Genomic DNA, 922,746 nt, shown 5'->3' with positions numbered 1-922,746 from the left:
GGTCATCGACAGCGTGCACAGGGCAGGAGGGAAGATGGCGCCCCAGCTATGGCACGTCGGGCTCGCGAAGCAGGATCCGAACGGCCACGAGGAGCCCGCGGCCCTGGAAGGCCCGGCGAACATGTCGCGCGACGACGTGCACGCCACCGTGCGGGCCTTCGGCACGGCGGCGGCCGACGCGAAGCGCCTCGGCTTCGATGCCATCGAGATCCATGGCGCCCACGGGTACCTCATCGATCAGTTCTTCGACCAAGCGACGAACCAGCGCACCGACGAGTATGGAGGAAAGACCATCGGCGAGAGGAATCGCTTCGCCGTCGAGATCCTCAAGGCCGTTCGAGAGGCCGTCGGTCCGGAGATGGTGGTGATCCTCCGCCTCTCGCAGTGGAAGGTCGGCGCGTACGATCACAAGATGGCGAAGACGCCGAAGGAAATGGAGCAGTGGTTATTGCCGCTCGCAGAGGCGGGCGCCGATGTGCTCCACCTCTCCCAGCGACGCTACTGGGAGCCCGAGTTCGCCGGCTCCGATCTGAACGCCGCGGGATGGGCGAAGAAGATCACCGGCAAGCCCACCATCACCGTGGGGTCGGTTGGCCTGTCCGGCGATCTCTTCGGGAACTTCGCAGGCGAGGCCTCCGCGCCTCAGGGGCTCGGCGAGCTCGTGCGCCGCTTCGAGCGCGGCGATTTCGATCTCGTCGCCGTCGGGCGCCCCCTGCTCAACGACCCGGCCTGGGTGGAGAAGATCAAGACAGGCCGGACCTCGGAGCTGACGGAGTTCACCAAGGAGAGCCTTGGCCGGTACTTCTGAATCGGACCGATATCCATGGGATCTTTCCACAGGAGTTACGGTGTAACGCATGAAGATTGCCATCATCGGCGCCGGTAGGATTGGAAGCACCTTTGCCTTTCAGCTCGCGCGAGCGGGGCACGAGGTGACGGTGGTCGCCCGTGGAGAGCGGCTCGAGCAGCTGCGGCGGGACGGGGCGATCGTGAGCGCCACAGGGGAGCGCGCGGCGGTGCGCGTGAGCGCTGCGCTCGACGCGACGGCGGCGTGGGATCTGGTGCTCGTGACGGTGCTCGCGTTCCAGGTGGACGCGGTGCTCCCTGCGCTGGCCGAGAGCGCGGCGAAGTCCGTGATGTTCATGTTCAACACCTTCGAGCCGCTGGGCCGCCTCCGAGATGCGGTGGGCCCGGCGCGCTTCGCCTTCGGCTTCCCTGCGATCCTGGCGACCCTCGAGGACGGCAAGCTGACGTCGAAGGTCGTCACCCGAGGAATGGTCACCACGGTGACGGACGCGGCGTGGGCAAAGGTCTTCACAGACGCCGGCATTCCCGCTGTCGTGCACGCCGATATGGAGAGCTGGCTGCGCACGCATGCGGCGCTCGTCGTGCCGGCGATGGTGGCTGTCATCACGGCGCACGCGCGAGAGGCAGGCGTGTCGTGGGCAGAGGCGATGAACCTCGCGCGCGCCATGGAGGAAGGGTTCCGCGTGGTGCGTCACCTCGGAAACACCATCACGCCGGAGCCGATGGTGACGCTGAGCCGCTTGCCAGCGCCGGCGGTGGCCGCGCTCCTGTGGGGGCTCAGCAGGATCGACGCCGTCCGAAAGACGGGCGCCGCTGGCCCCGGCGAGCCGCGCATGCTGATCGACGCGATGGCCGCCGCGGCGCCTGGTCAAACGCCGACGCTGCTCGCCATCAGGCCCTGAAAAGACCAGAAAGAGCAATTCAAGCACCCCGGTACGACCGGAGCCGGCGGCGGAAAGACCGGCATGATGCCGCTCAGGGCGCCGGGCGCGCCCTCGGCGGGCCGAGCGGGTCGATCTTGCACGTGATCCCGAGCGTGCCCCCCACCTCATCGAGCGATGATTGGCAGCTGTTCGATCCGCGCCGGCGGAGCGCGGTCGATCCAATGGTCCGCCGCGCATTTCACCGGCACGTGGTGACGCCGAACCGCCATTTGTAATGAATGGCTTGACTTCCGCGGCACGGTGGCCGAAGGGGAGGCGCATGAGCAGTGTACATTTTGTGGGCGGCGAGAAGGGTGGCGTTGGCAAGAGCGTGGTCGCTCGGCTGCTGGCGCAGCTCTTCATTGACCGAGCGCTTCCCTTCACGGCGCTCGACGCGGATCTGTCGCATCGCGCGCTCGCCCGTTACTACGCGGATTACACGCGGAGCGTGGATCTCGATCGGCTCGATAGCGCCGATCAGATCCTGGACAGCGCGCTCGCAGCCGATCGCCTGGTCCTCGTCGACCTGCCTGCGCAGAGCCATCGGGCGCTCGAGCGCTGGATCGAGTCGACGGACGTCCTCAACTACGCGCGCGAAATGGGTGTCCAGCTGGTGTCCTGGCACGTCACCGACGGTGGTTTCGATTCGGTATCCCATATCGAGCGGGTCCTCGCGGCGCCGGGCGACGCGCTCCAGCACGTCGTGGTGAAGAACCAAGGGCGCTCGAAGGACTTCAGCCAGTTCGACGCGTCCCCCGCGTACCAGCGCCTGCTCGAAGGCGGCGGGCAGATCGTGACATTGCCCGAGCTCGACTCGTCGGTGATGTACAAGATCGACCGTTTCGGTTCGAGCTTCTGGGCCGCCATCAACACGAGCGAGGGGCAGCAAGCGCTGTCCGCCTTGGAGCGTCGTCGCGCCAAGCTCTGGTTGGAGCGAGCGCAGGCCGCGCTGGAGGCAGCGTGCAGCTGGCGGCCAGCGACGGAACGCATATCTGCCTCGGGCGCGCCGCAGCGTCCCGAGTCGGCGGAACAGCAGCTCGAACCGGCCGCGAGCAACGAATTGGTCGCGACCTGACCAAGGCGCCAGGGGCGCTTGCGATGAATAGGCCAGCGCGAGCTCGGGTTGGATTCCCGCCGTGAGGCGGCTTTCGCTGCGTTACAAGACAGGGGGGAGGTCACGCGTCACGAATCGATCAGCGCGAGACCAGGCGCTCGCTACTGCCCGCCGGGGACGCAGATCGCCGTCGCCGAGCCGGCGCCCATGCACGAGAAGCCCGCCGCGCAGTCGGTGTTCGCCGCGCAGGGGAAGGCGCACTTGCCCACGGCCGTGTTGCACTTGTGTGTGCCGCAGACCATGTCGTTCGTACACGGGAGAGCGAGCGGGCCCGGCTGCCCCGTCGTCGCCGGAGCGGTCGTGCCCGGCTGCTGGTATTGCCCGGGCTGCTGATACCCAGGCTGCTGGTACTGCCCAGGCTGCTGGTACTGCCCGGGCTGCTGATACCCGGGCTGCTGGTACTGCCCAGGCTGCTGGTACCCCGGCTGCTGCTGGTTGTACGCGTTGTACTGCGGATCCGACGGATCCTCGGCGTCTCGGCCCCGGCTGCACGCGGAGGTCAGGAGCCCGAGGCCTCCGAGGGCAAGGACGACCGAGGCGGCCGAGCGCGCGCTGGTGAACCACATGGATCGCTTCATCAAGATCTCCTCGAGGTGCGGGGCTCTCCCCGCGTGAGCGACGGGCCGGTACCGACCCGCCGCTGAGATCTGAGCCCCGGCCCCCGGAGGAGGAGCCGCAGGCCCTTCGCCGGCGAGCGCCGCGCCGCGGGCCCGCTGGACAGGAGCGTACCCCCGGTCGGCGGCCGCGCGCCCCTCAAAAAGGACGCGCCACGGCGCGCTCACCGCGCCGCAGCATCCTTGCAGCAACGAAATCCCTGCTCGTAGCCGTAGTCCTCTTCCTTGTGGAACCCCACCGTCGGGCGGCAGCGGCCGCGCATGGGGCCCCACCAGCCGCCCTTCAGCCCGCTCCGCTCCGGCGACTTGTGGCCCGGCCGGACGACCCACTCGTTGATGTTGCCGTTGAGATCGAAGGCGCCGAACGGCGACACACACGCGGGCATCGAGCCCGCAGGCACGCGCTGATCGAGCCGCTCGAGCTCCGCCTTGCACTTGGGGTGCCGCATGCACCGCTCGTAGTGGTAGAGCGTCACCTCGCGCTGGCGGAAGGGTCGGTCGATGTTGCACTTGGTCGCGTCGCGGGCGAAGCCGTACGTGTACGGGAGCATCTCCTCGCCCTCGCAGGCGAAGTTGAACTCGTCCTCCGTGCAGAGGCGCTTGCCGACGCCCTCGCACGCCTTGACGGCCTGGCGCCACGAGACGAGCAGCGCGGGGAGCTCGCCCTTCCTGTTGGGCCACTCGTACCGGTCGACGCAGAACCGCATCGGCGCACGCTTCTTCGAGAGGCACTCGCTCGGCCGCCTGTACTCGAGGCACCGCTCGCTGACGCTGGTCGGACCCTCGGCCTCTTTGTAGGGCGTCGCCCGTCGCTCCTGGTCCTTCTCGTACTCCTTGTGGTGCTTCAGGCAGATCTGATCGACCACGGGGCAGTAGTCGCCTTCGACGAGGACCATGTCGTCCGGGCACCCCTCGGAGCTGCCGGGCAGCCCCGCGTCCGGAGCGCCGCCGTCGAGGGCTTCCGCCGCGGCGTCCGGCGAGCCGCCGTCGAGGATTGCCGCCGCGGCGTCCGGCGAGCCGCCGTCGAGGATTGCCGCCGCGGCGTCCGGCGAGCCGCCGTCGAGGATTGCCGCCGCGGCGTCCGGCGCCGCCGCGGCGTACGACATCGCTGCCCCGGCATCCGGCGGCTCCGCTGGGGTGTACGCCACCTCCGCCGCGGCGTCCGGCGGCTCCACCGAGGTGTACGCCAGCTCCGCCGCGGCGTCCGGCGGCTCTGCCGCAGCGGCCGCAGCGACGTCGGGCGGCGCGGGCTCGGCATCCGCAGCTGCGCCGGCGCGCTCGGGCCCTCCGGCGGGCGCGGCGCCGGTCGCCGCGGGCGGCGGGCTGTCGCAGGCGAGGATCGCGGCCGTGAGGCCGCAGAGGAAGGCGAAGCGGACCGCGCAGAGCCCGCGTGGGGCCCTGCGCCGTCGAGGTGGCGCGACCGGCGGCGCGGCGCGGCGAGGGCGCCGGCTCATCGGCCGGGGGCGGGGATGACCTTGAGCGGCACCCGCGTCCCGCCGCGATCCACCTCGATCTCGACCTCGCGGCCCGGCTCGAGATCGCCGAGCGCGAACATGAAGTCGTGGATGTTGGTGACCGCGTGGGCGCCGATGCGCACGATCACATCCCCCGCCTGCATGCCGGCGCGGGAGGCGGGCGCGTCGGGCCGCACGCCCGTGAGCTTCACGCCGGGCCCCTGGTACGCGTAGTCCGGCATCGTGCCGAGCGACGCCCGGAAGCCGCCGCGCATGCTGCGGTGCGGGTCGGCGGGCGCGTCGGTGAAGGCGAGCCGCGCGTCGCGCCGCGACAGGGAGAGCGCCATCCGCGCCGCGAGCACCGAGCACCGCGAGACGCCCGCGGCGTTGATCTTGTCCGCCGTGTCGCTCGGCCGGTGGTAGTCCTCGTGGACGCCCGTGAACAGGAAGGCGATCGGGACGCGCGACGCCGTGAACGACGCGTGATCGCTCGCGCCGAAGCCCTCGACGCCGAACTGGAGCGTGAGGCCGAGCCCGCGGGCGGCGTCGTCCACGATCGGCTGCCAGTCGGGCGAGGTCCCCAGGCCGTCGACGAGGAGCTTGTCGTCCCGCATCCGGCCGACCATGTCGGCGTTGATCATGGCCACGACCGGCTTCATCCCCGCGAGCGGCGCCGGCGGGTGATCGACGAAGTGGCGCGAGCCGATGGTGCCGAGCTCCTCGGCGCCGAACGCGATGAACAGGAGGTTCCGAGCAGGCCGCTCGGGGAGCGAGGCGAACCGCCGCGCCACCTCCAGGAGCATCGCGGTCCCCGAGGCGTTGTCGTCGGCGCCCGGATGCACCGCGTGCACGCCGGGCGCGCGCGAGAACGACGTGCCCCCGTAGCCGAGGTGATCGTAGTGAGCGCCGACGACGACGTACTCACCGGCGTGCGGCGAGCCGTCCCGCGCCGAGAGCAGGCCGATCACGTTCGACGCCGGCGCCATCCGCGCGGTGACCTTGGTCGTGATCTCGACGGTGGTGCCGTCGAGCGGCTTCGGCGCGACGGCCTTGGTCGCGGCCGGCTTCACGGCCGCGTGCTTCTCGGGGGCGGCGCCTGCGGGCTTCACCGGCGGCGCGAGCCCGGCCGCCGGGAAGAGCGCGCGGGCCGCGGAGCGCGTGATCACCACGGCCGGGATGCCCATGCTCGCCGCGTCGTCCGGCACCCGCGGGAGCTCGTCGCCGGCCGCGACCAGGATCACCCCGGCGGCCTTGTGCTCGCGGGCGGTGCGGAGCTTGTAGCGGACGCTGCCGAAGTCGCGGAGCGCGTCCGCCGGCCGCGGAGACGGCGCATGATGAGGATCGGCGGGCGCTGCACCTCCGTGCGGATTCGCGGGCGCTGCACCTCCGTGCGGATTCGCGGGCGCTGCACCGCCATGCGGCCCCGCAGGCGCAGCGCCTCCATGCGGCCCCGCGGGCGCAGCACCGCCGTGCGCGCCGGCCTGCGCTGCTCCACCCGAGCCGCCGTCCAGCGTGGGCACGCCGTCGAGCACGATCGCGATCTTCCCCTCGATATCCCGGCCGGCGTAGTCGTCCCAGGAGAGCGCCGGCGCGGTCACTCCATGGCCGACGAGCACCGCGGCCCCCGACACCGTGCCGCTCGCGCTCCCGTCCGCCGTGACCAGCTTGCCGGCCTCGACGCCCTGCTTCCGGCCCGCGCGCTGCACCGCGAGCGCCGCGGGCGCCACGTCGGCGCCGACCCGCGCGTCGAACACCTGCCGGTACGCCTTCGCGTCGCTCCCCGGCCCGCCCAGCGGCGAGAGCTTGAGCTCAGCGAACCGGCGCGCGATGAACTCGGCCGCGAGATCGGCGCCGGGCTCGCCGGTCCCGCGCCCCGCGAGCTCGGGCGACGCGAGGTACGCGACGTCCGCCGCGATCCGCGCCTCCGCGGCGGGATCGACCTCGATCGAGGCCGGCGCGGCGGGCGCCGGCGCGGCAGGCTTCGAGGCCGGCGGCGCGGCAGGCTGGCGAGGCGGCGCGGCCGGCGGAGCGCACGCCGCGACCGCGGCGAGCAGGCCGGCGGCGAGGCCGCGGCGAAGACCCCATGCGCGGGACGACAGCGGGGCCGCGGCGCGCCCGGCGCTCACCACGGCGACGCCTTCTGCGCCGCGCGGACCAGCTCGAGCGCGCGACGGCCGATGTACTCCTCCACGTCGGCGGGCGCGATGTGGCGATCCTTCGCGAAGTCGAACTCGCGCGGCTTGCCGTCGCCGAACGTCACCCGGACGATCGCGGAGTCCCGCAGGAGCTCCAGGGAGAGGCTGAAATCGCCGAGCGCGAGCCGGTGCTTGTCCTGCTCCTCGGTGAGCGCGATGGACTGCCCCTTCTCCCGTAGCCTCTCGTGCGCGAACTTCAGCGACTCGGCCCCCAGCGACACGGCCGACTCCGCGGCCGCGAGCGCCTCGGCGACCCGCTTCTTGTGCCGCGCGAGCTCCTCGGCCTCGCGCTCCGCCTTCGATTTCACGGCTTCGATGAGCTCATCACGCCAGGTAGGCACAGTGCACCTCGGCGCGAACACTCTTCCGAAACGTGCGTTTTGTCCAGCCCGACACGCGCCGGTCACCCGACCACCCTCGCCAGCCCGACACGCGTCGGAGACGGAAATGGCCGCGCTGCCAGCACAAAAACAGGAAGCCCGGGAGCTCCGGAGAGGACGACCTCCCCCTCGAGCGCTCCCGGGCTCCCTGCCCCTGGATCGTGCGCCGCGGCTTCGTGCGCGGGCCGAACGCCGGCCGCGCCGGACCGCGCGCCGCTACTGCGTGTCGGCGCCCCCGGCCTTCGCCGGGGCGAACTTGCTCAGGTCCTCGGCCACGGTGGCCTTCGGGTTCATGAGCTCGTGGAACGCGCGCTTCGCGAGCGCGCCGGTCTCGCCCTGCTCGTGCCGCAGGGCCATGAGCACGCCCTTCTCCTTCATGAACTTGAGCGTGTCGATCGCGCCCTTCTTCTTCGCGCTGTCGCCGCTCTTGGCCTCCTGGAAGAGCCGGTAGCGCAGCACGACGCGGGTCTCCGAGTGCGGGCCGTTGTCGTACTTCAGGTTGTCGAACTGAGCCTGGAGCCGCTGCCGCGCCCACTCCTGCGGCGCGTCGGCGACCTTCACCCGCGTGATCGCCTCGGCGTTCGCGACGTACCGGTAGAGGTTGCCGCGCTTGAAGTCCTCGTCCGACCAGTAGCCGAAGGCGCGGTAGTAGTGGTCCTTGAGGTCGTCGAGCGCCGACTTGTCGAAGTCGGCGTACATCGCGACCGTCCGCGCCGCGGTGTCGGTCGTGCCGCCGAGGATGAGCGCGAGCGCCGCGGCGTTCCGGACCTCGACGTCCTTGAGCTTCTCGAACAGCTGCCCCTGCACCGCCTCGTCGAAGCCGCCGACGCCGATGGCGCGCGCGATGGCCATGCGCACCCCGGGGTCGACGTCGGCCGTGAGGAGCGTGACGAGCTCGGCGGCCGCGCCGGGCACCGGCCGGAGCGCGAGCGACGACGCGTAGCAGGCGCCGATGAGCTGCTTGCGCGGCTCCTTCTTGCTCGCGAACTCCTTCGCCTTCTTCGCGACCTCGATCATCGTCTTGTCGTCCGCGCACCAGGCGATCGCCTCGCAGGCGGCCTGGCGGGCCTCCTCGTGCCACATCTCGTCCTCGACGAGCTTCGTCAGCTTCTCCACCGCGCGCGGATCGCCCCACTCGGCGAGCCCCTGCGACGCGCCGTAGGCGACCGCGCGGAGCGCCATCCCCAGCATCGCGAGCCCGGCGCCCTGGAGCGCGTCCTGGGTGATGTCCAGCTTCGGGTCCTTCTTCCGGCTGAACTGATCGATGAGCTTCGGGTAGGAGGGCTCGTCCTTCATGCGCCCGATGTACCGGAGCGCGCTCTGCGCGGTCTCGAAGGCCGCGGGGAACGGCGGCTGCTGCCCCTCCTTGGGGAGCGGGTCCGTCGGGAAGGCCCAGTCGCGCATGTCCTTCAGGATCTTCTCGGAGCGGACCGTGGAGAGGAAGCGCAGGCCGTTCGCGTGCGGCTGCGGGCGATCCTTGAGCCACAGGATGACCTGGGGCTCGGCCGCGGCCTTGAGCTCGGCGGCCTTGTCGGTGTGGATCACGGCGAGATCGGCGAGCATGCGGGTGCCGACGACGCGCGGCAGGTCGGTGCGCGACAGGTGCCCGCCCTCGTCCGCCTCCCAGAACTTCTCGAGCTTGTAGAGCTTGAGCGGGTCGGCCAGCATCCGCTCGCCGAGGTACTTGGCGGCGCGGATGTCGCCGACCTCGGCGAGCCGCGTCCCCGCCTCGCCCTGCCAGTGCAGCGGCGGCTTCCTGGCCTCGATCCACTTCACGAGCGGGTCGGCCGACCGCGGGTCGGCGAGCTCGCGCAGCATCTCCATGATCTGCTTCGTCTGGAACCAGGTCGTCTCCTCGGGGTCCTGCTTCACGCTGTCGAGCGCGAGCACGAGCCCCTCGCCGCCGATGCCGTCGCGCAGCGCCTCGAGGAAGCGCTGGCGGCTGTCCTTGTCGGCGTTCGACAGCGCCTCGAGGAGCGGGGCGCGCGCCGTCTCGTCGCCGATCCTCCCGAGGCCGTTCGCGGCCTCGCGCGCGACCTCGACGTCCTTGTCCTTCACGAGCGTGATGAGCGCGCTCGTCCACTTGGGCTCGGCGTTGCGCGACAGGACCGTCGCGACCAGCTGCCGCACCGACGAGCTCTCGTCGGTCGCGAGCTTCGAGAGCTCCTCGAGCGACACGAGGCCGGCGAGCTTCTCCGGGTCGAAGGCGATGCCGCCGCCGAGCCGCTCGACCTTCGAGAGGAACCCCTTCCTGTACTGGTCCATCGCGTCCTTGAACGCGGCGGGCTCCTTGAGCTCGACGAGGGCCCAGACGAGCTGGGGCCGGTCGCTCTCGTCCGCGACCTTGAGCGCCTCGAGCAGCGCGTGCTTGGCGCTGTCGGCCTTGGGCGAGCCGTAGTACGCGAGCACCTGCGCGGCGACGCCCTTCACGCGGTGGTCCGGGAGCGCGAGCGCGGTCTGCGCGTGCGTGACGCCCTCGGGGTCGTCGGCCCACGCGAGCTGCATGAGGGCCTCCTGCTGGAGCGACAGCTCGGCGCTGGCGGCGGCCCACTTGCGCCACAGGGGCAGCTGGTCCTTCTTCGGCAGGACGAAGATGTTTTTCTTCTCCTTGGAGACGGCGTCGACCGTCATCTTCTGGCTGTCCTGCTTGACGCCGAACCAGATGGCGCCCGCGGCGCCGAGCGCGACGAGGAGGCCGACCACGATCGAGACGGGGCTGAACCGGCCGCGCTTGAAGTTGCCGTCGTCCGCGAAGCCGCCGCCCGCGGGCGCCGGCGGGGCGCCGGGCAGATCGTTGTCATCGGGGGGCCACTTGGCCGCCCGCTTGGCCGGAAGGGGCCCCGGCGGCGGGCGCCGTCCGCGCGGCCCCGCGGGATTCTCTCGTGAAAGATTCGGACGATCGAGCATGGTTCCTCCAGCGCGCGGGCGACGACGTGACCCGAACGGCGGTGGCATCGCGCGGCGTGCCGCGCTGCGCCCCCGACCCCTCCCGGCGGCGGCGGCGTCGCGCGGCGAGCCGCGCTGCGCCCCCGCCCCCGGGCCAGGCGGCGAAGCGCCCGGCCGGTCGAGGCGCCGGACCGTACCAGAGCCGCTCGGACGTAGGCCCAAAGATTTGCTATGAAGCTCAGGGCCCGTATGGCCGAACCCCAGCCCAATTCCGGCAAGATTCTCTATCCTGCAGTCGCGTTGCTCATCGCCCTGAGCGCGCTCTTCGGACTTGTGATCCTGCCGCGCCTTGCGCCTGGGGTCGGGGGCATGGTCGGCGCGGAGGCCCCCGACGTGACGCTGCCGGTCGCGGCCAACGGCGAGCCCGGCGCGCGCATGCAGATCGCCGAGCTGAAGGGCCAGCCGGTGATCCTGGACTTCTGGGCGACGTGGTGCGGTCCCTGCGCGGTCCAGGCGCCGATCCTCGACCGGATCGCGCGCCGGTACGAGAAGAAGGGGCTCGTGGTGCTCGGCGTCAACGTGGACGACCCGCCCCAGGTGGCCAGCCAGTACGCCCTCAAGAAGGGCCTCTCGTATCCCATCCTCATCGACGACGAGAAGGAGGCCTCGGCCCGCTACGGGGTGGACAAGCTGCCGAGCCTCGTGGTGATCGACCGCCAGGGGAAGGTCGCGGCCTACCTGACGGGCGTCGTCGACGAGGCGAGCCTCTCCGAGATCATCGCGGCCGCCCTCTGATCTCGCTCGACGTGCCCCGCTCGCTCCACGTGCCTCCTCCCTCCCGTCCCTTGCACCTCGTGCTGGCGGCGCTCGCCGCCGCCGCGCCCGCCTGCTCCCGCGGCGACGCCGATCGCGGCCGCGACGCGGGCGCGCCGCCTTCGGCCAGCGCCTCCGCGCCGCCTTCAGGCCCGGCGGCCTCCGCCCCGGAGGCGCCGGCCCCTCGGGCCTCTGGCGAGCCCGGCGCGCCCGATGCGGCCGGCGGCGACGCTGGCGCGCCCGGGGCGGTCGGGGATCCGATGGCGACCCACTACGAGGCGCGCGAGGATCTGGTGCGGCTCTTCTCGCTGAAGGAGTTCTCGGAGCGAGAGCGGAAGTTCAAGAACCCCGAGCTCTTCCTGGAGAAGAACTTCGGCGGCGGCTCGCCTGCCCGGCTCAACCAGGGCAACAAGGAGCTCGCGCGGCACACGCGATCGAAGGAGCAGTGCCTGGAGGGCCTCCGGGGCGTCGTCCTCCAGACGGAGGAGCAGCGCGCCCGCTGCGGCGGGCACGAGAACATGGTGCCCGTGTACAAGCGCGGGAAGCCGGCGTCGGCCGCGTTCTGCATCGACATCTTCGAGTTCCCCAACAAGCCGTGCGAGCTGCCGATGGTGTGGGCGAGCCCGACGCAGGCGGCGGCCGTGTGCAGCCTGCAGGGCAAGCGCCTCTGCACCGAGGACGAGTGGAGCCTCGCGTGCCGCGGCGATCCAGAGGGCGGCAAGCCGAGGACGTACGCCTATGGCGACGAGCTCGATCTCGCCGTCTGCCACACGCAGACGCCGCACCGCGAGATCGACGGCAAGCCGTGCGACGGCGACACAGCGCGCTCTGCCTACCAGACCTGCGCGACCGACACCGAGCCTGCCGGGTCCTACCCCGCGTGCCGCTCGCGGTTCGGGGTGTTCGATCAGCACGGCAACGTGGCCGAGATCATGACCCGCCGCGACCGCGACGACGGCAAGCTGTACAGCCAGCTCAAGGGGAGCGCCTGGTTCTACGTCGAGGTCGCCCGCGAGCACGACGCCCCGAGGCCGAAGGGCCGCGAGACCTACCCCGACCACTGCGCCTACAGCCCGCGCTGGCACGTCGAGCCGATGGAGGACGCGTGGCACGCGAACTACCACCTCGGGCTGCGGTGCTGTAAGACGATCCGCTGAGGTGCCCCGCCCGGCGCGCGAGCCAGCCGCGCGCGGCTGGCTCGCGCGGCTGGCTCGCGCCCGCATCGACCGGTACCCTTCCCCCGCGATGCAAGCGCTGGCGCCTCGCGCACGGATCGCCCGCGGCAACGCCGGTGAGGGCCGCTGGGAGATCGCGACGCGGCCCCCGGCGCCGCACCTCCGCCCGTACATCCGCGACTACAGCGGCTACACGGAGGAGACGCCCGGGCCGCTGCGGCGGAGCGAGCTCCCGGCGCCGCAGATCGTCGTGATCATCGAGTTCGGACCGCCGCTGCGCGTGTTCGACGCGGGGAGCGATCGCCGTCATTCCTCGCACGCCGGCGGCTTCGTCGCGGGCCTCGACGACACCTTCACGATCACCGAGCACGACGGGTTCCAGCGCGGGCTCCAGGTGAACCTCACCCCCATCGGGGCGCGGCTCTTCTTCGGGGTGCCCATGGAGGAGCTGACCGGGCGCGTGATCTCGGCGCGCGATCTGCTCCCCAGGAAGCACGCCCGGCTGGCGGAGCGCCTCGAGGAGCTCCCGACCTGGGATGCGCGCTTCGACCTGATCGAGCGGGCGCTCGGCGAGCGCGTGGACGAGGCGCGGATCGAGGTCGGCGTGGTCTCGTGGGCGTTCCGCCGGATCGAGGAGCGCGGGGGCGCTGTCGACATGCGCGCCCTCGCGCGCGAGCTCGGCTACAGCCAGAAGCACGTGATCGGCCTGTTCCGCGAGCACGTCGGCGTCCCGCCCAAGCTCCTCGCGCGGCTCGTGCGCTTCGACCGGCTGGTGCGGCACCTCAAGGCGGGCGGCACGGGGACCTGGGCGGAGCTCGCCCAGCGGTTCGGCTACTACGACCAGGCGCACCTCGCGCGGGACGTGAAGCAGTTCAGCGGGACGACCCCGACCCGGGCGCGCGCAGCGCTGATCGACGTCGCCGGCATGAGCCCGTAGCGGGCGAGCGCTCTTCGGGGGCTTCGGGCGTCGGGCGCGCCGGGTGGAACGTGGGACTCCCTGTACGCGGCGCGGGAAGCGCTCGCGTGGAAAAGCTGCGCGCGCCGTTCACGAAGGAAAGGAATCCTCTCATCGAACGTAGACCGCTCTGAGCAGCGCAGTCGCCCGGAAGGCGGTCGCGCCCAGCGCTTCCAGGCGCTGTGGCGTCGCCTGGAGGGCCGCGCGGGTGTGCTCAAGGTGAACGTTCTCGTTCGTTCAAGGAGATCTCGACATGACACGGATGAAGCTTCTCGGGTTTCTGATGGCTGGTCTCGCGCTCGTGGCTTGCGGCGATGATGACGGCAATGGCGATGGGGGCAGCGGGAGCGACATCGAAGGCAAGCAGCTCGGCGCGCTGACGGCCGAGGAGGCCGACGGCCTGTGCGACGACCTCCGCGCGCAAACCAAGACGATCTCGAAGGAGGACGAGTGCGAGGCCGAGGGGGTGGTTGGCTCGTTGTTCGGAATCGAGTGCGAGACCACCAAGCAGGAGTGCATCAGCGCTCCTGAGGAGGCCGGAGTGACGGGCGAGCTCGACTCGTGCGGAGCGTCCCAGTTCACCGGCTGCACCGCCACGGTCGCGGAGGTCAGGGCCTGCGTGGACGCCATGGTGGGCACCATCAAGGGGCTCACGTGCGAATCGACGTTCACTGACATCGCGCAGAAGCCCGCTGCGTGCGCCGCGCTCGAAGAGAAGTGCCCGGCGTTCTTCGAGGAACAGGAAGACGAGAGCGAGGGCGAAGGCTCCTGAGCGGAGCGCCCGCCCCGCCGCGCGGCCCGGCCTCCCTGGCAAGAGCCCGCGGCGGGGTAAAATCTTTACAAGACCCCCGGCGTCCCGTTCCCCAGGATAGGCTTCGAAGGAGCGAACACCATGTCGAGCGGGTCTCCCACGCCTCCCACGCCTCCCACGCCTCCCACGCATGTTCCCCCAGCGCTCCGTTCCGAAGACTTCCAGAGGCTCGCGCTGTCGCTTCCCGAGGCCGAGGAGCAGGACCACTGGGGCAAACCATCGTTCCGCGTGCGAGGGAAGATCTTCGCGACCCACTGGGTGGCGGAGGAGCGCGCCGTCCTCAAGCTGTCCCTCGAAGAGCAGGACAGCCTGGTGCAAGCGCAGCCCGACGTCTTCTCCGTGACGCCGTGGGGACACCAGGGCTGGACGCGGGTGGAGCTCCGCCGCGTCGATCGGACGCTCCTGGAAGAGCTGCTCGTGGGCGCCTGGCGTCGCGTGGCGCCGAAGCGCGTGGTCGCGCAGTGGGACGCCGGCCGCAGCGGTAAGCCGGCGGCGCCTCCGGGCGCACCCTCACGCCCGAGGAGACGCCGGCGCGCACCCTGACGGGCGCCGAGATGTGCGGCCGGAGAACACCTCGACCGCGGGCGGCAAGGCTCGCGCCGGAGGCCGCCGTCCATTTTCTCTCCAGCAGGAAGAAAGATTGAACCGTGGTCGTAGTAGGTTCGGCCTGCGCGCCTGCCCGGCCGACGATGCAGCCCGCTCGCTTCCTTCGGCGGAGCCGTCCCCGAGCGCCGCGCGGACACGCTGGTGAACATTCTCGATGAGGGAGCGCTCGATGACACGGATGAAGCTTCTTGGATTGCTGATGGCTTGCTTCGCGCTCGCGGCTTGCGGCGGCGACGACGATGGGGGCAACGGGGACACCGGGAGTCAGAGTGGAGGTGACCTCGATGGCAAGCAGCTCGGCCAGCTGACGGCCGCGGACTCCCAGGCGCTGTGCCAGGACCTCGCCGCGTCGACCACCGTCACGAAGGAAGACCTGTGCGAGGTCGCCGGCGCGTTCGCTGGCGCGTTCGGGGGTGACTGCGAGGCCACCAAGGCCGAGTGCATGAGCGCCCCGGAGGAGCCCTCGCAGGGCGGCGGCGAGTGCTCCACCGAGGGCTTCGCGGGCTGTACCGCGACGGTGGCGGAGTACAAGGCCTGCATGAAGGCCCAGGTCGACGCCCTCAAGGCGCTCTCGTGTGCAGCGCCGCCCGACACCTCCGGGGAGCCCCCGGCAGCGTGCGCCGCCCTCACGGAGAAGTGCCCGGAGGTCCTCGGCACCGAGGAGACCGGCGGCGAGGGCTCCTGAGGTCGCCCCGCGCCCCGCTGACCGATCGTCCTCGGGCGTCACGACGTCGAAGCGCGCGATGAGCGCCATGACGCCGGCCACGAACAGCCCGGGGCTCCTGGCCTCATCGCCCTAGCGGCGAAGCTCCCTGTCCGGAGCCGCGCCCGTTACGCCTCCTCCGCGCCCAGGCCGTGACGTGCCGTGGGCCCGAGCACCTCCACAAGCCGCACGCGACCGGCATGCCTCGAGCGCCATCCCGCGCTGTCCGCCGCTCGGAGCTTCACCGGCGAGAGGGTCGACCGCGTGGCACGCAAGGCCGACGTGGCGATCCGGCCGGAGACGCTGCCCGGAAGCGCGAAGCGTGGGTATCGTCGGGGCCAGCGGGGTGCCTGCGGGTCCTGAACGGCCACGAACGCACCTTCTCTATCAAGGAGAGCTCGAATGAAACGGACGACGCTTCTCGGGGTCCTGGCGGCCGGGCTCGCGCTCGTGGCGTGCGGTGACGATGGGGGCGAGACCGCCCTCGGCGAGGACCAGCAAGTCGGCGAGCTGACGGCAACAGAGGCCAGGTGGGTGTGCGAAGATCTCGAGCAGCCGATGGAGCTCTCGAAAGTGGACCAGTGCGATCTCGTCGGACTGATCAGCAGCTCTGAGAAAGGGGAGTGCGTGGCCATCTGGAGAACGTGCCTCGCCACTGCTGGTGAGCCTCTGACGTCGAGCAGGTGCAACACGTCCGAGTTCAAGGGGTGCACCGCTACGGTCGCGGAGGTCAAGGCCTGCATGATCGCCGTCACCGACACCCTCAAGGCGCTCTCGTGCGGGTCCATCCTCGCCCTCCTGCAGACTCCTGAGGAGTGCGCGGGCGTCAGCGCGAAGTGCCCGTCGCTCCTCGAAGACGCCGTGGGCTTCTGAGGTCGCCGCTCGCCACGCTCACCGGTCGATCTCGGGCGCCACGACGTCGAAGCTCGCGATGCGACGTCGTCGGCAGGCAGGTCCCCGCCGCGTGCGCGCGTTCGTCGATCCTCTGGTGGACGGCCTCGCCGGCGCGCCGCTCCTCTGCGCCGCTCAGGCGCCCGCGACCTGAGGCGCGGACTCGTGGGCGCTCCGGCGCATCGACGAGCGCGGGGCGCGTGTATCGTCGAGGCGACGGGGTGCCTGCGGGTCCTGAACGGCCACGAACGCACCTTCCTTGTCAAGGAGAGCTCGAATGAGACGGATGACGCTTCCCGTGGTCCTGGCGGCTGGGCTCGCGCTCGTGGCGTGCGGTGACGAGGGGGACGAGACCGCAATCGCCCTCGACGAGAACCGGCAGCTCGGCGAGCTGACGACCGAAGAGGCCAGCCAGGTGTGCGACGATCTCAAACAGCCGATGAAGCTCGCGAAAGCAGACCAGTGCGATCTCGTCGGACTGCTCAACTCCTCTGAGGTAGAGGACTGCGTGGCCATCTGGCGGCAGTGCCTCCTCTCTGCAGGTGAACCTCTGACGTCGACCAGGTGCTTCACGTACGACTTCGAGGGGTGCGTCGTCACGGTCGCGGAGGCCAAGACCTGCCTGATCGCCATGGCCGACACCCTCAAGGCGCTCTCGTGCGGGTCCAGCCTCGACCTCTTGCAGCCTCCTGCGGAGTGCGTGGGCGTCCGCGCGTTCTGCCCGTCGATCCTCGAAAACGGCGAAGGCTTCTGAGGTCGCCCCTCGCCCCGCTGACCGGCCGCTCTCGATCCAGCCGCGTCACCGCATCGCACCGCCCCTTTGCCCTCGGTCGTCGCGCGCGAGCGTCAAGCTGTCGCCGCTCCTCGCATCCTACATCGGAGCACCTGCAGCGGTTTGCGCCCGGATCCGCGCCGGCCGTGCATCCCGGACCTTGACAGGTGACCAATTAGTAACATATCAAGGAGGTGACGGACGACGATCGCGTCTTCAAGGCGCTGGCCGATCCCACCCGGCGCTCTCTCCTCGACCGGCTCTTTGCGCGTGACGGCCTCACGCTCACGGAGCTCGAGTCCGAGCTCGAGATGTCGCGGTTCGGCGTGATGAAGCACCTTCGGGTGCTCGAAGCCGCGGGGCTCGTCGTCACGGTTCGATCAGGCCGGAAGAAGCTTCACTACCTGAACCCGGTCCCCATTCGCCAGATCCACGATCGTTGGATCGACAAGTACACCGAGGGGCGCATTTCGGCGCTCGTTGATCTGAAGAAACACCTGGAGAAGAACAATGACGACGAAGAGTGAGAAGCCGGTCCACGTCTATCGAGTCCACATCAAGGCGACGCCCGAGGCCGTCTGGGAGGCGATCACGAAGCCCGAGTGGATCGAGAGGTACGGTTACTGCGCCCGCGCGGAGTACGATCTGCGCCCCGGCGGCAAATACCAGGCGTTCGCGAGCGCGGAGATGGCCCAGCACGGCGGCCCCAACGTGATCATCGATGGAGAGGTCATCGAGGCCGATCCTCCGCGAAAGCTCGTTCAGACGTGGCGCATCCTCTGGGATCCCGAGATGAAGGAGGAAGGCTTCAGGCGACTTACCTGGGAGATCGAGGTGAGCCCTTACGGCATCACGTCGCTGACCGTGACCCACGAGGTCGGCGACGCGCCCAAGACGGCTGCCATCACCTCGGGCGCGATCAAGGAAGCCGGCGGTGGCTGGAGCTATATCCTGAGCGATCTGAAGACGCTCCTCGAGACAGGCAAGACGCTCTCGGCAGCTTGAGCCCCCACGACGCGGCATCCGGGCGCTTGCGTGGGTGCCGCGGGCTCGAGCCCCGTGCGGGTGGAGCTCCGCCGCGTCAGTTCGATCGGACGCTCCTGGAAGCGCTGCACGAGCCGCCCAGCGCGCGCCGCCTCAGCGGAAGCGGATCTCCAGCAGCCGATAACGAGACAGCAGGCCGACGCGCAGCCCCATGCGGATCGACGCCTCGTTCTGCCGCGAGCACCCTGCGATCGGGTTCAACCCGCGCGCGAGGCAGTGCTCCACCATGTCCCGCATCATGTACACGGCATAACCTCGATTCCGGAACGGCGTATCCACGGCGATCCCGAGCTCGACGTCGGGGCGTCCCGGGATCACGGGGCGCACGATACCGAAACCGATGAGGCGCTCGTCCTGCTCGAAGAGCAGGAGCTGCTCCCGCTCCACCACGCCGCGCAGCCGCTCGGGGTGAGTGAACACGTCCTGATCGACGGCGGCGATGCGCGGCAGATCGTCGGCCCGCGCGAGCCGCTGTGAATAGCGCATGCGCGGCAGCTCCGGCAGCTCCCGTCGCGCGAACTCGCGGACCAGCGCGCCCCTCACCGTGACGCCGGCCTGGAGGTCGATCGCGCACGCGAGGAACATGTGGTCGAAGGTCTTGACCAGCGCCGCGCGCGGCCGTTGCGCTTCGACGAACAGCGGCAGAATCTGGTGCGCATACGCCAGAAACTCGGGGCAGACATGGTACTCGACCAGCATGTCGCCGCCCGACACGACGCAGTAGCCGGCCGGCCGTCCCCTGGCGTCGATACGAAAATACGCCCCATCGGCGACGAGCGCCTCGACGAGCCCGTCCTGCGCGCAGGGCAGCTCGTCCAGGTAGCGCTCGCGCAACGCGCCGAGATCGGCGATCGACCCCACGCGCGTGAACTCGGGTCTGATGTTCATGGTGCAGCGTCCTCTGCCGATCGAGCCGTCACTCGCCCGGCCCGAGCGCCTGCGGCACGTCGCCGAACAGGATCTCGCTGGCCGTGCCGACCATCACCGCGCCCGCGAGGCCGATGGCCGCCGCGATCGACGCGACGCCGGCGATCCGCGTCGGCTTCATCTGCCACCACATGAAGAGGCCCGAGATGGCCCACACCACCATCGCCAGGCCCAAAAGATCTTCGAACAGCGCCCACAACCAGCGGGCGCCGAGCTTCATCGGGAAGTGGTGCGTGGTGTGGAGCTTCGCGAAGAGCTGGCTCACGCCGATGCTGGGCCATTGATCGCTGCGCCGGCCGGCGACGCTGCCGGTCGCGATGTCGTAAGCGACGTTCCAGGACACGCCCTCGCGATCGCGCACGCGAAACTCGAGCTCGGGCGCGAGCTCGGCTTGCCCCCGCAGGGGACCAGGCACCTTCAGGCCCTTCTTCTCCAGGAGGCCTGCCAGCCTGGCCTCGACGTCGGTCAGGGAATACTGGGGCAGGTCCGGCGCAGCGCCGCTGAACGGCGCCTTCGCCCCGGAGGGGCGCGCCCTTCGAAACGCCAGGATCCCCGCGGAGCGCTCCAGATCGAGCAGGAGCATGTGCTGCCCCTCGGCGTCCCGCGCCTTGAGCACCGCCACGCCGTTGAACCGGCTCGCGAAGCCCGGATCCAGCGTGTACGCGCCCGCGTCGGCGCGGTTCATCTCGGCGACGACGGCCTCCGCGACGGCCTGCGGCCGCCAGGGGGTGAGCCCCGTCAGCTGCGCCATCTCGTCGGGCCCGACGCGCTGCCCGCGCACGTCCTCACCGACGTTGGGGTGGTTGAACAGGACGCCGCTGGCCCCGAAGAACAGCAGCCACGGCAGCAAGAAGAGCCCCGTGTACATGTGGATGCGCCGGATGATCTTGAGCGAGCGGGCCCAGATCGGGCGCGGCGGAGGTCGCGAGCTGGCCATAAAACGCGAAAGGTGACGGGATCGGGAGCGACTCGGCACGAGTCGCCCCCGATCCGCGTGGGTTGAAGCCGATCCGAGGTGCTTTATTCGAAGTAGAGCCGCAGGCCGCGGTAGCCGGTGCCCGTCTCGGGGTTGTAGTTGTTACGGCACTGGCCGCCAGCAGAGTTCGTGCACTGCCCGTACCACTCGTTCTCCGCGCGATCGCCGCTCTCGATCTCGGCTGCGGTGGCTTGATCGACGTAGCACTTGTAGTCCCCCACGCCGTTGAACTCGAGGTGCGCTCGCTCGTCCTGGTACGAAGCCTCCCCTGAGATCGCGAGGAACTGGTTGCGGCTGCTGAAGTCGCACAGGGCCATGAAGTTGCAGCCGTGTTGCAGCGCCGCACGGCAGTCGAGCGGATCGCCGCCGCCGCAGCCGTTGCTGTAGAAGTCGGTGCCTGCGGGCAGCGCCGGGCAATCGTCGCCGCCGGGCACAGCGGCCTTGCTGGTGAGCTGGCAGGCCTCTTCCCCGGGCACGGTGCACTTGCCCGTCATCCGACCCGAGGCGTCGAAGCCGGCTTCGCACGGCGTGCCCGTCGCGAGGCGCCACTTCACCTTGCGATCTGCGGGCGCCGCGCGCCCGGCGAACGCCATCGCGGGATCGTTGCCGCAGCGCACGTCCCAGATGCAGTTGTTCTGCCGGAACGCGCACACCGGCTCGCCGATGCCAGGAATCGCGCCCTCCCCGTTCTTGAGGATGTCGCACGAGTCGAGCACGAACAGGTACTCGCCCGCGGACGGCGACAGCGGACCGCAGGCGGCGACGGGCTCGAATGCGCCAGAGCTCGCGCAAACGCTCGTGTTCGTGCCGCCGCGGCCGGCGCTGCCGGCGCCGCACGACCCCTTGAGGGTGGCGTCGTCCAGGGTCGCGGTGCAGCTGTGGTTGACCTTGGCGCCCTTCAGGAAGGCCGGAGTTCCCGCTTCAGGCGTGCCGGCGTTCGGCGTCTGTGCGTCGGCGAGCGCGGTGAGCACCTGCGTGAAGGCCACGCCCGTGCGGTTGACGCTGCCGGTGATGGTGCGCTTGTCCGCGCACTCCGCCTGGAACACGCAGCCATCCTGGATCACCTTGCAATCGCCCGCCTTGATGGTCTCGCCGCCGGCGCCAGCGCCCTCGCTGCAGATCACGAGGTCGTCGATCACAGCAGGCAGCTCCATGCAGGGCAGGCCCGGCAGGATCACCGGATCGGACGACAGCTCGCAGGTCTCGGTCGCCTCGCCGGTGGTCCGGGCGCACGCTGCCTTGAACACGCCGTTGACGGTGAGCTTGCCCTCGCAGACGGTACCGACGCTCGCGTCCTCCGACGCGAGGCGGATGTCGCCGTCCTCGGACACCGAGCCCGTGTAGATCTTGCCGCTGCAGTTGGCGCGGAGCGACCCGTCCTCCTGCGTCACCGAGCACAGCGGCCCGAGCCCGAGCGCGTTGCAGCCGGTCAGCGACAGCACCTCGGGCACCGCGGGGAACGGGCTCGGGGAGCCGCCACCCTCGCCAGCGCCCCCACCCGAGCTGGTAGACCCGCCGCCGCCCGCCCCGCCGGTCTCGTCACCAGAGCCGCCAGAACCACCGGAGCTGTTGTCGGAGCCGCCAGAGCTGTTGTCGGAGCCACCGGAGCCGCCAGAGCTGTTGTCGGAGCCGCCAGCGCCTTTGCCGGAGCTGCTGCTGCTCGTCGCGCTGCCAGCGCCGCCCCCGCCGGAGCCGTTGTTGTCCGCGTCCGAATCGTCGGAACAGCCCACCACCACGGCAGCGGCGAGCACCATCCAACCTAGCCAACTACGGTGTTCGAACATTCGCATGATTCTCTCCTTACGACCCATGCCAGCGCCGTGCGGCCGTTCACACGCCGAGCGCGAGGCCGCCATGTGGCAGGCTTTCCATGAAGTTGCAAGTCATTTTCATTTTCAACTTGTAGCTGGTCGCTCAGGGAGTGCTCCTCGGTGGAGGAAAACGAACTAATAGTGATTAAAAACACAAAAACTCGGCGGTAACACCGCCGAGTTTGGACATAATGTCACTTCATATAGACGTTATGTCACGAAAGGCTGGCCTGCCTCGGGTGCGCGGTCACCGGGTCTCCTGCGTGTGGACGCGCGCCTCGTCGTCGAGCAGTCCGTGCCTCAAGCGCTGCACCGCGCGTTCGGACAGCCGATCGCGCCGCGCGCGTCACCTGGCGCGGGCCCAGCGCCAGAGTTCGCGGAGGGTCGGCGTCGATCCATGGGAGAGGACGCCTATCCGGAAGATCCTTGCAGCGACCCAGATGAAGAGCAGCACGGTCGCGCCGGTGCCGCCGATGGCGACGAGGATCTGCCAGAGCGGCGGATCGGAGACGAGGACGCGGACGAACATCACCATCGGGGCGTAGATCGGGATCATCGAGAGCACGACGGCGAGCGTCGAGCCGGGGTGACCGGCGATGACCACAAGGAAGAACGGCGGCGCGGAGAGCGCCATCGAGATCGGGCTCATCAGCTGCTGCGCGGCCTTCTCGGAGCTCGCGGCCGCGCCCCCGACGGCATAGACAGCCACGTTCACGAGATACCCCAGGAGAAAGAAAACGACGAAGTACACGGCGACCATGGGACGAAGCAGGGTCTCGGCGTCGATGAGGCGCGGCCCTCCCAGCGCGCCGATCGCGACGCCCGCGACAGCCGCCATCCCGAGCCACACGACGATCTGCGTGAGACCGGCGGCGGCGAGGCCGAGGATCCTCCCGGACAGGAGCTCGAACGGCGTCACCGAGGAGAGGAGGATCTCCATGATCCGGTCCGACTTCTCCTGCACGATGCGGCGCAAGATCTCGCGACCATTCAAGAGGATCGCGACGAAGAGCAGGCCGCCGAAGCCGAAGGCGACGAGCATGTCGAGGTCGCCGCCGGGGCCCCCAGGGCCGCTCGAGGAGAGAGGCGCTGAATCGAACGCAGGGGGCGACAGGAGGCCCTCGATCTCGGCGGCCTCGCGGCCGCGCGCCGTCCACCGCGCCACGGCGACGCCGCGCGCCACCACCGCCGCGGCGTGCTCGACGGCATCGAGGTCAGCCCCCTTCGCATACAGCGCGCCTCGCGCGCCGGGATCCTCGAGCATCGCGGGCGGGAGCACCAGCACGCCGTCCACGCCGTGCGCTCCCGTCTCGACGCCCGCCCTCGCGCCGTCGAGCAGCGCCGCGACGGCCGCGCTCGTGGCAGCGGCGTCCCCGGGGGCCACGTAGGTGAGCCGCAGCCGGGCGGCCTTCGGGAGCACCGCGCTGCCCATGGCGGCGCCGAGCGACCTCGCGGCGGACCGCGCCGACGCCTCCTCGGCGAGGCCCGCAGAGGCGGCCTCCACGACCCCGCGGAGCCGGCCTGTCCCGTCGACCACGACGACCGAGCGATCGCCGGCGCCGATGGCGACGATGAGCGCAGGGAGCAGGCCCACCGCCGCGAAGAGGACCGGCAGGAGGAGCGTCGTGAGGGCGAAGGACGCGGTCTTCACCGAGGCGACGTACTCACGCTTCAACACGACGAGGATGCGGCTCACGATGCCTCCAGCGCCGCGCCCCGGCCCGGGCGCGCCCTGTGGGCGAGCGGCGGCGGGGCGCCCTCGCCGACGACGCGAGAGAAGATCTCGCCGAGCGACGGCGACGAGATCTCGAACCGCCGCACCCGGAGGCGCGAGAGCGCCGCCGAGAGCGCCCGCTGCGCGTCGCCGGCGTCGCGCAGCACGAGCTCCGCCACGCCGGGCTCGATCCGCGCGCTCACCACGCCGTCGACGCCGAGGAGGAAGGTCCCGTCGCCGTCGAACTCGATCCGCGCGGTGTTGCCGGCGAAGGACGCCTTCACCTCGCCGACGGGCCCCTCCAGGACGACGCGCCCCCGATCGACGACGACCACGTGGTCGGCCAGGCTCTCGGCGAGCGGCATGACGTGGGTCGAGAGCAAGAGGGTCTTTCCGGCGGCGCGGAGCTCCCCGAAGAGCCGCTTCACGAGCACGGCGTTGACGGGATCGAGGCCCGACATGGGCTCGTCGAGGACGAGGATCTCCGGGTCGTGGACGAGCGCGCCGCAGAGCTGCACCTTCTGCTGGTTGCCCTTCGACAGCGTCTCGATCCGGGCGCGCGCGACGTGCTCCAGCTCGAGCGACCGGAGGAGCCGCGCGGCGCTCTCGCGCGCGCGGCGCGGGCGGACGCCCTTGAGCTCGCCGAGGAAGGCCAGATGCTCGGCGACCGGCATCTGCTTGTACAGGCCTCGCTCTTCCGGGAGGTACCCGACGCGATCGCGGATCGCGACGCTGTCGCACCTGCCCCCGAGCACCTCGACCGCGCCCTCGTCGGGGAGGAGGATGCCTGTCACGAGGCGCATCGTCGTCGTCTTCCCAGCGCCGTTCCGGCCGAGGAGGGCGGTGGCGCCGCCGCGCTGCACCTCGAACGACACGCCGTCGACGGCCCGGCGCGACGCGAAGACCTTCGTCGCCCCGCGGAGCGAGATCGCGGGCGTCATCGGCGCTCCGGGGCCGAGGCGCTCGCGGCGCGGTCGCCGGGCGCGGCGCGGCGATAACACACCTCGCGCAGCGCCACGCGCTTGAACTCGTCCGCGTCGGCGAAGCCGGCGGAGCGCAGCGCGCCCGCCGGATCGGGCGGCACGGGCGCGCCCAGGCAGCGCTCGAAATACCACCGGATCAGGTCGCCTTCGGCCATCCCGGCGTCGGAGAAGGCGGGGTTCGACAGGCCGAGCTCGGCGAGGCGCTGTTGCTTGTCGCGGGCCCGAGAGAGCAGCTTCGCGTACTCGCCAGAGACAGAGAGGTGGTCGCGGACGTGGCCTTGCGCCACCTCGTCGACGGCCTTCTCGACCCAGCCGATGAGCGCCTCGTCGCGGAGCAGCCGCGTCAGCTCGCCCCAGCCGACGCTGAACTGACCCATCCACGCCTTCACGTCGTCCGGCTCATAGAGCCGCCGCTCGCGGCGGAAGGCGTCGGACGTCCTCTCCAGCGCGGCGTTGTCCACGGTGAGGCCGCGCCGCTCGGCCTCCTGCAGCGCGAGGTACCGGAGCATGGCCCCGCGCTTCGCCCGGCCGTAGGCCGCCGCGTCGAGGCGGAGCTCGTCCAGGATGCTGTCGAGGGCGACTGTCTCATACGGCGACGGGTCGCCGGCGCTCGGGCGCTCCGCGGCGACCATCTCGCCGGCGGCCTGCTCGGCGCGGCACCAGAACTCGGTGACCTCGAACCTGTACGTGACGGTCTTCAGCGAGAAGCCCGCCTCGGCGCGCGCGCGGAGGTGCCGGAGCAGCGCGATCGCGTCGTCGCGCTTCTGGTTGACGCGCCCCTTCGGGAGGAAGTCGCGCAGCGACGCGAGCTCGCTTTGCGGGACGCCGTGGCGGGACGCGGCGTCGAGGATCACGGGATAGACGCGGTCGGGATAGTAAAGAGACTTTGCGACAGCCGTGACCGCGTCGCGCGTGGCGGCGGTGATCACGCCCGTGGCCGCCGCGGCGTCGAACGTCCTGCGGAGGTTGACCATCGCCTCGGAGCCGGCGCGAAAGCCGCTGTCCGCGGGGCCGTGGACGACGGCCACCTCGTCGTCATCCTCGATGAGGCCGTCGCGGTACCCCTCGAAGATGGCGCCCACGCCTTCCATGCCGAAGGCGGAGAGCTCGGCGGCGCGCAGCGCCCCCATGCTGGAGCTCCCGAAGACGTGGATGCCCTGCGCCATCGCAAAGAGGATCTCCTTGTGCCAGACCGCCGGGACCCGCTCGAAATAGCCGTCGATGATCGCGATCGCGCTCGGGCGCTTCGCGCATGCCCGGTAGACGTCGCCCTGCGAGACCGGCGGCAGATAGATGGCGTCGAGCTCCGCCCGCGCGGCCTCGAGCGAGAGGGTCGGACCGATGAAGACGATGATGCTCATACGATCTCCTTCAGGCTCGCTGCGCTCCCGCTCCGGCGCTCGAGCGCGCGGCGGAACCGGCGGCCAGGGATGTAGTTGGGGAACGAGTGGATCCCCTCGAGTCCGGGGATAACGATCTTGACGACGGGGATGCCGAACTCCGGCTTCGTGAGATCGAAGGCGACGACGCTGTCGATCCCGACCGCGCGCAGCCGCTCGATCTGCCAGGCGACGTCGTCCTCGAACGTGTCGCCCGCGAACGTCGGCCCCGCGGAGAACGGGCGCTCTCCGCGCGCCGTCAGCAGCTGGCGGAGGTGCCGGACCTGATCGGGGCTCCGGTGGCGGTCGTACTCGGTCCGGAGGAGGTCGTCGCGCGCGCCCGAGATGACCGTGAGCCGGGTCTGCGCGGCCTCGGTGAGGGCGCGCAGCAGGGCGACGGCGCGCGACGGATGGCAGCCTTGCCCGCCGGAGCCGTGGAGCGCCCGGACGGCGTCCTCCGTCCGCTCGGCGATCAGACACTCGTACGAGGGGATACCGACGTCGGAGGTGGTCTCCCACGCGCCGACGGCGATCCCGGCGGCCGAGAATTTCGCGAGCACCTCGCGGCAGCCGGGATCATCGATGCTGTCGAGATCGAGCCGCCTCGCGTCCCGCTCCTCGTCGGTGAGCGCCCCCCACACGGCCGTGGCGTCGCGCTCGACCACCTCGCAGATGCCGTAGCTCACCGCCTCGAGGAGCCCGTTTCCCGACGAGAGCCCGTTGGTCGAGCAGCAGAAGATACCCGGGTTGACTCGGCCCGTCGCGGTGGCGTTGACGTGCACGAGCTCATACGGGACCCACACGGGGGCGCCGCGCAGGAGGTCGTAGCCCTCGGCCCACAGGAGCGGGGTGTCCTCGTCGAGCGGCGCGCTCGAGGTCCGCGGCAGCGCGGAGACGTCGGCTATCGCGTGGGAGCGCCGGAGCTCGCGAGAGGAGCCGAGGAGCAGCGGCCGGATGATGTTCTCGCCGTGGTAGGCCTCGATCGACTCCATCAGCCCCGAGACCTTCGCCGCCGCGAGCGTCAGCCCCTTTCCCTGGCTGACCGAGAGAGAGCGCGAGTTGGGGCGGCAGACGACGACGACCGGTATCCCGATCGCGTCGAGCCCCGTGACGTTGGCGATCCGCGTGATCCCCATCGCCGGCATGAAGCCCTTGATCCGATCGAGGGTCTCCTCGGGCGAGGCCGCGCGGTGGGTGCCGTTCTTGAAGCGCTTCTTCTCGGGGCCCGAGAGCCCCGGCATGAGCGGAAGCTTGGTCTGAGTCTCCACGATGCTTCTCCTTCGCTCTGCGCCCGTGGCGGGCGCGGCTCGAGTTCGTTCTCGTTCAAGTGCTCTGCAAACCGAGGACCACCGGCCTGTCGCGGCGGCCGTCGCCGCGGCAGGCGTCGCGCCGCGCGCGGGCGATGGCCGTGACGAGCCGGCGCTCCTCCGGCGACACGCCCGCGGTGAGCTCCGCGGCGCGCGCGAGCGCGGCCGCCCTGCCGGCGTCGTCCCCCGCGGCGGCGGCGACGTCGGCCTCGAGGTGCGCCGCGGCGAGCGCGAGCAGGGGCGCGCTCCGCGGGGCGGCCCCCCCGAGCGCGGCGAGGCGCGCGCGCAGGCGATCGAGGTGCGCCCCCGCCGCCCCGGCCTCCCCCCGCGCGAGGGCCGACTCGGCGCGCGCGTGGAGCACGGCGAGCTCGCCGTAGGGCGAGCGCCACACGCGGGCGCGCGCGGGCCGCGCGCCATCGAGCCACGCGCGGGCCGGGGCCGCGTCGCGGCGCGCGAGGCCAAGCGAGATCGCGTTCTGCGCGGCGAGCGACGCGAGGTCGAAGAGGCCGATCCACGCCGCGTGACAGGCCGCGATCTCGAAGAGCGCCGCCGCTTCGGCGAGCTCGCCCGCGGCCGCGACGCTGCTCGCGAGGCGCACGCGCACCATGAGGGCGCGGCGGAAATCGGCGAGCTCCTCGGCGAAGGCGAGCGCCCGGCGCTGGTGCGCGAGGCCGCGCTCGTGCTCGCCGCTGGCCGCGTGCGCGGCGCCGCGCCACGCGTGCGCGGCGGCGAGGCACTGCGGCGGCGCGTCGCCGCGCGGCGCGGCGAGCAGGGCGTCGAGCCGCGCCTCGTGCTCGGCGCGGCGCTCGTCGGTGGCGCACACGAGCGCGGCGTCGAGCTCCGCCCAGCAGCGCTCCGCGGCGGACGCGCCGGGCGCAAAGCGCTGCTGAGCGACCTCGTCCCGGAGCGCGTCGAGCGCGGCGGTCTCGCCCAGGTTGTGAAGCGCGGCCAGGAGGACGCGCCGCGCGAGCGCGCGGCGGCGCTCCGGGAGGCCGAGGCGGAGCGCCGCCTCCGCCGCCTGCCGCGCGAGGGCGGGGCGCGACATGCGGAGCATCGTCCTCGCGAGCGCCACGAGCGCGTCGGCCCGCGCCGCGGGCGAGAGGTCGGGCGACGCCAGGGCGTCGCCGAGGATCGCGGCGGCCTCATGCAGCGCGCCGGCGCGGCAGAACGCTTCGCCCCGCGCGACCGCCGCGGGCCCCGGCATCACCGCGGGGGCGGCCGCTTCGCTTCCGGGCGCGGGCGCGGTCGCGACGCGGAGGAGCCCCGGCCCCTCCTCGATCTCGGCCACGATCGCGGCCCACCCGGGGCTCGGGCGCCCGCTCGCGGTGAGGACGAGGGCGAGCGGCTCCGCCTCCAGGGCGCGCGCGAGGAACGCGACGGCGTGCTGCGTGTCGGCGTCGGCGCCGTCGACGCCGCGGAGGACGAGCACCGTGGGCTCGAGCGTGTGCTCGGCGAGAAAGACGCGGAGCGCCTCGGCCACGGAAGTCGGGTCGGGCGGCAGCGGGCACTCCGGCGCGTCGTGCGCGGCCTCGATGCGGCCGAGGGCAGCGAGGAGCGCGCCGCCCGCCGGGTGGGCGTCCGCAAGGGCGCGCAGCAGCGCGAACGGCGCGGACATCCCGCCGGCGGGCGCGGCGGGCGCGATGAACCGGAGGCCGTCGCGGCGGGCTGCGTCGCGGAGCGCGTCGAGCGCGGCGCCTTCGCCGGGGTCGAGGAGCGCGGTGACGGGCCGGCGCTGCTCGGCCGCGCGGGCGAGGCGCTGCCACGCCTCGCCCGGCGAGACGCTCGGCGGGCGAGCCCGCGGCGGCTCGTACGGGGCGCCTGCCTCGGCAAGCGCGTCGGCCACCCACACCTCGAAGGCGAGCGTGAGCCCGAGGCGGTTGTGGAACGTGTGGGCGAGGTTGGTCACGACGGTCCCGAGCGGCACGCCGAGCGCTCCGCGCCGCGACGCCTCGACGAGCTCGGGCAGATCGGCGTCGAACGCGGTGAGGAGCGCGCGCTCGCCGTCGACGAGCTCGCCGACCGCGGCGAGCCCGTCTCCCCGCACGAGCGCGCGCACCAGCGCGACCGACTCGGCGTCCGGCGCCGCGCAGGCGAGCTCCATGCCCGAGATCGCGCGGCCGAACGTGCGCCAGTGCCGCGCGTACCCCGCGAGGAACGACCGCCGCGCGTCGCCCGCGACGCCCGCGCGCGCGAGCAGCGCGTCGAGCGCGCACGCCGCGACGAGGGCGCGCGCCCGCGGTCGCCCCGCCGTCTTCCGGATGCAGCCGAGCGCGAACCTGCTCGACGCGAAGAACTGCCGCTCCGCGATCTCCATCCCCGCGGGCCCTCCGTGCTTCTCGAGCTCCGGCTCGTACGCGGCGGCCTCCGCGCGCGACACGGCGGTGCAGCACGCCGCCGCGGCGTCCACGCGCGCCGCCACGTCGACGGGGTCGCGACCGGGCGCCACGCGCACGCGCAGCCGCAGGTGGTCGCCTCCCTCGGCGTACCGGAGGAAGAAGAAGCGATCGATCGCGCCGCTCTGCTCGAGCTCGGACACGAGCGGATCGATCAGGCCGAGGAGGAGCGCGTCGGTCCCCTCGCCCTCGGGGCCCCGATCGTGGAACAGCTTCCGGTAGATCCAGCTCATCGCGCGCTCCTCTCGCCGTCGATCTCGACCAGCAGCTCCGCCGCGTGCGGCCTCCCGTCGAGGCGCAGCCACGACGCCTCGGGCTCCGGCAGGAGCTCGGTGAAGACGAGGTACCCGCTCCTCCCGTCGCTGGGACCGCCGAGCAGGCGAGCCAGCCCGATCAGCGTGAACGGGCTCTCCCAGTCGACGTACATGTTCGTCTCGGTGAAGCCGTAGCCGGCCGCCTCCCGCCCGACGTACCGGGCGAACCCCCGGCTCGGGATCTCGAGCTCGCGCCGCAGGCGCGCGATCGCGCGGAAGTACGACGCGTACGGCTGCTTCGGCTCCTTGCGCGGGACCGCGCTCACCGGGATCGCCCACCGCGCGCGCTCCACCACGACGCGACCGACCGTGAGGCGCGGGCGCCGCGGGGCCAGCGCGACGCCCCGGGCGAGATCGAGGCGATCGAGCACGTTGTAGAGATCCGCGCGCTCCGCCACCGTGTCGTCGCGGAGCCGCGGCGAGAGCGCGCGGAGCAGGAAATGCGGATCGGGGAGCGCAGCGTCCCGCAGGAAGCCGAGGTGGAGCGGCTCGATCTCGCGGCCGAGGCGCCGCGATCGGAGCCGGAGCTCGACCGCCGCCGCGTCGAAGCGGAGGGAGAGATCGCGGAGCGGCAGGACCTTGTCGCCGGGCGCGCTCGGCTCCCACGGGAGCTCGAGCGCCCACTCCGTGAGGCGCGGGTGCACCTGGAAGTTGAGGCCGAGCGTGGGCGAAAGCTCGACGGGGAGCGGACCGTCCTCCTGCGCCAGGCGGCGGCGGATCGCCTCGAGGGCCTGGGGGGCGCGCCCCGCGGGGTCCGCGAGGTAGCGCGACAGGTACTTCGCGCGCCCGGCCTGCGCGCCGTTGAGCACGACGCGCGGCTCGCCGCTGTCGCGCGGGCAGGGAGGCGCGATCTGGAGGAAGAGCGCCATCGACGACGGCGCGTCCGGGGCGGGGAGCCCCTCGAAGAGCCCTGGATCGAGGCGCACGACGTCGCCCGTCGCGGCGGCGGCGACGCGGCCGAGCTCCGCGTCGATCCAGCGGATCGGCTCGGACGCGCCGCGGATGAGCGCGACGCGCCGCGGGTCCTCGAGGATCTCGGTCACGAAGCCGCCGACGTCGTCGCACACGCCGTCACGACCGAACCGCTCGACGAAAGCCGCGCAGAGCCGGCGGTGCGCGGCCCCGCAGGCGCTGGCGCGCACGAAGCGCACGACCGGCTCGAGCGCCGCGGCGAGCGCCCCGCGCGTGGCAGGGAGCTCCGCGCCGAAGGCGCCGTCCACCATGACATCCTCGAGCACGGAGGAGCGCCCAGGGCCGCGTCCGAGCTCGGTGGCGAGGCGCGCCCGCGCCTCGACGCCGGCGGTCGCGTAGTCCTCGAGGCGCCGCGCGACCGAGCGGAGCTCGTCCGGCGCGCCCGCGCACCCGATCTCACCCAGGGCGTCTGCGGCGGCGCGCAACGCCGCAGGGGTCGGCCCCATCGGGACGCTCGCCGGCTCGAGCATACCCGCCTCGACGAGCTGCTCGAGGACGTCGCGGCACGCTCGCTCGTCGGCGTCGTCCGACGCGAGCGCCCGGGCGGCGTCCTCGAGCGTGCGCCCCTCGGCGCCCTCGACGAGGCGGGCGACGGCGGGGGTCCACCCGAGCGACATCAGCTCGCCCGACCCGGCGCGCGAGAACACGATCGACGGCGCGGCTCCCGCCGCGAAGCGCCGGAGCGGGTTCATCCGGAGCGGCAGGCGCGCGCGTGCGTGGGCGTGAGCCGGCTGCTGAGAAGACATCGCGCGCGCGACGAGCTCCCCGGCGTGCGCGAGCGCGAGCTGCGGGAGGCTGCGCCACCGCGCCTCCGCGGGCGCGTGCGGCGCGTGCGGCGCGTGCGGCGCGTGCGGCGCGTGCGGCGCGTCGCAGACGCCTTCGGGCGGCGCGGAGAGGTCGAGCAGCGCGACGCCCGCGAACCCCGCGAACGGCGTCGTCCGTGCCGTGGCGCGGAAGACGTAACGCGCGATCGTGGCCTCGCGGATCTGCTGCGCCGAGGTGAGCGGCGCGCCGCTCGGGATCTCCGCGAGCTTCTGCGCCGTGGTACAATGGTCGGCGCTCGAGAGCAGGATCCCCCCGAGCAGGCGCGAGCTCCCGAGCGTCTGCCGGAAGCGCTCCGACGCGGCGATCCACTCCGCGGCGAACGTCGCCTCGTAGCGCTCCTCCAGCGCGGCACACCGGGCCGCGCGCGCGTCGACGAGCGCGAGCGCGGCGCGCGCCCCTTCCGGCGGCGCGGTCCTCGCGCCCTCGAGCGCGCCGGCCGTCACGGCCTTTCCGTTGAACAGCCGCCGCTTCACCTCGAGCGCCGCGCGGCGCAGCGCCTCGTCCTCGCACCCGCGCACGACGTCGAACATGCGCGCCGCCGCATCCGCCCGCGCGGCCGCGAGCTCGAGCTCGGCCACGGCGAGCTCGCGTTCGACCGCGGGGCTCTCGCGAAGGCGGAGCCCGACGAGCGCGTCGGCCGGCATCCCCGCGACGCGAAGTGCGCCCCACGCCGCGATCTGGAACCGGGGGCTCATCGCGGCTGCCCTCCGCGAGGCGCCTCTCGGGACGCCGGCTGGCGGTGCCCTCCGACGGCGAACGCGAAGAACGCCGTATGATCGCGGCCGTCGAGCCCGAGGACCTCGTCGACGACCGCGGGGGCGAAGCCGCCGGTCGCCGTGTAGGTGAGCCCGAGCGTCTCCGCGACGAGGTAAAGGCGGTCGGTGAGCCACCCCGCTGCGAACGCCGCGCCCCGGTAGCCGCGATCGCCGAACGCCACGAGCCACCGCCCGATCGGGACCACCAGGAAGAGCACCGCCGCGCCCATGGCGTGCTCGCGTTGCAGGATCGCGGTCTCGGCCATCCACGCGCGCGACGCCGGACCGATCGGCGCGAGGTGATGCTCGCCGCGGTCGTACCGGTGCGCGCCGGGCGGGACACCGTCGACGTCGAAGACCACCGGAAACAGCAGCGGATCGAGCGTCGCGTCCGCGAGCCCTGCAGGCCGCGCCGCGGCGGCCGCGAGCAGCGTCCCGAGCGTCGCCGCGTCGAGGGCTCCCGCCGAAAGCCTTCCGCTCCGCCGCGCGGCGATGACCGACACGAGCGAGCGCTGGACCGACTCGAGCGCGCGCGGCGCGGGCAGCGAGAGGGCGCGCTCCACGTTCCCGGGCAGCGGCGACGGCGCGGGGAGCGCCGGCTCCGGCGACGGCCGCATCTCGGGGTAGCGGCTCGCGACGACGAGCTCGGCGACCCCCCGCAGGGGCTGGGTCGCCGCGGCGAGCGTGGACGAGATCCTGTGATCAGCGAGAGACATCGCGGGCCTCCGTGGCTGCGCCCCTGAGCGCGATGAGGAGATGCGGTGCGAGATCGATGCCATCGACGCCGACCACACGTGCGACGACCTCGTCGTCGAACGTCCAGACCGCCGTCGCCGCGAGGCCGAGCTCCTGGGCGAGGAGCTCCACGCGGTGGGCCATCAACCCGGCGTCGAGCAGCGCGTAGGTGTACCCGCGCGCGTAGTACTTGGAGCACGCCCGCGCGACCGAGCCGACGACGACGATGACAGCGCCCGCGGACTCCACGGCCGCGGCGTGCTCGGCGCTCCCGCCCGCGAGCACGGCGCGCGCGAGGGCGCCCGCAGCCACGCCGGCGCGGAGCGGCGCGAGCGCTCGCGCGGCGAGCTCGAACCGGTGGACGCCCGCCGCGATCCCGGGGACCCGCGCCACGGCCACGTACGCCTCCGCCGAGCCGAGGTTCCCGGCCGACGCGGTGTTGCGACGCACGTGAGCCTCGCCCTCGGCGCGGCGCTCGACGCGCCCGCCGAAGCTCAGCTCGAGCAGCGCGCCGAGCGCGCCCGCGTCGAGCGTCCCCGTCGCGTCGCGCCGGCGCGACAGCGCGGCCCCCGCCCCCGCGGGCGCGCCGAACGCCGCGCCGAAGGCCGCGCCGAGCGGCGATGCGACCTGCGTGCCGGCGCCCTCTGGAGACCGCCGCGGCGACGGCGCGGCCGGCGTGCTCTGCAGCCTCCGCACCTCCGGGCTGATGTGCGCCTGCATCCCCGCGTGCTGGCCGATGTGCCACGGCTGGACGACCGTCGTGTTGTGGAACATCCGCGCGAGGCTCTCCGCGTGGCCGGACGAGAGCGTCGCCGTCCGCGGCGGCGCGTCGCCGCCGCAGAGCGGGCAGCTGGGCAGCCTGGTCATGAAGGGGTGGAGCGCCGTCTCGCCGGCGCCGGGCCGCCACACCTCGACGTGCTCCAGCGGGGCCACCGCGAGCAGCCCGCTCGCGTGGAAGATCACGTGCTGCGCGACGCGGCTCACGAGCGCGCGCCCCCAGAGCGCGCGAGGAGCGCCGTCGTCGAGCGCCGGATCCGCCGGGGCAGCGGCGATCTGAAGCCGAACGCACGCCGGGCACGCGGACGCCCCGGGGATCGTGAGCGGCCCGATCGTCCACGTGCCGGGGTTCGCCGCGAGCATCGGCACGCGCGCCGCGATGCACGCGCGCGCCGCCGCCTCGAGCGCTTCCTGGTCGCCGATCACCACGGCCAGATCGACCTCGCCCTGCGCGAGCTCCCCGGCGCTCGCGGCGAGGCGGACGTCGGCGACGCCCGCCTCGCGGAGCATCGTCACGAGCATCCCCGCGAGCGGCGCATCGCCGTCCCCCAGCGCGCGCACGCGCGCGCCTTCGAGCGCCCGCTGCGCTTCCCCCCGGCTGCGGTTGCGCCCGGTCCGGCGGAGGTACCTGCTGAAGAACGCGCGCTGCGCCCGGCGCGGCTCCTCGGCCTCGTCGGCCGCGGCGCCCTCGCCCTCCTCGAGCATGCCGTGCATGTGCATCAGGTGGATCGCGTCCCGCAGATCGGAGGCGACAATACCCGGGAACGCGGCCTCGACGTCGCCGACGGTGCGCGTCCCGTCGAGCAGCGGCACGAGGTTCTCCATCACCCACGGGAGCGACGCTCCCTGGATGATCTGCGCCTCGCCGCCGAGGACGTGGAGATCTCCGCCCGGGAGCGTCACGCGGAGGAGATCCTCGACGAAGCGCGGGCGCTCCGGGCAGCGAAGCTCCCAGTAAAGCTCGGCGAAGCGGCTGAGATCGCGGGCCTCGTAGGCATCATCGGACGGGCTCATCGTTCACCTCCCACGCCGGATGATCCGGCGATCGCGAGCGGGTGCTCGGCGAAGTACCCCGCGAGCGACGCCCCGCGCCCCGCCGCGTGCTCGCCGGCGGCGCACCGCCCGCACAGCCCGACCCGGGCGAAGCGCCGCGCGCGGAGCGCGCCCGACGTGACGTCACACTCCCAGAAGCGCCCCATGCGCGCGGCTCCGGCGCGGGGCGGCTCCGGCGCGCCGCGCTCCTTGAAGAGCGCGAGCGCCTCCGCGGCGAGCAGCGCCGCGGCCTGCTCGGTGACGGCCGCGAGCTCGCCCTGGAACCAGGGGCGAAGGTCGCCCGAGGCCCCGAGCGCCTCGAGGGCGTCGTGCGCCTCGAGGTCCAGCGCGACCGAGCGCACGCGCCGCGAGAAGCAGGCGAAGCACGGCGTGCGGCCGGGGACGATCGACGGCCCGATCCGGAGCTCGTGCGCGAGCAGCGTGCCCGACGTCCAGGCGACCTGCGCCGCGAACGCCGCCGCGTCGAGCGCGAGCGCCGCCGCGGGCCGGGGGCGATCGGTCGCGAGGACGATCACCGCGTCGGGCAGCGCTTCCGGCGCGCCCGTGCCCAGCGCCGACGTCGTGACCCGCGCCCCCGCGCCGGTCAGGAGCTCCGCGCAGCGGGCGCCGAGCTTGCCGTCACGGATGACGTGCACCGTGGGCGCGCCGGCGGCGCGCTCCGAGGCCGGGCTCTCCTCAGGCGAACGGGATCGGATCATCGGTGATCGACTCCTCTGTGCGAGCGCCGTACCCGAGCCTCTCCGGCGCGTCGTACAGGCGAGGGTGCGCGAGGTACCGCGCGTGGTGGGTGAAGCTGATGGGCAGGAGCTCGGGCACGATCACCTTCACGACGACGATCCCGAAGTCGCGGACCTCGGGCATCGTCACGTCGACGGCGACCACCTCCATGCCGAGCGCGGCGAGCCGCGCGACGATCGCCGCGAGCGGGTCATCGCCCTCGATCGGACGGGGGAAGGCGGTCGCGACAGGCGCCTCGCGCGTGGCAAACGCGAACCGCGCCGGCCCGTCGGGCCCCGCGTAGAGGCGCCCGAACGACTCGGGTGTCTGATCGGCGTCGGCGAAGAACGACGCCCGGGTGACCGGCGGAGCGGGCTCGCTCAGCGCCACCCGCAGGCTCCCCACCTCTTCGAGGACGCGCGCCGCCGCGGCCTCGCCGTCGGGGCGGCAGGCCGCCATCGCGATCGCGTGCGGCGCGCTGTGCGCGCACGTCTGCACGGCGCCGATCACGGGGACGCCGACATCGGTCGTGAGATCGAGGAGCGTTGTCTCCGTTCCCGCGGCCTCGGCGCTGCGAAGGAGCGCCGCGACGAGCGGGCTCCGCGCGCTCCCGGGCGCGATGCGCGGCATCCGGAGCTGGTGCAGCCAGAACAGCGCGAGGCTGTCGCGCTCGATCACCTCGCACAGGCCAGAGAGGATCGCCTGCCGGAAGCTCGCGCCCGCCGCGAACCCCGTCGAGAGCGGGAAGAGCGCGTGCTCGCGGATCGGCAGCGGCAACCCCATGTACGTCGCCGTGAGCGGCACCCAGATCGGGCGCTCGTGGGTGAGCGAGAAGCCGCGCACCCAGAGCTCGTCGCGATCCGGATCGGGCTCGCGCAGGCGGAAGGTCGACGGCGCGCGGGCCCGCTCGCGCGCAGAGCAGCGCGGCAGCCGCGCGGGGTCGAGCGCGCGATCGCCGAGCGAGCGCGGCGTCGCGCGCAGCACCCCCTCGGTCGGGTACATGACGCCGCAGTAGCGCTCGAGGGCCTCGCAGACGGCCCGGATCTGGGCCGTGGTCTCGTCGACGGCCGTGCCGGAGCCGGTGAGCGACCCGAGCTTCGAGCCCGTGCGGGACGGGCCCGGGTGGAGCGCCGCGGGCCTGCCGAGGAACGCGGTGAAGCCGTGCATCTGCCCCTCGAAGCCGGGGGGAAAAATGAAACGCCGGACACGGCGGATGATCCCGCAGCGCTCGTCGATGAGCGGCGCGAGGCGATCGATGAGCGAGATCTCCGGCATGGTGGCGACTCCTTGAGCGGGGCAGGCGGCGCCCCAGGAGCCCGGACGCGCAAGCGCAACGCGCGTCCGGGCCGCCCAGGGTGCGCCTACGGGTTCACTTCTTGTCGGCGCCGAGCTCGACGCCCTTGGCGATCGCGGCCGAGACGAGGGCGTCTTCGCCCATGACGTCGAGCGCCTTGTCGTGCATGCGGATGACGCTCTCGAGCTGCCCCTCGTCGAGGCTGTCGAAGGACGAGTTCGACGAGACGCTGATCGAGCTGACCGAGGAGAAGCACCCGCTCGTACAGGCGGAGCTCAGCGGGACGGCCTGGAGCGTCTCGTTGCTCTTCTCGCTGATCTTCTTGAGGGTGAGCTCGAGACGCTGCACGCCGGCCTTCGTGTCGACGACGTCGGTCGCGCCGGCGGTCGTCTGCGTCTCGAACATCGACTCGGTATTCTGGATGGTGAGCATGGCAATCTCCTTACAGACGTTGACTACGTATCGACGCGCGCGGTCGCTCGCGATGATTCGCGAACGACCGCGCGCGCCCTCTCGGATGCGCTCCGAAGAGTCCTTGAGGTCCAAGGCGGCATGCCGCCTGTGACACCCCGTGATCGTCGAGTCGGACAGCGAGCGTGCCTTCCGGCGCCGCGCCAGCCCCGAAGCTCGCGGTCCTTAAAGCAACGCGCATGCCGCCGGGCCCGAGCTCACGACCGCAGCCCGGGACCGGCGGAGCGCCGCCCAGGGCGAGGGCGGCATCCCCACGATGCGGCCCTCGATGCGCAACTACGCGCGCAAGTGAGCGAGGTTTCGCTCAACATGCGCACGCATGTCTCCGAGGGCGCCTCGGGGACGAGGAGCGCGTATCGTTCCCGCGAGGCACCGAAGCACCATGCGTCTAGACCGGCTCTCCCTCTCTCTCCTGCAGCTCGTGCTGCTCGCGGCGTGCGTGCAGCGCCTTGACCCGGACGACGGCGCAGGGACGGGCGCCGGGCCCACGTTCCCCTGCCCGCCGGGCGCGGTGGAGACCGGCGCGGACTGCGTGCCGGCGGGGGTCCCGCCCGAGCGGTGCGGGAGCGGCTTCACGCCCGACGAAGCGCAAGGCTGCGTGCCCGTCCTGCCGGCGGAGGCGGGCCCGCCAGGTCAGATGGCCGTCCCCGGCGAGGCGGCGTGGCGTGAGGTCGCTCCGTGCGGGACGGGCCCGTGGGGCAGCGCGCCGCTCGATGAGACGACCGAGTTCGTCGACGCGGCCTACGCCGGGGCGGACAGCGACGGCACGGAGGCCAGACCGTGGACGGCGATCCAGGACGCGATCGACCACGCCGCCGAGGGCGCCCTGATCGCGATCGCCGAGGGCAGCTACGCCGAAGAGCTGCTGATCTCAGGGCAGCCCGTGCGGCTCTGGGGCCGGTGCCCTGCGCGCGTCGAGATCGTCGGACCGCCCGCGGCGATCGCCGTCCAGGTCGACAGGGGCGCGAGCGCCACGGAGATCCACGACCTCGCTGTCCGCGGGCAGGGCATGGGCCTCGGTGTGGCGAACGCGCGCGATGTCTTGATCGAGCGGGTGTGGATCCACGACACCAGCGATGTCGGCGTCCTCGCCGCAGGCCTGCAGTCTGCAACGAGCCTGACCGTGCGCGGGGCGCTCGTGGAGCACACCACGGGCGCGGGCATGGTCGTGGCGGACGCCGCCGTGACGCTGGAGGGCACGGTCCTGCGCGATATCGATCTCGCCACCGGGGATCCGGGGCACCCGTTCGACGGCTATGCGATAGCGATGCAGGTCGAGTCGTTCGAGCGCCGCGCGAGCGTGACGGCGCGATCCGTCGTTATCGAGCGCGTCGGGGGGCTCGGTATCAGGTTCTCCGGGGCGGACGGCGTCGTCGAGGACAGCGTCGTCCGCGACGTCGCCTGGCTCGCGGAGGACCTACCGGGCACCGGGCTCGCGGCGACCCACATCCCGAGCTTCGATCCCGGGACCCTCACGGTCCGGGGCAGCGTCCTGGAGCGGAACCACACCGCCGCCATCGCGATGATCGGCGCGGAGGCGACCATCGAGGCGACGGTCGTGCGCGACACGGGTCTGGTGCTGACAGAGGGCGATCCGGGCCACGGCATGGGCCTCTACACCGAGCCGAGCCGCATCGACGGCCGCCCCGCCCGCGTGGCGCTGCGGCACATCCTTGTCGAGCGGAGCCGCGAGAGGGGGGTCGTCGTCAACGGCTCCGACGTCGAGATCGATGGCCTCCTCGTGCGGGAGATCCTCCCCGGCGCGCCGGACTACGGCGCGGGGCTCGAGATCGCGTACGATCAGCGGCGCTCGAGCGCCCAGGTACGCGGCAGCGCGGTGGAAGGCAGTTACGGGATCGGGATCGCTGTCTTCGGGGCCGACGCGACCCTGGACTCGACCGTGGTGCGCGACACGAGGCCGCTGCCGTCGAACGAACAAGTCGGCCGGGGCGTCAATGTCCAGTCGCTGCCCGACCTCGGCGAGCGCGGGATCGCGAGCCTGCGCAACGTCCTGATCGAGCGGAGCAGGGACGGCGGCATCTTCCTCAGCGACTCGGACGCGACCGTCGACTCGACAACGATCACGGACACCCTGGGGCGCACGCTCGACGGCGGGAACGGCTACGGATACGGCATCATCGCCTACAACAACGAGACGGGTCAGGCGGACGCCGTCGTCCGGGACAGCGTGATCGAGCGGAGCACCGCGGCGGGCATCTACAACGTCGGCGCGACGGTGCGGCTCACGTCGACGACCTTCACGTGCGAGCCGCTCGACCTCGTGAGGTACGTCGATGAGCGCTCCCCGGCGGTCTACGAGGATCTGGGCGGGAACGTCTGTGGCTGCGATGGCCGCACCATCGACTGCAAGGCGGAGCCGACGCGCCTCGAGCCCCCCCGCGCGCTGCCTCCGCCTCCGCCTCTGCCCGAAAGCGAGGACTGAGATCCCCGTTCGTCGGCTCCCACGTGAAGCCCCTCGCCCCGCTCACCGGTCGATCTCGGGCGCCACGACGTCGAAGCTCGCGATGAGCGCCACGAGGTCGGCCAGGAACAGCCCGGGGCTCTTGGCCTCGATCATCGCCATCGCGGTGAAGCTCCCTGTCCGGAAGCGCGCCCGATACGCCTCCTCCGCGCCACGCCCGATGACGTAACAGCCCATGTCGCCGCGGGCGCTCTCGATGCGAGCGTACGCCTCCCCGTCGGGCCGCATCTTCTTCGGCAGCTTGCCCAGGATGTCGTCCTCCGGGTGCTCGTCGATCTTGTCGAGCGCCTGGCGGAGGATCTTCGCCGACTCGCGGCACTCCTCGACACGGACGTAGAACCGGTCCCAGCAGTCTCCCACGGTCCCGTAGCGCCCGCGGCCCACGGGCACCTCGAACTCGAGCTCGGGGTAGACCGAATAGGCGTCCTCCTTGCGGAGATCCCATTTCACGCCGGACCCACGCAGGTTGGGGCCGACGAGCCCCCAGTCCTTCGCCTCCTCGGCCGTGACCACGGCGACGTTCGCGAGGCGCTTGATGAAGATGTCGTTCAGGCTGATGAGCCGGTCGAACTCGACCATGATCGGCTCGAAGCGGTCGAGCCAATGCTTCACCTTGTCGGCCCACCCCTTCGGCATGTCGAACGACACGCCGCCGATGCGGTGGTAATTGAAGGTGAGCCGCGCGCCGCACAGCTCCTCGATGAAGTCGTTGATGTACTCCCGCTCTCGCAGCGCCCACGGAAAGGGCGTGACCGCGCCGACGTCCATCGCCATCGCGCCGAGCGCGATCATGTGGCTCCCGATCCGGTTGAGCTCGCAGGAGATGACGCGGAGGTACTGCGCCCGCTTCGGCACCTCGATGCCCATCAGCTTCTCGCAGGCGCTCGCCCAGGCCTCGTTGGCGAACATCGCAGCGATGTAGTCGACGCGATCCGTGTACGGCATGAAGCCGCTGTACGTGCAGCGCTCGCCGATCTTCTCGATGCTCCGGTGCAGGTAGCCGACGTCCGGCACCGCCTTCCGGATGATCTCGCCGTCCGTCGAGATGACGAAGCGGAGCACGCCGTGGGTCGACGGGTGATGAGGCCCCATGTTGAGGGTCATCTCGTCTTCCATCTCGGCGCCCGGCTCCGCGCCCCCGCGGTCGACGCTGAAGATGACCTGGCTCATGACGCCTCCGCGTCCTTCTTCGGGAGCTTGATCTTGAAGAGCTCGACGGGGTTCGGCCGCTGCGTCGGGATGCCGTGGTACTCGGCCTTCTCCTGCCAGTCCTTGCGCAAGGGGTGCCCCTCCCAGTCATCGGGCAGGAGCAGGCGGCGGAGGTCCGGGTGCCCCTCGAAGCGCACGCCGAGCAGGTCGAAGCACTCCCGCTCCTGCCAGTTCGCCGCCGACCACACGTCGACGAGCGTCGACACCGCCGGGCTCTCCCGGTCGAGGAACACCTTCAGGACGACCCGGTGCTTCTTCGCGTACGAATAGATGTGATAGACGACGACGATCTTCTTGAGATCGGGATAGTCGACCCCGGTGATGCACTCCAGGTAATCGAAATCGAGCTCCGGCGCCTCGCGCAGGAGCCGGCACACGGGCTCGATCTTCGCGGGCGCGACCTGGAGCCAGGCGTCGCGATCCTTCGGGGAGACAGGGTGGAAGTCGAAGACCGCGTCTTCGCCGAGCTTCGCCTGGAGCGCCTGGAAGATAGCTTCGGGTGACATGGGAGTCCGGGAGGTGTCGAGAGGAGGGGGCTCAGCCGCCCGTCGCGCCGCGGCGGCCGAGGGCCCGCTCGCTCTTGATCTTCTCCTGGATCTTGAGGAGCCCTTCGAGCAGCGCCTCGGGGCGCGGGGGGCAGCCGGGCACGTAGACGTCGACCGGGATGATCTGATCCACGCCCTTGCAGACCGAGTAGGCGTACTGGAAGAGGCCCCCGCAGTTCGAGCAGCTGCCCATCGAGATGACGAAGCGCGGCTCGGACATCTGGTCATAGAGGCGCTTCACGCGGGTCGCCATCTTGTACGTCAACGTCCCCGCGATGATGAACAGGTCGCTCGACCGGGGGCTCGGCCGCGGCGCGGCCCCGAAGCGCTCGAGATCGCCGCGGGGGCCGCCGGTCTGCATGAGCTCGATGGCGCAGCAGGCCAGGCCGAAGAGCATGTACCAGACGCTGTTCGACCGGCCCCAGTTGAGCAGCCAGTTGACGGTCTGATCGACGCTCGTCGTGATGACGCCGCCGCCGTCGCTCTCGTACTTCGCTTCCCACCCGCGGGGCGGGGCCATCAGGTTCAGGTTCGATGTCATGACTCCGCACCTCCCTCGGCGACCGCGTGACTCGGGAGGCCCGCCGGCGCACCTTCGCTCGCGCCCGCGAGCGGCGCGCGCGGCTGGCCCCGGCTGCTCACGTTCTGAGCCCCGCGCGGATCCCCCTTGATGGAGCGGATCCAGTTGAAATCGCCCTTCACCCAGACATAGGCGAAGCCGAGCATCAGGATGGCCACGAAGAGGAAGATCTCGATCAGCGCGAAGAGCCCGCTGCCCTGGTCCACCCAGCGCTTGAACACGGCCGCGACCGGGTAGATGAACGCTATCTCGACGTCGAAGATGATGTAGACGAGCGCGATGATGTAAAAACGCGGGTTGAAGTTGAACCACGCGGGCCCGACAGGCGCTTCGCCGCACTCGTACGTCTCGACCTTCTCGGCGTACATGTTGTTGGGGCGCAGCAGCTTCCCGAACAGCAGAGAGCCGAGCATGAAGCCGATCGCCACCAGAAAGAACGCGGCAACGCTGGCGTAGGCCATCAACATCGGGCGGAACCTCGCTCGGCTCGCCCCCCTCGTTTCAGGCGAGAGGGGTCGGATCCAGGGGTGATTATGTAGGTGAAAAGCTGAACCGCGGCAAGCCAGCAGACCCTGGCCTCGCCGGCGCCGCTGCTCGGGATCGACAGGACGCGCAGGGCTGGGATATCGCTCGAGCGTGGGTCTCGTTGACGTGACGGTGCTCGCGGCCGTGCAGGGGGCGGCGCAGGCGCTGCCCATCTCGGCGACCGGGCATGGCGCGGCGGCCCGGCTCTGGCTTCGCGCGGCCGAGGGCGACACCTGGGTCGCCGCCGCGCAGGCGCTCGCGGCGGCGGCGGCGCTCGCGCTCGCCGTGCGGCAGCGGCTCCTCCGCTCGCTCGGCGAGGGCGCCCGGGCGCTCGCAAGGCCGTCGCTCTTCAGCTCGTCGCCGCCGGCGCGCGACGCGGCGGGGCTCGCGCTGGGCGCCGCGGTGAGCCTGATCGTCGCGGCGGCGCTCCGTCCGTACGTCGCGCCGTGGCGGGACGCGCCGCTCGCGGTGGGGCTCGGCCTGCTCGCCACCGGCGTGGCGCTCGCGAGCACCGCGCTCGCGCCGCGGCGCGACGGCCGCGACGAGACCGACGCGCCGTCGCTCGCCGGGGCGCTCGCGGCCGGCGCGGCGCACGGGGTCGCGGCGCTGCCTGGCGCGTCGCGGATCGGGGCGGCGCTCGTCGTGCTGCTCTGGCTCGGCGTCCGTCCCGCGCGCGCCGTCGAGCTCGCGCTCGCGCTGAGCCTCCCCGCGCTGCTCGCCTCGGGGCTCGCCGAGGCACGCGCGTTCCACGGCCCGGCGCCAGGGACGGACGCCGTGGCGCTCAGCCTCCTCGCCGCCTTCGTGAGCGCCGCTGCGGCGGCTTTCGCGCTCCGCGCCCTCGCCGAGCGGCGGCGCATCGGCGCGCTCTCGTTGTGGGTCGTCCCCCTCGGCCTCGCGATGGTGGCCTACGCGCGCGCGCTGCCGGGCCTCGCCTGAACGCCCCTCGGCGGCCGCACCGCAACCATGCGACCCTCGTCGACGCCCAAACCGCACGCCCAAACCGAGGAGAAGCGCCGATGACCCCGACCGACCCCTCCATCCATGTCCTGATCCTCGCCGGCGGCGCGGGCACCCGCTTCTGGCCGGCGTCGCGCGCCGCGCGCCCGAAGCAGCTCTTGCCGCTGCTCGGCGGCGAGCCGCTCCTCACCGCGACGGCGCGCCGCGTGCTCCCGCTGTGCGCCCGCGGCGGGCGCGCGGGCTGGGAGCGCGTCTGGATCGCGACCGGCCAGCACCTGGTCGCGCCTACCCGCGCGGCGCTGCCCGAGGTGTCCGAGCGGCGCCTGCTGGTCGAGCCAGCGCCGCGCAACACGGCGCCGTGCATCGGCTGGGCGGCCGCCACCATCGCGCGCGACGAGCCCGAGGCGGTCGTCGTCGTGCTCCCGAGCGACCACCACATCGCCGACGTGCCGCGGTTCCTCGAGGCGCTGGGGGCCGCCGTCGCCTCGGCCCAGGGCGGTGCGATCACGACGATCGGCGTCCGCCCGACGCACCCGGAGACGGGCTTCGGCTACATCGAGGCGGAGGACGCCGCCGAGGCGGAGGGCATGGCGCCCCGCAAGGTGCGGCGCTTCGTCGAGAAGCCGAGCCGCGAGCGCGCCGCGGAGTTCGTGGCGAGCGGCCGCTTCCTCTGGAACGCGGGGATGTTCATCTTCCGCGCGGGCGACATGCTGGCCGCGATCCGCGCCCACCTGCCGGCGCTCGCCGCAGGGCTTGACGAGATCGACCGCGCCGCCGCGCTGGGCCCCGGCGCCGAGGCAGAGGCCGTCCTGCGGATGTTCCCGAGCCTCCCGGCCGTCAGCATCGATCACGGCGTGATGGAGCACGTCGCCGGGCTCGCCGTGGTGCCCGGCGACTTCGGCTGGAGCGACGTGGGCAGCTGGCAGAGCGCCTGGGAGCTCGCCGACAAGGACGAGCGAGGCAACAGCGCACCCGCGGGATCGGTGCTGATCGACGCGCACGGCAACCACGTGGTCGATCTCCGCGCGCGCGCCGCGCCCGACGATCGCCGGGTGATCGCGCTCGTCGGCGTGGAGGGCCTCGTGGTGGTCGAGACCGACGACGCGCTGCTCATCGTGCCGCGCGATCGGGCCCAGGAAGTGAAGCACGCGGTCGACGCGCTGAAGGCGCGAGGGCAGGGCCGGCATACGTGACCAAGCGGCGCGCTTCTCCGGAGCAGTGAGAGGAGAGAAAAAACGCAAAGACGCAAAGGCGCAAAGGCGCAAAAAAGAAGGGATTGAAAGAACAGATTGATGGAGAAGCGTGCCGGGCGAGCAGCGGGCGCTGCCTCTCTCATCTTTCTTTTTGCGTCTTTGCGCCTTTGCGCCTTTGCGTTTTTTCTCTCGCGCTACTCTCGCGGCTCCCCCCGCCGCGCCACCGCCCGCGCGTAGATCTCGCGCCGCGGTAGCCCGAGCTCCACCGACAGCTCCTCGGCGATGTGCTTCGCCCGCCTCCCCTGGGCGAGCTCCCGATCGATGCGCGCGTCGAGCTCCTCGTCGCTCGGGCGCGCCCCCTCCGCAGCCGGCGCCGCGGGAGCGAGCACGAGCGTGATCTCCCCGAGCCATTCCCGCTCGATCGCCGCGAGCTCCTCCACGCTGCCGCTCAGGATCTCCTCGTGCACCTTCGTCAGCTCGCGGGCGACGACGGCGCGCCGCCCGGGCATCCGCTCGGCGAGCTCGGCCAGCGTCTCGCGGAAGCGCCGCGGCGACTCGAACAGCACCACCGCCTCCGGCGTCGACGTGACAAGGGCCAGCGCCTCGCGCCGCTCGCGCCCGCCGCGGGGCAGGAACCCGACGAAGCGGAAGCCCCCCGTCACCAGCCCCGACGCGCTCACCGCCACCATCACCGCGCTCGGCCCGGGGATCGCCACGACGCGCGCCCCGGCCTCCGTGGCCGCGCGCACGAGCGCCGTCCCCGGATCGCTCACGACCGGCGTGCCGGCGTCGGTCATGAAGGCGATCGACTCGCCCGCCGCGAGCCGCGCGGCCGCGCGCGCCGCGTCCGCCTCGGAGGCGTGCGCGTCGAACCGGTCGACCGGCTTGCCCGAGACGCCGAGGTGGCCGAGGAGCGCCCGGGCGCGCCGCGTGTCCTCCGCCAGGATCCGGTCCGCCCCGCGCAACGTCTCGACCGCGCGGAGCGTGATGTCGCCGAGGTTGCCGATCGGCGTCGCCACCACGTAGAGGCACCCGCGGTCGCTCGACCCGCCCTGCTCGCCGCCGCTCGACAAGGCCTAGTCCATCTCGACGGCGTCGCCGAGCTCCTCCTGGAGGTACGTCCGCAGCTTGGACTGGAGCCGCGCCTCGAGCTGGCGCACGCGCTCGCGCGAGATGCCGAACTCGTTGCCGAGCTCCTGGAGCGTGAGCGGGTCCTCCGCGGCCATCCGCTTGTCGAAGATGATCACGTCCTTGCCCTTCAGCGTCTCGCGGAACTTCGAGAGCCGATCGTGGACGAGCATGCCCATCTCGCTCGCCTCGAACGCGGTGTCCGGGCTCGCCCCCGACGACACGAGCAGCTCGACGCGCGGGATCGTCCGGCCCTCGAGATCGCCGACCGGGGCGTCGAGCGAGGCCTCGCCGCTCGCGAGGCGGCGGTCCATGTCGACGACCTCCTTCTCCTCGACCGACAGGCGCTTCGCGATCTCCGCCGCCGTGGGCTCGATGCCCATCGCCGAGAGCTTCGCCTTCTCCTTGTTGAGGTTGAAGAAGAGCTTCCGCTGCGCCTGCGTCGTTCCGAGCTTCACGAGGCGCCAGTTGTTGAGGATGAAGCGGAGGATGTACGCGCGGATCCACCAGGCCGCGTACGAGGAGAGCTTCACGCCGCGGTACGGATCGTAGCGCTTCACGGCCTGCATCAGGCCGATGTTCCCCTCCTGGATGAGGTCCATGATGTTCTTGTAGGCGCGCCGGTACTCGTACGCGAGCTTGACCACGAGCCGCAGGTTCGCCGTCACGAGCCGCGCGGCGGTCGCGACGTCCTGCGTCTTCGTGTACTTGATCGTCAGCTCCTTCTCCTCGTCCGGCGTGAGCAGCGCGTGGCGCTGCACCTCGCGCAGGTAAGCCTGCAGCGGGTCCGTGCGCGACAGCGCGACGTCGCCGCCGCCCCCGCCGCGGCCCTCGCCGCCGCTGGCCCGCGCGGAGCGCGGGAGCTCCATGTCGTTCAGATCGAGGCCCGCGTCGTCGATCACCTCGCCGACGACCTCCACGACGTCGCCCTCGTCGACCTCGCCCGTCCTCGCGGCGCCGCTCTCGGGCGCGCCGTCCGCCTCGTCGTCGTCCTCCTCGCGCGGGCCCTCGTCGTCGCTCGCCGCGGGCTGCGCCTCGCCACGCGCGCGGCCGCCGTCCTTCGCGGTGGAGCGCGCGCGGCGCTTCGCGGCAGGCCGGGGGGTCGCGTCCGAGTCGGGCCGGAGGTCCGCGCCTTCATCCTCCGCTCCGGCCTGGAGCCCCGCCTTCGCCACCCCGTCAGGCTGGGACGCTCCGGTCCCCTTCGTTCGCTTCGTTCGCGGCTCGCTCTTGCTCTTCGCCACCAGGACCTCGTCCTCGAAGTTCTAGTACAGCCCCGCCGCACCGCGCCACCTGTGCCAGCGCGCAGGCGCGCGGGCGCTTCGCGATCCGGAGGCTACCCGCTCCGCGATCCGCAGGTAAGGAAGACAGCGCGCGAGATCGGAGAACGTGCTACACGCCAGCCTCCTCCACGTGGACTTGCACCGCCCTCCGCGCCCGCGCTCGCTGCGCCCCTGGTACCTGGTGGCCACCATGCTGCTCACCTGGCTCATCGGCGTGCGCGGCTTCATGGCCGGGTGCGGGACGGCCATGTACCTGCGCGCCGGCATGGCCCCCGACGTCATGGCCGTGGCCGAGCAAGCGCGCGACCAGGGGGATCCGTTCCAGTTCACGTTCCTCGTGCTCGAAGCCGCGCAGGCGCGCGCGCTGAGCCTGTACCAGGACGTCTCCTTCCCCCTCAGCATCGGGAAGCTGCTCCTCGGCGGGCTGCTCGTCGTCGCGAGCGGGCTGGCGCTCGGCGGGCGGCCCGGCACGCGCGGCTTCGTCCTCCAGGTCCTCTGCGCCAACCTGGCCTTCGCCGCGGTCGAGTACGCGCTCACCCGGGGCGTCCGCGGCGCCTGGATCGACATGGTGGCGCAGGCGGGGGCGCTCCTTCCGCCGGACATCCCCGAGCGCGCGGGCCTCACGAACGCCGGCCTCTGGTGGACCGCCGAGCGGGTGCGCTTCGTGATCTTCGAGCTGGCCGTCCTCGGCTCCGCCGCGCTGGCCCTGACGCGGGAGCGCACCAAGATGTACTTCCAGGCGGTCGCCCGGACGGTCGACCCCGGCGACGAGCCATGAGCACGGCGGAGAGGATCGCCGGCGCGGATCCTCGATCGACGCTCACGCAGGCCGAGGAGCGGAGGGTCGCCATCCTCCCGGATGACCTCGCCAACCAGATCGCGGCGGGCGAGGTGGTCGAGCGGCCGGCGAGCGTCGTGAAGGAGCTCGTCGAGAACGCGCTCGACGCGGGCGCGCGCCGCATCCGCGTCGACATCGAGGGGGGCGGCGTCGGCCTGGTGCGCGTCGCGGACGACGGGCGCGGGATGAGCCGCGAGGACGCCTCCCTCGCGGTGCTCCGCCACGCCACGAGCAAGATCGCCCGGATCGACGACCTCCGCAGCATCCAGAGCTTCGGCTTCCGCGGCGAGGCGCTCCCGAGCATCGCCTCGGTGAGCCGCTTCTCGCTGCGGACGCGGCGCGACGGCGAGGCCGAGGGGACGGAGATCCGGATCGAGGGCGGCGGCGCGGCGCAGGCCATCCCCTGCGGGTGCGCCGCCGGCACCGTGGTCGAGGTGCGCGATCTCTTCTTCAACGTCCCCGCGCGGCGCAAGTTCCTGCGCGCCGTCGGCACCGAGTCGGCGCACGTGTCCGAGATCGCGCAGGCGGTCGCGCTCGGCGAGCCGGGCGTGACGCTGGTCCTCTCGCGCGACGGGCGCGTCGCGCGGGAGTGGCTGCGCACCTCGAGCCGCGCGGAGCGGGTGCGAACGATGCTCGCGGGCGAGGAGCTCGCGACGTGCGCTGGCCAGCGGGGGCCGCTCACGGTCGAGGCGTTCGTGTCGCGGCCGGAGCGCGCCCGGTCGGGCGCCGGCTGGCTGTGGATGTTCGTGAACGGCCGGCACGTGCGCGACCGCTCGCTGGCGCGCTCGATCGCGCTCGCCTACGGCAGCGTCCTCGAGCCTGGCCGGTACCCCATCGGCGCGGTGTTCATCGATCTGCCCGCCGAGCTCGTGGACGTGAACGTCCACCCTCAGAAGGCCGAGGTCCGCTTCGCCGACGGCCGCGCCGTCGCCGACGCGCTCTACAAGATCGTCGCCGCGCAGGTGGCCGCGGCGTTCGGCATGCCCGCGCCGGCCCCCGGCGGCTTCCAGGGCCGCAAGGGCAAGCTCTTCGAGGACGCTGCGGCGCCGCCTGGAGACGCCTGGGTCTGGTCGGGCGGCCCCGCGGCGGAGGCGCCCGCGGCGGGCGCATCGACGCCCACGGCAGGCGCATCGGGCGAGCGGCAAGCGCCGCCGGACGATCCGTGGGGCCTCGGCGGCGACCTCGGCGGGGTCCCGCCGGCGCGCGCGAACGCCGCACAGGCCGCGCCGGCCGGGCCGGAAGCGCAGGCGCAGCTCGGGGCGTGGGCCGACCTCGCGGCGCTCGATCCATCGGCGCGCGGCGGGCCATCGGCGCGCGGCGGGCTACCGGCGCGCGCCGAGCCGGGCGAGCCGCCTGTCCCCTACCCGGATCTACAGGCGCGCGGCGGGCCGGTGCTCGCCGCGGCCGAGCGCGTGGTCGCCTGGGGGTCGCTGCGCTTCCTCGCCCAGGTGCGCAACACCTTCTTCGTGTGCGAGGGGCCGGACGGCATCTACTTCCTCGATCAGCACGCCGCGGCGGAGCGCGTGACGTTCCACCGCCTGCGCGCGTCGTACGACGGGCGCGACGTCGCGACGCAGAAGCTGCTCTTCCCGGTGATCGTCCAGGCGGCCCCCGCGGAGGTGGCGCTCATCGAGGAGGCGCAGGAGGCGATCGCGCGGCTCGGCCTCGACGTGCGCCCGGCGGGCGCGGCGCAGCTCGCGGTGCACGCGGTGCCGACCCTGCTCCGCCGCGCGGCGCCCGAGCGCCTCGTGCGCGACCTCGTGGACGAGCTGAGCCACTCAGGCGAGCGCGCCTTCTCGGGCGCTGTGGACCTCGCGCTCGCGACGATGGCCTGCCACGGCTCGCTGCGCGCGGGCGACCCGGTGGCGCCGGAGGAGGCGCGGGCGCTGCTCATGGCGCTCGACGAGGTCGACTTCGCCGGCCACTGCCCGCACGGTCGGCCCATCGTGATGCGCGTCGGCTGGCCGGAGCTGGAGCACCGCGTGGGGAGGCGGTGAGCGAGGCGGCGATCGAGCTCGCCCCGGACGCAGGCGCGGCCGCGCCGCCGTCGTGGGAGACGATCGCGCCGCCGGCGCCCGGTGAGCTGCTCGTCGTGGTCGGCCCGACGGCGAGCGGCAAGACCGAGCTTGCCATCCGGCTCGCAGAGCGGTTCGGCGGCGAGGTGGTGAGCGCCGACAGCGTGCAGATCTACCGGGAGTTCGACCTCGGCTCCGGGAAGCCGACGCCCGCCGAGCGGGCGCGCGCGGCGCACCACCTGGTCGACGCGGTCGATCCGCTGCTGGCGATCGACGCCCAGCGCTTCGCGGAGCTCGCGGAGGCGGCGATCGACGACATCCGCGGCCGCGGCCGGGTCCCCGTCGTCTGCGGCGGCACGTTCCTCTGGGTGAAGGCGCTCGTCCTCGGCCTGTCGCCCGCGCCGCCCGCCGATCCCGAGGTGCGCGCCCGCCACCGCGCGATCGCCGACGCCGAGGGGCGCGCCGCGCTCCACGCGCGCCTCGCCGCCGTGGATCCGGAGAGCGCGGCCCGCCTCGCGCCCAACGATCTCGTGCGGGTCAGCCGGGCGCTGGAGATCTACGAGCGCTCGGGCCGGACGCAGAGCGCGTGGCACGCGGAGCACGGCTTCCGGGAGCGCCGGCACGCCGCGCGCCTGCTCGCGGTGCACCGGGACCGCGCCGAGCTCGACCGCCGCATCGAGGCCCGCGTCGCCGGATGGCTGGAGCAGGGCTGGGTGGAGGAGGTCCGCGCGCTCCTCTCCCGCGGCTACGGCGACGCGCGGGCGATGGGCTCCGTCGGTTACCGGCAGGTGCGCGAGCACCTGGAAGGGCGCCTGCCGGCCGACGAGCTCGCGCCGGCCATCGTGCGCGCCACACGCACCTTCGTGCGCCGGCAGCGCACGTGGTTGAGGGACGAGGCGGTCGCATACGTCGCGCTGCCATGATCCATAAACCATAATAATTACAGCAATTTATACCAGAATCACCCGCCGGCGAGGCGCCATGGGCGCCGGTCATGCGCGCTCTTCGCCGGTCCCGCCGCTGCCGCGGCGCCGGCCCGTTCCAGCCAGGGGAATGCGCCACCGGACCTCGCCGTCGCAGCGCGGGCAGGCCGCGGTGGACGGCCGCGCCTCCTGGGCAAACGCGACGCGCCCGCAGTGCGAGCAGACGGTCATGTGGCGCTGATAGATGTCCGGGCTCGAGAGGATCGCCGCGGCGAAGAGGCTGAGCACGACGTCGCTCAGGAAGTCGCTCTCGCGCGGCGCGGGCAGCCAGCCCGATCGGTCGCCCACCACGGCCCAGCGGACGCGCGCGCTGTACAGCGCTGCGCGGAGAAACTTGCCGTCGGGGTCCGGCGCCACGAAGTCGAGCAGCGCGCTCCCCACGCGCCGGCGCGCGCGCGCGGTGAGCGCCTCGACCGCCTCGGGCCGCTCGTCCAGCTCGCGGAGCGCCACGGTCTCCGCGCCCGGCTCGCGCACCGCGCGCGGGGGCATCATCCAGCCCGGGGCGATCACGTGCTCGTCGAGCCACGCCCTGAGCTCGTGGGGCTCCCAGGGGCGGGTCGTCACCTGCATGAACTGGAGCGCCCCGGCCAGGCTCGGGCTCGCGAGCATGCGCCCGCGCAGGGCGACGAACGATCGGGCCCTCCCGGAATCGGCGCGTGCGCTCCACCCGAGCCTCCTGCTCCGGCTCGAGAGGTCCGTCGGCGCGGCGCCGGCCATCGGGATTTTCAGGGAATTGCTCATGAGTTCCATGGGGTCTTCCGCCCCGCAGTGCGCCGCGGGGAGCGGCCGGCGAACCGGCGATGTGCGGCGCGGTAAGCGCCCGGCGTGCCAGCCGCCGCTGAGGCCCGGATCTCATCGAGCGCGCGGGTAGCGCGCGCAGATACGGCATGTTCGCGCGCCCTGTCGGCGCCGCTGAGGCCTCGAAACCGCCGTCCGGCGAGCGCGGTTGCGGGGTCCAAGCATCAGGGGGCCACCAGCGCGTTATCGATACCGCCGCTCGCGGGGCTTCATGGGCTCACCCCGGCGGCGCGGGCGCGCGCGCACGCCCGATGGCGCGCCTCCCCCGGTCGACAGCCTCCCTCGAACGATGTCGAACCCCAGAGGGCGAGGGGGCGGGGCCCTTCTCGCCTTTTTACGTCCATGCTAACCGCATCTCTGCTTCGACCAGGAACGGCTCGAGAGAGCTCACCACGGAGCACGGCGCCTCCTGCTCCACGCGACGAAAGGGCGACCATGACGCGAGAGTTGAATGACGTGCAGGCGATCCAGAATGTCGTTGTCCGGATCGCTCACCACATCGATCAGCGGCGCTGGACCGAGCTCCGCGGCCTCTATGCCGACGTCGTGGTGGCCGATTTCACGTCGGTCTTCGGGGGCGAGCCGCAGGAGCAGAAGACGGACGATCTGCTGGCGGGCTGGAGCAAGTTTCACAACGCGATCGATGCATCACAACATTTCCTCGGCCCCCTCGATATCGAGGTGAAAGGAGGGCACGCCTCCGTGGAGTGCCATGTCCGCGCCTACCATCGGTTCGCGCGCGCGCCGGGCGGCGAGGACTGGTTGGTCGCGGGCCACTACCGCTATGAGCTCGCCAGGCAAGCGGGCGGCTGGAAGATCTCCAGGGTCAGGTTCGAGATGTCGTACCAGACCGGCAACACGAACATGTTCGAGGAAGCGCTCAGGTAAGCCCGCCGCGGGTCACCGCGGGTGGGGCGGCGAGATCGCCAGGCCGAGCGCGTGCGCCGCGCGCAGGGCCGCGACGCGGAGGTGGCCGTCCGGCAGGTGCTCTCGCCCTGCGACGAGCTCGCTCAGCGGCACCCACGAGAGCCGCCGAGCGGCAGCGGACCCCGGCGCGAGGTCGGGCACGGCAGCAGGCGAGGCGGGCGCCTCGGCCGAGGCAGGCGCCGCGGTGACCACGAAGGCGAGCGGCTGGACCAGCTCCGGGGTCAGCCCCGCCGAAGGGCGGTAGGCCCCTCCGAGCTCGACGGCCGCCCCCACCCGAACGCCGTACTCGGCCTGCAGCCGCTCGCGTACGAACGCCTCGGCGGCCGCCAGCGCGCTCACGCTCCGCGGCAGCCGCCACGCCGGCGCGACCAGGATGCCGCTATTGCCCGAGAAGCTCTGGGCGGCAGGCAGATCGTGATCGTCCACGCCGAGCACGACCTCCCCCGACGGCGCCCGCGCGAGCAGCGCGGTCGAGACCGTGAGCACCCCGAGCGGCCGAGGCACCACGTACTCCAGCTCCCGCGCGGCCACCACGCCGCCGTCTGCGGTCAGCTCCTCGAAGCGCGCCCGCCGCACCTCGAGGAACCCCGCGCTGGCGCTCGGGTCCACCCGCGAGAACCTCCGGCGGCTCGGGCGCCCGAGAAGTGCGGCGAGCGACGTCGGCTGCACGGCGGCCACCCCGCCCTCGTCGCCGCCAGCGCCGGCGCCGCCAGCGGCCCCCGCGCCGGCCGCCGCGAGCGGGATCTCGTCGCCGATCCACGGCCCGAACGGCAGGCCGAAGCGCGCCAGGAGGTCGTAGACGTTCAGCTCGAGCCGCGCATCGGGCAAGCCGCCGACCTGCGCGGCGCGGAGGAGCTGGCGCGCCTCGATGGCGCGGATGCGTCCCGAGGTGCCGAACCCCGACACGTTCTCCGAGGGCGCGTTCACGAACGTGGGCTCGACCTCCACCAGCATCGAGCGCACCTCTTCGAGGATGCCGCCCGGCGACGGGTAGTACGTCGTGCCCGGGATCATGCGCTGGATCGCCGCCGCGCGCACCCCGGCCGCTCGCTCCAGCGCATGCTCGACCGTGTGCCCGACCGGGAACTCGGTCTGCACGACCGCGATCGGCTCGGCCAGATAGTCCGCCGGCCCGCTGCCGTCGAGCGGAGGCGTCTCCTCGCGGCAGGCGCGCGCGATCGGCCGCGGATAGCTGGTCCGCGCCAGCACATACGCCGTCTCGCCCGCAAAGAAGAACGGCACGATGTCCAGCGTGGGGTGCGGCCGCGCCGCCAGGTCGAACACCTGCCCTGTCGCCCGATCCTGGTGGTGCTCGATCCGCAAGAACTGCCGAGGGTTCTCCGCCGGCGCGAGCCGGAACGCGACCCCTTGACCGGCCTTCACCTTCTCTCCGACGATCAGGTAGTTGGTGGGCGGATAAGGCAGGCGAGCGCCCGTGGTGTCCCGGAGCTCGAAGCGACCGACGAACCGATTCCGCACGATCCATGGGTTGCGCAGCGGCGTCGACGACAGCACCCGCAGGCCGAGGCGGGCGAAGAGCGCCTCGAACTGCGCTTGTGAGAAATAGGTGTACTCCTCCTTGACCTCGGCTTCCCAGTCAGCGCGGTAATCCTTCCTCAACACGAACTCGACAGCATGTTTGTGGGCGAGCTGATACCGGCGCCACCCCGGGCGCGGCGCGGGGAGCGCGCCGGAGGCCTCGCGCGGGGCGCGCGCCAGCGGGAACCCCGGCTCCGGCGAGAGCGAGCGAAACTCACCCGCGAACCGCTCGAGCAGCGCCGCCGTCGAGGCGCTGCGGGGATCGCGGCCGTCGTCGCCGTCCTCGGCGGGCACGTCCAGAAACACCGTACCCGGCCCGGGATCGACGAAGTCCCGCACCACGAGCACCCCGCCTGGCGAGAGCTGCTCCACCTGCGCCGCCAGCGCATCGGCCGCGTTCGCGTGGCGGTAACCGCCGTACGAGGTGACATGGTGGAGCACCGACGAGTCGAAGACCCCGTCGAGGCTCTCGGGTGGGAATACCGTCCTGGCGATGTCGCCCAGCTGAAAGCCCAGGTTCGGTTGCTGATGAGCGCGGCGCGCGAGCTCGACGACCGTCGGATCGATGTCGACGCCGATCACCTCGAGGCGCGGGTAGAGCTGGGCCAGCGCGGCGCTGCCCTGCCCCGAGCCCATGCCCATATCGGCGACGCGACCCTCGCACAGGAGGTGCGCTGCCGTGAGCGCGACCTTCTGGCGCATCGACGCGTCCATCGCGGACAGGTACCGCGCGTACGCGGACAGGTCGTCTCGCCGTTGATCTGCCTCGTACCCCGCCGGCGCGCGCGTCGTCATGGTGACGAGTGTACGCCGGGCACAGGACGGGGGTCGACGGCGGCGTGTGCCCGAGAGAGAGCGCAGGCGCCCGGGCGCGACGCGGCGGTCGCGGGGGACCGAAGCGCGCGCGCGCGCCGGGGAGCGGCGCGCCGGCCGCCTCAGTTGGCCGAGAGGCCCGGGAGCGGCGACTTGGACCGCAGGTTCGGATCGCCGAAGCCAGCGAAGTCCGTGACGCCCATCGCGTCGCACAGGCTGAGCAGCACGCGCTCGTGCCGCTCGCTGCTCTTGATGTACCGGCCGCCAGGAGCCGTCTTCAGATAGCCGCCTTCGCCGCTGGCCAGGACGAACTTCATCTCGTTCTGGTTGTGGTTCGGCGAGTCGCCCATGTCGCGGCACCACGCGATCAGCGTGTTGTCGAAGAGCGTCCCGGAGCCGTCAGCCTCCGGGATCGCCTTCAGCTTGTTGATGAGATCGACGAACCGCTGCGACAGCCACTTCTCCAGCTTGATCAGGTCGAGGTGCGCCGGTGCGCCGGTGTGGATCATGGCGCCGTGCTCGTCGCCCTTCAGCCCGATGTCCGGAAGATCGACGTTCATGGCCTGATCCGAGCCCCACTGGATCGCGCCGACGCGGGTGATGTCGCACGCGAACGCGCCGACGAGGAGATCCATGTGGAGCAGGTTGGCCGCGAGCGGGTTGGCCGGATCGGTGGCGGGCTTCGTCGGCACGCTGCAGCCGCCGGTCTGGCCGGACGACGCGTTGGACAGCCGCTCCTCGATCTGCCGGATCGAATCGATGTGCAGCTCCAGCTTGTACTTCTGCTCGGAGCCGAGGTTCCCCTCGAGCGCCGTGATCTCGTTCTTGAGGTGATCGAGGACGCTCTTGCGACGGCGCAAGAGATCGTTCGAGGACGTGTTCGACGGGATCGCCGAGCCGAACAGGGTGGAATAGGCGGACGTCGGAGAGGCGATGCCCGGCAGGTTGTCCTTGCGATAATACGGCGATCTCCCGCCGTTCACCGTGCTCTCGGCCCCGAGCAAGAGCGAGGGGATCTGCGTCTTCGTGCCGGCGGCGATCAGCTGGTCCGCGATGAACTGGTCGACGGAGATCAGCTTGGCGGGGTCGCTGAAGCCGAGCCCCGTCAGGCCGTCGGGCGCGCCGTGGTTGTTCCCCGGATTCCCGCTGGGGAGGCCGTCCACGAGCACGACGTGCTGCTTCACGTCCGCGAGAGGCGACGTCGACTCGCTGAACGTGGGGGTCTCGCCGGAGACGCTCGTGGGCTTCCAGATCGATGGCGCGGTCCCCATCGTGCAGAACAGAAGGAGCCTCTTGGGCTTCCGCCCGGGCGCAGCCTCGGCGATGGAGTCGAGGAAGGGGTTGAACAAGAAGCCGGCCCCGACGCTGGCCCCCAGCCCCTTAAGGAAATCTCTACGACGATGGCTGCGCATGAACGACCCTTTCACGCTACCGATCTTCTACAAGAGTTCGCCGTGGGACTCACGGACTTCAAGTTCGAGACATCTACACCACAGCACACGCATCAGCGCGGACCACGCGCGCTTGATGAGCAGCGTTGTCGGCATGGCCCGTTCTCGGCAGGCTCACGCCTGACAACCGCGCCGCTTTCCTCGACAGGATCCAGTTCTCGTCAATGCGCTCGCGGACCGCGGTCACCGACCGGGAATGCGCGCGTCCCCGCAGCTCGCCGCGACAGGTGCGTGGGGGCGCACCTGTCGCGGCGAGCGGCCTCGCGCCCTCGGCGTCAGGTCGCGGCGATGCCCGGGAGCGGCGTCTTGCTGCCCAGCGCCGGATCCCCGAAGCCAGAGAAGTCCGTGACGCCCATCGCATCGCACAGGCTGAGCAGCACGCGCTCGTGCCGCTCGCCGCTCTTGATGAACCGGCCGCCAGGGGCCGTCTTCAGGTAGCCGCCGTTGCCGCTGGCCAGGACGAACTTCATCTCGTTCTGGGTGTGGTTCGGCGCGTCGCCCATGTCGCGGCACCAGGCGACAAGCGTGTTGTCGAGGAGCGTCCCGGAGCCGTCGGCCTCGGGCGTCGCCTTCAGCTTCTTGATGACGCCCACGAACTGCTGGTGCAGCCACTTCTCGAGCTTGATCAGGTCGAGGTGCGCAGGGGCGCCGGTGTGGATCATACCGTTATGCTCCTCACCGGTGAGGCCGATCTCGCTCAGGTTCGCGTTCATCATCTGATCCGAGCCCCACTGGATCGCGGCGATACGGGTGATATCGCACGCGAACGCGCCGACGATGATATCCAGGTGAAGCTGGTTGGCCTTCAAGCCATTGGTCATGTCGCCGGTGGGCGTTCCCGGGACGGTGCAGGCGCCAGTCCCTCCTCCTCCCCCTCCTCCCGGGGTCATCGTGCTCGAGAGCCGCTCCTCGAGCTGGCGGATCGACTCGAGGTGCAGATCCAGCTTGTACTGCTGCTCCTTCCCCAGATTTCCCTTGAGCCCGGTGAGCTCTTTCGTGAGGTTGTCGAGGACGCTCTTGCGCCGCTTCAGCAGGGCCTCGGCGGCGCTGTTGTCGTTGCTGCCGGGGTTGTTGTTGGACGGCGTGAAACCCGTGAACACGGTCGAGTAGGCGGACGTCGGGGAGGCGATGGGCACCAGGTTGGTCCCCTTGTAGAACCCCGTCTTGCCACCCTCGACGGCGGCGCCGAGCAGGAGCGAGGGGATCGGCGTCTTCAGCCCGGTGCCCTTCAGCTTCTCGACGATGTACTGGTCGACCGAGATCAGCCCGTAGGGGCCGTTGCTGTAATAGCCCATCCCGGTGAGGCCGTCGGCGGACCCGTGGTTGTTGCTGGGGCTCCCGCTGGGGAGGCCGTCCAGCATCACGATGTGCTCCTTCACCTCCTCGAGCGGCGAGGTGGACTCGCTGAACGTGGGGGTCTCGCCGGAGACGCTCTTGGGCTTCCAGATCGAGGGGGCCGTCCCCATGGTGAAGAAGATCAGGAGCCGCTTCGGCTTCTTCCCGGGAGCCGCGTTGGCGATGGAATCATAGAAGGGAGAGAACAGAAGGCTGGCCCCCAGGCTGGCCCCGACACCCTTGAGAAACTTCCTACGACTGTGGCTGCGCATGACCGATCCTTTCACTCGCTACCGATCTGTTCTTGGGTTGCAGCCGTGGGGTCACGGACCTTGAACTCTGCGGGTGAAGTGCGGCGCGCGCGTCAGCGCGAGCCACACGCCCTTGAGACGGAACTCGTCCGTCGCGGCGTCCTCCTGGACCTTCTCGTACGTGCAGCCGTCCTGCTCCCAGGTGCCGCCGAACGCGTAGTACGACCAGTAACGGACCATGCACGCCTTGACGTCCTCGCTCGCCGCGAGGTAGTCGGCCAGCTCGGTGACGCCGCTGAAATTGACGTCTTCGCCGGTGGGCGGCTCGACGACCGTGCCGGTCACGTCGACGGCGATCCCGTTCTCATCGTTCCGCCACCGACCGAACGTGTCGTAGTGCTCGAAGCCGACGCCGATCTTGTCGGTGTACTTGTGGCAGCCCGCGCAATATTCGGCCTTCGTGTGCTGCTCGACCATCTCGCGCGTGGTCGCCGGGGTCTCGAGGGGCTTGACGTTCGGATCCACGCCGGGCGGCGGGGGATCGAGCGGCTGGCAGAGGAGGCGCGTGCGGACCATCTTGCCGCGCTGGGTCGGCGAGGACAGCTTCGCGCCGCCATGCCCCGTCAGGAAGCTGCCGTGGGCCAGGATGCCCCCGTCGCGCTGCCCTGGCGGGAGCGTCACCTTCGTCAGCTCGGTGCCCCCGGCGCCGTTGATGCCGTAGTGCGAACCCAGGCTGGCGTTGATGAACGTGTAGTCCGCCTGCAGGAGGCTGGCGAACGTGCCGTTCTGGTTGAACGCGGTGTCCACGACGAGCGCCTGCGTCTCGGCCATCATGTCCTTGCGAAGGGCGTCCGTGAGATCGAAGAGCGTGTTGTCCTTCACCGCGGTGACGAGGCGGTTCAGCTGGAGCCAGCCGCGCATGAAGCGCATCATCTCCTTCTCGGCGAGCGGCCTGGTCGCCGAGCCCTCCAGCAGGCGCAGCGCCTGCTCGGCGATCTGCTCGCTGGTCAGGTTGGCGCCCTGGGCGGCGGCCGCGTCAGCGACCTGCAGCAGCGCGTCGTCCGGCATGGTCCCGGTCAGCAAGTACGAGAGGTTGCTCGCGATCTCGTGCGGGGTGAGCTCGTAGACGCCCGTGCCGTTCGCCTCGGTCCCGATCTCGTGGCGGTAGAGGAAGTACGGCGACTGGAGCATGGCGCCCACGACCACCTTGGCGCCGTCCTCGAACGACTTCTCCGCCCCGAACAGCGCGTCGTAGGACGCGACGCGCTCGTCCGTGAGCTTGTCGCGGAACGCGCGGCGGCCGAAGTCGCGGATGAACTCGGTCCGGCAGCTCGCATCCAGGGTCCTGCACGTCGTCGTGGTGATGCTGGAGAGCTTGTTCGTCACCGCCCAGTCGGCGGTCGTCTCGGCCCAATCCATGATCTGCTGGGCCGTCAGGTCGCGAATCACCAGCGCGTTCGCGTCGGCGGTGAACCCGAGCACCTGCGGATCGTTGAAGATGCTCGGGAGGGCGACGCTCTGGTCCTTGAAGAGATCGCGGACAGTGGCCTCGAATTGATCCACCGTCAGGCGACGCACGACGCGCGGGCCCGGGGTGCTCTTGTCCGCGGCCTCGCAGGCCGACACGTCCGGAATCTCCGTGGGCATGTCCGGCGGATCGCCGATCGGCGGGCCGGCCCCCTCGCCGCTGCTGCTGCTGCTGCTGCTGCCGTTGCCGGCGCCGCTGCCGTTGTCGCTGCTACCGGTCTCGGAGGGCGTCCCGTCGGTATTGCCGAGGTTGCCCAAGCAACCGAGCGGGCCGGCGAGGAGAAGCGCCACTGCGGAGTAGCGGCGACACGCTTTCGCCGAAACTAAGCTATTAAGCGTGCTCATCATTGCTTGAGAAAAGCTGATGTCTCTCATGTTGTCAAGCCCCGATCAAGCGGTGTCGCCTCGATAATCCATGCGCATACCCGCGCGCTTCAATGGCCTGTCACCGAATCGTCCGCGTCATTCGTGTTGTTTGCGTTGTTTATGTCGTCCGCGTTCGAATCGTTGTCAGCGTCTTTTTTCAGCGTCTTTGCCCTGCCGCTCGCCTGCAATGCGTCATGGTGGGCCCTGAGCGGCTCTCCCCGGAGCGAAGTCGAGTTCGACGCTCCGCGTTGAGCCGATTCACGGTGTCACCCGCCACGCCAGAGAGCCCGACCTCCCACCGGATCCGAGGTCGAACCGGAGCCGCTGGATCGCCTGGCGCGTTTCGACCTCAGGGCTCTGGGCGAGCCGCTGGGCAAGGCCTTCGTCGTCCGTGAGCGTCGAGAAGCGATCCACAGCAGGCGGTAAAGCAACCCTCGTGCCGAGTGTTCTCGCGAGGTTACCTGGCGCCGCTATGCCCGGTTTCTGGATTTTTTCGAAGGTTGCGAGGGGTGGACGCCGAGGGGTCCAGGAAGCGCGATCCACCGCTTCCGCGATCCATCCGTGCGCCGCTGCAACCAGACCCCCAGGGCCAGCCGCGTCAGCCCTTGGACCAGGCGCTGATCGAGCGATAGCTAGCGACGGACTCCTCGATGACCTCCAGGGCGCGGTTCCTGTCGTACATCGTATCTACCTCTGCGAGCTTGTTCTCGAGCGTCTTGTAGTCGATGAAGAACCGCATGAGCTCCTTGGTCACGTGCGGCGGCAGCTCCTCGTGGGTCAGGTAATGGGCCACCGAGGGGTCGTCGACGGCAACCGCGATGATCTTGTCGTCGACGCCCTTGTCGTCGCGCATGAAGAAGCCGCCGATGGCGCGCGCCCTCACGATCGTGAGCGGCACGACCGGCTCCTGCATGAGGACGAGGACGTCGAGCGGGTCGCCGTCACCCGCGTGCGTCTGAGGGATGAAGCCGTAATTCGCCGGGTAGTGAACTGACGAGTAGAGCACGCGGTCGAGCATCAAGAGCCCGGTCTTCTTGTCGAGCTCATACTTGCACTTCGATCCTTTCGGGATCTCGATCACCACGGGGAAGAAGTCGTGTCGGCTGTCAGGGAGCAAGATGTCGTGAAGCGGATGGGTCATTGAGTCGTCCTGGGCTTTCGCCCCCGCCCGGGAGGCGGGCGAGGGGCGCACAGGATACCAGGAGTTCCATTCGGTGAGATCGGCGTCCAGACACCCCTGCATTCCCGCTCTGGAGCGAGATGAGCCACGCCGCCGCCGGGGCCCTCCAGGCGCGGGCCGGCGGGGGCGCAGGACCCACGTTGGCGAGCATGGGCAAGGGCGGTCGCTCGTGCGATGAGCTAGCGCGAAGCCGCCGAGGCAGACTCGCCGGCGGACCTCCAGAGACCCGTTGCGCTCCCCATGAGACCGTTCCCCACACACGTCCCAGCCGCGCGACCAACGCGAGCGCCAGCGCTGCGACGCAAGGCGCCCTGGGCGCTGGTGGTCCTCGCCCTGAGCGCGGCCCTCGGCGGCCCCCCCGCGGCAGCAGCGCGCGCGCCGGACGCGCCTTCGCCCAAGCCGCCCTCACCCGCCGCGAGCGCGCAGGCCGGGGCGCCCCCCGACGACAGCGCCTCAACAGCCCCGCCGGCCGAGGGCCGACCCGTCGTCTCACCGGTGCAGCGCCCGGACGAGCGCGATGTCCCACAACGCGCTTGCTCCTTCACGCTGCCCGTCTGCGTGCACGCGCCCGCGGACCTCCCCGGCGCCGCCCTCCTCGAGAGCCTCACCCACCTGGAGGCCGCGATGCGGGCCTATGACGCGCTCGGTCTGCCGCGCCCGCTCCCCGATGGCGCGCGGGGCGGCGGCCCGTCGTACGATCTCTACCTGGAGCGCGGCCCGCGCCGCGGCCCGATGCGCGTGGGGTACGACCTGCGGGCGCTCGGGGAGCGGTTCGACGCCGCGAGCGCGTTCGCCATCATCGCAGCGCCGGGGCGCGGCGGGTGCTCGAGCGCGTCCGACGCGGCCTACGCGCTCGGAGTCGCCGTCGCCATGCGCCTCGACGCAGGGGCGGAGGAGGGCGCGATCGCCATGACGGCGAGCTACCTCGCCGCCATCGCGGCGCCCTGCGCGGCCGAGGAGCTCGCCGCGGTCGACGCCTTCCAGCGGGCGCCCGAGCGAGCGCTCACCGGCGCAGCGCTCGGCGCGCTCGACGGCGGCCTGCTCTTTCCCTGGTACCTCGACGACGCGTACGGCACCGGGACGCCGGCGCAGATCGCGACGTCGCTGCTCGCCATCGCGGCGCAGTCCACGCCCGCGGGCGCGGCGCGCTTCCACGCCGAGCCCGACACCTTCGATGCGCTCCGGGCGTCCCTGCGATCCCGCGGCGAGGACCTCGACGACCTGCTCCTCGAGTTCGCCATCGCTCGAGCGTTCCTGGGCAGCCGCAGCGACGGCGCGCACCTCTCCGACGCCGAGCGCTTCGGCGATCTCGGCCGGGTTCGCTTCGAGTGGTCGCTGCCCTACGCCACACTCCCGCGGCGGGTCGCGCCCCTCCGCCCGATCGAGCCGACCGGCGCGACGTATCTATGGCTCGATCTCTCGGCGGAGAGCGCGGCCGCCCGGCCGGACCTCAAGACGGCCGAGATCACCTTCGTGGCCGACTGGGAGCTGCCCGCGCTGTTCCGCTGGGCGATCGTGAAGCTCGACAAGCAGGGCGCCGAGGCCGGCCGCGTCGACGTGGCCGGCGTCTTCGGCAGCAGCCGCGCGCAGCGCACCGTGGTGGGGCTCGACGGGCTCTCGGGGCTGCTCATCGTGGGCGTCAACGCGGGGAGCATGATCCGGAGCCTCCCGTTCGATCCCGACGACGCGCCGTTCATGCCGCACGCGTACACCGTCTGGCTCTCCAGGTAGGCGACGCGCCGGCCGGCGGGAGCGCCAGCCTGCGCGGGCCGCCGCGCGGCGCGTCACACCCTCGCCTCGTCTCCTCGCGCGATCAGGTGCTGCGCGAACCACTCGCCGGCGAGCCGGGCCACCGCCGCGAGCGCGCCCGGCTCCTCGAACAGGTGCGTCGCGGAAGGCACGACGGCGAGGCGGCGCGGGCCCGCGAGGCCGTCGAGGGCGGCCTGGTTCAGCGCCAGCACCTCGGTGTCCGCGCTGCCCACGATGAGCAGCGTCGGCGCGCGCACCATGGGCAGGGCCGCGCCCGCGAGGTCGGGCCTGCCGCCGCGCGACACGACGGCGCCCACGACGCGCGGCCGCGCCGCCGCGGCGATGAGCGCGGCCGCCGCGCCGGTGCTCGCGCCGAAGTAGCCGACCGCGAGGTGACGGAGCTCGGGGCGCGCGAGCGCCCAGTCCGTCGCCCCGATCAGCCGCCGCGCGAGCAGATCGACGTCGAAGCGGAGGCGGGCGCTCCGGCGATCTTCCGCCTCCTCCTCGTCGGTGAGCAGGTCGAAGAGCAGCGTGGCCAGCCCCCACCGCCAGAGCGCCTCCGCGACCGAGCGGTTGCGAGGGCTCCTGCGGCTGCTGCCGCTGCCGTGCGCGAAGATCACGAGGCCGCCCGCCCTCTCCGGGATCGCGAGGTCCCCGGGCAGCGCCGCCGTCCCTGCCTCGACGAAGAGGGGCCGCTCCGCCCCTTCCGCCCTCGGGACCTCGCGCTGCGCCTCGGCGAGCAGCGTGGCGACGGCGTCGTCCGACGTCTGCGAGAAGTCCTCGTAGTAGGCGCCGATCGCCTGGAGGCCCGGGTCCTCCTCGATGCAAGCGATGCCGTCGACCTCGCGGCTGAGCGACGACAGGCTCGACGGCGCGGCGACCGGCGCGGCGAGCACGAGCCGCCTCGGCGAGCGCTTGCGCAGGTCGCGCAGCGCGGCCCGCACGGTGCCGCCCGTCGCGATGCCGTCGTCCACGACGATCACCGTCCGCCCCTCGACGCGGGGCATCGGCCTGTCGCCCCGGTACCGGCGCACCCCGCGCTCCACCTCGGCGGCCTGCTGCTCCGCGATCTCGGCGAGCTCCGCCTCGGAGATCCCCAGCATCGCGACGAGGCCCCGATCGATGTACACCTCGCCCCCCTCGGCGATCGCGCCCACGCCGAGCTCCGGCTGCCCGGGTGCGCCGAGCTTGCGCACGATCCACACATCGAGCGGCGCGCCCAGCGCGCGCGCCACCTCGTAGCCCACTTCGACGCCGCCGCGCGGCAGGGCGAGCACGAGCGGCGCCTCGCTCCTGTACCCCGTGAGCAGCTGCGCGAGCCTGCGCCCGGCGTCCCTGCGATCCTCGAACAGCTTCGCTCGCCCCATCGCCCCCTCCCCTCACGTCCGCTCCTGCGACCCCTTCAAGAGCGGTGCCGCGGGGGGCGCGCGCAGCGAGGGCTCGGCCGCGCGCGACGCGATGCGACGCGATGAGGGGCGGCGTCGACCGCGATACGGACCCGAGCGCGCCGTGAGCTCGACCGCGCCCGTCAGCGCCCCATCAACCGAACAGGCTCCACTCGTCCTCGATGAGCGAGAGCGCGTTGATCAGCTCGACCGCGAGCTCGCGATCGAGCCACTCGTCGATGCGCTGGCCCGCGGCGATCGCGCTGAAGCCCGCGCGCGGGATGCGCTTCGCGAGGTGCGAAAGGCACGAGCCGGTCCGATCGAGGCGCGCGACCCAGTCGGTGTCGCGATAGGCATATCTGGCCTGGTGGAACAGCGAGTCGCTGAGCGCCGAGATCCTGTCGCGGACGACGTCGGCGGGCTCGGCGCGGGACGCGATCGCCTCGCGCACCTCGCCGATGGCGCGCAGCACGAGGCCGACCGGCGCGCCCGGATGGAACGAGGTGCGCTTCGGTGAGAACGTCAGCCCGTCGAGCGCAAGGAAGTACCAGGCCTGCGGCGAGGACACGCGATAGAGGTAGGCGGCGTTGCAGGCGTCGGCCGCCCTCATCGCGATCTGCCAGGCGCCTTGCTCGTCGATGCCGTCCTGCTCCGCGGACATCCCGTCGATGCGCCCGATCCCCGCGCCGCTGGCGAGCGGGTCGGCCCACGCCATGACCAGGACCGAGGTCGCGCACGACCAGCTGCACAGGAGGCGCGCGCTCGCCTCGGCGGACACGCGCCCGCTCGGCGCGATCCAGACGAAGCGCCCCTCCTTGAGATCGGCGCGGTACTCGTGGAGCGCGGCGCCGTGGCCTTCGAGCTGCTGGAAGAGCTCCTCACCCCGCGCCGCCCAGCGCTGGGCGAGGGCCTCCTCGGCGCTATCCGACGGCGTGTCGTCCCAGTCGAGCTCAGGCGGCCGGGGCGGCGCGAACTCCGCGTCGTCCGCTCCGCTCTTCGCCTTCGCGTTCCGGGGTCGCCGCTTCGGCGGCGCGGCGCTGGCCTGCTCGCCAGCGCGCGCTCTCGGGGGGCGCGTCCTCGGCGTCGCCGGTCGCTCGGCCGCGGCGCGCTTCCCCGGCGCCGCCGGTCGCTTCGCGACCTCGGCCTCCACGAGCGAGGTCGCGGCCTTCGCCTTCCTGGGCCTGGCGCGCGAGCTTGCAGGCGCCCGATCCTGCCTGTCGCGCAGCGCGGCCGGCGGGCCCGCCTTCGCGCCCGCGCGCTCGCCCGCCTTGCCATGACGCCGCGCGCGCGCGGATCCGCTCGATGCCTTGACGGTGCGCCTGGGTTCGGCCGATGTCCCTCGACCGCGCGGTTTGGGCATTGCGACAGGCTATCACGAGCTCGAAGCGCAATATCGATGGAGGCGCCCCGAGAAACGCGCATGGCGCGTGGAACGCCAGCTCACTCGGAGCGCAGGGCCGGGAGCCCGGAGCCGGAGCGCGCGCCGCCGGGAAGCGCGTGTCGCGCGTGTTCAGGTCGTGTTCAGTTCGCTTCGCTGAGGGCGCGCCGAACTACCTTCTTGAATTTCGCGAGCGGCTGGGCTCCGCTGACCAGGTAACCGTTGATCACGAACCCGGGAGTCCCGGTGATGCCGGCGCTCCGCGCGGCCTGCGCGTCGGCCTCGACGGCGGCGCGATGGGTGTGCTCGTCGAGCGCCTTGGCGAAGCGCGCCGCGTCGAGCCCGAGGCTCGCGGCGTGCTGCTCCAGGGCCGCGCGGTCGAGGTTCGAGGCGTCGTTGGCCTTGAAGAGCAGGTCGTGCATCTTCCAGAAGCCGGCCGGCCCTTTCTGCGCGAGCGCTTCCATGGCCGCTTCGGCGGCCAGCTGCGCCTCCGGGTGGAAGGGGAGCGGCAGGTGGCGGTAGACGACACGGACCTTGCCCGGGAACGCCTTGATGAGCTCGTCCATCGTGGCGGCGGCGCGCGCGCAAAAAGGGCACTGGAAGTCGGAGAACACCTGGATGACCACCTTGCCCGCGGCCGCGCCCTTGCTGGGGTGGCCCTTGGGCGCCGGCGGCACGGACACCTTCGGCGGCGGCGCCGGCGGGACCGCCTGCTTCTGGATGGCCTCGTAGACCTTCGCGCGCGGCGTCCCGGCCACGACCATCGCCTCCGCCTTGGCGATCTCCTCGTCGATGATCGCCTGGAACTTCTCGATCGGCTGCGCGCCGACGAGGCTGCGGCCGTTGATGAAGAAGTGCGGCGTCCCCTGGGCGCCGAGATCGTCGGCGAGATCCACGTCGGCCTCGATCTTGGCGGCGTGCTTGTGCGAGGCGACGGCGCGCTTCACCGCGTTGACGTTCAGCCGGAGGTCCGCGGCGACGGCCTCGAGGGCGGCGTCGTCGAGGCCGGCCTCGCCGGCGAGGAGGCGATCGTTGGCCTGCCAGAAGGCGTCGTTTCCCTTCTGGGCGCGGGCCTCGCGCGCCAGCTCTGCGGCGGGCTCGGCCCGGGGGTGGAACGGGAGCGGGTGGTCCTTCCAGACGACGCGCAGCTTGTCGCCGTACTGCGCCCTGAGCTTCTCGACCGTCGGCGTGACCCGCCTGCAGAACGGACACTGATAGTCGCTGAACAGCACCATCGTGACGAGCGCCGTCTCCGCGCCGCGCACGGGCGAGTCCCCGACGGGCACGAGGTGCACCACGCCGCCGTCGCCTTCCTCTTCGGCGTCGTCGGGCTCCTCGGCAGGAGGGGCGAAGTTCTTCTTCGCGAGCTCCGCGTAGATCTTCTCCGGCGGCGTCCCCTCGGCGCGGAGCGCCTGCGCCGCGGCGAGCTGCGCGTCGATGATCTCGGCGAACCGCTCCGCCGGCTGCGCGCCGACGAGGAGGACGCCGTTGATGAACGACGCGGGCGTGCCGTTCACGCCGAGCCGCCCGGCGAGCGCCATGTCCGCGTCGACCTTCTTCGCCGCCCCGCTCTGCTGGACGAGCTGCTGGATCTGGCCGGGGGTCACCCCGGCCCCCCGGAGCGCGGCGGCCTCGACCTCCGGCGAGAGCCGCTCGTCGGCCGTGAAGATGGCGTCGTGAAACGCCCAGAAGGCCTTGGGACCGGCGTGCGCGAACACCGCCATCGCGGCCTCGGCCGTCGGCCGAGCCTGCTTGTGGAAGGCGAGCGGGAAGTTCTTCCACACGACCCGCAGCCGCTCCGCGCCGTACCGCTGCTCCAGCTGCCTCAGCGTGCGGCCCAGGTGCTTGCAGAAGGGGCACTCGAAATCGGAGAACACGACGATCGTCACGGGCGCGAGCCGGCCGCCGCGCGCCGGATCCGCGCGGGTCACCGGCACCGGACCGGGGTCGCCGTCCGCAACCATCACCTCCTCATCGAGCGTCGCTCCCGGATCAGCGGCTGGGCCCGGCTGCCGCGCAGGGGCGCCGCTGCTCTTCGCCTGCGAGGCGCCTGGAGGGGGCGGCGGCAGCGCGGAGCTGCAAGCCAGGGCGAACAGCAACAAGAGCCAGGCGACGGCGGCGATGGCGCGGCGAGACATCGCGCGAGTGTACTCCGGTTCCGCGATGACGCCTTCGCCGCGCGGGCGTCGCTGTGCCCAGCGCGGAACGCCTCGCCGCGTCGCCAGGCGCGATTGACGCCCTCGCCGCCTTCGGCCATGACGGGCGCGGCGCGCCGCTCTGCCGCGCCAGGAGAGCGCACCGGAAAGCCATGGAGAAGGTCTACAGCGCCGCCCGCATCCAGCCCGAAGAGCACAGGGACGTCCTCGCGCAGCTCTGGAGAGAGAACCTCGCTCACGGCGAGGTATCGCAGGAGTTCGTGGAGCAGCGGATGCGCTGGTTCCAGCAGCAGAACCCCGCCGGCCCCCCGCGGACCTGGATGGGCTTTCATGGACCGGAGCGGGAGATCATCGGGAGCGGCTCGTTCTACCCGCGCGACCTGTATGTCGACGGGCGGAAGCTCAAGGCCGGCGTCCTCGGCGACTTCGGCGTGACCAAGGCGCACCGCATCGCGGGGGCCGCCATGAGCATCCAGCGAGAGCTCGCGAGGGGCTGCCGCGACGCCGGGGTCGATTTCCTGTTCGGCTTCCCCAACAAGGCGTCATTCCCGATCTTCCAGCGCGCCGGCTACAAGAAGATCGCTGATTCCATCATCTGGGTCCGGCCCCTCATGGCCGCGTACAAGCTGAACGAGCTCGCGGCCGCGTCGGCCGGCGAGCAGCGGAACACGGTGAGCGCGGTGGTGCAGCGGGTCGCCGAGCGGGCCGCGTCGGCGGTCCCCCACCCTCGCTGGCGCGCGCTGTGGGAGGCGGCGGAGCCGGGCGCCCCGCCCGCTCCGCTCGCGCAGGCGCTGTCGACCGCGGCGGAGCGCGCCGTCCAGCGGGCGACGGTGAAGCCGGACAACCTCCTGGTCCGGGCCGCCGGGAGCGCCATCGACGCCTCCATGGCGCTCCGGGACACCGCCGCGCTGCTCGCGAAGGGGAGCCGCGTGCGCACCGAGCTCGTGGACGCCGCCGATCACCGCTTCGACGCGCTGTGGTCGCGGGCGAAGCCCTGGCCGATCGTCGGCGAGCGGAGCGCCCAGTTCCTGAACTGGCGGTATGCGCAGCTCGGCAACGTCCGATACCGCTTCTTCTGCATGCTCGACAGGCACGACGGGCGGCTGCTCGGCTACGCCGTCTACTCGGTGCGGAACAACAAGGTCGAGATCAGCGACCTGTTCTGCGAGGACAACGGCCCCACGTTCGACGCCCTGCTGCTCGAGTTCTGCCAGGCGATGCGGCGAGAGGGGCACGTCTCCGTGGGCATGCTCCTCGTGACGCCCCCTTCGTTCAGCGCCCGCCTGCGGGCGCTCGGGTTCTTCTCCCGCCCCCACCCGCCGAACGTCGGCTCGCGGTGGCTCATCGTACACCTCGATCCCGCCTTCCCCGACGAGCTGCGGCGCGTGCTGCTCGACGCGGAGAGCTGGTTCATGACCGACGGCGAGCTCGACGTCTGATCGCCCGGGCTCCCGCCTCCCGGGGGATCCCACCGATCCGCTGGACCACCTCCCGCCGCCGGTTACCCTTGCCTCTCCATGGATAACGAGGCGCCGGCCCTGTCCATCGCGCGGCTGCGCTCCGTCTGGGATGCGGAGGTGGGCCCCTCCGCGCGGCGCGCGCTCACCGCGGCGGCTTGCGCAGGGCTGTTCGGCGCGGCCCACGTGGCGCGCGTGGGGTCCCCCCTCGCCCGCGGGCTCGCCGGCGCCGGGCTCGCGCTGCTGCTCGCGGCGATCGCGGCGCGTGCCGTCCTCGTGCGGCGGCGGCGCGGCGACGCACGGCGCACGGTGCGCGAGATCATCGGCCGCACGGACGAGGCGCTCGGCGCCGCCACCCTGCGGGCGCTCACGCTCGCGGATCGCGCCGCGGCCGACGATCGCGTCGGCTCGCCGGAGCTCGCCGGCCTGCACCTCCGGCGGCTGCTCGGCCGCGCCCCGCAGGCGCGCGTCATCGCGCGCGCGCGGCAGGCGGCGACGCGGTGGGCGAGCGCGGGCCTCGCCCTCGGCGCGGCGGCGCTCGCGGCGGCGGCGATCGAGCCGTCGCGCGTCGTCGAGGGGCTGGACGTCCTCGCCGCCCGCGGCGGCGAGGCTCCCCTCGATCTGCCGTGGATCGAGGAGGTCGAGATGACGGCGGCGCCGCCCGAGTACCTGCACCAGGGCGCGGAGGAGCTCCTGCCCTTCGCGCCGACGATGCAGCCCCGAGGGACGGTGATCACGGTGCGCGGCCGCCCCGTCCGCGCGGGGCGCGCGCTCGTGCTGACGGACGGCGGCGCCGAGGTGCCGTTCGTCGACGACGGCAAGGGCAGCGTGGTCGCCCGCTGGACGCTCGGCGAATCGACGACCCTCCAGGCGGCTGCGCGCTTCGGGCGGGTGCGCGTCCGGCAGGCCGACACGCAGCGCGTCGTGTCGATCCCGGACGACGCGCCGCGCGTCACGCTCGAGGGCGCGCCGCGCACGGTGAAGCTCCTCGACGAGCCCAGCATCCCGCTCCGCTACGAGATCACCGACGATCACGGCCTGCGCGAGGTCGATCTCGTCCTGCGCGCCGGAGCGAAGGAGGAGCGGCGGGTGCTCTCGCGGCCCGCGGCGGACGCGAAGGTCGACCGAGGAGGCTACGAGCTCCGGGCGCGCGATCCCTTCTTCCGCAGGACGTACGTGCCCGTCGAGGTGCGGATCGAGGCGCGGGACAACGATCCGATCGAGGGCCCGAAGTGGGGCAGGAGCGAGGCGATCCTGGTCGTCCCGCCGCAGGTGGGCGAGCCTGAGGCGCGGCGCTACGCCGCGCTGGTGAAGGCGCGCGACGCCCTCACGGATCTGCTCGCCGACCGCATCGGCCAGAGGACGCCGGAGGCGGGCGGCGCCGCGGCGCACGCGGCGCACGAGGCCGAGGTGCAGGCGACGGCCAAGGCGGCGGTCGAAGCGGCGCTGTCCGCGGATCATGGCGGGCTGCGGGTGCGGGGGCGCATCGCGTCGCTCGCCCGAGGTCAGCTGGCCCGGCTCGACGCGGCGCTCGCCGCCGAGCGGAAGTCGACGACCCGCGCGGCGCACCAGGAGCTGCTCGACGAGACCGAGGGCGCGCTGCTCGCGTTCGACGCCGGCCTGCGCGGCCTCAGCCACCGCGACGCCCGGGCCGTCGCGCAGCGGCTCGCCGATGTCGCGGACGAGGCGGCGGCGGCGGCCGAGCTCCTGGGCAGCGGCGACCGCGAGGGCGGTGAGGTCCGCCTGGAGGCGGCCGTCACGGTGCTGGGCGGCGGGGGGGTCGAGCTCGGCAAGCTCGGCGAGCTCGGCCTCGATCTCGGCGAGATCGTCGCGAACGACCTGCGCAGGATCGCGCGCGCCCGCGGCGTCAGCGACTGGCTGCACACCGAGCTTTCGGCGCGCGACCTCGCGGCGCGGCTCAGGCGGCCGGAGCCTTCGTTCGGCGGCGGCGGCCGCGGCGGGGTGGAGTCGGGCGCGCCGCGCGGGCCTGACCCCGGGGACGCGTCGAACGCCGACGAGAGCGTCGCCCAGAGCGAGCGGGATCTCGAGGAGCTCGCGCGCGATCACGCCGCCGAGACGAACGCGGTCGCCGAGGAGCTCTCGCGCGCGTCGCGGCCCGAGGACATCGCGGCGCTCCGGGAGGAGGCGAAGAAGCACGCCGAGGCGATCCGCGATGCCGTGCGGGACCTGCCGCAGCCGGGCGCGGCGCCGGGCTCGGCCGAGTCCGCCGCGGCGGCTGGCAGGGAGCAGGCCGAGGCGATGGCCGGCGCGCTGGAGCAGGGCCGCCCCGAGGAAGCGGTGACGAGCGGCCGGGGCGCGATGCGCTCCCTGGGCGACGCGAAGCGGCTCGGCGCGCAGGCCGGCGGCTTCTTCCCCGAGGAGCGCGCCGCTCGTGAGGCCGGCGAGGCGCAGCAGGCGCTCGCCGAGGAGCTGGCCTGGGCCGAGGAGGCGCTGCGCAAGCTGCGGCAGGCGGCGGCAGAGCGGGCGCGGGACGGCCTCGGGAAGTCGAGCCAGCGCGAGGGATCGCTCGCTGACCGAGCGCGCGATCTCCGCAAGCGGGGCGAGCGCGGCGACGGCCGCATGCCGGAGGAGATGCTCGATCGCCTCGACGAGGCCGAGCAGGCGATGCGCGACGCCCAGCGCGCCCTCGCCGAGGGGGACGGCGAGGGCGGCAACGAGCGCCAGCGCGACGCGCAGCGGCTGCTCGAGATGTCGAGCAGCGAGGACCAGGGTCAGGAGGGCGACGCCGAGTCGGAAGGGGAGCGGAACATGGCGAGGAAGGCCGACATCCCGGACAAGGACAAGCACAAGGGCCCCGAGGAGTTCCGCCGTCGCGTGCTCGAGGGGCTCGGGGGAACCTCGGAGCCGCGGCTGCGAGAGGCGGTCAAGCGTTACGCGGAAGGGCTCCTGAAATGACACGCACCGGCGGTAGGGCGGCCACGGCTCGGCGCGGGGCGACGGCGATCGCGAAGCGCGGCCTCCGGGCGGCGATCCTCGCCGGGCTCGCGACGGCGTCGGCGACCGCGTCCGGCCGCCTCACGGTCGGCGATCTCGATCGCGCGGCGCGGGCGCGGGCCGCGATCCTGGAGATCGACGTCGCCGCGGCGCGAGACGCCCTGAAGGACGCAGATCCGGCGGACCTCGCGCTCGCGCTCGAGCGCGGCCGCCTCGCCATCTACGAGGGCGACTGCGACGCCGCCTCCGCGATCCTCGCGCGCCCCGATCTCGCGGCGACGGCCGAGGGCGCGGCGCTCGGGGACATCGCGCGCGGCTGCGCCCGGGCCACCGCGGCGACGGTCGTCGTGAACGACGAGGAGCGCGGCGTCTGGGTGCGGCTCCAGGACGACGACGATCGCGCGCTCGTGCCGTTCCTCGTCGACGTCGCGGCGAGGACGCGCGACGTGCTCGCGAAGGACCTCGGCGTCGAGCTCCTCCGGCCGCTGCGGATCGATCTTGTCCGCGATCAGTTCACGCTCTCCGCGATGACGGGGCTGCCCGAGGACGCGGCGCGGACGACGGGCACGGTCGCCATCGCCAAGTGGGGGCGGGTGACGATGCTCTCGCCGCGCGCCACGCCGAACGGCTATCCCTGGCTGGACACGCTCGCGCACGAGATAACGCACCTCGCCCTGTCGCGCGGGACGCGCGACAACGCCCCGCTGTGGCTGCAGGAGGGCGTGGCCAAGCGCGAGGAGGTCCGCTGGCGCGAGCCCGACCCGCTGGACGACGTACCGTCCGCGGACGCGATCGCCTTCCTGGGCATCCAGAAGGGCCTCGGGCGCCCGCTCGACAAGATCGGCCCCTCGATCGCGATGCTCCCGAGCGCGGAGGAGGCGGCGGTCGTTTTCGCCGAGGTCGCGAGCTTCATCCGTTACTGGACGAGGGAGGCGGGCGACACAGCGCTGCCGCAGCTCTTGCTCCGGATCAAGGACGCGAGCAGCGACGCGGACCTCGAGCGGGCGATCGCCGAGATCTCCGGCGCGGACCTCGCGGCCTGGGACAAGCGCTGGCGCGCCTACCTCGCCAGCGTGCCGGCCGACGTGCCGCCCGACCTCGCGCCCGGCGCGGACATGCCGCACCGGCAGGAGGTGAGCAAGCGGGTGCGGCTCGGCCAGCTGCTCCACGACCGCGGCCACCACGCCGCCGCCGCGGTCCAGCACGCGCGCGCGCAGGCGCTCGCGCCGCACGAGCCGGCGGTGCGCTGCTTCCTCGCCGCTGCCCTGCTGGCGTCGGGCGAGCGCGCGAGCGCCTCGCCGCTCGTCGAGCGGGTGGAGGACGTGAACAGCCGCTACGGCCGGTGGTGGTCGCTGCACGGGCTGCTCCACGGAGGCCCCGACGGGGACCGCGCCTTCTCGGCGGGCACGGCGCTCGATCCGCTGAACCCCGACGTGGCCTGCGAGGAGAAGCTGCCGCCCGATCTACCGGGCGATCCCCTCCGTGCAGCCCTCTGCGAGGCCGCGCGCCGCAGGGCGCGCTAGCCCGTCGCATCAGCGCTCCAAAAAAAGACCGCGAGACGAGGAAATCGCGCCGCTCAACGCAATGGCGCGCGAGCGGCGGTTTGTGCGTGAGCGCGCCCGCTCCGGATTCCGTCGCGCCGTAGCGCGCTCCTACGGTGCGCGGGATGCCGAACCCTGGTCGCATCCCCTTGATGATCGCGCTGGGCCTCGCCCTGCCGGCCCCCGCCTACGCCCACGGCACGCAGCGCGCGCCGCAGCCGCGCGTGCACAGCGAGTTCAGCGCGTCCTCCGTGCTGGCATTTGGCCTGACACCCACGGCAGGCATCGGCCTCTCGCCCGCTTTCGCTCTCCGCTGGTCCGACCTGTCCGTGTCGCTCGAGGCGCGGGCGCTCGTCGCGCTGGGCAGCGCTCCGAGCGATCTGCCGAGCGCCGGGCCGCGGCGCATCAGCGCCGGGCTGGGGGCCATGTCGCTCTGCAGGCACCGGGACGACGTCTTCCTGTGCAACGTCGTCCAGCTCGGCGCTGTCCACGCGCCCATCCGAGAGGACATCACCCAGGCGGGAGGCGACGTCCTCTGGCTGCTCACCTCCGGCGCGCGCGGCGGCGCCGAGTGGCGCATCGCGCGGTACCTCCAGCTGCGCAGCTTCCTCGAGCTGCACATCGTCCTGGCGCGCCCTCTGCTCGCGGCCGGCCCGGCCGCGAGGTGGAAGTCATCGGCCGTCGCGGCGATCGCCGGGATCGGCCTGACGTTCCCCGTGGATCCGGGGTGAGGAAGGTCGCGCCTGCGCCCCGCGGCCCGCGCGGCCTCAGTGCTTCGCGCGGAGCGCGCGCGCCAGCGTGTTCCTGCCGACGCCGAGCCGCTTCGCCGCTTCCGTCTTGTTCCCCTCGCACGCCCGGACCATCGCCTCGACGTAGCGCCGCGTCACCTCGTCGAGGGTGAGCCCGAGCGGCAGCGCGACCCGCGCGTCGCCCTCGGGCGCCGCGGCGGCGTGCGGCGGGGCGCCTTCGCCCCGGCGCGTCGGGAGGTGCCCTGCGGAGATGCGGCCGTCCGGCGCGAGGGCGATGGCGCTCTCGACCCAGTGCTCGAGCTCGCGCACGTTGCCTGGCCACGTATGCGCGCGGATGTGGCGGAGCGCGTCCGGATCGAAGCGCGGCGACGGCCTGCCGTACCTCGTCGCGTAGACGTCCGCGAAGTGCCGGGCCAGCGTCTCGACGTCCTCGGGGCCGCGCTCGCGCAGGGCCGGCAGATCGATCTCGACGACGCGCGCGCGGTAGTAGAGGTCCTTCCGGAAGCGCCCCTCGGCGACCGCGCGCTCGAGGTCGCAGTGCGTCGCGCACACGACGCGCACGTCGGCGCGGAGCGACTGGCGACCGCCGACGCGCTCGAAGGAGCGGTCCTGCAGGAAGCGAAGGAGCTTGCCCTGGATGTCGAGCGGCAGGTCCCCGAGCTCGTCGAGGAACAGCGTGCCGCCCTCGGCGAGCTCGACCTTGCCTGGCACGCGCCGATCCGCGCCGGTGAACGCCCCCCGCTCGTGGCCGAAGAGCTCGCTCTCGACGAGCTGCGCCGGCAGCGTCGTGCAGTCGACGGTGACGAACGGCTTCGTCTGGCGCCGCGAGTTGACGTGGATCGCCCGGGCGAACAGGCTCTTGCCGGTCCCTGTCTCCCCGCGGAGCAGCACGGTCGCGTCGGTCTGGGCCGCGAGCTGGACCTTCTCGTACACGGCGGCCAGCCGCTCGCTCCGGCCGACGATCCGGTTGAACGGCCCCTGCAGCACGACCCCCGGGCCGCCGCCCTCGGCAGCGCGGAGCGTCGTCAGCGAGAGGGCGCGGGCGAGCTGCGTCGCGAGCGCGACGAGGTAGCGCTGATCCTCCTCGTCAAAGGGCGCGCCGGCGCGGTTCAGCAGCTGGACGACGCCGCGGACCGGCGCGGCGCCGTCCTCGCGGATGGGCGCGACGAGCATCGAGCGCGTCGTGTAGCCCGTCGCCCGGTCCGCCGACGGATCGAAGCGCGGGTCGCGCGAGGCGTCGTCGACGCGCACGACCTCTCCGGTCGTGGCCACGTGCCCGGCGATGCCGCGCTCGAGCGGCTGCCTGAGCGAGGGGAGCTCGGGCAGCAGGGCGACGCGCGTCACGAGATCGCCGCGCTCTGCGTCGACGAGCCAGATCGTCGCGCGGTCGGCGCGGAGCGCCTTCGCGAGCCGCTCGCACGCCGTGCCGAGGAGGGCGTCGAAGTCGACCTCCCGGGCGAGGAGGGAGGCGAGATCGACGAGCAGCGAGAGGCGCGACATGGATAGCGGAGCAGTGTCCAGCATAGATGGCGCCGCGCTTGTCGTCATCCGCGTCATCACGCGGCCCGCGCGAGGGCCTCGACGTGGATGCAGAGCCCCTCGCGCGCGGCGACCGAGGCAGGGAAGAGCTCGCGGGAGAGGCGCTCGATCTCCGCGACGCCGGCGTCCGTCCGCTGCGGGTCGTGATGGAACAGGACGAGCTTCCGCGCGCCGCACGCCCGCGCGATCTCCGCGCCCGCGACGTACGTCGAGTGCCCCCAGCCGACCTTCGAGCGCCCGCCGTCGCCGCGGTACTCCTCCGGGGTGTACTGCGCGTCATAGATGAGCACGTCGGCGCCGTCCGCGAGCGCGCGCAGCGCCGGATCGACGCAGGCGTAGTGCTCGGTGTCGGTCGCGTAGACGACGCTGCGGCCCTCGTGCTCGACGCGGTAGGCGAGGACGCCGCCCGGGTGGTTGAGCTTGGCGATCCGCACGTGGACCTCGCCCACATCGAACGCCTCGCCCGGCCGCGCCTCCCGCACGGCGATCTGCGCGCAGAGCTCGTCCATGCGGACGGGGAAGCTCGGCGCGGCCATCTGCGTCGAGAGCACCTCGCGGAGGCTCCCGACCCCGTGCGCGCTGCCCACGATCGACAGCTTGGAGCCCGGCAGGTACGCCGGCACGAAGAACGGCAGGCCCTGGATGTGGTCCCAGTGCAGGTGCGACAGCAGCACCGTCGCCTCGACCGGCCCCTCCCGGAGCAGGGCATCTCCGAGCTTGCGTACGCCCGTCCCTGCATCGAGGATGATCCGCGACGATCCGCAGCGAACCTCCACGCAGCTTGTGTTTCCGCCCACCGCAGCCGTCTCCGGCCCAGGCGAAGCGATGCTCCCGCGAACTCCCCAGAACTTGATCTCCATCGTTGTTGCGAGCCTCCTCGGCCCTCTTCAGCGAGCGGCGTGCCAGGACGCAGGCCCTTGAAACCGCTCCGCTTTTCTGCTGTGCCCGCGGAGATCGATCGAAGTTGCAGCGCGCGGTCCGGATCACCGCTTCAGAATGGAGCGCGTCGAGGCGACGGCCGGCGGGCCCTCGCGCCTCCATTTGCGCGGAGCGGCGCTTCGCGATTGACGCGCTCGCGGCGACGTGGAGAAACGTGGGGCGCGGGGGACGGGCCTGGCGTCGCGCCTCGGATCGCGCTGTGCGTCGCGTCAAGGCTGAGCTCCCTCGCTGGATGGGGACCGCGCCGACGCTGGAAGGTTCGTCTGACCCGAGCGTTGACCAAGGTCCTTCCTGAGGCCTAGCATTCCTGCACCGCTCTCTTTCCCGCATCGTTACCGCTGCTCCGCACAATGACCGTTGCCACCTACGCCGCCGCACAGCTGTTGCGGGTGCTTCCGCGAGAGCGCATTACCCGGGCCGTTGGCCGCCTCTGCGACGCCAGAGCACCCGCCGCCGTCTTGAACACGGTGGTGAAGCTCTACGCGCGCGCGTACCGCGTCGACATGGACGCGGCCGAGGTGCTGACGAGCCCTTACGAGAGCTTCGACGCGTTCTTCACGCGCAAGCTCCGCGAGGGGATGCGCCCTGTCTGCTCCGATCCCGGAGCCATCACCAGCCCTGCCGATGGACGGGTCGAAGCGCTCGGCCCCGTGACCGACGGCGGGCGCCTGACCATCAAAGGGCAGCCCTACCGCGTGGAAGACCTCGTGGGCGACCCCGCAGAAGCCACGCGCTATGACGGCGGGCAGTTCGCGATCGTCTACCTGTCGCCCCGCGACTACCACCGGGTCCATTCACCCGTCGCCGGGCGGGTGAGCCTCATCCGCTCGATGCCGGGGGAGCTGTTCCCGGTGAACGCGATCGGCGAGCGCCACGTCCCGGGCCTCTTCGCGCGCAACCGGCGCGTCGCGATCGTGATCGACACGGAGCGCCAGGGGCGCGTTACGGTGGTGATGGTGGGCGCGATGATCGTCGGACGGATCACGGTGAGCGCCATCGACGCGCGCGACGTGCCGCTCGGCCTGCACACCATCTCGCCGGCCCTTCCGGTCGCGGCCGGCGAGGAGATCGGCAAGTTCCACCTCGGATCCACCGCGGTCATGTTCGTGGAGCGCGGGGTGGCGCCCCCCTGGAGCAGGGCTCCTGGGCCGATCCTCTACGGCGAGCCGCTGGACGGAGGGGGCCAGCGATGACGAGCGAGCGGCCGCGCAACCCCCTGGCTACGCCCGCCCAGGAAGACGGCGCCTCCGGAGAGCCCGGCGTGCCGCTGCCGGGCGAGGCAGGGAACGCAGCCGCACCGGCGCCGCAGGGAGAGCACGGCTCGCTCCCCGCGCGAGCGTCCGCTCCACGGCCCGAGCGCGCGCCCAGCGCGCGCCCACAGCCACAGCTCGCGACGGCGACGGCGACGCCGCTGCCGCTGCCGCGCCTCGATGTCATCACGGGCATCGCAGACGGGAGCTCCGGCGGGCAGATCGCGGAGATCCCGGATCTCGATCTCGACCCTCGGATCGCCGGACCGCCCACGGAGCGCTCTCGGCACGGCGCTCCCCTGCCGACGAGCCCCAGCTCCAGGCGGTCGTGGCAGTCGCTGGCGACGGAGGTGGAGCGGGCCGCGGAAGTGGAGCGCGGCGAGGGCGCGAAGACCGGGCGGCGGCGCTCGCGGCGGCTCGTGAACGTGTCTGGAGACGCGGCGCAGCAGGTCGACGATCAGGTCGCCACGCAGGACCGCGCCACCGTGCCCGAGGATGCCGGGACGCAGCGCTCGCGCGCGCTCGACGAGGCGGACGACGACGGGTGGCCGAGCGCCTCCGAGAGGCGGCCCAGCTACCCGACGCTCGAGGCGCCCAGGCGTCCCAGCGAGCCCGCGCTCGATGGATCCAGGCCCGCCAGCAAGCCGGCTGCGGCGACGGCTGCGGCGACGAACCTGGCCGAGCTGGTCGCACCCCGTGCGGTCCCGCGCCCGTCACCGAAATCCTCGAGCATGCCGCCGATGCCGGCGCCGAGTGGGCTCATCATCGATCCCGATTCGGTCGCGGTGATCCGGCCGCTCCAGATTGTCAGCATCGAGTCGGACCTGCCGCCGGTGCCGCCGATCACCCCGGCCGCCGAGCCCGCAAGACCGCCGCTCTTGACCGATCCGGCGGAGCACGAATGGCCGCCGCTCCAGTTCAGGATCCGGCCGGACGACGTCCCGACCGGGATGGGCCTCGAGTCCTTCCAGGAAGGGCTCTCCGAGGGCCCGCCGACGGCGCGCGACGCCGCCTTCGACACCCCCCAGCCGGCACCTCGAAGGCGACCCAGGAGGCAGGCCTCGGCGCCGGAGATCGACGCGCACCCCTTGGACTGGCCGCTGGGCGCGGGCGCGGACGAGGTCGCGGAGGTCGAGCCCGAGTCCGAGCCCGTTGACGAGGCGAAGGCCGAGCTATCGGGCGCTTCTCCCGGGGGAGGCGAAGGCCAGCAGGCGCAGGGCGACGCGACGCGCATCACCGTGCCGCCGAAGAGCACCGAGGTCGAGCTCGAGGAGGTCGAGCCCGAGCGCGACGCCGAGCTGGCCAACGCAAGCTCGGCCGCGCAGGCCGATCCGCACTCCGCGCAACCCAAGAAGCCACCGCCGCCTCCCTTGCCGCCGCGGCGCCCGCGCGCGCAGGCACTGGCATCGCCGGATCTCGCGACGTTCACGAACTCGGTGCCCCCGCCGCCCGTGTCGGCGCCGCCCGCGTCGGCACCGCCCGTGTCGGCGCCTCCGTCGCACGGAGAGCCGTCCGCGTCCTCGCGGCCTGCCGCTTCCACCGCAGCGCCCGCGGCGAAGCAGGTCGAGCACGATTCCGGCCCCTCGACCGAGCCCGCCGCGCGCCGGAAGCGTCCGTGGTGGGAGGAGCTCTTCGGCGACGACTTCCTGCGCACGCTCGACAAGATCGACAGCAAGGTGGTCCGCCGCGAGGTCGATTTCATCGAGGAGCGGCTCGGCGTCGAGAAGGGCGCGGTGATCCTCGATCTCGCGTGCGGCGCAGGCGGCCACGCGATCGAGATCGCCAGCCGCGGCTACAGCGTGGTCGGCTACGACCTGTCGCTCGCCATGCTCGCCCGCGCCGCCGACGAAGCGCAGGACCGCGGCCAGAAGCTGAACTTCCTCCAGGGCGACATGCGCGAGATGACGTTCGAGGAGACCTTCGACGGCGTCTATTGCTGGTCGACGAGCTTCGGCTACTTCGACGACGAGAAGAACGTGGATGTCCTCGCCCGCATCCGCCGCGCCCTCCGCCCCGGCGGAATGCTCCTGCTCGACATCGTGAACCGCGACTACGTGGCGTCCCGCCAGCCGAGCCTTGTCTGGTTCGAGGGAGACGGCTGCGTCTGCATGGATGAAATGCACGTGGATTTCTTCACGAGCAGGCTCAAGGTGAAGCGCACCGTCATGTTCGAGGACGGCCGCTCGCGCGAGCTCGACTACTCGCTCCGCCTCTACGGGCTGCACGAGCTCGGCAAGGTGCTCCACGAAGCGGGCTTCAAGGTCACCGAGGTGACCGGACACCCTGCGCACCCCGGCGTCTTCTTCGGCTCCGAGTCGCCGCGGCTCATCGTCCTTGCCGAGCGGAGCTGAGGCGCTAGGGCTCCCCAGGAATGAGCTTCGAGGCCGCGATCGCGCGCGCGCTGCCGGGGATCCCGCGCAGCGCCTCCCCCGTCGATCAGATCGCCTACGCCCGCGATCTCTGGCCGCGGCACCACCTCGCGGTGACGGAGGGCCGCATCGCCGAGCACCGGCCCGGGATGATCGTCTGGCCGTCCTCCGTGGAGGAGGTCGCCCAGGTGGTGCGCTTCTGCGCGGACGAGGGGCTCCCGCTGGTGCCCTTCGGGGCGGGCTCGGGCGTGTGCGGCGGCGTCTTGCCGGACGAGCGCACGGTCGTGCTCGACCTCAAGCGGCTCTCCCGCCGCCGCTCGCTCGACCGTCAGGCTCCGTCGGTCGAGGTCGAGGCCGGCGCGCTCGGCATCCGCTTCGAGGAGGAGCTCAACGCCGAGGGCTTCACGCTCGGCCATTTCCCGTCGTCCATCCTCTGCTCAACCGTGGGGGGCTGGGTCGCGGCGCGCAGCGCCGGCCAGTGCTCCGGGCTCTACGGCAAGATCGAGGACATGGTCGCGTCGCTCGAGTGCGTCGTCGGCCGCGGCGAGATCGTCCGCTTCGATCGGCGCGCGCGAGGCCCGGATCTCACGCCGCTCCTCATCGGCAGCGAGGGCGTGCTCGGCGTGGTCACCGCCGCGACGCTCCGGCTGCACCCGGCGCCGCCGGCGCGCGCGTTCGCCGCCTTCTCGTTCCCCAGCGTCGAGGCCGGATGGGACGCGATGCGGGCAATGTTCCAGGCCGGCCTCCGCCCGGCGGTCTCGCGGCTCTACGACCCGTTCGACTCCTTCATGGCCCGGCTCGGCGCCGTGCGCCGGCAGCGCGCCCACGCCGACGCAGCCGGTGAATCCTCCGAGGGAGCGGCCGCGCGGGGGCACAGCGCGCGCGGCCCTGGGGCAGGCGCCGCGGTGCTTCGCGGCCTGCTGCGCGCGCCGGGGCTCCTCAACCAGATCGTCGACGGCGTCGGGTCGCGCGTGCTCCGCGGCGCGACGCTCATCCTCATCTTCGAGGGCACCGCGCGCGCGAGCGCGGACGACCTCGCCCGCGCCGCGGCGATCGCGGAGCGCGGCGGGGCCAGGCCGCTCGGCGAGGAGCCCGCGCGCCACTGGCTCGCGCACCGCTACAGCGTGAGCTACCGCCAGGCGCCGGTGTTCATGGCCGGCGCGTTCAGCGACACCATGGAGGTCGCTGCGCCCTGGTCGCGCCTGGACGGGCTCTACCGCGCGGTGCGCGGCGCGCTCGGGCGCCACGTGTTCGTGATGGCTCACCTGTCCCACGCGTACCCGGACGGCTGCAGCATCTACTTCACGTTCGCTGGCAGCGCGCCGAGCGTCACGGCGGCCGAGGCGAAGTACGACGCGGCCTGGCGGGCGGCTCTCGACGCCGCGATCGACGCCGGCGGGACGCTCTCGCATCACCACGGGGTCGGCCGCAGCAAGGCGCCGCGGCTCGGCGCCGAGCTCGGCCTCGGCGCCGACGTCATCCATGCGCTCCGCGGCGTCTTCGACCCCGCCGGCGTCATGAACCCCGGCAACCTGCTCCCGCGCGAGCCGTCCTCTGCCGCGCGCCGCCCGCTGCCGCCGCCGCCCGCGGCGCCTGTGCTCGACGGCGACTCCATGCTCGTGCACGCCGCCGGCGCCGCTCGCCTCGGCGAGATCGAGCGCGCCCTCGAGCAGCGCGGCCTCACGCTGGCGATCGACTTCGGCGCGACCTCGCCCGAGCTGACGCTCGACGCGTGGATCGCGGCGGGCGCCCCCGGCGCCCCGGATCCGTGGAGCGATCCGGTCGACCACCTCGTTGCTGGGTTCACCGCGCGGCTCGCGTCCGGCGCCGAGCTCGCGGTGCGGCCCGCCCCGCGGCGCGCGGTGGGCCCGGATCTCTTCGCGCTGTTCCTCGGCGTGGGTGGGCGCGTCGGCGCCATCACGTCCGCGCACCTCCGTGCCCACGGCGCGTCGCGGCCCCGCGCCCTGCCGACCGCGCTGCCGCGGCAGCCGTCGCTCCGCGACGACGAGGCGGCGTGGCTCGACGCAGCGGTGAGCGCCGCCCGCAGCGTCCGCTGAGCGCGGTCGGCGCGGCGCTCGCTCGGAGCGCGGCCGGCGCGGCCGGCGTTCAGCCGGGAGGCCAGGCCATCGGCCTTCCACCCATCACGTGGACGTGGATGTGGAAGACCGTCTGGCCGGCGTTCACGCCGCTGTTCACCACGGTCCTGAAGCCGCTCTCCGCGATGCCGGTCAGCTCTGCCACCCGCCGCGCTGCGAGGAGCAGCCGGCCGAGGACGGCCTCGTCCTCGGGCGTGGCCTGGGCGATGCCCGCGATGTGGCGCTTCGGGATGACGAGCGCGTGCGTGGGCGCCTGCGGGTTCACGTCGTGGAAGGCGATGACGTGCTCGTCCTCGAACACGACCTTCGACGGGATCTCCTTGTTCGCGATCTTGCAGAAGATGCACATGGCCGCCTCCTACTCCTAGGGTGCTTGCGAGTCACGCCGCGCCCGGTCACGCGGCAGCGCCCTGGTCCCGGGGTCCGGCTCTCCCGGCTCCCCCTCGCCAGGGGACTCCAGCGCTCCGCCGGGCTTCCCCTCGGGCAGCAGCCGGGCGAGCGCGCGCTCGATCCGCGACGTGTCTGCCGGCTCGGGGAGGAGCTCATGCGGCAAGGCGGCGCCTGTCGCCGAGCTCGGCGCGACGTCCCCGCCGCCCGGCTGCTCGGCCCGAGGGACAGCCCCGCGCGCGACCGCGATGCGGAGCACCGCGAGCTCCAGGGGGTCGAGCGCTGCGGTGCGCTTCAACCCGAGCGACGGCACGTCGTAGGTGAGCAGCGCGCCGCCGCTCGCGGAGGGCGCGAGCCCGGCGCGGTCCGCGCCCGCGACCAGCTGCCTCACGATGCTCCTGAGCAGCGCCGCCCGCCGCCGCACCCGGCGCGCCTCCGGGTCGGCATACAGCGAGAAGAAGCGGTTTCGCGAGAAGGTCGACGGCGCCAGCACGAGCGCGACGAGCAGCGCCTCCAGATCGACGGGCGGCGCCCCCCTGTCGATGGGCGGCGCCCCCATCACGTGGCGGGCTCCAGCGCGGGCCCCGAGAGCCCGCCACGCCGCAGGAGCTCCGCCTGGCGATGCGTGCGCAGCGCGCCGATGAGCTCGTCGAGATCCCCCTCGATGATCTTGTCGAGCTTGTGCAGCGTGAGGCCGATCCGGTGATCCGTCACGCGGTTCTGCGGGAAGTTGTAGGTCCGCACCTTCTGCGCCCGCTCCCCCGTGCCGACCATGGTCCTTCGCTCGGCGCTCTGGGCCTCCTCCTGCCTGCGCTGCTCGAGCTCGAGCAGCCGGCTCCGGAGCACCTTCATCGCCTTCGCCTTGTTCTTCAGCTGGGAGCGCTCGTCCTGGCACTTCACGATCATGCCCGTCGGCAGGTGCTTGATCTGCACGGCGCTGTTCGTCGTGTTGACGCCCTGACCGCCGGGGCCGCCCGACGCGGCGATCGAGATCTCCAGGTCCTTCTCGTCGACGTGCACGTCGACCTCGTCGGCCTCGGGCAGCACGGCGACCGTCGCGGTCGAGGTGTGGATCCGCCCCTGCGTCTCCGTCGAGGGGACCCGCTGAACGCGGTGGACGCCGCCCTCGTACCGGAGGTGGGAGTAGACGTCCTGCCCCGTGATCAGCGCCGCGACCTCCTTGTAGCCGCCGGCGGAGGCCTCGCTCAGGTTGAGCACCTCGACCTTCCACCGCTTCGTCTCCGCGTAGCGGCAGAGCATGCGGAAGAGATCGGCGGCGAAGTGCGCCGCCTCCTCGCCGCCCTCGCCGCTGCGGATCTCGATCACGGTGTTTCGCGTGTCGTTGGGGTCCTTCGGCAGGAGGAGCACCTCGAGCTCGCCGGCGAGCCGCTCGCGCTCGAGCTCGAGCTCGGGCAGCTCCGCCTGGGCGAGCTCGGACAGGTCGGGATCGCTCAGCGCCTCGCGATCCTCGGCGATGCGCCGATCGACGTCTCGCAGCCGGGCGAAGGCGACGACCACGGGCTCGATCTCGGTCCGCTCGCGGTTGAGCCGCTGGAGCTCCGCCGGCGCAGAGAGCACCGCCGGGCTGCACATGAGGTGCTCGAGTTCCTGAAAGCGGCGCTGAACCGCCTCGAGTTTCGCGATAGGTAGCATCTGCAATCCGAAGACGACGCGGGGTTGGACGGCGGCGAGGGGCGCGGCGGAGCCGGCGCGCGCTAGCCGTGGGCGCCTGCGTAGCCGGGGTCGGCCAGCAGCTTGGAGTAGTCGGCGAACACCCGATCAGGCTGGACAGGAGCGGCCACCGAGGCCTCGCGCCAGAGCGTCGCACGGAGCGACGCGAGGGCGATCTCCAGCTGCGCATCGTCGGGCTCCGCCGTCGTGATCTTCTGGACCAGGAACCCCGGCCAGAGCAGCGCGCGGAGCGGGCCGGTGGTGCAATAACGCGCGAAGATCCGCTGGATCTCGAAGGTGACCGCGGCGATCAGCGGGAGGAACGGCAGCTTCATCAGGAAGAAGGTGATGCTCTCGACGAGCCGGCCACCGGGCAGCTTGGGCAGGAGCGCCCCGAGGGACGCCCCGGCCACCGAGAACACCACGATCGACACGAGCGCCACCATGACCAGGAACGTCGTCCCGCAGCGGGGGTGCATGGCCGTCTTCCGGCGCGCGTTCTCGACCTCGAGGACCTCGCGCGCCTCGTAGGTGGAGATCGCCTTGTGCTCGGCGCCGTGGTACTGGAAAACGCGTCGAACCTCGGGGATCTGGCGGATCAGGAGGAGGTAGCCGACGACGATGGCGAGCTTCGCCACGCCGGTGATCGCCTGGAACCCCGGCGACGTCACCTCGAGACCGAGGCCCAGGAGCTTGTTGACCAGCTCGGCGCCGGCCTGGGGCGCCGCCACGAAGAGCAGGACCGCGAAGAGGATCGGGATCATGCCCATCCCTCCTCCCCGCTTCTTCCCCTCTGCGCCGCCGCCCGGCGCGGGGGTGCCCGTGACCTGCGCGGGCTCCACGTCCTGCGCCGCGATCGCCGCCATGCTGAGCGCCAGGGAGGTGAGGTTCACCCCGCCCGCCTGCCCCGCGCTCGATCGCTTGGACTCCGGCCCCTTGGCCGAGCCCGCCTCCTCGGCCGAGAGATCTTGCTCGTAGAGGTCCGCGGACCAGCGGAGCGCCTGGGATCCCAGGCGGAGCGACTCGACGAGCGTCGCGACCCCCCGCACGAACGGCCAGGTGCGCGGCCCCTTCGCGACGGCGGTCATCGGCTGCTCGCGCACGACCAGCTCTCCCGAGCGGCGCCGGCAGACGATCGCGACCGAGCTCGGCGACCGCATCATGACCCCTTCGATGACCGCTTGGCCGCCGATATACGGACGTGCAGGCTGATCGCTCATACGCGTTCCAATCTAGCGCATAACACGGCCAGCGCATCGGCCCGACCGACCAGCGCCGCACAGGTGAATGTGCTGACGTCGTCCAGTCCGCGTCCGCATCCGCGGCGCGCGACGTCTCGGCCGCTCACGCTCCGCACAGGGAGCGAGCGAGCTCGGGGCGAACCCATCCATCCGCCACGCCCCGGGCGGGCGCGGCGTGACGGATGAATCCGGCAAAAGAAGGGATATCGGGGCGAGAGGGACGATCGGCCCGGCTACTTGCCTGCGGTCGCGTACTTCTTGCGGAAGCGGTCGACGCGGCCGGCGACGTCCATGATCTTGTGCTTGCCCGTGTAGAACGGGTGGCAGGCGGAGCAGACGTCGGTGGTGAAGCTGCCGCGGGTGGAGCGGGTCTCGACGACGGCGCCGCACGCGCAGGTGATCGTGGAGGCCTTGTACTCGGGGTGGATGCCGGGCTTCATGGTGAGTCCTTCGGGTGTTGCGAGGGAGGGCGCCTATAGCTCAGCGCGTCTTGGACCGCAAGAAGCCCCTCAGACGCGCCCGCTCTTCTATCTCCAGGATCCAGCTCTCATCCGGCCCGCTCGGCATCGTTTGCACGAGTTTGCGCGGATTTGCGTGAGGCAGCGCAGCGAGGCGGCCCTGGCGCTGCCGGTAGAGCCCGCCGCGCTGCCCCCAGGAGCGAGGCCCCCGGCTCGAGACGCTGGCGGTGCGAAGCGCGGACCCCTTAGGTGCGGCGCGACCGGGCTCCGGTCAAGGTCCGGACAGAGCGCCGGCCCGCTCGCACGGCAATTGCTAGAGGCGGCGTTGACGCTCGGGCGCACATGGTTAGCTTCGCGGTCGCGAGCCAGCGAGCTCGCGAAAACTCGGCGAAAGTATCCGGATTCCCAGCGGTTTTTGACGGCTCTGGAGCGGTGGCTCGCGGCAGCTGTCAGCTGAGCCCTGCTGGCCGGTCGGGTCTTCTCGCTCCCCGTGGTCATCAGGCCGTCGCGCAAACAGTTCTCGGAGGGTTCAACGTCATGGGCAAGATCATCGGCATCGATCTCGGCACGACCAACAGCGTCGTCGCGGTGATGGAGGGCAAAGAGCCCAAGGTCATCGTGAATGAGGAGGGCTCACGCCTCACGCCGTCCGTCGTCGCCTGGGATGACAAGGGCGAGGTGCTCGTCGGACAGATCGCCAAGCGCCAGGCGGTCACGAACCCCACCAACACGATCTACTCGGCCAAGCGCTTCATGGGTCGCCGCTTCGAGGAGGTGCAGGAAGAGGCGAAGCGCGTCCCGTACACGGTCAGCAAGGGCAAGAACAGCGACGCCTCGATCGCGGTGCGCGGCAAGCAGGCGTCGCCCCCTGAGATCTCCGCGAAGGTCCTCCAGAAGCTGAAGAAGGCCGCGGAGGACTACCTCGGCGAAAAGGTGACCGAGGCCGTCATCACCGTGCCGGCGTACTTCAACGACTCGCAGCGCCAGGCGACCAAGGACGCGGGCCGCATCGCCGGGCTCGACGTGAAGCGTATCGTCAACGAGCCCACGGCCGCCGCGCTCGCGTACGGTCTCGACAAGAAGAACGAGCAGGTCATCGCCGTCTACGACTTCGGCGGCGGCACGTTCGACATCTCGATCCTCGAGGTCGGCGACAACGTCGTGCAGGTCATCTCGACCAACGGCGACACCCACCTCGGCGGCGACGACGTCGACCACCTCGTGATGGACTGGCTCGCGGCCGAGTTCAAGAAGGACACCGGCATCGACGTCTCGAACGACAAGATGGTCGTGCAGCGGCTCAAGGACGCCGCGGAGCAGGCGAAGATCGAGCTGTCGAACGTGCAGGAGACGACGATCAACCTGCCGTTCTTGACCGCGGACGCCTCGGGGCCGAAGCACCTCCAGAAGCAGCTCACCCGGGCGAAGCTCGAGCAGATGATCCGGCCGCTCATCGACCGCACGCTCGAGCCGACCCGCAAGGCGCTCGCCGACGCGAAGAAGTCGCCACAGCAGATCGACGAGATCGTCCTCGTCGGCGGCTCGACCCGCATCCCGCTCGTCCAGGAGACGGTCAAGAAGTTCTTCGGCAAAGAGCCCCACAAGGGCGTGAACCCGGACGAGGTCGTGGCCGTCGGCGCCGCGGTCCAGGCGGGCGTGCTCTCGGGCGACGTGAAGGACCTCGTGCTGCTCGACGTCACGCCGCTCTCGCTCGGCGTCGAGACGCTCGGCGGCGTGATGACGGTGATGATCTCGAGGAACACCACGATCCCGACGCAGAAGAAGGAGATCTTCTCGACCGCGACCGACAGCCAACCCAGCGTCGAGGTCCACGTGCTCCAGGGCGAGCGCACCGAGGCCCGCTACAACCGGACCCTGGGCCGCTTCCACCTGGAAGGGATCATGCCGGCGCCCCGCGGCGTGCCGAAGATCGAGGTGACGTTCGACATCGACGCGAACGGCATCCTCTCGGTGCACGCCAAGGACACGGCCACCGGCAAGGACCAGCGCATCACGATCACCGCGTCGGGCGGCCTGAAGGAGGACGAGATCAACCGGATGGTCAACGAGGCGGCGACGCACGAGGCCGAGGACAAGCGCCGGCGCGAGGAGATCGAGCGGCGCAACAAGCTCGATAACCTCTGCTACACGCTGGAGAAGACGATCAGCGAGAACAAGGACAAGCTGCCGGAGGGCGACGTCTCGGCGCTGAACGGGATCATCGCCGAGGGGCGGTCGGCCATCGAGAAGCAGGACGACGCGGCCGTGAGCGCAGCGCTGGAGAAGCTCGAGAAGGAAGCGCACCGCATCGCGAGCGTCATGTACGAGAAGGCCGGCCCGCCCCAGGACGGAGGCGGCGCCGCGCCGGGCGGCGCGCCGGGAGGCCAGCCGCCGCCCCCCGCCGGCGGCAAGGGGAAGGATTCGGTCATCGACGCGGAGTTCGAAGAGTCGAACTGACGGATCGCCGCGAGGAGCCCGCTCCTCGACGGTGTGCGACGAGCGCGGATTCCTCCGCGCGCGTTCGCCAAGCGCCAAACGCAACGAGCGCGGAGGAATCCGCGCTCGTTCGCATTTGCAGCGACCCCCGCGCAGGAGGCGGCGCATCAACCGTCGCCTGCGCGGCGCGCTCCTTGGGCGTCGACTCGGATGTCCGGGAGCCGTATAACCGGCGCTCATGCGAACCCTCCTGCCGATCGCCCCTCTGGTCCTGATGGCCGGTTCCCTCGCCTGCGGGCCGTCCCCCGCGCCCGTCGCGCCGACAGCAGGACAAAGCGAGGTCAAGGCCGGACCTGCCCAGGTCGCCGTCAGCCCGGCGTTCGATCTATCCCCCGTCGCCGAGCCGGCCGACGTCGTGGGCGTGCTCCGCTGGAGCAACCCCGCGGCGACGCTGTCGAGCATCGCGACGTGCGCGGGGCTGCCTCCGGCGCTCGCGGAGACGGGCGCGCAGGCGTTCTCCTCGGGTGTGCTGAGCGAGCTCGTGAGCCCTTCCATCGACACGGACCAGCTCGCCACGGTGCTCGCGCTCGACGCGCCGGTGCACCTGATCGTCGCGCTCGATGACAGCTCGAAGCGGGGCAAGCCCGTCGCGGCCGTGTCGTTCGGGCTCACGTCGCTCGAGCGGGCGAGGGGCGCGCTCGAGGCAGGCGCCTCCCTCACCGAGGTGAAGCCCGGCATGTGGAAGATCGGCGGCAAGGAGCCCTCGTCATCGAGCTGCTTCCTCGCCGCGTCCGCCGGCTCGGCGCCCGCGCGGCTCCTCTGCGGCGATCGGGACCGCGACGTGACGGCGCTCGGGCCGTACCTCGCGCGGACGCTGCCGACGCTCGCGCCCGAGGCGCGCGATCTCCACGGCGAGGTCCGCTTCGTCCCGCTCAGCGCGAAGTTCGGCGGCATGGCGAAGCAGCAGCTCGGCGGGCTCCCGATCCTCGCGCAGAGCCAGCTCTCGATCGGGCAGCCCCAGTTCGACCGGGCGCTCACCGACGCGGCGACCGGCGTCCAGCAGGAGCTCGAGGCGCTCATCAACGACGCGAGCAAGGCGGTCGTCGATCTCCAGGTCGACAACCAGTCCTGCGTGAACTTCACGGCTGCCCTGGAGCTCCGGGGCCAGTCGTCGTGGGTCGCCAAGACGATGGCCGACAGGGCGAACCGCGCCGCGGCCGCGCCGACGCTGTACTGGCGCGCGCCGAAGGACAGCGCCGGCGCGTTCTTCGACCACGGCTACGACCCGGCGCACTACGGCGGCATCCTGAAGACGCTGCGCGAGATGCTCGAAGGGTGGCTGGAGAAGGAGAAGATCGGCAAGCCTGCCGATCGCAAGGCGCTCGCCGACCTCCTCTCGCTGCCGATCAACCAGGGGCCGAGCGTGTCCGCCCACGGGTATCCGGACGCGCCTCCTGCCGCTGCCCAGGCCGGGAAGCCGACGCCGAACGAGGTGCTCGACAAGGTGATGGGGGGCTTCGTCGGCTGGAACCTGTTCGGGTTCGAGGAGACGCCCGACGCGCTCATCAAGTACGTGAAGAACGCCGTCACCGCCTACAACACGCCCGGGCTGCGCAAGCGGCTCCCGGAGATCGACATCGATCCGAAGGATCTGCCGACGGTCAAGACGGTTCAGGCGCCGAAGGAGCTCGGGAAGTCGTCGCTCGCCGTCGAGATCCAGATCGTCCACGATCTCCCGCCGCTCGACGGCGACGCGAGCTCGACCCCCGCCGCCAAGGGCAAGCAGAAGCCCAAGCTGACGATGACGCTCCACCTCCTCGTCATGGGTGAGGAGAAGACGACGTGGGTCGCCTTCGGAAACGACAAGGGCGACCTGCTGAGGCGGCTCGCCACGGTGAAAGCGGGCGCGCCCGCCGCAGCGACGCTCGCGTCACGTCCGGGGCTCGAGAAGCTGAAGACCGGGAAGTTCGCCTGGGGTGGATTCTCGACGCTCGCCCCGATCACCCGCACGTTTCAGAGCGTGCTCTCGACGCTGGATCAGCCCGGCGCGGCGCCGGTGACGCTGCCTCGGGAGGCTCGAATCTTCGGCGACGCGCTGGCAAAGCTCCCCCACAAAGGGGAAGGGCTGATGTTCGTCACGACCCAGCAGCAGGGCGGCGCCGCGCCGCGGGCCGAGATCTCGATCAACGTGTCGAAGCCCGTGCTCGAGGACATCGGCGCGCTCGTCGCGGCAGGGCTTCGAATGGCCGGCATCACGAAGCCATAGGCTCGTGGATGCGCTATCACCACAGCCAGTAACCTGGCGCGGCTGCTCCTGCTCGGTCGTGTTCCCTGGTCACCGCGCCTCGCGCGTGCTTCGTCCGCCCACGTTCAAGATCGGTACGCGAATTGCCACCGAAAAGATGAGAGGAAACAATGAACAACCGTGAAGGTGCGAGTCGCGACGGAATGAGCCCGGCGCGGCCGGAGACGTCCGCCACGACGGCAGCCGCCATGCCGAGGCCGCCCGTGCGCCGCGCGGCGCCCGAAACGGACGACTCCGATCTGCCGGATCTGACGCCGGAGCAGCTTGACGAGCTCAAGCAGGCGCTCGAGGAGCGCCGGGCGAGCCTCGTCGCCAACATCGATGAGCGGCAGCACGCAGAGCGCGACATCTCGCGCGAGGTGGGCGACGAGATGGACGAGGCCAACGCCGAGGGCGCGACGTCGCTGACGTCGAAGCTCCTGGAGCGCGATGTCCGCGTGCTCGCCGAGATCGACCGTGCTCTCGCAAAGATAAAGGAGGGGAGCTACGGGATGTGCGAGGGCACCGGCGAGCCTATCGGTTACCGCCGCCTCAAGCTGCGTCCCTGGGCGCGCTACAGCGTCGCCTACCAGGAGCAGATCGAGCGCGAAGAACGGACCGGCGGCGGCTCCTGATCGCTCCCCGCCACCAGACACCGCACGTCCCTCCCCGCCAGCGCGGGCGAGAGACGTGCGGCCTGCGTTAACGGAAGCGCATGTCCAGAGGAGCGCTCGAGCTCGTGCCGAGCGCTCTGGTCCACGCGATCACACGCGCCGAGCAGGACACGCGCGAGGAGGCACCTCAGCCGCCCATCCGCTGGATGAACGGGACGATGCGCTCGACGAAGGGCTGCTTGTGATAGCGGTCGAACTCCGCCCAGGTGCAGAGCGTCCGCGGATCCTTCACGCGATCGACGAAGAGCATGCCGTCGACGTGATCCTTCTCGTGCTGGAAGGTGCCCGCCGACAGCCCGCGCACGACGCGGTCGATCGGCCTCCCGTCGCGATCTAGGCCGGTGAGCCGAATCTCGGTAAAGCGGTCGACAACCCCCCTCAGGTTCGGGACGCTCAGGCACCCTTCGTAGTTCTCGAACGTCTCCTGCGTGAGCGGCTCGATCACCGGATTGACCACGACGGTGAGCGGGATGTTCGGTTTGTACGGATAACGAGGGTTGTTCTGCACCTCGACGGCGAAGATGCGCACCGGCACATGGACCTGAGTGGCGGCGATGCCCGCGCCGTTCGCGTCGCGCATCGTCTCCACCAGATCGTCGATGAACGCCTGCATCGCAGGGGAGGAGAGCTCTTCTGGCGTGACCTCACGCGCTCGCTGCCTGAGGACAGGGTTGCCAATGTGGGCGATTTTCAGGAGCGTCACGCGGCGATCCTACCATGGACGCGCGCCGTCGGCCTGGCCGGCCATGGCGGCGCGCTGGCGCCGGTCCATGCGGCGCGCGGCGGCGTCAGCTATGGAGACGGGGCATGCACTACTTCCCTGACGAGCCTTGCGTCCCCGAGCAGCAGCAGGCGACCGCCGTCATGCACCTCCGCTTCGAGGACGTCAGCCAGAACGGACGGGTGATGCTGGACGCGCTGCCGCACGGCCTCGGGCCCGCGGTATGGGTGAAGCTCCTGCGGGCGAGCCCCGTCGAGGCGCTCATGCTCACGCAAGGGATCGTCCCGATCCTCACCCGCCTCATCATCGAGGGCGGAGAGGGGCCGATCGCGACGCGGGAGCCGCTGCAGCTGCAGGGCCGCTACCAGCTGGCGCACACGGAGGACGCCACCTCCCAGGTGAACCGCCTGATCCTGGCCATGTGGCTCTCGGCCAGCGGGCGCCGCAGCCAGACCTACGGCCCACCGCCGCCCGGCGCGGGCGAGCCGATCCAGGTCGGTCGCGTGTTCGCGGAGCACGTCTTCACGCGGCCCTTCGCGGCGCCCGAGGCGCGCAAGGTGCTGCGCTTCGAGTCCCCGGACCTGCCGGCGGTGCCGCCCGAGCGCTACGACTTTCGCTCGCCGGAGGCGTTGATGGGCCTACCCGAGGGCGCGGAGCCGCTCGACGCGAAGCCGACCCTGGATCCGATCCCCGTGGCGTTCGGCCTGGATCACACGGACGGGAACCAGCACGTGAACTCGCTCGTGTACCCGCGGCTCTTCGCGGAGGCCGCGCTGAGACGTCTCTCGGCGCAAGGCCGCAGCACGGCGGTGCTCGCCCGGCGGGTGGAGATCGCCTACCGCAAGCCGTGCTTCGCAGGCACGCAGGCGAGGATCATGCTGCGCACGTTCACCCTCGGCGGCGCGCTCGGCGCGCTCGGCGCGTTCGTGCCGGACTCGCCGGAAGACGCCGCCAGCGCAGCCCCTGGCGCGCGCGCAACCTGCTACATCCGCACGCTGTTCCAGGGCTGAGCCGGCGCGAACGCGAAGACGGCGCGCCCTCTGGAAGGACCGGCGTTCCAGGTCGGCGCCGCGCGCAGCGGCGCGCGCGATGACCGGCCCGCTACGCGCTCACCGCGCGGGGAAGGCCGGCGCGATCGGCGATCTCATCGTGGAAGGCGCGGAACGTCGACTCCTGGGGCCATGGGGGGGCGTCGGCGAGGAGCTCCTCGACGCGGGTGAGCTCGCCCTCGTCGATGGCGACGACGGCCGCGGCGTAGCGCATGGCCCAGAAGACGAGCGGGCTGGCCTCGCTCGCGCGCTCCAGCAGCGCGCGGTCGCCCGGCACGCTCGTGTGGGCAAAGGCGCGGGCGAGCGCGCCGGCTGCCGACCGCAGGGTGACCACCCGGCTGCGAAAAGGCGAGCTGATGTCCGGGAGAGGGAGGCGCTCCAGGCGACCCGCCTGCGCGAGCGCCGTGTCGCGATCGCCCTCGAAGGTGCAGAGGAGCGTGTCGAGGAAGAGGCGGTGCTCGAGGGCCGCTTCCCACGCGGGCCCCCGCTCGGCGGCGGCCATGGCCGCGCGCGCCTTCTCGACCCAACCATAGGCCGCGAACGCCGTCGCCGTCATGAGCGGAGCCATCGTGGCGGGGTGCGGGATGCGGTGAAGCGACGACGACCAGCGCTGCAGCACCGAGCCCACATCGCCCGAGCGCAGCAGCCGGCGCAGCTTGCGGCGCGCGAGCCAGCGGGCCGCGGCGAACGCGAGAACCACGCTGAGCACCGCCCCCATGATCACCGGCTGCTGCCAGGCGAACCGGAGCGCGGCCGCTGCCAGCGCTGCGGAGCCGATGAAGAGAAGCACCGGAGTCAGCCGGCTGCCCCGTCCCTCGTCCTCGGAATCGAACGGATTCACGACACCTCCAAGCGTACGGGGCTTCCTGAACGAGGCAAGTCCCGGCCGATGCCGCTCCAGGTCGATCGCTCCGCGCTCACACCACCACCCTTTGCACACCCCGATCGCACCCCGCTCCCGCCCACACCTCACGCGCACCGCGCTCACACCCCGATGGCTCCGAGGAGGGAACTAGACGTGGGCGACGTAGGCGACGTGGGCGGCGCGCGCGGCGCTGCGTTCGCGAGGGAGCCGAGACGCCATGGCCACGAAGCGCCGCCGCACGCGCCGTGGGGCTCGACATGGGGACGAGGTTCGACTACGAAGTCCCTGCGTCAGGCGAAAGCGCCTGAACCTCATGGGTCCGCCGACAGCGCGCCGTGAACCCCGCCAGGCCCGGAAGGGAGCAACGGTAGCGGAAAGCGAGTGTGGCGGGCCCACTTACTTTTTGTCGGTCCAGTTGTGGGCCCGACGCGCTCCTGCGCTCACCTGGGGGCGCGGTCCCAGAGCCGGGTCGTCGCCGCGCTGATGCAGGCCTCAAGGGGCGTCGAGCGCCGCCGGCGCGAGTGGCGCGACGGGCACGGAGAACAGCGCCTCCGGGCTCGTCACGATGCGCGGGACATCCGCGTCGCGCAACGGGCTGACGCCGTCAGCGGGCAGACGCTGCTGCACGATGCCCGCCGCTTCGTCGCCACCCTCCAGCGTCACGGCGGAGAGGCGGCTGTCCAGACCGACACCGCCGTCGATGAGCACGCTCGCGCGGCGGGACGGGTTGATGGAGGGGTTGAGAGACTCGAGCCCGTTGCCGCTCAGGACGAGCCCGAAGATCGCGGCCTGCGCGCGCTCCTGCCAGCTCACGCCGTCGCCCACGACCTCCTGGGTGAACCCGCCGTCCGCGCTCACCACCGCCGAGTCGGCGAAGGTCCCGGCGATGCGCATGCCGTCGATGATGATGCCGCGCGCGTCGCCGCTCATCCCCAGGCCGATGGCCCGGTTCTTCTCGAGGAGGCCTCCCGTCAGCTGGACGGTCTGCTCCGGCGTCGTGTTCTGGATCCAGATGCCAGGCTGGTTGCCGCTCACCTCGAAGCCCTCGCCGCTCTCGCCGAGGGCTGCGTTCGATCGATCGATCAGGAGACCGAACCCGGTGTTGTCGGCGCTCTTGAGAGCGACCGCGTCGAGGGTCGAGCAGCCGGACACGGAGATGCCGCCGCTCGGTTCGAACCCGCTCAGGCCATTGCCGCTGACCTCGACGCCAGACATCGTGGCGCGCACGCCGACGAGCGACACGCCGACCACCTTGCTGTCGTGGACGAGCGCGTCCTCGACGTGGAGCTCCACCGGCGCCTCGCAGTCACAGCCGCCGGAGCACTGCGCCCACAGCCCCGGCCCCTGCGAGCCCGAGACGACGGACCGCACGACGGAGACGCGGCCGGCGTCGAACGCGCTCAGGCCGTACCGCGCGGAGCCCTCGATCGCAGACGCGACGAGGTCAAGCGACGCGCCAAGGCCGAGCGTCACGCCGTCGGACGCGCTGCCGACGACACGCACCCCCTCGATCCGCGCCCGCGCGCCAGCCGCGATCCGCACGCCGCCCTCACCGACCGTCAGGCCCCGGAGGACGGCGCTGTCGCCGGCCGCAAGCGAGACCGCCGCGACGCTCACGGAGCCAGCGCCACGGCCGAGGAGGCTCACGCCGGAGGGCAGATCGATCGGGCCGTAGGCGCCAGGGCCGAGCGCGAGGCACGCCCCGGGTCGAGCGGCCTCAGCGGCCTGCGAGAGCGAGGCGGCGCTGGAGACCTCGACGATCTCGGCGCAATCGACCGAAGCGGCGCAGAAGTCGCTGTCGCAGAGCGCGCCCGCGGGGACACCGATGCACGCGCCAGACGCCGCGCGCGCGCCCGGGCATCCGCCCGGCGCTGCGGGATCCGACGCGCACCCGAGCGCCGCTGAGCCGAGCGCGGCCGCGGCGGTCAGAACGAGAGCTGCCTGATTCCAAGCCTTGATCATGACGAACGTCTCCTGCGCGGCACGTCGCGCTACCTGACGAGAAAGGGTCAGCGCCTCAGGAATCCGAGAGCAGAGCGCGGCACTCGCTCGCCCGCGCCGCGAGCTCGCCGTCCCGGAAATGCGCCGCGAGCGAGGCGGAGAGCAGCGCGACGGCCGCCTCGGCGCGAGGGCGGGTCGAGGCGTCGCGGAGGGCCGCGCGGCAGATCCGCGCGAGGCCGAGCGCCACGTCCGCGAGGTACACGCGCCCGCCGCCCACCTCGGCGAGGCGCAGCGCCGCGCAGCCGGACTCGAGCGCCTCGCCGACGTGGCCGGCCGCGAGCAGCGCGGCGGCGAGGTTCCGGTATGCGTCCGGGAGATCGGCGCCGGCGCCGGCCTGCTCGCCCAGCCTCACGGCGCGCCGCGCGTGCTCCAGCGCGGCGTGCGGGCGCGCGAGACGGAGCTCGACCTCCGCGAGGTTGTTGTGCCCCGACGCGATCGCCTGGAGATCGCCGAGCCGCTCCTTCAGCGCGAGCGCTCGAGCGAACACCTCCCGTGCGCCGCCGAGATCGCCCTTCGCGAACAGCACGGCCGCGACGCCGTTCAGCGCGAAGCTCAGCGCCTCTGGGTAGGCGCGCTCGTCGACGGCCCGCGCGGCCTGGCGGTAGCAGCGCTCGGCCTGCACCAGCCGACCGCGCGAGTAGAACACCGTCCCGAGCGCGAGGAGCAGCTGCGACGCCGCCACGCGGCGGCGGTCGTCGCCTCGATGCAGCGTCTGGCAGATGCGCAGGCTCCGGAGCGCGACGGCGCGACACGCGTCGAGATCGCCGGCGCGCCGGTGGAGCGCCGCGAGCAGCCCGTACATCGGGAGCGTCTCCGGGGCGGCGCCGCCGCGCTCCGCGAGCGCGATCGCGCGCTCGACCAGCGCGCGCGCGTCGGCCGTCGCGCCGCGCACCTTGAGCACGAGGGCGAGGCGGAAATCCACGCGCGCATCCCAGAACAGCGCGGCCTCCGGGCCTTGCGCGGGCGGCGCGGAGGCGCGCCGCTCGACGCGGAGGATCCGCGTCCGCGCCTCGAGGTACGCGCGCTCCGCCTCGTCGAGGCGGCCCGCCCTGCGGAGGGCGTCGCCGACGTCGAGCAACAGCGCCGCGCGCTCGTGCCAGGCGAACAGCCGGCGCTCGTCGCCCCCCGGCGCGGCGGCCGACGGGGCGCGCGCCGCGGAGCCCCTCGCCGGGGCGCCGTCCGCCGAGCTCGCGTGGATCTCCCGGGCCCGCTCGAAGTGCCGCAGCGCCTCGGCGTTCTGCCCGAGCGACGACGCGCTCGCCGCGGCGCGCGTGTAGGCGAGCGCCGCGCTCCGCGCGTCGCCGCCGCGATCATGGTGGAGCGCCGCGAGCGCCTCCCCGAGCCCCCGCTGCGCGCGCGCAGGGGAGCGCCCCGCCGAGACGCCGTCGACCCAGGCGGCGACCGCGCGGTGCATGGCCCGTCGCACCTTGAGGCTGAGCGTCTCGTAGGCGATCTCCTGGGTCGCCGCCTCGGCGAAGACGTACTCGCAGTCCTCGGAGAAGGTCGACGCGTCACGCGCCTGGATGATCTGCTGATCCCGGAGCCGCCGCAGCACGTCCGCGGTGCTCGAGCCGCCGCCGTCGAGCGGCGCGGCGCCGCGGAGGTGATCGATCGCGCCCTTCCAGAACGTCCTGCCGACCACGGCCGCCTGCGCCAGGACCGCGCGCGCCTCGCCGTCGAGCCGATCGAGCCGCGCCTGGACGATGCCCTGGATCGTCGCCGGCAACGAGAGCCGCGCGAGCTGCTCCTCGTGCAGGATCCAGGGCTCGCCGAGGCGCCGCTCGAGCGCGCCGGCGTCGATGAGCAGGTACAGCGTCTCGGTCAGCGTGAGCGGGTTGCCCTCGGCGCGCTCCGCCAGCGCGCGGATGGCCTCGGCGGAGCAGCGCGCGACGAGGCGGAGGCGCTCGCGGGCCATGTCCTCGATGTGCCGCCGCGGCAGCGGGCCGAGATCGAGGCGCGCGTGGCTCGCCTTCCCTTCGCCCCAGTGCGGCCGCCGCTCGTAGAGCTCGGGCCGGGCGGCGCCGACGAGGAGCAGGGGCGCGTCCGACAGGCGCACGGCGAGGTCGTCGAAGAGGTCGAGGCTGGCGTCGTCCGCCCAGTGGATGTCGTCGAGCAGCACGACGACAGCGCCGCGCGCGGCCATCGCCCGCAGCAGCATCGCGACGGCCGCGGCCACCCGCTTCGCCACCTCGGCGCCACCCTCGTCGGGGACGATGGCCGGCGCGGACGCGGCTTGCGCCGCCGGGCGCGGGCAGAGCACGGCCGCGACCTCCGCCAGCGCGTCCTCCAGGGCGAGCGGGTGCGGCGCGCCGCCGGCCTCGCCTCCGGCGTCTGCGCCGAAGACACCGCTCGCGAGCTTGCGCAGCACGACATCGCGCGCGTCGCCGTCCTGGATGCGGAAATGAGCGCGAAGGAGCGACGCGGCGAGGTGGTAGCTCGCATCCATCGACAGCGACGAGCACGCCGCGCCGAGCACGATGCACGGTTCCGCGCACGATTCCGCCTGCGACAGCGCCCTCGTCCGGACCTCGGCGAGGAGGCGGCTTCGGCCGATGCCGCCCGCGCCGATCACCGAGACGAACATCGCGCGCCGCTCCGCGACGACCGTCTCCAGCGCCTCCGAGAGCCGCTGCACCTCCCCCGCCCGCCCGACGAAGCGGGTGTCGAGGCCGAGGAAATCGGATCCCGCGCCCACTCCGCTCGCGAGCTTCAGCACACGGAAGCCCGGCGCGCCGTTGCCCTGCGGCTCGACCTGGAAGAGCCCGGCCACCTGCCGGAACGTGGGCTGCGCGATCAGCACCGCGCCGGGCGCGGCGGCCTGCTGGAGCTGCGCGGCCGCCTTCAAGGCCTCGCCGGAGGCGTCGACCGGGGCGCCCTGCCCTGTCGCGCCGCTCACGAACAGCCTCCCCGTGCTGATGCCCACGCGCAACCTCGGCCGGGAGCGCGGCGGCAGCTGGACAGGGAGCGACGCGGCGTCGAGCAACGCGAGCTCCAGCCCGGCGCGGACGGCGCGCTCGGCGTCGTTGTCGCTCGCGCGCGGCGCGCCGAACAGCGCGGTGACGACGCCCTCGCTCCTGCCCTGCACGACGCCCCCGAGCGCCTCGACGCGCTCGCGGACGAGCTCGCGGCACGCCTCGCGGAGCTCCAGCTCCTGCTCAGGATCGAGCGGCTCCTGCCCGTCATCGCCGGCGACGATCTCCGCGGAGAGCACGGTACAGACGCGGTACTCACCCGCGGGCGCCGTGACCTTCGCGGCGCCCGCGGGCGCCGCGACCTTCGTGGCGTCCGTGGGCGCCGGGGCGCCCGGGAGCGCCGCGCTCGGATCCCGCGGAGGCGCCTGGTCGGCCCTCGACGAGATCGCGGAGAGCGGGGCAGCCGGCGGCCGGAGCGCGGAGCCGGCGCGCGCGGACGCGAGCGCTTCTCCGAGCTCGCGCGCGTCCCGGAAGCGCGCTCCGGGCTCGACCGCGACGGCCCGCGCGACGACCGCCTCGAGCGCGGGGCTCGCCTCGACGCCGAGCCGCGCGAACGACGGCCGCCTCCGCGGGTCCACGGCGGCGAGGTAGAGCTCGGCCCAATCGCGCCCGTCGATCGGCTGCTTCCCCGAGGCCAGCTGCAGCAGCACGAGCCCGAGCGCGAACACGTCCGTCCAGGGCCCCGTCGCGCCGAGCTTCGGCTCGAACTGCTCCGGCGCGCCGTAGAGCGGTGTGAACACGTGCAACGTCGGCGACGTCGCGAGCACCTGCGTCGTGTCGCTGGCGCTCACGCCCTGCGCCGCGGCCACGGCTCGCCTCGTCTCCGCGAACGCCTTCGACAGCGGCATCGACGCGTCGATCACCTTGGCGATGCCGAAATCGACGACCTTGATCGTCGTCGCGCCGGGAATCTCGACGAGGAACAGGTTCGCCGGCTTGACGTCGCGGTGAGAGACCCGCTCGTCGTGCGCCATCGCGAGCGCCCCCACCGCCGGCGCCAGGAGCTCGATCGCCTCGTCGACGGAGTACGGCGCGCGCCCGGCCGCGCGACGCGCCTCGATGTGCTGCGCGAGCGTCTCTCCCTCGAGCCACTCCATGACGATGTACGGCGTCCAGCAGCCCTCCGGCGAGGTCGCGGCAGAGACGTCGAGCGCCTGGACGATGCCCGTCGTCCGGCGCGAGAGCCGGTGCAGCAGCCGGGCCTCGCGCTCGAACGTCTCGAGCAGCGACTGCCGCTCTTCCGGCAGGAGATCTGCGGGGATTTTCAGGCACTTGACCGCCACCTGCTCCTGGAATCCCAGGTGGGTCGCCCGGTAGACCACGCCGAACGTCCCCTCGCCGGCCACGGCGTCCACCAGCAGCTTGCCGCCGATGGTGCTGCCCACCCAGCCGAACGGGTCCCGCGCGATCATCCGCGGAAATTCTACTGCCCGCGCAGCGGCACCGGGAGCGCGCCGCCTCGCAGCGATGACGATCGCTGCCCCGCGCGCGCTGGACCACCTCGACCGCCACGCTTCGCGAGCCCCGCGGGCGCGAGGTGAGCGCGACGGCAGTCGCCCTGCGCGCGCGTCCGTGCTACGCAGCCGGCTGCTGGGCGTGCCTTCGGTCCCGGCGACCGTCCTGCGAACGCTGCCGCAACGGTCCCCGGAACGGATCGCACGCGCGCAGCGGCGGGGCGTCGCTCGTCGTCCGGCGCGACTCTGGGGTGCGATGTGGCTGAGCCGGAGATTCTTTCCCGCGATGGTGGCTCGCTCGAGCTCCTGATCATCACCCAGAGCTCGATGAGCACCCGACAGCTGCCGGGCTCGGGCAGCGTCGTCCTGGGCAGGGACGAGGACGCCGGCATCTGCGTCCCCGACTCCTCGGTGTCGCGCCGGCACGCGGTGCTGCACCTCGGCCCGCCGCTCCGGATCGAGGACCTCGGCAGCAGCAACGGGACCCGCGTGCGCTCCCGGCACTGCAGCGCGGCGACCGAGCGCCTGATCGATGTGGGCAAGGGCACGTCCGCGCGGGGCGCCGCGGTCGAGCTCTCGCCCGGCGACGTCATCTACCTGGGCGCGGCGCGCGTCGTCCTCCGCCAGAAGGGCGGCGAGCGGGACGCGGGCAAGGACGTCATCGTCAAGGACGACGCGATGCGCGCCGTCTACGAGCTGGCCGAGCGCGTCGCGAACGGCCCGATCAACATTCTCCTCCTCGGCGAGACGGGCGCCGGCAAGGAGGTGCTGGCCGAGTCGATCCACAGGGCATCGCCGCGCGCGAGCCGCCCGCTCCTGCGCCTGAGCTGCGTCGCGCTGTCCGAGTCGCTGCTCGAGAGCGAGCTGTTCGGCCACGAGCGCGGCGCCTTCACCGGCGCCGTCCGGGCGAAGCCGGGGCTGCTCGAGACGGCCGAAGGGGGCACCGTGTTCCTCGACGAGATCGGCGAGCTGCCGCCCTCGATCCAGGCCAAGCTGCTCCGGGTCATCGAGGAGCGGAAGGTGATGCGGGTCGGCGGGCTGACCCCGATCAAGATCGACGTCCGCTTCGTCTCGGCCACGCACCGCGACCTCGAGGCCGAGGTGAGCCGCGGCGCGTTCCGGCAGGACCTGTATTTCCGGCTGAACGGCGTGACCCTCTCCATCCCGCCGCTGCGCGAGCGGCCCGGGGAGGTCGCGGCGCTGGCGCAGCTCTTCGCGGAGCGCACGGCGAAGGAGCTCTTCCCCGGCGAGGCGAGCGCCGCGTCCGTTCCGATCTCGCCCGCGGCCCTGGCGGGGCTCCAGCGCCACAGCTGGCCAGGCAATATCCGGGAGCTGCGCAACGTGATCGAGCGCGCGGTGATCCTCGCCAACGGGGCGCCCATCGGGCCGGAGCACCTGCTCCTCTCCCCGCTGGCCGATCCCACCCGTCCATCGCATGCCATGCCCCTTCCGGCGCGCCCGCCGCAGGCGCCCACCTCGGCGCCCTCGAACGCGCGTGCGGCGGTGGCTACGAATGCGAGGAGCGTGCCCGACGGCGCGAAGAGCGCGCCGGACGGCGCGGACCCGGGCCCCACCCGGCTGCGCGACGCCATGGAGGCCCACGAGCGCGAGCGCATCGTCCAGGCGCTCGAGCAGTGCATGGGGAACCAGACGCGCGCCGCGGCGCTGCTCGGGATCTCGCGGCGCACGCTGGTCGAGCGGATCCGCGTGTATGGGCTGCCGCGGCCGCGCAAGGCCTGAGCGTTGCGCAGGTCGCCGCGCAACCTGGCGTCGATTGCGCGAGGGCTCGCTCAACCGAGCGCCCGCCCGCGCAACACCTCAGGCGGGCGTCTCGCGCCGCTCGAGCGGGGCGAGCTCGATCCCGAGCTCCGTGGCGAACCGGAAGATGCGCTCGTCGCGGTAGAACTCGCCGAAGACAACGCGCGAGAGCCCCGCGTTCGCGATCATCTTGAAGCACCCCCAGCAAGGCGAGGCCGTGACGTAGACCGTCGCGCCGTCGATCCGCACCCCGTTCCGCGCGGCCTGGATGATGGCGTTGGCCTCCGCGTGGATCGTGCGCACGCAGTGGCCGTCCTCGATCAGGTGCCCCTCCTCATCGCAGTGAGGCAGCCCCCGGATCGAGCCGTTGTACCCCGTCGCGAGGATGCTCTTGTCGCGCACGATCACCGCGCCGACGTGCTTCCGATCGCAGGTCGCCCGCGACGCGACGACCTCGGCGATGCGCATGAAATATTCATCCCACGAAGCCCGATGCGTCATCGCTCACCTCCACGACGGGGGATCCGCGCCCGCCGCCCCCTCGACGTCTCCTCGACATCAAGCGACCCGCGCTCGCTGATCCCTCCAGAATGTTCAGGGATCCACCCTCCGGTCCCCCTCGCGAAGGGCCCGGCGGCGCGCGCCCGCGGCCCCGGCTGAGCCGCGCCGCGCGCCCCGCGGGCGCTTCTATCACGACGCCGGGCGCCGCGGAGCCCCCCCGCGGGCCTGGGACCGCGCGAGGCGCCTCGACAACGAGCCCCGGCGCGTGATAGCGCGCGGGGGTGAGCTCTGCCGCAACCCGAAGGTCAGATCGCCGCATCCTCGTGCTCGGCTCCGGGGGGCGCGAGCACGCCCTCGCGCGAGCGTTCGCCCGATCGCCCTCGGTCGCCGAGGTGATCGTGGCGCCCGGGAACGCCGGGACCCACGCGCAAGCGGGCGCCGGCCGCGCCCCGATCCGGCGCGTCGACCTCCCGTCCCTGTCGCCCGCCGAGGCGACCCGGCTCGCCGTCCGCGAGCGCGCCGACCTGGTCGTCGTCGGCCCCGAGGCGCCGCTCTGCGCCGGCGTCGCCGACGCGCTCGCCGCCGAAGGCGTCGCCGTGTTCGGGCCGAGCCGCGAGGCGGCGCGCCTCGAGGGGTCGAAGGCGTTCCTCAAGGAGTTCGCCGCGCGCCACGGGATCCCGACCGCGCCGTTCCGGATCGTGCGCTCCTTCGACGAGGCGGCCCGCGTCATCCGCGAGCGCGGCGCGCCCATCGTCGTGAAGGCCGACGGGCTCTGCGCCGGCAAGGGCGTCGTCGTCGCGACGACCGTCGACGAGGCGCTCGCGGCCGCGAAGGACATGCTCGTGGATCGCCGCTTCGGCGACGCCGGCGCGACCGTGATCCTCGAGGACGCGATCCAGGGCGAGGAGGCCAGCCTGCACGCCATCAGCGACGGCGAGGCGATCTTCGTCCTGCCGGCGGCGCGCGATCACAAGCGCGTCGGCGAGGGCGACACCGGGCCGAACACGGGCGGCATGGGCGCGTTCGCGCCGAGCGCCCGCGTCACCCCGGCCCTGATGGCGCGCGTCGAGCGCGAGATCCTCCGGCCGACGATCGACGGCATGCGGGCGGAAGGGAGGCCCTTCCGCGGGGTGCTGTTCGCGGGCCTGATGATCACGCCGGCCGGGGACCCCATCCTGCTCGAGCACAACGTCCGCTTCGGCGATCCCGAGTGCGAAGCGCTGATGGAGCTGCTCGAGGGCGACGTCGCCGAGCTCTGCGCGTCTGCCGCGGCGGGCGCGCTCGCCCCCGGGGCGGCGCGCGTCGCCCCGGGCCGCCACGCGCTCACCGTCGTCCTCGCGGCGCGCGGCTACCCCACGGCGCCGGTGACCGGCGACGTCATCCGCGGCCTCGACGCCGCGGCCGCGGTGGAGGGCGCCTTCGTGAACCACGCGGGCACGGCCGAACGGGACGGCGCGGTCGTGACCGCAGGCGGCCGCGTGCTCGCCGTCACCGCCGCGGGCGACTCGCTCGCCGAGGCGCGGGAGCGCGCCTTCCGCGCCGTGGGCGCCATCGACTTCGACGGCAAGGTGCTCCGCCGCGACATCGGGGTCGACGGAGCGCGCACGGCCGGGTGAGGCGGCACCATGGATCCCATCGTCGATCTCGCCCCAGGCGCTGAGGAGAACCCGCTCGCGGCCCACCTCGGTCAGCTCATCCGCGAGCACCTCTCGCGCGACCCGAAGCGCGCCGCCGATTTCCGGGCGCTGCGCGGGTCGGTGCTCGTCGTCGCGCAGGACGCCGACACGTCCATGACGATGCGCTTCGACCACGGGCGCCTCACCATCCACGACGGCGCCATCGGCATCCCGTCCGTCACGTTCTGCGGCGACGAGTCGGCGCTCCGCCGGCTCCCCGACATCGCGTTCCACCGCTGGCTGCGCCTCCCGAAGCTGGGGGTGCTGCACCGCCGCCAGAGCGGCCCCCTGCGCGACCTCGCGCGCCTCGTGACCCGCGGAGAGCTCAAGATCTACGGCCTCGTCGCGCACCCAAGGCTCCTCCTTAGGCTGCTCCGGGTCCTCTCTCGCCTCCCCTGAGCCTCGTCGCCCAAGCCGGTCGCGACGACGCGCGACGCCATCAACTGGTGTGATACTGTACGACGGAAACGGACGTCCCGTCCGCATTGCACGGCCGTTCTTGTGGGCTTGCAAACCAATGCTACACGGCCCGAAAGCTGTCTTTTGACGGCCTGTTGGGCTGTTGGTATGGCTCGATCATGGGCATCCGATTGCGCTACCTCGCCCACGATCTCGAGGTGCCGCTCGGCGAGTTCTTCATCGGACGGAGCGCGGACTGCCAGCTGTCGCTGGACGACCCGCTGGTGTCGCGCAGGCACGCGCTGCTGACCGTCGGTGAGGGTGGCGTCGCGATCGAGGATCTCGGCAGCCGCAACGGCGTGCTCATCAACGGGGCTCGGATCGCGGGGCGCCAGATCCTGTCGGACGGCGACAAGATCGCGATCGGGGGGCAGGAGATGTTCCTGCTCGGGGCCATCGAGCCGAGCTCGGCGCACTCGCCGCGGAGCGCGCCGCTCTGGACGAGGCAGCAGAACGCGCGCACGGTCGACATGAGCGAGATGCCCGGGGGCGAGGACGACGGCGCGACGGCCATCGCCTCCCGGAGGTCGCTCCCCGGGCTTGTCCCGCAGCACCCCGACAAGCGCGTGCACGCGCTCAGCCTCATCGGCAGCGTCGCCGACAAGGCGCTCGCCCTGGGGCGCGTGGACGAGGCCGAGCGCATCCTCCAGCGCTCGCTCACCGACATCCTCACGAAGGCGCGGGACGGGGGCGTCGGCGCCGTGCAGCCCGAGCTGGTCGAGAAGGCAAGCATGTATGCGGCCCGCCTCGCCGCGGCGACGGGTCGCGGCTCGTGGATCAACTATATTTTCGAGCTGAATACCCGGCTCGAGCTCCTCCTCCCCGCCTACCTCGTCGATGAGCTGTATAGTGTCCTGCGCAAGGTGAAGGCCGTCGACATGTCCATTCTCCGTGGTTATGCGAAGCGGCTCCGCGAGCGCGCAGGCGAGCGTACGCCGGCGGAGCGGTTCATCCTCCAGCGTATCGAAGGGCTCGAGCGCCTCGGCGCACTGAAATAGACCATGCCTTTCCGCCTCCGGTACTTGGCGCACGATTTCGAGCTCCCCGAAGGGCCCTTCGTGATTGGCCGGAGCGGCGACTGCCAGCTCTCGCTCGACGACCCGCTGGTGTCGCGGCGCCACGCGGCGCTGCAGGTGCGCAGCGACGGCGTGGCCGTGCACGATCTCGAGAGCAGGAACGGCGTGTACGTCAACGGCACGCGCATCTCCGGCCAGCGCGAGCTGACCGACGGCGACCGCATCATCATCGGCAGCCAGGAGATGCTGCTCTACGGCGGGGAGGAGTCGCGCCCCCACGACGCCTACGGGGTCGAGTTCCGCCGCGCGACGGCGACGCTCGGCGCGATGGCGCTGACCGAGATGCGCAAGATGTCCGACGACCCGACGGAGCTCACGAGCCCGACGGGAGACGGCGGATCCAAGGGCTTCCAGTCCCTGCGCCTGCTCGCGAGCCTCGCCGACAAGGCGCTGGCGATGGGCCGCAGCGAGGAGGCCGAGCGCATCCTGCAGACGGTGCTGATCGACATCCTGAGCCGCGCACGGACGAACGTGCCGCTGGAGATGCCGGCCGCGGAGCTCGCCGCGCGCTACGCGGCTCGCCTCGCGGGCGCCACGACCAAGGGGACGTGGGTCAACTACGCGTTCGAGCTCTTCACGATCGCGCGCCGCCCGCTGCCCGGCCCCGTCGTCGACGAGCTCTACACCGTCGTCCGGCGCGTCAAGACGCTCGATATCCAGCCGCTCAGGATCTACCTCGACGACCTGCGCCGGATGGCTCCGTCGTTCGGTCCGACCGAGCGGTTCTTGATGCAGCGGATCGAGGGTCTCGAGCGCCTCGTCGCGGCGAAGTAGCCGCCGCATCGCCGCCGGGCGTCGCGGGAGCGGCGGCCTCTGGCGATGCACGCGACACGCGCGGAGCCAGCGGCTGCGCTGCGCGCGGGACCGGCGGCTGCGCCGCGCGGGCGGCCCCGTGCGGCGCAGGCGGCGGCGCCGCGCGTGAAGCAGCCGCCGGCTCCACGCGTGGGGCCGGCGCCGCGGAGGACTGGAGCGGCGGCGGTGCGTTGCGGGGGCGCGCGCCCGCCTCGGCTTCCTGCCAGCCGAGGTTCCTCGCGGCGGCCTTCGCGATCGCCTCGCGCAGCTCGATGTCGGCGACCTTCCCGAGCTCTCGCCGCACCTCGACCGGGAGCGGCGCCTCCTTCGGGGTCGGGCGGACCTCCTCGCGCCACGGCGGCCGCGCGACCGGCTCCACCTTGCCGACGCGGAACCGGAGCGACTGCACCGGGAGGCCGCGCGACCGGAGCTGCGCGGTGATGGCGTCGCCGAGCAGCGAGAGCTCCTGCGCCCACATCGAGCTCGCCGCACGAACGTGGAGCACGCCGCGCTCCAGCTTGAGCGGCCGCGCGCGCGCGGCGATCCGGGACCCGACGGCCGCTTCCCACTCGCGAAATGGCATCGGCGAGGTGTCGACCTCCCCCGGCGCCGAGAGCGAGGACTCGCGCTGGATCAGCGCGCCCAGCCGTTCGAACCCACCTCCGCTCCGACGCGACATGCGCGCCGAGCGTAGCAGCCTGACAGCGCCGTGCTCCGGCAGAGCGCGCCGTCCAGGCTCGCCCAGCGTCACGAACGGTCAGCCCCTACGGCGCGCGTGGTGACCAAGACGGCCGCCCGCCAGAGCGACCCCCCGCCCTCGGCTGCCTGGCGGCGAACGATCATGAGAGGCGCTCTCGGTACCGAAGGTGGGACTCGAACCCACAAGCCCTTGCGGACAGCGGATTTTGAATCCGCCGCGTTTGCCATTCCGCCACTTCGGCTCAGCGCTGCGATGTCAGCGAGCTCCTGGAACCGTAGATCACCGGGCATGATCCTGGCAACGGCCAACGGCCAACGGCCAACGGTCAACGGTCTGAGAGCCCGAGAGCGGTCGCGCGGGCAGGAGGCGCGGCGAAGCCAGGAGCAACGCCGCCGCGCCGCGGCCGCCACGCATCGAGGCGCGGCACGCGATCGCGGCGCGGCGAGAGGTCACACCACGAAATCCAGCATCTGGAGGCGCGTCAGGTAGTCCTGGAGCGCGGAGGCGTACTCGTCGATCAGGAGATCGAGCTTCACCAGCGCGCCGTGATCGTCGACCGCGTCGATGGTCCCGCTCACCGGGATCTCGCGCGCGGGCAGGACCAGCACGCCGCTCCAGTGCGCGCCCTTCGCGACGTCGCGCAGACCGGCGAGGCGCAGCCAGCCGTCCGAGAGCTCGACGACGGGGACGAGGGCGCCGCTGTCCAGACGGACCGAGCTCTTCAGCGTGTGAGCCGGCTCGACCATGTAGTGGGAGCGCCGGTTCTTCTCGATGAGATCCTCGAGGGTCGCGCAGATGACCTTGCTCAGCGGCGTCTCCTCGCTGTCGAGCACGAGATCGAGGAGCCGCTTCATCGCCTTCTGCGTGCGGATCAGGTTCGCGCGGGTCTCCTCGAGGCGGCGCGCGTCGCGCCGGATCTTGCCGGCAACGACGTTGAGCAGGTTGTTGTAGAAGGGGTACGCGACATCCCCGTGGTCCTCGAAGAAGTCCTGGAGCTCGGCGACGCCGATGCGCCAGATCTCCGAAGGCTGCGTCGTCACGGCCGTCGTCGTCCGCCGGAACCCGGTCAGCGCGCCGAGCTCGCCGATGGGCGAGATGGGGCTCAGACGGAAGCGCGTCTCGCCCGCGTCGAGCAGCGCGACCTCGCCCTGGACCAGGAGGAACAGGTGCGCCGGGGCGCTCCGGGCCTCGAAGAGCACGTGGCCGGACGGGACCTCCTGGCGCTGGAACGCCTTCATCAGGTCATCGAGGTGATCCTCCGTGATTCTCTCGAACAGGGGGATCGCGTGCAGGTCGGATGGGCGGACCGCCATGGGATGACACTCCTCTTCAAACATGGGTCGGGCTCCGCGTCCGCAGCGTCGCGGGACACGGAGCCTTGCGGCGCGCACGAGCTCTGCGTGGACCGCGGGAGCGGCATCCTACTCCAGGTCCCGAGCCGAGGAAGAGGGATGGCCTCGCCGCAGCGAGGTGCGCGCGAGGACCGCGAGCCCGCGCACCTTCTCGCATCGTCGCCGTGCAGCGCGTCGTCGCGTCGCGCGTCGGCGAGCGACGATCGGGCGGGCGGTCGGTCGACGCGCGCCCAGGCGCCGACGCTCGCCCGGGCGCCGTGGAGGTTTGCCCCGCTGGCAGGATCGGGTAGGTGCCGGTAACGTCGCCTGGGTGATGCCGTCCGTTCGCCAAGGGCTCCCCGACGCGATGCGCGTCTCGCCGCTGCGCCGCTCGCTGCTGCAGCTCGCCGTCATCGGCCTCGCCCTCCTCGTCGCCTCGTGCGGCTCCGCGTCGTCCGGAGCGCCGGTCAGCGTGGAGACAGCGCCGCCGCCGAAGCCGCGCAACGCGGCCGCGATCGCGCAGTCGATCGCCGGGGGGAAGGTCTCGGTGCTCGTCTACGGCGACAGGACCCGGGGACACCCCATCATGGCGCGGCTCGCGGAGCTCGATCTGTGGGGCCCCGTGCTCACCGGCACGGGGCTCGATCCGGAGCGGGACGTCGAGCGCGCCTTCGTCACCGCGCCGCGCGCGGACGCGGCCCACGAGGCCGTGGTCGTCGTCCAGCACAGCGTGCCGCCGGACAGGCTGGCGTCCGGCCTCGACGCGCTCCTCTCGCGCAGCCAGCCGCCAGGGACCCGGGAGAGCGGGCTCGGCGTGCCGGCGGTGCGCGTGACCATCAAGGGGCACACGCGCGTCGTCGCGACCGTGGAGCCCGACTTCCTCGTGGTCTTGCCGGTCGCGCGGGCGCGCGAGGCGCGGCGCTTCGTGGGCACGGGCGGCTTCCCCGATCCGACAGGCGACGAGGCCGCGATCGCCGCGGCCATCGACCCGGCGCGGACGCTGAAGGGACCGCGGGAGGCGCCACGGGTGCCGCCCACCCTGAGATCGCTCGAGGCCACCGTGACGCTGACCAAGGACGGCGGCGCCACGGTCGCGCTCGACGGCGCGAGCGAGAGCCCAGAGCTCGCCGCCCGCGACGCGGCCTTCCTCAACGAGGAGATCGAGCGCGCGACCTCGTTCCGCATCGCCATCGTGACGGTCCGCGTCGTCGACCCGATCGTCTTCGTCGCCGAGGGGGACCGCGTGAAGTCGAACCGGCGCGTGACGCCCGGGGAGCTCGACAAGCTCTTCGGCCTGCTCAGCGCCGTGCTGCCGCGGTAGGCTGCCGCCCGATGCGACTCGTCAAGATCGGAATCGCCAACGTCAACGCGACCGTCGGCGCCGTCCGCTCGAACACCGACCGGTGCCTCTCGCTCGCCCGCGCGATGGCGCGCGACGACGTCACCCTGGCGGTCTTCCCGGAGCAGGTGATCGGCGGCTACGCGGCCGAGGACCTCGTGCAGTGGCCGGCGTTCGTCGCGAGCCAGCAGCGCGAGCTCCGCAGGTTCGCCGAGGAGACCGCGCAGCTCCGCACCGTGTTCGTCCTCGGCGTGACCGTCGGCGTGGGAGGCGACCTCTTCAACGCCGGCGCCATCGTCCACGCCGGCCGGGTGCTCGCCTTCTCCCCCAAGGAGAAGCTGCCGACCTACAACATCTTCTACGAAGCGCGGACGTTCTCGCGCGGCATGCCGCTCATGGAGCTCGACGCCGACGGCGTGCTCTGCGGCGATCGCGTCTACGCCTTCGATTTCGGGACGATCGCCGTCGAGGTCTGCGAGGACATCTGGTCGCCCGACGGCCCGATGCGGCGCCGCTGCTACGCCGGCGCCGAGATCGTCTGCAACATCTCGGCGTCGCCGTTCCGCGCCGGGGTGACGAGCACCCGGCGCGAGATGATCGCGACCCGCGCCTCGGACAACCAGTGCACGATCGCCTACGCGAACCTGGTCGGCGGCAACGACGGGCTCGTGTTCGACGGCGGCGGGTTCATCAACCAGAACGGCCGGCCGATGCTCGAGGCGCCGCGGTTCCGCGAGGGGTTCTCCGCGTCCGTCGTCGACCTCGACCGGACCACCCGCTGCCGCCGCGAGGCGAGCACCTGGCGCAGCGATCTCGAGGAGTTCCGCCGCGCCTCCGCCCGCATGGTGCAGGTCCTCCGGATCGACGGGGAGACCGCGGACCGCGCGCGCCTCGCCTACCCCGCCCCGCCGGCCGGCACGACGCCGTTCCTGCCCTCGGCGGCGATGCCCGCGATCTCCGCGCGCGACGAGCTGCTCGACGATTTCTACGAGGCGCTCGCGCTCGGCGTCGCCGACTATTACCGCAAGATCGGCGCCTTCAAGAGCATCGGCCTCGCGCTCTCCGGCGGCCGCGACTCGCTCCTCACGCTGCTCGTCGCCTGGCGCGCGGTGCAGCTCATCCACCCGGGCCTCGAGGGCGCGGCCCTGCGCGAGCGGATGCGGACGTCGCTCCACGCGTTCTTCATGCCCTCCCGCTACTCCAGCGACGCCACGCACCGCGCCGCCGCGCAGATCGCCGACGATCTCGGGGTGTCGTTCGCGGTGATCCCGATCGAGGACGCGTTCCCCCGGGAGCTCGAGGCCGCTCAGGCGATGGTCGGCGAGGGCGGGCAGCTCACCGAGCTCACGAAGCAGAACGTGCAAGCGCGCATCCGCGGCGGTCGCATGTGGAACTGGGCGAACACGAGCGGCGCGCTGTTCCTGCAGACGGGGAACATGAGCGAGAAGGCGCTCGGCTACACCACGGTGGGCGGCGACCTCGAGGGGGCGTTCAGCGTCATCGCCAACCTGCCGAAGACGGTGGTCATCGCGCTGATCGAGCGCCTCTCGCAGCGCTTCCGCTTCCAGGGCATCCAGCAGACGCTCGCCACCACCGCCGGGCCGGAGCTCGCCGAGAACCAGTCGGGCGAGGCCGAGCTCATGCCGTTCGAGGTCCTCGACGCGTGCCTCCACCTCTACGGCGCCGAGAAGCTCGCCGCCGACGAGGTCGCGGCGGCGCTCCCGAGCCTGTTCCCCGACAAGGACCCCGCCGCGCTGCGGGCCTGGGCCGAGAAGTTCGCGACGCTGTTCTCGAGATCGATCTTCAAGTGGGTGCAGTCGCCGATCGCGATCCACCTCGGCTCGCTCGATCTCGACCGCGAGCGCGCGCTGCAGCTGCCCGTGGTGCAGCGGACCGAGTGGAAGGGCGGCTGAGCCCGCCACGAGGGCGCAGCCGCCGCCCCGCGCCGCGCGATCGGCGCATCGATCCGCGGCGCGCGGCGCGTCGGCGGGCAGCGCGTCAGTTGGCGGCCTTCTCGACGGAGGCCGGGGCCCCCTGCCTGCCGTCCTTGCCGTCCCTCGAGGCGATCTCGATCCCGTCGTGGCCAGCAGCCACGCCAGGAACCACCGGCGCCACCGCGGGGCGGATCGAGCCGTCCGCGGAGAAGCGCTCGAGATCCTCGGTGACGCGGCGGAGATAGGCCTGCTTGATGTGGAACGGCAGGAAGGAGCTCTTGAAGCCGGCCACGATGGTCGCTTTGATCTCCTTCAGCCCGAACCCCATCTTCGTGTGGCAGTGCCAGAGCTCGTGGGACACCGTCGTGTCGGTGACGAGCCGGTTGTCGGTGTTGACGGTCACGCGCAGGCCGAGGCTCTGGTAGAGCTTGAGCGGGTGCGAGGCGAGGTCGCGCACGGCGCCGGTCTGCACGTTTGACGACGGGCAGCACTCGAGCGGGATGCGGTGATCGTTGATGTAGTGGAGCAGGTCGCCGTCCTCGCGCAGGCGGCAGCCGTGGCCGATCCGGTGCGCGCCACAGACGTGGAGCGCCTGCGCGATCGACTCGGGGCCGTACGCCTCGCCGGCGTGGATGGTGCAGTTGATGTTGTTCTGCCGCACCAGCTGGAACGCGGCCTTGTGGTGCTTCGCCGGGTGGTCGTACTCGGCGCCGGCCAGGTCGAACCCGACGACGCCGCGGCCCTTGTACGCGACCGCGAGCTCCGCCATCTCCAGCGACGACTCCGGCGAGATGTTGCGGATGCCGCAGACGATGACGTTGCTCTCGATGCCCAGCGCGTCGCGCGCCGTCCTGAGCCCGGAGAGCACCGCCTCGACCACGCTCGTGAGCCGCAGGCCGAGGCGGGTGTGCAGCATCGGCGAGTAGCGGACCTCCATGTAGCGCACGTTCTCGCGCGCGGCGTCCTCCGCGAGCTCGTAGGCGACGCGGTGGAGGGCCTCCTCGGTCTGCAGGACGCGCAGCGTGATGTCGAACGCCTTGAGGTACTCGACGAGCGAGCCGCAGTTCTGGCCCAGGTTCATCACCCTGCGCAGCTCCGCCGGCTCGTACGTCGGGAGCTCGACGTGGTGGGTGCGGGCGAGCTCGATGATCGTCTCGAGGCGCAACGAGCCGTCGAGGTGGACGTGCAGATCGGTCTTGGGTAGTTGCCGGAAGAACTCCAGGGGGAGCTTGCCGGCTAGCTCGGGATGATCACTCATGAGCTATTCTGTCACCCGGCGACCAGCCGCGAAAGGCAGCGCAGGGCGCGACGTCGCTCAGGATCGCTCTGGCGAGGACGACGAGGGCGCGGCGCCACCCTCGTCCGCCGCGCCGCGCGAGCGATCCCTTCCGCCGACGAGCACGGCGACAGCGGCCACACCAAAGAGGGCGACGAAGAGCCACGGGAGCGGCAAGCTCATGTCGTCCCCGGCGGCCTCACGGCGCAGCGCATCGCGGATCCGCTCGGGGTTGTACGCCACCACGAGCCGCCGGCCGACGTAGGTCGTCGGGAGCCCGCGCGCCTCCATCCGCCCATACAGCGCGACGTCCGCGTCGATGGCGGCCAGGGTCTCTGGCGCGGCGAGGCAAGCCGCGAGCTCCGCGGCGGAGAGGCCGAGCGGCGAGAGGACAGACGCGACGCGCTCGTCCGTGAGCTTGCTGGGCGACGCGCTGTAGAGCAGCGCCGCGGCCTGCTCGCGCTTGTCCTCGGGCGTGCACACGTAGGCCTTCGCGGCGGGGAGCGCGCCGGGGTGGATCGGGAGCGGCACCATCTTGCGCACGTGGCGCACCCTGTCGCCGTAGGGCTCCTCGATCTTGCTCAGCTCGGGGTGCAGCCTGCGACAGAAGGGACACTCGAAGTCCGTGAAGGCCACGATCGTGATCTTGCCCGGCTCCTGCAGCGCCGCGAGCTCCGGCGGGAGCGGCGGAATGACCGGGTGGCTGCCCCAGAGGAACGGCAGGCCCATCGCGGCCGCGGCGGCCGCGCCCCACACCGTGACGCCCAGCGACCCGCCCTGGGCAGCGCGCTCGAACGCCGCGGCCGGCATGCGCCGCGCCTGCCGCGCGACGAGGGCAGACGTTACCGCCGCGGCGAAGGCCGCGAGATCGACCGCGATGCACCACGCGCAGAACGCGCCGATCACGAAGCTCTGGAGCCCGAGGAGCACCGCGGCGGCGAGGCCGCCGACGGCCGAGGCGGCCGCGATCGCGACGTGGTGCCAGCGCGCCCGCGCGAGCAGCGAGGCGGTGAGGAGCGTCGTGAAGGCGGCGAGGCCGAGGTTCGGCAGCGGGACGCCGAGGAAGCGGCTGTACGGCGAGATCCTGACGGCGAAGCACCCCGACGTGACGCCGCAGAACGCGGGATCGCCCGCGTTCTGGTACTCGACAACGAGCGCCGCGCTCGCCGCGATGGCGACGAAGAGCGCGAGCCGGAAGAGCGTGACGAAGAACCGGGCGCGCCCAGCCTGCCGTTCGTCGCTCGAGGGCAGCGACGCAGGCGCCTCGGGGCTCGCCTGAGGCGTCTCCAGGGGCGCGCGCCCAGCCCGTCCGTCGCGTCCGTCGCGTCCTTCACGTCGGTCACCGGCCGGACGCACCGCGAAGACGTTGCCCCTGCCGGCGAGGGCGACGAGGAGCACCAGCGCGAGGAGCAGGGCGATCGAGTTCAGCAGCATCGGTCGTTGCGGGTGCGTTGCAGGTGGATGAGGGGTGGGTTCGAGGCATACCGGACCCGGGCGGAGACAGCCAGCGCGAGGAGACTCGTGCTAGTCGAGTTTCATGCGTTCTTCATCTCGCGGAGATCCCCCGACGAGCGGCTCCGGCGCGCGCCGCCGGGAGGCCGTGGTCGACCTGCTGTCCTCGTTCAAGCGCGCCCTGCACGCGAACGAGATCGCCGAGCGCCTCGGGGTCGAGCCGAGCCGCTACGCGAAGCTGCAGCGGCTGCTCGAGGAGCTGTCGCAGGAGGGCAGCATCGTCGCGCTCCCCGGGCAGCGCTTCCGCACGAGCCAGAAGCAGGTCGAGGCGCGCGGCGCCGAGAAAGAGGGGACGCTGACGGTGCACCCGCGCGGCTTCGGCTTCGTGGCGCTCGGAGGGGCGGCCGAGGACGTGTACATCTCGCCCGAGGCGATGGGCGGCGCGCTCCACGGCGACACCGTCGTCGTGCGCATCTCGACCCGCTCGCGGCGCGGCGTGGAGGGGGAGATCGTCCGGGTCGTCAAGCGGCGCCACGCGCGCGTGGCGGGCGTGCTGCGGCGGCGTGGCAGGAGCGCGTGGCTCGAGCCGGACGACGGGCGCGTCCGCGGGCCGATCGTGATCGTGCCGCGCGAGCCGGGCGGGCCGCTCGTGCCGCCCGACGCGGAGGACGGCGCCGCGGCGGTCGTGTCGATCGCCCGCTTCCCGGACCTGGCCGAGGAGAACCCGGAGGGCGTGCTCGAGGCCGTGCTCGGGACGCCCGGCGACCCCAACGTGGAGGTCGCCAAGATCCTGGTCCGCGAGGGGATCGAGGAGGAGCACTCGCTCGAGGCGATCGCCGAGGCCGAGGCGTTCGGGGGCGAGGTGCCGGCCGAGGCGCTCGAGGGGCGCACGGACCTCACCCACCTGCCCATGCCGACGATCGACCCGGAGGACGCGCGCGACCACGACGACGCGGTGTGGGTGATCCGCGAGGAGGACGGCTCGTACCGCGCCTGGATCGCGATCGCCGACGTCTCGCACTACGTGCGGCCGGGCACCGCGCTCGACCAGGCGGCGCTCGCGCGGGGCAACTCGGTCTACCTGCCCGATCGCGCGATCCCGATGCTGCCGCGGGCGCTGTCGTCGAACCTGTGCTCGCTGCTGCCGGGCGTGATCCGCCTCTGCCTGTGCGTCGAGGTCGAGCTCGACGCGACGGCGACGGTGCGGAGGGCCCGCGTCATCGAGGGGTACATCCGCTCGATCGCGAAGCTCACCTACCCCGGCGTGGCGCGCGCGCTCGGGTTCACCCCCGAGCCGCCGCGCAGCCCCGAGGCCGAGGCGCTCAGGAACGACCTTCAGGTGATGTGGGACCTCGCCCGGCTGCTCCGCGGCAGGCGGATGCGGCGGGGCGCGCTCGACCTCGACCTGCCCGAGGCGAAGGTGGTGCTCGACCCGAAGACGGGCGCGCCCGTCGACGTGCAGAAGCGCAGCCACGACCCCGGCGTGGCGAAGGCCTACCAGCTCATCGAGGAGCTGATGCTCCTCGCGAACGAGACGTGCGCGCAGTTCGTCGTCGACCAGGGCATCCCGACGGTCTTCCGGTACCACGCGCCCCCGGACCAGGCGAAGCTCGAGCGCTTCGCGACGATGTGCGGGGAGCTCGGGCTCGCGTTCGACCCGGAGGACGCGGCCGACCCCAAGCGGCTGTCGGTGTTCCTGAAGAAGCTCGACGCGCACCCGCAGAAGCAGGTGCTGCACATGCTGCTGCTCCGCGCGATGAAGCAGGCGGTGTACGACGTCGCCAACGTGGGCCACTTCGGGCTGGCCTCGAGCGCGTACCTGCACTTCACCTCGCCCATCCGGCGGTACCCGGACATCACGGCGCACCGGGCCATCCGCGCGGTGCTGCGCGGCGAGCGCGTCGACAGGAGCGAGGCGGCCACCGAGCGGCTGCGCGAGGCGGCCATCACGGCGTCGGAGCGCGAGCGAAAGGCGATGGAGGTGGAGCGCGAGGTGGTCGACCTGCACCGCGCGCTCCTCATGCGCTCCCGGCTCGGCGACACCTTCGAGGGCACCGTCACGGGCATCGTGGGAGGGGGCGTCTACGTCAACATCGAGGATCCCTTCGTCGACGTGCTCGTCCGCATGGAGTCGCTCGGCCCGGATCAGTACGAGATCGACGACGAGGGCCTGCGGGTCATCGGCCGCCGGTCGGGGGACCGGATCGCGATCGGCGACGCGATGCTCGTGCAGATCGAGGACGTGGCCATCCTCCGGCGCGCCGTCTATGGCCGGCGCCTCGCCGGCGAGCCGGCGGCGGACGAGGCGAAGCCGCGCCGGCAGCGGCGCGACGCGGCGGACGCACGGCCCACCCGTCGTGTCAAGATCAGCAAGAGCACCAAGCCCCTGAAGGGCATTAAGACCAGCAAGCGCACCAAGGGCGGCAAGAGCGCCAAGGTACGAAAGAAGCAGCGGTAGCAGACCGCCCGAAGGCTCGATTCTCTGCCAGCTTTTGCGACTCGAACGCACGAGCGCACAGCACCTCCCCAGCCACGCTCGCTCTCGCGGACAAGCGCGCGAAACCTCGTCGAAATCGTGGAGACGAACCGGCGAAACAGAACCGGTCGAACCAGTCGAAATCGTCGAAACGGAACGTGCGAAACAGCCGAGACAGCCGAGACAGCCCGAGGCAAACGGCCGACCGCGGCGCTGCGAGGCGAGCGTCGCCGACGCCAGATCCAAAGTCGCCCCCTCCGCGCCTCTTCTGTAACTGATGTAACCGACACCAGCTCACTCAAAAGAGGGAGGGTTCCTGCATTTCCCTTGCGTTCAGAGAACTACTATGTTCTCAACTAACTCATTCTAGGAGAGAGGTAGCCAATGCCCAAGCCGACGTATCCCGCTTACAACGCTGGTGACTTCCTGGTCGATTACGAGGAGAAGGTCTTCGAAGACGTCAAGGCGAAGCCGGGAGAGAAGGCGCTGGTTACCTTTCACACGGTGGCCTTCGAAGGATCGATCGGCCTCGTCAACGTGCTGACGGCGATCCGCCTGCAACGTAAGGGGTTTGAGACATCCATCCTGCTCTATGGGCCGGGCGTCACGCTGGGGCTCCAGCGCGGCTTCCCCAAGCTCGGCAGCGAGGCGTTCTCCGGGCACCTCGCGGTGAACCAGCAGATCGTTCGGTTCATGGAGGAGGGCGGCAAGGTGTACGCCTGCCGGTTCGCGCTGCAGGCGCTCTACGGCCACGGCGAGCACGCGCTGATCCCGGGCATCAAGCCCATCAGCCCGCTCGACGTGCTCGACATCCAGCTGATCCACCGCCGGGACAACGCGTTCATGGTCCACTCCTGGACGCTCTGATCTGAGCGCCGTCCATGGAGTTCAACCGCAAAGTCCGGGCGGCCGCGGTGCAGGCCAGTCCCGTCCTCGGCAGCCGGGACGGGACGACCGAGCGAGTCGTCGCCGCGATCGCCAGGGCCGCGAAGGAAGGCGCAGAGCTATGCGTCTTCCCTGAGGCGTTCGTCCCGTATTACCCGTACTTCTCCTTCGTGCTCCCGCCGCCCGCCATGGGGAAGGAGCACATGCGCCTTTACGACGAGGCGGTCACCGTCCCCGGCCCGGTAACGCGGGCCGTGGCGGCCGCCGCGCGCGCGCACGGGGTGGTCGTCGTGCTCGGCGTGAACGAGCGCGATCACGGGACGCTCTACAACGCGCAGCTCGTCTTCGACAGCGACGGCTCCCTGGTGCTCCACCGGCGCAAGATCACGCCGACCTACCATGAGCGGATGATCTGGGGGCAGGGCGACGGCTCGGGGCTCAGGACCGTGGACACCGCGGTCGGGAGGCTCGGCGCGCTCGCCTGCTGGGAGCACTACAACCCGCTCGCGCGGTTCGCGCTCATCGCGCAGCACGAGCAGATCCATTGCAGCCAGTTCCCCGGCTCCCTGGTCGGGCCCATCTTCGCCGAGCAGATGGAGGTGACGATCCGGCACCACGCGCTGGAGTCGGGCTGCTTCGTGGTGAACGCCACGGCCTTCCTGACGCCGGAGCAGGTCCGGGAGGTCGCTCCGAACGAGCAGATCCAGGGCGTGCTGCGCGGCGGGTGCATGACGGCGATCGTGACGCCCGAGGGCGTGCACGCGTGCCCGCCCGTGACCGACGGCGAGGGGATGGCCGTCGCTGAGCTCGATTTCGCCCTGATCACGAAGCGAAAGCGGATGATGGATGCGGCGGGGCACTACGCCCGGCCCGACTTGCTGCGGCTTTGGATGGATACGGCGGAGCGCTCGATAACGCTCGGCGCGGGCAGCCCCAAGGCCTCCTCCCTTGCCCCTGCGGCGGTGGACCATGGATACCCAGACGCTGATCACCGAGCTCCAGTCGTTCGGCCTGAGGCTGGCTGAAGCCCCCGAGGGCGCCCCCGAAGCGGGCGCCGCGCCCCCGCCGGAGCCCGCCTCCGGCGAGGGCGACGGCCGCCGCGCGGCGTGGACCTCGCGGCGCGGCGGCGCGGGGCCGACCCAGCACGTCGCGGCGACGCTGCGCGGGGCCACGGTGATGATCCCGATCCACACCGACCAGGCGGCGGCGTCGCCGTTCGTCGCGCGGCTCGGGCGCGACGGCGCGGGGACCGTGGAGCGGGACGGCCAGGAGCTCGCGCCCATCGCCCTCGTGAAGACGCCGCGCTTCTATGCCCTCTCGACGAAGGACGGCATCCCCTACCCCAAGATCGCGCTGCTGCACGGGGCGGACGTCCTCGCCTCGACGGTGCTCCAGACGTGCATCCGGTACACGGAGCGCGAGAAGGCCTGCACGTTCTGCGCGATCGGGCAGTCGCTCGCGGCGGGGCGCACCACCGCGAAGAAGACGCCGGAGCAGCTCGGCGAGGTCGCCGAGGCGGCGGCGCGGCTCGACGGGGTGCGGCACGTGACGCTGACGACGGGCACGCCGCGGTCGGCGGATCGCGGCGCGGCGCACCTCGCCGACTGCGCGCGCGGCATCAAGGCGCGCGTCGATCTGCCGGTGCAGGCGCAGTGCGAGCCGCCCGACGATTTCGCCTGGTTCGAGCGGATGCGCGCGGCCGGCGTCGACAGCCTGGGCATGCACCTCGAGGCGGTCGAGGACGAGGTGCGCGCCGCCGTGATGCCGGGCAAGGCCGAGGTGAGCGTGGCCCGCTACTTCGAGGCGTTCGAGGCGGCCGTGCGCGTGTTCGGGCGCGGCCAGGTGTCGACGTACCTCATCGCGGGGCTCGGCGACTCCCTGGCGTCGCTGCTCGACGCGAGCGAGCGGCTCATCGCGCTGGGGGTCTATCCGTTCCTCGTCCCGCTCGTGCCCATCCCTGGGACACCCGGGGCCGATCGCGCGCCGCCCTCGGGGGACTTCATGCGGGCGCTCTACGAGCACATCGGCCCGCTGCTGGCGCGGGCGGGGCTGCGCTCGACCGACGTGAAGGCGGGCTGCGCCCGCTGCGGCGCCTGCTCGGGGCTCTCGGGCTTCGAGGCAGAAGGCCGACCCGCGGCGCGGCCGGGACCCGGCGCGGCATGGACATCAACCTCGGAGAGCTCCGATGACGCCACGTTACAGCTTCGAGCTTGTGCAGAGCAGGGACACGTACCTCGAGTACCTCCGCTTGCGCCGGGCCATCTTCTGCGACGAGCAAGGGCTGTTTAAGACCACCGACGAGGACGACTGGGACGCCTCCGCGTTCCCCATCGCCGCCATGGAGCACGAGGCGCCAGGGGACCCGCGGCTCGTCGGCACCGTGCGCATCTACGAGGCGGAGCCCGGCCTCTGGTACGGCGGCCGGCTCGGCGTCGAGCGCGCCCACCGCAAGCAGGGCGTGGTCGGCCGCGGCCTCGTCCACAAGGCGGTCACCACCGCCCACGGCTGGGGGTGCCACCGGTTCCTCGCGCTCGTCCAGGCGGCCAACGTCCCGTTCTTCGAGGGCATCCACTGGCGCTCCCTCGAGGAGCGATCGCACCGCGAGAGGCCGCACCACCTGATGGAGGCCGACCTCGACAGCTACCCGCCGAGCGACGAGCCCCGCCCGCCGCCCGGGCAGAGGTTCCGCTGATGCTCGGCGGCATCGCGGCCGAGCTGCGCGGCGCGATCGGCATCCTCGCGAAGCGGGACGTGCAGATCCCGGCGCGCTACCTGTCCGGCGAGCCGGGCGCGGCCGGCGCAGCGCTCGCGGCCAGCGCGGGCGATGCGGCGGCCGCGCCCGGCCCTGTCGGGCTGCCCGCGGCGCTCGGCGACGACTGCGCGGCCATCCCCGACGGCGACGGCTACCTGCTCCTCGCCGCCGAGGGGATCTGGCCGGCGTTCCTCGAAGGGGACCCGCGGTTCGCCGGCTACAGCGCCGTGATGGTCAACGTCAGCGACATCTACGCGATGGGCGGCCGCCCCATCGCCGTTGTCGACGTCGTCTGGGGGACCTCGCCCGGCGCGCTGGAGCCGGTCTGGGAGGGCATGGTCGCCGCGTCGCGCGCCTACGGCGTGCCGATCGTTGGAGGGCATACGAGCGCGCGCAGCCCGTACAACGCGCTCGCCGTGGCCATCGCGGGCCGCGCGCGGCGGCTCATCACGAGCTTCGCGGCGCGCCCCGGCGACGTGCTCGTCGCGGCGATCGATCTGCGCGGCAGGATGCACGCGGAGCACCCGTTCTGGAACGCCTCGACGGGCACGGACCCGGCGCGGCTGCGCGGCGACCTCGAGGTCCTGCCCGCCCTCGCCGAGGCGGGCCTGTGCGACGCGGGCAAGGACATCAGCATGGGCGGCGTCGCGGGGACGCTGCTCATGCTCCTGGAGACGTCCCGCGCCGGCGCGGTGCTCGATCTGGAGGCCGTCCCGCGGCCGCGCGACGTCCCGCTCGCGCGCTGGCTGCTCGCGTTCCCGAGCTACGGCTTCCTGCTCAGCGTGCGCCCCGCGGTCGCGGGCGACGTGCTCTCTGCGTTCGCGCGGCGGGGCATCGCGAGCGCGGCTGTCGGCGCCGTCGACGGCTCGCGGCGGCTCACCCTCCAGGCCGCCGGCGAGCGGCAGACGCTCTGGGACCTCTCCGCGGAGCCGCTCACCGGGCTCGCGCGCGAGGGCGCGCGATGAGCGCCCGCGCTGCCTCGGGCGCGCCGCTCTCGGTCGCGCTCCTCACCTACTCGACCAAGCCGCGCGGCGGCGTCGTGCACACGGTCGAGCTCGCGGAGGCGCTCCACGACCTCGGCGTCTCGGTCTGCATCTACGCGCTGAACAAGGACCAGGGCGGCTTCTACCGCGCGCCGCGCTGCCCCTCGGTCCTCGTGCCCGCCGCGCCCCCGCAGGCGGGGATCGACGCGGTCGTGAAGCAGCGCATCGCGGAGTTCGAGGACGGGCTGCGCCGCCTCGGGGCGCGGCACGACGTCTGGCACTCGCAGGATTGCATCAGCGCGAACGCGCTCGCGGCGCTGCGCGCCGAGGGGCGCGTCCCCCACTTCCTCCGGACGGTGCACCACCTCGACGACTACGACAGCCCGTACCTGCGCGCCTGCCAGGACCGCTCCGTGCGCGAGGCCGACGCGTGCCTCGTGGTCAGCGAGGCGTGGAGGGAGGCGCTCCGGGCCGAGCACGGCGTCGGCGCGGCGATCGTCCCGAACGGCGTGAGCCTGCGCCGCTACACGGCCGCGCCCGACGAGCGGGACGCGGCGCTGCGCGCGCGCCTCAACGCCACTGGATCGCCCCTCTACGTGACCGTGGGCGGCGTCGAGCCGCGCAAGAACTCGATCGGCCTGCTCAAGGCGTTCCTGTCGGTGCGGAGGCGATTGCCCGGAGCCCAGCTCATCATCGCCGGCGGAGAGACGCTGTTCGACTACGCGCCTTACCAGCGCGAGTTCGAGGCGATCGCGCGCGAAGGCGGTGTATGGCCGCCGCCTGCGGGCGCGTCGCCGCCGCCGCTCGTCCTCGCGGGCGTGCTCCCCGACGCGCTGATCCCGCCGCTCTACCGGCTGGCCGACGCGTTCGTCTTTCCGTCCGTCCGCGAGGGGTTCGGGCTCGTCCTGCTGGAGGCGATGGCCTCGGGGGCGCCGGTGGTGAGCTCTGCGCAACCTCCCTTCACCGAGTTCCTCACCGACGGCGAGAGCGCGCTGCTCGTCGATCCCTCGAGAACAGACGATCTCGCCGGCGCAATGGAGGCTATCCTGGACGAGGGCGTGAGGCGGCGCCTCCGCGCCGCGGGGCTCGAGACCGCGGCCCGGTACACGTGGGATCGATCGGCCCGCATCGCGGCCGGCGTGTACCGCGAGTTCCTTGGATCCCGCCGAACGTAGAACAAGCGAGCGACATATGCCGGAGATGCGCTTCGTTATCGAGTGGCCGAGCGGCGAGCAGCAGGTCTGTTACTCTCCGTCGCTCGTCGTGAAGGAGCACCTGGACGTCGGGGAGAGCTACGATCTCGACGACTTCGTGTCGCGTTGCCGGACGGCGCTCGACGTCGCGAGCGAGCGGGTCTTCAAGAAGTATGGGTTCCCCTGCAGCCTGGCGCGGGCCGAGGCGGCGCGCATCGCGAGCGCGGCCGCGCGGTTCCACGGCCGGAGCGGGGCCAAGGTCCGGGTCCTCAGGTTCGTCGAGTGACGGAGTCCTCAGGTTCGTCAAGTGACGGAAGGAGCAGGAGATGGTGACGAAGTCGAAGATGGAGCGCCTCCTCAGCGAGCGCCAGTTCCTCGTTTCCGCCGAGCTGACGCCCCCGCGTCACTACGATCTGGAGAAGTTGCTGAAACACGCCCGAAATATGGCGGGTTGTGTGGATGTGGTGCAGATCAACGATCACCTGCTCTCGCAGGCGCGCTGCGCCAACATGGCAGTCGGCCATTTCGTGAAGCAGGAGGGGCTCGAGCCGGTGCTCCAGTTCTCGCTCCGCCACAAGAACAAGATCGCCCTCCAGGGCGACCTCCTCGGGATGGCGGCGCTCGGGCTCTCGAACATCATTGTCCTCGGCGGCTACCCGTGCGCCATCGGCTCCGATCCCGACGCGAAGGAGGTGAGCGACGTCGACAGCTACGCGGCGATCGAGCTGACCCGCCGGCTGACGCGCGAGGGGAAGCTCTTCAACGGAGACGTCGTCTCGCCGGCGCCCTACTTCCATGTCGGGACCATCGATTTCCCGTGCGCGGAGCAGGCGATCCCCGGCGCGATGGATCGGCTCGCCGCGAAGATCGACGCGGGCGCGAGCTTCATCCAGGTGCAGGCGGTGTTCGAGCTCGCGCCGATGCGCCGCTGGATGGCCGCGGTGGTCGAGCGGCGACTGCACGAGCGGGCGCACTTCATCGCGGCGATCTTCCCGTTCGCGGGCGTGGATCGGCTGAGCTTCCTGCAGAAGGTGCCGGGCCTCGTGGTCCCCGAGCACCTGATCGAGCGCGTCCGCCAGAGCGGCGACGCGGAGGGCGAGAGCTACCGGATCACGCTGGAGCTCGTCCGCGGGCTCCGCGACATCCCCGGGCTCTCGGGCATCCACATGCGGTCCATCGGCGCGGAGGACTGGGTGCCCCGGCTGGTCGACGAGGCAGGGCTGCGGCGAGCGGCATGAGCCTCTAGCGCGGGCTCCGTGCGCCAGACGAGGCCGGGCGCCGGTGCCTGGCGACGGGGCGCTTCGAGGGGCGCGCTCAGGCCTTGCGGGCGATCCAGAGCAGCGCGAGGCCGTTCATCCTGCGCTCGCGGCGGTCGACCTGGAGCCCTGCGCCGCCCAGCTCGCCGCTGAGCTTGTCCTCGGTGTGCCGGTAGGTGACCTCCGCCGCGTCGGCCCACGCCAGCATCGCGTGGGCCGTCGACGGGTTGTACCGGTGGCCGCGCAGGTAGCCGGCCATCGCGGCGCGGCTCATCGTGGCGGCGGGCTCGAGCAGCGCCAGGCGGCCGCCCGGGCGGAGGACGCGCGCCGCCTCGACCAGCACCGGGCCCGGCTCGGGCAGGTGCAGGAGCAGGTTCGACGCGGTCACCACGTCGAACGAGGCGTCGGGGAACGGGAGCCGCGTCGCCAGCGCCTCCCGGAACGTCACGTTGTCCAGGCCGAGCGCCTTCGCCCGCTGCGCGGCGCGCTCCACCATCGCCGCCGTCGCGTCGATCCCGATGGACTCGTGGCAGCGGCGACCCATCTCGCGCGTCAGGCGGCCGGTGCCGCAGCCGAGGTCGAGGCACCGCTCCTCGACGCCCGGATCGACCAGCGTGACGAGCTCGTCGATGAGCGTCGCATAAGGGCCCTCCGCCTGCATGCGATCGAAGAAGTCGACGAGCTCGTGGAACGGGGTCGCCTGCTCTCGCGCCGCATAGCGATCGCGCCAGCGCCAGACGTCGTCGAGGGCCTGGTACGTGCCCCGGTAATACAGGAGCGGCGCGCCCGCCTCCCCCCGGCCCGACGAGAGCACGCGACCGACGTAGATGATGTGATCACCCCCGTCGTACGTGTGCTCCACCTTGCAGTCGAGGAAGGCCAGCACGTCCTTGAGGATGGGGCTGCCCGACTCGGCCACGTGAGCCTCGGTGAGCACCGCCTGCCGATCGATGTCCGTACCCTTGCCGGCGAACAGGTCCGAGAACTCCCGCTGCTGCTCCCTCAGGATGTTCACCGCGAAGACCCCGGACGCCCCGATGGCCGCGCTCGTGCGCGACCGCCTGTCCGCGCAGAACAGCACGAGCGGCGGGTCGAGCGAGACCGCGCTGAACGAGTTCACCGTCATCGCCTGCGGCGTGCCGTCCTGCACCGTGGTCACGAGCGTGACCCCGGTCGCAAACTGGCCCAGCACCTTCCGGAACTCCGCGGGATCGAAGAGCATGGGGCATAGTACGCGCTCGGCGCCCACCAGGGATCCAGGATCTGCGCAGCGCGCGCGCTGGCGCCGCGCAGCGCGATGCGCGAATCCTGCGGCGGCGCCGCGCAGATCACGCGCCGGCGCCGCACAGCGCGCGCTCCCGCGCCGCGCAGATCACCCGACGGCGCCGCGCAGCGCGCGCACTGCGGAGCTCACTCGGCGTCGCGCCGCGCCAGGTCCGGCGCGAAGGCCGGTATGCAGAGCGCGAAGTACTCGCTCTCCTCGTCGAACGGGTTGCTGTAGCGGACGCGCTGATCCGGCTCCGTCCAGAGGGCCTGGCCGGCCGAGACGTCGACCGTCTCGCCCGCGATCTCGGCGCGCACACGGCCGCGGATCACGAGCGTCAGCTCGCCGAACGAGGGCGTCTGCGCCGGCTCGCTCCAGCCCGGCGGGGCCACCATGTGCGCCAGGCTGAACCCCTCCGTGCCGGTGTTCACGCGGCCGAAGAGCTCCTCGATCAGCTTGCCGCCAGGGACGGGGATCCGGGCCCTGGAGGTGACGAGACGGTAGGGATGCGCCATTGGGTACCTCGCGATCACATCGCGCGCGTCCGATCATCGGACACGCGGTAGAGCTGCATGAGCAGGTGACGGCCGCCGTACGGCTGCAGGTAGCGGATCGCGCCGGACTTGCTCGCCATGAAGCGATGGTAGCGCCGCGCCGGCACGGCGATGAGATCGCCCGCGCCGACCCAGATCCGCAGCCAATCGTCGTTCGTGCAGCGGATGTCGTAACAGCCCTGTCCCTCCACGAAGAGCCGCACCTCGTCGCCGAGGTGGCAGTGCTCATCCGCCTCTCTCGCGCTCTCCGCCTCGTCGCGCGGCTTGCTCCCGTCGCGGCGGACATCCTCGTGCTCCGTCCATCCGCGGTCCGCGACCACGCGCTGCAAGGCGAGCGCGGCTGCGCCCGGGTCGAACGCGCCGCACCGGATCCCTTCCGCCTGAAGCTCCGCCTCGGTGGCCTCGCCCTCGCCGTCAGCTCTCATTCGGATCGCACGCATGCGCACCCCTCCGGGACTGCGCTCTTCGAACCCTGCGCGCGCGCGACGTCAAGACACTAAGAGCGCCCCAGCAGCCACAACAGGCCAGCAATGCTGAGCGCCAGCACACCAAGCGCGAGCAGAGCAATGAGCGCCTCTGTGAAGCCCCATCCACTTCCCTGCGTAGCGCGAGACACCGGAGCTGCTGCTGCGGGCTGCGCAAGCGACGGACTCGTGCTCACCGAGGCAGGCGGAGGCGTCGGCGTGGAATGCGCTGCCTTCGGCTCCTCGAGCGAAGGCGGCTCGAACACCGCGTCTGGACGGAGCGGCTCACACGGGCTGCGCTCTATCTCCGCGAGCGCCTCGGCGGCCGGGTGCTCGAAGATGAGCCGATCGCCCGAGATCGCGAGCACCTGTCCAGGACGCCAGATCGTATCGAACTGAGGCACCGCAGCGCCGTCGAGCGAAGCGCCTGAGCGCGATCCGAGATCTTGAACCGAGAATTGATCGCCCCTGCGGGTAATGGCCAGATGACGGCGAGAGACGTCCGGGTCGTCGAGGACGAGATCGGTGTCCTTGGCGCGCCCGAGGATGTAGGGCCGCGCCGCCTCCTCGATCCGCAACGCGCGGCCGCTGTCGGGGCCCTCGACAACGACCACGCGCGGCGCCGGATCCTCCCCTTGCGCCGCGAGGCCGCGCGCGACGAGCTCGAGGGCGAGCTCCTTGGCGGCGGCCGCCGGGGCGGCCTTCGCGACCGCCGGCTCGATCCGGAGCAGGAGCCACACGCGCCCGACGCGGATGCGGTCGCCGGTCTTCAGGGGCATCGCCGTGCGCAGGGCGATGCGCGTCTTGCCGAGGAACGTGCCGTTCTCGCTGCCCTCGTCGAGGAGCAGGTACGTGGCGCCCCGCTGCCGGATCGACGCGTGCCGGGGGCTCACGCTCGTGTCGGGGAGGCGTACCTCGCAGCTCTCCGCGCGTCCGAGGATGATGCGGGGCGCGTCCAGCGTCAGGGAGAGCTCGCCCCCGTCCGCCTTCCCCGCCCCGTCGGGCGCGAGCACCACGATCGTCAACGCCATCGATGCTGCCTGCGCGCGAGGGGGCGGCTCGGCCTCAAATCGCCGCCGTACGACGCATCCGCTCGGAGGCGCTGAGGAGCTGGCGCACCGCCTGGTCCTGCTGCCGCGCCGCCTCCTCGATGCGCTTGCCGGCCTCGACCAGCTGCTCGCCGCCGCGCGTCTGGCTGCGGTGCGAGGCGTTGAGGCTGTTGACCATGTGCGAGATCTGCTCGATCGCGCTCGTGATCTGGCGACCGCCGCGCGCCTGCTCCTGGCTCGACCGCTCCACGTGCTGCGTGATGGTCCGCATCTTCTCGGCGCTCTTCATGATGAGCTCCGAGCCGCGCGCCTGCTCCGCCGTGGCGGCGGCGATCTGCTGCACCGTCTCGGCGATGCGCCCGATCGCGTCCGTGACCTGCTTCGACCCCTTGGCCTGCTCGACCGTGGCGCGGGCGATGGCGCGCACCATGTTGGTCGACTTCTGCGAGCTCTCGAGGATCTTCTTGAGGGCCCGCTCGGCCTCGTTCGAGACCTCGACGCCGCGGTCGACGTTGTGAGCGCCGCGCTCGACGGCGGCGATCGCGTTCTTCGACTCGGACTGGATGGTCTTGATGAGCTCGGCGATCTCCTTCGTGCTGCCGCCGGCGCGCTCGGCGAGGTCCTTGATCTCGTCGGCGACGACGGCGAAGCCCTTGCCATGCTCGCCGGCCTGGGCGGCGATGATCGCGGCGTTCAGCGCGAGGAGGTTCGTCTGCTCGGCGACGTCGTCGATGACGGCGAGGATCTGCCCGATCGCCTCGATGCGGAAGCCGAGGTTCGAGATGACCGCCACGGCCTCCTGGCTCGACTCCTTGATGCGGTAGATCTCGCCGATCGTCTTCAGGATCGCCTCGGCGCCCTTCTCGGCGTCGGTCGCCACCTCCTCGGAGAGCCGGGCCGTCTCGTTCGCGTTCGACTGGACCTGGTCGATCGAGACGTCCATCTGGTTCATCGAGGAGCTCGTCTCCTCGGCCGTCAGCGCCAGGGCGTCGACGTTCTTCGCGACCTCACGGATGGAGTAGGCCATCTCCTCGATCGAGGAGACCGTCTCGCGCACGCTCGACCCGAGCTCGCCGACGTTCTCGGCGACCTCCTCGTTCGTGGCCGTCATCTCGAGGATGCTCGAGCTCGACTCCTCGGCGCTCGACGCGAGCGACTCGACCGACTGCGCGATGTTGGCGAGGGCGGTCGTCATCTCGCGGATGTACACGGTCGCCTGCTCGCTCGCGTGCATGACGCTGCTCACGCCGTCGCTGAGCTTCGGCAGCAGCTCGTCGAGGAGCACGGTGGCCTGCGCCAGCTCCGAGCGGCGCTGCTTGTCGCGCAGCTCCGCCTGGGTGATCCGCTCCGCGATGCCGCTGAGCTCCGAGTAGAGGCGCGAGAGCTCGGGCGGCGAGCCCGGCGGGACGCGCACCCGCTCGCCGGCGGTGGCGCGGAGCACGGCGTCCACGAGCGAGTCGACGTCGATGTCGGGGCCGCGCTGCGCGAGATCGTTGACCTTGCGGGTGAGCGTCGAGCACTCCCGCTCGAGGGTGTCGCGCTCCTTCGCGAGCCCGTCGCGCTCTCGGCTCAGGTTGTCCCGCTCCCGCTCGAGGGTGTCGCGCTCCTTCGCGACGCCGTCGCGCTCCCGGCTCAAGCCGTCGCGCTCCCTCGCGAGCTTGTCGCGCTCCTCGGCGAGCGCGTGGCGCTCCTCCGCGAGCTCGAGCTGACGGCCGGCGATCTCGGCGATCTGCTCATAGGTCTCGGCGACGTCGGCGGGGGCGCCCTCGGGGAGCTTGGGCCGCTTGCCCCGGGCGGCGCCGCGGAGCGCGTCGCGCAGCCCCCCGAGGGGGACGCCGCCCTTGCCCGCGAGGCTCGCGTACAGCACCGCCCCCGCCGCGGAGAAGCCGAAGAACATGAACAGCTGGCCCGAGAACTCCGCCAGCGACTTCGACGCAAAGCTCAGCCCGAGGCCGATGAGCGCGAGGATTACGGCGATGGGGATGGAGAGCTGCTTGGCGTTCATTTCGTGCGTTCCAGCGCGGTCGAGCTGCGGCGCGCGTTGGCCAGCGCGCCCCCGACGACCCCGAAGGACGACCGAGCGTAAGAGGCGAGTGCCCCCCGGTGCAAGGAGAGCGCGCGGCAGAGGCGCGGCAAGCTGCGGCGAGGCGACCGCGGGCAGGCGAGCCGCGAACCGAGATCTCCTGGGCAGAGGCGCAGGGGGCGGGCCCGCGCGGTTGGGGGAAACGCGATGAACTTGGACGATCTCGACCCGATGGCGTATGCACGGAGGTTGCGGCGGAGAAGGAGCCCCGCCGCGGGGGCTCGGCACGGGCGCCGTTTCCTCTAGGTTCGACCGCACCGACCCTGAACACCGCCGCGGACCGCGGCGGCCGCCCGGCCGTACCGGCGGCCGCGCGGCCGGGCGGGCGTGGCTGTCCCGCCATGTCCCTCGCCGCTCGCCTCCTTCTCGCCTTCGGGCTCGTCGCGATCATCGCGACGGCGTTCGTCGGGCTGACCCTCCGCGAGGCGTCGCGCGAGATCATCGAGGGCGGCTTCGCCGAGCGGATCGACGCGGCGCATGCAGGCGTCCGGCACCAGCTCGCGTGGGAGGCCGACGCGCTGCGCGACCTCCTGCCGCCGCTCTGCCGGCACGACACGTTCGTCGACAAGGCCCACGTCGAGCTCGAGCGCGCCAAGGGCGACCCGGACGCGATGGACCCGGGGAGCCGCATCGCCCTCGGGCGGCTCGTCCCGAGCCAGGCCAAGGCGCTGCGCCTCGACGAGCTGTCGCTCGTGGCGGGCGACGGGAGCGTCCTCGCGGCCGACGACGCCGCGCGCATCGGCGCGCGCGACCCGCGGCTGGCGGAGCTGATCCAGGCCCCCGGGGGCGCGCCGCGGCTCCGCCCGGCGAAGGCGGGCGGCGAGCCGTCGCTGGAGGTCCACTGCGCCCTGTCGAACCACGGCGTGACCATCGGCCTCGTCGGGGCGCGGCGGATCGGCCCGGTCCTCGCGCGGATCGGCGAGGCGTACCATGTGCGCCTCACGGCGGCGCGCGAGGGGGAGCTCGCCCCCCAGAGCAGCGAGGCGGAGATCGTGCGCGTCCTCCATCTGGCGGAGATCCCGGGCCTTGACGTTGTCGCGTCCGTGCCGCGCGATCCGCTGAGGCAGGCGCTCGCCCGGCTCGATCGCGCGATCGCGCTGACGGGCGCCACGGTGCTGGCGATCGCCGTCGCGATGGCCGTCGTGCTGGCGCGCAGCCTGTCGCGGCCGCTCGTGGCGCTGGCCCGCGAGACGCGCGAGGTGATGAGCGGCGCGCCGCGGCGTGTGGAGGGGCGCGGGGGTCGGGAGATCGCGGATCTCGCGGCCGCGTTCAACGCGACCATCGACGAGCTCGCGGCGATGCGCAAGCGCCTGGCCGCGACCGAGCGCATCGCCGCGCGGCGCGAGGTCGCGCGCCAGATCGCCCATGAGATCAAGAACCCGCTGGCGCCCATCCGTGCGGCGGTGGAGACGCTGCGCCGGCTCCGGCAGCGCGACGACCCGGCGTTCGACGACTACTTCGCGGAGGCGACGTCGACGGTCCTGAACGAGGTGCACCGGATCGCGAACATCGTGACCGAGTTCACCCAGTTCGCGCGCCTGCCGCCCCCGAACCTCACGCCCATCGACCTCGTCGCGGTCGCGCGCGGGGTCGTCACGCTGCACGCCGCCCCGGCGTCGGGCGAGGCGACCTCCGGCGCGGGGTCGACCTCCGCTGCGGGCGCCACCTCCGGCACCGGCGCGCCGTCGCCGCGCGTGGAGCTCGTGGCGGATCCGATCCCGGAGGTCTCGGCCGATCGCGATCAGCTGATCCAGGTGCTCACGAACCTGGTCCAGAACGGCCTGGACGCGGCGAGCGCCGTCCGGCGCGACCCCCGCGTCTCGGTGACGATCGGCCCGCTCCCGAACGACCGCGTGCGGATCGTGGTGCGCGACAACGGCCCAGGCGTGGCCGACGACATGGTGCCGCGCCTGTTCGAGCCCTACGCAACGAGCAAGGAGAAGGGGACGGGGCTAGGGCTCGCGATCGCGCAGCGGATCGTGTTCGAGCACGGGGGCGAGATCAGCTACCGCAAGGCCAAGAAGGGCGGCGCTGTCTTCGAGATCTGGCTGCCCGTCGCGGGCCCTCCCCTCCTGGAGAAGCCACTCGGCGACACCACGGTGCGCCCGCGCCCACCGGACGCGCCGCGCTCAGGCGCGTGAGCGCTCGCGCTCCCAGGTGAGCAGAATCCCAGGGTGTTCTCCCGCCGCTCGTCCGCCCTCCGCCTCCGCTGAGCGACGCCGACGGCCTCTGCTGAGCGACGCCGACGGCCTCTGCTGAGCGACGCCGACGGCCTCCGCTGAGCGACGCCGACGGCCTCCGCTGAGCGACGCCGACGGCCTCCGCTGAGCGACGCCGACGGCCTCCGCTGAGCGACGCCGACGGCCTCCGCTGAGCGACGCCGACGGCCTCCGCTGAGCGACGCCGACGGCCACCCGCACAGGAGACGGGCCCAGATCGGCGTTTTCGGCGCGGAAGCGTACTCTTGTACGCTGAGCACCGAAAACGCCGAGGTGGGCCCGGATCCGACGCGGGTGGCCGTCTCTTCTACTGAGGTTGGCCGTCGTGCTTGCAGGCCGAGCTGCAGCCGTCGCCGCTCGCGTTGTTCCCGTCGTCGCATTCCTCGTACAGGCTCTGCCGTACGCCGTCGCCGCAGTGCGGGCCGTACACGCACCCCGGCGCGCACTTGCCGTAACCGCCGGTGTTGTTGCCGTCCCCGTCGTCGCACTGCTCGGGGCCGTTGACCACGCCGTCACCGCAGCGCGGGCCGTACAGGCAGCTCGGGCCGCACTCGCCGTAGCCGCCGTCATTCACGCCGTCGTCGCACTGCTCGCCGAGGTTGGCCTGCACCACCGAGTCGCCGCACTGGGCGCCGAGGCGGCAGTTCTCGCTGCAACCGGTCGCCTCGTTCGGGGGATCGCACTGCTCGCCCCAGTCCTCGTCGATGTTGCTGTCGCCGCACTTGGCCGCCGGCGTGCAATCGGGGAAGCAGCTGCCGTAGAAGCCGTCGTTCACGCCGTCGTCGCAGGTCTCAGCGCCGTTGACGGTCGCGTCGCCGCAGTACGGCCCGTACGAGCAGTGCTGTGTGCACCCGTTGTAGGCGCCGTTGTTGTCGGCCTCGCCGAGGTCGCAGTCCTCCTCGTCGGGCTGCACCACGCCGTCGCCGCAGCGCGGGCCGTAGAGGCACATCGGCGCGCACTCGCCGTAGCCGCCGTCGTTGACGCCGTCGTCGCACTCCTCGCCGTAGCTCGCCTGCACCACCGTGTCGCCGCAGAGCGCCCCGAGCTGGCAGCCCACGCAGTTCGGGTCGGCCGGATCGTCGCACTCCTCACCCCACTCCTCGTCGACGTTGGCGTCGCCGCACCGCGGGGCGGGCGTGCAGTTCGGGTTGCACGTGCCGTAGAAGCCGTCGTTGCTGCCGTTGTCGCACTGCTCGGGGCCGTTCGTCGCGCCGTCGCCGCAGTACGGTCCGATCTCGCACTCGCGCGTGCAGCCGCCGTAGCCGTTCGCCGTGTTGCCGGAGCCGAGGTCGCACGCCTCGTACGGCGCGTTGACCGCGCCATCGCCGCACCGGGGCGGGGCCACGCACCCCGGCGCGCAGGCGTTCGAGGCGTTGGCATACGCGCTGTTGTTGATCCCGTTGTCGCACGTCTCCGGGCCGTTCCTCTGGCCGTCGCCGCAGTACGGCCCGAGCTGGCAGTTGTTGCACCCGCCGTAGCCGCCCCCGTTCTCGCTGCCGTCGTCGCACTCCTCGCCCGGCGTCACGACCGGCGGGTCGACCCCGCACTGCGGCGTGCACACCGACGTGCCGGCGCTGAAGCCCGACAGCGTGAGCTGGTAGTTCGACCCGGTGACATGGCGCTCGGCCTGGAACACCGCGATCTCGTAGACCTTGCCCGGCTCGAGGTTCAGGTCGACGTCGTAGGTGGTGCCGCGGTTCGTGCAGCCGGCAGCGGCGGTGCACGGGGTCACGCGCGCGTCGCCATTATCAAGGATGGTCACGCTCTCCTGGAGCTGCCCGTGGATGCCGCCGATGTCCGCGGTCAGCGTGTTCTTGATGAACACCCAGACGTCGTCGTCACCGAAGAAGGTGAGCACCGGATCGGCCGCGGCGCCGTTCGGGTTGAACTGGAACCAGTACCGGACCTCGCTCGTGAAGTAGTAGTTGTGCGAGGGGTTGCTCTGCTGCGCCCGCTCGTGCCCGGTGGAGACCAGGTTGTTGAGCACGGGATCCGTGCCCGGCGGGTCGATGTCCACCGGCCAGAACGGGTTTCGCTGGTACACGTACCTGCCGGCCTGCGGGGTCAGCTCGATGGTGGTGACGAGCGTCCGGTTGTATATCGGGTTGTCCCGGTACCACCACTGGAAGTTGTCCTGGCCCGAGGTCCAGCCGGTCGCTGCGCTCGGCGTGACGAAGGGGTTGCCGTAGGCGTTCACCGGCTTGCCGTTGGCATCGAGCGTCGTCTGGACCGTGCCGTCGATCTGATTGCCGTTGGGGGTGATCTCGAAATCGAAGTGCCCGATGAGCGTGTCGTTCAGGTTGGCGTCGCACGCGCTGTTGCTGAGGGTGCGGTCGTAGCTGCTATTGCCGTCCGGACACCAGCCGATGAAGTCGCGGATGACCATCGGCAGCCGCATGTCGGTGGGCGCCACGGTGCAGGCGTAGCCCGGCTCGATCGTGCACGTGGCGGAGCAGCCGTCGCCGCTCACGGTGTTGCCGTCGTCGCACGACTCGGTGGCGTCGCCGGGCAGGAGCATGCCGTCGCCGCACTTCGAGATGCACGCGCCGCCGCTGCAGTTCGGCTCGCCCTTGCAGTCCGGCGTGCATCCGTCGCGCCAGTTGCCGTTGCCGTCATCGCACGCCTCTGTGCCCTCGCGGACGCCGTTGCCGCAGACGGAGTAGCCGGTGCAGTTCTGGGGCACGGCGTTGGTGCACACCCGCCCGGGCTCGATGCGGCACGTATCGTCGCAGCCGTCGCCGGAGGCGAGATCGCCGTCGTCGCACTGCTCGGCGCCGCGCTTGAGCCCGTCGCCGCAGAGGGTCTTGCAGGGGAACCCGACGCGCGAGCAGTCCCAGCCCGTCTCGATCGTCTGGCAATCGGCGCTGCAGCCGTCGCCGCTGGCCGGCGGCTTCTGCCCGTCGTCGCACACCTCGGTGCCGCCGATCTTGCCGTCGCCGCACACGGGCGGAGGCGGCGGGGTGCAGGCCCCGCCGGCCGGCGGGCACGTCCAGCCGACCTCGATCTTGCACTGCGCGGTGCAGCCGTCGCCGCCCTCAGGGGACGTCCCCCCGCCGTCGTCGCACTGCTCGCCGAGCTGCACAACGCCGTCGCCGCAATAGGTCCTCACCGTGCAGGGCTGGCCCGGCCTGCAGACCCAGCCCTCCTCGAGCCGGCAGTCCGCGGTGCAGCCGTCGCCGCTCGCCGGCGGGTCGTCGCCGTCGTCGCACTGCTCGTCGCCGCTCACGCGGCCGTCGCCGCACTCGAAGAGGGGGATGCAAGGCTCGCCCGGCTCGAGGCACACATACGCCGGGTCCTTCACCTGGCAGTCGGCGCTGCAGCCGTCGCCGTCCGCGGCGTTGCCGTCGTCACAGAGCTCGCCCGGCTGCACCTTGCCGTCACCGCACTCGATCAGCCGCACGCAGGGCGAGCCGGGGGTCGGGCAGTTGTAGTAGGGCTCCTGCCGGCACAGGCTCGAGCAGCCATCGCCGCTCGCGGTGTTGCCGTCGTCGCACCCCTCGCCCGTCTCCTTGGCGCCGTTGCCGCAGACCGGCAGCCGCGTACACGGCTGACCGGGCCGGCTGCACTGGAACCCCGCCTCGCGCTTGCAGTCCGCGCTGCAGCCGTCGCCGGAGGCGGGCGGGTCGTCGCCGTCCTCGCACTCCTCCGAGCCGTTCACGCGGCCGTCGCCGCAGTCGTAGAGCAGGATGCACGGCTCGCCCGGCTTCGGGCACACGTACGAGGGGTCGACGTAGTAACAGTCGGCGCTGCAGCCGTCGCCATCGATGTTGTTGCCGTCGTCGCAGAACTCGCCGGGGTCGACGACGCCGTCGCCGCACGCGATGGTCAGCTCGCAAGGCCGGCCGGCCGTCGGACACTCCCAGTAAGGCTCGACCTGGCACTGCCCCGAACAGCCGTCGCCCGGCAGCGTATTGCCGTCGTCGCAGGCCTCGGACGCCTGGTTCAGCGCCGCGTCTCCGCAGGCGGGGTCAGGAGGCAGGAAGCACTCGGGGGGCGGATCATCGACCTCGCACGGGTCCGGCTCGCCGCCGCCGTTGCCACCGAGCCCGATGCCGCTGCCCACCGTGAACTCGGGCTCACCGCCGGTGCCGCCGGCGCCGCCGACGCCAGGCCCGCCGCCGCCGGAGCTCGCGCCGCTCCCCGAGCCGGTCGCCTCGCTCGTGGTCGCGCCGCCCCCGCCGCAAGCGACCGTGATCTGAAGCAATCCAACCGCCAAAGCCAGATAAGAAGTCCTTAAACCCACGGCCACCTCGATAACGCACGTTGCGCTCTTCCCGAGCAAACGGCGCTAGATACACTTTATCGTAAAAGTGCACCCCGTCTCCAGGCGAAATCGGCGGCGCTGCTGTGCTCGGCGCGGCTCGCCATCGCGCTCACCGCCGGTAGCCGCCATGGTTCTGCGCCTTGGTTCTGCGCCTCGGCTTCCACCTCGGTTCTGCACCTTGGTCCAGGTGCAAATTTTGATAATAACGTCTATTTCCACCGTGACTCAACTCAGCTTCTGCCGAGGAGCTCGCGGCTTGATGTCGAATCGAGCACGGCCGGAGTTCGATCTTGACATCGCCGGGCTCGCCGCGGATCAGGGCGGCGGCGGCGAGGTTCGCGCGGGACAGCCGCCGTTCACCCGGTGATCACCATGATCTCGGTCGCCTTGATGAGCGCCTGCACCTCCTTGCCGACAGAGAGGCCGAGCTCCTTCGCCGCGTCGCTCGTGATGACCGCGACGAGCTCCGTGCCCCCCGGCCCCTCCATCACGACCTTGGCCATCACGTCGCCCACCACGAGCTCCGTGATCTTCCCGGGGATCTTGTTTCTGCCGCTGATCTGCATCTCCTGCCTCCTCCCGCGCGATCCTAACGCGGAGCGGCCGGGGCGTCGGCCCGCGCCGCGAGCCGGCGGGCACCCGGCCGCTCAGGCCGCCTGCGACTGCCCACCTCTGGACGGACGCGACTGGCCGTCTCAGGCAGGCAGCGACTGGCCGTCGATCCGACCCGGCCTGCGCCGCGCGACCTCGATCCCCGAGATGCAGACGGCCAGCCACACCGTGCCTGCGGCGAACCCCGCGAGCACGTCGCTCAGGTAGTGCACGCCGAGGTACATGCGGCTGAAGCCCATCGCCACGGTCCAGCCGAGCGCGAGCGCGACGAACACGAGGCGAGCGCGCAGCGTCCGGAGGAGCAGGAGACCCAGGTACGAGAGCATGCCAAAGGCGACGAACGTGCCCATCGAGTGTCCGCTCGGGAAGCTCCATCCTGCGGCCACCGCGAGCGGATCGGCGAACGTCGGCCGCGGCCGCGCGAACAGGGCCTTGAGCGCGAAGTTGAGGAGCCCGCCGCCGGCGAGCGCGAAGAGCCACCCGACCGCGAGGACGCGCCGGCGCCGCCTCAGCAGCGCCGCGGCCACGACGACCGCGAGCAGCGCGAGCGCCCAGAAGCTGCCGAGGAGGGTGAAGGCGCGGAGCGCCGCCACGCCGGCGCGGCTCGACGACGCGTGGAGCGCGCGCGCGAGCGCGAGATCGACGTCCACGATCGGCTCGCCCTCGCGCACCCCCTCCGCGAGCGCGACGAACACGAGCGCGGCCAGGCTGAGCACCAGCCCGAGGCCGAGGTGGATGACGAGGTACTCGGCCGCGGAGAGCTCGCGCAGCACCCTCGCGATCACGGGGAACCGGGCCGAGAGGCGCTGCGTGACCGGGTGCGCGGCCGCCGCGGCGTAGGCCCGGACGGCCCACGCCCACAGCGCCCGCGCGTGGCGGTCGGAGAAGCGCGCGACGGCGACGAGCCCGAGGAGCACCCCCACCGTTCCGATCAAGAGCAGCGCGAGCAGCAGAAAGGGCCGCGCGCCGACCGCCGAGGCCAGCTGCTCGGCGGGGAGGTCCACCGCTTCCATGGCCGAGCTCTATAGCGGGGCGCATCTTCGTGCGCCACGGGCTCATCCGCGTCGTTCGGCTCGCTGCGGCGTACTTTCGTACGTCTCACTCGCCTGCCTAGCGGCTGAGCCCGTGGCGCACGAATCTGCACCCCGCTATCGCACGCGGCCGCGCCGCGGATCTCGCTCAGGGGACGAGCGGCACGACGGCTTCCGGCGTCGCGAGATCGCTGATGTTGGCGACCCGGATCTCGTCCTCGGAGACGGAGTAGACGTAATCCTCCATGAAGACGCTCCGCTTCACGAACGACGTCGCGCTGCTCCACCAGTTCCCGCAGCTCGGGCCGTTCCCGTCCGCGCTCGCGTCGGGCAGCGGGTGGGGCACGCCGCCGACGGACGTGAAGCCCGCGCCGGTATCCACCTTGTAGACGAGCAGCCCGCTGAACGTCATCGTGTCGCCGAAGTCGCCGCCGCTTCCGCCCTCGCAGATGACCATGGGGATCCCGAGCAGCCCCCGCTGGGTGAAGTAGTTGAACGCGAGGTGGTTGGTCGCGGCGTCGCTCGCGGAGCCGCGCGTCCCGATCACCTCCTTGTGCGTGAGCTTCGGCGCGTCGAGGTCCGTCACGTCGAAGATCTGGAGCATGATCCCCTGGAACCACGCGAAGTCGCCCTGGTCGTCGGCGTCGTAGCCGATGCTCATGACGTGCCCCTCGTCGATCATGTGCATGTAGGTCGAGAAGCCGGGGATCTTCAGCTCGCCGCGCACCCTCGGCGCCTCGGGATCCGAGAAGTCGATGGTGTAGAGCGGGTCGGTCTTCTTGAAGGTCACGACGAACCCGACGTCGCCGTAGAAGCGGGCGGATCGGATGTCCTCGCCGGGAGCGAGCTGGTCCACCATCCCCTTGACCACGAGCTCGCCGCCCTCCTGCTTCAGCGACGCGACGGTATTGTGCGTGTTCGGGTCGGGCAGGTGCCCGGTGGTGGTCGCGATGCGGAGATAACCCTCGTGCTCGCTGAGGGCGAACTGGTTGAGCACGCGCCCCTTCACGACGCCGCTCCCCAGGTACACGCTCGGCGCCGCGCGCTCGCTCAGCGCGAACTTGTGGATGGTCGTCGCGTCGGGCGTCGTCTCGCCGTCGTCGTAGAACCAGCCGTACGTCTGGCCGTACTGGTGCCGGCTCGCCACGTAGAGCGAGTCTGCGGTCGCGTAGACGGCGCCGGGCCTGCCCACGATCGTCGTCTGGCCGAGCGCCTCGGTGCCGAGCTCGGTCGAGACGACCGAGAGGAAGCTCTGCCCGTCGCCCGTGTTCGACAGGTAGAAGTTCTCGCAGGCCACGAACGGGGTGTGGCTGCTCGGCGAGGCCACGCCGTCCCGGTACACCGTGTCCTCGACGCTGGGCATCTGGATGTCGAGCGGGGCCGCGTCGATCAGGGCGATGTTCTTCTCCAGGAGCTTGTCGTATGCGCTGTTCACGGCGGCCACCGTGGACGGGTTGACCCCCTGGTTGGACAGGGAGCAGATATCGAGTCCCTCTGGCCAGGTAGAGAGTCCCTGCACCGTCGGCTCGGGGGAGGCAACGATCGTGTGCACCGCGGTCCCGATGCGCCGGGCGTTGAGGAACGATCCGGAGAACTTCAGCGTCCGCACGACGGCCGGCGCCGTGAGGTCGCTGATGTCGAGCTCGGTGACCAGGAGCGGCGTGCCGTCGCCCGTGAACTCGCAGTCGTATCCGTACGTGCACTCACCGCTGGAATAATAAGAGACCTCGCCGTCAGGCGACGAGGACGGGGACAGCGACGAGTACACGAGGGCGCGCTTCTCGTGGACGAAGAGCTTCTTCGGCTCCCCCTCGATCGCAACCGACGCGACGCGGTGCATGTCGGCGGCGGGCCACGCATCGAAGATCTGGAATTGCCCGTGGGCCAGGATGTAGACGTTCTCTCCGTCGTTCTTGATGAAGTCGGCCTCGTCGACGTCGGCTTCCTGCGTGTTCGTCGTCGAGTACTCCTTGGCCCCCCCGTCGTCGACACCCCCGCCCCCCGCCTCCTCGTTCGGCGCCGGGACGGGCCCTCCCGAAGAGGCGGAACCGGAGCTGGAGGCGCCGACTGCCCCGCCGTCCGCTCCGAACCAGACGCACCCGCCCTCGAGCTCCATCAGGGCGGACTTCCGCGCCACTTCGACCGATTTGATCATGTTCTGCTTCAGCCGTTCGCGCAGCAGCGCCTCGACATCGTCGCAGCTCGTCGCAGGCGTGAGGGCGCTCTGTGCCAGGCCCGTCTGCGCGGGCCCGCCCGAACCACTTCCGCTCGAGCAGGCGGCGAAGCTGGCGCCGAGCGCAAGCAGAGAAACAAGCGTACAACCCCTGTAGAATGATCGCATGTGAGTCTCCGTGTCCGTCTGTCGTTCGGATCGATGGCCTCAGGGGAAGCACTCGACATGCCGAGGCATTTTGTTAGCAATTACGGGCAGATACGACGGGCGCCCTCTGGCACATGGCGGCACAAACTGCGCCCAACACCTGATTGGGTCGGCGCGCAGGCGCCAGAGGGCCAGGAAGAAGTGCGGAGGAAGAGGAATGCCGCGGTGACACGGGGGCTCGGACGAGGCAGGGTGGGTCGAGAAGAGCACGAGGAGGGAGTGATGCAGGCGTGATGAAGAAGCTGGAGCTCGCGTCGTATGCTGCGCAGGCCGACCGCTGGCCCTCCGCAGGACGCCACATCCTCGCGCAGTTCGACGCCGAGACCATCGTGGTCTATCAGGCGTACCGTCCGTCCATCGCACGCCACGCGGCCCTGCATCAGCGGCTCGGAGGGCCGGAGTTCAGCTTTGGCCGCATGAGCTGGATCAAGCCGAACTTCCTCTGGATGATGTTCCGCTCGGGCTGGGGCACGAAGCCCGACCAGGAGGCGGTGCTGGCCATCCGCATCCAGCGCGCGGGGTTCGACGCGATCCTGGCGGCCGCGGTGCCGTCGAGCTTCGTGCCCGAGCTGCACCCGAGCCAGGAAGCGTGGAAGAGAGATCTCGAGCGCTCGGACGTGCGGCTTCAGTGGGATCCGGACCACCATCCGTCGGGCGCGCCGGTCGCGCGGAGGGCGATCCAGCTCGGTCTGCGAGGCGCGATGCTGCGGCGGTTCGCAGAAGAGTGGACGGTGGGCGTGGAGGACATCTCGGCGCTCGTGGCAGAGCAGAGGGAGGTGCTGCGCGGCCGGGGAGCCGGACAGATCGAGATCCCGCGGGAAGAGGTGTATTGGCCGGCAGCGGCGGAGGGAGCGAGGCGGGTCGGGATAGAGCGCTGGGGGGCGTAGCGGGACGAGAGGGGTGAACGGCGAGAGGGCCCCTAGGCGGCGCGCCGCACGAGGGCGCGGCGGCCGCGGTCGGTCAGGGCGAAGTGGCCGTCCACGAGGCCCTCGGCGACGAGCTCGTGCGCCCAGCGCCAGGGCGGCTCGGCGCCCGGGCGCTCGACCCAGGCGCGCAGCGCGTCGAGCGCCTCGGCGGGGAGCTCGAAGCGCTCACGGAAGGGCGGGAGCGTGCCGACCCGGAGCACCGCGCCCGCCCGATCGGCCGCGAGATCGAGGCCGGGGCGCCGATGGTAGACGGCACCGTCGACCTCGATGTGCGTGTCGCCGGCCTTCTCGCGCGCGACGACCTCGGAGCCGACGTCGGACCGGCCGCGGAAGACCAGCGGGGACACCGGGGCCGGCTCGCTCGGCGCCGCCGCGCGCCAGTGCAGGTGTTCGCGCCAGGCTTGCCGGAGGGCCTCGTCGGGGATCACCTCGGCGAGCTCGCGCTCGAAGCGGCCCTCGATTTCGAGCATGCGCGCCTCGAGCTTGCGCCGCACGGACTCGGCGGTGGCCCGCTGGTGCTCGTTGTGAACGTGGTTGTGCTCGTGGGCGATCGCCAGCAGGTCGTCGCGGCTGGGCGGTGGCTTGATCATGCGTGCCTCCGCTCCCCTCCCTGGGGCCGGCCATCGCGCGGCGCGAGGGATGGATGCGTGAGCGCAGGAGACGGAGGTTCCAGCATCCCTTGTGGCTCCAGCCTCCGTCGACGCGCGGTGACGCGCCCGCCGAGCGGGCCGCTCTGGCGGGCTCGCAGCGCGCATGACGGGCGAGCAGCCGCGAGGAGAGGAGATTGACGCGAGGATGTGCCATGTCGTGCCCGAGAGCATCGGTGGCTTGGAGGCCATCGTGCACGGACGTCGTGCTACGGACACGGCACCGGCGTGCCCGGGACACGCCCTGGCCAGGGTAGCGGCGCTTCCCTACTGTCTGCCTCAATGGCTTCCACGTCTCTCGGCTTCGCCGAGTCCCGCCAGCAGCGCATCGCTCACGTCCTGCTGTTCGTCACCCCGGCGCTGTTCACCGCCAACATGCTGCTGGCCCGCGCCACGACCGATTTCATTCCGCCGGTGGCGCTGGCGGAGCTTCGCTGGATGGGCGTCGTGCTGGTGCTGCTCCCCTTCTGCAGCCGCGAGCTGTGGCGCGCCCGCGCCGCGCTGCGGCGGGACTGGGCCCGATACGCCCTCCTCGGCCTGCTGGGCATGGGCATCTGCGGCGCCGGCGTTTATTACGGCGCCGCCAGCACGACGGCCACGAATATCGGCCTGATTTACGCCGTCTCGCCGGTGATCATCATCCTTCTGTCGCGGGCCATGTTCGGAGAGCGGCTCAGCGGGCGCCAGGGCCTGGGCGCGGCGCTGGCGCTGGCCGGCGTGCTGGTCATCGTGCTGCGCGGCGACCCGGCGGTGCTGCTGGCGCTCAGCTTCAGCACCGGGGACCTGATGATCCTTGGCGCCGCGATCTCCTGGGCGCTTTACACGGTGCTGCTGAAGCGCTGGCCCGATCCGCTGGGGGTCCAGGCGCGGCTCACCGCGATCGCGGCGGCCGGGGCGATCCTCCTGCTGCCGCTGCTCGGCTGGGAGCTGGCGAGCCGCGGCGGGCCGCATTTCGACCTGCGCACCATCGCCACCGTGCTGACCCTGGTCCTGGTGCCGGGCGTCGGCGCCTATGCCACGTACGGCTATATCACCAAGCATCTCGGCCCCAGCCGCACTGGCCTGCTGCTCTACCTGTCGCCGGTCTATACGGCCGTGCTGGCCTGGCTCCTCCTCGGAGAGGCCTTTGCGCTCTACCATTGGCTCGGCGCAGCGCTTGTATTGCCGGGCCTCTTCTTCGCCACGCACAAGCCAAAGGCGACCTGAATGCCCTGCGCCTCGTTTGGCGCTCCGACCCAGCAGCGCGGGGGGCCCGCTCCAAGCCTGGGAGCTCTGCCGAGTGGGCCCGCGCCCGCGACCTCGGCGAGCGGGCGCGGTTCGCGGAGGACGCCGGTTACGCGACGGCGTCGGAGCGCTGGCGTTCGCGGAGACGAACGCGCTGGGGCTCTCCCTGGACCTGGAGGGCCCCGTCGGGGAAAACCTTGCGAATCCGGGACTTCCAGCTCGGCGCGGATCCATACGCCGCGTTCAAGCTCGAGCGTACCGCCCCGCCTGCTTGACAGAATCCCCCGTCGGCACCAGACAGATTGTTCTAGATGATGACGAAGACCACCCTGCCCGTCGTGCTCTTGACAGCCCTCGCCGTCGCGACCGCCGGCTGCGATACCAGCGGCAGCGGCGGGCGGTCCAGGGAGCGCTGGGCGACGACCGAGAACACCAACGTCGAGCTCGACTTCGACAAGGTCAACGAAGCCTTCAAGGCGGCCGAGGGGCCCGAGGACTTCGAGCGGCGCGTCAACGAGATCTACCAGGGGAGCGAGGTCATCAGCGTCGCCGTACAGGACCTGGACGCCAAGACGCAGGTCGTCACCGGGTTCTTCGACAAGAACAGCGACGGCAGCGTGCAGGACCCCGAGAAGGTGTTCTCGATCCGCCGCGACGTCTCGGGCGAAGGCGCCGCGCAGATCCAGACGTCCGGGTTCGGCCCCTACGGCTACTACCACTCGCCGGTGATGAGCCTGGCGTCCGGCATGCTCCTCGGCGCCATGGTGTCGTCGGCGCTGCGCCCCAATTACGTGCCGGTGTACACGCAGCCGTACACCACGCCGCCCGGCCGCTCGCCCGATCTGCGATCCCACCGCGAGGCGTACCGCGCCGCGAACCCGTCCAGCGTCGACCACAGCAGGTCGTCGCAGACCGGGCGGCGCTACAACAACGCCGGCGGCAGCCGCTTCGGGAGCGGCAAGTCCGGCGCCGGCTCGCGCTTCGGCGTCCGCCGCAGCGAGCGAGGCCGCAGGCCCGAGCGTCTGGTCGCGTAGCCGCGCGCCGGCCGCCGCGATGCAGCCCCTGCAAAGCATCTCCGAGCTCCCGTTCCGCTGCCGTCCCGCGCTGGAGCTGCTGAACCTCGAACAGCACCGCGACGAGCCAGACGTGGAGTCCACGCAGTTCGGCTGGTGCCGGGTGGACGCGCTCTGGCTGGATGGCCGCGCGGATCGAGGGCCGCTCCGGGTGACCGACGCGCTCGTCGTGGCGGTGCACGCCGCGGACGAGCCGGAGGTGCTGCCCGATGACGTGGAGCTCGAGTTCTTCGTCGAGGAGGTCGCCAAGGACTACTCGGTGACCGTGCTCCTGTCGGCGTTCCTCGAGCGCTGGCTGCCGGCCGCGTTCTCCGGCGAGCGCGCCATCGTGCTCGCCATGTGCAACCCCCACGCCGCGCGCATCCGGCGGCCTGAGGCGGCGGGGCGCACCCCCGTGTACTACGCCCATGGCGACGTCGACGCGTGGCTCGACACCGACGCAGACGGTCGCCGGCACATCCGCCTCGAGGCGGAGGCCTGGCGCACCGCGGAGTGAGGCGATGTTCGAAGGACGCAGACAGCCGATCGTGTCGCGCGAGCAGAAGCTGGTCTATGCCGGCATCTACGTGCTGAAGAAGATGGACCTGAAGCCCGCCGATGGAGGCATGGAGATGCCCCTCGTGCTGCCGTCCGAGCTGAGCCCGCTCGAGGACGTCCTGCAGGAGCTCGTGAACGCGGACCTCGTCGAGGTCAACCGCCGCAAGGCGCGGTTCGAGCTCACCAAGAAGGGGCTGGCCTACCTCGGCGAGATCATCGACGAGGCGGAGGCGCTGGTCGACGAGTTCGACGACGAGTCGCTCGAGGACGCGGTGGCCGAGCTCCGCAGCCGAAACGTGGACGTGCTGCGGGCCCGATTCCTGTGGGGCTGGTACGACGGCGAGCTGGACGATCTGGTGCTCTTCCAGCAGCGCCGGGGCGCGACGCCGGTCGAGCAGTGGTGGGCAGACTACCTCATGAGCGACGCGTTCTACGAAGAGCTAAAGCGCGACTACGAGTGAGCGCGAGGGCGGCTGCCCCGGCGCGGGACGCCGCGGCAGCCGACGGCGCGACGAGGAGGTGGGCCGCCACCTCCGAAAGCGGGTGAGGGAGCAGGCCAATTGGCGGCGGGGGGCAGGCTCGCCATGCTTCCGCGCGGGCCCGCTCGTCAGCGCGGACGGGCGCGCTCCCCCATCAGCCGCGTGAGGAGCCGCGCCAGCTCGGCGCGCTCGCCTGCCGAGATCCGCGCGAGCCGCCGTCCAAAGGCGTCGTCGAGGATCGCCCGCGCCGCCTCCATCGCCTTGCGCCCCGAGCGGGTGAGCGTCAGGCGAAAGCGCCGCAGGTCGCCCGCCTCCGTCTCACGCTGGACGAAGCCAGCCGCCTCCATCCGCTTCACCATGAAGGTGATCGAAGGCTTGGGCGTGAGCAGCGCGCGCGCGAGCTCGGCAGGATAAGGGTGGTCGTCGAGTTTGCCGAGGAGGAAGAACTCCTTCATCTCGAGCCCCAGCGCGCGCACCTCTGGCTCCACCTCGGCCATGACCGCCATGCTGAACTCGAAGTTCAACGTCCAGAGCTCCCAGGGCGAAGGCTTGTCCATGTTCTTTCTGCTCGCGCTTGACGATGGAGCGGTGCGGCGCTACTAGTTCAATATTGAACTGTTCGAAACGGAACAAGTTCCGGAGGTGATGCGATGCCGCTCGATCATTATGTCACGCTCGGTCGCTCAGGTCTGCGGGTGAGCCCCTTCTGCCTCGGCGCCATGACGTTCGGCGAAGACCTGGGCTGGGGGAGCAGCGTCAAGGACTCCGAAGCCATCCTCGACCGCTTCATCGAGCTCGGGGGGAACTTCATCGATACGGCGAACCTCTACACCAAAGGGCACTCCGAGAAGATCATCGGTGACCACCTCGGCCACGACCGGCAGAAGCGCGACCGGCTGGTGATCGCCACCAAGTTCAGCGGAAACCTGTACGTCGGTGATCCCAACGGCGGCGGCTCGAACCGCAAATCGATCCTCGCCGCTTGCGAGCAGTCGCTCCGCCGGCTGCGCACCGACTACATCGATCTCTACTGGCTGCACAACTGGGACAAGTTCACGCCGATCGAGGAGACCATGGCGGCGCTCCACGATCTCGTCCAGTCGGGGAAGGTCCGCTATATCGGCGTGTCCGACACCCCTGCGTGGAAGGTGACTCAAGGGCAGCTGCTCGCTCAGTTCCGCGGATGGGCGCCGTTCATCGGGCTGCAGATCGAGTATTCGCTCCTCGAGCGGACGGTCGAAGGGGAGCTGATTCCCATGGCCCAGGAGCTCGGGCTGGGGGTGACGCCGTGGTCGCCCTTACGGAGCGGGATCCTGAGCGGCAAGTACACGCGGAAGAACGCCGCGACGGTCAAGCCGGAGGGGCGGCAGTGGGCCGCGGGCTACCTCGATGAGAGGAGCTACACGGTGATCGACGAGCTCGAGCGGATCGCCAAGCAGCGCGAGACCACCGTCGCGCGCGTCGCCCTCAGCTGGGTGCAAGCGCGCCCGGCGGTGGCGTCCACGATCATCGGGGCGCGCACGCTGGCGCAGCTCGACGACAACGTGAGAGCGCTCGATGTGAAGCTCACGCCGGAGCAGACGGCAGCGCTCGACGCGCTCACCGCTCCGAAGCTGAACTTCCCGGCCGAGTTCCTCGAGCTGGCGCGGATGATCCAGGCCGGGGGGACGACGATCAACGGTCAACCGTCGCAGCTCATCCCCTTCGGCGTCACGAAGAAGGGGGATCACTACTGACGAGTGACCTCGACCACGGCGCGATCCGCGCAACGAGAGCGCTCGGCATGAGAGGCGCCGCCCGGGCGTTTTGATAGTCTCGCCCCTCCTCTCGTGGACACGCCCGCCCGTCGCCCGCTCTTCCCACACCTGCCCGCGCTCGACGGGCTGCGCGGGCTCGCCCTGCTCGGCGTCCTCTTCTTCCACGCGAACGGGATGCTGCGCGGCGGCTTCCTCGGCGTCGATCTCTTCTTCGTCCTCTCGGGCTACCTCATCACGTCGCTCCTCCTCGCGGAGCACGAGGCGCGCGGCGCGATCTCGCTCAAGGACTTCTGGATCCGCCGCGCGCGCCGGCTCCTCCCGGCGCTCCTCGCGCTCGTCCCGGTGGTCGCGCTCCACGGGCGCCTCTTCGGGCCGCCAAGCGCGCTCGCCGGCCTCCGCGCCGACGTGCTCGCGACGCTCGGCTACGTCGCGAACTGGCGCGCCATCTACGCGCACAAGAGCTACTGGGAGCTCTTCACGTCGCGCTCGCCGCTCGAGCACACGTGGAGCCTGGCGATCGAGGAGCAGTTCTACGTCGTCTGGCCGCTCGTCATCGTCTTCGTGCTCTCGCGGTGGTCGCGCCGCGGCGTGCTCGTCCTCACGCTGGCGCTGGCCGCGCTCTCCGCGATCGCGATGCTCGTCCTCTTCGCGCCGGAGAGCACGACGCGCGTGTACATGGGCACGGACACGCGCGCCTCCGGCATCCTCCTCGGCGCCGCGCTCGCGGCGGTGCTCACGCCGCGCGCCGAGCTCTCCGCGGGCGCGGTGCGCCTCCTCGACGGCGCCGGCGTCGTCTCGGCGATCGGCCTCGCGATCGCGTGGTCCGTGTTCGACGGCCAGTCGTGGCTCCTCTACCACGGCGGGTTCTGGCTGACGGAGCTCGGGGCCCTCGTCCTCATCGCGTGCGCGGTGCAGGGCTCGAAGAGCCTCGTCGCGCGCGCGCTCGCGTGGCGCCCGCTCGCGTGGGTCGGCACCATCAGCTACGGCGTCTACCTCTGGCACTGGCCGGTGCACGTGTTCGTGTCGAGCGATCGCCTGCATGGCCCTGCCCTCACCGCGCTCCGCTTCGCGATCACCTTCGCGGTCGCGCTCGTCTCCTACCGCTTCCTCGAGAAGCCGATCCGCGAGCGCGGGCTGCCGAAGGGGCGCTCGTTCTGGGCGGTGCCTGCCGGCGTCGCGCTCGGCCTGCTCATCGCCGTCCGTGCGACCCACGCGCAGGACGGCGAGGCGCCGAAGGGCTCCGCGATGATCAACGCGCTCGTCACCGCGGTCGTGAAGGACGACGTCACGTTCCGCGTCGTCGTCGTCGGCGACTCGACGGCGAACACGCTGGGCTGGGCGCTCCGCGGTCTGCAGGAGCGCGGGCTCGCGGTGGACCTCCACGGGCGGGACGGCTGCACCATCATGGCGGATCTCTGCGGCATGACCGAGTGGCCCGCGCTCCTCGCGCAGACGAAGCCCGACGCCGCGGTCCTCTACCTCGGCGGCGCCTTCATGCACGGCATCACGGCGAACGACGAGTGGACGAAGGCGTGCAAGCCGGCGTGGCACGAGCGCTTCGAGACGAACCTCGTCACGAACCTCGACAAGCTCCGGAACCCGCACGTGCGCGTCTGGATGGCGACCGTCCCCTACGCGCTCGGCGATTGGGAGACGAAGGACGTCCGCGAGCAGGTCACGTGCATCAACCGCTCGATCCGGAAGGTCGTCGCGACGCTGCCCGACGTCGCGCTCCTCGACCTCCAGGAGAATATCTGCCCCGGGGGCGAGTGCCGGCGCATGTACGAGGACGGGGCGATCCGGCCCGACGGCGTGCATTTCACGATCGAGGGGGCGCGCGGCGTGGCGCAGTGGACGCTCGCGGAGCTCCGCGCGAAGCCGCGCGTGACCGGCGCTGCGGCGGACCCCGAGCCGCCCCGCTGAGCGCGCACGCCGCCTGCAGTTCCAAAAGCGACCTCGGAGGAGAAGCGGCGCGGGAGGCAAAGCGAGTGAAGGCCCGTCCACCAGCGCGGCGGGCGCCGGCGGCAGACGGTCTCGCCGTGGGACGCGAAGACAACGAGTACTGCAACCGCGAGTTCCTGAGCACCGGTGTCCCCTCGTACCAGCAGGGGCACGTCGGCAGCAGCGGCTGTGATCGCGATCGGCCATGCGCTCGTTCGCCTGCCTGATCCGCCGTGCGGCACGGAATTCTCGCACCACAGAGGCGAAGAAATCCGCTAGGCGTAAACGAGGAGGGCACGGACAGTATGACGGATACGCCTACCTCGAACGGCTCGATGGCCGCGCGGGCAAAGGGGCCGGAAGGCACGCTGGTCGAGCAGCTATTTGACCTGGCGCCGACCATCCTCTGTGTCCTCGATGTCAGGGACAGGCGGATCGTCGCCCGCAATCGCGCCTTCGTCCAGGCGCTCGGGATCAGCGACCAGGAGACGCCAGAGCGCGCCTGGGAGACCCTCATCTCTCGCATCCACCCCGAGGACCTCGATGCGTCAGCTGGTCATGTGCGGCAGCTCACGGCTTCACTGGACGGCCAGCCCCTCGAACACGCGCTGCGCGCGCGGTGCACCGGAGACGTCGAGCGCTTCTTTACCCTGCGCTGCCTGGTCCTCACGCGCGGCGATGATGGGGCGGCGCATCAGATCCTCGTTTCAGCCGAGGATGTCACCGAGAAAGCGCGCCGTGAGGTGGAGCTGCAGAAGAGCGAAGCGCTGCTTCACGCGTTCCTTGAGTACATGCCTGCCATGATGTTCGCCAAGGATCCGGACAGCAGGTATGTCGTGCTCAACGCTCAATTCGAACGGTTCATGGGCATGAAGCCGGGGAGCGGCGCTGGCATGCGCGATCACGACATGCTCCCGGACGAGATCGTCGCGCAGGTGAAGGCCGCGGATGACGCGGTGAGGAACACCGGCGTCGCGACGGCGTTCGAGGAGAGCGTCCCTCACCCGACAGAAGGGATAAAGCAGTTCCATTCCGTCAAGTTTCCCATCCGGGGTCCTGGCATCCCGGAGGGGACCGTCGGGGGCGCGGCCATCGATATCACGGCCATCAAGCGGGCGGAGGCCGAACGCCAGGAGGCGCAGCTGGCGGTCATCGCGGCGCAACAGGCGATCATCCGGGAGCTCGCGACGCCGCTCTTGCCGATCGCCGACGGGGTGCTCGTCATGCCGCTCATCGGCACGCTCGATCCCGAGCGGGCGAGCCGGATCATCGAGACCTTGCTCTCCGGGGTCGGCGCGCACCAGGCGAGCATCGCCATCATCGACATCACGGGGGTGAGATCGGTCGACGCCCAGGTGGCGGGGGTGCTCATGCAAGCCGCTCGCGCGGTGGGGCTGCTCGGGGCGAAGGTCGTGCTCACGGGCATTCAGCCAGGCATCGCGCGGATGCTCATCGACCTCGGCGTGGATTGGCAGGGCCTGGTGACAGAGGCCACGCTGCGCAGCGGCATCGATTACGCGCTACGGACCAGGGAGCGCAGAGGGGGATCCATCTCCGGCTGAGCGGCGACCTCGCCGCCTGAGCGACGTCGGCCGAACCGACGTGTGCGTGTGCGAACGAGACATCGCCGGGAGGGCGAGAGGACCGCAAGGGCGCGCCGTCGCCGGGCGGTCGTCCAGGGCAACCGAGGGATCGACCGCTTGCCTGTCACCTTCTGGCGCCTCTGCCGTAGAGGAGGGTGAGCCCCGCGATGAGCTTCCTCTGGCCCTCCCGCGATGACCACCTCTGCGAGCTGATCGAGGCGTCCCGGCGCGGCGATCGCGGCGCGTTCCGGGCGCTCTACCAGGAGCTGTACGACCCGGTGGCGCGCTTCGTTTCGCGACGCGTGGGCCGGCGGGAGGACGCAGAGGATCTGGTCGCGCGGGTCTTCCACAAGCTGCTGGAGCGGCTGGGAGAGTTCGATCGGCGCAAGGGGACGCCGCGGATGTTCGTGCTGGCCATGGCCAGGAACCTGGTCATCGACCACGTGCGGGCGGCGCGGCACGAAGCGCCGATCGACGATCTCGCGGGCGTGCTCGCGGACGAGGCGGGGACGCCGCTCGACGCGCTCGTGCGGGGCGAGGAGCTCCGCGCGGTCAGGGAGGCGCTGGAGGAGCTCGGGGCAGAGGCGAAAGAGGTGCTGGCGCTGCGGTACGGCGACGGGCTGAAACACCAGGAGATCGCGGAGCTGCTCGGGCTCCGTGCCGACGCGGTGAAGCAGCGGGCGTCGCGGGCGCTGCGCGAGCTGAAGGCGCGGCTCGAGGCGCGCGCCGAGCAGGACGCGGGGGAGTCCCGCGGAGAGGGCGTTTCCAATGCTGGACTTTGAGGTGCGACGAAAGCTGCGCCGGCTGTTCGGGGAGCCGGCGCCGCTCAGGCCAGAGCACGCGCGCGAGCTCGAAGGCGAGCTGATGGCGGCGTTCGGCCAGCTCTACCCCGAGCAGGAGGTGGTCCCGATGAAGCGGCTCTGGTTGCGCAAGGCGCTGGTGGTGGCGGCGGCGGCAGCGGTGTGCGGGGCGGCGTGCGTGGCGCCGGCAGACGTGGAGGTGCCCGTGGGACGGAGCATCAGCATCCAGGTAGCGGACGGCGCGGAGCTGCCCGAGCCCGAGGCGCTCGTGGCGGCCATGCGCGGCGAGGGGAAGACGGAGCGGAGGGCGCGGGTGATGGTGCGGGGGCGGCGCGGGGACGGGGCGACGACGCTGACGCTCGATGTGTGGGGCGACGAGGTGCCGGAGGGCGACGTGGCCGAGCGGATCCGGGCGGCATTCCCGGCGCTCGCCGGCGCGGAGATCCGGGAGGACGTGCTGGCGGGGACAGTGCGCGGGACGCTGGGAGCAAAGCTCGGGCACGAGCTGCTCGATCTGGACGTGCTCGACAAGGACGACGTGGAGGCGGCGCGGCGGCAGGTGATGGAGCAGCTCGCGGCGCAAGGGGTCGAGGGGAAGGTCGACGTGCAGATCGAGGGAGACGGTGAGAAGCGGAAGGTGAAGGTGCAGATAAAGCTGGAGGGCCCCCCGCCGGACGGGGCGGAGATGGGGCCTCCGCCGTAGCCGAACGAGGCGGAGATGGCGCCTCCGCCGTAGCCGAACGAGGCGGAGATGGGGCCTCCGCCGTAGCCGAACGAGGCGGAGATGGCGCCTCCACCATGGCCGCACGAGGCGGAGAGGGCGTCCGCGGAGCTCAGCAGCGCTCGAAGTGACGCGCTCGTCGCCTGATGAAACCCGAGAAGACCGCGCGTCCTCACGCTTGCTCGGGCACACCTCCAGGGACACGCGCGGGCAACGGAAGCTCGACGCCCTCGGACAGGTTGCCCTTGCCGGGGACGTAGTTGATCTCGAGCCGAATGCCGTCCGGATCCTCGAACAGGATCGAGTAGTAGCCTGCCGCCCACGCACCGTCCTCCGGCGCGTGCACGAGCTTGCCGCCGAGCGCGGCCAGCGTGCGCTCAAAGAACTCGTGGAAAGCGTCGATATCCTCGCGGCTGCGGGCGCGGAAGCACAGGTGGTGCAGGCCAGGCTTGTACTGGTGAAAGCGGGCGCCGGCGTGCTCCGGGTTCACGGGGCGAATCAACAGGCCGGTCTTGCCGCCGATGTAATAGAGCGTGGGCCGTTCGTTCTCGCTGCCCGGATCGTCGTACTGGCACTGCATCTCGAAGTGCTCGCACAGCGCGCGGTAGAACGCGCGGCTGCGCGGGAAGTCACTGACCGAAAGCTGGATATGGGCAATTCCGGCGAGGTTCATGGCGATCACGGTAGCCTGGATCCGACCGGTGGAGCGCTCTTCGCGTTCGGATGGCGAGTCTGATCGTCCGTTGTGTCGAGGCGGGCGAAGTCGACCTGAAGCTCCGGGGGCACGTCGTCCCAGCGGGGGGCTGCCGAGGCTCAGCGCGCGCAGCACCACGGCTTCGATCGATGTCCACTTCCAATGAGGCGCGCTGGCTTGCGCTCGGTCATCTGCTCCAGATCGCCGCCAGATCGAGCGCCACCGCATCGAACGGCTCGGCCCTCATCTTCGCGTCCTCCTCGTAGGTCTCGAGCAGTACCCACCGTCCGCCCTCGAGTCGGTACACCTCGAGCGTTCGCAGCAAGGGGCTGAGCAGCCACACGTGCCCGACACCTTCGCGCCGGTAAATCCGCATCTTCTTCCCCCGGTCGACGCGCTCTGTACGCGGCGAGATCACCTCGCACACCCAGTCCGGAGGGACGTCGTAGTGCGCCGGCGTGTCCTCGTCCCCGAGGGCGTCCGGCATGCGCTCCCGCTTCCACCCTGTGAGATCGGGCACCACCTTGTCGGGCCGCGACCCAAGGTGGAGTTCCGGCTCATCCAGGAGCACCCAGCCGCCGGGCCCTCCATCGCCGAGGTCGAAGGCGCTGCCGAGCTTCATCGTCAGGCGTGATGCGCTGCGCGTGTGGGGGCGGCCGGGCCGCGGAAAGGTGAAGAGCTCGCCGTCGAGGATCTCCGCCACCTGCTCGGGCGGCACCGCCGCGAATGCTGCCTCGACTTCCGGTGCGTTGCGGGCGGGATCCAGGCTGCGGGGCGGCCCGCCGGTGCTCATGGCCGACCGTACCACGAGAGCGCGATCCCGGCCGGGGCGAGCGCCTGATCGCGCGCCGTCTGAGGTCGTGCGGCTGGCTCACGATGCCAGGCGTCAGCCCGAACGCCAGCGCGTGCCGGCGGTCGCCAGAGGCGGCGCGTGGTGTGGAGGTCGACCTCGGCGCGGTGCATCGGGTCGGGTCCTACGGTGGCTTCACGTGCTCCAGCTCCTCGTGCCGCTGCCGGTCGTGCGGCTGCCGGAGGCTTGCGGAAATGGCGGCCGAAGCGGTGCGCTCGAGGCTGGATGCGCCGGGGCGCAGCGCGCCGCGAGGACCTACTCGTGGACGGCGGCGTAGCGGCCGCTGGGCGTGACGATAACGTGGGCGGTGAGGGGGACATGCAGCTCCGAGGAGAGGTGGCGCAGCGCCAGCGTCATCGCTTCGTCCTCGCGGGTCGGCGTCGGGTCGCCGCTGGGGTGGTTATGCGCGAGGACGACGCTCAAAGCGGCCATGTCTAGCGCGATGCGCAGGACGGTCGCGGCGTCGATGGTGAGCACGTCGGCGCCACCGAGGGCGAGCAGGCGCGTCTCGCGGACGCGGCCGTGGCTGTCGAGCGCTGCGATCCAGAGCTCCTCGTGGACGCGCGACGCGAGCCTCGGGCCGAAGTAACGCGCCACGCGGGCGGCGTCGGCGAGGAGCGCTCCTCGGCACGCGCGGGCGGCGTGGTAGCGACGGCCGAGCTCGAAGGCGGCGGCGAGCCGGGTCGCGTCGAACAGCGTGATCTGGGCGCGCTCGGCGAGGGCCGCGGGAGAGAAGCGGCCGAGCGACGGCAAGGCGGCCGTGCCGAGGATGCGCGGGCCGACGCCGACGAGGTCGAGCACCATCTCGAGGAGGGCGGCCTCGGTCGTGGTCGGCAGTTCGGCCGCCGTCTCGGTGGGGGCGTCGACGGGGACGCGGCTCATCGGGGCCGCTTCCGAAAGCGGGTCAGGGCGCGGGCGAAGAGGCGGCGCGCGAGGCGGAGGCGGGTGGCGACCGTGGGGCGCGGGAGCGAGAGGGAGGCGGCGAGGTGGGGAATGGAGAGGCAAGTGGTGGCGAGCGACAGGACCTGGCGAAGCTCAGGGCGGAGACGGTGGAAGGCACGGAGGAAGCCTCGCGCGACGAGGCGAGCCTCATGGAGGGTGCGGAGAGGCGGCCAGGGTCGACCGCGGGGAGCACGTGGCGGCGGTAAAGCCTTGTCGCGGTAGTGAGAGGCCTGCCGTGAGGCGATGGCGACGAGCCAGGGGCGCAGGGCGTCCGCGGGAGGAAGAGCAGAGGACGAGCGGAAGCGGCCGGCGCGCATACTGCGCCAGGCGCCGAGGACGGTGTCCTGCGTGAGGTCGTCGAGATCGGCGGGTAGAACGCGGCGGGCGCGGAGAGTGCTGCGGCGGTGCTTCTCAACGTGACGCAGCACTGGCGCGTGCTTTGCCGCGGACGCCGCACTGCGCAATGCTGGACTCAACAGGCCGCGACAACTTGAAGGGCCCGGCGGATGACTGGCGGGTCGTTGCAGAGCGACTTCCTCGGCTCGGATGGGTAGGTTTCGCGAGCCAGTGCGCGCCGCTTCGGTGGAATCCCGCACGCGTCTTTCCTGGTCTGCTTGACAAGACGGGGTAGCCGTCAGATACGCTACCTCTACACGATGAACGGGGGTGGCACGGCGGCGGGGTCGGAGTTCAACGCGCTCCACGTTGAGGCGGCAGTCAGCGGTCGAGGCGGCTGATGACGCCGAGAGGGCCGTGGCCGGTGATATGGGCGTAGAACATCGTAGTCCACCTATCGTTATGGCCGAGCAGCGTCTGAATTCCCCGGATGCCAGCGTCCGTCTCGATCAAAGTGGGTCGCGAAGCTGCGGCGGACGGTCCGTCTTTACTCGGCACAAGGAGCCGAATAGAATTGATGACTTGGCCACACACCGAAACATGCCCACACTGAGATGTCCATCTATTCTGCGAGCGTCACTTGCGAGACTCCAGAGGAATGCGGCACGTTCGACAAACATCGCCGGATGCTTGGACGTGCCAACGGGTTCGCTCGATGCGCGAGCCGCTGCGTGCCCTTGACTCCCCTGTACTCCCAGCGTGCGGCAAGAGTGAGCGATGTGCGAGGGATGCCTCTTACGAGACCTCTCAGATCTGGATAGATCCGAGAAACGATAAACATTTCACACATTCCACAAAGAACGAGTCAATGCACATCATCCTAAAAAAGCATGTCGAGGAACTCGCCGATGATTATGGCCACTCCGACATGGACGAGTCCAAACAGTTTGAGATCTTCTGCAATTACTGCCTGGTCTCGCGCCACTTCTTCGGACGATTCGATCCACTCGATGTCACCGCGGACGACGACGATGCATCCATCGACGGCGTTGCAATAGTTATTGATGGTGATCTAGTAATTACAGCCGACGACGCCGAAGCGGCATTTACCACACACAAGACCAATCTCCAAGTGGACGTAATTGTGGTTCAGGCCAAATCTGGCGAACAGTTCAAAAAGATCGACGTTGCAAATTTCAAACTCGGAATCGAAGACTACCTGTCCCTCGAACCTAAATTACCAAATGGCAAGCTAAACACAGAGGCCATCGCGATCCTAAAGGTCGTGGTAAGCAATCTTAAGAAGGTGAAGAACCGACGGCCCAGTGTGTACGTCTACTACTGCACGACGGGCGTTTATACCGCTGCGCGCGAAATCTCGGCGGCATTCGCAATTGTTGAGCAGTATGTGAAACAGACGGAACTATTCTATGCCGTCACAGTCAAGCCGCTAGGGAGAGGCGAACTGCTGAAGTGGTACGCTGCCATCACTGAGAAGAATGAAGCCAAGCTGAGGGTGCTCGACTATCTCGGAATGCCTGCAATGCCAGGAATTCCGCAATCTTATGTTGCCCTCGTTAACGCAAGATCATTTGTCGACGCGTTGCTGTTGGACGAAGAGCAGAACATCAATCAGTCGGTGTTTGAAGAAAATGTCAGATCTTATCTCGGAACAGAAAACAGTGTAAACGCCGCTATTCAGGCAACACTAAAGAATCCGACAAAGAAATCTCTTTTCTCTGTGCTCAACAATGGAATCACCGTTGTTGCTCCAGAACTTACGCTAACGCCAAACACCAAGGAGCTGCACCTAAAAAATTTCCAGATCATCAATGGCTGTCAGACGAGCAGTACACTTGCGGAGCTTCGTACGCTGCTCGACGACGCTGTGAATGTAGTGGTTCGGTTTATTGAATCACCAGAAAACGATTCAGCTACTGACATTATTACGGCAACCAACAGTCAGTCCGACATTCCCAAGGAGGCATTTTTCGGGCTTCGCAGTAAGGCAAAGTTGGTGCAGAAATATTTTGCTGCAAAAAACCAAGATGCGCTCCCTTTAAACAGGATCTATTTCGAGCGTCGACAGGCAGAGTACCGTGCGTCCGGGTATCCCGCTACGCGGATCTTCGACGTGAAGGAGCTTGCTCGGTGCTACGCTGCGATGTTCCTTGATATGCCGCATAATTCGGCACGATATGTGTCCACGATTTTCTCGGTGAGCGGACCACAGCTATTCTGCGAGAACGATCATGAGGCATATTACTACGTGGCGGCGCTAGCTCTTTACAAGTATCAAAATCTGATTAATGGCAACAGAATTGGCGCAAGAAACTACATCAAGGTTCGCTGGCACATCATTCAGATGTTTAAGTGGATTTGCCACGGCACTACAGATACGCCTGTTGCAAACTCTAAGAAGGCTGAAGCCTATGCGGCGGCCCTGATCGAGACGTTGACGTCCGAGAGCAACGAGTATGTGAGAATATTCGAACATTGCCAGAAGATCGTGGACACCGTAGGACATCCAACAGATGATATGCTCAAGCGCTCGCGTTTTGCGGCAGATCTCATGGGCGAAGTACAAAAGCAGTTGAAATAGCCCAATTGGACGGGTGGGCGAAGGCGTTCGCGGTGCGGCAACGTCATCCACGCGAACAACTGCGTGCAGTCGATGGTGCACGGAGTCTCGCTGCGCTCGGAACTATGCCTTCCACGGCTGAAACCGGGGCATTGGGCGCAAAAGGCATGGTGCTCCTGCACCGCCAGCCAAACCGCTCCAACAGCCGATTATGGTGTCGCAACCGACGCGTGATATAGGACATTTGCAATTAATTCACAATTATGTAAACTGCGACCCCATGACACGTCTAGCCAGGCGCGCTCGAGCGCTTTCTCCATTCAACCGTACGGCATTATTCCATGGTCGAACTCTCGCATGGCGTCTCTTCAAGCGTCTTCATACCCACTTCAATGAGATCTTCTGGTCGCACAAAACGGCGAAGGCGCACGTATACTCTTGCACAAGACCATTCCAAAGAAGTGATCCATCCAGCGCTCTGTTTCGACTCGCTATTGGCAATAGAAGGGTACCGCAGACGCTTGGACACTGGGCCGACGCATACGACGCATTCGATCGCTGGGCGCAACTTGCATCGGTCATGGCGATCGCTGGATACCTTGAAACCTACATCGCACAGGTGAGCACCGCCGCACTGGAGTCTCATCCGTCACTTCTATTCGGCGGCAGCACCGCCATCGACGGCGCCATCTTCCTGAAGAAGAATCCTCAGTACGATCTCTATCCCTACACCGAGGACCTTGTCCGCGGCGATTGGCAGGCACGAATTTCCGCGTATCGAACCTTTTTTGGGACCTGTCCGTTCGAGCAGCACACATCTGACCTTGAGAAGCTCCGGAAACTGCGAAACGACACGGGACATTCGTTCGGACGCGACATCAAGTCGATGCGGTTTGCCTCGACCAGCACCGTCGAACGCCTAAAGGCGGTGCCGGACAAAACGATACAGGGGTACCTAGCATTAGCAGAGGCCGTGGCTGACGCAATTGAGAAACAGTTGGGCAAGGCATATGTTGGTCAATATGAGCTGATTAAGCTGTACCATCTGTGGATTCGTGCGCCGGTTGCGCGTCCGCCGGAGCTCAAGTTATTGGCAAGACAATTTAGCCTTCACGTTCGAGAGCTGACAATGAACGGGTATGGCATTGAATCGGCGATGCGTTTAATTGCGTACTACCGCAGCCTATGATTGCCTGGTTTTATGTGATGCAGTCGACGCGCTTCGTCCAGCAAGCCGATTTAACTGGCAGGCCATTTGCGACCGCGGTTGATTAGTAATGCGTTGGTCGAGCAGCCAGAATCCTTCGCCGCACGACCATCGCGTGGCGCCGGGGCGTCGCTGGGAGGTCGCCCAGCGCGACAAGGAGCTCTACTGGCGCGACTGAAAGAGTCCGCACCGCCATGCCGCGAGGATCCGGATCGCCGATGAGCTCCACAGGCGAGTCCTCGCGCAAAAGCCCGACTGGCCGAGCGAAGAAGAGCGCAGCGAAGACCCCGCCACCCACCTTGGCGTCCTCAAGGCCTCGACCGCGTCGCGCCCCGCCGCCGTCGCCCTGCTCGGTGACCTCGCCGCGGCGCTGCTGCGGCGCTGCCTCCGCTGGTACGTCTTCGGTGCGCAGGTCGCCGTGGCCTACGACAGGCCCCGCATGACCGCGGACGTCGACGTCACCGTCGACCTCGCGCAGACCAGCACGCTCACCAGGTGAGCCCTCGGCCGAGTCGGGACACGGGACGCTAGGACAGGAGCTCGGGCGGGACGGGACACGGCCGCTCGACGGCTTCCCGACGCCGTGCGCACTCATGAGCCGGTCGTCGCGAGCAGCTCCCGGGCGTCCGTGACGGCGGCAGCGCGGCGGATCCAGCGGTCCAGCTCGGCGATGTCCGTGCTCGCGAGGACGCGCTCCCGGACCTCGGCAGGGACCTCCAGCCCGCGGGCCTCGAGGACGGCCAGCACAGCCTGCGCCTTCGCTTCGAGGAGCCCCTGCTCCCGGCCCTTCTCCACGCCCTTGGCCACGTAGCTGCGCGCGAATTCGCTCTGAAATTCGTACCCGCTCTTCATCATCGCCTCCAACGTCCGCCTCGCCGCTGCGTTCAGCGAGGATAGCACCAGGTCCCCGTAGACGGCGCGGCGCTCCTCATCGAGCCCGCCTGCCGCCGCCAAGAACGCCACGCCGATCGCCTCCCCCGCCTCGCCCTGCCCATGCGCCATCGCCGAGAGCACGACCACCTCGGGCGCCGCCCTCGCCTGCTCGGCATAGGTGACGACCGGGACGCCCGCAGGCCCGAGCACCAGCGGCGTCAGCGTCAAGCCGGGGTGGCCCGCGTCGATCGGCCTCGCGCACCACCGCGCGATCTCCGCGGTGCCGGGCCCTCGTCTGGATGACATAGACCGGCCAGACGTACGGCTTGTCCGGGTCCACGCCGAGCTGGACCTCGACGACGATGGCCATCGCGGGCCGCTGCTGCTCGCCGACCAGCAGCACGACAATGACGTCCGCGCGGCGGTCCGAGGGAACGATCTCGGCCAGATCAGAGGACTCGACGCGCGCCTCCGTGAAGGTCGGGACCGGCTGGCCAAGCGCATCCTGCAGCATCTCGGCGGCCAGCGTCGGCCGGTTCTTGAACAGGTCCACCAGCGCTTCATGGGTCACGGAGGGCATCGGGGCGTCTCTCGGGGGTTGCAGCCATGTTGAATCGTCAAGCGGCGCGCCAAGCCCATGCGTGCAGGGACGCAGGGGCCGGAACAGCCGCCTCCACTGCTTCAATTCCGGGCAGCTCCCTCGAGTCGTCACGCCGTGTGACCTGCGTGCGCCCCGACGCCAGGACGCGTCACGAGCCGCGCCGCGGCCCGCAGCAGCGCCTCCGGCAGCGAGCCAGTCTCGATGGGCAGGACCTGGTGCGCGCCCTCGTCTCCGAGGGCCGGCCCATCAACGTCCTGGGCTGAGTCGACAGCCAGGTCACGTCGACCTTGAACCAGCCAGGAGGACTCCATGGCCCCTCGAACGGCGACCAAGAAGAAGAGCTCCAACCCCACCACGAGGCCGAGCAGCACCAAGCCGGCTAGGCCGCCGAGCACCCGCGAGGTGGCCGGCGTGCTGGGCGTGACGCTCTCGCCGCCGCTCAAACCCGAGCAGACCGCGCGGCTTCGCAAGGCGCTGCCCGGCTATGCGGGCATCCTGGACGACGTGGCGGCAAGAGGTTCTCGCTGAGCTCAGGCGCGGTCTTCCATGAAAAACCCGCGCAGGGATCGCGCGACGAGCTCGGGGCTCCCTCCCCTATCGGCGTTCCAGGGAGCCTCGTGACCGACGCCTTCGAGCTCCGTCCGCTGGACCCTGGGGAGGATCGTCTCCAGCGCATCGAGGGCGTTCTTCAGGTACCTCGGGCTCTTCGTGCCTCCGAGCAGGAGGATCTCGGCTTCGACGGCCTTGAACAAGGTGATGCTCTCTCCCCTGTCGACGACCATCTTGAAATCGAAGCGCATCGCCGGGAGCAACTCGCGCACCGGCGCGTACTGCCCTGAGCGCCTCCTGTCGTCCAGGCGGAGAAATCCCCTCGTCGCCAGCGTGAGCAGCGGGCGCGGAACCGCGGCGAGGAACCCCGGGGCGAGACGCACGATGTTGCTCACCGTGACGAGCGCCGAGGCCAGCTGCCCGCGGCGGATCTCGTCGTTGAAGCGAGCGATCTCATCAAGGGGCACTCCCTCGAGGTAAAACGGGGGCTCGTAGACCGCCGCCTTGCGGATGGAGGGCAAGGCGCGCGCGGCCTCGAGCGTGATGATCGCTCCCGAGCTGAGCCCGAACACGAGCTGGGCGCCGCTTCGCGAGAGGAGGCCCTCGAGATCCTCGACCTCTCTCTCGATGGAGTGCCCGGCGTCGTACTCCCGCGGGCTCATGCCCCGCCCCCGCCGGTCAGGGAGGTAGACCGTGAAGTCGTTGGCCAAGGCCCTCGCGAGCTGGTCGTAGTTGGCGGCGGTCCCCATCGCTCCTTGCACCAGGATGACGCCGGGACCTCGGCCGATCTGGCGGTAGCCGATCGTGGTGCCGTCCCTGGAGGTCACGGCGCCCGCCGCGTAGGGTTCTTTCGAGGTCGAAGAGCGGTCCGCTCGGCTGCTTCGTGCTTCCGTCATCATCTCGTGCTCCTTCCCGACCCTTTGTGACACGGCGGCCGATGAATGCTTGCGCAGCGCCGGCGAGGACTCCTCGTCCCGCCTGTCCCCCTGCAACATCCATCCATGGGCTTCTAGCTGCTCAGCTGCTTCATCTGCGCGAGCATCTGATCGACCGGCTTGCTCAGCTGCTTGAGGATGAAGCCCGGCGCGATGCGGCTCATGAGCTTGGAGACGTTCGCGAAGCCGACGCGGATCTCGGGGCGGTCTCTCTCGAGCCCCTTCAGGGCCTCATCAACGAGCTTCGCGACGCTCATGAGCGGCGTGCCCCGGAGCTCGTCGGCGAACGTGTGGTTCAGGGGCGTGTCCACTGCCGGAGGCGCCAGCTCGAAGACCTTGACGTTCGTCTGCTTGAGCTGGACGCGCAGCGACTGCGTGAACGAGTGGATCCCCGCCTTCGCCGCGCCGTAGATCGGGGCGATCGGGTAAGGGTTGAAGGCGAGCCCCGACGACACGTTGACGATCGCCGCGCGGTCCTGGGCCTTGAGGTGCGGGAGAAACTGCATCACCATCCGGATCGAGCCGCTCAGGTTGATCTCGATCTCCTCCGTGATGCCCTGGAGATCGGCGCCGAAGGTCTGCAGGTTGACCTTGCGCATGATCCCTGCGTTGTTGATGAGGACGTTCATCGCGGGGAAGTCCTTCATCACGTGCTCGTGGAGGGCCGCGATCGCGTGCGGGTCTCGCACGTCGCTCCGGAGGGTCCGTAGCCCAGGCAGCCTCCGCCGCGCGGCGTCGAGCGCGTCCTGGTCGCGGCCTGTCACGATGACCGTGTTGCCGCGGCGGAGGAGCTGCGACGCGAGCTCGAAGCCGATGCCGCCGCTTCCACCGGTGATGAGGATGGTGTTGCCTTGGAGTTTCATGATTGGACCCCTGTTTCGAGCTCCGAGGGAGCGTTCACGCGTTCGACGCCTCCGCCGGCGCCGCGACCCACGGAAAGGAGTACGGCGGAGCAAACAGAAATGCTAATGGATAGTCGTGATGGGGAACATAAACGAGGGTTATGGCCGCGATCTCGACCTGAACCTGCTCCGCGTGTTCGTGGTGGTCGCGGAGGAAGGGAGCCTCACGCGCGCTGCGTCGCGCCTCTACGTGACGCAGCCGGCCGTGAGCGCCTCGATGCGGAGGCTCGCGACCTTCGTCGGCGCCGAGCTCATCACCCGTCAGGGTCGCGGCGTCGCGCTGACGACGCGCGGCGCCGAGCTGCTCGCGGCGGCGCGCGCGCACCTGGAGCCGCTCATCGCCGCCGCGACGGCGGCGCCGCGCTTTGATCCGAAGCTCTCGACCGCCACAATTCGGTTCGGGCTCGCCGACGGGCTCGAGTCCGTGATCCTCCCGAGATTGATAGCCCAGCTCCGCGCCGAGGCGCCGCGCATGCAGTTCATCGTGCTGCCCGTGCAATTTCGGACCGTCGAGGAGAGCCTGCTCTCGAGCAAGATCGATTTCGCCGTCACCGTGGCGGACGAGCTGCCGAAATCCATCCTCCGCCAGCCGCTCACCGCACACCCGAGCGGGCCGAAGGCGTTCGTTTGCCTGTACGACGCACGCTTCACCAGGCTCCCACGCCCGCTCACCGAGCGCGCTTACTTCGCCCAGGAGCATATCGTCGTCTCGTACGCCGGCGACACGCGAGGCGTCGTGGAAGACGCGCTGGGCAAAGCCAGGACGGTACGCGTCTCCGTGCACTCCTTCGGCTACATCGCGGACCTCGTCGAGGGCTCTCCCCTCGTGGCCACAGTGCCGTCGTTGCTCGCTGGCCACCTCATCCGGGCGCGGTCGCATCTGCGCGCGGTCCCCGTGCCGTTCTCTCTCGAGGGCGCGCGGCTCGATCTCTTGTGGTTGCGCGCCGCCGACGACGATCCGGCGGGGCGGTTCGTCCGCGACGTCGTGGCGAACGTCGTCGGATCGCTGGAGGGGAAGAGCGCAAAGCCGCTCGCCCGCTCCGGCGCGGTGAGGCGCACGCGGTGAAGGAGCGACCCATCCTGCCGGCACACCCGCACGAGCCCATGATCGACTACGCTGCCGGGGCCGTGGCGATCGGCGGCGTCAACCACATGACCCTCGCGGTTCGAGACCTCGACCGCGCCGTGCATTTCTACGTCCAGGTGCTCGGCGGAAAGCGGCGAGCGCAGTGGGCCAGGGGCGCAACTCTCGAGCTGGGAACGCTCTGGCGCTGTCTGGAGCTGGACGCGCACGCCGCGCGGCAGGTCGACGACTCGCACCTCGCGTTGTTCGATGCACAGCTTTGGCCGGGCGCTGGCGCGAGATCGGGTCGATCGCGCGCCAGCGCACCGCGGCCAAGAGCCCGCGCTGACGTCCGGCGCCCGCTCAGCAGCGCCAGCAGATGACCCCGTAGTCCCCCGCCGTTCCACAGCACAGCTTCACGCCAGGGGCATTGGGACGATCCACGCCCGCGGCGGTGCTCATCAGCGAGGCCTCGTCGGCGTCGGTCACGTCACCACCGGAGCGCGCCGCATCGTCCGCAGCGCCGCCAAGCTCTGCCGACGCGTCCACGGCCGTGGACTCGAGCTCCACGGCGCTCGTGGCAGCGGTCGTGCCGGTCTCGGCGGCCGAGGTCGCGGGGACGGCAAAGGCGGCAAGCATGAGGGGGAGAGAGTAGAGCGCGAATCGAATCGTCTTCATGGTCATTGTCTCCTTCGGGCCTCGTGGCCCACGTGAAGGCGCCTGGGGCGCCGGCCGAGCACAGCCCGCTGTGGGCAGAAGCGCCCACAGCTAGGCATCTCCCCGCGCCGCAGCGGCGAGCGGTACGCCTGCGAGCGACCCGTACGGCGCTGCGTTCGGCGTTGGCGGTGCGGAGATGCCACCTCTACGCGGCAGCGGGCGGGTGGTTTCACGGAAGCTCATCCTCCCGCCGTTCGTGCTCTCTTTCGCGCTGGTGCGGCATGTCGCCGACGAAACATGCTGACGAAGCGCAGCCACCCGACCCGCCGACAGCCCGAGGAGCCGACCGAGCGCCTCGTGAACGACCCGGGCTGCTATCGCATCTCCGAGCGCGACGGCGCGGGCAAGCGTCTCGGAGAGCGACGCGTCCACAGCGGCCCGAGACGAGAGATCGCTCACGGCGAACTCTCCGAGCCCAGGGCTCGCCGGTTGGACCCGGGTTGGGCCATGCGCTCCGAGGAGATGCGATCCGTCGTCACGCCCCTAGAAAAGTTCGCCTCAAATGCAATAACTTCCCCATTTCTGCCATTGCGGTCTTGTGGCACGTTCTGTCGAACACCGTGCTGTGAGGGCGTTACGCTCCCCGGAAGAGGAGAAACAAGACATGCGACTTGGCACTTCCCTGTCCGCGGTGACAACGATGTGGCTGGCGCTCGCCGCGTGCGGCGATGACGATGAAAAGCTGTCGCCGCTGGGAGCGGCTTCCGGCGCGGGGAGTGAAGGCGGCGAAGGCGGCGCGGGCGGCGATGACGGCGCGCCGGAGGAGCCGAGAGCGGACGGCGAGCCGTGCACCACCGACGAGGAGTGCAGCGGGGGACTATGCCTGACCGAGGCGGACCTGGGCTGGGCGGGGGGTTACTGTTCGGCGCTCTGCGCGGTGCCGCTCGCCCCGTGCGAGGCTGGCTCGATCTGTGTGGCGACGGACAGCAACTTCTCGCTCTGCTTCAGATCCTGTGAAGAGGCGGCCGACTGTCCGGGCGCAGGGCAGAGCTGCCGCGCGGTGGGCCAGAACGGCGCAACGGCGGCGTGCGTGGGCGGCTGCGACAGCGACGATCAGTGCCAGATCGCTTGCAACAGCGAGACGCAGAGTTGCTCCCTCGACGAGACGTGCGACAACGACGAGGACGACGATGGGGACGTCCTGCAGGACTGCGAGGAGCTCGACTGTGCCAAGCACGAAGTGTGCGTGGACGGCATTGCGGCGGCGTGCGCGGGGGCGATCGACGTGTCGGCGGGGGGCGCGTTCACGGGCAGCACAAAGGACGGCACGAACGTGTTCGCCACGATCTGCTCTGCCTCCAACGGTACGTATGCGGTCGGCGTGGGCGTGAAGGAGAAGGTCTTCCAGTTCGTGGCGCCGGCCAAGGGGGCGGTCGTCTTCGCCCCGAGGTCCGCCGCGGGCGGCGGCTACGACTGGTACGTCCGGACGGGCTGCGACGACTCGTCGACGCTGCTCGGCTGCTCGGTCGCGCTCGGCCCGGATGAGCTTGCGGTCGAGCTCCTGGTCGAGGCCGGGGACACGCGCTTCCTCTTCATCGATGACACAGGTGAAAGGGACCCGGAGTATGCGCTCGAGGTGGCCTTCGCGGAGCAGGCCTGCGGCGATGGGGTGAGGGTGGGCACGGAGGAGTGCGACGACGGCAATGCCGCGGACGGGGACACGTGCTCGAGCGCGTGCGTGCTCGACCCCGAGGCGGCGTGCGCGGGTGTGGCGCCGGTGACGGCCGCCGCGGCGGTGACGGGCGACACGTCCGAGGGCACGCGCGGCTTCACGGCGACATGCGCGGGCGACGGCCCGGAGCTCGTGTACCGCTATTCCCCCGAGGCGGACGGCAGCGCCACGATCACCGTGACGCCGACGGGATCCGCCGATCTTGTTCTCCACGTGCGGACGGACTGCAGCGAGAGCGCGACCGAGATCAACTGCCTGGACGCCGGCTACGCCGGAGACCCCGAGTCGGTCACGCTGGATGTGGCTGTGGGGACTCCGCTCGACATCTTCGTCGACAGCTACAACAATGTCTCTGCCGGTTCGTTCGAGCTGAGCATCACCCCGGATTGACCTGCCGACACGGCCAGACGAACGCGGCCATCACCCGAGCTTCACGCGGAGGCCCGCTCGATGAGGTCGGCGGCGACGGCCGTCCCATCCACCGCCACGGCGCCTGCGCTCGCGGCCGCGCGGGCAGCGACACCGTGATCGAGGGCGCCCTCCAGCGCGGCCAGAAGGGACTCCGCGCTCAGCGCTCCACGGGCCACGGACGTCCCGAGGCCGAGCGCCCGGACGCGCGAGGCCCAGTAGGGCTGATCGGCGAACATCGGGACGATCACCTGCGGGACGCCCGCGCGCGCCGCCGTCGTGGTCGTACCCGCCCCGCCGTGGTGCACCACCGCGGCGACCCTCGGGAACAGCGCCTGCTGGTTGACGTCGCCGATCGCGATGCCGTCGGGGGCGTCGTCGACCAGACCGAGCTCGGCCCACCCCTGCGACAGCACGACCCGGCGCCCCGCAGCCCGCACGGCCTCGATGACCATGCGGCCGGTCTGCTGGTCGACAGGCATGCTGCCAAAGCCGATGTAAACGGGCGGCTCGCCGGCGGCGAGGAACGCTTCCAGCTCGGGTACGAGCGGCGCATGGTCGGGAAGGAGCCAGGCTCCCGTCTGCGTGACCTGGAGGCCCGGCGTCGCCGGCAGCGGCCCGAGGACCGAGTCCGCCGCGAGCCACGGCGCCTTGCCCAGGATGTGGCTCAAGACATCGCTCAACGGACCCAGGCCGAGGCGCTCCCGGTTGGCGTTGAGCCGCTCGAGAAGGCGCTCGTTCCAGCTCCGCGATTCGTCCTGCCAGCATCGGAGGTTGGATTCCAGGTCGCCCCCGGGCTCCCCGCCGGGCGCATGATCCGTCGATGGCAGGGCCACCGGCGCGTACACGGCGACCACGGACGGGATGCCCAGCCGTTCGGCGATGGACCGTGCGGCGTACTGGTGCGCTCCGCCGGCCACGATCACGTCGCATCCCTCGGCGGCCGAGGCGGTCGCGTCGAACTGGTCTCTCGCGAGGTGCTCGAGCAACGCGCGGACCTGCTCCGGCGTCGGCGGGGCGGCCGGCGCGGCGGCCCCGCTCGGTTGCCGCATCGCGATTCCTATCGGGGTCGCCGTGAAGCCCATTCCGCCCACCCAGTCGATGAAGTTCGGCGGAACGCACAGCCTCACATCGTGCCCCCGACGCCGCATCTCGACGGCCAAGGCCACCACGGGTTGCACATCACCGCGAGTCCCCACTCCCGTCAGCAATACCCGCATCGTGTCTCTCCCTTCCACCACGCGCGTCGCGTGGATGACGGAGGCGACGATGGCACCGCAGACGCGTTTTTTCATCGTATCAACGCCAGAGTTCCGGTATACATGCTGAAGCGGGAGGCGGGGCGAGGACGCCCGTACCACGGATCATCCGTTCAGGCCCAGACGGCCAGAGCCTCCTCGAGCTGCTCTGGCTTGTTGAGCCGTGTGAGCGCAAGGTGCTCCTCGTCGGTGAGGGAGCTGGTGAATCCGTATCCGCCCGACGAAGGCGATAGCCGATCTCGGCAGAGCCGCGAACGAGCTCGGCCTCGGCGCCCGCGGAACGCGGAATGCATCTTGAACCGCCCTGATCCATGGGCGACGAGGCTGCGCATCCTGGTGACGCAACGGGGGCCGCGGTGCTCCCGCAGATCGAGGCGACGAGCGGAGCGGGCGTGCGCGTGCGCCCGGTCGACGCATGGCTCGAGGAGCTCTTGTCCCGCGCGGTGCGCCGCTACAACCGGCGGCCTCGCCCCGCGATCATCGCGGCGTCGACCGGCGTGACGGAGCCGACCGACGCGCGCGCCTGCATCCGGCGCGCCTGCGTCCGTTCGGCGCTCGCGGGCGGCACCACCGGGGCGCTCTCGACCGGCGCGGCCGTGGCCACGGCCGAGACGAACGGGCTCGGCGGGCTCGTCGCGATCCCTGCGGCCATGCTCGCGATCGGCGCTGAGACGGTGCTCCGGCTGCTCCTGCACGTGCAGATGCTCTGCGAGCTCGCGGATCTCTTCGGGCTCCGGTTCGATCCGGACGAGCCGGCCGACGTGTGGGCGCTGCTCGCCCTCGCGTTCGGCGTCGTACAGCACCCCCAGGACACGGACGATCCAGCGGGCGTGCTCGTGCGCTCGGCGCGCGCGAGCGGCTCGGATGTGGCCAAGCAGCTCGCGGCGCGGCTCGCCGGCGAGAGCGTGGCGCGCAACCTGGTGCCCGTGCTCTCGGTCGCCTCGTCGTCGATCACGAGCTGGGTAGTCACCCGGCGCCTCGGGGATACCGCGCGCCGATACCTGCGTTACCGGCGCGCGCTCGACGAGGCGCTCAGCGACGAGACGCTGCGCCCGCACCTCGATCGCCTGTTCGACGGGCTCTGGTTCATCTTCACCGCCGATGGACGCCTCACGCCGGAGGAGTCTGCGCTGCTCGCGGCCGTGCTGCGGCGGCTGCCGGCCCGGGCGCGCGTTGGCCTGAACGAGCGGCTCGCCGACGACATCAGCTGGATCGAGCGCCTCCGCGACGTGCCGGAGGGCGCGCGCGCCCCGCTGCTGCGCGCGCTCGAGATCGCGGCGGCCGTGGACAAGGTCGCGTCGCTGCGGGAGCGGAAGCTCCTCGTCCACGCCGCGGCGGCGCTTGGCCTCCGCGTCGACGAGGGCGGGCTCGATCGGATGATCCGCGAGTTCGAGGAGATCGGCACCCTCGGCGCGGCCGCCTAGCGCGGGCCGTAGCGCGCCGGCCAGGGAATCACGAAATGGTCGAGGGCGGCGGCCTCTCTGCCGCCCTTGGGGAGCCCGTGGACCTCGACGGCGAGGCCCTCCGGGGCGGGCGCGATCAGCAGAAAATGAAATGGGCGTAGCGCCGCGCCGCGGGCGAGATCGTCGGGGTGGCGGCGTGCCGCGCCCTGGGCGAGCGCGGCCCGTGGGCCGCCGCCGCCAGCCACGATGAACAGCTTTCCGCCGCGCTGGAAGCGCTCGTGGTTGTGCACGTGGCCGCTGATCAGCGCCAGCGCCTTCCGGGAGCGGAGGAGGGGCGGGACGATGTGGCGCTGCACGTGGGGCTCGTCGCCCGTCACCGTGCTGTTCGTGTAGGGCGGATGGTGCGCGAGCACCAGCGCCGCGCGCACTGAAGGATCGGCGTCGAGGCGGCGGAGCGCGCCGTCGTACCAGCGGATCTGGGCGTCCCACGCCGCGGGGGTGAGCTCGTCGATGTTGCTGTCGAGGACCACGACGCGGATGGGGCCATAGGCAACCTCGTACCAGTGGCGCCCGCCGAGGTGCGGGAAGCGCGCGGAGAGGTGGCGCGCACCGCCGCGGCCACCCCAGTACTCATGGTTGCCGAACGCCGCGAACACCGGGATCCCGGCGTCGCGCACCGGCGCCATCAGGGCGTCGAGATCGGCCCAGTGCCGCGCCGAGCCGCCGTCGAACACCAGGTCTCCGATCACGAACACGGCGTCGGGGCGAGCGGCGGCGAGCGCCTGCACCAGCACGGCGCGCTCGGGATCGTTCGACTCGCGCCAGAACTCCAGGTACGAGGTGCGCTGCAGATCGGCGATGACGGCGATGCGGCCGCTCGTGGTCGGAAGCGGCACATCGAGGCTCCCCGCGAAGCGGCGCGGCGCGGGCAGCGGCGCGCACGCGGCGAGCAGCGCGCTCGCGGCGGCGAGCAGCGCGACCGGGACGACCCGCCTGCTCACGGCCCTGGCGCTCGGCTGGAGGCGGGTCGGCCTTCCAGAAAGACGCCGACGAGGACGCCGAGGTATGCGCCGGCATGGAGCCCCCAGCAGACGAGGTATCTCGTGGCGGCGCCGCGGGACCACACACCGAGGCTCGCCTCGCGCACGCCGAACGGGTCGAGCGCCGCCATGACGGCCGGGCAGAGCGCGAGCGCCGCGGCGAGCGCCGCCATCATCCTGACCATCCAGGCGCGCCACGAGAACCGATCGCTGCGCGCGGAGCGGAGGAGGCCCACGCCCATGACGAGGGCGCCGAGCGGCAGACCTCCCCGGAACCCCGTCCACGCGACCGCGAGCCGGAACGGCAAGCTCGACGCGGCGAGGCCCTTGCCGTCGAGGAAATACTCGGGAGAGATCGCGGCGGTGACCTGATCGAAGAGCGCGCCACAGGCGCCAGCGGCCAGCGCGCCAGCGAGGATGGCCAGGTACTCGCGAAGACGGGAGGGTGAGGCGGGTGGGCTAGGCCGCACGACGTGAGCACCTACCGAAGCCCGAGGGCCTCTCGCATCACGCTGTCGTCGACCAGCGGCGTGAGCTCCGCGCGGGTGCGCGGGGTGCGGTTGCTCTGCGCGGCAACCCAGCCCTCTTCTTCCTCGAGGACATCCAGGATGTCGGGCACCAGCGTGCCCTGGAACCGCTCGTCCTCCCAGACCTGCTCGAGCACGGAGGGCTCGATGCCGATCGCCTGCGAGATCCTCGGCCAGACCGCTTCTGGCTCGGTGCGATAGAGCTCCTGCGCGCTCGCGAGCGACCGCACGAACTCGACGATGCCGCGCCGCTTCTCCGGATCCGCGAGCTTCTCGGCCGTGCTGTGGAGGTTCACGATCTCTCGGTAGAGCGAGCGATCCTGGAACACGACGGCGTTGCTCCCGATCGCGTTCGCCGCGAGCTGGGTCGAGGGCTCCCAGAGCGCGACGGCGTCCACGGCGCCCTCCTCGAGCATGGCCGGCAACGTGTTCCTCGCGCAGGGCGCAGCCATGCAGATGCCCCCGGAAACAACCGTGTAGTCGGCGTCGGTCAGGCCCACGGTGCCCAGGTACTTGTGGATGAAGAAGGCCGCAGACGTGTTGGCGATCGAGCCGATCCGCTTGCCGCGCAGATCCGCGAGCGAGCTGATCCCCGCCGCCCGGTTGGCCACGATCCGGTAGAACGTCTCCGTCACCGTGAAGATGATCCGCAGGTTCGGGTGAGCCACCGACTGCCTTAGCGTCTGCGTCTCCGCGTTGGTGCCGAGATCGACGCTGGCGTCGTTGAGCATGCCCACGATGCCGCCGGACTGGACGGTCGCTTCCCCGCGATAGAAGTCCTGCGCCGCGATCAGCGCAGGAGTGAACTCGATGGACGCCGTGTCGCTCGAGATCTTGAGCGGAGGAAACGACACGGCTCCGCCCTGCCCCCCTGCGCCGGCGTTCGCGCCCGCGCCCGCGCCGGCCTCACCACCTCCGCCTGCGCCCTCACCACCTACGCCAGCGCCCCCACCCGCGCCCGCCTGGCCGCTGCTGCCGCTGCTCGCGTCGGCGGCACCAGAGCCCGCGCTGCCCGAGGACGCTCCACCCGCGCCGCCAGTCGTGGCCCCACCCGTCGTGCCGGAGCTTGCCGTTGCTACGTCCCGACTGGAGTCCGATTTGCTGTCACACGCGATCAATCCAATCACAGAGATAAATACGACAGGGAAGAGCGGACGCATGTTCAGTCTCCTTCGACCGGCGGCTTATACCGCAGTCTCTGGCCGGCAGGGCTGCCCGCGTGAGCTCTCGAAACGGTTCGACATCACAGCGATCGATCTCGGCCGACAGAGCACTTCCAGCTCGGAAGCGCACCGTGGGCAGGCAACAAACGAGCAGAGTTATTCCAATACATTGGCGTGAGATCCGACATAGGGGAGGCTCCGTTGCACGTTGCTCTTCGGACGCGGCCCGCCGACGAGGCGAGGGTGGTGCGTCATGGAAGGTGAACGCGATGAAAGGGAGCGGCCGATGATCCTGGTGACCGGAGCGACAGGGAATGTTGGCGGTGCGGTGCTCGAGCAGCTCGTCAACGCGGGCCAGCCGGTCCGCGCGCTCGTGCGCGACCCGGCGAGGCTGGGAGCGCTCGGCGGCAACATCGCCGTCGTGAAGGGCGATCTCTCGAAGCCCGAGACGCTCGACGCGGCGTTCGCGGGCGCGGACAGGGCGTTCCTGGTCTGCGTGGGCGGCCGCCTGCCGGAGCTCGCCGGCAACGCGGCCAACGCCGCGAAGAGGGCGGACGTGAAGCACATCGTGTTCCTCTCCTCGTCGAGCGTCGCCCGCGCACCCGACGTCCAGATCGCCCGCTGGCACCGCGAGGCCGAGGCGAGGGTCAAGGCGTCGGGCGTCGCCTGGACGATGCTCCGGCCGGGAGGGTTCGCCTCGAACACGCTCCGGTGGGCCGCGTCCATCAAGGCGCAGGGCGCGGTGTTCCAGCCCCTTGGCGACGCCAAGGCGAGACCCATCGACGAGCGCGACATCGCGGCGGTCGCGGTGAAGGCGCTGACCTCGCCGGGGCACGAAGGCAAGGAGTACGAGCTCACCGGGCCAGAGGCGCTGAGCGCAGCGGAGCAGGTGGCGAAGATCGGCGCCGCGATCGGCAGGCCGCTCAGGTACGTCGACGTGAGCGAGGACGCCGCCCGCGAGGGGATGGTGAAGGCGGGGCTCCCCGACGTGTTCATCCGCGCCTTGCTCGAGGCGTTCGCGTTGATCAGGTCCGGGAAGGGAGAAGAGCCGTCGTCCACCATCGAGCAGCTCCTCGGGCGCAGGGCCCGGACGTTCGACGAATGGCTGGAACGCCACGTGAAAGCGTTCCAGTAGGGTGTGGCGGCAGATCGCCAAGGAGGAGAGAGCATGGCATCGAGAGCGACCAGGATCCTCGTCATCGGAAAGAGGGCCGATGTCCTCGAGCGGGGCGTGGCAGCGCTGAACAAGCAGGGGCACTCGGCTGTCGGCACCTTGAGCGCGTCGCCAGACACGGAGTTCCACGGCGGCGACTTCGACCTCATCACGCTCGGCGGCGGCGTGGACGCCGCCACCCGGGCGCGCCTCCACGCGCGCTTCAAGGAGCAGAACAAGGACGTGATGGTGCTGGACGTGTACGCGCCGATCGCCAGCCAGCAGATCGCCTGGGCGCTCAGGAGATCGTCCGTCGAGGGCGAGCTCGGGAGCGCCTTCTCGGTGACGGAGGCCAATGACGCCTTCGTCGCGCGCGCGACGATCGAGCGCGCCTGCACGCTGCGCCTCGACATCTACAGCTACCCCGGTGGCGCCCTGGAACCGGAGGTCACGCGCATCGTCGACGCCTCCGTCCCCCAGGGAACGCACGAGTTCAGGATCGAGAAGGCGCTCGCGCGTACCGGGTTCATGGCGGTGCTGACCTTGAACGGCGAGGAGCACCACCTGCACCGCCTGCAGCAGCACCCGGGCTGAGCCTCGGGCGATCGGAGCTGCTCCGGGAGGTCCGGAGTTGCCGCCCGGTAACGGTCACATCGCCGGGATTGGCGCACGACCATCTACGAACCACCTTGTGCCAGCCGACTGACGTCAACGTCTCGACGAGGTTCGCACCGCGCCGGCACGCGCATCGGGTGGAGGGACAGGAAGCGCAAGGACCTTTCCCCTCGCGTCAAGCCCTCGCGAGGCGTGCCGAGCGGCGCCTCGGGCACACGCTTGGCCCGCATTTTCGGCAGCCGCTCCGGATCGCCCTCAGCCCCGAGGATCCAGGATGAACCCCGGGCCGATTCGCACCACGAAGCCGCGATCGCTACGCCTTGGCGCGGCGCTCGATCGCCTCGAGCGCCATCCTCGCCGTGTCGCACACGCGGTAAATGTTGGTGCGGCTGCCGGTCGCGGTGCGCTCGAACGGCTTGGTCTCGTCCTCGAGCAGCCGCTCGAGCGCCGGCCGCACGCGCGCGTCGCCGAGCTCACCCAGCGTGCGCGCGGCGTCCTGGCGAACGAACGGATCGGCGTGCCGCGTCAGCTCGGTCAGCGCATTGAAGCCCGCGGCGCGATCCTGCCGCACGAGCGCCCGGCACGCGTTCAGCCGGTGAGAGGGCTCGTCGCCGCGCGCAAACGCCCGCAGCCGCTCCACGAGATCCGGCGCGCCCACGTGCGCGAGCACCTGCAGGCCGTGCATTGCCACGCGCGGCTCAGCGTGATCGAGCATCGCCATCGCGGCGGCCGCAAACACCGGGGCGTCCGCCGGTGACACGCCCCGGCTCGCCATGGCCGCGAGGCGCCGGCCCGCATCCGCCGCCACGCGCTCCTGCGCGTCGCGGAGGCGCGGCAGGACATCGGCCAGCGTCATCACCTTCGCGTCATCCAGGGCGCTGAGGGCCGCCGCCGCGATCGAGCCGTCAGCGTCGCTGAGCATGGCGCGGGCATCGGCGGCCCAGCGCGCCGCATCGCCCTTGCACACGCAATCCAGGGCCGCCCGGCGCGGACCCGGCTCGGGATCATGCAAGAACGGCCGCGCCCGCGCCCCCGCATCTCCGTCGAAGTCCCCGAGCACCTGGAGAGCCCGCTCCCGGACTCGAGCTTCGGGGTGATCGAGCCGCGCAATCACCCGATCGAGCGTGTCCTTGTCGATCCTCGGCAGTCGCCTCATGGCCGCCAGCGCATCCGTGAGGCGCTCGCCCCGGCGCAGCGCATCGGCCAGCTCGGGCTCGAATCCCGGCATGCCGGTGCCAAACCAATGGATCTTGCACCCGGCCAGGAGCTCGTCGAGCCACCGCTCGTACCAGTCGAGGAAGCCCGCGTTCTCCGGGAAGTACGGGCGCGCGCCGTCGAGATCGACGTACACGACCCGCCCGCGCGCAGGCCCGGTGATCACGAGTTGAGTGTAGTAACTGCAGCCCTGCGAGCCGAGGCTCAGCGTGCCCCGCAGCGCGCGGTCCATCGCCTCGTCCTCGCCGGGCAGGAGCGCCTCGAGCCAACCCTCGCCCGGAGGCAGCGTGTCGGGGTGCAACAGGCACTCGGCGCCGAGGTCGTCGAGCACCTCGTACCGCGCGTCGTGCCATCTGGCGAGCGTCATGAGCCCGTAGAACGGCCCGGCCCCGCCGTGCCCCGCGTGCAGGAGGAACGCACGGTAGTCCTCGGGCAGCCGCACCCGCCGCGCCGCCTCGAACGCGGCCACCTCGGCCTCGGCGGCCGGCGGCCGCAGCTCGAAGCGATGCGCGGCGCTGCCGAAGCACGAGAGCCCCCGCTCACGAACGGCGATCAGCTTGGCGATGATCCCGTCGAGGCGCTCGCGCATGATCCCACGCTAGCACCCGCGCGCGTGCGCTGTCGCGCGCCGCCGGATCACTCCGCCGCGCGACAGCGCGCGCAGGACTGCCGGCACAGGGTGACACCACGGTCATGCGCGACACGCGCGGGAACCCACGAGAACCTCGCGGCGGTCAGGCGAGCCGCAATCGGCACGGTATCTGCACACCGGCACAGCGTCTGTACGCGCCTGTGCGGAGCTGACCCGCGCCGGGTCGCTCGAGGAGGAACTTCGATGCCTTATGCTCGTTTTACCGCGTTGACTCTCGCCGTCATGGGAGGCCTTGGCGCTCTCGGTATCTCCCGTCCAAGCTCTGCCTGCACGTTTGCGGCGGGCGGGCGCTTTTTATCCGGGGTGGACGGCGTCATGCCGCTCGACGGGGTCATCGTGGGCTGGGTCGGTTGCTACACCGACTGTCCGGAGAGCGCGCCCAAGCTTCTGGTGACGGACAAGGAAACGGGCGAGGCCGTCAGCGGCACCCAGGAGGAGGTCGCCGACGTTACCGTCGGCGACGTTGCCGCCGGCGAGCGCGAGAGCTTGCTCGCCTTTCGCCCCACGGCCCCGCTCGTCGACGGCCACACCTACCAGATCACGCTCGAGGGACAGCACGTCAGCGCCGGCATCCCGGAGATCTACGCCAGCGCCGCTGTCGACATGGACGTGGGCGCCATCCCCGTCCAGAGCCTTGTCAGCGTGCAGGAGCGCTGGCACGGCAAGACGAGCTGCTGCACCGTCGATCAGCTCCCGGAAAGCTGCGGTCCTCAAGAGAGCTGCGTGGCGGAGGAAATGGAGCGTTACGTCACCCTCTTCGTCATTGTGCCCAGGGGGGTGAACGACGGCATGAGCCAGTACTTGCAAATCGTCACCTTCTCGAGCCCGGACGGGGAGGAACTCGGCAAGAAGGCGGTCTGGCATGAGCTCCCGAGCCAGACGTACGGCGTCGCAGCCACGGAGTACTGCTACCAGATCACGTACAGGAGCCTCATCGACGGCACGACCGTCGAGAAGGAGCGCACCTGCGTTCCGCACGGCGACGCGGGCGAGACGGCCGTCTTCCCGGCCGACGCGAGTGAGATCGCCGCGAAGATAAACGAGTGCCCTTCTCCGCCTGAGGGCTTCGAGGAGGCCTGGTGCAGCGCGAGACCGGCGTACTGCGAAGTGTACCCCGACCGCTGCGCCGACGATGACGTCAGCTCCTGCGAGGACTCCGGGACGGGTGCCGGTGGTTCGGGGGGATCTGGGGCGGGTGGTGGCGCGGCCACTCCGGAAGAGCCGGATGGCGAGCACGACAGCGCCGGCTGCTCGGTCAGTGCGGGCAGCGCGGGCCGCGGCGCCTCGTCGGGCTGGACGCTGCCCGCGTTCGGGCTCGCGTTGTCCCTCGCGAGCCGCGCGCGGCGGCGTCGCGACCGCCGCTGACCGGTCCAGGCGTACCGTCGCGGCCGACCCGGCGCGACGCGACGTACGTCGAGCGCAGTCGGCGCTCTCCGGGGAGAGGATGCAGCGGCGACGGACATGCAGTTCCATGCCTTCTTGCGCCCTTGCGTCTTTGCGCCTTTGCGTTGAGATTCTCCTTCTCGCCGCGAGCCAGATCCCCGGCGGGATCCCTGGCGCGCGGCGCCGGCCCTCCGCGCCCGCAAGGAGCTCTTCATGACACGAACGCGCGTTCTCCTGGATCACGACGGCGGCGTCGATGACTACCTCGCGATGCTGCTCCTGTTGACGATGGACCACGTCGATGTCCTCGGCGTCGTCGTCACCCCTGCCGACTGCTACATCGAGCCCGCCGTCAGCGCCACGCGCAAGATCCTCGATCTGGTGGGCCGCCACGACGTGCCCGTCGCCGAGAGCACCGTCCGCGGGCTCAACCCCTTTCCGCCCATCTTCCGGCGCGACGCCTTCTGCATCGACAAGATTCCCGTGCTCAACGAGCGCGACGAGATCCTCACCCGGCGCGTCCCCGAGGCGGGCCAGGCCTTCATGGCGAGCGCCCTGCGCGCCGTCCCCGAGCCCGTGACGCTCCTCGTGACCGGGCCGCTCACCACCGTCGCCGCGGCGCTCGACATCGATCCGCGCATCGAGGGGAACATCCGCGAAATCGTCTGGATGGGCGGCGCGCTCAACGTGCACGGGAACGTGCAGACGGCCTTCGAGAGCGGGCAGGACGGCTCCGCCGAGTGGAACGTCTACTGGGACCCGATCGCCGCCGACCGCATCTGGAAGACCGCCATCCCGATCACCCTCTGTCCGCTGGACATCACGAACCTTGTCCCCGTCACCCAGGCGTTCCTCCGCCGCCTGTCCCGCCAGCGCCGTTACCCCCTCTCCGACCTCGCGGGCACCTGCTACGCGCTCGCCGGCCACCAGGACTACTTCGCGTGGGACGTGCTGACGACCGCTTACCTCGGCAAGCCCGAGATGTTCACCCTCCGCGCGTGGGAGACGGAGATCGTCACCGCGGGCCGCTCGCAAGGGCGCACCAGGGTCGTGCCCGGCGGTCGCACGGTACGGGCGCTCGACCAGGTGGATCTCGAGCAATTCTACGGATATCTCTTCTCCCAATGGTCAAGGTGACACAGGGAGGCCGGCACAGGCTGGCTCACGGTCATCCGCGACGCACGCGGGTGCCCACGAGGACCTCGCGGCGGTCGAACGAGTCGCCGCCGGCATGGTATCTGCACATGCCCGCGCGAAGGTGACCCAGGTCGGGTCGATCGAGGAGGAACTTCAATGCGTTATTCTCGCTTCACCGCTTTGACGCTCGCCGTCATGGGAGGCCTGGGCGCTCTCGGCATCTCCCGTCCGAGCTCTGCCTGCACGCCTGTGCCGGACGGGCGCTATGTGTACGACGCCTCGCGCGCCATGCCGCTCGACGGGGTCATCGTGGTCCGGGTCACCTGCTATTCCAACTGTCCGGAGAGCGCGCCCGTGCTCCTGGTAAACGACAAGATCACGGGCGAGGCCATCAGCGGCACCCTGGAGGAGGTCGCCGAGATCGCCGAGGTGGTCGCCGGCCAGAACGAGAGCGTGCTCGTCTTTCGCCCCGCGGCCCCGCTCGTCGAAGGCCATACCTACCAGATCGCGCTCGAGGGAGAGCAGCGCGGCACCATCCCCTGGGAGACCCGGGCCAGCGCCGCTGTCGACATGGACGTGGGCGCCATCCCCGTCGAGACCTGGGTCGGCGTGCAGGAGCGCTGGCACGGTGAGGCGAGCTGCTGTATCGCCAACCTGGGCCCAGGGAGCTGCGGTCCGCAAGAGCGCTGCGTGGCCGAGGAAGTGGAGCATTACGTCACTGTCTCCCTCGATCTGAACGGGGGGGAAGACAACGGCGTGGGCCAGTACGTGCAGATCGTCACCTTCTCGAGCTCGGACGGGGAGGTGCTCAGCAAGCAGACGTTCTGGGACGGGAACCCGAGCCATACGTATGACGTCGCGGCCACGGAGTACTGCTACCAGATCACGTACAAGAGCCTCATCGACGGCACGACGGTCGAGACGGAGCGCGCCTGCGTTCCGCACGGCGACGCGGGCGCGACGGGCGTCGTCCTGACCGACCCGGCGCAGATCGCCGCGAACATCGCGGGGTGCGCTTCTCCGCCCGAAGGTTTCGAGGAGGCCTGGTGCAGCGCGAGGGCGGCGTTCTGCGAAGAGGCCCCCCACCTCTGCGCCGACAGTGACATGAGCTCCTGCGAGGCCCCCGATACGGGTGCCGGCGGCTCGGGGGGATCCGGGGCGGGTGGTGGCGGTAACTCTCCGGAGGACCCGGATGGCGATCACGTCAGCATCGGCTGCTCGGTCAGCGCGGGCAACGGCGCCTCATCGGGCTGGGCGCTGCCCGCTATCGGGCTCGCGCTGTCCCTCGCGAGCCGCGCGCGGCGGCGTCGCGACCGCCGCTGACCGGTCCAGGCGTACCGTCGCAGTCGACCCGGCGCGGCGCGAAGCCGCCCGATCCGGACGGCGCTACTCGGCCAGATCCGCGCGCAACGCGTCCGGGCGCTCGCGGATGGTGTCGAGCAAGCTCTGGAAGCCCCGCTCGAACTCTCGCTGGGAGTATTCCTTGCGCGGGTCGGCGGCGACCTGTTCGCTGATCTGCTCGTAGTAGCTGTTGGCGAGCCCTTCGAGGTCTGCGCTCTCGTACGCCTCGATGATGCTCTCCACCGCGCCGCGATAGGCGGTCACACAGCTTGGGCTCTCCAGGCAACGCCGGAAGATGAGCCCCGTCGAGATCGCGCCGTTCGGGAAGTCACCCTGGCGCGCGAGCTCGAACAGCGCGATGTGGGGCTTGCCCGAGTCGCGGAAGGGCTTCATCGAGAGGTCCATCCCCCACGGCAAGAAGACGAATTTCCCTGAGGCGGGGTCGTTGTAGATACGAAAGTTGTTGGGATAAAACACCGTGTAGGCGTACATGTCCCACTGATTCACCGCAGCCTCGGCCGCGGTGAAGCGCAGGAAGTGCTCGGTGTCGAGCGAGCCGCCGACGTCCTCGAGGAATGTCGCGCTCTTCGCCGTGTCCACGGCGGCGATCAGCGCAGCGAGGTCCGTGCGGTCGTTCGCGGTCTCGTTGGTCTCGAGATCGAACTCCGCTTCGGCGCCCGGCACGAAGTCGACCTGCCCTTCTTCGTACAGGTTCCCGTCGTTGCTCGCGAACCAGCGCGAGAGAAAGGTCGTGTCCTCGGCTTCGACGTTGGCATACACGCCGTAGAGCTCGCCGTTGACGTACACGAGCGCGCTGTTGCAGCGCGGGGCGGGCAAGCCGGCGTGGCGGAAGAGGTCGTACGCCAGGCGCTCTGCAAGGAAAGACGGATCTTCGACCATGTTGTTGAGCGTCAAGCGCTTGAGGCCGAGGAAGGTCTGGTCGTCCACGAACTCGTCGAACTTGAGCTTGAACGGCGCCTTCTCGTCGAGGCCACGGAAGCTGCCTTCGCCCTTGATGCGCAGCCCGATGTTAGAAACCGTGACCGTCCCGTAGCGCAGCGTGGCCGAGACGTACTCGTCCTGGAGCGGATCGTCCGGGCCCGACACCTGCTGCAGGGCTTGAACCGACTCCGGGGGTAGATCGATGTCGAAGCGCGGCAGGTTGGTGCGGTCGTAGATCTCGGCGCTGAGATCAGGACCGCCGCCTGCTCCGCCCGAGCCGTGCCCACCCGACCCGGTCTGGCCTGTCCCGGCGCCGGCACCTCCGCTCGAACCCACCTGGCCGCCGCTGCCGGCCGTCGTCCCGCTGTCGCTGGCGCCAGCGCCGGTCCCGCTGCTCCCCGCTCCCGATCCGCCCGCTCCGGGTCCCGCGGGCTCGGAGCAAGCGACGACAAGGCCGCACAGGGCCGAAGCCAGCAGCGCTGTCAGCACGAGGGTACTTCCGGACGGAGGACGATTCACCTGCTCGAACGAGCTCGATCGCATGACGGAGGTCTCGATGCGCATGACGACACATCCTGGGCGAAGATAAAGGAACAGCGCTCGCGCCAAATGTGATCGTTCACATGACCAGTGTCAATTCCAATCGACCAGGCGGGACGAGCCGTAGCAGCTCGAGCAGCAGCAACTCTGGCAGCGGGTGCCGCCGATCGCAGCAGAGCACGGGCAGGCGTTCCGGGCTATGGTGCCGCGCCTCCCGCGCCAGAGCTCATGACCAGCCCCACGACCGCCTCAGCACCGATGGGCCCCGGCGCCCCCGCCCTGCGCCCTTACCAGCGCGCCGCCGTTGACGCCGTCCTCGCGGCCCGCAGGCGCGGCGTCCGGCGCATGGTCGTGTGCCTCCCCACCGGCGCTGGCAAGACGGTCATCTTCTCCCATCTCGCCCGCCTCGCCAGGCGGCAGGTCCTCGTCCTTGCCCACCGCGAAGAGCTGCTCTTCCAGGCCAAGGACAAGATCGAGCGCGCCCTCGCCGGACAGGCCACGGTCGCCGTCGAGCAGGGCGAGCTCCGCGCCTCGGCGGACGCGCGCGTCATCGTCTGTTCCATACGCTCCCTCCACGAGAAGCGGCTGGAGCAGGTCACCGGCGGCCGCGATATCGGCCTCGTGATCTACGATGAATGCCACCACGCGCCCGCAGAGGACAACCGCCGCGTCCTCCGCCAGCTCGGCGCCTTCGACCCCGCGTGGACAGGCACCCTCCTCGGGTTCACGGCCACGACGGCCCGCGGCGACGGCAAAGGCCTCGACGATATCTTCGAGGCGATCGTCTACAGCCGCACCCTCCCCGAGATGATCGCGGACGGCTACCTCGCTCCCCTCACCGGCTACCGCGTCGCCACCGCCACCGACCTCTCCCGCCTCGACGCGGGGGGCCTCGACTTCACCACGGACGAGCTCGAGGAGGCCGTGGACCTGGAGGAGCGCAACGCGCTCGTCGCCCGCTCCATTCAAGAGCTCGCCCGCGACCGCCGCACCATCGCCTTCTGCGTCACGGTCGCGCACGCCAGGAACCTCTCGAAGGCGCTCAACCACCTCGGCGTCCGAGCCGCCTATGTCCACGGCGACATGCCTTCGGACCTCCGCGGCCGGATCCTCGCCGATTTCCGGGAAGAGCGCGTCCAGGTCCTCACCAACGTCGCTGTCCTCACCGAGGGCTTCGACGACCCTGGCGTCTCGTGTATCGCGATGGCCCGCCCCACCCGCTCGGATGGGCTCTATGCCCAGTGTGTCGGGCGCGGCACGCGCCTCCATCCAGGCAAGAAGGATTGCCTCATCCTCGATTTCGTCGACCTCTCCTCGCTCCAGCTGTGCACGCTGCCCTCGCTCTTCGGCATGCCCCGCGACCTCGATCTCGAGGGCAGGGACGCCTCGGAGGCGAGCCGCTTCTATCGGCAGGTGACCTTCGACTACCCCGGGTTCGAGGTCGAGGCGGGCCGCATCACGCTGCGCGAGATCCAGGAGCGCGCCGCGCACTTCGATCCGCTGAGCCTCCGCGTCGACCCCGAGGTGATGGCCATCTCGCGCAATGCGTGGGCCTCTCTCGGCCGCTTCGGCCTGGCGCTCCATTACGAGAAAAAGCCCGGCGCGATCAGCGAGGTCGTCGTCCTTGCCCGCGGTGCTCGGGGGAAGCGGTGGCACGTCCTTTTGGACGGCAAGCAGGTCGAGCGCTTCTCCACCCTCGAGGAGGCGGTGGCCGCGGTCGATTACGAGGTCGCGCGCCGCGGCCCCGCGGCCGGGGCTTCGGCGCGCCACGACGCGGCATGGCGCAGGGGAAAGCCTCCCTCGCCCCTGCCGGCCGAGCCCCCCAGGGGCTATCCCCCGCCGAGCACCATGGAACAGGCCATGATCCTCGCGGTGTGGGCGAGGGTCACCGCGCCGCGCGAGCAGCGCTGAGCAGGACCTTCATCGCGACGCGAAGATCCCCTCTTCGCCGTCGCGTACCCTGCCCTCTTCGCCGGCGCGCTCCCGGCCCTCTTCGCCAGCGCCTTCCTCACCGCATTCGGCTCGGGCAGCTCGCCACCGCGACAGCGGCGGGCCTGTTCGAGGGGGGTCCCACCATCGGCCCTGTCGAATACAAGACCGTCGATCTCGATGCAGGCCAGAAGGTCTCCTGCCTGCGTGCGCCATGGCGCGCTTCCTCCAACCCGCCACCGTGGTGCTCGAGGACGTGGATCTCGTCGCGGAAGATCGCACGCGGCCGGATCAGTCATGCAATGGGGTGCTCTTCGAGCTCCTGAACGAGATGGATGGCCTCGGGGAAGACGCTGACGTCCTGTTCCTCCTGACCACGAGCCGTCCGGATATCCTGGAGCCTGCGCTCGCATCCCGACCCGGCCGCGTCGATGTCGCCATCGAGGTGCCGCTGCCGGATGGCGAGGGCCGCCGCAGGATGTTCGAGCTCTACGGACGCGGGCTGACGCTCAAGGGCGTCGCTCTGCCCCGGTGGATCGCGCGCACCGAGGGAGCGAGCGGCGCCTTCATCCGCGAGCTGCTTCGCAAGGCAGCGGTCTTCGCCGCCGAAGAGGGGCAGGAGATCGTGGTGGACGATCGGCACCTCGACGACGCGATCCGGGAGTTCGTGCTGTGCGGCGGCGGCCTCACGAAGAGCCTGCTCGCGGCGCAGAAGATGATCGAATGAAGGTGATCGCCCAGCCATCGCCATGGGCACGGCCCCGCGCGGCTCGCGATGATCATCGACAGCCAGGACACCGATCACGTTGATCGAGCGAGAAATGAACAGCCAAGACACCAAGGACGCCAAGATAATTCTCTGTTCTTGGCGTCCTTGGCGACTTGGCTGTTCGAAATTCTGCGCTTTTCAGGCAGTTTCACCCCGGTTGTCGCTCTAGCTGGCGAAGGAACTCGGGCTGCGGACGCTCAAGATCCCCTCTTCGCGGTCGCCTTCCCGCCCCTCTTCGCAGCCACCTTCCCCGCCTTCTTCGCCGGCGCCTTCTTCGCCGGCGCCTTCTTCGCTGGCGCCTTCTTCACCGCCCTCTTCGGCGGCGCCTCGCCCCGCTTCCGCCGCTGTCCCGGCACCTTCCCGATGCGCGGATCGCCTGCCTCGATCAGCGCGCACGCCCGCAGCGCGGCTTCCTCGAAATCGGGCGCCTCCGCCGGGAGCACCTGCCAGCCCGTCACCCCGCTCCCGAGCACCTCGATGCTCCGCATGTTCGGGAACTCAGGGCGCAGGGCGGCGTGGTGCTCCTCCGTCGTGGCGAGCCAGACGCCGTTGTCCTGCGCGGGCGCGGGCTTGTCGCGCAGGATGAGGACGATCTTGTCCTCCACATAGACCGCCACGCAGCCGAACATCGGCCGCGTCTCGGGCCCGAGCGGGGCGAGCGCCTCGAGAACGAACTCGTGCGGTACCGGCTTGCGCTTCCTCGCAGCGAACACGTCGTCCGCCGGAGCACCTCGGCCGCTCCTGCTGCGCTTGATCATGGCGACCAGGATAAACGAAGCGGCGGCCGCCCGCACCGCAGCGATGCTCCAGCCGCCGTGAGGCTCCGGTCGGAGCGGACGGGGTTGACGCCTGCCCCCGCCCGGTGACACTCCACCGGTGGAACATCGGACGGTCTTGATCTCAGGGGCGAGCATCGCCGGTCCCGCGCTCGCCTTCTGGCTTGCGCGCTACGGATTCCGACCCGTCGTCGTGGAACGCGCAAACGCACTCCGGCTCGGCGGGCAGAACATCGACGTCCAGGGCGCGGCGCGGGAGGTCGTGCGCCGCATGGGGATCGAAGGCGACATCCGAGCCGCCACGACGGGGGAGCAGGGACTCCGCTTCGTCGACGAACACGACGTGACCAGGGCCGAGTTCCCCGCGGAGAGCTCGGACACCGGCGGGTTTACCAAGGAGCTCGAGATCCTCCGCGGTGACCTCGCCAGGATCCTCTACGAGCGCACCCGAGACACGACGGAGTATGTGTTTGGCGACCAGATCACGGGCCTCCGGGATCATGGCGACCGGGTGGCGGTCACCTTCGATCATGGCGCCGCGCGCGAGTTCGACCTCGTGGTCGCTGCCGATGGCATCCGCTCGCGAACCCGTACGCTCATCGTCGGGGATGAGCCCAGGATTCGCCCGCTCAACCTCTATGCCAGCTACTTCACGATTCCCCGCGGAGCATCCGACAGCGCCTGGGCTCGCTGGTACCACGCCCCCGGCGGGCGATCGATACTCCTGCGTCCAGACAATACGGGTACCACCCGCGCGTCGCTCTGGTTCCTGTCGCCCCCGCGCGGCTATGAGACGTTGAGCGTCGCCGAGCAGAAGGCGGTCATCGCGCGCGTCTATGCCGACGCCGGCTGGGAATCGCCCCGGGTGCTCGCGGCGCTGGCAGACGCCGAGGACGTCTATTTCGACGCGGTCAGCCAGGTCATGGCGCCACGCTGGTCACACGGTCGCGCCGCGCTCGTGGGTGACGCTGCGTACTGCGCGTCGCCGGTCAGCGGGATGGGCGCGAGCCTCTCTCTCGTCGGCGCGTACGTGCTCGCGGGGGAGCTGTCGCGGCGCTCCAACCATCGAGACGCCTATGCGGCTTATGAAAAGCTCATGCGCCCCTATGTCGACCTGGCCCAGAAGCTCCCACCAGGCGTCCCCTGGATCGCGCACCCGAAGTCGAGGCTCGGGGTTTCGCTCCTTCACCGGGTCCTCTGGCTCGCCTCCACTCCGCTGTTGCAGCGCCGCGAAGGGTGGTTCGGCTCCTCCGCGGCCGACAAGATCGATCTCCCCGATTACTCCAACGGAGGGCCGGCTCCTGCGGTGTGAAAGGAAAGAGATGCAACCTCCGCGGTGAGGTTCCGAGCCAGCGAGCTGCCGGGGCTCGCTCAGGCCGCGCCGGCTGCGCGCCGGGTGAATCGGTTTTCGGGGCGCGGCAGCCCCAGGTTCTCGCGCAGCGTGCGGCCCTCGTACTCGGTGCGGAAGAGGCCGCGGCGGCGCAGCTCGGGGAGCACCAGGGCGATGAAATCGGTGAGCCCGCCGGGCAGGTGGGGCGGCATCACGTTGAAGCCGTCGGCGGCGTCGTTCAGCAGCCACTCTTCCATCAGGTCGGCGATGGTCTCCGGCGTGCCCACGAGCTGCTTGTGGCCGCGCGCCCCGGCGATCCGGAGGTAGAGCTGGCGGATGGTGAGGTTCTCGCGCCGGGCGAGATCGAGGAGCAGGGCCTGACGGCTCTTGCCGCCATTGCTGGCGGGGAGCTCCGGTATCGGTCCGTCGACAGGGTACTTCGTGAGGTCGAAACCCCCGATCATCCCCGACAGCAGCGAGAGCCCCACGGTCGGATGGACCAGGTCCTGGAGGGCGTCGAACTTCGCCTGCGCCTCGGCCTGGGTGCGCCCGACGACCGGGAAGAGGCCGGGCATGATCTTCAGGTGCTCGGGGCTGCGCCCGTACTTGGCCAGGCGTCCCTTCACGTCCGCGTAGAAGGCCCGGGCGTCCGCGAGGGTCTGCTGGGCGGTGAAGATCACCTCCGCGGTGCGCGCCGCCAGCTCCTTGCCCGGCTCCGACGAGCCCGCCTGCACGCGAACCGGGTACCCCTGCGGCGAGCGCGCGACGTTGAGCGGCCCACGCACGGAGAAGTGCTTTCCCTTGTGGTTCAGCGTGTGCAGCTTGTCCGGATCGACAAAGACGCCGGACTCCTTGTCGCGCAGGAAGGCATCATCTTCCCAGCTGTCCCAGAGCCCCGTCACGACATCGATGAACTCCTCGGCGCGCTCGTACCTGCGGGCGTGCTCCACGTGGGCGTCCAGCCCGAAGTTCTGGGCCTCGGCCTGGTTGGCCGACGTGACCAGGTTCCAGCCGGCACGGCCGCCGCTCAGGTGATCCAGCGACGCGAACTTGCGCGCCAGGTGATACGGCTCATTGTAGGTGGTCGTGACGGTGGCGATGAGTCCGATATGCTCCGTGACCGACGAGAGGGCGGAAAGGAGGGTAATGGGCTCGAAGGCCGCGGCGTGGGCGCTCCGGGACAGGGAAGCGAGATCGGACGCCCCTCCCCAGACGGCGGCGCTGTCGGCGAGGAAAACGGCATCGAACTTGGCTGCCTCGGCGGCCTGGGCGACACGCAGGTAGTGCTTGAAGCTGTGACCGCCATCGAATGCGGCGCCGACTGCTTCTCGCTGTGAGGCGGGCGGCGCGCCCCGGCTGGTCTTCGATGCAGGCCAGGGCGCGCCGTCGTCGGCTCAGGGAGCGAGCACCGTCTTGTCGAGGTGACCGAAGTCCCAGGCCACGGAGGAGCCTGGACCGTAGTCGACCCTCACCGGCTCCTGCGCACCGAGGCGGTCGAAGGCGGCGCGCGGGAGCAGGAATTGAGCGGTGTGGAGATCGCCATTCGGGTGGCGAGCCGCGGTGCTTCGCTCGGCGCCGACGGTGAGCACCAGGTTGGTGGCGCGGAGGTCGAAGAACTCGGTGCTGGTCAGCGTGAGCTCGACAGCGTCGGGGCCGCTGCTCCTCACGCTCTGGATGGCATTGCCCGCCGTGATCCGCCGCTGCTCGGGGAGGGTCGCGCCGGCGGCGCGCGAACGGGAGCTGGGCGGCGCCGCGCTCGACGCGATGGAGGCGAGCTGCCCCGAAGCTGCCAGGGCCTCGGTGGTGACGCGGGTGGCGCGGATGTTCGCCAGGTACAGGCTGTTTCCGTTGAGCGGCGTGGTGAAGGTCAGACGAACCCCGCGCACGGACGCGAGCGTGGCGCCGACGAACGAGGACAGCGGAATGCGCGCGGTCGGCAGCGTGGTGCCACCGCGCGGCGGTGGACCGAGCTCCAGGAACTCATCGATGGCGACGGCGCTCGACCGGCTATCGTCGGCGTTCACGAGCTCCACCAGGAACGATACCTCGGTCGGGTCGGAGCCCCAGCCACGGTCGGCGCGAAGATCGAGGGTTTCGTACCCCGTGAGATCGAAGCCCGTGCCGGCGGAAGACCAGTTCGACTGGAAGAACGTCGAGCTGCCCGCGGCCACATCGTGGATCCAGGCGCCCGAGAGCGAAGGGTCGTGCCCGCTCAGGGCCGTGTGCTCCACCGAGAGGGTGCCGCCGGTGGTGTTCGGCAGGCCGTAGGAGCTCGTGCCAGTCGGATTGATGAAATCCTCGAGCAGCAGGCTGTCGGCGGAGTCTCCGCCCGGATGATAGCCGCGGCGGACACGGTACGGGACGTCCGGAAAGGGGAAGGCGGGGTCGAACAGGGCGTTCGCAGCTTCGTCGCGCTCCGCGCCCACGTTGGCGGTGAAGAACTGAACGGCCGCCAGGCGACCCGTCTCGCGCTGCGCCGGCGAGCCGTACTCCAGCGGATCGAAGAGCTCCTCGTGATCGATGCAACCCGTGATCCCGCCGCTGTTCCCGTCGGCGAGCTGCCACTCGCTGTTGTAGTAATTGTGATTGGCGCCCCACACATGATAGAAGGACTTGGAGAGGGGCTCCGGCTCGGGGATGCTCATCATGCGATCGAACGGGCGCATCCCGGGCAGATCGCTCAGGTCCCAGTCGCAGGCCGGCAGGATCACGTTCCAGGCCGTCTGGTCAGCGTTCAGGCGCTGGCCGTTCTGGCCCTGATCGGTCGGACCGATCTCGAAGATCCCGCGGATGCTCACCGGGCTCTCTATCAGCGCAGGCCAGGGGCTGCCGCTCCGGCGGTACTCGTTGTAGGCGAACCGCACGGCCTCGCCGCCGCGCGAGTGCCCCAGCAGGCCCACCTGGTCGAAATCGATGCGATCGAGCAGATCCACGCCGAGCTCCGGGGGAGTCGGCTCGGCGCCGCTATCCCAGCGGCTCAGCTGCTCCAGGTGGCGGAGCAGCAGGCGTCCGCGCGGCCCGATGACGAACTCGTCGTCGGGCGAGCCCGACGCGGCATGGATACCCCGGTTCGCGTTGATGGACACCACGAAATAGCCGCGCGTGGCGAGGTCCTCGGCCATGTAGTCGTAGCCGCGATGGTTGGGGACGACGACGTAGTTCGCCGGGCACGTCCCCGTCGTTGCATACTGGTTGTTGTTGTCCGTACGAGGATTTGTGCCCGTGCCGCACGTCGGGTGGTTCCCGTGCAGGAACACGAGCAGCGGATACTGGCGGCCGGACTCGAGGCTCGCCGGGCGGTAGAAAGACGCCCAGAGCTCGGTCGCGTAGTCAGGGCTGACCATCGCGTCGATCGCAGCCGGGAACTTGTACTCCGCGATCGCCACGCCGCTGCCCATCGGCGGCAGGTCGCTGCTCACCGACAGGACGACCGGCTGGATCCCCTGGCTCGGAATGCTGGCGCAGAACCCGAACTGGCGGCTGCCCGATGGAGGGATCGCGGCATTGCTGCCTTGGGGCGTGACCGTGATCTGCCCCGTGCTCCCGCTGAACGTGCCGTCCCAGGACGAGAAGATGGCGCCCGGGCCGACGTCGAGCGCGACGCTCCACGTCCCCGTCGTGGCGCTCGGGTGCTGGTTGCTCACAACGATGTGCGCGCAGTACCCCTGACCCCACTGCGAATCCATCACGCGATCTGCGCTGATCCCGTTCGCGCCCTGCAGCGCGGCCTGCGATGTGCCGATCGGCTCCGTCGAGCCGTCGCTGCATGCCGGCAGCAGCGCCAGCGCTGCAGCCGCCGCCCACCTGTCCCATCTGCTTCGGAAGCTGAAGTTGTGCATGGTTCTTACCCAAGTTGGTGATGAAGCGTCCGATCGTCGCGCCTCGTTCGGCAGGGCGACGAACCACCCCGTGCGCCACGCAGATCTGCTGACACTCGAACCGATCTAGCGTCCGGACTCATGGCCTGGCAAGCGCCGGCGATGACCTGATGCGCATGCGCGATGCCGTGATCCAGCGGTGATGCCGGGTTCACACCTGCACGACGCACGCCGCGCGCTCGTACCGGCGCGGCGGGCGGTCGCTCTCGGTGTGACGAACGCTATTGGCAAACAAAGGAGCCCTGTCAAGCTCAGCAGTGCAAAATCATTCCTCTCATCGTCGAACGGCCGATGACGGCGCATTGCATAGTCGCTCTTCGACGCCTGCGCCAGTAGGGTTCTTCCGGACTTCAGCGCGGATCCTCATGCGCTTGGCGCGCCACCCACCCTCGGCGACATGGCTCCACGCGCAGGGAGAACTCTCGTGGTTCAGTTTCGAAAACTATCGTGTGAAGTAATGTAAAAAAGCATGAAATTCATTACGTCCGGGCGTCTACCGCCGGCACGACGCGCCGTGAAGAGACGAGGCCGCGACGGGGCCCGGCGCTCGCCCTCCCCGCACCGGTCCGTCAACCGGGTGGTTCGACAGATCGAGCACACCCGCACGGGCCCGTTGTCGCCTATGCTGCCGGCGCCATGGCGATCGTCGGCGTCAACCACGTGACCCTCGCGGTTCGGGATCTCGACCGCGCCGTCGATTTCTACGTCCAGGTGCTCGGCGGAGCGCGGCGAGCGCAGTGGGCCAGGGGCGCGTACCTCGATCTGGGAACGCTCTGGCTCTGCCTGGAGCTGGACGCGCGCGCCGCTCGGCAGGCCGACGACTCGCACCTCGCGTTCTCGGTCGATGCAGAGGGCTTCGCCTCCCTGGGCGAGGCCATTCGCCTGAGCGGAGCCCGAATCTGGAAGGAGAACCGCTCCGAAGGGGCATCGCTCTACTTCGAAGACCCGGACGGCCACAAGCTCGAGATCCACATCGGCGACCTCCGGACACGCCTCGCGTCCTGCCGCGAGAAGCCTTACGAAGGGATGGAGTTCTTCGACGACGGAGAGCGCGAGACGCAGGCGCAGTGAAGGCGCTGCCCATCAAGCCTTTCAGGAGTGGAGGCGCGCCAATATCGACGGCTTGGATATGACGGAGGCCGCCAGCTCAGGTGTGCGGTCACGCGCGTGTCGCCGGCCAGAGTCGGACGACGAGCGCGCTGGCCGCCGCCGATGAGGCGAGGGCCGTCACCGCCAGCCAGCCCCACCGGGCGAAGAGCACGCTGCCCAGCGCGGCGCCGGAGGCCATACCGACGAACATGCCGACGACGAGCACGGCGTTGACGCGGCTGCGCGCGCCGGGCTCGATGCCATAGACAATGGTCTGATGCGCCACCAGCGCGGCCTGGATGCCGAGATCGAAGGCGACGGCGCTGGCGCCGAGCAGCCACAGCCGTCCATGCGCCGACAGCATGGGCGACAGCGCCATGGCGGCGAAGGCCACGAACGAGAGGGCGGCGCCCATGCGCGTCACCCGTTCGGGCCCGCTGCGGTCGGCGATGCGGCCGGCCAGGGGCGCCGCCACCGCGCCCGCCGCTCCGGCCAGGCCGAAGGCGCCCGCCACCGCGCTGCCGAGGTGGAACGGCGCGCCGTGCAGCATCACGGCGAGCGTGGACCAGAACGCGCTGAAGCCCACCGACAGCAGCCCCTGGGCCAGCGTCGCGCGGCGCAGGGCGCCGTGGCGCTTCCACAGCTCGGCCAAGGAGCCGAGCAGCGCGGCGTAGCTCAGCTGCGTGGTCGGCTTGAAGCGCGGCAGGCTGCGCCACATCGCCGCGCCGAGCAGGGCGATGCTGGCCGCGGCAGCGATGAACACCGCGCGCCAGCCGAAATTCTCCGCCACGAAGCCGCTGATCACGCGGGACAGCAGGATGCCCAGCAGGAGGCCGGTCATCACGGTGCCGACGACCTTGCCCCGATGCGCCTCGGGGGCCAGCGTCGCGGCGGCGGGCACGATGTCCTGCGCCAAGGTCGCGGCCAGGCCGGTGACCAGGCTGGCGACCAGCAGCGTGCCGATCGCGTGCGCGGCGCCGCCGAGCAGCAGCGCGGCCGCCAGCAGGGCAGCCTTGGCCAGGATGATGCGCCGACGGTCGTAGCGGTCGCCGAGCGGCGCGAGCAGCAGGATGCCCAGCGCGTAGCCCAGCTGGGTGAGCGTGGGCACGAGGCCGAGCGCGCGGTCCGAGGCGCCGATCTCGGCCCCCAGCACGCCGAGCATGGGCTGGCTGTAGTAGATCGAGGCCACGGCCAGGCCCGCTCCGGTGGCCAGCAGCAGCACCAGGGCGGCGGGCAAGGGCGGCGCGGACGCGGTGGGCAGCGGCTGGGTGGCGGGGGGTGTATGCGTCAACTGAATGGCGTGCATGGTACACCGAGGTTGGGAAGCATCGCTGCAGCGCTGTAGTGGCATGGAACGCACGATGGTTATACGGTTGGCGTATGACCAGGCCGGCACCTCCCTCGTCGCTGGACCACATCGGCTTGCTGCAGACCTTCGTGAGGATCGTCGAGGCCGGCAGCCTGTCGGCCGCGGCCACCCTGCTGGGAACGACGCAGCCCACCGTGAGCCGCCGCCTGCAGGCGCTGGAGCGGTCGCTGGGCCTGCCGTTGCTGCAGCGCTCGACGCACACGATGAAGCTGACCGAGGACGGCGAACGGTGCTTCGAGCGCGCCAAGGCGCTGCTGGCCAGCCTGGAGGCGTTCGCGTCGGACATGCGAGGCGACCGCGACCAGCCCGACGGGACGCTTCGCGTGGTCGTTCCCCACGCGTTCGGCCAGCACCAGCTGGTCAAGCCGCTGGCCGACTACCTGCGCCGTTACCCGCGCGTCTCGGTCGAGTGGTTGCTGCACGACGGGCAGCCGAACTTCATCGCTGACGGCATCGACTGCGCGATCCTTGTCGGCGCGGTGGCCGATCCGGCTGTGGTGGCGATCCGCTTGACCGAGGTGCCACGCATCGTGGCCGCCGCGCCCTCGGTGCTGGGCCGGGCAGCGCGGCCGGCTCATCCATCGGACCTGGCCGGCATGCCCTGGCTGGCATTGCGCACCTACTACCGCGACACGATCACGCTGACCCACGCGTCGGGCGGCGAACGGGTCGAGCTCGCGATCCGCCCGCGCATGAGCACCGACAGCCTGTATGCCCTGCGCAGCGCTGCGCTGATGGGGCTGGGCGTCTGTGTGGCCTCGTCGTGGCTTTTGACCGATGACCTGGCGCAGCGGCGGCTGCTGCACCTCGCGCCGTCATGGCAGGCGGATCCGCTGCCGGTTCACCTGGTGTATCCTTATGCCCGCTTCTATCCGGCCCGGCTGCGTCGCTTCATCGAGGCGATGCGGGAGTCCGTGCCGGCGGTGGTCGACGGCGCGGATAGCGCAGGAGGAAACCCTTGATCCCGTTCAGCGAACTCTACGCGAGGCTCGAGGTCGAGGGGCCGCACGCGCTCACCGAGGATTCGAGTCTTTCCGCCACGGCTGCGACCAGGCTCGTCATGGACGCGATCCGGCTCTCCGCGCACGTGCTGGCCGGCGATCCGGGGGCGCTCGCGGCCCAGCTCCGCGGTCGCTTGCTCGGGTGCCCCCTGCCCGAGATCGAGGCGCTGCTGGAGCAGGCCACGCAGGCGGCGAGATCTCCCCAGCTGTTGCCCATGACGCGCAACCTCACCCCTCCCGGCGGACCGCTGCTCCGCACCCTGACCGGCCACTCGGGCGCGGTTCGCTCGGTCGCGATCACGCCGGACGGCGGCAGGATCGTCTCCGGATCGAGCGACCACACCGTCAAGGTCTGGGACCTCGCGAGCGGCGCCGAGATCATGACCCTGACCGGCCACGGCGATGCAGTGAAAGCGGTGGCCGTCACGCCGGACGGGCTCGGCGTCCTCTCGGGCTCGAACGATGGCACGTTGACGCTCTGGGACCTCCAGTCCGGCGCCGAGATCAGGGCATTCCCGGGGCTCTGCCCGGTCGAGGGCGTGGCCGTGACCCCCGATGGAGAGCGCGCGCTCATCGCCCAGGAGGACGAGATCCTGAAGGTCGTCCGCCTGCGCGACGGGGTGGAAGAGCACGCGCTCGAAGGCCACGTCAAAGCGGAGGAGGACGCCTGGTTCTCCAACGTGACCTACGCGGTGGCGATCACGCCCGATGGGCAGCGGGCCGTGTCCGCCTCGGAGGACAAGTCGTTGATCCTCTGGGATCTCGCGCGCGGCACGGCGATTCGCTCCCTCTGGGGTCACACGAGCTGGGTGACCGCGGTGGCCATCACGCCCGGCGGGGCGCGGGCGATCTCCGGCGGGGAAGACGGGCTCAAGGTGTGGGAGCTCGCGACCGGCGAGATCGCCTGCGACTTTCCGAGCGATGGTCGGAGAATCAACGATCTGGCCGTGACGCCGGACGGGCGCCATGTCATCTCCGCAGGCTTCGACTACGGGGAAGACGGAGGCGATTGGCTCTTCCGCATCATCCGGCTCGCCGACGGCGCGGAGGTCCGGGCGCTCGACGGCCACGCGGATGAGATCAACGGCGTCGCGGTTTCGCCCGACGGACAGCGCGTCGTCTCTGCCTCCGGCGACGGTACGCTCAAGATCTGGGATCTGAGCCGTGACGCTCACCCGGTCGAGGACATCTTGAGGGGCGCTCGCCGAGGCCACACGCACGCTGTCTCCGCGATCGGGGTGCTCCCTGGTGGCCAGCGGGCGATCTCCGCGTCCATCGATTGCACGATCAAGCTCTGGGATCTCCAGAGCTGCCGCGAAGAGCGCGCCGTGAGGCATGAGCCCGCCCTTCCGAAGCTGAGCATGTGGGAGTTCGACTCGGCGCTCCTGGTCATCGATCGCGACGGCAAGCGGATGTTCTCCGCCATCGAGAGCCCGTCGCTCACCGCGTGGGACATCGCGTCTGGCGAGCGCCTCTGGCACGCCGAGGGCTCCGAGTTCGTGGTGGCTCGGCTGGCCATCACCCCCGATGGATCGAAGCTGATCGTCCAGCATGCGCACGAAGATCACATCCGGGTGCTCGACTCGGGCGAGGGCGAGCAGCTGCACGCGCTGGGCCCAACCTGCAGTCAGACGGGCAACATGGCAGTGACGCCCGATGGACGGCGTCTCGTCGTCGCGTCCTGGCACACGATCGAAGTCTGGGACATCGCAAAGGGCCTGCAGCTATCGAGCTTGACCCCCTCCACGGGCAAGGCCTGGACGGTGGCGGTGACGCGCGACGGGCGTCGTGTGCTGGCGAGCGGGATGACCCCGGACATCCACGTCTTCGATCTCGAGAGCGGGACCGAGATCGGCGTGCTCAGGGCTCACACGGGCCTCGTGCAGGCCCTCGCGCCCACCGACGACGGCCGGCTCCTGGTCTCTGCGTCCAGGGATCGCACCGTCCGCGTCTGGGACCTCCGTCGGCTCGCCCTCGTCGCGACGTTCACCGGCGACGCCCCGTTCTATGCCTGCGCCGCTTCCTCCGACGGCTCCACGATCGTCGCCGGCGATGTGCTGGGCGAGGTCCATTTCCTGCGCTTTCAGCCAGAGCGACTCGCAGAGACACCGGTCGGCGCCCCCGCGGCGCGGCCGCCCTGGTAACCTGCTCACGACGCGCAACGCTGACGAGCGGGGCTACAACAACCGAGTACCGCCTCACACGACCGAACCGCCACGGAGGAATCCAGAACGTGGGTAGGCGGAGCGTCGTGGGTGTTCTAGGATGTTCCGCGCTTCCGAGAGGTTCGCTCCATGTCCAAGCTTCGCCTTGTAGCGCACGTTGGTCCCCTGCGGGGTGAGCCTGGCACTCGCCACACCATGGGCACGCTCGGAGGCGCAGACCACCTCATGCCATTGGCTGAAGTCGTCTTGATGGAGGTCCTCGACGACGGACCAGCGCTCCTCTACCGCTTCACACGGGACGGCGTCTTCGCTGGCGACACATGGCACGAATGCCGCGAGAACGCTGAAGACCAGCTAGAGTACGAGCTTGGCGATGCCGTCGACGCCTGGACTGCTGTGCCTTTGGACGTCGAGGATGCCCAGGCATACGCGGTCAAATGGGCACAGCGCACGCATCCAGAACGCTGACCGTACACCGCTGACGCGGAGCGCTCGCTCCATGTTGTCGAGGTCCTGTGCGTGCAAGGCAGCACGATGCCGCCGAACCGTCGGGGCGCAGTGAGCGTCCGCGCCGCCGTCTCCGGCGCTATCCTTCCCGCGTGACGCCCCGACCCGTCTTCGTCGATCAGGCCCTGTCCGCCCGGCTCGAGGCCACCGAGGCCGCGAAAATCGAGGCGCTCGCGCGCGAGGTAGCCGCGCGGGTCCCGGCGCGGCGCGCCGCCGTCGCCGCCATCGCCGGCGGTCGCGCCGCGTTCGTCGCCCCGCACGCCCGGCTCTCGCGCGCGGTCGGCCTCGGGTTGAGCGGCCCGGTCGAGGCGAGCGACGTCGAGGCGCTCGAGGACTTCTACGCCTCGCGAGGCACCGCGGCGCGCATCCTTGTCTCGCCCTTTGCACACCCCTCGCTGCTCGCGCGGCTCGGGGAGCGCGGCTTCCGCCTGGACTCGCTCGACACCGTGCTCGTGCGCCACCTCGCCCCCGCCGTCGAGGCCCACGCGCCTGAGCCGGCCGCGCACGGCGGCCTGGTCGTGCGGCGCGCCGCGCGCGAGGACGCCTCGGCGTGGGTCGCGGCCTCGCTCTCCGCCTTCGCCACCCCGGGTGAGCCTCCGTCCGATCGGGCCGACATCTTCGAGGCGGGCTTCCACGTGCCCGGGGCGGCGTACTTCCTGGCATCGTCAGCCGCAGGCGCCGGCCCCGTCGCCGGCGTCGGCGCGGTCTACGTGCACGAGCGAGTCGCCCTCTTGTTTGCCGGAGGCACACTCGCAGCCCACCGCGGCCGGGGCGTGCAGCGCGCCCTCATCGACGCCCGCCTCCCCTACGCCCGCGACGCGGGGTGCGACCTCGCCTACTCGGTGGCCGAGGCGGGGAGCACCTCGCAGCGCAACCTGGAGCGCGCGGGCCTCGTGGCCAGCTACTCGCAGGCGATGCTCATCAAGTCCTTCGCGTGAGCGCCGCTTCAGGAGATGCGAAGCAAGTCGCGACGGCGACAGGGAACGGAGCAACCGCCTCACATGACCGGATCGCCCGGGAGACGTCCAGAAGATCGTTACCTTGGCAGGAGCCCAGACCATGTACATTTCCTTGGATCGCATCGATGTGAAGCTCAAACCGGAGGACGGTCGGAAACGCGTGATCCAGACCGACCACCGCTCCGCAGCCGAAATAGCGGCACGACCAGCCCTGTCAACCATCATTGCGCTGATCCGATGCCTCAACCCGCGTCGAGCATATGATGATCTCGAGCTATTCTACAATTGCCTGCACGAGCCGCCCGCATTTCTCCGCAACACCATCGCGGCGTGCGGAGCTCGGCTCTGGGTCGGCGATGACCCTGCGATTCTCGCCGAGAGTGTACCACCGGCGGAGCTCGACGAGAGCGCAGTGACCCGACTCGCCGACGATGCGATGTTCGAACTCGCCCTCGAGCTCGTGGCAGAATCGGGCGAGGCCGAACCTCTTCGAACCCTTGAGCTGCTGGAACTGAGAATGGCCGAATCGGGGTTTCCCGAGGAGACGGATATCGAGTCATTCTGGACCGCCATCTTGGAGCTTGGTGCGCTCGCTGGTGCCGCAATCGTCACGTCCAACGGAGGCGCATGGTTCTATGACCTCGCCGGTCCAGGAACGTTGCCGTTCAAGTACAGGTGCTCCTTTCACGGAGAGATGGCCACAGCGAACCCCCTCGGAAAAGCCGTCAAGTTCCTTCGTGAAAAGGGAAACGGAGAGGAGCCGAGCTTTCTCGTCAGAACACTCGGCTCGAGTCCGTGAACGCTCCGGTGGCCGAGCGGAGCTTGGAACAATTGGCGGAGAAAGCGGCGCGGAACGGTGAAGAACAGGCCCGCCCTCCGGTCCCACACGCGCGAGCGACCGTAGCGCTCCACGGACCCGTAGGGTAACCTCCCGTCAGATCATACCGATCACGAAGAGTGGACTGCATGCCGAAGCTTCACGAGATCCGAGCGGACTACGACGCGGAGACCATCGTCATGTACCAGGCCTACGCGCCGGCCATCGCCGAGCCTGCGCTCGCTGCCCAGCGCTTCGTCGCCCCGTTCTCGTTCGGTCGCATGACATGGATCAAGCCGTCGTTTCTCTGGCTCATGCACCGCAGCAACTGGGGGCGCAAGGCCGGGCAGGAGCGGATCCTCGCCGTCCGCATCCGGCGGACGGGCTGGGAGCAAGCGCTCTCCCTCGCCGTCCTCACCTCGCCGGAAGCGACGGTGTTTCGCTCGCCGGACGAGTGGAGCAAGGCGTTTGCTGAAGCCAAGGTCCACATTCAATGGGATACCGAGCGGAACCTGCGAGGCGGCCCGCTGCCATACTACAGCATCCAGGTCGGCGTCGGCCGCGATCTCATTCGCGAGTACGCAGAGAGCTGGGTCGTCGCCATCGAGGATCGGACTCCGCTGGTCCGGAAGATGTACCAGCAGATTCAGGCCGGCCACGCGGACAGCGCGATGAAGTTGCTGCCTCGCGAGAGGCCTTACGCCGTTGATGAGAGGATTGCCAAGCGGCTGCTCATCGACCCATGACGAGGCACGCAGCCTCCAGACACCGAGGAGCATGCTCGCATTTCTTCATACTTCCCGCGTCCACGTCGAGACGTTCAGCCGTCTTGTTCGGGACGCAGACGGCGCGATTCCGGTCCGGCATGAGGTGCAGGAGGGCCTCCTTGCGGATGCCCTGGCGGCCGGAGCGATCACGGACGGCATCCGTTCGGCTACCACCACCGTCGTCCAGGCGCTCGCGAACGAGGGCGCGAGGGTCATCGTGTGCACCTGCTCGACCCTCGGCGGCGTCGCGGAGGCGGTCCCCGTCTCGGACTGTCTCGTGATGCGGATCGATCGCCCGATGGCGGAGCAAGCCGTCGGGAGCGGCCGCCGGATCCTCGTCGTGGCCGCGCTCCAGAGCACCTTTCAGCCCACCGGGGCGTTGCTGCGTCAGATAGCCTCTGACGCGAGGCGCTCGATCGATGTCGTCGAAGTCCTGTGCGAGCGAGCGTGGCGGCTCTTCGAGAGGGGTGACCATCCTGGTTATGCCGGCGAGATCGCCAGGACGATCGAGGCGACGGCGCTCCCGGGCGATCTCGTGCTTCTGGCTCAGGCGTCGATGGCCCCCGCAGCCGAGCTGGTCCGTCACCTCGAAATCCCTGTTCTGAGCAGCTCGAGATCAGGCGTGGAGGCTGCCGTGTCGAGGTATCGATCGAGGACGCAACACGATGCCTCCGAGATCCGCGGAGCGCCATGAGCGACATCTCCGTGAAGGTCTTCCAGGCCGTCGTCGCCGGCGCGGCGGCCGACGGCGTGGCGCCCGCGGAGCTGCTCGCCGCCGCCGGGGTCGATCCGGGGGACCTCGCCGATCCGGACATGCGCTTTCCGCGGGCGATCGAGGCCCGGCTCTGGAGCGAAGCCGCCCGGCTCGTCCGCGACGACAGCTTCGGCCTGCGCCTCGCGCAGAGGCTGGCGGTGGGCAGCCTCGGGGCGCTCGGGTTCGCGGTGCGGAGCAGCGCCACCCTCGGGGAAGCCTACACGCGGGTGGCCCGCTACCTCCGCGTCGTGGCCATCGGCCCCTCCCTCGAGATCCGGATCGACGGCGATGTCGCCCTCCTCCGCCACGAGCCGCCCCGGAGCAGCCCCGCGCCCTCGCGCCACGCCGTCGAGTTCTTCCTGGGCAACCTCGTCGTCCTCGCGAGGCGGGGCGCGGACCCGGCGTTCACCCCGCGCGCCGCGCGCTTTCGCCACGCCGCGCCCGCGCGCGCCGACGAGCACCGCCGCCTCTTCGGCGCCGGCCTGCGCTTCGGGGAGGCCCACGACGAGCTGGTGTTCGATCGCGCTTTCCTCGCGACGCCCCAGGCGCACGCCGAACCCCTGCTCTGCGAGGTGCTCGATCAGCACCTCGCCTCGCTCGCCGCCGCGCTGCCGGCCGAGGCGAGCTTCCTCGAACGAGCGCGCGCCGCGATCGCGGCCGAGCTCGCCCACGGCGAGCCGGGGCTGCCGGCGATCGCGGCGCGCCTGCGCATGAGCCCGCGCAGCCTCCAGCGGCGGCTCAAGGAGGAGGGCACATCGCTCTCGTCGGTGCTCGATCGGCTGCGCTGCGATCTCGCCGTGCGCTACCTGAGCGAGTCGCGCGACGCGATCTCGGAGATCGCGTTCCTCCTCGGGTTCTCCGAGGTGAGCACGTTCCACCGCGCCTTCAAGCGCTGGACCGGCGTGACGCCGGCCGCCTACCGCGGCGGCGCGGGGCGCCCAGCGCGAGAGCTCCCCCGCGCGGCGACGCGTCACCGTTCGAACAGCACATCGTAAACGTACGGCAGCGCGTCATGCGCGGTGAGATCGTCGAGCGTGTACGTCTTTCCGCCGCCATACCAGGCGCCCTCGCTCGCGGTGAGCGGGTTGAAGCTCCGGTCGTCGCCCTGGAGCGGCGGCTGGTCCGCGTGCGTCTTCTCCCATGTATACCAGTACCGATCGAGCTCGCCGTGCAGCATCCAGAACACGGGATCGACCGTCAGCTCGTTGAAATACGTCACGGTGCCGCGCACGTCTGCGTTCGCCGGATCGAGCCCGCCTGCCCACAGGTGCATCCGGACGTGGGGCATGAAGTTGAAGAGGCCATAGACGTCCTTGACGGCGCCGACGAGCTCCGTGTCCGGCGCCGCCCGCTGCGCCTCGACGGCTCCGATCCAGCCGATCTCGAAGAGGGCGTTGGTCGTCTCCGCGCCCTGCTGCGAGCTGCTCGGGGGTCCGCCGAAAGCGTCGATGAGCGTCTGTACGGCCGCGTTGTCCGGCAGCTTCCCCTCCAGCACCTCCAGCGCCGACCGCGCCTTGGGATAGTTCTCGATGCGGAGCTCGGGGGTGACGTCGAGCGCATCGTAGAAATCGGCGAACGTGCGCTCGGCAAGGATGCGCCCGACGTGATCGGGCGCCTGCAGCGTATCGAAGACCAGGTTCTTGCCCGGCCAGCGCGCGAAGACGATGTCGTAGCGCTCGCCCACCGCCTTGCCGTACCCGGCGTGCCCCTCGGGCAGGCCGGGCGGCACGACGGCCGTCCCGCCCTTGGGCTCGAAGCCGTGGACCCAGTGCGGCAGGTCCTGATCGTGCGCCGCGTCCCAGTACGGGATGAACAGGAGATCGGCTTCGCTCGGGTCGACGCCCTCTTCCTGGTCTCGCTGGCGGAGGGCGGCGCGGAGCATCTGCTCCGCCTCGAGGAGGAAAGCCCGGTGCCACGGCAGGAGGCGGTATCCCGACGTTTCGTCCATGACCATGACGGTCATCGGCGAGGTGGCCTGCAGGTCGGCGCCGTGGTGGCGATGCCGATGGTGGTCGTAGTGCTCGTCGTTGAAGACGTCGAAAAAGCCGTTCGCCACGGCGTACTCGTAGGCTCGCTTGAACCTGTCGATCTCTTCGCTGGTCATCGCCGAGGCGCTCTTGCGGACGATCCTCTGGGCTTCCGGGCTGGCGTCGCCGGCGTCCACCGGGGTGTCGACGCCACAGCCGAGCGAGAGCCCGAGCCACGCCGCCGACGCCGCCGCGATGATCCCACGCACGAACGCGCCTCGATGCAACTCACGTGTCATGTCCTGCCTCCTTCGGACGGGAGCTCCGTCGTTCATGAAGGCGTTTATAAGGAGGCGAGCGCGCCCCCGCATTGGCCGAGCGCGACGAAAGCATTGGCCTACCGCGCCAGCGGGCGGCGTCGCGTGGGTGCGTCGCACTCGGGGATGCCGTGAAGCGGGCGTCGCGTGGGCGACAAGGAGCTCGCGGAAAGCGCGATGCTCTTGTCGCGCGGCTGGACCAGGAGAAAAACCGCAAGGGGCGCGAGGGGCGCAAGGGAACAGAGATAAAATCTCTTGCTCTCTTCCCCTCTTCCCCTTGCGCCCCTCGCGTCCTTGCGGTTCCTCTCCCCTCATCTGCTGAAATTTTCGGGACTTTGAAATGATCGGTGCTCGAAGTAAGCGAACACGTTCACATGCGCACGTGACCGCGTTCACGTACGCATGTGACGCGCGCAGTTCAGCGGCACACCAGCTGGTAGTCGGGGCAGCAATCCCCGTATACCGTGCAAGAGTTGTCGCAGAAGCACACCGGGTCTTCACCCACGGCGTGAGGGCCGGCCCCGCCGCAGTAATTCCTGGTCCTGCCGCCGCAGGTGTAGATGTTGCTGCGCGCCTCGAAGCTCGTGGCCGTGCACGTCCCGCCGCCCCAGAACGCGTTCGTGTGCACATGGAGCCTCGCGCGGCAGTCGGTCGGATTGCCGGGGTTGACCCAGCCGGCGAACTCGCAAGCTCCGTTCCCGTTCCAGCTCGCGTCGACCCTCACCCTCTCATACCCCGGCGAGCACATCCCGCCGAACTCCGGGTAATGGTCCTCCTCCATGATGTTGCCGCCGTAATGACGGCTGAAGCTCGCATGCCGCTGCGGCGCGCCGACGGCGAGCGCCTCGGCGTCGCTCCCGACGGCCTCTTCGTCGGCGGCGCCGGCGAGCTCGTCGCGATCCTCGTCAAGATCGCCCGTGTCCCCAGCGTCGACGGCGCACCCGAACCCGAGCAGCGAAGCCAACACGACCACACACGTATTACGGATCAACATAGTTTGCTCCTCATGAAGAAGAAAAATTCCGATGGTCAGCGCGACAGATCGGGCGCTCTTCAGCGCCCCGTTCATCGTGTCGTCGCGACGCAATGCCATTCAGCAACAGCCATGCCGGGCGAGAATTCGGCTATTTCTCCGGCGCCCCGCTCGCCCCTGGCCTGCTCCGGCACATCGCCTCGTGGCCGCCATGCTCGTGGAGGCCCGCCGCCGCGGGCCGGCCTGGGTGCAACCGGGTGCAACAGGTGCAACGGGCGCAACCGCGTGCAACACCGCCGCTCCCCGCGCACCTCGCCCGCGGGCCGGCGCCTTCTGGCGCCTGCGGTTGGACCCCGGTACGCTGGTGAAGACGGATGGACAGGATCGGCGTCGCCCGGTTTGCACGGTACAAGGGGTGGCCGGCGTTCGCGCAGGTCCGTCTGACGGTCCACGACATCCCGACCGAGATCGCCGCCGTGTCGTTCAGCTGCAGCGGGGCGGGGTTCACCGCTCAGGGGCACGTCGAGGAAGCTCCAGCGTCGGGATACGACGACTGGAAACGAGGCGCGGCAGCGGGCGTGCGCTTCGCCTTCCGCCTTCTCGGCAGCGCCCCCCGTCCGGTCACCGTGACCAAGATCGAAGGGCTGAGCACCGACACCAGCCCCGCAGCGGTCGGCGCGGCGGCGGCTCTCGCCGTGTTCAACGCCCTCGCGGCGGCCACGCCGCCTTCATTCTACGCGCTGGTGGAGGAGATCGTCTTCACGCCCGCGGGGACCAGCGCAGAGTTCTCGCTCTGAAGCTGCGTCGCCGAGAGAGATCTCAGCCGGGAGGCGCGGGCCCTACTCGCGATCGTCGAAGTCGGCGATCTTCGCCATGTCCCGCCGCAGCTGAAGATCACGCTCCACGAGGAGCTGGTCGAGCTCCTCTTCGGAAGCGTACGCCAACCTTCGATGGCGCTCCGCGATCCGACTGTCGATCGCCCGGACCATCCGTACCGCGAGCCACGCAGCAGCGATCGACGCCGCGTCCGACGCAATGAACGCATACCGACACCGGATGAACTCCGTCATGGTCAGATCCGGCATCGAAGAGGCGAGCCACCCGAGTCCGCGGCTCGCGACATAACACCCCCACCACGCGCCGAGCGCGGCATGGTGCACCGCACCCGCCCGCGGGGCGTGCGCCATCTCGACGCGCCGGTAACCACCCCCGCCGTCGAGGAGAGGGCGCGGCGCAGGCTCGGGCACGCCCTCCGGAGCAAGGCCGTCGTGGAGATCGCGCAGCACCCTGTACGGCTGCACCAGGTTCACGACGGGAATGAAGAATCCCAGGACCGCCTCGGACGGCGTCCAGGAAAAACCCCGCACGGGATCCAGCTCGCCAGCCAGCGCGACGGCCCTGGCGAGCCAGCGCAGGAACACCACGCCCGCAAGGAGCCCCAACCCCAGCTCGAGCAAACCCCCGACCTCACGGAGCGTATTGGCAAGCCGCCACGTCGGCGCCGAGACGTCCGACGAACCGAACAACACAATATGCCAGGCGCCGGCCAGCGCCGTGAACGCCGCCACCGCCCCCATCGCGATCAGCCCGGCAATCGCCACACGAGCGCGTCGGCGCACGACGCGGACGTCGCGGCGCCACCCCTCCCGAGCTTCGGCCCAATCGCTCACGATGAGCGAGGCTATCAGCGTAACGCGCCGCATCGCAAGCGACGTGGCCGAGGAACACCCGTGGATATCGTGCGCTTCGAGGCGCCCGCTTCACCCCCGACACCGCGACCGCAGGGCGGCAATCCGTCAGCTCGCCATCGCCGGCTCCCCCCGCCGCGCGCATTCGTCGAGCCCCGCCAGCGCGCGCCGGAAGCTCTGGATCGTCGCGTAGAGCCCCTGCCGGAGCGGCACCCGCGGCTCGAACCCCAGCGCCCGCCGCGCCAGATCGATCGCCGGACGCCGCCGCATCGGATCGCCCTCCGGCAGCGGGCGGTACGCGATCCGGCTCGCGCTCCCCGTGAGCCGCACGATCTCCTGCGCCAGCTCGAGCACCGTCACCTCCACCGGATTCCCCAGGTTGACGGGCCCCACCTCCGCCGGGTGCTCCATCAGCCGCAAACACCCCTCCACCAGGTCGTCGACGTGACAGAAGCTCCGCGCCTGCGACCCGCTCCCGTACACCGTCAGCTCCTCTCCCCGGAGCGCCTGGGCGATGAAATTGCTCACCGCGCGCCCGCCGTCGATCGCCATCCGCGGCCCGTACGTGTTGAAGATCCGCGCGATCCGCCCCGACGCCCGCCCCTGACGGTGAAAGGCCATCACCAGCGACTCCGCGCAGCGCTTGCCCTCGTCGTAACAGGCGCGCACCCCGACCGGGTCCACCCGCCCGAGGTAGCTCTCCGGCTGCGGGTGGACCTCGGGATCGCCATACACGTCGCTCGACGACGCCAGCAAGAGCCGCGCGCCATGCCGCTCGGCGCACAGGAGCGCGTGCAGCGTGCCCATCACGTTCGTGAGCGTGGAGCGCACCGGATCGCCCCGCCAGCGCGCAGGGCTCGCCGGCGACGCCAGGTGGTAGACCCTGTCGACCTCGTAATCGAACGGCAGCGCCACGTCGTGCTCGACCAGCCAGAAGCGGCTGCTGCGCATCAGGTGAGCCACGTTGGCCGGCGAGCCCGTCGAGAAATCGTCGAGCGCAATGACCTCATGGCCGTCCGCGAGGAGCCGCTCGCACAGGTGCGAGCCGATGAAGCCGGCGCCCCCCGCCACCAGGACGCGCATGCTGCTCCCCACCGTCCTCCCGTTCGCGTCACCCATCGGAACACCTCCGTCGTCGCAACACCGCCCCTCGTGAACCGCCGAGACCCCCCTGCGCCGCGCAGCACCTCACGCGACCGGGCTCCGGTAGCGGCCCGGGTCGCAGCGGCGAACGCCGGACGCAGGGCCGCTCCGCTCCACGTCGTCCTCCGCCGCCTCGCCGAGCCGGTAGCACGGCCGCAAGAGCAGCTCGTCGATCAGGTCGAGGAGCGTGTCCACGCGGTGCGCGCACGTGTGGTGCGCGAGCACCGTCCGGCGCCCGTGCTCGGCGACGCCACGCGCGAACTCCGGGTCCGAGAGGAGCGCGCGGAGGTGCTCCGTCATCTCCGCGCCCGTGCGCGCGACGAGGTAGTCCCGGCCAGGCGAGAAGAGGCGCTCGACGTCGGTCCACGGCGCGCTCACGAGCGGGATCCCGCACGCGAGCGCCTCGAACGGCCGGATCGTGGGGATGCCGGGGAGCCACGCGGCGTACGGCCGCCGCGGGACGTGCACCGTGATCCGGGCGCGCGCATAGGCGTCCGGGACGCGGTGGTTGGGGAGCCAGCCAGCGTACTCGATGCCGGCGTCCGCGAGCGCCGACAGCGCGCGATCGGGATAACGCACGCCGTGAACCCGCGCGCGGAGCCCGAGCGCCCTCACGGGCTCGACGAGGAACTCGTGGAGCTCCGCCGTCCGCTCGCCGTCCCCCCAGTTGCCGATCCACACGAGATCACGCTCCTTCTCGACCTCGGGCAGCGGCCGGAACAGGCGCACGTCCGCGGCCTCGTGCCACACCACCGCGCGCCGCGCGAGGCCGCGGCTCAGGTAGAGATCGCAAACGCTCTTTCCAAAGCCGAGCACGCAGTCGTACCCCGAGAGATCGCGGCGCACGATCGCGGCCGGATCGGTGATGAGCCCGTGGTGCGTGTCGTGGAAGAAGAGGCGATAACGATCCGTGCGCGCGCGGTGCTCGCCGAGCCGCCGCACGAGCTCCGGGTCGCTCCGCTCGTGGACGAGCACGACGTCGACCCCCGCGAGCGCCGCGTCGAGGTCCAGCGTGGAGAGCGCGTAACGGCGCGGGCGGAGGCGCGGGTAGACGGCGGCGGCCTCGCGCAGCGCGTCCGGGCCGTACGCCGCGACGAGGCCCAGGGCGCTCCAGGCGTCCTCGGGCTCGAAGGCGAGGACGTCGTGGCCGCGCGCGTCGAGCTCGGCCGCGATCCCGCGGAGGAAGTGCGCGTCCGCGTGGTCCCAGTCGGAGAGCAAGGAGTGGCAGAAGAGGGCTATTCGCATGGTGTCCCGCAGGGTGAAGGCGACGAAGGAGGGCAGACCCGCCGGGGGGCCGGCGGGCGGGCGGCGAGCGCGACGGCGTAGACATCGAGGTAGCGGCGGGCCATGGCGCGCGGGCTGAAGCGCACCGCGCGCCGGCGGGCGAGCGCGCCGAGCGCCTCGCGGCGCGCGGCGTCCCGGATGAGGTGGTCGAGCGCGGCGTGGAGCGCGCGCGGATCGTCCGCGGAGACGTAGAGGGCGGCGTCGCGCCAGACCTCGCGCAGGCTGGGCAGATCGCCGAGCACGAGCGCGCAGCCGGAGAGGGCGGCCTCCAGCGTGGCCATGCCGAACGGCGCGTACCGCGCCGGGGAGGCGTAGATCGCGGCGCGCGACATCCACCACGCGAGCTCCGGCTCGTCCACCCACCCGAGAGAGCAGAGGCTCTCCCCGGCGCGCCGGCCGACGCCGCCCGGCGCGACGTCGCTCCCGGCCACGAGCACGGGCCACGCGAGGTGGGGCGCGACCTTCTCGAGGGCCGCGAGGTTCTTGGCCTCGTCCCAGAGCCGGCCGGCCGCGAAGACGAACGGCTCCTTCAGCGCCGGCGCGAACCGCCTGCGGTCGCGCGCGTGCGGGATCACATGGCCGCGGCCCAGGCCGAGCGCGCCATACTCGCCCGCGAGGGCGCTCAGCATCGCCGCGCTCGGCGCGACGACCGCGTCCGCGGCCCGGAGCCCCTCGGCGACCCGCGCCCGGTAGCGCTCGTAGCGGACCGGCGCCGGCAGGCGGTGCACCGCGCGCCACCACGACAGCACGCAGGAGTGCGCCACGACGACGCGAGGCGCCCGGAACGGCAGGGCCGCGTGGCAGTAGCCGTTCAGGTGGACGAGGTCCGGCCGCACCCGCTCCTCGAGGTCGAGCAGCCAGTCGCCAGCGGCCGCGACGTCGTCCCACGGGTCATCCATCCATTCGAGCCGATAGGCGCTCTCGACGAGCTCGAGGCCCGGTATCGCGGCGGCCGCCGCGCGCGCCGCGGGCGACAGCGGCCCGCCCATGATCGCGAGCACCGTGGCCACGCCGGCGCGAGCGAGCGCGCCCGCGAGCTCGAGCGCGACCGTCCACACGCCGCCCTGCGTGTCGGCCGTCATGAGCACCCGGCCGGGCCGCGGCGCCGCGGCGCCCGGGGAGCCGCGGTCAGCGCGCGCCATGCTCGAGCTCCGTGAGCGGCAGCGGTCGGCTGTCGGGCAGATCCCCGAATGTCCGGTGCTCGGCGATATAATGGGCGTGCGCCCGCTCCCAGGCGCCGTCGTCCGGCGCCCCCCACCGCCGGGTGTACGCGGGGGAGCCGGGGTACGGGAACGCCGGGACAGGCTCGTTGGCCCACACGCCGAGCCCGAGGAGGCGCTGCCGCCACGACGCCGCCTCGGCCGGATCGCCGGAGCCCGCGTCGCTCAGGTTGGCCTGCACGAAAGGCACGCTGCGCCGGGCGTGCACGAGCAGCGCGGTGAGCTCCTCGGTCGACGCGCTGCACCGCCTGGCGAGCGCGTCCATCCCCTCGATCGAGGGGCGCTCGACGCTGGCCTCGATCGAGACGCAGCCGGCGCGGCCGAGGAGATCGAGCATCTCGCGCGACCAGCTGTCGATCCTGAGCTGGACGCCGAACACCACGTCCCGCACCCAGAGCTCCTCGAGCAGGGCCCGGTCGGGCAGGAAGCGCTCGTCGATGAAATAGACGTGGCGCACGCCCTCGGCGAGGAGCGCGTCGAGCTCCTCGAGCACCGTCGCGAGCGGGCGCTTCCGGAGCCTGTCGCGCGCGCCGTCCCTGGCGCAGGAGGCGCAGCGGCAGGGGCTGCCGCGCGAGGTCTCGATCTCGGCGCTCGGCCCCTCGGGCACGGCGTCGAAGCGGTGGTGGTGGTGGACGTGCCGCGCGAGCGTCGCGCCGTCCCACCGCAGGGGCGGCAGCGTCCTCAGGCAGGCGGCGAAGGGGCCCCCCTGCACGTGGTCGATGCCGTTCCTGCGGTAGGCGATCGACGGGATCTGCCAGAAGCGCGACTCGGTCGCGCCGGCGAGCATGACGAGGATCTCCTCGCACTCGCCGAGGACGACGACATCCACGCCGAGCTTGCGGAGCACCGCGCGCGGGGTCGCGGAGCCGTGGGGCCCGACGGCGACGAGGAGGCCGCCGTGGCCCCGCAGCGCGGCGACCGCCGCCATGGGCACGCGCAGCTCGGGCGGGGGGCTGCGCCAGGAGAGGTAGCTCGGCGCGGTGGCGATCACCGTCATGGCCGGGCGGAGCGCCGCGACCTCGTCGCGCAGCGCGATGAGGTCGATCCCGCGCGCCTGGGCGTCGATGAGGGCGGCCTCGTGGCCCGCGCGCTCGAGCAGCGCCCTGGCGTACCCCAGCTCGATCGGCAGGTGCGGCTCGCGGCAGCCGAGGTAGACGCTGCCGTGGAAGGTCCAGGGCGGGTTGACCAGCGCGATCTTCACGAGGCGGCCTCCAGCCGGTCCATCCGGACAGACGAGGGGATGTCCGCGTAGACGGCCCCGAGGCGCGCCTCGACGCCGAGGCGCCATTGATAGAGCGCGCGCAGCCCGTCGCGCAGGGCGACCCGCGGCGCCCAGCCGGTGAGCGCCTGGAAGGCGCGGCAGTCGGAGACGTAGTACCGCGGATCGCCCTTCCTCCACGCGGCGAGCGAGACGACCGGGCGGCGCCCGTCGAGCTCCTCGAGCAGATCGAGCAGCTCGACGAGGCTCACCGCCGTGTCCGGGCCGCCCCCGATGTTGAAGGCGCGGCCCGAAGCGGGCTTGAGCGCGCGCCGCGCGCGCAGGAGGGCGTCGACGAGGTCCTCGATGAACAGCGCGTCGCGGACCTGCAGCCCGTCGCCATAGAGGGTGATCGGGTCGCGGCGGATGGCGCGCGCGACGAAGTGGGCGATCCACCCCTGGTCCTCGTTGCCGAACTGCGGGGGGCCGTAGACGCAGCTCACCCGGAGCACCACGGCGTGGAGGCCGAAGGTGCGGGCGTAATCGAGGACGTACTGGTCGGCGGCGCCTCGCGAGCACCCGTAGGGGCTGCGGAGATCGAGCGGCTGACTCTCGGAGATGCCGTGCTCGCGCGCGCTCTCGCACAGGGGTCGATACCGCTCCTCGCCGCGCTCGATCGGCAGATCGGGCAGCGCGCCATAGACCTTGCTGGTGGAGGCGAAGAGGAGCGGCGGAGGGCGGTCGAGCCTCCGGAGCGCCTCGAGCACGTTCAGCGTGCCGCGCGCGTTCACCTCGAAGTCGAGCGCCGGGTCGGCGACGCTCCTCGCGATGGCGACCTGCGCGGCGAGGTGGAAGACGAACGAGGCGCGCCGCACGGCGTCGCTCACGGCCTGCTCGTCCCGGACGTCGCACACCCGGATCTCCACGCCAGCGCCGTGACGCCCCTTGAGGCGCTCGACGTTGCGCTCGACGAACCCGCGCGAGAGGTTGTCGAGGACGAGGACCGGCTCCCCCTTTCGGAGCAGCTCGTCGGCCAGGTGAGAGCCGATGAACCCGGCTCCCCCTGTGATCAGGACATGGTCAGGCATAGAATGCTCCGTTCCGGTCTGGACGAGCGGCGGGCGACGAGAGAGCGCGCCTCGCGAGCGGACGGCGCACGACGGCGCAGCGCGGCAGGCAGGCCGAACGCCCGCCCGCCGCGTGATGTCCCCCCGGCTCCGCGCCTCGCTGCGCGGGAGTCCCTGAGGACACACCGATTAACATGCGAGCTGGAGAGCCGCAATCGATGAAGGAGCTTTGTCTGACGATCGGTATCGGGCCTTCCGCGCCTCCTGGAGAGGGTACGGCGCCGCCGGATGGCAGCGGAGACTCGATGTATCGCAAAGGGGGTTTGCGGCGAGGAGCGCCCCTCGGACAGGCGATGAAAGCGGACGGGGACGGGGGTGAGAAGGGAGGAGCGCGCTCGGCGCGGGGCGGAAACGGAGAAGGGACCTCGGTGTTAACCAAGCCCGTTCGGTCGCGCTCCGCGCCCAAAGCCTGATCCCCCGACATTGCTCACCAACGCGGTCGTGAACGCGTTCATGAACGCGTTCATGAACGTGGACGTGGACGTGGACGTGGTCGTGGTCGTGGTCGTGGTCGTGGTCGTGGTCGTGGTCGTTAACGGCTAGGTCGTGAACGTGAACGCCACCCGGAAGTCGCGGATCTCATTCGTTGACCAAGGTTTCCGGAGAGCGTTTACGTCCACGTCGTGTCGTCGACGTCCACGTCCACGTCCACGTCCACGTTCACGTTCACGTTTACGTCGACGTTGGTGAGCGATGGTGAGCGAGGGGGGCCCAGGGGTTGTGCTCTGAGCGCGACCGAACGAGCTTGGCTAAGCTCGATGAGCGGAAGGCGTTACGGCGAGAGCTCGGCTTGCAGGGAGGAAGGCGGCGCGGGAGCGAGCCCTCGCGAGGCTCAGCTCGCGGTCGGCTGGCCCGTCAGACGCAGGTAGATGTACGCGAACCCGATGGCGGCAATCGGCCCGGCCACGAGCGTGCCGAGGCAGCAGGCGAGCACGCCCGCCAGCACGAGCGCGCTGGCGAGGAGGGCATAGACGAGGAGGCCGCCCTTGTGGCCGGTCGTGATTCGCCAGCTCTCCTTCATGGCGTCGATCGCGCCGAGGTTCTTATCGACGATGCACAGCGTGGTCATGCTCAGGCCGAGCGCGAGGATGACGCCAGGGACGATCAAGAGGATCATGCCAACGCCGACAGCGAGGCCGGTCAAGAGCTGGGCGCCCAGGATGGACAGGAACCACCGCCCGCCACCAAGGACGTCGCTGAACGAGTACTGCTCGCCGCGCGCGATCTTCAGCAGGAGGTTGTTCATGCCTCCGGCGAAGTAAGCGCCGACTACCAGGGCGACGCCTTGCATCAGGAACTGGACGGCCGCCCCCGCGGAGGGCGCATCCCTCGCGAGCGCCGCCTGGATGCCTCCGCCGATGCCGTTGGGGACGCTCGACGCGAGCCCGACGACGACGATGGCGCCGATGATGACAGCCGGGTCGCGCTTCAGGCGCTCCCAGCCGAAGGACGCCGCATCTCCCGCTCCCCATGGCGTCGAGCCGCCCGCACCCGGGGGTGCGCCGTATCCCGCGCCGCCGCCCGGGGGCTGGTAGGGGTTGGCCCCGCCCCAGGCGCCGCCGCCCGGAGGCGGGCCGTAACCGCCGCCGCCGCCTCCCGGGGGCGGGCCGTAGCCGCCGCCGCCCGGAGGCTGGCCGCCGCCCGGAGGCTGGCCCCAGCCGCCGCCGCCTCCCGGGGGCGGGCCGTAGCCGCCGCCGCCCGGAGGCTGGCCCCAGCCGCCGCCACCCGGAGGCTGCCCCGGCGGCTGGCCATAACCGCCGCCCGGAGGCTGCCCCGGCGGCTGGCCGTAACCGCCACCAGGAGGCTGTCCCGGCGGCTGGCCGTAGCTACCGCCCGGAGGCTGCCCCGGCGGCTGGCCATAGCCGCCGCCCGGAGGCTGCCCCGGCGGCTGGCCGTAACCGCCGCCCGGAGGCTGCCCCGGCGGCTGGCCGTAACCGCCGCCCGGAGGCTGCCCCGGCGGCTGGCCGTAACCACCACCAGGAGGCTGACCGTAGCTGCCACCCGGAGGCTGGCCGTAACCGCCGCCCGGCGGTTGACCGGGGCCAGCGCCCCCGGGTGGCTGACCGTAGCCGCCGCCCGGCGGCGGACCGTAGCCACCCCCCGGCGGTTGCCCGTAACCACCACCGCCCTGACCGCCCCCTGATCCCCCGCCCCAGCCACCTTGGCTCATCTTGTCTCCACTGGGTGTGAATACCGGCTACGCCCAACCAACTACCCCCCACTATACGTGGAGGGCGCCGGCACGGAACAACTAACTTTTCGGCAGCGCGGCGCCCTTCGGTGCGCGCCCGCACCGCGCCGTCACGCAGGGGAGCGACGGCCAAATGCCGCGCGCGATCCGCCATTGCCACGCTGTCCACGATCGCGGATCGCTCGCCGCATTCGGCGATGAACAGCGATTGTTCGCTCGATGTCCATTGCACGACGCGCGCACGAAACGCGCGCGGCTCACCTCGGCTGCGAGCCGCTCAGGCACAGCCCGGCGATGCTGCTCGTGAACGACGTCCCCTCCTCGCGCCGGACGTCGACGGAGTTGCCCGTGAGCGGCGACGAGAACACCCCCTGGACGACGCCTGCCCCCTGCTTCGCCGTCACGGAGCGGCCGACGAGGGATCCGGGCGAGACGGCCTCGATCGGAGCTCCCGGCGCGACCGCCTGCTCCTCGGGCAGCTCCGCGCGCCGGAACCCGCCGAACCGCACCGCCGTGCCGCCGCTCTTCCCTGGCATGATCTTTCCGATGCACTGCCCGAGCGGCGTGCTGACAACCGCGTACTTCACGGCCGGGTCCACCGGCAGCCGCCTCGATTCGCCCACCAGCGTGGCGGCGACGGCGAGGACGAACGCAGCGACCGGGACCGCGAGCGCGGTCGCCACGACGACCGCGGCGGCGCCGGACGTCGCCCGGCTGAACGAGGCGAGCTCGGCGCTCACGGCCTGCTCGAACGACCCGAGGATCACGACCTGGCGCGCGCGCACGCGCTCGAGGACGGCCGCCGCGACCAGGTTGTCAGCGGCGCAGAAGCCGCACCGCGCGATCGCGCCGTCGCCTGCGTCGAGCGGCGCGCCGCACACGTGGCACGCCGCCGGTTCGCCCGGGGCGGCCGGGGGGCGCGCGGCGCACGCCTCCTCGAGCCGCTGCTGCCGGCGGCGCATGACCGCGAGCACGGCCGCGCCGGTCCCGACGGTGCCGATCCACGACGCCACCGCCATGCCGCCGGTGACGAGGTTCCCCTCGGTGTCGGGGCTGACCCAGACCCCCAGCACGATGAGCGCGCCGAGCAGGGTGATGGGCACCGAGGCGATCGCGAACACGACAAGCAGCCGCGCGTGCCGCTGCGACGCCGTGACCAGCTTCCGCCGCAGCGCGTCCGACAGCTGGCGGCGGCGCACGTCGGTCTGGAAGACCACGTGCGCCGCGGCGCGCAGGCCCTGTGCCGCCTCGCCGGGCGGCGGACCGCGGTAGTGGCAGGCCGCGCAGGCCATGAGATCCGGGCTGGCGAGGGACACAGGCGCTGGTCGCCCGCAGCGCGGGCAATGCACGGCGAGCATGGACCGATTCTACGCCAGCCGCGTCTCGGCAGGTCAAGGCGCCTTGCGCGCGCGCCGCCTCGCCGGCGCGAGCTCGCGGAGCGCCGCCGACAGCGAGGAGAACGTGCTCAGGACGCCGAGGTCGACGCCGACCAGGCTCATCGCGATCTCGGGGCGCACGCCGACCAGATAGACCCGCGCCCCGAGCAGCGCGGACGCGCGGCTGGTCATGCCCACCGTGTCGGCGACCCGGGCATCCACGAACGGCACGCCCGTGAGATCGAGCAGCACGGAAGATGCCCTGTGCCGGCTCACCCCCTCAGACACCTTCTCGAGCACCTGCCTGGCACGGCCGCCGTCGATCATCCCGATCAGCGGCACGAGCAGCACGCCGGGCAGGAGCGGGATGAGCGGACAACCCAGCTCGCGCACCGTCTCCGAGAGCGCGCGCTCGATCTCGTACGCCTTCTGCAGGTCGGCGTGCTGCGACGACAGCGACTCCAGCAGCGCGTCGCGCTCCAAGGCCGCGCCGAGCAGCGTCCCCCAGATCGCGACCGTCCCCTCGTCGCCGGCCATGGCAACGAGGGTCGGGCCGACGAGCACCAGGATCCCCCAGTCGCGCCGGGCAGAGCGTATCGGCAAGAGCAGCACCATGTGCGTGCCGTCCTCGGCCGACGGCGGCAGCATCGCCTCCGGCAGAAACGCCTCCGGCCGACAGCGGCGGCCGATCGGCGGGGTCGGGCTGCCGTCGCGGCTGTAGGCGCCGGCGACGACGAGGCGGGAGCGCGCCTGCGGGTCATCCCACAGCGCGAGGCAACCCCAGACCACCGTGGTCGTCTCGAGCCACGAGAGCGACCGCGTCGCCTGCTGGGTGCCGCCGAGCAGGGCCAAGCTCACATCGTAGTTGGTCCTCGCGAGCACCCCGAGCTGGCGGACATACTGACTCTCGGCCTCGAGCCGGGCGCGCGCGATCGCGAGGCGCACGAGCTCCAGGAACGCTTCCACCCGCCGCCTGGCCGAGTCGTCCAGGGACGCGCCGCGCCGCTCGTGAGACTGGCCCAGCAGGCGGATCGCCGCCAGCAACGTCCCCACATCCATCGTGATCTCGACCGCCTGCCGGCAGGCGACCCCGAGATCGGCCGCCGAAGGCAGCGCGGTGCCCCGAAGCGCCGCGAAATAGCCGTCGATCAACGACGTGACCGCCGGCCATGCCTCGGTCGGCGGGAGGTCGGGCGGGAGCGGCTGGGGCAGAAGCAGGAGCTCGACCATCTGCCGGGCCAGGGCGCCGCCGGCGTCCTCCTCGGGCGCCGCGTCCTCCTTGTCGAGGAACTCCTGGATCGTGTTGCACCCGCACGAGCTCCGCACGGCGAGCGTGTTGGCCGTGCGCACGCCCTCGGCCGGGAAGGCCTCGCCGGCGATCATCGACGCAAGGAGATCGCACGCGGCGCTCCCCATCATCTCGAACCGCTGGCGCACCGTGGTCAGCGGCGGATCGGCGCTCTCCGCGTCCGCGATGTCGTCGAAGCCGATGATGGCGAGATCCTCGGGGATGCGGACGCCCGCCGCCTTCAGCAGAGGCATCATCCCGAGCGCGTTCTTGTCGGTCGCGAAGACCGCCGCCGTGCACGCGGGCAGCTGCGCGAGGAGCGCCGGCGCGGCGCCCTGGCCGCCGCTGTACCAGTTGTTGTCGCTCCGGATGACCAGATCGGGGTCGAAGGCGATGCCCGCCTCGGCGAGCGTGTCCTTGTAGGACGCGAAGCGCTCGCGCACGTCGTATGCGTCGAAGAAGCCGACGAACGCGATGCGCCGGTGCCCGTGCTCGATCAGGTGGCGCACGGCGCTCCGCATCCCGCCGTGGTTGTCCGGGATCACGGCTGGACAGGCGACCTCGACGGCGCGGGTGCCGACGGTGATGAACGGGACCCGGCCGCGCGCGAGCGCCTCGATGCCATGCAGCTCGATCAGGACGATCCACCCATCCACCTGCTCCCCGGCGAGCGACGGCGCGTGGACCTCGAACGGCGTACCGCGCAGCACCAGCGTGCGAAACCCGCGCTGCTGGGCCGAGTCATGGATGCCCAGCAGGACAGGGTTCCAGAACGAGCCGTCGAGGAAGGGGGAGATCACCCCGAGGGTGCGAGGGCGGGCCGCGGCGCCGGCTGCCGGGACATGGAGCGGCGGGGCGTCGGTGCGGCGCGCTGGAGGGAGAGAAGAGCGGCGCGCCGGTGGGAGAGAAGAGCGGCGCGCCGGTGGGAAAGAAGAGCCGGTGCTGCGCCCCGAGCCCGCCCCCTGCCCCGGTGCGCCGGAAAGCTCGCCCCACTGCTCCGGCACCACGATGCCGCTGTCCCGGCTCCCCTGACCCATTCTCGCGCTCCCTCCCTGCCTGCTCGCCCACGTCCGGCCGAGCCTCACCACTTCCGTCGCCAGCGCGATCCTTAGTCGATTTCAGGCGGGAGGTGAGGAAAGCGACAATGCCTTACCGCGCGGCCGGCCCCGCTGCTCGCGCCGCGCGCACCCCCGCCTGGCCGAGCTCGAGGAGCGCCATCGCGAGCGACGAGAACGTGGCCAGCTCGCCGAGGTCGACGTCGATGAGGCTCTCCGCGATCTCGGGGCGCACGCCGACCAGGTAGACCCGCGCGCCGAGCAGGGCAGCCGCGCGGCTGGTCATGCCCAGGAAATGAGCGACCTGGATGTCCACGAACGGCACGCCCGTGAGGTCGAGCAGCACGGACAGCGCCTCGTGCCGGCTCACCCCCTCGGCCACCTTCTCGAGCACCTGCTGGGCGCGGCCGTTGTCGAGCATCCCGATCAGCGGCACGAGCAGCACGCCGGAGAGGAGCGGGATGATCGGGCAGCCCAGCTCCCGCACCGTCTGCGACAGCGCGCGCTCGCTCGCGAACGCCTGCTGCAGGTCGGCGTGCCGCGCCGACAGCGACGCCAGCAGCGCGTCGCGCTCGAGGGCCGCCCCGAGCAGCGTCCCCCAGATCGCGACCGTGCCCTCGTCCCCGGTCATCGCGACGACCGCCGGGCCGATGAGCACGAGGATCCCCCAGTCGCGCTCCACGGAGCGTATCGGCAGGAGCAGCACCATGTACGTGCCGTCCGCGGCCGAGGGCGGCAGCATCTCCGCCGGCGGGAACGCCTCCAGCCGATGGCGGCTCCCGTTCGCGGGGACCGGGCTGCCGTCGCGGCTGTAGGCGCCCGCGACGACGAGCTCCGTGCGCTCCGCCGGGTCATCCCATAACGCGAGGCAACCCCAGACCATCGTGGTCGTCTCGAGCCATGAGAGCGACCGGTACTCCTGCTGGGTGCCGCCGAGCAGGGCGAAGCTCACATCGTAGTTGGTCCTCGCGAGCACCCCGAGCTGGTGGACGGAGTGGGTCTCGGCGTCGAGCCGCGCCCGCGCGCTCGCGAGGCGCGCCAGCTCCACGAAGTCCTGGACCCGCCGCCTGGCCGCGGTGTCCAGGGACATGCGGCGCCGCTCCGGGAGCTGATCCATCAGGCGGGCCGTCGACAGCAGGGCCCCCAGATCGGGCGTGATGGCGATGGCCTGGCGATAGGCGCGCTCGAGCTCGGCGGCCGGGGCGGGCGCGGTGCCCCGGAGCGCCGCGAAATACATGTCGACCACCCGCGTGACCGCCGGCCAGACCGCGGCCGGCGGGGTATCCGGCGGGAGCGGGCGCGGCAGGAGCAGCTGCTCGACCATCTGTCGGGCCAGGGTGTCGCCGGCGTCCTCCTCGGAGGCCGCGTCCTCCATGTCGAGGAAGTTCTGGACCACGTTGCAACCACACGAGCTCCGCAGGACGAGCGCGTTGGCCGTGCGCACGCCCTCGGGCGGGAAGGGCTCGCCGGCGACCATCGACGCGAGCAGCTCGCACGCCGCGCTCCCCATCATCTCGAACCGCTGGCGCACCGTGGTCAGCGGCGGGTCGGCGCTCTGCGCCTCCACGACGTCGTCGAAGCCGATGATCGCGAAATCCTCGGGGATACGGACGCCCGCCGCCTTCAGCTCGGACATCGTCCCGAGCGCGTTCTTGTCGGTCCCGAAGACGGCCGCCGTGCACGCCGGCAGCTGCGCGAGGAGCGCCGGCGCGGCGGCCCGGCCTCCGCTGTACATGTTGTTGTCGCACGGGATGACCAGATCGGGGTCGAAGGGGATCCCGGCTTCGGCGAGCGTGCTGATGTAGGCGTCGCGGCGCTCGCGCACGTCGTACGCGGCGAAGTTGCCGACGAACGCGATGCGCCGGTGCCCGTGCTCGATCAGGTGGAGCACCGCGCTCCGGATGCCCCCATGGTTGTCCGGGAGCACGGCAGGACAGCGGATGTCGGCGGGGCGGGCGCCGAGCGTGATGAACGGGATCCCCGCATCGGCGAGCGCCTCGAGGCCGCCGAACTCGATGATGACGAGCCACCCGTCCACCTGGTCTCTGGCGAGCGAGGGCACCAGGACCTCGGAGGGCGTGCCGCGCAGCACCAGCGTGCGGATCCCGCGCCGCTGGGCCGTCTCATGGATGCCGAGCAGGACAGGGCCCCAGAACGCGCCGGAGAGAAACGGGGCGACGACGCCGAGGGTAGGAGGGCGCGCCGCCGCGTGCGCGCCTTCGGACCCGCGCGCATCAGGGCCGGAAACGCCGGCCTTTCCGTTGGCCTTCCACCCCGCGGCGCCAGGCAGCTCGCCCCACTGCTCCGGCAACGGTACTGCACTGCCCTGGCGAACCTGACCCATTCCCGACGGCCTCCTGCTCCACAACCTGACCGCCTTCCCCACGGCCGCTGCGGACCGGCTACATCGTATACGCTGCGCCGCCGGCACGGGCGAGAAGTCTTGCGTTCAGCCGTGGAATCCGGAGCGTAGCGTCAGACTGCGGACATGGCCGCCCCACACGCTGCGTGGGTGTCGACGCGTTTCGACCACCGACGCGCCGCCGGCGCCTGGCGCCGCTGGCGAGCTGGTCGGTGGTATCGTCGAGCAATGCAATACCGCGACGAACGAGACGCGCTGCGGGGGCGTGTGGACAGCCTCGAGGAGCAGCTCGCGGCGGCCAGGAAGGAGCTCGAGGAGAACCGCGACGACGATCGGGCCGCGCGGGTCGAGCAGATCGAGCGCCAGATGGCGGAGGCCCGCCGCGTGCTCGACCAGCTCGGCCGGGAGCTCGCCGCGGTGCGCGGCCGGCCGAAGCGATCGTCGGCGGTGCCGCTCCTGGTGACGATGGCGGGCGTGGGGCTCTGCGCGATGATCGCGAGCTATCTGCTGGCGCGGCCCTCGCGCGAGATGATGGCGATCGTCCAGCAGCCGGCCATGCCGCCGCCGCCTGCCCTTCCCGTCCCGGAGCAGCCTCCCCTCCCCGAGCCGCCGGCGCCGGTCCCCGAGCCAGCGCAGGCGCCGCCGGAGCCGGCCACGCCGGCTCGCGAGGCGCCGTCGCGGGCCGCGACCGCGACCTGGAAGGCGACCGTCACGCGCGCCACGGGGCTCCCCCTCGCGGCCGGCGCGGCGTGCACGGTCGAGGCGGAGCTCGCGAGCTCGGGCGACGACATCCGCGTGCCCGCGCTCCGGGTCCTCTGCGGCGGCAAGCCGATCTACCGGTCGAGCGATCCGCTGAACGGTATGTCGATGTTCAGCAGCGGCGTGGAGGAGGACTCCGGTCCTCAGCCTGGCACCTATGCTTATGCCCTCTCGTACCAGGACAAGGGCTCGCGCGCCGGGGAGCGGGCCGAGGTCTCGCTCGACAGCATCCGCAAGTCCGGCGCCGTCTGGCGCGACTCGGTGCCCGCGTACCGCGTCGAGTTCACGCTGGCTTACCAGAGCCTGCCCGTCGCGGGGGAGCCGCTCCTCGACGCCACCCGGAGGGCGCTGCGCCGATCTGCGCGCGTCACCGAGTCCACGGGACCGAGCCCGGTGAAGGCGGGCACGAGGTGCGCGCTGCTCGTCTCGCCGCTCCCGCGAGGCGGCAAGTGCCTCACGCGCCTCGCGTGCGCCGGCCGCATGATCTACGGCGCAGGCACGACCGGCGTCTCCGAGTGCACGGTGGAGGGGGACCAGGTCGTCCGCGTCCACGACGGGAACACGACCCCGAACGGCGGCGACCCGGCGTTTGAGCTCGACGCCGCGACGGGGCGCATCACCGTCAAGGATGAAGTGGGCGGCGCCGCGTGGACCGTCGGCGTCCAGCTCGATCCGAGCGGCTAGGAGGATGTTGTTCGATGTGAAGGGTCACACGACCTGCAGCGTCGGCTTCCCGCGCTTTCGCACGGCCTCCGGGACTTGCGCGAACTGCTCATGATCCAGGTGAAGCCACGCCAGCTTCGGCAGCGTCCAGATCTCTTTGGGTAGAACCGAAAACGGATTGTCGACGATCCAGAGCTCGACGAGCTCCTTCATCTGCCCCACTTCCCTCGGCAGGGGCTTCAGCTGATTGCCGCTCAGCTCCAGGCTGCGCAGCCTCGGGAGCGCGAAGAGCTCCCTTGGCAATCGCTCCAGCTTGTTGAAGCCGAGATCGAGCTCTTCGAGCTCGGTGAGCGCGGAGATCGCGGCCGTAACCTCTTTGATGGCATTGTCGCTCACGTTCAAGCTGCGCAGGCTGGTCAGCCCGCACAGGTCCAAGGGGAACCACTTCAGCTGATTCCGGCTCAGATCCAGCTTCGAGAGCTGGCCGAGACCCGCGAAAGACGGCGGCAGCTGTCTCAACGCGTTGCGCGACAGGTCGAGCTCCTCCAGCGTGGCGAGGGTCCCGATCTCCTCAGGCAGATCGTCGAGGCCCAGCGCGTGAAGGTCAAGCGTCTTGCTCCCTTGGCCCGCGGCGACGGAGATCTTCTTGAGCGCGTCGTTCACGGCCCGTCGCCCGAGACCCCGGTGAGCTCCAGGCTCCGGACCCCGGAGGGTCTCTTCAACGCCACGCGCAACGATTTCGCCGTACCTGCCATCGCCGCGATGGTACCGCGGACGGTGCCGGCGGCAATCGACCGTGCTGACGAACCATCTGGGCGGGACGCCTCTGGCGCGAGGCATAGGCCAATATGCCTATGCCTCGCGCCAGAGGCCTAGGGTACGACGCCGTCGCGGTCACCTTCATCGGTGATACGAGGACGGACGGCATTCTTAGAATAGAGAGGCGAGGACGAATGAAAACGCTTCGCAATTTCGGGGCGATCGCTCCAGGGCTCGTTGCGCTCGCGGCGTTCGCTGCGCTGGGCTGCTCCAGCCAGGGAGAAGCGACGACCGAGGCATCTTCCGGCGGCAGCGCCGGAGGGCCCGCTGGGCCCGGATCCAGCGCCTCCGGTGCCACGGGTAGCACGTCGGCAACCGGTGGCACGTCGGCAACCGGTAGCTCGTCGGGGGCGGTCAGCGGCGCCGGCGGCAGCGGCGGGCGCCCGGACACGGGGGAAGCTGGCGCGGGCGGCGGGGGCACTGCCGGCTCCGGCTCGAGCGGCGCTGGAGGAGAGGCGCAGAGCGCGGGCTGCGGCAGCGCGACCGCGCCGAAGAGCGGCCGTTTCAGCGTCGATGTCGGGGGCACGACGCGCGAGTACATCCTCGCCGTACCGGACGGCTACGATTCGAACCACCCTTACCGGCTGATCTTCGCCTGGCATCCCCGCGGCGGCTCGGCCGAGCAGGTCGCGACCGGGTTCGGCGGCGGCTACTACGGCCTCCAGAGCCGCGCCAACGGCTCGGCGATCTTCGTCTCACCCGAGGGCATCGACCAGGGCTGGGCGAACACGGGCGGCCGCGACATCGCGTTCCTCCGCGCCATGCTCGACCGCTTCCGCGCCGAGCTCTGCATCGACGAGAGCAGGATCTTTTCGACGGGATTCAGCTATGGCGGCATGATGTCCTACGCGATCGGCTGCGCGATGGGCGACGACTTCCGCGCCATCGCCTCGATGTCCGGCGCGATCTACAGCGGCTGCGAGGACGGCGACCATCCCGTGGCCATGTGGGGCGCCCACGGCAAGAGCGACGACGTGGTTCCGCTCGAGAACGGTCAGAGCGCTCGCGATATCTTCCTCGAGCGAAACCACTGCGGTCAGCAGACCACACCGGTCGAGCCGAGCCCCTGCGTCAGCTACGAGGGCTGCGACGCGGGCTATCCGGTCGTCTGGTGCGAGTTCGACGGGGGCCACGCCCCGCAGAACAACTCCGGCGAGTCGATCTGGAGCTTCTTCTCGCAGTTCTGAATCGGGTGTCGCTCGAACCAGCGCCACGTTTCAGGGTGCATCGAATCGCAGCGTGGATTGAATGGATGGGTCCGGCGATGGTGATCAAAAATCTGCCAGCGAAGCTCTTGATAACTGGAATCCTGGGCATCTGCTCTGGAGGGTGTGGTTCGTCGACCGACGATACCAGCGGAGGGACGACGAGCAGCAGCTCCGGCGGCGCGGCGTCGAGCGGTCCCGGCGGAGCGACCGGCACGGGCGGCGACGCCGGCGTGGGCGGCGCGGGTAGCGGAACCACCGGAGCCGGCGGCGCTGCGGAGGCGGCCAGCAGCAGCGGCAGCGGCAGCGGCGGCGGCGGCGGCGGGACGCCCGGCGCTGGCGGCGGCAACAGCGGCAGCGACGATGCGACGATCGTCCCCGATCCCTCGTGGACGTGCGGGATGCCCGGCGGCATTCCGCTCCCCACGCGCGGCGAGCTCGTCCTTCGGGCGACGCTCCAGCTCGGTGAGACCCACGATGTCGGGACCACCCAGTTCGGACACCGCCGCCTCCTCGACGTGAAAGGGGGCACGCTCACGGGCGACAAGATCCAGGCCACGTTCCTCACGGGCGGCATGGACCTCGAGCTCACGCTGTCGAACGGCTCCGTCGAGCTCGAGGAGATCAACATCCTGAAAGCGAGCGACGGCAGCCTCATCTTGCTGCGGACCTGCGGCGTCGCCGCCGCCGGCGATGACGTCGTCCGGATCGTCCCGGACTTCGAGGTCGCCACCTCGAGCTCGCTCGCGTGGCTCAACACCGGGAAATTCGCGGGCACCCGTGTCGTCGACGCAGCGGCGGGCACGCTCCAGCTCGACATCTACGACATCAGCGAGGTGGCCGCCGGAGAGCCGAAGATCCAGCTCAAGGATCCCGAGGGCGTCCCGAACCAATCGTGGGAGTGCTCGAAGGCGACAGGGGCGAGGGGCTCGAGCGTGTTCACCGAGACCGTCACGCTCGGCTCTTCCGTGTCTGTCGGCGCGAGCAAGCGCGGCACGCGCAACATCATTCCCATCACCGGGGGCACGGTCACCGGCGGAACGCTGCTGAGCGGCCTGTCGGGCTCGGTGCTCCCCGGAGGCGCGGATTACCAGCTCATCGGATCGACCACGGTGCTGGACGCCAGGTACGCGCTGTCCTCGAAGGACGGCGAGGTCATCGTGGTGAGGAACTGCGGACCGTTCGGCGCGCTCGTGCCTGTCTTCGAGACGCGCGCGGACGGCCCCTACGCGATCCTCAACACGAAGGCCTATGTGAGCTCCGACCCGGGTGGCGCGGCGGGGGGCGGGGTGAGCCTCACCTTCTACGAGCGCAAATAGAACAGCAGCGCCGCGGTGACACCGGCGCCGTCTGGTGCCTTCGGCGGTTCAAAAGGAAAGCCGAGCTGACAGCCCGGCCGCCGCGCCCGACGCCGCGGGCAGGATCCGGAGCTCGACGCCGCCTTGATCCTCGGTGCGATACGTCCGCTGCATGTTGAGGAACACGAGGACCGCGCCTGCCGCCAGGGTCGCGCCGCCGGCGATGAACAGGCCGGTGGCGACACGGCTCTCCGTCATACCCCGGCTCGACGTGTCCGTCGTCGTTGGAGCGCAACCCGACGTGCAGGTCTCTTCAAACTGCCGCTCCGCGTCCTCCAGATGCTCGTCGGCCTGCCAGCGCAACACCGCACCAGCCAGCCCGAGGCCCGCCCCGGCCCCGACCACGGCCCACGGTTTCCAGGCGGACCACCTGCGCACCGTGACGATGCCGTCGGCGCTCAGCTTGAGCACGCCCGAGGCCTGGACCCCGCCGAGCACGACGACGGGCTCGACGAGGGGGAAATACCCCTCCTTCCTCGCGCTGACGACGTGCTCTCCGGGCGTCACGAACCGGCGCGCCGAGCCCGGACCGACGAACCACGACCTCCCGTCGAGCAGCACCCCGGCGCCGGGCTCATCGCAGCGCATCTCGACGACGGCCAGCTCGCGCTCGACGAGCTCCTTCATCAGCGCGCGCGCCTCTTCAAGGTCCTCGGGCTCGAGCGACGCCGGCCCCCACCGGAGCGAGAGGCGCAGGTTCTCGTAGGCAAGCAGCGGCATCCCCATCATCTTGAGCACCCTGCCCAGATAGAACCGGAGATCCGGGTGCTCCCACAGGGCGAGCGCCTCCTCGTACTTCTTCTTGGCATCGCCGAGCACCATCCTTCTGTGCAGGTCCCGCCCCTGCTTGAAGAGCTCCAGCGCCGCGTGCTTGCGCTCCTCTGCGACGCCCTCATGCCAGGGGGGCAGCGCCGGCGCGGTCTGAGCCCACGCGGGCACGGCCCGGGACGCGAGGATCGCGATCGAGAGCCATGAACAGATCGCAGCGCGGGTGCTCGTCGGCGTCCTCTGCACGGGGAATGGTTCGATGATCTCCCGAAGCGCTTTTTACCTCAAGCGGTCCCGGACCTGCCCGACGGAGCGCTGGATGAGCTGCTCCAGCGCCTCCTTGCTCTGGCGCTCGTCGTCTGCCGCTTGCTTGGCCTTCCGCTCCTCGACGCCGGCCCTGGCCCGCTCGTCATCGGCCTGAGCTTCGGCGCGCCGCGCCTCGGCCTCGGACGCCCGCGCCTCGTCGCGCGCCGTCCGAGCCTCCTCGGCCGCGGCGTGCGCCCTCTCGCTCTCGACCTCGGCCCTGTCCCTGGCCTCCTCGGCCTCCTTCTGCAGCCGCTCGGCCCGGTTCCGCTGGTCTTCCGTGCTCATCCTCGCCTGCTCGGCGGCTTGTCGAGACGCCGTCTCTCTCGCGAGCGCCTCCTCGAGGCTGTGCTCGGTCCGGCGGATGTCCGCGAGCTGCGCGCTGATGACCCGGTTCTGGCGGGCCACCGTGACGATCCCCGCGGCGGCGCCGACGACCAGGAGGGCCAGGCTCGCGATGGTTCCGACGATGAGATTGCGCTTCCGGCGCTGCGCCTGGCCGGCCAGCCTGACCACGGCGTCGAGGTAGCGCTGCTCTCGCTCGGGAAGCCGGCGCGCCGACCGCTCCGAGAAGCGGCGCGCTTCCTCCGCGAGCTTGCCGTGCCACAAGAGGTCATCGGCGCGGCCGCTCGACTCCCACTGCCGCGCCGCCGCGCGCAGCTTGTCGAGGAACACCGAGTCGTCCTGGTTCTCGTCGAGCCAGCGCTGCAACGTCGGCCAGCGCGCGATGAGCGACTCGTGCACGATCTCCACCTTGCCGCCGGAGTTGTCGCCCCCCGTCTCGATGGCGAGGAGCCGCGCGTCGGCCAGCAGGTGGACGACGCGCTCGATCTCGTCCGGATCCCCGTCCCCGGGCAGCTCGCGGAGCTCTTCCAGGCTGGCCATGGCCCGCGTGCGTTCGGGCGTGACCAGGCGCTCGAAGATGGCTCGGCAGAGCTTCGCCTGACGGCCGCTGAGCCCAGCCAGCACCGCGTCGGCGTGGCTCGCCAGCGCTCCCGCCACGCCGCCGATGGCCTCGTAGCTCGCCCGCGTGAGGAGCCGCCGCTCGCGGTCGCGCATGTCCCACAGCCTGGCCGCAGTGAACTGCAGGATGGGGAGGGCGCCTGGGGTCGTCTCCAGCACATCGAGGGTGCCCTCGACCATCGCCGGGTCCTCGATCTCGTACCGCGCCGCCTGGACCGGCTTCAAGAGCGCCTCGCGCAGCCCTTCCCGGCCGATGGGCGAGAGGAACACGAGGCCGCGCGTCACCCCCGCCATGAAGCGCCTGTCCTCGGCCACCCGCTCGATGAAGTCCGAGCGGGTGGAGAGGATGACGCGGAGGGGCGAGGAGGCGTCGTCGGCGACGCCTTCGAGGCACGAGAAGAAGGCGGCGCGCTCTCGGGCGCCGCACGAGAGGGTATAGAGCTCCTCGAACTGGTCGACGAACAGCACGACGCGCCGCTGGGTCCGGGCGGACCACGCGCGCAGCGCGGCGCCCAGGTGGCCGGGCTCGGCGCGCAGCCGCTCGATCACCTGCCCGCGCTCGGCCACCTGCCCGCGCTCGGCCACCTGCCCGCGCTCGGCCACCTGCCCGCGCTCGGCCACCTGCCCGCGCTCGGCCTCACGGCCGCGCGCCGCCGGCGAGCCGACCTCGCCCTGCTCCAGGAGGGATGGATGGTTGAGCAGATCGGCCAGCGCCGCCATGGGCTCGCGCCCGGGCCGCATGACGAGCGACTCCCACCCGGCCCCCGAGCGCTTGAGCGCCGGGATGATCCCCGCCCTCACCAGCGATGATTTCCCTACCCCCGACGCGCCGACGATCGCGAGGAGCGGCTGGCTCTTCAGGCGCGAGACCATGCCGGCGATGTCGTCGTCGCGGCCGAAGAAGCGGTCCGCGTCGACCTCCTGGAACGCCGAGAGGCCGGCGAATGGGCTCTCGTCGGCGCCGAGGACGACCTCGCGGCGCCCCGGCAGGAGCGGCATGAGCTCGGCCAGGAGCTGCCGCGCCGAGGCGATGCGCTCGGATGTCCGCCTGCGCAGGCACCGCTCGATGATCGGTCCGAGCGCGCCCAGCTCGGCGCGCATCCCGCCGATCTTCCGGACGGACGCGTCGAGCGCGGCGAGGCGCGCGCCGACCGTCATCGCCCCGTCGAACGGGCGCGCGCCGGTCACGAGCTCATAGAGCATGATCCCCACGGCCCAGATGTCCGTCGCCTGGTCGATCTCCTCTCCGGCCTGCTGCTCGGGGGACATGTAGGCCAGCGTCCCCACGACGGCCCCTTCGTGCGTCAGGGTCAGCTCGCTCCTGGGAGCAGGGCGCTCGCACGTGACGGCGGCGTCGACGTCGAGCAGCTTGGCGATGCCGAAATCGAGCACCTTGATCGCTCCGGACGGCTCCAACATGATGTTTTCCGGCTTGAGATCGCGGTGCACGATGCCGAGCTGATGGGCGCACACGAGGGCGCGCACCACGGGCACCATCAGCTCCACCGCGGCGCTCGTCGACACCGAGGTGGCCGCGACGCCCGCTGGCGCGCCCGCCGGCCGCCGCTGCGCCATCCACGCGCGGAGGCTCTGGCCCTCGATGTATTCGAGCACCATGTAAGGATACCCGTTGTGCTCGTTCACATCGTGGATGGTCACGATGTTCTCGTGCTTGCAGAGCGCGGTGGCGCGGGCCTCGACAAGGAATCGGTCGAGCCGGGAGCCGGTCAGCGTGGTGACGAGCTTGATCGCCACCAGGCGGCCCAACCGGACGTCGCGGGCCAGAAAGACCGTGCCCATGCCCCCGCGGCCGAGCTCGCGGATGAGCTCGTAGTGACCGAGGGACGTCCCGGCGTCGATCGGCAGGTCGCGCGGCGCTCGCCGCGCAGGGTCGGTCCTGGGCGCGGTGAGCTGCGCCGCGTAGAGATCGTTGTCGGTGCTCCAGGTCGCCGACGGGGACATCCCCTCTTCTGACTCCGGACGTCCCCTCCGGCTTGGCGGCGTGGCGGCCGCCTCCTCGTCGACGGCAGAGGCGGCGGATTCGCCCACAGAAGCGAAGCGTATTTCCTTCATCGGGCTCATGACAATCTCACCGCACGAACCCGACAGGCTCATGCCTGCGGGCCGGAAGCCTGGCCGTCGCGTCCGCCGTACGCCGGTCCCCGGCGCCGCGGCGCGCAGAGAGGCTCCGGGGCGTTCATCGCAGCGCGAAGCCAACCGAAACCAAGCATCCGTCCTCCGCCTTCAGCGGCTGAGCGCTGTCCGGCTGAGTAGATAGCTGCTGTGGCGGACGCGCTGATCGCCGAATAAAAACACATTACCCAAAGAATCACCCCATACTGCCTCCGTGATCCCAAGTGCTCCGGAACGCATGGGCAGCCAAGATACACCGTCGAAGTGCAGCACGCCGCCGTCGACGGCGAAGACATCGTTGGGCCCGCTGCCCCACAGGTCGGTAAACGCAAGATCGCGCACCGATGCCGTCGCCGTCCAAGAGCGGCCGTCGAAGTGAAGGATGGCGCCCAAATCCCCGACGGCGAAGACGTCGCTCGGTCCGCTCCCCCACACGTGGAAGAGGTCCACATCGACCGGCGATACCATCGTCGTCCAGGAGCGGCCGTCGAAATGCAGCACGGTGCCCCGCTCTCCGACGGCGAACACATCGCTCGGCCCGCTCCCCCATACGCCGTAGAGCGCATGATCGATGCCCTCTACAGACATTGGTGTCCAGGAGCGACCGTCATAGTGCAGCACCGTTGACGACTCCCCGACGGCGAAGACGTCGCTCGCTCCGCTTCCCCACACGCCGGTGAGATTCACATCGACCGGCGATGCCATCGCCGTCCATGAGCTGCCGTCGAAATGCAGCACGGTGCCCCACGTTCCGACGGCGAAGACGTCGCTCGCTCCGCTCCCCCACACGCCGGTGAGATGCTGCATATCGACCGGCGATGCCATCGCCGTCCATGAGCTGCCGTCGAAATGCAGCACGGTGCCCCGCCATCCGACGGCGAAGACGTCGCTCGCTGCGCTTCCCCATAGATCCAAAACGTCAACTATCTCGTCATCGGCCGCGAAAGGCAGCTCTGTCAGGGTGATGCCATCGAAATGCAGCACGCCGCCGAAGAAGCCGGCGAAGACGTCGCTCGGACCGCTGCCCCACACGGCCATAATCTCCTCGATGCCCGACAGACTCTCATCGATCGATGAGGTCATCGTCGTCCAGGCGCGGCCGTCGAAGTGCGCCAGGACATTTCCGACGGCGAAGACGTTGCTCGCGCTGCTGCCCCACACGCTGTAAAGTCTCATCTCGAACGTCGAAGGCATCTCTGCCCAGGAATTTCCGTCAAAATGCAGCGCGCCCCCTTCTCCGACGGCGAAGACGTCGCTCGGAGCGCTGCCCCACACGTCGCCCAGCGTCCATTCGACCGGCGAGAGCATCTGTGCCCAGGAATTTCCGTCAAAATGCAGCACGGTGCCCTCCTCCCCGACGGCGAAGACGTCGCTCGGACCGCTGCCCCACACGCCCCTCAGATTCACATCGACTGGCGAAGTCATCTTCGTCCAGGAGCGGCCGTCGAAGCGGGCCAAGGTGCCCCGAGCGCCGACGGCGAAGACGTCATTCGGGCCGCTGCCCCACACGTCGGAAAGAGCCCCCTCGTAGGGCCAGGGCATCCGAGTCCATGAGTCTCCGTCATAGTGCAGCACGAGGCCGGTGGCTCCGGCGGCGGGGCCCTCGCGTCCGACGGCGAAGACGTCGCTCGGACCGCTGCCCCACACGCCGCTTAGCCATGCGCTCGCAGCGACCGGTAACGAGATCAATGTCCAGACGGTGCCGTCGTAATGAACCAGGGTGTCCCCGGCCCCGACGGCGTAGACGTCGCGCGCTCCGCTTCCCCACATGTCGACGAGATTCCTCGTTCTCGGCACATCCGTTCTGCGCCAATTGAAGTCGCCGCAGCCCACGACATCCAGCGAGTCGCAGGCGCGCGAGCAGACAGGGCGGCCGAAATCGTAACGGAGATCCACGCAGGAGGCGACCAAAGGAGCGGCGGTGTCACACGTCTCCTCCGCCGCGACCTCGCCGTCGCCGCAATGAAGCCGGCAGTCCAGGCGGCACACCCCGCCCGCCGACGCGTTCTGGCGATCGCTGCACACCGGCTCCCGGGGCGCGACGGCATCGGCGCCGCAGTCACACGCCTCGCCTGGGTCGCGGATCGCGTTGCCGCACTCCTCCCGCCGGCAGGTCGCGCCGCACCCGTCGCCCGCCGCGACGTCGCCCTCGTCGCACTCCTCGCCGGGATCGACGATCCCGTTGCCGCACTCCTCCCGCCGGCACGTCGCGCCGCACCCGTCGCCCGCCGCGACGTCGCCCTCGTCGCACTCCTCACCGGGATCGACGATCCAGTTGCCGCAGACGTTCAGCGGCGTATCGGGCGGCATGCACCGCGGCGCTCCACCGCTCGAATCGACGCACTGGTAAGCCGCCAGGCAGTAGCCGTCCCCGCAGGGAGTGGACACCTCGCTCGCGCACGCGGCCGCGACGAGGAGGAGGCTCGACATCAAGAACACATGTTGATTCATGACGAGGAACCCTCCTGTCGCCATCGATCGCCATCGACAGCAACCCATTTGCCATGGATGCCCGCCTGGAAGCTAGCCTCCCATCGGCGCGTCCCGCGCGCCCTCACGTCGCATGGCTGGCACACGGGCCAGGCGCAGGGCGTCCTGAGCGCGCCCCTCGCCGTGGAGCGGCGGCGCTGAGCTCCGTCCACCGCGGCGGATGCCCCCTGCACAGGACATGCGATCCGCGTTACACTCCGCTGTGATCGTGGCGCCCCTTGCACCGAACACGACCCTGGACGACGCGCCCGGCCCCCCGTCGGAGCACCGCGGCCTCCGGAAGCCAAGGCCCGGGCTGGTCCTGATCTTCTCGGGGGACGGCCCCCGCTGCGATGTGCTCCCGCTGGAGGACGGCGAGATCGAGCTCGGGCGATGCGAGGTAGCGGGCGTGCTCCTGGACGACCAGCGGATGTCGCGCAAGCACGCGCGCGTGCGCTGGATCGAGGGCACGTGGCAGGTCGAGGATCTCGACAGCCGGAACGGCACCTGGCTCGATGGCGTCCCGCTGATCGGCACGCGCGCCGGCGCCGAGCTCCGGATCCTGCGCACAGGCTGGTCGGTGTTCTTGCTCCAGGCCGATGTGGAGCCGTTCCGCGCGGGGATCTCGCGCGCCGAGGGCACGATCCTCGGCCCGACCCTCGCCCGCACGTGGGATGCGATCGGTCGGGCGGCGAGCCTCGGGACGACGCTGCACATCACCGGCGAGAGCGGGACGGGTAAGGAGCACGCGGCGCGGGCCTTCCACGTCCTCGGCCCGCGGCGCGCTGGGCCCTTCGTCGCCGTGAACTGCGCCGCCATCCCCGAGGTGCTGGCCGAGCGGCTGCTCTTCGGCGCGCGCAAAGGGGCGTACTCGGGCGCCGCGGCGGACGCCGAGGGCTACGTGCAGGCAGCGCACGGCGGGGTGCTCTTTCTCGACGAGGTAGCCGAGCTCGACCTCGGGGTGCAGGCGAAGCTCCTGCGGGCGCTGGAGGCGAAGGAGGTGCTCCCCCTCGGGGCCTCGCGGCCGGTGAGCGTGGATTTCGCGCTGGTCTCGGCGACCCACAAGGATTTGCGAGCCCAGATGGCCGCGGGGAAGCTGCGCGACGATCTCTTCTTCCGCATCGCGCGGCCTTCGGTCCGCATACCGCCGCTGAGCGAGCGACCGGAGGACCTCCCGTGGCTCGTCGATGCGGCCCTGCGACATGCGACGTCGGCTGGCGCGCACGCCGAGACGACCGCGCCCGCTCGGGCGCATGCGTCGCTGATCGAGGCGTGCCTCCTGCGGGCGTGGCCAGGAAACATTCGAGAGCTCACCGCAGAGATCCGGGCAGCTGCGCAGGAGGCGCACCTTGCGGGTAGCTCGGTGGTGCACGAGGGGCACCTCTCCCCGTCGGCGGGGCGGCTGAGCGTCCCTGAGCCACCAGCGGACATGTCCGGCGGGGCCCTGGGCGAGACCGTGAAGGACGCCGCGCGGGCGCAGCGGCCGGCGGCGGAGAAGGGGCCCTCGCGGCGGGCAGCGGCGTGGCCCGCCGCGGAGGAGATCGAGGCGACGCTGCGCCGTGAAAACGGCAACGTGATGCGCGCGGCCCGGGCGCTCGGCATGCACCGGACCCAGCTCTACCGCTGGCTCGCGCAACGCGCGGCGGACGGGGACGCAGAAGGGTGAGGCTGCGGGCCCGGGTGCGGCGCTCGCTCGGCCAATCTGCAGAGCCGCCTTGGATCACCCGTCGGGGTCGGACGAGGGGGCAACCGCTACCAGGGCCTCGGGATGTGGTCGGCCATCGCCGCCGACGTCTCCCGCGCGGCGCGGACCGCCGCGAGCCAGTTGGACCTGGGACGGGTCGCCGTCCCACGGCGGGACCTCGCGCCAGCGCGCGTCCCAGTACTCGCGCGCGGCCGCCTCGGCCGTCGCGAGCTCGCTCTCGTCCTCGGGCGCGTCCTCCACGCGATCTGCAACGAACCGCCACGGTTCCGAGTCGCGGTGGCGCCGCTTCGACCAAGGGGGCGCAGGCTCCCCGTCGAGGATTCCGTCGCTGCTCCGGAGATAGGCCTCGTAGGCGCTCTGCGCCACCACGTCGCGCCGGTGGACGGTGACCCAGTGCGCGCACGTCTCGCGGTACGCCTCGGCCCACGCGCGATCCTCCTCAGGCACATCCTGGCGCCAGGCGCTCGCGTGGAGCTCGCGCAGTGCGTGCTGGCTCGCCTCCACGTCCTCGCGACTCGCGCCGCTCGCGCGCCACGCGGCCACGAGGGCTCGCTCGCGAGCTGCGCTCGGTCCCAGCAAGTTCGCCTCCGCCTGCTGGCGATACCAGTGATAGGGAGGATCCACCATCCGGGGGATGTTCCTCTTCGTGGAGAAGGGTCTCTCGCTTCGTCCCAGCCGGAAGCCCCGCTGGAAGGCGCGGAGTGCCTCGGGGCCGTGCCCCTGGGCCACATCGTCGGCCGTCAGCAGCTTCCCGAGATAGGTCCTGTCCAGGCGCGCGAGCGCCTCGGCCTCCGTGGTCGGCTTTCGCTCGAGAGCCCCATAGCCGGCAACGAACGCGCGCTTCACGGCGGCGATCAGCATCGGCCACGGCGGGGCGACTCTGCCGTCGACCCAGTGGTTGAACTCTTTCCGGTGCGCCTCGGCCCACGCGCGCTCCTCCTCCTCTGCCAGATCGTCTCGCCATGCCGTGCCGCACACCTTGCCCAGATCCTGGAGGGAGGACTTCCATTCTCGTGGGTCCTTGGTCGTGAACATGACCGACCCATTGCCCGCCTCGCGCACGACGAGATAATGTTTCACGGTTGATCCCCGCCGGGAGGGTCCGTGGGCTCTCCGCCGCGATCTGATGTCTCAGCTCCGCGCGATCTTCTGGGTCCATGATCGAGCAGCCGACGACGAGCGGAACGAGCACGGCGACGCCCAGACGTCTCATACGCCTCCCTCCTGAGCGTGACGCACGCTACACCGCGCCGCGTCGCCGGACAAGACGTCCCGCGGGCCGTGGAGCACGATCGACAAGGCATCTCGTGTGCATGGCGCCCGCGACGTCGACCCTCGTGGTCCCCTCACTTGCGGCGACGACGGCAATCACCAGGCTCAGCGGCGGGTCATCCCGGCGCACCACAGCCACTGCTTATCGCGGGGACGAAATCGAAGACCCGAGCGTTCACCGGGCCTGGCGCGGAGAGATCCCCGCAATACCGCAGGCGAGCTCCGAGAGCACGGTCACGGCCGCGCCGTACCCGCCGGCGTCCTCGGAGCTCGCGTTGCCCTGCAGGCTCCGCCGGTAGACCCCCTGGGCGATCGCGGCGAGGCGAAAGACGCCGAAGGCCATGAAGTACGGCCACGCATCGATGCGACCGCGACCGGAGAGCTCGCAATAGGAGGCGACCATCTCGTCCTCGGTCGGGATCCCGAGCGACGCGACATCGACCCCGGCAAGGCCGCCACGGCCAGGGAGGTTGATGCGGTAACCCATGCAAGCGTACGCGAGATCGCTCACCGGATGTCCGAGCGTCGAGAGCTCCCAGTCGATCGTCGCGATCGCGTGAGGCGCAGCGCCGGACGAAAAGATGATGTTGTCGATGCGGTAGTCGCCATGGACGAGCGTCGTCTCGTCGTTCGCCGGGACGTTCGCGGAGAGCCAGCGCATGAGCGCCTCCATCGCCGGCACCTCGCCCGTGCGCGACGCCTCGTACTGCTTCGACCAGCGGTCGACCTGTCGCGCGACGAAGCCGCCCACCTTGCCGTAGTCCGCGAGCCCCACGGCGGCGTAGTCGACGCGATGGAGCGCCGCGAGGACACGGATGTACGCTGCATAGATCGCGCGGCGCTCCTCGGAGGTCCCGAGCTCAGGCAGCGTCGGATCCCAGAAGATCCGTCCGGCGGCGTACCGCATGATGAAGAACGGCGCGCCGAGCACGGAGCTGTCCTCGCAGAGGGCGAGCGCGTCCGGGACGGGCACCTCGGTGTCGCGGAGAGCGCGCATGACCCGGTATTCGCGCTCGATGGCGTGCGCGGAGGGAAGGAGCTTGCCGGGCGGCTTCTTCCGCAAGACGAGCTCGAGATCTCCGCCGGCGCCGCCGTCGACGCCCACCCAGTACGTCGGGTTCGACTGACCGCCCTTGAACTGGGCGACGGTCACGGCGCCTCCCGCGCAGCCTTCGACGTGCGCGGTCAGCCACCGGCCGAGGGCCGCTTCGTCGATCCGGTGCGCCTCGCGGGGCGCGCGTGTGTTGGTCGGCGGCGTGAGGGCCATCGCAGGTCTGACGCTATCACGCAGCCCTTCGGCCTCCTATACTGTCGCCGTGACGATCTCCTTCGATCTGCCCCCCGATCTGGCCGATCTCCGCGGCCGCGTGCGCGCGTTCGTCGACGCGCATGTCATTCCGAACGAAACATCGATCCTCGACGAGGATCGCGCGGGACGGAGGGACACGCTCACCGCGCTCCGCGAGCGCGCGCGGGCCGAGGGGCTGTTCGTCCCGCACCTGCCCGCCGAGCACGGCGGGCTGGGGCTCGGCGTCATGGGCATGTGCGCGCTCTTTCGCGAGATGGGCCGCTCTCCGCTCGGCGCGGCCTGCTTCAACTGCGACGCGCCGGACCAGGGCAACATGGACCTCCTGCTCAAGACGGCGTCGCCCGCGATCCGCGCGAAGTACCTCGCGCCGCTCGCCCGCGCCGAGATCTCGAGCGCCTTCTCGATGACCGAGCCCGCCCCCGGCGCCGGCGCGGATCCATCGAATCTGCGCACGAAGGCGACCAGGGTCGACGGCGGCTGGGTGATCGATGGCCACAAGTGGTATACGACCGGCGGCGGCGAGGCGGCGTTCCTGATCGTGATGGCGCGGACGTCCGATGATCCTCGCACCGGCGCGACGTTGTTCGTCGTCGATCGTCACGCCGAAGGCGTCAATCACGTGCGCGACATCCCCGTGATGAGCCCGCCAATGCTCCAGCACCGCGAGGCCGAGCTCCGCTTCCACGCCGTGCGCGTCAGCGACGACGCGGTCCTCGGCGGCGTCGGTGAGGGTTTCCTCCTCGCGCAGCGGCGCCTCGTGCCGGCGCGCCTCACGCACTGCATGCGCTGGCTCGGCTGGGCCGACCGCGCGCTCGGGATGTGCCGCGACTACGTCCTCACGCGGGAGAGCTTCGGCAAGACGCTCGCTCACCACCAGATGATCCAGAAGAAGATCGCCGACGCCGCGTCTGGCATCCACGCCGGCAACCTGATGACGCTGCACTGCGCGGCGATGCTCGAGCAAGGCAAGGAGAAGGAGGCGCGCCCCTACTCCTCGATGGCGAAGAACCACGTCGCCCGGCTCCTCTGCCAGGTGCTCGACGACGCGATCCAGATGCACGGCTCGCTCGGATACAGCGAAGACATGCCGTTCTCGCTCTGGTACCGATTCGCCCGGTCCGCTCGCATCGCCGATGGTCCGGACGAGGTGCACGACGTCGTTGTGGCGCGCGACTTCTTGCGAGGCGCGCTGACGACGCTGATCTGAGCGGGCGCCCGCGGAGAGGCATCCGAGCGGCCTCAGCCGCCGCTCGACGGCCCCTCGACATCGCGCTCGATCCACGTGCGCGCGAGCTCTCTTACCCGCGCATTCCCCGGCTCCTGCTCGACATAGCGGAGCCGCACCGCCGCGTCGGGGATCTTCCGGGCGCGCTCCTCGACCGCGCGCAGCGCCTGCTCGATCGCGGCCCGCGCGAGCGACACGTCCCCGCCGGTGACGTACGCCTCGGCGATCGCGAGGCGCAGCGGAACCTCGCTGTATCCCAGCGAGCCGCCCAGCGACTCGATGCAGCGCAGCCCCTCCTCAGCGGCCTGCCAGGCGGCCTCCACGCGCCCTTCACGGAGCAGCACCTCGATGACCGTCCGGTGGACCAGCGGCCGGTAAAACCGGTCTCTCTGCAGGATCGCGAGCGCCTTCTCGGCCTCTTCACGCGCCTCCGGGAGGCGGCCTCGCGCCATCAGGACCCGCGCCAGCGCGCCATGGGCCGGCCCCACCGTCGCTTCCATGGCGCCGATCTTGATAAGCTGGTTCGCCAGGACCGTGATCTCCTCGAGGTCCTGTGGCGCGCAGCGCTCCGCGAGCAGAATCATCAGCCACACGCGAACGCTGGAGAGCGTGAAGGCATCGCTGATACGCAACGTGCGCTCCAGGGACTCGCGCAGCCTGCGCTCCGCCTCGGCGTGCTCCCCGAGCTCCGCCATCGAGAGCGCGGCCAAGCTCGCCGCGAACTCGCGCCAGCGAGAGGGGCTCGCCTGGGCGAATACCTCCTCCGCGCGCCGCGCGTCCTCGTACGCCTGCCAGGGATCGTCCCCGAGGAGCCGCAGGAAGGTGGAGCGGCTATAGCGCAGCTGCGCGTGCGCGAGCAGCTCGCTCTCGGGAACGCGCCTCGCGAGCTGCTCCAGGCGAGCCAGGAGGCGCAGCGAGAGCTCGCGCATGCCCCAGTGGCTGAGGGCCGTGATCGACGTCGCGACAGGCATGCAGCACGCCGCCTCGGCCCCCGACTCGGGCTCGCTGCTCATGATCGCGTTCACGAGCGCCTCCAGATCGTCCGCCAGGCCGAGGTGACCCGCCATCACGACGAGCCGGCCCACCGCCCTGTTCCAGGCGACGCTGCCCCGCGACAGCACCGACAGGGCCTCTTTGCCGATCTCCAGGCCAACCTGCCAGTCCTCGCGCAGGAAGCAAACATCGAGCTTCATCCCGAGGAGCCGGCCCAGGACGTCGCCGCTTGGCCGGCAGGTCATGCCGCGCTCGACGCGCGAGAGCATCCCGTCGTAATCGTTGCTCCGGTACGACCGCTCGGCTGCACGCAGGTAATACAGCGCGGCGCGCTCGAGATCGCCGCCGAGGTGCGCGTGCTCGGCCAGCACCATGGGGTCCACCTCCCCCGCCCGCTCCAGGTGCGCCCCGGCGAGCCGGTGGCCGAGGACCCGATCCTCCACCGAAAGGAGACCGTACGCGGCGTCGCGCACCAGCGCGTGGCGAAACCGGTACTCCGTATCGCCGGGGAACTGGCTGCTCCGCTGCGCTTCCACCATCTCGATGCGGACCAGGCTCTCCAGCCATCGGTCCGCGCCGTCGCCGCCCGCTGCCTCGCGCCCCTGCCCGAGCATGGCGAGCACACCGCTGCGCCAGAAGGTCTGCCCGAACACGCTCGCGCTGCAAAGCACCTTGCGCGCCTCGGGCGCGAGGCACGACAGCCTGGCTTGAAGCATCGCCAGCACGGTGGCGGGTTGCCCTTCGGTCTTGCCCTCGACGACCGCGCGGATCAGCTCCTCCAGGAACAGCGCATTGCCGGCCGCCTGCTCGACGATGCGCGCCACCAGGCTGGCCGGGACCTCGGCGCCGAGCACCGCGATCACGAGCCGCTCAGCCGCCTTCCTGGTCAGTCCGGCGAGCGGAACCCGGTGCACGACCCGCCCCTCCCACAGCTTCGGAAAGACGTCGTGCACCTCGCCCCGCGCGAAGGCCAGCACGAAGAACGCCCGCTCGTGCAGCTCGATCAGGGCAGCGTCCACGAGCTTGACCGTGGCCGCGTCGCCCCAGTGCAGATCCTCCAGCACCAGGAGGCAAGGCCGCGCCGCGGTCTCCGCGCCCAGCAGATCCAGGAATGCGCGGCGGATCTGCTGGCTCATGATCTTCGGGTCGCCGCGCGCGGCGCTCAGGGAGACGCTCGGCCGCTCGACGTCGACGCCGCACAGCGTTGCGATGAGCTCGCTCACGCGCTCGGCGTCGGCCGGCGGAAGGTGCCGGCCGACGCGCAGGCGGATCTTGCCCTCCTGCGCCGCGGGAGGATCACCGACCTTCACATCGCAGAGGCGGCGGAGCGCCTCGCCGAGCAGACCGTAGGGCGAACCGGCGCTCATCTGCGCGCCGCTCCCGAACAGCACCTCGACGTCGGGCGATCGGGCGCCGAGGCGCCGGAGCAGCTCGTGCCGCAGGCGCGATTTGCCCATACCAGGGCCGGCGATCACGATCGCGCCGGCCGGCATTGCCTCCTCGAAGCACGCCTCGATCGCGCCGAGCAGCATCGAGAGCTCCGGCTCGCGGCCGACGCAGGGCGTCGGGCGGCCGAGCAGCTGGCGCGACTCGTCCACGCTCGCGCGCTCGCCGCTCAGCGCCAGCTGCCCGCCCAGCGTCGTGATCAGGAAGCGCGGCTCGAGCAGCCTGGCGCTCAGCTCGTCCAGCCAGATCCTCGGCTCGCTCGCCGCGGCGTAGGAGGGCTCGGGCTCGGCCGTCACCGTCGGCTCCTCCCCGAGGCGCAGCAACGCCACCGCCCGGTCGATGGCCTCTCCGGCAGGAACCCCGCCCTGGAGCCGCCCGCGGCCGGTGGTCAGCGCAATGCGGGCCTCGGCCCAGTGCTGCTGCACCTCGAGGGCGCAGCGGGCGGCCGCCGAGACCTGATCCTGCGCGCTTCCGGAGGGCGACACGATCACGACCAGCGAGCCGTCCGCCAGCCACTCGGCGCGGCCGCCGAGGCGCGCGAGCCGGAAACGCAACGCCTCGCGCGTCGGATGGTTCCAGGTCTGGACCGAGGCCGGCGGCAGCGTCTCCCGGAGGTCGCGGGCCGCCCGCATGGCGAGGACGACGCTGAGCAGCAGCATCGCCTCGCCGGTGAGCACGCGAGGCGCGGGCGGCGCCACGAGCGTCGGCGGCGGAGCGTCGTCGTCCTCCGTCGGCAGCGTCAGGGCGGAGAGCTGGTCGCGGAGCGCCGCAGCGTCGGGAGGGCGCCGGTGCGGGTCCTTGTCGAGCATCCGCGCGAGCAGGTCGGCCAACGCGGGCGGCGTGTCGGGGCGGAACGAGCCGACCGCGGGGACATCATCGAACAGGATCTTCGCGAGCACGCCCACCAGATCCCGGCCGCCGAACAGGTGCTTGCCGGTCAAACATTCGAAGAGGACGCACCCCAGGGAGAAGATGTCGGCGCTGGGCCCGAGGTCGCGCTCGCCTCGCGCTTGCTCCGGCGCCATGTAGCCGGGGGTGCCGACGAAGCCCCCGGTCCCCGTGAGCGTCATGCCGCTCGTCGCCACCCAGCGCGCGATGCCGAAATCGAGCACTGTGACGCCGTCGACGCGCCCATCGCGCAGGAACAGGTTGCCCGGCTTGATGTCGCGGTGGACGACCCCCCGCGCGTGCGCGACGGCGAGCGCGTCCGCGACCTTCTTCAGCAGCGTCACGCACTCGGAGAGGCGCAGCGGCCCGTGATCGAGGCGCTCGCCGAGGTCCTTCCCCGGCAGCCACTCCATCGCGAGAAAAGGCCGGCCATCCTGGGCCCTTCCGTGCGCAAGGTACTCGACGATGCCGGGGTGCTTGAGGTCGGACAGGAGCCACGCTTCCCGCAAGAAACGCTCGCTGTACTCCTCCGCGCGCTCGGCGTCCGCGTGCAGCAGCTTGAGGGCCACCGGCGCGCCGGTCGTCACGTCCTGGGCACGAAACACCTCCCCCATGCCGCCCCGCCTGGCCAGCGTTTCGATCAAGAACCGACCCGCAACCAGAGAGCCTTCGAGGAACGACACGGATCGGACCCTCCACCACCAAGGTCACACCGGGAGTGCGGCACGACCGCCCCGTGCGCGCGTGAGGATATCAACTGGGCAGCCAGGCGGATCGTTTTTTGCCTCGTCGCAGGAGCGGCGTTGCGTCGCTGAGGCTGGCGCGCAGGGGACAGGGGCAGGTCGAGCTGTGCTGCTGGAGGCGCTGCGCTGCTGGGGCGTGCACGCACGGCAGCGAGGCGCGTGCGGCTCGCGCGGGGCGCGTGAAGCGAGCGCCACGATCTGCCGCTGCTCAGCCCTCGCTCGCCTCTTCGTCCGGCCCGGCGATACCGTGGCGCTTCATGAGCCGGTAGAGAGCGAAGCGGTTCTTCAACCCCAGGATGCGCGCCGCGGCCGTCACGCTGCCCAGCGCCTCCACGAGCGCGGCATCGATCTCGGCGCGCCCGATCCCGCCGGGGTCGGACGGCTGGGGCGGTGGCGGAATGGACCTGGCAGGCTCCGTCCTCGGGCCGATCCGGGACTCCGTCCTGGGTTCGGCCGCCTCCGGGCGGAGCACGGCGCTGAGATCGGGCGTGTGGTCGAGGAAGTTGCCGGGGCTCGACCTGAGGGCGATCCACATGACCCGCTCCAGCTCGCGCAGGTGATGGGTGTAGGGATGACGGAGGAGCGCCTCGATGAGCGCCGGCGCGACCCGCGGCTCGGCGAGCCTGTCGCCGCGGCGCTCGAAGAAGCGATCGGTCAGGCCAGGGCTCTCTCGCGCGGCGGCGGCGAGCAGGTGCCGCAGGAGCAGCGGAATGTCCTCGCGGCGATCCGGGAGCCCGGGGACGTTCACGCTGATCATGAAACGCGCCGCGAAGTCGTGCTTCAGCGACGCGACAGATCGGTTCGTCGCTGCGATGACGCGCAGATCCGAGCGGCGCACACGCGCCTCGCCGAGCCGCTGGTACTCGCCGTCGCGATCGAGCACCCGCAAGAGGTGGGCCTGCAGGTGCGGCGGGAGCTCGCCGATCTCGTCGAGAAAGAGGGTGCCGCCGTCCGCCTCGCCGATGAGCCCGAGGCGCTCCGGGCTGCCGGCGTTGGGGTAGCCCCTGGCCGTGCCGAACAGCTCGGCGTCGACCAGCCCCTCGGGGAAGGTCGCCGCGTTGCGCGCGACGAACACGCCCGCGCGGCGGCGTGAGAGCGCGTGAATGGCGCGCGCGGCGAGCTCTTTCCCGGCGCCGCTCTCGCCGCGCACGAGCACATGGTTCCCGGACTGCGCCGCGAACGCGAGGGCGCCGCGCAGCGCCCACACGGCCGGGCTCTCTCCGACGATCCCGTGGGTGTCGACCTCGCCGAACGAGAACCGCGGCGCCTCCTTGAGCGCCTGGATCATCTCGAGACTCCACCTTCGCCGCACCACGAGCAGCACCAGGGCGTTCTGCAGCGTGAGCGTGTCGCCGGCCTTCACGAGGCCGTCAGTCGCGGGCGAGCCGTTGACGAGGAAGGGGCAGCGTCCAATCGATCGGACCGCGAGCAGCCCATCCTGGGTGGGCGAGAGCTCGAGCTGAAGGCGCGAGATCCGCGGCCCCTCCAGCGGCGGCATCGCGGCCCAGCCCATCGGGCGCTGCCGATGGAAAACCAGGCGCGGCGCGGTGTCCTGCGATTGCGGCCCGCCGCGGCCGAGGACGGATTGCCCCTCGACGGGCGCCGCCTCCCCCACGCGGTTCGGGTCGTCGCGCGACCAGGCGATGACCAGGTGGAAGAGCTCCGGGGGCGGCTCCAGATCGGTCCGGCCCCACAGGAGGCTTGGCTCGGTCAAAGTCGTGCTGGACGTCACGGAGTAAATTCCGGAACACGATTTTAACACGACTGGCGGACACCGACATCGGTAACCTTCCGGGGGCCCGGGCCAGGCCAGGCCGTACGACCCGAGCCGCCCCCTCGCGCGGCGCTGGACCGTTTTCGCACGAGAGAGCCGCGGCGCGCCGCGCCTTCACCTCACTCGCATCCAGGCCGCGCCGGCTGCGCTCTCCGCGGCGCGGGCCCGCGCCACGCACGGCAGGGCCGTCGGCTCCTCGCGGCGAGCCCCGTTCCTCTCGTGACGGAGCTTCGATATCGTCTCGTAGACCGCGCGCCGGGCGCGGTTCAGCCCTCCGAGCGGCCGGTGCGCCGGCAGGGCGTGCCAGGGCGAGAACGAGAGGTTCTCCTCGAACTCGGCCCGTCCCGGAGGATCGAGGCGCTGCGCTGGGATCACCATCGTCGCGACCTTGTAGAACGGCGACAGAGCCTCGCTCCAGCGGATCGTCGGGTCCTCGATGGGCGTCCTCGTCGGGTGGGTCTGGAGTTGCACGAGGAAGTCGAACATCCAGTCCCCGCGCTCGAGCTGCCGCGCCACCGCCTGCTTGAGCGCGTCGTCGCCCGGCTCGACCTCGACCGGGGGCGCGCCGCAGGGCCGGGGAACCACGGAGAACTTCATCGCCCGCTCCCCGAGCCGGAACGGCGTCTGACTCCAGTAGCGGGTGAGCAAGGGGCTCTTCACCGGCCTGCGCATGACGGCGAGGTAGTTCATGAGCTCGCGCAGCCGGAGCCGGGGCGGGCACCACGAGAAGAAGAACGAGAGGGGCTTGCCTGTGCTCGTGGCGGACATGAGCTCGGCGTAGTCCGCGACGTTCCGGGCGAAGAACACGTCCGTGTTCGCCATCAGGAAGTCCTGCGTCGTCGCGCTCTTCTCCTCGTCGAGGACTTTCTCCCCCTGCACGTCGAGCAGCTTGATCGCCATGCAGCGGGAGTCCCGCTTCATGTCCGACTGGACGCGCGGGGAGGTCGACGAGAAGCGGACCCATGCCGGGTAGACGCGCGGCTCCCGGAAGACGCCGTGCCGGAGCGCGCCGGGCAAGCCGTCATCGACGACGAAGTGGGCCCTCACGCAGCCGTGCGACTTCGGGTGCACGCCGCGGAGCGCCGGCGAGGCGCCCGCGGGGTACGCTCGCTCGTAACCTCTCTTGATGATCTCGGTGAGCTGTCGAATGCTGTCTTCCTCGCCGGGCGGCGGGTACTCCTCGTGGAGATCGAGCGCTGAGTTCATGACCAAGATCCTCTGTGACGTCGGGTGTGTCAGGAAGGCCTGGCGACGGCGCGCTCGCGCGCGGGGTGCGCCAGGGCGCCGCTCTCGGTCTTCACGCCGGAGGCGCTCTCCTGCCGCTTCCGGTGCTGCACCTCGTTGCGCAGCTGGATGAGCCGGGAGAACGTGGTGACCCAGAAGGGCGCGCCGAGGGAGAGCATCCCGCACGAGAAGGCGAGCCCGGTCAGCCAGAACAGCGTGTCGCGGAGAATCTCGAGCGACGTCGGCGGCGCCGCGAGGATGTCGCCGCGGTACGCGCTGAACCGCTTGACGATCCAGCTCTCCTGCCAGCCGATACCGAGGTTCGCCTCGTCGAGGAGGGTCGCCGTCTTCTGCGCCTCGAGCCCGAAATGCTCGAGCGTCGTGTCAGGAAGCTCGTCCGGCGCGCCGGCCGGGCGCTCCCCCAGGCGGGTCGCGCTGGTCATCACGGTGTCCGCCTGCGCGACGACCTGCGCCCGCGCGGCGCCGTTCTGGTGGAGCCGGGCGAGCACCTGGAAGCCGTCGAAGTTGAAGAGGACGACCAGCATCATCGAGACGAGCAGGGTCAGCTGCCGCGCGCGCTGCTTGAACGTCTGGGAAGCTGTCCCTTCGAGGGTGGGGAACCAGCGGCGCACGTAGGCGGAGAACCGTTCGATCGTCGCGTAGCGCTTCGCCGCGCCGGAGTCGCCCTGACTGCAGCTCACCCAGCGGCTGGGCAGCAGGCGTTCACGCCCGTCCCCGTCGACCGTGACCGCCGCGCCGGCGGCGATGGTGATGAGGTCGTCGGCGTCGATGTACTCGACGAGGCGCGCGAGCTGCTCGGGGTCCGAGCCATAGACGAGCTTGGCGCTACGCGCGTGCAGGACCGGATCCGCCAGCACCTCGTGCGCGAAGCGCTTCTCGCAGGCTTCGTTCCTGGAGAGAGCGTCGTGCGCCGGGCGCCCGGTCGCCGGATCGACGACATCAGGGTCCCTATGGAACGCGCGGAAGCCGTGAATCAGCGACCGCAGCATGTGGATGAGGACGAGGGAACGGTAACGTCCGACATTGATGATCACCTGCACAACCGCGCTCACGAACAGGCTCGCAGTGAGCATGATCAGGGCGAACGCCAGTGCGGTCTCCAAGAGGGGGAACATCGCTCTGCTCCTTCTGGTCCGGTCTGGTCAAAGGGTCTTGAGGTAGTCGATGAGGGCCTCGCGGTCCTCCGGCGGGAGGCCCGTGCCGTACGTGTGCCCTGCATTGCTGTTGCCCGGGATCGGCTCGTCGTTGTCGTCGACGGTGCGGTAGAGGAAGAGCGCGCGATCTCCCTCCATCGGCTCGGTCGAGCGAAAGCCGACGTTCTGCTCGTCGTAGCGCCGGTCGCCGCGGTAGAACTGCTTCGGCCGGGACTCCCGCGCTTGCTCCGGAGAGAGCTTGCCAGGCGGCGCGGGCGGCTTGAGCAGGTCGCCCAGCGTGGGGACGGAGCCGTTGTGCAGGTAGGGGGCGCGCGCCCAGACGCCGTCGAGCGGGCCGGCGAGGTACTCGCCTGCCTCCTTGACCGGGCGGAACGCGTCCTTCTCCCAGAGGAGTCGCCGCTCGCCGAACGCGTTGAGCGCGTCGGCGGCCGGCTGCATGAACGCCCTGGAGCGCTCCGGGTCGGTCCCCGGCTTGACGCGCTGCATGTAGAGGCTGCCCTCGACCTCCCGGACCGTCCGCGTCTCCGGGTCGTAGAGCCCGTGGCACTGGGCGCAGTGCTCGGTGAAGATCGCGAGGCCTCGCGCGGCCCGCCCGGGAGCAGGCCGCGTGAAGGGGTATTCCGGCACCGGGAGGCCGCGCTCGAGCCAGCGCCCGATCGCATCGATGTTGTCCTTGTTGAGCGACATCGCGATGGCGCCGACGCCGATGGCCGAGCCGCGATTGCGGGCCATGGAGCTCTTCGTATTGCCGTCGGCGTGGTGCCACGAGCGGATATCCGCGCGCTGATTCCACAGTGAGGGAAAATCGATCTGGGCTGCTGTCTTGTCGTCGGGCGAGCCCAGGACCTCGAACTTGACGGCGTTGAACGGATCGATGCGCCCCGGCCCGTTGTCGACCCGGCGGTCCATCCAGGCGGTGATCCCCGAGCTGCTCCTCTTCTTCAGCTCGACGAGGAGGATCCGGTATAGCGCCTGCTCGCGGCCGGTGAGCGGGGCGGCCCCTTCCTCGGCGAGCGCGGCGTCGATCTCCTGGATGAGCCGCTCGCCGGTCATGCGCTCGTCCTGGAAGGCGCGCACGAAGAAGCGCTTGAACCCCTGGAGGTCGGCGGTGTGGTTCGGCATGCCGTCGACGTAGACGGCCTGGCCGTTTGCGCCCAGGTACTCTCCGCGGTGGCATCCTGAGCAGTTGATGGCGACGCGCTTCAGCGCGAAGCGGGTGTGCAGCAGCGGGACGTTCAGGGTGGAGTCGGCGAGGAAGAACCCGCGGCCCACCGGGCGCGACCGATAATAGGTGGTGTCGTCGGCGCCGAAGCCGAAGCGATCGTAGCCGCGCCCCTTGAACTCGTCGTCGAAGATCTTCGGCATGACGCGGAAGATCCAGTAGGGGACTCCGCCGCCGAACTCGGTGCCCGTGGCGCCATACCGGAAGCGCCACACGATATCCTGTGGATCGAGCTCCATGCCAGGCGCGAGCTCCGCCTTGGGAATGGCTTCTTCCGAAGGGAGATGGAGATCGACCGCGATGGGGCCTGCGAGCTGCGCGGGTCGGAAGACGAGGACGGTGAGCAGCGCTGCCAATGTGGCGAGGGGGATGAAGAAGGCGGCGCGGCTCGTGCCGAGCCAGCCTGCGGCGCGCATGGTGCTCTGCCGGAGCCAGGCGCCGTGCTTGCCGGAGCCTTCGGGCGCGACGTCCAGCTCTACAGGCTGCGGGGGTGAGCTCTCGATCAGGGGGCGAGACACCTGCTCCAGCTGCCGGAGGGTCAGCGGAGACATGCTGTTCGGGACAATGCAATCGTCATCGGTGGGCATCGCGGTGCTCTCCGTGGCGGCGAGGAGCGAGCGCGGCGCCAGTCCTGCGGGACTGCGCCGGGCGGTACGCTTCGGGCAGCAGGGGGCTTGGGACAGCGGGGCGGGCCACGCTGCGGGTCAGCCTCGCCTCAAGCACGGGGTGGGCCACGGTCCTGGCGGGTTCTGATGGCCGAAATGGGGGGTTCGATGGGGAACACGGACGGTGCGAACGCACGAGCGTGCGTGCACGCACGCACGGGCACGCACGCTCCGTCCAGAGGGTCCTCAGGGTCGGCGGTGCCCCTTGAGACTATCCCCCGAGCACCTCGTCATAGAGGTCCTCGTACGCGCGCGCCATGCGGTCGATCCCGAACCGCTCCATCACCCGCTCCCGCCCGCGCAACCCCATCTCCGCGCGATCGCCCCGCGCCGCCACCGCCTCGAGCGCGGCCGCCAGGGTCTCCGGCGCTCCAGGCGGCACAAGCATCCCTGTCTCGCCATCCAGCACGATCTCCGGATTGCCCCCCACCCGCGTCGCGACGATGGACAACCCCGCCGCCGCCGCCTCGATGAGCGTCAGCGAGATCCCCTCCGTCAATGACGCGAGCACGAACACGTCAAATGCCGGCAGCAGCTCCGCCACGTCCCCGCGCGTCCCCGTGAACGTCACCGCCCCTCCGAGCCCGAGCCGCGCCGCCTGCGCCTCGAGCGCAGGCCGCCTCGGGCCGTCGCCGATCAGCGTCAGATGCGCGTCGGGCCGCGCCGCGCGGAGCCGCGCGAAGGCGTCGAGCAGCGTCGCGTGATCCTTCTCCGGCGACAGCCGCGCGACGCACCCCACGTGATAACCCGACGCCGGCACCCCGAGCCGCGCCCGCGCCGCGCCCGCGTCGCCCGGCCGGAACACGTCCGTGTCCACGCCATTCAAGATCGTCACGACCTTGGCCGGATCGATATGCTCCACCTCGAGCGCGACCGCGCGCGCGTCGTCGCTCACCGCCACCACCCGATCCGTGAGCGCCGCGGCCAGCCGGTTGACCAGCACCTTCCGCTTCTGCTTGGGGTAGTTGCGCCCGTGCTTCGTGTGGATGACGCGCGGCCCGCCGCCGCCCGGGAGCGCCGCCGCCCGCAGGAGGCCCGCCGCGAGCGCGCCATAGAGGTGCGGCCCCGGGTTGTGCGTGTGCACAAGCCCGATCCCCTCGCGCCGCAGCCACGCCGAGAGCCGCACCGGCAGCCCCGGGTCGAGGCCGGGCTTCCGCGAGAGCACCACGAGCGGCACGCCGAGCCGCGCCAGCTCCTCGGCCAGCGCGCCGGGCTCCTGGAGCGCGCACACCACCGGCGCGAACCGGTCGCGCGCCATCCTGTCGAGCAGCCGGAGCACCACCCGCTCGAGCCCACCCACGTTGAGCGCGAGCACGACGTGGGCGACCTTCGCGGGCCGGCCCGGCGCGGTGGACGGCGCCGGCCGGACCCCGGGCGCTCCGATCACGCGGCGGCCTCGCGGCCGAACTCGATCGGCACCTCGGTCATGGTGAAGCGGAACTTCCCGCCCGAGGTGACCGGGATGTCGCTGACGAGCTGCACCCGGATGTCCGCCCGCTCCCCGAGTAACCGGCGCAGATCGCGCTCGATGGCCTGCGACGTCTCCGGCCCGTACCCCTCGCCAGGGATGATCTTGATCGTGATCGCCCGCGCCTTGTCCTGGTGGACCTGATACCGCTCCACCGTCGGGTTGTCCTTGAAGAAGTAGGGGAAGAACACGGACGAGAGGAGCTGGCCGTCCGTGCCGACGATCATGTCGAGCACCCGCCCCTCGACCGAGGCGAGCAGCGGCAACCCGCGGCCGCACGAGCAGGCCTTGTCGGCCGCGACCACCACATCCTCGTTCTTGTAACGGAGCAGCGGCATCGACCGGCACACGAGGTCGCTCAGGATCACCTCGCCCGGCTCGCCGGGCCGCGCGTGCCGGCCGCCGCGCACCACCTCGAGGAAGACGTTCTCGACGTTGATGTGCTTGCCCTCGTGGCGCTCACACTCCGCGCCGATCAGCATCATCTCCCTGCACCCATAGCGGTCGTAGACCGGCGCCTGGAACGCCCGCTCGATCACCTCGCGCTGGTGAGGGAAGAGCCGCTCCGCCGTCGCGATGATCCCCTTCGGCGCGGGCAGCCGGTGCCCCGTCTCGAGCGCATAGCGCGCCGTGTAGTAGAGAGGGCTCGTGTACCCCACAACGAGGTTCGGCTGGTAGCGCCGGATCTCATCCATCACCCCCGCGAGCCGCTCCTCCGCCAGGTTCCACGCGCTGACCGTCTTCTTCCGGATCAGCGCCTCGTGGAGCGTGCGCTTCGCCTTCTTCCAGCGGGGCTCCAGGGTCGGAATCCCCCAGATGTACAGCTCCTTGTCCCCGATCCGGCCGCCAGCCCACGCGTCGGAGCGCAGGGCCGCGGCGCTTCTACACTCGTACGTCGTGTGATCGTAAAAGAAGCGCGCCGGCTCTCCGGTCGATCCGCCCGTGCCGCTCCTGAAGAGCTTGCCGCGCCACCCATCCGCGATGAGCTCGCTGCCGTGCGCGCGGAGATCGGCTTTGGTCAAAACCGGAAAGCGCGCGAGATCCTCGGGCGCGTGCACGTCCTTGACCCGCACCCCGTATTCGGCGAAGCGGCGCCGGTAGAAGGGCACGCTCTGCTCGGCAAAGCGGAGGGCCGCCAGCATCTTTCTCCAGTTGAGCTCCCTGAGCTCGCCCTCCGGACGCCACTGGGACCGCTCCAGCTCCCTCAGGTAGGCCAGCGTGGCTCTCCCTCGGAGTTTCGTCTCGTAAAACGGAAAGAGCACGTTCCGAAAGAGGGCTGAATACATAGCTGCTGAGGATTCTTTCGAACCTCGGCCACTCCGTCAAGCAGCCGCGGCCGGGGCGCCGCTTCCCTACGCACGTCCCACCCACGCCCCACCCACATGTTGCGCACGCCCCGCCACCCGCGGCCACGATTGGTTACCGCGGTGATGGCGTGAGTGAACTCCTCATGACAGCGGCTCAGCTCGACGCGCTCACCGCGGCGCGGCGCCACGCGCGCTGCGCATTGCCCTCGCCTCGCCCGCGCGCGCCGGCGCAGCCGGGCGAGCCAGCGCACATGAGAGCTTCCGTCCGCAACGCGGCCGCGACTCGGCGCCTCACTGCAGCGTCGGCTCCGCTTCTTGCTGCCAGAGCGCCGCCAGCGCGAACGTCTTGGCGTTCTCCGGCACGGCCTGGCAAAAGCTCTGCCGCCGCGCCGGGTCCTGAATCCATTGCGCCCGCGCGACGAGCCGCTGCATCGCCACCGTGATCGCCTCGCGCGCCGCCTCGTGGTGGCCGCAGGCCCGGAGCGACTCGGCGTACACGAGCCGGATCTGCGCCTCGCCCTCCTCGGTCCCGCCGACCGACACGAGCAGCCCGAGCCCGCGCCGGGCCGCCTCGAGCGCCTCCTGCGCCCGGCCCTGCTCGAGCAGCACCCGCGCGCGCACCGAGAGCGCGTGCGCCTGGAGCGTCGGCACGTGCGCCAGCATCGCCACGGCCGCGCCCGCCTCGTTGTCCGCCGCGTCGAGGTCGCCGAGCCGCGTCAGGATCGCCGCGAGGTACGCCCGCGACCGCGCCTCCTGCCGCCGGTTCGCCTGCGCCACGAAGGCGTCGATCGCCTCGGCCGTGGCCGCGCGCGCCGCGCCGAGATCGCCCTGCTGGATCCAGAGCAGGCCCTGGTTCTGCTTGGCGAACGCCGCCACGTTGTAGAGCCCGAGCCGCCCCGCCTCCGCGAGCGCGTCGCGCAGCTCGGCCTCGGCGCGGCCATAGACCCCGAGCTGCAGCAGGCAGTGCGCCGCGTTCACCCGGCTCAGGCACGCGTTCCTGAGGTCGCCGGTCTGGAGGTAGGCGGGGATGCTCTGCTCCGTGCACGCAAGCGACGCCGCAGGGTCGCCGTAGCAGAGCGCCCGCGACGCCCGGAGCGCGTGGATGCGGGCGGCCACCGCCGCGTCGTGCTCGGCGAGCGGCATCGCCACCCGCGCGAGCTCCTGCACGATCTCCTCCGCCGCGGCGTACTGGCCCCCGTGCAGGAGCGACCCGGCGATGCGCGCCAGCGCGCTCACGGAGGCGCCGGTCGCCTCCCCGACGTCGATCCACGAGCCGCGGTCCCCGCTGCCCGGGCCCGCCCCCCGGAGCTCCTCGACGAGATCCGCGAGCCGGTCGCCCATGCCGAGGCGCACGCGCATCGACGCGGTCTCCCCGGCCGCCGCGTACCAGAGCGCGCTCTTCCGGGGGAAGCCCCGCATCGCCATGACGGCGCACCGCTCGGCCTGGGAGGCCTCGCCGAGCCACTTGTGCGCCTCGGCCTGGACGAGGCGCAGCGCCGCGAAGAACTCCCCGTCCACGTCGGCGCTCGCGGCCCCCTGCTCGGCCCGCTGGATCGCGGCGCGGAAGTCGTTCGCCCCGAGCGCCTGCTCCGCCGCGCGCCGGAACCAGACGACCGCGCGCTCGGCGTCGCCGCCGCGCTCGAAGTGGTCCGCCAGGAGCGCCGCGTCGCGCTCGCCGGCCGCGTCCAGCCACTCGCCGGCGAGCAGGTGGCCGAGCGCGCGATCCTCGTCCGTGAGCGTCGCGTACGCCGCCTCGCGCACGAGCGCGTGCCGGAACGCATACTCGTGCTCGCTCCGGAACTTGCCCTCGCCCCGCCGCGCGATGAGCTCGCGATCGACCAGCACCGCGAGCCACCCGTCCACCTGGGGGGCGCGGCGCTCGCCGCCGAGCAGCGCCATCAGCCCCCCGCGCCAGAACTTCTGGCCGAACACGCTCGCGGCCCGGAGCACCCGCCGCGCCTCGCCGTCGAGCGACTCGAGGCGGGCCTGCACCATCGACAGCACCGTCTCGGGGAGCGCCTCGGTCCGGCCCGAGGCGGCGGCGCGGATGAGCTCTTCCAGGTAGAACGCGTTGCCCCCGGCCCGCTCGCACAGGCGCGCGCAGAGGTCGGGCGTCACGGCGTCGCCGAGCACCTCGCGCACGAGCCGCTCGCTCCCCCGCCGCCCGATCTCGCGCAGCCGGATCTCCTGGACGCCGCGCGAGACCCACACCTTCGGGAACACGGTCTCGACCTCCGGCCGCGCCAGCGCGAGCACCATGAGCGGCTGGTCGCGGAGCGCGAGGGCCGCGTCGATGAGCTTCACCGTGGGCACGTCGCCCCACTGGAGATCCTCGAGCACGAGGAGCACCGGCTCGGCCCGGCACTCGGCGAGCACGAAGTCCTCGAAGGCACGGCGGATCTGGTCGCCCATGAGCATCGGGTCGCTCCGCGCGGCGCGCAGCTCCACCCGGCCCTCGTCGGAGAAGCGGATCCGCGCCACCTCGCCGAGGAACTCGGTCACGCGGTCGAGGTCGGCGCCGCTCACGTACCGGCCCACGCGGGCGCGGAGGCGCTGCTCGCGGACCTCCTGCGGCTCGCCGCCCGAGAGCCCGGCCTCGCGGCGGAGCATCTGGCGCAGCATCCCGAAGGGCGAGCCGGCGCTCATCGGGTCGGCGTGGCCGAGCCAGACCTGCACCCGCTCCTTGCGCTCCTCGACGCGGCGCAAGAACTCGTAACGCAGCCGGCTCTTGCCGAGCCCGGCGGGCGCCGTGATGAGCACCGCGCGCGCGGTCGGCTCGGAGAGGCACTCGTCGAGCACCGCGTCGAGGATGGCGAGCTCGTGGTCGCGCCCCACGAACGGCGTCGTGCGCCCGAGCAGCGTCCGCGCGGCCTCGACGAGGTCGCGCTCGGCGCGGAGCACGAGGCCGGTCGCGTCGCCGCCGACCTCGAAGCGGGCGTCGAGCAGGCCGGCCATCACCTCGTCGAGGCGGATCGACCCGCCGTCGGCGCGGTCGAGCAGCCGCACGGCGCGGTCGATGGTGGGCCCCATCGGGAGCTGGTCGTCGGCGGAGCCGCGGCCGGCGACCAGGGCCATCTGCACGCCGGGCAGGAGGTCCCGCACCTCGAGCGCGCACCGCGCCGCGCGGGCGGCCTGGTCCGTGATGAGGCCGCGCCCCTCGAGCGTGATGAGCAGGAGCCCGTCCGCGAGCGTCTGCAATGCCCCCCCGAAGCGCGACGCCACGCGCTTCACCTCGTCCTCCGGGACGGTGCGCGCGAGGGGCATCGTCATCGGGAGCGTCATCGGCATGGTGGGCCCCTGCCACGAGGGGACCTCCGGCGCGCCCATGCGCGCGAGCATCAGGCAGAGCGTGCGCCGCTCGCCGGTCGTGAGCGCGCTCGCGCGCCGGCTCGCGGGCGCGGGGGGGGTGCTCTTGATCTCGCCGACGCGGAGCAGCTCGAGGGCCACGGCGGCGCCGTTCGCGGGCCGGTCCGCCGGGGGCTTGGCGAGCATGCGCGCCACGGCGATATCGACGTTCTCGGGGACGTCGGCGCGCAGGTCGCGGAGGCGCGGCGCCTCGTCGAGCACGACGCGGAGGAGGGCGGTGTGGATGTCGTCGCCGACGAACGGCGGGCGCCCGGTGAGGCAATGGAACAGGACGCAGCCGAGCGCGAACACGTCGGCCTGGGTGCCGACGTCGCGCTCGCCGCGCGCCTGCTCCGGCGCCATGTAGAACGGCGTGCCCATGACGACGCCGGTCATCGTGAGGGGCGCGAGCGACGTGAGGCGGGCGATGCCGAAGTCGAGGAGCTTGACCTGCTCGACCGCCTTGTCGACGAGGTACAGGTTGCTCGGCTTGAGGTCGCGGTGGACGACGTTGTGGCGATGCGCCTCGGCGAGCGCCTCGGCGACCCGGAGGCCGAGCGTGACGCTCTCGGCGATGGTGAGCCCGCGCCGGCGCAGCCGGTCGCCGAGGCTCTCGCCCTCCAGCCACTCGAGCGCGAGCCAGGGCTCGCCGCTCTCGGTGGCGCCCTGCGCGATGTACCGGACGATGCCGGGGTGCCGCAGCTCGGCGAGCACCTGCGCCTCGCGCGCGAAGCGCTCGCCGTGCTCGAGGCCGCGTCCCGACATGACCTTGAGCGCCGCCGTCTCGCCCGTGTGCCGGTCGAGGGCGCGGTAGACGGAGCCCATCCCGCCCGACCCGGCGAGGCGCTCGATCAAGAAGCGGTCGGCGACGATGTCCCCGGGTTTCATCGGGACGGCGAGTATCACACGGAGCCCCATGGGAGAGGCCAGATCCCGGCAACTCCCGGCGACGAACCCGCGGCAGGGCGCCGGCGAGCTGGCTCACTCCCTACGGCCAAGGTGTGATAGGGTGCGCGCTATGTCTGCGATAGTTCTGCCCTCCGTCGAGCTGCTTTCACCGTACGAGACGGGGAAGCCGCTCGATGAGCTCGCGCGCGAGCTCGGCGTGACGGACGCCGTGAAGCTCGCCTCGAACGAGAACCCGCTCGGCCCGAGCCCGCGCGCCCTCGAGGCGGCGCGCCAGGCGCTCGCGAACGTGCACCTCTACCCGGACGGGGCGGCCTACCGGCTGCGCGAGCGGCTCGCGGCGGTCCACGGCGTCACGATGGAGGAGATCGTCCAGGGAAACGGCTCGAACGAGCTCCTCGACCTGATCGTGCACACGTTCGCGACGCCCGGGTCACACATCGTGTTCGCCGACCCGGCCTTCGTCGTCTACAAGCTCGCCGCGCTCGCCTACGGCATCCCGTTCACGGCCGTACCGCTGCGCGAGCTGCGGCATGACCTCGAGGCCATGGCCGCGGCCGTCACGCCGAAGACGCGGCTCCTGTTCATCGCGAACCCGAACAACCCGACGGGCACGCACGTGGGCCGCGCCGCGGTCGAGCGCCTGCTCAGGGAGCTCCCGCCCGAGGTCATCGTGGTCATGGACGAGGCGTACATCGAGTACACGGACGCGCCGGACTTCCCGGACTCCATGCGCCTCCGCGGGCTCCGCGAGCGGCTGCTCGTGCTCCGCACCTTCTCGAAGATCTACGGCCTGGCGGGCTTCCGCGTCGGCTACGCCGTGGGCCCGGCCAAGCTCATCGATTACATCAACCGGGTGCGCGCGCCGTTCAACGTGAGCGCGCTGGCGCAGGTGGCCGCCCTCGCGGCGCTCGACGACGCCGAGCACATCGAGAAGAGCCGCGCGCTGAATATCCGCGAGCGCGACCGGCTCACGCGCGAGCTCACGCGGCGCGGGCTGTCGGTGGCGCCGAGCCAGGCGAACTTCGTGCTCGTGGACGTCGGGCGGCCGGCGCGCCCGGTATACGACGCCTTGCTCCGGAAGGGTGTCATCGTGCGGCCCTTCGGCAACCTGCCGACCAGCCTGCGAGTCACCATCGGCACCGAGCGCGAGAACCAGCGATTCCTCGACAGCCTGTCCGAAGTCCTGGCCTGACCCGGCGAGCGGCGCGCTACAAGCGCCTCGCCTCGGGCGCGGAGCAACGCGCCGCCGCGCGCATCATGCCGCCGAGGCTCAGCGGTACGAGCGTGATGAGCCCGTGCCCCTCCTCGGGGCCGAGATGCGTCAAGAGGGAGTAGCGCACCGACGGGTTCTCGTAGAGGTGCAGGAAGTCGCAGCCGGCGGGCGGCTCGGCCGCCGTCTGCCCGACCTCGAAGACGAACGGGCTACCGCGATCGTCCGCCTTCAGGTCGAACGAGGCGGCGAGCCCGGACATGAGATCGTCCGCGCCCGCCGGCGTCCCCTCGGGCGGGTTCGCGCGCGTGATGTCGACGAAGCGCGAGAACAGCGCATAGCTCGACGGGTGGGCCAGCGAGCACAGGCAATACACGGGTCGACCCGGGTGAGCGAGCATGTACCGGATCAGGCGCGAGAGGACGTGGCGGAGGACGACATCGCCGCCGGCGTGCTCGCCGAGCGCACCGGACTCGCCACGGAAGATCGCTATCTGCACGCCGGAAGGCCCCGGATCGATGATCTGAACCGCGAAATAGCTGGTTATCTGGCCGCCAGCACCCCTGTGGACCACGACGGCGCCGTGCTCCGCGCCAGCGTCGATGACGTGAGTGGAGAAGCTCTTCTCCCTCTGCGCACCCTCGAAGATCAGGCGGCGGAAGCCATAGATCTCGTCGATGAGGCGCTGTCTCTGATCCGGCGACATCTCACGTGGAACAAGGACCTCGACGGAGGTCTGCTCTTTCATCGAATCCTCCATGCCTGCCCATCCCCTCGCCAACCTCGGCTGCGGGACGGCGGTCCGCCGGGCGCCGCCGGCGTCGTTGATGCTGCCGGCACCGGCGGCGCCAGCGTCATCAGCGCCACCACATTCAGCAATGGTGGTGCCACCGGTGCGAGGAGCGGCGATGACGCCGCGGTCCTCCCCTCCTCGTCGGCCGTGCGCCACGCACGACGCGCCAGCTCGGCTCGGACGAGCTCGTCGGCGCGGCGCCGCGGCGAACCTGACGGTCCATCGCGGCGCGTCCGCTGGCTTCGCCGGATCGAACAGCAGAACGGGTGAGGAGGGCGGGCATCAGCCCCGCAGGCATCAGGAACGCCGGATGACCGCGCGACCGAGCGATCCATGCAACGAGACGCTCGCGGCGCGCGCCGCCCTCAGCGCCTCGTGCCATGCGGCCGCGAGCGCGATTGCCCGCTGGCAAACGGTGCTTTACGGTCGCGCTCCATGCGCCGCCTACGTCGAGCCCGCCTCGCCCGCCTTCCCTCCGCGCTCGCGCTTGCCTGCGGAGCCCTCCTCGCCTGCGCCGCGTGCTCTGGCAGCGGCGGCGCGCCGGTCAAGGCGCCGGCCAGCGCGCAGGGCGAGGCGCCCGCGCCCGCGCCGCAGGGCGAGGCGCCCATCGCGCCGACCCAGGGCTCGCCCGGGCCCGCAGCGCCCTCGACCGACTTCCTGAGCAAGCGGCCGGCCACCTCGCTGCTCTCGGGTCGCCTCGCGGTGCGGCTGCCCGAGGGGGCGCGGATCGAGGCGCGCGCGCGCTCGGTCATGGCCGCGGCGGAGCCGGACGAAGAGGAGACCCGCGTGGTGCTCGACGCCGGCGACGAGCGCTTCGTGCTGATGGCCCACGAGCTCTTCGCGCTTGGCGGCAAGGATCCCGAGGGCGGCGTGCGCGCCGCGATGGCCGCGGACTTCCCCGGGGGCAGCGCCACGGCGGAGCCGCTCCGCCTGGCCGACGAGCAGCTCAAGGCCTGGGCCGTGTTCCCCGGGAGCGCGAATCGCGGCAGCGTCGCGATCCCGGTGCTCGGCATGTACGTCCTGCACCCGGACGGCTTCGTTCAGAGGCTCGCCTTCTACGTGAATCCTCCGGCCGCGAAGGACGCGGCGGGCTGCAGCGCGCTCGCGGCCGGCGCGGCCGACCTGCCGGAGGCGCGCGGCGAGCTGCCCCGCTGCACGGCCTTCGCGCGCGCGATCGCCGCCACCCTGAGCGCGGGAGCGCGGCGCATCGACGCGGGCGGCGGAGAGCGCTCCATCAAGGGGCAGGGCAGCGAGGACAGCTTCCTCGTGAAGGTCCCGGCGGGCGCGAGCACCACCGTGCAGCGCGGCCCGGACTTCACGGTGCACCGCGTGCGATTGCCCGTCGAGCTCGGCGCGTCGCAGTCCGCGATAGGCATCTATGTCGGTGGTCACCCGTCGTTCCAGTACAACCAGAACGAGGCGAAGGTGAGCCCCACGCCCAGGCCAGGCAAGGTGTTCGGAAAGGCGATGAGCTGGCAGGTCTGGCCCATGAGCCCCACGCGCGTCATGGCGGAGGCGATGCTGCCGCACCCGAAGATCAAGGGCCTGATGGTTCACCTCTTCGCCGGCGCCGCGGACGACAAGGCGCTCGCGCCGCTGCTCGACGTCGCCGCCTCGCTGCGGGTGCCCTGACGGCCCGGGGCGCCGCCGAGGCGCGGACCCGGCGTGAATCGGATCGGCAGGCGGGTGGGGCCGTGCACGTGAATCGCCCGGCGCGGCTCCCACGGCGCGTCGCTCGCGAGCTCCAGGCCACCGAGCCGCGCGACGAGATCCGCCAGCGCGATCCTGGCCTCGAGGCGCGAGAGCGGCGCCCCGATACAGAAGTGAATGCCGTGCCCGAACGCGATGTGCGGGTTGGGATCACGCGCGATGTCGAAGCGGCCAGGGTCGAGAAATTGCGCTGGATCTCGGTTCGCGGCGCCGATCATCGCCAGCACCGCCTTGCCGGCCGGGATCACCTGGCCGTGCATCGGGACATCGCGCCTCGTCACGCGGAACATCGCCTGGACTGGCGAGCGGTAGCGCAGGACCTCCTCGATCGCGGAGGGCAGCAGATCGGGCGCGGCCCGAAGGCGGGCGAGCTCGCCCGGATTCTCGAGGAAACACAGCATCGCATTGCCGATCAGGTTCGTTGTCGTCTCGTGGCCGGCCACGAGGAGGAGCTGGAAGAAGCCCAGGATCTCGTCCTCGTTCAGCCCCTCTCCGTCCACCTCGGCCTCGACGAGCCTGGTCAAGAGGTCATCTTCCGGCGCAGCCCGCCGCTGCTCGATGAGGCCTCTCAGGTAGGCCTGCATCTCGGCCGTCACCGCGGTGAACTCGCCGAGCGCCCGGGCCGCCTCCTCGCTGCCGGAGACCGTGGTGCTGAGGTCCAGGATCGCGTCGCTCCAGCGCCTGAACCGCGGCTGGTCCGCACTCGGGGCGCCGAGCATCTCGGCGATCACCAGGAGGGGGAGCGGAACCGTGTAGTCCTCGGCGAGGTCCATCTGTCCGCTCTCGATCGCCCGGTCCAGGAGCTCGCGCGACAGCCGGCGGATGCGCGGCTCGAGCCCCGCGACCGCGCGCGGCGTGAAGGCCCGCATGATGATTGCGCGCAGCTTGGTGTGGCGCGGAGGGTCCGAGAAGATGAGCCACTCGGCGGTCCTGGTGCCCGGCGGCGACACGACCGAGCTGAACGCCTCGTGATCGTGGAGCGCCCGCTTCACGCCGTCGTAATCGAAAATCATCCACGAGTCGGACGGTGGGTAGTGGAGCACGGGAGATCGGCTCCGGAGCTGGTCGTATACGGGGTAAGGGTTGCGGCGCATCTCTTCCGAGAACAGGTTCATCGCTCACGACCTCCAGCGGAGGCCAGGCTAGGATCAGGGGACGTGGGCCGCTTGAACGAATCCCGGATCGGCGCCGTGATCGCGGACGCCTTCGCGGTGCGCGCCTCGACGGCGATGGCGTCGACCCTCCACGCCGAGCACGGCGCGGCGATCCTGGTGGGGATCGAGCGCGAGGTGACCGTGACCGAGCCGGGCGGCGCGATCGTGCGCGGGCGCGCGGTCGTGGTGCCCCCCGACCTGTGGCACGCCGCCACGAGCCCCGGACCGACGCTCGGGTTCCTGTACGACCCCCAGGAGATGCCGCACGTGGCGGCTCATGCGCGCCTGCACGGCGGCCCCTGTCCGCTCGAAGGCCGGCTCCTCTCACGCCTCGACGGGGCCGTTGCGGCGCACCGGGCGTCCCTGTCGCGCCCCGACGTGCTCGGCGGCCTCGCGCGCGAGGTCGCGTCCTGGCTCGCGGGGGAGTCGCCGCGCTGCGCCCTGGATGGGCGGGTCGCCCGCGTCCTGGAGGCGCTGCGCGATCCGGAAGCGGACCGGCGCCTCGCGGTCTCGCGCGCCGGGGTCTCCGAGGCGCACCTGCAGGCGCTGTTCGTGCGCGACGTGGGGCTGCCCATCCGCGCCTTCCAGCTCTGGCGCCGGCTGCTCTTCGCGCTCGGGGCGTTCGCGCGCCTCGACGCGACGGGCGCCGCCCACGCCGCGGGGTTCGCCGACCTCGCGCACTTCTCGCGGACCTGCCGCCGCATGCTCGGCTACTCCCCGAGCGAGCTGCGCAGTGGGCTGATGAAATAGCCCTCACTTCGCTGCACCGACGCGCTGCCGTCAGCGGCCGCCGCGATTGACGTGGAGCTGCCCAGCCGGCAGCGTGTCGGCCGTTCGAGGAGATGACGTCATGACGATGGATATCGCCGCGCTGCGCCGCGACACCCCTGCCTGCGCCAGCGTCCTTCACTTCAACAACGCGGGTTCCTCGCTGCCTCCGGCCGTGGTTGTCGACACGGTGGTCGAGCACCTGCGCCGCGAGGCGACCCTCGGCGGCTACGAGGCCGAGGCGGAGGCGGGCGAGCGGATCGAGGCGGTCTACGGCTCGATCGCCCGGCTGATCGGCGCGGCGCCCGACGAGATCGCGCTGGTCGAGAACGCCACGCGCGCGTGGGACATGGCGTTCTACTCCCTCCGCTTCGGCCCGGGCGATCGCATCCTGACCGCGCGGACCGAGTACGCCTCGAACTACATCGCGTTCCTGCAGGTCGCGCGGCGCACCGGCGCGGAGATCGTCCCGATCCCGAGCGATGAGCGCGGCGCCGTGTCGTTGCCTGCGCTCGATTGCCTGCTCGACGAGCGGGTCAAGCTGATCGCCATCACCCACGTCCCCACGAACGGCGGGCTGGTCAACCCGGCGGAGGAGATCGGCCGCCGCGCCCGGTCGGCGGGCGTGCCCTTCCTGCTCGATGCCTGCCAGTCGGTGGGGCAGCTGCCGATCGACGTCGAGGCGATCGGCTGCGATCTCCTGTCGGCGACGGGGCGCAAGTACCTGCGCGGGCCGCGCGGCACCGGCTTTCTCTATGTCCGGCGCGCGCTGCTCGACCGGCTGGAGCCCCCGTTCCTCGATCTCCACGCGGCCCGCTGGACCGCGCCGGATCGCTACGAGCTGCGGCCCGACGCCCGGCGCTTCGAGAACTGGGAGAGCTATGTCGCCGGCCGGCTCGGGCTCGGCGCGGCCGCGGAGTATGCGCTCCGGCTGGGCCTACCCGCGATCCGCGATCGGGTAGGTGCGCTGGCCGAGCGCCTGCGCGCGCGGCTCTCCGAGATCCCCGGGGTCACCGTGCGCGACCTCGGCGAGCAGCGCTGCGGCATCGTGACCTTCACCCGGGCCGGCGAGGACGCCACGGCCATCAAGGCGCGGCTCGGTGCGCAGGCGATCCACGTCAGCGTGTCGACCGCCGCCGGGACGTTACTCGACTTCGAGGACCGCGGGATTCCCGATCTGGTGCGCGCCTCGGTCCATTATTACAACGACGAATCCGAGATCGACCGCTTCGTCGCCGCGCTCTAATCGATGTGCAGCGCCTCGTTCAGGCGGGCGACGTCGCGCGCCATCTCGCGGCGGCGCGCCTCCTGGTCCGCGTGCGACGGGAACTGGATCGCGGCGAACGCAGCCAGGGCGGCCTCGGCCACGCGCGCCGCGCCCTCGGGGCCGAGGAGGCCGAGCTCGAGGGCCGTGAGCGCTGCGCCGATGTACGTATCGAACAGGTGAACGCCGGAGGCCGCGAGCTCTCTCCGCGTGAGATCGGGCGTGGCGACCACGTCGTGAATGAAAACCGCCTTCACCGTCTCCGGGGCGAGCTCGAGCATGCCCTGGCCGAAATGGATATCGCCCTGCCCGCTGTCGCCGACGAAGACGAAGTCGTACTCGGGGTACAGCCGCCGGTACTCGAGGAAATTCTCGAGCTTCTTCTCCGCGATCGTGCGGTTGCCGATGAGGCGGGTGAACGAGCCCGCGAGCACGGTCGCGGTGAGCTGACCGCGCTCGGCGAGCGCCTTGATCGTCGCGTCCTCCACGAGGCCGAGGCGGTCGCCGGGGCGGGCGGTGACGAAGGTCAGATCGCCGGCCCGCCCGGGCACGGGGCCAGGGCCGCGGTCGAGCTCCGCATAGAACTGCAGGACGCCGGGATAGACGGTCTTCTTCGGGTACCGGGCGTCCTTCCAGTTCGCGTAGAACGTATCGTCGATATCGGACAGGACCTTCACCTCGCGCACCGAGACCGAGACCGCCTCTCGCGCGAAGTGCGCGAGGAGCTCCTCGCGCAGGGAGTCGTCGTCGATATCGTGGTAGAAGAGCTGGTGAAGATCGCGGTAGCCGCCCCGGCCGTCGAGCGCGTTCTTGAGCCGCGTGACGTCGGCGCCGCGCGTGCCGAGCCAGAGGCGACGCAGCGCCCGCTCGTCGAGGCTGCCCGTGCGGCCGCGCTGCAGCGCCGAGATGAGCGCCGCGCGCGCCGGGATCCCGAGGTCGCCGAGGCGCTCGGCGGTCAGGAGCTCGAGCAGCGCCGTGCGGTTGTCGGGGCCGATGAGGCGATCGTCGATGTCTCCGAGCAGGGCGGGCAGATCGAGCTGGAGGAGCAGCTGGTCGAGCTCGATGGCGGCCGATCCCGCGAGGATCTCCAGGATCCGCCGCTCGTCGTCCCGATCGGTGTGGGAGGCCATGCGCTGCCGGATCTCGTCGAGCTTCGACAGCACCGACGGGATGGGCGCGTCGGGAGAGATGTCGATCGTCATGGGGCCCCGACAGCATAACCGATCCGGCGGGCGCTGGTAGCCTTCCGGCCATGCCGATCGAGCCGCCCGATCCTGGTTTCGTGGGACACGTCCTTCAGTACTTCCTGGCCGCGTTCAGCCTCGGGGGCGCCCTGCTCCCGAGAGCGGCGCGGCGCCGGCCCTCCCCCCGCAAACGCAGATAGGAGGCGCTCGACGGCGTGGCTGTACGGCGGGACGGCCACCATGAGGAGCTTGATTTTCGGATCGCGTTTGGATCTTCTGGTGCCTTGAACTGCGCGAGCCACGAAACCCCGAGCTTTCTATGAGCATCGAAGCGCGAAGAATTGCGAGGCGTTACCCGCTCCGCGTGCGAGACATTGGGCTGGTGGGGTCAACGATCGCCGTGGCGCGCGCGAACTGGGACATCGTCGAGGTCCGCGACCTCGGTGGGACGCTCCTCATGCGCGACGAGGTTCCAGAACAGAACGGGCTCTTGTTCCACCAGCGGATGCGCTTCGCCGGTGCACGTTACTTGATCGTGGAGATCGGGGGTGGGGTGACGGCCGCGGGGTTTCGTGCTTGGGATTTCGTCGAGCAACGCTGGGCGATGAGCGTGAGCGATCACTGGGACGACGTGGCCTTGGTGGGCGTCGATGCCGCCCGAGCGCTCGTGGCGGTCAGCGATGGCAAAGGCGTTGACGTGTTCGAGGTCGCGACGGGCAACAACGAGTGGCGCATGCCGCTCTGCAGCGTGGAGAGCATCGACTTCAACCCAGACAATCCTGACCTCGTGGTCGCTGGCGGTGACTCGTTCATGTTCAACGACGGTGATCTCCCCGGCGCGCCGCTCATGGCGGTCTTCGTGCGCTCGCGGCTGACGCACCGGCGAGCGTCTTCAGCGCTGTCCTACGACGGGCCCCAGCTGGCGTGGCTCGACGCAGAGCAGATCGTGCACCTCTCTCCCCACGGCGAGCTCGAGCTGGTCGGAGCGGACCTCGGCACGGTACGGAGCTTGGGCACGCACGCCGGCAGGGGCAGCGACCTGAGGGTGGCTGAAGCCCGCTGGATCGTGCTTCACACCGGCACGGACACGACGTTGGTCGACACGACCGGACGGTTGCCCGCAAAGACCACGCCCGGGTTCGTCGCGGTCATGCCTGGTGGTGAAGGCACGATATGCGCTGACACGCACTCCGTGACGATGCACCGCTGGTAGTTCGAACCTGTCGCGTCATTCGCCGGGGCTGGCATCTGACAGGCCCCGATCGCGCCCCACGGAACATTCAATCGCAACACTCGCAGCGGAGAGATTCACATCGACACACAAAAGCTCGCCATTAACGTATTCGGCCAAAGCGAATCTGGTCCTCGACGGCTGAAAGCGGACGATCCAGCGCTCTACACGACCAGCCTGACCCGAGCCTGAAACAGACAACGAGAACACAATACATGTCTGAGCTCAAAAGAGAGAGGCGTTCGGAAGGCGACCCGCAGGCGAAGGGGAGAGGCACGGAGGCGTTCCGACAATACCTCGACGAATACAGGCGTGAGCTTCTGACGCTCATTGCTGAACGGGAGATCTCCAAGCGCGCGGCCGAGCCCCTCGCGCCGTGGCTCTGCTACCATTTCCCTCTCCAGTTCGATCGGCGAGAGCTCGATGCGCGGGGCGTCGACCTCCTCGTCTACGCCGAGAAGGACAGCTTCTTCTGGCATACGCTTGACGGGGCTGCGTGCATGAAAGCGTTCCTCACGCATTTCCGGGCGCTCCCTCTTGATGGCCGGATTGCGTACTTCAAACGATTTGACTTGGGGCAAAAATGGGTAGACCGAGAGGCTTGGTTCGATCTGGCCTTTGATGACGAGCGTGCCGGCGATTCGGACTACGACGTGGCGCATGCCGAAATCTTTGGACCGCGCTCAACACGCGGTGAAGCGCCCCGCGGCTAGGTCCTCATGGTGGCCGCAGCACCGACGGGATGGGCGCGTCGGGGGGCGAGCGGCGACACGAGGAGGAGCGACCCCGGCGGGAGCGCGGCGGGCCACGGCACCCGCGACGGCGGAGCGTGTCGCCGAGCCGATCGTCCGCGGGCGCCGCGCCCGGCTCGTCCGCGCGCGGCGCGGCGTGGCGCGGGTCGATGCAGGCGTCGATGAGCCGCGCGAGCGCCTCGTCGACACCCGCGTCGGCGCGAAGTGGGCCGCGGTCAGGGAGCGATCGGGTTCGTTCCCGCGTCTGCAGCGGGAAGTGACGTCAAAGTCCTTCGCATCGACGGCAAACTACCGGGCGATCCGGGGTATCGTCTCTAGCTAGGCGTTCGTATCGCGTCTGGGTTTCCTGGCCCCCACCACCCCGAAGCGCCGCTCCAGCTTGTGCATCCGCGCGCTCCACAGAAGCACCGCCGCGACCGCCGGCGCCGCCACCGCCGTCCCCACGACCGCGACCTCGAACACCCCCCGCGCCCGCGACGCGTTGAACAGCAGCGCCTCCGCCAGCGTCAGCGCCGCGTCGCAGGTCACCAGCGCGGCCAGCACCAGCGAGAGCAGCTGCCCGTACCGGCGGCTCAGCCGCAGCATGGCGGGCGCGAGGCACACGTCGAACGCCACCCACGCCCATTTCACGGCGGGTGACGGGAACCAACGCGCCGCGGGCGCGATCGCGAGCAGCGCGGTCCACGGGACGAGCAGCCAGCCGAGCACCTCGAAGATCACGGCCGGCCCGCGCAGCAGCGTCGAGAGCCCGAAGCGCAGGAGCCCCCCGCGCGAGAACGCCGCGAGCGTGTCGTAGATGGCCACGAGGCCGTGGCCGCCCGGCGGAATGACCAGGTAAATCGGCGCCCAGCGATCGGGCCGCAGCTTCGCCTTGAACGCGTAGAGTCCCTGGAAATCGTACAGGCGAGCCCCGAGCCGCCGCGCCGCGCGCAGCCCGCGCCGCACGGGCCCGGCGAGCGGCGCAAGGCCGAGCGTCACATACAGGCGCTCCTCCGCCGCGGCGGCGCGCATCGCGTGATCGATGAGCAGCTCCGTGGTGCCGTTCGGCGCGGACGGGTCGCGCAGCAGGTCCTCCAGAAAAAGGCCGCGCCGCGCGTACACGGGCACCGCTGCGAGGAAGCCGACCACGGCGCCTCCGGCCTCCGCGACGACATAGCGCCGCTCGCCCGCGAACGAGAACGGCTCCACCTGCACGAGAAAGCCCATGGGCGCCATCGGCCGCGACGACGCCCAGCGCGCCATGAGGCGCTCCACCTCGCCTCGCAGCGGGCTCCCGGCGTCCTCGAGCTCGCCGCGGCTGACCGAGCGCGCGACCACGCCCTTCGCGCGCGCGCGGCGGAGCTGCTCGCGCAGGCTCCGGCTCGACCGGAGCACGCCGCTCCAGCGCGCCGGCTCCCAGACCGGCTGCTCGCCGACGAGCATCGCGCTCCACGAGACCCGCTCGCAGAACCGCGCCTCGGCGCCAAAGAGGCACGCCCGCCGCCCCTCTGCCGCGGCCGCCTCCACGAACGCCTGCGCGACCTCGGCCAGCCGCTCGGCCGCCGTGATCGGCGCGCCGGCGGCGACCCACGCGCCGCCGGTATCGACGTAGGCCACGCAGGCGTCGTCGCCATGGAACCAGTAGTGAAAGTCGGACTCCAGGGTCTGGAACGAGGTCGCGTTCCATCCGTGGCGTTGGAGCAACGCGAGGACGCGCTCGCGGTCGGAGCGCTGGTTCGGCGGCGGCACGGTCCGGCGGAGCATACCTCACGGGCGCGGCGCGTGGCGTGGTTGGACGCGGCTCGCCGGGATGACGTCGATCCCGTTGGCTGTGAGGGCTCCCGCGCGCTCAACTCACCAGGTGACGCGGTAGGCACAGGAGTCGGCGCCGCGCTTCCGCGACGGGCGGGACTCGTCGAGCACGACGTCGACGCGCGGCCTGACCCCGCGCGACGCCGCTCGCCGCGCCGTGCCGAGCACGACCCCACGATCGAGCTCCGAGGGATAAGGCGTATCGCAGACCATGATGATCTCGTGTTTCTCCGGATGACAGCGATAGTGGCCGATCCCCTCCCGCATCACGCCGGTCGCCGGATCGAACATCACCACTCCGTCACGCCTGTGATTCATGTGGTATGCCACGTCGATCATCTGGAGGGCATCCACGATGGTCGGCGGCATGGCCGGCCACACGGCGTGATCCACGATCGCCTTCCCGATGGCGAGCAGCGTATGGTCCCCGCTCGCCCGGGCCACGCCCTTCAGCATGTCGAGGAGCATCTGGAGAGGGTACCACCCGCCCGCGACCAGGTCAGTCACACCCAGCGTCGAGAGCACCTGCTTCCCGAGGTCTCCGTGCGTCCGGAGAGCTGCGGTGACCGACGCGAAGGCGCTCCCGGGGCCCTCGAGGCCGGGATGAGGCGAAACGTATTGAGCCATACCGATACGCTCCTTCCGCCGACGACCGACGATATCGAACATCGCCTGACACCGCAAGATGCGCTGCTCCCGAGAGCCGGAGCCCTGGCAGCCTCCCTGGCGAGCCAAGCGATGTTCGTGAGGTGTTCGCTTGGCCGCGTCCGGTCGCCAAATCTCCAGGTCGTTCGCTCGTTCGCCCGCAGGGATTTCTGGCGCGCAGAACCAGCGCGGCGTGATCGCCAGATGGGCTCTTCGAGCGACAGGCAGCGAGAGCACCGAGCAACAGCAGCGCGTGGACGCGGTCGTCAAACGCGCCGTGGCGATGCCTGCTTCGGTATCACTCTCGGCGTCCGTTCCTCCGGTGCACGGTCCCTTCGCTCGCGTCGAGCCCGGCGGCCGACTCGACGCGACCGGCGTGAGGGCTGCCCGGGTGTGCCTCGCGGAAGCGCCGCGCCGCCTCGTGGGCGCCCGCGCGATCCCCCTTGCTTGCCAGCGCCTCGACCCGGATCACGGCGGCCTCATCGGAGAGCTGAGCGCTCGGAAACTCGCGCGCGTGGCGAGCCAGGAGCGCGAGGGCGGCCGCCGGATCGCCGCGTCGCAGCGCGCGCCGCGCCGTGTCGAGCAGCGCCAGCTCGGAGGCCAGCGTCGGCGCGTTCCTTTCGCGTGCGCGCGGGCTGTTCGGCGCCGTGGCGGCAGGAGCCGTGGCGGCGGGCGCGGCCATGGGCGAAGCCTCGTCCGTTCGCTCCTCCGGGACGCGCTCGTACAGCTCCGCCTCGGCCGCGCCATGCGCGCGCGGCGCGGCGAGCGCGGCCGGCGCGCTGGACGCCTCCTGAGCGCGCCTCGCGGGCATCGGCGCGTCGACGTGCGTCCATTCCGCGACCCCGAGCGTGAGGACCCCCGCGAGCGCGCCGATCCCGAGCGCGCTCAAGATCCCGCTCCCGCCCGCCACACCCGCCACCTTCAGCGCGGCGCTCGCCCCCGCCGCGGCCGCGCCCCCCATCGCGGCCGCGCCCCCCGCCCCCACGGCCGCGCCCCCTGCCGCAGCCGCGCCCCCTGCCACGGCCGCGCCCCCTGCCGCAGCCGCGCCCCCTGCCGCAGCCGCGCCCCCTGCCACGGCCGCGCCCCCTGCCGCGCCCGCGCCCCCTGCCGCAGCCGCGCCCCCTGCCGCGCCCGCGCTCCCCGTCCCTGTCGCGACCGCGCCCCCCGTCCCCGCCGCGGCCGCGCCCCCCGTCGCCGTCACGGCGGCCCCGACGCCGACCGCGACGAGCATTCGCCGGGTCAAGCCGCTCGGCGGACTCTCGTCGAGCGCCGCGTGGAGGAGCGTCGTTCGCAGATCACTCCCCTTCTGGTCCAGAAGGCGCACGGGATCGGTCATGGCGATTCACCTCGGAAATGGGCCCGCGCCTCGATCCGCCTCACGGCGGCCTGGAAGTGCTCGCGCGCCCGGCGGAGGCGAGACGCGACCGTGCCTGCCGGAAGATCGAGCAGCGCCGCGATGTTCGCCGTCGTCATCTGCTCCAGCTCGAACAGCACGAAGACAGCGCGCTGCTCGAGGGGCATCGTGTCGAGGATGGCATCGAGCGTCGCGCGGGCACGAGCGCGATCCATCATCTCCTCGGGGTCCGGCGCCGGGTCGACGCGCTCGCAGGGCGCTTCCTCCAGCACCTCCCGGCGCCGCTGCTGGGTCCGCCGCGCGCGCGAGGCGATCCGCAGCGCCGTGCTGAACAGGAACGCGGCCTCCCGGCCCGATTCGATGTCCCCGAGCCGCCGGGCCGCCACGAGGAAGACCTGCTGCGCCGCGTCCTCCGCGTCGGCGCGCGGCACGCCGAGCCGCACCAGCGAGCGCCAGACGAACGCCGAATGCTCCATCACGAGCCCGGTGAGGCGCGCGGCCGCCGCCCGGCTGTCGGGCGGAACTGCGGCGGGGAGCTGCACCAGGGTCAGCGCTTCACCACGGCTCACGCCTTGTGGATCTCCGGATCGAGGCGACCCGATCACAAAATCGACAGGTCAGCGCCGAACAGCAAAACCTGGTGACCGCGGGCACCTTGTGGATGGGCTGCGCCAGACGTTCGACTACGGGCGAGCCGCACCAGCGGAAATTACGGTCCTTATTGCACTTCGATGCACACAAGCGCGCCGGGCGTGGGCTCCCCGTACCGATCCGCGCCGCCTCACGCGTGGAGCACGGCCGCGCGCGCAGCGCCTTCGTCGTCGCCCGCGCTCGTGGTCACGACGACGCTTCCTTTCTTGTGCGCTTGTTCGACACGGGCGTGGGCCTCGGCCATTCGCTCGAGCGGATAGCGTCGATCGATGACCGCGCGCACCCTGCCCGACTCGATCAGCTCGTTGAGGATGACGAGATCGCGCGCCACCTCCTTGGCCGGCCTCATGCCCGTGGCCGCAAAGATGGCCTTTTTGCCGCGCGTCCTGGCCGTCCACAGCATCTGAGCCACGATGGTCAGCGTCGGCACGGTGGTGAGGTAGACGCCGCTCGGCGTCAACGCGCCCTTGCATCGCGAGAACGAGCTCTTGCCAGCCACATCGAAGATGACGTCGTAGGCACGTCCGGCGCTGGTGAAGTCCTCCCGGGTGTAGTCGATGACGTGCTCGGCCCCCAGGGACTTCACGAGGTCCAGGTTCGCCGTGCTGCAGACGCCGGTGACCTCCGCGCCAAAGGTCCTCGCGAGCTGCACCGAGACAGCGCCAATGCCTCCGGAAGCGCCGTTGATCAGGACGCGCTGTCCGGCCCTGACCTTGCCCTCGTCCCTGAGAAACGGCAGCCCCGTGAGGAATCCGTCACACATGCTGACGGCTTCCGCGTGGGTCACGCCGCGCGGCTTCCTGGCCAGCGTGGCGTCCTCGGGCAAGCATTTGTACTCGGCGTACGCGCCGGCATCCATGCCGGTCGCCCCGAAGACCTGGTCGCCGACGTTCCACCGCGTCACCCCCTTGCCGACCGCCGCGATCTCTCCGGCGAGGTAGAAGCCGGAGGTAGGGAGCCTCGGCCTGATGAGCCCGGTGAAGAGCCGCGCGATGAAGGGGTCGCCCTTTCGCATGGCACACTCGGCGAACGTGGCGACGGTCGCATGTACCCTGATCAGGACTTCGTTGTCCTTCGGAGCGGGCCGCGGCACCTCCCTCAGCTGGAGGACCTCGGGCGGACCGTACCTCTCTTGAACGATGGCTCTCATGGATAGTCCTCCACGCTCGCATCGAACGATGCAACCGACGCAAACGATGCAACCGACGCAAACGACGCAACCTGCGCGAACGATGAACGAGACGCCGGCGCGAGACGGGCGCGCGGCTCAACCCCGCTCGCCCGACGCGTCACCTTTCCACTGAAAGACGTGCTCGAGCGGCACGCCGAAGGCCGCCGCGATGCGGAAGGCGACCTCGAGGGAGGGCGAGTAGCGGCCCTGCTCGATGGCGACGATGGTTTGACGGGTGACGCCGACCTTCTCGGCCAGCTCCGCCTGGGTCATCTCGCTCGCCTGAAACCTCAGCGCGCGGATGACGTTGGTGATCTGAGGCTGCCCCTTGCCCATCGCGCTATCCGATGCGGTAGTAGATGAGCTTCGAGACGGAGTCCGCTGCGCCCCCGAGCATCAGCGCCGCGAACAGCGCGTAGGCCCCGAGCGCAGGGGGCCCGCCCAGCGCCAGCAGGGCGAGGATCAGCCCGCCGCCGATCGAGAGGACGATATAGCCGTTGCGCATGCTCCTCGCGGCGATGGCATCGTCGCGCTCGTCCGCGCGCTCGTCCTTGAGCGCCTCGCGCCGCACGACGCTGACGACGATCGTCACCACGATGGTCGCCACGATGTTGAACGCGACCGAAGCCAGGAGGGCCCAGAGCATCTTCCCCGACACCGCAGACACAGGCGCGTCCCACCCCTGCGTGCTCACGGCATCGAGCACCAACCAGCCCGTGATCAGCGCCTGGCCGGTCAGCATGATCGCCGCGTTCCATTCCTTGAACGTCATCTTGCCCTCCGCGGCAGCGCGTCCTTCCGCATCCGCAGCAGACGAGCTCCGCCTGTTCCACATCCGGCCGCAGATGACCGGACGTCTGCGCACGCCTCGCGTGCGCGGCCCTGGCTCTGTTTCCTCGCGGTTTCGCGCCGCTCCGCACCCCGGCGCCCGCTTCGCTGCCGCGCTGGTTCGATGTGCCAGCGATCCCTGGCGGGGTTGCAGACAGCTCGAACTAGGTAACTGACCGGCGAGCCAATGTCAAATTTTTCATACATGGAGTCGCAGTTAATGGACACCAAGTCGTGTATCTATGACATCGGGGTGCTCGCCGTACCTTCCGCCAGCGAGGGCGCCATCGTAGGCTCTCTGGCGATGCTCACTCCCACGGTGGTCGTGTTCGACCTGGACGGCACGTTGATCGACAGCCGGGGTGACATCGTGGCGGCGGTGAACCATGCGCTGGTGGCGACGGGCCGGGCCCCGCTGCCCGGGCAGGTGATCGTCCGGTACGTGGGCGACGGCGCGCGCGCGCTCTGTGCACGCGCGGCGAAGCTCCCCGAGACCTCCGACGGCGTCGAGGAGGTCCTCCGGCACTTCCTCGAGTACTACGCGCGGCACCCGCTCGACTTCACCCGCTGGATGCCCGGCGCGCAGGAGATGCTCGAGAGGCTCTCGGACCTCGGCGATCTCGCGCTCTGCGTCTGTACGAACAAGCCGCGCTCGACCACCGACGCGGTGCTCGCCGCGCTCGGGGTCGGCGCGCGCTTCCGCGCGGTGGTCGCGGGCGGCGACGTCGCCGACAAGAAGCCAGATCCGGCGCCGCTGCTCCACCTCTCGGCGCGCCTCGGGGTCCAGCCGCACAAGATGGTGATGGTCGGCGACGGCCCCCAGGACATCGAGTGTGCGCGCCGCGCGGGCGCGCGGTCGATCGCCGTCCTCGGCGGCTTCGCATCGCGAGAGGAGCTCCTCGACGCCCGCCCCGACGTGCTCCTCCGTACCATGGGAGAGCTCTGGGACGTCCTCCGCCGCTGGCGCGACGCGACGGTCAGGCTCTCGACCGTTCGTTAGCTGCACACCCACGCGCGTCGGATCTGCGCGCGCGTCGGATCTGCGCGCGCGGCCGACCTGCACGCGCGGTCAGCCTCCCTCCCCGCACGCGCAGGACGTCGCTGCCCGCGCGCCCCTCAGGCCGCGACGCCCTCGGCAATCTCGCGCCCGAACGCGGTCGCGTTGAGGATCGCGCGCAGGCGCACGCGCGCCCGGTGGAGCCGCGAGCGGACGGCGCTCTCGCTCACGGCGAGCTTCTGCGCGATCTCCTGGAGGCCGAGGTCCTCGTGGTAGTGCGCGAGCACCACGTCGCGGTAGTCCTCCGGCAGCTCGCAGAGCGCCTCGCGGACGTACGCCTCCCGCTCCGCCGCGGACGCGGCGTCGTCCTCGCCGATCGTGCTGCGCATCGTCGGCAAGAGGCCGAGCTCCTCGAAGTCGAGCCCCTCGACGATGCGCGCGCGCTGCCGCCGCTGCGACCGCATCAGCATGAGCGCCTCGTTCGCCGTCACGCGGAAGAGCCACGTCGTGAAGCTCGAGTCGCCGCGGAACGAGCGGATCGTCCGCACCACCTGCAGCAGCGTCGACTGCACCAGGTCGAGCCGATCCTCGTCGGACACGGGGTAGCGCGCGAGCTGCCGCTCCACGTGCGGGCGGATGAGCCGCGTGAGCTCGTCGAGCGACTCCCGATCGCCGTCCTTCGCCCGGCAGATGACCTCGGCCAGCGGGCCCGCGCTCGCGGCGCGGGGCGAGGGGCGCGACCCGAGCGCGCCGGGCGAGGTGAGACCGCGCGGCGCCAGAGGAGTCTCAGGCCTCGTGCTGGCGCTCGGTACATCGGTCGGAACGGCGGTCAGAGCCATGAGCCATCTCTCCGTCGAGGGCGCCGCGTGCGCTTCCGGCCCACGGGCCCGGTGGTGCGCACCCGACCAGCAAAGGCCTTGCCACGGCAAGCTCAACGGACGTGCGCGCCACGTGCGCACCGCGTGCTCAGCCGGTATAAGCGGGGCCACGATGTCCAGCGACGCTCCGCGATGGGAAGCCCCCCGAGGGGGCAACAGCCACGTTCCGACGCCCGAGGAGGACCGGCCAGCGCCATCCGCCTCCGCCCCGCCGCGTGCGCTGGCGCACCCGCTGCCCGCCGGCATGCGCGATCTCCTCCCCGAGGAGGCGCGGCGCCGGCGCGCGCTCGCCAAGCGTGTGCTCGATCACTTCGTTCTGTGCGGCTACCAGCCGGTCTCGCTGCCTGCGTTCGAGTTCGCCGAGGTGCTCGAGCGCGGGCTCGGCACGCTCGACGCCGCGGACGTGCTGCGCTTCATCGAGCCCGAGTCGGGCGAGGTGGCGGCGCTCCGCCCGGACATGACCCCGCAGATCGCGCGGCTCGTGGCCACGCGGCTCGCGGACGCGCCCCGCCCCATCCGCCTCTGCTACGAGGGCACGGTCCTCCGCCGCCGCCAGGGGCGGGCGCGGCGCCACCGGCAGATCCCGCAGGCCGGCGTCGAGCTCTACGGCGTCGGCACGCTCGCCGGTGAGCTCGAGATCCTCCGCCTCGCCGCCTCCGCGGTGCGGGAGGCCGGCCTGGATCGCTTCGTGGTGGACCTCGGCCACGCGATGATCGCGCGCGCGCTGCTCGACGCCGTCCCGGCGGGGCTCGCGGCCGAGCTCTCGGAGGTGATCGAGCTGAAGGACACCTCCCGCCTCGCCGCCGTGCTCGCGAGCCCGAAGGCCGCCGACGTCCCGCGCCGCATCGTCGCGGCCATCGCCGCGCTGCCGGACCTCGCGGGCGGCGGCGCGGCTGACCCTGACGGCGCCGCGGTCTTCGACCGCGCCACGCGCCTCCTCACCGGCACGCCCGCCGAGGCGCCGCTCGCCGAGCTCCGCGCGCTCTGGGACGCAGCCAGGGTGAGCCCCGAGCTCGGCCCGGCGCTCCGGGTCGACCTCGGCGAGCTCCGCGGTCTGGCGTACTATACGGGTGCAATTTTCCACGTGCTTGCCGATGGCCCCGGGGAGGCGATCGCGGCGGGCGGGCGCTACGACATGCTGCTCTCCCGCTTCGGCCTGCCGATGCCGGCCGTCGGCTTCGCGCTGAACCTCGACGCGATTGCCTGGGCGCGCGACGTCGCGGGCGCCGCGGACGAGCCGGCGCTGCGGGTGCTCGTCGCTGTGCGGCCGGAGCGCGCCGCGTCGCTCGCGGCGGCGCTGCGGGGGCTGGGCGTCCCGGCCGTGGCGCACGCGCCGGACCAGGATCCGGAGGGGTACGCGCTGTCCTGGCGGTTCTCCCACCTGGTGCGGGAGCGGGACGGGGCGCTCGTGATCGAGGCGACATCCGGCGGCGGCGAGGCCGCGACGAGCGCGAGCGCCGTTCCGGCGGCCCTCGACGACGCCGCGGCGGCCCAGGCGATCGTGCTGAAGACGGGGGCAGGACGTCCGGGCGGCAAGTAGACGCTCGCTCGGCAAGCGAGCCTGGGGTAAAGGCGAACCTGAACCCGGACGGAGCCGCTCGGAGTGACGAGCGGGCCGAGGCCGGGCCACGTGATCCAAGAGGAGCTTCGGAATGACCGCGATCGTGATCGTCGGCGCACAGTGGGGCGACGAGGGCAAGGGCAAGGTCGTCGACCTTTATACGGAGAGCGCCGACCTCGTGGTGCGCTACGCCGGCGGGCCCAACGCCGGCCACACGCTGGTGGTGGGCGGAGAGAAGCTCATCGTACGGCTCATCCCGAGCGGCATCCTCCGCTCGAACGCCCGATGCGTGATGGCGCAGGGCATGGTGGTCGATCCCGGGGTGCTCGTCTCCGAGATCGACGCGGTGGAGGCGCGGGGCTGCTCGACGCAGGGGCGGCTGTTCGTGTCGGATCGCGCGCACCTGATCTTGCCGTTCCACCCGCTCATCGACTCGCTCCGCGAGGCGGCGGCGGCGGACGGCGTGCGGCTCGGGACGACCAAGCGCGGCATCGGGCCCTGCTACGAGGACAAGGCGTCGCGGCGCGGGGCGCGGCTCGGCGATCTGCGCGACATGAAGCGGCTCGCGCAGCTCGTGTCGCGCTCGCTCGAGGCGTGGACGCCGACGCTGCGCGCCCTGGGCGGCGAGCCGCCGTCGCTCGACGCGATCCTCGACGAGCTCACGCCGCTGGCGAAGCGCATCACGCCGCTGCTCGCCGACACGTCGCAGCTCATCGACGGCGCGCTCCGCCGCGGCGAGCGCGTGCTCCTCGAGGGGGCGCAGGGGACGCTGCTCGACATCGATCACGGCACGTTCCCGTTCGTGACGTCGTCGTCGGCGATCGCGGGCGGCGCGTGCGTCGGCGCCGGGGTCGGCCCGACGCGCATCCGCCGCGTCCTCGGCCTGGCGAAGGCGTACTGCACGCGCGTGGGCGAGGGGCCGTTCCCGACCGAGCTCGACGGCCAGCTCGGCGAGCGGCTCCGGTCGGTGGGCGGCGAGTACGGCTCGGTGACGGGCCGGCCGCGGCGGACCGGGTGGCTGGACCTGCCGGCGCTGCGCTACGCGGCGCGGGTGAACGGCCTCGACGGGATCGCGCTCACCAAGCTCGACGTGCTGACCGGCATGCCGGAGCTCAAGGTGTGCGTCGCCTACGACACGCCGTCGGGGCGCACGCGGGAGTTCCCGATCGACGACATCGCGACGGCCAAGCCGGTGCTCGAGACGGTGGCCGAGTGGAGCGAGTCGATCGACGCCGCCCGCTCCATGACGGAGCTGCCCGCGGCGGCGCGGCAGTATGTGGAGATGGTCGAGAAGGAGACCGGCGTGCCGGTCGACGTCGTCTCGGTCGGCGCGGACCGCGAGGCGACCATCGTGCGGCGCAACGCGTTCGCCTGAGAAAGCGGGCTCGCCGCGCGGGGAGGCCCCTCGTGCCCTCCTCCCGCGCGGCGCTCACGGCGCGGCGCCTTCCGCTCCACGGATCGACGAAGGGACGCTGGCCTCGGAGCGAGGCGCCGGCGTGCTGTCCGCGGCGGCGCCGGCGTCGGGATCGGTCCTCCTCGCGGAGGACACCGGCAGGACGACCCGGGAAGAGGGCGCCTTCCTCTCCCGGCCCGACTCGGCGGCGAGCGCGAAGCCGCGGACCGACCGCCACACGTCCAGGAAGCGCTCGCGGTCGAAGCCGGAGCTGGACATGAAGAGGCCGTATCGCTTGTAGTCGCGGTCAGGGCGCACGACGTCCTCGTGCGGCGCGTCCGAATCGCCGTAGTGCCCGATGATGTCCGCGTGGTCCGCGTCGACGTAGACGCTGTCCTCCAGCGTGGGCCATACCATGGATACGGAGTTGACGATGCCGTCGTTGTGCGCGCGGCCGAGCGCCACGCTGCCTGCGGCGTCGAGCCTGCGAACGGAGCAGTCCGGACCGAGCTCCGCTCCAGGGTTGTGCGCTGTCCACCGGTGACAGATCTTGAACAGATCCCAATCAGGCGCGCTCGGGTGCGGCTCGGCCCTGGTCACGATGGATCGGACGCGCACGTGCCCGTACGTCGTCCTGAAGATCTTCGCGTGGAGAGGGTCCTCGGAGTGACGGCTCGGATCGAGGTCCGCCATGGCGCCGAAGTCGTCCGAGGCGTCGCTCAGCCACTTCAGCGTATCGAAGTAGCTGGCCCTCGCCCGCGCGCGGACCAGGCCATCCGTCGAATCGAAGGAGGCGAGCAAGCTCGTGGTGTCGAGGAGCGCGTCGATCCAGCCGGCGGAACACCCGAGCCGCTTGATCGAGCTGGCCAGGAAGCGCGAGCCCGGCAGCCGCAGGGCGCGGCTGGTCTCGTACAGCACCGCCGCGAGCAGCTGGAGCTCACCGGACCAGCGGGTGAACACGTGGGCCAGGTTCGAGCCGCGGTGTGGCGTGGAGAGGAACTGCACCGAGGAGATGCTCTTGATGAACAGCTCCGCCGGCAGCCCCTCGACCTGCGCGCCGCCCGCCGCGTGCTCCGCGTGATCGTGGAGGAGCTTCATCATCCACCGGAGATCCATGCCGCCGGTGGAGTGTCCGACGAGGTGGAGGGAATCGCCGCGGCTCAGGCGGAGGATCCCGCGCTTGTACCGCTCCAGAAGCCAGTCGAGGAGGAGCCGCGCGCGCGTCTCGATGGCGGCCGTGGGCACGTTCGGAAAGTAGTGAAGCGTGAGCGGGGCGTCGTACATCGCGCCCTTCCAGCCGCGCAGCGCCTCGGTCACGCCATGGTAATATTGAAGCGATCCCAGGGCATCGAAGCCGCCGAAACCGGGTACGAGGACAAAGTGGGTCCTTGGCACGTCCGTGCGAGTCGTCGCGTCCATGAATGCGTATTCTCCGCCCTGTGATCGCCCTACCGCGCTCGGCGTGTGGGCGTGACCGTTATCCGGGATCAAACAGCCGACCGGACCGGATAGTCCCCGCCGCTGTTGTCGCGGAGTCAGGCATCTCTCACGCCATCCGCGCTCGCCCCACCATCTCGGCCCGACTCACCGCCGGATCGCGCGCAACGCGGCAGTCGTGGCGTGCGCTCGTGCAGGAGGTCGAGCCGAGGGTTGCGCGATCGCGCGGGAGGTCGAGCCAAGGGTTGCGCGATCGCGCGGGAGATTGCGCAGGGGTCGGTCGCTGCGATGGGAGGTGAGGCGGGAATAGCTTGAAAATCACTGACCCGAGCCGCCACCCGGTGAGCGGGAGCCGCCGCTCTTGCTACCGCCGCCGGGCGTGCCGCCCCGTTGGCCGCTGCCGCCGCCCGGCGTGCTGGTCCCGCCCGGCGTGCCGGTTCCGCCGCTCGGCGGCGCGTAAGCCCCTCCCCCCGGCGTGCCGCTGGTGCCGCCGCTCGGCGTGCCGCCCTGCGTACCGCCAGCGCCGCCGCTCGGCGTGCCGCCCGGCGCGCCGCTGGTGCCGCCCGGTTTGCGCTGGGTGCCGCTGCCCCACTCCTGCGTGCCGCCCTGGGTGCCTGGCGCGCCCTGGGCGCCTGCGCCCGGCTCTCCCATCTCTCCTCCAGCTCCAGGCATCGTGCCCGCGCCGGGCGTTCCGCCCTCGGGCGCTCCTGGGGTTCCAGGCGCGCCGGGGGTCTCTCCGCCCGCCGGTGCAGGCGCCGGCGAGGCCGCCTGTCCGCCTTGATTGCCTCCACAGGCCATGAGCGGCAGCGCGGTCAGGACTACCAGAAACATGCTTCGCATGATGTGTCTCCCAGATCGTTTGCGTTTGCGGCTCGTACCGAGCCGCCGGCGAGGCGGACGCGCCCGTGCGCGCAAAGGCCGCTTCGGTGCCTGGCGGCGTAGCGTTCCGCGCTCGACATGCTGGGGCCGGATCCGGCCGTCGGGATCGAGACGACGCCGGAACGGCGCATCGGGCCGCGCCCGATCGAAAGCCGCCATGCCCTCGAGAAACGAACAACGCCTGACGCCGGCCGGCGCGCGCTCGACGACAGGCGCTCGGCCGGTCACGGAGCGAGCGAATCGATCCACACGCGCCATACGCGACGCGCAAACCGCCCTCGCCGCGGCTTGCCCGGCGATTGCATGGCGAAAGGACCACCTGTGACCGCGGAGCACGCCGCGCCCGCGCGCGGCCGCTCGCAGCGCGGCGCACGTCGGAGGGGTGAGGCATGCGCGAGAAGTTCATGGAACCAGTCGTCGTGATCACGGGCGCCTCGAGCGGCATCGGCCGCGCAACAGCGCTGGAGTTCGCCAGGCGCGGAGCCGCCGTGACGCTGGCGGCCAGGCGCGAGCAGCCGCTGCGCGAGCTCGCCACCGCGTGCGAGCAGGCCGGCGGCAAGGCCCTCGTCGTGCCCACCGACGTCACGAACGAGGCGGCCGTCATGGAGGTCGCGCGGCGCGCCACGGAGGCCTTCGGCCGGATCGACGTGTGGGTCAACAACGCCGCGGTGACGCTCTTCGGGCTGTTCGAACAGACGCCCTCCGAGCCCTACCGGCGCGTCATCGAGACCAACCTGTTCGGCACCATCCACGGCGCCCGGGCCGCGCTGGCCCAGTTCCGGCGGCAGGGCAGCGGCGTGCTCATCAACGTCGCCTCGATGGCGGCCAGGCTCCCCGAGCCCTATGTCAGCGCCTACGTCGCCTCGAAGCACGCGATTCGCGGGCTCTCCCGGAGCCTGAGGCAAGAGCTCAGGCTGCTGCGGGCCCGCGACATCCATGTCTCCACTGTCATGCCGGCGACGGTCGACACCCCGCTCTTTCAGCACGCAGGCAACTACGCGGGGCGCACGCCCACGGCCATGCCCCCGATCGTCTCACCTGAACGCGTGGCGCGCGCCATCGTTCGCCTGGCACGGACGCCTCGGCGAGAGATCTTCGTGGGCAGCGCGGGCCGACAGCTCGCCTTGCTGTCTCTCCTCGCGCCGGGCCTCGCCGAACGCCTGCTCGCGCGGAGCGCCGACAGGCTGCATCTCCTGAACGACCGGACCGCCTACGCGACGAACGGCAACCTGTTCGCGCCCCTGCCGGAAGGGACCACCGTGACCGGCGGATGGAAGCAGAAGCCGCGCGGGAAGGGGCGCCTCCTGCGCGCCGCGGTCCTCGGGCTCGCAGCCCTCGCGCCCGCCGCGCTAGGCCTCTTGTGGCTCCGCCCAAGGCTGCTCGCGTAGACGCCTGGCGGTGACCGCGCACTCCCGCTCCCTTGAAGGCGTCTGGACATATCGTCGGGACAAGCGCGCTTTACAGCCCAGGCCGAACAGCTCACCCGCTGTGCGCCGCTCAACAGATCGATGCCGCTGGAAGAAGGTCGGGCGAAGTCACCAGGGAGAAGTTCGCTTTTCCTCCATGGGATGGACTATTCTGTCCATTCCTATGGCCGAGGACAGCTACGTGTTTGCGGGTTCGGAGCGTGCGCGAGAGCTGGAGCGCCTGCGGCGGATCGAGGGCTTCTTCGACCCCGGCAGCCGGCGCCTTCTCAAGGCGTCCGGGATGGGGCCCGGCTGGAGCTGCCTCGAGGTGGGAGCCGGCGCTGGGTCGATCGCCTGCTGGATGGCAGAGCGTGTGGGCCTCGAGGGCGAGGTGGTCGCGGTCGACCTCGATGTCGGGTTCATGGACGCTTCTCCGCCGCCGGGGGTCCGGATCATCGAGGGCGACATCCGCCAGCTCAATTTCCACGCGGCGCGCTTCGATCTGGTGCACGCCCGCTACGTGCTCATTCACAACGCGGATTTCCAGGATCTCCTCGACTCCATGCTCGCAGCGCTGAAACCCGGCGGCCACCTGGTGCTCGAGGAGCCGGACTTCACCGCGGCGAGGGGCGCCTCCGGTCCGGATATCGAGGCGTTCGATCGGGTCAATCGGTCGATCCTCGCGATGTTCGAGGCCGGCGGCAAGGACCCGGGCCTCGGCCTGCGCCTGCCCGCGATCCTGACGTCGCGAGGCCTCGCCATCGAGGCTGTCGAGAACGAGGTGCCGCTGTGCCCGGGCGGTCACCCGCTGTCCGAGATCATGAGCCTCTCAGCCACCCAGCTCCAGCACAGGTACCTCGCGACAGGGCGGGTCAGCGCGGAAGATCTCGCCGGCTACGCCCGGTTCGCGGCCGATCCGTCGGCCTGGGGTGTCTACTACGGCAGCGTCGGCGTCCTGGCCCGCAAACCGGCCAGGACCTCCGACTGACGTCCTGCTCCCGCCCCGGCGGCCAGGTGACGGCGACCGAGAGCCCGACTCCGGGCCCGTCCTCCAGCAAGGCGGCAAACTCCGTCCTGCGCTCTCCGTCGAGCCCGGACATGGCACAACGCTGATCCTCCGACAGCGCCGCTCCCGGCCCCCGCCCGCCCTCACGCAGGGATTCCAGCGCCGCCGCCCGGGCGGTGCCCGCGTCCGTTCATCGACGTCGAGAGGTGGCACCTCTCCGCCGGTCCGTCGCGCGGCGCGGACGATTCAGCCGATCCTGCGCGCTGGTGAGAATTGCCTATTTGATGTTCTCGCAGCTTGCGTCTCCCAACAACAGTTCAAGATACGTGACGGGGCGGGCCAGGCATCACCGCCGAGCGCTCCAGCGCCGGCCCCGCTTCCGTCAATGACATGGGGGAACTATGAACATTCGAGTCGATTCTCTTCGTTTTGCATGGATGGCAGCCCTCGCGCTCGCGGGTACCAGCGCTTGCTCCGTCGCGGCGGAAGACGGTGTTCTGGTGCCGGCGGACGAGGACAGCTCCGAGGAGGCGGTCGATTCCACCTCACAGGCCTTCTCGCTCACCATGCCGCAGCTCGCCGCGGTGCTCGCCGCCTTCAACGCGACCGAGATCAGCGACGCGCAGATGGCCCGCGCCAAGGCGTCGGACCCGCACGTCGTCGAGCTCGCCGCGCAGCTGTTCGACTATCACACCGCCGCGAGCCAGCAGCTCGCGCTCGCGCTCGGGCAAATGGGCATGACGCCGGTGGACAACGAGATCAGCCTGGCGCTGATCGAGCAGGGCGAGTCGGATCGGCAGCAGATCGAGGGGCTCGCGGGGCCCAGCTTCGACTGGACGTTCGTCAACGTTCAGATCTATCGACACCGGGAGTTCCTCGCCCATCTCCAGGAACAGATGGCCATCGTGGGGCCCGAGCTGCACCCGGGGCTCTCTCACCTCGTCCCGGAGGTCCTGAGCGCCACGAAGCGTAACCTCTCGTTCGCCACGTCGCTCCTCGCGCTCATCGGCAGCCCGTACATTCCGGAGAGCGGCTATCCGTCTGGCGTCCCCTATTACGGCAATTACGGGAACTATGGCAATTACGGGAACTACATCGACTACGGGAATTATGGCAATTACGGGAACTATGGCAATTACGGGAACTACGGCGGCGGCTTCGCCAACAGCGCGCCTTCCTACGGCCCCGTCTACTTCGGCGCCAACGGGCCCTACTCGCCCGCCGTCTCCCCCTACTACGGGGTTTACGGCCGCAGCGCGCCGTCTGGCTTCGGCGCGCCCAGCCCGTACCCCCGCCCGTGAGCCGAGGGGCGCGGCGCGCTACAGGCGGCGCCGCGCCCGGCCGCGATCCGGGATGACCGCGTGGATCTCCGCCTCGCTGAAGCCAGCCGCCCTGTAAAGACGCTTCAGGTGCACCAGCTCGATGTGCGCGCTCTTCGCCACCGAGGCGCGGATGCGGTCGAGCACGCTCAGCCGCTCCAGCGGCAGCCGGGTCGCCTCGACCGTCGAGCGCACCGCTGCCGCCGCCGACTTCACCTCGGCCGCCGCAGCCTGCGCCTTGTCCAGGCTGAGCTTCGGGTGGATCCCCGAGCCGAGCAGCTGCGCGAGCACCTCCAGCCGATCCGGCTGCCCCGTGAGATCGCCGTCCTCGTCGTCAGCGAAGTAGGCCACGCCGCCCGGGAACAGGATCGACAGCGCGGGATCCGCGGAGGGGCGCCCCACGGCGTTCCAGACGTCGTCGGCGACCTTGCTGAGCGCGTCGTCGGCGCGCGCGGACTCCGCCTCGACCTTGGCGAGCAGCGGCTCCGCCTCGGAGCGCGCGGCGTTGCGCTGGGCCTCCACCCCGTCGAAGAGCGTCAGCACGGGCACGAGCCGCTGCTCGGCGAGCTCCCGCAGGGGCCCGCCCTTCGCGGAAGCGCTGTGGAGCGTCGCGCGCACGTCACCGATGATGTCGTCCGCTGGCGCATCCTTGCGAATCACCTCGCCCATGATGTCGATCCTCCTCAGGCTCCAAGGCTGCGGAGTCCAGCGAAACACGACCCGCGAACGCCCCCCGTCGACGCTGTCACCTCGGGCACCATAACGGACCAACGCCCACCCGATCAACCGGATCGCAGCCCGGCGCCGTCGGCCCCGGCGTGAGCCTCCAGTGCGCCTCCCTGGTACACTCTCGCCGTGCACCTCGGCCCGCTGCTGCTCACGGCCCTGCTCGTCTTCCCGCTCGCCGCGCACGCCGGACAGGCGGGCGATCTGGTCGCCGCCGCAGCGGCGGCGGGGCGTCCGCCCGAGTGCGCGGCGCGTTCCGGCCGGGCCATCGCACGGGGGCCTACCGTCTGGGAGCGCGCGCGAGCGCCTGAGCTCCCGCGCTACTGCGACCTGCTCGCGCGCGGCCAGGCGCAGCTCGGCGGCGACGCCGAGGCGGCGCGCGAGTCGGCGCACCTCGCCGATCAGCTCCTCCCGGGGCACGCCGCGCCGCAGGTCCTGCTCGCCCGCGCCGCCCTCGCGCTCGGCTCGCCCGAGGACGCCGCGCGCGCCTTCGAGCGGGCGCGGAGCATCGATCCCCGCAGCGTCGAGGATCCGCAGACGATGCACGACCTCGCGCGCTCGCTCGCCCGCACCGGCAAGCGCGGCGAGGCGATCGCGATCTACCGCGCGCTCGTCCCGCGGATCGATCTGCTCGGGACCGCGGACCAGCGCGCGCTCGTGCTGCTCGAGGCGGCGCACCTGTCGATGGCCACCGCGGGCGCGGCGTCCGCCGCCGACGCGAGCGCGAGGCCGCCCGCCGGCGCGCACGGAGAGGCGGCGGCCCGCGGGGACCTCGACGAGGCGATCGCCTACCTGCGCGAGGCGCGCCTGCGCGCGCAGACGCAGCTCGCCCGCGACGTCACGCTGTCGCTCGCGCTCGCGCTGGATCGCGCCGGCGACAAGGCCCAGGCGGACGCCGCGCTCGAAGGCGAGGCGGCCGCGCTGGAGGCGGGGCGCCCGCGCGGGGAGCAGCAGATCGCGCGCGGGCAGGGTGGTGCGCGCGGGCGCGCCGAAGACCGGAGCGCCGGGGCGGCCGCGCGCGAGCGGGCAGCGGACGATCTCGCCAGCGCGGCGGCGCGCCTGCGCACCGTCGAGTACCTCGCGGTCCCGGAGGACAGGCTCGCCCTCGAGGCGCTCGCGCTGGAGCGGACCATGACGGCGGCCGCGATCGCGCGCTGGGAGGCGTACCTGTCGGGCGCCGGCGGCCAGGGGCCGTGGGCCCCGGCGGCGCGCGCGCGCCTCGACGCGCTCCGGCGAGGCGGCGGGGCGCGCGCGCCCACGCACGCGGCCGCGCGCGTCCCACAGGAGCGGAGCGCGGCGCCGCGGCCAACCACGGGAGGGGCGCGGTGACGCGGCGATCGCCCCCGCCCCGGCGGTCGCGCCTGCCCTGGCGCTCGCGCCTGCCGGGCGTCGCGGCGCTCCTTGCGTTCGCGCTCGCGGCGGGGCCCCTCCACGCAGCGCCGACCGTCTGGTCCCGCGCGCTCGATCCGGCGGCCGACGAGCGCGAGGAGCTCATCTCCCAGGCGGACGCGCTGCTCGCGCGGTACGACCAGCTCCGGCGCTCGCCGCTCCTGGAGCGGGTCGAGGAGATCGGCCCGCTCTGGCTGCGCGAGGCGCGCGCCCTGTACGAGCGCGCCGGCGCGGCGACGTCGCGCTCCCCTTCGGTGCGGCTGCGCTACGCCGACATCCTGGAGCACCTCGGCGACGTGCAGGGCGCCGTCGCGACGCTCGAGGGGCTCCTGAGGATCCACCCACCGGCGCCTTTCCGGGCCGACGCGTGGCACGCGCTGGCGGTCTGCTACGCGCGGCTCGGAAGGTACACGGACGAGATCGAGGCGTACGACGAGGCGCTGGTGCTCGAGCCGCACGCGGTCTCGCGGGCGCTGCTGCTGGCCAACCAGGCCGAGGCCTACATGGCGCTCGGCGACATCACGTCGGCGGTCGAGGGGTACCGCGCCTCGCTCTCGACCCTCGGGTCGCTCGATATGGTCCGCTACGGCGTGACCACGCTCTGGGGGCTCGGTGTGGCGCTCGATCGGTCCGGCGACCTGGAGGGAGGCATCGAGAGCATCCGGCTCGCGAGGACCTACGACCGGGCCGACCAGCAGATCAACGGCGCCGGCTGGTTCTACGTGCCTGCCCACGACGAGGCCTGGTACGCGGCGCTCGGCCACTGGGCCGCGGCGCGGAGCGCCGAGCTCGGCGCCGCGCGCGCGGAGGCTTACCTGCAGGCCGTGACCGCGTGGGAGTCCTACATCGCCCGCGCTCCGGGGAACGATCACTGGCTGCCGCTGGCGAAGGCGCGGCGGACGCAGTGCGAGAGGGAATGGGAACAGACGCTGAAGCGCCTGCGCAAGCTCGCGGCGCCGCAGCGGCGCTGAGCCGAGGCGGCGGCCGCTTCAGCGTCTGGACGGCCGCGCGCCGCTTCCGCCCACGCTCGCGGCGTACGGCGAAGGGCGGCCGCGCGTGCGCGTGGTGCGCGCGATCACCGATGGCGCTCTGGTCGTACAGCGGCGCGATGGCGAGAGCCCCCTTTACGACCCCGGCCGGCGGGTTCACCTTAACGTGGTCGCCCTCGCGCGCGGGGGCGGCGCCGGCCAGCTCACCCCGAACGGAGGGATCCATCGAGATGCGTGACTCGGTGTTCGATGAGGTTGTGCTCTGGTCCGGACGTCCCAAGGTCGTCGCGACGCCGCTGCTTTACCTCGTGGGCGCGGCGGTCTGCGGCGTGACCTCCGCGATCAGCACCGCGTCCGCCGTCGTCGTGAGCCAGGCGCTCGACGCGTCGCCGAACCAGCTGCTCGCCTTCGCGGCCTGGATGGCGAGCCTCGCGGTGGCGTTCAGCTACCTGCCGCGCTGGTGGCGCTCGGAGCTGGAGTACATGCTCACCGATCGGCACATCGTCGTGCAGCGCGGGAAGCTCCGGCGCTCCATCGAGCGGCGGTCGATCAGCTACGCGCGCATCCACTGGAACCCGAAGCACCCTGGCGTCGGCGACCTCGAGCTCGTCAGGGCGGTGCCGACCGGCGCCCTCCGGCGGCGGCTGTCGATCGTGCTGACCGGCGTCGTGGCGCCGGATCGCGTCTGGGCGATCCTGCGGGGCGTGGTCCCGTCGGCGCCCGCGGGGGACGGTCACCGCCTGCTCTCGCAGCGGCTCGACGAGGGCGAGCGGGTGCTCTGGTCGGCGCACCCGGCCGACGGCTGGCACAAGTGGCTCCCGAACGGCCTGCGCGGCGTCGGCTCGGTGCTGCTCGGCGTGCTCCTCGGCGGCTTCTCGGTGGTCACGGCGGTGCACGCCGTGCGCAGCATCCGCATCGTGACCGCGGCGGGCATGGATCCGGAGAGCGTCTCCTTCGTGGCGCTGGTCGCGTCCCTGTCGCTCACGATCGTGCTGCTCGTCGCCGCGGGCGCGGCGATGCTCTACATGTCGGTGGTGCGCCCGGCGCGGCTCGCGGCGCGGACGCGGTACCTCATCACCGACCGGCGCGTGCTCATCCAGCGGGGCGACGAGGAGCTGCACCTCGATCGCTCGCGCATCGTCGACGTCATCGACGCGCCGGGCGCCGGGGGCCTGCGGGACGTGTTCCTCGTGCTCGACGGCCCGCGCGCCCGCGCCGTCGCCGCGAGCGGCGCCTTTGGCGAGGCGCCGGGCGCCGGGCTCCAGCCGGTGCTGCACCGGGTCACGGATGTGGACTCGGTGCGGCAGATCCTGCGGCCGGCGTAGTCCACCGTCGCCTGCGCGCGCCGCAGGATCTGCTCATCGCGCCAGCCCGTGCGCGGAGGCATGGTCGCTCCTCCCCGGAGGACGCTCAGCAGCTGCGATGTGCCGTTCAGACTGGATCTCGAGGGCTGCCTCACACGCGAGCCCCGGATCCTGCGCTTCCGAGCTCAGCAGTGTACCCCGCGCGCGCTGGATCAGGGTAAGGAGCCCCCATGCCGATCGTTCAGATCTCCGACCCGCAGCAGGCGGCGCCGACGAGCTGCGGCGTCATCGTCTTTCGCGTCACCCTCGAGACGGGTTCTGTCGACGGCACCTTCGCCCTCGCCCTGTACAACGGTGAGCTCGCGCGCGAGATCGGCACCAAGATCAGCGGCCCGCCGAGAGATTTCGAGGGCGAGTACTCGGTCGTCACCCTGCGCCCTGACGGGAGCACGTTCGCCCGAGGCCGCATGATCGCTCAGCGGCTCGGCACGCAGGGCGTCTACCTGGTCCGCTGGGACCTCGAGCCGGTCGCGCAGGCGCTCCAGGATCTCGGCTATGTCCCGGGGACGCGGCTCATCTACGAGGCGATAGGGATGGCGCTCAGAGGCGGCGCGGAGATCGCGGTCGCCTGGGACAACAACATCTTCGCGCGGCGCTGGCCCGGATCCGCCCCGCAATAGAGAGCCCCGGTCTCAGCCAGGCAATGCGACGATGAACGTCGCGCCCTCGCCTTCCTCGCCGTCGACCCTGATCGTGCCCCGGTGGGCCTGGACGATGTCGTAGCTCAGCGACAGCCCGAGCCCCGTGCCCTGGCCCGTGGGCTTCGTCGTGAAGAACGGGTGGAAGATCTTGTCCCGAAGCGCCTCGGGGACACCGACCCCGTTGTCGCGCACCCGGATCTCGACCTCGCGCCCGAGCCGCCGCGTGCTCACCATCAGCGTCGGCACGTACGGCCCGGCCGCCGAGCGCTGCTTCTCTCGCAGCGCGTGGAAGGCGTTCGTCAGGAGGTTCACGAACACCCGCCCGATCTCCTGCGGCACCAGCTCGATCGCGCCCACCGCCTCGTCGTAATCGCGCTCGATGATCACGTTCAGATCGAGCTTCTGCGCCCGCATCCCGTGGTAGGCGAGGCTCACGTACTGATCGAGCAGCCCGTTCAGCCCGACCCTCTGGCGCTCCCCCGTGCCGCCGCTCGCGTGCTGCATCATCCCCCGAACGATCCCGTCGGTGCGCCGCCCGTTCTCGGCGATCTTCTCGGCGCTCTGCTTCAGGCTCAGCACCAGATCCTCGATCTCGGCGACCCGGAGATCCGGCTTCGACGCGAGCCCGTCCAGGATCTCGGCGGCGATATCGACGTTCGCCTCGGCGAAGTTGTTGATGAAGTTGAGCGGGTTCTTGATCTCGTGCGCGATGCCCGCGGTGAGCTGCCCGAGCGAGGCCATCTTCTCCGATTGCACGAGCTGGAACTGCGTCGCCTTGAGGTGATGCAGCGCCTCCTCGAGGTCGGCGTTCTTCTTCCGCAGCTCCGCCGTCCGCTCCCCGACCCGCTGCTCGAGCTGCCCGTAGAGCACCGCGTTCTCGATGGACACGGCCATCTGGGCCGAGAGCAGCCGCAAGACCTCCAGCCGCTCCTGCGTGAACGCGCCCGTGGCCAGGTTGTTCTCGAGATAGAGCACGCCGATGAGCTTGCCCTGGTTGAGGAGCGGCATGCACAGGACCGACCGCGTCTGGTTCCGCGTGATGTAGGGGCTCTGGGTGAAATCGCCCTCGTGCGCCGCGTCGCCGAGCAGCACGCTCTCGCGGGTCCGCTCCACGTAGACCGCGATGCTCTCCGCGAACTGCCCCCCCTCCACGGACGACACCAGCTCCAGCTCCGTGACCGCAGGGGCGGCCCGCGGGTCGGCCGGATCCACGCGCGCCTCCACGCTGGGGATGAGCTCCTCGCCCTGCGCGAGCAGCAAGACGCCGCGCTCGGCCCCCGCGTTCTCGATGACGATGGTCATCAGCTTGGTGAGCAGCCGCTCCAGCACGAGCTCGCTGGCGATCGCCTGCGACGCCTTGAGCACGCTGCCCAGATCGAGCACCCGCGACGTCTGCTGCCGGGTGCTCGTGGTGGTGAGCGTCGTCCGGTCGCGGGGCGCCTCGGCCAGCGGCTGCGGCGGGTTGAGCTCCGCGTCGAGCAGCGCCACCTTGCGCCGCGCGCCCCAGAGCTCGAAGCCATAACGCGCGTCGGCAAGGTAATCCTTGCCGAGCCGCTCCTTCCCGCGCCGGAGCCAGAACCTGCCGTAGAGCTCGCTCGCGAGCGCCTCGTCCTGGAGGAACCCGTGGGCCCTCGCCGAGGTGATGGCGCGCTCGTACAGCTCGATGGCCTCGCCGGTCTCGCCTGCGAGCCGCGCGAGCTCGGCCCCGACCAGCGCGTGCATGTGCGAGAACGTCTCCGGGCAGACCTCCGCCCAGCGCCCCAGTTGATCCCGCCTCGCCGCGGCGGCCTCCTGGAAGGCCCGCCGCTCGTCCGCCCCGGCGCCGTCGGCCAGCGCCGCGAGGCAGAGCGCATGATGAAACTGATGCTCCGCCGACGCCACGTTGCCGGTGACCGCCGAGATGAGCGCCTCGGCCCTCGTCGCCGCGGCGCGCGCCCCCGCCAGATCGCCGTGCAGGTACAGCGTCTGCGTCTTCAGGATGTGATGGTAACAGAGCGCCATCACGCTCTGGTTCGCCTCGCATGCAGCCAGGTAGTCGGCCTCGGCGGCGGGATCCGGCGCGGCCGCCCCGGCGCTGCCCGAGAGGTCCGCGAGCGCGAGCTCCAGCCCGCGGATGATGTCGATCGCGATCTGGTTCTTGCTCTTCTGGTTGAAGTGCAGAAACTCCGGCAGATCTGCGAGCACCTGGGCGAGGGGCCTGCCCTCATACAGCTGGTTGAACAGCTTGTAGATGAGGATATAGCCCGCGTACCGCAGCTCCCCGGCCTCGAGCCCCGCCTTGTACCCAGCGTCGTTGACCGCCTGCGCCGTCGGCAGGTGCTTCACCCACGGTAGAAGGAAATTGCCGAGGGCGAAGCAGCTGTTGCAGACGTCGCCGGGGCTGTTGAACCGCTCGCCGAGCCGCACCGCGAGCACCCCCATCTCGTAGCCCGCGCGCGGTTGGCCCCGGAACCCCGAGAGCACGATCCCGAAGAACGCGAAGATCGAGCAGGCGCCGGGGGCGAGCCCGTACTGGAGGCTCAAGCCGACCGACTTCGTGACGGTCAGCCCATAGAGCTGCCGGTCGACGTAGAACGTCGCCGAGAGCACGTTCGAGAGCAGCTTGAGCGCGGCCTTGCCGGCGGGGTCCTCGACGGCGGGCGCCTCCAGCAGCGACTCGAGGGGGCGATCGCCGAGCCGGCGGTCGACGTCCGCGAGCTCCGCCTCGAGCGCCGCGCCGAGATCCCTCTCGGGCAGGTCGATGCCGAGCAGGGCGAGCCCGCGCCGGGCCACGTCGATGGCCTCCGCGTACCGCCCGACCATGGTGCAATGGCTGACCAGCGCGTCGTACACGCCGGCCTGCTCGAGCGGCGTCCGCGCCTGATCGAGCAGCGCCCGGGCGAGCGCCTCGGCGCGCGCGTGGTTGCCGTTGAGCCCCTCGGCCTCCGCGAGCTCGCGGTGGAGATCCGCGGTGAGCTCGTGGTGCTCTCCCCAGGAGCCGTCGGGCAGGAGCGCGAGCCCCGCGGCGAGGTACTCCCGCGCCGCGGCGTAGGCGGTGGAGCTCTTCGCCCGCTTCCCGGCCTCCAGGTTCAGCCGGGCGATCTCGAGCCGCTCGGCCGGATCCGTGACGAGGCTCTGCCCCTGGTTCAGGTGCGTCGCGAGCTGGAAGATCCGCTCTGCCCGCTCCGGCCCGCTGCTCTTCGAGAGGAGCAGCCGCCCGATCCTGAGGTGCACCGCGGGCCGCTCCGCCTCCTCGACGAGCGCATACGCCGCCTGCTGCACCCGGTCGTGCAAGAACCGGTAGTGCCGCACGAGCAGCGAGGGATTTGTCGAGTCCTGGACCACCTCGAGCTCGGAGGCCGGGAGCAGGAGCCCCTCCAGCGCCGCCGCGAACAGCGCCTGGGACAGCGCCTCCTCGGATCTGCCCGCCACCAGCGAGAGCGCGCGCCCATCGATCTCGCTGCCCATGCAGGCGCCGAGGCTGAGCGCCTGCTGGGTCGCGGCCGGCAGGCTGCGGATCTTGCCGATCATGAGATCGATGATCCCGTCGGTGACGCCCTTCGCCTCGATCCGGCCGAGATCCCATTGCCACCGCCCCCGCTGCCGGTCGAAGGCGATGAAGCCTTCCTTGTGCACCGCCTTCAGGAGCTCGCTCACGAACAGCGGGTTGCCCTCGGTCTTGCGCAGGATGAGCTCCGCCAGCGGGCGGACCCGCTCCGGCTCGGCGTGCATGGCCTGGCCGAGCAGCTGCTCCACGTGCTCGCGCGCGAGCGGCCCGAGGTGGATCTCGCGCACCGCCGTCCCGTACGCGCGGATGGCCGCGAGCGTCATCGTGAGCGGGTGCGCCGGCCCGACCTCGTTGTCCCGGTACGCCCCGATCAGGAAGAGGTGCGCCGGTCGATCCTCCCCGAGCACCCGCTCGAGCAGCCGCAAGCTGGCCGCGTCGGCCCATTGCAGGTCGTCCAGGAAGATCACGAGCGGGTGCTCTCGCTTCGCGAAGACCCGCAGGAAGCGCTCCAGCACCAGGTTGAAGCGGTTCAGCGTCTCCGTCGGCCCGAGCTCGGGCACGGGCGGCTGCGGCCCGAGGATCGCCTCCACCTCGGGGATCACGTCGAGGATGACCTGCCCGTTCTGGCCGAGCGCGCCGCGCAGCGCCTCCTGCCACCCCGCGAGCCGCGCCTGGCTCTCCCCAAGGATCTGCCGCACCAGCGACCGGAACGCCGCCACCACGGCCGCGTAGGGCGTCGCCCGCTGGAGCTGGTCGTATTTCCCGCCGATGAAGTACCCCCGCCGCCGCGTGATCGGCTCGTACAGCTCACGCACGAGCGCGCTCTTGCCGATGCCCGAGGAGCCGGTCACGAGCAGCAGCTCGGCCGCGCCTCGCGCCCCCTCGACGGCGCGCTGTGCGCCCTGCGCGACCCGCTCGAAGGTCGAGAGCAGCGCCTCCACCTCGCGCTCCCTGCCGTAGAGCCGCTGGGGGATCTGGAACCGCTCCGGCACGTCGCGCGCCCCGAGGTCGATCGCCCCCACCGCGCCCGTCTCGCGGAGCGCCGCGATGCACGCCGCGAGATCCGCCTTGATGCCGTACGTGCTCTGGTATCTGGCCTCGGGCGCCTTCTCCAGGAGCCGCATCACCACGTCCGACACCGCCCTCGGCACGCCTGGATTCCGCGCGTGAGGCGGCGCCGGGAGCCTCGCCAGGTGGCAATGCACGAGCTCCATCGCGTCCTGCGCTGGGAAGGGGAGCGCTCCGGTGAAGAGCTCGTAGAGGCTGACGCCGAGCGAGTAGAAGTCGGTGCGGTAATCGATCGCCCGGTTGGTCCGGCCGGTCTGCTCGGGGGCGATGTACATGAGCGTCCCGTCGAGCACGTCCGGGCTCTTGAGGACGGGGTTCTCCCGCGACAGCACGGTGGAGATGCCAAAGTCGATGATGGCGAGCCGCTCCCGCTCCGCGCTCCAGACGATGTTGGAGGGGTTGATGTCCTTGTGGATGATGCGCTGCTCGTGGAGCTGCCCGAGCGCGTCCACGATACGGACCGCGATGTCCAGCGCCTCGGCGAGCGGCGGCGTCCCCCGGCGCAGCAGCCTGTCCAGCGACTCCCCGCCGAAGTCCTCGATAGCCATCGTCCAGCCCTGCAGCTCGAGCCCGAGGCCGTAGACCCGCGGGACGCAGGGCAGCTCGAGCCCGCGCTGCATATCGTATTCGCGCTGGAACCAGGCGAGCCGCTCGGGAGACGGGCGGAGCGGCTTCAGGATCTTGAGGATGAGGGGCTCCCCGTCCGCCTTGCGCAGGGCGCGGCAGACGCGGGTGTTGGTGCTGTCGTAGACCTGAGCCTGTATCTCGTACCCGGGCAGGACCATGCTGGATCTAGCCTCGATGCGCCGCGGGGCTGCGGGGCGAGTGACGGAGGGCGGCGCTCATGGGAGCGGATTGGACCACGGTCCGCGGGACAAAGCCATGTCCCCGCCGGAACCGACGGAACCGACGGAACCGACGGAACCGACGCCCTCGACGCACCTTCGACGCTTCTTCGGCCGAACTCGCGCGCGCTGCGCCTCCTCCCGCCGGAGGTGGCCGCGAGACCACCCACATTGACGCCCGCATTGCGGTGCTGATAACAAGAACGATCATGCTCCGCTCAATGGGGGAAAAGGTCCTCGCGCCGTGGATCCTGCTGGTGGGCCTCGGAGGTTGTTCCAAGCCGCCCCCGTGCGCGCCCGTCCAGATCCACGAGCGGAAGCACCCGTTCATCGCCTTCGATCGCCACGACATCCCCGCCCTGCGCCAGCGGGTCGCCCAGGACCCTTACAAGACCTGGATGGACGATGTCCGCCGCGGCCCGCCGGGGCAGGGCCACCCGTGCGGGGCCCCCTCCACGAATACGGACGTAAAAGAATACCAGCTCTCCAACTGCGCGCTGTACGGAGCCCTCTCCTGGGTGGTCGAGCAGCGCGGCGACGGGTTGAAGGCGGCGCGCGACGCGCTGATGAAGGCGGGCGACACCAGCACCGGCTGGAACCAGACGCCGGGCGCCTGGTACTGGGGCGGAAGCCTGCTCAACTATGCTTACACCTACGACCTCGTGCAGCCGGCGCTGAGGGAGGACGACGACGCGGCCATCCGCGACAAGCTGGAGGACGCGCTCGGGAAGACGATGGATGTGTACGGAGAGTTCAACACAACGTTCGTCACCAACTTCCGCTATCGCGTGGGCAGCGGCGCGGCCACGCTGAGTTATGCCCTCGGCGAGCACGACCACGCCTGCACCGTCGAGCGCGATCTCTTCGGCGACGCGCCGCTGGAGTCGCTCTTCACCCTCCGCTCCTACGGCCCTTACGTGCAAGCCTGCCTCACCAAGGACGGCACCTACGTCGAGGGCCCGAGCTACCAGGACGACGTGTTCTCGGTGATGCTGCCCTACCTCCAGGCCATGAAGCGGCTCTCCGGCGGGGCTCACGACGGCCGGGATTACATCAACGCGGTGAACACGCCCTCGGCCTGGGGCAACGACGCCCGCATCGCCCGCATGCTCCGCTACGGGGCCGCCCTCTCCATGCCGGACGGCAACGCGGCCACCCTCGAGACCGGCTGGCGCGAGCCCCTGCAGCTGAGCAGCATCGCCGCGAGCATGCTCAGCGAGAAAGAGGGGCGCCGCGACGCAAAGGGCTTTTATGGCTGGCTCAGCGCGAAGGGCAAGGCCGTCGTCAACAACCCGGTCTACAGCATCCTCTATACCGATCCCGACATCGCCAAGGCCTTCGCCGGGGGCCAGGAGCCCGCGTACACCTCGGTCGTCACCTCGGACATGACCTCGCTGCGCTCCGGCTGGAGCGCGGACGCGGTTCACCTGCTGATGACCACCGAGCACGAGTACCGCCCGTCCTCACACAGCCAGCCCGATCAGACGAGCTTCCTCCTGCACGCGAAGGGGCAATACCTGATCATCGATCCGGGCGACGGCCGCAACTACGATCCCGCGGGCAGCTCCCACACCTCGCTGTTCTACTGGGTCAACTTCAGCCCGGAGTCGCACAACCTGGTCACCGTCGACAGCTTCAAGGGGATCCGGGATACGTACCAGACGCCCGCATGGCGCCAGCTCGGTGTCTTCAGCAACCTGACCCGGCCCGTGGACGACCCGGCGATCCTGCAGGCCTCCTTCCTGACCGGGGAGCTCGACTCCTCGACGGTCACGATCGACGACTACGTGAACGTCCCCGACGTGTCCACGCGGCGGACGGCGGCGCTCGCGCGGAGGAGCTACGTGGTCGTCTTCGACCACATGATCTCCGCGAGCATCGGCTCGGCCAAACCGATGCTCCACTATTACGACACCCACCTCCATTACAGCGGTTGGCTGGGCTGCCGGCCGGGCGCGCCCGCCATCTGCACCGACTACGCCACCTCGAGGCCCACCTCGTCCAGCACACAGGTGGACTGCGGCGACGTCTGCGGCGAGACGCGGATGGCCAGGGACCTGGCAGCGGAAGCAGCGACCGGGATCGCCCCGAGCGAGCCGATCACGCCGGACGCCGCCGGCCGCGCTCCGTCCGCTCCCACAGCGGGCCGGCTGGTGTGGGCAACGCGAACCGACGACGGCAAGCGCGAGCTCGAGCTCGACGTGGTCTACGTCCCCCGACCTGACGCCTTCTCGGTGGATCGAAGCGGCTTCACCAATTTCTTCCCGAACATGACCTTCCGGCACCCGTTCTCGGTGGCGCGCTACATCGCCTCCAGCACGCAATGGATGACGGTGCTCTACCCGCGCGACCTCACCGCCGGCGAGCCGAAGCCGGCGATCGAGGCGCTCAAGGTGAGCGGCGGGAGCGGCTCGGCCGCGCTGGTCTCCATCGCGGAGCAAGACACGCAGGATCTCGCGCTGATCTCCGACGGCGCGCAGCCGGTGGAGGTGGGCGACGGTCCGCGCGTGCCCTCCGCGAAGCTGCAGGGTCGCAGCGCGCTGCTGCTCCTGCGCCACAGGGCGCTCGAGCGCGCCCAGATCGACGCCGGCACCTCGCTGAGCCTCGGCGGCCGCGCCCTGCTGCTCGCCACGTCGCCCGTGTCCGCGTCGCTCCGGCCCGAGGGCGCCGGCGTCGCCGCGGAGCTGGTGCTCTCGAACGCGGCCCAGGTCGGCCTCGCCGTCTCCCAGAAGGACGCGCAGCTCTACCTCGACGGCAAGCCCGCGCCGACGCGCTACGACGCTGCCAGCGGCACGGCCTCGACGAGCGTGCCCCAGGGCCGCCACCGCCTCACGGCGCGTTGAGGCGCTTCGAGCCAGCGCCGGCGCGGCGCGACCTCATCGCATGGTGGTCGTCGAGTGGACCCCGACGGTCGGCTCGCTCCCTGCGACGAAGTCGGCCGGAATGCGCTTTACCAGGTTGAAGACGTTCACCGGAGGGGCTCCCGGCAGCAGGCTCCTCGCGCCGACCTCTTCGAAATCGAAGAGCTGCTGCGCGGCCTCGCGGACCGTCGCTTCAACGAGGATTTCCCCGGGCCGCGACGCCCTGGCGAGGTGCGCGGCGGCGTTGACCACCTCGCCGAGCACCGTGTAGTCGAGCCGGCCGTACGCCTGAGATCCGACGCTGCCGGAGAGGACCTGCCCCGTGGAGAGTCCGACGCAGATCCCCTGCGTATACGGCGAGCCCTCGCCGGCGCGGCGCGCCACCGCCGCCATCTGCGCGCGGACAGCCACGCACGCGCTGAGCGCCCGCGACAGGTGATCGGGCCCCTGGAACACCGTCATCACCGCGTCGCCGAGGAACTTGTCCACGACCCCCCCCTTGGCGACGAGCTCCGGGACGATCACCTCGAAATTGGCCCTGAGCAGCCGCATGGCCTCGCCGGGCAGCCTCTCCCTGGTCACGGGCGTGAACTGGAAGACGTCGATGAACGCCACCGTGGCCATGACCGCCTCGCTCGCGAGCGCGATCGCGGGGCCCATCTCCCGGATCCGCTCGATCAACGCCGCGCTCGTGAACTGCCGGAGGATCTTGTTCTCCTCGTCCGAGCGGGCGTTCCTCCGCAGCTCCGTGACGTGCTTGATGGTCTTGTCGATGGTCGCCTCGAGATCGCCGCGCTGGATCGGCTTGAGCAGGAAATCGAACGCGCCCTGGTTCATCGCGCTCCGGATGTTCCCCATGTCGCCGTAGGCGGACATCATCACCGTCCTCGCAAAGGGGCTCACCTCGGGGACGCGCCCAAGGAACGTGAGTCCATCCATCACGGGCATGTTGATATCGGTGACGACGACGTCGATGTCGGGGTGGCGCCGGAGCTCGTCGAGGGCGTTCTCACCGTTGTCAGCGAAGATGAACTCGTAGACCCGGTCGCGGATCTTCTGCCGGAAGAGCAGCTTCATCATGAGCGCCACGTCCGGCTCATCGTCGGCGATGAGGATCTTGGTGGGGCCCCCGCTGGCCTCGATCACCGCCGCGAACGCCGCCACGAAATCCGCTGCGGACTGGAACCGCTGCGCCGGGTCCTTCGCCAGCGCGCGCTCGAAGAAGCGGTCGAAGCCGGGCAGCAGGCCGGGCACGAGGCTCGACGGCGCCGGAAACGGATCGGTGCAGATGCTGATGAGCAGCTCCCCGATCCCGCTCGCCGCGAAGGGGAGCCGGCCCGTGAGGGCCCTGTAGGTGATGACGCCGAGCGACCAGAGATCGCTCAGGTGATCCGGCACGACGGCGCGCACCTGCTCGGGGCTGATGTACGACGGCGTACCGACGACCCTGCCGAACGAGCCCTGCTGTTCCTCGTCCGACTCGAAGACCGTCCACACCACGCCGAAATCAAGGAGCTTCACGCACTCTCCTGGCTCCTTCCGCGCCAGGAAGACATTCGCCGGCTTGAGATCGCGGTGGATGATCCCCGCGGAGCTCGCCACCTGCAGGCCAATGGCGATCTGCCGGAGCAGGGCGAGCGTCGCCGACGGCGAGAGCTGCCGCTCCCGGGTGAGCCTGGCCTCGAGGTCCTCCCCTTCGAGCAGCTCCATGACGATGTACGGGCAATCTTCGTCGATACCGTAATCGTGTATCTGGATGATGTGCTCGTTCCGGAGCCGCGCGATCGCCATCGCCTCTCGCTCGAATCGGCGTCGCGCGGAGTCCGAGCTGACATGCTCGGGCGTCATCACCTTGAGCGCCACAGGGCGCCGGAGCACCTGATCGAACGCCTCCCAGATGACGCCCATCCCGCCGCGGCCGATCTCTCGTCTCAGCGAGTACTTCCGCGCGATCGTGCGATCCAGCATGGTCAGCGCAGTGTAGCGAGCTCCCAGCGCGCTTGCTCAAGTTCGAGACGCGCGAGCTCGTCGACAGCAGCTGCGATCAGCGAGGAGACGGCCGCTTCACGCCCAGGACCTTCATGCGGTAGGACAGCGTGCGCACCGGTATCCCCAGCCGCCGCGCGGCCTCGGTCCGGTTCCAGCCTGCGGCTTCGAGCATGTCCTGGAGCAGCTTGGCCTCATATTGCTGCACCTTCCCCCGGACCTGCCCGCCCTCGGGGGGCGCCTCCTTCGGGGCGGAAGGCGTGGGGCAGAACACGGCCACGTCCGGCGGAGCGCGGCCGAGATCCGCGTCTCTCCCCAGGTCCGCGGGGCGCTCCGACTCGCCGCGCGCCGCCGCCGCGCGCACCCTCGGGGGCAGATCCTCGAGGCCGACGAGCGCGCCGGGCGTCACCACCACCGCGCGCTCGATCACGTTGCGCAGCTCGCGCACGTTGCCAGGCCACGCGTACGCGCAGAGCAGGGCGAGCGCCTCCGGGGTGATGCCCTCGACACGTCGTCCGTTGGCCGCGCTGGCCGCGCGCAAGAAATGCCGCGCGAGCGGCTCGATCTCGTCCGTTCGAGCGCGCAGCGGCGGGATATCGATCACGACGCCGCCGAGCCGATAATACAGATCGGCCCGGAACGCGCCCGACGCGGCCATCGCCTCGAGATCCCGGTGCGTCGCCGCGACGACGCGCACGTCGACCTCGATCTCGCGGCTCGAGCCGACGCGGCTGAACGACCCCGACTCGAGCACGCGGAGCAGCGCGGCCTGGGCCGGCGGCGGCAGCTCGCCGATCTCGTCCAGGAACACCGTGCCGCCGTCGGCCTCCTCGAACACGCCCTTCTGCTGCTGCAGCGCGCCGGTGAACGCCCCGCGCTCGTGGCCGAACAGGGTGCTCTCCACGAGGTCCTTCGGGATCGCCCCGCAGTTGACGCGCACCACGCGCCGCCCCTTGCGCGGGCCGCCCTCGTGGATCATCCGCGCGACGACCTCCTTGCCGGTCCCCGTCTCGCCGTGAAGGATGACCGGGATGCGCGAGGCGCCCACGCGCCTCACCGTCTCGATGACCTCGCGCATCTGCTGGCCGGCGATGATCCCCCCCTCCTCCGGCTCCTCGCGCGCGAGCACCGAGGTCGCGGCCGGGCCGCACGCCACCGGGCGCTCGGGCGAGGCGTGGCGGGCCGCCTCGCGGGCGGCCGCGAAGACCTCGTCCGCGGTGCTTCCGGCGTCCGGGTAGAGGGCGAGGCCGACGACGAGCCGGGCGTCGCTGCCGACGAAGGAGGCTGCAACGGCCTGCGCGGTGCGGTGCGCCTCCTCGGCGCCGGCCTCGGGCAGCAGCACCTGGGCAGCGCAGGTGCCGTAGAGCGCCACGCGATGCAAGGGCTGAAGACAGGCGCGCACGGCGTGGATCCAGCCCTCCGCCGGCACCGCCGCGCTCATGCGGACGTGGAGCAGGGCGAACGGGCGGCGAAAATGGCGGGCGCGCGTGAGCTCGTCCTCCACGCGGCGCAAGAGCTTCTCCTCTCCCTCGAGATCGAGGGACTCGCCCCCGGCGCCGAACGCCTGCACCCGCAGCGCGACGCTGCCGAGCACGACTTCATCCCCTATCGCGATCCCGGCGCGGGAGACGCGGCGGCCGTCGAGGAACGTGCCGTTCTTGGATCCCAGGTCATCGACCCACACCCGCCCGCGCGAGAGGACGAAGCGGGCGTGCTCCCGCGACAGGGTACGATCGTCGATGCAGAGCGCGGCAGGCGCGGCGCGCCCCACGACAAGCGGCGTGTCGGGCGAGAGCAATCGTCTCTCCGTCTTTCCGGCGTGATGCCAGACGAGCGCGATGCCCAGCGCCGCGGTCTGCTGAATGGCAGAGATCGACCTCCCCGCCAAGGTCCAGGTCTTCGCCGCGTCGTCCTGCACCGACTTGCCTGACCGCATGCACTCCGCCTCGATGGTCTCTATATCAGGCTCCTTCGGAAGGTCCAAGAGCCACCGCGGGCCCGGCCGCTCATGAGTCGCCGCCGCGCTGCTTGTGTCTGTGTCGCCAGGCCGCCAGGTCGCCAGGTCGCCAGGTCGCCAGGTCACCGTGCGCCGTCGGTCCCTTCCCATGTTCCATTTCCATTGCGCGAAAACGTTTGCCGAAGCGCCCGGTCATGCATGGCGGGCCAGGGACCGGGGGCTCTGGCCGGCGCACGTGCCGGGCGGAGCGACGATCTGGACGAAGGCCGCGGGAGCCGGAAGGACACCGCTATTACGTTCGGCCCATCCTTGCCGGCAACCTCTTGCCGGGCAACTCGCGACGGCGATCTCTTGCGGGCAAGGTCTTGCCGAGGCGGCCGTCGGCGGGCGCGCCGCGCCCCCGGAAACGCGCGGGTGCCGCTCGCATTCTGCCTGCAGACATAGAGGTTCGAGCGCCTCCGAGGAGGGCGCGCCCTGGTGGCACGCGCGCTGCAAACAACCGAAACCAGAATCTGACGGGCGGCGAACATCGCGACCCAGGACATCAACCAGACCGACCACTCCAGGAGCCGACCATGAACACGAAACACATCCTCTCCGCACTCTTCACCTCCAGCGCGCTCAGCATCATGTTCATCGCGGGTTGCAGCGTGCCGATGGAAGAAGGCGACTCCGAGCAGGCGTTCGCCGACGAGGAGACCGTCGAGGAGGCGTCGCAGGCGCTCGGCCCTGCGTGCGTCGCCAAGAACCTCGCGCTGGAGGCCGGGCCCATCTGGAACACCAGCGATGCCCAGACCAAGTGCCCGAACGTCTGCAACCCCCAGAACATGAACTGGAACGGGCAGTGGTGGACCACCGTTCCGGGCGCGATGTCGGTATGCGAATGCGCCCCGCGCCCTGCCGCCGTCGTGCAGGCCGGCCCCATCTGGAGCAACACCCACGCTCAGACGCAGTGTCCGAATACCTGCGCCTCGTTCAGCAGCGCGACGAAGTGGAACGGGCAATGGTGGACGACCGTCCCGGGCCAGATGTCCGTCTGCGAATGCGCCTACAAGCCGCCGGCGTCGGTGTCGCAGGAGGCCGGGCCCATCTGGAGCAACGCCGACGCCCCCAGCAAGTGCCCGGCCGCCTGCGGCACTTCCCGGGCCTGGAATGGGCAGTGGAGCACGACCGTCTCGGGCCAGATGTCCGTCTGCGGATGCGAGTGCACGCCCTGACGTCACGACGACCCGCTCCGCGGCCGCACATCCATCCGCCGGCGGCGCCCTGCCGGCACACGTAGCCGCCGCGTGCGGGAGCCACGGCGACACCCACGAGGGGGCCGCAGGACACCGGCCCCAGCGAGCACACCACGCTCACCTCCGCGATACGCGGGCCTCCAGGTCGCGCACCCGCGCCTCGAGCTCGCGGACGCGCGCCTCGGCGGCGGCGCGGGCGCGCTGCTCCGCGACGCGGGCGCGCTGCTCCAGGGCGCGCGCCTCGCCCTCGGCGCGGAGGGCCTCCTCCTCGGCAGGCACGAGATCCGTCGCGCGGGAGCTCCGCGCGACCCGCAACGTCGGGTGCGGGCCGTCCTTCAACACAACGAGGTGCGCGTCGAGCGCCTCGATCCAGACGGGATCGCCGCTTCCGTGGACCCGCAGGTAGGTGCCGTCCGCGTCCCGCCGGTACAGCTGGAGAGGCACCCGCTCCTCCGCGAGCGGCGCGAGGGCGGCAGCCGCCTCAGGATCGAAGAGCAGGAGCTCGGGACAGCCGAGCTGCCAGTACTTCGCCGGCGCATCCTCGTACATACGGCGCCAGTCGCCCGAGACCACCTCCAGCGCGAACCGCGGCGGACGGTGGCCCGGCAGCCAGGTCTGCCACTGCCGCGGGATGGGCGGCAACGGGCGATGCTCGAGGACGTAGAGGTCCGGCAGGACGCGCACGGCCGGCTCGCCCCGCACCCACGCGAAGAAGTGCCCGGTGCCAGCGTACCAGTCGGCCCAGCCACGCTCGCGCGCGAGCTGCGCGACCACCGACAGCAACAGACGGACGACCTCGGCCCTCTCGGCCTTGTCAGGACGCTCCGCGTCATCGGGCAGATACCAGCCGGACCAGTCGATCGCGGCGCCGGCCTCTTCCGGCGACAGATCGCGGAGCACCAGTGCGCGGGGAGGACGCCGAGGGGTGAGCGGGAACCCGATGCGATTCGGCGATGCCACGCGAGGAAACTAGCACCCCGACAGGCCCCGCGGGGCAGCAGAGACAACGGACGCAACGGACGCAACCGACGCAACCGACGCAACGGACGCAACCGACGCAACCGGCGCAACCGGCGCAACCGACGCGACGCGACGCGGCCGGCGGCAACCACGCCAAGCGACGTGCCCCTGCCGGGCGCTTGACAGGGACAAGGGTCCATGTCCTCCTACCTGCTCGAACCTTTCTTCACATCATCGTCAACGGCGGCAACGGCGGCAGCCTCGCGCTGAGCGATCTCGCGATCCGCTGCTGGTACACCCCGGGGCCCGGCGCGACGAACCAGCAGCAGCACCGTGACCACGCAGCCATCGCGTCAGCCCGGGTTCGGGCGCGTCGCGCAAGCGTCCGGTATCAACGCCGGCCGCGGCCTCGAGGTCACGGCTGCACCTCACGGTGCGCTGGTCCGGGAGCGCCGAGCCCCGAGCGCGCGCACGGAGGAACCTGGATGAGAACCTTGCATCAACGGATTGGGACTCTGGTGATCGGCTCTGCCTGCGCGATCGCCTGCTCGGCAGGCGCGGATCGGCCCCCCTCGCAGGTCCAGGGAACTGGCGGCTCGGGCGGCATCCCGGACGACATCGGCAGCGGAACGGGGGGCAGCTTCGACGTGGGCAGCGGCGGCCCCGTGGAGCCGCCTCCCTGCGAGGTGTGCGAGGACTTTCCCGCGGCCCCGGTGCTCGACGACAGCGGGACGCCGCCGCCGGCGAACGCGGCCGAGCTCTTCGGCGCCCCGGGCAGCGGCGCGACAGGCGGCCCGTGCCTGGCCGAGCCGGAGATCGGGGCGCTCTTCCCGAACAACTGGCTGCGGCCGAGGTTCCGCTGGATCGCGCCGCAGGGACAGGACCTGTTCGAGATCCGCGTGCACGCCGACCGGGAGAAGAACGATCTGGTCGTCTACACGACGAACAGAGAATGGAAGATGCCCAAGGACATGTGGGAGAAGCTGGCCGCGCACGTCCGCGGCGAGCCGATCACCATCACGATCCGCTCCGTGTCGACGAGCGCGCCGGGCGCGCCGCTCGTGGGCTCCTCCGGGCCGATCACCATCGCGCCAGCGCCGGCCGGCGGCAGCATGGTGTACTGGGCGGCGATCGGCGAAGGGCCCGCGGACGCCTGGCTGGCAGGCTTCGGCGTGGGCGAGGAGGGCGTCGTCGACGCGCTGAAGGTCGACCAGGTGCAGCAGGGCGGCCGGCGCGACGAGAACGGCAACGTGAGGGGCGACGGCAAGGCGCGATGCATCGGGTGCCATTCGTCGACGCCCGACGGCGAGGCCGTCATGTTCATGGACCACTGGCCGTGGGATCTCGCGATCGCGTCCGTGAAGGAAGACTCGGTGGGAGCGGTCCCCGCCTATGTGACGCCCGGCGGCTCGGAGGCCATGAACCAGGCCTGGCTCGGGCCACCCAAGATGTCGCCCGCGCATTTCGCCCCTGGAGACCGGATCTTCATCACCTCCTATGGTCGGGACAAGGGCAGCGTCTGGGATGGCCAGTCGCACACCAGCATGCCGAACGCGCGCCTCGCGTGGTTCGACCTGGAGTCGACCGCGCCGAGCTACGCCGAGGGGGCCAACGCCACGATGGCCAAGACCGAGATGGCGGCCGCGGAAGGCACCGCCTTCGGCTTCATCGAGCGCGAGGGCGACGCGCGCGGGGCGATGATGCCGGACTGGAGCAACAACGGCCAGACCATCGTTTACGTGTCGACCGACACCGGCAAGGACGGGCGCCTCGCCGCAGGCGCCGGCGATCTCTACACCGTGCCTTACAACAACAGGCAGGGCGGCGCGGCCACGCCCCTGCCCGGCGCCGCAGAGGCGAATTTCAACGAGTACTACCCGGCATTCGCCCCCGATGACCAGCTGATCGCGTTCAACAGGGCGCCTGGTCCGGGGGAGATGTACTACAATCCCAACTCCGATATTCACGTCATCCCCGCGGCCGGCGGCACGCCGACGCGGCTCGCAGCCAACGACCCGCCCGCTTGCCTCGGGGTCACGAGCCCTGGAATCCACAACAGCTGGCCTCAATGGTCGCCCGAGGCCACCACCGTCGACGGCAAGACCTATTACTGGGTCATCTTCTCGTCGTCGCGCGACGGCTATACGCTCCAGAAGACCCCGAGCAAGAAGGCTTCGCAGCTCTACGTGACCGGCGTGGTCGTGGAGGGCACGACGGTGCACACGTATCCGGCCATCTACCTCTGGAACCAGGATCCAGGCACGAGCAACCACACGCCCGCATGGGACGTGTTCAAGATCCCTCCGGCGCCCGTTCCCCTCTGACCCAGCGCGAGGCGGTCTCCCCGCCTCCCTGTTCAATTTTCTCGGAAAACTCGAGGGACATTTCGACGTTTCAGAGAGTTCACACCACAAGGTGTGCTGTCCGGGTTCCATGAACGTCGGCACCATCCCGCACCGACGGAAATCGACAATCGTACCATCTCGTTTGGCACACGTGTGCCAGGCCGCCTGGGGCCGGTGCTCGCATGTCGTGCTCTTCGCCGCGCGGCCGGTGCGGCGCGCGGGCAAAGCGCGGTGAGCCGAGCGAACGGGCTGCTGGCGCGGGCCTTGCGAACGCAGCAGGCACCATGCGAACCCACCGTACCCATTCCTCCCTTTGGCTACTCCTGGCAACAGGCCTCCTCGCCGCCGGATGCGAGACGGCATCAACGCCTGGCGAGCCTGTCGACTCTCAGCGGGCGGCGCTCCACCGCGCTCAGTCCTGCGAGAACCTCGAGGTGCTGCTGAAGCAGGACGCGCTCGCCAAGCTGAACGCCCAGATCGACGCCACGATCGCGAGCTACTCGGCGTACGGCTACCCCCGCGGCGCCGCCGTGGGCGGCGTCGACAACGGCAGCGTCGGCCTCCCCGGAGGGGCCGAGGATCCCACGGACGCGCCCGCCCCGGTGCCGCCCCAAGCAGACGACGGGGAAACCAGCCAGGAGGCCTCAGGGGACGACAGCGGCAGCGGCGCCGACCCTGCCCACTCCGAGACGAACACCCAGGTCGCCGGCGTCGATGAGGCGGATATCATCAAGACCGACGGCAACAACATCTACGTGCTCCACGGCCAGAGCTTCTACACCCTGACGGCGTGGCCGGCGTCGTCGCTCGCGGTGGGCAGCTCGCTCGAGATCGAGGGGTCGCCCCTCGAGATGTTCGTGGCCGACGACAAGGTCGTCGTCTACTCGTCGGTCAACGGGGCCGCGATCTACGAGCAGGCGGGCGTCACGCCGCGGCCGGGGTACTACGACTACGTGCTCGTCGACACCATGGTCGGCGGCGGTGGCGTCATGCCGACGCCGGGAGCCCCCAGCGCGCCGAGCGACGCGCCCGGGACCCCGGCCGACGGCGGAGGCGCGAAGCCGCTGCCGCCGGACAACACCGAGCCACCGCCCGACGGCGGCACGCCGTCCTCGGATGGCGCGCCGTCCGGCGGCGACACGCCCTCGTCCGACGACGCGCCGTCCGGCGGCGAGGCGCCGGCGCCCCCGCCTCCGGACGGCGACGGGGCCGATGAGCCGCCGCCCGACGTGCCCGGCTCGGGCGGCGTGTGGGCGCCGCTCACGAAGGTCACCGTCCTGAGCCTCGCCGGCGGCGCGCCCAGCGTGGTCAAGGAGCTCTACTTCGAGGGAGGCTACACCTCGGCGCGGCGCACCGGCGCGAACGTGCGCACCGTGCTGACCGGCGGCGCCCACGGCCCCGCGCTCAACTACTGGCCCTCAGGCCTGACCGAGTACCCCGAGACCGCCGAGGCGTGGACCGCTGCGTTCGAGCAGCTCCGCATCGAGAACGCGGCGATCATCGAGGACGCCCCGCTCTCGACGTGGCTGCCGTACCGCTTCGAGAAGCAGGGAGAGGCGGTGGCGCTGCTCGACGCGAGCTGCTCGGACTTCTATGTCCCCGAGGCCGGCACGACGTCGTACGGCCTGACGCAGATCGAGTCGATCGACCTGGCCAATCTCGCCGCGTTGCCGGAGTCGACCTCGATCGTCGGCGCGACCGACACCGTGTACGCGAGCCACGACGCCCTCTACGTCGCCGCGCGCTCCTGGCAGGAGCAGGCCGCGCCCGGCGAGCTGTTCGTCGGCACGAACCTCACCCATCTGCACAAGTTCGATCTGATCGCCGACCCGAGCCAGCCCGGCTACGTCGCGTCAGGGTCGGTGCCCGGCCACATCCTCAACCAGTTCTCGCTCGATGAGCACGACGGCAAGCTCCGCGTCTCGACGACCTCGGAAGTGCCGGCGGAGCCCAGGTGGACGACCAGCAACAACGTGTTCGTCCTCGAGGCGCAAGGGACCGACCTCGCGCAGATCGGCGCCATCACCGACCTGGCCCCCGGCGAGACCATCCAGTCCACCCGGTTCGTCGGGGATCGCGGCTATGTTGTGACGTTCCGCCGGGTCGATCCGCTGTTCGTGATCGATCTCGCGGACCCAGCGTCCCCCTCCGTCGCGGGTGAGCTCAAGATCCCCGGCTTCAGCGAGTACATGCACCCGCTCGACGACGGGCACCTCCTGACGATCGGCAGGGATGGCGAGGAGGACGGCACGGTGACCGGCCTTGCTCTCCAGATCTTCGACGTCACGAACGCGTCGGCGCCCGCGCTCCTGCACAAGGAGGCGCTCGATGGGGCGAAGTACATGCACTCCGAGGCCGAGTACAACCACAAGGCGTTCACGTACTACGGCGAGCTCGGCGTGCTCGCCTTCCCGCTCGTGAGCTTCGACGGGGAGACCGGCGCGATGTCGAGCACGCTGGAGCTGTTCAACGTCGATATCGAGGACGGGTTCAGCCGGCTCGGCGCGGTCGACCACAGCGGCTTCTTCAGCAGCGTGCCGTCGGGGTGCTACTACGGCGGGGCCGCCGTGCAGCGCGGCCTCTTCATCGAGGACTACGTCTACTCGTACTCCCAGGGCGGCGTGCTCGTGAACGCGCTCGACGACCTCGCGACGCCGGTGGCCTCGCTGCCCCTGCCCACCCCGGACTCGGTCGGGTACGCGTGCGCCGGCGTCGACGGCGGCGTCACGGAGCCCGCGCCGGCGCCCGAGCCGGCTCCCACCCCCGAGGAGTAGCGCCAAACAGGCGGCAATCGGCCGCAGCGCCGCCGGCCCGGACGGGGCGGCGGCGCTGCGCCGCTCAGGCGCCCGGCCGCGGCGCCTCCCACCGATGATCCGGGTAGAACTCCTTCATGAGCCGCGCGGTGTACGCGGTGAGGTTCGCGAACCCCTCGGCCCTGCGCCGCAGCGGCGAGTCGAAGAACGGCGTGAGGAGGCCCGCCAGCGCCGCGAAGGCCGTCGCGTCGACGCCCGCCGGGCGCGCTCCGAAGAGGTACGGCTTGTCCCCGAGCAGCGCGGAGAGCGCGGCCAGCGAGCGGGCGCCGAGCTCGACGATCTCGTCGTCCGCGTGGCGCGCGACGCCGACCGCGCGGAGCGTCTCGCGGACGCGCGCGACGAGCTCCTCGCGCAGCTTCGGTCGCACCTCCTCCGGCGCACCGTTGACGAAATTCGCCGGGCCCTTCGCGAAGTTCTCCGGAATGAGCCAGCGGGCGTACACCATGGTCGGCGTGAGGCTGTTCTCGATCATGCGCTCGATGGCCCACGCCTCGGCGCGCTGCCGGGCGTCGAGGCCGGCGTCGAGATCCTTGCCGTGCTTCTTCTCGAGGTGCTCGCGGATGAAGTGCGAGTCGGCGATACGCGCGCCGCCGTCGTCGATGAAGGGGAGCTGCCCCTTCGGCGACTGATCGGGCCGCGCGCGCTCCTTCGTGTAGGGCAGGCCCAGCAGCTTGAGCTGGACCTCGGTCTTGGTCACATAGGGGCTGGCCTCCGGCAAGCCGAACAGGGGGCCGAAGCTGTGGAGCGTGATCATGTGCAATCTCCGAGCTGTTGTGGGTCCGCCGTGGACTGCGCTTGATGTAGCCCCGCCCTGCTGACAACCTGGTGTCAGCATCCTCGTGCGACGCGCCGATCGCCTGTTCCAGATCCTGCAGATCCTGCGCCGGCAGCGGGCGCCGATCACGGCGGCGGCCCTGGCCGAGGAGCTCGAGACGTCGAAGCGCACGGTGTACCGCGACATCGCGGACCTCCTGGCCCAGCGCGTCCCGATCCGCGGCGAGGCCGGCACGGGGTACGTGCTCGATCGCGGCTTCGACATGCCGCCGCTGATGCTGACGCCCGACGAGATCGAGGTCGCGGTCCTCGGCGCGCAGTGGGTCGCCCACCGCGGGGACGTCGCCCTGCAGCGGGCGGCGCAGGACCTCATCGCGAAGATCGCCGCGGCGGTCCCCGAGCGGCTGCGGCCCTTCGTGTTCGAGCCGGCGACGGGCGCGCCGGTCGGGGGGGTCCAGACGCCCGACGCGCTCGACCTGGCCGAGGTGCGGGCGTCGATCCGCGCCGGCACGAAGATCGTGCTTCGCTACCGCGACGAGACGGGGCACGAGAGCGAGCGCGTCGTGTGGCCCGTGATCGTGGGCTATCTCGACTCGACGCGGCTCCTCGCGGCGTGGTGCGAGCTCCGCCAGGACTTCCGCCACTTCCGCACGGACCGCGTGACCGGCGCCAGGTTCCTCGACGAGCGCTACGCCGAGAAGCCGAGCGCCCTCCGCGCGCGGTGGCGCGCGATGATGCGCGCGCGTGGCGAGCTGCGAGAGCGCGCCGGCGCGACGTCGACCAAGGCGCGCTAGATCCGCGTGTTACCAGCGCCGGGCCGCGCCTTGACAGGCAACGCGGTCTGCCATCCCATCTCTCCAGGTGAAAGAGGGGCGACGATGCTCACCATCCGTGCCGAGCAGGTAGCCGTCTTCCAGCGCGACCTCGCGGAGCGCTTCAAAGATCGGATCCTCGCCCACATACGCGACGCCTGGCCCGAGGATTACGAAGCGCTTGGCGAGCCCGGGGCGCGTCGTTTGATCGACGAGGGCATCACCCGCGCGGCCCGCTACGGGATCACGCTGGATTACGACGTGGTGCGCTACATCAACACCATGATCTGTCTCAGCCCCTGCTTCGACGAGGACCCGAACCGCCCCTGGGCTCGCGCGATCCTCGGGGACGCGTCGCTGGGTTCGCGCGAGAAGACGGATCTTCTCTGCCTCCGCGCCGAGATGGAGCCCGAGGCCGCTTGCGCCCCTCTCCCGGGCGTCGAGGACGGAGGCGAGCGATGATCGGCAGCCCTCAGCGCCCCTACTACGGGGAGCCGCCGCGGAAGAGGCGGCGGACGAAATACAGCACCGCGAACTCCCTGGCTCAGCAGTCCTTCTCCGGCTCCACCAGCTCGGGGAGCGGCCCCATCGTCTTCTGCTCGTCCGCGCCCGCGCCGGTGCTCGTCCCAGGGATCACCGTCAACCCGACCCACCTCCAGTTCGGGAACGTCGAGCGCGGGCACGCCTCGCTGGGGCAGACCGTGACGATCACCAGCTCGGGCACGGCCAACCTGGTGCTCGGGGGCATCACGCTGAATGGAGGCGATCACGCCCACTTCGCGACGGGCCATGACGCCGCCTCCCACCATGTGCTGCCACCCGGCGCCTCCGCGACCATCGACGTGGCCTTCGCCCCCACCGCGGCGGGGGCCAAGGCGAGTTCGCTCTGCATCCCGTCCAACGCCCCCGCGTCGCCTACCCCGGTCGCGCTCGCAGGGACGGGCGTCGAGATCCCAGCCATCACCGTCAACCCCACCAACCTCCAGTTCGGCAACGTCGAGCGCGGGCACACCTCGCCGGGGCAGACCGTGACGATCACCAGCTCGGGCACGGCCAACCTCGTGCTGGGGGGCATCGCGCTCAATGGCGGCGATCACGCCCACTTCGCGACGGGCCATGACGCAGCCTCCAACCAGACGCTGCCGCCCGGCACCTCCGCGACCATCGACGTCGCCTTCGCCCCCACCGCGGCGGGGGCCAAGGCCAGCTCGCTCCGCATCCCGTCCAACGCCCCCACGTCGCCTACCCCGGTCGCGCTCGCAGGGACGAGCGTCGAGATTCCGGCCATCACCGTCAACCCCACCAACCTCCACTTCGGCAACGTCGAGCGCGGGCACACCTCGGCGGGGCAGACCGTGACGATCACCAGCACGGGCACGGCCAACCTCGTGCTGGGGGGTATCGCGCTCAATGGCGGCGATCACACCCACTTCGCGACGGCCCACGACGCCGCGTCGAACCAGACGCTGCCGCCCGGCGTCTCCGCGACCATCGACGTCGCCTTGGCCCCCACCGCGGCGGGGGCCAAGGCGAGCTCGCTCCGCATCCCGTCCAACGCCCCCGCGTCGCCAACCCCGGTCGCGCTCGCTGGGACGGGCGTCGAGATCCCAGCCATCACCGTCAGCCATGCAACATCGCCTTCGGCGCGTTTCGGCACGGCCAGCCGTCGCCGGCCACCACGCTCACGATCACGAGCAGCGGCACCACACCCCTCCAGATCCAGAACATCCAGCTCCAGGGCGTGGACCCCGGCGAGTTCCAGATCCAGAACGATCAGGCGTCGGGCCAGACGATCGCCGTGGGGAACACGCGCACGGTCGACGTCATCTTCAACTCGACCTCGACCGACGCCAAGGCCGCCACGCTGGTCATCACCTCGAACGCCCCCACCTCGCCCACGTCCGTCCCCCTCACGGGGACAGGGACGGAGCTCATCACGGCCCACACCCGGCAGCAGTACACCAACTCGTGCTGGGCGTGCTGCACCCGGGTCGTCAACGCGTACTACGACGTAACGCTCGCCCTGGGGAATCGCATGCAATTCGTCAACGACCGGGCGCTGAGCGACCACCTGACCTTCCACCACAATCAGATGCGCAACGTGCAGGATGCGCTCGATCATAGCGATATCAAGCTCTACTCCGGCCAGGACGACAACGCGAACATCCCCACCCTGCAAGAGATCCGGGACGCAGTGGTCAGGGATCAACAGCCCCTCATTGTCTGCGTCACCCAGCGGCAGGTCGCCCCCGGCGTCGACATCGTGGACGCCGACCAAGGGCACTACATCGCCATCGTGGGTGTCACGCGCGGCGGCGGCCTGCGCGTCATGGACCCGGACCAGGGGAACAATGCACTCGTGACCGTCCCGTACCACCTCACGGAGTACGGGCACCGCCCCCCCGGGTATCCGGTGCGGTACTGGGGAGCCACCTATTACACCGAAGACGCCCTCTGAGCTCCCGCTCGATCGCGCCGGTTGCCGAGGTGCGGCCTCGAACACTCGACCCCGAGACGCTCTCGGTAATCCGCTCGCGCCTCGACGCGGGCCACGGCCGCCTCCCGACCGTTTGAGCCTCCTGCCCACCTCGGTTGCCCGCTGGCATCGACTCTATAGATCAGCACCCCTCATCCGCTCTCGGCCCCGCACAGCGCCGCGAGGCGGCGCTCGTCCTCGGGTCCGCCCGCCGCGCGCGCCGTGTAGTAGACGAGCTGCTGGCGGCTCGACGTCGTCGAGGCGAGCGTGTGCCACTCGAGTACGAGCGGCCCGGCGCCGTCGGCGTCGCGGCCGCCCGCGCCCTGGACCTCGACGCGGAAGCCCTTCGTGCCGCTCACCTTGGCGCGGACCTCGTGGCGCGCCCAGATCGCCCGGAACGCCTCGCTCGTCTCGAGCAGCTCGGCGATGACCGCGTCAAACTCCGGATCTCCCACGTACGAGCTCGCGCTGAAGCGGAAGGCGGCCACGGACTCCCGCTCGATCACGCCAATCTCCGCGTAGCGCGCGCGGTAGGCCGCATGGTGGAAGGTCATCCAGAGCAGGTTGCGCCTTCGCGGGGAGACGTCGCCGAAGTCCACGAGCAGGCGGCGCGCCGCGCCGTTCCACGCGAGCACGTCGAACCGGGGGCTGAAGACGAGCGCCGGGACGCGCATCGCCTCGAGCGCGCGCGCCATCGCCGGCTCAGCCCTCTCCTGGCGCGCCGCGGCCCGCGCGGGCTCGGGCCGCGCCAGGTAGAACAGATGACCTCGCTCGTCGTCGTCGAGCTTCAGCACGCGCGCGATCGCCTCGAGCGTCTCGCGCGACGGGTTCACGTCACGCCCTTGCTCGAGCCGCGTGTACCAGTCGACGCTGAGCCCGGCGAGCAGCGCGATCTCCTCGCGCCGGAGGCCCGGCGTGCGCCGCCGCTTCCCCGCGAACGCGCCGCCAGCGATCGGCGCCGCGCGCATCCGCCTCCCTCGGAGGAAATCCGCCAGCTCGCTCCGCCTGTCGCTCACGATCGCGCGCGCCCCGGGCACGCAGCGAAGGATGCACCGGCCTCGCTCCTCTATCCAGGGATTGCGAATCCTAGGATCGCAGCACGTCTGCCTAGCCTCGACGCGGAGCTCCAGATTGCGGGCACCCCCAAACGGGGACCCAACCAGGAGCTGGCACCATGTCTCAGCATCTTCCTCTCGCAGGTCGCATCGCCGTCGTCACCGGAGCCTCCAGCGGCATCGGTGAGGCCACCGCCCGCAAGCTCGCAGCGCAGGGCGCCGCCGTCGCGCTCCTCGCCCGTCGCAAGGACCGCCTCGATTCGCTGGCCGAGGGCATCCGCGCCGCGGGCGGGCGCGCGCTCGCGCTCGCCGTCGACGCCAGGGACAGGAGCGCCGTCGCCGGCGCCGCGCGGTCGATCGCGGCCGAGCTCGGCCCCGTCGACCTCGTGATCAACAACGCCGGCGTCATGTTGCCGTCCGGCGTCGAGGAGCACCGGATCGCCGATTTCGAGCAGATGATCGAGGTCAACCTCACCGGCGTGATGCGGGTCGTCGACGCGTTCATCGATCCGCTGGTCGCGGCCGCGAAGCGGGGCGGCCCGTCGGACCTCATCAACATCTCGTCGATCGGCGCGCACGGCGTCTTTCCGACGTTCGCCGTGTACTGCGCCACCAAGGCCGCTGTCACCCACCTCTCGCGCAACCTGCGCGCAGAGCTCGGACCGAAGCACGTCCGCGTCTCGGTCATCGAGCCTGGGTTCGTCAACACGGAGCTCCAGAGCCACATGACCGACGAGGCCGCCAAGGCGTGGATCGCCAAGGCGAGGCAGCAGATCACGTGGCTCACGGCGGACGACCTGGCGAGCACCATCGCCTTCACGGTCGGCCTCCCGCGGCACGTCAACCTGCCGCACATCACCATCATGCCGACCCAGCAGGTGTGACCGGCGCCGCCCGCGCGTTACCCGTGCTCCAGCTGCTCCAGCTCGCGCACGCGCGCCTCCAGCTCGCGCACGCGCGCCTCGGCCGCCTCCCTCGCGCGGGCCTCGAGCGCCGCGGCTTCCTCCTGGGTGGGCACGAGCTCACCCTTGCCGCCGGTGCGCGTGAGGCGGAGCCGGGCCTCGGCCCCGCCGCCGATCACGCAGAGCCAGCTGTCGAGCGCGGGGCTCCACACGCGCCCGGCGCCGGCGTACACGCGGACATACGCGCCGTCGGGGTCGCGCCGGTAGGCCTGGAGCGCCACGCGCCCCGCCGGCGGCCGGTGCGTGGCGGCCAGCGGATCGAAGATCGCGAGCTCTGGGCAGCCGAGCTGGCAGTACTTGAGCGGGACGTCCTCGTAGGCCTTCTGCCAGTCGCTCGCCACGATCTCCAGGGCGAAGCGCGGCGGCCGGTGGCCGGGCAGCCAGGTCTGCCACTGCTTGGGCAGCGGCGGCGCGGGCCGGTGATCGAGGAGGTAGACGTCCGGCGAGACGCGCACGAGCGGCTCCTCGCGCACCCAGGCGAAGAACCGATCCGTGCCGGCGTGGTGGTCGGTCCACCCGCGCTCGCGCGCGAGCTGCGCGATCGAGGAGAGGAGCAGGCGGGAGATCTCGTCGTGCTCGCCCCACGCGCCGATGCCGTCCGCGTCGTCCAGGTACCAGTCCGACCAGTCGATGGTCGCGCGGAGCTCCTCGGGCTCCGGGTCGCGGACGACGAGCGCGCGCGGCAGGCGCGTCGCAGGGGGAGCGGCTCCGGAACGGGCAGGCAGCACGAGCCCGCACGGTAGCACCCCGAGCGGAGCGGCGGGAGCCGCAGGCGGGCGCGACCGCGCGCGGCGGGCGGCCGTGGCGTGCCCTCGGACGGAGCCGGCGGGAGGCGCGATACGGCGCCGCGGGCGGCTGTCGCCGACGCGCTCCAACGCTCCAACGTACCGCGCGCCGCGTCGTCGAGGCGCCGTGGGGCTCCCGATCCGGCCCGCCGGCGCCATGTCGGCGGCATGCGTTCTCTCGGGGGAGTCCTCTTCGACGTGGATGGGGTGGTTGTCGACTCGCCGCATGAGCGCGCCTGGCAGGAGGCGCTGGAGGCGCTGATGGCGACCGAGTGGCGCGCGATCGCGCCCGAGACGCGCTACGCGCCGGAGCGGTTCACGACGGCCGTCTACCAGAGCGAGGTCGCCGGCAAGGCGCGCGAGAGCGGCGCGCGCGCGGCGCTCGACTACTTCGGCGTGCCCGACGCGGCGGAGCGCGCCGGGATCTACGCCGAGCGCAAGCAGGAGGTGCTGCTCCGGAAGATCGCGGCAGGGAAGTTCGTCGTGTTCTCTGACGCGACGCGGCTGATCCTGGAGCTCAAGGCGCGCGGCGTGCTCCTCGCGGCGGCGTCGTCGTCCAGGAATGCCGGCGAGCTCCTCCGCAGGATCCGCATCGACGCCTTCGTCGAGCACCAGAACCCCCGCCGCGCGCCTGTCGCGCTGGGCGCGACGCTGCTCGATCTGTTCGACGCCGACCTCTGCGGCGTCGCGATGGCGCGCGGAAAGCCGGCGCCGGACCTGTTCCTGGCCGCCGCGCGGGCGCTCGGCGTCCCGCCGCCGCGCTGCCTCGTGATCGAGGACGCCCCCTCCGGGGTGCAGGCCGCGAAGGCGGCGGGGATGACCTCGATCGGCGTGGCGCGCCTCGCCGACGAGGCGCTGCTGGCCGCCGCGGGGGCGGATCGCGTCGTGACGACGCTCGACCAGCTCGATCCGGACGCGCTGGTCGAGGGGCGGATCGCGGCGCGCGCGGCGTGAGGGTGGCGCGGCGGCGCGAGGATGGCGCACGTCGCCGGACTTCGTGGGGCCACCTTGAACAGACAGCGTTCCCTCGGCCCTCGCTCGGGTGCCGCTTGAAACCGCGCTTGATCGAGCGAGTGATCTGGTCACAATGGTCATATGCGCAAGGCGTCGCTCGCGGAAGCCAAAGCTCACCTTTCCGCCCTGGTGGATGAAGCGGAGCACCACAACAAGCGCACGTTGATCCTGCGACATGGCAAGCCCGTTGCCGCGATCGTGCCGCTCGATGTGGCCGTCCCTTCGACGCCTCGCCTATCCAAGGAGGAGATCGAGAGGCTGTTCGCGGCGCTGGGCTCGACGGCACCGCGGGAGAGCGCGGTGGAAGATTTGCTCGCGGGGCGACGATGAAGATCGTTCTCGACGCTTCGGTCGCGGTCGCCGCTGCGCGGCCGAACGAGCCCTCCCATGCCGCGTCGCGAGCCCGAGTCGCGCGTATCCTCGCGGGTGACGACGAGCTTGTCGTTCCAGCGATCTTTCCGATCGAGGTCGGCGCATCGCTGGCGCGCGTCGGTGAGCCGGTGACGGCCGTGCGCGACTATGTTGACGCGCTGATGTCCGTCGCGATCGACGTCGCTACCCTGGGCCCCTTGCGCGCACGACGGATCCGAGACGTGGCCATGGCGTCGAGGCTTCGAGCAGCGGACGCTGTATACGTCTGGCTCGCAGCCCACGAAGCGGCGCCCTTGTGCACGCTTGACAGGGAGATGGTGGAGCGAAGCGGCGCCTTCTGCCGGGTGATCCCGCCCTGACCTCGTCGTCCGCCCGATGAAGCGACGGCGAAGCGTCGTCCGCCCCCAGCCCGTGAATCCACGGATACGGCTCGCCGACCAGGCGGGCGGCGGCGTCTGCCGGCGCAATCCCCCCGGAGCGAGCCGCCCCCTCAGCCGCCCTGCTTGCGGACGATCGCCAGGCTCCAGATCTCCCCGGCGCTCGACCCGACCCACAGCGTCGGCGACCCCTTGCCGGCGACCGCGAGCACGGCCGGCTCGCCGCGGGCGCCGAGCGTGACGCTCGCCGTCGGGGCGAGCGGCGCGCCGGACGCGGCCTCGATGGCGGCGCCGTCGAACAGCGCGACACGGCCGTCCGCGAAGGCGGCGAAGAGGCTCGACTCGAGGACGGCGATGTCGGCGACGGGATCGGCGAACGCGAGCATCTTGGCCGCGAGCTTGCCCGACGACCTCACGACCGCGCAGACAGCGCTCGCGCCGCGCTTGTACACCGCCGTCAGCTTCGGGCCGCCGCGCACGCGATCGAGGTTCTGGGCCGCGCGCGGCAGCGAGGCGCGGAGCGTCGGGCCCGGCTCGGGCGTCGCGCCGGGGTGGACGCGGAGCTCGCCGCCCTCCCCCGCGCCGTCCATCACCACGTGCGCCTCGGTCTCGGTCAGATCGAACGCCCGCGCGGAGCCGCGCACCGCGAACGTGCGGCCGTTCACCTCGGTCTTGTCGAGCTTGAGCTCCGTCGCGCTGCCGTCCCAGCCGAGCGCGAGCGCCGTCTCGCCCGACGGCCGCGTGGCGAGCTGCCGCGCGTCCCGGCCGACCTGATCGAGCTTCGGGCCGTGCGTGATGCCGAGCAGCGCCCACACCGCGTCGTCGCCGCTCCGCACCACGGCGACGTCCTTCGACAGGAGCGCCACGTCGTGCGCTGAGGGCAGCGACAGGTTCGTCGTCTTCGCGCCGGAGCCGCCGATCGGGCAGACGCCGAGGCGCACCGGATCGGTCGAGACCATCGCGACGAGCCCGGGGCTCGCGAGGACCGCGGCGCCTCGGATCTCCGCGTCCAGGCCGTGCACCTTGCGGGGGGAGCTCAGATTGCTGAAGGGCATGGCCCGCGAGGATACCGGTTCTCGCGCGGCGCGGGGCCAGCCTTCTCGCAGGGCGGCCCCGGAGGAGCCCCCGGGGCGGATCGCGCCCGGCCCCGGCTCACGGCCGCGCCCCGCCGGGAGCGCCCCCCTCGGCGGGTCCGTTCTCGCTGGGTCAGCCCTTGATGAGCGAGCGGACGTCGATATCGAGGTTCTCGGACTCCGCGACCGCATCCATCGCCTTGCGGAGCTGGGTAACGGTCACCCCGGCGGGGACGTCGACGCGGGCCTCCATCCGGAAGAGCTGCGAGCCGGTGACGGGCGCCTCGTAGGCCGAGGTCTCGAGCGAGACGATGTTGACGCCGACGCCGTGGAGCGCGCGCGACACCGCGCGCACGATGCCCTCGTGATCGAGCGCGTCGACGGAGATGACGCAAGGGATGGTCGCCGCGCGCCGGTGCGACTCGGGGCTCTTGGTCCTGCGGCTCTGCACCGTGAGCCCCGTCGCCCGGGTGAGCGACTCCGTCTCGCGCTCGACCGCCTCGATCGCGCCGGGGGGCCCCGACGCGAGCAGGAGGATGCCGAACTCGCCGCCGAGCACCGCCATCCGGCTGTCCTCCACGTTGGCGCCGCGCTCCGTCAGGTAGTGGGTCACCTCCGCGACGATGCCCGTCCGGTCAGGGCCGAGGCAGGAGAGGACCAGGAAGACTTCAGGCTCGGACGTCGTCGTCATGCGGCGCATCTTAGTCCGATCCGCGCAGCCAGCGCACCTCGCCGCGGGCGCGCTGGCTGCGCGTGCACGGCCCGGACGTCGAGCGCCCGGGCAACGCCGTCCGTGTCCTCCGGCCGAGCTCCCCCGAGAGCGGCCGTATCGAGCGCCGCGCGCGCCTCCTGCCGGCGACGAGGCGCTTGTCTCCGGCGGGCCAGTGGGCGAGAGACGGCCATCCCCATGCTGTACGAACGCGACAACATCCATCGCCTCACGCCCTATACGCCCGGTGAGCAGCCGCAGCGGGCCGACGTGGTCAAGCTCAACACGAACGAGAACCCGTACCCGCCGCCGGCCGCCGTGCTCGAGGCGATCCGGGACGTCTCGGCCGATCAGCTCCGCAGGTACCCGCCGCCCCGGGCGCAGCAGTTCCGCGAGACCGCGGCGCGGATCCATGGCCTGTCGCCCGAGCAGGTGATCGCCACGAACGGCGGCGACGAGCTGCTTCGCATGGCCGTGACGGTGTTCTGCGAGCCCGGCGGCCGCGGCATCGGCGAGACGTACCCGACCTACTCGCTCTACGACGTGCTCGCGGAGATCCACGGCACGACGATCACCCAGGTCCCCCTCGCGGAGGACTGGTCGGTCCCGGAGGATTTCGCGCAGCGCCTGAATGAGCGCGGCTGCCGGCTCGCGCTCCTCGTCAACCCGCACGCGCCGTCGGGGCGGCAGGAGCCGCTCGACAAGCTCGAGCGCGTCGCGCGGGCGTTCCAAGGTGTGCTCCTCATCGACGAGGCGTACGTCGACTTCGCGGAGTTCGACGCGACGCCGCTGCTCGACCCGGCGCGGGGGCTCGACAACGTGCTTCTGCTGCGGACCCTGAGCAAAGGGTACTCGCTCGCGGGGCTCAGGTTCGGGTACGGGCTCGGTCACCCGCGGCTCATCGAGACGCTCGACAAGGCCCGCGACAGCTACAACACGGATATCCTCTCGCAGGCCGCGGCCACGGCGGCGCTGTCCGCGCGGGACGAGGCGAGGAAGAGCTGGGAGAAGGTGATCGCCGAGCGCGCCCGGCTCACGGGGGCGCTCCGGCAGAAGGGGTTCACGGTGGCGCCGAGCCAGAGCAACTTCGTCCTGGCGAGTCCGCCGGGAGGAGGGCTGTCGGCGCAGGCGATGTACAGGGCGCTCTACGACCGCGCGATCTTCGTGCGCTACTGGGACGCGCCGCGCATCCAGGACAGGCTGCGGATCACGGTGGGCACGCCGGAGCAGAACGACGCGTTGCTCGGGGCGATCGACGAGCTGTCGCGCGCCGCCGGGGCCACGAGCGCGTCATGAGCTGAGCCGCCGTGGCGGATGGGGCGCCATGCGCCCTCGCGCGCCGTCCGCTTCGTGCGCACGTGTACGATCCTTGCGCAGCCCCTGGCCTCAGCGCTTCGCGCGCCGGCGGGCCGCGCCGATGGCATCGGCCCTGCAATCCCCTCGACCATTACTGGACAACGTGCCCCACAGGTCGGGTCCTCCAGCCTCGTCGATCCACGGCGGGAGAGGAGATTGCTTATGTGTCACCAGCGTCACCAGCGTCACCAGCATCACCAGAGTAGCCGGTCATCGTCCCATGTCCTGTCGCGCCTGCTTCGCGGCGGCGCCCCCTGTCTTTCCCTGGCGCTCGCGACGGCGTGCGGTGCTGGCTCCGGCGGCAGCCCAGTCGACTCGCTGACGTCCAGCGCGACCGAGGCGGGCTCCGGCAGCGGCGGCAGCGGTGGCAACGGCGGCAGCGACAGCTCCGGCAGCGGTGCCAACGGCGGCAGCTCCGGCAGCGGCGGCGGCGCGGTCGCCCCGCCCGGCAGCTGCGGCGCGAGCGGCGCCACCGTGAGGCGCACCTACGCGCCCAGGCTGTTCGCGGCAGGCGCGGATCCCTCCGGTGATGCCGAGTGCCAGGGCGTGCTCAACCCCGAGCGCGGCGTCTTCCATTTCATGGATCTTCGAAGCCTCGGATCTGTCGCTGGCCTTCGGGACGAGGGCTACACGCTGATCTACGGTCAGGCGCTCATCGACGACTACCGCGCGCGGGACATCGACCAGCCCCTCATCGACGAGCTCAACGAGAGCTTCGCCGCCGTGCGCTCGGCGGGGCTCAAGGTGCTCCCCCGCTTCTACTACGCGACGGACATCGGCGAGGACGACGCGCCGCTCGGCCGCGTGCTGTCCCACATCGACCAGCTCAAGCCCGTCCTGGAGGCGAACGCCGACGTCATCGCCGTGCTGCACCCCGGCTTCGTCGGCGCCTGGGGCGAGTGGCACTCTTCGACGAACGATCTCACCCGTCCAGACAGCCGCAAGCAGATCTTCGACGCGCTGCTTCAGGCGCTGCCGGCGGGCCGGATGACCCTCGCGCGCCGCCCGTCGCACAAGCTCGAGGCGTACGGCGGCCCGCTGACCGAGGAGACGGCGTTCTCCGGAGCGCCGCTCTCGCGCGTCGGCCACCTGAACGACTGCTTCCTCGCGAGCGAAGACGACGTCGGCACCTACCAGCTCCCCGGCGAGAAGGCCTATGCCGCCGCGGACTCGGCGTTCACGCCCGTCGGAGGCGAGACCTGCGGCCGCAACCCGCCGCGCAGCGAGTGCGCCTCGGCGCTCGCCGAGCTGTCCGAGCACCACTTCAGCTTCATCAACACCGACTATCATCCTGACGTGCTCGATGACTGGCGATCCGGGGGCTGCTTCGAGACGATCGCCTGCCGCCTCGGGTACCGCTTCGTCGTGATGGAGCACGAGTCACCCGAGAAGGTCGCGCGCGGGCAGCCGCTGTCCCTCCGGCTGCGCGTGTTCAACGACGGGTACGCCCGGGCCTATAACCCGCGACCGGTCTACCTCGTGCTCCAGCAGGGCGAAGCGCGGCGCGTGGCCCAGGTCGACGCCGATCCGCGCCGCTGGGCTCCTGGCGAGGAGAGCGAGATGTGCCTCGAGGCGCAGATTCCGGCCGATCTCCCGCCGGGCGACTACCAGCTCGGCCTGTGGCTGCCCGACGCATCCGAGCGCCTGCGCGACGACCCGCGCTACGCGATCCGGATCTCGAGCGGCGCGGCGTGGGACGGCGCCAGCGGCGTCAATCGGCTCGACGCTGCGGTCCGGGTGGTCGAGTGACCGGCCAGGCGGCCCCGCCGCTCGCGAGCGCCCGTCCCCACGGTCCAGGCTGATCCGGCGGCCGTCAAGCGCTGAGCTTCGTCGTGCTAGATCACCAAGTGAGGTCCCGACGATGCGACACCCGTTCGAGTTCATTCCAGCGGATCGACGTACACCGTTCTTCTGTTCGCTGCTGGGCCTCGCGGTCGCGAGCGGCGCGGCGCTGATGGTCGCCGACAAGCGCCTACGGACAAAGGCCGCTCCGTGGGGGATCATCTCGTTCGAGCTGGCGGGGACCAGGGCGCGTGTCCGCAGCATCCTCGATTCCTGGGATGAGGATGCGCGTACCAGCGCTGCGTTCATCCTGGGACTCGATTACCTGTTCTTGACGGCCTACGCCAACGGCCTCGCGCTGGCCTGTGTGATGGGCGCAGATGCCCTGAAAGAGCGCGGCCTGCCAGGAGCTGGCCTCGGTGCGCCGCTCGCGTGGGGGCAATGGCTCGCCGGCCTGCTGGACGCGACGGAGAACGCCGCCTTGCTCAGGATCTTGCGCGGATCCGACGAAGCCCTCTGGCCTCCTCTCGCGCGCCGCTGCGCGCAGGCGAAGTTCGGCCTGGCGGGCGCCGGGATCATCTATGCCCTTCTCGCCTACCGTGCGCGCCGCTGAAGCTCCTGCGCAGCGTGAGCCCCTGGGCTGGCACGTGGGCCCGCATCGGACTCCACCGGGATTGCCATGGGGTCCGCGGGCTGCTAGCTTCGGGTGCACCTCGCCAGCCCAGACCCGGCTGGCGTTTCTGTTTCCAGAGCGGTGATCGACCGCGCCTGATACAGCGCCTACATAAGAAAACCGCCAAGACACCAAGGACGCCAGGAGAAACCTAAATTTCTCTCCTTGGCGCATTGGCGGCCGTACCCTTTTCGTCGTCGTCGTCGTCGTCGTTGTTGGGGGGCTCCACATCGCACGGCAGCGTGCGCCTTGTCGGCCGCCCACGCGGGCCGTGCGCGCTTGCGTCCGAGGATCCCGGCGCGGTGCGCTGTCATCGAGCGGCGCTGGTCGGCACCACAGCCAAGGAGATGCACAGATGAGCCAAGAATCCGAGCGAGACAAGATGATGAAGAAGACGGCAGTCCTCGAGATCCCCGGCATGGATGCCGTCATCCTCCGCAGGGATATCGAGTACCAGGCGACCGATGCAGGCGCCCTGACCTTCGACCTCTACGCTCCACCAACCTCGGTGGCCGTGGCGCGGGCGCCTGCCGTCGTCTTCGTGTCCGGATATCCGGATCCGGGGTTCGAGTCGGTGTTCGGCTGCAAACGCAAGGAGATAGGGCAGTCCACGTCGTGGGGACGGCTGGTGGCCGCTTCCGGGCTCGTGGGCATCAATTACACGAACCGGGAGCCGTCCGATCTCCATGCGCTGCTCGAGCGCCTGCAGCAGAACGCCGCCTCGCTCGGGATCGACGAGCGCCGGATCGGCCTGTGGGCCTGCTCCGGCAACGTTCCCATGGCCCTGTCGGCGCTGATGCGGGGAGCGAGCGGCTCGCTCCGGTGCGCCGCCCTCTGCTACGGCTTCATGCTCGATCTCGGCGCGTCCACCCGCGTCGCGGAGGCGGCGGCGCAGTTCCGGTTCGTCAACCCGTGCGCCGGGAAGTCGATCGACGACCTCCCTGCGGACCTGCCCCTGTTCATCGCCAGGGCAGGACAGGACAGAATGCCTCACCTGAACGAGACGATCGATGACTTCGTCGCCGGAGCGCTGGTCCGCAACCTGCCAGTGACGCTCGTGAACCACGCCGCGGCGCCGCACGCGTTCGATCTGCTCGACGACAGCGAGGCTTCGAGAGAGACGATCAGGAGCATCCTGGGGTTCCTGCGGTTCCATCTCCTGGCGTAGGGCGATCCGGACTGCGCGCTCGGCTCACCGGGCGACGCCGGCGAGCGACGCCTCCAGCCCTCGCTCGACGTCACGCTCTGACGGGCGACGGCTCGGCCGCGCCGCGCACCGCATCGCGGAACCACTGCTGCGCCGGATCGCGGTGGTGGCGCTCGTGCCAGTACATGCGCACCTCGAAGCCGGGGAGCTTCACCGGCGGATCGACCACGCGCAAGGGGAGGATCTCCGCGAAGGCCTCGGCCACGCGCGCGCCGACGGTGACGACCAGGTCGGAGCCGGCGACCACGTGCGGCGCGAGGAGGAAGTGCGGCACCGCCAGCGCCACGCGACGGCGCTTCCCGAGCTGCGCCAGCGTCTCGTCGACGACGCCGCCGGGCGTGCCGCGCGGGGCGATGAAGACGTGGCGCATCGACGTCCAGGAGGCGAGGTCGATGCCCTTCTTCACCAGCGGGTGCCCCTTGCGCACGAGGCAGGCGAAGCGCTCGCGGTAGAGCGGGCGCGAGCGGATGCCAGCAGGGAGCCCGTCGCTGCGCGCCGGGGCCACCACGACGTCGGCGTCGCCGCGGGCGAGCTGCTCCTCGAAGGAGGCGTCGACCGCGCGGAGCCAGAGATCGACGTTCGGCGCCTCGCGCCCGAGGCGATCGAGGAGCTTCGGCGCGAGGACGAAGGAGCCGTAATCGGAGGTGGCGACGCTGAAGCTGCGGACGGCGCTCGCGGCGACGAACGGCTCCTCGGCGCGGAAGCAGCGATCGAGCGCGCGCATCGCCTCGCGCACCGGCTCCGCCAGCTCCTGGGCGCGCGCCGTCGGGGCGAGGCCGCGCGAGGTGCGGACGAAGAGCGGATCGCCGAAGAGGCGCCGGAGCCGGCCGAGCGCATGGCTCGTCGCCGACTGGGTGAGGCCGAGCCGCTTGCCCGCGCGCGTGAGGTGCCGCTCGTCGAGGAGCGCGCTGAGCACCCGCACGAGGTTGAGATCGACCGAGGCCACGTCATGAAGGGCAGGCATGATGAGTATGTCTATCATGCAGTGGACCGATGCACCGAGCGGGCGCACCTTCTGCGTGTCGACGGCGCGTTCGCCGTGAAGAACAAGGAGCACGCACATGGACCACGTCATCGCGGGGGTTCGGGGAACACGGGCTCGGTCGTCGCCGACACGGCGCCACCGCAACCATCGCTTGGAGGTTTCAGCATGAAGGCCGCAGTCGTACATGCGCTCGGTGTCCCGCCGTCCTATGGCGATTTCCGTGAGCCGGAGCCCGGCGACGGTGAGACCGTGGTGACCGTACATGCCGCTCCGCTCAGTCCCATCGTCAGAGGCCTGGCCTCGGGCAGGCACTATGCGAGCGGAAAGAGCGGCGGCTTCGTCCCAGGCGTCGATGGCGTCGGCACAGACCCTGCGGGGAGGCGTGTCTACTTCCTGTTCCCCAAGGCGCCCTTCGGCTCGATGGCCGAGAAGGCGCTCGCCATGGACAGCATGCTCGTGCCGGTGCCCGACGCGCTGTCCGATGAGCAGGCCGCAGCGATCGCTACCGCGGGGCTCGCCTCCTGGATTGCGCTGTCACGCCGGGCGCTCCTCCAGAAGGGCGACACGGTGCTCGTGAACGGCGCGACGGGCGCGGCAGGGGGCATGGCGATTCAAACCGCCCGTCACTTCGGAGCGAGCAAGGTGATCGCTGTCGGTCGCAACAAGGTGAAGCTCGACCGACTCGACGCCGACGTGAAAATCGCCTTTGACGAGGACGCGGATCGATCACTACGGGCTCAATTCGATCAAGGCGTCAACGTCGTACTCGACTTCGTGTGGGGCGAGCCTGCCGTCCGCGTTCTCCGGGCAGCGACGAAGGACCGTGGGTCCAGGGCTGGCGAGCCACGCCTGCGCTTTGTTCAGCTGGGTACGGTGGCTGGAGACGAGATTCCGATCCGAGGTGACATGCTGCGCAGCACGGGGCTCGAGCTCATCGGCAGCGGTATCGGAAGCGTTGCCGTGAAGGAACTGCTGGCCGGGGCCGGCGAGTTGCTGGCAGCGGCCCCGGCGGCCGGCTTTCGTGCGCCGTTCAAGAGTCTTCCGCTCAGCGCTGTGACCGATGCCTGGAACGAGGAGCCGGATGTGCGGTGTCTTCTCCTGCCAAGAGCAAAGGCCTAAGCTCGATCCTCGGCCTGCATGTAAGGAGAACTGGTCATCCGGCCGCCCGCGCGTTTGAAGAACGCGCCCGGCGTGAGCCCGACGAGCTGACGGAAGTCGGCGATGAGGTGGGCCTGGTCATAATAGCCCGCGTCTGCGGCGATGCGCGCCCAGTCGCACGAGGTCGCTGCCATTCGCACCGCGCGTTGCAGGCGGACGGTCCGCGCGAACTCCTTCGGGCCGATGCCGACGTTCTCGATGAAAGCGCGGCGAAGATGCCGCGCCGTGACGCCGAGCCGATCGGCGACACGCTCCACCCGGACCTCGCCCCCTTCGAGCAAGCGAACCGCACGACGGGCGAGCTGCCCCGATGCCGTCTCGAAGGGTTGGCTTTCACGAAGGGCGAGCGCCCGGGCGACACGGTCGATCACGTCCGCGCGGCTCCTCGCGGCGAGTAGCTCACCGCAGAGCTCGCGCGCCGCGCGGCCCCACACGTCCTCCAGCGGAACGATCCGGTCCGTGAGCTCGCTCGCTGCCACGCCGAGCAGCGGAACCGACCAGCCTGGCTTGAACCGAAGAGTGACCGTCCGCGCGATGCCGGTCTTGCTCTTGAATATCGCGCGCGTTCGGGGGCCCGCGACCCACACGTCCCCCTCGCGCCCCCCCTCGAGCACTCGAAAAAAGAGGCCCGTTCTGCCGTCGGGAAGCCACTCGACGTCGAACACCTGACCGGGGGGTGCCGCGACATCACGGACATCCTCGACGAAGCGCAGGAGCGCGAGGGTGGGGAGATCCATCGCTGCGGCCACGTCCGTTATTCTTACGCCTCTCGTGCGGCCGTTCAAGCCGACGCGGGTGCCCGCGTCGATCGGCTACCGCTCGCTGTCGAGCGCCTTCATGTGCTGGGCGGGGTAGCGCGTGCCGCCGATCGCGTCCGCTGGCACGATGCTCTCGAGCGCCGCGACGTCGCTCGCCGACAGCGGCTTGTCGAGGGCCCCGAGGGCGTCGTCGAGCTGGGCTCGGGTGCGGGCCCCGACGATCGGCACCAGCGTGGGCTGCTTCGCCAGCACCCACGCGAGCGCGACCTGAGCGGGCGTCATCCCTCGCTCGCCGGCGAAGGCGTGGAGCTTCTCGACGACGCTCGCGTTCTTTGCCCCTTGCTCGCCTGCGAAGCGTGGCATGTGCTGCCGGAAGTCCCCCTTTCCCGAGGGCTTGCTGCCGGTGAGCAGCCCCCGCGAAAAGACCCCGTAGAGCGTCGCGCTCATCCCGAGCTCTGCGAGGGCAGGAAAGATGGATGCCTCGGGCCCGCGCGTCGCGATCGCGTACTCGATCTGCAGGTCCACGATCGGGTGCACCTTGCTCGCACGCCGGATCGTCTCGACCCCCACCTCGGACAGCCCGATATGCCGGACGAAGCCGGCCTTGATGAGGTCGGCGATGGCCCCGACGGTGTCCTCGATGGGTACCTGCGGGTCGAGACGAGCGGGGCGGTACACATCGATGACCTCCACCCCCAGCCGTTGCAGGCTGTACGCCGCGAAGTTCTTCACGGCCGCCGGGCGGGTGTCGATGCCCAGCGCGGCGCCGTCCGGGCCGCGCATCGCGCCGAACTTCACCGACAGCTGGACCTTGTCGCGCACCCCCTCGATCGCGCGCCGGATGAGGAGCTCATTGTGCCCGTTACCGTAGAAGTCTCCGGTGTCGATCAGGGTGATCCCTCGCGCGATGGCGTGGCGGATCGTCGCCACGCTCTCGGCGTCCTCGGCCGGGCCGTAGGCGCCGGACATCGCCATGCAGCCGAGGCCGACGGGAAAGACGCTGGGCCCGGTCTTGCCCAGCGGAGTCGATCGGAGCGGGGAGCGGCTCATCGCGGCGTCGAGGTGGGTCATGTGGTGTTCATGCCACGCGCCCGCGGCCTCCGATTGGAAGAACCGGACATTTCCACGATCCGGCAGACGACGACCATGTCGTGCACCGGCTCGTGCACGGCGAGTTGCTCATGCGGCGCGGGACGAACGTTCAAAATGTCCGCTCCTTCCAATCGGAGGGCGGCGGCAAGAGGTACGAAGGCGGTGAACGTACGCTGTATCCAGCCAACCACCGTCAGGAGCGAGAACATGCAAGACAAGCGCGTCGCCTTGATCACGGGTGCCAATCAGGGGATCGGGCTCCAGATCGCAAAGGAGCTCGCTGCGAAGAACTTCACCGTCCTGGTCGGTTCGCGCGACCTCGCGCGCGGAGTGGAGGCGGCCAAGACGATCGGCGGAGATGCCCGCGCGCTCCAGCTCGACGTGACGGATCGGGCTTCGATCGCCGCTGCGGCGAAGCGCATCCGCGAGGAGCTTGGCCGCCTCGACGTGCTCGTCAACAACGCGGCCATCTCGCATACGGGACGGCGGCCGGGCATGACCGTCGAGGAGTACGCCAGGTCGACCCTCGCGAGCAACGTGTCCCTCGATGAGCTGCGCGCGGTGTTCGAGACCAACGTGTTCGGCGTCGTCGCTGTCTTCCAGGCGATGCTGCCGCTCCTGCGCGAGGCGCCGGCGGCCCGCATCGTCAACGTGTCGAGCGGGGCTGGCTCGCTGACGATGAACGCGGATCCGAGCTTCCCCTGGCGCTCGATCTTCGGGCCCGTCTACCCTGCGTCGAAGACGGCTCTCAACGCGATGACGCTCGCCATGGCGATCGAGCTGGAGTCGACCGGCATCAAGGTCAACGCCGCCTCCCCCGGCTTCACCAAGACGAACCTCAACGACTATTCGGGCACGGAGACCGTCGAGGAGGGCGCCCGCGAGGCGGTCCGCCTTGCGCTGCTCGGCCCGGACGGCCCGACGGGAACGTTCTCGCACGCAACCCTCGGACGGCTCCCGTGGTGACGGAGTCTCTCGGGCGCGCGCATCCAGGTTACGGGTCGTCCGCGGCTGACGGCCACCTCGATCATGGAACGGCCCCCAGCAACGGCGTCATGTCCGGATCCGCCTTCTGCATCGCGCGCTGATACGCGGGGCGCGCGCCGATCCGCTGCAGATAAGCCAGGATGTTCGGCCACGGCGAGAGATCGTACGGCTTGAACAGCCGCATGGTGGTCAGCGAGAACACCGTCATGATGTCCGCCGCCGTCAGCTCCGGACCGGCGAGATAAGGCGCCTCCCCCAGACGCTTCTCCACCGTGGAGAAGATCAGGTTGAACCGTTCCTTCGCCGCCTGCAGCGCCGCGTTCTTCTCGGACGCATCGACGCGCTCCAGGTACCACACCCGCAAGACGGCCGGCTGCAAGGTCCCGTTGGCGAAGTGGAACCAGTAGAGATAGTCGGCGAATCCGGGCTCGCCGCGCTTCACCGCGAGCCGCCCCTCACCATGGGTCGCGATCAGATAGTCGGCGATCGCCCCGGATTCGCCGAGCACCAGCTGCCCGTCGGTGAGGATCGGCGCCGTCCCCATCGGGTGCAGCGCCTTGTATTCCGGCGGCGCCAGCCTGTTGTCCTTCCGGCGCTCATACCGTTTCAGCTCATAGTCGAGCCCAAGCTCCTCGCAGAGCCAGACAATCCGCTCCGACTGGGAACGCCCGAGGTGATGCACGGTCAGCACGTTGTTCTCCATGAGCTCAATGTACGACCGCACGTCGCGAGGTGCTTGCCGGTAGCTCTTTGCTTCTTGCTCGATCCTCTCACCGGAGACACAAACGCGTGACGGTGCTACGCTCGCCGCATGAACCTGGCGGCTCTCGCCGAGCTCGCTGCAAGCCAGCTCCCTCGCCCGAAGGACCGCGCTAGCCAGTACGTGCGACCGCTCAAGAACCTCGGCATCCTCCGGCACCACCAGCCGACGTCGTTCGAAGCCGCGGTCTTCGAGCCGGTCATGGGCCTTGTCCTCCAGGGGCGAAAAGAGACGGTGCTGGGAGCCGATTCGTTTCCGATGGGCGTTGGCGAGTGTCTGCTCATCAGCCACGACCTTCCGGTGATCGCGCGCGTCACGAAGGCCCCGTACCTCGTGCTGCTCTTCGATGTCGAGCTGGATACGCTGCGCGACCTGTACGAGGCGATGGCCGACTCGCTCCCCTCCGCCGCGGAGTCTCGCTCGCTCGCGGTCCACACCTGTGATGCCAGGCTCGTCGACGCGCTCCATCGCTATCTCGCGCTCGCGGGCGCGCGGACGGATGCAGCGGTGCTTGGTCCGCTCGTCTCGCGCGAGATCCACTACCGGCTCGCGACGGCGCCGTTTGGCGGCATGTTGCGCGACCTGATCCGCCATGACAGCCACGCCAGCGCGATCGCGCGCGCGATCGCACAGCTGCGGCGTGACTTTCGATCGCCCGTCGAGATCCCCAGGCTCGCGCGCAGCGTCGGGATGAGCGCGTCTTCGTTTCACAAGCACTTCAAGGCGATCACGGCGTCATCGCCGCTTCAGTATCGGAAGGGCTTGCAGCTCCTCGAGGCCCGCCGCCTGTTGCGCGCCGGCACGATCTCGGTCTCCGCGGCGGCGTTCGACGTCGGCTACGAGAGCGCGGCACAGTTCAGCCGCGATTACGCGCGCAAGTTCGGCGCATCGCCGAAACACGACATCCCGGCAGGATTGCTGACCCGCGATGCTAGAGGTTGAAAGTTTCCTGGATTCAATGATTTGAGAAACCCGACCGCTCTACCCGGAAGCAAGGTCCAGGAGTCAGGAATGCGAGAAAGAGAGAAACCGCAAGGGGCGCAAGGGGCGCAAGGGGAAGACAAGAAATTATCTCGTCTCTGGTCCCTTGCGCCCCTTGCGCCCCTTGCGGTTTCTCTTCCCTTCTGTTGATTTCTTCAGGACTTCAATGTGATCGGTGCTCTAGCCGGCGAGCGACGCCTCCAGCCGGTTGCCCGCCGCGCGGTGGGCGAGCACCGCCAGGGCCTTCTCGACGATCACGCCCCCCGCCTCCGCCGCGGGCAGCCCGCCAGCGTGGATGTTGGAGATCACCGTGTATTCGAAGCCGATCGCAGGATTGCCGCTGAAGGCGGCGGCGGCCTCCTGGTCCGCGCCGGGCGTGAGGCGGTAGGCGAGGTAGGCCGAGAGGCTGCTCGACGCCAGCTCGCCGCTCCCCGGGCGCTCGCCGAGCAGCACGACGACCAGCCGCGCCGCGAGCCGCTCGGCGACGGCCTCCGCGAGCTTCACCCGGCCGTAACGCGCGAGCAGCGGCTGGCCGACGGTCACGCCGCGCGCCCCCAGGCCGTCCAGCAGGACCGGGAGCAGGTCGGGGATGTTGCGGTGGACGGCCTCGGCGCTCAGGCCGTCCGACACCACGATCTGCACCTCGGTTTCCTCCGGCGCGAGCCGGGCTGCGCTCTCCGCGGAGAGGCGCGCCCCCGCGTCGGCGGAGCCGAGGTGCTCTCCCTTGCTGGCCGCCGCCGTGGAGATGAGGCGAAACGCGGCGACGCGGGCCAGCTCGCCCTCGCGCAGCTCGGTGGCGAGCGCCGCCCGCGCGATGGCCTCGTCACGCCGACCGTGGCGGCTCACCGCGTTGGCCGGGCGCGGGCCGGCGGTGGCGAAGCCATAGGCAGCGGGCGTGGCCGCGAGCAGCTCGGCGAGCTCGGCCTCGTCCGGGCAGAACTGCCGCACGTCGCCGAAGCGCGGCCCGCGGGTGATCGCGCCCGCCTCCCCCTGCCCCTCCCCCGCGCGCGCCAGGATGCCCCGCTCGAGGGCCCACTCCAGGAACTCACCCCCGGGCGCGCGGCCGTGGAGCTCCCGCAAGGTCTGCACGTCATGCCCGCTCGTGTCGAAATAGGCGAGCATGCGATCGGTGTTGAGACAGACATCCATGTAGTAGTTGGCGCCCGCGGCGGTGAGGAGCTGCGTCGCCATCTGCTGGCCCTCCAGCGTGACGTGGGCATGGAGGGTGTAACAAGGGGCCATGCCCATGGGCACGCCGAGGAGCTTGCCCATGAAATGGTCCTGGAGGTTCGCGAGGATCATCTCGCGATCGTCGAGGTGCGTCTCCGGGCCGATGAAGCCGGTGACGTTGTTGAGCATGAACGGGTCCCAGCGGCGGGCGAGGCCGTAACAGAGCGCCTCGGCCGTGGCCATGTCGATGCCGTCGTGCTTGCCGTACGTGAGCTCGCTGCCCTGGCCGGTCTCGAAATACATGAACTGCTCGGCCTGGCCCGCGAGCGGGCCGCGCGCGGCCATGCGGCGATAGCCCTCGTCGATGAGATCCACGGTGACGTCGAACTCGGTGACACAGCAGGACTCGGTGCCTGCCAGGCTCTGAAAGAGGATCTCCACGGGCGCGCCCTGGTCGAGCGCGGCGAGCTGCACCTTGAGGTGCGACAGGCAGCAGATCTGCGTGGGGACGCCGGTCGCGCGGCGGATGCGGTCGAGGTGGCGGAGGATCGCGGCGGTGGTCTCCACCGTTCCGGCCGCGGGGTTGACGCCGAGCAGCGCGTCGCCGGCGCCGATGGAAAGGCCCCAGTAGAGCAGCAGGGTGATGCCCCGGAGATCGTCGGTGGGGTGGTTCGGCTGGAGGCGCGAGGCGAGCGTGCCGGGGGCGCCGAGGAGCGTGCGGGCGCGGGTCGGACGGCTGATCTTGCGGGCGAGGTACACGAGCTCGTGCACGTCGCAGAGCTTGGCGAGCGCCGCGGCCATCACCCCGGTCAGGGCGCGGCCGAGGCGCGCCACCTCCGGGCCAGGAGCGCGGAGCAGGTGGTCCTTGAGCTCGCCGAGGCGTATCGAGGCGATCCGGGCGAAGGCGTCGCGGTCGATGTCGTAATTGACGCGCATCACCGCGTCGATCTCGCCCCGCGCGCCGGTGAGCGGGTGATCGTGGAGGTGCTCCAGCGTCAGCTCGCCGAGCAGCTCCCGCGCGGCCTCCCGCTCCGCGTCGTCGCTCGCCGCGAGGCCTGCCTGGCGATCGCCGGCCTTGCTGCAGTCGGCGGCGCCGAGGAGCCGCTTCAAGCCGCGGAACGAGCCGCCGTGGCCAGGCAGGCGAGCCGCGTAGACGACGTCGGTCCGGGGGCGAGGGACCTCGATCCGATCGAGCGGGGTCGGTTCCTTCACGGCGCGCTCCTCCCTTCACGGAAGGTTCGCCGAGCGACGTCATGGCGTCATCCCGTAGAACGAGACAGGCAGGATCTGATCGCACAGGCGGCCGACCTGGACGAACCGGGCGCCGTGCGCCCGCACCTCGTCGATGACGACGAGATCGATCGGCAGCGCGCCCCAGCCGGTCACGTAGCCCCCGAGCGTCTTGCCCGCGTTCTGCGCGGTGAGCAGCACGAGGGGGTGCTCCGGGATCGATCCGGCCCGGCGCAGCGCACCGGCGATGCGCGCGCCGAGGCGCTTGAGGGTCGTCGCCAAGACGTCGTCGAGGGCGATCTCCAGGCAGCCGCCGCGCGTGCTCCGGCGGAAGAGGTCCACGGCGTGATCGAGCTCGGCGTCGGAAGAGGCCGGCGAGAGGCGCGCCAGGATGGGCAGGTCGCGCAGGGGCAAGCGCTCGGGGCGCGGGAGGAACAGCGTCGCGCCGGAGAGCTGGGTGGCGTGGCGCAGCAGGCCGTACGCCGTGGCCCGGCCCATGCTGGCCGGCGTCGCCACCCGCGCGCTCAGCCGAGGCGAGGCGAGGATCGCGCGGGCGAGGTCCACGCCGAGATCGCCGTGGTGCGCCGGCTCGGGCAGGGGGCGCCCGGCCAGACCGGCGTAGATCAGCTCGCCCACGCCCCCGGAGAACGTGAGGGTGGGCGCCGCGATCCCCTCTGGCAGCGCGAAGGGCACCTGCACGTGGCGCGCGGCGGCGGGCGTGTCGAAGGCGGCGGCGCGCCCCGTGATCGCCGCTTCGAGCAGATCCACGTAGAAGGCGACGACGGCCTCGGCCTCGGCCTGCGAGAGCACCTCGCCCGGGCCGCGGCGGAGCCCGAGGTGGTCGAAGGCGGCGCGGGCCTCGGGCGAGAGCGCGCGGAGGCGACGCGAGCGCGGGTCGAGCGCGACGTGGCGCGCGCCCACGAGGAGGCAGCCGGTGCGCTGGACCTCGCCGGCCAGGCCGAGCGCGATGTTCGTGGTGCCGCCGCCGATGTCCAGGTTGACGAGGGGCTCGCCGGGGCGCGCGCGCGACAGGGGAGCGGCGCTGCCCATGAAGGCCACCCAGGACTCGAGGCAAGGGTCCTCGGCGACGGCGAGCAGCGCCTCTCCGACGCGCGCGCGGATCAGCGCAGCGAGCGCGTCGGCGTTGCTCCGGCGCGCCGCGAGGCCGGTGATGATCGCCCCGCCGCCGAAGAGGGCCCCGGGCGCCACGCCCGCCTCGGCGAGCCAGCGATCGAGGAGCGCCGCCGCGGCGTCGAGATCGAGGGCGTCGCCTGCGAAGGGCGTGAGCGCCATCTCCGATCGATAACGCTCCTCCAGCGCGCCGAGCTCCACCCGGCCGCTGCCCGCGGCGCGCGTGAGCGTCGCCGAGGCGGCCACGGCGCAGCTCGTGGTGGAGCCGAAATCCAGGCCGAGCAGGGTGACCTGGGCGCCCATCACCGGACCGTCCTGATCTTCATGGCCAGGCCACAGTCCTACCGCACCGGCGCCCGCGCGCCGCTCCACGTCAGGGACGTCAGAGCACCCGCTCGAACGCGGCCTGCAGCGCGTCTCGACCGCCGCGCTCGACGACGTCGCCGTGCCCCACCACGATGCGCTCCGGCGCCCACGCGAGCATCCGCTCCACCGAAGCGCGCACCGCCGCGCGATCGCGCATCATCGATCGCGCGATGCGCGACGGGCCGAACCTCCCGTAGGCGCCGTTCAGGCGCATGAAGAGGCGCGTCGAGAGGTGCTCGCTCTGCGCGATGTGAAAGCAGAGATCCCAGACGAAGAGGGTCCTGCTCGGCCGGTGGAAGAAGACCGTCTCCTCGAGCTTCGGCATCCCGCCGACCGCCACCTGGTCGATCTCCGCCGACCAGAGCGGGTCCGGCGCGCCGTCGAGCACGCCGGTGAACGTCACGTCAGGGCGCTTCTCGCGGAGCCCCCGGGCGCCGTACAGCCGCGCCCCCGGGAACAGCCTCGCGGCCGGCGAAAGGCCGAGGTGGTGCAGCAGGTTCGGCGCCACGATCGCCCGCACCTCCCCGAGCGCGCGGATCTCGTCCGCCTCGCGCTCCACGCTCGGGAGCGGCGAGAACAGCACCAGCCCGCCGTCCTCGAGGCGCACGACCGGAGATCGCACGGGAAAACGGAGAAACCCCAGCTTCAACGTGTCTTCCGCAGCCCAGAGGGATTGATCGAGCCGTCGCAGCATGCTCCAATTGGTAAATCAGCTTGACCATTTGGTCAAGTAAATTGACCATTATGGCCAAGCACAACCTCGATCCACGTGACGTCGCCGAGCTCGAGCGCCGCAAGCGCGCGAGCCTCGGGCAGCTCTTGCTCCGCTCGGCGCGGCTGCTCGACGAGCGGGCGGTGGCGCGCGTCACCCGGCGCGGCGCTACCGGAGTGCGCCGGGCGCATACGGCGCTCATGCCGTACATCGACCTCGAGGGCACGCGGCAGATCGACCTGGCGGAGCGCGCCGGCGTGACGAAGCAGGCGGTGGGTCAGATCGTGGAGGAGCTCGAAGCGGCGGGCGTGGTGGAGCGGACGCCCGATCCGGAGGACCGGCGGGCGAAGCGGGTGCGGTTCACGCCGCACGGGCTGAAGGCGCTCCTCCACGGGCTCGGGGTGCTGCAAGAGCTGGAGGAGGAGCTCACGCGAGCCCTGGGGGAGAAGCAGATGGCCTCGCTGAAGAAGGGGCTCACCGCCCTGCTCGCGGCGCTGGAGGCGCCGGAGGCCCCGGAGACGCCGCCCGAGGGCCGGTGAGCGGCGGCGCGGCGGGGCTCCCGGGGGCGCCGGCGGGGTGGGGCTCGAGGCCCAGCGCGTGCGGCAGGAGCCGCGCGATGTTGCGCGCGTCGTCGATCGCGCGGTGCTGCGTCCCCTGAAACGAGAGGCCGACGCGGCGCAGGGCCTGCCCCACGCCGAGCTCACGCTCGGCGCCGAGGCGGCGGGCAAAGGCCCGCTTGAGGTTGAGGTGATCGCCGCCGAAGGGCAGCGCCACCCCGTGGCGGCGGGCGTCGCGCTCGAGCTGCCGTTTGTCGTAGCCGCCCCAGGAGCAGAAGAGCGCCTGTTTTCCGCGCACCAGCTCCCTCAGCCTCGCCACGGCCGCGGGGAAGCGCGGCGCGGCGTCGACGTCGGCCTGGCGGATGCTCGTCAGCTGCATGCAAAACGCCGAGAGGCGCGGGTTCCGGATCGGGCGCACGAAGCACTGCAGCTCCGCGGCGGGTCGAAGGGTGCTGGCATCGACGAGCACGGCGCCGACCTCGATGATCTCCATCTCGTCGCGGGGGAAGGCGGGGTCGTCGCTGCAGGTCGCCTCGAGATCGATGACCAGGTAGTGCGTGGGGGAAGACATCGGCGTTCTCCTTGAATTCGTTGCGGGTAGTCTGCGGTCGCGATGACCGGAGGACCCGGACACGATTCCGGACACGCCGCCCCAACGGGCTCGCCCGCGCGGCGGCGATAGCGCTCGCCGAGTCGGCGTCCCGTCACGCGGGCGACAGCGGCTTCGTCCGGCTACGGGCGATGGCGCAGCTCCTCCTCGCGCGCATCCTGGGCGAGGAGGAGGGGGCGGCGGCGCGGGCGCGGGCGCTCCAGATCGCGCGGCGGCTCGAGGACGAAGAGCTCCTCTGGCGGGGAGAGCGGCTCGCACCGCGCCGATCGGGCGCAGCGCCGCTCGTCAGGAGAGCACGTCGGAAGCGTCCTTTGCTTCGAGGGCGTTATCGACCCACCGATCGAGGGTCGCAGGGTCCTTGCACGCCTGGATGCGCTCGCGATGGTCGGCGGTGAGGGCGATCCCTGCGCGCGCCACCAGCCGGAGCAATGCGTCGCGCTTGGCCTCGAGGATGCCCTCGAGCTTGCCCTCGATCCGGCCACGATCGATGAGCTGCTGGGCGAACGGGGGAAAAGTTGCCTTGCCTTCGGTCTGCCGCTCCATGATCAGCGCCTCCAGGGCTCTCCGCATGGGTTCACGCAACGCATTGTAGACGATCTGGAAGTACACCGCCGCGTACTCGTGGTCGAGCCGCCCGAGCGCCCCCAGCGCGGACTGGACCACGGCGAGGCCGTTCGGTCAAATGAGGCGCGAGCGACGGATTCTCGCGGAACGAATATGCGGGGGCGAACCGTCGCGATCCGTCACTTCACCCCGGATTTTGGTGGCACCAGACCACCGATCGCACCCGTTTGGAAGGCATGGCCCCAACCCGGGCCCAAGCGGCGAGCCCCGTGCCCGGGGAGCTCACGACGGTCGATCCGTCGCCTCGATCCCCCGTGGTCGCGTCCCTTGCCGGCACTCTGAGCCGAGCCGTCGCCCTCGGGGACGTGGCTTACGAGCGCTCTCACCGAACGGCGCGCGCCTCCGCTTGGGCACAGGCCGTGCGTCTTGCACGAGCTGGTCTATTTTGTCGTCACACAGGACACGTCTTCCGTCGGAGAAGTCAAGTCCCCCACCTTTGACTCTAGCTCTTGAGACGGATAGTACATCACGAAATTATAACACATCTCATCCTGCGTCCGCTCCCCGAATTCCACGGCACTGTTGCCCGGGTTGTCCCACGCGCAACGCGTCCTCACGGTGTCGCCGCCTCGAAGGATGGTATCGTTGTCGTACCAGATCTGGTTGTCGAAGTTCCACGGATCGGCGAGCCCCAGGTTGCTCGGCTCGCTGCCGTCCGTGGGCACCGTGTTGCTCGACAGGTGCTTGCCGAGGATGTGCATGTGCGGCATAACACTGATCACCGAAATCGCCCCCATATCCCGCGGGAACTGGTAATCGCAGCTCACGTCGAGCGAGCCGTGAGGCGGGATGTTGATGTCTTCTGTGCCGAACGCGAAGATGCCGGCGTCGTTGGGGCGGAGCTCCGTCGTCGTGCAGACGTCGAAGCCGGTGCTGTCTTGCTGCCCGTCGAGGCCCTTGATGTTGCTGTAGTGCACCTGGATTGTGAAGTGTGCCGTGCCTTCCAGCGGGAAGCCCGCCTCTAGGGGCAGCTCCGTGGCCTTGCCGCCGGGCGCCCAGACGGCCAAAAGAGGCCCCATGATGTCGCCCCCATTGCACGGCGTGGGCGTCGAGGGAGACGCCTCATCCGCCTTGAAGAGCAGGATATGGTGTACAATGGTGCTGTTGTCGATGCGCGGCACGACCCCGACGAGGTGTCGTTTCTGGCCGATCTCTACATCGACCCCATAACACATATACTGGTCCTGGACGCCCTTCGGCATGACGTAAGGCGCGGACGGCGCTAGCAGGACATCCGGTGTGCAGCTCAGGGTCGGAGGGTCGATGGTTCCGCCGCCGCCCGGGTCGACGCACGTGTCTTTACCGGCCGGCATGCCGGCGGCGATCCATTGATCGAAGATCGCGAGCTCCGCGGCGGTCAGGCGCTCGGTTGGGGGCGGAGGCATGGGGCGCGCGGTGTCGCGGGCGCGTGCGGCGACGAGCTCGTAGACCTTCTTGTTGGGATCGCTCACCGCGGGCGCGACCAGATCGCTCCGGTCGACCAGCGGGAACGGCGCGCCGAACTTCGGGGACGCCCCGTGACAGGTCTGGCACTTCGTGGAGAGGATCTTGTCGACGTCGCACGGCAGCGCTTCCGCGTTGCCGTTCTCCGGACCGGAGCCGGATGAGCCGCTGCTGCCCTTCTCGGCGTCGCTGCACGCGACGACCACGAGAGCGGATAGGAAGGACAGCGCCGAGAACAAATAACGACTACGATTCATGCGAGCTCCTCGGGGAAAAGTGCGACCTGAATCGGGGTTGGAGGGTATGGAGCGCTGATCTGCAGCTTTTCGGAAGGGCGGTCGAAGACCGAGATTCCGAAAAACGCCGTCGAATTGGGTGGAAGAAGAACGCGCGCCGCGAGCTCCCGAGAACAGCGGGAGACCTGGCGCGTGAGAGCACCGGCGACCCAGGTCTACGGACGGGCCGGCGACCTGGCGTCGGTGCTCCTTCGGTGAGTGCCCGCCCGCTCTGAGACTGTTCAACGGTGCGCTCACGCGGAAGGTATCGAGGCGCTCGCGCGCCAGGAGGCGCGGTGCCGTCGGGTCAAAGCTCGGCTGCGGACTAGGGTCGCGCGCGGGGATCCATCTACGGGGCGCGCCCGAGCCCGCTACTGAGGCTCAGCGGCGTGCTCGGGCCGAACGCGCCGTGGCGCGCCGCCGTCGTGGTGTACGGCCGCGGAGGCGTTGCGGCGGCGAAGGCAGCCCACGACGCCCCGAAGCGGAAGAGGCGCAAGGGCAAGGAGAAGGAGGACGGCAACGCGGCGGCGATCTACTGCCACCTACATGAGGTGGGCAAGCTGCGCGCACGCCTCCAGCCATGTCTCCCATGAGCGTAAATGAGCGAAATGAACCATGGTTCAACCACGTAAGTCGCCGTGTCGCTCCACACGCGGCGGCTCAACCGTGCAGGCCGGCGCCGAGCACGCCCTCGCGACGAGGGCTTCCCCTGGCGGCGCCGCCGCGATAGGACAGCCCCGTGACACGCACCATCGCACGGTGGATACCCCTCCTCGCAGCGCTCTCCGCCGGGTGCGCCCCGGCGCCGCCCCCCGCAGCCCCGACGGCCGAAGAGGTCACCGCCACGAAGGCCGCCAGCGTGGCGCTCACCGCGCTGTTGAACCGCAAGTTCGACGTCCAGGGCTGCGACGCCTCGGAGGCGCGCGTGGTCCAGGAGGCCGAGGCGCGCGCGGGCACGCCCCAGGGCGAGCGCTGCGCCATCCTCGTCGCGCGCAGGAGCGACCGGACATGGCTCGTCGCCGTCCGCTCCTCGCTCTCGTCAGCCTCCGTCGGAGCGCAGGCGCTCGTGACCGTGCTCCCCGAGGCCGAAGGCGTCGGCGCCATCGAGTACACGCGCTGATCCGCGCGGCGGCCGCGCTCACCGCGCCGTGGCGACCAGGAACAACCTCCGGAACGGAAACGGCGTCTTCCCGTCCGCCGCCTTCGGATACGCCGCCGCCACCCGCCCGCCGTACTCCTCCAGGAACTCGGCCCGCTCCTGCTCATCGAGCGCCGCGAGCAGCGGCCGCAGCGCCGTCCCCTTGGTCCACTCGACGACCGGATTCGCGCCCTCGAGGACGTGCAGATACTCCGTCTCCCAGATCTCGATCCGCGCCGCGTGCGGCGCCAGCACCCCGTAATATGCCGCCGGCGCCGCGACCGGGCTCTCCCTCACCACCGCCGCCAGCTTGTCGCGGAAGCGAGGCAACCGGCTCGCCTCCACCATCGCCGTGTGCGACGCCGCGCCGTGGTTCCTCGGCATCTGCACCGCCAGCACGCCGCCGGGCAGGAGCCGCCCGAGCAGCGCCGGGAACAGCGCCTGGTGGTCGTCCAGCCAGTGCAGCGCGGCGTTGCTGAAGATCAGCGCAGGCGGCGCGGGCGGCGCGAAGCGCGCCATGTCGCCCTCGACGAACCGCGCCCCGGGCAGCGCGGCGCGCGCCTGCGCAAGCATCTCCGGAGAGCTGTCGACCCCGAGGATCCCCCGGCCCGGGAAGCGCTGCGCCACGAGGCGGGTGATGTTGCCGGCCCCGCACCCGAGATCGACGATCTCGCCCGGCGCGGTGAGGTCGACCCGGCCGAGCAGGTCAATCGCAGGGCGCGCCCTCTGGTCCTCGAACTTCAGGTACTGCGCAGGATCCCAGTCCGCCATCGCGCCCTCCACCTATCCAGCGCGGCAGAGCGCGAGCTCTCCCGCCGCCGTTTCGTTTCCCTACTTCCAGCAGATCCGGGCGCGCCTGTCGACGCAGAAACCGAGGACGGCCCCGGCGGCCATCGCACCCGCGAGAGCGCCGGAGCCGCCGAGCGTCGCGCTGGACATCCCTGCACGGGAGCGGCACCCTCGCGCCGGTGGATGCTCCGGAGATCTCCGATCTCCTCGTCGACTACGATCCCGACACCCTCGCGCGCCTGCCCGTGCGCCGGAGCGCGGTGGTCGAGCGCCTCCGCGCCGCAGGCCGCCCCGGCGCAGCCCGGCTCGCCGCGCGGCTCCCGGCGCGGGACGATCTCCTCGACGAGGCCGCCGTCGACGCGCTCCTGCTCCGCGTCCACGCCGAGCTGCAGCGCCTGTCCGAGGAGTTCGACCAGGGAGAGCGCGTCCGCTTCGTGCTCGCGCCGCTGCTCGACGCGCTGCGCGCCGCCGGCGCGCCCCGGCCCCTGCGCGTCGTCGACGTGGGCTGCGGGCTCGGCTACGTCGTCCGCTGGCTCGCCGCCCGCGGGGCGCTGGGCGCCGACGTCGAGCTCGTGGGCTGCGATTACAACCGCGCGCTCATCGAGGCTGCGCGCGCCGCGGCCAGCGACGAGGGCCTCCCGTGCCGCTTCCACGTGGCCAACGCGTTCACGCTGCGCGAGCCCGCCACCGTCTTCCTGTCCACCGGCGTGGTTCACCATTTCCGCGGCGACGCCCTCGTGTCGTTCTTCCGCGAGCAGGCAAGGGCCGGCGCCCTCGCGTTCCTCCACTTCGATATCAAGCCGAGCCACCTGTCGCCCCTCGGCGCCTGGATATTCCACCAGGCCCGCATGCGCGAGCCGCTCTCCCGCCACGACGGCGTCCTCTCCGCCCTCCGCGCCCACGCCGGCGGCGCGCTCCTCGCGGCGGCGCGCGCGGGCGCCGAGGGCCTCTCCTCCGCGCTGTTCGACGGCCACATCGGGCCCTTTCCCGTCCTGCGCATCATGCACGCCGTGATCGGCCTCCGCCCGGACCTGCGCGCGCCCTTCGCCGAGCAGCTCGGGCCGCGCGCCGGCCGCCGGCTCGGGGCGTTCTCGTGATCCCCGCGCTGCTCACGCTGCTCGCCCTGGTCGACGCCGCCTTCTGCGGCTTTCGCGACGCCGCCGGCCGCAACCCGCGCATCGAGAAGCGCGCCTATTTCCTCCGCGCCGTCCGCCGCGGCGCCCTCGCAGGGCTCCTCGCCGTCGCCGCGCTCGCGGCCCTCACCTTCGCCGTGCTCGGGCTCGCGCCCGACCCCGCGGGCCTCTGGATCGATCTGCTCGCGGCCGGACGGCGCCTGATCCTCGTCTACGGCGCCTACGCCACCCTCGTCTGCACGGCCCTGCTCGCCTACGCGCTGCCCCTCCACGAGGCGCGCGTGCTCGCCAGCGTGACGATCCTGGGCCCGCTCACCATGGTGCGCCCCTGGGTCCTCGCCGCGGGCGCGCTCCTCGCCGCGCTGGCCGCCGCGCGCGCGGAGACGGCCGCCCTGGCGCTCGCCTCCGCGCTGGCGATCGGGCTCATCGAGCGGCTGCTCGGGCGCGGCTGGCGCCGCGGTCGGCCCGTCCCCTTCCAGCCTTCGTAAACGGTCCTCCTCAAGCGGCTCCGGCCGCTACCGCTCGCCGCGCGCGATGTGCGCGAGCAGCACGTCGGGCGCGATCGGCTTGACCAGGTGGGCGTCGCACCCGGCCTCCCTGGATCTGCGGAGATCGTCCTGCTGGCCATAACCGGTGAACGCGATGATCTTCAGCTCTCTCGCGTCCGGCCAGCGCCGCATCCTCCGGGCGACCTCGTAGCCGTCCATCTCTGGCAGGCCGATGTCGAGCAGGACCACGTCGGGCGCGAAGCTGCGCGCCATCTCCAGCGCCGAGGCCCCGTCGTGCGCCAGCCCGATCGCGTGGCCAGCCTGCTCCAGGAGCAGCGCCAGGGTGAGCGCGTGGTCGCGGTTGTCGTCCACGACGAGGACCCGGCGAGGGCGCGTGCTCGGTGCCGGCTCGGCGGCCTCCGCGGGCTCGGCCGCCGCCTCGACGGCCGGTAGGCGTACCGTGAACTCGCTGCCGCGGCCCTCGCCCTCGCTCACGGCGGACACCGAGCCCCGGTGCATCTCGACGAGCCGCTTCACGAGCGTGAGCCCGAGCCCGAGCCCGCCGCGCGCGCGATCGAGCGTCGGGTGCGCCTGCTCGAACAGGTCGAAGATCCGCGGCAGCATCCCCGCCGGGATGCCGACCCCGGTGTCCCTCACCCGGACCACGATCTCCGCCCCCTCCCGGCGCGCGGAGAGCCAGATGCGCCCGCCCTCCAGGGTGTACTTCGCGGCGTTCGTGAGGAGGTTGACGATCACCTGCTCCAGGCGCGCGGTGTCTCCGAACACCGGGAGCGGCCGCGGACCGACGTCGAGCGAGAGCTCGTGCTTCGAGGCGTCGATCAACGGCGCGGCCGCCGCCACCGCCTGGCGGACGACGTCGCGGAGATCGAGCGGCGCCTGCTGAAGCGCGATCTTGCCGCGCGTGATCCGCGAGACGTCGAGCAGATCGTCGACCATGCGGCCGAGCTGACACAGCTGCCGCTGCATGACCGACCGCGCCCACGCCCGCCGCGGCTCGGGGACCGAGGGCATCTGCGAGACGCTGAGCGAGAACTGGATGGCCGAGAGCGGGTTCCGGAGCTCGTGCGCCAGCATCGCGAGGAACTCGTCCTTGCGGCGATCGGCCTCCAGGAGCGCCTGCTCGGCCTGCTTGCGCGCGGTGATGTCATGGCAGGAGACGGCCAGGCCGTCGCCGACCTTCACGGCCATGTCGCGCACCCACACGCGGTGCCCGCCGGCCGTGAGCTCGACCTCCGTGTCGTGCGGCTCGCCGGTCTCGACGGCGCGCGCGTAGAGCGGGAACATCGCCGCCCGAAGGTCGGGCATCACGTCGAGGAGCCTCCGGCCGACGAGCGCCTCCAGGGGCATGCGGTGGAGCCGCCCGGCCGCCGGGTTCGCGAAATCGAAAAGGAAATCGACGATCTGGCCCCCGGCGTCCCGCACCGCCTGGAGCACGACGAACGCGTCGAGCGAGAGCTCCTGGGCCGCGCGGAAGCGCTCCTCGGTCTGGCGCCGGTCGGTGATGTCGATGTTCATCCCGACCCACTCGCGCACGCGCCCCTCCGCATCGAGCAGCGGCACCGCCCGGACCTGCGTGCGCCGGTAGCTGCCGTCGGTAGCCCGGATCCGGTACTCCGTCTCGTAACGCGACTTCGTCTCGAGCGCGTGTGTCCAGATCTGCATCGTCCGCTCCCGGTCGTCCGGGTGAACGACGGCCAGCCACCCGTGGCCGAGCATCTCCTCGGGCCTCTGGCCGGTGATGGAACACCAGTGCGGCGAGTGCTGCTGCGTGAGCCCGTCCGGCGTCGTCGTCCAGACCAGCTCCTCGGTGGCCTCGACGAGGCCGCGATAGCGGTCCTCGCTGCAGCGCCACGCATCTTCGGCTTGCTTGCGCTCGGTGATGTCCTTGACCACGCCGATCGTCCGCACCGGCTTGCCGCGCTCGTCCCTGATCACCGTGCCGCGCACCACCGCCCAGCGGACGCGCCCGTCCTTGCGGACGTAGCGCTTCTCGCTGCGCCACTCGAGGTGCCCGCCGTTCAGGGCTTGAACGCAGGTGGCGATGTCCCGCGGGCGATCGTCAGGGTGCGTGAGGTCGGCGAAGGGGCGATCGAGGAGCTCCGCCTCGGAGTAGCCCGTCAGCTCGCAGAACGCCCGGTTGCACCCCAGGATCCGCGCCGTCACCGGATCTCCCATGACGAGGGGCACCCCGGCGAGCTCGATCGCCTGGAGCAGGTCACGCGCGCTCACGAGGTCCGCGTAGATCCCGCTCGCGCTCGGGCGCATCCCCCCCAGCCCAGCGCTCGCCCCCTCGGAGAGCGATGCGCTCGCCGCGCCCTCCAGCTCTTCTTGAGTCGATATCACCCGCCCCCCCGCGACGCCCACCCCGAGACCGCCGGCCTGTGTACCGGCCACCGGGCACGCGGCGTCGCGGCCAACGTAGAGCAACGGGGCGCCCCCGGGCAGCTCGCGAATCGAGCCGGCTCGGCCCTTCACAGCGGCTCCCGCGCGACGGCGTCACACGGCGCCACGTGGACAGGAGTCGCCTCTCGCGCCCCCTCGATACGGGGCCTCTCACCGCGGCGCCTCTCGCCGGGCGGCGCGGGGCCGAGGGCCGCTCGCGCCGACGAACACCTCGACCCGCCGCGCGAGCGCGGGGTAGCATCGCGCGCCGCAATCCACCGATCACCGAGGAGCGCCGCGCGATCCATCGCCGGCCGCACGCAAGACCCTATGAAGCTCGCAGTCATCTCAGGCAGTCACCGCAACGGCTCCGAATCGGGGAAGATCGCCCGCTACGTGCAGCAACAGCTGTCGCCGTCGGCGGACGTCTCGTCCACTTACACGCTCGATCTCGCCGACAACCCGCTTCCGCTCTGGGACCCGGAGGTATGGCAGCCGTCCGAGAAATGGGAGCGCGTCTGGGGCCCCATCTCCGCCGAGCTCAAAGCGTCCGATGCCTTCGTGATCATCGCGCCGGAGTGGGGCGGCATGGTCCCCGCCGGACTGAAGAACTTCTTCCTCCTCTGCTCCCGGGGCGAGCTCGCGCACAAGCCCGCGCTCATCGTCGGGGTCTCCGCGAGCGCGGGCGGCGCCTACCCGATCGCGGAGCTGCGCATGAGCAGCTACAAGAACACGTACCTCTGCTACATCCCGGACCACGTGATCGTGCGCAATGTCCGCGGCCTCCTCAACGACCCGGAGGCGCCGCAATCCCCCGACGACGAGCGCATCCGCGAGCGGCTCCGCTACGCGCTGGGCATCCTCCTCCAGTACGGGAAAGCCCTGCAGCAGGTCCGCGCCAGCGGCCTGGTCGATCTGGCCAAATACCCCTACGGGATGTGACGAGCCCCCGGCGGCGAACACGCTAGTCTCGCCGGGTGCCGAAGATCCTCGTCATCGACGATCAGCCCGCCGTCTGCGTCGCGCTGGCGACGCTGTTCGAGCTGCACGGGCACGAGGTCCGCGTCGCCGCCACGCCCGACGAGGCGATGGCGGCGGTGCTCGGCGACGAGCTCGGCGCCGTGGTCCAGGACATGAACTTCCGGCAGAGCGCCACCTCGGGCGAAGAGGGGATGGATCTGCTCCGCCGGATCAAGGCCGTCGACCCCGAGCTGCCCGTCGTGGCGATGACCGCGTTCACGTCGATCGCGGGCGCGGTCGAGCTGATCAAGGCCGGGGCGAGCGACTACGTGCCCAAGCCGTGGGACGACCAGAAGCTCGTCGCCACCGTGGGCAACCTCGCGCGGCTGCGGGCGCTCGAGCAGGAGAACGCGCGCCTCCTGGCCCAGCGCGGGCGCGCGCGGCACAGGCTCGCCGAGCGCCACGACCTGGCCGGGCTCGTGTACGCGAGCGACGCGATGCACGAGGTCGTGAGCCTCGCCGTCAAGGTCGCGCCCGCCGACGTGCCTGTCCTCATCACCGGGCCAAACGGGACCGGGAAGGAGCTGCTCGCCACCATCGTCCAGGCCAACTCGCGGCGGCGGGACCGGCCGTTCGTCAAGGTGAACGCCGGGGCCCTCCCCGACGAGCTCGTCGAGGCGGAGCTGTTCGGCGCCGAGCCAGGCGCGTTCACCGGCGCGACCCGCCTCCGCGCCGGCCGCTTCGAGGAGGCCGACGGCGGCACCCTCTTCCTCGACGAGATCGGCACGCTGTCGCTGAACGGCCAGAAGAAGCTGCTGCGCGTCCTCCAGACCGGCGAGTACCAGCGCCTCGGGAGCAGCGTCACCCGCAAGGCCGACGTGCGCGTGCTGAGCGCGACCAACCGCGATCTCCCGCGGGCGATCGCCGAGGGATCCTTCCGCGAAGACCTGTACTTCAGGCTTAACGTCATAGAATTAACAATCCCTGCGCTGCGCGATCGCCCCGAGGACATCGTGCCGATCGCGAGCCACCTGCTCGATCGCCTCGCCGCGCGCGCGGCGGGCGGCGAGCGGGTGACGCTCGGCCCGCGCGCGCGCCACGCGCTCACCGAGCACGACTGGCCGGGGAACGTCCGCGAGCTCGAGAACCGGCTCACGCGCGCGGCGCTTGTGCGCAAGGGCGAGACGATCGAGCCGCACGACCTGGGGCTCGACGCGGCCGCGCGCGTCCCGCCGGCGCCCATCGCGACCGGCGCCGGGCCCGCTGCGCACGCCGCGTCCTACGCGCCTTCCGCGACCTCCTCCGAGCGCCTCGAGATCGAGCGCGCGCTCGTCGAGGCGCGCGGCGTCGTCGCCAAGGCCGCGGCGTCGCTCGGCCTGAGCCGGCAGGGGCTCTACCGGCGCATGGACCGGCTCGGGATCCAGATCGAGCGGAAGCTCAAGTAGCGCGCTCGTCCGGCGGCGGCGGCAGGCGGCACTCCGCCACGGCCCCGCCGCCCTCGCGGCGCCGCAGCGCGAGCGCTCCGCCGTGCGCGGTCGCGATCTCGCGGCAGAGCGCGAGGCCGAGCCCACGGCCCTGCTGCTTCGTCGAGTAGAAGGGCAGGAGCGCCTTGCCCGAGGCGTCGTCCGGGAGCCCATGGCCCCGGTCGGCCACCGTGAGCGCGAGCTCGCCGGTCGAGAGGCGCCGCACCGAGACCTCGATCTGGTCGGGTGAGCTCCCGGCCTCGACGGCGTTCTTGAGCAGGTTCAGGAGGAGCTGCTGGATCTGCGCAGGGTCGAAGAAGCCGGGCTCGTCCGGCGCGTCGCGGAGCGTGAAGGGCGCGAACCCGCGCAGCCGCTCGAGGAAGGGGCGCCACGGGACCCGCTCGGGGGCGGGCGGCGGGAGGCGCGCGAGCTCGGCGTACGCGGCGAGGAAGCGGGCGAGGTGCGCGCTCCGCTCCTCGATGGTGTCGAAGACCACGCCGAGGCGCTCTCGCTGCTCCGGGCGATCGAGCAGGAGGCGGCCCGAGTGGATGAGCGACGAGATCGGCGCGAGCGAGTTGTTGAGCTCGTGGCTGATCAACCGGATCGCGTTCCTGTGGAGCTCCGCCTCCCGGCGCGAGATCTCGCGCGTGAGCGACCGGACCGAGACGAGGACGTGCGCCTGGGTGTTCAGGCGGAAGGCGCGGCGGGCGACGTACAGCGTCTCGAGCTCGCCCCGGCGCTCGACGGACACGAGGGCGTCCCGCCCGGCGACCATCGCGGCGCGGAGCTCCTCGGGCTCCCCGGCGAGCAGCGCGGAGAGCGTCCTCTGGCCGATGCGCTCGCCCGCGGCGAAGAGGGCGCGCGCGGCGCCGTTGCCGTACACGATCCGGCCCGCCTCGTCGTGGAGCACCATCGCGACGGGCGTGGCGTCGAGCGCCGTCTCGAGCAGGAGCTCCTTCTGGTAGAGGTCGTCGCGCTGCGCCCGCAGGGCGTCGCCGAGGCGGTTGTAGCGCTCGACGAGATCCCCGAGCTCGTCCTGGCGGCGGCGCCGGACGCGCTGCGTGTAGTCGCCCTCGGCGAAGCTCGCGAGGCCGTCGGTCACCGCGCGGAGCACGCCGAGCGTACGCCCGAGCAGGAGGCGGGAGCCGAGCGCGCCGGCGACCAGCGCGAGCCCGAGCCCCGCGAGGGCGCACCCGGGCAAGGACACCTGCGCCTGCGCTGCGGCCAGGCTCCCGGCGCAGGCGGCGGCGGAGCTCAGGAACACCACCGCGGCATGGCGGGCCCGGAGCGGCGTCATGATCGCGACGCCTCGGCGGGGGAGACGGCGCTCGCACGGAGCGCGGGCAGGAGCGCCGCCGCCATGCCGGCGAGCCACACGGCCACGGCGACCAGGGCGACCGCGCGTGGATCCAGCGGCAGGTCGAGCTCAGGCGCGGCCGCGCGCGCCGCGGCCCGGAGCCCGGCGAGGACGGCCGCGCCCGCGGCGAGGCCGGCGGTCGTGAGCAGCGCGTTCTCCACGAGGATGAGGCGCGCCACGTCGGCGCGGGTCGCGCCCAGGGCGCGGCGGATGCCGAGGGCCTGGCGGCGCTCGGACACGAGCAGCGACGCCATCCCGATGCGCCCCAGGAAGACGACGACGAGCATCATCCCGATCAGCGTGAGGGCGAGGGCGCCGGCGCCGCGGTTCGTGTGGGTGTCGAGCTCGGCGCCTTCGTCGAGCGCGCGCACGAGCACGAGGCGGCGCGGGTCGGCGCGCTCGAGAGCCTCGCGCACCCGCGCTCCGTCGCCGTCCTCGCCGTCCTCGCCGTCCTCGCCGTCGGATTCGACCCGGATCAGGTAGGAGAGCGTGCGGCCGAGCGGAGGCCCCTCGGCCGCGAAGAGCACGCTGTCGGCGTCGGGCCCCAGGGCGGCGCGGAACGGCGGCACGACGCCGACGATGGCGAGCGGCTTCTGCCGGGCGCTCCGGCGCACGATCTGCCCGATGGCGCGGCCGTCCGGGAAGAGGCGCGCCGCGAGCGCCTGCGTGACGACGGCGGGCGTCGACGCCGCGTCCGCGGCGTCCCCGGGGGCGAGCAGGCGCCCTTCGAGCGGGGCCAGGCCGAGGACGGCCGCGACGCCGCCGCGGTCGTCCAGCATCCACGCGAGCGCGCTCGGACCGCCCGGGGAGGTCGCCTCGACGATCTCCCGGTGGGTGATGTTGAACGGCGCCGAGCTCGCCTCCGCGGCGCCGCGGACGCCGGCGACGCGCGCGAGGGCCTCGGTGTCGCGGCGGACCGCGGCCTCGCGCTCGCCTCGGGACGCGAAGCTCGGGCCGTCGCGCTCCGTCATGGCGAGGAGCAGCGATCGCGTGTCGATGCCGCGCGGCGCGGCGGCGGCGCGGGCGTAGTGGAGGGCGAGCCCCGAGGCGTGCACGGCGACAGCGAAGCCGAAGGCGGTCTCGAGCACCATCAGGAGCGCGGGGATCTTCTGGCGGGCGAGCGCCCTGACGATGGGGCCGATCACGAGCGCCTGAGCCCTTCGGCCGGGGGTTGCCTCGCCGCGCGCCACGCCGGGTACCCGCCGGCGAGGAGGCCCAGGACGAGCGCGACAGCGACCGTCGCGGCCGAGGTCCGCGCGTCCAGGTGGTAGTCGATCGGCCGCAGGTGGATGACGCGGTTGACGAGGGCGAGCGCGGCCACGGCGACGCCGAGGGCGAGCGCGGCGCTGCCCGCGGCCACGAGCATCGCCTCGAGCAGGAGCTCGAGGAAGACAGCGCGGGAGCTCGCCCCGAACGCGCGGTACACGGCGATCTCGGCGCGCTTCGCGCGGAATTTCCCCTCGAGGAGCCGCGCGGCGTTGAGGGTGCAGGCCCCGAGGAGCACGTCGGCGAGCAGGGCGAAGAGCGTCGTGCCCGGGTCGTCCACGCGCAGCGCGTGCACGCGCTCGCGCGGCACGAGCTCGGCCCCGAGGACGCGCCTGCCGCGCGCGCGCTCGCGGGCCACGTGGGCGTCGAGCTCGGCCTGGAACGCGGCCCGGCGTGCCTCGTCGGGGAGCTCGACCAGGAGCTCCAGCCAGCCGTTGTCGGAGGCCGCGAGCGCGTCGAAGCCCCCGCTCGGGTCCTCGCGCTCGTGGATCAGCGGCGGCCGGACGCCGAGCGCGATGCCCACGGCGCTCGGCGCGAAGACGATGGGGTGAAGCGAGGCGCGCGTGCCGGGAGGGGCCGGGATGGTGACGACGCCGGCGACCCGGAAAGGCTCTCCGAACAGGCGCAGCGTGCGCCCGAGGCCGCTGGCCCCGCCGAACAGCGTGCGCTCGGCCGCCTCGGTGAGCACGACCGGGCGCTCCTCCCCGGCGCCCTCCGCCTGCGACCAGAGCGCCCCGCGCCGGACCGGGATCCCGAACATCCCGAACAGATCGTGGGTACAGAACGCCACCACGACCGGAACGAGCGGACCGCCGTCGGCGCTGCCGGCGGCCATGGCCGCGAAGAGGTCGGTCTTGCGCGAGGGATGGGGGCTCCCGAGGAGGACGCGGTCGCGCAGGCTCGAGGGATGAATCGCGGCCGGCGCCACAGGCGCGCCGCCCTCGTGCGGGACGGAGACGAGGTAGACATCGCGCGCGGACGCCAGCGGGTCGGACGTGCGCTCGTGGAGGACCGCGCGCGCCGCCGTCCACACCGCGAGGCCGAGCGTGAACGCCAGCAGCACGATCGCGGTATGGCCCGGCTGCCGCCCGAGGCTCCTCCGGGCCAGCCAGAGCGCGTGGCCGAACCTCATTCGCGGCTCGCCTCCGTCGCCGGCGCCTCCGCGCGCGCGCCGGGGTCCGAGGGCGCCCACGGATCGATGAGCTTGCCGTCGAGCACGTGGACCCTGCGGCGCGCCCGCGCCGCCAGCTCGGGATCGTGCGTGGTCATGACGATCGTCGTGCCGCCGGCGTGGATGCGCTCGAGCAGATCGAGGATCTGCCGCGCCGAGCGGGAGTCGAGGTTGCCGGTGGGCTCGTCGGCCAGGAGGAGCGAGGGCTCGCCGACCAGCGCGCGCGCGATCGCGACGCGCTGCTGCTGGCCGCCCGAGAGCTCGCTGGGCCGGTGGTGGAGCCGCGCGCTCAGGCCGACGTCCTCGAGCGCGCGCAGGGCGCGCTCGCGCCGCACGCGCGCGCCCATGCCACGGACCCGCAGCGGCACGTCCACGTTGTCGAACACGTCGAGGTCGGCGATCAGCTGGAAGCTCTGGAACACGAAGCCGATCTTCCGGTTCCGGATCGCGCTCGCACGGGCATCCGAGAGCCCCTGCATCGGCTCGCCGTCGAGGAGGTACTCGCCCCCGTCGAAGGGATCGAGGAGCCCTGCGACATTGAGGAACGTCGTCTTTCCGGAGCCGGAGGGGCCCATCACGGCGAGGAACTCGCCGCGCGCGACGTGCAGCGTGAACCCGGCGAGCGCGTGGGTCTCGAACAGACCGCGCCGGTAGACCTTGGTGACGTTCGTCATCCGTATCATGTCGGTCTCTGCGGCGCGTCGAGGGCGCCTTCCCTCCTGGCAGCGGCCGGCGTTCGGCGGCTCTCGGTCGTCGGGGAGCCGCTGGCCATGAGCCCATTCGTCACGAGCAAACCCATAGCCGATCCTCCTCCGGAAACGACGTTCGCCGCGCTCGAGCGGCGCCTCGCGGGCGACGCCCCCTCCGCTGCGACGGCGCCTGTCGCGCCGCACGCCGCCGTCAGGCCGGGCGCGACGAGCCGGCCGGCGCCCGCCTCCGCGCCGAGGATCGTTTGGCAGGAAATGCAGGCACTTTATCTTCACGGCCATCGGCCAGACAGCTACCGTCGTCGCGTGAAGCGGCTCCCTGCATCGAAATCCGCTCCCTGGGCCACGCCGCGCGCGCATCGCCATGGCCCGACGCGCAGGGTGGTGGCCGTGGCGTACGACGGCGCGAGCGCCATCGACGTCGTGGGGCCCACCGATGTATTCGCCCTGGCCTCGGACATCGCGAGAGCGAAGGTGCCCGGCGCTCCCCCCGCCTATGCGGTCGAGATCGCCGCCGTGGACGGCGGCGTGATCCGGACGCTGTCGGGGGCGCAGATCGTCGCCCACAAGGCGCTCGCGGATCTGGCGCCCGGCATCGATACGGTGCTGGTCGCCGGGGGCGAGACCCGGGAAGCGACGCGCGATGCCCGGCTGCTCGCCTGGCTCCGCGCGGCGACGCCCGAGGTGCGGCGCATGGGCGCCGTTTGCACAGGCGCCTTCCTCCTCGCCGCCGCGGGGCTGCTCACGGGGCGCCGGGCGGCCACCCACTGGCATTCCGCGGCCGCGCTCGCGCGCGAGTTTCCCGGCGTCGAGGTCGATCCCGACGCGATCTTCGTGCGGTCCGGGAAAATCTACACGTCGGCGGGCATGACAGCGGGCATCGACCTCGCGCTCTCGATGGTGGAAGAGGATCTCGGATACGACATGGCGCTCCAGGTGGCGCGGGGGCTCGTTGTGTTCCTCAAGCGCCCGGGTGGACAGTCCCAGTTCAGCCGCCCCCTCCTCGCGCAGACGGTCGCCACGGGCCCGCTGCAGGGCGTGATCGACTGGATCCTCCGGCACCTCGACGCCGACCTGCGCGTCGAGGCGCTGGCGGAGAGGGCCGGGATGAGCCCGCGCAACTTCGCGCGGACGTTCACCCGGGCCATGCGGATGACCCCCGCGAAATTCGTCGAGGCGGCCCGTCTGGAGCAGGCGCGGTCGTGCCTCGAGGGGGGCCGAGCGTCGATGAAGCAGCTCGCGCGCGACTGCGGCTTCGGCACGGACGAGCGGATGCGGCGCGCGTTCCAGCGCACCCTGCAGGTCACGCCGGAGGACTACCGGAGGCGCTTCGGCCGAGCGTGAGCGGACGCCGGGCGCTCGGCCGAGCGCCGTCGACGCTCGCCGGATGCGTCGCGCGCGGCTGCGCGCGACGAGGCGCGCCGGGGCCCTGCGCCTGCGTGTCCTGAAAGCAGGGGACGATGTCCTTTCGGCCCCCGCCAGCGTGGCTCACAGTCGGGTCAACGAAGCGCGTTCAGCCGCGCTCGTGAGCGCCAGGCGCGGGGCCGCGTCGAGACGGAGCTCCGCCATCAAGGCGATCATCAGCAGATGAAGAAACGAAAGGGATGAGGACGAAAGATGACGGACGCCTATGATATCAAGCTGCCAGATCCTCGGCCGCCGCTCCAGGTCGGCATGGTGCTCTACCCGGGTCTCACGGCGCTGGATCTGATCGGCCCTCAAAGCGTGCTGACCGCTCATGCGACGACCTATCTGCTCTGGAAGACGCGCGACCTGGTCATGTCTGACTCGGGGGTTCCTATCCAGCCGACGGCGACCTTCAGCGACTGTCCGGACGACCTGGACATCCTGTTCGTGCCAGGCGGCATGGGCACGCCCGACGCCATGGTGGATCAGGAGATCCTTCGGTTCCTGAGGGATCGAGGCGCGCGATCCAGGTACGTGACCTCCGTGTGCACGGGATCGCTCATCCTGGCCGCAGCAGGGTTGATGCAAGGATACAAGGCCACGACACACTGGTCCACGCGCCACATCCTGGAGGCGTTCGGCGTGGAGTGTGTCCGGGCGCGCGTTGTGGTCGATCGCAACCGGATCTCGGGCGGCGGGGTGACCGCTGGCATCGATTTCGGGCTGGCGCTCCTGGCGCTGCTGCGCGGCGACGACGCGGCGAAGCTGACGCAGCTGATGCTGGAATACGACCCCGCCCCGCCCTTCAACGCCGGGGTGCCCGAAGCTGCGGGCCCCGAGCTGACGCAGCGCCTATTGAGCGTCCTCGAGCCGTACGATCAGCAGATGCGGAAGATCGCCGCCGAGAGGAACAGCAGATCGAGCTGAAGCGCGCCGCTGGCGCAGATCGCCCGCGCTGAGCGCGACGCGCCGTGTCGAGGCTGCCCAGCGACCGCATGAGTCTGGACAGGCCAGGACTTGCTGAACTTGCAAGGCGGTTGCATTCGAATCGCCCCGGCACGCTCGCCTGCTCGAAAAGCAGCTCGTCCGCCGCGAGGGCGCGCCGCGCCGACGGCGTCGATCGCTCCCGTGCGCTATAGGGTGTCGCCGCGGATGAAGCAGCAGCAAGAGCATCTGTGGCTCGACGACTTCATCGGAGGGCTCCCCCTCCCCGTCCTCGTGCTGAGCCCGGCGGGGGTCGCGACCCACGAGAACCCGGCGTATCGAGCGAGGTTCGGCCCGAGCGCCGAGGAGGGCAGCGAGATCGCGTCCGCGCTGCGGGGCGGGCACTCCTCGGCGCTTCGCGCGGCGCTCGACGGCGTCTCGCGCGCGGTACCCCTCGGTCCGGTCAGCGGCGTGCCGCTCACTGCGCACTATTTCCCGATCCGCGATGGTTCAGGCGCCGTGGCGTTCGTCGGGATCTTGTTCGTCGAGGCGCGCGCCGCTCCGGTGCCGGCCGCTCCAGCGCTGACCTCCGAGACCCACGATATCCCGGAGGTCGAGCGCAGCCTTCGCCGCATCCTCGACATGATGCCGCAGCTCGTCTGGTCCACGCGGCCCGACGGCTATCACGACTTCTACAACCGCCGCTGGTACGACTACACCGGCGAGACGCCCGACGCCACGCGCGGCGCCGGCTGGAACGACCAGCTGCACCCGGACGATCAGCAGCGCGCCTGGGAGCGGTGGAAACTATCCCTCGAGACGGGGGAAGACTACCAGATCGAGTACCGCTTCCGGCGCGCCGACGGCGTATACCGCTGGTTCCTGGGCCGCGCGCTGCCGATGCGTGACGAGGCAGGGCGCATCCTCCGGTGGTTCGGCACCTGCACCGACGTCGACGATCAGAAGCGCCTCGAGCAGCAGCGCGCCGAGGTCCTGGCGCAGGCCGAGGAGACCAGCCGGCTGAAGGACGAGTTCCTCGCGATCGTCTCGCACGAGCTCCGCACGCCCCTGACCGCGATCCTCGGGTGGGCGCGCATGCAGCGCTCGCGGCCGGAGCTCGCGCCCAAGGCGATGGAGGTCATCGAACGCAACGCCGAGGCGCAGGCCAGGCTCATCGAGGAGATCCTCGAGAGCTCACGCATCGTGACCGGGAAGATCCGCCTCTACCCCAGGAACGCGAGCGTGAACGAGCTCGTCCGCACCGCGGTTGACGCCATCCGGCCGGCCGCTGACGCAAAGGCCATCGGCCTCGTGGTCAGGCTCGATCCCGGCGCCGGGGACATCGTCTGCGATCCCGATCGCCTCCAGCAGGTGATCACGAACCTGCTGGTCAACGCCGTGAAGTTCACGTCGGGCGGCGGGCGGGTCGAACTCCAGACGGCGCTCCGCCCGGGCGGCGTCGAGGTGGCGGTGACGGATAACGGGAAAGGCATTTCGGCCACCTTTCTTCCGCACGTGTTCGAGCGGTTCCGTCAGGCAGAGGCGGCCACCACACGGCAGCACGGCGGCCTCGGTCTCGGGCTGGCGATCGTCAAATACCTCGTCGAGCTCCATGGCGGCACCATCCGCGCGCGGAGCGACGGCGAGGGGAAAGGGGCGTCCTTCAGCGTGCGCTTGCCGGTGCGGGCCGTCGCCCTGGCGGAGAGAGAGGGCGCCGAGGTCTCGTCCGAGATCGAGCATCCCTCGGCCGGGACGATCACCCGGCTCGACGGACTGCGTGTGCTCGTCGTCGACGACGAGCCGGACGCGCGGGAGCTCGTCACCATGGTGCTGCGCGAGGCAGGCGCCCAGGCGGACGAGACCGGCTCGGCCTCGGCCGCGCTGGAGATGATGAGTCGCGCTCGGCCCGACGTGCTCGTCAGCGACATCGCCATGCCGGAGCAGGACGGCTACGCCCTCCTTCGCGAGCTCCGGTCCCGCGCCCCGGACCTCGGAGGCTCCGTGCCGGCGCTGGCGCTCACCGCGTTCGCCCGGCGCGAGGACATCATTCAGGCCCGCGACGCCGGGTTCCAGCTCCACCTCGCCAAGCCGGTCCAGCCGGGCGAGCTCGTGGCGGCGGTCCATCGACTCGCGCGCAAAGGTGCCTGATACGATACCGTCGAAGAAGCGGAGACAATTCACAGGGAGGCGGGGAGACGGGGAGTATTTTGAAGATTTCCCTCCCCGTCTCCCCGCCTCCCTGTGAAATTCTCCCCGCTGAAAAGGGCTGCAAATGAGGGGATTCCTCGGAGGTCAGGCGGGCGGGTTCCAGTCGGCATAATAGCGCTGCCGCATGCGCTCACAGTAAGCAACGAGGTTGGGCTGGGCCTCGGCGTGACGCTTCAGCGGGGAGTCGACGGGGAAGCGCAGCACGCTGGCGAGGAGGGCGTACACGGTCGCGTCCACCGAGCTCGGCTCGGTCCCGAGCATGAAGGGCTGGTCGCCGAGCAGGGTGGCGATGGCGTCGAGGTCCGCCTTGCCCTGGGCATAGATCTCCTCGCGGCTGTGGCGCCCTGTGCCCTGCGTGCGGAGCATGCCAGTCATCCTTTTGCGCAAGAGCTCGACGATCACGCCGCCAACGACCGGCGGCATGAGCGGAAGGAAGATGGGGCGGTAGGCGGCCCACCCCTCGGGCTCGCTCCAGCGGACGAACACCACCATCCAGTAGAACGCCTCTTCGAGCATGCGCCGGATCACATGGCCTCGAGCGCGCGCCTCCGGGGTGAGGTGGGCGTCGAGCTTGTCGCCGTGGGCGCGCTCCAGGTGCTCGATGATGAGCTGCGAGTCGCCCATGGTACAGCCGTCGATGTCGACATAGGGGATCTTGCCCTTTGGCGCGCGGCGCGGGTCGGCGGAGCGCACCTCGTAGGGGAGGCCGGCCATGCGCAGCCAGGTCTCGAGCTTGAGGCAGAATGGGCTGATGTTCGGGACGCCCCACGCGGCGGGGGCCTGATGGAGGGTGATCATGTCGGCGCTCCTTGTTGAAGTTCAGGCACGTCATGCCATCTCCGCCGAGGAGCGGCGCGGCGTCTACGCCGACGGATGAAGGACGAGATCCCTCGCTCGTCCCCGCAAGAAATCGGCGCCGGACGGCGCGCACGACACCTGTCCGCCTCCCCCGCGGACACCTGTCCGGACGCGGACACGCGCCCTCGCGCGCCGCCCGCCGATTGCGGCCAATCCTCTCCGGCACGCCCGCTGCTTGGGCGCTCCGCATGCGACTTCTCATCTACTTCGTTTTGCCCTCCGCCACGGCGCTCCTCCTCGGTTGTTCCCCCGAGGCGGCGCCGGGCGCGAGCACCCCGACATTCCACAGGGACATCGAGCCGCTGCTCCAGAAGAGCTGCCTCGGCTGCCACGCGCAGGGCGGCACCGCGCCGGTGAGCCTGGCCTCGTACGAGAGCGCGAAGGCGCTCGCGCCGGTCATCGCCGACGAGACCGAGGCGCGGCGAATGCCGCCGTGGGGCGCCCTGCCGACCGACGAGTGCGCGCCCCCTCGCCCGTTCCGGGGGGACCTGCACCTCTCCCTCGACGAGATCGCCCTGCTCCGCGCCTGGAGCGACGCCGGCGCGCCCGAGGGGGATCCCGCGGACGCCCCGGCCCCCTACACCCCCGTCGCGGCGGGCCTGTCGCGAACGGACCTCGAGCTCTCGCCAAAGGCCCCCTTCGCCGCGGCAGAGGGCTCCGACAGCTTCCGCTGCTTCGTCCTCGATCCTGGGCTCACGGAGCAGGCCTGGGTCCAGGGCTACGACGTGCTTCCGGGGAACCGCGCCGTGGTGCACCACGCGCTGCTCTTCATCGACGTGAACCGCGAGAGCGAGGCGCTCGGCGGCGAGAGCGGCAGCTACGAGTGCTTCGGTGATGCGCGCCTCTCCGAGACGGCGCTGCTCGGCGCCTGGGCGCCCGGCACGCAGGCGTTCGAGTTGCCGCCGGACATCGGCATCTCGGTGCCAGCCAATGCGCTGCTCGTGATGCAGGTCCACTACCACCCGAAGCCCGGCGAAGAGCCCGGGCCCGACGCGACCCGGGTCGCGCTCCGCCTCGCGGACGAGAAGCCGAGCCGCGCGCTCTCGCACCTTGCGCTCGGCAACGCGGAGGCGCCGTTCTGGGACGGCAACGGGCTCCTGCCCGGGCCGGGCGACCGCGGGAGCGTCGAGTTCCGGATCCCGGCCGGCGCCCGGGGGCACGTGGAGCGGATGCGGTACGTCATCGACTTCCCGATCCCCGAGATCTCGATCTACGGCGCCGGCGTCCACATGCACCGGGCCGGCGTCGACCTCAAGGTCGACCAGATCCGCGCCGATCCGAAGGGCGACGAGGCCGACCGCGAGTGCCTCGTCCAGACGCCCGCGTGGGACTACAACTGGCAGCGGCTCTACAGCTACGACGCGCCGATCGCCGAGCTGCCCACGCTGCGGTCGGGCGACACGATCGAGCTGCGCTGCACGTACGACAACACCACGGAGAACCCGGCGCTCGCGGCGCAGCTCATCGAGGAGCGCCTGCCCGCGCCGCAGGACATCGTCCTCGGCGAGTCGACGCTCGACGAGATGTGCGTGGCATTCCTGCCTGTCGTCCACCCGAACCTCTGAGGAGACGCCGATGCTTTCGAACCACTGTCACGCACTGTTCGGTCTCGGCGCGCTCCTGCTCGCCGCGTGCTCTTCATCATCACCGAGCTCCGCGCCGCCAGGGCGCACGGAGCCGCACGAAGACCTCTGCCCGGAAGGCTTCGCCGATTGCGACGGCGACAGCGACAACGGCTGCGAGGCCGCCCTGCTGACGAGCGTCGAGAGCTGCGGCGCTTGCGGCGCGCGCTGCGCGGGCGGCGACGGCGCGACGGCGCTCTGCTCCGCGGGCGCCTGCACCCTCGTGTGCGACGCCGGGCGAGCCGACTGCGACGGCGACGGCAGCAACGGCTGCGAGGTCCTCGTCGCGGAGGACCCGCGCCATTGCGGGGCCTGCGGCGTGATCTGCGCCGACGCTTGCTGGAACGGCACGTGCGACGCCACCGTGCTCGCCAGCGAGCTCCGGCTGCCCACGTTCCTCAGGGTGGACGCGACCGGGCTCTACTGGACGAACCAGGGCCCGGGCGACGCGCCGGACGGCAGCGTCATGCGGCTCGATCCGGGCGGCGAGACGCCGGTGGTGCTCGCGCCTGAGCAGGAGCTCCCGGGCCCGCTCGCGCTCGACGAGGCGGCGGTGTACTTCGCGCACGCGCGCGGCCTGGCGGCCGTCCCGAAGGCCGGCGGCGAGGTGACCGAGCTCGCGCCCGACGCCCGCGGCGTCACGGCGCTCGCGGTCGACCAGGGCGCGCTCTACTGGGTCGAGGCGGGGACGCCGCCGGCGTTCGAGGACGGCGGGCTGTTCATGCTGCCTCTCGGCGCCGAGCCCGGCGCAGCGAAGGTGATGCTCGCGGCCATCTCGGGAGTCGCCAGCGGGGTGGCGCTGGACGCCGGCCATGTGTACGTGACCGCGCGGGGCACCGGCGCGGCCGACGGCGCGATCTACCGGGTAGCGCGCGACGCGGCGCCGCCGAGCACGCCGGAGAGGCTGCACGAGGCGCTGATTGCGCCGCGTGCCCTCGAGGCGCGCGGCGGCGCGCTCTGGCTCATCGAGGGGCGCGGGATCGCCACGTTCTCGCCCGGGAGCCCGCTTCGCAGGGTCGTCCAGGATCTGCCGCAGATCCCCGCGCAGCTCGCGTTCGACGACGCGCGCGTCTTCTGGACGACCGCGCGGGAGGCCGACGGCCAGGTGCAGAGCGCGCGGCTCGACGGGAGCGATCTCGCGACGCACGCGCGCAACCTGAGCTACCCGTGGGGCATCGCCGTGGACGGGACGAACCTCTACTGGAACCTCGCGTGGAACGGCGGGCCCGCGACGGGGGCGCTGGTGCGCGGGCCGAAGGGCCCGTGACCGCGTTCTCCGCCGGGGGAGCCCGGCCTCAACGCCGGCCGACCTTCGCGCTCGCCGCGGCGTGACCGCGCTGGATCGCGCGGGCCCAGAGGTCGGAGCGCTCCGGGCCGTGGTCACCGGCGCGGGCGATCTCCGCGCAGATCGCGGCGGTGAACGCGTCGCCCGCGCCCGCCGCGCGGGCCTCGGCCACGACGGGCGGGGCGACCGCGATCTCGCCGAAGGGGCCGGTGGCGCGGGCTGCGCCGGCGCCCTGGGTGAGCACCAGGGTCGCGCTCGGCCGCATGGCGGCGCGCACCTGGGCGTCGTCGAGGCCGAGCCCGGCGAGGTCCGCCGCGCTGCACCGCACCACGTCGGCCTCGCGAAGCAGGGCGTGGAGCACGCGCGGATCGCGCCCGGCCCAGAGGCGCCATCGCGCGTTGAGGTCGACGACGACGACGGTGCCTGAGCGGCGCGCGGCCCGCGCGGCGCGGCAGAGCGCGGCGATGGGCGCGAGCGCCGGAGAGATCCCCGAGAGCAGCAGCACCGGCGCCGCCCACCCCTCGGGCACCGAGAGGGGCAATTCGTCCTCTGCGCGGTGGGCGACCATGTGCCGCGCCCCGCCGGTGTCCTCCAGCACGATGAGCCCCTGACGGGTCGGGATCAGCGCCACACCCGCGACGTCGACGCCGACCGCCGCGACCCTCGCCAGGAGCGCCCGACCCGGAGCGTTGTCGCCGAGCGCCGCCGCGAGCCCGACGCGGAGCCCGCTCCGCGCGAGCGCGACCGCGGCGTTCACCGCCCCGCCGCCCGGCCGGAACCGCAGCGAGGCCCCGCCCGGAGGCGCGAGATCCCAGAGGGCCTCACCGGCGCAGATGACGTCCAGCGTCGCCCCCCGCGACGGCGCGATGCGCGCCGCCGTGTCCCGCCCAGCGCTCGCCAGCATGGATGCCATGGGGTTCCCCATCTTACACCATCAGGATCGCAGCGGCGCGCCGGCCGCGCCGCTGGCCGTCGCCACCTCCTCCGGCCTTCACGCTTTTTCACGCAGCGGCGCGGTCGCCCTGACTACGCTGACCCGCATGGCATCCGGAAAAGGTCGCTTGCTCGGGCTCCTCGGCGGGCTGGTGCTGACCGAGGCGAAGGTGCAGGCCGTGGACACGCCCCACCCGCTCTATCGGCGCGTGGTGCTCGAGGGCGAGGAGCTGCGCACGCGCACCTGGCAGCCTGGCGACAAGATCCAGGTGCTCCTCCCCTCGAACGACGTGCGGACGTACACCCCGATCGACTGGGCGGACGGCCGGACCACGCTGCTCCTCCACGCGCACGGGAGCGCGCCGGGCGCGCGGTGGACGGAGGCGGTCCGCCCGGGCGACGTCGTGCGGTTCGTCGGCCCGCAACGCTCCCTCCGTCTGGGAGGCGTGGGCCTCCTGACCGGCGACGAGACCTCGCTCGGCGTGGCGGCCTCGGCGCGCCGCCTCGGCGCCCACGCCGTGCTCCGGGTGACGAACGTCCCCGCGGCGGAGGCGGCGGCGCGATCGCTCGACGTCTCCGTGGACCTCGCGGGGTCCGACGAGGAGGCCGCCGCATTGCTCCGCGAGCGCGCGGCGGGCGTCGCCACCGCGGTGGCCTGCGGCGGCGGCGCGTGGATCCAGCGGGCCCGGGAGGTGCTCCGGGCGGCCGGGGTGCGGGAGGTGCGCGCCAAGGCCTACTGGATCGCGGGGAAGACCGGGATCGATTGACCCTCTCTGCACACCGGCGAGCGCTGGACGGGTGGTTTGTTGGCCACCCTCGCGCGTCCTGATAGCCCCTCTGATCGAGGTGGTCGGGATCGATGATGCAGATCGGACGCTGGGCGCTCGCCGTCGCGCTACTCACGCTCTCCGCTGACGCCCGTCCGGACCCGCGGAGCGGCGTCGCCGAGGCGCCGCGCGCCCGCGCCGGCGTCACGCTCGCCGAGACGCGGAGCCGCGTGCATCCCGCCGCCACGCGGCTCGGTGACGTGGTCCCTCTCCTGCGGCAGGACGCGTCCGCCGAGATCTCGGCGATCGACTGGAGCCCGCTCCGGCTCACCCGCCGCTACGGGGTTGCCGCCACCGTGGTGCGCCTGGACACGCAGCGCACCGGGGAGCGAACCCTGAGGGCGGCCTGCGTGGTGTCGGCGGCCGTGCGCGAGCTCGACACGGGCAACATCCTCTTCGTGGTCGAGGGCCGCGCGCGGGTCGAGGACAGCGCGGCGGCCGACGAGCGCGCCCAGCGCGACGCCCTCCGGGCCGCCGTCCAGAGCGCGGTGCGCGCGGTGCCGGACGGCCTGCGCCGCTCGCGGTGAGCGTGGGGGCTCCCGACAGGCGGAGGAGAGCCGCGCAAAGCCGCTCCGACCTGTCGAGAATGCCCCGCCGACGACCAGCAGCTGACGTGACGCACGAGACACGGATCCGCTGATCCGCCCATAAAAACAAATACATTCGATGCCCAGGCGCCGACGCGGCTGTTAATCTAGCCCTACCGTGTTGGTGATTCGGCGGGCGCAGTGGGACCGGCTGGCGGACGTGGCCGACGAGGCGTTGGCGGACCGGCTGGCGGAGATCGCGCGCCTGCACTGGCCGGCGGCCGCGGCGTTGACGCCGGAGGCCCGGCGCGAGCGGGTGAAGGGCGCGCTGGCACGCGGTCGGCGGGCCGGGTTCGTCGCCGATCGCCACGCGGGGTGCTTCGTCATGCTCGACTTCGCGCTCGGCGCTGGCTTCGAGCAGGAGCGGGACTGGGCGCGCGCCATCCTCGGCGAAGAAGGAACGAGGCCCGCCGAGCGCCTGCAGCGCCTGCTCACCCGGGCGCGCGGGGAGCTAGGGTGACCGGCGCGCTCAGGGGTGGGGCGGTCGGTCTTGCGGCAGGGCTGCCCGCGCCGCCGCCGTCGCGGGGCGAGCCGTCCCTTCCTCCCGCCGTCCGCCTCGAGCGCCTGGGGTTCGAGCACGCCGCCGCGCTTCAGGCGCTGCTGTCGTCGGCGGCCGTGGCCGGGCCCCTCGGGCTGCGCCGCCCGCTGCGGCCCGATCACGCCGTGGGCGACGTGGCGGCGCTGCGCCACTTCGAGCGCGAGGGGACCCGCGTCGGATTCGCCGTGGTGGTCACGGGCGCGGGGGGCGCCGCCGTCATCGCCGGTGGATGCGACCTCTGCGCCATCGATCGTCTCATCGGCGAGGCCACGCTCCGCTTTTGGCTGGGCGAGCCGTTCTGGGGGCGCGGGATCGGGCGCGCCGCCGTGGGCGCGCTGCTCGACGAGGCGCGCGTCCGGAGCTTGCGGACGCTCAGGGCAGTGATAGCCGCCGACAACACCCGCTCCCGGCGCCTCGTCGAGGCGCTGGGCTTCGCCGTCGGCGGCGACGGGCTGCAACGTCCGGCGACGGAGGGGAGCGCGCCGATCCTCGTCTACCTCCGCGCCGTCTGACCGCCCCGGTAGAACGAATCGGCTCTCGAGCTACGAATGGACAATCCCGATCACCTTCCCGCCAAGCGGCTGTCTTCGATGAACTGGGGGCAGGAGCGCGCCGGGTTCTTCCGGTCACCCACGCTGCAGGAGCTCGGCCTCGCCGATCTCTACCCGTTTCTGAGCTCGGAGGTGGAGGGGAGCTGGCCCGATTGCGGCGAAGTGATCGAGCTGCTCGAGACCCTTCGTTTGCGGACCCGCTACTACCGCAAGCGGTTCATCACCATCGAGCAGAGCGGGCTCGACCTCTCCACCGCCGCGGTCCAGATCGAGATCATGGACAAGAGCGGACCGACGACGAGCTGCTCGTTCCTGGCGGAGGAGGCCAGTCGTGAGGAGCAGGGACGGCCCGAAAAGCTGTTCGAGGACGCCGGCTACCCCGCGACGTCCGCCACCGAGCTGTTGCTGGCCTGCATCTACGAAGGGAACGTCGAAAAGGCGAAGGAAGCCATCCTGGCAGGCGCCGATCTCTACCTGCCCTGTGGGTACAAGCCGTTCATGATCGACGCATTCCTGCCTCACTACTCGGGAGCCATCGATTTCTCATGCTCGCCCCGGCAGGCAGCGTACGTCGAGTATTGCTGCTCCCTGGTGGCGACCAGCAGCGTCTCGTGGGTGTGCAACTCGAAGAAGCGCGTCGCGAAGGCGCGCCTCGCGATGATGCAGCTGCTCCTCGACCACGACCAGACCGACGTCCACCCGGACGCGCTCCTGACCAGCAAGTTGACGTTCGACCTGGGGCACCTCGAATGCCTCCTTGACGGGCCGCACTGGCAGCATCAGGGAAAGCAGGATGCCTCCACCGACGTGCGCGACTTCATGCTCCTGTTGCTCTGCTGGCTGGTCGGCCTGTGCACCGAGCTCAACGAAGCGAACCGCCGGCGCTCGTGTGGAATCGAGGATCTCTGGCAACGACTCCTGGCGATCGACTCGCTCTGCGAGCTCTGTGTCGCGATCCTCTACGGCCAGGGGATGACATACACCATCGGGCTGCCACCGTTGAAGGCACCGCTGGCCTTCTCGGTCGAGCTCATCACCGAGGTCTTCCAGCTGCAGGCCACCGTCGCCGATTGCGCCCGGGAGCTGGACATGCGGCTGCGAAGAGAGCTGAACATCGCCGCCGCCGTCGTTCCGGGGGGACGCGAGGACCTGTGGGGAGCCGCGAAGCGAAACCTCTGGAACTACCTGCTGGAGATGCAGGGCGCATTGCAAGGTTCGGACCTCATCTGGTCCGCCATCTTCACGCCGATGGACCCCGTGGCGCACCTCGCGCTCTTGAAGAAGCCGACGGCCGTGTTCGATGGTTTCAGCCAGGTGCTGGAGAACAGAGCATCGGACCACCCGGGCAAGGCGGAGAAGTACAGGCGACAGCTGGAGGCCCTGCGCGAGTACGACGAGCTCGCGCGAGGGATCGTGAGCCAGTCGCTGAAACAGCGAGGTTGCATCGACCTCCAGACCATGCTCACGCTTCGCCGCAAGCTACCGGTCGCGGTGAAGGTCGAGGCGCTCATCGCTGGCGCGCTGGGCCTGGAGCAGAGCCTGCAGCAGCACATCGAGGAGGCTCTGGCGGCTGTTCACGCCTCGATGACACACCCCAAGGAGTTCGGGGTCGCCAAGGAGATCAAGAACAAGAATGACCCCAGCGTCTGCGGGAGCCGTCCCGATGTCGAGTTCTACGGCCAGGGCGGCCTGGCGTGGGACGCCAAGCGCCTGGGCGGCAACCGCAAGGAATGGGACGTCACGCAGCGCAAGGGGTTCAGCAGCGCCAGCAAGATCCCGTGCGCGCTGCTGCTCGACGCCACCTACGGCAACCAGCGCCGCTACCAGCGGGGCTGGGCCGAGATCTTCGCGGAGATCGCCCGCGCCAGGCTGCGGCTGTTCCGCGTCGTGAAGGGGGTCTGCCGCCCGGCGCTGCTCGAGATCTCGGTGACCATGATCTGCAAGGCGCGGAGCCCGCAGATCCTCATTCCGGGCGATCCCGAGCTGAACCCGCGCTGCTCGTACGGGGCCCTCATCGTTGCCGAATGGCTCAGCACCAGGAAGCTTGTGGACAACGCCGCCATCCAGCTGAAGACCACCACGAGCTCACATGCGTGGCTGTCCGCGGCCCTGAACATGATCTGCAAGGGGGAGCTCACCTGGTATGACTTCTTCAAGGACCACACCAGGGAGCTGGGACTGACAGGTGGCCGCCACGTGTGCGTCGAGATCGCCCTGACTGCCGTCCCTTTCCTGACATCCCCGGCGCCCCCGAGCGAGGAGGCCGGCGAGGAGATCAAGAACCTCTGGCGGATCATCTGGGTGGTCGACGCCCATCGGTTCTTCATCACCTTCACGCACTACGAACGCTGGTCCCTGGACCACGAGAAGCAGATCGTGCAGATGCCGGCGTTCTTCGAGATCCTCGGCGTGCCGCCGCTGACCCTGGACCAACCGCCCACGGGCCAGACCGTGGCGACAGCGTTCGGGGCCTTCGCGGGGGCGCTGAAGTGATGGCTTCGCCTCGCTAGGGCGCGATGACGCCGCGATGAACGTCATCTTCTACAGCGCGGCATCGAGGTGCTCGCGGAGGGCTTCCGTGACCAGCGCGCCGCCGGGGTGATCGCCGCGTTCGTCGTCACCGACCTCGTCGCCGAGGAGGCCCGCCTGCGCAGCGCCCCGTCACGGGTCGGAGCGACCGCGCCCCCCCGATGGCGGCGAGGACAGCGCGTCGACCTCGCCGCGCGTCACGAGCTTGTCGCCGTCGCGGTCGAGCGCCTTCATCATCTCGCCGACGACCACCTCGGACGGCGTCTCGGAGCTCGCCCTCGAGGCGGCGGCCCTGAGCTCCTCGGCCGAGACGCGCCCGTCACCATCGGCGTCGATCGCCTCGAACGCCCCGAGCTGACGGACGAGGTCCGCGGCGAACGACTCCACAAGGACGAGCTTCGGATCGCGCCCGCTGTCCGCCGGCGGCACCTTCTCCGGGTGCTCCTGCGCGAAGCGGACCAGCGGCGCGATGTCATCCATGCCGCCGAGGAGCCCGCGCGGGAGGGCGATCCGGTACTCGCGATCGTCGACCAGCGGTAGGCCGTCGATCGCGATCAGGACGCCTCGGGCGTCCGTCGCCATCCGGTCGTCGACCTGGAGGTAACCGCCGTGCTGGGCGGGTGCGCGCGACCGCGACGCGGCGACGGCCTCGCGGACGACGCGGCCAGGCAGGAGGGTCACCACCACCTCGTTGCTGAAGGGCACCTCGGCCTTGAGATCCCCGTACGTGAAGCGCTCCCGGTACGCGCGACCGCCGCGGATGCCACCGCCGTTGAAGAGGCACCCGTCCGCCCCGAGGGCGTCGCGGATCCGCGAGGAGAGCAGCGCGCCGAGCGATGTCTGCTGCACCCGCGTCCCGACGGACGAGAGCGCGCTCCCCGGCGGGAGCCGGAGGAGGGTCGCCGCGTCGAGGTCGCGCACGATCTGCATGTGGCCGTCGACGCGCGCGCGCATCGCCGGATCCTCGGGGTAGGCGCCGACCTCCTCGATCCGGACGGTGACCGCGGGCAGGTCGGGCACCCCGGCAGGCGGCGCCATGGCCGGCCACACGAGGTCGATGATGGCGGCGCTCTCCGCGTCCGTGCCGGCCTTCACGACCCAGCAGCCGTCCACGTCGTCGAGGATCACCTCGTGCTCATGGCCGCCGAGGATCACGGGGAAGCGCGGATCGCGCTGCGCCCGCGCGAGCGCGAGGTCCTGGTCGCGGCTCTGGTGCGTGATCGGGATCACGCACGCGCACCCCTCGTCGCGGAGGAGCCTGCGGGTCCAGCGGAGGGCCGCCTCGTTCGCCGGCTCGATGTCGATCCCCCCGAACGCATCCCGCCGGTACAGGCCCTGCACGTGCACGAGCAGGCCGAGGAGGCCGATCCGGACCGTCCGCCCGCCGGGGCTCGAGATGTCGAGGATCTCGTGCGTCGGCAGCGCCGGAGCGAAGGAGGGCATGTTGGTGTTGAGCCATGTGCCCTGGAACTCCTGCACCCGCGCCCTGAGCTCCGGGAGCTCGACGTCGGCCTCGTGGTTGCCAAAGATGGTGTGGGTGATCGGCAGCGCGTTCATGCAGTCGACCATGCCCCTGCCGTGATCGAGGCTCGACAGCAGGCTCGGCGCGAGGAAGTCGCCGGCCATCACCGTGATGAAGCGATCCACGGGCGCGGCGGCGTGGCGCCGCACGAGGGTCGCGAGGCGCGGGAGGTTGTCGAGCAAGTACACGTCGTTCACGCAGACGATCCGCAGAGAGGGGCCTCTGGGCAGGGCGTGTGCGGCGGCGGTCATGGCCATCGAAGATAGCCCAGCCACGGGCGCGCGACGCCGTCAGCGCCGAGCGCCCCTCGCCTTCGGCGGGCGCCACGCGCGCAGGCTCTCCGCGAGCGGCTCGAGCACCGCGCGCACCCGCGGAATGGCGCGGGCGCTGCGCGGGCAGAGCAGGACGAGCGAGCGTCGCGCGGGCGGCAGGTCCACCTTCAGCTCCACGAGCGGCGGGTGCCTCCGGAAGTGCGGGTGCTCGCGCGCGAGCATCATCGCGCCGAGGCCCAGCTCGCACGCGCGGATCTGAACGAGGTAGTCGTCGGACGCGAACGACGGGCGCCACCCCGGGATCAGGCGGCCGAGCGCGCTGTTCGGGGAGAGGTCGTCGAGCGGCGGCGCCCAGCCGATCCAGGCGAGCTCCGCGGGATCGGCCTTGCCCGCCACCTGCGCCGCGTACGGCTCCGACGCGAAGGCGCGCAGCTCGATGTCGACCGAGGCGACGCTCTCCTCGTCGGCGGGGACGCCCAGCCGTAGCGCCAGATCCGCCTCCCGCCTCGTCAGATCGAGCGGGCGCACCGTGGACACGACGTGCAGCTCGATCGCCGGCGCGCGCCGAGAGAAGGCCGCCGCGAACGGGACGAGGAAGCCGTGCGCGATGCCGGGGGGCGCCGTCACCCGGACCACGCCCGTGGGCGCGTGCCGCCGCTCCGCCGCGCGGGTCAGCTCGGCGGCCCAGTCGGCCATCCGCTGCGCGGGCTCGACGAGGCCGGCCCCGTATGCCGTCAGCGCCGTGCCGGCCACGCCGCGGTCGAAGAGGGGCTCGCCGAGGAGCGCCTCCAGCTCCGCGAGCCGCCGGCTCACCGTGGGCTGGGTCATCTGCAGCTTGCGCGCAGCGGCGCTCAGGCTGCCTGCCTCCGCCACCGCGAGGAACAGCCGCGCATCGTCCCACGAGATATTCATCTGCGTATGACTACATGCGACTTTCGCCAGTTACCCATTCATTTTTCGGAGAGCACACTGGCGGCATGTCCAGACACACCTTCCGCTTCGTATCCCGCGCTCTCCTCGCCTCTGCGCTCCTGCTCGGCGCGTGCGCCGAGCCGCTCCCGGCGCCCAAGGACCCACCGGCGTCGACGCACGGCGCGGTGAGGGCCACGCTCGGCACGCCGATCCGGCTGCAGACGATGGAAGCGCTCCTCGATCAGGCGGGTCCCATCACCGTCGAGACCGTCGTCAGCGCGCGGTGGGAGACCAGCCGCGCCGGGCTCATCAACCTGGCCCACGAGCGCGCCGCCGGACTCACCGACGGCGCCGAACCGGTCGACATCACCTTTCACGCGCTCGCACACCCGGCGCGGGGCCTGTACCTCATCGACACGGGCGCGTCGCAGGCGCTCGCGGCGAGCGACCATCCCCTTCGCACCGGCCCCGTCGGGCAGGCGCTCAACTTCGGCGCCTTGCGCGTGGAGGCCGGCCTCGGCGCCTGGCGCGGCGAGCGGGCGCTGGCCGGCGTGCTCCTCACGCACCTGCACATCGACCACGTGCTCGGCCTGCCCGACGTGGCGCGCGACGTCCCGATCTTCGTCGGGCCCGGCGAATCCACGTTCGAGAGCCCGTTCCATGCGCTCACCCAGCCCACCGTGGACCAGCTCCTCCAGGGCCGCGCGCCGCTCGAGGAGTGGGCCTTCGGCGGCGAGGGCGTGATCGACGTGCTCGGCGACGCATCGCTCTTCGCGCTCTCGGCGCCGGGGCACACGCCGGGCTCGGTCGCCTACGTCGCGCGGACGCCCGAGGGCCCGGTGCTCTTCACCGGCGATGTGTGCCACACGGCCTGGGGCTGGCGGAACGACGTCGAGCCCGGGAATTTCTCGTCCGACCCTGCCGGGAGCGCCGAGAGCCTCGCCTTCCTCCGCGCCCTCGCCGCCCGCCACCCATCGATGCAGGTGCGCCTCGGGCACCAGTCGCTGTGAGCGCCGCCCCGTCACGAAAGGCGCTCATCCGTCGAAGGTGAGCTCTTTCTGGAGGTGCCGCTCTATCCGCTCCAGCACCTGGCGCGCCACGCGCCGGAGCCGCCGGGGGTAGACGACGACGAGGGGCGGGCTCGGCAGCGGGAGCCTGGGCAGGAGCCGGATCAAGCGCCCCTCCTGGACCCGGCGCGCGACCAGCCAGCGCGGGAGCACGCTCACGCCGAGCCCCGCCTCCACGGCCCTGAGGTTCGTCTCGATGTCGTCGGTCGTGAGCCTGACGGCGAGCCCGAGCTTCTCGAGCTCGCGCACCCCGCCGCTCGCCACGACCCGCACCGCGGCGAGCTCCGACATGGATGTCGGCGCCGGCTTGCCCGCGAACAGGCCGGCGCTCCCGACGAGCCACTGGGGCGAGGTCCCCACCGTTCGCTCGATGAACGACGGCTCGCTGCGGACGCCGACGCGAAGCGCGAAATCGAACGCGCCTGCCACGAGGTCGACCCGCTGATCGGTGAGCGCGGCGTCCACGACGAGCCCCGGCGACTCGTGCATGATCCGCACGAGCTCCGGCAAGAGGAGGCGGCGGCCGAGCGCCCCAGGCGCCGAGAGCTTCACGCGGCCCGCGAGGTCCCCGAAGCCGGAGGCGGCGCGGAGCTCCGCGTCCTCCAGCGCGCGCACGTGCTCCTCGATCTGCTCGTAGTACGCGCGCCCCTCCAGGGTCAGCGCGACGCGCCGGGTGGTGCGCTCGAACAGCCGGAGACCCAGCCGCGACTCCAGATCGGCTATCCCGCGGCTCGCTGCCGATTGCGTCATGGAGAGCTCGCGCGCCGCCCGGGAGAAGCTGCCGCTGTCCGCCACCTTGCAGAACACGCGCAGCGCGAGGAATCGATCCATGGCTCAATTTATGCTGAATTGAAATAACTGTAAGCCGTATTCTATCGCTACCGGCATGAGCGGGCGCTGACCATCCTGCGTGCATGCTTGTACGCCACACGTTCGATGGGCCGAGGCGGGGCCGTCTGCTCCGCCTCCTCGCATTCTTGAGCGCGCTGCTGCCGCCTCTGGGCGTCCGCGCAGCCGAGGCCGCGGGGGCATCCCCGCCGGAGGTCGCGCCCCGCGGCGCCGATTCCGCGGCTCCGGGGCCCGCGGAGGCTCGCGTCGTCCTTGGATCACGCCTCGTGGGCAGGGACACGGGCGGCGGCCTGGAGCTCGACGGCCGCGTGCGCCTCGCGGGTGGGGCGCAGCTCGGAGCCGCTGCGTCCTTCTGGGCCCTCGAGCGAGCGTACATGGGGGGACAAACGGTGAAAGGCGCGAGCGGCGCCTCGGGCGCTGCGGTCTTCCTGATGCCGCTCGTGACGCACGGCCCGCTCGAGCTCGATCTGCGCCTCAAGACGGGGTTCCTGGCGCTTCGGGATATCGGAGGGGAGGACGGGAAAGGCATCGACGGGGGAGGCGGCGACGCGCCCGCGTCGGCGCTCCGGCACATCGACGAGCTATCGATGGTCGCGCACGTCGCGCTCGGCGAGGCGTGGCTGCTCCGCGCCGGGGCCACCGTCGGCTTCGAGCTGGAGCTCGATCCGACCACGGAGCTGGCCGACCTGGCGCAGGTCCTGACGGCGGGCGCCGGCTACGCCGTGTCCGAGCACGTTCTCCTCACCCTCAACGCGAGCGCTGGAGGCAGCTTTGGGTTCAACGGCGACAACGGCAAGTTCCTGCTCGAAGGCTCCTTCGGAGCGCGCTTCGCTTTCGGACAAGGAGGCTCACGTGTCGCTCACTGACCGCCGCGGCCACGGCCTTCACCTCATCATGCTCGCCTCGAGCTCGTTCCTCGCGCTCCTGCTCGGGGCCGCGCGGGCCAACGCGCAGGCTCCGGACGCCGGGTCCGGGAGCGTCGAGCGCGCCGGCGCGGGCGCCTTTGATGCCGGACCGCCCGGGGCCGCGGACGCGCGCCGGCCCGCGCCGGACGTCCCGGTAGGCGGCTTCGTCGACCTCGAGTGGCGCGTGATGGGCCTGGGAGGACACGTGTCGCACGGGCCGGCGTTCGCCGCCGGCGTGACCTTCGCCAACGGCCTTGTGCGCCTCGGCCTGGGTGGGCTCGGGCGGCCGGGGCCCATGAATCCGGCCACCTTCGAGGTCGCTCTTCCCGGAGGGCAGACCTACAAGGGGCAACGCACGCTCGAGCTCAAGTCCGATGGATCCATGCTGGGCGCGCACGTCGGGCTCTCGTTCCGGCTGCCCTTCGCGGAAGCGCTGGCGGTCCAGATCCCGATCACGGTCGGGTACGGCGGGTTCGGCTTCTACTTGCAAGGGAACGATCGCAAGACGCCCGACGGACGCCGCGTGAGCGCGTGGGAGGACGAGCTCTTCGCGGGCAAGGACTCCTTCCTCGGCCTCGTCGTCGATGCGGGGCTGCGCCTCGGGTACCAGCCGGACGACGCGCCGTGGTTCAGGCCCTACGTGGGCGCGAGCTTCACGGCCGTCCCCGGCTTCGACACGGTGGTGCGAGACAATTACCTCGGGTTCAGCGGAGTCCTCGGCGTGGAGCTCGGCCACGGCATCTGATCAGGCGTCTTCGCCGGGATCGTCGGCCGGTCAACGCGCGAGCGCGCTCGATGAACGCGCTCTCGGGTATTCCGTTGGCACCCGACCTGACTCCCACTTCTGTGCGACAGACCGGCTCGCCATGCTCTTTCGGGAGCTCAGGAGCTCCGCACCGGCTCCGCGAGCCAGCGAACCAGCGCCTCGCTGTCGAGATCGAGCAAGGCATCCTCGACCTGGCCCGGACCGCTCGCGCGGGCTCGCTCGAGGATCGAGCGCTCTTCTTCCGCCGTCGGCCGTCGACCGATCCGCCGCGCGAAGAGGCGACCGAGCAGCTCCGCGATCGCCTTCTCCTCCCCGCGCTGCTCGGCCTCGGTGATCAGCTCCCCGATGATCGGTGTGCGCCGGAGCAGCCCCTCTTCCTTGTCCTCCACCATGTTGACGAGCTCCTTCATCAGATTATGCCCCCAGGGATCGATGGCCGCCATCACCAGCAGCGCCGTGTACAGCTCGGCCCGCTCCGCAGCCGTCGCCGCCCCGGCGTGGATCTCCGCGACGACGTCCTGCAGCGCCGCCGCGGTCGCGTTCCGTGCGAGGGGGGTGAACACCAGCCAGAGCACGCTGCCGCGCGCCTGTAGCTCGCCGATCGTGTGCTGGTAGACGGCATCGATCCTGAAGTGCACGCCGCTGAACGGCCGCCCCGGCCAGGCGGTAGAGCGCTCGCCGGTCGCGGGCAGGCGCCGTCTTCTGCCCGAGAGGACGACGACGACGCTCTCGATCGGCGGCACTGACTCGCCGGGGGCTTCAAGCCGGAGCGCGGTGAACAGGAAACCGAGGTATTCGAAGACGCGATCCGGTACGTCGTCACGGAGCGCGAAACAGAATTCGATGTGCAGCACCCGCGGCTCGCCGTCGATCCGCAAGCGCAGAGCCTTGTCGACGCGGCGCTCGATGTTCGTGACCTGGCTGTCCACCCAGCCCAGGACCTCGGTGCGATGGCCCTCGGGGACGAAGGCTCGCGCCAGGTCCCCGGGGCGCCTCCGGGCGAGGTGGCGCAACGTGATGTCCGCGTCTCCCATGCGTGGCGTTCCTGGCAGATCGCATGCCAGGTAGGAGGAGGCCGGAATCACGGGCTCCACGCATGAGGGATGCGCGTCAGGCGGGTGGCGGCGCCATGGCGGGCTGCGCTCAGGGGTCGAACCGGTAGGTGGTCTCGCCGGCGGACGCCCGCGCCGCGAACTCTCGACAGAAGCCGTTCAGCGCCGGATAGAGCTCGGTCGGCAGGACGCGCCGGAACTCCAGATGCGTGACGAGGCAGAACAGCGCGACCTCCAGATAACTCAGTTCCCGGTCCGACGGGAGCGCGGCGAGCGCTTGACTCGCGTTGTCCTCCAGCCATGACATGGTGTTGAGCAGGCTCTTTCGCTGCTTCGCCTCGTGCGCGCTGCCGTCGCCGGCCCCGGCGGCGCCGGCCATGATCAGCGCGACCTCCGTCGCCATCGCATGAACGACGAGCTCCTGGGCGTTCGCGAGAAGGGGCTGGTCAAGGTCCTCCGGCCATACCGTGCGTACCGCGCGCTTCGACTGCCGTGACAGCTCGCGGCAGATGGTGAGCGCGCCGAACCACACGCCTTGGCGCGTCCGGAGCGCCGGCAGCTTGAGCGCGGGGTTGCCCCCGTAGTCCGCCGCGTTGGACGACATGAGGTCCCGCACGACCTCGAGCGAATAGTCGACCCCCATCTCCGCGGCGAAGATCCGCGTGACACGCGTGAAGTGCGAGCTGGAACGGCCGACGATCACGGGCTTGATGAGCTCTCCTGGAGCATCTGACATGCTTGCTTCTCCGATCCGGGAACCGTTCTGTGTCGGTGCGGGCCCGGCGCGTGGAGCGCCTTGAGCTCCAACCCAGCCTCGTCGCGCCGCTCCCACGCATCGTGGATAGGTAGCGTACCCGACGCCGGACCCGCGCTGTCAAGCGTCCCAGGCAGCATCCCAGTCGGTCACCCGAGTCCCCGGATCCACGATTTCCACGCGCTCATCTGCTCTATGGAACGCGCATCCTCGCAGCACCCTCGCCGGCCTCCGGCCCATCCGGAGGCGGCAGCGCGGCCGTCAGCGCCTCGATCCGGGGGAGCTCGCGCCGCAAACGAGCGCGCTGAAAATCCGCATCGAACGGCCCCTTGAACCATAACACCAGCACGTAAATCCCTCCGAACGACTCGGCGAGGTACGAGTCCTCGGGAGGTGCGGCGAGGCGAGCCACGCGGAGCCGGCCGCCGCGCCGCAAGGGTGGACCCGACCGAGCGGCCATCTCCCGCTCGGCAAAGCGCGCGGCGAGCGGGAGCACCGTGGGCGCGACCGGCCAGGCACACCAGATGTTGTTCGACTCATCGATCACGGCAGCGGCAGCGGCGCCGGCGCGGGCCACCAGATCGCTCAAGGTGTCTCGCAGCGCCTTCCACTCGGGGATGTCCTCGCTGAGGGGCATGCATCCCAGTGTAGGTCGTTCGCGAGAGCAGGCAGGCTCATCCTTCGGCCCTCCAGCCCGGCCAGGCCAGGCGAGCGACGACCCCGCGGCGGCGCCCCTGTCACACTCTCGCCCGCTGGACCGATGGCCCGGGCATGAGAGCCGCCGCCCCGACCGCCCTCGCCCTCCTCGCCCTCGCCTGCACCCCCTCCCCGCGCGATCCGGCCCCGGCGCCGCCGCCCAGCCCCCCTGCCGCGGCGGAGGCGCCGCCGCCGCCCACCTGCGCCCGGCGCGCGGCGAGCCCCGCGCCCGCGCCCCTCGACGCGACCCACGCCGGCTCCGGCGTCGCCCTCGCGGACCTCGGCGGGCGCACCCTCGCCTTCGTCGCCGACGAGGACGACGCTGCCCTCCACACCGTCGATATCGACTCCCGCGCCGCGCTCGCACGCACCCCGCTCGCGGGCCGGCCCGCCCAGGTGATCGTGCTGGGCGACGGCCGCGTCGTGGCCTCGCTGCGCGACCGCGCCCTGCTCGAGGTGCTGGAGCCGGTCGGCCCCGCCGCCCCGCTCGAGCGAAGGTGTCTGGTGCCCGTGGCGAGCGAGCCGGTGGGCCTCGCCATGACGCCGGACCGCGCCACGCTGCTCGTCGCGAGCCGGTGGGGCCACGCGCTCACCAGCCTCGCGACCGCCGACCTCCGGCGCACCGGCGAGCTCCCGCTCGCGCGGGATCCCAGCGCGGTCGTCGCGTCGAGCGACGGCCGGCGCGCGTTCGTCTCCCACGCGGTCGGCGGCCGCATCAGCGTCGTGACGCTCGACGAAGGCGGCGCGCCGGCCGGCGCGCGGGAGCTGTCGACCGACGGGGTGGAGCGGCGCGCCCCGAGATTGATGTCGAAGCTCGCCAAGCCTTTCCCCCGCAGCTCGAGCGGGCCCTCGCGGAAAGTGCCCTTCGATCTGGAAGACGGGACCCCGTTCCAGATGCACCGCCCGACGGTGAACGTGGATCGCCGCGGCTCTCAGGGCTTCGCGCTGGTGCGCGCGGCGAGCGGCGCGGTCTTCGCGCCCATCGCGCTCGTCGATCCGGGGCCGGCGACGGGCGCCGGCGGTTATGGCAGCGCGCTCGTCCACACCGCGATCGAGCACATCGCGGTGGTCGACGCGATGGGTGAACACGCGGACGTCCCGCCGGTCTCGGCCCACCTCGGGCTCCGCGGCTGCCGGCTCCCGCGCGCGGCGGCGATCGAGCCCGGGGACGAGGTCCTGCTCGTCGCGTGCCTCGGCCACGACGAGGTGATCGCCTACGACGCCCGCGCCCAGATCCCCGGCAAGCCGCCGCGGACCGGATCGGTGCGGGATCGCGAGCTCTTCCGCGCCCGCGTGGGCGCCGGCCCCACCGCCATCGCCGTCGACGGCGCGCGCCGGCGCGCCGTGGTCTTCTCCCGGTTCGACGGCGCGCTGACGATCCTGCCCGCCGCGCGCGCTCCGGGGCCGACCGCGATCCGCGCCAACGGCAAGGAGCTCGCGGGCGAGCTGCCGGTCATCGCCCTGCCCCGCGCGTCGCGCCTCGACGAGCAGCGCGCGGAGGGCCAGCGGCTCTTCCACGCGGCCGGCGGCCGTCGCATCGCGTTCGACGGCCGCGCCTGCGCCAGCTGCCACCCCGACGGCCGCGACGACGCGCTCACCTGGTCGACGCCGGAGGGCCCGCGCCAGACGCCGATGCTCATGGGGCGGCTCGACGGCACCGCGCCGTACGGCTGGGAGGGCGGCAAGAAGGACCTGGAGAGCCACTTCGCCCGCACCATGTCCCGCCTCGCGGGCACCGGCCTGAATGCGAAGGAGCGCGACGCCATCTTCGCGTACCTCCGCGGCATGGAGCCGCCCGCCGAGGCGGCGGTCCTCACGGCCGAGGAGCGCGCGGCTTCTGCGGTGCCGGCCGGCGCCGCTCAAGCGGCGGCAGCGGAGACGATAGCCGCAGCGGCCGGCGCCCGCGCGGCCCTCGCCGCGCGCGGCGAGGAGCTCTTCCACGCCCGCGAGGCGGGCTGCTCGAGCTGCCATGTCGGCGACGAGCTGACCACCGACGGCGCGCGGCACGACGTGCGGAGCGCGACGCGCTTCGAGACGGAGCGCTCCTTCGAGACGCCCTCGCTGCGCTTCATCGGCCGGTCCGCGCCGTACTACCACGATGGCCGCTACCCGACGCTGCTCGCGCTGGTCGAGGGGGTGGACGGATCCATGGGCCACACAGCCCACCTGTCGGCCGGGGATCGGCGCGCCCTGGTCGCTTACCTGGAGTCGCTCTGAGGGAGGCGCGACCGACCGTGTACAGCTCGGCCCGCTCCGACGTCGTCACCGCTCCCGCGTGGATCTCTTCGACAACCTCCCAGCGCCGCCTCCATTGCGTTCCGCGCCAGTGGGGCGAACTCTGATAGCCGCGCGGCCGGCGCCCAGCGCGGGCCGCGCGGCCCCCCTCAGGCCGTGAACCCGCCGTCGATGGTGATCGTCGCTCCGGTGATGAAGCGCCCGCCTTCGCCGGCAAGGTGAGCGACCGTGGCGGCGATGTCGTCGGTGCTGCCGTAATGACCGAGCGCGAGCATGCTCCGCTGCATATCCGCACCAGCGCCGTTGGCCGGGTTCATGTCGGTGTCGATCGGGCCGGGCTGGATGAGGTTGGCGGTGATGCCGCGCGGCCCGAGATCGCGGGCGAGGCCCTTCGTGAGGCCGACCAGCGCGGACTTGCTCATGGAGTACAGCGTGATTCCCGGCCCCGGCACCCGGTCGGCGAGGCAGCTGCCGATGCTGACGATGCGCCCGCCAGCGCCCATGTGCCGCGCCGCGGCCTGCGAGGCGAGGAAGACGCCCCGCACATGGATCCCCAGCGTCTTGTCCAGGTCCGCCAGCGTCACGGCATCGATTGGCGCCATGATGGCGACACCGGCGTTGTTGACGAGGATGTCCAGCCTGCCGAACTCGGCCACCGTCCGCTCGACCGCGGCGACGATCGCAGCCGGATCCGCTGTGTCCGCCGCGATCGCCATCCCCCGCCGACCCGCCGCCTCGACGTCGGCGATCACCGTGCGACCTTTGTCCGCGGCGCTCACGTACGTCAGCGCCACGTCCGCCCCGCCCCGCGCCAGCCGCTTGACGATCCCCGCGCCAATCCCGCGGCTGCCCCCGGTCACCAGCGCCACCTTGCCTGCAAACTCCGCCATCGTTACCTCTTTTCTGTACAGATCGATACAGAATATATACTCTCTCCTGTGACCGGTGGTCAATCGGTTTTTTATCGATCGTCACAGAAATACAGAAAGGTCTCGATGATGGTCGGACGGGGTCGCCCTCGCAGCTTCGATCGGGACGCCGCCTTGCGGCGGGCGATGGAGGTGTTCTGGGAGCGAGGCTACGAGGGCACCTCGCTCAGCGATCTCACGGCCGCGATGGGCATCAACTCGCCGAGCCTCTACGCCGCGTTCGGCTGCAAGGAGGCGCTGTTTCGCGAGGCGGTGGCGCTCTACAACGAGGTCGAGGGCGCGGCGACGAACCGGGCCATGTGCGACGAGCCGACGGCGCGCGGAGCGGTCGAGGCGATGCTGCGCAACAACGTGGAGGGGTACGTGACCCCGGGCAAGCCGAGCGGCTGCATGGTCGTGCTCGCCGCGACGCTCGGCACGCCGGAGAACGAGCGCGTGCGCGACTACCTTGCCGGGTGCCGGCGGGCGGCGCTCGACGCGCTCCGGCGCCGGCTGGATCGCGGTGTGGTCGAGGGCGACGTGCCGGTGGGCACCGACACGGCGACGCTCGCCGCCTTCTACACCACCGTGCTCCAGGGCCTCTCCCTCCAGGCCCGCGACGGCGCCTCGCGCGAGGCGCTCCAGGCGATCGTCGGCTGCGCGATGGCAGCATGGGAGACGCTGGCGAGGCCGCGCGCCGCGGTCTGAGCGCGCGAGGCGACCCCACGTTTTACGTGGCTTCGTTCATCGGACGCATGACGATCTGCACGATGCGCGAGCGGTCCCGCGGCAGCGCGGCGAGCACCACGGCCTCGGCCACGTCCTCCGGCGTGGAGAAGCCCCGCATGCGCTCCGAGCCGGCGGTGCGCCCGTCGCCGAGGGCGAAGTGGGTCTCGACGCCGCCCGGACAGACGGCGCTCACCTTGATGTTGTCCTGCCAGAACTCGCGATCGAGCGCCTGGGTCAGGCCCATCTGCGCGAACTTGGAGGCGCAGTAGATGGCCTCGCTCGGATAGCCCTGCAGGCCGGCGACGCTGGCGACGTTGATGATGTGGCCGCCGCCCTGGCGGCGCATGTGGGGGATGACCTCGCGGCAGAACAGCCATGTCCCCTTCACGTTCGTCGCCATGATGCGGTCGTAGTCGTCCTCCGACCACTCGAGGAAGGGCCGGTATCCGCCGATGCCCGCGTTGTTGACGAGGATGTCGACCCTCCCGAGCTGGCGGACGGCCTCCTCCACGCACGCGGCGACCGACGCGGCGCGGGTGACGTCGGCCTCGATCATCAGCCCGCGGCCGCCCGCCGCGCGGATCTCCCCCTCGAGCGCTGACAGATCGGCCGCGGTGCGCGCCACGCCGACCACGACGGCCCCCTCCCGGCTCAGCGCGAGCGCGCTGGCCTTCCCGATTCCCCTGCTCGCCCCGGTGATGAGCGCGATCTTGTCCTTCAGCCGCACGGTGTCCCCCTCTCTCTCCGCCGCGCGCAGAGGAACGGAGCGCCGCCCCCCGCGCCGGCGGAGGCACGCTATCACGGGCGCGGCTCGCCGGCGCGAAGCCGGTGCCCGGCCTCAGGCGGAGCGCCGGGCTCAAGCCAGGCTGCGTTTCAGTGGCGGCGGTCGTGGCCCTCGCGCTCCCCGGCGGGCTGCCGGGAAGCCCGGCCGGGCTGGAGGGGTGATATAGGACCTGCCATGACCACGCCCGCGGTCCCATCGAAGCTGCCGTCGACCGGCGTCAGCATCTTCACGGTGATGACGCGGCTCGCGAACGAGCACGGCGCCATCAACCTGTCGCAGGGCTTCCCGGATTTCGACTGCGCGCCGGAGCTGGTGGAGGCCGTCGCCCGCCACATGCGCGCCGGCCACAACCAGTATGCCCCCATGCCCGGCGCGCTGGCCCTGCGCGAGGCGCTGGCGATGAAGATCGAGCGGCTCTATGGCCGCCGCTACGATCCGGCGACCGAGATCACGATCACCTCGGGCGCCACCGAGGGCATCTTCAGCACGATCACGGCGTTCGTCCGGCCCGGGGACGAGGTCATCCTGTTCCAGCCTTGCTACGACTCGTACGCGCCGGCGGTGCTGCTGAACGGCGGCACGCCCGTGTTCGTCACGCTCCGCTTTCCGGACTACCGCGTCGACTGGGACGAGGTGCGGCGCGCGATCACGCCGCGCACGCGGCTCCTGCTCATCAACTCACCGCACAACCCGACCGGAACGGCGCTGTCGGCCGACGACATGCGGGAGCTCGCCCGCGTCGTGGACGGGCGGGACGTCATCGTCGTCGGCGACGAGGTCTACGAGCACATCCTCTTCGACGGGCGCCGGCACGAGAGCCTCGCGCGGTATCCGGAGCTCTCGGATCGCTCCGTCGTCATCAGCTCCTTCGGCAAGACGTACCACACGACCGGCTGGAAGGTGGGCTATTGCGCGGCGCCGCAGGCGCTCTCGGCCGAGATCCAGCGGGTGCACCAGTTCGTGACGTTCGCGGTGAACGGCGCCGTCCAGCACGCGTATGCCGAGGTCGTGACGCGCGACCCGCTCGCCGCCGATCTCGCGCCCTTCTACCAGGCGAAGCGGGATCTCTTCCTGCGGCTCATCGAGGGCTCGCGGTTCCGCCCGCTGCCGTGCGAGGGCACGTATTTCCAGCTGCTCGACACCTCCGCGATCACGGCCGAGCGAGACGCCGACTTCGCGCGGAGCCTCCTCCGCGAGCACGGCGTCGCCTCGATCCCGATCTCCCCGTTCCTCTCCGGCGTGGAGCCCGGGCCCGTCCTGCGGTTCTGCTTCGCCAAGCGGGACGAGACGCTGGAGCGCGCGGCCGAGAGGCTGCGCCGGGTCTGAGGGCCCGCCGCGGCGGACCTCCGGGGCGCCGCCTTCTGTCCACCCGGCTTCATTGACCACCAAGCGAACTCAATGCCTCGCAGCCACAGAGGAACGACCTCATGAATGCAGAGAAGAACGACGCACATCAGGCCGGCGAGCTCCTCGCCGAGGCCGAGCGGATCTCGGCGATCCTCGCCGAACACGCGGCCCGGCACGACCGGGATGCCACCTTCCCGATCGAGGGGCTGGCCGCCACGATCCGCTCGCCGATCAACACAGCGCTGCTCGGCGGGGCCGCCGGCGACGACGCCGCCCGCGCGCCCTGCTCGTGGCTCACCTTCGGCCGCATCGTCGCCGTCCTCGCGCGGGGCGACGCGTCGTTCGCCACGGCGTGGCTCATGCACCAGGGCGCCATGTCGGTGTACCGCGCCCTGGTTGACCCCGGCGAGCGGTCCCGCTTCGAGCAGGCGATCCGCCGCGGCGCGTGGGTCGGCAACGCGCTCTCCGAACCCACCAGCGGCAACATGTTCCTCGTGCCGCGCCAGGTGGCCCAGAAGGCCGAGGGCGGCTATCGCCTGACCGGTGAGAAGCGCTTCGTCACCGGGTGCGAGCACGCGGACTTCTTCTTCACGGCGGCGGTCTGCGACGGCCAGCCCGCCTTTTTCCTCATCGAGAGGGACGACTCGATCGCCATCGAGCCCGTCTGGGACACGCTCGGCATGCGGGCCACGCGCAGCCAGATCGTCCGCTTTCAGGGCACGCCCCTGCCCGAGTCGCGGCGGCTCGCGGTCGATCCCACGGCGCCCAACCCCATCCCCAACGGCCTCGGCTGGCTCTCCGTGGGCATCGCCGAGGCCGCCATGGCCGCGGCCGTGGCCTACGCCAAGGAGCGGGTCCTGCCGCCGAGCGACCGGCCCATCGCCGAGCTGCAATGGGTGCAGTTCGCCGTCGCCGACATGAGCCTGCGCCTCGAGGCCGCGCGCGCCCTCGCCATGCGCACCGCCGCCGCCCTGGACGCGGGCGATCCGGGCTACGGCCTCCTGCAGCTGCAATCCAAGGTGGTGGCCAACGAGGCCGCGGTGGCCATCGCCACCTCGGCCCTGGAGATCGCCGGCGGCGCCGGGTACATGCGCACCCGCCCCATCGAGCGCCACCTGCGCGACGCGATGAGCGGCCCCATCATGGCCCTGTCGGGCCCCGCGATCCGCGACATCGTGGGCAAGGCCCTGCTCGGCGTCACCTGACGCCGCGCGCGGCCATCCCGCGCCGCGCGGACCCGCGGGGCGTCAGAGCGCGTCAGCCGAGCAGCTGCCGGATCCGATCGAGCAGATCCGGAAAGCCGATCCCCTTCGAGAACACCGCGTCCGGCGGGGGCGCGTCGCCGAGGGCCTCCTCGCCGCTGCCGCTGATCAGCACCGCCTTCGCGCGCGGCAGGCGCGCCCGCAGCACCGCCACGAGATCGGTGCCGTGGCCGTCGCCGAGGTTCTGATCGAGCAGCGCCAGGTCATACCGCGCGCCCTCCGCCGCGATCTTCTGCCCGGCCTCGGCGAACGAGCCGGCTTCCTCCACCTGGAAGCCCTCGTCCTCCAGGAGCGTCGCGAGCACGAACCGGGACGACGCGTCGTCGTCGACGAGGAGCACGGTCACGCTCACGCCGCCCTCCTCTGCCCCCGCGGCCTGCGCGGTCGCGGCCAGGCACGGCGCAGCGCCCGCCCCTGCCCGGCGCTATGTCCCGCGGCCCTCAGCACGTCCCCGGGTCGCTCCGGGCGCGCGCGATCGTGTGCATCAGCTCGCGCACCTCGAACGGTTTGTTGAGGCAGGCGTACCCGCCCTGGCTCGTGAACGCGTGGATCATCTCCGGCGTCGCGTGGCCGGTCATCGCGATCACCGTGATCCGGCGGCTCAGCTGCCGGATCTGCTCGTGGGTCCTCACGCCGTCCAGGGAGGGCATCCGGAGGTCGAGCACGCAGACGTCCACCGCCGCGTCCCGCGCGCGCTGGATGGCCGTGTGCCCGTCGTACGCGGCCTCCGCGCGAAGCCCGGCCGCCTTGAGCCCCGCCACGATCGACTCCGCGACCGCGGGGAGGTCGTCCACCACGAGCACGCCGCGCGACGAGAGGGCCCGCGTGATGATCCGCAGGAGGTGCTCCATCGAGAAGGGCTTGTAGATGACCGCATAGACCCCCTCGCCGATGCCCTGCTCGATGAGCTGCTCGCGCGCGAAGCCGGTCATCAGCACCACCGTGAGCTCCGGCTGGAGCCGCTTGATCTCGCGGAACGTCGCGACGCCGTCGAGGCCGGGCATCCTCACGTCGCTCAGCACAAGCGCGAAGCGCCGTCGCTTCACGAGCTCGAGGGCGTGCGCCCCGTCCCGCGCCTCGACGACCTCGTACCCCTCGAGCTCGAGGTTCGCGGCGAGCGTGGCGCGCATCCCCTCCTCGTCGTCCACCACGAGCACCGGTCCGGTCCCTTGCATCGACGGCCGTCTCCCTCCGCTGTCACGCGGGCTGCACGGAGGAGTGTACCTCCGGTGCCGCGGCGCGCGGTAACCGGATGGTGAACGTCGTCCCCGCGCCGGGCGCGCTCTCCACCGCGATCGTGCCGCCGTGCAGACGGACGATCCCGGCCGTGATGGCGAGCCCGAGGCCCGTCCCCTTCAGCTTCGTGCTGAAGAGCGGCTCGAAGATCTTCGCGAGGTGCTCCTCCTCGATCCCCTCGCCGTTGTCGGCGACCACGAGGCTCACGGCCTCGTCACATACACGTCCAACCACACGCACCCACCCTTCGCGTTCGACGGGGATCGCCTCGGCCGCGTTCTGGATCAGGTTCACGAGCACCTGCCGGAACTGGTCCTTGTCGAGGCTCGGCACCGGCAGCGCCGCCGGCACGAGGTTCTCCAGGCGCACGTGCGCGGGCGGCGCGACGACCGACATGGCGTCGTCCACCAGGGGCGCGAGCGGGCAGGCGGTGCGGCGGAGCCTGCGCTCACGCGCGAAGTCCAGGAGATCGCCGATGATCCGGTTGCACGAGAGGAGCTCCTTCTCCATCAGGCCGAGGAACTGAGCGACGCGCGGCTCCGCGCCGACCTCGGTCCCGGCGAGGCGCTTCTTGAGGTAGTGCGTCGCGTTCCGGATGGCGCCGAGCGGGTTGCGGAGCTCGTGCCCGACGCTCGCCGCGAGCTGCCCTATCGCCGCGAGCCGCTCGACGCGCACGCTCGACGCCTGGGCCTCGCGCAGGCTGTCGGCCATGTGGCGGAGCGCCGTGCCCATGCGCCCGAACTCGTGCTTTCCCAGGTCGGGCACGCGGTGTTCGAGGTCGCCTCCGGCGATGCGCCGCGAGCACTCCGCGAGCGCGCCGAACCCGCGCGCCATCGAGCGCAGGAGGCCGCCGAGGAGGACGACGAGGGTCACGAGCGCCGCCATCATCAGGGCGATGCTCGCGATCCTGATCCTGGCGCCTGCGCGGCCCGCGTCCTCCGCGTTCCGCGCGACGTCGCGCCGCGCGTCGGCGATGGCCGCGTCGATCTGCGGCACGAACCCCTCCTCGTACTCGGCCTCTGGGCGCTCCACGAACCTCCGGTGGGCCGCCAGATCCCCGGCGCTCGCCATGTGGGACACCTGGTCGACGCTCCCGGCGATCGCCGCGAAGCTCGCGCGCATCCGGCGCAGGCGCTCGTCGCGTACCTGCGCCTCGCGCGGCGCCTCGGGGGCGCGCTCGCCCTCGATCTGCGCCCGTTCGAGCGGCTCCCACGCCCGCTCGAGCGGCTCCTGCGCCCGTTCGAGCGCCTCCGCCGCGGCCAGGTCCCGCGCGACGAGCCCGGCCAGGTAGTGGAGCTCCTCGGTGTCGCCGCCGCCGAGGGAGATCTCCGCGGCTTCCCGCATGTAGCGGCCGGCGTGGTTGGCGAGCGTGACGTGGCGGGTGAGGTCCTCGTACGACAGCTCGGCGCGCCGCTGGAGCCGCGTCATGCTGGCGGACGTGACGTAGAGCGCGCCGGTCGCGAGCAGCACGACGGCCGCGGCCACGGCGAAGATCAGCGAGAGGGCGGCCCGGATGCTCATCGCGGCGCCTTGGCCGCGCGCGCCGTCACAGCCGCTCCTCGGCGCCCGCGCCGGGCGGCTCGGGCGCTGCAGCGAGGGGCAGCTCGATGCAGGCCCGCATGCCGGAGGGCGCGCCGTGGCCGAGGGTGAGCGTCCCGAAATAGCGGCGCGCCACGCGCCCGGCGATGTTGAGCCCGAGGCCGAGGCGGCCCGGCTTGGTGGTGTAAAACGGGCGCGTGATCGCCTCCCGCTCCGCCTCGGGCACGCCCGTCCCTGTGTCGCCGACCTCGATGCGGTAGCGCGCGCCGAGCACGCTCCCGCGCAGCGTGACCACCCCGCCCCCGGGCATCGACTCCGCCGCGTTCTCGACAAGGCACCGGATCGCCAGGGCGAGCTCGGCCGGATCGAGCTCGACAACGCCCTCCGCCGCGTCGACGTCGACGCGGATCCCCGGCTCGGCGATGCGCGCGCAGGCCGCCGCCATGAGGACGCACTCGCGGGCGCTCGCGCTCACCGGCCGCCGCCTGAGGCTCGCGTTCGCGTCGATGACGCCGTCGACGAGCGCGCTCGCCGCGATCGCCTCCTCGTCGATGACATCGAGGAACTGCCCCACCCGCGGGTCGTCCCGAAAGACCTGCTCCCGGGCGACCTTGCGCCGGATGAAGAACGCCGCATTGCGGATCGTCCCGAAGCAATTGCGCAGATCGTGGCGCAGCGTCGCCACGATCTCCTCGGCCGTCGCGGTCTGCTCCACCGCGCCGAGCGGATCTCGGCTCGTCATCGTGGGGGATCGCCTCCTCGGGTGCCGCGCTCGCCGCTGCGGGCGATCACTTGAGGGTCCGGGCCGGGAGCCCAGCGTCTCCGACCCGCACCGCGTCCAGGTAGCTCGACGCCGCGCGGGAAGACGGGGGCGGGTACGAGCTCACCCGCTCGCGCTGCGTGGACGCCGGCGTGTCCTGGGCCTCCCGCGGCCTGAGCGACGGCGCGGCCCTCCTCGTCTTCGAGACGGGCGCGGCGGCCTCGCGCGCCGAGGAGGCGCCAGCGTCCGCGGACCGCCGCGCGTGGGCGAGGCGCGCGAGCTCCAGGACGATCCGGGTGACCCGGGCGGGCTCGAACGGCTTGAGGATGACGTAGTGGCGGCCCGCCTCGCCGGAGCGGATGTACTCCTCGTCGCCGGTGATCAGCAGGCAGCTCGTGTAGAACGGCAGGCCGGCGACCCGCTTGAGGAGCTCGTCTCCGTTCATCCCGGGCATCTTGTAGTCGGAGCAGACCACGTGGAACTGGCCTGTCTGCAGCAGCTCGAGCGCCCGGTGGGCGGACGTGCAGGTCTCGACGTCAACGTCGTCGTCGAGGATGGCCGCGATGCTGTCCAGCATCCTCCGCTCGTCGTCGACGACGAGCACGCGCAGCCGCTCCTGGGCATACAGGCTCACGATTCTCCTCTTGTGTGCTCGTGCAGTGATCTGGACGCAGCCCGGGCGAGCGGCGGCAGGACGCCTCGCGTCATGTCGCGCGCGCTCGGCCCGCGCGCTCCAGGCTGTGCGGTGGTGCCGCATCGACACCCATGCTCTCGTGTCGATGCGTTCCAGCCCGGAGCAGCGGCGTAGCAGATTAGGAATCTACACTACTCACCCTACCCCGGCAAAGAGATTCCTGAGCGATTCCTGAGCGGTTTGCGATGCGCGCCGTCACGGGGCGTCATCCTGCTTCCTCGCGCTTCCTCGCGCTTCCTCGTGCTTCCAAGTCACTTTCTTGAAACATTCGATTCACACGAAAGATAAGCGCGTCGGCAGTCCGCCGCACACGGCGCGCATGGATTGCACATCTGCAAGGAGCGGCGAGCTCTCGACGCGAAAAGGAGCCATGAGCTGCGACTCTGCACGAGAGGTATCCATTGCAGGGTTGCAATCAGCGCAGGTGCGCTCTCGGCGCTGCTCGCCGGCGGGCAGGCGCCCGGCGCGCGGCCTTCCCGGAGGAGCCGGGCCGCCTCCCGCCTCCTCCTTTGGGACCGGCGACGACGGACGCGCGCCGCGCGTCGTTGAGGACGGCTGCGCCGCTCGGGTCTCGCGCGGCGGCGCCTGACGACCGTGGAGTGACCGCCGCGATCCCGTCTGGTAAGATGTGGGTCTCCATGCCACCCGCCATCGACAAGCGCGCGTTGCTCGCGGCCCTGAGGGACCAGCTCGCCCGTGAGCTCGAGCGCTCCACCGAGCGGGCGCGCGACGCCGCCAGCGCCGTGACGCACGAGGAGAACCGCGCCGAGGGCGACAAGGACATGCGCGCCACCGAGGCGTCTTACGTGGCGCGAGGTCACAGCGAGCGCGTGCTCCAGATCGAGCAGGCGCTCGCCAGGCTGGGCGCCGTCACGGTGCGCGACTTCGGCCCTGGCGCGGGCATCGAGAGCTCGGCGCTCGTGGAGCTGGAGAGCGGAAAGCGGCGCGCGCTCTACTTCCTCCTGCCGGCCGCGGGCGGCGAGCGCATCCAGTTCGAGGGGGTCGAGCTGCAGACCCTCGCCACGACGAGCCCCCTCGGCGCGTCCCTGCTGGGCCTGTCGGAGGGCGATGAGGCCGAGGTCGCCACACCGCAGGGGACGCGCACCCACCTGATCGCCAGCGTGCGGTAAGGCCGGGCCCGATCCAGCCCGCGTTGGCCTCTCCCGGCTGCCTGCGGAGCGAGCTCGAGAGCCCGCCTCAGAAAAAGTAGCTCGCCCTCGTAGGGCTCCCCTCCCCGCCGGCGTCACAGGGATGAACGACCCGCTCGGCACGACGCGGGCGACCCAGGAGAAGAGTCCATGACGCAGTCTCGTTGGTGGAGGCTTGGTGCGATATTGCCGCTCGTCGGCGCGCTCGTCGGCGCGGCCGGTTGCACGGCGGAGACGGGGCAGGGCGACACGTCCCCGAGCGACGAGGCCGCCGAGGCGGCGCTCGCCCAGGGCCCGTCGAGGGCGGGCGGTCCCCGGGAGGGCTTCGGCGGCCATCGCGGCGGCCCGCGCGGCCCCGAGCACCTCCTGCGCGCGGCGCTCCACGAGCTCGACCTCTCGGACGCGCAGGAAGCGACGATCGAGGGCGCCCTCGAGGGGCTGCGCGACGGCGCGAAGGAGCGCCCGAAGGACGGGGCCGTCTTTGCGGCGCTCGCCGAGGGCGTGCGCGCGGGCAAGATCGATCGGGCGGCGATCGAGGCGAAGCTCCCCGACGCCGGCCGCGCGGCCGAGGAGCGCCGCGCGCGCGTCGCCGGGGCGCTGAGCACCCTGCACGCCACGCTCACGAAGGAGCAGCGCCGGCAGCTCGTCGACGTGATCGCCGCGAAGCTGGACGAGCGAGAAGAGCGCGGCCCGCGCGGCGGCGAGCGCCACGGCGGCCCGCGCGGCGAGCGCGGCGGCATGGGCGGCCCCGGCATGCGCGGCGGCCCCCTGGGCCATCTCCTCGCCGGCCTCGACCTGCGCGACGAGCAGCGCGCGCAGATCGACAAGGCCCTCGAGGGCGCGCGCCCGAGCGACGCCGACCGGGTCGGTCGGAAGGAAGATCACGCGGCGAGGCGCGCCGAGATGCGCGCGCGGCTCGAGACGTTCGCCGCGGATCGCTTCGACGCGAACGCGTTCCTGCCGCAGCCGCCGGCGGGCGAGAAGATGGGCCCGCGGGCGCACCTGGACCGCATGGTCGGCGCGCTGGCCGCGATCGTCCCGATCCTCGACGAGGCGCAGCGCAAGGCGCTCGCCGAACGCATCGAGAAGGGGCCGGCTGCGGGCAGGCCCGAGCGCGGCGAGCGCGGCCCCGGGCCTGGCGGGCACGGCCCCGAGCACGGCCCCAGGCCCGGCATGCGCGGCCCCGGGCCTGGCGGGCCCGGCTTCGAGCGCGGCTTCGGGCCCGCCGGGCGTGGCCCCGAGCGCCGCTGAGCGCCCATCCCGGTAGCGCGCGCGGTGCCATGGGCGCAGAATCGCGGGGGAACGTGATCGTCGACCTCAGGCTCGTCGCAGCGCGCGTCGCAAGGGGCGATGATGCGGCCTTCCGGCAGATCGTCGAGCACACGCGCGCGCCGATGTACCGCCTCGCCGCGCGCCTGGTCGGCGACCTCGCGGAGGCCGAGGACGCCCTGCAGGAGGCGTTCGTCGACGCTTACCGCGCCCTGCGCGAGGGGCGCTACGACGGGAGATCGAAGGTGGAGACCTGGCTGTACCGCATCGTGACGAACGCCTGCCTCGACGCCCTCCGGCGCCGCCGCGACACCCCGCGCGAGGCGTCGACCGAGCCGCGCTTCGACGGCCTCGTCTCCGCCGAGGCGCGCATCGCGCTGCGCGAGCTCGACGCCCTGCTGGCCGCGCTCCCGCCCCAGGACCGCGCCGCGCTCGTCCTCGTCGCCGTCGAGGGCCTGCCCGCGAAGGAGGCCGCGGCAGCGCTCGGCTGCTCCGAGGGCGCCGTCGAGCAACGCCTGGTGCGCGCCCGCGCCGCGCTCCGCGCCCGGCAGATCGAGAAGGAGGCGCCGCATGTCTGACCGCGACGACGACCGGACCACACCCGATCGGGACCTCGCGCGCCTCGCGGCCGCGACCGATCGCATCGACGCCGACGACCGCTTCACGGCGGCCGTGCTGCGCGCTGCGGCGGCCAGCGCGGCCAGCGATCCGCTCGCGCGCCTCGCGGCCGCGACCGACGGCATCGAGCCGGACGCCGGCTTCACCGACGCCATGGTCCGCGCCGCGACGGCCGCTCCTCGCCTCCCCCTACCCGCGCGCCCCGCGATCGCCGACGGCATCGTCCGCTCAGGTCGCCCTGCCCTCGTCGTGACCGCCCTCGCGGCGGCCGCGAGCGTCCTCTTCTTCCTGCAGACGCAGCGCGACGTCGACAGCGCGATCATGGCCTCGGTGGAGGCCCTCGAGGCGAGCGAATGACCGAGCGCCCCGCGTCCCCGCCCGCCCTCGCCCGCTGGAAGCCGCTGGCCGTGCTCGCCGCGGTCTTCCTCTTCGGCGGCGTCGCCGGCGCGGCCATCGGCCGTGTCACGGCGTTGCGCGACCTCGAGGCCTCCTTCCGGGGTCCACCGGCCGAGGCGCGCGCCCAGTTCCGCCTCAAGGCGATGCGCCGCCACCTCGACCTCACCGACCGCCAGGTGCGCGAGCTCAGGGCGACCATCGCCGAGGCCGAGGCCGAGCGGGACCGGCTCCTCTCCGAGTGCCGCCCCGCGCTCGACGCCCTCCGCGATCGCACCGACGCGCGCGTGAAGGGCGTGCTCACGCCCGAGCAGCTCACCCGCTACGAGGAGCTCGAGGCCGAGCGGCGGCGGCACCCGGGCCCGCCGCCGTTCGGGCCGGGGCCTGGCCGCGGGCGCGGGCCGGGCGGTCGGGGCGACTGAGCGCCTGTCCGGGCAGCGCCGACGAGAGCGCGCTGCCCTGCTACGCAAACTCCTCTTCTTGCAGCGCGCAGTTGATCCCGAACGCCGCGGCGGCTCCCTCGGCGGCGGCCACGATGGCGAGCAGCACCTCCTTCGAGGCGTCCCCGGCGACGAAGACCCCTTCGCGGGTCGTCTCCTCGTGCTCGGCGACCGTCTCGACGCCCCGCTCCTCCGTGACCGTGCAGCGGAGCCGCTCGGCCAGATCGGACCTCTGCTCCTGCTTCGCCTTGAGGAAGAGCGAACGGCGCTCCACCGCGCTTCCGTCCTCGAGCACCACGCGCTCCAGCATTCCGCCCCTGCCCTCGAGCCGGGCGATCCGCTCCTCGCGCACGCCGATCCGGTGGCGCGCGAGCCGATCCGCGTCCGATCGCGACAGGGATGCTGGCCCGTCCGTGAACAGGACCACGTCATCGCTCCACGTCTTCATGTTCACGGCGAGCGACACCCCGGTGCTGCCCTGTCCGTAGACGCCGATCGCCTGATCGCGCGCCTCCCATCCATCGCAGTAGGGACAGTGGTGCACGCTCTTGCCGTACATCGCGGGGAGCCCCGGGAGCTCCGGCAGCCGGTCGACGAGCCCGGTGGCGAGCAGCAGCTTGCGGCAGCGCAGGCGCTCGCCGCCTTCCAGCGTCACCTCGAAGCGCTTCGCTCCGCGGCAGACGTCGGTGACTGCCGCCTCGCGGATCTCGACGCCGTAGGGCTCCAGCTGCTCGCGCGCTATCCGCCGGAGCTCGCACGGCGCGATCCCGTCGCGCGACAGGAAGCCGTGCATTTCGCGCGCCGCGTGGTTGCGGTACTGCCCCGAGTCGCACACGAGGACGCGCCTCCGGCAGCGCCCCAGGATGAGCGCCGCGCTGAGGCCGGCCGGCCCTCCGCCGACGATGATCGCGTCGTATCCCGGGATGTCCTCTTCGCGTGTCGACATGGTCGCTGCCCGCTTCGCAAGGGGCGCGCCGCGCCACCGGCGCGCACGGCGTGTCCGTGCCCTGCTCGGGGTGGGCTCGCGAGCGTTCCCTGGAACCGCTATGGTCACCGCATGCGCTCCTGCATGAGCCTGCCTGCTGTGCTGCTCCTGGCCGTGACGCTGACGAGCGCCTGCGCCAGAGGGGACCGTTCCGAGTCGGCCCCGCCCGCGCAGATCGCGGCGCTGGACCAGCGAGCGCAGGGGCCCTCGCCCGCCTCGACGCCGCTCGCCGGGCGGGCGATGCGGATCACCGTCGAGACCGCGATCCTGGTCGACGCCTTCGAGCCGGCGATGCAGCGGCTGCGGACCGCGGTCGACGAGCACGGCGGCTACGTGAGCGAGGCCCGGGTGCACGGCGGCCCGCACCGGAGCGCGTCGCTCGAGGCGCGGGTCCCCTCGGCGAAGGTCGGCGCATTCCGCGCCGCGGTGGCGTCGGTCGGCGAGGTGGTCGACGACGCGGAGAAGGCCGAGGACGTGACCGAGCAGCGCGCGGACATCGGCGCGCGGCTGCGGAACGCCCGCGCCCAGGAGAAGCGGCTGCTCGACCTGCTCTCCGACAGGACGGGGAGCCTCGCGGACGTCGTCGCCGTCGAGAAGCAGCTCGGGAGCGTGCGTGAGACGATCGAGCAGATCGAGGCGCAGGAGCGATTGCTGGAGGGGCAGATCGCCTATGCGACCGTGAAGATGTCGATCACGGCGCGCGGCGCGGAGCAGACCCTGGGCGCCGGCGGCAAGATCGCCCGGGCGGCCAGCGAGGGAATCGAGAACGCGGGGGTCGTCGCCGTGAAAACCGCGGTCCTTGCCGTGTCGGTCGGCCCCACGTTGCTGCTCCTGGCGGCGTTCTTCGGGGCGTTCTTCGGGGCGCTCTACTACGCCCTTCGCGCGATCGTCCGGCGACAGCGGCGCACGGCAGCCAGCTTCCGTCCGCCCTTCCAGGCGGGCCCGATGCACGCTTACCCGAGCGGCGCGCCGCCCGTGCAGGGTGCGCAGCCTTACTCGATCGCCGCACCGCCGGCGCAGGGCGCGCAGCCTTCCCCGGAACCGACCTCGCCGCCTCCGGCGCAGGGCCCGCGCGGCGACGGCGAGATCGGCCCCGGGTGAGCCTGATTGCAGACCCGAGCAGCGCGATCACCGCCCGCTCGGCCTCTGCGCACGAGATCTCCTGACAACGCCGGCCGGAGCGCTCGGCGACGCGCTCGTCAGCGGTGTGCCCCGCGCCGTTGCCCCCGGCCCCGCGCACGCACCTATCGCCACACTGCACATTGCAACGACACACAGACCGCTCGCCGCCATTCTGTCGCGTCTTCATGCAATGTGAGATTTCGATCATCCACCGCTCCTTACTGGGTCTCAGACGGCGCGTGACGAACGCGACACGCGGCCTTGCGCTCCCCCGGCACGCCGTGGACAGAGCACCCCTGACTCCAACGACTTGAGAATTCTACACAAATCGCCAGTTGAGCACTGGACATGATGGCCAGTCATCGGTACACCCATTCCGCCCTTCGACGCGGCCACGAAGGGACGAACCCGGGGGGGGACGACGATGTACCGGATCGGCATCGCTGCTCTCGCAGCGCTCTCGCTCGCGTCTTTGGTGGGCTGCGTCGCAGCTCAGGAAGAGGAGGAGAGCGTCGTAGGAGTTGCCCCTAGCGCGCTCGAGTTCGTCAACGCGCTCAACCCCAATGCTCTCAACCCCAACGCGCTCAACCCCAACGCGCTCAACCCCAATGCCCTCAACCCCAACGCGCTCAACCCCAATGCCCTGAGCCCGGCGGCCCTGAGCGCGATCCAGGCTCCGGACGCGGCGGGCGCTCTGTCGCGCCAACTCCTCCGCTATGTGGTCAGCTGTGCGCTCGATGCATCGCAGTCGTTCAGCTTCTCGTGGACCGACAGCGAGGGCACGGTCCATGACGAGGTGTACTGGGGGATCATCGGGCTCGCGACGCAATGGGAGACCTCGGCGCTCGGCCATCCGAAGCAGCAGTTCATCTCGGCGTGCCTCGCGTCGCGGACGAACTGGTACGGCGCCTCCGTGACGATCTCCTCGCGCGGTGATCACGGGGCCCTCGACAAGACCGACAAACCCGAGCTCTCGACCTATACGCGCCTGGAAGGCGCCTTCTGGGGCAATCTGTTCGCCCCCTCTCCTTACCTGAACGCCTGCTACCACGAGGCCAATCGCGACCGTGCGCGCTCGCAGTCCCGGGACTGCGCCGCCGGTCATCTCGGCGACAGCGGGGCCGTGCAGCCGTGCGGGATCATCAACATCGTCGGCTCGTGCGACAGCGCGTGCGAGCCGCTCAAGCAGCGCGGCATGTACTACCCGCGCTGCGCCAGCAACGTCAACGGCACCGTGGACTGGACCACCAAGGTGATCACCGTCTTCCTTCCCTAGCCGTCCGCGGGCAGCGCGTTGAAGGCCGCGTCCGTGAGCTCGTCCCGCCGATCAACACGGGTACGCGGCAGGCGGCAGCGGCGATGGCTCTCGTCCTCGCTGCAGTCAGCTGGTCGAAGCTGCGCGCGGCGCTCGCCGATCTGCCTACCTCGCAGAGCCGCATCGAGATCGACGCCAGCAATCCGCGTGTTCCTCACGCCGTGGACAGAGCACCGCGAATTCTCGAACTACGAATTTTACACAAATCAACCATTGAGTACTGGACATGATGCCTATTCATCGGTACACCCGATGTGACCTTCGAAGAGGGCACGAAGGGACGAACCCGGGGGGGACGACGATGTACCGGATCAGCATCGCTGGTTTCGCGGCGCTTTTGCTCGCGTCTTTGGTTGGCTGCGTCGCAGTTCAGGAAGAGGAGGAGGAGGACTCCTTAGGAGTCGCCCTTAGCGCGCTCGAGTTCGTCAACGCCCTCAACCCCAACGCCCTCAACCCCAACGCCCTCAACCCCAACGCCCTCAACCCCAACGCCCTCAACCCCAACGCCCTCAACCCCAACGCATTGAGCCCGGCGGCCCTGAGCGCGATCCGGGATCCAGGCGCCGCCGGCGATCTCTCGCGCCAGCTCCTCAGCTATGTGGTCGGCTGTGCGTTCCTCCCGTCGCAGTCGTTCACTTTCTCGTGGACCGATGGCTCGGGCACGGTGCACAACGAGGAGTACAGGGGAATCATCGGCCTCGTGCCGGACTGGAGCACCAAGGCGCTCGGCCATAACGACCAGCAGTGGATCTCGGCGTGCCTCGCGTCGCGGACGAACTGGTACGGCGCCTCCGTGACGATCTCCTCGCGGGGCAACTCCGCGGTCATCGACAAGACCGGAACCGTCGAGCTCACGACCTACACGCATCTGGAAGGCGCCTTCTGGGGCAATCTGTTTGCCTCTTCTCCTTACCTGAACGCCTGCTACGACGATGCCAATCGCAGCTATTCACGGTCGCTCATGCGGGAGTGCGCCGCCGGTCACCTCGACAGCGGTGGGGCTGTCCAGCAATGCGGATTGCTCAGCATCCGCGGGTCGTGCAGCGCCTACTGCCAGCAGCTCAACACGAACGGCATGTACTACCCGAGCTGCGTCAACAACCTCACCGGCAGCCCAGAGTCGACCACCCGTGTGATCACCGTCTTCCTTCCCTAGCGAGGGAGACGGCGAGCCCTAACCGCGGGACCTGCCCCTGGTTGACAGGATATTCTCCGGGAACAGGAGCCACACGAAGCGGCGTCCGTCCGGATCGAAGGTGTCTTTCGCCGCGTCGATAGCACCTCCGAGATGCTCCGATGTACGAGGCGGCGAGCACGAAGGGCAGGTCCCGGTCGGTGGTGTGCGGGGCTGCGATGAGGGCGAGTCGGTCGTGCGTGGGAGTACCGCTGTCGACGCGCCAGTCCAAGGCGAGCCAGCCCCGGCCAATACAGGCTTCACGGGGCCGGCCTGATGGTGCACCATTTCAACGCAGAAGAACTTCTGGACCGCCGCGGGCGGAGAGCGGCGGGCAGGGCTCAGGGGGGCTGAGCGCGCTCTCCTCGGCGGCGAGCGGCCGCGCGTGAGGTTGCAGATCAGGCAGGGCTCAGGGGGAACGATGGAGATTGATCGGCAGAGCGACGAGCGAATCAAGACAGAGAACGCGCGGCTCCGGGCTCGCGTGGAGGAGCTGGAGCGAAGGCTCAGCTCAGGCGCGACGCCGCGCGACGCGCAGCGCGAGCTCGCGGACAGCGTGCCTTACCGCGCGCTCTTTGATGCGGTGACCGTACCGCTGGTGGTGCATCGCGCGGACGGGCTCCTCGTCGCGATCAACCGGGCCGACTGCGCGCGATGGCGCATCAGCCCCGAGCAGATCATCGGCAAGTACAACGCGCTGGAGGATCCGCAGGCGGTGAAGACGGGCCACGCCGAGGCCTTCCGCCGAGCGCTTGCCGGGGAGGTGGTCACGCTGCCCCCGGTCCCCTACGACACCGAGCCGGGCGAGCTTTACAAGGAGAGGCGCCGGGTCTGGACCGAGCCGAGCTACGTTGCGTTCGAGGACGCGAGCGGGAACCGCTTCGTGGCGGTGGTGAGCATCGACGTCACCGCGCGCGTGGAGTCCGAGGCGCAGAGGCGCCGGGGCGCCGCGCTGCTGGAGGCCTTCATTCAGAACGCGCCGATGCTCATGTTCGCGCGGGACAGCGAGGGCCGCCACACGCTGCTGAACCCGCCGGTCGAAGCGCTCCTCGGCAAGCCCCGCGAGGAGCTGATGGGGAAGACCCAGCACGACCTGTTCCCCGCGGCGATCGCCGACCGGTTCGCGACGCAGGACCGGGCAGCGATGGCGTCGTCCGAGCCCATCACCTCCGAGGACGAGATGGACCTGGCCGACGGGACGCACGTGTACATGAGCACCAGGTTCGCGCTCCGCGATGAGGAGGGCAGGGTCTCTGGATGCGGGGCGATCGCGGTGGATATCACCGAGCGGGCGCGAGCCGAGGCGAGGACCCGGCAGCTGCAAGAGAAGATGCTGCTCGTGCAGCAGGAGACGATACGGGCCATCTCCACGCCGCTGTTGCCCATTGCGGACGGCGTGCTGGTGGCGCCGCTGGTCGGCGAGCTGACCCGCGAGCGGGGCGCGCAGTTCACCGAGACGCTGCTGGACGGCATCTCCCGCCAGCACGCCCGGATCACCATCCTCGACGTGACGGGGGTGCCGCAGGCGGGGCCGGAGGTGGCGGACGCGCTGATCCAGGCCGCGCGGAGCGCACGGCTGCTCGGGGCCGAGGTGGTGCTCACCGGGATCCGGCCGAGCGTGGCGCAGGCGCTCGTGGAGCTGGGGGCCGATCTGGGAGGGATCGTGACGCGGGGGACGCTGGAGCGCGGGGTGACCTATGCGCTCTCCAACCGCGAAGGTGCGCGGGCGTCGGCGCGAGCCCGGAACGGGCGCGGCGGCATTCAACCGTAGGCGGATCGTCCAGCTGGTTCGACAGCCGAGGATGCGCCCGGCGCTATCTCGCCGGGCCGCCGTAAGCCGGCACCAGCGCCAGCACCCGGGCGGGCGCGCCGCTGCCGCGCGCGAGCGGCAGCGGCGCGACCACCACGACGGCCCCCGCCTCGGGCAGCTGCTCCAGATTGGCCAGGTTCTCGATGTGGTAGCCGCCAGCGCCAAGGAAGGCCCTGTGCTGTTCGAATGTCTCGCTGGCCCCCGGGTCGGTCGACAGCGTATCGATACCGATGCAGCGCACGCCGCGCTCGCGCAGGTAGCGGCTCGCCTCCACGGACACCCCGGGAAAATGCATGACGCCATGGGCGTCCTGGTTCAGGTACTTCGCCGGATCGGACCAGCGAGCCCCCCAGCCCGTCCGGATCAGCACGATATGCCTGGCGCCGAGCGCGCCGTGCCGCGCCTCCCAGCTCCGGAGATCATCCACAGTGACCCGGTGGTCCGGGCTCGCCGCCACAGCCGCCGTCACGTCCACGACCGCCGCCGCCCCGACGAGCTGCTCCGGCGCGATCTGCTCGACGGTCGGCGCCCCGGCCGTGAAGTGCGCCGGCGCGTCCACGTGCGTGCCCGCGTGCTCGGCCATCGAGAACCGATTGCAGCAATACGCGTCCTTCTCGATGGTGCTGAGCGTCTCCGACGCATAGGGCGTGTCGCCGGGAAACAGCGGCATCTCCGGGGTGATCGGGTGTGTCAGATCGACCACCCGCGCCGTGGCGAGGTCGATCACGCCAGCTCCGTGCGCCTCCTGCATGGCGCACAGCTCACCACAAGCCCGCTGCCCGCACAAGGCACGCCGACGGGCGCTCGCGCCGCATCGCGAGCGGCGCGCCCGCCCGGCGCGACGAGCAAGGCGGGCATCGCTGCGCGCGGGCCCGTGCCCGCGCGCGCGGCTCACACCTCGTGCAGCTTCACCCGGCGTCGCAGGTAGTTGATCAGGTCGATGCGGGTGACCAGCCCGACGAACTCGTCACCATCGGTCACGATCGGCACGAGCCCCGCGTCGAACATCGGAAGGAGATCCCGGATCGGCGTCCGCACGTCGACCGTCCGGAGCCGCGTCGTCATCGCGGCCTCGACCGATTGGCGGAAGCGCGTCACGTCGTCGACGGCCGCGAGGAGGAGGTCGGACTCGTCCAGGATGCCGATGATCTTGCCGTCCTCGAGGACGGGCAGCTGCGACACGTCGTAGAGCTTCATCCTCGCATAGGCCACGAGGAGCGCGTCCGACCGCTGCACCGTGACCACCGCCCTGTCGGCGTGGCGGCGCGTGATCACGTCGCGCAGATCCCCTGTCGGCGCGCGGTCGGTGAAGCCCTGATCGGCCATCCAGAAATCGTTGTACATCTTCGACAGGTACTTGTTGCCGCTGTCGCAGACGAGGGTGCAGACGCGCTTCGGCGACGACTGCTCGCGGCAATAGCGCAGGGCCGCCGCGAGCAGCGTCCCGGACGACGAGCCGGCGAGGATGCCCGTCCTGGAGAGGAGCAGCCGCGCCGTCTCCAGGCTCTCCCGGTCGGAGATCGTGTAAGCGCGCTTGACATGGGAGAGGTCGAGGATCGGAGGGAGGAAGTCCTCACCGATGCCCTCCACGAGCCACGAGCCCGCCTTGCCGAGCTTACCGGTCTTGACGTAGCCCGCCAGCACCGAGCCCTCCGGATCGGCGAGCACCATCTCGCAGCGCGGCTGCGCCTTGGCGAAGTAGCGCGAGAGCCCTGTCATGGTGCCGCCGGAGCCGACGCCGCACACCATCGCGTCGATCCTTCGATCGAGCTGCGCGTCGATCTCGGGGCCGGTCCCTGTCTCGTGGGCGAGCGCGTTCGCCGGGTTCTCGAACTGGTTCACGTAGAACGCGCCCTCCTCGCGCGCGATGCGGGCCGCGAGGTCCTGGTAATAGCTCGGGTGGCCCTTCTCGACGTCGGAGCGCGTCATCACCACCTGCGCGCCGAGCGCCTTCAGGTGGAACACCTTCTCCTGGCTCATCTTGTCCGGGATCACGAGCGTGAGCCGGTAGCCCTTCTGCGCCGCGACGAGCGCCAGGCCGAGCCCGGTGTTGCCCGCGGTCGCCTCGACCACATGGCGCCGCTCGCCCCCGAGCTGGCCGGCGCGCTCGGCCGCCTCGATCATCGACAGGCCGATGCGATCCTTGATGCTGCCGCCCGGGTTCTGGCTCTCCATCTTGAGGAAGAGCTCGCACGGGCCGGCGTCGAGCTGAGTCACCTGGATCATCGGGGTGTGCCCGATGAGAGCGACGATGTTCTTTGCAGGCGCAGGGGTCGGCATGGGCATTGGCATGACATCTCAACGGTCACACGACGCGCACCGTCTGTCGAGGTGTTCGACCGGGCATGACGCGCGTCAACCAACCCGCGCGCGCGTCGACATGGGCAGACGCGCGCGCGGGTTGGTTGACACGGGCAGACGCGCACGTGCGCGGGTTGACGCGGGCAGGCGCGCGTCGACAAGGGCAGCCTTGGAAAATGGATAAAGGTCCGCTAGGATGGACTGCTCCTTGCGAAACGCGCGAGGGGGCGCGCCAGATAAAGTAAATAGAGTTTACTCATGTCTCGACCGCTCACAGGGGCCGTGGCGCTCGTCACGGGGGCTAGCCGCGGCGTCGGCAAGGGAGTCGCGCTCGGGCTCGGCGAGGCCGGGGCCACGGTGTACGTGACCGGGCGGACGGTCGCGGAGGGCGAAGCGGCCATCCAGCTGCCCGGCACCATCGGTGGCACGGCCGACGAGGTGACGCGGCTCGGCGGGCGCGGGATCGCCGTCCGCTGCGACCACCGGGACGACGAGCAGACCCGGGCCGTCATCGAGCAGATCCGCGCCGAGCAGCACGGGCGGCTCGACGTGCTCGTCAACAACGTCTGGGGTGGCTACGAGCACTTCCACGATGGCACCGAGTTCTGGACGGAAGCCGGGTTCTGGGCTGCGCCGTTCTCCCGGTGGGACAAGATGTTCTCCGCGGGCGTGCGGGCCCACTACGTCGCGAGCGCGCTCTCGGCTCCGCTCATGATCGCGCGGGGTCGCGGGCTCATCGTGAACATCTCGTTCATCGCCGCCGAGAAGGACGACATGGGCGTGGCCTACGGCGCGGCCAAGGCCGCCTGTGACCGCATGGCCGGGGCGATGGCGCACGAGCTCAGGTCGCACGGCGTCGCGGCCGTCAGCCTGTACCCGGGCCTCGTGCGGACAGAGGGCGTGATGAAGCACGCGTCCTTCTTCGGCGAGCAGCTCAAGAACAGCGAGAGCCCCACCTTCATCGGCAGGGCCGTCGCCGCCCTGGCCGCCGATCCAGGCGTGATGCAGAAGAGCGGAGAGGTCCTGATCGCGGCCGAGCTGGCGAGGGAATACGGCTTCACCGACGTGGACGGCGCCCAGCCGAGGTCGATCCGGGAGGTCGACGCCGGCGGCGGCTCAGCGCGCTAGAGCGGGCCGGACCGCCTTCTGGAACGCGGCCGGGCCGAGCGCGTTCAGCACCTCGCCCCGGCGGAGGCCGCCTCGCCGCGCGGTCCCCACGCCGAACCGCAGGTTGTGGAGCGCGTTCGTCGAGTGTGCGTCCGTCGAGACCACGAAGCGGATACCGCGCTTGCGCGCCTCCTTGATCCACCGGGGCTCCATGTCGAGGCGGTACGGGTCCCCGTTCACCTCGACGGCGGCCCTCGACTCGGCCACGGCGTCGAGCACCTCCTCGACGCGGCACGCGAACGGCTCGCGCCGCTGGATGAGCCGGCCGAGCGCGTGCCCCCAGATCTTGAAGACCGGCAGCCGCATGGCGCTGACGAGCCTGCGCGTCATCTGGTCCGCGTCCATCTTCATGCGCGAGTGGATGCTCGCGATGACCACGTCGAGCTGCTCGAGGATCGCGTCCGGATAATCGAGCCTCCCCGATTCGAGGATATCCGACTCGGTGCCTCGGAGGAGCTTCACGCTCACGCGCTCCTGGACGCGGGCGATCTCGTCCCACTGCTGCTTCAGCCGGTCAAGGCCGACGCCGTTCGCGTAATGGGCGGCGGGCGAGTGATCGGTGATGGTGAGGTATTTCATCCCCATCGCCTCGGCCTCCAGGGCCATCTCCTCGATCGTGTTCTTGCCGTCCGAGTACACCGTGTGGCAGTGCACCATCCCCTGGATATCGCCCTCCTCGACGAGCTCGCCCGCGCGGCCCGCCCGCGCGGCGCGCTCGATGGCAGCGACGATGTCCTCCGCGCTCTCGCGGAGCTCGGGCGCGATGTACGGAATGCCGATGTGCTCGTAGAGGTCCTCTTCCGTCTTCACGGAGAGGCGTTTCTTGCCCCGCGAGAGCCCTCTCTCGTCGAGCGTGAGCCCCAGCTCGCGCGCGAGCGCGCCGAGCGCCGAGAGGTACTCGGGCGCCCCCGTCCGGTGGTGAAGCGCAGCGGCGTAGTCCCGGGGCGGCACGCAGAGGAGCTCGCCGCGCAGGCCGCCCGAGAGCCTTACCCTGCAACGCGCGTCGCCGCGCTCCTCGACCTCGGCGACCTGCGGGGACCGGACGAAGCAGTCGATCACCTGCGCGGCGTCGTCCGCCGCGGCCACGAGGTCGATGGCCGCCACCGTCTCTTCCCAGCGCCGGATCGAGCCCGCGAGATCGGCCTGCTCGGTCGCCTCGCAGCCGCGCACGTGGGCGAGGAGCGGCTCGGCCGCCTCGAGCGCGTCGACGAGGAGGACGCGCTCGTCGCGCGCCTCGTAGCGGGCTATCCCCTCGAGCAGGCTCGCCTCGGTCTTCGCCCCGAAGCCCTTCACCGCCCGGACCTTCCCGGCGAGACAGGCCCTCTTCAGCTCCTCCACGCTGCCGATGCCGAGCGCCTCGTGGAGCGCCTTCATCCGCTTGAGGCTCATGCCCGGCACCTGGGCGAGCTCCAGCACGCCGCTGGGCAGCTCGGCGCGGAGCTCCTCGAGCTGCCCGGAGCGCCCCGTCTGGTAGAGCTCGGCAATCTGGGCGGCGAGCGCCGGGCCGATGCCCTTGATGCCGGTGAGCTTCTTGCCCCTGACGAGCGCGCCGAGGTCGTCCGTGAGCTGCTCCAGCGCCTCGGCCCCCGTCTCGTAAGCGCGCGCTCTGAACGGGTTCTCCCCCTTGATCAGGAGGAGCGTGCCCGTCTCGCGGAGGGCGCGGGCGATGTCGAGCTTGTCGAGCATGGATGACGCAACTCTAGCACTCGCGGGCTGCCGGAGTTCATGCCGAACGGCGCCGTGCAGCGGGGCAGTTTGCCACAGCGTCACTGGCGGAGGCACCGGCGGTCGCGCCCGGCCGGGAGCACCGAAGTACACGGATTTGCAATAAAAGTTTCAAGCAGCTGTCGCGTCGCCGGCGATCGCCTCGGGCAGTGTGGGCGGCTTCAGCAAGGAGAACGTGACGTGAAGCTGCGCAGTCTCACCTGGATCGGCCTCGGCGCCGCGGCGCTGGCGCTTTCGGGGTGTTCCGACGATGGAGGCGAGGTACCGGATAGCGGCCAGAGGGGCGGCGCCATCCTGGGCTTCAGCGACGAGCCGGCCGGCGACCGCTGCGAGAACGGCGGCACCCGGGTCGACTCCGGACGTGATCTCAACGAAAACGGCCAGATCGATGAGGGAGAGGTCGAGGCGACGACCTACCTGTGCAACGGGCTCGACGGCAAGGCGGGAGCGGATGGCCCCAAGGGCGACCCTGGCGACGACGGCGCCAATGGTGCTGACGGCGCCAATGGTGCTGACGGCACCGACGGCGTTGACGGCACCGACGGCGTTGACGGCACCGACGGCGCTGATGGCACCGACGGCGCTGATGGCGACGACGCCCAGCAGGTGCTCATCGACATCGCGCCCGAGCCGAGCGGACCGAACTGCGCGAGTGGCGGGCAGAAGGTGACCAGCGGGCTCGACGCCGACGGCGATGGCGTGCTCGATGAAGGCGAGATCTCCGACACCGCCTATGTCTGCCACGGCGAGGACGGCGGGCGCGGCGTGGCGGGCTTCCAGCTCGTGGCCAAATACACGGCCCCTGGCGGGCCGATCGCCGAGATCGTGGCCGCCTCTCCGGACGGCAACGTGCTGGCTTACACGAGCAGCGTCACGCACACCGTGGGGTTCGTGGACATCTCCGACCCGAGCAGCCCTGCGCTCCTCGGCACGGTCGACATCGCCGGCACGGTGAGCAACGGCAACGGTGAGGCCACTGCCATCGCGATCACGCCGGATGGCCGGTACGCGATCGCGGCGGTGAAGGACACGACGGATCCGATCCACAACGCCGATCCCGGAGCCCTGGTCTTCATCGACCTCGTGACCCGGGAAATCGCTGGCTCGGTGGCGGTCGGCGTCGGCCCTGACAGCCTCAAGATCACGCCGGACGGCGCGCGGGTGGTTGTCGCCATCGAGGACGAGGAGAACGCCGACGACAACGCGGTCGCTCAGGCGCGCCCCGGTAGCGTCCAGATCATCACCATCAATGAGAGCGATCCCTCGGAGTCGACCGTGGCCACGATCGCGCTCACGCCCGCGGTCGGCAACATCCCGGGCGATCCGCAGCCGGAGTACGTCGACATCACCAGAGACGGCACGACGGCGATCGTGTCGCTGCAGGAGAACAACCTCATCGCGGTCATCGACCTCGCCTCCGCGACGGTCACCCGTTATATCGAGGCCGGCACTTCCACGCACGCCCGCGCCGATCTCGCGTCGAACGGGGAGATCGATCTCACCAGCTCGAGCTTCACCGGGCTGCTCGAGCCGGACTCGGTGTGTCTGCTCTCCGATGGCCGGCACTTCGTGAGCGCCAACGAGGGGGACACGCCGAACGACGCGTTCGCCGCAGGCCTGTGGTCGGGTGGCCGGGGCTTCGCTGTCTTCAACCTCGACGGCGACCGCGTGTACGACAGCGGCGACGCTGCCGAGCGGCTCGCGGTGCGCGCCGGCGCCTACCCGGAGGGGCGCTCCGGCGACCGCGGCATCGAGATCGAGGGCTGCGCGACCGGGGTGTTCGGAGGCACGGACTACGCCTTCTTCCTGGGCGAGCGCAACGCGTCGCTGCTCGTCGTCGACATGAGCACCCCGTCGGCGCCGGTGCTCAAGCAGCTACTCGGCGCCCCGATGCGGCCCGAAGGCGCGGTCGCGATTCCGTCGCGCAACCTCGTGGCTGTGAGCGGTGAAGGCGACGACGGGGTGGGCGGTGGCATCTGGCTGTACCGCTCGGTCACGGATCCGGCCGAGGTCGGCCATGGCGACGACGTCTACGAGGCGCGCTCGAGCGGGCCTGGCTTCAGCGCGCTCGGCGCCCTCGCGTACGAGCCGGCCACCGGCTTCCTGCTCGCGACGCCCGACAACGCCTTCGCGCGCCAGCGCATCTGGTCGTTCTGGCCCGACCACGGCGATCGGCGCATGCAGCTCGTCCGGGAGCTGATCCTGAAGGACGGCGCCGGCGCCGATCTCGTGGGCTACGATCCGGAGGGCATCGCGGTGAACCCCGAGGGGGGCTACATCCTCGCCAGCGAGGGCATCGCCGGCAACGGCGGCAGCACGACCTGCGTTGGCTCGGTGCTCAGCAACCGTATCCTGTTCTTCGACGAGCGCGGCCGCCTCGATTCCGGCTACGGCGACGGAGGCATCGTCGATCTCCCGTGCGGCGGCGATGCGAACGCGATCGACTGGTCGAGGGTGCGCGCCAACGGCTACGAGGGCATCGCTGTGGTCGACAGCACGCCGTCTGCCTCTGGCGGCCTCAAGGTCTATGTGGCCATGCAGCGGGCGCTCACGAACGAAGGCCAGAACACCCGTATCGGCGAGTACGACGTCGATACCGGCGCCTGGCGCTGGTACTTCTACCCGCTCGACGCGAACCCCGGCGGGGCCCGCGGCAACACGTTCCTGAGCGAGCTCATTCACGTGGGCGGCGACACGTTCGCGGTGGTCGAGCGCGACCAGGGCTGGGCAGGCGAGGCGGGGAACAAGACGATTCGCACCTTCACGCTCTCGAGCGGCACGCCGAACGACATCGCGGATCCGGTGGAGAAGACGCTCGCTTATGATCTGCTCGAGCATCCGTTCCGCTTCGATCAAGAGAAGATCGAAGGGCTCGCGCTCGGCGCCGACGGCCTGTGGGTCACGAACGACAACGACGGCGGCGAGGCGCTCAACTTCTTCCTGAGGCTCGACGCATCGGTGCTGGGCATCCAGGGCGGGGACGGGGAGCCGGAGGAGCCAGGCGATCCGGAAGAGCCGGAGGACCCGGGTGATCCGGAGGACCCGGGTGATCCTGGTGGAGATACCGTGGTCATCAACGAGGTGCGCTCGGCCGGAGAGGACTTCGTCGAGCTCTACAACCGCGGCGCCTCGGACGTCGACGTCAGCGGCTTCCGGCTCACGGACAACGATCCCTCGCACGAGCTCGTGCTCCCCGCTGGGGCGACGGTGCCCGCGGGGGGATACCTGCTGATCCGCGGAGAGAGCAGCGGTGAGCCCCTCAGGCTCACCTTCGGGCTCGGGTCGGCGGACTCGGCCATCCTGTACACGCCCGAGGGCGTCGTGGTCGACCAGCACACCTGGACTGGCCACGTCGACACGGCGGGCCGTTGCCCCGACGGGACAGGCGCGTTCGTCACGACGACGCCGGCGACCCCGGGCGCGGCCAACGGCTGCCCCTGAGGGCGGATCGCGGCGCCGGCCCCCCGCCGGCGCTGCTCAGGGCTGTCCCCGCATTTCCTCTCCTGTTTATTTCGCTGGTTTCCTGGCGCCCTTGGCGTCATCGCGGCTCGCCTTGGCGGCTGTTTTCTCTGGTTTAGCGCGCGCTGGCCGCCACCTTTGCCGGCGTCACGCCGAGGACGCGGCGCATGCACCTCGCCATGTGGCTCTGGTGCGCAAACCCGGCCTCGATCGCCACCTGGCTGGCGGGCAGGTCGCCGCGCAGGAGCAGCGCCTTCGCGCGCTCCACCCGGCGCTGGATCACGTACTCGTGGACCGGCACGCCGGTCGACCGCTTGAACAGCGTCTTGAGGTGGGACGCGCTGACCCCGGCGACGCCGGCCAGCCGATCGAGCGACAGGTCGTGATCGAGGTGCTCCTCGATGTACGCCGTCACGCGCCGTAGCTGCGGCGCAGACAGCCCTCGCCGCAGGCGGCCCGGCGCCTTGTAACGGCCGAGCAGGTGCGCGGCGAGCGCGACGCCGAGGCTCTCCCTGTAGAGAAGCCCGGTCGGATCGCCGGCCCTGCGCTCGGCGTCGAGCGCCCAGGCGATGTGCTCGATCTGCGGGTCCCTGATCTGGTGGCGCGGCTCCAGGCCGGCTTTGTCGGGATCGAGCCCCATGTCCGCTGCGACCCGGCGCAGCAGCGAAGGGGACAGCGACAGGATGAGCGAGGTGCCCGCGTCGTCCTCCTGCCAGACGTCCGAGGCTCCGGCGGGGATCAGGTCCACGTCGCCGCGCGTGTAGACGAACCGATCGGCGCGGCAGGCCCCGCGTACCGGCGCGCCCGCATGGATCTTCACCCGATGATCCTGCGAGGCATCGAGCGCGATCACGCCCGGTTGGGTCGAGTGAACGCCGACATGTACCCCGACGTACGGGCGCGGCGCGCCCGCGGACGGCTCCAGTCGGATGGGAGTTCGGGTCTGTCCGATGACCTGCATCCCCGCCAGTATCCACCGCCGCCGAGCGGCGCGCCACGGGGCGGCTCCGCGCTCGCCGCCGTCCGAACGTGCTCTCCGGGCGTCCGATCGTGCGCGACGGCCCGGGTCGCAGGCCCCCACCTTGGCCGGCACGAAGGCGCGCCCGTCATCGGCAGACGGGCCGCAAACGAAGGAGCTCACATGCGTGAAGTCACGGTCATCGGTCTGGGTCTCATGGGCACCGCGCTCGCTCGGGAATTGCTCCGCAGCGGCGCTCGCGTCACCGTCTGGAACCGCTCGATCGCGAAGGCCGCGCCGCTCGTCGCGGAGGGAGCGGTGCTGGCCCCGAGCGCTGCCGCAGCGGCGCAGGCGAGCGGGATCGTGATCACCTGCATCACCGACTACCGCGCGACGTACGGCGTGCTGGAGGGGCGCGACGTGGTCTCTTCCCTCGCCGGCAAGGTGCTCGTCCAGCTCAGCACGGGCAGCCCCGAGGACGCGCGTACCCTCGAAGCGTGGGCGAAGCAGCGCGGCATCGACTACCTCGACGGCGCCATCCTGGCCACCCCGAGCCAGATGGGGAAGCCGGAGAGCAGCATCCTCGTCTCGGGCTCGGGCTCGGCTTACGAGAAGAGCAAGTCGCTGCTCGAGAGCACGGCCGGGACCGTGAGCTACCTCGGGGAGAAGGTCGGCTGGGCGGCGGCCATGGACCTGGCGTTCCTATCGCACCTGTTCGCGGGGCTCCTCGGCTTCTACCACGGCGCCCGCATCTGCGAGGCCGAAGGGATCCGCGTGGCCGACTTCGGGGCCATGGCCGCCGTCGTCGCTCCGGCCATCGGTGGGATGGTCAAGCACGACGCGGACTCCATCCAGTCCGGAGCGTACGAGGCAGAGGAGGCCACGCTGGAGATCTGCGCGCAGGCCGTCGAGCTCATCCAGCGGCACGCGCGGGAAGCGAGGATCAACGCCGAGCTCCCGGCGTTCGCCGCGGCGCTCTTCAGGAAGGGAGTCGCCGCGGGCCACGGGGCGGAGTCGCCCGCCGCGCTCATCAAGGTGTTTCGCGAGAGCGCTTGAAGGTGGCGATCCGCGCGCACGCGGGCAGAGGAGCCCCGAGGCGCGCCTCGTCAGAACTTGTAGTAGCCCAGGTAGTTGTCGCTCCAGGTGTGCGGGTCCTGGGGTTCGTAGAAGCGCACCGACCGGATGTTCGCGTCGGCGAACGCGCCGCCGGTGGACCAGTACAGGAACAGGCGCGCCGCATCGGGGACGCAGAGGTAGTTGTCGCCCCAGTGGGTCGTCCACGGCTCGGCCGTCTCGTTGATCCGATAGCACCTCATCCCGGCGATGGCCTCGTCGTAGCTCCACCGAAAGCCGATGTTGTCGGTCGAGCAGAGGTAGTTGTTGCCCCAGCCCCCTCCGATGTCCGAGGGTTCGATGATCTGCGTGCAATACTTCCCGTAGATCGGCCCGTTGCTGGAAAAGACGATGCCGGCGTCCAGGGACGGAGGCACCGGCTCCCCACCCTCGTCGCCCCCCGTGCCGGGCCCGCCCTCCTCACCCCCGCCAGGGGGCTCGGCCTCTCCGGGGCCGGGAGGATCCCAGTCGCCACCGCCCTCCCAGCAGTCGAACTCGATCCATTGCCCGGACTCGAAGTAAGAGCAGGTCTGGTCCAATCGCTCCTCGGCGCGGCCGACCTGCTCGTCATGCGCGCCATCCTCCCAGGCCGGCTCCGCCGTGTCGACGGCGCAGCCGGAGAAGAGAGCGCTCGCGGTGAGCAGCGGGAAGAGGGCGAAATGTTTCTTCATCATGGCGTAGTCCTTTCGACAGGTCTCGCTGTCGGGAAGTACTATGCGCATCGCCTAGATCGGTTTCGCTCCCCGCAATAGGTTCGTCCCCGGACGGAGCCGAGCCCGCCAGGGCGCGCTCGCCCGAGCCCTCCGCGGCGCTGCTGGCGAGGGCCGCGCGGAGGGTTCACGGCCCTGGCAGGTCGCGCGCGCACATCGCCGATACATAGTAGTGGCGGCCATTGGTCTCGTAGGGTGCGCGGTAGGTCGTCGTCTGCCGGTATCCGGCGGCGACGAAGCTCCCGCCGTGCGTGACGCGCAGGGCAGCGTGGTTGTCCAACCGGGAGCAATCGGCGCACGGCACGAGCGGGCGGTCGTCGTCGGCGGCGTCGCGCGTGACCTTGTAGGCCTCGCCGGCGAGATCGAGCTGGCCCCAGCGCCCCGCTCCCCTGGGAAAGGAGCCGACGGGCGCGAGATCGTCGGTCGTGCAGTGGATGAGGCTCCACGGGGGAAACGCGTCCTCGCAGGGCAGCGACGTCGAGCCTTCGCCCTGGCAGCAGTAGGCCGCGTCGTCGGAGGTGATGGGGGAAGAGCCCCACGGATACAGCCGTTGCTCGTCGCCGCCGGCGGCGGCGTAGTTCATCTCGGCCTGGGTCGGCAGGCGCCCGCCGTCCCAGGCGCAGAACGCGAACAGCTCGAGCCATGTCGCGCACACGATGGGTTTGTCCTCGTTCGCGGCCGGAGCGTCGGTCCACGTCGGCCAGCCGTAAGGATCGCAGACGAGCGCCCGCTTCATCGCAGCCGTGGTCGCCGGGAGCATCGTGTTCCAGGCCGGGTCCCACCCGCTGTCCGGGATCTTCGGGTGCGCCCCTGCGCCGGCCGGTGGCGGGCTCGCCTGGGTGGGGCCGCCGGTCTCTTCCAGGTAGCGGCGAAACCGCCCGACGGTGACCATGTACTTGTCGAGGTGGAAGCTGCTCACGCTCGCCGGATACCGCGGATCGTTGAGCCGGTTGAACGTCCCGCCGGGCACGAGCAGGCTGGCGCAGCAGTCGTCATCGTGGCCGAGTCCGCAGCCGTTGTCGGCGCCGGGCGTGACGCTCGCGCAGCTGGGCGGAAGCGCCTGCGCGCGGTCGCGCCCTGCGTGAACGGAAGCATCCGCGTCCTCCTCCGCAGCGCCACCGCTGTACGCGTGGGTCGATCCCAGGAGCGCCGCGAGGGTACAGAGGGCCAGGAGGGCCGCGAGCGGCTGTCGAGGCGGTCGCGTGGCCATTTGGGGGGTTAGGTGCGAGCGCCGCCGCTTCGGTTGTGCGACATGGCGTCGCGGCGCGGGCGATTCCTGTCCTGCACCGATCCGGATGAGCTGGCTCGCCCATGCGGGAGATGGGTCGCACCCATCTCGCGGTGGACGTGCCTCCAGGACTTCCCTGGTGCCGAGCCTCCCTTGCCCCTCAACTCGGGGATCGCCTCATCAAGGGGGGCAAAGTCGCTCAAGCCGAGCTCCGCGACCTTGCGCGCGGCGCGCTTGTAGTGGTGGATCTGGCCGCTCGACCTATGCCCGGTTCGGTCGGAGATCCACGTCTCCGTGCGGCCGTTCGCGAGCTTGATGGTGATGAAGGTGGCACGCGTATCGTGCAGGCGGATGTTCAGTCTTGAATCCGTGGTCTCGAACAACTCAGGCCGAGTAAGTCCCGCGCGTCGAAGGTGGTCCCTGAAGCGCGCCGCCCCGTTCTGCCCCGGCAAAGAGTTGCAGCCCCACTTTCCTACGAAGATGCGTACCTTGTCCGGGCAGACCTCGCGCCACTGACGGAGCGCGCGTACCACGTCGGGTGAGAGCGCCCAAGCCCGGGGATCGTCGGTCTTGTTCTCGTCGAGAACCACTGCACCGCGATCGAGATCTACGTCCGACCATTCCAGCTGTCCGGCCTCGTCGGCTCGCATTCCCTCGCGAATGAGGAAGCCGTAATCGATCCGGAAGCATTTTAGCCTGCCTCGATAAAGATCCGGGCGGCGAATCGCCTTCACATGGTCCGGATACTGCTCAGCCAGCTTTCCCGAAACAACCCGCTCGGCGAACTCGGCGAAGGTGGTTTCCCCGGAAGCGGAAGGCATCCTACCGTATAGCTGTACCCTACTGGCTCTACCTGCCCGGCCCCCGTTTTCTGCACACCCCTTGAATACGCCCGCGCTGCCCGGGTTTCACCGAGCATCGTCCACGGCGGCACGCCGGGGATCCATGCTTGACGTCCGCCGCTCTCCTCCCAATGGACGCGCTGCCCAGCGCTCCCTCAAGGAGGTCCTGTTGAGCTCCACATTCGCGGAGGACGCGTACCCTTCACCCGATGAGCGCGCTCGGTTGCGCGAGAGCCTCACACGATCGCTGCCCGAGATCCCGCCCGTCTACTTCTACGACGATCTCGGGAGCGAGCTGTTCGAGCGGATCACCCATCTCGGGGTCTACTACCCGACGCGCACGGAGATCGGCATCCTCGAGCAGCGCGCCGGAGACATCCTGCGCGCCGTCCGGCCGCGGCGCCTCGTCGAGCTGGGCAGCGGCGCGGGCCGCAAGATCCGCATCCTGCTCGACGCCTGGCGGTGGGTGGGCGGCGGCGAGACGTGCACGATGCTGGACGTGAACGGGCTCTTCCTGGAGACGTCGATCAGCCGCCTCCGCACCGACTACCCGGAGTACACGTTCCGCGGCATGATCGGTGATTTCACCACCGACCTGCCGCGGCTCGGCCGGGGCGGGGGGCGCCTCGTGGTCTTCCTCGCGGGCACCATCGGCAACCTCTACCCCGACGAGCGGCGCGCCTTCTTCCGCGAGGTCGCGCGCGTCATGGAGCCGTCGGACGCGCTCCTCGTCGGCGCCGATCTGGTCAAGGATACGGCCCGGCTGGAGGCCGCGTACGACGATCCGGATGGCGTGACGGCGGCCTTCAACCGCAACGCGCTCCGCGTGATCAACCGGCGCTTCGGGGCGAATTTCGCGCCCGACGCGTTCGCGCACCGCGCCTTCTACGACGAGGCGCGGGCGTGGATCGAGATGCGCCTCGTGGCCACGCGGCGGATGCGCGTGCAGATTCCGGCGCTCGATCTGCGGCTCGATCTCGAGCGCGGCGCCGAGATCCGCACCGAGGTGAGCTGCAAGTTCACGCGCGACTCGCTCCAGGCCTCGGCCCGGGCCGGAGGGCTCGTGGTGTCTTCGTGGCACACCGATCCCAACCAGCTCTTCGCGCTGGCCCTGCTCCGGCCGAGCGACGCGTGACGGAGGCCTCGTTCGAGGCGCTCCTCGCCGCCGCGTGGCGCCGCAGCGACGATCTCTTCGCGCTCATCCCGGAGGCGTCGATGGGGCGCCGGCCCATCGCGCTGCGACACCCCTTCTCGTTCTACCTGGGGCACCTCCCGGCCTTCGCGTGGAACCAGATCGGCCGAGGCGTCCTCGGGCTCGGGCCCATGCGGAGCGATTTCGACGTGCTGTTCGAGCGCGGGATCGATCCGGCCGACGAGGACGGCGCCCGCGCCGCGTCGAGGGACGCGTGGCCGGCGATCGCCGAGGTGATCGCGTACCGCGACGAGGTCCGCCGCGCCGTGCGGGCGCGCATCCCCGACGTGCTGGCGCGCGCCGAGGACGTGCTCGGCGCGCGGGGGCGGATCCTCCAGCTCGTGATCGAGCACGAGCGGATGCACCACGAGACCCTGATGTACATGCTCCAGGAGCACGGCGCCGCGCGGCGCCCCGACGGCGCGCCCGCGTTCGTGGGCGGCGGGGGGCGCGCGGCCGAGCCCCGGCACGTCCCGGCAGGCCGCGTGGTGATCGGCGCGGACTTCGAGGCGATCCCGTTCGGCTGGGACAACGAGTTCGGGCGCGCGGAGATCGATGTCCCGGGCTTCACCATCGACTCGTTGCCGGTGCGGAACGGCGATTACCTGGCCTTCCTCGAGGCGATGGAAGACGGCGCGCGGGCCGCGCTGACGCCCCGTACGTTCGTGCGCCGCGGAGGCGGGCTGGCGGTGAAGACGATCTTCGGACCGGTCTCCTTCGAGGTCGCGTCGGGCTGGCCGGCGCAGGTCTCGGGCGAGCAGGCGCGCGCCTATGCGGTCTGGCGCGGTGGGCGCCTGGCGACCGAGGCCGAGCTGCGCCGCGCCGCGTTCGGCGAGCCGAGCGGCGGTGTGCGCGCGCGTCCGTGGGGGCACGCGCCGGGCGAGCCGCGTCATGGCCAATTCGGCTTTCGCGGATGGTCGCCGGTGCCGACGGGCAGCCACCCGGACGGCGCCAGCGCGTTCGGCGTCGAGGAGCTGGTGGGCAATGGCTGGGAGTGGACGTGCACGCCCTTCGCGCCCTTGCCCGGCTTCGTCGCGTACGCCCGCACGTACCCCGGGTACTCGGCGGATTTCTTCGACGGGGAGCACGACGTCGTCTTCGGCGCCTCGTGGGCGACCGACGAGGGGTTCCTGCGGCCGAGCTTCCGCAACTGGTATCGCCGGGACTATCCCTATGTCTTTTCGAGCTTCCGGGTCGTACGCGAGGAGCCACGCTCTCGGCGGCGATGATCGAGCTCGATCAGGTGACCAAGCGCTACGATGGAATCGCCGCTGTCGACAGCGTCTCCCTGCGCGTCGAGCCGGGCGAGCTGGTGGTCCTGCTGGGCGGGTCGGGATCGGGGAAGACCACGACGCTGAAGATGACGAACCGGCTCATCGAGCCGAGCTCGGGTCGCATCCGCGTCGAGGGCGAGGACGTGACCACCGTGCCGCCGCACGCGCTCCGGCGCCGCATCGGCTACGTGTTCCAGCGGCTCGGGCTCTTCCCACACCTGACGGTCGCCGAGAACGTGGGCATCACGCCGGCGCTCCTCGGCTGGGACGCGAGGCGCATCCGTGGTCGGGTGGACACGCTGCTGGAGCTGGTCGAGCTGGATCCAGCCGAGGTCCGCGATCGGCGGCCCGACGCGCTCTCCGGCGGCCAGGCGCAGCGCGTGGCCGTGGCGCGGGCGCTGGCGGCCGAGCCGGGCGTGCTGCTGCTCGACGAGCCGTTCGGCGCGCTCGATCCGATCACGCGCGAGCGCCTCCAGCGATCGTTCGCGCGGGTGCGCCGGAGCCTGGGGTTCTCGGCGATCTTCGTCACGCATGACGTCGTCGAGGCGCTGCTCCTCGGCGATCGCGTGGGCGTCATGCGCGGCGGGCGCCTCCTGCAGCTCGCGCCCGGCCGCGAGCTGGTGCGCGCGCCGGCCGACGACTACGTGGCCGATCTGGTGCGCGGCCCGCTCGAGCAGGCGCGCGCCTTCGCGTCGCTGATCGCGGGCGCGCCCGCGCGAACGATCGCTGGAGGAGACGCTTCGTGAAGGAGCAGCTCGCCCTCCTCCCGCGCTACCTCGCCGCCCACCTTGGGCTCACGCTGGTCGCCCTGGCGCTGGGCGTGGCCGTGAGCGTCCCGCTGGGCGTGCTGGTCACGCGATCGCGCCGCCTGGAGGGGCCGGTGCTGGGCGTGGCGAGCGTCGTCCAGACCATCCCGAGCCTGGCGCTCCTGGCCTTCATGGTGCCCGTGCTTGCGGCCCTGGGCGCGCGCAGCATCGGTTACCTGCCGGCGCTGATCGGCCTCTTCCTCTACAGCCTCTTGCCGGTCCTCAGGAACACGGCGGCCGGCCTCTCGGGCCTCGATCCGGCGGTGATCGAGGCCGCGCGCGGCGTGGGGATGACGCCCCGCGAGCAGCTCCGCCGCGTCGAGCTGCCGCTGGCGCTCCCGGTGATCGTGGCCGGCGTGCGCACGGCGGCGGTGCTGACGGTGGGCACCGCCACGCTCTCCACGCCGGTCGGGGCGCCGAGCCTTGGTGACTACATCTTCAGCGGGCTGCAGACGCGCAACTACACGGCCGTGCTGATCGGCTGTGTGGCCTCGGCCGGCCTCGCGCTGGTGCTGGACGGCCTGGTGCGTGGCCTGCTCGCCGGCGTCACGCGCCACAGCCGGCGCCTCGTGCTGCTGTGTCTCGGCGGCTTCGCCGGGCTCGCGGTCTTCGCGGCCACCCCGGTCGTGCGCGCCCTCCTCGCGCGCGATCAGGTGTCCATCACCGTCGGCGCCAAGACCTTCACCGAGCAGTACATCCTCGCCGGCATCGTCGCCGGGAGGATCGAGCGCGTCGCCGGCGTGCCGGCGCGGACGCTGGGATCGCTCGGATCGACGGTGGTGTTCGACGCGCTGAAGAACGGCGAGATCGACGTCTACGTCGACTACTCGGGCACCCTCTGGGCGAACGTCCTGAGACGGAGCACGGAAGGCGCGGACCGCGCGTCGGTGCTGGCCACGGTGGAGAGGGAGCTGCTCGATCGGTACAACGTCCACGTGGCCGCCGCGCTCGGGTTCGAGAACACCTACGCGCTCGCCATGCGGCGGGCCGAGGCCGAGCGGCTGGGGATCCGGCGCATCAGCGATCTCGGGGCGCGCGCGCGATCGCTGCGGGTGGGGGGCGACTACGAGATCTTCCAGCGGCCGGAGTGGCGCGCCATCGAGCGCGTGTACGGCCTCGCGTTCCGCGAGGCGCGGAGCATGGATCCGTCGCTGCTCTACGAGGCGCTGCGGGCGGAGCAGGTGGACGTGATCACCGCCTTCTCGACCGACGGGCGGATCAGCGTCGACGATCTGGTGCTGCTGGAGGACGATCGCCGGGCCATCCCGCCGTACGACGCGCTCGTGCTGGTGAGCGATCGGCTCGCGCGCACCCGCCCGGACGTGCTGGAGGCGCTGCGCGGGCTGTCGGGGACGATCGACGCGCAGAAGATGCGCCAGATGAACGCGGCCGTGGACGAGAAGAAGGGCTCGCCGGCCGCGGTGGCCGCCCGTTTCCTCGATGAATTGCGGCGCTGAATTCTTCTGCGCTGGGCCCCCCGCGGGCCGGCCGTTGGGATTACCGCGACGTAGCACCAAGCGGAAGGCATCCTGCCATTAGCTGTACCCTACTGAGCTCGTCCAAACGGCCGCTGTCGCGGTCCGCGGCGCGTCGTTGACGGCAGCGCCCGATCTTGTTCCGCGTCCACGCCGTGTGGCCCATGCGTGCAGGAAGATTTCCTGTATCGATGGAGCTGCTGCCGGATCGCTCGTCGTCGAGGTCAGAAGGTGGCGCACGTGACGGTGATGTCGCCGTTGGCGTCCGCGCTGCACTGGAGGACATCGAGGCACTCATTCGACTGGTCGACGCACTCATTGCAGCTGGCACTGCCGCAGCCCTGGGGCAGGTCGCGACACTCGTGCCGGGTGAACCCGCAGCCGTCGGGATGGTTCACAATACATATTTGAGACGCCTTCTCGCAGAACAGTTCGCCGCACGCGAAGTGCCCTTGAGGCGCGGGCCCACAGTTTCCGAGGCTCGAAGTGCCCACGCCGGCGGAGTCCGCGAGACACGCGTTGTCGTAGACCTTGCCGTCGCAGCCGCAGACAGGTGGACCGCCCAGGCCGCTGCATGAAACGGGCACAGCACAGTAGCCCTCCGTCGGGCAGTGGGCATCGGGCGGGCTCGTCCCGCACGCATGGTCGCCGAAGAGGCAATGCGACCCCGGCTCGCAAGGCCCATTCATCCCGCACGCCTCGCCAGCTGCCTCCGAGCCGGAGCTCCCGCTGGCGCCGGCGGTCGACGTGGAGTTCGGGGTATCCTCGCCAGTTGCCTCCGAGCCGGAGCTCCCGCTGGCGCCGGCGGTCGACGTGGAGCTCGGGGTATCCGCAACGGTGGCAGAGCCGCACGCCGCAAGCAGTGCGGCCGTCAGCAGCGCGACGGTGACAGCAGCCCATGATCTTCGCATCGATGATTGGTGTGGCATACGTTCGACCCAAGCAAAGCCCGCGCCAGGCGCGTTGTGCCCCGATCTCCGTTGTTTCTCCATCTGGCGCGCGAGGCTCGTGTCGCCTTGTGCCGAAGTGGCCATGGCACCCCCCGAGTGCCTCCGGAGGTGTCCACCCCCTCCCGAGGCACCCCGTAGCGTACGACCAAGAGGACGCCGGTTCTCACGTGGCACCGTGACCTGACTGGCATTCCGCGGTCGATTCGCATCTCCGGTAGGTCGTGGCCCATGTACGCCGGTAGACTACCAGGGCTCCACCCTCGACCAGGGGCGCCGCGGCTTCGCTTTCGGCGTGCGCCCATCGACCGAGGCGCGATGCACGCGTGGGTCATGTCACGCGCGATTCGTGACATGTCACGCTGCGAGCCGTGACATGTCACGCTGCGAGCCGTGACATGCGACGTTGCAGTCCGTTACATGTCACAGAGAAATGGGCCACATTTCACGGCGGGCGGCTGATTTTGCCGGCGCGTGGAACGCGACATCTCGAGACATCGAGCGCCCTCTGCCCCTGGCACACGGCGTGCGTTGACCGCTCCAAGCGGACCTAGGACACCGATCACGTTGATCGAGCGAGAAATGAACCGCCAAGACACCAAGGACGCCAAGATAATTCTCCGTTCTTGGCGTCCTTGGCGGTTCGAAATTCTGCGCTTTTCAGGCAGTTTCAACCCGTTTGTCGCTCTAGCAGCGTCGAGCTCTCGAGCTCGGCATCACGATGCGCCTGACCGCGAATCGACGCGGGTGGGCTTCTTTGTCTCGGAGAGAAGAAAATGCGATTGAGAAGCACTTGGATGATGATGCCGCTCATGCTCATGATCGGGGCCTGCATCGGCGTGAACGAGGACGACCAGCCCGCGCTCGATCCCGCGATCGAGACCAAGAGCGCCGGGCAGGCGCTCATGTCGCCCCTCGATCGACGGCGGATCCCGATTCGCGCCATTGCCCAGGCCGATAGCGATTGCGAAACGAGGCCGGCCCCGCTCTGCGGCACGACGTGCTCCGGGCATGACGGCGAACTGAATGATACGCGCTTGCAGCAGGGCATCGCGATCGCCAACGAGATCTACGCCGCGGCCGGCGTGGAGTTCTACCTGCGGAGCTTCACGCGCGTGGAATCCCCGGCCCTCTGGTGCTCCGAGACCACGGCGCACACGTGGGCGGATGTGAAGAGCACGATCATGGCCGGCTTCCCGGAGGTCCCGGCGAACGCCTGGCCCGACACGACCGTGAAAGGCACGAAGCCGGCCGGGGCCTCGTTCACGAACGACTGGTGGCACGCGACAGCCGCGACCTACGCGCCCGATGACGAGATCGTCATGGTCATCAACGGAAGGCACCCCAGCAACCTGAACGCAGCCGACTTCCCGCACGTCGGGAGGATCGGCTTCATGATTCCGGGGAGCCTGGACGACGCGGCTCTGGCGCACGAGCTCGGGCATTATGTGGGGCTGGCCCACGTGTTCCAGGCGGCAGGCGGCCAGGATCCCGACACGGGCCTCACCTGGAAGAAGGCCGATCGCTACGATCTCATGTTCAGGTCCACGACGAGTGGTCCGGTCTTTTTCGGCAGCAAGGCCGCGGCGACGCCTTTCGAGAGCAGCCTCGCGTTGATCAGTCCATCCTGCACCTACGAGGACATCACGGTCTGCGACGTGAGCTGTACGCTCGCAGGAGATACCTTCGTCCCGGGTGACCCGGAGCTCGACGGCGTGGCGCGCCTGTATCCGGACGGCGTCGTCGGGTTGAACGTCATGGATTACCAGTCGGTCAACGTATGCAATCGGCGGCACATCTCCGATTCCCAGGCCCACATGATCTGGTCGTTCCTGAACCGCGAGCCGCCCATCACGACGCAGTTCATCGAGCGCGTGGGCACGCTGCCGACCGGATACACGAAGCCGCTCATCACCGCCCGCCCCCGCCTCGGCCTCGTCCGTGGCACATGGTCGACCGCGCGTAACTTCTGCCGCGCCGCGGACGAGCACCTCTACTCGGGCGACTTCAACGGCGATGGCCGCATGGATCTGCTCTGCAACCAGGACGACGGCGACATGTTCGTCGATCTCGCCAACACGAACGGCGAATTTTGGGTCTCCGACTGGTCCCTCTCGGCTCGCAACTTCTGCCGCGCCGCGGACGAGCACCTGTACGTCGGCGATTTCAACGGCGATGGCCGCGACGATCTGCTCTGCAACCAGGACGACGGCGATATGTTCGTCGATCTCGCCAGCACGAGCGGCGAGTTCTTGGGCTCCGACTGGTCCCTCTCGGCTCGCAACTTCTGCCGCACCGCGAGCGAGCACCTGTACGTCGGCGATTTCAACGGCGATGGCCGCGACGATCTGCTCTGCAACCAGGACGACGGTGACATATTCGTCGATCTCGCCAGCACGAGCGGCGAGTTCTTGGGCTCCGACTGGTCCCTCTCGGGTCGCAACTTCTGCAACGGGGCCGGCAAGAAGCTCTACGTGGGCGACTTCAACGGCGATGGCCGTGATGATGCGCTCTGCAACCAGACCAACGGCGCCATGGCCGTCGACCTGGCGAATACGAGCGGCCAGTTCTGGAGCAGCGAGTGGAGCCTCGCCACGCGCAACTTCTGCACGGGCTCGAACGCCACGCTCTACGTCGGCGACTTCAACAACGACGGCCGGAGCGACCTCATGTGCCGCGATGGTGTGTCGGGAAAGACCGAGATCGATCTCTCGGACGCCAGCGGCCAGTTCTTGACGGCCGAGTGGCGCGGCGACCTCGACGGCTGGTGCACCGGCGCCACGATCAAGGACGTTCACGTCGGCAATGCCGACGGGCAGTTCGGCTCGGATATCGTGTGCAACGAAACCGACGGCACGCTGAACGTGGCGAAGGTGCGGATGGAGTGATCGCTCGATCCCCTGTCCGGCTAGGACGACAACCGGTCCATCTCGCGCGCTGCGCGCGGCCGAGCTCGCCGACTTCGGCATGGTCGGCATCGGCTGGGTGTTCGAGCAGTTTCGCGCGGGCGCGCTCGACGCCGACGACGAGGTCGCGCTGACCCACCTCGCGGCCGACCACGGCTATCGCCATGTCTCGGAGGCGCTGGTCGACATCCGCGCCACGCTCGACGCGGCGGTCGCCGCCGGCGCGTGCACCCGCGCGGCGGCCGATCGGCTGGTCGCGCTCGCGAAGCAGCGGTTCTATCCCGACCGCCGGTGGCCCGAGCTGCTCGCCGAGGCGCGCGCCACCGGCTGCGACGTCGCCGCGCTCGAGCGCTGGCTGCCCGGCGGCCGCGTCGACCAGAAGCGCCGCGATGCGCTTGCGCTCGTCGACGCGATGCAGGCCGCGCGCGCCGCCGGCGCCGCACCGAAGCGCGTCGACTACGCGTTCGAGCGCACCGCGCAGCAGTTCCGCCGCGAGCACGGCCTGTACACCGCCGCCGAGACCCGGGCGTGGCTCGCCGAGCAAGAGCTCGACCCGGCCGCGTTCCTCGAGCTGATGCGCCGCGAGGCGGTCGTGCGCTGCGCGCAGGCCGCGACCGAGCCCGAGCTCGATCACCACCTCGCCGATCAGCTGCGCGCGATGAGCTGCTACGGGCGCGTGCGCCGGAGGCGCGGTGCGGAGTGAGCCGGTCGAGCGCCGACGCTCCAGCTGGTTGGCCGGGCAGGCGCGTGAGGTCCATCGACATCCGCTGGCCGAGCGGCACGGCGTGGAGCCGGATGACGACCGACTCGGCGCGGCGCAGCGATAGCCGCTGGTTCGCGTCGGCGTCGCCCTCCGGATCGGTCCGGCGCCGTGATGCAGCGGCCGATCTCCGACGGCGTGAACGTCGCCGGACGGTGGCGGAACGGGTTGACGAGCTCGAGTTATCTCGTCACGGCGGACGCGCGCAAACACCTATTCGTTGGGCCCGAGTTGCGTCCATGCCTTCCAAACGGGTGCGATCGGTGGTTTGGTGCCCCCAGATTCCGGACGAAGCGACGGATCTCGACGGTTCGCCACCGCAAATTCGTTCCTCCAACAAAACACGGGTCGCACCCGTCTCCCGCTGGACATGCCTCGCTGGTGGCCGACTTCGAAGAAGACTGGCCTCGTTCGACTCCTGGCCTCGCATGCGGGGCTGGAAGCCTTGGCGCTGCGGCTTCGGGAGTGGCGATGATGAGGCCCGCGCCATCCAGCAGCCGTTGTTCTCGCCGCCTGCGGCGGCGTAGTTCATCTCGGCCTGGGTCGGCAGGCGCCCGCCGTACCACGCGCAGGACGCGAACAGCTCGAGCCATGTCGCGCACACGATGGGTTTGTCCTCGTTCGCGGCCGGAGCGTCGGTCCACGTCGGCCAGCCGTAAGGATCGCAGACGAGCGCCCGCTTCATCGCGGCCGTGGATGGCCTTCGCGGACCCGCCGTATCGGGCGGCGCCGATCCCGGCGTCACCGCGCCTCGCCGCCTGGGTTGAAGTCAGCGCATGACGGGCACTTGGACGCCGCGCAGGCTAGCTCGGGGCACGACGTCGGGCAGCTCGGGTCGTCCGGGTCGCATTTGATGAGCTGCCAAGTCAAGTAGCTCATATCCTTTAGATCTGCTGGGCACACGTTGACGTCGAACGCATGCGACGCCACCATGGTGAGCGTGTGGCAGCCCGCCGTCACGGAGGACGAGCCCAAGAACCAGCGCCTCACGAAGGGGCGCTGCCCTTCATGCATCGTGCCCGCCTCGATGGCCTCGAACGGGTAGTCGCGGTCCCGGTAGGGCTGCCCGGCTGAATTGCGCGTGCCGTAATCGAGGTAGAGCGCGATCTCGACATCCACGCTGTTGTCCTCGGAGAGCACGGCAGCACCAAAGTCCAGGAAGACGTCTTCCTCATGAATGTAGACGACCTGCAGCTGGCTGGGAGATGCCGCAGACGCGATCAGGTACGGCGCCGTCTGCGGAGGCGGCTCGTGTTGGGGCTGCGAGAGGTCGAGGCAGCCCGACGCGAGCAGCGCGACGGTCGCCAGCGCGGCCGAGGAGAGAGCGCGCACCACCGACGCCGCAGCGCGCATGGGTGGACCGAAGGACGGGGCAGACATGGTCGGATGATCAACCGGCTACCAGAACCATTCTACAAGGGGGCGGGCCGCCTCGGTACGCGGAAATTTGCGCGAGGGCGCCGACCTTTCAGCCGGCTCGGTTCGGGTCCCCGAGCGTCGACCCGGCTTGGGTGTTGGGCAGGAATCCGACGGGCGGCTCTCTCTCACCCTCGCTTCGCGCGTGCTCGCCGTCCTGAGACGCCGCTGCACTTCTTCCCGCCGAACCTACGCGCCGAGATCCCTAGTCGCCACGCCGAACAGGCAAAGTTGAGCATTGCCCCCGTGGGCCGGGCATTCCGGCATTACCTCCCAACGCGGTCACGGAGGAACCCGGCCGACGCCGAGCCAGCTAGTTGCACCCCAGCCGGCACACCATGGCTGCCGTGTAGGAGCACCCGTGGTCGCCCCATATCGTGGAGCTCGGCCCCGTGCACCGGAACGCGCATCCCCGCCCGTCCGCGGTCGCGTCGGCCGTCAGCCGGTATCCCTCGGCGTTGCAGCTCCCCGTCGATGACAGGCAGCTCGCCAGCTGCGGCTCGCACTGCTCGACCACGTAGCCGGCCGGGCACGTCCAGTCCACGCTCGCGCGGCCGTAGTCTGGGGACCGCCCCGTCTCGGTCGCGATCGGCTCGTGCTTCGAGAAGGTCGGCATCCCCGTCGTGACCTGCAGCGGCACCACGACGGCCCGCTCGCGCGGCACCACCGGGGCGGACGCGTCCTTCGGCTGCACGACGAACGTGTCCCGCCGCGTCTGCCGCTCACACCCGGCCGTCGCGCCCTCCGGCGTCCACGAGAACGCGAGCTCCGCGCTCCCGTGCGCGGGCACCTCGACCGTGCGCTCGCCGTGGGTCACCCGGACATCGACCTGCGCCCGGTTCGTGATGAGCGCCTGCGCCGTCCCCGTGGCGCCATACGGCACCACGCCGAGATCGACGGGCAGCGGCGCGATCTCGGGCTCGGCGAGCGAGAAGCGGCACACGTCCGCCACCGGGTAGATCGCGTACGCCAGCGGCACCGCCTTCTTGACCTCCATCCGCAGCGCGCCGAACGCCTGCCCGCCTCCCTTCGCGCCCGCGACCGGCGCGCCCTCGACGCCCTCGATGGCCAGCTCCCCGACCGAGGTCATCGTCACCCGGCGGTCCCCCGCCTCGAGCCGGGCCTTGAACAGGCCGAGCGCCGTGCCGTGCGCCTCGCCGGCCGTCACTTCCGTCTCGTAGGCGACCATCGCGCCGCGCTTCACGGCCCCGATGAAGTGCGTCGCGCGACCGCAGGCGCAGCCGCCGCCCGCCGCCGGCACCACGCTCTCGGTCGGCTCGAAGAACTGCGGATCCTCGTCCGCGACCAGCGCCATCGCGACCAGCCGCAGCCGGCGCCGGTCGAGCGTCCCTCCGGCGCTGAAGTACGCCGGCAGCTCGGCGTCGGCGCCGACGAGGACCGAGTCGACGGCGATGCCGACGTAGCGGAAGTCGATCGCGCGCTCGCCCGGCGCCGGGGCGGGTGCACCCGGCGCCGCCGTTGCGGGGGGCGCCGCCGTGATCGCGGCCACCGTCTGCGCCGCAGGCGCTGCCGTCGCCGCGGGCGCTCCCGCCACCGCGGGCGCTGCCGTCGCCGCGGGCGCTGCCGTCTCAGCCTTCGGACGGGCGCAAGCAAGGCCGACCGGCGAGAACGCGCCCGCCGCGCTCCGCGACAGCCCGCGGCCCGGCACCATCGCGCTCGACGTGTCGAGGAGGTAGTCGTGCCGCACGTCGCTGAACGCCCGTGCGGCCGCGAGCAGCGCCCCGGCCTGAGAGCAGCCGCTCTCCTTGCAGGCCGGCAACGCCGCCGCGCCGGCCGGCTTGCGCGGCGGCGGGACCGGCACCTCCGGCGGCCCGGGGCAGCCGAGCGTGGAGGCCAGCGCCCCGAGGAGGAGCCCGCCCGCGCGCAGCGGCGCGGCGCGCCGCCGGCGAGCGCGATCTGCTCCGCTCACGGCCATGTGATCGTCATCCACCGGACGCGCCCCGAGCCGCTCACCGCGTCGTCCGCAAAGAACAGCGAGGCGCCGGACCGCCCCGCGAACGCCGGCGACACGTCCTGCGACGCGCCGCCGGTCAGCCATGCCAGCGGCTTCAGGGAGGGCGCCGACACGTCGCCGGGCGCCAGCGTGAAGGCGTTCAGCTCCACCGAGTCCCCTGGGGCCGAGGCGATCACGCCGCGGCAGATTTTGTCGCACGCGAGCGCGAGCGACGACACCGCCGCGCCGTCCGGGCCGCTCACCACGACGGGCGGGCCTTGCACCGCTCCGTTGCCGTCGACCCGCACGAGCCGCGCGCGCCCGCCGGCCACCGCGCCCCCGCCGGCCTCGTCGGCCGGCTCGTCGATCCAGCCGACGAAGAGCCCGCCTTCGAGCGGCGCGAGCACCGGGCTGCGCGAGTGCTCCGAGGATGCATGGAGGCGCGATTCGTCGCCGATCCGCTGCAGCGTCTTCGCGTCGAGCCGCGCGAGGAAGATGTCGCCGCCGGGCTCGTCGCCCTGGCCAGCCGCGCCAACCGCAGCCGCGCCGCCGCCCGCAACCGCGCCGCCCTGACCAGCCGCTCCGGCTCCCGCAGCCGCGCCGCCGCCCGCAGCTGCGCCCCCCTGACCAGCCGCGGCGGCCGCGCCGCCGCCCGCAGCCGCGCCTCCCTGACCAGCAGCGCCGCCGGACGGGCGCGCGTCAGACCACACGAGCCACACCTCCTGACCGCGCACCGCGATCTGCACCTCGGCCGCGTCGAGCGGCGCGTTCGTGATGCGCCGGTCCGGCGCCGTCCGGTTCAGCGCGCGGTCCACCCGCGCCGCGTACACCTCGGCGTTGCCGTCGCGCGTGTCGATCCACGCGACGATGAAGCCCCCCGCGCCGTCGTAGGCGATCGCCACGTCGGACGCCTCGCTCGCGGCGCCGCCCTGCTTCTTCCGCGGCGCCGTGGTGAGCTTCTTCTGCGCGACCTTCGCGCCCGTCGCGTCGACCTTGGTCAGGTAGACCTGCGTCTCGCCCCGCTCGCGCGCGACCCACGCGATCACGCTCTCGCCCTGCGCCGCGCCCTTGCCCTTCGCGTCGGCCGGGATCGGCGGCGCCGCCGCGATCGCGACGCCGCCGAGCGACGACGCCTTCTGCGAGAGGACGCTCAGCTTGCCGAGGCCGCCGGGGGACACGGCGCGCACCGCGAGCGTCGCGGAGACCTCCTGCCCGCGGGGCGCAGCGTCCGACGCGCCCTCGACGAAGTACGTGACCCACGCCGAGAGCGCCGCGCCGCCGTCGAGCTCGACCGCCGCGACCTTGGCGATGGGGTCGCCCTCGGCGAGGGCGCGCACCGCGGTCGCGCGCGGCGGCGGGTCCTTGTCCTCCCGGAACGCGGGCGCGCGCCACGCGCTCTCGCGCACCGGGAGCGACACCAGCGCGAGCGGCGCCCGCGCGCCCGCCGCGCCGCCAGCGCTGGCAGGCTGCGGGCCGGGCGCGGCGCTCGCCAGCGTCGCGCACGCGCCCGCGTGGCACGTCAGCCCGCGCACGAGGTACGGCACGCCGTCCGTCGCCGCGAACGGCGCGGCGCGCACCGGCTCTGCCGCTCGCACCGAGAGATCCGGCCCGAAGCGCACGAACGTCGGCCAGACCGGCGGCGCGGCCGCCCCGTCGCGCGCCATCTTGAGCGTGGCGGGCGCGAGCGTCACCGCGGCGAAGCCGTCGCCGTCGGCCGCGATGTCGGGCGGCCCGCTCGCGCTGAAGACGAGGGCCGCCCGCTCCGCGCCGAGCGTCCCGTCCGGGCCGACCGACGCGAGGTGGATGAGGCGCCCCGGCCCGCGCGCGCCCGCGCCGCCGACCTCGCCGCCGCGGGCGCGCAGCAGGTCCTCCCACGCGAGCAGCGCCCGCCCGCCCCCGCCCTGGGAGGGCGCGACGAGCGACACGAGCGCCTGCTCGCCGGACGGCGGCGTCGCCTGCCGCGGCGCCACCACCACCTTGCCGCCCGGCTCGACCGCCGCGAGGTAGACGGCGCCGTCGATGTCCCGCTCGTCGGTCCAGGTGAGCAGGTAACGCCCGCCGACGGAGGCGATCTCGAGATCGATCTGCGCGGTCGGCTCGGGGCTGACGACCACCGGCGCCGACACCTTCCCGGCCGCGTCGATCTCCAGGAGCGCGATGGATCCGAGCTTCGCGTCCTCTGCAGCGTCCTCCGCCTCCGCCTTGCGCGCGGGCTTGCCCTCGCCTCGGCCGCGCGGGGCGGCCGGCGGGAGCACGAGGGCGACCGCCGCGCCCCGCTCGGTGGCGACCGCGTGCCACCCGAGCACCTCGCGCGCGACCGACGCGGGCGCCGTCGGCTTGATCGCGGCGCCCTTGCCCTGCGCCACGACCGTCATGACCACGTCGACGCGGTCAATGTCGGGGTGGGCGACGCCCGCGCGGGCCGCGTCGCCCTGGGCCTCGCGCGGCATCTCCCACAGCACGAGCGCGCCCTGCGCGTTCGGGAGCACGTCGAGCCACGAGATCTCCTCGGCCGTCTGCGCGACGAGGCTCGCCGGGGCGCTCGGCTTGCCGGCGGGGTCGAGCGCGAGCACGCGCACCGCGCGGCTCCCCTCGATCTGCTCGATCCAGGCGGCGACGTAGCCCTGCGGCGTGGCGCGCAGCGCGGCGACGGGCACGTCGGCGGCGACGGGCCCCGCGTCCACGGTTTCCCCGCGCGGCGCGCCGTCTGCGCCGAGGACGCGTGTCCTCCAGCGCCCGCCCGCGGCGTAGAGCAGCAGCGCCTCGTCGCCGCGCCGGGCGAAGTAGGGCGTCGCGTCCTCGTCGTCGAGCTCCGCGATCACCCGGGCCGGCAGGAGCGGCGGCCCTTCCGGCGCCTTCGGCTGCGCGGGCGGCGTCTTCACGACCCGCGGCGGACGCGCGACGGGGGCCGGAGCCGCGCCGGAACACCCGAGCGAAAGGGCGAGCGCGGCGCCGAGCAGCGCCGGCGCGCGGCGCCCGAGCGCGGGGCCGGTCAGGCGGCGTGCGTCGCGCCGCGGGCCGCGTGGAACCCAGGAGAGAGCGCTGCGGACGAGCATGGCGGCGACCATGCCAGAAGCGAAGAGCCCCCGCTACAGGGCGCCGCGCAAGCGGAGCGCTCGCCCCGGTCGTCCCCGAGTGCGGGCCAGCCTGGCCGGACTCCTGGCGGGTGGAACTGGGCGGAACTAGAACGCGAGCAGGCGCCCGAGCAGCGATCTGTACCTGCGCAGGGCGAGCCGGAGCTCCTCCGTCGACGCCTCCCCTCGCCCGGGCTCGCCGTCGACGAGGCGCTGCAGCGCGGCGCGCTCCTCCCGGAAGCTCTGCGTGACCCGCTGGATCACCTCGGTCACGAGCGCGTCGGCCTGCTCGACCGAGAGGCGTGGCGCTTCGATGAAGCCCGCCTGGATCGCGCTCCAGCGCTCGGACAGCTCGCGCGCCTCTTCCGGCGTGAGCACGGGCGCGCGCTCCGGCCAGGGCTCTCCGGTGGGCCCGCCGCGCGCCGTGTAGACGGCCGGCTGGCGGCCCGACTCGGGCGGGATCTCTTCGTCGGCGAACCGCGCCTCGGGCTGGCTGCTCTCGCGCGCCGTCACCATCCGTTCTCTGTGCAATGGGCTCACGATGGCCACCTCTCCGCTTGTTCGCGCTGTGCGCCCAGCGGGCATAGCAAGCCGCATGCGCGTCCCGATGTGCATCCGCGCCCGCTGCGGCGCGCGCAGCGCGACAAGGCCAGAGGCCCGGAAGAGCCCGAGAAAATCCAGAGAGCTCTCCGGGCACGCCGGCCTGCACGGCGCCGATCACGCGGAGCGGCGATCCTTCATGAGCCGATGAGGCGGAAGAGTACGGAATACCCCCGGCGCGGCGGAGCCGCCGCGCGCGCACGTTCGCGCATTCCAGAGCCGCCGCCCGAGCGCGGCAGGGCCGCCGCTCGGGCGAGGGCGCGCAGATTCACCTCAGCGACGGGCGCAGCTTCGTCACGACCGCGCGGATCTCCCGCACCACCTGGAGGAGCGCCTCGTCCTCATCGGGCCACTTGGTCACGGGCTTCTTGTCCCGCGGCACCGCCTGGAGCTCGGCGAAGCGCGTCGTCTCCCAGTCGCAGGGGCGGAGCAGGATCGGCACGACCACGGCCTGCCCCGCGGCGCGCCGATCCATCGCGCGCGCCACCTGCGCGTCGCCCTGCTCGGACGCGAGGTAGCTCGCGCTCACCAGAAGGAGGACGAGGTCGGCCGCCTCGAGCTGCTCGCCGATCGCGCGCTCCGTGTCCTCACCAGCGCCGATCTTCCCGCTGTGCCACGGCGCGATCAGCCCCTCCCGCCGGAGCGGGGTCATGTGCGCCTCGAGGCGCGCGAGGAGCTCCTCATCGCGCGAGGCGTACGAGAAGAAGACGCGCACCGGTCGCGGCGCCGCCGTCGCGGCCGGGGTCGACGTCGGCGGCGCTGCGATCGCCTTCACGAGCGACGACGGCAACGTGGGCGACGACTGCTGCGCAGCCCGCGGCGCCGCGTGCGGCGGCGGCGCCGCGGCGTGCGGCGGCGCAGCGGCGTGCGGCGGCGCAGCGGCGTGCGGCGGCGGCGCCGCGCCCGGCTCCAGGCCGAGGAGGACCTGGGCGACCTCCGCGTGATCGCCCGCCTGGTTCTCGTAGACGATGAGCCGGACGCCCGACTCCTCGAGCAGCCGGCGGCGGAATGGCGGCACCCCCTTCGGGAGCAGCGCGAAGTGCATCGGCGGCTGCCCGCCGGAGAGCGCGCGCACGCGGGCGAGCGTCTGGTCGATGTTGTCGTCGGCGAGGCCGAAGCCCACGAACAGGATGGAGTGCGTGCGGTAGAGGGCGCCGAACGCGTCCTGCAGCAGGGGCGAGCCGAAGATCGCCCGGTCGTACTGGTCGCGCGAGAACACCCAGGTGTCCCACGCCCGCAGCGTGCCGTGCAGCTTCAGGATGAAGCACCTGTCCATGGCGATGTCGCCCGCCGGCCGATCGACCATGCGCCACTCGCCCTGGAACGCGCGCTCCAGGAAGCGGTCGATGTTCGTGGTGAGCACGGCCTTGAGCTTCGGCTTGAGCGCGGCGATCGCCCGCGCCAGCTCCGGCACGTCGCGGCCGGTGTCGTCGAGCTCCTTGTCGACGGTCCAGTTGAAGTCCTGCGGCCCGAGCGCGAGCCTCGCGGCCGAGAGCGCGTTGATGAGCTGGTTCGAGGAGATGTACTGCTGGATCTCGTCGATGACCGCTGGGTCCGCGCTCCGCCGCCGCGCGCGGTCGCGCAGCTTCTCGGCGAGCTGCTTCCAGGTGGGCATGCCCGCAGCCGCCGAGACGCCGGCGCCTGCGAAGACGATCAGATTCCCTGACGTGTAGCGCTCACGCAGCTGCTCGAGGATCTCTTCATCCATCAGCGATCACGATACCGCGGATCTGCGCCAGCGGGCGGCGCCCCGCCGCCCCCTCACCGTGCCGCACCCTCACCGCGGCGGCGCAGAGCGCCGCACCCTCACCGCGGCGGCGCTCTGCGCCGCACCCTCACCGCGGCGGCGCGGAGCGCCGCACCTTCACCGCGGCGGCGCGGAGCGCCGCTCGGTGGCGAGCGAGAGGCCGACCCCCAGCCAGGCCCCCTCGACGGCGCCCGCCTCCCCGCGGGCGTCCTCGTAGGGCGCAGGCCGGAGCACGATCCCCGGGTCCAGCGTGAGCCCGAGCCACACCGGGCCGCCCAGCCGGGTCTCCACGCCGAGCCCGAGGCCAGCGCGGGCGGACCACGTATCGCGCTCGCCCGCGATGCCATCGACGGAGATGGCGGCGGGCAGCCTGAGCGATGCGACGGAAGCGGTGGCGCCGATCGAGAGGCGCCACGAGGCGGCCAGCCAGAAGCGGTAGTCCCCCGAGAAGCCCGCCTCGAGCCATCGCAGCGGCTCGCCGCCGGACGGCGCGGCCAGCAGGCGGGCGAACAGCGACTCCGTGAGCCGCAAGCGCCGCAGGCCGAGCGCGAGGCCGGCCCCGCCGAGCACCCGCGGGCCGCCCGAGACGACCGCCGCGTAGGGCCCGGCCGAGACGGACAGGGTGTCGAGATCGCGCGAGGCGAGCTCGACCTCGTCCTGGGTGGGGCGCCGCGGCGACGGCGGCCGCCGCGGGGCGCGCGCGCGGCGCATCTCGGCGAGGATCATCTCGGAGGCGGCGATCGCCACGAGCCGCGCGGCCACGTCCGAGGTGAGGCCGGAGACGGCGATCTGCCGCCGCAGGACCGCGCGGCCGTCGAGGCGCACCTGGATCTCGAGGCGCGCCGCGGTGGGCCGGTCGACCCACACGGTCGCGACGCGATCGCCGAGCGGCCCGACCGGCTCGGCGGCCAGCGCCGCGCCGTCCGGGAGCTCGATCTCGAGCAGGCGCCGCACGCGGACGCTGGAGACCTCCTCCGCCGCGCCGCGCGACAGGGCGACGCGCACCTCGATAGGCGCCACCGCGTCGGGCAGCCGCGGCGCGGCCGGCGCGGATGCGCGGCTGGTGATCGCCACGACGGCGCGCGGCTCGGCGGCCGCGGCCGGGAGGGCGAAGCTCAGCTGGACGACGACCGCGGAGACGGCGAGCGCGGGCAGCCCCCGGCGCGGAGCGCGCGCCGAGCGCAAGCGGCAGAGGCCCGTCCTCTGCGGCGGCTTCCGCGCCAGAGATGATCCGCTGGGCATCCTCGCACGGGCCATCGGGGTACTTGGCCACATACCCTGTTGTCATCTGAATTGCCTCTTTCTTGTGGTCCGCGACCACATCGCCGAGGCTGCGCTGGCCGAACGATTCCACCGCGACACGCCCATCGAGCGAGAGCGGCCGCGCGTGCTCGTAATATTTCGCTGCGAGCGCTTTCGTCACGCCGCGTCCCGCGCCGAGCCTCCGGGATTCCCACCCCCGCCTGCGTGACGGTCCCCCGGGTCCGGTGCTCCAGCCCTTCCGGATCAGACTGGCCTCCATCTCCTCGCGCTCGGCCTCCCAGCGCGCCTCGAGCTCATCCCAGCTCGGATACTGGAGCCCCGGGATCCGCGGTGTCTCCACGGCCCATCCGTGCTTCGCGGCCACGCCTCCCAGATCGTGATCTTGTGGGCGAGGCTCTCGGGTCACGGTGCGCGACCGCGGCGGCGCCTCGCCCCGCCCGGAGAGCCGAGCGCGTTGTGCGGCGTGCCGCCTCGAACGATACTGACGCATCGATGCGCCTGCCCGCCGACCCGACCGAGGAGACGAAATCCTTCGCGGCCGCGTCCGCGGCGCCGGCCGGAGCGCGCCCACACCTGCTCGTGATCCAGGGCGGCTCCTCGTCGCGCTTCTCCCTGCCGGCGAGCGGCGCGGTGCTCGTCGGGCGCGCCGCAGAGGCCGATATCCGCATCGAGAGCAGCGCGATCTCCCGGCGGCACGCGCGGCTGATGGTGGCCGACGGCGAGGTGCGGATCGCCGATCTCGAGAGCCACAACGGCGTGCGCGTGAACGGCGAGCGGATCGAGGGGGCGCGGGCGCTCCGCTCCGGGGACGTGATCACGCTCGGCGAGATCGCGCTGATCCTGCGCTGCGAGGCGCGGGTGAGCCGGCGGGTGGCGGACGCCGCGCAGCTGCGCCAGCGGCTCGAGGAGGAGATCGAGCGCGCCGCCGACTACGGCTCTCCGCTCGCCGTGATCGCCGTCCTGCTCGGCGACGGCGCGCGGCCCGAGGCGGGCCAGCGGGCCATCGCCGCCGTGCGCCTCATGGACACCGTCGGCCTGGGCGGCGCCGCGCAGCTGGCCGCGGTCTTTCCGGAGCTCACCGGCGACGCCGCGCTCGCCGCCGCGACCGACCTCGTGGCGGCGCTCGCCCCGGTCGCGCCGGCGCTGCGCGCGGGCGTCGCCTGCCTCCCTGCGGACGGCTGCGACGCCGACACGCTGCTCTCCATCGCCCGGGCGGCCGCCGAGGCCGCGGCCCCGGGCGGCCTCGCCTCCGCGGCCGCCGCCACGGTGCAGCACCGGCTCGGGGAGCAGACGCTGCTCCTCGCGGATCCCGCGATGATCCGGCTCTACGATCTCATCCGGCGGCTCGCCCAGAGCGACCTGCCTGTCCTCGTGCTCGGCGAGACGGGCGCCGGCAAGGAGAACGCCGCCGCCGCCGTCCACCACGGGTCGCGGCGGGCCGGCGGGCCGTTCGTCCCGCTCAACTGCGCCACCTTGCCCGAGGCCCTCGTCGAGAGCGAGCTGTTCGGCCACGAGAAGGGCGCCTTCTCCGGCGCGGCCGCCGCGAAGCCGGGCCTCCTCGAGCGCGCCAGCGGCGGCACCGTGTTCCTCGACGAGGTCGGCGAGCTGCCCCTCGGCGCCCAGGCCAAGCTCCTGCGGGCGCTCGAGGCGAAGCGCGTCACGCGCCTCGGCGACGTGCGCGAGCGCGAGGTCGACATCCGCGTCGTCGCCGCGACCAACCGCGACCTCGAGGCCGAGTGCAAGGCGGGGCGCTTCCGGCAGGACCTGCTCTTCCGCCTCGGCGCCGCCACGGTCGACCTGCCGCCGCTCCGGCAGCGGCCCCGCGAGATCCCCATCCTTGCGCGCGCGTTCCTCGCAGCGGCGCGCGATCGGCTCGGCGCGCCGCCGGTCGAGCTCTCCGACGCGGCGCTCCGGCTGCTCGCCGCCCACGCGTGGCCGGGCAACGTCCGGGAGCTGAAGAACGCGATGGAGTTCGCGGCCGCGACGTTGCAGGGCGACAGGGTCGAGGCCTGGGACCTCCCGATGCGCGCGGCGGGGCGAGCCGCCGAGGAGCAGCCCTCGCCCGGGGCGGCGGGGGCCCCGCCGGGCAGCGCTCCCCCGCCTCCGGCCGAGCGACCGCGCTTCATGCCCATCGCCGAGGAGCTGAGGCAGCTGGAGCGCCGGCGCATGGAGGAGGCGCTCGAGGCCACGGGCGGCGTGCAGACCCGCGCGGCGGAGCTCATCGGCATGCCGCTCCGCACCTTCGTGTTCAAGGTGAAGCAATACGGCCTCTCCCAGCGAGGGATGAAGTCGAGATCGTGAGCGCGCCGCGGGGAGGGACGACGCAGCCGTGAGCGCGAACGGGCCCGCGGAGGGCGCGGCGTGGGCCCCCCCCGAGGAGTTCGAGGAATACCGGATCGTGAGCCCCCTCGGGCGCGGCGCGATGGGTCGCGTCTACCTCGCTGAGGACCGGCTGCTGGCGCGGCGCGTCGCCATCAAGTTCATCGCGACCGAGTCCCCCACGGACGCGGCCCGCGAGCGCTTCTTCGCCGAGGCGCGGGCGATCGCGCGGCTCTCGCACCCGAACGTGGTGGCCGTGCACCGCGTGGGCGAGGTGCGGCGGCGACCGTTCCTCGTCTCCGAGTACGTGCGCGGCCGGAGCCTGGACCGGCTCGACAAGCCTGTCCGCTGGCAGGAGGCGCTCGCCATCGGCGTCGCGCTCGCGCGGGGCCTCGCGGCCGCGCACCGGAGCGGGGTGCTCCACCGCGACATCAAGCCGGCGAACGCGATCATCTCGGACGAGGGCGAGGTGAAGCTGCTCGATTTCGGCCTGGCGAAGCTCTTGCCCGAGGCGGGCGAAGCGGCGGCGCTCCTTGAAGCGCGCGCCGCGGACCGCGACGCCAGGGCCGTGGACAGCGGCGCCGTCGCCGAGCGCGGCGGGGACACGGCAGCGACGACCGGCGATCTTCTGGAGGCAACGAGATCGCGCGAGCCGGGACGCGCGCGCCCCGGGGCGGTGGACGCCACCACGTCGCTGCCGGCGGAGGGCCCCCGCGCCGACGAGGGCGGCGCGACCGTGCCCGATGAGCCCGGGGCCGCGCGCCCCCAGGCCGCAGAGGCGACGGTCCCTCGCGCGCCGGGCGCGCCGCGCGCCAGGATCCCTCGCTGCGACGGCGAGGACGTCGTCGGCACGCCGCTGTACATGGCGCCGGAGGTGTGGCGCGACGAGCCCCCGACCCCGCGCGCGGACGTCTACGCCCTCGGCGTGCTCCTCCACGAGCTCTGCGCCGGCAGGGCGCCCCACCACGGCGCCACGCTGGCCGATCTGCCTCGCCTGGTTCAGGAGGTCGCGCCGCGGCCGATCGCGGAGCTCGCGCCGGGCCTGGATCCGCGGTTCGCCGCCGTCATCGATCGCTGCCTCGAGCGCGATCCCACGCTGCGCTTCGGCTCCGGCGACGAGCTCCGGGAGGCGCTCGAGCAGCTCGTCGCGCGCCGCGCCGAGGCGGCCGTCCCGGAGGGCAACCCCTACCGCGGGCTGCTCGCCTTCGAGGCGGAGCACCGCAGGCTCTTCTTCGGCCGCGACGCGGAGATCCGCGCGATCCTCGACCGACTGCGGGCGCAGCCGTTCGTCCTGATCACGGGCGACTCCGGCGCGGGCAAGTCGTCGCTCTGCCGCGCTGGCGTGCTCCCCGCCGTCGCGGAGGGCGCGCTCGGCGAGGGCGGCGCGTGGGCGATCGCCTCGGCGCGGCTCGGCCCGCGCCCTGTCGAGGCGCTCGCGTCGGCGCTCGGCCCGCTCGCGGGCGAAGGCGAGCGCGAGCTCGCCGAGCGGCTCCGCGCGGAGCCGCTGGCCCTCGGCCGGGAGCTCCGCCGGCGCGGGACCCCGGTGCTGCTCTTCCTCGACCAGCTCGAGGAGCTCTGCGCGCTCGCGGACGCCGCCGAGGCGGCCCTCGCCGCCGGGATCCTCGCCGGGCTGCTGCGCTGGGGCGGCGGCGTGCGCGTGCTCGCGACGGCGCGCAGCGATTTCCTCGGTCGCCTCGGCGCGCTCCCGGGCCTCGGTGACGAGCTGTCGCCGGCGCTCTACCTCCTGCGCCCGCTCTCGCCCGAGCGGCTGCGGGACGCGATCGTCGGCCCTGCGGCGGCGAAGGGGTTCCGCTTCGCCGCCGGCACGGTGGAGACGCTGGTCGCAGAGGCCGCGCGCGCGGACGGCGGGCTCGCGCTCCTCCAGTTCACGCTCGCCGAGCTCTGGGACGCCCGCGACGAGGCGCGCCGCGAGATCCCCGCGGCGGCGCTCGCGGGGCTCGGCGGCGTCACAGGCGCGCTCGCGCGCCACGCCGACGGCGTCCTCCGCGCGCTCTCCCCCGAGCAGCGCGCGGCCGCGCGCAGGATCCTGCTCGCGCTCGTGAGCCCGGAGGGCACGCGCGCGCACCGGACCGACGCCGAATTGCTCGGGCCCGAGCTCCCCGCGACGGCGCGCGGGCCCGGGGCGAGGACGGCCGCGCGGGCGGCGCTCGACGCGCTCGTGCGAGGGCGGCTGCTCGTCGCCCGCGAGGCGGAGGCCGGGGCGCAGAGCGCCTACGAGATCGCGCACGAGGCGCTGATCCGGGGCTGGGACACGCTGCACGGCTGGCTCAGCGGCGACGCCGAGCGCCGCGCCGTGGTCCACCGGATCGAGCGCGCGGCCGCCGAGTGGGAGCGCCTCGGCCGCCCCGCCGACGCGCTCTGGGGAGACCGGCAGCTCCGCGAGCTGCGCGGCGTCGCGGACGAGGCGCTCGCGCCGCAGGAGCTGGCGTTCCTGTCGGCGTCTCGTCGCATGGCGCGCCGGCGCACGGCGGCGCGCTGGGCCGCGGCGCTCGGCGTTCCTCTGCTCGTCGGCGCCGCCGTGGTCGCCGCGCGCCTGAGCGCCGCGCGGGCGCTCGACCGGCGGGTCGACGCGCACGTGGGCCAGGCGTCGCGCGCGCTGGCCGAGGCGCGGGCCGGATCGGGGCGGTCGAGCGCCCGCGGACAGGACGCGCTCGCCCGGTTCGCCGGAGAGGACATCGCGGGCGGCGAGTCGACGTGGCAGAACGCGCGCGCCGCCGCCGCGGAGGCCGATCGCGCCTACGCACACGCATCGCAGGAGCTCGAGGTCGCGCTCCGCGTCGGCGACGCGGACCGAGCCGACGTGCGCGCGCTCCTCGGCGACGCCCTGTACGAGCGCGCCGCGCTCTCGGAGCGCGAGCGGCGCTTCGAGCAGCGCGACGAGCTCATCAGCCGGCTCGCCGCCTACGATGACGGGGGCGAGCGCCGGCGCCGCTGGCGCGCGCCGGCGCGGCTCGCCGTGGGCACCACGCCGGCCGGCGCCGACGTGACGCTCCGACGGTTCGAGGTGGCGGGCGGCCGCCGCGTCCTGTCGGAGCCGCGCGCGCTCGGCAGGACGCCCCTCGAGGGTCTCGACATCGAGCGCGGATCGTTCGTGCTCTCCTTCACGGCGCAGGGGCGCGCGCCCGTCACGCTGCCCCTCGTGCTCGAGCGGGCCCAGGTCGAGCGCATCGACGTCGCGCTTCCGGACGCGGGCGCGTTCCCGGAGGGCTTCGTCTACGTGCCTCCCGGGCGCTTCCTCTTCGGGATGGAGGAGGGAGAGCTGCGGCGCATGCTCAACAGCCAGCCGCTCCACACGGCCGAGACGGGCGCTTACCTCATCGCGCGGCGCGAGGTCACGCTGGCCGACTGGATGGCGTACCTGCGCGCGCTGTCGCCGGAGGAGCGCGCGCGGCGCACGCCCGCGGCGCAGAAGGACTGGCACGCGCTGGCGCTGCGCCAGGCCGAGGGCGGCGGCTTCGAGCTCTCGATGCGGCCCACGGCGCAGGAGTACCGCGCGCGGGAGGGCGAGCTGCTCCGCTACCCTGGGCGCGCGCGGCGCGCCGTCCAGGACTGGCGCCTCTTCCCCGTCGCCGCGGTCTCCTTCGAGGACGCGCTGGCCTATGTGGCCTGGCTGGCCGGCACCGGCCGCGTGCCCGGCGCGCGGCTGTGCACGGAGCTGGAATGGGAGCGCGCCGCCCGCGGCGCCGACGACCGGGTCTATCCCGGCGGAGACCGGCTGGAGCCCGACGACGCCAACCACGACGTGACCTACGGGCGCGAGCCGCTCGGCTTCGGGCCCGACGAGGTGGGCGCGCACCCGGCCTCCGACAGCCCCTTTGGCGTCCAGGATCTCGCGGGCAACGTGTGGGAGTGGACGGTATCGGCCGGGCGCGACGGCGAGCCTGTGCTCCGCGGCGGCAGCTGGTATCAGGACGCGGCGGCATGCGCGAGCAGCAACCGCGAGATGGCCGAGCCGACCCTCCGCAACCCGCTCATCGGTCTCCGGCTCTGCGCGACGCCTGGGCCATCAGGGGGCTCCGGTCCCCAGCGTTGAGCCAACCTTGCTTGCTCGGCAATTTTTGCTTGCTGGAGCCCGCGCCCCACAAGCAAGGGTTGCTTGGTCTACCGCCGCCGACGCCATCGGCGGGACGGCTGAGTCGGCACGTCGGTTGCCAGAGACCGAATGCGGCGCGGGGCCGGGCATGGACCCAGGCGCGAATACCGCGCGAGCAAGGGAGAGGTAGACTCATGATGGCGCTTTTCACGGGATCCAGGGTGGGGACGCGACGGGCCGTCGTGCGCGGCGCAGCGGGCGGCGCGTCGAGCTTTCGGCGAGCAGAGCGCGTCGCGGCCGTCGCGCTCGTGGGTGCGTCCCCCCTGCTGGGCGCCGCGTGCGTGGGCGAGGAGCCGATCGATGAGCTCCCCCTCGCCGAGGAGGTCGAGCCGCTGGCTCGCGAGGCGCAGGGCGGCGAGCTCAGTTTGATGCCGAACACCACGAGCCTGCTGCCATCGCTGAAGGAGTGCGTGACATGCAAGAAGTTCGGGACCCCGATGTCGCCCGACGACCTGAGGCAACGCTGGCCTCAGCAAGGGACAACGCTCCATGGCATCATGGATGGCGGGGATTGCGAGGCCGTGGAGGTGCCCAGGAGCTTTTCCCTGAGCAGCGCGGTCGACGCCGATGGGGTGCCCATCCCCGGCGTCACGGTCCGTCATGGCAGGCTCATCAGCAGCGGCGATGTGAAGTGGACTGGAGCGCGCTTCAACGCGAGCCTCCGCTGCGCCGACGGGTCGGGGACTCTCTCCGTCAACGCCGTCATCAACGAGGTGGTCTCGGACAGCAGACAGGACGAGGACGCCGATCCGCCTCTCCTGTACCGCGTGATGCTCATCGATCCGCTGGACGGCACCCCCTATCCAGCGTGCCGTGATCCGGAGGACCGGCTCTATGGCGATCTGGCGATCCCGGTCCCCGGCGTCTGGAATGAGCGAGGGAACCTCGACGACGACAGCGATGCATTCACGTTCGCCTGCGTGACGTCCGCCGTGGCCAAGTGCAACGTCTGGGGCTACGGGCCGGCGTTCCTCGGGACGGCTGGTGATCCCGTGCCGAACCACCTCCAGGAGGCGTGCACCCGGATGGCGCGCGCCGATTACTGCGGCACCGGGGTGTCCTGGACACGCGACGGCACGACCATCGGGATCTGGGACACCAAAACACCCTTGGATTCCCAGACGACGGCCACGACGGAAGAGGGGAAATTCGCGTTCGAGGCGGCGTGGACCTCGGTAGGGGCGCTGTGTGTGGCTCGCCCGCGCTGGGAAGACCGGGCACCGAAGTGCATTCAGGCGATCGAGCCGTGCGGCTCGGAAAAGGAAGCCAGCGGCCTGTCCCCCAGCTCTTATCTGTTATTCAACGTGTCTGCATCCGAACCGGACGCGATCGAGCGGCTATCGACCGAGCCCGTCGACCGCTAGGCAGCGCCCTCGCTGTGCAGGCGGCCGAGCCGCGCTCCGCCGCCCGCGCCCCCTCTGCGGCCCGGAGCACCGCGGCTTCCCCGGCTCACGCCTCCTGGCGGAACGCGGCCACGAGCCAGTTGACGTGGCGACCGGTGTCGTCGTCGTTCGAGTGGCGCTTGAACAGCGGCATCCTCAGGATGCGCACGTGATCCTGGAGGTTCGTCTTGAAGGGCGAGCCCTGGATGGGCGTCCCGTCGGGCCGCACCTGCCGCCCCTCGATCTTCATCTTCTTCAGCACCTCGAGGGACGCGAGCCGCAGGAGCTCATAGACCCTGTCCGGGTCCTTGCAGCTCACGGAGACGATGAGCTTGCCGAACGTGGGGTCCTTGTTCACGAGGACGTCCCCGGCCTCGAAGCCGCAGTCGAAGCGGACCTTCAGGTCAGTGAGGCCCTTCTCCTCGAGCGCCTCGCGGATCGCGTCCGTGTCGGGGAGCGCGATGCGATCGAAGATACCCGCGTTGGGCAAGAACAGCCCTTTGCCGCCGTCCCGCGAGTCCCTGAGATCGGGATTCCAGCTCTCCGCGTTGATGCGGAACTCGCGGCTACAGTGGGTCTGCACCACGTGGTCCTGCTCGAAATCGATGGGCTGCCCGTCCGCGATGCGCATCTGCCACGCGACGAGGTTCACGGGGACGCGGCTGCGCTTCCGCTTGATGGCGTACGTCTCCTCGCTGACGGGGTGCTCCACCTGGATCCGCGTGTTCATCTCGAGGAAGTAGAACTTCCCTTCCTTGAACATCAGCTCCACGGTGCCCGCGCCCACGTAGCCCACGCGCTCCGCGATCTGCACCGCGAGCCCGCAGATGCGGCCTTCCAGGCCCGGATACCGCCGCAGCAGGGCCGGCGGCGCCTCTTCCTGGATCTTCTGGCTCGCGCGCTGCTCGCTGCAGTCGCGCATGCCGAAGTGCCGCGTGTTGCCGTAGCGATCCCGCAGCACCTGCACCTCCAGGTGGATCGTCTCCGGGATGTTCTGCTCGAACATCACGCCCGGCTGCCAGTTGTACGCCTTGATCTCGCCAAGGACCTTCTGGATGGCCTGAGGCACCTGCTCGACCGTCGGGATGACGGCCTGCCCGCGGCCGCCGCCGCCGTTGGCGGCCTTCAGGCGCCCCGGGAACGTGAAGCGCCCTGCCGCGTGCGCCTCCAGGACGATCCGCTGGATCTCGCCCGGATCGTCGCTGTCGATGACGATGCCCGGCGTCACCGCGGTCGGGTCGAAATCCTGGGCCATCAGGCGGAATTTGCGCTTGTCGCCGGCGCTCTCCACCACGTCCTGCATCGGGCCGACGAAGACGATGTTCTTCTGGCGGAAGTGCCGGATGGCCGCGGCGTTCTCCGCGAGCGGGCCGTACCCGGGATAGAGCCCCGCGCGCGACAGCTCCTCCTGCCAGCCGTCGCCGAAGCGCCGCTCGAACTCGGCCCTCACCTTGTCCGCGATCTGGGTGAAGTTCGCGTAGCTCTCGCGGAAGCTCCCCTCGAGCCCCACCCCGAACCCGCCGCCCTCCCGCGCAATCCGCAGCTGCAGCGCGTTCGCGTCGTCCTGGAGGCTGTAAAGGACCACGGGGATCTTGCCGAGGGCGATCGCCTCCCGCGTGGCCCGAACGCCCATCTCCCCCTTGTCCGCGACAAGGATGTACTTGAGCTGGCCCGCGCTCACCGTCGTGGCGGGGTAGCTGTCCAGGCGATGCGCGGCGGCGTACAGGAGATCCAGCACCTGCGCGTCCTCCCGCAGGAGATCGCCGGCCCGGGAGCGCAGGAGCTCCGCCGCCTGCTCGCGGAGCGAGGGCTCGTCCTGCTCCAGGATCAGGAACTTGAGGAAGCGCTCGTCGTCGAAATCACGGCGCTTCAGCGCCCGGAGCAGCCCGCTCTCCAGGTAGCGAGCGAACCCGTCGCGGTCCGCGGCCGTGATCGCCGCGCGCGTGTCCCGGATCCGCGCGAGCAGCCCCTCCGCCGCCGCAAGGAGCTCCTGCACCCGCTCCTCGTCGAGCAGCGCCCTGCGCAGCGCCGCTTCCAGGGGGCGCTGCCAGCCGAAGTGCGTCCTCCACACCTCGCCGTTCGCGATGAGGTACCGCAGCCCGAGGAGCCGGTGCGCGTCGTTGCCGCCGGCCAGCGTGCCCAGATCGAGCAGCACGAAGCCAGGGACGCCCATCGCGGTGGTGAACGCCTCCATCGAGGACACATAGCCGCCTCGGGGCAACACCAACTTCCACGACGGGAGCGATGGAACGTCGTTGCGAGCAGGTAGAGAGCTGGTGCGGACGGCGGTGGTCATCCTGAGCGGTTCTCCGGCGCGGCGAGCGACCAAGCAAGCGCAGAACCGCCAGGGGTGTCAAGCATGTCCACCGCGCCCGACGGAGCGCGATCGACGTGGACGGGCGCACCCCGCTCTACGGCGTCGGGCTCGCGTCCGGGGCCGGCGGAGGCTGGGGCGGCGGGGCGGCGTGCTCCTCTTCCTCGGCCGCCTCCTCGCCGGACTCGCCGGAGACGATGCGCTGGACATCCTCGCACCGGCCGTCCGGGTACTTGGCCACGTACTCCTTGGCCATCTGAGAGGCCTCTTCCTTGTGGCCGGCGACCACCTCGGCGCGGATGCGCTTGCAGAACGAGTCCTCCGCGAGGTTGCCCTCGGGCGACAGCGAGCGCGCCTGCTCGTAGTACTTCGCCGCCAGCGCCTGCTCGCCCATGCTCGCGTACATGTCGCCGAGCTTGTAGGCCGCGATCGGCGCGTTCGCGTCGCTCGGGAAGCCCTCGACCACACGCGCGAACGCGCGCATCGCCGCGGCGCGATCGCCGCCCTTCCCGCGCAGCAGGTCGCTGAGGTCCATCAGCTCCCTCGCCGTCTTCGCGGAGGCGATGGCGCCGTCGATGCCGCCGCTCTGCTGCTGCAGGCTCTGCAGCGCCTCGGCGACGTTGCCCGCGTTGTACCGCGCGCGCCAGTCCGGCGCGGCGGAGGCGGCCGGCGCGGCGGCCGCCGGCGGCTCGATCGGCGCCACCTCCGCGCTCGATCGCGGGAGCGACGAGGCGCGGGCGCGCCGGGGCTCCGGCGGCGCCACGACCGCGATCCGCTGCCGGATCGGCACGCCCTCCTCGGCGTCGCCGCGCCCGAGCTCCCGCGAGCCGGCCGGCGACGTGAGCTTGACCGAGCCATCCGCGACGTTGACGTCGATCGCGTCGACGTTGTGCTTCACGCGCAGCACGCTGCCCGCCGCCGCCGCGAGACGGGCCTCGCCGGCGACGATCGCGAGCGCCGCTGTGCGCGTCCCGCTCACGGTGTCGAGCCACGCCTCGCCCTGCACGAGCCGCAGCGTCAGCGCGCCGCCGTCCGCCTGCTCGACCTCGACGGTCGTGCCCGCTGTCAGCGAGATCTTGCCGCCGCCCGGCAGCTGGAAGGTGCGCCCCTGCGAGCCCGCGGCGAACACGTCGACCAGCGACGGCGCGTCGTTGGCCGGCGCCACGGCGGTGGGCGCGGGCGCCGCGCGCTCGTCGCTCCAGATCGCCTTGCCGAGCCACAGGCCCCCGCCGAACGCCGCGAACGTCGCCGCCGCGAGCATCGCGGCCATGCCCGCGCGCCGCGGCGACGAGCGCTCGCGCGCCCCGAGGTCGTGCTCGATGCGGTCCCAGACGCGCGCGATCCGCTCCTCGGTCGCGTGGTCGCGCAGATCTGCCGGGGCGATCCGGGGTAGCCCTCGCCGGCTCATGATGAGGCCTCGCTGCTGGTTGAATCTACAAAGTGACCGTCGAGGAAGTGTTGCGCCCGCGAAATCCGCCGCTTGACGGTCGCGAGCGAGCAGTCCGTCATCTGCGCGACCGTCTCGAGATCGTGCCCCTCCACCGAGCGGAGGATCCACGCGATCCGGTCGTCCGCCGGCAACGTCTGGAGCAGGGCGTAGATCTGCGCGATCTGCGCGCGCGCGTGGGGCGACGCGGCCGGGCTCGCCAGGGCGTCGAGATCGACCGGCTCGCTCGACTTGCCCATCCCGAGCACGCCGAGCAGCCGCGCGCGCCGCATCCGCGAGCGGACCTTGTGGACGATGATCGACCCGAGCCAGGCGCGGAACGCGGCGGGATCCACGAGATCGTCGAGGCGCTCGTAGGCGCGGAGGAACGCGTCGTGCACGATGTCCTCCACGTCGCGCGCAGAGCCCTCGATGCGCGTCGCGAGGTGGATGGCGAAGGCGACGTGCCGCCGGTAGAGCTGCTCGAGCGCGCCCACGTCCCCGCGGGCGCCGAGCACCACGAGCTGCGCGTCCGGCAGCTCCGCGAGGCCTGAGCCGCGCTCGGCCGGCCCGGTCGCGACGGAGGAGGACCGTTTGTCCTGCGCGCGCCGGGCATCGCCGCGGCCGCGCTCCTCCGGAGCGAACGCGGGCCCGGCGTCGCCCATGTCCTCTTGGGCCTCCGCGGCCGGGGCAGCCGGGACGACCGGTTCGACAAGGCGCAAGCGCCCTCGCTGAGGTCTCAGAGCCATGCGTTCGTACCAGGGGACATGACTGGAAATGTACAGCAGACGGTGATCGCGATGCCCTCGCGGGAGGCGGGCCCTCGGAGCGGGCGGAGCGCCGAGCCCTGGGCACCTGTCCAGAGCGGCATCAGGAGCGCCCCGAGCTTCCCACACTTTTCTAGACGCCTGGTCGGGCCCGGGCGGCTCATCGAAAAAACTGTGAGCCGTTCTGGGGCCCCGCGGCGTCTGGGTGGTGGCCGCCGGATTTGCGTGCGGTTCACACGCCTGTTGGTTGTGAGGGTGGCCTGACCGCCCTCTTTTTCGGAGGATTCCATGAAGAAGCTCGTTCTTGCGCTCGTCGCCGTGTCGTCCCTCGTCGTCGCCTGCGGCGGCAGCGCCCCGGCCCCGACCGACCCGGGCGCGGCTCCGGCGGCTGACCCGGCGGCGGCCCCCGCGGCTGACCCGGCGGCGGCCCCCGCGGCTGACCCGGCGGCCCCCGCGGCCGACCCGGCGGCGGCCCCCGCGGCGCCCGCCGAGGCCCCCAAGCAGTGAGCTCTCTGCGCGGCGCGTCGCTTCTTCGGTGAAGCGCGCACCGCGGAGCGCTTTGGGCGACGCCTCTCCGGAGGCGCCGCCCTCTTTCATTTTGTGCCCCTCGGCTCCGCAGGGGATGCAGCGCCGGCGCGCCTGTGCTTTGGCGCCATCCGCGGGCCGTCTCCATGTATGTTCCGTCCGCGCGCCTTCCCGTGGACGGCTCAGCGCGGCGCCGCTGCAGCCCGCGAGCCGGTCCCGCTCCCTCTGACAACCAGACCTCTCGTGTCCCCGGGGCTGATCGTATGGGTACCACAAGCCGGCTGAGCTTCCTGCTGCGGTCCGGGCGGCATCGCCCTGGCTTCCTCTCCTCGCGCGCCTTCGCCTGGTCCGCGCTCGTCGCCCTCGCGGGGGCCTCGCTCGCGGCGGGCTGCGGCCGCACCGAGACGTGGGAGTACGACAGCTCGTCCGGCGCCGAGCCCGCGGCGTGCGGCGACGGCGCCTGCAACGGCGCGGAGGACTGCGGCAGCTGCGCCACCGACTGCGGCCCGTGCCAGGGGTGCGGAGACGGCGCCTGCTCGGGGGCAGAGACGTGCTCGAGCTGCGCGAGCGATTGCGGCGTCTGCGCGGCGTGCGGCGACGGCGCCTGCAACGGCGCAGAGGACTGCGGCAGCTGCGCCGAGGACTGCGGCCTGTGTCCGCGCTGCGGCGACGCCGCCTGCGATCCGGCGAGCGAGTCGTGCTCGACGTGCCCGGACGACTGCGGCGTGTGTCCGAACTGCGGCGACGGCGTGTGCAGCGGCGCCGAGACGTGCTCGACGTGCGCGAGCGACTGCGGCGTCTGCCAGGGCTGCGGCGACGGCGTCTGCTCGCCGCGGGAGGACTGCCGCTCATGCGCCCCCGACTGCGGCGTCTGCGAGGCCTGCGGCAACGGCGTCTGCAACACCGGGCTGGAGAGCTGCTTCTCTTGCCCGGACGACTGCGGCGCCTGCTCCACGTGCGGCGACGGCATCTGCTCGGGGACAGAGACGTGCGCGTCATGCCGGCGCGACTGCGGCGTGTGCTCGGTGTGCGAGAACGGCGTCTGCGAGAGCTTTGAAAACTGCGGCCTCTGCCCCCAGGACTGCGGCGTGTGCGACCCCGTGGACTGCCAGGAGGTGGTCACCTGCGCCGCCCGGTGCATCGACAGGGAGCGGATGCCGCCGGAATTCAGCGTCGCGTGCGTCTCCAGCTGCGTCTCGCGGGGCTGCCCCAACGCTCAGTTTTTCGCCGATCAGGTCCTTTCGTGCGCCTTCAGGTCGCTCGCCGTCTGCAACGGCGACTTCAGCTGCATCCAGAAGCAGTGCGGCGTCGAGCTCTCGGCCTGCGCCCGATCCACCTGCTGATCCCTCCCCGGGACCGGCGCGGGCGTCCGCCTCTTTCGCCCTCGGACGCCCTCGCCTCACGCTTCGTCGAGCAGCTCCTTGGCCGTCAGCTCGCTGGCCGCCCGCCCGTGCTCGTACTCGAGCAGGCCGAGCGAGGCGTAGCGCGGCCGCATCCGCGCGGGCAGCAGGCCGATCCGCTTCAGGTTCGGCACGATCCGCCGGAACATCGTCCGGCGGAAGAACCCCATCAGGTCGCTCTGGAGCATGAGCTCGTCCCACGCGCAGCGCGTCATGCGGTGGGCGTAGAACTCGTCATAGAACTCGTGCGCCAGGAAGCGGTTGCGCAGGAGCACCGACAGCTCGAACGCCCAGTCCTCACGCTCCCTCCGCGCCCGCTCGTCGATGCCCTCGCGGTAGAACCTGCTCAGCGCGAGCACCCCGTAGTGGACGTGGCGCGCCTCGTCGGTGATCACCGACCGGAGGACGTCCTTGAGGAGCGGCTCGCTCGTCACCTGTCGAATCGACCCGAACGCGCCGAGCGCCAGGCCCTCGATCATGATCTGCATGCCGAGGAACTTCATGTCCCACCGCCCGTCGCTCATGATCGCGTCGATGACGACATAGAGGTTGTCGTTGATCTCGTAGAGCTTCTCCAGCTTCTGCGTCAGGTAGGCGTGGAACACCTCGACGTGGCGCCCCTCGTCGGCGACCTGCGTGCTCCCATAGAGCTTCGCGTCGAGCGACGGCACGCACTCCGTGATCTGCGACGCCGCGAACAAGGCGCCCTGCTCGCCGTGCAGGAACTGGCTCAGCATCCAGGAGAGCAGCCCGTGGCGCTGCGTCGCGCGCTCCCGCTCGGAGAGCCTGCCCCAGGCGGGCAGCTTGGACGGCGGCATCCAGCTGTCGGGCAAGAGCGGCATTGACGGGTCGAGCCAGTCGACGCTACGCGACCAGTCGAGGTCTGTCGCAGCGTTCCACTGGGACGTCTTGGCGAGGTGGTAGAGCCTCGCCATGTCGGGGTCGTCCCGCCCGTAACTCCAGTTAAAGCTGGCCTCGTATCCAACCGAGATATCGGTCGAGACCACGCCCTTGCCTCGCCGCTGGACGAAGCCGCGAAAGGCGGGCCCGAGGAGCGAGGCGAGCACACGGACGTTACCGCTGCTCGATGCGTCGCGAAGGAGAGGGGCGGAATCGAGGAGGGTCTGGAGTGCTTGCTGAAGGCGCATGGACATGAGAGCTTTCCGGAGCGGCGAGGCGCGGGCGCGAGGCCGAGCGACCCGCGGGCGGCCCTTATAATGGCACCTATCATCGAGCGGCAATCGCCTCTCGCTAGTTTTTGCGTCGTCATATCGACTCCGGGAGCTCCCGAGTCGGCCAGGGGGTCCACGCCGAGCGCGCGCCCCTCGCCCGCCTGACATCGCACGTCGCAGGGGCGCGGCGCGCGCATTGCGCGCATCGTCGACGCGCCGACGCTGGCCGCGCGCCCTCCGCGTCAGAGCGCGCGGCACCGCAGCGTCGGCGCGGGCGAGGAGCAGTGCCCGGAGTTCTCGCCGATCAGCAGGAGCCCGGGCGGCCCCGCGGAGAGATCGAGTCCGCCGATCCCACGGACCGCCGCCTCCGTCGCGCAGAGCGCTTGCACCGCGTCGACGGGCGCCCACGCCCCGACCCGGGCCAGGTCGCCGCCGATGATCTCCGGGTGGTTCACCGAGCGCACCACGACCTGCCCAGCGTGCAGGCACAGGTTCGTGTGCACGCGCGTGTCCGGGCCGCTCCTCAGCGCGATCTCCTCGTGGAGCGAGGCGGCGATCTCGATCACCGCCGCGCGCTCCAGCAGCGACTCCCGCAGCTCGCTGGAGAGGAGGCGCACGGCGAGGATCTCGCTGCCGGTCACGGAGACCAGCGTGAGCCCGGCGTCCCGGAGGCGCTCCTCCGCGAGGTCGAGCACGAGGCCGAGCTCCTCGGCGAGCGCGTCGTCGAGATCGTCGGCGTCGGTGCGCACCCGGAGATCGAGGTAGATCGCGATCGCGTCGGTCTGGAGCTCCGGCATGCTGCTCCGCCCCGACGTCGGCTCGCCGACCGCCTCGCGCAGCGTGTAGAGGAAGCTCTTCACCGAAGGATAGCGGTGCTCCGGCTGCTTCTCCATGCAGCGCAGCACCACCGCGTCGAGCGCGGGCGGCAGCGGGGTCCGCCGGCTCGGGCGCGGCGCGGGCTCCTCCAGGTGCTGCCGGAGCAGCTCGGTCGCGTCCGGCGAGTAGAACGGGAGCTTGCCCGTGAGGAGCCTGTGCAGCAGGACGCCGAGCGCATACACGTCCACCCGCGCGTCGAGGACGCCGCCGAGGATCTGCTCGGGCGCCATGATCGTGAGGGTGCCGGGCGCCCTCCCCGCCGTGGTGAAGCCGCTCGCCCCCTCGTCCGGCTCCATCAGCTTGGCGATCCCGAAATCGAGGAGCTTGACCGCCCGCGGGGCGCCCCGCGAGACGAAGATGTTGCTGCCCTTCACGTCGCGATGGATGATCCCGGCGGCGTGCGCCGCGTCGAGCGCCGCGCAGACCGGCTCGAGCAGCTCGAGCGCCTGCTCCGGCGAGAGCCGCCCCTCCTGCCGGAGGAGCACGTCGAGCGTCACCCCGTCGAGGTGCTCCATCACATAGAATGGCCGGCCGTCCGCGAGCTCGCCGGCCTCATAAATCTCAACGATCCCGGGGTGATTGAGCAGCCGCACCACCTCGATCTCGCGCAGGAAGCGCTTCACCATCTTCGGCGACGCGGCGAGCGTCCCGTGGAGCACCTTCATCGCCACCCGCGCGCCGGTCTTGAGGTGGATCGCCTCGTACACGGCCCCACATCCGCCCCGGGCGATGGGCGATACAACGCCATACTCACCCGCCCGCGTGCCGCACGGCAGCTCGCCTCGGGAAAAGGACCTCTCCTCCAGTGAAAATGCCCGCGTCTCGTTATCTCGTGTCGCCAAAGCATCCATCGTCATAACCCCCCCGATGCGACTAAGGACTCACCCGAGCGAGGATTTTCTCCGCGCCAGACGGCCGGGTTGGCGCTACACGTCGCTTCGCCAAGTGGTACAGTAAATCCATCGTTATCCTTACGGTAGCCTATTCCATCTGCTAGCAGAACGGGCGCGGAGGGGGATAGATGAAGAGGCGAATCCGAGCGCTGTGCGCACACACATTTCTGTTGGCTTCATTGCCGTGCTGCGGTGGCAGCGACGGATTTCCCGCGGAGTGGGGGTCGGTCGACGAGGTCTCAAGTGCGCTCCTGAATCACAACGCGCTGAACCCGAACGCGTTGAACCCGAACGCGTTGAACCCGAACGCTCTCAACCCGAACGCCCTCAACCCGAATGCGCTCGCCCCGAACAGACTCGCCTCGAACGCCCTCTCGGCGGCGGTCCGCGCCGCCATCACCCGCCCAGGAGAGCTCGGCGCGATGTCCAGGCAGCTCCTTCAATACATCGTCGGCTGCGCGCTGACCCCGTCGCAATCGTTCAGGTTCTCGTGGCGCGACGAGCACGGCGAGCTGCGCGAGGAGGTCTACCCGGGGTACCTCGGGCTCGCGGCGAGCTGGACCATCGCGCCGCTGAGCGAGTCCCGGGAGCAGTGGGTCTCGGCCTGCGTGGCGTCGCGCGCCAACCGGGCCGGCGTCTCCGTGATGATCTCGTCGCGCGCGGCGCACCTCGCCCTCAGGCACCCGGACGCGGGCGAGGTCGAGTCGTATCCGATGGAGGAAGGCGCGTTCTGGGGCAATCTGTTCGCGACTCCCCCCCGCCTCTATGCCTGCTACAAGGAATCCAACGTGGAGAGCTCTCGGGCCCTCAGCAGGGACTGCGCCGCGGGCCTCCCCGAGCCCGAAGGGGGCGTCCGGGATTGCCCGAACATTCACATCGTGGGCTCATGCGATCTCGCGTGTGACGCGCTCAGCGCAGCCGACGGCTATCGCCCGAGCTGCACCGACGATCGAGGCGAGTCGTGGCCCGCGGTGATTACGACGTTCCTGCCATGAGGACCCCATGTTGCCCGATGCTCGTCGAGGCGGAAGCGCGGCTCGCTCCGGGGCGCCCACCGCGCGGTGCAAGGAGTGCGGCAGGCGCGTCGCGCACGCGGATCCGGGGTGTCCGGAGCACGGCCCCGTGCTGCGGCAGGCCAGCCCGGAGCCCGGCGCGCCCGGCGGCACGGACGAGTCCAGCGGCAGCTGGCTCAGCGCGACCGCTCTGCCCAGCATCGAAGGCTACCGGGGCGTCCGGCTCGCCGGCGCAGGCGGGTTCGGGGCCGTGTTCGCGGCCGAGCCCGAGGAGGGCGGCCCGACCGTGGCGATCAAGGTCGCGCGCGCCGACCGGCCGGACGCGAGCGCACGCCTCGTCAAGGAGATGCGGGTCCTCTACGACGTCGGGCCGCCCCACGTGCCCGCCGTCTACGGGTGCGGCCAGCTCGCGTCGGGCGCGCCGTACTTCGTCATGGAGTACCTCGACGGCCCAACGCTCGCCGACCGCCTCGTGGCGCGCGGGGTCGCCGGGCCGATGCCGGCGCGTGAGGCGTGCGCCCTCGCGTGCGCCGCGCTCCGGGCCCTCGAGGCGATCCACGCGCGCGGCTACGTGCACCGCGACGTCAAGCCGGAGAACATCTTCGTCGCCGTCGCGCCGCTCGCCGCGCGCGCGGGAGACGGCGGGCACCGCGCCACCATCATCGATCTCGGCCTCGCCGCGGGGCACCGCGAGCCGTCGCCCCGCCTCACCGCCGAGAACGACGCGCCCGGCACCGCCGAGTACATGGCCCCCGAGCAGTGCGACGGCCGCGGCGACGTCGATGCGCGCGCGGACGTCTACGCCCTCGGCGCCTTGCTGTTCGAGCTGCTCACCGGCAAGCCGCCCTTCTGGGGACCTCCCGCCCTGGTGCGGCAGGACCACCTCAGCCGCCGCCCCCCGCGGCCCTCCCTGATCGCGCCGATCTCGCGCTCGCTCGAGGAGATCGTCCTCCGGTGCCTCGCGAAGGACAGGGGCCAGCGCTTCGCGAGCGCCGCGGCGCTCGGCGCCGCCCTGGAGAGCTTCGAGCGCGGCCAGGAGCGCCGCCCCTCGCGCCTCCGGCGCCCCACCACCGAGCCGCCGCCGCCGAGCGCCCGCAGCGTCGAGCGGCGCGCCGTCGCGCTCCTCTTCTTCGAGGCCGGGCTCGACGTCGTGGCCCTCCAGCGGAGGCTCAGCGCCCTGGGCGGGGAGCTCGCCCACGCCGCGGGCGGCCGCTTCGTCGCCGTCTTCGATCACGCGGACGGCGCGAGCCCGCTGCGCCGCGCGGTGCACGCCGGCCGGGAGCTCGAGCAGCAGCGCGTCCTCTCCCGCGGGGTACTCGACCTCGCGACCGTGTCCGTCCAGCCGCGGCCCGACGGCACGCGGCGGTTCCTGAGCCCGCTCTTCCACCGGGAGGACCGCTTCGCGGCGAGCGGCCCTGCAGGCCTCACCCTGTCGCCGGCGGCCGCGGCGGCGCTCGGCGACGACGCCTCCCAGGCCCCGGGCGACGGCCTCCCCCCGCCAGGGCCGGCCTCCGCCCGGCCCGGTCCGGCCGCCGCCCAGCCCGACGCCGACACCGCGTTCGACTCGAGCTCCCAGCCGCTGTTCGGCCGGAGCGACGTGCTCGACGCGCTGGTCGCAGGCGCGCGCGACGCCGTGGCGACCGCGACGCCCACCATCGCCAGCGTCATCGGCGTGGCCGGCCACGGCAAGAGCCGCCTCGCCGGCGCGCTCGCGCAGCGGCTGCGCGCGATCGAGGGGCGCGCCGAGGTGATCGAGCTCCGGACCGGCGAGCCGGTCGCTGGCGGGGCCGATCGCGTCGTCCGGGAGATCCTTCAGCGGGCGCTCGCGCTGCCGTCGTCCCCTCCGGCGGACGGCGGCAGCGCGCTCCTCCGGCGCCGCCTCGCGGGCGCGCAGCAGGCGCGGCTCGGCGCCGCCGTGGCGCTCGCGCTCGGCTGGATCAGCGACGACCCGCTCGCCGAGGAGCGCTACCCGGAGCTCCGCGCGCTCTCCGCGGCGCCCGGCGCGCTCCGCGCCGCGCTCTCCGTGGCCGCCGGCGAGGCCCTCCGCCGGCGATCGCGCCGGACGCCGCTCTTCGTGGTGCTCGACGACGCGCACGTGGCCGACGACGCGGCGCTCGCCGCGCTCGAGTACGCGGCGCTCGCCGAGGCGCAGGCCCCGCTCTTCATCTGCGCGTTCGGGCGGCCGAGCTTCGAGAGCGCGCGCCCCTCCTTCGGCGAGCGCGCCGCGCGCCGCGAGACCTACCGCCTCGAGGCGCTCGATCGCGAGAGCGCGATCGCCCTGTGCCGGCGGCTGCTCCTGCCCGCGGAGGACGTGCCCGAGCCCGCGGTCGCGCACCTCGTCGAGCGCGCGCAGGGCGTCCCGCTCCTGCTCATCGAGCTCGTGCGCGGCCTCAAGCGCGGGGGCGTCGTGCGCCGGCACCCGCGGGGCGACGCGTGGTACCTCGCCACCGACGAGCTGGATCGGCTCCCCGACATGCCGCTCCTCGACTGGCTGGCCCTCGGCGAGATCGACGCGCTCCCGCCCGCGCTTCAGGCGCACGCGCGGCTCATCGCGCTGCTCGGCCCCGACCTCGCGGTCGGCGAGGTGGCCGGCGTGCTCCACCGGCTCGACGAGCACGGCGAGGCCGACGACCTCCCGCTCGACGCCGCGGTCGCCGTGAAGCGCCTGATCGCCGCGGGCCTCCTCGTCCAGGACCGGCGGGGCCGCATCGGCTTCCGCCACGCGCTGGTCCGCGAGGCGGTGGCCCGCGGCGCGCCCGAGCCGCTCCGCCGGCGCGTCCACCTCGCGGCCTTCAAGCTGCACCGCGACGCCGCGAGCGACGAGGCCGGCGAGCGCGACGCGCCGCACCTCAAGAACGAGCGCCTCATCCCGTTCGCGTACCACGCCGCCCAGGCGGGCCTCGGCGAGATCGCCGAGATCGCTTACCTCACCCTCGCGGAGCGCGCGCGCGCTCGGCACGCCTACCTCGACGCGGAGACGCTCTACAGCCGCGCCCTGGAGCAGCCGATCGAGCCGACGGCCCCGGGCGGCCCGCCCAGCCGCCGCGCGCCGGGCGGCGTGCGCCCCGATCGCGCGGCCGCGCACCGGGGCCGCGGCCTCATGCGCTACCGCCTGGGCCGCTACCACGACGCGCTCGCCGATTTCGCCAGCGCGCGGGCCATCGCGCAGGCGCGCGGCGACGTCCGGGCGCAGATCGACATCCTGCTCGACGAGGCCACGGCGCTCGACTGGATGGACGAGTTCAAGAGCTCCGAGGAGCGCGTCGAGGAGGCGGGCTTGCTCGCCGACGAGATCACGCTGTCGCCGGCGCTCACAGCGCGCCTCGCGCTCGGCGCCGGACGCACGCTCCACCGCTTCAGCCGGGAGGAAGAGGCGACCGCCGCGCTCGAGCGCGCGGCGGCGTCGGCCGCCTCGCTCGGCGACGACGGGTACGAGACGCTCGTCATCTCGCTGCTCATGCTCGGCTTCGTCCTCCAGGGGCTCGGCCGGCTCGACGACGCCGAGGAGGCGCTCGGCCGGGCGATCGCGCTCTGCGAGGCGCACCACGACACGCTCCACCTCTGCGTCGTGACGAACAACCGCGCGCTCCTCTGGGCGTGCCGCGGCGACAAGGCCCGGATGATCGCCGACCTCGAGCGGGTGCTCGCGCTCGCGCGCGACCTCGGCCAGGGCGCGCTGGAGCGGGTCGGCGAGTACAACCTCGGCGAGTACCTCTACCTCATGGACGACCTCGCGGCGGCGGGGCCGCACATCGATCGCGCGCTCGAGATCGAGCGGCACCGGTTCTGCGGGGCGTGCCGGCCGGTCGCCCTGCTCCTCAAGACCCGGTTCCTCTTCTTTTGCGGCGAGCAGGCCGAGGCGCGCGCGCTGTTCGAGCAGATGCGCGAGATGCAGGAGCGGGCCCGCGCCGAGGGCCAGGCCGACGCGCTGATGGTCCCCTCGGAGGAGGTGCTCTGCGCCATGATCGATCTGGCCACGCAGGACAGGGGCGCCGCGGACGACGCCGCGTGGGACGCCCTCCTGGACCGGTCGGCGCAGAGCTCCGTGGGCCAGGAGCACATCGAGGTCCTCGAGATCCGCGCGGTGACCGCGCTGCGCCGCGGCCGGCTCGCCGCCGCGCGCAGCGCGCTCTCGGCCGCGCTCGAGGCCGCGGAGCGCATCCCGAACGTGATGGGCGACCGGCTGCGCCGCCACGCCGCCGCCATCGCCGAGCGCGAAGCGGCCGAGGCCGCCCTGGATCAGCCGACGCAGCCGGCATAGGCAAGCCGCCCCGCCGCCGCCCCGTGAAATGTCACCCGGCGGCGGCGAGGGCGAGGGTCTTCGCGTTGTCGGGCACGCACGTCAAGAACCTCTCCCGAACGGCCTCGTCGCTGATCTTCGCCGCGCGGTTGAGCAGGTGCTCGCGCGCGACGGCGAGCGCCTCCGCCGCCTCGCGCGCGGCGCCCGCCGCCGCGAGCGCCTCGGCGTAGGCGAGCCGCACCAGCGACTCGCCCTCCTCGAGCGAGCCCGCCTCCTCGAGCTGCACGAACGCCTCGCGCGCCGCCGGCAGCGCCTCCTCCGGGCGGCCCTGCGCGAGCAGCGCGCGCGAGAGCACCGCCACGGCGGCGGCGCGGAGCGGCGGCGCCACCGCCAGCGTCTCGACCGCGGCGCGCGCCTCGCGCTCGGCGGCCACGGGATCGCCCGACAGGAGCATGATCTTCGCCATGTACGTCAGCGTCACGCCCTCCATGCGCCGGTCGCCCTGCTGCTGGAACGCCGCGGCGGCGCGCTGCTCGAGGAGCTTCGCCTCCTCGAGCTGCCCCAGGTGGGCGATGACGTAGCCGAGGTTCTGGCTCGCGGCCGTCTCCAGGTCGTCGAGGCCCATGCGCTGCGCCGCGGCGAGCGCCGTCCGGAGCGCCGACTCGGCCACCTCGAAGTCGCCGAGCTCGCCGTACAGGAAGCCCAGGTTCGAGCGGATCGTGCAGGCGTTCCGGCGGTCGCCGGCCTGCTCGAACGCCGCGAGCGCCGCCGTGAACCCGCTCAGCGCGGCCCCGATGTCGCCCCTCGTGTGCGCCCGGACCGCGCGCGCCTGCTGGTAGAGCCCCGCCGCCTGCGGCTCGAGCCCGGCGGGCTCGCTCGCGACCACCTCGAGCATCTGGATCAGCGCGTCGGCCGCCGCGTAGCGGCCGCCGAAGCTCAGGAACGTCGCGGCGTCGCACAGGCACATGAGCCGCGCGCTGATCGCGCCCGCCGCCTCGGCCGCCCGCGTCGCCCACGCCTCGACGCGATCGAAGTGGCCGAGCTTCCCCTCCGCGATGATCATCTGCCCGATGGCGCGGAACCACGGCGAGCTCCCCGTCCGGACGAGGCTCGCCGCCTCGGTGCCGCGCTGCACGGCGAGCACCGCTTCCCCCTGCCACAGGCCGATCTCGGCCTCCACGAGCCGCAGCCGCCCGAGCTCCTCGTCCGCCGCCCCGCACTGGACGCCCATCTCGGCGCGCGCGAGCGCGCTCGCCAGATCGTTCGCCTCGAGCGCCTGCTCCGCGGCCCTCCGGTACCACCGCACCGCGCGCGCCGGCTCGCCGCCGCGCCGGAAGTGCTCCGCGAGCGCCATCGCGTCGGTGTGCCCGCTGCGCTCGAGCCACTCGCCGGCCAGCTTGTGGCCGAGGGCGCGGTCCGGCTCCGTGAGCATCGCGTACGCGGCCTCGCGCACGATCGCGTGGCGGAACACGTAGTCCGTCGGGATGAGCCACCCCGGCGTCGAGACCGGGGCGATGAGCTCCCGCGCCGCGAGCGCGTCGAGCCACGTCTCGGTCTCCTTCACGCGCGTCGCGCCGCCGAGCAGCGCCGCCACCGCGAGCTTCGAGAAGCGGTCGCCGAAGATGCTCGCGGCCCGAAGCACGCGCTTCGCCTCGTGCCCCTCGGCGTCGAGCCGCGCCTCGACCGTGCCCAGCACCGAGTCGGGCAGCACGTCCCCCTTGCCCGTCGCGACCGCGCGGATGAGCTCCTCCAGGTAGAACGGGTTGCCGTCGGCCCGGTCCACGACCCGGGCCACCGTCTCCGCGGGCGTCTCCTCGCCGAGCGCGCTCCGCACCATGCGCTCGCTCGCCTTGGCGGGCAGCGGCCCGAGCTTGATCGTCTGCACCTCCCGGTCGGTCCACAGCCCGGGGAACTGCTTGCTCACCTCGGGCCGGGCCAGCGCGAGCAGCATGAGCGGCAGGTCCCGGAGGTTCCGGAGCGTCTGATCGATGAGGCGCACGGTCGCCGGATCGCCGAAGTGCAGGTCCTCGAGCACGAGCAGCACCGGCTGCGCCGCGCACTCGGCGGCGAGCCAGTCCTCCCACGCCGCGCGCGTCGCGTCGGCCATGAGCATCGCGTTGTCGCGCGCCGCGCGCAGCCCGCTCGTCTCTCCGTCGGGGAACGGCGTCCGCGAGAGCTCGCCCAGGAAGGCCGCGATCCGGCTCAGCGCCTCGCCGCTCAGGTGGCGCCCTAGCCGGCGCGTCAGCTTGCGCCGCCGGGCCTCCACCGGCTCGCCCTCGCGCATCCCCGCCGCCTTGTGGATCGCGTCGGCGATGAGGCCGAACGGAGACCCCGCGGCCATCGACTCAGCCCGCCCGGAGAGGATCTCCACCGACCCGAACTGGCGCCGCACCCGGGTGAGGAACTCCAGGCGGAGCCGAGACTTCCCCGACCCCGCCGCGCCGATCACGAGCACCGCGCTCGCCAGCGACTCGCTCACGCACCCGGAGAACACGCCCTCCAGCATGGACAGCTCGCGGATGCGGCCGACCCAGACGCTCGGCTTGCCGAGGAGCACGGGGACGCTCTCGTCGGCCGCCGTCTCGGTCGCAAGGAACGGCCCGTTCTCGTCGGTCTCCACCTTGAGGCGGCCGCCGACCACGCTGGCGGTCACGTCGTCGAGCCGGACCGCCCCCGCGTGCGCGGCCCGCAGGGCGCGCACCCCCCGGTCGATGACGTCGCCCTCGATGAGCTTCGCCGACGACACCCCGCGCCCCGTCGCGACGGCGAGCGGGATGCCGGGGAACCGCGCGCGCAGCGCGAGCGCGCACCGCGCCGCCCGCTCGGCCCGGTCCACCGCGCTCCCGGCGCCTGCGAGGATCGCGATGAGCGAGCCTCGCGAGATCTCCGTGATGTGGGCGCCGTAGGGCTCCACCGCGGCCCGCACCTCCGAGCGCGGCACCGCGGAGCCCGGGCCCTCGCTCGAGAGCTCCTGCAGCACGCTCGATACGTCCGAGGCGCTGGGCACCCCGCCGGCCGCCGCGACGCTCATCTGCACGTCGTCCGGCTCGCCGGCGAGCACGAGGGACACGAGCCGCTGCTCGCTGCGCGTGAGGAACCCGTCGACCCGCGCCGAGCGCATCGTCGCGTCGCGCGGCGAGGCCAGCGTGGCGGGCCGCGGCGTCGCCCAAGCGTCGAGCGCCTCCGCGATCTGCGCGAGCTCGACCCCGACGTCGCCGCAGTCGCGCGGCCGGTCCTCGGGGTTCTTCGCCATCATCCGGTCCATGAGGCGCTCCAGCGGCTCCGGGACGTCCGCGCGGACGTCGCGCAGCCGGGGCGTCTGCTGGAACAGGAGCTTGGCGAGCGCCGCCATGACGTGCGCCCCCTCGAAGGCCGGGCGGCCCGCGATGCACTCGTAGAAGACGCACGCGAGCGAGAACACGTCCGCCCGCGCGTCGAGGGCGCCCCCGCCCTCGATCTGCTCCGGCGCGATGTACCCCGGGGTCCCGAGGATCCCGCCCGTGTAGGTGAGCCGCCGCGACTCCCCGTCGGGGCGCGCGATCCCGAAGTCGACGAGCCTGAGCTGGCCGACATCGCCGGCGACGAGGAAGATGTTGCTCGGCTTGACGTCGCGGTGGATGATCCCGCGCGAGTGCGCGAAGGCGAGCGCGTCCGCCGTCCTGCGCAGCACCGCGAGGCTCTCGGCGAGCGCGAGCTGCCGGCGCGCGAGGCACGCCGCCAGGTCCTCCCCCTCCAGCCACTCCATGGCGAGGTAGTGGTCCCCGGCGCCGGTTCGCCCGTGCGCGACGTACCGCACGATCCCCGGGTGGCTCAGCTCAGCGAGGATCTGCGACTCGCGCTCGAACCGCTCGACGTCGAACGCCTCGCGGCTGTGCAGGACCTTGAGGGCGACCGGGCGGGCGTCGAGGCGGTCGTGCGCGCGATAGACCGTCCCCATCCCCCCGGCTGCGACCTGCTGCTCGACGACGAAGCGGCTCGCGAGGACTACGCCGGAATCCACACGGCTCGATGCTACTCGAGGAAGACGGACACTGAAGCCTTGTAGCGGTCGGTGCCCCACGGAAAGACATGGCTGCCGCACGGCAGGTTGAACGGCTCACGGTCGTGGCAGTCCGAGAAGCTGCCGTCCGGCCTCGGCCCGTCGCACACATCCTCACATTCACCCACAACTTCGATCGGGCAGTCGTTGAGCGAAGGCCCGCAGACGCGCGGGATCGACCTCTTGCCCGGCGCGAGGCAGGCGAAGAGGCGCTGCTGCTTGCCGAAGACGTTGCCGAAGTAGGTCGCCTCCGGGGTGTCGTACCTCGACCGCTCCCACTTCGTGGACGAGAGCGCTTGGTTCTTTCCGCGGAGCGAGATCATGACGTGCTCGCCCCGGTAGTTCACGCGCGCGAGAAGGCACGCGGAGACCCACCCCTGGCAGCTTTCATCACACGAGCCGCGCTTCTTGCCCCACTCGGGCGCGAGGCCGAGATCCCCGTCGAAGCTGTAGGACACCCCATCGACCTTGACCTCGACGCGCTCGTCCTCGGGGAGAGCGCAGCTCACAATGAAGCTGAGGAGCTCCCTCGACTCGGGATCACGGAGCGCGCCTCTCGTCAGCGAGTTGGCGGTCAGCGCGTTGGCCGTCAACGCATTGGCCGTCAGCGCGTTGGCGGTCAACGCGTTGGCAGTCAACGCGTTGGCGGTCAGCGCGTTGGCCGTCAGCGCGTTGTGAATCGTGACGTCCTGCTGGACCTCCGCCACCGCCTCATCCTCCCCTTCGAGCTCGGCAGACGCGATGCAAGCGACCTGCGAGAACGACACAGCCACGCAAGCGAGGAGAGCGAACTGGCGTGCAGATTCCATAGTACCAATCAGATCTACACCACTCCAGCTATCAAGTTCAATTAATTTATGGACATTTTGCTGGACATCCTTCTCCTCTTTCTCCACACCACCATGACACACGTCACGTAGTCAGGTGCCGGGAGTGGGATAACGCAGAGCGCAGCACTCGGGCGCACCCCGCGTCGGGGGGGAAGCGAAACAGCGCGTGGGTGGGAGATTTACGCCAGCTTCCTGGCCAGCAGCGTATTGACCAGGTCGGGGTTCGCCTTACCGCCGGAGGCCTTCATGACCTGACCGACGAAGAACCCGATCAGCTTCGAATTCCCCGCGCGGAAGCGGGAAACCTCGCCTGGATGACCGGCGATGATCTGGTCGACGATGCGCTCCAGGGCGCCTTCGTCGGCGACCTGCCGGAGCCCTCGCTGCGCGACGATCGCCTTCGGGCTACCGCCTTGCTGCATTATCTCAGCAAGGACGTCTTTTGCGATCTTCCCGGAAATCGTCCCGTCATCGATCAGCGCCAGGAGCTCGCCGAGCTGCGCTCCCGAGACGGGGAGGTCGCCTGTCTTCCGGTCCTTCAGCTCGCGGGCGAGCGAGTGGATGACCCAGTTGGCGGCGCCCCGGGGGTTGTCGTGCACGGCGACCGTCTCCTCGAAGAGCCGGAGGAGGCCGTCGTCGTCGGCCAGGACAACCGCGTCATCGCCCGGTATCCCACGTGTATCGATGAGATGTCTGGCCTTCTCGGCCCGCGCCGGGTCGAGCCGCGCGAGGCGCTCCTCGAAGGGCGCGCGCTCGCGCCGAGGCTCTGGCGGCGGCGCCTTCGCGGCCGGGCGCTCGGGCGCGGGCTCGGCGGCGGCCCGAGCGGGCTTCTCGGCCGAGAGCCTCGACCACGAGTCCTTGAGCGCCACCGTGCGGTTGAAGACGGGCGCGCCGGCCGCGGAATCGACGGGATCCACGAAGAAGAACCCCTGGCGCTCGAACTGGACATGGCTCCCCTTCTCGACCGTGGACAGGCTCGGTTCCACCTGACACCCGCTCAGGACAACCAGCGAACCAGGATTCAAGTTCTCCAGAAAATCCTTTCCCTCTTCGACCGCGTCGGGCCGCTCGACCGCGAAGAGCCGGTCGTAGAGCCGGACCTCGACGGTGAGCGCGTGGGCGGCCGAGACCCAGTGCAACGTTCCCTTGGGCTTGCGACCGTCGGGCGCCTCACCGCTCTTCGTGGGGCGATCGTACGTGCAGCGGAGCTCGACGACCTCCCCTGTGGCCTCATCTCTCACCACGTCGCGACAGGTGATGAACCCGGCGTAGCGGAGCCGCACCTGCTGCCCGGGCGCCAGCCGGAACCACTTCTTGGGGGGGTCCTCGAGGAAGTCGTCGCGCTCGATGTAGAGCACCCGGGACAGGGGAACCTTGCGAGAGCCTTCCCTCGGCACGTCCTCCGGCCAGTAGGGCGCGTCGATCTCCTCGACCTGCCCCTCGGGGTAATTCTCCAGGACGACCCGGAGGGGGCGCAGCACCGCCATGACGCGCGGGGCGCGGAGGTTCAGGTCGTCGCGGACGCACGACTCGAACTTGGCGATGTCCACCATGCTGTTCGTCTTGGCGACGCCGATCTCCTCGCAGAACGAGCGGATGGCCTCGGGCGTCACCCCGCGGCGCCGGAGGCCGGCGATGGTGGGCATGCGCGGGTCGTCCCAGCCCGTCACCAGCCCGCCCTTCACGAGCGCGAGCAGCTTTCGCTTGCTCATCACCGTGTAGCTCAGGTTGAGCCGAGCGAACTCGTACTGGCGAGGGCGGGACGGGACATCGAGGTGCTCGATGATCCAGTCGTACAGCTCCCGGTTGTTCTCGAACTCCAGCGTGCAGATCGAGTGGGTGATCCCCTCGATCGCGTCGGAGAGGCTGTGAGCAAAGTCGTAGAGCGGGTAGACGCACCACGCGTCGCCCGTCCGGTAGTGGCGCGCGCGCTTGATGCGGTAGATCGGCGGATCGCGCATCTTCATGTTGGGAGCGGCCATGTCGATCTTGGCCCTGAGCACGTGCGCGCCCTCCGGGAACTCCCCTGCTCTCATCCGGGCGAAGAGATCCAGGCTCTCCGCAACGGACCTGTTCCTGTAGGGGCTCTCCCGACCGGGCTCCGTGACGGTGCCGCGGAGCTCGCGGGTCTCTGCCTCGCTCAGGCTGCACACATAGGCGCTGCCCTTCTGGATGAGCTCCACCGCGAAGGCGTAAAGCCGCTCGAAGTAGTCCGACGCGAAGAAGAGCTTGTCGCCCCAGTCGCCGCCGAGCCAGCGCACGTCCCGCAGGATCGACTCCACGTACTCCATGTCCTCGGCGGCCGGGTTCGTGTCGTCGAAGCGCATGTGACACGCGCCCCCGAAGTCTGCCGCCAGCCCGAAATTGAGCAGGATCGACTTCGCATGTCCGATGTGCAGGTAGCCGTTCGGCTCGGGCGGGAACCGGGTCACGACCCGCGTGTGCCTGCCGGCAGCGAGGTCTTCGGCGATGATGTTGCGGATGAAGTTGGACGCGGCGACGCTGCTGTCAGCGTCGCTCGCTCTGGGGCTCTGCGTTGTCACAGCTCTTTTCACCTCGGCTCGGGCGGCGCCGCCCGCGCCGAGCCTACTCAAACGGCACCCGCCGGGCCACCGCGGAGACGGCGCCCGCCCGGCGCGGCGCCCGCAAGGACGGGCGCTTCGCGAGGAGCGGAGGGGGAGACGCGGCGCGGACGGGGTCCGCGGGCAGACGGGGCAGAGACGCGGCGCGGGCAGGGCCGGGACCGGACTACGCGGCGGCGGGCGGGCGCCGCGCGGGCGGGGCGGCGGGGGGAGCCGCGCGGACAGACGCGGGCGTGCGCGACGGACGGCACACGCCTGCGCGGGCGCTCAGAACTGGGCGGCCTCGGTGGACTCGTGCAGGGCCAGCGTGGACGCTGCGCCGCCCGAGATCACCTGGGCGACCTCGTCGAAGTAGCCCGTCCCGACCTCGCGCTGGTGGCGGGTCGCGCTGTAGCCGAACTGCTCGCCGGCGAACTCGGCCTGCTGGAGCTCGGAGTACGCCGCCATCCCGCGGCGCTGGTACTGGCGGGCGAGCTCGAACATGCTGTGATTCAGCGAGTGGAACCCGGCGAGGGTCACGAACTGGAACTTGTACCCCATCGCGCCGAGCTCGCGCTGGAACCGCGCGATCGTCGCGTCGTCGAGGTGCTTCTTCCAGTTGAACGAAGGCGAACAGTTGTAAGCGAGCAGCTTGCCCGGGAACTGCTTGTGGATGCCCTCCGCGAAGCGCTTCGCCTGATCGAGGTCCGGCGTCGAGGTCTCGCACCAGACGAGGTCCGCGTAGGGCGCATACGCGAGCCCGCGCGCGATGGCCGCCTCGAGGCCGCCCTTCAGCACGAAGAAGCCCTCGGGCGTGCGCTCCCCCGTGACGAACGGCTTGTCGCGCGGGTCGACGTCGGACGTGATCAGCTTGGCGCTGTCGGCGTCCGTGCGGGCCACGAGGACGGTCGGCACGCCCATGACGTCGCTGGCGAGGCGGGCCGCGATGAGGGTGCGGATGAACTGGCTGGTCGGGACGAGGACCTTGCCGCCCATGTGCCCGCACTTCTTCTCGGAGGCGAGCTGGTCCTCGAAGTGAACGCCCGAGGCGCCCGCCTCGATCATGGCCTTCATCAGCTCGAACGCGTTGAGCGGTCCGCCGAAGCCCGCCTCCGCGTCGGCCATGATGGGCGCGAGCCAGTAGCGCCCCGCCTTGCCCTCGGCGTTCTCGATCTGGTCGGCGCGGAGGAGCGCCTGGTTGATGCGGCGCACGAGCGTCGGGACGCTGTTCGCCGGGTACAGGCTCTGGTCGGGGTACATGGTCCCGGCCTCGTTGTTGTCGGCCGCCACCTGCCACCCGCTCAGGTAGATGGCCTTGAGCCCGGCCCGGACCTGCTGCATCGCCTGGTTGCCGGTGAGGGCGCCGAGCGCCGCCACGTAGGGCTCGGAGTGCATCAGGTTCCAGAGCCGCTTGGCGCCGAGGGTCGCGAGCGTGTAGTCGATACGGACGGTGCCGCGGAGGCGCGCGACGTCCGCCTCGGAGTACGGGCGGACGATGCCGCTCCACCGGCCCGGGACGGTGTCGCTCGGCGGCGCGTGCAGGGAGTCGGCGGAGATCGGCGTGTTCAGCGGGAAAGCAGCGGACATGACTGGGCTCCTAATGCGTTGGGGTTGGGGGCGGCAGCGGCCGCTGTGTTGACGTCAAACGAAGCGCGCCGGGCGTCACGAGCGCTGCTCTCCAGGGCTGGAGATCAAGAGCTCGTAAGCAGGCAGCGTGAGGAACTCCTCGAAGGTCTCTCCGATCGACAGCCGCTCGAACAGCGCGCGCGCCTCGGCGAATCGGCCGCCGTCGAAGCGCGCCGGGCCGAGCGCGCCGCGGAGGGCGGCCATCTCGCTGTCCACCGCCGCGCGGAAGCGCTCCACGGTGAGCGGCTGGCCGTCGTCGAGCGTCGCCCTGTGGCGGATCCATTGCCAGACCTGGGTGCGGGAGATCTCCGCGGTGGCCGCGTCCTCCATCAGGTTGTAGAGCGGGACGCAGCCGAGGCCGCTGATCCACGCCTCGAGGTACTGGACGCCGACCCGGATGTTATGGCGCAGGCCGGCCTCGGTGCGCGCGCCCGCCGGGACGCGCAGCAGGTCGGCCGCCGAGACGCGGACGTCCTCGCGCTTCCGCTCGATCTGGTTCGCAGCGGGCATATGCGCGTCGAACACCTCGCGCGCGAGCGGCACGAGCCCCGGGTGAGCGACCCAGGTGCCGTCGTGTCCGTCCTTCACCTCCCGCAGCTTGTCGGCGCGCACCTTGTCGAGCGCCGCGCGGTTCGCCTCGGGATCGCTCTTGATCGGGATCTGCGCCGCCATGCCGCCCATCGCGTGGACGCCGCGGCGATGGCACGTCTTCACGAGCAGCTGCGTGTACGAGCGCAGGAAATGCTGCTCCATCGTCACCTGCGAGCGGTCCGGCATCACGCAGGCCGGGTCGTTCCGGAGCCTCTTGATGAAGCTGAAGATGTAGTCCCAGCGACCGCAGTTCAGGCCGGCCGAGTGCTGCCGGAGCTCGTGGAGGATCTCGTCCATCTCGAACGCCGCGGGCAGCGTCTCGATGAGGACCGTGGCCTTGATCGTACCGACGGGCAGGCCCAGCGCCTCTTGCGCGAACACGAAGACGTCGTTCCAGAGGCGCGCCTCCAGGTGACTCTCCATCTTCGGCAGATAGAAGTAAGGCCCGGTACCGCGGCGGACGAGCTCACGCGCATTGTGGAAGAAATAGAGTCCGAAATCGAAGAGCCCGCCTGGCAGCGGCTTGCCGTCGAGCTCGACGTGCTTCTCGGGGAGATGCCAGCCGCGCGGGCGCACGAGCAGGGTCGCCAGCCTGTCTCCGAGGGCGTAACGCTTGCCGGTCGCCGGGTCCTCGTAACGGAGCTCGCGCCGCGCCGCGAGCCTCAGCGCCGCTTGACCCTCGATGAGGTTCTTCCACGTGGGCGACGTGGCGTCCTCGAAATCGGCCATGAACACGCTCGCGCCCGAGTTCAGCGCGTTGATGATCATCTTGGGATCGACCGGACCCGTGATCTCCACGCGCCGGTCGAGGAGGTCCTCGGGCAGCGGCGCCACCGTCCAGTCGCCCTCGCGCACATCCCGCGTCTCGGGGAGAAAATCGAACCGATGGCCCGCGTCCAGCCGCTCTTGCACAGCGCGCCGCCGGGCGAGCAGGGCCGGTACCCGGTCAGCAAACTTGCGCCCAAGACCGGAAAGGAACCGAAGGGCCTCTGGCGTGAGGACGGACTCGTCGCCCCCGACCCGAGGAGCGAGCAAGCGGACGCTTGCGGTCTCATGATTCTGGCTCATCCACATCTCCTGCAACGCTGCGCGTCGTTACAAGCAACCTATGTTTGTCGACGAGGTTTCAGCGTCAACTTCGCTCTGAAATGCAGGCGGATAACGATGTAGACGAAAGGGCTTTACAGCGTGTCAACGTGTAAACTATTGTAAATTTCCACCAGGCGAGCTGCGCCTACATTTCATCCAGGTTGTCCTGGTCACGTCGGGAGGGTCCCCATGGCCGATGCACCTCTTCTCGGAGCCAAGGTCCGCGCGCTCCGGCGTCGCGAGCACATGACGCAGGTCGATCTGGCGGAGCGCCTCGGTGTCTCGGCGAGCTATCTGAACTTGATAGAGAACAACCGGCGTCCGCTGACTGCGCCGCTGCTCATCCGGCTCGCCCAGATATTCCAGCTCGACCTCCAGAACTTCGCGTCGGAAGAGGACGTCCGGCTCACAGCCGATCTCCACGAGGTGTTCGGCGATCCCATCTTCGAGAGCCACGGGCTGACGAACGCGGATCTGCGCGAGCTCGTCGCGGCGTCCCCGAACGTCGCGCGCGCGGTGCTCACGCTTTACCGGAGCTACGCGACGACGCGCGAATCGCTGGATACGCTGGGAGAGCGGCTGGCGGGGGACGGGTTCGTCGGGGTCGACAACTCGCGGCTACCGTCCGAGGAGGTCAGCGATCTCATCCAGCGCCGGATGAACCATTTCTCGGAGCTCGAGGAAGGCGCCGAGGCGCTCTGGCGCGAGGCGGAGCTCGACGCCGACGACGTCTACCGCGGCCTCGTCCGGTACCTCCACGCGACGCGCGGCATCGAGGTGCGCATCGTCCGGGTCGCGGACGAGCGCCAGGCGATGCGGCGATACGACCCCGACAGGCGCGTGCTGAGCATCTCCGAGGTGCTGCCGCCCCGGAGCCGCCGGTTCCAGCTCGCGCACCAGCTCGGCCTCTTGACGCAATCGACGGCCATCGACCGCATCCTGCGCGACGAGAACCTCACGACCCCGGAGTCCCGCGCGCTCGCCCGCGTCGCGCTGGCCAACTACTTCGCGGCCGCGATCCTCATGCCGTACCTGCCGTTCCTGGAGGCGGCGCGCGCCGAGCGCTACGACATCGAGCTCCTCGCGCACCGGTTCGGCACGAGCTTCGAGCAGGTGTGCCATCGTCTGACGACGCTCCGCCGCCCGGGCGCCGAGGGGGTGCCGATGCACATGGTCCGCATCGACATCGCGGGCAACATCTCGAAGCGCTTCAGCGGCTCCGGCATACGGTTCGCGCGGTTCAGCGGCGCGTGTCCCCGCTGGAACGTCCACGCCGCCCTGATGACGCCCGGCATGATCCGGATCCAGCTCTCGCAGATGCCCGACGGCGCCGTCTACTTCTGCATCGCGCGCACCGTGCGCAGCGACCGCGGCGGCTACCACGTCCCCCACACGGTGCAGTCGATCGGCATGGGCTGCGACGTCCGCTATGCCCGCGAGCTCGTCTATGCCGACGGGATCGACCTGGACAACATCGGCGCGGCCGTGCCCGTCGGCGTCACGTGCCGGACCTGCGAGCGCCTCGATTGCGCCCAGCGCGCGCTGCCAGCGCTGCAGCACCCGCTCCGCCTCGACGAGAACCGGCGGGGCGTCTCGTTCTACGCGTCGGTCGACAAGTGAGGCGAGCCCGCGACCGCCCTGCGCCGCGCGCCAGGGTGGCCAGCGCGCAGCGCGGGATCGCCGGCGGCCCGCTCAGCTGGGCCGCCCGAGCAGCTCGTTGAGCGTGGCCACGAGCCGGGCCACGTCGATGGGCTTGACCATGTGCGCATGAGCGCCGGCCGTCCGGCTCTTCTCGCGGTCGTCGTCCCCGCCGAATCCGCTCACGACGATCACCGCCCGTGGCCTGTCCGCGAGCGACGCGACCAGCTCGACGCCGCTGCCATCGGGGAGCGACACGTCCGTCACCAGGGCATCGACCGCGCTCCCGGCGAGCATCGAGCGCCCTTCCTCGCACGAGCGCGCCACGAGCACGCGGAAGCCGCGGCGGCGGAGCGCCATGCCGAGCAGCGCCGCCGTGTCGTCGTCGTCGTCGAGCACCAGCACCTGCGGCAGCTCTGCGCTCATCAGGCCCCCGCCTTGCGGTCGGCCGCGTTCAGCGGCCACTCCAGGGTGATCTGCGTCTCCGCGCCGACGCGGTCGGCCCGCGCCTCGCCGCCGTGCGCCTTGAGCACGCCGTCGATCACCCGGACGGGCAGCCCGCCGTCGGCGAGCGGATCCGCGTCCGGCGAGAGCGCGGCCTCGAAGAGCTTCTCCACCGAGGCCGTGCTCGAGTCGCTCGTGAGCACCACCCGCGCGCGATCGCCGCGGGCCGCGAGCGCCACGACGACCCGCGCGCGGGCTACGTTCAGGGCGAGCATGAGCGCGTCCGAGAGCGCCGCCGTCATCGAGGCGGCGTGCGCGAAGCCGCGCAGGGGGGCGAGGTCGAGCGCGACCGTGACGTCGCGCCGCCCATAGACGAACGACGCCTCCGCGACGGCCTTCTGGACGAGCGCCTCGAGGTCGAGCGGCTGCGCTGGGGCGTCGGGCTGCCGCGGCAGCTCGGACGCGGCGGTGTAGCGGTCGGCGAGGCGCAGCAGGCGGCGCACGCCCCGCCGCGCCATGGTGAAGTACGCCGCGTTCTGGGCGGTGGCCTCGCCCCCGAGGGCGATCTCCAGCTCGTTGAGCGCGGTGGCCACCACCCCGGCGGGCCCGCGGACGTCGTGCCCCGCGCGCGCGAACAGCTTGTAAATCGAGTCGGACAGCGCCTTTTCACTCATTCGTTACGCCTCGCCTCAGCTCAACGAGGAGCTCGCCGAGCCCGGCGAAGAGGACGCCTTGTCCTTGTCTGGGCCCTCGTCCCCGCCCGAGCCGTCCTGCTCCCCGTAACGCTCCAGCTTGCGGTAGAGCGTCCGCCGGTCGAACCCGAGCATCTGGGCGGCGCGCGATTTGTTGCCGCCGACGAGCGCGAGCACGCGCTTGATGTAGCGCTTCTCGAGCTCGTCCATCGTCATGATCTCCGCCGGCTCGTCGACGGCGACGACGAAGCGGTCGGGCCGGTAGGCCTGGACCTTCTCCGGCAGGTCCTCGACCGTGATCTGCTCGAAGCGAGCCAGCGCCACCGCGCGCTCGATGCTGTTCTCGAGCTCGCGCACGTTGCCCGGCCAGTTGTACGCCGTGAGCTTCTCCGCGGCCGCGGTCGAGAGCGAGAGCACGCCCTTGCTGCTGCGGGACGAGAACTTCTCGAGGAAGTGCATCGCGAGGTGGAGCACGTCCGTGCCGCGCTCGCGCAGGGGCGGCAGGTCGATCTTCACGACGTTGACCCGGTAGTAGAGGTCCTCGCGGAACCGCTTCTCGTACACCTCGGTCTCGAGATCGCGGTTCGTCGCCGTCACGATGCGCGCGTCGAAGGGGATCTCGGCGTTCGAGCCCACCGGCCGCACCTTGCGCTCCTGCAGCGCGCGGAGCAGCTTCGGCTGGACCTCGAGGGGCATCTCGCCGATCTCGTCGAGGAAGATGGTGCCGCCGCTGGCCTCCAGGAACAGGCCGGTGCGCTGGGTCTTGGCGTCGGTGAAGGCGCCGCGCGCATGGCCGAAGAGCTCGCTCTCGAGGAGCGCCTGGGGCACCGCGGCGCAGTTGACCGCCACGAAGGGGCCGGACCGGCCGCTGGCCTCGTGGATCGCCCGAGCGATGAGCTCCTTGCCGGTGCCCGTCTCGCCGTGCACGAGGACCGAGGCGTCGCTGCGCGCCACGCGCCCGATCAGATCGTAGACGCGCTTCATCGCAGGGCTGCGCCCGACGAGGCCCTTGGTCTGCTGGACATCGTGGGCCGCCTCACGCAGGCGCTTCACCTCCGAGCGGAGGCGCCGATGCTGGACGGCGCGGGAGACCGTCAGGCCAAGGAGGTTCGCGTCGAGCGGCTTCGTGACGAAGTCGAACGCCCCGGCGCGCATGGAGGAGATGGCGGTCTCCATGCTCCCGAGCGCCGTCATGACGATGACGAGCATGTCGGGGCGGGCGCCGAGGATGCGCTCGCAGAGCTCCAGACCGCTCATCTCGCTCATGCCGACGTCGGTCAACACGACGTCGAAATCGTCCTCGCTCACCAGCTCGAGCGCGCTCTTGGCCGAAGTGCGCGCCGCGACGGAGAACTCCTGCCTCTTGAGGAGGGCTTCGACCAGATCACACGTCGCTTCGTCGTCGTCGACGACGAGTATCCTGCCGCTCATCGCGTGTCCTTCCCCGGCAGCTCTTCTAAAGGTCGACCGCTGCCTGCAGTTGCAGGGAACGTGCCACGGAGAGTCCGCGCCATCAAGCCCAGTCCGCTCCTCACCGGCGCCCTTCGAACGTGACGTTTCGCCACAGGTGCGCGTTCTTGCCCCATCCTGGATGGCGCCGGCCGCGCGCAGCGGGCGAGCGCTCCGCCGCCGACGGGGGCCAGCGAGCGCCGCTGCGCCCGAGGCGCCATCGCCGGTCGGGGACTTACCGACCCGCCGATCCTCCACGGATCGGCGCAGGCCGGCAGCGCGCCTCCTTCGCGGTGCGTGTCGCGCGCCTCCGGCGGGCCACGGGGCGAGGCGTCGTCGCGGTCTCCCGCGGGCGCCGTGCGCCTCTCTCGATCAGACGACTCCGCCTCCCGCCAGCAGCCGAGTCCGCCCGAGCCCCGAGAGCCGTGACGAGAGGCGAAATTCCACATCGGTATTCCCTGTCCAGCATCCAGCGTCTCTTGGCATCCGGAATAAACCTAATCGGCACGGTGATTGCTTGACTGCGCCTCATGCAGGAGAGGGGGCTGGAGGGCGGCTCGCGCGATCGCGGGCCTTGCCGCTGACGCTGCGCGCGCTGCGCGACGGCGCAATGTCACCTCGCTGAAGGCTCGGCGCGCCGCCGCGAGCCCTCGGCCGAGGCCGTCGCGTGAGCTGGTCGCGAGCGAGCGAGAGCGACGAGCTCCTTTTCCACCTCGATGAACGACAACCTATCTACCTCGATGAACAACAACCTAACGTCCTGTCCTTGAGAGGAGAATGCATGAAGGCGACACAGCTCTTGAAGGGGCAACACCGCGAAGCCGAGAGGCTGTTCGATCTGGTCCTCTCGACCCCAGGCGATGTCCGGCGAGCGACGGACGAGCTGACCAAGCACCTCCTCGCCCACATGCTCGCCGAGCAGGTGGTCCTCTTCCCGGAGCTGCTCGCCGTCGAGCCGGACCTCATCGGCGGAGCCTGCGAGGAGCACACGGTCACGCGGTTCGAGATCCGTCGCGTCGTCGGCACGGCGCCGGAGGACCCGAGCTTCAAGGCCAGGCTCGCCACCCTGAGGGAGCTCGTCACGCACCACGCCGAGGAGGAGGAGCGGGACCTCTTGCCGAGGATCGACGCGGAGCTGACCGAGGACACGAACGAGCGCCTCGGCCGGCAGATGCTGGAGCTCTTCGAGGCGCTCATCGCCCACTCCCGCCGCCCCCACACCGCGATCCACGCCCCGCTCCGCGCAGCGAGGGCGGCCTGACGGCCGGCGCCCCTGCGTGCTCGGGCGTCCCGCCGTCTGTCCACCTTCTCTGGCCTTCTCTGGCGGCCGCCACGGGCGCTCTATCTACAAGTGCGCCCGCGGCGCCCTGAGCGCGAAGCGCAGGGCGAGCTCCGTGGATCAGGGGCTGGTCGCGGGCGCATCGCCGGGGCCGGTCGGGCCGCCGTGCGCGGGTCCGTATCCGTGGGACTCGCCGTAGCCGAGATCCTCGGGGACCATGGTGTCCGCCGGGCTCGACGGTCGGGGTGAGGCGGCGCTCTGCGCGTCGTTCGTGACGAGCTCGTAAACGCCGCGCTCGAGCTCCACCTCGTCGAGGGCCGAGCCGCAGGCCCGGCAGGGCGTGGCCGCCGTCGATACGAAGACGTACCGGCGGCCACAGGCTTTGCATCGGAGCTCGCGGATCATCGCGGATCACCTCAGCTGGGTTGACCTCGCCGCGCCGCTTCCTCGGCTTCGCGTAGCGCGTCGCCCTCGGGGCCGTCGAGCGCGCGGGCGGCTTCCTCGGCGTGCTCCTTGATCTTGCCGGCCTTTACCGACTTCTCCACCCCTTCTCGGTAACGGCGATCGGCCGTGCGGTTGCCCTCTCCCTCGATGTCCCCCGACGGGGTCTGCTGAGTCGCCTTCTGATTCGCCATCATGTCCTCCTCGTGTCGAGCTTTGCTGGGCCGATGCCAACGGGCTTGCATCAGACGCGCCGCTTCGCCGCCTGGATCGCGCGATCCAGCTCTTCCACGCGCTGGTAGACGCCTTGTTTCACCCGGTCGAGGGTCTCGCTGGAGGCCGCGTCGAGGTCGCGCAGGCTCCTGCGGACCGCCTCCGACTTGTCCTCCACATCCTTCATCAGCCTGCCGACCTCGTCCTTGGGCAGCTTCTTCTCGGCTTTTTCGCGGAGCTCGACGGCATCCTTCTCGAGGTCCTCGATCCTGCGCGACGTGGACTCGCGCACGTCCGCGCGCGCCTTCGCCAGCTCCGCCTCGGCCTCTGCGGTCTTCTCCTGGGCCTTGACGGCAGCGTTGTTGAGCTTCTCCGCGGCCTCCCGGAGCGCGTCGTCGGTCGCCCGCTCGGCCCGCTGGTCGATCTCGGCGACCTTCTTGTCGAGCTCGGTGGCGACCTCCGCCGCCTTCTGCTGCGCCTCGCGCTGCGCGCGCTCGGCCTTGGTTTGCGCGTCCGCCGTGGGGGACTCGCAGCCCACGACGGCGCTCATGACGATGGCGATAGGCAGGAATGTTCGGACGGTCAACATGATGATCTCCTCTGGTCTGCGGTCGACGCGCGACCTTGCGTCCGGGCGAGCGCCCGGCGCGACACGAACGCCCTATCGACGCCGCCCGGAATGGGCCTCATGGCGCGATAGGCGGGTCGATCCGCGGGTATTGCGACAGACGTGCCATGCGGAAGCATGGATACCGCTCGGCCTGGCGAGGCATGTCGCCCCGATCGTGGCCTCCGAGCACGTGCGATCCTCATGGCGTCAGGACGGGACGCGTCGGCCGAGCGCGAGGGAGACGACCGCCAGGATGAGGAAGATGACGAAGAGCAACTTCGCCACCGAGGCGGCGCTCGCCGCGAGGCCGCCGAAGCCGAGGATCGCAGCGATGATCGCCACGATGAAGAACGCGACACTCCAACTGAGCATGATAACCTCCTCATTGGGTGATCACTGGGTGAATCAGTGTTCCAGCGCTTCGATGCTGCGTTGTTGCAGCGATTGCAGCGGTTACATCGTCACGTCGTTGCAGCCGACGTGCCGCGACATCGCGAGTTCGCCAGATCCGCGGAGCGTCCGGGCGCCCCGGCGGCTCGCTGCGGGTGCCGCCGCACGACACGGGCGGGCGGGGTAGCTGCGGCAAATTGCCTCACTCGTGACGTCGCGCACCGCGCATCACCTCGTTCATCGGCTGGCCTATCTCGGCACAACGCTTGCTCGCGCCTGGGCTTGTGCGGGCGAGATGGAAGTCAGGCTCAGCTCAAGGCCGGTGTCGGGATCGATGCCGACGGAGAGCCAGCCGCGGCTGTCTCAGGAGAGCGGCGGTCGGCCGTCCGAGGCCGCGCAGGCAGGACGCCTTGTGGCGATCGGTCGGCTCTCCGAAGATACCGTGCTCGCCGATGCCACCCGCGCCGCCGATCGCCCACCGTCGCTCGCCGCTCGCTGCCCAGGGCCCCTGACGGCGATGCCTGCCGAGGTCGGGCTCACGCCGCGAACGATCCGATCATGACGATCCCGCTCTCCACGCTCATCCGGACCCGCCGCGAGGCCATCATCGAGCGGTTCGTGGGCGAGCTGCGCAAGCGAAGCGCGGCGGTGCGCAACATGCCAAAGCCGCTCATCATCAACTCGCTGCCGAACTTCCTCGACGAGGTGGCCGCCAGCCTGGAGCAGCGCGCATCGACGGCCGGCAGCAAGGAGGCGGCGCGCGAGCACGGCGAGATGCGCTGGGAGCACGGGCTCGACCTGGGCGTGATGGTCCGAGAGTACGGCGTCCTCCGGCAATCCATCCTCCGCGAGCTGGAGGAGGCCGGGATCACGCCGGATGTGCGGCAGATCGAGGCGCTCTCCGAGCGCGTGGACGCCGGCATCGCCCAGGCGGTAAGCGAGCACACCCGGCTCCAGCTGGAGGCGATCGAGACCGAGCGCAGGCGCACCGAGATCGAGCGAGGCAGGAGCGGCTCGCTGCTCGCGCAGGCGCCCGCGCCGATCTGCTTCCTCAAGGGCGAAGCGCTCGTGTTCGAGCTCGCGAACCCGCTCTTCTGCCGCATGGTCGGCCGCGACGATCTCCTCGGCAAGCCGCTCGTCGAGGCGGTCCCGGAGCTGCGCGGGCAGCCGCTGCACGCGCAGCTCGAGGCCGTCCTGGCGAGCGGCGAGCCGAGCGTGGCGAGCGAGATCCCGGTGCGGATCACGCGCTGGACCGGCGAGACGGTCGAGCGGCTGTACAACGTCCTGTGCAAGCCGGTGCACGACGTGAGCGGCGCCGTGGAGGGCGTCATGGTGACGGCGTTCGACGTGACCGAGCAGATCGGCGCGCGCCGGAAGGCGGAGCGGCTCGCGCTCGAGCTCCAGCAGAGCGTGGCCCAGCGCCTGCGCGCGGAGCAGGCGCTCCGCGTGAACGAGGAGCGCTTCCGCAAGGCGCTCCGGGGGTCGCCGGTCATGGTGTTCACCCAGGACCGGGACCTGCGCTACACGTGGATGCACAACTCGTTCGGCAAGTCCGAGCGCGAGGTGCTCGGGAAGACCGACGGGGAGGTGCTGGAGGACCCGGAGGCCGCGAGGTCGCTCGATCGGACGAAGCGCGACGTGCTCGCCAGCGGCGTCGGCCAGCGGCGCGAGATCGCGGTGCGCGCCGGCGGGCGCACCCAGCACATCGACGCCTCGATCGAGCCGCTGACCGATGACACGGGCGAGATCATCGGCATCACCTGCACCGCGACGGACATCACGGAGCGGAAGTCGATCGAGCAAGCGCTGCGGGCGAGCGAGGCGAGGTTCCGCACCGTGCAGGAGGCGTCGCCCGACGGGTTCATGATGCTGCGCAGCGTGCGCGACGCGTCCGGGGCGATCTCCGACTTCGAGTGGGTCTACGTGAACCCGGCCACGGGGCCGATCGTCGGGGGCCGCGGCAAGGATCTGGAGGGCAAGCGGCTCTCGGTCGAGGTCCCTGGCAGCGCGCTCGCGAGCGCGTTCGACGCGTACGCGCGCGTCGTGGAGACAGGGGAGCCCGCAAGGGTCGAGCTCTTCTGCGCGCACGAGGGCGCTCCGCGGACGTTCCGCGCCATCGCGGTCGCGCTGGGTGACGGCGTCGGCATCTCGTTCCACGACATCACGGAGCAGAAGCGCACCGACGCCGAGCGCGCCCAGCTCCTCGACCAGGAGCAGCGCGCGCGCCAGCACGCCGAGCAGCTGAACCGGCTCAAGGACGAGTTCCTCGCGACGGTGTCGCACGAGCTCAGGACGCCGCTCCAGTCGATCCTGGGCTGGGCGCGGATCCTCCGGACGGGCGAGGTGGACGCCGAGTCGCTCGAGCGGGGGCTCGCCACGATCGAGCGCAACGCGAAGGCGCAGTCGCAGCTCATCGAGGACGTCCTCGACGCCTCGACGATCATCGCGGGGAAGCTGCAGCTGCGGACCGATCCGGTCGACGTGCGGCAGGTGCTCGCCACGGCGCTCGATCTGGTGCGCCCGGCGGCGCTGGCGAAGGGCGTCGCGGTCGACATCTCCGTCGCCGACGACGTGGGCATCTTCCTCGGCGACGCGGAGAGGCTCCAGCAGATCGTCTGGAACCTGCTCACGAACGCGGTGAAGTTCACGCCGTCCGGGGGCCAGGTGCGGGCCCTCGCCCGGCGCGTCGAGGCGACGCTCGAGGTCGAGGTGGAGGACAACGGCGAGGGCATCCCGAAGAGCTTCCTGCCGTTCCTGTTCGAGCGGTTCCGGCAGGCGGACGGGGGGATGACCCGGGCCCACGGCGGGCTCGGGCTCGGCCTCGCCATCGTGCGGCACCTGGCGGAGGCGCAGGGCGGCAGCGTGCACGCCGAGAGCGACGGAGAGGGCAAGGGCGCGCGCTTCCGGGTGCGGCTGCCGATCCGCGCCGAGGCGCTCGCGGCGCCGCCGTCCCCGCAGCGCCGGGGCGGCGATGCGCAGGGGGGCGCCGCGCGGCGCGTGCTCGAGGGCATCCGGGTCCTCGTGGTCGACGACGAGACCGACGCCCGCGAGCTGCTCGGCATCATCTTCGTGCGCGCCGGCGCGACGGTGAGCGAAGCGGCCTCAGCAGGCGCGGCGCTCGAGGCCCTCCGCATGGGCCAGTTCGACGTGCTCGTGAGCGACATCGGCATGCCGGGTGAGGACGGTTACGCGATGATGCGGCGGCTGCGCGCGCTGGGGGCCGACGTCCCCGCGAGCGGCATACCGGCGCTCGCGCTCACCGCCTACACGCGCATGGAGGACCGCCGTCAGGCGATCGCCGCCGGCTTCCAGATGCACCTGGCCAAGCCCATCGAGCCGAACAGCCTGGTGACCGCGGTCGCACACCTCGTCGGCCGCGCGGGCAAGCGCGGTAGCTGGCCGTAGCACCGTAGCCCGTGCGCGCGGCCTGCGGTTGATGCTATCAACGGGCCACCGCTTTGCCCCTCCACGAGGACGAGGATGGACGGTAAATTCCTGAATATTATCCTGGTCGAGGACGACACCGTCGACGTGATGAACGTCCGGAGGGCGTTCGAGAGGGGCAAGATCACGAACCCGCTCTGGGTGGCGGGCGACGGCGTGGAGGGGCTCGATCTGCTGCGCGGCAACCAGGTGCCCAGGGATCGGCGCCTCGTCCTGCTCGACCTGAACATGCCCAGGATGAACGGCATCGAGTTCCTCCGCGAGCTCCGGGCCGATGTCTCGCTGCGGGCGACGCCCGTCGTCGTGCTGACAACGTCGAACGACGATCGGGACAAGGTGGACGCGTACGATCTCAACGTCGCGGGCTACCTGCTCAAGCCGGTCACTTTCATGAGCTTCGTCGAGCTCATGACGGCACTGAACCGGTATTGGACGCTCGTGGAGATGCCTTGAGCCCTGGGTCGGTGCGCCTCCTCGTGGTCGACGACGACACGGTCGATCGGATCGCGATCTTGCGCGCGCTGCGGAGCGGCCGCGTCGACGCCGAGATCAGGGAGGCCGATTCCGTCGATTCGGCGCTCGCGGTGCTGTACGAGCAGCAGATCGACTGCGTGCTGCTCGACTATTACCTTCCCGGGGGCGACGGGCTCGCGGTGATCGAGGCGGCGCGCAACGCGAAGCTCACGGCGCCGTTCATCATGCTGACCGGGCAGGGCGACGAGTCGCTCGCGGTCGATCTGATGAAGCGGGGCGCGGCGGACTACGTGCCGAAGAACCTGCTGACGCCCGAGCGGCTGGTGCAGAGCCTGCGCCACGTCCTGCGGCTGAGCGAGGCGGAGCGCCGCGAGGAAGAGGCGCGCAGGGCGCTCGCCCGCCACGCGAACCAGCTCGCGCAGCTCACCGAGGCGACGCTGCGCATCCACCGGTCGCTCTCGCTGAACGAGCTGATCCAGCGCACCACCGACGAGGCGCGCGCGCTGCTCGACGCGGGCGTCGCGGCCTCGCGGCTGGCGGCGCGGGGCGTGGAGCAGCGACCCCTGACGGGCATCTCGCTGTCCGAGGAGTACGCCGCGCGGGAGGACCGCGACGGCGTCCGGGAGGTCGCGTTCGGCCTGATCGAGCGGAGGAGCACCAGCGTCCGGCTGACAGGCGACGAGATCGCGAGCGATCCGACGTGCGCCGACGTGCTCTCGCGCTCGCCGGCGGAGCTCCACCCGCGCTCGCTCCTCGCGGCGCCGCTGCGCGGCCGGGACGGCCAGTGCATCGGGAGCATCCAGCTGCTCGATCGGCGCGACGGCCCCTTCGTGGAGAGCGACGAGGTGCTGCTCACCCAGCTCGCGCAGTCGGCGTCCGTCGCCCTGGAGAACGCGCGGCTGTACAACGAGGCGCAGGCCGCGACGCGCGCCCGGGACGACCTCCTGGCGATCGTGTCGCACGATCTCCGGAACCCGCTCAACACGATCGCGATCACGGCGTCGCTGCTGCGGAGCGATCTGCTCCAGCGGAAGGACGGCGACGACGACGACGCTGTCCAGCTCGTCGACCGCATGGACCGCGGCATCCAGAGCATGACGCGGCTCATCGAGGATCTGCTCGACGCGTCGCGCATCGAGGCGGGGCGGCTCGTGGTGTCGCCGAGGGTGGAGCGCGGCGGGACGCTCGTCCGCGAGGCGCTCGACGCCGCCGCGTCGCTCGCGGAGGCGAAGGGCTGCCGGGTGATGCAGGGGCCGCTCGACGCGGGCCTGGAGGTCCTCGCCGACCGGGATCGCGTGCTCCAGGTCTTCTCGAACCTGCTCGGCAACGCGCTGAAGTTCACGCCGAGGGGCGGCGTCGTGAGCGTGTCGCTCTGCCGGGTGGCTGACAGCGCGCGCTTCTCGGTGGCCGATACGGGCCCGGGCATCCCGCCCGAGCACCTGCCGCACCTCTTCGATCGCTACTGGAAGGCCTCGCAGGAGTCGCGCACCGGGGCGGGGCTGGGCCTCTACATCGCGCGCGGCATCGTCGAGGCGCACCACGGGACGATGGCGGTCGAGAGCGCCCCGGGCCAGGGGACGACGATCCACTTCTCGCTGCCCCTGGCGAGCTGAGGGGCGTCAGGGCGACGGCGGCGCGCTCCCTCGGCCGATCCCGGGCAGGAAGCGGCCGACCTTCGCGCAGTAGGCCGCGTACGCGCCGCCGTGGGTGCGCGAGAGGTACGGCTCCTCGACCAGGCGGACCTGCAGCTCGATCGCGATGACCAGCGCGACGAGCGAGGCGAGCGCGGCCGCGTTCGGGAGGACCAGCAGCAGCCCGAGCGCGGCCAGCATCATGAAGCTGAAGACAGGGTTCCGCACCACCGCGAACGGGCCTCCGGTCACGAGGCCCGTGCGCTCCGCCTCGCGGACGCCGATGCGCCAGGACGCGCCCATCGCGCCCTGTGACCAGAGCGTGCCGAGCGTCCCCGAGATCGTCATGGCCGCGCCGAGGCCGACGAGGGCCGGGCCGGGATCGGCGAGGGGCCCGATCCAGGCCGCGAGCTCCGCGACGGGGGCCAGCGCTCCCAGGACGAGCGCGATCACGAAGAGCACGCCGCCGAGCCACGGCAGCGACCCGGGTGGCCCCGAGATGCCACGGAAGCCCGCCGATCCTGTCGCGCTGCGCTGCCTGAGCGAGCGCCACCCGAACGCGAGCGCAAGGTAGATCCCGTAGAGAACGAGGGCGAGCCAGGGTCGATTCATGTCGAGCTTTCCTGTCGATGGGTCAGCCGGTAGAGACCGGCAGGACGATGCACTCTGGAACATGCTGAGTGGACCATCCACGAACGCCATGGATCCTCGCTCGAAGCCCGCTGCCGCGCACAACCGATGGATCGATTGGCGTCAACTCCAATGCGATAGGGACATGAACCACCGTCCGTATCGAACGAGTCTGCGAGGATTGCCTGGGCCGAACAGCCAGCGAGAGGCCTCGGGGGCAGCCGCCGAGACAACACGTCGGCCAACCGCTCGGAGGAGCCTTGAAGGCTCTCCGGCGCGCTCTCATGTGCATCCCCCGCGCGAACTCGTGTGACATCCGCCCGAACAGGCGGTCTGTCGCACGCCCCCCCCGGAGCGCCACTCCCCACGCGGCATCTGCTGCTCGCATCATCGCCCTGCGTCCAGCTGGGCGCAGACGAGCGCTCAGCGGTGCCAGGGCGAGCCGTCGAGATTCAGACGCGCGCTCCGAAACCGGGCGGCCCCGTCAAGACACAAGGGCGGCGCCATAGGTACTGCACACGCGCTGAGGGAATGCGCTCAGCCAGGTGTGCACAAGGAGTGGAGAACGAGGCGTCGAGAGAGACGAGACAGGGAGTGCGAAGGGGGGGACTTGAACCCCCACGGTGTTACCCGCTAGCACCTCAAGCTAGTGCGTCTGCCAATTCCGCCACCTTCGCGAGTGCGGTTGCGGGACGGAACCTACCCAGCTGGCCGGGGAAGTCAAGCTAATCCTCACAACGTCGTCACACAGCGCAGCGCCCGCGCTGGTCAGCCCGGCGTGGCGGCCTCGCGGCCTCGGCCGATCGCCGGCCGCCACGGCCGCGCGCGCACAATGCGGAGCGCGCACCAGAGGAGCACGCCGGCACCGCACGGAGCGCTGCGCGCGCCGCGCCCGCGGGCTCTTCAGCGGACGAGCGCCTCGACGATCTCGCGGATCTCGAACGGCTTGCGCACCCAGGAGACGCCGGAGTTCGCGGGGAGAGGATCAGCGCCGGCGCTGCCGGACATGACCACGAGCCGCACGTCCGGGTTGGCCCTGCGGACGGCGGAGACAGTGCCGAGGACGTCCTGCTGGATCGGCGAGATGTCGAGCAGCGCAGCCTGGAACGGCCCGGAGGCGAGGGCCCCCGGGAGCTCGACCGCGCTCTGCACGCTGACGATGCTCGCGCCACGCGCGGTGAGCGCCGTGTCGAGCAGATCCACCACCGCGTCGTCGTCCTCGACCACCAGGATCCTGACGCCATCAAGGACCGTCCCGGGCTGCGGCGGCGACGTCATGTTCCGCGGCGCAGGCGGCCCTCCCTCGGCTCCTGCTTCGCCGGGCGGGGCGTCGGCGGGCGGCGTGTCCTCGATGGGCCAGCGCAGCTCGAAGCGAGCGCCTTCCTCCGAAGGCACGAGCGCGAGCGCGCCGCCCGCAGCGCTCGCCAGCGCTGCGGAGTGGCGGAGACCGATGCCCGCTCCGCCAGGCCGCGTCGAGACGCCGGAGCTCAGCAGCGTCGCTCGGCGCGACGGCGGGACGCCGGGCCCCTGGTCCGCGACGCCGATGACGACCGCCGCGCCCTCCAGCCTGGCATCGACACGGACGGACGAGCCGCGGGGCGACAGCGCCACGGCGTTGAGCAGCAGGTTCGTCAAGATCTGCACGACCGCAGCGCCGTTGCTGACGCCGGTGCGCGCGACCGCGGGCTCGATCACCGCGCGGAGCGCGATCGCCGAGCGGCGCGCCTCGGGCTCGAGCCCCATCACGGCGTCGTCGATGACGTCGGCGATCACGCGCGCCGGCTCCCCCAGCGGCCTCGACGCGACCTCGCCGTCGCCGGCCGGACGCCCCTCGCCCTCGGCGCCGATGGCCCGCCGGATCAGGCGGCGAGCGTCGCCCGCGCGGGACGCAGCGACGCCGAGCGCGCGGCCCAGCTCGGGGCCTTGCTCGCCTTGCGCGCGCTCGATGCACCCCACGATGACCGTGAGCGCATTGGAGACCTCATGCAGCGCGATCGCGAGCTCTTGCGCAGACGGAAGCGAGGTCCCGGTCGCGCGCTCCTCGTCGGCGCGCTGGCCCAGGTCGCCGCGCAGAGGAGGCGCGAGGGTCAGGCCATCCTCGGTTGAAGGCTCCGATGTCCCACCGCGCGTCGGCTGCGCCACGGGCGTTAGCCTATCTCGCTCCGCGCTGAGCTGGTACCGCCCTTTTTCGCTCCGACTTCACCGGGACATCGATGGGGGGAGCGGCAGCACATAGGAGCCATCGGCCGCCGACCGGGTCTCGCCGATCTGGACGCCCCTCGTCTCCTGCGCGGTCGCGCCCTGCACCGGCAGCCAGGCCACGACCGTGGCGTCGCCGAGCCGGGCGCCCGACGCGTCGCGGACGACGCCCTGGAGCACGGCCGGGTAGGAGATGGCGAGATCGAGGTCGGTGATCGCGGCGTCCATCGCAGAGACCGTTAGGCGCGGCCTGACGAGCCACGGGTAGGCGGAGCCAGGCGTCGGGCGGACCGAGAAGTCGAACTCCCCTGGGTCGATGCCGATCGAGAACGCGCCCTCACGGAGGACCCCGGACGCCTGCCGGGGCAGCAGCGGCCCGGGCGTCAGCACCTGGCCGATGTAGGGCGTGACCTGGCCACGGGAGGGGACCGCGAACACGCTGGCGCCATCCATCAACTCGCCCATGGGCCCCTGGACGCGGCCGCGGAGCGTCCCGGCCTCGGGGATGACGACCGACTGACCGCAGTAGCAGTCGTCGCCGGCGGCGAACTTGAGCGGCTGTTTGACGGCCGCCTTGGTGGTGTCGTTGATCGGCTGCGTGAAGAGGACGTACTCGCCTGGCGGGAGGTCAGCACGGAAGAGGCCGTTCGCGTCCGTCTCGGTGTCCAGCTTGTAGGCGGCGGTGGGCGCCCTGTCGATGATGGCGCTCTGGATACGGACGGCGGAGAGCACCGGGTTGCCGTCCTCGTCGATCGTCTGACCTTCCACGCGGCGCGCCGCCGCGTCGAGCTGGAGGAGCGACAGGTTCAGGTTCCCCGTGGAGCCCTGGAGCGCGAGCGCAGCGAGCTCCCAGTAGACCGTGGGCCTCGGCACTCCGTCCCTCGGACGCAGCCGGATGAGCGGGCTCTTGTCCTTGTCGGTCCAGTAGAACTTCACGCTGAACCCGACCTGCGTCGAGGTCGCCTCCGGGTCGGGCTCGGCCTGTTCGAGGAGGCCTACCTGGGAGAGGGCGCTGCCGGTCTGCGGATCGACGAGATCGAGCTTCCACCCGTCGACGCGCACGCGCACAGGCACCTGCAAGCTGCCCTGGAGCACGGCGGGCGCCTCGGCGTTGATGCCGAGCGTCCACTGCTCGGGGACCACCTGGTTCGGCAGGAAGATCGGCGGGGGGATGTCGTCGGCGCAGTCACCGCGCGCCTGCGGTATCAACGAGATGTGGTAGTCGCCTGCGGGGATCGAGAGCTGGAATCTCTGGCCGTCGGCGCCGTCCGGCTCCGAGAGCGTCGAGTAGCTCTGGGTGGGCAGGCCCAGGATCGGCGCGATGCGCCGGAACTCGACCTTCACGGGGAACTGCCCGCCGGTCAGGGGAGGCAGCCCGCCGGTGCGGCCCTCGCAATAGGAGCCACCGAGGCGCACCGTGGCCTCCACGCGCGCGGGCATGGGGATCGTGAGATCGACGGAATGCACCTGCCCGCCAGGGTCCTGAGGAGGGAAGCCGCTCGCCGCATCGATGGCGAGGAGATGAGAGACCTCCGCGCCCAGCTCGGGCGAGGCGCGCGGCCGGATCTCGAGGATGAGCCCGTCGAGGTTCGCGCTCGTCGAGACGCACGCGCGTTGCCCGCTGACATCGGCGCAGGTCGCCCCCGGGCCGCACTCGACCGACCTGTCGCAGGCGTTCAAGGGGGCGGATTCCGACATCTCGAGGGGAATGCCGCAGGCCACCGAGGTCGGTAGGCAGGCAAGCAGCGCGGCACACACGACGGGTCGCGAGCTCACCACGCCCTCCTCGCCAAGGACGCGGCGCGCGCAGCGCGGAGCAGGAACCGCCCCCGTCGCGATGCGGCGGCAGAGCGCCGCGGCTCCGCGGAGACGCCGGCGACCGGTGGCCGTCGAGCTGATGAGAGCAACGCGCGGAGCCCGAACGGCTCCGCACCCGAGCAGGCGCAGGGGAAAATCACACCCGAGCGATAAGGCGATGTTCGTGCCAACCGACAGACGGCGTTCCGGGCAGCGTATGGCGTGCATCCGCTCGGCAGGGCGCCGCGCAACCAGGGGCGGCGCTGTGACAGCGCTGTCGCGTCGAGACGGATGCGCCGATGCGGCCACCCCGCAATCATCGCAACCAGGCGAAGCTCGGACGTGCACGCGGGAAAGCTCGGGTGGGACGGGATAACACCGGGCTCCGGTCGGCTCTGCGGGGGCGCGAGGTCTGCGAGGTACATGACGCCACCGACGTCCGCGCAGCGGGTGCCGCGACGCCTACGTGCCTGCACGGAAGCGCGAGCTTCCCGTGTCGACCCGCCGGAGTGAAGGCACCGTACCAGGCTGCCATCGCGCTTCGGCGTACTCCATCCGCGTCGCGAGGCGTACGAGATCGGCGATCTCGGGGACCGCCACGCAGGCCGCCGCGAGCCCCTCGGGGTCGGAGAGCGGGACCGCCAGCTCCAGGCCGCGCTCCTTGATGGTCGCGCGCACGGCCGTGGCGACATTGCCCGCGGCGAAGAGGCCAGCGCGGCGCATCGCGGTGCGGGTCGTCTTGACGGCGCCCTCGTAGGTGATCTTGTCGGCGCTGTCGCAGATCTCGCGGAGGCGACGCTCCGCGCGCGGGGGGATGAGCTGCCAGAGGTTCTGCTCGAGCCGCACCACGGCCGGGTTGCCGCGCGCGCTGTGCGCGGTGGCCTCCAGAGGCCCGAACGCGGCGACGATGGCGGAGAGCAGCGTGCGGAGCTCGTCCTCCGAGCTGGTGTTCACCAGGACGTGGTCGGGCATGGCACCAGCGAGCTGAGCGCCGAGCAGGTAACGCAGCTCGGGGGTGTCCTCGCGGACCTCGCCCCGCAGCAGCACGGCCGGCGGGTTGACCCGGATGACCTGCCCCTCCGGCGGCGACGGAGCAGGCAAGGGAGCGCGCTGGTGGAAGAGCGCGGTGCGCAAAAGGCCGAGGTGAGCGGCCATGACGCCGTAGATCTCCCCGAGGAGGGTCGGCGATGTCGGCTGGATCCGCTCGGAGGGGACGAGCCCAGACTGGCCTGCGTCGCGGCGGTAGAGGCCCGTCTCCCAGACGATCGCGAGCGCCTCGTTGACCGGCGATTCCAGATCGCGGAAGAGCAGCGCGCTCACGAGCTCCGGCGCGTCGCGCTGCGCGGCGAGGGGCGGCGGCGTGACGACGCCCTCGCCGGGCCGGTCGGACGGCTCGTCACCGTCGAAGGCGCGCAGCACGTGCTCGATGGCGCGGGCGTAGGTCATGTTCTTGTCGGCGATCGCGGCCGCCTGAAGGCGCTCCAGGGTGCCCCGATCGCCGAGGTGCAGGTGGGCCTGCATCCGTCGGACCGCCAGCGCCTCCCGAGAGCGATCGTCGCGCGGAGCGAAGCTCTTGATGAGCCGCTCGCCAGCGTCGTACGAGCCCGCGGCGAGCTCGCGGAAGAGCGCTGCCTCCTCGAAGCTCTCGGCCGCGGACGGCGACCACGCGGCCACGAGCCGCGTCGCGGAGGAGGGCGGCTGGATCGACGCCGGGGCGGAGGCCGGGGGCCCGGCCTGCGGCGCGCCGACGCTGGAGCGGGCCGACGCGGCGCCGCCGCGCGCGGCGTTGCTCTCCGCGGCGCCTGACGCAGCGCTCGGGGACGGCGCCGGCGAGGCCGCGGTGCTCGCCGTCCCGTCGAGCAGATCGTCGTCCGAGAGCGCGGGAGCGGTGGATTGCGACGGGTCGTCGGCGATCAACCCCTCGTCGAGCGGGTCGTTGAGCTCGACGAGATCGATGTGCGGGTTGCTCGAGGCCGGCGCGCCGCTCGACGGCGCGCGGCTGCTCGCGGGCCCGACGCCGCTCGACGGCGCGCGGCTGCTCGCGGGCCCGACGCCGCTCGACGGCGCGCGGCTGCTCGCGGGCCCGGCGCCGCTCGACGGCGTACGGCTGCTCGCGGGCCCGGCGCCGCTCGACGGCGTACGGCTACTCGCGGGCCCGACGCCGCTCGACGGCGCGCGGCTGCTCGCGGGTCCGTTCGCCGCCGACGCAGCGCTGGGCGGCGCCTCGGGTGCCGCCTGGGCCGGCTCCGCGGCGGCTGCCCGGAGCGTCGCCGCCTGGGCCACTTCCTCGGGAGGCAAGGTCGCCCGCTCGCTGGCCAGCTCGGCGTTCAGCTCGGCGATCTTCAGCCCCAGCGAGCGATCCGAGCCCGCGAGCACCGTGGCCTGCGAGAGGATCTTCGCCGCGCGATCCGGGTCGCTCGACACGTGCAGGCGCGCGAGCTGCATCAGCGCGCGCGCGCGATCGATCCCCGAGCTCTGCGAGGCGAGCTCTTCGAGCGCCTTCCGGGCGGCCTCGGGCTCGCCTCGCGCAGCCGTGAGCTCCAGCTGGCGGCGCAGCGCCAGCGTGCGCGTCTCGGGCTCCGCCGCGGCCTCCTCGAGCAGGCGAGCGGCCGCCTCGAGATCGCCGGCGTTCTGAGCGGTCTCGGCGGCGGCGAGCGCGACCCGACCGCGCGCGCGCATCCCCTGGAGATCGCCGCCGAGCGCGCGATCGAACAGCGGGAGGGCGGCAGAGAAGTTCCGCTTCAGGGCCAGGCGCTCCGCCATGCCGAGCGCGACCAGCGTGCTCGGGCCGACCTCGGCGTGGCGCCGGGTCAGCTCCCGCATGCCGGCGCCGTGGCCCTGGATGACGTCGAGCGTCTCGGCGAGCAAGAACGCGTGCAGATCGACGTGCGCCGGGCGCAGGCGCGGCGCGATGCGGCCGAGCTCCTCCACCGCGGCCTGCGCGTCGCGCGGCGTCCCGGTCCCGCGCAGGCGATACTCGATGCGGCGCGCCTCGAGGACGGCGTCGGGCGACTCCGGGGCGAGCTTCACGGCGCGGCGAGCGCGCTCGAGCGCCGTCGCGTCGTCCCCGAGCGTCGAGGTGGCGCGCGCCGCCTCGACCAGCAGCTGCGCGCGCCGCTCGGGGGCGTCGCGCGACGCGCTGGCGAGCTGATCGAGCGCCGCGGCGAGCGCGTGGCCATCCCCCTCCCGGCGGGCGATCTCGACGCGGAGCTCGATCACGGCCTCGCGCGGCGCGATGCGAGCGACGCTCTCCAGCGTGTCCTTCGCGGACTCGACATCCCCGCCGCCGAGGTAGCTGCTGCACGCGCGGAGGCTGTACTCGGCCCGCTCGTCGGTGGTCGTCGCGAGATCGCCCAGCCTGCACCAGAGCGGGGCGGCGCGGAGCGGCGTCCCGAGCCGCTCGTGGATGTCCGCGAGGAACCTCAGCGCGCTCACGTCGTCCGGTGACGCCGCGAGCAGGGACTCCAGCTCGGCGCACGCCTCGTCGAGCAGGCCGAGGCGCTGCTCGAGCAGCGCAGCGCGCCGGAGCCGCAGCGCGCGCCTCGTGTCCGGCAGCGGAGCCGCCTCGATGCGGCGCGCGAGGAGGGCGGCGACCGCGGCGTGATCGCCGCGGTCGCTCGCGTCCTGCTCGACGATCTCGACGGCGTGCATGTCGGTGAGATCCAGCCGGGCGATCGCCTCGTAGAGCGCCACCGCGGCGCCGCGATCGCCGAGCTCCTGGGCCAGCGGCGCGAGCTCGCGAAGAACGACCAGCCGCTCCTCGTCGCCGGTCAGGATGCCCTGGAGGCGCGTGAGCACGTCGAAGAGCCGCTGGCGATCGTCGGAGCTCCGCGCGAGCCGGATGAGCTCGTCGATGTGCGCCTTGTCGAACGGCGTCCTCTGGGCGGCCTCCAGGAGGAGCTCCACCGCGCCATGGAGATCGCCGCCGGCGGCGAGGATGCCGGCGTGCTCGCGCGTCAACGCGAGGCGGACGGCATCCGGCAGGTCGATGCGCGCGAGCTCGGACTGGACGAGCGTCTCGAGATCGGCGCTGCGACGTTCGGCCGCGTACAGCCGGCGCAGCCGGGTGACGACCTCGTTGCGCGTCTCGCCCGCGAGCTGGCCGCCGGCGAGCGCCCGCTCCAGGGCGACGGTGGCCTCGGCGCGCTGGCCCTCGCGCTCGTGTTTGTCCGCGAGGTGGAGCAGCGCCTCCAGGCGCCGCGCGACCGGCAGGGCATCGTCCAGCGAGCGCTTCAGCGCATCGTCCCCGCTGGCCTCGACGGCCCCCTCCGCCTCGTACGCGAGCGCGTCGTCCTCCGGCGCGCGCCGGGCGGCCTCCACGAGCAGCGCCGCGGCGACCGGTGGCACGTTCAGGGCGCCTGCGAGCTTGCTCGCCCACCTGAGCAGGCTGGGACCGACGCTCGAGTGCGGCCTCATCGCTGCGGCGTACACCGCCGCGACGAGGTGCGACGCCGGCTCGGTCTGCTGCGCGAGCTCGCCGACGATGTCGAGGAGCGTCTGGAACTCGTCGACGTCGCCGTCGGCGAGCATCGCGCGCTCGATGGCGGCGAGCGCGAGCGCGGCCGAGTCGAGGACGGCGACGGCGATGCGCGCCATCGCGAGCCCCGCGCGGGCCCCCTCGGGGCCGTCGAGCTTCGCGATGCTCGCCTTGACCGCGCGGTCGAAGCGGATGGCCTCGACCTCCGGCTGCCCCGTGCACGCGATGAGATCGCGGATGGCCGCGCCGACGTCCTCGACGAGCGCCGGATCCGGGCGTACGACCATCGCGCGGAGCAGGATGTCGAGGCGCAGCCGGAGGCCCTCCTCTGTGCGGCCGGTGAGGGCCGCGGCGCGCTTCAACCACGCATTGCGCGACGACGGATCGGCCGTCGTCGCCACCCGCTCGAGCGCGCGCACGGCGTCCGACGGCTCGCCGACGTGCTCGGCGAGCCGAGCGAGCAGCACGTACGAGGTGCCCTCGGTCGGGACCGCCTCGAAGCTGGCCACGGCGTGCGCGAGCGCGAGCTCGAACGCGCCGCGCCGCTCCAGCTGCCGCGCCGCGCGGTAATGGGCGGCGCGGCGGCCGTAGCAGCCCAGGGCCGCGTCGGCGAGCAGCCGGTAGGTCTTGTCGAGGACGACGATGCCGCCGTCGGCGTCCGCCGATTTCTCGACCAGCGCGACGGCGTCGGCGCGGAGGGGATCGAGCTCGATCGCGCTCGCCGCCGCAGAGAGCGCGCGCTCGGGCAGGCCGTGCTCGTGCGCCAGGTTGGCTGCCTCGATCAGCAGGTTGGCGCGCCTGCGCCGCTCGGGCCCGACGTCGCCCGACCACCTGTTCTTGTCCGCGGCGAGCTGGGCGCCCCTCTCGCTCCGCGCCTCCGCGGCGCGCGCGACGATCGCCTCGATCGCCGCCTCGACGCCCGCGAACTCGCACATGTCCCGCGCGTAACGCTCGGTGCCGCCGCTCGGCGCGATCTCGCTCGCGCGGAAGAACGCCTCCTCGGCGCCCCGGTGATCCTCCGCCAGGTCCCAGCGCAGGCTGCCGAGCTCACGCCACGCGGCCGCCGCCTCTCCCGCCGTGACGGCGCCCTGCGCGGTGAACGCCCGGGCCTTCGCCTCGGCCAGCGCGATGGCGCCGTCGGAGCTGAGCCCCTTCGCGTCGAGCAGCGACGACTCGAGGCGCTGGACCCGCGCGAGGACCTCGTGAGGATCCGCCTGCACCGCGGCTGCGCGCGTGAGCTCCTGCGCCGCCCCGTCCGGATCCCCGCCGTCGAGCCGGCAATCGGCGAGCATGAACATCAGCTCGGGGGCGTGCGACGCCGTCATCTCGACGGCCAGCCACCGCTCGAGCACGGTCACCGCGAGGTGAGGGTCGCCCGCTCGGCGCGCGAGCTCCAGCAGCCGCTCGCGCAGGAGCGGGTTCTGCGGGCCGAAGACGTCGAGCGAGCGCCTCGCGAGCGCCGTGCCGCGCTCGGGATCGAGGTCGTAGAGGGCGTGCAGCGCGCTCGCCAGCGCCGCCGCCATCTCGCCGAGCGGCTTGGGCTGCGCCAGGATCCACGCGAGCGCGTCCGAGAGCCGGGCCGCGTCGCCGGCGGCCGCGGCCCGGCGGATGAGCTCCGCGGTCGCCTGGGGGCACCCGGGCCGCAGCGCGAGCCAGCGCTGGGTCCACGCGAGCGCGAGCGGCAGCTCGCCCAGCGCCTCCAGCGCCCTCGCGAGGCCGTCGCAGAGCGCGCCGCGCGGGAACACCGTGGTGATGGAGCGCTCGATCGCGGCCGCCACCGCCCGGTCGACCTCGAACGGAGGCGCCTCGCCGGCCTCCGCGGCGGCGGCGAGATCTGCCGTGAGGATGGAGGCGAGCGTGGCCACGGCGCGCGCGGACGACGGATCGGCCTCGCAGGCGAGCAGCGCGACCTCGCGCGAGAGCGCCGCCTCGCGCGCCCGCTGCGTCCGTTGGTAGAGCGCCGCGGCGATCGAGAGCAGCACCGCGCGCAGCGCCGGCCAGACCGGCGCGGCGAGCTGCACGAGCGCGTCGGCGCGCTCCCGCAGGCGCCCGGTCCGGGTGGCCAGCACGAGCGCGGCGCTCGCGGCGCCGCGGTGCCCCGGGGCCTCGCCGAGCAGCGGCAGCACCTCGTCGAGGGCGCGGGCGTCCTGGCCTTGCCGCCGGGCGATCGCCGACAGGAGGAGCCTGGCGCGCACCAGCTCGACCCGCGTCAACAAGGACGCGCGGATCGCCTCGGACCTCGCGGAGCGCGCGCCCTCGGCCTCCGACGCAGGCCGCGTCGCCTCGGCCAGCCGCGCGCGGAGCAGGGCGTCGAGCACGGCGCCGCCCCCGGTCCGCCGGCTCAGCCGATCGAGCGCCAGCAGGCAGCCGCGGTCGGCCGGCAGCGCCCGCGAGAGCCCCACGAGCGCCTCCTCGTAGGCCGCCCGCTCCTTCGGGCGGCCGCGGTAGATCACGACGAGCCGGCGGAGCGCGTCGATCCGCCCCTCGGCGGTGTCCGCGCCGCGCAGCGCGCGCTGCGCCGCGGAGAGCGCCTCGTCCTGCCCCTTGAGCCGATCGGCGATCCGCTGGAGCCCTGCGTCGGCATGCTTCGGGTCGCCGCCGACGTCTTTCAGCGTCTCGAGCGCCCAGCGCGCGAGGCCGGGGTCGCCGATCTTCTCCTCCGCGAGGCGCGCGAGCTCCGAGAGCGCGTCGATCCGCCCCGCCGCGTCCTCCGTCGCCCTCGCGTCCGAGCCCTCGCCGATGCGGATGAGCGCCTCGACGAGGGGCGCCATGTCGTGCAGCGTCGCCGCGTGGTCGCGCAGCGCGGAGCGCGCCGCGGCGCTGCCGGAGTCGCTCGCCGCGGCCTCGATCCAGGCCTCCACCGCGCGGTCGGGGCTCGCGAGCGGGCCAGCGTGGAGCCGCGCCAGCGCCACGTACGCCTCGGCCCTCGACGCCCCGACCCGCTGCTCCGCCCTGAGCTCGATCCGCGCGGCCACGAGCTCGTAGAGCCCCGCCTGCTCGAGCACCTCGTCGATCGCGCGGGCGGCGTCGCCGTCGATCGCCCCGTCGAGGCCCGCGTCGAGCACGCACCCGACGGCGCGCGCCCAGTCGCCCTCGTTCGTCGCGCCCTGGAGCCGGTGGCCGTGCACCTCCATCGCGCGCCGCAGGGCGGAGGGGGCAGAGGCCTCGCCCTCGCCGCGAGGCGCCCGCGCCGCGAGCGCGTCGGCGTGCGTCCGGAGCACCTCGTCGGCTGCGCCCTGCCGGCTGCGCAAGAACAGCGCGGCTGCCATGGCCTTGGCGGCCATGTCGTCGTGAGGCGCGATCTCGAAGGCGCGCAGGCGATCCTCGAACGCCGCCTCCCGCTCCCGCGCGGCCTCGCGCCGCTTGGCCGCCTCCAGGTACGCCTTCGCCGCGGCCGCGGGGAACACCTCGTCCGACGCCCAGGCCGCGATCGTGCCGAGCAGCTCGCTCGCCATCGCGTCGTCCGGGGCGAGCTCGCTCGCCTCTTCGAGCGCGTCGACCGCGCCCGCGACGTCGCTGGCGCGCGCGAGGAGCACGGCGATCTTCACCAGCATCCGCGCCGTCGCGCCGGGCGGCTGCGCGTCGTCGCGGAGGCCGCGCAGCGCCGCCGCGGCCAGGGCTGGCTCGCCCAGCCCGGCCAGCCAGCCGGCGAGCTCGCTCCTCATCGCCGGGTCGTCGCCCAGCGAGAGCGCCCGGCGTGCGAGCGTCGTCGCCTGGTCCAGCTCGACGCCGCGCGCGGCGAGGATCCTCGCGAGGGCGAGGGCTGCCTCGCGCTCCCCTTGCGCGTCGCCGGCGGCGCGGCGCTCGTCCACCCTCGCGCGCCAGTAGGCCTCTTCAGCCCGCGGGCCACGGTGGCGCGACACCGGCGCGATCGCCCTGGCGCCTGCGAGGACCAGCTGCCCCGCAGAGGCGGGCCCGGCAGGCTCCATCAGCTCCGGCGAATGCAGTGACCTCCTGGCGCTCGACGCTGATGCTGCCCGATCCGGAGGTGAAGAGCTCATTTCGGCGACCCGCTTCGGGTATGCTGAACCCGCTCAGCCTACCAGAACGACCCAGGTACAAGGCCAATCTTCCGGTGCAATCTCGCGCTTTACCGGAGCGTCACCGCGAACGGTAACACCGTGAGCGCCCTCTCTCCGGCCAGGAGAGGCGCCATGGAGGCGGCGAAGGTCCCCACCTCCGGCGCGACGCCGAGCCACTCCGGCAGGAGGACGGAAGCCATCGCCTCTCGCGCGCGCTCCTTGAGCGCTGCGCGGTCGGGAGCCCGCGCGCTGCCCTCGTTGGCTTCGTCGCCCGTCGCCAGGAGCTCCAGCAGCCCGCCGTCGTCCTGCTCGATCTCGACCGGCGCGTCCGTCGGCAGCTCCGCCAGCTCGCGCGCGAGCGCGATCGCTCGCTCCAAGCCGCCGAGCTCATCGACGAGCGAGCGTCCTGCGGCCTCGACCCCGCCGAAGATACGTCCCTCCGCCGACGGCGCGATCGTCTCCAGCGGGAGGTTCCGTCCCGCCGTGATGCGCTTCAGGAACAGATCGTAAACCGCCTCCATGGAGGCGAGCACACGGGCGCGTGTGGGCTCGTCCCAGGGTGTGAGCGCCGACATGTACGCGGCGCGCGCTGCCCGCTGAGGATCCGGGTTGGCCGCGACCGTCTCTGCGTTGATCCCGATGTCCGCAAGCGCCTTCCCGACGGCGAACTTGCCGCCCACGACGCCGATCGAGCCGATGATGCTCGTCCGCTCGGCGACGATCTTGGTGCCAGCGCAGGCGAGGTAGTAGCCGCCGCTCGCGGCCATCCCGCCGATCGAGACGACCAGCGGCTTCTTCTGCCGCAGCCGCATCAGCTTCTGCCAGAGCAGATCCGAGGCCAGCGCCGAGCCGCCGGGCGAGTCGATCCGGAGCACGACCGCCTTCGCGCTCTGATCCTCGGTGAGGCGCGTGATCGTTTGCCCGAGCTCGCGCTCGCCGATCCCGTCCGACGAGCCGAGGGGCATCCCCTTGGCGCTCATGGTGATGCCGCCGATCGCCGGGACGACGGCCACATGCGGCGTCCCCAGCGTGCTCGCCCCGGAGACCGAGCGGAACACGTCCACGAGGCTCCGGGAGAAGCTTGAATCGCGCGGGGCGCCACCGAACCGCGGCACAGAGCGCTCGGTGCCAGCGAGCTTCTTCGCGTCCTCGGTCGCGGACTCGAGATCGCCGATCTCGTCCACGAGCGCCCTCGCCTTCGCCTCCTCAGGAGCGAACGGACCGTCCTCGAGGGCCTCCCGGAGCTCCTCCTTGCCGCGCCCCTCCACGATGGCCGACAGCCACGCCTCACGGACCCCGCCGAGCGCGGACTCGAGCGATCGACGTGCCTCGGGGCTCGCCCCTTCCCGCGTGAACGGCTCGCTCGCGCCCTTGAACTTCCCCACCTGGAGGAAGTCGACGTCCACGTTGAGCTTGTCGAGGAGACCCTTCGCGAACACCAGCTGCGCCGCGATGCCCACCGTGTCGACCTGCCCGGCAGGGCTGAGCCAGAGCTTGCTGCAGGCGATGGACGCCAGGAGCATGGTCGCGTTGTTGTACTCGTCCGCGTGGCACACGACCGGTCGCCCCGCCGCGCGGACATCGCCGAGGATCCGGCCGATCTCGTGGGCCCGCGCGAACGCGAGGCGCGCGCTCCCGAGCCGCACGAGGAACCCCTTCGCGGTCGCGGCCCCGGAGAGCGCTCGCAGCGACTGCACGAGCTGCGCGTGGGTCCTGCCGCTCGGCGGGCCGAAGAGCGACGCGGACGCGCTCTCGGGGAGCCCGCGCGAGAGATCGATCTCGATGACCGCCGGCTCGTCGAGGCCCGCCGCGGGGGGCGCCGGCAGCGCCGCCGCCCGCTCTCTCCCGCTGCACCCGGCCATCGATACCGCCACGGCGAGGGCGCCGACGCCCGTCCACCGCACCCCTCGAGCTCGGCGCTTAGTCATGCTTCATTCCAGGCAGATCCGAGGTGTCGATCGGCGGCGCCGTCGCCCCAGGCGCGGCGGTCGGCGGCGGATGCACGCCGGGCAGATCGCTCGTATCGATGGTGCCACCCGGGGCGACGTAGTCGTCGGGCACGCGGCCGTCGTCTGGCTCCGGCTCCGGCCCGCGCCGAGGGCGCCCCGGCGCGCCCGGCGTGGTCGACGGGCTCGCTGGAGGAGCGCTCGCCGCGGTCGACGGGCTCGGCGGAGGAGCGCCCGCCTGCGGGCTCTCCGCGCGCGCGCTCGACGCCGGCTCGGCGACGCTGCCTGGCTCGCCCTGCGCCTTCTCGAGCCGATCGATGAAGGCCCGGAGCGGGCGCGCGAGCGGGTGCGGCCGGCTCGTCGCCAGCAGACGCTCGTTCTCGGCGCGCGCGGCCGCGAGATCGCCGGACCTCGCGAGCGCATAGACGAGGAGCGCCCGCGCTCGCCCGGGGCTCTGCTCGATGCTCGCCGCCGTCCGGAGCCGCTCGACGACGGCGGTCCAGCTCGGATGAGCCTCCGCGAGATCGAGCGCGGCCAGCGTCAGCGCGCTCTCCGGCTGCGCGCTCTCGGCCGAGATCGCGCCGACGAGCTTCCGCGCGGAGGCGAGGTCGCCCTGCATGCGGAGCAGATCGATCGCCGCGCGGGTCACCTCGGCGTTCGCCGGCGCGACGCGCCGCGCGTGCTCGACCTCCTTGCGGGCGCGCTCGATCGCGACGTCGAGCTCGTGCCGCACCGTGTCCAGATCCGCGTCCCCTGCGGCGAGCAGCTGCAGCCGCAGCCACCGCACGTCCGCGTTCACCGTCTCGACCCGGGCCAGCGCCGCCGCGACGCGCGGATCGTCCTCGGCGAGCGCGCTCGCCTTGACGAGCTTGTCCCTCGCCGTCTCCGGATCCCCCTCGGCCAGGCTCCTCTCGCCCTCGGCGAGCAGCGCCGAGACGCGATCGTCGCTCGGCGCAGGCCGGGCCTGGACGGCCGGCTTGAGGTACTTCGGCCCGAGGGTCGCCGCGCTCACCACCATGAGGCCGACGACGATGAGGCCGACGACCCACCGCGCGATCCCCGTCCTCCTCGAGGGCAGCGACGTGATCCCCGCATCGCCGTCCCCCTCGTCGACATAGGAGGGACGCCCCTCGGGCTCCGTGGGTGCGGTCGGCGACCCCGACGTCGCTGCCCGCCGCGACGCGTGGTCCTCGCTCGCCGCGCGCGGCGCCCCGCGCCTCGCCACGGGGGCTTCTTCTCCCGGGCTGTCGGCGGGCGCGGCGGCGCGCTCGATGCGCGGCGGTGGGACGCTGTTCGGCATCCGCAGCGGAACGACGCCTGCAGCGCGCCCCTGCCCGTCGCCGCCGGCGTCCGCGGGCCCGGGCCTGACGCTGCCCTGGCGCACCTCGGCGACCCCCGCACCGCGGAGGGTCCGCGGCTCCTGCCGGCGCGCGGGGTGCCCGTCCGGCAGCGGCGGCGCCTCTTCCGGCGGCACCACGACCCCGGGCAGCGCGCTCGGCTTCGTCATCACCCGCGCGGGGGCGCTGGCCTCGGAATTGTAGGCCGCAGTCTGCGCCCCGCGGCGCGGCGATGGGCGCTCCTTGCCCGACTGGACCTCCCGCACGTCCCGAACGACCGTCTCTGCGTCGTGGATGGACTCGGGGGCGATGTCCGCGTCGCTCTCCGCCCGCGGGAGCGGGATCGCGACCGAGACCTCGGTCTGCACCGGCGCCGGACCGCCGAGCCCTGGAGGCGTCAGCGATCTCGAGCGGCCAGGGAACGGCGAGGGCCCGCCGATGCCCAGCGCGGTCCCGGCCATCACGATGCCGCCCGGCCCCTTGAAGAACGGCTCCAGCTCCGCGATCGACCCGAGCCGCCGCGGCCTCGCGTTGCCGCGCGAGATCACGTCGTCGCGGGTGATCTGGCCCTGGGTGATCGCCGCCTGGAGCTCCCGGAGCATCTTGAACTCGAGCTCCCGGCCGCCGAGCGTGCGCACCACCCACTTCTCGGGGAGCGCGCCGTCGGTGCGGCGGACCTTGAACTGGAAGCCGCAGTTCGTGCACTTGACCGTCGTGCCGCGCTCCGACACGAGCGCGTCGTCGAACTCGTACTCGGTGCTGCAACGCTCGCAGGTGACATCCATCTGCTCGACCGGTCCCCGTGTCCTCGCGAACGGCTGGCCCCCCAGGCGCGAGCCTGCCGGGGTTCCTCGTTCGTGAGGTAGCCGCCCGGAACTCGGCGGAACGGTAGCACGGGTTCCCCTGTGCGCCCCAAAGGGTCGGCGCCGCGCCGCGCCGTCCTCCGCTTTCCTCCGCGGTTCAGGGTTCACGGTCCTCGGCTGTTTCCCCCCTGTCCGGTCCCCCCTGTCCCCCCGATGTCGCGGCCGCCGCCGCGTGGCCTCCGCGAGGCGGGGCACATCCGGGCCGGGCCGGGTCGCGCCTCGCCTCGCCTAGCCGCGCGCGGAGGCCACATGCCGACGTGAACGCGGCTTCACGGCGAGCGCTCGATCGGCCGAAATACGCCGCGACTTGCCAGGCTTGTGTGGGGCATGTCGCTTGCTACGCTCGTCCGGTCGCGACCGTCACGCGCGAGGGCGCGGCTCCTCGACGCCGGGCGGCCGAATGCTTTCGGGAGACGGTGAATGAAGCGACTTACTCTGCTGGGTCTCGCGAGCGTGCTGGCGCCCCTCCTCGCGGGTTGCCCCATCTACGACGACGATGACGCCGACAGCCACTTCTGTGATGCAGAGGACTGCGGGCCCAGCATCCCGAGCGGCTGTAACGTGCCAGCCGACTGCGGGATCAACGAGACCTGCGGCGAGGACAACGAATGCCACGTCGGCGACTGCACGACCTGGGGGTGTAGCCGGGGCTTCGAGTGCGTCATCGCCGACGACCACACCGCCGCCTGCGTCGCGAGCGGCTCCTCCGGGGAGGGGGGCAGCGGCGGGGCCCCCGGCGACGTCGTGTACTGCGGCAACCCGGACGACTGCGCCGATGGCGAGACCTGCGCGCCGGATGGCACGTGTCAGCCCGGCAGCTGCGATCAGGTCCTTCCGAGCGGCGAGCCGCTCGGGTGCATCCACGGCTATGTCTGCGAGGGCGACGACGCCGATGCGATCTGCGTGCCGGCGACCCCGGCCGCGTGCGGCGCCGACGCCGACTGCGCCCGCCTCGGCGCTGACTACCTCTGCGTCAGCGGCATCTGCACCGCGCCCCAGGATCAGTGCTTCGATCAGACGCAGTGTCCGGTCAACGACAAGTGCGTCGAGGGCAAATGCACGCCCGCCTGCAGCGAGGACGCGGACTGCCCCAGCAGCTACCGTTGCGACACGACCCTCGGCATCTGCTCCCACCCTGCGCAGCCCTGCGTCATCACCGACGACTGCGGCGGTCCCTCTGCCGTCTGCGTCGACGGTGCCTGTGTTCCGAGGAGCGACGGCGCCGCCTGCCCCGAGGGCGACGTCTGGGTCGAGAACGGCTGCATCCCGAATCAGTCGAGCAACTTCGTGTGCGGCGAGGATGGAGCGCAGGACGTCTGCGCGCCGGGCTCGATCTGTCTGCACCACAGCTGCTACATCTCGTGCGACCAGCCGAACCCGAACGCCTGCGACAACCAGTCGCCCTCGCTGAGCGAGTGCAGGACCGTGGCGACGTTCTCCGGCGAGCACCAGGTCTGCGGATCGAGCGAGAACCTCGGCGGCGACTGCGATCCCGAGACGCCCTGCAGCGAAGGCAAGATCTGCATCGACGGCTTCTGCAGGTAACACCGCGGCGCTCCTCCGCCGCGATCGCCCGCGATCGCACCTCGGGGCAGGGAAGCCCCCTGCCCTGCCCCCTCCGTGCGCAATATGCCCTTGGCATGCGCGCTGCCTCACGTCCCGCCGGTCACTGTTCCAGCCACGTGAATCCACGCTGAGGGATACGCGTTACGCGCCCCCACGCGATGCGAACCGACGGAGCCACAATGAAGGCAAACGATCTCGTCAATTACATGGCCGACATGTTCCCCTACAGGAGAAGGAGCTCACTCGACTGGATCGTTCCCATGTCGGTCGGGCTCGGCCTTGGCGTCGCCCTCGGCGTCGGGGTCGGCGTCCTGGTCGCGCCGACGTCGGGTGACGAGGCTCGCCGCCGGCTGCGCGACAGCACGAGCCGGCTGCGCGAGCGCGCGGAGAGGGCCAAGGATCGCGCCCTGGGCGCTGCGCAGCGGACCCAGAACCAGATCCAGGAGAAGCTCCAGGAGAGCACCGGCTCGTACTCCAACGAGCTCGGCGCCCGCTGAGCGAGCTCCAGGGGGGCGCGAAGGCGCCGCACCGCCCACGCGCGGAGCGGCGCCTTCCATCATTTCCCGGGATGTGCTCCAGCGGCCGAGCGACATCTGCGCAGCCGGAGCGGCACAAGCGATGCTTTTCCGAGAGCAGATGGATTGAACGAGACACCTCGCGAACCGCGGCACAGGGGCACTCGTCGAATGATGTATTACCGGACGCTCACTGCATTCTTCCCAGGTCGCACGGAAGCCGCGGGCGCACTTGGCCGCCTCCTCGCCCTGGGCGTCGCGGCCGAGGACATCAGCATGGTGCCCAGGCAGCACTCCCGTCTGGACGAGATCGAGCTCACGATCCACAGCAAGGCGTCCGAAGGGGCCGCCCTGGGCGCTGTGATCGGAGGGCTCGTCGGGGGCACGCTCGCCGCGATCACGGCAGGAGGCGCGCTGATCATTCCGCGGCTCGACGCGTTCCTGGCGGGGCCCATCGTCGCGTGCCTCGCGGGAGCGGGCGCCGCTGGCGCGGCCGGCACCCTGCTCGGCGCCGTCCTCGGCGCGCGCCTGCCCGAGTACGAGGCGCGCCGGCTCGACGAGGGCAGCCCCGGCGGCGGCGCGTTGCTCTCCGTGCGGTGCTTGCCCGACGTTTCCCGCAGCGTTGAAGAGGTGCTGAGCGAGAGCGGCGGTCGCCGCATCCGGAAGACCTACAGCCGCAGGGCCTGACGGACGTGCGCCCGGTGTGGCGTGGCCCGGCGACCTTGCGAACGAGCAACGCGCGAGCCGCGCTCCACATCCGGACGCGGCCGGGAGGCGCCCATGAGGGAACCGCCAAGCCGCCAAGGACGCCAAGAAACCTCAAGAATCTTGGCGTCCTTGGCGGCTTGGCGGTTCAAACGACCCACCTTCAGCCAAAGTACCGCGCCACAGGTGGCTGCTGGATCAGGGCGACGAGCCGAGATGGCTCTGGGACCGCGTCTGCTCATCGAGGACGAGCTCGACCGCCTGGGCCAACGCGCTCTTGACGTAGCTGCGCGTCGCGAGCGACCCGAGCCTGCTGAGCACGCGCGGCGTCAGGCCCCCGCCGAGCAGGAACCCCAGCCCAGCCGCCGCTGCGAGCGCCACGTGCGGGTTGTCCCGCGCGAACGCCGAGACCGCCCGCTTGACCTCCGCCGCGTCGAGCCGGCTGAGCGCGTCGTTCACCATCTCCCGCGCGTCGCGCTCCCCTTCGGCCTCGACCTCGCGTGCCGTCATGATGACCTCCTCAACTCAGCCGTGTAACGACCCGTCCGATCAGGTAGCCCACGGCCGCCACCGCGAGGAGCGTGGCCACAGGGCGCTCTTGCACGAGCGAGACGAGCCGCTCGTCCGCGCGGCGGACCTCGCCGAAGAGGCGAGGGACGGCGGCGGGACCATTCGCGCGCCGCTCCCGGCGTCCGGACTCTTGTTCGATGTCTGCATCGTTGGCGATCATCGTGAACCGGTCTCCAGCAATGCCCGAACCACCGCGCGACGTGCATCGGCTGCACGATCTGGAGACCGACCCACCGGCACGGGGCAGCAGGGCGAGGAGAGCCAGAGGAGAAGCGCGCGCGACGAGCGCGGGGCGGAGCGCCTTCCGGGACGTTCGTGCTCACGGACGGAAGGGCGAGTGAGCGACGCGCGTGTGGACCTCGCGACCTCGCGCGCGAGCGCCGCGCTTGCGGGCCGCGCTCGCCAGGTGGCGGGCTCGTGGAGAGCACGCTGGCCGCACGGCGGCGCGCGGCGCAGCGCACGCGCTAGAACGCTAGAAGCGGACGCCGAACGCCCGGAGCGCGCGGCGCAGCGCCTCCGCGCCGTCGCACACCGCCACCCGCTCGGCCTGGGACACCTCCGCAGCCCTCGTCGGGTCCCCCTTGAACCAGACGGCCCGCATCCCTGCCGCGAGGGCGCCGCCGACGTCTGCGGCGAAGGAATCGCCGACGTGGACCACCGCGGGGAGCGGCGCGCCGAGGCGCTCGGCCGTCCACGCGAAGATCTCCCTGCCCGGCTTCTCGAACCCGAGCCGCCCCGAGTCCGCCACCGCCACGAAGTGCGCCGACCAGCCGAGCTCTTCGATCAGCTCCTCGAGCCGGCCCTCCGAGTTCGACAGCACCGCGACCGGTACGCCGGCCTGCCGGAGCTCGATCACGACGTCGATCATCCCCGCGATCGGCCGGCGCCAGAGGTTCTTCCGGGGCTGCTCCGTCCAGAGCCAGTCGACCGCCGCGTCGAGCGCGCTGACCTCGACGCCGCCCGCCTCGAGCAGGCGGCGCATCATGATCTTCCACGGGTGGCCGCCGAGCCCGCGCTGGATCGCCTCGTTGTACGCGCGCCAGCCCTCGTCCACCGCCCCGTCCAGCCGCTCCCGAGGCGCGTCGATGCCCCGCTCGGCGAGGCGGGCGGAGAGCAGCCCGGTGTCGAGCTCCACCAGGGTCTGGCCGAAGTCGAAGGAGACGGCTGTCGCAGGCTCGTTGCGCATGGATTACTCGGCGTACATCGCCTCGATCTCGCGCGCAAAATTCTGGCTCACATTGCGCCGCTTGATCTTGAGCGTCGGCGTCAGCTCGCCGTCCTCGATGGTGAAGCCGCGCGGCAGGATCGAGAACTTCTTGATCGTCTCGACCTGCGCCAGCTCGCCGTTCACCTCGTCGACGGCCTGCTGCACGGCCTCCCTGATCTCGGGCGACGCGTGCGAGAGATCGCGGCCGAGCCCGCGCTCGGCCGAGAGGCGCTTCACCGCGTCGGGGGCCAGCACGAGCAGGGCCGTGAGGAACTTGCGCCCATCGCCGACGACCACCGCCTCGGCGATGAGGTCGTGGCGCTTGAGCGCCTCCTCGATGTTCTTGGGCGAGATGTTCTTTCCGCCGGCCGTGATCAGGATCTCCTTCTTCCGCCCGGTGATGTGGAGGAACCCTTCCTCGTCGAACCGGCCGAGATCCCCCGAGTGGAGCCAGCCATCGACCAGGGCCTGCGCGGTCGCCTCTGGCTCCTTGTAGTAGCCGAGGAACACGGTCGGTCCCTTCACGAGGATCTCGCCGTCGTCCGCGATCTTCACGTCCATGCCTGGCACCGACGGCCCCACAGAGCCGAGCTTCGTCCTGCCCGGCACGTTGTAGCTCGTTGGGCCGGTCACCTCGGACTGGCCGTAGACCTCGGTGATCAGGATGTCGAGCGACGCGAAGAACTCGAGGACCTCCTTCGCGATGGGGGCCGCGCCGCTGCTGAACGCGTGCGCCCGGCCGAGCCCCACGGCCGCCTTCACCTTCGCGTAGACCAGCTTGTCGAAGGCGCGGTGCTGCAGCGCGAGCAGCGGCCCCGGCTGCTCACCTCGGGCGCGGAGCTCGCTGTGCTGGAGCCCGACGCGCCTCGCCTGATCGAGCGTGATTTTCTGCAAGCCCTTCGCGCCGGAGAGCTTCGCGTCGATCCCGGCCCTCAGCTTCTCCCAGACGCGCGGGACCCCGAAGAAGATGGTAGGCCGCACCTCCCTGAGGTTGTCGGCGAGCGCCGCCATCGACTCGGCGAAGTACACGGCCGCGCCGACCGAGGCCGGGATGTGGATCGTGAACATCTGCTCGGCGACGTGCGAAAGAGGCAGGTAGGAGAGCGCGATGTCCCGGGACGAGCACGGGATGAGGCGCTCCGCCATGTCCGCCGAGCGCGTGAGGTTCTCATGGCTCAGCATGACCCCCTTCGGCGGCCCCACCGTCCCGGAGGTGTAGAGCAGCGTCGCTAGGCCCCCCGGCTCGAGCGCGTCGAGCCGCTGATCGAGCAGCTCGTCCGAGATGCGGTCGCCCCGCGCGAGGAACTCATCCCAGGCCAGGATCCGCGGATCGCCCGCGGGCTCCGCGCCCCGCATCATCACCACCCACGAGAGCCGCGGCAGCCGATCCCACTGGCTCAACACCTTCTCCAGCTGGGCCCTGTCCTCGACCAGCACCACCTGCGACCCCGCATGGCGCACGACGTGGCGCACCTCCTCGAGCGAGCACGTCGTGTAAATGCCCGCGGGAGCGCCGCCGATCGCCATGCAGGCCACGTGGAGCACCGCCCACTCGGGCCGGTTGAAGCCGAGGAGGCTGACCGTCGCGCCGGGCTCGAGGCCAAGCGCCAGCAGCGCCTTGCCGGCGCGCCGCACCTCGCCCGCGTACTCCCGGAAGCTGGTCATCCTCCAGAAGCCCCCCTCCTTGACGTAGTGGGCAGGAGCCTCGGGGCGCACCTTCGCCTGGCCTAGCAGGCGCCGCGGTATCGAGTCACAGGGCATCGGGCTACCTCGTTCACGGGCAAGGACGCGCAATCACAGGCGAATTTTCCTGCACCCGCCCGAGATCTGGGAGCGCCTGGGGGGGTGACGCCCCGCACAGTACCAGCAGACGCCGCGGCGTTCTGAGCGTGAAACGTTCCCGCCGGGCGCTTCTGTCCGGCGGCGCTCCGAGCGCACGCGCGGCGGATCCCGCGCTCGATCGCGCGCTGGTGCGGGCCGAGCGCACGGCGGTCCTTGCCGCGGTTACGGGCGGGACGCCGGCCCGCCGTCATGGGCGAGCCGCTCGTCCTCCGCCCGCTGCCGCGCAAACGCTGGCCCGCGTTGTCGTCAGCTTGACTGCACGTCTTTGGATCAGGACCATTCGGCGGTGGGCCAGCGCAAAGGGACGATCGAGGAAGCTGACTGGGCGGCGGACTCCGCCCGCAGCAACGAGCTCGCCGCCTCGGGCCCACCGGAGCGCGTGCGGGCAGCGATCGACGGCGGGACCCTGGTCTCCAGGCAGGGGCTCGTCCCCGCGCCCGAGCCCCCGCCCACCGTCCAGGTGCGGCGCCCGGACCGCGACGCCACGACCACGGTCGGCCGGGATGCGCCGCCGGACGCGGCGCCGTCGCCCTCGGACCGGCACGCGCGGAGCTTCGGAAAGTACCGGTTCATCGCGACGCTCGGTCACGGCGGCATGGCGGACGTGCACCTGGCGGTCTCGGTGGGGCCGGCGGGCTTCAGCAAGCTGCAGGTCATCAAGCGCCTCCGGCCCAACATCGCCGACGAGCCCGAGTTCCGGGACATGCTGCTCGACGAGGCCCGCCTCGCCGCCCGCCTGAACCACCGCAACGTGGTGCAGACCAACGAGGTCGGCCTCGCGGACGGCGAGTACTTCATCGCCATGGAGTACCTCGACGGGCAGCCGCTGAGCCGGGTGATCTCCCGCGCGCGAGAGCAAGCGCGGGCGATCCCGTTCGCCGTCCAGTTCTGGATCCTCAGCGAGGTGCTGGCCGGCCTCCACTACGCCCACGAGCTCGTCGACTACGACGGGGCGCCGCTCAACGTCGTTCACCGCGACATCAGCCCCCACAACATCTTCGTCACCTACGACGGGCAGGTGAAGATCGTCGATTTCGGGATCGCGCTCGCGGCGCACCGCCTCGTCGAGACGCAGACCGGCACGATGAAGGGCAAGGTCGCGTACATGGCGCCGGAGCAGGCGTTCTCGCACTCTTCCCAGATCGATCGGCGCGCGGACGTCTTCTCGGCCGGCGTCATCCTCTGGGAGATGCTCGCCGGCCGCCGCCTCTGGCGCGGGCTCTCGGATCCGCAGATCATCTCGCGCCTGATGCGGGACGTCCCGGACCTGCGGTCCGCGCGCCCCGAGGTGCCCGTCGAGCTCGCGCGCATCTGCGCCAAGGCGCTCGCCCACGCGCCCGACCAGCGCTATTCGACGGCCGCCGCCTTCCGCGCGGAGCTCGATCGCTACGCGGAACGCCTGGAAGAGCAGGTGACAGCCGAGCAGCTCGGCGCGCTCATGCGCGAGCTGTTCGCCAGCGAGCGGTCCGAGATCCGGGCGATCATCGATCGCCAGCTCAAGCAGCTGCAGGAGCACGGCGCCGACGCGGGGAGCGCGGGGCTCGCCGGCCGCGCGGCGAGGCTGCCGTCGCTGCCAGGGCGCGACCCGCTCGACTCGGATCCTCCCGCGCAGGAGGAGGGGGCGACCACGGGCTCTTCGCCGTCGGCGCCCACGCGCGCCCTCCACCGCTCGAGCGCTCCGCAAGCGACGCTCCACGCCGTCGTGCGGACCGAGCCGGCCACGGCCGTTCAGCCCGCGCCGGCGCCGCGGCGCTCCCGGTTGCCGCTCGTCGCGTCCGCAGCGGTCATCGCGCTGGTCGGCGCCGCGACGCTGTACCTGAAGCTGCGCGATCCGGGCCAGCAGAGCCTCCGCGTGACCGCGCCGCCGGCCGAGAGCGCGCTGCCCGCGCCGGCGGCCTCCCCGCCCCGCGCCGAGCCCTCGCCGCCATCCGCCGCGAGCAGCGCTCCACGCGAGCAGATCGACGCGTCGCTCCTCCGCGCATCGATCAAGGCGAGCCCTGCCAGCGCGAAGATCTTCGTCGACGGGATGGAGCTCCCCTCGAACCCGTTCGACGGCAAGCTCATGAAGGACGGCGCGGCGCACCGGATCGAGGTCTCCGCGCCAGGCCACGCCACGCAGCGACGGATGCTCGTGTTTGACCGAGACATCGAGCTCGAAGTGACGCTCTCTCAGGCGCAGAGAGGGCCGGCCCCCGCAGCTACGGCGATCCCGAAGATCGTCAAGCCCCCCGCCGAGGTGGATCCCACCATCCCGCCGCCGAAGCCCGATCCCTACTGACGCGCTCGGTCCGCGGGCGACCGTTACAGATCCTGGTAACCGATCGGCGGCTCGACGAGCTTCGCCGCCTTGGCGACGCCGCGGAACACGTAGTCGGAGTAGCTGTAAGGCCCGTCCGACCACACAAGAAAGTCGTCCGCGAGCGCCCCGTTGGGCGCTCCCTCGCAGAGCTCCGGCGCCGCCATGACGGGACCTTCGTTGTAGATCGGCGCCGACGCGTTGACCGCCTCCTCAGCCTCTTCCATGGCCGCCAGCGCGCCGGCGTGCCGGTCGGCGTCGAGCTCGTCGACGGGGTAGAGCTCCCAGTCGAGCAGCACGAGCTCCGGGTGCGGGGGCTCGTTCGGGGCCGACGCGAAGGGGGCGTGCGAGGCCTCGGGGAGGCCCGTCCGCGCGAGCGCCTCGAGCAGGCGGCTCCTGTAGCGCAGCGCCGCGTCATCCGGGGTCCAGAACGCGGTGAGGACCGCGATCACGTCCTCGGTCTTCGCTTCTCGCCACAGCGAGGGATCGCGCGAGCCGAGCTCGAGCGCGGGCTCCTTCTGGAGGCGCGCCTGGAAGGCCGACGCGTGCGGCGCGAACTCCGGCAGCTCGGACAAGGCGTGATCGACGGACCAGTGGAGGCGATGATCGACCTCGCGCACGTACCGGTGCTTGCCGAGGGCGCGGAGGAGTCGGGCGATTTCGTCGGGTGTGCGCGCTGCGAACGACCAGGCAAGCATCATGGGGCAAGGCTCATCGATCCGTGCAGAGGATGGCACGCCGAGCTGGCTCGCCGATGCCGATCGGGCGGCGGGCACCTCGGCACGAGGTGGATTCCCATCGCTCGGCCGCGGTGTCGATCACTTCTTGCCGGGGAGGTGCCACACGCCGGCGAACCACACAAGGGATCCGTCTGCGCGGCGCACGGTGGTGGCAGGCGCGAAGTACGCGCCCGGCGGGACGGGCTCCCATCGTCCCTGCTGCCACGCCCAGCGGCGGCTCCGCCATTGCCACTCGCCGTCGATCCACACATCGCCAGGCCGCTCGGACGGCGAGATGATCTCGACCCGCGCAGGCGGCGGAGGGTACGGCACGACCACCGTCGTCTCGCTCGGCAGGTGAGGGCCGGTCGGAGGCAGCGGGAGCGAGCTGCCGCAGCCCGCGAGCACGAGGAGCGACGCGAGCGGGATCCCGAGCGCGCGGCGCAGAGCGGCGTTCATCCTGCGTCGATCCACGAGAGGTACGCGTCCAGGACGTCGCGGCCGACGAGCAAGCACTCCAGCGTCGCGAGCGCGAGGAACGGGCCGAACGCGATGCGCGCCTGACCGAACCCTTCGCGGGGCTCCTCCGCGAGCGGATCTTGCGCCAGCTCTTCCTCGGCGGCGGCCCGCTCCTCGGGGGACATGGCCGCGAGCTCGGCGCGGATCTGCTCCCGCTCGAGGCGCACCGCCTCCGGCTCCTCGATGCTCCCGCGCAGGAGCAGCATGGCGATGGCCATGATCGAGCCCTGGATGGCGCCGGCGCCGAGCACAAACAGGGCGCCCCCCCAGCCGAACCACGCGCCCGCCAGCATGATGAGCTTGGCGTCGCCGAGGCCCATGCCGACGCGGCCGCCGCGGATCCGCGGGTAGATCACGACGAACGGGAGCCAGACGATGCCGAAGCCGACCGCGGCGCCGACGAGGGCGTCAACGAAGCCCATCGACCGCAGCGACGCGGTCGCGACGCCGAGCACCGCGCCGCCGATGGTGATCGAGTCGGGGATGAACATGTGCTCGAGGTCGATGAACGTCGCCGCGAGCAGCCCGAGCGCGAGCGCCAGGTCGGCGGTGTACGTGGCGAGCGCGTGGAGGGCCGGCGTCGTCCCGGGGAGCCGGAGGATGATGACCTCGATGATCGCGAGCGAGAGCAAACCGCCCGCCGCCTCCACCAGGGGATACCGCGGCGACACGGGCGCACCGCAGCAGCGAGCGCGGCCGCGCAGCAGCAGGTAGCTGAGGACGGGGATGTTGTCGTAGGCGCGGATCGGCGCGCCGCACGCCGGGCAGCACGAGCCCGGACGGACGACGCTGAGCTCGCGCGGGACGCGGTGGATGACGACGTTGAGGAAGCTCCCCCAGAGCAGGCCGAAGCAGAGCCCGAAGGCGCGCAGGAACCACGGAGGGAAATCGGCGAGCATCACCTGGGGCTCACGTCCTCGGGCTCGACGCGGCGAGCCGGAGCATCATCGTGAGCGCCTGCTCGAGCTCCGCGATCGTGGGTTGCACGGGGTTCTCGGCGAGCGCCGCCTTGAGGTCGACGAGGCGGCCGCCGAGCTCCTGGTAGTGACGGCGCACACCCTCGGTCGGCGCCTCGGCGACCCACCGCCTCACGATCTCGCGCAGCTCGTCGAGATCGCTGCCAGCGAGGAGCTGCGCCATCTGCGAGGCCATCGGATCCGGTGCGCCGCTCACGCCCTGCCCCATCCGGGCCAGCATAGCGCGGGCACTTTGACGGGCGAGGGGTCCTGCGACATAAGGCGAGGCGCTCACGAGGAACCGTGCCGACGAGGACGCCTGCCGTTGCCCTGATCCTGCTGGCCGCCGGTATCGCCGGAGGGGCCGGCTGCAGCCGCGCCGAGCAGCGAGAGCCCGGGGAGAGGCGCGCGGACGGAGGCGCCCCACAGGCGCCCGCGCCCCAAGGGAAGGTGCTCGAGGCGGCCGAGAACGAGTCGCCCGCTGCGAGCGCGACGCCGCGGGCCGGCGCCGCGGCGGCCGGGCCGGCGCGGATCGAGATCCCTGCGGGAAAGCTCGTCGCGGGCAGCACGCCCGGGGACAAGGGGCGCGATCCGACGCTCGAGCCGGCGTTGCTCGACGTCGAGCTGGGCGGCTTCACCGTCGATCGCACCCTGTACCCGAACGATCCTGCGCAGGCTCCGCTCACCGGGGTGACGCGGGCGCGCGCCTCGGAGCTCTGCCAGCAGGCCGGCGGGAGGCTGTGCACCGAGCTCGAGTGGGAGCGCGCGTGCAAGGGCCCCGAGGGGACGCCCTACGCGGGCGGCGCGGCGTGGGACCCGGCGTGCGCCAAGGCGCCCGCGTCGTGCGCATCGGGGTTCGGCGTCGTCGGGATGGGCGCTGCGCTGCGCGAGTGGACCGCAAGCGACATCGCGCCGATCGAGAACCTCCAGCCCAAGGCCGCCGCCGTGCGCGGGGCCACGGCGAGCGCGAGCGCCGTCGATCACCGGTGCGCGCGCCGCGCGGCGGTCGATCCGGCGGTGTCGGGCGACGACATCGGCTTCCGGTGCTGCCACGGCGCGCCGAACGCGGCGTCGATCCCGTCGCCGCAGTGGCAGCAGACGTTCCGGCGCGCGGAGATCGGGCCGCAGCAGGTCGCAGAGCTGCTCGCGTCGGTGCCGCAGCTGCGCGATCTCGGCGGGCAGATCTCCTTCTTCAAGGAGCCCGACGACGCGAACGCCGTGCTCAGCCGGGGCCGGACGCGGCTCTCGCCGAGCGGCGCTCCGGCGAGCCAGCCCGAGGCGGGCCCGCCCCCGAACACCACGCTCACGACGTCTCCGCTGCTCTGGAACCCGGTCCCGGGCGAGGAGGTGCTCGTCGTGACGGGAAAGGCCGACGACGACGCGTTCATCGTCGCGTTCCTGAAGCTCCCTGGAGACCGCTACCGCATCGCGTCGTCGCTGCTGCTCAAGGACGATCCGGGGCCGCTCGCGCTCGGGTTCAACGGCTACGTGCGGCGACGGCTCGCGTGGGCGACCTGCTGGGACTGCCGCGGCGAGTCCGGCAACATCACCTACCGGGACGACAGCCGCGTGGTGATCACGCAGAAGTGACCCCGCGGCGGCGCGGACCGGACACCGACGCGCCCCGGCGCCTCAGGTGTCGGCGCACAGCAGGGTGTGCTGGTAGGTCGTACCGTATTCGATGATCCGCTCGACCGCGTCGACGAACTCCGAGCGGTCGAGCGACTCGGTGGGCAGCTCGGCGCACAGCAGGATCTCGTTCCGATCATCGAGGGCAAACTTGGCGACGCGCATGTCGCGGTTGGCCTCGAGCAGGTGACGGAGCAGGCCGAGCACCTGGTGGCCGGTGCCCTCGGCCAGGGGCGGCATTGCAGCGCCGCCCTGGGCGTCGCGCTGCGTGTCGAGCAGATCGAGCACGCCGAACATCGAGAGCACGACCCAGTTCTCGGTGCACTGGACGTAGAACGGAGGGAGCTCGACGATCCCTTCCTCGCGCGGACGGATGCGCAGGGTGGACGGCTTCGTCAGCTCGGCGCTATAGCCGATCTCCTCCGTCCAGCGCTGCAGGGTCGCCACGTCGATCACGGGGTGACGTGATCGCCCTGCCGCCGCCGGAGATCAAGATGCGGCGCGCTGAAAGCCCCCTCGCAGGGCCAAGCGCCGGAGGCGGGGAGCGCTAGAGGCTGAGGACGGCGTCCTCTCCCCGGTCGGCGAGCTTCGCCGCGATCAGACTGAGCAGCGCTTGCCTCCGCTCCTCGAGCTCGACGAGCGCGCGCGGCGGCACCAGCTCTTCCTCGATGCCGCCGGGACGCAGCGCCGCGGCGGCCTGCTCGGGGCCGAAGCGCACGAGCGCGTCGCGAAGGGCCCGGGGGAACCGCACCGCTTCCACGAGGCGCTCGAGCTGCCGATCGAGCTCGTGTGCCTTCACGTGCAGCGGGAAGGCGCTCCCGTTGGCCTCGAGGCTGAGCGCTCCGGCGTGCACGTCGATGACGATTTCCTTCCGGAGCCCGTTGCCCGCCAGGTAATCGAGCACCAGCACCTCGAGGTAATCGCGGAGGATGACCGCGCGCTCGCCGCGCACAGGCGAGGGCGACCGGGCCCAGCGCGCCCACACATCGAGCTCGGGCGCGTCGTCGAAGCGCACGGACCGCCGGCGAGGCGAGAGCCAGCGCGGGCCGGGCGGACCGGGAGCGGGCGCGAGGACCAGCGCGTCGACCGTCCCGTCGTTCATGACGGCGAAGCGACGCAGCAGCTTGCGTGCGTTCGGCTCTCGGCCGATGAGGGCTGCGAGCTCGCCGATGCCGATGCGTCGCGCTGCTGCCGCGGGCACGACATGCGCGCCGAGCGCCCTCGCCATGCGGTAGAACGCGAGCGGCCGCCGGAACGCGAGCGGGGCCTTCTTCTGCGCCGGCGCGAGCTTCACCTTCACCTCGCGCGGCGCCGCTCCCTCTGTGGGTGCGCCCAGCGAGAGCGTCGCCTCGAACCGGCCGTCCGCCACCTTGCCCGTGAGCCGCAGCGCGCGCAGGGGCGAGCGCTGGAGGGCACGCGCAACGCGCGCGTCCCCCGCGGCCCAGGCGCTCGACGCAGGAGACGAGCGCGGCTCGGCCGGCGGGCGCACCTCGGCCGGCGGGTGCGGCTCGGCTGGCGGGTGCGCCGGGGGCGCGCCGATGGCGGGCGCGATCTCGTCGTCGACGAGCGCAGCGATCGCACCGACGGACCCGTCGCTATGCTCGGACGATGGCCGCGCGCACGAGATTGCGAGCAGCGCCGCCGCGACGAACATGTGCTGCGTCCCCACGCCGCCGAGGCGCCGCAGCAGCCCGCGCGCCGCTCCGGGGGCGCGCAGGTCTCGCGCGCACCGGCTCATCCGTCCTTCGAGAGCCCGCGCGGATGGTCCGGCGAGGACCCGCCCTCGGCTAGACGCTGCGACGACGCCTCCTCGGCCAGCGACCGCGGGCGCCCGTCATCGGTCGGAGGCTGCATGCCTGACGCACGCGCGCTCGCCCCGAGCGACGCGCCGCCGATGACGCGCTCGAGCAGGAACTGCTCCACCCGTTCGCTGACCATCTTCTTGCGCTCCAGCGGGACGACGTGCGTGCCACCGTTCACCATCATCAGCTCTCCGCGCGGCAGCGCGGCCGCCATCTCCTCTGCGAGGCGAGGCGGGGTGAACGTGTCGCGATCGCCCGCGATCACGAGCGCGGGCACGTCGATCTGCGGGAGCAGATCGAGCGTCGAGTGCTCGCCGGCGCTGCGCAGCATGTGGAGGAACATCGAAAAATCGATGTCGACCATGTGCCGCATGTACGGCAGCAGATCCGCCGGGGTGACCGCGCTCGCGTCGACCTCCCGCGTGAGCAGCGCGATCCTCAGCGCCATCGGCGCGGGCACGCGGCTCCAGATCGCGCGCGCGATGTGCGGGTACGCGTCGACCTGCTCGATCAGCCGCGGCAAGAGCTGCGCGAGCACGTCCGTACCCTTGAAGTGGTGCGTGATCCTGCCGGATGAGCCGCAGACCAGCACGAGCCCACGCACCCCCTCGCGGTGGGTCCGCAGATGCTCCAGGACGACCTGGCAGCCCATCGAATGCCCGAAGAGCACCACGGGGCCGTCGCCGATCGACGCGCGCACCGCAGCCAGATCGCTGGCGTGATCGGGCAGCTCGACCGCCTGCGGATCTACAGGCAAGCTGCTACGACCGTGGCCGCGATAGTTCCAGTGGGCGACGTTGACCGTACGGGCCAGGTCATCCCACAGGTACTTCCAGATGAAGCCGTCGCACGCGATGCCATCGCAAAGCACCGCGGTGAGGCGTCCCGAGCCCGCCCCGACCCCGCTGGCCAAGCTTCCGCTGCCGCCGGGACCTTCCCGGTAGCGGACGTAGATCCGCGTACCGTCCTTCCCGGCGGCGAAAAGCTCTCGACCCATCGATCCCCGAGCGACGCGGCTTACGCGAGGCTCGCGGCGATGTTAGTCGCCGCTGTCCTCGTCGTCAGCCACGTCATTGACACTCGGAAGCTTTTTGATGTCTATCCGCGCCAGCTTCCACGCGCGCTGCACAACCCAAGAAAGCGAGCGATCGAGCCGCGCCGCTTCCTCCTTGATTTCCTGCAGCATCGACTCCGGAAAGTAGAGGCTCTGCTTCCGCTTGTCCGTCTTCGAGGCTTCGTTGTTTTTCGCCAGCGTGTCCTTGTCGGTCATACGCTCTTGGGGCTCCTCCCGATCCGCCACAGAAGAGCACCTTAGCGTACGGTGCACTTCCGTGGAAAGCATTCGTTTTTCCATGATGCCGATTGCGGCCACTATGTGTGTATTACCGCGATAGGCGCTCTGCGTCATGATTCCGGGAATGCGATCTTCCCCGCAATCGCGCTCGCCGCGACGATGAGGGGACTGGCCAGGTAGACCTGGCCGGGCCCGCTTCGCCCCGGGAAGTTTCGGTTGATGGCCGAGACCGTGACCTGTTCCTTGCGGTCGGATACACCGGGACCGGCCTTGATGCACGCGCCGCAGGAGGGGTCGACGAGCTCGGCGCCAGCTTTCTCGAAGATCTCGAGGTAGCCCTTGGCCTCGGCGTAGCGGCGGATGTCCTGCGATCCGAACTGGATGTAGAGGTGCACGCCCTCAGCGACGCGCTTGCCCTGCTCGACCGCCCGGCGCAGCACGGACGCGTACATGTCCATGTCGGCCTTCTTGCCGCCCGTGCACGAGCCGCCGTACGCGATGTCGATCTTCACCGGACCGCCGGAGGCCTCATCGAGCGACCGCAGCGGCACGCCGTTCCGGGGATCGCCCGGCGTCGCGACCATCGGCTCGACCGACGCGAGATCGACGTCGAACGTCGCCATGTACTCCGCGCCGGGATCCGCGCGCACGATGCGCGCGCGCACGTCCTCCGCGGCGAGCCCACGCTGTTCGACGAGGTAGCGCACGATCTCCTCATCGGCCTCGATGATCCCCGTGAAGCCGCCCGCCTCGACCGCCATGTTGGTGAGCGTCGCCCGCTCGTCGAGCCCCATGGCGCGGACGCCATCGCCCGCGAACTCGAGCACCTTGCCGATGCCCTGGCCCGTCTTCCAGAACGGCTGCGAGAGCAGGAACAGCATCACGTCCTTCGCCGTGACCCCGGGCCCGAGCCGCCCGGTCAGGTTGAAGCGCACCGACTGCGGCACCGCGACGCGGACGTCGCGCGTGAGCCACGCGTTCGCCATGTCCGTCGAGCCGACGCCGAACGCGAAGCACCCGAGCGCCCCTGCCATGCAGGTGTGCGAGTCGGTCCCGGCAACGATCTGCCCTGGCAGCGCGAGTTCCTCGATCACCTTGTTGTGGCAGATGGCCTCCGAGCCCACGGTCCTGCCGTCGCGCTCGACCTCGCCGTACAGCTTGATCCCGTGGCGCTCGGTGAAGGCCTGCTGCACCGTCGCGAGCGAGGCCGCCTGCTCCCGCAGGCCGAGCCTGAGGTGGGCCTCCGGCATCACGCGATCGAGGAACGTCAGGTGATCCCGGAAGGCGAAGACGCTCTCCGGCTCGGTCACGACCGCCTCCGGCCCGACGCCCGCCCGGAAGAGCGACTCGGCCATCGGCGTGACGTACTCGTGTGAGAAGCGCACGTCGATGCGGGCGAAGAGCGCGTCTCCAGGCTTCACCGCGGGGACGCCGATCTTCCCTGCCCGGGCGTCCACGATCGCGTGCGCCGCGATGATCTTCTCACACAGCGTCATCGGCCGCGGCGGCGTGGCCAGGGTGGGCGGCGAGACCTCGCCGGCCATCCGCGCCTTGTTGTAGGCGAAGAGGCCACCGTACTCGACAACGTCGGCGCTGATCGGATCGAGCCCGCGGGTGAACTCGCCGATCGGGATCTCGTCGCCCCGCGCGATCCGGTCGAGGAGCGAGAAATCGGTCGTCGTGAGCAGCCCGATGTTCTGGCAGTTCTGGCCGTAGATCTTCTCGATGCTGCGCGCGACGACGATCTGGATCCCCGCCTCGCGCTCCGAGTACGGCGCCGTCTCGCGCGAGCTGCCGCACCCCTTCGAGCGCCCGCTGACGATGACGCCGAAGCCGCCGTTCTTGATGGCGTCACGCTCGATATGCCCGCCGCGCAGCCCGACCAGGCAGTAACGGGCGAGCGTCTCGTCGTAGTAGTAACAGACCCAGCCCGGCGTGAGCTCGTCGGTCGAGATGTTGTCGATCAGCGCGTGCTGCTCGGGATCGAAGCGAAGCTCGCCGCCCGCCAGCTGCTGCTTCAGGTGCGCCGGGTCCTCGGTCAGGTAGAGGGTCCTCCCGGTGACTTGAACGGACTTCCGGCGGGGGATCGGCATCTGTACCTCGGACGCCCCGGTACGCGCCGCGCGCGCTGGGACCTCTCCACACCTAGTCGCTCCGGGCGGAGGCGCCAACGGCGGTCTTTGCGCGGCGCGCGCGGAGCTCCGCGCGCCTTACGTCGAAGGCAGGAAATCCAGCATGAGCCGAGGAGCGCCTGGACGGCAGCGTGCCTTGACGACGCACCGGGGAGATGGTGTCTTCGCGGCCGCGGCCGGGCCGCGAGCGATGACCCGACCCACGATCTCCAGCGTTCCCGTCGCGATCCTCGGCGCCGGCCTGACGGGCATGGCAGCGGCGTATCACCTGGGACGGGCCGGCGTGCCGCACCGGGTGTTCGAGCGCCTGCCGCGCCCGGGCGGCCACGCGATCACGCTCGAGGACGCCGGCTTCCGCTTCGATCGGACAGGGCACCTCCTCCACCTGCGCGACCCCGCGACCCGGGAGCTCGCGCTGAGCTGGCTAGGCCCCGACCCGCTCGAGATCGAGCGACGTTCGATGATCTGGTCGAACGGCACGTACACCCGCTATCCGTTCCAGGCGAACACGTTCGGCCTGCCGCCCGCGGTGGCCTACGACTGCCTCCGCGGTTTCATCGAGGCGCACTTCGCCAAGGACAGACCTCAACCCAGGAACTTCGAGGAGTTCTGTCTGGCGCACTTCGGCGAGGGGATCAGCCGCCACTTCATGATCCCCTACAACAGCCGCCTCTGGGGCGTGCACCCGAGCGAGATCACCGCCGACTGGTGCTCCCGCTTCGTCCCGATACCGAAGCTGGAGGACGTGCTCGCCGGGGCGGTCGGGCTGAACGACCGGGAGCTCGGCTATAACGCGAGGTTCCTCTATCCGCGGCTCGGCATCGGACAGCTGACGCACGGGCTCGCGCGAGCGCTCGCCGAGCAGCGGCCGCGGGACGCGGGAACGCCGGCGATCGAGCTCAGCCGCTCTCCCAGGTCGATCGACTGGCGTGCGCGCGAGCTGGTGTTCGACGACGAGATCGTCCGGTACGACGTGCTCGTCTCGTCCGCGCCGCTGCCCGCGCTCGTCAGGCTCCTCTCGGACGCGCCTCGCGCCGTCGGCGAGGCGGCTTCCCGGCTGCGCTGCACGCACCTCTACTACCTCGATGTGGCGCTCGACACGCCGTGCGGGCAGCCGCTGCACTGGGTGTACGTCCCGGAGGCGAAGTACCCGTTCTACCGCGTGGGCTGCTACTCCCACTTCTCCGCCGCCATGGCCCCGCCAGGCAAGGCCGGGCTCTACGTCGAGCTCGCCGATCGCGCCGAGCCCGATCTCGCGGCGCTGCTCCCCCGCGTCGCCGAAGGCCTCGTCGAGATGGGCCTCATCCCCGCCCCGAGCGCCATCCGCTTCGCCCGCCTGCGCCGCATCGACCACGCGTACGTCGTGTTCGATCACAGCTACTTCAGCTCACTGGAGGCGGTGCGGCCGTTCCTAGATGGCCAGCGCATCCTCTCGTGCGGGCGCTACGGCGGCTGGAACTACTCCTCGATGGAGGACGCGCTCCACTTCGGGCGCGACGCGGCGCACCGCGCGCAGGCGCTCCTCGGAGGCGCGCCGTGAGCACAGCCGAGCCTGACCGCGAGGATGCGGGCGGATCGCCGGAGATCTCCATTGTCATCCCCGTTTACAACGAGGAGGCGATCCTCCACGCCGCCGTCGTGGATCTGCGCGAGCGGCTCTCGCCGTTCGGCTGGCGCTGGGAGCTCGTGCTCGCCGAGAACGGCTCGCGCGACGGGACCCTCGGCATCGCGGGTGAGCTTGAGCGCAAGTACCCGGAAGTGCGGCACTTCTCGATCGGCGAGCCGAACTACGGGGCCGCGCTCCGCGCGGGCATCGAGCGGGCGCGCGGGCGCTTCGTGCTCTGCGATGAGATCGACCTCTGCGACGTGGATTTCCACCGCCGCGCCATCGCGATGCTGCGAGCAGGCGGCGTCGACATGGTGATCGGGTCCAAGCTCATCCAGGGGGCGCGCGACGATCGCCCGTGGGCGCGGCACGCGGCGAGCCAGGTGTACAACGGGCTCCTCCGCGCCACGCTCGGCTTCCGTGGGACGGACACGCACGGGCTCAAGGCGTTCCTGCGGGAGCCGCTCCTCGGGGTCGCGCGCGACTGCGTCGTGGACAAGGACGTGTTCGCCAGCGAGTTCGTCATCCGCGCCTACCGCGCTGGCCTGCGGATCGAAGAGATCCCCGTCCGTGTGCTGGAGAAGCGGCGTCCGTCGATCAACCTCACCCGCCGCGTCCCGAACGTGCTGCGCAGCCTCGCGAAGCTGACCTGGGCCATCCGGGTCCGCGGCTGACGGCCGGCGCTTCCAGCATTCGCTGCGCCGCGCGCGAGGCCGGGCCCGCTCGTGGAAAAATTCTGGCATGCTATACGCCGCAGGTGACGATCCTCCTCTCGAGCGCCGCAAGACCGGCTCGCCGCGCGGACACCGACGTGGACGTCGTGGTCATCGGCGGCGGCGTGAACGGCGTGGGGGTCGCGCGTGACGCTTCGCAGAGGGGCCTGAGGGTCGCCCTCTTCGAGCGCAACGATCTCGCGTTCGGCGCGAGCGGCAACTCGAGCGGCATGATCCACGGCGGGCTCAGGTACCTGACCAGCGATCCGCAGGTGACCGAGAAATCGTGCCGCGACTCGGGCCACATCCAGGCGATCGCGCCGCACCTGCTCTTCCGGATCCCTTTCCTCGTCCCGTTCGAGAACGCGCGGCACGGGCGCCTCCTCTACCCGCTCGCGGACGCCTTCTTCGAGGCGTACGACAACTACCAGCCGCTCAAGCGCGGCAAGCCGCACGCGCGCCTGTCGCCCGACGAGCTCCGCCGGCTCGAGCCGGGGCTGCACGGCGACCTGGTGGGCGGCTTCAGCTTCGACGAGTGGGGGATCGACGGCGCGCGGCTCTGCGTCGCCAACGCTGTCGACGCGATCGAGCGCGGGGCCAAGGTCTACGTGGGGCACACGGTCGAGCGGATCGAGCGCCGCGAGGACACCGGCGAGGTCGTCGCCGTCCGTTACCGGGACCGCACGACGGGGGAAGGCGGGCGGCTCCGCACGAGCACGATCGTGAACGCGACAGGCGCGTGGTCGCCGATCACCGCATCGCTCGCCGGCCTCCCCGCCGCGAGCTCGCGCGTGCGGCCCGGCAAGGGCGTGCACGTCGTGTTCGACCGGCGCCTCACCAATTACGCGATCATGGCGAGGACGATCGACGGCCGCCAGATCTTCCTCGAGCCGTGGGAGAACATGAGCGTCATCGGCACGACCGACGACGACTTCTACGGCGATCTCGATCAGGTCCGCGCGACGAGCGAGGAGGTCAGGTACCTGGTCCAGGGCATCGCCCGCGTGTTCCCGCAGATCCACGAGGCGCGCGCGATCGGCACGTTCGCGGGCGTGCGGCCCACGCTCTACGCGTTCGGGCCCACCGAGGACGCGCTCTCGCGCGAGCACCAGATCGTCGATCACGCGGCGCACGGCGCGCCGGGCCTCTACTCGATGATCGGCGGCAAGCTGGCCAGCTTCCGGCTCTTCGCCGAGGAGATGACCGACGTCCTCTCGCGGCGCTTCGACCTCGGCGCCCGCTGCGTGACGCACACGACCGCGCTGCCCGGCGGCGATCGCGCGGTGGACGCGCTCGCGCTCTCGCGGCGGATGGAGATCGACGCGGTGGCCGCCCGGCGGCTCGTATACCGGCACGGCTCGCGCGCGCTCCGGATCGAGGAGCGCGTGCGAGAGCGGCCGCGCGAGGCCGCGACGGTGTGCCCCTGCGAGCCCGTGATCGAGGCCGAGGTGCGTTATGTCCTCCGGCACGAGCTCGCCCGGAGCGTCGCCGACGTCGCGCGCCGCACGCGCCTCGGCCTGGGCGCGTGCGGGGGCATGCGCTGCGCAGCGCGGTGCGGGCAGATCGTGGCGCAGGAGCTCTCGCTCCCGCCGCGCGACGGGATGCGGCAAGCGGTAGCGTTCCTCTCGCGGCAGGCGGTGACCCGCGCCGTCGCGCTCGGCCCGGATCAGGCGCGGCAGGAGGCCCTCGCGATCGCCAGCGTCCGGTCGGAGCTCGGCGCGCCCGCAGACGACGAGGCGGCGGCGGCGTGCGAGGACGCCGATCGTCGCGCGCCGCGCGCCGCGCGGGAGCCGGAGGAGAGGGCGTGGCGCGATCGATCCTCGTGATCGGCGCGGGCGTCGCCGGGCTCGCCGCCGCGTGGAGCGCGCGGCGGCGCGGGGCCCGGGTCTCGGTGATCTCCGCGGGCGTCGGCGAGACGGCGCTCGCGGGCGGCGCGGTAGACGACATGCCGTGGGAGCAGCTCGAGCGGGCGTCGCGGCTGCTCGGCGGCGACCTGCCCGCGAGCGATCTCGCGCCGGCGGCGAGGCAGTTCGCGGCGGAGCTGGGCCTGTGGGAGCTGCCGCAGGCGGCGGGCGTGCGCCTCGCGACCGTCGCGGGGCGGATCCGCCCCGCCCGCGGCAGAGATCGCTCACTGCTCGACCTTGGCCCGCTCCGCCGCACGCGCGTCCTCGTCCCGCGCGCGGCGCGCGCCGCGTGGGACGCGGACGCGCTCGCGGAGGCGCTCACGGACGAGCCGTTCGCCCGGGCGCGGGGGCTCCGCTTCCTGCCGGTCGACGCGCCGGTCCTCCGCTTCGACGACGAGCGGCACATCGCCGACGGCGATCTCGCGGCCCGGCACGACGACCCGGCGCGGCTCTCCTGGCTCCTCGATCGGCTCCGCCAGGCGCTCGAGGGCGCGGGCGGCGCGGGGGCGATCCTGCTCGGCCCGTGGCTCGGCGCGAGCGCTCCGCGCGCCGAGGCGCTCGCGGCCCGCCTCGGCGTCCCGGTGGGCGAGGCGCTGATGGGCGCCGGCTCGCCCGCGGGGCTCCGCTTCGAGGCGGCGCGCGACGCGCTGCTCGCCGCGATCGGGGCGGTTCAGCGCCACGGCCGCGTGCGCGCGGTGAGCGGAGGGCACCCGGAGCCAGGGGCGCCGGACGAAGGCGTGACGATCCATGTCGAGGGGGAGGACGTGCCGCTCGCGGCGGACGGGGTGGTCCTGGCGATCGGCGGTCTCGCCGGCGGCGGGATCGCGTACACGCCGCCCGAGGGCGGCGCCGGCGCCGATTTCCCGGCGCGCGGCGCTGCGCCGTTCGCGCTCTCGATCGCCGCGCCCGTCACGATGGGCGACGATCGCGGCGCGTTCGGCGTGGTGAGCTCCATGCAGGGCCCGGAGCTCGACGTCGTCGCGTGGCCCCGCGGCGAGCGCCCGGGCGCGCTGGAGGCGGTGGGGGTGCGGTGCGAGGGCGTCCGCGCCGCACCGGGGATCCTGGCGGCCGGGGCGACGATCGCGGGGAGGGCGCGCACCGTGCTCGACGCGGTGACGACGGGGCTCCGCGCCGGCGCCGAGGCCTGACGCGCGTCGACCGGCGCCCGGCGCTGGTCGCTCGACGCGCGATCCTCAGCGCTGGCGGATCGCCGGGATGGCGCGGAGGAGCTGCTGGTACCCGACGGCGAGCGCGAAGTCGCTCCCTCGGGTGGGATCGGAGGGCATGTCGCCCTCGGAGCCGGCCGCCGCGGCCGTCTCGGCGCGCTTCTCGACAAGCACGGCCCTCGGCGAACGGTCGCCCATCGCCCCTTCGGCGGGGAGGTGTCCCTCGAGATCCTGCTCGCGGAGGATGGAGGCCGGGATCTGCTGGGGCGCGCTCTCGATGACGACATCCGGCCGGATGCCCTGGGCCTGGATCGAGCGCCCGTTCGGCGTGTAGTAGCGCATCGTCGTGAGCCTCACCCCGGCGCCGCCGGGCAGCTCGTAGATGGTCTGCACCGACCCCTTGCCGAAGGTCGTCGCGCCGACGAGCACGGCGCGCCCGCTGTCCTGCAGGGCGCCCGCGACGAGCTCGGCGGCGCTCGCGGAGTACTCGTTCACCAGCGCGACGATGGGCAGCGAGGCGAACGCGCCGCCGTCGTGCGCCTTCGCCTCGTCGACGACCTGATTGCGCTGGCGCGTCGAGTAGATCGTCCCCGAGGAGAGGAGCTCGTCGGCCACGGCCTCCGCCTCGTTGACGAGGCCTCCGGGGTTGTTACGCAGGTCCAGGATCACGCCGGCCAGCGGCGCCTTCGATGCGGCGCGCAGCCTCGCCGCGGCGCGGAGCATCTCTTCGTGGGTGCCGTCCTGGAACTGCTTCACGCGGACGTACGCGATGTCCCGGTCGAGGCGCTTCGCCGCGATGCTCGTGACGTGGATCTGCTCCCGCGTGAGGTCGAACGAGAGGGGCTCAGGCACGCCCTGCCGGCGGATCGTGAGCTTCACCCGGGAGCCGGGCGCCCCGCGCATGATCTTCACAAGCTTGTCGAGGCGCTCGCCGCGCACGGGGCGGCCGTCGATCGCGATGATCTGATCGCCGGAGCGGATGCCCGCCCGCGCCGCCGGCGAGCCCTCGATCGGCGCGATGACGGTGATGTTGTCGTCCTTGGCGTCGACCTCGATGCCGACGCCGCCGAACGTCCCGCCCGTCTCTTCCTGGAACTGGGCGAACTCCGAGGAGTTCATGTACGCCGAGTGCGGGTCGAGCTCCGCGACCATCCCCTTGATGGCGCCGTCGATGATCTTGCTGCGCTGCGCCGGCTCGACGTAGTTGTTCTCCACGAGCACGAGCACGCGCGCGAGCTGCTCGAGCGGAGCGTAGGGGCTCTGCGCCTGTGTGCTCGCGCCCGCGAGGTGGGAAGTCGCCGCTCCTCCTGCGAAGGCCGCAGCGATGAGCCCCAGGGTGCGCATCCAGCTCGAGAAGCGTTGCATCCGCCGACCATAGCAGCGGTACGGGCGGCGGCGCGGTGCGCCGGCGACGGCCGCGCTCGTTCAGACGCCTGCGCGGCGCCCTGTGGGGTGGGGCGCCGCGCAGGCTTTCGATGTGCCAGCGCGGGCGTATCGCCCGCCAGTCGACGAGATCACCACGGCGCCCAAGCTCCGGGCGCATGGTTTGTCCTAAGAGGAGTGTTCGGCTATCTTCGCGCGCCTGAACGTGGAACTTGCCTCCTCATCGCCCGGCTTCGCCTTCGCGAAGCGGGGCTCGCCGCGAGGGGCTTCTCTCGCCGAGACGGTCGAGGGCCGTCGCGAGGAGGTGTCCGCGGCTGCGCTGTCGTCCGTGCGCGGGAGACAACTCGCACCCCGAGGCGGCTAGGATGGCCAAACCCACCGATCGTGAGCTCGTCGATCAAGCCCGGAGCGGAGATGCCCAGGCGTTCGGGGTGCTGGTTCGTCGCTATCAGAAGCGCATCTTCCGGCTGGCGTTCCACCTTGTCCGCTCGGGCGCGGAGGCAGAGGACGTGACGCAGGAGACCTTCGTCCGGGCCTATCAGGCGCTCGACCGGTTCGACGGCCGGAGCGAACCGTTCACCTGGCTCTACCGGATCGCCGTGAACCTCTCGCTCAACATGATCCGGGCCCGCAAGCCGAGCAAGAACTCGACCCCCGCGGACGATCCGCGGATCGAGGGGCTGCTGCTCGAGACGCGCCCGAGCCACGGCGTCGATCCGGCCGCGTCGACCCAGCGGCGCGAGCTCGCGGCCGCGCTCTGCGACGGCATCGACGCGCTCTCGGACACGCTGCGGACGACGCTCATCCTCGTGTGCATCGACGGCGTGCCCCACGAGGACGCCTCCAGGATCCTGGGTTGTCCGGAAGGAACAGTCGCCTGGCGCGTCCACGAGGCGCGCCGCAAGCTCCGTGTATACCTCGCGGAGCGCGGTTTCGGAGGGGACGCCGAATGAACGTCACCGACAAGCTCGACCTCGACGGGATGCTCAACGATTGGCCTGCCCCCGCGCCCTCGACGAACGACGAGGAGGCGTGGGAGACGCGGGCCGCTCACATCGTCGAGATCGCCATCTCCCGGCGCTCGGAGGACACCGAGGCGGCAGCCGACCTCCTCGCCCCCCCCGACCTCACCGCAGCGCCAGGCGAGGAGCAGACGGAGGACCCTTCGCGCGAAGCACGCGCATCAGGAGAACGCAGCACCATGGGGGACGGATCACAAGCAGCCAGGGCCTCGAAGCCTGAGAGCCTGTCGGGTGGCACCTTGTCGCGGCCGCCGGAGAAAAGACGCCAGTCGCTGAAGGAGATCGCCGAGCGGGTCAGCCAGGCGCCGGGTCGCGCGAGCGGTATGCCCGCGATGAGCGGCTCTGCGCTCTCGACGCCGCTGCCGGCTTCGGGACGCAGCTCGGCGCCGCCAGGGCGTGTGTCCCCGCTGCCGGGGCGCGGCTCGCTCTACGGCGGCGCCCGCGCGTCGTCGCCGTCCATGCGGCCGGCGGAGGGGGTGCCCGAGGACTCCGGTGTCATCGATCTGAACCGGCTCAACGCGTCGGCGCCCTCGGAGGTGGAGGCCTCCGAAACGGCGCAGCCTGGCGCGGCGGATCGGTTCCGGGACGCGAAGGCGGCAGCGGTGATGCCCGTGGCAGCGCGCCGCGCCCCGTCCGCGCCCGTGGCCTCGGCTCCGGCGAAGAAGCGATCCGGCGGGAGGATCGCCGGCGCGGCTGTCGCGGCCCTGGGGCTGGCTGCGGCGGTCACGGTCATGGTGAAGACGACGGCTCCACCGCAGCAGGAGATCGCGACGACTGCGTCGCCCGCGACAACCACCGTCGCGGCGACCGCCGCGCCCCGCGGCGACACGCGCGTGGAGCCGGCTGCTCCGGTCGCCACGGCGCCGAAGGAGAGCGTCGAGATCGAGCAACCCGTGCAAGCGGAGGAGAAGCTCGCCGCGGCGCCCAAGGCGCCACCCGCCCCTGTCGGCGGCGGCGCTCCTGCGCCGACGGCCGTCGAGGCGCCGGCCACGCCTGCCGCGTCGCCGAAGCCTGAGCACGGAAAGACCGTGGCTGCGCCGGCGGCGGCTGGCAAGCCGGGGGACCTCCCTTCGGCCATGCAGGCGGCCGTGGGCGACAACGGGGAGCGACAGCCGGCGGTCATCTCGGAGGCGCCGGTGCCAGCGTCGGGTCCGCTCCGGCAGCAGAACATCCCCGAACAGCCGTCGCAGGGCTCGGTCCAGGCCGCGCTCGGCTCGGTCATGGGCAGCGCCAAGGCGTGCGTCGCGGGCGCGGACGACGTGTCGCGGGCGCAGATCACGTTCTCGTCGACAGGCCAGGTGAGCAAGGTCAGCGTCAGCGGGTGGGCGGCGTCGAACGGCCAGTCGAGCTGCGTGCAGTCCGCGCTCAAGGGCGCCAACGTGGGTCCTTTCTCCAAGCCGTCCTTCTCGGTCAACGCGACCATCCGGCCCTAACCACGCGCAACCATGCGCCAACGCGCCCTCGTGGAGGGCATCCAAACCTCCCGGTTGACATGACCCACCCCGTGGGTAGAATTCGCGCCCCCATGGTTTCCGCAACACAGCAAACCCAGCGCATCCGCCGGCGCAAGGCGCGCACGGCGGGCACCCGCCGCAAGCGCTTCGAGCGCGCACACGGCACCCCCGCGTTCCCGATCCATCCGGCGGGTTACGACCAGAACGCGCCGGACGCCCTGCGCGCTGCCACGCCCGCCGAGGCGCAGGCGAAGAAGTAGGAGAGCTTTTCTCATGGCCAATCACGCATCTGCCGACAAGCGCAACCGCCAGCGCATCACGAGGACCGCGCGCAATCGCGCCGCCAAGTCGGAGCTCCGCACGACCGTCAAGAAGGCGCGCACCGGGCTCAAGGGCGTCCCGCAAGAGTCCGCCGCGCTGGTGACCGCCGCGGCCAGCGCGCTCGATCGTGCCGCGTCGAAGGGGACGATCCCCGCCAAGCGCGCGTCGCGCGTGAAGAGCCGCCTCGCCCTCGCCCTTCACAAGGCGAGCGTCGCCGCCAAGACCGCCGCGAGCTGAGAACAACCCTTCCGCACGTACGCCCCGCTCACCGCAAGGTGAAGCGGGCGTCGTCGTTTTGTCTCCCCGAAACGCCTTAGGCCCCCGTTGCCGTAGACCTTCGCTGCCGTTCCGCCGCCGCCGTCACAGCCACGGAGAGCGTGGCTCTTCCGCCCCTCTCCAACCCATGACGCCAGCGGCGGGCACCCGCACAGGAGACGGGTCCAGATCGGCGTTTTCGGCGCGGAAGCGTACTCCGGTACGCTGAGCACCGAAAACGCCGAGATGGGCCCGTCTCCGCAGCGGATGCCCGCCCCTTCAATGGGCGTCGGCCCAGGTGGGGGCGTGACCAACGTCGACGACGAGCGGGACGTCGAGCGGGAAGACCGACTCCATGGCCTCCCGCACCTTCGCCTTGGCCTCGTCCACGGCCTCGGCCGGCACCTCGAACGCGAGCTCGTCGTGCACCGTGAGCACCATGCGCGCGCCGGGCACGACGGGGCGCGGGACGCGCACCATCGCGAGCTTCAGGAGATCCGCCGCCGTCCCCTGGATGGGGGTGTTCTGCGCGATGCGCTCCGCCTGAGCGCGGCGCATGCGGTCGCTGCTGCGCAGATCCGGGAGCAAGCGGCGCCGGCCGAGCAGCGTCCGCACCGACTCGGAGCGCTTCGCCTCGGCCATCGTCCCCTCCATGAACTCGTGCACGCCCCGGTAGCGCGCAAAGTAGGCGTCGATGAAGCGCGCCGCCTCCGCCCGCGAGATGTCGAGCCGCTTGGCGAGCGCTGACTCGCCCATGCCGTAGATCACGCCGAAGTTGATCGTCTTGCTCCGGCGGCGCATCTCGGCGGTGACCCCTGCCTGGTCCACGCCGAAGATCTCCATGGCCGTGCGCACGTGCACGTCCTGCCCGGTGCGGAAGGCGTCCACGAGCACCGGGTCCTTCGAGAGGTGCGCGAGGACGCGCAGCTCGATCTGGGAGTAGTCGGCGCTCACGATCACGCTCCCGGGCGGCGCGACGAACGCGCGCCGGATCATCCGGCCGAGCTCCGTGCGGATCGGGATGTTCTGCAGGTTCGGGTCCTGCGACGAGAGCCGCCCGGTCGCGGCCACGGCCTGGCTCCAGCGCGTGTGGATCCGGCCCGTGCCGGGGTGCACGAGGCGCGGGAGCGCGTCGACGTACGTTCCCTTGAGCTTGGCGATGGCACGGTGCTCGAGGACCACCCCAGGGAACGGGTGCTCCTCCGAGAGCGCCTCGAGCACGTCGGCGTCGGTCGAGCGGCCGGTCTTCGTCTTGCGCTGAGAGCGCAGCTTGAGCTCGTCGAACAGGACCGCCTCGAGCTGCTTCGGCGACGCCAGGTTGATGTCGTGCCCCACGATCTCGCGCGCCTTTTGCTCCAGCGCGGCGAGCTCCGTCGTCATCTGCGCGCCGAGCTGCCCGAGCGCCTTCGGGTCGACGAGGACGCCCGTGAGCTCCATCTCCGCGAGCACGGCGGAGAGGGGCAGCTCGATCTGCACGAGCAGATCCTCGAGCTTCTCGGCGCGGAGCCGCGGGCGCAGCCGGTCGGTGAGCGAGAGCGCGACGTCGGCGAACGCGGCCCCGTAGCTCGACGCCTCGCCGAGCTCGATCTCGTCGAGGGCGCGCTGCGCCTGACCGCGGCGCTTCGGGGCCACCTCGTCGAGGGTCTGCATCTTGGCGCCGAGCTCGCGCTCGGCGAGCTCGTGGAGCTGGTTCTTCCCCTCGGGATCGAGCAGGTAGCTCGCCAGCATCGTGTCGAAGGAGACGCCCACGAGCCCGATGCGGTGCCGCAGGAGGATCACCTCGCAGAACTTGACGTCGTGGCCGACCTTCGGGAGCTCGGGGTCGGCGAGCAGCGGGCCCATCACCGCGTCGATGTCGCTCATCGAGAGCTGGGCCGGCGCGCCGAGGTAGCGGTGGCCCAGCGGGACGTACACGGCTTGCCCCGGCTCGCAGGCGAGCGCGAAGCCGCAGACGTGGGCGCTCATCGGCTCGCGGCTCGTCGCGAGCACGTCGAGGGCGAGGCGGCCGGCCGCGCGCGCCGACCTGGCGAAGCCCTCGAGCTCCTCGCGCGTCGTCAGGACCCGGTAGGTCGCCGCGCGCGCGGTCGGCTCGGGCGCGCGGACCGCCTTCAGGAAGCGCGAGAAGCCGAGCTCGGTGAAGAGCTCGCGGAGCCTGCCGGTGTCCGCGCCGCCGTAGCGCAGCGTCTCGAGGTCGAGCGATACGGGCGCGCCGCCGTCGAGCGTCACGAGCTTCTGCGAGAGGCGCGCGTCGACCTCGTTCTGCTGGAGCGACTCCCGGATGCGAGGCTTCTTGACCTCACCGATGCGCTCGTAGATCGCCGAGAGCGAGCCGAACTGCGCGAGCAGCTCGGCGGCCGTCTTCATGCCCACGCCGGGGACGCCAGGGACGTTGTCCGAGGTGTCGCCTACGAGCGCGAGCAGGTCGCGCACCTGCTCCGGCGGCACCCCGAACTTCGCGACGACCTCGGGGTGCCCGTAGACCTTGTCGCGCATCGCGTCCCAGAGCGTCACCTGCTCGCCGTCGACGAGCTGCATCAGATCCTTGTCGCTCGACGCGATGACGACGCGCAGCCCCTGCTCCTTGGCCCGCGCGACGGCGACGGCGACGAGATCGTCCGCCTCGAGCCCCTCCTGGATGAAGATCGGGATGCGGTACGCCTCGACGATCTCCCGGCAGCGGTTCATCTGCACCCCGAGATCGGGCGGCGGCGGGGGCCGGTGAGCCTTGTAGCGGGGGTCGAGCTCGTCGCGGAACGTCTTGCCCGGCGAGTCCATCGCCACGCCCAGGTACGCAGGCTTCCGCTCGTCCACGAGCTTCGTGAGCATCGCGACGGTGCCGTACGTCGCGTGGGTCGGCTCGCCGCTCGGGCTCGTGAGCGGGCTGATCGCGTGGTAGGCGCGGAAGACGTAGCCCGACAGGTCGACGAGGTAGAGGACGTCCGGAGCTCCGGCCGGGGGAAGCGCGGTAGGGCGCGTGGACATGGACCGACCCTTAGCACCTCGGCGCGCGGCCGTTCACCGAACCACGACGTCGCGCCGTATCGTCACGTCGAGGGTGCGCCCTTCCCGCTCCACGCCGACGGCGACGACCGTCCCCGCCGGGCCGCGGAGGCGCTGGATGCAGTCGGCGAGCTCCAGGTCGGTCGTGGGCCGGCCGTCGATGCGGGCGATGACGTCGCCAGCCATGAGCCCGGCGGACGCCGCAGGCCCCCCCTCGACGACGCCTGCGATGATCACGCGGCCCGAGGAGAGCGAGAGCATCGCGCCGATGCCCGTGAGCTCCTCGCGCGCCCCGCCGTCCTCCAGCTGGCGGAGCTCGACGTCGACGCGCGTCGACTGCGCGCCGCGCGCGTCGAGGCCGGACACGATCTTGGCCATGTACTGCTGGTGGCGCACGCGCACCGAGAACGGGCCGCTGGCCGGCACCCCTTCGAGCTCGTAGTCGCCGTTCGCGTCGGTCAGCGCGAGCGAGATCGCGTTCGCGCCCGATGAGGTCGCGGAGTCGAGCTCGACCTGCGCCTCCACGACCGGCGCGCGCGACGCGGCGTCGACGATCCTGCCCCTCAGCGTCGCGCCCTGCGCCAGTACGATCCGCACGCGTTCGGCGGCGCGGCCCGCCTCGACGTCGACGGCCCGGCTCCGCGCTGGCGGGCGCCCGGCCGAGCTCGCCGTCAGCACGTAGCGGCCCGGGGCGAGCGCGTCCCACCGGAAGGCGCCGCCCGGATCCGACACCTTGCGCGCGCGGCCGTTCACGCTCCCGTGCGCGCCGGACCCAGCCGGCGTGAACGACTCGATCGCCAGGAGGTACGCCTCGATGGGCCTGCCCGAGGGATCCACGACCTCGCCCACGATCGAGCCTGCGGCGAGCAGGCGAAGGACGTTGTCGCGGCCCGCGGCGACGCGCGTGGGCTCGGCGTCGCCGTACGGAGGCAGCGCGGCGGTGGCGGTACAGCCGTCGGCCTCGGACGGCAGCTCGAAGCGCCCCTCGCCGTCGGCGCTGGCCGACACGCCCGGCGGTTCGCGGCAGTTGACCACGGCGCCGGCGCTCGGGTGGCCCTCCGGATCCAGCACGACGCCGCGGACCGGCCCCACGCTCGCGGCCGTGACCTCGCGCGGCGCTGGCGGAGCTGGCGGCGCCGGCGGTGCCTCGGCCTCGCGCGGCGCCGTGAGCTCCGGCTGCGGTGGAGGGAGCAGCGCAGCGGCCGGCTCGCGCCGGGCCGGCATCACGGGGCTGGGCCGCGGCAGGAGCAGCCAGACGAGGAGCGGCATGACCAGCAGCGCGACGGAGAGCAGCGCAGCGGAGAGCCAGGCCCTCCGCTGCGCGCCTGCCATCCGGCTGTCCGCCATGCCATCCTCCGCCGCCGGTTCACCGGCCGGCGTCGGCCTCGTCCGAGCCTTCGCCCGCGCCTTGAGGGGCTGCGCTCGCGTCGGCCGGCCCGTCCGGCGACGCCTCATCCGTGGGACCGAGCGCGGGGCCGCGTGGCTCGGCGGGCCATGGCGTCTCGCTGGAGGAGCCGCCGCACGCCCCGAGGAGCAGCACAAAAGGTAGGAGCAAGGTGCCGGACCGCATCGCCGGCATCCTAGCTCGTTTTTGCAGGGTGGTCATGACGGCCGGGCGCACCGCCCGGCCATGGAGCGAGCGCGGCAGGCGCCGGCTCAGCGCGTGGACAGGTTCGTCCGGGCGATCCAGAGGCAGGCCGCGGCGTTGACCGCGCACCACACGACGAGGGCCATCCGGCCGAAGGGACCGGCGGCCTCGCCGAGCAGGACGACCGACGTGAGGTAGGCCGCCGTGCCGACGGCGAAGCCCGCGATCGCTGGCCGGAGCCTCTTCACGCCGAAGAAGATCGCCGTGAGGCCGAGCGGGACGAGCGCGTTGGCGAGCGGCAGCCAGCGGTGGACCGACGCGCCGATCAGCAGGTCGAGGTCGGCGATCGGCCGGGCCAGCACGTCGACGGCGAGATCCACGCGCGGCAGGAGCCACGGAGCGAAGAAGAACAGCCCCGGCCCTGCCGCGAGCGCCGGGAGGAGGAAGCTCGCCCGCCACGGGCTCGTGGCGCTCGCGTCCTTCTTGCGGGCGCGGCGCGCGACCCACGTCGCGAGCACCAGCAGCGCGAGCAGCCGCACGACGATGTGGCTCTGCGTCACGCGCACGACCGAGCTCGCGGCGTCGAGGATGCCGGCCCCGTAGAGGAGCTTGCCGCCGTCGGAGTCGTCGACGGCGCGCGCGCCTGCGCGGAGCGCGTCCTCGACCGCGCGCGGGTCCGACACGCCGAGGCTCACGAGCAGCGCCGCCGCGCCGGCCACGTGGGGCGCGGCCATCGAGGTGCCGCTGTATGCGTAGTAGTTCTGGCACTTGTCGCGCCCGCGGTTGCAGATGGTCTGCTGGGTGACGTTCACCCCGGGCGCGGCGACGTCGACGCCCTGGCCGCGCGAGGAGAACCTCGCGATCTTGTCGTTCGCGTCGGTGGCGCTCACGCCGATGACGCCATCGGAGGCGCCGGGGAACTGCACGCGCCCGCCGGTGTTGCCGGCCGCCGCGACGACGACCGCGCCGCGCGCGACCGCATCGTCGATCGCGCTCTGGAGCACCTTGGAGTTGCGCGGGCCGCCGAGGCTCAGGTTGATGACCTGGGCGCCGTGCTCGGCCGCCCACCGGATGCCGTCGGCCACGTCGGCGGTCGTGCCCCAGCCGCTCTCGTTCAACACCTTGACCGGCATGAGCCGCGCGTGGAACGCGAGCCCCACCGCGCCGAGGCCGTTGTTGGTCGACTGCGCGATCGTCCCGGCGACGTGCGTGCCGTGGCCCTGGTCGTCGTTCGCGTGGTTCGTCTTGGTGACGAAGTTCCATCCCTCCACGCACTCGGTCGAGGCCAGGTCGGTCCCCTTGGTGAAGGGCCCGTGGTCCTCGCACGCGATGCCGGTGTCGACCACGGCGACGGTGACGCCGCGACCGGAGGCGAAGTCCCACGCGCGCTCGGCGCCCACGCGCGCCATGTGCCACTGGTCCTTCATCAGCGGGTCGTTCGCGACGAACGAGGCGACCACCCGGGCGAGCGGCTCCGCAGCCTCGACGCGCGGATCCTTCGCGAGCCGCTCCAGCGTCGCGCTGACGGGACCGTCCACCGTGGCGATCTGGATCCGGGTCTCCGAGACGAGCGCGGTCGGCTTGACGACGCGCAGCGAGAAGTCGCGCACGAGGTCCGCGAGCGAGGCGTCGTCGAGGTCGTCGCGCGCGTCGACGACGATCTGCCCGGGGATGTCGTAGCTGGTCTCGTCGAGCTCGGAGGCCATGCCGTACAGCGGCTCGCCCGCGGTCGCGACCGGTTCAATCAAGACGTCCGGGCCGCGCAGCGACGGGCCGACGTCGACGGGCAGCGCAGGGTTGACGTATCCAGGAAGGCGAGGCTCGAGCATCCCCGGCGAGCGCGCCGCGAGGACGGCCCCGGCGCCTTGGCCGTCCGTCCCATCCTCGGCCCTGGCCGCACCCGCCGCTGCGACCACCGCTGCCGCGGCGAGCAGCGACGTCGCGAGCGCGCGTCCGGTTCGGAGATTTGCGGTCCCTGGCCAACGCAGAAGGCGAGACGTGTGCATGCGGGTCTCCTCACCGGCCAAGGTAGCGCCGCTGCCCGCGAGCAGCCATGCGTCCGGCGAGGCGACAGACGGCGCCGACAGGCGCCAGGCCGCCAGGCCCGGCAGGTGCGGCGCCGTGATCCTGGCGATCTCTGACTTCCTGGAGCCACAGCGGCCACGCCCACGACCTCCTACGACTGGGCCCCTATCGCACCTTCACAGGCGGACCGCGAGCGCCCGGGTCGGCCGTGAGCGCTGATTCGAGGGAAGAGCAGGCTCAGGGGTGGCCGCCGCCCTCGCCCTCGCCCTCGTGGCCCCCCTCGCCCTCGTCGCGATGGTCGTCGTCGTGCTCGTCCATCACGCCGTCATCGTCGTCGTCGTCGTCGACATCGTTTGACGCGCCGTCGTCGTCCTCGTCGTGGTCCTCGTCGTGATCCGCGACGCCGTCTGCGTCGTCGTCCTCGTCGTCGACATCGGCGCGGCCGTCATCGTCGTCGTCCGCGTCCTCGTAATCGGACGTTCCGTCGCTGTCCGAATCGACCTGATCGAGCGGGTTGCCCTCGGACACGCACTCGTTCTCGTCGACATCGACCTCGCCGAGATCGATGTCGTCCTCCGCCTCGTCGGTCGACTGCGGGCGGAGCATGCGGACGGGCGGATTGGCGATCGGGAGCAGCGAGGTGAGCGCCCCGCCGGCAGAGGAGGCAAATCGCAGGTCAGCAATGCCCTTGTCCCCGTCCCTGAGCACGAGGACATACCGGGGCCCCTTGGGAAGCGTGAGCCGGAAGTCGCCCTGCGCGTCGACCGGCGCAGAGTAGGTCTTCGCCGCCTGTGCTTCGGCCTGGGCCACCAGGGCGACGACCTCGGTCGCCACCGTGCCGGACTTCAGGTGACCGCGGACGCTGCGAATCTCCGACTGGCTCTCACCGGTGCTGTCCGTGGAGCCGCTGTTGCTGCATGCGATGCCACCGAGCGCCGTCACGCCGACGAACAGGACCCCAAACAAAGTCGAATGCCTCATGAATACCTTCTTTCAAGCGACGCGTGGTGCTGCGTTTCCGCTGTTCAAGACAGCTCGTGAGGTAAAGAGCCGAGAGCGTCCGATATCGGCTCAAGAAACGAACAGCCCCCCAAACCGGTCGTCTCCGCCCCGGCTGGGCTGCCGGTCGCCGCCCGTCACACAGCGACGCGCTCGGAGGGGGTATCGGCCTGTCGGGTCCTGAGACCTCCGCTGCGCTCCGCGCTGAAGAAACATGAGCCGACGCGCTCGTTTCCGGGCTCCTATCCGTCAGGTGCCCCCGCTCCCGATCGCCACATCGAAGGAAGCCGCGTCCCCGGAGCCCGCGCCGGGGCGCAACGTCGTCTCGCTGCTGCCGCAGTCCGAGCGATCGGATGAGGAGCTCGTCCGCGCCATCGCGGCCGGCGAGCCCTGGGCGGCCGCGATGCTGCTCGACCGGTACGGACCGCTCGTGGAGCGGCTCATCCGGCGCATCATGGGTCGCGACCCCGAGCTGGAGGACCTCGTCCACGATGCGTTCGCGACCGTCCTCACGTCCATCCACCAGGTCCGGGATGGCCAGGCGGTGAAGGGGTGGATCTCGTCCGTGGCCGTTCACACGGCGCACCGCGCTATTCGCCGCCGCCGCCTCTCGCGGTCGATCTTCTTCTGGCGAAAGGACGAGGAGCTGCCAGAGCCCTCGTCCTTGCCGGCCTACGGGCCGCGGGAAGCGCTCAGGCAAGTCTACGCGGTGCTCGACGAGCTCTCGACGGAGGACCGCATCGCCTTCACGCTGCGCTTCATCGACGAGATGCCGCTCGAGGACGTGGCGAGCGCCTGCGGCGTGTCGCTCGCGACCATCAAGCGGCGCCTCGCCCGCGCTGAGCAGCGGTTCACCGCCGTGTCGAAGCGCGATCCGGTATTGCGGGGGTGGATGGAGGAGGGCGACCGATGGACCACGATTTGATGAGATCGCGCGCTGAGGTCCTGCGCGACGTCCGCGCCGCCTCCGACGCCGCAGCCCTGCCGGCCAAGAACCTCAACGCGGCAAGGCGGCGGGCGCTCTTCACATGGAAGACCGCGCGGGAGCGCCGCCCCGCACGCCGCGTCGTGGCGGCGTTCGCGACCGTGCTGGCCCTCCTCGTGGGCGGGCTCGTGCTCCTGCCACGGGGGCCGTCGCTCACCTACGTCGTCGGGCCCGGCGCGGAGGCCGGCCAGCTCGGAGCGTGGATCGCTGCGGAGCGGGAGGCGACCCCGCTCAGGTTCTCGGAGGGCACTGTCGTGACCCTGGCGTCGGGATCGCGCGCGCGGGTGACGCAGGCCGACGCGCAGGGCGCCTCGCTGCTCCTGGAGCGCGGCACCTTGCACGCCCGCATCGTCCACGCGAGCTCATCGACGCGGTGGAGCATCCACGCTGGCCCGTTCGAGGTCGCCGTGGTCGGGACCGAGTTCGACCTCGCCTGGGACCCGGGCCGGGAGCGGCTGGACGTGGCGCTCCACGAGGGGCGGGTCGTCGTGAGCGGCCCCTTGCTCGATGACGGGCGCGCGCTCGTACCCGGGGAGCGGCTGCACGTCAGCGTCTCCGAGCACCGGAGCGAGCTCTCCAGGGGCGTGCCCCCGGAAACCCCGCCTTCGGCCGCCGCGACCTCGGCCACGGCGGAGCCGCCGCCTCCGATCGGTGGGGCCGGCCCGGGCGCCGAGGCGCCGGGGCCAGCGCCGGCCGCGGCGCCGCCTGCGCCCGAGCACCGGCGCGATGCCGCGGCGGAGCCCGGCTGGCGCGCGCTCGCCGCGAAGCGCCGGTATCGCGAGGCGATGGCCGCCGCGCAGCGCGAGGGGTTCGAGCGCGTCCTCGCCAGCGCGAGCGCCGCCGACCTGCTGGAGCTCGCGGACGCCGCGCGCTACTCGGGCGAGTTCCAGCGCGCCCGCGAGGCGCTGCTGCAGGCGCGGCGCCTCGGGGCACCCGGGCGGTCCGCCTTCCTGCTCGGCAAGCTCGCCGCGGATCATCTGGGCACGCCGGGCGATGCGATCACCTGGTTCCAGACGTACCTCGATGAGGAGCCCGGCGGCGGGCTCGCAGAGCAGGCGCTCGGCCGGCTCATCGAGCTGCGCCAGCGCCGCGGCGACGCCGCGGGCGCCAGCGCCGCCGCAGCGCTCTACCTGGGGCGCTATCCGGGCGGCGCCTACGCGTCGCTCGCGCAGACCGCGGTCGCCCCTTGACGGCCCGGGCGCTCGCGGCCGCGGCGACGCTCGCGCTCGCGCTCGGCGCACGCCCGAGCCTGGCCGAGCCGGTGCGCGTGCTGCTGATCCCGCCCGGCGCTGCGGATCCTGTCACCGCGCGCCTCCTCGACGAGCTCGTCGCGCTCGGGCTCATCGTGGAGGTCGAGGGCGGCACCCAGGCAGATCTTCCTGCGCTCGCGCGGGCGCGCTCGGCCCGCGCCGCGCTCCGCGTCGATCGGGCGCGGCGCGCGGTCGAGATCTGGGACGCCGGGTCGCCCAGCGTGGTCCGTGTCGAGGCGCACCCGGGCGAGCCGGGCGGAGAGGCGGCAGGGCTCGCGCTCCGCGCCGTCGAGCTCCTGCGCGGGCGCCTGATCGAGGTGCCATCGCCCCGCGCGGCCGCGCCGGCAGCGGCCGCTCCCGCGGCGGCCGCGCTTCCCGCAGCGGCGCCCGTGCCAGCCGCGTCCTCGGCGGCGGCGTCCACTCGAGCCGCGCCGCGGATCCCGTCGGAAGCGCCCGCGCCCGGCGCCTCTCGGGCGTCCCGCGCCGACGCCACGCCCGATCGACGCGCGCCGATCGGGCTGCATGCGGGTCCGAGCCTCGTGTTGCAGCCGGGCAGCGCGATGTCGCCTGAGGGGGCCGCCATGGGCGGAGCCCGCTGGAGGCTCACCGACCGGATCGACGGCGAGATCCTCGCGGTCGTCCCTCTCGTGCCTGCAACCGTCGACTCTCCGACCGGGCGCGCGCGGCTCTCGACCGTCGTGGTCGGCGCCGACGCGTCGATAGGCCTGCTCGCTCCGCAGCTGCCGATCTTCATGCGGGCGGGCGCCGGCGCCGGCGCCGGCTTCCTGACCTACGACGGCCAAGCGTCGACCGGCGACGTGCGAGGGCGCGCTGGCATCACCCCGTACGCGCTGCCGTTCGTCCGCTGGGACATCGGGTGGAACTTCCATCCTGTCCTGACCCTGCGCGCTCATGCCCTTTCGGGGATCGCCGCCCCCCGCCCCGTGATCCGGTTGTCGGGCCGCTCCGACGTGCCCTTCGGCCGACCACTGCTCACCCTCGCCCTGCTGCTGGAGGCCGGGATCCGGTGACGGGCCGCGCCGCCGGCGCCCTCCCCGGGCAGATGACGTCGCGCGCCCGGGGTGCCTCTTGTCGCAAGGACATGAGCTTTTTTGCCGCGTTCCGGGCTCTTCTAGATCAGCCTAATGACGACCCGCTCTGCGCCACGACATCTCGCTCTGCTGGCCTGGCTGTCCGTGGTCTCGCAGCTGACCGGCGTCGGGTGCGGCGACACGCTCATCGACGTGCTCGTGCCCGCCGACGCGGGCGGCGGAGCAGGCGGTGCGGAGGGCGGAGGGGGGGCCGCCGACTGCGCTCCCCCTCTGGCGGCGTGCGCCAGCGACTGTGTCGACCTGTCCACGAGCAACGCCCATTGTGGCGCCTGCAGCGAGGCGTGCTCCGGAGGCGCCTTCTGCAGCGCGGGCAGCTGCGTCTGCCGCGAAGGCGATACGATGTGCAGCGGCGTGTGCACATCGCTCGACGCGGATCCTCAGAACTGCGGGGACTGCGCGATCCGCTGCGGGAGCGGCCAGTCGTGCCGCCAGGGGGTCTGCGGGACCGCTTGCCCGCCGCCCCAGGTGCTCTGCGACGGCGAATGCGTGGATCCGGAGCCGAGCGGGGCGAACTGCGACTGCGGCGAGCTGTGCGAGGAGGGCGAGGGAGGTGAGGCGGGCGAGGGGGGTGAGGGGGGTGAGGCGGGCGAGCGAGGCGGGCCGTGATCCTCCGATGGGGAGTTCTCGCCTCAGGCGAGCCCCACCGCAACCGCCCTCCCTCGTCACACTCGTGCTCTCCCGTGCGCCCTGGAAAGAGCCGCCGGAGGAGGGGGTGGCGCGCGGGCGGCGGGGGTGGGCCCCACAAACCCGAGCGCCGGCCCGCATCGAAGCGGCTCCCGCCCAGCCCACCCCACCCGCCTGAGGGGCAATAGCCGCCAAAAGGCGCGAGTTTGTGGGGGACCCCCGCCGCCCGCGCGCGCGCCACCCCCTCCTCCGGCGGCTCCCCTGCAGTCCGCGACGCCTCGCCCGCGGCCTCCGCCCCTGGCTCAGCTCACTTCGACGTGCCCCAGAGTCCCGCCATCCACGCTTCCACGTCGCTCACGGACCTCGGGATATCGCTCGACAGGTTTCGATACCCCGTCTCCGTGACGAGGATGTCGTCCTCGATGCGCACCCCGATCCCGCGGTACCTGGCCGGGACCGTCTCGTCATCGAGCTGGAAATACAGCCCCGGCTCGACCGTGAGCACCATGCCCGGCTTGAGCTTGCCGAACTTGTAGACCTGCTGCCGCGCCTGCGCGCAGTCGTGCACGTCGAGGCCCAGCATGTGGCTCACGTTGTGGAGCGAATACCGGCGGTAGAGCTGCCTGTCGTCCTTGAGCGCCTCCTCGGCGGAGACGTGGAGGATGCCGAGCCGCTCGAGCCCCCGGGCGAGCACCCGCATCGCCGCCCGGTTCGGCTCCATGAAGTCGTTGCCCGGCTTCACCTCGCGGATCGCCGCCTCCTGCGCCTCGAGCACGAGCTCGTAGATCTCGCGCTGCTCCCTGGAGAACTTCCCGTTGATCGGCAGGGTCCGGGTGATGTCGGCCGTGTAGAGCGCGTTGCCCTCGACGCCGGCGTCGACCAGGAGGAGCTTGCCCGGCTCCAGCGCGCCGTCGTTCCTCGTCCAGTGCAGGATGCACGCGTGGTGGCCCGACGCGGCGATGGTCCCGTAACCGACGTCGTTGCCCTCGACCCGGGCGCGCAGGTTGAAGGTGCCCTCCACCTCTCGCTCGCTCCGCGCGCGGGGGAGCGCCCGGATGACGTCCTCGAAGCCCCGCTTCGTCGACGCGACGACCGCCTCGAGCTCTTCCACCTCGAGGGCGTCCTTGACGAGGCGCATCTCCGAGAGCGCCTCGCCGAGCTGCTTGTCGCGATCGTGCCGGGCGAGGAGTTTGTCGACGCGCTCGGACATGCCGCGGAGCACGCGGTGGGGGCGCGTCACCGTACCGACGAGTCCGCTCAGGTATGCGTCCAGCTCGGGGAGCCCGCGGCACTCGTCGACGCCGAAGTGCGCGCGGCTCTGCTCGACGCCGAGGCGCGGGCCGACCCAGAGCTCGCCCTTGGCGCGATCGGTGAAGAACGTCTTGTCGCTGCGCCCGGGGTTCGGCTCGACGAAGAGGATGTCCCGGTGCCCGCCCCCCTCCTGCGGCTGCAGCACGAGCACGCAGTCAGGCTCGAGGTTGCCCGTCAGGTAGAAGAAGTCCGAGCCCGGGCGAAAGCGGTAGTGCGTGTCGTTGGAGCGCACCTTCTCGTGCCCGGTGGGGATGATGAGCGTCTCCGCCGGGAAGAGCTTCGACAGGGCGCGGCGGCGGGCAGCGAACACATCCGCGTGCGCGATCGCCTGCGGGAGCTCGCCGGACGCCGGCGCCCAGCGTTCCAGCATGAACGCGATCAGCGCCTCCGGCAGCGTCGAGTCGTGGCTCGCCGGCTTGGCCTCGGCGCCGGCAACCGCAGCCGCGGGTGCCTCGGCCGGGCCGCTGCCGGTGGGCGCGCTGTGGGCAGGATCTGCCTGGAGGGGGGCGGCGCTGGTCTCGGGCGTGTGGCTCATGAGGCTCGAACTATGGGTCGATCAGGCGAGGTCGTTCAAGCCAAAGCGCGCGCCCTTTCACGCTCGGGCGGATCGACCCGTGCGGCGAGGCAGCGCGTCACGCGACCGAGACGCCGCCATCGACCGCGAGGATCTGGCCGGTGATGAAGTCGTTTTCCGCAAGGAACACCACGGCGCGGGCGACGTCTTCCGCCTCGCCGATGCGCTGGAGCGGGATGCGCTCGCGGAGGCGAGCGAGCGTGGCCTCGTCGTAGGAGGACGGCGGCAGCACCGTCCCGGGTGCGACGCCGTTCACGCGCACCTCCGGCGCAAGCCCCACGGCGAGGCCGCGGACCAGGTGCGCGAGCGCGGCCTTCGACACGGAGTACGGAATGTAATTTTTCCAGGGGCGCTCGGCGCTCACGCAGACCATCGCGACGACACTGCCGCGGCAGGCGCGGAGCGCGGGAGCGAGCTCGAGCGTGAGCAGGTACGGCGCGGTCGCGTTGAGCGCCATGGCGCGGTCCCACGCGTCGCCGGAGAGCTCGGCCGGCGGGACCCGATCGAAGTTCGCCGCGTTGTGGACCAGGAGGTCGAGCCGACCAGACGACCAGTCGAGCACCGCGCGGGCGAGCGCGGCGAGCGCCCCCCGGTCGTGGAGGTCCGCCTGGAACGCGGCGGCGCGGCGGCCGAGGGAGCGCGCCTCGTCGACGACGACGTCCGCGCCGGCGCCGCTCGTGGCGTAATGGACGGCCAGGTCGGCGCCGGCGGCCGCGAGCGCGCGGGCCGTCGCGGCGCCGAGGCGGGTGCCGGCGCCCGTCACGAGGGCGATACGGCCAGTCAGGGGGGCATGGGGCATGGCGAGGTGTGTAGTCGATGCGGGGCCCCGCGCGTCGAGTTGGTGGACGTCGCGCGCCGCCGTTTTTTTCGCCCGTGCCGCGCGCCATGGCACGCTGGACCGGCTTTGCCGACGCCTCCGACACGCCGAGCAGCCGCACAGGAACGCTCCCTGGAGCCGCCGCGCCGCCTGCGCGCCCTCGCCGCGGCGCTGCTTTGCGCGACTGGATGCAGGGAGCGGCTCGAGTCCATCGATCTGCCCAGCATCGGCTTGCCTGGCCTCGATCCGCCCGGCGCGAGCGCCCCCGCGGCGCCGGCGAGCGCCGCTCCGCGGGCCCCGAGCGCGCCGCGCGCCGCTGGGACAGCGAGCGCCGCGCCGCGCGCCGCCGCGCCAGCGACCCGACCCGAGTGCGACGAGCTGCCGTCGGAAGAAGAGGAGCGGCGCGCGCAGCTGCCGCCCCTGACGGCGCTCGGGAAGGCCGTTCCCACGGAGCCGTGGGCCCCGCCGCCGTACGAGGTGCTCCCGGGCGTGACGCTCCCGGCGAAGATCGCCGCCAAGGTCGAGCAGATCGACCAGGGCTACGCGCGACGCACGCGCGAGCACCTCGTGATCACGAGCGGGACACGCGACGCGAACCGCCAGGCCAGGGCGATGTTCACGAAGCTCAGGCTCGGCGAGGACCTCCTCCAGCTGTACCGCAACAAAGCGGCGGTCCAGGAGATCAAGAGGGCGTATCAGGCGAACTCCCGCAAGCCGCCAGAGCAGGTGGTGGCCGCCATGGAGGCCGTGATCCAGGACCAGATCGACCGGGGGATCTACGTCTCCGCGCACCTGCGCAAAGGCGCCGTCGACGTGCGCAACAGGACCATGTCGCCCAAGGAAAAGCGCGCGTTCCTCGAGAGCACCGCGGAGGTCGGGGGCGTCCTGGTGCTCGAGGAGACGACGCCCGCGCACTACCACCTGCAGATCGATTGACGGGCGCGCACCGTTCCATGGCGCCCCGCCGGCCGCCGGGCGTCAGGGCATACGCAGCGGCGCGACCACGCTCGCCACGCGGCGCATGCGCAGCGAGAGCCCGATGAGCATCGCTCCCTCGGCGATCGCGAACGCCCCGATGAACCAGACGAGCGCCAGCACGCCGGCCGCCGGGAGCGCCACCATCATGACGCCGAAGATCACGAAGACGGCGCCGCTCAGCCCGAGCCAGACCTCGTTGGCGATCACGTGCCGGAGCTTCACCGCGCTGACGATCTTGAAGATGCCCATCACGACGGCCCACGCAGCGACCACGCCGTAGAGCGTGAGCGCGGTGATCATGGGCCGCCAGAACGTCAGCACCGCGATCCCGACGCCGAAGATGCCCTCGACCACGGAATACACGCCGCCGCGGCCGCTGATCGCGGACGCGAACGCGGCGCAGCCGTCGAACAACGCCCACACGCCGAACAGCAGCACGAGCGTGGCGAGCGATGGGAGCGGCCACACGAAGAACAAGATCCCGAAGAGGATCCCGACCACGCCCCTCAGGGCCAGCAGCCACCAATACCGTCCCAGCGATTCCATGCCTCACCCCTCCTCTGGCATCCACGTCGCTCACATCCGGCGGACGCGCGCGACCTGAGCGCACGGCGCATCCGCCGCTCGCGCGCGGAGAGCTGTGCCGCTCATGCCCGCACGGCGTCACACGGCTCGGGCTGAATGCACGTCCCCTGCCCGACCACGGCGAGCGGGCTGCTCAGCAGCCTCGGGCAGGCGAGCCCATCGAAGGTCGACCGCTGGTGTCCACGCCGGGAGCGCTGGTGCCGACCCCCTGACAGGCGCGCGACGGCGCGACGCCCGTTGGCCGCAATGCAGCCTGCAGCCCGGTCATCGACCGCGCCGCTGCTGCGGCCGCGCTACGTCCTCCTCGATCGCCGGGCCGCGCAGGCCTCGCGGCGCGCGAGGCTCACAGGCCGGCGATAGGCCCGCCCGCCGGGTCGCCGTACTCCGACAGCTCGACGCCGAAGTAGTTGATGATGGAGCAATGGAGCGCGCCGGTCGGCGGCTTGTTGGCCTTGACGGCGCGGCCTGTCTGGAACCCCCCCACGTGGCCGGCCAGCATGATGGGCATGTTGGTCCGACCGTGGGAGTCCCCGTCGCCGTTCTCTGATGTGTAGAGCACGAGCGACTCGTCGAGCAGGTTGCCCGTCGCCATCTGGGCGGCCTTCATCGCGTTGAGCAGGTAGGCGAAGCGGCGCACCTTGAACCGCGAGGTCTGGACGACGCGGGCGTTCGCGATGCGCATCGCCTCCGCCTGCGGCAGCCCGTCGAGATCGGTCGCGCGGTCGCGATCGCCGAGCTTGTGCGAGATGAAGTGATCGCTCCAGTCCCCCACACCGTCGGACAGATCGTACCCGGCGAAGTCGAGGCCCCAGCTGTTCGAGTACTGCAGGACGAGCACCCGCGTCAGGTCGCAGGTGAGGGCGAGGAGCCCGAGATCGATCATCTGCTTGAACTTGCCGTGCAAGTTCTGCCCCTTCGTGGGCGCGCCGGGGACGGTGCAGCCCGATTGCGTCGTGGACTGGATCTGCTTCTCCAGCTCGAACACCGACTCGAGGTGCTGCTCCACGCGCGCCCGGTCCGTCGCGCCGAGGCGCAGGTTCAGGCGCCTCGCGTCCTCTCGTACCCAGTCGAGGACGCTGGCGCGGCGCCGCCGGATGTCGTCCATCTCCTCGCTGGGGTTGCCCATGTTGCTGAAGAGCGTGTCGAACACCTTCGCCGGATCGCGGAACGCATCCTCGACCTGCCCGCCGTCCCTGAACGAGATGAAGCCCTGCGTGACCGCCGTGTCGCCCGTGGGGGACAGGTTGAGGTTGCGGAACGGGGTCTCGGCCGCGATGTGGTTGGCGAGGTACTGGTCGAGCGTGGCCTTGCGCGGGACGGCCGTCCCGCCGCCGTCGGTGTGGGCGCACAGCGCCATGGCCGGGCTGTGGATGTCGGAGCAGATCACCTGATGGTCGACGCCGGACACCATGGTGACGTCGCGCCAGATCGCATCTCCCGCCGGCCACTCGCGCTCGGCGTCGAAGCCGTTCATGTCCACGAGGCAGGGCGGCAGCCCCTCCGCCGAGAGCGCCCCCGCCGTCTTCGGGTGCCACGCCCCGGGATCCGTGCCGTTCGGGACGAAGAACGCCACAAAGCGCTTCGGATCCGCCGGCGCAGCGCTGGCGCGCTGGGGCCGCATCACGTCGAGGAACGGCAGGGCGACCGCGACACCCGCCCCACGGAGCAGAGCTCTTCTCGAGATCTTCACTGGCGACACTCCTCTTCCGTCGGTCGAACCGTGTGCGAGCACATCACTGTGGCGCCCTCCGCAGCCGGAACTCCGGCGAGCGCGCGATGGCGGTCAGGTAGGAGCGGAACCGGTTGCCGTCCTGCGTGAAGCTCTCCGCGGAAGCGTCGATCGCGCAGCGGTCCTCGGCCGCCGGCTCGCGCCCCTGGGTGTAGATGAACAGCTTCTCCGCGACGCATGCAGCCAGATCGGGGCTCCGCCGCAGCTCCGCCGCCAGGGCAGCGAGCGAGTCGAACGACTCGTTGGCTGCGCCTTCCAGGCGCGGCTCCAGCCCGAACTCGTCGATACCGATGCTCCCATCGTACTTCCCCAGCTTGTCGTACTGGGCGAACCCGACGCCGATAGGATCAATGAGCGCATGGCAGCCAGCGCACCCTTCCTGGGTGTTGCGCTTCTGGAGGACCTCGAGATAGGTCAGGCCGGACAGCTCGCTCTCCAGCTGCTCGAGGAGCCCCGCGGGGATCGAGATCTTCTCGCAGAGGAAGGCCGCCCGGAGCCACTGGCCGCGCACGGCGATGAGATCGCCGTCGTTCTTGGCGCTGATGAGGCTCGCGTGCGTGAGCAGCCCCGTGTTCGCCCGGTGGTGGCCGGCCGGAAACTCCACGCGGCTCACGCCGTCCCCCGACACCTCTAGGCCGTAGAACTTGCCGAGCGCCGGGGTGACATACGTGTGGTTCGCGGTGAGGGCGTCGAAGAAGTCGACATCCGGGGTGAACGCGTGCTCGCCGAGGACGAGCTCGCTCTCGGCGATCATGTCCTCGAGCAGCGCGGGCGTGAACGACGCGTCCGGGTTGACCGGCGCGCGGAGCTGCTCGAAGGTCAGCCACTGCTTGAAGAAGGCGTTGAAGAAGACCTGCGTCCGCTCGTCTTCGACCATCTCTTCCGCGACAGCGCGGAGGCCCTCGGCGCTGTCGAGCTCGCCGGACTCTGCCCGCTCGAGCAGCTCTGCGCTCGGGGACCGGCCCCACATCGTGAACGACAGCCGCGACGCGAGCTCGAGCGGCGTCAACGTCGACGTCTCCGAGCCGGCCGCGCCGACCTCGATCCTGAACAGGAAGCTGGGCGAGGTCAGCAGCGCCTCGATGACGAAGCGGAACGCGTCCTCCCTGTCCCGCGCGACCTCGCTCGCCCGCGCGACCAGATCGCTCGCCTCCTCGGCCGAGAGCGGCCTTCGATACGCCAGCTTGCCGAAGCGCTGCACGAAGCGATCGAGGCAATCGTCGGCCTCCGGCTCGCAGCCGAGCACCGAGGTCCGGCGCGCCTCGTCCGCCATGAGCTCCTGCCCGAGCGTCTCCGCGATGGCCAGGTAGGCGCGCAGGTGCTGATCCGACACGTTCTGGAGGGCGGCGATCGTCCGGAAGCCGCCCTGGCCGGTGTCCTCGGGAATGCTGTCCACGACGGGCGGCTCGTCGAGCTGGAACAGGTCCTGAAGGGTCAGCTGGACCTCGACCTTGGACAGGCGGCGCAGCACGCTGGGGCTCGTTCGGGCCTCGCTGCAATCGTACGCGGCCGGCTTCCCGGTGGTCGGGTCGATGGGCCCGTCGTCGTCGATAGAGCTGCCCGAGCTGCCCGGGCTGCCATCGCCGAGCTGCCCGGTACAGGCAGCCGCCGTCAGGCCGACGAGCCCCATCGCGAACATGCCCGCCGCGACGGAACGGCGGAGGAAGGGTACCGATCGATCGGTGTCGGGCGGCGCTGTCTTGCTCATGGAGTGACCAGCCGTTCGGGTGGAATTCACCTGGCGCATCCCGAGACATGTCCCGACGATGAGCCGCTTCATGCTTTAAGGAGAATATTGAAGCAGAGCGGTACGTGCGCCCCGGCGTCACCTCGGGGCTCGGTCTACATTCCCGACGATCGCTCTCCTGATCTGATCCAGGCTTACCCTACTTCCGCCCGCCGACCAACCCCCTTCGTCGATCGCCCGGAGGCGTTCCGCAGAGACATTCTGGGCGGCAGAAGCATCCCCCTCGAATTTTCCGGGGTGAATTGAACAGGAGGCGGGGAAAGGGGATCAAACTCCCACCGAATCTCCCCGTCTCCTCGCCTCCCTGTTCAATTTTCCGCCCAATGCCAATCGATGAGGGGAATTGTCAGATTAGGCGGCCCCATCCGCTCCAGCGCGCCCCGATTGGCTCTCTGGTCGTCGGGCTCGACACCTATGCTCGTGGCGATCTGGGAGCCTCCACGAAATCGGGTGTGGTGTTCGTCTCGGATCTCTGACGACTGCATCGCCGGCCGCCTGTGCGCGCCAGGTGACGGCGCGGACTGCCGCGCTCGATCGCGCGATGATGCGAACCAGCTCTTGCGAGTCCCGGAAATCCCGTTCTTCGATCCTGTCCACCCTTGATTTCCACCGGAGCGGCGCTGTACCTCGGCGTTCTCGTGTAGGCTCCGGCGCGGGCGCAGACGCGGGAGCAGAGGAGCAGGGCGGTGAGGATCACATGCGTGGGCGGCGGGCCATCGGGCCTCTATTTCGCCCTCCTGGCGAAGCAGGCAGACCCCCGGCGAGAGGTCGTCGTGGTGGAGCGGAATCGGCCCGACGACACGTTCGGCTTCGGGGTCGTGTTCTCGGACGCGACGCTCGACGGCCTCGCCGACGCGGATCGCCCGAGCTACGATGCGATCCGGAGCAGCCTCGCCCACTGGGACGAGCTCCACGCGCACTTCGGCGGGCGTGTCCTCGTCTCGAGGGGGCACGGCTTCAGCGGCCTCTCGCGCCAGAAGCTGCTCGCGATCCTGGGAGATCGGGCGCGCGAGCTCGGCGTCGTCCTGCGCTTCGAGGAGGAGGTGACGGACCCGGCGGAGGCCGTCGCCGAGAGCGACCTCGTGGTCGCGGCCGACGGGGTGAACAGCCAGATCCGCGAGCGATTCGCCGACCGGTTCGGGCCGCGCATCGACGTCCGCCCGAACCGGTTCGTGTGGCTCGGCACGACGTTCCCGTTCGACGCCTTCACCTTCTACTTCGAGGAGAACCGCCACGGCCTCTTCCGGGTCCACGCGTACCGCTACGAGCCGGAGCGCTCGACGTTCATCGTCGAGTGCCGGGAGGAGACCTTCCGGCGCGCGGGCCTCGATCGCGCCAGCGAGGACGAGACGATCGCGTACTTCGAGGAGCTCTTCGCCGAGAAGCTCCAGGGACACCGGCTGCTGAAGAACCGGAGCGTCTGGCGGAGCTTCCCCACGGTGCACAACGAGCGCTGGAGCGCTGGCAACGTGGTGCTGCTCGGGGACGCCGCGCACACGGCGCATTTCTCGATCGGCTCGGGGACGAAGCTCGCGCTCGAGGACGCGATCGCGCTCGTCGACAGCCTCCAGCGGCACCGGCGCGTGCCCGAGGCGCTCGCCGCCTACGAGGCGGAGCGCAAGCCCAAGGTGCTCGCGCTCCAGCGGGCCGCGCAGGTGAGCCTGCTGTGGTTCGAGAACACCGAGCGCTACATGGCGCTCGACCCGGTGGAGTTCATGTTCAGCCTGCTGACGCGGAGCCTGCGGGTGACGCACGAGGGCCTGAAGGCGCGTGACCCGGCGTTCGTACGCGAGATCGACGCGCACGTGGCGCGCAAGGCGGAAGCGCAGGCGGGGGCGCGCCTCCTCGCCGGGGATGGGACGCCGCCGCCGCCGATGTTCACGCCGTTCCGGCTGCGATCGCTCCTGCTGGAGAACCGGGTCGTTGTGTCGCCGATGTGCCAGTACTCGGCCGAGGAAGGGCAGATCGACGACTGGCACCTCGTCCACCTTGGCAGCCGGGCGCTCGGAGGCGCAGGGCTCATCATCACGGAGATGACCGATGTCAGCGCGGAAGCGCGCATCACGCCGGGCTGCGCGGGGCTCTATCGCCCTGACCACGTCGAGGGGTGGCGGCGCGTCGTCGATTTCGTCCACGCGCGCTCCCGGGCCAAGATCGGCGTCCAGCTGGCCCACGCAGGGCGCAAGGGGGCGACGAAGCTGCTCTGGGAGGGCATGGATGTGCCGCTCGAGCGCGGCGCCTGGCCGCTGCTCAGCGCTTCCGCCATCCCGTACCTCGCGGAGAGCCAGGTCCCGAAGGCGATGGATCGCGGGGACATGGACCAGGTGACCTCGGACTTCGTGCAGGCAGCGAGGCGGGCGGACGAGGCCGGGTTCGACCTGATCGAGCTGCACTGCGCGCACGGCTACCTGCTCGCGAGCTTCATCTCACCGCTCACGAACCGGCGCGACGACGCGTACGGCGGTCCTATCGAGAACCGGATGCGCTACCCGCTGGAGGTGTTCGACGCGGTGCGGGCCGCGTGGCCGGCGGAGAAGCCCATGAGCGTGCGCATCTCCGCCACCGACTGGGCGCCGGGCGGGCTCACGACAGACGATCTGATCGCGCTCTCGACGATGCTGCGAGAGCACGGCGCCGACATCATCCACGTCTCGGCAGGACAGACGGACCCGTCCAGCAAACCGGAGCACGGCAGGCTGTTCCAGACGCCGCTCTCGGAGCTCGTGCGGCTGGAAGCCAACGTGCCGACGGTCACCGTGGGCAACATCCAGAGCTACGCGGACGTGAACAGCATCATCGCGGCCGGAAGAGCCGACCTGTGCGCGCTCGCGCGGGCGCACCTCTACGACCCGTACTGGACCCGGCACGCCGCCGCGGAGCAGGGCTTCGACATCGACTGGCCACCTCAGTACAGGTCGGTCGAGAGATACACGCTCCGCATGCGGTGACCCTGCGGGGGCGGAGGGTGAGGTCTCTCCTGCCCGGGCCGCGCCACGCAGCGCCCCGGTCCGGCGAAAAAAGTGAAGGCGAGCCCTTGATCCTCACGCTACGTGAGGACCTAGCCTCCGGGGCATGGACGTCCTCACCCGCCCTGGAAACAGGGGAAGCGTCATGCGTTCAGCACCGTTGAAAGTCGGCGATCTCGCCCGGCAGACCGGCCTCTCCGTCCGCACGCTCCACTATTACGAGGAGATCGGCCTGCTCGCCCCGTCGCATCGCACCGCGTCGGGGCACCGGATGTACTCGGCGGGCGACGTCGCCCGGCTCCAGCAGATCAAGTCGTTGCGCGAGCTCGGCTTCAGCCTGGAGCAGATCGCCGCGTGCCTGGACCAGCCGGGGTTCTCTCCGCTCCAGACCATCGAGCTCCACCTGTCGCGGCTGCGCGAGCAGATCGCGCTGGAGCAGCGGCTCTGCACGCGGCTCGAGGGCCTGGCCCATGTCCTGCGGTCGGGAGAGGACGTCTCTGTGGAGCAGCTCCTTCAAACCATCGAGGTGATGACCATGATCGAGAAATACTACACCCCAGAGCAGCTCGAAGAGCTCAAGCAGCGCGCGGACGCGATGGGCCCCGAGAAGATGCGTGAAGCCGAGTCGGCGTGGAAGCAGATCTACGACGACATGCGGGCGGAGATGCAGAAGGGCAAAGACCCGAAGAGCGAGCCGGTGCAGCAGATCGTGAAGCGCATGCGGGAGCTCATCGACGCGTTCACGGGGAAGAACCCCGGGATCGAGCGATCGCTCAACACGATGTACCGGCAGGAGCCCTCGGTGAGGACCCAGCACGGGATGGATCCGGAGCTGCACGAGTTCATCGGCAAGGCGATGTCCTGATCGGATCCGCGGTCGCCGCATGGATCGGGGGGAGGGCGATGCCGATCCGCCCTCCCCTCGGGACGCCGCGCGCGTCAGCCTAGCTGACAGGCCGATCGCGATGGAATACAGCTTGGAACGATGAGCCCCGAACAGAGCCTGACGGCGGTCGAACGCGAGAACGCGGCGTTGCGCCAGCGCGTGGCCGAGCTGGAGGGAACCCAGGCAAAGCTGGCAGCGCTCTCCTCCACGATTCCTGCCTTCGTCGCGTTTTTCAACAAATACGGAATCATCGTGGAGGCATTCCCGTCGCTGCTCTTCCCTGCCGAGACGATCAAGAAGCTGCTCGGCACGTCGATGCGGGACGTGTTGAAGGACGGTGAGGCCGAACGCTGCGTCGCGCTCGTCCGTGAGGCGCTCGCGACGCAGACGACCCGGACCATCGAGTATCCCGTCACCTTCGATCAGCGCGATGTATGGTGCGAGGCCATCTGCAAGCCGCTCACGGACGACACCGTCCTCTGGGTCGCGCGCGACGTCACGGCGCAGCGGCAGCTGGCGCGCGCCCAGGCGGAGCTGCGCGACTTCCAGGCGCTCGTGGAGAGCGCGCCGGACGGCGTGTACCTCGCCTCGAACGAGGGCGCGCTCTTCTACGCGAACGCAGCCTTCCGGACCATGACAGGGCACGGCGACGGCGCGCTCGGCAAGACCCTGCGCGAGCTCTACGCAGAGGAGCAGGACCGGCTCGCTGACATCATGCGGCAGTGCTTCGATCGGGCGTCCTGGCAAGGGACCCTGAGCCTCGCCCGGAGCGATGGCAGCACCATCCCGTGCCAGGTCTCCATGGTGGCGCTCGTCGGCGAGGCGGGGCGGCCCCCGGCGCTCGCCGCGATCGCGCGCGACCTGACCCCCCTCTACGACGCCGAACGCGAGCGGCTCGACCTCCAGGAGCAGGTGATCCAGGCCCAGCAGGCCGCGCTGCGCGAGCTGTCCACCCCGCTCGTCCCCCTCGCCCAGGGCGTCGTCGCCGTGCCGCTCATCGGCACCCTCGACCGCTCCCGCGCCCAGCAGGCCATGGAGAAGCTCCTGAACGGCATCGTCCAGCACCAGTTCCACACCGCCATCGTCGACGTCACCGGCGTCAAGGACGTCGACGCCGAGTCCGCCGACGCCCTGCTGCGCATCGCGCGCGCAGCGCGCCTGCTCGGCGCCCAGCTGATGCTCACCGGCATCAACCCCAACACCGCTCAGATGCTCGTCGAGCTCGGCGTCGACCTCGCGGGCATCACGACCCGAAGCACCCTGCAGAGCTGCATCGCTGACGCCCTTGCGCCTCGCAGCGGACCGCCCGCAACGCCCGCTCCAGACGCGACCACCTCGCCTGCCAGACCGGCCAGACTGCGACCGCCCCCCTGACTCGACCTCGCACCCGGGCGAGCGCCGGCGCCGGGCCACAGGGCAGGCCGCAATTGGCCCTGCACTCGGGCGAGTGCCGGCACCGGCAGGCCATGAGGAGCCCGTGGCACAGTGGCCCGCCGTCCGCCTGCGCCGTGACCTTTCTGCCGCGTGGGGCAATTCGCGCCACGCGGGAGGATGAAGCCGCCCCGGCGATCGGCCGGGCTGCAGGACGAGAGGTCGCCGTCCTCAAGGTCAAGCTGCGGCCGCGTTCGACCTGGCACTCGCGTTGCTCCCTTGCGGGCAGCTGCCCCGGCGCAAGCCGCCGCCCCGAAGGCCGTCACGGCGCACCGCGCGCCCCCTGCAGTGAAGGTCCATCATGCACCTGCCCGGAAGAGAGATCCCCTGGAAGGATTTCCTGAACGACATCAAGCAGGAATGTATCAAGGACAAGATCGACACCGTCGCTGCTGCGCTGACGTTCTTCGGTGTCCTCGCGATCTTCCCGTTCCTGCTCTTCGCGGTCGCCCTCGCCGGCCTGGTCATCGATCCTGCCGAGTCCGCGCGGCTGATGGGCGAATTGTACCAGGTGGTCCCGCCCGCCGTGGCCAACATCCTGGGCGAGCGCCTTCAGGCGCTCACCGGGGGCCAGAGCCCGGCGCTCCTGACGGTCGGCGCCCTCGGCGCGGTCTGGGCCGCCTCGGGCGGCGTCACCGCGCTGATGGACGCGCTCAACTCTGCCTATGGCGTCGAGGACAGCCGATCGTACCTCAAGCGCCGCGGGATCGCCCTCCTGGTCACGCTCGGCGGCGCCGTCCTGCTGACGGTCGCCTCGGCGCTTGCGGTCGCCACGCCAGCGCTCGCCGCGCACCTCGGCCCCTTCGCGACGCTGGTCCTCTGGCTGCGCATGCCGGTGTCGGCGCTGATCGTGATGGTGGTCCTGGCAACCCTCTATTACGTGCTCCCCGACGTAGAGCAGCAGTTCAAGTTCATCACCCCGGGGTCGGTCGTGGCGGTCGTGATCTGGGTCATCGCGTCGCTCGGCTTCTCCTTTTACGTCAGCCGGTTCGGCAGCTACGAGGTGAGCTACGGCGCGCTGGGCGGCGTCATCATCCTCTTCCTCTGGATGTGGATCTCCTCGATGGCAGTGCTCCTCGGGGCCGAGATCAACGCCATCATCGAGCACCGCTCGCCTGAGGGGAAGCGCACGGGCGCCAAGGACGCCAGCGATACGGGGGCGGATCTGCCCAAGACCGAGAAGGAGGAGGCTCAGGGCGCCGCGCTCCCGGCCGGCGCCGCGCGCGGCGAGCGAGGACCACGCGACGAGAGCTCGGCCAGCAACGGGGCGCTCCCCCACCCCGCCGGCTCGCGTCGCTCGGAGCTCCATCGAGGGAGGGCGTAGGCGACGCCCCTTCACCGCCGAGCCCCGCGCAGCGGGCCTGTCTCTGCCTCTCTGCCACCGGAGCCACCTTCATGCCAACTCGATACTTCCCCTCCCCGCCATCGCTGCTCTTCCTGCTCGGCTCGCTCGTCACGGGGTGCCACGGCGCCCCGAGCGGCGCGCCCGCGGCAGCTCCGCCGGCCGACAGCGCGAAGGGCGCGGAGACGGGGAGCGTGCGGGGCCCGGAGGGCGAGCCGACCGGCGCGGGCGGCGCGCCGGGCACCAGCGGCCCGCAAGGCTGCGGGACCAACAGCCCGATGCTCAAGTACGTGGGGCAGGACCGGGATGAGTGCGCCCGGATCCGCTTCGTGTGCGAGCCTGGCTGGAGCTACTTCGCCGACGACTGCGGCTGCGGCTGCACGAAGCAGTGACCGCCGCCGCCGACCTGGACGCGGGGCTCGCGACAAAAACACCTCGCCCTGGGCGGCCTGCGGCATCTAGCATCGGTGCCCGCATGCGCCCCCTCCTCATCGTGAACCCCCGGTCCAGCGGCGGAAAGACGGGCAGGCTCTTCGACGAGATGCTGACGCCCATCCGCCGCATCCTCGGCGACGTCGACATCGTGCGCACGGAGCGCCCGCGCCACGCCGTCGATCTCGCGCGCGAAGCCGCGCTCGGCGGGCGCGAGACCGTCGTGGCGGTCGGCGGAGACGGCAGCATCAGCGAGGTGGTGAACGGCCTCATGCAGGCGAGGGACCGGGGCGCCACCGGCACGCGGCTCGGGATCGTCGGCGCGGGCACCGGCAGCGATCTCTGCAAGACGCTGAAGCTCACCCGCCGGCTCGACAGCTTTTGCACCGCGATCGCGAACGGCCACACGCGCCGGCTCGACGTGGGCCGCCTCTCGTACGAGACGCGCGACGGCCAGCGGGCCGACGCGTTCTTCGTCAACGTCCTCTCCGCGGGCATGAGCGGCGTCGTGGTCTCGCTGGTCAACGAGTCGTCGCGGGTGCTCGGCAACACGCTGGCCTACTCGCTCGCCTCGCTCCGGGGCCTCGTCCGCAGCCGCGTCGGCCGGGTGCGCTGCGTGACGACGCTGCGCGGTGAGCGCCGCGAAGAGGAGATCTCGACGCGCATGGTGGGCATCTGCAACGGCCGCTTCTTCGGCGCGGGTATGCAGCTCGCGCCGATGGCGAAGCTCGACGACGGCGTGTTCGACGTCATCGACCTCGGCGCCGCGCCCCACATCCGCTTCGCCGCCGTGTCGACCGGCATGTACACGGGCTCGCACATCCGCCACCCGGACGTGCGCCACTTCCAGTGCGATAGCATCGAGCTCACGCTCCTGAACCGCGACGTCGAGCAGTCGTTCTTCCTCGACGTGGACGGCGAGCCGCTCGGGAAGCTGCCGATCAGGGTCACGCTGGAGCCGAAGGCGATCGAGGTGCTGGCGCCGGGCGATTGAGGGGGACCGCGAGGGGAGGCACTGCGGTCGAGCCGGCAGGGCTAGCCGGAATGGGGCAGGCGCGTAGACTGGCCGCCGTATGAGGATCCTGACCTTCGAGTTTCAGAGCGCTGGGCGTGGCTGGACGCTCGAGCCGATGGTGCTCGATGCGTTCAACCTGCTGGTCGGCGTGTCCGGGGCGGGCAAGACGCGGATTGTACGGGCGATCGAACAGGTCCGCGCCGTGGCGCTCGGAGAGAAGGAAGAGGATGAGCTGATCGATGCGATCCGCGGGGCCAGCTTCGCGATCGGCTTCGAGCACGACGGACTCACGTATCGCTGGGAAGCCGAACTGGAGCCGCACGTCGGGCGAGGGGCAGAAGAGCACGGCGCGCTGCACGCTGAGGAGCCGCCCCTCCTCCGGGCCGAGCGCATCCTCCAGGGGGACCGGGCCATCGTGGAACGCTCGCCTGAGCGCTTCCTTCTGAATGGCCATGCACTCCCGAAGCTGGATCGGGCGCAGAGTGCAATTGCCGTCCTCAGGGAAGACCCGCAGATGGCTCCGCTTTACAAGGCCTTTTCGCGCTGCATTCCTCGATCGGCGCTCGAAACATTGCCGAGCCACGGATTTACGACGGAGGCTCACTTCGAGAAGCGGCGGGGCAACTACCAATCCGCTGCAGATCTTGGTGCGGACTTCACGCTGCCGCTGCACCACAAGGCCGAGCTTCTCCAGGAGGTATTTTCAGAGGCATTCGCCGAGATAGAGGACGCGTTCCGGGAGGCGTTTCCCACTGTCGAGAAGCTCAAGGTCCAGCGCTATTACCCTCTGGGCTCGGAGGCGAGCAAGGAGTTAGGCGGTAGCTACAACCTCGCGCTCACCGCAGCCGAGTCGGGCGTCGCCAGCTGGATCTTTTTTTACGACATGTCCTCTGGCATGCAGCGTTACCTCTCCTTCCTTATCCACCTCTCGTTCGCTCCGCCAGGCACGGTGGTGCTCATCGACGAGCTGGAGTCGAGCCTCGGCGTCAACTGCCTGCCCGCAGTAACGCGCTTCCTCCTGAGCCGGGCGCCGTACCTCCAGCTCGTCCTGACCAGCCACCACCCCTACATCATCGAGCAAATCCCGCCGAGCCACTGGAAGATCGTCACCCGGAAGGGCAGTCGCGTGCGGGTCCTCGACGCCGAGAAAATCCCGGCGATGGCAGAGGAGCGCTCGCACCTCGACCGCTTCACGCGCCTCATCAACCTGCCGGAGTACGAGCACGGGGTCCAGGGATGAACCTCGTCCTCCTCGTGGAGGGTGCCGAGACCGAGCCGAGGGTCTACGAGGCATGGCTCCGACACCGGCTCCCCGCGCTGCATCGTGTGCCCAACGTGGCCGACCTGATCGCCGACGGCTACGTCCTTGTGAGCGGCAAGGGCTATCCCTCGTGCTATCGCAGGATCGCCGGCCTCCTCAAGGACATCGAAGCCAACCCCGGTCGCGTGCAGGAATTCTGGATCTGCATCGACTCGGACGAGGATACGTACGAGGCTCGCTACGCCGAGGTCCACCGCGCCGTGCAGGCCGAGCTCCAAGGCACCCGCATGGCGAGGACCAACCCCTCTCTCGAGATCCGCGTCATCATCCAGCATTGCTGCATCGAGACCTGGTTTCTGGGGCACGATGGCTTCCTCCGCGCCGGCCCACAGTCACCCCACCTCGTCGACTTCAAGCGCTTCTACGACGTGAGCACGGACGATCCCGAGCGGATGGGGACCTATCCGGGCTACGTCACCCGCGCCAGCTTCCACCTGGCGTACCTCAAGGCCATGCTCATCGAGCGCAGCCATCGCTACACGAAGCAGCGCCCAGGCGTGGTGATCGAGCCGTCGTACTTCGACGCGCTGCGGGCGCGTTGCGCGCGCACGGGGCACCTCCAGAGCTTCCGGCAACTGCTCTCAGCCTTCGAGGCAGCTGGGGACGTGGGGCTGTAACGCCCATGCGGGCCGCCCCTCGAGCCACCGCCGCATCGCCCGCTCCTCACCCATGACGCGCTGCGGAAGCCGCCGTGGCTTTCGACACCCCTGCCCCCTTGTGCCGCTCCCCTCGAGCCCGTCGAGCCCGCGGCGCAGCGGTGGTAATGGATCTTTCATGAGCTTCATCGATTCACCTGCCGAGCTTGCCCCGGGCGCCTCCGTGGCCCCCGCTTCCTCCGCCCCCCGGCTGCTCGTCGTCGGTTGCGGCGGGATCGGCGGCATCGTCGCCGCGTACCTGTTCGAGCAGGGCCACGACGTCACCGCCTTCACGACGAACCCGCTCATCGCGGACGCCATCAACGCCGTCGGCTTCCGGGTGCGCGGCGAGGCGAGCCCTGGCACGGTCGGCGGCCGCGCGGTGCGGGAGCTCGGCCCGGACACCCGACCCTTCGACTACATCCTCCTGGCGACGCAGCCGCCGCAGGTCGAGGAGGCCGCGCGGAACGCGGTCGCGCACCTCGCCCCGACGGGCGCGATGATCTGCCTTCAGAACGGCCTCTGTGAGGAGCGCATCGCGCGCATCGTAGGCCCGGAGCGCACCTTCGGGGGGATCGTCGCGTGGGGCGCCTCGATGGTGGAGCCCGGCGTGTACGACCGCACCTCGAGCGGCGGCTTCGTCCTCGGCCGGCTCGACGGCGCGAGCGACCCGCGCCTCGACGAGCTCGCGCGCATCCTCGAGGCGATCGGACCGACGACCGTGACGGACAACCTCGCCGGCGCGCGCTGGTCGAAGCTCGCCATCAACTGCTCCATCTCGTCGCTCGGCACCGTCGGCGGCGATCGCCTCGGCGTGCTGCTCAGGCACCGCTTCGTCCGCCGCCTCGCGCTGGAGATCATGACCGAGACCGTGCAGGTCTCGCGCGCGATCGGCGTGCGCCTCGAGAAGGTCGCAGGGACGCTCGACCTCGACTGGATCGCCCTCACGGACGCCGAGCGCTCCGCCGTGGGCTCGCCGGGGCTCTTCGCGAAGCACGCGCTGCTCCTCGCGGTGGGCGCGCGCTTCCGCCGCATGCGCTCCTCGATGCTCGCCGCCATCGAGCGAGGCCGCCCGCCGGCTGTCGACTTCCTGAACGGCGAGGTCATCGAGCGCGGCGCGGCGCTCGGCATCGCGACGCCGATCAACGCCGCGATCCGCGAGGAGGTGCTCGCGATCGCGGCCGGCAAGCGCAAGCCGAGCCTCACGCAGCTGCGCGCGTTCTTCGACCGGACGCGCGAGCTCGTGGGCGCGCCGTCGTCCATCCGGCCCCCGCCGCCGGCGACGCCGGCCGAGCCGCCCGCGGCCCCGCCGTACGAGCCGCCCGCGGTCGCGACGAGCGCACAGGCAGACGCGTCGGGTGAGCCGCCCGCGACCGCGACGAGCACCCAGGCAGACGCGTCGGGCGAGCCGTCCATGCCAGCAGCGAACGTCCAGAGCGATCTCAGGGACGCGTAGACAAGCGCCGAGCAGCTCGGCGACAGAACACCGACAAGCAGACGAGCTGCCGAAGGACACCGACACGTGTCCTGGCGCTCCTGGCGTCATCGCGGATCGAGCTCACCGCGCCGTCGCGGCGCGAACTCTTTGTCGCGCCGTGGCGTCGAAGTTCGGTAGCATCGGGCGTCTCTTCCTGCGGATCTCTGGAAGATCCCTCGACGAGGAACCCTCGCATGACGCACTTCTCGCTCGCCCTATCCTCCCGGCGCGGCGCCGCGCTCCGCGGCGCTTCCCTCGTGCTGCTCGCCGCGCTCGCCGCGTGCGGCGACGACGGAGGCGGCGGCGGTAGCGGGGCCGCGGGCGGCGGGGGGAGCGGCGGCGAGGGCGGCGGGGGCGGCGGCGCGGTCATCGCGGAGCCGAACCGGTTCCGCCTGCGCATCGACGACGCCGAGCTCCCGTCGGTCGTGCTGGAGCTCGACAAGCAGAAGGCGCTCCAGGTCTTCGGCGAGGACGGCGCCAAGCAGATCACGATCCTCGACGTGGACACCACCGGGCTGCTCCGGAACGCGCTCGAGCAGATCCAGAACGCGTGCGGGACCTCGTGGCAGAACGACAGCGCGAACCCCGGCCACAACTGCTCGCTCACCGAGCTCGGCCAGAGCTTCGGGGACGAGTGGCGGACCTCCCCGGAGTTCGCGCTCGTCCGGCTGCTCAGCATGACGCCCGCCAACGCCAATGTGACGGGGACGTCGCTCGAGGGGCTGCAGGCGATCTTCGAGGAGAATCCGGGTACCTTCGCGTTCGACTTTGCCGACGTCCTCGCCGACAGCATCACCCTCGATCTGGCGGCCCCGCCCGCTCCGGAGGCCGTGCGCAGCAACCGGACGGCCCCCTTCGTGCCGATACCCAAGCTCATCCTCGCCCTCCAGCAGCAGCTGCTCGGCACGCACCCGGCCATCGCCAGTCCAGATGGCTTGAGGATGCCTGTCAGCCTCTACGAGGCCCTGTTCGAACTCCAGCCGCTGTCCGAGAAGCTCGGGCCCAGCGGGGATCATCCAGGAGTGCTCGTACGGGACGATGAGACGTTCACCACGAAGAGCGATGTCCTCCTGCCCGACTTCCAGATGCGCGTCGTCGCCGAGTCCGGCCTGCGCAGGGTCTCGGGGGTCGATCTCTCGAAGGGCGGCGGTGACATGTTCCTCCGGGACGGCGACGCACCGCTCCAGTTCGACTTCACCGACCCGGAGAAGCTCCAGATCAGCGGCATCGCCCCGACACCGACGATCGATATGCGCATCTCGCTGCGCGAGCTGCCCACCAAGGTGAAGGCGTGCATCGAGGCCGACGCGCCAGCCTGCAAGGAGAACCGTCCAGGCATGCCGGTCGGCTCCAACACGGTATGGACTACCCCTCCATTCATGATGGAGCACATCGTGGGCAAGGCGGCTTACCTCACGTATAGCGAGCGCGTGCCCTTCACAGGGTGCTACTTCCGCCTGAGCGGGACGTGCCGGGTGGGCCTGAGCATCGGCCAGACCGGCGACCCGCGGGGCTGGATGGCCGTCACCGACCTGGTTTCCGACCAACCGCCCCCGATACCGCCCCCGCAGTTCTTCTGGGAGCTGCTCACCGAGGTCGGACAGGTCGCCATCCATGACCCGACCGGTGACGGCAACGCCGAGATCCAGGAAGGCGCCGCCCAGCCGGTCTTCGCGCTCCACAACGTCGGCATCGGCCTTACCGCCGACGAGATCGTGGCCGAGCTCCGCCCGACCCTGCAGAGCCAGGCCAGCGAGATCGCGGAGATCATCCTGGGCAGGTACTGGGTCAACAACGACGGGCTCGACTTCTTCTACGGCCGCGGCGCGCCCGACGGCGCGCCCACCTTGTTCTTCGTCGCCGAGGACGACCTCCGGCCTTCGGATCAAAGCTCGGAGGCCCCGCGCGCCTACACCTACGAAAGTCCCGGCTTCTTCACGAGCCCGGACCTCAGCGAGGCGAGCAAGGTCTCGAGCAAGGAGATCGACGGCCTCGACGACACGACGCACGAGAAATACAGGCTGCCGCCGGGCGAGACCACGCTGTACATGAAGGACGACGAGGGCGCCGTCTACGAGGTCCGCTTCTACGTGCCCGAGAGCGACGATCCGGTGGAGATCACCGCCGACGTGGAGAAGCTCTGATCATGGAAGCGCGAGACCGCACCCGCCCCGCCGCCCCCCGGCTCTCCCGGCTCGGCCCCCTGCTCGCCGCCGCGCTCTCCTCTGCGCTGCCCGGCTGCGTCGAGGCCGTCACGACGGAGGAGGCGCCGCCCCCGCCGGCGCTCGGCGTGCGCCAGAGCCGCACCGTCACGCTCGACTTCCTGCGGTTCGACGCGAGGGGCTTCGCCAAGACGCTCACGCTCGACGAGCTCAAGGCCATCCCGCGGCCCACCCTCGAAGGGATATGGCTGCTCGATCTCGACATCTCGACGCTCATCGAGAACGCGCTGCTCAAGGTCATGTACATGCCCCCCGCGGAGGTCGCGGCGCTCTCGCCGGCGTCGCAGAACCTCGTCGGGCTCCTGAACATGACGCCGGAGAACGCCGACCTCCGCGGCACGAGCCTCGAGGGCCTGCTCGGGGTTGGCAACGCCGTCGGGCTCTCTACGTCGAAGATCCTCTCGGACCTCACGGGCGCGGCCGGCAACGAGCGGCTCATCCCCGTCCAGATCACCTCGCAGGCCGTCCTGGAGAACCTGGTCAGCACCCACCCGAACACCCAGCACCGGAGAGGGCCGCCGAACGACGAGCACCCGGACGGCGTCTATCCCGTCGCGCCGCACTCCATCCCCGTCACGCTGTACGACGTCGTCACCGATTTCGCGGGCCTCGCCGCGCAGTTCGGCCCGACGCCGCTCGATCCGGACGACCCAGGCGGCGCGAAGCACCCCGGCTTCATCAAGGCCGCATCGGGGGTGAAGGCGGCCCTCGACGACTTCACGATGACGGTCCGCGTCGACGTCAACGCCCTGCCGTACAAGGGGGTCGACGCCACGATGGCCGATGTCGCGAGCGTCAACAGCACGCCCGGCCAGATAGACACCCTGTTCGATTTCAGCCAGGAAGACTGGCTCGTTCTGGACAACCTCGCCAGGAACCTGAGCATCGGCGAGCTGACGCTGGCCATCCCCGAGAGCGCAATGCTCCTGCCGGGCGGCACGAGCCGGGAGCCCGCGCCGCGCGGCAATTCACCCGTTTGGGAACAGCCGCTCTGGGAGTTCGAGCACATCCTCGCCCGCGCGGGTGAGCTCAGGGCAGCCCAGATCAAGCATCACTGCTCGAGCTACGGGCCCGCGGGCACCTCGACAAGCGACTTCGAGGCCGTGAAGGTCTGCATCGACGAGAGCGGGTGGACCGAGATCAGCGTCGACGAGAGCGTCGTCCTGGAAGACCCGCCTCCGGCGCCGTCCTACTTCTGGGACATCCTCCTCGACGTGGCCCAGGCGCGGCTCCATGACGGCGGCCTCGCCGAGGGGGAGGCTGACCTCGAGGTGACCCTCCGCGACGTGCCGGTCGGCGTGAAGACCGAGGATCTCGTCGCGAGCATCAAGAAAAACCTCGCGAGCGATCCAGCGGTCCTCAAGGACATGGCGCTCGAGCTCAACAACAACGCCGCCGGCGACGCGGACTTCTATCTCTACCAGCCGAGCACCGAGAGCGGCGTCGCCGGCCAGCGGGATTACCTCTACTTCGTCGCGCCCGACGACATCCGCAAGGACGCGGACGGCGTGCGCGTGCGCGAGTATGCGTACGAGAGCCCTGGCTTCTTCTCCGACCCCGCGCTCGAGAAGAAGGTGTCGACGACCGAGGAGATCGACGGCGACGCGCTCCACGAGAAGGTGGAGGTCAAGGCAGGAGATACGCTGTACTTCGCGGACGACGAGGGGCACCGCTACGAGATCAAGATCGGCGACAAGCCGAGCCCTCATCGCCTCTCGCTCACCCTCACCCGGATCCAGTGATCGGCCCCCCCACCGTGAGGACCCGTCTCATGCAAGGAGCTCTGCCGCCGCCGCGGCCCCGCGTCGGCGCCCGTGCGCGTCAACGAACAGGACGTGAACTCGCCGCGCTCTCGCTCGCGACAGGCCTCGTCTGCCTGGCGGCGCGGGACGCACACGCCTCGGGCATCGACGCGCCCTGGGTGACGAGCGGCCTCTCCGGCCCCACGACGTCCGACGCCGCAGCCGTCTACTGGAACCCGGCCGAGCTCGCGGGGGTCCAGCGGCCCGAGCTCGTCCTGGGCGCGGGCCTCATCGTCGGCCACGCCACCTACCAGCGCGAGCGGCGCGGCACGTACCAGACGCCGGACACGCTCCAGTTCAAGCTCCCGCTCGATGCAGCGAACGTCGACGCCAGCAAGCGCGGCAGCGCCGAGGAGGTGTCGACGACGCCGATCGCGCCGACGGGCAACGCCTTCCTGGCGATCCCGGCCCTGCCGAACCGCCTCACGGTGGGCCTCGGCCTGTACGTGCCCTATGCCGCGGCGCTCAGCTTCCAGGACGGCGCACAGCGCTGGCAGCTCCGGCAGGCGTTCATCGTGTCGACGTCGCTCACGGCGGCCGCCGGGCTCAAGCTGACCGACCAGGTCTCGCTCGGCGCCGGCGTGTCCTACGTCAGCGGCCTCGCGGAGCTCTCGAAGGTGCAGGACTTCGGGAGCCTCAAGGAGTTCCACGACGGCCTCGACTACCTCAAGCAGGACAACGACTTCGGCCCGAGCACGCCGTCCGAGCTGCGCGAGCTCGACGTCCTCGCGCGCTCCATCTCGATCAAGGAGGCCCTGTCGCACGGCGCCTCGTTCCACGTCGGGCTCGCCTTCAATCCCAACAAGGATCTCCGCTTCGGCCTCACGTACCAGCACAGCGCCGCGATGCGGTACAAGGGCAAGTTCGCCATCGACATGAACCACCCGTTCTTCACGCAGGACCTCGCCGAGCAGGGCCTGCGTTACAAGCCGCTGGTCGAGGGTGACGTGGAGCTCTCGTTCACGCTCCCCAAGCGGCTCACCGCCGGCATCGGCTACCGGGTGAACGACAAGCTCAGCCTCGATGGGCTCCTCTCGTACGTGCTCTATTCGGACATCGAGGCGTTCGTCGTCGAGGCCTCGTCTCCGGATCTCGCCCAGCCGAAGCTCGGGATCACCGATCGCGTCACCGTGACGCTGCCGCGCAGGTGGAACGACACGGTATGGGCGGAGATCGGCGCCAAGTACAAGCTGAGCGAGGCGCTTCTGGCGACGGCGTCGGTCGGGTATCAGTCGGCGGCCTCGCCGGACAGCACGATCGACGTGGCCTCGCCCGACAACCACCGGCTGATCGGGGACGTCGGAGGTGTCTTGAAGCTCAGCGAGCGCGTGTCGCTCTCGGGCGACGTCCGCGTGCAGGGCATCCTGCCGCGCACGGTGACCGGCTCGGATTACGACCTCGGCAACGGGAAGTACACGCTGGTGCTCGCGACCGTGGGCGGGCACCTCAAGTTCGTGTTCTGAGCGCGATTGCCGCCGCGCCGGTGCCCTTCCGCCGCGCGCTCTTCCGGTCGAAGCGATCGCGCGCCCCCTGGATCTCGGTCCGGTGCTCGCCGGCCCAGGCCGCGAGGGCCTGCACCGGCAGGAGCAGCGTCCGGCGGACATGAATGTGCCTCCTTGCCGCGCCCCGTGGTGTCCCCATCATAGTGCCGGTTACTGGAGAGAACCTGCTACCAAGATGATATCAGCGATGAAGGAGACGTCCTTGAGCTCGGAATCACCCAGCAAAGCGCAACTGTGGGGAGGCCGCGTCGCCAGCGCGCTGCCCGTCCTCGGGCTCGTGTTCAGCGCAGGCATGAAACTCAGCCACAACGCCGACCTGAAGGCGCAGTTCGTCGGGCACCTCGGCTACCCCGAGAGCGCCCTGACCGCCATCGGCGCGGTCGAGCTGCTCTGCACAATCCTCTACGCCGTCCCGCAGACGAGCGTCCTCGGCGCGGTGCTGCTCACCGGATACCTCGGCGGCGCGATCGCGACCCACGTGCGCCTGGGCGAGCAGTTCGTCGCGGTGCTGGTGCTCGGGGCGCTCGTGTGGGGGGGCCTCTTCCTCCGCGACCCGCGCCTGCGCGCGCTCCTGCCGCTGCGCAAGCCGGCGGCCGGCGCGTGACCTTCGGCCCGCCGTAGAGCAGCCCTGCTTCGTCCGCCCATCGCCCACCGGCTTGCCCGGCGGGCGATGGGCGGACGGATGCCGCCTTTGGGGGCTCCGAGCGCCGGAGGGCGGCGTGCGATCACCCTCCGGCCGCCACCCTGCTCACCGCGACCAGATCCGGAAGCGCGCGCCCATCGGGTGGATGGTTCTTCGTGAGCGGGAAGGCGACGTCTACTGGACCCCGTTCGAGCAGTACGGGCTATCGACGTTCTTGCAGGAGTAACACCAGAGCTTGTAGTTCACGAGCGACACGTCACCCGTGACGCCCGCGGACTGGGTCGATGTCCATCCGGTGGAGCTCCCCAGGTTGAAGACCTCGGCGTTGCACGCCGCGCGGTCCACGGTGAATGAGCCGACGTGGTCGTCCGGATTGCAGATCGGCCCCCAGCACTCATCGTCCTCGTACACGGACTCCTGTTTGGCGGTGAGGATCGGAGCGGGGTAACCAGCGGTGACCGAGATGCACTGCTTGCCGTAGAGGTAAGGCGTACCGGCGGCGCCGAAGTTCACGGAGAGTCCGCCCGGCGCGGAGTCGAAGAACTCCCACTGCGGTCGTGACGACTCGCCCGTCACCTGCAGCGGTCCGCGGAAGTTCGAGGCCCACGCGATCTGCGGATTGTAGGTGTTGCCGCCGATAAGGGACGGGTACGTGTCGGTCTTCGGGTAGCGCGCCGAGCCGAAGTACATGTAGGCGATCGCGCCGCCGGTCCCGCTCTCGTTGTTGTCGGAGACCGTGCTCCGCGTGATCACCGGATAGCCGCAGTAGACGTCGTACCGCTTGCACGAACCGTAGCCTCCGCACGTCGTGATCGCGCCCTGGCTACGGCAGGATGTGTAGCAGCTCGCGCTGGCGTCGCAGGCCGCTGCACAGCTCCGGCAGACGCCGTAGGCGCCGCACGTGGTCTCTTGCCCGTTCGCCTTGCAGGATGTGCCGCAGTCGCTGTTCACCGTGCACGCCATCCCGCAGCTCGGCAGCGTGGTCGTGCCACCGCCGCTGCTGCTGCTGGTGCAGTCCTGGCAGATCGCCTGCGGGCTGGTGGGGTCGATGTCGAACGCCTCGTCCGGCGAGGGGCCCTCCTCCGCAGGGACACACCCGGCGACGACGACGGCGGCAACGACACCAGCGGCGAGATGCAGCGCAGGGCGCGCGGCGTCCATGCTCCTCTGCGTCGACACAGGGGGGATCGGCCTCGCGACGAGCGTGGAGAGCTGCAGGCGGGCAAGGCGACGATGGACGAAGTGATATTTCATGTGGGGGCGACCTCCTGCAACGCCCTCAGCAACTCGTGGGCCGCGCGCCCTCGGACCGGAGCGCTGCACCGCCTGGAGCGCCTTGTCCGTCTCGCATGCGATGTGTTCACGTCGTGGCTGTTCGCCGCGAGCCGGCGCGCTGTTCTCCGCGAGGAACAGGTGTCTCCTTCAGAGAGACACGGGGCTCGGCAGCCTCGTGCTCAGCGCTCGAGAACCAGGGAGCGATAAGCCTCATCTTCGGCGCAAACGCGGGAGCTCGTCGACGGACGCCCGGCCCGCTCGCCGTGGCATGGCATCTGCAAAACCTTTCGCCGGACGCTTCGTTTCCCGCCGACAACGCCGCTTCACCGCCGCTTCAACCACCGCGCCATGCACGTTGCGCGCGGGTCGATGCGCAGAGGGCGGCTCGCCGGCGTCGAGACGACCAACAACCCGAAGGAGTTGACCATGAAGCACCTGTTCTTCGCCGCGTTCTTGCTGCCGCTCGCGCACGTCGGTGATGCCGGGCCCGCCACGCCCGGATCGAGCGAAGGCGCGGTGGTCGAGGCCGCCACCGAGAGCCACGCCGAGCCGATGCCGCTCGCCGCGCCCATCTGCCTGCCCGGTGAGAAGCTCGTGTGCACCCTGGGGCCTCCGCCTCGCTGCCGTTGCGAATGACCGCCGCGAAGTGCCGTCGCGCGGCCTGCGCCCGCCCTCTCGCGAGCCCGTAACTCGCAGGGAGCAAGGGCCGCGGGCGACGTCGAAGCAAGGGCCGCTCGCCGTGAGCTCCTGTCGACGTCAACGACATCGCTGTTCCACCTGTCCGGTCACCACTCGCAGCCGCGAGGATATTTCAAGACCCATCTCATCAACCGCCGGGAGCGCCCCGGAGGCTAGAGACGCCGACGCAGGAGACCACAGGCCGCGACGCGGCATGCTACACAGCGTCCTGTGAGCCTGGGCGAGAGCGTGATCATCTGCCCGGGGTGCAGCGCGGAGAACTCACCCTTCAACCCGCGCTGCACCCGCTGCGACGCGCTGCTCTCGGAGGAGCCGCAGCCGCGCTCCGCAACCGCCGAGGAGCACCCATCGAGGCAATCGACCTCCCGCGACGAACACGCTTCCTCGAGCGTCACGATCGATCCGCTCGCAAGCACGATTGTCGTCCCGGACGGGGGAGCGTCCGAGCCTCCGGTGCCGCCCGAGGCCGAGGCGTCGCTGGAGCTGCGCCCGGGCACGAAGCTCGGCCGGTTCGAGGTGGTCGATCGCCTCGGCGAGGGCGGCATGGGCGTGGTGGTGCGAGCGCGCGATCACGTGCTCGGCCGCGACGTGGCGATCAAGGTGCTGCGGCCCGAGGTGCTGGGGCGCTCGGGCGCGGCGACAGCGCTCGCGCGGCTCGTCCGCGAGGCGCAGGCCATGGCGCGGATCAAGCATCCCAACGTCGTCACCGTGCACGAGGTCGACGCCTCTGGCGGGCAGGTGCGCGTCGTGATGGAGCACGTCGAGGGCAGGACGCTGCGCGCGTTCTGCGCGGAGAAGCGGCGGCCCGCCTCGGAGATCGTGGCGGCCTTCCTCCAGGCGGGCAGAGGGCTGTCGCAGGTGCACCACGCGGGCCTCGTGCACCGCGATTTCAAGCCCGACAACGTCCTTGTCGGCGCCGACGGCCGCGTGCGCGTCACCGATTTCGGGCTCGCGGGGCTCGCGGAGGGTGAGGCCGGCGGCGGCCCCGCGGAGACGGGGATAGAGGCCGCGCTGACGCGTTCGGGCTCGTTCCTGGGGACGCCGGTCTACATGGCGCCGGAGCAGCACCGGCGAGAGGCCGCGGATGCGCGGGCCGATCAGTATGCGTTCTGCGTGTCGCTATGGGAGGCGCTCGCGGGCGAGCGCCCGTTCGCCGGCAAGACCTACGACGAGCTGCGCGAGAACGTGACGCTCGGGCGGGTGCGAGAGCCGCCGCGAGGGGCCGAGATGCCGGCGCGGATCCGCCGCTGTCTCGAGCGCGGGCTCTCCGTCGATCGGGACGCTCGATATCCCGACATGGACGCGCTGCTCGCCGATCTCTCGAAAGATCCGGCGGCGGCGTGGGGGCGCGGGCTCGTCGCGGCGTCGGGGCTCGCGCTCACGGGCCTCCTCGTGTTCGCGTTCGCGCGGGAGCCTGCGGACAGGCTCTGCATGGGCGGCGAGGCGAGGCTCGCGGGCGTCTGGGACGAGGCGACGATGGCCAAGGTGCGGGCAGCGTTCGCCGGCACCGGGCGGCCGTACGCGGAGGACACGTACCGGCGCGTGGAGAAGGCGCTGGGCGAGCGAGCGCGCGCGTGGGTCGCGATGTACGCCGACTCGTGCGAGGCGACGCACGTGAGGGGCGACCAGTCGGCCGGGCTCCTCGATCTCCGGACGCTGTGCCTGGAGCGCCGCCGCCAGGAGATGGGAGCGCTCACGGCGCTCTTCGCGCACGGAGCGGACGCCGAGGTGCTCGATCGATCGATCGAGGCATCGCTCGCGCTCCCGGGCCTCGAGCGCTGCGCGGACGCGGGCGCGCTGACCGCGGCGGTCCCGCCGCCTGCGGACGCCGCGGCGCGGGCCCGCATCGACGCGCTGCGGGGTCGTCTTGCCGAGGTCAGGGCCCTCGACGAGGCCGGCAAGTTCGACGAGGCGCTCGCGCTCGCGCGGCCGCTCGCCGACGAGGCCCGCGCGACGGACCATGCCCCGATCGAGGCGGAGGCGCTCTTGATGCTCGGGCGCGCGGCGCGGGACGCGCACGACGCCCCGGCCGCGGAGGCGGCGCTCCGCGAGGCGCTGCGCGCGGCAGCGCGGGCCAGGGACGACGCTCTCGCGGCGGAGGCATGGCCCCAGCTCATCTACGTGGTCGGCTACCTGGAGGGCCGGCACGCCGACGCGCTCGCGCTGCAGCTGGCCGCCGAGGGCGCGGTCGAGCGGACCGGGGGTGACACGCTGGCGAGCGCGCGGCTGCTCAGCACGCTGGGCAGCGTCCTCGACGAGCAGGGGAAATACGGCGAGGCAGCACAGCACGTCGAGCGCGCCCTGGCCGGCCTCGAGAAGGCGCTCGGCCCGAAGCATCCCGAGGTCGCGGCAACGTGGAGCCGCCTGGGCACCGTCCTCCTTCACCTCGAGAAGTTCGACGACGCGGAGCGCGCCTACACGCGAGCGCTCGCCATCCGAGAGGAGACGCTGGGCGCCTCTCATCCGAGCGTCGCGCTCACGCTCAACAGCCTGGGTCGCCTCTTCAACACCCAGGGCAAATACCGAGATGCCTTGCCCCGGATCGAGCGCGCCATCTCCATCCAGGAGAAGGCGCTCGGCCCCGATCACCCGTTCCTGGCGGCCTCCGTCAACAACCTCGGCAATGCGTTCGTCATGCTCGGAGAGACCGACGCGGCCAGGCGTGCGCACGAGCGGGTGCTCGCCATCCGGGAGAAGGCGCTCGGCCCCGACCACCCCGACGTGGCGTCATCCCTTAACAACATCGGGGCCGTGCTCGAGATGCAGCAGAAGTTCGCCGAGGCGACGCCCTATTACGAACGGTCGCTCGCGATCCGCGAGAAGGCGCTCGGCCCCGATCACGCGAGCGTGGCCTCCTCGCTCGGCAACCTGGGGAGCGCGCTCGTCGCGCAAAAGAGGTACGCCGAAGGCCTGGTGCGCCTCGAGCGCGCCGCGGCGATCCAGGAGAAGGCCGTGGGCCCGAGCTCGCATGCGGTCGCATCGATGCTCACCGGGATCGCCAGCGCCTACAACGACATGGGCGAGCCGGGAAAGGCGCGCCCGTTCGCCGAGCGGGCGCTCGCCATCTATGCGGCGAAGGGCGAGGGCGTCTCTCCGATCGAGCTCGCGGATACGCGCTTCCACGCGGCCCGGGCGCTCTGGGGCTCGGCGCGGGACCGGACGCACGCGATGAAGCTCGCGACACAGGCGCGCGACGCCTATGCGGCCGAAGAGGGGGAGTATGCGAAGCGCGCGCTCACGGCGGCGAAGGAGTGGCTCGCGGCGCACGGCGGCGCGCGGTGAAGCGGGGGCCGCGCTCGGGGGGGAGCTCCCGTGCGGGTGGCAGGGGCCCCCGCCCTGCCAGAATGATGGAACCGCCAAGACGCCATAAGACGCCAAGATGATTGAGATTTTTTTGGCGTCCTTGGCGACTTGGCGGTTCAAATCCGGCGGAGTCCGTCACCCATCAAAGACAGGGCGCCGGCCACCTGCGCCGGCGACCCGGTGCTTCGCCAGGAGCTTCTGCAGGTAGGTCCGGTTGAACCCAGACTCCCGCGCTGCCTGCGACACGTTCCCCCCGTGCCGATCCATCAGCGCCACGAGGAACGCACGCTCCAGCTCGGCGACGCCCGCCTCGCGCGCTGCCTCGAGCTCGTCGGCCGAGAGCCGCGAGAAGCGCGGCGCCAGGGGCCCGGGTCCTGCTGGCTGAGCCACATCGGACGGCAGCAGATCCACGTCGAGCTCCGGCCCTGTCGCCAGGATGCACGCGCGCTCCACCACGTGGGCGAGCTCGCGCACGTTGCCCGGATAAGCATGCTCGCGGAGCGCCCGCGCGGCGCGCTCCGTGAAGCGGGGCCGCTCGCCGGCGCGTTTCCAGCAGGTGCGCAGGAAATGCTCGACGAGGAGCGGGATGTCGCTCGCGCGCTCGCGCAGCGGCGGAATCTCGATCTCGATCACCTTGAGCCGGAAGTACAGATCTCGCCGGAACTTCCCTGCCTCGACGAGCGCCGGCAGATCCTGGTGGGTCGCCGCGATCACGCGGACATCGACCTTGTCGGTCCGGTCGGAGCCCACGCGCTGGATCTCTCCGAACTGCAGGAAGCGCAGGAGCTTCGCCTGCACGTCGGGCGCGATCTCCGCGACCTCGTCGAGGAAGAGCGTGCCTCCCTGCGCCGACGCGACCCGCCCGACGCGGTCCCGGTCGGCCCCGGTGAACGCGCCTTTGACGTGCCCGAAGAGCTCCGACTCGAGGATGGTGCCCGGCAGCGCCGAGGTGTGTAGCGTGACGCAGGCCTTGCTGCGCCGCGGGCTGTTCACGTGGAGCGCGCGGGCGATGAGCTCCTTGCCGGTGCCCGTCTCCCCGCGGACGAGCACGGTCGCGTCCGAGTCGGCCACCTGCGCGACCGTCTTGAGGAGCGCGAGCATCCTGGCGTCCTGCGTGACGATGCCCTCGAAATCGTAGCGGGCGAAGAGATCGCGCTCGAGGCGCTGGCTCCGGCGGCGCAGCGCCTCGCGCTCGCTGGCCCGCTTGAGGAAGAGCCCTGCGAGCTCGGCGAACTCGGCGACGAAGCGGAGCGCCTCGGCGCTGGCGGCCCGGGACTTGTACTCCACGTAGACCGCGCCGTAGACGTCGGCGCCGTGGGCGAGAGGCGCCACGAGCGCGGCTGACGCGCCCGACTCCTCGAGGCTCTTGAGGAGCGAGGAGCGCGGGTCGTCGGCGTCCCTGGAGAGGTGGACGATCTGCCGAGTCTCGATGGCCTGCCGCACGAGGCCGCGGCTGAACTTGCGCTCCTTGTCGGAGATCTTCGCCTTGTCGAAGTGGACCGCGAACTTCTGCTCGTAGGAGCCGTCCTCACGGACGACGATGAAGCCGCGATCGGCGCTCGTCGCCTCGAGCACGCGGCGGAGCACGAGCTCTGGAGCCTTCGCGTCATCGTCCTCCGAGAGGAGGATCCTTACGATCTGAAGGAGCGAGGGGTAGAGATCCATGGCCGCAGCGCTCAGGGTACGATGAGGGGGGAAGGGAGCACAGAGCGATTCCCCGGGGCGTCGGCGGTTCCGTCGTGGCGTCGCCGGGGAACGTCGCGGCGAATGGCTGGTCGCCCCCCTACGGCCTGGCCTGGCGCGGGTTGCTCGCCGGGGGCGTGGTCCGGGCTGCAACGGATCGGGGAGCGGTCGCCTGGGCGGCCTTATACGTCGGCGCCCAGGGCAACGCCGGAAGTGTCGCAGGATCGTCCAGCCGAGCAGAAATCGCGGGGTTAGCGCCCGCCATCGGCAGGTTGACATCGGCCTCGACCCCATCAAGACCCGTGCAAACCTGCCCGATCGCGTCCTCCACTCCCCCTTGACATGGGACGGCATCTCCGGTGGCCTGGGACACCGTGGCAGGTAGCAGCAGCATGGCGCAAATTCGACAGATTAAGAAGAGCGGAGAGGCAGGTCGATGGATAAGGAAACAGCCACCCTTATTGCAGCCGTGATCGCTGCTGGCGTCACGGTCTTGAATACGACTTGTCGGCGTGGCGACAATTGCACCTTGAACGTCTCAAGTGGCAACAACAACGCTAGGATCGCAAAGATCGGGAATGAGTTTCGCCTGTCCCCAACGCACGGACTGCCCGAACTCAGCAAATGTCAACCCGACTGTCGTGCGCTCTTTGACGACCTACAAGAACAGCTTGGGAACGTCATGGATTCCACGTTCGCTGCCCGCGACAACATCATGTAATTAGCAAGCGGCGCGCACTGATATCGTGTCATTAGGTCGACGCGCGACGGCACCAGTGTTCTGACACGATGACAAAGCGATATTTGAGTCAGCAGAGCATCCCCAAATGCGGCGAGCGCCGGACGGCGCGACGCCTCGCGCTCCCGGCCACGGCCCCTCCGGACCTCGGGCGCGGCGCCCACCACGACCCCTGCAACACCCGTGGCGCCACCGTTGCACTGCACATGCGCAGATCCAAAACGCAGGCAGCGCAGCTCGAGCCATGGAGGAGGCCACCGCGAGGTCGTCGCGCTGTTCGAGCGGCTCGCTACGGCCCCCAGGCGCCTCCCCGGGGGGCTTGACACTGGCGCGAACCTCGACGTCTCCTTTTCGCCGCGCGCGATGTCCACCGAGGTGCTAGACGGGGCGATCTTCGCCGGTCGTTACCGGCTGATCCGCCGTCTGGCCGCGGGCGCCATGGGCGCGGTGTACGAGGCGCGTCATCTCGGGACGGACCGCCGGTGGGCGCTCAAGGTGATGCTCTCTCACATCATCGAGCGTCCCGATCTCCGGAAGCGGTTCGAGCTCGAGGCACGGGTGACCGCGCACATCGACAGCCCGTTCATCGTGGAGGTCGTCGACGCGGGGGTCGACGACGCGACCGGAGCGCCGTTCCTCGTCATGGAGCTGCTCCGCGGTGAGGAGCTCGGGCGATGCCTTCGGCGCGTGGGGCGGCTCTCGCCCGAGGAGACGCTCGCTTGCCTCCACCAGACGGCGCTCGCGCTCGACGAGACGCACCGGGCGGGGATCGTCCATCGCGATCTCAAGCCGGCAAACCTCTTTCTGAGCGTGCGCGAGGACGGCGAGCGGCGCATCAAGATCCTCGACTTCGGCGTGGCGAAGAGCCTCGCCGAGACCACCGTCGCCGGCGTCGCGACCCAGTCCGTGGGGACACCGGTGTACATGGCGCCCGAGCAGTTCCGGGGCCAGCGCGTCTCTGCGGCGACAGACATCCATGCGCTCGGGATGATGGCCTATACCTTCCTCGTCGGCGAGGCGTACTGGGCCGACGACAAGAAGGAAGAGGACAATCTGGTCGCCTTCGCGCTGCGCGCGGCCCACGGCCCGACAGAGCCGGCGAGCGCGCGCGCGGCGAGGGCGGGCGTCCTCCTGCCCTCCGCCTTCGATGCGTGGTTCGCGCGCGCGACCGCCGTCCACCCGGATCGGCGCTTCGCCACGGCCGTCGCGGCGGTGCGCGCGCTCGGCGACGCGCTCGGGGTCGCGGCGTTCGAGACGCTCAGCCTGCCGTCTCCAGCCCTCGGCGGCGTGGAGGCGCCGGCGGCGGCCGCGGAAGGGGACAGCGTCACCCACGACGGCAGGGCACGCTCGAGGCCAGGAGAGACGGCTCTGGGAGAGACCGAGCCGGCGCTACCGCAGGGCTCGACGGACACGCAATCACGGCCGGATATCGGCGCTACCGCATCCATCGGTGAGGGCGCGCGGGTGCCCCTCGTCGAGCCATCGCCCCCGCAGCGCGGGTCGTCTGCACCTCGCCGCCTTCGCGCGATGGGAGCCAAGCCGCCGGCGATCGCGGGAAGCCTGCTCCTTCTGGCCACCGTCGCCGCATGGTGTGGCACGCGCAACGTGCCCGCACCCGTAGCGCCCCCCGTCGTCTCTCCCATGCAATCGCCGTCTTCGGTGCTGGCATGCCCGGTGTTCGAGGCGTCGGGCGTCGATGCGCCGGCGGGCTGGCTGGGAGCCGCGGCGGCATCCATCTTCTGTGATCGAGCGCGGATCCAACTGGGCGGCTCCGCCACGCGGACGCTGATCCCCGCGGAGCTCCTCGCGCTCCAGGCGCAGCCTGTGGACTCGTTCCCCGAGGATCCCTATGCCGCCCCCGATGCCCGCGCGAAGACGGTCGAAGAAGCCCGTCGCCGGGCGGCGGCCTACGCCGATGGGGAGGTCGTCCGGGAGCGCTCCGAGTTCCGGATCACGGTCGCTCTCCGCCGTCCCGACGGGACCGAGCTCGACCGCGCCGTGGGCACCGGGCGCGCCCTCTACGAGGCCGTGCGGAGCGCGATGACCCCTCTCGCCGAGCGGGGCTCGCTCCCCGTGTCGCCCACGCTCGACGCCACGGTGGCGGACTTCTCGCGCGCCCGCGACGTCGGCGGCGCCCTCGCGCTCGTCGATCTCGCCATGGCCATGAGCAACAATGCAGGAGCGCTCCCGGACGAGTGCGCCCGCCTCGAGGCGAGGAGCGCCGATCTTCCGGAACGGGGCGCCGCCGAGCGCCGCAGCTGCGCCTACACGCTCGGCCGCCCGCTCCCGGAGGTGACGCTGCCTCCGCGCAGCGCGCCGGCATCACCGGGCGAGCTCGCCGCGCGTGCCCGCGTCGAGCTCGAGGCTCGAAACGCTGACGATCCGGCCACCATCGCCGAGCTCGATCAGCTCTTCGAGCGCGAGGCCGCGCCCCTCGGGCGCTCGACGCTCGCGACGACCCTCTCGTGCCTCCTCCAAGCGCGCGATCCGAAGCGGGCCTCGGAGATGTCGCTGCTCGCCGTGCACGCGCAGCCGAGGAGCTGGATCGGCGGGAGCTGCGCGCCCTGGCTCCAGCTCGTCGCGGTGACGGACGGCACCGCGAGCGCCGAGGCGGCGCTGCGGGCGATGCAGGCCTGGGTGCCCTGGAACAGCTACGGGTGGCTGTGGCAGGCGAAGAGATCGGGCGACGAGTCCCTCGCGCGCACGTATGCCCGGCGCGCCTATGCGCTCTCGCGGCTCGACACGAACGTGGCCGGCACCCTCGCCGACAGGCTCCTCGCCTCCGGTGCGCGCGAGGAGGCGCGCGGCATCGCGCTCGAGCTCTCGACCGGCGGGTACCCCGTCCACCGCGTGGGGAGCCAGCTGCTCCTCGTGCGCATCGAGGCGAGCGAGGCCCGCTTCGGCGCCGCGCTCTCGAAGGCGAAGCAAGCCATGGTCGTCTCCGCAGACGACACCGGCTGGGTCCTCGTGCAGCGCTTCGAGATCGCCTGGCGCGCCCTGCAGATCGCCCTCGTCCTCGGCCGCGCGCACGAGATCGCCGATCTCGTCGTGGAGCGCTTCCTCGATCCCGAGCCTCCGCGGCTCGACGGCGCGCACCTCGAGGTCCCGCTGCGCCTGCCCGCCGTCTGCGGGCACGCCTCGCGCGCCGTGACTCGCCGCTGCTTCGAGCGGCTCCGGGAGCTGTGGCAGCGTCTGTCGTTCAGCGCCCTCCCGGACGCGGGCGCCTTCACCGAAGGGGCCGAGCGCTATGCGAAGGGCGATTTCGCGGGCGCCGCGCAGCGCTTCCGGCCCCTTCTCCGGACGCAGGGCCCGTTCGTCGAGGTCCTCGCCGAGTCGATGGTGGAGACGTTCGAGCGCACGGGAGAGACCGATCTCGTCGACCGTCTGGAGAAGGCGATCCCCGATCGCTCTCGGGAGCTCAACGGGGCGACCCTCGCGCTGGTGCGCGCCGCGCGCCGCGCTGCGCAGCGCGGAGAGGACGATCGGGCGCGGGAGCTCGCGAAGCAGATCGTCGATGCGTGGTCGGTGGCGGATGAGCCGGTCCCTGCGGTGGCGGAGATGCGCCAGCTACTCCAGGCGCGGCGCGGCGCGGCGCGGTGAGCGGGGCGACGGGCTCGCCGTGTCGCCGGCACGGCGCCGGCCCCGCTGGATCACTGCCCGCCGCAGGTCGGCTGCTGCTTCCATTGCATATACACGGTATCATCGTAGTTGTTCTCGATGAGCGCGGTGAAGACCGCTCCCGCCGGATCCCTCGGCGTGATGTTCACGGCCACGTACGCGCTCTTGTACGGCGCGTCGTGATCGGCGCTGGTCGCGTCCGGAAGCGGGATCGAGGCAGGCACGAGGAAGGGGCTCGAGATCTGCGCGATCGTGCCCTTCTCGATGTACGTCTTCCCGCCGTTGCCGTCAGGCACGTAGAAACGGAGCTCGTACACGTGGTTCTGGTAGTTGACGATCCTCTTGCCGGCGTGCCGCGGGGAGGGAATTCCGATGACGCCGTCCCCGTCCACGTCGTTCACGGGCTCGAGCAGCTTCGGGATGCCCGCGGCCGGGTTGTCGAACCCGTTCGGGTCCGGGGAGCACGCGCCGTAAAACCGGTAGTCCTCCACCTCCGACCCCCAGATGACCCTGAAATTATAGAGGGCGCTGTCATGGGAGCCAGCGCGCCGATCGTCGACCACGGACACCCAGTAATTCGAGCGCGCCGGATCGGCACAGTCGTCGACGCCGACGCGATTGCAGCTCTTGGGGAGCGGGCCGACGGACGAAAAGACGTTGAGATAGTCCTCTCCTACGCCCGTGTCTGCCGGGCACGAGAGCATGTCGGCCGCGGACCTCGTCGCGAGCGGCACATCGATCGCGTTGACGGCTCCGAGGATGCTGTTCACGAACCCGATCGTGTCGACGGCACACTCCGTGAGCTGGAGCGTGCCAGAGCACGTGTCGCAGGTCTTGCCGCACACGCTCGCGACCTCGCCCACGCAGATCTCGTCCCACGCGACATCGCAGCAGTACGAGTCCACCGCGCAGATGCTCCCCACGCAGCTCGAGGGGAGGGGCGGGACGTCGCAGCCCGAGGTGAGCTGTTCCCCTGTCGTACAGAGCGTGTGGCCGCAGGCACCGGCGGCGCACTCCAGGCTCTGCGCCACGGTCGCCACTTCGTCGATGCAGATACGGTCCCAACCGTTGGCGCAGCAGTAGGGATCCACAGCGCAGATGCGCGTCACGACAGGGCTGCACCCAAGGGTGAGCGCAGCGCCCGCATCGCATACCGGGTGGTCGCAGGGGGCGGAGCGGAGCGCCGGGCCGCTCGCCACGGTCGCCGCTTCGACACACAAATCGTCCCAGGCGGCGTTGCAGCAGCTGGGATCAGCGGCGCAGACGCTCGTCACGGCAGGGCTGCACCCGTTCATGAGCGCGGCGCCCGTGGTGGAGGCGGGGTGGCTGCAAGCGCATGCCTGGCTGTTCGCCACGCTCTGGACCTCGGCGACGCACGAGTCGTCCCACTCCGTGTTGCAGCAGTAGGGGTCCACGGCGCAGACGCTCGTCACGACAGGGCTGCATCCATGGGTGAGCGCCTCCCCCTCGACGCAGGTTGAGTGGGCGCAGGGGGCAGGACCGCACGCCGCGCTGTGCGCCACGGTCCGGACCTCGTCGACGCACGAGCTATCCCAGGCCGACTCGCAGCAGTAGGGGTCCACGGCGCAGACGCTCGTCACGACAGGACTGCTCCCATCGGCGAGCGGCGCGCCGGGCGTGCACTCGTCGTGGGTGGACACGATCGCCGAGGCCGCCGGGTCACTGGAGATGACGCTGGGCTCGTTGAGGAACACGGTGACCGCCGACATATACTGAAAGCTTGCAATACTCGGGACCGAGCAGCCGACGTAGGCGCCGTCTGGGCTCCTGTCCGCGCAGGCGTCTTGACAGGCGAGGGTCGCGCTCGTCAAAAGGCAACTCGAAGCATTCCCTGGATCTGCGCAAAATCGATCGGCGAGGTACGCGGTACCTGCTTGCCAGATGTCGCTGTAACACGCCCTGCGCTCCATGGGTCGCAATGTTGGGACAGGAAAGATGTCGCCATAGAACGCGCCCTCGGGATACGTAAACACCTCCCGCTCCGTCGCGGGATAATGCACGAATGGAACTTCGGAACGGAACGCCGCGATGAGATCTCTCGGGGGCGATCCGGCGACGGCCGGGTCTACCATGGCGCTGAAGTAGGCACGATCATGCCGACCGTTCGGCGCGGTGCTCACGTCCGCGGGGCACGAGAACGTGATAGGTCCGCTGCCCGCCTCGAAATCCCCCACAAACCCCGCATAGACATGGGAGGAGCCAGGCGTGTTCGAATGCTGGTCGCCGGGGTCACACCCATGGATGCCTTTGCACACGCGCACCCTGGTCGACGCGTTGCGCTGCAAGGTAACCATCTCACCCCGCGTGCAAATTCCCACGAACTCCGGTTGCAAATCTCCTCCAACGGGTTGCCCATCACGGAGCGCAGTCCGGACCCGAACCTTGGCCGCAGGCTCAAACTCGCCCGGATGTCCCTCCAAATACGCGACGCGCAGCGAGATGGGAACATGCTTACCGAGCGCGTTCATCCGTGCAAGGACGCAACCAGAGACGACCTCCCGACACGCGCCCGAACCGAGCGACGGATACCCATACCCCGGCGAGCCACCCCAGGTGCCCGCGCGCTCGGTGCAAAGTCCGAATTCGCCAGACCAAACATGCGATGACGTCATTCCATGACTATTGATCTTGGCCGGCACTCCCTGCTCCGGATCAAGCGCACACGAGACGATCACCTCCATGAGGCGTTCGGCGCTCGTAGGCTGTCCGGTATTGAACAGATCGGCAACGCCCGGGTGATTCCGCAGGAGGTCGCGGAACCCCGACTTCGTGAGCGGATAACTCCAGATATGCTCCAGGAGGCCGAGGTTCGCGTCGATCGCGCCAGGGGGAAGCCGATTCTGAGGCATCCGAAAATCGGGCGTGCGCAGCGGCTGCTGGGTCGAGTCCGTGACCTCTTCCAGCGGCTCTGCGGCTCCGCACCCCGTCGCGAGGGCGGCGAGCATGAAGACGAGCGTGGTGAGAATAGATCGAAGGCTCATGTTGGTGCTCCTGCTCAAGATCTGTGCCAGCCAGCTTCGCGCATCTCGCTTCGCTCCTTCGTGCCGATCTCCAGCATTACAGCGAGAAGTCGGACGGGGGTGAGCGCCGGCGATCGGGGCGTCGCGGTCCGCGCGAGCGCCGGACGGCGCGGCGCGCTCTTGGCCACAGCCCCTCCGGGCCTCGGGCGCAGCGCCCAACGCAACCCGTTGCAACACCTGTGGCGCCACCGTTGCGCTGAGCATGCACGGAGGAGGGTGCCCGTAGCGCAGCTCGGGCCGCGGGGGAGACCGCCGCGAGGGCCCGCCCCGCGCGCCCGCCCCGGGGCTCATCCGCCGATCGCACCGTCCAGCGAAAACACGCTGCGATCCATGATCTCCAGGTTGGTCCGGGATGTGCCAGAGGCTCCTGCGCGGCGCGCAGCGCGGCTGCGGCGTCGAGTCGAACCACAGCCAAGAGGGTTGAATTCATGAATTATCGTCGAATGCTTTTTGTTGGGGCTCTGGCGGCGCTCTCCGTGAGCACGACCTCCGGCGCGGCCAGCGCGCGGACCTTGACGGGCTATGGGGCCTTCACCCCCTTTCCCAACGCGGGGGCGCAGGACTGCGTCTCGGAGAACTGGGGAGCCGCCCTCAGCAATTGTAGCGCGCTGCAGACGCTGGTCTTCGAAGCTCCCGTCGACAACGGCGGCGCGCACACCATCAATGCCTGGTCCTACGGCGATGGGTATGGGTCGTTCTCATGCAATGCCCAGTCGATCGTGGGGGAAGGCGGCAACTGGGGCTGGTGGGGAGCGACGGACACGTTCAATCCAAGCGGGAAGCAGATGCGGAGCTTCTCCGTGAACGTCGGCGGCGGCGCCAGCCTGCGCCTCGTCTGCTGGGACGTGCCGAACAACCGCGGGGTTGCGTCGATCAACTTCAACCCCTGAGACCAGGCAGGGTCACGTCATCGGACACATGGCGCGATCCGTCCGCTGGTCGCAGCGTTTTTCGCCAGAGCCGCGGACAAAGGACGCTCGTGATCTCGCGACCGTGCAGGCGCATCTGTCCACTGGCGTGATCGTGCATGCCCCTGAGACCATCCCTTTCAAGGTGACAACTCTGCCCGGTGAGCTCGCCACACATCCTGCAATTGAGTCACCTTGAAAGGGGTGCCCCCGAGACCGATGCCGGCGTCCGATCTGCGGCGCTCCGTGGTCATCGCTCCGAGTGAACCCGAGACGTTGAAATGGCCCTCGTCGTGAGAGGCCCTATGGTCTGGAGCTGACGATGCAAACTTCGAGGTGGCTCGTAGGAGTTGGTTTATTGTCTGCGGCTTGCGCCTTCGTCCTCGTGGAGCGCCGGGCGAGCCAGGCGGAGGTAGCGCTCGACCGAATGCAGAGCTCGCTCGACGACCTCACCGACAAGGTAGAGAGTGTCGACAGGAGCCCGCGCCGGACACCGACCGTCATCACCATGGAGCGAAGGGCGGCCCCTGACACCGTCGATGGGGCGGACAGCGAGAGCCCTGGCCCTTCGGACCAGCCCTCCTCCCCTTCGAGCGAGCCGTCACCGCAGGACGCCCCGTCGCACGAGGAACAGAAGGAGTTTCTTGAGCTTTCCTTCTCGGCGCAGGCGCCGGATGTGAGCTGGTCGCGGGGCGCTGCCGCTCAGGTCGACGAGATGGTCCGACCGCTGACCGATCGAAACACACGGCTGGTCTCGACGGATTGTCGGGCCACGCTCTGTCGCGTCGAGCTCACCCATACCACGGAGGACGCCTTCCACGCCTTCATGACGACCGCGATCTACGGCGGAGGCATGCGGAGCTGGAAGGGGGCAGGTGGCGGTGGTCTGTTGCGAAGAGACCCGGACGGCACCGTGAGGACCGTCGTCTACCTGGCCAAGGAGGGGGCGGAGCTCCCCATCCTCAACTGAGTGGATTCGGTGCGCCAGGCGAAGCCTGGGCGTCAACTCTGCTAGAGTGGTGCCGCCGTTGCGCTGCGCGTGCACGGATGCAGGGTGCCTGCAGCGCAGCTCGAGCCGTGAGGGAGACCGCCGCGAGGGCCCGCCCCGCGCGCCGCTCCGTCCACGCCAGCGCGCGCTGCGAGCGGCCCAGGACGACGACCGGCCGGTGGCTCGGAAACCTCGGCGAAGCAGCGCCCGAAGCCGCCTCACGAGCGCTCCGGTGGAGCTATTGACCACCGCGGTTCGCCCCTGTAGTCACGGAGCCGTGCCTGGCAGCGTCGACAGCAGCACCCTGTCAGCGAGCGGCGGACCGCAGGAGCCTCGCTGTCCGGGGCGCGGCCCCTGCCTCTTCCTCGTCCTCGAGAGCCATCGGCCGTTCAGCCCTCCGGCGCGCGTCTCCCTGGAGTCGATCGATGAAGTGCGCGTCGGCCGCGGCCCGGGGCGGAGCATGTCGGCCGCCGCGGACACGAGCGCGCGGTGGGTCGATATCCGGCTCGACGACCCCTGGCTGTCCTCCAAACACGCCCGCGTGATCCGGATCCTCGGGCGGTGGACCTTCGAGGACTGCGGCTCGAAGAACGGCAGCTCCGTCAACGGGACGCCGCAGTCGTCCGCCGTGCTCGCCGACGGCGACCTCATCGAGCTCGGGCGCACGTTCTTCATCTTCCGGGAAGCCCTCGCCTCCGAGCACGGCGACGCGACGATCGCCGCGCCTTTGCCCGCGGCGGCCCCCGCCCCGGGGCTCGTCTCGGTCTTGCCCGAGATCGTCGCGCTGTTCGAGCGGCTCGCCCTGGTGGCGCGATCGCCGCTCTCCATCTTGCTCCACGGAGAGACCGGCACCGGCAAGGAGGTCATGGCGCGCGCGGTCCACGCGCTCTCCGGGCGGCCGGGGGAGCTCGTCGCCGTCAACTGCGGCGCCCTTCCCCGCGATCTCGTCGAGGGAGAGCTCTTCGGCCACCGGAAGGGGGCGTTCTCCGGCGCGATCGACGATCGCCCCGGCCTCGTCCGCAACGCGGACCGCGGGACGCTCTTCCTCGACGAGATCGGCGACCTGCCGTTGCCGGCGCAAACGGCGCTCCTGCGGGTGCTGCAGGAGCGAGAGGTGCGCCCGGTCGGCGGCGCGCGCGCCGTCCCCGTCGACGTGCGCGTCGTCGCGGCGACGCACCGCCCCCTCGTGCGCATGATCGCCTCCGGCGAGTTCCGCGCCGATCTCTACGCGAGGCTCGCCGGGCACACGGTCGAGCTGCCCGCGCTCCGGTCCCGCCGCGAGGACCTCGGCCTGATCGCCGGCGCGCTCCTCGGGCGCATGGATCCGGCCCTCACCGATCGCCTCCAGATCCACCCGCGCGCGGCGCGGGCGCTGCTGATGTACCGCTGGCCAGGCAACGTGCGAGAGCTCGATCAGTGCCTGACGTCCGCGCTCGTGCTCGCGCACGGCGGCGGCACGATCGATCTGGAGCACCTGCCGGCCGCGATCCAGCAGCCGGGCGGCGAGGCCGGGGCGGCGGACCTGGGCGACGACGAGGCGAGGCGCGACGCGCTCCTGGCGCTCCTACGCGAGCACCGGGGGAACATCGCCTCGATCGCGCGCGCGATGGGCAAGGCGAGGATGCAGATCCAGCGCTGGATAAAACGGTATGGACTCGATGCCGACGCGTTCCGGCGCTGAGGCGCGCCCCGGCGGCGCGACATCGGACACCCTGAGCGTCGACGCGACCTTCGCGCGCCGGTACCGGATCGTCCGCGCGCTCGGCGTAGGCGAGAGGTTCGTGCACTTATCCCACGCGTCAAAGGCCCCGCCTTCACCCTACGACCTGCCGGGCTCCCCTCCCCGCGAGGCTCATCCCCTGAGGGTCGCCCCGCGGATATGCGCCGAGAGATCCGCATACGTCATCCGAAACCGTCCGCCCCCCTCCGGCAGCGGCGCGCGCGGCGGGTTGCCCTGGCAGCCGTCCGACCCCGCAGGATTGCGCAGGATCACGGAAACGGGTGTCCCATCGCCCCCACGCTCGATCTTCTCGCCCGCGACCCAGTGGTAGCCACCTTCCCATTTCAGGAGAACCGGCACCTTCTCGCCGCGCCCCAGGGCGCCGGCGACATCCTCAGCCACGGACGCGCCGCTGCGCAGCAGCGCCGAGACGCTCGTGTAGCTGCCGCCCATGATGTCCTGGAACAGGCTCGTGAAATTGCCGAGCGGGACGCGCGAGTCGCCCCCCAGAGCAGCCCAGAACGTGTCGTTGTCCTCGGGGTTGTCGTAATCGAAGATCCAGCTCATCAGCGTCGCGTGGTTCATCAGCGCCGACTGGAACATCCGGTCGATGTCGATTCGGCCCGAGGCGTCGCGCAAGATCGCGTTGCGCGGCATCCTGAGCACGCGGCCGGAGCGAAGCGTCACCTCGCCCGCCTCCCGCGTGATCCCGTCGAGGAGCCGCGTGAACTCGGCCGGATCGGCGCGCAGCAGGACGTACTCCATCGTTCCCGCGCCGCACGTGCCGTGGCGCGCCCCCTGCTTGACGCGCAGCGGGTTGTCCACGTGCCGGATCGCTTGCGCGAGCACGAGGTGCGGATCGATGCCGCCCTCGAGCACGAGCCTGCCATCGCGCCGGACGCCCGCCATGGTCGCGAGGTTCGGCAGGAGCGCCCCCGCGTGCAGCCGGCCCGCGGCGAGCAGCCTGTCGAGCGCGGCCAGCGCGCGCGCGTCGCCCCGGAGCGCACGCCGGACCTCGTCGAGGCGCGCGCTCCGCTCGGCGGCGAGCGCACCAGCGGCGGCGGTCGCGGGCCTGTCGCCGACGGAGTCCACGGCGGGCGGCGGCGTGTCCGGGTCCGGCTCGGCTCCGGGCACGACCCGCGGGAGCCCCTTCGCGTCCGTGAAATAGCCCTGATCGGTACGCGAGGCCGCGGCGACCGCCTGGACCGCGGACGGCTTGCGGCCGAGCGCCGCCACCTCCTCCGGGCTGAGCCCCGCGGCCCTGGCCATGGCCTCGTCGAGCGAGGGCGTACGCCGTGCCGCCAGGCGCCTATCGAGGGCGGCGACCGTCGCGGCGTCGACGATGCCCGTCTGCGGCAGGGCCTCCGCGGCTTGCAGCGCGACGATGGCGGCGTGCGTCTTCGGCCCGAACGAGCCGTCGGCCTTCATCGGGTCGCCAAGCGCGAGCGCGCCGAGCGCCTCTTGCAGGGCGCGCACGCCGTCGCCGTGCGCCCCCTGCGCGAGCGTCGCGCCGCCCGCAGCGACCGATCTCAACCCCTCGTTCGACGCTAGCTCGGGGGCGCCGAGCCCTGTGTTCCCGTTGTCCCCCATGGGTCCCCTCCTGCGATCACCAGGCGCGCTGGGTCCGTCCCAGGGTACCACGCCGCGCCCATCGGTGCGCGCGTCAGGCGGAATTGCGGTGCGCGGCTGGTTCGGCACCGCGAAGTCGTCGTTGAGACCGTGGGACTCCTTTCCTTTTCATCATCGGGCCGCGACGATCAGCCCGGCGCGAAGCCCCTTCAGCTCCTGCCGAGCGTCTGCTGGAGCTGGTCCACGAGTTCAACAGCCGCCCTCTGTTCGACGGGCGATGCATCCAGCGCCCGCAGCGCATCCATGATCTGGCCTCGCGTAAAGACCTGATATTTACCACTGAACGGATTCAGCGCTGGCGTATCCATGCCATCGACCACTCCACGAACGAATGTCGATCCTGTCACCAGACAGATCTTGCTCGGCATGCGAAACAAGGATGAACACGGGTGGTTCATCATGCGCTGCCATTGGGCCGGACTCGGCGCACTGCCGTCCGTCACGATCAGCGTACGCGTACGGGTCCGTCCCTCAAAATGAGCCACGATCGCGTCGAGGTACAGGTTCCAATCCTCGTCGGACGGAGCCATGCTTCCTTGTAGAAGCACGAAGATCTCGCCCACCGCTCCAAACGCCATCGTCTTCATGCAACGAAGAATACCACAACGCGCTGACGAGCAGAGTGAGTGCATTCCGTCCGGGCAGGAGCGTGCGCCCGAGCCTGCAGAGAACGCCTCGACAGCGCGAAGTCGTCCTTAGGCTTCGTCCCTCCGCCGGCGAACTCTCGGAAGAAACCACAACGATTTCGATTGGTTCCGGCTTAAAGCCAGGGCCGCCGACCTTCTCTCATCCCGGTGCGGCCTGACCGAGTCGTCGCGACCTCCCGTGGGAAGGCGCACGCGGGCCGATCTGGTCGTGGAATGGGCCAGGGCGTCGCGGCGGATCGCGCTCGCTCGTAGCGCTGGTACACGGGCGACGTCGTGCAGCCCAGGGCGCACCGCCGTCCGTGCGCTCTCACGGCCATGCGGACATACCGCCAGTGACAGCAGCTTGACCAATACTGGCGCCGCGTACAGCTGTGCAATGGCCCACGCTCTGGACGGTACGACTCATGTCCATTGTGATGATCTCCTCTATGTTGCGTTTGACGTCAATCCTGTCATCACAAGAATTGGTTACATCGCCATGTTCTCGGGCGGTGCCAGAGGGGGAATAACCGATGAAAACGGAATGCCGACGGGTCGCATCGGAGGCGATGTTCGCTCTCGTGCCTGGCGTCGCTTCGACGCCGGCAGAGGCATCCGAGCTGAGCGCCGGTGTAAGCTGCCTTGGATCCAGGCTGGCATTGCTCCGCGCTTCGCGTTAGGCCCGCATGCTGGGATATCGTGGTACGTCAGCCTCCGTAAGCGCGTGGCTGGATCCAGAGTCACACAGCCATGAAGCACGCGGTCGAGGAATTGTTCAACGTCGTACATCGCTACTACCCTCGGCGTGTTCCGTACGAAGATCTTCGCCGCGTGCAAACAGAAGAGGATCGCCGGCTGGTGGACGCCCGTCGCCGAGCCGGCGTCGATTGCGAACGGTGGCTTGGAATGCTGCGGCGCCTGCGCGAACAGTTCCCCGAGAACGAGGTCGACAATTTCTCGGTCCATCTCGCGACGGGAAGTCACGACGCCTGTTATTCCGGCTCTCTCTATCTTCCGAAGGCCATTGGAGAATACCGACATGAAGTTGAATTGAGGGTGAGCTTCCTGGTCCCTTATTACATCGTCTACAGCTCGCGCCTCGTTGATGATCTCGAGGAGATAGAGCGGGAGAAGACGCTCCGCGCGACGCCACCTCGCGCCGTCACGATCCTCGTCCATGATACGGTCTACATCGTGCCCGTCTGGGTTGGCAAGCTGATCAAGCTGGTCAAGCCCGAGCTTGTTGAGCCACCTTCGATGGAAGATAAACCCACGCGGCAGATCATCTGCTTCGATCTATCGCCCGATGAGCAGCCGTACGCTGCGGGGATCGCCCAGGAGATCGAAGCGACATGGGGATACGAGCGCATGCCGCCGGAGGTCGGCAACGTGGTCGTGCTGGACGTGGCGACCAATCTACGACGTTTGGGAGAGGCCAGGCTATACGATTGCTGTTTTTCAGACGCATGGTAGGCCGGTGAGGCTCTCGACCTCGGCGCTCGCCGGCACCCCAGGCGATCTGGCAGAGCATGAAGCGCGGCGGACCGGGATCGAACCGTCCAGAGCGGGCCGAGCTCGCCGACGTGAGCTTCGACCTTCGCGCCGCACGATGCACGATGCGACGGGGCGTGGGGACCAGGAATCGGGACATCCTGGCAAAAAAACAAGACGAAACCAGACGAAATCTAGACAAAAAGATCAGAATTTCAGGTAAGCACGGGGCACATTCAGAGAATCTGCTCTCGTATCTAGACAGTTTAGAGCCAAATCAAGAGAATAATCTTTCTAAATTAGACAATTTAGAGCCATATTCAGAGAATCGGCTCAAAGAACCAGATCAACACACCCGAGATCCAGAGAAACCGCTCAGAAATCGAGCAAATCGGCCCGGCCCGCTCGTGCTCGCTCGGCGAAGACACGCCCCGGCTCGATCTCCGAGAGCCGGCGTAGCTGGCTGCCTGTTCAAGGCAGCCGACGGAGACGAGCAGAACGCCTCACGCCCAGCCCTGGGCCGGCCGCGCGTCCGCTGGCAGCCGCATCGTGAACGTCGTACCGCGACCGGGAGCGCTGTCCACGTGGACGCTCCCGCCGTGGGCTTCGGCGCAGGCGCGTACCAGCATCAGACCGAGGCCCCATCCGTGTGCGCGGTGCTCGCCTGCGGCGCGCATGAACGGATCGAACAGCGTCTCTTGTGCCTCCGGCGGGATCGGCTCGCCCTCGTTGTGCACGCTCACCTCGACGCCGTCCCGCCGTAAGCGCTGCGTGAAGCGCCGTCTCACCCAGGACGCGCGCTCCAGTTCATGATGGTGTGCATGACAAGTACGAGAACGACAGAAGCGATGTGGGCCGAGCGCGTTCAGGCGTGGCGCGACAGCGGTGAAACAGCGGAGGCGTTTGCGCGGAGCCGCGGCTTTGCGGCCTCGACGCTGCACGGCTGGTCGAGTCGACTGTCGCGGGCCGAGCCCCCGCGCTTTCTGCGTCTGGTGCCGAAGGCGCCCGCCGTGACGAGCAGCGCTCCGGAGCTTGTCGTCGAGGTCGGCGGCGTGCGCGTGCGAGTCGCCGCGGGATTCGACCCCACGCTGCTGGCGGAGGTGGTCCGCGCCCTTGGCGGGGCGGCGCGATGATCCCGGCGGGCGTGCAGGTGTTCGTGGCGCTGGAGCCGGTGGACATGCGTTACGGCTTCGAGCGGCTTTCGGGTCTCATTCGTGAGCGCGTGGGGTACGAGGCGCGCTGCGGGGCGCTGTTCGCGTTCATCGGCAAGCGGCGGACCACCATCAAGATTCTCTTCTTCGACGGCAGCGGACTCTGCCTGTTTTCAAAGCGCCTCGATCGCGGCATGTTCGCGCTTCCCGACCCGCCAGCCGAGGGGGCGACCCACGTCGAGGTGGACGACGCCACGCTCGAGACGCTGCTCGACGGCATCGAGATCGCGCCCACGTCCAAACCGCGAAAGCGCGCACCGCGCCGCGTTCACTGAGCCGCACGAATCCGCTCGACAACGACGCCCGACTTTCGTAGAGCGGCGTCGTGCACGACGCCGCCGACACGTCGAGGCCGACGCCCGAGCAGCAGCGCATCGCGCAGCTCGAAGCAGAGCTCGCCGCGGCAAAGAGCGAGCTCGTGGGAGCGCGCGATGCACTCGCGCAGCTTCGGCGCGCCTACACCCGTGCGCTCGAGCAGCTCCAGCTTCTGCGACATCGACTGTTCGTGGCAAAGGCGGAGCGCGCCGAGGTGAGCGCGGAGCAGCTCGCGTTCGACTCGATGTTCCTCGAGGTTCAGCGTCTCGAGAAAGCGCTCGACGCTGCCGAGCGCAACAGCGGCGAAGAGCGGCAGCACGACGACCCCAAGGGGCCGAAACGAAGGTCCGGCGGCAAGGGCCGTCGCGACCTGTCCGAGTCGGACCTGCCCGTCGTCCGCATTGAGCTCTCCTGCCCCGAGCTCGATGCGACGGCGACGCGCATCGGCGTCGAGGAGACCTCGCGACTCGGCTACGAGCGCGGCGGAATGCGCCGCATCGTGCTCGCACGTGTCGTGTACAAGGTCGAGAGGTCCGTCACGGACGTGGGCAGCTCTGGGGAAGTGGAAACCGCCCCATTGCAGGTCGTCGCGAAGGAAGTCCAGACGCCGACGCCCGATGCGAGCGTCAGCGCGGAGAACAGGGCGGCGGCCGGCAAGCTGAGCGCTTCCTCCACAACTCTGGACACGCCGCAGCCGGCGCCGATGGGCGAGACGTGCACCGCCTTCATCACGACGCCGCTTCCCAAGGAGCTGTTCCGACGGTCGTTTCTCGCACCGTCGATCATCGCGCACATCCTCACCAGCAAGTACCTGCTCGGTGTCCCGTTCTATCGACTGGAACAGCAGCTGGAGCTTCAGGGGGCGCCGCTCGATCGCGGCACGATGTGCCGTTACGCCGAAGACGCGGGCGCGACCTTGGGCGCCATCGTCCAAGCGGCGCGGAACGAGGCATTCGAGACCGCCTTCTGCCTCTCCACCGACGCCACTGGGGTCTCTATACAGCCTGGATCCATCCAGGAGCGCAAGGACAAGAAGCCCGGACCGTGCCGCAAAGGTCACTTCTTCGTCGTCCTCGCGGACAAGGATCACGTCTTCTTCGAATACCAGCCCAAGCATACCAGCGCTGCGGTCTGCGAGATGTTCCGCGGCTTCTCGCGGTATATTCAGGCAGACGCCCACGCCATCTATGACGCCCTCTTTCGCGGCACACCCCCGAGGGGCGCTGCTGCCAACGAGCAGCGCGGTCCGCCTCCGACCGAAGTCGGATGCTGGTCGCACTGCCGTACCAACTTCTGGGAGGCGGCGGTCTGCAAGCACGAGCTCGGTGTCGAGGGGCTGCGCCGTATCAACGCCCTCTTTGCCGCCGATCGCAAGCTCGCGGATCTTGCGCCCGCGCAGCGCAAGGTGCGCCGTGACACCGTCGTCCGCCCGCTGGTCGACGCGTTCTTTGCCTGGGCGAGGGCCGAGCACGCACGTCCCCGCGAGCGCGGCCTCGTCTCCACCGCGCTCGGCTACGCCCTCAACCAGGAGCAGCCCTTGCGGCGTTTCCTCGACGACGGCCGCCTGCGCTTGGAGAACAACGCCAGCGAGCGAGCTCTGCGATCCATTGCCGTCGCGAGAAAGTCCTGGCTCTTCTTCGGCAGCGACGACCACGCCTCTGCCGCGGCCAACCTCTTCTCGCTGGTGGCGAGCTGTAAGCTTCACGGCCTCGACCCCGAGGCCTACCTGGCCGACGTCATCCGTGTGATGCCCTACTGGTCGCGCGAGCGCTACCTCGAACTCGCCCCCAGGTACTGGGCGCGCACCCGCGCCCGGCTCGTCGTCGACGAGCTGAAGGTTCCCCTCGGGCCGATCACCGTGCCTCCTCCGCTTCCCGCGGAGGAGCAGCGCGCGACGAGCTGACCGAGCCGGTTCCATCGCCCCCATCCTGCACCGGCCGACCGGCGTTGGGGTCGACGGCGCCTCATGCAGCGCTTACGTCCCGCCGCTTCGTGATGGCGACGGTGATCGGCGCGTCCTTCGCGCCGTACTTCAGCGCGTTCGAAATCAGGTTCCAGAGCGCGCGTCGAAGCGCCGAGGCGCCCCAGATCCCTCGGACGCCCTCGTCCGCATGCAGCACGATGCGGCCAGGGTGATCGGCCGCGATCTCGTCGACGAGCTCGCGGCCGAGCTCGCTCAGGTTGCACTCCTCGAGCATGACCGAGAGACGCCGGCCGGCGTGAACCCGATCGGCGTCGAGCAGATCGGTCACCATGCGGTCCGCCCGATCCAGGTTGCGGACGACGACCTCGACCCGCTTCGCGACGCCCGGCCCGTTCGCGTCCGGCTGCGCGGCGAGCATCGTCGCAGCCAGCCTCGCGGCCGTCAGCGGACCGCGGAGATCGTGCGCCAGGACCGAGACGAACTGGTTTCGTAGCTCGCGCTCGGCGCGCAGGGCACCGAGCTGGTCGAGCAGCTCCGCGTAGAGTCTGGCGTTATCGAGGTGGAGCGCGAGCCGCTCGCCAACCGCCTCGATGCGCCGCGTCTCACGGGCGGTGAAGGTCCGCTCTTCACGGAGGCCGATGTAGACGACACCCATGAGAGAACGCTGCGGCGGGAGACGGATGCCGAGCAGCGAGTGGATGCCGCTGTGCCGGAGCCTATCCGGCACGTCGAGCAACGTGGTCTCCACGTCGCGCATCGACATCGCATAGTCCCGCAAGGCGACGGCGCCTGCGAAGGACGATTCGTCGACAATTCGCACGTACTCGACAAATGGCTCATCGGCCAGGCCCACCGAAGCGACCATCTCCAGCTTCCCGGTCTTGATGTCGTGCAACAGCAGCGCAGCCGTATCGGCGCCCATCGACTCCATGACGACCTCGAGGACCTTCCTCAAACGCTCCGACGACAGGGGCGCCTCGCCCTCGGCCGGCTGCAAGAACGGCTCATGGAGCAGCCGCAGGTAGCGCTTCTCGGTTTGCTCGTCCTCCAGGAGGTGTTGCCGGAACGCTTGCGCTATGAACACGGAACGGGCGTGGATCTCGGCGAAGAGGCGCTCGATCTCCTCCAAGCTCGGCTGCTCGTCGGCGCCTGCGATGGCCCAGGTGCGCACGATGGCACGCCCGAGGATGGCGAACTCTTCCAGCGCCTCCTCGAGGCTGAAGCCGGCACGCAAGCGTGAGGACAGATGGCTCTCGATGAGCTCGTTTCGCTCGCGGCGCACTTCCTCCCCGTCCCATCCACGCGCAAGCGTCCGCACGTACTTGGGCATCATGTTCGTCAGCTCGGGGCTCGCCAGCCCCCGCGCCGCCGCTGCCCTGTTCGCTTCGTTGGCCCAGGATGCGACGATCTCTGATGCGTGCGCCGCGATGATCTGCTTGATCGTCCGCATCGATGCACCCACGTCCTTATTGAAATGATTCTTAAGCGACGCGACGGTGCTCGTGCCAGTGGGCGTCACCGAGGCTCCGGATCATACCAGCCGAGCGCTTGGACGCATTCCCAGATCTCCCGGTCAGTGTTGGGGGCCGATGGCAACGGAATAAAGCAGGAAGGTGTTCGGCTGAGCGGGCGCAAGGAGGCCGGCATCGAGCGCGCGCGCCGCCAGGGCGTGCGCATCGGGCGGCCGATTCTGCGCGTCGATCTCGAGCGGGCGCTGGAGCTCAACGCGCACGGCCTCACGCTGCACGACGTTGCCAGGCGGCTTCGATACGCCGTAAGCGTCCGGCCATCGCCATGGGCACGGCCAATTCTGGTATCGTGCGCGCCCCTCGCCCGGTCCGGGCGGGGCGAAAGCCCAGGACGCGCCAATGACCCATCCGCTCCGCGACATCGTGCTCCCTGACAGCCGGCCAGTCTTCCAGAACAAAGAGCGTAAGCGTCCCGCGAGACTCGGCGCTTCGCCGCTTGTTGTGAGCTTGGTGGCATGCCTGCTGATGGCGGGGGTTGGGTGCGGAGAGAACGAGCCCGCTCCGGCTGCATCCGGGCAGGGTGGAGCTGGCGGAACCGGCGGCGACGCCGGCGCAGGTGGAACCGGCGGCCAGGGCGGTGCGGGTGGAGCCGGCGGCCAGGGCGGCACCGGCGGAGCCGGCGGCGGCCAGGGCGGCACCGGTGGAGCCGGCGAGGGCGGCGCTGGCGGAACCGGCGGCGATTCCGGCACCGGTGGAGCCGGCGGCCAGGGCGGCGCCGGTGGAACCGGCGGCGACGCCGGTGCCGGTGGTGCCGGCGGGGACGAGCTCGGAGAGCTGCGGAAAGCAGCCGCAGCAGCCGGCAAGCTCCTGGGCGCCGCGGTGGACGCGAGCGCGCTGCGGGACGAGCCGGTGTATCGGGAGATCCTCGCCCGCGAATTCGACTACGTCACCGCAGAGAACGCCATGAAGTGGGGTCCGCTCGCGCCGGCCGCCGACAGCTACGCCTGGGCGGACGCCGACGAGATCGTCGCGTTCGCCGAGGAGCACGAGCAGGCCATCAAGGGTCACACCTTCGTCTGGCACCAGCAGACCCCGTCCTGGCTCAACGAGGACATGAGCGCGGACGATCTAAGGGCCGCCTTGAAGAGCCACATCGAGACGACCCTGGACCGCTACCGGGGCCGGATCCGCGCCTGGGATGTCGTCAACGAAGCCGTGGATATCAACAGCGGCTCCAAGTACACCGAGAGCATCTTCTGGCGGAAGCTCGGGCCCAGCTACATCGAAGACGCGTTCCGCTGGGCGCGCGCCGCCGATCCCGACGTCCTGCTCTTCTACAATGAAGTGGGCATCGAGCGCATCGGGCCCAAATCGGACTTCACCTACGAGATGATACGGGCTCTCCTGGCGAACGGCGTGCCCATCGACGGCATCGGCTTCCAGTCGCACGTCTCGATTCATCGTTATCCGGCGGAGAGCAACCTCCGCGCGAACATCCGTCGCTTCGCGGACCTGGGCTTGAAGGTCAACATCAGCGAGCTCGACGCGCGCACCCTGCTGTTGCCCGGCACGCGCGACAGCCGCTGGGAAGCGCAGCGCGTGGCCTTTCAGCAGATCGTGGGCGCCTGCGTGGCCGAGCCCGCCTGCGAGGCGGTGACGTTCTGGGGCTTCACCGACAAGCACTCCTGGATCAACGACGACGGCAACCCCGACGACGCGCTCTTGTACGACCGAGAGTATGTGGCGAAGCCGGCCTACGAGGGCACGCTGGACGGGCTGCGCGGTCTGCGTTCCGTCGTGGGAGACAATGTCCTCAGGAACGGAGATTTCGCGAGCGGCGACGCAAGCTGGGCGGCGACGGGCGGAGCGCTCAGCGTGGGCGCCGCGAGCGATCGCGAAGGTGCTGCAGCCTGCGTGAGCGGACGGACCGAGACGAGCCACGGGCTCCGCCAGGAAGCCCTGGTGGAGCCGCTCGCCGCAGGGGGCCCGTTCACGTTCTCCAGCTGGATACGTGTGGGCGGCGCCAGCGGCCAGACCGTCAATGCCGCCCTGACGATCACCGAGGAAGGGCAAGCGCCGCGAGACCTCTCGCTCGCCACCATCGTGGCCGCCGACGGGCGCTGGATCGAGCTCGCGGGCAACTTCGGACTCGGCTTCAACGCGGCGCCCATCACCATCGAGCTCAAGCTCTACGGGCCTGCGGCGGACGTGGAGCTGTGCGCGGCCGACGTGAAGATCCAGCCCCTGTCCGCGCGCTGATCCAGGTGTCGGTGAATGAGGCGCGCCGCGCGATGTCGTCGGCGTCGCGGGGCAGCGAGCGCTCTCCAGGTGCGTGGCAATACCATCATCTTTGCCGCACGAATCGCCCGCTCCGACGCCGGCGTTCACCGCGGCGGGGGGCCGGCGGCGGGGGCGGCGTCGCGCCGGTAGCCGCCGACGGTCTGGCCCGTCCAGCGGCGGAAGGCGCGGACGAAGCTCGGCGTGTCGGCGTACCCGAGCAGGAAGGCCATCTCGCCGACGCCGAGCGTGCCCTCGGCGGCGTAGGCGCGGGCGACCTCGGCCCGCACCTCGTCGACCAGGCGCCGGAACGAGTAGCCGCGTGCGGTCAGCTCGCGCTGCAGCGTGCGCGGGCTCGACGACAGGAGCGACGCGACGCGCGGCAACAGCGCCTCGGAGTGGGTCAGGTTTTCACGGACGCTGCGGCGCACCCGGGTGAGAAAGTCGTCGGGGCGCTCCGCGCGCTCGTCGAGCATGCGCGTGGCGTGCTGGTCGAGCACCTCGAGCAGCGCGCCGTCGGCGGCCACCTGGGGCAAGGCCATGACGGCCTCGCTGACGACGATCGCGTTCTCGCCGCCGCCGAAGCAGAGCTCCGCGCCGAACCAGCGCTCTAGCTCGCCGACGTCGGGCGGGCGGGGGTGGGCGAGGCGCACGAGGCGGGGCACGACGTGCTGGCCGGTGAACTCGCGCGACTGGCGCAGGATCGCGGTCAGGATGAACTCGTTGCCGTGCCGGCCCTGCGCCAGGGGCTCGCCATCGATCCACTGGCGCACGGTGACCTCGCCCCCTCGGCGGTCGAGCCGGGCGCTCAAGAGCCCGTTGTTGACGAGCGGCAGGTACTTGACGAAGCGGGCCGCCGCCTCGCCCGCGGTGGGGGCCGACGAGGCGCTCAGCTCGAAGACGCCGAGGTAGCCGCGCGGCAGCGAGGTCGCGATGCGAAAGCCGAGAAAGGGCTCGCGCGCGGCCTCGGCGCAGGCGTCGATGAGGTCGCGGTAGGCGGCGAGCGGCATCACGCTCGCGCGGTCCTCGAGCGCCGAGGGCCCGAGGCCGAAGCGCGCGGCGAGCCCGACCGCGTCGGCGCCCGCCCGCTGCGCCCACCAGAGCGCCGGGCGCACGACGAACGAGCGATAGAGGGGCGAATCGGCGTACGGGGCGGGGCGAGCGGGGGGCCCGGGCGCACCTCGTTTCACGCCCGAATGATCGCGCCCGCCGGGCCCTGGCGTCAAATGACAACGCGGTGGCGGCTCATGCCACTGGAAGGCCGAACGGCTCCGGGCGCACGATAGGCCTACCCGTCGTTGCGCCTGCTGGGTCGGGCCCGAGCCGGCGCCCCGCACAGGCCGCGAAGGGGCCGTCGGGCGCGCCCCGGCCGCCGAGCGTGAAGAGCGCGGTCATGGCGCGAGGGCCGGCGCCGGGGCGCGTCGTGCACGACCGCCGAGCAGCGCCGACGTCAGGGCGGATCTTCGTGGTCTCGGGTTCTTATCGGAAGGAGGCTGAGGTGTATCGTCGAACCATCATTTTACCCCGGGCGCTCGTGCTCGCGCTCGCGCTCTTCGCGGCCGTGGTCGCGCCCAAGACGACCGCGGCGCAGAACGCGTCGGTGCCCAAGCCGTTCGGGCACTGGAGCTTCGACGCCTGCGAGGGAGGCCAGATCGTCGATCAGGGCGCGACACCCCACCACGCCCAGCTCCACGGCACCGCCTTCTGCGACGACGGGCGCTACAACGAGGGGGCCATCTTCGACGGCGCTCCCGACAGCCGGGTCGAGGTCTCGAACGCCTCGGCCTTCGCCGTGCCCACCTTCACGATCGCCGCCTGGGTGAAGCCCTCCGGGCCGGGCGCTGTCGTGAACCGCTGGTACGGGCCCGACGTGTGGGGCCTGTGGTTTCTCGGCAACAAGTTCATGTTCGCCGTGACGTTTCCAGGCGGGCAGTGGGGCAACGTGATTTCGGTCACCGCGCCGGCGATGGCGGGCCCGTGGGTGCACGTCACGGGGTCGTACAACGGCAGCCGCGTCGCGCTCTACATCAACGGCGAGCTCGCCGCGTCGAAGCCCGCCAGCGGCACGCCGCAAGCGTCGAGCCGGCCCATCGTCATCGGCAACCACCCGTCGTGGGACTCCTTCGAGGGCAAGGTCGACGAGGTGCTCTTCTATGACCGCGCCCTCAGCGCCAGCGAGGTCTCCGCCGTCGCCAGCTCGCCCCCGCCCCCACCCTGGGCGCTACCCGCGGTCTACGAGGCCGAGGCGCCGTCGAACGTCCTGGAGGGGGCCTACGTCGACGAATCCAGCTGCGCGTCGAGCTGCTCGGGCGGCGCCGTCGTCCGGGGCATCGGCGTGGGCTCGTCGCTGCGCTTCGAGAATGTCATGGCGCCGGCCGCCGGGCGCTACCTGCTCGAGGTCGACTGGCTCGGCGACGAGCGCGAAGCGCTGGTGAGCGTCAACGGCGGATCGCCGGCGTTCGTGCCCTTCACCGACGGCAGTTTCTACACGCCGACCACGCGGGTGCTGCGCGTCGACCTCGACGGTGGCGCGAACACCATCGTCTTCTCGAGCTGGGGCCGAACCGCGCCCGACATCGACCGCGTTCGCCTGACCGAGGGCGCGATCCATCATGTGACCCTCGATGACGTACCCTCGACGGGCTACGAGGTGTCCGGGGCCGCCGCAACCCACGAGCACGTCGCCTCCGAGCTCGCCTTCAGCGGCAAGTGGTTCTGGGGCTCTGTCGAGGGCGATGAGGCCGACGCGATGCGGAGCTGCGACGGCTCGGACGACACGCATGCCGGCGTCGCCGGCCTCTGCGAGTTCGGCCAGGGGCACATGCTGGGCGCCGACGTCTGTTGCCACGGCGGCGGGATCGGCGAATGCAACCCCAAGCGAACCGACGGCTATACCGGCGACCCCGAGCGCGACTACCTCGAGTGGCCCAAATGGGACACCACCGCCCACCCCCGCTACTGGCACGGCCACCTGCGCCGCGCCCTCGACGGCGGCCTCAAGCTCATCGTGGCTCAGGCGGTCGAGAACTACCCGTTCTGCTCGGTCGTGCAAGCCGGCGTGGGCACCAACCCCGAGCCCGACCGGGAGGACGGGTTCGGGTGCGACATGGCGGACTCGAACGAGAGCATCGTCCGGCAGATCGGGTTCTTGAGGCGGTTCGCCCAGAACCACGGTGACTTTCTCGAGATCGCCGAATCGGCGGCCGAGGCCCGCCGCATCATCCACGACGGCAAGATGGCGATGGTGATCGGCATCGAGGCCGATTACACGTGGTCCCCGTACGAAAACCCGATCGACCGCCTCGACTATTACCACGCCCTCGGGGCCCGTACGGCCTTCCTCGCGCACTCGCTCAACACGCGCATCGCCGGCACGGCCATCTACGAGCCCATATTTGCCGCGCAGCAGTCGTTCCTCAACTGCTTCTTGTACAACGTGCAGTGCCAGAACGACCCGGATGACCCCTTCGCGACCGACCCTGACCATCCCTATGCCGTCAACCAGACCAACCAGCTCGGGTGCTCGCCCGAGTACGCGACGAGCTACGGAGAGCTCTGCTCGCTCAAGCTCGCCGAGCGCTTGACCAACCCCGGCGCCTGGAACGGCTTCAAGTACCATCCGGGCGGCAGCGTCGTGGCCGGGGGCGACTCGACCATTCACGGCGCGCCCGTCGCGGTGGACAAGAACACGCTCGGGCTGACCTACGAGGGCGGGCTGATCGTCGAGCGCATGATGGATAAGGGCATGCTGCTCGAGATCGGGCACATCTCCGAGGCGGCGATCGACGACGTGTATGAGCTCTCGTCGGCGCGCTACGGCTACCCGCTCGTCGCGAGCCACGTCTACGCCCGGCGCGTCAGCGCCAGCGGCAGCGCCGGCTGGGAGGGCAAGCTGGGCGACAATGCCCTGCAGATGATCGCCGAGACCGAGGGCTTCGCAGGCCACTTCACGGGCGGCGACGTCGCGCTTGACTACCCGAACTCGGGCGTCGACAACACCTGCAATGGCTCGACGCGGTCGCTGGCCCAGAGCGTGGCGTACGCAGCGGACATGACGGGGATGCGCGTCGCGTGGGCCGGCGACTTTCAGGGCTTCGGGCGGGGTGTCGCCCCGCGGCTCGGCTACACCACCGATCGCAACGACTGGTGCGGGGGCGACACCATCGCTCAGTGCATAGAGACGCTGGGCGGCCGGGACGAGTGCGCTCAATGCAAGGAGGAAATCGGGTCGTTCGAGACATGCGCTCTGTCGGTCGACGCGAACCTGAGCCACTACAGCGAGCAAGACGAGAAAGACAAGGCGTACTTTCACACCCGCGGCTACGCCCACCACGGGCTCATCGCCCAGCTGCACCGTGATCTCGAGGAGGTCGGCCTGCGGCCGGAGTACCTGACCGCGCTGCGCGACCAGTCGGCCGAGACGTTCATCAGGACGTGGGAGAAGTCAGAGCACATCGCCGCGCTGCCGAGACCGCTGCGCTGACCCGAGGCGGAGGACGCTCAGCGGCTGCGCGCGCAAGACGGCAACCGACGGCAACCGACGGCAACCGACGGCAACCGACGGCAACCGACGGCAACCGACGGCAACCGACGGCAACCGACGGCAACCGGAGGCTCGCCGCTCGTCCGCCATCCTGGTCGCAACTCGCCGGCGACCCTCGCGCCCCCTCGCCATCCTTCGGGAAATGTTCTCTCCGTGACCGGAAGGACGCGCATCGTCGAGCACCATGGGGATAGACTCATTTCGAGTCTTCAGCACATGCCGAAGCACATGCCGAGCCCGGCATAGCGCACGCCCATGAGCACCCCCTCGACCCCTGCCTCCGACGAGGCCGTCCTCCGCGTCCGCAACCTCCACAAGTCCCACGCGCTCGGCGCGACCCCCATCGAGGTGCTCCGCGGCGTCGACCTCGACATCCACGCCGGCGAGATGTGCGCGATCATGGGCCCCTCCGGCGTCGGCAAGAGCACGCTGCTCTCGTGCGTCGCGGGCCTCGAGTCGCCCGATCGCGGCGAGATCCGCGTGCTCGGCGAGGACATGGCCGCCCTCGACGAGCACGGGCGGACCCTCCTGCGCCGCCGCCGCGTCGGCATCGTCTACCAGTTCTTCAACCTCGTCCCGACCCTCACCGGCTACGAGAACATCATCCTCCCCTACCTCATCGACGGCGCCGCGCCCGACCACGACGCCGCGTCGCGCATGCTCGATCGCGTCGGCATGCGCGCCCGCGCCGAGCACCTGCCGTCGCAGATGTCCGGCGGCGAGATGCAGCTCATCTCCATCGCCCGCGCCCTCGTCCGGCGCCCCGCGCTCGTGCTTGCCGACGAGCCGACCGGAAACGTCAACGTCGCGACAGGCCGCCGCATCATGGCGCTGCTCGCCGACGCCCTCCGCGACGCCGGCAGCGCCATGCTCCTCGTCACGCACAACGCCGAGGACGCCGCCCGCGCCCACCGCGTCGTCTTCATGCGCGACGGCCTGCTCCTGCACGACGCCGCCCTCGCGGGCCCCGCCGTCACCTCGGCCGCTGTCCACGATCGGCTGAAAGAGCTCGGCATCTGAATGCTCCTCCTCCTCCGCGCCCTCTTCCAGCCGCTCGTCCGGATCCTCGCCCTGCGCAACCTGCGCGCCGACCGCTTCGGCGCCATGGCCGCCGTGCTCGGCGTCGCCCTCGGCACGGCCACCGTCAACGTCGTCCTCATCCTCGACGTCGGGACGCGCGCCGTCGAGGCGAGGAGCGCCGTCACCAACCCCGACCTCCCCGTCTTCACCGATCAGACCATCACCCTGCGCGGCTTCCGCCCGGACGGGCAGCCCATCAACGCCGAGGACGCCCAGGAGGAGACCCACGAGGACTACGAGATCATGCGGTCCGCGATCCGCCTCGGCTCGCTCTCCGCGTTCCTCGTCGGCGCCCTCATCGTCTTCTTCACCTTCAACGTCGCCGTCGAGCGCCGCCGCCGCGAGATCGCCCTCCTGCGCAGCGCCGGCGCGCTGCCGCCGCAGGTCGCGGCGGTCTTCGTCCTCGAGGCCCTGCTGCTCGGCGTCGGCGGCGCCGCGCTCGGCCTGCTCGGGTCGATCCCGCTCGCGTACCTCGCCGCGAAGGCGGGCATCACGACGACGGGCCGCTCGCGCATCCCGCTCAACGCCATCGTCCTGCCCTGGAGCGCGATGCTGCTCGTCTGCGGCACAGGCGCCCTCACCGCGCTGCTCGGCGTCCTCCGCCCGGTGCGCGACGCGCTCCGCCTCGACATCGCGCGCGCCCTGCGCCCGCGCTTCGTCGAGGGCGGCGCCGAGCAGCGGCGGCGCATGCGCGGCGTCACGCTGCTCGCGCTGCCGTTCATGGTGCTCGTCTACGGCCTGCTGCGCCCGTTCTTCCAGGAGTCCGTCCCGCTGTTCGCCTTCTTCGTCCTCGAGGCGGGCCTCGCGTGCGCGGCGTTCCTCGCCGCCATCGTCTTCGTCCCTGACCTCGTCGCGCGCCTCGGCGCGCTCGCCGTCCGCCTCGCGCCGCGCCGCTGGGCCGCCGAGCGCCTGCTCTTGCGGCGCCGGGTCGAGCACAGCGGCCACGAGCTCGCCTGGAGCGTCGGCGGCGTGATGATGGTGTTCGCCCTCCTGCTCGCGCTGCACATCGCCACGACGGCGCTCAAGCAGGAGGTCTCGGCCTGGGCCGGCCGCGCCCTCGCGCCCTACGCGTTCCTCTACCCGGACGAGCCGCTCGGCCACGCCGAGCGCCTCCTGCCGCGATTGCCCGAGCGCCTCGTCGCTGCGCGCTTCTCGAGCCGCACCCCCTGGCCCAACGTCGCCTACGCCGTCCCCGCCGACGAGCTCCTCGCGCTCGCAGAGGCCACGGGCCGCGCCGAGTCGATCGCGCTCGCCCGCCGCTTCGGCCCGGGCAAGGCGCTCGTCTCCACGATGATGGCCCGCCGCTTCGGCGTCGGCCCCGGCGACCAGCTCGAGGTGGGCGGCCGCGCCGGCACGCGCCGCCTCGAGGTCGTCGGCATCACCGACGAGCTCGGCTACGTCCACGCGGCCGGCGCGTACCGCAACCTGCGCACGTACGCGGTCATCGACGCGTCCGACTTCCCGGTCATTTCCCCGTACGCGACCGCGATCGGCCACACGATCGCCCTCGCCGATCCCCAGACCGGCGCCGCGGCGGCGCGGGGCGGCTCGGCGACGCCGCCCTGGGCCGAGCTCCTCGCCGACGTGCCGCGCGCGCGCGACGTCCGGATGCTGACGGGGCCCGAGATCGAGGCGGTCCGCCGGAAGGCGACGGGGCGCGACTTCGTGATCTTCGACATGATCCTCGGCTTCACGACCGTGCTCGCGGCGATCGGCGTCGCGAACCAGATGGTCCTGGCGCTGCACGCGCGGCGCCGGGAGCTCGCGCTGCACCGCGTGCTCGGGATGACGGCGGGGCAGGTCCGCCGGATGGTCCTGATGGAAGGCGCGCTGGTGGGCGCGCTGGGCGGCGCGCTGGCCGTACTGCTCGGCATCCCGCTGGGCTCCGCGGCGCTCGGCGCGCTGCGCACGGTGTCGACCTTCGAGGTCGAGCTCAGCATCCCGCCGGAGTACGGCCTGTTCACGGCGCTCGGCGCGACCGTGGTGGCGCTCTTCGCGTCGCTCTATCCCGCGCGGAGCGCGGGGCGGAGCAACGCGGCGGAGTCGGTCCACTACGAGTAACCACGAGCAGAGGCGCGCCCGTCCTTCACGAAACTCGCCCGGCCGTCGCGGGCTCTTCTCCCCCGATCGCCCTCGGCGGGACGCCGCGAAGCGCTCGGACACGGCGCTTGCGCAGAGGCGTCCAGCATGACAAGCCACGTGGCATATCGTGAGCGCGACCACATCCCCGCGGGCATGTGCGACGGTGCCTCCGGCGCGTTCACCGCAACGGGCAACTCGCTCTCGAAAATAACTGTCACGGACAGCCACGCTAGCCGTTGACGGCGAGCCAGCGCGCCCAGCGTCCCTGGCGTTGACGTGCCCTCTCCGCGCCCGCCGGGACGGGCGGGCGCACCGCGCGTGGCGCGCCCGCTCATGAAAATCGCTCAGGCCGGACGCGGAGAGCCGGACATCGGTGTGCTCGCGTCGCGGCTACCCCGGAGGAGGTGAGTCTCTCCCTGGCACAGCGGTGCTCCGCTGGACTTCTGCGCTCGCTCCTTGCCCCTGACGGCGACTGACGGCGACTGACGGCGACTAACAGCGACGGATCGACCCTCGTCCGAGAGGAGGTATGTGTGTTATTGGACCAGCGGTTTGTGCAGATCTGGATCGGAGCGCTGCTCGCGCTCGCCTCCGCTCCAGCCGGAGCGACCCTGTCCCAGGACAGCCCCGACCGCGCCGAGACTGGCTGGGGATATCACCCTCCTGCGGTGGAGCGCGCCGTATCCTCTCAGGGTTTCTGCAGCCTTGATCTGCCCTACTCCGAGCCGCCCTTCCTGGCAGACGAGACGACCGGCCTGGCCTGCCCTGATTACGCCACGCAATCTCCGCTTTGCACGGGGCCGTTCTGCCCGCCGAGCGGCGTTTGCCCGGGGACGAGGACGCTGCACGAGGACCTGAATGCCTGCCAGGGGGCAGCCTGCTGCCTGCCAGGCTCCGTCGACCCGGACGGCGTGGTCAACGTCCTGCCCTACCTGGCGAGGCCGCCGGAATGGCCCTTCTCCGCCGACGCATCCGTCGATCACAGCGCGACGGTCGACGACAGCCCGAGCATCGCGACGGCCATCGAGTGCGCGGCGTCGCTGCCCACCAGCCGGCGCACCGTGGCTTTCCCTGCGGGGCGCTACGTGCTGCGCAGCCCCCTGCGGCCTCACTACGACGCGCTCACCCTGGAGGGACCGGAGCTGTCTCCTCAGACCCCCCCGGGTGATCCCCGGACCGCGACCCTCGTGGCGATCCCCTGCAATCCGGAGCAGTACCCCGGGGCCATCCAGGTCACCGGCGTCGTCAAGCGTGACGGGACCGCCGTCAGCGCGATCCGGGGGCTCTGGATCCGCAATCTGCAGATCGCGCTCACGGATGGGCCACGCAGGAGGGCGAACGGCGGCATCCAGCTGAACACCTGCTCGGACTGCAAGGTCGAGAACCTCATCATGCGGTACTCGCCGCTCGCGCCCCAGCTACCCTCCTGCAAGCCGAGCAACCTGGAGGGCATCGGCTTCACCTGGGGCTCCGGGGGCGTCATCCGGAACGTGCTCGTGGACGGCGTGTCCAAGAGCGGCGTCTACCTCTCCTCCATCGCCGGTTACCACGATACGCCGCCCATCCTCGTGGAGAACTGCGAGATCAGGAACATCAACGGCCCAGTCGGCGCCAGCGCGATCAAGATCGTCACCGCCAACGTGACCGTGCGGAACTGCAATGTCCACCACAACATGATCCATCCCGGCGACGGCTCCACCACGGTCAGCGGCGGGCATGGCCTGTGGATCTCCACCCAGGTCTCCCCTGGGCCAGGGATCCCGAGCCCGGTGCCGGCGAACGTCGTGGTCCAGGACAGCTACTTTCATCACAACGGCGGCGCCGGCGTCGTGCTCGCGAGCCCCATCGAGGAGGACCGCCCGACGGGCATCCTGATCAAGCGGGTCAAGTTCGCTTACAACGGGAGCCATGGCGTGCACGTCCAGGCAGGCGCCGACGTGGCGCTCCGGGACGTCTGGTCCTTCGGAAACGCGCTCTACGGCGTGCTCCTGAGCTCGCGGACGACGCTGCCCGCGACCTCGGTCCGCGTAGAGGGTGTGACCCTGGACGATCTGCTCGTCTTCGACAATGCCTTGCGCTTCACGTCGGGTTCCTATCCCGGTATCAAGATAGAGGCCAGCGACGTCACGATCCGCGGCGGTGCGGTGGCCCGCTGCGACCCCCGGCGCGGGAGGCAATCGCGCTCCATCGACCAGCAATGCTGGCTGTCGGGTCCGGCTGGCGCCCAGGTGCTCTCTCAGCCGGAAGAGAACGTCATCTCGGGCGTGCGGACCTATGGCCTGAGCGCGCCGGAGATGCTGGCGTGCCCCTATTGACGAGCGGCGGGGGCTCGCGCTGCGCCGGCTCATTTCCCCCGCCTGCGCCGCCGGGGGGCCGGCCGCCTCTTCGTCGTCGCCTCGGCGGCGAACGGCCTGTCGCCGAGGCGCAGCGCGCTCCGCTGCTCCGGGTCGAGCCGCTTGACCGCCGCCCGGAAGTCCTCCCGGGCCAGCCGTAGCCGGTTCTGCCCCGTGTTCTCGTTGATCTGGAGCTCCCGGGCGATGTCCACGACCGGGATGTCCAGCATGTCGTGCATCACCAGCATGACCCGCCGCTGCGGGTCGAGGCTGGCGAGCAGCGCGTCGATCACCTCGGCCCGCTCCATCGCCTCCAGCCGCTGCTCCAGGCGGGGCCGGCGGTCGACACCGGCAGAGATGACGGTGAGCCGCAGGCCGTCCGGGATCTCGCGGCGCCGATAGGCCCGGTCGCGGTAGTGGCTGACCTGCCGCCACGCGATCCCGTAGAGCCACCGGTAGAGCGAGTCCCACACCCGCCGCGGCTGCCCCTCCCCGATCCACGGGAGCACCTCGCTGAGCGGCAGCGGCTCGTGGTCCTCGTCCTCGAAGTCGTCCTCGAAGAAGTCGTCCTCGTCGCGCCGCCCCTGCAACGCGCGCAGCAGGCGGCTCGCGTCGAAGGTCTCCAGGTTGCGGTAAGCGGCGAGGAGGACGTCGTGCAGCACGTCCTCGCGATCGTTCGCCCCCACGCCAACCCCCCGGAGCAACCCGCGAAGGAAGGGAACGCCCACCTCGTGCACCACAGCGAAGCTGAGATGTTTGGCGCGGAGGTCATCATCTGATCGTGATTCCACATATTATTTTTACTGACCCTCTTTCCGGGTCGTTTTGGAACCCTCCCCCACGCGCAAAACCCCTTGTTTTGAAGTGTTTTTTGATGAGCTCACCAGCGACTGACGCCGTGTGTAACGCCGCGGCTCGTCGCGGTGGTGCGTGGTGCGCGCCAGCCCTCATGTCGGGTCCGGAGATCCGATGCTCCGGTGACCAGAAGCCGTGACCTGCTGGCCGGGTATCGTGCAATTTGTGCGTTTCTCCCGAGAAAACGCGGGCTGCGCCCTCCCGCGGCCCCCCCGCGCGCCGGCCTCGACCGCGGCCCCGCGGAGCTTCCCCGGCGCCGTCACGCCGTCACGCCATCGCCCCCCGCCTGGGGCCGCCCCCTTGCCGCCCGCTCTCCTGGCCCGTAGGGTGACGGCGCTGTGCCCCTCACCCAGCTCCGCCGAAGCGCCGGCGCCGCCCCCCGCGACCTGACCGCCTTCCTGCCGACGACCCGGGAAGAGATGCGCGCGCGGGGCTGGGACGCGCTCGACATCCTGCTCGTCAACGGCGACGCCTACGTCGACCACCCCGCGTTCGGCGCCGCGATCATCGGCCGCTTCCTCGAGGGGCGCGGCTTCCGGGTCGGCATCATCTCCCAGCCCCGCTACCAGGACACGAGCGACCTCCTGCGGATGGGCGTGCCCCGGCTCATGGTCGGGGTCACCGCCGGCAACCTGGACTCGATGCTGAACAAGCTCACCGCGCAGAAGAAGGTCCGCAGCGAGGACCAGTACTCGCCGGGCGGGCAGGTGGGCCTCCGCCCCAACCGGGCCTCGATCGTCTACGCGAACCTCTGCCGCCAGGCGTTCCCCGGCGTCCCCATCGTCCTCGGCGGCATCGAGGCGTCGCTCCGGCGCATCGCGCACTACGACTACTGGTCCGACCAGGTCCGCCGCTCGGTCCTGCTCGACGCCAAGGCCGACATGCTCATCTTCGGCATGGGCGAGAAGGCCGTCTGGGAGGTCGCCGATCGCCTCCGGCGCGGCGAGCCCGTCCGGTCGATCCGCGACGTCCGGGGCACCGCCGTCCCGCTGCGCAAGGGCGAGTGGGAGCACATCGAGGGCTCGCGCTACGTCGCCGACGGCAAGGCGGTGATCCTCCCGAGCTACGAGGAGGTGGCCGCGGACAAGGGCGCCTTCGCGGAGATGTCGCGCGCGTTCCAGTTCGAGACGAACCCCGGCAACGCCCGCCCGCTGCTCCAGGCGCACGGCGCCGAGGCGGTGTACTTCAACCCGCCCGCGTTCCCGCTGGAGACGGGCCAGATGGACGCGCTCTACGACCTGCCGTTCACGCGGGTGCCGCACTGGTCGTACGACGCGCCGATCCCCGCGTACGAGACGGTGAAGCACTCGGTCGTCACGATGCGCGGCTGCTTCGGCGGCTGCACGTTCTGCTCGATCACCGAGCACGAGGGGCGGGTGATCCAGTCGCGCTCGGCGGACAGCATCCTGCGCGAGGTGCGGGCGCTGCGGCGCATGGACGGCTTCCGCGGCGTGCTCAGCGACCTCGGCGGGCCGACCGCGAACATGTACCAGATGCGGTGCAAGGACGAGGCGATCGAGAACGCCTGCCGGCGGCTCTCGTGCGTCTTCCCGGAGGTCTGCGAGAACCTGAACACCGACCACGGCCCGCTGCTCAAGCTGATGAAGGCGGTGCGCGAGGAGCAGGGGATCAAGAAGGTCTTCATCGCCTCCGGCGTGCGCTACGACCTCGCGGAGCGGTCGCCCGAGTTCATCGAGGAGCTCGCCGCGCACCACACGGGGGGCCAGCTCTCGGTCGCCCCGGAGCACAACAAGAAGGACGTGCTCGACAAGATGAAGAAGCCGGGCATCGAGAGCTACGAGCGCTTCGCCGAGCAGTTCCGGTGCGCGAGCGAGGAGGCCGGCAAGAACCAGTTCCTCGTGCCCTACTTCATCTCGGGGCACCCCGGCTCGACGCTGCGGGACATGGTCGACCTCGCGATCTACCTGAAGAAGAGCGGGATGAGGCCGCGCCAGGTGCAGGATTTCATCCCGACGCCGATGTCGATGGCGGCCTGCATGTACCACACGGGGATCGACCCGCTCACGCGGGAGCCGGTGTACACGGCGAAGGACCTGCGCGAGAAGAAGCTCCAGAAGGCGCTGCTCCTCTACTGGGACCCGGCGCACCACGACGAGGCGCGGGAGGCCTTGATCAAGGCGGGCCGCGGGGATCTCATCGGCACGAAGCCGCACTGCCTCGTGCCGCCGGCGGCCGGGAAGGGGGCGCCGCCGCGCTACCTCGCCAAGGTCCGCGGGGAGCGCCGGGGAAAGCCAGCCGATGCGACACACCGCCGAAATCGATAGGGATCGCGCGTTCACCGCGAAGCTCGGCGATCGCGGGCTGTTCCCGCACCTCGCGCCGCTCGTCTACGTGAACCACGCGGGGATCTCGCCGCCGTCGCGGCCGGTGCGCCTCGCGATGATGGCGCTGCTCGACGACTACGCCGCGCAGGGGGCCGCCGCGTTCCCGGCGTGGTACGCGCAGCGGCTCCGCCTGCGGGAGAAGCTCGGCCGGCTCATCGGCGCTGCGGCTGACGACATCGCGCTGGTCCAGAGCACGACGCGCGGGCTCACGGACATCGCGCTGTGCTTCCCCTGGGGCCCGCGCGACCGGGTGATCCTCTTCGAGGGGGAGTTCCCGGCCAACGTGACCCCGTGGCAGCGCGCGGCCGCGATCTTCGGCTTGGAGGTCGTCTTCCTGCCGCTCGGCGGCTTCGCGGACGGCAGCGGCTCGGGCCTCGCCCAGCTGGAGGGCGAGCTCAAGCGCGGGGCGCGGCTCGTCGCGGTGAGCGCTGTGCAGTTCCAGACGGGGCTCAGGATGCCGCTCGCGGAGATCGGCGCGCTCTGCCGCGCGCACGGCGCCGAGCTCTGCGTGGACGCCGTGCAGGCGGTCGGCGCGACGCCGGTGGACGTGGAGGCGGCCAGCGTCGATTACCTCGCGTGCGGCGGCCACAAGTGGCTGATGGGGCTGGAGGGCACGGGCTTCCTCTACGTCCGCCGCGAGCGCCTCCCGTCGCTGCGGCCCGCGGTGGCGGGCTGGCTGAGCCACGAGGACGCCGTGAGCTTCCTGCTCCAGGGCCCGGGCAAGCTCCGGTACGACCGGCCGATCCGGCAGCGCGCCGACTTCGTCGAGGGCGGCAACCTCAACGCCGCGGGCTTCGCCGGGCTCGAGGCGGCGGTGGACCTGATCCTGCAGATCGGGGTCGAGCGGATCCACGAGCACGCGAACCGGTTCCTCGACCCGCTCGAGGAGGCGCTCCGGGAGCGGGGATGGGAGAGCCTCCGGCCGGGAGATCCGGCGCTGCGGGGTTGCTCGCTCGGGGTGAGGCCGCCGGGCGGCGCCTCGGTGGTCGAGCTGTACCGCGAGCTCACCCGCCTCGGGATCGCCTGTGCGATCCCGGACGGCGTGCTGCGCTTCTCGCCGCATTGGCCCAACGCGCTCGACGAGTGGGAGCAGGTGCTCTTGTCGGTCGACGAGGCGCTCGGGCGGATAACGACGGGGTGAGCCGGCGCCGCGCGTGGCGCGTCGCGCGATGCCATCGCGATGAAACCCGAGAAAGCCGCGCGCGGAGACGCAGCAGCGCATGGCTCTCTGCGGTTCCATTGCGATGAGCGCGGTCAAGACATCCTCGACATGCTCTCCTGTACTGACGGGCTGTGGCGGCAGGAGACGTCTTTCTCACACAGCACCGCCGCGACGCCGGGCAGCTAGCGAGACACCTCGCTCGCGACAGAGGGCGCGGCGGCGCAAGCGACCTCGTCTTCCAAGAACGAATTTGCGGTGACGAACCGGCGTTGCCCGGCGCTGCTCGCTGAGACCCTCACCCGCACCGTCCCGCTCAGGGATGTCATTATCCGTTCTGTCGACATGTCGCATTCCGTGATGCAGGTATCTGACATCCCCGCATTACAGCGGTTTCCGCCCACCCCTGCCACATGCAGAGCAGAGCGGCGGTCTCCCGCACAAGAGACGGGCCCAGATCGGCGTTTTCGGCGCTCAGCGCACTCCAGTGCGCTGAGCACCGAAAACGTCGAGGTGGGCCCGTATCCGAAGCGGGTGACCGTCGCTCTAAAGGACCCACCTTCACACCACGGCCTATCGAGGCGGCGCCCTCCCTCAACATCATCGATGCTCGCCCTCCTTGACACGCGCGAAACCGAAGAGGACGATGATAACGGCAAATAAGGACGGGACCGTCCTTCATGTGACCTAACCATCCGCGTGCGCTCGTGCGCTGGCGCGCTCCGCAAGGCGCTCGACGGCAGCGAGCCGCTGTGGACTGCCTTCCAATTCAAGTTCGGGTCATTGGCTCCGGCGCCGCACACGCCGCCGGTCCGTCAGGGTCTACCACCGACAGGGAGAGCCACATGCCGCGTCATAGAACATCCATTCATGCACTCTTGTTTTGCATCACCGCCGTCACGTCGTGCAGCGCAGAGGTTGATCCAGCGAGCACGGACAGCGCCGAGGAAACTCGGCCTCACGGACAGCAGGGGCCCGACGCCGCGTCCTTGGAGCACCGCGCGGCGTTCATCGCGACAGTTCAGAGACAGGCGCCCTCTGACTACAATGTAAGCCTCAACGCGTGGGGCGCGCGCGCTGGGGTGAGCGCTCTGAATCCGGCGCACGGCTTCCTCTCCGAGTTCACCTCGGCCGGCGTCGCCGTGACCCGGGAGAGCTCGGAGAAGGCGGGGCAACTCACGATGAAGCTCGCGCGTTATGGCTGCGAGGGGGAGCTCTTCCCCCTGGACGTCGCGGCCGAGCCGCGCGGGGCGAACAACCGCGTCGAGCTCAGGCATCGAGCCCCGTCCGCGGGCCTGAGCGTCACGGAGTGGTACCTGAACGGCCCCCTCGGGCTGGAGCAGGGCTTCTCCCTGGATTCGCCGCCGCCATGCCGCCGCGACGGCGAAGGCAAGGTGGAGCTAGAGATCGCGCTCGGGGGCGATCTCTCGCCGGAGCTATCGGAGGACGGCCAGTCGGTGGCGCTGGTGGACGAGTCCGGCGCGGCCGTGCTGCGGTATGCCGATCTCGTCGTTCAGGACGCGCGCGGGAGCGTGCTGCCGGCAGAGATCAAGCTGGGCGACGCGAGCCTCTCGATCGTGGTGGACGACGCCGGCGCGACCTACCCCCTCGAGGTCGACCCGCTCATCGCCACCGAGCAACACGTGCTCTATGCCAGCAATGCGGCGAGCAACGACGGCTTCGGGTGGTCCGTGGCCATCTCGGGGAACACCGCGGTGGTCGGCAGCCTGGACGCTGAAGCAGCTTACGTGTTCGTGCGCAACGGCGCGTCGTGGACCCAGGCGGCCCTGCTCACGCCCAGCGATGGTCTGCCGGGCGATCGCTTCGGCGCGTCTGTCGCCATCGACGGTGATACGATCGTCGTCGGAACCTTCTCGTATCCGGCGAATCACGGCGCTGCGTACGTGTTCGCACGCAGCGGCAACGTGTGGCAGGAGCAACAAAAGCTCGTCGCGCAGGACAACCCGCGCCGCGACAACTGGTTCGGATATGCCGTCGCCATATCGGGCAGCACGATCATGGTCGGGGCGCCCTACGATAGCACCCTGACGGACTATGGCCCCGGCGCTGCGTATATCTTCACCCGGAGCGGCGCCGCGTGGGCGCAGCAGGCCAAGCTCGTACCCAGCTCCGACACCTTCGACCAGGGCTCCACCGTTGCCCTGGACGGCGACACCGCGGCCATGGGTGGAGAATGCGATGATGGGGTTGACTTCAACTCGGGCTGGGATCGTCCGTGTCAGGTTCACGTATTTGCCCGTGCCGGCAACACCTGGTCCGAACAAGCCGTTCTTTATCCGCCGATCGGAGCGACACCGCACTACAGGTTCGGTGCCTCGCTCTCGTTGAGCGCGGAGACGCTGGCGGTAGGCACCACCGTCTACGATGAGCGCGGCCCCGACAGGACAGCCGCCGTGGTCTTCGCGCGCAGCGAGGGCGCGTGGACCCAGCAGGCCATGCTGTACCGCAACGACGTCGACACGCCAGACTATGGCGGCTGGGGTCGCAGCGCCAGCGTCGCCGTGTCCGGGGACAGGTTGATCCTCGGCGGAAGTCACGACGGCGGACAGGGACCGAGGATCTTTGCGAGAACCAGCGGCGTATGGGCGCCGCAGAGCAAGGTCGAGAGCTCGACATGGAACACGTGGGATGTTCGTGTAGCGCTCTCGGGAGACACGCTGATCGCCGGTACATGGGCCGATAGCGTTCGCGGCGAGAGCGCCGGCGCCGCTTACGTCTTCCAGGTGAAAGAGTATCTGCCGGCTCACCTCGTCGGGGCCCGCGCTTTCGTCGAACGTGCCGCCGACAAGCCGTTCGTGCTCGACGGCACCGACACCAACAGGTTCGGGACGCCGAGCAGCATCGATTGGGTGAGCTTCACCGGGACCACGCAGGGCGCAACGCTGTTCACCCTGTCCCTCTTGCATGAGGATCCCACGCTGACGACCTCGATCCTCCGCGGCTGGTGGGGCTCCACGAGCCCCACCTCCACCAGCCTGTACGGTCAGGTCGTGGCCGGGAACCACTTCAAGCGGATCTCGAAGATCGACGACATTCTGCCTGGCGATCTGCTGGTCATCAACTACACGGACGGCGGCTCAGGACACACGGCGATCGTCGACGCGGCCCCGACCGCCATCGCGCCGGCCGAGCCCGTCGTCTCTGGCACGACCCAGTACTCGCTCCGGGTCATCGACTCGACGAGCACCGCCCACGGGTGCACCACCGACCCGAGCACGGGAGACACGCGATGGGTGCCCGTCGATCCCACCAAGCCGTGCCGCGGCGGGAGCACGGACGGCGGCGCGGGCAGGGGCACCATGCGTATTTACGCCGTCTCCCCGGGCCGGGCGAACGCCGGGGACCTCACCGGGTACAGCTGGAGTCTCACCTCGGGCTCCGCGTACTTCCCGCAATCCGGCGCGCGGCCCCACGTGTTCGGTAGGCTCGTCCGCTGACCCGTCTCACCGCCCTCGCTCGTAATCGAGCGCTGCCTTCTCCACGACGTCCCAGTCCCGCGCCGCCCGCTCGGCCTCGGCCACGAGGTCCGCGGTGAACAGCGTGAGCCCCCAGATGCCGTTGTCGCGCCGCCGGAACGGGTACCGCGTGCCGCGCGCCGTCTCGACCGTGGCCCGCTCGCCCGTCACCTCCACCTTCCCGATGCCGGACAGGTCCCGCCGGAGGCGCGCAATGAAGCCCTGCTTCGTGGCCATGTCGACCCATACGTCCGCCCCGTCCTCGGCCATCGCGTGCGCGCGGTACTGCTCCAGCAGGCGCGCGCGCTCCGGCTCCGGGTAGCTCGCCTCGATCCGCTCGCTCGCCTTCCGCCGGTAGTCGCGGATGGTGTACGCCGCGTGCTGCGCTCGGTCCTCGAGGTACGAGAAGCACGCGCGCGGATCGCTGACGCCGATGTTGTACGCGATGCGGAGATAGGCGCCCTCGGGCGTCGTGTCCGGCGGGAACTGGTTGAGCTTGCGCCAGACGAGCACGAGGGCCAGCACGGCGACGGCGGCGGCGCCCCAGGCGATGGCACGGCGACGGGTCATGTCCGGCTCATCTCTCGCTCTCTCGAACCGCCCGGCACGCTAGTCGATGTGCCCGCCGAACTGCAGATAGAGGGACGCCACGCGCCCCCTGTCGAACGCGGGCCCGAGCGGCTCGTCCAGCGCGAGGAGCAGGCCGGCGCGCATGAAGAAGGTCTTCTGGCTGTCGTACACGAAATACGGCATCAGCGAGACCTGCCCCTGGTCGTCGTAGACGGACGACGGCACCCACACCGTCTGGAGCGACACGCCGCCGCCGAAGCCGGAGCGGCTCTGGAGCTCGGGCTCGACCTTCGCCTGGAACACCGCCTCGAGATCGTCGGAGTCGTCGATGAAGCCGCGCGCGACGCCGTCCCCCACCGGGATGAAGAACGTGAGATCCCCGCCCGCCCGGAGCACGAAGGACCTCCCGAAGCGGTACTCGATGCCGCCCAGGCCGCCGACTGGGAGCGCGTTCGCCGCCCAGAGGTGCAGATCGTAATAGGCCATCGCCGACGCGCTGAAGCCCCTGGCCACGTGCCAGTCGTAGCCGTCGATCGCGCCGAGCGGCAGCCCGGCGCGGCCGCCCGCGTACCAGGTGAGCTTGCGGCCCGCGTCCGAGTAGTAGAGCGTGAACGTCGGGTTGCCGAGCGCGGCGCGCGACTGGCGGTCCGGATCCTCGAAGTCGCCCGGGCCGTCGAACGAGAGCGCCAGCGGGAACTTCAGGTTGATGAACAGATCCGGCGTCGGCTCGAACTGCACGAACGGGACGGCGGCGAGCGAGGTGCCGAGATCACGGGCGCTCCACAGGTAGAGATCCACGCCAGCGTCCGAGCGGTGCACCGGCGGATGCCAGGCGTGCGCCTCGGAAGGGGCGGCGAGGAGCGGAGCAGCGGCGGAGACCGCCAGGGCGAATGCTTGAAGCCATCGGGGCGTGCTCATCTCGAGAACTGCCCTACCGAGATCCGCGCCGCGCCGTCAACCGCGTCGCGCCCCCCTTCCTGAGAAGCCGGAGCGCCCCTACGATGCGCCCCATGTCCCGCACGAGACCAGAGGCCCCGTTCCTCGACGCTCTCCGGCGTTCGATCCTCGTGTTCGACGGCGCGATGGGCTCGCTGCTCTACGAGCGCGGGGTGTTCGTCACCCAGAACTTCGAGCAGCTCAACGTCGCGCGCCCCGATCTCGTGAAGAAGATCCACGCCGAGTACGTCGCGGCGGGCGCGAACGTCATCGAGACGAACACCTTCGGCGCGAACAGGTTCCGGCTCGAGCGGTACGGGCTCGTCAACGAGGTGCGCAACTTCAACCTCGCGGGCGCGCGCCTCGCGCGCGAGATCGCGGGCGGCGACGCGTACGTCGCCGGCTCGATCGGCCCGACGGGGCTCGTGCCCGGCGTCGCCACGCGCGACGACCTCGCCGCCGCGTCCGCCACGTTCGCCGAGCAGGCTGGCGCGCTCGCCGAGGGCGGCGCAGACATCCTGATCCTTGAAACATTTCGCCATCTTGACGAGATCAAGCTCGCCATCGACGCGGCGCGGGCAGCGGCGCCGGGGCTCCCGGTCCTCGCGTCGATGACGTTCGACACGAGCGGCGTCGCGGCGGACGGCAGCGAGCCGGAGCGCGTCGCGCGGACGCTGCGGGACTGGGGGGTCGACCTGCTCGGCGTCAACTGCGGCGACGGCCCGCAGCTGTCGCTCGCGATGGCGGAGCGGATGGCGACCGCGGGGCTCCCGCTCTGCGTCCAGCCGAACGCGGGCCTGCCCCGCACGGTCGACGGTCGCCAGCTCTACATGGCGACGCCCGAGTACTTCGACGTCTTCGCCCGCCGCATGATCCAGGCCGGCGCGGCGATGATCGGCGGCTGCTGCGGGACCACGCCGGAGCACGTCCGGTGGATGGCCAAGTCGGCCCGCATGCTCGGGGGCGGCGCCGCGCCCGAGGTCGCCGCGCGCCCGCACATCACGATGGACGCGCCCACGGGGCTCGAGCCCACGCCGCTCGGCGAGCGGAGCCCCCTCGCGGCGAAGATCGCCGCGGGCAAGTTCGTGGTCTCCGTCGAGGTGAACCCGGCGCCGGGCCTGAACCCCGAGAGCGCGCTGAGCGCCGCGAAGATGCTCATCGACAGCGGCGTCGACGTCGTGAACGTCGCCGACGGCCCGCGCGCCACCGCGCGGATGACGAACCTCGCCTTCTGCTCGCTGCTGGTCCAGCGCTACGGCATCGAGCCGATCCTGCACGTTTGCGGCCGCGACCGGAACCTCATCGGCCAGATGGCGCACCTGCTCGGCGCCCACGCGATCGGCATCAAGAACCTCGTCATCATCACGGGCGATCCGCCGAAGGTCGGCGACTACCCGGAGGCGACCGCCGTCTACGACCTCGACTCCATCGGGCTGCTCCACATGGCGAGCACGATGAACCGCGGCCTCGACCCGGCCGGCAAGCCGATCCCGGGCGGCAAGACGTCGTTCCTGCTCGCCACGGGGCTCGAGCCCGGCGCCCAGGACCTCGACAAGGAGATCGCGCGTCTGGAACGGAAGCGCGCGGCGGGGGCCGACATCATCATGACCCAGCCGATCTTCCACCAGGATCTGCTCGAGAAGGTGCTGCGGCGCATCGGGCACCTGGGGATGCCGGTGCTCGTCGGCGTGCTGCCGCTGGTCAGCCACAAGAACGCCGAGTTCCTCCACAACGAGGTGCCCGGCATGCAGATCCCGGAGGAGATCCGCGAGCGCATGCGCAAGGTGCCGGCCGGCCCCGAGGCGCGCAAGGAGGGGGTGAAGATCGCCCGCGAGATGCTCTTCTCGGTGCGCGACCGGGTGCAGGGGGCCTACCTGATGCCGCCCCTCGGCAAGTACGAGCTGGCGCTCGAGGTGCTCGACGGCCTCAAGACGGGCTGATCTGCCCGGCGGCCCGCCCCCGCGCACGAGTTCTTGCTTGCAGCGCCGGGCGCCGCGCGGGGAAACTCCGCGGAGATGTCCATAGAGTACCGGCTCCACTCGCGCTGCGCCTGCGGCTCCGTGCTGTCGTCGTCCGAGTTCGCGGCCGCGTCCCGCCCCTTCACGCTGGCCGGGACGAGGCGCGTCTACGAGCGCTCGCGCCCCTTCACGATCCGGCACATCGCCCTCGATCTCGCCCTCGACGTCGAGACGCGCTCGATCCGCGGCACGGCGCGGCTCGACGCGGTCCGCGTCGACCCCGGCGCGCGCGAGATCGCGCTCGACGCCATCGGCTTCGATCTCGAGGCGGTCGAGATCAGCGCCGGGGCCGGGCGCGCCGCGAAGCCCAAGCGAGGCGCGGGCAAGGCGGCGAGCGGCGCGTTCCACCCGGCCGAGCACACGTACGACGGCGAGACGATCCGCGTCGCCGTGCCGCTCGACGAGGCCGAGGCGTCGATCCTGATCCGGTACCGGGCGACGCCGCGGAGGGGGATCTATTTCCTCCAGCCGGACGAGCACGTCCCCGACCGCCCGCGCCAGGTCTGGACGCAGTGTCAGGACGAGGACGCGCGCCACATCTTCCCGTGCATCGACAAGCCCCATATCAAGCAGACGACCGAGCTCCGCGCGCAGGTGCCGCCGGGCTGGTACTGCCTGTCGAACGGCGAGCTCGAGAGCGACGCGCGATCGCAGAAGGAGGGCGCTTATCACTACCGGCTGGACGAGCCTCACCCGAGCTACCTGTTCACGCTCGTGGCGGGCGAGTTCGCCCGCATCGACGACGCGGCGCTCGACATCCCGCTCGCGTACTTCGTGCCGAAGGGGCGCGAGGAGGACGGCCGCCGCACGTTCGCGCGCACGCCGGACATGATCCGCCACTTCAGCGAGAAGCTCGGCGTCAAATATCCCTTCCGCCGCTACGCGCAGGTGGTGGTGAGCGACTTCATCTTCGGAGGGATGGAGAACACGACCGCCACCACGATGTACGAGCACATCCTGCTCGACGAGCGGGCGGCGCTCGACATCTCGTCGGACGATCTCATCGCCCACGAGCTCGCGCACCAGTGGTTCGGCGATCTCGTGACCTGCCGCGACTGGTCGCACGGCTGGCTCAACGAGGGATTCGCGACGTTCATGGAGCACGTCTATCGGGAGCACCACCTCGGCTCCGACGAGTACAATCACAGCCTGAAGGCCGATCTCGACTCGTACCTTGGCGAGGCGCGCGGGCGTTACCGGCGGCCCATCGTCTGTCAGGACTACGACGCGCCGCTCGACGTCTTCGATCGACACCTCTACGAGAAGGGCGGGCTCGTCCTCCACCTGCTCCGCCGGGAGCTCGGAGACGAGCTCTTCTGGCGCGGGGTGAGCACCTACCTGACGCGCCACGCGCGCGGGGTCGTGGAGACACGGGATCTTGCCCGCGCGCTCGAGGACGTGAGCGGCAAATCGCTGGAGCGCTTCTTCGAGCAGTGGGTCTTCCGCGCCGGGCACCCCGAGCTCGACGTGAAGATCGAGATCGAGGGCGACCAGTGCACCGTGACGGTGAAGCAGGCGCAGGCGTCCGGGCAGCCCAGCCGGGAGCACGCGCTCCAGCCGGACGCCTCGACGCCGCCCGTCTTCGCGTTCGACCTGGTGCTCGATTTCGGCTTCACGGAGGGCAAGGGCTCGATCACGCGGCGCGAGGTGCGGCGCGTGGATCAGGCGGCGCACACCTTCGTCATCCCGCTCCCGCGGCGGCCTCGCTTCGTGGTGGTGGATCCGGACCTCAGGATCCTGGGCGAGGTCAGGGTCGACGCGCCCGGCGATCTCCTGCGGGCGCAGCTGGCCCACGCGCCCACGGCGCGCGGCCGCATGCTCGCCGCGAAGCCGCTCTCGCGGCGCGACGACCCTCCGACGGCGCGGGCGCTCGGGCAGTCGCTCTCGGACGCAAACGAGTTCTGGGGGGTGCGCGCCGCCGCCGCGGCCGCGCTCGGCGCGCTCCAGTCGAGCGCGGCGTTCGCGCTGCTCGAGGGCAGCGCGGGCGTGGAGCACCCGAAGGTGCGCCGGGCGGTCGCGAGCGCGCTCGGCAGCTTCCGGTCGGCCAAGGCGGCGGAGGTCCTCGGCAAGCTCGCCCTGCGCGACGCGAGCTACCTGGTGCAGGCCGAGGCGGCGCGCGCGCTCGGGGCCACGCGGCAGAGCTCGGGGTTCGAGACGCTGGTCGATCTCCTGGATCGCCCCTCGTGGGGCGAGGTCATCCGCTGCGGCGTGATCGACGGGCTGGCCAACCTGCGGGACGAGCGCGCTGTGCCGCACCTGACGGCCCGCACGCGCTACGGCGTCCCGACGCGGGGGCGGCGGGCGGCGATCATGGCGTTGCCGAAGCTCTCCAGCGATCGGCGGACGCGCGAGCTCCTCGAGGAGCTCCTCGATCAGCCGGATCCGTACCTCCGGGTCGACGTCGCGCGCGCGCTGGGCGATCTCGGCGACGGCCGGTCGCGGGGCGCGCTCCAGCGGCAGCTCGACCGCGATCTCGACGGCCGGGTGCGGCGTCGGATCCGCGAGGTCCTGCGCGATCTCGGCGGAGCGGGCAAGCGCGAGCTGGATCGGCTGCGGGACGAGCTCGAGGCGCTGCGGCGCGATAACGCGGAGATCAGGGCGCGGCTCGGCAAGCTCGAGGCAGCGAGCACCAAGGCCAAGAAGGCGGCCGACGCCAAGTGAGCGAGCCTCTTTGCCGCGCCGCCGCGGTCGGCTAGGCAGGATCGATGTCGGAAGCCCCTCCCGTGAAGCTCGACCGGCGCGGCGCGGTCGCGGTGCTCACCATCGATCGGGCGGATCGCCGCAACGCGCTCTCCCGGGACGCGCTGCTCGCCTTTGGCCGCCTCGGGCGCGAGCTCGTGGACGACCCGGAGGTGCGCGCGATCGTGATCACGGGCGCCGGAGACAAGGCGTTCTGCGCCGGCGCCGACCTCAAGGAGCGGCAGGGCATGAGCCCCGACGACGTCCGTCGCCAGGTGGGCCTGTACCGGACGGAGCTCGGGGTGCTCGCGCGGAGCCCGAAGCCGGTGATCGCGGCGATCAACGGCGTCGCGTTCGGCGGCGGGCTGGAGCTCGCGCTGATCTGCGATCTCCGGGTGGCGGCGCCGCACGCCGAGCTCGCGCTGCCGGAGACGTCGCTCGGCATCATCCCGGGCGCGGGCGGCACGCAGCGGCTGCCGCGGGTCGTCGGCGAGGCGCGGGCGAAGGAGATGATCCTGCTCGGCAGGAGGCTCACCGCGCCCGAGGCGCTCGCCTGGGGCCTCGTGAACCGGGTGTCGCCCGAAGGGACGCCGGTTGTCGACGACGCGATCGCGTGGATCGAGCCGATCGCGAGCGGCGCGCCCATCGCGCAGGCCGCGGCGCTCGGGGCGATCGACGACGGCTATGACGTGCCGCTCTCGCTCGGGCTCGAGATCGAGCGGGTCCACTACGACGAGACGCTGCGCAGCGAGGATCGGCTGGAGGCGCTGCGCGCGTTCGCCGAGAAGCGGAAGCCCGTCTACAAGGGGCGGTGAGGGCGGCGAGCCGGGCGTCGCCTCCTAGAGCCCATCGGTCGGCTGGCGGAGCACCTCAACCTTGCCTTCCAGCCGCTTCGACACCCACACCTTGTTGTTCCGGTCGACGATCACCGCGCCGCAGTCCTCGATCGACTCGACGAGCGCGAGCGCCTTCTCGGCCCCCAGGATGAACGCCGCATCGTCGACGGCGTCCGCGGTTAGCGCGTCCTTTGCCCAGATGGTCACGCTCCGGCTCTCGGACGCCGGGAAGCCGGTCCGCGGATCGATGATGTGGTGATAGCGCCTGCCGTCCTTGATGAAGCTCCGCTCGTAGTCGCCCGCCGTGGAGAAGGCGTGGTCCTCCACCTCGATCATCGCGAAGTAGTCGTTCGCGTCCTTGCCGCGCGGATCCCGCACCCCCGCCCTCCACGGCGACCCGTCCGGCTTCTTTCCGGCGATGTACAGGTCACCGCCGGCCTGCACGAAGAACGACGTCAGCCCCTCCCCCCGCAGCACCCGCGCCGCGGCGTCGACGGCGTAGCCCTTCGCGATCCCGCCGAGGCTCATCCGCATCCCCGGCTTCCCGAGCATCACCGTGCGCCGGGCGCGATCGATCTTGATCTGCCTGTGATCGATGAGCGCGCGCGCCCGCTCGACGTCTTCCTTGCGCGGCACGTTGTCGTCGAGGTCCTCGTCGAACTTCCAGAGCCCGTGCATCGCCTCGAAGGTGATGTCGAAGACCCCCTCCGAGCGCTCGCTGATCCAGAGGCTCTTCTCGATCACGGCGAGCGACTCCGGGCTCACCTCCACCACGCTCTTCCCGGCCGCCGCGTTGACCCTCGACAGCTCGCTGTCCGGCCGCCAGGTCGTCATGAGCCCCTCGAGCCTGCGGATCTCGGCGATCGCCTTGTCCAGCCTGGCCCTGATCGCCGCCTCATCCATCACCTCGCTCGTGTAGGCGGCGAGGAGCAGGCTCGTGCCCATCGCCCTCGCCTCGACCGCGACGCGGGCGGGCCCGGCCTGCGCCGGAGCGGCCTCGGCCGGCAGAGGCGCTGCGCTCGAGGCGGCCGGCCCGGCCTCCTGGCGCGCGCGTGAGGGCGCGTCGCAGGCGACGAGCGCGAGCGCCGCCGCGAGGCAGGGGCAGAAGCAGAAGAGGAGCGGAGAACAGCGCGGTCCGTGCATTCGAGGGTCCTGGCTTTGTGAGAAGTCCCGACAGCGTGGCGGCGTGCGGCGTGCCAACACGCGAACGCGCGAGCGTGCGATCGTCATCATCAGGCGGCGTCGGCGGAGCTCCTCCGCAGGCGCCACCATGGCCCGGGCGAGCCGCGCGGATCCAGAGTAGTATCGCCCGCCCCTATGAACCTCGACCCGAGCCGCATCCAGCGTGACATCGACGACCTCTCCCCGGATCTCCGCGAGATCGCCGCGCGCATCCACGCGAACCCCGAGCTCCGGTTCGAGGAGCACAGGGCCGCGGCCTGGCTCGCCGAGGCCGTCGAGCAGCGCGGCGTCCAGGTCGAGCGGGGGCTCGCCGGCATGCCCACCTCGCTGCGCGCGCGCATCGGGCGCGGCGAGGGTCCCCACCTCGCCATCCTCGCCGAGTACGACGCGCTCCCGGAGATCGGCCACGCCTGCGGGCACAACCTGATCGCGGCGGGGGCGCTCGGCGCGTTCCTCGCGCTGGCGCGGCAGAAGGACGCCGTGGCCGGCACCATCGATCTGGTCGGGACGCCCGCCGAGGAAGGGGGCGGCGGCAAGATCAAGCTGCTCGAGGCGGGCGCCTTCGAGGGCGTCGACGCGGCGATGATGTTCCACCCGTTCGACCGCGATCTGCTCGCGCACGACACGCTGGCCAGCGCCTGGCTCGAGCTCCAGTTCCGCGGCAAGCCGTCGCACGCCGCGCTCGCGCCGTGGGACGGGAGCAGCGCGCTCACGGCCTGCCTCGACACCTTCCGGCTGATCGACGGCCAGCGCGTCCACTTCCGCGACGGCGTCCGGGTGCACGGGTTCATCAAGAACGGCGGTCAGGCGGTCAACATCATCCCGGAGCTCGCCGTGGCCGAGTTCTCGGTCCGCGCCCTCGACACCGACGAGCTCGCCCGCGTGCGGGCGATCGTGGAGCGCTGCGCCCACGGCGCGGCCATGGCGAGCGGGGCCGAGCTCACGCTCATCGATAAGGGCGGCTACAAGAACATGGTCAACAACCGGAAGATGGCGCGCCGCTTCGGCGAGCACCTGCGCGCCCTCGGCCGCTCGCCGCTCGAGATGGACCCCGCCGTCGGCACCGGCTCGACCGACATGGGCGACGTGTCCCACGCGCTCCCCGCCATCCATCCGTGGATCGCGATCTGCGGCAAGGGAGAGACGACCTGCCACCAGCACGCGTTCGCCGAGCGCGCCGCGAGCCCCGCCGGCCAGGACTCGATGCTGATCGCCGCCAAGGCCATGGCGATGACGTGCGCGGATCTCCTGCTCGATCCCGAGCTGCGGCAGGGCGTACGCGAGGAGTTCGCGCAGCGGAAGGCCGGGGCGAGCGCGCGTTAGGCCTGTTCAGCCGTCGTCCTGAAGGGGGTTCCCGAGATCGTCCATCAGCCCGGTTCCCCCCTCGATCGGGATCGCCCGCGCCAGGGCGACCCGCTCCAGCGTCACCGACAGCGCGATCTTGTCTCCGACGTCCGGCAGCCAGGTGCGGGACCCATCCCAGAGATCGAGCCGGATGTTGCTCGCCGGCACCGTCCCGCTGACCACCGCCGCGGTGCCGGCGCCCGCCTGCGCGGAGGGCACCGCCATCCGGTCGATCTGCGACCAGGCGAAGCGCCGCACGCGCGGCACGCCGAAGGTGAGCAGCTCGCGCAGCTCGATCCCGTCCGGGTGCACGACGACCCCCCGCATCTGCTCGCGCAGCACCATCGCCACCGCGCTCACGCACAGGATGATGGCGCAAACGCTGGAGGACACGAGCCGGTGGCGATCGCCCTCGACGACGTACTGGAAGAGCCGGGAGCTCGAGGGAGCGTTCTGGCCATAGAAGATCACCCCCGAGACGCCGAGGGCGAAGGTCAGGTAAAGCAGCGCGGGGAGGCGCTCCTTCAGCGGCGGCCCGAACGCCATGCGCTTCTCGGGCCTGTACGTCATGTCAAAGCCGGGAGGTCTGGAGGGACGCGCCATAGACTCCTAGTCTACACGGCGGGGGAGCCGACGCTTGGGTCCGCCCCCCTCGACCGGGCCGCCTCGGGCCCGGCCGCGCTGCGCTCCCGGCGACCACGTGCGGGCGATGGGCTGAAACCCATTGCCGGGTGATGGCTGAACGGACATGAAGGGACGTCCCGACGGCGTCCCGTCGCCCCCTCCTGGAGCCTTCCATGCACGATCGCTTCCTGCGCGCCTGCCGGCGTGAGCCGACCGATGTCACGCCCGTGTGGTTCATGCGCCAGGCCGGCCGGTACATGGCCGAGTACCGGGAGCTCAGGAAGAAGTACACGCTCCTCGAGATCTGCAAGACGCCCGAGCTCGCGCTCGAGGTGACGCTCCAACCGCTGCGGCTCGGGATGGACGCGGCGATCCTCTTCGCCGACATCCTCCTGCCGCTCGAGCCGATGGGCGCTCCCTTCGAGTTCGCGAAGGGCGAGGGCCCGGTGATCCACGAGCCCGTGCGCGATCGGGCCGGCATCGAGCGGCTGCGGGTGTTCGAGCCCGAGGAGGGCCTCGGCTACGTGCTCGACGCCGTGCGCCTCATCCGCAAGGAGCTGGACGGCAAGACGCCGCTCATCGGCTTCGCCGGCGCGCCGTTCACCATGGCGAGCTACCTCGTCGAGGGGGGCAAATCGAGCGACTACCGGCTCACGAAGCAGCTGATGTGGAGCGACCCCGAGGCGTGGTCGGCGCTGATGGGCAAGATCTCGGAGGTCGTCCGCCGCCTGTTGCGCGCTCAGGTCGCCGCGGGCGCCCAGGCGGTGCAGCTGTTCGACTCGTGGGTCGGCTCGCTCTCGATCGACGACTACCGCGAGCACGTGCAGCCGCACGTGCGGCACATCCTCCGCGACCTCGAGGCGACCGGGGTCCCGGTCATCCACTTCGGCACGAACACGGGGGCGCTCCTCGAGGCGCAGCGCGACGCCGGCGGCACGGTGATCGGCGTCGACTGGCGCACGCCGCTCGACAAGGCGTGGCAGCGCATCGGGCACGATCGTGCGGTGCAGGGCAACCTGGATCCGCTGCTGCTCTGCGCGCCGCGCGCCGTCGCCGAGCGCCGCGCGCGCGCGGTGCTCGCGGAGGCCGGCGGGCGCGCCGGGCACATCTTCAACCTCGGCCACGGCATCATCCCGGAGACGCCGGTCGATACGGTCAAGGCGGTCATCGATCTCGTCCACTCCATCCCGCGCGCGTCGCTCCAGGGCGAGCCGGATCGCTGACGCCGCGCATCGCGCCGCGGCATCGACCGGGATCAGATCTCAGATCCCCTCCCGGGGTGATATCGTCCACCCGCGAGCATGTGCGAGCTCCTCGGGATGGAGTGCAACGTCCCCACAGACATCGTCTTTTCGTTCAACGGTCTCCGGCACCGGGGCGGCCGCACCGGTCCCCACGCTGACGGGTGGGGCCTCGCGTTCTTCGAGGGGCGCGCCGCTCGCGTGTTCCTTGATCCGGGCGCCGCCGCGGAGAGCCCGCTGGCGCGATTCCTCAGCGAGACGCCCATCAAGACGCTGCTCGCGATCGGCCACATCCGGCGCCGCACGCGCGGCGACGTCCATCTCGCCAACACGCACCCGTTCGTGCGCGAGCTCTGGGGACGCCACTGGGTCTTCGCGCACAACGGCACGCTCCCTCGCGTCCGGCGCCGCGCGCTGGGCCGCTTCAGCCCCATCGGAACGACCGACAGCGAGCACGCCTTCTGCTACCTGCTGGAGGGGCTCCGCAGCTCGTTCCCCGGCTATCCGCGCCGGCCCAGCGAGCTCTGGGAGGCGATCGCGGCGCTCGGCGGCGAGCTCGGCCAGGACGGCACGTTCAACTTCCTGCTCGGCGATGGGCGCCACCTCTTCGCCCGCTGCGCAACCCGGCTCTGTCACATCGTCCGCAAGGCTCCCTTCGGCGTAGCGACGCTCCTGGACGACGACGTCCGCGTCGACTTCTCGGCCGTCACGACCCCGAAGGATCGGATCGCGGTGGTCGCGACGAGCCCGCTCACCGCGAACGAGACCTGGACCACGGGACGACCCGGCGAGCTCTGGGTATTCGATGGCGGCGAGCTGCGCGCGACGCTGTCGTCGCTCGCCTGATCGACGCCAGCGAAGTGTCCACCCCTCACGCCCGCGCGTGCCCGCCAGGGCTCCGGCCGTCAATCCCGTCTTTGCGATGGGGGTCGGTTTCTCGGCACCTGTCCCCGCAGCGGGGCGCATTGACGCCTTCCCGCGGTGGCCAGTTCCAGCATTGACGGAGCGTTGCGGCTGGCGGAGGAACGAGCTGCTCCTGGAGCCATCCAAGGCAGGAAGCGCTCCCGTACCGCGGCCTGGAGATGGGCACGGCAGCTTGAAATGAAAAACGCCGCGACGGACCTGGGGGGGGAAGGTCTCCGCCGCGACGCAGGCCTATCCTACGCACCCTGTGTGCCAAGTCAACTGAACGGCAACGCTGGCGGGAGGCCCCTGCAGCGGTCGCGGCGCGCACGGCACAACGGGATCCACGCGCTCCCGCGCCGGTTCCGCGCCGGTTCCGCGCCGGTTCCGCTCCGTTCCGTGCCGCTTCGCGCCGTTCTGCTCGGCTTCGCTCGGTTCCGCTCCGTGCAGTTCCGTGCAGCTCCGCTCCGTGCCGCTTCGCTCGGTGCCGCTTCGCTCGGCTTCGCTCGGTTCCGCTCCGTGCAGTTCCGTGCAGCTCCGCTCCGTGCCGCTTCGCTCGGTGCCGCTTCGCTCGGCTCAGCTCCGTTCCGCTCCGTTCCGCGTCGCACGGCTCCGTTCCGCCGCGTTCCGCTTCGCTCAGTTCAGCGTTGTGATGCGCCCTGGTTTTGAGGCAAAACTCACAGAGCCTCGTCCCCGCAGAACGCGGACATGCCAGCCGAACAGACACATCGTGTTCCAGCGAACCATTCTCTGCCTTGCCGGCTCAATCGCTCGCCGGACGGGTGGCGGCGCGCGCGGGAAACGCATAGAGAGACCCGCGTCCTCGGCAGCTCGGGCTGTACAAGAGGAAAGAGGTGGGGCGTCGACTGCGATAGAAGCGCACAACGCCCCACAAGGCGCGTCGGCGAGCACCGGTGGTGCGGCGCGGCGTGAGCGGCAGCAAACGGCGGCGAGGGGCGGACGGCGTGCGGGGAACAAGCCGAGAACGTGGAAGGGCACAACGGGCGCAACGAGCGCGACGGAGCGCAGAGGGCGACGTAGGCCGTTGTCGGGTCGGGAAGGCGGAGGAAGCACTGAAGACGGCTCCGCCCGGATGGCCGTCTTGACGGGAGTCGGCGCATGTCAGTACGCTTTGACGTTGGGCGGGCTAGGGCATATCGAACCGTTGCATCGCGACCGAAGAGCCACGCCCGGGTAGGTTCCGTCTCGGGAAGAGCTCGAACGATGTCGAGGCTAGGTCGCACGACGGGTTGGGCTGAGCGCGCGTGAGTGACTTCGACGAAAAGACTCGTGTAACGCAGGTGGTCCAGCCCCCACCGGGCGGCGGCAGCAAGAACACGACCGACTGCCTGGTCGTGATCTACACGAAGGAGCCCACGCTGCTCGGCAAGCGGTTCGTGCTGGAGAACAACCCGACGCGGGTCGGTCGCGGCGCGGACAACCACATCGTGCTCGACGGCGACTCCGTGTCACGAAGGCACGCCCATTTCGAGCAGCGGCCGAGCGCCTGGATGGTCGTCGACGATGGCAGCACCAACGGGACGTACTGCAACGATGAGCAGATCTCCCGCGAGGTGGTGCTGAAGAACGGAGACCGGGTGAAGATCGGCCCCACGATCTTCAAGTTCCTGTCCGGCGCCGACGTGGAGGCGCAATACCACGAAGAGATCTACCGGATGACCATCATCGATGGTCTCACGCAGATCCACAACAAGCGCTACCTCTACGAGGCGCTCGAGCGCGAGATCATCCGCGGCCGCCGCCACGAGCGGGACCTCGCGATCCTCCTGTTCGACATCGACCACTTCAAGCGCATCAACGACGTCCACGGCCACCTGGCCGGCGACTTCGTGCTGAAGGAGGTCGCGCGCATCGTGCAGAGCCGCATCCGCCGCGACGAGGTCTTCGCGCGCTACGGCGGCGAGGAGTTCGCCATCATCCTGCCGGAGACGTCCATCGAGGGCGCAGCGGCCCTCGGCGAGACCCTGCGTCAAAAGGTCGCGGAGCACCTGTTCGTGTTCCAGGCCGACAGCATCCGCGTGACCATCAGCGTCGGCGTGGCGCTCCTCCAGGAGGGCGATCGCACCGCGAACGACCTCATCAAGCGCGCGGACGAGCGCCTCTACCACGCGAAGAACAGCGGGAGAAACCGGGTGTGCGCCTGAGCAGCCGCCCGCGGGCGCGCTAGGTTCCGGCGGAGGAACGACGATGCCGAACAGCGATCTGCCGCTGCCGGCGGCGCCGGACGCGGGCAGCGGCGCGGAGCTGCCCGCGATCCTGTCGCCGCCGCCTGGTCCCCTGTCGCGGAGCGCGCTCGAGCGGCTCGAGCGCGTCGAGTGCCCGGCGTTCGGCCGGCGGCGCGAGGCGCGGGCGCAGAAGAGCGGCGCCGACATGCCGCCGATCGTGCTGTCGCACGGGCGCGGCGCGAACGTCTGCGACGTCGACGGGAACCGCTACGTCGACCTGTGCGCCGGCTTCGGCGCGCTGCTCCTCGGCCACGCGGCGGCGCCGGTGCGGCGCGCGGCGGAGGAGCAGCTGTCCCGGCTGACCCTCGCGCTCGGCGACGTGTACTCGGCCGACGTGAAGATCGCCCTGCTCGAGCGCCTCGCGGCGCTGCACCCCGGGCCCTCGCCCATGGCGCTGCTCGGCCAGAGCGGCAGCGACGCGATCACCGCGGCCGTCAAGACAGCGGCGCTCTCGACCGGACGGCCGGGGCTCGTCGCGTTCGAGGGCGCGTACCACGGGCTCGGGTACGCGCCGCTCGCGGCGTGCGGGCTGCGCGAGAGCTACCGGGCGCCCTTCGCGGAGCAGCTCAACCGGCGCGTGACGTTCGCGCCCTACCCGCGCGACGAGGCGGGCGCCGCGCGCTCGGTCGACGCCGTCGAGCTCGCGCTGCGCGGGGGCGACGTCGGCGCGGTCCTCCTCGAGCCGATCCTCGGGCGGGGCGGCTGCGTCGTCCCGCCCGACACGTTCCTGCACGCGGTCTGCGAAGCGGCGCACCGGCACGGGGCGCTCGTGATCGCGGACGAGATCTGGACCGGCCTCGGTCGATCGGGGGCGATGACGCGCACAGGAGAGCTCGGGGCGCCCGTCGATATCCTCTGCTTCGGCAAGGGGCTCGGCGGCGGGCTCCCCATCTCCGCGTGCGTGGCGCCCGAGCCGATCATGCGGGCGTGGGCGCGCGAGGCCGAGGTGGTCCACACCTCGACGCACTCCGGATCGCCCCTCGCGTCGAGCGCCGCGCTCGCGACGCTCGACGCCCTCGACGAAGGCGGGCTGGCCGCGCGCTCGCGCGACGTGGGCGCTCGCTTCCAGGCGATGCTGCGAGAGGCGCTCCCGCGCCGGGCAGGCGTGGTCGACGTGCGGGGCGCGGGGCTCATGGTCGGCGTCGAGCTCGAGAGCGCCGAGCTCGGGCTCCGGGCCATGCGCGGGATGCTGGCCGAAGGGTACCTGGTCCTCACGGGCGGGGTGCGCGGCGAGACGCTGACGCTGACGCCGGCGCTCACCATCCCCGAAGCGCTGCTGTCGGCCGCGGCCGGCGCGCTCGCGCGCGTGTTGACGGCCTAGCGCTCGAGCGGAGCAGGACGCGCGTGCTATCCCGGTGCCCGTGGGACCGATAGACCAGAGCGAGGCGCTGCACCGCCGCGCGCGGGCGTTCATCGAGGCGTCGCTCCGCGTGGACAGGGTGGGCTCGACAGGCGCCGGCCGAGCAGCGGCCGCCTCTCCTCCGCAGGACCAGGGCGCGCTCCCGGAGACCTTCGACGCGCTCGCGATCGCCCTCGCCCGGCACCAGGCCGCGCATTGCGCGCCGGTCGCCCGGCTCTTCGAGGCGCGCGGCGCGGACGTCGCCGCGATGGATCATGCGGCGCAGATCCCCGCTGTGCCGTGCGACGTGTTCCGGTTCGCGCGCGTCGCGGCCCACCCGCCGGAGGCGGACGAGCGCGTCTTCCGCACGAGCGGAACCTCCCTCGGCGCGGCGTCCCGCGGAGAGCACCCGTTCCGCACGACCGCCACGTACGAGCTCGCCGCGCTCGCGTGGGGGGAGCGCCTGCTGTGGCCCGACGGCGCGCGGCTCCGGACGATCGTCCTCGCGCCGCCGCTCCACGAGGCGCCGGACTCGTCGCTCGGGTTCATGATCGACCGCTTCGCGGCGCGCCTCTCGGGGCCGGCGAGCTGGCACGTTCGCGGCGGCGAGCTCGACGCCGCAGGGTTCGCCCGCGCGTGCGCCGAGGCGCGCGCCTCGGGAGAGCCGGCGCTCGTGCTCGGCACGTCGTTCGCTTTCGTGCACCTGCTCGAGCACCTGCTCGAGCACCTGCTCGAGGCGCAGCTGCCCGAGGGCGCGGCGCTGCTGCCCGACGGGAGCCGGGTCATGCAGACCGGCGGCTACAAGGGCCGCTCGCGCGAGGTGCCCGCGGAGGAGCTGCGGGCGTCGATCGCGCGGGCGCTGGGGGTGCCCCTCTCGCACGTGGTGAGCGAGTACGGCATGACCGAGCTCTCCAGCCAGCTCTACGAGGGCACGCTCGCGGCAGCGCTCGCCGGCACACCGGGCGCGGCGCCGAGGCTGTACCTCGCGCCTCCCTGGACGCGCGTCACCGCGGTGGACCCCGAGACGCTCGCGCCGCTCCCTGCGGGCGCGATCGGGCTCGCACGGATCGTCGATCTCGCGAATGTCGACTCGGCGGTCGCCATCCAGACCGCCGACCGCGTGCGCGTCACCGCGGAGGGTGTCGAGCTCCTGGGCCGCGCTTCGGGGGCGCCGCCGCGCGGCTGCTCGATCGCGATGGACCAGATGCTCGGCGGCGGGCCGTGATGATGGACGACGGCGCGGCGCGGCGCCTCCGGGTCGAGCGCGCGGTCGCCGCGGCGGCGCGGATCGCGGACGCGCGCGACCCGCTGGGCGAGGAGGCGCGCCAGCGGTTGCCTTCCACGAGCGGCCTCTCGCCTGAGGGCGTGGAGCTCGCGCTCGGCCGCCACCTCGAGATCGCGCCGAGCGACGGCGAGCTCGACGCGCTCGTGGCGTCCTCGGGGCGCGCGCGCCGCTGCCACGTGGTGCTGGCGGCCAACGTCTGCACGGCGCCGCTGCGGGCCATCGCCGTCGCGACGGCCACAACGCCGGAGGTCTTCGTGCGCCCGTCCCGCCGCGATCCCGTCGTCACGGAGCTCCTCGTGCGCGCGCTGCAGGCCGACGAAGGCTTCCGCCGCGCCGGCGGCGCCATCGCGCTGGTCGCGGACGTCGCGCTCGGGGACGCCGAGGCGCCGGTGGCCGGCGAGGGGGTTCCCGGGGATCTGCCGCACGCGGAGCTGCATGTCTACGGCTCGGACCAGACCGTGGCGACGCTGCGAGCCCAGGCTGGCCCGGGTGTGCTCGTGCGCGGGCACGGCGCGGGCCTGGGGCTCGCCGTGGTCGGCCTGGACGCGAACCTCGCCGAGGCGGCGCGGGACATCGCCGCGGACGTCGTGCCGTTCGATCAGCGCGGCTGCCTGTCGCCGCGCTTCGTGCTGGCGGAAGGCCCTGCCGAGCGCGCGGCGGCGCTCGCGCGCGCCCTGCACGAGGCGCTCGAGGAGGCGGGCGCGCGCGTCCCGCGCGGGCCGCTCGACGGCGCCGCCCGCGCGGAGGTGACCATGTACCGGACCACGCTCGAGGCCGTGGGCTCGTTCTGGGAAGGTCGAGGACATGGGGTCGGCCTGGATCCGACGCCGCGATCGCTGCTGCTGCCGCCCGCGGCGCGCGTGGTCCACGTGGCGGCGAGCAGCGCCGAGGCCGCTCCGGCGCTGCTCGCGCCGATCCGCGGCGCGATCACCGCGATCGGCGCGGGCGGAGGCGGGCCGCTCGCGCGCGCGGCCGCCGCAGCAGCCCCGCGCGCCCGGGTCTCCGCGCTCGGGTGGATGCAGCGCCCGCCCCTCGACGGCCCGGTCGATCTGCGGACGCCCTGACCTCCGGGACCGACTGTCCGCCCGCGCTCGCGCCGCGCGGGCGGCTCGCAGCGAGCGCGCACATCGCGCGGCCGCGCCGTCCAGACCGCGACACGATCCGGACGTGGTGGGAGCAAGGTGCGCTCGAGCGACGGTGTGTGATAGCGATCATGGCATGTCGTCGCGCACCGATCCGAAGGCGATCCATCCGCCCACGGAGCTCGAAGCGATCGCGAGCCCGTCCGCGACGCCGTCCGGCGTGGAGGGCTCACGGGACAGCCTCGTGGACCGCGCGCTCGACGAGCTCGGCCCCGACGAGGAGGACGCGTCCGTCTCGAGCGACCCGGCCGGCAGCTCGGCCCGCGTCGCGGATACCGACGACGACGGCGCGCCGCCGTCGGTCGCCTCCGCGCGGATCCAGGTGCGCCGCGATGAGCGCCTGGATCTCGTGATCGAGTACCTGGCCTTCGTGGCGAAGCCGATGCCGCTGTCGCTCCTCCTCGACGAGGCGCCACAGCGAATCGCCGCGATCCTCGGCGCCGACGTGGCCTCGCTGTACCTCCTCGAGGGCGACGGCGACGAGCTCGTGCTGCGCGGCAACGTCGGTTTTCCGCGCGAGGCGCGCGGCACGGTGCGGCTCTCGGTCGGGCAGGGCATCACAGGCATGGCGGTCGAGTGCCTGCGGCCGATCTCTGTCGTCCAGGCGACCGAGCACGAGCGCTATCGAGCGTTCCCTGAGCTCCGTGAAGAGCGCTTCCCGGTCTTCCTCGCGGCGCCCATCCTCGGCAGCGGCCGCCCGCTCGGCGCGTTGGTCGTGCAGCGGGCGGGCGATCGTGCCTTCACGGCGCGGGACGTCGAGCTCGTCATGGCGCTGACCGCGCCGATCGCGGCCGGCGCGCGCCACGCGCAGGTGCTCGACGAGCTGCGCGAGCGGCGGCGGCGCACGGGCGGTGGCACGCGCAAGGTCACGCTGCCGGGGTTGCCCGTCGTCGCGGGGCGCGCGCTCGGCGCCATCGCGGCCCTGCGGCGGCCGGCCACCTCGTCGCTCGGCGCGCGGCAGGGCAGCGGCGATCCGAAGCTCCTGCGGTTCGCGTTCGACATCGCGGAGAAGGCGCTCCTCGACCTCAACGCCCGTGCGGCGAAGCGAGGGCTCGCGCAGGAGGCGGCGTTCCTCTCGACCTACCTCCTGATGATCGGCGACGGCCGCCTGCGCGCGCGCGCCTTCGAGCTCGCGGCCAGCGGGCGCAACGTCGCGCAGGCGCTCGGGACGGTCGCTCGCGAGGTGGCCCGGGCCGCCAACGGAATTGTCGGTGACCCGTTCTTGCAAGATCGCGCCCGTGACATCGAGGATCTCTGCGATGCGATCCTGATGCTGGCAACCCCGGATGCCCGGGCCGAGCTCCCGTCGAAGGCGGTCCTCGTGGGAGACCAGCTGACGGTCTTCGACCTCTTGATCTCCGCCCGGGCCCACCCGGTGGGCGTTGCGCTCAGCGACCGGTCCGGGCCGCGCTCGCTCGTGCTCCTCCAGCTGCTCGGCGTGCCGTCGATCGTGGATGTGGCGGGGGCGTTCCGCTGGGCGTCGCCAGGAGACGTCGCGCTCCTCGACGCGGACCACGGCTTTCTTGTGATCAACCCGTCCCGGGCCGAGGTCGCGACCGTTCGTGCGGCGCGACGCCGGGGACCCGCGTCGCCGGAGCCGGACGAGGACGGAGAGGACGAGCCGGCGAGCTGAGCACCGGCCGGGGCCGGTGCTCGCGGCTCAGCTGCCGGACCGCGCGGCGGCGGCCGGATCAGCCGGCGTTCCCTGGGCGCTCTGCAGCTCCTTCTTGGCGCGCCAGTTCGCCAGGCGCTTCGTATCGCGACGCTTCTTCTTGGCTCTCACTGCGGGCTTCTGCGGCATGGCCGGCGGTATAGTCGCTCGAGCCCCTCGAGGGAACCCCGTACCTCACGCCGCCTCCGGTTAAGGCCACGGGGCGTTGACGCCCCATGGCGACCGCCCCATGACCGCTGCTCCGATGAACGTCCGTCTCGTACACGAGTTCCGCTTCGAGGCCGCCCACCGTCTTCCCAAGGTTCCGCAGGGGCACAAATGCGCGCGCCTCCACGGTCACAGCTTCAAGGTCGAGGTCGCGATCCGCGGCCCGGTGAACGAGGAGACGGGGTGGTTCATCGATTACAGCCACCTCTACGAGGCCTGGGCTCCCCTCCACGACCTGCTCGATCACCACTACCTGAACGAGGTCCCCGGGCTGGAGAACCCGACGAGCGAGGTGCTCGCCCGGTGGATCTGGAGCCGCCTCGCGCCGTCGCTGCCGTCCTTGAACCGGGTCACCATCTTCGAGACCTGCGACGCTCGCTGCGAGTACGAGGGCGATTAGGTCGATGAAGACGCTCGTCTGCCGCTGCGAGGACGTCACGCTGCACGAGCTCGAGGCCGCGATGGATCGCGGCTACAAGGACATCGAGTCCGTCAAGCGCTACACGGGCTTCGGCACCGGCTGGTGCCAGGGCAAGTGGTGCCTCGCGCTCTGCGCGCGGCTCATCGAGGAGCGCGGGGGCGACGTCCGGAAGCCGATCACCCCGCGGCCGCCGTACCACCCGGTCTCGCTCGCGGCGCTCGCCGGCCTCGGCGAGCTCGGCCTCCGCGGCGGCGGGCGCGAGCGCTAGCGCTTGCCGCGCTCGCTGGCCGCGCTCCGCGCGACCAGCGCCCTGGCCCGATCGTCGACCGTGATCAAACGAGGGGGCGCCGAGCGCTCGCGCACCCGACGTTCACGGTCAGCTCGAAGACCCCTTCGGACCAGTACTTCGAGACCGCGTGGTGCAGGTACTTGAGCATCGAGTCGATGATCTGCGGCTCGACGTCGAGCATCGCCGTCGACTCGGGGATCACCATCAACCTCGAGATGGGATCCTCGAGGAACTCACGCCCGCTCTCGAACGACACGGCGATGAGCTGGACGTCGACCTCGACCTCGTCGAGCCCCGCGCCCTCGATCTCCTCGGCGATGGTCTCGATCGTGGGGCGGCTGACGGCGGCGGCGTCCACCGCGGCGCCGAGCTCCGAGAGATCTTGCTTGAGCGCGCACTCCCGCGCGATGTCCGCGATCTCCGGGAACGAGCCGCGCAACGGCAGCGCGATGAGCGCCTGGCCGCCGGGGACCAGGACCCGGCGCAGCTCGGCGAGGAGCTGCGCCCGCTCGCTCGGACGGCAGACCGGGTGCAGCGTGAACGCGTGGGAGAAGCTCGCGTCCGGCAGCGGCGTCGGCAGGGCGTCGGCGAGCACGTAGCTCGCGTTCATCCCGGAGAACAGCGCGGCCTTGTCGCGCGCGAGCTCGAGCGCGGCGGCGGAGCCGTCGACGCCCACGAGGGTCGCGCCGGGCAGCTTGTCGGCCACGATCGCGTCGGGGAAGCCGCTCCTGCAGCCGAGGTGGACGATGCGCGCCGCCTCGGAGGGCAGCAGCATCTCGACCGCCAGCGAGGCGAAGAACGAGAGGTAGCGCGGGACGACCGCGTGCTCGAACAACACGGCGTCCGCCGCGCTCAGCGGCGGGCCGATCATCAGGCGACCCCGTCCTCCTCGTCGTCGTAGGGCGCTAGGAGGCTGAGCGCCTCTTCGGCGAGCTCGCCGATCGTGACCTCCGACGTCGCGTCGTCGCCGCCGTCGTCCGCGAGCTCGACCGTGCGCTTGTCGTCGAGCAGCGGCTGGATGAGCGGCGCATGCGCCGGATCACCGATCTCGACCAGCGTCTCGATCGCCGCCGCGACCGCGTCCGGATCCTTGTGGCTCAGGAACTGGCTGAGCAGCTTCGGCACGCCCGGCTCCGGCACCTCGGCGATGAGGTACGGCAGCTCCGGGAGCGCCGACGAGCCCACCGGCAGCCGCTTCAGCGCGCGCTCGATCGCCTGTGCGACCTCCTTGAACCGATCGTAGGCCAGCGTCTCAATCTCCTCGCCCGCGGCCTGCCGCGCCTCGGGGTGCTCCGACGCGAGCACATCGATGAGCGCGTCGAGCGCGCGCGGACCCTCGTGCTCGCCGAGCAGCGACGCGATACGCACCAGCCGGAGCGCCGCCTCGTCCTCGTCGTTCTCGCGCGTCGCGGCCGCGATCGCGTCCGTTAGGACATCCAGCAGCCCATCGCCGGGCATGGCCGTCAGGTCCTCGTGGAGCCGGCGAGCCGTGCGCTCCGCGTCGAACAGCTTGTTCAGGGTCGTCTCGATGGCTTGACGATTTTGCACGAAGAGGAGCTATCAACAGCGCGTCGCCTCCGCAAGCCGGCAGGCAACAAGGGCCTGTTCCTCGCGAATTCCCGTCCACGGCGGGCGCGGCCGCGCATGCCCGGCGCCGCCCACGCCGGGGCCGCTGCGCGCAAGCCGGGCGGGACGAGCGCGCCGCCGCCGCATCGAGCTCGCCCGCCGCGCGCGATGCGGTAGACCGTTCGTGGCATGCGTGTGTCCGGCTCATTGCAATCCCGCCCGGCGAGGGCAACGATCTCCCCCTCCCCGCTGGTGCGCGGCGCCGCGGCGTCGGCGCTCGTCCTTGCGCTCGGCGGCATCGACGATCCCGAGCCGCCGCCGCCCGCGGTCGTCCCTCCGGCGGCCGCGGCGCGCGGCGCCGCGGGCGCAGCGGCGCTCTGCGGCCCGCGCACCGTGCCGGAGGGCGCCGCCTGCGTCCCGCTGCCTGCTCCAGGGACGCCGCTCCCCGAAGGCGGCGCTGCGGCGCTCTCTGACCCTGCCGGTGCGCGCCTCGCCGGCGCGCGTCCCGCGGGAGCGGGCACGCGCAGCCAGGCCCACGAGCACATCCCCCGCCGCCCGGAACGTCCGGCGAGCGCCGCCGCGTACACGTTCCCGATCGGCGCGCAGGACGCACCGCCGGGGTTCCTCCTTGTCGAGGACGCTCCAGCCGGGGCGGGCGCGCTGCCTGCAGCGGGCTCCGTCGCCGCGATCGGCGCGGCGCGGCCCGAGCCGCCGTCGTGGATCGGCGGGATCGACATCGCCGCGACGCGCGGCGAGCGGGTGGCAGCGCTCAGGCTCGAGGGCCAGGAGGGGAAGGCCGAGGTCGTCTTCGTCGGCGAGCTGTCCGGGGTCACGGTGGCCACGGCGCACGACGTGCGCGAGGCGCGCGACGTGGATCGCATACGCAGGTACCTCCTTCTCCACAGCCACCTCGATCGCCCTGGCCCTGGCGTCGTGGCGGGCGCGCGCCTCGACGCGGGCGACGTGGTCGGGTACGCCGGCGAGACGGGCAGCCCGGGCCTCGTCCGGCTGCGCCTCGAGGCGCGGCAGATCCGCGAGGGCGCGCGCCTCTTCGAGCTCGATCCGAAGCGCATCACCGACGCCGCGGTGACGGTGCCTTGCGACCTCCGCAACGTCCTGCCGCTCCGTCAGGGAGCGAGCTTGTAACCGAAGCCGTAGACCGTGAGGATGTGCTCCGGCTTGTCGGGCGAGCGCTCGATCTTCTTGCGCAGCTTGACGATGAAGTTGTCGACCGTGCGGTTCGACGGCCCGGCCTCGATCCCCCAGATCTTCTGGAGGATCTCCTCGCGCGAGACCGGCTGGCCCACGCGCTCGTGCAGCAGGCGAAGGAGCTCGACCTCGTAGAACGACAGCTGATCCGAGCGCGAGCCCCGCGAGACCGTGTGGGCCGTCATGTTGATCTGCACGTTGCCGACGGTGAACACCTCGACGGGCGCCTCGGCCGGCCGGGCGGCGCGGCGGAAGAGGGCGCGCAGGCGGGCGATGAGCTCGCCCACGCTGAACGGCTTGGTCACGTAATCGTCAGCGCCCGCGTCGAGGCCGCGGATCTTGTCGATCTCCTGCCCGCGGGCCGTCAGCATGATGATCGGCACGAACGCGTCCCAGCGCCGCAGGTCCTCGCAGACCTTGAAGCCGTTGGTGTCGGGGAGCATGAGGTCGAGGAGGATGGCGTCCGGCTTCTCCTGCCGCGCGAGCAGCACGCCGTCCTTCCCCTTCGAGGCCGACGCCACCGAGAAGCCCTCGAACTCGAGGGCGTCCGTCAGCCCCAGCACGATGTGGGGCTCGTCCTCGATGATGAGAATCTTCTTTCGTGCCACCACGACGGAGTCCGGTCTTAGCACAAAACCGGACAGGTCCCCCCGAGCGCTCCGCCGGCCGGCTCGCCGGAGCCGCTCTGTAACCATGAAAGCGCCATGAAAGCGCCACAAAAGCGCCGCGGGGCGCGATCTCGCGATCGCACCCCGCGCGCCGGGCTCAATCAGACGTCAGAGACGTCAGAGACGTCAGAGACGTCAGCTGACGCCCGCTGAGGTCAGCTGACGTCGCCTACTCGCCGGAGCAGGTGATGAACAGCGTGGCCCCTTGCTGGGCTTCGCCCTTGCCCGTGAACCGGATCTTGCGCTGCTCGGTCGACGGGCAATCGGCCACGATGGACGGATCGCCAAGCCTGATCGACGGGTCGACGTAGCACCACCCGTGCACGTCATCGATGTCGCCGACGTTGGTCCTGCACGCGTTGGCCCCGTCGGCCTCGAGCTGCTGGATCTCGCACACGCAGTCCCAGCCAGACGCCTTCGCGATGTCGAGCGAGAGCACCTCGTCCTTCGCCGCCGTATGAGCGCCCGTCACCTCGAGGCGCCCTGGCATCCTCTCGTCCGCGCAGTTGCACTGGCCCTGCGAGTTGCGCGCCTCGAGGATCAGGCAGGAGACCTGCTGGTTCTCGTGCGGCGTCAAGGTGCGCGGCAGGCACTGGCCGCCGAGCACCGTCTTCAGGCGGTCGATGATGGCGCCGATCGCCGGCCGGTAGCCGTAGTCGGCCGCGTCGTCGTTGGTGAGCTGGCGCGGGCACACCGAGCCGACGATGCCCTGGGGGCCGAGCTCCCGGATCAGCTGCAGCTCGCGGAGGCCCGGGTAGGCCTTCGCCTTGATCTGCGTCGTCGACCTGGGCGCCGGATCCTCCTGGTTGTTCCCCGCTTCAGGCTCGCACAGCGGGTTGTCGGTCGCCTGACCCCCCACCGCTCTGCAGTCGCAGCTCTGAGCCTGCCCGTCGCAGGTCTTCACCGCTTCCTGGGGGAGATCGAAGATGCAAGCGTACTGGAGGTCCCCCGTGCTCCCCTCCGGGATCGTGTACTCGCGGCCGTTGATGCCGTTCCAGCCCGCCTCCTGCGGCCCGACGATCGTGTCGTTGGTGATCGGGTTCGTGCCCGAGCGAGGCTTCATCGACTCGACCATGAAGGGATCCCTCGGCGGCTGGTACTTCGCGGGATCGCCGAGGATGAGCTCCCAGGTGCTGGCGGCGCCGCCCACGGGCGCGCTGAGCTCGTCGGAGTTCTTGAACCCACCGACCGGCTCGCCTTCCTGGTTGAGGCCGTTCAGCAGGTCGGGCTGGCCTTGCGCGTTCTGACGCGCGATGTCCTGCCACGGCACGCCGACGATACCGGCGAAGAAGACGAGCCCGGGATCGCGGATGTTGGAGTCGCCGTCGGCCGGGTTCGGATCGCTGAAGATCGGGTTCTGGACCAGCTCGCCCCTGCGGTTCGGGATCTGCGCCTCGGTGAAGGCGCGCCGGTAGCGGTCGATCGGATAGAGGAAGTCGAAGCCGAACCGGCGCTTCTGATCCCAGCAGCGAGAGTTGACCGGATCCTCCGCGGCGGTCAGCCTGGCGGCGTTGCCGTCCGGGCCCTTGCACGCCGGGTCTTCGGAGCAGCCGTCCTGCTTCTGGCTGCACGACCTGCAGCACTTGTCGCTCGGATCGTTGGCGCACTCGACGCGCGGCCGCCACAGGCGGAAGCCCGGCCCGGTCTCTGCCACGAGGTAGTTCTTGCCCTCCTCGCGGATCGAGCAGTCGTTCTCGTCGGTGAGCATGATGATCGCGAGGAGGGAGCTCGGCCGCATGAAGTCGGCGCGCTGCTTCTTGACGACGGCATCCTCGCCGGTGACGACGATGTTTTCGGTTGCCGGGTCAACGCTGATCGCGCCGTAGGGCTCCGGGTCGACGAGGAAGCGGTACACGCTCTCGAGCTGCGCCTCGAAGCCGCAGCCGGACTGCCCCGTGCCCTTGACCATATCGGTGAGCTGCTTGACCAGCGACGTGTCGTTGAGGTCGGCGTTCGTATCGGCGCTGATGTCCGCCTCGCCGTCGTTCGGATCCGGCCTCTCCGGCTCGCCGTCGAGCTTCTGGTCCGGGTCCCAGGCCAGGAAGCCCAGCTCGAGGTAGGTCGGGATGTCGTTTGCCGGGGAGGTCTCGCTCCTGCGCGCGAGGAGGTGCGCCATGTCCACGTTCGAGGCGCTCGTCGTCCCCTGGCAGGCGGCCGACCCGTGGCCGCCGAGGCTCGAGCTGATGATGCCGATGTGGATGTCCTTGACCGGCTCGAACTCACGCTTGTAGTCCTGCGGACAGGCCGTGTTGGGCGAGGCGACCGTGGTCGCCATCGTGCCGTCCTTGTGGATGCAGCGCGGGTTGACGAGACCCTGGACGAGGTCGGGGATCGCGGTGGCGAGGATGGCCTGCTTGTCGGCCATCGAGCCCGAGTTGTCGATCGCCAGGAGGAGATCGATCTTGTCGACCGAGCTCTGCGTCAGCCGCTCGACGATCGTCGACGTCGACCGGGGCTTGTTCTCGGCGATGGGGCGGCTCAGACATCCGAAGGCGCTGCCTGTGCCCGCGATCAGCAGGCCCGCCATGGCGAGCCTCACCGCGCCCCTCCACGGGCGCCTGCTCTCACGCTCTATCCGCGTCATATTCGACTTTCCTTTCGACCACCGATCCAGTTGCGCGGCGGTCAAGCCACCGAAAAGGCCCGCCGTCCACGGGCCCATGACCGACTTCCGCAGGCGATCCACGGCTCGACGGGAGCCCGATGCTAGGGACCCGACCGGAAGGCTGTCAATTCGACCCGGCCGGCCCCGCTCGACCCCGCGAAGGGGTGCCATAGCAAACGAGATGCCGCCGCCGCAGAGCCGTGCCCTCCATGCCCCGCGCGCCGCCGCGACGTCAACCTGATTGCGCGACAGCCAACGCAGTAGGCGACCCGGCCCTCAACCTGGGTCGACCTGACTCCTCCGACCTGTCCCCATCCCGGTCGGCCAACAGAGAAAGTTCACTTATCACTGTATCGTAGATCACCCCTTCACGGGTCGCGGGAGCCCAGCCTCCATCGCTCGCGACCGGCGGTCGTCGGAGGCCCAACCTCGGTCGGCCGCGGCGCCGAACCCAACCTCGGTCGATGCGGGGGGCTGGGCTGATCGCGGGCCCGGCGCCGGTGGGGTTTGCCGCTTCCCAGCAGGGCCGAGTTGTGGTCAGTGCCCGGGCATGTTGCGCGTCGCCCTCGCCATGGTCCCGGAGGTACGGCAGCTGCTCACCGAGGATCCGGCGCAGCTCTCCGACCTGCTGGACGAGATCCACGACGAGGACCTCGCCGACCTCATCGGCCTTCTGGACGACGCCGAAGCGGCGAAGGTCCTGATGGCGCTCAGGGCCGAGGAGGCCGCGCCCATCTTCGAGCGCCTCGACGGCGAGACCCAGGAGGCGCTCGTCGAGCAGATGGGCATCGAGAGCATCGCGCCGATCGTCTCCGAGATGGCGGCCGACGACCGCACGGACCTCATCGAGGCCCTCCCGGACCAGGTCAGCGGCACGCTGCTCTCCACGCTGGAGAAGGTCGACCCCGAGGCCGCAGCCGAGGTCGAGGAGCTCGCCAAGTGGCCCGAGGACAGCGCCGGCGGCCTCATGACCACCGACTACGTGTCGGTGGGCATCCACCTCAAGGTCGCCGACGTGATCGAGCGCATCCGCGCCGTCGGCGAGGACGCCGAGACCATCTACTACGTGTACATCGTCTCCGATCGCGGGCACCTCATCGGCGTCGTGTCGCTGCGCGATCTGCTGCTCGCCTCGCCGTCCGAGAAGCTCGCGGACGTGATGACCGAGAACGTCTTCGCCGTAAGCCCCGAGACCGACCAGGAAGAGGTCGCGCGGACCATGGCCAAGTACGATTTCAACGCGCTGCCCGTGCTCTCCGCGGACCGCAAGCTGCTCGGCGTCATCACCGTCGACGACGTGATGGACGTCCTCACGGAGGAGCAGTCCGAGGACATGCAGCGGCTCGGCGCGGTCGGCCCCATCGAGGACAGCTACTTCAAGACGAGCTTCTGGACGTTCATCCAGAAGCGAGCCCCGTGGCTCGCCGTGCTGTTCGTCGGCGAGTTCATGACCGGCGAGGTGCTCCGGCGTTTCGAGCACGACCTCGAGGCCGTCGCGACGCTCGCCTACTACGTGCCGCTGCTCATCTCCACGGGCGGCAACTCCGGCTCGCAGTCGTCGTCGCTCATCATCCGCGGCCTCGCCGTCGGCGATCTGCGCGTCGGCGACTGGGCGAGCGTCCTCGTCCGCGAGCTCGGGCAGGCGGTCGTGCTCGGCCTTATCCTCTCCGCCATCGGCATGCTCCGCGTCTGGCTCTGGGGCGACGGCACCGGCTTCGTCCTGACGATCGGCGTGACGCTGATGGCGATCGTCCTCATGGGCTGCACCGTCGGCGCCATGCTCCCCCTCCTGCTCCGGCGCATCGGCCTCGATCCGGCGACCAGCTCCACGCCGTTCATCGCGAGCCTCGTGGACGTCCTGGGGATCCTCCTCTACTTCACGATCGCCCGGCTCTTCCTGTCCGACCTCCTTGCGCAAGCCGGAGCCGGCGGGTGAGCGGAATCGACGGGATCGGGCGAAATCGGACGGCGATCGAGCGACGCCGCGCCGCCCGTGCTGAGGCCCACGCCGGCCCCGCCGCGCGGGCGCGCCGCGTGCTTTTCGGCGCGCCACGACCCTTGACGCGTCGGCCCCCATGGGGGAGTGAAGCAGGCGACGTTCGTTCAGCGCAGCGTGCGCTGAGCCCCTCCTAGGGAAGGAGTGACGATGGCCGAAGGCTTGAATCGCGTAATGCTGCTCGGCAACCTGGGCGCCGACCCAGAGCTCCGGTTCACCCAGGGGGGTCAGGCCGTCTTGAACCTGCGGCTCGCGACGACCGAGTCGTACCTGGACCGCGACAAGGTCCGGAAAGAACGGACGGACTGGCACAATGTCGTGATCTGGGGCAAGCGCGCCGAGGCCTTGGGCAAGATCCTCAGCAAGGGTTCCTCGATCTTCATCGAGGGGTCGCTCCGCACGTCGAGCTACGACGACCGGGATGGCAACAAGCGCTACAAGACCGAGGTGATCGCGAACAACGTCCTGCTGACGGGCGGGGGCCGCGGTCGCGGCGCTGTCGGCGATGACGCAGGCGCGTTCGGCGCGGATCCCGGCGGTGGCTACGGTGGTGGCGGCGGCGGCTACAGTGGCGGCGGCGGCGGCGGCGGTGGTGGTGGCGGCGGTTACGGTGGCGGCGGCGGCGGCGGCGGACGCCCGGCGAGTGGCGGCTACAACCGCGGCGGCGGTGGTCGCCCCGCGCCGGCTGCGCAGGATCCCGGTCCTCCGCCCGACGATTTCGGCGGCGGCGGTTATGGCGGCGGCGGCAACGACGACGACATCCCGTTCTGATCGCTCCCCCTGCCCGGTCGAGTCATCACCCCGGCGGACGCCTCTCTCTTCAACATCTCGAATACCGTCAGGCCCTCTCCGAGGGCCGGGCAGTTCTCCACGAGCCCTTCTTCCCCGTCCTAGGGCCGCGGCCGCGGTCGCCGCGCCAGCAGGACGGTCACCCCCGCCGCCGCGAGCACTCCGAGCGCCGCGGTCGTGGCGAGGGGCTGCTCCGCGGCGAGGAAGATCGTCCGCACGAGCAGTCCCGGCTCAGGTGGCGCCACGAACACGCCCTCGAACGCGGTCGCGCCGAGCAGCGCGCTGCACCGGGCGCCCGTCCCCTGCGCAGGCTCCAGACAGGCCAGGCTGCAGAGCGCCGCGTCGTGCTCGCTCCCGGCGAAGCCGAGCACGTGCTGCCCGCGGATCACCACCGCGCGGGCTCCAGACCTGCCGGCTCCCTCGAACGCCTGCTCGAACCGCTGCAACTGCGCGTGGATCGGCCCTGCTTCCCACCGCTCGATCGCCACCCCCAGGCCACCCCGCACGAGCCCCGAGGCCCGATCGAGCACGAGCTCCTCCAGGCCGGTCACCCATTGCCGCGACGGGGCCGTCACGCACACGGCGCGCAGCGAGAGCCCGTCCGCCTCGACGCCCCGCAGGAGCGTCACCTTCGCGCCCGCGATCGCGGAGACGTCGATCGCGGGAAGCGCCTCCTTCGCCGCGTCGCTCGCCCCGGCCGGCAACGCAAGGCGCAACCCGAGGCCCGGCGCCACGCTGTGGAGCTCAGACGCGCTCGAGCTCATCCATCAGCGCGATCACCTCGCTCCGGATCTCGACGAGGGCCGTGCGCATCCGCTGCACCTCCTCGTGGCTCGCGCCCGCGTCCGGCGCCGGCGGCTCGATGCCGCCCTCGCGCAGCTTGCGCCGCGCGCCCGCGATCGTGAAGCGGTGCGAGTAGAGCAGCTCCTTGACCTTGAGGAGCGTCTCGACGTCGCGCCGGCTGTAGACCCGCTGCCCCTTCGCCGACTTCTGCGGGCGGATGGAGCGGAACTCCGTCTCCCAGTACCGGAGCACGTGCGGCTCGACCCCCACGATGCCGGCCACCTCGCCGATCCGGTAGTACAGCTTCGCCGGAAGCTGCGCGCGCACCGCCAAGCGGTCTACTCCTCGGCCGCCGAGGCCGTCTCACGCGGGTTGAGGGCCTGCTTCAAGATCTGGCTCGCCTTGAAGTTCAGGACCCGGCGCTCCGTGATCAGGATGGGGTCGCCGGTCTGGGGGTTGCGGCCCTGCCGCTGGCGCTTGTCGCGCAGCACGAAGTTGCCGAATCCAGAGATCTTGATCTTCTCCCCGCGACCCAGGGTTTCCTTCATGGTCTCGAACACGAGGTCCACCAGATCGGCAGATTCCTTCTTCGAGAACCCCCCAAGGCGGGAGTAGACCGCCTGAACGATTTCGGCTTTCGTCATGACACCCCCATCGCCCTTGCAGAAGGGGGGACGCGCCGCAACCCCTGAAGACCGTTCAGGAAGCCGCGTGCGGTCCCCCGACCGGCCTGGAGGGCAGAATGCCAGCGTGCGTCGGTAAGGTCTAGGGGGTTACGCAGGCTTCGCCCGATGTGCACCAGGCACGCTTCGTGGAGCCCCCCGAGCAACGCAGCGCTCGGAGCGGACCTGCGACCCCACGAGCAGCGCCCCACACCTCGCACCCTCGAGCCGGCGGCCAGGAATCCGGCAGGCTCACCGGCGCAACCGCGGGCGCAGGAAGGGCTCGGCGGCGACGATCCGCTCAGACGGCAAGATCGCCGAGGCGGCGTTCCTTCGTCGACTGCCGGGACCAGGCGCCGACGACGGCCGCCTCGGTCGGCCGCGCGTCGCTCCAGCCGACGACCGGCGCGCTCGAGGCCACATCGCGGCGGCGCACGATCTGCTCCTGGACGACCAGGAACGCCACGTAGAGATAGCCGAGGGCGAAGAGCACCGCGAACGGCGTGGCGAAGTAGTGCCCCGTCTCCACGGACGCGACCACCGCGCCGCACGACAGCACCGCGAGCATCGCCTCGGTGATCGGCAGGTCCGTGCGGACCTTGTACCGGCCCTTGTTGTCGCCCTGCTTCGGCGTCCGGACGAACTCGCCCGACATGCTGCGGAGCCCCTCGATCACGGCCTTCGACAGGTACGGCGCGAGCCCCGTCCCGAGCGCGATGAGCATCGGCAGGCGCCTGACCGCGCCCCAGCGCGAGCGGCCCTGCGCCGTCTCGGCCAGCATGTAGAACGCCGCGAGCGACCCCGTCGTCGCCGTGCAGAGCGGCAGATCGATGGCGATCATCGTCAGCGTGTCGGCCGCGGGGAACAGGACGAGCGCCGGCAGCAAGAGGACGCTCAGCAGCACCAGCAGCGGGTAGGCGAAGTGCGGCGTGAGGTGGAAGAACGCCTCGATCCGCTGCCCGACCGAGAGCTTGGCGCTCAGCACGGTCGCCATCAGCTTGCGCGCCGTCTGCACCGTCCCCTTGGCCCAGCGGTACTGCTGCGCGCGCAGCGCCGAGATGTCCTCGGGGAGCTCCGCCGGCGAGACGACATCCTCGCGGTAGATGAAGCGGTAGCCCGCGAGCTGCGCCCTGTACGACAGGTCGAGGTCCTCGGTCAGCGTGTCGTGCTGCCAGCCGCCGGCCTCGAGGATGGCGTCCTTGCGCCACATCCCTCCGGTGCCGGAGAAGTTGAACAGGAGGCCCGCGCCGAAGCGCGCGCGGTTCTCGACGAGGTGGTGGCCGTCGAGCATGAGCGCCTGCACCTGCGTGAGGATCGAGACGTCGCGGTTCAGGTGGCCCCACCGCGTCTGCACCATGCCGACCGTCGGGTCCTCGAAGTGGCCGACGATGGACCGGACGAAGTCAGGCTGTGGGATGAAGTCGGCGTCGAAGATCGCGACCAGCTCGCCCTTCGCGATCTTGAGCCCCGCGTCGAGCGCCCCGGCCTTGTAGCCGACGCGGTTCACGCGGTGCAGGTACACCGCGTCGAGGCCCTGCGCGCGCAGCCGCTCGACGTGCGCGCGGACGAGGCCCTGCGTCTCGTCCGTCGAGTCGTCGAGCACCTGGATCTCTAGTTTGTCGCGCGGGTAGTCCATCTTCGCGACGGCATCGAGCAGCCGCGCCGCGACCGTCGACTCGTTGAAGAGCGGGAGCTGGATCGTCACCGGCGGCAGGTCGCGATCGGTCAGGGCCGCGACCTCCTGCGCGCGCGTGATCTTCGCGCGGTTCATGCGACAGAGGACCACGAGGTGCAGCCGGTGCAGGCCGTAAGCGCTGAGGCCGAGCAGCACGCCGAAGTAGAGGACACAGAGCAGCAGGGAGAGCATCACGAGCACCTACCGCCGGCGGGTTGCCGTGCAGCCGTGGGAACGGGCGAGAGCGCCGCTCTCCACTCCTGCAGGCGCCGGCAGACAACGAACGCGTACCATCCGCCGGATCCGAAGTTGTCAGGCACTTGTAATTCGTTGCAACTCTCTGTCGCGAGGTCCGCAAAGTTGACTTCGACCCGAGTCGCTCCCCGCGGAAAATGACAATCACCGACAATCCCGCTTCGCCCGGGCGCGCGGCGCTGCCCGCAGGTCCGCCGCGCGAACGCACGTGCGCGAGCGGCGCGCCGACTCAGGGAGTCCCCGGATACTGGAGCTCCAAGTAAGGTGTTTTTGGTAAGGCTCCTCCGAAACCACGTTCAATAAGTAGGGTGCTCACCCGCTGGGCAGATTCACAGTACTGCGCGATTTCTGGGCCTGGGCGGGGGCCGCGCGCCGTGCGCCGCGTCGGCGGAGGCCCGGGGTCATCTGCGCCTGGCACCAGCGGGGGCTCGGGGCTATCGGTTCCCCCGATGGATCGCGCGCTACTTAATGAACTGAAGGCTCGTCAGATCGCGTTCCTCGAGGCGCGGCTCGTCTCGGAGGCGGCTGCGCGCGACTTCCGGGAGCGCCTGCCCGCCGGCTTCGCGGCGCTGCTCTCGACGCCGCTCGGCGAGCTCGTGGACGCGGGGGCGATCGGGCGCGCGCTCGAGGCGCTGGCGGCGGAGGAGCCGCTCCGGCGGGCGGTCCGGCCCGCGGCCGCCGCGGCGCTCGCGGCGCTCGTCGAGGCGGCGCGCGCCGAGCGGCGGAGCGCCAAGGAGCTCCTGCCGGAGGGCGCCCGCGACAAGCTCGACCGCATCCTCGAGCAGCCGAAGATCGTGCCGGAGCGGCTCGTGCGCGAGGTGCTGGAGAGCGCGGCGCTCGACGCGGTGATGCGCGACGTCCTCTACGACACGCTGATGGAGTTCTCCGAGAAGGTGAACCCGTTCTTCGCCGAGTGGGGCCTGCCCGCGCTCCTCAAGCGGGTCGCCCCCTTCGGCCTCGGCGGGGTCGGCAAGACGATGGGCGCGATGCGGGGCGAGTTCGAGCGGCGGCTCGAGCCGGAGATCCGCCGGTTCTTGCAGGGCTTCTCGCGCACGGCAATGCGCCAGGTGCACGACATCCTCGTCGCCAAGGGCGACACGCCCGAGTTCATCGGCCTGCGCAAGCAGGTCGCCACGTGGGTGCTGGAGCAGGAGATCTGCGCGCTCGTCGGTCAGCTCGACGCGAAGAGCTCGGTGATCGCCGAGGAGCTCGGCGCCGACATCGCCGCGCAGCTGCTCCGAGATCGGCCCGTCCGGGCGCGGACCAGCGAGGCGATCGCGGCGTTCGTGGCGGCGCACGCGGGCGAGCCGCTCGGCGAGGCGCTGGGGCGCCTCGGGATCGCGCTCGAGCTCGACGTCGGCGCGCTCGCGGATGCGCTCTGGCCCGTCGTGAGGAGCATGTGCGCGACCGGACCGGTGCGCGCCTGGCTCGCGTCCGTGGTGGAGGAGTTCTTCGACGGGCTGCCGGACGGGCTCGAGCCGTCCGCCTGAGGCGAGCCGATGCGAGAGGCGGCTGCCCCGGGTGGGACCCGGCCCGCGCTGAGCGCGGGCCCCGACCCGAGACCGGCTCAGCCCATGGCCGAGGCGTCGGCCACCGCAGACTCGATGTACGCGAGGCCGCGCGACGGGCACGCAGGCACCGTGGGCGCAAACGCCTCCATGTCCAGGATGAGCTCGGGGCCGGCCGCGGGCGTGAGCACCACGACGGGCACACGCGGCGACATGCGGCGGAGCGCCTCCATCTCGCTGTGGAGCTCCGCCTGCTCCCGCGGCACGAGCACCATCACATGAGGACGCCAGCGGGCAAGCACGTCACGCGCATGGCCGAGCCCGCAGCACGTCTCCACCGTGTAGTCCCGGGATGACAGGAAGTGGACGAGCGGCTGGGAGTTGCTGGCGTCGTCATCGATCACCAGAACGCGGGTCGTGCTCTCAATCTCCATGGGTAGCCCCCGTCAGCGGCCGGCTCTGACCGCCGCTGTGAAAACCAGGTCTTCATGGCCTGGCTCACAGTGACCATACTCCATATTCGGCAAAGAGCGATATCAATCGCGCCTCAGCGCATCACGCGATGCGTTGATACGCGCTTGAAACACCAGCGCTTTCCGCCTGTCTCTTTTGTGAGCCGCTTGTGATCCGCTGTGATCCGCTTCTGATCCGCTGTGATCCGCTTCTGATCCGCTTCTGATCCGCTTCTGATCCGCTGTGATCCGCCGTGATCCGCGATGGACTGCGGCCGCCCGGTGAGTCGCGTCGCGCCGACACGCGTCGGCGCGGGAGCGGCGGATCAGCCGCCGAGGTAGGCCGCGCGGATCTCTTCGTTCGCGGCGAGGTCCTTCGACTCGCCGCTCATAGCGATCTGCCCAGTACGGAGCACGTAGGCGCGCATCGAGTACTTGAGCGCTAGTCGGGTATTCTGCTCAACGAGGAGTACGGTTGTTCCCGACGCCGCGATCTTGGCGATCGACTCGAAGATGTCTGCGACGAGCCGAGGCGCGATGCCGAGCGAGGGCTCGTCGAGGAGCAGCATGGCGGGGCGCGCCATCATGGCGCGGCCGATCGCGAGCATCTGCTGCTCGCCGCCGGAGAGCGTGCCGCCGTGCTGGTGCATGCGCTCGCCCAGCCGGGGGAAGAGCTTCACCACGTCGTCGACGGTCTCCGCCATGGTGGGGCCGTGCTTGTGGCACCACGCGCCGAGCTCGAGGTTCTCGCGGACGCTGAGGTTCGAGAAGATCGCGCGCCCCTCCGGGACGAGCGAGACGCCGGCCGCGACGAGCTCCTCCGTCGAGATGGACGCGAGGTCCTTGCCGTCGTAGCGGACGCGGCCGGAGGCGATCGGGAGGAGGCGGACGATCGTCTTCAGCGTGGTCGTCTTGCCGGCGCCGTTCGCGCCGATCATCGCCACGATCTCGCCGCGCCGCACCTCGAGGCTGACGCCCTTGAGCGCCTTGATGCCGCCGTAGCTGACCGCGAGATCCTCGACGACGAGCAGGGGGTCGCCGGGGGCCACCGAGGGGGGCTGCCGCGTCGGATGCGATGTCTTCATGCGGGCTCCTCCGCCGCCGCGCCGGCCGCCTCGTCGTCGATCTCCTCGCCGAGGTACGCGGCGAGGACCTTCGGGTCCCTGCGCACGACCTCCGGGGTGCCGTGCGAGATGGTCTCGCCGTGATCGAGGACGTGGATCTCCTCGCACACGCCCATCACGACCTGCATGTTGTGCTCGACGAGCACGACCGTGATGTCGAAGGTGTCGCGCAGCCAGCGGATCTGCTGCTTGAGCCCCTCGGCCTCGCCGTAGTTCATGCCCGCCGCCGGCTCGTCGAGCAGGAGCAGCCTCGGCTTGAGCATCATCGCCCGGGCGATCTCGAGGCGGCGCTGGTTGCCGTACGAGAGCGACGTCGAGATCTCGTCGGCCATGTCCTCCAGCTTGAACACCGAGAGCAGCGAGAGGGCGCGCTCGGTCATCTCCTGCTCGTCCTTGTAGAAGAACGGCGAGCGCAGCAGGGCGGCGGCGAGCGTGGATCTCCGCAGGTTCTCGCAGGCGACGAGCACGTTCTCGAGCACCGTGAGCTGGCCGAAGAGGCGGATGTTCTGGAACGTGCGGGCGATGCCGAGGCGCGCGATCTGGCTCGGCCGGAGCGGCGCGAGGTCTGTCCCGCCGAAGCGGATCGCGCCCTCGTCGTGCTTGTAGACGCCGGTGATCAGGTTGAACACCGTCGTCTTGCCCGCGCCGTTCGGGCCGATGAGCCCGAAGATCGAGCGCTCGGGCACGGTGAAGGAGACGTCGCCGACGGCCCGCAGGCCGCCGAACCGCTTGGTCACGTGCTTCAGATCGAGGTTCACTCGAGCTCCCTCCCGGCCGGCTTGCCCTCACGGCCGACGGTGATGCCGGGCGGCGGCTCATCGGGCGGCGCGCCCGGGCTGGGCAGCGCGCCCTCGTGCCCGACGGCCGCCTCCACGCCGGTCGTGGCGGGGACGGGCTCGGCCGGGCCCACCGGGAAGCGCTTCCTGCGCGACCAGCGCCGGCCGAAGAGCTCGCGCTCGCCGAACAGCCCCTCGGGGCGGAGCACCATCAGCCCGATGAGGATGCCCGCGTAGATCACCATCCTGAGGGCGTTCAGATCGAGCGCGGGGTAGGCCGCCTTCAGCGCGAGGACGCTGTCGAGGCCCTGCAGCTGCTCGATGAGCTTCACCGTGAAGGTCACGAACACGCCGCCGAGGATCGCCCCGGAGACGCTGCCCGAGCCGCCGAGGATCACCATCGTGATGGCGTCGAACGAGTAGTTGAACGTGAACTGATCCGGCTGGACCGTGGGGTTGCCGTCGCGCATCGAGGAGAGCAGGGCGCCGGCGATGCCGCCGCCAGCGGCGGAGATGACGAACGACGTGACCTTGTAGCGCGTCGGATCGACGCCCACCGCGGCGGAGGCGATCTCGTCCTCGCGGAGCGCGCGCAGCGCGCGGCCCCAGCCGGAGAACTTCAGCCGCCAGGCGAGGATCGTCGCGAGCACGACGGCGCCGAAGATCCAGAACGGGCCGGCGTACTGCGGCACGCCGGTGTCGTCTGGGCCGGCGTAGCCGATCGGGCCGCCGAGGGCCCCGAGGAGCTTGCCGATCGCCCCCTGGTCGGGGCCGCCGGTCGTCGCTGTCGCGATCGTCAGGCGGAAGATCTCGGCGAACCCCAGGGTCACGATGGCGAGGTAGTCGCCGCGCAGCCGGAGGCTCGGCAGGCCGACCACGAGGCCGAAGAGGGCCGCGACGAGCCCGGACGCGAGCAGCGCCGCGGGCATCACCACGAACGAGTTGCCGAAGAGCGGCTCGCCGCCGCCGAGGTGCTGGTGCAAGTTGCCGGCGACGACCGCGCCGGTGTACGCGCCGATCCCGACGAAGCCGGCGTGGCCGATCGAGAACTGGCCGGCCATGCCGTTGATGACGTTGAGCGACAGCGCCGCGATGACGTTGACCATCGCGAACAGGGCGAGCTGCCGCCAGGCAGCGTCCGGCAAGAGGGTCTCGAAGCCGAACTCGAGGGCGACGACGACGCCGAGGAGCAGAAGCGCAGTGAGGACGCGCTGCAACGGTCGAGGCATGGCCGGCCACAGTTGGAATGGCCGAGCCGCACCGTCAAGCAGTAGCGTCAGTAGCGTTACTTGATGACCCGCAAATAGGGGGGCAGTTCCCGCTTCGGCTTGCCCGCTCCTTGTCGAGGCTTGGGCTCGGGCTCACCGGAGCCGCCCGATTCGTCATCTTCGCGCTCCTCGGTGGATCGCACCGGCGCGAGGGCCGGCGCAGGCACGGGCGCGAGCGGCCTCACGGGCGCACCGGCGTCCCGCGCCGGAGCTTCACCTGCGCCGAGGCGCTCGCCGGCCTCCACGGACTCGAGCTGGGGGCGCTCCCTGTCGCGCGGCCGCGCCTCGTCCGCCGCCTCGTCGCTCCGCTCGTCGTCGCTGCTGGGCGGCGCGACGGCGGCGAGCCGGGGGCGCGGCCTCTTGGTGGGCTTCTGCGGCGGGGCGACGGCGGGGCGCTGCTGCTTCTGTGCGGCGAGATCGGCCGGGATGTCCTCGGGCCACACCATGCCGCGCTGGTCCTCGCTCACGAGCGCCCAGATCGCGTTCCAAGGCAAGCGGCACCAGAACGGCGCGCGGTTGAACGACAGGGTGCAGCTGATCCCGTCATCGTCCACCTTGAGGTCGGGGATGGGGATCGCCATGTTCATGCCGACCTGGAGGATCAGCTGCGGCTGTCCCGTGAACCACTTGGGGACGGAGACACCGGGCCGGCGCGGATCGAGGTGGATGAACACGCTTGGCTCTCGCTCGAGGAGGGCCAGCGCGACGTCCTTTTTCGGCGGGAGCGGTCTCTGCACGTCGGACATCGTACTGCTCTGCCCAATACCCCGGACCGCGCGGCTCCGCCAGCGCTTCGGGGAGGCCGCGCGCCAAGCAGCGTGCCGGGTGAGCAGGCCGCCGCGCCCCAGCCACCAGGCGACTCCAGCAGATCTGTAGAAAGCGCGCTGTGACCGTGAGCGCAGCCGGCGGCGCGGACGCCGCTCGAGCCTCCCGGCGGCCCCGCGCCGCCGGGGGCGCCGCGCGGCAGGGGCGCGATGGGCCCGCGCCCGGCCCCGGCGACGCTCACGCTGCGCGCCCCCGGCCCAGCTGGACGGGAACCTCGGAGAGGGTGACCCGGTGCTTGCCGCCGCTCGTGAGGGGGATGTCGTCGACGATCTGGACGCAGACCTCCGCGCGCTCGCCCAGGTGCTGCCGGACGATGCGCTCGATGAGCCTCGCGGTCTCGGGCTGGAAGCCCTTGCCCGGCACGAGCTTGACCGTGAGCGCGCGCCGCCGGTCCTGGTAGACCTGGTAGCGGGCGATCGTGGGCTGGTCCTTGATGAGGTGCGGGAAGAACTCCCCGGCGAGCAGCTCGCCGTCGGGGCCGACGAGCAGGTCGAGGACGCGGCCCTCGACCGAGGCGAGCATCGGCAGCCCGCGGCCGCACGCGCACGGAGCGTCGGCGGCGATCGCGACGTCCTGGTTCTTGTAGCGGATGAGCGGCATCGAGCGGCAGACGAGGTCGGTCACGACGACCTCGCCAGCCTCGCCGGGGAGGGCGTGCCGCCCGTCGCGGAGCAGCTCGACGAACACGTTCTCCATGTTGATGTGCTTGCCGGCGTGCCGCTCGCACTCGGCGGCGATCAGCATGATTTCCCGGCAGCCGTACCGATCGAACACCGGCGCGCCGAACGCGCGCTCGATGGCCTCGCGCTGGTGCGCGAACAGCCGCTCGGCGCTGGTGACGATGCCGCGCGGCGCGGGGAGCGCGCGGCCATCCGAGAGCGCGTAGCGCGCCGCGTGGTACAGCGCGCTCGCGTAGCCGACGATGAGCTGCGGCCGGTACCGCGCGATCTCGTCGAGCAACGCGCCGAGGCGCCGGTCGGACAGATCGAAGGCGGAGATCATCTTCTTGCGGAGGATGGCCTCGTGAAGGGAGCGCTTGGCCTTCTTCGCCAGCGTCTCGCTGACCAGCACGGTGCTCCACAGGTGGAGCTCCCGGTCGCCGAGCCGCGCGCCCGCCCACCCGTCGGACCGCATCGCGGCCGCGATGCGGCGCTCGTAGGTGCGGTGGTCGAAGCGGAACTGCACCGGCTCCCCCGTGGACCCGCCCGTGCCGCTCGAGTAGAGCCGGCCGACGAAGCCCTCGGCGAGGAGATCCTGCCCGTGGGCGCGGAGGTCGGCCCTCGTGAGGACGGGGAAGCGCAGGAGGTCCTCCGGCGCCTTCACCGAGGCGGCGCGCACGCCGTGCTCGGCGAAGCGAGCCCGATAGAACGGGACGTGCTGCTCGGCGAACTGGAGGGCGGCGAGCATCCGCCGGAAGCTGAGATCGCGAATCTCACCTTCCGATCGCCACTGGGAGCGCTCTATCCGCTCCAGGTCTTTCAGGGTCTCCCTGCCCTTCAAACGGGTCTCGTAGAACGGAAACAGGATGTTTCGAAACAGCCCACCGTACATGGGCGAAGCGTTCTTTCGAATCATCGACCGTCAAGCGCGCACGGGCGGCTCTCCCGCGAAATCCCTGTGTTCGTGGCGCGGCGTCCGACCGGAGCGGCGCGAGCGGGAAAACTCCCGAGGCATCCCCTCGAATTCGTCGGAAATTCACAGGGAGGCGGGGAGACGGGGAGGAGGGGCGCGTCAGCCTGCGCTCGTGGCCGCGGACGAGCTCGATCCGAGGATCGCGACGGTGGCGCCGACGAGGATGATCGCGGCGCCCGCGATCTCGAGGGCCGTGGGGGTGGCGTGGAGCCACAGGGCGCCGATGACGATCCCGCCGAGCGTCTCGCCGGGGGACACGAGCGCGACGATGGACGGGGACATCCGGCGCGCCGCGATCTGGACCGCGGTGTGGCCGACGACGGTGGGGACGAGCGCGAGCGCGACGATGGCGACGGCGGCGTGGGCCGGCGGCGGGGCGATGCTCCCGAGCGCGCCGGGCGCGAACGGGAGCGCCACGGCGAGGAAGACCGCGGCGCTGCCGTAGACGAGGGCGGCGTAGCTCCGCGCTGGCAGCGCGTCCCGGAGCGCGCGGGCGAGGGACACGTAGAGGCCGTAGAGGAGCGTGGCGCCGACGACCAGGAGGTCGCCCGAGAGCCGGTGATCGCCGGCGCCGGCCGAGCGCGCGACGACGAGCGCGCCGATGGTGGCGAGGAACACGCCCGCCTGCTCGGAGCGCGTGGGGCGGACGCCGAAGAACGCCCACGCGCAGAGCACGACGGCGAGCGGCTCGAGCGAGACGAGCGAGAGCGCCGCGGCGAGGGAGGTGCGGTCGAGGCCCCAGAGGAAGAGCGCGAAGTGGACGGCGAGCAGGAGGCCGGCGCAGAGGACGGCGGCGCGCTGGCGCGGCGAGAGGCCGGCAGCGGAGCGGGCGATCGCGCGCAGGTCGACCAGGGAGAGCGCGATCGCGGCGAGGGCGACCCGGCCGAAGGCGATGGCGAGCGGGTGGACCGGGCGCGCATAGCGGGCGAGCGGGCCGCTCGCGGAGAAGGCGAGGCTGGCCAGGACGACGAAGAGCGCAGCGCGGCGGGCGCGACGTGCCGAGGAGCGCGGCTCGTCCGTCATGCGAGGGTGCTAGTTCAGGAGACCGGGAAAGACAACCAGCGCCGCGCGCGCAGGGTCAGCGGGGCGGAGGCGGCGGGGGCGCGATGACGACGAGGTTGAGCCCGCCAGGGTACTGGTAGCTCGTGTAGGCGCCGTAGCCGAGCACCTGGATGCCGACGGGCGCCGAGGCGGTCAGCACGTGCGCGCCGCCGTTGCCGGGGCCGAGCCGGACGCGCGCGACGCCGAAGCCGGAGCCGTTGCCGATCGGGGTCGGCGCGACGTCGACGGAGGCGTCATCGAGCGTGATCGTGGCGTCGAGCGGCTGGATGATGTCGACGTAGCTCTCATCGTAGTCGCTCGGCGCGAGGAAGACGTACTTGGAGCGGTATTGCTCGACCGCGGTGGGGTGGCTCTGCGACGGATCACCCTTCTGGCGAGACTCGGTGTCCGCGTCGACGATCTCGGCGCCCAGCATGAACGTGCTGACCGCGAACTCGTGGTCTCCCACGACCTCGAAATCCCGCCTTACCATGTCGAGGTCGACGACCTGGCCAGCGTTGATGGTGGTCGGCGCGCCGTCCGGCCTGCCGGACGGATACGTCAGCGCCGTGCCATCGACGTTGCCGTAGAGGCGCACGACGTGGCCGATGACGCGGCCGCCGGGCGACGTCGGGACCGTGACGAAGTACCGCTTGCCCAGCGTCTCGGCGGGGAACACGGACTCCTCGATGTGGTCGCAGGCCTGGTGGCCGACCGGCGCCTGCACGCACGGGATGCCCGTCAGCACCTGGACAGGGCGGGTCGCGGTGACGAGGCTGCCGCTGAGGTCGCTCCTCGGGTGCCCGAGGACCTCGACGACATCCCCCTCGTTGAGCTGGACGGTGAAGCTGCCGCCGCCGGTCGTCCGGGGGATGCCGTCGCCGGCGACCACCGAGCCGCCCTGGGCGACGTTCACGGTGACGCTGGTGCCGTCCTGGATCCCGCTGATGACGATGTAGCCGCCGAAGTCCGCCTCCGCCCAGCCGCGCTGGCCGGTGATGCGGTAGTTGCCTGTCATCGCGGTGCTCGGCAGGAGCAGCGACGCGTCGTTGGTGAAGGAGAAGCAGCCGAAGGGTTCCCCGTCGTTGGCTGCGCACGCCTCGTTGCCAGGGCAGGAGGACCAATCCTTCCCGGACGGGCCGCCCTCTCCCTTGTACTCGAGCGCGTTGAATTGATAGACCGTGACCGGCCTGGTCGAGACGAGGTGGTAAGCGCCGCCGTCGACGCGGACGGAGCTCGTGATCGAGTCTCCCCCGGTGCAATGGGTGGCGTCGGGCCCCTTCAGCTCGCGCACCCAGGGGAGGTAGATCTTGCTCAGGCTGTTGGGCTTGACCTCGGCGCGCGCCACCGCGGCGCCTGCGCGCGTCACCTCGACCTCGGCGATCTCGTCGCCGGCGTTCGCGACGACAACCGCGTAGTCGAAGATCGACCAGACGATGTTCGCGGTGACCGTGGGCCAGAAGTCACAGCCGATATAGGACTTGCTCGCGGCGGCCTCCGCGCACGTCTTCGGGTCGCCGACCAGCTCGGGTCCGACGTCGCCGCCCCCGGTGCCGGCGCCGATGTCGTCGCCGAAACCGCCGGAGCTCATCGACCCGACGGCGTCGCCGCCCGAGCCGCCACCGCCGCTGGAGGTGGTCCCAGGCCGAGGGTCGCCCGCCGACGAGCCGCTGGCGGAACACGCCGCCGCCGAGGCGGCGCCCACCCAAAGTCCTACGCCGAGAAATAGAGCATGCTTCGAGATCTGCATGGGCCCTCCCGTCAACGGATCTCGAGCACAGGGGCCTGTACGACAGCCCCGCTGGCACGAGAACTCATGATGTTGTTTGCTGAAGGTGCTGGTCGGGTGCTCGCGCACTCCTGGACACGTTGGTGTCCATCGATCCCGGCTACGCGCTTTTGTGCCGCGGTGCAAGCCGATCGAATAAATCCGTTATGGGCACCACCTATGAATATCGCGCTTATCTGAAATGGGTGGTCAGCAAGCGGCGCAAATCACAAATGCACCTGTCTCAGGCCCGTCGGGATGAGCCGTCGCAGACGTTCTTTGCCCCGATCTGCCCCGGATGATCCTCGCCGAGCGGGGCGCGCCCGCACTGGAGAAGAGGGCATAGGCGTTAAGCAAGCTCGTTCCGTTGCACTCAACGCACGAAGCCCGCCCCTCCACCCCACCATCGGTCACCAACGTGGACGTGGACGTGAACGTGAACGTGGACGTGGTCGTTCACGGTCTAACGTTGACGACCACGACCACGACCACGTTCACGTCCACGTCCACGTCCACGTCCACGTTCACGTTCGAATGTAGGAGAACGCGGCGCGAGGCTTGGTTAACGCCTATCGGGGAGAAGGGGGCTAAGGAACTGACCTGTGTACGAGCCCTTCACCTTCGCGACGTGCTCCGGCGTCCCCTCGGCGATGACCCGGCCGCCGCCGGCGCCGCCCTCGGGGCCGAGATCGATCACCCAGTCCGCGCACTTGATGACGTCAAGGCTGTGCTCGATCACCACCACCGTGTTCCCCGCCTCGACCAGCCGGTGGAGCACGCCGAGCAGCTTGCGGATGTCCTCGAAATGCAGGCCTGTCGTGGGCTCGTCGAGGACGTAGAGCGTTCGCCCCGTCTGGCTCTTGCCGAGCTCTCGGCTCAGCTTCACGCGCTGCGCCTCGCCGCCGCTCATCGTCGGCGCGCTCTGGCCGATCTTCATGTACCCGAGGCCGACCTCGACCAGCGTCTCGAGGACGCGGCGCAGCGCGACGTGGTGCTCGAAGAGACGCAGGCAATCCTCGATGCTGGTGTCGAGGATATCCGCGATGCTCTTGCCCTTGAACCGCACCGCGAGCGTCTGCGCGCTGTACCGCTTGCCGGCGCACACCTCGCACGGGACATAGACGTCGGCGAGGAAGTGCATCTCCACCTTCACCATGCCGTCGCCGCTGCACGCCTCGCAGCGCCCGCCCTTCACGTTGAAGCTGAACCGCCCTGGGCCATAGCCGCGCGCGCGCGACTCCGGCAGCTCGGCGAAGATCTCGCGGATCTGGTCGAACGCCTTCGTGTACGTCCCCGGGTTCGAGCGCGGCGTGCGGCCGATCGGCTTCTGGTCGATCGCGATGACCTTGTCGAGCGCCTTGAGCCCCTGGATCGCGCGGTGCGCGCCGACCGGCTCGGTGCTGTGGTGAAGCGCCCGGCCCAGCGCCGGCAGGAGGATGCCGTTCACCAGCGAGCTCTTGCCGGCGCCGCTCACCCCGGTCACCGCGAGCAGCACCCCGAGCGGGAAGCGGACGTCGATGCTCCTCAGGTTGTGCTCGGCCGCGCCCAGGATCTCCAGCCACCCGCGCGGCGCGCGCCGCGCCTCGGGCACCTCGATGCGCGCGCGCCCCGCCAGGTACGCCCCGGTCACGCTCTCGGGGTCACGCGCGATCTCCTCGGGCGTCCCCGCGGCCATCACCCGGCCGCCGAGGTGCCCGGCCCCGGGGCCGAAATCGACGACGTAGTCGGCGGCCCGGATCGTCTCCTCGTCGTGCTCCACCACGAGCACCGTGTTGCCCAGATCCCTGAGGCGCCGCAGCGTCTCGATGAGGCGCTGGTTGTCCCGCTGGTGCAGGCCGATGCTCGGCTCGTCGAGCACGTACATCACCCCGGAGAGCTCGCTGCCGAGCTGGCTCGCCAGCCGGATGCGCTGCGCCTCGCCGCCGCTCAGCGTCGGCCCCGAGCGGTCGAGCGTCAGGTAGTCGAGCCCCACGTTCAGGAGAAAGCTGAGCCGGCTCGTGATCTCGCGCCGCACCCCCTCCGTGATCTTCTGCCGGTTGCCCGGCAGCTCGAGCCGGGCGAAGTGCTCGTAGGCGTCCCTCACCGTCATCGCGGTGACGTCGGCGATCCCCTTGGCCGCGACGCGCACGGCGAGCGACTCGGGGCGCATCCGCCGGGAGCCGCAGGCGTCGCACGGGCGCTCGCTCATGAACTTGCGGTAAGCGTCCCGCGCCGACTCGGACGACGACTGCTGGAACCGGCGCATCAGGCTGGGGATCACGCCCTCGAACTTGATGCCCCACGTGCCGTGCGTCTCGGTCCCCTCCTTCCCCCACGTCACCGCGATGCGCTTGCCGGAGAGGCCATGGAGCACCATCTCCTGCTTCTTCGCCCCGAGCTTGCGCCAGGGCACGTCGAGGTCGACGGAGCACGCCTTGGCGACGGCGTCGATGATGCGGAACGTCCAGCCCTCCCCGCGCGCCATGGCCGACGCCCAGGGGGCGATGGCGCCCTCCCGGATCGACAGCGCAGGATCCGGGATCACGAGGGCCGGATCGATCTCGAGGCGGGTGCCGAGGCCGTTGCAGGCGCCGCACATGCCGAGCGGGCTGTTGAACGAGAAGCTCTGCGGCGAGAGCTCGGGGAAGCTCTGACCGCAGCAGGAGCGCGCGGCGCTGAACAGCAGCGGGGCGTCGGGGCGACGCCGTCGCCCGGACGCCCCCTCGTCGGCCTGGGGCTCGACCCGGAGCTCGCCGCGCCCTTCCTGGAGCGCGAGCTCGACCCCCTCCGTGATGCGCTGGCGTTCGTCCGCCCGCACGACCAGCCGGTCCACCACGAGCGCGATCGTGTGCTTGAGCTTCTTGTCGAGCTTCGGCAGCTCGTCGAGCCGGTGCTGCGCCCCGTCGATCTCGACCCGCACGAAGCCGCGGCCCCGGAGCTCCTCGAACAGGTCCTTGAACTCCCCCTTCCGGTGCGTCACGAGCGGCGCGAACAGCACGAACTTCGTCCCCTCCGGCATCCCGAGGAGCTCGTCGACGATCTGCTCCGAGCTCTGCGCCTTCACCGGCTTGCCGCAGAGGTGGCAATGCTGCTCGCCGGCGCGCGCATAGAGCACGCGCAGGTAATCGTAGACCTCCGTGATCGTACCGACGGTGGAGCGCGGGTTGCTCGACGCGCTCTTCTGCTCGATGGCAATGGTCGGCGACAGGCCGCGCAGGTGCTCGACCTGCGGGCGCTCGAGCTGACCCAGGAACTGACGCGCGTAAGAGCTCAGCGTCTCGACGTAACGCCGCTGCCCCTCGGCGTAGAGCGTGTCAAACGCCAGGCTCGACTTGCCCGAGCCGCTCACCCCCGTGAACACCACGAGCTTCCGCTTCGGCACCTCCAGCCGATCGATGCGGAGGTTGTGCTCCCGCGACCCGAGCACCTCGATGAAATCCGGCTCGCGCGCCGCGTCGAGGAGCTTGAGCGCCGGCCGGTGGTGCTCCGCAGGATCGAGCTCCGTCGCCGCCGGCCCGGCGCGCCGCGCGCCCGACGAGCCGCCCTTCCCCGGCTTGCTCAGCGCCGCGCTCCGGGACGGGGATTCGATGGATTGCGTGTGTGTGGATCCGTTCGTTCGCGCGCCCATTGGATTGCCCACCGCCATTAACACGGTGGCGCGCTCTCCGGCACGCGGTGTTCCATGGAAAAACTGGCGAGCTGAGCGCAATGCTCTCGCCCGCACACCGCCGGAGCGGCAGGGCGGGCGCGCGGATCAGCGCCTGGTCGGGCCGCCGGGCGAAGCGCGCCAGCGCACGACAATGCAGGTGACGTTATCGGGGCCACCGTTCTCGTTGGCGCGCTTGACGAGCCTGGTCGCGATCTCGGCCAGCTCTCCGTGGGTCGCCAGAATACTTGCGATATCTTGCGCCGGCACCACGCCGGACAGGCCGTCTGAGCAGAGCAGGAGGACATCCCCTGCCTCGATGGCGTCGATGCGCGTCTCCACGTCGACCGCCTCGTCGGTGCCGAGGGCGCGGGTGATCACGTGCTGGAGCGGGAACGAGCTGGCCTGCTCGGGGAGGAGGTGGCCGAGCCGGATGCACTCGTTGACCAGCGAGTGATCCCGCGTGAGCTGCTCGAGGCGATGATCGCGGAGGCGGTATACGCGGCTATCGCCCACGTGCGCGACGGCGATGAAGCCGTCGCGCGCCAGCACGGCCGCGATCGTGGTGCCCATGCCGCGCTTCTCCCGGTCGCGCCGCGCGGCGGAGAAGATGCGGCCGTTCGCGAGCTGGATGCCCGCGACGAGCAGGGGGAGCCCCTGATCGACGTAGCGCGCCTCCGAGCCCCGCGTCGTGGGCGGCCCCACACCGACGGCGATAGGCCAGGTGGAGTCCGGATCGTCGAAGAAATCACGCACCGTATCGATCGCCATGCGCGAGGCGACCTCCCCGGCGGCGCGCCCTCCCATGCCGTCGGCCACGAGGAACAGCCCCCGGGGCTCGAGGATCGCGAAGCTGTCCTCGTTCGTGTCTCGGACCATGCCAGGATGGCTGATCCCGGCGGCTTCAAAAACGAGGTGACGCTGCACGGCGCTTCCCTCCAGCTTGCTCGCAGGCACGCTCTGCCGGACTGCCGGACGAGGGGCGCGCGTCTTCCGTCATCGCGTCATCCACACCCTTCGGGCGCCTTCCTCGAACCGATCGCGCGACACGGGGTGCTTCGTCTGCTCATCTTGCTGCCCGCTCCGACTGCTCGTAGCGAGCCTACGCGCCAAGGATCGGTCGCGTCCACCAGATCAGGCCCTCGGGCCGCGCCCGTCCGCGGCTGTCCGCGCAGGGCTCGGCACCATGCGCGATTGCGCCTTACGCTGCGCGCCCGTCGCCGTTCCGTTTCCAACGTCTTGATTTGCCGCGGCTTCGGGGCGGCCTCCCGTCGGGCCAGCGGGTCGCCGGGCCGCCGGAACGACCCGGGGACGCCGGCGCGCGGCGGCCTCGTCACGGGACCGCAAACCGGTCGGCGCCGCCGCCGGAGCACGCGCTCAGCGCGAAGCCGAACCGTTCGTCCTCGGTGCCCTCCTGCATGATGCGCTCGAGGTTGCGGCATTCGTGGCGGAAGACGCCCCGGAGCGCGTAGCGATCCTTGCTGTTCACGACGACCACGACGCCCGTGAGCGTGACCTCGAGGCGGTAGGTGACGGGATCACCTTCGATGGTGTACCGCGTGGTCGTGAACTCGGACGGGTCGTGGTTCCTGTACGCCTGCCAGATGCACTCGCGCGCCGCGCCGTTGTAGCCGTCGCCACGCTTGACCACCTCGGTGCCGCACTGCTTGAGCGGCGGCGTGAGCGGCCCGCTCTGCACCTTGTCGGGCGAGGACGAGCAGGAGCTGGCGAGCAGGAAGAGCGCGAGGGAAGCGAGCGATCGGCCTGGCGAGCGAAGCATGGGGACTACTTACCTAACGCGATCCGCGAAAAAGGGATTCTTTTTTTCGGGCGGATGGTCGTCGGCGAGGGGCGGCGTCGCTGGTGTTCCGAGGGGCGGCCTTTTTCCGCGCTGGCTTCTCAGGCTGCGGCTCGAGCGCGGCGGCCAGGGCGCCGAGGTCCTGGAGGCTGGCCACGAGCGCGCGCAGGTAGTGCTCCGAGAGCCGCTCGGCGGCGCAGAGCGCCCGGGAGGCGAGCACCTGGGCGTTGTAGGGGCCGGCGTCCTCCGGCACGTTGTCGGCCGCGCGCGCGACGGCGAGCGTGGCGCGAGCGCTCACGAGCGACTCGTGGAACAGCGCGGTGGACAGCGCGCTGCTGAGGGCCTGGGCTTGCCGCTTCACCCGGCGCTCGACGACGTCGCCGTCGCACGGGAGCTCCGCGAGATCGCGCGCGAGCGGCTCGGGGAGGCGCACGTCGCGCGCGGCCACCTCGCCACGAAGGCGCGCGAGGGAGGGGACGGCGGTCGTCTTCCGCTCGGCGGCGAGCGCGCGCAGGCGGCGGCGCGCGGTCCTCACGACGGCGGGGAAATCGCCGAGCGCGAGGGTCGCGGCCAGGGTGCCATCGTGAGGGAGGCCGGCGTCGGCGAGGGCGCGGAGGTGGGCCTCGGCCTCGGCGCGGGCGCGGTGGAAGGCGGCGTCGAGCGCCGCGAGCCGCGCGGAGGCGCGTGCAGCGAGGCGCGCGCGGGCGCCGCCGTCGAGGGCGCGAGCGCGCTCGAGGAGCGCCTCGATGAGGCGGTAGCCCGCGGGGTCGAAGCGGTGCGCGCCGGCCGCCCGCAGGGCGGCGAGGCGCGCGTCGGCCGGGGGCGACCCAGGTTGGGGGGGCGCGGCCAACCCGGGTTGGGAGGGCGCGGCCAACCCGGGTTGGGACGGTATTGTCGGCGAAAAATCCGACGTGGATGTCATCAGGGCGCGCCTCGCCGCGGGATCGGCGAGATCTCCACCCGGCGGTTCTTCGCCCGGTTCTCGCTCGTGTCGTTGGGCGCCACCGGGTGCCGCTCTCCGAAGCCGGCCGCAAACAGCGACGTCTCAGGGACCCCCGCCGCGGCGAGCGCCCGCGTCACCGTGAGCGCGCGCTGCGCCGAGAGCTCCCAGTTGTCGGCATAACCGCGGGATGAGCTCGTGAGCGGGCGGTCATCCGTGAAACCGCTCACCATGATGAGCTCTTCATGATGCTCGAGGTACGCCTTGAGCGGGTCGGCCAGCGCGCGGAGCAGCGCGATGCCCGCAGGCTGAAGCTCGGCCGAGTTGAGCTCGAACAGGATGCTGCCGCGGATCCCGATGCGCCCCTCCGTCAGGGTGATCCTTCCCTCGGCAAGCGGTCCGGCCAGGGCGCGCTCGAGCGCCTCCAGACGCGTGCGCTCCGTTGCGCGCGTGGCGCGCTCGGCGGCGAGATCGCGGGCCAGATCGACCTGAAACGAGATCGCCCAGACGAAAAAGAGCACGAAGAGGCCGAAGAGACAGGCCATGAGGTCGCCGAAGACCGGCCAGACCGCCGCCTGCTCGGGGACATCGTCTTCGGCCGGCGTCAGGGACATCGCCTCGCTCTCGCGGCTGACGTCAGCAAACGCGGTGAGATCTCGCCACGATCCGCGGAGCCCACGATCTCCAGGCGCGAGAGACCAGGGGCAGACGCACGCGAGGCGCGGCGCATCAGCTCGTCTTGCTCCTCAGCGCCCGCAGCTCGGAGAAGAGCTCGCGCTGGAACTGCAGCGAGTGATCGAAGACCTCACGGGTCTGGTCGAGGTAAGCGCCGAGGAGGTCCGTCGCCTCGCCGTGCTCCCGGCGCTCGATCGCATCCTCGATCGCCCCCAGGCTGTTCAGCCAGCGATCGCTCGCGTCGCGGTAACGGTCAACCGCAACGGTGAACATTTCCGCCACAGACGTCATTTCGGCACCGCCGGCCCGCACGAGCTCCGAGGCCTCCCGCACCACCGCTGCGGTTGCCTCGAGGCTCTCGCCGAGGCCGCGGGCGTGGGCGCTGAGCCGCTCGGCGAGCCCGTCGGCCGCCTCCCGCCGCGCTCCGTCGAGCCGCTCCTCGAACGCCAGCAGCCGCGCCGCCTGCTCCGCCAGCTGCGCCTGCGCCGCCTCGCCCAGCGCAGCCACGCGCGCCTCCGCCCGCGCCTCGCGCTCCGCACCGCTGCGCTCCGCCGCCTCCGCCAGCGCAGCCACGCGCTCCGCCTGCTCCCGCGCGCTCCCGGCCATCCCTGCCGTCGCTTCCGACAGCTTCTTCAGCAGCGCGTCCAGCCTCACGTCCCGCGCTGCGTCCGCCTCCGCGCGCGCCGACAGCCGCTCCGACGCCTCCCCGATCAGCCGCGCCGCCGCCTCCGGCGCCGCCTGCGCCGCTCGCGCCGCCTCCGACAGCGCGCCAGAGAGCGCCTCGCCCAGCGCCGTCAGGTGCGCCGCACGCTCCGCGTCCAGCTCCGCCTGCCGCTCCGCCGCTTCCGCCGCGCGCGCAGCGTGCGCTCGCTCCAGCCGCTCGATCGCCTCCCCCACCACCGACGACAGCCGCTCCGCCTGGCCCTCCAGCCTCGATGCCGACGCCGTCTCGAGCTCGTGCCGGCGCGCGGCGGCCTCCTGGTCGAGCCGCTCGAACCGCTTCGCAGCGCCCTCTTCCATCCGCTCCAGCCGCGACGCCACGCCCTCTTCCATCCGCTCGAGCCGCTTGGCAGCGCCCTCTCCCATCCGCTCGAGCCGCGACGCCACGCCCCCTTCCATCTGCGTAAGGCTCTCGCCGAGGCCGCGGGCGTGGGCGCTGAGCCGCTCGGCGAGCCCGTCGGCCGCTTCCCGCCGCGCTCCGTCGAGCCGCTCCTCGAACGCCAGCAGCCGCGCCGCCTGCTCCGCCAGCTGCGCCTGCGCCGCCTCGCCCAGCGCAGCCACGCGCGCCTCCGCCCGCGCCTCGCGCTCCGCACCGCTGCGCTCCGCCGCCTCCGCCAGCGCAGCCACGCGCTCCGCCTGCTCCCGCGCGCTCCCGGCCATCCCCGCCGTCGCTTCCGACAGCTTCTTCAGCAGCGCGTCCAGCCTCACATCCCGCGCTGCGTCCGCCTCCGCACGCGCCGACAGCCGCTCCGACGCCTCCCCGATCAGCCGCGCCGCCGCCTCCGGCGCCGCCTGCGCCGCTCGCGCCGCCTCCGACAGCGCGCCAGAGAGCGCCTCGCCCAGCGCCGTCAGGTGCGCCGCACGCTCCGCGTCCAGCTCCGCCTGCCGCTCCGCCGCTTCCGCCGCACGCGCAGCGTGCGCTCGCTCCAGCCGCTCGATCGCCTCCCCCACCACCGACGACAGCCGCTCCGCCTGGCCCTCCAGCCTCGATGCCGACGCCGTCTCGAGCTCGTGCCGGCGCGCGGCGGCCTCCTGGTCGAGCCGCTCGAACCGCTTCGCAGCGCCCTCTTCCATCCGCTCCAGCCGCGACGCCACGCCCCCTTCCATCTGCTCCAGCCGCGACGCCACGCCCCCTTCCATCCGCTCCAGCCGCGACGCCACGCCCCCTTCCATCTGCGCCAGGCTCTCGCCGAGGCCGCGGGCGTGGGCGCTGAGCTGCTTGGCGAGCCCGTCGGCCGCCTCCCGCCGCGCTCCGTCGAGCCGCTCCTCGAACGCCAGCAGCCGCGCCGCCTGCTCCGCCAGCTGCGCCTGCGCAACCTCGCCCAGCGCAGCCACGCGCGCCTCCGCGCGCGCCTCGCGCTCCGCACCGCTGCGCTCCGCCGCCTCCGCCAGCGCAGCCACGCGCTCCGCCTGCTCCCGCGCGCTCCCGGCCATCCCTGCCGTCGCTTCCGACAGCTTCTTCAGCAGCGCGTCCAGCCGCGCGTCCCGCGCTGCGTCCGCCTCCGCACGCGCCGACAGCCGCTCCGACGCCTCCCCGATCAGCCGCGCCGCCGCCTCCGGCGCCGTCTGCGCCGCTCGCGCCGCCTCCGACAGCGCGCCAGAGAGCGCCTCGCCCAGCGCCGTCAGGTGCGCCGCCCGCTCCGCGTCCAGCTCCGCCTGCCGCTCCACGGCTTCCGCTGCGCGCGCCGCGTGCGCTCGCTCCAGCCGCTCGATCGCCTCCCCCACCACCGACGACAGCCGCTCTGCCTGGCCCGCCAACCTCGATGCCGACGCGACGTCCGCCTCCCGCCGCGCGCGCGCCTCCTCGTCGAGGCGCCGCTCGACCGCCTGCAGCGCGCCGCCCGCGACCGCGCCCGCGCGCTCCACCGCCTCCGCCAGGATCGGCCTGACCACGCTCGCCGCGACGTCGGCGGTCTGCCGGAGGCCCGCGGCGATGTCGCCGCGGACCTCGGCCGCAGCCGCCGCGAACGAGGCGGCGGCCTGGCGCGCGCCCTCCACCTGGACCGCGAGGAGCCGCTCCTCGAGGCGCTCGAGGCGGCCCGTGGCCTCGCTCAGCGACGCCGCCGCGGCGGGGAGCGCCTCGCCCTGCCGCGCGAGCGCCTCCAGCGCCGCGAGCTGCCGCCCCGCCACCGTGAGCGCCGCGAGCGGGCCCGACGCGTAGGCCTGAAGCGCAGCCGCGGCCCGCGCCTCGGCCCGGCGCAGGAGCACACCGGCGAGCCCGAGCATCCCCGACGCCGCCACGCCCGCCGCCGACGTGCCGAACGCGCGCGAGAGGCCCTGCATGGGCGCGGCCAGGCTCTCCCGCAGCGCGTCGACGTCGGCGCTCAGCGTCAGCGCCTCGCGGGCCCCCCGCAGCGTCTCGAACAGGCCGAGGAACGTGCCGAGCAGCCCGATCATCACGAGCAGGCCGACGAGGTACGACGCGAACGTCGTGCTCGCCGGGGGCAGCGCCGCGCCGGCGATCCGCGCCTCGAGCATCGATCGGAGCGGCGCGCCGCTCTGCTCGATCGCCGCCCGCGTCGCCGGCCGCGGCAGCGCGCCGAGCTCGCGCTCGATCCGGGCAGCCCGCCCCGCGCGCACGAACAGCTCGAGCGTGCCGAGCGCGAGCCCCAGCGCGATGAGCTGCACGAGGCGGTACGCGAGGGGGTCCGCCCCGCGGTAGACGAGCGCCGCCCGCCCCACCAGGGCGAGGCCGACCCCGCCGGTGAGGAGCACCAGGATCCGCGTCGTCCACTGCCGCGCTGTCGCGAGCCGCATCGTGAAGCCCCCCGCGAGCTACGCGGGCGCGCCCGCCGCCGCCGCCCCGTCGACCAGCGAGAGCAGCCGGCCCGCCTCGTGCGCGAGCACCGCCTGGACCACGAGCTCCATGCGCTGGAGCTCCCGCAGGAGCCACTGCTCCTGCCCGAACCAGCCCGCGACGTCCTCGAGCCCGGCCCCCTCCGGCAGCGCGCCGATGGCCGCGCGGAAGGCCCGCGCGAAGGCGCGCGAGAGCCCGGGGACGAGCTCGGCGAGCGCGCGCTCGCGCCGCTTCTGGGTGGCGGCGGAGATCGCGGCGTCGAGCCGCTCGAGCCTCGCCGCCTCCGGGCCGAGCGCCCGCAACGAAGGCGCGAGCTCCTCGCGCAGCGCGCGCGTCTCGAGCCGGATGCGGCCGAGGAGGCGACCCATGAGCTCTCCGAACGGCTCCCAGATCTGCCCTACCGCGGACGCGAGCGGGCGCCCCGCGCGGTCGCGGGCGGCGCGCGCAGGCAACACCCCGGTCTGCTCAAGCGTCTCGTGCACCGCCGCCGCGTCGGGGAGCTTGTTCCGCCGGTGGAACGGGGCGGCGAACACGTGGTCGAGCGCCTCCGCCAGCTCGCCGAGGCGATCGGCGGCGAGCGCCCGGACCTCGGCGCGAGCGCCCTCGGACGCCGGCGGCGGCGCGGCGTGGCGGTCGAGGAGCGAGAGCTCGCGCGCGAGCGAGACGCTCCCGTGCAGGTCCATGAGCCCGGCCAGGACCGCCGCAGGATCGGCGAGGTCCGCGAGCGGCGCGCGCGGGCCCTCCGCGAGCGCCGAGACAGCGGCCGCGAGAGGGCGCGAGATCAGAGGCCCGCGGCGGGAAGCCCCGGCTACGGGGTGAAGCGTTCGCACAGCGGCGCGTTGTTAGCCGTCGCGGCGCGGAGCCGCAAGCCTGTCCGTCGCCCCGCCCGCGGCGCGCGTCCCGCGCCTCACGCGCGCCGCTCGTGGTGTGCCGCGCGCCTCATGCGTCTTGCAGCACACGAGCGTCGCGCGCCTCACGCGCGGCGCCCGTCATGCGCGGCGCCGCGCGCCGCCTCTGCTCCTTACTGCTTGATCGCCAGCGGCTGCGCGCCCGTGGCCCACAGCGCGAACGAGAGCTGGTCGGCGCCCTTCGCGACCGCCGACTTGATGAGATCCGCGCCGCCGTGCCCGGCGTTCCGCTCGATGCGGAGCAGGACCGGACCGCCCGCGCTGGCAGATTGCAGCACGGCGGCGAACTTGCGCGCGTGCATGGGATCGACCCGATCGTCGCTGTCGGCCGACAGCAGGAGGACCGGCGGATACCGCTTCCCCGACTGGACGTGGTGATAGGGGGAGTAGGCGTAGAGCGCCTTGAACTGCTCCGGATCGTCGGCAGAGCCATACTCGCTGATCCACGTCTTGCCGGAGCCGAACAGGTGGTATCGCACCATGTCGAGCAGGGGGACGCCGCAGAGGACGGCCCCGAACAGGTCGGGCCGCTGCGTGAGCGCGGCGCCGACGAGCAGGCCGCCGTTCGAGCCGCCCAGGATGGCGAGCCGCTCGGGCCGCGTGTACCCCTCGCGGACCAGGTGCTCCGCGGCGGCGATGAAGTCGTCGAAGACGTTCTGCTTCTTGAGCAGCATCCCGTCCCGGTGCCACGCCTCCCCGTACTCGCCGCCGCCGCGCAGGTTCGCCACCACGTACACGCCGCCCCGCTCGAGCCAGGGATACATCGAGGCAGTGAACGCGGGGGTCTGCGACATCTGGAACCCCCCGTAGCCGTAGAGCAGCGCGCGGGAGCTCCCGTCCTTCGTCATGTCCTTGCGGCGGACGATGAACATCGAGATCTTCGTGCCGTCCTTGGAGGGGAAGAAGGTCTGCTCGACGGTGAAGGGCGACGGGTCAATAGGCACCTCGATGCGCGCGTAGAGCTCGGTCCGACCCGTCTTGATCGAGGTCGCGTGGATCTCGTGAGGCGAGGTGTAGGACTCGAACGAGAAATACGCCTCGTCCTCGTCGGGCAGCCCGGAGGGGCCGCCGACGGTGCCGATGCCCGGCAACGGGACCTCGCGGACCAGCTTGCCGTCGAGCGTGCGCACCTCGACCCGGCTCGAAGCGTCCTTGAGATAGCTCAGCGCGAGGTGCCCACCCACGATGGAGACGCTGTCCAGCGTGGCGTCGGCGCGCTCCGGGACGATCTCCTTCCATGCAGCGCGATCCGGCCTGTCCGGATCGACCTCGAAGACGCGGTAATGCGGCGCGCCCTCGTCGGTGTGGACATAGAAGCGGTCCTTGTAGACCTCGACGCTGTAGTGGGCGTCGCGCCCGACCGCGAGCGGCTTGTCCGCGGCGGGGCCGCCCGGCCTGCGGAGATCGCGGAAGTAGACGTCAGCCGACGTCCACCCGTGGGAGACGGTGAGCACCAGGAAGCGGCCATCCTTGGAGAGGGACGCGTTAAGGAACGTCCTTGGATCGCCCGTTCTGCCGCGCACCACGCGATCCTGCTTCGGATCCTGGCCGAGCCGGTGGAAGCGCACCTCCGCGTAACCCGGCCGCTCCGCGACCGGGATCGACGGGTCCGTGGGGAGCCAGACGTAGTAGAAGCCGTCGCCGGAGGGCGTCCATGACGCATACGCGTACTTGGCTCCTTCGATGACATCCACGTCGGAGCGCTTGCCGGACGCGACATCCATCACATAGAGGGTCGCTTCATCCGAGTTGTTCTGCTGGATCTTGTAGGCGACGTTCTTGCCGTCCCACGAGACCTCCCATCCGCCCAGCGAGACGCTGCCATCGTCGGACCAGGTATTCGGGTCGAACAGCACGCGCTCCTCGCCGCTCTTTCCCTCCTTCCAGTAGACGACCGACTTCTCCTTCGTCGCGTGCCGCCGGCTCAGGAAGTACCGGCCCCGGCGGTGGCGCGGGGCGGAGACCGCATCGATGTAGAATAGCTGCTTTAGCCTTGACGCGATCGCGTCCCGCTCGGGGAGCCGGGCGAGCTCGGCGCGCGTGAACGCGTCCTGAGCCTTCATCCACTCCTTCACCTCGGGCGCGTTGCCGTCCTCGAGCCAGCGGTACGGGTCGGTGATCTCGACGCCATGCACGGCGCCCGTCACCGGGGCGACGCGGGTGGGCGGGTACGCGGGGCGGCTGGGGCTTTCGGGGGCGGGGGCGGGCGCGGCGCTGGCCGCGGTGGGGAGCAGAGAGGAGCTTGCGGTCATGGTCGGACCTGATGGGTGTGCCTCGCCACCTCCGCAGGCGCCAGCGAGAAACGCCGAGAGGAGCAGGCAGGGAGAGTACTTCATGGTGCGACAAGCATACCGTGCCCCAGCCGACAGGGGCACGCGGGTTCGCGAGGCTCGCGGCAGGGAGCGAGCTTCGTGGGAGGCAGGGCGCTGGGGAGGACGGGGTTGCCGCGCCGGCCGGAGGGTGGGAGGTCACATGATGGGCTGGAATATCCGATAGATACGCTTCGAGCGCGCTTCTCGTGGTGTCCCGACCTGCTGTTCTTGGCGGGGCTGGAGGGCCGCGGCGGCACACCAGCCACGCCTTACGGTGGGTGCCGGCGGGCGGTGGGTGCAGGGGAGCCGATGCTCGTCGCGCGCCGACGACGAGAGCGACGCCGGACCGATCGAGCCGCTTGGGGAGGCTGCAGGAGTCCGGAGATCTCACGCAGCTCGCCATGCGCCTCCGCGATGCGCACGGCGGCCGCTGGACGCTGACGTGCTGCGCAAGCCGACCCCCATCGGACGACGCGGCGTTCAGGTCCCCGAGGCGTCCTGGGAAGGCTCGCCGCGCGCAGCCGCCATCTGAGTCGCCGTTATCCCGATCGTCGCTCCCAGAAGTCCAATTATTGCGTCAGTGCGGGCTCCGCACTCAACCCGGATCTGCCCCGATGAAGGGGTCATGCGCCGCGGAGGTCGAGGACAATGAAGAGATCGCGAGGGGTTCCCTTGACCTCTCCTGTTCACGATTCGATGTATTGGGTTGACGGTCGTCACGCTGCACGACCACGCCGCGCGCTGGCCCTCCAAGAAAGGGAGAGGACCGCACATGGATAGGACTGAAAGCCCCATCCACATCTGCCACGAGCGAACGTTGCCGCTCGCGTTGGCAGAGGCGGCTGAGCGGATCGATGTGCAGCAAATTCGGCAATACCAAGCTGTCACAGCTCGACATCGACCTCATCCAGGTCGCTTATCCCATGTGATTTGCGCCGAGGCCACCCTTCATAACCCAAACCACGCATACGAGGAACCTCATGAACGGCCAACCGGACCACGAAACGAACGACGCGGGGACGAGCAGCGCTCGGGATACGAGCCCGACCTTCTGGGCGTTGCTCATCGGCGTCGACTTCTATTTCCCGAACCAGCTCGACGAAGGCGGCACCTATTTGTCGTTGAGCGGCTGCGTGAGCGATGTTGAGCGCATCCGCGATGTCCTGCGCGCCCGGATCACCATGCCGCTCGACATCACGACGCTCCTTGCGCCCAACGTCGGGGGTGACGCGCCGGGTGAGGAACCGAGCACCTGGCCTACCTACGACAACATGAAGGCAGCGCTGGATGGACTGCTCGCGCGTACGCAGCCGGGCGACCATGTGTACATTCACTATTCCGGCCACGGGGGCCGCGTCCCCACGAACTTCACCCGCTTGAAGCCCGGAGGCGTCGACGAGACGCTCGTGCCGACGGACATCGGGAAGAGCTCGACGCGCTACCTGCGCGATCTCGACATCGCGTACTACCTCGACGCGCTCACGGCGAAGAAGCAGGCGACCGTGACCATCGTGCTCGACAGCTGCCACTCCGGTGGCGCGACGCGCGGGGACAACGTCGCGCCGCGGTGCGCGACGTACGCCCGCAGGGGCGCCGAGCCCACGCTCGACACCACGAAGCGCCCGACGGACGGCGTGGCCCCCGACGACGAGCTGATCGCCGCGTGGAAGCGGCTCGAGGCAACGGGCAGAGGGGTGCGCGACGCGACCGCCACGACCTGGCTTCCCGAGGCCAAAGACTACGTGCTCCTCGCGGCGTGCCGCGACGTGGAGACCGCGATCGAGGTGTGGGAAGGCGGCCGGCCGGAAGGCGTGTTGACCACGGCCTTCATCGAGGCGCTCAAAGAGCCCGGCGACGACCAGACGTGGAAGACGCTCTACGAGCGCGTGCTCGCGCTCGTGCACAGCAAATATCCATCGCAGACACCGCAGCTCCTCGGTCAGGGGGAGCGGCAGGTCTTCGGTAGCAAGCTGCGGCCGGTCGTGAGCACGGTGAGGGTCAACGACGTCGACGTCGCGAAACGGAAAGTAAAGCTGGGTGCCGGTCAAGTGACGGGGACCCCCACAGGCGCCAAGTTCGGGATTTACACGCCGGGGACGACAGACTTCACGCAGCTCGATCGCCGCGTGGGGGTCGCCACCGTCGACAAGATGATGGCTGTGGAGAGCTGGGCGTCGCTGGAGGAGGGCGCCGCGATCGCGTCTGTCAAGCTGGGCGCTCCAGCGGTTCTCGAGGACGTGGGCTCGGTCGAGCTGCGGCGCGCGGTCAACCTCTTTCACCGGGACGACCTGCCGCCGGACATCGATCAGGAGCGGGCGCTCGGCGCCGTGAGAGCCGAGATCAAGAACAGCAAGCGAGGGTTTCTCGAGCTCGTCGCTGGCGCGACACCGGACTACCAGGTCGCTCTCAACAAGGACCGGCACTACGAGATCTGGGGCCCATCAGGGAAACCCATTCCGAATGTGGGGACGGTGGCGATCGACGTGCCGGGCAGCGCCAGGGTCGTGGTCGATCGGCTGGTCCATCTCCTCCGGTATCAGACCATCCAGAAGGTCGCCTCCCCCCTCTCGGGGCTCAAGGACACGCTCCGCATCGAGCTCCTCGCCCCGCCGCCGGAGTGGTCGATGGACAAGCCAGCGCTAGGCGGGACCGTGATCGAGCCGAGCGGCGATGCCTACGTGATGAAGCCTGACGACTGGGTGTTCATCCACGTCGTGAACGAGAGCAGCAGCCCCGTCAACGTTGCCGTCATCGCTCTCGGCGACGACTGGGGGATCCGCGCCCTCGAACCTCCGCCGCCCGAAGGGCGCATGTTCCCCACGCGGCGGTACTCCACCGTGGATGCCAAGGCAGAGAGCCGATTCGCGTTGCAATTCTTCCTCTCCGAGGGACGCGCTTCGTCGACCGACGTCATCAAGATCTTCGCGACCGTCGAGGATACCGATTTCTTGTGGCTGCTGCACACGCCGATCAAGGATCCCGTGACCCGGTCCTTGGTCACGAGGAAGGAGGCCGCGCACGACGCCCTCTTCCGGCTGCGCGAGGCGCTCGACGCGAAGGAGAACGACCTGCGCGAGGTGCGCCCCCGGTCCGCGCCGGGGGAGGACTGGACCGCAAGGCAATTCCGTATCGTCACGCAGAGGACGTGAGGCTCAACGGCATCGTGGTGCGGCGGCCAGGCCACGGCCGCCGCACCCGAGGCGCGTCAGGCGCTCGGCGGATGGATCCAGTCGAGGACGTGCAGCGCGCCCGCGAAGTCTCCAGCGAGGATGATCTTGGCGTCCGCCGTGGTGGCGCAGCAATACATGATCGCATGGGTTTCGAGAGTCGTGATGGGCTGGGCCGTCCCTACGAGGTCCCACACCTTGAGCGCCTTGTCCTCGGAAGCGGAGACGGCGATGCGGCCATCCGGCGTCACCGCCACGCCGTACACAACGTCGGTGTGTCCTTCGAGGGTGCGGAGCAGCCGCCCAGTCTCTACGTCCCACACCTTGAGCGTCTTATCCCAGGACGCGGAGACGGCGACGCGACCATCTGGCGTGGCCGCCACGCCGGCCAAAAGGAGGGTGTGCCCTTCGAGGGTGCGGAGCAGCTGCCCAGTCTCTACGTTCCACACCTTGAGCGTCGTGTCGAAGGAGGCGGAGATGGCGATGCGGCCATCCGGCTTCACCGCTACGCCGGTCACATCACGGGTATGTCCTCGGAAGGTGCGGAGGACCTGCCCAGTCCCGAGGTCCCACACCTTGAGCGTACGATCCTCGGAGGCGGAGACGGCGATGCGGCCATCCGGCGTCACCGCCACACCCCACACAAGGCCGGTATGCCCTCCGAGGGTGCGGAGCACCTGCCCAGTCCCGAGGTCCCACACCTTGAGCGTGTTATCCCGGGAGGCAGAGACGGCGATGCGGCCATCCGGCGTCACCGCCACGCCTTCCACACTGCCGATATGCCCTTCGAGGGTGCGGAGGACCTGCCCAGTCCCGAGGTCCCACACCTTGAGCATATTATCGAAGGCGGCGGAGACGGCGATGCGGCCATCCGACGTCACCGCCACACCGTTCACCCAGCCGGTATGCCCTTGGCGGGTGCGGAGGACCTGCTCCGTCGCCAGGTCCCACACTTTGAGCGTCTTATCCCAAGAGGCGGAGGCGGAGACGGCGATGCGACCATCCGACGTTACCGCCACACCGGTCACAGCGTCGGTATGCCCTTCGAGGGTGCGGAGGACCTGCCCAGTCCCGAGGTCCCACACCTTGAGCGTCTTATCCCAGGCGGCGGCGGAGACGGCGATGCGGCCATCCGACGTCACCCCCACGTCGAACACACGTGCTGTATGCCCTTCGAGGGTGCGGAGGACCTGCCCAGTCTCGAGGTCCCACACCTTGAGCGTCTTATCCCCGGAGGCGGAGACGGCGATGCGGCCATCCGGCGTCACCGTCACGCAGTATACGCTGTCGGTATGCCCTTCGAGGGTGCGGAGGACCTGCCCAGTCCCGAGGTCCCACACCTTGAGCGTCTTGTCCCCGGAGGCGGAGACGGCGATGCGACCATCCGGCGTCACTGTCACGCAGTATACGATGTCTGGATGCCCTTCGAGGGTGCGGAGGACCTGCCCCGTCCCGAGGTCCCACACTTCGAGCGTCTTATCCCCGGAGGCGACGACGGCGATGTGGCCATGCGGCGTCACCGCCACGCCAAACCTGTTGCGGGCATACCCTTTGAGGGTGCGGAGGAGCTGCCCTGTCGTCAGGTCCCACACCTTGAGCTTACTAGCCCCGGGGATGAAAGCGGAAGAGGCGGAGGCGGACGCGGAGACAGCGATGCGGCCATCCGGCGCCACCGCCACACCGGTCAGCCTTTCGGTATGCTCGTCGAGGGTGCGTAGGAGCTGCCCCGTCGCCAGGTCCCACACCTTGAGCGTCTTGTCCCGGGAGGCGGAGACAGCGATACGGCCATCCGACGTCACCGCTACGCCGGTCACAGCATCTTTATGCCCTTGGAGGGTGCGGAGGAGCGCCTCGGAGTCACGGCTGAAGGGAAAGCGCTCACGCAACCAGGACCGCCGGTGCTCCCCGAGCTTCCTTTCCGCCCGCGCTTGCACCTCCCCGATCCCCATGTCCAGGCATCGGTTGCGGAGCTGTTGGAGGAGGAACCCCGGTGCCTTTGCTGGATCCCACCTGCGCAGGATGCTGGACTCCCGATCCAGCGGCCGGCTCAACGCCTCCAGCCTGGCTCGCCCGGGCGCCCCCGCGAGCTGGATACCGATCCGCAGGTCCGCGAGCACCTCGTCGATTTTCCGCTTCGCCACCTCACTTTGTAGCCGATCCATGTCCCGGAGCGCCTCGCCCAGCCGCTCCCCGCAGGCCGCGGCAAACGCCTCCGGTGCTTCGATCTTCTGTTTCACGAACGCCCACACCAGCGGCTCCAGGCGGACAACCTCCCGCTTCCTCATCGGCTCGACGAACGACAGCTCGCTGATCTCCCGGAGCGCGTCATGGAGCGGGCCCGGAAACCCTTCTTCCACCTCGCTGGCGAGCCCGGTGAGCAGCGAAAGGCGCGCTCGTGGGATGTCCGCGGCCACCTCCAGCAGCGCGGCTGTTTTCAGCACCTCTCTCGCGTCGGCGCTCTTCAGCTCGTCCCACTGTGATTGCAGCGTCGCCTTCACCGCTGCTTCGTGCCGCGTCGCGAGCTCTTCGGGCGTGAGACCGGGCCTGTCCGTCCCTTCGAACACTCCATATTTTTCCATCCAACGCGCATAGCCAGCGAGCGAGAGCTGGGGATTCTTGCCCAAGAATGCCGCCGCGAGCTCGATGGCCAGCGGCATCGCGCCGAACCGCCGGCAGATCGTCGCCGCCTCGGTGGGGTCGTCCGCCGGGTCCCGTGCGCTCCGTCGCGAGAGCAGGAGCTTCACCGCGGCATCCTCCGGCAACCCCCGGAGATCGATGCTCTCGAAGCGCTCGTCGCGCCGTCGCGTCGTGACCAGCACGCGGCATCCCAGGTTCGCCGGCACGAGGCCGGCAGCGCGGTCCGTCTCGAGATCCGCGGGGTTCTTGACATAGTCGAAGATCACAAGCGCCTCCGGCCGCGCCCGCAGGTACGCGTCGAGCGCCGCCACCAGCCGGAGCTGCCGCTCCGCCTCCGGTGCGGCCTTCGCCTCCAGATCCAGGTCGACAGCGAGCTTCGCCAGCGCCGGCCGCCAGTCGTCGCTCGCAGCATTGATGAAGTAGACCCCGTGCCGATAGCTCGCTTCGTGCTTGAAGGCATACTCGACCGCGAGCTGCGTCTTGCCGATCCCGCCCATCCCCGTGAGCATCACAGGCCGCCTGCCGCCGGGCTGCGGGTCCTGGAGCATCCGGTGCAAGTGTTCGAGCTCCTCGTCGCGGCCGACGAAGGACGGGTTGCGCGCGAGCCGCACCCTGAATTGCACCTTCGGCAGCGCCGCGAGGCGGAGCGTCTCCGATATCCCCGGTTCGCGCGGACAGAGCTCGTACACCTTCGCATCGTCGAGCCCCAGGAGATTCACCTCGTTGCGGCCCGAAGCGAACGCCTTCTCGATGGTGTCACCGTTGAAGAGCGCGCCGTAAAGCCCCTTCGAGAACGCCACCGCGGCCTTGTCCCGTATCACGCTCGACGTGCCGATGGCGCACTCCACGTGCCGCGCGATGGCCTTCGCCTGCGCGAGCGAGTAGCAGGCGTTGAGCACCACGCAGCGCACCGAGCCGCCCGAGAGCCGGAACAGCTCCGCGAGCGCCTCGATCGGCACCGGCGCAGGGCGCCCGGCTTCGTCATTCAGCAAGAGCTCCGTGCGCTCGTCGAGAGCGCGTCCGGCGCCCGGGATCGGGCGCACGTCCCATCCATCGGCGGCAGGCCCGGCGTGCTGCCCGTGGCCGCCGAAGTGCACAACCGTGGGCCTGTGATCCGCGAGCGCATGACGCACATCGTCGATGCGCGCCGCGAGCACCGGGCGTAGCTCGAACACGTCGCGCAGGCGTGCTCCCCTCCGCTCTTCCTCGATGTCGCGGTACTCCTCATCGAGGCCGAGCTGCTCGGTGCCGGAAGGGTTGGCGCTCAGGAAAAGGATGGTGACAGGCATCGTGGTCCCTCGTCATGGGGCCGGCATCAAATGTGCCTGACGATGCGTGAGGGTTCTGCTCGACGGGGCACGTGCTTCTCGCCCATTCCAGCAGTGGACGACGCCAGTCAGGTCGTCAGAGCACGTACGTGATCCGGCGCTCGCGCCCTCGTGCACGGGGCCACAAATCGCTTGATTCTCGGGAAGGCGTTTGCTCCTCTTACCCCCTCACCTCGGACAATGCCTCCGCGCGGTACAAAAGGCTCAGGACCGAGCCACAGCGCAGCTGCCGGCTCTTTCCTGTCGATTCTCGTCTTTTCCGACCAGCTCGCCCCCGGCGCTGCGAGCCGCCTCCGCGCCGACGTGCTCGCCGGCGTCGCGCTCGACGGCGTCGACGCCCGAGGCCCGGCCGAGAAGCTCCCCGAGCTCCTGGGGGCCGCCGTCGAGCTGACCCGCGCCGACGATCTCGGGCTTCGCCTTGCTTCGACGGCGGACCCGCGCCGCTTCGGGGTCGTCACCTATGCTGCCTCCACGAGCCCCACGCTTCGCGCCGCTTACGAGCGGGCCGCTCGCTACTTCCGGCTCTGGAACGAAGGCGTTCGCCTCGAGCTCGACCGCGATCACGCGGCGTGCCTCACGTCGATCGTGCTCCGGCCTCAGGGGAAAACGGCCACAGCCGCTCCGGATGGCCGTCGCCAGCTCGCGGAGCTGGGCAGCGCGACGATGCTGATGCTCGGCCGCTCCTTCACCGGCGCGCCGATCTCCCCGGTGCGCGTCGAGCTCGCGTCCTCGGCCCCGGCCGACGTGCGGCCTCACGAGCGCCTGTTCGCCGCACCGATCGCCTGGAACGCGCCGGTGCCGCGGCTGATCTTCGATGACGCCGTGCTCGACCAGCCACTTCCGCAGCACGACGCCGTGCTCCAGGAGCTCGTCTCCCGCTCTGCAGAGGCGCTCCTCGCCGCCCTGGCGACAAGGGAGACCTGGTGCGCGAGGACGCGGGAGGCGGTCGCCGCCCTCCTGCGCGACGGCTCGCCCGACATCGCCCGCGTCGCGAAGGCGCTGGGGACGAGCCGGCGCACGCTCCAGCGCAGGCTCACGGGCGAGGGCCAGACCTTCGAGTCGGTGCTCGATCAGGTCCGATACGAGATGGCCACGGGCTTCCTCGCGGACGAGCAGCGATCGATCGCCGACGTCGCGTGGCTCGTCGGGTTCCGCGAGCTCAGCGCCTTCTACCGGGCGTTCCGGCGGTGGAGCGGGCGCACGCCGGCCGAGTACCGCGCTTCGCTGGCGCCAGGCGCCACGACACCGCCTCGTCCGGACAAGGCGCCCGCGCGCCGGGTTCCCTAGCGGCGCGCCGAGCCCGCGCGCAAGCCCCATCCCTGGCAGCGCGCGGCCTCTGGCGAGCTCGCACAACACCGTGCGCTTGGCGTCGCGCGCCACCTTTCTGGCACGTCCGGACAATGTACGCCGTCGAGCAAGGCGCTAGGGTCAAGTCATCAAAGCCGCCGCGCTGCGCCCCAGCGGGACGATCCGCGCGCGTGCCGCTTCGACAAGAGCCTTACCACCAGCGGTTGCGGCGAGCGCGCTCGCCGCAACCGCACAAGGAGCCCCCATGGCAACGCACAGCCTCACCCTTCCCGGCCACGGCCAGGTCGATGTCACCGTCGACGCGTACGGCGCCGGACTCCCCTTCCTGCTCCTGCACGGGGGCGCCGGTCCCAGGTCCGTGGCCGGCTTCGCCAAGACCCTTGCCGAACGCAACCACGCCCGGGTGATTGTTCCCACCCATCCCGGCTTCGACGGGACCCACCGCCCGCAATGGCTGACCACCATCGCTGGCCTCGCCCAGCTCTACCGCGCCCTGCTCGACCAGCTGGAGTTCGTCGACGTCACCGTCGTCGGCAGCTCGATTGGCGGCTGGATCGCCGCCGAGCTCGCCCTCCTGCAGAGCCAGCGCATCAGCAGCACCATCCTCGTCGACGCGGTCGGCATCGACGTCGCCGACCAGCCCGTCGCCGACATCTTCTCTCTCACGCTCGCCCAGCTGGCCGAGCGCAGCTACCACAACCCCGAACGGTTCCGCATCGACCCGGCCAGCCTCAGCGACAGCCAGCGCGCCGCCATGGCCGCCAACCGGGCCACCCTACGCACCTACGGTGGCACGATGACCGATCCGACCTTACGCCCACGGCTGGCTGCCATCTCCCAGCCCACCCTCGTCCTCTGGGGCGACAGCGACGGTATCTGCACCCCCGACTACGGCCGCGCCTACGCCGCCGCCATCCCCGGCGCCCGCTTCACGCTGCTCCCCAACGCGGGGCATCTCCCCCAGATCGAAACCCCCGAACCCCTCCTCAAGCTCGTCTGGGACTTCGCCGAACCCCACGCCACCTACCGCCCCCCCACCCACTGACCCAAGCTCGCGCCCGCGCTCGCGCTCATCCAAGAAGCAAGCAGCCCGGAGACGGCGCGTTCGAGCGCCGGCCGGGCTCTTGAGATTCCTGCGGTCCGTGAGAGGCGCCTGCCGCATCGCCCCGGCTACACCGCGGCGAGCCCGGTAGCGCCCTGGGGCAAGCAGCCTACCGGCGAGCCCAGCGAGGTCAGCTCGCCGCTCGGCTCGATCCGGTAGCCGTGCACGACAGCCGGCCCCGCACCGGTGAAGGGCGGCACGCTGAACCCGTCAGGGCTCAGCACGTAGAGGAAGTCGTCGCCCATGCTCACGGCGCAATCGAGGGCCAGCCCGCTCGTGAACGCCGTTTGTTCCGTCGCGCTCAGCGGCCCCACAGGCGTCAGGCTGCCGCTCCGGTCAACGCGAAGCGCGGTGACAGAGCGCGAGCCCGCCGACGTGATGAACGCGAACGTCGCGGGGCCGGCGGTCGCGGTCGCCACCCAGCACGCCGCGGTCGTGAAGATGCGCTGCTCCGCGATGAGCCGCATCTCCCCGGTGGGGGCGACGCTGTAGCGCGAGACCGAGCTGTCGCCGGTCAGCGACAGGTTCGAGAGGATGACGTGGTCGCGCCGATCGAACGTGAAGCCGAACGGCGCCTGGCCGGCCTTCACCACGTCCTGCCAGCGGACCGGCCCGGGCATCCCGTGGTCGTCGACGGTGACGGTCTCGAGGCTCCCCATCGGCTCGCCGTCCCCGCGGCTCGCGATCACCAGGACATCGCCCGTCCGGTTGAACGCAATGGTGGCGATACCGGAGCCGCTCAGCGAGCGCGAGGCGCCGGCGAGCATCGCCAGCTCTCCCGTGTGGCCGACTCGATATCCCTGGATGCTCTTGCTGTCCGCGTTCGCGACGTAGAGCACGTCCTCGTGCAGCGCGAGGGAGACCGGGCGCGCGCCGTTCGAGGAGACCAGGCCGACCCGCTGGAGCTCACCGCCTCGGCGGACGACGAACGAGGAGATCGTGTTGCTCCCCGCATTGACAGCAAAGAGCATGCGCCCGTCCCGGCTGAGGACCAGGGCGCTCTGGGACTCGAGGATCGGGAAGCCGAGCGGAGGGTTCGGTGCGTGGCCGTTCCCGCCCGTCGGATAGGACGCCCCAGGGGAGAGCATGCCGTCGCCCGCCCGGTGGAACACCTGGATGGCATTCGGGGTCGCGTTGGTCATCACATAGACGGCGCGTCGATCGTTCTTCGCAGCGTTGTTCATGACTCGATTCCTTGATGTGAGCGTTGATGGATGCGGTGGAATGGGCCCGTGAGGCTCAGAGCACGCCGATGCCGGCCGGGCTCCCGCCTGGGCCGAAGCGCTCCTCCGGCGCCCTGTCGCCGTCGACGGTCCTGGGGAGCCCGCCGTATTCGCCGATCTTGGTGAGCCTGCCGTCGTCCTCGATCCGCCAGGCGCCCACGCTCCCCGAACCCGGCAGGACGTCATAGAGGAACCGGCCATCGGGGCTGATGCCGAGATCGAGCGGCGTCGAGCCCTGCTGGCTCGCGCCGGGGGTGCCCGCGCGCTCGTCGGTGAGACCGGCCTGCTCGTCGAGCACCGTCAGGCTGCCGTCGTCGCCGATACGGAAGCTCGAGAGGGTGCCCGAGGTGTAATTCGCGGTGAACGCGAACTCCCCGTTGTTCTCGATCCAGCACGGATCGAGCTGGCTCACCTTCGCTGTCCGCGTGATCGGCGAGAGCGTCCCGTCCGCGTTGATCTGAAACGATCCGGCCGCGCCGGCGAGGTCATCACCGCCCACGAACATGGCCGTGAGCAGGTGCCCGGCCGCGTCGAACGAGAACCCGAACGGGCCGTCGTTGTCGAGGTCGGTCTGCGTGAACGTCTGCGCGAGCTGGCCGTCATCGAGCACGTCGAACACGAGCACCCGGCTCGGGCCGGTCGGGGTCACGCCGCCAATCAGGCCCGCGGCGGGCCCGTCCTTGATCGTGACGACGAGCTGCCTCCCATCCGGGGTGAATGACACCTGCGCCGGGTTGAACAGCGTGTCGGGCGGGCTGGCCTGGTTCGCGGAGAGCAGCCGGGTCGAGCCAGGGATTGGCGCGAGCTTCCCCTGGGCGCTCAGACGAAAGCCGGTGATGCTCCCCTCGCCGGCGCCGTTCAGCGCATAGACGAGATCGCCGTGCTGGGTCACGCTGTTCGGGAAGCCCGGGCCGGCGCCATCGCTGGTGGGCTGGACATCGGTGACCTCGAGGGTGTCCTTTCCGACGCGGAGCACGGAGAGCGTGTCGCTGCCGGCGTTCGTGACAAGGAGGAATGCCCGGTCCTGGCTGAGCACCATCGAATGCGATGAGCCGAGGCCATCGCCGGCGAAGCGCGCCGAGGGCCCGGACCCCTGGCCGCCGGTGTCCACGTGATCGGCGAGCTCGAGCGATCCATCGGCGAACCTGCGGTACACGGTGACCTGGTTGGCAGGTTCGCCGGCGTCGTGCGTGTTGTTATGGTTCGTCCCCACGAACACGAATCCGACGGCGCTCTGGCCGTCCGCGGGACTCTCGGGTTCACCCCCGCAGGCGCTCAGACAGGCCGACGCGAGGGAAACGATCAACAGGGCGCCAATTGATGTTCTCATAGCTGCCTCTCCGTTCTCTGATGGTTTGCGCTGCCCGCGCTGCGCCATACGCGCATTGCGGCCGTCGTGCGGCGTCCACGGGCGAGCCCGTGTCCGGATACGGCCGCATGCTTCAGCGTTCGACGCATCGCCGCGCTCGTGTCGAGCGGTGCCCAGTCCTACGGCGAAGGCGCCGAGCGGTTTCTGGGCGAGCTCGATCTTTCAGATCGAGGCGGCCACGGGGGCGGAATGTGGGAGCGGAAACGAGGGGCGTCGCGGGAAGCGGCCGGACTACATGTCCTGGACGACCGCGGCCTTCTGCTGCAGCGCGCGGGCATCGCGCAGCGGCGAGTTGCCGAACATGCGCGAATACTCGCGGCTGAACTGCGAGGCGCTCGTGTAGCCGACCTGGAACGCCGAGACCTCGGCGCCCACGCCTTCTTCGACCATCAGGCGGCGCGCCTCGAGCAGGCGCAGGCGCTTCTGGTACTGCAGCGGGCTCATCGCGGTGGCCTCCTTGAACCGCTTGAAGAACGCCGCCCGGCTCATCCCTGCGCTGCGCGCGAGCGCGGCAATATCGACGTCCTCGTCGAGCGACGCCTGCAGGTGATAGACCGCCTCGGCGATGCGGTGCGCCTGGCTGCCCGCGCGCACGAGCTGGCGGATCGCCGGGCCGTCAGGGCCTTTCAGCAGGTGAAAGATCAGCTCTTTCCTCACGAGCGGCGCGAGCACGGTCGCGTCGTCAGGCGTCTCGAGCAGCGCGCCCAGCCGGGCCGCGGCGTCGAGCATGCGATCGCTCGCCTTGCCGATGAAGATCGCGCGCCCCGGGTTCTCGAGGCCTCCCGGGCGCGTGCGGTCGAGCTGCGCCGCGACCTCGCGCAGCAGGGCCGCATCGAAGTCCATCTTCAGGCCCAAGAGCGGCTGCGCCGGCGACACGCCCATCACCCGGCTCGTCACCGGCAGGTCGATCGGGCTGACGATGTAGTGCGGCTCGCGCTCGCGAAAGACCTGCCGCTCGAGCAGGATCTCCTTCGTGCCCTGGACGACGATGCAGAACGACGCGCGCCAGTGCCGCTTCGCGCGTTGCTGCTGGCGCGAGACTTTGATGCAAGAAATTCCGGGCACTGGCGAGGCGTGTATGCCCTCGCCAGGGCACCAGCGCGAGATGAGGTCCTTCAACTCGTCGCTCCCGGGGATCACGGTGGCAGCCTACCGTCGCGTAGACGATCGGGCAAGAACTGGAGACGGCCGTGTATTTCGCGTGCGCCGCGGCGGTGCCATGGTGGATCGCGAACCAAGGAGAGGTTGCCCATGCGTATCTTCCTCACGGGAGCCAGCGGCTTCATCGGATCTGCCATCGTCCCCGAGCTCATCCGCGCCGGCCACCGCGTGCTCGGTCTCGCGCGCTCGGATGCGTCCGCCGAGAGGCTCGCCGCGGCCGGCGTCGACGTGCACCGCGGCTCGCTCACGGATCTCGATAGCCTGCGCCGCGGCGCCGCCGCCTGCGACGGGGTGATCCATTGCGCGTTCTCCCACGACGACTTCACCGACTACGCCGGTAACTGCGAGAAGGACCGCGGCGCGATCGAGGCGCTCGGCGGCGCGCTCGCCGGCTCCGGGCGCCCGCTCGTCATCGCCTCCGGCATCGCGCGCTTCGCGCCGGGCCGGGTCGCCACCGAGGACGAGGCGCCCGACGCGTCGGCCGGCGGCCTGCGGGCCGCCTCCGAGCAGCTCGCCTTGTCGTTCGCGAGCCGCGGCGTGCGCGTGTCCTCGCTGCGGCTGCCGCCCTCGGTCCACGATGATGGCGATCACGGGTTCGTCCCGATGCTGATCGAGATCGCGCGCAAGACCGGGCGCTCCGGGTACGTCGGTGGCGGCGAGAACCGCTGGCCCGCGGTGCATCGGCTCGACGCCGCGCGGCTGTTCGTCCTCGCGCTCGAGAAGGCGCCGGCCGGCGCGCGACTCCACGCGATCGGCGACGAGGGGATCCCGACCCGCGACATCGCCGGCGTGATCGGCCGCAAGCTCGGCGTGCCGGTCGAATCGGTCCCCAAGGAGCACTTCGGCTGGCTCGGCGGGTTCTTCGCGCTCGACACCCCCGCGTCGAGCGCGCTCACGCAGGCGCGGTTCGGCTGGAAGCCCGAGAAGGCGGGCCTGCTCGCCGACCTCGAGCACGGCACGTACTTCGCGCGCGCATCAACCTGATGCGTCGTTGCATGCTGCGGCGCTTCCCGAGCGCTCGCGCGGTCGGGAAGTCTCGTCCTCGCCGCTCGAGCGTGCACAGGTCCGGCGATTCCAGATCGACGCCCCCGCACAGAGGAAGCCGACCAGGATGGGATAGACGGCGCAGCGCTCGACGAGGCCGATGAGGACGTTGGCCCCCGAGCTGGCGACCGCGAGGAAGGCCACCATCGAGGCGAGCCCGAACACGCCGAGGACGACCATGGCCCTCCCGGCTTTCGGAGTGACTCCGATCTGTTGGCGCTGGCGTCCAAGGAGGAACACGAGCACGTTGCCTCCGACGATGGACGCGAAGGCGCCCAGGCCGTGATAGTCGACTGCGCCGCCAGGCGGCTCTCCGGAACCGGGGTTGAGCGCCAGCAAGACGCCGCCAAGCGCGACGAGAGCTCCCAGGATGAGCGCTGCCCAGCGGCGCCAGCTTCGCAGACCCTCGAGCGCGGCGACACCGATGAAGAACATGATCCCGAAGAGGAAGAACCCGGTGTTCATGACCCACGCGAGCGGCGAGTTCATGAACTGGCCAAGAGCCTCGAGGGGGCCACGGACTCCCAGGTTGCTGATGTAGTGATGCGTGTAGCTGTAGGGGGGATCCGTCCATGCCGCGGCGGCGATGAGCTCGGCGAGGAAGAAGATCACTGCCCCGGCGACGAGCGCCGCGCCGGCGGGGCGACGTTGCATCCTCTGGTTCGCCTCGGGGGCGGGCCTCGCGCGCTCCTTTCGCTCGGAGCTGGAAGCGGGGTTGTTCTCGGTCATGGTCGGGTCCTCTCGGTTGTCGGGCGCGAGGCTCAGCGAAACAGAGACAGGTCGATGGCCTCCGAACAGCCTGCACCGTCGCGTTCAAGGCCACCAGGACATTGATCACAACGGTTTCAGACCCTATAGGTCTGAAACATGGAGCTACGTCACCTGCGGTACTTCGTCGCCGTCGCGGAAGCGGAGCACTTCGGAAGGGCGGCGGAGCAGCTTCACGTCTCGCAGTCGCCCTTGAGCCGGCAGATCGCTCAGCTCGAAGAGGAGATCGGCGTCGAGCTCTTCGTGCCCTCGGGACGCGGGGTGAAGCTGTCCGCCGCCGGCCGGAGTTTCCTCGAAGGTGCGCGCGCGACCCTGGCTCGCGCCGCGCTCGCGGTCGAGGACGCCCGCGCGACGGCGCAAGGCCGTATCGGGACGATCGTGGTCGGATTCGACGGCGCCCTGGCTGATGCCCTCCTGCTGCCGGGGATCGTGCAGACGTTCCGCGCACGTCATCCGCGCGTCGAGGTACGCCTTCGGCCGCTGCCGAGCGAGGAGCAGGTCGCCGCGCTGCGCGACGGCAAGATCTCCGTCGGGTACGGCTATCATTCGCCGGAAGACAACCCGCTCTTCCACTTCCGCGTGCTGTATCGCGAGCGCGTCGGCGTCGTGATGTCGAAGAGCCATCGCCTCGCTGCACGGCGCGCGCTGAGGGTCGCGGACCTGAAGCAGGAGCGCTTTCTCTGGCCCCCGCGCAAGGAGGGCCCGCGCCTCCAGGACGACATCATCGCCGCCTTCCGAGCGCATGATCATCGGCTCGAGCTCGCCCACGAGGAGGCCAGCAGCGATGTGATCCTCATGCTCGTGGCGAGCGGCGAAGGTCTCAGCTTGTTTCCCGAGAGCGCCGCGTCGACGCTCCTTGCCGGAGTGGTGTTCAAGCGGGTTCGTGACCTCAACGTCGTCATCCTTGGCCGCTCGGTGTGGCGCGCCATGGACGACAAGGACCCGCTCGTGCGGTCGCTCCTCGAGATCACGAATTCGGTGCATGGATCGAACCAGACCGAACGGAGACCGCCCCGCTCCGGCGGCCCGCCGTCGCTGCTGGTACGCGGCTTGCTCCGAAGCTCATCATGAAAAAGCAGCAGAAGAATCGGCCGACACCAGCGACGAGCCAGCAGGAGCAGGCGGACCCGGCGGCGGAGGGAAAAGCGAGGGAGTCCTCGCCGGAGGACGAGCTCGCCGGAGGCGCTGCCAAGGGGGCGCTCGCCGGAGGCCTCCTCGGAGGCGCCGGCGGCGCGGCCGTGGGCGGGGCGGCCGGCCTGATCGGCGGCGCGCTGGGCGAGGACGAGAAATCCGGCTGGTGACCGGCATCGGCCGCCCGCGCCGGTCAACGGCGGCGACGCGTCCGCCTTTTCGCCCCACCCCGGGGCGTCGATGAGGCGGGCCACCCCCCTGCAGCTCACGTTGTCGCCCACGGCGTTGCCCCCACGCGGCTCCACGGCGTGTACCGGGCGTTGACCGCGAGGGGATACAGCGCTCACCGCTCCTCGCGTCGCGGACCCGATCGATCTCGAAAGGCCCTTCAGCCCGCGCCTGCGCGCGATCGGTAGAATGGCCATCAATCAGAGATGGGGCACTGCTCGTAGCAGCGCCAGGCCTCCGTGCTGCGGTCCGTGCCGCCGGCGAACGACGCCTTGATCTCGTCGCAGGGCGCGTCGAGCACGCACGACGCGCGACACGCCTCGTGTTCGGAGCAGCCGACGAGATCGTCCTCGAGCTCGAGGCCGTCGACCCCGCAGGCCTCGGCGTGCTCGACGGCATCCGCGCATGTCCCCGTCTTGCAGCCGGCCGCGAGGAGCGCGGTCGCAACGAAAATTGACGCCATGAGATAAGTCTTGCGCATGGTCCAGCTCTGCAGCTCGCAACGTGTGGATGGAGGGGAGCCGGCCGGCCCATGCAGCGCGGCGCCCCGGAAGCGGCCCGCCGTTGTCGCCGGCCCCTTCGCCCTAGGAAGAACGTGGGGGAGCCAGTCTGGGCACAGGGCGATGTCGATTTTTGGGTTCGAGTCTTGCTGGAATCCGGCGGAGATTGAACCGGAAAAGGCTTGTCGAACGCTCCACTACTCTAGATAGAGTCGAGCGCCTTCATCGCGTCATCGGACAGCTCTAGATCTGCCGCCGCGAGGTTCTCGCGCAGGTGCTCGACGCTCGACGTCCCGGGAATGAGAAGGATATTCGGCGAGCGCCGCAGGAGCCACGCGAGCGCGACCTGCATCGGCGTCGCGCCGAGCTGGCGCGCGACGTCGGACAGCGTCGAGGACTGGAGCGGCGAGAAGCCGCCGAGCGGGAAGAACGGCACGTACGCGATGCCCGCCGCGGCGAGGCTGTCGATGAGCGCGTCGTCCTGCCGGTGCGCAAGGTTGTACAGGTTCTGCACGCACACGATCTCGGTCATCGCGCGCCCCTCTTCCACCTGCTTCGCGGTCACGTTGCTGAGACCGATGTGGCGGACCTTGCCCTCGCGCTGCAGCTTCATGAGCGCGGAGAGCGGCGCCTCGATCGAGCCTTCCGCGGGTCCCTGCGCGTCGAACAGGACGCGCAGGTTCACGACGTCGAGCGCGTCGACGCCGAGATTCCGGAGGTTGTCGTGGACCGAGCTCGTGATGTCCTCGGCGGCGAACGCCGGCTCCCAGGATCCCTGTGGGCCGCGTTTTGCGCCGACCTTCGTGGCGATCACCAGATCGCTCGGGTACGGGTGCAGCGCCTCGCGGATGATCTGATTCGTGACGTGCGGCCCGTACACGTCGCTCGTGTCGATGTGATCGACGCCGCTCTTCACCGCCTCGCGCAGCACGGCGAGCGCGGCATCGCGGTCTCTCGGCGGTCCGAACACGCCCGGCCCGGCGAGCTGCATGGCTCCGTACCCGAAGCGCTTCACCGTGCGACTGCCCATCTTGAACGTCCCGACCTTGGCTAGATTCGTCATGGCTGTCGACGGTAGGCGACGACGGGGTGTATGATAAGGGCCTGGAATCAGCACGGCCTGTACGGAAAGGCGAACAATGACAGTGGATCTCGACGACGTCCGCGTCTTCGCCGCGGTGGCGCGCGCCGGCGGCTTCCGCGAGGCGAGCCGCACGAGCCGCACGAGCGCGTCGAGCGCGAGCGAGGCGGTGCGCCGGCTGGAGGGCGAGCTCGGCGTTCGGCTTCTTCATCGGACGACCCGCAGCGTCGCGCCGACCGAGGCCGGCGCGCGTCTCCTCGAGCGGCTCGGCCCTGCGCTCGCCGAGATCGCAGCGGCGCTCGACGTCGTGAAGAGCTCGAGCGAAAAGCCGGCCGGCACGCTTCGGTTGAACGTCCCCGTCGTCGCCGCGCGGCTCGTGCTCCCACGGATCTTGCCGCCGTTCCTCGCCGCATATCCCGATATCCGCGTCGAGGTGACGGCGGACGACACGCTCGTCGACATCCTCGCCGCGGGCTGCGACGCTGGCATTCGTTACGAAGAGACGCTCGAGAAAGACATGATCGCGGTCCCGATCGGCCAGCGCGAGCAGCGCCTGGCGCTCGCTGCGTCGGGCGCCTACCTCGAGCGGCACGGGCGCCCGACCCATCCGCGCAAGCTCCTCGATCACGCATGCCTGCGCGGCCGCTTCCCGAACGGCGCGCTGTGCCCGTGGGAATTCGAGCGCGACGGCGAGGTCGTGAAGGTCGACCCGACCGGCCCGCTTGTCGGCAGCCTCGGGAGTGCGACGGACCTCCTCGTGGACGCCGCGATCGCGGGCACCGGTCTCGTCTACTGGTTCGAGGACTGGCTGCATCCGCACCTCGAGAGCGGCGCCTTGAAGCCGGTCCTGGAGCGCTGGTGGTCGCGTTTCTCGGGCCCCTTTCTTTATTATCCGAGCCGCCGCCACATGCCCGCCGCGCTTCGCGCGTTCGTGGACTTCATCCGCGCGGACAGCAAATAGTCATGGAATTTCCGCCCCTCAGCGCGGCGTGCTGCTCGCCGCCGGCACCGCGGTCCTCTGCCCCGAGCCCGAGCGCGCGCCGCCCTTGATGCGCGCCTCCGTCACGACCTCGTCCCACTGCGCGTCGTACCCGTCGAAGTGGACCCGGTAGGAGTCGGGGGCGACGACGCCGGTGATGATGGCGGGCTTGTACGACCCCTTCCACTCGACCTCGATGCGGTCGCCGACCTTCCGCGCTCCGCCCTCGCCCGAGGCGCGCTGCTCCTCGTCGCGCAGGCGCCGGGCGCTCCCCTCGTGCAGGCACTGCTCGCGGTGGCAGGCGAGGCCTGAAGCGCAGTCGTCGTCAGCGCGGCACGGAGACCCGAGCGGCGCCTTCTTTCCGCAGGCAGCGAACGCCGCAGGTACGGCGGCCAGGATCACGAGCGCCCTGAGAAAGGTAATGGCTCGAATCCGGACGAAACGGCATCCCACGTCGCTGGACGCCACCGGCCGGCGAGCGCCCCCGCGCCCCTCGACGCGCGCCGCGTGCTGCTCCCACCCGAGGACCTCTCCGTGTTCGTCGAGGACGACGATGCCGCGACCACGCCAAGCGTCCCGACGCGGTGTGGTTACGTCTGGACAATCTTCGAAATCCGGCCTTTGCAAGACCTGCCTCTGCGTGGACCTCGCCCTTCCCAACTCGTCCCGTGGCATGGTTTCAATACTCAACAACATAGGACAAAGAGTCGATGCGCAAATCGCCCCTCTGTCGTGACCGCCCGAAGGATCCCACGCCGCCACAGCTCATCCACCATTTTATCCATATCACACATCGTGACATTGTATTCAATGCCAGCAAAATCCACAACCGAGATACCAATTGACTCAAGATACTCAAAAAACCGACCTCCGTCGATCCCTTCCGGGTATTCATTCATCCCAACATGGGCATTCACTCTGACGTTGTTAATACCCGTGAAGGCGACACCCGCCCCATGACGCCGATGCGTCCATGTCGCACCTTCAATCGACAGCGTTCCATTAGGCACATCGCGAAACCGCTCTCGATCCTTTGGCTCATACAGCTCTAAGAACTTCCGCACCAGACGCCCCTGCAATGACGCAAACCGCGAGAGGAGCTGAACCGCGTCTCCAGTCACCATCTAGAATCCCTTGTCGTTCAGAGTAGATACCCAACTGCGAAACAACTGCCGCGCTTCTTCATCAGAAGACACCGGCTGCACCATCACTGGAACCTCTCTGAGCTTCGCTTTAATCGCAGCGCTGTGTCGATGGTGACCGTCAACGATATATAGGGCACCGTCAGCTTCGATCGCATCAATCGGATCGAATGGGCCGAACCCCTTCTTGCCACCCATGGATTTGCTCATTTTCTCGGCCTGGCTCTTGCTTGACAATTCTTCGGTGGCGCGGAGCGCTCGAGGATTCACGAGCCGGGCCCCTGTGCCCCCACCCGCCCGCGGCCCCGACCCCAGCCCCTCGCCGAAGGTCGCCCCCCCGGAGGCCACCATCACGAGCCCATCGGCGATCCTCCCCGGGTCGTTCTGGCTCAGCCCCTCCATCACCCAGACCTCGCCCAGGAGCGCCGGCACCGCCCTCAGCGTGAAGCTCGCCGAGCTCGCCGCCGCCATCTGCGTCGACGTCATCCCGATCGTGCTCCCCAGCACCGACAGCTCCTCGATCGCGAGCAGCGCCCAGCCCCCCGACCAGACCAGCAGCGCCGCCCCGGCGCCCAGCATCGCCCACTGCGTCACCCGGAACGTGTCCCGCTGCAACCCCTCGTAGAACAGCCGGTCTTGCCGCGCACGCTCGTTCAACAGCTGCACCAGCAAGCTCTCCTGCATCGGCCCGTCGCCGGCGCTCTGGAACCCGTCCACGTCCGACCTCACGATCGGCGGAGGCCGCGGCGGCTCTTCCACGTTCTGGCCATCACCCCAGGTCCCATCCTTGCCTCCGCCGCCACCGGAGACGATGGTGATCCCCTCGCCGCCCCCGTCCGGCGGCGGCACCCAGACACCACACGTCGTGCAGTCAGGCCCCGTCGGCTCATACCCCGTCGGGTCCACGAGGTTCAGCGGGTCGTTCAGCACATAGCTGTACCGGTTGTAGCTCTGCCCGAACAGCGGCGCCGACACCACAGGATCGGGCGTCAACACACGCTTCAGCTTCGGATCGTAGATCCGGCCCTTCAGGTTGATCAGCCCCAGCTCGTCATCGTGCTCGTGCCCCGTCAGCCCTAGCCGCAGCTCCCCCGTCGGCCCGTCCAGCGGCGCGCCGCTGCGCTCGATCCGCCGCCCGAACGGCTCGTAGTACGCACGCAATGACCTGGGCGCGCCACCCGCCGCGTCCGTCATCAGCGTCACGCTCCCCTGCGCGTCCTGGTGCAGGTACTGCACCCGACGCTCGGCGCTCCCCTCCTTCACCACCACCTGCGCCACCATCAGCCCGTCGCTCCCCGGTACGAGGAACACGTGCTGCGTCCCCTCCGCTCCCTGACGCCGCTCGTACAGCCCGCCGACCGTCACCGTCGTCCCCGACGGGCCCGCCTTCCGCACCCGCGCGCCCATCGCATCGTAGTCGAACCGCGTCACGCCCCCCGCCGTCGTGATCTCCCGGGGAAGGTCGAACGTCGTGTACCGGATCTCTCGCTCAGGATCCTGCTCCAGCCGCCCGCGCGCGTCGTAAAAGAAGCTGCCGTCGAGGCTCGACGAGACCGCGTGCGGTCGCACATCCAGGTAGTCGTTGCTCTCTCGCACCTGCCCGCCGACCAGCACCCGCTTCAGATTTCCCAGAACGTCATAGCGATACTCGGTCTCCCGATGCACCTTGCCGACCGTCAAGCTCCACATGCGCAGCCGGTGGAGCGTGTCGTAGGTATAGCTCTCGCTCCGAACGTCCTCCGGCGCGAAGCGGCGTTTCACCCGGCCGTCCGGGTAGTACTCGTAGTGAAGCGATGACAGGAGGTCCGCCCCCGACCACTGCTCCACCGCCTTCAACCGACCCGTGACGGGGTCGTGCGAGCGCGTCATTCTCACGCCGTTCCCGTACGTGGCCTTCGACAGCGCCCCATCGTCATTGCGCGCGGTCACCCTCCACAGCAGCTCTCCTGCAGACGCCGGGTCCGCCGTCACGTCCGCGATGCGCTCGAGATAACCTCGGCTGTCGTACGTGTGCTTCACCGTGAATCGCGGCGTCCCTGGCACCTCGGGGTACGCCACCGTCTCCAGCCGGCCGTGCGCATCATACTTCGCCCACGCCTTGAACGGCTCGCCGTCGACGATCCACATCAGCGAGTCCAGCCGGCCGTGCTCGTCATACAGGTAGCCTGTCGTGGTCCCGTCCGGGCTCGTCGTGGCTGCGAGGCGCCCCACCCCGTGCGCCGCCGTGTCCCACGTGTACTCGGTCACCCCATCGACGTCGGTCATCCGGTGGACCCGGCCGATGAGGTCATGCTCGTAGATGGTCTCGTCCCCGCCCTCCACCTTCCGGAAGAGATCCCCGAGACCGTTGTGATGGAAGCGCGTCGTCCCCTTGTCTGGATCGACGAGCAACCTCCGCCGCCCCCGCACGTCGTAGTCGATCTCGGTCACGTTACCCGTGGGATCGAGGATGCGCTCGAGCTGGTCGAACGGACCGTACGCGTAGCGCGTCGTCACCTCGATCGCCGGGACAGCGACGAGGCGGTCGACCCTCGTGGCGGACAGCTCCGCGGTGAGCAGGTACGACGTGCTCTGCACGATGCGGCCGTCGAGGTCCCGAACGAGCTTCGTACGGCTGCCCCTCGGGTCCGACGCCGTGGTCTCGAAGAACGAGTGCGCGTACCGCGACGTCGCGCCGTCAGGGCCCACCACCCTCAGCAGCCGCCCGAGGCTGTCGAAGGCCTGCCGGGTCCGCTGCGCCTCGTCGAGACGACGCGCCGGCCGGCTCTTCGCAATGACGCGGCCGACGACATCATACGTTGTCTCACTCGTCAGCGTGGCGCCGTCGTGCCCGACATGGCCGACGTGCCACGGCCTGCCAGCGACATCGAGCTCGACGAACCCGCTCGCCCCACCCCCGTCCGACGTGCGCAGCGTGACCCCATCCGACCGCTGCTCGTAGCTCAACGCCTGCTCGCCGGCCCCCTCCGTCCGCCGGCTCACGAGCCTCCCGAGATCGTCGTGGACACGGCTCGTCTGCACGCCGTTCGCGTCCATCTCCGCCATGACCACCCCGTACCCGGCGTGCACCGCGAACCACTGCGCCTGCCCGAGGTCGTTCCAGATCACGCTCGGCGCCGTGTGGCCCGGCGTCCCGTCGTACGCGATGTGTACGCGCCGCGGCGGCACCCCCAGCGCCGTCTGCGTCACGCAGCGCAACAGCCCCTCGGCGTCATAGTCGTAGCGCACCGTCGCGGTCACGTCGGGCTCCGGATCCGACAGCTCCAGCGGCTCGACCACCACGCGCTCGATCCTACCCGCCTCGTTGAAGTCGAACGAGACGCTCCGCTCCGTCGAGTCCGTCCCCCCGGGCGTCGTCGACGTCACCTTCTCCCACGCTGGCAACGAGAGGAGCCACGGCTCCACCCGGTGCTCATACCCCCTCTCCACCACCGTGCTCACCCCGCCCACGGTCTCGGTCACCTCTCGCTCCAGGCTACCCCAGTCGTCGAACCGGGTCGATCCAAGGCGCATCCGCAGCGGCGCCTGCGCCGAGCCGTCGATCTCCGCGATGTGGACGCCTCGCTCAGGCAACCAGTCGATCGCCACCTCTTCTTCCCATTCCTCGCTCATCCAGCTCCGCGGGAACACCGCCTGCGTCGCCCCGCCGTTCAGCTCGCGCGCCTCGTAGTACATCGCCTTGCGCTCGACCCGCGCCATCACCCTGGACGGCTTCGCCGTCGGACCGTCGGAATCGTTCTCGAGCACCGGGGTCGCAACCATCACGGTCGCGGGACGACCTGCGAATGGATACCGCGTTCCGATCCGCGTCGCGTGATCGAACGTCGTCACCGTCTCGCGCGGGATCTGTGGCTCCCAGACCCGGACCTTCCCGAAGCCAAGGAAGCCCCGACCCCGCAGATCCGAGCGCGGATCCTCGTACGAGAAGTAACGCGACATCTGGGTGCCCGTGCCCCCGTGCACGATCTGCTTCCGGACCACCGGGAATCCGCGCCGGTGGCACACCTGAGGATACGCGCACGTCGCGGCCTCCGGCGCGTCCGTCCACTGCCGGGCGTAGTCGATCTCCTCCCGCGGTGTGCCGCCTTCGTCCAGGACCGCCTCCACCACGTCAATGACCGTGCTCTGCTGGATGAGCACACGCAGGCTCCCCACCTTGGTGCCCGAGCTGCAATCGGACGTCGGACTCTCGGTGGAGCTCACGCACCGCTCGGCGAGGTACATCAGGTCGAGCAGCCCATCGCCGTTGAAATCGCCGTGCCGAGCGGCGGCGATCCGCGCCGAAGGGGCCGCGATCCTGTTGGTCCTCCAAATCGAGCCGAAATCCTCGCGGGGCGTCGCGTGCAGCCGGGCGATCTCGATTCCCGGTGCATCGTTGCCGATGACGATGAGGTCGTCGCGCCCATCGAGATCGACATCAGCCACCTGAAGCGTGCCGGGGTGCCTGGCCACGTTGCCTCCTAAGTACCCGCGGCGGTAGACGAATCCTTTGCCCGAGTTCCACTCCACGTCGAGAACGGTCGCGTTCCCCTGGCGGAGCACGACCGCGACACGGTCCCGGAGACCATCCCCGTTCAGATCCGCCATGACCACGTCGATGAGCGAACCATCGGCGGCCATGCTGATCTCCACGGCGCTGAACCCACCGGTGTCATCCGGATAATACGCCTGCGTTGCCCCCTTTTGCCACAGACCTGCGCGCCCGTCGCCCTGCACGTCGAGCGCGACGGACGTGAACTCGAACGCATCGGCCGCGAGGACAGGGATTCCCGTCTCCTCCGCGTAGCCGAACTCGCCGCTCGGCAGGTTGCGCCGCATGATGAACTTCGGCTCGTAGATCCCATCCACCACGTTGTCGAGGAGCTTCACCAAGTCGGCGAGCCCGTCGCCATCCACGTCAGCGAAGTGGAAGGGCTCCACTCCGGTCGCGACCGATTCGAGGTCGGGCGATATAGGCACCGTTGTCCCGGTCGGCGCGAAACCGCTGCCCGTCCAAGCATACATCTCGAACTGGTCTGTACGGCTGTTCCAGGTAAAGAGCTCGTTACGGCCGTCCCCTCCGGCATCCACCGCCTTCGCGTTCTTCAACCCCGCGCCTTCGAAGGCCGGCGAGCTCCCGATGCCGCCGGCGAGGGCCACCTTCGTGCCCAGCGGTGCATCCGCGGAGCGGCTGCTCAAGAGGACGTAAGGCGCAGCTGGATCCGCCGTTTCAAGCAGCACCTCATCCTTGCCATCGCCGTCCACGTCCAGCACGATCGGGTGGTCGGCGTCGGTCAGCCAGGGGTGCTCATCGAGCGGAACCTCCTTGAACCAGTCGCCGTGACGGGAAGACCATTTGAACCGCCGCGCCTGGAAGCAGCCGCCGAGCCCACCGCAGCGCTTTACCTCCACGAGACGCGAGCGCGCCGTGTCAGGGCTGTCCTCGGGGCCACCCTCGTAGTCGAGCTCGTAACGCCACAACAGCCCTTGGTCGTTCGGGTTCGGCCCATAGACGGCGATCCATCTCAGCAACTCGCTCCGGTATCGAGAGGTGCCGGCCGTGTAGAGCTCCGCCCAGCCATACCGGCCGCCGCCCCGCTTCTGTCCGTCGCCCAGCTTGCGGTAGCCAAACTCGATCCGATGGCCCAGGTACTCGATTCGATCGAGCAGGAGCTCGGTCGGGCCCTTCGTTGGGTCAGCTCCCTCAAAGTCCGCGTAGATGTAGGAAGCCGTGTTGCCGAATCGGTCCTGCTCCTTCGTCATCCGGAAGTCGAGCGGCCCGCCCTGCTCGTAGTCACGGATACGCCCGTCCTTCAGCCACGCCCGGAAGCGCACCGGCCGCGGGCTGCCATACGAGATCACCCGGGTGAAGCTCTCCTCCTCGGTCCGGTACTCGGTGCCGTCCGCCCCGTAAGCGCCGCGCACGCTCACGAGCCGCTGGCCGTCCAGACAGAAGGCATCGGTCGCGTCGTTGTCGATCCCGTCGGCCACGCCGTCGATGGCGATCGTCTTGTGACAGCGCAGGATCGATGAGAGACCGCTGAGCGAGAACCCTACCCCCACCCAGCCGTCGCCGGCGCGGCTCGAGTATGTGAGGGCGAGGCGCGGCTCGATGCCTCGCCCCGGCGGCACGTCGATCGGCAGCCGATAGGTGTACGCCCCGTCCGGCGTGACCTGGCCCGACCCTGGCAAATAACCGGCGTCCGCGCCGGCGACGATCGGTGTCTCGGGCAACGAGATCACCTCCGGCGGCTCGGGAGGATCCACCAGGTTAAAGGCCTGCTCGTTGAATGCCTGCTGGACAGGACCGAGCTGGCTCACGTCGTCGCCAGCGCACGACAGCATCGTCAGCGCCGACAGCAGGGCGAGCTGCGCCCACGCACAAAGGAGCTTCTTCATCACAATCTCCGTGACCGCTGCCCTGAGTGGTTGACCCACGCACCCGGTCGCGCGGCCGCGCTTGGCACGAATGGGGCCAGAGGCCCAACGTAAGCGCTCGATCTACCGACTACCTACCGGCCACCGGGCGAGCAATGCTGTGGGGGCGCGCCGCCTGCTCCTCAGTAGGACCGTGACCGCAATCCGTTGCGGCAGGGCGCAGGCCATTGCGGTGCCGCGCCGCGACCTGGGCGCGGTTCGCTCCCGGCGGTGCGGTGCCATAGCGACACCTCGGATGCCACCACGGCACTGGTCCGGTCCGTGAAGGAAGAAGCTCAGCTGCCTCGCATCACCCGTCCCGTGCCTCGGGCAGCAGCTCAGCTCTCACCCTCGCGGTCCCCATCTCGGCGGCAAGTCCAACAGCCCTCGCCGCTCCGGTCACCGTCATCAGAAGCAGCTCAGCGACCCTCGCCGCTCCCGTGGCGGTTATCAGAAGCAGCTCAGCTACCCCCGCACCACCGCTCCCGACCCTCGCGGCCGAGCTCCAGGTGCTCCGAGCGCCGCCTTCCGCCGCTCAGCGCGGCGTGCTGCTCGCCGCCGGCAGCGCGGCCCTCTGTCCCGGGCCCGAGCGCGCGCCGCCCTTGATGCGCGCCTCCGTCACGACCTCGTCCCACTGCGCGTCGTACCCATCGAAGTGGACCCGGTAGGAGCCGGGGGCGACGACGCCGGTGATGAGGGCGGACTTGTACGACCCCTTCCACTCGACCTCGATGCGGTCGCCGACCTTCCGCGCTCCGCCCTCGCCCGAGGCGCGCTGCTCCTCGTCGCGCAGGCGCCGGGCGCTCCCCTCGTGCAGGCATTGCTCGCGGTGGCAGGCGAGGCCTGAAGCGCAGTCGTCGTCAGCGCGGCACGGAGACCCGAGCGGCGCCTTCTTTCCGCAGGCAGCGAACGCCGCAGGTACGGCGGCCACGATCAACAGCGCTCTCAGGAAGGTAATGGCTCGAACGCGCACGACACGGCATCCCATCAGAGCGGCCGCGGCCCGACAACAGGGATCGCAACGCGCTTCACCGGCAACGCCTCTCGGCACGCGCGCGTTCCCGGCGCCCTCGCCCACCACGCCGTTCGGACAGCGTCCCCGCGCACGCCCGCCACGCGCACCTCTCGGGCGCGTCGGCGCCGTCCACGCCCCCTCCACGCCCGAGCGCGCGCCCCCGCTTCGGATGCGCCGCCCCCCTGCGCGCCGCGCCCGCCACCACCCCCGCCACGACCCGCCCCCGCCACCGGGCCGCCCTACCCGGGCCGCCGTCTGCTATGGTCGCCCCCGCTGTGCGTCTGCTCGCCGCCCTCGCGCCCGTGGCCCTGCTCGTCGCGGCGCCGCCGCTCCTGGGCTGCGGCGGCGGCCCCGCGAAGAACGCGGGCGTGTGCGCAGGCGCGGGCGTCTGCGGCGCCGGCTATTGCGTCGCCGGGCGCTGCCGGCCGGCGAGCGCCCTCCCCGCGCCTCTCGACGCGCGCCGCGTGCTGCTCCCGCCCGAGGACCTCGCCGTCCTCGTCGAGGACGACGCCGCGGCCACGCCAGGCGTCCCCGACGCCGTCGCGCTCGGACGCGCCGGGGGCGGTGAAGTCGTCCTGCTGCTCCGGTTCTCGCCGACCTTCGGCGTCGGCGCCGACATCGCGAGCGCCTTCGTCGTGCTGGAGCCGGCCCCGATGGCGCCCCCCGCCGAGCGCGCGCTCACCCTGGAGGTCGCGCGCATCCTCGAGCCGTGGCGCTCCGAGACGGCGACGTGGGGCCGGCAGCCGCGCCTGTCGATCCCGGAAGCCGCCGCCATCGCGCGGCCCCGACCGGCGACGCCGCTGCGGATCGACGTCACCTCGCTCGTGCGCGACTGGGCCAGGCGGCGCAAGGACGACCACGGCATCGCCATCCTCGCGCCGGGGAGCGACGCCGTCGGGGCCGCCTACTCGATGGGCATCTCCCAGGGCGTCGGCCCCCGCCTCGAGGTGTACGTTCGGTGAGCAACGGCCAGGACGACGAGGACGACGACCTCGGCGCGCGGAACTCGCTCCCGCTTCCCCTGATCCGCCACGAGCTGGGCGAGAGAAGGCTGCCCGTGCCCAGCGCGCCTTCCCTGCCCAGCGCCCCGGCTACACCCGACGCCCCGAGCGCCGGCGCTCTCCCCGCGCCCGCCACGCCGAACGCAGGCGCTCCTCCCGCGCCCACCACGCCGACCGCAGGCGCTCTTCCCACGCCCAGCGCCTCCGCCGTCACCCACGGCGCCCTCGCGCGGGGCCCGCTCGACGACGACGAGCCCGCCGTCACCCAGCGCTCGACGGTGAGCGGGCGCCCCCTCCCGCTGCCCCGCACCGCGCCGCCCCTCTCGCCCGAGGAGGCCCCGCCGCCCGCGCTGCTCCGGGTGAGCGACCTCCGCGTGTCGTTCGCCGCCGACGGCCGCGTCACGCGCGCCCTCGACCGCGTCTCGTTCACGGTGCCGCGCGGGCGCACCGTGGCGCTCGTCGGCGAGTCGGGCTGCGGCAAGACCGTGACCGCGCTCAGCATCCTGCGGCTCCTGCCCGCGCCCTACGCGTCCATCGACGGCGGCTCGATCGAGCTCGACGGCCAGGACCTCCTCTCGCTGAGCGAGCGCGAGATGCGCGCCGTGCGCGGCGGGAAGATCGGCATGATCTTCCAGGAGCCGATGACCTCGCTGAACCCCGTGTACACGGTCAGCGCCCAGATCGCCGAGGCCATCCGGCTGCACCGGCCCATGTCCCGCGGCGACGCCCGGCTCTACGCCGTGAACCTCCTGCGCAAGGTCGGCTTCCCCGAGCCCGAGGTCCGCGCGAACAGCTACCCGCACGAGCTGTCCGGCGGGATGCGCCAGCGCGTCATGATCGCCATGGCCCTCGCGCCGGGGCCCTCGCTGCTCATCGCCGACGAGCCCACCACCGCGCTCGACACGACGACGCAGGCGCAGATCCTCGACCTCCTCGAGCGGCTCAAGGCAGAGTCGTCGATGAGCCTCCTGCTCATCGCGCACGACCTCGCCGTCGTCGGCGAGCTCGCGGACGAGATCGTCGTCCTCTACGCCGGCGTCGTCGTCGAGCAAGGGCCGGCGCGCGACGTGCTCGCGGCGCCGTCGCACCCGTACACGCGCGCGCTCCTCAGGAGCATCCCGGCGCGCGGGCTCCGCCCGCACCGCGTGCGCGGCGAGCGCTCGCTCCGCCTGCCGACCATCCCGGGCGCGCTGCCCGATCTGCGCGATCCGCCGCGCGGCTGCCGCTTCCAGGACCGCTGCGACGCCGTGTTCGACCGCTGCCGCGCCGAGGCGCCGGAGCTGTACGCCGTCCCGCCCGGCGCGGGGCACCACGCGGCGCGCTGCTTCCTCCTCACGGGCCCGGGGCGCGCGGGCAACGAGGGCGCCTCGTGACGCGCGACAGCGGATCCCTGCCGCCCACCCAGCGCGACGAGCCCGGCGCCGCCGCGGCGCAGCTGCACACCACCGCCGCGGCGCCCCCGCAACCTGCAGCCGCGGCGCCCCCGGAGGGCGCGGAGAGCGCGCCGGGCGAGCGACCGCTCGTCCAGGCGGAGGGGCTCTCGAAGTTCTACCCGGTGCAGCGCGGCGCCTTCGCGAAGCCGTCGTTCGTGCAGGCCGTCGTCGAGGCGACCTTCCACGTCCACCGGGGCGAGACGCTCGGCCTGGTCGGCGAGTCGGGCTCCGGCAAGAGCACGCTCGGGCGCCTCGTGCTCCGGCTCATCGAGCCCACGGTCGGTCGGGTCCTCTTCGACGGCCAGGACCTGAGCGCCCTGTCGAGCCGCGCGCTGAGGGCCATGCGCCGGCGGATGCAGATCGTCTTCCAGGACCCCTACGGCTCGCTCAACCCGCGCATGACGCTGCGCGAGATCGTCGGCGAGGGCATCGTCATCCACCGCCTCGCGAGGAGCCGCGACGAGGAGACCGCGATGGTCGAGGGCGCGCTCCAGAAGGTCGGCCTGCGGCCGGACATGATGGAGCGCTTCCCCCACGAGCTCTCCGGCGGCCAGCGGCAGCGGGTCGCGATCGCCCGCGCCCTCGCCGTGCGCCCGGACTTCATCGTCTGCGACGAGCCCGTGAGCGCGCTCGACCTCTCGGTGCAGGCCCAGATCGTCAACCTGCTGGAGGAGCTCCAGGACGAGCTGTCGCTCGGCCTGCTGTTCATCTCGCACGACCTCCGCGTCGTCGAGCACGTGAGCCACCGCGTCGCGGTGATGTACCTCGGCCGCATCGTGGAGATCGGCCCCACGCAAGGCGTGGCCGGGCGGCGGCACCACCCGTACACGCGCGCGCTCTTCGAGGCGACGCCGTCGATCGAGCGGGGGAGCAAGGCGCGCCGCCTGCTCCCGGGCGCGCCCGGCAGCGCGATCAACCCGCCCGACGGCTGCGTGTTCCACCCTCGCTGCCGGAAGGCCGAAGAGGGCAAATGCGACGTCGAGATCCCGCCGCTCGAAGAGCTCGTCCCCGGCAGCGGCCACCGCGTGGCGTGCTGGTACCCCGAGATCGAGTGACGGCGGCGCGCCGGCGCATCGCTGGATGAGCCGGGCCGGCCGCTGGTTGTTGCGTTGAAATGTCGCCGGGATGCCCCGGAATAGCTGGCTCGCCGGGAATGGCGCCCTGCGAGCGCAGCAGCTCACAGCCCACCACGGCCCAAACTGGCACAATCGAAGATCCGGGGTGCCGCGAACCCGAGGCGCTCCTGCGGGAAGCTGCGCTTGCCGCGCGAGGCATCCCTTTTGCTGCACGCCCCGCGCCGCCGCGCGCGAGGTTCGGTGGCGGAGCCACGAGGTGATGCGATGACGAGCGACGTGCTTCGCGTGCTGGCGGCAGCCCTGCTGTCCAGTGCGTGCCTGATGGGATGCAAGACCAGCGTGAATGACGGCGTTGGCGCCAGCGGCGGCAACGGCGGCAGCGGCGCCAGCAGCAGCAGCAGCGGCGGCGACGACAGCGGCAGCGGCGGCACCGGCGGCCACAACGGCGGCACCGGCGGCGACAACAGCGGCAGCGGCGGCGACAACGACAGCGGCGAGGACGGCACCGGCGGCTGCGGCGACGGCAGCCGCTGCGCCCTGCCGGACTGGCCATGCGAGGTGCGCGACGTCGAGGGCACGATCCCCGGCGTGAAGATCTCGATCGCGTCGAGCCGGTGCGCCTACTACGAAGGAGAGCCGGCGGAGTTCATCTTCACGGTCACGACCGACTCGAGCGTCCCCCCGATCGACATCGCGGCCTCCACCGGCTGCGGGCGCTGCGTCGAACCGACGAGCGATCCGCTCTCGTTCGTCTCCTACAAGATCAGCGGCGTCTCGTTTGGCGCCAATCCGCAACCGCAGCTCTATTGCCTGTGCGACGTGGGCTGCTGCGCTCCCGACGAGGCGGTGACCGTGCAGGTCGACGCGACGACGGCGACGCAGACGATCCGCTGGTCCGGGCGGCAGTGGACCGGGCCGTCCGACACGAACAACCCGGAGGGCGCCTTCTTCTCGAAGGGGAGCTACAATGTCGAGGTGACGTTCGACGGGCAGGAGCAGGGCTCCGTGACGGCGAAGCTGCCGTTCGAGATCGCCCCCTGAAGCACGGCTGAGGCGAAGCCGGCAGGCAGGGTGCGGCCCAGGGTGGCACAGCCGACGCCCCGGGGTGGCGCGAGCCACGGCCTGTCCCTCCGGAGCCCGCACGCGCTTCGCGGAGCATCTCCCTTGCTGCCGATCGCGCGCCGCCGCAGACAGGCGGCGTGGCGCGAAGGAGGGAGAGGTGAGGGAATGGCAAACGACATGCTTCGAGCTCTGGCGATAGCCTTGCTGTCTGCTGCGTGCGCGACCGGATGCGGCGGCGGCAAGGAGGGCGGCGGGAGCGGCGGTAACGGCGCGAGCAGCAGCACCGGCGGCGACCGCGGGCTGCCGCCGGGGGCCGAGCCGTGCGCGGTGCGCGACGTCCAGGGCACGATCCCGGGCGTGACGATATCGATCGAGTCGAGCCGCTGCGTCTACTGGAGGGGCGAGCCAGCGGAGTTCGTCTACACGGTCACGACCGACTCGAGCGTCCCTCCGATCGAGATCGCGGCCTCCGACGGGTGCGGGCACTGCGTCGTGCCGAGCGCGGATCCGCGCTCGTTCGTCACGTACCAGATCACCGGGCTGTCGACGGCGGGAGATCCACAGCAGTACTGCCTCTGCGACACCGGGTGTTGCGCTCCCGACGACGCGGCGACCGTGCAGGTCGACGCGACGGCGGCGACGCACACGATCTCCTGGTCGGGGCGGCAGTGGAGCGGGCCATCGGACACGGACAACCCGGAAGACGAGTTCTTCGCGCCGGGGACCTACGATGTCGAGGTGACGTTCGACGGGCAGGAGCAGGGCTCCGTGACGGCGAAGCTGCCGATCGAGATCGTCCGCTGATCTCGCGCGCCGGCGCTCCCGCAGGGGATCCCCGGCGCGCGAGGCGGCGCCGCCGCGGCTTCCGCCGGGTCGCCCGGGCTTTCTGCTAAGGTCCGCGCGCATGCACGCCTGGCGCGGACACGCCTTCGGTCCCCCCGAGATCCTTGTCTGGGAAGAGGTGGACGACCCCCCGCTCGCCGACGGGGAGGTCCGGATCGAGGTGGCCGCCGCCGCGATCAACTTCCCCGACGTGCTCTTCACGGCGGGCGCGCACCAGGTCAAGCCGGCTCCGCCGTTCATCCCCGGCTTCGAGGTCGCCGGCGTCGTCGTCGAGAGCCGCGAGCCGTCCCTCCCGCCGGGCGCCCGCGTGGCCGCGACGCTCCCCGGCTCCGGGGGGTACGCGACGCGCGCGATCGCGGGGCCGCGCACCACCTATGTGCTCCCGGACGCGATGCCGTTCGAGGACGCAGCGGCGATGACCATCACCTACCAGACAGGCTATTTCGCGCTCCACCGGCGCGCCGGCGTCCAGCCGGGCGACACGGTCCTCGTGCACGCCGGCGCGGGCGGCGTCGGCAGCGCGGCGATCCAGCTCGCCAGGGCGGCCGGCGCGACCGTCATCGCGACCGCCGGCGGCGAGGAGAAGACGGCGGTCTGCCGCGCCCTCGGCGCGGACGTCGCGATCGACTACCGGCGCGAGGACTTCGTCGCCATCGTGAAGGAGCGAACCGCGGGCCGGGGCGCCGATATCGTCTTCGACCCCGTCGGCGGCGACGTCTTCGATCAATCGACGAAATGCGTCGCCTTCGAGGGGCGCATCGTGGTGATCGGCTTCGCCGCCGGCCGCATCCCCGCGGCGCGCGCGAACCACCTGCTCGTGAAGAACTATTCGGTCGTCGGCCTCTACTGGGGCACCTACAGCCGCACCCGGCCCGATCTCACGCGGAGGGCGCAAGACGAGCTCTACGCGCTCTACGGCCAGGGCGCGATCAGGCCGCTCGTCTCCGCCGCGCTGCCGATGGCGGAGGCGAAGGCGGCCATGACGGCGGTCGCGTCCCGCGCGACCACGGGCAAGGTGGTGCTCACGACCGCGCGAGGCGGCGGCGCGCTGGCGCGCTGAGGCGTTGATCACGGAGACCCGGCCCGCTGCGCGGCGGGCTGGGCCCCTCGGCTGGTCACACGGACGCCCCCCCCGCTCCGGAGAGCGGCGGCGGCACGAGGGATGGAGTCAGTTGCAGCCGCCGGCCGTGGACGCCTCCGGGAGCGCCGCCGCGAGCGTGTCCTGGTCCTTCGTCGACAGGCCGAAGCCGTAGGGGAACAGCGCGCCGCTTTCCCCGCGGTTGACCCGCTGGCAATCGGTCGCAGGCCAGGAGTACGAGAGCTTGCCCTGGAACGGATGCTTGCCGAACAGCACGTCGGCCACGCCGGCGCCCTCCGAGCCCGGGAGCCACGCGGCCACGAAGGCGTTCGAGCGGTTCAGCTCCTTGTTGACGTAGAGCGGGCGGCCCGACAGGAAGACCGTCACGATCGGCAGATCCGGCTTGGCCGTGCGGATCGCCTGGAGGACCTGAAGGTCCTCGGGGTGGAAGACCGCGTGCTCCAGCGTCTTCGCGTGCGGGGTGTCGTCCGTCGCGAGCTGGATGTCCCCGTACATCTCGGCATAAGGCGTCTCGCCGATCACCACGATCGCCGCGTCGAAGGTCCCTGAACTGGCGGCGGAGCCGTTGGCGCTCAGCGTCGCCTGGCCGCCGCCGGCCGACACCAGGTCCTGGATCCCCTTGAGGATCGACGTCGCGCCAGGGAAGTCGGCGTTCGTGAGGTCGGTGCCCTGCCACGTCCGCGACCAGCCGCCGCACTGGTTCGGGATGCTGTCCGCGGACTTGCCCGCGACGAGCACCTTGGCCGACGCGGCGAGGGGCAGCACCCCGCCGGCGTTCTTGAGGAGGACGAGCGACTTGCTGACCGCCTCGCGCGCGATCGCCCGGTGCGCCGCTTGCCCGAGCACCGACTGATCGCCCGCGAACATCCGCTTCGACGGCGCTTGCTTGGTCTTCTTCGGGCCGAGGAGCCCAGTCCGCATCTTGACCCGCAAGATCCTCGTCACGGCGTCGTTGACCCGCGCCATCGAGATCTGGCCACCCTTCGCCTGACTGAGGGTGTTCTCGTAGAACGCCTTCCAGTCGTCCGGGACCATGATCATGTCCACACCGGCGTTGATCGAGGCGGCGCACGAAGAGTTGGTGCAGCCCTGCACCTGCCCGTGACCGTTCCAGTCGCCGATGACGAAGCCGTCGAAGTGGAACTTGTCCTTCAACACCCCGGTGAGCAGATCGGTCTTTCCATGCATCTTCGCGCCGCGGACGCTGTTGTACGACGCCATGACCGTCTGCGCGCCCGCCGGAATGGCAGACATATAGCCCTGGGCGTGGATCTCGCACAGCTCGGTGTCGCTGGCGAGGTTGTTCCCTTGATCATCGCCCTTGTCCGTGCCGCCGTCGCCCATGAAGTGCTTGGCGGTCGCGATGACGTGCGTCGCGCCGAGCAGATCAGGGCTGTTCGCGGCGCCCTGGATGCCTTGCACGATCCGGCCCGCATAGGCGTTCACGATCTCCGGATCCTCGGAGTAACCCTCATACGTACGACCCCAGCGGTCGTCGCGCACGGTCGCGAGCGTCGGGGCGAAGGTCCAGTCGAGCCCGGTCGCGAGGACCTCCTTCGCGGTCGCGGCGCCGATGCGCTCGAGCAGATCGGGGTCGTGGGCCGCGCCGAGGCCGATGTTGTGCGGGAAGAGCGTGGTGCCACGGACATTGTTGTTCCCGTGCACCGCGTCGATGCCCCAGATGATCGGGATGCCCGCGCGGCCACCGCTGGTGTCCACCGAGGCGTTGTAGAAATCGTCGGCGAGCTTCACCCAGTCGGCCGCCGTCGCGTTCTTGTTCTTCCCCGGCCAGGAGCCGCCGCCGTTCAGCACGGAGCCGATGTTGTACTGCTTCACCTCGGCCGGCGTGATCTTCTGGATCTCGGCCTGCACCATCTGGCCGACCTTCTCCTCCAGGGTCATCTTGCCGAGCAGCTCGGCGATGGCCGCCTCGATCGCCGGATCCTGCGCGATCGCGCTATGCACCTCGGGCCAGCCGTTATCGCAGGGCAAGAGGCCGCTGCTGACACCGCCGCCAGCGCCGTCGCTGCCGCCGGTGCTGTCGCTACCGCCGGTGCCGCCGCCTCCGGTCCCGGTTCCGCTGCCAGAGGAGCCAGAGCCGCTTCCGGAGCCAGCACCAGCGCCGGAGCCGCTTCCGGAGCCAGCGCCAGCGCCGGAGCCGCTTCCGGAGCCAGCGCCAGCGCCGGAGGTGGCACCGGAGCCGGTCGCGTTGTCGGACGTGTCGTCACCGCAGGCGGCCGGCGCGAGAACGACAGCCGCCGCCAAGATCCATGTTGCATACCGTGTGAGGCGCATGGGTGCTCCCCTCTCTTTTCAATGAGATGAAGGATGGGCTCTAAGGTGAACCGTGACAGTCAAGCAAAGCGTCGATCGGGACGAGCCCCGCGCGCCGCCCGCTCGCGAGAGATTCGAGCAGGCCGGCCGATAGCAGGCCTCGTGCTCCAACGCCTGGAGGTCGCCCCATGCTTCAGGCCGGCCGCCGCTCCCGCGCAGCGCAGGGAGCCCCTCACGGGCAGGACCGCGCGCGCGCCAGCCGGGCAGCAGCGCCCTGTCGAGCCGTTCGCCCGAGCGAGGCCGAAAGCCGATCGAGGGCGTGAGCATGGGAAGAAACGAGCTCCAAGCGATGGGTGTAAGAAAATATAAGACGGAGAGGGAACGTTCTAATCCATGACTCCACCCGCACGCAAGCCCCCCTCACGCCGCGAACGAGGGTTCGATGGCTCGATCGCGCAAGCGCGCGCTCGTCATCGCCGCGCCGTCGCCATGAGCCCGAGCCAGCCTTCCCTCGTGCCTCGTGCCTCGTGCCTCGTGGCGCGCCGGATGACACGGTGCGTCCTGGGACGCCACCGGTTAACCATAGTCCGAGTCGGGCCGCAATATACAAACCCGATGGCGCAGCGCGGTAATTCACCCGTGGCATAACGCGACAACCCGTGCACGATCGAGGGCGCGACGGGCTCATCGATGGATGCGGGCTACCGGGGTCGAGCACATCATCTCCGATCCGATGATCGAGAGACGGCGCGAGGAAGACAACGAGGAGAGCTGGCGTCTGCGCAACGACAAGAGACGCTCAGAGCGGTTGACGTTACCTGCGTTCCGTCGGTGTCGAGGGAGTCGGCGCTCAACGCTCCATCATGAAGATGACAGTGAACAGCTATCATGAGCCGTGGCACCTCGGGGATACGATGCAACCGCGGCACCACGCCGCGCGCGAGCGCCAGCGCGTCGAGCCCGCCCTCGCGCGGTCGTACACCCGCAATGAGGATTCCAGCCGGGCGCGCCGCGATCGACGCGGTCAAACGGCGCCAGCGGGCACAACCGTGGCCTCACCGCGGTGCGAGCCGCCGGGCGAGCCGAGGCGTCCACCATCGCGATTCAGCGGAAGCGTATTCCGTCAAGAGAGCAATGTTAAAATCCTGCCTTCAGTGCGGCAGCATTTACCCGCGATACTGCACGCGCCTATTCTCCGCGCATGGTCTCTATCCCGCGTACTTCCATCCGTCTTTTCATGACCACCGGGACGCTGCTCCTCGCGCTCGCAGCGTGCGGTGACGACGAGGTCGGCTTTGGCGCAGGCGGCGCAGGCGGTGAGGCCGGCGGCACCTCCACCAGCACCACCGCAGGAACAGGCAGCGGCACCACCAGCGGCAGCGGCGGCGAGGGCGGCACCGGCGGCGCGACCGGCTCGGGCGGCGAGGGCGGCACCGGCGGCGCTACTGGCACGGGCGGCGAGGGCGGCACCGGCGGCGCTACTGGCACGGGCGGCGAGGGCGGCGCCGGCGGCGCTCCCGGCACGGGTGGCGCGGGCGGCGAGCCCTCCACCGGCGCGACCGGCTCGGGCGGCGAGTCCTCCACCGCTGCCTCCACCAGCGTCGCGGCCAGCTCCAGCAGCTCGGGCGGCGAGTCCTCCACCGCCGCCAGCACCTCCGTCGCCGCTGGCTCCGGCGGCTCGGGCGGCGAGTCCTCCACCGCCGCCACCACCTCCGTCGCTGTTGGCTCCGGCGGCTCGGGTGGCGAGTCCTCCACCGTCGGCGCGGGTGGCGAGTCCTCCACCGTCGCGGTCGGCTCCGGCGGTGCGGGCGGCGAATCCTCCACCGTCGCAGTCGGCGCCGGCGGCGCGGGCGGCGAGTCCTCCGCTGTCGCCGTCGGCTCTGGCGGTGCGGGTGGCGAGTCCTCCACCGTCGCAGTGGGCTCCGGCGGCGCGGGCGGCGAGTCCTCCGCTGTCGCCGTCGGCGCCGGCGGTGCGGGCGGCGAGTCCTCCACCGTCGCGGTCGGCGCTGGCGGCGCTGGCGGCGCTGGCGGCGCTGGCGGCGGAGGTGGCGCCGGCGGCGATGACGGCGAGCCCGTACGGTGGGCCGACGTGGAGCCCATCCTGACGGCGAAGTGCTCGCCCTGCCACACCCGCACGGATCCCGCGCCGTCCAGCGGCTTCGGGATCAACTACGTGTCCTCGCAGCTCATCGCAAACTCGGCCCCGTGCACCGTGGACGCGTCGGGTAACCCCGTGACGATGACGCAGGGCGCGTGCACCATCATCCGCATCAGCAACGGATCCATGCCGCGCAACCGCAACTGCACCGGCAACCCGGAGCTCGACGCCGCGAATGCGGCCTGCCTGACGGCCGAACAGCAGCAGACGCTCATCGACTGGATCGCGGACGGTCAGCTGGAGTGACGAGGCCCGGCGCAGCCCCCGCCGCGCCTCACCTCACCTCGGCTGCTCCAGGAGCGCTCCGTCCCGATACGCCTCGATGAGGCGCTCCAGGATCTCGATCTCCCGCTCGAGCTCCTCCCCCTTCTCGGTGTCTCCCACCAGGCGCTCGGCCTCGTAGACCTCCACGTCGGAGATCACGGGGATGATGTCCTCCCCCGCCTCCACGGCCTGCTCGATCGACGTGAAATGGTGGTGCTGCGCGAGCCGCGCCCCGCTCGCCTCGAGCACGAGCGTGTACCCCTTGTCGCCGTACGCCTCCGAGAACGCTCCGTCGATCGTCACCGCGCGGCGCGACGCCTTGATCGGCGACTCCCCCCGCTCGACCCGGACCGGCACGTGCCCGTTCACGATGAGCCCGCGCTCCTCGTCCACACCGAACTCGCGGCACACCCGGCCGCAGAACGCGGCGTCGTGGATCAGGTGGAAATAAGGGTTCTTCGTCTCCTTGTGCGTCCTCTCGTCGGCGACGAAATACGACTCGAACGTCGTCATCCGGTCCTTGCCGAACATGGGCGAGAGCGGCCCGGTCCAGAGGTACCAGAGCATGTCGACGTCCTCCTGCGCGCCCGCCCGGAAGGCCCGGCGCACCGTTCGCTCCAGCGCGTCGAACAGGGCCCTGCCGCGGCGAACCTCGCCGTCCACCACGAAAGGAAGGAGCTCGCCCTCGCCGTCCACCGGGACACAGCCGTGGAAGATGAGCGCCCGATCGCGCCTGAGCCACGTCGTCCCCTGCTGCACCATCCAGCGCATCTGGCGGGACAGCGCCGGGCTCCTCAGGAAAGACTCCTTCAGAAGGGCGATGCACGCCGCCTCGTCCGGCGTCAGCGCGTACGGATCGCCGGGGTCGAGCGTCGGGAAGCGCGCGTCGAGCAGCGGAAACACCTCGCCGTCGATCGCGACCGTGCCCGCGCGCGGGTCGATGCGATGGAGGAGGCAGCGGTGCTCGAGCGCGTACTCCGGGCGGCGCCGGCAGAGCTGCCCCTCCAGCTTGAACTGGAGGACGGCCACGGCCTTCTGCATCCGCGCCATCAAGAGGGCGTCGCGCAGGCCCTCGCCCCGGACCGCGAAGCGCTCCGCCGGATCGTCGGCGTAGGCCGTGCGCGCCAGCCGATCGAGCGGCGCCACGGAGATGCCAAAGCCCTCTTCCAGCTGCGACAGGCGCCCGTACCGCAGCGAGAGCCGGACGACCGTGGCGATGAGCGCCTCCTGGCCGAGGCTCGCGCCCATCCAGCTCACGTCGTGGTTGCCCCACACGACCCGCACGCGCGGCTGGCGCATCAGGTACTCGATCACCTTGTCGAGCCGGGGACCGCGATCGCCGAGATCGCCGGCCACCACGAGCTCGAAGACGGTCAGGTTCCGGATGGCGCGGGCCGTGGCGCGCAAGATCTCGATCTCGCGGCCGTGCTGCACGAACGGCTCGATGAGCGCGTCGAGGTAACCGCCCTCGCCGAGGGTGGCGCGCGCCGACACGAGCTCGCGGAGCAGGCCCCGCATGTCCTCCGGGAACGCCGCCTCCACCTGGCGGAGCGTGTAGCGCAGCGACAGCGCGCGGAGGACCTCGACCTCGCGCGCGAGCGTCCAGAGCAGGAAGGCCCTCCGCTCCCCCTCGCCGCGGGACGCGACGCGGGCGTAGCTCTCGCGAGGGTAGTAGACGACCGAGAGCAGCGCGCGCTTCTCGGCCGCCGTGAGCCGGTCGCCGAAGACCCGCTCGACAAGCGGCCGCAGGCTCCCCGAGGCGTTGTTGATGATGTGCTTCAGCTTCCTGTGCTCGCCGTGGACGTCGCTGACCACGTGCACCGTCCCCTTCGGGAGCGACAGGATCGCCCGCAGATGGCCGATCTCCGAGAGCGCAGCCTCGGTCGTCGGGTACCGGCCCGCGAGGGCCCGGAGGAGCGGCAGCTCCCGCGTGTCAAGCATGGCGCCACAGCATAGAGCAAGGCCGCGGGTCGACGCACGCGCGCCCGCGACGTGCGCCGCGGGCCACACGGAAGCAGCCGGGCAAACGCGCAAGGCGAGCGCATGTGCCTGGCTCTGCCACGTTTCTCCTTGCGGCCGCGCGGCGTCCTACTAGCAAATGCAATGGGAGCCCATGCAATGTTGTGGCAGCGAGGCAGCATCTCCGCGCCGAGCGGCCTCGACGCCGCCCCACATTCACCACCGAACGCCCTCTTCCTACATGAGCAAGTCTGTCCTGATCATCGATGACGACGTGGATCTGGCGACGACCCTGGCCGAGACGCTGCGCGACCTCGGTTATGAGGCGACGCCCTTCTTCAGCGGGCGAGAGGCGCTCGAGCAGCTCCTCAACGGCGAGCGGCCCGGAGTGATCCTTCTCGACCTGATGATGCCGAAGATGAACGGCTGGAAGGTGTGCGACGAGCTCTGCGCGGTCCCCGCGCTGGAGGAGATCCCCGTGGTCATCATGACCGCGGCGTCGAACATCAAGCAGCCGATGCCGACGCACGCGCGCGAGGTGCTCAGCAAGCCGTTCGAGCTCGACGCCCTGCTCAGGACGATCGACGCCGCCTGAGCGGCGCGCGCCGCCCCGAGCGCGGCGCTCGCGCCCGAAGCGGCGCTCGATGACGGTGACGCAACGGCGCGCGCGGGTCAGCGCGGCGCGGTGACCGCCTTCACGACAAGCTCCGGATCGGCCTCGATGTCCGCCTGCGTGAACCGCACGGGGCGCCATTCCTTGCGCGAAAACAGCTCGGTCTGATCCGCGAAGTGCGGCGACGCCGGGTCGTTCGACTGGGAGTACGTGAGCAGCGCCTCGGCGCGCGGGCCGGCGCTCGTGTGCTCGACGGCCATCAGGAAGCTCGTGCCGGTGTTGATGAGGTAGCCCGATGTCGTGAGGCCGGTCGCCGCGTCGATGACCTCCCCCGGCTGGAGCCTGGGCAGGAGCGTGCTGTTGTTGCCCGCCGAGAAGGCCACGACGTTGGCCACGCCCTCGCGGCCGTTCCCGCCGTGGATGGGGATCGTCTCGTCGCCCTTCAGGGTGAACTGCGCCTCGCCGAGCGGCGTCGCCGGGTCGAGCCCCGCCTGCGCGAGCGAGCGCGTCGCCTCGGCCAGCGCGACGAGGATCGGATCCGGGCCTTCGGCCGGGGCCTTGGCCAGATCGCGCGGCGTCGCGAGCGGATCCTTGGGATCGAACGGCTGGTCGTAGAGCTTGCCCGCGTCGATGATGTCAGCGGGCTGGAACTGGCCGAGCAGCTCGCGCCACACGAGCGCGCCGGCGCTGCTCGTGTCCAGCCGGCCGTCCCAGTCCGCGAGCGCGGCGCACGCCTCGGAGAGGTCGACCTGCTCGTCTCCGACCTCCACCGGCGCCGCGCCGTCGCAGCGCTCGACGACCGCGGCGCGGAGCTTCTCCGCCGTGTTCGCTCGGTTGCTCAAGATCGCGTCCTTGAGCTCCTCGCGCGAGAAGAGGCCGTCCTCACCCGCGGCGGCGCCCTCGCCCTCCTCGGTGAGCAGGAGGAGGTTCATGCGCGTCCGGGCCGAGATCGGGGAGCCCGGCGTGCCGAAGAGCGCCGGATAGCCCGAGATCGGCTCGGCGGGGTTCGCGAGCCACGGCGTGTCGTTGGCGTTCATGACGAAGTCGTCGCGCGTCAGCAGCGGCAGGTCGCTCCACGGCACGAGCGGGCCAGCGCCCTCGGTCTCCACCCATTCGTCGCGCGCCGTGCTCCCGTTGAGCAGCACGATGCCGGAGCGGGCGAGCGCCCCGGTCACGCCGTCCCTCCGCAACGACTCCGCATAGGCGGCCATCGCCTCGGCGCTGACGTTCGGCACGCGCGAGGCATCCATCACCAGCGCCTGCCCTTCCGCGTCCACCGCGGTCGTGAACACGAAGGGGATCCCCCGCAGCGCCTCGTGCACGCGCCGGAGCTCCTCGAGGCTCTTCGCGCGGTTCATGCCGAGCCATTGATCGACGGCGTTCACGTTCCCCTCGTTCGCGTCCCGCAGGGTGAAGGCCTGTCCCGCGGACCACGCGAGGAGGGAGTCTCCGAGCATCGGCCCGAAATGGCTCCGGTACATCGCGCGCGACACCTGGGTGAGCGACCCGTCCTCTCCCTGGACGTCGATGGTGAAGTCGCGGCGCTCCATCGCCCGGCGCTCGCCGTCGTAGAGGTACACCGTGGGATCGTCCGGATCGAGGGTGAGCCTGTAGACCGTGAAATGGTTGGCCGGCGAGACGGTGTGAGTCCACGCGACGTGCTCGTTGAAGCCGATGTTGATGATCGGAAGGCCCGTGATGGAGGCGCCGTACACGTCGAGCTGCCCCGGGATGGTCAGGTGGGCCTCGAAGAACCGGAGCTCACCTTCCCAGGGGAAGTGCGGGTTCGCGACGAGCATCCCCCGGCCGCCCTCGGCGCGCTCGCGGCCGATCGCCCAGGCGTTGCTGCCGAGATCGAGGTTGGTGAAGTCCGGCAGATCGAGGCCGCGCAGGCTGCGCGGCTCGCCCGAGCCGCGCCGCTCGCTCGAGGCGACGGGCGGCTTGGCGCGGCTGATATAGGAGAGCAGCGGCCTGCTCCCGGCGAACATGTTCACGTGCAGGTAGTGCGCGGCGAGATCGACGGCGCTGATCGGCTTGACCCACGCGGCGCCCGTGCAAGGGGCCGGCAGGGCCGCGGCGCTGGTCTCGCTCAGGTAGTGGTTGAAGCCCGCGGCGTACCCCTCGATGAGCGCCCTCGCGTCGGGGGACACGCGCTCCAGCATGTCCTCGGCGCGCTCGGCGAGGCCAAGCGCAAGGTAGGCGAAATCGCTCTCGATGTTCGCGTCCTCCTCGCCTGGCCCGAACGTCCTGGCGCGCTCGCCCCGCACCTTCACGATCTGATCGGCGAGGGTGCACACGCCGTCTCGCGCGCCCGCATAACCGAGCCCGAATCCGAGGCTGCCATGGTCCTCGGCGAGGATGTGCGGCACCCCGTAGCTCGTCCAGCGGACGGTGGCCTGATAGTCCCCTTGCGGGACGGGCGCCGGTCGCACGCCGCTCTCGGTGCTGCACGCAGCCAGGAGGCCGAGGCAGCTGAGCCCAACGACGATTCTTCGGTGCATGATAAGGATTCTCCTTCCTTCGCGCGCCGCTGGCGCGTTACCAGCGGTGCGGGTGCGGCCGGAAGTCCGCGAACTTGTCGGTGAAGTAGTACGGCACGGTCGCGGTGCCAGGCGGCGAGATCCGGTCGATGCGCGCCAGATCGTCCGGCGTGAGCGTCACGTCGACGGCGCCGAGCTGCTCCTCCAGCTGCTGCACGTTGCGCGGCCCGAGGACCGGGCTCGTGACGCCGGGCCTGTGCAGGAGCCACGCGAGCGCGAGCTGCGTCATCGAGCAGCCCTTCTCCTTCGCGAGCGCGGCGAGGCCGTCGAGCGCCTCGAACGCGGCGGGCGTGAAATGCTTGTCGCCCCACGGATTCCCCGGCTGGAGCCGCGCGCCATCCAGGGCGCTGTCGCGCGTGTACTTGCCCGTGAGCAGGCCGCCCGCGAGCGGCGACCACGGCATGATCCCGAGATCGTACGTCTGCGCCATCGGGATCAGCTCCCGCTCGACGCTGCGCTCCAGCAGGTGATACGGCGGCTGCTCCGCCACGAACCGGTTCAGGCGCAGGCGATCCGACGCCCAGAGCGCCTCGAGCACCGACCATGCGGCGAACGTGCTGCACGCGATGTACTGGACCTTGCCCTGATGGACGAGGTCGTCCAGCGCGCGCAGGGTCTCATCGATGGGCACGTCCGATTGCGGCCGGTGGATGTAATAGAGATCGATCGTGTCGGTGTTCAGCCGCCGGAGCGACGCGTGCGCCTGCTCCATGATGTGGCGGCGGCTATTGCCCGCGGCGTTGGGATCGCCGTCGCGCATCCGGACATTGACCTTCGTCGCCAGCACGACGCGCTGGCGCTTTCCGTCGCGGCCAAGGGCGCGCCCGACGATCTCCTCGCTGAGCCCGCGCCCATAGACATTGGCGGTATCGATGAAGTTGATCCCCGCGTCGAGCGCGCGATCGACGACGCGCAGCGCCTCGTCCTCCGGCGCCTTGCCGCCAAACTCCATCGAACCCAGGCAGAGCGCGCTCACCTGCACGCCCGTGCGTCCTAACGTCCTGGTCTTCATGGACAAGTCTCCTTACTTAGTCTCGTGTGTCGTGTGGGCGCAGAGCGCTACCGGGGAACAGCCAGAGTGTCAAGGAGCGCTCTCCACGAGAAGGCCCCGCCGGCCGTCCGCGGACAGCGCCAGAATGGACATGGTTGAGAGCGCTCAAGCCACCACGGCGCGCGGCTGGCCCGCCGGGGCCAGGCTCGCAGAGGCGCGGGCGATCACGCCGTGGATGCGGTCCACCGCTGCCTTCAGCCCATCCTCGGCCTGGACGCGCTGGCCGAGCTCCGCCGCGCGCCTCCGCATGTCCGCGTCGTGCGTGAGGCGATCGAGCGCGCCTTCGAGGCGCGCCGCGGTGAGATCGCCGAGGCGGAGCGGCGCCGGGGCGACCCCGAGCTCGGACAGGCGCTTTCCCCAGAAGGGTTGATCGAAGTTGTGCGGTATCACGAGCGACGGGACGCCCGCCCGGAGCGCGGCTCCGGTCGTCCCCGCGCCGCCGTGGTGCACGACGCCCGCGGTCCGCGGGAGCAGCCAGTGGTGGGGCGCCTGCTCGATCGCATGGACGGAGTCCGGCAGCGCGCTCCCCTGCCCCAGCTCGCTCCAGCCGCCGAGGAGGATCGCGCGCTGCCCTGTCCTGCGCAGCCCGCCGAGGAGGAGGTCGGAGAGCCGCTTCGGGTCAGCGTTCGTCATGCTGCCGAACCCGATGCACAGAGGGGGCGGCCCTGCGTCGAGGAACCGCAGCAACGAGGCCGGGGGCGTCCACGAGGACGCGGCGTCGAGGAACAGGAAGCCGGTCACGTGGAAGTGCGCCGGCCAGTCGCCAGGCCTGGGCAGCACCGAGGGGCTGTAGGCGTGCAGCGTCGTCGGCTCGTCGGCCGGGCGCACCCCGAGGTAGGGCAGCGGCGCGAGGCCGAGCTCGCGCCGGAGCGCCTTCACCCCGTCGCGCCCGATCGACCAGATCGCGAGCGCCATGGCCTCGCCGAGCGCACGGTTCGCCCACGCGCCCCCGTCGAACGTCAGCCCCAGGAGCGGCGGCGGGAAAGCCGCCGACGGCGTCATGGGCTGGAGCGCCACGGAGACCGCCGGGACGCCGAGCTTCTCGGCCACGGTGCTGCCGGCCGCGAGGCCGCTCTTGTAGACGAGCGCGTCGACCCCTCGGGCGATGCGCAAGGCATCTCGGCTGATCCTCGCCTGGCGCTCGCGCAGGCGCGCGAGCGGCGCGCCTCGGAACGCCGCCAGGACATTGCCGGACTGCACGATCTTCTTCGACTCGGACTCCTGGAGCAGCGTCCGGCTGTCGGGGCCCATGGGCTGGAACTCGACGCCGTGCTCCTCCACGAGCGACGCGAAGTTCGGCGGCGCCCCGAGGAGCACCGCGTGACCGGCGCGCTGGAGCGCCCGCGCCAGCGCCACGAACGGCTGGATGTCACCCCGGGAGCCGATGGTCAGGACGGCGATGCGCACATGGGCCTCATTTCAGTGTCGACAAGGTGGCAAGTCCGCGAAGAGCGCGTTCAGGCGCTCTTCGCGAGGGCGCGGCGGACCGCCTGCACCACGCCTCGCGGCGTCTCGCGGAGGAAGAAATGGTCCCCCAGAAACGTCTGCGTCTGGAAGGGGCCGCGCGTCAGCTCCCGCCAGCCGGCGAGGTCGTCCGCGGGCACGTAATCGGTGTTGCCGCGGAATGCCGTGAGCGGACACGACAGCGCCCCCTCCTCCACATACTCGTATCCCTCGCAGAGCCGGGTGTCGGCCTCGAGCGTGGGCACGAGGAGGTCGAGCAGCTCTCCTTTGATCTCTGCGGGGACGGCCTGGACGCCGGTGATCCGCTTCGCCGCCTCGCGCCGCACGGTGCCGGCACGATCTTCCCGGCGCTGCAGGTGGGGCGCGCAATAGCTCGCGACGAAGAGGTGCGCCGGCGCGGGCAGACCGCGCCGCCCGAGCTCTCGGGTCAGCTCGAAGCCGAGGAGCGCGCCCATGCTGTGGCCGAAGATCGCGTAGCGCCTGTCCAGGTAGCCCGAGAGCGCGTCGGCGAGGCGAGCGACGAGCGGGCGGAGGCTCGGCACGGCCGGCTCCCGGATCCGCCCCTCGCGCCCGGGCAGCTGCACCGGGCACACCTCGACGAGCGGCGAGAGCTCCGCGCCCCAGGAATGGAACAAGGAGGCGCCGCCGCCCGCGTGGGGCAGGCAGAAGAGCCGGAATGGCGCCGCCGGCACGGGGACATGAAATGCCAGCCAGGCCCCCTCCGCCGCCGTCACGACCTCACCTCCTCGGCGCCGGCCGCGCGGCCGGCCTTCCCGAGCCCAGGTGCTGCCAAGTTGAAAATCCGCTGTTCGCGCATGACCGCCCATCCTCACCATCGGCACGCCGGGCGCCCGCGAGCGCCTCGCCGGAGGCGCTCGCCCTCGTGACGCTCGTGGCGTGCGGACCAGGTGCCTTGCGCCCGCCGGCGCGGCTCGGTGTCGTCGGTGTCGTCGATGGCCGACGCAGTCGACGCAGGCGACGAGCGACATCACCACGATGCCGCTCGTCACCATAGCACGCACCAATCGTATTTCTGCCCGCCGATGTCAACAACGTCCATGCACAGGGCGCAGGAAACGGGCGCGCGCCATCAGCATGGGTTGGTTGGGTTGGCATGCGTTGGCATGCGTTGGCATGCGTTGCCATGGGATGCCGGCGTGGAGCCATGTGACAGCGCTGCACTGGACGACCGAATATCGTCGTCGCGACATCTACCGATTTGCGCTTTGCATGGCTTGCCGCCCCGTGTTAAAGGTTCGCCGTCCTACATGTACCTGGCCCGGAGCCGGGGCTGCGCGCACTTTTACCGCGGCGAAAGTCTGCAGGTCGTCTGCGCGGCGAACCCAACCGGACCGAGCAGACAGCCGATGGTGGATGCAGCGCTGGGCGCAACGGCGCAACGAGGAGTCCTGCGGAAACGGGGCGACGAGGAGCGACGAGGGGCGCCGAGGTGCAGCGATGCGCCCGTCCGTGTCTGCATGGCCATGGGAGATTTCGAGAGGCGCTCTTAACATCATTTAACGAATCGGAAAGACGTCGGAAAGACGACTGGTTGCTATATCGCGCAGGCTCGTACCCATGCGAGCCATGCGAACCTGGACGGTGTCCGCCGTTCGATGAGGCTGCGCGCGCCCCCCGAGGGCCGGTGCCGGCGTCGTCGCGGGCGTGACGCGGGGATTTTGTGTTCGCTCACCATGGACGTTGAAATGGATCTCGACACCTCGAAGTGCGCCACCCTGCCCGATCTCCTGCGGTTTCAGGCCGAGAGGCGGGGCGACGAGCTGCTCTATCGCTTCTTGAGCACCGGAGATCCGGACGACGCTGCAGAGGAGTGGACCTTCGCCGATTTCGAGCGTCGTTCCCGCGCCATCGGGGCGCTGCTCCAGGAGGCCGGGGCCGCCGGCGAGCGGGCGCTGCTCGTCTATCCGCCGGGCCTCGAGTTCATCGAGGGATTCATGGGATCCCTGTGCGCGGGGGCGATCGCCGTCCCGACGTACCCGCCGGATCCCACGCGACTGGAGAGGACGTTGCCCAGGCTGCGCGCGATCGCCCGGGACTCGGGCGCAAAATTCGTGCTCACCACGACACCGATCCTGGCCATGGCCGAGGCGCTGTTGCCCGCAGCGCCCGAGCTCGCCGCCCTCCGCTGGGTGGCCACGGACGCGCTCTCTCCCGGGCTCGCCGCCGCGTTCCGCGCGCCCGAGCTGGCCCCCGATTCGCTCGCGTTCCTGCAGTACACGTCCGGATCCACGGGTGATCCGCGCGGCGTGATGATCACGCACGCGAACGTGCTCCACAACGAGCGGGCGATCGCGCGGGCGTTCCGGCACGACGCCGGCTCGCGCGGGGTCGGGTGGCTGCCCCTGTTCCACGATATGGGGCTCATCGGCAACGTGCTCCAGCCGCTCGCCACCGGCTTCTCCTGCACGCTGATGTCGCCGCTCGCCTTCCTGCAGCAGCCGCTCCGGTGGCTGAAGGCGATATCCCGCTTCCGGGCGACGACGAGCGGCGGGCCGAATTTCGCCTACGAGCTGTGCGTGCGCAAGGTGCGCCCGGAGGACCGCGCGACCCTCGATCTCAGCTCCTGGAACGTGGCCTTCAACGGGGCAGAGCCGATCCGGAGCGCGACGCTCGATCGGTTCGCCGAGGCATTCGCGCCTTGCGGCTTCCAGCGAGAGGCGTTCTACCCCTGCTACGGCCTCGCCGAATCGACGCTCATCGTCTCGGGAGCCGAGTCCCGGCGCGCCCCGGTCGTGCGCGACTTCTCACCGGCGGCGCTCGGCGCCGGCGACGCACAGGAGGCCCGGGAGGGCGGCGGGCCGGCGCGCTCCCTCGTCTCCTCGGGCCAGCCGGCGCTCGACCAGCGCCTCCTCGTGGTGGACCCCGCCACGGGCGCGCCGCTGCCCGCCGGCAAGGTCGGTGAGATCTGGACCCAGAGCCCCAGCGTGGCGCTCGGGTACTGGGGCCGCGCCGAGGAGACGGCGCAGACCTTCGGCGCGCAGCTCCCGGGCCGCGAGGGCCAGTTCCTGCGCACAGGCGATCTCGGCTTCGTGCTCGACGGCGAGCTGTTCATCACCGGGCGCTCCAAGGACGTCATCATCCTCCGGGGCCGCAACCACTATCCCCAGGACATCGAGCAGACCGTCGAGGCGGCGCACCGAGCCGTGCGGCCCGGCTGCGTCGCGGCGTTCGCCCTGGAGATCGACGGCGCGGAGCGGCTCGGCGTGGCGGCCGAGATCGACCCGGCGCGCGCGGGCGGGGATCCCGGCGCCGTGGGCCGCGCGATCCAGCAGGCCATCGCGGCGGAGCATGGGCTGGCCGTCCACGCCCTGGCGCTGCTCCCTCCCCAGGCGATCCCGAAGACGTCGAGTGGAAAGATCCAGCGCCGCGCCACGAAGCAGGCGTTCGCCGCAGATGCGCTGCCGGTGCTCGCGCGACTGGACGGGACGGCCGAGCACGCGGAGGGGGAGGACGGCGAGGACGCCGACGCGGGCGCCGCGTTCGCCGAACGGGATGCGCTCGAGGCCGCGCCCGCGGCCGAGCGCGGCGCGCTGATCCTGGCGCTGCTCCGCCGCGAGCTCGCGCGGGAGCTCCGGCGCGATCCTTCCGCGATCGACGCCGAGCGGGCCCCGGCGGAGCTCGGGCTCGACTCGCTCGGGATGCTCGCCGCAGAGGGGCGGCTGGAAGGGGCGCTGGGCATCGCGCTGCCGCCGATGCTGCTCTGGCGACACCGGACGCTCGCCGCGGCCGCCGAGGAGCTGCTCGCCGCCTGGAACGCCCGCGCAACCGGCGACGCGCCGGCCGCGACGGGCGCGCCCGGGGCCGAGGCGCCGGCCGCGGGAGGGGTGTCCTCCGGCCAGGCGCGGCTCTGGTTCCTCGACCGGCTGATGCCGGAGAGCGCGGCGTACCACGTCCACACGGGGCTGCGGCTGCGCGGTCCTCTCGATCGGGCGGCGCTCGAGCGGAGCCTCTCCGCGGTGGTCGAGCGCCACGCCGTGCTGCGGACGTACTTCGTCGCAGGGGAAGACGGCGCCCCGCGCGCCGAGGTGGCGCCGCCGGCGCCGGTCCCGCTGCCGGTGGTCGATCTCCAGAGCCAGCCGGCGGAGGCGCGCGACGAGGCGCTGCGCGCGCTGGCGCACGCCGAGGGCACGCGGCCGTTCGATCTCGCGGCGGGCCCGCTCTTCCGGGCGACGCTGGCGCGCCTCGCGGACGACGAGCACGCGCTGATCCTGACCGTGCACCACACGGTGACGGACGGCTGGTCGATGGGCATCCTGACCCGGGAGCTCGCGGCGCTCTACGTGCAAGCGCGGAGGGGCGAGGCCCCGCGGCTGCCGCCGGCGCCGCAGCACGACGACTACGTGCGCGCCGCCCGCGCCCGCGGCCCCGCCCTCGACGCGCAGCGCGCGTTCTGGCGAGGCCGGCTCGCGGGCCTGCCGCGGCTCGATCTGCCCATCGCCCGCACGACGTCGGCGCGGCCCTCGCCGCGGGGCGCCACGATCCGCGCGGCGCTGCCCGCGGAGCTCGTGGAGGGCGTGCGGCGGGTCGCGCGCGAGCGCGGGACCACGCTCTTCGCCGCGATGATGGCCGCGTTCGGCGCGCTGCTGCACCGCTACAGCGGCCAGCGCGATTTCGGCGTCGGCACCGTCGTCGCGAACCGAGGGCGGAGGGAGCACCAGGATCTCGTCGGGTTCCTGACCAACACCCTCGTGATCCGCATGGATCTCGGGCAAGACCCGTCGTTCCTGGAGCTCATCGACCGCAGCCGGAGCGCGGTGAGCGAGTCGCTCGCGCACGCGGAGCTCCCCTTCGACGAGGTCGTGCGCGCGAGCCGGGCGGCCGCCGACGTGGATCACAACCCGCTCTTCCAGGTGGCCTTCCTGATGGAGAGCCTGCCGCCCCTCGACCTCCGCGTGCCGGGGATGAGCTGGGAGACCCGCCTCGACGTGCCCGACGGCTCGATCGAGGACACGGCGAAGTTCGACCTCGCCCTCATGATGGTCGAGTCCCCCGACGGGGCGACGCTGGCCTTCCAGTACAGCGTCGACCGGTTCGACGCCCCGTCGATCGAGCGGCTGGTGGCGCACTTCGAGGTGCTGCTCCGCGGGCTTGTCGACGAGCCCGCGCGCCGCATCTCGGCGGCCCCGCTGCTCACGGCGGAGGAGCGGCGGAGGATCGTCCACGAGTGGAACGCGACGGACCTCGATTTCCCGCGCGACGCCTGCATTCACCGCCTGTTCGAGGCGCAGGTCGCGCGGACGCCGGACGCCGCGGCGGTCACCTTCGGCGACGCCTCGCTGAGCTACCGGGAGCTCGACGCGCGGGCCGGCCGGCTGGCCGCGCGCCTGCTCGCGTCCGGCGTGGGACGCGAGGCCCGCGTGGGGCTCTACGTGGAGCGCTCCGCGGACCTCGCCGTGGGCCTCCTGGGCATCCTCAAGGCGGGCGCGGCCTACGTGCCGCTCGATCCGGCGTACCCCGCGGACCGGATCGCCTACGTGCTCGCGGACGCCAGCGTCGCCGCGCTGGTCACCCAGGATCACCTGGCGGCGGACCTGCCGGACCAGGGCTGCCCTGTGCTGCGCATCGACGGGCCTGACGCGGCCGGCGGCGACGCGGTCAGCGAGGGCGGCGGCGAGGGCGGCGGCGAGGGCGGCGGCGAGGGCGGCGCGACGCCGTCGGTCGAGGTCGATCCGCGCTCGCTCGCGTACGTCATCTACACCTCGGGATCCACGGGGCGCCCCAAGGGCGTCATGCTGACCCACCGCGGCGTGACGAGCTTCTTCGCGTCGATGGACCAGCGCGTCGGCGCGCAGCCTCCCGGCGTGTTCCTGGCGCTCACAAGCGTGTCCTTCGACATCTCGGTGCTGGAGCTCCTCTGGACGGTGACGCGCGGCTTCCACGTCGTCATCCACCCCGAGCAGCGGACCGCGGCGCTGCGCGCGGGCGGCCGGCATCGCGCGGCCGACTTCAGCCTCTTCTACTTCGCCGACGACGAGGAGCGCGGCGGCAGCGATCGCTTCCGCCTCCTCCTGGAAGGCGCGCGGTTCGCGGACGAGAACGGCTTCGCCGCGGTGTGGACCCCGGAGCGCCACTTCCACGCGTTCGGCGGCCTCTACCCGAACCCGTCGGTCACCGGCGCGGCCGTGGCGGCGGCCACCCGCCGCGTCGGGATCCGCGCGGGCAGCGTGGTGCTCCCGCTCCACCACCCGGTCCGCGTCGCGGAGGAGTGGTCGCTCGTCGACAACCTCTCCGGCGGCCGCGTGGGCGTCTCCTTCGCGTCCGGGTGGCACGCCGACGACTTCGCCCTCGCGCCGGAGCGCTACGAGGGGCGCCGCGAGGCCCTGATGGAGGGCCTCGCGCTCATCCGGCGCTTCTGGCGCGGAGAGCCTGTGCTCCTGAAGAACGGCGTCGGCCAGACCAAGGAGTTCCGGCTGCGGCCGCGCCCCGTGCAGGCCGAGCTGCCGGTCTGGCTCACCGCCGCGGGCAACCCCGAGACGTTCCGGGTGGCCGGCGAGATCGGGGCGAACGTGCTCACCCACCTGCTCGGCCAGGGCCTCGACGAGCTGCGCGACAAGATCGCCCTCTACCGGGACGCCCGCAGCCGCGCAGGGCACGAAGGCCCGGGGCACGTGACCCTCATGCTCCACGCGTTCGTGGCGCAGGACATGGAGACCGTGCGCGCCCAGGCGGCGGAGCCGTTCCGGCGCTACCTGAAGAGCTCTCTCGACCTCATGCGCGGCTTCGGCCGCAGCGTCGGGATCAACATCGACGACGGCTCGTTCAGCGCGGCCGATCTCGACGCGCTCGTGAACCGGGCCCACGAGCGCTTCTTCACGCAGAGCGCCCTCTTCGGGACGCCGCGCTCCTGCGAGGAGATGGTCGCGCGCATCGAGGAGCTCGGCGTCGCCGAGATCGCGTGCCTCATCGACTTCGGCATCGACACGGACGCGGCGCTCGGCAACCTGCGGTACCTCGACGCCCTGCGGCGGCGCGCGCAGCGGCGCCCGCCGGCGGCCGTGCAGGTGCCTGCGCAGATCGCGGCGCACGGCGTGACGCACCTCCAGTGCACCCCGTCGTTCGCGCAGGCGCTCCTCCTCGACCCGGACGCCGAGGGCGCCCTGTCCTCGCTCCGCGCGCTGCTCGTCGGGGGCGAGGCGCTTCCCACGCCGCTCGCGGCGCGCCTCACGGCGGCCGCGCCGGGCCGGGTGATCAACATGTACGGCCCCACCGAGACCACCATCTGGTCGGCGACGCACCGGGTGCAGCCCGAGGAGCCCGGCGCGGTGGTGAGCATCGGGACGCCGATCGGGAACACCTCGCTCTACGTGCTCGACGCCCGGCTCGAGCCGGTGCCCGTCGGGGTGCCGGGAGAGCTGTACATCGGCGGCGTCGGCCTGGCCCGCGGCTACCACGGGAGGCCGGAGCTCACGGCCGAGCGCTTCCTGCCCGATCCCTTCGCCGCCGAGGGCGCGCGGATGTACCGCACCGGGGATCTGGCGCGCTACCGGCAGGACGGCTCGATCGAGTTCCTGGGCCGGTCCGACCAGCAGATCAAGCTGCGCGGCTTCCGGATCGAGCTCGGCGAGATCGAGGCCACGCTGGCCGAGCACCCGGACCTCCGCGAGGTCGCCGTCGCCGTGCGCGAGGAGCGGCCCGGGGATCAGCGGCTCGTCGCGTACGTCGTGCCGCGCGGCGCCGCCGCGCCGGACGCGGAGGAGCTCCAGCGCTTCGCGCGGCGGCGGCTGCCCGAGTACATGGTCCCCTCGGCGGTGGTCCGGCTCCAGGCGATGCCGATGACCCCCAACGGCAAGCTCGATCGCAAGGCGCTGCCGGCGCTGGGGGCCGAGGCCGGGCGGCCGCGGCAGACCTTCGCGGCGGCGCGCAACGACCTGGAGCGCCAGATCGCGGCGATCTGGACGAGCGTGCTCGGCGTGGCGGAGGTCGGGATCCACGACAACTTCTTCGATCTCGGCGGCCACTCGCTGCTGCTCGCGCAGGTCCACGCGCGCGTCCGGGCGAGCTTCCGGGCCGATCTGCCGCTGATGCGGCTCATCGAGCACCCGACGGTCGCCTCGCTGGCCCGCCACCTGAGCGAGGAGCCCGCGGCGGCGACCGCGACGGTGGCGCGGTCCGCGCAGGACCGCGCGCGGCAGCAGGTGGAGGCGCTCCGACGCCAGCGGGCGCGAGAGCCGAAGCGCTGAGCGGCCGCGGGCGCCCTCCTCTCGGGCGCCGGCGCGGAGCGATCCACCGAGTCCACGAGAAGCACGACGACCCACAGCAAAGAGCACCCATCCATGAGCGAGGATCATCTGCACTCCCCCGAACCGTCGCCGGCGCCGGCCGACGACTCCCTGGACATCGCGGTCGTCGGGATGTCCTGCCGGCTCCCGGGGGCCCGGGGCGTCGACGATTTCTGGGGCGTCCTGCGCGAGGGGGTGGAGTGCATCCGCCGCTTCAGCGACGAGGAGCTCCTTGCGCTCGGCGTCCCCCGCGAGGCGCTGGCCGCGGAGGGCTTCGTCCCGGCGGGCGCCGTGCTCGAGGAGGTCGACCGGTTCGACGCCGCCTTCTTCGGCTACTCGCCCCGCGAGGCCGAGCTCATGGACCCCCAGCACCGGCTGTTCCTGGAGTGCGCGTGGGAGGCGCTGGAGCGCGCGGCCTGCGTGCCGGACGCCGCGCGCACGGTGGGCGTGTTCGCCGGGACCGGGCTGAGCACCTACCTGCTCTACAACCTGGCGTCGCGCCCGGAGCTGTTCGACGCGGACGACAGCTTCCAGATCATGATCGGGAACGACAAGGACTTCCTGGCCACACGGCTGTCGTACCTGCTCGATCTGCGGGGGCCGAGCGTCACGGTGCAGACGGGGTGCTCGACGTCGCTCGTCGCCGTCCACCTCGCGTGCCAGGCCCTGCTCGGCTACCAGTGCGACGTCGCGATCGCGGGCGGCGCCGCGGTGCAGGTGCCGCAGCGCACCGGCTACCGGTACCAGCCCGAGGGCATCGCGTCGCCGGACGGGCACTGCCGGCCCTTCGACGCCGACGCGGGCGGCACGATCTTCGGCAGCGGCGTCGGCGTGGTCGTCCTGAAGCGGCTCTCGGACGCGCTCGCGGACGGCGACCCCATCCACGCCGTCATCAAGGGGAGCGCGATCAACAACGACGGCTCGGCCAAGCTCGGCTACACGGCGCCCAGCGTCGAGGGGCAGATCGAGGTCATCACGCGGGCGCAGTCGATCGCCGGCGTGTCGCCGGACAGCATCGGGTTCGTCGAGGCGCACGGCACGGCGACCGCGCTCGGCGATCCGGTGGAGGTCGAGGCGCTGACGCGCGTGTTCCGCGCCGCGACCGAGGCCACGAAGTTCTGCGCGCTCGGCTCGGTGAAGTCGAACATCGGCCACACCGACGCCGCCGCCGGCGTGTCGGGCCTCATCAAGGCGGTGCTCGCGGTGGAGCACGGGGAGCTGCCCCCCACGCTGCACTTCCAGCAGCCGAACCCGCGGTTCGACTGGCAGGAGAGCCCGTTCTTCGTCAACGCCGCGCCGCAGGCGTGGGGCCGCGCCGCAGGCGGTACGCCCCGCCGCGCCGGCGTGAGCTCCTTCGGCATCGGCGGGACCAACGCGCACGTGGTGCTGGAGGAGGCCCCGCCGCGGCCGCCGTCGGGGCCGTCGCGGCCCCACCAGCTGCTCGTGCTGTCGGCGAAGACGCGCGCCGCCCTCGACCGGGCGACGGCCGACCTGGCCCGCCACCTCGAGCAGCGCCCCGAGCTGCCGCTCGCCGACGTGGCCAGCACGCTGCAGCTCGGGCGCCGGGCGCTCCCCCACCGGCGGGCGGTCGTGTGCTCGGACGCGGCGGACGCGGCGCGCGCGCTCGCCGAGCTGCCGCCGCAGCGCTCCGCCGCGGGCGAGGCCCGCAGCCGGCAGGTGGTGTTCATGTTCCCCGGCGGCGGCGCGCAGCACCCGGGCATGGGCGCCTGGCTGTACGAGCACGAGCCGATCTTCCGGCAGCACCTCGACACCTGCGGCGACCTCCTGGCGCCCCGCCTCGGCGTGCACCTGCGGGACGTCATCTATCCACGCCACGCGCCGGGCGCAGACGGCGGCGGCGCAGGCGGCCGGCTGACGCGCACCGGCGTCGCCCTGCCCGCGCTGTTCGCCGTCGAGTACGCCCTGGCCCGGCTCTGGATGGAGTGGGGCGTCGAGCCCGCCGCCATGATCGGCCACAGCATGGGCGAGTACGTCGCCGCGTGCCTGGCCGGCGTCTTCTCGCTGAAGGACGCGCTGGACCTCGTGGCGGAGCGGGGCCGCCTGTTCGAGGGCGCGCCGCGGGGCGCGATGCTGAGCGTGGAGCTGCCGGAGCCCGAGCTGCGGAAGCTCTGCAGCGACCGGCTCTCGATCGCCGCGGTCAACGGGCCGGAGCAGGGCGTGATGTCCGGCGACGAGGCCGCGATCGAGGAGCTCGCGGCGGCGCTCGAGCAGCGCGGCGTGGAGGTCCGCCGCGTCCACATCGACGTCGCCGCGCACTCGCACCTCATCGACGGCATCATGCCGGCCTTCGCCGCGTTCCTCCGCACGCTCCGGCTCGGCGCGCCCGCGCGCCCCTTCGTGTCCGGCGTGACGGGCACGTGGATCACCGAGAGCGACGCGACCAGCGTCGACTACTGGGTGAGGCACCTGCGCCAGACGGTGCGCTTCGGCGACGGCGTGCGGACGCTGCTCGAGGAGGAGCCCGGGCGCGTCCTGCTCGAGGTGGGCCCGGGCCGCGTCCTGAGCTCGCTGGCGCGGCTCCAGGTCGCGCCCGACGCCGCCACGGTGGTGCTCACGTCCATGCGCGCCCCGGTCGAGGAGCGCCCGGACACCGAGGTGCTGCTGACGACGCTCGGGCGGCTGTGGGTCTCGGGGGTGAAGGTGGATTTCGCCCGCGCGTCCGCGCACGAGCAGCGGCGGCGCGTCGCGCTGCCGACGTACCCGTGGGAGCGCCGGCGCTTCTGGATCGATCCCCGCCCTGCGGGCGCGGGCCGGCCGGAGGCCGCGCGCGCGGAGACGGAGCGGCGCGCGCTCGCCGACTGGTTCTACCTGCCCTCGTGGCGGCGCGCCGCAGCCCCCGCCCCGGCGGTCCCCGCGGGCGCGCGCTTCCTGGTCTTCGCGGATCCCGGCGGCGCCGGGCCGCAGATCGCGTCCAGGCTCGCCGCGAGGGGCCACGACGTGACGACGGTCGTCCCCGGCGTCGAGCTGCGCCGGGTGGACGACAGCAGCTACGAGCTCGACCCCGCCCGGGAGGACGCCTTCGCGGCGCTGCTCGCCGAGCTCGAGCGCGCCGGACGGCGTCCCGATCGGATCGTCTACGCCTGGCCCTTGCTGGAGCCGCTGGCAGGCGCCGACCCGGTGGAGCACGCGCGGCGGCTCGGGCTGGACGCGCTCATCGCGCTCGGTAAGGCCGTCGGCGCCGCTGCCTCGGGCGCGCGGCCGCTCCACGTCTCGGTGATCGGGAGCGGCGTCGAGGCCGTGTCCGAGCGCGACGCGGTGCGGCCCGAGCGGGCGCTGGTCCTTGGCCCGTGCCGCGTGCTGCCGCTGGAGCAGCCGAACGTCACGTGCGCGCTCGTCGACATCGCGAGCGCGGCCCTGAGCGAGCCGGAGCTGGACCGCCTTGCGGCCGAGGCCGAGGGGCCCGCAGAGAGCGCGGTGGTGGCGCTCCGCGGCGCCCGGCGGCTCGTGCAGGCGTTCGATCCGGTGCGGCTCGATCCCCCTGCGTCACCGCCGCTGAGGCCCCGTGGCACCTACCTCATCACGGGCGGCCTCGGCGGCGTCGGCCTCGTGCTGGCCGAGCACCTGGCGCGGCGGGCAGAGGCGCGCCTCGCGCTCCTCGGGCGCGCGGAGATCCCCGGGCGCGACGCGTGGCCGGCATGGCTCGCCGGCCACGCGGAGGACGACCCGACCTCCGCCCGGATCCGCCGCCTGCAGGCGCTCGAGGCGCTCGGCGCGGAGGTGCTGGTGCTGCGCGCCGACGTCGCGGATCCCGCGCAGGTCGCGCGCGCGCTCGGGCAGGTCCAGGAGCGCTTTGGCGCGCTGCACGGGGTGATCCACGCGGCCGGCGTCCCCGCGGGGGGCCTCATCCAGGTCAAGGACCGCGACGCCGTCGAGGCGGTGCTCCGGCCGAAGGTGCAGGGGACCCTCGTCCTCGATCGGCTCCTCGCCGGCGCGCCGCTCGACTTCTTCGTGCTCTGCTCGTCCCGGACCGCGGCGACGGGCGACCTGGGCCAGGTGGACCACGTCGCCGCGAACGCCTTCCAGGAGGCGTTCGCGGAGCGCTGCGCCCAGGAGGGCCGCGCCGGTGTGATCGCGCTCGCGTGGGACACCTGGGCCGAGGTGGGGCAGGCCGTCACCACCGCGGTCTCCGGGGCGCTCGAGGGCGTGCGCGCCCAGCTGCTCGCGCACGCGATCCGGCCGGCCGAGGGGCCGGAGGTGCTGGAGCGGGCGCTGTCCCGCCCCGCGGCGAGGATCGTCGTGTCCACGCGCGCGATCGAGGTGGCGGCGGCGGAGAGCCGGCGCGTCGCGCGCGAGCTGATGACGGCGCTCGGCGTGACGGACGAGCCCGCGGAGGGCGCCGCCCCGCGCCCGCTCCCGGCCTCGGGCGACGCCGAGCACGTCATGGCGCGGATCTGGGAGCGCGTGCTCCGCGTCGAGCGCGTGGGCCCGCACGACAGCTTCTTCGACCTCGGCGGCAACTCCGTGCTGGGCCTGCGCCTCATCGCGGAGATCAAGCGCGAGTTCGGGCTGTCGCTGCCCGCGGTCAGCCTCTTCGAGAACCCCACCGTCACCGCGCTCACGCGGCGCGTCGCCGGGAACAGCGAGCCCGACGACGCGAACGAGGATCGCAGGAGCCGGGGCGCGCGCCGCCGCGAGCGCCATCAACGCAGGCAAGAAGCGAAGTAGGAGTCGTCTCTCATGACCCACGCTGTGAATGGCAACGAGATCGCCATCATCGGGATAGCGGGCCGCTTCCCCGGCGCCGAGAGCCTGGAGGAGCTCTGGCAGAACCTGTGCGACGGCGTCGAATCCATCGCCACGTTCACCGACGAGGAGCTCGCCGCGCGGGGCGTGCCCGAGCACCTGCGCCGCGACCCGCGCTTCGTGAAGGCCGCGGCGTCGCTGCGCGACCCGGCCCTCTTCGACGCCGCCTTCTTCGGCTACACCCCGCGGGAGGCGGAGCTCATCGACCCGCAGCAGCGCGCCTTCCTGGAGTGCGCCTGGGAGGCCCTCGAAGACGCCGGCCACGCCCCCGCCGAGCAGGACGTCCTCGTGGGCGTCTTCGGCGGCGCCGCGCTGAGCTCGTACCTCGTCTTCAACCTCCTCTCCAACCCGGCGCTGCTCGCCACGCTCGACCCGCTGCAGGTCAACCTCGGCAACGCCAACTCCTTCCTGACCACGCGCGCCTCGTACAAGCTCGATCTCAAGGGGCCGAGCTTCAACGTGGAGAGCGCCTGCTCGACCTCCCTGGTGGCCGTCCACGTCGCCTGCCAGAGCCTGCTCAACCACGAGTGCGATCTGGCGCTCGCCGGCGGCGTGTCCATCAACCTGAGCGTGCAGCACGGCTACCGGTACATCGAGGGGAGCATCCTCTCCCCCGACGGCCGGTGCCGCCCCTTCGACGAGGGGGCGAGCGGCATCGTCTTCGGCAGCGGCGCCGGCGTCGTCGCGCTGCGGCGGCTCGAGGACGCGATCGCCGACGGCGACCCGATCTACGCCGTCATCCGCGGCTCCGCGGTGAACAACGACGGCGCGCTCCGGGCGGGGTACACCGCGCCCGGCGTGGCCGGGCAGACGCAGGTGATCACCGAGGCGCTGGCCAACGCCGACGTCCCGGCGGAGACCATCGGTTACGTCGAGGCCCACGGCACGGGCACGGCGCTCGGCGATCCCATCGAGATCCAGGCGCTCACCCGCGCCTACCGCGAGCAGACGGAGGCGACGCGCTTCTGCGCCATCGGCTCGCTCAAGGCGAACATCGGCCACCTGGACGCGGCCTCGGGCGTGGCGGGCCTCATCAAGGCGACGCTCGCGCTGCAAAACCGCCTGCTCCCCCCGAGCATCCACTGCGAGACCCCGAACCCCGCCGTCGCGTGGGAGACCACGCCGTTCCACGTGTGCACCGCCCTCACCCCGTGGGAGCCCGGCGCGACGCCGCGGCGCGCCGGCGTGAGCTCGTTCGGGATGGGCGGCACCAACGCGCATGTCATCCTGGAGGAGCCGCCGCCGCGCCAGTCCGAGCCCCCGGCGCGGGACCGGCAGGTCCTCGTGCTGTCGGCCAAGAGCGAGGCCGCGCTCGACGCCATGACCGCGCGGCTCGCGCGCCACCTCCGGCGGCACCCCGACACGAGCGTCGCCGATCTCGCCTACACGCTGCAGATCGGCCGGCAGCGCCTCCCTCACCGGCGCGCGCTCCTGTGCGAGGGCAAGGACGCGGCGAGCGCCGCGGCGGCGCTCGAGGACGCTGGCCGCCGCGCCTTCACCGGGCACGAGGAGCGCGCCGGCCGCCCGGTGGTGTTCATGTTCCCCGGCCAGGGCGCGCAGCACGTGCGGATGGGCGCCCGGCTCTACGCGAGCGAGCCGGTGTTCCGGCGGCACATCGACGAGGGCGCGGCCATCCTCCGGCCGCTGATGAAGCAGGATCCCCGGGAGCTGCTCTACCCCGGCGCCGATCCGACCGACGCCTCGCGCGCGGCCGTCGATCGCACCGAGCTCGCGCAGCCCCTCCTGTTCCTCGTCGAGCACGCGCTCGCCCAGACGTGGATGTCCTGGGGCGTGAAGCCCGCGGCGATGATCGGCCACAGCGTGGGCGAGTACGTCGCCGCGTGCCTCTCCGGCGTGATGTCGCTGGGCGAGGCGCTGGCCCTGGTCGTGGCGCGCGGCCGGCTCATGCAGTCGCTGCCGCCGGGCGCCATGCTCTCGGTGAACCTGCCCGAGGCCGAGCTGTCGCGCCTCATCGAGCCCCCGCTCGGGCTCGCGGCCGTGAACGGACCGTCGCTCTGCGTGGCCTCGGGCCCGGTGGAGGCCATCGCCGACCTCGAGCGCCGCCTCGGCCAGAGGGGCGTCGGCGCGCGCCGCCTCCGGACCTCGCACGCCTACCACTCCCCGCTGCTGGAGCCCATCGTCGGGCCGTTCGCCGAGCAGGTGCGGCGGGTCCGCCTGAGCGCGCCCCGGCTGCCCTGGGTCTCGAACGTGACCGGCGCGTGGATCACCGCGCAGGAAGCGCAGGATCCCGCGTACTGGGTGCGCCACCTGTGCAAGACCGTCCGCTTCGCCGCCGGGCTCGAGCTGCTCGCCGAGCGCCGGGATCGGGTGCTGCTCGAGGTGGGACCGGGCCGCGCGCTCTCGACCATCGCGCGCCAGCAGCCGGCCTTCGCCGAGGAGGGCGGCGCGCTCCACTCGCTCCCGTCGCCCACGGACCCGACCGCCGACGACGTCCACCTCTTCGAGACGCTGGGCCGCCTCTGGATCGCCGGCGTCGACGTCGACTTCCGGGCCGTGCACGCCGGGGCGCGCCGGCAGCGGCTGTCCTTGCCGACGTACCCCTTCGAGCGCCGGCGCTACTGGATCGAGCCGGCGGCCGCCGCGCCGAGCGGGCTCGTCCCGGCCGCGCCCCTGGACGCCGCCGCAGAGCCGCTCGCCGACGCCGCCGCGCCGGCCTCGTCGCACGGGTCGCACCCCCGCCCGCGGCTCCGCACGGCGTTCGTCGCGCCGCGCACCGACCGCGAGCGCGCCGTCGCGCGCATCTGGCAGGAGGTCCTCGGCATCGACGAGGTCGGCGTCGACGACAACTTCTTCGAGCTCGGAGGCCACTCGCTGCTGGCCACGGCCGTCATCGGCCGGCTGCGCGAGACCTTCGGCCTCGAGGTGCCGCTGCAGCTCCTCTTCGAGGCGCAGACCGTGGCCAGCATGGCGGAAGTGGTCGGCTCTCTCCAGGGGAGCGCGGGCGGCGACGATCCTCGGATCAGCGCGCTGCTCGCGAGGCTGGCCGAGCTCGCCGAGGGGGATCCGACCGACGTGTGACGCGGCAGCAGGGTGGAGCTTTCGCTGGCACGTCAGCGCAACGGACACCCATCCAGAGGGAATCGCATGGAGAACGCAAATGGATTGCTGAGGGTGCTCCTCGTCGCGATGGAGTACACCCCCAAGGTGAGCGGCGGCGTCGGGACGTACGTCTTCGAGCTCGCCAACGGCCTCGCGCGCGCCGGCTGCGCGGTGACGGTGCTCGCCTATACGCCGGGTGAAGCCGCCGTGCTGCGCCACCCCAACCTGGAGGTGCACCTCGTCGCGCCCCGCAAGGAGACGTTCAACAGCGCCTCCGGGGCCTCCCTGGTCCAGGGGATCCTGACCTTCAACGACGAGCTGGTCCGGTACGCGAAGCAGCACCTCGCCTCGTGGCGTCCGGACATCGTCCACTTCCACCAGTGGCACACCCGGGACGCTGGCCGCCGCATCGCCGCCGAGCTCGGCGTCCCGGTCGTCGGGACCAGCCATCACCTCTCCGAGCCGACGGAGCGCTGGTGGGGTCAGACGCCCGATCCTGAGATCGTGGAGCAGGAGACGCGCTTTTACGACGGGAGCACGCACGTCATCACGGTGAGCGAGTCGATGCGGACGCTCATCCGCGAGACGTACGGCCTGGCCGCGCAGAAGATCGACATGATCCACTGCGCCCTGAACCTCGACCCGTTCTTCGAGCCCGCGTACCCCGAGCCGACGTTCGCCGAGCTGCGCCGCACCGTGGCCGAGCCGGACGAGGCGGTGGTGCTCTACACGGGCCGGATCCACCCGCAGAAGGGCATCCCCGCGATCTTCGCCGCGGCAGAGCGCGTGCTCGCCGAGCGCCCTCGCGTGGTGTACCTCCTGGCCGGCGGCACGGACTCGCGCGAATCGACGCGGATGATCCAGGATCTCTCGGCGCAGTATGCGCCCCTCGGATCGCGCATGAAGGTGCTGGGCAAGCTGCCGCGCAAGCAGCTCAGGTACCTGCACCGGATCGCGGACGTGGCGTTGATCCCCTCGCTGTACGAGCCCTTTGGCTTCACGGCCATCGAGGCGATGGCGTCGGGGGTGCCCGTGATCGCGACCCGGGCTGGAGGGCTCGCCGAGATCGTGCAGGACGGCGAGTCCGGGCTGCTCGTCCCTGTGCGGGGGTCGGGCTCCGAGGCGCGGGAGGTCGACGTGGAGCGCCTCGCCGCCGCGCAGCTCGCGCTGCTGGCGGACCCGGCGTTCGCGAGGAAGCTCGGCCGGGCGGGGCAGCGGCGCGTCGCCGAGCTGTTCCAGCTGCCCCGGATGATCCAGGGCAATCTCCAGGTCTTCCGGCAGCTGCTCGGCCGGACGGCCGAGAGCGACGGGCGCCATGCGCTCCGCGACGGCGCGATACCACGGTGACGAGCGAGCCGCTCGTGGGGGCGCGTCGCGCATCGACCGCAAGATTCTCCAAGAGCGCCAGGGCACCCGTCACTAGCGTCTCCGACGTGGAGGCGCCCTCTCGTGGGTCCTCCTCCTGAGGAGGCAACATGTACGATCACATCGGAGTGAAGGTGAAGGACATCGAGGCGAGCGTTCGCTTCTACGCCGCTGCGCTCGCGCCGCTCGGTCACGTGCTGTGCGCCCGCGATGAGGCTTATGCGAGCTTCGGCCCCGAGGGGGCCCCGGCCCTTTATCTGCAGGTGGACCAGGCCCCCCGGGGCTCCGGCGCGCACATCGCCCTGCGCGCCGCGGATCATGCCGCGGTCGATCGGTTCTACCGGGAGGGGCTGGCGGCCGGCGGCCGCGACAACGGCAAGCCCGGCGTGCGCGCGGATTACGGCCCGACGTATTATGCGGCTTTCCTGCACGACCCCGACGGCAACAACCTGGAGGCAGTCTGTATGAAATAGGGGCGCGGCGCGCGGCCATTGCGCCATCGCCGTGGAGGGCTCCGGCCGCCGCACCCTGGTTCTCTCCGCCGGCGTACGATTTCGTCGCGAGGCGCAGCCGGTCGCCGCATTTTGGAATGAGCATCTCGCACCGGCGGTGCCCCATTCGCCGGAACGGCGCGCGAAGGTAGATAAGATCGATAGACCGCCTCATCGAAGCGCGCCGCGCAGCGGCGAGCTCCCGGACGTGCCCTCGACGCCCCCCCGAGGCAGCGTGAGCGCGGAGCTGCGGGCTACCGCTTCTTCTTCGCCTTCGGCGGTGCGCTCGGCTTGATATCGATGCTCGTGGCCCCCTGGCACGGCACCTGCGCCGTCACACCCGCGCTGAGCCACTCAGGGAACTTCGTCTTCCCGGCCCGGCCGACGCGCACGAAGAAGCGGCCGCAGCGCACGGCCAGCGCCTGGTTCACGTCTCCCGCGTACTTGCCGGTCATGTAGACGCCCCCCGGCTGCGGAAACCCCACCGTGAGCAGGCCCTGATCCTTGGGCAGCGACGCGGGATTGCCCCCCTGCCGCGCCTGGCTCGCGGCCTCCTTCGCCGCAGCGGCTTCCTTCGCCGCGGCCTCCTTCGCCGCAGCGGCCTCCTTCGCGGCCTCCTTCGCCGCGGCGGCCTCCTTCGCCGCAGCCTCCTTCGCCGCGGCGGCCTCCTTCGCCGCAGCCTCCTTCGCCGCGGCGGCCTCCTTCGCCGCAGCCTCCTTCGCCGCAGCGGCCTCCTTTGCTGAAAGCGTCTTCGCCGCCTGCGACTTCCCTGCCGGAGCCTTCTTCGTGGGGGGCGACTCGCTCGCCGCGGACGCCGCTGCGGCGACAGGCTCGACGAGCGCGGGCGCCAGCTCCACCGCGGCAGCGGGAGCCGGCTCGGGCCGCTCCCGCCGCGCCACATAGATCCAGAGCGCCGCCACCACCGTCGCCGTGATCGCCGACACCGCGATCGTCCCGGCAGGCGACAGCGAACGCGGCGCTTGCCACGCCAGCGCAGGAATCCGCGGGCGCCGCGACGACGCGCCCGCCGGAGGCGACGACTCCACCGGAGAGCCGCTGCGGCCCTCCGCGCTCGGCCTCGGGTACGGCACGCCCCCGGGCGGCGTCAGCCCCGATGAGCCATCCACTGGCACCGTCACCCCGGGCGGCGTCAGGCCCGTCGCGCCCATCGGCACGGTCACGCCAGAGGGGGTCACCGGCGAGCCGGAAGGCGGCTTCGGCGGCGCCCCCAGGAACGCGGGCGCGAGATCCGCCGGGAGGGCCGGCGGCGGACCGAAACGGATCGCCTCCGGGATCACCGAGGTGGTCGGCACGAAGCGGGCCGCCTCCGTGCCCGTGCCAGGCATCGTCGTGCCGTCCTCCTCGAATATCGGATCGACCTCGGTCAACGTCGGCGGACCGCCCTCCGCCGGCCCCTCGTCGGCCGCCGCCGCGTCGCGCTCCGCCGCGCGCTTCGACGCCTCGAACAGGCGGCCGAACGTCTCGCGATCCGGCAGCGCGGGCCTTCGTCCCTCGACGCCCTTCGCGCCCTCGCCCGCCCCCGGCAACACCTGGCTCGCCGGCACCGGGATCGTGATCGGCTCGGGCGCCGGCGCGCCGAGCGTCGCCTTTTCCTGCCGAGCCGACCCGCTCAGCGCCTCGGACGCCGCCGCCGAGGGAGGCGCTGTCTTCGCCTGCGCGCCGGGCGGCCGCGGCCTCCCGGCGCCGCCGTCCCTGGCCGCCTGATCCTTGGCAAAGAGATCCTTCGCGAGCCGCTTCGCCACGTCCGCCGCGGGCCTCGCGGTCTGACCGCCCTTGCCCTTGACCGGGATCGTCGGCCGCCGGTCCTCCTCGTGATCCGCGTCCTCGATCTCGATCGTCGCGTGCGCGGATTGCACGCGCGTCACGAGCTCGGCCTTCCCCTTCTCCGGGCGAGCGACCTTCGCGAGCGCCTGCTCGATCTCGTGAACGGTGATCTTCCGATCGTCCGGCGACGGCGCGAGGGCCGTGTCGAGCAGCGCCACGATCGGGCGCGGGATCTCCGGCCGGATCGTGGCGATCGCCTGCGGTCGCGTGCCGTCCGCGGACGGCCGCCGCCCCGTGAGCAACGACCAGAGCAGCAGCCCCACGCCATAGATATCGGCCTTCACCGTGACGCGCTCGGCGCGCGCCTGCTCGGGCGCCATGTAGCCCGGCGCGCCCTTGACCACGCCCGCGATCGTATCCGGCGTGCGCCCGAGGATCTTGCCGATGCCGAACCCCGTCAGGCGCACCTGCCCGTCCCACCCGATCACGATGTTCTCCGGGTGGAGGTTGCGATGGATGATCGGCGTGGGGCTGCCGTGCTCGTCGACGGACCCGTGCGCGTGCGCGAGCGCCGCGGCGATGCAGTGGACCAGGTAGTAGACCGCCGCGTCGGCGAGCTTCTGCTGCCGCGCCGCGAGGTGCTGGTGCAGCCGATTGAGGTTCACGCCCTCGACGTGCTCGAGCACGAGCACGAGCCGGCCGTCGTGCTCGAAGAAGTCGAACATCCGCACGATCGCCGGGTGGTTCATCGTCGCGCAGATCGACGCCTCGCGGGCGAGCTCGTCGGCGAAGCGCGGATCACCCTCGGCGGTATTCGGGACGAGCTTCAGCACGCAGACGCGGCGAAACCCGAGCGGGCCATCCAGTCGCCCGAGATAGACGCTGGTGGGCCCAGAACCGGACAGGCGCCGGAGAATCTTGTAGGCCCCAATCGTCTCGGGAGCGGGCTCCGTCGGAAACATCCGGGGCCGATCATACCCAAGCGGGGCGAAGCCCCCAAGCCAACGACCAACACCGATCACTTCGCGGCGCCAGGAGGCGTCCCCGGGCGCCTCGGTAAGAGGCCATGCTCCACGCGCCCTGTACGGCGCGTCGCTCTCCCGCTCGCCAGAGAGCGGTACAGCTGATCAGCAGAAGCCCGAACAGCTGTGACGGATCACTGCTCAGGGTGCGCGGCGCTGCCTGGCCAGGTTTCCCGAGGGCCGCGCGCTCCGCGGCTCGCAGCGCCTCCCCGCGCCGCGCCTGACGCGCTGAAGATACGGCGCGTGCTCCGCGGACGGGCCGCCGGACGTGGTGGAGAACTCACCATCGACCGCGACCTCGTGATAGATCGCCCGCGACCTCGCGATAGGCGAGCGCGCGTCCTCTCCACACCGCGCGCGGCCCGCGCTCCATGGCGGAGAGGGCGCGTGGCCTCGCGAAGGAGGGCGCGCTCGGCCCGAGCTGTTGATGGGTCCGCCCGGGGTTCGCCGGCCGCTTAATTAAATAAGGCCTCCTCGGGGAGAGGCCTCCGGTCGCGCTCGCGCGGCCGCGCCTCCGGCCTTCGAGCGGCGCGGGGCCTGGGCTATAAGCCGCCGCGATGAAGCTCCGCGCCTGGCATCGATTGCTCGCCGTCGTCCTCCTCGCGGGCTGCGAGGCCGCCGTCCCGCCTCCTCCGCCCGCGCCGCCCCCGCCCCCGTCGCCGAACGCCGCCCCCGCCTCGGCGCCTGTACCCGCGCCGGCCGCGCCGGCCACGCCGGCGTCGCGGTTCCCCGCCGGGTGGCCTTACCCCGAGGGCGCGCCGCCGGTGCGGGGCCCCTCGATGGTCACGAGCGACGCCGCCCTCGCCACGAAGGTGGGCGCGGAGGTCCTCGCCTCGGGCGGCAACGCCGTCGACGCGGCGGTCGCGACGGCGTTCGCGCTGGCGGTGGTGCACCCCACGGCCGGCAACCTCGGCGGCGGCGGGTTCATGGTCGCGCGCGTCGGCGACAAGGAGCACGCGCTCGACTTCCGCGAGACCGCGCCGGGCAAGGCGACCCACGACATGTACCGGGGCAAGGACGGCAAGGCCACGGAGAGCGCGCGCGTCGGCCACCTCGCGGTCGGCGTGCCCGGCAGCGTGGCGGGGCTCTGGGAGGCGTACGACAAGCTCGGCTCCAAGAAGAAGACCTGGGCCGAGCTCGTCGCGCCCGCGATCCGCCTCGCGAAGGAGGGCTTCTCGGTCGACGAGAACTTCGCGACGACGGTCAAGGCCGCGTCGTCCAAGCTCAAGCGCTTCCCGGCGTCGGTCGCGCTGTTCCTGCCGGGCGGCGCGCCCATCGAGATCGGCGCGACGTGGAAATCGCCCGAGCTCGCGGCGACGCTCGAGCGCATCGCGGAGAAGGGGCCCGCGGGCTTTTACGAGGGCAAGACGGCCGAGCTGTTCGCGGCCGAGATGCGGCGGGGCAAGGGCATCATCACGGCCGCCGACCTCAAGGGCTACAAGGCGAAGTGGCGCGAGCCTGTCGTGTTCGAGTACCGCGGCCGCCGCGTCGCCTCCATGCCGCTCCCGTCGTCGGGCGGCCTCGCCCTCGCGATGATCGCGCATCAGCTGGAGGGGCTCGACATCGCCAAGCTCGGCTGGCACTCGCCGTCGCACGTCCACGTGGTCGCCGAGGCGATGCGGCGGGTGTTCCTCGCGCGCAACGAGGTCCTCGGGGATCCCGATTTCGTGAAGAACCCCGTGGAGGAGCTGCTCTCGGTCGCGTGGGCCGAGAAGCAGCGCGCCACGATTGCGGCGGACCGCGCGACGCCGACGGACGAGCTCGCCCGCGGCGCGGTCAAGGACTCGGGCGGGCGCGGCCCGCACACGACGCATTTCTCGGTGGTCGACGCGCAGGGCAACGCCGTCGCGCTGACCACGACGCTGAACGGCTGGTACGGCTCGGGGGTCACGGTGACCGGCGCCGGATTCGTGCTGAACAACGAGATGGATGACTTCGCCGCCGTGCCCGGCACCCCGAACCAGTTCGGTCTGGTGCAGGGGGAGGCCAACTCCATCGCACCCGGCAAGCGCATGCTCTCGTCGATGTCGCCGACGATCGTGACGGGGAAGGACGGGCGCGTGGAGCTCGTGCTCGGCGCCGCGGGCGGCCCGACGATCCTCACTGCGGTGTTCCAGATCCTCTCCAACGTCGTCGACTTCGGCTTCGACGTGACCACCGGGGTCAACGCGCCGCGCTTCCACCAGCAGGATTACCCCGACAAGCTGATGGTCGAGCAGGGCGGCTTCCCCGACGAGCTGAGGAGCGCGCTCGGCGCAATGGGCCATACCCTCGACGACCGCGAGCACATTGCCGACGCGCCGTCGATCGGCCGCGAGGGCGCCGCGTTCGCTGGCGCGCGGGAGCCGCGGCGGCCCGGCTCCGAGGCGGCTGCCGGGAAGTAGCGTCGACGGGAAGTAGCCTCGACCAGAGCCGCTCCCCACATCGGCTCACGCACCGCCCGCGTGTCCCACAACGGGCGGGCTCCATGGCCTGCTCCGGACCGGCAAACCGCCGCCACGGCGTACTCGGGAGCGCCGCCGGGTGGGGGACTCAACAACGAGCCACGCCCGCGTTGACCGACCCACCCGACCCACGTTGTCGCCCGCCGGGCGACGCATGTTGTCGGGACAACATTGCAACGGCCAATCGGTCAGGCGTCTCCTTACCTCTCTATCAGGGGCCAATCGTTCCTCATTTCAACGCCTTATCGATGCGAGAAGGCGCCGCGCACATCAGGCACTTCCCTAAGGGAATCCCTCTCCATCTGGCGCACCTTGGCCGTTCCCGGCACGGGCGTGTGCCCCATGCACCGTGGCTCCTCTCTCGTGAAGGCGTCATCGCGTGATGCACATCCGGCGGCCCTCTGCGCCGCGGAGCGCCGTGCGTCCGCGCGGCGAGGCGACGCTGTTGTCGCATTCGCTCCCGAGCGTCGGAGCGAGTCGTGCGTCGCTGGCCTGACGCGCGGCGTCTCGGCGGCGGAGCCAGGCAGGAGCGCTCGATCCGCGCGGGGCGCCGCGGCGGTTCGACCTTGACACAACCCGTCCGTTTCGATTGCTTATGGCGATGCGCCCCGCCGAGCACGTTCGCTCCCTCGGCGGCTCGCGCGACCGCCTGTCGCCGTCCTTGAATTCAGCGCCCCGAGGAGCTGCCGTGAACCGGGGGACTGCAGCTTGAAACGGATCGAGATTCCGACTGAACGCCGCGCTGGGTAGATAGCCCGGACACTCCAGGGGGGGTCGCCATGGTGGAGCTGTTGAATCACGAGTTGCTCGAGACGTTGCACGACGGGGCTCGCAGCAGCGTATACCTCGGCCGGAAGAAGACCACGGGCAAGATGTGCGTCATCAAGGTCGCGCGGAAGGGCGTCAATGGCACCCGCAACGTGGCGATCCTGAAGCGCCAGTACGAGATCACGAAGCACCTCGACCTCGACGGGGTCGTCCGTGTCCACGAGCTCGAGGTCCGGCTCGATTACGCCGCGCTCGTGATGGAGTACTTCGCCGGCCGTTCGCTGCGCGCGATCATCGACGGCAATGGGCAGGGCGTCGGGCTCGCGCAGGCGGTGAGGATAGCGCTCCAGCTCGCGGACACGCTCGGGGCGATCCATGAGCGGAACATCGTCCACAAGGACATCAAGCCGAGCAACATCATCGTCGACAGCGACGTGCGCACGTCGAAGCTCACGGACTTCTCCATCGCCTCCCTCCTGCCTGGGGAGCGCGCGGCGGTGGTCGACCCCTGGTCGGTCGGCGAGGGCACGCTGCAGTACATCTCGCCCGAGCAGACGGGCCGGATGAACCGGTCGATCGACTTCCGCTCGGACTATTACTCGCTCGGGGTGACGCTCTACGAGCTCACGACGAGGCGCCTCCCCTTCGAGACGACGGATCCGCTGGAGCTCGTGCACCATCACATCGCGAAGACGCCCATCGCGCCGCACCTGATCCGGCCGGCGATCCCGGAGGCGCTCTCGCGGGTCATCATGAAGCTGCTCTCGAAGACGGCGGAGGAGCGGTATCAGAGCACCTTCGGCCTGAAGGCCGATCTGAAGGCCTGCCTCGACATGCTGGAGCACGGCGCGCCGGCGGTGGACTTCGTGCCGGGGAAGAGGGACAAGCCCACGAGGCTCCAGATCTCGCAGAAGCTGTACGGCCGGCAGAGCGAGGTCGGCGCGTTGATGGCGGCCTTCAGGGACATCAGCGGGTCTGGTCCGGAGGCGGCGGAGGGTGGCCGATCGGAGCTCGTCCTCGTGGCCGGCTATTCCGGCGTGGGCAAGTCGGCGGTCGTCAACGAGATCCACAAGCCGATCGCGAAGGAGGCGGGCTACTTCGCCGCTGGTAAGTTCGACCAGTTCACGCGCAACGTCCCGTACGCGGCCGTGCTCACGGCGCTGCGGGAGATCGTCCGGCAGATCCTTACCGAGAGCAGGAATGAGCTTGCCGACTGGAGGGCCAGGATCCTCGCGGCGGTCTCCCCGAACGGGCGGGTGATCGCCGAGGTGATCCCGGAGATCGAGCTCATCATCGGCGAGCAGCCGCCGGTCCCGGCGCTGGGCTCGATGGAGACGCGGAACCGCTTCAACCTGACGTTCCGGAACTTCATCGGCGCGATCGCGCTGAAGACACGGGCGCTCGTGCTGTTCCTCGACGATCTCCAGTGGGCCGACACGGGGTCCCTGAACCTCCTCAGCGTGCTCCTGGAGGACCCGGACATCCGCCACCTCTTGCTGATCGGGTCGTACCGCGACAACGAGGTCGACGACGCGCACCCGCTGACGATGATGCTGAGCGCGCTCCGGAAGAGCGAGGCGCGCGTGCGCACGATCACGCTGACGCCGCTCGGGCCCGATCACGTCAACCAGCTCGTGTCGGACACGCTCGACGCGCCTCAGGGAGAGTGTCGCGAGCTCTCGGGTGTCATCTTCGCCAAGACGCACGGGAACCCGTTTTTCACCATCCAGTACCTCGAGAGCGTCTGCCGCGAAGGCCACCTGCGCTTCAGCTCGGAGACAGGCGCCTGGCGATGGAACATCGCCGACATCCAGCGGATGGAGGTCGCGGACAACGTCGTCGACCTGATGGTCCGCCGGATACAGGGCCTGGGTGAGGCGACGCAGCGGGTCTTGAAGCTCGCCGCGTGCATCGGCAATCAATTCGATCTGAGGATGCTCGCCCTCATCCACCAGAAGAACCGGCGCGCGACCGACGAGGACCTCTGGGGCGCGCTGGACGCAGGGCTCGTCGTGCCCGTCGACGGCGAGTACGGGATCGCGCGCTTCCTCGACGACGCGGACGAGGACGCCGTCACGTTCAAGTTCCTCCACGACCGCGTGCAGCAGGCGGCTTACAAGCTGCTCACGGAGGGCGAGCAGAAGCGGATCCACCTGGAGCTGGGGCGGCTCATGCTCAGAGAGAGCCCTCCTGCGTCCGTCGAGGAGCGGATCTACGACATCGTGATGCACCTCAACATGGGGGCAGAGACGATCGTGGACAGGCGCGAGCGCGAGGAGGCCGCGACGCTCAACCTGAAGGCCGGGCAGAAGGCGAGGCGCTCGACGGCGTACGGCCCCGGGGTGCAGTGCCTCCGCGCGGCCGCCGCGTTCTTGCCTGAGGACTCGTGGGAGACGAACCACGAGCTGTCGCTCGCGATCTACACCGATCTCATCGAGCTGGAGTACCTGACGATCAACTTCGACCGCGCGGAGGCTTGCGCGAAGATCGTTGAAGAGCAAGCCAGGGATGTGCTGGAGAAGATCCGGGTCTACGAGACGCGCATCCTATTTTACATATCACAAAATCGCATGCACGAAGCCATCGACGTGGCCTTGAGCGTGCTCGCGATGCTGGACGTTCGGCTGTCCGAGGCGCCGCCGGAAAACATCGACGTCTCCCGCCTGGCGCATCTGCCCCCGATCTCAGACAAGCGGATGCAGGCGGCGCTCCGGATCATGACCACCGTCAATCCGGCCGTGTACCTCGCGAGGCCAGCCTTGCTGCCGACCAACGCGTTCACGATGGTCAACATCTGCGTCAAGCACGGCAACTCGCCTCTCGCCGCGTTCGCCTACTCAATTTACGGCGTCATTCAATGCCTCATGAACAACACCGACCAAGCCTTCGAGCTCGGTCGCCTGGCGATAGAGCTCGCTCACACCTACGGTGCGGTCGAGCTGGAGTCCAGGATCCATGCCACCGTGTACGTCCTCATCCACCACTGGAAGCGTCATCTGAGGGAGACGCTCGACTCCCTGCTCCACGCCGCTCAGATCGGCCTGGAGACGGGGGACATAGAGTACGCCGTATACGGCTCGATATTCCATTCGACACACTCCTTCTTCGTCGGAGAGGATCTGGCGACGACCGAGCTACGGATGAAGCATTCTGTCGAGTTGGCGTCGAAGCTCGACAACAAATATTCGTTGTATCAATGCAGCATATGGAAGCAGCTCGTCCAAAGCCTCCGAGTCCCGTCTGCTAACAAGCTACGTCTCGTCGGTGACAACTTCGACGAGACGACGATGATTCCGTGCCTGGGGTCAAGCAGGACATCGGTACTGTCATTGCATCTCGCGAAAGGCATGCTGCTTTACTATTTTGGCAACAACCAAGAGGCGTACACCTGTCTTTGCGCCGGCGAGGAGTACCAGGACGCGGTTTTGGGCATGGCCGCCGACCTCGAATACACGTTCTACCACTCGCTCGCGATCCTCGCCGTGCTCGATCGTCTCCCGGACGGGGAACGGGACGCCGCGCTCGCCAAGGCTGACGCGGACCTGCGAAAGCTCGAGCTGTGGGCTCGCTCTGCACCGGCCAACGTCCAGCACAAGCGCGACCTCGTGAGCGCTGAGCTGGCGCGCGTGAAGCAAGCAGCGTTTGAGGCGATGGATCTCTATGACCGAGCGATCGAAGGCGCTCGGAAGCACGGATACATCCAGGAAGAGGCGCTGGCGTGCGAACTGGCGGCGTCGTTCTACCAAAAGATGGGGCGGCGCGAGATCTCTCGTCACTATTTGACCCTGGCCTATCGCGGTTACGCGCTGTGGGGAGCTGACGCGAAGTGCCAGAGCCTTATCGCCGTCTTCCCTCAGCTCATCCTCGAGGGGACGCTCGACCAGCGGACGTCGGGAGTTGCAACGTCGACCCACGAGGGCACGCCCCTGGATCTGCTCAGCGCCATCAAGGCATCGCAGGCAGTGGCGAGCGAGATCGTCCTGGAGAGGCTGCTGGAGAACCTGATGACGATCGTGCTCGAGAATGTCGGCGCGCAGTCCTGCGTGCTCGCGCTCGCGCGCGGCGACACGCTCTTCGTCGAGGCCGAGGGGGCCATCGAGCCGAAGCAGATCAACGTGCTCAAGGGCACTCCCGTGACCTCGTTCGGCAAAATTCCATTGTCCGTGATAAGCTACGTACAGCGCACGCTGAAGAGCGTACTCCTAGACGACGCGGCGGATGAGGCCAGGTTCGCTGTCGATCCCTACATCCGAGAACGGCGACCGAAGTCGCTGATGTGTTCGCCGATCATGCGCCAAGGTCGGCTGATCGGCGTGCTCTACCTGGAGAACAATCTTTCAACTGGTGTCTTCACGAAAGACCGCTTCGAGCTCCTGGGGCTCCTCTCGACACAGATCGCGATCTCCATCGAAAACGCGAAGTTGTACGAGGGGCTCGAGCAGAAGGTCGCCGCGCGCACCGATGAACTCCGCTTCTCCAATGAGCAGCTTCGCACGGTCAACGACATGCTACAGGTAGAGCTGGCCGAGCGCGTCCGCCTGCAGGAGGAGCGCGTTCAGATGCAAGAGGAGATCATCCAGGCGCAGAATGATCGGCTCTTCGAGCTGTCGACGCCCGTCATACCGATCACAGATGATATCATGGTCATGCCCATCATCGGGACGATCGATGACAAGAGGGCTGCGCAGATGCTCGAGACCGCAATGGCAGGCGTCGCGGCCAGCTCCGCGAAGGTTGTGATCGTCGACATCACTGGCGTCAGGAGCGTGGACACCAGCGCTGCGAACAGGCTGATGAGCCTGGCAAAGGCGGTGGGGTTGCTCGGAAGCAAGGCGATCCTGACCGGACTCCGTCCGGCGGTGGCGCAGAGCCTGGTCGCGCTCGGCCTGGACCTGGGCTTGCTGGAGACGAGAGCCAATCTGAAGGCAGGCATCGCATATGCCATGAAGCGCACCTCGGCCCGACTGTACGCGTGAAGCTCGCGAGCCTCTCGCGGCAGCTGAAGAGCCGGAGCAACCAGCCACCACGCCCCGTCATCGTTGCCTTTCCGCTTGCCGCCGGTGAGCGCGACCGGCGCTGCGTTCACCCGGCGTTCGCGACGAGACCACCGAGCTCGGCGTAGCGGAGCGCCGCGAGCGCCCAGCGCTGATGGCCTGCGATCATGGCCTCTGTCGCGGCCAGGTACTGGCGGATCCCGCTGCCCGACCATGACGAGAGCACTTTCTCTTTGACGTCCTGGTACTCTGCAACCCGGGCGTCGTGCATGCGCCTGAGCCGTGCGATAGCCTGCTCCAGCGTCAACCCCGCGTTGTCCCGAAGGACAACGATCAGATTATGCACTTCGCCCGATCTCAGCTCTTTTTCGAGCGAGAAATAATCATTTGTCCAGCAGAGAATATCGTTGCATATCTCGCGGACGCTCTGCAGCAGCGGGTGTTGTACGACCTCGAGAGGCAGCGGTTGTTCGAGCAGCAGCTCGATCAGATCGCAATAAGGATATACAGCCCCGCTGTAGCGTCGCATCATGATGTATTCGTCGATGCCTGGAACCCTCCTTTGCTCCCGATTGTTCGCTTCCCAGAGGTTGGCCTCGTAGTAGTACTGAAAATGTGAAAGCCAGCGGTTCAGAAAGAAATGTGGATGACATTCCCTTATACGATCGCGGATGTCGAGTAGACCACGCGTCAGGGGATCATCGAGGTCCGCTTCGACATAACCGAAGAGTTCGCCGAGGTATTTCTCGTTCAGCTTCGCGACGGCTTGAGGGTCAGCGCTGAGCTTGCCCTCGTCATACGCGTCGTCCAGGAGGAACAGTACGGCGGTGAAGTCAGATGCCAACTGCAATGTTTGCACGTTTGCTGAAGGGAACACCCAAGCAGCCAGATATGCGACGTTCGCCGCCTGGATGCGCGATAGCGCACGGTCGTCGGTCGCCAGCCGTAGTCGACGAGCCCATTGCAACGTACGGTGCTCGATGACGTCCACCTCGGGGTGGCATGACGCGGAGAACGGGTACTCGAAGTAGTCAGCTGCACTTTTACTGACGACAATGCTGCTGCGATCAGACGACATCATGGACTCCATCGCAGACCGTGGTCTTTCTGCTCGTGACGCTGAGCACAGGGCGGCTCCTCACGGTCTGCCAAAAGGAATGTTGGCGGCGAATTCTACGTACCGATAGGTCGCACCTACCACGCCCGGGTGTGCTGTCGGACCGCTTATGTGCAGATCAACGGCATTGTCAAAAGGGGACATTCGGCCGAATGTGGCGGTACGGTGCCATCCTACCCCGCGCGAGAAAAAAGGCGTTCACTCGCGGCGTATGCATCAGATGGGGATCAGTTCGATGGGTAGCGTGACCGGGCAACGGGTGTTGAGGACCGAGTTCCACTCGACACGCTCAGCTCGGAGCTCAAAACGATGATATCGGGTCAGGAGCTCTTCCAGCACCACGCGGGCTTGCGTACGCGCCAGCAAAGCCCCGAGGCAAAAGTGAGCACCGTGACCGAATGCGAGGTTCGTCGGCTCGCGACGCTCTGGATCGAAGCGGTCCGGATCCTGGAATTTCCCCTCGTCGCGCAGGCCCGAGCCCAGAAGCAGCGCCACGACCGAATGCGCGGGGACGCGCACGCCGCCTACCTCTGTCTCGGCTAGAGTCAGCCGCATCGTGGCATGCACGGGCGGCTCGAAGCGGAGCACTTCGTCGATGAAGCGCGGAATGAGCGCTGGCTCGGCCCGCAGACGATCCATCCACGCGGCCCGCTGGGACAGGATCAACGCCATGTGGGTCATCAGCGATACCGTCGTCTCCATCCCCGCGACCACGAGCAGGAACAGGAGGGCGACAAGATCTCTATCTGTCAGCGAATTGTCGTTTACCTGGGACCGGAGCAGATCGCTGACCAGATCGTTCTCCATCTGGTGACGGCGGCTTGCCAGCAAATCCTGCATATAACGTTCCATCTGTTCGATGGTCTGGCGCACCTCGTCGAGACGCGTGTGATCCTCCGGGGATAGGCTGCCGACGCTGACCAGATCCGCCGTCCATCGATTAAAATGCTTTTCCAGCGAAGGATCGAGGCCGATCAGCTGGGCCAGCAATCGGATCTGCGCACGGCACGCAATATCAGGAAGGAAATCAACCGTGCGCCGCCGCATCAGATCGTCGGCGATCTGCGCGGCCGCAGAGCGCATCCGCGGTACCAGCGAGCTCACCGTGTTCGCAGTGAAACCGCGGCTGATCAGGTTTCGCAGTTGAGTATGTCGCGGGGGATCCGCCACGATCATCGAGTCCGATATGGGGTTGTATCGCCCCAGGAAGGGGGGCTCGGTGGCCATGCGCAGCCCCGCGGACGAGAACACCTGCGTGTTCTTGAACGCCGCCACGATGTCATCATACCGGGTGACCACCCACATCCCGTTGGGGTCCACCTGACACACGGGCGACTCGCGGCGCAGCGCCGCGTAGAAGGGGTACGGGTTCTCTCGGACCTCGGGGGCAAACAAGTTCAGTCGACTCATCGCGCTCTTCCTGTGGCGAAGGCAGGACGCAGCCGCAACGCCATGGCGGCGCGCGTCGATCAGCCTGGAGTGTGGTGTTGCCTCGGATGGCGCGCTGGGCGACGCGATGGCGTCGATTCGGTACTGCCTTGAGGCAGCAGGCCCCTAGCGCTGAAAGGAGCACGAAACGGAACCCGCAAGCCGCGTTTCCGCGATGCTCCAGCGCGTGGTCACCTGGGCGCATCTCCCGCGAGCAGGGCGCTGAACAGCCGCCACGCGGTCCGAGCCAACGCTCGGCGTCCGCACGACACGGCTGCACTCCTCGGTCGTCGCTGCGCTCGCCAGAATGCGAGCATGCGACTCACGAGCGCCTGAACTGCTTCCAGGGCATCTCCCGGTGCATCATGAGACCAGAGCAAGCGAGAGAGCCGCTAGGCTCTCTTCATGGCTGCAGGGGTCCGATGGTCGTTGGGTGCTCCTCCATCTGATGACAGCATCCTATACCATACGGACGAATGCGCAACTGTATTCTTATTTGTGCGATTCACACGACGACCTCGTCGTGCTGGAAACACCACGGACAACGAATCTTCCAACACTTCAATACGATGGCCGAGCCGCGACAACATGCCGCGTGAATAAAAATACATTTGAGCGTCTGCGGCTCGCGCCGCGTCAACAGGCGCCGAGAACATCTACTGCCGCCCAGCGACACCTCGATGGCCATCCGATAGAGATGCGTTGCGATCGATGAGCGCAATGATCTCTGGATGATCGACGTCGTCTATCGCGAGCGACTGTGCAGCAATGCAAGATATAGTCGACTCGGGTTTCATCCGTGAACGCATAGCGCATGACCCGAAGCCGCCCCCACTACGCTCCGGATGGAGCGAGCCGTGGAGACGAGAACGCTGCAGGCGTGCGTCGGCGCGGACGCCAGCGGCGTCTGCCTGGGATGCTGACGGCGAAGGTTTTCGCCATCGATGTGACGCGCATTGCAGGAATGCACGGCCGCACGAGAGTGCGCCGACTCGCTATGCAAAATGAACGCCTCGCTCGAGCGGAGCGCGGTCACGCTTCCCAGCGTCGTCGGCCATGACGAGGGTCGCTCGATGTCACGCTCGGCTCGATCTCGTGACCTCGAAAGAGGGGGCTTCTCCCTGGAACCACACGTCCTCCGGAGGCGCGCCGACCCACGCCGGAGGCGCGTTGGGGAGGAGGCGCGTTTGGGATCGGGGTCACGCACTGGGCACTCCCGGGTTGCGCTCAGGGATCTCCCTAGTCGTGCTCAGGGCATGCCCAGTGCTGAACCGTTGAACAGCGGCCGGGGGCGCGCATCGGCCTCGCCTTGACGATACGACCGATCGGTCATATGACTGACCGGTCGCATGCCGAAGAGCACGTTCTTTGGGTTGCCGGAGGAGCGGCGGGACCGCCTCGTGCGGGAGGCGATCGCCGAGTTCGCGGATCGCCCCTACGCCGAGGCCTCGCTCTCCCAGATCGCGCGCCGCGCCCGCATCCCCAAGGGGAGCTTCTATCAGTACTTCGAGGACAAGCTCGATCTCTACCGGTGGCTCCTGACCGAGGAGGTGCCGCGGCAGAAGCGCGCGTTCCTCGGCGCCGCGTGCCTGGAGGGCGACTTCTGGGCTCGCCTGGAGGTCCACATCGAGCGCGGCATGGCGTTCCTCGTGGAGCACCCGCGCCTCGCCCGCCTGTCCGCCGCGGCCGCCGACCCGACGGCGACGGTCGAGGTCCGCGGCCTCCACAAGGCCATCTGCGAGGCCGGCGCCGCGGAGCTCCGGGCCCTGCTCGAGGAGGGCATCGCGAGCGGCGCCGTCCGTTCCACCGACACGAGCCTCGAGGTGGCGACCCGGCTGGTCGCCGCCGTCATCGGCCCCGGGCTGACCGAGGCGGTGCTCCAGGAGCTCGGGGCCGAGCTCCACGACGTGCTGGCCTCGGACGCGCTGCGAAAGCAGCTCGGCCCGAAGCGCCGCCGTCGGCTCGCCCAGCAGGCGGTCCAGTTCATCCAGCGCGGCCTTGGCGCGAACACTGCGTGATTTCACCAGGAAAGGGAGCTTCATGATCACCTACGACTTCGCCGGACGGGTCGCCCTCATCACCGGGGGCACCTCGGGCATCGGCCTCGCGACCGCGCGCGCGTTCGCGCGAGGAGGGGCGCGCGTCGCCATCGCCGCGCGCGATGACGACGCCGGACAGCGGGCCTGCGCCGCGCTCGAGCGAGAGGGCGCGCCGGCGCTGTTCGTCCAGACCGACGTGCGGGACGACGCCTCGGTGAAGCGCGCGGTGGAAGAGACGATGAGGCGCTTCGACCGGCTCGATTTCGCGGCGAACTGCGCGGGCATCGGCGGCGACATGGCCCGCATCGAGCACGCCGATCAGGCGGTGTGGGACGACGTCATGGCGACCAACGCCCGCGGGATCTGGCTGGCCATGCGGCACGAGATCCCGGCCATGCTGGCGTCGCACGGGGGCGCCATCGTCAACATGAGCTCCATCTACGGCGTCGCCGGGAAGCCGGCGCACCACGCCTACGTGGCGTCCAAACACGCGGTCCTCGGGATGACGCGCTCGGTGGCGCTCGAGGTGGCGCCGCTCGGGATCCGCGTGAACGCCCTCTGCGCTGGCGTCACCCGCACGCCCGCCATGCAACAGGCAGAGACGCTCGCGCCCGAGCTGGTCCAGGCGCTGGTGGCGCAGCACCCGATGGCGCGGATGGCCACCGAGGACGAGATCGCAGGCGCCGCGCTGTGGCTGTGCTCGGAGGGCGCGGGCTACGTGACCGGCGGCGCGATCCCGGTCGACGGCGGATTCCTGGCCGCGTGACCGCGCCGAGAGGCACCCTGGCCGAGAGCCCGAGGGCGCCGCAATGCCGCTTGCCTGAGGCCCTGTCGGCGCGGCGCGCGAGGGCATGACGACCGCGACCACGACCACGACCACGACCACGACGGTGGAGCCGCGGTTGCGTGGGCCTCGGCCGTCTGTTAGAGAACGCGGCTGACGCAAGAGGAGAGTGCTCCGGTGAAGATCAACTCCTGAATCGGTCTCCGTTGCAGGTCGCGAGCGCGACAGGTGGCATCCCTGCTCCCTGGCCGCGCGAGGCAGCCTGCCCGTCCCGTGACCGGGCCATGTGGCCCTCAGGATTCAGGAGCTCCTATGTCGTCGTTGCGCGCGCAGCGCCTCTCCTTCTCTTATTCCGACGCGTCCACGATCCTCGTGGACGTCGATCTGTGCCTCACCCCCGGGTGGTACGGGATCGTCGGGCCGAACGGCGCCGGGAAGACCACGCTCCTCCGGCTCTTCTCCGGTGAGCTCGCGCCCGAGGCGGGGAGCTTGCGGCTCGAGCCGCGTGGCGCGACCGTCGCGATTTGCCCGCAGGCCGTGGAGCACGCCGACGCGGCCATCCATGCGCTGGCCGATGCGGAAGACGGCGCCGCGCGCAGGTTGCGCGGCGAGCTCTTGCTGGATCCGGCGGAGCTCGGGCGCTGGGCCACGCTGTCGCCCGGCGAGCGCAAGCGGTGGCAGATCGGCGCGGCGCTCGCCGCGGCGCCGGACCTGCTCCTTCTCGACGAGCCGACGAACCACATCGACGCGGACGCGCGGGCGCTGCTCGCCGGCGCGCTGGCTGGGTTCCAGGGGATCGGGGCGTGCGTCTCGCACGATCGCGAGCTCCTCGACGCGCTGACCACCGGCACGATCCGGGTCGAGCGGGCTGAAGCGAGGCTCTATCCCGGCGGGTACAGCGCGGCGAAGGCGCTCTGGGAGGCCGAGGCGCGCGGGCGCGAGGAGGCGCACCAGCGGCTGCGCGCCGAGGAGCGGCAGCTCCGCCGCCGCCTCGGCGAGGAGCGGCGGGCGCAGGCCTCGGCCGACGCGGACCGGAGCACGAAGCGGCGGATGAAGGGCCCGCGCGACAGCGACGCCCGGGGCCTGCTCGCGGACTTCCGCGTGTCCTCGGCCGAAGCGCGGCTGTCGCGCAACGTCGGCGTGACCCGGCGCAAGCTCGAGAAGGTGTCGGCCGAGGCGGGAGAGCTCGATCTCGAGAAGGCGGTGGGCCGCAGCGTGTTCGTCGATTACGAGCGATCGCCCGCGCCATGGCTCTTCGTGCTCGACGCGCCCCGGATCCGCGCCGGCGGCGAGAGCGAAGGGCGGACCCTGCTGCAGGACGTGCGGCTCGCTGTCGGCCGCGAGGATCGCATCCGGATCGCGGGCCCGAACGGCGCTGGCAAGACCACGCTGGTGAACGCGCTGCTCGCCAGCGCGCGCGTGCCGGCGGACAAGGTGCTCTATGTGCCGCAGGAGCTCGGCGAGGCGGAGCAGCAGGCCCTCCTCGCGAGGGCGCGGCGCCTCCCTCCGGAGGAGCGCGGGCGGGTGATGTCGCTGGTGGCCGCGCTCGGGGTGGAGCCGGGGCCGCTGCTCGGGTCGGCGCGGCCGTCGCCCGGCGAGGCGCGCAAGCTGATGATCGCGCTGGGCCTCGGGCAGCACGCGTGGGCGCTCGTGCTGGACGAGCCGACCAACCACCTCGACCTGCCCTCGATCGAGCGGCTGGAGCGCGCCCTCGCCGACTATCCAGGCGCGCTGCTCCTCGTCACGCACGACAGGGCGTTCGGGCGGAGCTGCACGTCGATCCTCTGGACGGTGGCCGAGGGAGAGGTGCGGGTGTCGTCCGACGACGCCGGCGCGTGACCCGCGCCGGCGTCATCGCGATCGTGCTTTCAGCGTCGCGCCGCGCTCACTCGATGGCCGGCTTGCCGCCCATCTCCTTCAGCACGGCGTCCGCGCCCGACACCGCGTCCATCACCCACTCCATGTAGCGGTGATCGACGTGGATGGTCCGGGTGATCGACGGCATGAACAGCCAGTCGGACGCCATCGCCTCGTAGTTGCCGTCGAAGGCGAGGCCCACGAGCTCGCCGCGCGCGTTCAGCGTGGCAGAGCCGGAGTTGCCGTTCGTGATGTCGAGATCGCTCAGGAAGCAGACCGGCACCTCGCCGAGGTCCTTGTCCACGTACGGGCCAAACCGCTTCTCGCGCGCCGCCTCGAGCAGGGTCGCCGGGGTGTTGAACGGCGCCTCGCCGGTGCTCTTCTTCACGACCTCGCTGAGGGTGGTGAACGGGCGATACACCGGCTTGTCGCCCTCCGGGCGGTACCCCCGCACGGTGCCGTAGGTGACGCGGAGCGTGCCGTTCGCGTCGGGCGCCAGCAGGCCGCCCCGGTACGCGCGCAGCGCCTCAACGAAGCGCGGCTTCACGAGGCTCATCGCCCCGGCGTAGGCCTTGTCCCGCGCCTCGATGGCCTTGTCGACCGGCGCGAGCTCCAGCGCGAGGCGGATCATCGGATCCCGGCTCGCCTGGAGCTCCTCGAGCGTCGCCGTCTTGAGGAGCTGGATCCGGGTCGCCGCGTCCTCGAGCGCCGTCTTCTCGTAGAGCGCGTCGATCGCCGCGGCGACGCCGGCCTCCGTCGGCGCCTGCCCGCCCGCGAGGGTCCCGAGCAGCGCGGGCCTGTCCTTCGCCTCAAGCCGCAGCGCGCGCCGCGTGGCCAGCTTGAAGGTGCTCCGATCGATCGCGCGGTCGTACGACTTCTGCAGCGACGCCTGCGCCTGCTCGAGGCGCTCCCAGTTGCGCTGCTGGTACTCGGCCTCGCGCTCGGCGTCGGCCTTCGGCCGCTCCTCCGCCATGCGCACGATGGTGACCGCGGCGTCGAGGAGCCTCGCCGACGAGGCGATCTCCGACACGGCCGCGTCATGGTCGCGCGTCGCCCGCTGCGCTGCGTGCAGCGCTGCGATCTGCTCGATCGCGCCGCCATAGGCCGCCTTGCGCTTCGGGTCGGCGTCGATCCAGGCCTTGAGGTCGCCCTCCTGCTTGGCCTTCTCCTTGGCAAGGCCGCCCTGGACCAGCCCGTCGAGCAAGCCGCGCGTCTTGAGCAGGTAATTGGCGTAGCCCTGGATGGTCGGCTCCGCCTTGATCCGCAGGGCCGGGTCGTTCTTGCCGAGCTCCTCCAGGAGGGCGATCGACTCCTCGTAGAACGACACCCGCTTCGGGTACAGCCATGAGACAGCGGACTCGACCTCTGCCGCGGTCCGGAGCCGGTTCGTCGTGCCGGGGTAGCCGGCGACCATCACCAGGTCGCCCTGGTGGAGCGGCGACGACGCGAGCTTCAGGTGGTGCGCCGGACGGTAAGGCACGTTGTCCTCGGCGTGGGCCGCCGGCCGGTTGTCCTTGCCGACATAGGCCCTGAAGAAGGCGAAATCGCCGGTGTGGCGCGGCCAGCGCCAGTTGTCGATGTCCCCGCCGAAGTTGCCGATCGCCTCCTGCGGGACATAGACGATGCGAACGTCCTTGATCTCCAGCTGCTCGATCAAGGAAACCTGGCCACCGCCGAAGTACTCGGCGATGGAGCAGCGGATCTCGGGGCGCCCCTCCTCGCACGCGGTCACGAGCTGCTTCTTGCGCTTCTCGATCTCCTCGTAGCGCTCGAGATCGCCCTGGATCGCCTCGATGCCGCGCCGCACCTCGGCGGTGACGTCGCGGAACGCGCGGGTCACGAGCACGCGCGCGGTGGGGCCGGCCCATCGCTCCTCGGCGCGGGATTTCGCCAGGTAGCCGTTCGTCAGGAGGTCCTGCTCCGGGGTGGAGTTGTACTGGAGCGCCCTGGTCGAACAGTGATGGTTCGTGGCGATGAGCCCATCGGGCGAGACGAACGAGGCCGAGCAGCCGCCCAGGCTCACCACCGCGCCGAGCGGGGACGCCGTGGGATCGGCGAGCGACTCGGGATCGATCTCGAGCCCGAGCGCCTTGAGCTGGTCCTTGTGCTGCGGCATCTGCTCCGGCATCCACATCCCGCCGGGGTTCTCAAAGGGCGTCCCCTGACCGGGACCAGAGTCCGGCGGCCTGGTATCGCCCGCTTGCGGCCGCTCCGAGCCGCAGCCCGGCGCGAACGCGGAGACTGCGAACAACGCCAGGAGCGTATGACTACGTAGAGAGGAGTGAGACATGCGGTGTTGTTACCATCGTCGGTAAACAGCGCAACCACACGGCATCTTTCTGGTGATACGAGATACAATGGAACGGACCTCGTGTGGACGGCACACGTGCGGATGCGCACGGAGGCGTTCCGTGCGTGGTGACGGACACTGGATCTCATCGATGTTCGTGGAGGAGCGCTTCGCCTGTTTCAGCGGGCTTGTCGGGACTTCATGTTCTGTGCGCCGGGCGGCCGGACTGGCATCCACGGCATTCCGGGCAAGGCGCGCGGGGCGGTGGGGAATTCAGCCACCCTGACGGAAGGATGGAAGGAATGAGGGAACCGCCAAGGCGCCATAAGACGCCAAGAGAAACACAAAAAATCTTGGCGTCTTGTGGCGTCTTGTGGCGCCGTGAGGGCCCAAAGCCCTCAACCTTCGGCCGAAGTTCCGCGCCAGAGCGCACAGGGGGACGCCGCGCCAGGGCGGCGCGGGGTCGGTCGAGCAGCGGGGGCGATGTGGCTCAGTCGACCTGGTGAGCCCGGAACGCGGAGACGGCCCCGTGGGTCTCCAGGCAGCGGTGGATCCAGGCGGCGTCGCGCGCGCGCACGGCGATGAGCCGGACGTTGCCGGAGCCGTCGAGCGCCTGGAGGCCCTCGAAGCCGACCAGCGCTGCTTCCTGGAGCGTCATCACCTGCGCGCCTGTCTCGCTCAGGACCTCGTCGCTGAGCAGGCCGGCGCCGTCGGATCCCTCGGCGAGGTGCACCTCGAACACGGTCATCATGCGGCCATGGTCGCCGGGCGGCGCCGCGCCGACAAGGGTCGTCGTGCGAGACAGGTCGCCCCTGCGCCCCTGCGCCCCTGCGCCCCTGCACCGATTGCCGCTGGCCTCGCGCTCCGTCGCGCCCTGTCACGCCTTGCCGGCGGTCTGGCGCTCCGTCGCGCCCTGTCACGCCTTGCCGGCGGTCTGGCGCTCCGTCGCGCCCCGCTACGCCTTGCCGGCGGCCTCGCGCTTCGTCTCGAGCTCCTCCCAGCGGCTGACCAGGCGCGCCGCGTCCTGCTTGGCGCGCTCGAGCTCCGAGAGCAGCCCCGCCACGTCCGCGCCGCGGCTCGCGTAGAGCGTCGGGTCGGCGAGCTTCGCCTCGAGCTCGGCGACCTTCTGCTCGGCCGCGTCGATCCGCCCCACGATGCCGTCCAGCTCCGTCCGCTCCGCGAACGTGAGCTTCGGTTTGTCGCCGGCGCGCGCGGCGGCCTTCGCCGGCGACGCCGCCGGCCGGGCCTCCGCCGCCTGGGCCTTCGCGGCCCGCGCCTCGGCCTCGATCTCGAGCGCGGCGTTCGCGCGCTGCTCGCGGTAGGCGTCGTAGTTGCCCGCGTACCGCACGACCCGACCGTCGCCCTCGAACGCGAGGATCGAGGTCGCCACCCGGTTCAGGAACCAGCGGTCGTGGGTCACGACGAGCGCCGAGCCGTCGAGCTCGATGAGCATCTCCTCGAGCGCGGCGAGGGTCATCACGTCGAGATCGTTCGTGGGCTCGTCGAGGATGATCACGTTGACGCTCTGGGTGAGCATCTTCGCCAGGGCGACCCGCGCCCGCTCGCCGCCGGAGAGCGAGCCCACCGGCTGCCGCGCCTTGTTCGGATCGAACAGGAAACGCTCCAGGTAGCTGCGCACGTCCATGGATCGGCCGCCGACCTCGACGCGCGTGTGCGAGCCCGCGATGTTCTCGAAGATCGATTTGTCGAGGTCGAGCCCGCTCCTGTGCTGGTCGAAGTAGGCGACGCTCGAGTTCTTTCCGAGCACGACCTCGCCTTCCATGCGGGGCCCCTCGGCGGCCGCGCCGTCGCCTTCGGCGCCGAGCTGGCCGAGGATCGCGCGGAGCATCGTGGTCTTGCCCGTGCCGTTGCGGCCGACGATGCCGACGCGCTCGCCCTTGGTCAGGGTGAAGTCGAGGCCGCGCACGAGCCATTTGCCGTCGACCGCGAGGCCGAGCTTCTTCAGCTCGAGGATGGTCTTGCCGGTGCGCACCGACTCCACCGAGAGCTGCGCGGTCCGCTCCGCCTTGGGCGGCGGCGCGCTCTTGGTCGTCTCGGCGCGCTGGATGCGGGCCTTCTGCTTGCCGGTGCGCGCCTTCGGCTGGCGCCTGAGCCACTCGAGCTCGGTGCGCAGGAAGTTCTGCCGGTTCGACTCGGTGCGCGCCTCGAGCGCGAGGCGCTCGGACTTCTGCTCGAGGTACTCCTCGTAGCCGCCGTCGTAGCTGTAGACCTTGCCCTTGTCGATCTCGAGGGTGCGCTCCGCGACGCGGTCGAGCAGGTAGCGATCGTGGGTGATGAGGAGGAGCGCGCCGGGGTGCTCCTCGACGAGGTAACGCTCGAGCCACTCGACGGTCTCGACGTCGAGGTGGTTGCTGGGCTCGTCGAGCACGGCGAGGGCGGGCCGCGACACGAGGAGGCGGGCGAGCGCGACGCGCCTGCGGTCGCCGCCGCTGAGCACGCTCATGGGCGCGTCGGGCCGGGTGACGCCGACGTGGCCGATGATGGCGTCGACCTGGTGCATCATGTCCCACCCGCCGAGCCGCTCGACGTCGGCCCCAGCCTCGGCCTGCTCGGCGAGGAGCGCCTCGGCGTCCCCCGAGCCGGCCGCGAGCGCCCGGCTCACCTCGTCGTGGCGGGCCTTGGCGGCGTGCCACGCGGAGAGCCCGGCGAGCACCACGTCGCGCGCGGTGTCGGTCGGCTCGAAGACCGGATCCTGCGAGAGGACGCCGATCTCCGCGCCGCGGCGGCGCGCGATGGTGCCGCTGTCGGCCTGCTCGACCCCGGCGAGGATGCGGGCGAGCGTGCTCTTGCCGGAGCCGTTGACGCCGACCAGGCCCACGCGCTCGCCGGTGCGGATGTTGACCGAGACGCCGTCGAGGATCGTCTGGGGACCGAAGGATTTGTGGAGATCGTGGGCGGTGAGGACGGGCACAGGGCGCGGAGCTTAGCGCAGCCGGGGGGGCGTGGGCCGGCTTTGCTGGGCCCGTGACGGATGGTTCCGGCCCCCAGGGGCGCGGCGCCGCCCCAGCCCTGATGGGGGAGGGTAGGTGTGCCGTGTTCTGCGACGAGAGGCGGAAAGGCGCTCAAGGCAAGCTCTTCTGTGCTGCTCCGATGAATCGTCATTTTCGGGATCGCCCGGGCGCGAGACGAAGGGTTCTCCCCGGTGGCACAGAGCGCCGATGCGACCCATCTTCGCGATCCAAGCGACCAGGCTGGCGCGATCTGCCGCGCGGCGGCGACGTGTTGAAGGCGTGTTGAAGGCGCAGTGCTCGCCAGGAAGAAAGGAGGCGCAGGATGCGAGATCGATTCGACAGGGACACAGGCTACGGACGAAATGAGCACGGTTGGGATCGGCGCTACGGAGACGACCGGGGCCATTTCACCGAGCGCGGCTATCCTCGCGACGAGCGCCGCAGCGCGGGCCCGAGCTACGATCACGGGGCCGCGCTGCGCGACGGCCGCGGTTGGGACCGCGGTGGCGATTACGTCGGCGGCCGCGACGACGGCCGCAGCTTCGGCGGCAATCCCCTTCCCGCCGTGGGCAGCGCATACAACTTCAATCTCGGCGGCGCCTATTACCTCGGCATGACCCGCGTCGTGAACCCCGACGACGGCCCCGATGCGGCCTGGCACGGCGGCGCGTACCGCGGCGAGAGCCACGATCTCCGCGAATCCGGCCACTCGGCCCTGGAGGGCGTCGGCCATGCGCTCGGCGAGATCGGAGACCGCGTGCGCAGAGCGTTCGGCCGCGGACCGAAGGGCTACAAGCGCTCCGACGCGCGCATCCAGGAGGACATCTGCGAGGTGCTCTCGGGGCGCGACGACATCGACGTGAGCGACGTCACGGTCCAGGTGGAGAACAACGAGGTCCTCCTCGAGGGCACGGTGCCCCAGCGCCACCACAAGCGCATCATCGAGCTCGTCGCCGAGGGCACGCGGGGCGTCGAGGACGTGCACAACAGGATCCGGGTCCAGCGAGCGACGGAGCCGACAACCCGCTCGACCGCCACGGCGGGCGCGATGGGCGATGCCGTCCTGGCGAGCACGCCGCAGGGGGCGTCACGCCCGACGACGAGCCACACGGCCCGGATCTGAGCCCGCGCGCTGGCGCCGATCACACGAGGTGCTGAGAGCCTGCTCGCGCGCCCGGCGGCGCCGCCGAGGACGCCGGTACGGGCGCCGCGCCGGCGTCGTGTGCATTCTCATGCTGGTCACGCGCGCCTGCGATACAGCTCAGGTAGAGCTCGCCTGGGTATTCGTCGGCGCGCGTGTCCTGCACGCGATCATCTACATCGGCATCAACCATGTGCCCTCGAGACTCGGCGCCTACGTGGCGGGCTGCGTGACCCTGGCCGTGATCTGGTTCCGCTCCGCCGCGCAGGCGATGTGAACCGCGCGGCGCCGCCTACACGCTCGCGCGATCATGCTCGGGCGTGTTCCGACTGCGCCGTGGAGCAGCCTTCCTCGAAACAAGGCGAGAGAAGGCCAACAAGAGCCCGAGGCCGAGCCATGGCAGGGAGAGGCCGGGAGCTCGTTCTCATCCCGGAGCTCACTCGCGCTCTGGGTTGAAACGTCGCGCTGCCGCCGCGCTCAAATCTTGCCAGATCGTGCGCGAATTTGGGCTAGAAGAGACTATCGGCCCTCCAGCCCTCGCAGCGCGGCGACGTCTCTCCTCGGCGACTGTCCGAACTGTCGTCGGTATTCGCGATTGAACTGCGTTGCGCTCTCGTAGCCCGTTGCGAACGCTGCGGAGGCTGCGTCCATCCCATCGACCAGCATCATGCGACGGGCTTCGAAGAGCCGCAGTTGCTTCTGAAACTGCAGCGGGCTGCTCCCCGTCATCTCGCGAAAGTGCAGGTGGAACGTGGACACCGCCATATGAGCACGCTCGGCCAGGTCTTCCACGCGAAGCGGCCGTCGAAAGTTCACCCTCAGCCAATCCGCGGCGCGCGCAACCCGTTGGCGCTGCGTTCCCTTCGTCGCGATCTGCCGCATGACTCCGGCGTAAGAGCTCGTGAGCAGCCGATACAGGATCTCACGATGCAGGAGCTTGCTCATCACCGGGACATCCTCCGGGCGATGATTCAAGCGAACCAGACGAAGAAGAGCATCGAGCAGATCTTCCGAGAGAGGGATCCGCGCGACCGGCGAGCCGTCGCCGGCATCACCAGCTGGCGTCACCACGGATTCGGCGAGCATCTCGCGTGCTGCCGCCATGTCGAGCGACACGACGCATCCGAGGAAGGGCTTCATGCGAGCCGCTCTCGTGATCCGCGTTGTGGCCGGGACGTGAAGTGGCGTAAGCAGCGACGTGTTCTCCGCGAACGAGAACGTCTCTCGGCCGACGTCGACGCTCATGTCGCCTTGCGCCACGAGCGCGAGCGTCGGGGCCAGGACATTGCAGGCCACGAGAGCCGGCCCCTCGTATCGGACGAGCTGCATGCCCGGAACCGCGGTCGGAACGGCACCGTCGGCGGGGGCGAGCCGCTCGATCTCCTCGACGAGCGAGACCCGCGAACACTCCAGAGCGCCGCGCGCCGCTCGCATGGCGGACACTAGCACGAGCCGGCCCCCTGCGCACGAAGCGCACGCCCGTCCGCTGCGCCGGAGGCCGGGTCGTGGGAGCAGCGCGGAGAGCGGAGTCGCGACGGGATCACGGGAGTACGACGACCTTGCCGACCTGGGTATTGCTCTCGAGGTATCGATGCGCCTCGACGATCTCGCCGAGCGGAAACGTGCGGTCGATGATGGGGCGCAGCTTGCCCGACGCCATTCGCTCGTACACCCAGCTCTTCATCGCGGCGAGCACGGCGCCGTCCTGCATGAAGAGCGGATTCGCATAGCCCTTGATGGTCAGCTCGCGAGCAAGCACCTGGTATATCGGGAGCGGCGTGATCTCATGGGCGAGCTCGCCGTAGACGACGATCAGCCCTCGCTGCGCGGTCGCGGCGACGAGCTTCGGGAAGCCGGGGCCGCCGACGGGATCGAACGTGAGATCGGCGCCCCGATCTTCCGTCGCGCGGAGCACGGCGCTGGCGAGCTCCTCTTCCTCGGTGGCGATGACCTGCACTGCTCCAGCGCGGAGCAGGGCGTCTCGCTTGCTCGAACGACGTGTCAGTGCGATGGGACGAGCGCCCACTGCTCCGGCGATCTGGATGGCGGCAAGCCCGCAGCTGCTCGAGGCCGCGGAGATGAGGACGGTCTGGCCGGCCTGCAGCTTGGCAAGCCCGATGAGCGCTCCCCAGGCCGTGCTGTACGCGGTCCACGAGGCGGCTGCCTCGGGCCAGTCGACGTCGTCGGGGACGCGGCTCAGCGCATGCGCCGGCGCGAGGCTGGACTCACCGTACAGGCTGTACCTGTCGATCGGAAACAGCGGGATCACGCTCACCCGGTCGCCGATGGAGAACCCGTGCACGTCGGGGCCGAGCGCGTCGATCTCGCCAGCGGCCTCGCTGCCGAGGACGCTCGGGAGCCGAGCCTTGAAGAGATAACTGCCCTGCCTGAAGAACGCATCGGCACGATTCAGGCCGATGGCACGGACCTTCAGCCGGACCTCGCCCGGTCCCGGATCAGGCCTTTCCACGTCCTCGAGGCAAAGGACCTCGGGACCGCCTTCCGCGTGGAAGCGGACGATCTTCACCGTATCGTCCATCCCAGCCGGCTTCGTCGCGACGGGACGGTTGAAGTTCAGGTGATCGTCCGGGGCATGTTTCTGATGGTTCGCCATGGTCGCTGTCTCCATACGACGAACCTAGGAGCACCGCCGATCGGGCCGACAGCCCAATCGTTTCGATTGATTGCCCAAACCTCTCGGGCAGCCAGGACGAGCAAGGTCCATCCCGCGCCCCCCGCGCTTCCACACCGTGAAGTACGCGGGGGTGCTCGCGTCGCCAACGCATCGGACCGCGCTCTGAGAGCATCCCGGGCCAGACCAACGCCCGGAGGGCGACGTGTGCCCGCAGCACCCCGATGCGCGCCTTTGCACGCTCTGCGCCGCCCTCGACCCACTCTTTCGACCCATGAACGAGGCGTCGCGACGCTCGCGGTCCCGCCACTTCGGTTCGCCGCGCCACACTTCTTCGCGCAGCGATCCGGCTTCGTTTACCTACGCGCCTTCGCCCCCGCGCCGCCCGTCTAGCCCCCGGCCCCGACGAACCGGACCCGCCCGAAGCGCCGCGCCCTGTGGAAGTTCCCCTCCCCCAGGATGGGCGACCACGCCGCCCCGCCGTTGTTCTGCATGGCGTAGAAGTTCATCCGCCACGCGTCCCCGGGCGACGGCGGCGCGGCCTTCGCCTTCGCGAACGAGCTCCACGGGATCTTCGCCTCGACCACGTACCCCCGGTCCTCGTCCGAGCCGTCGTCGATCGTCCCCCTCAGCACGACAGCGCTCGTGAGCCCCGCGCTCCACTCCTGATGACCGAAAGGCCCGCTCGGGCCGCCCCTTGGAGCATTGTAGTCGTCGAACTGCGAGTCGAAGACGAGGTTCTGAGGGCTTATCTGGATCTCATAATAGTCTTTATTATCCCCATCGCCGTCCGGATCGATCATCACCTCGACGGTATCCCGCTCCCAGAGGTGCGGATCCCGCGCGCCCTCGGGGAATCCGCCGGTGATCGTCCTGTCGCTGACGTCGAATCCGACGTAGAGGAACGCATCGTCCCAGAGCAGCCGCGCCTCGCCCTGCGTCGGCAGCGACCGATCCTCGCGGCCCGTGCCCACGTTGACGAACGGGCCTGTCGTCGCCGCCGCCTGCCACGCCGGCTCGTCGAGACGGCCATCGATGCTGACGGCCGCACCGGGCGCGAGCTTGCGCACCGAGAGCTCTTTCACGAGCGCAGGTGGCCTTGTCTGGCTCTGACCAGCGCCCGCGCCGCTGCTCGCCGGCGCCGACAAGCGACCCGTCGACCCGGACGGCGCCGCCTCCTGCTCACCCCCGCCGCCCCGGGAGCACGCGGCGGCGAAGGCCACGGCGACCAGCGCGAGCGCCCGCGCGCGAGCGGCGTCGACGCGGCGCCGCCGGCAGCAGGGCCCGCGCATGCGGCCGCCGCTACTTCCGCCCCTTCTTGCGGGCGTCGCGCTCGCGCTTGCGCTGCGCCTTCTTCGCGTTGCGCTCACTCGCGCTGAGCGTCTTCATCTTCGTCATGGTCGGGCCCCCGGCGCCGGCGCCCGGGAAGCCGCCCATGCCCGGCATCCCCATCCCGGGCATGCCCGGGAAGCCCATGCCCGGGAAGCCCATCCCGGGCATCCCCATGCCCGGCATCCCCATCCCGGGCAGGCCACCGCCGGCCATCATCTGCTTCTGCATCTCCCGCATGTTCTTGGCCATGGCCATCTGCTTCATGCCGGGGATCTTGCCCATGAGGCCCATGTTCTGGCCGAGGCCGCTCATCATCTGGCGCATGAACAGGAACTTCTGGACGAGCTCGCTCACCGCCTCGGGCTTCGAACCCGAGCCCTTCGCGATGCGCTCCACCCGCTTCGGCTCGCGGACCAGCGCGTACGGGTCGCTCTTCTCGAAGCGGGTCATCGACTGGATGATCGCCTCGATGCGGACGAGCTCCCGGTCGTCGAGGTTCACGTCCTGGGGCAGGCCGCCCGGGAACATGCCGCCGAGGGGCAGCTTGTCGACGAGATCCTTCAGCGACCCCATCTTCTGGATCATCCGCACCTGATCGAGGAAGTCCTCGAGCGTGAAGTCGCCCTGGAGCATCCGCGCGGCGTCCTTCTCGGCCTTCTTCTGGTCGACGACCTCTTCGAAGTCCTGCATGAGGCCGACGACGTCGCCCATGCCGAGGATGCGGCTCGCCATGCCGTCGGCGCGGAACGGCTCGAACTTGTCCGTCGTCTCGCCGATGCCGGTGAAGAGGACCGGCGCGCCCGTCACCTCCTTGATGCTGAGCGCCGCGCCGCCGCGGGCGTCGCCGTCGAGCTTCGTCAGCACGACGCCGCCGATCGACAGCCGCTCGTTGAAGCCGCGCGCCGTCTTCACGGCGTCCTGGCCGATCATCGCGTCGACAACGAGGAAGATGTTCTCCGGCTTGGTCGCGTCCTTGATCTGCGCGAGCTCCTGCATGAGCGGCTCGTCGATCGCGAGGCGGCCGGCGGTGTCGTAGATGATGACGTCGCGGCCGAGCCGCTTCGCCTCGCCGCGGGCCGCGGCGCAGATGGCGACCGGCGACTCGCCCGGGACGTTGAACACGGGGATCTTGAGCGACTCGCCGAGGACCTTGAGCTGCTCGACGGCCGCGGGGCGCTGCATGTCGGCCGCGACGAGCAGCGGCTTCTTCCCCTGCTTCTCGAGGTAGCGCGAGAGCTTCGCACAGCTCGTCGTCTTCCCGGAGCCCTGGAGGCCGACCATCATGATGCCCGTGGGCCCGCCGTCGGCCCAGGCGATCTCGTCGCCCTCGTGGGTCATCATCGCCTCGAGCTCGTCGTGGCAGATCTTGATGAAGTGGTCGCTCGCCGAGACCTGGTGGACCTCGCCGGCATGCTTCACGCGCGTCTCCAGGGTGCGGCCGACCGCGGCCTCCTTGACCCGGGCAAGGAACGCCTTGACCACCCCGATCTCGACGTCCGCCTCGAGCAGGCTGAGCCTTACCTCGCGGAGCGCGACGTCGATGTTGCTCGCGGTGAGCTCCGTGAGCCCGGCGAGGCGGTTTCTGGCCTGACGAAAGCCCCGTGTCAGCGTGTCGAACATGGCAGGGCGGGTCTTAGCACAGGGGACCGCGAGCGCGGATCCCCTTGCCCTCTTCAACGCCGCGCGACGCGCGGCGCGGGCGCGGCCGGCGCCCTCCCCGGGGGCGCGCGGCGCGGGCGCCTCGGCCGACGCCGACGCGGGCGCCGCCGATGCGGGCGCGGCCGACGCGGGCTGTCACATCTCGCGCCGGCCCGAGCGGCGGAGGATCGCGAGCGCCTCGGCGCACCTCGGCATGACCTCGGCGCTCTCCTTGACCTTGGCGTCCGCCGCGACGAGATCCGCCAGCGCGCCGGGCCCGGCGGCCCCGTCGGGCGCCTCGATCAGGGCGCGGACGCGCGCCTCGGCGGCCGTCGCGTCGAGCAGCAGGCGGTAGGCCCGCGCGCACGTCTCCTTGGTGCTCGCGGCGGGCGGCGTCGATGCGGGCTGGCGCTCGAGCGCCGCGAGCAGCGCCTCGCGCGCTTCGCGCGGCTCGCTCGGGGCGTCGCGGAGCACGTCGATCGCATGCAGGAGCGCGTCCGCCTCCTGCTGCTCGGCCGACCGGCCGCACCCGGAGGCCGCCTGGACCATGGCGACGGCGGCGAGCGCCGCGGCGATCCGCGTCGCAGCAGCGATCCGCCGGACGGCCGTCCCTGCTGCGCCCGCCGTCCCTGCTGCGCCTGCCGCCACTGCCGCCTTCGCTGCGCCTGCCGTCCCTGCGCTGCCCGTCGCGCCGGGCCTCGTCGTCACGCTGGGCCCCCTCAGTCGGCTGGCTTCGCGGGCGGGCCCATCTGGATGCGCTCGCCGAGGTAGGAGCCGATCAGCGTGAAGAGCACGCCGATGAGCGCCATGATCACGTACATGAACAGCGGCATCGTCCGGACGGTCTGGCTGTGCAGGAGGTAGAAGACGGTCGGGATCGCGACGAGGAACGACGCGACGACGGGCTCGAGGAACGTCTTTCCGGGCGAGATCATGCCGAGGAGGACGCCGCCGATGAACCAGACGGGGATGGCGACGATCATCCCGTTCGACCCCTCGAAGTCGAGCTGCTGCACGATCATGGGGAGGCCGCCGACGAGGGCCGCGGTGAGCACGCTCTGCAGGACGAGGGAGATGAGGCACCAGAGGATCGAGAAGCCCTCCTGCTGGTAGCGGCGATGGCGGTCGAGCTCGGAGTCGCGGAAAGGCGCGAGCGAGCCCATCCTGGCGCCGCACGCGATGCAGCGCCCGCTCGCCGTCACGGAGGCGTTGTTCGCGCCGCACGACGGGCACAGGATGGAGCTGTCGTTCTTCGAGGGCATCGCGGGCTAGGCTAGGCAAGGCGCCGCGTGCGGGCAAGCGCGCGACGCGGCCCCCTGCACCGCGGCCGGGCGAGGGCGCGGCGAGCTCAGGGGCAGCCCATGAGGACGGTGGGCGGGGCCCCGTCCGGTCCTCCGGAGGCGGGCGGTAAGTGACCCGCGGGCCGGCGGCAGGAACGCGGGCGCCTGGAGGGTGCCACCACGCGCCGCCCCCCGGCGCGCATTCGGGCGCCGGCTCGGCGATCGCGTCGCGCGGTTCCTGATGGGCGAAGGCACGGGCTAGACTCGGAGCCCCGCCGACGGACGCTCGCGCGGCGGGGCTCCCGCCGGCTGCTGCGAGCCACGCAAGAGGCGCACGAATGGGCCTGGACGCGACCGTGATGTGCAGATGTTGGCTCGACGGGACGACGCGGACGCCGCCCCCGCACGCGGAGCACGTCACGTTCGATGAAGAGGGCCAGCTGCGCCTGACGCTCCCCGAAGAGCGTCAGGACGCGCACGACGCGTTCTATGCATGGATGGAGGACTGCTGCCCGCACCCACGCATGTGGCTCGCCTCCGAGTGGATCTCGAACTGGGCAGGTCTCAGGGCGTTCCAGGCGGCGCTCGATCGGATCGGCTGGCAGCACTTCCCGACGCTGCAGGCCGAGCTGCCGGCGGCGAACGGCGGCATGATGCCCGCCGAAGCCAGCGCGCGCGCGCTGGGAGAGCTCGCGCGGTTCGCCGAGCTCATCGCCTCCGTCCGCTCGGCTTTCCTGGTCGATTCCGAGACCGGTGATGAGCTCTATCAGTTCATTCCGCAGTACGAAGGCATCTTCGTCCTGAGCGGCCCGGAGCAGATCAACCTCGGCTTCGACGTGAATGGCTTCTTCGTGCGGAGCCGCGGAGCGCCGCCTTGCGAGCTGTTCCGCGCCCTGCGTGTCGAGCAGATCCTGCTGGAGCCCGAGCGCACCGAGGCCCACGAGGGCGGCCGCGTGCTGCTCCGGAACCTCGACACGGGACGCGAATTCGAGTCCAGGGTCGCCGTTCCCGGCAGGTGCGTTCCTTGGCCCGACGGTCGAATGCAGGACGATAGGGGGCGCGTCCGCTCCGCGTATCCGCGCTCCTTCCACGTGGAGCAGCGCGCGCTGGGCATCGCCGATTTCGACCGCCTCCTCGGCTCCCTGCGCCGGGTCTTCGAGGCCTCGGTGGCCACGGGCAACCCGGTGTGCTGGTGCTGAACCCGCGTACGCGCGCCGGGGGCGTGTCGTTCCCCCGTGCCTTGCGCGCCGCGCCCGGCGTCCTGCGCGCCCAGGTCCGTCACGCCCGAGCCCGCTCCTCCCCTCGTTCGAGGCCGGCGAGGACCGGCGAGACGGCGGTGCACCGCGGCCGGCGCTCCGGCTATATACTCGACGAAGCGTGCCCACCGACCCGACCTCGACCCTGGAATCCATGACGTCCGGCCCGCGCGGCCCGGGCGGCGATGGCCTCGACGTGGCGGGGCCCGATCCGGAGCTGCTCGCGCTGCCGTCGCCGCCGAAGCAGGAGCGCACGGTCACGGTGGCGCTGATGGCGGCGACCGCGATCGCCGCGCTGTGGATGGCCGTCGCGCTCCTCGGGGAGGCGCGTTACGCGCTGTCGCCGGGCCAGCCGACGGACGTGGGAGAGCTCGCGTCGCTGCGGCCGCAGGCGGACTTCGCGAACCGTTACGTGCGGGCCGTCGGCCTGCTCGGGACGCGCGGCGCGATCCGGTACGGGCGCGCCGCGGAGGGCGACTCGTTCCGGCTGGCGCCGGTGGCGGGCAACCCGGGGCTGTGGGTGGAGATCCGGGTGCCGGAGGGCTTCGAGGGCCCGCGCTTCGTCCCGCCGAGCACGTTCGCGGGGCGGCTCGTGCCGTTCAAGAACGCGGGCATCCGGCACGCGCGGCTGGCCGCCGAGGTGGAGGAGCAGGCGGGGATGGCCGTGACGGACGACGCGTGGCTGCTCATCGACGGCAGCTCGCCGCGCGCGTCGCGCTGGGCGGTCGCGCTCGTCGCGCTGTTCGTGGGCTTCGCGGGCTGGAACCTGTTCGGCATCGCGCGGGTGCTCCACCGCGTGAGGGACGCGAGGGACGCCCGCCGCGCTTCTTGACGCGCTCGCGGCAGGGGAGCAGGACGCTCCCCGTCCACCGATGCCCAAGGTCACCTTCGTCAACGAGCACAGGACGGTCGAGGCCGCGCCGGGTCGTCTCCTCAGCGACATCGCGGCCGAGCTCGGGATAGCGGTCTGCCGCGAGGCGTTCCGGGGCACCGGCATCGGCGATTACACGTGCTGGGTGAAGGGGGAGCCTGGCGCGACGTCGCCCCCGACGTTCCTGGAGAAGCTGCTCGGCGCGCGCGGCCAGCGGCGGATGGCGAACCGGACGCGCGTGCTCGGCGACGTGCAGGTGTGGACGCAGGCCGGCCCGGGCGACCGGCTGCGCGCGCCGCGGCCGATCGCGCCGCCGCCGAGCCCGGCGACGGATCCGGAGGCCCCGCGCAAGCCGATCGACGCGAGCGGCAGCGCGGCGTTCCCGTACGGCGATCCGCGCGCGGTCGGCCACGGCAAGCGCGAGCCGATCGCGGCGGGCGCGCTCGAGGCGAAGGCCGCGAAGGAGAAGAAGGCGAAGGCGGCCCCGGCGAAGGCGGCGGAGGGCGCGGCGCCGGAGGCGGCGGCGAAGGCGGCGGAGGGCGCGGCGCCCGACGCCGGAAAGGCGCCGGAGGCCGCGGTGCCAGAGCCTGCCGTCAAGGCGTTGGAGGCCGCGGCGAAGACACCGGAGACCGCGGCGCCGGAGGCAGTGGCGAAGGCGCCGGAGGTCGTGGCCCCCGGCGCCGCAGAGGCGCCAGGAGCCGCGGAACCCGAGGCCGCGGCGAAGGCGCCCGAACCTGCAACGGCAGCCAAGGAGACCGGCGGAGGGGCATCGGAGTAGCGGTCGTTGCCCGCTCGCGTCACGCCGACGCGAGCGGATACAATCTCCGTCATCCTGTTCGTCTGCGGCGGGCCGAACGGCGAGAGCAGTCAAGCCGCAGAAGAGAACGTCGAGCACGCGAGGCCCCGCCTCTTGCAGCTGGTCGTTGCGACCAGGACCGGGACGCCTGCGGCAGACGTCGCGCCAGAGGCCCCCAGCTGCAGTCGCGGCGGTGGTACAAGAAGTACCTCCCGATGGCCCGACTGACCCTGCCCCAGCTCGAACGGCACCTCTTCAAGGCCGCCGACATTCTCCGCGGCAAGATGGATGCGTCCGAGTTCAAGGAATACATCTTCGGGATGCTTTTCTTGAAGCGGTGCGCCGATGTCTTCGACGCCCGCTTCGAAGAGCTCTGCGAGAAAGAGCGCGCCCGCGGCCGGAGCAAGGCCGAGGCTCAGAAGCGCGCCGGGCACCCGAGCTTCTACGCCGAGACCTTCTACGTCCCGCCGCTCGCGCGCTGGGAGCACCTGCGCGACGAGCTCCACCACAATGTGGGTGACGGGCTCAACAAGGCGCTCGCCACGCTCGAGGAGAACAACAGCAGTCTCGACGGCGTGCTCACGCACATCGACTTCACCCGCAAGGTCGGCCAGTCGAAGATCCCGGACAAGAACCTCCGCGACCTCATCGACCACTTCTCGAAGATCCGACTCCGGAACGAGGACTTCGAGTACCCGGACCTCCTCGGCGCCGCGTACGAGTACCTCATCCGCGACTTCGCCGACTCCGCCGGCAAGAAGGGCGGCGAGTTCTACACGCCACGTGCCGTGGTCCGGATGATGGTCCGCATCGCCGCGCCGGACGAGGGCATGCACATCTACGACCCGTGCTCCGGGTCCGGCGGCATGCTCGTGCTCTCCCGCGGGTACCTGGACGAGCACCAGAAAAACGCCAAAGACATGCGCCTGTACGGCCAGGAGTCGAACGGCGGAGTGTGGTCCATTTCCAAGATGAACATGCTCCTGCACGGCATCCGTGACGCCGACATCCGGAACGGCGACACGCTGGCCGAGCCACTCCACACGGAGGGCGGCGAGCTGATGCGCTTTGATCGCATCATCAGCAACCCGCCTTTTTCGCAGAACTACGACCAGAAGAACCTGCCGTTCAGGGAGCGCTTCCGCTACGGCTTCTGCCCGGAGAGCGGCAAGAAGGCCGATCTCATGTTCGTGCAGCACATGCTCGCCGTGCTGCGTCCGGGAGGCATGGTGGTCACGGTCATGCCCCACGGCGTGCTCTTCCGCGGCGGCGCTGAGAGGGACATCCGCACGGGTATCCTCGACGACGACCTGCTCGATGCCGTGATCGGCCTGGGCTCGAACCTGTTCTACGGCACAGGCATCCCCGCCTGCATCCTGGTCCTGCGGGCCAAGGGCGCGAAGCCGAAGGAGCGTCGGGGCAAGGTGCTCTTCATCAACGCCGACCGTGAGTACGCCGAGGGGCGGGCGCAGAACTACCTCTTGCCCGAGCACATCGAGAGGATTGTCAGCGCCTGGCACGCATTCCGGGATATGCCCGGCTTCGCCCGCGTGGTCGGGCGCGAAGAGCTCCGGGAGAACGACGACAACCTCAACATCCGCCGCTACGCCGACAACGCCCCACCGCCGGAGCCTCACGATGTGCGGGCGCACCTGTACGGGGGCATCCCCAAGGCTGAGGTGAAGGCGAAGCAGCCGCTCTTCGAGGCGCACGGGCTCGACCCGCGGCGGCTGCTCCGGGAGCGCGACGAGCGCTACCTGGACTTCGTAGACGGGATCACCGACAAGGCGGACCTGAAGAAGCGGCTGGACGCCGATCCTGGCATGGCCGCGCGGGAGAAGCAGCTCGCCGACGCCGTTGAGGGGTGGTGGAAGAAGGCGCGGCGGGAGTTCGGGCAGCTCCAGGGGAGCAAGCTCATGGAGGTCCGAGCTGGGCTGATCCGGAGCTTCGAGAAGCAGGTCGGTCCGGCGGGGCTGCTCGCGCCGCATCAGGCGGCCGGCGCGCTGGTGACCGTGCTCGATGGAGCCGCCGCTCTACCGCTCTTTGCGGCGCAGGGGGCCACCGGGCTGGCGAAGGCGGCTGCCGCGGATATCCGGGCCGCCGTGTTCGAGATGTGGTGGGCGGAGGTGCAGGCGGACCTCAAGACGGCGGCGGCACACGGGCACACGGGGGTGGTGGACGCGTGGGCATCGAGCATCAGGGTCGCGCTCGAGGATGACGAGGTGAAGGACAATCCGCTCGACCATCCGCTCACCCGGAAGCTTTTGCCGGCGTACCTGGCCGAGATCAAGGAGCTCGAGGCGCGCAAGGCCGAACTGGATGCCGAGATCAAGGCGGCGCAGTCCGCTGAGGAGGATGAAGGCGAGGAGGCCGAGGAGCGTAAATCGGAGGAAGAGATCAAGGCGCTCAAGAAGGATCTCGGCGCGGTCAAGAAGAAGCTTAGGGAGCTGGAGGGGGATCTCGTAAGGCGGCTAGAAGAGAAGAGTGGCAAGCTTGATACTGGCGATGCGGAGGATCTGGTGGTCGGGATCCTGAGGGATAATCTCAACGGCCTCCTGGGGCGCTATGTGGCCGACCACCGCCAGCAGGTCATCGCGGCGTTCGAGGGGTGGTGGGACAAGTACCGTGTGACGCTCACGACCATTGAGAAAGAGAGGGATGCCGCACGCAAGAGCCTGCACAACTTTCTCAAGGACTTGGGGTATGACGGATAAGTATGCATCTCGCGCTCCTAAGTCGGCGACACCGATCGGCACACTGGACAATAGCATAACACCGTTCAAGCAGACGACGCTCGGACCACTTCCACAGGATTGGGAGACTGGACTATTTGTCCGCCTCTGCGAGTCGAGCGCCTTTGGACCGCGGTTCTCGTCGGAAATGTATTCTTCCGATGGCGGCGTTGCGACTTTGCGGACAACTGATATGGACAGCGAGGGAAACATCGACCTTTCTACTATGCCCCGGGCAGCAATCTCGCCATCCAGCATGGTGTCCCACCTGCTCGAACCTGGCGACCTACTTATTTCGCGCAGCGGAACATGCGGTATTGCATCAATCTTTCCTGGCCACGACATCCCTGTACTGCCCGGAGCGTTCCTAATTCGATTCCGGCTTCACGATCGGAAGCAAGCTCGATTTTACCGTCGCTATTTCAATTCTAGTTTGGGTAGTCCACGTCTTGCGCGGCTGGCCGTCGGCGGCGTTCAAAAGAACCTCAAGGGTAGCTCTATTCTTTCGCTGGAGGTGCCGATCCCTCCAGTCACCGAGCAGCATCGCATTGTCGAGGTACTCGACACGCTCGACAAGGCCATCCTCAAGACAGAGCAACTCATCGCCAAGCTGAAGCAGATGAAGCAGGGGCTCCTGCACGACCTGCTTACCCGCGGCATAGACAAGAACGGGGAGCTTCGCGATCCTGAGCGGCACTCCACCAACTTCAAAGTCTCACGACTGGGGACAATACCACGTTGCTGGGAAGTCGTACCACTGCGAGAGCTGACGACCGCAAATAGTCCCATCACATACGGAGTAGTTCAACCTGGTCCACATGATCGAAATGGCATATTATTCGTCCGTGGCGGAGACTTCCCTGAAGGTCGAATAGAAATTGAACGCCTGCGCACCATTTCGAAAACTATAGATCGACAGTTCTTGCGGACGCGCCTGCGGGGCGGTGAAGTCCTTGTTTCCCTAGTGGGACAGCCGGGCAGCTCGGCTGTCGTGCCGACGTCAATTGCTGGCGCGAACGTTGCTCGACAAGTGGCAATGATTCGCCTTGGATACCGTATCGTTCCGGAATTTCTCCAGGCATTTCTAAGCTCCGAAACCGGGCAGCGAAACCTCTTAGGTGATACGCTGGGCACTGTTCAGAAGGTCATTAACCTTAAGGAACTGCGTGAGCTTCATGTTCCGGTGCCATCCATTAGCGAGCAGAAGATAGTGATTGCGGTGCTCCGCCATCATGTCGAACGGCAGCAGGCTGAGGTAATGTCACTATCAAAGCTCCGCCTCCTGAAGCGCGGCCTCATGGACGACCTCCTCACCGGCCGCGTCCGCGTCGCCCCCCTCCTCGCGGAGCCTCCCCCATGAGCGACCGCGAGCCCGACGACCCCGAAGCCGACATCGTCTCCGCCCGAGGCGAGATCATCCTCTACCCCACCGAGGACGGCCGGAGCCGGGTCGAGTGCCGCTTCGAGCAGGGCACCCTGTGGCTGTCCCAGGGCGCGATGGTCGCCCTCTACCAGATCGACAAATCCAACGTGTCGCGTCACCTCCGCGCGATCTTCGCGGAGGGAGAGCTGGATGAGAACGCAGTTGTTGCGTATTTCGCAACAACTGGTCTCGACGGCAAGACTTACCAGGTCGGCCACTACCACCTCGACGCCGTGATCGCCGTCGGCTACCGCGTCCGCTCGCCTCGCGGCACCCAGTTTCGCCAGTGGGCGACCGAGCGCCTCCGCGAGTACCTGGTGAAGGGCTTCACCATGGACGACGAGCGGCTCAAGAACCCGCCCAGCCCCGGCGTGCCCGATCACTTCGACGAGCTGCTCGAGCGCATCCGAGACATCCGGGCGAGCGAGCGGCGCGTGTACCTGCGCGTGCGGGAGATCTTCGCCTTGGCGGCCAACTACCGGCCGGGCACGCCCGAGACCAACGCGTTCTTCCAGACCATGCAGAACAAGCTGCACTTCGCTGCCACCGGCAAGACTGCGCCTGAGATTATCCAGGAGCGGGCCGACCATACCCAACCGAACATGGGCCTCCGCACGTGGAAGGGGCAGGGCGTGCGCAAGGGCGATGTGACCGTTGCCAAGAACTACCTGAACGAGGACGAGATCACAGAGCTGAACCGCATCGTGGTCATGTTCCTGGACTACGCTGAGGACCAGACCAAGCGGCGGAAGCAGATCTACATGCACGAGTGGCCGACGAAGCTCGACACCTTCCTGGCCTTCAATGAGCGGAGCGTCTTGCCCGGCCCGGGCAAGTGGAAGCGCGAGGACGCGGACGCTCACGCCGAGCGCGAGTACGAGCGCTTCGCCGCCCGGAGGCGTGAGGTCCTCGAGCAAGAGGCCGAGACCGAGGCGCTGAAGCAGCTCGAGGATGTCGCCCGACGGTTGCCAAAGGGAACCGCAAACGCGGCTCCCCGACCCACGTCGAAGGGGACCGCGAACGCTGGGTCCCGCCCCACGTTGAAAAAGAGGAGCTGAGCACGACCATGAGCGACGGCCCCGAGTACATCAAGGTCGAGCTACCCTTCATAGAGCAGCTCAGCTCGCTGGGCTGGAAGGACATCACTGGCAGCCTCGATCACCCCTCCGTCACCGGCCGTACTTCCTTCCGCGACGTCCTCCTCGAACCGGACCTCCGTCAGGCCCTCCGCCGCATCAATCTCCGAGACGGCCAGCCCTGGCTCGACGATGCCCGCATCTCGCAGACCATCGCGGCCCTCACGCGCATCAGCGCACCCCGGCTCATGGAGGCCAACCAGGAGGCCACCAAGCTCCTCCTGGAAGGCCACGCCGTCGACGGCTTGCCCGGCTGGGACGGGGGCCGCCAGCAGACGATCCACTACATCGACTGGCAGAAGCCCGAGAACAACACCTTCACAGTCATCAGCCAGTTCCGCGTCGATTGCCCCCGTGGCCAGGCCGTTCCGTACATCATCCCGGACCTCGTCCTCTTCGTGAACGGGATTCCCGTCGTCGTGGTCGAGTGCAAGAGCCCCACGGTTCCCGAGGCCATCCCGAGCGCTGTCGACCAGCTCCGGCGCTACCAGAACCAGCGGAAGGCCGCGGGCGAAGTGACGGAGAACGAGGGGAATGAACGGCTCTTCGTGACCAACCAGTTCCTCGTGGCCACGACATTCGACGACGCTCGCTCAGCGACCATCGGCGCCGACCTCGAGCACTACCTCGCCTGGAAGGACACCGCCCCCATCCCGCAGGCCAACGTCGCGGCCGAGCTCGGCCTGGAGCACCCCTCCAAGCTCTCCAGCCAGCAGAAGCTCATCGCCGGCATGCTCCGCCCGACGCACCTGATCGACGTCCTCCGGCACTTCACCCTCTACCAGCAGGTCTCGGGGCGGACGGTGAAGGTCGTCGGCCGCTACCAGCAGTTCCGCGCCGTGCAGGCCGCGATCGACCGGCTCCTCCACGGCAGGACCCGCAAGCAGGACGGCGAGCACGACCGGCGCGGCGGCATCATCTGGCATACGCAGGGCTCGGGGAAGAGCCTGACCATGGTCTTCCTGGTGCGAAAGCTCCGCTCGATCCCGGCGCTGCGTCGCTTCAAGGTCGTCATCATCACCGATCGCAAGGATCTGGAGCGCCAGCTCTCCGGTACCGCGGCGCTTACCGGCGAGACCGTGAAGGTTGCCAGCAAGGTCGACGAGCTGAAGAAGCTCCTGGCCAAGAATGGGCCCGGCATCGTCTTCGCGATGATCCAGAAGTACGGCGACCGCGACGATGACAAGGCCAGCGCCCAGGTGGCCGCCGAGGCGTTCCCGGTGCTCAACGAGGACGAGTCGATCCTCGTCATGGTGGACGAGGCGCACCGGTCGCACACGAACATGATGCACGCCAACCTGCAGAAGGCGCTGCCCAACGCCGCGCGGCTGGGCTTCACCGGCACGCCCATCATCATGGGGGCGAAGAAGCGCACCCACGAGATCTTTGGCGAGTTCATCGACCGCTACCGGCTCAAGGAGTCCGAGGCCGACGGCGCGACCGTCCCGATCTTGTACGAAGGCCGCACGGCCACCGGCGCGGTGAGCGACGGCCGCGACCTCGATCAGCTCTTCGAAGACATGTTCGCCGAGAAGACGCCCGAGGAGATGGAGGCGATCAGGCGCAAGTACGCCACCAAGGGGAACGTCCTCGAGGCGGAGGAGATGATCAAGGCCAAGGCGCGGGACATGCTCCGACACTACGTGGAGCACATCCTGCCCAATGGTCTGAAGGCACAGGTGGCGGCTTACAGCCGGCTCGCAGCCGTCCGGTATACCAACGCACTCCCCAAGGTTCGCGACGAGCTGGTGAATGAGGCGAAGGCGCTCGACCCAGCGCTCCGCGACCTCGACGATGAGGCGCTCCAGGCCAAGCCGCGGAAGATCCGCGCCGCCGTGCGTGCCTCACGCCACCTCGCAATGCTCGAACGGCTCGAGTTCGCGGCCGTGATCTCCGGTGTCCACAACGAGGATCCCATCTATCGCCCGTGGACCGACGCGGCGAAGAGCGTGGCCTATATCGCACGGTTCATCAAGCCGCTGACGCACGAGGACGAGACCAAAGCCGATCCGCTGGCGTTCCTGATCGTAAAATCGATGCTCCTCACCGGCTTCGACGCGCCCATCGAGGGCGTGATGTACCTGGACCGGCCGATCCGAGAGGCCGAGCTCCTCCAGGCCATTGCTCGGGTGAACCGCACCGGGCACGGCAAGCAGGCGGGCATCATCGTCGACTATTACGGCGTGGCGCAGCACCTGAAAACCGCGCTCAAAGAGTACAGCGCAGAGGACATCGAGGGCGCGCTCCGCAGCCTCCGCGACGAGATCCCCAAGCTGCGCGACCGTCACCAGCGGCTGCTCGACTTTTTTACGAACCACGGCGTGGACGACATCCACGCGCTGAATGAATGCGTACAGCTCCTCGCCGACGAGCGGCTGCGCGCCGAGTTCACGGTGAAGCTCAAGCAGTTCCTCGACACACTCGACCTTGTGCTCCCGCGGCCCGAGGGCCTGCCCTACCTGAAGGACGCGAAGCAGTTAGGCCTCATCTACGCGGAGGCACGCGACCGCTACCGCGGACAGGGCCTGCCCGAGCTCGCCAAGTCGATCGGCGCGAAGGTCCGCAGGCTCATCGACGATCACATCGTGTCGCTCGGCGTGGACCCGAAGATCGCACCCATGACCATCACCGACGCAGGCTTCGCGGCGCATGTGGAGCGGCAAGCCTCCCCGAGGGCGAAAGCGTCGGAGATGGAGCACGCCCTCCGGCACCACATCCGCCAGCACGTCAACGAGGATCCGGTTCACTACCAGCGGCTGTCTGAGCGGCTGGAAGAGCTCCTCAAGATGTACGGCGAGAACTGGGAGCAGCTCGCAACTGAATTGAAGGGGCTCGCTGACGAGGCGGGGAAGGGTCGCAAGAAGGACGACAGCGGGCTCGACCCGAAGACGCAGCTGCCGTTCTTCGCAATGCTCAAAGAGGAGCGGACGAAGGACCGCCCGGTGCCGCCCGCCGACGCCCGCTGGCTGGCACAGCTCACCGTGCAGCTCGTGGACGTGATCCGCGCAGAGATCCGGATCGTCGACTTCTGGAAGAACACGCATGCGCGGGAAGTGCTCCGCGGGACAGTATTTACGTTCCTGGACGACCACGAGGTCGTGCCCTTCGAGCGGGCGGACGCGGTCGCCGACCGGGTAATGGAGCTGGCCAAGGCAAACCACACCAAGCTGGTGAGCGGATGACTGCGCTGGTGGTGGGTGACCTAGAGTTCCAGGTGCGGCGCAGCGATCGACGGCGCACGCTAGAGATCACGATTGATCGGGATGGCCACCTCCTGCTGTCCGCGCCCTCGACGACGACACCGGCCCAGCTCGAGCGCTTCGCACATGCGAAGCAATTCTGGGTGTACCAGAAGCTCGCCGCCAAGGAGACGCTTCCGCCGAAAGCGCTGGCCCGGCAGTTCGTCAGCGGCGAGGGTTTCCCGTACCTGGGTCGAACCTTCCGGTTGCTCTTGGTGCCTGAGCTCGACGTCCCCGTGAAGCTAGAGGCGGGGCGGTTCAAGATGCGCCGCACCGACGCCGTCGACGGGCACGCACATATGGTCCGCTGGTATGCCGCGCACGCTCGCCCGTGGCTTGAGGCGCGCGTCGAGCGGTACGCCGGTCGCATCGAGGTGCAGCCCGGGCGCCTGGTCGTGCAGGACCTCGGCTACCATTGGGGCTCCTGTGGCAAGGGCGGGCGCCTCTATTTCCACTGGAAGACGATCCTGCTGCCTCCCAGGGTCGTCGAGTACGTCGTGCTCCATGAGCTGGTACACCTCATCGAGCCGCACCATGGGTCGGCGTTCTGGCAACGGCTGGCACGGGTAATGCCAGACTACGAAGCCCGGAAGGCTGCGCTCGCGGAGATGGGTCGGCAGTTGCCATAGTCTTTGGAGCACCTCCAGACCGGCGAGGCTCCCGCCGGTCATGGTTCACTACTGGATCGACGGAGCTCCTCCGGCTGCTCTCGGCCGCGGACCTCGCGCTATTCGAGAGCACGGCGACTACAGCTACTCCTGCCTTGGTATGCTCGCCCACGATCTACGACTCATAGGAGCCTTCGCACATGCGCAATAGGCCATCCCTCGGCGCCCATAGAAACAGATCGCGCTCGCAGTGTCAGGCAGGCCATCGGAGGACGTTGCTGTTGGCCCGTGCCTGTTTGCGCATCTACGACAGCACGTTGGTGTCGATCAGAAACCCAATTGCGGAAGCTCCACTGGGAAAGTGCCTCAATCGAACTCGATGACGGGACGCCCGTAGTCCAGGGGGCGCTCGAAGTCGGCGTCTTCTCCTACGTCGGGCATGCTCAGCAAGAGGTCCACCAACGTCCCCTCCTTTTCGGGCGGGGGCGGCACGGCGAGGTCCTCCGGCACGGCTGGCGCGGCGATGTCATTTACTGCTTCCGGCGCGATATCCCCTCGGGCGACCCAGAAAGCCGTCGCCGCATGCCGCATCTCTTCAGCGATCTGCTGCGAGGTCTTGGGCGTACGGAACGCATCTTCCCGTATTTCCACGACGACCCTCATGCACGCCTCCTGTTGCTTCAGATTCCTAGCCCTATCTTCCCCGCAAGCACGCCGTCCAGTCACCGCCGAACCCCGGCAGCGCTTCCTCCTACCGTCCGCAGCACCTCTCCCTGCCTGCCGGGTCCCGGCAACGCTTCCCCCACCCCTGCCAGGTCTCCCCAGCGCAGGTGCTCCGGAAGACGCGCGCCGCGACGCGGCCCCGCAGCCGCTCGTCGATCAATCCTCCGCTGCGTCGACAGATCCCGCGCAGCAGCCCCCGCTCTCATGTCGCAGCGCGCCGAGCGCGGCGCGCTCCAGGTTGTGTGGCTGCCCTCGGCGCCCGGCGTGCTATGCACGCGCCGATGAGCGACGTGGTGGTGATCGGCGGCGGCGTGGCCGGGTGCGCCTCGGCGCTGGCCCTGGCGCGGCGCGGGCTGTCTGTCCGCGTCCTCGAGCGCAACCAGGGCGAGGGCGCGTCGTGGGCGGCGGCGGGGATCATCGGCCCCCAGCTCGAGGCCGCGGGCGACGCCCCCCTCGCGCGGCTCTGCCTCGCGAGCCGCGCCCTGTACGCGGAGCTCGCCGCGTCGCTCGTCGAGGCGACGGGGATCGACGTCGGGTACCGGCAGAGCGGCGCCCTCCGCGTGGCGTTCACCGCCGAAGGGCGCGACGAGATCGCGCGCGAGCTCGCGTGGCAGCGGGAAGCCGGCCTCGCCGTGGAGATCTGCGACGGCGACGGGGTGCGCGCGCACGCGCCGGCGCTCTGCGACGAGGTCGCCGGCGGCGCGTGGCTCGCCGACGAGGCGCGCATCGATCCGCCGTCGCTCATGCGCGCGCTGCGCATCGCGGCGGAGCGCGCGGGCGTGCAGTTCAGCACGGGGGCGACCGTCCGGCGCATCGTGGTCGAGCGGGAGCACGCGCGCGGCGCGCAGCTCGAGGACGGGACGAAGATCGAGGCGCGCTGGACGGTGCTCGCCGCCGGGAGCTGGTCGTCCCTGCTCGAGGCGTCGGGCCTCGCGCCCTCGGCGGTGCGCCCGGCGCGCGGGCAGATCGTCGAGCTCACGCCGGCGACGCCGGTGCTCTCGCAGGTGGTCTACGGCCCGGGCTGCTACCTGTCGCCGCGCGACGACGGGCGCGTGCTCGTCGGCGCGACCACGGAGTTCGCCGGCTACGTCACCGCGGTGACGTCGCGCGCCGTGCGCGACCTCCTGACCGCGGCGCTCCGGCTCGTGCCCGCGCTCGGCGACGCGCCGATCGGCAGGACGTGGGCCGGCCTCCGGCCCCACCCGAAGGACGCGCTGCCGATCCTCGGCGAGGGGGAGATCGCCAATCTGATCTTCGCGACAGGGCACTTCCGCAACGGCGTCCTGCTGGCCCCGGTGACCGCGAAGATCGTGGCGGCGCTGATCGCGGGAGAGGAGCCGCCGCTCGATCTGTCGCCCTTCTCGGCCAGGCGAGCCGGCATCGCCGGCTGAGCGGCCAAGATCCCGCAACGCTCCAGCCAGATAGCAGCGGCAGAGCGCTTCTTCTCGGTGGGTCGGATCGCCGGTCGACGTGGGCGGGATCGCTTCCCGCAAGGTCAGGAACTTTTCGCGGGGCTCGCCGTGTCCTGAGAGTGTCTGGGGAACGAGGCAGCGCACAGCCCTCCGGCTCCCGATCCAGCTAATGCCCACGTCTCCCCACACCTCGTTCGTCAATCGGCTCCTCGCCGAGCTCCCGTGCCTCCTGCGCGCGGCGCGCCGCCTGACGCGCTCGGAGCAGGACGCCGAGGATCTGGCGCAGGCGACGATCGTGCGCGCGATCGAGCGTCACGCCGACCTGCGCGACGAGGATCGCATGCGCGCGTGGCTGCTCCGCATCGAGCGATCGGTGCTGCTCAACGCGACGCGCGGCGCGCGGCAGCGGCTCGAGGTGATCGAGGGCGGCCGCGGCGCCGAGTCGGTGCCGGAGCCGCAGGGCAATCTGGAGGCGGAGCTGCTCGAGCGCGGCTTCGCGGACGAGGTCGAGCGCGCGCTCGCGCGCTTGCCCCCGGAGTGGCGCGAGGCGCTGCTCCTGCGGGAGGTCGAGGAGCTCTCCTACGAGGAGATCGCCGATCTCCAGGCGTGCCCGGTGGGCACGGTGCGATCACGGCTCTCGAGGGCGCGGCTCGCGCTCGTCGAGGGCCTCTCCGAACGATGCGAGGAGACGTCATGGCAGGGTGCAACCGCGAGTGGTTCGAGAACATTTCGGCGTGGCACGACGACGAGGTGACGCGCGAGGACGCGGCGCGGATCGAGGCGCACGTCGCCGGCTGCGGGCCCTGCCGGCGCGCCGCGGAGGTCCTCGGCGGCGTGCGGCGCGCGCTCGTCGCGAAGGCGGACGGGGAGGTCCCGAAGCACCTGCGCGATCGGGCGGAGGCCACGGCGCGGAACGCCCGCGCGCGGCGCCGCGGCCCCTGGGCGATCACGGCCGCCCTCGCGGCGAGCGCGGCGGCCGCCGCGCTGCTCGTCGGCAGCCCGAGCCGGGGCGTGAGCGCGGCGATGGCCGACGAGCTCGTGAGCCACCACGTGCGGGGCTTCGCGCGCGAGCGCCCGTGCGACTTCGAGTCCTCCGATCCGGGCGCCGTCGCCGGGTGGCTCGAGGGGAAGCTCGGCTACACGGTGACCGTCCCGGCGGTGTCCGGCGCCCGGCTGCTCGGGGCGCGCCTCTGCCAGATCGGCGGCACGCGCACAGCGGCGCTCATGTACGCGAGCGGGGACAAGCCGCTCACGGTGTTCGTGCCGCCGCCCGGGTCCGGCGCCGCGACGGCGGCGCGCGCGCTCGCGGGGCGCGGCGTGGGGTGCACCCATGGGCCGCTCGGCAACGCGATCTGCGCGAGGAGCGTGGAGCAGCCGGTGCTCGCGGTGGCTGAAGTGGACACAGCGGCGCTCGCGCCGGCGCTTGTCGGGCGCTGATACCGTCGATCGCGAGGACCCATGACGATCGGTTCATTGCTGACGCTCTTCGGCGCGGGGCTCCTGACGTTCGCGTCGCCCTGCGTGCTCCCGATGCTCCCCGTCTACCTGTCGGCCCTCGGCGGCGCCGGGGCGCTCGGCGGTCCGGACCCCGCGGCGGCGAAGCGCGGCGTGCGCCTCGCCGGCGTCGGCTTCGCGATCGGCCTCGCGCTCGTGCTCGTCGCGCTCGGCGCCGGCGCCTCGGCGATCGCCGCGGTCCTCGCGCCCCACCGGCGCGCGTTCACCGTCGCGTCCGGCGTGATCCTGGCGCTCTTCGGCGCGAAGCTCCTGGGCGTGCTGCGCCTCCCGTGGCTGGAGCGCGAGGCGCGCCCGCTCCTCTCCCGCTTCCCGGGCGCCGGCGGCTTCTGGGGGGGCATGCTCTTCGGGATCGCCTTCGCGGCGGGGTGGACGCCGTGCGTCGGCCCGGTGCTCGGCGCGGCGTTGACCTATGCGGCCAGCGCGGGCGCGAGCCCGCTGACCGGCGCGATCCAGCTCGGCGCTTACGCCGCGGGCCTCGCCGCGCCGCTCGTCGCCGCGGCCTTCGTCGGGCCGGCGGCCGTCGAGCTCGCGCGCCGCCTGGCGCCGGCCACGCCGGCCCTCCAGCGCCTGACGGGGGCGCTGCTCGTGGCCGCGGGGATCGCCGTCGCCGACGGCCGTCTGGACGCCCTCTCGCCGGCGCCCGCGGCGGCCGTGGACGCGGGCGCGCCGTGCGAGAGCGGCCCCGGCGGCGCGTGCGCGGCCCCGGAGGGCGCCGTGGCGCAGGGCGACGTCGCGCTGCCCGAGGGGATGCCTCGGCTGCTCGAGTTCGAGAGCGCGCACTGCGCGGTGTGCGAGCGCATGGCGCCGCTCATGAAGGAGCTCGAGGCGCGCTGCGCGAAGGAGGCCGGCACCGTCCTGCGCATCCAGGTCGACGATCCGCGCGGGCGGGCCCTCGCCGCCCGCTACGGCGTGCGCTTCGTGCCGACGTTCCTCAGCGTCGACGCCGCCGGGCAGGAGGTGGAGCGCGCCGTCGGCGAGCTGCCTGCCCAGCGGCTCGCGAGCCTCATCGGCGACGTCCGCGGCGAGGCGTGCCCCCCCGCCTTGTGAGCCCACCACGGCGGGGCTCGCTCCCCCTCATCCCCGGCGGCCACCCGGGCCTCGCGGAGCGTCGTGTACCAGCTCTCAGGCGGGAGACACCATTCCACGATGGGCTACGTCGCCGCGAGGCGCGCGCGCACCTTGGCGAGCACCGCGACGTCGGCGGGCGGGAAGAGCTCGTCCCGGAGATCGGCGGCCTCGGCCCAGCGCACGGCGGCGACGTCGAGCGCGGCGGGCGCGGGCGAGCCCTCGGCGAGGGCGGCGGCGTAGAAGAGGAGGAGCACCGGCTTCTTCGGATAGCGGTGGTAGGTCACCTCGACGATGTCGCCGACCTGGGCCTCGACGCCGATCTCCTCGCGTAGCTCACGGATCAGGGCGTCTCGCGGATCCTCGTCGGCCTCGACCTTGCCGCCGGGGAACTCCCACGCGCCCTCGAGGTGCGCGCCCGCCTTGCGCTGCGTGAGCAGGACGCGGCCGCGCTCGATGATGACGGCGGCGGCGACGAGGACCAGGGGCGGAGCGGGCTCGGGCGTGGCGGACATGGGCGCGTAGAATGTCGGTCGCGACGCGCAAGACAAGGGCGAACGGCACGCTCGACGCTGCCATCCCTCCGGCGTCTTCATTGCCTTGCGCGGCTGGGATTTCTCACCCTCGGACCCGAGCTCCGGTGGCGGCGGGAGCGGGGGCGCGATCGGCAGCACCGGCACGACCGGCAGGCCAGCGCGACCCGTCGCGTCCCGTCATCACGGCGTGTAGCTGGGCAGCTCGATCACGTAGGCGTCGACGGTATCACCGTTGCCCCAGTCGCTCCCGAACACGGCGCGCGTGCCGCTGGGGCTGGGCACGGTGTGCGGCTCAGCCCAGTACGGCTCGGCAAGGTGGGTGTTCTCCTTGCCCCAGCTCCGGTGGCGGCCAATCCGGCAGACCTTGCCCGTGCTCGTGTCGGCGATCAGGTTTTCCATGTCGAGCACCCCTCTGCCCGACGCGTCGCCGATCGACGACACGAAGACCCACCCCGGCTGCTTGTACGCCATCCCCGAGATGTGCCCTGTCGGCGGATAGGGCCACCCCGTCTCCGGGCCAATGACCACCTTCGAGGTGCCTTCCGCAAGATCCCATGTGACAAGGAGCCCGATGTCGTCATTGCCGCCGGGACCGGGATCGTAGACAGCCCCGTTCCAGGTGTCGTGACCGTTCACCATGCTCAGCGACGCGTGGCCGTACGGCTCCAGCAGGTCCAGCGTACGCACCACGTTCAGCTGCGGATCGGTCACGCCGCCGCTGTCGCTCAGGAACGCGAGCGTCCCGCTCGGCGCGACCTGCGCGGGGTTCTCGTCGAGCGCCTTCCTGGCGAGCACCGTATTCTGGCCGACATCATAGAGGAACACCTGATCGTCGCACGTGAGGCCGATGCGGTTCGAATCCCACGACATGAACAGCGGGTCGCTGCCCGCGCTCGCGCCGCCCGAGCAGAAGTCGAACGTCGTCACGACCTCCTTCGTCCCCGCGCCCACGTGGTAACGGATGAAGTCCTTGCCGTCGACGTAGAACAAAACGTCGGGATCGGAGGTGTGCCAGTACACCTGCTCGATGTCCGCCGGCGAGATGTCGAGCGCCTCGATGAACTCGTACGTCTTGCCGTCGTAGAGCTGGTGTTCGCCGGCCGCGACCGAGAAGAGGATGAGCCTCGACTCGTCCGCGTTCCACGCCGAGATGGTCGAGTACATCGGCTTGATGACCGGGTCGTTCCCGCCGCCCGGCGCGACCGCCGTGATCCGGCGGATCGTGGTGCCGAACTCGGCGTCGGTGACGGCCTCGCCGAGCGCCGGCTTGGCGAGCTCGGTCATCGGGTGCGCCTCCTTGTCCTGCACGAGGCCCGCGCAAAGATCGATCGGCTCGCCCTGGCCCGCGCCGCCCGCGCTCGCCGAGCCGCCCGTCCCCGTCCCCGTCGCGCCGGCGGCGCCCGTCCCCGCGGCGCCCGTCCCTGCGGCGCCGCCGGATCCGGCGGTGCCGCCGGTCCCGCCGTCTCCGACCGATGAGCCGCCGCCGGAGCAGGCGGCGAGGAAGGAAGAGGAGACAAGGAGGGTGACAGCGACGCCGACTCTCATGGGGTTTCCTTCGCGCAAGCCACGATGCGTGGCCGCGCCAGCATACCCCGAAGCAACGTCAGGCGTACGCGACGGTTTGCAAACCCGCCGGCCATCCCGCCGCACGGCGACCCCGGTCGCAGCACAGCCTGATCATGTGTGGTGCGGTTGATATGGCGTCGCTTTTCACGCTACAGTCTCGTGCACGCCAGAGACGCCGGCTCCGCCCGCCGGAGGCGGCCTCCGCATCGGACGATCGAACCCTCGCTGAGCACGTCAACAACCTGGTGGACACCTTGCGCGCACCCATCTTTCAGCTCGATGCCTTCACCACGCGGCGATTCACAGGGAACCCGGCGGCCGTCGTCGTTCTGCAGAGCTTCCCCGAGGAATCGGTCATGCAGGCCGTCGCCGCAGAGAACAATCTGGCGGAGACAGCCTTCCTCGTGCGCGAGGACGCCGAGTACCGCCTGCGCTGGTTCACGCCGACGACGGAGGTGCCGCTCTGCGGCCACGCCACGCTGGCGAGCGCTGCCGTGGTGATGGAGCGCCTGGAGCCCGCGCGCAGCCGGGTGGTCTTCCATTCGGCGAGCGGGCCGCTCACCGTTACCAGGGCGAGCGCCGGTTACCTCATGAACTTCCCGGCGCGCTTTTCGGAGGCCGTGCCGCCTCCGCCTGGCCTGGCAGAGGCGCTGGGGCTCGCTCCTCTCGAAGTGTACGTCAACGCATTCAACTACATGGCGGTCCTGGAGAGCGAGAGCGCTGTCCGGACCGTCGCGCCCGACATGGCGCGTGTGCGCCGCCTCGATCGCAGCGGGCTCATCGTGACCGCTGCGAGCAGCGGGGATCATGATTTCGTCAGCCGCTACTTCGCCCCGGCGAAAGGCATCCCGGAAGATCCGGTGACCGGGGCCGCCCACTGCATGCTCGCCCCTTACTGGGCCAGCCGACTGCACAAGAGCGAGTTTCGCGCCTTTCAGGCATCGCAGCGAGGTGGAGGAATGACGTGCCGGCTGATCGGCGAGCGCGTCGAGATGGAGGGTGCCTGCGTCTTCTACATGGAAGGCGAGGTGGAATTCTGAAGCTCATGCGACGTGTGATGAACTGGGAAGTCGATCATGTGTTCCTGGCGACGCCCGACGTGGGCATCGTCGAGCGGATGCTCGCCGAGTTCGGCCTGAACTTCTGCCGCCACGCGGTGCATGAGGGTCAGGGGACCGCGAATGCGTGCGCCGCTTTCGAGAACGCATTCTTCGAGGTCCTCGGCGTCCACGATCTGGAGGAGCTGCAGACCGAGATCGTTCGACCGCTGGGGCTACACGAACGCATTCATTGGGCCGAGACCGGCGCATGCCCGTTCGGCGTCTGTTTCAGGGCCGTCGAAGCCGGAGGCGCCGGGGACTGGCCCTTCGAGACCTGGGACTACAAGCCGAAATACCTGCCGACGGGCATGGGCATGCCCATCGTGACGCCGCGAGGTTCCCTGGCGGAGCCCATGATATTTGTGGCGGCCCAGACAACCAAGCGGACCATCCCGATCGAGTGGCTATCGCATCGTGGCGCGCGCCGAACGCTGACGCGTGTACGTCTGCAACTGCCAACAGAGAACCCGCCACTCTCGTCAGGCGTGCGTTGGTTCGTGGACCAGGGCGTGCTCTCGATCGATCGTGGGGCGACCTACTCTCTTGAGCTGGAGTGGGATCACGGTCACGAAGGGCAATCACACCAGTTCCCCGCAGAAGTGCCGCTCGTCGTGCGCTGGTAGAGCGGGCCGGCGCTGTACGTTGGGGGGACGCACGAGCGCTCGCCCGGCCATGCGGTCGCGCGCCCGCCGGCGGCCGCCCCCGGCCGCCCGCCGGCCCCGGCGTTGCCCGGAGGCCGGAGCCGGAGAGCGAGCCCGCTTCCCTTTGCCGCCGAGGTGTGGGATGCGCCTGCCATGAGCGTCACGTACCGGGAAGCCGGGGTCGATATCGATGCAGGGGACGCGCTCGTCGAGCGCATCAAGCGGCTCGCGAAGCCGACGCGCATCCCCGAGGTGCTCGCCGACGTGGGCGGCTTCGCCGGGCTGTGCGCGCTGCCGGGCGGGCTGTCCGAGCCGGTGCTGGTCAGCGGCACGGACGGGGTCGGCACCAAGCTGAAGGTGGCGTTCGCGACGGGCGTCCACGACACCGTCGGCATCGATCTCGTCGCGATGTGCGTGAACGACGTGCTGACCGTGGGCGCGCGGCCGCTCTTCTTCCTCGACTACTTCGCGACAGGCAAGCTCGACGTCGACGTGGGCGAGGCCGTGGTCCGCGGCATCGCCGAGGGCTGCAAGCAGGCCGGCTGCGCGCTGATCGGCGGCGAGACGGCCGAGCTGCCGGGCATGTACGCGGACGGCGAGTACGACCTCGCCGGGTTCGCCGTGGGCGTCGTCGAGCGCTCGCGCATCCTCGACGGCAAGCGGATCGCGGCCGGCGATGCGGTCATCGGCGTGGCGTCGAGCGGGCTGCACTCGAACGGCTTCTCGCTCGCGCGGCGCGTGCTCGAGAAGGAGATGGGCCTCAAGATGAGCGACCGCGTGGCCGAGCTCGGCGGCACCGTGGGCGAGACGCTGCTGACGCCGACCCGGATCTACGCCCGCGCGATCACGGCGCTCCTCGCGGCCTGCGGCGATGCGGTCCGGGGGCTGTCGCACATCACGGGCGGCGGCCTGCCGGGGAACCTGCCGCGCGTGCTGCCGGAAGGGCTGGGCGCGCGGCTCGACCTCCGCTCCTACCAGCGGCCGGCGGTGTTCCAGGTGCTCCAGCGCGGCGGCCCCGTGGAGGAGGCCGAGATGCGGCGCACGTTCAACCTCGGCGTCGGGCTGATCGCGGTCGTGGAGAAGGGCGCCGCGGACCGGGCCATCGAGGCGTTCGCGAAGAGCGGCGAGCAGGCCTGGGTGCTCGGCGAGGTGGTGTCGGTCGGCGACGTGCCGTTCGAGGAGCGCGTGCTGTTCGGATGAGCGGGCCGGCGCAGGCGCCGGCGATGCGCGGCGCGCGGGCCGGGATGCGTCGAGCGGCCGCGCGGGCCGCGCGGCGCGAGCTCACCCGCCTTCGAGCCGCGATCGCAGCTTCTTGATCGCCTCGTCGATCGTCCGGCTCTTCTTGTAACAGGGCCTCACCGTCGTCTCGAGCACGACGAGGGTGCGCTCGTCGCCCTCGGAGACGGCGCGCTCGAGGAACGGGAGCTTCTCGCCGCACGTGGCGTCGCGCAGCTCGAAGGAGATCCGGACCGCGGGGGTCCCGCGGGCCGCGATCTCCGGATCGCGCAGCAGCTTTGCGGCCCGGGTGGCCGGGGTGGAGCGGCCGCGGGTCTCGACGATCTCGTAGAGCACGTCGACGCCCGCCGTCCCGAAGCGGCTCGAGAGCGCGTTGAAGACCTTGTCGGCGTGCTCCTCGCCCGTCTTCGCGATGGCGATGGCGACGTTGCGCGCCGCGATCGCGAGCGCGCGCTCGCGGAGCGCGGTCGGATCGTGCTCCGCGAGCTTCTGGATCGCGTCGGCGGCCTTCACCCACCGGCGCGCCCTGACAGCGTCGGTGAGCGCCTTCCGGGTCGCTTCATCAGGCGGGGGTTCAGCCGGCGCATCGGGCACCGCCGACGCAGCGGCCTCGGGCTCCGGCGCCGTGGGCGCAGGCGCCTCGGGGACGGCGGCGGCGTCGGCCGGGGCCGATTCGCCCGTGGCGAGCGCGCTCGCGGGAGGCCTCGCGGGACCGAGCTGGGGCTCCGGTTCGGGCGGGGCGCGCCCACCGCCGGCGAGCGCCGCGATCACGGCCGCCGCAAGGATGCCGCCGCCCAGGTACGGGGCCAGCCGGCCCACGCGACCGCCGAGGCCTTCCAGCCGCGACGCGCGAGCTTCCCGGGCTTCGCGCTTTCGCCTGGCCTTCTCCTCGCGCTCGCGCGCGGCGCGCTCTGCCTCCTCGGCGAGCTTCTGCCTGGCCTCTTCCTCGCGCTCCCTGGCGACGCGCTCTGCCTCGGCGGCCTCCAGCTCCCGCAGCAGCGTCGGGGCGAAGGCGGGCCGCGAGCCGCTCATCCGCTCGGACGTCGGCTCCGAGACGGGCGCCGCATCCTCTGCGGGCGGCTCGTCCAGCGGCGGGGACGCGGACGCCACGGGAGCCGACTCGTCCGGCGGCGGCTGCGCCTTCACGGACGGAACGGGCGATGGCGATGACGCCGGCTTCTCGACGGATGCCGGCTCCACAGCGGACGCGGCCAGCGGCTCCGATGACGCACGCTCCGCCGCTGGCGACGACGGCGGCTTCGATGGCGAACTCTCCGCCGCTGGCGACGACGGCGGCTTCGACGGCGAACTCTCCGCCGCTGGCGACGACGGCGGCTTCGACGGCGAACTCTCCGCCGCTGGCGACGACGGCGGCTTCGACGACGCCGGCTTCGCGACGGATGCCGGCTCCGCCGCTGGCGACGACGGCGGCTTCGATGACGCACGCTCCGCCGCTGGCGACGACGACGGCTTCGATGGCGCACTCTCCGCCACAGACGACGACGGCGGCCTCGACGACGCCGGCTTCGCGACGGGCGCCGGCTCCACAGCGGACGCCGACGGCGGCTTCGATGATACGCGCTCCGCTGACGGCGGCTTCGATGGTGAACTCTCCGCCGCAGGCGACGACGGCGGCTTCGATGGTGAACTCTCCGCCGCAGGCGACGACGGCGGCTTCGATGGTGAGCTCTCCGCCGCAGGCGACGACGGCGGCTTCGATGGCGAGCTCTCCGCCGCAAGCGACGACGGTGGCTTCGACGACGCCGGCTTCGCGACGGATGCCGGCTCCGCCGCAGGCGACGATGGCTCCTCCACGCCCGACGGCGACGGCTTCTTCGCCGAGGGCTCTGCCGGACGACGCTCCGCTTGACCCGGCGACGACAACAGATCGTCCAGCGACAGCCGTAGGGAGCTGAGTCCCGTTGCCGCCGTCGCCACAGGCGCTTCGACGGACCGCGCTGCCTCCCCAGGCGATGGAGCCGTCGAGTCCGGCAGCGCCGGCTCCTCCGGTGTCGGCGGCTCCTGCGACGGCGCCGCCGCATCGAGCAGCTGCCACGACTCGCGCGGCGGCCGCGGGTCATCGGTCTCGGAAGAAGCGCCACCGCCGGCTGCTTCGCGAGCGAAAGCGGCCTGGGCGATGAGCGCCGCGCCGCCTACCGTCGTCGGGCGCGCGTCCTCCGGCACGCTCGAGTCGTCGGCGGCGGAGGCAGCGTCGGCCCTGGCGACCTCCTGCGCGAAGGCGACCTGCGCCATGAACGCCGCGCCGCCCACCGCCGTCGGCCGCGAATCGCGCGTCAGCTCGGCGACCAGGGTCGGCGTGTTGCGCACCGGCGTCGGCCGCGAGTGGCTGAGCGCGTCCTCGTCCTCTTCGTCGCCCTCCGCCGGCTCCACGGCCGCCGTCGGCCCCGCCGGCTCCACGGCCGCCGTCGGCCCCGCCGGCTCCACGGCCGCCGTCATCCCCGCCAGCTCCACGCTCTCCGCGCGGCCCTCCCCCGGCTCGCTCGACGCGCGCGCTCGCTCTGCCTCCGGCGCGCCCGCGCCGCTCCCGGCCGGCGCCAGCGCGTCCGCGACGTCCTCAAGGGAGACCAGGCACGAATCCCCGAGGAGGATCGCCGAGGAACCCCCGGAGCCCGCCTCGGGCTCGCGCGACGGCGCGCTGGGCACGGGCGGCCGGTTGCTCGGCACGCGCGCCGCGTCCGCGATCGCGGGCGCCGACGTCATCTCCCCCCTCGACGACATCTCCGCCCGCGGCTCGTGCACCGCGATCCCCGACGTGGAGCACGCGTCGTCGAGCGCCGCGATCAGCTCCTCCGCGGTCCCGAAGCGGGCGCGCGGATTCTTTTCGAGGAGGAGCCGCACGACCGCCTCGAGGGGAGGTGGGACCTCGACGCCGGGCGAGTGCGCGGCGATCGCCGGCACGGGCGCGCTCCGCTGCTGGTTGAAGAGCTCGACAGGATCCCTGGCGAGGAACGGGTGCTTGCCGGCCAGCATCTCGTAGAAGATCAGGCCCAGGGCGTAGAGATCCGCGCGCTCATCGACGAAATCCATCCCGAGCGCCGACTCCGGGGCGAGGTAGGCGATGGTCCCGAAGATCACGCCGGCCGTGGTGAGCCGGACCGGGAGCGAGTCCGCCCCCGCCCGCGCGGACTCCGGCGAGGCGACGGACCGGCGCAGCTGATCGACGCTCACCTTCGCGAGGCCGAAGTCGATGAGCTTCACGAGGTCGCCCTGCGGCTCGACGACCATCACGTTGCGCGGCTTCACGTCGCGGTGGACGATGCCCATCGCGTGGGTCGCCTCGAGCGCGGCCGCGAGCTGCCTGGCGATCAGGACGGCGCGCGCGACCGGCATCGGCCCCCGCCGGATGATCTCGTGGAGCGTCGTGCCGCGCACGTACTCGAGGACCAGGAAGAACGAGCCGTCCTCCGCCTCGCCGAAATCGGTCGCGGTCGCGACGTTCCGGTGCTGGATGTGGGCGCCGGCGATGGCCTCGCGCTCGAAGCGCTGCACGAGCTCGGGGAGCCGCTCGGTGTCGGGGTGCAGGATCTTGATCGCGACGCGCTTGTGCATGTGCACGTGCTCGCCGCGGTAGACCGCGCCCATGCCGCCCATCGCGATGACCTCGTCGATGCGGTAGCGCTTCGAGATCACCCGCCCGAGGTGGGACCTCGCCCGGTGCTTCGCGGCCTCGTCGGCGGTAAGGGTCGGCTCAGGCGGGCGTTCCGACATCGTGGCGCCGCCACCCTACCCTGAGCGGCGCGAAGATGGTAGGTTGCCGGACCGCTCGCGGTGGCTCAGGGGGCGACGACGCGCCACGAGATGCCAGATGGCCCGCGCCGCTGCGTGCAGCACGTCAACGACACCGTCCGTGAGCGGAAGTACACGCGTCGCGTGCAGATCGTCGCCGGACGAGCCCTCGACAACGGCCTGTCAACCTACTTGACGCAGGTCGCGCGGCCTTGGATCCGGCTCCTCGTCGTCCATACGCTGAGAATCTGGGCCTCCAGGTCCTGGTTTCGCCAGACGATGATGCTCTGGTCCTCCTGGTTGTTGCCGCTGAACTCGCCCGCGATGCCCGTCAACATGCATTGCGTGTCGAAATCGTTCGCCGGCGTCAGCAGCTGGTAGGTCGGGTCATCTTCTGCGGGGACACCGAGCTCGTCCGCGAGCGTCAGTTGATTGGCTATCGACGAGACGGTGATGCAGCGCGCCCTGGCGTGTACCCCTGTGCTGCTCGACCCGCCGGACAGGTACCAGTGGCTGACAAACCGAAACACCGACACGCTCTCGCTCATGCCGTTGAAATCTCCGCCCATCCGCGTGAGAAAGCAGGCTCGTGGCAGGCCAGTAGACGTGGTAGCCGACCCGAGGCTGACCGCGCCCTGGCCTTGCGACCACGAAAATTCGGCCGATCTGCCGAGGGTCGAAGAGACGCAGGTGGCCATGGCGCGGGCGTCCCCGTGCGTGTTGTTTCCGTGGAGGTACCATCGCCCACCCGAGATGTACGCGTGCACCCACTCGTTGCCTGACTCGAAATCCCCCATGATCCCTGTCAGAAAGCAGGTCCTGTCCGAGGCGTCGCCCATGTCTATCGGCCCGACGCCAGCCTGCCAGGCGCCCCCGCCTATCCATCCCAAGGGCTGCTCGGCGACGCCGGTCTCCTCGCCGTTATCTTCCTCCTCGACAGCTCCCGCGACACAGCCGCTGGCGCCGATCGCAACGAACGCCAAGAGCCCGTTGATCAAGAACTCTTTGAACATCTGTTGACCCTCCAAGGAATGAGAAGCCCGTGTGTGTGGCGAGCCAGCTCGGTCGAGCAAGGCGCATGCCGCCCCGGGAGCGTTCGCTTTCGTGACGGCCCAGGCGGAAGATGCGGTGGATAGCCATCGACGCAGGCGGGCGGCGCGCGACGGGCGGACCGTCCGCACGGCGCCGGAGCGGCAGATTCAGGCCGAAATAGGCGGTTCATGGCGCGCGACGGGCCGAAGCGCTCGACGGTACCGCCGGCGAGTGATCGTGACATGTCACGATCGAGGCCGTGACATGTCACGGTCGATGTCACGCTTTCACCGTGACATGTCACGCGAAGACCGCTCGAGAGCGATCGTCGCGACCGGGTGACCAGGGCGCTGTCCCCGGAAGCATCGCTCTCCAGACGACGCCGAGCCCTTCGTGGAGAAAGCGGTGCTGAGGGGCGCAGGTCGAGTCCGAGCTCGGGCGGCCGAGGCGGCGCGGCGGGATCCACGCCCGCCGTCCCGCCCGAGCCTTCACGCCTGCCCTGCTCGCGCGATGGCCCGGCGCGTCACGCGGCGCGCGCTCGGCGGACATGGAAACGGGCCGCGCGGCGCGCTCGCCGGACCCGGGCGGCCGCTTCCGCCCCGGATCTCTCCCGCGCCCGCCTCCGCCGTAGTATCTGCCCCCCATGCCCCCCCTCGATCTCGGCGTCCTCATCTCCGGCCGCGGCTCGAACCTCCAGGCGATCCTCGACGCGATCGCCGCCGGCCGCCTCGACGCCCGCGTGCGGCTCGTCCTGTCCAACCGGCCCGACGTCGAGGGCCTCGCGCGCGCCGAGCGCGCCGGGGTCCCCACGCGCGTCATCGCGCACCGGGACTTCGCCGATCGCGACAGCTTCGACGCCGCCGTCGTCGACGCCCTCCGCGAGGCGGGCGCGACCTGGGTCGTCCTCGCGGGCTTCATGCGCCTGCTCACGACGACCTTCCTCGACGCCTTCCCGCACCGGGTCGTGAACATCCACCCGTCGCTCCTGCCCTCGTTCCCCGGCGTCGACGCCCAGCAGCAGGCGCTCGATCACGGCGTGCGCGTCACCGGCTGCACCGTCCACCTCGTGGACGCCGGCACCGACACCGGGCCCATCCTCGCGCAGGCCGCCGTCCCCGTGCTCGACGGGGACGACCACGACGCGCTCGCCGCGCGCATCCTCGTCCAGGAGCACGCCCTGCTCGTCCGTGCGCTCTCGTGGATCGCCGAAGGGCGCCTCCAGATCGCGCTGCCGGACGCGCCGGGCGGGCGGGCGCGCGCGACGATCGCCGGCGTCGACACCGCGCTCGGGCTCGCCCAGGACGGCCCCGCGCGGGGAGACGTCGGAGACGTCGGGGAAGCCGGGGAAGGGGCGTGATCCACAAGCACTACGACGTCATCGTCCTCGGCCGGTCCATCGGCGCGCTCACGGCCGCGGCGCTCCTCGCGCGCCGCGACTTCACCGTGATGGTCGTCGGGCACGGCGAGCGCCCGCCCACCTACCGCCTCGATCAGCACGTCCTCCGCCGGCGCGCCTTCACGATGCTCGCCGAGCCCTCGCCCGCGTGGCGCCGCTTCCTCGTCGAGCTCGCCCAGTCGCAGACCTGGAAGCGCCGCATCGTCCCGGCCATGCCCATGCTGCAGGCCGTCGCGCCGCGCCGGCGCCTCGACGTGCCGCCCGACATGGTCCTCTTCGGCCGCGAGATCGACCGCGAGTTCCCCGAGCTCCGGCGCGTCGTCGACGAGCTCTACGCCGAGCTCGCCCACGTCAACGGCGCCGCCGACGACGCGTTCTCGCACGACGCCCTCTGGCCGCCGGGCACGTTCTGGGAGCGGCGCGAGACCGCGCGCTACGCCGGCATGCTCCCGTACGCGCGCGCCGAGCCCGACGCCGACCTGCTCGTCGAGTTCCCGCGCGGCCACCTGTTCCGCTCGATCGTCACGCAGTCCGTCCTCTTCGCCACGGACCTCTCGGGGCTCCCGCCCCCCTTCGCTGTCGCGCGCCTGCACGGGGCGTGGACGCGCGGGTTGATGATGCTCCCGCGCGGCGAGGAGGAGCTCGAGGAGTTCCTCGTCGAGCGCATCCTCGCCCACGGCGGCCGCTGCCTGCTCGACGAGCGCGCCGCGTCGGTCCACGTCCGCCGCGGCACCGCCGCGGGGGTCGTCCTCGACGGCGACGATCACCCGAACGGCAGCAGCTTTGTCATCACCGACATGGACGGCGAGACGCTCGCGAGCCTCTCGGGCGGCGAGGGCATCCACAAGCGCGCGCTGCGCGAGTGGCCGCGGATCACCTCGTCGGTCGGCCGCTTCGTCGTGTCGCTGATCGTGCGCCGCGAGGGCCTGCCCGAGCCGCTCGGCCCCGAGGCGCTGCTGTTCCCCTTCCCGTCCGCGTCGACGGGCCGCTCGCCCGCGCCGCCGCGCGTGTCGAGCGACGGCGCCTCCGGGGGCCGGCCGAGCTCGCCGCGGCAGACGCGCCCGACCGGGCCCGGGCGCCCCGTTGTCCACCTCCAGCGCTGCGATCTGCCGGCTCCCTCGACCGACACGCTGCTCGTGGCGGAGATCCTGCTTCCCGATCGGGGCCCGCTGTCGCTGCTCGAGGCGCGCCAGGCGGTGCTCGACGCGCTCACGGCCGAGCTCCCCTTCCTCGAGCGCCACCTCGTGCTCGTCGACTCGGTGCACGACGGGCTGCCCGTGTGGCTCTACGACGGCACGCGCCGCCGCCTCATCGAGCGCGCCGCGCTGAAGGGCGCGGCCCCGGGCGCCGAGCCGATGGTGCGGCAGCTCGAGGTCGATCCGCCCGGCTACCTCGGGCTCGCGGGCGAGCCGATCCGCGGGCCGATCGAGCGCACCCTGCTCGTCGGCCGGAGCGTGCTGCCAGGCCTCGGCCAGGAGGGCCAGCTGCTCGCCGCCTGGGGCGCCGCCCGGCTCGTGACCCGGACCGACCGGCGGAAGGAGCGGATGCGGCGCGACATGTGGAGCAAGGTGGAGATCGGCTAACGACGTTGAAGCCGCCCCCTCGGCGAGCTGCTCCGCTGCAGCGCTCGAAGACGCGGTGACCTGCGCGCGCCCTCGCCGGCTCACGTGCTAGCGGGGCTCTGCTCGTGCCGACATGTCACGCTGCCACCGTGGTATGTCACGATAGCAGCGTGACATGTCACGTCGCTATCGTGACGTGTCACGTGACATGTCACGCTGCTATCGTGACACGTCACGCCGCCCACGTGACATGTAACGGTGGCGGGCCCGCCCCTTCCGCACCGGCACCTTGAGGGCTTGCTGCTGCGCCATTTGCAGGCCCTGGGGAGGCTCATGGCCATCCTCGTGGCCGAGGCGAGGCGCACCACCTACCTGGCATATCGATTGCAATAACATAGCGTGTCGCTTGGCGCTGTGCCGGTACTCAGCGTGACATGGGGAGGGATCCGCTCATGAAAGCATGGCGGCCGCTCACACAGGCAAGCACAGGAAATCGTCGCGCTGCGGGCCGAGCTCGGAATCCATGCAGGCGTTAAGGAGTTCTGCCATGAACCTGTCAGAACTCTGCCATCTGCGCTTTTGTTATCATCGATTCACATTGCATCTAACTTCATAACCTCGAAGGAAAAACGAAATGTACAAGTCGATTCCCCTCTTCATCATCGGCGCAGTCGCAAGCGCGGCTTTGGCCAATGCCTCCGATGCGGCGGCGCTGCACGAGCGCGTATCGGGAGCCAACTGCGTCTACGGAAGCGGAGGTACGAACAGCAATTTGATCACTGTCGGGCGCGCCATCTTCAACACGTCATCGACCGAAGGAGAAGACCTCTCTTGCCCGGTCACCGACGACGATCGCTTCCGGAAGCAAGACATCGTGACAGTGAACATCCACGGCTACAATAGCGGCCTTCTGATCAGTGGCATCCAGCACAGAGTCGAAGCGAGCACCTGCGTGGCGTTCTTCGGAGGCACGGGTGGAGCCTGCACCACGCCGGTCACCGCGTCGGGAACTGGAGACTACACGCTCAGCCCGCCGACGACGCACTGGACGAGCGCCAACTTCGCGGACTTCGGATACATTCAGGTCCACCTGCCGCCCAGCGGGTCCCCCTTTTCCTCCGTCAGGGGCTACTTCACCACGAACTAGCAAACAAGCTCTGCGATAATACGAGAAGGGGAGCAACAATACGCGTATCGCAAAAGGGAACGCCGAGTTGCCCCCTTCTATTTATCATACGTTATACGCAAACTTCGAGCCCCAGCGCTGGGCGCTGTTCGGGCAGGCACGCCATCTGCTGAAGCGGGCGTGATCGACCTCGCCGACCGCATCGCCTCAATCTGAATTACATGACAGGAGATGTCCGTGATCTCTTTTCGTAGCGTCATCTCGACCATGATGCCCATTCTGGCGGGCGCTCTCGCCGGAACGATAGCGACAGTGATTATCTCCCGTGAAAGCGCGGATGAAAAACCGCGAAAGGGCGGCGCCGTCATCAGCGAATCCAGAAGGTATATTCCTCGATCTATCAGCAGCGCAAACCCGGGAATCGGCGCGACTGACCTGAAGGAGCTGAAGCAGCGTCTGTCGGCGCTGGAAGAGCGAGACGAGCAGCAAGACCCGGATCAGAAGGGCTCCGGTGAGCGGTTCGAGATGCCCGATCCCGTGGAGTGGAAAGCCAAAAAAGAAAGTCACCATCGCGAGATCATCGCGACGCATGAGCGTGCGATCGAGGATCCCACCTGGGCTCCCCAGGCACGCGCTTCCCTGTTGAAGGAGATACGCACCGTCGGGTCGAAGAGCTTTGACGTGCGCGACGTTGATTGTCGGACCAACACCTGCGCCGCCGTCTTGGAATGGAAGAATTACGAGGAAGCGATCAGCAGCTGGTCGACCGCCGTGGAGCACAACTACGAAGTAACCTGTAGTCGAGAGCTCCTGCTGCCAGAGCCCTCCGATCGGAGCGCGCCGTACCAGGCCACCATGGTCATGACCTGTCCTCGCGATTCAGGGTGAGCCATTCTGCTGACGCGCGACGAGCGGCTACCCCGCTCGCGCCGCGGGTTCCAGCGATGGACGCCCCTCAGGGGGATCGGGGAAAGACCTGGAAGAAGCCGTCGCGCTCGACCACGGTGAGCGGCACGTCGAACAGGCGCGACAGGTTCTCGTCCGTCAGCACCGCGCGCTTCGGGCCATCGGCGAAGACGCGGCCTCTCCGCAGCAGAACGACCCGCCCGATCTCCGGCGGGATCTCCTGCACATGGTGGGTCACCAAGATCAGCGTCTTGCCCCGCCGCGCCAGGCGCCTGAGCAGGTCGATGAGCTCGAACGCGGCCTTCAGATCGAGGCTCGTCGTCGGCTCGTCGAACACCAGCGCCTCCGGGTCGTGCACAAGGGCGCGCCCGAGCAGGCAGCGCCGCTGCTCGCCGGCGGACATCTCCGCGATGGGTTTGTCGCCGAGGTGCGCGACGCCGAGGTCGCGGAGCACCTCCTCGGCCCGCCGGCGCTGCGCGACGGTCGGCGGCTCGTGCTCGTGCAGCCCGGCGCTCGCGAAGAAGCCGGAGAGCACCACGTCGAGGCCCAGCACACCCCGGGGATAGGCCATCTGCAGTTCGTACGACACGAGCCCCAACCTGCGCCGCAGTGCGGACACCTCCCACCTTTCGCGACCGAGTATCCGCACGTGCGAGCCTTCGCGGTGGACCGGGTAGATCTCCCGTGAGAGCAGCCTCAGCAAGGTCGACTTCCCGGCGCCGTTGGGCCCGAGGATCGCGGTGTTCGCCCCCTGCTCGATGCGCAGCGACAGCCCCTCGAAGACGCGCGTGTCGCCGCGGAAGACCTCGGCGTCCTCGATCTCGATGAGCGCGGGCGCGCTCATCGCTTCACTCCACGGTCCTGGTTCATCGGGCGCAGACTACCCGCTTGCCAGCGTCCCGCACCGAGAAATCAGGGCGTTCGCGGTGGATCATCCGTGCCCCGGTTCGGCGATCCACTCCATCGGCTCACTCTCCATCTCTCGCGGACAGGCACCGTCGAAATGCGCCCGTGAACCGGCGTTCTCTGCTCTGGAGAGACGATGGCCCGGCCGTTGCAACGCTCTACGAACCTTCCTTTCAACAAGCGCCCCGTGCCAAGCCGATGCTGGCACTCGGGAGTGGAAAAATCCGATGCGGTACCGAGCCGCTCGGTCACTTGGAGATTGAATAATGACGAAGATCAAGGGTTCGCTTTTCGGTGCTGGGGCAGCTGCGTGCCTGCTCGCCGCTCTCGGCGGGTGCATCGTTGCCGCGGACGATGGTTCCAGCTCCGAAGAGGACGAGATTTTCGCCGATGAGGCAGCGGCGGCAGCGGCGGCATCGCAGATGCGCTTCGGGGTTGCGCCCCAGTGGAGCCAGAGCTGGCCGTCGTCGACCGGGCCGTCGAATGTGGACGTGGTCGCCGTGGGCGACTGGCTGCAATCTGGCGGCTTCACCAGCACACATAAGACCAAGCTTCAGCAGATCGTCAATGCGGGGAAGACCCCCTACTTCTTCGGCTACATCGCCACGGACATGACGAAGAAGGGGCTCGGGTCCGAGAACGACTGCGACGGCAACAGCGGCGCACCGCTGTGCCAGAGGGGCGCGGCGTACGTGCGCGCCAACATCGCCTCGATGGCGAGCGCCTACCAGAAGGCGGCGACAGGGATCAGCGCGGCCCTCGGAGGGCGCGAGGCGCTGATCCACATCGAGCCGGACTGGTACCAGTTCTCGCAGACGGCGCAGCAGAACGCGCTCACGGAGACGGAGTCCGACAGCTTCATCAACCAGATCCTCGGCGCCATCAAGTCGGGCTGCCCCTCGTGCAAGGTGGTCATCGACTTCAGCCCGTGGTTCAGCCCGTCGGCCACCAAGTGGGCGTCGTCGGTCGCCGACTTCTACGACGGCTGGGATCGCAGCGTGGTCAAGTACGTCGGCCTCACGGGCAAGCAATTCCCGTTCACCACGGGCAAGATCGACAACTTCACCTACAAGGAGATCACCACCGCGCTGAGCCTGCCGCTCGTCATCGTGGACGCGTACACGTTCGGCGGCGGCCCGATCAACGTCGACTCCACCTGGCTGAACGAGAGCAACGTCGCCAAGGCCGTCGATATGGGCGTCGCGATCGTCATGCTCTCCCAGACGGGCGACGTGGCCGGCTATGACAGCTTCATCGCCCGGGTGAAGGGCAGCAGCTCCAGTTCCAGCTCCAGCAGCACCACCTCCAGCAGCTCCAGCTCCAGCAGCTCCAGCTCCAGCACCTCGGGCAGCGGTGGCGGCGGCGGCGGCACCACCACGTCCTCGTCGAGCAGCAGCAGCAGCACCGGCAGCGGCGGCAGCGGTGGGGGCAACCCCGGGACCGGCGTGCGCGTCGAGGGCGGCAACATCACGGTCAGCATCACCCCCAACTCGACGTGGACGGGCGGCTACTGCAACAACGTCAAGCTGACGAAGACGGACAGCGGCGAGACCACCTGGAAGCTCTACGTGCCCTCGAACGGCGCGACGCTCCGTGACTTCTGGAACACCAACGCCGTCAAGCAAGGCACCGACTTCGTGTTCACCGGCGTGAGCTGGAACGCCAAGATCAGGCCTGGAACGAACGTCGAGTTCGGGTACTGCGCGAACGGCACGCGCTGAGCTCCAATCGACGAGCGCCGCGTCTACCGAGGAGGCCTGAAGGCCCCCGGCGGCGCGGCGCGCCGGCCCGCAGGATTGGCCGAACGACACGGGAAGGGCCCATCTTGGGACTCCCCGCGCGGCCTCCGCGCCCGGTCGCGCTCGCCCGCGGCCCGCGCCCTCTGGTACCGTGGGCGCCCCGTGTCCTCCGCCCCGCAGCGCTTCCCCCTCGCCGGCGATAGCCCGGTCGACTCCCTCCACGCCGCCACACTCCCTCGTCGCCGGGTGCGCCGTCCGGTCCGGGGCGCCGCATGGCGCTGAGGCTCCGGGTCACCTGGCGCAATGCGGGCAGCCCGCTTCTGCCCGACGCGCTCGCCGACGTGCAGGCGACGGCCGATGACGCGCCGCTGCCGCTGGCCGGCTCAAGCCCGGGACGTCGCGAGTTCGTGATCCCCGCGGGGGCGTCGCGCGTCACGCTCAGCGCGCGCTTCTCGGCGGCGTTCGACGCCTTCGAGGACGTCCCCGCCCTGGAGGAAGAGGTCCTGTCGATCGAGCAGGCCTTCGACGTGGCGAGCGGGGGAACGGCCCTGAGCCCTACCCCGGACCCGGCGCTCGGGCAGGCTCACCCGCTCGTCGACGTGCAATCTGCGCCCGGCCTCGCGCTCGCCCAGATCAGGACGGATTTCGTCGATATCACCCCGTTCTGGATGGCCTACGCCGGGTACGCGGACGAGTACCAGCGCGAGCACCGGCCCGGGACCGAGCTCGTGGCCCTCGGCGCCACCGCGGGAGATCCGAAGATCTGGTTCGCGAGCATCCCGGAGGCCTGCAAGGCGCCGCCGGACGACGGGACCTCGGCCCTCGTGTTCTACCGGCCGGAAGGGTACGCCTATACCCGGGTCGATCAGCGCCACGAGATGTTCGGGCTGAATCGATACCTGCTCACGCCCGACCCGTCTCCCGGCGCGTCGTTCTGGGCGCGCGACGTGTTCGAGCGCGATCCGCGCGACCAGTCCCGCTGGGTCTATGTCCGCTGCGGCTTCGAGGAGGCGCTCGCCGCGAGCGGCAGGGCGGTGGTCATGCTGCACCCGTGGCCGAGCGGGGCGAGCTTCGGCGCCGCCACGACGGCGAGCCTGCCCGGCCTCGCCGAGGCGGCGCTCCGCTTCCTCTGCGGCGCGCAGAAGATCGGGTTCGGACAGGGCGGGCCGCGGCTCGGGAAGCTCGGGCTCGCGGGCTTCAGCGCCGGCGGGCTGGCCCTGTGGCAGTCGCTCGCGGCCAACAAGGACCGCGTGAGCGAGGTGTTCGCGTTCGACGCACGAGGCATCGCCAAGAACGAGGCCTTGCTCGTGCGCTGGCTCGGCGGCGACGCCTCGCGCCGCCTGCGGATGACCGGCGGCCACCAGCTCGACGCGAACGCGGCGCTCCAGCAAAAGCTCCCTGGCCCCTCCAAGGAAGCGCGCCTGACCAGCCTGCCGCCCGACAAGAGCGGCTATCTCCCCGGGGCGAACCCGCGCTGGGATCACGTGTGCTCCGCGCTCGAGGCGAGCGAGAAGGATACCTATCTGAACGCCGACTGGGTATGGCACCAGTTCGCGATGTTCGGGGGCTTCCCGGAGGCTGGAGAGCAAGCCGCCGTCACGTTCCTCCAGCGCTTCCTGGAGGCGTCGGAGCTCTGAGCCGCACCGAGGCCGAGATCCGGCCGGCCGACGACCGGGCATGTGAGATTCAAACGCAAAGGCGCAAAGACGCAAAGGCGCAAAAAAGAGATGGGGTTGAGCGCGACGAGATGGCGACGGTCGCCGACATGCATTCGAGGGTACACCCCCTTTTCTCTCGTCTTTTTTGCGCCTTTGCGTCTTTGCGCCTTTGCGTTCAACTCTCTCACGCCTGAGCGATGAGCCGCGCCAGCACCCGCATGTCCTCGTCGTCGCCGATCCTCGCGAGCGCGGCGCGCGCCCTCGCGAGCGCGGGCCCGACGTAGCGCAGGTACGTAGGATCCACGCCGATGCGGTCGAGAAAGACGAAGCGGCCCGCGTCCTTCAGCTTGCGCTGGACCGTGAGCACGTCGAACTCCCGGCCAAGCGCGTCGCGCGCCGGCCGGTCGAGCGAGGCGGCGGCCGCATAGTCGTCCAGCCGGGCCTCGACGAATGAGCGATCCAGGTCCTGGGCGCTGTCGTTGAGGAGCGTCGCCAGATCGTAGGCGCGCGGGCCGAGGAGGGCGTCCTGGAAGTCGAGCCAGGCGATCTCGAGGCCCCCGCCCGCCGCGTCCACGACCATGAGGTTCTGGCTCTGGTAATCGCGGTGAACGAAGCCCCGCGGCCACGCGGCGATGCGCCGGGCGAGGCGATCCGAGACGGCGTCGAGCTCGGCCCGGGCGGCGTCGCCCAGCCGGAGCCCGCGCGCGTCGAGCGCCCAGGCGCGGAAATGGTCGAGCTCCCAGCGCAGGAGCGTCGCGTCCAGCGCGCACGAGTCGACGATCGAGCCGCTCGGGAGCGCCGCGAGCGCCCGCTGCGCCCGGGCGAGATCGCGCGCGGCCAGCGCGTAGACCTCGGCGCGGCGGGCGGGCGCGCGCTCGACGAAGGCCGACAGCGTCGCGTCCCCGAGATCCTCCAGCAGGAGCAAGCCGTGCTCGCAATCCTCGGCGAGCAGCGCCGGCACCCGGACGCCGCGCTCCCGGAGGAGCGCGTGCACCTCCAGGAACGGCCACCGCGGGGGAGCGCCGCCGACCGCGACGCCGTCGGCCCCCGCGCTCGGCGCGAACATCGCGACCGCCGTCCCCGCCGGCGTCACGAGGCGCAGGTAGCGCCGGCACGACACGCCCCCGCGCAGCGGGACCATCGACGACGGGACATGGCCCGTGGCCCGCTGGACGAGCCGGAGCAGGGCGTCGGTCTCGAGCTCGCGCACACCCTTTCCTACGCCGGTGGACGGCGCGGACGCCAGGGTTGTCACGACATCGCCCCGCGCCGCGCTGCGGCCGTCACGCCTCGGCGCTCGTCCCCGTCACGCCTCGGCGCCTGTCCCCGTCACGCCTCGACGCCCGTCCCCGTCACGCTTCGACGCTCGTCCCCGTCACGCCTCGGCGCCTGTCCCAGTCACGCCTCGACGCCTTTCCCCCTCAACGCCTTGACGCCTGTTCCGTTGGCGGAACGAGCCAGACGCTCAGCAGGCGCCGGCGCAGCCGTCGGCGCTGTTGAACCAGAGACCGCCCGAATCCTCACACGCGCTGCGGTCGTACCGGCCAGAGCAGCAGCGCTCCTGGCTCTCGCACACCTTCGCGGCGCCCTCGCCGCTCCGGAAGCAGCACTTCCGGCTCTCGGGCGTCTCGGGCGCGGCGGCCGGATCCTCGGGCGCGGCCGGCTCCCCGGGCGCGGTCGCCTTCTCGATGACCACCGGCACCGCAGGCGCGACGAGCGTCGCCACCGTGTCGCAGCCGAACGAGGCAATCATGACGACGAGGGCGAGCGCCGATCCCAGCGCACGGGCGTTTCCAGCCAGCTTCATGATCGCCGTGGGTGGCATGGGCGCAGTGCGGCGGCAAGTTCGTGGCGAGAGCCGTGCTATAACGCCGCGGAATGGCGAACCGTGCGACGAGCGGCGCGACGAAGAGCGCGATGAACCGTGGGACGAACGGCGCGACCGGGCCCGTGAGGGTCACGCCGCTGAACGGAGCAGCAGCCGCCGCCGTTGCATGGCGAAGCCGGGGCGAGCTCCACATCACCGTCATCGTCAAGGCCACCTTCGCCTTCGCGGCGGACGCGGAGATGCCCAGGGTCGAGCCGCAGCAGGTCGTCCAGGGGGAGGTCCATCACGGCAACAACCCTGGGCGAAGCGTCCGGCTCACGAGCGATCTGGCGCCACACCTGGAGCGCGCCGACGTGCTCTTTACCGGCCACGCGCACGCGCCGCCGCCCGGCGCGCCCGTGCACGCCTTGCCCGTGCGACTCTCGATCTCCGATGAGGGCGGGCCCCTCCTCGACAAGGAGCTCCTGGTCAAGGACAGGGCCGGGTTCCAGCGGATGCCGCTCGTGTACGAGCGGGCGCTCCGCGGAGAGAACGACCAGGAGAACTTCCTCGGCGTGCAGGGGACGGGCGACGCGTCCGAGCCCGAGGCGAACATCGTCGATCCCCTCCAGCCGGCGCGCGCGGCCGGCTTTGGGCCCATCGCGCGCGCCTGGCCCGCGCGCAGGCGGCTGCTCGGGGCCACGCCCCGCAAGGCGCTCGACGCCGCCATCGCCGAGATCCCCGATCCCTTCGAGTGGGCCTATTACCAGGCGGCGCCCCCCGATCAGCGGACGCGTTACCTGCGCGGCGGCGAGTGGATCGAGCTCCACGGGCTCCACCCCACGCTGCCGCGCCTCCGGACGCGGCTGCCCGAGGCGCGCGGCCGAGCGCGCGTCCACGGCCTGTCCGCCTTCGGCGTGAGCGAGGGCCACCCGCTCGAGCTGAACGCGGACACGCTGCGCATCGACGGCGACGAGCAGCGCTGCACCCTCGTCTTCCGGGGCAGCCTTGTCGTCCCCGACGAGGCCGCGCTCGCGGCGGCCACCCTCTTGGCAGGGGTCGAGCTCCCCGGCGAGCCGCTCGAGTGGCCCGAGGTGCCGGCGGAGCAGGGCGCCGGGGCCCAGGATCCCGCGAAGGCAGCCGACGCGGCCGGCCGCGCGCGCGGCGTGGGAGGCGACGGCGACGGCGACGGCGGCGACCCCCTGGGCGAGACCCTGGCCGCTCCGGCCGCCGGGGCGCGCACAATGAGCCTCTCGGACGCTGGCGCGGCGGCCGCTGCCCTCGCCTCGGCGGCGGCGACGCCGTTCCGCCCCGGGTCGGCTCCCGGCGACATCGCCGGGCCGGCCGCGGGCGCGCACGGGCCGCGGGTCGACACGGGGACCCTCTCGATCTCCTCGGTGGAAGAAGGGCCGAAGGGGTCTCCCGCCGCGACGCTGGCGCTGCTGCCCGAGGAGGACGCCGGCGCGACGGACCAGCCGGCGCTCCCGTTCCAGCCGGCGCCCCCGGGCGGCGCGCTGCCTCCCTCGATGATCAGCCGGGAGCCGGTCACGGCGGAGGAGCGCGCGAGCTCAGGCACGCTCGCGCTCGCGATGGAAGACGACTGGGAGCCGGTCGCCGGCGCGCCCGGCCCCTCCGGCGCCGGCGCGCTCGCGGCCCCCCCTGCGCTCGTGCCAGCAGCCGCGGAAGCGCCAGAAACGGCGGCAGCGCCGCTCCCGGCTCCTGAGCCGGCGGCGCCACCTCCGGAGCCGCTGCCGCCGGAGCCGCCTCCCCCGCCGAGGCCAACGCTGAGCGCCTCGCCTGCGCGCTCCCCCGAGGCGGACGAGCCGCCGCCGGCCCCGCCGCCCCGCAGGCCGCCGCCTCCACCGCCCGAGCGCCCCGCGCTGCCGACCCCTTCCCCCGCCTTGAGGAGGAGCCTTTACGAACGCTTCGATCGCAAACGGTAGCTCGCCGAGCCCGCATCGACGAGCGCGAGGGGCGCCCGCGGGCGAGGCGCCCCTCAGCAGGAGCCCCTCTCCCACGTCACGAAGGATGGATCGACGATGACGACGCGCAGACTCTCCGATTCAGATGCCCCTCAGCAGGAGACCCTCTCCCACGTCACGAACGATGAATCGACGAGGACGGCGAGCAGACTCTCCGATTCAGATGCCCCTCAGCAGGAGACCCTCTCCCACGTCACGAACGATGAATCGACGAGGACGGTGAGCAGGCTCGCCGCTTCAGACGCCCCTCAGCAGGAGGCCCTCTCCCACGTCACGAACGATAGACCGACGAGGTCGGTGCGCAGGCTCGCCGATTCAGGCGCCCCTCAGCAGGAGACCCTCTCCAACGTCACGAACGATGAATCGACGAGGACGGTGAACAGGCTCGCCGATTCAGACGCCCCTCAGCAGGAGCCCCTCTCCAACGTCACGAATGATGGATCGACGAGGACGATGAGCAGGCTCGCCGATTCAGACGCCCCTCAGCAGGAGCCCCTCTCCGACGTCACGAATGATGGACCGACGAGGTCGGTGCGCAGGCTCGCCGATTCAGGCGCCCCTCAGCAGGAGACCCTCTCCAACGTCACGAATGATGGACCGACGAGGTCGGTGCGCAGGCTCGCCGATTCAGGCGCCCCTCAGCAGGAGCCCCTCGCCGACGTCACGAACGATAGACCGACGAGGTCGGTGCGCAGGCTCGCCGATTCAGACGCCCCTCGGCAGGAGACCCTCTCCCACGTCACGAGCGATAGACCGACGAGGTCGGTGCGCAGGCTCGCCGATTCAGACGCCCCTCAGCAGGAGCCCCTCGCCGACGTCACGAACGATGAATCGACGAGGACGATGCGCAGGCTCGCCGTTTCAGACGCCCCTCAGCAGGAGCCCCTCGCCGACGTCACGAACGATGGTTCGACGAGGACGATGCGCAGGCTCGCCGTTTCAGGCGCCCCTCAGCAGGAGCTCCCCGCCGACGTCACGAACGATAGACCGACGAGGACGATGCGCAGGCTCGCCGTTTCAGGCGCCCCTCAGCAGGAGCTCCCCGCCGACGTCACGAACGATAGACCGACGAGGACGATGAGCAGGCTCGCCGTTTCAGGCGCCCCTCAGCAGGAGACCCTCGCCAACGTCACGAACGATAGACCGACGAGGACGGTGAGCAGGCTCGCCGATTCAGGCGCCCCTCGGCAGGAGACCCTCTCCCACGTCACGAATGATGGATCGACGGGGACGGTGAGCAAGCTCGCCGATTCGCTGAACATTCGACTCGAGCTCTCCGGCTTCTCGTCCGACCTCCTCCAGGTGAGCAGGCTGTCGGGGCGCGAAGCGATCTCCCAGCTCTTCACGTTCGACGTCGAGGTGGTCTGTCCGAGCGAGGACGGGGTCGACGGGCAGACCTTCACGGGCGAGAGCATCGCGATCGTCTTCGAGCAGAACAAGGTCGAGGTGCGGCGCGTCCACGGGATGGTCGCGGAGGTCCACGACATGCTCGCGAACCTGCGCGACCACCGGGCGTACCGCCTGCACATCGTCCCGCGCGCCTACCGGCTGGCGCTGGTCGAGACCACGGAGATCTCGATGAACAAGGCGGTGCCGGATCTCATCAAGCAGAAGCTCGAGCTCGTGGGCCTGAGCGGGAGCGACGTGGAGCTCAGGCTGGCGGGCACGTACGCGCCGCGGGAGTTCGTGGTGCAGTACCAGGAGACCGATCTCGCCTTCATCAGCCGCCTGGCCGAGCACGCCGGGATCAGCTTCTTCTTCGAGCACCAGGACGGGCAGGACACGATGGTCTTCACCGACGGCGCCGGCTTCGAGCCCGCGGCCGGCGCCGAGTCCGTCCAATTCCGCGAGAACAGCGACACGCGCGACGTCTTCGAGCTCGAGGCGAGATCGCGGCTGGTGCCGAGCGTGTATGTCGCCCGCGACTACAACTACCGGCAACCGATGCTCGATCTGACGTCGGAGCACGTCCTCCCCACGGGGTACGCGGGGGGCGTGGTCGAGTATGGCGGCCATTACAAGACGCCGGCGGAGGGGAAGGCGCTGGCGCAGGTCCGGGCCGAGGAGCGGCAGGCGACGCAGCTCGTGTACGCGGGCAGGAGCGCGGTGAGCGGGCTCGGCGCGGGCGCGCGATCGACGCTGGAAGGGCACCCGAACCTGGAGTCGCTCGACCTGCTCTTCGTCGAGGTGGAGCACCGCGCGACGCTGCTGACCGGCAGAGACGAGCCGCGGCGCTACGTGAACACCTTCCGCGCGATCCCGGGCCAGAACACGTACCGGCCGCCGCGCGTCACGCCGACGCCCCGGATCGGCGGCGTCGTCACGGGGATCGTCGACGCCGGGCCGGGGGGCGGGGGCAACGACGCGCAGATCGACGATCAGGGCAGGTACATGGTCCGGTTCCTGTTCGATACGGGGGCAGCCGGCGGCGTGACGTCCAGGCCGGTGCGCATGCTCCAGAACCACGCTGGAGCGAACTACGGCACGCATTTCCCGCTCAAGCCGGGGACCGAGGTGCTCATCGCCTTCGTGAACGGCGACCCGGATCGACCGGTCATCGTGGGCGCCGCGCCCAACCCGCTGACGCCCTCTCCGGTCAACAGCGCGAACCGGTCGACTCACCGGATCAAGACGCAGGGAGGCATCGTCTTCGATCTCGTCGACGAGTGAGCCGCTTCGATAACGCCGCTCAGGGAGCTGGCTTCTTGCCGGGCGTCGGGCGCGCGGCGGGGGAGGCTCCCTGGGCGCCTGTCATGGCCCGGATGGCGTAGTTGAGCGCGGCGCGCAGGTTGCGTTGCGTGTTGAGCTGGGAGAGGTCGAGGCCGAGCGCGACCATGGTCTGGGCGACCGTCGGCTTGATGCCCGCGACGATGCCGTCCGCGCCGAGGAGCCGGATGGCGGTGATGAGCTGGATGAGGTGGCTCGCGACCTTGGTGTCGACGACCTCGACGCCGGTGAGGTCGAGGATGGCGAAGCGCGCCCGCTTCTCGACGATCTGCGCGAGCAGGCTGTCCATGACCTCAGCGGTGCGGACGCTGTCGACCGTGCCGACCATGGGCAGCGTGAGCACGCCGTCCCAGACCTCGATGATCGGCGTCGAGAGATCGCGGATCACCTTCTGTTGCGCTGCGATCTGGTCGAGCTGGATGCGCAGCTCGTTCTCGACGAGCCGCGAGTCCGACACGTCGAGCGAGACCCCGAGCACGCCGTCGATGAGGCCGCCGGGCTCGCTGCGGAGCGGGATGAGCCAGGTGTCCCAGTCGGCGCCGTGCGCCTCGCCGCGAGCGCGGCGTACCTGGCCGTCATACCATTGCCGCATGTCGGCGGCGGCCTCCGGGGTGGCCGCATAGAGGTCGTACACGCTGCGCCCGACGTGCTGCCCCCGCTTCAACCCGGCCTTCGCGACCGCTTTACCGTCGTGATAGAGGTAGATCCCGTCGCGGTCGAGCGCCCATATCGTCATGGGATCCACGTGCTCGGCGAGGCCGTCGAGGATGCGCGCCTTGAGACGGAGCGTGCTCAGCTCGTCCCCGGTCATCGGGGTCGCGACGGCCAACGGCGCGGGCGCGGGCGCGGGGCGGAGCGAGCCGAGGACGGCGCTGCGGTCGGACGACCGGCTGGCGCTGCACGAGAGCAGCCGGTAGGCGCCGCCGCCGTCGCGCAGGCGCACGCTGAACACGACGGGCTCGTCCCTGTGAAGGAGTGTCGACCAGGCCGCCGAGAGCGCGGCGCGATCGTCCGGGTGCGCGAGATCCGCGAGGAGCGCGCCCCCCTCAACGGCGGGGCCCAGCGCCTCGCGGAGTCCGCCGCTCCCATGGAGCAGCGCTCCGTCGGCCGAGGCGATGAAGAGCAGATCGGGAGAGCGGGCGAAGAGCTCACCGAGCAACACACTGGGGGCAGATTCCATCAGTCTCACGACTCCTCAGAGAGCAGAGAAGGATAAGTGTAGCGTGGACGGAGCAGGCCGTGGAAGGGGCTCCCGGGCGGCCATTGGGCGATGGGACCGGGAGAAACGCGTCACAACGTGGGGGCGCTAGCGCTAGCGTGGCGGGCGCTGCGCGGCAAGACGGTGAGCCGGCTCGCTGCTGCATGAGGTGCGGTGAGGTGAGCCGAGGACGGTGGCACACCGACTTGCGTGGACCGGAGCAGGTGGCAGCGCCGGCCAGCGGCGACCGACGCCGCGCCGCACCGGCCTCGACAAAGCTTCACGCAAGATCAGGAGACGAATCGCCCCGTGCGCCGCGAGGCCGGGCAACCCCCACAACAGCCTTCTCGTCCTGCCCCCGGAACTCCCGATCTCTCGCGGAGAGACTCCACCCCTCCAGCCCCGGCGGGCCCCCTTCCAACCGCAGCTCCCCCCGTGTGATAGCCTCGCAGCACGCATGGCACCCTACCGCTCCTCTCGCGAGGACCGCGCCGCGCCCCCGCCGCCGCCCCCAGGCCCGGTCGCCGACATGGTGCAGCAGTTCGCCGACCCCTACGCCTTCCTGCGCGAGCTCGTGCAGAACGGCATGGACGCCGGCGCGCGGAAGATCGCCGTGCGCGTCGAGACGCTGCCCGGCGCGTGCGCCACCTCGGTCACCGACGACGGGTGCGGCATGAGCCGCGAGGACATCGAGGGCCCGCTGCTCACCCTCTTCAGCTCGTCGAAGGAAGGCGACGTGACGAAGATCGGGAAATACGGCGTCGGCTTCGTCTCCGTGTTCGCCCTCCAGCCGGAGCAGGTCGACGTGGAGACGTGGCGCGACGGGAAGGCATGGCTCCTCCGGCTGCACAGCGACACGAGCTACGAGCTCGAGGACGCCGGCCCGCGCCAGGGCAGCGGCACGCGCGTGACCCTCATCCAGCGGCTCGGCCGGGAGGCGTTCGTGGAGCACGCGCGCCGCGCGCACGCCGCGCTCCGCCGGTGGTGCCGCCACGCCGATCGCGAGATCACCCTCAGCATCGCAGACGACGAAGGCGGCTCCCGCACGGGCGCGCTGCGCATCGACACCCCGCTCGCCATCGCAGCGCCCGTCTCCGTGACCGCCGTCGAGGAAGAGACCACCGTCGTGGTCGGCCCCTCCGCCGGCGCTCAGCACCTCGCGCAGCCCGGGAGCGGGGACGGGGACCCACCCGTCGAGCGCGGCCAGAGCTTCGCCGGCTTCTACAACCGCGGGCTCACCCTGTTCGAGACCGCGGACGAGCTCTTCGGCGGGCTCTCGGGCGTGCGGTTCAAGGTGATGAGCCCCCACCTCCAGCACACCCTGAGCCGCGACAACGTGCGCCGCGACGACGCCTTCTGGGAGGCGATCGCGCGCGTGCGCGAGCTCGTCAAAGGTCCACTCCGGCGCGAGCTCGCCGCCCGCCTCCCGCAGGCCGCGGCCGCCGCTGCCGCCGGCGACGCCGAGGGCGCCGCCGCCTACGCGGCGATGCTGGAGGCGGCGCTGTCGCCGCCGACCGCGCTCGATCCGGACGAGATCCCGTTCCCGCTCGCGAGCCCCGTCGCCGGCGACCGGAGCCGCGCGGGGCTCCGGGCGCTCGCGCCAGGGCGCGAGCCGCTGCTCGTGGCCAGGCGATCCGACGCGCTGACCGCGGCCATGGCCCGCAGCGGGCTGCCCGTCGTGCTGTGCAACCACCGCGCGACCAGGACGCTGCTGAAGCGGTGCTTCCCGGCGGCGCGCGTCGAGAAGGCGCACGCCGCCTACCTGCTCGTGCGCGAGGAGCGCGAGGAGCCGAAACGCGCCCGCTCGGCCGACGCCGCGCTCCTCCAGGTGATCGCCGACGCGCTCGCGCGCGCCCGGCACGGGGTCGCCCGGGTGAGCCTCTGCCAGGTCGAGGGCGCCCTCCGCCAGCGCAGCGGGTTCCTCCTGCCCTGGAGCGCGGAGCGCGCCGGGCCCGAGCAGAGCTGCCACGCGGCGCGCGAGGTCGTGCGCCGCGCGGCGCGCTTCCCGCCCGGACACGCCCTCTACCTCAACATCGAGAGCGACACCGTGGCCCTCGCGCGCAGGCGCGCCGCCGTCGACGCGGTGACCGCCGGCAACCTGCTCGCCCGCGCGCTGCTCGTCGAGGCCAAGGGGCCGCTCGATCCCGAGGACAGCGACCGGCTCCTCGACCTCTCGGCGAGCCCGCCGCCGCTCGCGAGCGCGGCGCGCGGCGGGAGGGCGCCCGCAGGCGGCGCGCGCCCCGCGCCAAGGGGGCCCCTGCGGTGAGCCGGGTCGTCGCCCGCGGCGCGATCCGCGTCGATGCCCGCCGCGCCGTCCAGAAGCTCAGGGAGCACCTGCTCGTCGACCTGGACCTCTACCTGCTCGAGCTCGTCCGCGCCGCCGCGGCCGGGGGCGCGACGCAGATCGATCTCCGCTACGACGCCGACGACGTCGTCGTGACCTTCGACGGAGAGCCGCCCGACGGGCCCGCCCTGGCGCGCCTCTTCGACCACGTGCTCAACGCCGCGCCCGACGCCGCGTCCCGGAGGCTCCGCCTGCTCGCGCTCGGCGTGAACGCGGCGCTCGGGCTGCGCCCGGCGCGCGTCGACCTGCTCACGACGGGCCGCGGGGCGTCCGGCGCGGCCGCAGGCGCGAGCTGCACGCGCGTGCGCTTCACGCCCGCCCTGCTCGAGGCGCCCGCCGAGGGCCCCGCGTCGGCCCCCGGCCCCGCCTGCGACGAGGTCCCGAGGCCGCCCGGAATGCCCGCGTCTGGGCTGCGCATCGAGGTGCGGCGGAGGCTCGGCTGGTCGGTGCTTCGCCGGGCGCTCACGGGCGATAGCCCGCCCGAGCTCGCGCACCTCGCCGCCGCCACCGGCGATTTCCCGATCCCGATCGCGCTCGCCGGCGAGCCGCTGCGCCACGCTCTCCCGAGCAGCGACCTCGCGGTGCTCGTGCGCGTGCCGTTCCACGTGCGCGGCGCGCGCCGAGCCGCGCTGGAGATCGTCGCGCCCCCCGAGCCCGCAGGAGGTCCGGCCAGCTCGGCGCCCCGCTCGCGCCCCCTCGCCGCGCCCATCGCCACCCCGCTCCCCTCCGGCCTCCCCGTCGTCGACTACCTCGAGCACGGCGTGCGGCTCGTCCGCGAGCGCTGGACCTTCGCACCGCGGTTCCCCTCGGCGCCCTACCAGGGCGTCGAGCTCCCTGTCCGCGTCGTCATCGACGCGGACGCGCTGCCTACCAACGCGTCGCGCTCGGCGGTGCGCGAGGACGCGCCCCTCCGCGCGCGGCTCCGCGAGGCGGCGGCCGGCGCGCTGCTCGACGCCATCAAGGCCCTCGCCGCGCTCGTCTGCGGCGAGGGCGCGATCCCCGACGGCGCGCTCGTCGTCGACGAGGACCGCGGCCGGCTCGCGGACGCGCTCGCGGCCTTCGCCTGCGTCGCGACCGGGGCGGCGCGGACGGGCGCCGAGCTGCCCGCCGAGGCGCAGGCCGTGCGCGAGCTCCCGCTGCTCCGCGACGGGCGCGGGCGGCCGACGTCGCTCGCGGCGCTCGAAGCGCACGATGCGCCGCGGCTCTTCCTCTTCCGCGGCGACGCGAGGCTCCCGAAGGAGCTCGCCCCCTGGGCCGGCGACGTGGTCTGGAGCCCGGGGGGTCTCGTCGAGCGCGCGCTCGCCGGGCTCCCGCTCGCCGACGCCGAGGCCATGATCGAGCAAGCGAAGCTCGGCGCCGAGCGCCGCAGGGCGTTCCTCCTGCACGCGACCGGCGATCCCGTCGTGCCGCCCTCCCCGGAGCACGCGTTCCGCGGCGCCTTCCAGGTGGACGAAGGGCCGCTCGCCGGCCTCCGCGGCGAGCTCGCGGTCTTCGCCGACGCGCGCGAGCCCCCGCGCGGCGCGGAGGTCCGGGTGTTCGTGGAGGGGCGGCACCTCGAGACCGTGGAGCTCGATCCCGCCGCCGTCCCCTTGCCCGTCGAGATCGCGCTCGCGTGGAAGGGGCGCGTGCGGCCGCGGTTCGCGTACGACGGGGTCGAGCGCGACGCGCGCTTCTGGCGCGCCGTCCGCCACGCGCTGAAGGTCGCGCTCGCCGCGGCCGACCGCGAGGCAAGGCGGCTCTTCGGCCCGCGGGACGCGCGCTCGACGACGCCCGCGCCTGCGCCCGAGAGCGAGCTCGCGCGCTTGAGGCCCGCGCTGCGCGCCGCGATCGGCGCGGTGTTCTGCGCGCCTCGGCGCCTCGGCGCCGCGGACGGCGGCTCCGGGCGCGGAGGCGGCGCGGCGCCGACCCCGGACGACGGCCTCGCGACCTCGAGCTTCGAAGGCCTCCTGGATGCGCGGATCTGGCCCACGCTCGCGGCGGGGCGGTTCGTGAGCGTGAAAGGCCTCTCGGCGCTCTCCCGGGCGGCGCGCGGCCTCTGCACGGCGCCGCCCGAAGCGCGGGGGCACGCGGCCGACCGCAGGCCGGTGCTCGCCGTCTCGCAGCGCGAGCTCGACTGGCTCGCCGCCGCGCTCCCGGAGCGCGAGCTCGTCCCCTACTCCCCGGGGCTCTTCACCGAGGGCGAGCTCGCGGAGCGAGGGCCGGCGCGGCGGCGCGCGCTCGCGGCGTCCCTGGAGAGGCTCGCGGCGCTCTCCGCCGGCGCGCCGATCCTCGAGGTCAGCGGCCCCGGCTTCCTCGCGCTCGCCACGCCGAGCGACGCGATGGTCGAGGTGTGGCACCACGCGTCGCGGCCCCTCGCCACGCTGGAGGCCGCGCCGCGGTTCGGCGCCGCCGCCATCGCGATCGACGACGACGCGGCGACGCCGAACAGCGGCTGGGACGGCCTCCTGTCGCCGCGCAACGACGTCGCCGTCCACGCGGTCGAGCGCGCGCTCTGCGAGGCGCTCGTGGCCGCGCTGGAGGGCGACGCCGCGGCGCGCGCGCGGCTCGGCCTGCGGGGCGATCCGCCCCGCGAGCGCGGCAGGCCCGACGCCCGCGTGAGCGCCTACCTCCTCGACAGCGTGCAGGCGCTCGAGGCGCGCGCGCGGGCGCTCGGAAACGCGCCCCTCAAGGCGGCCCAGAGCGAGCTCGCCGCCCGCATCCGGCGCCTGCCGCTGCTCGGGATGCTCGACGCGCGCGGCCAGGAGGTCGCGTGCTCGCTCGAGGCGCTCGACGAGACGCACCCGGCGCCCGCGCCGATCCCGGTGCTCGACGCGGCGCCCGGCTTCGAGACGCTCTCCTGGCACCCCCTCATCGTCCGCAGCCCTCGAGAGCGCGCGGCCCTGATCCGGTGGGCCGGCGGGCGCGCCCTCCTGGCGCAGAGCGGAGTGCCGGCGCGGCGGCAGCGCGCCGCCGCCGAGCAGGAGCGCCGCGCCTTCGCCGGCAAGGCGCAGCAGGAGCATGGCCCGCGCGGCGCCGCTGGCCCGCCGCGCGCGCCGCTCGCGCTGCCGGGCGCGCCCTCGCACCCGCTGCTGCGGGTGAGCGCCGCCGCGCTCGGCGTGCAGGGGCTCGAAGGCGAGATCGAGATCGTCGAGGGGCCGGTGTCGGACGCCCGCTTCGTCGGCCCCGACGGCGCGGAGCGGCGCGTGGAGGTGGAGCTGCCGATCCCGCTCCGCCTCCTCGTGCGCGCCGGCGCGGCGGACCCGTCGAGGGACGCCTCGCGCGCGATCCTGACGCGCCTCGCGAAGGCCGCGGGGCGCCACCTGATCGCGCTGGCGCCGCGCTTCGACGAGCTGCCGCCGTTCGCGCGGGGCCACGCGCGCCGCGCGGTCCTGAAGACGCTGGCCCAGGGCAAGCGCGTCGTCGCGGAGGCGGCGCGCGCGCAGCTCTTCCACGACATCGAGGGGAACCTCTTCTCGCTCGACGACCTCCGGCGCGACCCGCGCGCCGAGTGGCTGTGCACCTCGACGCCGCCGCCCTACCCGAAGCAGCGCTACGAGCGGCCGGTCCTCGCGCTGAGCAGGCCCGAGCGGCTGCAGCTCGCGACCGCCGTGATCGTCAAGGATATCACCGACGCTGTCGCGCGCGATCGCGCGGTCGAGGAGCGCCTCACGGCGCCGCCGCTCGCCGCCGTCGGCCTCGATGCGGCCGCGCGCGCGGCGTGCTTCGCGATCCTGCCCTTCGAGCAGCCGGCCGGCGCGCAGGAGGCCGCGCCGCCCGCGCGCGGCGAGATCGGCCTGCTCGCCCCGGAGCACGCCGGGGCGGCGGGCATCGCGGTGCACGTCGGGCGCCGCCCGCTCTGCGCGCTCGACGCCGGCGATGGGTGGCCCCTGTGCGCGGCCGTCAACGACGACGCGCTCGAGCCGAACCGCGCCTTCGACGGGCTCAAGGCCCGCGGGGACGCGTCGAGGCTCCGGCAGGCGGTGCGCGACGCCGCCGCGCGGTGGCTGCGCGCCCGGCTCGCGCCGCCCGGCGACGCGCTCGCGACGCGGTGGATCGACGTCGCCACCACCTGGCCCCGGCCGCTGTTCGTGACCGGCGCGCTGTGGCTGCCCGCGCGGTGGCCGCGCACGCCGCAGGTGCTCGTCGCCGCGCCCTCCGCGGCGATCCTCGGCGAGGGCGGCGGCGGCGGCGGCGACGGCGGCGGCTTCACCCCGCTCGCGCTGCGCTGCGGGACGGGCGTGGGGGCCGGCGTGGCCCCGCTCGCGCCGGTCGAGGGGAAGCTCCTCGTGTGGCCGCTGCGCGAGGCGCGCTGGGACGCCATCGCGGAGCTCGCCATGGAGGCCGCGGCCTCCATGGCGGCCGAGCTCTCGGACCAGGAGGCCGCGGCGCCGTACCTGTGGAACCTGCACCTGCTCGGCCGCCTCTCCGGCGGCAAGCTCGAGGCGCAGACCGCCTCCGGAGAGAGCGTCGGCCCGGCGGCGGTCCGCGCCGAGCTCGCGGCGGGCGGCTGCCTGTGGATCTCCGATCGCCGGGGGAGCGCGGACGGCGATTTCCCGGACGGCACGCCGCCGTTCGTGCTGCTCGACGACGGCTCGCCGCTTGTCGAGGTGCTGCGCCACCGCGCCGCCCCCGGCGCGCTGCGCGAGCTCGGCGCCCTCGCGGCGCCGCCCGCCCCGGCCGGGGCGATCGCGGCGGAGATCGGGCCCGCCTCCGGAACGGGCCTTCTCGCCTCGAGCGCGGGCCCTCCCGCCGCGGGCGCCCGCGGCGCGGGGGCGCCCGCGTCCACGCGAGGCGCGGAGGCGCCCGCCGCGGAGGCGCCGCCCGACTCGAGCGGCGCGCGGGCCTGGGCGATCGCGCTGTGGCGCAGCGTGCTCGGCCTGCTCGGCGGCGAGGCGGCGCCGCTGCCCGGCGCCACGCCCGAGGGGCAGGAGGCGGCGGTCGCGGGCCCGCTCGCTGCCGCGCTCCACGAGGCCATCGCCCGGATGAACCTCGAGGGGTCCCCGGTGCGCGCCGTCGTCGAGAGCCGCTCAGGGCGGCCGATCCGTTACGACGCGAGCCGGAGCCACATCGTCGTCAACACCGAGCACGAAGCGCTCGGTTGGCTGCGCGCGCGCGGGGCGCCCGACCCGGCGGCCGTCGCGCTGCTGGCGGCGGCCGCCGTCGGCGAGGTGAACCGGGCGCTGAAGTCGGTCACCGACGCGGAGGAGCGCCGGGCGCTCGATCATCTGCTGCGCTCCATCGGGTAGCGCGCGAGCGCCCCGCGCCCGACGTTGCCCGCGCGCCGCCGGGACGCAAAGCTCTTCCCCGTGGACACCGTCTTCACCGTCGGCCACGGCACCCGCAGCCTGGAGGAGCTCGTCGAGCTGCTCGGCGAGGGGCCGGCCGACACGCTGGTCGACGTCCGGAGGTTCCCTGGATCGAGCCGCTCCCCTCACCTCGGCCGCGCTGCGCTCGCCGAGGCGCTGCCCCGGCTCGGGGTGACCTACGTCTTCCGAGGCGACACCCTCGGCGGACGGCGGACCGGGCGGGCCGACTCGCCGCACGTCGCCTGGGAGAACGCGAGCTTCCGGGCCTACGCCGATCACATGGAGACCGCCGCGTTTCAGCGCGCGCTCTCCGAGCTCGACGCGGAAGCGCGCGCTGGACGGCGAATGGCCCTCCTGTGCGCCGAGACGCTCTGGTGGCGGTGTCACCGCCGCCTCATCGCCGACGCCCTCGTCGCGCGCGGGCTCGCGGTCGTCCACCTGCTCGGCCCCGGCGCGCGGGCCCCGCACGAGCTGAACCCCGCCGCACGGCCCGACGGCGCCGGCCACCTGATCTACGACGTCGGCGCGCAGCGCGCGCTGCCGCTCGGCGGCGCCAGCGCGGAGCGCACACCCGCGCGGCGCGAGCCCGCGCGCCCGCGCCGCGCGCGGTGATCCCGGCCGCCCAGCTCGCCCTGGATGAGTGTGCCAATCGCCGTCCGCAGGAATGCGACGCGCCTCGGCTGCCCCTCCGCGCGGCGCTCACCGGCCCGAAGCCGGCGGATCGCCGCGAAATCTGGGTCCTTCTCACCCGCGACGAGCCGCCGACGCACGCCGGCTGGGAGCCCGCGAGCCACCTCCGGTATCGCTGGCCGCTCACCGGCGCCGACCGGAGGGCCGTACGGTACGTGTCAAAAATCACGAAGTCCGCGTAGCGGTCTAGTCGGGTATCACCTGAAAAATAGACCATCAGTCGTCGCACTGACGTCCTGATGCCGGCCCCTGGAGCGCCATCCGCTCCCACGGGGGCTCTCCGCGGAGCGCGACATCGAGCGCTCCCCAGCCCGTCCGGTATGGCGGAGCCGCAGCGATTCCGTTACCGTCCCGAAATCACATGAAGGCGCGCCCGATGTGGGCAGGGCCTCCTGGCTCGGGAGACAGTAATGAAAGTGCAACGCATTTCGGCGATCCTGCTCACCTCGGTCGCCTTCTCTGCAGGCTTCATCGGTTGCGGCGACGACGATTCGGGCGGGGGCGCAGGCGGCGGCTCTTCCTCTTCGACGACGAGCTCGTCAACGGGGGGAGTCGCCCAGAGCAGCAGCGGGGGCGGGAGCAGGGCCGAGTTCCTCGGCGCTCGCTGCACGGCCGACGCCGACTGCGGGCCGGACGGCGTGTGCGCCCTGGAGTCGGAGGCGGACGCCGGTCCTGCGGGCGGGTACTGCACGATGGAGTGCGCCGACGACGGCGACTGCGAAGGCGAGGGCAGCGCCTGCCTCAATGGCATCTGTTACCTGGGCTGCGTCCTCGGAGAGCCCGAGATCACGGCCCTCGACGAGGAGCTCGACCCGCTCAAGTGCCACGGCCGCGACGAGCTGCGCTGTGAGGAGGTGGATGACGGCGTGACGGTCTGCATGCCGAACTGCGGCTCTGACTCCCAGTGCTCCGACTCCGGCCGCAGCTGCGATCCCAGGCAGAACGCGTGCGTCGACACGCCTCACGAGGGTCTGCCGATGGGGGCCGCGTGCGACCGCGACGCCGACGAGGATCCGTGCGCCGGACACTGCGTGGGCTTCCCCGGCGACGTCAGCGCATGCGCCGAGTTCTGCGGCTTCGGCGGCGATGTGTTCGAGTCCGACTGCGGCGGGTTCGAGAACGGTATCTGCCTCTACCAGTTCGCGGAGGTCGTCGGCGCCGGCGACTTCGGCGCCTGCACCAGGGCGTGCACGGCGCACGACGATTGCTTGTTGCCGGACGCGCGCTGCGAGGACTTCGGCCTCCCGAACAACGGCTTCTGCATCTTCGACAAGCTGCCGTGCGAGGACGACGGCGACTGCGATGATCCGGACGAGTGCGCCGAGACGCCTGATGGCTTCTTCTGCCTCGACCCGCTGTACCCGCTGAGCGGCGAGGGCACGGGCGGCGGCGGCGGCGCGGGCGGCGAGGGTGGCGGCGGCGGCGAGGGTGGCAGCGACGGCACGGGCGGCAGCGGCGGCGCGGGCAGCACCAGCAGCGCGTCCAGCAGCAGCAGCGCGTCCAGCACCAGCGCGTCCAGCACCAGCGGCGCTGGCGGCGCGGGCGGCAGCGGCGGCGCAGGTGGCAGCGGCGGCGCGGGCGGCAGCGGCGGCGCCTGATCGCTGAGTCTCAGGACAGGCACTCATCTCATCTCCTCTCGATCTCCAGGAGGTGAGATGAGCGCCCCGCGATCCACTCCCCTTCTTCGAAGCACCCGAGACACCGCCGTGGCGGTCGCGACGACGCGTTTCCCAGGGCTCCCACGCGCCCAGGGAGCGGCGCGCGCGGCCGTCGCCATCCCCTCTCCGTCGCGAGCGCGAGGCCTGTCTATCGGCCCGCAGAGGGCGCGTTCGCCCGCGGCGACAGGCCGCGGACGAGGGTCGCGAGCGTGTGCAGCACCGGGGTGTCGACCCCGGCCCGGCGCGCGCGCTCGACCACCGCGCCCTGGAGGATATCGACCTCCGTCGCGCGGCCGGCCCGTACGTCCTGCAGCATCGAGGGCTCGGTGAGCGGGAACTCGGAGCGCGTGAGGGCGAGCATCGCGTCCGCGGTCGCCTCGGAGATCTCCGCCCCTTCCGCCCGCGCGACCGCGATCACCTCGAGCATCGCCGCCCGGGTCAGGTCCTCCATCCGCTCCGCGACCACGCCGGCGCGCTGGCCGGTCAGCGCGCAGATCGCATTGAAGGGGGCGTTCCAGACCATCTTCTCCCAGAGCATCGCGCGGTGGTCCGCCCCGCGGCGGACCGGGATGCCCGCGCGCTCGAGCAGCGCGGCGGTCGCCTCGACCCGCGCCTCCTGCCCGGGCCGGTAGGGCGCGAGCCCGGCGCGCGTCGGCGCGAGCGTCTCGATCTCGCCAGGCCCGGCGACGCCCGAGGACATGTAGGCGATCGCGGCGATCACCCGCGGCGCGCCGACGTCGCGCGCGACCACGTCCTCGGAGTCGAGCCCGTTCAGGAGGGGCGCGGCGAGGCCGTCCGCGGCGAGCAGCCCGGGGAGCTTCGCGCTCACCGCGGCGAGCGACGGCGATTTCACGGCGATGAGCGCGAGATCGAACGGCCCGCGCGCCCCGTCGAGCTCGACAACACGGAGCGGGGGAGTGCGCAGCTCGCCAGACGGCGTGCGGACGATGAGCCCGCGGGACCGCATCACCTCGGCGTGCGCGCCCCGCGCGACGAAGGTGACGTCTTCCCCAGCGAGCGTGAGCCGCGCCCCGAAATAGCCGCCCACCGCGCCCGCGCCGACAACGAGGATCCGCATCGGCGGCGACCATAGCACGCTCGAGCAGGACCGCAGCGGACCGACGAGTGGCGACCTGCGACGATTGCGGATATGCCTACGCCGACATGCGTAGGCCGGAAGCCCCCGCCACGGCGCACGAGAGCGGCCTCATGAGCGCAGGCGAGCCGAGCGTGACGATGGAAGCCGAGCAGCTCCAGCGCTTGCTGGACGCCCTGCCGGCGCTCATCTCGTATATCGGCAGCGACGAGCGCTACGGCATCGTCAACCGGGCCTACGAGCGCTGGTTCGGCGAAGACAGCGGCTCCATCGTCGGCCGGCAGGTGCGCGAGGTGATCGGCGACGCCGCCTACGCCGCCGTGAAGCCGCACATCGCCGCGGTGCTCGCCGGACGGCCGCAAGACTTCGAGTCTCGGCTCACCTACCGGAAGGGCGGCCGGCGCCACGTGCGCATCCAGTACATTCCCCACGTCGGCGCGAGCGGCGACGTGCGCGGCTTCTTCACGCTCGTCGCGGACGTCAGCGAGCAGAAGCGCGCCGAGGACGCGCGGCGCTTCCTGGCCGACGCGTCGGCCACGCTCGATCCGGCGCAGGGCCGCGACGCGGGCTTCCGGCGCGTCGCGGCCCTCGCGGTCACCTCGGTGGCCGATCTGTGCGCCGTCCACACGCTCGAAGCAGACGGCTCCGTCCACGCGCAGGTCGTCGCGCACGCCGATCCGGCCAAGGCGGAGCTCGCCGCCCGGCTGGCTCGGCGCAGCCGCCCCCTGCCGGAGCCTGGGACGCCGCCATCGCCGTTGCTCGAGGTGCTCCACGGCGGCCACGGCCGGCTCCTCCCCGACCTCGCCGGCCACGCGCTGGCCGGCGCGGACCACCTCGCCGCCCTGCGCGAGCTCGGCTGCCGCTCCGCGGTGATCGTGCCCATCCGCGGCGACGGGTGCGTCCTCGCGGCGCTCACGCTCGCGTCCGCAGAGCAGGATCGCACCTACGGCGCCGCCGATCTCGCCTTCGCCGAGGAGCTCTCGCAGCGCATCGAGGTCGCCTTGCAGCGCGTGCGCCTCTACGACATCGCCCGCGACGCCGAGTCCGAAGCGCGGCGGCGCTTCCTGGCCGAGCAGGAGGCGCGCCGGGCCGCCGAGCGCGCGGCGCAGCGCATGGCCGGCCTCCAGCGGCTCACGGCGGCGCTCGCCGACGCGCTCACCAGCGAGGCCGTGGCGCAGGTCGTCATCGACGTCGGCGTCGCCGCCGCGGGCGCGTACGGCGGGGCCATCGTCGTGACGGCGGGCGACGACCTCGAGTGCCTCAAGGCGGCCGGCTACGAGCGTGACACCATCGAGCGCTTCCGGCAGATGCCCCGCGACGCCTCCCTCCCGCTCACCGACGCGCTGCGGACCGGCGCGCCCGTCTGGCTGCGCTCGCGCGAGGAGTGCTCCGCCCGCTACCCGCACATCGTGAGCACCGCGCTGTCCGCCGCGACCGGGTCGCTCTGCTGTCTCCCGCTCGTGGTCCAGGAGCGGCCCATCGGCGTGCTCGGGCTGAGCTTCGCGGAGCCGCGCCCGTTCGACCGGGAAGAGCAGGAGTTCCTGGTCGCGGTGTCGCGCCAGTGCGCGCAGGCCATGGAGCGCGCCCGCCTGCACGAGGAGCGCGCCGCCATCGTCGAGCGCGAGCGGCGCGTCGGCCTCGAGAACGCCCGGCTCTACCGCGAAGCCCACGAGGCGGACCGGCGCAAGGACGAGTTCATCGCGATGCTGTCGCACGAGCTCCGCAACCCGCTGGCGCCCATCACCACCGGCCTCGAGCTCCTGCAAATGAGCGCCCAAATGAGCACCGGCGAGCGCGCGGATCGCGACGACCGGCAGATCCTGGCGACCCTCGAGCGCCAGGTGAAGACGATCGTCCGGCTCGTCGACGATCTCCTCGACGTCTCCAGGATCACGCGCGGCAAGATCGACCTGAAGCGGGAGCGGCTCGACGTCGCCTCGGTCGTCGAGACCGCGGTCGAGTCAGTCCGCCCGCTGCTCGTTCAGCGCAGGCACGATCTCGTCCTGTCGGTGGATCCCGGCGTCTTCGTGCACGGCGACCGCGTCCGGCTCGAGCAGATCGTCGTCAACCTGCTCAACAACGCGATCAAGTACACGAACCCTGGCGGCCGCGTCTCGCTCGCCTGCGCCGCGATCGCCGGCGACGCGCGGATCCGGGTGACCGACACCGGCGTCGGCATCTCCGCCGAGCTGCTCCCGCGCGTCTTCGAGCCGTTCATGCAGGCCCGGCGCACGCTGGACCGCTCCCAGGGCGGCCTCGGGATCGGGCTCACGCTGGTCAAGCGGCTCGCCGAGCTGCACGGCGGCCGCGTCGAAGCGCTGAGCGGGGGCCCCGGCGAGGGGACGGCCATCAGCGTCTGGCTCCCGCTCGCGAGCGCGCCGAGCTCGCCCGCCGAAGCCCCGCCAGCGCCCGACGCCGCCCCTCCGCGCCCCAGGACGCGCGCCCTCCACGTCCTCGTCGTCGACGACAACGTCGACGCCGCCGAGGGCCTCCGGCGCGTCCTCCAGCTCCACGGCCACGCCGTCTCGATGGCCCACGACGGCCCGGCGGCGCTCGAGGCCGCGCGCGCGTCGAAGCCCGATCTCGTCCTGCTCGACATCGGCCTGCCCGGGATGGACGGCTACGAGGTCGTCCGGCGCCTGCGCGCCGAGCCCGAGCTCACGCGCTCCTACATCGCCGCTCTGTCCGGTTACGGGCAAGACCAGGACCGCCGCCGCTCGCGCGAAGCCGGCTTCGACGCGCACCTCACCAAGCCGGTCGCGACGGAGCAGCTCCTGTCCCTGCTCGCCGAAGCCGCCCCACGAGGCTGATCGGCCCGCGCTCCATTTCAGAAGTGCAATGCAGCCGCGCTGGGCCGCGATACATCCCTGAAACAGGCTCTTCCAGTTCTGAATGTTGCGCCCATTTCCTTTCATCGGCGCTGTTGCGTCCAGGCTCCTTCGGGGCCTTGTTCCGCCCGTCAATGACCGCGAAACATGCATGAAACAGACGTGGCAGACGTGACAGAGCCCATTGTGCAAGAGGCCTGGCGCGCCGTCGGGCCGACAATTTATTCCTGCGAAACAGTTGCGAAACAGAGCCCACAGTACACAGTTTTTGGTCCGGGATTGTGGCTGACGCCTCGTTCGGACGGCAGTGCGGCAGTGACGGTGAGAAGGACTCACCGGGTCCAAAGGTGGGTTTCATGAGCAAGAAGAAGGACCTCCTCGTCATCGGCAACGGCATGGTCGGGCACAAGTTCATCGAGAACATGGTGCTCGGTGGCTTCCTCCGCGAGTGGAACATCACGACCTTCTGCGAGGAGCCGCGGCTCGCCTACGACCGGGTGAACCTCTCTGCCTTCTTCAACGGCAAATCAGCCGAGGATCTGTCGATGGTCAAGCCCGGCCTCTACGAGGAGGCGGGCATTCAGGTCCATCTCAACGACAAGGCCGTCTCGATCGATCGGCGGAAGAAGGCGGTGACGTCGGCGAAGGGGAAGACGGTCTATTACGACAAGCTCATCCTCGCCACCGGCTCGTATCCGTTCGTCCCGCCGATCAAGGGCAAAGACACGAAGGGCTGCTTCGTCTACCGCACGATCGACGACCTCGAGGCCATGGACGCCTACGCCAAGGTCGCGAAGGTCGGCACGGTCGTCGGCGGCGGCCTGCTCGGGCTGGAGGCGGCCAACGCGCTCAAGAACATGGGCCTCCAGGTCCACGTCGTGGAGTTCGCGCCGCGCCTGATGGCCCTCCAGGTCGACGACGCCGGCGGCGCGATCCTCCGGGCGAAGATCGAGTCGCTCGGCGTGAGCGTGCACACGAGCAAGTCGACGACGGAGATCGTCGGGGAGCACGGCCGCGTGGCGAAGATGGTCTTCGCCGACCAGAGCGAGCTCTCGACCGACATGATCGTCTTCTCGGCCGGCATCCGCCCGAGGGACGAGCTCGCGAGGGCGTGCGATCTCGCGCTCGGGAACCGCGGCGGCATCGCCATCAACGAGCGCTGTCAGACGTCGGATCCGGACATCTACGCGATCGGCGAGTGCGCGAGCTATAACAGCCAGCTCTACGGCCTGGTGGCGCCCGGCTACCACATGGCCAAGGTCGCGGCCGACGCCATCACCGGCGGGAAGGAGACCTTCAGCGGCTTCGACATGAGCACGAAGCTCAAGCTGATGGGCGTGGACGTCGCGAGCTTCGGCGACGCGTTCGCGACCCAGCAGGGCGCGCGCGTGCTCAGCTTCATGAACGCGACGTCGAACGTCTACAAGAAGCTCGTCGTCAGCTCGGACGGCAAGCTCCTCCTCGGCGGCATCCTGGTCGGCGACGCCGCGAACTACGGTCAGCTGCTCCAGCTCGTGCAGAACAAGATCGTCCTCCCGCCGAACCCGGAGGATCTCATCGTCACGGCGCGGGACGGCGCGAAGCCGGCGGGCCTCGGCGTCGACGCGCTGCCCGACACCGCCATGATCTGCTCGTGCCTGAACGTCACGAAGAAGGCCATCTGCTCGGCGATCTGCGACGACAAGCACGTCACGGTCGCCGGCATCAAGGCGCACACCAAGGCCGGCACCGGCTGCGGCTCGTGCACGACGCTGATCACCGACATCCTGAAGAAGGAGCTCAAGAAGGCCGGCGTCGCGGTCAACAACTACATCTGCGAGCACTTCAACCACTCGCGTCAGGATCTCTATCACCTCGTCCGGATCCACCAGATCAAGACCTTCGACGACCTGCTCGCCCGCCACGGCCAGGGCAAGGGGTGTGAGATCTGCAAGCCCGCGGTGGCGTCGATCCTCGCGTCGACGTGGAACGAGCACATCCTGGGCAAGAAGCACCTCCCGCTGCAGGACACGAACGATCGATACCTCGCCAACGTCCAGCGGGACGGGACCTACTCGGTGGTCCCGCGCGTGGCGGGCGGCGAGATCACGCCGGATCAGCTCATCGCCCTCGGTGTGGTCGCGAAGAAGTACAACCTGTACTCGAAGATCACCGGCGGCCAGCGCGTGGACCTGTTCGGCGCGCGGCTGGAGCAGCTGCCCGACATCTGGCGCGAGCTCATCGCCGCCGGCTTCGAGTCGGGGCACGCGTACGGCAAGGCGCTGCGCACCGTGAAGTCGTGCGTCGGCAGCACCTGGTGCCGGTACGGCGTGCAGGACTCGGTGGGCTTCGCGGTCGCGGTCGAGAACCGCTACAAGGGGCTGCGCAGCCCCCACAAGCTGAAGTCCGCGGTGTCCGGCTGCGCGCGCGAGTGCGCCGAGGCGCAGGGCAAGGACTTCGGCATCATCGCGACGGAGAAGGGCTACAACCTCTACCTCTGCGGCAACGGCGGGATGAAGCCGCAGCACGCCCAGCTCTTCGCCTCGGACCTCGACGAGGCGACGCTCATCAAGTACCTCGACCGGTTCCTGATGTTCTACATCCGCACGGCGGACCGGCTCCAGCGAACGTCGGTGTGGTTCAACAACCTCGAGGGCGGCATGGATTACCTCCGCCAGGTCATCATCGACGACTCGCTCGGGATCTGCGAGGAGCTGGAGAAGGAGATGGCCCACCTCATCGCCACCTACGAGTGCGAGTGGAAGGCCGCGATCAACGATCCCGAGAAGCTCAAGCAGTTCCGCCAGTTCGTGAACGTCGGCGAGCCCGACCGGAGCATCGTGTTCGTCAGCGAGCGCGCGCAGCACCGCCCCGCGGCGTGGCAGGAGAAGTCGAACGTCGTCGAGGAGATGATCTGACAGCAGGGCCGAGGGGCCTTGTCTGAGGGAAACCGTCATGAGCGAGCTGCACACTTCGGAAGCGCCTCGGAGCGAGACCATGACCCAGGGTTGGATCGACGTTTGCGCGGTAGAGGACATCATCCCGAACACGGGGGTCTGCGCGCTCGTCGGGAAGCGCCAGATCGCGCTGGTCCGGGTCGGCGAGGGCGAGGAGGTCTACGCCGTCAGCAACTTCGACCCGTTCAGCAAGGCGTTCGTCCTCTCCCGCGGCATCGTCGGGGACAAGGGGGGCGTCCCCAAGATCGCCTCGCCGATCTACAAGCAGAACTTCGATCTGCGGTCGGGTCAGTGCCTGGACGACCCGGCCGTGAGCATCCCCGTGTATCCCATCCGGGTCCGGGCCGGGCGTGTCGAGATCCAGGCCGCGGCGGAGCCGCTCGCGGCGGCGAGCTGACGGGATGACCTGGCGAGCCAGCGCCAGGCGCTTCCTTGCGGCGGACGCGCCGCCGTTCGCGGTGTCTCTCTTGGAGTTCTCGGGGCTGGGCTTCCGCGCCGGGTAGACAGGGAATTTCGATGAGCGTTGCTAAGGTCTCGGACACTCACTTTCGCTTACCCATCGTCAACTCGGCGCCGAAGGTCCATGACCACAACAAGAGCCTGCTGGACTCGCTCCTGGCCGACCAGCAGAAGCTCACGGCGGTCGAGAAGTTCTCCAAGATGCACGAGGAGCACGCGCTCCCGGCGCAGTCCAAGTACTACCGCGACCTGATCCCGCTCGAGAAGCCGAAGCCTGGGCAGCAGTACGGCTTCGAGGTCGACCTCGACGCCTGCACGGCCTGCAAGGCGTGCGTCACCGCCTGCCACAGCCTGAACGGCCTCGACGACAACGAGGTGTGGCGCTCCGTCGGGCTCCTCCACGGCGGCACGCCCCAGACGCCGGCGCAGCAGAGCGTGACGACGGCGTGCCACCACTGCCTGGACCCGGCGTGCATGACGGGGTGCCCGGTCAAGGCCTACGAGAAGGACCCGATCACCGGCATCGTCAAGCACCTCGATGACCAGTGCATCGGCTGCCAGTACTGCATCCTGATGTGCCCCTACGACGCTCCGAAGTTCAACGCGGAGCGGGGGATCGTGCGCAAGTGCGACATGTGCAGCGATCGGCTGGCCAACGACGAGGCCCCGGCGTGCGTGCAGTCATGCCCCAACGGCGCCATCCGGATCACGATGGTCGACCAGCAGCAGGCCGTGCAAGAGAGCCAGACGAGCCTCTTCTTGCCGGGGGCGGCGGCGCCGGAGATCACGATCCCGACGACGACCTACAAGACGCAGAAGTCGCTCCCGCGCAACATGCTCCCCGCGGACTTCTACCAGGTGAGCCGGGAGCACTCCCACCCTCCGCTCGTCGCGATGCTGGTGCTGACGCAGCTCTCGGTGGGCGCGTTCTGCGTGAACCTGGCCCTCAACGAGATCCTCGGCGCGCAGGCGACGCGGGATTTCGGCGGGCACAGCGCCACGTTCGCGCTCGTCTTCGGGATCGCCGCGCTGAAGGCGAGCCTCTTTCACCTTGGCCGGCCGCAGTTCGCGTTCCGGGCCTTCCTGGGGCTCAAGACGTCGTGGCTCAGCCGGGAGATCCTGGGGTTCTCGCTCTTCGCCGGCGCCGCGACGCTGTACGCGGCGTCCTTCTGGTTGCCTGCGCTTCCGTCGATCTCCGCGCTCCCGGTGCTCTCGGCGCTGCCCCCGATCGAGCACCTGCAGGCGCCGCTCTCCTATGCGGTCGCGCTGAGCGGGATCCTCGGGGTCTTCTGCTCCGTGATGGTGTACGCCGCGACGCAGCGGGAGCACTGGCGCGGGGCCCTGACGGGCTTCAAGTTCGCGACCACGGCGGCCATCCTCGGGAGCTCGACGGTCCTGATGATCGGCCTGCTCCTGAGCGCCGAGCACGCGGCGCTGCTCCTGACCCGAGGCTTCCGCGGGCTGAGCGCGTTCCTGTGCGTGACGACGGCGCTCAAGCTGCTCGTGGAGCTCTCGATGTTCCGGCACCTCCGGAAGCGGAGCCACTCGACGCTCAAGCGGAGCGCGATCCTGATGACGGGGGAGCTGAAGGGCGCGACGGGCTGGCGCTTCGCTTGCGGGGCGCTCGGCGGGATCGTCCTGCCGGCGCTCAGCCTCTTCTCGGCGCCGAACAGCGGCGTGAGCTCTGAAGTTCTGATGGCGATGGCGGTCGTGGCGTTCCTGTTCTGCCTCGCGGGCGAGTTCCTCGAGCGGTACCTCTTCTTCGCAGCGGCGCCCGCCTCCAAGATGCCCGGAGGGCTCTCCTGATGTCGACCAGCGATGCAAGCGATGCGAAGAAGACGTCTCCGGCGCCCAAGCAGGCGGACAACCTCCTCTTGCAGCGCAACGGGCCGCTGACGCGCGAGCTGCTCCTCACGCCCGGCGAGTTCGGCCTCGGGAGGGTGCCTGCGCGGCTCAAGCCCGACCAGACGACGACGGTCGTGTGCGGGTTCTGCTCGACCGGGTGCGGGCTGAACGTGCACCTCAAGGACGGAGAGGCGATCAACCTCTCGCCGAACACCGACTATCCCGTGAACCTCGGGATGGCGTGCCCGAAGGGCTGGGAGGCGCTCACGCCGCTCCGCGCGACCGATCGCGCCACCGCGCCGCTCCTCAGGAACGCGCGCGGGAAGCTGGAGCGCGTGGAGTGGGACGTCGCGCTCCGCACGTTCGTCGATCGGTTCAAGGCGATCCAGGACGCGCACGGCAAGGAGTCGGTCGCCTTCATCAGCACCGGGCAGATCGTCACCGAGGAGATGGCCTTCCTCGGGGCGCTCGCGAAGTTCGGGATGGGCATGCTGCACGGGGACGGCAACACCCGGCAATGCATGGCGACGTCGGTGGTCGCGTACAAGGAGGCGTTCGGGTTCGACGCGCCGCCCTACACGTACCGCGATTTCGAGGAGTCCGACGTCGTGGTGCTCGTCGGCTCGAACCTCTGCATCGCCCACCCGATCATGTGGGAGCGGCTCTGCAAGAACAAGAACCGCCCCGAGATCCTCGTCGTGGATCCGCGCAAGACCGAGACGGCGATGGCCGCGACGGCGCACTACGCGCTCAATCCGAAGTCGGATCTGACGCTGTTCTACGGCATCGCCCACATCCTCATCCAGCGCGGGTGGATCGACCCGGGGTACATCGAGGCGCACACGGTCGATTTCGAGGCGTTCAAGGCGCACGTCGAGGACTTCACGCCGGCGCGGGTCTCCGAGGCGACGGGGCTCACCGAGGCGCAGCTCGCGTCGTTCGCGGAGAAGATCCACAACGGGAAGCGGGTGTCGTTCTGGTGGACCATGGGCGTCAACCAGAGCCACGAGGGCGTGCGGGTCGCGCAGTCGCTCATCAACCTGGCGCTGATGACGGGGAACATCGGCCGTCCCGGCACCGGGGCGAACTCCATCACGGGCCAGTGCAACGCGATGGGCTCGCGGATGTTCAGCAACACGACGGCCCTGTTCGCCGGCCACGACTTCACGAAGGAGGAGCACCGGAAGAAGATCGCCGGGATCCTCGGCATTCCGGAGGAGATCATCCCGACCCGGAACAGCCTGGCCTACGACCAGATCATCGAAGGCATCTTGAAGGGGAAGATCAAGGGCCTCTGGATCATCGCGACGAACCCGGCCCACTCCTGGATCAACCAGGAGGATCTGCACGAGCTGCTCGGCCGCCTGGAGTTCCTCGTGGTGCAGGACATGTACGCGACGACGGAGACGGCGGAGCGCGCCCACCTCGTCCTCCCGGCGGCCTCGTGGGCCGAGAAGGACGGCACGTTCATCAACTCGGAGCGGCGCATCGGCCTCGTCAAGAAGGTCGCGCGGGCCCCGGGCCAGGCGCTGGCGGACTTTCACATCTTCCAGCTGGTCGCCCAGTACTGGGGCTGCGGCGAGCTGTTCAAGGAGTGGAAGAGCCCGGAGGCGGTCTTCCAGATCATGAAGCGGCTCTCGAAGGGGCAGCCGTGCGACATCACGGGCATCGAGGGCTACACGATGCTCGACGAGCGCGGCGGCATCCAGTGGCCCTACCCCGAGGGGGCTGCCTTCGAGACGAACGAGCGTCGGCTGTTCGAGGACGGCCAGTACTACCGCCCGGATCAGAAGGCGAAGTTCACCTTCCAGGCGCCCCGCCAGCTGCCGGAGCCGACCGACGAGCAGTATCCGTTCACGCTGCTCACGGGGCGAGGGAGCTCCAGCCAGTGGCACACGCAGACGCGGACCAAGAAGTCGGCGGTGCTGCAGCGGCTTTATCCGAAGGAGATCTACGTCGAGCTGAGCCCGGTCGACGCGAAGAAGATCGGTATCGAGATGAACGAGTGGGTGGTCATCGCGTCCCGCCGCGCCGAGATCAAGGCGCGGGCGTTCGTCACGAACTCGGTGAAGCCCGGGGAGATCTTCGTGCCGATGCACTACGAGATCACGAACAAGCTGACGTTCCCGGCCTTCGACCAGTACTCCCGGCAGCCGTCGTACAAGGCCTGCGCGGTGAAGGTGCGGCGGGAAGAGGATCGCGGGTAGCCGGCCACGGCCTCCGCGAGGGGCGCGTGGCGCGCGTGGGACGCGCGCTCAGCCGTGCGCCCCCCGCCGCGAGCGCGCGGCGTCTTGCCACCGGAGCGGGTTGCGGGCCCTCGGCGCGGCCAGGCGCACGCCGCTCGCGGCCGCCGCCGGGGCGCGCAGGTGCCCGCTGCGCAGGTAGTAGGCCAGGAGCGTGTCCAGCAGCCGGGCGTTCATGGGGGGACACGCGATCGCCGTGCCGGCCAGCCCCTCGATCGCGTTCTGGCAGTCGAAGGCGGGCATCTGCGCGTACAGCTCCCATCGGGTCAGCTCCCCGTGGACCTTCTCGGTCAGCATCGGCAGGAGCGGAAGGAACGGGCTGTCGCTCGATCGCCGTACCCGCGCCAGCAGCTGCTCGCACCATTGCGCGTAAGGCAGCCGCACCAGCGGATAGCCGCGAGAGACGAGCAGATCGAAGAAGCCGTTCAGATCGAGCCGATGAGGCGGCGGGGGCACCAGGTGGAACGCCTTCCCCAGCGAGCCCGGCCGGCCCGACAGGCGCACGATCGCCCGGCTGACGTAATCGACCGTCACGAGCTCCTTGCTCTGCGCGGGGAGGTCGGGGGCGCAGCGCATCTCGACGCAGCCTTTGATCATCCTGCTCACGAAGTCGGTCACGTTGGCGGCGCCCGTCTGGCTGTGACCCAGGATGGACCCGGGGCGGAAGACGGTGACGGGCACCCCGCGCGAGCGCGCGATCCACACGAGCTTCTCGGCGACCCACTTGCTCTGGGAATAACCCATGTCCGTGTGGAGGTGGTCCACCCAGCGATCGAGATCGTCGCTCTCCCGCACGGTCTGGGCGCCTGTGAAATGGCCGATCTGGCCGATCACCCCGATCGTCGAGACGTGATGCACGGGCTTCGTCCGGCCCAGGCAAGCGAGCCGCAAGATCTCCTGTGTCCCCAGCACGTTCGCCGCCTTGTGGGACGCGTACGGCTTGATGTAATTGACCTCGGCGCCGGCGTGGTAGATCGCGTCGATGCGCTGCGCGAGCGCCTCGAAGCAAGCCGGGGTGAGCCCGAGCAGCGGCTCCCTCAGGTCGCCAGGCACGGCGACGATCCTCGCGCTCACCGCGGGATCCCAGAGCGAATAGGCCTCCAGGCTCCGCCGGAGCCTCGCCAGGCCTGCTGCAGCGTCGGGAGCGCGGACGAGGCAATGGACCGTGGCGCGCGTCTGCGTGAGGAGGTCGCGCAGGAGAAAGGCGCCCAGGAACCCCGTGGCGCCGGTGAGGAAGACGTGGCGAGGCGGAGCGCTCGTGTCGACGAACGAGCCGCAAGGGCGGATGTCGGGGGCGAGGGCGGCCTCCGCGCGGAGGTCGATCGCGCCCATCGACGCTGCGGTCCCGCGCGCCTTCCAGCGCCGCGCCTCCTCGACGGCGCGGGCGAGCCCGGCCAGGGTGGGCGACTCGAACAGCCGGCGCGCGGGCACGTCGACCTGGAAGACCATCCGCACCTGGAGGAGCACCTGCGCCGCCAGCAGGGAGTTTCCGCCGAGCTCGAAGAAGTCATCGTCGACCTCCGGGCGATCGGTGTGGAGGACGGACGCCCAGATCTCGGCCACCCGGCGCTCGATCGGAGAGCGGGTGCTCTCCGGCGCTCCGGTGTGCATCCGGCCGACGTCGGGCGGCGGCAGCGTCTTGCGATCGACCTTCCCTGTCGCGGCGAGCGGCAGCGATGGCAGCACGACGAACGCGGCCGGGATCATGTAGTCGGGCAGCTTCTCCTGCAGAGACCGGCGCAGGCTCCTCGACAGGTCGCGGGACGCGGGGCCGCTGCTCGCGGGGCCGCTGCTGTCCACGCCGGCCTCCGCTCCCTCCGACCGATCCCCGCACGGGGGGCGCGACGGAGGGCCGCCCGGGCCGAAGTCCGAGACGACGTAGGCCACGAGGCGCATGTCGCCGGGCGCGTGCTCGTGGAGCACGACAACGGCCTCGCGCACGGAGGGGCACGCGCACAGCGCCGCCTCGATTTCCCCGAGCTCGACGCGGAAGCCACGGATCTTCACCTGGCAGTCGATCCGCCCCAGGAAATCGAGCGACCCATCGGCCAGATAACGGACCTGATCGCCCGTCTTGTACAGGCGCTCTCCCGGCTCCTCGGGCAAGGGGTTCTGGACGAACGCCGCGGCGGTCAGATCGGGTCGGTTCAGGTAGCCTCGCGCCAGCCCGTCGCCGGCGACGTAGAGCTCGCCGGGGACGCCCACCGGCACCGGCTGGAGCCGGCGGTCCAGGACATAGGCGCGCGTGTTCGAGATGGGCCGCCCGATCGGCACGCGGGAGGCGCCCTCCGGGACCGCGCGCACCAGGTGAGCCATGGAGAACGTCGTGTTCTCGGTCGGACCGTAGCCGTTCACGAGGTGCTTCGGGGCGCCTTTCAGGAGCACCTCTCTGGACAGCGTCGGATTGAGCACGTCGCCGCCGACAACGAGGTAGGAGAGCCCCTGAAAGGCGTCCGGGCTCACACGCGCGAGGTGGTGGAAGAGCGCCGTGGTCAGGAACAGGACGGTGATGCCTTCGCGGCGGAGGAGCGCAGGCATCGCCTCCGGCGACAGCAGCGTCTCGTGAGACACGATGACGAGGCATGCGCCGTTGAGCAGCGCGCCCCAGATCTCGAACGTCGACGCGTCGAAGGAGAGGCTGGAGGCGTGCGCGACGCGATCCGATGGCGCGAACGCGACATAGCCGGTGTCCCGTACGAGGCGGACGACCCCTCGGTGCGGGACGGCCACGCCCTTGGGCCGGCCGGTCGAGCCCGAGGTGAACATCACATAAGCAAGATCGGTCGCGGCAGCAGGGATGGCCGGGTTTCTGTCGTCGCCTGGCGCGCCGTGGTCCTCGTCGAGGCACATGACGTCCCCGCGGAGGTCGAGCCGCGTCACCAGCGCTCGCTGCCCGAGCACGAGGCTCACCGCCGCGTCCTCGAGCATGAAGCGCAGCCGCTCGTCTGGATAGCTCGGATCGAGAGGCACGTAGGCGCCGCCGGCCTTGAGGACGCCGAGCAGGGCGACGAGCGCGCTCGACGAGCGCTCGACGAGGACGGCCACGCGCAGGTCAGGGCCGGCGCAGCGCGCGGAGATCCGATGAGCGAGCCGGTTGGCGCGGCGGTTCAGCTCACGGTAGGTGAGCGCCTTACCGCCCTCGATGACAGCGATGGCGTCGGGCGTCCGCGCGACCTGCTCCTCGAAGAGCTCATGAACACACGCGTCGCGCGGATAGGCGGTCCGCGTCGCGTTCCAGACGACGGTCATCCGGCGCCGCTCCTCCGGCGTGAGCAGCGGAATCTCGGCGATCGGCCGCTCGGCGTCCTCCGCGACGCCCGCGAGCAGGAGGCCGAGGTGGTCCAGCATCCGCTCGATGGTCCCGGGATCGAACACGTCGGTGCTGTACGTCATCGTCGCGACGAGCCCTCGCTCCAACGCGGTGACGGACAGCGACAGATCGACCAGCGTGGCCGGGCGGGCGCGCGAGCGCCGCGCCGCTGTCGCCGCGCTGATCGCCGTGCTGCGCAGGACCTCCCCGGGTCGCACGAGCTCGAAGGTGGTCTGGAACGTCGGGGGATCGCTTGTCTCCTCCGCCGCCCCGAGCCCCGCGAGCGGTTGGTCCAGAGGCACGTGGCCGCGAGCCTCGGCCGAGGCGATCTGCGCGGCGATCTGCGCGAGGAGGTCACGAAAGCTGAGCTCCTCGTCGATGCGGGCATGCAGGACGAGCGGATGGCGAGGCTCTGGCGCGGCCCGCAAGCTCCACCGGCCGCCGCGGCGAGGCCAGGGCGTCCCGATCAGGATCTCGCTCTGAACGGTATGGCGGTAGAGCAGCGCTGCATAAGCAGAGAGCAGGGTGACGAAGAGCGTCGCGCCCGAGCCCCGGCGCACGCGGTCGAGCTCCAGGGCGAGCCGAGGCGGCAGCTCTCGCGACGCCGACGCGCGACCTCGCGAAGGCGCGGGCGGGCGTGGGCGATCGGTCGCGAGATCGAGCGCGGGAAGCTCGCGCTGGAGCTCTCCTGGTGCATGGGACAGACGAGCCTGTGTCGCGTGAGCGCGCATGATCGAACCTCCCTGTTGAACTGCAGAGGACGATGCGTGGGAGCTCAGACGGTCATCGAGCGTGCCTTGCGCTTCAGCGCGTAGGCGATACCACTTTGCAGGGTGCCGCAGGTGACGAGCCCTCTGAGCTCGGTGCCAAGATCGACGAGCGCCTGCGCGACGACGGGGCGGACGCCTGACAACACGACGTCGGCGCCGAGCAGCCTCGCCGCCTGCGCGACGCGGACCAGCGCGGCGGCCACCTCTCCGTCCACGGCCTTCACGCCGGTGATATCGAGTATCGCCACGGCCGATTGCTTCTCGCCGAGCGCGTTCAGGAGCGTCTCCAGGATCTGCTGCGCGCGCTCCCGGTCGATCGCCCCGATGAGGGGCATCGCGATCACGCCGTCTGCGATCGGGATGAGCGGCGTGCCGAGCTCCCGGAGCGCCGCCTGCTGCGCCTGGATCACCCGCATCTGGGCGAGCGTCTCCTGCTCGTACCGGAGCTGCTCCGTGATGTCCCTGAAGAACGCCGCCATGCCCGTCGGCTCCCCCGCCGGGCCCAGGACCACGAAAGCGCTGGTCTGCCCCATCCACTCGCTCCCGTCGGGGCGCCGGATCTTGAGGACGCCGCGCCATGCGCCGTCCTTCATCAGGATCGGCAAGACCTCGTTGGAGAGCTGGCGAAAGCTCTCCGGCGAATAGAAGTCGTTCAGCCCACAGCCGACCGCGCCGTCGCCGAAGCCGCTCATCGCCTTGAAGGCGGTGTTGGCGTAGACGACCTGCCCACTCATGGACGTCAATGTGATGCCATCTAGCGCATTGTCAATCAACGTCTTCGACACGCCGAGCTCTTCGGCCTGGCGGCGCTGCTCCACCTCCATGTCCTTTCGACCTGTGATGTCCTGGACTACACTCATGACCTGGCGCGGCTTGCCAGCGCCGTCCCGCGCGAGGACGATCTCGCGCCGCGTGACCCAGCACCACGACCCGTCGGCCTTGCGCAGCCGATACGCGAGCTCCGCCGAGTCGCTCGCCTGGCCTTCTCCTGCGTGATCGAGCTGCTCGCGAGCCCGGGTCTGGTCGTCGGGGTGCGCGAGCGTCACGAACGCATCGAGGCCCGCGAGGCCTGCCTCGTCCGCCGCATATCCGAGCTCGCCGGCCAGCGAGCGGTTCTCGTAGAGCGTGCGCTGCTCGACGGGATCGTGGACGCAGAGCAGGTATGGAATCGCCTGTAGCACGGCGTTCGTACGGCTGAGCTCGGCACGCAGATCCCGCTCGATCTGCTCTAGCCTGGACACACGAGCGCGCAGGGCGGCAAGCTCGCCATGATGCGATTGGAGAACCGTCTCCTGAGGTTCCATCGATTTCCCCCGATGCTGGCTGCTGGCAAAGATCAGGCGGCGGTGGTGGACAGCTCGCCTTCACCAGCGACGTTACACCTGATGAGACGCCTTAGACAGCATCAATCTCAGCAGGAATACCGTCACAGTGGGGACAGTATGGCTCGCTGCGAGATACCGTCACAGCAAGGACGTTTACTGCGCTCATCGATTCATTGTGCGATTCAGCGCTTGGTCGATTGCTTGGCTGCGCGCGTCTCCGACGGAGCGGGCGCGCGCCTGGCGCGGCTCGGTATGACGGATGTCCAGCGTCGCAATCGTGCGCTCATCGCATGCACATGGTCAGAAGACTCCTGATTCCGAGGGTCACCCGTGTGGCGCTCTCGTTCCGTGTGCGTCATTCTGGGCACCGCACCGCCGTGTTGCGGCGCGCCGACGGTCCGCCGGGCGAGCCCGCGCCGGATCGCCACGGTGCCTCGCCACGCCGGCGCCAGGTCAGGCTGGACGGTAGCGGCAACGAGGCGCTCTCCCCCGAGGTCGGCGATGGGGCGGATCAAGATACCGGGCCGGCGGGCCGGCGCCTTGGGAGCGTCGCGTCTCTACTCCTGGAAGCCCATCGAGACGGCTGCGGAACCGGGCTTGCCCGAGTTCGCGTTGAGATCGCCGGCACCTCCGCCGTCACCAGGGATGCCGAACTTGATCGGAGAGTCGGGCTCGACGTCAGGGCCCTGGTCGACGGTATGTGCCACCGCGAGTGAGTGTCCTCCGTGGCCTCCACCGCCCCGGCCCCCGTTGCCGCCCTTCCCGCCATCGCCGCCACGGCAGCCTGGCTGCGATCCAGCTCTGTTACTCCCGCCAGTGCCCCCGTACCCACCCACGCCGCCGTACTGGCCGTCCCCGCCTCGTCCACCGTTTCCGCCACGACCCGTGATGATGCTGGTTTTACTTACGCGGACGCTGGCGTGGTAAGACAGAATCCCGATGCTGGATCCGCCTGGACCGCCGCCCTTTCCGGGCTTGCCGCCGCAGCCGCCAGCACCGCCGGAACCGCCAGAAGCGCCGCCCTGTGCCGCGCCTGCGCCGCAGTGCGCTGAGCCGCCACGCGAGCCGCCTCCACCGCCGCCCCCGTAACCGTGCTGCCCTGCCTGGCCATCTTCGCCTGCGCCACCTTCCAGCCCCGTGTCTGTGACCCGACCCGGCCCTGATGCGCCGTTCCCGTTCGCGCCGTCATCCCCCGCCAGGCCACCCCTCCCCTCTGTGCACGACAGGATGCCTTGCCCAGCTCCACCCATACCGTGGCTCATTGGATTCGTGATTGGCAGAGGGGAACCACTTTCGCCGTCGCCACCATCATCGTTTGTGCCGATACCACCCATCCCCCCCCGACGAGATGCCGTCGTCACACGAGGTTGTGACTCGCGCCCCTCCCGTCACCGTATCGGCAGAGCACGCCAACGCTCCTGGATTCCCCGGTGCCCCCTCTTGTGATGCATTGATGCCGCCATCCGCACCAGGAGCTCCATCTGCGCCGTCCCCGGCTACGAGCTCGCTCAAGCGCAGCTGTACCGTCACTCCCGGCAGGGCGCGCATGGCAATGGAAGCGCCGCCCGGCACGGTGGCATCTTGTGCGATCATACGGATTCTCGTCAACGTCGTGATCACGTCGGCCTCGGGCGAGGGCTCCGCCGCCTGGTCCACGACGGTGAGCGGAATCCGGTTCGGACCTGGTGCAATCGTGGTGAGCTCGCCGAGTGGATGCAACGGCCAATGACTTGGCAGACCGCGGCAGTCGAGCCCTCCCCACACCTCCATTCCTGCCGGCACACGGACTTCGACAGAGAATGTGTCGGCGCATGCGTACACCCGCATGCCACGCTCGCGGGCAAGCTCGAACGCCCGCGCAAACGTTTTTACCGGCAGATTCGGCGTGCCAGGCGTAGCATCATTGCCGTTGTCTGCCACATACACGCCCTCGCAGTCGACCGGACGATCGGCGTTGCCGGGATCCGCGTTGCATGGCTCCACCGGCGCGCATGTGAGGGTCTCCTCGCAGCGTTCCCACACACCCGATTCGCTGCCGCATCCGAGCGCCGCGCTCCCGCTGAACAAAGCGACTCCGAACAGCAAAGGCCGAGCACCCAGCGCGCGAAAGCCCGATTCCCATCTCGTCATCTCTTCCCACATGGCGCGCCCCCTACTGCAGCTCATGAGAGTCTGGGTCGTTCGGATCAATGGCCGCAAACGGCAGGAACTCGGCCGCCACGCCATCGTCGCCCTGGCTCTCCGTGACATTCGGATCGCCGCCGTCCCCTCCCTCCCCAGCAGTTCCAAGGAGAAACGTCGCCTGGACGTTCTCGCGCGTAACCTCCGCGGTCTCCAGGTACGCGATGGCTACCGAATGACCGCCGAGCCCGCCGCCTGCGCCACCCCCGGGCCCCCCGTTGCCACCATCGCCTCCGCGGCATCCCGCGAGCGCCCCGGGCACGCCTCCGCCTCCCTCACCGCCGGGAGCTCCGCTTCCTCCTGGCAGTCCCGCCCCTCCCGCGCCACCCCGACCACCGCGGCCGGTCTGAAGGGTCGATCCGCGGATGGTGACCTTCGAACCTCTTGTGACGATGCCAGCGCTCACCCCTCCGGCGAAACCGGCCGTTCCCTGCTTGCCGCCACAACCGCCGGAACCGCCCGAGCCGCCGAACGCCCCCCCGACCGGCCCGGCACCACACGCGGTCGCACCGCCGCGCGAACCGCCACCACCGCCGCCGCCCTGACCCGGGCGTCCGAGCGTCCCGTCCCGCCCCTTGCCCAGCGTGCGGACCCATCCCACAACGCCAGGAAGCCTTGCCCCCTGACCGTGCACACCCGCGGCACCGTCGAGGCCGCGCTGGCCGTCGGTGCACGCCATGCTTCCCTGCTGACCGACACCCCCAGTGCCGGCGCCCGTCGGGTTCGGGTCGGGCAGCGGCTCCCCATAACCTGCGTTGAAGCCCTCATCGGGCAGACCGGGGCCGCCTTGGCCGCTGACCGAGGTTTCGTCGTCACACGCCGTCGTGACCTCGCGGGTTGCAGTCACGTCATCGACCGTGCACGCGTCGGCTCCCGCGTGTCCAGGCCGCCCATCGGCCGCCGCTGCGTCCTCCGCGGGAGCTCCGGGCTCACCGTCGGCTCCGTCACCTGCGGCGATGAGGCTGTCGATCACCTCGAGCTCGCTGCCAGCGGTGAGATAGATCCCGATCGAGTTGCCGCCCGGCATCGCGCCCCGTCCTGTGATGACTTCGCTCGCAACGAGCTTGAGCTCGGCCTCATCGCGAATAGCGACGATTCCGATCGAGCACGCTTCTGTTCGGTCCATCTCGTTACCATCGGGCGCCACGATCCGCAGGTTCGCGAGCGTGATTTCCCGCCCTCCGAACGTCACGACTTCACGCTCGGGCTGATTCGGGGCGATGACGGTCTTCGCATCGGCACCGAGGTGCTGCCAGCCGTTCGTGCAGTCGAACCCACCCCAGATACTCGTGTCGTAGAACCAGATACGTTCGTCGAAGGTTTCAGCGCAAGCGTAGACATGGTGGGGGTGACCGCCCTCCTCGACGAGCTCGAGGGCCTTGCGCAGTGTTCTCAGCGGTGCTGCGCGCGTTCCTGGATTCGCGTCGTCGCCGAGACTTGCGCTGACGAAGAGGCCGCACCCATCTTGCGGAGACCCCAGCGTGGGATCGTCGTCGCATATGGGCTCCTTAGGGTCAGGCCCGGAGGAACATCCGCACACGATCGCCGCGATTCCGCATCCGAGCGCGATAGGCACCAAGGTAGCCACCCCGCGCCGACCTTTCGATGAGTTATCCATGCTCCCGAGCTCCAAGTTCGTCACCATTCACCGGCCAGTATCATCCCCGCGTGCTGCCCGCTCACCGTGGGCACAACACGCACCCCATCGCTGAGCGGCGAGCTTCGGTCCACGAGCAGAGACACGAGCGTCAGGGCGCCGATCGCGCCGGCCGACGCCAGGGTCACCCATCCGGCTGTCTTCAGAAGATCCCGCTTCTCTTGCAGGTCGCGCAGCTCCGAGCACGCGCGCGGTGCATCGGGGCGGGCACATCGGCTCGCATCGTTGTCCGCGCCACGCAGGGCGGTAGCTTGGTCGTGGAGCTCATCCTCGGTGTTCGCACTCCAGATCAGGAACCCGCCGCCGGCCACCATCGTCACTCCCGCCACGACCGCGCCAGCGATGCGCAGCTTCGACGTCGTGGAGGACGGCGCCACGGAAGACGACGCCTGCGCCGGTGGCGCTGAGCTCCGCATCGAGGTTTCATTCGAAGGAGCCCCTGGTGCTGCGGCGCGCGGTACCTGCAGCGAGATGGTCGTCGGCTTCCCGGCCTGCGTATCGAACGACGCGAACGCCTCCTCATGGCCCGCCAACCGGGCCCGCACCATGTGCTGACCGGGCTCCAAGAATAGCCTGTAGGTCCGTGCAGGCGCGCTGATGGGCTTGCCGTCGATGAGCACCTCGGCATCGGGCGGGTCGACGGACAGGTAGAGGGTCGCGACGTGCGGAGCTGCCTTGCGCTGACCGGCCTCAAACCGAAGCTGTAGTTGAAGGGGAAGGACGTTGCGCTGATCCAGGCTCCAGGCCAGATGCTCCGCAGCGTCACGGTACTTGCGCAGCTCGAGCTCACACAGGCCGAGCTCTCCGGCGATCTCCGCGCGCGCCTGCTCCGTGCTCGACGCCGGGTCTGCGGCCTCGAAGGCCGCCTTGTAGGCCGCATGAGCCTCGGTCCACCGCCCTGCGTCGCGGGCCCTCTGTGCGCGGCGAATAAGGTCCTTCTCCGTCGAGTTGCCGACTTGCTCCGGCGTCGAGTAGATGTCCTCGGCGCTGGCCGAGCTCGTGTAGCTGGTTGCGGCGCCAATCATCAGGCAGAACAGCAGCGAAGGCGCAACGTCACGCATGCGCGGACCGTACTTACGCCGGACGCGCGGCGTCAACCTCGACCAATTCGCAGGAAACCGACCTTTTTCCAGGCAAAGATCGGCCCGACGACGCAAAGGAGCTCGTCGCCCCGCCGAGCAGTGGAGCTGCCCAGGTACGCACATCATAAAGCGTACATTATCCTACCAAAGTTGACCGACCCTGCTCTTTATTGAACCCTTCCGACCAGCTCAGGGGTGCTACCAGCTGTGGGCAAGCCAGCACGAACTCCCCCCCACTTCGAGCTCTTTCGCCGCCTCATCAGGCGGGTCGGTGTCCCCGCGCGACACGCCGAGGACCTCGCGCAGGAAGCGCTCCTACGGGACTGGGAGGCGAGAGGGCGGCTCGAGACGGGCGTGGATCCAGCGCCGTACTCCGTCACCATCGCCCTGAACCTCGCCCGCACGCACCTACGGGACGCGAGCCGTCGGGGTGAGGTCCTGACCCCGTTCGACGAGCACGACTTCCGCGGGGACCAACCGAGCCCGGAAGCCTTGCTCCGGAGGCAGCAGCGGGAAGCAGTCATGCGCGACCTGATCGAGCAGGTCGACCCCACGTACCGCGACCTCTTGGTCAAGCACGAGCTCGAGGAGAAGTCGCTCGCCGAGATCGCCGCCGAGCTGGGGCTCAAGCTGGACACCGTGAAGAGCCAGCACCGCAGGGCACGCGAGCAGCTGGACGAGGCGAAGCGGCGCTGGACGGCGCAGCAAGAATTCCGGGGCTGGGACAAGGAGCCCTGCGTCCCTGTGGCGTTCGGCCTGTTCCGTCGCCCGTCGTGGACGACCGCGCTGCACCTGCAGAAGGTTGGGGCAAAGGTCCTCGCGCAGGCTGCGCTCGTCGTGCTGACGGGCGCCGTCGTCGCGACAGCTCCACGCTCGTCAGGCTCGGCCAGTACGACCCCGTGGTTACGGCCAGCAGCGATCCACGCCGGTGCGGCCACGCCCCCGCAGCAGCACACCGCGCCGCCCCTCGAGCGGCCAGACGCACGCGGTGCGGTCGCCACGGCCTCGCTCGTGGTGCAGGGCATCCCAGCACCCGGCGAGCATGCACCGGCCGCGATGAACGGCAAGCCCGCTTCGCCGGCCGCAGCAGTTGCGCGTTCCTCGCCGCTCGTCCGCGCCGCACGCCCGGTCGCGAGCGAGCGCGAGAAGGACCTGATCTTCCAGGCGCGCAAGGCCATCGAAGCCTACAACGCCAGGGCTGACGTCGAGGCGCGACGCCTGCTCGACATGCACGCCATGGAGTTCCCTCGGGGTCAGCTGGCCCGGGAGCGCGAGGCGCTGCTGATGCAACTTCGCTGAATCGGCGGCGGCCCTGGCGACAGATAGCCAGCGGTGGAAGCGCCGGCGTTCTTGAGCGACGTCAGGCCGAGATCCTCCCTGCGCCGGGCCAGGAGAATGAGCACGTCCATGACACGCAAGGAAGCCGTGGCGGAGCGTAGGCGCACGTCACGTCGAGTCGAGATGGGTGCGCCCCCGGCAGTGCACGTTCCCTTCGAGGCCAACATGCGGCACTCAAGGATGATCCATGCCGTGTTGCGCCAGTTCGCCGTACCCGCTCGCGATCAGCCGGACCTCATGCAGGAGATCTTCCTGTCCGCCTGGCGCAGCGTGGAAGGTGGAGGCTTTTTGCCCCGTCCGGAGGTGCCGCCGAAGCAGGCTCTGCAGAGCTGGCTCTTCGCTGTTACTTGGCACCACATCTTCCATTACCGGGAGCGCCTATACCGGTGGTACAGGGAGCTTGCGGCGTTCGCGGCTCCAGGGATAGCGAGGCATGCACCGCCGCCCTTCGGCCAGGTGGACAAGCGGATGGCGCTTCGTTGCCTGGAGCGGCTCAAGCCCGAGCGCCGGGCCGTGCTCGCGGGCACCGCCGTGGGCAATACCGCTGAGGAGATCGCAGCAGAGCTTGGTGCCCATCCAGGCGACGAACAAACGGCTGCGCCGCGGGCGAAAGCAGTTGCGGAAGAGCCTCCGCTGAAGGAGGTGCGGACGTAGCTCGCCGTCGCCACGCGCGTTCGAGCTGGTCGAGCAAGGCCTGCTCGCTGGATTGACACGCTGTTCTCCGGCGTCCGCCGCATCTTCGCTGCGGGCATCGAGCTGCCGGAGCGGCCCGCGCTGAACCTCGTCGAGGCGGTGGTCACCGACAACCCGGCCGAGAACCGGGCCGACGTGTTCATCCCAGGCGCCTGGCTGGGCAGCCCCGTGATTACGGCGGCACGACGGAAGAAAAAGCTCGTCGAGCGTGACGTGATGGCACGCATCGTCGGCGACCTGGGTACGGACGTCAGCTGACGCTGACCGACATGGCGGGCGCCCCCTTGGTGCTGGCGAAGGAACACCTCGCCGGTGCCGACGGCCACGAACGACGATGGCCATGGCGAGCCGCCCTGCGGCGCGCGCGTCCGAGCGATGGCCATCGCTCTCCTTGACCGCAACCACGCACGCCCGCGATGGCCATCAAGCGGCCTGCTCGACGGACCATCAGCCAGCCTGAGCGTCAACAGCGGCTGCTTGACGTACACGACCCAGCGCACTTGGCGCGCTTGTCCGGCACTGCGTCCGGGGCGCGTTTTGCTGGTCCGTGTTCCCCTCGGTCGGGCCCCTTCCCTCCACCACATCCGCAGCGGGTCGCCCGGCGTTGTTCGGCGGCTTCGCAGGTACTACGGGCCCGTCCGACTTCCCCTGGCCGTCCATTATCGGCTTCTGGCCTCTGGCCTTCCCGATGCGGCCCGTCGCACCATCCGCGGCGGGCAGCCAGGGGATCTCCCGGTTCTCGCGCAGGAAGATTCCGCACGTGCTAGGGGTCTCCGACCGCGCGGGGCCGACCAGCGCCTCGCGTTCACGGCGCCCGTCGTGTTGCCTTCCGCTTCGGATAACAGCGTCAGCACGCCGAACTGCTTGATTTCGCGGCCCAATACCCTGCCCGTGCGTACCCCTGTCAACGCTTCGCCGTCGCCCTTGCGGGCGCCGACGCATGACTCGGGGCCATCGTGGGTCGCTACTCCTTCGATGTAAGGCTTTTCCATCCTCTTCTTCCTGCCGGTTTACCCGGCGCACTATACGTCCACAACGAAACGGGCGCTCGTGAGTGCACGCCTGGCTGTCTCGTTCTGCAATCGACCCATGCGCGCACGTCGTTCAGGCTTGACGTTGAAACCGAGCGGCACGTACATTCACCCATCCCGCGAAAAGCGGCGACAACCAAGGAGAAACGCATATGATCAAGCGCCAGTCAATCACGACCAAGATTACTCTCACTGATCAGCAACGCTCGGAGCTGGCCTCCGCGTTGAATATCGACGTTCAATACGTCCCGCAAGAACTCGGAGTGGTCGGTATTCCTCGTGACGAAGCAAGGTTGATGGGAATTCCCGAGGACATGAAGGGACGGTTTTCTCCGGCGCTGATCATGGCGTGACGGATGTACCTGTCCACGAACGAAATGAGCGAGGCCGAGCTTGTCTCGGCTTCGCTCGCAGTGCTGGATCGGCTTGAGCTTCCGGTCGACGTGCATACGGCGTGGATTTCGGGTTCCCTCGTTGAGGGTCTCGGAAACACGAGCTCGGATGTGGACATATTCGTGGCAATGCAAGGAGAGCTAGGGGACGTGGCCCTCACGCGACGGGGATCGGACCACGGCGTCTACGCCTTTGTCGAGAGCGGGGTTCGTTTCGACGTTGAGCTCTGGCCGCTTGAAGACATTAAGCGACTCGCCTCTAAGCTATCCGACCTTCCTGTCGATGATCCACAGCGTAACAATCTTCATTTTCTTAATTATTGGGAGACTGAATTTGTTCACAGATTGTTCGTGGGTGTGCCTCTACGTCATCAATTAAATTTTGACTTACTCGGCAAATTGTTCGACCGGAAGAGGTTCTCCAGATTCCTGATGGATACGGCCATACGACGGGCGGACGACGCATTTGACGACGCAGTCGGGATGCTGCGTGCTGGACACCTGCGTTCTGCAGCGCTTCGCGCCCGAGAGGCTGTTCAGTTCTCCGTAGATGCAGTGCTCTACGTCAACGGCGTTACGAATGATAAAACGAAATTTCGGATCAGAAAGCTTGAGCTCCTTTCCTCAAACGAACCGGAGGTCAGCCGTACATTACAGCAGCTCTGGCAGTTTGAAAGCCATATTCCAGAGGACGAACTCGGAATAGCAACTTACGTCGAAGACGCGCTTCGCTTTTCGTCCGATCTAGTGGAGAGCGCCCAGATGAAGGTTAGAACGCCACCCGGAAGAGCACCCCATGCAACTTAGACGGGCTTTTTACGTTCGAAAGCGATGGGACGGGGAAGCAGTCTACCTCATTCACCTTACAGAAGTTCTCCGTATAGACGCGTTTAGTGAACGAGTCTGGGACAGACTTGACGGTGTGACCTCCGTTGAGGAGATCGGAGCTGCCCTTGCATCGGATTTTCCAGAGCTCGATGACGCAACCATTTCAGCCCTTGTTGCTCACAACTTGATCACATTCGAAGCGCGCGGATTCTTAAATCCGCATTAAGGAGTGAACCATGCGCGTCGCCGTTGTTTATCCGGAAGTGCTCGACATGGCTCGCTATCGTGAGCTTCGAAGGGAGTTCCCTCCTTTCGGAGCACTTTATATCGCAGCAACACTCGAGGAAGCCGGGCACGAGGTGCGCGTGTTCAAGATCTCTCCCAACCAAATCGAGTACGACTTTCGCGATTTCGACGTCGTTGCATTCAGCATCTCAGCGTCCGCTACGTTCAACTTGTTTGTTGAGTGTAAGCTACGCAGCCAGTTCTCGGACCGAGCGATGATCATTGCTGGGGGCGTCCACGCCACGTTGCTACCCGAGCAGACGCTTGCCGATTTGGAGCCAGCAGCCGTTGCTTTCGGGGAAGGCGAAGACACTATCCTTGAGATGTTGGGTCGATACGAATCCAGAGATTTTAGCGGAATTGATGGAGTCTGTTATTGGGAAGCCGGGAACATCAAGAAGAGCAAAGAGCGACGGATCTCGCGAAACGTGGACCGCTTCCAGTTTCCAGCGCGGCACCTGATTCCGGAATCTGACTTCATAATGAACGATCGCATGTCGAACACGTCGATGCGCATGACTCATATCATGCCGGGACGTGGCTGCCCATTCCCGTGCCGGTACTGCGCGTCAGCGCAGACGACGGCCCAGTATCGGACCGGAGCAAACGTGCGAAAGGAATTAATTCACCTAATCGAAAAGTACGGAATACAAGGTTTTGCGGTGGTCGGGAACGATTTCATCTTAAGCAAGACCAACGTGAACGATATCTGCGGAGCGATACAAGATCTCAATCTTCAATGGGCTACGTTATCTCGTGTCGACAGGGTAGACCCAGTAATTCTGAGCGCCATGCGCTCGTCTGGCTGTTATGAACTCGAGTTCGGAGTGGAGTCCGGCAGTCAGCGAATTCTCGACGCTATGGAGAAACGCGCCACTATCGAACAGGTGAATTTTGCGTTGCGGGAGTCGCACGCAGCTGGTATCAAGAACAAGGTGTTTCTTGTCCACGGATACCCCGGAGAAGATGAGGTTTCCACTGAGGAGACAATGCGATTGCTCGACGTTGTTGGTAGGTGGATAGAGCGCGTTTCCCTGTTTCGCTTCGTACCTTTGCCTGGAACTTTTGTGTACAATAATGCTTTGAATCTTGGGATCCGCGGCACCCCGCACAGCCAAGATTGGGATGGCGACTGGGGGAAGTTTCATATTCATCACAACCATCATCACTGGTGGGGCGATGAGCATGACTTCGCCCGTCTCACAGCGGCCTATCTCAGGCTACGTGAATACGTCGAGGATCGATGGCCATCGCGATTCAATGCCAATGAGCTCCCACAAGACCTCTGGCAAGAGCAGAGCCGCCTATTTGCGAGACCGTCTGCGTGGGTAGCAATGCAACGCAAAGAGGCTACCGTCGTTGGACCAACAACGAGAAGTTTACGAATTGTCGCATGAAAACGAATAATAGTTCCAATAATTCCTCCGCTGGTTACTTCATCTGCTTGGAAGGTATTGATGGATCAGGGAAGAGCACCATAGGGACGCGTGCCGCTGCGTGTCTGCGCGACCACGGCGTGGATGTGGTGTTCGTGTCCCGAAACACGAAACCCAGCGACTCGCTCGCAGCTCAACGTTCGACGGCACTTGCAGAGATGTTGTGGGACTACCCCCAAGATGTGGAGGTCCGGCGCCTGGGTGAGCGTCATCTCATCCTGTTGATGGCTTCTTGGTATCAACTCTTTGACCAATTTGTGGTTCGCCCGGCGCTTCGAGCTGGGAAGGTGGTTATCACGGACCAGTGGGTCTATAAGTACATCGCTCGATTTCGTGCAATGGGAGCCGAGCCGGTGGAGTCTCTGTTTTCGGGGCTATCGACTCCGGATCTGGTCGTATGGATGCGCATTGATCCACAACTGGCGGCATCGAGAAGGCAGGCGTACAAGCAGACAGAAGCTAACTCGCAGTCTACGCCCACTGAGACCACGTTCGTAGACTTCCAGCGCCTTGTGGCTGCCGAGTTGACGAAGCTCAGTACGGAAACTTGGCACGCCGTCGATGCGACCGCGACACCAGACGTCGTCCTTGGTCAAGTGCTCAAGCTGATGTACTGCACTGCTGGTGAAAGATCTCTCGGTGTCGGAACCGCTCCGCCACTCGCTCACACTCTTGTACGACCATCCGATGGCATGTCGCCGACGCACTCCCGATGAACTGAGGACGTGCGTGCCGAGCTTGACGGTCCCACGACCACAGCGCCACGACCCGTCCGTTGACTACGACACTCGCCCGCGCTTCACCGATAGCATTGAAAAGCCGTGCCGCAGTACGCGCACTCGCGTAGCGATTTCTAGTGCTGAAATACCCTTTCAGAGACGGGTCTTCGTGTGCCAGTACCCGCACCCACGGCTCCGCAAGAGCACTTCGATCGCGCAGTGAGTCTACGTGCTTGGTGGACAGTAAGAGGCTATCGCCGATACCAGGTACCGTCAGGTAGGTGAGATCGCTTTTTGCTTGGGATATAACGTCCATCACTCGTCGCTTCGACATGCCGCACCACCAGACGACGTCCTCTACGGATACGGGTCCAAAAGCGGAGATATGCGACATCACCAGGGCGGCAGTGGCGCTCGTTTCGCTCATTGCATTCAGGCAAAGCGATGGATATTGCGTCCTGGTAAGGGCAAACTTCCTGGATTCTCCTTCCCAGGTCTCGCTTGTGTTGACGTAACATAAGGTGCCGTTTTCCCATAGATATTTGATGATTGTGCGTGCTGCGGTCGTCTCGTATCCTGCTAAGTAGGCGCAAAGAAATTTTGGTGATTTAGGCCCGTCGCTGAGGGCCTCGATGAGTCTATCCTTCGCGCGTGCGAGATGGCGAGGTTTTATACCAAGATATCGAAGAGCCGCCTTGCTGGGGCCGAGTCGTGCACGCAGCGTTGCTGCGTGCACGACCGGCGCAAAGGCTAGGGGCACGATATGAAGTGTGCCGCGCATGCATCGAAGCTTGAACAGCTGGTGCGAGGCATAGAGTGCATCATAGAGGTCCGATGGTGCGAAATCGACGACCCGGGCGTGCGCTGAAAAAAACGCGCTTGGGATCCTCGCGGAATGGAGGCCGACGACGGACGAGGCAGCCTCCGTCACCGAGGTAGCCTCGAAGCCCGGACGGATGCATTGTATTCGCGCACAGTGCTCGAGCGCGGCGCGTAGCGGCACAGTGATGTGTCGACGGGGCACAGCCCTGTGTAGGACTGGCCGGAGCTGGCGTCGAGCCTTTTTGCCGCGTCTTCGCTGCCGTGAGCGGAGGGCGCTCGGTACGCCACGGTCGGCCTGGGCGGGCGCTTCCCTGAGAATGGCCGCACTACTTGTGGGTCAGCCCGCTCATGATCTCTGACTCTCACATGCGCCCTATATGGGCCACGCAAAATCTGTGCCACTACCAAGGTGAGTGCTGCGGCCGCCGCTCAGTGGTGATGCGCAGAGGGGTGTTGACGCTCACGCTGACTTATGCTCCGCCGAGCATGTTAATTGATGGCCCCCTGTGGGCGTGCCTGGGCATTAAGCCGCAGGCGCGACGTCAGGGCGCCGCGCGGCACCCTGGGCCGGGCGAGCATAACCTCCGGCGGGGTTCTGAGCGCCCGGAAGCGATTCGGGCGGTGGGACGCCCCGGTCTGGAAGCGCGGGCGGGCGGCCGGCCGCGAGAGGGCTCACTCACCGCGCGAGAGGGCTCACTCGCCGTGACCGAGGGCGTGCTTACGTGCCACGACGGTGCAGTGTCCGTTCGGCGACCAGCATGCTGTCCTGGGGCCCGAACGCTGCGTAAAACCCGGAGGTGTCGATGGACGAGAGCAGAAGCACCTGGCGCGATCGAGTGGCGCGTTGGCACAAGTGTTACCGAGCCGACTGGCTTATGGCACCGCACGCCGCCTGGATGATGGCCATCTCGCGGCCGTTCGGCAGGGCTCCGTCCGGCGACGGCCATTGCGGGCCTGCGTGTGACCTGAGAAATTTTGGCGTCGCTGAACGGTTTGACGAGAGTTGATGAGAGAACCAGTTATTGCGGCCTGTCCGAGCTTATTTCATACTCCTCACGCGACCAGGCGCATCCGTCCCCTCGCCTCAAACCCCGCGCGGAAAGTCGCCCAGCGGCGGGAAGCGCGGGTCCTCCGTCGGATCGGGCGACGGCGGCTCCGGCTGCTCCGGCCCCGGATCCCCCGGGTTCGGCGGCAGCGGGGCATCCTCGTCGTCGCCGGGAATGTCCGTCTTTGCGAGCTCATGCGTGCTGTGGTTCATGACGGCCTTCGGCTGCAAGTTTCAAACCGCATCGCACACGCATCCCCCGGCTTGACGCCCCTGCCCGGCCCCCGTGATCTGCAGCCGGCGTGCTCTCGATCCGCCACGACCCCTTCCCGCTGGAGGCCGCCCGCGACCTGCTCGGCATCGTGCGCGCGCTCTACGCCGAGGCGCGCTCCCGCGAGGCCAGCGTGGCAGATCTCCACGCCATCGCCGCGGTCGGCGACGACCTCCGGCAAGCGATCGCCCTCGCCGAGGCCCATCCGCCGGGCACGCTCGGCTTCTCGTCGGCGTGGGCCCGCGCCGAGCGCGCAGCAGCCCGCGTCGGCGAGCTCGCGGACGCGCTCACGCCCGCGGCGCCCATCGTCCGCGCCGCCCTGGCGCGCGTCGGCGGCGGGGGCAACGTCACCCCCGGCGGCTGAGCGCCCCCGCGATCGGATGGTCCGGCGCGACGGGCCAGGCGAGCGCGCGCGACGCGGCCGCGCAGTACGCGGCGAGGCGCTCGCGCGGCACCGGGGGGCGCGCGCCGAGGCGGCCGAGGTTGTCGACGAGCAGCTCGAGGCAGGTGTTGCCCGTCCGCTCCCCGACGCCCAGCGCCGTGGCGTGGACCCGCTCGACGCCGCTCGCCACCGCCCAGAGCGCGGCCGCGAGGCCGAGCCCGCGATCGTTGTGGCCGTGCCAGTCGAGCTCGATCCCGGTCGCCCCCAGCGCGCCTAGCTCGCGCCGGGCGAACGCGACGAGCGCCTCGACCCCCGGCGGGGTGACGTGGCCTGTCGTGTCGCACAGGCAGAGGCGCGCCGCGCCGGCGTCGACGGCGGCGCGGAAGAGCGTGCGGAGCATGTCGGGCGGCGAGCGGGTCGCGTCCTCCGCGACGAGGCAGAAGGGCAGGCCAGCCGCCGCGGCCGCCCGCCCGGCCTCGTCGACGCTGCGGGCCAGGAAATCAGGCCCCCACCCCTCGACGAAGAGCCGGATCGGCGAGCTCCCGATGAACGCGTAGACCATGATCGGCGCCCCGGTGCGCTCGGCCACGCGAGCGACCTCCTCGACGTCCGCGGCGAGGGTGCGCGCGGCCGCGGTCAGGCCGAGCGGCAGGCGGGACGCGACGATCTCCCGGACGAGCAGGCACGCGTCGTCGAACTGCCGCGGCCCGGTCGCCGGCATGCCGAGGTTCACGACGTCGACGCCGACGCTCGCCATCGCATGGAGGAGCTCGATCTTGCGCGCGCGCGACGGGTTCACGGTGGAGACGCCCTGGATGCCGTCGCGCAGCGTCTCGTCGAGCACCTCGACCGGCCGGGCTCCCCGGCCGAAGGGCAGCCAGACCTCGCCGCCGGCGCGCGCGTCGCTCCACGCGTCGGCCAGCCGCCCGCCGGGGGGCGGCTGCTGCCCACCGCGGGGCGGCTGCTGGCCACCGGCAGGCGGCCGCAGCCCGCCGGAGCCGAAGGGCGATAGCTGCCCGCCGGGGCGCAGGGGGCGCTCCCCGGGCGCCGGCTCGGCGCGGTTCCAGTCGAAGGGGGCCGCGGCGCCGGGATCCCGGCCGTCGGCGCTCATGCGCTGCATCTCATCTCGAAGGGGGCTCTCGGCGTGGCGCGGGCGCGGCGCACCGCGTCGATCCGCGCTGGAGGGAAAGGTTACTTCATGTCGGCCGCCGGAGCAGGTCCCAGCAGCGCACGGCGAGCGCCGCGCCCCGCACCGAGAGCACATCGAGCCGGCGCCAGGCGCCCACGCCAGCAGGACCGGACCACCGCGCCCGCCGGCGGGAGCGGCTTTCCGCGCGGAGAGCGGCAGCGTAAAAAGCTGACCAAGGAGCAACTTGCTGCTCCGGGACACCTGCCGCTTCGGGAGCTTCGATCATGCACAGGCTTCGCCTGCCGATGACCGCGCTGGGATTCCTCGCAATCGCGCTCTGCGCCGGCTGCTCGCCCTCCGAGCGCAATTTCGCGGCGGCCGGAGGCGGTCAGGGCGGCGGCGCTGGCCACGGCGGCACCGGCGCCGGCGGCGAGGGTGGGGCCAGCGGCCAGGGCGGCGCTGGCGGCCAGGGCGGCGCCGGCGGCCAGGGCGTCACGTGCACCTCGCCGAAGGACTGCCCCGCCGGGGAGAACGCGGCGCCCACGTGCGAGGACGGCGTCTGCGGCCTCGCGTGCGACGCCGGCTTTCTCGACTGCGACGCGGCGGCGCCGGGCTGCGAGACGAGCGCGGGCGATCCCCAGCACTGCGGCGCCTGCGACCGACGCTGCGCGATGGAGTGCGTGGACGGGGCCGAGGGGGCCTTCTGCAACGACCCGGTCGAGATCTCGGCCGGGTTCGCCCACACCTGCGTGCTGCGAGGGGACGGCAGCGTCTGGTGCTGGGGGAGGAACACGTTCGGGGAGGCCGGAGCGCCGGTGGATCAGCCGAGCGTGCCCTGGCCCGCGCGGGTGTCGCTGCCCGGCAAGGCGATCCACGTGGCCGCGGGCGGCGGATACGCGCGCGGGGACGACAATGCCCCTGCGCACTCCTGCGCGGTGATGGAGGATACGACGGTCATCTGCTGGGGACACGGCCGGCGCGGGCAGATCGGCAACGGTTCTTACCTCGATTCCGTCGGACCGACGCGGGTGACGAGCCTCATCAACGTCGTGCAGATCTCGCTGGGCGCGGCGCACTCGTGCGCCGTGAAGACGGGCGATGAGCTGTACTGCTGGGGATCCGACGAGGAAGGGCAGATCGGCAATGGCGCGGCGGAGCAGTCGGGTTATGCGACGCCGGTCCTCGTCCGGAGCGATATCCGGCAGGTCGCGGCAGGCCAGGATCACACCTGCGCCATCAAGGCCTCCGACGGGGGCGTGCTCTGCTGGGGCAGAAACTTCGATGGACAGCTCGGCAACGGCGGGCAGACGAGCTCGCCCTCTCCGGTGAACGTCCTCGCCCCGCTCGCAGCAGGCGTCGACGAGGTGGCCGCGGGCGACCGGCATACATGCGCGCGCAAAGGCGCTGAGGTCTACTGTTTTGGCAACGACTACAACGGCGCGGTGGGCGCCAATCGCTACGGGCCCGTGCCGGAGCCCACGCTCGTCGCTGTGCCGCGCGCGGCGCGCATCGACGTGGGCCGCGAGCGGAGCGGCGCGGTGTCCGGCGACGCGCGGGCGCTCAAGATGTGGGGAGTCGCCTACCTGGGCAACGGCGACGGGATGCTGTCCACGCAGCCAGTCGACGTGCCCATCGACGGCGTGGCGCAGCTCGCCGGGGGCTACCAGCACACATGCGCGCTGAAGGCGACCGGCGAGATCCTCTGCTGGGGCGAGAACGCCGAGGGGCAGCTCGGCGTGGGCCAGGGGGTCGGCGACCAGCCATCGCCGGTCGCGGTCAAGTTCGAGCCCTGAGCGAGGGAGGCGCTCGTGACAGGGGTCTTGTCGGGCCGCAGAGGCGGCGCGCTCCGGGCTGCGCTCGACGTGCCCACCAGCGCGATGCTCGACGACTGCGGGCCGGATACGCCGATCCCCTGCTCCGTCGCGCTCGATGTCCGCGTCGAGGGGGACGCGGTCCGATTCGAGGAGCCGGCCAGGACGACTCCCACGTGCGACCACCCCTCGATCACCGCGAACAGGCCCCTCCCGGGCCCCTCCCACTGGAACAGCGCCTCCTGGCAGCGCGCGCGCGCCGCCTACCGGCGTATCTGCAGCACCCGCGGCCGGTACGTCTGGCAGCGCGGCGCGCTCCGCCGCGCACCGTGATCGGGCGGGCAGTCCCTTGCGTGGAAGCTCGAGCGGCGCTGGCCGCCGGGGCGGGCACCGGCGCGCGGGAGAAGGAGACTTCGCCGTTGGGACGCGCGTGTCCATCGCCCCCAGCCGTCGCGCCACCGCGCCGCCTCGCGCCTCGCCCGGCCGCGAGGGGCTGGAGGCGCCGGCGGACATGGTCTATCGTCGCAAGTCCGCCGATCGGACGCCGCGAGGCGCCGAGAGCCGCTCCAACGTCTCGATGGCCGCCGAAGGGGGGGTCCTGCCATGCGGATCGCGCTGATATCCGACATCCACGGCAATGAAGTGGCGCTCAGGGCCGTGCTGGCCAGCATCCAGGCGACGGGCGTCGATCAGGTGATCTGCCTCGGAGACGTCGCGACGCTGGGGCCGCGGCCTTCGGCCATCCTGGACATGCTGCAGGAGCTCGGGTGCCCGTGCATCCTCGGGAACCACGACGAGTTCATGCTGGATCCGGAGCTGATCCGCACCTACACCGAGGCCCCCATCGTCGTCGACGCAGTCGACTGGTGCCGTGATCGGCTGTCGAACGACGAGCTCGCCTTCCTGCGCACGTTCCAGGCGCGCCTCGAGATCCCGCTCGACGCTCACGCGACGCTCCTCGTGTTCCACGGCTCGCCCCGGTCTCACATGGAGGATCTCCTCGCGAACACCCCGCCGGAGGAGCTCGATCGCCGCCTCGCGGGCCACGCTGCGACGGTGATGGCCGGGGGGCACACGCACCTCCAGATGCTCCGGCAGCACCGCGGCACGCTCCTCCTGAACCCGGGGAGCGTCGGGATGCCGTTCAAGGAGTACGCGAACGGCGGGCCGCCCACGCTGCTGCACCACGCCGAGTACGCGATCGTGGAGGCGCGCGGCGGCGCGGTCAACGTCAGCCTCCACCGAGTGCCGGTCGACAGGGACGCGCTCCGCGCTGCCGTGAAGGCATGCGACAACCCGATGCGCGGCGCGCTGCTGCAGCAATATGCCTGAGCGTGCGGCCCGAGGCGAGAGAGGGCCTCTGGGCTCGAGGGGACGGCACGCGTCTTGTCAGGAACGTGCGAGGCAAGTACGCTGAGGGCTTTCGAGGGAGAGTAGTCGTTGAGCACCAGACCACGCATCTTCATCGGCTCGTCGGTGGAAGGGCTCCGCGTCGCCGAGCACATCCAGCTCGGGATGGACTTCGACGCGGACTGCACGGTCTGGTCGCAGGGCGTGTTCGGCCTCTCCGGGGGCACGCTGGAGAGCCTATGTGCCGCCATCCGAGAGTTCGACTTCGCGGTGCTGGTCCTCACGCCCGACGATCTGGTGCAGAAGCGCAGCCACGCGATGAACAGCCCACGCGACAACGTCCTGTTCGAACTCGGGCTGTTCATGGGCGCACTGGGCCGGGAGCGCACCTTCATCGTGTACTGTCGGGACGAGCCGATAGGCCTCCCGACCGACCTCGCCGGAGTCACCGCCGCGACGTTCGCGCGGCGCGGCGACGGCAACCTCCAAGCCGCGATGGGCTCCGTGTGCACGCTGATCAGGAACGCCGTCGGCAGACAGCGCGGAAGCGCTGTAGCGCAAGCGACGGACCCCTCAACGGTCACGTCGGAGATCGCGGCGCTCCGGGTCGCGCTCGAAGCGCAGACCGAGAGCTTCCGGCAGGTGCTCGCGGCCGCCACGAAGGCTGCGCCGGAGCCGACGGCGAAGGACCCTGCGGATGTCCTGGACCTGCGAGTGCTTGAGGGCACCTGGCACAACAAGGAGTCCGGAAACGGCTATTATCTGCGACTTCATGGGGGCGAGCTTCGCGGCGCCTACTGCTACAAGGGCAATCTCAACAGGCTCGGGGAGTTCCACAATCTCAAGCTGGTCGGTGATGTCGTTCTCGGCCGGTTCCGCTGGCTGAAAGGCCCCAAGACGGCGGGGTATGTTTACCTGAAGTTCGAATCGAAAGACCGCCTCTTCGGCGGCTGGTGCCTTCAGCACGACGGGCCACCTGGCGGAATCGAGTCTCTACCACACCACCCTGAATATCTGGAGCAGATGACCTGGATCCGCCAGGTCCCTGCGCCGCCATTGCCGGAGTGGGCCGAGCACTACTTCGACGCCCTCGACACCCGTGAGCCGGTCTAGCCCGTGACGATCTCGAGCATCGACCGCTCGCGGAGATAGATGCGCTCGCGCCCGCGCTTCGCGCTTGGGTAACCCGGCGACCTCGAGCGCGCAGCGGTACGCGACGCTGCGGGTGAGGCGTGGGCGAAATCGCAGTGGTCATGGATCGGCCGCCGACGTGAGCGGTCCCCGTTTTCTGACGCCGCCCGACCGCTCGAGCGCCCCGAAGACCGGCCGGCGCGCCACGAACCGAGCCCTCGACGCACGCGGCAGCGGCTAGGCCCACAGGCCCGATCTGCGTGCGGCGGGGCGCGGCGATCTGGTAGCCTCGAGGGTGCGCGCCGGAGAGCGATGGAGCCCCAATGACGAAATACGAGCAGATCAAGCTGTCCTATGAGGCGTCCAAGGCCGCGATCGGCCAGGTCGCCGAGGAGCTCTTGCAGTGGATATACGAGCTCCGTGACCACATGGCCTGGCCGAGGGACAAGTGGGCGCTCAACCGGATCGCCGGAGACACCCACGCCAACGGGCTCCTGCAGCGGTTCGTCGTCGAGAATCAGCCTGGCGTCGGCGAGGTCTTGAAGTGCCAGCTGTCCCTCACTGTCGAGGAGGAGCTGCCGTTCACGGTCGACTTCTTCGCGGTGGGCAGGACCGACAGGGGCCTCCTCGTCGTCCTGATCGGCGGAGAGCAGATCACCGTCAGCAAGACCTCCCCCGAGGCCTTCTTCGAGAAGGCCGTGGAGCACATCCGGCAGCAGGCGAGGCGCGTGGCGAAGACGCGCCGCGTAGGAGCCATCGCCGGCACGCCCCACCGCCCTGCCTAAACGCAGCGCTCGCCTGGCTGCCCAGGCGCAGCGTTCGCCTGACGCTCGGGCGAGCGCCACCGCGCGATCGCTCGCGGGAGACGCCGGCCCCCTGCGCTTCAGCAACGAAATCCGCCACACCAGAAACGAAAGCCTCACCCGGACGACGCCTACGTAAATTCACGGACATGCGTCAGGAGATTCCTGGCCCAGCTCCTGCATAGCCCTGACCTCGGAGCGCCTGAGGGACGGTTTCCCCCCCCACACCGTCGGACGGGCGCTCTTTTTTTCTTTTGTGCGACGCCTCCGCCACGGCACCTGCGCGGGTGCCGTGGCGGGTCATCGCGAGACGCAGGGCACGCCTCTGTCACCGGGGACGAGCTGCGTATCACGATCAGCCGACGACCGATCCGCAGCGCACTTGCGCTCGCCTCGCGCGAGGCCAGGCCTATCGCGCACGGGCGCTGGTGCGAGGACTTCTCGCAGACTACCGAGGAGGAGGGCCGAGCCCTCCTGGATCGACCCCGTGGCCCACGCCCGCGGCGCGCGCTGCGTCGGAGACGAGGCGCTTCGCTGCGCCAGCGATGGAGGAAGCATCCAGCCCCGCCGCACGCAGGAGCTCGGCTGGGGTGCCCGAGCCGGGCATCTCCCTCACGGCGAGGTGGACGACGCGCGCGACGACGGGCTCTTCGCCCGCCAGGGCCTCGAGCACGGCGTCGCCCAGGCCGCCCTCGGCCCAGTGATCCTCGACGACGACGGCGTTTCCAGCCGTGGCCTGCACCGCCGCGCGGATGCCGGCGGCGTCGATCGGCTTGATGCCATACGCGTCGACGACTCGAACGGAGAGCCCGCTCGCCTCGAGCTCTGCGTGGGCCTTCAACGCTTCGTGGACGGTGATGCCGGCAGCGATGATGGTCACGCGATCGTGGGGTGTCTCGCGCAGCACCTTGCTCCCGCCGATGGGGAACGCTTCGGTCGCATCGTACAGGATGGGCGTCTTCTCGCGCGTCGTCCGGAGATAGACGATGCCCTTCTGGTCGGCCATGGCAGCGACCAGCCGAGCGGCCTGGTTGGCGCAGCACGGATAGAGCACGGTGCTCCCGTGGATGGCGCGCATCATGGCCAGATCCTCGAGCCCCATCTGCGACGGACCGTCTTCGCCGATGGATACGCCCGCGTGCGAGCCGCAGACGCGGATATTGGCCCTCGACACCGCGGCCATCCGAAGGAAATCATGGGCGCGGGTGAGGAAAGCGGCGAACGTCGACGCAAAGGGCGACCAGCGCCGGACGCTCAGCCCGACGGCGGCGGCCACCATCTGCTGTTCGCTGATGAACATCTCGAAATAGCGATCTGGATAAGCCTTCGCGAACTCCTCGGCAAAGGTCGAGTTGTTGACCTCGGCGTCCACGGCGACGATCTCCGCGCGCGCAGCGCCGAGCGCCTTGAGCGCATCGCCGTAGGCTTTCCGCGTCGCGACGGCCGTGGAGCGCTCGTAGCTCGGAAGCCTCAGCGGCTCGGCGGTGGGCCGCGGAGCAGGCGCACCCGGCGCAGGCGCCTCTGGCTTGATGACGATGTCTCGCAGGCCTCCCAGCTCTTCGATCGCCTTCGCGCACTGCGCCTTGTCGAGCGCCTTTCCGTGCCAGCCGTCCTTGTCCTCGACGAGGGACACGCCCTTTCCCTTCACCGTGCGCGCGACGATCAGCGCGGGCGCGTCCGAGGCGCGGAGCGCTTCGGCGTAGGCCCTGGAGATGGCGGCTGGATCGTGGCCGTCGATCTCCAGGGCACGCCAGCCGAACGCGCGGGCGCGCGCTGCATAGGCCGCGGAGTCCCAACCGAGGGGTGTCTGTCCGCGTTGCCCCAGACGGTTCATGTCCAGGATGGCAATGAGGTTGCCGAGCTCTGCGTGGCGCGCGTGGTCGAACGCCTCCCAGATGGATCCCTCGGACATCTCGCTGTCGCCGAGCAACACCCAGACACGGTAGGGAAGCTTCTCGAGGTACTTCCCGGAGAGCGCGATCCCGACGCCGACGGGGAGCCCCTGACCCAGGGAGCCGGTCGCCACGTCGACCCAGGGCAGCGTCGGCACCGGGTGCCCCTCCAGCGGGCTCCCGAAGCGCCGATACGACAGGAACTCCGCGTCGGAGATGACGCCCGCCGCCTTGAGCATCGCGTAGAGCAGCGGGGAGGCATGGCCCTTTGAAAAGATCACGTGATCGTTGTTCGGGTTCTCCGGATGGCTCAGGTCCCAGCGGAGGTAGTCATGGAGGAGCACCGCCATGAGATCGGCCGCCGACAGGCTGGAGGTCGGGTGCCCGGAACCGGCCATCGTCGAGCAGCGGAGGCTATCGACGCGAAGCTGCTGAGCGAGCTCACGAACACCGTGAGCCTGCTCGGCGCTGCTTCGGCGTTGCCCCTCGGTTCGGTCGCGCCCGCCGCGCGGTTCGTGCTCACGCCGAGGCACCCCGTGGGGCGCGTGGGCCGATCGCTCGCCAGGCGGCGCGGGCGAGCGGTCCTTCTCGGCCTTCGGCGCTTGCTCTCGATCATCGTGCGCAGGCAGTCCCCTGGGGCGGCTCGGCGCAACGTCTTTCAGGGGGCTGCGTACATGCTTTGGCCGTCTCTTCTCGGCCGGCTTGGGGGCTTCTTGCGCCATGGCTGCACCTGACGCTGCCGTCTTGATGCAAGCAGGGCGCCACCGCGCGCCAAGCTTGTGTCTGGCCAAGACGATGACAGCCAAGCCTGCCCGCGTGGCGCAATCATCGAGCGGCCTGAGGCGTGCGCCGGCCCGCCGATTTCATTCACGCGCTGATTGGCAAAACAAGGTTGGCAACAACCGCTCAGTGACGCGTCCTGAGCAGCTCGCGTTCGGTGGGCACGCTTCGCGCGCCGGTCGCGGGGTTACCGCGGGGGATGCGAGCGCTCCGCGGCGCCGGACGCGGGTCGACCGGGCGCGCGGCCTGCGCGGAGAGGGGGCGCGGCGCGGCCGCGGGGACGGAGGTCTCCTCGGGCGCGGGGACGGAGGTCTCCTCGGGCGCGGGGACGGCGGCCCCCACCGCCGCGGCGTCACCCGACCTCGCTGCTGGGCGTGGGCTCGGCTGCGCTGCGACGCGCGCCTGCGCGGCGCGAACGATGGACGCAGCGCGCGCATCGACGCTCGACGCCCGCAGCGCGGCGGGGACCTGGGCTTGCGCCCACAGCACGCCGGTCGACAGCACAACGCCAAGCGCGACGACGAGGCCGGCCGCGAGGCCCAGCTTGCCCCGGCGCGCGGGCTCGGCTCGCTCGGCGCGCACCGCCGCCCCCGACGGACCGACGGCGGCCCTGTAGGCGGCGACCATAGCCTCAATCGAGGCGAATCGCTCCGTCGGATTCAGGGCGAAAGCGCGCGCGAACCAGGCCGAGAGCGCTGGCGGCGCCTCCGGGCATAGCGCCGGCCGCGGCGGTTGCGCGCTGGCCAGGATCGAGGCGAGCACGTCGCTCATCGTGTGGCCCGGGAAGGGCAGCCGGCCCGTGAGGGCCTCGTACGAGACGACCGCGAGCGCCCACATGTCCGAGTGCGGGTTGGTGTCCCCGTCGCATGCGTGCTCCGGGCTCAGGTACGCCGGCGTGCCCAGCACCACGCCGCCGATGGTTCGACGGGGGAAGTCGGCCGGCAGCTCCTTTCGGATCCACTTGGCGATGCCGAAATCCGCGACCTTGGCGCGCACCTCACCGCTGCGCTCCTCCTCGAGCAGCACGTTCGTCGGCTTGATGTCGCGGTGCACGATGCCGAGGCCGTGCGCGACGGAGAGGGCCTCTCCGATCTGGCCGAGGAGCGGGGCGAGCTCCGCCGGGGAGATCGGTCCCCGCTCCTGCATGAGCTGCCTCAGGGACCGACCTCGAACGTAGCCCATGACGAGGTACGGACCCACGGCAGGGTCGTTGCCGACGTCGTGCACGGCGACGACGTGGTCCGTCTTCTGCGCCAGCTGCGCCGCGACCTGGGCCTCGAACCGGAAGCGCTCCAGCGCGCTGCCAGCCTGGCTCTCGCGCTGGACCGTGAGGAGCTTGAGCGCGACGTCGATCCGCAGCGCCCTGTCGTGCGCGAGCCACACCTCGCCCATGGCGCCGCGTCCCACCAGCCGCGAGAGCTTGTACCGCCCGGCGACGAGCTGGTTGCGCCGCGGGTCCTGGGCTACGTCGCCCCGCCCGGCTGCAGAAGAAGCAGGACCGGCGTCGCCGGAGCGGTCAGAGCGCGCCGCAACGGCACGCGCGCTGTCCACCATCGGAAGATTGGCGTCAGATAGTCCACCGGAAGCCGAGGCTTGCCACACGAGCGGTACCCTCCGTTCCATCGCCGTGTCCAGGCTCGTTGACGCGCGGATGCGACAACGATCCCGGACACCAAGACCGGGGCATGTCAGCCACGGTACCATCGAGAGAGAGAAACCGGAATCAGGAACGACGGAAGCGCCTCGCTCGGGAGTCTCCGGATCCACCATAAGGTGCGCAAGGGTGGTGAATCAGCGCCGGTGCGGCGCCATCGCCCAGGTCAGAACGTCATCTTGAAGGCATAGGCGAAGAGCTTGCCGCCGCCGCCTCGGAACAGGCTGGCACCTATCCTGTCCACGCTCGATATGTCGATACCGTGTTGCACGTAGCCGACGAGCACAGCGAATTTGGTGGCGAGATCCTCTTGGAGGTCGCGAGCACGGGCTTGTTCGTGCCCACGAAAGATGATGATAGCTCGTGCTCGGGTCGGCGGGCGGCGCGTCGACCACTGGAACGCTTCATCGTGTATACGACCCAGCGCGGGGCACGCGTTCAAGGGATGCCGGTCAACCTCTTGAGCTGTTTGGGCGCGGCCCTGCCTCGGCGCCGCGCGCGCAGCGGATGACGGACGCGGCGGCGCGTCCTGGGACGGTCACGGCGAGACGCAGGGCACGCTCGGCGCGGCGTCCGGCGAGAGGAGCGACGGCAGCCAGCGCCGCAGCACCAGGGGCACCATGGCGTCATGGGGCATCGGCTCCGTCGGGAGGAGCGGCTCGAGCTCGCGGAGGACGCCGGGCGCCGCAGGGTGCGCGTCGACGCCGCGCTGGAAGGCGCGGCGGAAGTCGGCGATGGGGCGCTTGACCCAGGTCATGGTCTGCCACGACACGACGACGTGCGTGGTCGGGCGCGAGCGCGCGAGGGGGAGCGCGATGTCGACGTCCATGCACGTGTCGATCACGAGCGCCGCGTGCACGGGGATGGACGCGCGGAGCGCGGTCGCGATGCCGCCCGCCTTGTTGCAGCCGCCGCCGGAGTGGCCCGCGACGACGACGCGCGCGCGGTCGAGGGTCGCGACGCCGCGCAGCCGCGCGGCCGTGGCGTCGAGGAACGCGTCCAGATCGAAGGCAGGCCAGCTCGTCCGCGCGACGGCCACCGCCGCCGGGAGCACGGCGCTCGGCGCCGCGACCAGCATCGGCGGGATCTGGCCCGCCTCCATGAGCTGCGCCGCGATCCGGCGCACGTCGCCCTCCTGGCCGCCCCCCATCCAGCGGTGCTCGATCCGCGCCTCGTTGGTGCCGTGCAGGAACACGAGGATCGGCAGCGGCCGCGCGGGATCGGCGGCCGCCAGGCGGTGCACGAAGGCGCGACCCCGCCAGCGCCGCTCCGGCGGCACCCCGGGCGCGGCAGCCCCGGCCTGCGCTGCGCCCTGCTCGGCGGCGCCGCTCGCCGGCGCAGACGGGTGGTCGTAGTCATACGTCGCGCCGTCGAGCTGCCCGGGTGCCGGCGTCGACGCCGCCGGCGCGGCGGACGCCGGCGCAAGCTTCGGCTGCGCCCCCACGGCGCCCGGAGAGGACGCGGCCGCGAGCGCCGCGGCGAGCGCCAAGGCGCGCGCCGCGGGCGCAAGACCACGCACCGCCGCCCGCGGCGCGCGCGCGCCCCCGCGGCGCCCGACGGCCGTCACTGCGGCTCCTCTGCCGGCGCCGCGCGGCCAGCGCCGGGCGCCGGGGCGGGCGAGGCCTTCGCGTCCCGCGGGATCGTGCGCTTCCGCTCGAAGGCGCGGGTCGGGTCGACCACCTTGACGTCCCCGAGGCGGCTCAGCATCGGGCCGATCGCCTGGGCGTCGCCCACCACGACGATCGCAGCGTGCGCCGGTCGCACGTTGTCGGCCGCGACCTTGCCGGCGAAGGCCGGCGTGATGTCCCGGAGCTCCTTGCGGTAGCTCTCCTGGTGATCGTCCGGCAGATCGAGCGCCTGCATGCTGGCGATCTCGTCCGCGAGCCCGGCGGCCGTCCCGAGGCCGAGGCCGAGGCCGGCCGTGAGCCGCCGCGCCGCAGCGTCGACCTCCTCCTGCGAGGGCGCCGCGGCCGCGAGCTGCTCCGCGTGCTCGAGCATCGCCTGCGCGGCCAGGCCCGTGCGCGCCGCAGGGACGCGGACCTGGACCAGGAGCGGGACGGGCCCGTGCGCGACGTCGAGCGGCGCCGCGGACACGTCGCGCGCCGGCCCGCGCGGCTCGAGGAGCTCCTGCGAGAGGCGCCCCGAGGGGCCGCCGAGGACCTCGCCCGCGACCGCGAGCGCGGGCCACTCCGAGGCGCTGCGCTCGGGGCCCAGCACGCCGAGGAAGAGCTCGCTCTCCGCGCTCTTCGGGCGATCGACGATCGTGATCTTGAGCGACGCCGGGGGCATCGGATCGGTGAACGAGAGCGCCGGGGGCTCCTCGCCGCGGCGGTCGGCGAAGGCCTTCTCCACGGCCGCGCGCGCGGCCTCGGGCGTCGTGTCGCCCGCCACCACCACCACGGTGTTCTTCGGGACGTACCACGCCGCGTGGAACGCGCGGCAGTCGGCGGCGGTGATCTGCGGCAGCTCCGCCGCGGTCGCGCCGAACGAGGCGTACGGGTGCAGCTCGGTCGGGAGCGCGTAGAGGTCGCGGAAGAGGACCATCAGCGCTCCCCAGCGGCCGTCCGAGCGCCCGCGCTCCCTCGCCGCCTCGGCGGCCTGGGCCTTCAGCTTGGCGAGCTCCGCGGCGTCGAGGCGCGGCCGCTGCACGACGACCCCGAGCAGCAGGGCCGCCTCCGCGACGCGATCGCTGGGCGCGCGCAGCCCGATCACGGTCGCGTCGAGGCCGGTGTCCACCCGCAGGGAGGCGCCGAGCGACTCGACCCGCGCGAGCACCTCGCGGCCGGGGAGGCCGCCCGCGCCCCCGCGCAGGAGGAGCTCGCCCGTGAGCGCGGCGAGCCCCGTGCGCTCGCCGTCGGCCGCGGAGCCGCCGCGGATGACCACCCGGACCTCCACGAGCGGCAGCGCGCGGCTCACCGCGGTGGCGACGCGGAGGCCGCTCGGGAGCTCGGCCCAGGCGATCGCGGGCATACGCGCGGGCTTCGCGGGGCCGGACGGCGGCGGCTGCTCCCCGCGAGCGACCTCGGCCGGCGGCGCCGCTGGCGCAGATGTCGCCGGCGCGGGCCTCGCCGGCGCGCCCGCCTGCGCGGGCGGCTGCGGCGCCCGCCCAGCAGCGCAGCCGCACGCCACGGCCGCCGCGAGCGCCGCGGTCCAGGAGAGCCAGGGGCGCGCTGTCCGTCGCCCGCGCAGGTCGCGTCGCTCGCTTCGCTCGTTCATCGCGTCACGCGTTCTCCGTCGCTCGCCTCTTCGCGTCACTTTTTCGTGGGTTTCGCCGGCTTCGTGGGCGCCTGATCCGGCGCGGGCCGGCTCGCCGCGCCGTGCGCCTTCGCCGGGCGCTTGCCCGGCGCGGCCTTGTCCGCGCCCTTGCCAGGCGTCGCCACCTCAGCGCCCTTGCTCGACGCGCCCTTGCCCGGCGCGGCCTTGTCCGCGCCCTTGCCAGGCGCGCCCTTGCCAGGCGTGGCCTTGTTCGCGCCCTTGCCCGGCGCAGCCTTGTCCACGCCCTTGCCAGGCGCCGCCTTCTCTGCGCTCTTGCCCGGCGTCGCCACCTCAGCGCCCTGCCCCGTCGCCGCGGCGCGCGCCCCGCCTCCGGCCTGCGGCGCGCCGGCCGACGCGCGCGGCGGCGAGGCGGCTCCCGGCACCCCGGGGGGATAGGTCTCGACGATCGTCCGGCGCGTCGGGCCGAGGTGCTCGCGCGCGACGCGTTGCACGTCCTCCCGGGTCACCGCGAAGTAGCGCGCGAGCTCCCCGTTCAGGTGGGCGGCGTCCCCGAAGAGCAGCTCGTGCTCGCCGAGCGCCCGCGCCCGCGCGCCCGCGTCCGCGAGGCCCGCCACGAACGCCGACTGGAGCAGCCGGCGCGCCCTCGTCAGCTCGGCCTGCGAGGGCCCCGCCGTCGCGAGCGCCCGGATCTCGCCCTCGATCAGCTTCTCGACGTCGCCGACCCGGGCGTCCTCGGCGAGCCGCACGTCGATGGAGAAGAGATCGGGCCCGCGGTGGCCGTCGATCGCGACGCGCACCGACCGCGCGACGGCCTTGTTCACGACGAGGAGCGCCTCCAGCCGCGAGCTCTCGCCGCGCCCGAGCAGGGAGGCCGCGACCGCGAGCGCGTGGTGATCCGGGTGCTCGGGCGGCGGCACGGCCCACCCGTAGAGGATGGACGGCGCGCGGGCGGCGCTGTCCCTCACGACGCCGGTGCGCTGGCTCGTCTGCTCGGGGAACGGCACGTCCTTGAAGGGCGCGGCGGAGACGGCGGGGATGCCGTCGAAGTACTCGTGCACGAGCGCCTTCGCCGCGCCCGCGTCGAAGCCGCCGGCGATCGCGAGCACCGCCCTGTTCGGGCCGTGGTGGGCGGCGTGGAAGTCGCGGGCCCACGAGAGCTCCGCGCCCGCGAGATCGTCCGCCTCGCCGAGCGCCGGGTGCTCGTGAGGCCAGTACCCCTGGAAGACGAGCTCGCGGAGCCGGATCGCGCCCTGGCCGTGGGCGGCGCCGAGGACCGCGCCGCGGCGCTCGAGCGCGTCCCGGCGCTGCGCCTCGAAGCCCTCTGCGCTCGGCGCGGGCGCCTTCATGCGATCGGCCTCGATCCACAGCGCCAGCGCGAGCTCGTTTGCGGGCAGCGCCGCCGTGAAGGTGGTGCGATCGACGTCCGCCTCGACGTGGAGCTCGCCGCCGCGCTCGGCCACGAGGCGCTGGGGCTCGCCCGCCGCCAGGCTGCGGCTGCCCCGGGCCATCATGTCCATCACGAGGCGCGCCACGCCGCTCCTGCCGCTCGGCTCATCGCGCGAGCCCGCGTCGTACGTCACGGCCACCGCCACCGTGGGCGAGCGCTCGTCGGGGCTCAGCACCACGCGCAGCCCGTTCTTCAGCGTGATCCGCTCGACGGGCAACGCGAGCTCGAGCGGCGCTTCCGCCGGAGCCGCCGCGGCGCTCCTCGGCGCCCCCGCCGTGTGCGCTGCCTTGCCGATCGGCGCGCCCCCGCCGCGCGCCGCCTTGCTGGCCGGAGGCGCTGCCGCGGCGAGGTGGGGCGCGCCTGCGCAGAGCAGGCCGAGCGCCGCGAGCGCGGCCGTGAGGGCGCGGCGGGGCAGGGTTCGGCGCACGGTCGTGGACACCGCAGGGCGATAGCACGTCGCCGCCCGGGCGCGCGCGTCGAGGAGCGACGCGGCGCAGCGACCGCGCTTCACCCTGCCGGCCGACTCGCGTAGGCTCACGCCCCCGAGCTCACGATGTCACGAGCGCGCGCCGCGCGCCGCCCTGCGCCCAGAGAGAACCGCCGATGCCCGACGTTCAAAGTTTGACGAAAGCTGTGGTCGGAACGCTCGTCTTCGTGGCCGTCGGGCTGCTCGTCTTCCTGCTGGCGTTTGTGCTGATCACGAAGCTCACCCCCTTCTCCATCCGCAAGGAGATCGAGGAGGATCAGAACACGGCGCTCGCGATCGTGATCGGCTCGGTGATCCTGGGCCTCGCCTGGATCATCTCCGCGGCCATCCACGGCTGACGCGCGGGTCTCGGCGTTGGCCTCGGCCGGGCCCGACCTCTTCGGCGCGCTGCCGGCCGGGCCCCGCGGCGCGGCCCGCGGCGGCTTCATGTGGGGCCGCGGCGTCGATCTCGCGGTGTTCGGCGGCTCCGCCGCGCTGGCCCTCGCCCTCGCCGCGCTCTCGACGGGGGGCGCGCTCCCGGCCTGGGGCTTCCTGCTCTTCGTGGTCGGCGTCGACGTGGCGCACGTGCACACGACGCTCTTCCGCACGTACCTCGACCCGGAGGAGCTCCGCCGCCACCCCGCGCTCTACGCCGGCGTGCCGCTCGCCTGTTACGCCGCCGGCGTCGCGCTCCACCTCGCCTCCGAGCTCACCTTCTGGCGCGCGCTCGCCTACGTGGCCGTGATCCACTTCGTCCGCCAGCAGGTCGGGTGGGTCGCGATCTACCGAGCGCTCGCGGGCGAGCGCTCCCGCGTCGATCGCCTCCTCGACGACGCGCTCGTGTACGCGGCGACCGGGTGGCCGCTGCTGTACTGGCACGCGCACCCGCCGCGCGCGTTCCAGTGGTTCGTGGAAGGCGATTTCGTGAGCGCGCCCTGGCTCGCGGCCGCGGTCGGCCCGCTCGGCGCCGTCTACGCCGCGCTCGCCGCCGCGTACGTCGCCCGCGCGATCCAGCGGGCCTGCGTCGACCGCGCGCCGCTCAACCTCGGCAAGCACGTCGTCGTCGCGACGACCGCGGCGACCTGGTACGTCGGCATCGTCGCCACCGACAGCGACTTCCAGTTCACGGTCACCAACGTGATCGTCCACGGGGTCCCGTACATGGCGCTCGTCTTCGCGTACGCCCGGGAGCGGGCCCGCGAGGCGCCGCGCTCGCTGCTCGCGCGGGTCCTCGCCTTCGGGCTCCTCGCGTTCCTCGGCGTCGCGCTGGCGCTCGCGTTCGTCGAGGAGATGCTCTGGGACCGGCTCGTCTGGCACGACCGGCCGGAGCTCTTCGGCGGCGCGCGGACAGGGGACGAGCCGCTCCTCGGGCCGCGCGCGCGGGCGCTGCTCGTGCCGCTGCTCGCGCTGCCGCAGGCGACCCATTACATGCTCGACGCCGTGGTCTGGCGCCGTCGCCACACCCGCCCCGCCCAGGCGCGCGCGCTCGGGTTCCGGCCCGGAACGCTGGAGGGCGAGCAGGGCGAGAGCGGAGAGGCTTGACCCGCGGCGCAACTCCCGTAACCCTCGGCGCTTCGCATGGCTTCGCTCGCGGTGCCCGTGCTCCCGCCACGCCCCTCGCCCGCTGCTCGGCGTGGATCGGCGCCGCCCCCGCGTAGCCCGGAACCATGTCCGGAGAAGATCCGACGATGACGATGCTGAGGGCATGCAATGCGTGCGCGGTGCTCGCCTGCTATCGCTCCTGCATGCTTGCGCAGTCTGGAAGAGGTAACAGCGATGAGTGAACCCTGGCCAACCGACGGGCTCAACGGGCCGCGCGTGACGCCGATTCCCCCGAACCCGCGCGCCCCCGTCCTCCTGGTCGACGACGACGCCGAGCTCCGCGAGATGCTCCGCGAGATGCTCGAGTCGTCGGGCTACGATGTCTACTGCGCCAGCAACGGCAGGGAGGCGCTCGATCTCCTGCACCAGGCGGACCCGCCGCCCGGGCTCATCCTGCTCGATCTCATGATGCCGATCATGACCGGCGAGGAGATGCTCGCCGCGCTGAAGCAGGTGCACGCGCTCGCGGCGATCCCGGTGACCATCGTCTCCGGCCACGACGGCCCGCCTGAGGGCACGGCCTACCTGAAGAAGCCCGTCGACTTCAGCGCGCTGCTCGGCGTGGTCCAGAAGACCTGCGGCTAGCCCCTCCGGTCGAGCGCGGCCAGAGCGTCGACCGGAGCGCCAACCAGCGCGCCGACCTGGACCGGCAACGGCGATCGCTGGCTCATCGCCGCGAACGCGAGGAGCGCCACGACGGTCAGCAGGAGCGCGAGCGCGAACGCCGCGGCGAGGAACAGGATGCCGAGCGACGCGCGCTCGCTCCCGGCTTCGCTCGCGTCCGGGTCCTCGTCGCGTCGCTCCGGCTCATCCACGCTCCGCCCTCCGCTCGCCGGCTGTGCTTACCGCCTCGCGCCGGACGGCGCAACGGATGCAACGAAAACCTCCGTGTTCGCCGCGTTCACCGGCCGCGGCGGCGTCCTCGGCGGACGCGCCCGTCCGGACATTGTCTGTCCGGAAGGGCCATCGCCGTCCGCCTCCAACGGCTGTAGGTTCGCCTCCTCGGAGGGCGTGAGAATGGCAGAAGGCCGCAACAGCGACGCTGCGGAGAAGAGCGGACAGGCGAGCTCCGATCGCCTGTGGATCCTTGTCAACACAAGTCTTCGTGAGTCTGCGCCAGAGCGCGTAAGTGGCCGCCCCCCGCGGGAAACCATGGTGATACGTGACGGCGATACCCTCCTCGTCAGCGTCGATGTCGGCCGGGGCCGCGGCTCGGCGCTCACGGTGCCATTCAACATGGTAGAGCTCGGTCGCCTGGAGGCGACGCTCGTGGTGCGGCTCGCGGCCGCCTCCGCCCCGTGCACCGCCTGCGTCGACGAGAGCCTGGCCCTGGCGGCTCAGGAGCCCGGGGGGCTCGACACGGAGCGCGTCTTCCGGGCGGTGCGCGCCGCGATCGCCGGCTGCGCGCAGCGCGCGCACAGGGAGGGCCCGCGCGGCGCAGCCGACGCCGGCGGGCCCTCGCCGGAGAGCTCGGGGCCGCGGCCGTTGAGTGCGCTCCGGCTGGCGCCGGCCAACGCGCCCCTCGTGCCCGCGGGGGGCGCGCTGGGGGCGGGGGGCGCGTCGGCGAAGGAGAGCGAGCTTGATATCCTCCTGATCATCTGACCTGGGCTCGCTCTCGTTATCGCTTGTTGCATCGCCACGGTGGCACTCCCTGCTCCAACCGTTGTGCATTTGCCTCCCACCCTCTGGTGTACGCCAAGAACGCCAAGCTTCTCTGCTGCCACACAAGCCAGCTCACGCAGGGAATGACCGATTGCACCGCCGTCGCGGCCGAGCAGGATCTCCGTACCTGGCTCCTCACGTCGGTACGGCGGGGCGGAGCGCGGCTGCTGAAGCTCGCGACACCGGCGCTGACGCGCTGAGAAGGCGCGCCGCTTACGCGTTCGATGTGGTAGGATGGCTTCCGACGGTATGCTTCAGGAGCCGTCACGAGCGCCATCATGCCTTATTCGCTGGATCTCCCGAACTCCTGCCGCCGTCACCTTGAGGCGGCCAACCTGCTCAACCGGCCCGAACCGCGGAGCGCGAGGCCGGACGTCGCGGGTTACCTTTACGGCATCGCCGCCGAATGCGCGTTGAAGGAGATGATGCGCGACTCCGGGATGCGCCAGCTCCCACCCAACCAGCGCCGCGATGACCCCTTCTACGCGCATTTTCCGGAGCTGAAGACCCTGCTTCGTGACTGCGCTCGCGGCCGTCGGTCCGGTGAACTGCGAAAGTATGCCGAGGACGGTCAGCTCATGCAGGACTGGGACACGACAATGCGGTACGCCCCAGGTAAGGAGATCCTGCCGCGCCACGTCGAGCGATGGCGGGAGCAGGCAGAGCGGCTCAGGCAGGCGATGGAAACCCCATGAAAACGGAGAAGCTGACCGTTCACTTCGATGACAGCCTTCCCGTCCTCGTCGACGAGGTCGAGGCCCACCTTGGCCGGAGCTCCCTCGAAGGCGGGGTCGTGTTGCGGGAAGCGTCGGGGCGGCTGACCTTCTTCGCCGACGGAGAGCTCACGCCGGAGAGCCTGGCCGCGCTCACCGGTGCGCTCCGGAAGGCGCTCGGTCCGTACGCACGCCCGGACCGTGTTGTCGCCGATCGGCAGTCGCCCGGCGCCGCGCGCATCCTCGAAGACCCCGGTGCCTGCGCGGTCCGGGTCGGCGACCGGACCGTCCGGTATCTTGATCGCAGGATCGTCGGGGCAGACTGGGTACGCGGTCCCGAGCCCGAAGCACCGGCGCCGCCGCAGTTCGTATTTGCCAGCCTCAAGGGAGGCGTTGGCCGCTCCACAGCCCTATCCGTCGTGGCCGCAGAGCAGGCCCGCAAGGGCCGGAATGTCCTGGTGATCGACATGGACCTCGAAGCCCCCGGCATCGGGTCGATTCTCCTCGACCCGGACCGCAGGCCGGCATTCGGCGCGCTCGATTATCTCGCGGAGAGCGGCCTCGGCGGCTTCGACGAGACCGAGCTGGCTGACTTCGTGGGAACGAGCGCACTGACCAGTGGAGCCGGCCTCGTAGATGTCATGCCAGTGAGCGGGACCTCCTCCGAGAAGCATCCGGAGAACTTCCTGGCCAAGCTCTCCCGGGCCATGCTCGAAGACGTCGAGCCTGGCGGCGGCTCAGTCTCACTGCGAGATAAGACCCGAGGGATGATCCGCCGAGTGGTCGGCCGCCGTCCGTACGATCTCGTGCTCGTGGACGCTCGCGCCGGTATGGCAGAGCTCTCGGCAGGCCCGCTTCTCGGTCTCGGCGCGACCGTCTTCCTGTTCGGCACAGCGCAGCGTCAAACCATCGACGACTACCGATATCTCTTCGCGCATCTCGCGACGCTCCCGACGCCGGAGGGAGGCTCACCGTGGCGGCAACTGCGCATGGTCCACGCGAAAGCGCCCCTCTCCGACGAGGTGAATACGACGTTCACCGACGAGATGTGGAACTTGTTCACAGAGTACCTCTATGAGGAGATCGATGGCCTGGATGGCTTCAACTTCGACGCGAATGACCCCCAAGCCCCACACTACCCGATTGCCATTCCCTTCGATGCCCGCTTCATCCACTGGGATCCGGCCAAGAAGCCAACCGAGCTGACACGTAATTACTACGAAGCCACCTTCGGCGCCTTCCTCACTGCGGTGGATCGCCTGCTGGGTCCATGAACCGCCACCCGCCGGAGCTCGAACCGCAAACATCGCCCGTGTCCTCCAACACATGATCGCCGAGCAGCCCACCGCCAGCGTCGACTTCAACAGCATCCGCCAAGGGCTCGCGGAGCTGCCGCGCGCAGACAATCACGCGCCTGGCCAGCCCGTCGACCCGGGCTTGGTTTACGTCGTGAGCGGGCACCGGAGCGCGCTCGACCCCGAGCGCACCCTGGTGGTTGGCAACCGGGGTATGGGGAAGAGCTTCTGGGCACATGCCCTGGCTCAGAAGGAGATCCGCGAAGAGGCGGCGCAGAGGTTCCGTCAGCCAGACCTCTACCGGACCTCTGTCGAGATTGGCTTCAACGCCTCGGAGCAAACCGGCAGGGTGGCGCCATCGCTCGATATCATCCGGCAGATGGCCCGCGATCATCGCGACTCCGAGAGCGTCTGGCGAGCTGTGATCGCTCGTGCAGCGGTTGGTTTCACGGATCACGAGCTCCCCACCAGCTTCATCGATCTTGTGAGTTGGGTCGAGGCGGATGCCGAGCGGTATGGCCACCTGGTTACCGCTGCGGACGCGCGGCTCGCGGCGACCGGCCGAAAGCTGCTCGTGGTGTTCGACGCCCTCGATCGTCTGGGGAAAGACTGGTCGATGACGCGCGAGCTGACTCGCGGACTCCTACGCAGAGCGCTCGCCGCCCGGTCATTTCGAGCCATTCGCCTCAAGCTTTTCATGAGGCTCGACCAGTTCTCAGATCAGGCTCTCTTCGACTTCCCCGACGCGTCCAAGATCCGGAATACCCGCGTGGATCTCGACTGGACGACAAGCGATCTTTACGGCCTCCTGTTCAATCGCCTGTCCCGCTCGCCGCACTCAGGCGAGGCCTTTTCCCGGCTCGTCGAGCGCCTGAAGGCAACTGCCCCTGTGGGCCTCTTGCCCGCCGACGTGGAACAGAAGCAGATCGTCGACTCCATTGCCGGCGAGTTCATGGGCGCGGACAAGAAGCGTGGGTTCGTCTTCACCTGGCTTCCGAATCATCTGTCGGATGCCAGGGGCCAGACGTCCCCTCGTACGTTCCTCACCGCCTGGCGCGAGGCAGCGCACCACGGGGCGCCGCCGGCGGGGCGCGCGGTGGACCACCTCGGCCTCCTGGAGGGCGTGCGCAAGGCTTCCGAGGACCGCCTCACGGAGCTCGGAGAGGAGTACCGCTGGGTCAGGACGGTCCTGGAGCCTCTCCGTGGCCAGATGGTCCCGATGGAGCAGGAGTTCCTCGAGTCGCTCTGGCGCAAACGCGGCACCGCGCAGACTCTCCTCACCCAGCCGGCAACCACGGCGCTCGGTCTTGCCCCCGTACAGCTCGCCGATCCAGGCGTAAACCCCGAGAAGGCATTAGTCGACGCGCTCCAGACGATCGGCGTCCTCGAGATTCGATCCAGCGGCAAGATCAACGTGCCAGACATCTTTCGAGTCGAGGCGGGGATCAAGCGCAAGGGCGGGGTCAAACCCCCGCGACGCACCGGGTCCGCGGATGGGTGAGCTTGCCAGTTCGCGATGGGGAGCTATCGTCCAGGACGACCGCTGACCGCCGAGCCTCACCATGCGGACGACGCCGTCGGATATTCTCCCGCCGATGCGTCGCCCTCACCTTGTCTCCAGCGCCGCGCTCGTCGCAGCACTCCTCTTCTTCCTGTTCCTGCCCTCCCTCCTCGCGTGCGCCGGCCCTCGCGCTCGGCCTTCCCCTCCCGCTGCGAGCGCTGGTGCGCTGCCCGCGCCGCCCGTCGGTGCGACACGCCGGCGCGCGCGCGATCTCGGCATCGTGATCGGTCGCCTGCCCACCGGGAAGCTAAATGCAATCACCGATGTCCCCGGCGTGCGCGTCGGGCACGTGACCCATCACCGCGGCGCCGGCCGGCTCGACCCGGGCAAGGGGCCGGTGCGCACCGGCGTGACCGTCATCCTGCCGACGTCCGATGATTTCTGGCACAACAAGGTCCCCGCCGGGAGCTTCGTCCTGAACGGGAACGGGGAGATGACCGGCCTCCATTATGTGAGAGAGTTCGGGGTGCTCGAGACGCCCATCGTCTTCACCAACACCCTCGCCGTGGGCCGCGCGCTCGACGGGGCGATCCAGTACATGCTCCGGCGCTATCCGGCCATCGGCGTGGACGAGCCCACGGTGACCCCGATCGTCGGCGAGTGCGACGACAGCGCGCTGAACGACATCCGTGGCCTGCATGTGTCGGCCGAGGATGTCATCGAGGCAGCGGAGCGCGCCATCGACGGCCCTGTCCAGGAGGGGGCGGTCGGCGGCGGGACGGGGATGATCTGCTACGATTTCAAGTGCGGTATCGGCACGGCGTCGCGCGTCCTGCCAGAGGCCGCAGGCGGGTTCACGGTGGGCGCCATCGTGCAGGCGAACTTCGGGGAGCGCGGCGAGCTCCGCGTCGACGGGGTGCCGGTGGGGCAGGAGATCCGCGATCTCCTGCCCGTGCCGGATTACCACGGCGAAGGCTCGCTGCTCGCCGTGGTTGCGACTGACGCGCCCCTGTCCGCGCGGCAGCTCGAGCGGGTGGCGCGGCGCATATCGCTCGCGGTGGGGCGCACGGGGACCGTATCGCGCGACGGGAGCGGAGACCTGTTCTTGGCCTTCGCGACGGGCAACCGAGTGCCGGCCGTGCCGGAGGGGCTGACACGGAACCTCCGCGAGATGGATGACGCGCGCCTGAACCCGATGTTCCAGGGCGCCGAAGAGGCGGTGGAAGAAGCCATCCTCAACGCGATGACCATGGCGACGACGACGTTCGGACAGGACGACCACGTCGCCCATGCCATCCCGCTCGACCGGCTCCGCGAGGCGATGAGGCGGTACGGCAGACTGGCCCCGACCGGCGTCACGAAACTACGGACGCCCCCCGCTCGCGCCACGCCCGAACGCGCTCGGCCCACATCGGTCCTGTCGCCTTCGTCCTTGCCCTGCACGCCACCATAAACTGGACATCACAGCCGGGGTGCACCTTCCGACAGTAGTGTCAGTAGTGTCACGGATCGCCGTTGCTCATGTACTCGCTCAGTCACGGATTACGCCTCTGTAGCGCATGACAACTCGAGCTCCCAGAGTGCTGATACGAGATGCTGAGTGGCCTCCGCCAAACGCCTGCGAAACGTGCTGTATGACATACCCAGCTCTTCAGCGGCGCTCTCGTGTTTCCCCACGGGCTCCAGATACGTCGCTTTCAGCACCCGGTACCAGGCATTCCCGCGTCGCGATCCGCGAATGGCCTCTGACTCTCCGATAAGCAACGACTGGAGCGCGCGCACCCGGTCTCGCGGGCTGGTGTTAGACGCCACCCTGGTACGCACGATCTGAGAGTGGAGCAATGGATTTCTGGCGAGCGCGAGGGTGTCGTGGAGCGTTCGCAGCGCTTCGCGCACATGGACACCGAACTCCTCCATGCTGATTGCCGCAAGCGACGAATCCTCAACGTGCGCGGGCTTCGGATTCTGCTCATGACATGCCCCCATAGCGCATCGCTCTGTCACCGAGGCCATAACATCGACAAATGAGAGGCCTCGAAGATCTTGCAACAACACCTCGCGAATCACGCCGTCCAGCTCGTGCTGCAACTCTGGAACAACGTGTGTATCAGATACTGCCCAGACGCCCTCCCAGGCCCGTCTATCGGACATACAAAAGAACAATAGCGGACCCCAGTTGCTTAACATCTTCCTTCCGGTGTTCTGCACGCATAACGACATCTCGCGAGACACCGCCTGCCCGACACTACATGACATCATAAATCGAACATAGTGTATTGGCTCACAGGGAACTCCGCCGAGTAGTCTAATCGCGTAGTCCCATGCGGCGACTATAGCAGGATCCTCCGCTCGCTGCTTATCCGTGGTCAGGTCGATCCGGATCCATGCGCCAAATCCGGCAATCGCGTTCTCCGCGCTTCGCACCACCATAAATGCAGCAGGTTGATGTAAAATCCAGTGTCTCAGGTATTGTAACGACGTCGGGCCTTCGTGCCGCTGCACTGCTTCTTGGAGCGCCTGCTCGTCCCCAGGGCGCAGGTTGTCCATCGCAAGCCCAGCGTCCGGTGGCACCCTCATGCAGTCTAGCTGAGGATAATGACCTGTGAGAAAATAGAACTCGGGCAAGATCTGGACAACCTCGATACCCGCACGTGCACGCCAGTGATCAAGGTAATAACTCAGCGCGCGCATGATCATGGCGGAGAGCCGCTCATGGTTACGCCATCGCATGTCCGCCAGGATCACCTCGCGCGCCAGGTCGTGCGGGAATACTCCGCTATTGTCGATTTGCATGAAGCTTAGCTGACGTAGCCATGCGAATGTGCTCACGGCGTCGCACTCCAACAATGCGCATAAACTCTTCTCCGACGTCGTGCGGAGCACCGCCGTGAGGTCGAGCGCTGCGCGCCGTTCCGGTTCCGATATACCGCGGAGGAAGTATTCATACAGGGCAGCAATGACTTGTGGCGCGCTCTCAGGAGCAAACGGGCTATCGGGCGTATCCGTCCAGGCCTCGGCAGCGAGCGCAAGTGCGAGTGGATGGCCATGCGAGAACGCCACGATGGTTGATATTGCCTGGTCTTTGATGCCTCGCCGCATGAGAAATGTTCTAGAATCTGCGGAGTTGAGATTCCGCAAGGCGATCGGTACAATTCCGGTGCGCCACAGCGGTTGCGAGCGCCACTCCACACTCGGCGGCGTACGTCCTGCAAGCACAAGGAGATTGCCACCACGAAGCCGACGGACCAACTCACAGCAGAGTCGTGGATCAATGGCTTGAATATACTCGTAGCTATCGACCGCTACAACGAGTTGCGGGAGACCGGTGGTGTCGCAGCTCGATGTGAACAGACCCGCATGCTCGATCGCTGTGACTACATCCTGAAGCGTCGGCTCGATATTACGGCAATCGATCTGCTCAATCCTGACGGAGCGATGGCGCGCGTCACGAGCAAACATTTGCAGCAACGTTGTCTTACCGACACCTCCAGGACCGTAGACATAGAAGGCGCGAGCCCCGGTACCATCGAGAGCCATCCGGAACAGCGCGCGTTCACGTTCGCGACCAATGACGTCTGTTATGTCGTAGCTCATCAAGCGCTCCCGATGACGGTCGTGAAGCGAGGTATGGCTAGGCCTAGAGCACCGAACAGGTTGAAAGTTTCATGAATTCAATGAGTTGCGAAGCCCGACTGCTCTGCCGGGACGCAAGATCCAAGGGCAAGAAACGCGGGAAAGAGAGAAGCCGCAAGGGCGCAAGGGACCAAAGGCGAGATAGGTCTTGTCCTCCCCTTGCGTCCTTGCAGTTTCTCTTCCCTGTTTGTTGATTTCTTCGGAACTCCAACGTGATTAATGTCGGGGCGGAACCTGGTCTCTCCTCTTGGCATCTTGACGCTTTTTGCTCACCCGGAGCAACCTTCCGCAGTAGAGCGAGGTGCGCCTGTACAGCAAGTACGGCAAGCCTTGTGCCAACGTCGTGGGATCGCGCGTCGGCTGTGGCAGGGCACCGGCAACCTAGACGCAAAGGGCGGCGACAAGCACCAGCGAACCTCCGGCATGCGGGAGCCAACGGGTGAATGAGCGCCTGCTCAACTCCCGTCGCTCCGTCCCCACGGTCGCCAAGGCGAAGATGCCGTCGCAGTGCTCCAACTCCTGCGAACGCAGATGCGCAGCTTGTTGCACCACACCAGAATTACGCGAGGCAACATTCGAACGTCATCGCGGGACACGGCGCGGCAACAGATACCTGTTTCCGAGCTCACGGGAAGTGCGCATATCTGACGCTCGTGAAGAATCACGATAGTTCCGCCAGAGAACGAAGTATGTCCCGCACGTTCCGTAAATGCTTCGCTGAGCCCACCGCACACCGCGAAGCAGCGCACTGGGCTTTCGACCCGTCATGCGGCCTCAATGGTTGAGCAGCGGCTGAGCAGCCAACGGGCAGCGATTGAGCAGCAGTGGCCTCCCGGTGGTCGTGTCTCCTCGTCTAGACTGAGCGTCGTGGGTGTTGTGGCAGAAGCGCGTTTGCGGGCATTTGTGGGATGAGTTCTAAACCTGTCCAGCAGGCGTCCCAGACTGACCGAAGGTACGTCAGGTGCGGGCCGTTCCTACCGGACAAGGCCGCCAAGAGGAGAGGAGGAGGGCTGCCCCGGTATCCTCCGCTCCGATTTCCGAGAGTTATTGGCGCCCTTGGCGTCATGACGGTTCGCTTCGCGGCCGACTTCCCGCAGCGCTAACGCCGCAGCGTGTCGACGCACGCGGCGGCAAACGCGTACCCAAAGAGAGAGCCGGTCGCGATCCAGCTCGGGTGATACACTGAATCGAGCAAGCCCAGGCCGACCGCTCTGAATGCCAGCCTCCACGTACGCGGCCCGAGCGCCGGCCGCGTAGCGAGCGCACATACGTCGACACCAGGTAGATCTCCATGATCCGGCAATGGTTCGCAATTGCCTACTGCGCCTCGCTGATGGCAATTACCGTATCCCGCACGCGACGAAGGCGGAACGATGGATCGCCGTCATCCGCCGGGAACGCCTGAGCCGAATCACGCCAGACCACGAAAAGCCAAACACTATTGTGCAACTCCCGATGGCCTTCGCCGTCAACGAAGTGAGCGACGACTAGGACAAATCAAGAACCGTTTTCGCGCATCGGTGGCCCGGCGGACTCATCTACGAATCCTTCGCCACAAAGGCACCGCCCCTCGGACGCAACCGCATAGCCCATTGTGTCACTGATGAACTGTCGCACATTGCAATGCATCACCTTGACGATGACAGCCAATTAGTCATGCTATCTCGACTCAGAGAGCTCGCAGCGCTGGGACCTCGTCACTAAGCGACGAATTCTCATTGGCTGCGATGCCTCGAATCTGAAGACTCTCGCGAATCGCGCCCAACTTGCCGCTCGTCGAGCATGCTCGGAACATCTGCGCCCGAGTTCTCAATGAGCCCTGCGTCCGAGTATCTGTCAAATAGGAGCGCCTAAGAAAGCCGATCCGAACCATGCGACAGAGGCTAGACGGCCCTAAGCGTTATACGGAGATCTACTGAGAAGGAGAGATGTTTAATGAAATCGTTTCACATTTTTGCACGTGCGGCCCGAAGTATTGTTGCTCTTGAAGGGACGCTTTCAATATCACTCGCGACGGTGGGTTGTGGTGCCAGCTCAGACACCGAGCAGGTCGCCAGCGCAGGATCCGAAGCCGCCGGCGGTGCCGGTGGCACCGCCGGCGCGAGCGCAGGCGGCTCATCTACTTGGACGCATAGCGCCGGGGGCGCGTCGAGCGGAAGCGGTGGCGATGAGTGCAATCCAGGAGATACATCAACCTGCTTTACAGGTGCCCCCGGTACGAAAGGCGTCGGCATGTGCACTGCCGGACAAAAGTTCTGCGAGCTGAACGGCGAGTCCAGAAAATGGAGCGATTGCCAAGGTGAGGTAATCCCGCAGAGCGAGGTGTGCGACGGGCTTGACAACGATTGCGATGGTCAGGTCGACGAGGGCTGTCTGACTGATCAGATGTGCCCCACGGGCCAGTTCGCCATCGGGGTCACCAGCGATCGGCAGCTCCAGTGCTCTACCATTGACGCCATAGCGCGATCGACAGTCAACGATTCCTGCTCAATTTATCTCGGCTGGAACGACCGATGCGACGGCTGTGGCAGTGCCCCGACGAAATGGGGGCGAATAGGCGCATCCGCCTGCGACATCGGCGCGGGCAGTGATAGCACCTGCTCCATTTCAATGCTTAGCGGCCAGAGCATAAAGCTCTTTGGGCTCAACACCGACGGCGATGTTAATCGCGACGACACGTTCTATACCAGCTTCCACTGCGACGTGGGAAGCAGCGCGAGATCTTCCGGCCCCTGCGGTGCGGGACAGCTGGTCGCTAATATTGAAGGCACGGCCGTGACCTGCGTCGATGCCAGCGAGGCCATTCTAAGCCACGTGCGCTCGAGCTGCTCTATTTATACGGGCTGGAGCGACAGATGCCGCGGATGCACCGCGGCGCCGACCAAGTGGGGGCGAGCCAACGACACCGCCTGTGCCATCGGCAACGGGGCAAGCAACACCTGCACGATGGCCATGTTAGGCGGCACCTCGGTTAAGCTATTCGGACTCAACACTGACGGTGATGTCAATGGCGACGACACCTTCTACATGGGACTCCACTGCGCGAACACCACACCGGAGGGAGGCACTACCACCGGCCCCTGCCCACCGGGCCAGTTCGTGGTGGGCTGGTACGCCAATGGAAATCTCGAGTGCGCTAGCCCGGATTCGCAGGCTCATGCTTATTTTCGCGATCACTGCAATCTGTACTACGGCTGGCGCGATGAGTGCAGTGGCTGCACGAATGATCCTGCAAAGTGGGGCTACGTTCGCGACGGATTCTGCGATAGCAGCATTGGCAACGACGACACCTGCCTCCCTGCACTGCTCGACGGCGTATCGATAGATATGTTCGGTCTTAACACCGACGGTGATGTAGACGGCAACGACAAGTTTCACGTCGGATTCCGCTGCTTCTGAACACGTCATCGCGGATTAAGGTCGTTTGAGAGCAGCCGACGCCCATGTGAAGCGCCTTCGTCGGTGGCTTGGAAGTTATTTCCGTGCCCTCCCAGTGGTGGAATTTGTTCGGATTTCGATCCCGGTTCACGATGAATATCTGCTGATTGGTTTGCGCCCATCCATCAAGAGGTCGGTACGGACCACGGAGAAGGAGCCGATCGAGGTGGATGCAGGGGCCCCGTCGTCGGCCATCGTCCGCCATCGGGGGCGAGATAGGACTGATCCACTCGGCGGCGCTTTCGTCATCCACGGCCACCGGGGTCGGAGCCCCCTGCGGAGCATCGTCCGGGATCGTCTGCGACCACGGACCGCACCGCGCACAGGCCGGGTCCAGGCGCGCAGCGCCCGCGAAGCGGGTCGGAGAGCCTGGATGCGGCCGAGCACGCGGTGAGCCTCGACAGGCGACGGCGGTGCTCGTGCGTTGCCACGGTGCAACCGGGTGGATCACGTTCCTACCGCTAGGTGGATCAGAGGCAGGGTGCCGCTAACGTCGTCCACCGCCACGCATTGCGTGTACCCACAAACAATTGGGTCTCCTGATAGCTTCGTAACTGCGTGATCGGTGCGAGACTGCATATTCCGACGGACGTGACGGCTCTTTCCGGAGCGACGCGACGGCCCAGTACGACGTGACTTGGACGTGGTCGGAGCGTCGCGACAAGCGCGGCTAGGGCTTCGCCTCACCTCGGGAACCACCGCCTTCTTCCGAATCGACCCACGGCGGAGCGTCACCACTTACGCGTTGTGAGCTATGCGGCCACAGATCGTTAAGCGCTGCATGACGCGCCGTTCCTCCCCGTCCGCCGCGTCCAGCGGTGGCGCTCGACCCGCCCAGGCGCGCTCAGGGGCAACGGTCCCTGACGAATGAAAGTAGATTCCTGACGCGATCTTCCGTTTCCCGAAAATGAAACGTTATCTCGACAGATTTTCCAAGCATTGAAGGATGGCGCCTTCACGCCACAGCCAGCGTGCGGGAGGATCTGGCGGGGAATTGCCGCGCATCCCGCTCGCCGATGCGCTCCATCTCCCGGAGCCAGGCCGCTCGTTGCTCCGGGGTCCGCGTCTTCTGATCGAAGAAGGTGGTCTCGCGGACGGGCCCAAAGCCGACGAAGCGCAGTGTCGCGTTGATGAACGAGGTATGGACGGAGCGCCAGTGCCAGAAGCGGTACCACCAGCCCGGGCTATCCATCGTGGTCACGACGCGGGCGCTGCGGCCGGCGAGCAGCCCCTCGGGCAGCGCGCTTCGCTTTCGATAAGCAAACGACCATCCTGGCAAGAAGGTGCGTTCGATGAAGCCCTTGACGAGCGCGGGTGGCCCTGCCCACCAGGTGGGAAAGAACCAGGCCACGTGGCTCGCGCGCTCGATGGTGGTCTGCGCCTGGCGGAGATCGGGCTCGAGCTCCTGCTGACCGCTGAAGCCAGCGCGCAAGTGCGGATCGAAGGTGAGCGAGCGCAGGGCCAGGAACTCGACGCGGGCTCCGCCTCTCTCGAGGCCGCTGGCGTAGGCCCGAGCCAGCGCGTCGCTCAGGCTGTCGGGGGCGGGGTGACCTTGGATGACGAGGTGCATGGGTCGATCTTGGCCATGCAGCAGCGTCTGGGTAGACGGTTCTGAGCAGGCGTGCCATGCGTGGGTGCATGGCACGCTCTCCCGCGTCCCCGCCCGCACGCAGGCCGCTCGCCGACCTGGATTGGGCCGATCTGCGCCTCTTCCTGGAGGTGGCGCGCGCCGGCAGCTTCTCGGCCGCCGGCCGCAAGCTCGGCATCGAGCAATCGACGGTGAGCCGGCGCATGGCGACCTTCGAACGAACGCTCCGGGTGGCGGTCTTCGATCGGCTGCCGGGGGGATCCATGCTCACCCCGCTCGGCGAGCAGCTCCGTCGCCACGTCGAGTCGATGGAGGCCGGCGCCGACCAGTTCGTGCGCGAGGCCAGCGGCCACGAGAGAGAGGCCGAGGGGATGGTCCGCCTGGCCCTCACCGAGTCGATCGCCGTACACGGCGTCATTCCGCGCGTGCTCCCTGCGCTCGCCGAGAGGCACCCGCGCGTGTCGCTCCACCTGCTGACCAGCTACGAGGTGGCCGATCTGGGCCATCGTGAGGCCGAGATCGCCGTGCGCTTCTTCCGGCCGAAGAGCGGCGATCTGGTGGCCGCGCGCATCGTCACCCTGCCCACGGTGCCTATCGCCCACCGCAGGCTCTCGAAGAAGGGCCGCGACGAGCTCGACTGGGTCTGCGTCGATCTGGGCCGCGCCCCCACCGTCGAGGACGACTACCAGAAGCGGCATGTCAAGAAGGCCCCGAAGCTCATCGTGAGCAGCTACATCGCCCAGATCGAGGCCGTGCGCGCGGGGCTCGGCGCCGCCGTCTTGCCGTGCAGCGCGCTCGATCTGGACGACGACCTGGTCGAGCTCGATCTGGGCCTGCCCGCAGGTCCAGTGCTCGAGCTCTGGCTCGTCACGCCGCGCAGCCTGCGCCAGGTGCCGCGCATCGCGGCCGTGTGGAGCGCACTCGAAGAGCATCTCCAGTTCTTGAACTCGCCGCGACGCGCGCGGGCGCGCGGGCGCTCGCGCTGATCCGCATCGCCGGCGCAGGTGGGGCTCTCTACCGCTGATGATGAAGCGATGATCGAGCCCGCACGGCTCCTGAGCGACCAGGCTGTACAGCGTTGGCCGAGGTGACGGCTCGCTCACGCTTGTCGTCTCGGCTAGCATCCGCGGCGCGCTGCAGGCGCATGCGAACGAGGTTTCCATGTTCAAGGCAACGAAGCACACGCCTCTCGCCACGACCATCACCGGCTCTCTGCCGCGGCCGTCATGGTATGTCGCGAACCTCGCGGGCCGCAGGTTCTCGATGGCCATGGCCGATCTCGTGTTCAGGGAGCAGTATACGGACACCCTCGCCGTGCACATCACCGATCAGATCCGGGCGGGCCTCGATATCCTGACCGACGGCGACGCCCGCTTCGATATGGATGTCGGCGGCCGCTCCTGGTTCAGCTACGTGGCCGAGCGCATGGAGGGCCTGGAAGATCCCGGCCTCCGGCCCCAGCCCTGGACGTCGCCGAGGGAGAGGGCCGCAGGCGACATCCTCCACGAGGTGATGGAGGCTCGCCTCCCCTTCTTCGTGCGCGGACCGGTCGGCCGGGGAGGGCTCGAGTACGCGCGCGTCTGGAAGGCGGCGCAGCGCATGACCCACAGGCCGATGAAGTTCGGCACCTGCTGCGGCCAGCTCCTGGAGGTCGTCGTCCTCAACCAGCATTACGCGAGCCGCCGCGAGCTGCTCTTCGCGATCGCCGACAGCCTCAACCAGGAGCTGCATGAGGTCGCCGACGCGGGATGCCCCGTCGTCCAGCTCGAGGAGCCCCTGCTCCATTACATCGCCGGTCATGACCAGGGCGCCGAGCTGAACACGGGGCTCTACATCGACGCGTTCAACCGCGAGGTCGCCGGGCTGCGCGACAAGACCGAGGTCTGGGTGCACACGTGCTGGGGAAACCCGGCGGCGCAGCGGGTGGAGGTGGCGACGAGCGGTTACGAGGGCGCGCTGGGGCTGCTCGACCGGCTCGACGTCGACGTCATCACCTTCGAGGCCGCGAGCGACGGAGGCGCGGCGCTCCCGGCGATCGGTCAGGCCATCGGCAAGGACAAGAAGGTCTGCATCGGCGCCGTGCACCACCGCAGCCTGGAGGTGGAGACCCCCGAGCAGATCGCGGGGCTCATCCGCAAGGCGTTCCGGTTCATCGAGCCGGAGCGGCTCATCCTCAGCAGCGATTGCGGCTTCGGCCGGCAGGGCATGAGCCGGATGCACGCCTTTCACAAGATGGTATCGCTGGTGCGCGGCGCGAACATCGTCCGCCGCGAGCTCGGCCTCGACCCGGCCCCGTGCCTCGCGGCCGAGCAGCGTTACTCGATGCTCGCATAGCCAGCGCCGGCGAAGCGCTGAGCCATGGAGCAGAGACCCGCCCGCGAGGTAGCATGCCCGGAGACGAGCTCCCGCGTCGGGAACCAGTAGAAAAAGGGGCAGAGCCATGCTGGACAGGATCTGGGATCGCCATCGCGCCGCCGGGCTCGACGCAGCGGCGGCCGCCGTCGCCGCGCCGTCGCCGGAAGGCCTTTGCTACCTCGCGATGCTGGCGTTCTCCGACGAGCGCTACGCGGACGCCGCGACCTTCGCCGCCCGCGCCGCGGCGGCCTCGCCGGGAGACACCCTGTTCCAGGCGGCCGCGGCGCACCTCGCGCGGGTCGCCCGGGAGGGGAAGCGCAATGTCTACGTGTCCGCGGAGGGGTTCGCCGCCTTCATCCGCGGCGGTGGCAATGTGCCCCTTTACCGGGAGACCAGCGCGGCGCTCGCCGGCCAGTACCCGGAGGCGCCGTTCGATCTGCTCGATATCGGCGCCGGCGATGGACTGGCGCTCCTGCCCGCGTTGAGGCCGGCGGTGCGGCGGGTCACCGTGGCGGAGCCGGCGGCACCGCTGCTCGAGCGTTGCGCCGCAGCGCTCTCCGCGCGAGGCGTCGACTTCGAGGCCTTCGGCGGGCGACTCCAGGATCTCGCCGCTGACCCCGGCATGGCGCCGCGGCGCTGGGCGGTGGCGCAGGCGACCTTCTGCCTGCACGCGATCGCTCCGGCCGAGAGGCCAGCGCTCCTCCGCTGGGCGCGCGCGCATTGCGATCTGCTGCTCGTCGCCGAGTTCGACGCGCCCCGCATGGACGAGCCGCTCGCGCCGGACACCGCGCGGCACGTGCTCGCGCGCTACCGTGAGGGGCTGGCCGAGTACGCCGGCGCCGATCGCGACACGGTCGCGCAGGGCTTCCTGATGCCGGTGCTCTTCGGCTATGCGGACCGCGGCGCCACCCGCACGACGTTCGAGCACCCCATCGACGACTGGGCGGCGCTGCTGCACGAGGCCGGCTTCGCGCGCGTCGACCGCCGGCTGCTCCATCGCTACTGGTGGGCGCCGGCCTGGATGCTGGCGGCGCGCTGAGGCGCCTTGCCAGCTCATCGAGCGGGCGAGGGCGCTCGCGCCTGTCGCGGGTCCGCCTTCACGCCAAACGCGGCGATCGTGAACACCGACATGATGGCGCCGAAGACATCGAGCCTCATGAAGACCGCGATTCCGACGTGCAACCCGACCGTGGCTGCCACCCAGAGCCGCCGGGTCCGACGTGGCCAGATGAAGAACGGGTACCCGATCTCCACGAGCAGCACGAGCCACCCCGCAGCCACGGCGATCCAGGTGTGGTGAGCGAGCCACGAAAAATCGAACCGCCGGTACTCGGGCAGCATGAGCGATCGCCATATCGCGTCGCCGTCCCACCACGCTGCGCCCAATGCCTTTTCCACGCCGCTCGAGAGGTAGACGAGGCAAAGGTGCAGCTGTACCACCCGCAGCGAGAGGCGCGCGGTCGCGCTCGGCTCAGGCGGCGCTCGCCCAAAGACACGATCGAGCGACAGCGCAGCGCCAGAAGGCATGAAGATGAGGTAGAACAGGAAGATGTTCGCGAACTGATCGGCTCCGTAGTTCGTCCTCTCCGCGGTCATCATCAACGTGAAATGCACGAGCCATGTGCACGCCGCGGAGAACCTCGTCCTCCAGCCGAGCAGGAGGCCAGCCAGCGACAGCACGTAGAGCGCGCCCACGCCGGCGATCACCGCGCTCTCACCGACCCCGACGCGCGACAATGCATTCACGAGGTGGCCGATCCGGGGGAAACCGCTCGCGCCTGCCCCGTCGAGGAGCTGTCCCTGAATGATGCCCGAACGCGAGTACAGCTCGTCAGCGATGGGCGCGATCAGCGCCGCCTGCACCAGGAGGACCGACGCGAGCCCGATCCGGAGCGCTGCCAGGGGCCGCGCCGACGCGGGCGCGAACGCGAATCGCCCCATCGAGCCCCACAGGCGCGCAGCTGCCACTGTGGCCTTCGGCAGGAGCAGGGTATAGGTCCGCTGCCTCATGGCGTCGCCTCTTTGTTGATCTCGCCGGCAGCGAGCTGCGCCTTCAGGTTGAACTTGGCCCGATATTCGACATACCACCGCGGCTGTTTGCCCGCGCGATACTCCGCCATCGAGGGCAGGTCGTAGCTCTCGAGTCGGACAACAACGCTGTCCGCCTCCGGGTGCTTGGCGAACACCTTCGCTACCCAGGAAGCGATCAGGGAGCGCCTTGCGGTCGGGTCCTGCTCATCCCAGTACATACCGATGATATTCTTGACGCGGAGGTCCGCTTCGCGGCTCGCTCCTGTCTCCAGCGCCTCGGTCGTCAGCGTTCCCGCGCGATCCCTGACCTCGAAGGTGGCCCAGGGCAGGGGCCCGACGCTCGGAGCAAAGAAGGAATACGCGCTGCTGGCCCCGGAGAGCGCGCCATAATAGCTCACCGCGCGCTCCGCCCAGCCCCCGTACGGCAAGCGCACATGCAGCACACCCAGCACGATCACCAGCCCGAGGTGGAACGCAGCGGCGGGAAGCGCGAAGAGCACGCGCTTTTCTATGTTTCCTGTCTCCTCCATGGAGCTCACCCCCATGGTTCCGTATTGCGCGCGGCGTGCCACCCGCTTTCGCCACCCACGTTTCCAATGCGCCGCCATCGGGCCGCAGAGCACGCCGCTGCCGGACGGCGACGCTCGACGTGCGATGTCTCATCGCAATCGCCCATGATGTTCGACTCCGCGCTCGGCAAGGCGGACCCGGCATTCCGTGATGGCCGCGCCCAGCGCCGTGCCCATCACCGTGGAGCTTATCCCTGTCCTAGCGCCGATAGGGCCGGTAGTAGCCGGTAGCCGGGCGGTAGTAGCCGGCCGCCGGACGGTAGTAGCCGGCTGCCGGGCGGTAGTAGCCGGCTGCCGGACGGTAGTAGCCGACGGCCGGCCGGAAGGCGTAACGCACGTTGTCGAGCGATGTTGGCGGTGCTGTCTCCTCGACGAGGTTCAGGTTGTCGAGCGGCACCGTGTTCGCCGCAGAAGCAAGCGCAGAGATCCCGCACACTCCTGCGCTGACGGCGATGAGGCCAAGAATTCTCAGATGGTTCATTCGTCGGCTCCTTCCCTCTTCGGTCGCGCCGGTGGGCGCGACGTTGCGCCCGTGCGCACAACGTTGCGCCCATGACGATGCAGGAGACGGGCCGAGTTCAACCGATGCGGCAGGTGGCAGGCTGCCGATCGCAGCACACAAATCATTCCTGAGTTGTGGATTGGCCAGCTAAAGCTGTGCAATGCGTGAGCAGGTGCTGCGACACCGCGGCATCAACGGCATTGCAGCCATTCATGGCAGTCGAGAACCTACCCCAGCAGGGAGCATCCAGGATCTTGGGAGACCATGGCCAGGACACTCACCAGGGCAGCGGCCCCTCCTCGTTCGAGAAGCTGCCCGTCGGCCCGTTCGCGTCGAGCAGCGCCAGCCGCACCGGCTCGCGCGCCCCTTGCTCCACGCTGCGCGTCCCCCTGAAATCGTTCAGATCTGTCGCCGTGAACCCCGGGCACGCCGCGTTCACCTTGATCCGCGTCCCCTCCAGCTCGTTCGCGAACGCCACCGTGATCCCGTTCAGCGCCGTCTTCGACGGCACGTACGTCGCATTCGGCAGCCGATGCGGGTTGGACGGATCGGACTGCTTCGCCAGCGACCCCACCTCGCTCGACACGTTGACGATCCGCCCCGCTGGCGCCTCGCGGAGCAGCGGCAGCATCGCCTGCGTTACCGCGATCACCCCGAACACGTTCGTCTCGAACACCGCCCGCACCTCGGCGACGGGCGCCACGCTCGGTCGGTTCGCCTTCAGCAGCTCCTCGAATTGCGTCCCCGGCTTCCCGGCGCGGGAGATCGCGGCGTTGTTCACCAGCACGTCCAGGCGCCCGAGCTCGCTCCGGATCCACGCCGCCGCCGCCGCGATCGACGCCTCGCTGGTCACGTCCAGCTGCACCGCGCGCGCGCCGGACCCGACGCTCTTCGCGGCCGCCTCCCCGAGCTCCAGGTTCCGCGACCCGACGAGCACCGTGAGGCCGCGCCCGGCGAGCTCCTTTGCGATTTGAAGACCGATTCCCTTGTTTGCCCCGGTTACCAGAGCGACGAGTTTGTCATGCATGGCCCCAATGTTCGGCCGTCCCCGGGCGCCCACTAGGCGATCCTTGGCGCGACCTATCCGCCAAGAATGCCCAAGCCCCGCTCCCCCGCGCACGCTACCGTCCCGACATGACGGACTCCGTCGAGCTCCCGGTTTCGGTGCCTGGCCTCCGCGTCCTCCGAACGACCACCGAGACCCTCCGCGCCGGCGTCAAGGAGTACTACGCCGTCGTCCGCATCGAGCGCGGCGGCTTCGACTGGTGGGGGCGAGGCAACGCGTGGCGCAGCGCCGCCGGCTCCATCCTCGTCAAGGAGCCCGGCGACGTCCACCGTGACCTCGCTCTCCACGGGCCCACTGTCTTCACCGCCGTCGTCCTCCCCGCGAAGGACGTCGCCCGCGCCCGCGACGCGGGCAAGGTCGTCGCCATCCCCCACCTCGAAGCCGGGGACGAACGTGCCGCCCCCTTCCACCGCCTCCACGACGCCATCTGCGCCGGAGCCGATCGCCTCTCCCTCGAGGTCGCCCTCGCCGAGGCCACCGCCACCTTCGCCCGCCTGAGCAGCGCCCGCTCCGACCACACACGCCCCGTCCGCCGCGCCATGGAGTACCTCCGCGAGCACCTCGCCGAGCCCATCACCCTCGACGACCTCGCGGCCCACGCCTCCCTCGACAAATTCCACCTCTGCCGCGCCTTCCGAGCCCAGATCGGAATGCCTCCCCACATGTACCTCACCCACCTCCGCGTCCAGCGCGCCCAACAGCTCCTCACCCAGGGCGTGAGGGCGTCCGAGCTCGCCCCGCGCGTCGGGTTCTATGATCAGAGCCAGCTCACGCGGCATTTCAGGAGGATCGTCGGGGTGACGCCGGGGAGGTACGGGAACGCGAGGGCGAGCGTCGCGGGATAGGGGACGTGCTCGAAGACGACGTGCGCGACGGCATCGCTTCAGACCTCGCCCTCGCCGCCTGGAGTTACACGGCGGGGGCCAGGACCGCTATTGTGAATGGCTCGTGGGCTGATCTATCATGCTTTCAAGGGATTTGTCCGCAGCCGCATCCCCAGTAGTTGCCGCCCCAATGGACACACCCTCCACCGCGACCACAAGTGACAATGCAGTAACCTCCGGCGCAATCGATGGTGAACGCCTGCTGCGTCGATCCAACAGCTTCGTCCGTGTCGGAAGCACTTTCAGGAGTTGCCGTACCGACGGCTTCGTTCGTGTCAGCAGCACTGTCAGGATCTTCGTCGCTGGCGCCAATGCAGCCGACGACAAAGACTGCCGCGAGCGTTGCTAGACTCAGTCGCATGGATCGAGATAAACTCATGATCGCGCTCCTCGCTAAGCTGATGGACGTGTCGTGCATGGGAGTATTATCTACACTCATGGGGAAAACCTCCTGTGATGTCTCGTGGGATCCGGCCTGCCGCCGCGGCGACATGCCGTCGTGTCGTTGCGTCGTGTCGCCACAGCAATCGGTGTGCCGGCGCGAGGTGAACCCAAGTCTCAGCGCTGCCGCGCAGGCCGAGAGGAGAGGAGTGCAACGCCCTGCCGTGAACCGCAACGGGTTGCACCGTTGCGCCATGCTCTCGCCGGCGATCCGGGCCAGAGGATCATGGTGCCGCGGCTCTTTATTGTTATTTCAGCGCCCGTGCCGAGGCGTGAAGCGCTCGTACCGGGCGGCGGGCCTCGCGGATCGCCGGCGCTGCCGCCGTCCTCGCGGCGGCGCATTCCGCGCGGCGCGCCCCTGTCCCTGTAGGCGCGCGCCCACAGGTGTAGGCGCGCGCCTACTCCTCGCGCGCCGACAGGTCGTGCCGGCGGAGCAGCTCGTGGAGGTGGCTCCGGTCCATGCGCGCCGCGCGCGGCCGCCGAGAGGTTGCCGCCGTGGGGTAAGCGCCCGACCAACGCCATCGTGACCACCTCGTCGGGGCCGGTTACCAGTCCCCATCGCGACGAAGGAGGAAGCGATGGCGACGAGGGCGGAGTGGGCCGATCGGGTGGAGCGATGGGAGCGCAGCGGGCTGAGCGCCGAGAAGTTCGCGCGGCGCGAAGGGTACCAGCCGAAGCAGCTGTACTGATGGCGCTGGAAGCTGCGCGCTGACCGGCCCTCGCAACCCTCGCCGTCGTCGTTGACCGAAGCACCGCGCTTTCTGCCGGTCCACGTGGTGACGGACGTATCGGCCGTTGCGCCAGAGCCGATCGAGATCGCGCTGCCCAACGGGCGGGTGGTGCGGGTCCGACCGGGCTTCGACCCGGCCACGCTCGAGCGGGTACTGGCGCTCGCGGCCGAGGAGACGCCGTGCTGACGCTGCCGCCGTCGGTGCGTGTGTACGTCGCAGCCGAGCCCACGGATCTGCGCAAGAGCTTCGATGGGCTGTCGGCCTTGGTCTCTCAGCGCTTCGGAGAAGGCCCGCTCTGCGGGCATCTCTTCGTGTTCAGGAATCGGCGAGGTGACCAGATGCGCGTCTTGTTCTGGGACCGCACTGGGTACATGATCGTGGCGAAGAAATTGGCTCGCGGGCGATTCCATCTCGCCTGCGAAGTGCCCAAGGGGGCCACGCACGTCGAGGTCGAGGCGGCCGAGCTGTCGCTGATGCTCGAAGGGTTCGACCTGTCCCAGGCCGTGCGGCGCAAGCGCTGGAGGCCCGGCGTGAGAAAAATTGCTCCGTCGAAGCAAAGCTTGATGGATGCGCGCGGGATAGCTCTCCCGCGCGCCACGTGACCAGTCCTCTTCAGTCCCAGGCACAACTGCCCGCCGATCTGGCGGACGTGCGGCACAAGCTCGAGCAGCTGGCGGCCGCCGGGCAGCTTCCAGAGCTCATCGAGCTGGTGCTCGGGCTGCTGGTCCAGCTGCGCGACAAGAATACGGCGCTCTCGGCGAAGCTCGCGAGCGCGCTGCGCGAGCTGTACGGCCGCAAGAGCCAGCAGATCTCGACCGAGCAGCTGATGCTGATGTTCGCCGAGCTCGGGGCGGAAGCTCCGCCGCAACCGGAGCAGGGGCTGGTGCCGCAACCTCCTGAGCCGCCGAAGCCGCCGCGAGGACGGGGCGGGCGCGCGCCGCTTCCCGAGCACCTGCCGCGTGAGACGCGCGTGGTGCCCGTCCCCGAGGCGGAGCGGACGTGCCCGCAGTGCGGCGCGGACAAGAAGTGCATTGGCCATCGTACGAGCGAAGTGCTCGAGTTCGTTCCGGCGCAGTTCAAGATCATCGAGGAGCGGCGGGAGAAGCTCGCCTGCCCGCGCTGCCCTGAGCAAGGCGTAACGACGGCGGACAGCGAGAAGGTGATGGACCGGGGGCGTCCGGGACCGGGGCTGCTCGCCAGCATCCTTGTCGAGAAGTTCGAGGATTCGATGCCGCCGTACCGGCAGTCGCAGCAGTACGCGCGCTTCGGCGTGTCGCTGTCCCCGTCGACCCTGGGCGACTGATCGGCCTTCGCGCTCGATGTGCTCGCTCCGGTGGCTGAGAGGATCGCGGAGCGGGTACTGGACTCGTTCTACCTGCGCGCCGACGACACGGGGATACGGGTCCTGGATCGAGATCATCCGACGGGGATGAAGCGAGGCCACATCTGGGCCTTCGTCGGGACAGATCTCGTGGCGTTCCTGTACGCACCGGACTGGAAGGCGAAGCATCCAGCCGCGCTGCTGCAGGGCTTCACCGGCTACTTGCAGGGCGATGGGTACGCGGGCTATGGCGCGATGCTCCGCGGAGGTGAAGGCGGCGAGATGATCGTGCCCGAGGAGCGTCGGCTTGGCTGTGGGATGCACATCCGCGCCAAGTTCGAGAAGGCGGCAAAGGGCGGCGACACGCGGGCCGCGGTGGCGCTCTCGTACTTCAAGGCCATCTACCGAATCGAGGCGACCTGCAAGGAGGAGGCGCTGCCCACGGAGACGCGCCTGGCGCGCCGGCAGGAGCGGTCGCTCCCCGTTGTGGATGAGCTGTATCAGTGGATTCACGAGCTGCACCTGCGGCTCGTATCAGGCACGCCGCTCTGCATCGCCACCCAGTACGCCATCAATCAGGAGGCGGCGTGGCGGCGCTGCTTCACGGATGGATGCTTCGAGATAGATAACGGCGAGGTCGAGCGGCAGCTAAGACGTGTAGCACTCGGAAGAAAGAACTACCTATTCGCGGGCTCCGACAAGGGCGCTCAGCGTCTGGCCATCGGCTACACGATCTTCGGCTCGTGTCGGATGCACGGAGTCAACCCGCTCGCCTGGGCGACGGACGTCATCGGCAAGTTGCAGGCGGCCTGGCCGCGCGGACGGCTCGACGAACTGCTGCCCGACGGCTGGGCGCGATCGTCGCGCGCTGCTCCGAGCGCGGGCGACGCCGACGCGACCTAAACAACCCGAGCCTCGGCCGGCGACGCACGCGGACGCCGCCTCGCCGGGCCCTCTTTCAGGACAGCCTGTGCCCGTGCTCAGTCGCGGGCCGACGCCGTCCCGCGCCTAGCATCGTCAACCCTGGCGAGAGCCGCAAGAAGCCATGCCCATGGCGATGGCCGGGTGGTTACATTTAACCCCCCCACACACTTTAAATCACATCCCATTTTTTTGCTGCCATTCGATAAACGCCGCTTCATCAGGCTCATGCTTCAAACCTTCATAAAAATGAACTCTATCAGCCATCCCTCTCGATTCTATGTGACCAAAAAAATCCATCGTTTGAGCCATGATATCGTATTTGTCACAATAATTTTGATCTGTAAATTTTTCGTAGTATCCGCTCACCAAACGCTCTGCATCTTCGAGTGAATATCCATAAGACGATTGTAAATGTTTCACTACACGCTCAAACAAAAAAATTTCGTCTTCATCAGTTGAAATTTTCAACCCCATAGAACTTATCCTTTAGCGGATAGGACAAGCAAACGCGTTCCGCGAAGTCAAGATTCTCCGCCGTGGGCGCGGAGCAGCCCGCGGAGGTACGCGCGCTCCCAGCGCGACGTGGCCTTCTCCTTGGCGGCGCGGAACGCGAGCGCAGGGTCGAAGGCGTCCTCGTCCGCGTCCGCTGCATCGCGGGCACGCGAGAACATCTACGGCGTAAGTCCGCCGCAAAAACTTCGCCCATTCGACGCGAGGCGACGTCGCCAGAAGGAGCCCATTCAGCAGCCGATCAAGGTGCCGGCCCGAGACCCCCTCCGACACGGATCCAACATCAGCCCACGGCAGCACAGCGCCCAGCGCAGTCGACACCCGCTCGCGCTCGACCTCGCCATGCACCATCGTCAGCAGCGCCCCAACCTGGGAAGGGTCCTCCATAGGGAAGCCGAGACTTGGAGACTCGCGCATATCGATGGAACGCAGATCAATTCGGGAAAGGTTTGGGTGCGCAGGCGGCTTCACCGTACCGGGTATCTTGATCGATCCACTACCCCAATGTGGGTTCGGCGGCGGCAACACCGGCCAAAACCCCGAGGGCCTCGGCTGCAGCGCCAGCGACCTGTGCGCGAAGGGTTTTCATATCTGCAAAGGCGCGGATGACGTCGCTCTCCGTTCGCCTACCGGCTGCGACGGCGCGGTGGCCGAGCCCGGCCTGTTCTTCGCGACGCGCCAGGGGAGCACCGGCTGTGCGTATTGCACTCTGGGGGACAACAAGGATCCGGATGTGTGCACCGGAGAGAGCTGCGCCCGCGGTTGTGCCACCTCAAGAATCACGGCGAACGATCTCTTTGGGTGTGGCTCCGTTGGCAAACGGCCACCCAGCTGCGGCGTTCTCGACCGCACCTCGGGCGATCTCTGCGAAGCCCTCAACGGGCCCTGGGACTGCGGGGGCGACGGCTACAACGAGTCCAATCAGGCCATCAAGCCTGGAGCGGCGGGCGGCGGCGTGCTCTGCTGCGCCGATTAAGATCGATGGCTCCGAGCCCCGCGGAGCCATTGCGGCCCGGCGGGCGGCGCTCGGGCGGTGACGAGGCTCGACAGGCCGCCCGCTCTCGCGGTGAGCTCGACGCCAGCGCTGTTCGGGGCGTCCGCAGGACGCCGTCAGCGATCAATAGTCGTCCCGCCCGTGGGTGGCGCTGGTCCAGCCGAGAAACTGCATCGAGCCGCCGTCCGGGCGCTGCGCCTTGGCCAGTGACTGGAAATTCGGAATGGCGACCCCACGATTCATGTAGCTGTTGACCGCGATGTCCATGTAACCGGCCTCCATGTGCTGGCCCTTGCAGTTGCGCACGCCGCTGCCGCTCTGCAGTGACTTCGCCATGTACTCCAGCCCTTTGGCCAGGCGCGGCGTGGTCTCGCCCGCGCCCTTCCACATCCACACCGAGGTGTCGCCGGCCTGGATCACCGCGATCTCGGCAGCCTGGGACAGGCCCTCCAGGTTGTACTGCGGGTGCGTACAGTCGCGGTCCTTCAGCTCATTGACCTCGCCGCTGGAGAACACCGACAGCGGGATCATCTCGGTGATGCGCGTGAGCCCCGCGGTGTAGCGCGCCGCGTTGTCCTGGTAGACGCCGGCCGCCATCATCGCGAGGCCCGCCGATACGGCCCAGTTGTTGACACGCGTGCGCGCCTTCTCGGCCTCGTTGTACAGGCGGTCGACGAAGCCGTTGAACGTCGCGATGTCGGCGTTCGACCAGCCGGCCTCGCCGCCGTTGTAGTGGCGGATGATCTCGGCGGCGCTGACCCACACCGGCAGCATCCACGCGGCTTCCAGCTGCACCTGGGCCGAGTTCGTGCCCGACGCGACCGAGAAGCTGCGGAAGGTCTTGGCCCAGTCGTTCAGGATAGCGATGGACTTGTCGCGGTGCCGCGCGTCGCCGGTCTTCACCCAGCGCAGCGCGTTCAAGTAGGCGGCCTGCGCATCGTTCTTGAAGCGCGCTTCCTGGTCGCCGATCGCGCTGCCCACCACCTGCACGTTGGACAAGGCACTGTGCGAGTAGGTGTAGGCGCTGCGCGAGTCGTTCAGCACCACCTGGTAGCCGGTCTTCATGACGCTGCCGGTGGACGCGTTCCACGCCGCCTTGGCGTTGTCGAGCCGGGTCTGCGTCAAGAACAGCCCGGGGTGCCGGAAGCTGGTCGGCGTCACCGCCCCCTCGGCCACCTCCACGGCGTCGTCAGCCGTGCTCGCGTCTTCCTCGCCGCCGCCGCAGCCGGCCAGAAGGGCCAGCATCAGCGGTGCAAGGGTCCAGCGCAGGGACCGAGGGCATGCTCCGTGAATCGTCTTCATCATCGTTTCTCCAATCGTGTCGACCTTGTCCGGGAGGGCCGTTGTTCAGGGCTCACTTGCGGGGTCGCTTGGGGAACGCTGCTCTTGCGCCAGTCGCGCTGTCACCGAACCGTCGCAGGTCGCCCCGTCACGGTTGTTCAGCACGAGCGTGATCGCACCCACACCGCCCAGCGACAGTGTGGTCATGTTGTCGAGCTGGATGCCCGAGCCGGTCAGCGCCTTACGCGCTGTTCAGCTCCACGCGGTTATCCGTTCGTGGGCTCGTCACGGCGCAGGGGCAAAGGGCATGATAATCCGATTGATGTATCTGTCAAGACATGAAACTCAGTGCATGAATTTCGAATAATTTTATAGCTTCTCCCGACGCGGAGGGCTCGGTGTTCCGTCGGTCAGTTGAGTCAATTGAGTCAATTGACCATTCGATCAATATAGCGGGCAATACGGCGGGCGGCGAGCGGCGCAGTCCGCTCGTGCATGGATCCGAGGTCACACCGTTCCTTCCCGCGTAGGATACGTAGGGTTTCGGTTTCCGGCCCACGCTCCTCGGGTGGTGTTGAGATTTCGTGTAAAAACGATGTCACTTCCGCGATCGGCTCTCCTGCGGCCCTGCGCCGGCTCCCTCACCGCGGCTGTAGTACCAGGGTAGGCCGATGCGATCACGCGCGCGGCGCGATCGGCGCCTTCGACCGACAACCCCAGGCGACGAAGAGCGAGAGCACCACGAGGAGAAAATTGAAGGGCGTGCTCGCGGCCGCGCTGCGCGAGAGATGAAAGAGAACCGCGGACACCTACCCTCGCTCGCCTCCGGTCCTCGCTCCTTCGCGTTCTACCCCGCTCCGTCGCGCTCAGAGCCGCGCGGTGGCGAGCGCGGGCTGGGTGAACAGGTCAGCGTGCTGGGCCACGAAATCGCGCACGCTTGTCGCCCGCTTTCCCGTGATCGTCTCCACGTCGTGCGTGAGGCGATCGTAACCGTTCTGGGCGTGGAGCCGGGCCATCGTCGAGAGGTGATGCGCGAGGTGCTCGGGCAATCGTCGCGGGAGCAGCACGCGGTTCTGCCACTCTTCGAAGGGAACGTCGACGTAGCGGATCGGTCGGCCCAAGGCGCTCGAGTACTCCGCTGCGACGGCTCGCATGTCCTCGGACCGCGGACCGGTCAACCCGTAGATTTGGCCGATGTGGGGCGCGGGGTCGGCCAGGATGGTCGCGGCGACCTCGGCCACGTCACTCGCCGCGACCGGTGACGTGCGACCGGTCCCGAAGGGGAGCCGGAGGGTCGCGTCCTCGGCGATCGACTCCGCCGCCCAGGCCAGGAAGAAGGGGTTTTCGAGGAAGACCGTGGGGCGCAGGTGAACGACAGGGAGGCCGGACCAGTCGAGCACCTGCTCGGCGAGCCAGTGCTGGCGGTGCTGAGGAGAGTCGGTCATCCGGGTCGCGCTCATCTGCGACACGGTCATTTGCGAGATGTTCAGAAATACCTCGAGATCGCCGCGGTAGCGCGCGAGGGCGGCCGTGGTGACCGTGGCTTCGAGGTACTCGGTGGAGACGCTCAGGCCGAAGTAGACGCGCCGAACCCCTTCCAGGGCACGGAGGACGTCTTCGGCGCGGGTGAGATCGCCCGCGATGACCTCGGCGCCGGTCGCGCGCAGCGCCTCGGCGCGCTCGTCTTCGCGGTGAACGAGGGCGCGGACCGGGAGGCCGCGCCGGCGGAGCAGCTCGACCGTCTTGCGGCCCACGGCGCCGACGCGACCCGCGGCCCCGGTAACGAGGATCGAGAACACCCGATGCCTGTAAGCGCAGACGTCGAAGCGTCAAGCCCATCGCCGGCGGCCAGCGACGAGCTCTCCTGCCCGAGCGCGAGCCCGATCGTTGAAGCCATCTCGACTCTCGCCTCTTTTGTCCAACCAGGCGCTGCCATGCGTCCGGCACGAGTCGTGAAGGGCTCCTGGGGAGCACGGCACGGGCGTTCACACCGTGGCGCTCCAGCGCCGCCGATCCCTCAGCGGGCGTCGTCACACGAAACAGAGAATGAGAATGAGCCAGTCGAAGCACATCGGTGCAAATCAGCAGACGCAGGAGACCGAGATGAAGCCACAGTACGACTTCGTCGTCTGCGGGTCGGGCTCGTCCGGATCCGTGGTGGCGCGCCGGTTGGCCGAGAACCCGGAGGTGAGTGTCCTCCTCTTGGAGGCGGGCGGGAGCGACAAGGCGCCGGAGGTCACGGATGCCGCACGGTGGACCGCCAACATCGGCAGCGAACGAGATTGGGGGTTCCGGACGCGGCCCAACCCCCATCTCAATGGCCGCTCCCTCCTCTGGTCGATGGGCAAGGTCCTGGGGGGCGGCTCCAGCATCAACGGGATGACCTGGGCGCGCGGCCACCGGAACGACTGGGACCACTTCGCAGCCGAGACGGGCGAGACGGGCTGGAGCTACGACTCGGTCCTGGCGATCTACCGGCGCATCGAGGACTGGCATGGCGAGCCGGATCCGAAGCGCCGCGGGAGCGGTGGGCTCCTGTTCGTCCAGCCCGAGCCGGATCCCAACCCGATCGCGCCGGCGATGGTGGAGGCCGCGCGCTCCGTCGGCATCCCGACCTTTGCAGACCACAACGGCGTGATGATGGAGGGAGAAGGCGGCGCTGCGCTGATGAACGTGCTGCTCCGCGACGGCCAGCGGGTCTCCATCTATCGATCCTACGTCCATCCCTACCTCGATAGGCCGAACCTGACCGTCTTGACGCACGCCTTGGTCACGCGCGTGATCTTCGAGGGCAAGCGGGCCATCGCCGTGGAGGTCCTGTTCGATGGAAAGGTCCACCGTGTCGGAGCAGGGCGAGAGATCGTGCTGTCCCTCGGCGCCATCAACACGCCCAAGGTCCTGATGCAGTCGGGCGTCGGGGACGAGCAGGAGCTCCGTCGGGTCGGCATCGACGTCGTGCAGCACCTGCCGGGCGTGGGACAGAACCTCCAGGATCACCTGTTGTTCGCCGGCTGCATCTGGGAATATGAGGAACCCCTGCCGCCGCGCAACAATGGCGCGGAGGCCGTCTCCTTCTGGAAGAGCGACCTGGGCCTCGACACACCGGACCTGATGTTCGTGCAGGTCGAGTATCCCCTCGCCAGCCCGATGATGGCTCGCCTCGACCCGCAAGCTCCCTCCTGGGCGATTTACCCCGCCGTCATGCGTCCCCAGAGCCGGGGGCGCCTGCGGCTCACGGGAGCGAGCCCGTCCGATCCCCTCGACATCGACGCCAACACGATGAGCGACCCCGCCGATATGAAGGCGATGCTCATCGGTGTGCGGCTGTGCCGGGAGATCGGCAATTCGACGGCGCTTCGCCCCTTCACCCAACGCGAGATCATGCCGGGGGACCTGCGCGGGCCGGCGCTGGAGCACTTCGTAGGCGACGGCATCATCCCCTACTATCACCAGACGTGCTCGGCGAAGATGGGACGGGATTCCATGTCAGTGGTCGATGGCCAGCTGCAGGTCTACGGGATCGAGAACCTGCGCATCGCCGATGGCTCGATCATGCCGCGTGTCACGACGGGCAACACGATGGCGCCTTGCGTGATCATCGGCGAACGGGCCGCCGAGATGATCCGGAAGAGACACGGACTGTGAGGATTCCAGGGCCGAGGGTCACCGCGGGCCGCACCTCTGCTGCCGGTCGGCCACGACATGCCGGGGGGGCAGCGCTCTATCCTCGTGCAAGCCCGGGATCGAACCCGAAGCCCCTTCACGAGGACCCGATGAAGAGCTGCACCCTCCTCCTCTTCCTGTTCGCCGCGGCGAGCTTCGCCTCCGCGTGCGCCGCCGGCGACAACAGCGCGGCGCACCTCACCGCCGAGCAATGCGCGAACGCGCCGGCGTGGACCGAATGGACCGCCTTCTCCGCCGGCGACGTCGTCGATTTCGGAGGCGCCTTCTACCAGTGCGTGCAGGGCCACACCAGCGAGCCCGGCTGGACCCCGCCCGCCGTGCCGGCCTTGTGGACCCCCGGCACCTGCGAGGGCGGTGATCCCGATCCCGGCGACGGCGGCAACGGCGGCGCTGGCGGCGGCGGCGCTGACGGCGGCGGCGGCGGCGGCGGCGGCGGCGGCGGCGGCGGCGGCGGCGGCGCTGGCGGCGCTGGCGGTGGCGGCGGCAACGGCGGTGGTGGCGGCAATGGCGCCGGCGGCACCGGCAGCGGGAACGGCGCGCTCCTGTTCGGCCCCTACAAGGACACCAGCGTCAACATGAACTGGAACACCAACGTGATCTCCACGAAGGTGTCCGGGACCCAGACCGTGTTCGCCGACGACCTCGACGCCGCCGGCGGCAACGTCGTCAGCCTGGCCTTCGCCACCGGCGAGTGCGGCAACGAGAGCTGGGGCGACGTGCCTGGCGCGGCGATGGCCGCCGCCAACGTCCCCGTGCTCGAGGCCGCCAGCGTCGACTACATCCTGTCGACAGGCGGCGCGGCGGGCTCGTTCACCTGCGGCTCCGACGCCGGCTTTGCGACCTTCCTCGATCGCTGGGCCGGCCCGCACCTGGTCGGCGTCGACCTCGACATCGAGGCCGGCCAGTCGCCCCAGGTGATCGCGGCGCTGGTGCAGCGCCTCGAGACCGCGCACGCTGCGTACCCGAACCTGCGCTTCAGCCTGACCGTGGCGACCCTCGCCAACAACGAGGGCGCGTCGACGGCGCGCTCCCTCGGCATCAACATCGGCTCGAGCCTCAACGTCCTCGGCGACACCGCCATGGCCGCGGTCGCCGACGTCTTCGGCTTCGACGGCAGCGCGGCGACCTGGCCCAGCTATGTCACCGTCAACCTGATGACGATGAACTACGGCTCGCCCGGTCCCGGCGTGTGCGTCGTGTCCGGCGGCCAGTGCGACATGGGCCAGTCGGCGATCCAGGCCGCGTACAACCTGCACGATCACTTCGGCGTGCCCTTCGCCAACATCGAGCTCACCCCGATGATCGGCGGCAACGACGTCCAGGGCGAGCTCTACACCCTGACCGACGTCGACGAGACCGCCGCCTTCGCCAGGTCCCAGGGCCTCGCCGGCGTCCACTACTGGTCCTACGACCGCGACGTCGACTGCCCGATCGGCGCCGCCTCGCCGGTGTGCAACTCCCTCGGCAACGCCGGCACCCGCGGCTTCCTCGCCCGATTCCTCGCGGCCGGGCTGTAGCCGGCGCCACCGCCAGCGCCGCCGGCCTCCGAAACTTGGCCCGCCTTCGCCCGGCGTGCGAACCCGGGGCCTGGAGACCTCTGCAAGGATGACCAGCCCTCGCTCCCACGCCGAGCTCGTCACGCTGCGCAAGCTCGCGCAGGACCTCGCCGCCCAGCGCAAGGAGCGCCTGTCGAGCGTGCACCTCCTCGTGGCCATCGCCCTGAGCGGCGGCCCCGCCGCAGATCTGCTCCGCGATCGGCGGCTCGACGACGAGGCCTTGCTCAAGGCGACCCGCTCGGTCGACGACGAGGGCCCCGACCCGATCGGCCGGGCGATGGGGGGCGCGCGCGACGTCGCGAAGCGAGCGACCGCGAAGGAGCCCGCGGCGCTCCACCTGCTGCTCGCGCTCCTGTCCGACCGCAGCTCGGCCGCGCACCGCGCGCTCACCCAGTCGGGGGTCGACCTGGCGCGGCTGCGGACCGCGGCGCTCCAGATCGCGCTCGGCGTGGTGCAGGCGCGGCGGACGCCCGCGCGGCTGCTCCAGGACGGCGGCGCGCCGGAGACGCCGCCCGCGCCGGCTACAACGCCCACGGCGCGCCGCGCCCGCGGCGAGGTCGCCGATCCGGCGCGCACGCCGCGCTCGCCACGGACGTCCCAGGAGCTGCGGCCCGCCAAGGGCGCCGGCGTCGCCGTCCCGGAGCTGCGGCCCGCCAGGGGCGCTGGCATCGCCATCCCGGAGCTGCGGCCCGCCAAGGGCGCCGGCGCGCCGGAATCGAGGCCCTCCAAGGGAGCCGGCCCGGGCGTCACCGTGCCGCTGTTCCCGCCGGCGCCGCTGTTCCCGCCGGGGCGCCCCCGCCCCGCCGCGGCCCCGGCCGGCGCCGACGCGCTGGCCTCCGCCGAGCCGCTCGCCGCCCTCACGCCCACCCCCTCCCCAGCGTCCTCGGGCTCCCCTGCCCCCGCTTCCGCCGCCTCCCCCGCCGCGCCCGCGCCGGGGCGGCCGCTCCCGCCGCTCGCACCGCCGACCGCCACGAGCGCCGCCGCGAGCGCCGCCCTCGCGGCGCGCTTCACCCTCGACCGCGCGCGCTTCCCGGCCCTCGCATCGCTCGGGCACAACCTCTCGCTCGCGGCGGTGCAGGGGGAGCTCGAGCCGATCGTCGGCCGCGAGCACGAGATCGAGCAGGCGCTCGACGTCCTGGCCAAGCGCCACGCGAACAACCCCTGCCTCCTCGGCCCGGCGGGCGTCGGCAAGACCTCGGTCGCGCGCGGCATCGCCCACCGGCTCGCGTTCGACGAGCGGGAGCCGCGCATCGTGGTCGAGCTCGTGCCCTCGGAGCTCCTCGCCGGCACCGGCGCGCGCGGCGCGCTGAGCGAGCGCCTGTCCGCGCTCCGGTCCGAGCTCCGCGAGGCGGGCGGGCGGGTCATCCTGTTCATCGACGGCCTGTCGGAGCTCTTCGGCAGCGGCGCGCTCGACGAGGCGATGGCCGAGATCAAGCTCGCGCTCGCCCGCGGCGAGCTCACGCTGATCGGCACCGCCACGCCCGAGGAGTACCGCAAGACCATCGAGGTCGACCCGGCGCTCGCGCGGCGCTTCACGATCGTCGAGATCGACGAGCCCGAGGAGGACGAGGCGTTCCTGCTCCTCCAGAGCGTCGCGGTCGGGCTCGGCGCGCACCACGGGCTCGCGTTCACCGACGAGGCGCTGGCCTCGGCCGTCGCCTGGTCCGTGCGCTACCTGCCCGGGCGCGCGCTGCCCGACAAGGCGCTCTCGATCCTCGACCTCGCGGGCGCGCGCACGCGGCGGCGCGCGCCGTCGGCTGCGCGCGCGTCGCGCGCGGCGCTCCGTGAACCTGCGCAGCCGGCGCGGCAGGTGGGCCCCGCCGAGGTCGCCGAGGTGGTCTCCGAGCTCGCCGACCTGCCGGTCGAGCGGCTCCTCGAGACCGACCGCGAGCGGATGCTCTCGCTGGAGACGCTGCTCGCCGACAAGGTCGTCGGCCACAGCGAGGCGCTGGCGCGCATCGCGCGGGTGCTCCGCCGGAACGCGGCCGGCCTGCGCGCGCGCCGCCCGATCGGGTCGTTCCTTCTGCTGGGGCCGACCGGCGTGGGCAAGACGGAGACGGCGAAGGCCATCGCCGAGGCGCTGTTCCACTCGCCCGACGCGATGACGCGGCTGGACTTCTCCGAGTACGCGGAGTCGCACGCTGTCGCGCGCCTCGTCGGCGCGCCGCCCGGCTACGTCGGCCACGAGGCGGGCGGCCAGCTCACCGAGGCGGTGCGGCGGAGGCCGTATCAGGTGGTGCTGCTCGACGAGATCGAGAAGGCGCACCGCGACGTGCTCGAGGCGTTCCTCCAGGTCTTCGACGAGGGCCGCCTGACCGACGGCCGAGGCCGGCGGGTGGACTTCACGAACACGGTCCTCGTGATGACCTCGAACCTCGGCGCCGCGGAGGCCGGCGCGCTCCGAGCCGAGCGCTCCGTCGGCTTCGCCCGCAGCTCCGCGGCTGTGTCGCCCGAGCGCCTCGGCGAGGCGATGCTCTCCGCGGCCCGCGTCGCGCTGCCGCCCGAGCTCTACAACCGCATCGACGAGGTCCTCTGCTTCGCGCCGCTCACGCGGGCGGACGTCGCCGAGATCACGCGGCGGCTGCTGGGCGGCCTCGAGCGCGAGCTCGAGGCGCGCGGCGTGGAGCTCGAGGTCGAGCCCGAGGCGATCGACGCGCTGCTCGACGCCGGGGGGTTCGACCCAGAGCTCGGCGCCCGGCCGATGAAGCGCACGATCGCGCGCCTCGTCGAGGCGCCGCTCGCGGAGCTCATCCTGCGCGGCCAGCTCGAGGAAGGGTCGGCGGCGCTCTTGGGCGTCGAGCAGGGCGAGGTCGTGGTGGACGCGATCGCGCGGGCCGGCACGCGGCGCTACGCCGCGTGCTCCAGCTGAAGCGCGGCGCTACGCCGCGTGCTCCAGCTGAAGCGCGGCTGAAGCGCGGCGCTACGCCGCGTGCCTCAGCGGGAGCCCGAGGGACCTCGGATCGAAGTACGCCCTGAACCGCGCGATCGCGCCGGCCGGGTGCTCGATCACGCTCACGCCTTGGTACGAGAACTCGGCCCCGCTGGGCAGCGTCCCGCGGCTCGTCCACTCGAGGAGGGACGCCCTGTCCGACTCGGCGACGCACCGGAACTCGGACCGCACCTCGCCGAAGGCGTGGCGGTAGCTGCGCCAGAAGTTGCGGGCGCCGGTCGGGCCGCGCAGCGGCCTCGAGATCGTCGGGTTGCTGAGCTCGGCGTCGGGCGCGAACAGCCGCGCCATGGGCTCGACATCGCCGCTCTCCTCGATCCGACGCAGGGCTTCGATGAACTCACTCGCCTTGGACATGGTGCCTCCTGCGGTGCGGGCGCCTGCAAGGGGCGGACCTGTCAGTGCGCGGCAGAGCGCTCGTGCCGCCGCGTGAAGACCGCGATGGCGACGGCGAGCAACGCGGCGAGCAGGAACCCCCCACCGAACGCGAGGCCGATGATCCAGGGCCGGATCGCCCTCCCCAGGCCGTCCGCGAAGCCCGTGGCGGCGGCGCGGCTCGCGCGCTCGATCGCGACGCTCGAGCAGCCCGGGTCGCCGGCGGGGCACCCGGCGAGCTGCTCCATGAGCTCCGCCGTCCCCTCGCGCGCCGCAGCCCTCGCCGCAGCGCCCGAGCCCTCCTCGACGAGGGTGACGAGCGCCCGGTCGTGCTGGAGGGCACCCTCGATCACGGCGCTGCTCACAGCCTCGCTCGTCTGCGCGATGACCGGCTCCAGGCCCTCGGCCTGCCGCCCGATCTCCGCCGCGCCGGCCCGGACCGCATCGTGAACGATGGCGCCTACGAGAGGCCGCTCGCGCTCATGCGCGCCCTCGGCCGATCTTCCGGCGGGCCCGGCCCGGTCTTGCGCGCCGCGCTCGAGCGCCTCGAGCGTGCCGTGGGTCGCCTCCTTCGCCGCCTCGCGGACGCACCCCGGGGCGAGCGCGAGGGCGGAGATCAGCGCCGCCGCGGCCGATCGACCGGAGCGCGCCGGCTCGCCCGTGCGCAGCGCCGCCATCGCCGTCGGTCCGGGTCCGGGAGAGAGCGCGCATTGCACAGCCGCGCCGGCCTTCATCAACCGTGCCCGCCGCGCGTCCTGCGGAGTGGGCGGAGCCGCCCTCCCGCGCCCGCGGCCGCTTACGGCGGCCCCGCCTCGATCGCCCGCCGGTACCGCTCGCGCCGGTGCGGCTCGCGCAGGATCTCGTAGGCCTCGTCGAGCACCTCGATGACGAGCCGCACGTCGTCGAGCAGGTCCACTGTCGCGGCGGTGAGCAGGGAGGAGGGCTCGAAGGCCTTCCTGAGCGCGAGGTACGCGCGGCGGATCTCGTAGTTCGTCGCGTCGCGCGGGATGCCGAGGATCGAGAAGTAGTCCCCGTCCTCCACCAGCGCGAGCCGCGCCCGGACGCGCTGCCGGATCGCCTCCTCGTCGAGCGGATCCTCCGCCGGCGGGGGCGGCGCCTCGGTGATCGACGGCGGGATGAGGACGTCGAGCACCTCCAGGCAGACGAGCGCGTAGAGCACGCTCGCGTTCTCGGGCTCCGCCACGCTCACGAGCTCGCCGACGCTGCGGCCGCGCGCGGTGCGCACGAGCTCCTCCTCCTCGCGCCGCAGCGCGCACTCGCCGAGCAGGTTGCGCCGGACGCCGTCGTCGAGGCGCGCCCCCGGGCCGCCGAGGCGGCGCAAGGCGACCTCGGGGGCGATCACGCGGCGGATCGTCTCGACGAAGACCTCGGCGCCGGTGGCGCCGCCGAAGACGTTCGGCTCCGCCTTGAGGCGGCCCGGCGGCTCGGGCTCGAGGTCGCACGTGCCGGCCTCGACGAGCACGACATGGCCGATGACCCACTCGGCGTGCGCGCGCAGCACCGGCCAGAGGTCGTCCTGGCCGAGGTGGCCGTGCGCGATGAGCGCCGCGCCGGCGTGCCGGCCCGAGGCGGGGAGCTTGCCCGCGAGCCGCGCCGCGACCTCGCGCTCGAGGTCGCCCCGCCCGACCAGGAAGGCGAGCAGCGTCTCCTCGGGGATGCTCGAGCCAGCGGTGACGAGATCGCCCTCGTGCACGACGATGCGCCGCGCGCCCTCCTCGGTCGTGATCGCGAGGGCGCCGGAGGAGCGGCTGCCCACCGCGCGGGCCAGCGCGCGCGGCGCGTCGCCAGGGCCGAGCACCGTGGTCGAGGAGGCCCCGTCGGAGCTCGGCGCCTCGTCGACCAGCTCAGGCGCCATGGCGCGGCCGAGCCCGGCCGCGCTGACCGTGGCGGGCGCGGGCGGCACGAGCGGCAGCGCAGGCGGCGCAGGCCCACGCAGGGCCGCGCCGGAGATGGCCATGGACGGCGGAGCTTGCAGGGGTCCGCGGCCGAACGCGGCCGTGCTCGGCGCGGCAGGCGGGCTCGGCGCCAGGAGGCCGCGCCCGAGCGAGCCGGCGGCCGCGCTCGCCGGCACGGGCCCGCCAGGAGGCGCCGGGGCGCGCCCCCCCGGGGCGGAGCGGGCCGGGGACGGCACAGGCGGCAGCTCGGGCTCGGCCCGGCCGACCGACGGCAACAGCGCGGTCCTCACCTCGACCGAGGGAGGCGACACGAACGCGACGCCCGGAGAGGGCGGCGGCGGAAAGCCAGGCGCGCGGGCGTCACGGGCCTCGCGCGACCGGGGCGGCGGCGGCTCGGTGACGCGCTGGCGCACGCTCGGCTCGATGCGGCCCGACGGCGCGCGCGCCCAGTCGACGTCCTCGCCGCCGCGCACAGGGCCAGGCAGGGCGCGGTCCCACGCGGGCTCCTCTCGCGGCGCGGGCGATGGCGACCGTTCCCACGCCGGCTCGGGGCGCGGCGGCGGCGACGCGAAGGCGTGGGGCCGGCCCGCGTCGCGCGGGGTCGGCGGCGCGGCGTCGCGGCCGCCGCTCCGGAGCGCGGGACCGCCGTGATCGCGCTCCTCCCTGCCGTGCAGGTGCGCCTCCCTGTCGAGCGAGAGCGCCGCGAGCTCGGGGCCGGCGCGCTTCGTCGCGTGCGCCCGCTCGAGCGCGGGCTCGGCGTCGCGGTCGTCCTCGTGCTCGTCGCCCGGCTCGGCGAGCTCCGCGAGGGAGTCGCCGGGCCCTGTGTGCTCGGCGCGGGTGGCCGCCGGGTGCGGAGGCACCGCAATGCCATACGGGTCGGAGCTCGTCCTCGGCTGCGAGGGCGACCCGGTGGGCACCGGGGCGACGGCCGCGCTCGCGCCGGTCCGCGGCTCGTCCTCCTCGGGATCCAGCGGCTCGTCGAGGGCGGAGAGCAGCTCCGGCGACAGCATCAGGTCGACCTCTTCCTCGGCCGCCGGGATGCTCGACGGGTGCGCCTTCGCCGTGACCCGCTGCTCGGCGGCGACGAGGATCTCCTCGAGCTCCGGGCTGATCCGCGCCGGCAGGAGCCGCGGGCCGACCGCGTCGCCGTCCTCCTCCGGGGGCGGCAGCACCGAGCCGACGTCGAGCGGATCGAGATCGCTCGAGAAGTCGGGGTTCGACGGGACGTCGTGGTCGAGCGGCCCCGGGAGGCCCTCCGCGAGGCGCGCCTCGATGGCGTGCTCCCCGCGGAACCGCCCGGGCTCCGCGACCGCGCTCACGTGCGCGGCGAGCTCGGCGGTGTCGACCGGGCGCTCGAAGACCTGGCCGAACAGCTGGGGATCGAGCTCCGCCGAGCGGACCGGATCCCCCACGAGGAGCACGGACGCTGCGACGCCGCCCGGCCGCAGGTAGAGGCGCTCGAGCGTCTCGATCGCGCCGGGCTCGTCGATGTCCACGATCACGACCCGCGGCGCGTCGCTCGCGAGGCGCGCCTCGAGCTCGGCGATGGACGCCGCGATCACCTCGAAGCCCCGGCCCCGCAGCGCCGCGCCGATCGCCTCCCCGTCCGCCGACGCGTCGGCCAGCAGGATGGCGCCTTCGCGCGGGCGCGCCTGCACTGCTTCGTAGTCGTCGCGGAGCTCGGACACGGCGGTCATCTCGTGGCGGCGGCCCGGCGGAGCAGCGCCCAGGGGCCCGCATCGACTGGACTCTCGACGGTCGTCGGCGGGCTGTCAAACGCGATCGCGGCCCGCTTGCGTTCCCGTTGCGTTCCCGCAGCGCAGCGCAGCTCCCTCCACAACGGCCCCGCCGGCGCGGCGAGGTCTCCACCCCTGCCGCGCTGGGAGCGCCCGGCCGACATCACCTCCGCCACGCGAGCGCGAGGTCGACGCCGCCGCGCGCCGCCGCACGCGAGCGCGGCGGCGCCCCCGCTGTGGGCGCCGCGTGGTAGACGTCGACGCATGGTGCTCGGCGCTTCCCACAACGAGATCGCCCTGACGGCCTTCCTGCTCCTCGTCGTGCTGCTCGCCGCGAAGATCGGCCGCATCGGCGAGGCCATCGGTGGGCTGTTCGAGCGGAAAGCGCCTGCGACGGACGGCGGCGCGCCCGAGGACGGCGCGGAACAGCAGGAAGAACGCCAGGAAAGCTGACCGCGCCCCCTCGCCGCCGGCCTCGCCCGCGCTTGCGTTCTGTTTTTTTGGAATTCATAGTTTCCGATGCTCGCGAACGCGCCGGCCTCGCCGCGGCCTCGGCGGCGCGCGGAGATCGCGGCGCGGATCCCGCGCGGGTACCGCCCGGCGCTCCACCTCGCGGCGCCCACGCTGCTCGGCGCGCTCGTGCTCGCGGCGGCGGTGCGCCTCCTCGACGCCGTCGATGCCGTCGAGCTCCTCGCGGTGCCGGCGACGCTGCTGCTCGGCTTCGCCTTCGAGTGGTGGGCGCACAGGTCGGTGCTGCACCGGCGGGCGCCGCTGCTCGGCGCGCTGTGCGAGCGGCACGAGCGCGAGCACCACCTCGCCTTCACCGCCGACGACATGGCGCTGCGGAGCGCCCGCGAGCTCTGGCTGGTGCTGACGCCGCCCGCCTCGGCGCTCCTGGTCCTCGCCTTGCTGCTGCCGGTCGCCGCGGCGGCGGGCGCCCTGTTCTCGCGGGACGCAGCGCTGCTCGTGCTCGCGACGGCGATGGCGTTCTTCGTCAGCTACGAGTGGTTGCACCTCGCGTATCACCTGCCGGCGGACAGCCCTGTGTACCGGATCCCGGGGCTCGCGCGGCTCCGCGAGCACCACCGCAGGCACCATGATCCCCGGCTCATGAAGCGCTGGAACTTCAACGTGACCGTGCCCGTGTTCGATCTCGTCCGCGGGACGCGCTGGTCGCCGCGACGCAAGGGCGCGTAGCCACCGCGCAGGGGCGCGCAGCCGCCACGCCAGGGCGCGCCCTGGCGCAGCGCCATCCTCCGCCCCGCCGGGGCGCGCGAGGTGCGCGCGCCGGGGCGTCCGCCGCGGCCGTGTGCTAACGGGTCGCGCGTGCAGTCGCGGACCAGAGACGGCCTCGTCCTCCTGCTCGTCGGGGTCCTGCTCGGCGGCGGCGTCGCCTGGCTCCTCAGCCGCCGGCAGGAGAGCCCCCCCGCCGCGCCGCGCGCGCTCGACGCCGTGCCCGCGGGCGCGATGCTCGTCGCGACGCTCGATCTCCCGGCCCTGCGCGCCTCTCCCGCGTTCGCCTCGTTCCTGCGCGAGGAGCGCGAGATCCCGGGGCTCGGCAAGGTGCGCGACGTGTGCGGCTTCGATCCGGTGGCCGCGTTGACCGAGGTCGCGATCGCCATCCCGGCGGCGGGCGAGGGCGGCGACTTCGGGCTGGTCGCGGCCGGCGCCGTGCAGGACGAGGCGCTGCTCGCGTGCGCCTCCAAGGTCATCGAGGCCCGCGGCGGGCGGCCGGTCGTCTCCGGGATCGGCAGCTTCCGCGCGGTGCGGGACTCGAGCGCCGAGGGCCACGGCGAGATCGCCGTGCGCCCCGGGGGGCCGATCCTGCTCGGCGGGGGCGCGTACCTGCGCGCCATGATCGACGCCGCCGAAGGCCGCGCCGGGAACGTCGGCGCGAGCGCCGCGCACGACGACATCGCCCGCGCCGTGGGCGAGGGGGCGGCGCGCGTCACGGTGGTGCTCACGCCCGAGCAGCGCGCCGAGATCGGGCGCGAGCTCGCGCTCAGCGGCTCCAGCCGATCGCCCGCGGCGTCCCTGCTCTCCGGCGGCGCCAGCGTCGCGCTCGGCCCCCAGATCGCCGTCCACGCCGCCGTCCTCTGCGACGCCGAGGCCCCCTGCGAGGCGCTCGGCGCGGAGCTACGCGCGGCCCGCGACGCGCGCGCGGCGGACTTCGCGACGCGGCTCGTCGGCTTCGGCGCCGTGCTCGAGCGCATCGCGATCGCGGCCGACGGCAAGGCGCTCCACGCCCGCGTCAAGCTGTCGCCCGAGGAGGCCAGCTTCCTCGTCGATCGGCTCGCCTCGCTGCGCGGCCTCCGTCAGCCCGCGCCCGCGCCCAGGCGGCCGCCGCCCGCGCAGGCAGACAGCGACGCCCCGCCGCCCGCAGACGCCAGCGCGCCGCCGCACGCAGACGCCGGCCCGCCGCCGCCCGACGCGGTCGTCGCGCCCCGGCAGGCGAAGCCGGACGGCGGCGCGCGCTAGCGCCGGTAGCGCGGGCCGAGCGCGTTCCGACGCAGAGTTGTCACACAACTCGTCTATGTGAAATGCGTTTGAACCCGAGGAGACCGGTCCATGACACGACGGGACGCGCTGTCGCTCGCGATCCTGGCGCTCGCGCTGTGCGCCAGCTGCAGCTCGAAGTCCGATGGACCGTCGCCCGGGGCGGCCCCGGTCACCTCCGAGAAGCCCGCGCCCGAGCCGGCGAAGGCGCCCGTGACCGTCGTCGTCGCGTACGGCAGCGAGAAGAAGACCTGGCTTGAGGAGCAGGCGCAGCGCTTCGAGGCGCGCGGCGGAAAGACGAAGTCCGGCCGGCCCATCCATATCGAGCCGAAGGCGATGGGCTCCGGCGAGGCGGTCCAGAGCATCACCTCCGGCGAGCTCAAGCCGACCGCGTTCAGCCCTGCGTCGGGGGTCTACGTCTCGCTCCTGAACAACGCCTGGTCGGCGAAGACCGGCAAGCCCAGGCCGCTCTCGCCCGCCGGCGACCCGCTCGTCCTCTCCCCGATCGTCGTCGCGATGTGGAAGCCGATGGCCGAGGCGCTCGGCTGGCCTGGCAAGCCGATCGGCTGGAGCAACCTCATCAAGGTCAGCGCCGACCCGAAGGGCTGGGGCGCGCTCGGCCACCCCGAGTGGGGCCGCTTCAAGCTCGGCCACACCCACCCCGAGTACTCGAACTCCGGCCTCCTCGCCGTGCTCGCCGAGGCCTACGCCGGCGCCCGCAAGACGCGCGGCCTGACCGCCGCCGACCTCGATGCGAAGCCCACCCAGGACTACCTCCGCAGCATCGAGCAGACGATCGTCCATTACGGCAAATCGACCGGCTTCTTCGGCGACAAGATGCTCGCCCGCGGGCCGGCGTACCTCTCGGCCGCCGTGCTCTACGAGAACCTCGTCATCGAGTCGTACGCGAAGCGCGGCGACGCGCCGTTCCCGATCGTCGCTGTCTACCCGGTCGAGGGCACGTTCTGGTCCGATCACCCGTACGCCGTCCTCGACGCGGAGTGGGTGGGCAGCGAGGAGCGCGAGGGCGCGCAGGCCTTCCTCCAGTTCCTCAAGGAGAAGCCCCAGCAGGAGCGCGCGCTCGCGCTGGGCTTCCGGCCGGCCGACCCGTCGATCCCGATCGGCGCGCCGGTCGACGCGGACCACGGCGTCGACCCGAAGCAGCCGCAGACGCTGCTCGACGTGCCCGACGGCGCGACGCTCGAGAAGCTGCTCGGCGTCTGGCAGAGCGTGAAGAAGACGAGCGACGTGATCCTCGTCTTCGACAAGTCCGGGAGCATGGCCGGCAAGCCGCTCGCCGAGGCGAAGAACGGGGCCAAGTCGTTCCTCGACGTCCTGCACGACCGCGACGACGTGACGCTCCTCTTCTTCGACGGCGCGCTCTACCCGGCGATCGGGCCGAAGCAGCTCGGCAAGGACAAGGCGGAGCTCGTCGCGCGCATCGACGGGACGGTGGCCGACGGCAAGACGGCGCTCTACGACGCCGTTGCGAAGGCCTACGAGCTCGCCCTCGCCCGGGCCAAGGCGGAGCCGGCGCGCATCCACGCGGTCGTGGTCATGACCGACGGCAAGGACGAGCACAGCAAGCTCGCGCTCGACGCGCTGATGAAGCGCTTCTCGGACGAGGACGCGCCCGTGAAGGTCTTCACGATCGCCTACGGCGCGGGCGCCGACCCGACCGTGCTGGAGCAGATCGCCGAGGCCGCGAAGGGGTCGAGCGCGAAGGGCGCGACCGACACCATCGTCGGGGTGTACAAGGACATGGCGTCCTTCTTCTGAGAGGCACCGTGGCGAACGAAGGCGAACGAGGCGGCGGGCCCCGCTCCCCCGTCGGGCGGGTCCTGGGGAAGGCGGCGACCGGCACCATCAACCTCGCCGTCGCGGGCAGCGCCGCGGTGGGCGCCGCCGCGCTGCACTCCTGGCCCGTCCTCGCGCTCGGCGGCGTCGCCTACGCGGCGCTGGTCGCGTGGGACATGGTGAGCCCCAGGTTCTGGAAGCAGGCGCTCGCGGCGCCGCCCGCCGCGCTCCCCGACCCCGACGAGCTGCTCGACCACGCGACCCGGGACGCCGTGCGGGCCATCCTCTCCGCCCGCAAGGAGCTCGAGGCCGTGCTCGAGGAGACGAGCGACGAGGTGAAGGGCCACCTCGGCCAGACGCTCTCCTCGATCACCGAGCTGGAGCAGCGCTCGGCGCGGCTCATCGCCCGGGCCGAGGAGCTCGCGCGCTACCTCGGGAAGGTGAGCGCCGACCCGGTCCGGCAGGAGATCGCGCGGCTCGACGAGAAGGCGCGCTCGGCGCGCGACCCTGCGGCGCGGCGCGAGTACGAGAGCGCGCGGAAGGTCCGCGAGGAGCAGCTCAAGGCGCTCGACGACATCGCCGGCGCCAGGGAGCGGGTCGTCGCGAACCTCTCGCGCATCGTCGCCACGCTCGAGGGGCTGCCGGCCAAGATCGTGCGGATGCGCGCGCTCGACGCGCAGGCGATGGATCAGCTCTCGGGGTCCATGCACGACGAGCTCGAGCACATGAACGTCGAGCTCAAGGCGTTCGAGGAGACGTTGACGACCCTCGGGGAAATGGCGAGCGCATGAAGGCCAAGGGCATCATCATCGTGGGGTTCCTCATCGCCGTCGCGGTCGTGCTGTTCCTGACGACGCGCGACAAGCAGGCCGCCCAGCCCGACGTGGTCACCGCCGCGCTGAGCGCGAGCGCGGCGGCGCTCCCGCCCCCCGCGCCGGCCACCGAGATCTCGATGCTCTACAGTAGCGAGAAGCAGGAGTGGATCGAGGCGGCGCTCGCGGACTTCAAGAAGGAGCACCCCGAGATCTCGCTGCGCCTCAAGGCCATGGGGTCGATCGACGCGGCCCAGGCGATCGTCGACGGCAGCGAGAAGCCCACGATCTTCAGCCCCGCCGACTCGCTGGTGCAGAACCTGCTCATGTCGGACTGGCAGACGAAGTACAAGACGGAGCTGTTCGCCGCCACCGGCGACGACGCGCCGCAGCCCATCGTCATCACGCCGCTCGTCTTTGTCATCTGGGAGGACCGCGCGAACGCGCTCCTCAAGGCGTCGCGCGGGGAGATCTCCTGGCAGGCGATCCACAAGGCGGTGAAGTCCAACGAGGGTTGGCCCGCGGTCGGCGGCCAGCCCGCCTGGGGTTTCGTCAAGCTCGGCCACACCGACCCGACGCGCTCGAACTCCGGCCTCCAGGCGCTGCTCCTGATGACGCTCGACCACTACAAGAAGACGAGCGGCCTCGCCGTGGGCGACCTCTTGAACCCCAAGTACCAGGCGTTCATCGGCGAGATCGAGAAGGGCGTGCCCCGGTTCGAGACGTCGACCGGGACCTTCATGACGGACATGGTCCGGTTCGGCCCGTCGAAATACGATATCGCGGTCGTCTACGAGAACCTCGCGATCGCGCAGCTCGAGAACGCGCAGGGCCGCTGGGGCAACCTCAAGGTGTACTATCCGGCGACGACGCTCTGGAGCGATCACCCGATCGCCGTCCTCCAGGCCGACTGGGTGACGCCGGCGCAGAAGCAGGCCGCGGGCATCTGGATTCGTTACCTAAAGAGCCGCCCTGTCCAGGAGAAGGCGCTCGCGTACGGGTTCAGGCCGGCGGACACGGGCGTGCCGCTGAAGACGGCCTCCGCGACGAACCCCTTCACCCGGCTCACGCAGCACGGCGTGAAGATCGACATCCCGCCCGTGGCGCAGGTGCCCGACGGCCAGGTGGTCAAGAACCTCATGATGATGTGGACCCGAGTCGTGGGCAAGTGACCGCCGCAGCGCGGCGCGGCGCGTCTTCCTGGTTCCGCGTTCCGCGTTCCGCGTTCCGCGTTCCGCGTTCCGCGTTCCGCGGTTCCGTGGTCTGCCTGACGACCGCGCCGCTCCGCCGCCAAAAGCCGCGCGGCGCGCCCGATCGGGCGCCCACGGGCTGCCCCGAACTCCTGTAACCTGATCGTTGCCTTCCGACGGGATCGGCGCTCCGGTCCTTCCCGCCGCGCAGGAGGCGGGTGGGGGCACATCGCATGCAGGTCGTCGGGATCTCCGCCTCCGTGGTCGTCGGGACCCTCCTTCTGGTCGCCCTCTGGGCGCTCCTCCGGCGGCTCCACGCCCGCGAGCGCGAGCTCGAGCGGAAGGCGCAGGAGCTCGCGGTGAGCCGCGCCGCGGAGCAGCGGCTGTGCGAGGAGCTCGTCGAGGCGCGGCGGGCCGAGGAGGAGGCCCGCAGGGCGAGGGAGGAGGCCGTGACCGCGAGCCGGTCGAAGAGCGCGTTCCTCGCCAACATGAGCCACGAGCTCAGGACCCCGCTCAACTCGATCCTCGGCTTCGCGCAGCTCGTGGAGCGCGACCCCTCGCTCGCCGACCGGCACCGCGAGAACCTCGCGGTCATCTGCAAGAGCGGCGAGCACCTGCTCGGCCTCGTCAACGACATCCTCGAGATGGCGAAGATCGAGGCCGGCCGCATGACGCTCGTCGACGCCGAGTTCGACCTCCACGACACGCTCTCGGGGCTCTCGGAGATGTTCGCGGTCGAGGCCCAGAAGCGGGGCCTCACGCTCACGGTGGAGCGGGAGCAGGACGTGCCGCGGCACGTCCACGGCGACGAGGGGAAGCTGCGGCAGGTGCTCATCAACCTGCTCGGCAACGCGCTGAAGTTCACGCCGCGCGGGTCGGTCACGCTGCGCGCCTCGGCGCGGCGCGTTGCCGGCACGCGTGAGGGCGGCACGGTTGACGGCGGCGCGCACGACGGCGCGGCGGGGCGGGTGCGGGTGTCGTTCGAGGTGACGGACACCGGCCGGGGCATGGCCAAGGAGGAGCTCGCGGAGCTCTTCGAGGCGTTCGCGCAGACCGCGACCGGGCGGCAGTCGCGCGAGGGCACGGGCCTCGGGCTGCACATCAGCCGGCGCATCGTGCGGATGATGGGGGGCGACATCCGGGTGGAGAGCCAGGTCGGCCGCGGGACGACGCTCCGCTTCGACGTGCGCCTGTCGCTGGTCGACGCGCCCGACGCGCGCGCCGGCGGCGCGACGCCGCGGTCGATCCGGGCCGTGGGGCTCTCGCCGGGCCAGCCCAGGTACCGCGTGCTCGTCGTCGACGACCGGTGGGACGTGCGCCACTGCCTGCTCAAGCTGCTCGACTCGGTGGGCATCGAGGTGCGCAGCGCGACCAACGGGCTCGGCGCGGTGGCGCAGTGGGAGACGTGGGCGCCGCACCTCGTCCTGCTCGACCTCCGCATGCCGCTGCTCGACGGCTACGAGGCGGCGAGCCGCATCAAGTCGAGCCCGCGGGGGCACGAGACGGTCGTCGTGGCGATGACCGCGAGCGCGTTCGAGCAGAACCGGGCGCTCGCGGCGGAGGCGGGGTGCGACGACTTCGTGAGCAAGCCGTTCCGCGACGCGGACATCCTCGGCCTCCTGACGAAGCACCTCGGGGCCCGCTTCGAGTACGAGGAGCGCCCTGCTGAGCCCGGCGCGGCCCAGGGGGCGCCGGCCGTCGACCTCGCCCGGGCGGCGGCCGGGCTGCCCGCCGCGCTCCGCAAGGACCTCCGGCGGGCGGCGACGCGGCTCGACGCGAAGGCCGTCCAGGCGACGATCGATCGGTTCCGGCCGGAGGACGCGGATCTCGCGGGGGCTGTGGCCGAGCTCGCGCGGGGGTATCGCTTCGACAGCATCTTGGCGCTATCGAGCGCCGACGAGGAGGAGCCGTCATGACGGACACCGACGCAAAGCCAGCCCCCCGCGGGGCGGCCCCGGGCGCGCGGCCGGAGCGCCCCAAGGAAGAGCCCGCGAGCATCCTGATCGTGGACGACATGCCGGCGAACCTGTCGCTCCTGACCTCGATGCTGACGGCGCAGGGCTACGAGGTGCGGGCGGCGATCAGCGGCGCGATGGCGCTGATGTCGGCGGCGGCGGCGCCCCCGGACCTCATCCTGCTCGACGTGAGCATGCCCCACATGGACGGCTACGAGGTGTGCCGCCGGCTCAAGGGGGATCCCGGGACGGCGGACATCCCGGTCATCTTCCTGAGCGCGATGACCGGCATCGGCGACAAGGTGATGGCGTTCGACGCGGGCGGCGTCGATTACGTCACGAAGCCGTTCGAGCTGCGCGAGGTGCTCGCCAGGGTGGGGACGCAGCTGCTCTTGCACCGGCAGCGCCGGGAGCTCGAGCGGCAGCGGAGGGAGCTCGAGGAGCGCTACGCGCAGATGCGCCAGATGCAGGCGGCGCTGCGCGGTTATCTGTCCGACCGGGCGTGGGAGAGCATCGAGGAGAGCGTGTCGTCGAACAGGCCGAGCCCGCCGGCGCGCGAGGTGCTGACGGTGCTGGTCAGCGACATCGAGGAGTTCGTCCGGCTCTCGGAGAGCGAGGATCCTGGGCCGCTGATCGCGGATCTCAGCCTCTACATGGCCACGGTGGCGCAGATCGTCTACGACCACGCGGGCGAGGTCGACAAGTACGTTGGCGACGGCATGCTCGCGTTCTTCCGGAGCGCGAGTGACGCGCTCGCGGCGGCGCTGCGGATCCAGCAGAGCATCGCGACCTTCAACGAACACCAGCGCTCGCAGGGCCGGCCCGCCTTCCCGACGCGGCTCGGGCTCTCGACAGGGCCCGTCCTCCTGGCGAGCATCGGGTCGAGCGGCAGGCGGGAGTTCACCATCATCGGCGATCGTGTGAACACCGCGTTTCGAATTCAGGCGCAGGCGAGGGCCGGTGGCCTGCTGATGGATGAGGCGACGTTCACCGCGGCCGGGAGCCCGGGAGAAGCGATGCCCGCGCTGGTGCGGATCCGGGGGAAGCAGGGAGAGGAGAGGCTCTATGCGATCTCGCCGGAGGCGATGCTTTCGGGCGGCGGGCGCGGCGGGCGCGGCGGGGCGGACGGCGGTTGAGCGCTCACGCTCGCTCCCGGCCCGATAGGCTGGCTATTCAAGGCTGCTCCCGGGCCTGATCGTGTTGCCCCGCACCGCCGGGGCCATTCGAGTTCGAGCGCCTGGATCGTGCGATCTGCCGAAAACGTTCGTTCTTGAACCACGCGATGACCTCGTGCAATAGTCGCCGCGGAGGATGGAGACGAACATGAAGCTTCAATATAGCGTTACTTTGCTTGGCCTGCTCGCGACCTTTGCGGCGGGCGCGGCTGCGTGCTCGGATGACGATGGTGGCACGACGTCCGCGTCGTCCTCGACCACCGGCACGGGCGGCGGCGCCACCAGCGGCGGCGCCACGGGCGGAGGCGGCGCCGGCGGCGCGGGCGAGGGCGGCGGCGCCACCAGCGGCGGCGCCACGGGCGGCGGCGGCGCGGGCGAGGGCGGCGGGACCGGCGGCGGCTCGGCCTGTGAGGCGCTGCTCTGCGACGACTTCGAGTCGTACGAGGGCCAGGGCGAGAACGGCGAGAAGCTGGGCGCGTGGACGGTCTACACGGCCATGGCGGGCTCCACCGTGTCGGTCGACACGGAGAGGCATTACAGCGGCACCAAGTCCATCAAGGTGACCACGCCCGCGAGCACCGGAGACAACAACTACAAGTCGGCGATGATCAAGTTCGCGGACACCGACGCCCTGCCCACCGCAGAGAACGTCGTCCATGGTCGCATGATGTTCTTCCTCGAGGCTGCGCCGACGGGGGATGTGCACTGGACCATCATCGACGGTTCAGGGACCATTCCTGGCAGCGATTTCGAGGGAAATCCCTACGCGGCACAGTATCGCTACGGCGGGCAGCACCCGGTCACGGGCGGCAGCCAGCTCATGGCGAACTACGATACGCCCGGATACTGGAGCGACCCGAAGACCGGCCCGCAGTCGGACTGCTGGCACCACGCGGAGAACAAGGTGGTCCCGGTCGGCGCGTGGACCTGCGTCGAGTTCAGCTTCGACGGGCCGAAGAACGAGATGCGCTTCTGGCTCAATGGCGCGGAGGTGCCCGAGCTCAAGGTGTCCGGGACCGGCCAGGGCTGCGCCAACAACGTGGAGAACTACGAGTGGACCGCGCCGGCTTTCGACAGCGTCGGCCTCGGCTGGGAGTCCTATCAGGCGGATTCGGCCCGCTCGATGTGGATCGATGACGTCGTGATCGGCACCGGGCCCATCGGCTGCCCGCCCGCGCAGTGAGCGCGCGTCGCTGAGCTCGGCGAGGCGCGGAGACGGACTCCGCGCCTCGCTGGTCTTTGTCCAGGGGTCGGGCGCGCGCTGCCCACGGCGCCGAGGCCGGCGCGAGGGGCGCTGGCCGCGGCGCCGTGGGCAGCGCGCGCATCACGCCGGCGCGCCTGACGAATGTCGGGTTCGCCGATTGATCGCTCGCCAGGACCGCTCTAGGAGACGGCGGAGGTCCAACGCCTCACGAACCTGGAGGTCTCCGCTGTGATGAAACCGGCCTATCGTCTCTCGCTGCTCGCCTCGTTCGTCCTGGGCGCCACCGCTTGTGGCGGCGCGCCCGAGCCGGCCCCTGCGGTCCCCGACGTCCCCGCCCAGCCCGCGCAGCCTGCGCCGGAGACGCCCGCGGCGCCCACGGCCGCGGCGCCCGAGGCCAGCCCGCCGGCGCCGGAGGCCGCGGCGCCGCCCGCCGCGCCGCCTGCGCCGCCGGTGAGCGTCTCGGTGCCCATCGAGGCGCGGACCAAGTCGAAGCTCAAGGGCACCGCGACCTTCACCGAGGTCGAGGGCGGCGTGAAGGTCGCCGTCCAGGTCTCGGGCGCTCCCAAGGGCAAGGTCGCCGTCCACGTGCACGAGACCGGCGATTGCAGCGCCCCGGATGCGAAGAGCGCGGGCGCGCACTACAACCCTGAGAACCACCCGCACGGCCTCCCCGACGGCGCGGCTCACCACCTCGGCGATCTCGGCAATATCGAGGTCAAGCCCGATGGGACCGGCGCCCATGAGATCATCGCCAAGGGCGCGAATCTCAAGCAGGGCGCTCCGAACACCTTCCTCGGCCGCGCCATCATCGTCCACGAGAAGGCGGATGACGGCGGCCAGCCCGCCGGCAACGCCGGTGGCCGCATCGGTTGCGGCGTCATCTCGCAGGGCAAGTGACGCGCGCGTGGCGCGGTCCGCCGCGCCGCGCTCACGACACGTTGACTCCACCTTACCGCCTGTCCTGAGAGGGCCTCTCCCCGAGCGCCCGCAGGGCGGGAGTCTCCCTCTCCGGTGTCACCGGGGCGGAGCGCTGACCGGAACGCCCTTTCCCCCCGGGGGGCGAGCCCGGGCTCGGGAGGCTCCCGCTCGCGGGGAGCCTCGGCGCGGCCGTGGCGCGTCCGGGCTCCTGCTCCGTGCGCCGGACCTGCTCTCGAAGCGCCTCGCGCTCGACCCCCCCCGCCGGCTCGGACGACGGCGGCGGGGACGCAGAAGACGCCGCGGCCGCCGGGACGACGTGACCGGCGGGCTCGGCGTTGCGCTCCTCGCTGGCGCTGCGCGTCTCGTTCAACGTGGCGCCCGGGAGGGGCGGCCCGGAAGCGCTGGAGCCCGACGGCCGCTCCTCGGGCCGCGTCCCGCTGGCCAGCAGCGCGACGACGATCGCCGCCGCCACCGCCGCCAGGACGAAGCTCGCCCTGAAGGGCGAGCGCAGCCGCCGGAGCGTGTCGGCGAGCGTCGTCTCGTCAGCGTCGTCCTCGACGCGCGCGCTCTCCGGAGCTGGGCCGGCCGCGCCGAGCCCGGCACGGCCGGCCTCCGCCTTGGTCTGCGGTCGGTCCGAGCCGGTTGCCGCCTCGCTCCGCTCCGCAGGAATGGCCTCCGCCCGGGCGCGCGCGTGGTTCGAGACCGTGACGGCCTCGCTCCGCTCCACCGGATCCGCCCCCGCATGGGCGCGCGAGCGGTCCGAGAGCGTCGCCGCCTCGCTCGGCTCCGCAGGGCTGGCTTCGGCCCGAGCGCGAGGGCGCTCCGAGACCGTGACGGCCTCGCTCTGCTCCACCGGATCCGCGTCCGCATGGGCGCGCGAGCGGTCCGAGACTGTCGCCGCCTCGCTCCGCTCCACCAGGTCGGCCTCCGCCGGACCGGCGCGCAAACGGTCCGGGACCGTGGCCACCTCGCTCCGCTCGACAGGATCGTCCTCTGCAGGAGCCGCAGGCAACACGGGAAGTGGAAGCTCCGGGCGAAGCTCGATCGCCATGCCGCCGGTCGATGGGCCGGAGCCCATGGTGGTGGGGATCGAGCCGCGCTCCCCCGCGTCGATGCCGTCCACGCCAGGGCGCACCCCGGACAGCGAGTCGCGCAAGCCCCCGCGCAGGATGCGCTGGATGCGGTCGACGAGCGGCTGCGCTGCGGGCGGCGCGAACGGGCGGAGCGCCAGCGTGAGCTCCGCCAGGTCGGGCCAGCGCTTGTCGCGGTCCCGCTCGAGGCACCGCATGATGATCGGATCGATCTCCGGCGAGAGCCCGCGGCAGACCTTCGACGGCAGCTGCGGCACGAACTTGCCCCCGAGCACGAGCGAGACCGTCTGGACGGAGCGCGCATGCATGGGATACCGGCCGGTGAGCAGCACGTAGAGCAGCGACCCGACGGCCCAGATGTCCGCGCGCGCGTCGACGTCGCGCTGCCCGCGCATCTGCTCGGGGGGCATGTAGTGGGGCGTCCCCAGCATCTGGCCCGTGCTCGTCCGCATCTCGGCGACCCCGAGGAGCGCCGCCTGCGACACCTTGGAGACGCCGAAGTCGAGCACCTTGATGCACGGCGTCCCCTCGCGGGTGTGCGTCAGAAAGAGGTTGGCGGGCTTCACGTCGCGGTGCACCAGCCCGAGCGCGTGCGCCTCCGCGAGCGCGTCGCACGCCTGGATCACGTAGAGCGTCGCCTCCTCCACCGGCAGCGGGCCCCGCTGCTTGCGGATGACCCGGAGATCGCGGCCGTCGAGGAACTCCATCACCATGTACGGCAGCCCGTTCTCGAGCCGCCCGACGTCGTGCACCTTGACCGCGTGCTCGCTCCTGAGCCGCGACGCGATCCGCGCCTCCTGCAAGAAGCGCCCGCACATCTCCGGATCGGCCGCGGTGGCCGGCAGCAGCAGCTTGATCGCCCGGAGCTCGTCGAGATCGACGTGGGTCGCGGCGACGACGGCGCCCATCGCGCCCTTGTCGAGCAGCCGGTCCACGCGGTACTTGCCGGCGATCAGGGTTCCGACCTCCAGCCCTTCGATCTCTTCCAGGCCGCGCATGTTCGAAACCTCCGACCGAGAGCGCCGCGCCGCGGCAGCCAGCATAGCGCAGCCGATCGTCGGCCGGACAGCCGATGCCGAGGAAGCGACGCGCATCTGACCCTCTGCGCCCTCTGCTGGCCTGTACGACGTTCACGTGTCGGCGCGGCGCGATGTCGCGGACGCTCCCGCCGTGCGCCGCGGCGCTCGCGGGAGCGCGCCACGCCGGCGCGGCCCGCCCTGGCTCAGCCCCCTTCCCGCGCCCCGTTCGGCCTCTTGATCGCGATCGTCCGCCGCGCGCCGCCCGACTCGAGCGTGAGCTCGAGGGTGGCGCCCTCCTGCGCGCTCGGCAGCGCATGACGCATCGCTTCAAAGCTGACGACCGGCCGGCCGTTGATCGCGACCACCGCGTCGCCGACGCGAACGCCCGCGGCCGCGGCGGGGCCGCGGTCTTCCACGGCGACCACGACGGCGTCGCCGCTCGTCTTCAGCTCGCCTTCGAGCAGGGGGAAGAGGGGCGCCGCGGTCAGCCCGAGCGCGCTGACCGTCCTCCGGTAGCTCTGCACGGCCGCGTCGAAGCTCTCCTTGCGCATGCGGTAGCGCGCGACGGCCGCGACCGCGCCGTCGCGCTCCTGGAAGCGCGCGTCGACGCGCTCGGGGGTGGCGAACGCGCCGACCTGCTTCAGGTAGCGGCTCGCCTCGGCCTCCGCCATGCCGGCGCGCCGCGCGCCGCCGCCGTGCGCCTGGATGAAGCCGTACGCCTGCGACCCCGCGAGCGCCGGCACGACGTTGCTCGCGAGCCGGGAGATCGCGTCGGCGCGCGCGACCGCGAGCGCCGCCTCTCGGCTGGCGCCCGAGCCCTCGCCGACCACGAAGATCGCGTCGCCCTCGGCGGTGAACGGCCTGTCCATCCACGGAGGGCTCTCCTCGGCCGGCGGCGCCGCGTGCCACCCTGAGCTCGACGCGGGCGGCGGATCCGCCCCGGCGGCGGTGCGCGAGCGTCCCCGGCCCTGGTAGGCGAAGGCCACGGCGAGGAGGAGCAGCGCGCCCGCCGCGAACGCCGCGAGCACCCCGCGCGATCTGGAGCCACCGGCCACCGAGACGGCCGCGGCCTGCGGAGACGCCCCCGCCGACGCCGCTGCACTCACCGGCGCCGCTGCGCCGCCTGGCGCCCCTGCCGGCGCCGCTGCGCCCGCTGGCGCCCCTGCCGGCACCGCTGCGCCCGCGGGCGCCCCTGCCCCTGCGCCCGCCCCCGCCGTCGTCACGTGGCCCCCCGCGGCAGAGCGCTTCGTCGCCGGCTCAGGCGCCCCGGCGAGCGCGGGCGCCGGCTCGGCGCCGAGGCGCTTCAGCGCCGGCCGGAGCCACGGGAACGCGAGCGGCGCGTTGCACCGCTTGCACGGCACGTACGGCTCCCGGTCCTCGCGGGCGGCGTGCGCGGCCTCCTTCACGTCGAGCAGCGTCTGCCGGGGCGCGTTGCACCGCTCGCAGGTGCCGTCGACGATCGCCGAGACCACCTCCGCTCGCAGCGGGGGGCTCTCGGAGGCGAGGTGCTCGAGCAGCACCACGGGACAGCCCTCGATCTGGATCGACGTCACCTCGCCGCCCAGCGCGCGGAGCGACAGCGCGAGCGCCCTCGCGCCCTCGGACGTCACCCCCGCCGCGCCCGCGAGATCGAGCACCAGCGCCCCCTCGATCCCGTCGAGCGCGCGCTTCCACCGGACGTGCGCGTCGAGCTTGCAGCGCACGCGGATGCGCGTCCCGCGCTCGTCGACCGTCTTCTCGATCGCCTCGTGGCTCCCCGCGTCGAGCCGCGCGAGCTCGTCGAGCGCGGCCCGCACGTCCTCCGGCAGATCGATCCCCGCGTGGATCGCCGCGAACGCGAAGTAGCTCTCGGCGTCGTCGTCGAACACCGCCGCCGCGCCGCAGCGCGGGCAGGGGCTCGCGGGCGGCTCGTGCGTCCTGACGAGGTGCGCGTCCCTGTCGCAGTCGAACAGCCGATCGAAGGCGGCGCCGCAGCGCTCGCACCGGTACGGGCCGTAGAACGACACGACGCGCCCGTCCCCGAAGAAGCGGCGGATCATGCTGATCTGGTTCACGATCGGCTCGGTGCAGCGGCCGATGTAGATCTCGGACGCGCTCCGCGACACCTCGGCCAGCATCGCCATCCACTCGCGCACGCCGAACGACGTGACCCGCTGCACCCCGCCCAGATCGAAGAGCACGCGGCCGGAGATGCCGCGCGCGACCGCGAGGCCCTGGAGCTCCTCGGTCATCCGCCCCGACAGCGAGACGATCAGCAGGCTGCCCAGCCTCCGCTTGGTCACCGTCAGGGCCCGCGGGCCGTGCGCCCCCTCGGGCTCCGCCCCGGGGCCGGCGTCCGCGAGCGACAGCGCGGGGAGCCTCCTGGAGCGCGGCGGCGTATCCGGATCCCCCGCGGCGTCGGGCCGCGACGCCGCGAAGAGCGGCGCGGAGAGCTTCGTGGCGACCCCGCCCGGGCGGCCGGTCTCGGCGGCCTGCGGCGCCCCGCCCGCGGCGTCGAGCGCGCCCGCGAAGGAGTCCTCGTTCTGTATCGACTCCTCCTTCTTGACGATGTGCGATTCGAGGTCCGCCCCCGAGGCGAGCGCGCCCCGCCACGCCTCCACGCGCTGGCCGAACAGCTCCGACATGAACGACGACAGGGCGAGCGCCGAGGTGGCGAGCCGCTCCTCCCGGGCGAACGCCTCGAGGTCGATCTGGAGATCCCTCGCGGTCGCGTACCGCTTCTCCCGATCCCGCTCCAGGCACTTGAGCAGGATGCGCTCCAGCCCCGGCGGGTAGTCGGCGCAGACCTCGCTCGGCGGCAGCACGGGGTCCTCCACGATCGCCCGCATCAGCTCGAACTCGGTGGCGCCGCGCCGGAACATCCGGCTCCCCGTCGACAGCTCGTAGAGCAGGAGGCCGACCGAGTAGACATCGCTCCGGCGATCGAGGTGCTCGCTCGTGCACTGCTCGGGCGACATGTACGGGACCTTGCCCTTGAGCGCGCCGTCGCGCGTCTCGTTGACGCGGTTCGCCGCCTTCGCGATCCCGAAGTCGAGGATCTTCACGGCCCCGTCGTAGGTGACGATCACGTTGTGCGGGGACACGTCGCGGTGGACGATGTCGAGCGGCTTGCCGTCGAAGCCGACCTTCTCGTGCGCGTAGTGGAGCCCCGCCGCGACGCCCGCCGCGATGGTGATCGCGTGCTCGATCGGCATCCGCCGGTTCGCCGACCGGAGCGACTTCCGGACGGTCCTGAGATCCTCGCCGTGGAGGTACTCCATCGCGATGACCGGCACGCCATCGACGTCCTCGACGTCGTACATCTGGACCAGGTTGGGGTGGTCCAGGGTGGCGGCGATGCGCGCCTCGTCGAGGAACATCCGCACGAACTCGGGGCTGTCGACGAGGTGCGGGAGGATGCGCTTGACCACGCAGATCTTCCTCACGCCCGAGATGCCTGCGACGGAGGCCACCCAGATCTCGGCCATGCCGCCCATGCCGATCTTCTTGATCAGGCGGTACCTGCCGAGCGTGGTGGGGTGGCGCGAGCCGACGCTCATGGGGCCGGCGGCGTAGCGCTCGGTCATTCGACCGCCTCCATCGCTCGAGCCGGCGGCGTCACTTCTCCAGGAGCGCGGCGGGCGGTCATGGTGCTCATCGAGGGCCTTCGGCCTGGGATTTCGCGAAGCTCACGCTGCGGCGCTCACCGCGCGACTCGATCTGGAGGGTCATCGTACCACCTGCCGGCGCGCGAGCCCACGCGTCCGCCGTGGCCTTCCCGAAGATCTCGACCGAATGGACGGGGCGATCGTTGACCGAGAGTACGATGTCCCCCGCGACGACCCCTGGATCCGCGGCGCGCTGCGAGCGCTCCGCCGCGACGACGACGAGCTCGCCGGAGGTGCGTGCCCTCGCCTCGAGCTGCGGGAAGAAGCGCGCCACGGTGAGCCCCTGGAACGTGGCCGTCTGGCGGTAGAGCTCCGCGGCCGCGTCGAAGCTCTGCCGCGACAGCCTGTACCGCGCAAAGGCGAGCACGCCGTCGCCTTCCCGCCGCACGACGGCGTCGACGCGCTCGGGCGTCGCGAACGCGCCGACCTGCGCAAGGAAGCGCCCGGCGATGCGCTCGACGATCTCCGCGCGCTGCGCCGGCCCGGCCTCGGCCGGTGGCTGCGCGACGAGGAGCTCGGCCGCGGGGGAGCCCGCGAGCTCGGCGGCGAGGCCGGACGTGAGGCGCTCGATCGCGCCGTTGCGCGCCGCCGCGAGCGCGCCCGACTCGCTGGCCGCGGGGCCGCCGCGGCCGACGACGAGCACGCTCTCGCCCTCGATGACGAACGGCCGCTCCACCCACGCGGGCGGGAGGTCGTCCATGACCGACCAGCTCGCTGTGCCGAGCCCGCTCGCGGGCGGCGCCGGCGCGCGCGCCTCGCCCGCGGGCGCCGCCGAGGCCGCGGGCGCCGCTGAGGCCGCAAGCGCCGCTGAGGCCGCTGGCGCTGCCGGAGCAGCGGGCGCTGCCGAGGCCGCTGGCGCTGCGGCGGGGCCGACGCCGCCGCGCCACGCCGCGAAGCCGACGGCCGCGAGCGCCACCCCGCCGAGCAGCGCGAGGAACGCCGCGTTGCCGCCCGCGCCGCGCTGCTGCGGTGCGGCGGCGCCCGCGCTGTGCTGCTGCGCCTGGGGCGCCGCGGCCGGCTCATGCTGCGGGCTCGCCGCAGGCAGGGCGGGCGGCGGCGGGACCGAGAGGGCGCGCGCCGCGTGGGCGCCGAGGAGGTAGAGCAGCGAGCGGGAGCCGTCGAAGGCGAGCGGCGTGTTGCAGCGCTTGCAGGTGACGCCCGGGTCCTGGCCGCCGCGGAGCAGGGGGGCGTGCCGATCGACCTCGACGAGCACCGTCCGGGTCGCGCTGCAGGACGCGCAGCGGCCCTCGACGACCGCGGACTCGATCCGCGCGAGCTCGGGCCACGAGGGGCCCCCCGTGCGCTCGGCGAGCAGCCGGGGACAGCCCTCGATGCGGATCGCCTCGACGGTGCCGTCCAGCTTGCGGAGCGCCGACTCGAAGCGCGCCGCGCCGTCGGAGGTGACCGCGGGGACGTTGCTCAGATCGAAGACGACCTGGCCCTCGAGGCCGTCGATGATGCGGCTCCAGCGGATCGTCGCGGTCAGCTTGCTGCCCACCTTGAGGCGCGTGACGCGCCCCTCGACGGACTTCTCCACCGCGTCGCCGACGGCCGGCTCGTCGGCCCGCTCGAGCTCGAGGAGGATCTCCCGCACCTCCGGCGGGATCGCGCCGGCGCCGTGCTGGGCGACGAACCCGAAATACGTCTCCGCGTCGTCGTCGAAGGCGCCGGCACCTTCGCAGCGGGGGCACACCGCGTCGGGCGCCTTGCCCTCGGCCAGCGAGGCCGCGTCGTGGGCGCAGTCAACGAGGCGCTCGAACTGGGCGCCGCACGACTCGCAGCAGTACGGCGCATAGAACGAGACGACCCGCCCGTTGCCGGCAAACCGCCGGATCATGCTGAGCTGGTTGATGACCGGCTCGGAGCAGCGCGCGAGGTAGAGGGCGCGGAGGCGCGGCTGGGCCGCATGGATCATCTGGAGCCACTCGCGGACGCCGAACGACGTGATCCGCTCGACGCCGGCGAGGTCGAGCAGGACCTTGCCCTCGAGCTCCCGCGCGAGCGCTGCCCCCTTGAACGCCTCGGTCATGCGCCCGGCGAGCCGGACGACGAGGACGTCGCCGATCGTCCGCTGATCGAACGCGAGGCTGTCGAGGCGGCCGGCGGCGCCGGCGGGCGGCACGCTCCGCGTCGGCGCCGCGCGGTGCGCCCAGGCGGCAGGCGGCGGCCGGTCCACGGTGGTGGGGCTGTGCCCCGACGAGACCGGCCCCGAGGCGGGCTCGGCGCTGTGCGGGCGCGACGCCCTGCGGCCGTTCGGCGGCACCCGGATGGTCGGCCGCGGCTCCTCGCCCTCGCGCCCCGGCGACAGCGGCGACGGCGCGGGCGCCGCGCTCGACGCCGACGCCGGCGTGTCGAAGGCGGTCTCGGACGTGAAGGTCGAGTCCGACGCGATCTCGAGCTCCTCGAACTCCGCCATCCCGCCGGCCGGCTGCGCGACGACGCGCGCCGCCACGGCTGGCGCCCGCTTCGCGGCGCGCGGCCTTCGCTCCCCCGAGGCTTCGCTCCTGGCGAGCGGCGTGAGCGCCTCGGAGAGGACCGTGAGGGTCATGGTCTGGTTGTGCAGGTCGCAGTGGCCGGTCGCGTACGGCGAGATCTCCCCGTACGAGTAGAACCCCGTCACCTGCGTGCCCTTCGGCAGCACGTCAAGCACCGCCTCGACCTCTTCCTCGGTCCGGTCGCCCAGCACGATCCGGCGCCCCACGCAGCTGATCGCGATCGCCAGCGCGCTGTCCCCGCCCGCCCTTCCCGCCTCGCTCGCCGCCCTCGCCGCCTGCTCCGCGCCCCCGATCAGCCGCTCGAAGTCCGCCTTCATCAGCTGCACCAGGTGCCCTCTCGGCACGTCCCCCGCGAACGTCAGCGACTGCGCGTCGTGGTCCACCGCCAGCACCGTCCGCACCAGCGCCTTCTCGTCCTTCGCCGTCGCGCGCAACGCCAGCGGGAACAGGAGCGCCGACGCCGGCAGCTCCGCCGCCTTGTCCCCGAGGTACTCCTTGTACAGCGCAAGCGCCGGGCGGCCGTCCACCTCGTAGAGCACGTTGCCCTCCGAGCGCGTCACCATGCGCTCCGGCCCGAACTTGTCCCAGCCCCCCTTCGACCCGTGCTGGATCACCACGTGCTCGCCGTACAGCCCCACGGCCGCCACGAGCCCGCTGCGCACCACGTCCCCCGCGCACACCCACGTCCGCTTGAACTGCGTCCCGTCCCCGGAGAGGCCCCCGGTCACCACCACCGACTCCGGCAGCACCGCGTTCATCCCGCGCACCAGCTGGCTGCCGTTCACCCCGAGCCCCTCCGACAGCACAAGCACCCCGCGCAGCCCCGGCCGCTCCAGCTTGCGCGCCAGCGCCTGCCCCGCGGCGAACGACTCCGACGCGCTCGCCACCTCCACCTGCGCCGTCGCCAGCGTCGTCCGCTCGAACCGCGCCACCGCCACCGTCAGCGTCCCGTCGCGCACCGACGTGCCCGCGATCTCCCCCGCGCTCGAGCACCCCACCACGTGCGACCGCGGGTACGCCCGCCGCAGCTCCCGGATCGCCCCGGGGTCGTCGAGGAGCTCCGGCGCCCCGAACGCCAGCACCAGCGTCCGCTCGCTGTCGAGCACCGGCAGCACCCGCACGGACCACTTCTTGGTGTCCCGATCGTAGTGGAAGGTCTCGAGGATCATGGATCTCCTCGCTCTCAGGCTACAGCACGCAGGCCGCGGCGAGCGTCGCGACGTGACGGCGGAGCTCGCTCATCCGCCTGCTGCGTCTGCGATCGGCGCGGCTCCTGGGCTCGGCGCGGCCGGCTGGACGCGGGCCGGGTTCGACGGCGACCGCTGCGACGTGCCTCGCTCCTGGGCGCACATGACCCGGAACCGGCGCTTCGCCACGCTCGATGGCAAACGATGTGTCAAGCACGCTTGAGGAAGGCCAGCCCAGAGCGTTTCCCATCGGTCAAAACAATCTTCGACCGACGGCCGGCGGTTGGCATGACACCCAGAGCGTGATCCGCTGAGCCACCGACAAAAGCCAACAACCCCAACGGCTTCACTCGTTCTTGCGACATCCCAACCACCCACGCCGGCGCCTGGGAGCACGTCCACCACGTGGCGCCGTTCGTCGGTCTGGGACGTGCGCCGACGCCCGCGATGAGATCATGAGCTGAACGTCGAAGCCGCTCTGTCGTCGACGCTCATCCACGCGACGGGATTCGCGAATTTGGATTGCCGACGCCTTTTCCGGATTCCATCATTGCGCCCGACTCGCTGTATCCCTCGACGCTGGATAGCGTCGACGACGAACACCGATCCACGCGGGGAGGCGTCAGCTCACGCCTCGACCGGCGGCTTCGACTTCCAGCACAGAGAGGAGCACCAGGATGAAGCCAACGATCCTCTTGCTAGCACTGACTACAGCGTTCCTGGTTCAGAGGGGCGCCCTGGCGGCGACGTACTATGTCGACTGCGGCATCGGCGATGACGATGGGGAGGGCGACGCGGACGACCCATGGCAGACTCTTCAATTCGCCGTCGACAACATCGATGACGGCGACACGATCATCGTGCGCCCCGGGCTCTGTGAGGGCTGTCGCATCGGGGAGTCGGGGGCGCCGGGTGCAGGGAGAAAGACCCTGAGGGCCGAGCCCGGCGTCACGATCGAGGAGCCGGGGAATGACAACGCACATGGCAGCCACATCGAAGTCGAGCTCTTCGGCGGCACGGTGAGCCATTGGATCATCGAGGGCTTCGAGCTGGCGAACGCAGAGAGATCCGGCGCCGATCTACGCGGCACAAGCGACATCACCGTCAGGTACTGCTATGTCCACGACAGCGGCCAGACGGGCATATTCACCGCGTTCAGCGACGATGCGGTGATCGAGCACAACGAATCCGCCTTCAACGGCGAGCATGGGGTGTACACCAGCAACAGCGGAGATCGCCCCCAGATCCGCGGCAACCTCTTCCATCACAACGCGTCCGCTGGCGTTCACATGAACGGCGACAGGAGGTTCAAGCCTGGCGATGGGGTCATCACCGGCGCCACCGTCGAGGAGAACAAGATCTGGGAAAACGGCACGCTCGGGGCCTCGGCGATCAACTGCGATGGGGTCAGCGACAGCATCTTCAGGAACAATCTGCTCTACAGGAACCACGCGAGCGGCATCTCGCTCTATGCGGTAGACGGGTCGCAGGGGTCGAGCCGCAACCAGGTTTACAACAACACGATCGTGATGGCGGCAGACAGCCGCTGGGTGATCAACATCCCGCGCTCGAAGGGCAACATCTCCGATCCGGTCGGCAACAAGATCAAGAACAACATCCTCTATACACCGCGGGCCGACAGGGGGTCCATCCTGATCTACCAGCCCACCATCGCCGGCTTCGAGAGCGACTACAACGTCGTCGTCAACCGCTTCAGCACGAACGGCGGCACCTCGATCATCAACCTGAGCACGTGGCGGAGCCGCGGCTACGACACGCACTCGCTGCTCGCCTCCCCGACGGATCTCTTCGTCGACCCGGACCACCCGATCAAGCCCGATTTCCACCTGAGGCCAGGCTCTGTAGCCATCGACAGCGGAACGGCCGTCCCTGTGCTCATCGATCTGGACGGGGTCCCTCGGCCCCAGGGGCCCCGCTGGGACATCGGTGCTTATGAATTCGTGAGCAGCCAATAAAGGTTGATCGACGGGACTCGTGAATTTGGATTGTCGACACATTTTCCGGATTCCATCATTGCGACTCGACGCGCCGTATCCCTCGACGCTGGATAGCGCCGAAGGCGAACACCGATCCACGCGGGGAGACGTCAGCTCACGCCCCGACCGGCGGCTTCGACTTCCAGAACTGAGAGGAGCACCAAGATGAAGGCAACGATCCTCTTGCTGACATTGACCACAGCGTTCCTGGCTCAGAGGGGCGCCCTGGCGGCAAGTTACTATGTCGACTGCGACTTCGGCGATAATGGAGGGGAGGGCGACGCCGACGACCCATGGGAGACCCTCCAATACGCCGTCGACAACATCAACAACGGCGATACCATCATCGTGCGACCCGGGTTCTGCGAGGGTTGTCGCATCGGAGAGTCGGGGGCGCCAGGCACAGGGAGGAAGACCCTGCGGGCCGAGTCCGGCGTCACGATCGAGGAGCCGGGGGAGGGCAACGCACATGGCAGCCACATCGAAGTCGAGCTCTTCGGCGGCACAGTGAGCCATTGGGTCATCGAGGGTTTCGAGCTGGCGCACGCGGAGAGATCCGGCGTCGATCTACGCGGCACGAGAGACATCACCGTCAGGCTCTGCGATGTCCACGACAGCGGCGAGACGGGCATCTTCACCGCGTTCAGCGACGACGCGGTGATCGAGTACAACGAATCCGCTTACAACGGCGAGCACGGGGTGTACACCAGCAACAGCGGAGATCGCCCCCAGATCCGCGGCAACCTGCTCCATCACAACGCGTTCGCTGGCGTTCACATGAACGGCGACAGGAATTTCACGCCGGGCGACGGCGTCATCACCAACGCCACCGTCGAGCAGAACCAGATCTGGGAAAACGGCATGGACGGGGCCTCGGCGATCAACTGTGATGGGGTCAGCGACAGCATCTTCAGGAACAATCTGCTCTACAGGAACCACGCGAGCGGCATCTCGCTTTATGCGATAGACGGGTCGCAGGGGTCGAGCCGCAACCAGGTTTACAACAACACGATCGTGATGGCAGCAGACAGCCGCTGGGTGATCAACATCCCGAGCTCGCCGAGCGGCATCTCCAACCCGGTCGGCAACAAGATCAAGAACAACATCCTCTACACACCGCGGACCAACAGGGGATCTATCTTGATCTACCAGCCCACCATCGCCGGGTTCGAGAGCGACTACAACGTCGTCGTGAACCGCTTCAGCACGAACGGCGGCGCATCGATAATCAACCTGAGCTCGTGGCGGAACCGCGGCTACGACAGGAACTCGGTGGTCGCCTCTCCGACGAACCTGTTCGTCGACCCGAACGACCCGTTCGAGCCCGATTTCCACCTGAGGGCAGGCTCCATGGCGATCGACAGGGGAACGACGGTCCCTGTGCTCATCGATCTGGACGGGGTCCCTCGGCCCCAGGGGCCCCGCTGGGACATCGGCGCGTATGAGTTCATCGTCATGTAACGGTAAAGGGACGGCGACCGAGTCGCTCTCGCGGGGCGCTGCACACAGCAGCGCCGGACGCCGTACCTCCGCGACAGGCGGAGCTCGATCGGGGTGGAGGCCACGGCGACGGCGCGCTGGGGGATCTGCGGCGCGATCTCTCGAGTCGGCTACCGCACGCGGGCCACGACGAGCGTCACGTCGTCGTCGAGGGAGCGCTCGCCGCGGAACCTCGAGACCGCCGCGACGATCGCGTCCCTCGCCTCCTCGGGCGCGCAGGCGGCCACGCTCTGGAAGAGCGATCGCAGCCGCTTCTCGGTGAACTGCTCGCTCGACTCGTTCTCGCACTCGGTCACGCCGTCGGTGAACCAGAGGAGGGCGTCGCCACCCTCGAGGGCGATGGTGCTCGACGTGTACTCGGCCGAGCTCGCCGCGCCGAGCGGCTCGCCCTGCGCGGCGAGCTGCCGGATCGCGTTGTTCCTGACCAGGTAGGGGAACGGGTGCCCGGCGTTCGCGAGGGTCAGCGAGCCAGCTGCGGGATCGAAGATGCACGCCGCGCAGGTCATCAGGAACTTCTGCTGCCCCGCCTCGAAGATCGAGCAGTTCATGACCCGGAGCAGCTGCGCCGGGCTGATCGTCTCGCGCGCGAACGTGCGCACGACGTCGCAGGCGGCCTTCGCTGCCCCCGTGATGATCGCGGACGAGATGCCGTGCCCGGTCACGTCGCCGACGACGGTGAGCAGCCTGCCGTCCGGCAGATCGTGGAACGTCCACCAGTCGCCCCCGCACTCCGCCGCGGGCTGGAAGTGGCTGGCGAGCCGCAGGGAGGGCCGCTCGATGACGTCCTCGCTCGGCACGAGCATCTGCTGGACGGCGCGCGCGACCTCGAGCTGCTTCTTCAGCGACGCCTTCTCCGCCGTGTCGTAGAGCAGCTGCACCAGCCGGTCCCCGAGCGCGACGAGCTGGACGCGGACCTCGTTGATGGCCTCGTCCGAGCCGCTCGCGCCTGCGGCGTCCTGGCCGGCGGCCTGGCCTCCGGCGGGCTGGGTCGCGCCGCCAGGCGCCGCGCTGCTCAGGGAGAAGAGCTCGCTGAGCTTCGACGCGAAGCGCCGCTTGGCCGTGGAGATCGTCGAGCCGACCTCGATGGGCCGCGACGGCTCGACCTGCGAGCTCGCGGCGTCGTGGAAGATGGTCAGCGCGTCCCCGATGGCCACGACGACGCTGCGCAGGCGGTCCCGCTCGGCCAGGAGCTGGCGGTGCAGCGCGCCCATCTCGTTCGTGGAGAGGTCGAGCGAGCGGGTGAGCAGGTTCCGATCGTCGGCGACGTGGCGGTAGTGCTCGCTGATGCGCGCGACCACCTTGTGCCAGGTCTCCTTGTCGGGCGGCTCGCCGAGGTCCTCGATCCCGAGGCGCCTGAGCTGCCGCGCGAGGAGCGGATCGATCTCAGCCATGGCGCCCGCCTCGGCCGGCTCGCCGTCCTCTCGCGCCGCGCGCGGCGAGCGCGGGCGTCACCACCCGGTCCGCTCCAGCGTCTCGATCGCCGGCGTGGAACGCTCGAAGAAGTGGAGGGACGCCGGGAGCGAGCGGAACTCGCGCGGGTTGACGTCGAGGTCCCAGAAGGACGTGACCATGGTCGAGGCCATGGGCGAGACGTCGACGACCAGCACGGCGCCGGCCGCGTAGATCTTGAGCATGCCGAGCCCGGCGCCGCCGCGCGAGGTGTCGAGCACGGGGGCGTTGGTCGAGTCGGCGCCGCGGGCGCTCAGGCCGCGGGTGATGCCCTCGAAGACGTGGTGTCGCCGGAGGCCGCCGAACGGATCGTGGGCCTGGAGGGCGAGGTACGCGCCGTCGGTGCCGAGGCGCAGGGTGGGGATCTCGTTCTCCTCGAGCACGAGGTCGCGCCGCCTGTCGTGCGCGTAGCGGGGGCGGCCGCGGCGGTCGACGGGCGCGTCGTACATGGCGTTCATGAGCAGCTCGTGCGCGAGGGCGGCGAGCCGCTCGGCGACCCGCGCGGGGGCGCCGGAGCGCTCGGCCCAGTGCGCGACCTCGGCGACGGTGCGGTCGCGGTCGTCGCTCGTGCGGGGGCGCCATTTCACGATGGTGGCGCCCCACGAGAGCAGGTCGGAGAGGCGAGGCGGCAGGGCGAGCGGCTTGAGGATGCGGCGGACGGCGAGGGCGATCTCCCAGGGCCGCGGCATGGAGGCGAAGCTCGGCCAGCCGACGATGCTGGAGAGGCGGGGCTCCTTGAGGGCGGCGTGGAGGATCGCGTCGGTGCTGCCCGAGGTCCACACGAGCAGGTGCATGCTCGGGTATCGCTCGGCCGCCCACTCGAGCGCGAGGTCGAGATCGGCGGCGTCGCAGCCGAGGAGGAGGGGTCGCTCCGACAGCCGGGCGCGCAGCTCGGCAGGATCGCTGGCGACGGGGACGTCCTGCAGGCCGGAGGCCGCGGCCATCACGCGGGCGATGCGCTGGCCGACGACGCGGTTCCGCTCGAGGACGGCGATCGTCGCTTTGGGAGGAGAGGCGCTCAAGGGCTCACCGCGGGTTATCCCCCTGGCAGCGGCTGCCCTGGGGTGGACACGGCCCCATTACATCACAGCGCGCGTCCGAGAGGTGCCGCGAAGACGCCGAGCCGCCGCGTGGGCGTGGAGGCGCGGGGGGCGCTCGCCCCCGCAGACGACCGCACATGCACGGGCGGCGCCGCCGCCGAGCGCCGGAGCCTGGATGGCCATTTGACACCCGCCATACTTAACCGGTAAAGTGCGACATCGCCATGTCGAGCACGGCATGGCGGATCTCGCGCGCTCGTCCGTCGTTCTTTATCTGCCGGGCTACGGCGCCGCGCGCTGTCACGGAGATGGAGCGTCGCGGGGACCCGACGTCGCCCGCGCGGAGAGGCTTGTCATGAAGACTGGACTTATGCCGCGTCGCATCTTCTTTCTGTCGGCGCTGATGCTTTCCGCCAGCGCCGCCGCGGGCTGTTCTTCCAAGGAGAAAGCCGACGCGGCTCGTGGTGCTCCGGAGGGGTCGGCGGCGTCCGCGCCGAAGCCTGCGGCGAAGGGCGCCTCGATGGTCACGATCTCGAGGGAGCAGCAGGCTTCCTGGGTGCGGAGCTTCAACCCCCTGCTCGCCGAGGGGAGCGTACGATTCCCGACGCTCGCCGGCATCTACGAGCCGATGCTCATCTTCAACACGATGAAGGGCGAGTACACGCCGTGGCTCGCCACGAAATACGCGTGGAGCGACGGGAACAAGAGGCTCACCTTCACGACCCGCGCCGGCGTCCAGTGGTCGGATGGACAAGCGTTCTCGGCGAAGGACGTGGCGTTCACGTTCGAGCTCCTGAAGAAGCACCCCGCGCTCGACCTCT

Annotated in this window: 688 protein-coding genes, 2 tRNA genes, 1 other RNA gene and 4 pseudogenes (2 of these 695 running past the window's edge); 355 read left to right on the top strand and 340 right to left on the bottom strand. The window is 71.0% G+C overall.

Features of this window, described 5'->3' with window-relative positions:
• The 3 genes from WME79_RS49315 to WME79_RS49305 form a co-directional block, all read left to right on the top strand.
• Positions 1 to 808, top strand: partial view of an NADH:flavin oxidoreductase gene (locus tag WME79_RS49315; RefSeq protein ID WP_437530108.1) — the 3' portion only. Its footprint begins 287 nt before the window's first position; 808 of the gene's 1,095 nt are visible here — the last part of the coding sequence; its start codon lies beyond the left edge, outside the window; it ends in the stop codon at positions 806 to 808.
• 49 nt (positions 809 to 857) lie between these two features.
• Complete coding sequence (locus WME79_RS49310; RefSeq protein ID WP_437530105.1) at positions 858 to 1,709, top strand: ketopantoate reductase family protein; 852 nt, start codon at positions 858 to 860, stop codon at positions 1,707 to 1,709.
• A 160-nt stretch (positions 1,710 to 1,869) separates the two neighbouring features.
• A complete protein-coding gene (locus tag WME79_RS49305; RefSeq protein ID WP_437530103.1) occupies positions 1,870 to 2,805 on the top strand; it encodes a mobilization protein in 936 nt (311 codons plus the stop codon).
• Between the two features lie 140 nt (positions 2,806 to 2,945).
• Here WME79_RS49305 and WME79_RS49300 read toward each other — a convergent pair whose 3' ends face one another.
• The 5 genes from WME79_RS49300 to WME79_RS49280 all read right to left on the bottom strand — a co-directional run bounded on the left by WME79_RS49300 (position 2,946) and on the right by WME79_RS49280 (position 10,394).
• Positions 2,946 to 3,422, bottom strand: coding sequence for a hypothetical protein (locus WME79_RS49300; RefSeq protein ID WP_437530101.1), 477 nt, complete (start codon positions 3,420 to 3,422; stop codon positions 2,946 to 2,948).
• Between the two features lie 200 nt (positions 3,423 to 3,622).
• The gene (locus WME79_RS49295) at positions 3,623 to 4,912 is read right to left on the bottom strand and encodes a formylglycine-generating enzyme family protein (RefSeq protein ID WP_437530098.1); all 1,290 of its coding nucleotides are present in this window, start codon (positions 4,910 to 4,912) and stop codon (positions 3,623 to 3,625) included.
• Positions 4,909 to 7,041 carry a M20/M25/M40 family metallo-hydrolase gene (locus WME79_RS49290; RefSeq protein WP_437530095.1) on the bottom strand — a complete coding sequence of 711 codons (2,133 nt, stop codon included), beginning with the start codon at positions 7,039 to 7,041 and terminating at the stop codon, positions 4,909 to 4,911. Before WME79_RS49290 ends, WME79_RS49295 begins: the two co-directional genes overlap by 4 nt.
• The gene (locus tag WME79_RS49285; RefSeq protein ID WP_437530092.1) at positions 7,035 to 7,415 is read right to left on the bottom strand and encodes a hypothetical protein; all 381 of its coding nucleotides are present in this window, start codon (positions 7,413 to 7,415) and stop codon (positions 7,035 to 7,037) included. Before WME79_RS49285 ends, WME79_RS49290 begins: the two co-directional genes overlap by 7 nt.
• A 288-nt stretch (positions 7,416 to 7,703) precedes the next feature.
• Entirely contained in the window at positions 7,704 to 10,394 is a 2,691-nt protein-coding gene (locus tag WME79_RS49280; protein ID WP_437530089.1) for a HEAT repeat domain-containing protein, read from the bottom strand.
• 210 nt (positions 10,395 to 10,604) lie between these two features.
• Between WME79_RS49280 and WME79_RS49275 the strand changes: the two genes are divergently transcribed.
• The 10 genes from WME79_RS49275 to WME79_RS49230 all read left to right on the top strand — a co-directional run bounded on the left by WME79_RS49275 (position 10,605) and on the right by WME79_RS49230 (position 18,104).
• Positions 10,605 to 11,168 carry a TlpA family protein disulfide reductase gene (locus tag WME79_RS49275; protein ID WP_437530086.1) on the top strand — a complete coding sequence of 188 codons (564 nt, stop codon included), beginning with the start codon at positions 10,605 to 10,607 and terminating at the stop codon, positions 11,166 to 11,168.
• Between the two features lie 11 nt (positions 11,169 to 11,179).
• Entirely contained in the window at positions 11,180 to 12,343 is a 1,164-nt protein-coding gene (locus tag WME79_RS49270; RefSeq protein WP_437530083.1) for an SUMF1/EgtB/PvdO family nonheme iron enzyme, read from the top strand.
• A gap of 1 nt (position 12,344) precedes the next feature.
• Complete coding sequence (locus WME79_RS49265) at positions 12,345 to 13,298, top strand: helix-turn-helix domain-containing protein (protein WP_437530080.1); 954 nt, start codon at positions 12,345 to 12,347, stop codon at positions 13,296 to 13,298.
• A gap of 271 nt (positions 13,299 to 13,569) precedes the next feature.
• A complete protein-coding gene (locus WME79_RS49260) occupies positions 13,570 to 14,088 on the top strand; it encodes a hypothetical protein (protein WP_437530077.1) in 519 nt (172 codons plus the stop codon).
• A 120-nt stretch (positions 14,089 to 14,208) separates the two neighbouring features.
• On the top strand, positions 14,209 to 14,670 hold the full coding sequence (locus tag WME79_RS49255) for an MmcQ/YjbR family DNA-binding protein (RefSeq protein ID WP_437530074.1): 462 nt from the start codon (positions 14,209 to 14,211) through the stop codon (positions 14,668 to 14,670).
• A gap of 262 nt (positions 14,671 to 14,932) precedes the next feature.
• On the top strand, positions 14,933 to 15,418 hold the full coding sequence (locus tag WME79_RS49250) for a hypothetical protein (RefSeq protein ID WP_437530072.1): 486 nt from the start codon (positions 14,933 to 14,935) through the stop codon (positions 15,416 to 15,418).
• Positions 15,419 to 15,838: 420 nt separating this feature from the next.
• Positions 15,839 to 16,309 carry a hypothetical protein gene (locus tag WME79_RS49245; RefSeq protein ID WP_437530069.1) on the top strand — a complete coding sequence of 157 codons (471 nt, stop codon included), beginning with the start codon at positions 15,839 to 15,841 and terminating at the stop codon, positions 16,307 to 16,309.
• Positions 16,310 to 16,604: 295 nt separating this feature from the next.
• Positions 16,605 to 17,081 carry a hypothetical protein gene (locus WME79_RS49240; RefSeq protein ID WP_437530067.1) on the top strand — a complete coding sequence of 159 codons (477 nt, stop codon included), beginning with the start codon at positions 16,605 to 16,607 and terminating at the stop codon, positions 17,079 to 17,081.
• Positions 17,082 to 17,293: 212 nt separating this feature from the next.
• Positions 17,294 to 17,626 (top strand): ArsR/SmtB family transcription factor, encoded by a 333-nt coding sequence (locus tag WME79_RS49235; RefSeq protein ID WP_437296829.1) that lies wholly within the window; start codon positions 17,294 to 17,296, stop codon positions 17,624 to 17,626.
• A complete protein-coding gene (locus WME79_RS49230; protein ID WP_437530063.1) occupies positions 17,610 to 18,104 on the top strand; it encodes an SRPBCC family protein in 495 nt (164 codons plus the stop codon). The genes WME79_RS49235 and WME79_RS49230 overlap by 17 nt, the downstream gene beginning before the upstream one ends.
• A gap of 132 nt (positions 18,105 to 18,236) precedes the next feature.
• Here the strand turns inward: WME79_RS49230 and WME79_RS49225 are convergent, their stop codons facing one another.
• From WME79_RS49225 to WME79_RS49160, 14 genes are all read right to left on the bottom strand, one after another.
• A complete protein-coding gene (locus WME79_RS49225) occupies positions 18,237 to 19,031 on the bottom strand; it encodes a GNAT family N-acetyltransferase (protein ID WP_437530060.1) in 795 nt (264 codons plus the stop codon).
• A 28-nt stretch (positions 19,032 to 19,059) separates the two neighbouring features.
• Positions 19,060 to 20,007 (bottom strand): PepSY domain-containing protein, encoded by a 948-nt coding sequence (locus WME79_RS49220; RefSeq protein ID WP_437530058.1) that lies wholly within the window; start codon positions 20,005 to 20,007, stop codon positions 19,060 to 19,062.
• Between the two features lie 83 nt (positions 20,008 to 20,090).
• On the bottom strand, positions 20,091 to 21,836 hold the full coding sequence (locus WME79_RS49215) for a hypothetical protein (RefSeq protein ID WP_437530055.1): 1,746 nt from the start codon (positions 21,834 to 21,836) through the stop codon (positions 20,091 to 20,093).
• Positions 21,837 to 22,203: 367 nt separating this feature from the next.
• The gene (locus tag WME79_RS49210; RefSeq protein ID WP_437530053.1) at positions 22,204 to 23,553 is read right to left on the bottom strand and encodes an ABC transporter permease; all 1,350 of its coding nucleotides are present in this window, start codon (positions 23,551 to 23,553) and stop codon (positions 22,204 to 22,206) included.
• Positions 23,550 to 24,512 (bottom strand): ABC transporter ATP-binding protein, encoded by a 963-nt coding sequence (locus tag WME79_RS49205; protein WP_437530051.1) that lies wholly within the window; start codon positions 24,510 to 24,512, stop codon positions 23,550 to 23,552. Before WME79_RS49205 ends, WME79_RS49210 begins: the two co-directional genes overlap by 4 nt.
• Positions 24,509 to 25,915 carry a TfuA-like protein gene (locus WME79_RS49200; RefSeq protein ID WP_437530048.1) on the bottom strand — a complete coding sequence of 469 codons (1,407 nt, stop codon included), beginning with the start codon at positions 25,913 to 25,915 and terminating at the stop codon, positions 24,509 to 24,511. The genes WME79_RS49205 and WME79_RS49200 overlap by 4 nt, the downstream gene beginning before the upstream one ends.
• On the bottom strand, positions 25,912 to 27,201 hold the full coding sequence (locus WME79_RS49195) for a YcaO-like family protein (RefSeq protein WP_437530045.1): 1,290 nt from the start codon (positions 27,199 to 27,201) through the stop codon (positions 25,912 to 25,914). Before WME79_RS49195 ends, WME79_RS49200 begins: the two co-directional genes overlap by 4 nt.
• 55 nt (positions 27,202 to 27,256) lie before the next feature.
• On the bottom strand, positions 27,257 to 29,866 hold the full coding sequence (locus WME79_RS49190; protein WP_437530042.1) for a thiopeptide-type bacteriocin biosynthesis protein: 2,610 nt from the start codon (positions 29,864 to 29,866) through the stop codon (positions 27,257 to 27,259).
• The gene (locus WME79_RS49185; RefSeq protein WP_437530040.1) at positions 29,863 to 32,439 is read right to left on the bottom strand and encodes a lantibiotic dehydratase; all 2,577 of its coding nucleotides are present in this window, start codon (positions 32,437 to 32,439) and stop codon (positions 29,863 to 29,865) included. Before WME79_RS49185 ends, WME79_RS49190 begins: the two co-directional genes overlap by 4 nt.
• Entirely contained in the window at positions 32,436 to 33,215 is a 780-nt protein-coding gene (locus WME79_RS49180; protein WP_437530037.1) for a nitroreductase family protein, read from the bottom strand. Before WME79_RS49180 ends, WME79_RS49185 begins: the two co-directional genes overlap by 4 nt.
• Complete coding sequence (locus tag WME79_RS49175) at positions 33,202 to 35,025, bottom strand: SagB family peptide dehydrogenase (protein ID WP_437530034.1); 1,824 nt, start codon at positions 35,023 to 35,025, stop codon at positions 33,202 to 33,204. The genes WME79_RS49180 and WME79_RS49175 overlap by 14 nt, the downstream gene beginning before the upstream one ends.
• Complete coding sequence (locus tag WME79_RS49170) at positions 35,022 to 35,762, bottom strand: hypothetical protein (protein ID WP_437530032.1); 741 nt, start codon at positions 35,760 to 35,762, stop codon at positions 35,022 to 35,024. The genes WME79_RS49175 and WME79_RS49170 overlap by 4 nt, the downstream gene beginning before the upstream one ends.
• The gene (locus WME79_RS49165; protein WP_437530029.1) at positions 35,740 to 37,056 is read right to left on the bottom strand and encodes a YcaO-like family protein; all 1,317 of its coding nucleotides are present in this window, start codon (positions 37,054 to 37,056) and stop codon (positions 35,740 to 35,742) included. Before WME79_RS49165 ends, WME79_RS49170 begins: the two co-directional genes overlap by 23 nt.
• A gap of 94 nt (positions 37,057 to 37,150) precedes the next feature.
• The gene (locus tag WME79_RS49160; RefSeq protein WP_437530026.1) at positions 37,151 to 37,507 is read right to left on the bottom strand and encodes a hypothetical protein; all 357 of its coding nucleotides are present in this window, start codon (positions 37,505 to 37,507) and stop codon (positions 37,151 to 37,153) included.
• A 421-nt stretch (positions 37,508 to 37,928) separates the two neighbouring features.
• On the opposite strand from WME79_RS49160, the gene WME79_RS49155 reads away from it, so the two are divergent.
• Positions 37,929 to 39,989, top strand: coding sequence for a hypothetical protein (locus WME79_RS49155; protein WP_437530024.1), 2,061 nt, complete (start codon positions 37,929 to 37,931; stop codon positions 39,987 to 39,989).
• A gap of 42 nt (positions 39,990 to 40,031) precedes the next feature.
• Here WME79_RS49155 and WME79_RS49150 read toward each other — a convergent pair whose 3' ends face one another.
• From WME79_RS49150 to WME79_RS49135, 4 genes are read right to left on the bottom strand one after another with little or no spacing between them, the layout of a single operon-like run.
• A complete protein-coding gene (locus WME79_RS49150) occupies positions 40,032 to 41,198 on the bottom strand; it encodes an NADH-quinone oxidoreductase subunit D (protein WP_437530021.1) in 1,167 nt (388 codons plus the stop codon).
• Positions 41,195 to 41,743: an NADH-quinone oxidoreductase subunit C gene (locus WME79_RS49145; RefSeq protein WP_437530019.1), complete on the bottom strand. Its 549-nt coding sequence runs from the start codon at positions 41,741 to 41,743 to the stop codon at positions 41,195 to 41,197. The genes WME79_RS49150 and WME79_RS49145 overlap by 4 nt, the downstream gene beginning before the upstream one ends.
• Before the next feature lie 31 nt (positions 41,744 to 41,774).
• Positions 41,775 to 42,323 carry an NADH-quinone oxidoreductase subunit NuoB gene (gene nuoB / locus WME79_RS49140; RefSeq protein WP_012241670.1) on the bottom strand — a complete coding sequence of 183 codons (549 nt, stop codon included), beginning with the start codon at positions 42,321 to 42,323 and terminating at the stop codon, positions 41,775 to 41,777.
• On the bottom strand, positions 42,320 to 42,829 hold the full coding sequence (locus WME79_RS49135) for an NADH-quinone oxidoreductase subunit A (RefSeq protein WP_437530017.1): 510 nt from the start codon (positions 42,827 to 42,829) through the stop codon (positions 42,320 to 42,322). The genes nuoB and WME79_RS49135 overlap by 4 nt, the downstream gene beginning before the upstream one ends.
• A 169-nt stretch (positions 42,830 to 42,998) precedes the next feature.
• Between WME79_RS49135 and WME79_RS49130 the strand changes: the two genes are divergently transcribed.
• Both WME79_RS49130 and WME79_RS49125 read left to right on the top strand, forming a co-directional pair.
• Positions 42,999 to 43,823 (top strand): undecaprenyl-diphosphate phosphatase, encoded by an 825-nt coding sequence (locus WME79_RS49130; RefSeq protein WP_437530014.1) that lies wholly within the window; start codon positions 42,999 to 43,001, stop codon positions 43,821 to 43,823.
• Between the two features lie 80 nt (positions 43,824 to 43,903).
• Entirely contained in the window at positions 43,904 to 45,037 is a 1,134-nt protein-coding gene (locus WME79_RS49125) for a mannose-1-phosphate guanylyltransferase (protein ID WP_437530011.1), read from the top strand.
• A gap of 194 nt (positions 45,038 to 45,231) precedes the next feature.
• On the opposite strand, the gene rsmI is transcribed toward WME79_RS49125, so the two are convergent.
• Both rsmI and WME79_RS49115 read right to left on the bottom strand, forming a co-directional pair.
• Positions 45,232 to 46,110, bottom strand: a complete 879-nt coding sequence (gene rsmI / locus WME79_RS49120) for a 16S rRNA (cytidine(1402)-2'-O)-methyltransferase (protein WP_437530009.1) — start codon at positions 46,108 to 46,110, stop codon at positions 45,232 to 45,234.
• A gap of 3 nt (positions 46,111 to 46,113) precedes the next feature.
• The gene (locus tag WME79_RS49115) at positions 46,114 to 47,406 is read right to left on the bottom strand and encodes an RNA polymerase factor sigma-32 (RefSeq protein ID WP_437530008.1); all 1,293 of its coding nucleotides are present in this window, start codon (positions 47,404 to 47,406) and stop codon (positions 46,114 to 46,116) included.
• 145 nt (positions 47,407 to 47,551) lie between these two features.
• On the opposite strand from WME79_RS49115, the gene WME79_RS49110 reads away from it, so the two are divergent.
• The 3 genes from WME79_RS49110 to miaA all read left to right on the top strand — a co-directional run bounded on the left by WME79_RS49110 (position 47,552) and on the right by miaA (position 51,221).
• Entirely contained in the window at positions 47,552 to 48,223 is a 672-nt protein-coding gene (locus tag WME79_RS49110; protein WP_437530005.1) for a hypothetical protein, read from the top strand.
• The gene (gene mutL / locus WME79_RS49105) at positions 48,220 to 50,280 is read left to right on the top strand and encodes a DNA mismatch repair endonuclease MutL (RefSeq protein ID WP_437530002.1); all 2,061 of its coding nucleotides are present in this window, start codon (positions 48,220 to 48,222) and stop codon (positions 50,278 to 50,280) included. The genes WME79_RS49110 and mutL overlap by 4 nt, the downstream gene beginning before the upstream one ends.
• Positions 50,281 to 50,342: 62 nt before the next feature.
• A complete protein-coding gene (miaA, locus tag WME79_RS49100; RefSeq protein ID WP_437540098.1) occupies positions 50,343 to 51,221 on the top strand; it encodes a tRNA (adenosine(37)-N6)-dimethylallyltransferase MiaA in 879 nt (292 codons plus the stop codon).
• A gap of 69 nt (positions 51,222 to 51,290) precedes the next feature.
• Here the strand turns inward: miaA and WME79_RS49095 are convergent, their stop codons facing one another.
• The gene (locus WME79_RS49095) at positions 51,291 to 52,022 is read right to left on the bottom strand and encodes a hypothetical protein (protein WP_437529999.1); all 732 of its coding nucleotides are present in this window, start codon (positions 52,020 to 52,022) and stop codon (positions 51,291 to 51,293) included.
• 492 nt (positions 52,023 to 52,514) lie between these two features.
• Here WME79_RS49095 and WME79_RS49090 point away from each other — a divergent pair, with 492 nt between their 5' ends.
• The gene (locus WME79_RS49090) at positions 52,515 to 52,967 is read left to right on the top strand and encodes a nuclear transport factor 2 family protein (protein ID WP_437529996.1); all 453 of its coding nucleotides are present in this window, start codon (positions 52,515 to 52,517) and stop codon (positions 52,965 to 52,967) included.
• 12 nt (positions 52,968 to 52,979) lie between these two features.
• On the opposite strand, the gene WME79_RS49085 is transcribed toward WME79_RS49090, so the two are convergent.
• The 5 genes from WME79_RS49085 to WME79_RS49065 all read right to left on the bottom strand — a co-directional run bounded on the left by WME79_RS49085 (position 52,980) and on the right by WME79_RS49065 (position 61,429).
• The gene (locus tag WME79_RS49085) at positions 52,980 to 55,340 is read right to left on the bottom strand and encodes a methyltransferase domain-containing protein (protein ID WP_437529995.1); all 2,361 of its coding nucleotides are present in this window, start codon (positions 55,338 to 55,340) and stop codon (positions 52,980 to 52,982) included.
• Between the two features lie 140 nt (positions 55,341 to 55,480).
• On the bottom strand, positions 55,481 to 56,785 hold the full coding sequence (locus WME79_RS49080; protein ID WP_437529992.1) for a DUF1552 domain-containing protein: 1,305 nt from the start codon (positions 56,783 to 56,785) through the stop codon (positions 55,481 to 55,483).
• Positions 56,786 to 57,084: 299 nt separating this feature from the next.
• Positions 57,085 to 58,416: a DUF1552 domain-containing protein gene (locus tag WME79_RS49075; RefSeq protein ID WP_437529989.1), complete on the bottom strand. Its 1,332-nt coding sequence runs from the start codon at positions 58,414 to 58,416 to the stop codon at positions 57,085 to 57,087.
• Positions 58,417 to 58,467: 51 nt separating this feature from the next.
• A complete protein-coding gene (locus WME79_RS49070; protein WP_437529987.1) occupies positions 58,468 to 60,213 on the bottom strand; it encodes a DUF1592 domain-containing protein in 1,746 nt (581 codons plus the stop codon).
• A gap of 673 nt (positions 60,214 to 60,886) precedes the next feature.
• Positions 60,887 to 61,429 carry an inorganic diphosphatase gene (locus WME79_RS49065; RefSeq protein ID WP_012241655.1) on the bottom strand — a complete coding sequence of 181 codons (543 nt, stop codon included), beginning with the start codon at positions 61,427 to 61,429 and terminating at the stop codon, positions 60,887 to 60,889.
• 360 nt (positions 61,430 to 61,789) lie between these two features.
• On the opposite strand from WME79_RS49065, the gene WME79_RS49060 reads away from it, so the two are divergent.
• Complete coding sequence (locus tag WME79_RS49060) at positions 61,790 to 63,199, top strand: hypothetical protein (RefSeq protein ID WP_437529985.1); 1,410 nt, start codon at positions 61,790 to 61,792, stop codon at positions 63,197 to 63,199.
• Positions 63,200 to 63,252: 53 nt separating this feature from the next.
• On the opposite strand, the gene WME79_RS49055 is transcribed toward WME79_RS49060, so the two are convergent.
• The 3 genes from WME79_RS49055 to WME79_RS49045 all read right to left on the bottom strand — a co-directional run bounded on the left by WME79_RS49055 (position 63,253) and on the right by WME79_RS49045 (position 68,118).
• Complete coding sequence (locus WME79_RS49055) at positions 63,253 to 64,584, bottom strand: phosphoribosyltransferase family protein (RefSeq protein ID WP_437529983.1); 1,332 nt, start codon at positions 64,582 to 64,584, stop codon at positions 63,253 to 63,255.
• 172 nt (positions 64,585 to 64,756) lie between these two features.
• Positions 64,757 to 65,962, bottom strand: coding sequence for a hypothetical protein (locus tag WME79_RS49050; RefSeq protein WP_437529981.1), 1,206 nt, complete (start codon positions 65,960 to 65,962; stop codon positions 64,757 to 64,759).
• A 161-nt stretch (positions 65,963 to 66,123) separates the two neighbouring features.
• Positions 66,124 to 68,118: a DsbA family protein gene (locus WME79_RS49045; protein WP_437529979.1), complete on the bottom strand. Its 1,995-nt coding sequence runs from the start codon at positions 68,116 to 68,118 to the stop codon at positions 66,124 to 66,126.
• 170 nt (positions 68,119 to 68,288) lie between these two features.
• Here WME79_RS49045 and WME79_RS49040 point away from each other — a divergent pair, with 170 nt between their 5' ends.
• The 4 genes from WME79_RS49040 (at position 68,289) to WME79_RS49025 (ending at position 74,820) form a co-directional block, all read left to right on the top strand.
• Positions 68,289 to 69,575 carry a GNAT family N-acetyltransferase gene (locus WME79_RS49040; protein ID WP_437529976.1) on the top strand — a complete coding sequence of 429 codons (1,287 nt, stop codon included), beginning with the start codon at positions 68,289 to 68,291 and terminating at the stop codon, positions 69,573 to 69,575.
• 78 nt (positions 69,576 to 69,653) lie between these two features.
• Complete coding sequence (locus WME79_RS49035; RefSeq protein ID WP_437529974.1) at positions 69,654 to 72,509, top strand: DUF4175 family protein; 2,856 nt, start codon at positions 69,654 to 69,656, stop codon at positions 72,507 to 72,509.
• A complete protein-coding gene (locus tag WME79_RS49030) occupies positions 72,506 to 74,071 on the top strand; it encodes a hypothetical protein (protein ID WP_437529971.1) in 1,566 nt (521 codons plus the stop codon). Before WME79_RS49035 ends, WME79_RS49030 begins: the two co-directional genes overlap by 4 nt.
• Positions 74,072 to 74,214: 143 nt before the next feature.
• Positions 74,215 to 74,820: a hypothetical protein gene (locus WME79_RS49025; protein ID WP_437529969.1), complete on the top strand. Its 606-nt coding sequence runs from the start codon at positions 74,215 to 74,217 to the stop codon at positions 74,818 to 74,820.
• 36 nt (positions 74,821 to 74,856) lie between these two features.
• Here the strand turns inward: WME79_RS49025 and WME79_RS49020 are convergent, their stop codons facing one another.
• Both WME79_RS49020 and WME79_RS49015 read right to left on the bottom strand, forming a co-directional pair.
• Positions 74,857 to 76,362, bottom strand: coding sequence for a sigma 54-interacting transcriptional regulator (locus WME79_RS49020; RefSeq protein WP_437529967.1), 1,506 nt, complete (start codon positions 76,360 to 76,362; stop codon positions 74,857 to 74,859).
• A gap of 32 nt (positions 76,363 to 76,394) precedes the next feature.
• A complete protein-coding gene (locus WME79_RS49015) occupies positions 76,395 to 77,237 on the bottom strand; it encodes an MBL fold metallo-hydrolase (RefSeq protein WP_437529964.1) in 843 nt (280 codons plus the stop codon).
• Between the two features lie 546 nt (positions 77,238 to 77,783).
• Here WME79_RS49015 and asd point away from each other — a divergent pair.
• From asd to WME79_RS49000, 3 genes are read left to right on the top strand one after another with little or no spacing between them, the layout of a single operon-like run.
• Positions 77,784 to 78,509, top strand: a complete 726-nt coding sequence (asd, locus tag WME79_RS49010; RefSeq protein WP_437540096.1) for an archaetidylserine decarboxylase — start codon at positions 77,784 to 77,786, stop codon at positions 78,507 to 78,509.
• Positions 78,506 to 80,917, top strand: coding sequence for a methyltransferase domain-containing protein (locus tag WME79_RS49005; protein WP_437529961.1), 2,412 nt, complete (start codon positions 78,506 to 78,508; stop codon positions 80,915 to 80,917). Before asd ends, WME79_RS49005 begins: the two co-directional genes overlap by 4 nt.
• 20 nt (positions 80,918 to 80,937) lie before the next feature.
• Positions 80,938 to 82,992 carry an FAD-binding protein gene (locus tag WME79_RS49000; protein WP_437529959.1) on the top strand — a complete coding sequence of 685 codons (2,055 nt, stop codon included), beginning with the start codon at positions 80,938 to 80,940 and terminating at the stop codon, positions 82,990 to 82,992.
• 49 nt (positions 82,993 to 83,041) lie between these two features.
• Here WME79_RS49000 and WME79_RS48995 read toward each other — a convergent pair whose 3' ends face one another.
• The 5 genes from WME79_RS48995 to rpmE all read right to left on the bottom strand — a co-directional run bounded on the left by WME79_RS48995 (position 83,042) and on the right by rpmE (position 86,770).
• Positions 83,042 to 83,380 carry a histidine triad nucleotide-binding protein gene (locus WME79_RS48995; protein ID WP_437529956.1) on the bottom strand — a complete coding sequence of 113 codons (339 nt, stop codon included), beginning with the start codon at positions 83,378 to 83,380 and terminating at the stop codon, positions 83,042 to 83,044.
• Between the two features lie 15 nt (positions 83,381 to 83,395).
• On the bottom strand, positions 83,396 to 83,977 hold the full coding sequence (locus WME79_RS48990; RefSeq protein WP_437529954.1) for a hypothetical protein: 582 nt from the start codon (positions 83,975 to 83,977) through the stop codon (positions 83,396 to 83,398).
• Positions 83,977 to 85,071: a peptide chain release factor 1 gene (prfA, locus tag WME79_RS48985; protein ID WP_437529951.1), complete on the bottom strand. Its 1,095-nt coding sequence runs from the start codon at positions 85,069 to 85,071 to the stop codon at positions 83,977 to 83,979. Before prfA ends, WME79_RS48990 begins: the two co-directional genes overlap by 1 nt.
• Before the next feature lie 62 nt (positions 85,072 to 85,133).
• Entirely contained in the window at positions 85,134 to 86,309 is a 1,176-nt protein-coding gene (locus WME79_RS48980; RefSeq protein WP_437529947.1) for a DUF1385 domain-containing protein, read from the bottom strand.
• 254 nt (positions 86,310 to 86,563) lie between these two features.
• Positions 86,564 to 86,770, bottom strand: a complete 207-nt coding sequence (gene rpmE / locus WME79_RS48975; RefSeq protein WP_012241637.1) for a 50S ribosomal protein L31 — start codon at positions 86,768 to 86,770, stop codon at positions 86,564 to 86,566.
• 555 nt (positions 86,771 to 87,325) lie between these two features.
• Here rpmE and dnaK point away from each other — a divergent pair.
• From dnaK to WME79_RS48960, 3 genes are all read left to right on the top strand, one after another.
• Positions 87,326 to 89,245 carry a molecular chaperone DnaK gene (gene dnaK, locus WME79_RS48970; protein ID WP_437529943.1) on the top strand — a complete coding sequence of 640 codons (1,920 nt, stop codon included), beginning with the start codon at positions 87,326 to 87,328 and terminating at the stop codon, positions 89,243 to 89,245.
• 217 nt (positions 89,246 to 89,462) lie between these two features.
• Entirely contained in the window at positions 89,463 to 91,490 is a 2,028-nt protein-coding gene (locus WME79_RS48965) for a hypothetical protein (protein WP_437529941.1), read from the top strand.
• Positions 91,491 to 91,639: 149 nt separating this feature from the next.
• Entirely contained in the window at positions 91,640 to 92,143 is a 504-nt protein-coding gene (locus WME79_RS48960) for a TraR/DksA family transcriptional regulator (RefSeq protein ID WP_437529938.1), read from the top strand.
• A 166-nt stretch (positions 92,144 to 92,309) separates the two neighbouring features.
• Here the strand turns inward: WME79_RS48960 and def are convergent, their stop codons facing one another.
• On the bottom strand, positions 92,310 to 92,885 hold the full coding sequence (gene def / locus WME79_RS48955) for a peptide deformylase (RefSeq protein WP_437529935.1): 576 nt from the start codon (positions 92,883 to 92,885) through the stop codon (positions 92,310 to 92,312).
• A gap of 104 nt (positions 92,886 to 92,989) precedes the next feature.
• On the opposite strand from def, the gene WME79_RS48950 reads away from it, so the two are divergent.
• Positions 92,990 to 93,913: a hypothetical protein gene (locus WME79_RS48950; RefSeq protein WP_437529932.1), complete on the top strand. Its 924-nt coding sequence runs from the start codon at positions 92,990 to 92,992 to the stop codon at positions 93,911 to 93,913.
• A gap of 91 nt (positions 93,914 to 94,004) precedes the next feature.
• On the opposite strand, the gene WME79_RS48945 is transcribed toward WME79_RS48950, so the two are convergent.
• Positions 94,005 to 94,793 carry a hypothetical protein gene (locus tag WME79_RS48945; protein ID WP_437529930.1) on the bottom strand — a complete coding sequence of 263 codons (789 nt, stop codon included), beginning with the start codon at positions 94,791 to 94,793 and terminating at the stop codon, positions 94,005 to 94,007.
• A gap of 335 nt (positions 94,794 to 95,128) precedes the next feature.
• On the opposite strand from WME79_RS48945, the gene ffs reads away from it, so the two are divergent.
• An RNA gene (ffs, locus tag WME79_RS48940) (signal recognition particle sRNA small type) lies at positions 95,129 to 95,218 on the top strand.
• A gap of 91 nt (positions 95,219 to 95,309) precedes the next feature.
• Here the strand turns inward: ffs and WME79_RS48935 are convergent.
• Together WME79_RS48935 and WME79_RS48930 are read right to left on the bottom strand one after the other, a co-directional pair.
• On the bottom strand, positions 95,310 to 96,779 hold the full coding sequence (locus WME79_RS48935) for a hypothetical protein (RefSeq protein ID WP_437529928.1): 1,470 nt from the start codon (positions 96,777 to 96,779) through the stop codon (positions 95,310 to 95,312).
• Positions 96,780 to 96,834: 55 nt separating this feature from the next.
• A complete protein-coding gene (locus WME79_RS48930) occupies positions 96,835 to 101,202 on the bottom strand; it encodes a protein kinase domain-containing protein (RefSeq protein WP_437529925.1) in 4,368 nt (1,455 codons plus the stop codon).
• 369 nt (positions 101,203 to 101,571) lie between these two features.
• Between WME79_RS48930 and WME79_RS48925 the strand changes: the two genes are divergently transcribed.
• A complete protein-coding gene (locus WME79_RS48925) occupies positions 101,572 to 102,984 on the top strand; it encodes a sigma 54-interacting transcriptional regulator (RefSeq protein WP_437529922.1) in 1,413 nt (470 codons plus the stop codon).
• 78 nt (positions 102,985 to 103,062) lie between these two features.
• Here WME79_RS48925 and WME79_RS48920 read toward each other — a convergent pair whose 3' ends face one another.
• Positions 103,063 to 103,503: a deoxycytidylate deaminase gene (locus tag WME79_RS48920; RefSeq protein WP_272096750.1), complete on the bottom strand. Its 441-nt coding sequence runs from the start codon at positions 103,501 to 103,503 to the stop codon at positions 103,063 to 103,065.
• A 281-nt stretch (positions 103,504 to 103,784) separates the two neighbouring features.
• Here WME79_RS48920 and purD point away from each other — a divergent pair, with 281 nt between their 5' ends.
• The 4 genes from purD (at position 103,785) to WME79_RS48900 (ending at position 107,488) form a co-directional block, all read left to right on the top strand.
• Entirely contained in the window at positions 103,785 to 105,119 is a 1,335-nt protein-coding gene (gene purD, locus WME79_RS48915) for a phosphoribosylamine--glycine ligase (RefSeq protein WP_437529919.1), read from the top strand.
• A gap of 9 nt (positions 105,120 to 105,128) precedes the next feature.
• The gene (locus WME79_RS48910; RefSeq protein ID WP_437529916.1) at positions 105,129 to 105,578 is read left to right on the top strand and encodes a hypothetical protein; all 450 of its coding nucleotides are present in this window, start codon (positions 105,129 to 105,131) and stop codon (positions 105,576 to 105,578) included.
• Positions 105,579 to 105,757: 179 nt separating this feature from the next.
• Entirely contained in the window at positions 105,758 to 106,636 is an 879-nt protein-coding gene (locus WME79_RS48905; RefSeq protein ID WP_437529913.1) for an FHA domain-containing protein, read from the top strand.
• Positions 106,637 to 106,639: 3 nt separating this feature from the next.
• Positions 106,640 to 107,488: an FHA domain-containing protein gene (locus tag WME79_RS48900; protein WP_437529910.1), complete on the top strand. Its 849-nt coding sequence runs from the start codon at positions 106,640 to 106,642 to the stop codon at positions 107,486 to 107,488.
• On the opposite strand, the gene WME79_RS48895 is transcribed toward WME79_RS48900, so the two are convergent.
• The 3 genes from WME79_RS48895 to WME79_RS48885 all read right to left on the bottom strand — a co-directional run bounded on the left by WME79_RS48895 (position 107,379) and on the right by WME79_RS48885 (position 109,519).
• Entirely contained in the window at positions 107,379 to 108,089 is a 711-nt protein-coding gene (locus WME79_RS48895) for a DciA family protein (RefSeq protein WP_437540094.1), read from the bottom strand. The two genes, WME79_RS48900 and WME79_RS48895, sit on opposite strands and share 110 nt — an antisense overlap.
• A 275-nt stretch (positions 108,090 to 108,364) precedes the next feature.
• Positions 108,365 to 108,447, bottom strand: a tRNA-Leu gene (locus WME79_RS48890).
• Positions 108,448 to 108,655: 208 nt separating this feature from the next.
• On the bottom strand, positions 108,656 to 109,519 hold the full coding sequence (locus tag WME79_RS48885) for a Crp/Fnr family transcriptional regulator (protein ID WP_437529907.1): 864 nt from the start codon (positions 109,517 to 109,519) through the stop codon (positions 108,656 to 108,658).
• A 352-nt stretch (positions 109,520 to 109,871) separates the two neighbouring features.
• On the opposite strand from WME79_RS48885, the gene WME79_RS48880 reads away from it, so the two are divergent.
• Together WME79_RS48880 and nadE are read left to right on the top strand one after the other, a co-directional pair.
• The gene (locus tag WME79_RS48880) at positions 109,872 to 110,858 is read left to right on the top strand and encodes a hypothetical protein (protein ID WP_437529904.1); all 987 of its coding nucleotides are present in this window, start codon (positions 109,872 to 109,874) and stop codon (positions 110,856 to 110,858) included.
• Between the two features lie 11 nt (positions 110,859 to 110,869).
• Positions 110,870 to 112,789, top strand: coding sequence for an NAD(+) synthase (gene nadE, locus WME79_RS48875; protein WP_437529902.1), 1,920 nt, complete (start codon positions 110,870 to 110,872; stop codon positions 112,787 to 112,789).
• Between the two features lie 85 nt (positions 112,790 to 112,874).
• Here the strand turns inward: nadE and add are convergent, their stop codons facing one another.
• Together add and WME79_RS48865 are read right to left on the bottom strand one after the other, a co-directional pair.
• Positions 112,875 to 114,068 carry an adenosine deaminase gene (gene add, locus WME79_RS48870; protein ID WP_437529899.1) on the bottom strand — a complete coding sequence of 398 codons (1,194 nt, stop codon included), beginning with the start codon at positions 114,066 to 114,068 and terminating at the stop codon, positions 112,875 to 112,877.
• Between the two features lie 57 nt (positions 114,069 to 114,125).
• Complete coding sequence (locus WME79_RS48865; RefSeq protein ID WP_437529897.1) at positions 114,126 to 115,520, bottom strand: vitamin K epoxide reductase family protein; 1,395 nt, start codon at positions 115,518 to 115,520, stop codon at positions 114,126 to 114,128.
• 103 nt (positions 115,521 to 115,623) lie between these two features.
• Between WME79_RS48865 and rnr the strand changes: the two genes are divergently transcribed.
• The 9 genes from rnr to WME79_RS48820 all read left to right on the top strand — a co-directional run bounded on the left by rnr (position 115,624) and on the right by WME79_RS48820 (position 125,065).
• Positions 115,624 to 117,996 carry a ribonuclease R gene (gene rnr, locus WME79_RS48860; protein WP_437529894.1) on the top strand — a complete coding sequence of 791 codons (2,373 nt, stop codon included), beginning with the start codon at positions 115,624 to 115,626 and terminating at the stop codon, positions 117,994 to 117,996.
• Between the two features lie 402 nt (positions 117,997 to 118,398).
• A complete protein-coding gene (locus WME79_RS48855; protein ID WP_437529891.1) occupies positions 118,399 to 118,881 on the top strand; it encodes an MSMEG_0572/Sll0783 family nitrogen starvation response protein in 483 nt (160 codons plus the stop codon).
• A gap of 14 nt (positions 118,882 to 118,895) precedes the next feature.
• Positions 118,896 to 119,924: a Nit6803 family nitrilase gene (locus WME79_RS48850; RefSeq protein WP_437529889.1), complete on the top strand. Its 1,029-nt coding sequence runs from the start codon at positions 118,896 to 118,898 to the stop codon at positions 119,922 to 119,924.
• Positions 119,869 to 121,188: an MSMEG_0568 family radical SAM protein gene (locus tag WME79_RS48845; protein WP_437529886.1), complete on the top strand. Its 1,320-nt coding sequence runs from the start codon at positions 119,869 to 119,871 to the stop codon at positions 121,186 to 121,188. Before WME79_RS48850 ends, WME79_RS48845 begins: the two co-directional genes overlap by 56 nt.
• Positions 121,085 to 121,591, top strand: coding sequence for an MSMEG_0567/Sll0786 family nitrogen starvation N-acetyltransferase (locus tag WME79_RS48840; RefSeq protein WP_437529883.1), 507 nt, complete (start codon positions 121,085 to 121,087; stop codon positions 121,589 to 121,591). The genes WME79_RS48845 and WME79_RS48840 overlap by 104 nt, the downstream gene beginning before the upstream one ends.
• Positions 121,591 to 122,616 (top strand): sll0787 family AIR synthase-like protein, encoded by a 1,026-nt coding sequence (locus WME79_RS48835; protein ID WP_437529880.1) that lies wholly within the window; start codon positions 121,591 to 121,593, stop codon positions 122,614 to 122,616. The genes WME79_RS48840 and WME79_RS48835 overlap by 1 nt, the downstream gene beginning before the upstream one ends.
• On the top strand, positions 122,613 to 123,809 hold the full coding sequence (locus tag WME79_RS48830; protein WP_437529878.1) for an MSMEG_0565 family glycosyltransferase: 1,197 nt from the start codon (positions 122,613 to 122,615) through the stop codon (positions 123,807 to 123,809). Before WME79_RS48835 ends, WME79_RS48830 begins: the two co-directional genes overlap by 4 nt.
• Positions 123,810 to 123,825: 16 nt before the next feature.
• Positions 123,826 to 124,113, top strand: a complete 288-nt coding sequence (locus WME79_RS48825) for an MSMEG_0570 family nitrogen starvation response protein (protein WP_437529875.1) — start codon at positions 123,826 to 123,828, stop codon at positions 124,111 to 124,113.
• A gap of 40 nt (positions 124,114 to 124,153) precedes the next feature.
• Positions 124,154 to 125,065 carry a methylenetetrahydrofolate reductase gene (locus WME79_RS48820; protein WP_437529872.1) on the top strand — a complete coding sequence of 304 codons (912 nt, stop codon included), beginning with the start codon at positions 124,154 to 124,156 and terminating at the stop codon, positions 125,063 to 125,065.
• Positions 125,066 to 125,141: 76 nt separating this feature from the next.
• Here WME79_RS48820 and WME79_RS48815 read toward each other — a convergent pair whose 3' ends face one another.
• The 5 genes from WME79_RS48815 to WME79_RS48795 all read right to left on the bottom strand — a co-directional run bounded on the left by WME79_RS48815 (position 125,142) and on the right by WME79_RS48795 (position 130,419).
• A complete protein-coding gene (locus tag WME79_RS48815; RefSeq protein ID WP_437529869.1) occupies positions 125,142 to 126,305 on the bottom strand; it encodes a flavin reductase in 1,164 nt (387 codons plus the stop codon).
• Positions 126,306 to 126,493: 188 nt separating this feature from the next.
• Positions 126,494 to 126,862, bottom strand: coding sequence for a cupin domain-containing protein (locus tag WME79_RS48810; protein ID WP_012241605.1), 369 nt, complete (start codon positions 126,860 to 126,862; stop codon positions 126,494 to 126,496).
• 14 nt (positions 126,863 to 126,876) lie between these two features.
• Positions 126,877 to 127,326: a 1,2-dihydroxy-3-keto-5-methylthiopentene dioxygenase gene (locus tag WME79_RS48805; protein WP_437529865.1), complete on the bottom strand. Its 450-nt coding sequence runs from the start codon at positions 127,324 to 127,326 to the stop codon at positions 126,877 to 126,879.
• Between the two features lie 71 nt (positions 127,327 to 127,397).
• On the bottom strand, positions 127,398 to 128,396 hold the full coding sequence (locus WME79_RS48800) for an FHA domain-containing protein (protein ID WP_437529862.1): 999 nt from the start codon (positions 128,394 to 128,396) through the stop codon (positions 127,398 to 127,400).
• Between the two features lie 34 nt (positions 128,397 to 128,430).
• Entirely contained in the window at positions 128,431 to 130,419 is a 1,989-nt protein-coding gene (locus tag WME79_RS48795) for a methyl-accepting chemotaxis protein (protein ID WP_437529859.1), read from the bottom strand.
• A 419-nt stretch (positions 130,420 to 130,838) separates the two neighbouring features.
• On the opposite strand from WME79_RS48795, the gene WME79_RS48790 reads away from it, so the two are divergent.
• Entirely contained in the window at positions 130,839 to 132,638 is a 1,800-nt protein-coding gene (locus WME79_RS48790; protein ID WP_437529856.1) for a sensor histidine kinase, read from the top strand.
• Between the two features lie 385 nt (positions 132,639 to 133,023).
• Here WME79_RS48790 and WME79_RS48785 read toward each other — a convergent pair whose 3' ends face one another.
• The 4 genes from WME79_RS48785 to WME79_RS48770 all read right to left on the bottom strand — a co-directional run bounded on the left by WME79_RS48785 (position 133,024) and on the right by WME79_RS48770 (position 140,964).
• Positions 133,024 to 136,920, bottom strand: coding sequence for a DUF4215 domain-containing protein (locus tag WME79_RS48785; protein WP_437529853.1), 3,897 nt, complete (start codon positions 136,918 to 136,920; stop codon positions 133,024 to 133,026).
• 416 nt (positions 136,921 to 137,336) lie between these two features.
• Positions 137,337 to 137,546, bottom strand: a complete 210-nt coding sequence (locus WME79_RS48780) for a TOBE domain-containing protein (protein ID WP_437529850.1) — start codon at positions 137,544 to 137,546, stop codon at positions 137,337 to 137,339.
• 129 nt (positions 137,547 to 137,675) lie between these two features.
• Positions 137,676 to 138,605 carry a phosphatase PAP2 family protein gene (locus tag WME79_RS48775; protein ID WP_437529847.1) on the bottom strand — a complete coding sequence of 310 codons (930 nt, stop codon included), beginning with the start codon at positions 138,603 to 138,605 and terminating at the stop codon, positions 137,676 to 137,678.
• A gap of 166 nt (positions 138,606 to 138,771) precedes the next feature.
• Positions 138,772 to 140,964, bottom strand: coding sequence for a beta-propeller domain-containing protein (locus WME79_RS48770; RefSeq protein ID WP_437529845.1), 2,193 nt, complete (start codon positions 140,962 to 140,964; stop codon positions 138,772 to 138,774).
• A gap of 272 nt (positions 140,965 to 141,236) precedes the next feature.
• Here WME79_RS48770 and WME79_RS48765 point away from each other — a divergent pair, with 272 nt between their 5' ends.
• Positions 141,237 to 141,890 carry a DUF4291 domain-containing protein gene (locus WME79_RS48765; RefSeq protein ID WP_437540092.1) on the top strand — a complete coding sequence of 218 codons (654 nt, stop codon included), beginning with the start codon at positions 141,237 to 141,239 and terminating at the stop codon, positions 141,888 to 141,890.
• A gap of 32 nt (positions 141,891 to 141,922) precedes the next feature.
• On the opposite strand, the gene WME79_RS48760 is transcribed toward WME79_RS48765, so the two are convergent.
• Positions 141,923 to 142,519, bottom strand: coding sequence for a hypothetical protein (locus WME79_RS48760; RefSeq protein WP_437529842.1), 597 nt, complete (start codon positions 142,517 to 142,519; stop codon positions 141,923 to 141,925).
• Between the two features lie 339 nt (positions 142,520 to 142,858).
• On the opposite strand from WME79_RS48760, the gene WME79_RS48755 reads away from it, so the two are divergent.
• The 4 genes from WME79_RS48755 (at position 142,859) to WME79_RS48740 (ending at position 145,871) form a co-directional block, all read left to right on the top strand.
• A complete protein-coding gene (locus WME79_RS48755) occupies positions 142,859 to 143,782 on the top strand; it encodes a DMT family transporter (RefSeq protein ID WP_437529839.1) in 924 nt (307 codons plus the stop codon).
• Between the two features lie 329 nt (positions 143,783 to 144,111).
• On the top strand, positions 144,112 to 144,834 hold the full coding sequence (locus tag WME79_RS48750) for a hypothetical protein (RefSeq protein ID WP_437529836.1): 723 nt from the start codon (positions 144,112 to 144,114) through the stop codon (positions 144,832 to 144,834).
• Positions 144,835 to 144,853: 19 nt separating this feature from the next.
• Complete coding sequence (locus WME79_RS48745; RefSeq protein ID WP_437529833.1) at positions 144,854 to 145,369, top strand: hypothetical protein; 516 nt, start codon at positions 144,854 to 144,856, stop codon at positions 145,367 to 145,369.
• Positions 145,370 to 145,373: 4 nt separating this feature from the next.
• On the top strand, positions 145,374 to 145,871 hold the full coding sequence (locus WME79_RS48740; protein ID WP_437529831.1) for a hypothetical protein: 498 nt from the start codon (positions 145,374 to 145,376) through the stop codon (positions 145,869 to 145,871).
• A 146-nt stretch (positions 145,872 to 146,017) separates the two neighbouring features.
• On the opposite strand, the gene WME79_RS48735 is transcribed toward WME79_RS48740, so the two are convergent.
• Positions 146,018 to 146,446, bottom strand: coding sequence for a MarR family winged helix-turn-helix transcriptional regulator (locus WME79_RS48735; protein WP_437529828.1), 429 nt, complete (start codon positions 146,444 to 146,446; stop codon positions 146,018 to 146,020).
• Positions 146,447 to 146,539: 93 nt separating this feature from the next.
• Here WME79_RS48735 and WME79_RS48730 point away from each other — a divergent pair, with 93 nt between their 5' ends.
• The 5 genes from WME79_RS48730 to WME79_RS48710 all read left to right on the top strand — a co-directional run bounded on the left by WME79_RS48730 (position 146,540) and on the right by WME79_RS48710 (position 152,673).
• Complete coding sequence (locus tag WME79_RS48730) at positions 146,540 to 147,625, top strand: aldo/keto reductase (RefSeq protein WP_437529826.1); 1,086 nt, start codon at positions 146,540 to 146,542, stop codon at positions 147,623 to 147,625.
• A gap of 93 nt (positions 147,626 to 147,718) precedes the next feature.
• Positions 147,719 to 149,569 (top strand): DUF459 domain-containing protein, encoded by a 1,851-nt coding sequence (locus WME79_RS48725; RefSeq protein WP_437529823.1) that lies wholly within the window; start codon positions 147,719 to 147,721, stop codon positions 149,567 to 149,569.
• A gap of 323 nt (positions 149,570 to 149,892) precedes the next feature.
• Positions 149,893 to 151,149 (top strand): PAS domain-containing protein, encoded by a 1,257-nt coding sequence (locus WME79_RS48720; RefSeq protein ID WP_437529820.1) that lies wholly within the window; start codon positions 149,893 to 149,895, stop codon positions 151,147 to 151,149.
• A gap of 188 nt (positions 151,150 to 151,337) precedes the next feature.
• Positions 151,338 to 151,952, top strand: coding sequence for an RNA polymerase sigma factor (locus tag WME79_RS48715; RefSeq protein WP_437529817.1), 615 nt, complete (start codon positions 151,338 to 151,340; stop codon positions 151,950 to 151,952).
• Positions 151,939 to 152,673 carry a hypothetical protein gene (locus tag WME79_RS48710; protein WP_437529815.1) on the top strand — a complete coding sequence of 245 codons (735 nt, stop codon included), beginning with the start codon at positions 151,939 to 151,941 and terminating at the stop codon, positions 152,671 to 152,673. Before WME79_RS48715 ends, WME79_RS48710 begins: the two co-directional genes overlap by 14 nt.
• Positions 152,674 to 152,863: 190 nt before the next feature.
• Here the strand turns inward: WME79_RS48710 and WME79_RS48705 are convergent, their stop codons facing one another.
• The 3 genes from WME79_RS48705 to WME79_RS48695 form a co-directional block, all read right to left on the bottom strand.
• Positions 152,864 to 153,364: a VOC family protein gene (locus WME79_RS48705; protein WP_437540090.1), complete on the bottom strand. Its 501-nt coding sequence runs from the start codon at positions 153,362 to 153,364 to the stop codon at positions 152,864 to 152,866.
• 208 nt (positions 153,365 to 153,572) lie between these two features.
• A complete protein-coding gene (locus WME79_RS48700; RefSeq protein ID WP_437529813.1) occupies positions 153,573 to 154,178 on the bottom strand; it encodes a Uma2 family endonuclease in 606 nt (201 codons plus the stop codon).
• A gap of 312 nt (positions 154,179 to 154,490) precedes the next feature.
• Positions 154,491 to 155,117, bottom strand: a complete 627-nt coding sequence (locus WME79_RS48695; RefSeq protein ID WP_437529810.1) for a JAB domain-containing protein — start codon at positions 155,115 to 155,117, stop codon at positions 154,491 to 154,493.
• 1,264 nt (positions 155,118 to 156,381) lie between these two features.
• Between WME79_RS48695 and WME79_RS48690 the strand changes: the two genes are divergently transcribed.
• Positions 156,382 to 158,115: an AIPR family protein gene (locus WME79_RS48690; RefSeq protein WP_437529807.1), complete on the top strand. Its 1,734-nt coding sequence runs from the start codon at positions 156,382 to 156,384 to the stop codon at positions 158,113 to 158,115.
• 559 nt (positions 158,116 to 158,674) lie between these two features.
• Entirely contained in the window at positions 158,675 to 159,283 is a 609-nt protein-coding gene (locus WME79_RS48685; protein ID WP_437529805.1) for a hypothetical protein, read from the top strand.
• 609 nt (positions 159,284 to 159,892) lie between these two features.
• Here WME79_RS48685 and WME79_RS48680 read toward each other — a convergent pair.
• Positions 159,893 to 160,754: pseudogene (locus WME79_RS48680) on the bottom strand (hypothetical protein).
• A 128-nt stretch (positions 160,755 to 160,882) separates the two neighbouring features.
• Positions 160,883 to 161,086, bottom strand: coding sequence for a hypothetical protein (locus tag WME79_RS48675; protein WP_437529802.1), 204 nt, complete (start codon positions 161,084 to 161,086; stop codon positions 160,883 to 160,885).
• Here WME79_RS48675 and WME79_RS48670 point away from each other — a divergent pair.
• On the top strand, positions 161,085 to 161,303 hold the full coding sequence (locus WME79_RS48670) for a hypothetical protein (RefSeq protein ID WP_437529799.1): 219 nt from the start codon (positions 161,085 to 161,087) through the stop codon (positions 161,301 to 161,303). The genes WME79_RS48675 and WME79_RS48670 overlap by 2 nt on opposite strands.
• Before the next feature lie 2 nt (positions 161,304 to 161,305).
• On the opposite strand, the gene WME79_RS48665 is transcribed toward WME79_RS48670, so the two are convergent.
• Positions 161,306 to 162,223 carry an alpha/beta fold hydrolase gene (locus WME79_RS48665; protein ID WP_437529796.1) on the bottom strand — a complete coding sequence of 306 codons (918 nt, stop codon included), beginning with the start codon at positions 162,221 to 162,223 and terminating at the stop codon, positions 161,306 to 161,308.
• Between the two features lie 110 nt (positions 162,224 to 162,333).
• Entirely contained in the window at positions 162,334 to 163,122 is a 789-nt protein-coding gene (locus tag WME79_RS48660; RefSeq protein WP_437529794.1) for an SDR family oxidoreductase, read from the bottom strand.
• A gap of 118 nt (positions 163,123 to 163,240) precedes the next feature.
• Between WME79_RS48660 and WME79_RS48655 the strand changes: the two genes are divergently transcribed.
• Complete coding sequence (locus tag WME79_RS48655) at positions 163,241 to 164,227, top strand: LysR family transcriptional regulator (RefSeq protein WP_437529791.1); 987 nt, start codon at positions 163,241 to 163,243, stop codon at positions 164,225 to 164,227.
• Positions 164,224 to 164,607, top strand: coding sequence for a VOC family protein (locus WME79_RS48650; RefSeq protein WP_437529788.1), 384 nt, complete (start codon positions 164,224 to 164,226; stop codon positions 164,605 to 164,607). Before WME79_RS48655 ends, WME79_RS48650 begins: the two co-directional genes overlap by 4 nt.
• Here the strand turns inward: WME79_RS48650 and WME79_RS48645 are convergent.
• Positions 164,588 to 164,902, bottom strand: coding sequence for a hypothetical protein (locus WME79_RS48645; protein WP_437529785.1), 315 nt, complete (start codon positions 164,900 to 164,902; stop codon positions 164,588 to 164,590). The two genes, WME79_RS48650 and WME79_RS48645, sit on opposite strands and share 20 nt — an antisense overlap.
• A gap of 643 nt (positions 164,903 to 165,545) precedes the next feature.
• Between WME79_RS48645 and WME79_RS48640 the strand changes: the two genes are divergently transcribed.
• On the top strand, positions 165,546 to 167,003 hold the full coding sequence (locus WME79_RS48640) for a hypothetical protein (protein WP_437529782.1): 1,458 nt from the start codon (positions 165,546 to 165,548) through the stop codon (positions 167,001 to 167,003).
• A gap of 41 nt (positions 167,004 to 167,044) precedes the next feature.
• On the opposite strand, the gene WME79_RS48635 is transcribed toward WME79_RS48640, so the two are convergent.
• Positions 167,045 to 168,241 carry a glycosyltransferase gene (locus WME79_RS48635; protein WP_437540089.1) on the bottom strand — a complete coding sequence of 399 codons (1,197 nt, stop codon included), beginning with the start codon at positions 168,239 to 168,241 and terminating at the stop codon, positions 167,045 to 167,047.
• Between the two features lie 350 nt (positions 168,242 to 168,591).
• Here WME79_RS48635 and WME79_RS48630 point away from each other — a divergent pair, with 350 nt between their 5' ends.
• Complete coding sequence (locus WME79_RS48630; RefSeq protein WP_437529779.1) at positions 168,592 to 169,704, top strand: hypothetical protein; 1,113 nt, start codon at positions 168,592 to 168,594, stop codon at positions 169,702 to 169,704.
• Here the strand turns inward: WME79_RS48630 and WME79_RS48625 are convergent.
• From WME79_RS48625 to WME79_RS48615, 3 genes are read right to left on the bottom strand one after another with little or no spacing between them, the layout of a single operon-like run.
• Positions 169,701 to 170,684, bottom strand: coding sequence for a metallophosphoesterase family protein (locus tag WME79_RS48625; protein WP_437529776.1), 984 nt, complete (start codon positions 170,682 to 170,684; stop codon positions 169,701 to 169,703). The genes WME79_RS48630 and WME79_RS48625 overlap by 4 nt on opposite strands.
• Positions 170,681 to 171,193 (bottom strand): hypothetical protein, encoded by a 513-nt coding sequence (locus WME79_RS48620; protein WP_437529774.1) that lies wholly within the window; start codon positions 171,191 to 171,193, stop codon positions 170,681 to 170,683. Before WME79_RS48620 ends, WME79_RS48625 begins: the two co-directional genes overlap by 4 nt.
• Positions 171,194 to 171,204: 11 nt before the next feature.
• Positions 171,205 to 172,104 (bottom strand): ABC transporter substrate-binding protein, encoded by a 900-nt coding sequence (locus WME79_RS48615; protein ID WP_437529771.1) that lies wholly within the window; start codon positions 172,102 to 172,104, stop codon positions 171,205 to 171,207.
• Positions 172,105 to 172,699: 595 nt separating this feature from the next.
• Here WME79_RS48615 and WME79_RS48610 point away from each other — a divergent pair.
• Together WME79_RS48610 and WME79_RS48605 are read left to right on the top strand one after the other, a co-directional pair.
• Positions 172,700 to 173,548 (top strand): SDR family oxidoreductase, encoded by an 849-nt coding sequence (locus tag WME79_RS48610; protein ID WP_437529768.1) that lies wholly within the window; start codon positions 172,700 to 172,702, stop codon positions 173,546 to 173,548.
• Between the two features lie 33 nt (positions 173,549 to 173,581).
• Positions 173,582 to 174,160: a hypothetical protein gene (locus WME79_RS48605; protein ID WP_437529766.1), complete on the top strand. Its 579-nt coding sequence runs from the start codon at positions 173,582 to 173,584 to the stop codon at positions 174,158 to 174,160.
• A 334-nt stretch (positions 174,161 to 174,494) separates the two neighbouring features.
• Here WME79_RS48605 and WME79_RS48600 read toward each other — a convergent pair whose 3' ends face one another.
• Positions 174,495 to 175,985 (bottom strand): HEAT repeat domain-containing protein, encoded by a 1,491-nt coding sequence (locus WME79_RS48600; RefSeq protein ID WP_437529763.1) that lies wholly within the window; start codon positions 175,983 to 175,985, stop codon positions 174,495 to 174,497.
• A 246-nt stretch (positions 175,986 to 176,231) separates the two neighbouring features.
• Between WME79_RS48600 and WME79_RS48595 the strand changes: the two genes are divergently transcribed.
• The 3 genes from WME79_RS48595 (at position 176,232) to WME79_RS48585 (ending at position 179,891) form a co-directional block, all read left to right on the top strand.
• The gene (locus WME79_RS48595; protein WP_437529762.1) at positions 176,232 to 177,413 is read left to right on the top strand and encodes a hypothetical protein; all 1,182 of its coding nucleotides are present in this window, start codon (positions 176,232 to 176,234) and stop codon (positions 177,411 to 177,413) included.
• A 231-nt stretch (positions 177,414 to 177,644) separates the two neighbouring features.
• On the top strand, positions 177,645 to 178,568 hold the full coding sequence (locus WME79_RS48590) for a nucleoside hydrolase (RefSeq protein ID WP_437529759.1): 924 nt from the start codon (positions 177,645 to 177,647) through the stop codon (positions 178,566 to 178,568).
• 156 nt (positions 178,569 to 178,724) lie between these two features.
• The gene (locus tag WME79_RS48585) at positions 178,725 to 179,891 is read left to right on the top strand and encodes a hypothetical protein (RefSeq protein WP_437529756.1); all 1,167 of its coding nucleotides are present in this window, start codon (positions 178,725 to 178,727) and stop codon (positions 179,889 to 179,891) included.
• Between the two features lie 63 nt (positions 179,892 to 179,954).
• Here the strand turns inward: WME79_RS48585 and WME79_RS48580 are convergent, their stop codons facing one another.
• Positions 179,955 to 181,415: a CotH kinase family protein gene (locus tag WME79_RS48580; RefSeq protein WP_437529753.1), complete on the bottom strand. Its 1,461-nt coding sequence runs from the start codon at positions 181,413 to 181,415 to the stop codon at positions 179,955 to 179,957.
• A 204-nt stretch (positions 181,416 to 181,619) separates the two neighbouring features.
• Here WME79_RS48580 and WME79_RS48575 point away from each other — a divergent pair, with 204 nt between their 5' ends.
• Together WME79_RS48575 and WME79_RS48570 are read left to right on the top strand one after the other, a co-directional pair.
• Positions 181,620 to 183,302, top strand: coding sequence for a DEAD/DEAH box helicase (locus tag WME79_RS48575; protein WP_437529750.1), 1,683 nt, complete (start codon positions 181,620 to 181,622; stop codon positions 183,300 to 183,302).
• Positions 183,303 to 183,534: 232 nt separating this feature from the next.
• Positions 183,535 to 184,047 (top strand): AAA family ATPase, encoded by a 513-nt coding sequence (locus tag WME79_RS48570; protein ID WP_437529747.1) that lies wholly within the window; start codon positions 183,535 to 183,537, stop codon positions 184,045 to 184,047.
• Between the two features lie 239 nt (positions 184,048 to 184,286).
• Here the strand turns inward: WME79_RS48570 and WME79_RS48565 are convergent, their stop codons facing one another.
• Complete coding sequence (locus WME79_RS48565; RefSeq protein ID WP_437529744.1) at positions 184,287 to 184,847, bottom strand: hypothetical protein; 561 nt, start codon at positions 184,845 to 184,847, stop codon at positions 184,287 to 184,289.
• A 118-nt stretch (positions 184,848 to 184,965) separates the two neighbouring features.
• Between WME79_RS48565 and WME79_RS48560 the strand changes: the two genes are divergently transcribed.
• Entirely contained in the window at positions 184,966 to 186,177 is a 1,212-nt protein-coding gene (locus WME79_RS48560) for an FAD-dependent monooxygenase (protein WP_437529741.1), read from the top strand.
• Between the two features lie 59 nt (positions 186,178 to 186,236).
• Here WME79_RS48560 and WME79_RS48555 read toward each other — a convergent pair.
• Positions 186,237 to 187,499: pseudogene (locus tag WME79_RS48555) on the bottom strand (LLM class flavin-dependent oxidoreductase); the annotation flags it as partial.
• Between the two features lie 90 nt (positions 187,500 to 187,589).
• Positions 187,590 to 190,034: a cellulose binding domain-containing protein gene (locus WME79_RS48550; RefSeq protein ID WP_437529738.1), complete on the bottom strand. Its 2,445-nt coding sequence runs from the start codon at positions 190,032 to 190,034 to the stop codon at positions 187,590 to 187,592.
• 675 nt (positions 190,035 to 190,709) lie between these two features.
• Here WME79_RS48550 and WME79_RS48545 point away from each other — a divergent pair.
• The gene (locus WME79_RS48545; protein WP_437529735.1) at positions 190,710 to 191,144 is read left to right on the top strand and encodes a fosfomycin resistance glutathione transferase; all 435 of its coding nucleotides are present in this window, start codon (positions 190,710 to 190,712) and stop codon (positions 191,142 to 191,144) included.
• Between the two features lie 88 nt (positions 191,145 to 191,232).
• Here WME79_RS48545 and WME79_RS48540 read toward each other — a convergent pair whose 3' ends face one another.
• Positions 191,233 to 192,468 (bottom strand): MFS transporter, encoded by a 1,236-nt coding sequence (locus WME79_RS48540; RefSeq protein WP_437529733.1) that lies wholly within the window; start codon positions 192,466 to 192,468, stop codon positions 191,233 to 191,235.
• Between the two features lie 74 nt (positions 192,469 to 192,542).
• Between WME79_RS48540 and WME79_RS48535 the strand changes: the two genes are divergently transcribed.
• The 8 genes from WME79_RS48535 to WME79_RS48500 all read left to right on the top strand — a co-directional run bounded on the left by WME79_RS48535 (position 192,543) and on the right by WME79_RS48500 (position 200,496).
• Positions 192,543 to 193,493, top strand: a complete 951-nt coding sequence (locus tag WME79_RS48535) for a LysR family transcriptional regulator (protein WP_437529730.1) — start codon at positions 192,543 to 192,545, stop codon at positions 193,491 to 193,493.
• Positions 193,490 to 195,676, top strand: a complete 2,187-nt coding sequence (locus WME79_RS48530; RefSeq protein WP_437529728.1) for a WD40 repeat domain-containing protein — start codon at positions 193,490 to 193,492, stop codon at positions 195,674 to 195,676. Before WME79_RS48535 ends, WME79_RS48530 begins: the two co-directional genes overlap by 4 nt.
• Before the next feature lie 150 nt (positions 195,677 to 195,826).
• Complete coding sequence (locus tag WME79_RS48525) at positions 195,827 to 196,165, top strand: hypothetical protein (RefSeq protein ID WP_437529725.1); 339 nt, start codon at positions 195,827 to 195,829, stop codon at positions 196,163 to 196,165.
• A 131-nt stretch (positions 196,166 to 196,296) separates the two neighbouring features.
• Entirely contained in the window at positions 196,297 to 197,142 is an 846-nt protein-coding gene (locus tag WME79_RS48520; RefSeq protein WP_437529722.1) for an N-acetyltransferase, read from the top strand.
• A 121-nt stretch (positions 197,143 to 197,263) separates the two neighbouring features.
• Positions 197,264 to 197,962: a hypothetical protein gene (locus WME79_RS48515; RefSeq protein ID WP_437529719.1), complete on the top strand. Its 699-nt coding sequence runs from the start codon at positions 197,264 to 197,266 to the stop codon at positions 197,960 to 197,962.
• Positions 197,963 to 198,129: 167 nt separating this feature from the next.
• Entirely contained in the window at positions 198,130 to 198,726 is a 597-nt protein-coding gene (locus WME79_RS48510) for a DUF4291 domain-containing protein (protein WP_437529717.1), read from the top strand.
• 31 nt (positions 198,727 to 198,757) lie between these two features.
• Positions 198,758 to 199,441 carry a hypothetical protein gene (locus WME79_RS48505; protein WP_437529715.1) on the top strand — a complete coding sequence of 228 codons (684 nt, stop codon included), beginning with the start codon at positions 198,758 to 198,760 and terminating at the stop codon, positions 199,439 to 199,441.
• On the top strand, positions 199,438 to 200,496 hold the full coding sequence (locus WME79_RS48500) for an AraC family transcriptional regulator (RefSeq protein ID WP_437529712.1): 1,059 nt from the start codon (positions 199,438 to 199,440) through the stop codon (positions 200,494 to 200,496). The genes WME79_RS48505 and WME79_RS48500 overlap by 4 nt, the downstream gene beginning before the upstream one ends.
• On the opposite strand, the gene WME79_RS48495 is transcribed toward WME79_RS48500, so the two are convergent.
• Both WME79_RS48495 and WME79_RS48490 read right to left on the bottom strand, forming a co-directional pair.
• The gene (locus WME79_RS48495) at positions 200,472 to 201,767 is read right to left on the bottom strand and encodes a tyrosinase family protein (RefSeq protein ID WP_437529710.1); all 1,296 of its coding nucleotides are present in this window, start codon (positions 201,765 to 201,767) and stop codon (positions 200,472 to 200,474) included. The two genes, WME79_RS48500 and WME79_RS48495, sit on opposite strands and share 25 nt — an antisense overlap.
• Positions 201,768 to 202,203: 436 nt before the next feature.
• Positions 202,204 to 202,779, bottom strand: a complete 576-nt coding sequence (locus WME79_RS48490; protein WP_437529707.1) for a hypothetical protein — start codon at positions 202,777 to 202,779, stop codon at positions 202,204 to 202,206.
• Between the two features lie 353 nt (positions 202,780 to 203,132).
• Here WME79_RS48490 and WME79_RS48485 point away from each other — a divergent pair, with 353 nt between their 5' ends.
• Entirely contained in the window at positions 203,133 to 203,555 is a 423-nt protein-coding gene (locus WME79_RS48485; protein ID WP_437529705.1) for a hypothetical protein, read from the top strand.
• Between the two features lie 42 nt (positions 203,556 to 203,597).
• On the opposite strand, the gene WME79_RS48480 is transcribed toward WME79_RS48485, so the two are convergent.
• The 10 genes from WME79_RS48480 to WME79_RS48435 all read right to left on the bottom strand — a co-directional run bounded on the left by WME79_RS48480 (position 203,598) and on the right by WME79_RS48435 (position 218,672).
• Positions 203,598 to 204,359: a DUF4328 domain-containing protein gene (locus tag WME79_RS48480; RefSeq protein ID WP_437529703.1), complete on the bottom strand. Its 762-nt coding sequence runs from the start codon at positions 204,357 to 204,359 to the stop codon at positions 203,598 to 203,600.
• Positions 204,360 to 204,554: 195 nt separating this feature from the next.
• On the bottom strand, positions 204,555 to 205,565 hold the full coding sequence (locus tag WME79_RS48475; RefSeq protein WP_437529700.1) for a UDP-glucuronic acid decarboxylase family protein: 1,011 nt from the start codon (positions 205,563 to 205,565) through the stop codon (positions 204,555 to 204,557).
• Between the two features lie 69 nt (positions 205,566 to 205,634).
• Complete coding sequence (locus WME79_RS48470) at positions 205,635 to 206,834, bottom strand: CgeB family protein (RefSeq protein WP_437529698.1); 1,200 nt, start codon at positions 206,832 to 206,834, stop codon at positions 205,635 to 205,637.
• Positions 206,825 to 208,015, bottom strand: a complete 1,191-nt coding sequence (locus tag WME79_RS48465; RefSeq protein WP_437529697.1) for a glycosyltransferase family 4 protein — start codon at positions 208,013 to 208,015, stop codon at positions 206,825 to 206,827. The genes WME79_RS48470 and WME79_RS48465 overlap by 10 nt, the downstream gene beginning before the upstream one ends.
• Complete coding sequence (locus tag WME79_RS48460; RefSeq protein WP_437529694.1) at positions 208,002 to 209,294, bottom strand: TIGR04295 family B12-binding domain-containing radical SAM protein; 1,293 nt, start codon at positions 209,292 to 209,294, stop codon at positions 208,002 to 208,004. The genes WME79_RS48465 and WME79_RS48460 overlap by 14 nt, the downstream gene beginning before the upstream one ends.
• Entirely contained in the window at positions 209,291 to 210,379 is a 1,089-nt protein-coding gene (locus tag WME79_RS48455) for an SDR family NAD(P)-dependent oxidoreductase (RefSeq protein WP_437529691.1), read from the bottom strand. Before WME79_RS48455 ends, WME79_RS48460 begins: the two co-directional genes overlap by 4 nt.
• 871 nt (positions 210,380 to 211,250) lie before the next feature.
• The gene (locus tag WME79_RS48450; RefSeq protein ID WP_437529688.1) at positions 211,251 to 212,588 is read right to left on the bottom strand and encodes a hypothetical protein; all 1,338 of its coding nucleotides are present in this window, start codon (positions 212,586 to 212,588) and stop codon (positions 211,251 to 211,253) included.
• Positions 212,589 to 212,866: 278 nt separating this feature from the next.
• The gene (locus tag WME79_RS48445; protein ID WP_437529686.1) at positions 212,867 to 213,925 is read right to left on the bottom strand and encodes a hypothetical protein; all 1,059 of its coding nucleotides are present in this window, start codon (positions 213,923 to 213,925) and stop codon (positions 212,867 to 212,869) included.
• 75 nt (positions 213,926 to 214,000) lie between these two features.
• Positions 214,001 to 216,310 carry a substrate-binding domain-containing protein gene (locus WME79_RS48440; protein WP_437529683.1) on the bottom strand — a complete coding sequence of 770 codons (2,310 nt, stop codon included), beginning with the start codon at positions 216,308 to 216,310 and terminating at the stop codon, positions 214,001 to 214,003.
• Between the two features lie 112 nt (positions 216,311 to 216,422).
• Entirely contained in the window at positions 216,423 to 218,672 is a 2,250-nt protein-coding gene (locus WME79_RS48435) for a substrate-binding domain-containing protein (protein ID WP_437529680.1), read from the bottom strand.
• A gap of 246 nt (positions 218,673 to 218,918) precedes the next feature.
• Between WME79_RS48435 and WME79_RS48430 the strand changes: the two genes are divergently transcribed.
• Positions 218,919 to 220,133, top strand: a complete 1,215-nt coding sequence (locus tag WME79_RS48430; protein WP_437529678.1) for a hypothetical protein — start codon at positions 218,919 to 218,921, stop codon at positions 220,131 to 220,133.
• A gap of 24 nt (positions 220,134 to 220,157) precedes the next feature.
• On the opposite strand, the gene WME79_RS48425 is transcribed toward WME79_RS48430, so the two are convergent.
• The gene (locus WME79_RS48425) at positions 220,158 to 220,775 is read right to left on the bottom strand and encodes a leucine-rich repeat domain-containing protein (RefSeq protein WP_437529676.1); all 618 of its coding nucleotides are present in this window, start codon (positions 220,773 to 220,775) and stop codon (positions 220,158 to 220,160) included.
• A gap of 290 nt (positions 220,776 to 221,065) precedes the next feature.
• Here WME79_RS48425 and WME79_RS48420 point away from each other — a divergent pair, with 290 nt between their 5' ends.
• Positions 221,066 to 222,118 carry an alpha/beta hydrolase family esterase gene (locus tag WME79_RS48420; protein ID WP_437529673.1) on the top strand — a complete coding sequence of 351 codons (1,053 nt, stop codon included), beginning with the start codon at positions 221,066 to 221,068 and terminating at the stop codon, positions 222,116 to 222,118.
• A 77-nt stretch (positions 222,119 to 222,195) separates the two neighbouring features.
• Complete coding sequence (locus WME79_RS48415; protein ID WP_437529670.1) at positions 222,196 to 223,455, top strand: DUF3237 domain-containing protein; 1,260 nt, start codon at positions 222,196 to 222,198, stop codon at positions 223,453 to 223,455.
• Positions 223,456 to 223,503: 48 nt separating this feature from the next.
• Here the strand turns inward: WME79_RS48415 and WME79_RS48410 are convergent, their stop codons facing one another.
• The 3 genes from WME79_RS48410 to WME79_RS48400 form a co-directional block, all read right to left on the bottom strand.
• Positions 223,504 to 224,508 carry a tetratricopeptide repeat protein gene (locus tag WME79_RS48410; RefSeq protein WP_437529667.1) on the bottom strand — a complete coding sequence of 335 codons (1,005 nt, stop codon included), beginning with the start codon at positions 224,506 to 224,508 and terminating at the stop codon, positions 223,504 to 223,506.
• A gap of 33 nt (positions 224,509 to 224,541) precedes the next feature.
• The gene (locus WME79_RS48405; RefSeq protein ID WP_437529664.1) at positions 224,542 to 227,490 is read right to left on the bottom strand and encodes an nSTAND1 domain-containing NTPase; all 2,949 of its coding nucleotides are present in this window, start codon (positions 227,488 to 227,490) and stop codon (positions 224,542 to 224,544) included.
• A gap of 282 nt (positions 227,491 to 227,772) precedes the next feature.
• Positions 227,773 to 230,112, bottom strand: a complete 2,340-nt coding sequence (locus WME79_RS48400; protein ID WP_437529662.1) for a glucosyltransferase-I — start codon at positions 230,110 to 230,112, stop codon at positions 227,773 to 227,775.
• Positions 230,113 to 230,359: 247 nt separating this feature from the next.
• Between WME79_RS48400 and WME79_RS48395 the strand changes: the two genes are divergently transcribed.
• Positions 230,360 to 231,796 carry a sigma 54-interacting transcriptional regulator gene (locus tag WME79_RS48395; RefSeq protein WP_437529659.1) on the top strand — a complete coding sequence of 479 codons (1,437 nt, stop codon included), beginning with the start codon at positions 230,360 to 230,362 and terminating at the stop codon, positions 231,794 to 231,796.
• 54 nt (positions 231,797 to 231,850) lie between these two features.
• Here the strand turns inward: WME79_RS48395 and WME79_RS48390 are convergent, their stop codons facing one another.
• Positions 231,851 to 232,915: a hypothetical protein gene (locus tag WME79_RS48390; RefSeq protein WP_437529657.1), complete on the bottom strand. Its 1,065-nt coding sequence runs from the start codon at positions 232,913 to 232,915 to the stop codon at positions 231,851 to 231,853.
• 367 nt (positions 232,916 to 233,282) lie between these two features.
• The gene (locus WME79_RS48385; protein ID WP_437529654.1) at positions 233,283 to 234,374 is read right to left on the bottom strand and encodes a phosphotransferase family protein; all 1,092 of its coding nucleotides are present in this window, start codon (positions 234,372 to 234,374) and stop codon (positions 233,283 to 233,285) included.
• Between the two features lie 49 nt (positions 234,375 to 234,423).
• Between WME79_RS48385 and WME79_RS48380 the strand changes: the two genes are divergently transcribed.
• Positions 234,424 to 235,623: an acyl-CoA dehydrogenase family protein gene (locus tag WME79_RS48380; protein ID WP_437529651.1), complete on the top strand. Its 1,200-nt coding sequence runs from the start codon at positions 234,424 to 234,426 to the stop codon at positions 235,621 to 235,623.
• Between the two features lie 32 nt (positions 235,624 to 235,655).
• Here the strand turns inward: WME79_RS48380 and WME79_RS48375 are convergent, their stop codons facing one another.
• The 8 genes from WME79_RS48375 to WME79_RS48340 all read right to left on the bottom strand — a co-directional run bounded on the left by WME79_RS48375 (position 235,656) and on the right by WME79_RS48340 (position 252,779).
• Complete coding sequence (locus tag WME79_RS48375; RefSeq protein ID WP_437529648.1) at positions 235,656 to 239,651, bottom strand: serine/threonine-protein kinase; 3,996 nt, start codon at positions 239,649 to 239,651, stop codon at positions 235,656 to 235,658.
• Between the two features lie 268 nt (positions 239,652 to 239,919).
• The gene (locus WME79_RS48370) at positions 239,920 to 241,443 is read right to left on the bottom strand and encodes a sigma 54-interacting transcriptional regulator (RefSeq protein WP_437529645.1); all 1,524 of its coding nucleotides are present in this window, start codon (positions 241,441 to 241,443) and stop codon (positions 239,920 to 239,922) included.
• A gap of 156 nt (positions 241,444 to 241,599) precedes the next feature.
• Positions 241,600 to 242,691 carry a catalase family protein gene (locus tag WME79_RS48365; protein ID WP_437529643.1) on the bottom strand — a complete coding sequence of 364 codons (1,092 nt, stop codon included), beginning with the start codon at positions 242,689 to 242,691 and terminating at the stop codon, positions 241,600 to 241,602.
• 29 nt (positions 242,692 to 242,720) lie between these two features.
• Positions 242,721 to 243,845: a hypothetical protein gene (locus tag WME79_RS48360; RefSeq protein WP_437529641.1), complete on the bottom strand. Its 1,125-nt coding sequence runs from the start codon at positions 243,843 to 243,845 to the stop codon at positions 242,721 to 242,723.
• A gap of 27 nt (positions 243,846 to 243,872) precedes the next feature.
• Complete coding sequence (locus WME79_RS48355; protein WP_437529638.1) at positions 243,873 to 245,693, bottom strand: hypothetical protein; 1,821 nt, start codon at positions 245,691 to 245,693, stop codon at positions 243,873 to 243,875.
• Between the two features lie 289 nt (positions 245,694 to 245,982).
• Positions 245,983 to 247,158, bottom strand: coding sequence for a glycosyltransferase family 4 protein (locus WME79_RS48350; RefSeq protein ID WP_437529635.1), 1,176 nt, complete (start codon positions 247,156 to 247,158; stop codon positions 245,983 to 245,985).
• Positions 247,155 to 248,525 (bottom strand): phenylacetate--CoA ligase family protein, encoded by a 1,371-nt coding sequence (locus tag WME79_RS48345; RefSeq protein ID WP_437529632.1) that lies wholly within the window; start codon positions 248,523 to 248,525, stop codon positions 247,155 to 247,157. The genes WME79_RS48350 and WME79_RS48345 overlap by 4 nt, the downstream gene beginning before the upstream one ends.
• Before the next feature lie 312 nt (positions 248,526 to 248,837).
• Positions 248,838 to 252,779 carry a serine/threonine-protein kinase gene (locus WME79_RS48340; RefSeq protein ID WP_437529629.1) on the bottom strand — a complete coding sequence of 1,314 codons (3,942 nt, stop codon included), beginning with the start codon at positions 252,777 to 252,779 and terminating at the stop codon, positions 248,838 to 248,840.
• Between the two features lie 130 nt (positions 252,780 to 252,909).
• Here WME79_RS48340 and hisC (WME79_RS48335) point away from each other — a divergent pair, with 130 nt between their 5' ends.
• A complete protein-coding gene (gene hisC, locus WME79_RS48335) occupies positions 252,910 to 253,992 on the top strand; it encodes a histidinol-phosphate transaminase (RefSeq protein ID WP_437529626.1) in 1,083 nt (360 codons plus the stop codon).
• Positions 253,993 to 254,008: 16 nt separating this feature from the next.
• Here the strand turns inward: hisC (WME79_RS48335) and WME79_RS48330 are convergent, their stop codons facing one another.
• On the bottom strand, positions 254,009 to 254,758 hold the full coding sequence (locus tag WME79_RS48330; RefSeq protein ID WP_437529623.1) for a hypothetical protein: 750 nt from the start codon (positions 254,756 to 254,758) through the stop codon (positions 254,009 to 254,011).
• Positions 254,759 to 255,238: 480 nt separating this feature from the next.
• Between WME79_RS48330 and WME79_RS48325 the strand changes: the two genes are divergently transcribed.
• The gene (locus tag WME79_RS48325; protein ID WP_437529620.1) at positions 255,239 to 256,435 is read left to right on the top strand and encodes a hypothetical protein; all 1,197 of its coding nucleotides are present in this window, start codon (positions 255,239 to 255,241) and stop codon (positions 256,433 to 256,435) included.
• Here WME79_RS48325 and WME79_RS48320 read toward each other — a convergent pair.
• Positions 256,357 to 257,628 carry a cytochrome P450 gene (locus WME79_RS48320; protein WP_437529617.1) on the bottom strand — a complete coding sequence of 424 codons (1,272 nt, stop codon included), beginning with the start codon at positions 257,626 to 257,628 and terminating at the stop codon, positions 256,357 to 256,359. The genes WME79_RS48325 and WME79_RS48320 overlap by 79 nt on opposite strands.
• A gap of 42 nt (positions 257,629 to 257,670) precedes the next feature.
• Here WME79_RS48320 and WME79_RS48315 point away from each other — a divergent pair, with 42 nt between their 5' ends.
• A complete protein-coding gene (locus WME79_RS48315; protein WP_437529615.1) occupies positions 257,671 to 258,417 on the top strand; it encodes a helix-turn-helix domain-containing protein in 747 nt (248 codons plus the stop codon).
• A 100-nt stretch (positions 258,418 to 258,517) separates the two neighbouring features.
• Positions 258,518 to 259,681: an aminotransferase class V-fold PLP-dependent enzyme gene (locus WME79_RS48310; RefSeq protein WP_437529613.1), complete on the top strand. Its 1,164-nt coding sequence runs from the start codon at positions 258,518 to 258,520 to the stop codon at positions 259,679 to 259,681.
• Here the strand turns inward: WME79_RS48310 and WME79_RS48305 are convergent.
• Positions 259,678 to 260,901 (bottom strand): phosphatase domain-containing protein, encoded by a 1,224-nt coding sequence (locus WME79_RS48305; protein WP_437529611.1) that lies wholly within the window; start codon positions 260,899 to 260,901, stop codon positions 259,678 to 259,680. The two genes, WME79_RS48310 and WME79_RS48305, sit on opposite strands and share 4 nt — an antisense overlap.
• A gap of 364 nt (positions 260,902 to 261,265) precedes the next feature.
• On the opposite strand from WME79_RS48305, the gene WME79_RS48300 reads away from it, so the two are divergent.
• Both WME79_RS48300 and WME79_RS48295 read left to right on the top strand, forming a co-directional pair.
• On the top strand, positions 261,266 to 262,096 hold the full coding sequence (locus WME79_RS48300) for a hypothetical protein (RefSeq protein ID WP_437529608.1): 831 nt from the start codon (positions 261,266 to 261,268) through the stop codon (positions 262,094 to 262,096).
• A gap of 233 nt (positions 262,097 to 262,329) precedes the next feature.
• Complete coding sequence (locus WME79_RS48295; RefSeq protein WP_437529605.1) at positions 262,330 to 262,827, top strand: hypothetical protein; 498 nt, start codon at positions 262,330 to 262,332, stop codon at positions 262,825 to 262,827.
• Between the two features lie 357 nt (positions 262,828 to 263,184).
• Here WME79_RS48295 and WME79_RS48290 read toward each other — a convergent pair whose 3' ends face one another.
• The 7 genes from WME79_RS48290 to WME79_RS48260 all read right to left on the bottom strand — a co-directional run bounded on the left by WME79_RS48290 (position 263,185) and on the right by WME79_RS48260 (position 269,250).
• A complete protein-coding gene (locus WME79_RS48290) occupies positions 263,185 to 264,609 on the bottom strand; it encodes a phosphatidylglycerol lysyltransferase domain-containing protein (RefSeq protein ID WP_437529602.1) in 1,425 nt (474 codons plus the stop codon).
• A 90-nt stretch (positions 264,610 to 264,699) separates the two neighbouring features.
• The gene (locus WME79_RS48285; RefSeq protein ID WP_437529599.1) at positions 264,700 to 265,284 is read right to left on the bottom strand and encodes a hypothetical protein; all 585 of its coding nucleotides are present in this window, start codon (positions 265,282 to 265,284) and stop codon (positions 264,700 to 264,702) included.
• A 316-nt stretch (positions 265,285 to 265,600) separates the two neighbouring features.
• The gene (locus WME79_RS48280) at positions 265,601 to 266,638 is read right to left on the bottom strand and encodes a hypothetical protein (RefSeq protein WP_437529596.1); all 1,038 of its coding nucleotides are present in this window, start codon (positions 266,636 to 266,638) and stop codon (positions 265,601 to 265,603) included.
• The gene (locus WME79_RS48275) at positions 266,635 to 267,225 is read right to left on the bottom strand and encodes an RNA polymerase sigma factor (protein WP_437529593.1); all 591 of its coding nucleotides are present in this window, start codon (positions 267,223 to 267,225) and stop codon (positions 266,635 to 266,637) included. Before WME79_RS48275 ends, WME79_RS48280 begins: the two co-directional genes overlap by 4 nt.
• Before the next feature lie 212 nt (positions 267,226 to 267,437).
• A complete protein-coding gene (locus WME79_RS48270) occupies positions 267,438 to 268,457 on the bottom strand; it encodes an NAD(P)-dependent alcohol dehydrogenase (RefSeq protein ID WP_437529590.1) in 1,020 nt (339 codons plus the stop codon).
• Between the two features lie 117 nt (positions 268,458 to 268,574).
• Positions 268,575 to 268,814 (bottom strand): helix-turn-helix transcriptional regulator, encoded by a 240-nt coding sequence (locus tag WME79_RS48265; RefSeq protein WP_437529587.1) that lies wholly within the window; start codon positions 268,812 to 268,814, stop codon positions 268,575 to 268,577.
• Positions 268,815 to 268,818: 4 nt separating this feature from the next.
• On the bottom strand, positions 268,819 to 269,250 hold the full coding sequence (locus tag WME79_RS48260; protein ID WP_437529586.1) for a hypothetical protein: 432 nt from the start codon (positions 269,248 to 269,250) through the stop codon (positions 268,819 to 268,821).
• 276 nt (positions 269,251 to 269,526) lie between these two features.
• Here WME79_RS48260 and WME79_RS48255 point away from each other — a divergent pair, with 276 nt between their 5' ends.
• Entirely contained in the window at positions 269,527 to 270,306 is a 780-nt protein-coding gene (locus WME79_RS48255) for an HAD family hydrolase (RefSeq protein ID WP_437529583.1), read from the top strand.
• Positions 270,307 to 270,422: 116 nt separating this feature from the next.
• On the opposite strand, the gene WME79_RS48250 is transcribed toward WME79_RS48255, so the two are convergent.
• Positions 270,423 to 271,142, bottom strand: coding sequence for an RNA polymerase sigma factor (locus WME79_RS48250; RefSeq protein ID WP_437529581.1), 720 nt, complete (start codon positions 271,140 to 271,142; stop codon positions 270,423 to 270,425).
• 151 nt (positions 271,143 to 271,293) lie between these two features.
• Between WME79_RS48250 and WME79_RS48245 the strand changes: the two genes are divergently transcribed.
• Both WME79_RS48245 and WME79_RS48240 read left to right on the top strand, forming a co-directional pair.
• Complete coding sequence (locus tag WME79_RS48245; RefSeq protein WP_437529578.1) at positions 271,294 to 272,721, top strand: ATP phosphoribosyltransferase regulatory subunit; 1,428 nt, start codon at positions 271,294 to 271,296, stop codon at positions 272,719 to 272,721.
• Between the two features lie 112 nt (positions 272,722 to 272,833).
• Positions 272,834 to 274,117: an adenylosuccinate synthase gene (locus WME79_RS48240; RefSeq protein WP_437529575.1), complete on the top strand. Its 1,284-nt coding sequence runs from the start codon at positions 272,834 to 272,836 to the stop codon at positions 274,115 to 274,117.
• Positions 274,118 to 274,171: 54 nt separating this feature from the next.
• Here the strand turns inward: WME79_RS48240 and WME79_RS48235 are convergent, their stop codons facing one another.
• Positions 274,172 to 275,554, bottom strand: coding sequence for an esterase/lipase family protein (locus WME79_RS48235; RefSeq protein ID WP_437529572.1), 1,383 nt, complete (start codon positions 275,552 to 275,554; stop codon positions 274,172 to 274,174).
• A gap of 336 nt (positions 275,555 to 275,890) precedes the next feature.
• Positions 275,891 to 276,412, bottom strand: a complete 522-nt coding sequence (locus WME79_RS48230) for a hypothetical protein (protein WP_437529570.1) — start codon at positions 276,410 to 276,412, stop codon at positions 275,891 to 275,893.
• A gap of 428 nt (positions 276,413 to 276,840) precedes the next feature.
• Here WME79_RS48230 and WME79_RS48225 point away from each other — a divergent pair, with 428 nt between their 5' ends.
• From WME79_RS48225 to WME79_RS48215, 3 genes are all read left to right on the top strand, one after another.
• Positions 276,841 to 277,839 (top strand): SDR family oxidoreductase, encoded by a 999-nt coding sequence (locus WME79_RS48225; RefSeq protein WP_437529567.1) that lies wholly within the window; start codon positions 276,841 to 276,843, stop codon positions 277,837 to 277,839.
• 220 nt (positions 277,840 to 278,059) lie between these two features.
• Complete coding sequence (locus tag WME79_RS48220; protein ID WP_437529564.1) at positions 278,060 to 278,845, top strand: class I SAM-dependent methyltransferase; 786 nt, start codon at positions 278,060 to 278,062, stop codon at positions 278,843 to 278,845.
• A gap of 455 nt (positions 278,846 to 279,300) precedes the next feature.
• Positions 279,301 to 280,164, top strand: coding sequence for a DUF4142 domain-containing protein (locus WME79_RS48215; protein ID WP_437529562.1), 864 nt, complete (start codon positions 279,301 to 279,303; stop codon positions 280,162 to 280,164).
• Between the two features lie 18 nt (positions 280,165 to 280,182).
• On the opposite strand, the gene WME79_RS48210 is transcribed toward WME79_RS48215, so the two are convergent.
• On the bottom strand, positions 280,183 to 280,851 hold the full coding sequence (locus WME79_RS48210; protein ID WP_437529559.1) for a hypothetical protein: 669 nt from the start codon (positions 280,849 to 280,851) through the stop codon (positions 280,183 to 280,185).
• 186 nt (positions 280,852 to 281,037) lie between these two features.
• Between WME79_RS48210 and WME79_RS48205 the strand changes: the two genes are divergently transcribed.
• The 4 genes from WME79_RS48205 to WME79_RS48190 all read left to right on the top strand — a co-directional run bounded on the left by WME79_RS48205 (position 281,038) and on the right by WME79_RS48190 (position 285,270).
• On the top strand, positions 281,038 to 282,237 hold the full coding sequence (locus WME79_RS48205) for a hypothetical protein (protein WP_437529557.1): 1,200 nt from the start codon (positions 281,038 to 281,040) through the stop codon (positions 282,235 to 282,237).
• A complete protein-coding gene (locus WME79_RS48200; protein WP_437529554.1) occupies positions 282,234 to 283,268 on the top strand; it encodes a tetratricopeptide repeat protein in 1,035 nt (344 codons plus the stop codon). Before WME79_RS48205 ends, WME79_RS48200 begins: the two co-directional genes overlap by 4 nt.
• A 248-nt stretch (positions 283,269 to 283,516) precedes the next feature.
• Positions 283,517 to 284,611 carry a hypothetical protein gene (locus WME79_RS48195; protein WP_437529551.1) on the top strand — a complete coding sequence of 365 codons (1,095 nt, stop codon included), beginning with the start codon at positions 283,517 to 283,519 and terminating at the stop codon, positions 284,609 to 284,611.
• 209 nt (positions 284,612 to 284,820) lie between these two features.
• Positions 284,821 to 285,270 (top strand): hypothetical protein, encoded by a 450-nt coding sequence (locus tag WME79_RS48190; RefSeq protein ID WP_437529548.1) that lies wholly within the window; start codon positions 284,821 to 284,823, stop codon positions 285,268 to 285,270.
• A 12-nt stretch (positions 285,271 to 285,282) separates the two neighbouring features.
• Here the strand turns inward: WME79_RS48190 and WME79_RS48185 are convergent, their stop codons facing one another.
• Positions 285,283 to 290,631 (bottom strand): trifunctional serine/threonine-protein kinase/ATP-binding protein/sensor histidine kinase, encoded by a 5,349-nt coding sequence (locus tag WME79_RS48185; RefSeq protein WP_437529547.1) that lies wholly within the window; start codon positions 290,629 to 290,631, stop codon positions 285,283 to 285,285.
• A 269-nt stretch (positions 290,632 to 290,900) separates the two neighbouring features.
• Here WME79_RS48185 and WME79_RS48180 point away from each other — a divergent pair, with 269 nt between their 5' ends.
• Positions 290,901 to 293,534 carry a hypothetical protein gene (locus WME79_RS48180; RefSeq protein WP_437529544.1) on the top strand — a complete coding sequence of 878 codons (2,634 nt, stop codon included), beginning with the start codon at positions 290,901 to 290,903 and terminating at the stop codon, positions 293,532 to 293,534.
• 33 nt (positions 293,535 to 293,567) lie between these two features.
• Here WME79_RS48180 and WME79_RS48175 read toward each other — a convergent pair whose 3' ends face one another.
• Positions 293,568 to 295,520, bottom strand: a complete 1,953-nt coding sequence (locus WME79_RS48175) for a protein kinase domain-containing protein (RefSeq protein ID WP_437529542.1) — start codon at positions 295,518 to 295,520, stop codon at positions 293,568 to 293,570.
• A 76-nt stretch (positions 295,521 to 295,596) separates the two neighbouring features.
• Positions 295,597 to 297,474 (bottom strand): sigma 54-interacting transcriptional regulator, encoded by a 1,878-nt coding sequence (locus WME79_RS48170; protein ID WP_437529539.1) that lies wholly within the window; start codon positions 297,472 to 297,474, stop codon positions 295,597 to 295,599.
• Positions 297,475 to 298,070: 596 nt separating this feature from the next.
• Between WME79_RS48170 and WME79_RS48165 the strand changes: the two genes are divergently transcribed.
• Positions 298,071 to 298,712 (top strand): mannan-binding lectin, encoded by a 642-nt coding sequence (locus tag WME79_RS48165; protein ID WP_437529537.1) that lies wholly within the window; start codon positions 298,071 to 298,073, stop codon positions 298,710 to 298,712.
• Between the two features lie 138 nt (positions 298,713 to 298,850).
• On the opposite strand, the gene WME79_RS48160 is transcribed toward WME79_RS48165, so the two are convergent.
• Positions 298,851 to 299,693, bottom strand: a complete 843-nt coding sequence (locus WME79_RS48160) for a Uma2 family endonuclease (protein WP_437529534.1) — start codon at positions 299,691 to 299,693, stop codon at positions 298,851 to 298,853.
• A 485-nt stretch (positions 299,694 to 300,178) separates the two neighbouring features.
• On the opposite strand from WME79_RS48160, the gene WME79_RS48155 reads away from it, so the two are divergent.
• Both WME79_RS48155 and WME79_RS48150 read left to right on the top strand, forming a co-directional pair.
• Positions 300,179 to 302,017: a hypothetical protein gene (locus tag WME79_RS48155; protein ID WP_437529531.1), complete on the top strand. Its 1,839-nt coding sequence runs from the start codon at positions 300,179 to 300,181 to the stop codon at positions 302,015 to 302,017.
• 455 nt (positions 302,018 to 302,472) lie between these two features.
• Entirely contained in the window at positions 302,473 to 304,812 is a 2,340-nt protein-coding gene (locus WME79_RS48150) for a beta-propeller domain-containing protein (RefSeq protein WP_437529528.1), read from the top strand.
• Between the two features lie 64 nt (positions 304,813 to 304,876).
• Here the strand turns inward: WME79_RS48150 and WME79_RS48145 are convergent, their stop codons facing one another.
• A complete protein-coding gene (locus WME79_RS48145) occupies positions 304,877 to 305,605 on the bottom strand; it encodes a glutathione S-transferase family protein (protein ID WP_437529525.1) in 729 nt (242 codons plus the stop codon).
• An 85-nt stretch (positions 305,606 to 305,690) separates the two neighbouring features.
• On the opposite strand from WME79_RS48145, the gene WME79_RS48140 reads away from it, so the two are divergent.
• The 3 genes and pseudogenes from WME79_RS48140 to WME79_RS48130 form a co-directional block, all read left to right on the top strand.
• A complete protein-coding gene (locus WME79_RS48140; RefSeq protein ID WP_437529522.1) occupies positions 305,691 to 306,419 on the top strand; it encodes a helix-turn-helix transcriptional regulator in 729 nt (242 codons plus the stop codon).
• Between the two features lie 84 nt (positions 306,420 to 306,503).
• On the top strand, positions 306,504 to 306,899 hold the full coding sequence (locus tag WME79_RS48135) for a hypothetical protein (RefSeq protein ID WP_437529520.1): 396 nt from the start codon (positions 306,504 to 306,506) through the stop codon (positions 306,897 to 306,899).
• 170 nt (positions 306,900 to 307,069) lie between these two features.
• A pseudogene (locus tag WME79_RS48130) lies at positions 307,070 to 307,942 on the top strand (choice-of-anchor D domain-containing protein); the annotation flags it as partial.
• On the opposite strand, the gene WME79_RS48125 reads toward WME79_RS48130, so the two are convergent.
• Entirely contained in the window at positions 307,858 to 308,052 is a 195-nt protein-coding gene (locus WME79_RS48125; protein ID WP_437540129.1) for a hypothetical protein, read from the bottom strand. The pseudogene WME79_RS48130 and the gene WME79_RS48125 overlap by 85 nt on opposite strands.
• An 18-nt stretch (positions 308,053 to 308,070) precedes the next feature.
• On the opposite strand from WME79_RS48125, the gene WME79_RS48120 reads away from it, so the two are divergent.
• The gene (locus WME79_RS48120) at positions 308,071 to 308,895 is read left to right on the top strand and encodes a choice-of-anchor D domain-containing protein (RefSeq protein WP_437540087.1); all 825 of its coding nucleotides are present in this window, start codon (positions 308,071 to 308,073) and stop codon (positions 308,893 to 308,895) included.
• A 170-nt stretch (positions 308,896 to 309,065) separates the two neighbouring features.
• Here the strand turns inward: WME79_RS48120 and WME79_RS48115 are convergent, their stop codons facing one another.
• Positions 309,066 to 309,929: a helix-turn-helix transcriptional regulator gene (locus WME79_RS48115; RefSeq protein ID WP_437529518.1), complete on the bottom strand. Its 864-nt coding sequence runs from the start codon at positions 309,927 to 309,929 to the stop codon at positions 309,066 to 309,068.
• 158 nt (positions 309,930 to 310,087) lie between these two features.
• Here WME79_RS48115 and WME79_RS48110 point away from each other — a divergent pair, with 158 nt between their 5' ends.
• The gene (locus WME79_RS48110) at positions 310,088 to 310,852 is read left to right on the top strand and encodes an SDR family oxidoreductase (protein WP_437529515.1); all 765 of its coding nucleotides are present in this window, start codon (positions 310,088 to 310,090) and stop codon (positions 310,850 to 310,852) included.
• A 17-nt stretch (positions 310,853 to 310,869) separates the two neighbouring features.
• Here WME79_RS48110 and WME79_RS48105 read toward each other — a convergent pair whose 3' ends face one another.
• Positions 310,870 to 311,658 (bottom strand): Uma2 family endonuclease, encoded by a 789-nt coding sequence (locus WME79_RS48105; RefSeq protein ID WP_437529512.1) that lies wholly within the window; start codon positions 311,656 to 311,658, stop codon positions 310,870 to 310,872.
• 225 nt (positions 311,659 to 311,883) lie between these two features.
• Here WME79_RS48105 and WME79_RS48100 point away from each other — a divergent pair, with 225 nt between their 5' ends.
• From WME79_RS48100 to WME79_RS48090, 3 genes are all read left to right on the top strand, one after another.
• Positions 311,884 to 312,669, top strand: a complete 786-nt coding sequence (locus WME79_RS48100) for an HAD family hydrolase (protein WP_437529509.1) — start codon at positions 311,884 to 311,886, stop codon at positions 312,667 to 312,669.
• Between the two features lie 141 nt (positions 312,670 to 312,810).
• Complete coding sequence (locus WME79_RS48095) at positions 312,811 to 313,059, top strand: type II toxin-antitoxin system Phd/YefM family antitoxin (protein WP_437529506.1); 249 nt, start codon at positions 312,811 to 312,813, stop codon at positions 313,057 to 313,059.
• On the top strand, positions 313,056 to 313,460 hold the full coding sequence (locus WME79_RS48090) for a type II toxin-antitoxin system VapC family toxin (RefSeq protein WP_437529503.1): 405 nt from the start codon (positions 313,056 to 313,058) through the stop codon (positions 313,458 to 313,460). The genes WME79_RS48095 and WME79_RS48090 overlap by 4 nt, the downstream gene beginning before the upstream one ends.
• A gap of 131 nt (positions 313,461 to 313,591) precedes the next feature.
• Here the strand turns inward: WME79_RS48090 and WME79_RS48085 are convergent, their stop codons facing one another.
• Positions 313,592 to 314,533, bottom strand: a complete 942-nt coding sequence (locus WME79_RS48085; protein ID WP_437529500.1) for a hypothetical protein — start codon at positions 314,531 to 314,533, stop codon at positions 313,592 to 313,594.
• A gap of 151 nt (positions 314,534 to 314,684) precedes the next feature.
• Positions 314,685 to 315,242 carry a glycine cleavage system protein R gene (locus tag WME79_RS48080; protein ID WP_437529497.1) on the bottom strand — a complete coding sequence of 186 codons (558 nt, stop codon included), beginning with the start codon at positions 315,240 to 315,242 and terminating at the stop codon, positions 314,685 to 314,687.
• Positions 315,243 to 315,458: 216 nt separating this feature from the next.
• Between WME79_RS48080 and hisC (WME79_RS48075) the strand changes: the two genes are divergently transcribed.
• From hisC (WME79_RS48075) to WME79_RS48060, 4 genes are all read left to right on the top strand, one after another.
• Complete coding sequence (gene hisC / locus WME79_RS48075) at positions 315,459 to 316,556, top strand: histidinol-phosphate transaminase (protein WP_437529494.1); 1,098 nt, start codon at positions 315,459 to 315,461, stop codon at positions 316,554 to 316,556.
• 222 nt (positions 316,557 to 316,778) lie between these two features.
• Complete coding sequence (locus tag WME79_RS48070) at positions 316,779 to 318,365, top strand: DUF4832 domain-containing protein (RefSeq protein WP_437529491.1); 1,587 nt, start codon at positions 316,779 to 316,781, stop codon at positions 318,363 to 318,365.
• Positions 318,366 to 318,570: 205 nt separating this feature from the next.
• Positions 318,571 to 319,011, top strand: coding sequence for a hypothetical protein (locus WME79_RS48065; RefSeq protein WP_437529489.1), 441 nt, complete (start codon positions 318,571 to 318,573; stop codon positions 319,009 to 319,011).
• Positions 319,012 to 319,426: 415 nt separating this feature from the next.
• Positions 319,427 to 320,239 carry an alpha/beta hydrolase gene (locus WME79_RS48060; RefSeq protein ID WP_437529487.1) on the top strand — a complete coding sequence of 271 codons (813 nt, stop codon included), beginning with the start codon at positions 319,427 to 319,429 and terminating at the stop codon, positions 320,237 to 320,239.
• A 70-nt stretch (positions 320,240 to 320,309) separates the two neighbouring features.
• Here WME79_RS48060 and WME79_RS48055 read toward each other — a convergent pair whose 3' ends face one another.
• Positions 320,310 to 321,242: a LysR family transcriptional regulator gene (locus WME79_RS48055; RefSeq protein WP_437529484.1), complete on the bottom strand. Its 933-nt coding sequence runs from the start codon at positions 321,240 to 321,242 to the stop codon at positions 320,310 to 320,312.
• 186 nt (positions 321,243 to 321,428) lie between these two features.
• Between WME79_RS48055 and WME79_RS48050 the strand changes: the two genes are divergently transcribed.
• Complete coding sequence (locus WME79_RS48050; protein ID WP_437529481.1) at positions 321,429 to 322,382, top strand: zinc-binding dehydrogenase; 954 nt, start codon at positions 321,429 to 321,431, stop codon at positions 322,380 to 322,382.
• Here WME79_RS48050 and WME79_RS48045 read toward each other — a convergent pair.
• From WME79_RS48045 to WME79_RS48035, 3 genes are read right to left on the bottom strand one after another with little or no spacing between them, the layout of a single operon-like run.
• The gene (locus WME79_RS48045; RefSeq protein ID WP_437529478.1) at positions 322,379 to 323,206 is read right to left on the bottom strand and encodes a helix-turn-helix domain-containing protein; all 828 of its coding nucleotides are present in this window, start codon (positions 323,204 to 323,206) and stop codon (positions 322,379 to 322,381) included. The two genes, WME79_RS48050 and WME79_RS48045, sit on opposite strands and share 4 nt — an antisense overlap.
• A gap of 27 nt (positions 323,207 to 323,233) precedes the next feature.
• Positions 323,234 to 324,250, bottom strand: a complete 1,017-nt coding sequence (locus tag WME79_RS48040) for an aldo/keto reductase (protein WP_437529476.1) — start codon at positions 324,248 to 324,250, stop codon at positions 323,234 to 323,236.
• The gene (locus tag WME79_RS48035) at positions 324,247 to 324,480 is read right to left on the bottom strand and encodes a hypothetical protein (RefSeq protein ID WP_437529474.1); all 234 of its coding nucleotides are present in this window, start codon (positions 324,478 to 324,480) and stop codon (positions 324,247 to 324,249) included. Before WME79_RS48035 ends, WME79_RS48040 begins: the two co-directional genes overlap by 4 nt.
• Here WME79_RS48035 and WME79_RS48030 point away from each other — a divergent pair.
• A complete protein-coding gene (locus tag WME79_RS48030) occupies positions 324,479 to 325,237 on the top strand; it encodes an SDR family oxidoreductase (protein ID WP_437529471.1) in 759 nt (252 codons plus the stop codon). The two genes, WME79_RS48035 and WME79_RS48030, sit on opposite strands and share 2 nt — an antisense overlap.
• A 61-nt stretch (positions 325,238 to 325,298) precedes the next feature.
• Here WME79_RS48030 and WME79_RS48025 read toward each other — a convergent pair whose 3' ends face one another.
• Positions 325,299 to 325,949, bottom strand: coding sequence for a glutathione S-transferase family protein (locus tag WME79_RS48025; RefSeq protein WP_437540086.1), 651 nt, complete (start codon positions 325,947 to 325,949; stop codon positions 325,299 to 325,301).
• Between the two features lie 120 nt (positions 325,950 to 326,069).
• On the opposite strand from WME79_RS48025, the gene WME79_RS48020 reads away from it, so the two are divergent.
• The gene (locus WME79_RS48020) at positions 326,070 to 326,960 is read left to right on the top strand and encodes an AraC family transcriptional regulator (RefSeq protein ID WP_437529469.1); all 891 of its coding nucleotides are present in this window, start codon (positions 326,070 to 326,072) and stop codon (positions 326,958 to 326,960) included.
• Between the two features lie 219 nt (positions 326,961 to 327,179).
• Here WME79_RS48020 and eutB read toward each other — a convergent pair whose 3' ends face one another.
• The 3 genes from eutB to WME79_RS48005 form a co-directional block, all read right to left on the bottom strand.
• The gene (eutB, locus tag WME79_RS48015) at positions 327,180 to 329,381 is read right to left on the bottom strand and encodes an ethanolamine ammonia-lyase subunit EutB (protein WP_437529466.1); all 2,202 of its coding nucleotides are present in this window, start codon (positions 329,379 to 329,381) and stop codon (positions 327,180 to 327,182) included.
• Between the two features lie 39 nt (positions 329,382 to 329,420).
• Positions 329,421 to 330,833 (bottom strand): ethanolamine ammonia-lyase reactivating factor EutA, encoded by a 1,413-nt coding sequence (locus tag WME79_RS48010; protein WP_437529463.1) that lies wholly within the window; start codon positions 330,831 to 330,833, stop codon positions 329,421 to 329,423.
• Positions 330,834 to 330,912: 79 nt separating this feature from the next.
• Entirely contained in the window at positions 330,913 to 331,590 is a 678-nt protein-coding gene (locus tag WME79_RS48005; RefSeq protein WP_437529461.1) for a DUF4336 domain-containing protein, read from the bottom strand.
• 50 nt (positions 331,591 to 331,640) lie between these two features.
• Between WME79_RS48005 and WME79_RS48000 the strand changes: the two genes are divergently transcribed.
• Entirely contained in the window at positions 331,641 to 332,147 is a 507-nt protein-coding gene (locus WME79_RS48000) for a MarR family winged helix-turn-helix transcriptional regulator (RefSeq protein WP_437529458.1), read from the top strand.
• Here WME79_RS48000 and WME79_RS47995 read toward each other — a convergent pair.
• The 3 genes from WME79_RS47995 to WME79_RS47985 all read right to left on the bottom strand — a co-directional run bounded on the left by WME79_RS47995 (position 332,083) and on the right by WME79_RS47985 (position 335,099).
• On the bottom strand, positions 332,083 to 332,736 hold the full coding sequence (locus tag WME79_RS47995) for an exonuclease domain-containing protein (RefSeq protein WP_437529455.1): 654 nt from the start codon (positions 332,734 to 332,736) through the stop codon (positions 332,083 to 332,085). The two genes, WME79_RS48000 and WME79_RS47995, sit on opposite strands and share 65 nt — an antisense overlap.
• Before the next feature lie 324 nt (positions 332,737 to 333,060).
• Positions 333,061 to 333,438 carry a hypothetical protein gene (locus WME79_RS47990; RefSeq protein ID WP_437529452.1) on the bottom strand — a complete coding sequence of 126 codons (378 nt, stop codon included), beginning with the start codon at positions 333,436 to 333,438 and terminating at the stop codon, positions 333,061 to 333,063.
• Between the two features lie 341 nt (positions 333,439 to 333,779).
• Entirely contained in the window at positions 333,780 to 335,099 is a 1,320-nt protein-coding gene (locus WME79_RS47985) for a peptidylglycine alpha-amidating monooxygenase (protein ID WP_437529449.1), read from the bottom strand.
• Positions 335,100 to 335,506: 407 nt separating this feature from the next.
• Here WME79_RS47985 and WME79_RS47980 point away from each other — a divergent pair, with 407 nt between their 5' ends.
• Positions 335,507 to 335,710 carry a hypothetical protein gene (locus WME79_RS47980; protein WP_437529446.1) on the top strand — a complete coding sequence of 68 codons (204 nt, stop codon included), beginning with the start codon at positions 335,507 to 335,509 and terminating at the stop codon, positions 335,708 to 335,710.
• A 146-nt stretch (positions 335,711 to 335,856) separates the two neighbouring features.
• A complete protein-coding gene (locus tag WME79_RS47975) occupies positions 335,857 to 336,237 on the top strand; it encodes a hypothetical protein (protein ID WP_437529443.1) in 381 nt (126 codons plus the stop codon).
• Positions 336,238 to 336,255: 18 nt separating this feature from the next.
• Here the strand turns inward: WME79_RS47975 and tam are convergent, their stop codons facing one another.
• Positions 336,256 to 337,026 (bottom strand): trans-aconitate 2-methyltransferase, encoded by a 771-nt coding sequence (gene tam / locus WME79_RS47970; RefSeq protein ID WP_437529440.1) that lies wholly within the window; start codon positions 337,024 to 337,026, stop codon positions 336,256 to 336,258.
• A 197-nt stretch (positions 337,027 to 337,223) separates the two neighbouring features.
• On the opposite strand from tam, the gene WME79_RS47965 reads away from it, so the two are divergent.
• Positions 337,224 to 338,141, top strand: a complete 918-nt coding sequence (locus WME79_RS47965) for a class I SAM-dependent methyltransferase (RefSeq protein ID WP_437529438.1) — start codon at positions 337,224 to 337,226, stop codon at positions 338,139 to 338,141.
• Positions 338,138 to 338,665: an oxidoreductase gene (locus WME79_RS47960; RefSeq protein ID WP_437529435.1), complete on the top strand. Its 528-nt coding sequence runs from the start codon at positions 338,138 to 338,140 to the stop codon at positions 338,663 to 338,665. The genes WME79_RS47965 and WME79_RS47960 overlap by 4 nt, the downstream gene beginning before the upstream one ends.
• Positions 338,666 to 338,692: 27 nt before the next feature.
• Here the strand turns inward: WME79_RS47960 and WME79_RS47955 are convergent, their stop codons facing one another.
• On the bottom strand, positions 338,693 to 341,161 hold the full coding sequence (locus WME79_RS47955) for a PAS domain S-box protein (RefSeq protein WP_437529433.1): 2,469 nt from the start codon (positions 341,159 to 341,161) through the stop codon (positions 338,693 to 338,695).
• A 237-nt stretch (positions 341,162 to 341,398) separates the two neighbouring features.
• On the opposite strand from WME79_RS47955, the gene WME79_RS47950 reads away from it, so the two are divergent.
• Together WME79_RS47950 and WME79_RS47945 are read left to right on the top strand one after the other, a co-directional pair.
• Positions 341,399 to 342,010: an NADPH-dependent FMN reductase gene (locus tag WME79_RS47950; protein ID WP_437529430.1), complete on the top strand. Its 612-nt coding sequence runs from the start codon at positions 341,399 to 341,401 to the stop codon at positions 342,008 to 342,010.
• 35 nt (positions 342,011 to 342,045) lie between these two features.
• The gene (locus WME79_RS47945; protein WP_437529427.1) at positions 342,046 to 343,473 is read left to right on the top strand and encodes a sigma-54-dependent transcriptional regulator; all 1,428 of its coding nucleotides are present in this window, start codon (positions 342,046 to 342,048) and stop codon (positions 343,471 to 343,473) included.
• Here WME79_RS47945 and WME79_RS47940 read toward each other — a convergent pair.
• Genes WME79_RS47940 through WME79_RS47925 form a run of 4 tightly spaced genes read right to left on the bottom strand, consistent with a single transcriptional unit; the run spans position 343,466 to position 347,968 of the window.
• Entirely contained in the window at positions 343,466 to 344,788 is a 1,323-nt protein-coding gene (locus WME79_RS47940; protein ID WP_437529425.1) for a sensor histidine kinase, read from the bottom strand. The two genes, WME79_RS47945 and WME79_RS47940, sit on opposite strands and share 8 nt — an antisense overlap.
• Complete coding sequence (locus WME79_RS47935) at positions 344,785 to 345,993, bottom strand: FtsX-like permease family protein (protein ID WP_437529423.1); 1,209 nt, start codon at positions 345,991 to 345,993, stop codon at positions 344,785 to 344,787. Before WME79_RS47935 ends, WME79_RS47940 begins: the two co-directional genes overlap by 4 nt.
• On the bottom strand, positions 345,990 to 347,246 hold the full coding sequence (locus tag WME79_RS47930; protein ID WP_437529421.1) for an ABC transporter permease: 1,257 nt from the start codon (positions 347,244 to 347,246) through the stop codon (positions 345,990 to 345,992). The genes WME79_RS47935 and WME79_RS47930 overlap by 4 nt, the downstream gene beginning before the upstream one ends.
• Positions 347,243 to 347,968: an ABC transporter ATP-binding protein gene (locus tag WME79_RS47925; RefSeq protein ID WP_437529418.1), complete on the bottom strand. Its 726-nt coding sequence runs from the start codon at positions 347,966 to 347,968 to the stop codon at positions 347,243 to 347,245. Before WME79_RS47925 ends, WME79_RS47930 begins: the two co-directional genes overlap by 4 nt.
• A 414-nt stretch (positions 347,969 to 348,382) precedes the next feature.
• Between WME79_RS47925 and WME79_RS47920 the strand changes: the two genes are divergently transcribed.
• The 3 genes from WME79_RS47920 to WME79_RS47910 all read left to right on the top strand — a co-directional run bounded on the left by WME79_RS47920 (position 348,383) and on the right by WME79_RS47910 (position 352,471).
• Positions 348,383 to 349,336, top strand: coding sequence for a GlxA family transcriptional regulator (locus tag WME79_RS47920; RefSeq protein ID WP_437529415.1), 954 nt, complete (start codon positions 348,383 to 348,385; stop codon positions 349,334 to 349,336).
• Positions 349,337 to 349,609: 273 nt separating this feature from the next.
• The gene (locus tag WME79_RS47915) at positions 349,610 to 350,326 is read left to right on the top strand and encodes a DJ-1/PfpI family protein (protein WP_437529412.1); all 717 of its coding nucleotides are present in this window, start codon (positions 349,610 to 349,612) and stop codon (positions 350,324 to 350,326) included.
• 225 nt (positions 350,327 to 350,551) lie between these two features.
• Complete coding sequence (locus tag WME79_RS47910) at positions 350,552 to 352,471, top strand: ATP-binding protein (protein WP_437529409.1); 1,920 nt, start codon at positions 350,552 to 350,554, stop codon at positions 352,469 to 352,471.
• A 144-nt stretch (positions 352,472 to 352,615) separates the two neighbouring features.
• On the opposite strand, the gene WME79_RS47905 is transcribed toward WME79_RS47910, so the two are convergent.
• Positions 352,616 to 353,329: a glutathione S-transferase family protein gene (locus tag WME79_RS47905; RefSeq protein ID WP_437529407.1), complete on the bottom strand. Its 714-nt coding sequence runs from the start codon at positions 353,327 to 353,329 to the stop codon at positions 352,616 to 352,618.
• 248 nt (positions 353,330 to 353,577) lie between these two features.
• Here WME79_RS47905 and WME79_RS47900 point away from each other — a divergent pair, with 248 nt between their 5' ends.
• The gene (locus WME79_RS47900; protein ID WP_437529404.1) at positions 353,578 to 354,954 is read left to right on the top strand and encodes a hypothetical protein; all 1,377 of its coding nucleotides are present in this window, start codon (positions 353,578 to 353,580) and stop codon (positions 354,952 to 354,954) included.
• Between the two features lie 10 nt (positions 354,955 to 354,964).
• Positions 354,965 to 356,278 (top strand): hypothetical protein, encoded by a 1,314-nt coding sequence (locus WME79_RS47895; RefSeq protein ID WP_437529402.1) that lies wholly within the window; start codon positions 354,965 to 354,967, stop codon positions 356,276 to 356,278.
• A 28-nt stretch (positions 356,279 to 356,306) separates the two neighbouring features.
• Here the strand turns inward: WME79_RS47895 and WME79_RS47890 are convergent, their stop codons facing one another.
• Positions 356,307 to 357,209 carry a PfkB family carbohydrate kinase gene (locus tag WME79_RS47890; RefSeq protein WP_437529400.1) on the bottom strand — a complete coding sequence of 301 codons (903 nt, stop codon included), beginning with the start codon at positions 357,207 to 357,209 and terminating at the stop codon, positions 356,307 to 356,309.
• A gap of 127 nt (positions 357,210 to 357,336) precedes the next feature.
• Here WME79_RS47890 and WME79_RS47885 point away from each other — a divergent pair, with 127 nt between their 5' ends.
• From WME79_RS47885 to WME79_RS47865, 5 genes are all read left to right on the top strand, one after another.
• Positions 357,337 to 357,996 carry a siderophore-interacting protein gene (locus tag WME79_RS47885; protein ID WP_437529397.1) on the top strand — a complete coding sequence of 220 codons (660 nt, stop codon included), beginning with the start codon at positions 357,337 to 357,339 and terminating at the stop codon, positions 357,994 to 357,996.
• Positions 357,997 to 358,088: 92 nt separating this feature from the next.
• Complete coding sequence (locus tag WME79_RS47880) at positions 358,089 to 358,583, top strand: hypothetical protein (protein ID WP_437529394.1); 495 nt, start codon at positions 358,089 to 358,091, stop codon at positions 358,581 to 358,583.
• A 178-nt stretch (positions 358,584 to 358,761) separates the two neighbouring features.
• Entirely contained in the window at positions 358,762 to 359,103 is a 342-nt protein-coding gene (locus WME79_RS47875) for a hypothetical protein (RefSeq protein ID WP_437529391.1), read from the top strand.
• A complete protein-coding gene (locus WME79_RS47870; protein WP_437529388.1) occupies positions 359,100 to 359,693 on the top strand; it encodes a GNAT family N-acetyltransferase in 594 nt (197 codons plus the stop codon). Before WME79_RS47875 ends, WME79_RS47870 begins: the two co-directional genes overlap by 4 nt.
• A 36-nt stretch (positions 359,694 to 359,729) precedes the next feature.
• Positions 359,730 to 362,225 (top strand): hypothetical protein, encoded by a 2,496-nt coding sequence (locus WME79_RS47865; RefSeq protein ID WP_437529385.1) that lies wholly within the window; start codon positions 359,730 to 359,732, stop codon positions 362,223 to 362,225.
• Positions 362,226 to 362,393: 168 nt separating this feature from the next.
• On the opposite strand, the gene WME79_RS47860 is transcribed toward WME79_RS47865, so the two are convergent.
• On the bottom strand, positions 362,394 to 364,034 hold the full coding sequence (locus WME79_RS47860; protein WP_437529382.1) for a 5'-nucleotidase C-terminal domain-containing protein: 1,641 nt from the start codon (positions 364,032 to 364,034) through the stop codon (positions 362,394 to 362,396).
• A gap of 39 nt (positions 364,035 to 364,073) precedes the next feature.
• Positions 364,074 to 364,967 (bottom strand): LysR family transcriptional regulator, encoded by an 894-nt coding sequence (locus WME79_RS47855; protein ID WP_437529379.1) that lies wholly within the window; start codon positions 364,965 to 364,967, stop codon positions 364,074 to 364,076.
• A gap of 65 nt (positions 364,968 to 365,032) precedes the next feature.
• Here WME79_RS47855 and WME79_RS47850 point away from each other — a divergent pair, with 65 nt between their 5' ends.
• On the top strand, positions 365,033 to 365,977 hold the full coding sequence (locus tag WME79_RS47850) for an MBL fold metallo-hydrolase (RefSeq protein ID WP_437529376.1): 945 nt from the start codon (positions 365,033 to 365,035) through the stop codon (positions 365,975 to 365,977).
• A 24-nt stretch (positions 365,978 to 366,001) separates the two neighbouring features.
• Here WME79_RS47850 and WME79_RS47845 read toward each other — a convergent pair whose 3' ends face one another.
• On the bottom strand, positions 366,002 to 366,865 hold the full coding sequence (locus WME79_RS47845) for a LysR family transcriptional regulator (protein WP_437529373.1): 864 nt from the start codon (positions 366,863 to 366,865) through the stop codon (positions 366,002 to 366,004).
• A 284-nt stretch (positions 366,866 to 367,149) separates the two neighbouring features.
• On the opposite strand from WME79_RS47845, the gene WME79_RS47840 reads away from it, so the two are divergent.
• Both WME79_RS47840 and WME79_RS47835 read left to right on the top strand, forming a co-directional pair.
• Complete coding sequence (locus WME79_RS47840) at positions 367,150 to 367,749, top strand: hypothetical protein (RefSeq protein WP_437529370.1); 600 nt, start codon at positions 367,150 to 367,152, stop codon at positions 367,747 to 367,749.
• Entirely contained in the window at positions 367,736 to 368,533 is a 798-nt protein-coding gene (locus tag WME79_RS47835; RefSeq protein ID WP_437529368.1) for a hypothetical protein, read from the top strand. The genes WME79_RS47840 and WME79_RS47835 overlap by 14 nt, the downstream gene beginning before the upstream one ends.
• Positions 368,534 to 368,670: 137 nt before the next feature.
• On the opposite strand, the gene WME79_RS47830 is transcribed toward WME79_RS47835, so the two are convergent.
• From WME79_RS47830 to WME79_RS47820, 3 genes are all read right to left on the bottom strand, one after another.
• Entirely contained in the window at positions 368,671 to 369,588 is a 918-nt protein-coding gene (locus WME79_RS47830) for a hypothetical protein (RefSeq protein ID WP_437529366.1), read from the bottom strand.
• Between the two features lie 109 nt (positions 369,589 to 369,697).
• Positions 369,698 to 370,342, bottom strand: a complete 645-nt coding sequence (locus WME79_RS47825) for a glutathione S-transferase N-terminal domain-containing protein (protein WP_437529363.1) — start codon at positions 370,340 to 370,342, stop codon at positions 369,698 to 369,700.
• Between the two features lie 211 nt (positions 370,343 to 370,553).
• Positions 370,554 to 370,997 (bottom strand): hypothetical protein, encoded by a 444-nt coding sequence (locus tag WME79_RS47820; protein WP_437529360.1) that lies wholly within the window; start codon positions 370,995 to 370,997, stop codon positions 370,554 to 370,556.
• A 134-nt stretch (positions 370,998 to 371,131) separates the two neighbouring features.
• Here WME79_RS47820 and WME79_RS47815 point away from each other — a divergent pair, with 134 nt between their 5' ends.
• The gene (locus WME79_RS47815; protein WP_437529358.1) at positions 371,132 to 373,273 is read left to right on the top strand and encodes a cytochrome C peroxidase; all 2,142 of its coding nucleotides are present in this window, start codon (positions 371,132 to 371,134) and stop codon (positions 373,271 to 373,273) included.
• 167 nt (positions 373,274 to 373,440) lie between these two features.
• Here WME79_RS47815 and WME79_RS47810 read toward each other — a convergent pair whose 3' ends face one another.
• Positions 373,441 to 374,181 carry an SDR family NAD(P)-dependent oxidoreductase gene (locus WME79_RS47810; RefSeq protein ID WP_437529355.1) on the bottom strand — a complete coding sequence of 247 codons (741 nt, stop codon included), beginning with the start codon at positions 374,179 to 374,181 and terminating at the stop codon, positions 373,441 to 373,443.
• A gap of 108 nt (positions 374,182 to 374,289) precedes the next feature.
• Here WME79_RS47810 and WME79_RS47805 point away from each other — a divergent pair, with 108 nt between their 5' ends.
• A complete protein-coding gene (locus WME79_RS47805; protein WP_437540084.1) occupies positions 374,290 to 374,907 on the top strand; it encodes a TetR/AcrR family transcriptional regulator in 618 nt (205 codons plus the stop codon).
• A gap of 22 nt (positions 374,908 to 374,929) precedes the next feature.
• Here WME79_RS47805 and WME79_RS47800 read toward each other — a convergent pair whose 3' ends face one another.
• On the bottom strand, positions 374,930 to 375,655 hold the full coding sequence (locus WME79_RS47800; protein WP_437529352.1) for an SDR family oxidoreductase: 726 nt from the start codon (positions 375,653 to 375,655) through the stop codon (positions 374,930 to 374,932).
• A 231-nt stretch (positions 375,656 to 375,886) separates the two neighbouring features.
• Between WME79_RS47800 and WME79_RS47795 the strand changes: the two genes are divergently transcribed.
• Entirely contained in the window at positions 375,887 to 377,038 is a 1,152-nt protein-coding gene (locus tag WME79_RS47795) for a methionine aminotransferase (RefSeq protein WP_437529349.1), read from the top strand.
• 101 nt (positions 377,039 to 377,139) lie between these two features.
• Positions 377,140 to 378,264 (top strand): acyl-CoA dehydrogenase family protein, encoded by a 1,125-nt coding sequence (locus tag WME79_RS47790; protein ID WP_437529346.1) that lies wholly within the window; start codon positions 377,140 to 377,142, stop codon positions 378,262 to 378,264.
• Between the two features lie 52 nt (positions 378,265 to 378,316).
• Here the strand turns inward: WME79_RS47790 and WME79_RS47785 are convergent, their stop codons facing one another.
• The 5 genes from WME79_RS47785 to WME79_RS47765 all read right to left on the bottom strand — a co-directional run bounded on the left by WME79_RS47785 (position 378,317) and on the right by WME79_RS47765 (position 382,490).
• Positions 378,317 to 378,673, bottom strand: coding sequence for a response regulator (locus WME79_RS47785; protein WP_437529343.1), 357 nt, complete (start codon positions 378,671 to 378,673; stop codon positions 378,317 to 378,319).
• Between the two features lie 88 nt (positions 378,674 to 378,761).
• Positions 378,762 to 379,496: a response regulator gene (locus tag WME79_RS47780; protein WP_437529341.1), complete on the bottom strand. Its 735-nt coding sequence runs from the start codon at positions 379,494 to 379,496 to the stop codon at positions 378,762 to 378,764.
• Positions 379,497 to 379,518: 22 nt separating this feature from the next.
• Positions 379,519 to 381,078: a sensor histidine kinase gene (locus tag WME79_RS47775; RefSeq protein ID WP_437529339.1), complete on the bottom strand. Its 1,560-nt coding sequence runs from the start codon at positions 381,076 to 381,078 to the stop codon at positions 379,519 to 379,521.
• A 25-nt stretch (positions 381,079 to 381,103) separates the two neighbouring features.
• Positions 381,104 to 381,838: a sensor histidine kinase gene (locus tag WME79_RS47770; protein WP_437529337.1), complete on the bottom strand. Its 735-nt coding sequence runs from the start codon at positions 381,836 to 381,838 to the stop codon at positions 381,104 to 381,106.
• Between the two features lie 46 nt (positions 381,839 to 381,884).
• The gene (locus tag WME79_RS47765; RefSeq protein WP_437529335.1) at positions 381,885 to 382,490 is read right to left on the bottom strand and encodes a response regulator; all 606 of its coding nucleotides are present in this window, start codon (positions 382,488 to 382,490) and stop codon (positions 381,885 to 381,887) included.
• A gap of 698 nt (positions 382,491 to 383,188) precedes the next feature.
• On the opposite strand from WME79_RS47765, the gene WME79_RS47760 reads away from it, so the two are divergent.
• From WME79_RS47760 to WME79_RS47740, 5 genes are all read left to right on the top strand, one after another.
• Positions 383,189 to 383,680, top strand: a complete 492-nt coding sequence (locus WME79_RS47760; protein ID WP_437529332.1) for a GreA/GreB family elongation factor — start codon at positions 383,189 to 383,191, stop codon at positions 383,678 to 383,680.
• 168 nt (positions 383,681 to 383,848) lie between these two features.
• On the top strand, positions 383,849 to 384,949 hold the full coding sequence (locus WME79_RS47755) for a Spy/CpxP family protein refolding chaperone (protein ID WP_437529329.1): 1,101 nt from the start codon (positions 383,849 to 383,851) through the stop codon (positions 384,947 to 384,949).
• A gap of 29 nt (positions 384,950 to 384,978) precedes the next feature.
• Complete coding sequence (locus tag WME79_RS47750; protein WP_437529327.1) at positions 384,979 to 385,545, top strand: RNA polymerase sigma factor; 567 nt, start codon at positions 384,979 to 384,981, stop codon at positions 385,543 to 385,545.
• On the top strand, positions 385,538 to 385,942 hold the full coding sequence (locus WME79_RS47745; RefSeq protein WP_437529324.1) for a hypothetical protein: 405 nt from the start codon (positions 385,538 to 385,540) through the stop codon (positions 385,940 to 385,942). The genes WME79_RS47750 and WME79_RS47745 overlap by 8 nt, the downstream gene beginning before the upstream one ends.
• The gene (locus WME79_RS47740; protein ID WP_437529321.1) at positions 385,939 to 386,400 is read left to right on the top strand and encodes a hypothetical protein; all 462 of its coding nucleotides are present in this window, start codon (positions 385,939 to 385,941) and stop codon (positions 386,398 to 386,400) included. The genes WME79_RS47745 and WME79_RS47740 overlap by 4 nt, the downstream gene beginning before the upstream one ends.
• Positions 386,401 to 386,440: 40 nt before the next feature.
• Here WME79_RS47740 and WME79_RS47735 read toward each other — a convergent pair whose 3' ends face one another.
• Complete coding sequence (locus WME79_RS47735; protein ID WP_437529318.1) at positions 386,441 to 387,364, bottom strand: NAD(P)/FAD-dependent oxidoreductase; 924 nt, start codon at positions 387,362 to 387,364, stop codon at positions 386,441 to 386,443.
• Between the two features lie 123 nt (positions 387,365 to 387,487).
• Here WME79_RS47735 and WME79_RS47730 point away from each other — a divergent pair, with 123 nt between their 5' ends.
• The 5 genes from WME79_RS47730 to WME79_RS47710 all read left to right on the top strand — a co-directional run bounded on the left by WME79_RS47730 (position 387,488) and on the right by WME79_RS47710 (position 392,785).
• A complete protein-coding gene (locus WME79_RS47730) occupies positions 387,488 to 388,504 on the top strand; it encodes a DUF4349 domain-containing protein (RefSeq protein WP_437529315.1) in 1,017 nt (338 codons plus the stop codon).
• Between the two features lie 496 nt (positions 388,505 to 389,000).
• The gene (locus WME79_RS47725; protein WP_437529313.1) at positions 389,001 to 389,801 is read left to right on the top strand and encodes a hypothetical protein; all 801 of its coding nucleotides are present in this window, start codon (positions 389,001 to 389,003) and stop codon (positions 389,799 to 389,801) included.
• Positions 389,802 to 389,884: 83 nt separating this feature from the next.
• Positions 389,885 to 390,070, top strand: coding sequence for a hypothetical protein (locus WME79_RS47720; RefSeq protein WP_437529310.1), 186 nt, complete (start codon positions 389,885 to 389,887; stop codon positions 390,068 to 390,070).
• A gap of 71 nt (positions 390,071 to 390,141) precedes the next feature.
• Complete coding sequence (locus tag WME79_RS47715; RefSeq protein ID WP_437529307.1) at positions 390,142 to 390,996, top strand: hypothetical protein; 855 nt, start codon at positions 390,142 to 390,144, stop codon at positions 390,994 to 390,996.
• A 439-nt stretch (positions 390,997 to 391,435) separates the two neighbouring features.
• Positions 391,436 to 392,785 carry a PAS domain-containing protein gene (locus WME79_RS47710; protein WP_437529305.1) on the top strand — a complete coding sequence of 450 codons (1,350 nt, stop codon included), beginning with the start codon at positions 391,436 to 391,438 and terminating at the stop codon, positions 392,783 to 392,785.
• 43 nt (positions 392,786 to 392,828) lie between these two features.
• On the opposite strand, the gene WME79_RS47705 is transcribed toward WME79_RS47710, so the two are convergent.
• Positions 392,829 to 393,575, bottom strand: coding sequence for a cyclase family protein (locus tag WME79_RS47705; RefSeq protein WP_437529303.1), 747 nt, complete (start codon positions 393,573 to 393,575; stop codon positions 392,829 to 392,831).
• 140 nt (positions 393,576 to 393,715) lie between these two features.
• Positions 393,716 to 395,110, bottom strand: a complete 1,395-nt coding sequence (locus tag WME79_RS47700) for a pyridoxal-phosphate dependent enzyme (RefSeq protein WP_437529301.1) — start codon at positions 395,108 to 395,110, stop codon at positions 393,716 to 393,718.
• A gap of 273 nt (positions 395,111 to 395,383) precedes the next feature.
• Here WME79_RS47700 and WME79_RS47695 point away from each other — a divergent pair, with 273 nt between their 5' ends.
• On the top strand, positions 395,384 to 396,253 hold the full coding sequence (locus tag WME79_RS47695) for an SDR family NAD(P)-dependent oxidoreductase (RefSeq protein WP_437529298.1): 870 nt from the start codon (positions 395,384 to 395,386) through the stop codon (positions 396,251 to 396,253).
• On the opposite strand, the gene WME79_RS47690 is transcribed toward WME79_RS47695, so the two are convergent.
• Positions 396,242 to 397,978, bottom strand: coding sequence for a helix-hairpin-helix domain-containing protein (locus WME79_RS47690; protein ID WP_437529295.1), 1,737 nt, complete (start codon positions 397,976 to 397,978; stop codon positions 396,242 to 396,244). The two genes, WME79_RS47695 and WME79_RS47690, sit on opposite strands and share 12 nt — an antisense overlap.
• A gap of 219 nt (positions 397,979 to 398,197) precedes the next feature.
• On the opposite strand from WME79_RS47690, the gene WME79_RS47685 reads away from it, so the two are divergent.
• Complete coding sequence (locus WME79_RS47685; RefSeq protein ID WP_437529292.1) at positions 398,198 to 401,458, top strand: esterase-like activity of phytase family protein; 3,261 nt, start codon at positions 398,198 to 398,200, stop codon at positions 401,456 to 401,458.
• 133 nt (positions 401,459 to 401,591) lie between these two features.
• Here WME79_RS47685 and WME79_RS47680 read toward each other — a convergent pair whose 3' ends face one another.
• Positions 401,592 to 402,296 carry a helix-turn-helix domain-containing protein gene (locus tag WME79_RS47680; protein ID WP_437529290.1) on the bottom strand — a complete coding sequence of 235 codons (705 nt, stop codon included), beginning with the start codon at positions 402,294 to 402,296 and terminating at the stop codon, positions 401,592 to 401,594.
• 321 nt (positions 402,297 to 402,617) lie between these two features.
• On the opposite strand from WME79_RS47680, the gene WME79_RS47675 reads away from it, so the two are divergent.
• Positions 402,618 to 403,490, top strand: a complete 873-nt coding sequence (locus WME79_RS47675) for an NAD(P)-dependent oxidoreductase (RefSeq protein WP_437529287.1) — start codon at positions 402,618 to 402,620, stop codon at positions 403,488 to 403,490.
• 50 nt (positions 403,491 to 403,540) lie between these two features.
• On the opposite strand, the gene WME79_RS47670 is transcribed toward WME79_RS47675, so the two are convergent.
• From WME79_RS47670 to WME79_RS47660, 3 genes are all read right to left on the bottom strand, one after another.
• Positions 403,541 to 404,221, bottom strand: a complete 681-nt coding sequence (locus tag WME79_RS47670) for a hypothetical protein (protein WP_437529285.1) — start codon at positions 404,219 to 404,221, stop codon at positions 403,541 to 403,543.
• 163 nt (positions 404,222 to 404,384) lie between these two features.
• The gene (locus WME79_RS47665; RefSeq protein ID WP_437529282.1) at positions 404,385 to 405,467 is read right to left on the bottom strand and encodes a formylglycine-generating enzyme family protein; all 1,083 of its coding nucleotides are present in this window, start codon (positions 405,465 to 405,467) and stop codon (positions 404,385 to 404,387) included.
• Between the two features lie 8 nt (positions 405,468 to 405,475).
• The gene (locus WME79_RS47660; protein WP_437529279.1) at positions 405,476 to 406,306 is read right to left on the bottom strand and encodes a tyrosine-type recombinase/integrase; all 831 of its coding nucleotides are present in this window, start codon (positions 406,304 to 406,306) and stop codon (positions 405,476 to 405,478) included.
• 190 nt (positions 406,307 to 406,496) lie between these two features.
• Between WME79_RS47660 and egtD the strand changes: the two genes are divergently transcribed.
• The 4 genes from egtD to WME79_RS47640 are packed head-to-tail and all read left to right on the top strand — an operon-like array spanning position 406,497 to position 411,056.
• Complete coding sequence (egtD, locus tag WME79_RS47655) at positions 406,497 to 407,462, top strand: L-histidine N(alpha)-methyltransferase (protein ID WP_437529276.1); 966 nt, start codon at positions 406,497 to 406,499, stop codon at positions 407,460 to 407,462.
• On the top strand, positions 407,459 to 408,748 hold the full coding sequence (locus WME79_RS47650) for an SUMF1/EgtB/PvdO family nonheme iron enzyme (RefSeq protein ID WP_437529274.1): 1,290 nt from the start codon (positions 407,459 to 407,461) through the stop codon (positions 408,746 to 408,748). Before egtD ends, WME79_RS47650 begins: the two co-directional genes overlap by 4 nt.
• A complete protein-coding gene (locus WME79_RS47645) occupies positions 408,745 to 409,539 on the top strand; it encodes an ATP-binding cassette domain-containing protein (RefSeq protein ID WP_437529271.1) in 795 nt (264 codons plus the stop codon). The genes WME79_RS47650 and WME79_RS47645 overlap by 4 nt, the downstream gene beginning before the upstream one ends.
• The gene (locus WME79_RS47640) at positions 409,536 to 411,056 is read left to right on the top strand and encodes a glycine betaine ABC transporter substrate-binding protein (RefSeq protein WP_437529268.1); all 1,521 of its coding nucleotides are present in this window, start codon (positions 409,536 to 409,538) and stop codon (positions 411,054 to 411,056) included. The genes WME79_RS47645 and WME79_RS47640 overlap by 4 nt, the downstream gene beginning before the upstream one ends.
• A gap of 242 nt (positions 411,057 to 411,298) precedes the next feature.
• Here the strand turns inward: WME79_RS47640 and WME79_RS47635 are convergent, their stop codons facing one another.
• Positions 411,299 to 411,472, bottom strand: a complete 174-nt coding sequence (locus WME79_RS47635; protein ID WP_437529265.1) for a hypothetical protein — start codon at positions 411,470 to 411,472, stop codon at positions 411,299 to 411,301.
• Positions 411,473 to 412,818: 1,346 nt separating this feature from the next.
• Between WME79_RS47635 and WME79_RS47630 the strand changes: the two genes are divergently transcribed.
• Together WME79_RS47630 and WME79_RS47625 are read left to right on the top strand one after the other, a co-directional pair.
• Complete coding sequence (locus WME79_RS47630) at positions 412,819 to 414,909, top strand: FG-GAP-like repeat-containing protein (protein WP_437529262.1); 2,091 nt, start codon at positions 412,819 to 412,821, stop codon at positions 414,907 to 414,909.
• Between the two features lie 7 nt (positions 414,910 to 414,916).
• Complete coding sequence (locus WME79_RS47625; RefSeq protein ID WP_437540082.1) at positions 414,917 to 415,630, top strand: TfuA-like protein; 714 nt, start codon at positions 414,917 to 414,919, stop codon at positions 415,628 to 415,630.
• A gap of 247 nt (positions 415,631 to 415,877) precedes the next feature.
• On the opposite strand, the gene WME79_RS47620 is transcribed toward WME79_RS47625, so the two are convergent.
• The 7 genes from WME79_RS47620 to WME79_RS47590 all read right to left on the bottom strand — a co-directional run bounded on the left by WME79_RS47620 (position 415,878) and on the right by WME79_RS47590 (position 425,663).
• The gene (locus WME79_RS47620) at positions 415,878 to 416,372 is read right to left on the bottom strand and encodes an SUMF1/EgtB/PvdO family nonheme iron enzyme (protein WP_437529260.1); all 495 of its coding nucleotides are present in this window, start codon (positions 416,370 to 416,372) and stop codon (positions 415,878 to 415,880) included.
• Positions 416,373 to 416,428: 56 nt separating this feature from the next.
• Positions 416,429 to 417,067, bottom strand: a complete 639-nt coding sequence (locus WME79_RS47615; protein ID WP_437529258.1) for a hypothetical protein — start codon at positions 417,065 to 417,067, stop codon at positions 416,429 to 416,431.
• Between the two features lie 349 nt (positions 417,068 to 417,416).
• A complete protein-coding gene (locus WME79_RS47610; RefSeq protein ID WP_437529256.1) occupies positions 417,417 to 419,033 on the bottom strand; it encodes a hypothetical protein in 1,617 nt (538 codons plus the stop codon).
• A complete protein-coding gene (locus WME79_RS47605) occupies positions 419,030 to 422,125 on the bottom strand; it encodes a hypothetical protein (RefSeq protein WP_437529253.1) in 3,096 nt (1,031 codons plus the stop codon). The genes WME79_RS47610 and WME79_RS47605 overlap by 4 nt, the downstream gene beginning before the upstream one ends.
• 114 nt (positions 422,126 to 422,239) lie before the next feature.
• Positions 422,240 to 422,671 (bottom strand): hypothetical protein, encoded by a 432-nt coding sequence (locus tag WME79_RS47600; protein WP_437529250.1) that lies wholly within the window; start codon positions 422,669 to 422,671, stop codon positions 422,240 to 422,242.
• Positions 422,672 to 422,999: 328 nt separating this feature from the next.
• On the bottom strand, positions 423,000 to 424,439 hold the full coding sequence (locus tag WME79_RS47595) for an SIR2 family protein (protein WP_437529247.1): 1,440 nt from the start codon (positions 424,437 to 424,439) through the stop codon (positions 423,000 to 423,002).
• 156 nt (positions 424,440 to 424,595) lie between these two features.
• Complete coding sequence (locus tag WME79_RS47590) at positions 424,596 to 425,663, bottom strand: hypothetical protein (RefSeq protein ID WP_437529245.1); 1,068 nt, start codon at positions 425,661 to 425,663, stop codon at positions 424,596 to 424,598.
• A 570-nt stretch (positions 425,664 to 426,233) separates the two neighbouring features.
• Here WME79_RS47590 and WME79_RS47585 point away from each other — a divergent pair.
• The 3 genes from WME79_RS47585 to WME79_RS47575 all read left to right on the top strand — a co-directional run bounded on the left by WME79_RS47585 (position 426,234) and on the right by WME79_RS47575 (position 433,538).
• Positions 426,234 to 428,042, top strand: a complete 1,809-nt coding sequence (locus WME79_RS47585; protein WP_437529242.1) for a sigma 54-interacting transcriptional regulator — start codon at positions 426,234 to 426,236, stop codon at positions 428,040 to 428,042.
• 28 nt (positions 428,043 to 428,070) lie between these two features.
• Positions 428,071 to 432,114 carry an nSTAND1 domain-containing NTPase gene (locus WME79_RS47580; protein WP_437529240.1) on the top strand — a complete coding sequence of 1,348 codons (4,044 nt, stop codon included), beginning with the start codon at positions 428,071 to 428,073 and terminating at the stop codon, positions 432,112 to 432,114.
• 194 nt (positions 432,115 to 432,308) lie between these two features.
• Entirely contained in the window at positions 432,309 to 433,538 is a 1,230-nt protein-coding gene (locus WME79_RS47575; protein WP_437529237.1) for an ADYC domain-containing protein, read from the top strand.
• 85 nt (positions 433,539 to 433,623) lie between these two features.
• Here the strand turns inward: WME79_RS47575 and WME79_RS47570 are convergent, their stop codons facing one another.
• The 3 genes from WME79_RS47570 to WME79_RS47560 form a co-directional block, all read right to left on the bottom strand.
• Entirely contained in the window at positions 433,624 to 435,780 is a 2,157-nt protein-coding gene (locus WME79_RS47570; RefSeq protein WP_437529234.1) for a biotin carboxylase N-terminal domain-containing protein, read from the bottom strand.
• Positions 435,781 to 435,967: 187 nt separating this feature from the next.
• The gene (locus WME79_RS47565) at positions 435,968 to 437,278 is read right to left on the bottom strand and encodes a FecR domain-containing protein (RefSeq protein ID WP_437529232.1); all 1,311 of its coding nucleotides are present in this window, start codon (positions 437,276 to 437,278) and stop codon (positions 435,968 to 435,970) included.
• Positions 437,275 to 438,018, bottom strand: coding sequence for an RNA polymerase sigma factor (locus tag WME79_RS47560; RefSeq protein ID WP_437529229.1), 744 nt, complete (start codon positions 438,016 to 438,018; stop codon positions 437,275 to 437,277). The genes WME79_RS47565 and WME79_RS47560 overlap by 4 nt, the downstream gene beginning before the upstream one ends.
• Before the next feature lie 333 nt (positions 438,019 to 438,351).
• Here WME79_RS47560 and WME79_RS47555 point away from each other — a divergent pair, with 333 nt between their 5' ends.
• Positions 438,352 to 438,570, top strand: coding sequence for a hypothetical protein (locus WME79_RS47555; protein ID WP_437529226.1), 219 nt, complete (start codon positions 438,352 to 438,354; stop codon positions 438,568 to 438,570).
• Between the two features lie 281 nt (positions 438,571 to 438,851).
• Entirely contained in the window at positions 438,852 to 439,931 is a 1,080-nt protein-coding gene (locus WME79_RS47550) for a hypothetical protein (protein ID WP_437529223.1), read from the top strand.
• A gap of 56 nt (positions 439,932 to 439,987) precedes the next feature.
• Here the strand turns inward: WME79_RS47550 and WME79_RS47545 are convergent, their stop codons facing one another.
• Both WME79_RS47545 and WME79_RS47540 read right to left on the bottom strand, forming a co-directional pair.
• The gene (locus WME79_RS47545) at positions 439,988 to 441,142 is read right to left on the bottom strand and encodes a ferritin-like domain-containing protein (protein ID WP_437529220.1); all 1,155 of its coding nucleotides are present in this window, start codon (positions 441,140 to 441,142) and stop codon (positions 439,988 to 439,990) included.
• A gap of 260 nt (positions 441,143 to 441,402) precedes the next feature.
• A complete protein-coding gene (locus tag WME79_RS47540) occupies positions 441,403 to 442,887 on the bottom strand; it encodes a serine/threonine protein kinase (protein ID WP_437529218.1) in 1,485 nt (494 codons plus the stop codon).
• Positions 442,888 to 443,225: 338 nt separating this feature from the next.
• Between WME79_RS47540 and WME79_RS47535 the strand changes: the two genes are divergently transcribed.
• Complete coding sequence (locus WME79_RS47535) at positions 443,226 to 443,924, top strand: hypothetical protein (protein WP_437529215.1); 699 nt, start codon at positions 443,226 to 443,228, stop codon at positions 443,922 to 443,924.
• 7 nt (positions 443,925 to 443,931) lie between these two features.
• Positions 443,932 to 448,203, top strand: coding sequence for a serine/threonine-protein kinase (locus tag WME79_RS47530; protein WP_437529212.1), 4,272 nt, complete (start codon positions 443,932 to 443,934; stop codon positions 448,201 to 448,203).
• A gap of 31 nt (positions 448,204 to 448,234) precedes the next feature.
• Here WME79_RS47530 and WME79_RS47525 read toward each other — a convergent pair whose 3' ends face one another.
• The 5 genes from WME79_RS47525 to aceB form a co-directional block, all read right to left on the bottom strand.
• Positions 448,235 to 452,182: a serine/threonine-protein kinase gene (locus WME79_RS47525; RefSeq protein WP_437529208.1), complete on the bottom strand. Its 3,948-nt coding sequence runs from the start codon at positions 452,180 to 452,182 to the stop codon at positions 448,235 to 448,237.
• A gap of 11 nt (positions 452,183 to 452,193) precedes the next feature.
• A complete protein-coding gene (locus WME79_RS47520) occupies positions 452,194 to 453,030 on the bottom strand; it encodes a hypothetical protein (protein WP_437529205.1) in 837 nt (278 codons plus the stop codon).
• Between the two features lie 200 nt (positions 453,031 to 453,230).
• A complete protein-coding gene (locus WME79_RS47515; protein ID WP_437529202.1) occupies positions 453,231 to 455,594 on the bottom strand; it encodes a glutamine--tRNA ligase/YqeY domain fusion protein in 2,364 nt (787 codons plus the stop codon).
• A gap of 306 nt (positions 455,595 to 455,900) precedes the next feature.
• Positions 455,901 to 457,199, bottom strand: coding sequence for an isocitrate lyase (gene aceA, locus WME79_RS47510; RefSeq protein ID WP_272096448.1), 1,299 nt, complete (start codon positions 457,197 to 457,199; stop codon positions 455,901 to 455,903).
• Positions 457,200 to 457,274: 75 nt separating this feature from the next.
• Entirely contained in the window at positions 457,275 to 458,897 is a 1,623-nt protein-coding gene (aceB, locus tag WME79_RS47505) for a malate synthase A (protein ID WP_437529200.1), read from the bottom strand.
• 210 nt (positions 458,898 to 459,107) lie between these two features.
• Here aceB and WME79_RS47500 point away from each other — a divergent pair, with 210 nt between their 5' ends.
• The gene (locus WME79_RS47500) at positions 459,108 to 460,538 is read left to right on the top strand and encodes a helix-turn-helix domain-containing protein (protein WP_437529198.1); all 1,431 of its coding nucleotides are present in this window, start codon (positions 459,108 to 459,110) and stop codon (positions 460,536 to 460,538) included.
• 72 nt (positions 460,539 to 460,610) lie between these two features.
• On the opposite strand, the gene WME79_RS47495 is transcribed toward WME79_RS47500, so the two are convergent.
• The 3 genes from WME79_RS47495 to WME79_RS47485 are packed head-to-tail and all read right to left on the bottom strand — an operon-like array spanning position 460,611 to position 463,123.
• A complete protein-coding gene (locus tag WME79_RS47495) occupies positions 460,611 to 460,982 on the bottom strand; it encodes a response regulator (RefSeq protein WP_437529195.1) in 372 nt (123 codons plus the stop codon).
• Positions 460,982 to 461,674, bottom strand: a complete 693-nt coding sequence (locus WME79_RS47490; protein ID WP_437529193.1) for a histidine kinase — start codon at positions 461,672 to 461,674, stop codon at positions 460,982 to 460,984. Before WME79_RS47490 ends, WME79_RS47495 begins: the two co-directional genes overlap by 1 nt.
• 15 nt (positions 461,675 to 461,689) lie before the next feature.
• Positions 461,690 to 463,123 (bottom strand): sigma-54-dependent transcriptional regulator, encoded by a 1,434-nt coding sequence (locus tag WME79_RS47485; RefSeq protein WP_437529190.1) that lies wholly within the window; start codon positions 463,121 to 463,123, stop codon positions 461,690 to 461,692.
• Positions 463,124 to 463,922: 799 nt separating this feature from the next.
• Between WME79_RS47485 and WME79_RS47480 the strand changes: the two genes are divergently transcribed.
• Entirely contained in the window at positions 463,923 to 464,402 is a 480-nt protein-coding gene (locus WME79_RS47480) for a hemerythrin domain-containing protein (RefSeq protein ID WP_437529187.1), read from the top strand.
• 138 nt (positions 464,403 to 464,540) lie between these two features.
• On the opposite strand, the gene WME79_RS47475 is transcribed toward WME79_RS47480, so the two are convergent.
• From WME79_RS47475 to WME79_RS47460, 4 genes are all read right to left on the bottom strand, one after another.
• Positions 464,541 to 464,825: a hypothetical protein gene (locus tag WME79_RS47475; RefSeq protein WP_437529184.1), complete on the bottom strand. Its 285-nt coding sequence runs from the start codon at positions 464,823 to 464,825 to the stop codon at positions 464,541 to 464,543.
• A gap of 11 nt (positions 464,826 to 464,836) precedes the next feature.
• Positions 464,837 to 465,058, bottom strand: coding sequence for a hypothetical protein (locus tag WME79_RS47470; protein WP_437529181.1), 222 nt, complete (start codon positions 465,056 to 465,058; stop codon positions 464,837 to 464,839).
• A 47-nt stretch (positions 465,059 to 465,105) separates the two neighbouring features.
• Positions 465,106 to 465,663 (bottom strand): hypothetical protein, encoded by a 558-nt coding sequence (locus tag WME79_RS47465; RefSeq protein ID WP_437529179.1) that lies wholly within the window; start codon positions 465,661 to 465,663, stop codon positions 465,106 to 465,108.
• A gap of 228 nt (positions 465,664 to 465,891) precedes the next feature.
• Complete coding sequence (locus tag WME79_RS47460) at positions 465,892 to 466,056, bottom strand: DUF1328 domain-containing protein (RefSeq protein ID WP_437529176.1); 165 nt, start codon at positions 466,054 to 466,056, stop codon at positions 465,892 to 465,894.
• A gap of 576 nt (positions 466,057 to 466,632) precedes the next feature.
• Here WME79_RS47460 and WME79_RS47455 point away from each other — a divergent pair.
• The 3 genes from WME79_RS47455 (at position 466,633) to WME79_RS47445 (ending at position 471,605) form a co-directional block, all read left to right on the top strand.
• Positions 466,633 to 469,479 carry a PAS domain-containing hybrid sensor histidine kinase/response regulator gene (locus WME79_RS47455; protein WP_437529173.1) on the top strand — a complete coding sequence of 949 codons (2,847 nt, stop codon included), beginning with the start codon at positions 466,633 to 466,635 and terminating at the stop codon, positions 469,477 to 469,479.
• A 75-nt stretch (positions 469,480 to 469,554) separates the two neighbouring features.
• Positions 469,555 to 469,971, top strand: coding sequence for a response regulator (locus tag WME79_RS47450; protein ID WP_437296506.1), 417 nt, complete (start codon positions 469,555 to 469,557; stop codon positions 469,969 to 469,971).
• Positions 469,968 to 471,605, top strand: a complete 1,638-nt coding sequence (locus WME79_RS47445) for an ATP-binding protein (protein WP_437529169.1) — start codon at positions 469,968 to 469,970, stop codon at positions 471,603 to 471,605. The genes WME79_RS47450 and WME79_RS47445 overlap by 4 nt, the downstream gene beginning before the upstream one ends.
• Positions 471,606 to 471,611: 6 nt before the next feature.
• On the opposite strand, the gene WME79_RS47440 is transcribed toward WME79_RS47445, so the two are convergent.
• The 7 genes from WME79_RS47440 to WME79_RS47410 form a co-directional block, all read right to left on the bottom strand.
• Complete coding sequence (locus tag WME79_RS47440; protein WP_437529166.1) at positions 471,612 to 472,235, bottom strand: methyltransferase family protein; 624 nt, start codon at positions 472,233 to 472,235, stop codon at positions 471,612 to 471,614.
• Positions 472,236 to 472,848: 613 nt separating this feature from the next.
• Positions 472,849 to 472,930, bottom strand: a tRNA-Leu gene (locus tag WME79_RS47435).
• Between the two features lie 226 nt (positions 472,931 to 473,156).
• Positions 473,157 to 474,395, bottom strand: a complete 1,239-nt coding sequence (locus WME79_RS47430; protein ID WP_437529163.1) for a sensor histidine kinase — start codon at positions 474,393 to 474,395, stop codon at positions 473,157 to 473,159.
• A gap of 57 nt (positions 474,396 to 474,452) precedes the next feature.
• A complete protein-coding gene (locus WME79_RS47425) occupies positions 474,453 to 476,228 on the bottom strand; it encodes a carboxypeptidase-like regulatory domain-containing protein (RefSeq protein ID WP_437529160.1) in 1,776 nt (591 codons plus the stop codon).
• Between the two features lie 483 nt (positions 476,229 to 476,711).
• Positions 476,712 to 484,655 carry a hypothetical protein gene (locus WME79_RS47420; protein WP_437529158.1) on the bottom strand — a complete coding sequence of 2,648 codons (7,944 nt, stop codon included), beginning with the start codon at positions 484,653 to 484,655 and terminating at the stop codon, positions 476,712 to 476,714.
• A gap of 161 nt (positions 484,656 to 484,816) precedes the next feature.
• The gene (locus WME79_RS47415) at positions 484,817 to 486,676 is read right to left on the bottom strand and encodes a S49 family peptidase (protein WP_437529155.1); all 1,860 of its coding nucleotides are present in this window, start codon (positions 486,674 to 486,676) and stop codon (positions 484,817 to 484,819) included.
• Complete coding sequence (locus WME79_RS47410; RefSeq protein ID WP_437529153.1) at positions 486,669 to 488,816, bottom strand: zinc-ribbon domain-containing protein; 2,148 nt, start codon at positions 488,814 to 488,816, stop codon at positions 486,669 to 486,671. The genes WME79_RS47415 and WME79_RS47410 overlap by 8 nt, the downstream gene beginning before the upstream one ends.
• 498 nt (positions 488,817 to 489,314) lie before the next feature.
• Here WME79_RS47410 and WME79_RS47405 point away from each other — a divergent pair, with 498 nt between their 5' ends.
• From WME79_RS47405 to WME79_RS47395, 3 genes are all read left to right on the top strand, one after another.
• Positions 489,315 to 490,439 (top strand): hypothetical protein, encoded by a 1,125-nt coding sequence (locus WME79_RS47405; protein ID WP_437529150.1) that lies wholly within the window; start codon positions 489,315 to 489,317, stop codon positions 490,437 to 490,439.
• A gap of 200 nt (positions 490,440 to 490,639) precedes the next feature.
• Positions 490,640 to 490,957, top strand: coding sequence for a YtxH domain-containing protein (locus WME79_RS47400; RefSeq protein WP_437529147.1), 318 nt, complete (start codon positions 490,640 to 490,642; stop codon positions 490,955 to 490,957).
• A gap of 294 nt (positions 490,958 to 491,251) precedes the next feature.
• Positions 491,252 to 491,662: a hypothetical protein gene (locus WME79_RS47395; protein WP_437529145.1), complete on the top strand. Its 411-nt coding sequence runs from the start codon at positions 491,252 to 491,254 to the stop codon at positions 491,660 to 491,662.
• 216 nt (positions 491,663 to 491,878) lie between these two features.
• On the opposite strand, the gene WME79_RS47390 is transcribed toward WME79_RS47395, so the two are convergent.
• The 4 genes from WME79_RS47390 to WME79_RS47375 all read right to left on the bottom strand — a co-directional run bounded on the left by WME79_RS47390 (position 491,879) and on the right by WME79_RS47375 (position 495,218).
• On the bottom strand, positions 491,879 to 492,190 hold the full coding sequence (locus WME79_RS47390) for a hypothetical protein (protein ID WP_437529142.1): 312 nt from the start codon (positions 492,188 to 492,190) through the stop codon (positions 491,879 to 491,881).
• A 10-nt stretch (positions 492,191 to 492,200) separates the two neighbouring features.
• Positions 492,201 to 492,410, bottom strand: coding sequence for a hypothetical protein (locus tag WME79_RS47385; protein WP_437529139.1), 210 nt, complete (start codon positions 492,408 to 492,410; stop codon positions 492,201 to 492,203).
• A gap of 312 nt (positions 492,411 to 492,722) precedes the next feature.
• On the bottom strand, positions 492,723 to 493,436 hold the full coding sequence (locus tag WME79_RS47380; RefSeq protein WP_437529136.1) for an HAD family hydrolase: 714 nt from the start codon (positions 493,434 to 493,436) through the stop codon (positions 492,723 to 492,725).
• Between the two features lie 3 nt (positions 493,437 to 493,439).
• A complete protein-coding gene (locus tag WME79_RS47375; protein WP_437529133.1) occupies positions 493,440 to 495,218 on the bottom strand; it encodes an AMP-dependent synthetase/ligase in 1,779 nt (592 codons plus the stop codon).
• Positions 495,219 to 495,585: 367 nt separating this feature from the next.
• On the opposite strand from WME79_RS47375, the gene WME79_RS47370 reads away from it, so the two are divergent.
• The gene (locus tag WME79_RS47370; RefSeq protein WP_437529130.1) at positions 495,586 to 497,577 is read left to right on the top strand and encodes a serine/threonine protein kinase; all 1,992 of its coding nucleotides are present in this window, start codon (positions 495,586 to 495,588) and stop codon (positions 497,575 to 497,577) included.
• 23 nt (positions 497,578 to 497,600) lie between these two features.
• Here the strand turns inward: WME79_RS47370 and WME79_RS47365 are convergent, their stop codons facing one another.
• The 4 genes from WME79_RS47365 to WME79_RS47350 all read right to left on the bottom strand — a co-directional run bounded on the left by WME79_RS47365 (position 497,601) and on the right by WME79_RS47350 (position 500,030).
• Positions 497,601 to 498,296, bottom strand: a complete 696-nt coding sequence (locus WME79_RS47365; protein WP_437529128.1) for a hypothetical protein — start codon at positions 498,294 to 498,296, stop codon at positions 497,601 to 497,603.
• A 117-nt stretch (positions 498,297 to 498,413) separates the two neighbouring features.
• On the bottom strand, positions 498,414 to 498,773 hold the full coding sequence (locus tag WME79_RS47360) for a YXWGXW repeat-containing protein (RefSeq protein ID WP_437529125.1): 360 nt from the start codon (positions 498,771 to 498,773) through the stop codon (positions 498,414 to 498,416).
• Positions 498,770 to 499,732 carry a prepilin peptidase gene (locus tag WME79_RS47355; protein ID WP_437540080.1) on the bottom strand — a complete coding sequence of 321 codons (963 nt, stop codon included), beginning with the start codon at positions 499,730 to 499,732 and terminating at the stop codon, positions 498,770 to 498,772. The genes WME79_RS47360 and WME79_RS47355 overlap by 4 nt, the downstream gene beginning before the upstream one ends.
• A 10-nt stretch (positions 499,733 to 499,742) precedes the next feature.
• Positions 499,743 to 500,030 carry a hypothetical protein gene (locus WME79_RS47350; RefSeq protein ID WP_437529123.1) on the bottom strand — a complete coding sequence of 96 codons (288 nt, stop codon included), beginning with the start codon at positions 500,028 to 500,030 and terminating at the stop codon, positions 499,743 to 499,745.
• Positions 500,031 to 500,092: 62 nt separating this feature from the next.
• On the opposite strand from WME79_RS47350, the gene WME79_RS47345 reads away from it, so the two are divergent.
• Positions 500,093 to 501,379 carry a formylglycine-generating enzyme family protein gene (locus WME79_RS47345; RefSeq protein WP_437529120.1) on the top strand — a complete coding sequence of 429 codons (1,287 nt, stop codon included), beginning with the start codon at positions 500,093 to 500,095 and terminating at the stop codon, positions 501,377 to 501,379.
• Between the two features lie 42 nt (positions 501,380 to 501,421).
• Here WME79_RS47345 and WME79_RS47340 read toward each other — a convergent pair whose 3' ends face one another.
• The 5 genes from WME79_RS47340 to WME79_RS47320 all read right to left on the bottom strand — a co-directional run bounded on the left by WME79_RS47340 (position 501,422) and on the right by WME79_RS47320 (position 506,607).
• A complete protein-coding gene (locus tag WME79_RS47340; RefSeq protein ID WP_437529117.1) occupies positions 501,422 to 501,874 on the bottom strand; it encodes a YbjN domain-containing protein in 453 nt (150 codons plus the stop codon).
• A 91-nt stretch (positions 501,875 to 501,965) separates the two neighbouring features.
• Positions 501,966 to 503,156 (bottom strand): hypothetical protein, encoded by a 1,191-nt coding sequence (locus tag WME79_RS47335; RefSeq protein WP_437529114.1) that lies wholly within the window; start codon positions 503,154 to 503,156, stop codon positions 501,966 to 501,968.
• Positions 503,153 to 504,217: an alpha/beta fold hydrolase gene (locus WME79_RS47330; protein WP_437529111.1), complete on the bottom strand. Its 1,065-nt coding sequence runs from the start codon at positions 504,215 to 504,217 to the stop codon at positions 503,153 to 503,155. The genes WME79_RS47335 and WME79_RS47330 overlap by 4 nt, the downstream gene beginning before the upstream one ends.
• 42 nt (positions 504,218 to 504,259) lie before the next feature.
• Positions 504,260 to 504,490 carry a TIGR04563 family protein gene (locus tag WME79_RS47325; RefSeq protein WP_012241296.1) on the bottom strand — a complete coding sequence of 77 codons (231 nt, stop codon included), beginning with the start codon at positions 504,488 to 504,490 and terminating at the stop codon, positions 504,260 to 504,262.
• A 134-nt stretch (positions 504,491 to 504,624) separates the two neighbouring features.
• On the bottom strand, positions 504,625 to 506,607 hold the full coding sequence (locus WME79_RS47320; RefSeq protein WP_437529108.1) for an aconitase family protein: 1,983 nt from the start codon (positions 506,605 to 506,607) through the stop codon (positions 504,625 to 504,627).
• Between the two features lie 229 nt (positions 506,608 to 506,836).
• Between WME79_RS47320 and WME79_RS47315 the strand changes: the two genes are divergently transcribed.
• From WME79_RS47315 to WME79_RS47300, 4 genes are all read left to right on the top strand, one after another.
• Complete coding sequence (locus WME79_RS47315) at positions 506,837 to 508,186, top strand: protoporphyrinogen/coproporphyrinogen oxidase (RefSeq protein ID WP_437529105.1); 1,350 nt, start codon at positions 506,837 to 506,839, stop codon at positions 508,184 to 508,186.
• Positions 508,183 to 508,926 carry a glycosyltransferase gene (locus WME79_RS47310; RefSeq protein WP_437529103.1) on the top strand — a complete coding sequence of 248 codons (744 nt, stop codon included), beginning with the start codon at positions 508,183 to 508,185 and terminating at the stop codon, positions 508,924 to 508,926. The genes WME79_RS47315 and WME79_RS47310 overlap by 4 nt, the downstream gene beginning before the upstream one ends.
• Before the next feature lie 83 nt (positions 508,927 to 509,009).
• Entirely contained in the window at positions 509,010 to 510,791 is a 1,782-nt protein-coding gene (locus WME79_RS47305; RefSeq protein ID WP_437529100.1) for a glycerol-3-phosphate dehydrogenase/oxidase, read from the top strand.
• Positions 510,770 to 512,017: an FAD-binding protein gene (locus tag WME79_RS47300; protein WP_437529097.1), complete on the top strand. Its 1,248-nt coding sequence runs from the start codon at positions 510,770 to 510,772 to the stop codon at positions 512,015 to 512,017. The genes WME79_RS47305 and WME79_RS47300 overlap by 22 nt, the downstream gene beginning before the upstream one ends.
• 45 nt (positions 512,018 to 512,062) lie before the next feature.
• On the opposite strand, the gene WME79_RS47295 is transcribed toward WME79_RS47300, so the two are convergent.
• On the bottom strand, positions 512,063 to 513,400 hold the full coding sequence (locus WME79_RS47295) for a S41 family peptidase (protein ID WP_437529094.1): 1,338 nt from the start codon (positions 513,398 to 513,400) through the stop codon (positions 512,063 to 512,065).
• Positions 513,401 to 513,783: 383 nt separating this feature from the next.
• Between WME79_RS47295 and WME79_RS47290 the strand changes: the two genes are divergently transcribed.
• The 4 genes from WME79_RS47290 to rpsT all read left to right on the top strand — a co-directional run bounded on the left by WME79_RS47290 (position 513,784) and on the right by rpsT (position 516,452).
• Positions 513,784 to 514,371: an RNA polymerase sigma factor gene (locus WME79_RS47290; RefSeq protein ID WP_437529091.1), complete on the top strand. Its 588-nt coding sequence runs from the start codon at positions 513,784 to 513,786 to the stop codon at positions 514,369 to 514,371.
• On the top strand, positions 514,368 to 515,873 hold the full coding sequence (locus tag WME79_RS47285; RefSeq protein ID WP_437529088.1) for a hypothetical protein: 1,506 nt from the start codon (positions 514,368 to 514,370) through the stop codon (positions 515,871 to 515,873). The genes WME79_RS47290 and WME79_RS47285 overlap by 4 nt, the downstream gene beginning before the upstream one ends.
• Before the next feature lie 92 nt (positions 515,874 to 515,965).
• Positions 515,966 to 516,154, top strand: coding sequence for a hypothetical protein (locus tag WME79_RS47280; protein ID WP_044967265.1), 189 nt, complete (start codon positions 515,966 to 515,968; stop codon positions 516,152 to 516,154).
• A 13-nt stretch (positions 516,155 to 516,167) separates the two neighbouring features.
• On the top strand, positions 516,168 to 516,452 hold the full coding sequence (gene rpsT, locus WME79_RS47275; protein ID WP_437529084.1) for a 30S ribosomal protein S20: 285 nt from the start codon (positions 516,168 to 516,170) through the stop codon (positions 516,450 to 516,452).
• Positions 516,453 to 516,749: 297 nt separating this feature from the next.
• Here rpsT and polA read toward each other — a convergent pair whose 3' ends face one another.
• From polA to WME79_RS47250, 5 genes are all read right to left on the bottom strand, one after another.
• Positions 516,750 to 519,452, bottom strand: a complete 2,703-nt coding sequence (gene polA, locus WME79_RS47270; protein ID WP_437529081.1) for a DNA polymerase I — start codon at positions 519,450 to 519,452, stop codon at positions 516,750 to 516,752.
• 33 nt (positions 519,453 to 519,485) lie between these two features.
• Positions 519,486 to 520,817: a carboxypeptidase regulatory-like domain-containing protein gene (locus WME79_RS47265; RefSeq protein ID WP_437529078.1), complete on the bottom strand. Its 1,332-nt coding sequence runs from the start codon at positions 520,815 to 520,817 to the stop codon at positions 519,486 to 519,488.
• Between the two features lie 19 nt (positions 520,818 to 520,836).
• Entirely contained in the window at positions 520,837 to 521,040 is a 204-nt protein-coding gene (locus tag WME79_RS47260; RefSeq protein ID WP_437529075.1) for a hypothetical protein, read from the bottom strand.
• Positions 521,041 to 521,126: 86 nt separating this feature from the next.
• Entirely contained in the window at positions 521,127 to 523,064 is a 1,938-nt protein-coding gene (locus WME79_RS47255; protein WP_437529073.1) for a S8 family serine peptidase, read from the bottom strand.
• A gap of 256 nt (positions 523,065 to 523,320) precedes the next feature.
• A complete protein-coding gene (locus WME79_RS47250) occupies positions 523,321 to 524,064 on the bottom strand; it encodes a hypothetical protein (RefSeq protein ID WP_437529070.1) in 744 nt (247 codons plus the stop codon).
• Between the two features lie 232 nt (positions 524,065 to 524,296).
• On the opposite strand from WME79_RS47250, the gene WME79_RS47245 reads away from it, so the two are divergent.
• The 4 genes from WME79_RS47245 to WME79_RS47230 all read left to right on the top strand — a co-directional run bounded on the left by WME79_RS47245 (position 524,297) and on the right by WME79_RS47230 (position 528,035).
• Positions 524,297 to 525,007 carry an RNA polymerase sigma factor gene (locus WME79_RS47245; RefSeq protein ID WP_437529067.1) on the top strand — a complete coding sequence of 237 codons (711 nt, stop codon included), beginning with the start codon at positions 524,297 to 524,299 and terminating at the stop codon, positions 525,005 to 525,007.
• Complete coding sequence (locus tag WME79_RS47240) at positions 525,007 to 526,257, top strand: FecR domain-containing protein (protein ID WP_437529065.1); 1,251 nt, start codon at positions 525,007 to 525,009, stop codon at positions 526,255 to 526,257. Before WME79_RS47245 ends, WME79_RS47240 begins: the two co-directional genes overlap by 1 nt.
• Entirely contained in the window at positions 526,254 to 527,348 is a 1,095-nt protein-coding gene (locus WME79_RS47235; protein ID WP_437529062.1) for a hypothetical protein, read from the top strand. Before WME79_RS47240 ends, WME79_RS47235 begins: the two co-directional genes overlap by 4 nt.
• A gap of 114 nt (positions 527,349 to 527,462) precedes the next feature.
• Complete coding sequence (locus WME79_RS47230; RefSeq protein WP_437529059.1) at positions 527,463 to 528,035, top strand: hypothetical protein; 573 nt, start codon at positions 527,463 to 527,465, stop codon at positions 528,033 to 528,035.
• Positions 528,036 to 528,360: 325 nt separating this feature from the next.
• Here WME79_RS47230 and WME79_RS47225 read toward each other — a convergent pair whose 3' ends face one another.
• Together WME79_RS47225 and WME79_RS47220 are read right to left on the bottom strand one after the other, a co-directional pair.
• On the bottom strand, positions 528,361 to 529,899 hold the full coding sequence (locus WME79_RS47225; RefSeq protein ID WP_437529057.1) for an aminopeptidase P family protein: 1,539 nt from the start codon (positions 529,897 to 529,899) through the stop codon (positions 528,361 to 528,363).
• Positions 529,900 to 529,996: 97 nt separating this feature from the next.
• A complete protein-coding gene (locus WME79_RS47220) occupies positions 529,997 to 530,737 on the bottom strand; it encodes an SDR family oxidoreductase (protein ID WP_437529054.1) in 741 nt (246 codons plus the stop codon).
• 249 nt (positions 530,738 to 530,986) lie between these two features.
• Here WME79_RS47220 and WME79_RS47215 point away from each other — a divergent pair, with 249 nt between their 5' ends.
• Entirely contained in the window at positions 530,987 to 531,691 is a 705-nt protein-coding gene (locus WME79_RS47215) for a hypothetical protein (RefSeq protein ID WP_437529052.1), read from the top strand.
• A 42-nt stretch (positions 531,692 to 531,733) separates the two neighbouring features.
• Here WME79_RS47215 and WME79_RS47210 read toward each other — a convergent pair whose 3' ends face one another.
• From WME79_RS47210 to WME79_RS47200, 3 genes are all read right to left on the bottom strand, one after another.
• A complete protein-coding gene (locus WME79_RS47210; protein ID WP_437529049.1) occupies positions 531,734 to 532,279 on the bottom strand; it encodes an HdeD family acid-resistance protein in 546 nt (181 codons plus the stop codon).
• Between the two features lie 382 nt (positions 532,280 to 532,661).
• Positions 532,662 to 534,008, bottom strand: a complete 1,347-nt coding sequence (locus WME79_RS47205) for a DUF1552 domain-containing protein (protein WP_437529046.1) — start codon at positions 534,006 to 534,008, stop codon at positions 532,662 to 532,664.
• 43 nt (positions 534,009 to 534,051) lie between these two features.
• Complete coding sequence (locus tag WME79_RS47200) at positions 534,052 to 535,755, bottom strand: DUF1592 domain-containing protein (protein ID WP_437529044.1); 1,704 nt, start codon at positions 535,753 to 535,755, stop codon at positions 534,052 to 534,054.
• A 740-nt stretch (positions 535,756 to 536,495) separates the two neighbouring features.
• Here WME79_RS47200 and WME79_RS47195 point away from each other — a divergent pair.
• From WME79_RS47195 to WME79_RS47135, 13 genes are all read left to right on the top strand, one after another.
• A complete protein-coding gene (locus WME79_RS47195) occupies positions 536,496 to 538,742 on the top strand; it encodes a bifunctional salicylyl-CoA 5-hydroxylase/oxidoreductase (protein WP_437540078.1) in 2,247 nt (748 codons plus the stop codon).
• Between the two features lie 163 nt (positions 538,743 to 538,905).
• Positions 538,906 to 539,625, top strand: a complete 720-nt coding sequence (locus WME79_RS47190) for a MerR family transcriptional regulator (RefSeq protein ID WP_437529041.1) — start codon at positions 538,906 to 538,908, stop codon at positions 539,623 to 539,625.
• 120 nt (positions 539,626 to 539,745) lie between these two features.
• A complete protein-coding gene (locus WME79_RS47185; protein WP_437529038.1) occupies positions 539,746 to 541,020 on the top strand; it encodes a PAS domain-containing protein in 1,275 nt (424 codons plus the stop codon).
• Positions 541,021 to 541,378: 358 nt separating this feature from the next.
• A complete protein-coding gene (locus WME79_RS47180; RefSeq protein WP_437529035.1) occupies positions 541,379 to 542,401 on the top strand; it encodes a YihY/virulence factor BrkB family protein in 1,023 nt (340 codons plus the stop codon).
• 71 nt (positions 542,402 to 542,472) lie between these two features.
• Complete coding sequence (locus WME79_RS47175; protein ID WP_437529032.1) at positions 542,473 to 542,811, top strand: hypothetical protein; 339 nt, start codon at positions 542,473 to 542,475, stop codon at positions 542,809 to 542,811.
• 83 nt (positions 542,812 to 542,894) lie between these two features.
• Complete coding sequence (locus WME79_RS47170) at positions 542,895 to 543,845, top strand: diacylglycerol/lipid kinase family protein (RefSeq protein WP_437529029.1); 951 nt, start codon at positions 542,895 to 542,897, stop codon at positions 543,843 to 543,845.
• A 79-nt stretch (positions 543,846 to 543,924) separates the two neighbouring features.
• A complete protein-coding gene (locus WME79_RS47165; protein WP_437529026.1) occupies positions 543,925 to 545,106 on the top strand; it encodes an AAA family ATPase in 1,182 nt (393 codons plus the stop codon).
• Positions 545,103 to 545,804: a hypothetical protein gene (locus WME79_RS47160; RefSeq protein ID WP_437529023.1), complete on the top strand. Its 702-nt coding sequence runs from the start codon at positions 545,103 to 545,105 to the stop codon at positions 545,802 to 545,804. Before WME79_RS47165 ends, WME79_RS47160 begins: the two co-directional genes overlap by 4 nt.
• Before the next feature lie 157 nt (positions 545,805 to 545,961).
• A complete protein-coding gene (locus WME79_RS47155) occupies positions 545,962 to 547,278 on the top strand; it encodes a ketopantoate reductase family protein (RefSeq protein WP_437529020.1) in 1,317 nt (438 codons plus the stop codon).
• Between the two features lie 215 nt (positions 547,279 to 547,493).
• On the top strand, positions 547,494 to 549,443 hold the full coding sequence (locus WME79_RS47150; protein ID WP_437529017.1) for a hypothetical protein: 1,950 nt from the start codon (positions 547,494 to 547,496) through the stop codon (positions 549,441 to 549,443).
• Positions 549,444 to 549,445: 2 nt separating this feature from the next.
• Positions 549,446 to 551,263, top strand: coding sequence for an acetyltransferase (locus WME79_RS47145; protein ID WP_437529015.1), 1,818 nt, complete (start codon positions 549,446 to 549,448; stop codon positions 551,261 to 551,263).
• Between the two features lie 29 nt (positions 551,264 to 551,292).
• Entirely contained in the window at positions 551,293 to 552,786 is a 1,494-nt protein-coding gene (locus WME79_RS47140) for an OmpP1/FadL family transporter (protein ID WP_437529012.1), read from the top strand.
• Between the two features lie 214 nt (positions 552,787 to 553,000).
• Entirely contained in the window at positions 553,001 to 553,429 is a 429-nt protein-coding gene (locus WME79_RS47135) for a DoxX family protein (protein WP_437529009.1), read from the top strand.
• A gap of 213 nt (positions 553,430 to 553,642) precedes the next feature.
• Here the strand turns inward: WME79_RS47135 and WME79_RS47130 are convergent, their stop codons facing one another.
• On the bottom strand, positions 553,643 to 554,722 hold the full coding sequence (locus WME79_RS47130) for a hypothetical protein (RefSeq protein WP_437529006.1): 1,080 nt from the start codon (positions 554,720 to 554,722) through the stop codon (positions 553,643 to 553,645).
• Positions 554,723 to 555,091: 369 nt separating this feature from the next.
• On the opposite strand from WME79_RS47130, the gene WME79_RS47125 reads away from it, so the two are divergent.
• Both WME79_RS47125 and WME79_RS47120 read left to right on the top strand, forming a co-directional pair.
• Positions 555,092 to 555,379 carry a hypothetical protein gene (locus WME79_RS47125; protein ID WP_437529004.1) on the top strand — a complete coding sequence of 96 codons (288 nt, stop codon included), beginning with the start codon at positions 555,092 to 555,094 and terminating at the stop codon, positions 555,377 to 555,379.
• A gap of 273 nt (positions 555,380 to 555,652) precedes the next feature.
• Positions 555,653 to 558,724, top strand: coding sequence for a tetratricopeptide repeat protein (locus WME79_RS47120; RefSeq protein WP_437528999.1), 3,072 nt, complete (start codon positions 555,653 to 555,655; stop codon positions 558,722 to 558,724).
• A 156-nt stretch (positions 558,725 to 558,880) separates the two neighbouring features.
• On the opposite strand, the gene WME79_RS47115 is transcribed toward WME79_RS47120, so the two are convergent.
• A complete protein-coding gene (locus WME79_RS47115; protein WP_437528992.1) occupies positions 558,881 to 560,410 on the bottom strand; it encodes a sigma-54-dependent Fis family transcriptional regulator in 1,530 nt (509 codons plus the stop codon).
• Positions 560,411 to 561,530: 1,120 nt separating this feature from the next.
• Between WME79_RS47115 and WME79_RS47110 the strand changes: the two genes are divergently transcribed.
• Positions 561,531 to 564,767: a protein kinase domain-containing protein gene (locus tag WME79_RS47110; RefSeq protein WP_437528989.1), complete on the top strand. Its 3,237-nt coding sequence runs from the start codon at positions 561,531 to 561,533 to the stop codon at positions 564,765 to 564,767.
• Positions 564,768 to 564,817: 50 nt separating this feature from the next.
• Here WME79_RS47110 and WME79_RS47105 read toward each other — a convergent pair whose 3' ends face one another.
• Entirely contained in the window at positions 564,818 to 566,515 is a 1,698-nt protein-coding gene (locus WME79_RS47105; RefSeq protein ID WP_437528986.1) for a hypothetical protein, read from the bottom strand.
• Positions 566,516 to 568,302: 1,787 nt separating this feature from the next.
• On the opposite strand from WME79_RS47105, the gene WME79_RS47100 reads away from it, so the two are divergent.
• From WME79_RS47100 to WME79_RS47090, 3 genes are all read left to right on the top strand, one after another.
• Positions 568,303 to 568,716, top strand: coding sequence for a hypothetical protein (locus WME79_RS47100; RefSeq protein WP_437528984.1), 414 nt, complete (start codon positions 568,303 to 568,305; stop codon positions 568,714 to 568,716).
• A gap of 376 nt (positions 568,717 to 569,092) precedes the next feature.
• A complete protein-coding gene (locus tag WME79_RS47095; RefSeq protein WP_437528981.1) occupies positions 569,093 to 569,704 on the top strand; it encodes a hypothetical protein in 612 nt (203 codons plus the stop codon).
• 295 nt (positions 569,705 to 569,999) lie between these two features.
• The gene (locus WME79_RS47090) at positions 570,000 to 571,403 is read left to right on the top strand and encodes a sigma 54-interacting transcriptional regulator (RefSeq protein WP_437528978.1); all 1,404 of its coding nucleotides are present in this window, start codon (positions 570,000 to 570,002) and stop codon (positions 571,401 to 571,403) included.
• A gap of 171 nt (positions 571,404 to 571,574) precedes the next feature.
• Here WME79_RS47090 and WME79_RS47085 read toward each other — a convergent pair whose 3' ends face one another.
• Both WME79_RS47085 and WME79_RS47080 read right to left on the bottom strand, forming a co-directional pair.
• The gene (locus tag WME79_RS47085) at positions 571,575 to 573,032 is read right to left on the bottom strand and encodes a peptidoglycan-binding domain-containing protein (RefSeq protein WP_437528975.1); all 1,458 of its coding nucleotides are present in this window, start codon (positions 573,030 to 573,032) and stop codon (positions 571,575 to 571,577) included.
• A 188-nt stretch (positions 573,033 to 573,220) separates the two neighbouring features.
• Positions 573,221 to 573,658, bottom strand: coding sequence for a hypothetical protein (locus WME79_RS47080; RefSeq protein WP_437528973.1), 438 nt, complete (start codon positions 573,656 to 573,658; stop codon positions 573,221 to 573,223).
• 789 nt (positions 573,659 to 574,447) lie between these two features.
• On the opposite strand from WME79_RS47080, the gene WME79_RS47075 reads away from it, so the two are divergent.
• Entirely contained in the window at positions 574,448 to 575,170 is a 723-nt protein-coding gene (locus tag WME79_RS47075) for a hypothetical protein (RefSeq protein ID WP_437528971.1), read from the top strand.
• Positions 575,171 to 575,691: 521 nt separating this feature from the next.
• Here the strand turns inward: WME79_RS47075 and WME79_RS47070 are convergent.
• The gene (locus tag WME79_RS47070) at positions 575,692 to 575,976 is read right to left on the bottom strand and encodes a sensor histidine kinase (protein ID WP_437528968.1); all 285 of its coding nucleotides are present in this window, start codon (positions 575,974 to 575,976) and stop codon (positions 575,692 to 575,694) included.
• Between the two features lie 33 nt (positions 575,977 to 576,009).
• Between WME79_RS47070 and tnpA (WME79_RS47065) the strand changes: the two genes are divergently transcribed.
• From tnpA (WME79_RS47065) to tnpC (WME79_RS47055), 3 genes are read left to right on the top strand one after another with little or no spacing between them, the layout of a single operon-like run.
• Positions 576,010 to 576,321, top strand: a complete 312-nt coding sequence (gene tnpA, locus WME79_RS47065; RefSeq protein ID WP_437528966.1) for an IS66 family insertion sequence element accessory protein TnpA — start codon at positions 576,010 to 576,012, stop codon at positions 576,319 to 576,321.
• Positions 576,322 to 576,344: 23 nt separating this feature from the next.
• On the top strand, positions 576,345 to 576,674 hold the full coding sequence (tnpB, locus tag WME79_RS47060; protein WP_437528963.1) for an IS66 family insertion sequence element accessory protein TnpB: 330 nt from the start codon (positions 576,345 to 576,347) through the stop codon (positions 576,672 to 576,674).
• Between the two features lie 50 nt (positions 576,675 to 576,724).
• Complete coding sequence (gene tnpC / locus WME79_RS47055) at positions 576,725 to 578,617, top strand: IS66 family transposase (RefSeq protein WP_437528960.1); 1,893 nt, start codon at positions 576,725 to 576,727, stop codon at positions 578,615 to 578,617.
• Positions 578,618 to 578,678: 61 nt separating this feature from the next.
• On the opposite strand, the gene WME79_RS47050 is transcribed toward tnpC (WME79_RS47055), so the two are convergent.
• Both WME79_RS47050 and WME79_RS47045 read right to left on the bottom strand, forming a co-directional pair.
• Positions 578,679 to 580,088, bottom strand: coding sequence for a histidine kinase dimerization/phospho-acceptor domain-containing protein (locus WME79_RS47050; protein ID WP_437528957.1), 1,410 nt, complete (start codon positions 580,086 to 580,088; stop codon positions 578,679 to 578,681).
• A gap of 123 nt (positions 580,089 to 580,211) precedes the next feature.
• Positions 580,212 to 580,370, bottom strand: coding sequence for a hypothetical protein (locus WME79_RS47045; RefSeq protein ID WP_437528954.1), 159 nt, complete (start codon positions 580,368 to 580,370; stop codon positions 580,212 to 580,214).
• A 247-nt stretch (positions 580,371 to 580,617) separates the two neighbouring features.
• Here WME79_RS47045 and WME79_RS47040 point away from each other — a divergent pair, with 247 nt between their 5' ends.
• The gene (locus WME79_RS47040) at positions 580,618 to 582,366 is read left to right on the top strand and encodes an endo-1,4-beta-xylanase (protein ID WP_437528952.1); all 1,749 of its coding nucleotides are present in this window, start codon (positions 580,618 to 580,620) and stop codon (positions 582,364 to 582,366) included.
• A 125-nt stretch (positions 582,367 to 582,491) separates the two neighbouring features.
• Here WME79_RS47040 and WME79_RS47035 read toward each other — a convergent pair whose 3' ends face one another.
• Positions 582,492 to 583,574, bottom strand: a complete 1,083-nt coding sequence (locus WME79_RS47035) for an AraC family transcriptional regulator (protein ID WP_437528949.1) — start codon at positions 583,572 to 583,574, stop codon at positions 582,492 to 582,494.
• Between the two features lie 308 nt (positions 583,575 to 583,882).
• On the opposite strand from WME79_RS47035, the gene WME79_RS47030 reads away from it, so the two are divergent.
• The 4 genes from WME79_RS47030 to WME79_RS47015 all read left to right on the top strand — a co-directional run bounded on the left by WME79_RS47030 (position 583,883) and on the right by WME79_RS47015 (position 592,404).
• Complete coding sequence (locus tag WME79_RS47030) at positions 583,883 to 586,867, top strand: LamG-like jellyroll fold domain-containing protein (RefSeq protein WP_437528946.1); 2,985 nt, start codon at positions 583,883 to 583,885, stop codon at positions 586,865 to 586,867.
• Positions 586,868 to 587,182: 315 nt separating this feature from the next.
• On the top strand, positions 587,183 to 587,947 hold the full coding sequence (locus tag WME79_RS47025) for an ABC transporter ATP-binding protein (RefSeq protein ID WP_437528943.1): 765 nt from the start codon (positions 587,183 to 587,185) through the stop codon (positions 587,945 to 587,947).
• Positions 587,948 to 590,068 (top strand): FtsX-like permease family protein, encoded by a 2,121-nt coding sequence (locus WME79_RS47020; RefSeq protein ID WP_437528940.1) that lies wholly within the window; start codon positions 587,948 to 587,950, stop codon positions 590,066 to 590,068. It begins immediately after the preceding gene.
• A 554-nt stretch (positions 590,069 to 590,622) separates the two neighbouring features.
• Positions 590,623 to 592,404: a right-handed parallel beta-helix repeat-containing protein gene (locus WME79_RS47015; protein ID WP_437528937.1), complete on the top strand. Its 1,782-nt coding sequence runs from the start codon at positions 590,623 to 590,625 to the stop codon at positions 592,402 to 592,404.
• A gap of 29 nt (positions 592,405 to 592,433) precedes the next feature.
• Here the strand turns inward: WME79_RS47015 and WME79_RS47010 are convergent, their stop codons facing one another.
• Entirely contained in the window at positions 592,434 to 593,213 is a 780-nt protein-coding gene (locus WME79_RS47010; RefSeq protein WP_437528934.1) for an RNA polymerase sigma factor, read from the bottom strand.
• 402 nt (positions 593,214 to 593,615) lie between these two features.
• Between WME79_RS47010 and WME79_RS47005 the strand changes: the two genes are divergently transcribed.
• From WME79_RS47005 to WME79_RS46995, 3 genes are all read left to right on the top strand, one after another.
• Positions 593,616 to 595,562: a YgiQ family radical SAM protein gene (locus WME79_RS47005; protein WP_437528931.1), complete on the top strand. Its 1,947-nt coding sequence runs from the start codon at positions 593,616 to 593,618 to the stop codon at positions 595,560 to 595,562.
• Positions 595,537 to 596,763: an aminotransferase class V-fold PLP-dependent enzyme gene (locus tag WME79_RS47000; RefSeq protein ID WP_437528928.1), complete on the top strand. Its 1,227-nt coding sequence runs from the start codon at positions 595,537 to 595,539 to the stop codon at positions 596,761 to 596,763. Before WME79_RS47005 ends, WME79_RS47000 begins: the two co-directional genes overlap by 26 nt.
• A 1,100-nt stretch (positions 596,764 to 597,863) precedes the next feature.
• Positions 597,864 to 600,239 carry a hypothetical protein gene (locus tag WME79_RS46995; RefSeq protein WP_437528925.1) on the top strand — a complete coding sequence of 792 codons (2,376 nt, stop codon included), beginning with the start codon at positions 597,864 to 597,866 and terminating at the stop codon, positions 600,237 to 600,239.
• Between the two features lie 6 nt (positions 600,240 to 600,245).
• On the opposite strand, the gene WME79_RS46990 is transcribed toward WME79_RS46995, so the two are convergent.
• Both WME79_RS46990 and WME79_RS46985 read right to left on the bottom strand, forming a co-directional pair.
• Positions 600,246 to 600,827: a hypothetical protein gene (locus tag WME79_RS46990; RefSeq protein WP_437528923.1), complete on the bottom strand. Its 582-nt coding sequence runs from the start codon at positions 600,825 to 600,827 to the stop codon at positions 600,246 to 600,248.
• 39 nt (positions 600,828 to 600,866) lie between these two features.
• Positions 600,867 to 601,745 (bottom strand): hypothetical protein, encoded by an 879-nt coding sequence (locus WME79_RS46985; protein ID WP_437528920.1) that lies wholly within the window; start codon positions 601,743 to 601,745, stop codon positions 600,867 to 600,869.
• Between the two features lie 92 nt (positions 601,746 to 601,837).
• On the opposite strand from WME79_RS46985, the gene WME79_RS46980 reads away from it, so the two are divergent.
• The 3 genes from WME79_RS46980 to WME79_RS46970 all read left to right on the top strand — a co-directional run bounded on the left by WME79_RS46980 (position 601,838) and on the right by WME79_RS46970 (position 607,275).
• Positions 601,838 to 603,703 (top strand): bifunctional homocysteine S-methyltransferase/methylenetetrahydrofolate reductase, encoded by a 1,866-nt coding sequence (locus WME79_RS46980; RefSeq protein ID WP_437528917.1) that lies wholly within the window; start codon positions 601,838 to 601,840, stop codon positions 603,701 to 603,703.
• Positions 603,704 to 603,778: 75 nt separating this feature from the next.
• Positions 603,779 to 606,442: a M1 family aminopeptidase gene (locus WME79_RS46975; RefSeq protein WP_437528914.1), complete on the top strand. Its 2,664-nt coding sequence runs from the start codon at positions 603,779 to 603,781 to the stop codon at positions 606,440 to 606,442.
• Positions 606,443 to 606,486: 44 nt separating this feature from the next.
• Entirely contained in the window at positions 606,487 to 607,275 is a 789-nt protein-coding gene (locus WME79_RS46970; protein WP_437528911.1) for an enoyl-CoA hydratase-related protein, read from the top strand.
• Between the two features lie 24 nt (positions 607,276 to 607,299).
• On the opposite strand, the gene WME79_RS46965 is transcribed toward WME79_RS46970, so the two are convergent.
• Entirely contained in the window at positions 607,300 to 608,439 is a 1,140-nt protein-coding gene (locus WME79_RS46965; RefSeq protein WP_437528908.1) for an FAD:protein FMN transferase, read from the bottom strand.
• A 174-nt stretch (positions 608,440 to 608,613) separates the two neighbouring features.
• Here WME79_RS46965 and WME79_RS46960 point away from each other — a divergent pair, with 174 nt between their 5' ends.
• Complete coding sequence (locus tag WME79_RS46960) at positions 608,614 to 609,801, top strand: amidohydrolase (RefSeq protein WP_437528906.1); 1,188 nt, start codon at positions 608,614 to 608,616, stop codon at positions 609,799 to 609,801.
• Between the two features lie 6 nt (positions 609,802 to 609,807).
• Here WME79_RS46960 and WME79_RS46955 read toward each other — a convergent pair whose 3' ends face one another.
• Positions 609,808 to 610,392, bottom strand: a complete 585-nt coding sequence (locus tag WME79_RS46955; RefSeq protein WP_437528903.1) for a hypothetical protein — start codon at positions 610,390 to 610,392, stop codon at positions 609,808 to 609,810.
• Positions 610,393 to 610,619: 227 nt separating this feature from the next.
• Here WME79_RS46955 and hemE point away from each other — a divergent pair, with 227 nt between their 5' ends.
• From hemE to WME79_RS46920, 7 genes are all read left to right on the top strand, one after another.
• Positions 610,620 to 611,669 carry a uroporphyrinogen decarboxylase gene (gene hemE, locus WME79_RS46950; RefSeq protein ID WP_437528900.1) on the top strand — a complete coding sequence of 350 codons (1,050 nt, stop codon included), beginning with the start codon at positions 610,620 to 610,622 and terminating at the stop codon, positions 611,667 to 611,669.
• Positions 611,670 to 611,747: 78 nt separating this feature from the next.
• Entirely contained in the window at positions 611,748 to 612,533 is a 786-nt protein-coding gene (locus tag WME79_RS46945; protein WP_437528898.1) for a class II glutamine amidotransferase, read from the top strand.
• Positions 612,534 to 613,855: 1,322 nt separating this feature from the next.
• Positions 613,856 to 614,755: a GGDEF domain-containing protein gene (locus WME79_RS46940; protein ID WP_012241235.1), complete on the top strand. Its 900-nt coding sequence runs from the start codon at positions 613,856 to 613,858 to the stop codon at positions 614,753 to 614,755.
• Positions 614,756 to 614,798: 43 nt separating this feature from the next.
• Complete coding sequence (locus WME79_RS46935; RefSeq protein ID WP_437528894.1) at positions 614,799 to 616,157, top strand: aspartate aminotransferase family protein; 1,359 nt, start codon at positions 614,799 to 614,801, stop codon at positions 616,155 to 616,157.
• 40 nt (positions 616,158 to 616,197) lie between these two features.
• A complete protein-coding gene (locus tag WME79_RS46930) occupies positions 616,198 to 617,400 on the top strand; it encodes an acyl-protein synthetase (RefSeq protein ID WP_437528891.1) in 1,203 nt (400 codons plus the stop codon).
• Entirely contained in the window at positions 617,400 to 618,524 is a 1,125-nt protein-coding gene (locus WME79_RS46925) for an acyl-CoA reductase (protein WP_437540077.1), read from the top strand. Before WME79_RS46930 ends, WME79_RS46925 begins: the two co-directional genes overlap by 1 nt.
• A gap of 154 nt (positions 618,525 to 618,678) precedes the next feature.
• Positions 618,679 to 620,235, top strand: a complete 1,557-nt coding sequence (locus WME79_RS46920; protein ID WP_437528888.1) for a GAF domain-containing protein — start codon at positions 618,679 to 618,681, stop codon at positions 620,233 to 620,235.
• A 27-nt stretch (positions 620,236 to 620,262) separates the two neighbouring features.
• Here the strand turns inward: WME79_RS46920 and WME79_RS46915 are convergent, their stop codons facing one another.
• Positions 620,263 to 620,403 carry a hypothetical protein gene (locus WME79_RS46915; protein ID WP_437528886.1) on the bottom strand — a complete coding sequence of 47 codons (141 nt, stop codon included), beginning with the start codon at positions 620,401 to 620,403 and terminating at the stop codon, positions 620,263 to 620,265.
• Positions 620,404 to 620,518: 115 nt separating this feature from the next.
• Between WME79_RS46915 and queD the strand changes: the two genes are divergently transcribed.
• Complete coding sequence (queD, locus tag WME79_RS46910; RefSeq protein ID WP_437278340.1) at positions 620,519 to 620,881, top strand: 6-carboxytetrahydropterin synthase QueD; 363 nt, start codon at positions 620,519 to 620,521, stop codon at positions 620,879 to 620,881.
• A 4-nt stretch (positions 620,882 to 620,885) separates the two neighbouring features.
• Positions 620,886 to 621,170: a (2Fe-2S)-binding protein gene (locus tag WME79_RS46905; RefSeq protein WP_437528883.1), complete on the top strand. Its 285-nt coding sequence runs from the start codon at positions 620,886 to 620,888 to the stop codon at positions 621,168 to 621,170.
• 64 nt (positions 621,171 to 621,234) lie between these two features.
• On the opposite strand, the gene WME79_RS46900 is transcribed toward WME79_RS46905, so the two are convergent.
• On the bottom strand, positions 621,235 to 622,062 hold the full coding sequence (locus WME79_RS46900) for a class I SAM-dependent methyltransferase (protein ID WP_012241227.1): 828 nt from the start codon (positions 622,060 to 622,062) through the stop codon (positions 621,235 to 621,237).
• Complete coding sequence (locus WME79_RS46895; protein WP_437528880.1) at positions 622,062 to 622,739, bottom strand: HEAT repeat domain-containing protein; 678 nt, start codon at positions 622,737 to 622,739, stop codon at positions 622,062 to 622,064. Before WME79_RS46895 ends, WME79_RS46900 begins: the two co-directional genes overlap by 1 nt.
• A gap of 207 nt (positions 622,740 to 622,946) precedes the next feature.
• On the opposite strand from WME79_RS46895, the gene WME79_RS46890 reads away from it, so the two are divergent.
• The gene (locus tag WME79_RS46890) at positions 622,947 to 623,903 is read left to right on the top strand and encodes a M23 family metallopeptidase (protein ID WP_437528877.1); all 957 of its coding nucleotides are present in this window, start codon (positions 622,947 to 622,949) and stop codon (positions 623,901 to 623,903) included.
• Here WME79_RS46890 and WME79_RS46885 read toward each other — a convergent pair.
• On the bottom strand, positions 623,885 to 624,577 hold the full coding sequence (locus WME79_RS46885) for a response regulator transcription factor (RefSeq protein ID WP_437528875.1): 693 nt from the start codon (positions 624,575 to 624,577) through the stop codon (positions 623,885 to 623,887). The two genes, WME79_RS46890 and WME79_RS46885, sit on opposite strands and share 19 nt — an antisense overlap.
• A gap of 226 nt (positions 624,578 to 624,803) precedes the next feature.
• Positions 624,804 to 627,173, bottom strand: a complete 2,370-nt coding sequence (locus WME79_RS46880; protein ID WP_437528872.1) for a hypothetical protein — start codon at positions 627,171 to 627,173, stop codon at positions 624,804 to 624,806.
• A gap of 616 nt (positions 627,174 to 627,789) precedes the next feature.
• Between WME79_RS46880 and mgtE the strand changes: the two genes are divergently transcribed.
• Positions 627,790 to 629,175, top strand: coding sequence for a magnesium transporter (mgtE, locus tag WME79_RS46875; RefSeq protein ID WP_437528869.1), 1,386 nt, complete (start codon positions 627,790 to 627,792; stop codon positions 629,173 to 629,175).
• Between the two features lie 210 nt (positions 629,176 to 629,385).
• The gene (locus tag WME79_RS46870) at positions 629,386 to 630,006 is read left to right on the top strand and encodes a single-stranded DNA-binding protein (protein ID WP_437528867.1); all 621 of its coding nucleotides are present in this window, start codon (positions 629,386 to 629,388) and stop codon (positions 630,004 to 630,006) included.
• Positions 630,007 to 630,125: 119 nt separating this feature from the next.
• On the opposite strand, the gene WME79_RS46865 is transcribed toward WME79_RS46870, so the two are convergent.
• The 4 genes from WME79_RS46865 to WME79_RS46850 all read right to left on the bottom strand — a co-directional run bounded on the left by WME79_RS46865 (position 630,126) and on the right by WME79_RS46850 (position 633,336).
• Positions 630,126 to 630,788: a hypothetical protein gene (locus WME79_RS46865; protein ID WP_437528864.1), complete on the bottom strand. Its 663-nt coding sequence runs from the start codon at positions 630,786 to 630,788 to the stop codon at positions 630,126 to 630,128.
• Positions 630,769 to 631,134: a MerR family transcriptional regulator gene (locus WME79_RS46860; RefSeq protein WP_437528862.1), complete on the bottom strand. Its 366-nt coding sequence runs from the start codon at positions 631,132 to 631,134 to the stop codon at positions 630,769 to 630,771. The genes WME79_RS46865 and WME79_RS46860 overlap by 20 nt, the downstream gene beginning before the upstream one ends.
• An 11-nt stretch (positions 631,135 to 631,145) precedes the next feature.
• Complete coding sequence (locus WME79_RS46855) at positions 631,146 to 631,451, bottom strand: integration host factor subunit alpha (RefSeq protein WP_012241218.1); 306 nt, start codon at positions 631,449 to 631,451, stop codon at positions 631,146 to 631,148.
• A gap of 319 nt (positions 631,452 to 631,770) precedes the next feature.
• Positions 631,771 to 633,336: a glycosyltransferase family 2 protein gene (locus tag WME79_RS46850; RefSeq protein ID WP_437528859.1), complete on the bottom strand. Its 1,566-nt coding sequence runs from the start codon at positions 633,334 to 633,336 to the stop codon at positions 631,771 to 631,773.
• Positions 633,337 to 633,848: 512 nt separating this feature from the next.
• Between WME79_RS46850 and WME79_RS46845 the strand changes: the two genes are divergently transcribed.
• Positions 633,849 to 634,889: a hypothetical protein gene (locus tag WME79_RS46845; RefSeq protein WP_437528857.1), complete on the top strand. Its 1,041-nt coding sequence runs from the start codon at positions 633,849 to 633,851 to the stop codon at positions 634,887 to 634,889.
• 77 nt (positions 634,890 to 634,966) lie between these two features.
• Here WME79_RS46845 and WME79_RS46840 read toward each other — a convergent pair whose 3' ends face one another.
• The 8 genes from WME79_RS46840 to WME79_RS46805 form a co-directional block, all read right to left on the bottom strand.
• Positions 634,967 to 635,341, bottom strand: a complete 375-nt coding sequence (locus WME79_RS46840; RefSeq protein ID WP_437528854.1) for a response regulator — start codon at positions 635,339 to 635,341, stop codon at positions 634,967 to 634,969.
• Positions 635,342 to 635,685: 344 nt separating this feature from the next.
• Positions 635,686 to 636,444 carry an ABC transporter ATP-binding protein gene (locus WME79_RS46835; RefSeq protein ID WP_437528851.1) on the bottom strand — a complete coding sequence of 253 codons (759 nt, stop codon included), beginning with the start codon at positions 636,442 to 636,444 and terminating at the stop codon, positions 635,686 to 635,688.
• Positions 636,441 to 637,241, bottom strand: a complete 801-nt coding sequence (locus WME79_RS46830; protein WP_437528848.1) for an ABC transporter ATP-binding protein — start codon at positions 637,239 to 637,241, stop codon at positions 636,441 to 636,443. Before WME79_RS46830 ends, WME79_RS46835 begins: the two co-directional genes overlap by 4 nt.
• Positions 637,238 to 638,488 carry a branched-chain amino acid ABC transporter permease gene (locus WME79_RS46825; protein ID WP_437528845.1) on the bottom strand — a complete coding sequence of 417 codons (1,251 nt, stop codon included), beginning with the start codon at positions 638,486 to 638,488 and terminating at the stop codon, positions 637,238 to 637,240. The genes WME79_RS46830 and WME79_RS46825 overlap by 4 nt, the downstream gene beginning before the upstream one ends.
• A gap of 56 nt (positions 638,489 to 638,544) precedes the next feature.
• Positions 638,545 to 639,273: a ClpXP protease specificity-enhancing factor SspB gene (locus tag WME79_RS46820; protein ID WP_437528842.1), complete on the bottom strand. Its 729-nt coding sequence runs from the start codon at positions 639,271 to 639,273 to the stop codon at positions 638,545 to 638,547.
• 256 nt (positions 639,274 to 639,529) lie between these two features.
• Positions 639,530 to 640,903 (bottom strand): phenylacetate--CoA ligase family protein, encoded by a 1,374-nt coding sequence (locus WME79_RS46815; RefSeq protein ID WP_437528839.1) that lies wholly within the window; start codon positions 640,901 to 640,903, stop codon positions 639,530 to 639,532.
• 180 nt (positions 640,904 to 641,083) lie between these two features.
• Positions 641,084 to 642,007 carry a DMT family transporter gene (locus WME79_RS46810; protein WP_437528837.1) on the bottom strand — a complete coding sequence of 308 codons (924 nt, stop codon included), beginning with the start codon at positions 642,005 to 642,007 and terminating at the stop codon, positions 641,084 to 641,086.
• A gap of 55 nt (positions 642,008 to 642,062) precedes the next feature.
• Positions 642,063 to 643,730, bottom strand: a complete 1,668-nt coding sequence (locus tag WME79_RS46805; protein WP_437528835.1) for an IgGFc-binding protein — start codon at positions 643,728 to 643,730, stop codon at positions 642,063 to 642,065.
• Between the two features lie 167 nt (positions 643,731 to 643,897).
• Here WME79_RS46805 and WME79_RS46800 point away from each other — a divergent pair, with 167 nt between their 5' ends.
• Positions 643,898 to 644,095 (top strand): hypothetical protein, encoded by a 198-nt coding sequence (locus WME79_RS46800; RefSeq protein ID WP_437528832.1) that lies wholly within the window; start codon positions 643,898 to 643,900, stop codon positions 644,093 to 644,095.
• 260 nt (positions 644,096 to 644,355) lie between these two features.
• Here the strand turns inward: WME79_RS46800 and uvrA are convergent, their stop codons facing one another.
• The 8 genes from uvrA to WME79_RS46760 form a co-directional block, all read right to left on the bottom strand.
• Positions 644,356 to 647,400: an excinuclease ABC subunit UvrA gene (uvrA, locus tag WME79_RS46795; protein ID WP_437528829.1), complete on the bottom strand. Its 3,045-nt coding sequence runs from the start codon at positions 647,398 to 647,400 to the stop codon at positions 644,356 to 644,358.
• 126 nt (positions 647,401 to 647,526) lie between these two features.
• Complete coding sequence (locus tag WME79_RS46790) at positions 647,527 to 648,297, bottom strand: Stp1/IreP family PP2C-type Ser/Thr phosphatase (RefSeq protein ID WP_437528826.1); 771 nt, start codon at positions 648,295 to 648,297, stop codon at positions 647,527 to 647,529.
• Positions 648,298 to 648,751: 454 nt separating this feature from the next.
• On the bottom strand, positions 648,752 to 649,198 hold the full coding sequence (locus WME79_RS46785; protein WP_437528824.1) for a hypothetical protein: 447 nt from the start codon (positions 649,196 to 649,198) through the stop codon (positions 648,752 to 648,754).
• A 13-nt stretch (positions 649,199 to 649,211) separates the two neighbouring features.
• On the bottom strand, positions 649,212 to 650,066 hold the full coding sequence (locus tag WME79_RS46780; protein WP_437528822.1) for a DUF2894 domain-containing protein: 855 nt from the start codon (positions 650,064 to 650,066) through the stop codon (positions 649,212 to 649,214).
• A gap of 71 nt (positions 650,067 to 650,137) precedes the next feature.
• On the bottom strand, positions 650,138 to 650,770 hold the full coding sequence (locus WME79_RS46775) for an OmpA family protein (RefSeq protein ID WP_437528819.1): 633 nt from the start codon (positions 650,768 to 650,770) through the stop codon (positions 650,138 to 650,140).
• 115 nt (positions 650,771 to 650,885) lie between these two features.
• The gene (locus WME79_RS46770) at positions 650,886 to 654,308 is read right to left on the bottom strand and encodes a hypothetical protein (protein ID WP_437528817.1); all 3,423 of its coding nucleotides are present in this window, start codon (positions 654,306 to 654,308) and stop codon (positions 650,886 to 650,888) included.
• An 18-nt stretch (positions 654,309 to 654,326) separates the two neighbouring features.
• Positions 654,327 to 655,178 carry a hypothetical protein gene (locus WME79_RS46765; RefSeq protein WP_437528815.1) on the bottom strand — a complete coding sequence of 284 codons (852 nt, stop codon included), beginning with the start codon at positions 655,176 to 655,178 and terminating at the stop codon, positions 654,327 to 654,329.
• A gap of 191 nt (positions 655,179 to 655,369) precedes the next feature.
• A complete protein-coding gene (locus tag WME79_RS46760; RefSeq protein WP_437528812.1) occupies positions 655,370 to 657,508 on the bottom strand; it encodes a prolyl oligopeptidase family serine peptidase in 2,139 nt (712 codons plus the stop codon).
• A 1,040-nt stretch (positions 657,509 to 658,548) separates the two neighbouring features.
• Here WME79_RS46760 and WME79_RS46755 point away from each other — a divergent pair.
• Entirely contained in the window at positions 658,549 to 660,717 is a 2,169-nt protein-coding gene (locus WME79_RS46755; protein ID WP_437528809.1) for a caspase family protein, read from the top strand.
• A 56-nt stretch (positions 660,718 to 660,773) separates the two neighbouring features.
• On the opposite strand, the gene WME79_RS46750 is transcribed toward WME79_RS46755, so the two are convergent.
• Positions 660,774 to 664,661, bottom strand: a complete 3,888-nt coding sequence (locus WME79_RS46750; protein WP_437528806.1) for an AAA family ATPase — start codon at positions 664,659 to 664,661, stop codon at positions 660,774 to 660,776.
• Positions 664,662 to 665,003: 342 nt separating this feature from the next.
• Here WME79_RS46750 and WME79_RS46745 point away from each other — a divergent pair, with 342 nt between their 5' ends.
• On the top strand, positions 665,004 to 665,987 hold the full coding sequence (locus WME79_RS46745) for an AraC family transcriptional regulator ligand-binding domain-containing protein (RefSeq protein WP_437528803.1): 984 nt from the start codon (positions 665,004 to 665,006) through the stop codon (positions 665,985 to 665,987).
• A 265-nt stretch (positions 665,988 to 666,252) separates the two neighbouring features.
• The gene (locus WME79_RS46740; RefSeq protein ID WP_437528800.1) at positions 666,253 to 667,053 is read left to right on the top strand and encodes an alpha/beta fold hydrolase; all 801 of its coding nucleotides are present in this window, start codon (positions 666,253 to 666,255) and stop codon (positions 667,051 to 667,053) included.
• 125 nt (positions 667,054 to 667,178) lie between these two features.
• Here the strand turns inward: WME79_RS46740 and WME79_RS46735 are convergent, their stop codons facing one another.
• From WME79_RS46735 to WME79_RS46725, 3 genes are all read right to left on the bottom strand, one after another.
• Complete coding sequence (locus tag WME79_RS46735) at positions 667,179 to 668,294, bottom strand: lactonase family protein (RefSeq protein ID WP_437528798.1); 1,116 nt, start codon at positions 668,292 to 668,294, stop codon at positions 667,179 to 667,181.
• A 55-nt stretch (positions 668,295 to 668,349) separates the two neighbouring features.
• On the bottom strand, positions 668,350 to 669,546 hold the full coding sequence (locus WME79_RS46730; RefSeq protein ID WP_437528795.1) for a lactonase family protein: 1,197 nt from the start codon (positions 669,544 to 669,546) through the stop codon (positions 668,350 to 668,352).
• Between the two features lie 387 nt (positions 669,547 to 669,933).
• A complete protein-coding gene (locus WME79_RS46725) occupies positions 669,934 to 670,842 on the bottom strand; it encodes an AraC family transcriptional regulator N-terminal domain-containing protein (RefSeq protein ID WP_437528793.1) in 909 nt (302 codons plus the stop codon).
• A gap of 111 nt (positions 670,843 to 670,953) precedes the next feature.
• On the opposite strand from WME79_RS46725, the gene WME79_RS46720 reads away from it, so the two are divergent.
• Positions 670,954 to 671,847 carry an SDR family oxidoreductase gene (locus tag WME79_RS46720; RefSeq protein WP_437528791.1) on the top strand — a complete coding sequence of 298 codons (894 nt, stop codon included), beginning with the start codon at positions 670,954 to 670,956 and terminating at the stop codon, positions 671,845 to 671,847.
• Here WME79_RS46720 and WME79_RS46715 read toward each other — a convergent pair.
• Positions 671,839 to 672,636, bottom strand: coding sequence for a DUF998 domain-containing protein (locus WME79_RS46715; protein WP_437528788.1), 798 nt, complete (start codon positions 672,634 to 672,636; stop codon positions 671,839 to 671,841). The genes WME79_RS46720 and WME79_RS46715 overlap by 9 nt on opposite strands.
• Positions 672,637 to 672,774: 138 nt before the next feature.
• Between WME79_RS46715 and WME79_RS46710 the strand changes: the two genes are divergently transcribed.
• Positions 672,775 to 673,746 (top strand): LysR family transcriptional regulator, encoded by a 972-nt coding sequence (locus WME79_RS46710; protein WP_437528786.1) that lies wholly within the window; start codon positions 672,775 to 672,777, stop codon positions 673,744 to 673,746.
• On the top strand, positions 673,743 to 673,976 hold the full coding sequence (locus WME79_RS46705) for a hypothetical protein (protein WP_437528783.1): 234 nt from the start codon (positions 673,743 to 673,745) through the stop codon (positions 673,974 to 673,976). Before WME79_RS46710 ends, WME79_RS46705 begins: the two co-directional genes overlap by 4 nt.
• Before the next feature lie 254 nt (positions 673,977 to 674,230).
• Here WME79_RS46705 and WME79_RS46700 read toward each other — a convergent pair whose 3' ends face one another.
• Together WME79_RS46700 and WME79_RS46695 are read right to left on the bottom strand one after the other, a co-directional pair.
• A complete protein-coding gene (locus tag WME79_RS46700; RefSeq protein ID WP_437528781.1) occupies positions 674,231 to 674,515 on the bottom strand; it encodes a hypothetical protein in 285 nt (94 codons plus the stop codon).
• A gap of 221 nt (positions 674,516 to 674,736) precedes the next feature.
• Positions 674,737 to 675,597, bottom strand: a complete 861-nt coding sequence (locus WME79_RS46695; protein WP_437528778.1) for an aldo/keto reductase family oxidoreductase — start codon at positions 675,595 to 675,597, stop codon at positions 674,737 to 674,739.
• A gap of 76 nt (positions 675,598 to 675,673) precedes the next feature.
• Between WME79_RS46695 and WME79_RS46690 the strand changes: the two genes are divergently transcribed.
• On the top strand, positions 675,674 to 676,576 hold the full coding sequence (locus WME79_RS46690; RefSeq protein WP_437528775.1) for a LysR substrate-binding domain-containing protein: 903 nt from the start codon (positions 675,674 to 675,676) through the stop codon (positions 676,574 to 676,576).
• A gap of 18 nt (positions 676,577 to 676,594) precedes the next feature.
• Here the strand turns inward: WME79_RS46690 and WME79_RS46685 are convergent, their stop codons facing one another.
• The 4 genes from WME79_RS46685 to WME79_RS46670 all read right to left on the bottom strand — a co-directional run bounded on the left by WME79_RS46685 (position 676,595) and on the right by WME79_RS46670 (position 685,105).
• Positions 676,595 to 677,047, bottom strand: coding sequence for a hypothetical protein (locus WME79_RS46685; protein WP_437528772.1), 453 nt, complete (start codon positions 677,045 to 677,047; stop codon positions 676,595 to 676,597).
• Positions 677,048 to 677,280: 233 nt separating this feature from the next.
• Positions 677,281 to 677,718: a DUF6896 domain-containing protein gene (locus WME79_RS46680; RefSeq protein WP_437528769.1), complete on the bottom strand. Its 438-nt coding sequence runs from the start codon at positions 677,716 to 677,718 to the stop codon at positions 677,281 to 677,283.
• A complete protein-coding gene (locus WME79_RS46675) occupies positions 677,719 to 684,114 on the bottom strand; it encodes an RHS repeat-associated core domain-containing protein (protein ID WP_437528767.1) in 6,396 nt (2,131 codons plus the stop codon).
• 553 nt (positions 684,115 to 684,667) lie between these two features.
• The gene (locus WME79_RS46670) at positions 684,668 to 685,105 is read right to left on the bottom strand and encodes a hypothetical protein (protein ID WP_437528764.1); all 438 of its coding nucleotides are present in this window, start codon (positions 685,103 to 685,105) and stop codon (positions 684,668 to 684,670) included.
• 302 nt (positions 685,106 to 685,407) lie between these two features.
• Between WME79_RS46670 and WME79_RS46665 the strand changes: the two genes are divergently transcribed.
• From WME79_RS46665 to WME79_RS46640, 6 genes are all read left to right on the top strand, one after another.
• Positions 685,408 to 686,109, top strand: coding sequence for a DNRLRE domain-containing protein (locus tag WME79_RS46665; protein WP_437528762.1), 702 nt, complete (start codon positions 685,408 to 685,410; stop codon positions 686,107 to 686,109).
• Positions 686,106 to 687,521 carry an oligopeptide/dipeptide ABC transporter ATP-binding protein gene (locus WME79_RS46660; protein WP_437528761.1) on the top strand — a complete coding sequence of 472 codons (1,416 nt, stop codon included), beginning with the start codon at positions 686,106 to 686,108 and terminating at the stop codon, positions 687,519 to 687,521. The genes WME79_RS46665 and WME79_RS46660 overlap by 4 nt, the downstream gene beginning before the upstream one ends.
• Positions 687,518 to 688,636, top strand: a complete 1,119-nt coding sequence (locus WME79_RS46655; RefSeq protein ID WP_437528759.1) for an ABC transporter ATP-binding protein — start codon at positions 687,518 to 687,520, stop codon at positions 688,634 to 688,636. The genes WME79_RS46660 and WME79_RS46655 overlap by 4 nt, the downstream gene beginning before the upstream one ends.
• A gap of 285 nt (positions 688,637 to 688,921) precedes the next feature.
• Positions 688,922 to 689,698, top strand: coding sequence for a hypothetical protein (locus WME79_RS46650; RefSeq protein WP_437528758.1), 777 nt, complete (start codon positions 688,922 to 688,924; stop codon positions 689,696 to 689,698).
• Positions 689,699 to 689,896: 198 nt separating this feature from the next.
• Positions 689,897 to 690,523 (top strand): hypothetical protein, encoded by a 627-nt coding sequence (locus tag WME79_RS46645; RefSeq protein ID WP_437528756.1) that lies wholly within the window; start codon positions 689,897 to 689,899, stop codon positions 690,521 to 690,523.
• A gap of 100 nt (positions 690,524 to 690,623) precedes the next feature.
• The gene (locus tag WME79_RS46640) at positions 690,624 to 691,622 is read left to right on the top strand and encodes an NADPH:quinone oxidoreductase family protein (protein ID WP_437528754.1); all 999 of its coding nucleotides are present in this window, start codon (positions 690,624 to 690,626) and stop codon (positions 691,620 to 691,622) included.
• Between the two features lie 108 nt (positions 691,623 to 691,730).
• On the opposite strand, the gene WME79_RS46635 is transcribed toward WME79_RS46640, so the two are convergent.
• On the bottom strand, positions 691,731 to 693,956 hold the full coding sequence (locus tag WME79_RS46635; protein WP_437528753.1) for a glycoside hydrolase family 3 protein: 2,226 nt from the start codon (positions 693,954 to 693,956) through the stop codon (positions 691,731 to 691,733).
• Between the two features lie 1,216 nt (positions 693,957 to 695,172).
• On the opposite strand from WME79_RS46635, the gene WME79_RS46630 reads away from it, so the two are divergent.
• Positions 695,173 to 696,339 (top strand): hypothetical protein, encoded by a 1,167-nt coding sequence (locus WME79_RS46630; protein ID WP_437528751.1) that lies wholly within the window; start codon positions 695,173 to 695,175, stop codon positions 696,337 to 696,339.
• A 33-nt stretch (positions 696,340 to 696,372) separates the two neighbouring features.
• On the opposite strand, the gene WME79_RS46625 is transcribed toward WME79_RS46630, so the two are convergent.
• Positions 696,373 to 698,298, bottom strand: a complete 1,926-nt coding sequence (locus WME79_RS46625) for a fructose-1,6-bisphosphatase (RefSeq protein WP_437528749.1) — start codon at positions 698,296 to 698,298, stop codon at positions 696,373 to 696,375.
• 259 nt (positions 698,299 to 698,557) lie between these two features.
• On the opposite strand from WME79_RS46625, the gene WME79_RS46620 reads away from it, so the two are divergent.
• Complete coding sequence (locus WME79_RS46620; RefSeq protein ID WP_437528747.1) at positions 698,558 to 698,911, top strand: response regulator; 354 nt, start codon at positions 698,558 to 698,560, stop codon at positions 698,909 to 698,911.
• 77 nt (positions 698,912 to 698,988) lie between these two features.
• Here WME79_RS46620 and WME79_RS46615 read toward each other — a convergent pair whose 3' ends face one another.
• The 4 genes from WME79_RS46615 to WME79_RS46600 all read right to left on the bottom strand — a co-directional run bounded on the left by WME79_RS46615 (position 698,989) and on the right by WME79_RS46600 (position 704,718).
• Positions 698,989 to 701,430 (bottom strand): acylase, encoded by a 2,442-nt coding sequence (locus WME79_RS46615; RefSeq protein WP_437528745.1) that lies wholly within the window; start codon positions 701,428 to 701,430, stop codon positions 698,989 to 698,991.
• 37 nt (positions 701,431 to 701,467) lie between these two features.
• On the bottom strand, positions 701,468 to 702,481 hold the full coding sequence (locus WME79_RS46610; RefSeq protein ID WP_437528744.1) for an aldo/keto reductase: 1,014 nt from the start codon (positions 702,479 to 702,481) through the stop codon (positions 701,468 to 701,470).
• Between the two features lie 144 nt (positions 702,482 to 702,625).
• Positions 702,626 to 703,927 carry a glycosyltransferase gene (locus WME79_RS46605; RefSeq protein ID WP_437528742.1) on the bottom strand — a complete coding sequence of 434 codons (1,302 nt, stop codon included), beginning with the start codon at positions 703,925 to 703,927 and terminating at the stop codon, positions 702,626 to 702,628.
• A 50-nt stretch (positions 703,928 to 703,977) separates the two neighbouring features.
• Positions 703,978 to 704,718, bottom strand: coding sequence for a thioesterase II family protein (locus tag WME79_RS46600; RefSeq protein ID WP_437528740.1), 741 nt, complete (start codon positions 704,716 to 704,718; stop codon positions 703,978 to 703,980).
• A gap of 972 nt (positions 704,719 to 705,690) precedes the next feature.
• On the opposite strand from WME79_RS46600, the gene WME79_RS46595 reads away from it, so the two are divergent.
• The 5 genes from WME79_RS46595 (at position 705,691) to WME79_RS46575 (ending at position 721,886) form a co-directional block, all read left to right on the top strand.
• Entirely contained in the window at positions 705,691 to 712,185 is a 6,495-nt protein-coding gene (locus tag WME79_RS46595; RefSeq protein ID WP_437528738.1) for a MupA/Atu3671 family FMN-dependent luciferase-like monooxygenase, read from the top strand.
• A 93-nt stretch (positions 712,186 to 712,278) separates the two neighbouring features.
• Positions 712,279 to 716,910: a type I polyketide synthase gene (locus WME79_RS46590; protein WP_437528736.1), complete on the top strand. Its 4,632-nt coding sequence runs from the start codon at positions 712,279 to 712,281 to the stop codon at positions 716,908 to 716,910.
• 12 nt (positions 716,911 to 716,922) lie between these two features.
• Positions 716,923 to 720,027 carry a type I polyketide synthase gene (locus WME79_RS46585; RefSeq protein WP_437528734.1) on the top strand — a complete coding sequence of 1,035 codons (3,105 nt, stop codon included), beginning with the start codon at positions 716,923 to 716,925 and terminating at the stop codon, positions 720,025 to 720,027.
• Between the two features lie 66 nt (positions 720,028 to 720,093).
• Positions 720,094 to 721,395: a glycosyltransferase family 4 protein gene (locus tag WME79_RS46580; RefSeq protein ID WP_437528733.1), complete on the top strand. Its 1,302-nt coding sequence runs from the start codon at positions 720,094 to 720,096 to the stop codon at positions 721,393 to 721,395.
• 128 nt (positions 721,396 to 721,523) lie between these two features.
• Positions 721,524 to 721,886 carry a VOC family protein gene (locus tag WME79_RS46575; RefSeq protein WP_437528731.1) on the top strand — a complete coding sequence of 121 codons (363 nt, stop codon included), beginning with the start codon at positions 721,524 to 721,526 and terminating at the stop codon, positions 721,884 to 721,886.
• Positions 721,887 to 722,158: 272 nt separating this feature from the next.
• On the opposite strand, the gene WME79_RS46570 is transcribed toward WME79_RS46575, so the two are convergent.
• On the bottom strand, positions 722,159 to 724,651 hold the full coding sequence (locus tag WME79_RS46570) for a protein kinase domain-containing protein (RefSeq protein WP_437528729.1): 2,493 nt from the start codon (positions 724,649 to 724,651) through the stop codon (positions 722,159 to 722,161).
• A 617-nt stretch (positions 724,652 to 725,268) separates the two neighbouring features.
• Between WME79_RS46570 and ggt the strand changes: the two genes are divergently transcribed.
• Together ggt and WME79_RS46560 are read left to right on the top strand one after the other, a co-directional pair.
• A complete protein-coding gene (ggt, locus tag WME79_RS46565) occupies positions 725,269 to 727,095 on the top strand; it encodes a gamma-glutamyltransferase (protein ID WP_437528727.1) in 1,827 nt (608 codons plus the stop codon).
• Positions 727,096 to 727,934: 839 nt separating this feature from the next.
• A complete protein-coding gene (locus WME79_RS46560; protein WP_437528725.1) occupies positions 727,935 to 732,899 on the top strand; it encodes an AAA family ATPase in 4,965 nt (1,654 codons plus the stop codon).
• A 106-nt stretch (positions 732,900 to 733,005) separates the two neighbouring features.
• On the opposite strand, the gene WME79_RS46555 is transcribed toward WME79_RS46560, so the two are convergent.
• Complete coding sequence (locus WME79_RS46555; RefSeq protein WP_437528724.1) at positions 733,006 to 733,998, bottom strand: terpene synthase family protein; 993 nt, start codon at positions 733,996 to 733,998, stop codon at positions 733,006 to 733,008.
• A 252-nt stretch (positions 733,999 to 734,250) separates the two neighbouring features.
• Positions 734,251 to 735,444, bottom strand: a complete 1,194-nt coding sequence (locus WME79_RS46550; protein WP_437528722.1) for a cytochrome P450 — start codon at positions 735,442 to 735,444, stop codon at positions 734,251 to 734,253.
• Positions 735,445 to 736,811: 1,367 nt separating this feature from the next.
• Here WME79_RS46550 and WME79_RS46545 point away from each other — a divergent pair.
• From WME79_RS46545 to WME79_RS46535, 3 genes are all read left to right on the top strand, one after another.
• A complete protein-coding gene (locus WME79_RS46545) occupies positions 736,812 to 737,480 on the top strand; it encodes a TetR/AcrR family transcriptional regulator (RefSeq protein WP_437528720.1) in 669 nt (222 codons plus the stop codon).
• 22 nt (positions 737,481 to 737,502) lie between these two features.
• On the top strand, positions 737,503 to 738,267 hold the full coding sequence (locus WME79_RS46540; RefSeq protein ID WP_437528719.1) for an SDR family NAD(P)-dependent oxidoreductase: 765 nt from the start codon (positions 737,503 to 737,505) through the stop codon (positions 738,265 to 738,267).
• 330 nt (positions 738,268 to 738,597) lie between these two features.
• Positions 738,598 to 740,124, top strand: a complete 1,527-nt coding sequence (locus WME79_RS46535; protein ID WP_437528717.1) for an ATP-binding cassette domain-containing protein — start codon at positions 738,598 to 738,600, stop codon at positions 740,122 to 740,124.
• Between the two features lie 46 nt (positions 740,125 to 740,170).
• On the opposite strand, the gene WME79_RS46530 is transcribed toward WME79_RS46535, so the two are convergent.
• The 3 genes from WME79_RS46530 to WME79_RS46520 form a co-directional block, all read right to left on the bottom strand.
• The gene (locus tag WME79_RS46530; protein WP_437528715.1) at positions 740,171 to 742,432 is read right to left on the bottom strand and encodes a S46 family peptidase; all 2,262 of its coding nucleotides are present in this window, start codon (positions 742,430 to 742,432) and stop codon (positions 740,171 to 740,173) included.
• Positions 742,433 to 742,922: 490 nt separating this feature from the next.
• The gene (locus WME79_RS46525) at positions 742,923 to 743,183 is read right to left on the bottom strand and encodes a hypothetical protein (protein ID WP_437528713.1); all 261 of its coding nucleotides are present in this window, start codon (positions 743,181 to 743,183) and stop codon (positions 742,923 to 742,925) included.
• A gap of 204 nt (positions 743,184 to 743,387) precedes the next feature.
• Complete coding sequence (locus tag WME79_RS46520) at positions 743,388 to 745,364, bottom strand: ABC-F family ATP-binding cassette domain-containing protein (protein WP_437528711.1); 1,977 nt, start codon at positions 745,362 to 745,364, stop codon at positions 743,388 to 743,390.
• A gap of 362 nt (positions 745,365 to 745,726) precedes the next feature.
• On the opposite strand from WME79_RS46520, the gene WME79_RS46515 reads away from it, so the two are divergent.
• Positions 745,727 to 746,527, top strand: coding sequence for a BON domain-containing protein (locus WME79_RS46515; protein WP_437528709.1), 801 nt, complete (start codon positions 745,727 to 745,729; stop codon positions 746,525 to 746,527).
• A 109-nt stretch (positions 746,528 to 746,636) separates the two neighbouring features.
• Positions 746,637 to 746,822, top strand: coding sequence for an MAPEG family protein (locus tag WME79_RS46510; protein ID WP_437528708.1), 186 nt, complete (start codon positions 746,637 to 746,639; stop codon positions 746,820 to 746,822).
• A 242-nt stretch (positions 746,823 to 747,064) separates the two neighbouring features.
• Here the strand turns inward: WME79_RS46510 and WME79_RS46505 are convergent, their stop codons facing one another.
• The 6 genes from WME79_RS46505 to WME79_RS46480 form a co-directional block, all read right to left on the bottom strand.
• Positions 747,065 to 747,979, bottom strand: coding sequence for an AraC family transcriptional regulator N-terminal domain-containing protein (locus WME79_RS46505; RefSeq protein WP_437528706.1), 915 nt, complete (start codon positions 747,977 to 747,979; stop codon positions 747,065 to 747,067).
• 106 nt (positions 747,980 to 748,085) lie between these two features.
• Complete coding sequence (locus WME79_RS46500) at positions 748,086 to 749,159, bottom strand: zinc-dependent alcohol dehydrogenase family protein (RefSeq protein WP_437528704.1); 1,074 nt, start codon at positions 749,157 to 749,159, stop codon at positions 748,086 to 748,088.
• A gap of 407 nt (positions 749,160 to 749,566) precedes the next feature.
• Positions 749,567 to 750,469, bottom strand: coding sequence for a carbohydrate-binding family 9-like protein (locus WME79_RS46495; RefSeq protein WP_437528702.1), 903 nt, complete (start codon positions 750,467 to 750,469; stop codon positions 749,567 to 749,569).
• Positions 750,470 to 750,479: 10 nt separating this feature from the next.
• On the bottom strand, positions 750,480 to 752,129 hold the full coding sequence (gene ffh, locus WME79_RS46490) for a signal recognition particle protein (protein WP_437528700.1): 1,650 nt from the start codon (positions 752,127 to 752,129) through the stop codon (positions 750,480 to 750,482).
• Between the two features lie 174 nt (positions 752,130 to 752,303).
• Positions 752,304 to 752,855: a hypothetical protein gene (locus WME79_RS46485; RefSeq protein WP_437528698.1), complete on the bottom strand. Its 552-nt coding sequence runs from the start codon at positions 752,853 to 752,855 to the stop codon at positions 752,304 to 752,306.
• 11 nt (positions 752,856 to 752,866) lie between these two features.
• Positions 752,867 to 753,409 (bottom strand): hypothetical protein, encoded by a 543-nt coding sequence (locus WME79_RS46480; RefSeq protein WP_437528697.1) that lies wholly within the window; start codon positions 753,407 to 753,409, stop codon positions 752,867 to 752,869.
• Between the two features lie 356 nt (positions 753,410 to 753,765).
• Between WME79_RS46480 and WME79_RS46475 the strand changes: the two genes are divergently transcribed.
• The 8 genes from WME79_RS46475 (at position 753,766) to WME79_RS46440 (ending at position 765,509) form a co-directional block, all read left to right on the top strand.
• The gene (locus WME79_RS46475; RefSeq protein WP_437528695.1) at positions 753,766 to 754,626 is read left to right on the top strand and encodes a hypothetical protein; all 861 of its coding nucleotides are present in this window, start codon (positions 753,766 to 753,768) and stop codon (positions 754,624 to 754,626) included.
• Between the two features lie 178 nt (positions 754,627 to 754,804).
• Positions 754,805 to 755,515 (top strand): hypothetical protein, encoded by a 711-nt coding sequence (locus WME79_RS46470; RefSeq protein ID WP_437528694.1) that lies wholly within the window; start codon positions 754,805 to 754,807, stop codon positions 755,513 to 755,515.
• A gap of 40 nt (positions 755,516 to 755,555) precedes the next feature.
• On the top strand, positions 755,556 to 756,332 hold the full coding sequence (locus WME79_RS46465; protein WP_437528692.1) for a hypothetical protein: 777 nt from the start codon (positions 755,556 to 755,558) through the stop codon (positions 756,330 to 756,332).
• Positions 756,333 to 756,565: 233 nt separating this feature from the next.
• Complete coding sequence (locus WME79_RS46460) at positions 756,566 to 759,064, top strand: N-6 DNA methylase (RefSeq protein WP_437528690.1); 2,499 nt, start codon at positions 756,566 to 756,568, stop codon at positions 759,062 to 759,064.
• Positions 759,054 to 760,442, top strand: coding sequence for a restriction endonuclease subunit S (locus WME79_RS46455; RefSeq protein WP_437528688.1), 1,389 nt, complete (start codon positions 759,054 to 759,056; stop codon positions 760,440 to 760,442). The genes WME79_RS46460 and WME79_RS46455 overlap by 11 nt, the downstream gene beginning before the upstream one ends.
• Complete coding sequence (locus WME79_RS46450; protein ID WP_437528686.1) at positions 760,439 to 761,563, top strand: virulence RhuM family protein; 1,125 nt, start codon at positions 760,439 to 760,441, stop codon at positions 761,561 to 761,563. The genes WME79_RS46455 and WME79_RS46450 overlap by 4 nt, the downstream gene beginning before the upstream one ends.
• Before the next feature lie 8 nt (positions 761,564 to 761,571).
• Positions 761,572 to 764,823, top strand: coding sequence for a type I restriction endonuclease subunit R (locus WME79_RS46445; RefSeq protein WP_437528684.1), 3,252 nt, complete (start codon positions 761,572 to 761,574; stop codon positions 764,821 to 764,823).
• Entirely contained in the window at positions 764,820 to 765,509 is a 690-nt protein-coding gene (locus tag WME79_RS46440) for a M48 family metallopeptidase (protein WP_437528682.1), read from the top strand. The genes WME79_RS46445 and WME79_RS46440 overlap by 4 nt, the downstream gene beginning before the upstream one ends.
• 345 nt (positions 765,510 to 765,854) lie before the next feature.
• Here the strand turns inward: WME79_RS46440 and WME79_RS46435 are convergent, their stop codons facing one another.
• Positions 765,855 to 766,151: a hypothetical protein gene (locus WME79_RS46435; RefSeq protein WP_437528680.1), complete on the bottom strand. Its 297-nt coding sequence runs from the start codon at positions 766,149 to 766,151 to the stop codon at positions 765,855 to 765,857.
• Positions 766,152 to 766,492: 341 nt separating this feature from the next.
• Here WME79_RS46435 and thiO point away from each other — a divergent pair, with 341 nt between their 5' ends.
• From thiO to WME79_RS46415, 4 genes are all read left to right on the top strand, one after another.
• Complete coding sequence (thiO, locus tag WME79_RS46430; RefSeq protein WP_437528678.1) at positions 766,493 to 767,602, top strand: glycine oxidase ThiO; 1,110 nt, start codon at positions 766,493 to 766,495, stop codon at positions 767,600 to 767,602.
• Between the two features lie 190 nt (positions 767,603 to 767,792).
• Positions 767,793 to 768,377, top strand: a complete 585-nt coding sequence (locus tag WME79_RS46425; protein WP_437528676.1) for an RNA polymerase sigma factor — start codon at positions 767,793 to 767,795, stop codon at positions 768,375 to 768,377.
• Positions 768,317 to 769,060, top strand: a complete 744-nt coding sequence (locus WME79_RS46420; protein WP_437528675.1) for an anti-sigma factor family protein — start codon at positions 768,317 to 768,319, stop codon at positions 769,058 to 769,060. The genes WME79_RS46425 and WME79_RS46420 overlap by 61 nt, the downstream gene beginning before the upstream one ends.
• 21 nt (positions 769,061 to 769,081) lie before the next feature.
• A complete protein-coding gene (locus WME79_RS46415; protein WP_437528673.1) occupies positions 769,082 to 770,185 on the top strand; it encodes a cytochrome c biogenesis protein/redoxin in 1,104 nt (367 codons plus the stop codon).
• Between the two features lie 104 nt (positions 770,186 to 770,289).
• Here the strand turns inward: WME79_RS46415 and WME79_RS46410 are convergent, their stop codons facing one another.
• On the bottom strand, positions 770,290 to 770,718 hold the full coding sequence (locus WME79_RS46410) for a (deoxy)nucleoside triphosphate pyrophosphohydrolase (protein ID WP_437528671.1): 429 nt from the start codon (positions 770,716 to 770,718) through the stop codon (positions 770,290 to 770,292).
• A 201-nt stretch (positions 770,719 to 770,919) separates the two neighbouring features.
• Entirely contained in the window at positions 770,920 to 772,284 is a 1,365-nt protein-coding gene (locus WME79_RS46405; protein WP_437528669.1) for a hypothetical protein, read from the bottom strand.
• A 275-nt stretch (positions 772,285 to 772,559) separates the two neighbouring features.
• On the opposite strand from WME79_RS46405, the gene WME79_RS46400 reads away from it, so the two are divergent.
• The 3 genes from WME79_RS46400 (at position 772,560) to purM (ending at position 775,246) form a co-directional block, all read left to right on the top strand.
• Positions 772,560 to 773,345: a PhzF family phenazine biosynthesis protein gene (locus WME79_RS46400; RefSeq protein ID WP_437528667.1), complete on the top strand. Its 786-nt coding sequence runs from the start codon at positions 772,560 to 772,562 to the stop codon at positions 773,343 to 773,345.
• A 17-nt stretch (positions 773,346 to 773,362) separates the two neighbouring features.
• Positions 773,363 to 774,028: a VOC family protein gene (locus WME79_RS46395; protein WP_437528665.1), complete on the top strand. Its 666-nt coding sequence runs from the start codon at positions 773,363 to 773,365 to the stop codon at positions 774,026 to 774,028.
• Positions 774,029 to 774,199: 171 nt separating this feature from the next.
• Positions 774,200 to 775,246 carry a phosphoribosylformylglycinamidine cyclo-ligase gene (gene purM, locus WME79_RS46390; RefSeq protein ID WP_437528664.1) on the top strand — a complete coding sequence of 349 codons (1,047 nt, stop codon included), beginning with the start codon at positions 774,200 to 774,202 and terminating at the stop codon, positions 775,244 to 775,246.
• Between the two features lie 81 nt (positions 775,247 to 775,327).
• Here purM and WME79_RS46385 read toward each other — a convergent pair whose 3' ends face one another.
• Positions 775,328 to 779,011 (bottom strand): protein kinase domain-containing protein, encoded by a 3,684-nt coding sequence (locus tag WME79_RS46385; RefSeq protein WP_437528662.1) that lies wholly within the window; start codon positions 779,009 to 779,011, stop codon positions 775,328 to 775,330.
• A gap of 206 nt (positions 779,012 to 779,217) precedes the next feature.
• A complete protein-coding gene (locus WME79_RS46380; protein ID WP_437528660.1) occupies positions 779,218 to 780,042 on the bottom strand; it encodes a hypothetical protein in 825 nt (274 codons plus the stop codon).
• 662 nt (positions 780,043 to 780,704) lie between these two features.
• Here WME79_RS46380 and purN point away from each other — a divergent pair.
• The 4 genes from purN (at position 780,705) to WME79_RS46360 (ending at position 785,033) form a co-directional block, all read left to right on the top strand.
• Positions 780,705 to 781,418: a phosphoribosylglycinamide formyltransferase gene (purN, locus tag WME79_RS46375; protein ID WP_437528658.1), complete on the top strand. Its 714-nt coding sequence runs from the start codon at positions 780,705 to 780,707 to the stop codon at positions 781,416 to 781,418.
• Entirely contained in the window at positions 781,415 to 783,040 is a 1,626-nt protein-coding gene (locus WME79_RS46370) for an NAD(P)-binding protein (protein WP_437528656.1), read from the top strand. Before purN ends, WME79_RS46370 begins: the two co-directional genes overlap by 4 nt.
• Before the next feature lie 613 nt (positions 783,041 to 783,653).
• Positions 783,654 to 784,166 (top strand): hypothetical protein, encoded by a 513-nt coding sequence (locus WME79_RS46365; RefSeq protein ID WP_437528655.1) that lies wholly within the window; start codon positions 783,654 to 783,656, stop codon positions 784,164 to 784,166.
• Positions 784,167 to 784,382: 216 nt separating this feature from the next.
• On the top strand, positions 784,383 to 785,033 hold the full coding sequence (locus WME79_RS46360; RefSeq protein ID WP_437528653.1) for a hypothetical protein: 651 nt from the start codon (positions 784,383 to 784,385) through the stop codon (positions 785,031 to 785,033).
• A gap of 67 nt (positions 785,034 to 785,100) precedes the next feature.
• Here WME79_RS46360 and WME79_RS46355 read toward each other — a convergent pair whose 3' ends face one another.
• A complete protein-coding gene (locus tag WME79_RS46355; RefSeq protein ID WP_437528652.1) occupies positions 785,101 to 785,895 on the bottom strand; it encodes an ABC transporter ATP-binding protein in 795 nt (264 codons plus the stop codon).
• Positions 785,896 to 786,379: 484 nt separating this feature from the next.
• On the opposite strand from WME79_RS46355, the gene WME79_RS46350 reads away from it, so the two are divergent.
• Together WME79_RS46350 and WME79_RS46345 are read left to right on the top strand one after the other, a co-directional pair.
• The gene (locus tag WME79_RS46350) at positions 786,380 to 787,678 is read left to right on the top strand and encodes a cellulose binding domain-containing protein (protein ID WP_437528650.1); all 1,299 of its coding nucleotides are present in this window, start codon (positions 786,380 to 786,382) and stop codon (positions 787,676 to 787,678) included.
• A 290-nt stretch (positions 787,679 to 787,968) separates the two neighbouring features.
• Complete coding sequence (locus WME79_RS46345; RefSeq protein ID WP_437528649.1) at positions 787,969 to 789,333, top strand: hypothetical protein; 1,365 nt, start codon at positions 787,969 to 787,971, stop codon at positions 789,331 to 789,333.
• 205 nt (positions 789,334 to 789,538) lie between these two features.
• On the opposite strand, the gene WME79_RS46340 is transcribed toward WME79_RS46345, so the two are convergent.
• Positions 789,539 to 790,564 carry an aminoglycoside phosphotransferase family protein gene (locus tag WME79_RS46340; RefSeq protein ID WP_437528647.1) on the bottom strand — a complete coding sequence of 342 codons (1,026 nt, stop codon included), beginning with the start codon at positions 790,562 to 790,564 and terminating at the stop codon, positions 789,539 to 789,541.
• 255 nt (positions 790,565 to 790,819) lie between these two features.
• Positions 790,820 to 791,161 (bottom strand): hypothetical protein, encoded by a 342-nt coding sequence (locus tag WME79_RS46335; RefSeq protein WP_437528645.1) that lies wholly within the window; start codon positions 791,159 to 791,161, stop codon positions 790,820 to 790,822.
• Between the two features lie 110 nt (positions 791,162 to 791,271).
• On the opposite strand from WME79_RS46335, the gene WME79_RS46330 reads away from it, so the two are divergent.
• Both WME79_RS46330 and WME79_RS46325 read left to right on the top strand, forming a co-directional pair.
• Positions 791,272 to 793,104 (top strand): DUF2169 family type VI secretion system accessory protein, encoded by a 1,833-nt coding sequence (locus WME79_RS46330; protein WP_437528643.1) that lies wholly within the window; start codon positions 791,272 to 791,274, stop codon positions 793,102 to 793,104.
• Positions 793,105 to 793,200: 96 nt separating this feature from the next.
• Positions 793,201 to 795,813, top strand: coding sequence for a type VI secretion system Vgr family protein (locus WME79_RS46325; RefSeq protein ID WP_437528641.1), 2,613 nt, complete (start codon positions 793,201 to 793,203; stop codon positions 795,811 to 795,813).
• Between the two features lie 19 nt (positions 795,814 to 795,832).
• Here the strand turns inward: WME79_RS46325 and WME79_RS46320 are convergent, their stop codons facing one another.
• Positions 795,833 to 797,050, bottom strand: a complete 1,218-nt coding sequence (locus tag WME79_RS46320; protein ID WP_437528639.1) for an STAS domain-containing protein — start codon at positions 797,048 to 797,050, stop codon at positions 795,833 to 795,835.
• 475 nt (positions 797,051 to 797,525) lie between these two features.
• Between WME79_RS46320 and WME79_RS46315 the strand changes: the two genes are divergently transcribed.
• From WME79_RS46315 to WME79_RS46300, 4 genes are all read left to right on the top strand, one after another.
• The gene (locus WME79_RS46315) at positions 797,526 to 799,334 is read left to right on the top strand and encodes an ATP-binding protein (protein ID WP_437528637.1); all 1,809 of its coding nucleotides are present in this window, start codon (positions 797,526 to 797,528) and stop codon (positions 799,332 to 799,334) included.
• Complete coding sequence (locus WME79_RS46310; protein ID WP_437528636.1) at positions 799,331 to 804,637, top strand: hypothetical protein; 5,307 nt, start codon at positions 799,331 to 799,333, stop codon at positions 804,635 to 804,637. Before WME79_RS46315 ends, WME79_RS46310 begins: the two co-directional genes overlap by 4 nt.
• A 60-nt stretch (positions 804,638 to 804,697) precedes the next feature.
• Positions 804,698 to 805,309, top strand: a complete 612-nt coding sequence (locus WME79_RS46305; protein ID WP_437528634.1) for a DUF488 domain-containing protein — start codon at positions 804,698 to 804,700, stop codon at positions 805,307 to 805,309.
• Positions 805,310 to 805,797: 488 nt separating this feature from the next.
• Positions 805,798 to 806,985 carry a hypothetical protein gene (locus WME79_RS46300; RefSeq protein WP_437528632.1) on the top strand — a complete coding sequence of 396 codons (1,188 nt, stop codon included), beginning with the start codon at positions 805,798 to 805,800 and terminating at the stop codon, positions 806,983 to 806,985.
• Positions 806,986 to 807,193: 208 nt separating this feature from the next.
• Here WME79_RS46300 and WME79_RS46295 read toward each other — a convergent pair whose 3' ends face one another.
• Positions 807,194 to 808,123, bottom strand: coding sequence for a ketopantoate reductase family protein (locus WME79_RS46295; protein WP_437528630.1), 930 nt, complete (start codon positions 808,121 to 808,123; stop codon positions 807,194 to 807,196).
• A 131-nt stretch (positions 808,124 to 808,254) separates the two neighbouring features.
• Here WME79_RS46295 and WME79_RS46290 point away from each other — a divergent pair, with 131 nt between their 5' ends.
• From WME79_RS46290 to WME79_RS46270, 5 genes are all read left to right on the top strand, one after another.
• Complete coding sequence (locus tag WME79_RS46290) at positions 808,255 to 810,951, top strand: ATP-binding protein (RefSeq protein ID WP_437528628.1); 2,697 nt, start codon at positions 808,255 to 808,257, stop codon at positions 810,949 to 810,951.
• A 374-nt stretch (positions 810,952 to 811,325) separates the two neighbouring features.
• A complete protein-coding gene (gene nirB / locus WME79_RS46285) occupies positions 811,326 to 813,866 on the top strand; it encodes a nitrite reductase large subunit NirB (RefSeq protein ID WP_437528627.1) in 2,541 nt (846 codons plus the stop codon).
• 37 nt (positions 813,867 to 813,903) lie between these two features.
• Positions 813,904 to 814,302, top strand: coding sequence for a nitrite reductase small subunit NirD (gene nirD, locus WME79_RS46280; RefSeq protein ID WP_437528625.1), 399 nt, complete (start codon positions 813,904 to 813,906; stop codon positions 814,300 to 814,302).
• A 119-nt stretch (positions 814,303 to 814,421) separates the two neighbouring features.
• Positions 814,422 to 816,170, top strand: coding sequence for a DmsC/YnfH family molybdoenzyme membrane anchor subunit (locus WME79_RS46275; protein WP_437528623.1), 1,749 nt, complete (start codon positions 814,422 to 814,424; stop codon positions 816,168 to 816,170).
• A complete protein-coding gene (locus WME79_RS46270; RefSeq protein WP_437528621.1) occupies positions 816,170 to 818,416 on the top strand; it encodes a molybdopterin oxidoreductase family protein in 2,247 nt (748 codons plus the stop codon). The genes WME79_RS46275 and WME79_RS46270 overlap by 1 nt, the downstream gene beginning before the upstream one ends.
• A gap of 48 nt (positions 818,417 to 818,464) precedes the next feature.
• Here the strand turns inward: WME79_RS46270 and WME79_RS46265 are convergent, their stop codons facing one another.
• From WME79_RS46265 to WME79_RS46240, 6 genes are all read right to left on the bottom strand, one after another.
• Positions 818,465 to 822,493, bottom strand: a complete 4,029-nt coding sequence (locus WME79_RS46265) for an amino acid adenylation domain-containing protein (RefSeq protein WP_437528619.1) — start codon at positions 822,491 to 822,493, stop codon at positions 818,465 to 818,467.
• 44 nt (positions 822,494 to 822,537) lie between these two features.
• Positions 822,538 to 823,713, bottom strand: a complete 1,176-nt coding sequence (locus tag WME79_RS46260) for a PAS domain S-box protein (RefSeq protein WP_437528617.1) — start codon at positions 823,711 to 823,713, stop codon at positions 822,538 to 822,540.
• Positions 823,714 to 824,414: 701 nt separating this feature from the next.
• Entirely contained in the window at positions 824,415 to 824,564 is a 150-nt protein-coding gene (locus WME79_RS46255) for a hypothetical protein (protein WP_437528615.1), read from the bottom strand.
• Positions 824,565 to 825,165: 601 nt separating this feature from the next.
• Entirely contained in the window at positions 825,166 to 825,999 is an 834-nt protein-coding gene (locus tag WME79_RS46250) for a hypothetical protein (protein ID WP_437528613.1), read from the bottom strand.
• A 10-nt stretch (positions 826,000 to 826,009) separates the two neighbouring features.
• The gene (locus WME79_RS46245) at positions 826,010 to 827,656 is read right to left on the bottom strand and encodes a hypothetical protein (RefSeq protein WP_437528611.1); all 1,647 of its coding nucleotides are present in this window, start codon (positions 827,654 to 827,656) and stop codon (positions 826,010 to 826,012) included.
• Positions 827,657 to 827,676: 20 nt separating this feature from the next.
• On the bottom strand, positions 827,677 to 828,756 hold the full coding sequence (locus WME79_RS46240; protein ID WP_437528609.1) for a hypothetical protein: 1,080 nt from the start codon (positions 828,754 to 828,756) through the stop codon (positions 827,677 to 827,679).
• A 228-nt stretch (positions 828,757 to 828,984) separates the two neighbouring features.
• On the opposite strand from WME79_RS46240, the gene WME79_RS46235 reads away from it, so the two are divergent.
• The 8 genes from WME79_RS46235 (at position 828,985) to WME79_RS46200 (ending at position 835,496) form a co-directional block, all read left to right on the top strand.
• Positions 828,985 to 830,076, top strand: a complete 1,092-nt coding sequence (locus WME79_RS46235) for a sigma-70 family RNA polymerase sigma factor (RefSeq protein ID WP_437540074.1) — start codon at positions 828,985 to 828,987, stop codon at positions 830,074 to 830,076.
• A 108-nt stretch (positions 830,077 to 830,184) separates the two neighbouring features.
• A complete protein-coding gene (locus tag WME79_RS46230; RefSeq protein ID WP_437528607.1) occupies positions 830,185 to 830,769 on the top strand; it encodes a sigma-70 family RNA polymerase sigma factor in 585 nt (194 codons plus the stop codon).
• Between the two features lie 138 nt (positions 830,770 to 830,907).
• Entirely contained in the window at positions 830,908 to 831,066 is a 159-nt protein-coding gene (locus WME79_RS46225; protein WP_437528605.1) for a hypothetical protein, read from the top strand.
• Between the two features lie 925 nt (positions 831,067 to 831,991).
• The gene (locus tag WME79_RS46220) at positions 831,992 to 832,192 is read left to right on the top strand and encodes a hypothetical protein (RefSeq protein ID WP_437528604.1); all 201 of its coding nucleotides are present in this window, start codon (positions 831,992 to 831,994) and stop codon (positions 832,190 to 832,192) included.
• Positions 832,193 to 832,195: 3 nt separating this feature from the next.
• Positions 832,196 to 833,038, top strand: a complete 843-nt coding sequence (locus WME79_RS46215) for a HEPN domain-containing protein (RefSeq protein ID WP_437528603.1) — start codon at positions 832,196 to 832,198, stop codon at positions 833,036 to 833,038.
• Positions 833,028 to 833,285, top strand: a complete 258-nt coding sequence (locus WME79_RS46210) for a PqqD family peptide modification chaperone (RefSeq protein WP_437528601.1) — start codon at positions 833,028 to 833,030, stop codon at positions 833,283 to 833,285. The genes WME79_RS46215 and WME79_RS46210 overlap by 11 nt, the downstream gene beginning before the upstream one ends.
• Positions 833,286 to 833,295: 10 nt before the next feature.
• Complete coding sequence (locus tag WME79_RS46205; protein WP_437528599.1) at positions 833,296 to 834,741, top strand: B12-binding domain-containing radical SAM protein; 1,446 nt, start codon at positions 833,296 to 833,298, stop codon at positions 834,739 to 834,741.
• On the top strand, positions 834,738 to 835,496 hold the full coding sequence (locus WME79_RS46200; RefSeq protein ID WP_437528598.1) for a dTMP kinase: 759 nt from the start codon (positions 834,738 to 834,740) through the stop codon (positions 835,494 to 835,496). Before WME79_RS46205 ends, WME79_RS46200 begins: the two co-directional genes overlap by 4 nt.
• On the opposite strand, the gene WME79_RS46195 is transcribed toward WME79_RS46200, so the two are convergent.
• Together WME79_RS46195 and WME79_RS46190 are read right to left on the bottom strand one after the other, a co-directional pair.
• Positions 835,381 to 836,430: a DNA glycosylase AlkZ-like family protein gene (locus WME79_RS46195; RefSeq protein WP_437528596.1), complete on the bottom strand. Its 1,050-nt coding sequence runs from the start codon at positions 836,428 to 836,430 to the stop codon at positions 835,381 to 835,383. The two genes, WME79_RS46200 and WME79_RS46195, sit on opposite strands and share 116 nt — an antisense overlap.
• 975 nt (positions 836,431 to 837,405) lie before the next feature.
• Entirely contained in the window at positions 837,406 to 837,579 is a 174-nt protein-coding gene (locus WME79_RS46190; RefSeq protein ID WP_157907316.1) for a hypothetical protein, read from the bottom strand.
• 89 nt (positions 837,580 to 837,668) lie between these two features.
• Between WME79_RS46190 and WME79_RS46185 the strand changes: the two genes are divergently transcribed.
• A complete protein-coding gene (locus WME79_RS46185; protein WP_437528594.1) occupies positions 837,669 to 838,001 on the top strand; it encodes a hypothetical protein in 333 nt (110 codons plus the stop codon).
• On the opposite strand, the gene WME79_RS46180 is transcribed toward WME79_RS46185, so the two are convergent.
• Entirely contained in the window at positions 837,985 to 839,130 is a 1,146-nt protein-coding gene (locus WME79_RS46180) for a 2-isopropylmalate synthase (protein WP_437528592.1), read from the bottom strand. The two genes, WME79_RS46185 and WME79_RS46180, sit on opposite strands and share 17 nt — an antisense overlap.
• Before the next feature lie 302 nt (positions 839,131 to 839,432).
• Here WME79_RS46180 and WME79_RS46175 point away from each other — a divergent pair, with 302 nt between their 5' ends.
• The 5 genes from WME79_RS46175 to WME79_RS46155 all read left to right on the top strand — a co-directional run bounded on the left by WME79_RS46175 (position 839,433) and on the right by WME79_RS46155 (position 844,225).
• Positions 839,433 to 840,941, top strand: coding sequence for a hypothetical protein (locus tag WME79_RS46175; RefSeq protein WP_437528590.1), 1,509 nt, complete (start codon positions 839,433 to 839,435; stop codon positions 840,939 to 840,941).
• A gap of 15 nt (positions 840,942 to 840,956) precedes the next feature.
• Positions 840,957 to 841,292 carry a hypothetical protein gene (locus tag WME79_RS46170; protein WP_437528588.1) on the top strand — a complete coding sequence of 112 codons (336 nt, stop codon included), beginning with the start codon at positions 840,957 to 840,959 and terminating at the stop codon, positions 841,290 to 841,292.
• Between the two features lie 270 nt (positions 841,293 to 841,562).
• A complete protein-coding gene (locus WME79_RS46165) occupies positions 841,563 to 842,291 on the top strand; it encodes a metallophosphoesterase family protein (protein WP_437528586.1) in 729 nt (242 codons plus the stop codon).
• A gap of 108 nt (positions 842,292 to 842,399) precedes the next feature.
• Positions 842,400 to 843,422 carry a TIR domain-containing protein gene (locus tag WME79_RS46160; protein WP_437528584.1) on the top strand — a complete coding sequence of 341 codons (1,023 nt, stop codon included), beginning with the start codon at positions 842,400 to 842,402 and terminating at the stop codon, positions 843,420 to 843,422.
• Positions 843,423 to 843,763: 341 nt separating this feature from the next.
• The gene (locus WME79_RS46155) at positions 843,764 to 844,225 is read left to right on the top strand and encodes a hypothetical protein (protein ID WP_437528582.1); all 462 of its coding nucleotides are present in this window, start codon (positions 843,764 to 843,766) and stop codon (positions 844,223 to 844,225) included.
• Between the two features lie 466 nt (positions 844,226 to 844,691).
• Here WME79_RS46155 and WME79_RS46150 read toward each other — a convergent pair whose 3' ends face one another.
• From WME79_RS46150 to WME79_RS46125, 6 genes are all read right to left on the bottom strand, one after another.
• Complete coding sequence (locus WME79_RS46150; RefSeq protein ID WP_437528580.1) at positions 844,692 to 846,668, bottom strand: transketolase; 1,977 nt, start codon at positions 846,666 to 846,668, stop codon at positions 844,692 to 844,694.
• A gap of 373 nt (positions 846,669 to 847,041) precedes the next feature.
• Entirely contained in the window at positions 847,042 to 848,469 is a 1,428-nt protein-coding gene (locus tag WME79_RS46145; RefSeq protein WP_437528578.1) for a protein kinase domain-containing protein, read from the bottom strand.
• A gap of 266 nt (positions 848,470 to 848,735) precedes the next feature.
• A complete protein-coding gene (locus WME79_RS46140; RefSeq protein ID WP_437528576.1) occupies positions 848,736 to 849,011 on the bottom strand; it encodes a hypothetical protein in 276 nt (91 codons plus the stop codon).
• Positions 849,012 to 849,107: 96 nt separating this feature from the next.
• Positions 849,108 to 850,136: a hypothetical protein gene (locus tag WME79_RS46135; RefSeq protein ID WP_437528574.1), complete on the bottom strand. Its 1,029-nt coding sequence runs from the start codon at positions 850,134 to 850,136 to the stop codon at positions 849,108 to 849,110.
• Complete coding sequence (locus tag WME79_RS46130; protein WP_437528573.1) at positions 850,133 to 851,785, bottom strand: M16 family metallopeptidase; 1,653 nt, start codon at positions 851,783 to 851,785, stop codon at positions 850,133 to 850,135. The genes WME79_RS46135 and WME79_RS46130 overlap by 4 nt, the downstream gene beginning before the upstream one ends.
• 35 nt (positions 851,786 to 851,820) lie before the next feature.
• Complete coding sequence (locus WME79_RS46125) at positions 851,821 to 853,770, bottom strand: insulinase family protein (protein WP_437528571.1); 1,950 nt, start codon at positions 853,768 to 853,770, stop codon at positions 851,821 to 851,823.
• A gap of 83 nt (positions 853,771 to 853,853) precedes the next feature.
• Here WME79_RS46125 and WME79_RS46120 point away from each other — a divergent pair, with 83 nt between their 5' ends.
• The 3 genes from WME79_RS46120 to WME79_RS46110 all read left to right on the top strand — a co-directional run bounded on the left by WME79_RS46120 (position 853,854) and on the right by WME79_RS46110 (position 855,885).
• Positions 853,854 to 854,057 carry a DUF350 domain-containing protein gene (locus tag WME79_RS46120; protein ID WP_437528569.1) on the top strand — a complete coding sequence of 68 codons (204 nt, stop codon included), beginning with the start codon at positions 853,854 to 853,856 and terminating at the stop codon, positions 854,055 to 854,057.
• Positions 854,058 to 854,073: 16 nt separating this feature from the next.
• The gene (locus tag WME79_RS46115; protein ID WP_437528568.1) at positions 854,074 to 855,240 is read left to right on the top strand and encodes a hypothetical protein; all 1,167 of its coding nucleotides are present in this window, start codon (positions 854,074 to 854,076) and stop codon (positions 855,238 to 855,240) included.
• Between the two features lie 234 nt (positions 855,241 to 855,474).
• Positions 855,475 to 855,885: a response regulator gene (locus WME79_RS46110; protein ID WP_437528567.1), complete on the top strand. Its 411-nt coding sequence runs from the start codon at positions 855,475 to 855,477 to the stop codon at positions 855,883 to 855,885.
• Here WME79_RS46110 and WME79_RS46105 read toward each other — a convergent pair.
• Positions 855,882 to 856,115 (bottom strand): hypothetical protein, encoded by a 234-nt coding sequence (locus tag WME79_RS46105; RefSeq protein WP_437528566.1) that lies wholly within the window; start codon positions 856,113 to 856,115, stop codon positions 855,882 to 855,884. The two genes, WME79_RS46110 and WME79_RS46105, sit on opposite strands and share 4 nt — an antisense overlap.
• 337 nt (positions 856,116 to 856,452) lie before the next feature.
• Here WME79_RS46105 and WME79_RS46100 point away from each other — a divergent pair, with 337 nt between their 5' ends.
• From WME79_RS46100 to WME79_RS46080, 5 genes are all read left to right on the top strand, one after another.
• Positions 856,453 to 856,902 carry a hypothetical protein gene (locus WME79_RS46100; RefSeq protein ID WP_437528565.1) on the top strand — a complete coding sequence of 150 codons (450 nt, stop codon included), beginning with the start codon at positions 856,453 to 856,455 and terminating at the stop codon, positions 856,900 to 856,902.
• 338 nt (positions 856,903 to 857,240) lie between these two features.
• The gene (locus WME79_RS46095; protein WP_437528564.1) at positions 857,241 to 857,657 is read left to right on the top strand and encodes a hypothetical protein; all 417 of its coding nucleotides are present in this window, start codon (positions 857,241 to 857,243) and stop codon (positions 857,655 to 857,657) included.
• A complete protein-coding gene (locus WME79_RS46090; protein ID WP_437528562.1) occupies positions 857,654 to 858,949 on the top strand; it encodes a KGGVGR-motif variant AAA ATPase in 1,296 nt (431 codons plus the stop codon). The genes WME79_RS46095 and WME79_RS46090 overlap by 4 nt, the downstream gene beginning before the upstream one ends.
• Before the next feature lie 52 nt (positions 858,950 to 859,001).
• The gene (locus tag WME79_RS46085) at positions 859,002 to 860,471 is read left to right on the top strand and encodes a hypothetical protein (protein ID WP_437528561.1); all 1,470 of its coding nucleotides are present in this window, start codon (positions 859,002 to 859,004) and stop codon (positions 860,469 to 860,471) included.
• 94 nt (positions 860,472 to 860,565) lie between these two features.
• A complete protein-coding gene (locus WME79_RS46080; RefSeq protein WP_437528559.1) occupies positions 860,566 to 861,924 on the top strand; it encodes a P1 family peptidase in 1,359 nt (452 codons plus the stop codon).
• A gap of 89 nt (positions 861,925 to 862,013) precedes the next feature.
• Here WME79_RS46080 and WME79_RS46075 read toward each other — a convergent pair whose 3' ends face one another.
• A complete protein-coding gene (locus tag WME79_RS46075; protein WP_437528558.1) occupies positions 862,014 to 864,065 on the bottom strand; it encodes an AAA family ATPase in 2,052 nt (683 codons plus the stop codon).
• Positions 864,066 to 866,039: 1,974 nt separating this feature from the next.
• Here WME79_RS46075 and WME79_RS46070 point away from each other — a divergent pair.
• Positions 866,040 to 867,503, top strand: coding sequence for a hypothetical protein (locus tag WME79_RS46070; RefSeq protein ID WP_437528557.1), 1,464 nt, complete (start codon positions 866,040 to 866,042; stop codon positions 867,501 to 867,503).
• A gap of 994 nt (positions 867,504 to 868,497) precedes the next feature.
• Here the strand turns inward: WME79_RS46070 and WME79_RS46065 are convergent.
• Complete coding sequence (locus tag WME79_RS46065; protein ID WP_437528555.1) at positions 868,498 to 869,112, bottom strand: NAD(P)H-dependent oxidoreductase; 615 nt, start codon at positions 869,110 to 869,112, stop codon at positions 868,498 to 868,500.
• Positions 869,113 to 869,180: 68 nt separating this feature from the next.
• Here WME79_RS46065 and WME79_RS46060 point away from each other — a divergent pair, with 68 nt between their 5' ends.
• The 3 genes from WME79_RS46060 to WME79_RS46050 all read left to right on the top strand — a co-directional run bounded on the left by WME79_RS46060 (position 869,181) and on the right by WME79_RS46050 (position 872,524).
• The gene (locus tag WME79_RS46060; protein ID WP_437528554.1) at positions 869,181 to 870,116 is read left to right on the top strand and encodes a LysR family transcriptional regulator; all 936 of its coding nucleotides are present in this window, start codon (positions 869,181 to 869,183) and stop codon (positions 870,114 to 870,116) included.
• Between the two features lie 175 nt (positions 870,117 to 870,291).
• Positions 870,292 to 871,464 (top strand): hypothetical protein, encoded by a 1,173-nt coding sequence (locus tag WME79_RS46055; RefSeq protein ID WP_437528552.1) that lies wholly within the window; start codon positions 870,292 to 870,294, stop codon positions 871,462 to 871,464.
• Between the two features lie 106 nt (positions 871,465 to 871,570).
• The gene (locus WME79_RS46050; RefSeq protein ID WP_437528550.1) at positions 871,571 to 872,524 is read left to right on the top strand and encodes a class I SAM-dependent methyltransferase; all 954 of its coding nucleotides are present in this window, start codon (positions 871,571 to 871,573) and stop codon (positions 872,522 to 872,524) included.
• A 14-nt stretch (positions 872,525 to 872,538) separates the two neighbouring features.
• Here WME79_RS46050 and WME79_RS46045 read toward each other — a convergent pair whose 3' ends face one another.
• The 4 genes from WME79_RS46045 to WME79_RS46030 form a co-directional block, all read right to left on the bottom strand.
• Positions 872,539 to 873,495, bottom strand: a complete 957-nt coding sequence (locus WME79_RS46045) for an HTTM domain-containing protein (RefSeq protein WP_437528548.1) — start codon at positions 873,493 to 873,495, stop codon at positions 872,539 to 872,541.
• On the bottom strand, positions 873,492 to 874,046 hold the full coding sequence (locus WME79_RS46040; RefSeq protein WP_437528546.1) for a hypothetical protein: 555 nt from the start codon (positions 874,044 to 874,046) through the stop codon (positions 873,492 to 873,494). The genes WME79_RS46045 and WME79_RS46040 overlap by 4 nt, the downstream gene beginning before the upstream one ends.
• Before the next feature lie 238 nt (positions 874,047 to 874,284).
• On the bottom strand, positions 874,285 to 874,566 hold the full coding sequence (locus WME79_RS46035; protein WP_437528544.1) for a hypothetical protein: 282 nt from the start codon (positions 874,564 to 874,566) through the stop codon (positions 874,285 to 874,287).
• A 298-nt stretch (positions 874,567 to 874,864) separates the two neighbouring features.
• Positions 874,865 to 875,614, bottom strand: a complete 750-nt coding sequence (locus tag WME79_RS46030) for an SDR family oxidoreductase (RefSeq protein ID WP_437528542.1) — start codon at positions 875,612 to 875,614, stop codon at positions 874,865 to 874,867.
• A 107-nt stretch (positions 875,615 to 875,721) separates the two neighbouring features.
• Between WME79_RS46030 and WME79_RS46025 the strand changes: the two genes are divergently transcribed.
• The gene (locus WME79_RS46025) at positions 875,722 to 876,498 is read left to right on the top strand and encodes a helix-turn-helix domain-containing protein (RefSeq protein ID WP_437528541.1); all 777 of its coding nucleotides are present in this window, start codon (positions 875,722 to 875,724) and stop codon (positions 876,496 to 876,498) included.
• A 124-nt stretch (positions 876,499 to 876,622) separates the two neighbouring features.
• Here WME79_RS46025 and WME79_RS46020 read toward each other — a convergent pair whose 3' ends face one another.
• Positions 876,623 to 876,955: a hypothetical protein gene (locus tag WME79_RS46020; RefSeq protein ID WP_437528539.1), complete on the bottom strand. Its 333-nt coding sequence runs from the start codon at positions 876,953 to 876,955 to the stop codon at positions 876,623 to 876,625.
• A gap of 601 nt (positions 876,956 to 877,556) precedes the next feature.
• Between WME79_RS46020 and tnpA (WME79_RS46015) the strand changes: the two genes are divergently transcribed.
• From tnpA (WME79_RS46015) to tnpC (WME79_RS46000), 4 genes and pseudogenes are all read left to right on the top strand, one after another.
• Complete coding sequence (tnpA, locus tag WME79_RS46015; protein WP_437528537.1) at positions 877,557 to 877,667, top strand: IS66 family insertion sequence element accessory protein TnpA; 111 nt, start codon at positions 877,557 to 877,559, stop codon at positions 877,665 to 877,667.
• A gap of 51 nt (positions 877,668 to 877,718) precedes the next feature.
• Positions 877,719 to 877,895, top strand: a complete 177-nt coding sequence (locus tag WME79_RS46010; RefSeq protein ID WP_437528535.1) for a hypothetical protein — start codon at positions 877,719 to 877,721, stop codon at positions 877,893 to 877,895.
• The gene (tnpB, locus tag WME79_RS46005; protein ID WP_437528534.1) at positions 877,889 to 878,311 is read left to right on the top strand and encodes an IS66 family insertion sequence element accessory protein TnpB; all 423 of its coding nucleotides are present in this window, start codon (positions 877,889 to 877,891) and stop codon (positions 878,309 to 878,311) included. Before WME79_RS46010 ends, tnpB (WME79_RS46005) begins: the two co-directional genes overlap by 7 nt.
• Positions 878,308 to 879,933, top strand: a pseudogene (gene tnpC / locus WME79_RS46000) (IS66 family transposase). Before tnpB (WME79_RS46005) ends, tnpC (WME79_RS46000) begins: the two are co-directional and overlap by 4 nt.
• A 195-nt stretch (positions 879,934 to 880,128) precedes the next feature.
• Here tnpC (WME79_RS46000) and WME79_RS45995 read toward each other — a convergent pair.
• Together WME79_RS45995 and WME79_RS45990 are read right to left on the bottom strand one after the other, a co-directional pair.
• Entirely contained in the window at positions 880,129 to 880,428 is a 300-nt protein-coding gene (locus tag WME79_RS45995; protein ID WP_437528533.1) for a hypothetical protein, read from the bottom strand.
• 47 nt (positions 880,429 to 880,475) lie between these two features.
• Positions 880,476 to 880,625: a hypothetical protein gene (locus WME79_RS45990; RefSeq protein ID WP_437528532.1), complete on the bottom strand. Its 150-nt coding sequence runs from the start codon at positions 880,623 to 880,625 to the stop codon at positions 880,476 to 880,478.
• A gap of 260 nt (positions 880,626 to 880,885) precedes the next feature.
• Here WME79_RS45990 and WME79_RS45985 point away from each other — a divergent pair, with 260 nt between their 5' ends.
• Positions 880,886 to 881,440 carry a hypothetical protein gene (locus tag WME79_RS45985; RefSeq protein ID WP_437528531.1) on the top strand — a complete coding sequence of 185 codons (555 nt, stop codon included), beginning with the start codon at positions 880,886 to 880,888 and terminating at the stop codon, positions 881,438 to 881,440.
• Between the two features lie 141 nt (positions 881,441 to 881,581).
• On the opposite strand, the gene WME79_RS45980 is transcribed toward WME79_RS45985, so the two are convergent.
• The 3 genes from WME79_RS45980 to WME79_RS45970 all read right to left on the bottom strand — a co-directional run bounded on the left by WME79_RS45980 (position 881,582) and on the right by WME79_RS45970 (position 884,538).
• Entirely contained in the window at positions 881,582 to 882,763 is a 1,182-nt protein-coding gene (locus WME79_RS45980; protein WP_437528530.1) for an alginate lyase family protein, read from the bottom strand.
• A 653-nt stretch (positions 882,764 to 883,416) separates the two neighbouring features.
• Positions 883,417 to 883,548: a hypothetical protein gene (locus WME79_RS45975; RefSeq protein ID WP_437528529.1), complete on the bottom strand. Its 132-nt coding sequence runs from the start codon at positions 883,546 to 883,548 to the stop codon at positions 883,417 to 883,419.
• A gap of 57 nt (positions 883,549 to 883,605) precedes the next feature.
• Positions 883,606 to 884,538, bottom strand: a complete 933-nt coding sequence (locus WME79_RS45970; protein WP_437528528.1) for an NmrA family NAD(P)-binding protein — start codon at positions 884,536 to 884,538, stop codon at positions 883,606 to 883,608.
• Positions 884,539 to 884,791: 253 nt separating this feature from the next.
• On the opposite strand from WME79_RS45970, the gene WME79_RS45965 reads away from it, so the two are divergent.
• The 3 genes from WME79_RS45965 to WME79_RS45955 all read left to right on the top strand — a co-directional run bounded on the left by WME79_RS45965 (position 884,792) and on the right by WME79_RS45955 (position 890,848).
• Positions 884,792 to 886,384 carry a GMC family oxidoreductase gene (locus WME79_RS45965; protein ID WP_437528527.1) on the top strand — a complete coding sequence of 531 codons (1,593 nt, stop codon included), beginning with the start codon at positions 884,792 to 884,794 and terminating at the stop codon, positions 886,382 to 886,384.
• 128 nt (positions 886,385 to 886,512) lie between these two features.
• Entirely contained in the window at positions 886,513 to 887,940 is a 1,428-nt protein-coding gene (locus tag WME79_RS45960; RefSeq protein WP_437528526.1) for a carbohydrate-binding protein, read from the top strand.
• A gap of 88 nt (positions 887,941 to 888,028) precedes the next feature.
• Entirely contained in the window at positions 888,029 to 890,848 is a 2,820-nt protein-coding gene (locus WME79_RS45955) for an AAA family ATPase (protein ID WP_437528525.1), read from the top strand.
• Positions 890,849 to 890,899: 51 nt separating this feature from the next.
• Here the strand turns inward: WME79_RS45955 and WME79_RS45950 are convergent, their stop codons facing one another.
• From WME79_RS45950 to WME79_RS45940, 3 genes are all read right to left on the bottom strand, one after another.
• On the bottom strand, positions 890,900 to 891,283 hold the full coding sequence (locus tag WME79_RS45950) for a nuclear transport factor 2 family protein (protein WP_437528524.1): 384 nt from the start codon (positions 891,281 to 891,283) through the stop codon (positions 890,900 to 890,902).
• A gap of 41 nt (positions 891,284 to 891,324) precedes the next feature.
• A complete protein-coding gene (locus WME79_RS45945) occupies positions 891,325 to 892,035 on the bottom strand; it encodes a hypothetical protein (RefSeq protein ID WP_437528523.1) in 711 nt (236 codons plus the stop codon).
• Between the two features lie 62 nt (positions 892,036 to 892,097).
• Positions 892,098 to 894,905 carry a DUF4388 domain-containing protein gene (locus tag WME79_RS45940; protein ID WP_437528522.1) on the bottom strand — a complete coding sequence of 936 codons (2,808 nt, stop codon included), beginning with the start codon at positions 894,903 to 894,905 and terminating at the stop codon, positions 892,098 to 892,100.
• 312 nt (positions 894,906 to 895,217) lie between these two features.
• Here WME79_RS45940 and WME79_RS45935 point away from each other — a divergent pair, with 312 nt between their 5' ends.
• From WME79_RS45935 to WME79_RS45890, 10 genes are all read left to right on the top strand, one after another.
• Positions 895,218 to 895,406 carry a hypothetical protein gene (locus tag WME79_RS45935; protein ID WP_437528521.1) on the top strand — a complete coding sequence of 63 codons (189 nt, stop codon included), beginning with the start codon at positions 895,218 to 895,220 and terminating at the stop codon, positions 895,404 to 895,406.
• Between the two features lie 66 nt (positions 895,407 to 895,472).
• Positions 895,473 to 896,150: a sterol desaturase family protein gene (locus WME79_RS45930; RefSeq protein ID WP_437528520.1), complete on the top strand. Its 678-nt coding sequence runs from the start codon at positions 895,473 to 895,475 to the stop codon at positions 896,148 to 896,150.
• Between the two features lie 129 nt (positions 896,151 to 896,279).
• Positions 896,280 to 897,431 carry a hypothetical protein gene (locus WME79_RS45925; protein ID WP_437528519.1) on the top strand — a complete coding sequence of 384 codons (1,152 nt, stop codon included), beginning with the start codon at positions 896,280 to 896,282 and terminating at the stop codon, positions 897,429 to 897,431.
• 90 nt (positions 897,432 to 897,521) lie between these two features.
• On the top strand, positions 897,522 to 899,228 hold the full coding sequence (locus WME79_RS45920; protein ID WP_437528518.1) for a substrate-binding and vWA domain-containing protein: 1,707 nt from the start codon (positions 897,522 to 897,524) through the stop codon (positions 899,226 to 899,228).
• Positions 899,229 to 899,236: 8 nt separating this feature from the next.
• Positions 899,237 to 900,037: a hypothetical protein gene (locus tag WME79_RS45915; protein ID WP_437528517.1), complete on the top strand. Its 801-nt coding sequence runs from the start codon at positions 899,237 to 899,239 to the stop codon at positions 900,035 to 900,037.
• Complete coding sequence (locus WME79_RS45910) at positions 900,034 to 901,230, top strand: substrate-binding domain-containing protein (RefSeq protein WP_437528516.1); 1,197 nt, start codon at positions 900,034 to 900,036, stop codon at positions 901,228 to 901,230. The genes WME79_RS45915 and WME79_RS45910 overlap by 4 nt, the downstream gene beginning before the upstream one ends.
• A gap of 236 nt (positions 901,231 to 901,466) precedes the next feature.
• Entirely contained in the window at positions 901,467 to 903,164 is a 1,698-nt protein-coding gene (locus WME79_RS45905) for an ATP-binding protein (protein WP_437528515.1), read from the top strand.
• Positions 903,161 to 904,339, top strand: a complete 1,179-nt coding sequence (locus WME79_RS45900; protein ID WP_437528514.1) for a response regulator — start codon at positions 903,161 to 903,163, stop codon at positions 904,337 to 904,339. The genes WME79_RS45905 and WME79_RS45900 overlap by 4 nt, the downstream gene beginning before the upstream one ends.
• Positions 904,340 to 904,526: 187 nt before the next feature.
• Positions 904,527 to 905,561: a hypothetical protein gene (locus WME79_RS45895; protein WP_437528513.1), complete on the top strand. Its 1,035-nt coding sequence runs from the start codon at positions 904,527 to 904,529 to the stop codon at positions 905,559 to 905,561.
• 252 nt (positions 905,562 to 905,813) lie between these two features.
• Entirely contained in the window at positions 905,814 to 906,479 is a 666-nt protein-coding gene (locus tag WME79_RS45890) for a superoxide dismutase family protein (protein WP_437528512.1), read from the top strand.
• Between the two features lie 52 nt (positions 906,480 to 906,531).
• Here WME79_RS45890 and WME79_RS45885 read toward each other — a convergent pair whose 3' ends face one another.
• From WME79_RS45885 to WME79_RS45875, 3 genes are all read right to left on the bottom strand, one after another.
• Complete coding sequence (locus WME79_RS45885) at positions 906,532 to 908,589, bottom strand: protein kinase domain-containing protein (protein WP_437528511.1); 2,058 nt, start codon at positions 908,587 to 908,589, stop codon at positions 906,532 to 906,534.
• Between the two features lie 224 nt (positions 908,590 to 908,813).
• Positions 908,814 to 912,176 carry a protein kinase domain-containing protein gene (locus WME79_RS45880; RefSeq protein WP_437528510.1) on the bottom strand — a complete coding sequence of 1,121 codons (3,363 nt, stop codon included), beginning with the start codon at positions 912,174 to 912,176 and terminating at the stop codon, positions 908,814 to 908,816.
• 67 nt (positions 912,177 to 912,243) lie between these two features.
• Positions 912,244 to 915,921 (bottom strand): FIST N-terminal domain-containing protein, encoded by a 3,678-nt coding sequence (locus WME79_RS45875; protein ID WP_437528509.1) that lies wholly within the window; start codon positions 915,919 to 915,921, stop codon positions 912,244 to 912,246.
• Here WME79_RS45875 and WME79_RS45870 point away from each other — a divergent pair.
• The 3 genes from WME79_RS45870 (at position 915,920) to WME79_RS45860 (ending at position 919,397) form a co-directional block, all read left to right on the top strand.
• Entirely contained in the window at positions 915,920 to 916,162 is a 243-nt protein-coding gene (locus WME79_RS45870) for a hypothetical protein (protein ID WP_437528508.1), read from the top strand. The two genes, WME79_RS45875 and WME79_RS45870, sit on opposite strands and share 2 nt — an antisense overlap.
• A gap of 454 nt (positions 916,163 to 916,616) precedes the next feature.
• Positions 916,617 to 917,915, top strand: a complete 1,299-nt coding sequence (locus WME79_RS45865; protein ID WP_437528507.1) for a right-handed parallel beta-helix repeat-containing protein — start codon at positions 916,617 to 916,619, stop codon at positions 917,913 to 917,915.
• A 186-nt stretch (positions 917,916 to 918,101) separates the two neighbouring features.
• Positions 918,102 to 919,397: a right-handed parallel beta-helix repeat-containing protein gene (locus tag WME79_RS45860; protein ID WP_437528506.1), complete on the top strand. Its 1,296-nt coding sequence runs from the start codon at positions 918,102 to 918,104 to the stop codon at positions 919,395 to 919,397.
• Positions 919,398 to 919,546: 149 nt separating this feature from the next.
• On the opposite strand, the gene WME79_RS45855 is transcribed toward WME79_RS45860, so the two are convergent.
• Complete coding sequence (locus WME79_RS45855; protein ID WP_437528505.1) at positions 919,547 to 920,827, bottom strand: PP2C family protein-serine/threonine phosphatase; 1,281 nt, start codon at positions 920,825 to 920,827, stop codon at positions 919,547 to 919,549.
• 57 nt (positions 920,828 to 920,884) lie between these two features.
• Positions 920,885 to 921,907, bottom strand: a complete 1,023-nt coding sequence (locus WME79_RS45850; RefSeq protein ID WP_437528504.1) for a hypothetical protein — start codon at positions 921,905 to 921,907, stop codon at positions 920,885 to 920,887.
• Between the two features lie 373 nt (positions 921,908 to 922,280).
• Here WME79_RS45850 and WME79_RS45845 point away from each other — a divergent pair, with 373 nt between their 5' ends.
• Positions 922,281 to 922,746, top strand: the start of a protein-coding gene (locus tag WME79_RS45845; RefSeq protein WP_437528503.1) for an ABC transporter substrate-binding protein. Its footprint extends 1,259 nt past the window's final position; only the first 466 of its 1,725 coding nucleotides appear in the window; the start codon lies at positions 922,281 to 922,283; the stop codon falls past the right edge of the window.

Origin of the sequence: Sorangium sp. So ce726 (genome assembly GCF_051521405.1) — a bacterium.
Classification (GTDB): domain Bacteria; phylum Myxococcota_A; class Polyangia; order Polyangiales; family Polyangiaceae; genus Sorangium.
The sequence above is the reverse complement of the archived record's forward strand: the minus strand, read 5'-3'. Positions and strand labels throughout refer to the sequence as shown.

Bases quoted from the DNA above. Each gene is read 5' to 3' on its own strand.
- WME79_RS49310 (WP_437530105.1), top strand. From the start codon at position 858: ATGAAGATTGCCATCATCGGCGCCGGTAGGATTGGAAGCACCTTTGCC.
- WME79_RS49300 (WP_437530101.1), bottom strand. From the start codon at position 3,422: ATGAAGCGATCCATGTGGTTCACCAGCGCGCGCTCGGCCGCCTCGGTC.
- WME79_RS49295 (WP_437530098.1), bottom strand. From the start codon at position 4,912: ATGAGCCGGCGCCCTCGCCGCGCCGCGCCGCCGGTCGCGCCACCTCGA.
- WME79_RS49280 (WP_437530089.1), bottom strand. From the start codon at position 10,394: ATGCTCGATCGTCCGAATCTTTCACGAGAGAATCCCGCGGGGCCGCGC.
- WME79_RS49275 (WP_437530086.1), top strand. From the start codon at position 10,605: ATGAAGCTCAGGGCCCGTATGGCCGAACCCCAGCCCAATTCCGGCAAG.
- WME79_RS49260 (WP_437530077.1), top strand. From the start codon at position 13,570: ATGACACGGATGAAGCTTCTCGGGTTTCTGATGGCTGGTCTCGCGCTC.
- WME79_RS49255 (WP_437530074.1), top strand. From the start codon at position 14,209: ATGTCGAGCGGGTCTCCCACGCCTCCCACGCCTCCCACGCCTCCCACG.
- WME79_RS49250 (WP_437530072.1), top strand. From the start codon at position 14,933: ATGGCTTGCTTCGCGCTCGCGGCTTGCGGCGGCGACGACGATGGGGGC.
- WME79_RS49245 (WP_437530069.1), top strand. From the start codon at position 15,839: ATGAAACGGACGACGCTTCTCGGGGTCCTGGCGGCCGGGCTCGCGCTC.
- WME79_RS49240 (WP_437530067.1), top strand. From the start codon at position 16,605: ATGAGACGGATGACGCTTCCCGTGGTCCTGGCGGCTGGGCTCGCGCTC.
- WME79_RS49230 (WP_437530063.1), top strand. From the start codon at position 17,610: ATGACGACGAAGAGTGAGAAGCCGGTCCACGTCTATCGAGTCCACATC.
- WME79_RS49225 (WP_437530060.1), bottom strand. From the start codon at position 19,031: ATGAACATCAGACCCGAGTTCACGCGCGTGGGGTCGATCGCCGATCTC.
- WME79_RS49220 (WP_437530058.1), bottom strand. From the start codon at position 20,007: ATGGCCAGCTCGCGACCTCCGCCGCGCCCGATCTGGGCCCGCTCGCTC.
- WME79_RS49215 (WP_437530055.1), bottom strand. From the start codon at position 21,836: ATGCGAATGTTCGAACACCGTAGTTGGCTAGGTTGGATGGTGCTCGCC.
- WME79_RS49205 (WP_437530051.1), bottom strand. From the start codon at position 24,512: ATGACGCCCGCGATCTCGCTCCGCGGGGCGACGAAGGTCTTCGCGTCG.
- WME79_RS49200 (WP_437530048.1), bottom strand. From the start codon at position 25,915: ATGAGCATCATCGTCTTCATCGGTCCGACCCTCTCGCTCGAGGCCGCG.
- WME79_RS49190 (WP_437530042.1), bottom strand. From the start codon at position 29,866: ATGAGCTGGATCTACCGGAAGCTGTTCCACGATCGGGGCCCCGAGGGC.
- WME79_RS49185 (WP_437530040.1), bottom strand. From the start codon at position 32,439: ATGAGCCCCCGGTTCCAGATCGCGGCGTGGGGCGCACTTCGCGTCGCG.
- WME79_RS49180 (WP_437530037.1), bottom strand. From the start codon at position 33,215: ATGTCTCTCGCTGATCACAGGATCTCGTCCACGCTCGCCGCGGCGACC.
- WME79_RS49175 (WP_437530034.1), bottom strand. From the start codon at position 35,025: ATGAGCCCGTCCGATGATGCCTACGAGGCCCGCGATCTCAGCCGCTTC.
- WME79_RS49170 (WP_437530032.1), bottom strand. From the start codon at position 35,762: ATGATCCGATCCCGTTCGCCTGAGGAGAGCCCGGCCTCGGAGCGCGCC.
- WME79_RS49165 (WP_437530029.1), bottom strand. From the start codon at position 37,056: ATGCCGGAGATCTCGCTCATCGATCGCCTCGCGCCGCTCATCGACGAG.
- WME79_RS49160 (WP_437530026.1), bottom strand. From the start codon at position 37,507: ATGCTCACCATCCAGAATACCGAGTCGATGTTCGAGACGCAGACGACC.
- WME79_RS49155 (WP_437530024.1), top strand. From the start codon at position 37,929: ATGCGTCTAGACCGGCTCTCCCTCTCTCTCCTGCAGCTCGTGCTGCTC.
- WME79_RS49150 (WP_437530021.1), bottom strand. From the start codon at position 41,198: ATGAGCCAGGTCATCTTCAGCGTCGACCGCGGGGGCGCGGAGCCGGGC.
- WME79_RS49145 (WP_437530019.1), bottom strand. From the start codon at position 41,743: ATGTCACCCGAAGCTATCTTCCAGGCGCTCCAGGCGAAGCTCGGCGAA.
- nuoB (WP_012241670.1), bottom strand. From the start codon at position 42,323: ATGACATCGAACCTGAACCTGATGGCCCCGCCCCGCGGGTGGGAAGCG.
- WME79_RS49135 (WP_437530017.1), bottom strand. From the start codon at position 42,829: ATGTTGATGGCCTACGCCAGCGTTGCCGCGTTCTTTCTGGTGGCGATC.
- WME79_RS49125 (WP_437530011.1), top strand. From the start codon at position 43,904: ATGACCCCGACCGACCCCTCCATCCATGTCCTGATCCTCGCCGGCGGC.
- mutL (WP_437530002.1), top strand. From the start codon at position 48,220: ATGAGCACGGCGGAGAGGATCGCCGGCGCGGATCCTCGATCGACGCTC.
- WME79_RS49095 (WP_437529999.1), bottom strand. From the start codon at position 52,022: ATGAGCAATTCCCTGAAAATCCCGATGGCCGGCGCCGCGCCGACGGAC.
- WME79_RS49090 (WP_437529996.1), top strand. From the start codon at position 52,515: ATGACGCGAGAGTTGAATGACGTGCAGGCGATCCAGAATGTCGTTGTC.
- WME79_RS49085 (WP_437529995.1), bottom strand. From the start codon at position 55,340: ATGACGACGCGCGCGCCGGCGGGGTACGAGGCAGATCAACGGCGAGAC.
- WME79_RS49075 (WP_437529989.1), bottom strand. From the start codon at position 58,416: ATGCGCAGCCACAGTCGTAGGAAGTTTCTCAAGGGTGTCGGGGCCAGC.
- WME79_RS49065 (WP_012241655.1), bottom strand. From the start codon at position 61,429: ATGACCCATCCGCTTCACGACATCTTGCTCCCTGACAGCCGACACGAC.
- WME79_RS49055 (WP_437529983.1), bottom strand. From the start codon at position 64,584: ATGGGGCGAGCGAAGCTGTTCGAGGATCGCAGGGACGCCGGGCGCAGG.
- WME79_RS49050 (WP_437529981.1), bottom strand. From the start codon at position 65,962: ATGCCCAAACCGCGCGGTCGAGGGACATCGGCCGAACCCAGGCGCACC.
- WME79_RS49045 (WP_437529979.1), bottom strand. From the start codon at position 68,118: ATGTCTCGCCGCGCCATCGCCGCCGTCGCCTGGCTCTTGTTGCTGTTC.
- WME79_RS49040 (WP_437529976.1), top strand. From the start codon at position 68,289: ATGGAGAAGGTCTACAGCGCCGCCCGCATCCAGCCCGAAGAGCACAGG.
- WME79_RS49035 (WP_437529974.1), top strand. From the start codon at position 69,654: ATGGATAACGAGGCGCCGGCCCTGTCCATCGCGCGGCTGCGCTCCGTC.
- WME79_RS49030 (WP_437529971.1), top strand. From the start codon at position 72,506: ATGACACGCACCGGCGGTAGGGCGGCCACGGCTCGGCGCGGGGCGACG.
- WME79_RS49025 (WP_437529969.1), top strand. From the start codon at position 74,215: ATGCCGAACCCTGGTCGCATCCCCTTGATGATCGCGCTGGGCCTCGCC.
- WME79_RS49020 (WP_437529967.1), bottom strand. From the start codon at position 76,362: ATGCTGGACACTGCTCCGCTATCCATGTCGCGCCTCTCGCTGCTCGTC.
- WME79_RS49015 (WP_437529964.1), bottom strand. From the start codon at position 77,237: ATGGAGATCAAGTTCTGGGGAGTTCGCGGGAGCATCGCTTCGCCTGGG.
- WME79_RS49005 (WP_437529961.1), top strand. From the start codon at position 78,506: ATGACGAGCGAGCGGCCGCGCAACCCCCTGGCTACGCCCGCCCAGGAA.
- WME79_RS49000 (WP_437529959.1), top strand. From the start codon at position 80,938: ATGAGCTTCGAGGCCGCGATCGCGCGCGCGCTGCCGGGGATCCCGCGC.
- WME79_RS48995 (WP_437529956.1), bottom strand. From the start codon at position 83,380: ATGTGCATCTTCTGCAAGATCGCGAACAAGGAGATCCCGTCGAAGGTC.
- WME79_RS48990 (WP_437529954.1), bottom strand. From the start codon at position 83,977: ATGGGGGCGCCGCCCATCGACAGGGGGGCGCCGCCCGTCGATCTGGAG.
- prfA (WP_437529951.1), bottom strand. From the start codon at position 85,071: ATGCTACCTATCGCGAAACTCGAGGCGGTTCAGCGCCGCTTTCAGGAA.
- WME79_RS48980 (WP_437529947.1), bottom strand. From the start codon at position 86,309: ATGAGCGATCAGCCTGCACGTCCGTATATCGGCGGCCAAGCGGTCATC.
- rpmE (WP_012241637.1), bottom strand. From the start codon at position 86,770: ATGAAGCCCGGCATCCACCCCGAGTACAAGGCCTCCACGATCACCTGC.
- dnaK (WP_437529943.1), top strand. From the start codon at position 87,326: ATGGGCAAGATCATCGGCATCGATCTCGGCACGACCAACAGCGTCGTC.
- WME79_RS48965 (WP_437529941.1), top strand. From the start codon at position 89,463: ATGCGAACCCTCCTGCCGATCGCCCCTCTGGTCCTGATGGCCGGTTCC.
- WME79_RS48960 (WP_437529938.1), top strand. From the start codon at position 91,640: ATGAACAACCGTGAAGGTGCGAGTCGCGACGGAATGAGCCCGGCGCGG.
- WME79_RS48950 (WP_437529932.1), top strand. From the start codon at position 92,990: ATGCACTACTTCCCTGACGAGCCTTGCGTCCCCGAGCAGCAGCAGGCG.
- WME79_RS48935 (WP_437529928.1), bottom strand. From the start codon at position 96,779: ATGATCAAGGCTTGGAATCAGGCAGCTCTCGTTCTGACCGCCGCGGCC.
- WME79_RS48930 (WP_437529925.1), bottom strand. From the start codon at position 101,202: ATGATCGCGCGGGACCCGTTCGGCTGGGTGGGCAGCACCATCGGCGGC.
- WME79_RS48925 (WP_437529922.1), top strand. From the start codon at position 101,572: ATGAGCACCCGACAGCTGCCGGGCTCGGGCAGCGTCGTCCTGGGCAGG.
- WME79_RS48920 (WP_272096750.1), bottom strand. From the start codon at position 103,503: ATGACGCATCGGGCTTCGTGGGATGAATATTTCATGCGCATCGCCGAG.
- WME79_RS48910 (WP_437529916.1), top strand. From the start codon at position 105,129: ATGGATCCCATCGTCGATCTCGCCCCAGGCGCTGAGGAGAACCCGCTC.
- WME79_RS48905 (WP_437529913.1), top strand. From the start codon at position 105,758: ATGGGCATCCGATTGCGCTACCTCGCCCACGATCTCGAGGTGCCGCTC.
- WME79_RS48900 (WP_437529910.1), top strand. From the start codon at position 106,640: ATGCCTTTCCGCCTCCGGTACTTGGCGCACGATTTCGAGCTCCCCGAA.
- WME79_RS48895 (WP_437540094.1), bottom strand. From the start codon at position 108,089: ATGCCATTTCGCGAGTGGGAAGCGGCCGTCGGGTCCCGGATCGCCGCG.
- WME79_RS48885 (WP_437529907.1), bottom strand. From the start codon at position 109,519: ATGGCGGTCCGCCCATCCGACCTGCACGCGATCCCCCTGTTCGAGAGA.
- WME79_RS48880 (WP_437529904.1), top strand. From the start codon at position 109,872: ATGCCGTCCGTTCGCCAAGGGCTCCCCGACGCGATGCGCGTCTCGCCG.
- nadE (WP_437529902.1), top strand. From the start codon at position 110,870: ATGCGACTCGTCAAGATCGGAATCGCCAACGTCAACGCGACCGTCGGC.
- add (WP_437529899.1), bottom strand. From the start codon at position 114,068: ATGAGTGATCATCCCGAGCTAGCCGGCAAGCTCCCCCTGGAGTTCTTC.
- WME79_RS48865 (WP_437529897.1), bottom strand. From the start codon at position 115,520: ATGCTGCTGAACTCGATCGCCCTGCTCCTCGCGCTGGTGCTCCTCGTC.
- rnr (WP_437529894.1), top strand. From the start codon at position 115,624: ATGCGTTCTTCATCTCGCGGAGATCCCCCGACGAGCGGCTCCGGCGCG.
- WME79_RS48855 (WP_437529891.1), top strand. From the start codon at position 118,399: ATGCCCAAGCCGACGTATCCCGCTTACAACGCTGGTGACTTCCTGGTC.
- WME79_RS48850 (WP_437529889.1), top strand. From the start codon at position 118,896: ATGGAGTTCAACCGCAAAGTCCGGGCGGCCGCGGTGCAGGCCAGTCCC.
- WME79_RS48845 (WP_437529886.1), top strand. From the start codon at position 119,869: ATGGATACCCAGACGCTGATCACCGAGCTCCAGTCGTTCGGCCTGAGG.
- WME79_RS48840 (WP_437529883.1), top strand. From the start codon at position 121,085: ATGACGCCACGTTACAGCTTCGAGCTTGTGCAGAGCAGGGACACGTAC.
- WME79_RS48835 (WP_437529880.1), top strand. From the start codon at position 121,591: ATGCTCGGCGGCATCGCGGCCGAGCTGCGCGGCGCGATCGGCATCCTC.
- WME79_RS48830 (WP_437529878.1), top strand. From the start codon at position 122,613: ATGAGCGCCCGCGCTGCCTCGGGCGCGCCGCTCTCGGTCGCGCTCCTC.
- WME79_RS48825 (WP_437529875.1), top strand. From the start codon at position 123,826: ATGCCGGAGATGCGCTTCGTTATCGAGTGGCCGAGCGGCGAGCAGCAG.
- WME79_RS48820 (WP_437529872.1), top strand. From the start codon at position 124,154: ATGGTGACGAAGTCGAAGATGGAGCGCCTCCTCAGCGAGCGCCAGTTC.
- WME79_RS48815 (WP_437529869.1), bottom strand. From the start codon at position 126,305: ATGCTCTTCGATCCCGCGGAGTTCCGGAAGGTGCTGGGCCAGTTTGCG.
- WME79_RS48810 (WP_012241605.1), bottom strand. From the start codon at position 126,862: ATGGCGCATCCCTACCGTCTCGTCACCTCCAGGGCCCGGATCCCCGTC.
- WME79_RS48805 (WP_437529865.1), bottom strand. From the start codon at position 127,326: ATGAGAGCTGACGGCGAGGGCGAGGCCACCGAGGCGGAGCTTCAGGCG.
- WME79_RS48800 (WP_437529862.1), bottom strand. From the start codon at position 128,396: ATGGCGTTGACGATCGTGGTGCTCGCGCCCGACGGGGCGGGGAAGGCG.
- WME79_RS48795 (WP_437529859.1), bottom strand. From the start codon at position 130,419: ATGAACGCCAAGCAGCTCTCCATCCCCATCGCCGTAATCCTCGCGCTC.
- WME79_RS48790 (WP_437529856.1), top strand. From the start codon at position 130,839: ATGTCCCTCGCCGCTCGCCTCCTTCTCGCCTTCGGGCTCGTCGCGATC.
- WME79_RS48780 (WP_437529850.1), bottom strand. From the start codon at position 137,546: ATGCAGATCAGCGGCAGAAACAAGATCCCCGGGAAGATCACGGAGCTC.
- WME79_RS48775 (WP_437529847.1), bottom strand. From the start codon at position 138,605: ATGGAAGCGGTGGACCTCCCCGCCGAGCAGCTGGCCTCGGCGGTCGGC.
- WME79_RS48770 (WP_437529845.1), bottom strand. From the start codon at position 140,964: ATGCGATCATTCTACAGGGGTTGTACGCTTGTTTCTCTGCTTGCGCTC.
- WME79_RS48765 (WP_437540092.1), top strand. From the start codon at position 141,237: ATGAAGAAGCTGGAGCTCGCGTCGTATGCTGCGCAGGCCGACCGCTGG.
- WME79_RS48760 (WP_437529842.1), bottom strand. From the start codon at position 142,519: ATGATCAAGCCACCGCCCAGCCGCGACGACCTGCTGGCGATCGCCCAC.
- WME79_RS48755 (WP_437529839.1), top strand. From the start codon at position 142,859: ATGGCTTCCACGTCTCTCGGCTTCGCCGAGTCCCGCCAGCAGCGCATC.
- WME79_RS48750 (WP_437529836.1), top strand. From the start codon at position 144,112: ATGATGACGAAGACCACCCTGCCCGTCGTGCTCTTGACAGCCCTCGCC.
- WME79_RS48745 (WP_437529833.1), top strand. From the start codon at position 144,854: ATGCAGCCCCTGCAAAGCATCTCCGAGCTCCCGTTCCGCTGCCGTCCC.
- WME79_RS48740 (WP_437529831.1), top strand. From the start codon at position 145,374: ATGTTCGAAGGACGCAGACAGCCGATCGTGTCGCGCGAGCAGAAGCTG.
- WME79_RS48735 (WP_437529828.1), bottom strand. From the start codon at position 146,446: ATGGACAAGCCTTCGCCCTGGGAGCTCTGGACGTTGAACTTCGAGTTC.
- WME79_RS48730 (WP_437529826.1), top strand. From the start codon at position 146,540: ATGCCGCTCGATCATTATGTCACGCTCGGTCGCTCAGGTCTGCGGGTG.
- WME79_RS48720 (WP_437529820.1), top strand. From the start codon at position 149,893: ATGACGGATACGCCTACCTCGAACGGCTCGATGGCCGCGCGGGCAAAG.
- WME79_RS48715 (WP_437529817.1), top strand. From the start codon at position 151,338: ATGAGCTTCCTCTGGCCCTCCCGCGATGACCACCTCTGCGAGCTGATC.
- WME79_RS48710 (WP_437529815.1), top strand. From the start codon at position 151,939: ATGCTGGACTTTGAGGTGCGACGAAAGCTGCGCCGGCTGTTCGGGGAG.
- WME79_RS48705 (WP_437540090.1), bottom strand. From the start codon at position 153,364: ATGAACCTCGCCGGAATTGCCCATATCCAGCTTTCGGTCAGTGACTTC.
- WME79_RS48700 (WP_437529813.1), bottom strand. From the start codon at position 154,178: ATGAGCACCGGCGGGCCGCCCCGCAGCCTGGATCCCGCCCGCAACGCA.
- WME79_RS48695 (WP_437529810.1), bottom strand. From the start codon at position 155,117: ATGAGCCGCGTCCCCGTCGACGCCCCCACCGAGACGGCGGCCGAACTG.
- WME79_RS48690 (WP_437529807.1), top strand. From the start codon at position 156,382: ATGCACATCATCCTAAAAAAGCATGTCGAGGAACTCGCCGATGATTAT.
- WME79_RS48685 (WP_437529805.1), top strand. From the start codon at position 158,675: ATGGCGATCGCTGGATACCTTGAAACCTACATCGCACAGGTGAGCACC.
- WME79_RS48670 (WP_437529799.1), top strand. From the start codon at position 161,085: ATGGCCCCTCGAACGGCGACCAAGAAGAAGAGCTCCAACCCCACCACG.
- WME79_RS48675 (WP_437529802.1), bottom strand. From the start codon at position 161,086: ATGGAGTCCTCCTGGCTGGTTCAAGGTCGACGTGACCTGGCTGTCGAC.
- WME79_RS48665 (WP_437529796.1), bottom strand. From the start codon at position 162,223: ATGATGACGGAAGCACGAAGCAGCCGAGCGGACCGCTCTTCGACCTCG.
- WME79_RS48660 (WP_437529794.1), bottom strand. From the start codon at position 163,122: ATGAAACTCCAAGGCAACACCATCCTCATCACCGGTGGAAGCGGCGGC.
- WME79_RS48655 (WP_437529791.1), top strand. From the start codon at position 163,241: ATGGGGAACATAAACGAGGGTTATGGCCGCGATCTCGACCTGAACCTG.
- WME79_RS48645 (WP_437529785.1), bottom strand. From the start codon at position 164,902: ATGAAGACGATTCGATTCGCGCTCTACTCTCTCCCCCTCATGCTTGCC.
- WME79_RS48640 (WP_437529782.1), top strand. From the start codon at position 165,546: ATGCGACTTGGCACTTCCCTGTCCGCGGTGACAACGATGTGGCTGGCG.
- WME79_RS48635 (WP_437540089.1), bottom strand. From the start codon at position 168,241: ATGCGGGTATTGCTGACGGGAGTGGGGACTCGCGGTGATGTGCAACCC.
- WME79_RS48630 (WP_437529779.1), top strand. From the start codon at position 168,592: ATGGGCGACGAGGCTGCGCATCCTGGTGACGCAACGGGGGCCGCGGTG.
- WME79_RS48610 (WP_437529768.1), top strand. From the start codon at position 172,700: ATGATCCTGGTGACCGGAGCGACAGGGAATGTTGGCGGTGCGGTGCTC.
- WME79_RS48605 (WP_437529766.1), top strand. From the start codon at position 173,582: ATGGCATCGAGAGCGACCAGGATCCTCGTCATCGGAAAGAGGGCCGAT.
- WME79_RS48600 (WP_437529763.1), bottom strand. From the start codon at position 175,985: ATGCGCGAGCGCCTCGACGGGATCATCGCCAAGCTGATCGCCGTTCGT.
- WME79_RS48595 (WP_437529762.1), top strand. From the start codon at position 176,232: ATGCCTTATGCTCGTTTTACCGCGTTGACTCTCGCCGTCATGGGAGGC.
- WME79_RS48590 (WP_437529759.1), top strand. From the start codon at position 177,645: ATGACACGAACGCGCGTTCTCCTGGATCACGACGGCGGCGTCGATGAC.
- WME79_RS48585 (WP_437529756.1), top strand. From the start codon at position 178,725: ATGCGTTATTCTCGCTTCACCGCTTTGACGCTCGCCGTCATGGGAGGC.
- WME79_RS48580 (WP_437529753.1), bottom strand. From the start codon at position 181,415: ATGCGCATCGAGACCTCCGTCATGCGATCGAGCTCGTTCGAGCAGGTG.
- WME79_RS48575 (WP_437529750.1), top strand. From the start codon at position 181,620: ATGACCAGCCCCACGACCGCCTCAGCACCGATGGGCCCCGGCGCCCCC.
- WME79_RS48570 (WP_437529747.1), top strand. From the start codon at position 183,535: ATGGCGCGCTTCCTCCAACCCGCCACCGTGGTGCTCGAGGACGTGGAT.
- WME79_RS48565 (WP_437529744.1), bottom strand. From the start codon at position 184,847: ATGATCAAGCGCAGCAGGAGCGGCCGAGGTGCTCCGGCGGACGACGTG.
- WME79_RS48550 (WP_437529738.1), bottom strand. From the start codon at position 190,034: ATGCACAACTTCAGCTTCCGAAGCAGATGGGACAGGTGGGCGGCGGCT.
- WME79_RS48545 (WP_437529735.1), top strand. From the start codon at position 190,710: ATGGCGATCGTCGGCGTCAACCACGTGACCCTCGCGGTTCGGGATCTC.
- WME79_RS48540 (WP_437529733.1), bottom strand. From the start codon at position 192,468: ATGCACGCCATTCAGTTGACGCATACACCCCCCGCCACCCAGCCGCTG.
- WME79_RS48535 (WP_437529730.1), top strand. From the start codon at position 192,543: ATGACCAGGCCGGCACCTCCCTCGTCGCTGGACCACATCGGCTTGCTG.
- WME79_RS48525 (WP_437529725.1), top strand. From the start codon at position 195,827: ATGTCCAAGCTTCGCCTTGTAGCGCACGTTGGTCCCCTGCGGGGTGAG.
- WME79_RS48515 (WP_437529719.1), top strand. From the start codon at position 197,264: ATGTACATTTCCTTGGATCGCATCGATGTGAAGCTCAAACCGGAGGAC.
- WME79_RS48510 (WP_437529717.1), top strand. From the start codon at position 198,130: ATGCCGAAGCTTCACGAGATCCGAGCGGACTACGACGCGGAGACCATC.
- WME79_RS48505 (WP_437529715.1), top strand. From the start codon at position 198,758: ATGCTCGCATTTCTTCATACTTCCCGCGTCCACGTCGAGACGTTCAGC.
- WME79_RS48500 (WP_437529712.1), top strand. From the start codon at position 199,438: ATGAGCGACATCTCCGTGAAGGTCTTCCAGGCCGTCGTCGCCGGCGCG.
- WME79_RS48495 (WP_437529710.1), bottom strand. From the start codon at position 201,767: ATGACACGTGAGTTGCATCGAGGCGCGTTCGTGCGTGGGATCATCGCG.
- WME79_RS48490 (WP_437529707.1), bottom strand. From the start codon at position 202,779: ATGTTGATCCGTAATACGTGTGTGGTCGTGTTGGCTTCGCTGCTCGGG.
- WME79_RS48485 (WP_437529705.1), top strand. From the start codon at position 203,133: ATGGACAGGATCGGCGTCGCCCGGTTTGCACGGTACAAGGGGTGGCCG.
- WME79_RS48475 (WP_437529700.1), bottom strand. From the start codon at position 205,565: ATGGGTGACGCGAACGGGAGGACGGTGGGGAGCAGCATGCGCGTCCTG.
- WME79_RS48470 (WP_437529698.1), bottom strand. From the start codon at position 206,834: ATGCGAATAGCCCTCTTCTGCCACTCCTTGCTCTCCGACTGGGACCAC.
- WME79_RS48465 (WP_437529697.1), bottom strand. From the start codon at position 208,015: ATGGCGCGCGCTGACCGCGGCTCCCCGGGCGCCGCGGCGCCGCGGCCC.
- WME79_RS48455 (WP_437529691.1), bottom strand. From the start codon at position 210,379: ATGCCTGACCATGTCCTGATCACAGGGGGAGCCGGGTTCATCGGCTCT.
- WME79_RS48450 (WP_437529688.1), bottom strand. From the start codon at position 212,588: ATGAGCCAAGGTGGCTGGGGCGGGGGATCAGGGGGCGGTCAGGGCGGT.
- WME79_RS48440 (WP_437529683.1), bottom strand. From the start codon at position 216,310: ATGGGTCAGGGGAGCCGGGACAGCGGCATCGTGGTGCCGGAGCAGTGG.
- WME79_RS48435 (WP_437529680.1), bottom strand. From the start codon at position 218,672: ATGGGTCAGGTTCGCCAGGGCAGTGCAGTACCGTTGCCGGAGCAGTGG.
- WME79_RS48430 (WP_437529678.1), top strand. From the start codon at position 218,919: ATGCAATACCGCGACGAACGAGACGCGCTGCGGGGGCGTGTGGACAGC.
- WME79_RS48420 (WP_437529673.1), top strand. From the start codon at position 221,066: ATGAAAACGCTTCGCAATTTCGGGGCGATCGCTCCAGGGCTCGTTGCG.
- WME79_RS48415 (WP_437529670.1), top strand. From the start codon at position 222,196: ATGGTGATCAAAAATCTGCCAGCGAAGCTCTTGATAACTGGAATCCTG.
- WME79_RS48405 (WP_437529664.1), bottom strand. From the start codon at position 227,490: ATGTCCCCGTCGGCGACCTGGAGCACCGACAACGATCTCTACGCGGCG.
- WME79_RS48400 (WP_437529662.1), bottom strand. From the start codon at position 230,112: ATGAATCAACATGTGTTCTTGATGTCGAGCCTCCTCCTCGTCGCGGCC.
- WME79_RS48385 (WP_437529654.1), bottom strand. From the start codon at position 234,374: ATGGCCCTCACGCCGCCGACCAACACACGCGCGCCCCGCGAGGCGCAC.
- WME79_RS48365 (WP_437529643.1), bottom strand. From the start codon at position 242,691: ATGAACTCAGCGCTCGATCTCCACGAGGAGTACCCGCCGCCCGGCGAG.
- WME79_RS48360 (WP_437529641.1), bottom strand. From the start codon at position 243,845: ATGTTCCCCCTCTTGGAGACCGCACTGGCGTTCGCCCTGATCATGCTC.
- WME79_RS48355 (WP_437529638.1), bottom strand. From the start codon at position 245,693: ATGCCCACCGATGACGATTGCATTGTCCCGAACAGCATGTCTCCGCTG.
- WME79_RS48345 (WP_437529632.1), bottom strand. From the start codon at position 248,525: ATGTATTCAGCCCTCTTTCGGAACGTGCTCTTTCCGTTTTACGAGACG.
- WME79_RS48340 (WP_437529629.1), bottom strand. From the start codon at position 252,779: ATGAAACCCGGGGACATCGTCGCCGACCGCTTCTTGATCGAGCGCCTC.
- hisC (WP_437529626.1), top strand. From the start codon at position 252,910: ATGTCTGCGATAGTTCTGCCCTCCGTCGAGCTGCTTTCACCGTACGAG.
- WME79_RS48330 (WP_437529623.1), bottom strand. From the start codon at position 254,758: ATGAAAGAGCAGACCTCCGTCGAGGTCCTTGTTCCACGTGAGATGTCG.
- WME79_RS48325 (WP_437529620.1), top strand. From the start codon at position 255,239: ATGCGCCGCCTACGTCGAGCCCGCCTCGCCCGCCTTCCCTCCGCGCTC.
- WME79_RS48320 (WP_437529617.1), bottom strand. From the start codon at position 257,628: ATGAACCTGTTCTCGGAAGAGATGCGCCGCAACCCTTACCCCGTATAC.
- WME79_RS48310 (WP_437529613.1), top strand. From the start codon at position 258,518: ATGACGATGGATATCGCCGCGCTGCGCCGCGACACCCCTGCCTGCGCC.
- WME79_RS48305 (WP_437529611.1), bottom strand. From the start codon at position 260,901: ATGACGATCGACATCTCTCCCGACGCGCCCATCCCGTCGGTGCTGTCG.
- WME79_RS48295 (WP_437529605.1), top strand. From the start codon at position 262,330: ATGTCTGAGCTCAAAAGAGAGAGGCGTTCGGAAGGCGACCCGCAGGCG.
- WME79_RS48290 (WP_437529602.1), bottom strand. From the start codon at position 264,609: ATGCTCCGCCGGACCGTGCCGCCGCCGAACCAGCGCTCCGACCGCGAG.
- WME79_RS48285 (WP_437529599.1), bottom strand. From the start codon at position 265,284: ATGGCTCAATACGTTTCGCCTCATCCCGGCCTCGAGGGCCCCGGGAGC.
- WME79_RS48280 (WP_437529596.1), bottom strand. From the start codon at position 266,638: ATGACCGATCCCGTGCGCCTTCTGGACCAGAAGGGGAGTGATCTGCGA.
- WME79_RS48270 (WP_437529590.1), bottom strand. From the start codon at position 268,457: ATGAGAGCCATCGTTCAAGAGAGGTACGGTCCGCCCGAGGTCCTCCAG.
- WME79_RS48265 (WP_437529587.1), bottom strand. From the start codon at position 268,814: ATGGGCAAGGGGCAGCCTCAGATCACCAACGTCATCCGCGCGCTGAGG.
- WME79_RS48260 (WP_437529586.1), bottom strand. From the start codon at position 269,250: ATGACGTTCAAGGAATGGAACGCGGCGATCATGCTGACCGGCCAGGCG.
- WME79_RS48255 (WP_437529583.1), top strand. From the start codon at position 269,527: ATGGACACCAAGTCGTGTATCTATGACATCGGGGTGCTCGCCGTACCT.
- WME79_RS48250 (WP_437529581.1), bottom strand. From the start codon at position 271,142: ATGGCTCTGACCGCCGTTCCGACCGATGTACCGAGCGCCAGCACGAGG.
- WME79_RS48245 (WP_437529578.1), top strand. From the start codon at position 271,294: ATGTCCAGCGACGCTCCGCGATGGGAAGCCCCCCGAGGGGGCAACAGC.
- WME79_RS48240 (WP_437529575.1), top strand. From the start codon at position 272,834: ATGACCGCGATCGTGATCGTCGGCGCACAGTGGGGCGACGAGGGCAAG.
- WME79_RS48235 (WP_437529572.1), bottom strand. From the start codon at position 275,554: ATGGACGCGACGACTCGCACGGACGTGCCAAGGACCCACTTTGTCCTC.
- WME79_RS48230 (WP_437529570.1), bottom strand. From the start codon at position 276,412: ATGCGAAGCATGTTTCTGGTAGTCCTGACCGCGCTGCCGCTCATGGCC.
- WME79_RS48225 (WP_437529567.1), top strand. From the start codon at position 276,841: ATGCGCGAGAAGTTCATGGAACCAGTCGTCGTGATCACGGGCGCCTCG.
- WME79_RS48215 (WP_437529562.1), top strand. From the start codon at position 279,301: ATGGCAGCCCTCGCGCTCGCGGGTACCAGCGCTTGCTCCGTCGCGGCG.
- WME79_RS48210 (WP_437529559.1), bottom strand. From the start codon at position 280,851: ATGGGCGAGGTGATTCGCAAGGATGCGCCAGCGGACGACATCATCGGT.
- WME79_RS48195 (WP_437529551.1), top strand. From the start codon at position 283,517: ATGCGTGACTCGGTGTTCGATGAGGTTGTGCTCTGGTCCGGACGTCCC.
- WME79_RS48190 (WP_437529548.1), top strand. From the start codon at position 284,821: ATGCCGATCGTTCAGATCTCCGACCCGCAGCAGGCGGCGCCGACGAGC.
- WME79_RS48185 (WP_437529547.1), bottom strand. From the start codon at position 290,631: ATGGTCCTGCCCGGGTACGAGATACAGGCTCAGGTCTACGACAGCACC.
- WME79_RS48180 (WP_437529544.1), top strand. From the start codon at position 290,901: ATGCTCCGCTCAATGGGGGAAAAGGTCCTCGCGCCGTGGATCCTGCTG.
- WME79_RS48175 (WP_437529542.1), bottom strand. From the start codon at position 295,520: ATGCTGGATCGCACGATCGCGCGGAAGTACTCGCTGAGACGAGAGATC.
- WME79_RS48170 (WP_437529539.1), bottom strand. From the start codon at position 297,474: ATGCGGTCAGGCAAGTCGGTGCAGGACGACGCGGCGAAGACCTGGACC.
- WME79_RS48165 (WP_437529537.1), top strand. From the start codon at position 298,071: ATGAACACGAAACACATCCTCTCCGCACTCTTCACCTCCAGCGCGCTC.
- WME79_RS48155 (WP_437529531.1), top strand. From the start codon at position 300,179: ATGAGAACCTTGCATCAACGGATTGGGACTCTGGTGATCGGCTCTGCC.
- WME79_RS48145 (WP_437529525.1), bottom strand. From the start codon at position 305,605: ATGATCACGCTCCACAGCTTCGGCCCCCTGTTCGGCTTGCCGGAGGCC.
- WME79_RS48135 (WP_437529520.1), top strand. From the start codon at position 306,504: ATGCTCACCATCCGTGCCGAGCAGGTAGCCGTCTTCCAGCGCGACCTC.
- WME79_RS48125 (WP_437540129.1), bottom strand. From the start codon at position 308,052: ATGGCTGGGATCTCGACGCCCGTCCCAGCGAGCGCGACCGGGGTTGGC.
- WME79_RS48110 (WP_437529515.1), top strand. From the start codon at position 310,088: ATGTCTCAGCATCTTCCTCTCGCAGGTCGCATCGCCGTCGTCACCGGA.
- WME79_RS48100 (WP_437529509.1), top strand. From the start codon at position 311,884: ATGCGTTCTCTCGGGGGAGTCCTCTTCGACGTGGATGGGGTGGTTGTC.
- WME79_RS48095 (WP_437529506.1), top strand. From the start codon at position 312,811: ATGCGCAAGGCGTCGCTCGCGGAAGCCAAAGCTCACCTTTCCGCCCTG.
- WME79_RS48090 (WP_437529503.1), top strand. From the start codon at position 313,056: ATGAAGATCGTTCTCGACGCTTCGGTCGCGGTCGCCGCTGCGCGGCCG.
- WME79_RS48085 (WP_437529500.1), bottom strand. From the start codon at position 314,533: ATGCCCTTCAGCAATCTGAGCTCCCCCCGCAAGGTGCACGGCCTGGAC.
- WME79_RS48080 (WP_437529497.1), bottom strand. From the start codon at position 315,242: ATGACGACGACGTCCGAGCCTGAAGTCTTCCTGGTCCTCTCCTGCCTC.
- hisC (WP_437529494.1), top strand. From the start codon at position 315,459: ATGCTGTACGAACGCGACAACATCCATCGCCTCACGCCCTATACGCCC.
- WME79_RS48070 (WP_437529491.1), top strand. From the start codon at position 316,779: ATGTGTCACCAGCGTCACCAGCGTCACCAGCATCACCAGAGTAGCCGG.
- WME79_RS48065 (WP_437529489.1), top strand. From the start codon at position 318,571: ATGGTCGCCGACAAGCGCCTACGGACAAAGGCCGCTCCGTGGGGGATC.
- WME79_RS48060 (WP_437529487.1), top strand. From the start codon at position 319,427: ATGAGCCAAGAATCCGAGCGAGACAAGATGATGAAGAAGACGGCAGTC.
- WME79_RS48055 (WP_437529484.1), bottom strand. From the start codon at position 321,242: ATGCCTGCCCTTCATGACGTGGCCTCGGTCGATCTCAACCTCGTGCGG.
- WME79_RS48050 (WP_437529481.1), top strand. From the start codon at position 321,429: ATGAAGGCCGCAGTCGTACATGCGCTCGGTGTCCCGCCGTCCTATGGC.
- WME79_RS48040 (WP_437529476.1), bottom strand. From the start codon at position 324,250: ATGACCCACCTCGACGCCGCGATGAGCCGCTCCCCGCTCCGATCGACT.
- WME79_RS48030 (WP_437529471.1), top strand. From the start codon at position 324,479: ATGCAAGACAAGCGCGTCGCCTTGATCACGGGTGCCAATCAGGGGATC.
- WME79_RS48035 (WP_437529474.1), bottom strand. From the start codon at position 324,480: ATGTTCTCGCTCCTGACGGTGGTTGGCTGGATACAGCGTACGTTCACC.
- WME79_RS48020 (WP_437529469.1), top strand. From the start codon at position 326,070: ATGAACCTGGCGGCTCTCGCCGAGCTCGCTGCAAGCCAGCTCCCTCGC.
- WME79_RS48010 (WP_437529463.1), bottom strand. From the start codon at position 330,833: ATGGGCGCCCAGGTCACCCTGCTCGGCCTGGATTTCGGCTCCACCACG.
- WME79_RS48005 (WP_437529461.1), bottom strand. From the start codon at position 331,590: ATGCTGCGACGGCTCGATCAATCCCTCTGGGCTGCGGAAGACACGTTG.
- WME79_RS48000 (WP_437529458.1), top strand. From the start codon at position 331,641: ATGGCCAAGCACAACCTCGATCCACGTGACGTCGCCGAGCTCGAGCGC.
- WME79_RS47995 (WP_437529455.1), bottom strand. From the start codon at position 332,736: ATGTCTTCCCCCACGCACTACCTGGTCATCGATCTCGAGGCGACCTGC.
- WME79_RS47985 (WP_437529449.1), bottom strand. From the start codon at position 335,099: ATGAATCGTAGTCGTTATTTGTTCTCGGCGCTGTCCTTCCTATCCGCT.
- tam (WP_437529440.1), bottom strand. From the start codon at position 337,026: ATGGCGGACTGGGATCCTGCGCAGTACCTGAAGTTCGAGGACCAGAGG.
- WME79_RS47950 (WP_437529430.1), top strand. From the start codon at position 341,399: ATGAAGCTCGCAGTCATCTCAGGCAGTCACCGCAACGGCTCCGAATCG.
- WME79_RS47940 (WP_437529425.1), bottom strand. From the start codon at position 344,788: ATGACGCCGCTCCGGGCCCGCCATGCCGCGGTGGTGTTCCTGAGCTCC.
- WME79_RS47930 (WP_437529421.1), bottom strand. From the start codon at position 347,246: ATGAGGTTCGGCCACGCGCTCTGGCTGGCCCGGAGGAGCCTCGGGCGG.
- WME79_RS47925 (WP_437529418.1), bottom strand. From the start codon at position 347,968: ATGATACGGATGACGAACGTCACCAAGGTCTACCGGCGCGGTCTGTTC.
- WME79_RS47915 (WP_437529412.1), top strand. From the start codon at position 349,610: ATGACGGACGCCTATGATATCAAGCTGCCAGATCCTCGGCCGCCGCTC.
- WME79_RS47910 (WP_437529409.1), top strand. From the start codon at position 350,552: ATGAAGCAGCAGCAAGAGCATCTGTGGCTCGACGACTTCATCGGAGGG.
- WME79_RS47905 (WP_437529407.1), bottom strand. From the start codon at position 353,329: ATGATCACCCTCCATCAGGCCCCCGCCGCGTGGGGCGTCCCGAACATC.
- WME79_RS47900 (WP_437529404.1), top strand. From the start codon at position 353,578: ATGCGACTTCTCATCTACTTCGTTTTGCCCTCCGCCACGGCGCTCCTC.
- WME79_RS47895 (WP_437529402.1), top strand. From the start codon at position 354,965: ATGCTTTCGAACCACTGTCACGCACTGTTCGGTCTCGGCGCGCTCCTG.
- WME79_RS47890 (WP_437529400.1), bottom strand. From the start codon at position 357,209: ATGGCATCCATGCTGGCGAGCGCTGGGCGGGACACGGCGGCGCGCATC.
- WME79_RS47885 (WP_437529397.1), top strand. From the start codon at position 357,337: ATGGCATCCGGAAAAGGTCGCTTGCTCGGGCTCCTCGGCGGGCTGGTG.
- WME79_RS47880 (WP_437529394.1), top strand. From the start codon at position 358,089: ATGATGCAGATCGGACGCTGGGCGCTCGCCGTCGCGCTACTCACGCTC.
- WME79_RS47865 (WP_437529385.1), top strand. From the start codon at position 359,730: ATGGACAATCCCGATCACCTTCCCGCCAAGCGGCTGTCTTCGATGAAC.
- WME79_RS47860 (WP_437529382.1), bottom strand. From the start codon at position 364,034: ATGACCGCCGCCGCACACGCCCTGCCCAGAGGCCCCTCTCTGCGGATC.
- WME79_RS47855 (WP_437529379.1), bottom strand. From the start codon at position 364,967: ATGAATATCTCGTGGGACGATGCGCGGCTGTTCCTCGCGGTGGCGGAG.
- WME79_RS47850 (WP_437529376.1), top strand. From the start codon at position 365,033: ATGTCCAGACACACCTTCCGCTTCGTATCCCGCGCTCTCCTCGCCTCT.
- WME79_RS47845 (WP_437529373.1), bottom strand. From the start codon at position 366,865: ATGGATCGATTCCTCGCGCTGCGCGTGTTCTGCAAGGTGGCGGACAGC.
- WME79_RS47830 (WP_437529366.1), bottom strand. From the start codon at position 369,588: ATGGGAGACGCGGACATCACGTTGCGCCACCTCGCCCGGAGGCGCCCC.
- WME79_RS47825 (WP_437529363.1), bottom strand. From the start codon at position 370,342: ATGTCAGATGCTCCAGGAGAGCTCATCAAGCCCGTGATCGTCGGCCGT.
- WME79_RS47820 (WP_437529360.1), bottom strand. From the start codon at position 370,997: ATGCCCCTCAGCGAGGACATCCCCGAGTGGAAGGCGCTGCGAGACACC.
- WME79_RS47815 (WP_437529358.1), top strand. From the start codon at position 371,132: ATGAGAGCCGCCGCCCCGACCGCCCTCGCCCTCCTCGCCCTCGCCTGC.
- WME79_RS47810 (WP_437529355.1), bottom strand. From the start codon at position 374,181: ATGGCGGAGTTTGCAGGCAAGGTGGCGCTGGTGACCGGGGGCAGCCGC.
- WME79_RS47805 (WP_437540084.1), top strand. From the start codon at position 374,290: ATGGTCGGACGGGGTCGCCCTCGCAGCTTCGATCGGGACGCCGCCTTG.
- WME79_RS47795 (WP_437529349.1), top strand. From the start codon at position 375,887: ATGACCACGCCCGCGGTCCCATCGAAGCTGCCGTCGACCGGCGTCAGC.
- WME79_RS47790 (WP_437529346.1), top strand. From the start codon at position 377,140: ATGAATGCAGAGAAGAACGACGCACATCAGGCCGGCGAGCTCCTCGCC.
- WME79_RS47780 (WP_437529341.1), bottom strand. From the start codon at position 379,496: ATGCAAGGGACCGGACCGGTGCTCGTGGTGGACGACGAGGAGGGGATG.
- WME79_RS47775 (WP_437529339.1), bottom strand. From the start codon at position 381,078: ATGAGCATCCGGGCCGCCCTCTCGCTGATCTTCGCCGTGGCCGCGGCC.
- WME79_RS47770 (WP_437529337.1), bottom strand. From the start codon at position 381,838: ATGACGAGCCGAGATCCGCTCGGCGCGGTGGAGCAGACCGCGACGGCC.
- WME79_RS47760 (WP_437529332.1), top strand. From the start codon at position 383,189: ATGCCACCCGCCATCGACAAGCGCGCGTTGCTCGCGGCCCTGAGGGAC.
- WME79_RS47755 (WP_437529329.1), top strand. From the start codon at position 383,849: ATGACGCAGTCTCGTTGGTGGAGGCTTGGTGCGATATTGCCGCTCGTC.
- WME79_RS47750 (WP_437529327.1), top strand. From the start codon at position 384,979: ATGGGCGCAGAATCGCGGGGGAACGTGATCGTCGACCTCAGGCTCGTC.
- WME79_RS47745 (WP_437529324.1), top strand. From the start codon at position 385,538: ATGTCTGACCGCGACGACGACCGGACCACACCCGATCGGGACCTCGCG.
- WME79_RS47740 (WP_437529321.1), top strand. From the start codon at position 385,939: ATGACCGAGCGCCCCGCGTCCCCGCCCGCCCTCGCCCGCTGGAAGCCG.
- WME79_RS47735 (WP_437529318.1), bottom strand. From the start codon at position 387,364: ATGTCGACACGCGAAGAGGACATCCCGGGATACGACGCGATCATCGTC.
- WME79_RS47730 (WP_437529315.1), top strand. From the start codon at position 387,488: ATGAGCCTGCCTGCTGTGCTGCTCCTGGCCGTGACGCTGACGAGCGCC.
- WME79_RS47720 (WP_437529310.1), top strand. From the start codon at position 389,885: ATGGCTCTCGTCCTCGCTGCAGTCAGCTGGTCGAAGCTGCGCGCGGCG.
- WME79_RS47715 (WP_437529307.1), top strand. From the start codon at position 390,142: ATGTACCGGATCAGCATCGCTGGTTTCGCGGCGCTTTTGCTCGCGTCT.
- WME79_RS47710 (WP_437529305.1), top strand. From the start codon at position 391,436: ATGGAGATTGATCGGCAGAGCGACGAGCGAATCAAGACAGAGAACGCG.
- WME79_RS47705 (WP_437529303.1), bottom strand. From the start codon at position 393,575: ATGCAGGAGGCGCACGGAGCTGGCGTGATCGACCTCGCCACGGCGCGG.
- WME79_RS47700 (WP_437529301.1), bottom strand. From the start codon at position 395,110: ATGCCCATGCCGACCCCTGCGCCTGCAAAGAACATCGTCGCTCTCATC.
- WME79_RS47695 (WP_437529298.1), top strand. From the start codon at position 395,384: ATGTCTCGACCGCTCACAGGGGCCGTGGCGCTCGTCACGGGGGCTAGC.
- WME79_RS47690 (WP_437529295.1), bottom strand. From the start codon at position 397,978: ATGCTCGACAAGCTCGACATCGCCCGCGCCCTCCGCGAGACGGGCACG.
- WME79_RS47675 (WP_437529287.1), top strand. From the start codon at position 402,618: ATGCGTGAAGTCACGGTCATCGGTCTGGGTCTCATGGGCACCGCGCTC.
- WME79_RS47670 (WP_437529285.1), bottom strand. From the start codon at position 404,221: ATGATGAAGAAACATTTCGCCCTCTTCCCGCTGCTCACCGCGAGCGCT.
- WME79_RS47665 (WP_437529282.1), bottom strand. From the start codon at position 405,467: ATGGCCACGCGACCGCCTCGACAGCCGCTCGCGGCCCTCCTGGCCCTC.
- WME79_RS47660 (WP_437529279.1), bottom strand. From the start codon at position 406,306: ATGCCTTCCGCTTCCGGGGAAACCACCTTCGCCGAGTTCGCCGAGCGG.
- WME79_RS47645 (WP_437529271.1), top strand. From the start codon at position 408,745: ATGATCGAGCTCGATCAGGTGACCAAGCGCTACGATGGAATCGCCGCT.
- WME79_RS47630 (WP_437529262.1), top strand. From the start codon at position 412,819: ATGATGATGCCGCTCATGCTCATGATCGGGGCCTGCATCGGCGTGAAC.
- WME79_RS47620 (WP_437529260.1), bottom strand. From the start codon at position 416,372: ATGAAGCGGGCGCTCGTCTGCGATCCTTACGGCTGGCCGACGTGGACC.
- WME79_RS47615 (WP_437529258.1), bottom strand. From the start codon at position 417,067: ATGTCTGCCCCGTCCTTCGGTCCACCCATGCGCGCTGCGGCGTCGGTG.
- WME79_RS47605 (WP_437529253.1), bottom strand. From the start codon at position 422,125: ATGGTCGCCGCCATGCTCGTCCGCAGCGCTCTCTCCTGGGTTCCACGC.
- WME79_RS47595 (WP_437529247.1), bottom strand. From the start codon at position 424,439: ATGGATGAAGAGATCCTCGAGCAGCTGCGTGAGCGCTACACGTCAGGG.
- WME79_RS47585 (WP_437529242.1), top strand. From the start codon at position 426,234: ATGCGCCTGCCCGCCGACCCGACCGAGGAGACGAAATCCTTCGCGGCC.
- WME79_RS47575 (WP_437529237.1), top strand. From the start codon at position 432,309: ATGATGGCGCTTTTCACGGGATCCAGGGTGGGGACGCGACGGGCCGTC.
- WME79_RS47565 (WP_437529232.1), bottom strand. From the start codon at position 437,278: ATGAGCCGGCGAGGGCTACCCCGGATCGCCCCGGCAGATCTGCGCGAC.
- WME79_RS47555 (WP_437529226.1), top strand. From the start codon at position 438,352: ATGAAGAAGCTCGTTCTTGCGCTCGTCGCCGTGTCGTCCCTCGTCGTC.
- WME79_RS47550 (WP_437529223.1), top strand. From the start codon at position 438,852: ATGGGTACCACAAGCCGGCTGAGCTTCCTGCTGCGGTCCGGGCGGCAT.
- WME79_RS47545 (WP_437529220.1), bottom strand. From the start codon at position 441,142: ATGTCCATGCGCCTTCAGCAAGCACTCCAGACCCTCCTCGATTCCGCC.
- WME79_RS47540 (WP_437529218.1), bottom strand. From the start codon at position 442,887: ATGGATGCTTTGGCGACACGAGATAACGAGACGCGGGCATTTTCACTG.
- WME79_RS47530 (WP_437529212.1), top strand. From the start codon at position 443,932: ATGTTGCCCGATGCTCGTCGAGGCGGAAGCGCGGCTCGCTCCGGGGCG.
- WME79_RS47520 (WP_437529205.1), bottom strand. From the start codon at position 453,030: ATGGAATCTGCACGCCAGTTCGCTCTCCTCGCTTGCGTGGCTGTGTCG.
- aceA (WP_272096448.1), bottom strand. From the start codon at position 457,199: ATGTCCGCTGCTTTCCCGCTGAACACGCCGATCTCCGCCGACTCCCTG.
- aceB (WP_437529200.1), bottom strand. From the start codon at position 458,897: ATGAGCCAGAATCATGAGACCGCAAGCGTCCGCTTGCTCGCTCCTCGG.
- WME79_RS47500 (WP_437529198.1), top strand. From the start codon at position 459,108: ATGGCCGATGCACCTCTTCTCGGAGCCAAGGTCCGCGCGCTCCGGCGT.
- WME79_RS47495 (WP_437529195.1), bottom strand. From the start codon at position 460,982: ATGAGCGCAGAGCTGCCGCAGGTGCTGGTGCTCGACGACGACGACGAC.
- WME79_RS47490 (WP_437529193.1), bottom strand. From the start codon at position 461,674: ATGAGTGAAAAGGCGCTGTCCGACTCGATTTACAAGCTGTTCGCGCGC.
- WME79_RS47485 (WP_437529190.1), bottom strand. From the start codon at position 463,123: ATGAGCGGCAGGATACTCGTCGTCGACGACGACGAAGCGACGTGTGAT.
- WME79_RS47480 (WP_437529187.1), top strand. From the start codon at position 463,923: ATGAAGGCGACACAGCTCTTGAAGGGGCAACACCGCGAAGCCGAGAGG.
- WME79_RS47475 (WP_437529184.1), bottom strand. From the start codon at position 464,825: ATGATCCGCGAGCTCCGATGCAAAGCCTGTGGCCGCCGGTACGTCTTC.
- WME79_RS47470 (WP_437529181.1), bottom strand. From the start codon at position 465,058: ATGATGGCGAATCAGAAGGCGACTCAGCAGACCCCGTCGGGGGACATC.
- WME79_RS47465 (WP_437529179.1), bottom strand. From the start codon at position 465,663: ATGTTGACCGTCCGAACATTCCTGCCTATCGCCATCGTCATGAGCGCC.
- WME79_RS47460 (WP_437529176.1), bottom strand. From the start codon at position 466,056: ATGCTCAGTTGGAGTGTCGCGTTCTTCATCGTGGCGATCATCGCTGCG.
- WME79_RS47455 (WP_437529173.1), top strand. From the start codon at position 466,633: ATGACGATCCCGCTCTCCACGCTCATCCGGACCCGCCGCGAGGCCATC.
- WME79_RS47450 (WP_437296506.1), top strand. From the start codon at position 469,555: ATGGACGGTAAATTCCTGAATATTATCCTGGTCGAGGACGACACCGTC.
- WME79_RS47440 (WP_437529166.1), bottom strand. From the start codon at position 472,235: ATGAATCGACCCTGGCTCGCCCTCGTTCTCTACGGGATCTACCTTGCG.
- WME79_RS47420 (WP_437529158.1), bottom strand. From the start codon at position 484,655: ATGGAGCCTGCCGGGCCCGCCTCTGCGGGGCAGCTGGTCCTCGCAGGC.
- WME79_RS47415 (WP_437529155.1), bottom strand. From the start codon at position 486,676: ATGACTAAGCGCCGAGCTCGAGGGGTGCGGTGGACGGGCGTCGGCGCC.
- WME79_RS47410 (WP_437529153.1), bottom strand. From the start codon at position 488,816: ATGGATGTCACCTGCGAGCGTTGCAGCACCGAGTACGAGTTCGACGAC.
- WME79_RS47405 (WP_437529150.1), top strand. From the start codon at position 489,315: ATGAAGCGACTTACTCTGCTGGGTCTCGCGAGCGTGCTGGCGCCCCTC.
- WME79_RS47400 (WP_437529147.1), top strand. From the start codon at position 490,640: ATGAAGGCAAACGATCTCGTCAATTACATGGCCGACATGTTCCCCTAC.
- WME79_RS47395 (WP_437529145.1), top strand. From the start codon at position 491,252: ATGGTGCCCAGGCAGCACTCCCGTCTGGACGAGATCGAGCTCACGATC.
- WME79_RS47390 (WP_437529142.1), bottom strand. From the start codon at position 492,190: ATGACGGCACGCGAGGTCGAGGCCGAAGGGGAGCGCGACGCGCGGGAG.
- WME79_RS47385 (WP_437529139.1), bottom strand. From the start codon at position 492,410: ATGATCGCCAACGATGCAGACATCGAACAAGAGTCCGGACGCCGGGAG.
- WME79_RS47380 (WP_437529136.1), bottom strand. From the start codon at position 493,436: ATGCGCAACGAGCCTGCGACAGCCGTCTCCTTCGACTTCGGCCAGACC.
- WME79_RS47375 (WP_437529133.1), bottom strand. From the start codon at position 495,218: ATGCCCTGTGACTCGATACCGCGGCGCCTGCTAGGCCAGGCGAAGGTG.
- WME79_RS47365 (WP_437529128.1), bottom strand. From the start codon at position 498,296: ATGATGCTTGCCTGGTCGTTCGCAGCGCGCACACCCGACGAAATCGCC.
- WME79_RS47360 (WP_437529125.1), bottom strand. From the start codon at position 498,773: ATGAACGCCGCTCTGCGCCGCGCGCTCGGGATCCCGCTCGCGTCGCTC.
- WME79_RS47355 (WP_437540080.1), bottom strand. From the start codon at position 499,732: ATGCTCGCCGATTTCCCTCCGTGGTTCCTGCGCGCCTTCGGGCTCTGC.
- WME79_RS47350 (WP_437529123.1), bottom strand. From the start codon at position 500,030: ATGCTGGCCCGGATGGGGCAGGGCGTGAGCGGCGCACCGGATCCGATG.
- WME79_RS47335 (WP_437529114.1), bottom strand. From the start codon at position 503,156: ATGAGCCGGTGCGCGCGAGACCTGCGCGCCCCCGGAGCGGCGCGCGGG.
- WME79_RS47330 (WP_437529111.1), bottom strand. From the start codon at position 504,217: ATGGGTCGAGAGCTTTTCGCCGCCGGGAAGGACGGTACGCGGATCTAC.
- WME79_RS47325 (WP_012241296.1), bottom strand. From the start codon at position 504,490: ATGACCGACAAGGACACGCTGGCGAAAAACAACGAAGCCTCGAAGACG.
- WME79_RS47320 (WP_437529108.1), bottom strand. From the start codon at position 506,607: ATGCCGATCCCCCGCCGGAAGTCCGTTCAAGTCACCGGGAGGACCCTC.
- WME79_RS47315 (WP_437529105.1), top strand. From the start codon at position 506,837: ATGACCCGACCCACGATCTCCAGCGTTCCCGTCGCGATCCTCGGCGCC.
- WME79_RS47295 (WP_437529094.1), bottom strand. From the start codon at position 513,400: ATGCAACGCTTCTCGAGCTGGATGCGCACCCTGGGGCTCATCGCTGCG.
- WME79_RS47290 (WP_437529091.1), top strand. From the start codon at position 513,784: ATGGCCAAACCCACCGATCGTGAGCTCGTCGATCAAGCCCGGAGCGGA.
- WME79_RS47285 (WP_437529088.1), top strand. From the start codon at position 514,368: ATGAACGTCACCGACAAGCTCGACCTCGACGGGATGCTCAACGATTGG.
- WME79_RS47280 (WP_044967265.1), top strand. From the start codon at position 515,966: ATGGTTTCCGCAACACAGCAAACCCAGCGCATCCGCCGGCGCAAGGCG.
- rpsT (WP_437529084.1), top strand. From the start codon at position 516,168: ATGGCCAATCACGCATCTGCCGACAAGCGCAACCGCCAGCGCATCACG.
- polA (WP_437529081.1), bottom strand. From the start codon at position 519,452: ATGTCCACGCGCCCTACCGCGCTTCCCCCGGCCGGAGCTCCGGACGTC.
- WME79_RS47265 (WP_437529078.1), bottom strand. From the start codon at position 520,817: ATGGCGGACAGCCGGATGGCAGGCGCGCAGCGGAGGGCCTGGCTCTCC.
- WME79_RS47260 (WP_437529075.1), bottom strand. From the start codon at position 521,040: ATGCGGTCCGGCACCTTGCTCCTACCTTTTGTGCTGCTCCTCGGGGCG.
- WME79_RS47255 (WP_437529073.1), bottom strand. From the start codon at position 523,064: ATGCACACGTCTCGCCTTCTGCGTTGGCCAGGGACCGCAAATCTCCGA.
- WME79_RS47250 (WP_437529070.1), bottom strand. From the start codon at position 524,064: ATGAGGCATTCGACTTTGTTTGGGGTCCTGTTCGTCGGCGTGACGGCG.
- WME79_RS47245 (WP_437529067.1), top strand. From the start codon at position 524,297: ATGAGCCGACGCGCTCGTTTCCGGGCTCCTATCCGTCAGGTGCCCCCG.
- WME79_RS47240 (WP_437529065.1), top strand. From the start codon at position 525,007: ATGAGATCGCGCGCTGAGGTCCTGCGCGACGTCCGCGCCGCCTCCGAC.
- WME79_RS47230 (WP_437529059.1), top strand. From the start codon at position 527,463: ATGACGACCCGCTCTGCGCCACGACATCTCGCTCTGCTGGCCTGGCTG.
- WME79_RS47225 (WP_437529057.1), bottom strand. From the start codon at position 529,899: ATGAGCCACACGCCCGAGACCAGCGCCGCCCCCCTCCAGGCAGATCCT.
- WME79_RS47220 (WP_437529054.1), bottom strand. From the start codon at position 530,737: ATGCCCCATGCCCCCCTGACTGGCCGTATCGCCCTCGTGACGGGCGCC.
- WME79_RS47210 (WP_437529049.1), bottom strand. From the start codon at position 532,279: ATGGAATCGCTGGGACGGTATTGGTGGCTGCTGGCCCTGAGGGGCGTG.
- WME79_RS47200 (WP_437529044.1), bottom strand. From the start codon at position 535,755: ATGAGCAAGACAGCGCCGCCCGACACCGATCGATCGGTACCCTTCCTC.
- WME79_RS47190 (WP_437529041.1), top strand. From the start codon at position 538,906: ATGCGTTCAGCACCGTTGAAAGTCGGCGATCTCGCCCGGCAGACCGGC.
- WME79_RS47185 (WP_437529038.1), top strand. From the start codon at position 539,746: ATGAGCCCCGAACAGAGCCTGACGGCGGTCGAACGCGAGAACGCGGCG.
- WME79_RS47180 (WP_437529035.1), top strand. From the start codon at position 541,379: ATGCACCTGCCCGGAAGAGAGATCCCCTGGAAGGATTTCCTGAACGAC.
- WME79_RS47175 (WP_437529032.1), top strand. From the start codon at position 542,473: ATGCCAACTCGATACTTCCCCTCCCCGCCATCGCTGCTCTTCCTGCTC.
- WME79_RS47170 (WP_437529029.1), top strand. From the start codon at position 542,895: ATGCGCCCCCTCCTCATCGTGAACCCCCGGTCCAGCGGCGGAAAGACG.
- WME79_RS47165 (WP_437529026.1), top strand. From the start codon at position 543,925: ATGAGGATCCTGACCTTCGAGTTTCAGAGCGCTGGGCGTGGCTGGACG.
- WME79_RS47160 (WP_437529023.1), top strand. From the start codon at position 545,103: ATGAACCTCGTCCTCCTCGTGGAGGGTGCCGAGACCGAGCCGAGGGTC.
- WME79_RS47155 (WP_437529020.1), top strand. From the start codon at position 545,962: ATGAGCTTCATCGATTCACCTGCCGAGCTTGCCCCGGGCGCCTCCGTG.
- WME79_RS47150 (WP_437529017.1), top strand. From the start codon at position 547,494: ATGACGCACTTCTCGCTCGCCCTATCCTCCCGGCGCGGCGCCGCGCTC.
- WME79_RS47145 (WP_437529015.1), top strand. From the start codon at position 549,446: ATGGAAGCGCGAGACCGCACCCGCCCCGCCGCCCCCCGGCTCTCCCGG.
- WME79_RS47140 (WP_437529012.1), top strand. From the start codon at position 551,293: ATGCAAGGAGCTCTGCCGCCGCCGCGGCCCCGCGTCGGCGCCCGTGCG.
- WME79_RS47135 (WP_437529009.1), top strand. From the start codon at position 553,001: ATGATATCAGCGATGAAGGAGACGTCCTTGAGCTCGGAATCACCCAGC.
- WME79_RS47130 (WP_437529006.1), bottom strand. From the start codon at position 554,722: ATGAAATATCACTTCGTCCATCGTCGCCTTGCCCGCCTGCAGCTCTCC.
- WME79_RS47125 (WP_437529004.1), top strand. From the start codon at position 555,092: ATGCACGTTGCGCGCGGGTCGATGCGCAGAGGGCGGCTCGCCGGCGTC.
- WME79_RS47115 (WP_437528992.1), bottom strand. From the start codon at position 560,410: ATGGATCTCTACCCCTCGCTCCTTCAGATCGTAAGGATCCTCCTCTCG.
- WME79_RS47110 (WP_437528989.1), top strand. From the start codon at position 561,531: ATGTCCACCGAGGTGCTAGACGGGGCGATCTTCGCCGGTCGTTACCGG.
- WME79_RS47105 (WP_437528986.1), bottom strand. From the start codon at position 566,515: ATGTCGGCGGTCACCGTGTTCCTCAACGAGCCCAGCGTCATCTCCAGT.
- WME79_RS47085 (WP_437528975.1), bottom strand. From the start codon at position 573,032: ATGGGGGACAACGGGAACACAGGGCTCGGCGCCCCCGAGCTAGCGTCG.
- WME79_RS47080 (WP_437528973.1), bottom strand. From the start codon at position 573,658: ATGAAGACGATGGCGTTTGGAGCGGTGGGCGAGATCTTCGTGCTTCTA.
- WME79_RS47075 (WP_437528971.1), top strand. From the start codon at position 574,448: ATGAAGCACGCGGTCGAGGAATTGTTCAACGTCGTACATCGCTACTAC.
- tnpA (WP_437528966.1), top strand. From the start codon at position 576,010: ATGACAAGTACGAGAACGACAGAAGCGATGTGGGCCGAGCGCGTTCAG.
- WME79_RS47050 (WP_437528957.1), bottom strand. From the start codon at position 580,088: ATGCGGACGATCAAGCAGATCATCGCGGCGCACGCATCAGAGATCGTC.
- WME79_RS47025 (WP_437528943.1), top strand. From the start codon at position 587,183: ATGAGCACCCCCTCGACCCCTGCCTCCGACGAGGCCGTCCTCCGCGTC.
- WME79_RS47020 (WP_437528940.1), top strand. From the start codon at position 587,948: ATGCTCCTCCTCCTCCGCGCCCTCTTCCAGCCGCTCGTCCGGATCCTC.
- WME79_RS47000 (WP_437528928.1), top strand. From the start codon at position 595,537: ATGCGACACACCGCCGAAATCGATAGGGATCGCGCGTTCACCGCGAAG.
- WME79_RS46990 (WP_437528923.1), bottom strand. From the start codon at position 600,827: ATGACCCGTCGCCGTGCCATCGCCTGGGGCGCCGCCGCCGTCGCCGTG.
- WME79_RS46985 (WP_437528920.1), bottom strand. From the start codon at position 601,745: ATGAGCACGCCCCGATGGCTTCAAGCATTCGCCCTGGCGGTCTCCGCC.
- WME79_RS46980 (WP_437528917.1), top strand. From the start codon at position 601,838: ATGTCCCGCACGAGACCAGAGGCCCCGTTCCTCGACGCTCTCCGGCGT.
- WME79_RS46975 (WP_437528914.1), top strand. From the start codon at position 603,779: ATGTCCATAGAGTACCGGCTCCACTCGCGCTGCGCCTGCGGCTCCGTG.
- WME79_RS46970 (WP_437528911.1), top strand. From the start codon at position 606,487: ATGTCGGAAGCCCCTCCCGTGAAGCTCGACCGGCGCGGCGCGGTCGCG.
- WME79_RS46965 (WP_437528908.1), bottom strand. From the start codon at position 608,439: ATGCACGGACCGCGCTGTTCTCCGCTCCTCTTCTGCTTCTGCCCCTGC.
- WME79_RS46960 (WP_437528906.1), top strand. From the start codon at position 608,614: ATGAACCTCGACCCGAGCCGCATCCAGCGTGACATCGACGACCTCTCC.
- WME79_RS46955 (WP_437528903.1), bottom strand. From the start codon at position 610,392: ATGACGTACAGGCCCGAGAAGCGCATGGCGTTCGGGCCGCCGCTGAAG.
- hemE (WP_437528900.1), top strand. From the start codon at position 610,620: ATGCACGATCGCTTCCTGCGCGCCTGCCGGCGTGAGCCGACCGATGTC.
- WME79_RS46945 (WP_437528898.1), top strand. From the start codon at position 611,748: ATGTGCGAGCTCCTCGGGATGGAGTGCAACGTCCCCACAGACATCGTC.
- WME79_RS46935 (WP_437528894.1), top strand. From the start codon at position 614,799: ATGCCGAACAGCGATCTGCCGCTGCCGGCGGCGCCGGACGCGGGCAGC.
- WME79_RS46925 (WP_437540077.1), top strand. From the start codon at position 617,400: ATGATGGACGACGGCGCGGCGCGGCGCCTCCGGGTCGAGCGCGCGGTC.
- WME79_RS46920 (WP_437528888.1), top strand. From the start codon at position 618,679: ATGTCGTCGCGCACCGATCCGAAGGCGATCCATCCGCCCACGGAGCTC.
- WME79_RS46915 (WP_437528886.1), bottom strand. From the start codon at position 620,403: ATGCCGCAGAAGCCCGCAGTGAGAGCCAAGAAGAAGCGTCGCGATACG.
- queD (WP_437278340.1), top strand. From the start codon at position 620,519: ATGAACGTCCGTCTCGTACACGAGTTCCGCTTCGAGGCCGCCCACCGT.
- WME79_RS46905 (WP_437528883.1), top strand. From the start codon at position 620,886: ATGAAGACGCTCGTCTGCCGCTGCGAGGACGTCACGCTGCACGAGCTC.
- WME79_RS46900 (WP_012241227.1), bottom strand. From the start codon at position 622,062: ATGATCGGCCCGCCGCTGAGCGCGGCGGACGCCGTGTTGTTCGAGCAC.
- WME79_RS46890 (WP_437528877.1), top strand. From the start codon at position 622,947: ATGCGTGTGTCCGGCTCATTGCAATCCCGCCCGGCGAGGGCAACGATC.
- mgtE (WP_437528869.1), top strand. From the start codon at position 627,790: ATGTTGCGCGTCGCCCTCGCCATGGTCCCGGAGGTACGGCAGCTGCTC.
- WME79_RS46870 (WP_437528867.1), top strand. From the start codon at position 629,386: ATGGCCGAAGGCTTGAATCGCGTAATGCTGCTCGGCAACCTGGGCGCC.
- WME79_RS46865 (WP_437528864.1), bottom strand. From the start codon at position 630,788: ATGAGCTCGAGCGCGTCTGAGCTCCACAGCGTGGCGCCGGGCCTCGGG.
- WME79_RS46855 (WP_012241218.1), bottom strand. From the start codon at position 631,451: ATGACGAAAGCCGAAATCGTTCAGGCGGTCTACTCCCGCCTTGGGGGG.
- WME79_RS46850 (WP_437528859.1), bottom strand. From the start codon at position 633,336: ATGCTCTCCCTGCTGCTCTGTGTCCTCTACTTCGGCGTGCTGCTCGGC.
- WME79_RS46845 (WP_437528857.1), top strand. From the start codon at position 633,849: ATGGATCGCGCGCTACTTAATGAACTGAAGGCTCGTCAGATCGCGTTC.
- WME79_RS46840 (WP_437528854.1), bottom strand. From the start codon at position 635,341: ATGGAGATTGAGAGCACGACCCGCGTTCTGGTGATCGATGACGACGCC.
- WME79_RS46835 (WP_437528851.1), bottom strand. From the start codon at position 636,444: ATGAAGACATCGCATCCGACGCGGCAGCCCCCCTCGGTGGCCCCCGGC.
- WME79_RS46825 (WP_437528845.1), bottom strand. From the start codon at position 638,488: ATGCCTCGACCGTTGCAGCGCGTCCTCACTGCGCTTCTGCTCCTCGGC.
- WME79_RS46820 (WP_437528842.1), bottom strand. From the start codon at position 639,273: ATGTCCGACGTGCAGAGACCGCTCCCGCCGAAAAAGGACGTCGCGCTG.
- WME79_RS46815 (WP_437528839.1), bottom strand. From the start codon at position 640,903: ATGTACGGTGGGCTGTTTCGAAACATCCTGTTTCCGTTCTACGAGACC.
- WME79_RS46810 (WP_437528837.1), bottom strand. From the start codon at position 642,007: ATGACGGACGAGCCGCGCTCCTCGGCACGTCGCGCCCGCCGCGCTGCG.
- uvrA (WP_437528829.1), bottom strand. From the start codon at position 647,400: ATGGGCGCGCGAACGAACGGATCCACACACACGCAATCCATCGAATCC.
- WME79_RS46790 (WP_437528826.1), bottom strand. From the start codon at position 648,297: ATGGTCCGAGACACGAACGAGGACAGCTTCGCGATCCTCGAGCCCCGG.
- WME79_RS46785 (WP_437528824.1), bottom strand. From the start codon at position 649,198: ATGCTTCGCTCGCCAGGCCGATCGCTCGCTTCCCTCGCGCTCTTCCTG.
- WME79_RS46775 (WP_437528819.1), bottom strand. From the start codon at position 650,770: ATGTCCCTGACGCCGGCCGAAGACGATGTCCCCGAGCAGGCGGCGGTC.
- WME79_RS46770 (WP_437528817.1), bottom strand. From the start codon at position 654,308: ATGCGGCTCGCGACAGCGCGGCAGTGGACGACGCGGATCCTGGTGCTC.
- WME79_RS46760 (WP_437528812.1), bottom strand. From the start codon at position 657,508: ATGACCGCAAGCTCCTCTCTGCTCCCCACCGCGGCCAGCGCCGCGCCC.
- WME79_RS46755 (WP_437528809.1), top strand. From the start codon at position 658,549: ATGAACGGCCAACCGGACCACGAAACGAACGACGCGGGGACGAGCAGC.
- WME79_RS46750 (WP_437528806.1), bottom strand. From the start codon at position 664,661: ATGCCTGTCACCATCCTTTTCCTGAGCGCCAACCCTTCCGGCACCGAG.
- WME79_RS46740 (WP_437528800.1), top strand. From the start codon at position 666,253: ATGGCAACGCACAGCCTCACCCTTCCCGGCCACGGCCAGGTCGATGTC.
- WME79_RS46735 (WP_437528798.1), bottom strand. From the start codon at position 668,294: ATGAACAACGCTGCGAAGAACGATCGACGCGCCGTCTATGTGATGACC.
- WME79_RS46720 (WP_437528791.1), top strand. From the start codon at position 670,954: ATGCGTATCTTCCTCACGGGAGCCAGCGGCTTCATCGGATCTGCCATC.
- WME79_RS46715 (WP_437528788.1), bottom strand. From the start codon at position 672,636: ATGACCGAGAACAACCCCGCTTCCAGCTCCGAGCGAAAGGAGCGCGCG.
- WME79_RS46710 (WP_437528786.1), top strand. From the start codon at position 672,775: ATGGAGCTACGTCACCTGCGGTACTTCGTCGCCGTCGCGGAAGCGGAG.
- WME79_RS46705 (WP_437528783.1), top strand. From the start codon at position 673,743: ATGAAAAAGCAGCAGAAGAATCGGCCGACACCAGCGACGAGCCAGCAG.
- WME79_RS46700 (WP_437528781.1), bottom strand. From the start codon at position 674,515: ATGCGCAAGACTTATCTCATGGCGTCAATTTTCGTTGCGACCGCGCTC.
- WME79_RS46695 (WP_437528778.1), bottom strand. From the start codon at position 675,597: ATGACGAATCTAGCCAAGGTCGGGACGTTCAAGATGGGCAGTCGCACG.
- WME79_RS46690 (WP_437528775.1), top strand. From the start codon at position 675,674: ATGACAGTGGATCTCGACGACGTCCGCGTCTTCGCCGCGGTGGCGCGC.
- WME79_RS46680 (WP_437528769.1), bottom strand. From the start codon at position 677,718: ATGGTGACTGGAGACGCGGTTCAGCTCCTCTCGCGGTTTGCGTCATTG.
- WME79_RS46675 (WP_437528767.1), bottom strand. From the start codon at position 684,114: ATGAAGAAGCTCCTTTGTGCGTGGGCGCAGCTCGCCCTGCTGTCGGCG.
- WME79_RS46665 (WP_437528762.1), top strand. From the start codon at position 685,408: ATGGTCGCCCCCGCTGTGCGTCTGCTCGCCGCCCTCGCGCCCGTGGCC.
- WME79_RS46650 (WP_437528758.1), top strand. From the start codon at position 688,922: ATGACGAGCGACGTGCTTCGCGTGCTGGCGGCAGCCCTGCTGTCCAGT.
- WME79_RS46645 (WP_437528756.1), top strand. From the start codon at position 689,897: ATGCTTCGAGCTCTGGCGATAGCCTTGCTGTCTGCTGCGTGCGCGACC.
- WME79_RS46640 (WP_437528754.1), top strand. From the start codon at position 690,624: ATGCACGCCTGGCGCGGACACGCCTTCGGTCCCCCCGAGATCCTTGTC.
- WME79_RS46635 (WP_437528753.1), bottom strand. From the start codon at position 693,956: ATGCGCCTCACACGGTATGCAACATGGATCTTGGCGGCGGCTGTCGTT.
- WME79_RS46630 (WP_437528751.1), top strand. From the start codon at position 695,173: ATGACCACCGGGACGCTGCTCCTCGCGCTCGCAGCGTGCGGTGACGAC.
- WME79_RS46625 (WP_437528749.1), bottom strand. From the start codon at position 698,298: ATGCTTGACACGCGGGAGCTGCCGCTCCTCCGGGCCCTCGCGGGCCGG.
- WME79_RS46620 (WP_437528747.1), top strand. From the start codon at position 698,558: ATGAGCAAGTCTGTCCTGATCATCGATGACGACGTGGATCTGGCGACG.
- WME79_RS46615 (WP_437528745.1), bottom strand. From the start codon at position 701,430: ATGCACCGAAGAATCGTCGTTGGGCTCAGCTGCCTCGGCCTCCTGGCT.
- WME79_RS46610 (WP_437528744.1), bottom strand. From the start codon at position 702,481: ATGAAGACCAGGACGTTAGGACGCACGGGCGTGCAGGTGAGCGCGCTC.
- WME79_RS46595 (WP_437528738.1), top strand. From the start codon at position 705,691: ATGGATCTCGACACCTCGAAGTGCGCCACCCTGCCCGATCTCCTGCGG.
- WME79_RS46590 (WP_437528736.1), top strand. From the start codon at position 712,279: ATGAGCGAGGATCATCTGCACTCCCCCGAACCGTCGCCGGCGCCGGCC.
- WME79_RS46585 (WP_437528734.1), top strand. From the start codon at position 716,923: ATGACCCACGCTGTGAATGGCAACGAGATCGCCATCATCGGGATAGCG.
- WME79_RS46580 (WP_437528733.1), top strand. From the start codon at position 720,094: ATGGAGAACGCAAATGGATTGCTGAGGGTGCTCCTCGTCGCGATGGAG.
- WME79_RS46575 (WP_437528731.1), top strand. From the start codon at position 721,524: ATGTACGATCACATCGGAGTGAAGGTGAAGGACATCGAGGCGAGCGTT.
- WME79_RS46570 (WP_437528729.1), bottom strand. From the start codon at position 724,651: ATGTTTCCGACGGAGCCCGCTCCCGAGACGATTGGGGCCTACAAGATT.
- ggt (WP_437528727.1), top strand. From the start codon at position 725,269: ATGAAGCTCCGCGCCTGGCATCGATTGCTCGCCGTCGTCCTCCTCGCG.
- WME79_RS46560 (WP_437528725.1), top strand. From the start codon at position 727,935: ATGGTGGAGCTGTTGAATCACGAGTTGCTCGAGACGTTGCACGACGGG.
- WME79_RS46555 (WP_437528724.1), bottom strand. From the start codon at position 733,998: ATGATGTCGTCTGATCGCAGCAGCATTGTCGTCAGTAAAAGTGCAGCT.
- WME79_RS46550 (WP_437528722.1), bottom strand. From the start codon at position 735,444: ATGAGTCGACTGAACTTGTTTGCCCCCGAGGTCCGAGAGAACCCGTAC.
- WME79_RS46545 (WP_437528720.1), top strand. From the start codon at position 736,812: ATGCCGAAGAGCACGTTCTTTGGGTTGCCGGAGGAGCGGCGGGACCGC.
- WME79_RS46540 (WP_437528719.1), top strand. From the start codon at position 737,503: ATGATCACCTACGACTTCGCCGGACGGGTCGCCCTCATCACCGGGGGC.
- WME79_RS46535 (WP_437528717.1), top strand. From the start codon at position 738,598: ATGTCGTCGTTGCGCGCGCAGCGCCTCTCCTTCTCTTATTCCGACGCG.
- WME79_RS46530 (WP_437528715.1), bottom strand. From the start codon at position 742,432: ATGTCTCACTCCTCTCTACGTAGTCATACGCTCCTGGCGTTGTTCGCA.
- WME79_RS46525 (WP_437528713.1), bottom strand. From the start codon at position 743,183: ATGATGACCGTGTTCGAGGTGCACCTCGCCGAGGGATCCGACGGCGCC.
- WME79_RS46515 (WP_437528709.1), top strand. From the start codon at position 745,727: ATGCGAGATCGATTCGACAGGGACACAGGCTACGGACGAAATGAGCAC.
- WME79_RS46510 (WP_437528708.1), top strand. From the start codon at position 746,637: ATGCTGGTCACGCGCGCCTGCGATACAGCTCAGGTAGAGCTCGCCTGG.
- WME79_RS46505 (WP_437528706.1), bottom strand. From the start codon at position 747,979: ATGCGAGCGGCGCGCGGCGCTCTGGAGTGTTCGCGGGTCTCGCTCGTC.
- WME79_RS46500 (WP_437528704.1), bottom strand. From the start codon at position 749,159: ATGGCGAACCATCAGAAACATGCCCCGGACGATCACCTGAACTTCAAC.
- WME79_RS46495 (WP_437528702.1), bottom strand. From the start codon at position 750,469: ATGCGCGGGCCCTGCTGCCGGCGGCGCCGCGTCGACGCCGCTCGCGCG.
- ffh (WP_437528700.1), bottom strand. From the start codon at position 752,129: ATGTTCGACACGCTGACACGGGGCTTTCGTCAGGCCAGAAACCGCCTC.
- WME79_RS46480 (WP_437528697.1), bottom strand. From the start codon at position 753,409: ATGCCCTCGAAGAACGACAGCTCCATCCTGTGCCCGTCGTGCGGCGCG.
- WME79_RS46475 (WP_437528695.1), top strand. From the start codon at position 753,766: ATGGGCCTGGACGCGACCGTGATGTGCAGATGTTGGCTCGACGGGACG.
- WME79_RS46465 (WP_437528692.1), top strand. From the start codon at position 755,556: ATGCCCAAGGTCACCTTCGTCAACGAGCACAGGACGGTCGAGGCCGCG.
- WME79_RS46460 (WP_437528690.1), top strand. From the start codon at position 756,566: ATGGCCCGACTGACCCTGCCCCAGCTCGAACGGCACCTCTTCAAGGCC.
- WME79_RS46455 (WP_437528688.1), top strand. From the start codon at position 759,054: ATGACGGATAAGTATGCATCTCGCGCTCCTAAGTCGGCGACACCGATC.
- WME79_RS46450 (WP_437528686.1), top strand. From the start codon at position 760,439: ATGAGCGACCGCGAGCCCGACGACCCCGAAGCCGACATCGTCTCCGCC.
- WME79_RS46445 (WP_437528684.1), top strand. From the start codon at position 761,572: ATGAGCGACGGCCCCGAGTACATCAAGGTCGAGCTACCCTTCATAGAG.
- WME79_RS46440 (WP_437528682.1), top strand. From the start codon at position 764,820: ATGACTGCGCTGGTGGTGGGTGACCTAGAGTTCCAGGTGCGGCGCAGC.
- WME79_RS46435 (WP_437528680.1), bottom strand. From the start codon at position 766,151: ATGAGGGTCGTCGTGGAAATACGGGAAGATGCGTTCCGTACGCCCAAG.
- thiO (WP_437528678.1), top strand. From the start codon at position 766,493: ATGAGCGACGTGGTGGTGATCGGCGGCGGCGTGGCCGGGTGCGCCTCG.
- WME79_RS46425 (WP_437528676.1), top strand. From the start codon at position 767,793: ATGCCCACGTCTCCCCACACCTCGTTCGTCAATCGGCTCCTCGCCGAG.
- WME79_RS46420 (WP_437528675.1), top strand. From the start codon at position 768,317: ATGGCAGGGTGCAACCGCGAGTGGTTCGAGAACATTTCGGCGTGGCAC.
- WME79_RS46415 (WP_437528673.1), top strand. From the start codon at position 769,082: ATGACGATCGGTTCATTGCTGACGCTCTTCGGCGCGGGGCTCCTGACG.
- WME79_RS46410 (WP_437528671.1), bottom strand. From the start codon at position 770,718: ATGTCCGCCACGCCCGAGCCCGCTCCGCCCCTGGTCCTCGTCGCCGCC.
- WME79_RS46405 (WP_437528669.1), bottom strand. From the start codon at position 772,284: ATGAGAGTCGGCGTCGCTGTCACCCTCCTTGTCTCCTCTTCCTTCCTC.
- WME79_RS46395 (WP_437528665.1), top strand. From the start codon at position 773,363: ATGAACTGGGAAGTCGATCATGTGTTCCTGGCGACGCCCGACGTGGGC.
- purM (WP_437528664.1), top strand. From the start codon at position 774,200: ATGAGCGTCACGTACCGGGAAGCCGGGGTCGATATCGATGCAGGGGAC.
- WME79_RS46385 (WP_437528662.1), bottom strand. From the start codon at position 779,011: ATGTCGGAACGCCCGCCTGAGCCGACCCTTACCGCCGACGAGGCCGCG.
- WME79_RS46380 (WP_437528660.1), bottom strand. From the start codon at position 780,042: ATGTTCAAAGAGTTCTTGATCAACGGGCTCTTGGCGTTCGTTGCGATC.
- purN (WP_437528658.1), top strand. From the start codon at position 780,705: ATGCCCCCCCTCGATCTCGGCGTCCTCATCTCCGGCCGCGGCTCGAAC.
- WME79_RS46365 (WP_437528655.1), top strand. From the start codon at position 783,654: ATGTACAAGTCGATTCCCCTCTTCATCATCGGCGCAGTCGCAAGCGCG.
- WME79_RS46355 (WP_437528652.1), bottom strand. From the start codon at position 785,895: ATGAGCGCGCCCGCGCTCATCGAGATCGAGGACGCCGAGGTCTTCCGC.
- WME79_RS46350 (WP_437528650.1), top strand. From the start codon at position 786,380: ATGCGCTTCGGGGTTGCGCCCCAGTGGAGCCAGAGCTGGCCGTCGTCG.
- WME79_RS46345 (WP_437528649.1), top strand. From the start codon at position 787,969: ATGGCGCTGAGGCTCCGGGTCACCTGGCGCAATGCGGGCAGCCCGCTT.
- WME79_RS46335 (WP_437528645.1), bottom strand. From the start codon at position 791,161: ATGAAGCTGGCTGGAAACGCCCGTGCGCTGGGATCGGCGCTCGCCCTC.
- WME79_RS46330 (WP_437528643.1), top strand. From the start codon at position 791,272: ATGAACCGTGGGACGAACGGCGCGACCGGGCCCGTGAGGGTCACGCCG.
- WME79_RS46325 (WP_437528641.1), top strand. From the start codon at position 793,201: ATGACGACGCGCAGACTCTCCGATTCAGATGCCCCTCAGCAGGAGACC.
- WME79_RS46320 (WP_437528639.1), bottom strand. From the start codon at position 797,050: ATGGAATCTGCCCCCAGTGTGTTGCTCGGTGAGCTCTTCGCCCGCTCT.
- WME79_RS46315 (WP_437528637.1), top strand. From the start codon at position 797,526: ATGGCACCCTACCGCTCCTCTCGCGAGGACCGCGCCGCGCCCCCGCCG.
- WME79_RS46300 (WP_437528632.1), top strand. From the start codon at position 805,798: ATGAAAGTGCAACGCATTTCGGCGATCCTGCTCACCTCGGTCGCCTTC.
- WME79_RS46295 (WP_437528630.1), bottom strand. From the start codon at position 808,123: ATGCGGATCCTCGTTGTCGGCGCGGGCGCGGTGGGCGGCTATTTCGGG.
- WME79_RS46290 (WP_437528628.1), top strand. From the start codon at position 808,255: ATGAGCGCAGGCGAGCCGAGCGTGACGATGGAAGCCGAGCAGCTCCAG.
- nirB (WP_437528627.1), top strand. From the start codon at position 811,326: ATGAGCAAGAAGAAGGACCTCCTCGTCATCGGCAACGGCATGGTCGGG.
- nirD (WP_437528625.1), top strand. From the start codon at position 813,904: ATGAGCGAGCTGCACACTTCGGAAGCGCCTCGGAGCGAGACCATGACC.
- WME79_RS46275 (WP_437528623.1), top strand. From the start codon at position 814,422: ATGAGCGTTGCTAAGGTCTCGGACACTCACTTTCGCTTACCCATCGTC.
- WME79_RS46270 (WP_437528621.1), top strand. From the start codon at position 816,170: ATGTCGACCAGCGATGCAAGCGATGCGAAGAAGACGTCTCCGGCGCCC.
- WME79_RS46265 (WP_437528619.1), bottom strand. From the start codon at position 822,493: ATGCGCGCTCACGCGACACAGGCTCGTCTGTCCCATGCACCAGGAGAG.
- WME79_RS46250 (WP_437528613.1), bottom strand. From the start codon at position 825,999: ATGTGGGAAGAGATGACGAGATGGGAATCGGGCTTTCGCGCGCTGGGT.
- WME79_RS46245 (WP_437528611.1), bottom strand. From the start codon at position 827,656: ATGGATAACTCATCGAAAGGTCGGCGCGGGGTGGCTACCTTGGTGCCT.
- WME79_RS46240 (WP_437528609.1), bottom strand. From the start codon at position 828,756: ATGCGTGACGTTGCGCCTTCGCTGCTGTTCTGCCTGATGATTGGCGCC.
- WME79_RS46230 (WP_437528607.1), top strand. From the start codon at position 830,185: ATGACACGCAAGGAAGCCGTGGCGGAGCGTAGGCGCACGTCACGTCGA.
- WME79_RS46220 (WP_437528604.1), top strand. From the start codon at position 831,992: ATGATCAAGCGCCAGTCAATCACGACCAAGATTACTCTCACTGATCAG.
- WME79_RS46215 (WP_437528603.1), top strand. From the start codon at position 832,196: ATGTACCTGTCCACGAACGAAATGAGCGAGGCCGAGCTTGTCTCGGCT.
- WME79_RS46210 (WP_437528601.1), top strand. From the start codon at position 833,028: ATGCAACTTAGACGGGCTTTTTACGTTCGAAAGCGATGGGACGGGGAA.
- WME79_RS46205 (WP_437528599.1), top strand. From the start codon at position 833,296: ATGCGCGTCGCCGTTGTTTATCCGGAAGTGCTCGACATGGCTCGCTAT.
- WME79_RS46200 (WP_437528598.1), top strand. From the start codon at position 834,738: ATGAAAACGAATAATAGTTCCAATAATTCCTCCGCTGGTTACTTCATC.
- WME79_RS46190 (WP_157907316.1), bottom strand. From the start codon at position 837,579: ATGAACCACAGCACGCATGAGCTCGCAAAGACGGACATTCCCGGCGAC.
- WME79_RS46180 (WP_437528592.1), bottom strand. From the start codon at position 839,130: ATGAGCGCCGACGGCCGGGATCCCGGCGCCGCGGCCCCCTTCGACTGG.
- WME79_RS46175 (WP_437528590.1), top strand. From the start codon at position 839,433: ATGCACAGGCTTCGCCTGCCGATGACCGCGCTGGGATTCCTCGCAATC.
- WME79_RS46165 (WP_437528586.1), top strand. From the start codon at position 841,563: ATGCGGATCGCGCTGATATCCGACATCCACGGCAATGAAGTGGCGCTC.
- WME79_RS46155 (WP_437528582.1), top strand. From the start codon at position 843,764: ATGACGAAATACGAGCAGATCAAGCTGTCCTATGAGGCGTCCAAGGCC.
- WME79_RS46145 (WP_437528578.1), bottom strand. From the start codon at position 848,469: ATGGTGGACAGCGCGCGTGCCGTTGCGGCGCGCTCTGACCGCTCCGGC.
- WME79_RS46130 (WP_437528573.1), bottom strand. From the start codon at position 851,785: ATGAACGAGCGAAGCGAGCGACGCGACCTGCGCGGGCGACGGACAGCG.
- WME79_RS46110 (WP_437528567.1), top strand. From the start codon at position 855,475: ATGAGTGAACCCTGGCCAACCGACGGGCTCAACGGGCCGCGCGTGACG.
- WME79_RS46100 (WP_437528565.1), top strand. From the start codon at position 856,453: ATGGTGATACGTGACGGCGATACCCTCCTCGTCAGCGTCGATGTCGGC.
- WME79_RS46095 (WP_437528564.1), top strand. From the start codon at position 857,241: ATGCCTTATTCGCTGGATCTCCCGAACTCCTGCCGCCGTCACCTTGAG.
- WME79_RS46090 (WP_437528562.1), top strand. From the start codon at position 857,654: ATGAAAACGGAGAAGCTGACCGTTCACTTCGATGACAGCCTTCCCGTC.
- WME79_RS46085 (WP_437528561.1), top strand. From the start codon at position 859,002: ATGATCGCCGAGCAGCCCACCGCCAGCGTCGACTTCAACAGCATCCGC.
- WME79_RS46080 (WP_437528559.1), top strand. From the start codon at position 860,566: ATGCGTCGCCCTCACCTTGTCTCCAGCGCCGCGCTCGTCGCAGCACTC.
- WME79_RS46075 (WP_437528558.1), bottom strand. From the start codon at position 864,065: ATGAGCTACGACATAACAGACGTCATTGGTCGCGAACGTGAACGCGCG.
- WME79_RS46070 (WP_437528557.1), top strand. From the start codon at position 866,040: ATGAAATCGTTTCACATTTTTGCACGTGCGGCCCGAAGTATTGTTGCT.
- WME79_RS46065 (WP_437528555.1), bottom strand. From the start codon at position 869,112: ATGCACCTCGTCATCCAAGGTCACCCCGCCCCCGACAGCCTGAGCGAC.
- WME79_RS46060 (WP_437528554.1), top strand. From the start codon at position 869,181: ATGGCACGCTCTCCCGCGTCCCCGCCCGCACGCAGGCCGCTCGCCGAC.
- WME79_RS46055 (WP_437528552.1), top strand. From the start codon at position 870,292: ATGTTCAAGGCAACGAAGCACACGCCTCTCGCCACGACCATCACCGGC.
- WME79_RS46050 (WP_437528550.1), top strand. From the start codon at position 871,571: ATGCTGGACAGGATCTGGGATCGCCATCGCGCCGCCGGGCTCGACGCA.
- WME79_RS46045 (WP_437528548.1), bottom strand. From the start codon at position 873,495: ATGAGGCAGCGGACCTATACCCTGCTCCTGCCGAAGGCCACAGTGGCA.
- WME79_RS46040 (WP_437528546.1), bottom strand. From the start codon at position 874,046: ATGGAGGAGACAGGAAACATAGAAAAGCGCGTGCTCTTCGCGCTTCCC.
- WME79_RS46035 (WP_437528544.1), bottom strand. From the start codon at position 874,566: ATGAACCATCTGAGAATTCTTGGCCTCATCGCCGTCAGCGCAGGAGTG.
- WME79_RS46030 (WP_437528542.1), bottom strand. From the start codon at position 875,614: ATGCATGACAAACTCGTCGCTCTGGTAACCGGGGCAAACAAGGGAATC.
- WME79_RS46025 (WP_437528541.1), top strand. From the start codon at position 875,722: ATGACGGACTCCGTCGAGCTCCCGGTTTCGGTGCCTGGCCTCCGCGTC.
- WME79_RS46020 (WP_437528539.1), bottom strand. From the start codon at position 876,955: ATGCACGACACGTCCATCAGCTTAGCGAGGAGCGCGATCATGAGTTTA.
- tnpA (WP_437528537.1), top strand. From the start codon at position 877,557: ATGGCGACGAGGGCGGAGTGGGCCGATCGGGTGGAGCGATGGGAGCGC.
- WME79_RS45995 (WP_437528533.1), bottom strand. From the start codon at position 880,428: ATGGGGTTGAAAATTTCAACTGATGAAGACGAAATTTTTTTGTTTGAG.
- WME79_RS45990 (WP_437528532.1), bottom strand. From the start codon at position 880,625: ATGTTCTCGCGTGCCCGCGATGCAGCGGACGCGGACGAGGACGCCTTC.
- WME79_RS45985 (WP_437528531.1), top strand. From the start codon at position 880,886: ATGGAACGCAGATCAATTCGGGAAAGGTTTGGGTGCGCAGGCGGCTTC.
- WME79_RS45980 (WP_437528530.1), bottom strand. From the start codon at position 882,763: ATGATGAAGACGATTCACGGAGCATGCCCTCGGTCCCTGCGCTGGACC.
- WME79_RS45965 (WP_437528527.1), top strand. From the start codon at position 884,792: ATGAGCCAGTCGAAGCACATCGGTGCAAATCAGCAGACGCAGGAGACC.
- WME79_RS45960 (WP_437528526.1), top strand. From the start codon at position 886,513: ATGAAGAGCTGCACCCTCCTCCTCTTCCTGTTCGCCGCGGCGAGCTTC.
- WME79_RS45955 (WP_437528525.1), top strand. From the start codon at position 888,029: ATGACCAGCCCTCGCTCCCACGCCGAGCTCGTCACGCTGCGCAAGCTC.
- WME79_RS45950 (WP_437528524.1), bottom strand. From the start codon at position 891,283: ATGTCCAAGGCGAGTGAGTTCATCGAAGCCCTGCGTCGGATCGAGGAG.
- WME79_RS45945 (WP_437528523.1), bottom strand. From the start codon at position 892,035: ATGAAGGCCGGCGCGGCTGTGCAATGCGCGCTCTCTCCCGGACCCGGA.
- WME79_RS45935 (WP_437528521.1), top strand. From the start codon at position 895,218: ATGGTGCTCGGCGCTTCCCACAACGAGATCGCCCTGACGGCCTTCCTG.
- WME79_RS45930 (WP_437528520.1), top strand. From the start codon at position 895,473: ATGCTCGCGAACGCGCCGGCCTCGCCGCGGCCTCGGCGGCGCGCGGAG.
- WME79_RS45920 (WP_437528518.1), top strand. From the start codon at position 897,522: ATGACACGACGGGACGCGCTGTCGCTCGCGATCCTGGCGCTCGCGCTG.
- WME79_RS45910 (WP_437528516.1), top strand. From the start codon at position 900,034: ATGAAGGCCAAGGGCATCATCATCGTGGGGTTCCTCATCGCCGTCGCG.
- WME79_RS45900 (WP_437528514.1), top strand. From the start codon at position 903,161: ATGACGGACACCGACGCAAAGCCAGCCCCCCGCGGGGCGGCCCCGGGC.
- WME79_RS45895 (WP_437528513.1), top strand. From the start codon at position 904,527: ATGAAGCTTCAATATAGCGTTACTTTGCTTGGCCTGCTCGCGACCTTT.
- WME79_RS45890 (WP_437528512.1), top strand. From the start codon at position 905,814: ATGAAACCGGCCTATCGTCTCTCGCTGCTCGCCTCGTTCGTCCTGGGC.
- WME79_RS45885 (WP_437528511.1), bottom strand. From the start codon at position 908,589: ATGCGCGGCCTGGAAGAGATCGAAGGGCTGGAGGTCGGAACCCTGATC.
- WME79_RS45880 (WP_437528510.1), bottom strand. From the start codon at position 912,176: ATGACCGAGCGCTACGCCGCCGGCCCCATGAGCGTCGGCTCGCGCCAC.
- WME79_RS45870 (WP_437528508.1), top strand. From the start codon at position 915,920: ATGGATCTCCTCGCTCTCAGGCTACAGCACGCAGGCCGCGGCGAGCGT.
- WME79_RS45875 (WP_437528509.1), bottom strand. From the start codon at position 915,921: ATGATCCTCGAGACCTTCCACTACGATCGGGACACCAAGAAGTGGTCC.
- WME79_RS45865 (WP_437528507.1), top strand. From the start codon at position 916,617: ATGAAGCCAACGATCCTCTTGCTAGCACTGACTACAGCGTTCCTGGTT.
- WME79_RS45860 (WP_437528506.1), top strand. From the start codon at position 918,102: ATGAAGGCAACGATCCTCTTGCTGACATTGACCACAGCGTTCCTGGCT.
- WME79_RS45855 (WP_437528505.1), bottom strand. From the start codon at position 920,827: ATGGCTGAGATCGATCCGCTCCTCGCGCGGCAGCTCAGGCGCCTCGGG.